General features: G+C 61.7%; 834 protein-coding genes, 18 tRNA genes, 6 rRNA genes, 1 other RNA gene, 14 pseudogenes and 2 riboswitches (1 of these 875 cut by a window edge). Of the genes and pseudogenes, 560 read left to right on the top strand and 313 right to left on the bottom strand.

The features are described from left to right. The first annotated feature begins 707 nt into the window (after window positions 1–707). The 7 genes from rpmH to CCOY_RS12075 all read left to right on the top strand — a co-directional run bounded on the left by rpmH (window position 708) and on the right by CCOY_RS12075 (window position 5,252). Window positions 708–845 (top strand): 50S ribosomal protein L34, encoded by a 138-nt coding sequence (gene rpmH, locus CCOY_RS12105; protein WP_070421912.1) that lies wholly within the window; start codon window positions 708–710, stop codon window positions 843–845. A 15-nt stretch (window positions 846–860) separates the two neighbouring features. After that, window positions 861–1,214 carry a ribonuclease P protein component gene (rnpA, locus tag CCOY_RS12100; RefSeq protein WP_070421911.1) on the top strand — a complete coding sequence of 118 codons (354 nt, stop codon included), beginning with the start codon at window positions 861–863 and terminating at the stop codon, window positions 1,212–1,214. Next, a complete protein-coding gene (gene yidD / locus CCOY_RS12095) occupies window positions 1,214–1,501 on the top strand; it encodes a membrane protein insertion efficiency factor YidD (protein WP_070421910.1) in 288 nt (95 codons plus the stop codon). Before rnpA ends, yidD begins: the two co-directional genes overlap by 1 nt. A 9-nt stretch (window positions 1,502–1,510) precedes the next feature. Continuing rightward, window positions 1,511–2,491: a membrane protein insertase YidC gene (yidC, locus tag CCOY_RS12090; protein WP_070449834.1), complete on the top strand. Its 981-nt coding sequence runs from the start codon at window positions 1,511–1,513 to the stop codon at window positions 2,489–2,491. Window positions 2,492–2,591: 100 nt separating this feature from the next. Then, window positions 2,592–3,224 (top strand): 16S rRNA (guanine(527)-N(7))-methyltransferase RsmG, encoded by a 633-nt coding sequence (rsmG, locus tag CCOY_RS12085; protein ID WP_371326403.1) that lies wholly within the window; start codon window positions 2,592–2,594, stop codon window positions 3,222–3,224. A 27-nt stretch (window positions 3,225–3,251) separates the two neighbouring features. Next, on the top strand, window positions 3,252–4,172 hold the full coding sequence (locus CCOY_RS12080) for a ParA family protein (RefSeq protein ID WP_092102887.1): 921 nt from the start codon (window positions 3,252–3,254) through the stop codon (window positions 4,170–4,172). Between the two features lie 3 nt (window positions 4,173–4,175). Next, window positions 4,176–5,252, top strand: coding sequence for a ParB/RepB/Spo0J family partition protein (locus CCOY_RS12075; RefSeq protein WP_092101049.1), 1,077 nt, complete (start codon window positions 4,176–4,178; stop codon window positions 5,250–5,252). 414 nt (window positions 5,253–5,666) lie between these two features. On the opposite strand, the gene CCOY_RS12070 is transcribed toward CCOY_RS12075, so the two are convergent. From CCOY_RS12070 to CCOY_RS12040, 7 genes are all read right to left on the bottom strand, one after another. Beyond that, window positions 5,667–6,842 carry an N-acetylmuramoyl-L-alanine amidase gene (locus tag CCOY_RS12070; protein WP_070449822.1) on the bottom strand — a complete coding sequence of 392 codons (1,176 nt, stop codon included), beginning with the start codon at window positions 6,840–6,842 and terminating at the stop codon, window positions 5,667–5,669. A 48-nt stretch (window positions 6,843–6,890) separates the two neighbouring features. Beyond that, the gene (gene trxA / locus CCOY_RS12065) at window positions 6,891–7,220 is read right to left on the bottom strand and encodes a thioredoxin (RefSeq protein ID WP_070421904.1); all 330 of its coding nucleotides are present in this window, start codon (window positions 7,218–7,220) and stop codon (window positions 6,891–6,893) included. A 10-nt stretch (window positions 7,221–7,230) separates the two neighbouring features. Beyond that, the gene (gene trxB, locus CCOY_RS12060) at window positions 7,231–8,244 is read right to left on the bottom strand and encodes a thioredoxin-disulfide reductase (RefSeq protein WP_083284712.1); all 1,014 of its coding nucleotides are present in this window, start codon (window positions 8,242–8,244) and stop codon (window positions 7,231–7,233) included. A 10-nt stretch (window positions 8,245–8,254) separates the two neighbouring features. Then, a complete protein-coding gene (locus tag CCOY_RS12055) occupies window positions 8,255–8,821 on the bottom strand; it encodes an RNA polymerase sigma factor (RefSeq protein WP_070421903.1) in 567 nt (188 codons plus the stop codon). Window positions 8,822–8,895: 74 nt separating this feature from the next. Further along, complete coding sequence (gene murJ, locus CCOY_RS12050) at window positions 8,896–12,300, bottom strand: murein biosynthesis integral membrane protein MurJ (RefSeq protein ID WP_092101047.1); 3,405 nt, start codon at window positions 12,298–12,300, stop codon at window positions 8,896–8,898. Then, window positions 12,297–14,759 (bottom strand): hypothetical protein, encoded by a 2,463-nt coding sequence (locus CCOY_RS12045; protein ID WP_208856573.1) that lies wholly within the window; start codon window positions 14,757–14,759, stop codon window positions 12,297–12,299. The genes murJ and CCOY_RS12045 overlap by 4 nt, the downstream gene beginning before the upstream one ends. Continuing rightward, window positions 14,756–15,532 (bottom strand): NUDIX hydrolase, encoded by a 777-nt coding sequence (locus CCOY_RS12040; RefSeq protein ID WP_435383807.1) that lies wholly within the window; start codon window positions 15,530–15,532, stop codon window positions 14,756–14,758. The genes CCOY_RS12045 and CCOY_RS12040 overlap by 4 nt, the downstream gene beginning before the upstream one ends. Before the next feature lie 129 nt (window positions 15,533–15,661). On the opposite strand from CCOY_RS12040, the gene CCOY_RS12035 reads away from it, so the two are divergent. From CCOY_RS12035 to CCOY_RS12015, 5 genes are all read left to right on the top strand, one after another. After that, on the top strand, window positions 15,662–17,086 hold the full coding sequence (locus CCOY_RS12035) for a CCA tRNA nucleotidyltransferase (protein ID WP_425284122.1): 1,425 nt from the start codon (window positions 15,662–15,664) through the stop codon (window positions 17,084–17,086). Next, on the top strand, window positions 17,079–17,687 hold the full coding sequence (locus CCOY_RS12030) for a YqgE/AlgH family protein (protein ID WP_092101043.1): 609 nt from the start codon (window positions 17,079–17,081) through the stop codon (window positions 17,685–17,687). The genes CCOY_RS12035 and CCOY_RS12030 overlap by 8 nt, the downstream gene beginning before the upstream one ends. Continuing rightward, complete coding sequence (locus CCOY_RS12025; RefSeq protein WP_244268655.1) at window positions 17,688–18,407, top strand: AzlC family ABC transporter permease; 720 nt, start codon at window positions 17,688–17,690, stop codon at window positions 18,405–18,407. Further along, complete coding sequence (locus tag CCOY_RS12020; RefSeq protein ID WP_092101041.1) at window positions 18,408–18,755, top strand: branched-chain amino acid transporter permease; 348 nt, start codon at window positions 18,408–18,410, stop codon at window positions 18,753–18,755. A 96-nt stretch (window positions 18,756–18,851) separates the two neighbouring features. Further along, window positions 18,852–19,265 carry a hypothetical protein gene (locus CCOY_RS12015; RefSeq protein ID WP_092101039.1) on the top strand — a complete coding sequence of 138 codons (414 nt, stop codon included), beginning with the start codon at window positions 18,852–18,854 and terminating at the stop codon, window positions 19,263–19,265. A 59-nt stretch (window positions 19,266–19,324) separates the two neighbouring features. On the opposite strand, the gene CCOY_RS12010 is transcribed toward CCOY_RS12015, so the two are convergent. The 12 genes from CCOY_RS12010 to CCOY_RS11955 all read right to left on the bottom strand — a co-directional run bounded on the left by CCOY_RS12010 (window position 19,325) and on the right by CCOY_RS11955 (window position 30,097). Further along, window positions 19,325–20,608 carry an HNH endonuclease signature motif containing protein gene (locus CCOY_RS12010; protein WP_092101037.1) on the bottom strand — a complete coding sequence of 428 codons (1,284 nt, stop codon included), beginning with the start codon at window positions 20,606–20,608 and terminating at the stop codon, window positions 19,325–19,327. Between the two features lie 249 nt (window positions 20,609–20,857). Continuing rightward, window positions 20,858–21,370 (bottom strand): hypothetical protein, encoded by a 513-nt coding sequence (locus CCOY_RS12005; protein WP_092101035.1) that lies wholly within the window; start codon window positions 21,368–21,370, stop codon window positions 20,858–20,860. Window positions 21,371–21,385: 15 nt separating this feature from the next. After that, on the bottom strand, window positions 21,386–21,691 hold the full coding sequence (locus tag CCOY_RS12000) for a hypothetical protein (protein WP_092101033.1): 306 nt from the start codon (window positions 21,689–21,691) through the stop codon (window positions 21,386–21,388). Beyond that, on the bottom strand, window positions 21,688–22,626 hold the full coding sequence (locus tag CCOY_RS11995) for a bile acid:sodium symporter family protein (RefSeq protein WP_092101031.1): 939 nt from the start codon (window positions 22,624–22,626) through the stop codon (window positions 21,688–21,690). The genes CCOY_RS12000 and CCOY_RS11995 overlap by 4 nt, the downstream gene beginning before the upstream one ends. 24 nt (window positions 22,627–22,650) lie before the next feature. Continuing rightward, window positions 22,651–23,025, bottom strand: coding sequence for a Rieske (2Fe-2S) protein (locus CCOY_RS11990; protein ID WP_070839151.1), 375 nt, complete (start codon window positions 23,023–23,025; stop codon window positions 22,651–22,653). Next, entirely contained in the window at window positions 23,022–23,837 is an 816-nt protein-coding gene (gene trpA / locus CCOY_RS11985; protein WP_070828891.1) for a tryptophan synthase subunit alpha, read from the bottom strand. The genes CCOY_RS11990 and trpA overlap by 4 nt, the downstream gene beginning before the upstream one ends. After that, a complete protein-coding gene (gene trpB, locus CCOY_RS11980; RefSeq protein WP_092101029.1) occupies window positions 23,838–25,034 on the bottom strand; it encodes a tryptophan synthase subunit beta in 1,197 nt (398 codons plus the stop codon). 10 nt (window positions 25,035–25,044) lie between these two features. Continuing rightward, window positions 25,045–26,430 (bottom strand): bifunctional indole-3-glycerol-phosphate synthase TrpC/phosphoribosylanthranilate isomerase TrpF, encoded by a 1,386-nt coding sequence (gene trpCF / locus CCOY_RS11975; protein WP_425284121.1) that lies wholly within the window; start codon window positions 26,428–26,430, stop codon window positions 25,045–25,047. Next, the gene (trpD, locus tag CCOY_RS11970) at window positions 26,417–27,436 is read right to left on the bottom strand and encodes an anthranilate phosphoribosyltransferase (protein ID WP_092101025.1); all 1,020 of its coding nucleotides are present in this window, start codon (window positions 27,434–27,436) and stop codon (window positions 26,417–26,419) included. The genes trpCF and trpD overlap by 14 nt, the downstream gene beginning before the upstream one ends. Continuing rightward, complete coding sequence (locus CCOY_RS11965) at window positions 27,429–27,989, bottom strand: glutamine amidotransferase-related protein (RefSeq protein ID WP_092101023.1); 561 nt, start codon at window positions 27,987–27,989, stop codon at window positions 27,429–27,431. Before CCOY_RS11965 ends, trpD begins: the two co-directional genes overlap by 8 nt. Then, window positions 27,986–29,455 carry an anthranilate synthase component 1 gene (locus CCOY_RS11960; RefSeq protein ID WP_092101021.1) on the bottom strand — a complete coding sequence of 490 codons (1,470 nt, stop codon included), beginning with the start codon at window positions 29,453–29,455 and terminating at the stop codon, window positions 27,986–27,988. The genes CCOY_RS11965 and CCOY_RS11960 overlap by 4 nt, the downstream gene beginning before the upstream one ends. Before the next feature lie 186 nt (window positions 29,456–29,641). After that, on the bottom strand, window positions 29,642–30,097 hold the full coding sequence (locus CCOY_RS11955; RefSeq protein WP_224213302.1) for an SdpI family protein: 456 nt from the start codon (window positions 30,095–30,097) through the stop codon (window positions 29,642–29,644). 88 nt (window positions 30,098–30,185) lie between these two features. Here CCOY_RS11955 and CCOY_RS11950 point away from each other — a divergent pair, with 88 nt between their 5' ends. The 3 genes from CCOY_RS11950 (at window position 30,186) to CCOY_RS11940 (ending at window position 34,108) form a co-directional block, all read left to right on the top strand. Then, the gene (locus CCOY_RS11950; RefSeq protein WP_092101019.1) at window positions 30,186–31,424 is read left to right on the top strand and encodes a dicarboxylate/amino acid:cation symporter; all 1,239 of its coding nucleotides are present in this window, start codon (window positions 30,186–30,188) and stop codon (window positions 31,422–31,424) included. Window positions 31,425–31,636: 212 nt separating this feature from the next. Beyond that, window positions 31,637–33,343, top strand: a complete 1,707-nt coding sequence (locus tag CCOY_RS11945) for an ATP-binding protein (protein WP_143028436.1) — start codon at window positions 31,637–31,639, stop codon at window positions 33,341–33,343. 57 nt (window positions 33,344–33,400) lie between these two features. Beyond that, entirely contained in the window at window positions 33,401–34,108 is a 708-nt protein-coding gene (locus CCOY_RS11940) for a hypothetical protein (RefSeq protein ID WP_092101014.1), read from the top strand. Between the two features lie 27 nt (window positions 34,109–34,135). Here CCOY_RS11940 and CCOY_RS11935 read toward each other — a convergent pair whose 3' ends face one another. From CCOY_RS11935 to CCOY_RS11925, 3 genes are all read right to left on the bottom strand, one after another. Continuing rightward, the gene (locus CCOY_RS11935) at window positions 34,136–34,504 is read right to left on the bottom strand and encodes a hypothetical protein (RefSeq protein ID WP_070613742.1); all 369 of its coding nucleotides are present in this window, start codon (window positions 34,502–34,504) and stop codon (window positions 34,136–34,138) included. A 324-nt stretch (window positions 34,505–34,828) separates the two neighbouring features. Beyond that, on the bottom strand, window positions 34,829–35,242 hold the full coding sequence (locus CCOY_RS11930) for a hypothetical protein (protein ID WP_092101012.1): 414 nt from the start codon (window positions 35,240–35,242) through the stop codon (window positions 34,829–34,831). Between the two features lie 148 nt (window positions 35,243–35,390). Then, the gene (locus CCOY_RS11925; RefSeq protein ID WP_092101010.1) at window positions 35,391–35,819 is read right to left on the bottom strand and encodes a hypothetical protein; all 429 of its coding nucleotides are present in this window, start codon (window positions 35,817–35,819) and stop codon (window positions 35,391–35,393) included. A 354-nt stretch (window positions 35,820–36,173) separates the two neighbouring features. On the opposite strand from CCOY_RS11925, the gene CCOY_RS11920 reads away from it, so the two are divergent. From CCOY_RS11920 to CCOY_RS11910, 3 genes are all read left to right on the top strand, one after another. Then, window positions 36,174–37,379, top strand: coding sequence for a hypothetical protein (locus CCOY_RS11920; RefSeq protein ID WP_092101008.1), 1,206 nt, complete (start codon window positions 36,174–36,176; stop codon window positions 37,377–37,379). Window positions 37,380–37,551: 172 nt separating this feature from the next. Beyond that, window positions 37,552–38,799 (top strand): amidohydrolase, encoded by a 1,248-nt coding sequence (locus CCOY_RS11915; RefSeq protein WP_092101006.1) that lies wholly within the window; start codon window positions 37,552–37,554, stop codon window positions 38,797–38,799. Window positions 38,800–39,456: 657 nt separating this feature from the next. Next, a complete protein-coding gene (locus CCOY_RS11910; protein ID WP_092101004.1) occupies window positions 39,457–40,170 on the top strand; it encodes a hypothetical protein in 714 nt (237 codons plus the stop codon). Between the two features lie 12 nt (window positions 40,171–40,182). On the opposite strand, the gene CCOY_RS11905 is transcribed toward CCOY_RS11910, so the two are convergent. Next, window positions 40,183–41,079 (bottom strand): acetamidase/formamidase family protein, encoded by an 897-nt coding sequence (locus CCOY_RS11905; protein WP_092101002.1) that lies wholly within the window; start codon window positions 41,077–41,079, stop codon window positions 40,183–40,185. Between the two features lie 733 nt (window positions 41,080–41,812). Here CCOY_RS11905 and CCOY_RS11900 point away from each other — a divergent pair. The 5 genes from CCOY_RS11900 to CCOY_RS11880 are packed head-to-tail and all read left to right on the top strand — an operon-like array spanning window position 41,813 to window position 49,204. Then, window positions 41,813–43,279: a DUF3375 domain-containing protein gene (locus CCOY_RS11900; protein WP_092100999.1), complete on the top strand. Its 1,467-nt coding sequence runs from the start codon at window positions 41,813–41,815 to the stop codon at window positions 43,277–43,279. Beyond that, a complete protein-coding gene (locus tag CCOY_RS11895) occupies window positions 43,276–43,875 on the top strand; it encodes a DUF4194 domain-containing protein (protein WP_092100997.1) in 600 nt (199 codons plus the stop codon). Before CCOY_RS11900 ends, CCOY_RS11895 begins: the two co-directional genes overlap by 4 nt. After that, a complete protein-coding gene (locus tag CCOY_RS11890; RefSeq protein WP_092100995.1) occupies window positions 43,872–47,159 on the top strand; it encodes an ATP-binding protein in 3,288 nt (1,095 codons plus the stop codon). The genes CCOY_RS11895 and CCOY_RS11890 overlap by 4 nt, the downstream gene beginning before the upstream one ends. A 22-nt stretch (window positions 47,160–47,181) precedes the next feature. Next, on the top strand, window positions 47,182–48,291 hold the full coding sequence (locus CCOY_RS11885) for a DUF3322 domain-containing protein (RefSeq protein WP_167594480.1): 1,110 nt from the start codon (window positions 47,182–47,184) through the stop codon (window positions 48,289–48,291). A gap of 19 nt (window positions 48,292–48,310) precedes the next feature. Continuing rightward, window positions 48,311–49,204 (top strand): ornithine cyclodeaminase family protein, encoded by an 894-nt coding sequence (locus CCOY_RS11880; protein ID WP_167594479.1) that lies wholly within the window; start codon window positions 48,311–48,313, stop codon window positions 49,202–49,204. Between the two features lie 257 nt (window positions 49,205–49,461). On the opposite strand, the pseudogene CCOY_RS11875 reads toward CCOY_RS11880, so the two are convergent. Next, a pseudogene (locus tag CCOY_RS11875) lies at window positions 49,462–50,118 on the bottom strand (transposase family protein); the annotation flags it as partial. A 118-nt stretch (window positions 50,119–50,236) separates the two neighbouring features. Between CCOY_RS11875 and CCOY_RS11870 the strand changes: the two are divergent. The 3 genes and pseudogenes from CCOY_RS11870 (at window position 50,237) to CCOY_RS11860 (ending at window position 53,106) form a co-directional block, all read left to right on the top strand. Next, window positions 50,237–51,407: pseudogene (locus tag CCOY_RS11870) on the top strand (IS256 family transposase). A gap of 60 nt (window positions 51,408–51,467) precedes the next feature. Next, complete coding sequence (locus CCOY_RS11865; RefSeq protein WP_244268654.1) at window positions 51,468–52,910, top strand: DUF262 domain-containing protein; 1,443 nt, start codon at window positions 51,468–51,470, stop codon at window positions 52,908–52,910. Beyond that, window positions 52,804–53,106: a GmrSD restriction endonuclease domain-containing protein gene (locus tag CCOY_RS11860; protein ID WP_244268653.1), complete on the top strand. Its 303-nt coding sequence runs from the start codon at window positions 52,804–52,806 to the stop codon at window positions 53,104–53,106. The genes CCOY_RS11865 and CCOY_RS11860 overlap by 107 nt, the downstream gene beginning before the upstream one ends. A gap of 3 nt (window positions 53,107–53,109) precedes the next feature. Here the strand turns inward: CCOY_RS11860 and CCOY_RS11855 are convergent, their stop codons facing one another. Continuing rightward, window positions 53,110–53,688 carry a DUF4357 domain-containing protein gene (locus tag CCOY_RS11855; protein WP_167594478.1) on the bottom strand — a complete coding sequence of 193 codons (579 nt, stop codon included), beginning with the start codon at window positions 53,686–53,688 and terminating at the stop codon, window positions 53,110–53,112. A gap of 124 nt (window positions 53,689–53,812) precedes the next feature. On the opposite strand from CCOY_RS11855, the gene CCOY_RS11850 reads away from it, so the two are divergent. From CCOY_RS11850 to CCOY_RS11800, 11 genes are all read left to right on the top strand, one after another. Continuing rightward, window positions 53,813–54,199, top strand: coding sequence for a hypothetical protein (locus CCOY_RS11850; protein WP_070422092.1), 387 nt, complete (start codon window positions 53,813–53,815; stop codon window positions 54,197–54,199). A 223-nt stretch (window positions 54,200–54,422) separates the two neighbouring features. Next, on the top strand, window positions 54,423–54,647 hold the full coding sequence (locus CCOY_RS11845) for a helix-turn-helix transcriptional regulator (RefSeq protein WP_034996602.1): 225 nt from the start codon (window positions 54,423–54,425) through the stop codon (window positions 54,645–54,647). Window positions 54,648–54,731: 84 nt separating this feature from the next. After that, on the top strand, window positions 54,732–55,409 hold the full coding sequence (locus CCOY_RS11840; RefSeq protein WP_092100989.1) for a hypothetical protein: 678 nt from the start codon (window positions 54,732–54,734) through the stop codon (window positions 55,407–55,409). A gap of 103 nt (window positions 55,410–55,512) precedes the next feature. Next, a complete protein-coding gene (locus CCOY_RS11835; RefSeq protein ID WP_070771129.1) occupies window positions 55,513–55,731 on the top strand; it encodes a helix-turn-helix transcriptional regulator in 219 nt (72 codons plus the stop codon). 30 nt (window positions 55,732–55,761) lie between these two features. Beyond that, window positions 55,762–56,526 carry an SDR family NAD(P)-dependent oxidoreductase gene (locus CCOY_RS11830; RefSeq protein ID WP_244268652.1) on the top strand — a complete coding sequence of 255 codons (765 nt, stop codon included), beginning with the start codon at window positions 55,762–55,764 and terminating at the stop codon, window positions 56,524–56,526. A gap of 52 nt (window positions 56,527–56,578) precedes the next feature. Continuing rightward, window positions 56,579–56,899 (top strand): hypothetical protein, encoded by a 321-nt coding sequence (locus CCOY_RS11825; RefSeq protein ID WP_070820098.1) that lies wholly within the window; start codon window positions 56,579–56,581, stop codon window positions 56,897–56,899. A gap of 67 nt (window positions 56,900–56,966) precedes the next feature. Further along, window positions 56,967–57,101, top strand: a complete 135-nt coding sequence (locus CCOY_RS11820) for a hypothetical protein (RefSeq protein ID WP_256365574.1) — start codon at window positions 56,967–56,969, stop codon at window positions 57,099–57,101. Window positions 57,102–57,306: 205 nt separating this feature from the next. Next, entirely contained in the window at window positions 57,307–57,615 is a 309-nt protein-coding gene (locus CCOY_RS11815) for a type II toxin-antitoxin system RelE/ParE family toxin (RefSeq protein WP_070422087.1), read from the top strand. A 13-nt stretch (window positions 57,616–57,628) separates the two neighbouring features. Then, window positions 57,629–57,877 carry a helix-turn-helix transcriptional regulator gene (locus tag CCOY_RS11810; protein WP_070840756.1) on the top strand — a complete coding sequence of 83 codons (249 nt, stop codon included), beginning with the start codon at window positions 57,629–57,631 and terminating at the stop codon, window positions 57,875–57,877. 242 nt (window positions 57,878–58,119) lie between these two features. Next, a complete protein-coding gene (locus tag CCOY_RS11805) occupies window positions 58,120–58,770 on the top strand; it encodes a Fic family protein (protein WP_092100983.1) in 651 nt (216 codons plus the stop codon). Window positions 58,771–58,895: 125 nt separating this feature from the next. Next, entirely contained in the window at window positions 58,896–59,111 is a 216-nt protein-coding gene (locus CCOY_RS11800; protein ID WP_070840758.1) for a type II toxin-antitoxin system Y4mF family antitoxin, read from the top strand. Between the two features lie 81 nt (window positions 59,112–59,192). Here CCOY_RS11800 and CCOY_RS11795 read toward each other — a convergent pair whose 3' ends face one another. Beyond that, window positions 59,193–59,639: a hypothetical protein gene (locus tag CCOY_RS11795; RefSeq protein ID WP_070840759.1), complete on the bottom strand. Its 447-nt coding sequence runs from the start codon at window positions 59,637–59,639 to the stop codon at window positions 59,193–59,195. Window positions 59,640–59,896: 257 nt separating this feature from the next. On the opposite strand from CCOY_RS11795, the gene CCOY_RS11790 reads away from it, so the two are divergent. From CCOY_RS11790 to CCOY_RS11770, 5 genes are all read left to right on the top strand, one after another. Then, window positions 59,897–61,258, top strand: coding sequence for an SLC5/6 family protein (locus tag CCOY_RS11790; protein ID WP_092100982.1), 1,362 nt, complete (start codon window positions 59,897–59,899; stop codon window positions 61,256–61,258). A 144-nt stretch (window positions 61,259–61,402) separates the two neighbouring features. Then, the gene (locus CCOY_RS11785) at window positions 61,403–62,644 is read left to right on the top strand and encodes an inorganic phosphate transporter (RefSeq protein ID WP_083316681.1); all 1,242 of its coding nucleotides are present in this window, start codon (window positions 61,403–61,405) and stop codon (window positions 62,642–62,644) included. Window positions 62,645–62,657: 13 nt separating this feature from the next. Continuing rightward, complete coding sequence (locus CCOY_RS11780; RefSeq protein WP_070422082.1) at window positions 62,658–62,915, top strand: hypothetical protein; 258 nt, start codon at window positions 62,658–62,660, stop codon at window positions 62,913–62,915. Window positions 62,916–63,346: 431 nt separating this feature from the next. Next, window positions 63,347–64,615, top strand: coding sequence for an amino acid permease (locus CCOY_RS11775; RefSeq protein ID WP_143028435.1), 1,269 nt, complete (start codon window positions 63,347–63,349; stop codon window positions 64,613–64,615). A 17-nt stretch (window positions 64,616–64,632) separates the two neighbouring features. Further along, window positions 64,633–65,136 carry a flavodoxin domain-containing protein gene (locus CCOY_RS11770; RefSeq protein ID WP_070422080.1) on the top strand — a complete coding sequence of 168 codons (504 nt, stop codon included), beginning with the start codon at window positions 64,633–64,635 and terminating at the stop codon, window positions 65,134–65,136. On the opposite strand, the gene CCOY_RS11765 is transcribed toward CCOY_RS11770, so the two are convergent. From CCOY_RS11765 to CCOY_RS11755, 3 genes are all read right to left on the bottom strand, one after another. Continuing rightward, window positions 65,133–65,552 (bottom strand): DUF488 domain-containing protein, encoded by a 420-nt coding sequence (locus CCOY_RS11765; protein ID WP_070422079.1) that lies wholly within the window; start codon window positions 65,550–65,552, stop codon window positions 65,133–65,135. The genes CCOY_RS11770 and CCOY_RS11765 overlap by 4 nt on opposite strands. A gap of 131 nt (window positions 65,553–65,683) precedes the next feature. Beyond that, window positions 65,684–66,121, bottom strand: a complete 438-nt coding sequence (locus CCOY_RS11760; RefSeq protein ID WP_070771136.1) for a hypothetical protein — start codon at window positions 66,119–66,121, stop codon at window positions 65,684–65,686. 262 nt (window positions 66,122–66,383) lie between these two features. After that, window positions 66,384–66,839: a hypothetical protein gene (locus CCOY_RS11755; protein WP_070771137.1), complete on the bottom strand. Its 456-nt coding sequence runs from the start codon at window positions 66,837–66,839 to the stop codon at window positions 66,384–66,386. Window positions 66,840–67,103: 264 nt separating this feature from the next. Between CCOY_RS11755 and CCOY_RS11750 the strand changes: the two genes are divergently transcribed. From CCOY_RS11750 to CCOY_RS11740, 3 genes are all read left to right on the top strand, one after another. Continuing rightward, complete coding sequence (locus CCOY_RS11750) at window positions 67,104–68,840, top strand: RNA/DNA-binding domain-containing protein (RefSeq protein ID WP_092100977.1); 1,737 nt, start codon at window positions 67,104–67,106, stop codon at window positions 68,838–68,840. Window positions 68,841–69,051: 211 nt separating this feature from the next. Next, window positions 69,052–71,895, top strand: coding sequence for a leucine--tRNA ligase (leuS, locus tag CCOY_RS11745; protein ID WP_092100975.1), 2,844 nt, complete (start codon window positions 69,052–69,054; stop codon window positions 71,893–71,895). A 472-nt stretch (window positions 71,896–72,367) separates the two neighbouring features. After that, window positions 72,368–73,402, top strand: a complete 1,035-nt coding sequence (locus tag CCOY_RS11740; protein WP_092100973.1) for a DUF2189 domain-containing protein — start codon at window positions 72,368–72,370, stop codon at window positions 73,400–73,402. Here the strand turns inward: CCOY_RS11740 and CCOY_RS11735 are convergent. Continuing rightward, entirely contained in the window at window positions 73,392–74,327 is a 936-nt protein-coding gene (locus tag CCOY_RS11735; protein ID WP_092100971.1) for an acrylyl-CoA reductase family protein, read from the bottom strand. The two genes, CCOY_RS11740 and CCOY_RS11735, sit on opposite strands and share 11 nt — an antisense overlap. 35 nt (window positions 74,328–74,362) lie before the next feature. Between CCOY_RS11735 and CCOY_RS11730 the strand changes: the two genes are divergently transcribed. The 3 genes from CCOY_RS11730 to CCOY_RS11720 are packed head-to-tail and all read left to right on the top strand — an operon-like array spanning window position 74,363 to window position 75,527. Further along, the gene (locus tag CCOY_RS11730) at window positions 74,363–74,854 is read left to right on the top strand and encodes a VanZ family protein (RefSeq protein WP_167594477.1); all 492 of its coding nucleotides are present in this window, start codon (window positions 74,363–74,365) and stop codon (window positions 74,852–74,854) included. Then, a complete protein-coding gene (locus CCOY_RS11725; RefSeq protein WP_092100967.1) occupies window positions 74,851–75,213 on the top strand; it encodes a YidH family protein in 363 nt (120 codons plus the stop codon). The genes CCOY_RS11730 and CCOY_RS11725 overlap by 4 nt, the downstream gene beginning before the upstream one ends. Beyond that, on the top strand, window positions 75,210–75,527 hold the full coding sequence (locus CCOY_RS11720; protein WP_070613699.1) for a DUF202 domain-containing protein: 318 nt from the start codon (window positions 75,210–75,212) through the stop codon (window positions 75,525–75,527). Before CCOY_RS11725 ends, CCOY_RS11720 begins: the two co-directional genes overlap by 4 nt. A gap of 36 nt (window positions 75,528–75,563) precedes the next feature. Here the strand turns inward: CCOY_RS11720 and CCOY_RS11715 are convergent, their stop codons facing one another. From CCOY_RS11715 to CCOY_RS11695, 5 genes are all read right to left on the bottom strand, one after another. Continuing rightward, window positions 75,564–76,886, bottom strand: coding sequence for an IS1096 element passenger TnpR family protein (locus CCOY_RS11715; protein ID WP_092100965.1), 1,323 nt, complete (start codon window positions 76,884–76,886; stop codon window positions 75,564–75,566). Window positions 76,887–76,909: 23 nt separating this feature from the next. Beyond that, window positions 76,910–78,334: a C4-dicarboxylate transporter DcuC gene (gene dcuC, locus CCOY_RS11710; RefSeq protein WP_092100962.1), complete on the bottom strand. Its 1,425-nt coding sequence runs from the start codon at window positions 78,332–78,334 to the stop codon at window positions 76,910–76,912. A 76-nt stretch (window positions 78,335–78,410) separates the two neighbouring features. After that, on the bottom strand, window positions 78,411–78,953 hold the full coding sequence (locus CCOY_RS11705) for a pirin-like C-terminal cupin domain-containing protein (protein WP_070484586.1): 543 nt from the start codon (window positions 78,951–78,953) through the stop codon (window positions 78,411–78,413). A gap of 10 nt (window positions 78,954–78,963) precedes the next feature. Then, a complete protein-coding gene (locus tag CCOY_RS11700; RefSeq protein WP_092100960.1) occupies window positions 78,964–79,566 on the bottom strand; it encodes a response regulator in 603 nt (200 codons plus the stop codon). After that, window positions 79,563–80,744 carry a sensor histidine kinase gene (locus CCOY_RS11695; RefSeq protein WP_092100958.1) on the bottom strand — a complete coding sequence of 394 codons (1,182 nt, stop codon included), beginning with the start codon at window positions 80,742–80,744 and terminating at the stop codon, window positions 79,563–79,565. The genes CCOY_RS11700 and CCOY_RS11695 overlap by 4 nt, the downstream gene beginning before the upstream one ends. A gap of 112 nt (window positions 80,745–80,856) precedes the next feature. Here CCOY_RS11695 and CCOY_RS11690 point away from each other — a divergent pair, with 112 nt between their 5' ends. Next, a complete protein-coding gene (locus tag CCOY_RS11690) occupies window positions 80,857–81,813 on the top strand; it encodes an ABC transporter permease (protein ID WP_425284106.1) in 957 nt (318 codons plus the stop codon). Continuing rightward, window positions 81,813–82,460, top strand: a complete 648-nt coding sequence (locus tag CCOY_RS11685; RefSeq protein ID WP_208856572.1) for an ABC transporter ATP-binding protein — start codon at window positions 81,813–81,815, stop codon at window positions 82,458–82,460. The genes CCOY_RS11690 and CCOY_RS11685 overlap by 1 nt, the downstream gene beginning before the upstream one ends. 52 nt (window positions 82,461–82,512) lie before the next feature. Here CCOY_RS11685 and CCOY_RS11680 read toward each other — a convergent pair whose 3' ends face one another. From CCOY_RS11680 to CCOY_RS11665, 4 genes are all read right to left on the bottom strand, one after another. Further along, entirely contained in the window at window positions 82,513–83,625 is a 1,113-nt protein-coding gene (locus CCOY_RS11680; RefSeq protein ID WP_092102878.1) for an MFS transporter, read from the bottom strand. Window positions 83,626–83,706: 81 nt separating this feature from the next. After that, window positions 83,707–84,561, bottom strand: coding sequence for a hypothetical protein (locus CCOY_RS11675; protein ID WP_070771146.1), 855 nt, complete (start codon window positions 84,559–84,561; stop codon window positions 83,707–83,709). A gap of 357 nt (window positions 84,562–84,918) precedes the next feature. Further along, window positions 84,919–85,890, bottom strand: coding sequence for an NAD(P)-binding domain-containing protein (locus CCOY_RS11670; protein ID WP_092102875.1), 972 nt, complete (start codon window positions 85,888–85,890; stop codon window positions 84,919–84,921). Next, entirely contained in the window at window positions 85,883–87,463 is a 1,581-nt protein-coding gene (locus CCOY_RS11665) for an NAD(P)H-hydrate epimerase (protein WP_092100952.1), read from the bottom strand. The genes CCOY_RS11670 and CCOY_RS11665 overlap by 8 nt, the downstream gene beginning before the upstream one ends. Before the next feature lie 77 nt (window positions 87,464–87,540). Between CCOY_RS11665 and CCOY_RS11660 the strand changes: the two genes are divergently transcribed. From CCOY_RS11660 to trhO, 3 genes are all read left to right on the top strand, one after another. Then, the gene (locus tag CCOY_RS11660) at window positions 87,541–89,034 is read left to right on the top strand and encodes a DUF1846 domain-containing protein (protein WP_070614181.1); all 1,494 of its coding nucleotides are present in this window, start codon (window positions 87,541–87,543) and stop codon (window positions 89,032–89,034) included. Between the two features lie 65 nt (window positions 89,035–89,099). Further along, window positions 89,100–89,441 (top strand): helix-turn-helix domain-containing protein, encoded by a 342-nt coding sequence (locus CCOY_RS11655; RefSeq protein WP_070450708.1) that lies wholly within the window; start codon window positions 89,100–89,102, stop codon window positions 89,439–89,441. Between the two features lie 10 nt (window positions 89,442–89,451). Next, window positions 89,452–90,351 carry an oxygen-dependent tRNA uridine(34) hydroxylase TrhO gene (trhO, locus tag CCOY_RS11650; RefSeq protein WP_070568400.1) on the top strand — a complete coding sequence of 300 codons (900 nt, stop codon included), beginning with the start codon at window positions 89,452–89,454 and terminating at the stop codon, window positions 90,349–90,351. Here trhO and CCOY_RS11645 read toward each other — a convergent pair. Together CCOY_RS11645 and CCOY_RS11640 are read right to left on the bottom strand one after the other, a co-directional pair. Further along, complete coding sequence (locus CCOY_RS11645; RefSeq protein WP_070422061.1) at window positions 90,326–90,790, bottom strand: hypothetical protein; 465 nt, start codon at window positions 90,788–90,790, stop codon at window positions 90,326–90,328. The genes trhO and CCOY_RS11645 overlap by 26 nt on opposite strands. 10 nt (window positions 90,791–90,800) lie before the next feature. Then, the gene (locus tag CCOY_RS11640; RefSeq protein ID WP_092100950.1) at window positions 90,801–91,763 is read right to left on the bottom strand and encodes a universal stress protein; all 963 of its coding nucleotides are present in this window, start codon (window positions 91,761–91,763) and stop codon (window positions 90,801–90,803) included. Between the two features lie 101 nt (window positions 91,764–91,864). On the opposite strand from CCOY_RS11640, the gene CCOY_RS11635 reads away from it, so the two are divergent. The 14 genes from CCOY_RS11635 to CCOY_RS11575 all read left to right on the top strand — a co-directional run bounded on the left by CCOY_RS11635 (window position 91,865) and on the right by CCOY_RS11575 (window position 102,487). After that, the gene (locus CCOY_RS11635; protein WP_070422103.1) at window positions 91,865–92,227 is read left to right on the top strand and encodes a DUF5318 family protein; all 363 of its coding nucleotides are present in this window, start codon (window positions 91,865–91,867) and stop codon (window positions 92,225–92,227) included. 102 nt (window positions 92,228–92,329) lie between these two features. Continuing rightward, window positions 92,330–94,555 (top strand): transglycosylase domain-containing protein, encoded by a 2,226-nt coding sequence (locus CCOY_RS11630; RefSeq protein WP_224213355.1) that lies wholly within the window; start codon window positions 92,330–92,332, stop codon window positions 94,553–94,555. 4 nt (window positions 94,556–94,559) lie between these two features. Beyond that, complete coding sequence (locus tag CCOY_RS11625) at window positions 94,560–96,092, top strand: glycosyltransferase family 87 protein (protein WP_070820113.1); 1,533 nt, start codon at window positions 94,560–94,562, stop codon at window positions 96,090–96,092. Next, window positions 96,089–96,277, top strand: a complete 189-nt coding sequence (locus tag CCOY_RS11620) for a hypothetical protein (RefSeq protein ID WP_092100948.1) — start codon at window positions 96,089–96,091, stop codon at window positions 96,275–96,277. The genes CCOY_RS11625 and CCOY_RS11620 overlap by 4 nt, the downstream gene beginning before the upstream one ends. Window positions 96,278–96,300: 23 nt before the next feature. Then, on the top strand, window positions 96,301–96,690 hold the full coding sequence (locus CCOY_RS11615) for a hypothetical protein (protein ID WP_244268651.1): 390 nt from the start codon (window positions 96,301–96,303) through the stop codon (window positions 96,688–96,690). 101 nt (window positions 96,691–96,791) lie between these two features. Continuing rightward, window positions 96,792–97,766, top strand: coding sequence for a hypothetical protein (locus tag CCOY_RS11610; protein WP_143028434.1), 975 nt, complete (start codon window positions 96,792–96,794; stop codon window positions 97,764–97,766). Between the two features lie 194 nt (window positions 97,767–97,960). Next, complete coding sequence (gene rpsF / locus CCOY_RS11605; RefSeq protein ID WP_070422055.1) at window positions 97,961–98,257, top strand: 30S ribosomal protein S6; 297 nt, start codon at window positions 97,961–97,963, stop codon at window positions 98,255–98,257. Window positions 98,258–98,309: 52 nt separating this feature from the next. After that, window positions 98,310–98,936 carry a single-stranded DNA-binding protein gene (locus CCOY_RS11600; RefSeq protein WP_070422054.1) on the top strand — a complete coding sequence of 209 codons (627 nt, stop codon included), beginning with the start codon at window positions 98,310–98,312 and terminating at the stop codon, window positions 98,934–98,936. Window positions 98,937–98,984: 48 nt separating this feature from the next. Next, window positions 98,985–99,437 carry a 50S ribosomal protein L9 gene (gene rplI / locus CCOY_RS11595; protein ID WP_070422053.1) on the top strand — a complete coding sequence of 151 codons (453 nt, stop codon included), beginning with the start codon at window positions 98,985–98,987 and terminating at the stop codon, window positions 99,435–99,437. 135 nt (window positions 99,438–99,572) lie between these two features. Further along, entirely contained in the window at window positions 99,573–100,337 is a 765-nt protein-coding gene (locus CCOY_RS11590) for a chymotrypsin family serine protease (protein WP_092100946.1), read from the top strand. Between the two features lie 69 nt (window positions 100,338–100,406). Further along, on the top strand, window positions 100,407–100,715 hold the full coding sequence (locus tag CCOY_RS11585) for an antitoxin (RefSeq protein ID WP_141739352.1): 309 nt from the start codon (window positions 100,407–100,409) through the stop codon (window positions 100,713–100,715). Beyond that, entirely contained in the window at window positions 100,712–101,122 is a 411-nt protein-coding gene (locus CCOY_RS12175; RefSeq protein WP_083284750.1) for a type II toxin-antitoxin system VapC family toxin, read from the top strand. Before CCOY_RS11585 ends, CCOY_RS12175 begins: the two co-directional genes overlap by 4 nt. A gap of 4 nt (window positions 101,123–101,126) precedes the next feature. Beyond that, a complete protein-coding gene (locus tag CCOY_RS11580) occupies window positions 101,127–101,813 on the top strand; it encodes an AAA family ATPase (RefSeq protein WP_070614176.1) in 687 nt (228 codons plus the stop codon). Then, window positions 101,810–102,487: an AAA family ATPase gene (locus tag CCOY_RS11575; protein ID WP_092100945.1), complete on the top strand. Its 678-nt coding sequence runs from the start codon at window positions 101,810–101,812 to the stop codon at window positions 102,485–102,487. The genes CCOY_RS11580 and CCOY_RS11575 overlap by 4 nt, the downstream gene beginning before the upstream one ends. On the opposite strand, the gene CCOY_RS11570 is transcribed toward CCOY_RS11575, so the two are convergent. Further along, the gene (locus CCOY_RS11570) at window positions 102,484–102,606 is read right to left on the bottom strand and encodes a hypothetical protein (protein WP_256365573.1); all 123 of its coding nucleotides are present in this window, start codon (window positions 102,604–102,606) and stop codon (window positions 102,484–102,486) included. The two genes, CCOY_RS11575 and CCOY_RS11570, sit on opposite strands and share 4 nt — an antisense overlap. A gap of 63 nt (window positions 102,607–102,669) precedes the next feature. On the opposite strand from CCOY_RS11570, the gene CCOY_RS11565 reads away from it, so the two are divergent. Continuing rightward, window positions 102,670–104,730, top strand: coding sequence for a RecQ family ATP-dependent DNA helicase (locus CCOY_RS11565; RefSeq protein WP_092100942.1), 2,061 nt, complete (start codon window positions 102,670–102,672; stop codon window positions 104,728–104,730). Here the strand turns inward: CCOY_RS11565 and CCOY_RS11560 are convergent. Further along, on the bottom strand, window positions 104,701–105,117 hold the full coding sequence (locus CCOY_RS11560) for a hypothetical protein (protein WP_070422048.1): 417 nt from the start codon (window positions 105,115–105,117) through the stop codon (window positions 104,701–104,703). The genes CCOY_RS11565 and CCOY_RS11560 overlap by 30 nt on opposite strands. A 393-nt stretch (window positions 105,118–105,510) precedes the next feature. Between CCOY_RS11560 and dnaB the strand changes: the two genes are divergently transcribed. Further along, the gene (gene dnaB / locus CCOY_RS11555) at window positions 105,511–107,037 is read left to right on the top strand and encodes a replicative DNA helicase (protein ID WP_070450684.1); all 1,527 of its coding nucleotides are present in this window, start codon (window positions 105,511–105,513) and stop codon (window positions 107,035–107,037) included. Here dnaB and CCOY_RS11550 read toward each other — a convergent pair whose 3' ends face one another. Genes CCOY_RS11550 through CCOY_RS11525 form a run of 6 tightly spaced genes read right to left on the bottom strand, consistent with a single transcriptional unit; the run spans window position 107,038 to window position 112,336 of the window. Continuing rightward, complete coding sequence (locus CCOY_RS11550) at window positions 107,038–107,628, bottom strand: hypothetical protein (protein ID WP_070450682.1); 591 nt, start codon at window positions 107,626–107,628, stop codon at window positions 107,038–107,040. 54 nt (window positions 107,629–107,682) lie between these two features. Next, the gene (locus CCOY_RS11545; protein ID WP_070484985.1) at window positions 107,683–108,996 is read right to left on the bottom strand and encodes an MFS transporter; all 1,314 of its coding nucleotides are present in this window, start codon (window positions 108,994–108,996) and stop codon (window positions 107,683–107,685) included. Between the two features lie 40 nt (window positions 108,997–109,036). Continuing rightward, window positions 109,037–109,621, bottom strand: a complete 585-nt coding sequence (locus CCOY_RS11540) for a TetR/AcrR family transcriptional regulator (protein WP_092100940.1) — start codon at window positions 109,619–109,621, stop codon at window positions 109,037–109,039. 57 nt (window positions 109,622–109,678) lie between these two features. Then, entirely contained in the window at window positions 109,679–111,874 is a 2,196-nt protein-coding gene (locus tag CCOY_RS11535; protein WP_092100938.1) for a heavy metal translocating P-type ATPase, read from the bottom strand. A 33-nt stretch (window positions 111,875–111,907) separates the two neighbouring features. Further along, window positions 111,908–112,108, bottom strand: a complete 201-nt coding sequence (locus CCOY_RS11530) for a heavy-metal-associated domain-containing protein (RefSeq protein ID WP_092100936.1) — start codon at window positions 112,106–112,108, stop codon at window positions 111,908–111,910. 27 nt (window positions 112,109–112,135) lie between these two features. Continuing rightward, window positions 112,136–112,336 (bottom strand): hypothetical protein, encoded by a 201-nt coding sequence (locus CCOY_RS11525; protein WP_092100934.1) that lies wholly within the window; start codon window positions 112,334–112,336, stop codon window positions 112,136–112,138. A 116-nt stretch (window positions 112,337–112,452) separates the two neighbouring features. On the opposite strand from CCOY_RS11525, the gene trxA (CCOY_RS11520) reads away from it, so the two are divergent. Together trxA (CCOY_RS11520) and CCOY_RS11515 are read left to right on the top strand one after the other, a co-directional pair. Continuing rightward, on the top strand, window positions 112,453–112,824 hold the full coding sequence (trxA, locus tag CCOY_RS11520) for a thioredoxin (protein ID WP_070568433.1): 372 nt from the start codon (window positions 112,453–112,455) through the stop codon (window positions 112,822–112,824). Window positions 112,825–112,924: 100 nt separating this feature from the next. After that, window positions 112,925–113,881, top strand: coding sequence for a PspA/IM30 family protein (locus CCOY_RS11515; RefSeq protein ID WP_092100932.1), 957 nt, complete (start codon window positions 112,925–112,927; stop codon window positions 113,879–113,881). A 354-nt stretch (window positions 113,882–114,235) separates the two neighbouring features. Here the strand turns inward: CCOY_RS11515 and CCOY_RS11510 are convergent, their stop codons facing one another. Next, on the bottom strand, window positions 114,236–115,681 hold the full coding sequence (locus CCOY_RS11510) for an NYN domain-containing protein (protein ID WP_092100930.1): 1,446 nt from the start codon (window positions 115,679–115,681) through the stop codon (window positions 114,236–114,238). A 172-nt stretch (window positions 115,682–115,853) separates the two neighbouring features. Here CCOY_RS11510 and CCOY_RS11505 point away from each other — a divergent pair, with 172 nt between their 5' ends. The 6 genes from CCOY_RS11505 to rrf (CCOY_RS11480) all read left to right on the top strand — a co-directional run bounded on the left by CCOY_RS11505 (window position 115,854) and on the right by rrf (CCOY_RS11480) (window position 123,802). After that, window positions 115,854–116,228 carry a GntR family transcriptional regulator gene (locus tag CCOY_RS11505; protein WP_070614166.1) on the top strand — a complete coding sequence of 125 codons (375 nt, stop codon included), beginning with the start codon at window positions 115,854–115,856 and terminating at the stop codon, window positions 116,226–116,228. Beyond that, entirely contained in the window at window positions 116,225–116,983 is a 759-nt protein-coding gene (locus tag CCOY_RS11500; RefSeq protein WP_092100928.1) for an ATP-binding cassette domain-containing protein, read from the top strand. Before CCOY_RS11505 ends, CCOY_RS11500 begins: the two co-directional genes overlap by 4 nt. After that, window positions 116,983–117,981 (top strand): hypothetical protein, encoded by a 999-nt coding sequence (locus tag CCOY_RS11495; RefSeq protein WP_092100926.1) that lies wholly within the window; start codon window positions 116,983–116,985, stop codon window positions 117,979–117,981. Before CCOY_RS11500 ends, CCOY_RS11495 begins: the two co-directional genes overlap by 1 nt. A 561-nt stretch (window positions 117,982–118,542) precedes the next feature. Next, window positions 118,543–120,059: ribosomal RNA gene (locus tag CCOY_RS11490) — 16S ribosomal RNA — on the top strand. A 414-nt stretch (window positions 120,060–120,473) separates the two neighbouring features. Beyond that, window positions 120,474–123,551 (top strand): 23S ribosomal RNA (locus CCOY_RS11485). Window positions 123,552–123,684: 133 nt separating this feature from the next. Continuing rightward, a 5S ribosomal RNA gene (gene rrf / locus CCOY_RS11480) occupies window positions 123,685–123,802 on the top strand. Together the 16S, 23S and 5S rRNA genes form the textbook arrangement of a ribosomal RNA operon. A gap of 623 nt (window positions 123,803–124,425) precedes the next feature. Here rrf (CCOY_RS11480) and CCOY_RS11475 read toward each other — a convergent pair. Next, window positions 124,426–125,475, bottom strand: a complete 1,050-nt coding sequence (locus CCOY_RS11475; RefSeq protein ID WP_092100922.1) for a pseudouridine synthase — start codon at window positions 125,473–125,475, stop codon at window positions 124,426–124,428. Between CCOY_RS11475 and CCOY_RS11470 the strand changes: the two genes are divergently transcribed. The 6 genes from CCOY_RS11470 to CCOY_RS11445 all read left to right on the top strand — a co-directional run bounded on the left by CCOY_RS11470 (window position 125,411) and on the right by CCOY_RS11445 (window position 128,562). After that, window positions 125,411–125,557, top strand: a complete 147-nt coding sequence (locus CCOY_RS11470) for a hypothetical protein (RefSeq protein ID WP_167594476.1) — start codon at window positions 125,411–125,413, stop codon at window positions 125,555–125,557. The two genes, CCOY_RS11475 and CCOY_RS11470, sit on opposite strands and share 65 nt — an antisense overlap. A gap of 62 nt (window positions 125,558–125,619) precedes the next feature. Further along, window positions 125,620–126,525 carry a universal stress protein gene (locus CCOY_RS11465; protein WP_070422661.1) on the top strand — a complete coding sequence of 302 codons (906 nt, stop codon included), beginning with the start codon at window positions 125,620–125,622 and terminating at the stop codon, window positions 126,523–126,525. A gap of 84 nt (window positions 126,526–126,609) precedes the next feature. Continuing rightward, window positions 126,610–126,879, top strand: a complete 270-nt coding sequence (locus CCOY_RS11460; protein WP_070422660.1) for a GlsB/YeaQ/YmgE family stress response membrane protein — start codon at window positions 126,610–126,612, stop codon at window positions 126,877–126,879. A 115-nt stretch (window positions 126,880–126,994) separates the two neighbouring features. Beyond that, entirely contained in the window at window positions 126,995–127,624 is a 630-nt protein-coding gene (locus CCOY_RS11455; protein WP_070422659.1) for a TetR/AcrR family transcriptional regulator, read from the top strand. 2 nt (window positions 127,625–127,626) lie between these two features. Beyond that, on the top strand, window positions 127,627–128,406 hold the full coding sequence (locus CCOY_RS11450; protein WP_092100920.1) for a class E sortase: 780 nt from the start codon (window positions 127,627–127,629) through the stop codon (window positions 128,404–128,406). Between the two features lie 3 nt (window positions 128,407–128,409). Continuing rightward, window positions 128,410–128,562 (top strand): hypothetical protein, encoded by a 153-nt coding sequence (locus CCOY_RS11445; RefSeq protein WP_092100918.1) that lies wholly within the window; start codon window positions 128,410–128,412, stop codon window positions 128,560–128,562. 3 nt (window positions 128,563–128,565) lie between these two features. Here CCOY_RS11445 and CCOY_RS12170 read toward each other — a convergent pair whose 3' ends face one another. Together CCOY_RS12170 and CCOY_RS11430 are read right to left on the bottom strand one after the other, a co-directional pair. After that, window positions 128,566–129,513 (bottom strand): TIGR00730 family Rossman fold protein, encoded by a 948-nt coding sequence (locus CCOY_RS12170; RefSeq protein ID WP_092100917.1) that lies wholly within the window; start codon window positions 129,511–129,513, stop codon window positions 128,566–128,568. Further along, window positions 129,513–130,064 (bottom strand): DUF2020 domain-containing protein, encoded by a 552-nt coding sequence (locus tag CCOY_RS11430; protein WP_070829304.1) that lies wholly within the window; start codon window positions 130,062–130,064, stop codon window positions 129,513–129,515. Before CCOY_RS11430 ends, CCOY_RS12170 begins: the two co-directional genes overlap by 1 nt. Here CCOY_RS11430 and CCOY_RS11425 point away from each other — a divergent pair. Together CCOY_RS11425 and CCOY_RS11420 are read left to right on the top strand one after the other, a co-directional pair. Next, complete coding sequence (locus CCOY_RS11425) at window positions 130,063–131,283, top strand: sensor histidine kinase (RefSeq protein WP_092102866.1); 1,221 nt, start codon at window positions 130,063–130,065, stop codon at window positions 131,281–131,283. The two genes, CCOY_RS11430 and CCOY_RS11425, sit on opposite strands and share 2 nt — an antisense overlap. A gap of 15 nt (window positions 131,284–131,298) precedes the next feature. Beyond that, complete coding sequence (locus CCOY_RS11420; RefSeq protein ID WP_070819949.1) at window positions 131,299–131,937, top strand: LuxR C-terminal-related transcriptional regulator; 639 nt, start codon at window positions 131,299–131,301, stop codon at window positions 131,935–131,937. Here the strand turns inward: CCOY_RS11420 and CCOY_RS11415 are convergent, their stop codons facing one another. Next, the gene (locus CCOY_RS11415) at window positions 131,938–132,573 is read right to left on the bottom strand and encodes a DUF6474 family protein (protein ID WP_092100915.1); all 636 of its coding nucleotides are present in this window, start codon (window positions 132,571–132,573) and stop codon (window positions 131,938–131,940) included. 91 nt (window positions 132,574–132,664) lie between these two features. Here CCOY_RS11415 and CCOY_RS11410 point away from each other — a divergent pair, with 91 nt between their 5' ends. Continuing rightward, the gene (locus CCOY_RS11410) at window positions 132,665–134,179 is read left to right on the top strand and encodes a TM0106 family RecB-like putative nuclease (protein ID WP_244268650.1); all 1,515 of its coding nucleotides are present in this window, start codon (window positions 132,665–132,667) and stop codon (window positions 134,177–134,179) included. A gap of 6 nt (window positions 134,180–134,185) precedes the next feature. Here CCOY_RS11410 and CCOY_RS11405 read toward each other — a convergent pair whose 3' ends face one another. After that, window positions 134,186–135,319, bottom strand: coding sequence for an MFS transporter (locus CCOY_RS11405; protein WP_092100911.1), 1,134 nt, complete (start codon window positions 135,317–135,319; stop codon window positions 134,186–134,188). A 238-nt stretch (window positions 135,320–135,557) separates the two neighbouring features. After that, window positions 135,558–136,160, bottom strand: coding sequence for a superoxide dismutase (locus tag CCOY_RS11400; RefSeq protein WP_070568946.1), 603 nt, complete (start codon window positions 136,158–136,160; stop codon window positions 135,558–135,560). Window positions 136,161–136,249: 89 nt separating this feature from the next. Here CCOY_RS11400 and msrA point away from each other — a divergent pair, with 89 nt between their 5' ends. After that, window positions 136,250–136,891: a peptide-methionine (S)-S-oxide reductase MsrA gene (gene msrA / locus CCOY_RS11395; protein WP_070453367.1), complete on the top strand. Its 642-nt coding sequence runs from the start codon at window positions 136,250–136,252 to the stop codon at window positions 136,889–136,891. On the opposite strand, the gene CCOY_RS11390 is transcribed toward msrA, so the two are convergent. Next, a complete protein-coding gene (locus CCOY_RS11390; protein WP_244268649.1) occupies window positions 136,888–138,813 on the bottom strand; it encodes an alpha/beta-hydrolase family protein in 1,926 nt (641 codons plus the stop codon). The two genes, msrA and CCOY_RS11390, sit on opposite strands and share 4 nt — an antisense overlap. A gap of 64 nt (window positions 138,814–138,877) precedes the next feature. On the opposite strand from CCOY_RS11390, the gene CCOY_RS11385 reads away from it, so the two are divergent. The 6 genes from CCOY_RS11385 to CCOY_RS11360 all read left to right on the top strand — a co-directional run bounded on the left by CCOY_RS11385 (window position 138,878) and on the right by CCOY_RS11360 (window position 146,165). Continuing rightward, window positions 138,878–139,633: a glycerophosphodiester phosphodiesterase family protein gene (locus CCOY_RS11385; protein ID WP_070422651.1), complete on the top strand. Its 756-nt coding sequence runs from the start codon at window positions 138,878–138,880 to the stop codon at window positions 139,631–139,633. A 43-nt stretch (window positions 139,634–139,676) separates the two neighbouring features. After that, window positions 139,677–140,600 carry a DUF5926 family protein gene (locus CCOY_RS11380; protein WP_070453414.1) on the top strand — a complete coding sequence of 308 codons (924 nt, stop codon included), beginning with the start codon at window positions 139,677–139,679 and terminating at the stop codon, window positions 140,598–140,600. 215 nt (window positions 140,601–140,815) lie between these two features. Further along, entirely contained in the window at window positions 140,816–142,459 is a 1,644-nt protein-coding gene (locus CCOY_RS11375) for an ABC transporter substrate-binding protein (RefSeq protein WP_092100907.1), read from the top strand. 18 nt (window positions 142,460–142,477) lie between these two features. Further along, the gene (locus CCOY_RS11370; protein WP_092100905.1) at window positions 142,478–143,551 is read left to right on the top strand and encodes an ABC transporter permease; all 1,074 of its coding nucleotides are present in this window, start codon (window positions 142,478–142,480) and stop codon (window positions 143,549–143,551) included. Further along, window positions 143,551–144,498 carry an ABC transporter permease gene (locus CCOY_RS11365; RefSeq protein WP_092100903.1) on the top strand — a complete coding sequence of 316 codons (948 nt, stop codon included), beginning with the start codon at window positions 143,551–143,553 and terminating at the stop codon, window positions 144,496–144,498. Before CCOY_RS11370 ends, CCOY_RS11365 begins: the two co-directional genes overlap by 1 nt. Further along, a complete protein-coding gene (locus tag CCOY_RS11360) occupies window positions 144,495–146,165 on the top strand; it encodes a dipeptide ABC transporter ATP-binding protein (RefSeq protein WP_092100901.1) in 1,671 nt (556 codons plus the stop codon). The genes CCOY_RS11365 and CCOY_RS11360 overlap by 4 nt, the downstream gene beginning before the upstream one ends. Here CCOY_RS11360 and hutI read toward each other — a convergent pair. The 7 genes from hutI to CCOY_RS11325 form a co-directional block, all read right to left on the bottom strand. After that, on the bottom strand, window positions 146,162–147,355 hold the full coding sequence (hutI, locus tag CCOY_RS11355) for an imidazolonepropionase (protein ID WP_092100899.1): 1,194 nt from the start codon (window positions 147,353–147,355) through the stop codon (window positions 146,162–146,164). The two genes, CCOY_RS11360 and hutI, sit on opposite strands and share 4 nt — an antisense overlap. A gap of 93 nt (window positions 147,356–147,448) precedes the next feature. After that, entirely contained in the window at window positions 147,449–149,140 is a 1,692-nt protein-coding gene (gene hutU / locus CCOY_RS11350) for a urocanate hydratase (RefSeq protein ID WP_083279459.1), read from the bottom strand. 158 nt (window positions 149,141–149,298) lie between these two features. Further along, on the bottom strand, window positions 149,299–150,696 hold the full coding sequence (locus tag CCOY_RS11345) for a YjiH family protein (RefSeq protein ID WP_143028432.1): 1,398 nt from the start codon (window positions 150,694–150,696) through the stop codon (window positions 149,299–149,301). Between the two features lie 21 nt (window positions 150,697–150,717). Continuing rightward, window positions 150,718–151,854: a CaiB/BaiF CoA transferase family protein gene (locus tag CCOY_RS11340; RefSeq protein ID WP_092100897.1), complete on the bottom strand. Its 1,137-nt coding sequence runs from the start codon at window positions 151,852–151,854 to the stop codon at window positions 150,718–150,720. A gap of 20 nt (window positions 151,855–151,874) precedes the next feature. Continuing rightward, window positions 151,875–153,041: an acyl-CoA dehydrogenase family protein gene (locus CCOY_RS11335; RefSeq protein WP_070422648.1), complete on the bottom strand. Its 1,167-nt coding sequence runs from the start codon at window positions 153,039–153,041 to the stop codon at window positions 151,875–151,877. A 176-nt stretch (window positions 153,042–153,217) separates the two neighbouring features. Next, complete coding sequence (gene hutH, locus CCOY_RS11330; RefSeq protein ID WP_092100895.1) at window positions 153,218–154,765, bottom strand: histidine ammonia-lyase; 1,548 nt, start codon at window positions 154,763–154,765, stop codon at window positions 153,218–153,220. A gap of 32 nt (window positions 154,766–154,797) precedes the next feature. After that, complete coding sequence (locus tag CCOY_RS11325; RefSeq protein ID WP_092100893.1) at window positions 154,798–155,532, bottom strand: IclR family transcriptional regulator; 735 nt, start codon at window positions 155,530–155,532, stop codon at window positions 154,798–154,800. A 37-nt stretch (window positions 155,533–155,569) separates the two neighbouring features. Between CCOY_RS11325 and hutG the strand changes: the two genes are divergently transcribed. Beyond that, the gene (gene hutG / locus CCOY_RS11320) at window positions 155,570–156,514 is read left to right on the top strand and encodes a formimidoylglutamase (protein WP_092100891.1); all 945 of its coding nucleotides are present in this window, start codon (window positions 155,570–155,572) and stop codon (window positions 156,512–156,514) included. Here the strand turns inward: hutG and CCOY_RS11315 are convergent. Then, on the bottom strand, window positions 156,511–157,953 hold the full coding sequence (locus tag CCOY_RS11315; RefSeq protein WP_092100889.1) for a YjiH family protein: 1,443 nt from the start codon (window positions 157,951–157,953) through the stop codon (window positions 156,511–156,513). The two genes, hutG and CCOY_RS11315, sit on opposite strands and share 4 nt — an antisense overlap. Window positions 157,954–158,140: 187 nt before the next feature. Between CCOY_RS11315 and CCOY_RS11310 the strand changes: the two genes are divergently transcribed. Then, on the top strand, window positions 158,141–159,724 hold the full coding sequence (locus CCOY_RS11310; protein ID WP_092100887.1) for an alanine/glycine:cation symporter family protein: 1,584 nt from the start codon (window positions 158,141–158,143) through the stop codon (window positions 159,722–159,724). Between the two features lie 331 nt (window positions 159,725–160,055). Here the strand turns inward: CCOY_RS11310 and CCOY_RS11305 are convergent, their stop codons facing one another. Together CCOY_RS11305 and CCOY_RS11300 are read right to left on the bottom strand one after the other, a co-directional pair. Beyond that, entirely contained in the window at window positions 160,056–161,351 is a 1,296-nt protein-coding gene (locus CCOY_RS11305; protein WP_092100885.1) for an LCP family protein, read from the bottom strand. 31 nt (window positions 161,352–161,382) lie between these two features. Continuing rightward, on the bottom strand, window positions 161,383–162,081 hold the full coding sequence (locus tag CCOY_RS11300) for a CPBP family intramembrane glutamic endopeptidase (RefSeq protein ID WP_092100883.1): 699 nt from the start codon (window positions 162,079–162,081) through the stop codon (window positions 161,383–161,385). A gap of 17 nt (window positions 162,082–162,098) precedes the next feature. Between CCOY_RS11300 and CCOY_RS11295 the strand changes: the two genes are divergently transcribed. Both CCOY_RS11295 and pheA read left to right on the top strand, forming a co-directional pair. Then, window positions 162,099–163,025, top strand: coding sequence for a DUF2891 family protein (locus CCOY_RS11295; RefSeq protein ID WP_092100881.1), 927 nt, complete (start codon window positions 162,099–162,101; stop codon window positions 163,023–163,025). Beyond that, the gene (pheA, locus tag CCOY_RS11290; protein WP_092100879.1) at window positions 163,022–163,846 is read left to right on the top strand and encodes a prephenate dehydratase; all 825 of its coding nucleotides are present in this window, start codon (window positions 163,022–163,024) and stop codon (window positions 163,844–163,846) included. Before CCOY_RS11295 ends, pheA begins: the two co-directional genes overlap by 4 nt. Here the strand turns inward: pheA and CCOY_RS11285 are convergent. Genes CCOY_RS11285 through CCOY_RS11275 form a run of 3 tightly spaced genes read right to left on the bottom strand, consistent with a single transcriptional unit; the run spans window position 163,843 to window position 166,022 of the window. Further along, window positions 163,843–164,190: a metallopeptidase family protein gene (locus CCOY_RS11285; protein ID WP_070568884.1), complete on the bottom strand. Its 348-nt coding sequence runs from the start codon at window positions 164,188–164,190 to the stop codon at window positions 163,843–163,845. The genes pheA and CCOY_RS11285 overlap by 4 nt on opposite strands. A 2-nt stretch (window positions 164,191–164,192) precedes the next feature. Further along, a complete protein-coding gene (locus tag CCOY_RS11280; protein WP_092100877.1) occupies window positions 164,193–165,284 on the bottom strand; it encodes a septum formation family protein in 1,092 nt (363 codons plus the stop codon). A gap of 9 nt (window positions 165,285–165,293) precedes the next feature. Next, window positions 165,294–166,022 (bottom strand): GntR family transcriptional regulator, encoded by a 729-nt coding sequence (locus tag CCOY_RS11275; RefSeq protein WP_070483168.1) that lies wholly within the window; start codon window positions 166,020–166,022, stop codon window positions 165,294–165,296. An 80-nt stretch (window positions 166,023–166,102) separates the two neighbouring features. Here CCOY_RS11275 and serS point away from each other — a divergent pair, with 80 nt between their 5' ends. The 3 genes from serS to CCOY_RS11260 are packed head-to-tail and all read left to right on the top strand — an operon-like array spanning window position 166,103 to window position 169,022. Continuing rightward, entirely contained in the window at window positions 166,103–167,356 is a 1,254-nt protein-coding gene (gene serS, locus CCOY_RS11270; RefSeq protein WP_070839557.1) for a serine--tRNA ligase, read from the top strand. Beyond that, the gene (locus CCOY_RS11265; protein ID WP_070422638.1) at window positions 167,356–168,186 is read left to right on the top strand and encodes a lysophospholipid acyltransferase family protein; all 831 of its coding nucleotides are present in this window, start codon (window positions 167,356–167,358) and stop codon (window positions 168,184–168,186) included. Before serS ends, CCOY_RS11265 begins: the two co-directional genes overlap by 1 nt. Further along, window positions 168,183–169,022 carry an HAD family hydrolase gene (locus CCOY_RS11260; protein ID WP_092100874.1) on the top strand — a complete coding sequence of 280 codons (840 nt, stop codon included), beginning with the start codon at window positions 168,183–168,185 and terminating at the stop codon, window positions 169,020–169,022. The genes CCOY_RS11265 and CCOY_RS11260 overlap by 4 nt, the downstream gene beginning before the upstream one ends. A 10-nt stretch (window positions 169,023–169,032) precedes the next feature. Here CCOY_RS11260 and CCOY_RS11255 read toward each other — a convergent pair whose 3' ends face one another. Further along, window positions 169,033–169,914 (bottom strand): hypothetical protein, encoded by an 882-nt coding sequence (locus tag CCOY_RS11255; RefSeq protein WP_143028431.1) that lies wholly within the window; start codon window positions 169,912–169,914, stop codon window positions 169,033–169,035. Window positions 169,915–170,268: 354 nt separating this feature from the next. On the opposite strand from CCOY_RS11255, the gene glpK reads away from it, so the two are divergent. After that, entirely contained in the window at window positions 170,269–171,729 is a 1,461-nt protein-coding gene (glpK, locus tag CCOY_RS11250; protein ID WP_092100870.1) for a glycerol kinase GlpK, read from the top strand. An 18-nt stretch (window positions 171,730–171,747) separates the two neighbouring features. On the opposite strand, the gene CCOY_RS11245 is transcribed toward glpK, so the two are convergent. Continuing rightward, complete coding sequence (locus CCOY_RS11245) at window positions 171,748–173,631, bottom strand: N-acetylmuramoyl-L-alanine amidase (RefSeq protein WP_244268648.1); 1,884 nt, start codon at window positions 173,629–173,631, stop codon at window positions 171,748–171,750. 150 nt (window positions 173,632–173,781) lie between these two features. Between CCOY_RS11245 and glf the strand changes: the two genes are divergently transcribed. From glf to CCOY_RS11210, 7 genes are all read left to right on the top strand, one after another. After that, on the top strand, window positions 173,782–174,972 hold the full coding sequence (glf, locus tag CCOY_RS11240; protein WP_092100866.1) for a UDP-galactopyranose mutase: 1,191 nt from the start codon (window positions 173,782–173,784) through the stop codon (window positions 174,970–174,972). Between the two features lie 9 nt (window positions 174,973–174,981). Further along, a complete protein-coding gene (locus CCOY_RS11235; protein ID WP_070423337.1) occupies window positions 174,982–175,218 on the top strand; it encodes a hypothetical protein in 237 nt (78 codons plus the stop codon). Between the two features lie 128 nt (window positions 175,219–175,346). Further along, the gene (locus tag CCOY_RS11230) at window positions 175,347–177,059 is read left to right on the top strand and encodes an RNA-binding domain-containing protein (protein ID WP_092100864.1); all 1,713 of its coding nucleotides are present in this window, start codon (window positions 175,347–175,349) and stop codon (window positions 177,057–177,059) included. A 303-nt stretch (window positions 177,060–177,362) separates the two neighbouring features. After that, on the top strand, window positions 177,363–178,265 hold the full coding sequence (locus CCOY_RS11225) for a siderophore-interacting protein (protein WP_070829284.1): 903 nt from the start codon (window positions 177,363–177,365) through the stop codon (window positions 178,263–178,265). A gap of 12 nt (window positions 178,266–178,277) precedes the next feature. Continuing rightward, window positions 178,278–179,300 (top strand): FecCD family ABC transporter permease, encoded by a 1,023-nt coding sequence (locus CCOY_RS11220; RefSeq protein ID WP_244268647.1) that lies wholly within the window; start codon window positions 178,278–178,280, stop codon window positions 179,298–179,300. A 65-nt stretch (window positions 179,301–179,365) separates the two neighbouring features. Further along, window positions 179,366–180,295 (top strand): FecCD family ABC transporter permease, encoded by a 930-nt coding sequence (locus CCOY_RS11215; protein WP_244268758.1) that lies wholly within the window; start codon window positions 179,366–179,368, stop codon window positions 180,293–180,295. Further along, complete coding sequence (locus CCOY_RS11210) at window positions 180,292–181,062, top strand: ABC transporter ATP-binding protein (protein WP_070453300.1); 771 nt, start codon at window positions 180,292–180,294, stop codon at window positions 181,060–181,062. Before CCOY_RS11215 ends, CCOY_RS11210 begins: the two co-directional genes overlap by 4 nt. Window positions 181,063–181,083: 21 nt before the next feature. Here the strand turns inward: CCOY_RS11210 and CCOY_RS11205 are convergent, their stop codons facing one another. Together CCOY_RS11205 and CCOY_RS11200 are read right to left on the bottom strand one after the other, a co-directional pair. Then, window positions 181,084–182,037, bottom strand: a complete 954-nt coding sequence (locus tag CCOY_RS11205; protein WP_224213401.1) for an iron-siderophore ABC transporter substrate-binding protein — start codon at window positions 182,035–182,037, stop codon at window positions 181,084–181,086. Window positions 182,038–182,118: 81 nt separating this feature from the next. Beyond that, on the bottom strand, window positions 182,119–182,313 hold the full coding sequence (locus CCOY_RS11200; RefSeq protein ID WP_244268646.1) for a hypothetical protein: 195 nt from the start codon (window positions 182,311–182,313) through the stop codon (window positions 182,119–182,121). A gap of 84 nt (window positions 182,314–182,397) precedes the next feature. On the opposite strand from CCOY_RS11200, the gene CCOY_RS11195 reads away from it, so the two are divergent. Continuing rightward, a complete protein-coding gene (locus CCOY_RS11195; RefSeq protein ID WP_070453294.1) occupies window positions 182,398–183,990 on the top strand; it encodes a cation:proton antiporter in 1,593 nt (530 codons plus the stop codon). Between the two features lie 3 nt (window positions 183,991–183,993). Here the strand turns inward: CCOY_RS11195 and CCOY_RS11190 are convergent, their stop codons facing one another. Then, window positions 183,994–184,557: a TetR/AcrR family transcriptional regulator gene (locus CCOY_RS11190; protein ID WP_070423330.1), complete on the bottom strand. Its 564-nt coding sequence runs from the start codon at window positions 184,555–184,557 to the stop codon at window positions 183,994–183,996. 41 nt (window positions 184,558–184,598) lie between these two features. Between CCOY_RS11190 and CCOY_RS11185 the strand changes: the two genes are divergently transcribed. Further along, window positions 184,599–185,933, top strand: a complete 1,335-nt coding sequence (locus tag CCOY_RS11185; protein ID WP_254179417.1) for an ATP-binding protein — start codon at window positions 184,599–184,601, stop codon at window positions 185,931–185,933. Between the two features lie 9 nt (window positions 185,934–185,942). Here CCOY_RS11185 and CCOY_RS11180 read toward each other — a convergent pair whose 3' ends face one another. From CCOY_RS11180 to CCOY_RS11170, 3 genes are all read right to left on the bottom strand, one after another. Then, entirely contained in the window at window positions 185,943–186,353 is a 411-nt protein-coding gene (locus CCOY_RS11180; protein ID WP_092100860.1) for a hypothetical protein, read from the bottom strand. Window positions 186,354–186,363: 10 nt separating this feature from the next. Further along, complete coding sequence (locus CCOY_RS11175) at window positions 186,364–187,896, bottom strand: SulP family inorganic anion transporter (protein WP_092100858.1); 1,533 nt, start codon at window positions 187,894–187,896, stop codon at window positions 186,364–186,366. A 124-nt stretch (window positions 187,897–188,020) separates the two neighbouring features. Next, window positions 188,021–188,710: a GAP family protein gene (locus tag CCOY_RS11170; RefSeq protein WP_092100856.1), complete on the bottom strand. Its 690-nt coding sequence runs from the start codon at window positions 188,708–188,710 to the stop codon at window positions 188,021–188,023. A 73-nt stretch (window positions 188,711–188,783) separates the two neighbouring features. On the opposite strand from CCOY_RS11170, the gene CCOY_RS11165 reads away from it, so the two are divergent. The 12 genes from CCOY_RS11165 to CCOY_RS11110 all read left to right on the top strand — a co-directional run bounded on the left by CCOY_RS11165 (window position 188,784) and on the right by CCOY_RS11110 (window position 207,457). Further along, entirely contained in the window at window positions 188,784–189,356 is a 573-nt protein-coding gene (locus CCOY_RS11165) for a TetR/AcrR family transcriptional regulator (protein ID WP_167594474.1), read from the top strand. Window positions 189,357–189,443: 87 nt separating this feature from the next. After that, the gene (locus CCOY_RS11160) at window positions 189,444–191,393 is read left to right on the top strand and encodes a glycosyltransferase (protein ID WP_092100854.1); all 1,950 of its coding nucleotides are present in this window, start codon (window positions 189,444–189,446) and stop codon (window positions 191,391–191,393) included. Continuing rightward, a complete protein-coding gene (locus CCOY_RS11155; protein WP_092100852.1) occupies window positions 191,383–191,883 on the top strand; it encodes a phosphatase PAP2 family protein in 501 nt (166 codons plus the stop codon). The genes CCOY_RS11160 and CCOY_RS11155 overlap by 11 nt, the downstream gene beginning before the upstream one ends. Next, window positions 191,884–192,879 (top strand): decaprenyl-phosphate phosphoribosyltransferase, encoded by a 996-nt coding sequence (locus CCOY_RS11150; RefSeq protein WP_070482259.1) that lies wholly within the window; start codon window positions 191,884–191,886, stop codon window positions 192,877–192,879. 25 nt (window positions 192,880–192,904) lie between these two features. After that, window positions 192,905–194,668 (top strand): arabinofuranosyltransferase AftB family protein, encoded by a 1,764-nt coding sequence (locus CCOY_RS11145; protein ID WP_092100850.1) that lies wholly within the window; start codon window positions 192,905–192,907, stop codon window positions 194,666–194,668. 71 nt (window positions 194,669–194,739) lie between these two features. Further along, window positions 194,740–195,738 (top strand): alpha/beta hydrolase, encoded by a 999-nt coding sequence (locus CCOY_RS11140; RefSeq protein ID WP_070453278.1) that lies wholly within the window; start codon window positions 194,740–194,742, stop codon window positions 195,736–195,738. A gap of 191 nt (window positions 195,739–195,929) precedes the next feature. Then, window positions 195,930–197,873, top strand: a complete 1,944-nt coding sequence (locus tag CCOY_RS11135) for an alpha/beta hydrolase-fold protein (protein ID WP_070423322.1) — start codon at window positions 195,930–195,932, stop codon at window positions 197,871–197,873. Next, on the top strand, window positions 197,873–198,349 hold the full coding sequence (locus CCOY_RS11130) for a hypothetical protein (protein WP_092100848.1): 477 nt from the start codon (window positions 197,873–197,875) through the stop codon (window positions 198,347–198,349). Before CCOY_RS11135 ends, CCOY_RS11130 begins: the two co-directional genes overlap by 1 nt. A gap of 23 nt (window positions 198,350–198,372) precedes the next feature. Then, complete coding sequence (locus tag CCOY_RS11125; protein WP_070423320.1) at window positions 198,373–199,314, top strand: cutinase family protein; 942 nt, start codon at window positions 198,373–198,375, stop codon at window positions 199,312–199,314. 33 nt (window positions 199,315–199,347) lie between these two features. Next, complete coding sequence (locus CCOY_RS11120) at window positions 199,348–201,165, top strand: FadD32-like long-chain-fatty-acid--AMP ligase (RefSeq protein ID WP_092100846.1); 1,818 nt, start codon at window positions 199,348–199,350, stop codon at window positions 201,163–201,165. A 35-nt stretch (window positions 201,166–201,200) separates the two neighbouring features. Further along, a complete protein-coding gene (locus CCOY_RS11115; protein WP_092100844.1) occupies window positions 201,201–205,919 on the top strand; it encodes a type I polyketide synthase in 4,719 nt (1,572 codons plus the stop codon). Further along, window positions 205,916–207,457 (top strand): acyl-CoA carboxylase subunit beta, encoded by a 1,542-nt coding sequence (locus CCOY_RS11110; protein ID WP_092100842.1) that lies wholly within the window; start codon window positions 205,916–205,918, stop codon window positions 207,455–207,457. The genes CCOY_RS11115 and CCOY_RS11110 overlap by 4 nt, the downstream gene beginning before the upstream one ends. Window positions 207,458–207,580: 123 nt before the next feature. On the opposite strand, the gene CCOY_RS11105 is transcribed toward CCOY_RS11110, so the two are convergent. From CCOY_RS11105 to trmB, 6 genes are read right to left on the bottom strand one after another with little or no spacing between them, the layout of a single operon-like run. Next, the gene (locus tag CCOY_RS11105) at window positions 207,581–207,934 is read right to left on the bottom strand and encodes a DUF3054 domain-containing protein (RefSeq protein ID WP_224213411.1); all 354 of its coding nucleotides are present in this window, start codon (window positions 207,932–207,934) and stop codon (window positions 207,581–207,583) included. Further along, a complete protein-coding gene (locus tag CCOY_RS11100; RefSeq protein ID WP_092100840.1) occupies window positions 207,931–209,004 on the bottom strand; it encodes an HNH endonuclease signature motif containing protein in 1,074 nt (357 codons plus the stop codon). Before CCOY_RS11100 ends, CCOY_RS11105 begins: the two co-directional genes overlap by 4 nt. Before the next feature lie 58 nt (window positions 209,005–209,062). Beyond that, complete coding sequence (locus CCOY_RS11095; RefSeq protein ID WP_092100838.1) at window positions 209,063–210,028, bottom strand: lysylphosphatidylglycerol synthase transmembrane domain-containing protein; 966 nt, start codon at window positions 210,026–210,028, stop codon at window positions 209,063–209,065. Beyond that, window positions 210,018–212,309, bottom strand: a complete 2,292-nt coding sequence (locus tag CCOY_RS11090) for an MMPL family transporter (RefSeq protein WP_092100836.1) — start codon at window positions 212,307–212,309, stop codon at window positions 210,018–210,020. The genes CCOY_RS11095 and CCOY_RS11090 overlap by 11 nt, the downstream gene beginning before the upstream one ends. Window positions 212,310–212,318: 9 nt before the next feature. Then, complete coding sequence (locus CCOY_RS11085; RefSeq protein ID WP_092100834.1) at window positions 212,319–212,993, bottom strand: NYN domain-containing protein; 675 nt, start codon at window positions 212,991–212,993, stop codon at window positions 212,319–212,321. Next, on the bottom strand, window positions 212,993–213,763 hold the full coding sequence (trmB, locus tag CCOY_RS11080; protein ID WP_070423312.1) for a tRNA (guanosine(46)-N7)-methyltransferase TrmB: 771 nt from the start codon (window positions 213,761–213,763) through the stop codon (window positions 212,993–212,995). The genes CCOY_RS11085 and trmB overlap by 1 nt, the downstream gene beginning before the upstream one ends. A 294-nt stretch (window positions 213,764–214,057) precedes the next feature. Here trmB and CCOY_RS11075 point away from each other — a divergent pair, with 294 nt between their 5' ends. Continuing rightward, window positions 214,058–215,881, top strand: coding sequence for a phosphoenolpyruvate carboxykinase (GTP) (locus CCOY_RS11075; RefSeq protein ID WP_092100832.1), 1,824 nt, complete (start codon window positions 214,058–214,060; stop codon window positions 215,879–215,881). Between the two features lie 117 nt (window positions 215,882–215,998). Next, window positions 215,999–216,793, top strand: a complete 795-nt coding sequence (locus tag CCOY_RS11070) for an Abi family protein (protein WP_167594473.1) — start codon at window positions 215,999–216,001, stop codon at window positions 216,791–216,793. On the opposite strand, the gene CCOY_RS11065 is transcribed toward CCOY_RS11070, so the two are convergent. Then, complete coding sequence (locus tag CCOY_RS11065) at window positions 216,790–217,530, bottom strand: class I SAM-dependent methyltransferase (RefSeq protein ID WP_092100830.1); 741 nt, start codon at window positions 217,528–217,530, stop codon at window positions 216,790–216,792. The two genes, CCOY_RS11070 and CCOY_RS11065, sit on opposite strands and share 4 nt — an antisense overlap. Before the next feature lie 44 nt (window positions 217,531–217,574). Between CCOY_RS11065 and CCOY_RS11060 the strand changes: the two genes are divergently transcribed. The 3 genes from CCOY_RS11060 to CCOY_RS11050 are packed head-to-tail and all read left to right on the top strand — an operon-like array spanning window position 217,575 to window position 219,311. Next, complete coding sequence (locus tag CCOY_RS11060) at window positions 217,575–217,865, top strand: type II toxin-antitoxin system Phd/YefM family antitoxin (protein ID WP_070453229.1); 291 nt, start codon at window positions 217,575–217,577, stop codon at window positions 217,863–217,865. A 1-nt stretch (window position 217,866) separates the two neighbouring features. Continuing rightward, window positions 217,867–218,250, top strand: a complete 384-nt coding sequence (locus CCOY_RS11055; RefSeq protein WP_070423308.1) for a type II toxin-antitoxin system VapC family toxin — start codon at window positions 217,867–217,869, stop codon at window positions 218,248–218,250. Continuing rightward, window positions 218,247–219,311, top strand: a complete 1,065-nt coding sequence (locus tag CCOY_RS11050) for a glycosyltransferase family 4 protein (protein ID WP_092100828.1) — start codon at window positions 218,247–218,249, stop codon at window positions 219,309–219,311. Before CCOY_RS11055 ends, CCOY_RS11050 begins: the two co-directional genes overlap by 4 nt. Here the strand turns inward: CCOY_RS11050 and CCOY_RS11045 are convergent. From CCOY_RS11045 to CCOY_RS11030, 4 genes are all read right to left on the bottom strand, one after another. Beyond that, window positions 219,298–219,756 carry a DIP1984 family protein gene (locus tag CCOY_RS11045; protein ID WP_092100826.1) on the bottom strand — a complete coding sequence of 153 codons (459 nt, stop codon included), beginning with the start codon at window positions 219,754–219,756 and terminating at the stop codon, window positions 219,298–219,300. The genes CCOY_RS11050 and CCOY_RS11045 overlap by 14 nt on opposite strands. A 340-nt stretch (window positions 219,757–220,096) precedes the next feature. Further along, on the bottom strand, window positions 220,097–220,339 hold the full coding sequence (locus CCOY_RS11040; protein WP_244268645.1) for a three-helix bundle dimerization domain-containing protein: 243 nt from the start codon (window positions 220,337–220,339) through the stop codon (window positions 220,097–220,099). Window positions 220,340–220,444: 105 nt separating this feature from the next. After that, on the bottom strand, window positions 220,445–221,815 hold the full coding sequence (locus tag CCOY_RS11035) for an MmpA family trehalose lipid delivery protein (RefSeq protein ID WP_092100824.1): 1,371 nt from the start codon (window positions 221,813–221,815) through the stop codon (window positions 220,445–220,447). Next, complete coding sequence (locus CCOY_RS11030) at window positions 221,799–222,446, bottom strand: porin PorA family protein (protein ID WP_092100822.1); 648 nt, start codon at window positions 222,444–222,446, stop codon at window positions 221,799–221,801. The genes CCOY_RS11035 and CCOY_RS11030 overlap by 17 nt, the downstream gene beginning before the upstream one ends. Before the next feature lie 55 nt (window positions 222,447–222,501). Here CCOY_RS11030 and CCOY_RS11025 point away from each other — a divergent pair, with 55 nt between their 5' ends. After that, complete coding sequence (locus tag CCOY_RS11025) at window positions 222,502–223,539, top strand: acyltransferase family protein (protein ID WP_290180962.1); 1,038 nt, start codon at window positions 222,502–222,504, stop codon at window positions 223,537–223,539. On the opposite strand, the gene CCOY_RS11020 is transcribed toward CCOY_RS11025, so the two are convergent. After that, window positions 223,446–226,355, bottom strand: coding sequence for an alpha-(1->3)-arabinofuranosyltransferase domain-containing protein (locus CCOY_RS11020; protein ID WP_092100820.1), 2,910 nt, complete (start codon window positions 226,353–226,355; stop codon window positions 223,446–223,448). The genes CCOY_RS11025 and CCOY_RS11020 overlap by 94 nt on opposite strands. A 6-nt stretch (window positions 226,356–226,361) precedes the next feature. After that, complete coding sequence (locus CCOY_RS11015; protein ID WP_070423351.1) at window positions 226,362–226,568, bottom strand: DUF2613 domain-containing protein; 207 nt, start codon at window positions 226,566–226,568, stop codon at window positions 226,362–226,364. Window positions 226,569–226,646: 78 nt separating this feature from the next. Here CCOY_RS11015 and CCOY_RS11010 point away from each other — a divergent pair, with 78 nt between their 5' ends. The 3 genes from CCOY_RS11010 (at window position 226,647) to CCOY_RS11000 (ending at window position 230,331) form a co-directional block, all read left to right on the top strand. Beyond that, window positions 226,647–227,846: a glycoside hydrolase family 3 N-terminal domain-containing protein gene (locus tag CCOY_RS11010; RefSeq protein WP_092100816.1), complete on the top strand. Its 1,200-nt coding sequence runs from the start codon at window positions 226,647–226,649 to the stop codon at window positions 227,844–227,846. A gap of 159 nt (window positions 227,847–228,005) precedes the next feature. Then, complete coding sequence (locus tag CCOY_RS11005) at window positions 228,006–229,577, top strand: VanW family protein (RefSeq protein WP_092102847.1); 1,572 nt, start codon at window positions 228,006–228,008, stop codon at window positions 229,575–229,577. A gap of 58 nt (window positions 229,578–229,635) precedes the next feature. Continuing rightward, window positions 229,636–229,757, top strand: a riboswitch (SAM riboswitch). Between the two features lie 13 nt (window positions 229,758–229,770). Further along, the gene (locus tag CCOY_RS11000) at window positions 229,771–230,331 is read left to right on the top strand and encodes a hypothetical protein (protein WP_092100814.1); all 561 of its coding nucleotides are present in this window, start codon (window positions 229,771–229,773) and stop codon (window positions 230,329–230,331) included. A gap of 5 nt (window positions 230,332–230,336) precedes the next feature. Here CCOY_RS11000 and rhuM read toward each other — a convergent pair whose 3' ends face one another. After that, complete coding sequence (gene rhuM, locus CCOY_RS10995; protein WP_092100812.1) at window positions 230,337–231,419, bottom strand: RhuM family protein; 1,083 nt, start codon at window positions 231,417–231,419, stop codon at window positions 230,337–230,339. A gap of 26 nt (window positions 231,420–231,445) precedes the next feature. Then, a tRNA-Gly gene (locus tag CCOY_RS10990) sits at window positions 231,446–231,519 on the bottom strand. 61 nt (window positions 231,520–231,580) lie between these two features. On the opposite strand from CCOY_RS10990, the gene dcd reads away from it, so the two are divergent. From dcd to CCOY_RS10975, 3 genes are all read left to right on the top strand, one after another. Then, window positions 231,581–232,144, top strand: a complete 564-nt coding sequence (gene dcd / locus CCOY_RS10985; RefSeq protein WP_092100811.1) for a dCTP deaminase — start codon at window positions 231,581–231,583, stop codon at window positions 232,142–232,144. Window positions 232,145–232,342: 198 nt separating this feature from the next. Then, the gene (locus CCOY_RS10980; protein WP_092102844.1) at window positions 232,343–233,671 is read left to right on the top strand and encodes a UDP-glucose dehydrogenase family protein; all 1,329 of its coding nucleotides are present in this window, start codon (window positions 232,343–232,345) and stop codon (window positions 233,669–233,671) included. Between the two features lie 56 nt (window positions 233,672–233,727). Beyond that, entirely contained in the window at window positions 233,728–235,263 is a 1,536-nt protein-coding gene (locus CCOY_RS10975) for an FMN-binding glutamate synthase family protein (protein WP_244268643.1), read from the top strand. A gap of 299 nt (window positions 235,264–235,562) precedes the next feature. Here the strand turns inward: CCOY_RS10975 and CCOY_RS10970 are convergent, their stop codons facing one another. The 13 genes from CCOY_RS10970 to CCOY_RS10910 form a co-directional block, all read right to left on the bottom strand. After that, complete coding sequence (locus CCOY_RS10970; protein ID WP_092102841.1) at window positions 235,563–237,086, bottom strand: ABC-F family ATP-binding cassette domain-containing protein; 1,524 nt, start codon at window positions 237,084–237,086, stop codon at window positions 235,563–235,565. 453 nt (window positions 237,087–237,539) lie between these two features. Further along, window positions 237,540–238,781: a pyridoxal phosphate-dependent aminotransferase gene (locus tag CCOY_RS10965; protein ID WP_208856569.1), complete on the bottom strand. Its 1,242-nt coding sequence runs from the start codon at window positions 238,779–238,781 to the stop codon at window positions 237,540–237,542. Between the two features lie 22 nt (window positions 238,782–238,803). Continuing rightward, window positions 238,804–239,433 (bottom strand): DUF1707 SHOCT-like domain-containing protein, encoded by a 630-nt coding sequence (locus CCOY_RS10960; RefSeq protein ID WP_070815728.1) that lies wholly within the window; start codon window positions 239,431–239,433, stop codon window positions 238,804–238,806. A 10-nt stretch (window positions 239,434–239,443) separates the two neighbouring features. Continuing rightward, entirely contained in the window at window positions 239,444–240,394 is a 951-nt protein-coding gene (locus CCOY_RS10955; RefSeq protein WP_167594472.1) for a substrate-binding domain-containing protein, read from the bottom strand. After that, window positions 240,387–240,755, bottom strand: coding sequence for a hypothetical protein (locus tag CCOY_RS10950; RefSeq protein WP_070829256.1), 369 nt, complete (start codon window positions 240,753–240,755; stop codon window positions 240,387–240,389). Before CCOY_RS10950 ends, CCOY_RS10955 begins: the two co-directional genes overlap by 8 nt. Before the next feature lie 8 nt (window positions 240,756–240,763). After that, window positions 240,764–242,023 (bottom strand): Na/Pi symporter, encoded by a 1,260-nt coding sequence (locus CCOY_RS10945; RefSeq protein WP_092100805.1) that lies wholly within the window; start codon window positions 242,021–242,023, stop codon window positions 240,764–240,766. 87 nt (window positions 242,024–242,110) lie between these two features. Beyond that, window positions 242,111–244,060 (bottom strand): ABC transporter ATP-binding protein, encoded by a 1,950-nt coding sequence (locus CCOY_RS10940; protein ID WP_280137890.1) that lies wholly within the window; start codon window positions 244,058–244,060, stop codon window positions 242,111–242,113. Continuing rightward, entirely contained in the window at window positions 244,057–245,763 is a 1,707-nt protein-coding gene (locus CCOY_RS10935; protein ID WP_092100804.1) for an ABC transporter ATP-binding protein, read from the bottom strand. The genes CCOY_RS10940 and CCOY_RS10935 overlap by 4 nt, the downstream gene beginning before the upstream one ends. Window positions 245,764–245,791: 28 nt before the next feature. After that, a complete protein-coding gene (locus CCOY_RS10930; protein WP_092100800.1) occupies window positions 245,792–246,586 on the bottom strand; it encodes a hypothetical protein in 795 nt (264 codons plus the stop codon). Continuing rightward, complete coding sequence (locus CCOY_RS10925) at window positions 246,567–247,466, bottom strand: ABC transporter ATP-binding protein (protein WP_070570680.1); 900 nt, start codon at window positions 247,464–247,466, stop codon at window positions 246,567–246,569. Before CCOY_RS10925 ends, CCOY_RS10930 begins: the two co-directional genes overlap by 20 nt. A gap of 75 nt (window positions 247,467–247,541) precedes the next feature. Continuing rightward, window positions 247,542–247,931 carry a hypothetical protein gene (locus tag CCOY_RS10920; protein WP_070484664.1) on the bottom strand — a complete coding sequence of 130 codons (390 nt, stop codon included), beginning with the start codon at window positions 247,929–247,931 and terminating at the stop codon, window positions 247,542–247,544. Window positions 247,932–247,983: 52 nt separating this feature from the next. Beyond that, window positions 247,984–248,409: a hypothetical protein gene (locus CCOY_RS10915; RefSeq protein WP_070484661.1), complete on the bottom strand. Its 426-nt coding sequence runs from the start codon at window positions 248,407–248,409 to the stop codon at window positions 247,984–247,986. A gap of 11 nt (window positions 248,410–248,420) precedes the next feature. Further along, window positions 248,421–248,819, bottom strand: a complete 399-nt coding sequence (locus CCOY_RS10910) for a hypothetical protein (RefSeq protein ID WP_143028430.1) — start codon at window positions 248,817–248,819, stop codon at window positions 248,421–248,423. Between the two features lie 315 nt (window positions 248,820–249,134). On the opposite strand from CCOY_RS10910, the gene CCOY_RS10905 reads away from it, so the two are divergent. After that, on the top strand, window positions 249,135–250,223 hold the full coding sequence (locus CCOY_RS10905) for a sensor histidine kinase (protein ID WP_143028429.1): 1,089 nt from the start codon (window positions 249,135–249,137) through the stop codon (window positions 250,221–250,223). 12 nt (window positions 250,224–250,235) lie between these two features. Next, window positions 250,236–250,886 carry a response regulator gene (locus CCOY_RS10900; protein WP_092100794.1) on the top strand — a complete coding sequence of 217 codons (651 nt, stop codon included), beginning with the start codon at window positions 250,236–250,238 and terminating at the stop codon, window positions 250,884–250,886. Between the two features lie 278 nt (window positions 250,887–251,164). On the opposite strand, the gene CCOY_RS10895 is transcribed toward CCOY_RS10900, so the two are convergent. After that, entirely contained in the window at window positions 251,165–251,806 is a 642-nt protein-coding gene (locus CCOY_RS10895) for an ABC transporter transmembrane domain-containing protein (RefSeq protein ID WP_092100792.1), read from the bottom strand. 242 nt (window positions 251,807–252,048) lie between these two features. On the opposite strand from CCOY_RS10895, the gene CCOY_RS10890 reads away from it, so the two are divergent. Then, a complete protein-coding gene (locus CCOY_RS10890) occupies window positions 252,049–253,143 on the top strand; it encodes a Fic family protein (protein ID WP_244268642.1) in 1,095 nt (364 codons plus the stop codon). Window positions 253,144–253,382: 239 nt separating this feature from the next. On the opposite strand, the gene CCOY_RS10885 is transcribed toward CCOY_RS10890, so the two are convergent. Continuing rightward, on the bottom strand, window positions 253,383–254,753 hold the full coding sequence (locus tag CCOY_RS10885; RefSeq protein WP_092100789.1) for an FAD-dependent oxidoreductase: 1,371 nt from the start codon (window positions 254,751–254,753) through the stop codon (window positions 253,383–253,385). Window positions 254,754–255,025: 272 nt separating this feature from the next. On the opposite strand from CCOY_RS10885, the gene CCOY_RS10880 reads away from it, so the two are divergent. Genes CCOY_RS10880 through CCOY_RS10840 form a run of 9 tightly spaced genes read left to right on the top strand, consistent with a single transcriptional unit; the run spans window position 255,026 to window position 262,564 of the window. Further along, window positions 255,026–256,693 carry a nitrite/sulfite reductase gene (locus tag CCOY_RS10880; RefSeq protein WP_092100788.1) on the top strand — a complete coding sequence of 556 codons (1,668 nt, stop codon included), beginning with the start codon at window positions 255,026–255,028 and terminating at the stop codon, window positions 256,691–256,693. Next, entirely contained in the window at window positions 256,690–256,947 is a 258-nt protein-coding gene (locus CCOY_RS10875; protein WP_070615496.1) for a hypothetical protein, read from the top strand. Before CCOY_RS10880 ends, CCOY_RS10875 begins: the two co-directional genes overlap by 4 nt. After that, the gene (locus tag CCOY_RS10870) at window positions 256,944–257,720 is read left to right on the top strand and encodes a phosphoadenylyl-sulfate reductase (RefSeq protein ID WP_092100786.1); all 777 of its coding nucleotides are present in this window, start codon (window positions 256,944–256,946) and stop codon (window positions 257,718–257,720) included. Before CCOY_RS10875 ends, CCOY_RS10870 begins: the two co-directional genes overlap by 4 nt. Before the next feature lie 38 nt (window positions 257,721–257,758). After that, window positions 257,759–258,679: a sulfate adenylyltransferase subunit CysD gene (cysD, locus tag CCOY_RS10865; RefSeq protein ID WP_092100785.1), complete on the top strand. Its 921-nt coding sequence runs from the start codon at window positions 257,759–257,761 to the stop codon at window positions 258,677–258,679. Next, window positions 258,679–260,013: a sulfate adenylyltransferase subunit 1 gene (locus CCOY_RS10860; RefSeq protein WP_092100783.1), complete on the top strand. Its 1,335-nt coding sequence runs from the start codon at window positions 258,679–258,681 to the stop codon at window positions 260,011–260,013. The genes cysD and CCOY_RS10860 overlap by 1 nt, the downstream gene beginning before the upstream one ends. A 5-nt stretch (window positions 260,014–260,018) precedes the next feature. Further along, window positions 260,019–260,651: a sirohydrochlorin chelatase gene (locus CCOY_RS10855; protein WP_092100781.1), complete on the top strand. Its 633-nt coding sequence runs from the start codon at window positions 260,019–260,021 to the stop codon at window positions 260,649–260,651. 1 nt (window position 260,652) lies between these two features. Continuing rightward, on the top strand, window positions 260,653–261,585 hold the full coding sequence (locus tag CCOY_RS10850) for a sulfite exporter TauE/SafE family protein (RefSeq protein WP_070771855.1): 933 nt from the start codon (window positions 260,653–260,655) through the stop codon (window positions 261,583–261,585). A 6-nt stretch (window positions 261,586–261,591) separates the two neighbouring features. After that, a complete protein-coding gene (locus tag CCOY_RS10845) occupies window positions 261,592–262,158 on the top strand; it encodes a nucleosidase (RefSeq protein ID WP_092100779.1) in 567 nt (188 codons plus the stop codon). Continuing rightward, window positions 262,142–262,564 (top strand): hypothetical protein, encoded by a 423-nt coding sequence (locus CCOY_RS10840; RefSeq protein WP_070829241.1) that lies wholly within the window; start codon window positions 262,142–262,144, stop codon window positions 262,562–262,564. The genes CCOY_RS10845 and CCOY_RS10840 overlap by 17 nt, the downstream gene beginning before the upstream one ends. A gap of 228 nt (window positions 262,565–262,792) precedes the next feature. Here CCOY_RS10840 and CCOY_RS10835 read toward each other — a convergent pair whose 3' ends face one another. Together CCOY_RS10835 and CCOY_RS10830 are read right to left on the bottom strand one after the other, a co-directional pair. Then, complete coding sequence (locus tag CCOY_RS10835) at window positions 262,793–263,317, bottom strand: type 1 glutamine amidotransferase domain-containing protein (protein WP_092100768.1); 525 nt, start codon at window positions 263,315–263,317, stop codon at window positions 262,793–262,795. Window positions 263,318–263,362: 45 nt separating this feature from the next. After that, on the bottom strand, window positions 263,363–264,763 hold the full coding sequence (locus CCOY_RS10830; RefSeq protein WP_092100766.1) for an AI-2E family transporter: 1,401 nt from the start codon (window positions 264,761–264,763) through the stop codon (window positions 263,363–263,365). 154 nt (window positions 264,764–264,917) lie between these two features. On the opposite strand from CCOY_RS10830, the gene exaC reads away from it, so the two are divergent. From exaC to CCOY_RS10805, 5 genes are all read left to right on the top strand, one after another. After that, the gene (gene exaC / locus CCOY_RS10825) at window positions 264,918–266,438 is read left to right on the top strand and encodes an acetaldehyde dehydrogenase ExaC (protein WP_070615468.1); all 1,521 of its coding nucleotides are present in this window, start codon (window positions 264,918–264,920) and stop codon (window positions 266,436–266,438) included. Window positions 266,439–266,693: 255 nt separating this feature from the next. Continuing rightward, window positions 266,694–268,526 (top strand): molecular chaperone DnaK, encoded by a 1,833-nt coding sequence (gene dnaK / locus CCOY_RS10820; protein ID WP_092100759.1) that lies wholly within the window; start codon window positions 266,694–266,696, stop codon window positions 268,524–268,526. 33 nt (window positions 268,527–268,559) lie between these two features. Continuing rightward, the gene (grpE, locus tag CCOY_RS10815; protein WP_070423279.1) at window positions 268,560–269,240 is read left to right on the top strand and encodes a nucleotide exchange factor GrpE; all 681 of its coding nucleotides are present in this window, start codon (window positions 268,560–268,562) and stop codon (window positions 269,238–269,240) included. A 144-nt stretch (window positions 269,241–269,384) separates the two neighbouring features. Further along, a complete protein-coding gene (gene dnaJ, locus CCOY_RS10810) occupies window positions 269,385–270,569 on the top strand; it encodes a molecular chaperone DnaJ (RefSeq protein WP_092100758.1) in 1,185 nt (394 codons plus the stop codon). A gap of 21 nt (window positions 270,570–270,590) precedes the next feature. Next, the gene (locus CCOY_RS10805; protein ID WP_070829237.1) at window positions 270,591–271,013 is read left to right on the top strand and encodes a heat shock protein transcriptional repressor HspR; all 423 of its coding nucleotides are present in this window, start codon (window positions 270,591–270,593) and stop codon (window positions 271,011–271,013) included. Window positions 271,014–271,036: 23 nt separating this feature from the next. Here the strand turns inward: CCOY_RS10805 and CCOY_RS10800 are convergent, their stop codons facing one another. The 7 genes and pseudogenes from CCOY_RS10800 to CCOY_RS10775 all read right to left on the bottom strand — a co-directional run bounded on the left by CCOY_RS10800 (window position 271,037) and on the right by CCOY_RS10775 (window position 276,116). Next, window positions 271,037–271,666, bottom strand: a complete 630-nt coding sequence (locus tag CCOY_RS10800; protein ID WP_070829236.1) for a PIN domain-containing protein — start codon at window positions 271,664–271,666, stop codon at window positions 271,037–271,039. Window positions 271,667–271,671: 5 nt separating this feature from the next. Continuing rightward, window positions 271,672–272,484, bottom strand: a complete 813-nt coding sequence (locus CCOY_RS10795) for an ImmA/IrrE family metallo-endopeptidase (RefSeq protein WP_083323013.1) — start codon at window positions 272,482–272,484, stop codon at window positions 271,672–271,674. Continuing rightward, the gene (locus CCOY_RS10790) at window positions 272,481–272,603 is read right to left on the bottom strand and encodes a hypothetical protein (RefSeq protein WP_290180930.1); all 123 of its coding nucleotides are present in this window, start codon (window positions 272,601–272,603) and stop codon (window positions 272,481–272,483) included. The genes CCOY_RS10795 and CCOY_RS10790 overlap by 4 nt, the downstream gene beginning before the upstream one ends. 30 nt (window positions 272,604–272,633) lie before the next feature. Next, window positions 272,634–272,807: pseudogene (locus tag CCOY_RS12205) on the bottom strand (helix-turn-helix domain-containing protein); the annotation flags it as partial. A gap of 87 nt (window positions 272,808–272,894) precedes the next feature. After that, on the bottom strand, window positions 272,895–274,661 hold the full coding sequence (locus tag CCOY_RS10785; RefSeq protein ID WP_092100756.1) for a pyruvate dehydrogenase: 1,767 nt from the start codon (window positions 274,659–274,661) through the stop codon (window positions 272,895–272,897). Between the two features lie 58 nt (window positions 274,662–274,719). Beyond that, on the bottom strand, window positions 274,720–275,871 hold the full coding sequence (locus tag CCOY_RS10780) for an alpha/beta hydrolase (RefSeq protein WP_070423273.1): 1,152 nt from the start codon (window positions 275,869–275,871) through the stop codon (window positions 274,720–274,722). Continuing rightward, entirely contained in the window at window positions 275,868–276,116 is a 249-nt protein-coding gene (locus CCOY_RS10775; RefSeq protein WP_092100755.1) for a hypothetical protein, read from the bottom strand. The genes CCOY_RS10780 and CCOY_RS10775 overlap by 4 nt, the downstream gene beginning before the upstream one ends. 91 nt (window positions 276,117–276,207) lie before the next feature. Here CCOY_RS10775 and CCOY_RS10770 point away from each other — a divergent pair, with 91 nt between their 5' ends. After that, window positions 276,208–277,038: a carbon-nitrogen hydrolase family protein gene (locus CCOY_RS10770; protein ID WP_092100753.1), complete on the top strand. Its 831-nt coding sequence runs from the start codon at window positions 276,208–276,210 to the stop codon at window positions 277,036–277,038. On the opposite strand, the gene CCOY_RS10765 is transcribed toward CCOY_RS10770, so the two are convergent. Then, window positions 277,025–278,089 carry a ferredoxin reductase domain-containing protein gene (locus CCOY_RS10765; RefSeq protein ID WP_092100751.1) on the bottom strand — a complete coding sequence of 355 codons (1,065 nt, stop codon included), beginning with the start codon at window positions 278,087–278,089 and terminating at the stop codon, window positions 277,025–277,027. The genes CCOY_RS10770 and CCOY_RS10765 overlap by 14 nt on opposite strands. A 69-nt stretch (window positions 278,090–278,158) precedes the next feature. Here CCOY_RS10765 and CCOY_RS10760 point away from each other — a divergent pair, with 69 nt between their 5' ends. From CCOY_RS10760 to CCOY_RS10750, 3 genes and pseudogenes are all read left to right on the top strand, one after another. Beyond that, complete coding sequence (locus CCOY_RS10760) at window positions 278,159–279,511, top strand: sodium/glutamate symporter (RefSeq protein WP_070452514.1); 1,353 nt, start codon at window positions 278,159–278,161, stop codon at window positions 279,509–279,511. A gap of 204 nt (window positions 279,512–279,715) precedes the next feature. Then, window positions 279,716–280,720, top strand: coding sequence for a DUF3644 domain-containing protein (locus CCOY_RS10755; RefSeq protein ID WP_092100748.1), 1,005 nt, complete (start codon window positions 279,716–279,718; stop codon window positions 280,718–280,720). 278 nt (window positions 280,721–280,998) lie between these two features. Next, a pseudogene (locus tag CCOY_RS10750) lies at window positions 280,999–281,142 on the top strand (IS3 family transposase); the annotation flags it as partial. A 44-nt stretch (window positions 281,143–281,186) separates the two neighbouring features. Here the strand turns inward: CCOY_RS10750 and CCOY_RS10745 are convergent. Then, window positions 281,187–281,363, bottom strand: a complete 177-nt coding sequence (locus tag CCOY_RS10745) for a DUF2283 domain-containing protein (RefSeq protein ID WP_092100747.1) — start codon at window positions 281,361–281,363, stop codon at window positions 281,187–281,189. An 85-nt stretch (window positions 281,364–281,448) separates the two neighbouring features. On the opposite strand from CCOY_RS10745, the gene istA (CCOY_RS10740) reads away from it, so the two are divergent. Continuing rightward, a complete protein-coding gene (gene istA / locus CCOY_RS10740) occupies window positions 281,449–283,089 on the top strand; it encodes an IS21 family transposase (RefSeq protein ID WP_092100746.1) in 1,641 nt (546 codons plus the stop codon). Between the two features lie 85 nt (window positions 283,090–283,174). Here istA (CCOY_RS10740) and CCOY_RS10735 read toward each other — a convergent pair. Further along, a pseudogene (locus CCOY_RS10735) lies at window positions 283,175–284,089 on the bottom strand (IS3 family transposase); the annotation flags it as partial. Continuing rightward, window positions 284,083–284,337, bottom strand: a complete 255-nt coding sequence (locus tag CCOY_RS10730; RefSeq protein WP_244268753.1) for a transposase — start codon at window positions 284,335–284,337, stop codon at window positions 284,083–284,085. The pseudogene CCOY_RS10735 and the gene CCOY_RS10730, both read right to left, overlap by 7 nt. 163 nt (window positions 284,338–284,500) lie before the next feature. On the opposite strand from CCOY_RS10730, the gene CCOY_RS10725 reads away from it, so the two are divergent. The 3 genes from CCOY_RS10725 (at window position 284,501) to adhP (ending at window position 289,553) form a co-directional block, all read left to right on the top strand. Beyond that, complete coding sequence (locus CCOY_RS10725) at window positions 284,501–285,190, top strand: ATP-binding protein (protein WP_092100745.1); 690 nt, start codon at window positions 284,501–284,503, stop codon at window positions 285,188–285,190. 592 nt (window positions 285,191–285,782) lie between these two features. Further along, on the top strand, window positions 285,783–288,341 hold the full coding sequence (gene clpB, locus CCOY_RS10720) for an ATP-dependent chaperone ClpB (protein ID WP_070569073.1): 2,559 nt from the start codon (window positions 285,783–285,785) through the stop codon (window positions 288,339–288,341). A 180-nt stretch (window positions 288,342–288,521) separates the two neighbouring features. After that, entirely contained in the window at window positions 288,522–289,553 is a 1,032-nt protein-coding gene (gene adhP / locus CCOY_RS10715; RefSeq protein WP_092100744.1) for an alcohol dehydrogenase AdhP, read from the top strand. Between the two features lie 252 nt (window positions 289,554–289,805). Here the strand turns inward: adhP and CCOY_RS10710 are convergent, their stop codons facing one another. Further along, the gene (locus CCOY_RS10710) at window positions 289,806–291,203 is read right to left on the bottom strand and encodes a hypothetical protein (RefSeq protein ID WP_141762977.1); all 1,398 of its coding nucleotides are present in this window, start codon (window positions 291,201–291,203) and stop codon (window positions 289,806–289,808) included. A gap of 20 nt (window positions 291,204–291,223) precedes the next feature. Here CCOY_RS10710 and CCOY_RS10705 point away from each other — a divergent pair, with 20 nt between their 5' ends. The 9 genes from CCOY_RS10705 to CCOY_RS10665 all read left to right on the top strand — a co-directional run bounded on the left by CCOY_RS10705 (window position 291,224) and on the right by CCOY_RS10665 (window position 299,921). Beyond that, window positions 291,224–291,637 carry a DUF4265 domain-containing protein gene (locus tag CCOY_RS10705; RefSeq protein ID WP_070815543.1) on the top strand — a complete coding sequence of 138 codons (414 nt, stop codon included), beginning with the start codon at window positions 291,224–291,226 and terminating at the stop codon, window positions 291,635–291,637. A 76-nt stretch (window positions 291,638–291,713) separates the two neighbouring features. Continuing rightward, window positions 291,714–292,559 (top strand): sulfurtransferase, encoded by an 846-nt coding sequence (locus CCOY_RS10700; RefSeq protein WP_070450114.1) that lies wholly within the window; start codon window positions 291,714–291,716, stop codon window positions 292,557–292,559. A 36-nt stretch (window positions 292,560–292,595) separates the two neighbouring features. Further along, entirely contained in the window at window positions 292,596–293,438 is an 843-nt protein-coding gene (locus CCOY_RS10695) for a TtfA family protein (protein WP_070423342.1), read from the top strand. Then, the gene (pyrE, locus tag CCOY_RS10690; protein ID WP_070423263.1) at window positions 293,435–293,965 is read left to right on the top strand and encodes an orotate phosphoribosyltransferase; all 531 of its coding nucleotides are present in this window, start codon (window positions 293,435–293,437) and stop codon (window positions 293,963–293,965) included. The genes CCOY_RS10695 and pyrE overlap by 4 nt, the downstream gene beginning before the upstream one ends. Window positions 293,966–293,996: 31 nt before the next feature. Further along, entirely contained in the window at window positions 293,997–294,614 is a 618-nt protein-coding gene (locus CCOY_RS10685; RefSeq protein ID WP_070423341.1) for a TrmH family RNA methyltransferase, read from the top strand. A gap of 81 nt (window positions 294,615–294,695) precedes the next feature. Beyond that, a complete protein-coding gene (locus CCOY_RS10680; RefSeq protein WP_070615435.1) occupies window positions 294,696–295,910 on the top strand; it encodes a glycoside hydrolase family 76 protein in 1,215 nt (404 codons plus the stop codon). A gap of 49 nt (window positions 295,911–295,959) precedes the next feature. Further along, window positions 295,960–296,994, top strand: coding sequence for a class II fructose-bisphosphate aldolase (gene fbaA / locus CCOY_RS10675; protein WP_092100743.1), 1,035 nt, complete (start codon window positions 295,960–295,962; stop codon window positions 296,992–296,994). Window positions 296,995–297,074: 80 nt separating this feature from the next. Further along, complete coding sequence (locus CCOY_RS10670; RefSeq protein WP_070569065.1) at window positions 297,075–298,247, top strand: FUSC family protein; 1,173 nt, start codon at window positions 297,075–297,077, stop codon at window positions 298,245–298,247. Between the two features lie 201 nt (window positions 298,248–298,448). Beyond that, window positions 298,449–299,921 (top strand): integrase core domain-containing protein, encoded by a 1,473-nt coding sequence (locus CCOY_RS10665; protein WP_092100742.1) that lies wholly within the window; start codon window positions 298,449–298,451, stop codon window positions 299,919–299,921. Window positions 299,922–300,107: 186 nt separating this feature from the next. On the opposite strand, the gene CCOY_RS10660 is transcribed toward CCOY_RS10665, so the two are convergent. Further along, complete coding sequence (locus CCOY_RS10660; RefSeq protein WP_141761570.1) at window positions 300,108–300,458, bottom strand: hypothetical protein; 351 nt, start codon at window positions 300,456–300,458, stop codon at window positions 300,108–300,110. Between the two features lie 151 nt (window positions 300,459–300,609). On the opposite strand from CCOY_RS10660, the gene CCOY_RS10655 reads away from it, so the two are divergent. Further along, complete coding sequence (locus CCOY_RS10655; RefSeq protein ID WP_070422110.1) at window positions 300,610–300,918, top strand: transposase; 309 nt, start codon at window positions 300,610–300,612, stop codon at window positions 300,916–300,918. After that, window positions 300,912–301,826: pseudogene (locus tag CCOY_RS10650) on the top strand (IS3 family transposase); the annotation flags it as partial. The gene CCOY_RS10655 and the pseudogene CCOY_RS10650, both read left to right, overlap by 7 nt. A 109-nt stretch (window positions 301,827–301,935) precedes the next feature. On the opposite strand, the gene CCOY_RS10645 reads toward CCOY_RS10650, so the two are convergent. The 4 genes and pseudogenes from CCOY_RS10645 to CCOY_RS10630 form a co-directional block, all read right to left on the bottom strand. After that, a complete protein-coding gene (locus tag CCOY_RS10645; RefSeq protein ID WP_092100740.1) occupies window positions 301,936–303,114 on the bottom strand; it encodes an IS256-like element ISCre1 family transposase in 1,179 nt (392 codons plus the stop codon). 185 nt (window positions 303,115–303,299) lie between these two features. Further along, window positions 303,300–304,316 (bottom strand): annotated as a pseudogene (locus tag CCOY_RS10640) (integrase core domain-containing protein); the annotation flags it as partial. A gap of 315 nt (window positions 304,317–304,631) precedes the next feature. After that, window positions 304,632–305,480, bottom strand: coding sequence for a PRC and DUF2382 domain-containing protein (locus CCOY_RS10635; RefSeq protein ID WP_092100733.1), 849 nt, complete (start codon window positions 305,478–305,480; stop codon window positions 304,632–304,634). A 301-nt stretch (window positions 305,481–305,781) separates the two neighbouring features. Beyond that, window positions 305,782–306,585, bottom strand: coding sequence for a hypothetical protein (locus CCOY_RS10630; RefSeq protein WP_208856568.1), 804 nt, complete (start codon window positions 306,583–306,585; stop codon window positions 305,782–305,784). Window positions 306,586–306,637: 52 nt separating this feature from the next. Between CCOY_RS10630 and CCOY_RS10625 the strand changes: the two genes are divergently transcribed. Both CCOY_RS10625 and CCOY_RS10620 read left to right on the top strand, forming a co-directional pair. Next, window positions 306,638–307,927, top strand: coding sequence for an adenylosuccinate synthase (locus CCOY_RS10625; protein ID WP_070451081.1), 1,290 nt, complete (start codon window positions 306,638–306,640; stop codon window positions 307,925–307,927). 245 nt (window positions 307,928–308,172) lie between these two features. Further along, window positions 308,173–309,258 (top strand): hypothetical protein, encoded by a 1,086-nt coding sequence (locus tag CCOY_RS10620; protein WP_141739371.1) that lies wholly within the window; start codon window positions 308,173–308,175, stop codon window positions 309,256–309,258. Here CCOY_RS10620 and CCOY_RS10615 read toward each other — a convergent pair. Next, window positions 309,229–309,741, bottom strand: coding sequence for a GNAT family N-acetyltransferase (locus tag CCOY_RS10615; protein WP_070422117.1), 513 nt, complete (start codon window positions 309,739–309,741; stop codon window positions 309,229–309,231). The genes CCOY_RS10620 and CCOY_RS10615 overlap by 30 nt on opposite strands. Beyond that, window positions 309,734–310,018, bottom strand: a complete 285-nt coding sequence (locus CCOY_RS10610) for a type II toxin-antitoxin system TacA family antitoxin (protein ID WP_070422119.1) — start codon at window positions 310,016–310,018, stop codon at window positions 309,734–309,736. The genes CCOY_RS10615 and CCOY_RS10610 overlap by 8 nt, the downstream gene beginning before the upstream one ends. A gap of 411 nt (window positions 310,019–310,429) precedes the next feature. Here CCOY_RS10610 and CCOY_RS10605 point away from each other — a divergent pair, with 411 nt between their 5' ends. The 12 genes from CCOY_RS10605 (at window position 310,430) to CCOY_RS10550 (ending at window position 347,309) form a co-directional block, all read left to right on the top strand. After that, window positions 310,430–315,286 carry a YPDG domain-containing protein gene (locus CCOY_RS10605; RefSeq protein WP_167594471.1) on the top strand — a complete coding sequence of 1,619 codons (4,857 nt, stop codon included), beginning with the start codon at window positions 310,430–310,432 and terminating at the stop codon, window positions 315,284–315,286. Between the two features lie 355 nt (window positions 315,287–315,641). Then, complete coding sequence (locus tag CCOY_RS10600; protein WP_167594444.1) at window positions 315,642–320,222, top strand: Rib/alpha-like domain-containing protein; 4,581 nt, start codon at window positions 315,642–315,644, stop codon at window positions 320,220–320,222. Between the two features lie 579 nt (window positions 320,223–320,801). Beyond that, complete coding sequence (locus CCOY_RS10595; RefSeq protein ID WP_092100730.1) at window positions 320,802–325,805, top strand: YPDG domain-containing protein; 5,004 nt, start codon at window positions 320,802–320,804, stop codon at window positions 325,803–325,805. Between the two features lie 557 nt (window positions 325,806–326,362). Then, entirely contained in the window at window positions 326,363–330,739 is a 4,377-nt protein-coding gene (locus tag CCOY_RS10590) for a YPDG domain-containing protein (protein WP_290180902.1), read from the top strand. Between the two features lie 67 nt (window positions 330,740–330,806). Next, window positions 330,807–331,865, top strand: a complete 1,059-nt coding sequence (locus tag CCOY_RS10585; protein ID WP_143028427.1) for a hypothetical protein — start codon at window positions 330,807–330,809, stop codon at window positions 331,863–331,865. A gap of 503 nt (window positions 331,866–332,368) precedes the next feature. Next, entirely contained in the window at window positions 332,369–337,099 is a 4,731-nt protein-coding gene (locus CCOY_RS10580) for a YPDG domain-containing protein (RefSeq protein ID WP_290180900.1), read from the top strand. 177 nt (window positions 337,100–337,276) lie between these two features. Beyond that, entirely contained in the window at window positions 337,277–337,717 is a 441-nt protein-coding gene (locus CCOY_RS10575; RefSeq protein ID WP_092100088.1) for a helix-turn-helix domain-containing protein, read from the top strand. A gap of 72 nt (window positions 337,718–337,789) precedes the next feature. Then, window positions 337,790–338,857 (top strand): ATP-grasp domain-containing protein, encoded by a 1,068-nt coding sequence (locus tag CCOY_RS10570; RefSeq protein ID WP_070614370.1) that lies wholly within the window; start codon window positions 337,790–337,792, stop codon window positions 338,855–338,857. Window positions 338,858–338,936: 79 nt separating this feature from the next. Next, the gene (gene pta / locus CCOY_RS10565; RefSeq protein WP_092100726.1) at window positions 338,937–340,283 is read left to right on the top strand and encodes a phosphate acetyltransferase; all 1,347 of its coding nucleotides are present in this window, start codon (window positions 338,937–338,939) and stop codon (window positions 340,281–340,283) included. Next, window positions 340,284–341,486 (top strand): acetate kinase, encoded by a 1,203-nt coding sequence (locus CCOY_RS10560; protein WP_070451088.1) that lies wholly within the window; start codon window positions 340,284–340,286, stop codon window positions 341,484–341,486. Window positions 341,487–341,585: 99 nt separating this feature from the next. Beyond that, the gene (locus CCOY_RS10555; protein WP_092100725.1) at window positions 341,586–344,861 is read left to right on the top strand and encodes a Rib/alpha-like domain-containing protein; all 3,276 of its coding nucleotides are present in this window, start codon (window positions 341,586–341,588) and stop codon (window positions 344,859–344,861) included. A gap of 6 nt (window positions 344,862–344,867) precedes the next feature. After that, entirely contained in the window at window positions 344,868–347,309 is a 2,442-nt protein-coding gene (locus tag CCOY_RS10550; protein WP_092100724.1) for a hypothetical protein, read from the top strand. A 213-nt stretch (window positions 347,310–347,522) separates the two neighbouring features. On the opposite strand, the gene CCOY_RS10545 is transcribed toward CCOY_RS10550, so the two are convergent. The 3 genes from CCOY_RS10545 to CCOY_RS10535 are packed head-to-tail and all read right to left on the bottom strand — an operon-like array spanning window position 347,523 to window position 352,379. Then, complete coding sequence (locus CCOY_RS10545) at window positions 347,523–349,931, bottom strand: serine/threonine protein kinase (protein WP_092100723.1); 2,409 nt, start codon at window positions 349,929–349,931, stop codon at window positions 347,523–347,525. Then, the gene (locus tag CCOY_RS10540; RefSeq protein WP_244268640.1) at window positions 349,924–350,985 is read right to left on the bottom strand and encodes a glutamate ABC transporter substrate-binding protein; all 1,062 of its coding nucleotides are present in this window, start codon (window positions 350,983–350,985) and stop codon (window positions 349,924–349,926) included. The genes CCOY_RS10545 and CCOY_RS10540 overlap by 8 nt, the downstream gene beginning before the upstream one ends. Continuing rightward, window positions 350,982–352,379 (bottom strand): GlnX family signal transduction membrane protein, encoded by a 1,398-nt coding sequence (locus CCOY_RS10535; protein WP_092100721.1) that lies wholly within the window; start codon window positions 352,377–352,379, stop codon window positions 350,982–350,984. Before CCOY_RS10535 ends, CCOY_RS10540 begins: the two co-directional genes overlap by 4 nt. 42 nt (window positions 352,380–352,421) lie before the next feature. On the opposite strand from CCOY_RS10535, the gene CCOY_RS10530 reads away from it, so the two are divergent. The 4 genes from CCOY_RS10530 (at window position 352,422) to CCOY_RS10515 (ending at window position 355,690) form a co-directional block, all read left to right on the top strand. After that, window positions 352,422–352,901 carry an NUDIX hydrolase gene (locus tag CCOY_RS10530; protein WP_070422437.1) on the top strand — a complete coding sequence of 160 codons (480 nt, stop codon included), beginning with the start codon at window positions 352,422–352,424 and terminating at the stop codon, window positions 352,899–352,901. Beyond that, window positions 352,894–353,817 carry an ABC transporter ATP-binding protein gene (locus tag CCOY_RS10525; RefSeq protein ID WP_092100714.1) on the top strand — a complete coding sequence of 308 codons (924 nt, stop codon included), beginning with the start codon at window positions 352,894–352,896 and terminating at the stop codon, window positions 353,815–353,817. The genes CCOY_RS10530 and CCOY_RS10525 overlap by 8 nt, the downstream gene beginning before the upstream one ends. Further along, on the top strand, window positions 353,810–354,541 hold the full coding sequence (locus CCOY_RS10520; protein ID WP_070839738.1) for an ABC transporter permease: 732 nt from the start codon (window positions 353,810–353,812) through the stop codon (window positions 354,539–354,541). The genes CCOY_RS10525 and CCOY_RS10520 overlap by 8 nt, the downstream gene beginning before the upstream one ends. Window positions 354,542–354,778: 237 nt before the next feature. Further along, the gene (locus tag CCOY_RS10515) at window positions 354,779–355,690 is read left to right on the top strand and encodes an endonuclease domain-containing protein (protein WP_167594470.1); all 912 of its coding nucleotides are present in this window, start codon (window positions 354,779–354,781) and stop codon (window positions 355,688–355,690) included. A gap of 169 nt (window positions 355,691–355,859) precedes the next feature. Here the strand turns inward: CCOY_RS10515 and cls are convergent, their stop codons facing one another. From cls to CCOY_RS10490, 5 genes are read right to left on the bottom strand one after another with little or no spacing between them, the layout of a single operon-like run. After that, window positions 355,860–357,320: a cardiolipin synthase gene (gene cls, locus CCOY_RS10510; RefSeq protein WP_092100712.1), complete on the bottom strand. Its 1,461-nt coding sequence runs from the start codon at window positions 357,318–357,320 to the stop codon at window positions 355,860–355,862. Then, the gene (locus tag CCOY_RS10505) at window positions 357,317–358,108 is read right to left on the bottom strand and encodes an exodeoxyribonuclease III (RefSeq protein ID WP_092100710.1); all 792 of its coding nucleotides are present in this window, start codon (window positions 358,106–358,108) and stop codon (window positions 357,317–357,319) included. Before CCOY_RS10505 ends, cls begins: the two co-directional genes overlap by 4 nt. A 4-nt stretch (window positions 358,109–358,112) precedes the next feature. Next, window positions 358,113–358,709, bottom strand: coding sequence for a GNAT family N-acetyltransferase, cg3035/Rv0428c family (locus CCOY_RS10500; RefSeq protein ID WP_092100705.1), 597 nt, complete (start codon window positions 358,707–358,709; stop codon window positions 358,113–358,115). Between the two features lie 23 nt (window positions 358,710–358,732). Continuing rightward, window positions 358,733–359,785 carry a hypothetical protein gene (locus CCOY_RS10495; RefSeq protein ID WP_092100703.1) on the bottom strand — a complete coding sequence of 351 codons (1,053 nt, stop codon included), beginning with the start codon at window positions 359,783–359,785 and terminating at the stop codon, window positions 358,733–358,735. Window positions 359,786–359,828: 43 nt separating this feature from the next. Continuing rightward, window positions 359,829–360,401: a peptide deformylase gene (locus CCOY_RS10490; RefSeq protein ID WP_070452812.1), complete on the bottom strand. Its 573-nt coding sequence runs from the start codon at window positions 360,399–360,401 to the stop codon at window positions 359,829–359,831. 15 nt (window positions 360,402–360,416) lie between these two features. Between CCOY_RS10490 and CCOY_RS10485 the strand changes: the two genes are divergently transcribed. The 3 genes from CCOY_RS10485 to CCOY_RS10475 all read left to right on the top strand — a co-directional run bounded on the left by CCOY_RS10485 (window position 360,417) and on the right by CCOY_RS10475 (window position 363,070). Continuing rightward, window positions 360,417–360,623, top strand: a complete 207-nt coding sequence (locus CCOY_RS10485) for a DUF3263 domain-containing protein (protein WP_070452809.1) — start codon at window positions 360,417–360,419, stop codon at window positions 360,621–360,623. Window positions 360,624–360,673: 50 nt separating this feature from the next. Beyond that, on the top strand, window positions 360,674–361,663 hold the full coding sequence (locus CCOY_RS10480) for a LytR C-terminal domain-containing protein (RefSeq protein ID WP_167594469.1): 990 nt from the start codon (window positions 360,674–360,676) through the stop codon (window positions 361,661–361,663). 276 nt (window positions 361,664–361,939) lie between these two features. Then, entirely contained in the window at window positions 361,940–363,070 is a 1,131-nt protein-coding gene (locus CCOY_RS10475) for a glutamate--cysteine ligase (RefSeq protein WP_070482319.1), read from the top strand. 18 nt (window positions 363,071–363,088) lie between these two features. On the opposite strand, the gene CCOY_RS10470 is transcribed toward CCOY_RS10475, so the two are convergent. The 7 genes from CCOY_RS10470 to CCOY_RS10440 form a co-directional block, all read right to left on the bottom strand. Further along, on the bottom strand, window positions 363,089–363,496 hold the full coding sequence (locus CCOY_RS10470; RefSeq protein ID WP_070820611.1) for a monovalent cation/H(+) antiporter subunit G: 408 nt from the start codon (window positions 363,494–363,496) through the stop codon (window positions 363,089–363,091). Next, window positions 363,493–363,771: a monovalent cation/H+ antiporter complex subunit F gene (locus tag CCOY_RS10465; protein WP_070422450.1), complete on the bottom strand. Its 279-nt coding sequence runs from the start codon at window positions 363,769–363,771 to the stop codon at window positions 363,493–363,495. The genes CCOY_RS10470 and CCOY_RS10465 overlap by 4 nt, the downstream gene beginning before the upstream one ends. Next, window positions 363,768–364,289, bottom strand: a complete 522-nt coding sequence (locus CCOY_RS10460; protein WP_244268639.1) for a Na+/H+ antiporter subunit E — start codon at window positions 364,287–364,289, stop codon at window positions 363,768–363,770. Before CCOY_RS10460 ends, CCOY_RS10465 begins: the two co-directional genes overlap by 4 nt. Beyond that, window positions 364,289–365,989 carry a Na+/H+ antiporter subunit D gene (locus CCOY_RS10455; RefSeq protein ID WP_092100699.1) on the bottom strand — a complete coding sequence of 567 codons (1,701 nt, stop codon included), beginning with the start codon at window positions 365,987–365,989 and terminating at the stop codon, window positions 364,289–364,291. The genes CCOY_RS10460 and CCOY_RS10455 overlap by 1 nt, the downstream gene beginning before the upstream one ends. Before the next feature lies 1 nt (window position 365,990). Then, window positions 365,991–366,452, bottom strand: coding sequence for a Na(+)/H(+) antiporter subunit C (locus CCOY_RS10450; protein WP_092100697.1), 462 nt, complete (start codon window positions 366,450–366,452; stop codon window positions 365,991–365,993). Beyond that, on the bottom strand, window positions 366,453–369,431 hold the full coding sequence (locus CCOY_RS10445; RefSeq protein ID WP_092100694.1) for a Na+/H+ antiporter subunit A: 2,979 nt from the start codon (window positions 369,429–369,431) through the stop codon (window positions 366,453–366,455). A gap of 160 nt (window positions 369,432–369,591) precedes the next feature. Further along, entirely contained in the window at window positions 369,592–370,962 is a 1,371-nt protein-coding gene (locus tag CCOY_RS10440; protein ID WP_070820609.1) for a dipeptidase, read from the bottom strand. A gap of 225 nt (window positions 370,963–371,187) precedes the next feature. Between CCOY_RS10440 and groL the strand changes: the two genes are divergently transcribed. From groL to CCOY_RS10385, 11 genes are all read left to right on the top strand, one after another. Beyond that, window positions 371,188–372,825: a chaperonin GroEL gene (gene groL / locus CCOY_RS10435; RefSeq protein ID WP_070422454.1), complete on the top strand. Its 1,638-nt coding sequence runs from the start codon at window positions 371,188–371,190 to the stop codon at window positions 372,823–372,825. Between the two features lie 400 nt (window positions 372,826–373,225). Further along, window positions 373,226–373,393, top strand: a complete 168-nt coding sequence (locus CCOY_RS10430; protein ID WP_167594468.1) for a hypothetical protein — start codon at window positions 373,226–373,228, stop codon at window positions 373,391–373,393. A gap of 29 nt (window positions 373,394–373,422) precedes the next feature. Continuing rightward, the gene (locus tag CCOY_RS10425; RefSeq protein WP_167594467.1) at window positions 373,423–373,590 is read left to right on the top strand and encodes a hypothetical protein; all 168 of its coding nucleotides are present in this window, start codon (window positions 373,423–373,425) and stop codon (window positions 373,588–373,590) included. Window positions 373,591–373,693: 103 nt separating this feature from the next. Continuing rightward, on the top strand, window positions 373,694–374,593 hold the full coding sequence (gene ppk2, locus CCOY_RS10420) for a polyphosphate kinase 2 (RefSeq protein WP_070422455.1): 900 nt from the start codon (window positions 373,694–373,696) through the stop codon (window positions 374,591–374,593). 466 nt (window positions 374,594–375,059) lie between these two features. Beyond that, window positions 375,060–376,772 carry a SpaH/EbpB family LPXTG-anchored major pilin gene (locus CCOY_RS10415; protein WP_092100692.1) on the top strand — a complete coding sequence of 571 codons (1,713 nt, stop codon included), beginning with the start codon at window positions 375,060–375,062 and terminating at the stop codon, window positions 376,770–376,772. Window positions 376,773–376,966: 194 nt separating this feature from the next. Further along, complete coding sequence (locus tag CCOY_RS10410) at window positions 376,967–377,875, top strand: class C sortase (RefSeq protein ID WP_143028426.1); 909 nt, start codon at window positions 376,967–376,969, stop codon at window positions 377,873–377,875. Further along, window positions 377,875–378,774, top strand: a complete 900-nt coding sequence (locus CCOY_RS10405) for a prealbumin-like fold domain-containing protein (protein ID WP_092100690.1) — start codon at window positions 377,875–377,877, stop codon at window positions 378,772–378,774. Before CCOY_RS10410 ends, CCOY_RS10405 begins: the two co-directional genes overlap by 1 nt. Before the next feature lie 34 nt (window positions 378,775–378,808). Continuing rightward, window positions 378,809–382,423 carry an LPXTG cell wall anchor domain-containing protein gene (locus tag CCOY_RS10400; protein WP_092100688.1) on the top strand — a complete coding sequence of 1,205 codons (3,615 nt, stop codon included), beginning with the start codon at window positions 378,809–378,811 and terminating at the stop codon, window positions 382,421–382,423. Window positions 382,424–382,780: 357 nt separating this feature from the next. Next, complete coding sequence (locus tag CCOY_RS10395; protein WP_167594466.1) at window positions 382,781–383,872, top strand: ImmA/IrrE family metallo-endopeptidase; 1,092 nt, start codon at window positions 382,781–382,783, stop codon at window positions 383,870–383,872. Between the two features lie 222 nt (window positions 383,873–384,094). After that, complete coding sequence (locus tag CCOY_RS10390; protein ID WP_070422461.1) at window positions 384,095–384,379, top strand: type II toxin-antitoxin system TacA family antitoxin; 285 nt, start codon at window positions 384,095–384,097, stop codon at window positions 384,377–384,379. Then, window positions 384,369–384,893, top strand: a complete 525-nt coding sequence (locus tag CCOY_RS10385) for a GNAT family N-acetyltransferase (RefSeq protein WP_092100684.1) — start codon at window positions 384,369–384,371, stop codon at window positions 384,891–384,893. Before CCOY_RS10390 ends, CCOY_RS10385 begins: the two co-directional genes overlap by 11 nt. On the opposite strand, the gene CCOY_RS10380 is transcribed toward CCOY_RS10385, so the two are convergent. Both CCOY_RS10380 and CCOY_RS10375 read right to left on the bottom strand, forming a co-directional pair. Next, on the bottom strand, window positions 384,843–385,622 hold the full coding sequence (locus CCOY_RS10380; RefSeq protein ID WP_092100682.1) for an amino acid ABC transporter ATP-binding protein: 780 nt from the start codon (window positions 385,620–385,622) through the stop codon (window positions 384,843–384,845). The two genes, CCOY_RS10385 and CCOY_RS10380, sit on opposite strands and share 51 nt — an antisense overlap. Continuing rightward, complete coding sequence (locus CCOY_RS10375; protein WP_244268638.1) at window positions 385,623–386,096, bottom strand: ABC transporter permease subunit; 474 nt, start codon at window positions 386,094–386,096, stop codon at window positions 385,623–385,625. A gap of 439 nt (window positions 386,097–386,535) precedes the next feature. Between CCOY_RS10375 and CCOY_RS10370 the strand changes: the two genes are divergently transcribed. Both CCOY_RS10370 and CCOY_RS10365 read left to right on the top strand, forming a co-directional pair. After that, window positions 386,536–386,958, top strand: coding sequence for a hypothetical protein (locus CCOY_RS10370; RefSeq protein ID WP_143028425.1), 423 nt, complete (start codon window positions 386,536–386,538; stop codon window positions 386,956–386,958). Further along, the gene (locus CCOY_RS10365; RefSeq protein WP_092100678.1) at window positions 386,949–387,464 is read left to right on the top strand and encodes a DUF6036 family nucleotidyltransferase; all 516 of its coding nucleotides are present in this window, start codon (window positions 386,949–386,951) and stop codon (window positions 387,462–387,464) included. Before CCOY_RS10370 ends, CCOY_RS10365 begins: the two co-directional genes overlap by 10 nt. Window positions 387,465–387,576: 112 nt before the next feature. On the opposite strand, the gene CCOY_RS10360 is transcribed toward CCOY_RS10365, so the two are convergent. Genes CCOY_RS10360 through CCOY_RS10350 form a run of 3 tightly spaced genes read right to left on the bottom strand, consistent with a single transcriptional unit; the run spans window position 387,577 to window position 392,231 of the window. Further along, window positions 387,577–391,398: a Pls/PosA family non-ribosomal peptide synthetase gene (locus tag CCOY_RS10360; protein WP_092100676.1), complete on the bottom strand. Its 3,822-nt coding sequence runs from the start codon at window positions 391,396–391,398 to the stop codon at window positions 387,577–387,579. Window positions 391,399–391,455: 57 nt separating this feature from the next. Then, window positions 391,456–391,890: a MarR family winged helix-turn-helix transcriptional regulator gene (locus tag CCOY_RS10355; protein WP_070422469.1), complete on the bottom strand. Its 435-nt coding sequence runs from the start codon at window positions 391,888–391,890 to the stop codon at window positions 391,456–391,458. A 44-nt stretch (window positions 391,891–391,934) separates the two neighbouring features. Further along, a complete protein-coding gene (locus CCOY_RS10350) occupies window positions 391,935–392,231 on the bottom strand; it encodes a rhodanese-like domain-containing protein (RefSeq protein ID WP_070422470.1) in 297 nt (98 codons plus the stop codon). 19 nt (window positions 392,232–392,250) lie between these two features. Between CCOY_RS10350 and CCOY_RS10345 the strand changes: the two genes are divergently transcribed. The 4 genes from CCOY_RS10345 (at window position 392,251) to CCOY_RS10330 (ending at window position 397,732) form a co-directional block, all read left to right on the top strand. Beyond that, window positions 392,251–392,958: a sortase family protein gene (locus tag CCOY_RS10345; protein WP_141739339.1), complete on the top strand. Its 708-nt coding sequence runs from the start codon at window positions 392,251–392,253 to the stop codon at window positions 392,956–392,958. Window positions 392,959–393,087: 129 nt separating this feature from the next. Further along, window positions 393,088–393,939: a hypothetical protein gene (locus tag CCOY_RS10340; RefSeq protein WP_092100674.1), complete on the top strand. Its 852-nt coding sequence runs from the start codon at window positions 393,088–393,090 to the stop codon at window positions 393,937–393,939. A gap of 45 nt (window positions 393,940–393,984) precedes the next feature. After that, a complete protein-coding gene (locus CCOY_RS10335) occupies window positions 393,985–395,988 on the top strand; it encodes a hypothetical protein (RefSeq protein ID WP_143028424.1) in 2,004 nt (667 codons plus the stop codon). Between the two features lie 88 nt (window positions 395,989–396,076). Then, the gene (locus CCOY_RS10330) at window positions 396,077–397,732 is read left to right on the top strand and encodes an MFS transporter (protein ID WP_244268637.1); all 1,656 of its coding nucleotides are present in this window, start codon (window positions 396,077–396,079) and stop codon (window positions 397,730–397,732) included. 235 nt (window positions 397,733–397,967) lie between these two features. Here the strand turns inward: CCOY_RS10330 and CCOY_RS10325 are convergent, their stop codons facing one another. Next, on the bottom strand, window positions 397,968–398,450 hold the full coding sequence (locus CCOY_RS10325; protein WP_070422474.1) for an inorganic diphosphatase: 483 nt from the start codon (window positions 398,448–398,450) through the stop codon (window positions 397,968–397,970). A 61-nt stretch (window positions 398,451–398,511) separates the two neighbouring features. Here CCOY_RS10325 and dacB point away from each other — a divergent pair, with 61 nt between their 5' ends. The 20 genes from dacB to CCOY_RS10225 all read left to right on the top strand — a co-directional run bounded on the left by dacB (window position 398,512) and on the right by CCOY_RS10225 (window position 420,340). Then, window positions 398,512–399,768 carry a D-alanyl-D-alanine carboxypeptidase/D-alanyl-D-alanine endopeptidase gene (gene dacB, locus CCOY_RS10320; RefSeq protein ID WP_092100668.1) on the top strand — a complete coding sequence of 419 codons (1,257 nt, stop codon included), beginning with the start codon at window positions 398,512–398,514 and terminating at the stop codon, window positions 399,766–399,768. An 11-nt stretch (window positions 399,769–399,779) separates the two neighbouring features. Next, window positions 399,780–400,664 (top strand): tRNA lysidine(34) synthetase TilS, encoded by an 885-nt coding sequence (gene tilS / locus CCOY_RS10315; RefSeq protein WP_092100667.1) that lies wholly within the window; start codon window positions 399,780–399,782, stop codon window positions 400,662–400,664. A 114-nt stretch (window positions 400,665–400,778) separates the two neighbouring features. Continuing rightward, window positions 400,779–401,378 carry a hypoxanthine phosphoribosyltransferase gene (gene hpt / locus CCOY_RS10310; protein ID WP_070568705.1) on the top strand — a complete coding sequence of 200 codons (600 nt, stop codon included), beginning with the start codon at window positions 400,779–400,781 and terminating at the stop codon, window positions 401,376–401,378. A 21-nt stretch (window positions 401,379–401,399) separates the two neighbouring features. Next, the gene (ftsH, locus tag CCOY_RS10305) at window positions 401,400–403,748 is read left to right on the top strand and encodes an ATP-dependent zinc metalloprotease FtsH (protein ID WP_092100663.1); all 2,349 of its coding nucleotides are present in this window, start codon (window positions 401,400–401,402) and stop codon (window positions 403,746–403,748) included. Continuing rightward, window positions 403,735–404,310, top strand: coding sequence for a GTP cyclohydrolase I FolE (gene folE / locus CCOY_RS10300; RefSeq protein WP_070422479.1), 576 nt, complete (start codon window positions 403,735–403,737; stop codon window positions 404,308–404,310). The genes ftsH and folE overlap by 14 nt, the downstream gene beginning before the upstream one ends. Before the next feature lie 7 nt (window positions 404,311–404,317). Continuing rightward, window positions 404,318–405,160 (top strand): dihydropteroate synthase, encoded by an 843-nt coding sequence (folP, locus tag CCOY_RS10295; protein ID WP_092100661.1) that lies wholly within the window; start codon window positions 404,318–404,320, stop codon window positions 405,158–405,160. Next, complete coding sequence (gene folB, locus CCOY_RS10290; protein WP_092100659.1) at window positions 405,153–405,524, top strand: dihydroneopterin aldolase; 372 nt, start codon at window positions 405,153–405,155, stop codon at window positions 405,522–405,524. The genes folP and folB overlap by 8 nt, the downstream gene beginning before the upstream one ends. A gap of 5 nt (window positions 405,525–405,529) precedes the next feature. Then, window positions 405,530–405,988 carry a 2-amino-4-hydroxy-6-hydroxymethyldihydropteridine diphosphokinase gene (gene folK, locus CCOY_RS10285; protein ID WP_092102829.1) on the top strand — a complete coding sequence of 153 codons (459 nt, stop codon included), beginning with the start codon at window positions 405,530–405,532 and terminating at the stop codon, window positions 405,986–405,988. Then, window positions 405,985–406,452, top strand: a complete 468-nt coding sequence (locus tag CCOY_RS10280; protein ID WP_070568713.1) for a DUF3180 domain-containing protein — start codon at window positions 405,985–405,987, stop codon at window positions 406,450–406,452. The genes folK and CCOY_RS10280 overlap by 4 nt, the downstream gene beginning before the upstream one ends. A 10-nt stretch (window positions 406,453–406,462) precedes the next feature. Next, entirely contained in the window at window positions 406,463–407,299 is an 837-nt protein-coding gene (locus tag CCOY_RS10275) for a DUF6779 domain-containing protein (RefSeq protein ID WP_092102826.1), read from the top strand. Next, complete coding sequence (locus CCOY_RS10270) at window positions 407,300–408,001, top strand: 6PGD fold domain-containing protein (protein ID WP_092100657.1); 702 nt, start codon at window positions 407,300–407,302, stop codon at window positions 407,999–408,001. A 12-nt stretch (window positions 408,002–408,013) separates the two neighbouring features. Beyond that, window positions 408,014–408,811, top strand: a complete 798-nt coding sequence (locus tag CCOY_RS10265) for a pantoate--beta-alanine ligase (protein ID WP_092100655.1) — start codon at window positions 408,014–408,016, stop codon at window positions 408,809–408,811. A 38-nt stretch (window positions 408,812–408,849) separates the two neighbouring features. Further along, window positions 408,850–410,103 carry a hypothetical protein gene (locus CCOY_RS10260; protein WP_092100653.1) on the top strand — a complete coding sequence of 418 codons (1,254 nt, stop codon included), beginning with the start codon at window positions 408,850–408,852 and terminating at the stop codon, window positions 410,101–410,103. A 16-nt stretch (window positions 410,104–410,119) separates the two neighbouring features. Beyond that, window positions 410,120–411,661, top strand: a complete 1,542-nt coding sequence (gene lysS, locus CCOY_RS10255; protein ID WP_070820576.1) for a lysine--tRNA ligase — start codon at window positions 410,120–410,122, stop codon at window positions 411,659–411,661. Between the two features lie 5 nt (window positions 411,662–411,666). Next, window positions 411,667–412,527: a hypothetical protein gene (locus CCOY_RS10250; protein WP_141750397.1), complete on the top strand. Its 861-nt coding sequence runs from the start codon at window positions 411,667–411,669 to the stop codon at window positions 412,525–412,527. A gap of 69 nt (window positions 412,528–412,596) precedes the next feature. Continuing rightward, the gene (locus CCOY_RS10245) at window positions 412,597–414,594 is read left to right on the top strand and encodes a glucose PTS transporter subunit IIA (protein WP_092100649.1); all 1,998 of its coding nucleotides are present in this window, start codon (window positions 412,597–412,599) and stop codon (window positions 414,592–414,594) included. A 10-nt stretch (window positions 414,595–414,604) separates the two neighbouring features. Beyond that, window positions 414,605–416,296, top strand: coding sequence for a phosphoenolpyruvate--protein phosphotransferase (gene ptsP, locus CCOY_RS10240; protein WP_092100647.1), 1,692 nt, complete (start codon window positions 414,605–414,607; stop codon window positions 416,294–416,296). Window positions 416,297–416,353: 57 nt separating this feature from the next. Beyond that, entirely contained in the window at window positions 416,354–417,166 is an 813-nt protein-coding gene (locus tag CCOY_RS10235) for a MetQ/NlpA family ABC transporter substrate-binding protein (protein WP_092100645.1), read from the top strand. Beyond that, window positions 417,166–417,468, top strand: coding sequence for a CHY zinc finger protein (locus CCOY_RS10230; RefSeq protein ID WP_092100641.1), 303 nt, complete (start codon window positions 417,166–417,168; stop codon window positions 417,466–417,468). Before CCOY_RS10235 ends, CCOY_RS10230 begins: the two co-directional genes overlap by 1 nt. Window positions 417,469–417,598: 130 nt before the next feature. Then, complete coding sequence (locus tag CCOY_RS10225; RefSeq protein ID WP_070422490.1) at window positions 417,599–420,340, top strand: ATP-dependent Clp protease ATP-binding subunit; 2,742 nt, start codon at window positions 417,599–417,601, stop codon at window positions 420,338–420,340. On the opposite strand, the gene CCOY_RS10220 is transcribed toward CCOY_RS10225, so the two are convergent. After that, complete coding sequence (locus CCOY_RS10220; protein WP_092100639.1) at window positions 420,292–421,755, bottom strand: lipase family protein; 1,464 nt, start codon at window positions 421,753–421,755, stop codon at window positions 420,292–420,294. The two genes, CCOY_RS10225 and CCOY_RS10220, sit on opposite strands and share 49 nt — an antisense overlap. 24 nt (window positions 421,756–421,779) lie before the next feature. Between CCOY_RS10220 and CCOY_RS10215 the strand changes: the two genes are divergently transcribed. Beyond that, window positions 421,780–421,950, top strand: coding sequence for a DUF4236 domain-containing protein (locus CCOY_RS10215; protein ID WP_083279432.1), 171 nt, complete (start codon window positions 421,780–421,782; stop codon window positions 421,948–421,950). On the opposite strand, the gene CCOY_RS10210 is transcribed toward CCOY_RS10215, so the two are convergent. Beyond that, a complete protein-coding gene (locus CCOY_RS10210; RefSeq protein ID WP_425284104.1) occupies window positions 421,929–422,804 on the bottom strand; it encodes an HhH-GPD family protein in 876 nt (291 codons plus the stop codon). The two genes, CCOY_RS10215 and CCOY_RS10210, sit on opposite strands and share 22 nt — an antisense overlap. Before the next feature lie 10 nt (window positions 422,805–422,814). Here CCOY_RS10210 and CCOY_RS10205 point away from each other — a divergent pair, with 10 nt between their 5' ends. Both CCOY_RS10205 and CCOY_RS10200 read left to right on the top strand, forming a co-directional pair. Then, a complete protein-coding gene (locus CCOY_RS10205; protein WP_070422492.1) occupies window positions 422,815–423,435 on the top strand; it encodes a carbonic anhydrase in 621 nt (206 codons plus the stop codon). Between the two features lie 9 nt (window positions 423,436–423,444). After that, window positions 423,445–424,125, top strand: a complete 681-nt coding sequence (locus CCOY_RS10200; protein WP_070422493.1) for a hypothetical protein — start codon at window positions 423,445–423,447, stop codon at window positions 424,123–424,125. A gap of 10 nt (window positions 424,126–424,135) precedes the next feature. On the opposite strand, the gene radA is transcribed toward CCOY_RS10200, so the two are convergent. Continuing rightward, a complete protein-coding gene (gene radA, locus CCOY_RS10195; protein ID WP_070771822.1) occupies window positions 424,136–425,500 on the bottom strand; it encodes a DNA repair protein RadA in 1,365 nt (454 codons plus the stop codon). 118 nt (window positions 425,501–425,618) lie between these two features. Continuing rightward, complete coding sequence (locus CCOY_RS10190; protein ID WP_070422495.1) at window positions 425,619–426,158, bottom strand: hypothetical protein; 540 nt, start codon at window positions 426,156–426,158, stop codon at window positions 425,619–425,621. A 157-nt stretch (window positions 426,159–426,315) separates the two neighbouring features. On the opposite strand from CCOY_RS10190, the gene CCOY_RS10185 reads away from it, so the two are divergent. The 6 genes from CCOY_RS10185 (at window position 426,316) to rlmB (ending at window position 431,983) form a co-directional block, all read left to right on the top strand. Next, window positions 426,316–426,894, top strand: a complete 579-nt coding sequence (locus tag CCOY_RS10185; RefSeq protein WP_070450262.1) for a CarD family transcriptional regulator — start codon at window positions 426,316–426,318, stop codon at window positions 426,892–426,894. A 9-nt stretch (window positions 426,895–426,903) separates the two neighbouring features. Then, window positions 426,904–427,626 (top strand): 2-C-methyl-D-erythritol 4-phosphate cytidylyltransferase, encoded by a 723-nt coding sequence (gene ispD / locus CCOY_RS10180; RefSeq protein WP_143028423.1) that lies wholly within the window; start codon window positions 426,904–426,906, stop codon window positions 427,624–427,626. Window positions 427,627–427,725: 99 nt separating this feature from the next. Next, window positions 427,726–429,201: an HNH endonuclease signature motif containing protein gene (locus CCOY_RS10175; RefSeq protein WP_092100637.1), complete on the top strand. Its 1,476-nt coding sequence runs from the start codon at window positions 427,726–427,728 to the stop codon at window positions 429,199–429,201. Then, complete coding sequence (ispF, locus tag CCOY_RS10170; RefSeq protein WP_070422499.1) at window positions 429,198–429,683, top strand: 2-C-methyl-D-erythritol 2,4-cyclodiphosphate synthase; 486 nt, start codon at window positions 429,198–429,200, stop codon at window positions 429,681–429,683. Before CCOY_RS10175 ends, ispF begins: the two co-directional genes overlap by 4 nt. Window positions 429,684–429,688: 5 nt before the next feature. Then, window positions 429,689–431,047, top strand: a complete 1,359-nt coding sequence (cysS, locus tag CCOY_RS10165; protein ID WP_092100635.1) for a cysteine--tRNA ligase — start codon at window positions 429,689–429,691, stop codon at window positions 431,045–431,047. A 3-nt stretch (window positions 431,048–431,050) separates the two neighbouring features. Next, window positions 431,051–431,983, top strand: coding sequence for a 23S rRNA (guanosine(2251)-2'-O)-methyltransferase RlmB (gene rlmB / locus CCOY_RS10160; RefSeq protein ID WP_092100633.1), 933 nt, complete (start codon window positions 431,051–431,053; stop codon window positions 431,981–431,983). Here rlmB and CCOY_RS10155 read toward each other — a convergent pair. The 6 genes from CCOY_RS10155 to thrE are packed head-to-tail and all read right to left on the bottom strand — an operon-like array spanning window position 431,946 to window position 436,967. Beyond that, complete coding sequence (locus CCOY_RS10155; protein WP_092100631.1) at window positions 431,946–432,728, bottom strand: CE1 family esterase; 783 nt, start codon at window positions 432,726–432,728, stop codon at window positions 431,946–431,948. The two genes, rlmB and CCOY_RS10155, sit on opposite strands and share 38 nt — an antisense overlap. Further along, window positions 432,710–433,417, bottom strand: a complete 708-nt coding sequence (locus CCOY_RS10150; protein ID WP_092100629.1) for a trehalose-phosphatase — start codon at window positions 433,415–433,417, stop codon at window positions 432,710–432,712. Before CCOY_RS10150 ends, CCOY_RS10155 begins: the two co-directional genes overlap by 19 nt. Further along, window positions 433,411–433,812, bottom strand: a complete 402-nt coding sequence (locus CCOY_RS10145) for a YajG family lipoprotein (RefSeq protein WP_092100627.1) — start codon at window positions 433,810–433,812, stop codon at window positions 433,411–433,413. The genes CCOY_RS10150 and CCOY_RS10145 overlap by 7 nt, the downstream gene beginning before the upstream one ends. Then, the gene (locus CCOY_RS10140; RefSeq protein ID WP_092100625.1) at window positions 433,809–435,086 is read right to left on the bottom strand and encodes an alpha,alpha-trehalose-phosphate synthase (UDP-forming); all 1,278 of its coding nucleotides are present in this window, start codon (window positions 435,084–435,086) and stop codon (window positions 433,809–433,811) included. The genes CCOY_RS10145 and CCOY_RS10140 overlap by 4 nt, the downstream gene beginning before the upstream one ends. After that, window positions 435,086–435,460 carry a hypothetical protein gene (locus CCOY_RS10135; RefSeq protein ID WP_070422506.1) on the bottom strand — a complete coding sequence of 125 codons (375 nt, stop codon included), beginning with the start codon at window positions 435,458–435,460 and terminating at the stop codon, window positions 435,086–435,088. Before CCOY_RS10135 ends, CCOY_RS10140 begins: the two co-directional genes overlap by 1 nt. Before the next feature lie 58 nt (window positions 435,461–435,518). Then, window positions 435,519–436,967 (bottom strand): threonine/serine exporter ThrE, encoded by a 1,449-nt coding sequence (gene thrE / locus CCOY_RS10130; RefSeq protein WP_244268636.1) that lies wholly within the window; start codon window positions 436,965–436,967, stop codon window positions 435,519–435,521. Between the two features lie 66 nt (window positions 436,968–437,033). Here thrE and CCOY_RS10125 point away from each other — a divergent pair. The 3 genes from CCOY_RS10125 (at window position 437,034) to CCOY_RS10115 (ending at window position 439,386) form a co-directional block, all read left to right on the top strand. After that, window positions 437,034–437,106: transfer RNA gene (locus CCOY_RS10125), tRNA-Thr, on the top strand. A gap of 165 nt (window positions 437,107–437,271) precedes the next feature. Next, on the top strand, window positions 437,272–437,976 hold the full coding sequence (locus CCOY_RS10120; RefSeq protein WP_070422508.1) for a response regulator transcription factor: 705 nt from the start codon (window positions 437,272–437,274) through the stop codon (window positions 437,974–437,976). 15 nt (window positions 437,977–437,991) lie between these two features. Next, complete coding sequence (locus CCOY_RS10115) at window positions 437,992–439,386, top strand: sensor histidine kinase (protein WP_070568768.1); 1,395 nt, start codon at window positions 437,992–437,994, stop codon at window positions 439,384–439,386. On the opposite strand, the gene CCOY_RS10110 is transcribed toward CCOY_RS10115, so the two are convergent. After that, complete coding sequence (locus tag CCOY_RS10110) at window positions 439,364–439,780, bottom strand: HIT family protein (RefSeq protein WP_070614427.1); 417 nt, start codon at window positions 439,778–439,780, stop codon at window positions 439,364–439,366. The genes CCOY_RS10115 and CCOY_RS10110 overlap by 23 nt on opposite strands. Window positions 439,781–439,811: 31 nt before the next feature. On the opposite strand from CCOY_RS10110, the gene purD reads away from it, so the two are divergent. Both purD and purB read left to right on the top strand, forming a co-directional pair. Then, complete coding sequence (gene purD, locus CCOY_RS10105; protein ID WP_092100623.1) at window positions 439,812–441,062, top strand: phosphoribosylamine--glycine ligase; 1,251 nt, start codon at window positions 439,812–439,814, stop codon at window positions 441,060–441,062. Window positions 441,063–441,067: 5 nt separating this feature from the next. Further along, on the top strand, window positions 441,068–442,492 hold the full coding sequence (gene purB, locus CCOY_RS10100) for an adenylosuccinate lyase (protein WP_256388296.1): 1,425 nt from the start codon (window positions 441,068–441,070) through the stop codon (window positions 442,490–442,492). Here the strand turns inward: purB and CCOY_RS10095 are convergent. Further along, complete coding sequence (locus tag CCOY_RS10095; RefSeq protein ID WP_070771831.1) at window positions 442,489–443,016, bottom strand: hypothetical protein; 528 nt, start codon at window positions 443,014–443,016, stop codon at window positions 442,489–442,491. The genes purB and CCOY_RS10095 overlap by 4 nt on opposite strands. A 19-nt stretch (window positions 443,017–443,035) precedes the next feature. Here CCOY_RS10095 and CCOY_RS10090 point away from each other — a divergent pair, with 19 nt between their 5' ends. Genes CCOY_RS10090 through CCOY_RS10080 form a run of 3 tightly spaced genes read left to right on the top strand, consistent with a single transcriptional unit; the run spans window position 443,036 to window position 446,723 of the window. Then, the gene (locus CCOY_RS10090; RefSeq protein WP_092100620.1) at window positions 443,036–443,932 is read left to right on the top strand and encodes a phosphoribosylaminoimidazolesuccinocarboxamide synthase; all 897 of its coding nucleotides are present in this window, start codon (window positions 443,036–443,038) and stop codon (window positions 443,930–443,932) included. 11 nt (window positions 443,933–443,943) lie between these two features. Beyond that, entirely contained in the window at window positions 443,944–446,040 is a 2,097-nt protein-coding gene (locus CCOY_RS10085; protein WP_092102820.1) for a S9 family peptidase, read from the top strand. A gap of 8 nt (window positions 446,041–446,048) precedes the next feature. Then, a complete protein-coding gene (locus CCOY_RS10080; RefSeq protein ID WP_092100618.1) occupies window positions 446,049–446,723 on the top strand; it encodes a DUF2334 domain-containing protein in 675 nt (224 codons plus the stop codon). Here the strand turns inward: CCOY_RS10080 and CCOY_RS10075 are convergent. Genes CCOY_RS10075 through CCOY_RS10060 form a run of 4 tightly spaced genes read right to left on the bottom strand, consistent with a single transcriptional unit; the run spans window position 446,705 to window position 451,534 of the window. Beyond that, window positions 446,705–447,526: a metal ABC transporter permease gene (locus tag CCOY_RS10075; RefSeq protein ID WP_092100616.1), complete on the bottom strand. Its 822-nt coding sequence runs from the start codon at window positions 447,524–447,526 to the stop codon at window positions 446,705–446,707. The two genes, CCOY_RS10080 and CCOY_RS10075, sit on opposite strands and share 19 nt — an antisense overlap. After that, the gene (locus tag CCOY_RS10070) at window positions 447,523–448,194 is read right to left on the bottom strand and encodes a metal ABC transporter ATP-binding protein (protein ID WP_092100614.1); all 672 of its coding nucleotides are present in this window, start codon (window positions 448,192–448,194) and stop codon (window positions 447,523–447,525) included. Before CCOY_RS10070 ends, CCOY_RS10075 begins: the two co-directional genes overlap by 4 nt. Window positions 448,195–448,209: 15 nt before the next feature. Next, complete coding sequence (locus CCOY_RS10065; protein ID WP_092100612.1) at window positions 448,210–449,115, bottom strand: metal ABC transporter solute-binding protein, Zn/Mn family; 906 nt, start codon at window positions 449,113–449,115, stop codon at window positions 448,210–448,212. Window positions 449,116–449,131: 16 nt separating this feature from the next. Continuing rightward, on the bottom strand, window positions 449,132–451,534 hold the full coding sequence (locus CCOY_RS10060) for an ExeM/NucH family extracellular endonuclease (protein WP_092102817.1): 2,403 nt from the start codon (window positions 451,532–451,534) through the stop codon (window positions 449,132–449,134). A gap of 109 nt (window positions 451,535–451,643) precedes the next feature. Between CCOY_RS10060 and purS the strand changes: the two genes are divergently transcribed. Genes purS through purL form a run of 3 tightly spaced genes read left to right on the top strand, consistent with a single transcriptional unit; the run spans window position 451,644 to window position 454,828 of the window. Next, window positions 451,644–451,874 (top strand): phosphoribosylformylglycinamidine synthase subunit PurS, encoded by a 231-nt coding sequence (gene purS / locus CCOY_RS10055; RefSeq protein ID WP_070816113.1) that lies wholly within the window; start codon window positions 451,644–451,646, stop codon window positions 451,872–451,874. Beyond that, window positions 451,871–452,545: a phosphoribosylformylglycinamidine synthase subunit PurQ gene (gene purQ, locus CCOY_RS10050; RefSeq protein ID WP_070450214.1), complete on the top strand. Its 675-nt coding sequence runs from the start codon at window positions 451,871–451,873 to the stop codon at window positions 452,543–452,545. Before purS ends, purQ begins: the two co-directional genes overlap by 4 nt. 6 nt (window positions 452,546–452,551) lie before the next feature. Then, the gene (purL, locus tag CCOY_RS10045) at window positions 452,552–454,828 is read left to right on the top strand and encodes a phosphoribosylformylglycinamidine synthase subunit PurL (protein WP_092100610.1); all 2,277 of its coding nucleotides are present in this window, start codon (window positions 452,552–452,554) and stop codon (window positions 454,826–454,828) included. Here the strand turns inward: purL and CCOY_RS10040 are convergent. Further along, window positions 454,825–455,835, bottom strand: a complete 1,011-nt coding sequence (locus tag CCOY_RS10040; protein ID WP_070614438.1) for an acyl-CoA thioesterase — start codon at window positions 455,833–455,835, stop codon at window positions 454,825–454,827. The two genes, purL and CCOY_RS10040, sit on opposite strands and share 4 nt — an antisense overlap. Before the next feature lie 24 nt (window positions 455,836–455,859). Between CCOY_RS10040 and CCOY_RS10035 the strand changes: the two genes are divergently transcribed. From CCOY_RS10035 to CCOY_RS10020, 4 genes are all read left to right on the top strand, one after another. Next, complete coding sequence (locus CCOY_RS10035) at window positions 455,860–456,237, top strand: sterol carrier family protein (RefSeq protein WP_092100607.1); 378 nt, start codon at window positions 455,860–455,862, stop codon at window positions 456,235–456,237. A 15-nt stretch (window positions 456,238–456,252) separates the two neighbouring features. Continuing rightward, window positions 456,253–457,767: an amidophosphoribosyltransferase gene (purF, locus tag CCOY_RS10030; protein ID WP_070422524.1), complete on the top strand. Its 1,515-nt coding sequence runs from the start codon at window positions 456,253–456,255 to the stop codon at window positions 457,765–457,767. Then, window positions 457,767–458,834 carry a phosphoribosylformylglycinamidine cyclo-ligase gene (purM, locus tag CCOY_RS10025; RefSeq protein ID WP_070771839.1) on the top strand — a complete coding sequence of 356 codons (1,068 nt, stop codon included), beginning with the start codon at window positions 457,767–457,769 and terminating at the stop codon, window positions 458,832–458,834. The genes purF and purM overlap by 1 nt, the downstream gene beginning before the upstream one ends. Window positions 458,835–459,674: 840 nt before the next feature. Further along, on the top strand, window positions 459,675–460,286 hold the full coding sequence (locus tag CCOY_RS10020) for a hypothetical protein (RefSeq protein ID WP_092100606.1): 612 nt from the start codon (window positions 459,675–459,677) through the stop codon (window positions 460,284–460,286). On the opposite strand, the pseudogene CCOY_RS10015 reads toward CCOY_RS10020, so the two are convergent. Both CCOY_RS10015 and CCOY_RS10010 read right to left on the bottom strand, forming a co-directional pair. Continuing rightward, window positions 460,283–461,197: pseudogene (locus tag CCOY_RS10015) on the bottom strand (IS3 family transposase); the annotation flags it as partial. The gene CCOY_RS10020 and the pseudogene CCOY_RS10015 overlap by 4 nt on opposite strands. Next, window positions 461,191–461,445, bottom strand: a complete 255-nt coding sequence (locus CCOY_RS10010) for a transposase (RefSeq protein ID WP_244268753.1) — start codon at window positions 461,443–461,445, stop codon at window positions 461,191–461,193. The pseudogene CCOY_RS10015 and the gene CCOY_RS10010, both read right to left, overlap by 7 nt. A 99-nt stretch (window positions 461,446–461,544) precedes the next feature. Between CCOY_RS10010 and CCOY_RS10005 the strand changes: the two genes are divergently transcribed. Continuing rightward, complete coding sequence (locus CCOY_RS10005; RefSeq protein WP_092100605.1) at window positions 461,545–462,345, top strand: zinc metalloprotease; 801 nt, start codon at window positions 461,545–461,547, stop codon at window positions 462,343–462,345. A 297-nt stretch (window positions 462,346–462,642) separates the two neighbouring features. Here the strand turns inward: CCOY_RS10005 and CCOY_RS10000 are convergent, their stop codons facing one another. Together CCOY_RS10000 and ygfZ are read right to left on the bottom strand one after the other, a co-directional pair. Then, the gene (locus tag CCOY_RS10000; RefSeq protein ID WP_070423032.1) at window positions 462,643–462,840 is read right to left on the bottom strand and encodes a DUF3073 domain-containing protein; all 198 of its coding nucleotides are present in this window, start codon (window positions 462,838–462,840) and stop codon (window positions 462,643–462,645) included. Between the two features lie 129 nt (window positions 462,841–462,969). Next, the gene (gene ygfZ, locus CCOY_RS09995; RefSeq protein ID WP_092100604.1) at window positions 462,970–464,028 is read right to left on the bottom strand and encodes a CAF17-like 4Fe-4S cluster assembly/insertion protein YgfZ; all 1,059 of its coding nucleotides are present in this window, start codon (window positions 464,026–464,028) and stop codon (window positions 462,970–462,972) included. A gap of 23 nt (window positions 464,029–464,051) precedes the next feature. Between ygfZ and CCOY_RS09990 the strand changes: the two genes are divergently transcribed. Next, window positions 464,052–464,948, top strand: a complete 897-nt coding sequence (locus CCOY_RS09990; protein WP_070423034.1) for an aminodeoxychorismate lyase — start codon at window positions 464,052–464,054, stop codon at window positions 464,946–464,948. A gap of 6 nt (window positions 464,949–464,954) precedes the next feature. Here CCOY_RS09990 and CCOY_RS09985 read toward each other — a convergent pair whose 3' ends face one another. Further along, window positions 464,955–465,620 carry a heme-binding beta-barrel domain-containing protein gene (locus tag CCOY_RS09985; RefSeq protein WP_070482164.1) on the bottom strand — a complete coding sequence of 222 codons (666 nt, stop codon included), beginning with the start codon at window positions 465,618–465,620 and terminating at the stop codon, window positions 464,955–464,957. Next, a complete protein-coding gene (locus CCOY_RS09980) occupies window positions 465,613–466,338 on the bottom strand; it encodes an LmeA family phospholipid-binding protein (protein WP_070771622.1) in 726 nt (241 codons plus the stop codon). Before CCOY_RS09980 ends, CCOY_RS09985 begins: the two co-directional genes overlap by 8 nt. A 31-nt stretch (window positions 466,339–466,369) precedes the next feature. Between CCOY_RS09980 and mshD the strand changes: the two genes are divergently transcribed. From mshD to pstB, 5 genes are all read left to right on the top strand, one after another. Next, entirely contained in the window at window positions 466,370–467,251 is an 882-nt protein-coding gene (gene mshD / locus CCOY_RS09975; protein WP_092100603.1) for a mycothiol synthase, read from the top strand. A 160-nt stretch (window positions 467,252–467,411) separates the two neighbouring features. Further along, on the top strand, window positions 467,412–468,530 hold the full coding sequence (pstS, locus tag CCOY_RS09970) for a phosphate ABC transporter substrate-binding protein PstS (protein WP_070569048.1): 1,119 nt from the start codon (window positions 467,412–467,414) through the stop codon (window positions 468,528–468,530). Between the two features lie 100 nt (window positions 468,531–468,630). Then, on the top strand, window positions 468,631–469,614 hold the full coding sequence (gene pstC, locus CCOY_RS09965) for a phosphate ABC transporter permease subunit PstC (protein WP_083279510.1): 984 nt from the start codon (window positions 468,631–468,633) through the stop codon (window positions 469,612–469,614). A gap of 15 nt (window positions 469,615–469,629) precedes the next feature. Next, entirely contained in the window at window positions 469,630–470,550 is a 921-nt protein-coding gene (gene pstA, locus CCOY_RS09960) for a phosphate ABC transporter permease PstA (RefSeq protein ID WP_092100602.1), read from the top strand. 36 nt (window positions 470,551–470,586) lie between these two features. Then, the gene (gene pstB, locus CCOY_RS09955) at window positions 470,587–471,363 is read left to right on the top strand and encodes a phosphate ABC transporter ATP-binding protein PstB (RefSeq protein WP_070828833.1); all 777 of its coding nucleotides are present in this window, start codon (window positions 470,587–470,589) and stop codon (window positions 471,361–471,363) included. Here pstB and CCOY_RS09950 read toward each other — a convergent pair. Beyond that, window positions 471,360–472,088: a phosphate signaling complex PhoU family protein gene (locus CCOY_RS09950; RefSeq protein WP_342027937.1), complete on the bottom strand. Its 729-nt coding sequence runs from the start codon at window positions 472,086–472,088 to the stop codon at window positions 471,360–471,362. The genes pstB and CCOY_RS09950 overlap by 4 nt on opposite strands. Before the next feature lie 24 nt (window positions 472,089–472,112). Further along, window positions 472,113–473,273: a tRNA dihydrouridine synthase DusB gene (gene dusB, locus CCOY_RS09945; RefSeq protein ID WP_070423042.1), complete on the bottom strand. Its 1,161-nt coding sequence runs from the start codon at window positions 473,271–473,273 to the stop codon at window positions 472,113–472,115. A 190-nt stretch (window positions 473,274–473,463) separates the two neighbouring features. Between dusB and scpC the strand changes: the two genes are divergently transcribed. From scpC to CCOY_RS09905, 8 genes are all read left to right on the top strand, one after another. Then, window positions 473,464–474,972: a succinyl-CoA:acetate CoA-transferase ScpC gene (scpC, locus tag CCOY_RS09940; protein WP_092100601.1), complete on the top strand. Its 1,509-nt coding sequence runs from the start codon at window positions 473,464–473,466 to the stop codon at window positions 474,970–474,972. Window positions 474,973–475,042: 70 nt separating this feature from the next. After that, window positions 475,043–475,115, top strand: a tRNA-Lys gene (locus CCOY_RS09935). 107 nt (window positions 475,116–475,222) lie between these two features. Then, a complete protein-coding gene (gene zupT / locus CCOY_RS09930; protein ID WP_092100600.1) occupies window positions 475,223–476,017 on the top strand; it encodes a zinc transporter ZupT in 795 nt (264 codons plus the stop codon). Between the two features lie 58 nt (window positions 476,018–476,075). After that, window positions 476,076–476,148 (top strand) — tRNA-Glu (locus CCOY_RS09925). 1 nt (window position 476,149) lies between these two features. Further along, a tRNA-Asp gene (locus CCOY_RS09920) sits at window positions 476,150–476,226 on the top strand. Window positions 476,227–476,416: 190 nt separating this feature from the next. After that, window positions 476,417–476,490, top strand: a tRNA-Asp gene (locus tag CCOY_RS09915). 17 nt (window positions 476,491–476,507) lie between these two features. Next, window positions 476,508–476,580 (top strand) — tRNA-Phe (locus CCOY_RS09910). A gap of 60 nt (window positions 476,581–476,640) precedes the next feature. Next, on the top strand, window positions 476,641–476,940 hold the full coding sequence (locus tag CCOY_RS09905) for a GNAT family N-acetyltransferase (RefSeq protein WP_070569045.1): 300 nt from the start codon (window positions 476,641–476,643) through the stop codon (window positions 476,938–476,940). Here CCOY_RS09905 and epsC read toward each other — a convergent pair. Continuing rightward, on the bottom strand, window positions 476,937–477,527 hold the full coding sequence (epsC, locus tag CCOY_RS09900; RefSeq protein ID WP_070423046.1) for a serine O-acetyltransferase EpsC: 591 nt from the start codon (window positions 477,525–477,527) through the stop codon (window positions 476,937–476,939). The genes CCOY_RS09905 and epsC overlap by 4 nt on opposite strands. Before the next feature lie 110 nt (window positions 477,528–477,637). Beyond that, window positions 477,638–478,573 carry a cysteine synthase A gene (cysK, locus tag CCOY_RS09895; RefSeq protein ID WP_070482153.1) on the bottom strand — a complete coding sequence of 312 codons (936 nt, stop codon included), beginning with the start codon at window positions 478,571–478,573 and terminating at the stop codon, window positions 477,638–477,640. A 280-nt stretch (window positions 478,574–478,853) separates the two neighbouring features. Here cysK and ramA point away from each other — a divergent pair, with 280 nt between their 5' ends. The 6 genes from ramA (at window position 478,854) to CCOY_RS09865 (ending at window position 487,665) form a co-directional block, all read left to right on the top strand. Continuing rightward, complete coding sequence (gene ramA, locus CCOY_RS09890) at window positions 478,854–479,699, top strand: acetate metabolism transcriptional regulator RamA (RefSeq protein ID WP_070423049.1); 846 nt, start codon at window positions 478,854–478,856, stop codon at window positions 479,697–479,699. Between the two features lie 47 nt (window positions 479,700–479,746). Further along, window positions 479,747–481,003 (top strand): UDP-N-acetylglucosamine 1-carboxyvinyltransferase, encoded by a 1,257-nt coding sequence (gene murA, locus CCOY_RS09885; RefSeq protein WP_070423050.1) that lies wholly within the window; start codon window positions 479,747–479,749, stop codon window positions 481,001–481,003. 564 nt (window positions 481,004–481,567) lie between these two features. Continuing rightward, window positions 481,568–483,083: ribosomal RNA gene (locus tag CCOY_RS09880) — 16S ribosomal RNA — on the top strand. A gap of 413 nt (window positions 483,084–483,496) precedes the next feature. Then, window positions 483,497–486,580: ribosomal RNA gene (locus tag CCOY_RS09875) — 23S ribosomal RNA — on the top strand. Window positions 486,581–486,716: 136 nt separating this feature from the next. After that, window positions 486,717–486,834: ribosomal RNA gene (gene rrf / locus CCOY_RS09870) — 5S ribosomal RNA — on the top strand. A gap of 525 nt (window positions 486,835–487,359) precedes the next feature. After that, a complete protein-coding gene (locus CCOY_RS09865; RefSeq protein WP_244268634.1) occupies window positions 487,360–487,665 on the top strand; it encodes a hypothetical protein in 306 nt (101 codons plus the stop codon). A 20-nt stretch (window positions 487,666–487,685) separates the two neighbouring features. On the opposite strand, the pseudogene CCOY_RS12160 reads toward CCOY_RS09865, so the two are convergent. Next, a pseudogene (locus CCOY_RS12160) lies at window positions 487,686–487,748 on the bottom strand (hypothetical protein); the annotation flags it as partial. A gap of 633 nt (window positions 487,749–488,381) precedes the next feature. Here CCOY_RS12160 and CCOY_RS09860 point away from each other — a divergent pair. The 3 genes from CCOY_RS09860 (at window position 488,382) to CCOY_RS09850 (ending at window position 492,498) form a co-directional block, all read left to right on the top strand. Beyond that, complete coding sequence (locus tag CCOY_RS09860) at window positions 488,382–488,531, top strand: ATP-binding protein (RefSeq protein WP_244268633.1); 150 nt, start codon at window positions 488,382–488,384, stop codon at window positions 488,529–488,531. A 652-nt stretch (window positions 488,532–489,183) separates the two neighbouring features. After that, window positions 489,184–489,936 (top strand): ABC transporter ATP-binding protein, encoded by a 753-nt coding sequence (locus CCOY_RS09855; RefSeq protein WP_167594462.1) that lies wholly within the window; start codon window positions 489,184–489,186, stop codon window positions 489,934–489,936. Between the two features lie 6 nt (window positions 489,937–489,942). Further along, a complete protein-coding gene (locus CCOY_RS09850; protein WP_342027936.1) occupies window positions 489,943–492,498 on the top strand; it encodes an ABC transporter permease in 2,556 nt (851 codons plus the stop codon). A 3-nt stretch (window positions 492,499–492,501) separates the two neighbouring features. On the opposite strand, the gene CCOY_RS09845 is transcribed toward CCOY_RS09850, so the two are convergent. Genes CCOY_RS09845 through CCOY_RS09825 form a run of 5 tightly spaced genes read right to left on the bottom strand, consistent with a single transcriptional unit; the run spans window position 492,502 to window position 495,372 of the window. Then, entirely contained in the window at window positions 492,502–492,867 is a 366-nt protein-coding gene (locus CCOY_RS09845; RefSeq protein ID WP_070422609.1) for a FluC/FEX family fluoride channel, read from the bottom strand. After that, complete coding sequence (locus tag CCOY_RS09840; protein WP_083284794.1) at window positions 492,860–493,210, bottom strand: CrcB family protein; 351 nt, start codon at window positions 493,208–493,210, stop codon at window positions 492,860–492,862. Before CCOY_RS09840 ends, CCOY_RS09845 begins: the two co-directional genes overlap by 8 nt. 18 nt (window positions 493,211–493,228) lie before the next feature. Then, entirely contained in the window at window positions 493,229–493,603 is a 375-nt protein-coding gene (locus CCOY_RS09835; protein ID WP_070483505.1) for a fluoride efflux transporter FluC, read from the bottom strand. Next, window positions 493,596–493,982 carry a CrcB family protein gene (locus CCOY_RS09830; protein WP_244268632.1) on the bottom strand — a complete coding sequence of 129 codons (387 nt, stop codon included), beginning with the start codon at window positions 493,980–493,982 and terminating at the stop codon, window positions 493,596–493,598. Before CCOY_RS09830 ends, CCOY_RS09835 begins: the two co-directional genes overlap by 8 nt. Then, window positions 493,954–495,372 (bottom strand): alanine/glycine:cation symporter family protein, encoded by a 1,419-nt coding sequence (locus tag CCOY_RS09825; protein ID WP_092100596.1) that lies wholly within the window; start codon window positions 495,370–495,372, stop codon window positions 493,954–493,956. The genes CCOY_RS09830 and CCOY_RS09825 overlap by 29 nt, the downstream gene beginning before the upstream one ends. 115 nt (window positions 495,373–495,487) lie before the next feature. Between CCOY_RS09825 and pgm the strand changes: the two genes are divergently transcribed. From pgm to CCOY_RS09780, 9 genes are all read left to right on the top strand, one after another. Continuing rightward, the gene (gene pgm, locus CCOY_RS09820) at window positions 495,488–497,113 is read left to right on the top strand and encodes a phosphoglucomutase (alpha-D-glucose-1,6-bisphosphate-dependent) (RefSeq protein WP_092100595.1); all 1,626 of its coding nucleotides are present in this window, start codon (window positions 495,488–495,490) and stop codon (window positions 497,111–497,113) included. 18 nt (window positions 497,114–497,131) lie between these two features. Further along, window positions 497,132–497,614 carry a MauE/DoxX family redox-associated membrane protein gene (locus CCOY_RS09815; protein WP_256365999.1) on the top strand — a complete coding sequence of 161 codons (483 nt, stop codon included), beginning with the start codon at window positions 497,132–497,134 and terminating at the stop codon, window positions 497,612–497,614. Between the two features lie 67 nt (window positions 497,615–497,681). Then, a complete protein-coding gene (locus CCOY_RS09810) occupies window positions 497,682–498,473 on the top strand; it encodes a DsbA family protein (RefSeq protein WP_070422604.1) in 792 nt (263 codons plus the stop codon). 152 nt (window positions 498,474–498,625) lie between these two features. Then, window positions 498,626–498,698 (top strand) — tRNA-Ala (locus CCOY_RS09805). Between the two features lie 27 nt (window positions 498,699–498,725). Next, window positions 498,726–498,801: transfer RNA gene (locus CCOY_RS09800), tRNA-Ala, on the top strand. Between the two features lie 51 nt (window positions 498,802–498,852). Next, complete coding sequence (locus tag CCOY_RS09795) at window positions 498,853–499,299, top strand: methylated-DNA--[protein]-cysteine S-methyltransferase (protein WP_070422603.1); 447 nt, start codon at window positions 498,853–498,855, stop codon at window positions 499,297–499,299. Continuing rightward, window positions 499,292–500,053 carry a fructosamine kinase family protein gene (locus CCOY_RS09790; protein WP_092100594.1) on the top strand — a complete coding sequence of 254 codons (762 nt, stop codon included), beginning with the start codon at window positions 499,292–499,294 and terminating at the stop codon, window positions 500,051–500,053. Before CCOY_RS09795 ends, CCOY_RS09790 begins: the two co-directional genes overlap by 8 nt. A gap of 47 nt (window positions 500,054–500,100) precedes the next feature. Then, window positions 500,101–500,481, top strand: a complete 381-nt coding sequence (locus tag CCOY_RS09785) for a type II toxin-antitoxin system prevent-host-death family antitoxin (RefSeq protein ID WP_092100593.1) — start codon at window positions 500,101–500,103, stop codon at window positions 500,479–500,481. Continuing rightward, window positions 500,481–500,897: a type II toxin-antitoxin system VapC family toxin gene (locus tag CCOY_RS09780; RefSeq protein ID WP_070422600.1), complete on the top strand. Its 417-nt coding sequence runs from the start codon at window positions 500,481–500,483 to the stop codon at window positions 500,895–500,897. Before CCOY_RS09785 ends, CCOY_RS09780 begins: the two co-directional genes overlap by 1 nt. Here the strand turns inward: CCOY_RS09780 and nadE are convergent. Then, complete coding sequence (nadE, locus tag CCOY_RS09775; RefSeq protein WP_070422599.1) at window positions 500,894–501,721, bottom strand: NAD(+) synthase; 828 nt, start codon at window positions 501,719–501,721, stop codon at window positions 500,894–500,896. The two genes, CCOY_RS09780 and nadE, sit on opposite strands and share 4 nt — an antisense overlap. Before the next feature lie 132 nt (window positions 501,722–501,853). Between nadE and ykgO the strand changes: the two genes are divergently transcribed. From ykgO to nrdE, 4 genes are all read left to right on the top strand, one after another. Then, entirely contained in the window at window positions 501,854–501,976 is a 123-nt protein-coding gene (ykgO, locus tag CCOY_RS09770) for a type B 50S ribosomal protein L36 (protein WP_038612879.1), read from the top strand. A gap of 321 nt (window positions 501,977–502,297) precedes the next feature. After that, entirely contained in the window at window positions 502,298–502,528 is a 231-nt protein-coding gene (nrdH, locus tag CCOY_RS09765; protein ID WP_070422598.1) for a glutaredoxin-like protein NrdH, read from the top strand. Window positions 502,529–502,606: 78 nt separating this feature from the next. Further along, window positions 502,607–503,143, top strand: coding sequence for a class Ib ribonucleoside-diphosphate reductase assembly flavoprotein NrdI (gene nrdI, locus CCOY_RS09760; RefSeq protein WP_083279447.1), 537 nt, complete (start codon window positions 502,607–502,609; stop codon window positions 503,141–503,143). 11 nt (window positions 503,144–503,154) lie between these two features. After that, window positions 503,155–505,320 (top strand): class 1b ribonucleoside-diphosphate reductase subunit alpha, encoded by a 2,166-nt coding sequence (nrdE, locus tag CCOY_RS09755; protein ID WP_092100591.1) that lies wholly within the window; start codon window positions 503,155–503,157, stop codon window positions 505,318–505,320. Window positions 505,321–505,381: 61 nt separating this feature from the next. Here the strand turns inward: nrdE and CCOY_RS09750 are convergent, their stop codons facing one another. After that, complete coding sequence (locus tag CCOY_RS09750) at window positions 505,382–506,098, bottom strand: FadR/GntR family transcriptional regulator (protein WP_092100590.1); 717 nt, start codon at window positions 506,096–506,098, stop codon at window positions 505,382–505,384. A 122-nt stretch (window positions 506,099–506,220) separates the two neighbouring features. On the opposite strand from CCOY_RS09750, the gene nrdF reads away from it, so the two are divergent. The 3 genes from nrdF to CCOY_RS09735 all read left to right on the top strand — a co-directional run bounded on the left by nrdF (window position 506,221) and on the right by CCOY_RS09735 (window position 509,956). After that, complete coding sequence (nrdF, locus tag CCOY_RS09745) at window positions 506,221–507,210, top strand: class 1b ribonucleoside-diphosphate reductase subunit beta (RefSeq protein WP_167594461.1); 990 nt, start codon at window positions 506,221–506,223, stop codon at window positions 507,208–507,210. 228 nt (window positions 507,211–507,438) lie between these two features. Beyond that, the gene (ctaD, locus tag CCOY_RS09740) at window positions 507,439–509,139 is read left to right on the top strand and encodes an aa3-type cytochrome oxidase subunit I (RefSeq protein ID WP_070422595.1); all 1,701 of its coding nucleotides are present in this window, start codon (window positions 507,439–507,441) and stop codon (window positions 509,137–509,139) included. A gap of 91 nt (window positions 509,140–509,230) precedes the next feature. Beyond that, a complete protein-coding gene (locus CCOY_RS09735) occupies window positions 509,231–509,956 on the top strand; it encodes a peptidyl-tRNA hydrolase (protein WP_092100586.1) in 726 nt (241 codons plus the stop codon). On the opposite strand, the gene CCOY_RS09730 is transcribed toward CCOY_RS09735, so the two are convergent. Then, on the bottom strand, window positions 509,946–511,904 hold the full coding sequence (locus CCOY_RS09730) for an ATP-dependent DNA helicase (protein WP_092100584.1): 1,959 nt from the start codon (window positions 511,902–511,904) through the stop codon (window positions 509,946–509,948). The genes CCOY_RS09735 and CCOY_RS09730 overlap by 11 nt on opposite strands. A gap of 3 nt (window positions 511,905–511,907) precedes the next feature. Next, window positions 511,908–513,233 carry a nicotinate phosphoribosyltransferase gene (locus CCOY_RS09725; protein WP_070422592.1) on the bottom strand — a complete coding sequence of 442 codons (1,326 nt, stop codon included), beginning with the start codon at window positions 513,231–513,233 and terminating at the stop codon, window positions 511,908–511,910. Between the two features lie 94 nt (window positions 513,234–513,327). On the opposite strand from CCOY_RS09725, the gene clpS reads away from it, so the two are divergent. The 10 genes from clpS (at window position 513,328) to CCOY_RS09675 (ending at window position 520,588) form a co-directional block, all read left to right on the top strand. Further along, a complete protein-coding gene (gene clpS / locus CCOY_RS09720; RefSeq protein ID WP_070422616.1) occupies window positions 513,328–513,627 on the top strand; it encodes an ATP-dependent Clp protease adapter ClpS in 300 nt (99 codons plus the stop codon). A 9-nt stretch (window positions 513,628–513,636) separates the two neighbouring features. Continuing rightward, the gene (locus tag CCOY_RS09715; protein WP_070816483.1) at window positions 513,637–514,176 is read left to right on the top strand and encodes a DUF2017 domain-containing protein; all 540 of its coding nucleotides are present in this window, start codon (window positions 513,637–513,639) and stop codon (window positions 514,174–514,176) included. A gap of 9 nt (window positions 514,177–514,185) precedes the next feature. Further along, the gene (locus CCOY_RS09710; RefSeq protein WP_092100582.1) at window positions 514,186–515,145 is read left to right on the top strand and encodes a P1 family peptidase; all 960 of its coding nucleotides are present in this window, start codon (window positions 514,186–514,188) and stop codon (window positions 515,143–515,145) included. A gap of 150 nt (window positions 515,146–515,295) precedes the next feature. Then, the gene (locus CCOY_RS09705) at window positions 515,296–516,024 is read left to right on the top strand and encodes a rhomboid family intramembrane serine protease (protein WP_425284120.1); all 729 of its coding nucleotides are present in this window, start codon (window positions 515,296–515,298) and stop codon (window positions 516,022–516,024) included. Beyond that, window positions 516,021–516,839, top strand: a complete 819-nt coding sequence (gene murI, locus CCOY_RS09700; protein ID WP_070422589.1) for a glutamate racemase — start codon at window positions 516,021–516,023, stop codon at window positions 516,837–516,839. The genes CCOY_RS09705 and murI overlap by 4 nt, the downstream gene beginning before the upstream one ends. Before the next feature lie 63 nt (window positions 516,840–516,902). After that, window positions 516,903–517,670 carry an MBL fold metallo-hydrolase gene (locus CCOY_RS09695; protein WP_070422588.1) on the top strand — a complete coding sequence of 256 codons (768 nt, stop codon included), beginning with the start codon at window positions 516,903–516,905 and terminating at the stop codon, window positions 517,668–517,670. 218 nt (window positions 517,671–517,888) lie between these two features. Beyond that, window positions 517,889–518,824: an Abi family protein gene (locus tag CCOY_RS09690; protein WP_290180789.1), complete on the top strand. Its 936-nt coding sequence runs from the start codon at window positions 517,889–517,891 to the stop codon at window positions 518,822–518,824. Window positions 518,825–518,869: 45 nt separating this feature from the next. Next, the gene (gene rph, locus CCOY_RS09685) at window positions 518,870–519,598 is read left to right on the top strand and encodes a ribonuclease PH (RefSeq protein WP_070422586.1); all 729 of its coding nucleotides are present in this window, start codon (window positions 518,870–518,872) and stop codon (window positions 519,596–519,598) included. Next, window positions 519,592–520,191 (top strand): RdgB/HAM1 family non-canonical purine NTP pyrophosphatase, encoded by a 600-nt coding sequence (rdgB, locus tag CCOY_RS09680; RefSeq protein WP_092100578.1) that lies wholly within the window; start codon window positions 519,592–519,594, stop codon window positions 520,189–520,191. The genes rph and rdgB overlap by 7 nt, the downstream gene beginning before the upstream one ends. 22 nt (window positions 520,192–520,213) lie before the next feature. Further along, on the top strand, window positions 520,214–520,588 hold the full coding sequence (locus CCOY_RS09675; protein WP_070451224.1) for a hypothetical protein: 375 nt from the start codon (window positions 520,214–520,216) through the stop codon (window positions 520,586–520,588). Between the two features lie 44 nt (window positions 520,589–520,632). Here the strand turns inward: CCOY_RS09675 and CCOY_RS09670 are convergent, their stop codons facing one another. Beyond that, on the bottom strand, window positions 520,633–521,004 hold the full coding sequence (locus CCOY_RS09670) for a DUF3817 domain-containing protein (RefSeq protein ID WP_070451222.1): 372 nt from the start codon (window positions 521,002–521,004) through the stop codon (window positions 520,633–520,635). After that, entirely contained in the window at window positions 521,001–521,459 is a 459-nt protein-coding gene (locus CCOY_RS09665; protein WP_244268631.1) for a hypothetical protein, read from the bottom strand. The genes CCOY_RS09670 and CCOY_RS09665 overlap by 4 nt, the downstream gene beginning before the upstream one ends. Window positions 521,460–521,557: 98 nt before the next feature. On the opposite strand from CCOY_RS09665, the gene CCOY_RS09660 reads away from it, so the two are divergent. Next, window positions 521,558–521,642: transfer RNA gene (locus CCOY_RS09660), tRNA-Leu, on the top strand. Between the two features lie 23 nt (window positions 521,643–521,665). On the opposite strand, the gene bcp is transcribed toward CCOY_RS09660, so the two are convergent. Continuing rightward, a complete protein-coding gene (bcp, locus tag CCOY_RS09655) occupies window positions 521,666–522,151 on the bottom strand; it encodes a thioredoxin-dependent thiol peroxidase (protein WP_092100576.1) in 486 nt (161 codons plus the stop codon). Window positions 522,152–522,231: 80 nt separating this feature from the next. Here bcp and CCOY_RS09650 point away from each other — a divergent pair, with 80 nt between their 5' ends. Next, window positions 522,232–522,507, top strand: a complete 276-nt coding sequence (locus tag CCOY_RS09650; RefSeq protein ID WP_092100574.1) for a DUF3618 domain-containing protein — start codon at window positions 522,232–522,234, stop codon at window positions 522,505–522,507. Between the two features lie 119 nt (window positions 522,508–522,626). Further along, on the top strand, window positions 522,627–523,274 hold the full coding sequence (locus CCOY_RS09645) for a DUF305 domain-containing protein (RefSeq protein ID WP_244268630.1): 648 nt from the start codon (window positions 522,627–522,629) through the stop codon (window positions 523,272–523,274). On the opposite strand, the gene CCOY_RS09640 is transcribed toward CCOY_RS09645, so the two are convergent. The 3 genes from CCOY_RS09640 to CCOY_RS09630 all read right to left on the bottom strand — a co-directional run bounded on the left by CCOY_RS09640 (window position 523,275) and on the right by CCOY_RS09630 (window position 525,830). Next, window positions 523,275–523,850 carry a nicotinamidase gene (locus CCOY_RS09640; RefSeq protein WP_070422580.1) on the bottom strand — a complete coding sequence of 192 codons (576 nt, stop codon included), beginning with the start codon at window positions 523,848–523,850 and terminating at the stop codon, window positions 523,275–523,277. Window positions 523,851–524,089: 239 nt separating this feature from the next. After that, window positions 524,090–525,250, bottom strand: a complete 1,161-nt coding sequence (locus tag CCOY_RS09635) for a tyrosine-type recombinase/integrase (protein WP_092100572.1) — start codon at window positions 525,248–525,250, stop codon at window positions 524,090–524,092. Next, entirely contained in the window at window positions 525,237–525,830 is a 594-nt protein-coding gene (locus CCOY_RS09630) for a hypothetical protein (protein ID WP_092100560.1), read from the bottom strand. Before CCOY_RS09630 ends, CCOY_RS09635 begins: the two co-directional genes overlap by 14 nt. 114 nt (window positions 525,831–525,944) lie before the next feature. Between CCOY_RS09630 and CCOY_RS09625 the strand changes: the two genes are divergently transcribed. From CCOY_RS09625 to CCOY_RS09600, 6 genes are all read left to right on the top strand, one after another. Continuing rightward, window positions 525,945–526,139 carry a helix-turn-helix transcriptional regulator gene (locus CCOY_RS09625; RefSeq protein WP_092100559.1) on the top strand — a complete coding sequence of 65 codons (195 nt, stop codon included), beginning with the start codon at window positions 525,945–525,947 and terminating at the stop codon, window positions 526,137–526,139. Window positions 526,140–526,154: 15 nt separating this feature from the next. Continuing rightward, window positions 526,155–526,886 carry a hypothetical protein gene (locus CCOY_RS09620; protein ID WP_092100558.1) on the top strand — a complete coding sequence of 244 codons (732 nt, stop codon included), beginning with the start codon at window positions 526,155–526,157 and terminating at the stop codon, window positions 526,884–526,886. A 100-nt stretch (window positions 526,887–526,986) separates the two neighbouring features. Next, window positions 526,987–527,433, top strand: coding sequence for a hypothetical protein (locus CCOY_RS09615; RefSeq protein WP_092100557.1), 447 nt, complete (start codon window positions 526,987–526,989; stop codon window positions 527,431–527,433). A 208-nt stretch (window positions 527,434–527,641) separates the two neighbouring features. Beyond that, a complete protein-coding gene (locus CCOY_RS09610) occupies window positions 527,642–528,166 on the top strand; it encodes a hypothetical protein (RefSeq protein ID WP_092100555.1) in 525 nt (174 codons plus the stop codon). Between the two features lies 1 nt (window position 528,167). Continuing rightward, window positions 528,168–529,580 carry a DNA primase family protein gene (locus CCOY_RS09605; RefSeq protein ID WP_167594460.1) on the top strand — a complete coding sequence of 471 codons (1,413 nt, stop codon included), beginning with the start codon at window positions 528,168–528,170 and terminating at the stop codon, window positions 529,578–529,580. A 744-nt stretch (window positions 529,581–530,324) separates the two neighbouring features. Continuing rightward, window positions 530,325–530,696: a helix-turn-helix domain-containing protein gene (locus CCOY_RS09600; protein ID WP_092100549.1), complete on the top strand. Its 372-nt coding sequence runs from the start codon at window positions 530,325–530,327 to the stop codon at window positions 530,694–530,696. Between the two features lie 169 nt (window positions 530,697–530,865). Here CCOY_RS09600 and CCOY_RS09595 read toward each other — a convergent pair whose 3' ends face one another. Continuing rightward, window positions 530,866–531,027 (bottom strand): hypothetical protein, encoded by a 162-nt coding sequence (locus CCOY_RS09595; protein WP_167594459.1) that lies wholly within the window; start codon window positions 531,025–531,027, stop codon window positions 530,866–530,868. A 106-nt stretch (window positions 531,028–531,133) separates the two neighbouring features. Between CCOY_RS09595 and CCOY_RS09590 the strand changes: the two genes are divergently transcribed. The 4 genes from CCOY_RS09590 to CCOY_RS09575 are packed head-to-tail and all read left to right on the top strand — an operon-like array spanning window position 531,134 to window position 533,184. Next, window positions 531,134–531,349, top strand: coding sequence for a hypothetical protein (locus CCOY_RS09590; protein WP_092100547.1), 216 nt, complete (start codon window positions 531,134–531,136; stop codon window positions 531,347–531,349). A gap of 2 nt (window positions 531,350–531,351) precedes the next feature. Then, entirely contained in the window at window positions 531,352–532,254 is a 903-nt protein-coding gene (locus tag CCOY_RS09585; protein WP_092100544.1) for a major capsid protein, read from the top strand. Between the two features lie 3 nt (window positions 532,255–532,257). Next, window positions 532,258–532,638 (top strand): hypothetical protein, encoded by a 381-nt coding sequence (locus CCOY_RS09580; RefSeq protein WP_092100542.1) that lies wholly within the window; start codon window positions 532,258–532,260, stop codon window positions 532,636–532,638. A gap of 12 nt (window positions 532,639–532,650) precedes the next feature. Continuing rightward, window positions 532,651–533,184, top strand: coding sequence for a phage protease (locus CCOY_RS09575; RefSeq protein ID WP_092100541.1), 534 nt, complete (start codon window positions 532,651–532,653; stop codon window positions 533,182–533,184). A gap of 341 nt (window positions 533,185–533,525) precedes the next feature. Here the strand turns inward: CCOY_RS09575 and CCOY_RS09570 are convergent. Beyond that, window positions 533,526–533,598: transfer RNA gene (locus CCOY_RS09570), tRNA-Lys, on the bottom strand. Between the two features lie 205 nt (window positions 533,599–533,803). Between CCOY_RS09570 and CCOY_RS09565 the strand changes: the two genes are divergently transcribed. Next, window positions 533,804–535,003, top strand: coding sequence for a L,D-transpeptidase (locus CCOY_RS09565; RefSeq protein ID WP_070422579.1), 1,200 nt, complete (start codon window positions 533,804–533,806; stop codon window positions 535,001–535,003). Window positions 535,004–535,037: 34 nt separating this feature from the next. On the opposite strand, the gene CCOY_RS09560 is transcribed toward CCOY_RS09565, so the two are convergent. The 7 genes from CCOY_RS09560 to CCOY_RS09530 form a co-directional block, all read right to left on the bottom strand. Beyond that, the gene (locus CCOY_RS09560; protein ID WP_070451154.1) at window positions 535,038–535,898 is read right to left on the bottom strand and encodes a siderophore-interacting protein; all 861 of its coding nucleotides are present in this window, start codon (window positions 535,896–535,898) and stop codon (window positions 535,038–535,040) included. 146 nt (window positions 535,899–536,044) lie between these two features. Then, window positions 536,045–536,120, bottom strand: a tRNA-His gene (locus tag CCOY_RS09555). Window positions 536,121–536,166: 46 nt separating this feature from the next. Next, on the bottom strand, window positions 536,167–536,796 hold the full coding sequence (gene orn / locus CCOY_RS09550; protein WP_070614491.1) for an oligoribonuclease: 630 nt from the start codon (window positions 536,794–536,796) through the stop codon (window positions 536,167–536,169). Continuing rightward, a complete protein-coding gene (gene cmrA / locus CCOY_RS09545) occupies window positions 536,797–537,603 on the bottom strand; it encodes a mycolate reductase (protein WP_070840285.1) in 807 nt (268 codons plus the stop codon). It lies immediately after the preceding gene. Between the two features lie 10 nt (window positions 537,604–537,613). Continuing rightward, entirely contained in the window at window positions 537,614–537,934 is a 321-nt protein-coding gene (locus CCOY_RS09540) for a transcriptional regulator (protein WP_070614490.1), read from the bottom strand. Next, complete coding sequence (locus CCOY_RS09535; RefSeq protein ID WP_070614489.1) at window positions 537,931–538,356, bottom strand: hypothetical protein; 426 nt, start codon at window positions 538,354–538,356, stop codon at window positions 537,931–537,933. Before CCOY_RS09535 ends, CCOY_RS09540 begins: the two co-directional genes overlap by 4 nt. 39 nt (window positions 538,357–538,395) lie before the next feature. Next, complete coding sequence (locus CCOY_RS09530; RefSeq protein WP_083291979.1) at window positions 538,396–539,778, bottom strand: MFS transporter; 1,383 nt, start codon at window positions 539,776–539,778, stop codon at window positions 538,396–538,398. A gap of 494 nt (window positions 539,779–540,272) precedes the next feature. Here CCOY_RS09530 and CCOY_RS09525 point away from each other — a divergent pair, with 494 nt between their 5' ends. Further along, window positions 540,273–541,502, top strand: coding sequence for an IS481 family transposase (locus tag CCOY_RS09525; protein ID WP_092100540.1), 1,230 nt, complete (start codon window positions 540,273–540,275; stop codon window positions 541,500–541,502). Window positions 541,503–541,528: 26 nt separating this feature from the next. Here the strand turns inward: CCOY_RS09525 and CCOY_RS09520 are convergent. After that, a tRNA-Arg gene (locus CCOY_RS09520) sits at window positions 541,529–541,602 on the bottom strand. A 54-nt stretch (window positions 541,603–541,656) separates the two neighbouring features. On the opposite strand from CCOY_RS09520, the gene CCOY_RS09515 reads away from it, so the two are divergent. The 5 genes from CCOY_RS09515 to CCOY_RS09495 all read left to right on the top strand — a co-directional run bounded on the left by CCOY_RS09515 (window position 541,657) and on the right by CCOY_RS09495 (window position 547,210). Next, complete coding sequence (locus CCOY_RS09515; protein WP_092100539.1) at window positions 541,657–543,642, top strand: bifunctional copper resistance protein CopD/cytochrome c oxidase assembly protein; 1,986 nt, start codon at window positions 541,657–541,659, stop codon at window positions 543,640–543,642. 156 nt (window positions 543,643–543,798) lie between these two features. Next, window positions 543,799–544,416 carry a single-stranded DNA-binding protein gene (locus CCOY_RS09510; protein ID WP_092100538.1) on the top strand — a complete coding sequence of 206 codons (618 nt, stop codon included), beginning with the start codon at window positions 543,799–543,801 and terminating at the stop codon, window positions 544,414–544,416. 80 nt (window positions 544,417–544,496) lie between these two features. Then, window positions 544,497–546,167 carry an energy-dependent translational throttle protein EttA gene (ettA, locus tag CCOY_RS09505; protein ID WP_070422571.1) on the top strand — a complete coding sequence of 557 codons (1,671 nt, stop codon included), beginning with the start codon at window positions 544,497–544,499 and terminating at the stop codon, window positions 546,165–546,167. Between the two features lie 11 nt (window positions 546,168–546,178). Then, complete coding sequence (locus CCOY_RS09500; RefSeq protein ID WP_070772041.1) at window positions 546,179–546,583, top strand: acyl-CoA thioesterase; 405 nt, start codon at window positions 546,179–546,181, stop codon at window positions 546,581–546,583. After that, complete coding sequence (locus CCOY_RS09495; protein WP_070820214.1) at window positions 546,584–547,210, top strand: DUF8185 domain-containing protein; 627 nt, start codon at window positions 546,584–546,586, stop codon at window positions 547,208–547,210. It begins immediately after the preceding gene. 33 nt (window positions 547,211–547,243) lie between these two features. Here CCOY_RS09495 and CCOY_RS09490 read toward each other — a convergent pair whose 3' ends face one another. Both CCOY_RS09490 and CCOY_RS09485 read right to left on the bottom strand, forming a co-directional pair. Continuing rightward, window positions 547,244–547,657 (bottom strand): globin, encoded by a 414-nt coding sequence (locus CCOY_RS09490; RefSeq protein WP_083284784.1) that lies wholly within the window; start codon window positions 547,655–547,657, stop codon window positions 547,244–547,246. Further along, the gene (locus tag CCOY_RS09485; RefSeq protein ID WP_092102800.1) at window positions 547,647–548,597 is read right to left on the bottom strand and encodes a mechanosensitive ion channel family protein; all 951 of its coding nucleotides are present in this window, start codon (window positions 548,595–548,597) and stop codon (window positions 547,647–547,649) included. The genes CCOY_RS09490 and CCOY_RS09485 overlap by 11 nt, the downstream gene beginning before the upstream one ends. Before the next feature lie 71 nt (window positions 548,598–548,668). Between CCOY_RS09485 and CCOY_RS09480 the strand changes: the two genes are divergently transcribed. Continuing rightward, a complete protein-coding gene (locus tag CCOY_RS09480) occupies window positions 548,669–549,817 on the top strand; it encodes a cystathionine gamma-synthase (RefSeq protein ID WP_070772043.1) in 1,149 nt (382 codons plus the stop codon). Here the strand turns inward: CCOY_RS09480 and pepN are convergent. Further along, window positions 549,814–552,201, bottom strand: coding sequence for an aminopeptidase N (gene pepN / locus CCOY_RS09475; protein WP_092100537.1), 2,388 nt, complete (start codon window positions 552,199–552,201; stop codon window positions 549,814–549,816). The two genes, CCOY_RS09480 and pepN, sit on opposite strands and share 4 nt — an antisense overlap. Window positions 552,202–552,234: 33 nt before the next feature. On the opposite strand from pepN, the gene CCOY_RS09470 reads away from it, so the two are divergent. Together CCOY_RS09470 and CCOY_RS09465 are read left to right on the top strand one after the other, a co-directional pair. Continuing rightward, entirely contained in the window at window positions 552,235–552,852 is a 618-nt protein-coding gene (locus CCOY_RS09470; protein WP_070451254.1) for a mycothiol-dependent nitroreductase Rv2466c family protein, read from the top strand. 5 nt (window positions 552,853–552,857) lie between these two features. Then, window positions 552,858–553,334 (top strand): ribose-5-phosphate isomerase, encoded by a 477-nt coding sequence (locus CCOY_RS09465; protein WP_092100535.1) that lies wholly within the window; start codon window positions 552,858–552,860, stop codon window positions 553,332–553,334. Window positions 553,335–553,378: 44 nt separating this feature from the next. Here the strand turns inward: CCOY_RS09465 and CCOY_RS09460 are convergent, their stop codons facing one another. From CCOY_RS09460 to CCOY_RS09440, 5 genes are all read right to left on the bottom strand, one after another. Then, window positions 553,379–554,428 carry an HNH endonuclease signature motif containing protein gene (locus CCOY_RS09460; protein ID WP_167594458.1) on the bottom strand — a complete coding sequence of 350 codons (1,050 nt, stop codon included), beginning with the start codon at window positions 554,426–554,428 and terminating at the stop codon, window positions 553,379–553,381. 113 nt (window positions 554,429–554,541) lie between these two features. Beyond that, on the bottom strand, window positions 554,542–555,984 hold the full coding sequence (locus CCOY_RS09455) for a cytochrome b/b6 domain-containing protein (protein ID WP_092100531.1): 1,443 nt from the start codon (window positions 555,982–555,984) through the stop codon (window positions 554,542–554,544). Continuing rightward, window positions 555,984–556,916, bottom strand: coding sequence for an electron transfer flavoprotein subunit alpha/FixB family protein (locus CCOY_RS09450; RefSeq protein WP_070614058.1), 933 nt, complete (start codon window positions 556,914–556,916; stop codon window positions 555,984–555,986). The genes CCOY_RS09455 and CCOY_RS09450 overlap by 1 nt, the downstream gene beginning before the upstream one ends. Before the next feature lie 9 nt (window positions 556,917–556,925). Then, on the bottom strand, window positions 556,926–557,702 hold the full coding sequence (locus tag CCOY_RS09445) for an electron transfer flavoprotein subunit beta/FixA family protein (RefSeq protein WP_092100528.1): 777 nt from the start codon (window positions 557,700–557,702) through the stop codon (window positions 556,926–556,928). 52 nt (window positions 557,703–557,754) lie between these two features. Further along, complete coding sequence (locus CCOY_RS09440; RefSeq protein WP_092100526.1) at window positions 557,755–558,540, bottom strand: hypothetical protein; 786 nt, start codon at window positions 558,538–558,540, stop codon at window positions 557,755–557,757. An 89-nt stretch (window positions 558,541–558,629) separates the two neighbouring features. Here CCOY_RS09440 and CCOY_RS09435 point away from each other — a divergent pair. The 9 genes from CCOY_RS09435 (at window position 558,630) to CCOY_RS09395 (ending at window position 564,324) form a co-directional block, all read left to right on the top strand. Continuing rightward, window positions 558,630–558,704, top strand: a tRNA-Gly gene (locus CCOY_RS09435). 5 nt (window positions 558,705–558,709) lie between these two features. Then, window positions 558,710–559,759, top strand: a complete 1,050-nt coding sequence (locus CCOY_RS09430; RefSeq protein ID WP_092100524.1) for an endonuclease/exonuclease/phosphatase family protein — start codon at window positions 558,710–558,712, stop codon at window positions 559,757–559,759. Between the two features lie 448 nt (window positions 559,760–560,207). Beyond that, window positions 560,208–560,597: a P27 family phage terminase small subunit gene (locus CCOY_RS09425; protein ID WP_244268629.1), complete on the top strand. Its 390-nt coding sequence runs from the start codon at window positions 560,208–560,210 to the stop codon at window positions 560,595–560,597. Window positions 560,598–560,709: 112 nt separating this feature from the next. Continuing rightward, window positions 560,710–561,108 (top strand): S-adenosylmethionine synthetase N-terminal domain-containing protein, encoded by a 399-nt coding sequence (locus CCOY_RS09420; RefSeq protein WP_254179416.1) that lies wholly within the window; start codon window positions 560,710–560,712, stop codon window positions 561,106–561,108. After that, the gene (locus tag CCOY_RS09415; protein WP_254179415.1) at window positions 561,092–561,253 is read left to right on the top strand and encodes a hypothetical protein; all 162 of its coding nucleotides are present in this window, start codon (window positions 561,092–561,094) and stop codon (window positions 561,251–561,253) included. The genes CCOY_RS09420 and CCOY_RS09415 overlap by 17 nt, the downstream gene beginning before the upstream one ends. 134 nt (window positions 561,254–561,387) lie before the next feature. Continuing rightward, window positions 561,388–561,461 (top strand) — tRNA-Pro (locus CCOY_RS09410). Between the two features lie 80 nt (window positions 561,462–561,541). Continuing rightward, a complete protein-coding gene (gene tig / locus CCOY_RS09405; protein WP_092100522.1) occupies window positions 561,542–562,894 on the top strand; it encodes a trigger factor in 1,353 nt (450 codons plus the stop codon). 185 nt (window positions 562,895–563,079) lie between these two features. Continuing rightward, entirely contained in the window at window positions 563,080–563,673 is a 594-nt protein-coding gene (locus CCOY_RS09400; RefSeq protein WP_070421293.1) for an ATP-dependent Clp protease proteolytic subunit, read from the top strand. 30 nt (window positions 563,674–563,703) lie between these two features. Further along, window positions 563,704–564,324: an ATP-dependent Clp protease proteolytic subunit gene (locus tag CCOY_RS09395; RefSeq protein ID WP_070421294.1), complete on the top strand. Its 621-nt coding sequence runs from the start codon at window positions 563,704–563,706 to the stop codon at window positions 564,322–564,324. Window positions 564,325–564,395: 71 nt separating this feature from the next. Here the strand turns inward: CCOY_RS09395 and CCOY_RS09390 are convergent, their stop codons facing one another. Beyond that, window positions 564,396–565,040: a hypothetical protein gene (locus tag CCOY_RS09390; protein ID WP_092100520.1), complete on the bottom strand. Its 645-nt coding sequence runs from the start codon at window positions 565,038–565,040 to the stop codon at window positions 564,396–564,398. Window positions 565,041–565,247: 207 nt separating this feature from the next. On the opposite strand from CCOY_RS09390, the gene clpX reads away from it, so the two are divergent. Beyond that, window positions 565,248–566,522 carry an ATP-dependent Clp protease ATP-binding subunit ClpX gene (gene clpX / locus CCOY_RS09385; protein WP_070421296.1) on the top strand — a complete coding sequence of 425 codons (1,275 nt, stop codon included), beginning with the start codon at window positions 565,248–565,250 and terminating at the stop codon, window positions 566,520–566,522. A gap of 10 nt (window positions 566,523–566,532) precedes the next feature. On the opposite strand, the gene CCOY_RS09380 is transcribed toward clpX, so the two are convergent. Continuing rightward, a complete protein-coding gene (locus tag CCOY_RS09380; RefSeq protein ID WP_070453686.1) occupies window positions 566,533–567,258 on the bottom strand; it encodes a TetR/AcrR family transcriptional regulator in 726 nt (241 codons plus the stop codon). Window positions 567,259–567,428: 170 nt separating this feature from the next. Here CCOY_RS09380 and CCOY_RS09375 point away from each other — a divergent pair, with 170 nt between their 5' ends. From CCOY_RS09375 to CCOY_RS09350, 6 genes are all read left to right on the top strand, one after another. After that, window positions 567,429–568,400 (top strand): malate dehydrogenase, encoded by a 972-nt coding sequence (locus CCOY_RS09375; RefSeq protein ID WP_092100518.1) that lies wholly within the window; start codon window positions 567,429–567,431, stop codon window positions 568,398–568,400. A 22-nt stretch (window positions 568,401–568,422) separates the two neighbouring features. Continuing rightward, a complete protein-coding gene (locus tag CCOY_RS09370) occupies window positions 568,423–571,143 on the top strand; it encodes a valine--tRNA ligase (protein ID WP_208856567.1) in 2,721 nt (906 codons plus the stop codon). After that, window positions 571,143–572,774 carry a bifunctional folylpolyglutamate synthase/dihydrofolate synthase gene (locus CCOY_RS09365; protein ID WP_092100514.1) on the top strand — a complete coding sequence of 544 codons (1,632 nt, stop codon included), beginning with the start codon at window positions 571,143–571,145 and terminating at the stop codon, window positions 572,772–572,774. The genes CCOY_RS09370 and CCOY_RS09365 overlap by 1 nt, the downstream gene beginning before the upstream one ends. After that, on the top strand, window positions 572,771–573,346 hold the full coding sequence (locus tag CCOY_RS09360; protein ID WP_092100512.1) for a hypothetical protein: 576 nt from the start codon (window positions 572,771–572,773) through the stop codon (window positions 573,344–573,346). The genes CCOY_RS09365 and CCOY_RS09360 overlap by 4 nt, the downstream gene beginning before the upstream one ends. Continuing rightward, entirely contained in the window at window positions 573,343–574,188 is an 846-nt protein-coding gene (locus CCOY_RS09355; RefSeq protein WP_092100510.1) for an ATP-grasp domain-containing protein, read from the top strand. Before CCOY_RS09360 ends, CCOY_RS09355 begins: the two co-directional genes overlap by 4 nt. 133 nt (window positions 574,189–574,321) lie before the next feature. Beyond that, a complete protein-coding gene (locus CCOY_RS09350; protein WP_092100508.1) occupies window positions 574,322–574,753 on the top strand; it encodes a DUF4233 domain-containing protein in 432 nt (143 codons plus the stop codon). Here CCOY_RS09350 and CCOY_RS09345 read toward each other — a convergent pair. After that, window positions 574,731–576,155 (bottom strand): AMP-binding protein, encoded by a 1,425-nt coding sequence (locus CCOY_RS09345; protein ID WP_092100506.1) that lies wholly within the window; start codon window positions 576,153–576,155, stop codon window positions 574,731–574,733. The two genes, CCOY_RS09350 and CCOY_RS09345, sit on opposite strands and share 23 nt — an antisense overlap. A 64-nt stretch (window positions 576,156–576,219) precedes the next feature. Here CCOY_RS09345 and ndk point away from each other — a divergent pair, with 64 nt between their 5' ends. From ndk to proB, 7 genes are all read left to right on the top strand, one after another. Beyond that, a complete protein-coding gene (ndk, locus tag CCOY_RS09340; RefSeq protein WP_070421306.1) occupies window positions 576,220–576,630 on the top strand; it encodes a nucleoside-diphosphate kinase in 411 nt (136 codons plus the stop codon). A gap of 144 nt (window positions 576,631–576,774) precedes the next feature. Next, window positions 576,775–577,341, top strand: coding sequence for a TetR/AcrR family transcriptional regulator (locus tag CCOY_RS09335; protein WP_092100504.1), 567 nt, complete (start codon window positions 576,775–576,777; stop codon window positions 577,339–577,341). Window positions 577,342–577,523: 182 nt separating this feature from the next. Then, complete coding sequence (locus CCOY_RS09330) at window positions 577,524–580,331, top strand: translation initiation factor IF-2 N-terminal domain-containing protein (RefSeq protein ID WP_425284094.1); 2,808 nt, start codon at window positions 577,524–577,526, stop codon at window positions 580,329–580,331. 169 nt (window positions 580,332–580,500) lie between these two features. After that, window positions 580,501–580,806 (top strand): 50S ribosomal protein L21, encoded by a 306-nt coding sequence (gene rplU / locus CCOY_RS09325; RefSeq protein ID WP_070421308.1) that lies wholly within the window; start codon window positions 580,501–580,503, stop codon window positions 580,804–580,806. Between the two features lie 21 nt (window positions 580,807–580,827). Further along, a complete protein-coding gene (gene rpmA / locus CCOY_RS09320) occupies window positions 580,828–581,157 on the top strand; it encodes a 50S ribosomal protein L27 (protein WP_070421309.1) in 330 nt (109 codons plus the stop codon). A 97-nt stretch (window positions 581,158–581,254) separates the two neighbouring features. After that, window positions 581,255–582,760, top strand: coding sequence for a GTPase ObgE (gene obgE / locus CCOY_RS09315; RefSeq protein WP_092100500.1), 1,506 nt, complete (start codon window positions 581,255–581,257; stop codon window positions 582,758–582,760). 2 nt (window positions 582,761–582,762) lie between these two features. After that, window positions 582,763–583,878 (top strand): glutamate 5-kinase, encoded by a 1,116-nt coding sequence (proB, locus tag CCOY_RS09310; RefSeq protein ID WP_092100499.1) that lies wholly within the window; start codon window positions 582,763–582,765, stop codon window positions 583,876–583,878. Window positions 583,879–583,881: 3 nt separating this feature from the next. On the opposite strand, the gene CCOY_RS09305 is transcribed toward proB, so the two are convergent. Further along, the gene (locus CCOY_RS09305) at window positions 583,882–584,370 is read right to left on the bottom strand and encodes a hypothetical protein (protein WP_092100497.1); all 489 of its coding nucleotides are present in this window, start codon (window positions 584,368–584,370) and stop codon (window positions 583,882–583,884) included. Window positions 584,371–584,564: 194 nt separating this feature from the next. Between CCOY_RS09305 and CCOY_RS09300 the strand changes: the two genes are divergently transcribed. The 12 genes from CCOY_RS09300 (at window position 584,565) to CCOY_RS09245 (ending at window position 594,927) form a co-directional block, all read left to right on the top strand. Continuing rightward, entirely contained in the window at window positions 584,565–585,485 is a 921-nt protein-coding gene (locus CCOY_RS09300; RefSeq protein WP_070453649.1) for a D-isomer specific 2-hydroxyacid dehydrogenase family protein, read from the top strand. A gap of 224 nt (window positions 585,486–585,709) precedes the next feature. Then, entirely contained in the window at window positions 585,710–586,996 is a 1,287-nt protein-coding gene (locus CCOY_RS09295) for a glutamate-5-semialdehyde dehydrogenase (RefSeq protein WP_070820200.1), read from the top strand. A gap of 9 nt (window positions 586,997–587,005) precedes the next feature. Continuing rightward, complete coding sequence (locus tag CCOY_RS09290; protein ID WP_083279295.1) at window positions 587,006–587,944, top strand: cutinase family protein; 939 nt, start codon at window positions 587,006–587,008, stop codon at window positions 587,942–587,944. After that, window positions 587,944–588,318, top strand: coding sequence for a hypothetical protein (locus CCOY_RS09285; RefSeq protein ID WP_070421315.1), 375 nt, complete (start codon window positions 587,944–587,946; stop codon window positions 588,316–588,318). The genes CCOY_RS09290 and CCOY_RS09285 overlap by 1 nt, the downstream gene beginning before the upstream one ends. Window positions 588,319–588,325: 7 nt before the next feature. After that, a complete protein-coding gene (gene nadD / locus CCOY_RS09280) occupies window positions 588,326–588,949 on the top strand; it encodes a nicotinate-nucleotide adenylyltransferase (RefSeq protein ID WP_070421316.1) in 624 nt (207 codons plus the stop codon). 86 nt (window positions 588,950–589,035) lie between these two features. Then, window positions 589,036–589,509, top strand: a complete 474-nt coding sequence (gene rsfS / locus CCOY_RS09275; protein ID WP_070421317.1) for a ribosome silencing factor — start codon at window positions 589,036–589,038, stop codon at window positions 589,507–589,509. Window positions 589,510–589,514: 5 nt separating this feature from the next. Next, the gene (locus tag CCOY_RS09270) at window positions 589,515–590,147 is read left to right on the top strand and encodes a histidine phosphatase family protein (protein WP_092100495.1); all 633 of its coding nucleotides are present in this window, start codon (window positions 589,515–589,517) and stop codon (window positions 590,145–590,147) included. After that, entirely contained in the window at window positions 590,147–590,944 is a 798-nt protein-coding gene (locus CCOY_RS09265) for a DegV family protein (protein ID WP_070569645.1), read from the top strand. Before CCOY_RS09270 ends, CCOY_RS09265 begins: the two co-directional genes overlap by 1 nt. Before the next feature lie 91 nt (window positions 590,945–591,035). Next, window positions 591,036–591,695 carry a ComEA family DNA-binding protein gene (locus tag CCOY_RS09260; RefSeq protein ID WP_070840270.1) on the top strand — a complete coding sequence of 220 codons (660 nt, stop codon included), beginning with the start codon at window positions 591,036–591,038 and terminating at the stop codon, window positions 591,693–591,695. 16 nt (window positions 591,696–591,711) lie between these two features. Continuing rightward, the gene (locus tag CCOY_RS09255) at window positions 591,712–593,349 is read left to right on the top strand and encodes a ComEC/Rec2 family competence protein (protein WP_092100492.1); all 1,638 of its coding nucleotides are present in this window, start codon (window positions 591,712–591,714) and stop codon (window positions 593,347–593,349) included. Window position 593,350: 1 nt separating this feature from the next. Next, on the top strand, window positions 593,351–594,286 hold the full coding sequence (gene holA / locus CCOY_RS09250) for a DNA polymerase III subunit delta (RefSeq protein ID WP_092100490.1): 936 nt from the start codon (window positions 593,351–593,353) through the stop codon (window positions 594,284–594,286). Next, window positions 594,283–594,927: a LysE family translocator gene (locus CCOY_RS09245; protein WP_070421323.1), complete on the top strand. Its 645-nt coding sequence runs from the start codon at window positions 594,283–594,285 to the stop codon at window positions 594,925–594,927. The genes holA and CCOY_RS09245 overlap by 4 nt, the downstream gene beginning before the upstream one ends. A gap of 23 nt (window positions 594,928–594,950) precedes the next feature. On the opposite strand, the gene CCOY_RS09240 is transcribed toward CCOY_RS09245, so the two are convergent. The 4 genes from CCOY_RS09240 to CCOY_RS09225 all read right to left on the bottom strand — a co-directional run bounded on the left by CCOY_RS09240 (window position 594,951) and on the right by CCOY_RS09225 (window position 597,934). Further along, window positions 594,951–595,976: a CE1 family esterase gene (locus CCOY_RS09240; protein ID WP_092100488.1), complete on the bottom strand. Its 1,026-nt coding sequence runs from the start codon at window positions 595,974–595,976 to the stop codon at window positions 594,951–594,953. A gap of 96 nt (window positions 595,977–596,072) precedes the next feature. Further along, window positions 596,073–596,336 (bottom strand): 30S ribosomal protein S20, encoded by a 264-nt coding sequence (gene rpsT, locus CCOY_RS09235; RefSeq protein ID WP_070421324.1) that lies wholly within the window; start codon window positions 596,334–596,336, stop codon window positions 596,073–596,075. A 194-nt stretch (window positions 596,337–596,530) separates the two neighbouring features. Continuing rightward, window positions 596,531–597,025 carry a type II toxin-antitoxin system PemK/MazF family toxin gene (locus CCOY_RS09230; protein ID WP_070421325.1) on the bottom strand — a complete coding sequence of 165 codons (495 nt, stop codon included), beginning with the start codon at window positions 597,023–597,025 and terminating at the stop codon, window positions 596,531–596,533. A 33-nt stretch (window positions 597,026–597,058) separates the two neighbouring features. Continuing rightward, entirely contained in the window at window positions 597,059–597,934 is an 876-nt protein-coding gene (locus CCOY_RS09225; protein WP_092100486.1) for a CPBP family intramembrane glutamic endopeptidase, read from the bottom strand. 44 nt (window positions 597,935–597,978) lie between these two features. On the opposite strand from CCOY_RS09225, the gene lepA reads away from it, so the two are divergent. Beyond that, on the top strand, window positions 597,979–599,835 hold the full coding sequence (lepA, locus tag CCOY_RS09220; RefSeq protein WP_092100484.1) for a translation elongation factor 4: 1,857 nt from the start codon (window positions 597,979–597,981) through the stop codon (window positions 599,833–599,835). A gap of 100 nt (window positions 599,836–599,935) precedes the next feature. Here lepA and CCOY_RS09215 read toward each other — a convergent pair whose 3' ends face one another. Continuing rightward, a complete protein-coding gene (locus CCOY_RS09215; RefSeq protein ID WP_143028421.1) occupies window positions 599,936–600,892 on the bottom strand; it encodes a putative endonuclease domain-containing protein in 957 nt (318 codons plus the stop codon). 58 nt (window positions 600,893–600,950) lie between these two features. Between CCOY_RS09215 and CCOY_RS09210 the strand changes: the two genes are divergently transcribed. Next, the gene (locus CCOY_RS09210) at window positions 600,951–602,129 is read left to right on the top strand and encodes an alpha/beta fold hydrolase (RefSeq protein WP_244268628.1); all 1,179 of its coding nucleotides are present in this window, start codon (window positions 600,951–600,953) and stop codon (window positions 602,127–602,129) included. Here the strand turns inward: CCOY_RS09210 and CCOY_RS09205 are convergent, their stop codons facing one another. The 10 genes from CCOY_RS09205 to CCOY_RS09160 all read right to left on the bottom strand — a co-directional run bounded on the left by CCOY_RS09205 (window position 602,130) and on the right by CCOY_RS09160 (window position 613,952). Next, window positions 602,130–604,040, bottom strand: a complete 1,911-nt coding sequence (locus CCOY_RS09205) for a BCCT family transporter (RefSeq protein WP_425284119.1) — start codon at window positions 604,038–604,040, stop codon at window positions 602,130–602,132. It abuts the gene before it with no gap. A gap of 21 nt (window positions 604,041–604,061) precedes the next feature. Further along, on the bottom strand, window positions 604,062–604,967 hold the full coding sequence (locus CCOY_RS09200) for a ribokinase (protein WP_070421329.1): 906 nt from the start codon (window positions 604,965–604,967) through the stop codon (window positions 604,062–604,064). Between the two features lie 6 nt (window positions 604,968–604,973). Beyond that, entirely contained in the window at window positions 604,974–606,305 is a 1,332-nt protein-coding gene (locus CCOY_RS09195) for an ATP-binding cassette domain-containing protein (RefSeq protein ID WP_092100480.1), read from the bottom strand. Beyond that, window positions 606,292–607,071, bottom strand: coding sequence for an ABC transporter permease (locus CCOY_RS09190; protein ID WP_092100478.1), 780 nt, complete (start codon window positions 607,069–607,071; stop codon window positions 606,292–606,294). The genes CCOY_RS09195 and CCOY_RS09190 overlap by 14 nt, the downstream gene beginning before the upstream one ends. Next, complete coding sequence (locus CCOY_RS09185; RefSeq protein ID WP_092100476.1) at window positions 607,068–607,991, bottom strand: ABC transporter permease; 924 nt, start codon at window positions 607,989–607,991, stop codon at window positions 607,068–607,070. Before CCOY_RS09185 ends, CCOY_RS09190 begins: the two co-directional genes overlap by 4 nt. After that, complete coding sequence (locus CCOY_RS09180) at window positions 607,988–609,409, bottom strand: ABC transporter substrate-binding protein (protein WP_092100474.1); 1,422 nt, start codon at window positions 609,407–609,409, stop codon at window positions 607,988–607,990. The genes CCOY_RS09185 and CCOY_RS09180 overlap by 4 nt, the downstream gene beginning before the upstream one ends. A 9-nt stretch (window positions 609,410–609,418) precedes the next feature. Continuing rightward, on the bottom strand, window positions 609,419–610,198 hold the full coding sequence (locus tag CCOY_RS09175) for a GntR family transcriptional regulator (RefSeq protein ID WP_092100472.1): 780 nt from the start codon (window positions 610,196–610,198) through the stop codon (window positions 609,419–609,421). Window positions 610,199–610,267: 69 nt separating this feature from the next. Beyond that, window positions 610,268–611,254, bottom strand: a complete 987-nt coding sequence (locus tag CCOY_RS09170) for an LLM class flavin-dependent oxidoreductase (protein ID WP_092100470.1) — start codon at window positions 611,252–611,254, stop codon at window positions 610,268–610,270. Between the two features lie 58 nt (window positions 611,255–611,312). Continuing rightward, the gene (gene brnQ / locus CCOY_RS09165; RefSeq protein WP_092100468.1) at window positions 611,313–612,743 is read right to left on the bottom strand and encodes a branched-chain amino acid transport system II carrier protein; all 1,431 of its coding nucleotides are present in this window, start codon (window positions 612,741–612,743) and stop codon (window positions 611,313–611,315) included. 87 nt (window positions 612,744–612,830) lie between these two features. Then, window positions 612,831–613,952: a MalY/PatB family protein gene (locus tag CCOY_RS09160; protein ID WP_092100467.1), complete on the bottom strand. Its 1,122-nt coding sequence runs from the start codon at window positions 613,950–613,952 to the stop codon at window positions 612,831–612,833. 73 nt (window positions 613,953–614,025) lie between these two features. Between CCOY_RS09160 and CCOY_RS09155 the strand changes: the two genes are divergently transcribed. Together CCOY_RS09155 and CCOY_RS09150 are read left to right on the top strand one after the other, a co-directional pair. Continuing rightward, entirely contained in the window at window positions 614,026–614,280 is a 255-nt protein-coding gene (locus tag CCOY_RS09155) for a type II toxin-antitoxin system Phd/YefM family antitoxin (RefSeq protein WP_092100465.1), read from the top strand. After that, entirely contained in the window at window positions 614,273–614,668 is a 396-nt protein-coding gene (locus CCOY_RS09150; RefSeq protein ID WP_342027973.1) for a type II toxin-antitoxin system VapC family toxin, read from the top strand. Before CCOY_RS09155 ends, CCOY_RS09150 begins: the two co-directional genes overlap by 8 nt. Here CCOY_RS09150 and CCOY_RS09145 read toward each other — a convergent pair. Further along, window positions 614,665–616,558: pseudogene (locus CCOY_RS09145) on the bottom strand (ABC transporter ATP-binding protein). The gene CCOY_RS09150 and the pseudogene CCOY_RS09145 sit on opposite strands and share 4 nt — an antisense overlap. A gap of 72 nt (window positions 616,559–616,630) precedes the next feature. Between CCOY_RS09145 and CCOY_RS09140 the strand changes: the two are divergent. The 4 genes from CCOY_RS09140 to CCOY_RS09125 are packed head-to-tail and all read left to right on the top strand — an operon-like array spanning window position 616,631 to window position 620,477. Beyond that, a complete protein-coding gene (locus CCOY_RS09140) occupies window positions 616,631–617,185 on the top strand; it encodes a hypothetical protein (RefSeq protein ID WP_070484906.1) in 555 nt (184 codons plus the stop codon). 10 nt (window positions 617,186–617,195) lie between these two features. Beyond that, a complete protein-coding gene (locus CCOY_RS09135; protein ID WP_092100463.1) occupies window positions 617,196–619,157 on the top strand; it encodes a M3 family metallopeptidase in 1,962 nt (653 codons plus the stop codon). A 30-nt stretch (window positions 619,158–619,187) separates the two neighbouring features. Continuing rightward, window positions 619,188–620,204, top strand: a complete 1,017-nt coding sequence (locus CCOY_RS09130; RefSeq protein ID WP_143028420.1) for a trypsin-like serine protease — start codon at window positions 619,188–619,190, stop codon at window positions 620,202–620,204. Further along, window positions 620,205–620,477: a hypothetical protein gene (locus CCOY_RS09125; RefSeq protein ID WP_070421342.1), complete on the top strand. Its 273-nt coding sequence runs from the start codon at window positions 620,205–620,207 to the stop codon at window positions 620,475–620,477. Here CCOY_RS09125 and malQ read toward each other — a convergent pair. Continuing rightward, complete coding sequence (gene malQ, locus CCOY_RS09120) at window positions 620,474–622,627, bottom strand: 4-alpha-glucanotransferase (RefSeq protein ID WP_425284092.1); 2,154 nt, start codon at window positions 622,625–622,627, stop codon at window positions 620,474–620,476. The two genes, CCOY_RS09125 and malQ, sit on opposite strands and share 4 nt — an antisense overlap. Here malQ and CCOY_RS09115 point away from each other — a divergent pair. The 11 genes from CCOY_RS09115 to pdxY all read left to right on the top strand — a co-directional run bounded on the left by CCOY_RS09115 (window position 622,626) and on the right by pdxY (window position 634,089). Continuing rightward, a complete protein-coding gene (locus tag CCOY_RS09115) occupies window positions 622,626–624,464 on the top strand; it encodes an AMP-dependent synthetase/ligase (protein ID WP_092100459.1) in 1,839 nt (612 codons plus the stop codon). The two genes, malQ and CCOY_RS09115, sit on opposite strands and share 2 nt — an antisense overlap. Before the next feature lie 85 nt (window positions 624,465–624,549). After that, the gene (locus CCOY_RS09110; RefSeq protein ID WP_070829423.1) at window positions 624,550–625,218 is read left to right on the top strand and encodes a hypothetical protein; all 669 of its coding nucleotides are present in this window, start codon (window positions 624,550–624,552) and stop codon (window positions 625,216–625,218) included. Window positions 625,219–625,232: 14 nt separating this feature from the next. Beyond that, complete coding sequence (gene hemW / locus CCOY_RS09105) at window positions 625,233–626,351, top strand: radical SAM family heme chaperone HemW (RefSeq protein ID WP_167594530.1); 1,119 nt, start codon at window positions 625,233–625,235, stop codon at window positions 626,349–626,351. A 7-nt stretch (window positions 626,352–626,358) separates the two neighbouring features. Beyond that, complete coding sequence (gene hrcA / locus CCOY_RS09100; RefSeq protein ID WP_167594529.1) at window positions 626,359–627,375, top strand: heat-inducible transcriptional repressor HrcA; 1,017 nt, start codon at window positions 626,359–626,361, stop codon at window positions 627,373–627,375. Window positions 627,376–627,385: 10 nt separating this feature from the next. Further along, window positions 627,386–628,519: a molecular chaperone DnaJ gene (gene dnaJ, locus CCOY_RS09095; RefSeq protein ID WP_092100453.1), complete on the top strand. Its 1,134-nt coding sequence runs from the start codon at window positions 627,386–627,388 to the stop codon at window positions 628,517–628,519. Beyond that, window positions 628,516–629,226, top strand: a complete 711-nt coding sequence (locus CCOY_RS09090; RefSeq protein ID WP_092100451.1) for a 16S rRNA (uracil(1498)-N(3))-methyltransferase — start codon at window positions 628,516–628,518, stop codon at window positions 629,224–629,226. Before dnaJ (CCOY_RS09095) ends, CCOY_RS09090 begins: the two co-directional genes overlap by 4 nt. 11 nt (window positions 629,227–629,237) lie before the next feature. Further along, the gene (locus CCOY_RS09085) at window positions 629,238–630,260 is read left to right on the top strand and encodes a PhoH family protein (RefSeq protein WP_070421347.1); all 1,023 of its coding nucleotides are present in this window, start codon (window positions 629,238–629,240) and stop codon (window positions 630,258–630,260) included. Further along, window positions 630,257–630,823: an rRNA maturation RNase YbeY gene (gene ybeY, locus CCOY_RS09080; protein ID WP_092100449.1), complete on the top strand. Its 567-nt coding sequence runs from the start codon at window positions 630,257–630,259 to the stop codon at window positions 630,821–630,823. The genes CCOY_RS09085 and ybeY overlap by 4 nt, the downstream gene beginning before the upstream one ends. Then, complete coding sequence (locus tag CCOY_RS09075; RefSeq protein WP_092100447.1) at window positions 630,820–632,133, top strand: hemolysin family protein; 1,314 nt, start codon at window positions 630,820–630,822, stop codon at window positions 632,131–632,133. Before ybeY ends, CCOY_RS09075 begins: the two co-directional genes overlap by 4 nt. Before the next feature lie 30 nt (window positions 632,134–632,163). After that, window positions 632,164–633,228, top strand: a complete 1,065-nt coding sequence (locus tag CCOY_RS09070) for a 2,3-butanediol dehydrogenase (RefSeq protein ID WP_070421350.1) — start codon at window positions 632,164–632,166, stop codon at window positions 633,226–633,228. A 9-nt stretch (window positions 633,229–633,237) separates the two neighbouring features. After that, window positions 633,238–634,089, top strand: a complete 852-nt coding sequence (gene pdxY, locus CCOY_RS09065; protein WP_070613979.1) for a pyridoxal kinase PdxY — start codon at window positions 633,238–633,240, stop codon at window positions 634,087–634,089. Between the two features lie 72 nt (window positions 634,090–634,161). On the opposite strand, the gene CCOY_RS09060 is transcribed toward pdxY, so the two are convergent. Continuing rightward, window positions 634,162–635,199 carry an HNH endonuclease signature motif containing protein gene (locus tag CCOY_RS09060; RefSeq protein ID WP_143028419.1) on the bottom strand — a complete coding sequence of 346 codons (1,038 nt, stop codon included), beginning with the start codon at window positions 635,197–635,199 and terminating at the stop codon, window positions 634,162–634,164. 107 nt (window positions 635,200–635,306) lie between these two features. Between CCOY_RS09060 and era the strand changes: the two genes are divergently transcribed. Genes era through CCOY_RS09045 form a run of 3 tightly spaced genes read left to right on the top strand, consistent with a single transcriptional unit; the run spans window position 635,307 to window position 637,710 of the window. Then, on the top strand, window positions 635,307–636,269 hold the full coding sequence (gene era, locus CCOY_RS09055) for a GTPase Era (RefSeq protein ID WP_208856565.1): 963 nt from the start codon (window positions 635,307–635,309) through the stop codon (window positions 636,267–636,269). Continuing rightward, entirely contained in the window at window positions 636,259–636,975 is a 717-nt protein-coding gene (gene recO / locus CCOY_RS09050; RefSeq protein WP_092100441.1) for a DNA repair protein RecO, read from the top strand. Before era ends, recO begins: the two co-directional genes overlap by 11 nt. Window positions 636,976–636,984: 9 nt before the next feature. Continuing rightward, window positions 636,985–637,710 (top strand): isoprenyl transferase, encoded by a 726-nt coding sequence (locus CCOY_RS09045; protein ID WP_070453547.1) that lies wholly within the window; start codon window positions 636,985–636,987, stop codon window positions 637,708–637,710. On the opposite strand, the gene CCOY_RS09040 is transcribed toward CCOY_RS09045, so the two are convergent. Further along, window positions 637,707–638,138 (bottom strand): Fur family transcriptional regulator, encoded by a 432-nt coding sequence (locus CCOY_RS09040; RefSeq protein WP_092100439.1) that lies wholly within the window; start codon window positions 638,136–638,138, stop codon window positions 637,707–637,709. The two genes, CCOY_RS09045 and CCOY_RS09040, sit on opposite strands and share 4 nt — an antisense overlap. Window positions 638,139–638,212: 74 nt before the next feature. Continuing rightward, window positions 638,213–638,566 carry an ArsR/SmtB family transcription factor gene (locus CCOY_RS09035; RefSeq protein WP_070453541.1) on the bottom strand — a complete coding sequence of 118 codons (354 nt, stop codon included), beginning with the start codon at window positions 638,564–638,566 and terminating at the stop codon, window positions 638,213–638,215. Window positions 638,567–638,730: 164 nt separating this feature from the next. Between CCOY_RS09035 and CCOY_RS09030 the strand changes: the two genes are divergently transcribed. The 3 genes from CCOY_RS09030 to CCOY_RS09020 are packed head-to-tail and all read left to right on the top strand — an operon-like array spanning window position 638,731 to window position 641,056. Further along, window positions 638,731–640,113: a glycine--tRNA ligase gene (locus tag CCOY_RS09030; protein WP_092102782.1), complete on the top strand. Its 1,383-nt coding sequence runs from the start codon at window positions 638,731–638,733 to the stop codon at window positions 640,111–640,113. Then, the gene (locus tag CCOY_RS09025) at window positions 640,113–640,619 is read left to right on the top strand and encodes a hypothetical protein (protein WP_092100437.1); all 507 of its coding nucleotides are present in this window, start codon (window positions 640,113–640,115) and stop codon (window positions 640,617–640,619) included. Before CCOY_RS09030 ends, CCOY_RS09025 begins: the two co-directional genes overlap by 1 nt. Further along, window positions 640,616–641,056 (top strand): hypothetical protein, encoded by a 441-nt coding sequence (locus tag CCOY_RS09020; RefSeq protein ID WP_092100435.1) that lies wholly within the window; start codon window positions 640,616–640,618, stop codon window positions 641,054–641,056. The genes CCOY_RS09025 and CCOY_RS09020 overlap by 4 nt, the downstream gene beginning before the upstream one ends. A 71-nt stretch (window positions 641,057–641,127) precedes the next feature. On the opposite strand, the gene CCOY_RS09015 is transcribed toward CCOY_RS09020, so the two are convergent. Then, the gene (locus CCOY_RS09015; protein ID WP_092100433.1) at window positions 641,128–643,137 is read right to left on the bottom strand and encodes a TPM domain-containing protein; all 2,010 of its coding nucleotides are present in this window, start codon (window positions 643,135–643,137) and stop codon (window positions 641,128–641,130) included. A gap of 19 nt (window positions 643,138–643,156) precedes the next feature. Here CCOY_RS09015 and CCOY_RS09010 point away from each other — a divergent pair, with 19 nt between their 5' ends. Next, window positions 643,157–644,494: a deoxyguanosinetriphosphate triphosphohydrolase gene (locus CCOY_RS09010; RefSeq protein ID WP_092100431.1), complete on the top strand. Its 1,338-nt coding sequence runs from the start codon at window positions 643,157–643,159 to the stop codon at window positions 644,492–644,494. 20 nt (window positions 644,495–644,514) lie between these two features. Here CCOY_RS09010 and CCOY_RS12220 read toward each other — a convergent pair whose 3' ends face one another. The 4 genes from CCOY_RS12220 to CCOY_RS08995 form a co-directional block, all read right to left on the bottom strand. Then, window positions 644,515–644,682: a DUF8730 family Cys-rich protein gene (locus tag CCOY_RS12220; protein ID WP_494337218.1), complete on the bottom strand. Its 168-nt coding sequence runs from the start codon at window positions 644,680–644,682 to the stop codon at window positions 644,515–644,517. 191 nt (window positions 644,683–644,873) lie between these two features. Further along, a complete protein-coding gene (locus CCOY_RS09005; protein WP_092100429.1) occupies window positions 644,874–645,836 on the bottom strand; it encodes an ArsA family ATPase in 963 nt (320 codons plus the stop codon). Further along, on the bottom strand, window positions 645,827–646,084 hold the full coding sequence (locus tag CCOY_RS09000) for a cory-CC-star protein (RefSeq protein WP_070421363.1): 258 nt from the start codon (window positions 646,082–646,084) through the stop codon (window positions 645,827–645,829). The genes CCOY_RS09005 and CCOY_RS09000 overlap by 10 nt, the downstream gene beginning before the upstream one ends. Next, the gene (locus tag CCOY_RS08995) at window positions 646,068–647,801 is read right to left on the bottom strand and encodes a carbon starvation CstA family protein (RefSeq protein WP_092100426.1); all 1,734 of its coding nucleotides are present in this window, start codon (window positions 647,799–647,801) and stop codon (window positions 646,068–646,070) included. The genes CCOY_RS09000 and CCOY_RS08995 overlap by 17 nt, the downstream gene beginning before the upstream one ends. A gap of 214 nt (window positions 647,802–648,015) precedes the next feature. Here CCOY_RS08995 and CCOY_RS08990 point away from each other — a divergent pair, with 214 nt between their 5' ends. Continuing rightward, the gene (locus CCOY_RS08990) at window positions 648,016–648,240 is read left to right on the top strand and encodes a hypothetical protein (protein WP_070569554.1); all 225 of its coding nucleotides are present in this window, start codon (window positions 648,016–648,018) and stop codon (window positions 648,238–648,240) included. Between the two features lie 326 nt (window positions 648,241–648,566). Here CCOY_RS08990 and CCOY_RS08985 read toward each other — a convergent pair whose 3' ends face one another. The 3 genes from CCOY_RS08985 to CCOY_RS08975 form a co-directional block, all read right to left on the bottom strand. Further along, window positions 648,567–649,472 carry a hypothetical protein gene (locus tag CCOY_RS08985; protein WP_290180737.1) on the bottom strand — a complete coding sequence of 302 codons (906 nt, stop codon included), beginning with the start codon at window positions 649,470–649,472 and terminating at the stop codon, window positions 648,567–648,569. A gap of 84 nt (window positions 649,473–649,556) precedes the next feature. Next, a complete protein-coding gene (locus CCOY_RS08980; RefSeq protein ID WP_092100420.1) occupies window positions 649,557–649,805 on the bottom strand; it encodes a hypothetical protein in 249 nt (82 codons plus the stop codon). Continuing rightward, a complete protein-coding gene (locus CCOY_RS08975) occupies window positions 649,805–650,206 on the bottom strand; it encodes a guanyl-specific ribonuclease (RefSeq protein WP_092100418.1) in 402 nt (133 codons plus the stop codon). Before CCOY_RS08975 ends, CCOY_RS08980 begins: the two co-directional genes overlap by 1 nt. 35 nt (window positions 650,207–650,241) lie before the next feature. Here CCOY_RS08975 and dnaG point away from each other — a divergent pair, with 35 nt between their 5' ends. The 3 genes from dnaG to CCOY_RS08960 all read left to right on the top strand — a co-directional run bounded on the left by dnaG (window position 650,242) and on the right by CCOY_RS08960 (window position 654,253). Then, window positions 650,242–652,239 (top strand): DNA primase, encoded by a 1,998-nt coding sequence (dnaG, locus tag CCOY_RS08970; RefSeq protein WP_092100416.1) that lies wholly within the window; start codon window positions 650,242–650,244, stop codon window positions 652,237–652,239. Between the two features lie 376 nt (window positions 652,240–652,615). After that, complete coding sequence (locus CCOY_RS08965; protein ID WP_092100414.1) at window positions 652,616–653,764, top strand: ImmA/IrrE family metallo-endopeptidase; 1,149 nt, start codon at window positions 652,616–652,618, stop codon at window positions 653,762–653,764. A 3-nt stretch (window positions 653,765–653,767) separates the two neighbouring features. After that, complete coding sequence (locus tag CCOY_RS08960) at window positions 653,768–654,253, top strand: DUF4411 family protein (protein ID WP_092100412.1); 486 nt, start codon at window positions 653,768–653,770, stop codon at window positions 654,251–654,253. A gap of 111 nt (window positions 654,254–654,364) precedes the next feature. On the opposite strand, the gene CCOY_RS08955 is transcribed toward CCOY_RS08960, so the two are convergent. After that, window positions 654,365–655,036 (bottom strand): 8-oxoguanine DNA glycosylase OGG fold protein, encoded by a 672-nt coding sequence (locus CCOY_RS08955; protein ID WP_092102779.1) that lies wholly within the window; start codon window positions 655,034–655,036, stop codon window positions 654,365–654,367. A gap of 33 nt (window positions 655,037–655,069) precedes the next feature. Here CCOY_RS08955 and CCOY_RS08950 point away from each other — a divergent pair, with 33 nt between their 5' ends. Beyond that, the gene (locus CCOY_RS08950) at window positions 655,070–655,666 is read left to right on the top strand and encodes a MazG nucleotide pyrophosphohydrolase domain-containing protein (RefSeq protein WP_092100410.1); all 597 of its coding nucleotides are present in this window, start codon (window positions 655,070–655,072) and stop codon (window positions 655,664–655,666) included. Here the strand turns inward: CCOY_RS08950 and CCOY_RS08945 are convergent. Beyond that, on the bottom strand, window positions 655,656–656,078 hold the full coding sequence (locus tag CCOY_RS08945) for a hypothetical protein (protein ID WP_092100408.1): 423 nt from the start codon (window positions 656,076–656,078) through the stop codon (window positions 655,656–655,658). The two genes, CCOY_RS08950 and CCOY_RS08945, sit on opposite strands and share 11 nt — an antisense overlap. 147 nt (window positions 656,079–656,225) lie before the next feature. On the opposite strand from CCOY_RS08945, the gene CCOY_RS08940 reads away from it, so the two are divergent. From CCOY_RS08940 to CCOY_RS08925, 4 genes are all read left to right on the top strand, one after another. Next, window positions 656,226–657,029, top strand: a complete 804-nt coding sequence (locus CCOY_RS08940) for a lytic transglycosylase domain-containing protein (protein WP_092100406.1) — start codon at window positions 656,226–656,228, stop codon at window positions 657,027–657,029. A 75-nt stretch (window positions 657,030–657,104) separates the two neighbouring features. Continuing rightward, on the top strand, window positions 657,105–658,382 hold the full coding sequence (eno, locus tag CCOY_RS08935; RefSeq protein WP_092100404.1) for a phosphopyruvate hydratase: 1,278 nt from the start codon (window positions 657,105–657,107) through the stop codon (window positions 658,380–658,382). Between the two features lie 172 nt (window positions 658,383–658,554). After that, window positions 658,555–659,355, top strand: a complete 801-nt coding sequence (locus CCOY_RS08930; protein ID WP_092100402.1) for a type IV toxin-antitoxin system AbiEi family antitoxin domain-containing protein — start codon at window positions 658,555–658,557, stop codon at window positions 659,353–659,355. Window positions 659,356–659,475: 120 nt separating this feature from the next. Further along, on the top strand, window positions 659,476–660,117 hold the full coding sequence (locus CCOY_RS08925; RefSeq protein WP_092100400.1) for a septum formation initiator family protein: 642 nt from the start codon (window positions 659,476–659,478) through the stop codon (window positions 660,115–660,117). A 10-nt stretch (window positions 660,118–660,127) separates the two neighbouring features. Here CCOY_RS08925 and CCOY_RS08920 read toward each other — a convergent pair whose 3' ends face one another. Continuing rightward, complete coding sequence (locus CCOY_RS08920) at window positions 660,128–660,511, bottom strand: hypothetical protein (protein WP_092100398.1); 384 nt, start codon at window positions 660,509–660,511, stop codon at window positions 660,128–660,130. A gap of 123 nt (window positions 660,512–660,634) precedes the next feature. Between CCOY_RS08920 and CCOY_RS08915 the strand changes: the two genes are divergently transcribed. The 6 genes from CCOY_RS08915 (at window position 660,635) to CCOY_RS08885 (ending at window position 666,539) form a co-directional block, all read left to right on the top strand. Beyond that, window positions 660,635–661,198: a DUF501 domain-containing protein gene (locus tag CCOY_RS08915; protein ID WP_092102776.1), complete on the top strand. Its 564-nt coding sequence runs from the start codon at window positions 660,635–660,637 to the stop codon at window positions 661,196–661,198. Next, a complete protein-coding gene (locus CCOY_RS08910; RefSeq protein ID WP_092100396.1) occupies window positions 661,195–662,124 on the top strand; it encodes a Ppx/GppA phosphatase family protein in 930 nt (309 codons plus the stop codon). The genes CCOY_RS08915 and CCOY_RS08910 overlap by 4 nt, the downstream gene beginning before the upstream one ends. 405 nt (window positions 662,125–662,529) lie before the next feature. After that, window positions 662,530–663,678, top strand: coding sequence for a non-hydrolyzing UDP-N-acetylglucosamine 2-epimerase (gene wecB / locus CCOY_RS08900; RefSeq protein WP_092100395.1), 1,149 nt, complete (start codon window positions 662,530–662,532; stop codon window positions 663,676–663,678). 93 nt (window positions 663,679–663,771) lie between these two features. Beyond that, a tRNA-Ile gene (locus CCOY_RS08895) sits at window positions 663,772–663,845 on the top strand. Between the two features lie 38 nt (window positions 663,846–663,883). Then, window positions 663,884–665,191, top strand: coding sequence for a glycosyltransferase family 4 protein (locus CCOY_RS08890; protein WP_070453487.1), 1,308 nt, complete (start codon window positions 663,884–663,886; stop codon window positions 665,189–665,191). Beyond that, window positions 665,184–666,539 carry a glycosyltransferase gene (locus CCOY_RS08885; RefSeq protein WP_092100394.1) on the top strand — a complete coding sequence of 452 codons (1,356 nt, stop codon included), beginning with the start codon at window positions 665,184–665,186 and terminating at the stop codon, window positions 666,537–666,539. Before CCOY_RS08890 ends, CCOY_RS08885 begins: the two co-directional genes overlap by 8 nt. 72 nt (window positions 666,540–666,611) lie before the next feature. On the opposite strand, the gene CCOY_RS08880 is transcribed toward CCOY_RS08885, so the two are convergent. Further along, window positions 666,612–668,522, bottom strand: coding sequence for a glycosyltransferase family protein (locus CCOY_RS08880; RefSeq protein ID WP_092100393.1), 1,911 nt, complete (start codon window positions 668,520–668,522; stop codon window positions 666,612–666,614). Between the two features lie 77 nt (window positions 668,523–668,599). Between CCOY_RS08880 and CCOY_RS08875 the strand changes: the two genes are divergently transcribed. From CCOY_RS08875 to CCOY_RS08815, 13 genes are all read left to right on the top strand, one after another. Then, entirely contained in the window at window positions 668,600–669,538 is a 939-nt protein-coding gene (locus CCOY_RS08875; protein ID WP_083284907.1) for an ABC transporter permease, read from the top strand. Window positions 669,539–669,668: 130 nt separating this feature from the next. Further along, window positions 669,669–670,367, top strand: coding sequence for an ABC transporter ATP-binding protein (locus tag CCOY_RS08870; RefSeq protein WP_167594457.1), 699 nt, complete (start codon window positions 669,669–669,671; stop codon window positions 670,365–670,367). 55 nt (window positions 670,368–670,422) lie between these two features. Beyond that, window positions 670,423–671,736, top strand: a complete 1,314-nt coding sequence (wecC, locus tag CCOY_RS08865; protein WP_244268627.1) for a UDP-N-acetyl-D-mannosamine dehydrogenase — start codon at window positions 670,423–670,425, stop codon at window positions 671,734–671,736. Beyond that, window positions 671,708–672,574, top strand: a complete 867-nt coding sequence (locus CCOY_RS08860) for a hypothetical protein (protein WP_092100391.1) — start codon at window positions 671,708–671,710, stop codon at window positions 672,572–672,574. The genes wecC and CCOY_RS08860 overlap by 29 nt, the downstream gene beginning before the upstream one ends. Beyond that, entirely contained in the window at window positions 672,571–674,736 is a 2,166-nt protein-coding gene (locus tag CCOY_RS08855) for a glycosyltransferase (protein WP_092100389.1), read from the top strand. The genes CCOY_RS08860 and CCOY_RS08855 overlap by 4 nt, the downstream gene beginning before the upstream one ends. Window positions 674,737–674,865: 129 nt before the next feature. Then, window positions 674,866–675,462, top strand: coding sequence for an acyltransferase (locus CCOY_RS08850; protein WP_092100387.1), 597 nt, complete (start codon window positions 674,866–674,868; stop codon window positions 675,460–675,462). A 1-nt stretch (window position 675,463) separates the two neighbouring features. After that, a complete protein-coding gene (locus tag CCOY_RS08845) occupies window positions 675,464–676,564 on the top strand; it encodes a DegT/DnrJ/EryC1/StrS family aminotransferase (RefSeq protein ID WP_092100385.1) in 1,101 nt (366 codons plus the stop codon). Next, window positions 676,564–677,556, top strand: coding sequence for a Gfo/Idh/MocA family protein (locus CCOY_RS08840; protein WP_070453462.1), 993 nt, complete (start codon window positions 676,564–676,566; stop codon window positions 677,554–677,556). The genes CCOY_RS08845 and CCOY_RS08840 overlap by 1 nt, the downstream gene beginning before the upstream one ends. Before the next feature lie 2 nt (window positions 677,557–677,558). Beyond that, window positions 677,559–678,848 (top strand): nucleotide sugar dehydrogenase, encoded by a 1,290-nt coding sequence (locus CCOY_RS08835; RefSeq protein WP_070453459.1) that lies wholly within the window; start codon window positions 677,559–677,561, stop codon window positions 678,846–678,848. An 8-nt stretch (window positions 678,849–678,856) separates the two neighbouring features. Further along, window positions 678,857–680,203, top strand: a complete 1,347-nt coding sequence (locus CCOY_RS08830; protein WP_217124973.1) for a glycosyltransferase family 4 protein — start codon at window positions 678,857–678,859, stop codon at window positions 680,201–680,203. 10 nt (window positions 680,204–680,213) lie between these two features. Further along, a complete protein-coding gene (locus CCOY_RS08825) occupies window positions 680,214–682,331 on the top strand; it encodes a hypothetical protein (RefSeq protein ID WP_092100381.1) in 2,118 nt (705 codons plus the stop codon). Window positions 682,332–682,785: 454 nt separating this feature from the next. After that, window positions 682,786–684,231: an asparagine synthetase B family protein gene (locus CCOY_RS08820; protein WP_143028417.1), complete on the top strand. Its 1,446-nt coding sequence runs from the start codon at window positions 682,786–682,788 to the stop codon at window positions 684,229–684,231. Between the two features lie 141 nt (window positions 684,232–684,372). Further along, entirely contained in the window at window positions 684,373–686,853 is a 2,481-nt protein-coding gene (locus CCOY_RS08815) for a glycosyltransferase family 4 protein (protein ID WP_092100377.1), read from the top strand. 70 nt (window positions 686,854–686,923) lie between these two features. Here CCOY_RS08815 and CCOY_RS08810 read toward each other — a convergent pair whose 3' ends face one another. The 4 genes from CCOY_RS08810 to CCOY_RS08795 form a co-directional block, all read right to left on the bottom strand. Then, complete coding sequence (locus tag CCOY_RS08810) at window positions 686,924–688,486, bottom strand: asparagine synthase-related protein (protein ID WP_167594455.1); 1,563 nt, start codon at window positions 688,484–688,486, stop codon at window positions 686,924–686,926. 424 nt (window positions 688,487–688,910) lie between these two features. Then, window positions 688,911–689,672 carry an ATP-binding protein gene (locus CCOY_RS08805; RefSeq protein WP_070422898.1) on the bottom strand — a complete coding sequence of 254 codons (762 nt, stop codon included), beginning with the start codon at window positions 689,670–689,672 and terminating at the stop codon, window positions 688,911–688,913. Window positions 689,673–689,678: 6 nt separating this feature from the next. After that, the gene (gene istA, locus CCOY_RS08800) at window positions 689,679–691,283 is read right to left on the bottom strand and encodes an IS21 family transposase (RefSeq protein WP_070483559.1); all 1,605 of its coding nucleotides are present in this window, start codon (window positions 691,281–691,283) and stop codon (window positions 689,679–689,681) included. A 780-nt stretch (window positions 691,284–692,063) separates the two neighbouring features. Then, window positions 692,064–692,894, bottom strand: a complete 831-nt coding sequence (locus CCOY_RS08795; RefSeq protein ID WP_143028416.1) for a hypothetical protein — start codon at window positions 692,892–692,894, stop codon at window positions 692,064–692,066. A gap of 315 nt (window positions 692,895–693,209) precedes the next feature. On the opposite strand from CCOY_RS08795, the pseudogene CCOY_RS08790 reads away from it, so the two are divergent. After that, window positions 693,210–694,432, top strand: a pseudogene (locus tag CCOY_RS08790) (IS3 family transposase). 686 nt (window positions 694,433–695,118) lie between these two features. Here the strand turns inward: CCOY_RS08790 and CCOY_RS08785 are convergent. Continuing rightward, a tRNA-Asn gene (locus tag CCOY_RS08785) sits at window positions 695,119–695,191 on the bottom strand. 112 nt (window positions 695,192–695,303) lie between these two features. Between CCOY_RS08785 and CCOY_RS08780 the strand changes: the two genes are divergently transcribed. Continuing rightward, window positions 695,304–695,567 carry a hypothetical protein gene (locus CCOY_RS08780; RefSeq protein ID WP_092100369.1) on the top strand — a complete coding sequence of 88 codons (264 nt, stop codon included), beginning with the start codon at window positions 695,304–695,306 and terminating at the stop codon, window positions 695,565–695,567. Window positions 695,568–695,594: 27 nt separating this feature from the next. Further along, complete coding sequence (locus tag CCOY_RS08775; RefSeq protein WP_143028415.1) at window positions 695,595–696,236, top strand: hypothetical protein; 642 nt, start codon at window positions 695,595–695,597, stop codon at window positions 696,234–696,236. Between the two features lie 298 nt (window positions 696,237–696,534). On the opposite strand, the gene CCOY_RS08770 is transcribed toward CCOY_RS08775, so the two are convergent. Then, complete coding sequence (locus CCOY_RS08770) at window positions 696,535–697,392, bottom strand: PIN-like domain-containing protein (RefSeq protein WP_143028414.1); 858 nt, start codon at window positions 697,390–697,392, stop codon at window positions 696,535–696,537. Window positions 697,393–697,616: 224 nt separating this feature from the next. Between CCOY_RS08770 and CCOY_RS08765 the strand changes: the two genes are divergently transcribed. Beyond that, complete coding sequence (locus tag CCOY_RS08765) at window positions 697,617–697,883, top strand: helix-turn-helix domain-containing protein (RefSeq protein ID WP_244268626.1); 267 nt, start codon at window positions 697,617–697,619, stop codon at window positions 697,881–697,883. Window positions 697,884–697,968: 85 nt separating this feature from the next. On the opposite strand, the gene CCOY_RS08760 is transcribed toward CCOY_RS08765, so the two are convergent. Continuing rightward, a complete protein-coding gene (locus CCOY_RS08760; protein WP_070451844.1) occupies window positions 697,969–698,745 on the bottom strand; it encodes an ATP-binding protein in 777 nt (258 codons plus the stop codon). Continuing rightward, window positions 698,742–700,376, bottom strand: coding sequence for an IS21 family transposase (istA, locus tag CCOY_RS08755; protein WP_083308148.1), 1,635 nt, complete (start codon window positions 700,374–700,376; stop codon window positions 698,742–698,744). Before istA (CCOY_RS08755) ends, CCOY_RS08760 begins: the two co-directional genes overlap by 4 nt. Window positions 700,377–700,522: 146 nt before the next feature. Between istA (CCOY_RS08755) and istA (CCOY_RS08750) the strand changes: the two genes are divergently transcribed. Then, entirely contained in the window at window positions 700,523–701,866 is a 1,344-nt protein-coding gene (gene istA / locus CCOY_RS08750) for an IS21 family transposase (RefSeq protein WP_244268625.1), read from the top strand. Window positions 701,867–701,880: 14 nt separating this feature from the next. Next, window positions 701,881–702,639, top strand: coding sequence for an ATP-binding protein (locus CCOY_RS08745; RefSeq protein WP_092100363.1), 759 nt, complete (start codon window positions 701,881–701,883; stop codon window positions 702,637–702,639). A 44-nt stretch (window positions 702,640–702,683) separates the two neighbouring features. On the opposite strand, the gene CCOY_RS08740 is transcribed toward CCOY_RS08745, so the two are convergent. Then, window positions 702,684–704,330: a DUF262 domain-containing protein gene (locus CCOY_RS08740; protein ID WP_092100361.1), complete on the bottom strand. Its 1,647-nt coding sequence runs from the start codon at window positions 704,328–704,330 to the stop codon at window positions 702,684–702,686. 144 nt (window positions 704,331–704,474) lie between these two features. Here CCOY_RS08740 and CCOY_RS12155 point away from each other — a divergent pair, with 144 nt between their 5' ends. The 3 genes from CCOY_RS12155 to CCOY_RS08730 all read left to right on the top strand — a co-directional run bounded on the left by CCOY_RS12155 (window position 704,475) and on the right by CCOY_RS08730 (window position 706,949). After that, the gene (locus CCOY_RS12155; RefSeq protein ID WP_092100359.1) at window positions 704,475–704,855 is read left to right on the top strand and encodes a helix-turn-helix domain-containing protein; all 381 of its coding nucleotides are present in this window, start codon (window positions 704,475–704,477) and stop codon (window positions 704,853–704,855) included. Between the two features lie 98 nt (window positions 704,856–704,953). After that, window positions 704,954–706,297, top strand: coding sequence for an AAA family ATPase (locus CCOY_RS08735; RefSeq protein ID WP_143028413.1), 1,344 nt, complete (start codon window positions 704,954–704,956; stop codon window positions 706,295–706,297). Then, window positions 706,290–706,949, top strand: coding sequence for an RloB family protein (locus CCOY_RS08730; RefSeq protein WP_092100355.1), 660 nt, complete (start codon window positions 706,290–706,292; stop codon window positions 706,947–706,949). The genes CCOY_RS08735 and CCOY_RS08730 overlap by 8 nt, the downstream gene beginning before the upstream one ends. A gap of 18 nt (window positions 706,950–706,967) precedes the next feature. Here the strand turns inward: CCOY_RS08730 and CCOY_RS08725 are convergent, their stop codons facing one another. From CCOY_RS08725 to CCOY_RS08715, 3 genes are all read right to left on the bottom strand, one after another. Continuing rightward, window positions 706,968–707,153: a hypothetical protein gene (locus CCOY_RS08725; protein WP_092100353.1), complete on the bottom strand. Its 186-nt coding sequence runs from the start codon at window positions 707,151–707,153 to the stop codon at window positions 706,968–706,970. 65 nt (window positions 707,154–707,218) lie between these two features. Beyond that, complete coding sequence (locus tag CCOY_RS08720) at window positions 707,219–708,349, bottom strand: XRE family transcriptional regulator (RefSeq protein WP_167594454.1); 1,131 nt, start codon at window positions 708,347–708,349, stop codon at window positions 707,219–707,221. Window positions 708,350–708,496: 147 nt separating this feature from the next. Beyond that, window positions 708,497–710,053 (bottom strand): AbgT family transporter, encoded by a 1,557-nt coding sequence (locus CCOY_RS08715; RefSeq protein WP_092102773.1) that lies wholly within the window; start codon window positions 710,051–710,053, stop codon window positions 708,497–708,499. Window positions 710,054–710,244: 191 nt separating this feature from the next. On the opposite strand from CCOY_RS08715, the gene CCOY_RS08710 reads away from it, so the two are divergent. The 10 genes from CCOY_RS08710 (at window position 710,245) to CCOY_RS08665 (ending at window position 720,282) form a co-directional block, all read left to right on the top strand. Next, window positions 710,245–710,910: a DUF4230 domain-containing protein gene (locus CCOY_RS08710; RefSeq protein WP_244268624.1), complete on the top strand. Its 666-nt coding sequence runs from the start codon at window positions 710,245–710,247 to the stop codon at window positions 710,908–710,910. Between the two features lie 26 nt (window positions 710,911–710,936). Then, window positions 710,937–711,590 carry a hypothetical protein gene (locus tag CCOY_RS08705; RefSeq protein WP_092100349.1) on the top strand — a complete coding sequence of 218 codons (654 nt, stop codon included), beginning with the start codon at window positions 710,937–710,939 and terminating at the stop codon, window positions 711,588–711,590. Between the two features lie 106 nt (window positions 711,591–711,696). Continuing rightward, entirely contained in the window at window positions 711,697–712,449 is a 753-nt protein-coding gene (locus tag CCOY_RS08700; protein WP_083279284.1) for an NYN domain-containing protein, read from the top strand. Between the two features lie 21 nt (window positions 712,450–712,470). Further along, window positions 712,471–713,268, top strand: coding sequence for a serine hydrolase domain-containing protein (locus CCOY_RS08695; protein ID WP_092100347.1), 798 nt, complete (start codon window positions 712,471–712,473; stop codon window positions 713,266–713,268). A 252-nt stretch (window positions 713,269–713,520) separates the two neighbouring features. After that, window positions 713,521–714,963 (top strand): uridine transporter UriT, encoded by a 1,443-nt coding sequence (gene uriT, locus CCOY_RS08690; RefSeq protein WP_425284091.1) that lies wholly within the window; start codon window positions 713,521–713,523, stop codon window positions 714,961–714,963. Further along, entirely contained in the window at window positions 714,956–715,894 is a 939-nt protein-coding gene (gene uriH, locus CCOY_RS08685; protein ID WP_092100342.1) for a uridine-preferring nucleoside hydrolase UriH, read from the top strand. The genes uriT and uriH overlap by 8 nt, the downstream gene beginning before the upstream one ends. Window positions 715,895–716,224: 330 nt before the next feature. Further along, window positions 716,225–717,157: a trimeric intracellular cation channel family protein gene (locus CCOY_RS08680; RefSeq protein WP_167594453.1), complete on the top strand. Its 933-nt coding sequence runs from the start codon at window positions 716,225–716,227 to the stop codon at window positions 717,155–717,157. Window positions 717,158–717,182: 25 nt separating this feature from the next. Next, on the top strand, window positions 717,183–718,118 hold the full coding sequence (locus CCOY_RS08675; protein ID WP_092100338.1) for a DMT family transporter: 936 nt from the start codon (window positions 717,183–717,185) through the stop codon (window positions 718,116–718,118). 459 nt (window positions 718,119–718,577) lie between these two features. After that, window positions 718,578–718,901 carry a hypothetical protein gene (locus tag CCOY_RS08670; protein WP_070451853.1) on the top strand — a complete coding sequence of 108 codons (324 nt, stop codon included), beginning with the start codon at window positions 718,578–718,580 and terminating at the stop codon, window positions 718,899–718,901. Next, window positions 718,891–720,282 carry an NAD-dependent succinate-semialdehyde dehydrogenase gene (locus CCOY_RS08665; protein WP_092102767.1) on the top strand — a complete coding sequence of 464 codons (1,392 nt, stop codon included), beginning with the start codon at window positions 718,891–718,893 and terminating at the stop codon, window positions 720,280–720,282. Before CCOY_RS08670 ends, CCOY_RS08665 begins: the two co-directional genes overlap by 11 nt. Window positions 720,283–720,293: 11 nt before the next feature. Here the strand turns inward: CCOY_RS08665 and CCOY_RS08660 are convergent, their stop codons facing one another. Next, a complete protein-coding gene (locus CCOY_RS08660; protein ID WP_070422122.1) occupies window positions 720,294–721,094 on the bottom strand; it encodes an HAD-IIA family hydrolase in 801 nt (266 codons plus the stop codon). Then, window positions 721,091–721,366 (bottom strand): acyl carrier protein, encoded by a 276-nt coding sequence (locus CCOY_RS08655; RefSeq protein ID WP_070422123.1) that lies wholly within the window; start codon window positions 721,364–721,366, stop codon window positions 721,091–721,093. Before CCOY_RS08655 ends, CCOY_RS08660 begins: the two co-directional genes overlap by 4 nt. Before the next feature lie 17 nt (window positions 721,367–721,383). Here CCOY_RS08655 and CCOY_RS08650 point away from each other — a divergent pair, with 17 nt between their 5' ends. Then, complete coding sequence (locus CCOY_RS08650; protein ID WP_092100336.1) at window positions 721,384–722,193, top strand: YPDG domain-containing protein; 810 nt, start codon at window positions 721,384–721,386, stop codon at window positions 722,191–722,193. Beyond that, entirely contained in the window at window positions 722,190–723,047 is an 858-nt protein-coding gene (locus tag CCOY_RS08645) for an alpha/beta fold hydrolase (RefSeq protein WP_092100334.1), read from the top strand. Before CCOY_RS08650 ends, CCOY_RS08645 begins: the two co-directional genes overlap by 4 nt. Before the next feature lie 346 nt (window positions 723,048–723,393). On the opposite strand, the gene aceE is transcribed toward CCOY_RS08645, so the two are convergent. Beyond that, window positions 723,394–726,189: a pyruvate dehydrogenase (acetyl-transferring), homodimeric type gene (aceE, locus tag CCOY_RS08640; RefSeq protein WP_092102764.1), complete on the bottom strand. Its 2,796-nt coding sequence runs from the start codon at window positions 726,187–726,189 to the stop codon at window positions 723,394–723,396. A 195-nt stretch (window positions 726,190–726,384) separates the two neighbouring features. Here aceE and CCOY_RS08635 point away from each other — a divergent pair, with 195 nt between their 5' ends. The 3 genes from CCOY_RS08635 to CCOY_RS08625 all read left to right on the top strand — a co-directional run bounded on the left by CCOY_RS08635 (window position 726,385) and on the right by CCOY_RS08625 (window position 727,590). Continuing rightward, window positions 726,385–726,789 (top strand): DUF3052 domain-containing protein, encoded by a 405-nt coding sequence (locus CCOY_RS08635; RefSeq protein ID WP_244268623.1) that lies wholly within the window; start codon window positions 726,385–726,387, stop codon window positions 726,787–726,789. A 64-nt stretch (window positions 726,790–726,853) separates the two neighbouring features. Continuing rightward, window positions 726,854–726,929: transfer RNA gene (locus CCOY_RS08630), tRNA-Val, on the top strand. Window positions 726,930–727,188: 259 nt separating this feature from the next. Beyond that, window positions 727,189–727,590 carry a hypothetical protein gene (locus CCOY_RS08625; RefSeq protein ID WP_143028412.1) on the top strand — a complete coding sequence of 134 codons (402 nt, stop codon included), beginning with the start codon at window positions 727,189–727,191 and terminating at the stop codon, window positions 727,588–727,590. 505 nt (window positions 727,591–728,095) lie between these two features. Here the strand turns inward: CCOY_RS08625 and CCOY_RS08620 are convergent. From CCOY_RS08620 to CCOY_RS08610, 3 genes and pseudogenes are all read right to left on the bottom strand, one after another. Continuing rightward, window positions 728,096–729,271 (bottom strand): annotated as a pseudogene (locus CCOY_RS08620) (IS1249 family transposase). A 170-nt stretch (window positions 729,272–729,441) separates the two neighbouring features. Further along, window positions 729,442–729,837, bottom strand: coding sequence for a hypothetical protein (locus CCOY_RS08615; RefSeq protein WP_070570161.1), 396 nt, complete (start codon window positions 729,835–729,837; stop codon window positions 729,442–729,444). 30 nt (window positions 729,838–729,867) lie between these two features. After that, window positions 729,868–730,515 (bottom strand): annotated as a pseudogene (locus CCOY_RS08610) (SURF1 family protein); the annotation flags it as partial. A 350-nt stretch (window positions 730,516–730,865) separates the two neighbouring features. On the opposite strand from CCOY_RS08610, the gene CCOY_RS08605 reads away from it, so the two are divergent. Beyond that, on the top strand, window positions 730,866–732,074 hold the full coding sequence (locus CCOY_RS08605; protein WP_092100328.1) for an IS110 family RNA-guided transposase: 1,209 nt from the start codon (window positions 730,866–730,868) through the stop codon (window positions 732,072–732,074). Between the two features lie 275 nt (window positions 732,075–732,349). On the opposite strand, the gene CCOY_RS08600 is transcribed toward CCOY_RS08605, so the two are convergent. Genes CCOY_RS08600 through CCOY_RS08585 form a run of 4 tightly spaced genes read right to left on the bottom strand, consistent with a single transcriptional unit; the run spans window position 732,350 to window position 734,837 of the window. Next, window positions 732,350–732,745, bottom strand: coding sequence for a hypothetical protein (locus tag CCOY_RS08600; RefSeq protein ID WP_070570161.1), 396 nt, complete (start codon window positions 732,743–732,745; stop codon window positions 732,350–732,352). 30 nt (window positions 732,746–732,775) lie between these two features. Next, the gene (locus CCOY_RS08595) at window positions 732,776–733,741 is read right to left on the bottom strand and encodes an SURF1 family cytochrome oxidase biogenesis protein (protein ID WP_244268622.1); all 966 of its coding nucleotides are present in this window, start codon (window positions 733,739–733,741) and stop codon (window positions 732,776–732,778) included. 6 nt (window positions 733,742–733,747) lie between these two features. Then, window positions 733,748–734,215, bottom strand: coding sequence for a low molecular weight protein-tyrosine-phosphatase (locus tag CCOY_RS08590; RefSeq protein WP_070450800.1), 468 nt, complete (start codon window positions 734,213–734,215; stop codon window positions 733,748–733,750). Further along, window positions 734,202–734,837 (bottom strand): HAD hydrolase-like protein, encoded by a 636-nt coding sequence (locus tag CCOY_RS08585; protein WP_070450802.1) that lies wholly within the window; start codon window positions 734,835–734,837, stop codon window positions 734,202–734,204. The genes CCOY_RS08590 and CCOY_RS08585 overlap by 14 nt, the downstream gene beginning before the upstream one ends. Window positions 734,838–734,873: 36 nt before the next feature. Between CCOY_RS08585 and CCOY_RS08580 the strand changes: the two genes are divergently transcribed. The 10 genes from CCOY_RS08580 (at window position 734,874) to CCOY_RS08535 (ending at window position 744,846) form a co-directional block, all read left to right on the top strand. Then, window positions 734,874–736,010 (top strand): Nif3-like dinuclear metal center hexameric protein, encoded by a 1,137-nt coding sequence (locus CCOY_RS08580; RefSeq protein ID WP_070450804.1) that lies wholly within the window; start codon window positions 734,874–734,876, stop codon window positions 736,008–736,010. 10 nt (window positions 736,011–736,020) lie between these two features. Next, a complete protein-coding gene (locus tag CCOY_RS08575; RefSeq protein WP_070450806.1) occupies window positions 736,021–736,710 on the top strand; it encodes a zinc ribbon domain-containing protein in 690 nt (229 codons plus the stop codon). Beyond that, on the top strand, window positions 736,711–737,871 hold the full coding sequence (locus tag CCOY_RS08570; RefSeq protein ID WP_070450808.1) for a bifunctional RNase H/acid phosphatase: 1,161 nt from the start codon (window positions 736,711–736,713) through the stop codon (window positions 737,869–737,871). 219 nt (window positions 737,872–738,090) lie between these two features. Next, on the top strand, window positions 738,091–739,107 hold the full coding sequence (locus tag CCOY_RS08565) for a LacI family DNA-binding transcriptional regulator (RefSeq protein ID WP_092100325.1): 1,017 nt from the start codon (window positions 738,091–738,093) through the stop codon (window positions 739,105–739,107). Continuing rightward, window positions 739,104–740,666: a sugar ABC transporter ATP-binding protein gene (locus CCOY_RS08560; protein WP_083284758.1), complete on the top strand. Its 1,563-nt coding sequence runs from the start codon at window positions 739,104–739,106 to the stop codon at window positions 740,664–740,666. Before CCOY_RS08565 ends, CCOY_RS08560 begins: the two co-directional genes overlap by 4 nt. Then, window positions 740,663–741,634, top strand: coding sequence for an ABC transporter permease (locus CCOY_RS08555; protein ID WP_070840515.1), 972 nt, complete (start codon window positions 740,663–740,665; stop codon window positions 741,632–741,634). The genes CCOY_RS08560 and CCOY_RS08555 overlap by 4 nt, the downstream gene beginning before the upstream one ends. A gap of 45 nt (window positions 741,635–741,679) precedes the next feature. Further along, window positions 741,680–742,603: a D-ribose ABC transporter substrate-binding protein gene (locus CCOY_RS08550; RefSeq protein ID WP_092100323.1), complete on the top strand. Its 924-nt coding sequence runs from the start codon at window positions 741,680–741,682 to the stop codon at window positions 742,601–742,603. Beyond that, on the top strand, window positions 742,603–742,971 hold the full coding sequence (locus tag CCOY_RS08545) for an RbsD/FucU domain-containing protein (protein WP_070484060.1): 369 nt from the start codon (window positions 742,603–742,605) through the stop codon (window positions 742,969–742,971). The genes CCOY_RS08550 and CCOY_RS08545 overlap by 1 nt, the downstream gene beginning before the upstream one ends. 61 nt (window positions 742,972–743,032) lie before the next feature. Then, window positions 743,033–743,434: RNase P RNA component class A (gene rnpB, locus CCOY_RS08540), an RNA gene on the top strand. Between the two features lie 26 nt (window positions 743,435–743,460). Then, the gene (locus tag CCOY_RS08535; RefSeq protein WP_092100321.1) at window positions 743,461–744,846 is read left to right on the top strand and encodes an RNB domain-containing ribonuclease; all 1,386 of its coding nucleotides are present in this window, start codon (window positions 743,461–743,463) and stop codon (window positions 744,844–744,846) included. A gap of 21 nt (window positions 744,847–744,867) precedes the next feature. Here the strand turns inward: CCOY_RS08535 and CCOY_RS08530 are convergent, their stop codons facing one another. Continuing rightward, window positions 744,868–746,049, bottom strand: a complete 1,182-nt coding sequence (locus tag CCOY_RS08530) for a galactokinase family protein (RefSeq protein WP_092100319.1) — start codon at window positions 746,047–746,049, stop codon at window positions 744,868–744,870. A gap of 84 nt (window positions 746,050–746,133) precedes the next feature. Between CCOY_RS08530 and CCOY_RS08525 the strand changes: the two genes are divergently transcribed. Continuing rightward, entirely contained in the window at window positions 746,134–746,340 is a 207-nt protein-coding gene (locus tag CCOY_RS08525; protein ID WP_070422140.1) for a hypothetical protein, read from the top strand. A gap of 18 nt (window positions 746,341–746,358) precedes the next feature. Here CCOY_RS08525 and CCOY_RS08520 read toward each other — a convergent pair whose 3' ends face one another. Next, a complete protein-coding gene (locus CCOY_RS08520; protein ID WP_092100315.1) occupies window positions 746,359–747,960 on the bottom strand; it encodes a CYTH and CHAD domain-containing protein in 1,602 nt (533 codons plus the stop codon). A gap of 142 nt (window positions 747,961–748,102) precedes the next feature. Between CCOY_RS08520 and CCOY_RS08515 the strand changes: the two genes are divergently transcribed. The 6 genes from CCOY_RS08515 to CCOY_RS08490 all read left to right on the top strand — a co-directional run bounded on the left by CCOY_RS08515 (window position 748,103) and on the right by CCOY_RS08490 (window position 755,737). Then, entirely contained in the window at window positions 748,103–749,437 is a 1,335-nt protein-coding gene (locus CCOY_RS08515; protein ID WP_092100313.1) for a glutamine synthetase family protein, read from the top strand. Beyond that, complete coding sequence (locus CCOY_RS08510) at window positions 749,437–752,445, top strand: bifunctional [glutamine synthetase] adenylyltransferase/[glutamine synthetase]-adenylyl-L-tyrosine phosphorylase (RefSeq protein WP_092100311.1); 3,009 nt, start codon at window positions 749,437–749,439, stop codon at window positions 752,443–752,445. The genes CCOY_RS08515 and CCOY_RS08510 overlap by 1 nt, the downstream gene beginning before the upstream one ends. 35 nt (window positions 752,446–752,480) lie before the next feature. After that, window positions 752,481–752,747 carry a hypothetical protein gene (locus tag CCOY_RS08505; protein ID WP_070422144.1) on the top strand — a complete coding sequence of 89 codons (267 nt, stop codon included), beginning with the start codon at window positions 752,481–752,483 and terminating at the stop codon, window positions 752,745–752,747. Between the two features lie 292 nt (window positions 752,748–753,039). Further along, entirely contained in the window at window positions 753,040–754,479 is a 1,440-nt protein-coding gene (thrC, locus tag CCOY_RS08500; RefSeq protein ID WP_070614611.1) for a threonine synthase, read from the top strand. A 16-nt stretch (window positions 754,480–754,495) separates the two neighbouring features. Further along, window positions 754,496–754,654: a hypothetical protein gene (locus CCOY_RS08495; RefSeq protein WP_167594452.1), complete on the top strand. Its 159-nt coding sequence runs from the start codon at window positions 754,496–754,498 to the stop codon at window positions 754,652–754,654. Between the two features lie 9 nt (window positions 754,655–754,663). After that, on the top strand, window positions 754,664–755,737 hold the full coding sequence (locus CCOY_RS08490) for a S1 family peptidase (protein ID WP_244268621.1): 1,074 nt from the start codon (window positions 754,664–754,666) through the stop codon (window positions 755,735–755,737). A gap of 39 nt (window positions 755,738–755,776) precedes the next feature. Here the strand turns inward: CCOY_RS08490 and CCOY_RS08485 are convergent, their stop codons facing one another. Then, on the bottom strand, window positions 755,777–756,541 hold the full coding sequence (locus CCOY_RS08485) for a hypothetical protein (protein WP_070450827.1): 765 nt from the start codon (window positions 756,539–756,541) through the stop codon (window positions 755,777–755,779). A gap of 27 nt (window positions 756,542–756,568) precedes the next feature. Here CCOY_RS08485 and CCOY_RS08480 point away from each other — a divergent pair, with 27 nt between their 5' ends. Together CCOY_RS08480 and CCOY_RS08475 are read left to right on the top strand one after the other, a co-directional pair. Beyond that, entirely contained in the window at window positions 756,569–757,093 is a 525-nt protein-coding gene (locus CCOY_RS08480; protein WP_070614609.1) for an NUDIX hydrolase, read from the top strand. After that, window positions 757,090–757,653: a glycoside hydrolase family 25 protein gene (locus CCOY_RS08475; protein WP_092100309.1), complete on the top strand. Its 564-nt coding sequence runs from the start codon at window positions 757,090–757,092 to the stop codon at window positions 757,651–757,653. The genes CCOY_RS08480 and CCOY_RS08475 overlap by 4 nt, the downstream gene beginning before the upstream one ends. Here the strand turns inward: CCOY_RS08475 and CCOY_RS08470 are convergent. The 3 genes from CCOY_RS08470 to glnA all read right to left on the bottom strand — a co-directional run bounded on the left by CCOY_RS08470 (window position 757,650) and on the right by glnA (window position 761,060). Beyond that, window positions 757,650–758,636 carry a TDT family transporter gene (locus CCOY_RS08470; RefSeq protein WP_083292012.1) on the bottom strand — a complete coding sequence of 329 codons (987 nt, stop codon included), beginning with the start codon at window positions 758,634–758,636 and terminating at the stop codon, window positions 757,650–757,652. The two genes, CCOY_RS08475 and CCOY_RS08470, sit on opposite strands and share 4 nt — an antisense overlap. Before the next feature lie 214 nt (window positions 758,637–758,850). Beyond that, window positions 758,851–759,381: a VIT1/CCC1 transporter family protein gene (locus CCOY_RS08465; protein ID WP_208856598.1), complete on the bottom strand. Its 531-nt coding sequence runs from the start codon at window positions 759,379–759,381 to the stop codon at window positions 758,851–758,853. Between the two features lie 212 nt (window positions 759,382–759,593). After that, window positions 759,594–761,060, bottom strand: a complete 1,467-nt coding sequence (gene glnA / locus CCOY_RS08460; protein ID WP_371326164.1) for a type I glutamate--ammonia ligase — start codon at window positions 761,058–761,060, stop codon at window positions 759,594–759,596. A gap of 45 nt (window positions 761,061–761,105) precedes the next feature. Between glnA and CCOY_RS08455 the strand changes: the two genes are divergently transcribed. After that, on the top strand, window positions 761,106–761,585 hold the full coding sequence (locus CCOY_RS08455; protein WP_070771549.1) for an RDD family protein: 480 nt from the start codon (window positions 761,106–761,108) through the stop codon (window positions 761,583–761,585). Between the two features lie 27 nt (window positions 761,586–761,612). Here CCOY_RS08455 and CCOY_RS08450 read toward each other — a convergent pair whose 3' ends face one another. From CCOY_RS08450 to sucB, 8 genes are all read right to left on the bottom strand, one after another. Beyond that, window positions 761,613–762,404 carry a DUF4191 domain-containing protein gene (locus tag CCOY_RS08450; RefSeq protein WP_092100307.1) on the bottom strand — a complete coding sequence of 264 codons (792 nt, stop codon included), beginning with the start codon at window positions 762,402–762,404 and terminating at the stop codon, window positions 761,613–761,615. A gap of 43 nt (window positions 762,405–762,447) precedes the next feature. Continuing rightward, the gene (lipA, locus tag CCOY_RS08445; protein ID WP_070570133.1) at window positions 762,448–763,491 is read right to left on the bottom strand and encodes a lipoyl synthase; all 1,044 of its coding nucleotides are present in this window, start codon (window positions 763,489–763,491) and stop codon (window positions 762,448–762,450) included. A gap of 5 nt (window positions 763,492–763,496) precedes the next feature. After that, window positions 763,497–764,282 (bottom strand): lipoyl(octanoyl) transferase LipB, encoded by a 786-nt coding sequence (gene lipB / locus CCOY_RS08440; RefSeq protein WP_070484036.1) that lies wholly within the window; start codon window positions 764,280–764,282, stop codon window positions 763,497–763,499. Window positions 764,283–764,315: 33 nt separating this feature from the next. Further along, window positions 764,316–764,702 (bottom strand): glycine cleavage system protein GcvH, encoded by a 387-nt coding sequence (gcvH, locus tag CCOY_RS08435; RefSeq protein ID WP_070422154.1) that lies wholly within the window; start codon window positions 764,700–764,702, stop codon window positions 764,316–764,318. Between the two features lie 2 nt (window positions 764,703–764,704). Beyond that, window positions 764,705–765,796, bottom strand: a complete 1,092-nt coding sequence (gene gcvT, locus CCOY_RS08430; RefSeq protein ID WP_092100305.1) for a glycine cleavage system aminomethyltransferase GcvT — start codon at window positions 765,794–765,796, stop codon at window positions 764,705–764,707. A gap of 17 nt (window positions 765,797–765,813) precedes the next feature. Next, window positions 765,814–768,666: an aminomethyl-transferring glycine dehydrogenase gene (gene gcvP / locus CCOY_RS08425; protein WP_092100304.1), complete on the bottom strand. Its 2,853-nt coding sequence runs from the start codon at window positions 768,664–768,666 to the stop codon at window positions 765,814–765,816. 99 nt (window positions 768,667–768,765) lie between these two features. Continuing rightward, a complete protein-coding gene (locus tag CCOY_RS08420; RefSeq protein WP_244268620.1) occupies window positions 768,766–770,466 on the bottom strand; it encodes a dihydroxyacetone kinase family protein in 1,701 nt (566 codons plus the stop codon). A 73-nt stretch (window positions 770,467–770,539) separates the two neighbouring features. Beyond that, window positions 770,540–772,645 (bottom strand): 2-oxoglutarate dehydrogenase, E2 component, dihydrolipoamide succinyltransferase, encoded by a 2,106-nt coding sequence (sucB, locus tag CCOY_RS08415; protein ID WP_092100301.1) that lies wholly within the window; start codon window positions 772,643–772,645, stop codon window positions 770,540–770,542. 120 nt (window positions 772,646–772,765) lie between these two features. Here sucB and CCOY_RS08410 point away from each other — a divergent pair, with 120 nt between their 5' ends. Continuing rightward, entirely contained in the window at window positions 772,766–773,161 is a 396-nt protein-coding gene (locus CCOY_RS08410) for an oxidoreductase (RefSeq protein WP_070570230.1), read from the top strand. A 223-nt stretch (window positions 773,162–773,384) separates the two neighbouring features. Here CCOY_RS08410 and CCOY_RS08405 read toward each other — a convergent pair whose 3' ends face one another. Then, window positions 773,385–774,869, bottom strand: a complete 1,485-nt coding sequence (locus tag CCOY_RS08405) for a leucyl aminopeptidase (RefSeq protein ID WP_092100299.1) — start codon at window positions 774,867–774,869, stop codon at window positions 773,385–773,387. Window positions 774,870–774,941: 72 nt separating this feature from the next. On the opposite strand from CCOY_RS08405, the gene CCOY_RS08400 reads away from it, so the two are divergent. After that, window positions 774,942–776,048 carry a branched-chain amino acid aminotransferase gene (locus CCOY_RS08400; protein WP_070422159.1) on the top strand — a complete coding sequence of 369 codons (1,107 nt, stop codon included), beginning with the start codon at window positions 774,942–774,944 and terminating at the stop codon, window positions 776,046–776,048. Here the strand turns inward: CCOY_RS08400 and CCOY_RS08395 are convergent. After that, entirely contained in the window at window positions 776,045–777,031 is a 987-nt protein-coding gene (locus tag CCOY_RS08395; protein WP_070829121.1) for a nicotinate-nucleotide--dimethylbenzimidazole phosphoribosyltransferase, read from the bottom strand. The genes CCOY_RS08400 and CCOY_RS08395 overlap by 4 nt on opposite strands. A gap of 3 nt (window positions 777,032–777,034) precedes the next feature. Continuing rightward, complete coding sequence (locus CCOY_RS08390) at window positions 777,035–777,751, bottom strand: DUF3043 domain-containing protein (RefSeq protein ID WP_070422161.1); 717 nt, start codon at window positions 777,749–777,751, stop codon at window positions 777,035–777,037. 137 nt (window positions 777,752–777,888) lie between these two features. On the opposite strand from CCOY_RS08390, the gene CCOY_RS08385 reads away from it, so the two are divergent. Further along, complete coding sequence (locus CCOY_RS08385) at window positions 777,889–778,233, top strand: HesB/IscA family protein (RefSeq protein ID WP_070450850.1); 345 nt, start codon at window positions 777,889–777,891, stop codon at window positions 778,231–778,233. 76 nt (window positions 778,234–778,309) lie between these two features. Here CCOY_RS08385 and CCOY_RS08380 read toward each other — a convergent pair whose 3' ends face one another. Together CCOY_RS08380 and asnB are read right to left on the bottom strand one after the other, a co-directional pair. Continuing rightward, entirely contained in the window at window positions 778,310–779,302 is a 993-nt protein-coding gene (locus CCOY_RS08380; RefSeq protein ID WP_092100297.1) for a S41 family peptidase, read from the bottom strand. Window positions 779,303–779,376: 74 nt separating this feature from the next. After that, window positions 779,377–781,299 carry an asparagine synthase (glutamine-hydrolyzing) gene (gene asnB / locus CCOY_RS08375; protein ID WP_092100295.1) on the bottom strand — a complete coding sequence of 641 codons (1,923 nt, stop codon included), beginning with the start codon at window positions 781,297–781,299 and terminating at the stop codon, window positions 779,377–779,379. Window positions 781,300–781,704: 405 nt separating this feature from the next. Here asnB and ctaC point away from each other — a divergent pair, with 405 nt between their 5' ends. From ctaC to CCOY_RS08305, 14 genes are all read left to right on the top strand, one after another. Continuing rightward, window positions 781,705–782,799: an aa3-type cytochrome oxidase subunit II gene (gene ctaC, locus CCOY_RS08370; protein WP_244268619.1), complete on the top strand. Its 1,095-nt coding sequence runs from the start codon at window positions 781,705–781,707 to the stop codon at window positions 782,797–782,799. 18 nt (window positions 782,800–782,817) lie between these two features. Continuing rightward, window positions 782,818–783,249: an aa3-type cytochrome oxidase subunit IV gene (gene ctaF / locus CCOY_RS08365; protein WP_070422166.1), complete on the top strand. Its 432-nt coding sequence runs from the start codon at window positions 782,818–782,820 to the stop codon at window positions 783,247–783,249. A gap of 417 nt (window positions 783,250–783,666) precedes the next feature. After that, the gene (ctaE, locus tag CCOY_RS08360; RefSeq protein ID WP_180950032.1) at window positions 783,667–784,287 is read left to right on the top strand and encodes an aa3-type cytochrome oxidase subunit III; all 621 of its coding nucleotides are present in this window, start codon (window positions 783,667–783,669) and stop codon (window positions 784,285–784,287) included. Between the two features lie 62 nt (window positions 784,288–784,349). Then, entirely contained in the window at window positions 784,350–785,198 is an 849-nt protein-coding gene (gene qcrC, locus CCOY_RS08355; RefSeq protein WP_070422169.1) for a cytochrome bc1 complex diheme cytochrome c subunit, read from the top strand. Next, window positions 785,195–786,415 (top strand): cytochrome bc1 complex Rieske iron-sulfur subunit, encoded by a 1,221-nt coding sequence (gene qcrA, locus CCOY_RS08350; RefSeq protein ID WP_092102762.1) that lies wholly within the window; start codon window positions 785,195–785,197, stop codon window positions 786,413–786,415. Before qcrC ends, qcrA begins: the two co-directional genes overlap by 4 nt. Continuing rightward, window positions 786,415–788,037: a cytochrome bc1 complex cytochrome b subunit gene (gene qcrB / locus CCOY_RS08345; protein ID WP_070422171.1), complete on the top strand. Its 1,623-nt coding sequence runs from the start codon at window positions 786,415–786,417 to the stop codon at window positions 788,035–788,037. The genes qcrA and qcrB overlap by 1 nt, the downstream gene beginning before the upstream one ends. Window positions 788,038–788,428: 391 nt before the next feature. Next, window positions 788,429–788,571: riboswitch (cyclic di-AMP (ydaO/yuaA leader) on the top strand. 14 nt (window positions 788,572–788,585) lie between these two features. Beyond that, window positions 788,586–789,332, top strand: a complete 747-nt coding sequence (locus tag CCOY_RS08340) for a C40 family peptidase (RefSeq protein ID WP_070422172.1) — start codon at window positions 788,586–788,588, stop codon at window positions 789,330–789,332. A gap of 194 nt (window positions 789,333–789,526) precedes the next feature. After that, the gene (locus CCOY_RS08335; protein WP_244268618.1) at window positions 789,527–790,555 is read left to right on the top strand and encodes a C40 family peptidase; all 1,029 of its coding nucleotides are present in this window, start codon (window positions 789,527–789,529) and stop codon (window positions 790,553–790,555) included. Between the two features lie 7 nt (window positions 790,556–790,562). After that, the gene (locus tag CCOY_RS08330) at window positions 790,563–791,690 is read left to right on the top strand and encodes a glycosyltransferase family 4 protein (RefSeq protein WP_092100291.1); all 1,128 of its coding nucleotides are present in this window, start codon (window positions 790,563–790,565) and stop codon (window positions 791,688–791,690) included. A 35-nt stretch (window positions 791,691–791,725) separates the two neighbouring features. Continuing rightward, window positions 791,726–792,688 carry an ROK family protein gene (locus tag CCOY_RS08325; RefSeq protein WP_070484010.1) on the top strand — a complete coding sequence of 321 codons (963 nt, stop codon included), beginning with the start codon at window positions 791,726–791,728 and terminating at the stop codon, window positions 792,686–792,688. 14 nt (window positions 792,689–792,702) lie between these two features. Beyond that, window positions 792,703–793,455, top strand: a complete 753-nt coding sequence (locus tag CCOY_RS08320; protein ID WP_092100289.1) for a lysophospholipid acyltransferase family protein — start codon at window positions 792,703–792,705, stop codon at window positions 793,453–793,455. After that, window positions 793,455–793,670, top strand: a complete 216-nt coding sequence (locus CCOY_RS08315) for a hypothetical protein (RefSeq protein WP_070484006.1) — start codon at window positions 793,455–793,457, stop codon at window positions 793,668–793,670. The genes CCOY_RS08320 and CCOY_RS08315 overlap by 1 nt, the downstream gene beginning before the upstream one ends. Before the next feature lie 9 nt (window positions 793,671–793,679). Continuing rightward, window positions 793,680–794,192, top strand: coding sequence for a polyadenylate-specific 3'-exoribonuclease AS (locus CCOY_RS08310; protein WP_070484004.1), 513 nt, complete (start codon window positions 793,680–793,682; stop codon window positions 794,190–794,192). A 78-nt stretch (window positions 794,193–794,270) separates the two neighbouring features. Next, on the top strand, window positions 794,271–795,659 hold the full coding sequence (locus CCOY_RS08305) for a class II 3-deoxy-7-phosphoheptulonate synthase (protein WP_092100288.1): 1,389 nt from the start codon (window positions 794,271–794,273) through the stop codon (window positions 795,657–795,659). Between the two features lie 33 nt (window positions 795,660–795,692). Here the strand turns inward: CCOY_RS08305 and CCOY_RS08300 are convergent. Then, window positions 795,693–796,982: pseudogene (locus CCOY_RS08300) on the bottom strand (protein kinase domain-containing protein); the annotation flags it as partial. On the opposite strand from CCOY_RS08300, the gene CCOY_RS08295 reads away from it, so the two are divergent. Beyond that, entirely contained in the window at window positions 796,981–797,370 is a 390-nt protein-coding gene (locus CCOY_RS08295; protein WP_070422181.1) for an Rv2175c family DNA-binding protein, read from the top strand. The pseudogene CCOY_RS08300 and the gene CCOY_RS08295 sit on opposite strands and share 2 nt — an antisense overlap. Here the strand turns inward: CCOY_RS08295 and CCOY_RS08290 are convergent. From CCOY_RS08290 to CCOY_RS08280, 3 genes are read right to left on the bottom strand one after another with little or no spacing between them, the layout of a single operon-like run. Continuing rightward, window positions 797,339–798,784 carry an alpha-(1->6)-mannopyranosyltransferase A gene (locus CCOY_RS08290; protein WP_070483997.1) on the bottom strand — a complete coding sequence of 482 codons (1,446 nt, stop codon included), beginning with the start codon at window positions 798,782–798,784 and terminating at the stop codon, window positions 797,339–797,341. The two genes, CCOY_RS08295 and CCOY_RS08290, sit on opposite strands and share 32 nt — an antisense overlap. Beyond that, complete coding sequence (locus tag CCOY_RS08285; protein WP_208856564.1) at window positions 798,784–799,875, bottom strand: polyprenyl synthetase family protein; 1,092 nt, start codon at window positions 799,873–799,875, stop codon at window positions 798,784–798,786. The genes CCOY_RS08290 and CCOY_RS08285 overlap by 1 nt, the downstream gene beginning before the upstream one ends. A 44-nt stretch (window positions 799,876–799,919) precedes the next feature. Further along, on the bottom strand, window positions 799,920–800,507 hold the full coding sequence (locus CCOY_RS08280; protein WP_092102753.1) for a GNAT family N-acetyltransferase: 588 nt from the start codon (window positions 800,505–800,507) through the stop codon (window positions 799,920–799,922). 167 nt (window positions 800,508–800,674) lie between these two features. Between CCOY_RS08280 and CCOY_RS08275 the strand changes: the two genes are divergently transcribed. From CCOY_RS08275 to ileS, 21 genes are all read left to right on the top strand, one after another. After that, window positions 800,675–801,109, top strand: coding sequence for an SAV_6107 family HEPN domain-containing protein (locus tag CCOY_RS08275; protein WP_092100284.1), 435 nt, complete (start codon window positions 800,675–800,677; stop codon window positions 801,107–801,109). Between the two features lie 81 nt (window positions 801,110–801,190). Next, window positions 801,191–801,583 (top strand): DUF3040 domain-containing protein, encoded by a 393-nt coding sequence (locus tag CCOY_RS08270; RefSeq protein WP_070450870.1) that lies wholly within the window; start codon window positions 801,191–801,193, stop codon window positions 801,581–801,583. 427 nt (window positions 801,584–802,010) lie between these two features. Next, a complete protein-coding gene (gene mraZ, locus CCOY_RS08265) occupies window positions 802,011–802,445 on the top strand; it encodes a division/cell wall cluster transcriptional repressor MraZ (RefSeq protein WP_070422186.1) in 435 nt (144 codons plus the stop codon). A gap of 175 nt (window positions 802,446–802,620) precedes the next feature. Beyond that, window positions 802,621–803,634: a 16S rRNA (cytosine(1402)-N(4))-methyltransferase RsmH gene (gene rsmH, locus CCOY_RS08260; RefSeq protein ID WP_070422187.1), complete on the top strand. Its 1,014-nt coding sequence runs from the start codon at window positions 802,621–802,623 to the stop codon at window positions 803,632–803,634. Window positions 803,635–803,681: 47 nt separating this feature from the next. Continuing rightward, window positions 803,682–804,389, top strand: coding sequence for a cell division protein FtsL (ftsL, locus tag CCOY_RS08255; RefSeq protein WP_141739360.1), 708 nt, complete (start codon window positions 803,682–803,684; stop codon window positions 804,387–804,389). Window positions 804,390–804,498: 109 nt separating this feature from the next. Further along, on the top strand, window positions 804,499–806,451 hold the full coding sequence (locus CCOY_RS08250) for a peptidoglycan D,D-transpeptidase FtsI family protein (RefSeq protein WP_092100282.1): 1,953 nt from the start codon (window positions 804,499–804,501) through the stop codon (window positions 806,449–806,451). A 24-nt stretch (window positions 806,452–806,475) separates the two neighbouring features. Further along, window positions 806,476–807,981, top strand: coding sequence for a UDP-N-acetylmuramoyl-L-alanyl-D-glutamate--2,6-diaminopimelate ligase (locus CCOY_RS08245; RefSeq protein WP_070570099.1), 1,506 nt, complete (start codon window positions 806,476–806,478; stop codon window positions 807,979–807,981). Then, window positions 807,978–809,498, top strand: a complete 1,521-nt coding sequence (locus CCOY_RS08240) for a UDP-N-acetylmuramoyl-tripeptide--D-alanyl-D-alanine ligase (protein ID WP_092100280.1) — start codon at window positions 807,978–807,980, stop codon at window positions 809,496–809,498. The genes CCOY_RS08245 and CCOY_RS08240 overlap by 4 nt, the downstream gene beginning before the upstream one ends. 39 nt (window positions 809,499–809,537) lie before the next feature. Further along, the gene (gene mraY / locus CCOY_RS08235) at window positions 809,538–810,644 is read left to right on the top strand and encodes a phospho-N-acetylmuramoyl-pentapeptide-transferase (RefSeq protein WP_070450875.1); all 1,107 of its coding nucleotides are present in this window, start codon (window positions 809,538–809,540) and stop codon (window positions 810,642–810,644) included. Continuing rightward, window positions 810,641–812,035 (top strand): UDP-N-acetylmuramoyl-L-alanine--D-glutamate ligase, encoded by a 1,395-nt coding sequence (gene murD, locus CCOY_RS08230; RefSeq protein ID WP_244268617.1) that lies wholly within the window; start codon window positions 810,641–810,643, stop codon window positions 812,033–812,035. The genes mraY and murD overlap by 4 nt, the downstream gene beginning before the upstream one ends. A 43-nt stretch (window positions 812,036–812,078) precedes the next feature. Continuing rightward, window positions 812,079–813,473, top strand: coding sequence for an FtsW/RodA/SpoVE family cell cycle protein (locus CCOY_RS08225; protein ID WP_070450878.1), 1,395 nt, complete (start codon window positions 812,079–812,081; stop codon window positions 813,471–813,473). 12 nt (window positions 813,474–813,485) lie between these two features. Further along, entirely contained in the window at window positions 813,486–814,562 is a 1,077-nt protein-coding gene (locus CCOY_RS08220) for a UDP-N-acetylglucosamine--N-acetylmuramyl-(pentapeptide) pyrophosphoryl-undecaprenol N-acetylglucosamine transferase (protein ID WP_070450879.1), read from the top strand. Then, complete coding sequence (gene murC, locus CCOY_RS08215) at window positions 814,562–815,983, top strand: UDP-N-acetylmuramate--L-alanine ligase (protein WP_092100276.1); 1,422 nt, start codon at window positions 814,562–814,564, stop codon at window positions 815,981–815,983. The genes CCOY_RS08220 and murC overlap by 1 nt, the downstream gene beginning before the upstream one ends. Window positions 815,984–816,000: 17 nt before the next feature. Further along, window positions 816,001–816,678 (top strand): cell division protein FtsQ/DivIB, encoded by a 678-nt coding sequence (locus CCOY_RS08210; protein WP_092102750.1) that lies wholly within the window; start codon window positions 816,001–816,003, stop codon window positions 816,676–816,678. Window positions 816,679–816,810: 132 nt separating this feature from the next. Beyond that, a complete protein-coding gene (gene ftsZ / locus CCOY_RS08205; protein WP_092100274.1) occupies window positions 816,811–818,025 on the top strand; it encodes a cell division protein FtsZ in 1,215 nt (404 codons plus the stop codon). Window positions 818,026–818,039: 14 nt separating this feature from the next. Next, window positions 818,040–818,765 carry a peptidoglycan editing factor PgeF gene (pgeF, locus tag CCOY_RS08200; RefSeq protein WP_092100272.1) on the top strand — a complete coding sequence of 242 codons (726 nt, stop codon included), beginning with the start codon at window positions 818,040–818,042 and terminating at the stop codon, window positions 818,763–818,765. Further along, window positions 818,758–819,444: a YggS family pyridoxal phosphate-dependent enzyme gene (locus CCOY_RS08195; protein WP_070820361.1), complete on the top strand. Its 687-nt coding sequence runs from the start codon at window positions 818,758–818,760 to the stop codon at window positions 819,442–819,444. The genes pgeF and CCOY_RS08195 overlap by 8 nt, the downstream gene beginning before the upstream one ends. A 35-nt stretch (window positions 819,445–819,479) precedes the next feature. Continuing rightward, on the top strand, window positions 819,480–819,962 hold the full coding sequence (locus tag CCOY_RS08190; RefSeq protein ID WP_070483971.1) for a cell division protein SepF: 483 nt from the start codon (window positions 819,480–819,482) through the stop codon (window positions 819,960–819,962). Between the two features lie 22 nt (window positions 819,963–819,984). After that, window positions 819,985–820,293, top strand: coding sequence for a YggT family protein (locus CCOY_RS08185; protein WP_070450893.1), 309 nt, complete (start codon window positions 819,985–819,987; stop codon window positions 820,291–820,293). Window positions 820,294–820,424: 131 nt separating this feature from the next. Next, window positions 820,425–821,384, top strand: a complete 960-nt coding sequence (locus CCOY_RS08180; protein WP_070570081.1) for a DivIVA domain-containing protein — start codon at window positions 820,425–820,427, stop codon at window positions 821,382–821,384. 218 nt (window positions 821,385–821,602) lie between these two features. Next, the gene (gene ileS / locus CCOY_RS08175; RefSeq protein WP_092100271.1) at window positions 821,603–824,767 is read left to right on the top strand and encodes an isoleucine--tRNA ligase; all 3,165 of its coding nucleotides are present in this window, start codon (window positions 821,603–821,605) and stop codon (window positions 824,765–824,767) included. 74 nt (window positions 824,768–824,841) lie between these two features. Here the strand turns inward: ileS and CCOY_RS08170 are convergent, their stop codons facing one another. Next, window positions 824,842–826,005 carry a S1 family peptidase gene (locus CCOY_RS08170; protein WP_092100269.1) on the bottom strand — a complete coding sequence of 388 codons (1,164 nt, stop codon included), beginning with the start codon at window positions 826,003–826,005 and terminating at the stop codon, window positions 824,842–824,844. Window positions 826,006–826,222: 217 nt separating this feature from the next. Between CCOY_RS08170 and CCOY_RS08165 the strand changes: the two genes are divergently transcribed. Continuing rightward, entirely contained in the window at window positions 826,223–827,521 is a 1,299-nt protein-coding gene (locus CCOY_RS08165; protein ID WP_092100267.1) for an HNH endonuclease signature motif containing protein, read from the top strand. Window positions 827,522–827,563: 42 nt separating this feature from the next. Beyond that, complete coding sequence (locus CCOY_RS08160; protein ID WP_092100265.1) at window positions 827,564–828,946, top strand: DNA polymerase IV; 1,383 nt, start codon at window positions 827,564–827,566, stop codon at window positions 828,944–828,946. On the opposite strand, the gene CCOY_RS08155 is transcribed toward CCOY_RS08160, so the two are convergent. Continuing rightward, complete coding sequence (locus CCOY_RS08155) at window positions 828,935–829,828, bottom strand: asparaginase (protein WP_070816410.1); 894 nt, start codon at window positions 829,826–829,828, stop codon at window positions 828,935–828,937. The genes CCOY_RS08160 and CCOY_RS08155 overlap by 12 nt on opposite strands. A 75-nt stretch (window positions 829,829–829,903) precedes the next feature. On the opposite strand from CCOY_RS08155, the gene CCOY_RS08150 reads away from it, so the two are divergent. Then, the gene (locus CCOY_RS08150; protein ID WP_070570073.1) at window positions 829,904–830,500 is read left to right on the top strand and encodes a WKL family lipoprotein; all 597 of its coding nucleotides are present in this window, start codon (window positions 829,904–829,906) and stop codon (window positions 830,498–830,500) included. A 1-nt stretch (window position 830,501) separates the two neighbouring features. Here the strand turns inward: CCOY_RS08150 and CCOY_RS08145 are convergent, their stop codons facing one another. After that, window positions 830,502–831,422 carry a hypothetical protein gene (locus CCOY_RS08145; RefSeq protein WP_092100261.1) on the bottom strand — a complete coding sequence of 307 codons (921 nt, stop codon included), beginning with the start codon at window positions 831,420–831,422 and terminating at the stop codon, window positions 830,502–830,504. 63 nt (window positions 831,423–831,485) lie between these two features. Between CCOY_RS08145 and lspA the strand changes: the two genes are divergently transcribed. The 7 genes from lspA to dnaE all read left to right on the top strand — a co-directional run bounded on the left by lspA (window position 831,486) and on the right by dnaE (window position 840,774). Then, the gene (gene lspA, locus CCOY_RS08140) at window positions 831,486–831,992 is read left to right on the top strand and encodes a signal peptidase II (RefSeq protein ID WP_092100259.1); all 507 of its coding nucleotides are present in this window, start codon (window positions 831,486–831,488) and stop codon (window positions 831,990–831,992) included. Then, window positions 831,985–832,911, top strand: a complete 927-nt coding sequence (locus CCOY_RS08135; RefSeq protein WP_070422209.1) for an RluA family pseudouridine synthase — start codon at window positions 831,985–831,987, stop codon at window positions 832,909–832,911. The genes lspA and CCOY_RS08135 overlap by 8 nt, the downstream gene beginning before the upstream one ends. Next, on the top strand, window positions 832,892–833,410 hold the full coding sequence (locus CCOY_RS08130; RefSeq protein WP_092100257.1) for a hypothetical protein: 519 nt from the start codon (window positions 832,892–832,894) through the stop codon (window positions 833,408–833,410). Before CCOY_RS08135 ends, CCOY_RS08130 begins: the two co-directional genes overlap by 20 nt. 38 nt (window positions 833,411–833,448) lie before the next feature. Continuing rightward, a complete protein-coding gene (locus CCOY_RS08125) occupies window positions 833,449–835,038 on the top strand; it encodes an efflux RND transporter periplasmic adaptor subunit (protein ID WP_092100255.1) in 1,590 nt (529 codons plus the stop codon). Between the two features lie 162 nt (window positions 835,039–835,200). Further along, on the top strand, window positions 835,201–835,911 hold the full coding sequence (locus CCOY_RS08120; RefSeq protein WP_070422382.1) for an ABC transporter ATP-binding protein: 711 nt from the start codon (window positions 835,201–835,203) through the stop codon (window positions 835,909–835,911). Next, window positions 835,912–837,180: an ABC transporter permease gene (locus tag CCOY_RS08115; RefSeq protein WP_070771487.1), complete on the top strand. Its 1,269-nt coding sequence runs from the start codon at window positions 835,912–835,914 to the stop codon at window positions 837,178–837,180. It begins immediately after the preceding gene. Between the two features lie 33 nt (window positions 837,181–837,213). After that, window positions 837,214–840,774 (top strand): DNA polymerase III subunit alpha, encoded by a 3,561-nt coding sequence (gene dnaE / locus CCOY_RS08110; protein ID WP_092100253.1) that lies wholly within the window; start codon window positions 837,214–837,216, stop codon window positions 840,772–840,774. A gap of 427 nt (window positions 840,775–841,201) precedes the next feature. On the opposite strand, the gene CCOY_RS08105 is transcribed toward dnaE, so the two are convergent. Beyond that, window positions 841,202–841,696 (bottom strand): hypothetical protein, encoded by a 495-nt coding sequence (locus CCOY_RS08105; protein ID WP_092100251.1) that lies wholly within the window; start codon window positions 841,694–841,696, stop codon window positions 841,202–841,204. Window positions 841,697–841,725: 29 nt separating this feature from the next. Then, window positions 841,726–842,187, bottom strand: a complete 462-nt coding sequence (locus CCOY_RS08100; protein WP_092100249.1) for a hypothetical protein — start codon at window positions 842,185–842,187, stop codon at window positions 841,726–841,728. Window positions 842,188–842,464: 277 nt separating this feature from the next. Between CCOY_RS08100 and ilvA the strand changes: the two genes are divergently transcribed. The 4 genes from ilvA to CCOY_RS08080 are packed head-to-tail and all read left to right on the top strand — an operon-like array spanning window position 842,465 to window position 845,032. Beyond that, the gene (gene ilvA, locus CCOY_RS08095) at window positions 842,465–843,748 is read left to right on the top strand and encodes a threonine ammonia-lyase IlvA (protein WP_070570061.1); all 1,284 of its coding nucleotides are present in this window, start codon (window positions 842,465–842,467) and stop codon (window positions 843,746–843,748) included. Then, a complete protein-coding gene (locus CCOY_RS08090; RefSeq protein WP_070450919.1) occupies window positions 843,749–844,399 on the top strand; it encodes a YigZ family protein in 651 nt (216 codons plus the stop codon). An 11-nt stretch (window positions 844,400–844,410) separates the two neighbouring features. Beyond that, window positions 844,411–844,644 (top strand): hypothetical protein, encoded by a 234-nt coding sequence (locus CCOY_RS08085; RefSeq protein ID WP_070422217.1) that lies wholly within the window; start codon window positions 844,411–844,413, stop codon window positions 844,642–844,644. 4 nt (window positions 844,645–844,648) lie between these two features. Beyond that, window positions 844,649–845,032 carry an RNA-binding S4 domain-containing protein gene (locus CCOY_RS08080; RefSeq protein ID WP_070422218.1) on the top strand — a complete coding sequence of 128 codons (384 nt, stop codon included), beginning with the start codon at window positions 844,649–844,651 and terminating at the stop codon, window positions 845,030–845,032. 6 nt (window positions 845,033–845,038) lie between these two features. Here the strand turns inward: CCOY_RS08080 and CCOY_RS08075 are convergent, their stop codons facing one another. From CCOY_RS08075 to CCOY_RS08055, 5 genes are all read right to left on the bottom strand, one after another. Beyond that, window positions 845,039–846,070, bottom strand: coding sequence for a GTP pyrophosphokinase (locus CCOY_RS08075; RefSeq protein ID WP_070771478.1), 1,032 nt, complete (start codon window positions 846,068–846,070; stop codon window positions 845,039–845,041). 14 nt (window positions 846,071–846,084) lie between these two features. Continuing rightward, window positions 846,085–846,636, bottom strand: coding sequence for a hypothetical protein (locus CCOY_RS08070; RefSeq protein ID WP_070450928.1), 552 nt, complete (start codon window positions 846,634–846,636; stop codon window positions 846,085–846,087). A 103-nt stretch (window positions 846,637–846,739) separates the two neighbouring features. Continuing rightward, window positions 846,740–848,101: an exonuclease domain-containing protein gene (locus CCOY_RS08065; protein ID WP_070816316.1), complete on the bottom strand. Its 1,362-nt coding sequence runs from the start codon at window positions 848,099–848,101 to the stop codon at window positions 846,740–846,742. Continuing rightward, the gene (glgX, locus tag CCOY_RS08060) at window positions 848,102–850,291 is read right to left on the bottom strand and encodes a glycogen debranching protein GlgX (RefSeq protein WP_092100247.1); all 2,190 of its coding nucleotides are present in this window, start codon (window positions 850,289–850,291) and stop codon (window positions 848,102–848,104) included. Window positions 850,292–850,330: 39 nt separating this feature from the next. Then, complete coding sequence (locus CCOY_RS08055; RefSeq protein ID WP_070483943.1) at window positions 850,331–850,888, bottom strand: TetR/AcrR family transcriptional regulator; 558 nt, start codon at window positions 850,886–850,888, stop codon at window positions 850,331–850,333. A gap of 210 nt (window positions 850,889–851,098) precedes the next feature. Between CCOY_RS08055 and CCOY_RS08050 the strand changes: the two genes are divergently transcribed. The 11 genes from CCOY_RS08050 (at window position 851,099) to CCOY_RS08000 (ending at window position 861,744) form a co-directional block, all read left to right on the top strand. Next, a complete protein-coding gene (locus CCOY_RS08050) occupies window positions 851,099–851,809 on the top strand; it encodes a hypothetical protein (protein ID WP_070422224.1) in 711 nt (236 codons plus the stop codon). After that, window positions 851,809–852,330, top strand: a complete 522-nt coding sequence (locus tag CCOY_RS08045; RefSeq protein WP_141739363.1) for a hypothetical protein — start codon at window positions 851,809–851,811, stop codon at window positions 852,328–852,330. The genes CCOY_RS08050 and CCOY_RS08045 overlap by 1 nt, the downstream gene beginning before the upstream one ends. An 86-nt stretch (window positions 852,331–852,416) precedes the next feature. Beyond that, window positions 852,417–852,596: a hypothetical protein gene (locus CCOY_RS08040; RefSeq protein WP_070422226.1), complete on the top strand. Its 180-nt coding sequence runs from the start codon at window positions 852,417–852,419 to the stop codon at window positions 852,594–852,596. A gap of 1 nt (window position 852,597) precedes the next feature. Then, window positions 852,598–853,911 carry an MFS transporter gene (locus tag CCOY_RS08035; protein ID WP_070570048.1) on the top strand — a complete coding sequence of 438 codons (1,314 nt, stop codon included), beginning with the start codon at window positions 852,598–852,600 and terminating at the stop codon, window positions 853,909–853,911. Between the two features lie 27 nt (window positions 853,912–853,938). Then, window positions 853,939–854,592 (top strand): type 1 glutamine amidotransferase family protein, encoded by a 654-nt coding sequence (locus CCOY_RS08030; protein WP_092100245.1) that lies wholly within the window; start codon window positions 853,939–853,941, stop codon window positions 854,590–854,592. Beyond that, window positions 854,585–855,373 carry an inositol monophosphatase family protein gene (locus CCOY_RS08025; RefSeq protein ID WP_092100243.1) on the top strand — a complete coding sequence of 263 codons (789 nt, stop codon included), beginning with the start codon at window positions 854,585–854,587 and terminating at the stop codon, window positions 855,371–855,373. Before CCOY_RS08030 ends, CCOY_RS08025 begins: the two co-directional genes overlap by 8 nt. A gap of 16 nt (window positions 855,374–855,389) precedes the next feature. Then, window positions 855,390–856,055, top strand: coding sequence for a TIGR02234 family membrane protein (locus CCOY_RS08020; RefSeq protein ID WP_070483936.1), 666 nt, complete (start codon window positions 855,390–855,392; stop codon window positions 856,053–856,055). 39 nt (window positions 856,056–856,094) lie between these two features. Next, the gene (locus CCOY_RS08015; RefSeq protein ID WP_070422231.1) at window positions 856,095–856,913 is read left to right on the top strand and encodes an indole-3-glycerol phosphate synthase TrpC; all 819 of its coding nucleotides are present in this window, start codon (window positions 856,095–856,097) and stop codon (window positions 856,911–856,913) included. An 18-nt stretch (window positions 856,914–856,931) separates the two neighbouring features. Next, window positions 856,932–857,891, top strand: a complete 960-nt coding sequence (gene lgt / locus CCOY_RS08010) for a prolipoprotein diacylglyceryl transferase (RefSeq protein ID WP_070422383.1) — start codon at window positions 856,932–856,934, stop codon at window positions 857,889–857,891. Then, complete coding sequence (pyk, locus tag CCOY_RS08005) at window positions 857,884–859,308, top strand: pyruvate kinase (protein WP_092100241.1); 1,425 nt, start codon at window positions 857,884–857,886, stop codon at window positions 859,306–859,308. The genes lgt and pyk overlap by 8 nt, the downstream gene beginning before the upstream one ends. A gap of 18 nt (window positions 859,309–859,326) precedes the next feature. Then, a complete protein-coding gene (locus tag CCOY_RS08000; RefSeq protein WP_092102747.1) occupies window positions 859,327–861,744 on the top strand; it encodes an excinuclease ABC subunit UvrA in 2,418 nt (805 codons plus the stop codon). Between the two features lie 118 nt (window positions 861,745–861,862). On the opposite strand, the gene CCOY_RS07995 is transcribed toward CCOY_RS08000, so the two are convergent. Both CCOY_RS07995 and CCOY_RS07990 read right to left on the bottom strand, forming a co-directional pair. After that, the gene (locus CCOY_RS07995) at window positions 861,863–862,606 is read right to left on the bottom strand and encodes an aminotransferase class IV (RefSeq protein WP_070483933.1); all 744 of its coding nucleotides are present in this window, start codon (window positions 862,604–862,606) and stop codon (window positions 861,863–861,865) included. After that, window positions 862,599–864,443 carry a chorismate-binding protein gene (locus CCOY_RS07990; RefSeq protein ID WP_092100239.1) on the bottom strand — a complete coding sequence of 615 codons (1,845 nt, stop codon included), beginning with the start codon at window positions 864,441–864,443 and terminating at the stop codon, window positions 862,599–862,601. Before CCOY_RS07990 ends, CCOY_RS07995 begins: the two co-directional genes overlap by 8 nt. A 29-nt stretch (window positions 864,444–864,472) precedes the next feature. Here CCOY_RS07990 and CCOY_RS07985 point away from each other — a divergent pair, with 29 nt between their 5' ends. Then, window positions 864,473–864,931 (top strand): GNAT family N-acetyltransferase, encoded by a 459-nt coding sequence (locus CCOY_RS07985; RefSeq protein ID WP_092100238.1) that lies wholly within the window; start codon window positions 864,473–864,475, stop codon window positions 864,929–864,931. Here the strand turns inward: CCOY_RS07985 and CCOY_RS07980 are convergent. Genes CCOY_RS07980 through CCOY_RS07970 form a run of 3 tightly spaced genes read right to left on the bottom strand, consistent with a single transcriptional unit; the run spans window position 864,928 to window position 869,953 of the window. Then, window positions 864,928–867,318 carry a glycogen/starch/alpha-glucan phosphorylase gene (locus CCOY_RS07980; protein WP_092100235.1) on the bottom strand — a complete coding sequence of 797 codons (2,391 nt, stop codon included), beginning with the start codon at window positions 867,316–867,318 and terminating at the stop codon, window positions 864,928–864,930. The genes CCOY_RS07985 and CCOY_RS07980 overlap by 4 nt on opposite strands. 21 nt (window positions 867,319–867,339) lie before the next feature. After that, window positions 867,340–868,593: an amidohydrolase gene (locus CCOY_RS07975; RefSeq protein ID WP_070483926.1), complete on the bottom strand. Its 1,254-nt coding sequence runs from the start codon at window positions 868,591–868,593 to the stop codon at window positions 867,340–867,342. A gap of 7 nt (window positions 868,594–868,600) precedes the next feature. After that, entirely contained in the window at window positions 868,601–869,953 is a 1,353-nt protein-coding gene (locus tag CCOY_RS07970) for a DUF4921 family protein (RefSeq protein WP_244268616.1), read from the bottom strand. Between the two features lie 40 nt (window positions 869,954–869,993). Here CCOY_RS07970 and CCOY_RS07965 point away from each other — a divergent pair, with 40 nt between their 5' ends. Then, window positions 869,994–870,383: a hypothetical protein gene (locus CCOY_RS07965; RefSeq protein ID WP_070422386.1), complete on the top strand. Its 390-nt coding sequence runs from the start codon at window positions 869,994–869,996 to the stop codon at window positions 870,381–870,383. Here the strand turns inward: CCOY_RS07965 and CCOY_RS07960 are convergent. Then, complete coding sequence (locus CCOY_RS07960; protein WP_070816308.1) at window positions 870,353–871,480, bottom strand: glycerate kinase; 1,128 nt, start codon at window positions 871,478–871,480, stop codon at window positions 870,353–870,355. The genes CCOY_RS07965 and CCOY_RS07960 overlap by 31 nt on opposite strands. Window positions 871,481–871,591: 111 nt before the next feature. Here CCOY_RS07960 and gdhA point away from each other — a divergent pair, with 111 nt between their 5' ends. From gdhA to smc, 9 genes are read left to right on the top strand one after another with little or no spacing between them, the layout of a single operon-like run. Further along, window positions 871,592–872,938 carry an NADP-specific glutamate dehydrogenase gene (gene gdhA / locus CCOY_RS07955; protein ID WP_070450958.1) on the top strand — a complete coding sequence of 449 codons (1,347 nt, stop codon included), beginning with the start codon at window positions 871,592–871,594 and terminating at the stop codon, window positions 872,936–872,938. 26 nt (window positions 872,939–872,964) lie between these two features. Beyond that, window positions 872,965–873,699 carry a DivIVA domain-containing protein gene (locus CCOY_RS07950; RefSeq protein ID WP_070422240.1) on the top strand — a complete coding sequence of 245 codons (735 nt, stop codon included), beginning with the start codon at window positions 872,965–872,967 and terminating at the stop codon, window positions 873,697–873,699. Window positions 873,700–873,733: 34 nt separating this feature from the next. Next, window positions 873,734–874,270 (top strand): YceD family protein, encoded by a 537-nt coding sequence (locus tag CCOY_RS07945; protein WP_070771456.1) that lies wholly within the window; start codon window positions 873,734–873,736, stop codon window positions 874,268–874,270. Beyond that, complete coding sequence (gene rnc, locus CCOY_RS07940; protein WP_070450962.1) at window positions 874,267–875,034, top strand: ribonuclease III; 768 nt, start codon at window positions 874,267–874,269, stop codon at window positions 875,032–875,034. Before CCOY_RS07945 ends, rnc begins: the two co-directional genes overlap by 4 nt. After that, a complete protein-coding gene (mutM, locus tag CCOY_RS07935; RefSeq protein ID WP_070450964.1) occupies window positions 875,027–875,848 on the top strand; it encodes a bifunctional DNA-formamidopyrimidine glycosylase/DNA-(apurinic or apyrimidinic site) lyase in 822 nt (273 codons plus the stop codon). Before rnc ends, mutM begins: the two co-directional genes overlap by 8 nt. Before the next feature lie 10 nt (window positions 875,849–875,858). After that, window positions 875,859–876,365, top strand: coding sequence for a flavin reductase family protein (locus CCOY_RS07930; protein WP_070422244.1), 507 nt, complete (start codon window positions 875,859–875,861; stop codon window positions 876,363–876,365). Between the two features lie 52 nt (window positions 876,366–876,417). Beyond that, complete coding sequence (locus CCOY_RS07925) at window positions 876,418–877,899, top strand: alanine/glycine:cation symporter family protein (RefSeq protein WP_070840551.1); 1,482 nt, start codon at window positions 876,418–876,420, stop codon at window positions 877,897–877,899. 18 nt (window positions 877,900–877,917) lie between these two features. Next, window positions 877,918–878,202: an acylphosphatase gene (locus CCOY_RS07920; RefSeq protein ID WP_070450968.1), complete on the top strand. Its 285-nt coding sequence runs from the start codon at window positions 877,918–877,920 to the stop codon at window positions 878,200–878,202. 31 nt (window positions 878,203–878,233) lie between these two features. Beyond that, a complete protein-coding gene (gene smc / locus CCOY_RS07915; protein ID WP_092100233.1) occupies window positions 878,234–881,692 on the top strand; it encodes a chromosome segregation protein SMC in 3,459 nt (1,152 codons plus the stop codon). Between the two features lie 71 nt (window positions 881,693–881,763). Here smc and CCOY_RS07910 read toward each other — a convergent pair whose 3' ends face one another. Continuing rightward, entirely contained in the window at window positions 881,764–883,254 is a 1,491-nt protein-coding gene (locus CCOY_RS07910) for an HNH endonuclease signature motif containing protein (protein ID WP_244268615.1), read from the bottom strand. Window positions 883,255–883,444: 190 nt separating this feature from the next. Here CCOY_RS07910 and ftsY point away from each other — a divergent pair, with 190 nt between their 5' ends. Together ftsY and ffh are read left to right on the top strand one after the other, a co-directional pair. Next, complete coding sequence (gene ftsY, locus CCOY_RS07905; protein ID WP_244268614.1) at window positions 883,445–885,082, top strand: signal recognition particle-docking protein FtsY; 1,638 nt, start codon at window positions 883,445–883,447, stop codon at window positions 885,080–885,082. A gap of 111 nt (window positions 885,083–885,193) precedes the next feature. Then, window positions 885,194–886,822: a signal recognition particle protein gene (gene ffh, locus CCOY_RS07900; protein ID WP_070422388.1), complete on the top strand. Its 1,629-nt coding sequence runs from the start codon at window positions 885,194–885,196 to the stop codon at window positions 886,820–886,822. A 58-nt stretch (window positions 886,823–886,880) separates the two neighbouring features. On the opposite strand, the gene CCOY_RS07895 is transcribed toward ffh, so the two are convergent. Beyond that, window positions 886,881–889,076 carry an acyltransferase family protein gene (locus CCOY_RS07895; protein ID WP_070422249.1) on the bottom strand — a complete coding sequence of 732 codons (2,196 nt, stop codon included), beginning with the start codon at window positions 889,074–889,076 and terminating at the stop codon, window positions 886,881–886,883. 391 nt (window positions 889,077–889,467) lie between these two features. Between CCOY_RS07895 and rpsP the strand changes: the two genes are divergently transcribed. From rpsP to CCOY_RS07825, 14 genes are all read left to right on the top strand, one after another. Then, window positions 889,468–889,977 (top strand): 30S ribosomal protein S16, encoded by a 510-nt coding sequence (rpsP, locus tag CCOY_RS07890; RefSeq protein ID WP_070483912.1) that lies wholly within the window; start codon window positions 889,468–889,470, stop codon window positions 889,975–889,977. A 132-nt stretch (window positions 889,978–890,109) separates the two neighbouring features. Next, window positions 890,110–890,889, top strand: a complete 780-nt coding sequence (locus tag CCOY_RS07885; RefSeq protein WP_070450976.1) for an SDR family NAD(P)-dependent oxidoreductase — start codon at window positions 890,110–890,112, stop codon at window positions 890,887–890,889. 41 nt (window positions 890,890–890,930) lie between these two features. Beyond that, window positions 890,931–891,431 carry a ribosome maturation factor RimM gene (gene rimM, locus CCOY_RS07880; protein WP_092100231.1) on the top strand — a complete coding sequence of 167 codons (501 nt, stop codon included), beginning with the start codon at window positions 890,931–890,933 and terminating at the stop codon, window positions 891,429–891,431. Next, window positions 891,424–892,503 (top strand): tRNA (guanosine(37)-N1)-methyltransferase TrmD, encoded by a 1,080-nt coding sequence (trmD, locus tag CCOY_RS07875; RefSeq protein WP_092100229.1) that lies wholly within the window; start codon window positions 891,424–891,426, stop codon window positions 892,501–892,503. The genes rimM and trmD overlap by 8 nt, the downstream gene beginning before the upstream one ends. Window positions 892,504–892,607: 104 nt before the next feature. Next, window positions 892,608–893,993 (top strand): anaerobic C4-dicarboxylate transporter, encoded by a 1,386-nt coding sequence (locus CCOY_RS07870; RefSeq protein WP_070771448.1) that lies wholly within the window; start codon window positions 892,608–892,610, stop codon window positions 893,991–893,993. 36 nt (window positions 893,994–894,029) lie between these two features. Beyond that, on the top strand, window positions 894,030–896,348 hold the full coding sequence (locus CCOY_RS07865) for a Tex family protein (protein WP_092100226.1): 2,319 nt from the start codon (window positions 894,030–894,032) through the stop codon (window positions 896,346–896,348). Window positions 896,349–896,462: 114 nt separating this feature from the next. Further along, window positions 896,463–896,810, top strand: a complete 348-nt coding sequence (rplS, locus tag CCOY_RS07860) for a 50S ribosomal protein L19 (protein ID WP_070422256.1) — start codon at window positions 896,463–896,465, stop codon at window positions 896,808–896,810. Between the two features lie 177 nt (window positions 896,811–896,987). Beyond that, on the top strand, window positions 896,988–897,746 hold the full coding sequence (gene lepB, locus CCOY_RS07855; RefSeq protein ID WP_244268740.1) for a signal peptidase I: 759 nt from the start codon (window positions 896,988–896,990) through the stop codon (window positions 897,744–897,746). Between the two features lie 4 nt (window positions 897,747–897,750). Further along, a complete protein-coding gene (locus CCOY_RS07850; protein ID WP_092100221.1) occupies window positions 897,751–898,401 on the top strand; it encodes a ribonuclease HII in 651 nt (216 codons plus the stop codon). Beyond that, the gene (locus CCOY_RS07845; protein ID WP_070422258.1) at window positions 898,398–898,703 is read left to right on the top strand and encodes a DUF2469 domain-containing protein; all 306 of its coding nucleotides are present in this window, start codon (window positions 898,398–898,400) and stop codon (window positions 898,701–898,703) included. Before CCOY_RS07850 ends, CCOY_RS07845 begins: the two co-directional genes overlap by 4 nt. 74 nt (window positions 898,704–898,777) lie before the next feature. Beyond that, window positions 898,778–899,158, top strand: coding sequence for a YraN family protein (locus CCOY_RS07840; RefSeq protein ID WP_070422259.1), 381 nt, complete (start codon window positions 898,778–898,780; stop codon window positions 899,156–899,158). Then, complete coding sequence (locus CCOY_RS07835; protein WP_092100219.1) at window positions 899,145–900,668, top strand: YifB family Mg chelatase-like AAA ATPase; 1,524 nt, start codon at window positions 899,145–899,147, stop codon at window positions 900,666–900,668. The genes CCOY_RS07840 and CCOY_RS07835 overlap by 14 nt, the downstream gene beginning before the upstream one ends. Next, window positions 900,665–901,840 carry a DNA-processing protein DprA gene (gene dprA, locus CCOY_RS07830; protein ID WP_092100217.1) on the top strand — a complete coding sequence of 392 codons (1,176 nt, stop codon included), beginning with the start codon at window positions 900,665–900,667 and terminating at the stop codon, window positions 901,838–901,840. The genes CCOY_RS07835 and dprA overlap by 4 nt, the downstream gene beginning before the upstream one ends. 41 nt (window positions 901,841–901,881) lie before the next feature. Next, window positions 901,882–902,781: a tyrosine recombinase XerC gene (locus CCOY_RS07825; protein ID WP_070614558.1), complete on the top strand. Its 900-nt coding sequence runs from the start codon at window positions 901,882–901,884 to the stop codon at window positions 902,779–902,781. Here the strand turns inward: CCOY_RS07825 and CCOY_RS07820 are convergent. Continuing rightward, on the bottom strand, window positions 902,744–903,274 hold the full coding sequence (locus tag CCOY_RS07820) for a M23 family metallopeptidase (protein WP_083279399.1): 531 nt from the start codon (window positions 903,272–903,274) through the stop codon (window positions 902,744–902,746). The two genes, CCOY_RS07825 and CCOY_RS07820, sit on opposite strands and share 38 nt — an antisense overlap. A 330-nt stretch (window positions 903,275–903,604) precedes the next feature. Here CCOY_RS07820 and rpsB point away from each other — a divergent pair, with 330 nt between their 5' ends. From rpsB to pyrH, 3 genes are all read left to right on the top strand, one after another. After that, window positions 903,605–904,522, top strand: coding sequence for a 30S ribosomal protein S2 (gene rpsB / locus CCOY_RS07815; protein ID WP_070422264.1), 918 nt, complete (start codon window positions 903,605–903,607; stop codon window positions 904,520–904,522). A gap of 231 nt (window positions 904,523–904,753) precedes the next feature. Further along, window positions 904,754–905,572, top strand: a complete 819-nt coding sequence (gene tsf, locus CCOY_RS07810; RefSeq protein ID WP_092100215.1) for a translation elongation factor Ts — start codon at window positions 904,754–904,756, stop codon at window positions 905,570–905,572. A 225-nt stretch (window positions 905,573–905,797) separates the two neighbouring features. Next, window positions 905,798–906,481 (top strand): UMP kinase, encoded by a 684-nt coding sequence (gene pyrH, locus CCOY_RS07805; protein WP_070422390.1) that lies wholly within the window; start codon window positions 905,798–905,800, stop codon window positions 906,479–906,481. Here pyrH and CCOY_RS07800 read toward each other — a convergent pair. Further along, a complete protein-coding gene (locus tag CCOY_RS07800; RefSeq protein ID WP_092100213.1) occupies window positions 906,470–907,549 on the bottom strand; it encodes an amidase family protein in 1,080 nt (359 codons plus the stop codon). The two genes, pyrH and CCOY_RS07800, sit on opposite strands and share 12 nt — an antisense overlap. Window positions 907,550–907,623: 74 nt before the next feature. Here CCOY_RS07800 and frr point away from each other — a divergent pair, with 74 nt between their 5' ends. From frr to rlmN, 3 genes are read left to right on the top strand one after another with little or no spacing between them, the layout of a single operon-like run. Next, the gene (gene frr, locus CCOY_RS07795; RefSeq protein ID WP_070422266.1) at window positions 907,624–908,181 is read left to right on the top strand and encodes a ribosome recycling factor; all 558 of its coding nucleotides are present in this window, start codon (window positions 907,624–907,626) and stop codon (window positions 908,179–908,181) included. Between the two features lies 1 nt (window position 908,182). After that, window positions 908,183–909,091 (top strand): phosphatidate cytidylyltransferase, encoded by a 909-nt coding sequence (locus CCOY_RS07790; RefSeq protein WP_070422267.1) that lies wholly within the window; start codon window positions 908,183–908,185, stop codon window positions 909,089–909,091. A gap of 55 nt (window positions 909,092–909,146) precedes the next feature. Beyond that, entirely contained in the window at window positions 909,147–910,250 is a 1,104-nt protein-coding gene (rlmN, locus tag CCOY_RS07785) for a dual-specificity RNA methyltransferase RlmN (RefSeq protein WP_070450991.1), read from the top strand. 75 nt (window positions 910,251–910,325) lie between these two features. Here the strand turns inward: rlmN and CCOY_RS07780 are convergent, their stop codons facing one another. Then, on the bottom strand, window positions 910,326–910,814 hold the full coding sequence (locus CCOY_RS07780; RefSeq protein ID WP_092100211.1) for a DUF2631 domain-containing protein: 489 nt from the start codon (window positions 910,812–910,814) through the stop codon (window positions 910,326–910,328). Window positions 910,815–911,010: 196 nt separating this feature from the next. Between CCOY_RS07780 and dxr the strand changes: the two genes are divergently transcribed. The 4 genes from dxr to CCOY_RS07760 form a co-directional block, all read left to right on the top strand. Then, entirely contained in the window at window positions 911,011–912,171 is a 1,161-nt protein-coding gene (gene dxr / locus CCOY_RS07775; protein ID WP_070483892.1) for a 1-deoxy-D-xylulose-5-phosphate reductoisomerase, read from the top strand. Window positions 912,172–912,234: 63 nt separating this feature from the next. Beyond that, window positions 912,235–913,443 (top strand): M50 family metallopeptidase, encoded by a 1,209-nt coding sequence (locus CCOY_RS07770; protein WP_092100209.1) that lies wholly within the window; start codon window positions 912,235–912,237, stop codon window positions 913,441–913,443. A gap of 20 nt (window positions 913,444–913,463) precedes the next feature. After that, window positions 913,464–914,627: a flavodoxin-dependent (E)-4-hydroxy-3-methylbut-2-enyl-diphosphate synthase gene (gene ispG / locus CCOY_RS07765; protein ID WP_070422393.1), complete on the top strand. Its 1,164-nt coding sequence runs from the start codon at window positions 913,464–913,466 to the stop codon at window positions 914,625–914,627. Window position 914,628: 1 nt separating this feature from the next. Next, a protein-coding gene (locus tag CCOY_RS07760; protein WP_092100207.1) for a penicillin-binding transpeptidase domain-containing protein crosses the window boundary here: on the top strand, window positions 914,629–915,736 show its 5' portion. It continues 698 nt past the right edge of the window; only the first 1,108 of its 1,806 coding nucleotides appear in the window; the start codon lies at window positions 914,629–914,631; its stop codon lies off the right edge, out of view.

Genomic DNA, 915,736 nt, shown 5'->3' with positions numbered 1-915,736 from the left:
AAGCGCTGAGGATGATCGGCTTGGCTCTCACCTGCCGATCCACAATGTTATCCACAGGTGTGGACAGCTTCGCATTCGGGAGTTGTCCACAGGTGCATTTTCCTCTGTGGATAACTGTGTGAATTACAGAAACCTGACCTGCCCTGCGGAAATGACCGCCGAACCGGGAAAGTCTCAACCATTACTTCACAGTTATCCACAGGGCTGTGCATGAACAGCCTGTGTGATTGTGGTGTTGAAACATTGTTACCCCGCCCGACCTCGCAGTGTCTAACGTTTTGTCATTCACCAAACTGTGGACAACTTCTGTTGTCGAACATGTGTCCCCCTATTCACAGTTACCCCGCAGGAAACTTCGGCGATTCGTTGCCCGACCTGCGAAAAAACACAAGCTTGTAATTACGGGGGCACCCGTTCGGGAGAGATAAGAAACCCGGAGTGTTGATTTGGCCGCGGCCGCAAATCTCGCGTAGTCTTAACCCCGTCTTCACGCCAGTTACCCCTGGCGTGCTTCACGAGAGCACCGCCCCCGCCGGGCACCGGGCCGCTTACCAAGGCGAGCCGGCGAAGGCGCTGCACGCGACTGCGCACCGATCCACTGGTGCCGAACCGCAATCTCGACGCACTCGTTTCAAACTTGGAACGGCCACTACCCCGGGAGGCTTTCACGAGCCGTCGGCCGTTCATGACCGCACAAGGAGTCCACCGTGTCTAAGCGGACTTTCCAGCCGAATAACCGTCGCCGCGCACGCAAGCACGGCTTCCGCGCTCGCATGCAGACCCGCGCCGGCCGCGCAATCGTTTCCGCGCGCCGCAAGAAGGGCCGCGCGAACCTTTCCGCGTAGTCTTACGCAACTATCGTGCTACCCCGCCCGCACAAACTCACTTCATCTGCCGACTTCAAAACGGCGATGAAGCAGGGAGTGCGCGCGGGGTCTCGCACGTTAATGGTCCATGTCTACCCACGCCCGGACGAGGTCATCACAGGTGGCCCACGTTTCGGGCTTGTGGTGTCTAAGCAGGTCGGCAACGCCGTGACCCGCCATGCGGTGTCGCGGAGGTTGAGGCATGTGGTGGTGCAACGTGGGGTCGTCGATAAGCTGCCGCGCAATTACGACGTCGTCATTCGCGCCCTGCCGAAATCAGCCACCGCAACCAGTGATGACCTCGCGCGCGACATGGAACGCGCCATCACCAAAGCGCTGAACCGCTGATGGCGTACTACAACTTCGCCGGCGGCGAAATCCCCGCCGCCCGCGGACCGGCCGCCAAAGCGCTGGTCGGGCTGATTCGCGGCTACCAAAAATACCTCTCACCCCTTAAAATGGGCGGGACCTGTCGTTTTCTGCCGGTATGCAGCGCGTATGGGCTCGAAGCTGTGTCTCGGCACGGCGCTCTACGTGGTGGGATGCTGGCGGCGGCCCGGATCTGCAAATGCGGACCCTGGCACCCGGGGGGCTACGACCCTGTCCCGGGCAGCATCGAATTGAGTGAGGAGTAACACCGAAACGTGCTGAATTTCATTTATTGGCCGATTTCCTGGGTGCTGAAGTTCTGGCACGAGGTTCTCGGCTTCATCCTTCCGAAGGATTCAGGTATTTCCTGGATCCTCGCCATCGTGCTGCTGACATGCACGGTGCGTCTGCTGCTGCTGAAGCCGATGGTGAACCAGATGCGGTCCACCCGCAAGATGCAGGAGATGCAGCCGCGGATGCAGGAAATCCGCGAGAAGTACAAGGGCGACCAGCAAAAAATTGCGGAGGAGACGCAGAAGCTCTACCGCGAGATGGGTACCAACCCGCTGGCATCCTGCATCGTGCCGCTGGTGCAGATGCCGATTTTTATTGGCCTGCTGCACGTGCTGCGTTCCTTCAACCGCACCGGTGACGGCGGCGGCGTTGGCCTTGGTTTCACGGTTGAGCAGAACCGCAACACCGCCAACTACGCCTTCCCGCCGTCGGACGTGCAGTCCTTCCTGGACGCGGACTTCCTCGGTGTGCCGCTGTCGGCGTACATGTCGATGCCGGAGGAGATGTTCGCAGCCTTCGGTAACGCTGACCTGACGCGCGCGAACATCATTGCCGTCTGCGCCCCGCTGGTTGTGCTGTGTGCTGCGTTTACCCACTTTAACGCCCGCATCATGATCAACCGCCAGGCCGCCCGCAAGGCTGCCGGCAAGACCGCGAAGCCGCAGGGCGAGATGGCCGCGATGATGGAATCCCAGATGGGCATGATGAACAAGATGATGCTCTGGTTCTTCCCCATCATGATTCTGGCCACCGGTGTCATCTGGCACATCGGCCTGCTGTTCTACATGCTGACCAACAACGTCTGGACCTTCTTCCAGACCCGTTTCCTGAACAACAAGATGGACGCGGAGGAGGCCGCCGAGGAGGCCCGCAAGGTGGAGATGAAGCGCACCACCGCGCCTGCCCCGGGTGCCCGCAAGGTGGATCGCCGCACGAAGAAGCAGCGTAAGCAAGGCAACTAAGCATTTGCTTCTCGACGACGCCCCGGCCCCACCCGGGGCGTTTTTCATACCCATATATATGGTGTGGGGTCGTGTCGGAGAGCCGACTACAGTGTTCTGCATGTCGGATACCTCCCCTGCAGCCGCAGCCCAAGTTTTCGGAGATCGCCTCGCATTGGCCGAGGCGTACCATCAGTCGCTGGCCACCACCGCCGCCGAGCGTGGCTTCATCGGCCCCAAGGAAGTCGCGCGCCTTTGGGAGCGCCACATCCTGAACTGCGCGGTGATCTCGGAAGCGTTTGAGGAAGGGCTGAGGGTGGCGGACATCGGCTCCGGCGCCGGCCTGCCGGGAATCCCGCTGGCGATCGCTCGGCCGGACCTGAAGATCACGCTCATCGAGCCGCTGCTGAAGCGCTCCACCTACCTGCGCGAGATCACCGAGGAGCTCGGCCTGGACAACGTCACCGTCATCCGTGGCCGCGCCGAGGAGCAGCCGAAGGCATCCTTCGACGCCGTGACCTCCCGCGCCGTGGCACCCTTGGGCAAACTTGCCGGCTGGTCGCTTCCGCTGCTGCAGGGCGGTGGGGCCATGATCGCCATGAAGGGCGAATCCGTCGCCGAGGAGCTGGAGCGCGACGCCAAGCTCATCGCCAAGGCTGGCGGTAAGGATCCCGAGATTCTCACCGTGGGTGCGACTACGCTTGAACAGCCAACCACCCTAATCCGCATCACCCGCAAGAAGAAGGGGGAATAAGTGGATCACTACGATGACACGCCTTTGATGGAGGAGGCGATGCGGGCGGCGAGGGTGTCGTCGAGAAGCGAAACGCTCCCGCGACCCGACCAACCCCGCGTGATCACCGTTGCCAACCAAAAAGGCGGCGTCGGCAAAACCACAACCAGCGTCAACCTCGCGGCGTCACTGAGCCGCCAGGGCATGAAAGTGCTGGTGATCGACCTGGATCCGCAGGGCAACGCCTCAACCGCCCTCGGCGCCGAACACACCTCCGGCACCACCTCTAGCTACGAAGTGCTCATCGGTGAGGCCGACGCCGCCGACGCCGTGCAGGCCCACGCAGACAACGAGAACCTGTTCTGCATCCCCGCCACCATCGACCTCGCCGGCGCGGAAATCGAGCTGGTGTCCATGGTGCGCCGCGAATACAGACTCCACGACGCCATCCGCCGCGGTTTCATGCAAGAACACGGCTTCGACTACGTGTTCATCGACTGCCCACCATCCCTCGGGCTGCTGACCATCAACGCGATGACCGCCGTCGACGAAGTACTCATCCCCATCCAATGCGAGTACTACGCACTCGAAGGCGTGGGGCAGCTGCTGGGCAACATCGGCATGATCCGCGAACACCTCAACCACAACCTGCACATCTCCGCGATCCTGCTGACCATGTACGACGCCCGCACCCGGCTTGCCGCCGACGTCGCCGACGAGGTCCGTGGCCAATTCGGCCAAGTCGTGCTGAACAACGTCATCCCCCGCTCCGTGAAGGTCTCCGAAGCGCCGGGCTACGGCCAGACCGTCATCGACTACGACCCCGGCTCCCGCGGCGCACTCGCCTACTTCGACGCAGCCAAAGAACTCGCGCTGCGCGGCGACTACCAACCCCACCCCACCACCGGCCCAATCGGCGTGAGCCCGGAAGTCTCCGCCCAACTCGACAGCTCTTCCGAGGAGGACTAAACCATGGCAGAACGCAAAGGCGGCCTCGGCCGCGGACTGGCAGCACTGATCCCGTCGGCACCCGCAGACATTGACAAGAACGGCAAAACCCCCGGCATCGGTGGCAACGCCTCCGACGTGATCTTCGGCAAGCAGGACAAGGGCTCTGGTGCTGGTTCTGGTGCTGCGAAGAAGGGAGCGCCTAAGGGGGCGCCGAAGGGTGCGCCGCGGGCTGTGAAGGGCGCGCCGACCGTTACTGCGAAGCAGGACAACGTCATGCAGCCGGTGCCGGTGGGCGCCCGATACCAGGAAATCCCGATCGGCCAGATCATCCCGAACCCGAAGCAGCCACGCCAGGTCTTCGACGAGGATGAGCTCGCCGAACTGGTCCACTCCATCCGCGAGTTCGGCCTCCTCCAACCCATCGTCGTACGCGACACCCCCGAAGGCTTTGAACTCATCATGGGCGAGCGCCGTTGGCGCGCCTCCTCCAAGGCAGGCCTCAAGCACATCCCGGCGATCGTGCGCGAAACCTCCGACGAGGACATGCTCCGCGACGCACTGCTGGAAAACATCCACCGCGTGCAGTTGAATCCACTCGAAGAAGCTGCCGCCTACCAGCAACTTCTCGACGAGTTCGGCGTCACCCAAGAACAACTCGCCGACCGGCTCGGCCGCTCCCGCCCCGTGATCACCAACGCGATCCGCCTGCTCAAGCTGCCGGTTCCGGTGCAGCGCCGCGTCGCCGCCGGTGTGCTGTCCGCCGGCCACGCCCGTGCGCTTTTGGGCATCAAACTTGGCGACGACACCACCGACGCCCAGGCCCAACTCGCCGACCGCATCGTCGCCGAAGGCCTGTCCGTGCGCGCCACCGAAGAGGCCGTATCCATGATCAACGCAGGCGGCAAGGTGCCGGATAAGCCGAAGCGCCAGCCTGTCCCCCAGCCGGAGTACCTCACCCAGGCCGCCGACTCGCTTGCCGACATCTGGGACACGAAGGTTTCAGTCACCATGGGCAAGCGCAAGGGCAAGATCGTCGTCGAGTTCGGTGATAAGGACGACTTCGAGCGCATCATGGGGCTCATCCAAGGCACCGACTAGGGGTTTTAGGCGGCTGGTTTGGGCGGTTGGTTTGGGTCGCCTGTGCGCCCGCGGTGTCCGCATGCCCGCTGTCTGCCCGCCACGCTGCCTGCCGTGCCCGCCACCGGCAGCCGATTCTGACAGATTCTGCCGGACTTTGTCAGGGTCGTTTCTGACCTGCACGTTTACCGGCGGCTGACAGATTCTGCCGCAATGTGTCAGTGATTGGGCGACGGGCGACCGCTGCCGCGATCTAGGCCGTTGCCGCTCCTCCCACCAAAAAAGCTCCACGGAAATCGGCAGATCGCGTTAGGCCCGGGAACTATCTTCGGCCCGCGACGGCGCGACCTGGGCGAAGTGAACTATTTGGGCCCGGAATGCCGAAATAGTTCCCAGGCCGCGAACTATTTGGGTAAAAGAGGGCTGGGAGGGCGGTTAGGCCTGCTCTTCGCGCAGTAGCTCCTTGAAGGAGTAGGTGCCGGTCGGGCGGGTGTCGTGGTCCAGCAGGTAGAGGCGCTTCACGGCGACGACGACGGCTTCGGCGATGGCGTCGCGCTGGGCGGGGTCGGTAAGTACGGCCAGGTCGCCCGGGTTGGTGAGGTAGCCGGCCACGAGCTCCACCGACGGCATGCGGGTCATCCGCAGCATCTCCCAGGTGCGGGCGTGGTTTCGGCAATTCTGCAGGTCAGTTCGGGCGGCGATTTCGCGCTGGATGTAGCCGGACAGGGTCTCGCCGGTAAGCGACGAGCTGCCGTGCTCGGAACCGAAGTAGAAGGTGGCGACGCCGTTGGCCTTCTCGTTCGGGTAGGAATCCAGGCGGAGGGAGATCAAGAGGTCCGCGTTAAACCCGTTGGCCAGGTCGGCGCGGTGCTTGTTCGTAGGGTTGTCGCCACGTGGGCGGGACAGGATGGTTTCCATGCCGGTGGCGACCATGCGGCCCTCGATACGCTGGGCGAGGTCCCAGAGGATCTCCTCCTCCGTGATGGGGCCGTACGGACCCTCCACAACCAGGCCCTTGTCGGAACCACCGAGGTCAGGGTCGATGACTACGCGCTTACCAGCCAGGTTCGGGCCGGCCTGCCGGACGGTCTCACGTTCACGGATCGCCTGGGCGGAACCACCGGTGATGCGGCGGCCAAGCAGGGACAACGCATGCAACGTGTCGGGGCCGCACACACCGTCGTCCTCCAAACCGGAGTTCAACTGGTAGTTCATCAACGCTTCGTAGGTCGCGGGGCCGAAGCGGCCGTCGATGCGGTTGGAGTAAAAGCCGAGCTCGTGAAGCTGCGTCTGCAACTGACCCACATCGTCGCCGACCATTTCCTGGCCCGGCTGGTAGCTCAGCACGCGCGCGCCCAACGTGTAGGAGGCTTCGCGCAGCTCGCGGAGCGTCAGGTCGTCGATGGAGCCAGACGGCAAAATGCCGCGAGATTGTTGGAAGGCTTTGAGGGCTTCGGCGAGGGTGTCGTCGAAAAGCATCTCGCTTTCGGTGAAGCGACGCGTGCTATCGATTTCGCCTTCGTATCCGTCGAGGAGACCGAGGCGGGCCAGCGACAACCGAACCTCGGCAACCCGCGAGCTGGAGTCGCCAACGTGCAGCAAGTCTTGCACTAAGCACCTAACTTTCCCGGTCGAAAAAACAAAACCAACTACAACAGCTTACGCGTCGAGCTGCGCCTGGATCTTAGCGACGATCTCCGACTTCGGACGCAGACCCACAAACTCGTCGACGCGCTTGCCGTCCTTGAACAGCAGCACGGTCGGAATGGACATGACCTGGAACATTGCGCCCAGGGTGCGCTCGTTGTCCACGTTGACCTTGGCTACCTTAACCTGGCCTGCCATCTCCGACGCGATCTCATCGAGCAACGGGGAGAGTTTGCGGCACGGGCCGCACCACTCTGCCCAGAAGTCCACGAGAACCGGGGTGTCGGACTCGATGACCTCGCTCTTGAAGGTGGCCTGGGTGACATCTACTGGTGCGCTCATGGCCGTTAGTTTACAGCTCCGCGAGATAGTGCTGTGCGTCCAACGCGGCACGGCAGCCCGAACCAGCCGCCGTGATGGCCTGACGGTATGTCTTGTCCACCAGGTCACCGCAGGCGAACACACCGGCGACGCTGGTGCGTGTCGACGGATCCTCCACCGAAACGTAACCGCCCTCGTCTACAGCAACCTGGCCCTCGAGGAACCCGGAGCGCGGGTCGTGGCCGATAGCAACGAACAACGCGGTGGCATCCAGGACGGACTCTTCGCCGGTTTCCACGTTGCGTACGTTCAGTCCGCCGACCTTGCCGTCTGCCTCAACGACGGACTCGACGACGGTGTTGGTGACAAACTCGATCTTCTCGTTCTGTCGCGCGCGCTCCAGCATGATGGCGGAGGCACGGAAGTTCTCCGAACGGTGGATCAGGGTGACCTTGTAGCCAAACTTGGTCAGGAAGGTTGCTTCCTCCATTGCGGAGTCGCCACCACCGACGACGGCGATGTGCTGGTCTTTGAAGAAGAAACCGTCGCAGGTGGCGCAGGTGGACACGCCACGGCCGGTCAGTTCGGCCTCGCCCGGGATGCCCAGGTGGCGTGGGGCTGCACCGGTGGCAAGGATGACGGCGCGGGCGTGGAACTCCTCGTCGTCCACGAACACTTTCTTAATCTCGCCGGAGAAGTCCACGCGGTCTACCAGTTCAGGGCGCAGGTCTGCACCAAACTTTTCGGCCTGCTCGCGCATGTTGCCCATCAGGTCTGGGCCGAGCACGCCCTCGGGGAAGCCGGGGAAGTTCTCCACGTCGGTGGTGTTCATGAGTTCGCCGCCGAACTCGTAACCCTCGAATACGAGGGGCTTGAGCTCGGCGCGAGCGGCGTAGAGCGCGGCGGTGTAGCCGGCCGGTCCGGAGCCGATGATGATCACATCGTGGATGGTGTCTACATCGGTGCGGGCGGTGGCGGGTTCCGTTGCGGAATCGCCGCTTTCGTCGGTCTGCGGGGTAACGAAATTGAATCCGGAGAAGTTCATATCGGTGAGTCTAGCTGCTTGTTAACCTCTCCCCGATTGCTGCAGCTACTGCCTCCCGGGCACGGTATCTCCGGGACTTCACGGTGCCCGGTTTCACGCCTAATTCGTGGGCGGCGTGCTCGACGGACATGCCTGCGACATCGATCAGCCACAGTGCCTTACGCTGCCCCGACGGCAACACGTTGAGCGCCTGGCGCATCGCGATGGTGCGTTCCATGGCCTCCATGGGGTTGTAGGCGAGGTATTTGTTCATGTCGCTGCTGACGGCCACGGCGTCGTCGTCAAGACTCGCCTGTGCGCCCGCGCGCGTGAACTTGCGTTGGTGGTCGATGGCGGCGTTGATGGTCATGCGGTGCAGCCACGTGGATAGCTTCGCTTCCCCGCGGTAGGTGTGCAGGCTGCGTGCCGCCTTGAAGAACGCGTCCTGGACGATGTCCTGCGCGTCTTGGTCGTTGCGCGTGTAGTTGCGGGCCACGTAGTACATGGCTTTGTGGTGGCGTTTGACGATCTGCCTGAACGCTCGTCGGTCCCCGTCGAGGTATTGGGCGACTAGAGCCCGGTCATTGCGGTAATCCATGATTCCCCCCAGAAAAGTGTTGACCCCCAGTGTGCACGACCCCTCCCCGGAAGGGAAGGGGTCAATTGCACAATCTATTGGACATCCACATGCCCTGCCAACGAAACTTCCGAAATTTCGAGCGGTTTCTGTTCCGCCGGGGTGAAGGAGATGATGACCTCGGTCAGCGCGCCGGTGTAGTCCACATCGGCACTGATCTGGCCGGTGCGCACCGTGCCCTCCGACAGCACCACAGGCGCTTGACCACCCGCGGGCACGCCGGAGATGGTGAAGGTTGCGCCGGTTGCGCCGGAGGCGTCGATAAGCACTTGCTCGAGGTCGAACGGCTGACCGTTGCTTTGCTTGACGACGAGATCCCCTCCGACCTCCCACTTCGTGGCCCGATCACCGTCAACGGCGGCGTGAGCATCAGAGCCGGCAACAGCCTCCAGCGGTGCAATGAGCACCGGTACGCGAGGGGCGGGCGCCACGGAGGATGTCGCGACGGCTTCCTCTTCTTCCTCCCCGGAGACGATGTCCACCAGGTAGGTCGTCAGCACACCGATCGCCACTGCGGCAGCCACGGCCACCAGTGTGACCAGCGCGATTGTCAACGGCTTGGTGCGGCCGCTGCCGAAGCCACCGTGGATCACGTCCGGGTCCTCCACGTGCTCGGGCACGGGCTCGACGGACTCGGGCACCTCGACGACGGGGATGGTGTCGGTCGGGGTGTCGTCTTCCTCGCTGTGGCGGCGCGAGCCCGGCAGGTTGGCTGCTTCCTTCAGGGCGGTGGCGATTTCGCGGAAGGCGGCTTGGTCGACGGCGTCGGCGTCGACAAGCGCACGCGTGCGGGCGGTGATCTCGGCGAGGTCGTCGGAGGTGACGTTGGAGGTCAGCAACTCCAGGGCGGCGGCGAACGCCTCGGCGTCGGTCGGCTTCGTCGCATCCGGCAGGACGGCCGGGAATGCGAGGCGCACGATGCCGTCTGTATCAATGCGCAACTGCTGGCGGTTGTCCAGACCCAGCGGCACGCCGGCCTCGTGCGCGGTGGCCAACGCAGCAGCCAGCGGCACGAGCGCATTGGCGACGGCCTCCGTGTGCAGCGTCTGGCCCGACTCCGCAACAGCCTTCACCGAGGAGCCCTCGATCCAGTCGGACACCACGACGGCGCCGGAGCGGAACGACAGGATCTCCACGTGGTCCGGCAGCGCTGGCAGGTGCATGTTGACGAGCTGGCGGGTACGGCGCGCGATACCGGCGGCCTGGAGGGCGGCCTCGCGCGGGGTGGCGGGCGCCATCGGGGCGGAACCGGTGGTGTCCACGAACGTCAGGGCGACGTTGCGGCCGGTGGCAATCTCGCGGGCCTGCCAGAAGCGTGCGCTGGAGGACGCGCCGTGGTCACGGATGAGGCGGAACCGGCCGTCGGACACGGACGCACCGGGCACGAGGCGCGGGCCACGAACCACACCGGCGGACATCGGTGGTGGTACCGGGGAGGCGTTGAAGGTGTCGGCGGCGAGGAACTGGTTGGACATCTCGCGTGGGTCGACCTGGCCCACCTCGAGGCCGCGGTCGGCATCCGCGGTGATGAACCGGCCCAGGCCCGGGATGCGGCCCACGGCGGAGCCCAGGTTCTGCACTTCCGGCAGGCCGGAGCGCGACAGCACGACGCCGGTGACGATGAGGAACAGCACGCCGAGCAATGCGATCTCGATCAGCGATCCCAGCGACGGCGCACCGATCATGCGCCCAAGGGCTTCCGGGAGGTGGAGGCCGGCGACGTCGCGAAGCAACCAGCGCACGCCGAACACCGCGGCAACACCGACGGCGGACGCACCGATGGCCCACAGGGACGTGCGTAGCACCTCACGGAACTGCAGGGTGCCAAGCTTGCGGCGCAGTAGCAGCGCACCGATGATCGCGCCGGCCACGAAGCCGAACCCGTTCGCGGCGCCCAGCAGGATGACCACGTGGCCCGGCTCGCTGGCGATGGTCGGCGCCAGCATGGACAGCGCAATTTTGGTGCCGGTGATGCCGGCGATGATGAACGTCGGCGTCCAGGCCTCCTCGCGCGCGTAGAACACACGCAGGTGCAGCATGACCAGCGCGTACGGGATGAGCGTGAACGCGGCGGCGCTGATGGTCAGGCCGAGGGTGTAGGCGGCTTCGTCGCTAAATGAGCCGTAGGCGAACAGGGCGCTGGCGATGTCAGGGCCGAGCGCCGTCATGAACACGATGATCGGCAGCAGGGCGATAAACGTCAGTTTGGTGCCCATGGTCAGGTCGTGCACAACGGCCTTGTCGTCGCCGTCGGCGGCGTTGCGCGACAGGCGCGGCATGATCGCGGTCAGCAGGGTCACGCCGATGATGCCGTATGGCATCTGCAGCAGCATCCAGTGCTGTTGGTAGATGAACTGTGCCGCCGGGTCCGCCGCGAACGCGATGCGGGTGGTGATCACGTAGCCCAGCTGGCTGATCGCCACATAGGTGATGATGGCCAGGGCCATGCCGCCGAACTGCTTGAGGCGCTCGTCGATCCCCCACAGCGGTCGCAGGTCGATGCCCAGTTTCCGCAGTGCGGGCAGCATGATCAGGCACTGCACCACTACGCCTGCGGTGGTGCCCAGGCCAAGCAGCATGACGTGCGGATTGCTTATCGACGACGGCGCCGCCGGATTCAACGTCCCCGGCAACGCCATATACGCCACCAGCACCGCAATAGACACGACGTTGTTGGCCACCGGTGCCCATGCGCCCGGCCGGAAGTGTTCCTTCGTGTTCAGGATGGCCATGAACAGGGAGAACATGCCGTAGAAGAAGATCTGCGGCAGCAGCAGGTAGGCAAAGGATGTGGTTTGGACGAGGTTGCCTGTCGAGTCCTCGTCCAGCATCATCTCGGTCAGCCACGGCGCGCCGACGACGGCGAGCAGCGTGACCACCGTCATCAGTGTCAGCGTGAGCGTGAACAGGCGACGGATGAAGGCGGCGCCGTGGTCGGCGTCCTCTTTCTCCGCGCGGACGAGCACCGGCACGACGAGTGCGGTGAGCACGGAGCCGAGCACGATCTCTGTGATCAGGTTCGGCAGCGTGTTGGCGGTGTTGAACGCGGAGGCGACAACCTCGCCGAGCGCTGCACCGATGAGCACGGTGCGGATGAAGCCGGTGATGCGCGAGATCAGCGTGGCAATCGCCATCGAGCCGGTGGCGCGGACGACCTTTTCGCCCTCGCTCGGTTTGGTGTCCTCGGCAGGCTCGGCGGGCTCGGCGACCGCAACGCTTGTCGCGGCTGTGGCGACTGCGGCGGCGTCGTCAGCTGTCGGCGGCGGGGCGATGGTCTCGCCCTTGGGGCTGGTGGTCAGCAGGGACTTGTCCGGCAGGCCGGTTGCCGCCGGGGTGGGCGGCTTCGGCTCGCGCGGGGCCGGTACTGGCGCCGGGGGTGCCGGGGCGACGATGCGGCGGCGCAGGCCAGCCTCGGGCTGGCTGTTGTCCTGTGCTGTCACGGCTGTCTCCGTTCACGTGGGTTGCTGGGTGGTGGGCGTTTGGTTGGGCGCCTGTTCGGCGGCGCTTTCCTGCGGGTGATGAGCAGGAGCGCCAGCATCGCGGCGATCAGCGCGCCGGCGAGCGCCCACCCGCCGAGTTGTAGCCCGGCGGTGCGCACGGAGATGTCCACCGGGCGCGAGATCGGTTGGGCCGAGGCACCCGCGAGGTAAAGCTGCAGGTCGGTGCCGCGGTTGTTGTCGGGCAGGTCGGCGGTCATCTGGACGGTGACGGAGCCGCGTGCGGGGATCTTCAGCGTCCCCGGCACGTTCAGTTTCGCGCCGTCGGGCCCCCAGTAGCGGATCTGGGTTTGCACCGGCAGCGGCATGCCGTTTTGGGCGACGATGAGCAGTGGGCTTGACGACGACGCCCTGGTGTACACGTTCCCCGGCGGAATCAACGTCACGGAATCGCGCAGATCGTTCAGCGTTGCCCGGCTGGCGGCGAGGCGGTCGCCGGTGGCGCGCACGGCGTCGTCGTAAAGCGAAAGTGCCCTGCGTCTGTTGGTGCTGAGCGCGACGAGCATGTCGCGGCGCAGTGGCAGGGTGAAGCCGTAGCGGGTCAGCGCGATGGCGGGGTCGTTTGCCATGAGCGCGGTGATGTCGTTGATGAAGCTGTTTTGCTGTGTGACCTGCAGGATTTCCGCGTCGGTGAAGGCGGCGGGGTCCGAGAATGTGGCCGTGGTGTCGGCGGGTGGGACCTCCGGCGGGGCGGCGAGGTAGTCGCCGAACGAGATCGGGCGGGAGGTTCCGTCGGCGATTAGGCCAGCGATTGTGCCAAGGAACACCGCGGCGGTTTTCGCGTCCCACGTCGCCGGTGGGTTGACCATCACAGGCTGCGTCGGTGCGTCGTCCTCACGCGTGGTGGCGTTCTGGGCGGCAAGCCGCATCGCGGCGGCGGCGTTCACATCGCGCGCGGTCTTGGAGTCCATGGTGTAGTCGAACCGCAGGCTCGGGTTGGTGTAACCAGGCGTTTCGGGGTGCTCCCCCGTCGCCGCTAGCACCGCGGCCAGCGAATCCTGGTACCCGACCTCCATCACGCCGGCAGTGTTCCACGTGAAACGTTGCGCATCCGCATGCTTTGCGACGAGTACCTGCACCGGCACCTCCGGCACCGGCGCCGCCGCGCCCGAGAAGTCTGCGAGCTCCGCGCGTTCGAGCGCGCTCTGGTGGGAGTCGGCTTCGGCGTCGGACGCGCTGTCAGCTTGGGCCGCCTCCCACGCGGCGTGCATCCCCCCGTCGAACACCGTGGAGCGGGTGTGGTCCGCCCAGCCAAGCGCCGGCCCGGCGCCTGCCTCGATGTAGCCGGTGCCAGCGACCACCGTATTGATTGTGCCCGCCGTGCCTAGCACCCGCTGCAGCACAAACGGGCCGCGCTCGACGGCCTCGCGCATCAGCCACGGATCACCCGTACGCGCCACCGCGTTGAGGTCCGCGTTCGCCCACGGCAGCGCCACGGTGCAGCCGGTCGCGGCGATCTCGCGCACTTTGTCCAGCCACGCCTTCGCGTCCTCGGCCCCGGAACCTGGGGTGCGGTGCGTGTCGTCGTTCGAACCCCAGCTGTCGCGCAGACGCTTCGGTTCCTCCACCACGGCGGGGCGCGAATCACTGACGGTGTAGCCGCCGGTCATGCGGTCCACTGTGTCCACCAGCGCCGGGTCGAGCGCCATGCAGGTGGCGTAGCCAACCTCAGGGGTTTCCACCGCCTTGCGGTACTGCTCCACCAGGGTGTCCAAGCGCCCGCCGGGCGCGAGTTGTTCCGCCAGTGCGTCGCTCTGCAGCACCAGCGGCGGGTCCTCGGGGGCCTCGCCGGTCTCTCCCGGCACGATATTCACCGGAGCGGAGACCGGGTACAGGGCGGTCAGCCCGCCCGGTTCGACGTCGTCGGCCGACCCGCGCACGGCCAAGTGGAAGCGGTCGGTGTCCAGGGTGGCGCTGGTGTCGTCGATAAGTTGCAGCATCATCGGGTACACGCCGATGCCGCCGGGCGCGGTCATCTGCAGCGACAGCTCGGCGCTTTCGCCGGGGCGCAGCCGGGTATCCACGACCACCTCGTCGCCCACAACGCTGTACTCCCCCACCCCGGCGACGGCGGCCACGCGCTGCTCGGAGACGGAGCCCACCGGCGCGGCGCGACGCGTGAGCACTTTGAGGCCCTCGAGGGTTGTGTCGGTCTGATTGGTCACGCGAAGTTTCACGTGAAACGGATCGTGCGCGGAGACGACCGCGGGGGCGTCGATAAGCGACACGCGCGCGAGCTGGCCCTCACCCGGGCGCACCGCCGGGTTGACCCACTGCTCTGCAACCTCAGGGTTCTTCGGGCTCACTGGCACCGCGGGCACCGCGCGAGCCGGGGTCGCTGACGGGACCGCCAGCGCCACCGCAACCGCGGCCGCAGCTAGACGGGAAATCGGCCGAATCATCGCGGGGTAGACCTTCCGGCGGCGACTTCCTTCCGAGCCAGCTCAGGCATCCGGTCAAACGCGATACGCGCCAGCTTGCGCTCGTCGGCATACGCAAGGTGCTCCATCAACTCGCTCATGGGCACCCAGGCCACTTCGGTGACCTCCGGGTCTTCGTCGTTAAACACGCCGTCCACAAACCGCAGCAGGTTGTGGTGCACCGTCTTGTGGATCCGTACTCCGTCGGACACAAACCAATAATCAATGGTGCCCAGGGTGTCGAAGGCCTCGCCGGTAATACCGGTCTCCTCCCAGACCTCACGCTCTGCGGTGCGCCACTGGTGCTCGCCATCCTCGACGTGGCCCTTCGGCATCGACCACAACAACCGCCCACGGCGATCCAGCCGGCCAATCAGCGCGACGTAGATGCGGCTCATGTCTACCTTGCCGTCCGGGCTGACAGCCTCCGCCATACCGGAGACCACCAGACCACCGGCCGAGGTCTCGTCGCGCACCTCCATCGAAGAGTCGTGCTGGCGGTTGTACTGCGAATGACGGCGATGCTGGTTGCGGTTTCGGTTCCGCTGATTCCCGCGCCCGCCCCTCCGGCGGTTGTTCGGGTTACGGCGACGGTGTTGCTTCTTCTTCGGCTTGTCGCCGCCTTCTGACTGGTTCTTGTCCTGGCCCTGCTGGTTTTTATTCTGGCCGCCGCGGCGCTTCCGCGGACGACGCCGCCCGCCGGATCCCCCCTTACCGCTGGGGGGACCCGGTACAGGCCGCGTGTTGTCACTCATTCGTGCCATGCTATCCGGCTTCAGGCCGGTTGTGGTACTCCACGCGCGGGGGTGGCGGGTATCGTGTCCAAGGTGACAAAGCTTTTCGACATGCCCGATCCGAACGACCCACTTGCCCCCGCCGCGTTGATGGCCCGAGCGCAGGGGGTCGTCGAGAAGCAATCTGCCCTGCTGGAGCCGCTTGCCCGACTCTTCGCGGCGCGCGGCGAGTCCTTATATATTGTCGGCGGTTCCGTCCGCGACGCCATGCTGGGCCGCGGGGTGCACGATTTGGACTTCACTACCTCCGCCCGACCTGCGGTTATCCAGGAAATTCTCGCGGAGTGGGGCGAGAAAGTGTGGGACACCGGCATCGAGTTCGGCACCGTCTCCGCGATCCGGCACGGCGAAACCGTGGAAATTACGACGTTCCGCTCCGATCTTTACGATGGCGTCACCCGCAACCCCGAAGTCACCTTCGGCGACACCCTCGAAGGCGACCTCGTGCGCCGCGACTTCGCCTGCAACGCGATGGCCATCGAGCTCTCGCTTGTCGACGACCACCTCGCCCCCACCTTCCACGACCCCGTCAACGGCCTGTCTGACCTGGTCGTGGGCGTGCTGGACACCCCGCAGGAGCCGGAGGTGTCGTTCCGCGACGACCCGCTGCGCATGCTGCGCGCCGCCCGCTTCGTCTCCCAACTGGGCTTTACGGTGGCCGACCGCGTCTTCGATGCGATGCGCGACATGGCCGGTGAGATCCAGCGCATCACCGTCGAGCGCGTCCAGGCCGAACTGGACAAACTCATGTGCGGCTCGCGCCCCTGGGAGGGCATCGACCTGCTCGTGGCCACCGGTGTTGCCGAGTACATCCTGCCCGAGATCCCTGCCCTGCAACTCGAGACTGACGAGCACATGCAGCACAAGGACGTCTACCGCCACTCCCTGACCGTGCTGCGCCAGGCCACCGAACTTGAAGACTCGGACGAAGGCCCTGACCTGAAGCTGCGCTGGGCGGCGCTCATGCACGACATCGGCAAACCCGCCACTCGCGCGCCGAAGGAAGGCGGTGGGGTGACCTTCTACCACCACGAAGTGGTCGGCGCGAAGATGACCCGCAAGCGCCTCAAGGCCCTGAAGTACCCGAAGCACGTCATTTCCGACGTGGGCCAGCTCGTGTTCTTGCACATGCGTTTCCACGGCTTCGGCGAGGGGCAGTGGACCGATTCTGCCGTGCGCCGTTACGTCACCGACGCCGGCGAATTGCTGCCTAAGCTGCACAAACTCGTTCGTGCGGATTGCACCACCCGCAACCCCAGGAAGGCCGCGCGCCTCCAGCGCACCTACGACCACCTGGAGGAGCGCATCGCCGACATCGCCGCCAAGGAGGACCTCGCTCGCGTGCGCCCGGACCTGGATGGCAACGAGATCATGCAGATCCTCGGCCTCAAACCGGGCCCGGAGGTTGGCAAGGCGTGGAAGTATCTGAAGGAACTGCGCCTCGAGCGTGGCGAGCTCGACCACGACGAGGCCGTCGCCGAACTCAAAACCTGGTGGGAGAACGAGAATGCCTGAGTACTTCTACGCCGATCGCCTCTTCAACGCCCTCGAGCGCACTGACCCCGAACCCGGCATGCTGCTCGTCGCCGCACCCGGCATGTACTCCCCCGAGTTCGCCCGCACCGTGGTGCTCATCATCGAACAGAGTGCGGATCGCACCCTCGGCGTCGTGTTGAACCGACGCAGCGAGACCGCGCTTGCCAACGTGATCCCTGCGTGGGCCGACCTCGCCGCCAAGCCCCAGGCTGTGCACATTGGCGGGCCCGTCCGCCCCGAGGCCGCAGTGTGCCTCGGCGTCACCTCCCCCGGCGTGGACATCGACGCCAACCCGTACTTCCAGCGCATGGCCAACCGCCTCGTGCTGCTCAACCTCAACGTTGAACCGGAGCTTGTCTCCGCCGACATCGACGGTGTTCGCATCTTCGCCGGCTACGCCGAGTGGGAGCCGGGCCAACTCGACGAAGAGATCCTGCGTGGCGACTGGTTCGTCGCCCCCGCCCTGCCCTCCGACGTGATCGCTCCGGCGGGTGCGGATTTGTGGGGGGACGTGATGCGTCGCCAAGCAATGCCCTTGCCTCTGTTCGCCACCTTCCCGGCGAATCTGGAGGACAACTAATTGGGTGTTTCACGTGAAACAAAGCGGCAGATCCGCCTCGGCCTGAAGGACTCATGGCTCGTCTGCCTCGGTTTGGTGCCGCTCGGGCTGGCGTTCGGGTTGCTGGTTACGCAAGCCGGTTTCGCATGGTGGTGGGCTCCGATCTTCTCCGTCATTATCTATTCCGGCTCGATGGAATTCCTCGCCATCAGCATGGTGACCAGCGGGTTCGGAGTGTTCTCCTCCGCCCTGACCGCGTTCATGGTGAACTTCCGCCACATCTTCTACGGCCTCACCTTCCCCCGCGACGTCGCGCGCCCCGGGCTGCCGCGCCTGTACCTCACCTACGGCGTGACCGATGAGCTCTACGCGCTGACGTCCACGCTCGTCGCTAATGGCGCGCGCCTGACTCATGCCCGCTTGATGACCAGCGCGATGCTGATCAACGCGTCGTGGATCCTGCCGGGCATCATCGGCGCACTCGTGGGCAACCTCATCCCGGAGGACATCGAAGGCTTCGAATTCGCTCTCACCGCCCTGTTCGCCGTCCTCGCCTACGAGGCATTCCAAAGCAGCAAGGACCTCTCCGCCCCACTCATCGCGGGTGCGCTGGCCGTGGTCGCGGCGTTCATCTTCCCCGACCAGATGATCATCATCGGCCTGCTCGCCTACTTCGGCGTGCTGTTGCTGCGGTTCTGGGCACCGCGTATCGACGACCTCCTCACCTGGCAGGTGAAATAAATGAGCACCCTCGGACTCCCCGACGGCGTCACCCTCGGCATGGCCGCCGCCGTGATCATCTCGGCCGGCATCGTGACCTTCCTGCTGCGCGCCCTGCCCTTCGCGCTCACGCGGTACCTCAAGGGCAGCCCGTTCATCGACTTCCTCGCCGTCCTCATGCCCGTCGGCGTGATGACCGTCCTGGTCGTGTACACCATCGCGGGCGAAGCTGGAAACCCCGGCCGCTTCTGGTCCGCCCTCGCGGCTTTGGTGATTACGTTCGTGCTCCACGCCTGGCGACGCCGCGCCGACCTCTCCATCTTCGCCGGCACCGCCGTGTACATGCTGCTGGTGAACCTGGTGGTGTGAGGGGTTCGCCCGTTTTGTTGTTAACGGGTGTCATGCTTAACTGACTAGGCTCAGATATCTGACAGCGCATATTCAGTTTCGGGTAAGGAGACCCCAATGAAGCGCCGTATTGTTGCAGCCTCCGTGGCAGCCACCACCGCCCTGTCGCTCGCTGTTGTTCCAACACAGTTCGCCCACGCGCAAACATCCTCCATCGCGTACTTTAATTGCGTCGCCACACTCAACGACCTTGATGAGAAGCGTGCTGAGGCGCCGACAGATGATGTAGACAAGTTTGCAAAAGATTTCTACGAGAGCATTGTTGATAATTTTGTCGAAGAGCTTGATGTCAAAGGCTCGTCTAACGAAGGCACGTGCATGAATGTGCTGCTGCACCCAAAGAATGCATATCGCCCTGGAACCATCGCGTTTTTGGTTCTGGCTCCGATTGCGGTCCTAGCTCTGCTGTACACCGCAGCAGGCAAGATCCCGGGTGTTGAGCTTCCCTCACTTTCTAGCCTTCTTCGCTAAAGCAGATAAGCCTGACGTTATTGGTGCCCCGGCTGGTTCAGTCGGGGCTTCTCCCCTTTCTAGTCGTCGAATCCTCCCCCGCTTTCTGCCCAGGTCTGTGCGTTGTCGCGGCGCCGTGGCAGGGAGTAGTTGTCCGAGATGTAGCGGGTGCCGTCCTGGTAGATGAAGTGCACGTCGCTGCCGTCCTTGACGGTTTCGAGGTAGCCATCCGTGACCAACGAGTGGCAGGCGGAACAGAGTGGCAGCAGGTTTTCTAGATCGGTCATACCGCCCTCGGACCATTCCTTGATGTGGTGGATTTCGATGAAGCGGGAGTGCGTGCAACCGGGAGCGGCACATTGCCCGCCCCACATCGTGAGCAGGGCGTTGACCTGTCCCGGCGTCGCGAAGCGGGAAGAGCGGCCGGTGTTGATGATCAGGCCGTCGTCGTCGACAGTAGAAACGCGCAGGTCAGCGTTCGCGATCAACCCAACCAGTGCCTCGGAGCGTGCGCCGACGTTGTTGGGCATGTAGGCGCGGCCGTCCTTGGTCACCAGAACGTTGACGTGCGCGCCTGGCGTTGTCAGTGTGCTCTTGGGCTGGCTGCGGGTCATGTGCACCATGCCCATGAAGGCCTGCAGCAGCATTCGGCCGATCGGCATGCCATAGCCCGAGGCGGTCTTGCGTGCCTTCTTTGCGGGTTCGACGGCGTCGGCTTTCTGCAGCATGTCCCTGATGGAGAGCTCGGCGACCCGACCGTCTTCGTGGCGCAATGCATCCTCGAGCATTTCCTCCATCTCGTAGTAGGCGATCTCCCCGAGTTTCAGCGCGGCGATGAACGCGGCGCCATCCGAGGCGTTGAGCACCCCGTGGAGGGCAATCTCGCCGTTATCGCGGGTGTGTACGCGCAGGTAGTGGTCCGGTTTCTCGCCACCGCCCTCTCCTGGTTTGTCGTACCCGGTGAGTGCGATCTCGAGTTCGTGGTAGCCAAGTTCCAGGGCCATGTCGACAAGTTGGCGCTCTACCGCCGGGGTTAGGTAGCGAAGCAGCAAGCGAACCACCGAGTAGCTGATCTTGCCCGCAGAGAACTGCTGCTGAAGGTACAGAAACTCGCCGAGGCGGCAGCCGACGTGGACATATTCGTGCGCTGTGGAGATCGAGATCCCCAGGCGACGCGTCAGAAACTGCGCCGTGGTCCGTGCCCCCATCTGCGGTGCGAAACCGCCCTCCTCAAACGCGCGTATCGACGACAACAGCTCCGCCTTACAACGCGTCATGCTTCTGTGCGACTGCTCGATTGCATCCGTAAGCAACTCCGCAAACGCGCTAGGTTCGGTGCACTTCTCCTCCACTGCCGTTGTCATTGTGGTCCCCCTTAAGGCCGTATGTATGTTCGATAAAGCAAAGCATACAACCCGCCACGACACGGCTTTGACCTGCAAAAACAACGTTTTCTATGTGCGCTATAAAACGCACTAAAACCGAACGAAAAACTCCGCATTGCGGACAATTCCAACCACCCCAATCGTTGGGTCGGGCCAACTAATTCGGACGCGTGGGGTCGTCGTCAAGCATCCGCAACTCCGCATTGCGGACAAGTGGGGACGCACCAACTAATTCACCACGCGGTACCAGAGGCGCTTGCCTTCCTTCTTCGGCGGGACGAGTTTCACGCGGACCGGCTGCGGCAGGGTGAAGTCGTAGCCGCCACTCTGGATCTGGCGGCGGATCTCGCGGGCTTTGAGCGTGTCGCCGACGTCGATCCGATGCGAGCGCTGGCTTAGGGGGCGCTTGAAAATCTGCCGACGAACCGCGCTGGGGAGGGCACCGGGACTGGCGGGGATGTCCTTGTACTTCACTACCCCATTGGGCGTGGTGGCCTCGATCGTCGCAACGGACATGTATCTGACGGTCGAGTCCACACCCGGGATGTGCGGGGTGATGTGGATGGTGCGGATGACGCCGCCGATAAGGTCGCGGCGAAATCCGATGGGTGCGCGGCCTGGGAAGATCATCCGGGCGATGAAGAACAGCACCAGGATCGGGAGGAAAATCTTGCCGTAGAACCCGATGATTTCAAGCGGGCCAGGCAGGAAGGGGCCTATGGTGTCGAAAAAGCTACCCATAGGCGAAGAATAAAGCTAGTGCGGGAACTTCGCTCGGGCTTCGCTCCAGAGGCCCTCGAATTCGTCGGCGGTGAGGTGGCGGGCGGTGATGCCTTCCATCGCGTCGTAGGTGCGCGGGTGTGGCACGGTGCCCATGGGTCGGTTGGCCTGCCCGATGACGCGACCGTCGACGTAGATGCCGGTGATGGTCTCGGCGGGGTCGAGTTCAATCATGCGGAGCATGGTGCAGCTTTGCGACGACACCTCCTCCAGCTCAGCGATATTCAGCAGCTCTCCGCCGAGTTCGGGGACGTTGTAATGGATGCGGACGTAATGTTTCACGTGAAACTCTTTCTGGAGACATATGCGGAACAGATCATCAACTGTGCCATGTGATAGATCATTAGCGGAATAATAAGCACGCCGAGTTGGGCACCGCCGAAGATGACGGTAGCCATCGGCAAGCCGGTCGCAAGAGATTTCTGTGTGCCACACATCTGCACGGCGACGACGTCCTCGCGCGGGAACCGCAGCGCGGCAGGCACGACGCGGGTCAGCCACAGCATCGCGAAGACCAACACCACGGAGAATACGATCAGCAGCACGATCTCAAGCGCGGTGACGTTCGACCACACGCCGGAGACGACACCCTTGGAAAAGGCGGAGTAGACGACCATCCAGATGGAGCCGCGGTCGACGATCTTGGTGGCCTTGGACTTGGCTAACTCACCCAACCGCTTGTGCGCCAGCTGGCCGAGTAAGAACGGCAGGAGGAGTTGGAGGGCGATGTCGGTGAAGACGGAGGTATCCACGGATACGCCGTCGCCCGCGCCCATCAGCCACATCACGAGCAATGGCGTGACGACGACACCCACCAACGACGACACCGACGCCGCCACAACAGCACCGGACACGTTGCCGCGTGCGATGCCGGTCAGCGCCACGGAGGACTGGACGGTGGACGGAACGAGGGTCATGAAGAGTAGGCCCTGGTAGAGGTCCTCGGAGATGAGCCCGGTGGTAGGTCGCGCGAGCAGACCGATCAGCGGGTATGCCACGAAGGTAAACGCGAGGATGAGGGCATGGAGGCGCCAGTTGGTGAGGCCCCGGAGGGCTTCTTGCGTCGATAGGCGTGCGCCGTAGAGGAAAAAGAGCAGCGCGATCGCGAGTTTGACGGCCACCCCAAAGCCGTCCGCGAACGCGCCGCGCGCCGGCACGACGAAGGCGAGGATCGCAGCAACAACGATGCCGACGAGGAGAGGATCGAGCTTCTTCATGTGGCCGAGTCTACGGCCAGCAGGCTAACTCGCCGGGTTTTGGGCTTCGACCTTGTCGCCGGCTTCGATGACCTCTACCTCGCGCAGGCCGGTCACGGCCGGGCCGGAGACGCGCTCGCCGGTCGCAATGTTGAAGACGGAACCGTGGGCGACGCACTTAACGGTCTCGCCCTCCACCTTGGTGATCTTCTTCTGCTGGTGCGGGCACACCGCCGAGTATGCGACGAACTGGCCGGCGGACGGCTGGGCGATGATGAACTTGTCCAGGATCACCGCGGAGCCGACCGGCACGTCGGTCTTCGCAATTTCTTCGGGGGCCTCTTCCCCGCAGGCGGCCAGGAAGGCACCGGCGAAGGTGGTGGCGGTGCCGAGCAGGAACATGCGACGTGAACAGGTCATGATGCGATCGTAGCCTGCTTCATGGCGCTGACGTAGTCGGAAAGTTCCCGTTTCAGCCTGTCCATGTTTTCCACACGATTATCGACGACATACTTATCAATAATGTTCGTAATCGCCGACCCGGTAATCGCGCCGGCGGCCCCAGCGGCGATCGCGTCGCGCACGTGCTCGGGTCGGGAGATGCCGAAGCCGAGCAGTACCGGTGCGCCGCCGAAGGACTGCACATTATCGACGACCTCACGCAGCCCCTCCACTGTCGCCTCATTCTCCGCGCCGGTGACGCCGTCGCGAGAAATGGCGTAAATGTAGCCGCGGGAGTTAGCGGCCACGCCCTCGAGGACCTCGCGGGAGGCCTTGGCCGGGGCGATGAAGATCGGGTCGATGCCGGCGCGCTCGGCGGCGGCGGTGAAGGGGTCAGACTCGCGCACGGGGACGTCGGGAAGCAATACGCTATCGGCGCCGGCCTCCTTGAACTCGGTGTAGAAGCGGTCGAGGCCGCGAGTGTGGGCGACGTTGGCGTAGATCAGCATGCCGATCGGCAGGTCCGGGTAGCGCTCGCGGATGGTGCGCACCTGGTCGAGGGACTGCTGCACGGTTGCTCCCCCACGGAGAGCGCGGACGTGGGCGCCCTGGATGGCGGGGCCGTCGGCGACCGGGTCGGAGAACGGCACGCCGAGCTCGAGTGCGTCGGCGCCTGCTTCGACGATGGCGGAGATGATCTCCACCGCGTCGTCCGGGTTCGGGTCGGACAGCATGATGAAGGGGACGAACGCGCCCTCCCCCTTGGCAAAGAGTTGCTCGTAGCGCGACATTTACTTGTTCTCCTTCTGCTCGAGGGTTGCTCGCACGTGTGCGATGTCCTTGTCGCCGCGGCCAGACAGGGCGACGAGAATGTTCAGCGGCTCGGCGTCGGCCGGGTGCTCGGCGGCGCGCTTCAGGGCGTAGGCCAGGGCGTGCGAGGACTCGAGCGCCGGGATGATGCCCTCGTGGCGGGATAGGGCCTGGAAGGCGTCGAGGGCCTCGTCGTCGGTGACGGGCACGTACTTCGCACGGCCGGACTGGGCGAGGTAGGCGTGCTCCGGGCCGACGGCCGGGTAGTCCAGGCCGGCGGAGATGGAGTAGGACTCTTCAACCTGGCCGTCGTCGTCACGCATGAGGTACGAGCGGGTGCCGTGCAGGATGCCGATGGTGCCCTGGGCGATGGCGGCGCCGTGCTTGCCTTGGCCGAAGCCTTCGCCGCCGGGTTCGGCGCCGACCAGTTCGACGGTGTCGTCGTCAATGAAATCGGCGAACATGCCGATGGCGTTGGAGCCGCCGCCGACGCAGGCGACGACCACGTCCGGCAGGGCGCCGGTGCGCTCAAGGATCTGGGCGCGGGCCTCGGTGGAGATGACACGGTGGAATTCCTTGACGATCTTCGGGAACGGGTGCGGGCCGGCAGCCGTGCCAAGGAGGTAGTGGGATTCGTGGAAGGTTGCGGTCCAGTCACGAAGCGCCTCGTTCACCGCGTCCTTCAGGGTGCCCGCGCCGGATTCCACGCCGACGACCTTCGCGCCCATCAAGCGCATGCGGTACACGTTCGGCGCCTGGCGCTGCATGTCGGTCTTGCCCATGTAGATCACGCAGTCAAGGCCAAGCAGCGCACAGGCAAGCGCGGTTGCGGTGCCGTGCTGGCCGGCGCCGGTCTCCGCGATGATGCGGGTCTTGCCCATCTTTTTCGCCAGCAGCGCCTGGCCGATTACCTGGTTGGTTTTGTGGGCGCCGCCGTGCACGAGGTCCTCGCGTTTGAGGAAGATGCGCGCGTTGCCGTCGACGGGCAGGTTGCGGCATTCAGTCAGCGGGGTTGGGCGGCCGAGGTAGTCGCGCAGGAGGGAGCGGTATTCGGCCATGAAGGCCTCGTCGTTAAACGCGTCGACGAAGGCTTGCTCGAGTTGGTCGAGCGCTGGCAGGAGGGATTCGGGGATGAACTGTCCGCCGAATTCACCGTAGTACGCAGGGAGGAGAGTCATAGGGTGTCCTTTAATCGTGGTAGTTGCCGATTGTGTCGAAGCCGCGTCGCAGCGCGCCCGCGTCTTTGTGGCCGTTGGGGTCTTCGAAGCCGGAGTTCAGGTCGAGGCCGGCGCATCCGACGCGCAGCGCATAGGTGAGGTTGTCGGGGTTGAGGCCGCCCGCGAGGAACGCCTTCTGCTTCACGGCGTCCGGCACGCGCGTCCAGTCGAAACGCTCCCCCGAGCCGCCGTCGTGGGCGTCGAGCACTAGCTTGTCGACGACCCCAGCAACCGCCTCGGCCACCTTTTCGCCATCCGGCTGCGTCATGGAGACGGCACGCCAGACCTCGACGTCGACCTCTTTGCGCACGGATTCGATGAGCGCCAGTTCCGTCTCCACGGAGCCCTGGTACGGCGCGTGGATCTGCACGGCGGTGATGCCGGGTTGGACGAGCTCGTCGTAACCCGAGGTGCGGCGGGAAACCGCGACGTAGTCCAGCCCGGGCTCGGCGGCAATGATGTCGGTGGCTGTTTCACGTGAAACATTGCGCGGGGAGGCGTCGTCGAAAATGAGCCCGCCGTAGACCGCGCCGCACGCCTTGGCAGCCTGGGCGGCGGAGCCGGTGCGCAGTCCGCAGACTTTGTTCGGGCCGTAGACGAGCTCGCGGCAGGCGCGGTCGATGTCCGGCTGGGAGGTCAGCTGGCTGCCGACCAGGAACGCATCCGAGTGGCCGCCGAGGCGACGCACGGTTGCGGAGTCGCGGATGCCGGACTCGGAGACCACCACTGCCCCATCGGGAGCGAGTTCGGCGAGGCGTGCGGAGCGGTCGAGGTCGATGGAGAGATCGTGAAGGTTGCGGTGGTTCACGCCGAAGATCTTTGCGCCGAGCTTTATGGCGCGGTGGGCTTCTTCCTCGTTGATCACCTCGGTGAGCACGTCCATGTGGAGTGACTCGGCGATGGAGGCCAGGTGCGCGTACTCCTCGTCGCTAAGGACGGAGAGCATGAGCAGGATCGCGTCGGCGCCGAAGTAGCGCGCGGCGTAGATCTGGACCTCGTCGATAATAAAGTCCTTGCACAGCACCGGCAGATGCGTCGTGGCGGCGACGGTGGCCAGGTGGTCGTAGTCGCCGTTGAAGTAGTCCGGCTCGCACAGCACGGAGATGCCAGCGGCGTAGCGGGAATAGACCGACGCGATCTCCCCCGGCTTGTAGTCGTCGCGAATCGGCCCGAGCGAGGGTGACGCGGACTTGCACTCCATGATGAACGCGGTGCCGGGGCGGGCGAGGGAGTCGTAGAGAGAGCGCTCCGAATTGCGTAACGTGTCGAAAGCAACGTGGGCGACGCGTGCGCGAATATCGTCAAGGTGACGTTTTCGGTTCTCAACGATATTGGTCAAAATCTTAGCCACTGTAATCGGCCTCCTCGTGGGTGGCGAGCCAATCGGCCACCGTGCCGTCCGCAATCAACTGCTTCGCGTGCTCGGTACCGGCCGCCAGCGAATCCGCGATGCCGTAGAGGTAGAACATCGCACCCGCGGACACGGCAACGGCATCACGGTGGGCAGCCGGGCCCTCCCCCGCGAACGTGGCGCGCATGAAGGCTGCGTTCTCGGCACCGTTGCCGCCACGTAGGTCCTCCAGGCTGTGGCGCTCCACCCCGAGCTCCTCGGGCGTGACCGTGTAGTGGGTAATCTCGCCGTCCTTGAGCTCCCAGACCTCGGTCTCGCCGTGGACCGCGATCTCGTCAGTGCCCGCGCCATGGACGACGAGCGCACGGTTACGGCCCAGCTCACGCATCGTTTCCGCAATCACCTGGCCGAGCGCCGGGTTGGCGATGCCCATGATCTGGAACTCCGGGCGTGCCGGGCTGAGCAGCGGGCCCATCGTGTTAAACAGCGTAGACACGCCCAGCGTCTTGCGGACCTGCTGCACGAACGCGATCGCCGGGTTGTACGCCGGGGCGAACAGGAACGTGAAGTTGGAGGACTCGAACTGGCGCACAGCACGATCCGGGTCGAGGTCCAGCGGGATGTTCAGCGCCTCGAGCACGTCCGCCGAACCGGACTTCGAGGACACGGAGCGGTTGCCGCACTTGATCATCTTCACGCCACCGGCAGCTGCGGTAAGCGAAGCGGCGGTGGTGATGTTGATGGTGTTCGCGCCGTCGCCACCCGTACCGGCGGTGTCCATGATCCCCTCCCCCGTCACCGGGAACGGACGCCCGGCGGCAAGGAACGCGCGGGCCGCACCGGCGATGTCGGCGAAGGTTTCCCCGCGCGTGCGGATCATGGCCAACAGCGCGGCGATGTGCACGTCGTCGTAATCGCCGACGGTCAGCGGGGTAAACGCCTCGATGGCCTCCTCGAGGGTGGGCTCGGGGTTGTCCATGAAGCGGCGGAAGATCTCGAGTTGGCTAGTCATTGTCGTGGCCTTTCTGTAGTAATTTCGTCACACAGTGGTCCAGGATTTGCGGGCCAGAGGGGGTGAGGATGGATTCGGGGTGGAACTGCAGTCCGATGGACATGCCATCGTCGGTTTCGGCGGCCATGATCACGTCGCCGATCTCCGTGCCGGTCCACGCCAGCGGCGTAATACCGGGTGGCGCGGTGGTGGCGCCGAGGGAGTGGTAGCGCGCGACGGGGACGTGGCGGCCGTCGTTAAGCACCATGCTTTGCGACGACCCATGCACCGGCCCGCACGGCTCAACCCGCCCACCAAAGTGCTCCACCAACGCCTGAAATCCCAGGCAGATGCCCAGAATCGGGATGCGGCCCTGAGCGCGTTCGATGACCTCCATCATGCAGCCGGCGTCCGCGGGGTAGCCGGGGCCGGGCGAAAGGACGATGAGGTCTGGGTTGGCGTTCAGCACAGTGTCGGCGGTAACGGTGTTGCGGTAGACCACGGTGTCGTAGTCCGCGAACGCGTCCACCAGGTTGTAAACGAAGGAGTCTTGGTTATCCAGCAGGACGATCATTTCTTCACCTCCAGGTCGCGGCCACCGGCGAGTGCATGCAGGACTGCGTAGGCCTTGTGCAGAGTTTCGTCAGCCTCGGACTGAGGCACGGAGTCGCGCACAACGCCCGCGCCGGCCTGCACGATGGCCTTGCCATTGGCCACGAAGGCGGAGCGGATGACGATGCAGGTGTCGAATTCGCCGTCGCCACGCAAGTACCCCACCGCCCCGCCGTAGGAGCCGCGGCGCTTGCCTTCCACGGAACGCAGCAGTTCGGTTGTGCGCAGTTTCGGTGCGCCGGTGAGCGTGCCCATGTTCATGCACGCGCGGTAGGCGTCAAGTGCGTCGAGGTCCGCGGCCAGGGTCGCGGTGACCCGACTGACCAGGTGCATCACACGCGAGTAGCGATCCACCTGCAGCAGGTCTTGCACCTTGCGGGTGCGCGGCTCGGCCACGCGCGCCATGTCGTTGCGGGCCAGGTCCACCAGCATGGTGTGCTCGGCAACCTCTTTGGCGTCGGTGCGCAACTGCAGTTCCATGCGCGTATCCAGCTCGTGATTGACCGTGCCGTCCGGGTTCAGCCCGCGCGGGCGCGTGCCGGCAATGGGATACAGCTGCACCTGGCGCGTGGCCGGCGAGAACTTCAGATTCGACTCCGGCGAGGCGCCGAACAGCTCGTAGCCCTCACCACGGATGTAGAACATGTACGGCGAGGGGTTCGCGGCACGCAGGCGGCGGTACGCACCGAAGGCGTCGTCGCAGTCGGCGGTGAAGCTGCGCGCCGGCACGACTTGGTAGATGTCGCCGTTGTAAATGTTGCCCTGCAGCTGCTCCACTACCCCACGGAACTCCTCGTCCGGCATATCCGCCTCGGCGACCAGGGTGCCGGTGAGGGTGGTTGGTGCGGTGGGTGCGGGGGCGTCGTCGATAAGTGCTGCAATCTCGGTGAGATCAATGCCGTCACCTGCAGCATCAACCCCGGCGAGGTACGCCGTGCCGGTTTGGTGGTTCACGCGCAGCACCACCTCGGCGAGCACGAACTCGTAATCCGGGTAGGTGTTGTCGCCGTCCGCGACCTCGGGCAGACGCTCGAACGTCTCCAGGTAATCAAACGCGAAACCGCCCGCGAGCAGCGGAAAGCCCTCATTGCCCTCGGTGGAGGTCAACTTGCGCAGGACATCCATCGTCGACGCCGCGGTCAGGCGCTCGCGCTCGTCCTCCACATCAACGCGCGGAAACTCGTGCTCGAGCCCGATCTCGTTCGCAATAATCTCGCCCGACGGCGTCAGCGGTGTCAGCGTCACGCGGTTGCCGGAGCAAGTAATGCGTATCGACGACCGCAGCACCGCCAACGACTGCAACCCCGAACGTGTCGTGATGTCAGCGGACTCGAGCAACACCGTGTCGGTTGCGTCGAGGCCGCCGATGTGGGCGAAGAGGCTTGCCACATCCTCGTGGTAGCGCACCTCTTGGCGGGTGAATTTCATGTGATCCTCGGTTCTGTTCTTGCTTGCACCGAGGGATAAAAAAGGCCCGCGGCGCTTGGGGGACAAGCTGGCGGGCCGTGACTTCGCTAGGTGGCGCGCCAGTTAGGCGAGCCACCACCATGTTTGAGAAGTCATGTACGTCACAAAAAGGAAGTGTAGCCGAGGATCCGGCTTCGCGGGCTCATTTTATTCGTTGTTGTCGGCGTGGTCGGCGGCTCGTCGCAAAGCATCAAGGTTCACCGCGGGCTTCTCCTCTTCTTGCGCAGGCGCCTGCTCACGCGCGTGCTCCACCAACGTCGCGGCGCGCGCACCGAAGTTGCCGCCCACGGACGCCGAAATCACCGCCGCTACCGCCGCGATCGCCGGCATGACCCACATCCAGCCGGAAGCGATGAACGAAAACGCCGCGCCGAACGCGAGCGCCAACGCGGCCAGCACCCAGAACGGACCCGCTACCTTATGCGCCTGGTTCCAAATGCCTTCGTCCTTGCGCACAGCCGGCACGTGGAGGCCGATCCACTTGTTGCCGGGCAGCTTGCCCGCAGAGGCGAGCGCGCCGGGGATGAACAGCGCAAGCGTTAGCAACGAGAAGATAATGCCGAGGACAACGTTAAGGGAGCTCATGTTCGCGAACGGACTCATAGCCACTAAGCATACGACCGGACGCTCACCTGCAAAAAAATATGATCAAAATACAGTAGATTGCATAAATACGGGCTACGCTAGGCCCATGCAAAAGAAAATCCTCCACTCATTGCTGTTCTGGGTGGTTGTAGCGATTGCCTTGGGCTTCGCCTGCAGCTTCTTCTTCCCGGACTGGCTTGCCCGCGTCTTTGTCACGTTCAACGGGCTGTTCTCTAACTTCCTCGGCTTCTTCGTGCCGGTCCTCATCTTCGCCCTCATCGCACCCGCCATCGCGGGTCTGGGCCAGGGTGCGGGCAAGTGGCTCGGCGTCACCGCCGGTGTCGCATACGGCTCCACGTTCATCTCCGGCCTGATCGCATGGTTCACGGCGTCCACGCTGTACCCGAGGCTTCTGGACGGCAAGACCCTCATCACCGATGTCGCCGACCCCGATGCCGGCGGCCTCTCCCCTTACTTCAGCGTTGAAATGCCGCCACCACTGGAAGTCATGTCCGCGCTGCTCCTCGCCTTCGTCGTCGGCCTGTCCATGACGGCAGTGAAGTCCGACAACCTGTTCAAGGTGCTCGGCGAGCTCAACGACATCGTGCTCAAGGTCGTGGTCACGTTCGTGATCCCGCTGCTGCCGCTGTTCATCTTCGGCACCTTCCTCAACCTGGGCATGAACGAGAACTTCGGCGACACTATGGCGGCCATGGGCGTAGTCCTACTGCTCTCCGTCGTGATGACCGTCGTGATCGTCCTGCTGCAGTACCTCGTCGCAGGCACCGTCGCTGGCGTGAACCCGTTCAAGGCGCTGAAGAACATGCTGCCGGCATACTTCACCGCACTGGGCACCTCGTCCTCCGCCGCGACCATCCCGGTCACCTACAAGTCCACCCTGAAGAACAAGGTTGACGAGGACGTCGCCGGCTTCGTGGTCCCGCTCTGCGCGACGATTCACCTGTCCGGCTCGATGATGAAGATCACCCTCTACGCGCTCTCCATCGTGTTCATGGCCAACCTGGATATTTCCGCCGGCCAGGTCATCGGATTCATCCTCCTGCTGGGCATCATGATGATCGCCGCGCCGGGCGTGCCGGGTGGCGCCATCATGGCCGCTGTCGGTCTGCTGCAGTCCAACCTCGGTTTCGACGAGTCCATGGTCTCCCTCATGATCGCGTCCTACATCGTCGTTGACTCCTTCGGCACCGCCGCCAACGTCACCGGCGACGGCGCGATCGCCCTGATCGTGAACAAGTTCGCTGCGGGCAAGATCAAGAACGATTCGCTTGACGACGACACCGTCACCACCCCGGCGGACACCCAAGCAGGCGCTGCCCGCTAGTCCCCCACTGATTTGAGACGACCGCCCTTCGGGGCGGTTTTCTTTTGCCTTGTTGCTCTTCGAGGTGTTTCACGTGAAACATCAGGTGCTCACTGTATCGAGATGGCTCCTCACTGTATGAAGTGACGCCCTCACTGTAAAAAGAGAGGTGAAAATGGGTCCTCACTGTATTGAGTGATGCCCTCACTGTAAAAAGTGAGTACAGTGAGAGCATGAGTGAGCGGATGGATGACATCATGGCCAGGCTGCGGCGCCAGCGGAATGATGATCACTGGATTGAGGCGAAATCCGGTACGGGGAAGTTGGATACAGCCTTTTGGAAAGCAGTGAGCGCCTTTGCAAATACGAAGGGTGGCCTGATCGTCCTTGGCATTGAGGAAGATCAGTCGACCGGTACGTTCCAGCCAGCCACTGATTTTGACTCTCGTGCGATGAATGATCGACTCATCAGTGCTTTGAGGGTCGACCAACAGAAGCCTCCGGTGACGCCGATACCCGAGACTGTCGTCGAACTCGATGAATACCAGGGTTCGCCGGTGATCTTGGTTGAGGTGCGGCCGATGCGTACCGATGAGCGCCTCGGAAAGCAGATGCCGTGTTACGTGACCTCGCAAGGACTCCGGGATGGCGCGTACAAGCGAGTACTGGATGGCGATCAGAGGCTTTCCAGCTACGAGATCTTCCAGCTCATGAATCTCTACACGCCAGATTCCTCGGAGTTGCTGCCTGTTCCTGGGGCGAACCTCGATGACCTGGATGGCCAGATGTGGAACGGGCTGATCCAATCTTTGGAGAAGAGGGGATCCCGGATCCGGGTGGGAACAAGAACCGATGCAGAGGTTCTGGAGCGACTGCATGTGCTTGATGCAGAGGGCGTACCAACCCTTGCGGGCGCGTTGGCATTGGGCAGCTATCCGCAGCAGTTCTTCCCGCAGCTCTTCATCGATGTCGCAGTGCACCCGACGACGGAGAAGTCGACGTCTGAGACACGCTTCCTTGATCGGGCTCACTGCGACGGTCCGCTTCCACTGGCGGTCGAGGATGCGATTAAAGCTGTCGTGCGCAATCTCCGGGTTCGTACTGTGGAAGTTGGGTCGAATATGGTCGACGAACCTGAGATTCCAGAGATTGCTCTGCGTGAAGCGATTGTGAATGCCGCGATGCACCGTGACTACAGTCCGCAGGTTCAGGGGCGGCAAGTGCAGGTTGATGTGTACCCGGACCGGGTCGAGGTAAACAGTCCCGGCGGACTGTGGGGAGATCGCACCGAAGACAATATCGACGAGAACAGGTCGGTAAGCAGGAACCCTTCGCTCGCGAACTTGCTGAGCAACCTTCCAACGCCTTCAGGCTCGATGCGCGTGGCTGAAAACCAGGGAAGCGGCATTCAACGAATGAAGCAAGGGATGGAAGGCTATGGCCTGCCCCAGCCGGTGTTCGATGCCCGGATTGGTGAGTTCACCGTCATCCTCTACAGGTTCGGGATCCTTGATCCTGAAATGTCGGCATGGTTGGAGTCGGTTGCTCCTAATAGCTCTCGAGAGGAACAGATCGCGCTGGCGATTGCCAAGGGTTTGGGTGCTGTGTCCGTGAAGGAGCTCCGTAAGCACATTGGGCTTGATAGTGACGATGCGCGGAGTCTGTTGAGTGATCTCGTCACACGCGGGCTGCTCGGTCCGGGCCACACGCGGGATTCGTTTGTTCTTTCAAGCAGCGGCATCGAACTCGATGAAACGGACAACAAACTCATCGCCTACCTGGCCCAAGTTGGAGAGGCAGCAGCACGCGATATCGCGGACCACCTAGACGTGAGTGTCAATACCCTGCGCCCAAGACTCCGCAGCATGGTGGATGTGGGTGAAATTGTGCCCACTGCCCCACCGACAAGCCGCAAGCGAAAGTATCGCCTCCCCAACTAGGCGCACCGTTTCACGTGAAACATCTGCCCGCTCCCCCAATGGCGTAGTGTCATTCGCATGTCCTTCGAGATCGTCACCACTCATTTCGTGGCGCACGAGCCGGACCTCGACGGCGCGTACGAGCTCTACCTGAACCGCATCCGGGCCAGCGGCGTCGAGATTGCGGCGGTGTCGCCGCACCCCCACCCCATCGAGGACGAGTATGTGCTTTGGGATCTCCGCTGCCAGGCCGCGTACGACAACCTCGCCGCACCTGAGGACCTCCAGCTCTACGAGCTCAACGCGCTCGTGGACTTCTCCACCACGAACCGCGACGAAGCGCTTGACTACTTCTTTTTCGAGGATATGGGCGGCCCCACGCGGTTCGCGGCGGCACTCGGCGGCCTGTCGGACCTCACGCTTCGCGACGAGCCCACCGGCCCCCTCTCCCTCACCACCATCGTCTATCTCGGTGCCCCGCAACATATGGCGGTCGCACAACAGCTTTTCGACGACACCCTCGCCGCCCTCAACGCCGTCGCCTACCAACCCTTCGTCGCCCCACTCGAAGGCACCGAGCATGCTGATCTTGTCGGCCCGCTCTGGCTTCGCGACGCCACCCTGAACATCATCGGCAAAGGCGACGGCATCTTCTCCCCCGGCAAGGACGCCTGGGCGGGGTGGGTGCTCACCTCAGACAGCAACAACACCGCCGAGCTCCAACTGCGTGAGCGGATCGAGCCTGACGCAGTAGTGATTAGCCGGGCGGTGTCTGAACCGTTCTAGCGGGACTTACCCGCTGCCGGTATTGGCTTAGTTGGTCGGTGCGGTGGCTGCACTGCCAGCTGCATCGTCGGCAGCGCCACCTGCTGCACCGTCAGCCGGAATGGAGTTGGTCACTACCTCGTCGGAAATGACCGCGTCGCTCGGCGCCAACGGATCCTCGGAGACAACAGCCGTATCGGAGACGACCACATCGCCGGTGGAGTCCGTGCCACCCGTGCTGCCCGTGTCACCTGCGGTGGCGCCACCGGTGGTGACGGCGTCGCTGACGTCGGAGACCACACCGTCGGTCGGGGTGGTCACGGAGTCGGTGGCGTCCTCCGAGTCGTTGCAGGCGGCCAGTCCGGTTGCGCCGAGAACAAGAGCGGTAGCGGCGGCTGCAATACGAGTGTTGGTCATGTTTACTCCTTCGCTAATTGATTCGCACGAGTTGATTCGCTCGGGCGTCGTACCCGTCGCTATTCACTTGTACGGGCCGAATCTGTGTTGCGAGTTGGAGAAATCACACAGGTTTCGTGTTCTTCACTGACGTTTGCGTCCCCACTGCGTCACGCGACGGTGAAAACAGCTGTTCTCGGGAACTTTCCTCCCCCACCGCACCCAAATAATTCACTTTCCCCAGGAGACCACGACGGCACACCGAAGAAAGTTCCACATGGCAACACAAAACCCGGCCCCTTCAACAAGGACCGGGTTGAATTTGTAGCGCCTAAGCGCGCCGACCTAGAACGGGAGAGCCGGGAGCTGCAGGCCCGGGATAGCGCCGGAGAAGGCAGCAGCGCCGAGCAGTGCGACGAGGGCAACCGGGACGCCGATCAGGAGACCGAGCATGCCGGACTTGTACGCTTCCTGATCTACAGTCTTTTTGATGCAGACACCGGAGGGGGTGGAGCTGTTGTACTCCTTTAAATATTCGGTCTTGTTTTCCTCGATGGCCTGCTTGATCTCGGCCCGCTCTTGGTCGGTCTTGGCCTCCTTCAAGGAGAGGTCGTAATTAAGGAAAACTTCGTCTATTTGGACTTTGCAATCCCTGTAGTAGAGCGAAGAGCCAAAATCTCCTTCAGCGGCGAATGCCGGGCCGGCAACGAGGGACAGGGGCAGGGTTGCCGCGACAGCGGCGGTAGCGATGCGCTTCATGGTTTTCTCCTTGAGGTGAGGTGTGTACCTGCTATTAAACGTGTGTCAAAGACGTTTCGCAGCACGAACAACAGAAAAACCTCACCACAACAAAAGACCCGGTCTCCCACCAGGGGAGCCGGGTCAAAGTACCGCGTCTAAGTGTGACTTAGAACGGGAGAGCCGGGAGCTGCAGGCCCGGGATAGCGCCGGAGAAGGCAGCAGCTGCGCCGAGCAGTGCGACGAGAGCAACCGGGACGCCGATCAGGAGGCCGAGGATGCCGGACTTGTAGTTGTCGTCCTTGATGAGCTCCTGGATGCAGTCGCCGGTGGACTTGGTTTCCTTGGCCTTGGCTTCGTCAGCCTTAGCGTCGCCGTCCTTGGCTTCGACCTTCTTCTCTTCCTTCTTGCACGCCTTGAAGCGCTCGGAGGAGCCGACCTTGGTCTCGCCGGCCTTGTCGCCCTCCTGCTTGGAGATGGAGGAACCTTCCTTACCCGGCTTCGGGGCGTTGGTGCCCTCGGTCTCAGCGAAAGCCGGGCCGGCAACGAGGGACAGGGACAGGGTTGCAGCGGCTGCTGCGGTAGCGATGCGCTTCATGGGGTTCTCCTCAATGTGATCGGTTAAACATGCCAGGGCTCTGACACGTGTAAACCTAACATCGCTTGCCAAGCGATGTGCGTTACTTCGTCGCTAAAATTTTTTTCCATGGCGAATTTGAGTGAGACTGCAGCGGTTCTTGGCATCACGGCGTTGGTGGGTTTCGGTGGCGCCGCCGTCGGCTACAACATGGTGGATGTGCCGGAGATTTCGCAGGTCACGATGTAAACGCATGGCGCGCCGAATGCGATTATCGACGACCCGCAGCAGGTCCTCTCCCCCGACGACCGCGCCCGTCTCGAGCGTGACACTGCACGCATTGATGCGCCTGAGGTGGTCACGGATTTCCACTACATGGTGTTCAAAACGAACCACAAGAACGTCCTCGACGACGTTGAGGAACTCCTGCGCACCCAGTACCCGGACCTCGTCGATCAGTCGAAGCGCGAGAACGGCCACCTTGCGGACGGCGCGCTCATCGTCGGCGTTGGCCTCGACCCACGCCAGGCGTTTGTGTACGGCGGCGAGGATGTGACTCGCGAGCTCATGCTTGACGACAAATCCCACCTCGCCGATCTCCTCGACGCCATGAAACCCGGCGTGAAGGACGGCAACATCCCGGCCGGGCTGTTCCGTACCGCGAACCAGGCCATGAACGCCGAGGCACTCGCCCAGAAGCAGGTGGACGACGCGACTGATGATCAGATCGGCGCGACCATCGGGCTTGGCGTCCTCGGTGCCGGTGTGGCAGGCGCTAGTGGGGGTGGGTTGTTGGCGGTGCGGGGGCGTCGTCGAAAAGCAGTCGCCCAGGCGCGCAAGGACTACGACACCGTGACCAGCGAATACACCCGCCTGGCAGGACGGCTGGACGAGGTGGACGTGCGGGCGAACTCGCTGACGTCCGCGTTTGCCGACGAAACCCTGCGCCGCCAGTGGGCGGAAGTCCGCGACCGCTTCCTGAGCATGAACGAGTTGGTCCACGGCGCGGCGGGGCTGAACGCGATCAACATGAACGACGACAAGGACGTGTACGAGCACCGCAGGCAGTTGGCGGACGCGGCCGAATCCGTCAAGCACGTGTCTAAGGCGGAGGAAAACATCGACAGGCTTTTCGCCGTCGAGCATGGCGACGCCGCGGCGCGACGGGCCGACCTGACCAAGATCCGCGAGGACGTGCTGCGGGCGCGCAGTGAGGTGAAGGGCAAGGAGCTGAAGCGGGAACTGGATCTGCTGATGGGGCGGATCGAGGCGCTGGACGCAAACCCGAACTCCCCCACCTTCCTCGACGACTTCGTGCGCGTGCTCGGCGATTACCGCGTGATCCTGGACCAGGTGAAGAAGAAGCAGTTCAGCGACGTGAAGGAGAAGCAAAAGCTGCGGGCACCGGCGGTGTACGAGACTGGGTTCTGGTACGGCGGGTACGTCCCATACGTGCAGATGCACTCGTGGCACGCGGCGAACGTGCAGGCGGCAAAGGCGGCGTCGTCCTCCTCGAGTGGCTTTAGTGGCGGCGTGTCCTCGTCAGGCTTTTCCGCTGGTGGTGGCAGTTCGTCATTCTAAGAAATTCTTCGGTGACAATCGTCACAAAACACAGTTAGGGCTTTTCCTTTATTAAGTCCGTGTTTATACTTGGGTGCGGAGAAATTCGAAGCCCAAACCCGCCACTGAGAACACGCAGTGGCGGGTTTCCTTATGCCACGACCTAGTAGGTAGGTAGGCGTAGCGTGAAGGTATGTCTGTCGAGATTGGCAAGGTCAAGAAGATTTTGGGTGGCCTCGCGTCAACCCAAACCGAACGCGAAGCGCTGTACAAGCACTTCCACCAACACCCCGAGCTGTCCATGCAGGAGCATGCGACCGCGGAGCGGATCGTTAAGGAACTGGAATCCTCAGGTATCCGGGTGACCCGTGTGGGGGAAACAGGGGTGGTGGCGGTCGTCGATAATGGCGAGGGCCCAGTCGTGGCCATGCGCGCAGACATTGATGCGCTGCCGGTCAAGGAAGCCTCTGGCAAGGACTATGCCTCCACGGCCACGCAGGTTGACGCCAAGACCGGCGTGGAGGTTCCCGTCGCCCATGCGTGCGGCCACGATGTTCACCTCATGTCGCTGCTCACCGCGTTGCAGGCGTTCAACGAGCACAAGGACCAATGGTCCGGCACATTTATCGGCGTCTTCCAGCCCGCTGAGGAGACTGCTGAAGGTGCCCGCGCGATGCTCGAGGCCGGGTTGGAACAGGCAATGCCGCGGCCCGATGTGTACCTGGGCCAACACGTGCTGGCCAGCCTGCCCGGCGGGCACGTGGGCACGCGACGCGGACCGGTGCTGTCCTCCGCATTCTCGGTGAAGGTCACGGTGCATGGCAAAGGCTCCCACGGGTCGATGCCGGAATTGGGCGTGGACCCGGTGGTGCTTGCCTCCACCATCGTGATGCGCCTGCAAACCATCGTCTCGCGCGAAGTGGCGGCCAAGGAAACCGCGGTGGTGACCGTCGGTGCGATCCACGCGGGCACGAAGTCCAACATCATCACGGACTCCGCCGAACTGCTCATCAACACCCGCGCATACAGCAGCGAGGTCAGCGAGCACCTCAAGGAAGCCATCGAGCGCATCGTGCGCGCCGAATGCGTCGCCGCCCGCAGCCCGATGGAACCCGAGTTCACCTACTACGACCGCTACCCGCTTACCGACAACGACGGGGACGCTACCGACACCGTCCGCGAAGCCTTCGACGCATACTTTGGCGACGAATCCTGCGACCTCGACGCCGTACCCGCCTCCGAGGACTTCTCCATCATCCCCGACGCGCTCGGTGTCCCCTACACCTACTGGGGCCTGGGAGGCTTCGCGGACATGAGCAAGGCTGTGGGCAACCACAACCCGGCGTTCGCACCTGATCTCCAGCCCACACTCGACCGTGGCACCGAAGCAGTCGTCGTTGCTGCTTCCGCCTGGTTGACCGTGCCGGTCTCGGCGGATTAGTGGAGTTTAAAAATTTATGCAGCGGCCAATGGGGGGCATGGGCCGCTGCAAAGGACCCGAAGGCCCTGGGTGGGGACTATGTCCCCCAAAGGGAGCCCGCGCCTCTCGCACTCTAAATGGGGGGGTGGGTGAGTGCTCAGCCGGTTCTCGGGGGGGTGTAACCGTGGGCGGGGCTCCGGCTCAAATATAGATCATGTGTAAATGGCTTGTCTAGTCTTAGTGCAAAATACTGCTAAACATGCAGGTAGATAGCGTGGTTTTGCGGTTGTGAGGTGCGGTTACGGCAGTTCCACGCCACACTGCTTGAGGATCGTTTTGGGCAGGCGGAAGCGAGCGGCCATGCGAACAGGTGTGCTAATTTTGTGCTGAAGATTCTCGGCACCTATTAAACTGTCGGTTAATAAAACTGCTGGTTACGAAAGAAGCAGACGGAGGCGAGAAAGTTGCCATTGGAAATCACTGTCACCAATAGTGAAGAGCTTCTTGAAAGGAAGCGAGAGTGTTTGGCATCTCTAAGGGCCACCACTCGCCTTCCCCATGCTGAATTTCAAGACCTCAAGGTGCTGGCGAATGCCGGCATGTTGAGCGAGGATGAGCGGACCGTGTACGACGAGCTGCAGACAGTTCTCTTACTGCTCGGTGAGGGTCGTTTTGGGAGTGCATGATGCGGCAGGGCGGTTTCTCGGCGACGTAAGAGACACGTTACTTGAGGCGTTGCCGCTGGCATGCAGAGCGGATTTACAGGCGAAAGCCAAGCTAAACATCGACAAGAATATCGTGGTGGGTGATTTCAAGGCTCCTCTCGTTCACGGTGCTGGACAACCTGAGGGCTCAGTGCGCAGGGAAGACTACAGTCAACTCTTTCACGTGATTATCAATTACGAACTGTCATCCGATTCGTCGGAGAAGTTCCTAGCCGTAAAGAGCAGCAAATTCGAACTGCGGGTTGCTACGTCGCCGGGCATACGTTTCGAGTTTGAGCGTGACTACACCAGCGCGCCCTGTGCGCATATCCACTACTCAGGGGTCGCAGGGTTGCTCAGTCCAGCGTTAATGCAGAACTTTCAGGACAAATCAGGCAACCCGAGGAAGAAGGGCCGCCTAGATGAATTGCACTTACCTGTGGGAGGAAAGCGTTTTCGTCCGTCGCTTGAGGACTTCCTCTATTTTGTGATCAGCGAATGTGGATTCCGCGGGAGGCCAGGATGGGAACCTGCACTACAGGAACGACGCCGAGTATGGCTTTCTAAACAGGCTTCTGCGGCAACCCGAGATCATCCCGAAGCTGCTGCAGAGGCGCTCAGGGACCTCGGGTTTACCGTCACTCCCCCGGAGGGGTTCACTACGCCTAAAGCAGATGCGCAATGGTGAATTGCCCGTTAGCTACGGCAGTTCCACACCGCACTGCTTGAGGATCGTTTTGGGCAAGCGGAAGCGAGCAGTCATGCGGGGGTCGACGATCTGGCTGATCTGGGTGTCGCCAGTCAGGGACAGGAGCATGAGAGCGTCGGTCGCGTCGAGGCGAGATGCACTCACGAGCCAGTCCCGCATCATGCGGGTCGATTCCTTGACGGCATCCATCAGTTCGACCTCGGAGGAAATGGCGTAGACCGCGTCGCCGGAATCCAAGAACGGCAGTGGCAGCGGGCGGCCCTCGAGCACCGTGACGCGGATCTTCACCTCGGCTTCGATCTCGGCGCCGCAGACTGCGACTTCGCCGTCGCCCATCACCGCGTGGACGTCGCCAAGGCTCAAGTTCGCGCCGTCGACCTCCACTGGCAAGTACAGGATGGAACCGGCAACGATCTCCTTGGTGTCCATGTTGCCGCCGTGCTGGCGCGGCTCACCGGTGGGTACCGACTCGGATGCCGGTGCGGTGCCGATGACGCCGATCATTGGGCGGATGGGGATGGTGATGTCGTCAGAAAACTGCGCCTTGCCATCGCGGATCGGGACGATGCGGGTGCGCTCCTCCACCGTGCCGGGCAGTGCGCCGAAATCAGGGTGGGTGGTCATGGTGGCCTGCTCGCCGACTTCGATGCTGAGGATCTCCACCTTCAGCGTGTCGCCAGGGCGTGCTCCCTTGACCGCGATTGGGCCGGTGGCTGGGTTGACCTTGTCCCAGCCGACGGTGCTGAACAACTGGGACTCGTCGGTAATCGTGTTGGAGAAGCAGTCAAGGGTAAGAACCGTAACCTCGTCGCCGCTTTCCACATGAAGGCGCGGATCTTGGTCCGGAGACAGGGCCAATACACACGCGTTGGAATCGATGGAGTGCATCCTTTTACCTCTCTTCGAAGGAACAACCACTGGATTGCCTCTGACCATAGTGGGAAACAGAAATTCGCAGGTGAAGGTTGTGAAAAGGTTGGGTGCGTTCAGGCCGTCAGGGGCCTTCAGGGGCCTGGAGCATTTATTGTCGACGAAGCCCGCGATCGCTTGGCACGTGGGCACTGCGGCCGGTGGCTTCGAATGTTTCACGTGAAACCCGGCTGTTGTAAGGGCGCTGGCGGCAGTGGCGGTGGCGATAACGAAGTCGCGACTTGACCCCCCGAGTTTCCCGGTACCAAATACGCGGAACACGAGAGCACCGGCTCTGCGAAACACTGAGACCAAAGACCTGCACTGGTACTTCGGGCATTTGGTATCGATTCAATGGTTGCTCAGTAGATCATCTATGTTTGGGTTTACGCACACCACGTCCTCTCCGGTTCGCCGTGACGGCGTGGTTTTCTCAATCCAAGGGGGTAATGGATGGGTTAAGGGTCAAAGGGGACGCGGACATTTTGACCCTTAACCCTAGGCGCCTAAAAACGCTTGAGAATAGCGGAATTCCTTCCGCCTACTCGCACTCTAAATGGGGGGTGGGTGAGTGCTCAACCGGTCTCGGGGGGATGGACCGTGGACGGAGGGGCCCAAAAGCGGATATAGACGATCGCCCTCAGTGTGTCTACACCTAGAGCAAAAAAGTTTTTCGGTGCAGGTGGGAGGGTGCTATGGGATGATAGTCGGCATGACCATTCAGGCCCGGGCGCTGACATATAAGCGTGAAAAGGAGCAGTCGGCCGCGATCCGTTTGTTGCACGCGGACAACGCCCCGGTGCTACTCGCGGTCGTGGCGGAGCACTTCCCGCGAGGCGCAGAGGTCCGACCTGCGGAGCAGCTCTATCAGCTCATGGCTGAGGACTTCGCGGTGTTGCGCGGTATCTTCGAGCTCCCGAAAAAACCCCAGGCGTACTGCAACGACTGGGTGAAAGCCGGGTGGCTGGTGCGCAAGTCCGGTACCAAGGAAACGGGTGAGACGCTTGAACCAAGCGAGCAAACGCTCACCGCGCTGCAGGTGATGGACCGTGTCAGTGCACCGCGATCGGCGGTGACGGCGAGCCGGGTGGCGTCGATAAGCAATGCCCTGCAGGCGCTCGCGCGGGACACGGACCCGAACATCGACTCCCGCCTGAGGCACCTCGACGCCGAACGCGCCCGCATCGAGGCAGAGATCGAGCAGGTCGAGCGCGGGGAATTCGAGCTGCCCTCCCCCGCCACCGTGCACGAACGGGTGGGCGACATTCTGGAGCAGGCGAATGCGATCCCCGGCGATTTCGCGCGCGTGCGGCACGAGCTGGAAACGCTCAATACGCAGCTGCGCCGCCAACTGCTGGATCCGGAGGGCTCGCGCGGCGACGTGCTGGACGAGATCTTCGCCGGCGTGGACTTGATCGGGGAATCCGATGCTGGCAGAAGCTTCAACGCGTTCTACTCGTTGGTGGTCGACCCGGAACGCGGCGCGTGGTTGGACACGTGGATTGGGCAGGTGCTCGAGCGCGCCGACAACACCGCGATGACACACGAAGAGCGGGCGAAATTCCGCAGGCTGTTCCGCGACATGGAAGACGCCGGCTATGAGGTTAACCGTATGATGACGCGCCTGGCCCGCAACCTACGCAACTACGTGGCCAGCGAACAGTTTGCCGAGGACCGCCGAATGATCGAGCTTTTACGCGACACTCGCAAGCTCGCCGCCGACGCCGCGGAGCGCGAGGAGCTTGCAGCCACCCACAAGATGGACACGCCCTTGCAGCGCATCGGGATGCAGATCACCTCGGTGGCGCAGATCAAGCTGGCGGACCCGGGTGCGGAGGTCATCACCACTGCGGTGGAGGCGTTTGAACCCGGCGAGGGCGACGCGGAGGCGCTCTACCAGGCGGTACGTGAAAGCGAGATCGACTTGGAAGAGCTTATCGCGGCAGTTGGGGAGACGGTTGGGATGGCCGGAGGGGCGTCGATAGGCAAGGTGCTCGAGCGCCATCCCGCCTCCCAGGGGCTGGGGTCGGTGGTGGGCCTTGTGTACCTGGCCCTGAAGCATGGGGTGCGGCAGGACGGCAGCGAAGAGGTGCGCTTCGAGGAAGACGATGGGAGCATTCGCTTGGCGACGGTCCCGCGGTGGCATTTCGACGCCGCAGCAGTAAAGGAGATGCAATGACGGAACCGCTGTGGACGGGCGACACGGGCATCCTGTCCGAGGAAACCCGGCGCGCACTGGTGGACCTGCTCAAAGGTCCGCTCATCACCGCCGACCGGAAGAAGGAAACCTGGCACGCCATCACCACCGACACGGAGACGCTGCGCTCTCGGCTGCACGATGTGTTTTTGGAGCTGGTTGTGGACGAGGACGCCGGCATCGCGTTCACTCGCCACGTCCGCCCGGACAACGAGGACGTGAAAGTGCCGCCGGTGTTGCGCACGGAGGCGCTGACGCACTTGCAAACCGCGATCCTGCTGCAGCTGCGCCACGAGCTGGGCATGTCTACCCCAGGCGAGCGCGTCGTGGTGGGAGAAGATGAGTTGTATGGCGCCATCAGCTACGTCCGTGCGGTGGACAACCGTGACGAGTCCGGGTTTAAGAAGCGCTTCACCGCGGCGGTGAACACCATCCGCAAGTACAGCCTGCTCACCGACACGGAGACCGAGGGGCGCTGGGAGGTCTCCCCTGTGCTGCGCCACATCTTCGACGCTGACACGGTCCACGCGCTGCGCGAGGAGTATCTGCGCCTGGCACAGGAAGGGGAAGAACAGTGACAGAGCAGTTCCGTCTTGCGCGCGTGCAGCTGGTCAACTGGGGCACGTTCGACGGCTACTACGACATCCCCGTCGGCGAGCGTGGGTTTTTGATCACCGGCGCGTCCGGCTCGGGCAAGTCCACGCTTATCGACGCCTTCTCCGCCGTACTAGTCCCGCCTGGCAAGCTGCGGTTCAACGCCGCCGCCCAGCAGGAAACCGGCCGTGACAAGGGGCGCAGCCGCGTGTCCTATATCCGCGGTGCGTGGCGCCGCAGCGAGGACCCGGCCACCGGCGAGATCCGCAGCCAGTACCTGCGCTCCGGAGCGACAGCCAGCATTGTCGCGCTGACCTACCGCGCCGGGAAGGAGGCGTTCACGCTCGCCGCAATCTACCGCCTCAATGCGGGACAGCAGCAGGAAGCGCAGGTGAAAACGCTCTACGGCATTTTTCCCAGCGAGGTGGACGTGGACGGGTTCGTGCCGTTGCTGCAGAACTCCCTGGATAAGCGCAAGTTGGAGGCGAAATACAAAACTGCCGGCGTGACGTTCACGGACCAGTACTCCGTGTTTGCCAACCGCTTCCGCTCCAAGCTGGGTATCGGCAGCGAGGAAGCGCAGATGCTGCTGCACCGCACGCAGTCCGCGAAGTCCCTGTCCAGCATGGACGAGCTGTTCCGCAACTACATGCTGGACGTACCGGACACGTTCCAGGTCGCGGAGGACGCCGTGGCCACGCACGAGGACCTGCGCCAGGCGTACGAGCGGCTCGAAGACGTGCACCAGCAGATTGAGACGCTCGCTCCCCTGCCGGGGCTGGACACCAAGCTCAAGGATGCGCAGGCGACGCAGGAGAACAATGCCGCGTTGTCTGCCGCCCTGCCCAACGTGCGACGTGCGATTGAGGCGAAGCAGCTGCGCGAGCGTATCGACGTCAGCTCCGCCCAACTCGCCGCCCTCGAAGTGCAGGCGCAATCCCTCGAGGCCCGCAAGGAAGCGCAACAGGAGGCGGTGCAGCGCGCCGTGGTGCAGAGAGAGCAGGTTGCCGGGCAGAGCCTGGGCGAGATCGAGCGCAACATCGCCCGCGAGGAGCACGAGCTTGTTGCGCGCAAGGCGAAAGTGCGCGACCTGGCGGCTCTGGTGCAGTTAGACGGGGCGTTGGACACCGAGCGCTTCGCAGAGCTGAAAGCACAGGCGTCGGCGGAGCTGGCGGCCGCGCCGGAGCAGGGAGAACGCCTGCGCGAAGCGTGGTTCAAGGCCCGAAGCGAGCACGAGAGGCTTGCCGGCGCGGAGACGTCGGTGGAGACGGAGTTGGCGTCGTTAGGCAACCGCACCTCCAACCTTGACCGGCGGTACGTGGAGAAGCGCGCACAGCTGTGTGCGGATACCGGGCTGACGGTGCGTGAGCTGCCGTACGTGGGTGAGCTCATCGACGTGCTACCGGAGCAAGCCGAGTGGGAACCGGTGATCCAGCGCCTGCTCGGCGGTTTTGCCGCGACTCTTTTGGTGCCAGCGGAGCGCGAGCGCGAGGTGAGCAGCTGGGTCAATGGCCGCCACTTGGGGATGCGGCTTGAGTACCGCACCGTGCCCGAGGGCGTGGACATGCCGCGCGGACCGAAGAACCCGCTCAGCCTGTTTCATAAGGTGCGCGTGGTGGAGCACCCGATGCGCCCCTGGCTGATGCGCATGCTGGCCACCACCTTCGACTACGCCTTAGTGCGCACCGTGGACGAGCTGGAACGGCAAGACAAGCGCGCGGCTACCATCGACGGCTTGGAGCGCAACCCGGCCGATAGGACTGGCTCCGCCCGGTACGTGAAAAACGACAGGCAGCGCCTGGGCGAACGGCGCAACTACCGCCTCGGCTCCTCCAACCATGCCAAGGTGGAGGCGCTGCGCGCGGAGCTGGCGGAGGCGAAACGCGCGACAACGGCGGCGGGCAACCGCCTAACAGAGGTTGAGCGTAAGCAAAAGGCGCTGGCCAGCGACGTGGAGAAGGCTCGGGCTATCGACGCTATGGAGTGGGCCAGCGTGGACGTCATCAGCGTCGAGGAGCAGTTGGCGAGCCTGCGCGCCGAGCTTGAACGGCTGACCTCCTCGCCTGAAGCGAAGGAGTTGGAGCGGGCGTGGCGCGAGGCCGTCGATACGTTGAAGGCCACCGAGCAGGAGTTGCGCAGCGTGCACGACGAGCTCGCCGTGGCCACGCGGGCACTGCAGGACGATCAGGCGCGGCTGAAGCGGATCGAGTCGGAGCACGTGGAGGTGGACCCGGCGCTGGCGGAGCAGCTGGATGCGATGCTCGCGGCCACCACGCGCCGTCTGACCCCGGAGAACTTAAGCGACAGCGCCTTCAAGGTCACCGCGCAGCTGGACGCGCAGGCGAAGCAGGCGGCGAAGACGATCACGGAATCCAGCAACGCCATCGTGAACATTCTGTCCAACTACAAGTCCCGGTGGTCCGCAGAGTCTGCGGAGCTGCAGGCCGCGGCCGAGTTTGCGGGCGAGGCTATTGCGAGGTTGGAGATGCTGCGCTCGGACCGCCTGCCGGAGTTCCGCGGCCGCTTCCTGGACCTGCTCAACGGCCAGTCCGTGATGCACCTGAACACGATTTACAAGGAGCTGCAGCGCGCGAAGGGCGACATTGAGACCAACCTGGGCCCCATCAACGCGTCGCTGCGCCGCTCCCCGTACACCGAGGGGCGCTACCTGCAGATTGAAGTCCGTGACAACCGAGACCGCGTCGTGCGTGACTTCCTGCAGGACCTGCGCGAAGCGACCGCCGGCAGCTTGAGCGAGGCGGACGAGAAGACCGCCATCGAGCGCTACCACCGCCTGGCCAAGATCATGGATCGCCTCGGCTCCTCCGAGCGTGCCGACCGCAGTTGGCGCAACGTCGTGCTGGACACCCGCAGGCATGTGAAGTTCGTGGGCAACGAGGTGGACGCCGAGGGCACGGTGCACAACACCCACGTGGATTCCGCGTCGTTGTCCGGCGGCCAGGCGCAGAAGCTGGTGTTTTTCTGCCTCGCCGCGGCGTTGCGTTATCGCCTTGCGGGGGTGGATGCGGACGTGCCCCGCTACGCCACCGTGGTGCTGGATGAGGCCTTTGACCGCGCAGACCCTGTGTTCACCCGCACTGCGATGGACGTGTTTGAAAGCTTTGGCTTCCATATGGTGCTGGCTACGCCGATGAAGCTGATCAAGACCCTCTCCCCGTACGTCGACGGCACCATCGTGGTCCACTACACCGAGGATCCCGTCGCACGTTCCACCTTCGAGCTCATTGAAACCTATGCGCCTGCCTGACCAGTTACCTCTCAAGCTCAATATGGAGCAGTTGCTCCTCGACGAACCCGTCGAGGTGTCCATTCCTCTGAAACCCCCGACTCGTGCGCAGGTGCTTGACGACGAAACCCGCGCCCGCGAATTCGTCCGCACCTGGCAAGCATGGGAACCCGCAGGTGAGGTGGAGTGGGCTACGCGTTCCTGGGCGGGCTTGGGCAAACACGACGTGCCGGTGCGACTGATGTTGTCCGGATGGGATCGCGTAGCAGAGGTGGTCGGGCGTGCTGGGGAAGTTGCCCTGGCTCGCGAAAGGTTTGCGCGTCTGATTCAGCTGTTTCCCGACAGTTCGGAGTTCCGGGAGCGTGCTGCTCGCACCAATTCAGCGTGGATTGCGCTTTCAGCGGAAGATTTCAACCGACTTTGCCTCGCATTGCATTGGTTTCACGTGAAACCACAATCCGGCCTGCGTCCGCGTGCGGTGCCTATCGAAGGTCTGGACACGAAGTGGATCGCCACGCACCGGAGATTGCTGCAACGGCTCCTTGGGGTGAACGACCTCGGGCTCGCCGAGGGCGACCGCATGATGAGGGTACGGTTCTTGGATTTTTCGTTGGCACCGGCGCCAGGGCTTGTCGATGTGTCCGTTCCCTTTGGCTCGCTTGCGCTCCCGGATGACCTTAGGGTGCTCGTCGTCGAGAACAAGGAGACGTTCCTCGCACTGCCGCACACGCCCGAAGGCTCAAACGTGGTGCTGGTTTGGGGTGCGGGGTACACCGCCGGCGCGCTCCACGAGCTGCCGTGGGTCCGTCAAGCGCGGCAGATTGTGTACTGGGGCGATGCGGACGCGGACGGCTACGCCATCCTGAACACTGTGCGTACCCGTTTGTCTGCCGACGGGTGCTCCGTTTCGGTAGTCAGCGCAGCGATGGACATTGACACCGTGCAGAGGTTCCTCCACCTCGCAGTCGCTGACCCAGGGGATACTGCACGCGTGCTCCCCCGCCTCACCGAGGAGGAGGAACGTGCACGGCGGTTCTTGATCGCATCAGGGAACAAACGGCTCGAACAGGAGCGTGTATCCCTGGACTGGGCGCTCTCACTGCCACAGTTAGCTCCGTTGTGGGATCGGCCATCCCGAGATGGAGCCGTGTAACTCCTCTACACTGGCCGCCATGCGCTACGTGGACTACGACGAAGCAATGGCCACCCTCTCCCCCGCCGCCGCGGTCCAGGCCGTGCGCGACGCGCTGCTCAGCGGCTTCGACCCCGCGACTGACTCGCAGCGCCAAAAGGTCGGCCTCCCCCACGGCGAGATGCACCTGCTTCCGTCGGCGCTCGACGGTGCGGTCGGCGTGAAGGTGCTCGGCATCCAGCCGCCGGGCTCGACCGTGGATGTCCCGTTGATCCAGGGCTCGTACCTGCTCATGGGCGGCGAAACGCTCACGCCGGAGTGGCTTATCGACGCCGCCGCGCTCACCACCCTCCGCACCCCCGCCGTCGCCGTCGCTGGGGTGCTTTCGCTTCTCGACGACCCCGTAAACGCCGTCATCTTCGGCACCGGCGCCCAGGGCCTTGGCCACGCCGCCACGCTCGAGGACGTCCTCGACGTCTCCTGCACGTTCGTCTCCCGGACTCGCCCGGACGGTTTTGCCTATCCCTGGGCTGAGGCGGGCACGTCCGCTGCCGACGAGGCGGTGGCCGGCGCTGAACTCGTGGTCACCGCAACCTCCTCCCCTTCTCCGATCCTGAGCGCCGAGCATCTTCGCGACGGCGCCATCGTCCTCGCCGTCGGCGCCCACACCACCGACACGCGCGAGCTTGATACTGACGTCCTTGCAGGCGCGCAGGTGATCGTCGAAGACGTCGGCGCCGCCAAGGGCGAGGCCGGCGACGTTGCCATCGCGGTCGAGGAAGGCGCACTCTCGTGGGACGACGTCGTGTCCATGGCCGACGTGGTCCGTGGCGATGTTGCGCTGGACACCAGCCGACGCATCGTGTTTAAGACGGTCGGCATGCCGTGGGAGGACTTGGCGGTGGCGCGGGCGCTGGCCGCAGCGGCATCGTGATGTTCCACGTGAAACATTCGGGGGCTGAAAAAGGCTCTTAGATTCCTAGCGTCCAAGAGTTGGGAACGTTTAGGCGAGGGGTGGCCCGGGGGTAATGGGTTGTGGAAGAGGGGGACGAACACTATTCTCTATCCCATCACGACTAGCCGACCTCTCCGTACGGGGAGGCGGCTAGTTTTATTTATATGGATGATGAAGTGCGGGTTAAGGCGGGTTAAGGCTCAAAAAGTGTGTCTGCTATCGGCGTGTCGCGGGGGTTAGATGTGGCCTTTTTGGATGCCGATTGAGTGTGTGTACTCGGTATCGATACCGTTGTCGTAGAGGGCTGGTCGTCCTGTTTCATAGTCGGCTTGGTTCTCGTTTCGGGTCAGGGTTGTAACTTTGGCGAGTTGGTCTTGGCCCCAGTTGGACTGTCTGGCGATGTGTATTGGATCGCCAGGCAGTTCCGTTTTCAGATACAGCCACCAATCCAGCATTTTGCGTTGGTGCTCACCGCGTCTGCCGCGATGAGTTCTCGCAAGGAGCTTCAGCTGGGCGTTGATGCCGCCTTCAAGGCTGTTGGTGGTGGATTTGATCCGATGCGGCTTAAGCACGTCTTTCGGGGGCTTGAGGTAGACAAACAGTAGGTCATTGCGCCACAGGTGGTTGAGGCTGTTGTAGGCCTTGCGCACGTTGACATGGGTCCACACGAGTGTGTCTTTGCCTGTTTTCGGGTCTTTGACCTGTGTCTTTTCGTTGAGCCAATCCTTGTAGAGCGTGTGAAACTCTTGCAGTTGTGCACCCCATTGTGCAGCCTCGTCCAGGGTGGTGATGCGGGTGAGTTTCAGTGCGAGTTGGTAGATGGTGCGGCCAGCATCAGTGCGTGGTCGTGAGGTGGTGTAGCGGCGTACTCTGCGTTGGGCGTGGACGAGGCAGGTTGCGTCCCTTAGTGTGGTGTAACCCTTGCTGATGGTGGGCCCTTGAAAATAGTGGGCGGCCACCGTCAGTAACCTTTCGACTCAACTACCACATCTCACCGAAAGGCACATGACGATGACCGCTGCACCGCATTCTATCGACCCGACAACCTATCTGGATGATTTGCTGGCCCAAGCGTCGCCGGATCTGATGCGCCAGATGCTGCAAGGGTTTATCAACCAGATCCTCTCCGCCCAGGCCGACACCGTGTGCGGCGCTGAGTACGGTGTTGCTTCCACCGAGCGGGTCAACCAACGCAACGGGTACCGCCACCGCGACCTCGACACCCGTGTCGGCACGATCGACGTGGCGGTACCAAAGCTGCGCCACGGCGCGTTCTTTCCGGACTGGCTGCTCGAGCGCCGCTCACGAGCGGAACGCGCACTATCGACCGTGATCGCGACGTGCTATCTCAAAGGAGTCTCCACCCGCCGAATGAACGATCTGGTGGCAACCCTTGGCATTTCCAACATGTCGAAATCGCAAGGCTTACGCATGTCGGAAGAACTCGACGAGATGGTCGCAGATTTCAAAAACCGCCCACTCGACCCCGGCGGGTATGCCTACCTGTCGTGCGACGCACTCACGATCAAAGTCCGTGAAGGTGGCCGGGTAGTCAAATGCTCCGTACTGCTTGCCACTGGGGTCAACGCCGACGGGTACCGCGAAATGCTCGGTATGCATGTTGCCACCGCGGAATCCAACGCATCGTGGAAAGGCTTCTTCCAAGACTTAAAAGCCCGCGGACTTCGCGGTGTCTTCCTTATCACCAGTGACGCTCATGAGGGCATCCAGCACGCGATATCTGAAGTGCTGCCCGATGCATCCTGGCAGCGGTGCCGGACTCATTTCGCGAAGAACCTCTACGAAAAAGTCCCCAAGACACAGTGGCCGATGGTCTCTGCGATGTTCCAGACAATCTTCCAACAACCCGACGCCCAATCCACCTGGCGACAAGCCCGCGAAGTAGTTGATTTACTGGAAGTTCCGGCGTATCTGGAGGAAGGTGTGGTCGAAGAACCCCGCCGAGCGGTAAAACTGGGAGATCCGCCGGCGCACCGATGTCGTGAGTATCTTCCCGAACCGCGACTCGGTCATCCGGCCTGTTGGCGCGGTGCTTGCCGAACAGCACGACGATTGGATCCAACAAAAACGCTACATGTCACTATCCGCACTCGAACACACCAAACACCTCATGCACCAAACTGGAGGTGACCATGACGACCACCACCAGCTAACCGCATAATCCAAACCCCGAACTTCATACCGAGCCGAAAGCACAAACGGCTACACCACTACACGGGACTTGACCGGCGATTACGAATTCGAGATTCCGGAGTACCAGCGCCCGTACGCATGGGGAGCCGAGGAAGCCCTCCAACTGTTGTCCGATCTGTCCGGTGCGTTGGAGCGTGACACAGATGAGCCGTATTTCCTCGGATCGATCGTGTTAGTCAAAGCCCCTGGCAGTCCGCGCTCTGAGGTCATCGACGGTCAGCAACGACTGACTACGTTGACGATCCTTCTGGCGTTATTGCGGGATCTCGTGGACAAAGAAAGCTTGCAGCAGTCGATCCACAAACTCATCGAGAGCGAGGCGTTGGAATGGGACAACGTGCCTGCCAAGCCACGTTTGAACATCCGACCGCGTGACACACATTTCTTCCGCACCTATGTGCAAACGCCCGGTGCAACCCAGGCGCTTATCGGGCTCAGCGACAACGCTGTAGGGACCGATTCTCAGAAGAGAATCCGCAACAACGCAAAGGCTTTACACGAGGCACTTGTCGAGTGGGACCAGGAACAGTTGACCCAGCTGTTCAAGCTCATTGCCGCTCGCGCATACCTGGTGACGGTGTCCACCCCGGACCTGAATAGCGCGTACCGGATCTTCTCAGTGATGAATGCGCGAGGGCTTCCGTTGTCTCCTCAGGACATCTTCAAATCCCAGGTGATTGGCTCAATCGCGGAATATGAAAAACAACAGCACGCTGAGGTGTGGGAGAACCTCGAGGAGGAACTCGGGCGCAAGCAGTTCGGCGACCTGTTCTTGTACATCCGCGCGATAAAGTCTCGTACTCGTGCTGTGAAGGGTTTGTTACAGGAGTTTCCCGACCAGGTGCTCAATGCATACTTGCCCGACAATGGGAAAGGCTTCATCCGCGAGGTGCTCGAGCCGTACGCGAAGGCAGACATCCGAATGCTTGCCCAGGATTTTCACGGTGATGATCCACGTTGGGAGGAATTGAACAACTGGCTGAAACGGCTGGACCAGCTTGATAACGACGACTGGCGCCCGCCAGCCTTGTGGGCACTCAAAGAACACGGGGAAGACGTCGAATTCCTGGTGCAATTCATGTCCAAACTCGAACGATTGGCGGCAAGTATGCTGCTGCGGCGAGTCTATGCCACTCCACGCCAGCAGCGCTACATGGAGCTGCTGAAACAGCTCGTCGAGGGTGACGGCCTCCAAGCGGACGCATTCGAGCTCTCCGATGCCGAGCGAAGAGAGACGCTCGACCGCATCGACGGTGAGCTTTACCTGGCAACCCGCGTGCGCAAGTATGTTTTGCTGCGACTCGATTCGGTTCTCGCCCAGGACCCAGGCGCGTCATACGACCACCGCATCATCACTGTCGAGCATGTACTCCCCCAGACCCCTCCGCAGGAGAGTCAATGGGCGCGAGGACTTCTCCGAGGAGGACGCGGAGCAGTGGACGCACCGCCTAGGCAACTTGCTGCTGCTTAACCGCCGTTCCAATTCTCGAGCACAAAACTACGACTTCGCCGTGAAGAAGGACAAATACTTCACCTCTGATCAGGGAGTGGCGGTATTCGCCCTCACCACGCAAGTGCTGAAGGAACCCGTGTGGACACCTGAAGTTATCGCCGACCGTCAGAAATATCTGGTGGGGACTCTGGCGCGGGAGTGGGATTTGTCCTAAGGCTTAGTGTGTTTCGGTCGGTGGTGTGAGCGGGCCGATTGGCGCTGCCTGCTGGTCGGCTTCGTCGCCCTCGCGGTCTTCCCAAGCCGCCAACGTGGTAGTTGGTTCTTCCTGCAGGTGCCACATCGTTCTGCCATTTGCTGCACCGCCCACCAGAAACGCCGCTGCGGCGGACGGGCTGGTGAACTCCAAGTCTGAGGTCAGCGTGTTGTCTTGGATCTGGTCCGCGTAGCGTTCCCGGGTGGCGTGGACCCCTCGCGGGGCGCTGGGACGCAGCTCTGGGCGCAACGTGGATCCCTCCAGGACGAGGAAACCGGAAGCGGTGCGCTGGCCTAAGCCCTGAACACCTTGGCTGAGAACGGTGAGTTCGAAGACCGGTTCTTCGTCGTCGCTCGGGTGCGTCGGGGCTGCAGCCGTGTTGGTCGAGGTGCGAGCCTTCGACGAAGTTGCCTTCGGCTGGAACGCGGAAATGCCCAGAGCGCTGATGATGAGGTTGGTGTTTTCGATAAACTCGTCCAGCTCCGCTTGGGTTGAGCGTAATCCTGACTCAGATTGAGGTGACGGAGGTCGCCGATGGGTCAACCCTTGCGGACTCCGCATTGCGCCGTGTGGGGCCTGCCGAGATTCGACAGTTGCGCAGCGCCATCAGTTAAGCCGGGGTCGGCAATGCCAAGAAGAACTGTGGCGCGGGAGATAGAGTGTTCCTATGAAAAAGCTTCCTCTCCTTGCTGCAACAGCAGCACTACTCATCACAACACTGTCCGCGCCTGCTGCTAACGCCGAGCTGACCCCTACTGAGCGGGACCAGTTCCGCACCGATCCCGTCGGGGCGATTGCTTGGCAAGCTATTAAGGGCTCTTCGGAATACGTGCGCGCCGATGGCAACACCATGATGGCCGCGTCCTTCTTCTCCATGACTTCGCCCGGGGAGAGTATCGGCCTGCCAGCCCTGGAGAACTGCGCCGAGCGCGTCGGCTCCTCTTCGCCGGCAGGCGGTGTGCGCTACGTGGCGGCAGCCCTGTGCGCAACCTTCGACCCGAATGCCCGCAGTCAGGTGCAGCGCGGTGACTTTGGCTACGCGCCGCTGGGCTAAGCCGGTGCGTAGATAGGCAGATCGCTGCGTGTATGCGGCCGAGGCCACCCTGCGAGCTTGCCCTCGGCGAAACGAACGTGCCGATCTGAAATTGAGGGCGCTTGCCTCCAAGTCGGAGCGAACACACCGAAATGCGCTGTTTTGCGCTAACCTGACGGCCTATAGGAACAGATTCGGTGCGAACGTTCCGTAACAGCATACGGTCAGCGAGGAGACGTGACACGTGGACATAGAGGCACTCGGCAGCTTTGTGCGCGCCCAGCGTAAGGAGCGGAGGCTGACCCAACTGGAGGTCGCCGAGCTTGCCGACGTGTCGGACCGGTTCCTTCGGGAGCTGGAGCACGGTAAGCCGACGGCCGAGATTGGCAAGGTGATCGACGTTCTTGCCGTGCTCGGGTACGACCTTGAACCCGTCGTGCATAGAGCTGACGAGCTGGGGCGATTTTGAGCGTCGCCCCTTGCGGACTCCACATTGCGGACAAGTAGGTACGCACCAACTGTTTGAGGCCGCCAAGTTTTGAAACTGCCGGGCATGGAGCTATTGCCTGAAGCGTTGACGCTTAATGGTATCTTCGGCATGAGCACCTCCATCAATCTCTTCTCGGACATTCTCGAGGCAGCCAAGTTAGCGGCTGAAAAGAACGACCTCCGTCAGGCACTGGGGCGGTCTGAGGAATCGGCGGCCAGGTTGATGGTGGAGATCAGCGGGGAGGCACTCGCGCACGAACTGCGGTTTGCTGGCGTATACGGGCTCGCGATCTCCGCGCGGGAATGCGCCGACGCCGGACGTCTGGACATGATGGGGCCGATTTGCGACACCATCTCACGCGTGTTGCCGCAACCTCTCTCCTATGCGGACGAGGCGGATCGCGCGATGCGGGTGGAAATCCGAGAGGTTGAGTTCCCAGAACCTAGCGCTGAATTGGCTGGTGACGGCCTGGCAGAGATGGGCCTGAACTACAAATGCAGCGAGGTGGATGGCAGTGAAATCGGTAAAGACTCCGGCTCAGCGTACTTCCCGCTGCCGCTGTTCGCGCCGGGGACGGCGGAACCGCGCGTGGTTATGGAGATGTGGGTCGATGGCCTGCAATTGATCGTGGACCTGGAGGCGAAGCTCGCGGGGTACGGTGCCCTTCGGGACATGGTGTATGCCGTGGAGGAGGCGGTAGACCGGCACCGGTTCAGCAGTTGGGGGATGTGGCCCGCGTAGCGGCGGTATCGTCAGTGGCCACTGGAGGTCCACTGACGGTCCTCCGATGGTTCACTGACGGAGGTGAACAATGGTTACTCAACCTTTGGCAGAATCGTTCCCAGTGGGAGATTTCCTCGCGGAGGAATTAGAAGAACGTGGTTGGAGCGAAGCAGATTTCGCCGCGATCATGGGACGGCCGACGCGCTTTGTTAAAGAGATCATCTCGGGCGAGCGGGAGCTTACGCGGGAATCCGCTGAGCTGGTCGGAGCAGCACGTGGTACCTCGGCAGAGCTGTGGCTCAATCTGCAAGACACATTTCTTGCGTGGAGGCACGGGTAACCTCGCCAATCCGCCCCTACACTCGGGTTCATGAGCACTCAAGATATGAACACGCAGTTGCAGGATCAGGTTGCCGTGGTCACCGGCGGCGCGGCAGGTATCGGCGGGGCAATCTCGCGCACTCTCGTCGCACGTGGAGCGAAGGTAGTGGCCGTAGACATTAACGACGACGCCGGCGCCGCCCTCGAGAACGACCTCGGGGACAACGTTGTCTTCCTCAACGGCGACGTGAGCAAACCGGAGACCGCGAAGAAGGCCGTAAAACTTGCGGTGGAGAAGTTTGGCAAGCTCACCGGCGTGGTCAACAACGCACACGCGTCGCGACAAAAGCCATTCACCGATCTGCAGCAGGAGGACTGGGACCTGTCCTTCGGCACCGGCTTCGAGGCCACCAAGAACTTCATGCTTGCTGCCTACCCGCACCTTAAAGACAACGGTGGCGCGATCGTGAACTTTGCCTCCGGCGCCGGCATTGTCGGCCAGCCCACCCAGGCGGCGTACGCGGCAGCTAAGGAAGCGATTCGTGGCCTTTCACGCGTGGTAGCCAACGAGTGGGCGAAGGACGACATTCGCGTCAACGTCGTCGGTCCGATGGCGCTAACCGAGGGCGTGCAGAAGTGGTCCGAGGCATTCCCGGAGCTCTACCAGCAGTCTCTGCAGCGCATCCCGCTCGGTCGTTTCGGCGACCCAGAGACAGACGTCGCCCCGGTCGTCGCATTCTTGCTTAGCCGCGACGCCCGCTACATCACCGGCCAAACACTCATGGTGGATGGCGGAACCAACAAGGTCTACTAGACGTAGCTGCGCGGGACGAGATGATTACGGGTCAGCGTCACGAGGAGTAGCAATGGCTGGTTATCTTCCATATGGTCTTGTCTCGGGGGCTGGTGAGGTTGCGGTTATCGAGTCGCCCAACGGTGGATGGAACGTTATCTACTCCGACCGCAGAACAGCGGGCGGCGGAGCAACCGTGGAGGGGCACGACCAAGAGTTCGCCAACCGTCTTGCCCACCTGTTCGTGGCCAAAAGCAAAGAAGGCGTGAACCCTGGCGACCTATTCGGCACGTTGTGCTGGAAGTTCAAGGCGGAACGTATCGAGATCTACAACAACCTTTCGACACTCTGCCTTCTCACCGGATACGGTGAGCCACTGCCAGACGAGGAGTAACTGACCCCTCGCATCCGCCCCCTACACTCGGTGCTGTCCGTCTTCGCCGCTGTCCCGGAAGGTGCCCATGAACGTCACGCAGCTCCGCGACGTCATCTTCACCGCGGGTGTCGTGTTCGACAATCTGTCCACCAGCTGGCTCGCGACAGGTCGGTTCCTCCAGTCGAGCGAGGTCGCCAGCATCGGCGCGTCTTGCGTGTGAACCCCCAAGCGCTGCTTGTTTAGCACTTTATTCGTTTGGTGCGGTTTTCCGCGGGGAAGTGTTCACTCAAATGAGCAGTCAGAGGCTATGCAGACCGTAGATCGCTCTCTACACTTCTTCTCATGGGGAGAAAAGGGTGGGCAAGCGGGCCAACGCGTAATTTAGGCAAGTTCTCAAACGGCCGGTGTTTTCACCAGACGGAGTCATGGTCTGCGTGAGAATTCGTTTCGAAGACAAGATCCTTAAACGCCTTGCCGAAGATTCCACGTTCCAGCCAAAGCGTTGGTCTCCCGAGCTGGTGCGAGCCTTTCGTCGCAAGATTCAGGTACTTGCAAATGTCAGTGACGAAAGAGATTTGCGAGCGCTGAAGTCCTTAAGACTCGAGCAACTTCGAGGCGATCGAGTCGGTACCTCATCGATTCGATTAAACAGGCAATTTCGCCTTGTCATTCGGTTTGAGACAGATGAAGATAGACGCATCGTAGTTGTGATCGAGATGGTCGACTACCACTAATGGGAGGTGAACGATGACTACTCAACCACTGGCCGAAGCTTTTCCGGTCGGAGACTACCTGGCTGAAGAATTGGAAGCGCGCGGCTGGAGTGAAGAAGACTTTGCAGAAATTCTGGGCCAGCCAACGACGTTTGTGGAAGCGTTGATTTCAGGGCAACACGAGCTCACGAGAGAATCAGCAGCCCTCGTCGGTGCGGCGCTGGGAACTTCGGCAGAGCTGTGGCTGAACCTGCAGGACACGTACCTGCGGCGCACTCAGTAGTTCGCGGACTAACGGAACGAATTCGGCGTGATCGCTCCGCAAAGACAAACATTTGGCAAGAGGAAGTGACACGTGGACATTGAGGCGCTCGGCGCTCCTGTAAGTGCCCAACGTAAGGGGCGGAGGCTGACTCAGCTTGAGTACCGAGGATCTTGTTGCAGAGCTTGTAGCTGCAGACCGAGATAGGCATCCGCCCCTACACTCGGTGCTGTCCGTCTTCGCCGCTGTCCCGGAAGGTGCCCATGAACGTCACGCAGTTACTCAGCGTCATCTTCACCGCGGGTGTTGTCTTCGACAACCTGTCCACCAGCAGGCCCGCCACGGGCCGTTTCCTCGAAACCGGCGACACCACCGGCGTGCGCGGACGCAGCGACCTCGCGTTGCTTGAAGACCTCAAATCCGCCGGTGAATTCATCCTTAACACCCCCGCCACCAGCGTCGACGCGTCGTATCTGAAGCGCATCAACGCAAAACTCACGCGGAGCGCGGCGCTCAACCCGGGCAGTTTGCGTACCGACGACCAGGGTATTGGCGTGCGCACTCGCTACGGGCGTCACGAACCGCCGGCGCTCTCCGACTCAGAGCTCGACACTCTTATCGACGACGCCCTCAACCACCCCGACCCAAAACACGCCTCCGTCGACCTATTCCTCCAGGTCGCCCGCGCGCAACCGTTCGAGGATGGTAACAAGCGAACTGCGATCTTCGCCGCGAATGGCTATCTTCTCGCCCAGCAGTCGCCCTTCCTGCTCACCGCGCCCTTCGACGAGGACGACCCGTCCGTCACCGAGCACTTCAACGACCTGCTCGCCCGGTTCTACATGTTCGGCGAGGATGGGCCGGTGAGAGATTTGTTGTTGGGGCGTGGGGTCGTCGCAAAGCAATGCCCGTAGACCGAACCCAAGAACCGGAATGAGCGCACCGAAACGAACAAAACTGCGCTAAACTCGCGGCCTAACGGAACGAATTCGGTGCGAACGCTCCGAAAAAGCACACGTTTGGCAAGGAGAAGTGGCACGTGGACATTGAGACGCTTGGCGCTTTTGTACGCGCCCAACGTAAGGAGCGCAGGCTGACGCAGCTTGAAGTCGCAGAACTTGCCGACGTCTCAGACCGGTTCCTTAGGGAACTCGAGCACGGCAAGCCGACTGCGGAAATCGGGAAGGCCATGGAGGTGCTCGCGGTGCTGGGGTACGACCTTGAGCCTGTGGTGCATAGGGGTGATCTGTTGTGAGTTCCGCGGATCCCTCTCGGCTCCGGTCGGTGACTACCTAGCCGAAGAATCGGAAGCGCTGATTCCGGGCAGCGCGAACCCCTACCCCTGCCTGACCCGTGCGGCGGCCTCCAGCGCCGCGAACATCAGCGCTGCAAATGCGGCGCCGAGCAACGTGTGCGGCTTCTTCACGCCCCGGCGCTCGAGTGCGCGGGCGAGCTTCGTCTGGACGACAACGTGCAGGCGCAGGCCCAGCGCATTCAGCGCGATCCCACCGGCGAGCAGCCCCCACGTGACCTTCGGGTTCGTGGTGTCGGGCTTCTCCTCCACCTTGGCGGTGACGTCGTGGTCGGTGTCCTCGTAGACGGTGTCGAACTTCGCCACCGCCGCCGCGTACGCGCCGAGGATCGCCGTCCACGCGAAGATGCGACCCGGGGTGGACCGGACGTAGTCGGGGACCGCGACCAGGGTGCCGGCGATGGCGGATTGGGTGAGGCGGTCGGTGGTGGTGTCGTCGTGAAGCGATGCGCTGCGGGTTGACTGAGTCATGGGGCCGAGCGTACCGGCTCCCGTGCTGCCTTTCCAGGCTTCATATGCAGGTCTCGATATGCGTAACCCCTGGTCACGGTGTTTCTGGGAAAATCGGCCGAAATTTCGGAAAACGCTCTGACCGGCACTTACGCATATCGAGCCCTGCATATGAACGGAAACGCCCCCGACTCACCTTGGCGTTCCGCACGAACCACCGACAACCCCACCGCACAAAAACACGCAGCGTGCCGGAGGCGCCTGTACCGTAATTCTTTATGACTAACGCGGACCTGCCGGAGCAGTACAGCGATGAACACCTGGAACTCGCGCGTGACGAGTTCGACGCGGAGAACCTCACCGACGCGGATATCGACCAGATCAAGGAGCAGCGTGAGGGCGACGAACCAGACGGTTCGTTTATGCGTTGGGTGATCACGCTCTTCGGTACCGGCGTGGGTGCGGGCATCCTGTTTCTGCCGATTAATGCGGGTAGTTTCGGGTTCTGGCCGTTGGTCGTCGCTACGCTGCTCATTGCTCCGATGGTGTTTTTCTCGCATCGGACGTATGCGCGCATTGTGGCGGCGTCGCCGGTGAAGGGCCTGGATGTGCTGCAGGTGATTACGGCGCTGACGGGCCGCAAGCGGGGGTTCGCCTCGGCGGTGCTGTATTGGCTGGGGATTTATCCCACGGTGTTGATTTACGGCATTTCGATTACGAACACGCTGGACAGTTTCATCGTCAATCAGTTGGGTGGCGCGCAGGTGGACCGGTGGGTGCTGGCCACGGTGTCGGTGGGCATCATGACGGGTGCCTATGCGTTGGGCAAGAAGATCACGCTGTGGATCGCGAACGCACTGGTGTATCCGCTGATCATTGCGCTTGCGGCGGTGTCGTTGTATCTGATTCCGCGGTGGGACTTTGCCAGTTTCCGTGGCTACGAGTCGGATGTTCCGGTGTGGCAGGGCCTGCTGTTGATTCTGCCGGTGTTGGTGTTTTCGTTCAGCCACATGGCGGCGTTGAGCCAGTTCGCGTTGGATGTGCAGAAGAAGAAGGACGGCGACGTTGAGGCTGTCGAGCGTGAGGTGTCCAAGGTGGAGTTGGTCACGGCGCTGATGCTGGTGGCGTTCACTATGTTTTTCGTGTGGTCGTGCGCGCTGTCGCTCGGCGCGGAGGGTATGGATGCGGCGCGCGAGCAGAATGTGCCGGTGCTGTCGTATCTGGCCAATGAGACGGATACGCCGTTCATGGCGTGGATGAGCCCGATCATTGCCATCGCTGCGATTGTCACGTCGTACTTCGGTCACCTCCTGGGGACGGAGGAGGGCACCGGCTATCTCGTGCGCGTGGTCGCGCCGGGCTTTGCGTCTCGCGTATCGACGACCACCCTGCGCTGGTCCGTCAACATCTTCGTCTTTGTCACCGCGGTGTTGGTGGCGGTGGCGAACCCGTCGATTCTGGACATGATTTCGGTGGTCGGCGGTATTTTCGTTGCGTTCTTGGTCTACATCATGCCGGTGTTGCTGTTCCATAAGGCGGTGGCGTTTAAGCACTACGCGCGTCGCCCGGACACGATCTTTGTGCTCGTGGTGGGGTTGGTGATCATGGGTGTCACCGTGTGGAACATCGTGGCCGGCTAACTACCCCCAGAAGGTGAACGCTAGGTGCCGTAGACCGGAAACCCCCAGGTAAAGCAAAGTAGCACCAAAGGGCTTGGTAAACGGGAGGTTAATGGCGCGACCGTGAGTTTCTTAAGTGCTAATTAGGGCGCATAATGCCAGGATGTGAGCATCACTATCCTCCTCGTCCTAATTATTGTTGTGGCGCTGTTTTTTGATTTCACGAACGGCTTCCATGACACCGCGAATGCGATGGCGACGTCGATTGCTACTGGCGCGTTGAAGCCGAAGACGGCTGTGGCGTTGGCTGGCATTTTGAACCTCATCGGCGCGTTCTTGTCGGTAGCGGTGGCCAAGACCGTGGCCAACGGCATTGTGAAGCTAGACGTGTTTGACCTCAGCGACACGGTTGAGTCGGAGCGGCTCCTGCTGGTCGTGTTCGCGGGCCTGACGGGCGCCATTCTGTGGAACTTGTTTACGTGGCTGTACGGCATCCCGTCGTCGTCGTCACACGCGCTGTTCGGCGGCCTGATTGGCGCGGCGATCGCGGCGATTGGCTGGCAGGGCGTCGTGTGGGGCGGCGTGCTGCACAAGATCATCCTGCCGGCGTTGTTTGCGCCGTTCGTGGCTGGTCTCGTCGCAATGATTGGCACCTGGCTGGTGTACCGCCTGACGTCGAATGCGGAGAAGGAGCACCGCGACAATTACTTCCGTTGGGGCCAGATTGGCACGGCGTCGCTGGTGGCGTTGGCGCACGGTACGTCGGATGCTCAGAAGACCATGGGTGTGATCTTCCTGGCCATGGTGGCCGCGGGTCAGTTTGATTCGGATCACACGATGCCGTTTTGGATCCAGGCGTCCTGTGCGCTTGCGATCGCGATTGGCACCTACTCGGGTGGTTTCCGCGTGATCCGCACCCTGGGCAAGGGTCTGGTGGAGATTCACCCGCCGCAGGGTATGGCTGCGGAGACGTCGTCGGCGGCGATCATTCTGACGTCGTCGCACTTGGGCATGGCCTTGTCGACGACCCACGTCGCCACCGGTTCCATCATGGGCTCCGGCCTGACGGGCCCGAAGGGCGAGGTGCGTTGGGGCGTTGCCGGCCGCATGGCCATCGCGTGGATCACCACCCTGCCGATCGCCGCGTTCGTCGCGTTCGTCACCTGGTGGGCAGCCCGCTGGGTCTCGGATCTTGGTGGCGACCCCGTGTGGGGCGGCATCATGTTGGCAGTGGTGCTTGTGATTTGCGGCGGTTACATGTTCATCGTGGCGCAGCGCGAGCCGGTGCACCGCGACAATGTCAACGATGACTGGGAGAGCGACTCGCTTATCGACGAACCCACCACCCCCCACCGCGGCGAACCCGCCCATATCGTGGATACGACCCGCGGCCTGGACCACCAGTAAAGAGGTATAGGTCATGCTTGAAATTCTGAAGTCTCTGTTGATGGTGCTCGGCACCGGCTTGCTGCTCGGCGCTGGCCTGCCGGCGTTGTTCTCGTTGAGCATCCACTTCCTGTCGCCTGAGGAGGACGGCACGGCACCCGTGGGTGCGCGCCGGGTGATCGGCTGGGTGTTCCTGGCTGTGGTGCTGGTGGCGGTGGTTGCGGCGATTCTATTGATCGCTCGCGAGCGCATTGAGTACTTCACCGGATGGGACCCATATCCGTTCCTCTAGTCACATGCGTCACATTAATTTTTAGTGCGTATGCAGGGATTATTCGCACGGGCCAATCGTTGGTGTTGACAAACTATTTGGCCCGGCCTAGGGTTGCCTCAAGATGAACGGAAGGTGAACAACCTTCACGCTTTGAAAGGAGGTGAACCCGCATGATGAACCTGTTCGACCAGATTCGCGCGTGGTTCCGCGATGAGGACCGTGGCCTTGCCACGCACATCGACGTGTCCCCGCTGGCAGTCCTCCCCCGCGCATAAGCGGTAAACGGCATGTACGCCCGCGTCCCTGAGGTTTGGGGCCGCGGGCGTTTTTCGTCGATAAGCAAAGGCGTGGTCTATGATCCGTGTGGCGTATGACACCCCCTAACGAGGAAGGCGACATTGACCACACCAGCGCGTGAATTTAACTTAAAACATCTGACAGATGCGGACATGCGGCAAATCAAGGCCGAACGTGCCGCTGACGCGCCCGACGGCGGCACCCTGTCCTGGGCAATCACCCTCTTCGGTACTGCAGTGGGCGCGGGCATTCTGTTCCTGCCTATCGACGCCGGCTCGTTCGGCATCCTCCCCCTCATCTTCATCTCGCTGCTGGCGCTGCCGATGGTGTTCATGTCGCACCGCACCTACTCGCGCATCGTGTCGGCCTCCCCGGTGAAGGGCCTCGACGTCCTGCAGGTGGTTACCGCCCTGTCCGGCCGCACCCGTGGCCTGATGACGGGCCTGATGTACTGGCTGTCCATCTACCCCATCGTATTGATCTACGGCGTGAGTATCACCAACACGATGGACAGCTTCCTGGTCAACCAATTGGGCGGGCCGCAGCTTCCGCGCTGGGTTATGGCAGCGCTGTGCGTGGGTGTGCTCACCGGCGCCTACGCCATGGGCAAGAAAGCCACCCTGGCGTTTGCCAACATCCTGGTCTACCCGCTGATCATCGCGCTCGCGGCCGTGTCCATCTACCTCATCCCCCAGTGGGACCTGGCCAGCTTCCGCTCCTACCAGTCCGACACCCCAACCTGGCAGGCGCTGCTGCTGATCCTGCCGGTCTTCGTGTTCTCCTTTAGCCACATGCCGGCGATCTCCCAGGCGGCCCTCGACGCGCAGAAGCGTTTCGATGGCGACGAGAAGGCCACCGAAAAGCTCGTCTCCAAGATCGAAGCCATCTCCGCGATCATGCTCGTCGGCTTCACCATGTTCTTCGTCTGGTCCTGCAGTCTCGCACTCGGTGCCGACGGCATGGACGCCGCCCGCGAAGCGAACATCCCGGTCCTGTCCTACCTGGCCAACGAAACCCACGCGCCGTTCCTGGCGGTGCTCTCCCCCATCGTCGCCCTGTGCGCGATCGCTTCGTCCTACTTCGGCCACGTCATGGGCGCGGAGGAAGGCACCACCTACCTGGTACGCGCCGTCGCCCCGAAGTTCGCGGACCGCATCAGCCCCAAGGCAATGCGCTGGGGCATTTACGTCTTCGTGTTCGTCACCACCGTTGCTGCAGCCGTGGTCAACCCGTCCATCCTGGACCTGATCTCTGTCGTCGACGGCGTATTCATCGCCTTCCTGGTGTACATCGTGCCGATGCTGCTCTTCCGCAACGCCAAGGCATTCCGCCGCTTTGCCAACAAGCCCGAAACCATCTTCGTGTTCGTTCTCGGTGTGATCATCATGGGCGTCGCCATCTGGCAGATGTTCGCCGGTTAGGTGACACAATAAGAGTCATGGTTCGGATCTATTACTCCACCGTCTATGGCTCGACCCGCGAGTACGCCGAGGAGCTCGCATCGCTTCTCGACGACACCGCGCAGCCGATTCCCTCCACCTCGCCTTCAATCGACGGGCCGGTGGTGGTCCTCTCCCCCATCCACGGCCCGTCGCACGCCGGCGCGAAGTTTGTGAAGTCGCTGCCGGCCGACGTGCCGGTGGCGCTGGTGACCGTGTGCATGTCTACGGCAGCGCCCGAGACCGACCCGGCGGCAGGTCTTCTCGGCAAACGTGCCGACTCCGTCACCCGCTTCTACCTGCCGGGCCGGATGAACTACTCAGGGCTGTCGCTCAAGCACAAGATGGTGATGCGCGGGCTGGTCACCGCGCTGAAGGCCAAGGGTAACCTCAGCGCCTCCGAGCAGGACACCGTGGATATGTACGGCAAAGACACCGACTGGGTGGCCTTTGCGGCGTTGGACCCGGTGGTGGCATGGGTTCGTCGTCAAGCGGACGCTTAAAGGTGCACGACCTCGACATCGCTGTCCTGCTCGGCCAGGTAGTCCGCCGCCACGGAACGGTGGCAGACGTCGGGGTCGGGTTCTGAGCAGAGGAGCACGGAGGCGTCGGCAAGTTTCGGCATCGCGCGCTCGTCGAACTCTGCCCGCAACTTCTTCGCGAACTCCTCGAACGGCAGGCCCTCCTTGCGGTAGGCGTGCATGAGGTCCTCGCTGGGCGCGAGGGCGAGTTCGTGGGTGTAGCCGATGCCCGCGATGGTGTCGAGGAACCACGGCAGATCGGACTGCTTAGTAAAGCCCGCGAGCTGGTTCGAGTTGTGGCGCCGGATATCGACGACCTGCTTGATGTCGTTGTCACGCAGAATGTCAAAGAATTCTTCGGCGGTCTTCTTGCTGTATCCAATGGTGAAAAGGTGCATACCCGCGAGGCTAGTTGCGGCATTGCGGACTCCGCATTGCGGACAATTGGGTCCGTACCAACGATTGGTCGTGGCCAACGAAAACGCCGCTCCGGTATTCGCCGGAGCGGCTTTGGTGTTCTATATCGAAATTAGAACGGCAGGAATTGCTGGATCATCGGGCCGACGACCGGGGCGAGAACGCCACCGATCAGGACCAGAGCGGAGATGACGGTGCCGGTGATGACCAGGGCCTTCTTGGTGTCGGTCATCGGTTGGGACTGGTAGTTCTCCCGGTTAGCGCAGGCCTTGTATGCATTAAAGGTCTCGCGGCCGTCAATGGTTGCGGAGTCGCTGGAGCCGAAGGCCTCGGCCATGTCTGCGGAGCCTACAACCTTTGCATCGAGCTCCGGATTCATCTTCAGGTACTCCTGGGCAGTGTCTGGAGTGATGTTATCGATGCCCATGGCGGTGACAACGCGGCAATTGTGGTTGAGGTTGGACATCGTGTTGGACGCAGCGTTGGCGTCAACAGCGCCGAGGGAAAGGGCCATGGTTGCTGCCAGGGTGGCTGCGGCGATCTTCTTCACAGGGAAACTCCAATTCTTGGACAGGGGAAAAACAGGTTCCACTTATGAAGATATTCCCATGTATGGCGGGTGACAATTACGGTCGCCGAAAGGGAATTTCGTCACCCCTGTTCGGGGCACCGCAGGCACCGCAGGTGCCGCAGGTGTCACGGGCATTGCGGACTCCGCATTGCGGACAACTGGGGGCGCACCAACTATCGGCGCCGGGCAGCGAAAAAGCGGCCGTTCGGTGAGGAACGGCCGCTTGGTGTCGTCGCAAAGATTAGCGCGGGAGGAACTGCTGGATCATCGGGCCGACGAACGGCGATGCCAGACCAGCGATTGCCAAGATCACAGCGAGCACGGTGGAGCCGATGATGGCAGCCTTCTTGCCCGCGGTCATATCGGCGGTCTTGTAGTCCACGCCCTTCTTGCAGGCGTCGATGGCCTCGAGGTTGTTGGCGCCGTTGATGAGCTCCTGGTCGGAGGAGCCGAAAGCCTGGCCGAGGTCAGCGCTGGTGCGCACCAGGCCGTTCGTGTTGTCCGGGAGGATGTCCTTGACCTTTTCGTCAACCTTGGCCGGTGCGACCTCGATCTTGTTCTTCTGGCCATCGAGGGTCAGAACGCAGACGCGGTCGTCGCCCGTGCCGCGCATCTCGTTGGTTGCGGCGTTGGCCTGAACAGCGCCGAGGGAAAGGGTCATGGTTGCTGCCAGGGTGGCTGCGGCGATCTTCTTCACGGGAGCTCCAAGTCTTAGAGGGGAGTTATGAACAGCTATCAATATAGCCAGTTGTCGTTATTAATTTGTAATGTAGGGACATTTTGGGGCGAATAAATGCGCAGGAAACAATTCCGAAAGATATAGAAAGATATCGGAACAATTCTCTGACCTGGGGAAACGTCTGTAGATGCCTGCCCGCAAGCCCGCTATATCTTTTCTATATCTTTCAAATCCCAAAAACGGCCCCGAAAACAATTCCCTGGGGAAATGTACAATCGCACCATGGTTACAGAATCTGCCTGGGATGATCTTCTCCCAAACGTGCGTGATGCGCTTCAGGCGATCAATGACGGGGCAACGGCGGACTCGCAGGAGTCGCTCATCTTGGAGTTCAAGGAGGACCCCGCCGCTCGAGGAGGAGGACAGGCGGAGAGGGAGCGGTTCGTCGACAAGTTGGTGGATGAGGCCGTCTGCATGGCGAACGGGGAAGCAGCCATGGGGTACATCGTGGTGGGTGTCGCCGACAAGGTTCCCGGGAGGGAAGCGTTTACGGGTACCAAACTGGATGAAGAAAAGATCACTCACCGGATCTTCGTCAAGACCAATCCCAACATGAACGTCCAGGTCACGACGTTGGATGCGTGGGGCGCAAGGCTCGTTGTTATTCACGTCCCTGAAGCGCGGGCGTTGTACACGCGTAGCGACGGCGCCGCGAAGAAGCGCACCGCAGACGGCCAATTTTCCTGCAAGGAGATGACGGAAGAGGAGCGTCGCGCTATCGACGCGGCACGTCGCAACCCGGACTACTCAAACGGACCAGCCGATATCTCGATAGACGACTTGCCGTTAGCGGTAGTTGAAGAGGCACGCAGGATGCTCCGCCAACACCGCAGGACACGCGGCCTCGATGCTGCCGTCCCTCAGACCACAACGGGACTGTTGCGGGAACTTGGGCTTTTGCGTGACGACGGCAAACTTAAACGTGCCGGCGAAATTCTCCTGGCCAGTCAAGAACCAACGGACGTGGTTGTGCGCCACCTTTGGCGGACGTTGCCGGGTGAGGAACCCCGAGCGACGTTGATTTCCGACCCGGTCCTGCTGGCACTGCCACGCCTTCGCCGACTGATCGCCGAAAACGGTGACACTGAGATTGAACGGGTCCAGTTTGACGACGGTGAAGAAGTTGCCATCAGCCGTTTTCCGGAACAAGCGGTTGATGAAGTTGTTGCGAATGCATTCATTCACCGCGACTGGCGACTGCCCGGCCCGGTGGTTGTCGAGCAGTCCAATCGAACGCTTAAAGTCACCTCCCCTGGCCCACTCCCGCCAGGTGTGACCCGGGACAAACTCCTATCTACGTCCTCGGTTCCGCGGAACAACCGGCTGATGGCGGCAATGCGCACGCTCGGCTTGGCGGAAGAAAGCTCTCGTGGTTTTGACCGTATGTGGGCGACCATGATCCGTACCGGACGCAGTGAGCCGGAGGTTATCGCGACCGACGTGAACGTCCAAGTGGTTCTGGCTGCGCAGAAACCGGACGTGGACTTCATCAAGGGGCTGAGGCGGCTGTCGAAGCGTTACGGGGAGGTTGTCGTCGATAGTGTGGCGTCCTTGATTGTGTTGTGGCACCTCAACTCCGCAGCACTCATCACGGCAACGACCGCAGTGCAGAAAACCCAGCTCACATCGCTTGAGGTCAGGGAGCTCATGGACGACCTTGTGGAACGCGGCCTCCTCGATTCCGTAGCCGACGTAAACGAATGGACACTCAGCGGCGAAGCTCGGAAACTTCTCAACTTGGGCCAGGCTGGCGAACTGGCAACGGTAAGTATTCAGGAATGGATCGAAGCAAAGCTTCTCGACGGCGAAACCCTCCGGTCCGCCGACATCGCCGATCAAACTGGCGTCAGCGTTGCAGAGGCGGGCAGAATCCTGCGACACCTTCGAAGCCTCGGTAGGGCAAAGATTGATCCGGAAGGTCCCCCTCGTGGCCGCGGCACCCGCTGGATTCGCGCTTAACGGTGCGCGAAACAATTCCGAAAGATAGTGAAAGATATCGGAACAATTCGCTGACCTGGGGAAATGGCTGTAGAAGCCTGTCCGCAAGCCCGCTATATCTTTTCTATATCTTTCAAATCCTAAAAACGGACCAGAAAACAATTCCCTGGGGAAATGGCGTTCGGGGCGGAGGTCGCAGATAAACAATGCCTGTTCACTACACTGCATAACCATGACTGAGGCGACCCCGCACCGCTATACGGCCGAGCTGGCCAATGAGATCGAGAAGAAGTGGCAGGCGTACTGGCGTGACAACCACACGTTTTACGCACCGAACCCGGTTGGTGATCTTGCTCCGCAAGCGTCGCAAGACCAGGTCGAGCTGCCCAAGGACAAGCTCAACGTTCAGGACATGTTCCCCTACCCATCGGGTGCGGGGCTGCACGTCGGCCACCCGCTGAGTTACATCGCGACGGATGTGTACGCGCGCTACAACCGCATGCTGGGCAAGAACGTGCTGCACACCCTGGGTTATGACGCGTTTGGTCTGCCGGCGGAGCAGTACGCCATCCAGACCGGCACCCACCCGCGCACGACCACTGAGGCGAACATTGCCAACATGCGCCGCCAGCTGGCCATGCTGGGCCTGGGCCACGACCCGCGCCGCTCCGTTGCCACCACGGACCCGGAGTTTTATCGCTGGACGCAGTGGATCTTCCTGCAGATCTACAACGCCTGGTTCGACGAGGAGCAGCAGAAGGCCCGCCCGATTGAGGACCTCGTGCGCGACCTCATGTCCGGCGCTCGCCAGACCAAGGACGGCCGCAACTTCCGCGACCTGACCACCGAGGAGAAGCACAAGGCTATCGACGAGTTCCGCCTCGTCTACCTCACCGACTCCATGGTCAACTGGTGCCCGGGCCTGGGCACCGTGCTGGCGAATGAGGAAGTCACCGCCGAGGGCCGTTCCGAGCGCGGCAACTACCCGGTCTTCCGTAAGCGCCTGCGCCAGTGGATGATGCGCATCACGGACTACTCCGACCGTCTGCTCGACGACCTTGACCTGCTCGAATGGCCGGAAAAGGTCAAGAGCATGCAGCGCAACTGGATCGGCCGCTCCCGCGGCGCAGAGGTCGTGTTCGAATCGCCCGCCGGCGACATCACCGTCTTCACCACCCGCCCCGACACCCTGTTCGGCGCGTCCTACGTGGTGCTCGCGCCCGAGCATTCGCTTGTCGACGACCTCGTGGCCGACTCCTACCCCACCGACGTCGACACCCGCTGGACCAACGGCGAAGCCACCCCGCGCGCAGCCGTCGACGCCTACCTGCGTTCCATCGCCGCCAAGTCCGATGTGGAACGCCAGGAGAACAAGGAAAAGACCGGCGTGTTTCTGGGCACCTACGCGGTCAACCCGGTCAACGGCGAGCAGGTCCCGATCTTCATCGCCGACTACGTGCTCACCGGCTACGGCACCGGCGCCATCATGGCGGTCCCGGCCCACGACGAGCGCGACTACGAGTTCGCCACCGTCTTCGGCCTGCCGATTACGCCTGTTCTCGACGGCGACGTCTCCGAAGCCGCCTTCACCGGCGACGCCACCCACATCAACTCCGCCAACGAATCCGGCCTGGACCTCGACGGTATGGGCAAGGAAGAGGCGATTGAAGCGGCCCTTGGGTGGGTCGTCGATAAGCAAAAGGGCTCCGAGAAAATCCAGTACAAACTGCGCGACTGGCTGTTTGCTCGCCAGCGCTACTGGGGCGAGCCATTCCCCATCGTGTACGACGAAAACGGCCAGGCGCACGGCCTGCCCGAAGACATGCTGCCGGTCGAATTGCCGCAGGTAGAGGACTACAACCCCGTCGCCTTCGACCCGGACGACGCCGACTCCGAACCCGCCCCGCCGTTGGCCAAGGCCACCGACTGGGTCGAAGTCGAACTGGACCTGGGCCACGGCAAGCAGAAGTACTGGCGCGACACCAACGTCATGCCACAGTGGGCCGGCTCGTCCTGGTACCAACTGCGCTACATCGACCCGACCAACACGGATGCACTGGTCGACATTGAAAACGAGCGCTACTGGACCGGCCCGCGCCCCGACGAGCACGGCGCCAACGACCCAGGCGGCGTTGACCTGTACGTCGGCGGCGTCGAACACGCCGTGCTGCACCTGCTGTACGCGCGCTTCTGGCACAAGGTGCTTTACGACCTCGGCTTTGTCACCTCCAAGGAGCCCTACCGCCGCCTGTTCAACCAGGGCTACATCCAGGCCTACGCCTACACCGACTCCCGCGGCGTCTACGTCCCCGCGGCCGAGGTCGAGGAGAAGGACGGCAAGTTCTTCTACCAGGGCGAAGAGGTCAACCGCGAGTACGGCAAGATGGGCAAGTCCCTGAAGAACTCTGTCGCACCCGACGAGGTTGTCGAGGACTACGGCGCTGACACCCTGCGCGTTTACGAAATGTCCATGGGCCCGCTCGACACCTCCCGCCCGTGGGCAACCAAGGACGTCGTCGGCGCACAACGCTTCCTGCAGCGCCTCTGGCGCCTGGTCGTGGATGAGGCCACCGGCGAGGTCACCGTGGTGGACGCTTCGTTGACGGAAGACGACCTCAAAGCCCTCCACCGCACCATCGCCGGCGTACGCGACGACTACGCCCACCTTCGCGACAACACCGTCGCCGCGAAGCTCATCGAGTACGTCAACTACCTGACCAAGACCTACCCGTCCGGCGCCCCTCGCGACGCCGTCGAGCCGCTGGTACAGATGGTCTCGCCGCTGGCCCCGCACATCGCCGAAGAACTCTGGTCCCTGCTCGGCCACCCCGAGACCATCACGTTCGAGCCGTTCCCGGAGTTCGCCGAGCAATGGCTTACCGACGACACCGTCGAGGTCCCCGTCCAAATCAACGGCAAAGTCAAGGCCCGCATCGACGTGGCCACCGACGCCTCTAAGGACGACCTCGAAGCCGCCGCCCTTGCCGACGACCGCGTCGCCGCCTTGGTGGACGGCAAGACCGTAGTCAAGGTGATCGCGATCCCGGGCCGCATGGTCAACCTCGTGGTCAAGTAGGGGTTCTGCTCGGGTTCTGCTCGGGTTCTGCTGCCCTACCCTTTCTCATACCCTTCCCAAAAAAGTTCCCCGGATTCGGTCGAACCGGGGAACTTTTTTGTGCCCTGCCCGATCTGTCCTGGGCGTAGTGAATTTTCTTAGCCCGCCGGACGAAGAAAGTTCCCCGCCCGGGAACTATTTTGCCGGTGATGCCCAAAATGCCCGGCCTGCCTCACCCCGGGCGCCCCGCCGCCTCACCCCGACCCGCGGGCCCGGCCCCACCGCCCCCACCGCCCCGTCCGGCTGACAGATCACGGCGGAATCTGTCAGGCGCCGGTAAACGTGCAGGTCAGAAAACGTTCCTGACAGATTTTGCAAAGTTTGTCAGGAGGCGGCCCGGGCAGCGCCAACGTTCCGGCCCGGCGTCCCACCGCGCAGGGTTGTTAAACTCGGCTGGGCAAAACTGATACTTATCCGATGAAGGAGCACATCAATGTCCACTCCGAACAATGACGGCTTCGAGCCGTATCCGCAGCATCCGCAAGGAAGCCACCCGGAGAACGACGGGGGTTACCCGAGCTACGACAGTTACGCCGACCCCGCCGACCAAGCCGGCAACTACCAAAACGGCTACAGCGACTACAGCGCGTTTGAGGTCAATTCGGCGGCGTCGATGGCGGGCAACACGGCGTTGCGGTTCCATGGCCAGCAGTTGACGGACAACGTTCCGGGCGATGGTGTGAGCCCGCACCCGATTAACGACCCGGCGAATAACGGCTGGTCGCATGTGAAGGGCACCGGCAAGCTGAACATTTTGGAGGCGATCGGCTGGGGCTTCAAGACCGTGTTTGGCAACCCGAAGCTGTGGTTGCCGCTTGGCGTGGTGTACCTGCTGCTGAGCGTGGCGGTGCAGTTTGTGCCGACGGTGGGCACCTGGATTCAGGTGGGCGGCACGACGGTGTTCGGCCCGTGGATGATTGGTGCGGCGTTGCAGGCGACGCTGGCGCGCAACCTGAACTTCGGGGATGTGAAGTCGCCGACGTTTGGTAAGACGCTGGGCATGTCGGTGTTGTTGTCGGTCATCGCCATGCTTGGCATGACGGTGCTGCTGACGGCGCTGGGCGTTGGTGCGTTTTCGGCGATCGATCCGACGATGATCCCGGAGAACCCGGAGGCGATCATGGATGACCCGGAGACGTTCTTTGCGGTGATGGGCCCGGTGATGGCGGCATTCGGCATTGGTTTGTTGGTGATGCTGCTGATCAGCCCGCTGTTTATGCTGCAGCCGTGGTTCGCGGGTGACAACAATGGCACGTTTGGCCAGGCGTTCACCGGTGGTTTCAAGGCGGGTGCGCGTAATTATGGCCGTCTGTTGGGCTTCGCGGTGTTGGCTGGTTTGATCAACCTCATTGGTGCGATCCCGTTTGGTCTTGGTTTGATTGTGACCCTGCCGGCGACGATGCTCGCGTTGGCGTACGCCTACCGGCAGATTTCGGCTGGTCCGGTGCCGAAGGAGCCTACAGCTTAACGACGACTCTCCCACCGCCCCGGCCCTCCAACAGGGCCTGGCCGGCTTCGATGACGCCATCCAATCCGATTGTTTCGGTGCGGATGGCGTTTGTGTTGAGGGAGGTGTCGAGGAGTGCCCAGGCTTCGTCGCGAAGGTCGTTGGGGGTGTCGACGGAGTTCACGCCGATGAGTTGGGTACCGCGCAGGATGAACGGCAGGACGGATGCGGGCAGGTCGTTGCCGGCGGCCATGCCGCATGCGGTGGCGACGCCGCCCCAGCGCAGTTGGGTCAGGGCGTTGGCCAGGATGTCGGAGCCGACGGTGTCGATCACGCCGCCGAGGCGCGCCTTCTGCAGTGGTTTGCCTTTGCCGGTGAAGTCGGCGCGGTCGAGGATTTCGGTGGCGCCGAGTTCGCGCAGCCAGGTGCTGTGTTCGTCGATACGCCCGGTGAGCGCCCAGACCTCGTGGCCGCGCTCCGCGAGCAGCGACACGGCGATGGAACCGACGCCGCCGGTCGCCCCGGTGACCAGGATGGGGCCGTCCACGGAGTAGGAGGCGCGCTCGAACGCCGCGACGGAGAGTGCCGCGGTGTAGCCGGCGGTGCCGATGGCGGCGGCATCGTCGGCGGTGAAGCGGGAGGGGATGCGGGTGATGTGGGTGTCGTCGATACGCACGTGCGGGGTGTAGCCGCCGTGACGACGCTCCCCCAGCCCACGGCCGTTCACCGTGACCAGCGTGCCGTCCTCGAGGGTGCCCACCGCGTCGATGCCGGGTACGCGGGGTAGTTCGCGCAGGACACCGCGGTTGCCGGACAGTGCCATCGCGTCTTTGTAGTTCAGCGACGAGTGCGTGACGTTGATCAGCGTGTCGCCTTCACCGGCGTATTCGTCGCGGGTTTCTACGATCTGGGGGCCATTGTCAGTAACCAGCAAGGTGCTATTCATGGTCGCCAGCCTAACGTGCGTCTACCGTGGGGCGGGTGAATACGACCAGAAGTAGACCGGCAACGGTCGTCGCGGCAGTGGTGACTGTCGTTGTCGTGCTTGCGTTTACGGTGGGTAAGGCGTTCGTGTCGATCCCGGGAGTGTGGGCGGCGGAGTCGCACCAGATCAGTCAGATCCGGCTGAATCCGTTGCAGACGTTCACGTATGCGCGGGTGTGGTGGGGTCCGTGGCTGAACTTGTTTGGCAACATTGCGCTGTTCATTCCGGTGGGCTTTGTGGCGTATCGGGGCTCGATCGTGAGGGCGCTCGCGGCAGGCACGCTGTTCAGCCTGGGCATCGAGACGGCGCAGTATCTGGGCGGGTGGGGGTTTAGCGATACTGACGATGTCATCTGCAACGCGGCGGGTGCGTTGTTGGGGGCGGTGTGGGCGAGGGTGTCGTCGCAAAGCAATACTGCGTTGTGGGTGATCGCGGCGGTTGGGGTGGTTCTCCTGACGGTATATGCGGCGCTAGGGTTGAGCGCATGAGTGAGCGTGGTTGGTTTACCCGGCGGGTGTTTCCGGATGGCAGCGAGCCGGATCCGCGTTTCACCTTGGCTAACGAGCGCACGTTTCTCGCGTGGACGCGTACTGCGCTTGCGTTTTTGGCGGGCGGTATTGCGCTGGAGGCCTTTGAGCTTCCGCGTATCGACGACACCGTGCGCTCCCTTGCCGCCGCCACCATCATCGTGATCTCAATGGCTATTTCCGCAGGTGCGGCGGTGCGTTGGGTACGGATCGAACGCGCCTTGCGCCACGGCAAACCCATCCCAGCGCCAGCGATCGTGCCGATTCTGGGCATCGGTGTGTTCGTCGCCGCGGTGGTGGTCGGGGTGAGCCTGCTGTGAGCATCGTCGTTGCGGACCCCGGCCTGCAGCCGGAGCGCACCGCGATGAGCTGGACGCGCACCGGGCTGGCGATGCTGGTGTGCGCGGCGACGCTGCTGCGCTGGGCGGATGCTTACCCGGAACTGATCATGTTTGCGGCGTGCGCGCTCACGCTCGGCGCGGTGGCGATCGGGCTGCTGAACCGCCGGCTGTACAGGCGCGACGCATTTGCTCTTGCCGACGAGCGCAGCGCCCCGAACACCGCCCCCATCGCCATTCTCACCGCGATGATGCTGGGCATTGCCGTGGTGGGGCTCTACCTGGTGCTCGCCTGAGTTAACCGGGCGGGGCCAACCAGGCGGGGTCTAGACCTAGCCTTCGTAGTAGGCGCGGTGGAGGTGCATCATGGCGCGGCCTTCGTCGGAAAGCCCGGAGCGGCCCGGTTCGTACTCTTCGACGACGCAGAAGCCGTAAAGCCACGGGATGTAGTCGTCGATGTCGGGGTTGGGCTGGGGCTCGCCGATGAACCAGTCGACGGTGGCGCGCCACAGGTCTGCGCCCATGACGGATTCGAAGAAGCGGCGCAGGTTGTCGGCGTTGGCGGCGACGGCGTCGTCGCTGCTGAGGAAGGTCAGGCCCGCTTTGGTGGGGGTGAGGATTTCGTGGCGCTTTTTTAACAGGCCGGCGTCGAGAAGAAAACCGACGACGGTACCCGGGAACGGCAGCGCTGTGATGTCGCGGATCTCGCGGGATACCTCGGGGGTTAGCTCGCCATTGTTGTAGGGCACGCTGGCGATGAACAGGCTGATCAGGTCGCCGAACACCAAGGTCAGGGAGTTGGGGGCTTCGAGGTCATCGGTGTCGTCGAGAAGCCCTTCGAGCCCTTCGAGCCCTGGCAGGCCGGCGAAGCCGGGCAGGCTGGCCAGTTCGGCGAGTTCGGGGAAATCGGTGCCTTCGCCGAGGACGGAGTTGAAGAAGTCGGTCACGGCCGAGATCATCGCCGGGTTGCGCTCCGGGTGGGGGTCCACGTCCAGGATTTCGCGCAGGCCGGGCTGGGAGTTGATGAAGTTGTCAAAGCGCTCCGCCAGGCCTAGACCCTCGGATTCGGCGGCGGCCATCTCGTCGAAAAACTGCTCCTCGGCGACGTTGGCCATGCGGGAGGCGACCGTGACCGGGTCGGCGAAGGTCAGCCGGTCCAGCATGCGCTCCGGCGGCATGACCGGCAGGAAGCTAAACAGCAAGGTGACGGTGTCCACGTCGGGTTCGATACCGGCGGCGAGCAGGCGGGCCTGGCGGCGGAACTCGGTCATCATGGCGGGGCCGTTGCAGGCTTCGATGACGTCGGGGCCGGCGGCGTCGACAAGCATCGGCGTTGGCGCATCGATGTGGGAGGGGCCGAGGACTTCGACGTGGATGGACCAGTCGGCCGCCGCGTCGTAAATGTAGGTCATCGGCTCCATCTCAGCGACCGTGATGGTGTCTTCGTGCTGCTCACCCGCACCGGGGCTTTCGGCGTACACCTCACGTTGCGTGCCGTGCTTGCCCACGAACAGGTGCGAGGACGCGCCGGAGAACCCGAGGGATGCGTCGATGACCTCGGCGAGCGCGCCGAGCGTCATGTCGGGGTCAACGTTGAAGCAACGTGAGATTTCCGGCGAAGAGTCTTCGACGGTGATCAGCACTGAGACAGTCATACCGGAAACAATACGGACTTTTGCTACACGACGAACAACAGCGCGCACACCACCGACGTGACCATGCCCGCTGCCAACGGCACGAGGGTGCGGCGCACCACGTCAACCGGGTTCACGTTCAGTGCGCCAGCGACGATGAGCACCGCAGCGTTGACCGGGGAAGCCTGGCGCATGGTGTTGGAGGCGGCCCAAATGGAGGTGAGCATCTGCGGGGCGGACACGGCGGAGTCGGCCGCGATGCCCGGCACCATTTCGGAGAACGCGAAGTACGGGGCCACGCCGGAACCGGTGAGCATTGCCATGACAGAGGTGGCGATGACGAACACCAGCACCATCAGGATCGCAGCACCCGAGGACGCCTGGGCGAGGCTGGTCAGGCCCTCAATGACGCCCATCTGGGTGATGCCTTCCACCAGGATGGCGGCGGCGACGATGAGGGACACCACGCCTGCGGCGCCCTCGCCGAGGCCTTTGAAGAAGTCCTGGAGGGAATCCGCGGCGTAGTTCACGTCGCGCAGGCGGATGGCCTCGATGATCATGGTCAGCATGAGCGACACGACGGTCACGGGGAGAATGCCGGCCTCGAAACCGACGATGTCCAGGCGGTTCAGGATTGCGGAGACGATGATCAGCAGCAGCGGCATCAGCGGCAAGATGGAGTAGAAGCCCGGCAGGCCCTCGGCGCGCTCCATGGCTTCGTGGATGCGTCGATCCGACTCTTGGTGCTTCGCGGCCTCCAGGTCGGCCTCGCCTGCGGCGGCACCGGCTTTGACCAGGTCCTTCTTGTCGCAGCGGTGCTGCCACCACATGTGCACAAACGCGATGACGATCAGGCCCGGGATGGTGGCCTTAGCCACGTTGCCGAAGGTGAACTCGGTGACCGTCATGCCGGTCAGGTCAGCGGCCTGAATCAGGCCCGCCTCCAGCGGGGACGGGGCAATAGTGGAGGCCGTAGCGACGATCGCACCCACCGTCAGCGGAGTCAGCCCCGCAGCGATCAACGCCGGCATGAGCGTGGCCACGAGCAACAGCGCCAACGCACTGGCAGAGGGCACCACGAACGACAGCAGCGTCGCCACCAAGTAGCCGATGGGTACGAGCCAGTAGGAGCCGTTGAAGCGACGCAGCGGGCTAGACAGTGCCACTACGGTCTTTGCGTCGGCGCCGATGTGGCGCATGTAGCCGACGAAACCGAACAGCACCATAATTGCCATGCCGGTGCCGGCGAAACGGGACTTGAACAGGGCCTCGATGATGAGCAACTCGTCGTAGAACGCGTTGCCGGAAGATTCGAACTCGGTTGAGGCGTAGTCGATGCGGCCGGTTGCGGCGGCGATCATGAGCAGCAGCACACCCACCGCGAAGATGGCGGATGCGGCGTGGACTTTTTTGTAAATGAAGTAGCCGACGGCAGCGACGGCCAAGACAGCAATCAGAATATATAGCACTATCCGATTATTGCGCTGTTACCGCATGTCTGCACGGTAAGTGGTCTATATGTGGGCAAGATCTCCCCGGTTCGTGTTACTCGGGAAGACCACCCAACACCAGCACGTGGGTGAAATGCTCGGAACGGTTCTCCAAACCGAGCGTGCGCTCACCCGGACCAATGAGCATGTGGGAGTGAGAGACCACCGAGGAGCGGTTGACCTCGATATCGCCGTCGCAGGCAATGATGGCGTACTCGAAGTCAGGGTTGAGCGTCATCGCAAGTTCAGCGTCCGTGGCAAGCGTCATCTGCGCTGCGACACACGGCGTGAGCGTCTCAATTTCTCCTTTGCGGCCGAACATTTCACCGATGAACACGTACGCCTCGCCGGCGGTTCGAGTGGTCACGGTACGCAGCGGAAACGCCTCAGGTTCGGCGATTTGCTGGCGGGCGGGCAACGCATCTGCCTCGATGAACATCTGCCCTTGAGGGCGGTCCAAATCGTCGCCGGTACGCAGCGAGCCGTTATGGCGCCAGGTCAGGCTGGCCAAGCCAACTGGCGCGTCATGCGGGCCGCTGAGCCCCAGTAAGCAGGTACTGGCGCGCCAGGGCCCAGTATGCAGCTCGATGAAAGTCATACGGGACACACTAGATGATGCGACGCTGCCGAGCTTGCTCTACGGCAGCTGTTCTGTTGTCCACGCCCAACTTTGAATAGATGTGGATCAGGTGGGTTTTCACCGTGGCTTGGGAGATGAAGAGCTGTTCGGCGATCTCCCGGTTCGACGCGCCCGTCTGCAGTGCGCGAAGCAGTTCGATCTCGCGGGCGGACAGAGCCTCGTCGGGGTTGACCAGACGGTCTGCCAGCACATTCGCCACTTGCGGAGAGAGCACGCGCTTGCGTTTCGACGCCTGCACCACCGCGTCATGCAATTCATCCTCCGGCGCGTCTTTGAGCAGGTAGCCCATCGCACCGGCCTCCACCGCGGCGACCACGTCGGCCTGTGTGTCGTAGGTGGTCAGGATGAGCACCGGCGGCCCGCCCGCCTTGACCAAACGGCGGGTCAGGTCGATTCCGGACGCGCCGGGCATCTGAATGTCGGAGACCACCACGTCCACGTCTCCCGGCACCTCAGCATCGCCGTCGGCGGCCTCAGCCACCACTTCCATGTCGCCGAACGAGTTGAGAACGGCGCGTAGGCCGGCGCGGACGACCGGGTGGTCGTCGATAAGCATTACGCGCAGCGTCATTGCTCCTCCACAGGCAGTGTCGCGGCGAGGACGTTGCCCTCCACCGAAAGTTCCCCACCGATCTCCTCCACGCGGGCGCGCAGGCCCTTGAGCCCGTAGCCCTCCTTGCCGGAGATGCCGCGGCCGTTGTCAAAGACGTCGATGGTTGCGGTCGCGCCCAGCTTATCCACCGTGATCACCGCCTTAGATGCGCCCGCGTGGCGCACGATGTTGCTTAAGCCCTCGCGCACCATGCGCTCAGCTACCGACGCCGCCGGCTCCGGCAAATCCACCGCATTGACCTGCACCTCCAGTGGCTCGCCGAGCGCGCGCTGACGGTCCGACGCTGCCCGGGCAAGCCGCTCCAGCCGCACCGGCAACGCCACACGCTGGAGTTTGTCTTCAACCGAGACCGTGTCCGCCGAATTGATTTTGACGAAGCGGCGCGCCTCCGCCAGGTTGTCCGCCGCCGTCGAGCGAATCACGTCCAGGGTCTCGCGCGCCGCGGCGTCGTCGCCGAGCTGCTTATCCAGCGCGCGGCCGAGCAGCACGATCGAACTGAGCCCCTGCGCCATCGTGTCGTGCACCTCGCGCGCCAGGCGCGCTCGCTCCTGTGCCACGCCCGCCGCATGCTCCGCCGCGGCGCGCTCCCGCTGGGCCGAGCGCAGGTCATCGGCCATCTGCTTGTAGTGGTCCGCCTCCGCGCGCAGCGCCCGGTACGCGTGCACGATGAACACCGCGAGCACCGTGCCTATCGACGGCCCCACCACCGCACCGATATTTCCACCAGCACCCGACCCCACACCAGAGCCCACACCAGGCCCGGCCACTGCCCACAGGGACACACACAGCAAGCCGGCCGCGGCCAGCAGCTCCCACCAGCGCGGCAGGATCACACACGCCAACATGACCAGCGGAAACTCCAGCCACACGAAGTCCGCGGAAACCTGCACCAGCCCCACCCACAGCGCGGCCACGACCGCCAGCCACGCGTACGGCGCCCAACTTGGATAGGCCCGGCCCTCGTAGTGCCACACCGTGCCCGCCATGTACACAGCGGCGAAGACGGTGGAGAGAACGAGGCCGGGCAGGGGGTCGTCGATACGCAATTGCCCCATAAGACCCACCGCAAGCAATACGGCGACCAGCACGTGCAAGCTCACGCGCAACAAATCCAGAATCCGGGTCGTGGACAACATAGGACTGAGCGTAGATCAACCGATCGGTTGATTGGGATTTCAACCGCCCGCCCGATGTGGAACAGTGCAGGTCAAAGCCATAATCGGAGTCATGTTCGTAGGTTTGAGAGAAATGAAGTCGGCCAAGGGGCGCTTCGGGCTGATCGTGGGCACGGTCACCCTGATCACCCTGCTGGTGGTTGTGCTGACCGGCCTGACCGCAGGCTTGGGCAAGCAGAACACCTCAGCACTTGAAGCGCTCGAGCCGGAATCCGTTGTCTTCCAGGACCCGGAAGACCTGTCGTTTACCACCTCGCGTGTGGAGGCTCGCGACGGCATGACCCCGCTTGGCACCAGCCAAATGCTGCTGACCAAGGCAAACGGCGAAGACGCCGCAGTGTCCATCCTGTCCCTGCCGGAAGGCACCGTGCTGCCGGGCGGCCAGACGCTGGGCAAGGACGCGGTTGCCGCGCCGGGCCTTGAACTCAAGCAGGGCGAGGAGATCACCGTCGCCGGCAAGGCCATCACCGTCGGCGCGATTGGCGAGGACCTTGCGTTCTCCCACTCCCCTGTCCTGTGGGTGCCCACGGACTTTTGGAAAGAGATCATGCACACCGACGCCGACGGCACCGTGCTGCTCGCCGACCACGAGGTCGACGGCGGTGTGTCGTTGAAGGAGTCCTTCGAGGGCCTGCCCGCGTACTCCTCTGAGCAGGGCTCCCTGAAGCTCATCCAGGGCTTCCTCTACGCCATCGCCGCGCTGGTGATCGTCGCGTTCCTCACGGTGTGGACGATGCAGCGCGGCCGCGACCTAGCCATCCTGAAGGCCATCGGCGCATCGAACAAGTACCTGCTCAAGGACGCACTCGGCCAGTCCGCGGTGCTGCTCGGTGCAGGTGCGCTGATCGGAGGCGTGGTCGCCTTCGGCCTCGGGCTGGCGATGCAGGGCGCTGCACCGTTCTCCCTGTCGGCGCTCACCGCCGTCGCCCCGCCAGTTGCCATCTGGGCGCTCGGCATGGTCGGCGCGCTGATTGCCACCCGCTCCATTACAAAAGTTAACCCGCAGCAGGCCCTTGGAGGTGCCGCATAATGCTTGAACTGAAAAATGTCACCGTCGCCTTCCAGGACGGCCAGGAAATGCGAACCGTGCTGGACAACATGAGCTTCACCGCCAAGCCCGGCGAGCTGACCTTCATTGTTGGCGAGTCCGGCTCCGGCAAATCCACCATGCTGTCTGTCGCCGCGGGCCTGATCGCACCGGATTCCGGCACCGCCACCCTCAACGGCGTTGAGGTGAACAATGATGTGCGCCGCGACAAGATCGGCATGATCTTCCAGCAGGCCAACCTGATCGCCGCGCTCAACGTTCGCGACCAGCTGCTGGTCACCGACGACATCCGCGGGATCAAGCCGCGCCCCGACCGTGCCGACGAGCTCCTGGCCAAGGTCGGCCTCGAGGGTCTTGGCGATCGCCGTATGGGCGAGCTCTCCGGCGGTCAGCGCCAGCGCGTCGGCATCGCCCGTGCGTTGATGGGTGAGCCAGAGCTTTTGCTTGCCGACGAGCCCACCGCCGCCCTCGACCACGACCGCTCCCAAGAGATTGTGAAATTGCTGCGTGACCTGGTTGAAGAGCGCAACATCGCCTGCGGGTTTGTCACCCACGACCGCTCGCTGATCAATCCGCGCGACGAGGTCTTCGAGGTTGGCGTCAACGCACGCACCCCGGTCTACGCATAAGACTGCGCTTATATGTCTGGGGTTTGTATGTCTGGTGCTTCAATCGCTGGCGCTAGCGCAGGAGTGTGCGCGACCACAGCGCCAGCACCGCAAACGCCAGGGCACCGAGCACACCGGTAGAGATCAGGGTGCCGGACAAGTAGCCCGCATCCACCACCGCAGCACCAACCGCGGAACCGGATGCGATACCGACCTGGAACGTGACCACGTACACCGAACTTGCCAGGTCCTGGTTGCGCTGGCCTGCGTGCAAGAAGATGGTGGTGGCCACCGTGGGCAGCGCACCGGCGGCCATGCCGAACACGGCGATCACCGCGAACATGCCTAGGCCGCTTCCGGCACCGAGCGCGAGCAAACCTGCGATGGCGGACACCACCATCACGGCAGCGGCCAGGGCATTGAGCCGGATCATTCGGCTATCCACCCTCCGGCCGGCGATCGTGATGCCGACCAAGCCCGCGATGCCGTACAGGGACACGCCGAACGGCACATACGCGTGGCCGGCGGTGCCCTCCACCAGCAGCGCCAAGTACGTAAAGGTGGAGAAGATACCCGTCACCGCGAGCAGCACGTACACCACAAGCGAAGGGATGGCGGACTTCGTCTTCGTCACCTTCGCCCTGTTCGTCGGTGGCACCGCCGGCAGGCTTGGCAGGGTAGCGATCAGGGTGACCAGTGCGCCGATCGTCGCTACGCCAAGCACCCACGTGGACGCCCGCCAGCCGATCATCGTGCCCAACGCAGTGGTCAGCGGCGAGCCAGCAACCAGCGACAAGGTAGAGCCGATGGACACCGCGGCCACCGCCTTACCTGTCTGCCCGGCAGGTGCGATGCGCGCTGCCATCGGGTTGACCAGCGACCAGAACACGCCGTGTGTAAACGCTGCGGTGACGCGCCCGGCGACCAGCATCCAGTAGTTGCTCGCCGTTGCTTGCAGCACGATCCCGCCGAGGAGAAACACCAGAGTGGCGATAAGCAGCGGACGCCTATTGACGCTGCGCGTGAAGTGGATCAGCGGGATGGTCACCACTGCGACCAAGCCCGCATAGACGCTCATGAGGAGGCCAATTTGGCCTTCGGAGACGCCGAGGTCTCGCGCCATCGGGGAGATGAGCCCCACCGAGAACATCTCGAAAGTGACATAAACAAAGGCGGCGAAACTCATCGCCGCCAGTGGTACGAAGGGGAATTGGCCCGGGGTTTTCTGGGGGGTTTTCGCGGTGTTGGACACCGCGCCAAATTACGCCTATCGCCCGCCCATGACAAATGCTGCCCCAGCGCCACCAATGATTGTCAACAGAGCGACGACGATGCCGATGATCGCACCGACAGGCATCGACGCTTGTGGTTCGTTCTTCTGGCGCTCAACCGAGGTGGAGAAGTCAACGCTGATGTTGGTGGTGGTCTTCGACTCAGTCGGTGTGGACGGCTCTGTGGTCTTGCCAGGCTTGTCCTTGCCGCGCTGTACCGGTGGCACGTCGTACGGAGTGGTCGGCTTGGGAGCGACGGGCAGAGTGACCGAGCCGCCACCATTGGCGCAGGCCTCGCGTGCCTTCTTGAAGGCATCGCGGAACTGTGCCGCATTGACCGAGCCGATGGCTTCCTTGGACGAGGCGTGCGCGTTTACCCACTTTTTGCGCTGGTCTGCCGGCATGTCTGCCAGAGCGCCCTCGAGAAGCCTGTCGCTAATTTCCTGTGGGAAAGCGGGGTAAATGTCGCGTGGGTCAGTGGCGCTGATGGTGCCACTTTCAAGGGCGTCATCCACAACGCGCCAGAACTCAACATGATCCAGCGCCAGTCCGTCTTCACTGGATACCAGCACGCTGTTAATGATTTCGGTGAAGTACCACTTTGCGCCTGCCGGATCTACATTTGCGGCAGTAGCGATGCGGTCTTCCCAACGGGCGGTTTCAGCGTTGCGGTTGGCATGGAACTGCCTGAAGTATGGGCCGTTGAATGCTTCGAGGAATTCTTGTGCGATGGGCGCAGCTTCCGGGAACGCTACCTCGAAGGCGTTGGTCCACTGCTGTTTTTGCTGCGCTTGGGGGCTCCTAAGGTCTCGCGGCAATGCTGCGGCGAAATCCTTTTCTGCAATGCTCATTTGCAATGAGCACACGCCGTTAATGGGCTTGCCTACAGTGGCCGCGTCGGCGGAGGGCACGGCAGTGACAGCAGCTGCTGTAGTAGCTGTCAGGGCAAGCGCTGCGATCCTCCGTTTATTTAACACATAAGTAAGCGTAGCGCAGATGTCCAACTATTCACCCTTCGTGAGTAGGGTGACCTGCGTCTCAAGTACGGGCCAGTCCGTGCTTAATTAACGTACGTGCTGGTTGGAGAAAGCTGAGTTAGTGCTACTCAGGAAACTCTCATGTAACGAAAAGGTGAATGTATCCCCGAAAAGGGCTATTTTTCCACGTCAAGGCCTAAATAACACCTATGTAATTTTGTCGAAGCGTGCTTACCTGCGACGGTGTGCGCCAAAAGAATCGGCGATCCGAGCCGCAATATCGCGGGCAAACGGGCTCACCCCTCGAATCGTTCCGGCACCCGGTCCGTTGATGTTGTCAAACCCCAACACGTACAAACCAGGCGTGTCCCGGGGCAGCCCGCGGATAGGCCCGAGGGCCGGACGAAACCCGGTTGCCCAGATGATCACGTCGGCGTTCACCTCGTCGAGCGAACCCACCATCGGACGCGCCTGAAGCAGGCCGGCGTCGCGCGCTCGGCGCACCTCCGGTACGACGACGATCTCTCCGCCGAAGTCCACCCCGCCCGGATCTGGCTCCCCCTTCGCAATCGCAGTGAGGCGCTCACGATTGCGGCGAAACAGCGTGGAACCGTCCACGTCGTCCGGCATGAAACCCGGTGCAGAACGTGTCAGCCACTGCGCCTCCACCCCATTGAGCACGAGGTCTGCTGTGATCTGCGCACCCGAGTTACCGCCACCGACGACCGCGACGCGCTGGCCTGCGAAATCTCCCGGTCGCGTGTAGTGCGCCGAGTGCAACTGCCTGCCCGAGAACTCACCCGGCACAAACGGCACGAACGGCGCAGACCAGATCCCGGTTGCAACCACCACGTTGCGGGCGTGGAGGTTTTGGGGGCGGATGGTGAAGCCAGTGTCGTCGATAAGCACACGCTCCACACGCTGCCCACGGCGAATGGGAAGGTCGTAGCGGGCCTCGTAGCGCGTTAAATAATCGACGACATGATCACGCGGCGGATACCCATCACACGCCGGCATCGGCCAACCCGGCAGGTTGGAAAACTCCGCGCGCGAAAACAGCGTCAGCGAGTCCCAGTAGTTCGGCCACGCCCCACCGGGAGCGTCGGCGGCGTCCAGAACCGTGAAGTTCACGCCGTATCTGCGCAGGTAGTACGACACGGCAAGGCCAGACTGGCCACCGCCGATCACGACCGCATCAAGCATCATTTCGCATCTTCGCGGTTGCGGGACGGATGAACTCGGCGATCCGGCTCGCTGGCGCCGTCGCGTCACCGAATGCAGTGGCAGCAGCCAGTTTCGCAGCCAAAGCGTGCACGGCCACCGCGCCGGCGAGTGCGACCTCCTCCCATAGCCGCTTGGCATGCATAAGCGCCAGGTGCGCCCCCGCGATGCCCGCGAGCACATCGCCCGATCCCGGAGTCGCCGCCCAGGAATGCCCCGCGTCGATCGCGTACGCCGTGTACGGGTCGCCCTCGTGCGCAATCACCGTCACCCGCCCCTTGCGTACCACCGTGCACTGCAGCGCGGCGGCCAGGGCGATGGTCTCCGCCATGCGATCGCTCTCCCCCACGTTGGCCGCCTCGCGTAGGCGGGCGAACTCGCCGTCGTGCGGGGTCAGCACCGTCATCTGTTCGCGTTGGGCCACCAGTTCGCGCAGGTTGGGGTGTTGGGCGAGGAGGGTGAGCCCGTCGGCGTCGATAAGCACCGGCACCTCTTGGTCGAGCACCCACCGCAACTCCTCCGCCGCGGCCTCGTCAGTGCCCGCGCCCGGCCCGAACACCCACGCCTGCACCCTGCCAGCATCCTGGAGTGTGTGCGTAGCGACGACCTCCGGGTGCGCCCGCACCACCTCCACCGCCTGCGGGCCCGCATAGCGCACCATCGCCGGGGTGGCGTTCACCGCGCCCGCAGTAGACAGGATCGCTGCGCCGGGATACCCATCGCTGCCTGCGCGGATGCCGACCACACCGCCGGTGTACTTGTCGTCCTCAGGCCCTGACGCGATGTCTTGGAGCGGTGGCAGCCACAGGGTCTGTATCCCGTCGGGCCACTTCTGCTCGGTCCACTTCTGCTCCGGCAGCACCGCCCGGTTTGCAATCAACAGCGGCGGGCCATCCTCTGCCCACAAGGTGAGTTGGTCGCCGAGCGTTTCGTGCAGGCGCTTGCCCGGCAATCCGATGTCGGCGAGCAACTGCACCCCGCACGCTGGCGACAGCCCGTGGGCGCGGCGCCACCCGCCGAAGGTGACCGTCACATCGGCGTTGACGTGGCACTGCCCTGCCCAGCCGGTGTCGGCCTCCACACCGGTGGGCACGTCCACGGCCAGCACTTGGGCGTTGAGTGCGTTGGCTAACTCGACTGCGGGGCGAAGGTTCTCGCGTACCTCGCCGGTCGCGCCGATGCCCGTCATCGCATCGATAACCAGGGCATAGTCCTGCCATTGTTCCGGGAGGTCCTCCAGCACTACCCCGCCGGCTGCCGTGAACGCCTGCAGGGCACGCTCCTGCGCCGAGCCTGTGGGCAACACCGCATCCACCCGGTGGCCTGCCAGCAACAATTCCGCACCTGCGTAGAGGCCGTCTCCCCCGTTGCCGCCAGGGCCTGCAAGCACGAGCACCCGGGCGCGTGTCTCAGTAACCCCAGCGAGCATCACTTTGGCTACCTCCGCCACGGCGTGGGCCGCGGATTGCATCAACTGGTCCTCGAACTCCTGCGCCGCAAGCAGGGGTGCTTCCGCAGCTCGGATCTGGTCGGCGGTAAACGTGGAGGAAAACATGCCTGCCACCGTAGCGCTACCACCGTGTGGAGGTAGCGGGGTGCGTGGTGTCGCAGCAAAGCAATAGAATTGCGCGCATGCCGTACACGACCGGTTTTGACCGCGAAAAATACATTGCAATGCAGTCCGAGCACATCCAAGCGCGGAGAGCCGAGGTAGGCGGCAAACTCTACCTGGAGATGGGTGGCAAACTTTTCGACGACAACCACGCCTCCCGTGTTCTCCCCGGATTCACTCCGGACAACAAAATCGCCATGCTTGACCGCATTAAGGACGAAGTGGAAATTGTCATCTGCTTCAACGCCGGCGATGTCATCCGCCAAAAAGTGCGCGCGGACCTGGGTATTACATACGAAGATGACGTGCTGCGTCTTGTGGATGTGTTCCGCGACCGTGGCTTCCTCGTCGAAAATGTGGTGTGCACCCAACTCGACGGCCACAACCGCACCGTGGAGGCGTTCCTCGAGCGTCTTTCTCGCCTTGGCCTGAAGGTGTCGCGCCACTACATGATCCCTGGCTACCCCAACGACACCGCCAAGGTGGTCAGCGAAGAAGGGTTTGGCCGCAACGACTATGTGGAAACCTCCCGCGACCTGATTGTCATGACTGCGCCGGGACCTGGCTCCGGCAAGCTGGCCACCTGTCTGTCGCAGGTCTACCACGAGAACCAGCGAGGCATTGCCGCAGGTTACGCCAAGTTTGAGACGTTCCCCATCTGGAACCTGCCGCTCTCCCATCCGGTGAACCTAGCCTACGAGGCGGCCACCGCGGACCTGGACGATATCAACGTGATCGACCAGTACCACCTCGACGCCTACGGGGAGAAGGTCACCTCCTACAACCGCGACATTGAGGTCTTCCCGCTGCTGAAGACGCTGCTGCGTGAGGTTACGGGCACCGAGCCGTACCAGTCCCCGACCGACATGGGCGTCAACATGGCGGGCTATTGCATTTCCGACGACGAGGCCTGCCGCCACGCCGCCCAGCAGGAAATCATTCGCCGCTACTTTGCATCGCGTGTCGACGAACGCCGCACCGGCTCCGACTCCTCCATCTCCGATCGTGTGATGAACGTGATGCGCAAGGCGGATCTCTCTGTGCAGGACCGCGTTGTGGTTGCCCCTGCGCTCGACGTCGCGGAGGCGACCGGCAAGCCGGGTGCAGCACTTGAGTTGCCGGACGGCCGCATTGTCACCGGTAAGACTTCTGACCTGCTCGGACCTTCGGCTGCGGTGCTGCTCAATGCCCTGAAGCAGCTCGCGGGTATCGACGACGATGTGCACCTGCTCTCCCCTGATTCAATTGAGCCGATCCAGTCGCTGAAGACCCGCCATCTGGGTTCGGTCAACCCGCGCCTGCACACCGACGAGGTACTGATTGCCTTGTCCGTGTCGGCGGCGTCGAACCCGGACGCGGCGCTCGCGTTGGATCATCTGAAGTCGCTTCGTGGTTGCGATGCTCACATCACGGCGATCCTTGGTTCTGTGGACGAGGGCATTTTCCGCAATCTTGGCGTGCTTGCAACGTCTGAGCCGCAGTACTGGCGAAAAGGGCTGTACCACAAACGCTAAGAAAATCTTAGATTTCTTCTTTAAAACGGCTCCGCTCGTTGTATTTGTGGTTTATGGTCGCCTGTATGCCTGTACAACAACCGCCGGTGGAGACCGCGTTGGCTCAGCTCAACGACGGCATTGCTGCCGCCCGAGCTGACCAGCGTGAGGAAGTCACGCTACCCAAACAGACCGCTGCCTGGATCCGTGATCTGCTCGAGGATCTTGCGGAGGGGCGCCTCATGCGCCCACCCAGCCCCGAAGATGAAATGACCACCCAGCAGGTAGCTGACCTGCTCAACGTGTCTCGTCCATACGTGGTCAAGCTTATCGACGAAGGCACACTGCCCGGCCACAGAGTCGGTACACACCGCCGCGTGTACACGCGCGACGTATACGCCTACAAAGAACGGACCCGCTCGACGTAGACTGCCAGGCATGACCAGCAAAATCCTGCTCTACTACAAGTTCCAGCCCATCGCCGACCCGGACGCGGTGCGTCTGTGGCAACGCGACCTGTGCGAAGGGCTCGGCCTGACCGGCAGGATTATCGTCTCCGAACACGGCATTAACGGCACCGTCGGTGGCGACATCCGTGCCTGCAAGACCTACGCGAAGAAGACCAAAGAGTACTTCAAGGGCATCGAGTTCAAGTGGTCCGAAGGCGGTGCCGAAGACTTTCCGAAACTCAGCGTCAAAGCCCGCGACGAGATCGTGGCGTTTGGTGCGCCGGGGGAGTTGAAGGTTGATGAAAACGGTGTGATCGGGGGAGGCAAGCACCTCACTCCGCAGCAGGTCAACGAGTTCGTGGAGGCCAACCCGGACGTGGTCTTCTTCGATGGCCGCAACACCCGCGAGGCCGAGATCGGACGGTTTAAAAACGCGGTGGTGCCAGATGTGGAAACCACTCACGACTTCATCAAAGAGCTCGAGTCCGGCAAGTACGACTGGATGAAGGACAAGCCGGTCATCTCGTACTGCACCGGCGGCATTCGCTGCGAGGTGCTGTCCAGCCTGATGATCAACCGCGGGTTCGAAGAGGTCTACCAAATCGACGGCGGCATCGTCCGCTACGGCGAAGCCTTCGGCAACTCCGGCCTGTGGGAGGGCTCCCTCTACGTGTTCGACGACCGCATGCACACCGAATTCGGTTCCGCGGACGACCCGGACTACGTCCAGCTCGGCCACTGCGTGCACTGCGGGGAGGCGACCAACCAGTTCTACAACTGCGCCAACGAGCCGGAGTGCCGCCAGCAGTACTTAAGCTGCGAGGCCTGCCGGGAGAAGAACCCGTACTGTGCGCAGTGCGCAACTACATCGTCGCCAGCATCCCAATAGTCAGAATCAGCCACGCCATGGTGAACGGCACGAGCGGGATCCAGAACACGCCCATCCACGGGATCCAGCGCTCGTAGCGGTTGAGTTTGCGCACCATGATCACCGCGCAGCCGATCAGGCCGGCGATCGGTGGGAGAGAGGTGACTACAGCCCAGGTGGTGCGCCAGGTTGGGGTGCACAGCCAGGTGGCGTCGCCGTCGCTGCACAGCGGCCCGCCTTGCAGGCGGGCGACCAGGCCTAACACAAACGCCAACAGGAACGTCACCCCAACGGTGCCCAGCGCCCACGTGATCGCCTGACGGGTGGAGCGCTTATTGCGCCGGTCTACCTCCAGCGGATCCGGGGCATCCGCCAACTCATCAAAGGAACGGGGCTCCGGGCGAACGCGGGAAAAGCGGTCGGCGGGGGAGTGCAGGTCGTTTTCAGGATGGTCGCGCATACGCCCTAACCTACTTCGCTGCCTCCGGACAGACGATGACGGGCACAGGCGCGTAGCGGATGAACTCGCCTTCGAGCGTGCCCAAAAACACCGTGCGCAGATTCGGCGACGGCTGCGAACCCAGGCACATGATGTCGCCCTTGCGCCACTTCACCGAGTCAATTGAGCGCTTCCAGCTCTTGCCGGTGGACACGGAGCTGGTCACGTCGAAATGGTCGAGGCGGTCGGGGGAGAGTTCGCATGCGTACTCCCAGGCTCGGTCGCGGGCGTGGTCAAGCATGCCGAGGGTGCGTTCGTACCATTTCGGGCCGTGCTCGTCGTAACTCGTCGGAGAGAACGCGATGATGCGCAGCGGCAGGTGCAGCGCGCACGCGAGGGCGGTGGCGTAGTCCAGGCCGTAAAACTCGGGCTCTTTCTTCCCGTCGGTGTCCACCACGGCGTAGGTCACGCGCGTGATGCCCTTCTTAGACAGCTTCACTCCGCGCGGTGCCAGCCCGAGGGGGATGGGGGAGGAGTAGAGCATTTCGTCCGTAACGCTGGACGGGCGTAGTCGGCCCTTGGGTGATTTTGCGCGGGAGCCCATGACGATGAGGTCAGCGTTGAACTCTAAGGCGTTGTCGAGAAGCGAGCGGACGGTATCTTTGCCGTCCTTGAGCGTGGCCACCTCTTTGGACCACTGCGATTTCGGGATCTGCCCGTCGAGTTCATCGACCACGCGTTTGTGGAACTCTTCGCGCATCTTCTTCAGCTGCTTCTTGCGGCTCTTCGCCGAGGTTGTCAGCGCCTGGATCGGCGGCAGTTGCGCAGATGCCATGACCTGCACCTTCATCGGCAGGGAGCGGCCGAGCCAGGCGGCAAACTCGACGGCTTCGCCGCTTGTGGTGTCCCAGCCAACCGCAACGCGGAGAGGAGCATCCGAATCGACAGTGTTCGGTAGGCGTGCAGACTCGGGGGATACAGCGTGGTGGCTCACGTCGTGGCTCCTCGAAGTGGCAGTGTCGCTAGCAAACGTTTGAACATCAACATCATATGTGGCGTCGACGACGCACCGAAAACGGCGTTACCATTGCGCAGATGTTTGTGTATGAGGGTGAGGTGTCGCACGAGTGGCGTCGTCGTCACGCATTGCGCGAGCTCAACGCAGGGCGCATGCGTATCGACGACGCCTGCGACGCCGACTTCATCCTCCGCGCCGCCGCCGAACACCACGGCACCGCATCCCCACGGCCCTGCCCCATCTGTGGCGCCGAACTGCGGGAGATTACCTGGGTGTACAGCGAAAAACTCGGCCGACGCACCGGCACCGCCCGCAGCGCAGAAGAAATCGACCGCATGGTGCACGAGGTCGGCCCCATCACCGTCCACTTCGTGGAGGTTTGCCGCGACTGCAAGTGGAACCATCTGTTAAAGGAAGTCACTGCAGTACCAGTAGTGTGATTTCGCGTTGGCCGGGTAGGGTGTGCATAGAAAACGAGTAGGTAGCTCGCGGTTTCGCCCTCCCCGCGGGGGCCGCGAGTCAAATTGCGCAGGGAAAAACGAGTGTCAGATAAAGACAACGGCGGCGACACGACCGCCAAGAAGAAAAGCAACGGCTCAACGACCGTCACAACCAAGAAACGGTCGCGCGCATGGCAGTGGTTTATCGCGTTCTTGCTGTTCTTGGCCATGATTGCGGCGATCCCGCTGGCGTGGTTCTTCTGGAGCTACGCGCGCGCCGAGGTGCCCGAGCCGGGCAAGATTGAAACGGCGCAGATCTCCAACATCTTCTACCGCGACGGCGACAAGGAACTCGCCCGCATCGTCCCGCCGGAAGGCAACCGTAAGCAGATCCCGCTTGACCAGGTGCCCGAAGACGTCCAAAACGCGGTGCTTGCGGCAGAAGACCGTGACTTCTGGACCAACTCCGGCTTCTCCCCGACAGGCTTCGCTCGCGCCGCCATCGGGCAGCTCACCGGCAACGCATCCGCAGGTGGCGGCTCCACCATCACCCAGCAGTACGTGAAGAACGCACTGGTGGGCAACGAGCACTCCTACGAGCGTAAAGCTAAAGAGCTCGTCTACTCGGTGAAGATGACCAACCAGTGGGAAAAGGCCGACATTCTGCGCGCCTACCTGAACACGGTCTACTTCGGCCGCAACGCCTACGGCATCGAAGCCGCAGCGCACGCCTACTTCAACAAACCAGCCTCCCAGCTCACACTGGAGGAGGGCGCAGTCCTGGCCGCGTCGATCCAGCTGCCGAGCCAGCTTGACCCGTGGACCAACCGCGAAGCCGCGGAAGGCCGCTGGAACTACGTCATGGACGGCATGGTGGAAACCGGCGCCATCACCCAGGAGCGTCGCGCGGCCGCCCACTACCCGGAGACCCGTGACCCGGCCACCTACTCGGCCTACACGGAAGCAACCGGCGCAAATGGCCTGATTAAAAACCAGGTTGTGGCGGAGTTGGCCACCATCGGCATCACCGAGGACGACCTGACCAACCGTGGCCTGCAGATCACCACCACGATCGATGCTGGCACCCAGCAAAACGTCGAAGAGATCACCCGTCAGCGCCTGTCCTACCTGCAGGATGACGCCCGCTCCGGCGTCGTTGCCATCGAGCCGAGTACCGGTGCCGTGCGCGCCTACTACGGCGGCGAGGAAGCCAGCGGTTGGGACTACGCCAACGCGGGCCTGCAGACCGGCTCCACGTTCAAGATCTTCGGCCTGGCGGCAGCCCTGCAGCAGGGTATTCCGCTCAGCGCGGTGTTTGATTCGTCGCCAGTGACCCTGCCCGGCGGCATCACCGTGACCAACTGGGACGGCGGTGGCGGCGGAATGCTGTCCATGAAGGAAGCCACCCGTACCTCCTCCAACACCGCGTACCTGCGCATCCAGGACGAATTGGATAACACCACCCAGGACACCGCCGACATGGCGCATGCCCTCGGCGTGGCCAAGTCCATCCCGGGCATCCCTGTAACGCTGCGTGAAAACGGCGGCCAGCCCTACGAAGGCATCGTGCTGGGCCAGTACCAGTCGCGCGTGCTGGACATGGCTACCGCAGTGGCAACCCTGACCAACCGCGGCGCCATGCACCCGACCCACTTCGTGGAAAAGGTTGTGGACGCCAACGGTGAGGTCCTCTACGAGGTGGACCGCAACTACACCGAACGTCGCGTCTCCGAGCAGGTGGCGGACAACGTCCTCGAAGCAATGCAGACCGTGCCGGCGTACTCCAACGCGGTGCTCGCTGGCGGCCGCCCGTCCGCGGCAAAGACCGGCACTGCGCAGCTGGGCAACACCGGCATGAACAAGGACGCCTGGATGGTCGGCTCCACCCCGCAGCTAGCTGTGGCCGTGTGGGTCGGTACCGCCGACAACACCTCCGCCATCTTCAATGAGTGGGGCGGCAACATGTTCGGCTCGAACACGCCGTCGCAAATCTGGAAGCAGGTCTTGGACACTGAGCTGGCGGATCAAGACTTTGAGTACTTCGAGCCGGCAAGCCCGGTGTACTGGGGCGTGAACGCCTACAAGGGTGGCGTTGGCCTGGGTGGTTACTACTCCACTCCGGCAACCCAAAACTCGGCTACCGGGACTGCGCCGACGGAATCCGAGTCGGCTGCATCTTCCGCTCCGAGCGAAGCACCTGCTCCGGCACCAGCACCGGCTCCCGCGCCAGCACCGGCACCTGCACCTGCTCCCGCACCGGCGCCTGCGCCGGACTTGCGTGATGCTGTCAACGATGTGATCGGCCAAGTTCAGGAGGCGTTCCAGTAACAGCATGTCTCAGACTGATCAAACAACCGTCACATGGCCGGACCCGGCCGACCGCGTCCAGCCCGGCAAAACCGAACCGGTGGCACGCGGCTGGGTGAACTACCTCGGCGGACCAATGGGCCGCTTCGCCCAGATCGGCCGCGCCCGGTTCTGGACGCCGCTGCGCGCCATCATCGCCGTCGCATACATCTTCTTGTCCTTCGGCGCACTACAGAAGTCGCGCTGCGCTGGCGGCAAACTGGACGACAACGGCATCATGCAGCTCAACTGGGACGGCAACCGCCAGTTCGTCGCTGCCTGCTACAACGACATCATCCCGCTCTACGGAGCACGCGGTCTGGACCAGCCGGGCTTTGTCTACGCCTACTCGTGGGTAGAAGACGACCTGACCCGCTACATGGAATACCCGGTGCTCGCTGGCCTGTTCCAGCAGCTCAGCGCCTGGATCGCGCGCGGTACCTACTTCCTGACTGATAGCTTCCTGCCGGAATCCGGCTGGTACTTCTACGTCACCGCACTGCTGATGTCCATCATCTGGGTGATCACCATCCGCATGGTCGCGGAACTTGCCGGCAACCGCATCTGGGACACGCTGCTCGTCGCCGGTTCGCCGCTGCTGATCGTCCACGCGTTTACCAACTGGGACATCCCTTCGATCTTCTTCGCCGTCGCCGCGATGCTCGCGGCGCGCAACCGCAAGTGGTGGCTGGCCGGTGTGCTCGTCGGTTTGGGCACCGCGTTCAAACTGTGGCCGCTGTTCATCCTCGGCGCGTACCTCACTGTGGCGATCCGCAAGCGTGACCTCGTGCCGTTCTTCAAGATGGTCGGCGCCACCGCCATCACCTGGATCGCCGTCAACGCGCCGGTGTACCTGCGTTACCCAGACGCATGGAGCGAGTTCAACCGCCTCAACACCGACCGCGGCTGGGAGTGGACCACCATCTACGCGGTGCTCTCCCGCGAGTTCGGGTGGGCCGGCTTCGACTCCGGTGAGGGCGCCCCGGTGATCCTCAACGCCGTCACCCTGATCCTGTTCCTGCTCGGCTGCCTGTTCGTCCTCATCCTCGGCCTGCGTGCGCCGCAAACCCCGCGCATTGCGGAACTGATCGTGCTCATCGTCGGCTTCTTCCTGCTGTTTAACAAGGTATGGAGCCCGCAGTACTCTCTGTGGTTTGTGGTTCCCGCGGTCCTCGCACTGCCGTACTGGCGTCTGCTGCTGTCCTGGATGGTGGCGGACATGATGGTTTGGCCGGTGCTGATGTGGCACATGATGGGCGACGACAACATGGGTGTGCCGGGTTGGTTCCTGGACATCTTCATCCTGGCGCGCGATGCGTTTATCGTGGCGGTGATGGTGCTCGTCGTCAAGCAAATGCTCGGCAAGCGCCCGGACAAGGTCCGCGACGCGCACAACGGCCACGACCCGCTGATGTCGCTGCCTGCGCAGTGGAAAGAGCCTGTGCTTATCGACGAGCCCACGCCCGAGCCCGTTAAGCCCGCCGAGGCTGAGGCGGAGGCGGTGAGTACGCAACCATGACCACCGCAACGGTGCTCGGCATCGTCTCTATCCTGATCGCGTTTGCCCTGTTCGGCGCGTCGTTCTACATGGCAACGAAGGGCCGCAAGAAAGAGTCGATCATCTGCGGCGCGGTCGCGTTTGTGTTCATGACGATCATCCCGGTGTCGCTCGCACTTTTCGTCGCGGTGCCAAACCCGACCTGATTTTCGTCGTTACAGTGGGGCCCGTGCTTACGAAGAAGATGGTTGCCCTGACAGTCGCCGCCACCGCAGGACTTGCCGTGGCGGCGTGTTCTGATTCTGGCGAAACTGCGCCGGAGACTGCGCCTGAAACAGTCACTGAAACCGTCGCGCCCGAAACCGTGACGGAAACGTCGAACGCTGGAGCCGCTGTGTCCGAGGATCTCCCGGCCGCTGTGACCGGCTACTCGGATGAGGCGCGCAAGGATCTTGTCGACGAAAACGTGACCGAAGCCGAAGTCCAAGACGTCTTAAAGGCCGCCCAGGATGGCAAGGCCAAGGTGGAGTGGGACGATGACGGCTACTTCGAGGTGGAGTTCGGCGAAATCGACATTGATATCGATAAGGACGGCCTCGTTTTAGACGTCGACCGCTAAGACCGAAGATTTTCGCGTTTTGCTGCGGGTTCTGCTCGGTGAAAATATCCTGAAAGCACCGTGTCCGATACCGGACTGCTGTTGCTAAAAAGGAGCCCGCGTTGAACCGTCGAATTATTACCCTGCCGCTCGCCGTATCGCTGGTCGCGGGCGGCCTTGCCCCAGCTGCAGTCGCCGCTACAGTCGGGCCGAATGAAGGGCCCATGGTGTTGGCGGCGAACGGGATCTGCATGTTAAAGCTGAACGACCGGGAAGCGGCAACCTACAGCGCTTGGGCCAACGTCAGCACACAAGAGGTGTACGCCAACGCTGCGGTGAAAGCATTTGAGGTGCTGTACCCCGGAACAGAGAACATCGTTCGGGAGTTCCGGGCAGAACCCTCGCTTGCAGAGCTTGTGGAGGCACAGAAGAATCTCGCGAGCAGGCTCGCAGACGCCAAAGAGGCTCAAAAGCGCACTGAGCAGCGGTACACGGAACGCCTCCAGCAGGTAGGTATGGAGCATGTGCTGGCACAACACCTCACCGAGGAACTTACAAAGGTCGAGGTGTGGGCGGTAAAGCCGAGCATCAAACAGGGCAGCATCTCGGAGCGGCCGGTCAGCGCACTTGGTGTTGAGGAGGCGAACCGTGTGCGGGGCAAGCGCGTGAACCGGCAGGACTTTGAAGACGTTGCCTGGAAGAGCTTCGTTGTGCAGGGCAACCTGTCCCAGTCCGATCTGAAGACTTTCCGGAAAACGTTCTTGGCCGCCGACGATGTCCAACTCGCCATCGGGGGAACGACGGCGTACCTCGAAGTGGATATGAACGCGCGGGTTGCCTGCGCAGACGGCGGCAACCGAGAGGTGAAGTACCCGACCAGCATTGACGAGGTTCGTAATTGGAACATCGACTCGCTGCGCGGTGAGGCGGGCTTGAGCAGTTTGAGTTCTCAGGGTGAGGTTGAGGTATCCCCGCTCGCGATCGTGGGCCTTGTGGTCGGAGTTCTCGCAGCTTTGGGTATTGCGGTTGCGGCGGTCGGGCCGTCGTTGGGCATCCCGCTGCCGGCTCTGCCGAAGTTGCCGGGGTTGCCGTTCTAACGCCAGCCGTTGGTGCCTGCCAACGATTGGTTGCCGGCCAATTGTCCGCAATGCGGAGTCTTTCATGTCATCCCCGCGGCCAGGGTTTTGAGCAGTGCAAACCGTGGGGTAGTCTGTTCAGGTTGCTTGACGCAACGACCCTCCTGCCATGACCACAAGGGTTATGGCCGAACAGACTAAGACCATAGGAGGTGATGAGGTCCGTGCGTCACTACGAAGTAATGATCATCCTCGATCCGCAGCAGGATGAGCGCACCGTTGCCCCGTCCCTGGATAAGTTCCTGGAGACTGTCCGCAAGGACAACGGCAAGGTGGAGAACGTTGATGTGTGGGGCAAGAAGCGTCTTGCTTACCCGATCAACAAGAAGGAAGAGGGCATCTACGCCGTTGTGAACCTCGACTGCGAGGCTGACACGGTCAAGGAGCTCGACCGTCTGCTGAACCTGAACGACAACGTTCTTCGTACCAAGGTTCTGCGTACCGATAAGTAAGACCGGTAGGCTCTACAACCACACGATCAGCAGGTAGGAAGGTTCACGAAACATGGCTCAAGGCGATACCCCGATTACCGTTGTCGGCAACTTGGTTGCTGACCCGGAACTGCGTTTCATCCCGAGCGGTGCCGCGGTTGCGAACTTCCGCATCGCGTCCACCCCACGTACGTATAACCGGGAGACGAACCAGTTCGAGGATGGCGAAGCACTGTTTCTGACCTGTAACTGCTGGCGCCAGATGGCCGAGAACGTCGCAGAGTCCCTGACCAAGGGCATGCGCGTTGTGGTCACCGGCAAGCTCAAGCAGCGTTCCTACCAAACTAAAGAGGGCGAAAACCGCACTGTGTTCGAGGTCGAGGTCGATGAGGTCGGCCCGTCCCTGAAGTACGCCACGGCTAACGTCAACCGCAACCCGCGTGAGGGCGGGCAGGGCGGCTACGGCGGCGGCCAGGGCAACCAGGGTGGCGGCTTCGGCGGCCAGAACCAGCAGCAGGGCGGCTTTAACCAGGGCGGTTTCGGCGGCGGCCAAGGTAACCAGGGTGGCGGCTTCGGCGGCCAAACCCAGGGCCAGGGCCAAGGCGGCCAGAACCAGCCCCAGCAGCCTGCACATGATCCGTGGGGTTCCGCACCCGAGGCCGGTGGCTTCGGTGGCGCGGGCGATGAGCCACCGTTCTAAACGACAACCACACATCAAGCATTTTTCACCATAAGGAAGGTTAGGATTATGAAGCTGATCCTCACCGCTGCCGTCGAGAAGCTTGGCGAACCTGGCGAGGTCGTCGAGGTCAAGAACGGTTACGGACGCAACTTCCTGCTCCCGCGCGGCCTGGCTATCCCGGCTACCCGCGGCGCAGAGAAGCAGATTGAAGACATTAAGCGTGCTCAGGCTGAGCGCCAGGTCCGCGACCTGGATCACGCCAAGGAGCTGCGCGACCAGCTCGACCAGCTCACCGGCGTCAAGGTTGCCGTTCGCACTGCGAACAACGGCAAGCTCTTCGGCTCCGTGAAGGCTGCCGACATCGCCGACGCCGTCAAGGCTGCCGGCGGCCCGAACCTGGACAAGCGCCGCATCACCGTGCCTAAGGGCCTGGTGACCAAGACCGGTGGCTACCAGGTCAAGGTTAACCTCCACGACGACGTGGAGGGCAAGGTGAACTTCGAGGTCGTAAGCGCATAAGCACCGCTTGACGACGACTGCGCGTCAGAACAGCACGCAGCAGTCCAACGACAACAGCACTTGTAGCGCGGGTCCCACTTGTGAGGAGTGGGGCCCGCGCTTTTTGCATACCCAAAGTGTGGAAGAATCTTCGCCATGATCTCTTCCCGCCTGCGCCGGGTGCGCAACACCGTTTTGTCCCTCACTGTCGCAGCAGCGGGCGTGCTTGGTATGGCAGCCACCCCAGCCCAAGCGCTGGCCATGTATGCGGGTGACAGCATTCGCATCGAGTACAGCGATGGGGAGAAATACGGCTGCACGTTGAACTCCATCGCGTACCGGAGCGGCGCGATGTACGGCGTGACCGCCGGGCACTGCCTCGCCCCGATCGGTGGGGCGCACGCGGTACGGGTGCTAGCAGCGGATGCGCGCACCCCAGTAGCGAGCAACCTGCAGGATTCAGGTTTCGAGCTCGAGGGCGACAACACTCTCGGCGGCGAGTTGAAGGACGTTGCCTGGTTCCGCATGGACCGCCATGTCACCGATGCCCACGCGATGCGCGGCGGCTTCATCGATATTCCGTTCATCGGTGCGCTGCATGGTCTGAGCCAGTTCGCGCAGTTCATCAACCCCACGCGGCGTGTGGCGGGGCGCGCGCCGGTGACCTCGGTACGCGAAGGTCAGATCGTGTGCAAGGACGGCGCACGCACGTCCCGTACCTGCGGCCCGGTGCTCAACGTGAACCCGCGCACCGGAGAGATCGCGGTGATGATCCTGTCGCTGCAGGGCGATTCGGGCTCCCCGCTGTACACCGTGAATCCGGACGGCAGCACCAACATCGTCGGGATCATCTCCGGCGCGGCCTACGGGATCCTCGTCGCGGCAGATGCCGCAACGCCACTGCCAGCAGGTCTGCGGTAAAAGAGGGTCTTGCTGGACACCGCGAATCTGTATATCGTTGCGGATATACATCGATCTGTGGAGGGTGTCATGGCAGAACCTATTCGAGAGGAACCGAATGTGAGCGGTCCGATCCGTACGACTGTTTTTAAATCTGGGAACAGCCAGGCAGTGCGAATCCCTGCAGCACTACGCATTGCATCTGGGGCTGTGTCCATTGAAGCCGTGCCGGAAGGGCTTCTTCTGAGGCCGGAGGAAGAGGATTTCGGACTTGTCGTCGCCAGGCTTCGTGAATTCCAGAAGGAACACAACCTCGAGCAGGGACTAATTGAGGAAATTGAAGACCTCCCACTCGACGAAGTGCCGAACCTCGATCATTCCCCTGATCACGGAGGATGAACGATTCGATGGGATATCTTCTTGACACGAATGTCTGGATCGACATTGAACGGGGAACTCAACCCCGGGTTGTCCAACGAGTAACTGAATGTGCGAGCTCAAAGCTATGGCTCTCTACTGTTGTTCTCGGTGAGATTGAAGCGGGTATTCAGCGGTCGGTAAATCCAGAGATCCTGCACCGGACGTACAGGGTACTGCTACACGGTAGACGCATATTGGGAGTCGATGAGGAATGTGCATCGATTTACGGACGGCTTCGGGCAGATCTTCTAGATAGAGGGCTACCGATTGGGGCTAACGATCTATGGATTGCGGCCCAAGCGATCCGACAAGACTTAGTCCTAGTCACCGCCAACGAGAAAGAGTTTTCACGGGTTGGCGGCTTGAAGATTGAGAACTGGCGGTAGCCCCATGTTTCTTACCCGTGTGCGCATTGATGCTCCTGTCCAGGGCTACGCGCGTGATCTGTCGGTGGTGCACTCCCTCCAACAAACGCCGCTCGAGTTAGGCCAGGTCACGCTGTTGACCGGCGATAACGGTTCCGGAAAATCCACGCTCGTCGAGGCGATCGCCGTGGCCATGGGCGCCAACGCTGCTGGCGGTTCGCGCCACGCGCGCTTTACCGCCGCAGACCATTCGGCCCTGCACCGCTCGCTCACGCTGACGCGCCGCGAAAACCCCCGCGACGTCTACTTCCTGCGCGGCGAAACATACCTTGACCTTGCGGAATACCACGAGAGCCTGGGGCCCGCCGACCCGCTTGTAGGCCTCACCAGACGCAGCCACGGCCAGGGCATCATGGACCTGGCGCGCACCCGCTTCGGCCCGGACTCGCTAATTCTTCTCGACGAGCCCGAAGACGGCCTCTCCATCTTCTCCCAACTCGAACTCCTCGGCCTGCTGACGGTGCTCGCGCGGCGTGGGGCACAGGTGGTCGTCGCAACGCATTCGCCTGTGCTCCTTGCCATCCCAGACGCCCGCATCCTGCATGTTCCCGACCTCGAGCCTGTGCTTTTCGACGACTGCGAGCCCGTCACCGCCACCCGCGAATTCATCAACGACCCAACCGGCACCGCCCGCTACCTGGTGGGACCATGATGTTCATCCAACGCGTCGACGTCGACGCCCAAGCCGCACCGCCGTGGACTGTGGAGACCCCGGCCATCGCGCACGTCGCCGAGTTCGGGTTTGCCTTTAGGCGGCCGATTACGGTGATTACTGGCGGCAACGGGGTGGGCAAGTCCACGCTGCTGGAGGGAATGGCGCGGGCCTGGGGGTTCACGTTGGAAGGCGGCACGTGGGGTGTGGAGAAGGCGGGCGCCCACGACCCGCTTTACGGCGTGCTCACCCTGACCACCGGCCCGCGGGCGAAAGTCGGCTACTTCCTGCGCGGCGAAACACATACGCGCATCACCGAATTCGGCGGGCGCTCCCACGGCGAATCGGTCCTCGAACTGACATCGCGGCTGATCCCCAACGCGCTGTATCTTCTCGACGAGCCCGAGTCCGGCCTGTCCCCCGTCGCCCAAATGGCCCTACTGGCGCAGTTGCATGCGTTGGGTGAAGTGGGGGCGCAGGTAGTCGTCGTCACGCATTCGCCCATTGTGGCGGCGATCCCGGGTGCGGAGATCGTCGAGATCAGCGACGACGGCGTGGAGCGCAACCTCGCCGCAGAGGACACGCTGGCGTTTCGGGCGATGCGCGACTTCCTCGCGGACCCCCACGGCATCGCCGAGTTCATGGCGGACTGGGCAGAAGGGGAGTTTGGTTAAGCGTCCTTGAGTCGCGCCATGAGGTTAGCGCGCTCGTTGAAAATACGATCGAGCTCAGCGTGCGTAAGTCGCCGTGTTTCCTCGTAGCTCGCGACTTCCGACTCGTCGAATGATTCCATGACGCTGATACTACTGTATCTGCAGGCCTGGGCCGTGTCGTGGCGGTGTTATAGGGTTGCGCCATGACAGCGACGCGCACACAAGCAGACGAACTTCTCAAAGGCATTGCGGGCCCCGAAGCCATGCTTCGCGACGACCAGTGGACCGCCATCGATGCGTTAGTGAACCAGCGCAAACGCATGCTTGTCGTGCAGCGCACCGGTTGGGGTAAGTCGGCGGTGTACTTCATCGCGGCGAAGTTGCTGCGTGAGGCGGGTGCGGGGCCGTCGATCATTGTGTCGCCGCTGTTGGCGTTGATGCGTAACCAGGTGGAGTCGGCGGCGCGCGCGGGGATTCGTGCGGCGACGATCAACTCCGCGAATATGACGGAGTGGGACGAGATCCAAGCGCACCTGAACGACTATGACCTGCTGCTAATCAGCCCAGAGCGCCTCAACGCGCCGGATTTTAGAGAGCAGGTGCTTCCACAACTGGCGCGTTCTGCGGGGATGTTGGTGGTGGACGAGGCGCACTGTATTTCGGACTGGGGCCACGACTTCCGCCCCGATTATCGCCGTATTGCGGTGCTAATCGACGACCTCCCGGAGGCCACCCCGGTCCTCGCCACGACAGCGACCGCGAACGACCGTGTGGTGGCTGACGTTGTGGCTCAACTCGGCGAGAACACCGGTGTGCTGCGTGGCGGGCTGGACCGCGAGTCGCTCGCGCTGAACGTGGTGCAGTTGCCGGACCCAACCCAGCGCGCGGCGTGGATCGCGCAGTACCTCGCCTATGTCAACGGCTCCGGCATCATCTATTGCCTGACCGTCGCCGCTGCGCACGACCTCGCCGAGGCACTCGAAAACGCTGGCTGGAACGTCGCCGCGTACACCGGACGCACCGAAGCGGAGGAGCGCGAACGCCTCGAGCGCGCCCTGATCGACAACGAACTCAAAGCGCTCGTGGCTACGTCCGCGCTGGGCATGGGCTTCGACAAACCCGACCTGGGGTTTGTTGTGCACCTGGGGGCGCCGTCGTCGCCAGTGAGTTACTACCAGCAGATCGGCCGCGCCGGGCGTGCTACCGACCACGCTGAGGTCGTGTTGCTGCCCGGGCCTGAGGACGAGCGCGTGTGGGACTACTTCGCGTCCGTGTCCATGCCGGAGGAACACGTGGTGCGCCAACTTCTCGGCGCGCTAAGCGAGGAGCCGTTCTCCACACCTCGGCTGGAGAACTTCGTGGACCTCTCCCGTACGCGTATCGACCAGGCCCTGAAGGTTCTCGACGTCGACGGCGCCGTGCGTCGCGTGAAGGGCGGCTGGGTGTCCACCGGTGCTGCCTGGGAGTATGACCACGAGCGCTACGGCGGGCTCGCCGAAGCGCGTAAGCGCGAACAAGACCTGATGCTGGCTTACGAAGCCACGGACGGGTGCCGCATAGCGTTTCTACGTCGTGAACTCGACGACCCCACTCTCGCGCCCGATGAGCGTTGCGGGCGCTGCGACAACTGCACCGGCAATCACCTGCCAGTGGACGTGGACGCTGCGTTGGCGCAGCGTATGGACGAACAACTGCGCGCCCCCGGCGTCCAACTTACCCAACGCAAAATGTGGCCGACCGGCTCCGCGCGCCGCGGCAAGATCAAGGGCGTGCTGCAAGGCAAAGCGTTGGGGCGTCTCAACGACGTCGCCCGCGGTCCCGCCCTGGCAGAGCTGCTGCGGGCGAACACCTACCGGCCGCTGAGCAACTGGCGTGAGGATGCCTGGCTGGGCCGGTTCGTGGCGGTGCTCGCGGACTGGGCCTGGGAGGAACGCCCCACCACTGTCGTCGCTTTGGGCGATGCTGATCCGGCACGAAACGAGATGATCGTGGCTACCGCAGAAGCGCTGGCAAGGGTGGGGCAGATGCGGTTTGGTGGGGTCGTCGATACGCCATCGCGCGAGGTAGAAGCACGAAACTCGGCGTTTCGCGTCAACGGGCTTGACCGGTACTACGACTACACGGGCCTCGAGGTGGAGACAGGCCCCGTGCTGCTGCTGACCGGGGAGGTGGATTCCGGTTGGTCGGTCACGGTTGCGGCAGCCGACCTTGCGGAACGGTACGGGGTGGAGGTGCTACCGCTGGCGTTTGCTTCGCGCGCGTGATGCGGACTCGGCGATGGCGGCGGCGAAGACAAGCACCGTGCCGACTGGGATGAGGAGCATGAACAAGTTGATGATCGGCAACGCCATGTCGGCCTGGTACTCCTCCCAATGCGCAACGGCCATCGAGCCCCAGCCGACGACGAGGCAGGCGGTTGCGAGCCACACCGTGACCAGTGCGCCTATTTTCTTGCGACCGCGCGCCGCGGCGGTGAACCACGTGGCACCACCCAGCGCGAGCAATGTGGTCGCGGCCTCGAAGGTGCCGAAGAGCGCCGTGGCAGTCCGAAACTCCCAGCCGCCGCCGATCAGGCGCAACAGGCTTATCCACGCCGCAGGGAACACCACCATTGCGATGGCGTAGATCCAAAGAATGCCTCGTGTTTCCATGTATGCACTGTAACTGCGGAACAGTTGTCATGGCGTGTGATTGATGTGGATAAGTGTGGATCCAAAGTGCCTGGGCACGTGGCTGCAGGGGCCAAAAAAGGGGTCCGAAACTGTTGAAATGTGCTTTGTCAAACCCCGTGGTGAGAAGTTATCCCCCGGCTACACCCGGAGCGTGGGGTTTGGATGAATAGCGTTTGACCTGCGCGTTTGGGATAAGTTCCTGCGGGTTTGGTGTCGCTGTACACAAGTTCTCCACAAGCTGGGTGGATGACTTGTGAATAACTACCCGCACAATGTCGAAAGATTTCACAGCCCCTGTGGATAACTCGTCTGGTGGGTCTAGAAAATGTCGGAGGAGAGGGTAGTGTCATAGCCACAGTGAAAGGGGAAAACATGGGTGCGAACGACAGCTTCGACGACTACGTACCACCACCGGAGCCGGTAGCGGACTACGGCGACTTTGGGGACTTCGCCGACTTCGAACAAAACACTGGCGGCTCCAACCGCTTCGCCGGCGGCGATAACTTCGGTGGCAACGGCAAGGGTGGCCAGAAGCGCTACAACAAGTACGGCAACAACCGTGGTGACGTCCAGCAGGAGTACCGCACCCCACCCCACGACGAGCGCGCGGAGCGTTCCGTCCTCGGCGCAATGCTGCTCAACCCGGACGTGATCCTGGACGTGGCCGACGGGCTGCGGCCGGATGACTTTTACCACCCGGCGCACCAGCTTATCTACCAGGCGATTCTGGACCTGTTCTCCCAGGGAAGCTCCGTCGACGTGCTCATTGTCGCGGCACGCTTGGACCGTCTCAACGAACTGGAGCGCGTCGGTGGCGCCCCGTATCTGCACACGCTGATCTCTGAGGTGCCGACGTCGGCGAACGCCGGCTACTACGCGGAGATCGTCGAAGAGAAGTCGATCCTGCGCCAGCTGGTTAACGCCGGCACCCAGGTGGTCCAGTTGGGCTACGAGGGCGAAGAGGGCATGGAGATCGAAGCGCTCGTCGACCATGCGCAGCAGAAGGTGTTCTCCATTTCCCGCAATAACGTGGGCGAGGATTACCGTCCGCTCTCGGAATTGCTCAAGCCAACTATCGACGAGCTGACCATGATCGCATCCGGCGGTGCCCTCGAGGCCGGCGTGCCGACTGGGTTTATCGACCTAGACAAGCTCACCAACGGCCTTCACGCCGGCCAGATGATCATCATCGCAGCACGTCCTGGTGTGGGTAAGTCGACACTAGCGCTGGACTTCATGCGCTCCTGCTCGATCCACCAGGGCAAAACCAGCGTGATCTTCTCGCTGGAAATGAGTGCCTCCGAGATCATCATGCGCATGCTCTCCGCCGAGACGGAGATCAAGCTTTCCGCGATGCGTTCCGGCCAGATGGAGGAGCGCGACTGGGAGAAGCTGACCAAGCGCCTCACGGAGATCCAGGATGCGCCGCTATTTATCGACGACTCCCCGAACCTCACCATGATGGAGATTCGCTCCAAGGCACGCCGCCTCAAGCAGCAGCACGGCCTGGACCTGGTTGTGGTGGACTACCTGCAGCTGATGAGCTCCGGCAAGCGCGTTGAGTCCCGCCAGCAGGAGGTCTCGGAGTTCTCCCGCCACCTCAAGCTGTTGGCCAAGGAGCTCGAGGTGCCGGTCATTGCGATTTCGCAGCTCAACCGTGGCCCCGAAGCACGTACCGACAAGCGCCCGCAGTTGGCTGACCTGCGTGAGTCGGGCTCGCTGGAGCAGGACGCCGACATGGTGTTCCTGCTGTACCGCCCGGACTCACAGGATCGTGACGACGAGCGCGCCGGCGAAGCCGACATCATCGTGGCCAAGCACCGTGGCGGCCCGATTGACACCATCCCGGTGGCGCACCAGCTGCACTACTCGCGCTTTGTCAACATGGCCCACGGTTAGTTAGTTGTGTGGGTACTCCCCAACGATGTTGATGCGCGGGTGCCACGTTGTGGTCATCTCGAGCTCGTAGGTCATGTACGGGTCGTTGTCCGGGCCGTAGCAGCTCATCGTCTGCCCCGAAGATCCGACAGCGCAGCGCAGGTCATACGCACCGCCGGTGATGGGGCTGGGTACACCGGAGATATTCGTGAACGGCACCGACGTTACGTTTGGTTTGTTACTCCAGGCCCACGTGGCGTTAATCGCATGTGGGTAGGCCGCTGCCGCGAGGTCGCAGGAGGTGGTGTCGCCGACTGAGATCTTCGCGCCGTCGGGTGTCATGCCGCACTTGCCGCCGACCTGACCTTTGTACGCCGGGTCGAGTTCGAACGCTCCGGCTAGCGGGGCAGCGGGCTGCTCTGGTGCTGGTGCAGCCTCGGGTTCGGATTCCGGCTCGGTTTCGGGATTCGCCTCCGGCGCCGATTCAGGTGCGGGTGCGTCGACGACTTCGGTCGAGGTGACCACGATGGTCTCCGGCTCGCCGGTCCCACCCGCGCAACCGGCGAGCAACAAGGCGGTCAGCAGAGACAAGGGGGCGAGTACGCGACGCATGGCAATCCTTAACACGGGAACGGGGGATGAGTGCGATGGTACGTGGTGTCGTCGCTAGGCAAGCGCAACTCCCTTTTGCTCCGGCAACGTAAACGCAGCGACGCACGCCAGCAGGAACGCTGCGGCAAACACGCCGAACACTGCGGTCGAGCCGCCGAACGCCAGCACCGGCGGGACCACGAGCGGGGCGAGGATCGAACCGATGCGGCCGAACGCGGCACCCGCGCCGGTGCCGGTCGCGCGGATCGCGGTGGGGTAGAGCTCCGGGCCGATCGCGTACAGCGCGCCCCATGCGCCGAGATTGAAGAACGACAGCAGGCAGCCCGCGAGGATGATCTGCCACTCGGCACTCGCCATGCCGAAGCCGAACGCGGAGACCGCAGACCCTGCGAGGAACACGGACAGGGTCGTCCTGCGCCCCCAGACCTCGATGAGCCAGGCGGCAACCGCGTAGCCCGGCAACTGCGCAAGCGTGATAATCAGCGTGAACGTGAATGACCGCACGAGCGAGAAACCCTGCTCCACCAGCAGGGATGGGATCCAGATGAAGGCGCCGTAGTAGGACAGCGACACGCAGAACCAGACGGTCCAGAAGGCGGCGGTGCGTCGTCGCAAAGCAGCGCCCCAGATGCCACCTTGGATCGGCTCCTCCTGTGCAGGCACGGTGGTGTCGTAGTTTGCGGGGTCGGCCTCCGCCTCGAAGGAGCGCACGATCTCCTCAGCCTCGTCGTGGCGGCCCTTGGATTCCAGGAAGCGCACCGATTCCGGCAGGCCCAGGCGCACCACGATCGCGTACAGGGCGGGTAGCGCGCCGATGGCGAAGCCCCAGCGCCAACCGGTCTCGCCATTAGCGACGACAAACGTGCCGATCACCGCCGCCAGAATCCAACCCACCGCCCAAAACGCTTCGAGCAGCACCACCATGCGCCCGCGCACCTTACGTGGAGAAAACTCGCTGACCAGTGTGGACGCAACGGGAAGTTCCGCGCCGAGGCCCAAGCCCACCAGGAAGCGGAACACGATCAGCGACGCGACCGACCACGCCAGCGCCGACGCGCCCGTGGCCAACCCGTAGAGCAGCAGCGTCGCGGCGAACACCTGGCGGCGTCCGATCTTGTCGGCGAGCAACCCGCCGAGCGACGCGCCGATCGCCATACCGATAAACCCAACCGACGCGATCCAACTCGTCGTGGTCTTGTCTAGATCCCAGTGGATGGCGAGTGCTGCGATGATGAACGACACCAAGCCGATGTCCATCGCGTCCAGCGCCCAGCCAATGCCGGAGCCGACAAGCAGGCGTTTGTGTTTCGGGGTGACAGGAAGGCGGTCGAGGCGCTCAGTGCGCGTGAGCTGTTGATCAGTGTTCATGCAGGGGGAGTTTAGGCCGTGGCCTGCGAAAACTCGGAACTTAATATTCAGCTGAGTGTGCTTGAGCTTCCCAGCCGTCGAGTAGCGTGTCGATCATTTTGTGCGTCATGCTATCCCAGCGGATGACGTCAGGCGCTGGGGCAGGCAGCGGTCGGCTCACAATGCCAAGCGAGAAGTGCAACTCCAACGGATCCAGGTCTGCGGGACAGAGCTTGGCTCGCTTCGCGGGAGCGAGGAGCCCGTCGTAGATCTCCCGCACTTCCGCAGCACGCTTTTCGGCGGATCCCTGAGCGATAGCCGCAAGCCCTAGGTTGCCGATTGCATGGATGGTGTCGCGCCAAGCCTTTCGCGTATCTACCGTGAATTCGACGGAGTGATCGTCGAGGATCTGAACAATGTCGTTCAAGGTTTGTTCGCTCACGGCGTCGTACAGGTCCGTGCGCTCCGGGAAGTGGCGCGTCACCGTTGCGACTCCGACTTTGGCAGCTCCGGCGATAGTGCGCATGGACACGTGTGGCCCTTCGTCCACAAGCAACTGTCTAGCTGCGGTGACGATGGCGTATCGGTTGTCGGCGGCGTCCTGTCTCACGTCTGAAAAGACATCAAGTCGAACGTAATGTTTCACTTAATAAGTCGAACACCTTGTTGCATGTACTTTATTTCAGCAGGTAGTCGCACTTCACTATTCCGACTTGAACGCGCGCAGGCGCAGCGAGTTGGACACCACAAATACTGACGAGAAGGCCATCGCAATTCCGGCAAGCATCGGGTCCAAGAAGCCCAGCGCAGCCACCGGAATGAGCAGCACGTTGTAGGCGAACGCCCAGAACAGGTTGCCCTTGATGGTCTTCAACGTTTTGCGCGACAGGCGGATTGCGTCCACGGCGGAACGTAGCGAGGAATGCATCAACGTAATGTCGGACGCCTCAATGGCCACGTCGGTGCCGGCTCCCATCGCCATACCAAGGTCCGCTTGGGCGAGGGCGGCGGCGTCGTTGACACCGTCGCCGATCATAGCCACCCGGTGACCCGAGTCCTGCAGCCGTTTGACCACGTTGACCTTGTCCTCCGGCAGCACGCCAGCGGTGACGTTTGCGGGATCGATCCCCACCTCAGCCGCCACCGCCTCCGCTGCGCCCTGGTTGTCGCCAGTGAGCAGGTGAGGGGTCATCCCCAAGTCGCGCAGGCGTGCGACGGCATCGCGCGAGTCCTCCTTCACCGTGTCGCGCACCGCGATCACACCGGCCACAACACCGTCGACCTCCACGGCAACCGCGGTCGCGCCGCGCTGCTCGGCCTCCGTGAACGCATCCGCCAGGGCACCAAGCTCTCCGGTGGGGCGGCCGACGCGGACGAGGGTGTCGTCGATACGCGCAGAAGCCCCCTGACCTGGCAAATTCTCAAATCCGGTTGCCTCAGGAACCTCATCGGCGGCCTCCACAATCGCCTGTGCGATCGGGTGCTCGGAACCCGCCTCCACACCGGCAGCCAGGCGCAGCACCTCATCGGCCTCGTAGCCCGGGCCAGGCAGCACATCAGCCACACCCATCTGACCAGTGGTCACCGTGCCGGTCTTATCCATCACCACCGTGTCCACCTGGCGTGTGGATTCCAGCACATCCGGGCCCTTAATCAACAACCCCATCTGGGCGCCACGGCCGGTACCCACCAAGATCGCCGTCGGCGTGGCCAGGCCCAACGCGCACGGGCAGGCGATGATCAACACCGCCACCGCCGCCGTAAACGCGTCCTCCACCGCATGGCCCACCAGCAGGTGCCCCACCAGCGTGATCAGGGAAACCACAACAACCGTCGGCACAAACACCTGCGAGATCCGGTCCACCAGACGCTCCACCGGCGCCTTGCCAGCCTGCGCGTCCTTGACCAGCTGCCCCATCTGCGCCAGCGTCGTTTCCGAGCCGACACGGGTGGCCTCCACCACCAGACGTCCCGACGTGTTCAGGGTCGCGCCGGTGACCATCGAGCCCTCGCCGACCTCCACCGGGACGGACTCGCCGGTCAGCATGGATTCGTCGATAGCTGAATGCCCCGAGATCACACGCCCATCCGTGGCCACCTTCTCACCAGGGCGAACCACGAAACGATCCCCCACAACTACCTGCGAGATCGGCACCCGGACCTCTTTATCCCCGCGGATCACCGCCGCGTCCTTGGCGCCCATGCTCAGCAGTTCGCGCAGCGCTTCCGAGGACTGCCCTTTCGCGCGCGTCTCAAACCACCTACCCAAGAGCAGGAACGTGATCACGACACACGCGGTCTCGAGGTACACCGGTTCGCCTGGGCCACCAACAAACAGTGCCCAAATCGACCACAGGTACGCCGCCGACGTACCCAGCGTGATCAGCGTGTCCATGGTCATCGCGCCGTGCTTCAGATTCACCCACGTCGCACGGTGGAACACACTGCCCGCGGAGAAAAACACCAGCGTCGTCGCAGCCAGCGCCGCAAACTCCCAATTCGGGAACTGCAGCCCGTGGATCATGCTCACCAGCATCACCGGCAGCGACACCAGCGCCGACCAAATCGTCGTGCGCTTTAAATACTCGGCCTCTTCATCGCGCGCCTCATCGAGAGCATTGCTTGTCGACGACCCCCCGTCCTCACCGGCTTCCCCACCGTTTTCGTCACCCATTTCAAAGGCGTCGTAGCCGGCGGCGCGGACTTCGTCGATAAGCAACTGCGTCGACGTCGACGACGGATCAAACGAAACAGTCGCAGTCTCGGTGGAGTAATTTACCGACGCATCAACGCCATCAAGCTTGTTCAACTTGCGCTGAATACGCGAAGAGCACGACGAACAGGTCATCCCCGTTACGCCGAGCTCAATATGTTGCAACGCCACTGGAGGTTGAGTCATGGCCCCACCATATACCCGTGACGAAATCCCCGTTTAGGCCAGCTTGTAGCCCGCTTCCTCAACTGCAGCAGCAATATCCGCGTCGGAGTAGCCCTCGCCCTCCACGACAACATTGCCAGTCTTGTGGTCAGCCTTCACACCGGTGACACCAGCGATCTCGCCGACCTCCTCCTGCACACTCAACTCGCAATGTCCGCAGGTCATGCCCTCAACCTGGAACGTACGCTCAGCCATCGCAGCCTCCTCAAACGGTGTTATAGGTCAAAAATGTAACTCGTAGCCTGCGTTCACCGCAGCCAACCGGACATCCTCATCAGTGAACGTGAACCCGACAACAGTCAAGACGCCGTCCTCAATATTGATGTCCACCTCATGCGCACCCTGCACCAGAGAAAGCTCATCTGCAAGGGAAGCAACAGCCACTTCGTCATCAGGACCCGAAATCTTATAGGTCTTCGTCATGACTGGTGAGCGCCTCCTTAAAGCGTCCCCAACACGGGTGGGAATACGACAAAACTCTTCGCGTTGTATGTGACACAACCCCAAAAGGATAACCCAACGCAACAAGGAGCGAAACGTTGAGCACCATTGATGTAACCGAGGACACGTTTGAGCAAACCGTCACTCAGGACGGCATCGTCTTTGTCGACGCATGGGCCTCCTGGTGCGGCCCCTGTCGCCAGTTCGCCCCAACCTACGAAAAGGCATCCGAGACCCACACCGACGTGACGTTTGCCAAACTCGACACCGAGGCGAACCAGCAGCTCGCAGCCGCACTTGAGATTCAGGCAATTCCTACCCTGATGGCATTCCGCGACGGAATCATGATTTGGCAGCAAGCTGGCGCCCTTCCGCCGGCCGCCTTCGAAGACGTGATTAGCCAGGTCAAGGCCCTCGATATGGACGAGGTTCGCCGTCAGATCGCAGCCCAAAACACCGAGGAAAACTAGACCTCACCCCCCAAGCGCCCGCCTGCCGGGCGCTTTTTTCATGCGTACACTTGCCTAACGACGACGCACCCAAACCGACAAACACCGAAAGGACCCAACCATGGCGAACCCGTTTACCAAAGGCTGGAAGTACCTTATGCAGTCTTTCGACACCAAAATCGACGAGAATGCCGACCCGAAGGTGCAAATCCAACAGGCCATCGCAGCCGCGAAGAAGCAGCACCAAGACATCACCCAGCAGGCCGCCAACATCATCGGCAACCGCAACCAGCTGCAGATGAAACTCGACCGCCTGATTAAGTCCCAGGACGACCTGCAGGCCAAGGCCCGCACCGCCCTCCAGGCTGCCGACAAGGCCACCGCCGCTGGCGACACCGAAAAGGCCCAACAGTTCAACTCCACCGCCGAGGTCATCGCCACCCAACTGGTGTCCGTCGAGCAGGAACTTGAGCAAACCAAGCAGTCCTACGCCTCCGCCGACCACGCCGCCAAGGAAGCACAGCAAAAGCAGAAGCAGTCCGAGGCCCGCCTGCAGGAGCAACTGGCCCAGGTTTCCCAGCTTGAGTCCCAGCTCAACCAGGCCAAGATGCAGGAGCACACGGCCCGCACCATGGACACGATGAACCAGTTCAATACTGACGACGTGCCCACCCTCGACGGCGTACGCGACAAAATCGAACGGCGCTACGCCAACGCACTTGGCCAGCAGGAGTTGATGAAGGACTCCATGAACGATCGCATCGCCGAAATCGAGTCCGGCTCTTCCGATGCGGCCGCCTCCAACCGTCTCGCCGAGATCCGTGCCTCCATGGGCGGCGAGCTCGAGGCCGGTTCGGGTGCTTCTGCTTCCGCAGCCGACCGCCAGCTCGAAGCCGGCTCCGAGGGGGACGCTGCCGATTCTGCTGAGACTGCCGACACTGGCGCTGCCGAAGCGGCGGGCGCTGCCGACGACACCATCGGCGACGCCGAGGCCTACCTCCGCGACGCCGAGTCGGATGCTGACGCTAAGGCTGATGCCGACACTGACGCCGAGACCGACTCTGGCGCCGAGCGCTAGGCCTTTCCTGACACATTCCGCCGTAATCTGTCAGCCACCGGTATCTGGCCTGGACAGAAATCCGGCCTGACAAATTTTGCAATATTTGTCAGTGCCAGGGGCAGCCGCAAAAAAGTTCCCAGGTTCACGCTGAATCCGGGAACTATTTTGTCCGACCACGAGTGTCTAGAACTGCCGACCTGGGGAAATGTCGCGGCAAAGGTGCCGGAAACCGAAGAAAGTTCCCGCGCGGGGAACTATTTCGAGAAAGGGGGGCAGACGGGGAGGCGCCGGAAGCAGAAGAGAAGCGCAGGGCAAGCAACGCAAAAACGGGGCCGCAAGGTGGTTGGCGGCCCCGGTGTCGTCGTAAAGCGACTAGCTGCGGCGGATGTTGATCAGGACACCGCGGATGCCGGAGTGGAACCCGTCGCGAAGATTGACGCGCTGGGTTTCAGTCAGCGTGTACTCGTGGAGGGTTTCGCAGGCGAACTGCAGCAGTGGCCTATCGATCTCCGGAGGCAACCCACCGCCCGAGAGCAGGTGTGCGCTGTCGCGCTGCTCCATGGTGGCGGCGTTTTCAAACCACCATGATGCGTACTGTTGTCCCACGTCGTAGGGGGTTTGGAAGCCGGCGGACGTCCACACCTCCTCCGGGAGCGGGACGTAGCGGGAGCGAAGCTTGCGGCGCGGCGCCATCATCGACGGCTTCGGTGCCGGCTTCGGTCCCTGCTGCGGCGCGGAATCCTCCGCCTTGGTTGAGTCGGCGGACGAGTCGGTATCCGAAGGGCTTGTCTTTGCGGCCGGCGTCGGCGCCGGAGTGGCAGCCGGGCGTTGTTCGCTGGAGACCTGCTTGTTGCCGGGTTTGTTGGACTCGTTGTTGGCCTCGACCTGTGCCTCGGAAGGCTCGTCGAGTTCCGGCTCGTCGGGTTCGTGCGTGCGCTGCTGGGCAACCGGAGCACCGACAATGTCGGAAGGCTTCGGCGCTGCAGGTGCAGCAGACGAGGCAGGTGCAGCAGGCTTGGCTTCGGTGGTCTCGGCCTCAGAGGTCTTGGAGCCCTCCGCCGAACTCTCCGCCGAACCCTGCGACGCATCAGCACCGGCACCCGAACCATCGCCAGCACCCGTCTTCTCTTCCTGTTTCTCTGCTTCGGCGTTGGCGCATTCGGCGCTGAGCGGCTCGGGGCCAAGGCCTGGGACGGAGGTCGGGCCGTCGGCTTCGTCGAGGGGCGCGGCGTCGTTAAGCGGGCGCTCCCGGATGGTCGGCGGCAGGGGGCCTTCGAGGACTTGCAGGCGCATGGCGTTGGAGAAGTCCTCGCGCGGGTCGAGAATGGTGGTGCTGTCGCATGCGTGGCGCAGTGCGGAGGACATGGAGTCCCACCCGAATCCGTAGAGGTGTACGCGGGTGCCGGTGCGGGTGACTTCTTCGACGCCGGGGATCATGTCTGCGTCGCCGGAGACGAGGACGAAGTCGGTGAATTTTTCGCTCAGGCCGTTGACCACGAGGTCGGCGACGAGGCGGGTGTCAACGCCTTTTTGGGTGCGTCGTTCGCCCCATTCGATGAGTTGGCCGGTGCGGAGTTGCACGCCGTCGCAGGTGCGCAGTGCGCGTTGGTAGCGGTGGGGCCCGGAGTCGGGGATGCCGTCGTACCAGAGTTGCCTATGGATGGGTTGGTTGAGTTGGTCGGTGATCATGTTCCCGAGGGTGTTGACTACCTCGGGGAGGTCGATTTCTAGTTGGGCTCTTGCGCCGATTTCCCACGAATTGTAAAAGCTCGCGAGCAGGTAAGACGTGTCGACGAACACCAGTGTGCGTTCAAGCATGGCTCCTAAATTCCGATTCTTTTCGTTGCTAAGTTGATTTTCACGGCCCATCTTGCCTGATTTTGCGCGGGTTCTCCATGTTCTTTTTCTGTTTTTTGGTTGCACTCCACCTGAACCCGTGTTAGTTAGTTGGTTACTCGAGTAACTAACCAATGAGGCGAATGGAGGCGTCGTGAATACTGATGCGGAGCCGTTATTCGTGCAGATCGCCAGTTTTGTGGAGGACCTCATCGTCGACGGCTCCCTCAAGCCCGGCGATCAGGCCCCTTCGACGAATCAGTTGGCGCAGTTCCACGAAATCAACCCCGCCACTGCGCGCAAGGGGCTGGCTTTGCTTGTGAGCGACAACGTGTTGGAAAAGCGCCGCGGCCTCGGCATGTTCGTCACCGACGGCGCCCGCGAGCGCATCCTGGCCACTCGCCGCGAGGCGTTTGCCGGCCAATACATCGCACCGCTTATCGACGAAGCCGTCCACCTCGGCTACTCCCGCGCCGACCTCCACGACCTCATCGACCGCGTCGCAGAAAGTAGAGGACTGTACCGATGACAATCCACACCGCTGGCCTCACGCATCGCTTCGGCAGCACGCAAGTGCTCAACGGCGTCGACCTGGACCTCGGCCCCGGTATCCACGGCTTGCTCGGCCGCAACGGCGTGGGCAAATCCACCCTGCTGCGCATCCTTGCCGGCCAGCTGAAACCCACGGACGGCACCGTTGAGGTCTTCGGGCAGCGCCCCTTCGACAACGCCCGGGTGATGGACAATACTTGCCTGACCGGCGTCGATACCGCGTACCCCGGCTGGTGGTCCGCTGCAGACGTGAACAAGGGAGCGCGCTTGCGCTTCCGCGGTTGGAACCAAACCATCGCGGACACACTCATCGCCGACTTCGCCTTGGATCCCGCCCTGGGCACCCGTTACGAGAAACTCTCTCGCGGGCAGCGCGCCATGGTTTCCATCGTCATCGGCCTCGCATCCGGCACGGAGCTTTTGCTTCTCGACGAGCCCTACGTCGGCCTCGACACCCACAACACCCAGGTTTTCTACCGCCACCTGTTGGCGCAGGCGGACACGGGGCGCACGATCGTCATGGCCACACACCACATCGAAGACGCCGCGAAAGTACTGGACAGTGCGGTGATTCTGGGGCGTGATGGGGTCGTCGCAAAGCAATGTGTTCCGGAGGATGCGGACGCGTTCGCTGTTGCTGGCCCCGAGCTTGTTCCTCTCGACGACGCCCCGCGCCATGCCCGCGCCGCCAAGTTCGACGACCTCATCGAGCACGTGTTGGAGGTGTCGTAATGAACACCACGCTTCTCGGATTCTTTCGCCACCAGTTTGTTGCCTCGCCGCTGAAGCGGCTGCTGTGGATGGTGCCGTTGATCGCCGTCATGGCGTTTGGACCGTTTGTTGTGGATAGTGCGCTTTCTGCCGCATTCCTCCCCAGCATGGTCACGGTGCTTGTACTTGTCGCGTTGCAGCAGGAGGAGACTGCCTATACCGCGTTCGGTGTGCCGCGCTCGCGCGCTGTGAAACTTGCGGCCTTTGGGGTGGTGCCGGCGGTGTTGTGCGGGGTTGGCGTGGCGCTGGCGGCGCGGCCCGATTGGGTTGGCCTGCTCGGCGCGCTCTTTGCGGTGGTCGCTGGCCTGCTGATAGGCACGCGCTACGTCGAGGCGACCAACGACGAGGATCGGCGCGCGGTGCGTGGCCGAATCGGCCGGGGAGGGTTCATCTTCGAGGTGATTTTCAAGCCACAACTGTTGTGGGCAGCAGGCATCGCGGTTGCGCATAGTCTTTTGCTCTACCTTGCGAATGTGGTGAGCAGCGAGCCTCTCGCCCAGTTCCTCGTGAGCCTGCCGATCCTCGTCTGGGCCATGGTCTATTGCAGCGCCGGCACAGGCGTTCTCGGGGCGACGTCGATGATGAGTTTCGGCGTTCCCCGGCGCCGCTGGCTGGTCCTGTATTGGGGTGCCGCCCTGGCATCGGTTGCGCTCTATATGGCGGTGTTGCTGCTGGTCGCGCCAATCGGTCTGAGGGCGATTCTTGCTCTGGGGGCAGCGGGCCTCGCCAGTGCTGTGCTCGGCGCACCGCTGAAGGTGTGGCGCACAGACGTTGGTCTCATCCCTGCGATGTTCCTGTTCTTCGCGGTCAAAGACACATTGCTTATCGACGATCCCCACCCCGCCCAAGTCGCATACGCGCTGGCCATCGCGGGTTTGATGTTCTTGATCGGCCTGGTTTTGCAGGCGTTGTTCGTTTTTGGCGTGATTAACCCAAAACAAGGATTTAAAGACGCTTAGAAAACACGCTCTACGCTGGTGATTTGTGTTGTTGTTTGGGTGTGTGTAACTTAATCCCAGTCAGCGAGACCGACAACGCCCCGCTGGAGAGCGATCAAGGTTCTCTGGTTTGTGTGGCGGGCAGGAAAACAATCGCGGACCAATATCATTTCAAGTCACTTCGGACTTATCTGCGCTGTTGTGTGGGTGTGTTTGAGTGTGCTGGTGTTGTTTGAGAACTCGATAGTGTGCCAATGCATTTTTTGTTGTTGTGTGCTTGGTGTTGTGTGCCATGGTGTGCATGCCTTGTTTGGTGTGTGCCGGTGGTGGTCGGGTGAACCATTGATTGCCTGATCATCTGTGTGGTGTGCTTCATTTGTGAGTGCATGATGCATGTTGCCAACCCTTGTTTTTGCCCCGTCAGGGTGGGGGTTGGTTGGAAGTTTTTGGCTTCCGGTAATTTTTGGATTTTTTATTTTTGTGCCAGTCCAGCATTGCAGTGCTTTTTGGTGTTGTGGTGTTGGTTGGTTTGTTTTTGGTTAGGTATTGGGCTTTTCACGGCCTGTTTCTGCTGAAACATTTTTTGTGGAGAGTTTGATCCTGGCTCAGGATGAACGCTGGCGGCGTGCTTAACACATGCAAGTCGAACGGAAAGGCTCCTGCTTGCAGGGGTACTCGAGTGGCGAACGGGTGAGTAACACGTGGGTGATCTGCCCCGCACTTCGGGATAAGCCTGGGAAACTGGGTCTAATACCGGATAGGACCACTTCTTGGAGGTTGTGGTGGAAAGTTTTTTCGGTGTGGGATGAGCTCGCGGCCTATCAGCTTGTTGGTGGGGTAATGGCCTACCAAGGCGTCGACGGGTAGCCGGCCTGAGAGGGTGTACGGCCACATTGGGACTGAGATACGGCCCAGACTCCTACGGGAGGCAGCAGTGGGGAATATTGCACAATGGGCGCAAGCCTGATGCAGCGACGCCGCGTGGGGGATGACGGCCTTCGGGTTGTAAACTCCTTTCGCTAGGGACGAAGCGTTATGTGACGGTACCTAGAGAAGAAGCACCGGCTAACTACGTGCCAGCAGCCGCGGTAATACGTAGGGTGCGAGCGTTGTCCGGAATTACTGGGCGTAAAGAGCTCGTAGGTGGTTTGTCGCGTCGTTTGTGTAAGCCCGCAGCTTAACTGCGGGACTGCAGGCGATACGGGCATAACTTGAGTGCTGTAGGGGAGACTGGAATTCCTGGTGTAGCGGTGGAATGCGCAGATATCAGGAGGAACACCGATGGCGAAGGCAGGTCTCTGGGCAGTAACTGACGCTGAGGAGCGAAAGCATGGGGAGCGAACAGGATTAGATACCCTGGTAGTCCATGCCGTAAACGGTGGGCGCTAGGTGTGAGTCCCTTCCACGGGGTTCGTGCCGTAGCTAACGCATTAAGCGCCCCGCCTGGGGAGTACGGCCGCAAGGCTAAAACTCAAAGGAATTGACGGGGGCCCGCACAAGCGGCGGAGCATGTGGATTAATTCGATGCAACGCGAAGAACCTTACCTGGGCTTGACATACACCAGACCGGGCCAGAGATGGTCTTTCCCTTTGTGGTTGGTGTACAGGTGGTGCATGGTTGTCGTCAGCTCGTGTCGTGAGATGTTGGGTTAAGTCCCGCAACGAGCGCAACCCTTGTCTTATGTTGCCAGCACGTGATGGTGGGGACTCATGAGAGACTGCCGGGGTTAACTCGGAGGAAGGTGGGGATGACGTCAAATCATCATGCCCCTTATGTCCAGGGCTTCACACATGCTACAATGGTCGGTACAACGCGTTTGCGAGCCTGTGAGGGTGTGCTAATCGCTGAAAGCCGGCCTTAGTTCGGATTGGGGTCTGCAACTCGACCCCATGAAGTCGGAGTCGCTAGTAATCGCAGATCAGCAACGCTGCGGTGAATACGTTCCCGGGCCTTGTACACACCGCCCGTCACGTCATGAAAGTTGGTAACACCCGAAGCCAGTGGCCTGTCATGGGAGCTGTCGAAGGTGGGATCGGCGATTGGGACGAAGTCGTAACAAGGTAGCCGTACCGGAAGGTGCGGCTGGATCACCTCCTTTCTAAGGAGCTTTTATTTTTCGCCCACAGTTGTGGGTGTGGTGGTTGAGTACCCGAGTGTGGTACTGCCACCAGTTTGTTTTGAAAATGTCCGGGTGGAGACACACCCAACCATGGTTTTCATGCTTATGTGAGTATGGGGTGTGGTTGTGGGGTGTGCACGCTTGGGTGCATGGATATCAAGTGCGTGTTTGCAGCAATGAAATTGATGGTGTGTTGGCATGCTGTTGGGTGTCTGGGGCAACATTGTGTGTTCCTTGTTGTGGCATTCCATGGTGGTTGATCATCTGTTGTGGTGGTTGGTCTTCGTGGGGTGTGTGTTGTGTGAGAACTGTATAGTGGACGCGAGCATCTTGTTCTTTTTGTGTAATTTTTGTTTGTTGAGTTGTCTGCAGTTTTTGTAGCGACCGTAATTGTTGTTTTGTGTTACGGGCGTATGGTGGATGCCTTGGCATGCTGGGCCGATGAAGGACGTGTGAGGCTGCGTTAAGCCTCGGGGAGTTGCCAACAGTGCGTTGATCCGAGGATGTCCGAATGGGGAAACCCAACACCAGTTGTGTGGTGTTACCTGCAGGTGAATGCATAGCCTGTGTGGAGGTGACGTGGGGAAGTGAAACATCTCAGTACCCACAGGAGAAGAAAACAATTTGTGATTCCGTGTGTAGTGGCGAGCGATAGCGGATGAGGCTAAACCGTGTGCGTGTGATACCTGGGTAGGGGTTGCGTGTGCGGTGTTGTGGGGTGTGATCGTTGCGGGCTACCTGACCGCAAGATGGTGTGTGTGCGTTAGCGGAAACGTCTGGGATGGCGTGCCGGAGCGGGTGATTAGCCCCGTACGTGAAGGCGTTGCATATGTTGTCTGATCATGTTTTCCCCGAGTAGCAGCGGGCTCGTGAAATCTGCTGTGAATCTGCCGGGACCACCCGGTAAGCCTAAATACCCAGTGTGACCGATAGTGAATAGTACCGTGAGGGAATGGTGAAAAGTACCCCGGGAGGGGAGTGAAAGAGTTCCTGAAACCATGCGCTTACAATCCGTCAGAGCACCGTTTGTGTGTGATGGCGTGCCTTTTGAAGAATGAGCCTGCGAGTCAGCGGCATGTCGCGAGGTTAACCCGTTATGTGGGGTAGTCGTAGCGAAAGCGAATCCTAAGAGGGTGTCAAGTGGCATGTCCTGGACCCGAAGCGGGGTGATCTACCCATGGCCAGTGTGAAGCAGCTGTAAGAGGTTGTGGAGGCGCGAACCCACTTAGGTTGAAAACTGAGGGGATGAGCTGTGGGTAGGGGTGAAAGGCCAATCAAACTCCGTGATAGCTGGTTCTCCCCGAAATGCATTTAGGTGCAGCGTGATGTGTGCTTACCGGAGGTAGAGCTACTGGATGGCCGAGCGGGACTATCATCTTAGTGACGTCAGCCAAACTCCGAATGCCGGTGAAGTTTGAGCATTGCAGTGAGACTGTGGGGGATAAGCTTCATAGTCGAGAGGGAAACAACCCAGATCGCCGGTTAAGGCCCCTAAGGGTGTGCTAAGTGGAAAAGGATGTGGGATCGCGAAGACAGCCAGGAGGTTGGCTTAGAAGCAGCCATCCTTGAAAGAGTGCGTAATAGCTCACTGGTCGAGTGGTTCTGCGCCGACAATTCAGTGGGGCTCAAGCACACCGCCGAAGCCGCGGCATAGTTTTTACTATGGGTAGGGGAGCGTCGTGTGTGGGGTGAAGCCGTATCGGAAGAAGCGGTGGACTGCACGCGAGTGAGAATGCAGGCATGAGTAACGAATGATACGTGAGAATCGTATCCGCCGAATGACTAAGGGTTCCTGGGTCAAGTTCGTCTTCCCAGGGTGAGTCGGGTCCTAAGGCGAGGCCGACAGGCGTAGTCGATGGTCAACGGGTTGATATTCCCGTACCCGTATATACGCGCCCAGTATCGAAGCGGTGATACTAACCACCCAAAGCCGCCGACATGCACATCTTTGATGTGTGGTTGGTGGTGATGCGTGGGGCCTGATCCGTTGTAGGTCAGTGATGGGGTGACGCAGCAAGGTAGCCAAGCCGCTTATTGGATTGCGGTGCAAGCGTGTGGCACGACAGCATGTCAAATGCGGCTGTCAATAGTGTGAGGCGTGATGCGTAGCCCGTATTGGGTGATGTTGGTGATCCTCTACTGCCGAGAAAAGCCTCTAGCGATGTGTGTATACGGCCCGTACCCGAAACCGACACAGGTAGTCAAGTAGAGAATACTCAGGCGGTCGGGAGAACTGTGGTTAAGGAACTCGGCAAATTACCCCCGTAACTTCGGGAGAAGGGGGACCCAAACTGGTGCCCGATCATACGATCGTGGTTGCTGGCGTGGGTCGCAGAGAATAGAGGGGAGCGACTGTTTATCAAAAACACAGGTCCGTGCGAAGACGATGAAGTTGATGTATACGGACTGACGCCTGCCCGGTGCTGGAAGGTTAAGAGGACCTGTTAGGACATTTAGTCCGAAGCGGAGAATTTAAGCCCCAGTAAACGGCGGTGGTAACTATAACCATCCTAAGGTAGCGAAATTCCTTGTCGGGTAAGTTCCGACCTGCACGAATGGCGTAACGACTCCCCTGCTGTCTCAACCACAGACCCGGTGAAATTGCACTACGAGTAAAGATGCTCGTTACGCGCGGCAGGACGAAAAGACCCCGGGACCTTCACTATAGCTTGGTATTGGCATTCGGTGCGGTTTGTGTAGGATAGGTGGGAGACGTTGAAGCGGCCACGCCAGTGGTTGTGGAGTCGTTGTTGAAATACCACTCTGACCGTAGTGGATATCTAACCTTGGCCCATGATCTGGGTTGGGGACAGTGCCTGGTGGGTAGTTTAACTGGGGCGGTTGCCTCCCAAAATGTAACGGAGGCGCCCAAAGGTTCCCTCAGCCTGGTTGGCAATCAGGTGTTTAGAGTGTAAGTGCACAAGGGAGCTTGACTGCGAGACTTACAAGTCGAGCAGGGACGAAAGTCGGGACTAGTGATCCGGCACCTACTTGTGGATGTGGTGTCGCTCAACGGATAAAAGGTACCCCGGGGATAACAGGCTGATCTTCCCCAAGAGTCCATATCGACGGGATGGTTTGGCACCTCGATGTCGGCTCGTCGCATCCTGGGGCTGGAGTAGGTCCCAAGGGTTGGGCTGTTCGCCCATTAAAGCGGCACGCGAGCTGGGTTCAGAACGTCGTGAGACAGTTCGGTCTCTATCCGCCGCGCGCGTTGAAACTTGAAGAAGGCTGTCCCTAGTACGAGAGGACCGGGACGGACGTACCTCTGGTGTGCCAGTTGTTCCGCCAGGAGCACAGCTGGTTGGCTACGTACGGAAGGGATAACCGCTGAAAGCATCTAAGCGGGAAGCCTGTTTTAAGATGAGGTTTCATTTGAGGTTCCCAGAAGACGACTGGGTTGATAGGCCGGAACTGGAAGCACAGCAATGTGTGGAGGCGACCGGTACTAATACACCAAACAAACCAACACCCGGTTTTTCAACAAACCAAACACAAAACGAAACACTGTTCGCGTCCACTATGCAGTCACTGACACAACACACCCATTGTCACAATGACATCTCAATACTGATCATCACGATCACATCAACCCCCAAGATGTGTCGGTGGTTGATAGCGGCGGGGAAACGCCCGGTCCCATTCCGAACCCGGAAGCTAAGCCCGCCCGCGCCGATGGTACTGCTCCCGGGAGGGAGTGGGAGAGTAGGTTACCGCCGACCCAACAACTTCACACACAAACACCCGTAGACGAAACCACCCAGTTTCATCTACGGGTGTTTTTCACATTCCCATCCCTCTACATTTCGTTGGTGACCACCAACTTGTCCGCAATGCGGAGTCGGAATGTCTGCAATGCGGAATCAACGACAAAACCGGCGTCACTATGCCACTGCATAGTCAACGGCTGGGTTCCCAACCGCCCGTGACCTGGCTGAGGCAACAGAATCGTTGGTGTCCACCAACTTGTCCGCAACGCGAAGTGAGAATCGGAACGAGGCTCACTATGCCACTGTATAGTTGGTGTCCACCCACTTGTCCGCAATGCAGAGTAAGGAGGGGATCGGGCATGACTATGCCGCTGCATAGTTAATGGGTACACCCCCACTAGTCCGCAATGCGGAGCCAAGCGGTTTCCACCCGCCCGTAGATACTTCATGTCTGGCGCGAACAGCTATCGATGCAAAATGGTGCCTCGTCGGCTGCAGGGTTTTACACTCCGCCCAGGTTGGCGAAAGGTGTGATGTGCAGTTTTGCATTCGGGGTTCCGGTAAGTTCAGAAATGGTCCCGACAGATTGTGACAGCCGGACTGCCCAACGAAGGAGCTGTCAGGCCTTCCCGCCTCTAATTCAGCGCGAAGGAGCGATCTTCGCCGGTTAATGGATCCACAAACCCTAAACCGATGCACCGCAGCCGCATAGGGCGGGAGAAGTCCTCGGCGTCGGCGGGGAGCAATGTGGGGTAGATGGTGTCGCCAAGGATGGGGGCGGCTTCGGTCATCATTTGCAGCCGCAGTTGGTGGGTGCGGCCGGTTGTTGGGTGGAGAACGTAGCGTCCCAAAGGAGCGGTAACGCCATAGAGCGACTGCAACTCCTGCTCCTGCTCGGCAGGCAGCCGAGTAACGGAAGCTACCTCGGTGTGGGAGTTCGGCTCCTCACCCACGAGTACAGAACCAGCGGCTTCGCCAGCAACCTTGACCAGGTGGTGGGACCAGTCTGCAGGTACGGACAGTGCAACATACGGTGCGATCGCCTCGTACATCTTGTCCACCTCCCGGCGGGCAAAAAGTTCCTGGTAGGCGCCACGGACTTCGCGGCGTTTGGTCAACAGCAACAAACCAGAGGTGCCGCGGTCCAATCTGTGAGCGGGGGTGAGTTCTTCGTTCCCGGTGGCGCGACGGAGACGCACGGTGGCGGTTTCGGTGATGTGGGAGGCACGCGGCATCGTCGCCAGGAATGGTGGCTTGTCCACGACGAGGATGTTGTCGTCTTCGAAGACTGGAACGATGTCGTAGGGGACGGGGGTTTCGGGGGCGGGACGTCGGTAGAAGAAGACGTCGGTGCCGGGTTCGAGCCAGTCCTCGGGAGAGATTGGGGTGGTGTCGCGGTGAACGACGAGGGAGTCGTCGAAACGCTGTTGTACTGCGGAAAAGTTGTCTTCGGGGTGGCGGTGGCGCTGAGTGGAGACGAGGTGCCAGATGAAGTCGATGGCGCGGATGCCGTCGCCTTCGGGGACGCGGGCGCGGGATGCGCCGAGGCCGCCGCGGGGTGGCAGCGGCATTGCTGGTGGACCCTTCTTTCTCGCCATAGTGTGTAGTAGATTAGCCCGCATGGATTTAGGAGCATTGGTTGAGCCGTTGATGGGCTTCTTTTCGCAGGGCATTGGTAAGGCGATCGCGGACGCGTTGACCCTGATTTACAACTTGCTGTATCCGGCGAATGCGCCGGCAGCAACCCCGGTGGAGATTCCCCGCTAACTTACGCTTGCGCGACTAGAATGTGGGTATAACCAGCTGTCTAGCTCAGAAAGGCTGAGATAATGACCCAGGAAGAGACCCGCGAAGACATCGTCGTTGTTGCTGTCGATGGCAGCCCCGCTTCAGATAATGCGGTGCGTTGGGCGGCGAATACGGCGATGAAGCGTGGTATTCCGCTGCGTTTGGCTGCGAGCTACACCATGCCGCAGTTCCTGTACGCGGAGGGCATGGTTCCGCCGGCGGAGATTTTCGACGAACTCCAGCGCGAGACGATGCAGTCCGTGGATCGTGCCCGCGATATCGCACTTGAAGTGGCGCCGGACCTGCACATTGGCCACGCGGTGGCTGAGGGTTCTCCGATTGACATGCTGCTGCGTATGTCGAATGAGTCCACGATGATCGTGATGGGCTCCCGTGGTCTGGGTGGCCTGTCTGGCATGGTGCTGGGCTCCGTTTCTGGTGCTGTGGTGTCGCACGCGAACTGCCCGGTTGTGGTGGTGCGCGAGGATAGCGCGGTGACCGAGGAGAACAAGTACGGTCCGGTTGTGGTCGGTGTGGATGGCTCTGAGGTTTCGCAGCGCGCAACAGAAGTTGCCTTCGAGGAGGCGGCGGCGCGTGGTGCGGAGCTGGTTGCGGTGCACACTTGGGTGGATACGCACATCCAGGGCCCTGGTGCTGGGTACGCGGTGGCTGAGGATCACTGGGAAGCTGTGAAGCAGGATAAGCAGCAGCTTCTCGACGAGTTGTTGGCCGAACTGATCGAGAAGTACCCGGATGTCCAGGTGAAGAAGGTTATTGCACGTGACCGTCCGGTGCGCGCACTGACCAACGCGGCAGAGAACGCCCAGTTGCTGGTGACCGGTTCGCACGGTCGCGGCGGCTTCAAGGGCATGCTGCTTGGGTCCACTTCGCGTGCGCTGCTGCAGTCGGCGCCGTGCCCGATGATGGTGGTCCGTCCGGAGGAGTAATAGATTCGTTACCCAAAAGTCCGAAAAACGAGGGACAATGGTAGGGGTAACTGACAAAATCTATTTATAAGGACGGATTTCAACATGACTCCAACACTTGGTTTTATCGGCTGGATTATTATCGGCGGCCTTGCTGGCTGGATCGCATCCAAGATGCAGAACCGTGACGCACAGATGGGCATCGGCCTGAACATTCTGGTCGGTGTTATCGGTGGTTTCATCGGCGGCTGGCTGCTTGGCCTGCTCGGCTTTGATGTGGAAGGCGGGGGACGCTTCTTTAGTTTCCTGACCTGCCTGATCGGTGCGGTGATTCTGCTGTGGATTGTGAATAAGGTGACAGGTAGTCGTCGATAAGCAATCTGCTTTGAGCCCCCGGAGTGAGCTGCTCCGGGGGCTTTTCGCTGGAATAGACGAACCGTTTTGTCTATATTGAGATGGTCCTGTTTTAGGCGCGCGAAAGGAGTTCCTATTGGCCGCCGCCACGAGTAAGAAGAAGGCGCCTGCGCGCCGCCGCGATCGTCCGAGTCCTCGGCAGCGTCTGCTGGATGCCGCGACGAAGCTGTTTACAGAAGAAGGCATCCGCGTCATCGGCATTGACCGCATTTTGCGTGAGGCGGATGTGGCGAAGGCGTCGTTGTACTCGCTGCTGGGGTCGAAGGACAACTTGGTTGTTGCGTACCTGGAGGAGCTCGACGAGCAGTACCGTTCACGTTGGGGTGAGCGTGCGGCGAAGGCGCCGGATGCGGATTCGAAGATCCTCGCTTTGTTCGATATGGCGATCGAGGAGGAGCCCCAGAAGGAGTTCCGTGGCTCGCCGTTCCTCAACGCTGCGGCCGAGTACCCGCGCCCGGAGACGGAATCCGAGGAGCGGATTGTGGAGACCTGCAGGAATCATCGCCTGTGGATGCATTCCACGATCACGGAGTTGCTCAATGAGAAGAATGGCTACGATTCGTCCTCGTTGACGGATGAGCTGCTGATCTTTTTGGAGGGTGGGCTTGCTGGTGCGCGCATTTTGCGTGACAGTGCCCCCTTGCACACTGCTAAGGCTCTGGCCAAGTCCAAGTTGGGCGCGCCGCCACCGGATTACTCCATTTAGTTATGGCTGGGAAGAATCGTGTCAGTGTCTCGCAGGTGATTGGCGAGGTCCTGCTGACGGTTGGTGTGTTGCTGTTGCTGTTCGCGTTTTATGAGTCCTATTGGACCAATTTGGCGTCGGCGAAGATGCAGGACGATGTGCAGACGAGGCTTGAGGAGCAGTGGGTGAACCCTCGTCAGGCAAAGCACGCCGAGTTGGGGGACGCGCTTGCGAAGATGTATATCCCGGCGTTTGGGCAGGACTACCAGTTCGCCATCGTCGAGGGCGTGCAGGAGGCGCAGTTGCTCACGGGTCCGGGGCACTACCCGGATACGCAGTACCCGGGCCAAGATGGCAACTTTGCGGTCGCTGGTCACCGTGTGGGCAAGGGTGCGCCGTTTAATGATCTTGGCGCGCTGAAGGCCTGTGACGCGATCGTTGTGGAGACGCAGAAGGAGTGGGTGACGTATCGGGTGATGCCGTTGTCGCCGGATCCGGCGGCTCGTCACGCGGAGGGCGCCGGATGCTTGCCGGAGCAGATGAATGAGCGCATCGCGTCGGGCGATTACCAGCACGTGCTTGGCCGGGAGATCACGCTGCCGGGCAACATTGAGGTGGTCAACCCGATGCCTGGGTCGAAGTCCACGAAGGTGGAGCCCGGCATGGAGGGCTTGATTACATTGACCACGTGTCACCCACAGTTCTCTAACGCGGAGCGCATGATCATTCACGCGGTGCGCACGGAAGTGACGCCGAAGGACCAGGCGGGTGCGCTCCCGCCGGCGATGACGGAGGTGGATTAGCCCATGTATGCAGCGTTGTGGCGCAAACTACCGGGCCCGCCGGTGGTGAAGTGGCTGCTCACCGCCATCATTGTGGTGTTGTTATTCCTCCTGCTCATGGAGGTTATTTACCCATGGGTGTCGGCGCAGATGCCGTATAACGACGTCGCGGTGTAGCCCTTAGAGCCAGCGCGGTACCGGTGGGTGCCAGGCGCGCAGTGCTGCGATGAGTTCGTCGGGGTCGTCGGCGACGATGAGGTGTGCTCGGTCGGTGGCGCGCACAAAGCCGTGGGCGACCATGTGGTCCACCATGGCGATGAAGGGGGCCCAGAAGTCGCGGCCGAGCAGCCCGATGGGTTTGCGGTGGAGGCCGAGTTGTTGGTTGGTCCATTCGTCGAAAAGTTCGTCGAGGGTGCCGGCGCCGCCGGGCAGGGCCACGATGGCGTCGGAAAGTTCGCTCATGCGCGCTTTGCGTTCGGCGAGGGTGTCCACCATTTCGAGGCGTTCGAGCCCGTCGTACTGGATCTCGTATTGCGCGAGGTGGTGTGTGAGGACACCAATGCTTTTCGACGACCCCCTCGCCACCTCACCCATCAACCCGAGCTTGGATCCGCCGTAGACCAGAGTGATGTCGTGGCGGGAGAGTGCTTTGCCGAGCTCGTGGGCCAGGATGGCGTTGTTAGGGTCGGTGCCCTCGCGGGCGCCGGCGAACACGGCGATGGCGTTGATGTTCGCGGGGGTTAGCGCGGGAAAGATTTGGGTGCGCAGCAGGGGCGCGATTTCGAAGTCGGCGTGGTCGGTGGGGTCGATCCAGGTGGCTTCGGCGATCTCGGCGGCGGGGGCCGGATCGGCGGGCAGGCCGGGGTGGAGGAACACAGTGGAGGTCACGCTGTGGCCGGGCTCGTTGGAGGCCTCGGCGGTAAACGTGCCCAGGTAGCTCAAGTGTTCGGGGTCGACGTCGATGCCGATTTCTTCGCGGGTTTCGCGCATTGCGGTTTGCAGGCGGGTCTCGCCGCCTTCCGGCTTGCCTCCGGGGAGTTGGAAGCGCGGGCTGGAGTGTTTGCGCACGCACAGGACGCGCCCGGCGTTGTCGGTGAATACGATGGCGGCGACGTTGATGGTGTTCATTACAGCCCTAGGTTAGTGATTGCTTCGGTGGCTACCGCTTCGGCTTTGACCGACTCGTCTTGGTTGGTAAACACCGTCACGGCCACGTTGCCTTTGGCCACGGAGTATGCGGCGCCGATGCGGTTGGGGACGTCTCCGCCGCCATGGCGGCCACCGTCCCAGCCTGCGGGGTGGTCGGCGGGTTGGGTGAGGTCCACTGGGGTGGCCCAGTCCACCACCGCCATGGCCTGTTCGGGGGAGTCCATGTGGCGCACGATCACGGTCAGTTGGGGTTCTTCGGGGTAGGACCAGAACTGGCAGGCTGGGGTGTCGAAGCGGGTGTCGGTGCCCACCCCGGTGACGCGCTGGCCGTTGGTGCGCGCTACCCACTCGGTGTCCAGGTAGGGGCATTCCTGCCACCCGTCGCGCGAGGTGTCCGGCAGCGCTTCGACCGGCAGGCCGGAATCGGGGGTGGGAGCGGGTTCGGGGGTGGGGGTGTCGTCGTTAAGCGATTGCTCCCCGCAACCGGCGAGGGCGAGCACGAGCAGCACGATGGGTAATCTCGAACGCATGAGCTCCAGATTAGTGCTGCTGGAGCAGCACCCCGGAAAACGTACCGAAAACAGCGCGCTTGATTCCGGCATCACCATTTTGGCTGTGTGCCTGATGGTGGTGTCGCTGGGCGCGCTGGCGCGGATGCCTCTGAACGAGGCGCTGCTGCACATTTTGCTCACCGCCGGGTTCGCGTTCCTGCTGTTCTACGGCATGGTGGAGATGTACCGGTGGGGCAGGTGGGGCCGCATCGTGTGGGCGTTTAGCGCGACAGCGCTGTGGGTGGCGGATACGACGGTGTCGCCGGTAGCGGTGTACTGGGTGTTCGTGCTGTTCTTCGTCTACCTGCGGGCGATGCGCGGCTGGCTCGGCTACGCCTGGGTGGCGGTGGGGCTGGCAATTAGTATCGCGGTGCAGATCCCGGCGGGGCTCACGCTCGGCGGGGTGATGGGGCCGGCGCTGTCGGCGGTGGTGGTGATGGCGATTGATTGGGCGTTTTTCACCATCAATAAGGTCAGCCAAGAACGCCAGCAGCTTATCGACGAACTCCTGACCACCCGCGACCGTCTCGCCGAAACTGAGCGCGCCGCCGGTGTGGCACAGGAACGCGAGCGCCTCGCACACGAGATTCACGACACGGTGGCGCAGAACCTGTCCTCGATCCAGATGCTGCTGCACTCCGCCGAGCGCGACATCCAGGGGCTTGGCGTGGATGCGACGCAGCCGCTGCGCAAAATGGAAACGGCGCGCCGGGCGGCGTCGAACAACCTGGCAGAAACGCGCGCGATGATTGCGGCGTTGGCGCCGGCGCCGTTGACGGAGTCGTCGTTACGTGAAGCGCTCGAGCGAGTCGCGGGTGATTTTGCCACGGCGGGCGAGTTGGACATCGAGGTGGAGAAAGACGGCGAGGCCATCCAGCTGCCCATGCGCGTGGAGGCTGGCTTGCTGCGCATCGCCCAAGGCGCGGTATCCAACGTGGTCAACCATGCCGAGGCCACCCGTACCCGCATCACGCTGACCTACGCGCCGGACGAGGTGCGCCTGGACGTGGTGGACAACGGGCGCGGCTTCGACGTGGATGCTCAGGAACTCAAACCCAGCGGGTTGGGGCATTTGGGGCTGGACGCGATGCGTTCACGTGCGGCAGAACTGGGTGGGAAGTTGGACATTGAGTCCGCGCCGGGCGGGCCTACGGCCCTTTCTGTCGCCGTGCCGGTTAATATCAACCAAAAGACGTAAACGAGGAGGTCCCCGGTGATTAGAGTCCTGCTGGCAGACGACCACGAGATCGTTCGCCTCGGCCTGCGTGCCGTGCTCGAAGAAGCGGACGACATCGAGGTCGTGGCAGAAGTTGCCACCGCGGAAGGCGCGATCGCCGCAGCGCAAGCCGGCGGCATTGACGTGGTGTTGATGGACCTGCGCTTCGGCGCCGGTGCGGAAGGCCAGCGTGTGACCACGGGTGCGCAGGCGACGGCGGAGATCCGTTCCCGAATGACCAACCCGCCGAAGGTGCTGGTGGTGACCAACTACGACACGGATGCGGACATCCTCGGCGCAATCGAGGCCGGCGCAGTGGGCTACCTGCTGAAGGACGCCCCGCCGGAGGAGTTGGTCGCGGCGGTGCGCTCGACCGCCCGCGGTGATGCCACCATGTCGCCGGTGGTGCGCGACCGTTTGGAAACGCGCGAGCGTACGCCACGTTCCTCGCTCACACCGCGCGAGTTGGAGGTGCTGCAACTGGTGGCTGCTGGTTCGTCGAACCGCGAGATCGGCCACGAACTCATGCTGTCTGAGGCCACCGTGAAGTCCCACCTTGTCCACATTTACGACAAGTTGGGTGTGCGCTCGCGCACCTCGGCCGTGGCGTCGGCGCGCGAGCAGGGTGTGCTCTAACTAGCGGGAGAGGCGCTCCTGGACATCGCCGGCGAGGACGTTGAGGTCCTCGTCGATGGAGTTGTGAGCCAGACGGCGCTGCTCCGGGTTGGCGTGTTCGGCGTTGCGGACGGCCTGCTCGAGCTCGTCGAGACGCACGCTCGCGTCACGCTTGAAGCTCTCGGTCAACTCGCCGGAGCCGGACACGCTTGCGCGGATCGCCTCGATGCGGGCCTTGAGCTCGGCGCCGCGGCCGGAGTGGCGCGCCAGATCACCTGCGGACAGGCCGAGGCCTGCTGCGTTGGCGTTCACCTGGTTCTGCTGCAGGGAGGTCAGCGCCTTGTAGATCAGCGGCAGCGCGATGGGGATGAGGACGCGGGCGGCGCCGGTCCACTGCTTGGCCTTCTTCTTGGTAATGCCGGCTTCCTCGATGCGCTTCAGGTGAGCCTTAGCCAGGTCCTTTTCGTGCTTGCGCTTGCGCTTCAGGCCCTTCTTCTCTTCCTTCAGCAGACGCTTTTCTGCCTTGTCCAGCAGTTCGGCGGTGCGCTTGTCGGCCTTCGCCTGATCCTTGGCCAGTTGGCGTGCGTGCACCTCAGCGGCCTTGATTTCGGCCTTGACGTTGCGGCGTGCTTTGCGGATGATGCCCAGGACACCCATGGTCGGTACTCCTTGCGTTTTCGTTTGCGTTAACTCCAAACAACTGTACCTGTCGGTCCGGCAACGCTGCCCGGGTATCGTGGCAGGCATTGTGAAACCTCCCACCGTGGGCGGGACTGCCCAACCAGCGCAGCCGGTGCGGGCGTCCGATCTTGTCGGGTGCCGCTACCGGCTGCGTCAGCGACGCGCGCACCCGGATACGCCTGAGTTGCCGGATGCGCTGCTGCGCCAACCGCAGATTGATGCGGGTCGTGCTGCTGTGTTCGATGCGTTGCCGGTGAGGCGTGCGGTTGGGGATGGCCGCGGAAAGGCCTTTACGCGCATTGATATCGATCCGGGTGCGGGGGTGGATGCGCGGATCGTCGAGACGCGATTGGCGCTGAAGCGTCGCGCACACCTGATCACCAACGCGGCGCTCGAGGGGGAGGTTGACGGGGTGCCCACCCTTGCGGAGGTCGACGTGCTGGTGCGCACCGAACGCGGGTACGCGCCGGTGATTATCTCGAACCACCGGGTGGCGCGCGAGCATCCGACGAACGAGATGTTGATGGTGCCCACCGGCCGGCTTGGGCTGGGCCGGGCGATGACGGTGAAGGCGAAGGGCCGCCACCACACGGTTGATGGTTACCGGCTGGCCATGGCGCATGTGCTGTTGGGCACGCTCGCGGATGGTCGCGGCGGTGCGGTCGGGCAGGATCGGGCGCGCGTGTACGTTGTCGACCCCGCCCGCTACGTCCCGCAGTTGCGTGAGGCGCTTGCGGTGGAGATCCCGGACGAGCCGAAGCGGATGAAACAGTGCGCATCCTGCCGGTTTTGGCCGCTGTGCAAGCCGCGCCTGGAGGAACTTGACGACATTTCGCTGCTCCTGCCGGGCGGCCGCGGGGACGTGTGGCGCGAGGAGGGGATCACCACGGTGCAGTCGCTTATCGACGACGGCCCCGCCGAACCCGCAGCCATCGCCCGCGCCTGGCGCGCCGGTATCCCCGTGCTGCGGCGGGAGAAGTTGGCGCCGGTGCCGCGCGCCGACGTGGAGATCGACATCGACATGGAGGCCTACCTCGACCAGGGCGCCTACCTGTGGGGTGCGTACGACGGTGAACAGTACCGCGCGTTTGTCACCTGGGAAGACGTTGGTGGTGCGGCCGAGGAGGCGAACTTCAACGCGTTCTGGTCGTGGCTGATGCAGCGGCGCCGCGACGCCCGCGAGGCTGGCCAGACCTTCCGCGCTTACTGTTATGCGGCGGGTGGGGAGAACCATTGGCTGCGGTCGTCGGCACGCAGGTTTGCCTCGGTGGACGAGGCGGAGGTTGCGGAGTTCATCGCGTCTGAGGACTGGGTCGACGTGTTCGCCCTGGTGCGACGTTCGCTCGTCGGCACGGATGGGCTCGGCCTGAAAGTACTCGGGCCTGTGGTCGGCTTCGCGTGGGAGGATGACGACGTGGATGGGGAACGCTCTGTGGCACTGCGTCGCGCGGGAAGGCTTGGCGATATCGAAGCGCGCGACATGCTCATCCGCTACAACGAAGACGACTGCCTGGCCACCCGTGCCGTGCGCGACTTCCTCGACGCCGGCGCGCCGGGCGTGCCACGATTGGGCCAGGTTTAGCGGGGTTTAGCGGGGCTCCGCCTTCCACAGCGCCGCACCCGTGGCCACGAGGGCAGCAAGTAGTCCGGCGAGCACACCGACGAAGCCTGCCCACGGCAACGCCTCGTACGCACGCCCGGTGGCAGCACCCAGGATCGACGAGCCCATGTAGTAGCAGAACACGTACATACTGGAGGCCTCCGCACGGTCGCGCTCGGCGATGAGCCCAACCCAACCGGATGCCGTGGAGTGCAGCGCGAAGAAGCTGGCGGTGAACACCAATAGGCCAAGCAGCGTGATCCACAGCGACCCGCTGGCTGCGGCAAGCGCGCCGAGGAGCATGAGTATCGACGACGCCAGCACCACCACCCCGTGCCCATGGCGCTTCAGCAGCACACCGGCACGGGCGCTTGACCACGTGCCGGACAGGTACACCACGTACACCAGGCCGGACAAGGCTGCGGGCAGGCCGAAGTCGAGCACCGCGCGAAAGCCGAAGAAGTTGTACATGGACACGAACACGCCCATGGCTACGAACGCGGTGGTGTAGAGCACCAGCAGCCGGGGGTTGCGCAGGTGGCGGGCCATGGCGCGAATTTCCGCGCTTGGGCGGATGGAGAGCTTCGGTACGAAATTGCGCTGCTCCGGAAGCAGCCACACGGCAACCACCGCCAGGAGGAAAGCGACGAGCCCGCTGCCGAGTAGCGCCCACCGCCAGGTGGTGACCTCCAAAAGCCCTGCCGGGATGAGACGTCCGGTGAGCCCACCGATGCTGTTGCCGGCGATGTAGAGCCCCATCGCGCCGGGTAGGTCCCGGTGGTCGAGTTCTTCGGACAGCCACGTCATGGCCACAGCCGGGGTGCCGGCGATCATCGCGCCCTGGAAGGCACGCATGGCGATGAGTTGTTCGGCGTTTTGGGCGATGGGCAGCAACAAGCCGATGCCGGTGGCGGCCAGTGCGGAGATGACCAGGATGCGCCCGCGCCCGTACTTTTCCGAGAGGATCGACGCCGGCACCACGCACAGCGCAAGGGCGCCGGTGGCGGCGGAGACCGTCAGTGCGGCGGTGGAGGGCGTGATGTCCAACTCGGTGGTGAGCGTGGGCAGCAGGGCCTGGGTTGCGTAGAGGGTGTTGAAGATGGCGAGGCCGAACGCCAGCATCGCTAGCGTTGCTTTGCGGTATTCAGGACTGCCTTTTCTCACCCTGCCTATGTTACGAAACTTCTCGCGGGGGAATTACGCAACAAAAACTTTGCGAAAATACTTGCAGTTAAGGCGACCCTAACTTAGACTGCTTCTTGAGTTCATGCGGACTCGACGTATCACAGGGAAAACAACAAGCGCCCGCCACCTCCTTTCGGAGGTGGCGGGCGCTTGTATTAGCTAGGTCGCTGCAGGTTTATGCAGAAGCCTTTGCGTAGCGCTCGTTGACGTCGTCCCAGTTGACAACGTTCCACCAAGCCTCGACGTAGTCAGCCTTGACGTTCTTGTACTGCAGGTAGAAAGCGTGCTCCCACATATCGAGCATCAGGACCGGGGTGAAGTCCACGGAGATGTTGCCCTGCTGGTCGGTCATCTGCTGGATGATCAGACGGCCAGCGATGTGGTCGTAACCAAGCACTGCCCAGCCGGAGCCCTGCAGGCCGTTAGCCACGGCAGCGAACTGCTTCTTAAAGCCCTCGAAGGAGCCGAAGTCGCGGTCGATAGCCTCGGCGATTGCGCCGGTCGGGTTGCCACCAGCGTTCGGTGCCATGTTCTTCCAGAAGATGGAGTGGTTCGTGTGGCCACCGAGGTTGAACGCAAGGTTCTTGGTCAGTGCGCGGATCTTGTCGGCGTTTGCGTCGCCGTTGCGCTCTGCCTCAAGAGCCTCGAGTGCAGTGTTTGCGCCGTTGACGTAGTTAGCGTGGTGCTTGTCATGGTGCAGCTGCATAATCTCTGCGGAGATGTGCGGCTCAAGTGCGTCGTATGCGTACGGGAGATCAGGAAGCTCGTAAACAGCCATGATGGTTTCCTTTCGTTTGATTTCGTGTACGGCAACCATCGTAGAGAAAATTTGGGAACAGTGTTGTGCCCAAACTCGTTACAGCAGATATGGGATTTCTTTTCGCACCTGAGCCAAAGCTTGTCGACGACACCACGGCCCTCCCCGGCCGCCCCGAACCCGTCCTTGCCAACCCCCGCCCGCACGCCGTGCTGACCACCCCGATTACCGGCCCGTGGCGTGAGGGGCAGAAGCGCATCCTCATCGGGATTGGCTGCTTCTGGGGTGCGGAGAAGATGTTCTGGCAGCTCGACGGTGTTGAATCGACCTCGGTCGGCTACGGCGGCGGCATTACCCCGAACCCCACCTACCGCGAAGTCTGCTCCGGCCAGACCAACCACGTGGAGTTGGTGGAGGTGGTCTACGACCCGGAGGTGATCTCGCTGAAGGAGATCGTTAAGACTGCACTCGAGGCGCATGACCCAACCCAGGGCTACCGCCAAGGCAACGACGTGGGCACCCAGTACCGCTCCGCCTTCTACACCGACACCGAGGAAGAGGCCGAGCAGATCCGTGAGTGGATCCGCCAGTACGAGGCGGACCTGAACAGCGCTGGCTACGGCGACATCACCACCGAAGTGCGCGCCGGCGCGCCGTACTACCTCGCTGAGGAGGAGCACCAGCAGTACCTGCACAAGGTGCCCAACGGCTACTGCCCGCACCACTCCACCGGCGTGGCCTGCGGCATTTAGTAGCCGTGCTTGGAGGGGAACCCTCCGACGGGGCGGCGCAGTTTGGTGGCGTCGTTGTGGATCCAGGCGGCCACGCGCTTGATCTCGTCCTTGGAAAGCGCGGCGTTTGAATCCTCGTCTGAACGCTCGCCGTGGATGACGCCGTTCCAATACGCCACGGTTTCCTCGTGGTAGTTGTGCCCGTGGGGCGACGGGTAATCCTTGGAGGACAACTGGTCGATGGCAATCTGCCAGTACGTCACCAGCGGCATCCAACGCATGGTGTGCAGCGCGTCCAAGTGCTGTTTTTTCGGTGCCGGAACCCCGCGCGAGCCCGGCTCCTTCAGCCAGTCCGGCCGGCGCCACGCCAGGCTGTGGTCCCACCACACCACCGGATCCGAGGCGTGTTGGGCGAACACGACGCGCGGGGCCTCCCACTTCTGCGCGTAGGCGTCGCCTTGGAAGTCGTGGATGAGGTGGTCGGGGTGGGCGGTGAAGCGGACGTGGAGGCCGTCGTCGATAAGCGGAAGGCGCTCCGGAGAACCTTGTTGGCGCTTCTTGGTCAACTCGCTGTGGTTGCGGGCGAAGCCGGGCGTGCCGGTGAACACGGCGCCGGAGGTGAGTGCGAAGAGTTCCTCGACGGACTCGAATGCGTCGGAAACCCCGTAGGCGCCGAGCGATTCGCCGCCGACGAAGAGTTTCGGGCGGGAGGATTCGGGGATGTTCTCGAGTTCGCGCAGGATGTACTCGATCAACATGCGCGAGGAGCGCACCGGGTTCGTGCGGTCCGCAAGATACGAATACGCCGAGGGCAGATACGAGTACTGCATAGCGACGATCGCACTATCGCCGCCGGTGACAAACTCGAACCCGGACGTGTGGAAGTCGTTGATCCAGCCCGTGCCGGCCGCCGACATCACCGCGATGTGGGAGCGCTCAAACGCGCCGGTGCGGTACATCTCCTTAATGGCCAGGCGCGCCATCTGCTCAAAGTCCGGCTCGTCCTGCTCACGCTCCAGATCCAGGCCGACGAAGACACGGATCGGCTCGTGCGCCTCCCGGCCGAGGACACGTTCAATGTCCTCCTTTCGCGGGCCACCGGAGACCACCGCGCGACCCTGGCGGCCCATGAGGTTCCAATCCACCGAAGACTCCGGCGAACCCGAACGCTGCGGACGATGCGGCTGCACCGCGCCACGCATGTACTCACGGTCCAACTCGAAGGCGCGCCGGCTCGCATTGGAGAGGAACCGACGCAGCACCACCCGGTCGCTTACCAACACCAGCAGCACACCACCGCCCACGATGGCGATTGGCCACGACGCCACCGGCGGCAACTTCTTGCCCAGCAGCTCGTTGAGTGCATCGATGAAGGACTGGATCGCATCGCCGACCAGCAGCACCGTGCCGTATCCGAGCGTGCCCAGCATCACGCCACCCGCCAGGTCAGAAGCCCGGAACGTGTCGTCGCTTTGCACCAGGCGCTTCAGCCGTATGCGCCGGCGGATCGAGGTGGCGAACACCGCAACCGTGGTCGCGGTCATCGCAACACGCGCTGGGCGGGGCAAACGTCCAGTCCCGGTTGGTGGGGTCGTCGGCCCGAACGCGCGCGCAAGGCCCGTCGCAACCCCGTGGCCGATGCCCTGGAGTACCGCCACGTTCGCCGCGGTCGCCCACCAGTTGTGTGGCAGCAACGACGGAGACACCGCACCCCACGTGGCCACCTCCGCGCCGACCAAACCAGAGCGAAACGCGGGCGGCAGGCGGTGCGGGCCAAGCAGGCGGATCGCGGGGGAGAGGTCCCCCAACACCTGCACCGCGCCGATCGGTACCGCCAGCCAACCGTCGCGGCTGAACGAGAACCGTTGGCGCGCACGCCATACTGCGTTGGGCAGTTTCGCGCTGATGTTGCGGATGGCGTTGCGGGTGTCGTCGATAAGCACGCTCGCTATTGTCCCAAACTTCTTACGCTCGCGGGCGGGCGCAAGAGCGAGTAGCCTGTGGGCCGTGAGCCACAACACCGCACCAAAAATCGTCGCCCACCGGGGATTTTCCGGATCCTACCCAGAACTCACACAGCGCGCGTTTGAAAAGGCGCTCGAACTTCCCATCCACGGCATCGAATGCGATGTACGGCTCACCCGTGACGGGCGAGTTGTCGTCTTCCACGACCCCACCCTGATCCGCACCGCGGGCGTGCGTGGGCGCATCGACTTCAACGACTACAACGACCTGCGCGAACTGAACGTCGGCACCAAAGAGGACCCGCAGCGGATCATGCTGCTGGAAGAACTGCTCGAACTCATGCAGGACTACCCCGACAAACACATCTACATAGAGACCAAACACCCCACCCCGCACGGGCCTGAGGTGGACGAACAGACCTTCCGCATGCTCAGGTACGCGCGTCTCGACGACTCCCCGAACATCCACCTCGCGTCCTTCTCCCACCGCGCGGTGCGCTACTTCACCGACATGGCGCCCGAACTGGAAACCTTCTACCTGTTCCGCCTGCGCGAGATGAAGTGGAACAAAAAGAACCGCATGTTCTCCCGCCCCTACGGTGTGGGCCCTGCGCTGCAGCACCTGCAACTGCGCACTGAGCTGCTGGGATACCGCGGTTTGAAGACGTACACCTGGACCGTAAACACACCACGTGGCATGCAATGGTGCGCCGACAAAGGCGTGGATGTGATGGCAACAGACCTGCCCGATCTCGCCCTGGAAATCTTTGGCAACCACACCGCTGTTGTGTCTGACTAGCTTGTTGCCCGCCGGTGTCGTGCGCGCCGGTACGATTGCGCGCATGGTGCAACGCAAACCGAAGAAAAAGAAGAACCGCGCAGACCTGCCCGAGGGCATGTCGCGCCGCGAGGCAAAACTCGCAGCCCGCGCCGCTGAGCGCGAGAAGTTCCAGAAGGACCCCCGCCCGTACGGCGGTCTGGCAGCAGAAGCCGACCTGGTAGCGCTGCAGGAGTTCGTCCCCTCTGCCGTGACCACGGTGGATGTGAAGGGCACCCCGGTCAACATCGTGACCGTCCTGCCGGGCGCCGGTGCCGCGCTCGTGCGCGAGGAGGACCAGGGCGGCGAGCGTTTCGTCGCGCTTCAGGTCACCTCCCACTCCCAGAACCCGGGCCGCGACCTCGCGTACGCCCTGAACTGGGTAGTGAATGCGAAGCCGGGCGAGACGCTGCAGTCCACCGTCGCCGACGGTTCGCAGCCGGAGCTGTCGGAGCTTCTTAGCGACGACGCCACCCTGGACATCACCACCTACCAGGACTTCTCCTGGTGGTTCCCGGAGGGGGCTTCGGTCCCGCCGCAGATCCAGCAGGCGCTGCGCCAGGCCAACGACGCCGTCCTGCCGTCTGAGAAGATCGGCGAGAACCTGCCGGGCGCAATCTGGTGGGTTAACCCGGGCGGCGGCAAGGCACACATCCGCTGGGTGCGCACCGAAGATAACGAGGCGCAGATGCTGTCCGCACTGGCACGCATCGCGGCACGTGGCGAGCTGAACCTGGGCGAGGACACCAAGTTCGCCGGCGCATTCCGCACCCACGGCCTGGTTGTTCCGGTGTTCGACCTCGACCCGTCCGTGGCGGCCGACTCCTACGAGGCGGCGCTGGCGGAACTGGATAAGAAGATCACCGCCGAGTACGCCAACGACGCTGCATTATCTGCAGACGAGCGCAAACAACTGGACAATATTAAGTCCCGTCAGGTGACCATCTAAGCGGCAAATAGTTCGCTGATTGGTCCTTTGCCGGCCATTGGGATTCCCTTTCACCTGCCCTGTTTCTGGGTTGGGCTCGAAAGGGGGTTCCGGTGGCCGGTTTTATAACGTTTTGGTAACACTCCGAGTTTTATGCGTTTCTATGCGTTTATAGTTTCCGGCAACGTTGTCGGGAGTCGTCGACAACTAGCAAAAGCAAAAAACAAGGAGAAACCATGTCCTCTTCGAAAGGACGGGCAAAGCTGCTCAAGTCGGCACTTGCCCTTATCGCGTGCGGCGCGCTGACGACCGCATGTGCATCCACCGAATCTGACTCCAACGAGGCAGCGGATGCACCGGCAGGGGACGGCGTGATCACCGTCGGCACCACCGACAAGATCACGAAACTCGACCCGGCCGGGTCGTACGACAACGGCAGCTACAACGTCATGCGCCAGGTGTACGGCTTCCTGCTGGAAACCCCGCAGGGCGCACTCGACGCCGAGCCGGTGCCGTCGCTGGCTGAGTCTGCTGAGTTCACCAGCCCCACCGAGTACACGGTGAAGCTGAAGGAAGGCCTGAAGTTCGAAAACGGCAACGACCTGACCTCGTCCGATGTGAAGTTCACGTTCGACCGCCAGATTGCTATCGACGATCCGAACGGCCCGGCCTCCATGCTGGCCAACCTTGATTCGGTCGAGGCTCCGGACGACACCACCGTTGTGTTCAAGCTCAAGGAAGGCAACGACCAGACCTTCCCGTTCGTGCTGAACTCCCCGGTGAGCCCGATCGTCGATGAGGATGTATTCCCGGCTGACAAGGTCCTGGAGAACGCCGACGTTGTTGCTGGCAAGCCGTTTGCCGGCCAGTACTCGATTAGCGACTTCAACGAGAACCAGCTCATCGCCTACTCCCCGCGCGCTGACTACAAGGGCCTCATGGGCACCGCAGCGAACGACGGTGTGAACGTCAAGTACTACGCCGACGCGTCGAACATGAAGCTCGACGTGCAGAAGAACAACATCGACGTCGCATACCGTTCCCTGTCCGCAACGGACATCGACGATCTGCGTAACGACGACAACGTGAAGGTCGTCGAAGGTCCGGGCGGCGAGATCCGCTACATGGTCTTCAACTTCGACACCATGCCGTACGGCGCGAAGGCCGACAACGCTGACCCGGCGAAGGCGAAGGCTGTACGTCAGGCAATCGCAGCGTCGATCGACCGTCCGGCGCTGGCCACCAACGTGTACAAGGACACCTTCGCACCGCTGTACTCCGTTGTTCCGGAATCCATGCGTGGCGCGAACGAGGCTGTGAAGGACAAGTACCTGCAGGCAGACGGTAAGCCGGACGCTGAGAAGGCGAAGAAGATCCTCGAGGATGCCGGCGTTGAAACCCCGGTGAACATCGCACTGCAGTACAACCCGGACCACTACGGTCCGTCCTCCGGTGACGAGTACGCGGCAATCAAGTCGCAGCTGGAAGCAGACGGCCTGTTCACGGTCGACCTGCAGTCCACCGAGTGGGTCCAGTACGCCAAGGACCGCACCAACGACGTCTACCCGCTCTACCAGCTGGGTTGGTTCCCGGACTTCCCGGATTCCGACAACTACCTGACCCCGTTCTTCACCCTGAACAACTTCCTGGGCAACCACTTCGAAGACGAGAAGGTTGACACCATGATCCGTGAATCCGCAACGGAGCCGGACCACGATGCTCGCGACAAGAAGATCGGCGAGATCCAGGACTACATGGCAGACGAACTGTCCACCGTGCCGCTGCTGCAGGGCAAGCAGTTCGCCATCGTTGGCAAGGACGTCGAGGGCGTTGTTCTGGACTCCTCGTTCATGCTCTTCCTCGGCCCGATTACCAAGTAAGTTAGGCACCTCGAAACCATGACTACCGCCGTCAAGGCGGAAAACGACCAGAAAACGAGTAAGGATCGCGGCGGAAGTTTCCTGCGCTACATCCTTATTCGTTTTCTGCTTATTTTCCCCACCATCTTCATTCTGATCACCACCGTCTTCTTCCTCATGCGTTCCACCGGTGACCCGATCACCGCGGCGCTGGGTGGGCGACTGTCTCCCGACGAGCTCGCACGCCGTGTGGAGGAAGCGGGATACGACCGGCCGTTGATCATCCAGTACTTCGACTACTTGGGCGATGTTGTTCGCGGCGACTTCGGCACCACGTTTACCGACGGCCGGGAGGTGACCGAGCTACTGACTACCTACGGTGCCGCGACAGCTGAGCTGGTGTTCTACGGCCTGATCGTGGCCATCCTGATCGGTGTACCCGGCGGCATGGTTGCTGCAGCGTTCCGCGACCGCCTGCCGGACGCGGTGCTGCGCATCTTCGGCATCCTCGCCTACGCCACCCCGGTGTTCTTCGTCGGTTTGCTGCTCAAGCTGGTCTTTTCTGTCAAGCTTGGATGGCTGCCGGTCGCAGGTCGTGTCTCCACCTCTGGGGAGTCGACGCTGCGTTCCATCACGAACCCGACGCCGTTCTACGGCCTTGATGCGCTGCGGCTTGGGGACCCAGCGCTGATCAAGGACATTGCTACGCACGCGGTGCTGCCGTCGCTTGCGCTGGGTCTGCTGCTTGGTGGTGTGTTCCTGCGTCTTGTGCGCACGAACATCATCGGCACGTTTGAGCGCCAGTACATCGAGTCCGCCCGTTCGCGCGGTGTGAAGGAACGTCGCCTGGTCACCCACCACGCGCTGCGTCCTGCGCTGATCCCGGTGATCACCGTGATGGGCATGCAGATTGCACTCTCACTTGGTGGCGCGGTGCTGACGGAAACCACCTTCGAATGGAAGGGGCTGGGCTACATCCTGGTGCAGTACATGCAAGCGCGTGACTACGTGGCTGTGCAGGGCATTGTGATGCTCATGGCAGTGATTGTGGCCGTGACCAACTTCATCGTTGACATCATCGCTGCGTTCGTCGACCCGAGGGTGAGGTTCTAATGAACTGGAAGAAACTCCCATTGGTGAAGGACGTCATCCGTTCCGCCGGTTTGCAGCGGTTCATGCTCATCCTCGGCCTGGTGCTCACCGCCGGGCTGCTACTCACGGCAATCTTCGCGCCACTGATCGCCCCGTACACCTGGTCGCAGACTGGCGACGACGCGGGCGCGTTCGGCACCCAGCAAGCACCGTCGGCCGAACACATCTGGGGCACGACCGTCGCAGGGTTCGACGTGTTCTCGCGCGTGGTGTGGGGTACCCGCACCGCGGTGCTGGTCATCGTCGCGTCCGTGCTGATGTCGATCATTCTCGGTGTGCTGCTGGGTTTGATCTCCGGTTACGTCGGTGGCTGGCTCGACAGGATTCTGGTGATGATCGCCGACGCTGTGTACGCCTTCCCGTCGCTGCTGTTGGCGATTGTCATGTCGATCGCGCTGACCGGCGGTAAGTCCAGCGCGCTCGGCGGTATCGCCGCGGCGGCAATCTCGATCACGGTGGTGTTCATCCCGCAATACTTCCGCGTCATCCGTGCGGAGACGATGCGGTTGAAGTCGGAACCGTTCGTGGAATCCGCGATGGTCGTCGGTGCATCCCACTGGCGCATCATGGCGGTGCACATCTTCCGCAACGCCACCCGCACCCTGCCGCTGATCTTCACGCTTAACGCGTCGGAGGCCATCCTCACCCTTGCGGGCCTGGGCTTTATCGGTTTCGGTATCGAGCCGACCTCCGCCGCTGAGTGGGGATACGACCTCAACCGTGCGGTTTCGGACGTCACCTCCGGCATCTGGTGGACTGCGCTGTTCCCGGGCCTGGCCATCGTGCTGGCGGTGCTGGGTATCACACTCGTTGGTGAGTCGTTGAATGATTTGAATGATCCGCGGTTGCGTGTTCGTCGTAAAGCAAAAGCGAAAGACGGCGACCAGTTTGAGGAGGTAGCGGCATGAACCGCGTAGACATTCAGGACCTCCACGTCGGGTTTAATACCGACGCTGGGTTCGTGCACGCCGTCAAGGGCGTGAACCTCGAGGTCGAGCCGGGTGAGATTCTTGCGCTGGTCGGCGAGTCCGGCTCCGGCAAGACGGTTACCGCGCGATCCGTGCTCGGCCTGCTCGGCGACACCGCCGTGTCCAAGGGCGCGGTGCTCGTTGAGGGCAACGACGTCACCGTCATGAACCACGACGAACTGCGCAAGATGCGCGGGCGCGACGTGTCCATGATCTTCCAGGAGCCGTCGAGCGCAATGAACCCGGTGTTCCCCATCTGGTGGCAGATGGCGGAAGGGCTCAAGGCGCACAACCCGAAGATCTCGAAGAAGGAAGCCAAGGCACGTTGCGTCGAAGCACTTCGCGCGGTTGGTATCCCTGAGCCGGAGAAGCGTATCAACCGCTACCCGCACGAGTTCTCGGGTGGTCAGAAGCAGCGCATCATGATCGCCATGGCGGTGGAACTCGGCGCGAACACCATCGTTGCCGACGAGCCAACCACCGCCCTGGACGTAACCGTGCAGGCGGAGATTCTGCAGCTCTTGCGCAAGCTTCGCGACGAGCGCGGCACCTCGATCATCATCATCACCCACAACATGGGTGTGGTCGCGGACCTGGCTGACTCGGTGGCCGTGATGTACCACGGCAAGATCATTGAGCGCGCCCCGGTGCGCGAACTGTTTGCCAACCCGCGCGAGGACTACACCAAGAAACTCCTGGGTGCGGTGCCGCGACTGGGCACGAAGTCGCTCAGCGTGATCACGCCGGCGGCGGAACTCGAGGCGATGCGCATCACCACACCCGTGGTGGAAGCAGACGGTTTGGAGGTGACCTACCCGGGTCGCCTCGGAGCGCCGTCGTTTACCGCGGTGAAAGGTGTGTCCTTCCAGATCCACAAGGGCGAAGTGTTCGGCCTGGTGGGTGAGTCTGGTTCCGGCAAGACCACCATTGGTAGGTCCATGGTGGGCCTGGAGAAGGTCACCGGTGGATCACTGAAGGTGCTAGGCAAGGAACTCAACGGCATCCGCGCGGCCGAACTACGGGAACTGCGCAAGCGCGTCGGCTTCGTGTTCCAGGACCCAGCGACCTCCTTCAACCCGTATTTCACGGTGGAGGAGTGCATCACCGAGCCACTCGTGGTCAACTCCGATGTATCCGCGAAGGAACGCAAGCAGCGCGCGGCGGAACTGCTCGAGGCGGTTGAACTGCCGAGTTCGTTCGCGTCGCGCTACCCGCACGAGTTGTCGGGTGGTCAGCGCCAGCGCGTCTCGCTCGCCCGCGGCCTTGTGCTCGACCCGGAGCTGCTCATTGCCGACGAGCCCACCTCCGCCCTGGACGTCTCCGTCCAAGCGGTGGTGCTGGACCTGTTCCAATCGCTGCAGCGCGACCTCGGGTTCGCGGCCCTGTTCATCAGCCACGACCTGGCCGTGGTGGACATGGTCTCCCACACCGTCGGCGTGCTCTACCACGGTGACCTGGTCGAATGCGGCTATGGCAAGGACGTTATGGCGAACCCGCAGCAGGCCTACACGCAGCGCCTCGTCGGTTCGCTGCCCGTGCCTGATCCGGTCGAGCAGGCAGCGCGGCGCGAGGCGTTGTTCGCCTCGCGCGCAGAAGGCAGCGTTTAGCCGTAGACCTTCTGGCCTGCCACCCAGGTCTTCCACGTAATCGGCATGCCTGGGCGGTAGGCCAGGTTGATGGCGTTTTCTGCATCCAGGATGTGCAGGTCGGCGGCCGCGCCGGGCACCAGCGTGCCCTTGGCCGGGCGGCCCTGCGGGTCCTTGCCGTCGCCGACGTTGTGACGGCGCAGCGCCTTCGCACCGCCGGTGGTGGCAGCCTCGATCGCCTCGTCGAGCGTGAGGTACTGCTGCAGCACCGCGGTGGTCACGCAGAAGTTCATCGAGGACGTAAACGACGTACCGGGGTTGAGGTTGGATGCGATGGCGACGGTGGCGCCGGCGTCGATAAGTTTGCGCCCCGGTGCAAGATCCTCGCGGGTGGACAGATCGCAGGCAGGCAGCAGCGTGGCTACGGTGTCCGAACCGGCCAGCAGCTCGAAGTCCTCATCAGAGAGGTAGTTGACGTGGTCCACGCTGGCCGCGCCCATCTCCACCGCAAGCTTCACGCCCGGGCCCTGCCCAAGCTGGTTGCCGTGCACGCGCACACCCAGGCCAACCTTTTTGCCGGCCTCGAGGACGCGGCGGGACTGCTCCTCGTTAAACGCTCCGCGCTCGCAGAACACGTCGATCCACTGCACGTGGTCCTTCACCGCATCCAGCATCGGGCCGACGACCTCGTCGATGTATTCGTCAGCGTCCGCCCCCGGCGGGACCAGGTGTGCGCCGAGGAACGTCACCTCGTCCACGTGGCGGGCGGCCACGCGTGCGGCCTCTGCCTCGGACTCGACGTTCAGGCCGTAGCCGGTTTTGGTCTCAAAGGTGGTGGTGCCGCCCGCATGGCCTGCGGCGACGCGCTCCGCCACCAACTTATCCAGGCGCTCCTCGCCTGCGGAGCGGGTTGCCTCCATGGTCACGGCGATGCCGCCGGCGGCGTAGGACTCGCCGGCCATGCGGGCCTCGAACTCTTCGGCGCGGTTGCCGTCGAAAACCATGTGGGAGTGGGAATCTACCCAGCCGGGCAGGACTGCGCGCCCGCCAACATCGACGGTTTCGGCGGCGTTTGCTGCTTCCGCGGGGGCTTCGTCGGCGGGGCCGACCCAGGCGATCACGCCGTCGTCGATAAGCAATGCTGCGTTCTTAATGGTGCCCAGCTCGGAGACCGTGCGGAGCTCGGAAATGCCAGTAATAAAGGTGCTCATGGGTGCCTTTCTTCGGAGGGCTTCGTGGGGCCCAGGGTAACGAAAAGCGCTGACGCGCCCGTGAGGGAAACGTCAGCGCTCTACGGCGCGTGATTAGTCGCGTGCCTGGAACTTCATCGGGATGCGCACGCCGCGCTCCTGCGCGACCTCGTTGGCGCGGGAGTAACCGGCATCCACGTGGCGGATGACGCCCATACCCGGATCGTTGGTGAGCACAGCCTTGAGCTTCGCCTCGGCGAGCTCGGTGCCGTCAGCCACCGTGACCTGGCCGGTGTGGATGGAACGACCCATGCCCACGCCACCACCGTGGTGGATGGATACCCAGGTCGCGCCGCCGGACACAGCGGTCATGGCGTTGAGCAGCGGCCAGTCAGCCACAGCGTCGGTGCCGTCGAGCATGGACTCGGTCTCGCGGTACGGGGAGGCCACGGAGCCGGAGTCCAGGTGGTCACGGCCGATGACGATCGGTGCCTTGACCTTGCCTTCCTTGACCAGGTTGTTGAAGATCACGCCGGCCTTGGCACGCTCGCCGTAGCCCAGCCAGCAAATACGTGCCGGCAGGCCCTCGAACTCCACGTACTCCTCGGCCGCATCGAGCCAGCGGTGCAGGTGCTCGTTGTCCGGGAAAGCCTCCTTGATGGCCTGGTCGGTGACCTTGATGTCCTCCGGGTCGCCGGAAAGTGCAACCCAGCGGAACGGGCCAAGGCCCTCGCAGAACAGCGGGCGGATGTAGGCCGGGACGAAGCCCGGGAACTCAAACGCGCGGGAGTAGCCGGCCTTGCGGGCCTCGTCGCGGATGGAGTTGCCGTAGTCGAACACCTCGGCGCCCTCGTCCTGGAACTCGACCATTGCCTGGACCTGTGCGGCCATGGCCTCGCGGGCCTTCTTGGTAAAGGTGGTCGGGTCGGCGTCTGCCTCGGTGTGCCAGTCGGCGAACGGGATCTCGCTTGGCAGGTAGGACAGCGGGTCGTGTGCGGAGGTCTGGTCGGTGACGATGTCCACGGTGAACTCGCCAGCGCGGTGGCGGCGCAGCATCTCCGGGAAGACCTCGGACGCGTTGCCGACGAGGCCCACGGACAGGGCGCGCTTCTCGTTCTTCGCGTCGGTGACCAGCTTGATTGCTTCCTCGAGGTCGGTGGTGACCTCGTCGAGGTAGCGCTTGCCCTGGCGACGCTTCAGGCGGCCCTCGTCAACATCGACGATGAGGCAGGCACCACCGTTGAGGGTGACGGACAGCGGCTGTGCGCCACCCATGCCGCCGCAGCCGCCGGTCAGGGTCAGGGTGCCGGCGAGCGTGCCGTTGAAACGCTTCTTCGCCACAGCCGCGAAGGTTTCGTAGGTGCCCTGCAGGATGCCCTGGGTTGCGATGTAGATCCAGGAACCGGCCGTCATCTGGCCGTACATCATCAGGCCCTCGTCCTCGAGCTCGCGGAAATGCTCCCAGTTAGCCCAGTCGCCCACCAGGTTGGAGTTGGCGATGAGCACGCGCGGCGCCCACTCGTTGGTCTTCCACACGCCGACCGGCTTGCCGGACTGGACCAGCAGCGTTTCGTCGGACTCGAGGTCCTTCAGCGTATCGACGATCGCGTCAAAGGCCTCCCAGCTTCGGGCCGCACGACCGGTGCCGCCGTAGACGACGAGATCATCGGGGCGCTCCGCAACCTCCGGATCAAGGTTGTTCTGCAGCATGCGCAGCGGGGCCTCGGTCTGCCAGGACTTTGCAGTGATCTCAGTGCCTCGCGGGGAGCGGACCTCGCGTGCACCTTCGGACCAGTTCTTCGCCATGGGAATCCTTTCTACGGCTCATTGAGTTTCGTGATGCAGGAGCACAATCCGACAGGAATGTAACCTGCGTTACATTGAGGATAAGGGGGCGATGTGGTTGCTGGAAGACAGTTTTTGCCCAGTTTGTCTCGGATACGAGACAAACCGGGTAGTGGGGGTTAAAAGATCAGGTACGCGATCGGCACCGTCAGGATGATGGACAGCACCACGCGCTGGAACCAGATGATCACCATGTGGCTGATCTTCAACGGGATGTCCGTGGCCAGCACCGCCGGGATCATCGAGGAGAAGAAGAACACCTGGCTGATGGAGACCACACCAACGGTGAAGCGCAGTACGTCAGACTCGTTGCCAGCCGCCAACGTTGCCGGCAGGAACAGCTCAGAGAGGCCGATGGCAAACGCCTCGGACGCGAGCCACGGATCCGGCAACTGGAACACCCACGCCAGCGGATAGAACAGCGCGCCCAGAATCTTGAACGCCGGGGTGTAGAACGCCAGCGCCAAGCCGATGATGCCAACAGCCATGATGCCCGGGATGACCTGGATGGTCATGATCACGCCGTCTTTGAAGTTGCGCCAAATGGTCTTCGGCAGCGACTCCGCCTGCGCCAAAAACGCCTTCGCTTCCTTCCACGCGGCGGCGAACAGGTTGCCCTCCACGCGCTCCTCCGGCTGCGGGGTAGCGCCCGGGTAGTAATCGTCCGGGATCGTGCTCAACGGAGGGATGCGGACGACGACGATAGTGACTAGGAAGCACACAAGGAGCGTGACCGCGAAGTACACGCCCCAGATGTGCATCAGGTCCAGCGTTCGCGCCACAACCACCATGAACGTCGCCGATGCGGTGGAGAACCCAGCCGCGATGATCGACGCTTCGCGCGCCGTATAGCCGCCGGTGCGGTAGACGCGGTTGGTAATCAAAAGGCCCAGCGAGTATGACCCCAAAAACGACGCCACTGCGTCAACGGCCGACTTACCCGGGGTGCGATACACCGGCCGCATGAACCGCTGCACCATCACACCGATGAATTCCATCAGGCCGAAGCCAACCAGCAAACCCAAAAATACGGCACCCACTGGGATAAGCAGGCCGACGGGGATGACGAGTTTGTTCAGGATGAAGGGGCCGAGGCGTTCGTCGAAAAGAAATGCGGGGCCGAAGTTGAACACGAGCATCGCGCACAACACCACCGCCAACGCGGAGAGGAACGCGAACACGGCACGCGCTTTATCCTCGCGCCACTTACCGGTGGCGAATTGGTAGACGGCGCCGGCGGTGATCATCACCAGGGTGATGTACGGCAGGGCGCCGGCAAGTGAGGACTGGAGCCAGCCCACAATGTGGTCCAACAGAATCGTGTTCTTCTCCCCGACAGTAAACGGGACGAAAAACGCAAAGGAACCGATCGCGCTGTAGAGGAAAAACCTCCACTTGTTCTTCGGCTCCAGGCTGTCCACCTCGTGCTCGGGCGGAAGGGACGGGACTGCGGCGATGTTGTCGCCCGGAATCCAACGGGTGCTGCCACCACGACGTGGGGTCTGTGTTTCATCCATGGTGCTGCTCCTTTACGGAACTCAGGTGGTGCGCGGATCTTCGCTCAACCAGGACTGGATACGTTCGTTGTCTTGCCCCAACTCCGGCGCCGGCGTTGGCTTGCCCATCCCGGCGAGCTTGAGCGGGGAGGCGAGGGTGCGGAACCCATCCGTTTCTTCAACCACCACACCGCGTTCCTGGGCGAACGGGCTGCGTAGTGCCTCGTCCAGGTCGTACACGCGGGCGGTGGGCACACCATGTTCTTCAAACAGGGCGATGGTCTCCGAGCGTGTCTTTGTGCTCAGCGCTTCTTCGATCAGTTCGCGCAGCGCAACCCGGTTGTCGGAGCGGGCCACCGGCTCTGCAAAGCGATGGTCGGTGGCCATCTCCGGGATGCCCAGCGCGTTGGCCAGGCGCTCGAACAGCCGGTTCGTGGTGATCGCGATGACTACGTCGCCGTCCTTGGTCGCATACGTGGAAAACGGCGCTGACAGGCCGTGGTCGTTGCCGATGCGGGTGGGCGGGGTGTCGTCGTAAAGCGCACGCATGCCTACGGACTCCATGACGGAGATGAGCGAGTCGTACATAGCAAGGTCCAAATGCTGGCCGGTGACGGTGGATTCACGCTGGTAGAGCGCCGAAACCGTGCCGATTGCGGCGTAGAGGCCCGGGATGAGATCACCCAGCGAGATGCCCACACGCGTCGGCTTGCTGTTCGGCCAACCCGTAATCGACATCAGGCCACTCATCGCCTGCGCAACCAGGTCGTACGCCGGTTCCTTGGCAAGCGAGCCCGTCTGGCCGAAGCCGGAGATACTCGTGACCACGAGGCGCGGGTTGATCTCCAGCAAATCCTTCGGCGCAAGGCCGAGCTTCTCAAGCACACCAGGGCGGAAATTTTCGACGACCACATCAGCGCGGCGGACCAGATCACGCAACACTTCCTTGTCGTCGTCGTTCTTGAAGTCCAGCGTGATGCCCATCTTCGAGCGGTTGAACAGGCGGTAGTAGGCGGACGTGCCGTCGACGAACGGGCCGAACTGACGCGAATCGTCACCCCACGGCGACTCCACCTTGATCACCTCAGCACCGAGGTCCGCCAAGATCATGGAGCAGAACGGGCCTGCGAGTACGCGGGAGAGGTCAAGGACGCGGATTCCGGAAAGCGGTGCATTCATAGTGTTTCCTCCTGCGTGGACTAGACGAAGGCCGATTCGCCCGTGATGGAGCGACCGACGATGAGCTGGTTGATGTCGTAGGTGCCCTCGTAGGAGTAGATGGCCTCGGCGTCGTTGAAGATCTTCGCCATGCGGTAATCCGAGATCAGGCCGTTGCCGCCGAGGATCTCGCGGCCGAGCGCGACCGTCTCACGCATGAGCTTCGAGGTGAACGCCTTGGCCAGCGCGGACTGCTCGTTGTTCGCGGAACCGCGATCCTCCATGCGGGCCAACTGGGCCATCATCGACTCGGAGGCAACGAGGTTGCCCTGCATGGTGGCCAGCTTGTTCTGGTTGAGCTGGAACGAGGAGATCTTCTTGCCAAACTGGATGCGCTCATCCGCGTAGCCGAGTGCCACGTCGAGCGCGCCCATTTGCGTACCGACGGCCTGCCAACCCACCGTGGAGCGTGCACTCTTGAACACCTTGTTGATGTCCTTGAACGAGTTCGCGCCCTCGAGCTTGTCGCTGTCCGGAACAAACACGTTGTCGAGCGTGATGTCGGCGTTTTGCACCGCGCGGATGGCAATGCGGTTTTCCATCAGCGTGGCCGTGTAGCCCTCGGACGTGGTGTCCACGATGAAGCCCTTGACCTGCTCGTCCTCCGGGTCGCGGGCGTAGACGGCGACGTAGTCGGAGAAGGTTGCGTTGCCGATCCAGCGCTTCGCGCCGTTGAGGATCCAGCCGCCATCCACCTTGGTGGCTGTGGTGCGCATGCCCTGGGCAACGTCGGAGCCAGCCTCCGGCTCCGTGATCGCAAGCACGCCGGTCTTGCGCACGGCGTAGAGGTCCGGCAGCCAGCGCTCCTTCTGCTCCTCCGAGCCGAGCAGCTCGATGCTGCCGGTGAACAGGCCGTCCTGGCCGGAGAAAAACGTGCCCACGGAACCGTCGGCGCGGTGAATCTCCGCCGCGACGAGGCCGGCCAGCAGGCGGGAGCGACCCTGGCCGCGCACGAGGCTGATGATGTTGAGCTCGCCTATCGACGGCAGCAGCTCGTGCGGGAACTCCGAACGGTTCCAGTAGTCCACCGCGATCGGGAGCACCTTCTCCTTTGCCCAATCGCGGACGTTGTAGAGGATGTCCTTTTCCTCCGTGGACAGTTCGCTTTCAAAGTCGTAGAAATCGCCATTCGGGTACCGGCCAGCCATGGTGAGACTCCAATCACAATCTGCGGGGGTTAATGATGTAGGCGACAGTGTATGGAGTTTTCCGTGGTAACAAAGGGGGCAGTGTCGCCAGTTGTCTGGGTTCCCAGACTATTGGTGATGCGTAATAGAAAACGGGCGGCGCCGATGCTGCGGCGCCGCCCGTTGAGTAGTGCGGTTTAGCGAAGTGTGCCCACAACCGCTTCAACGGCCTTGACGTAATCGCCGCCCTTGACCAAATGCACGGAATGCTCAATCTCCGGGGCCAGGAAACGATCGGTGCCCGGGCCCTCCACATGCTTACGCAGCGTGGCCAGAGCTGCACCGGTGCCGACGGACGGCTCACTCTCGCGCATGTCCAGCGCACGCGCGGCGGTGAGGATCTCCACCGCAAGCACGCGCTGCAGGCCATCGATGCTGCGGCGCAGCTTGCGGCCCGCCGACCAGCCCATGGAAACGTGGTCCTCCTGCATCGCGGACGACGGGATCGAATCCGCAGACGCCGGCACCGCGTTGCGCTTGAGCTCGCCGACAATGCCTGCCTGCGTGTACTGGGCGATCATGTGGCCGGAATCCACGCCCGGGTCGCCCGCGAGGAACGCGTTGAGGCCGCGGTTGCGCGCCGGGTCGAGGAAGCGGTCCGTGCGGCGCTCGCTAATCGACGCCAAATCCGCCACCACAATCGCCAAAAAGTCCAACACGTACGCCACCGGTGCGCCGTGGAAGTTGCCGTTCGAGGCAACACGGCCGTCCTTGGCCACCACCGGGTTATCGTTCGCGGCGGCGAGCTCGCGGTCGGCCACCGTGGTCACGTACGTCAGTGTGTCGCGGAAACCGCCGGCGACCTGCGGGGTGCAACGGATCGAGTACGCATCCTGCACGTCGTTAGCCTTGAAGTCCTCGAGTGCGGCCGCCAGGATCGGCGAATCCGCCGCCACGGTGCGGATGTTGTACGCGGCATCCGCCTGGCCCGGGTGCGGGCGCAGCTGCTGCAGGTCGTCGTCGAAAACGGACAGCGTGCCGTTGAGGCCCTCCACGCTCATCGCGGTTGCGATGTCCGAAACCTTGGCGGCCTCGCGCAGATCTGCGATGGCCAGGCACAGCATGCCAAGCATACCGTCGGTGCCGTTGATCAGCGCCAAGCCTTCTTTTTCGCGCAGGACCAGCGGCTCGATGCCCGCCTGGGACAGGGCGTCAGCGGCCGGGATGATCTCACCACCCTTGACGCGGACCTCACCCTCGCCCAGCAGGGCCAAGGCGCAGTGGGCCAGCGGCGCCAAGTCGCCGGAGCAACCCAGTGAACCGTACTCGCGCACCACCGGCGTGATCCCAGCGTTCAGCGCGGCGGCGTAGGTCTCCGCCACCACCGGGCGCACACCCGTGCGGCCCGTGCACAGCGTGGACAGGCGCAGCAGCATCAGCGCGCGAATGACCTCTTCTTCCACCTCCGGGCCGGAGCCCGCGGCGTGGGAGCGCACCAGCGATACCTGCAGCTGCGCGCGCATATCTTCCGGGATGTGCTTCGTGGCCAGGGCGCCAAAGCCAGTGGAGACGCCGTAGACCGGGGTCGGGTCCGCAGCGAGCTCCTCGATGCGCTCACGGGTAGCGGCGATTTCCTCGAGCGCCGCCGGATCGATCTCAACGTTTGCGCCGTAGCGCGCGACGGCGACGACGTCCTCAACGGACAGCGCGCCGATGCCTACTGTGACGGGGGTAATAGTTGTCATGCGTGCGATGCTAGATCACACCGGTGTAGTGCTCAACGATTACCAAAAAACTGCGTGCGCAAGCGTGCCGAGGCATCCTCCAAAGCCCCCAAAAGTGCCTGCTTATCGGTGCTTCCCACCGGGAACGTCGCCGCAAGCGCCGCCGCCGGTCGCTCCAGATGGTCCAGCACCGCAACCGCCACGGACTCCTGCCCGCGCGAGACTTCCTCGCATTCGCTTTCCCAGCCGTGCTCGCGGACGTCGATAAGCTGCGCTTTGACCTCGCTGTACCGACGACGCTCGCCGGACGACGTGAACACCGCGCGCAACTCCGCGTCCGGCAAATACGCGAGCATGATGCGACCCGACGCCGTAGCCAACGCCGGCAAACGCACACCAACCTCCGTCACCAACGACACCGCCCCCGGAGCACGCACCTCGTGCAGGTACACAATCTCCGACCCGGCCAGGCGCGTCAGGTGAGCCGAACCCCCAGCAAACGCAGCAATACGGGCGAGAGGCTTCGTCGCGAGCCGCACCAGCGGCTGCTGCGTGGTGTACGCCTGCGACATCCGGTACGCCGCCAACCCCAACCCGTACGTGCCCGGGTTTTTCAAGTGCACCACAAAGCCGGAATCCTCCAACTCGCGCAGCAAGTGGTACGTCGTCGAACGGGGCAGCTCCAACTCGCGTTGAATACGGGTCGCAGAAATCGGCGCATCTGTAGTGGACAGCAGCGACAGGATGCGCAGCACATTGTGCGCAGCGGGAACCTGGGGCTTATTCATCGCCTCTCAGTATGCCTCGACGCTAGGCTCGTGTGGCATGAATACAGTCACAGCACCACTTTTCGCACCCGCACCCGACTGGACCGGCCGCGACGACGGCCCCGGAGCCGAGCACGCCCGCTGGCACAGCGTGATCTCCACCAACGCCGAACCACAGGAAGGTGCCGTGCACCTCATCGGCTTTGCCTCCGACGAAGGCGTTGAGCGCAACGGCGGCCGCCAAGGCGCCGCCCAAGGCCCCGAGGCGTTGCGCGCCGCACTCGGCTCGCTCGCTATTCACCACGAGCGCACGCTTATCGACGCCGGCACCGTCACCACCCAAAACGACGACCTCGAATCCGCGCAACGGACCCTTTCAGACAAGGTGTATGACCTCGTCACCATGCAAGGCGTAGACGGCATGACCGTCGTGCTTGGCGGCGGACACGAAACCTCCTTTGCCACCCACCGCGGCGCCTACGAGGCCATCGGCCCGATGCACATCATCAACTTCGACGCCCACTTCGACCTGCGCACCGCCAGCCGACCCACCTCCGGCACACCCTTCCGCCAGATCGCCGACCTAGCGGGCAGCGACTTCGACTACTCCGTCTTCGGCATCTCCCAGCCCAACAACACCAAGGTGCTCTTCGACACCGCCGACGACCTCGGTGTGACCACCGTGCTGGACACCGAACTTGCTGAAATGTCGATGCGCGAAGCCGTCTACCGCGCCCTCGCCTCCGTCGACGGCGACCTGCCGATCCACCTCTCCATCGACCTCGACGTCCTTCCCGCCGCCGTCGCGCCGGGTGTGTCCGCCCCCGCGGGCTTCGGCGTGGACTACGCGAAACTGCGCGCCATGGTCTCCGCCGTCGCCGCCACCGGCCGCGTCGCGCTGCTGGATGTTGTCGAACTCAACCCCGATTTCGACGTAGATAACCGCACCGCCAAAGCCGCAGCACGGCTTATCGACGATGCGGTAACGGCGACGGCAGCTTAGAACAGCAGGTAGGCGACGGGCACCGTAATGATCACGGTGAGCACCACGCGGATGAACCAAATGATGACCATCTTCACGATGTTCAGCGGAATGTCCGTCGCCAACACCGCCGGCACCATCGCCGAGAAGAAGAAAATCTGGCTCACGCACACCACAGCAATGGTGAACTTCAACACCATGTCATCCGAACCCGCCGTCAGCGTGGCCGGCAGGAACATCTCCGCCAAGCCGGTCGCCAGCGCACCCGACGTTGCCCACGGATCCGGCAGGCGCAGCAACCACACCACCGGATAGAACACCACGCCAACGGCCTTGAACACCGGGGTGTACGTCGCCAGCACCAGGCCAATCACGCCAACCGACATGATGCCCGGCGTGACCTGCACCGCCATGACCAAACCGTCGCGGAAGTTCGTCCACAACACCTTGCCCAACGAATCCGCACGGTTGAGCTCAATCTTCGCCTCACGCCATGCCGCCTTGAAACGGTTACCGGTGATCTCCTTCTCCGGATGCGGCGTCGCCCCCGGGTAATAATCCTCCGGAATGCGCGAAATCGGAGGGATGCGCACCGTAATCGCCGTCACGATAAACGTGATGATGAAGGCGATAAAGAAGTACGCGATCCAGTGCTCCATGATGTCGAGCGTCTTAGCGACGATCACCATAAACGTGGCCGACACCGTAGAAAAACCTGCAGCAACAATCGACGCCTCACGCCCGTTATAGCTGCCGTTCTTATACATACGATCCGTGATCAACAGGCCCAGCGAGTAGGAACCAAGGAATGACGCCACCGCATCCACCGCAGACTTGCCCGGAGTGCGGAACACCGGGCGCATGATCGGCTGCACCATCACGCCAATGAACTCCATCAGGCCAAAGCCCACCAGCAAACCCAAGAAGATCGCGCCGACCGGAATCAGCAGGCCGACCGAGATCACCAACTTATCCAGGATGAACGGACCAATATCCGGGTTGAACAACCACTCCGGGCCGAACCCAAACGTCAGCATCGCGCACAGCACAATCGCCAGCACAGACAGTGCCGCAAACGCCATGCGTGCGTAGTCCTCTTTCCAGCGTCCAGTGACGAACTGGTAGATCGTGCCAGCGATGATCGCCGCCAGCGCCAGGAAACGGGTGCCCTCGCCGAGCGTCGTCGTGATCCACGTGACGATGTGATCCAACAAAATCGTCGACTTCGAACCATTTACCGAAAACGGCACGAAGAACGCAAAAATGCCGATGGCGCTGTACACAAAGAAACGCCACACCGCCTGAGGCTTCACATCCGCATCGGGGGTGAAGTCGGGATCGGGATCAGCCGGTTGGGTGGAGTCGTCGACAAGCACATGCGAACTTGCGGGCAAGTCCTTTACCGGCCAAGCAGGCGAGTACTTACGCAAGCGATTCGTGCGCTTACCAGCGGGTTCCATAAACATCCTTTCAATACTGCAGCGGCGTCCGCAACGTCTGCCCAACAATTGGGGCCGAATATTTTTGGTGCCGAAGAATAATTTTTACACAAAAAGTGACACACGGCACAAAGTAATGGTCTAGATTCTCTAGTTACTTGAAGCGACGTTCAAGAAAACCCCAGCACACAAACAAAAGGAGGGCGCCATGGAAGGGTTCATCGCCACCCTCAATGGCCTCATTTGGTCCAACTGGTTGGTATTCCTGTGCCTCGGCGCAGGCGCATACTTCACACTCGTCACCCTGTTCCTGCAGATCCGTTGCCTGCCGGACATGATCCGCCAACTGAAATCCGGCGAAAAGTCCGAGGAAGGCATCTCCTCGTTCCAATCCCTGATGATCTCCCTGGCCGGCCGTGTCGGCGTCGGCAACATCGCCGGCGTCGCCACCGCCATCGCCTTCGGCGGCCCCGGCGCAGTCTTCTGGATGTGGCTCGTCGCCCTACTCGGCTCCGCAACCTCGTTCATCGAGTGCTGCCTCGCCCAGATCTACAAGGAAACCGACCGCGACACCGGCGAATACCGCGGTGGCCCCGCCTACTACATCGAAAAGGCCTACAAGCACACCACCGCCGCACCATTCATGCTGGTCTACGCCATCATCTTCGCAATCTGCATGCTGCTGGCAACCTCCTACTTCCTCCCCGGCATCCAGGCCAACGGCGTAGCCGCAGCCGTGGACAACGCATGGGGCATCGACGTCAAGATCTCCGCAGCCGTCATGGCGATCCTCCTCGCCTTCATCATCATCGGCGGCGTGAAGCGCATCGCGAACTTCGCATCCATGGTCGTCCCGTTCATGGCCGCCATCTACATCATCATCGCCATCGTCGTCCTCTTCGCCAACGCCTCCGACATCCCCGAAGTCTTCGGCATCATCTTCCGCTCCGCCTTTGACAAGGAAGCAGCATTCTCCGGCATGCTCGGCGCAGCCATCATGTGGGGTGTCAAGCGCGGCATCTACTCCAACGAAGCAGGCCAGGGCACCGGACCGCAGTCCGCAGCAGCCGCCGAGGTCTCCCACCCGGCTAAGCAGGGCTTCGTCCAGTCCTTCGCCGTCTACATCGACACCCTCTTCGTCTGCTCCGCAACCGCCTTCATCATCATCTCCACCGACATGTACAAGGTGTTCGAAGGCCAGTCCGAAGACGGCGCCGTAGTCTACGACGGCTCGCTTCCCGACGGCGTGCCCGTCGGCCCCGGCTTCGTCCAAGAAGGCCTGAACTCCTTCTCCGCCGGCCTCGGCCCATCCTTCATCGCGCTGGCCATCATGTTCTTCGCCTTCACCACCGTGCTGGCGTACTACTACATGGCAGAAACCAACTCCGTCTACCTCAACCGCTGGGTAAAGAACGAAGGCGCCCGTAAGGCCATCATCTGGGGCCTACGCGTCCTGATCATCGCTGCCGTGTTCATCGGCGCAACCACTACCCCGGGCAACGCGTGGGCACTCGGCGACATCGGCGTGGGCGCAACCGCATGGCTCAACATCGTCGCCATCCTCTTCCTGCAGGTCCCGGCCCTCAAGTGTCTGTGGGACTACCGCCGCCAGAAGAAGGCCGGTATCGACCCGCACTTCGACCCCGAGGCCCTCGGCATCAAGAACGCCGACTTCTGGGTTGAGCGCAAGAACGAGCTCATCGCCGCTGGCAAGTGGCCCGGCGTTGAGGGCACCGCAGGTGCTGCTGGTGCTGGCTCTGGCTCGACGGTCGTGCGACCAGACGAGCAGTAAGCGCTTACTGCTCTAAGCCGGTCCCCGGGTTTGCGCCCGGTGGCCGGCTTTTTCGTGCGTGGCGGGGTGGTTCGGTTGGGTGCTGGCCCCAAACGGTACATCCAACACAGCTCATTTCGCTGATTTTCGACGAAATGCACCGTGTAGGAGGCGCCGTTTAGCTTTGCGACGCCCCCCACCGACCCCACCGCCACAGATGGTGAGAACGCAACGGAGAGCTTGCGAGTTTTTACGCGTCTTCACCGTTGTGTTCTCACCATGTGCGGGAGGGGCGGGGGCGGGGGAAAGGAGGCGCAGCCGGCCCACCCGCCAACCGGCCGCCAACCAGCCGCTACCGCAGCCGGGCGAACAGGGCTTCGGCTGCCTCGTCGTCCCAGAGCACCACGTTGCCCACTTCGGTGTCGGCGAAGCCGCCGATGGGCACGGTCTCGGTGTCAAGGCCGCCGCGCATAGCGAAGGCGATGCGGGCGAGGTTCCAAACGTGGTCGCCGGAACCGACGGTGAGCAGGGTTGGCGCGACCCATAGCAGGCGTCCAACACGGAACGGGTTGAGGAACACCGCAGGTGAGAACACTCGTGAGGTCAATGCGCTGAGGAATTCGCGTTGGCGGACGACGCGGTCGAGGTCGCCTTGGGCGGTAGCGCGGGTGCGTACGTAGCCGAGTGCGGTGGGGCCGTCCATCTTTTGGCAGCCGGGCTCGACGAACAGGTTGGCGAGGGGGTCGTCGATAGGTTCGGCAACGCAGATTTCCACGCCTCCGACGGCGTCGACAACGCCGGCGATGCCGCCCATGCCGATTTCGGCGTAGCGGTCGATGTGTAGCCCGGTGTTTTGCTCGACGGTCTGCACGAGGAGTTCGGGGCCGCCGAGGGCGAACGCGGCGTTGATTTTGTCGTAGCCGTATCCGGGTACTGGCAGGTAGGAGTCGCGCGGGATGGACATCAGGGTTGCTTTGCCGCGTAGGGGCAGGTGGAGCAGCATAATGGTGTCGGTGCGTGTGGAGCCGATGTCGCCGCCGGTGCCGAGCCGTTCGACGTCGCGTTCGCTCAGGCCCGTGCGTGAGTCGGAACCGACGAGGAGCCAGTTGGTGCCGGCTGTATTGCCGATTTGTTCGTCGGGGAGTGCGGCGACGCGGTTGAGGCGGGCGTCGGTAAGGAGGACGGACGCGAGCGCGATCACGATGATGAGGGCGATGATGCTGCCGCATCCAGGGCGTTTTGCTTGACGACGACGCCCCGCCGACCTTTCCCTCCTCTTGGACACCTGCAGCGGCATCGGCCGTTCATCACGGGGTGCCTGACGCTGCGCGGGCCTGTACTGGCCCTGCGCTGGGCGCTGTCCGGGCCGGTACTGCACCGGCCGTGAAGCTTCGCGTGGCGGGTACTGGGGTGCGCGGCGCGGCTCGTAGGCGGGACGCGGCTCGTACACGGTGTGGCCCGGTTCGACGCGGCGCTCCGCGTGAGGCTCCACACGGCGCTCTGTGCGGGAATCCGCAGGCCGCGCAGGCTGCGAGGGCCGGCGGCGGACGGGCCGGCCGTAGCGGTCGACGAGGGGTTTTCCGTCTTTGCCCAGGACGAACTCGCCCGCGTTGTCGCGGGGGTCGTTGGAGTGGGGCGTCGTTGACATGAAAACAGTGTAACCAGTGTGACGCGTGTGGTTAGATTCCGAGCCACGACAGGTCGAGGAGCGGGTAGGCGATAAACGCCACGGCGTCGATGAGGAAGTGGGCGATGATCAGCGGCCAGATGCGCCCGGTTTTGTGGAAGTACCAGGCAAACACCACGCCCATGACGATGTTGCCCAGGCCTGCCGAGACGCCCTGATACAGGTGGTAGGACCCGCGCAGCACGGCGGAGGCGGCGATGAACTGCCAGGGCTTCCACCCGAGTTGGCGCAGGCGGGTGACGAGGTACATCACCACGACGATTTCTTCGCCGAAGCCGTTTGCCAACGACCACAGCAGGGAGGTGGGGATCTGTACGGCCTCGGTGGTCGGCACGACAACCTTGGATAGGCCGAGGTGTACGGCGGCGACGTAGAACGCGAGCCCGGGCAGGCCGATCAGGGCGGCGAATCCGGCGCCGCGGGCGAGGTCGGGGAGGCGGGGTAGGCGCCAGTGCTCGTCGAGAAGAAACCATGCGAGTCCACCCCACGCGAACAGGGTCAGCGCTGAGCATGCCTGGAGGGCGAGGTCGAGCCATGGGATGGTGGAGGTGGCGTCGTAAATTGTGGTGGTTTGTTGGTTGAGCGGGGCTTTGAGCAGCGAGTCGATCAGGCGCAGGGCTGCACGCAGGCCCGCGGTGCCGAACGTGACGGCGAGGACCAGCAGGATCTCTATCTTTAGGCGCCGTTGCATGCGGTAACTTTAGCGCCATGCACGAATTGTGGGCGCGCACCGTCGTCGAGGTTGTCGGCCGGGAGTATCCGGCGGCGATGCACCACGCGAGCGCCTGCCCGACCGACACGGACGTCACCCCGCGTCGCCTGCACCCGGCGTTTTGGGGTTCCTACGACTGGCATTCGTGCGTGCACATGCTGGCCAGTGGGGTGAAGTTGCACAAGCTAGTCAGCGACCCCTCGCTTACCGCCCTGCTCAACCAGCGCCTGACCGCCGACAACATCGCCGCCGAGGCCGTCTACCTGCGTGAGCACCCGCTGTACGAGCGGCCGTATGGCTGGGCGTGGGCGCTGCAACTCTGCAAGGTCACGCTCGGCACCCCGTGGGAGGCCGCGATGACGCCGCTGGCCAGCCAACTCGAGGGGAACATCACCGCGTGGCTGGGCACGCAGCAGTTGCCGGTGCGCCACGGTGTGCATAGCAACTCCGCGCTCGCGCTGCTGCTGATCATCGACGCCGCCGACGCACTCGGCCTCCACAAGCTCCGCTTGCTTTGCGACGACACCGCCCGCGCCTGGTTCCACAACGACCACGCCTACCCACACACCTGGGAACTGTCCGGCCACGACTTCGTCCCCAACGGGCTGGCGCAGGCAGCCCTGATGCAGCGCGTACTCGGCGAGGATTTCCCCGCCTGGCTAGACTGCTTCTTCACTCCGGGTGCGCTGGAGTTCTACGCCACCCCCCTCCAGGTCAACGACCCCGAGGACGGCCAGCAGGCCCATCTGCTCGGGCTAATGCTGACGCGGGCGTGGTTGCTGCGGGCCATCGGTAAGCCAGAGGGCACGCAGATGCTTATCGACACCACCGTGCCCCACCTCACCGGCACCAACTTCATGGCCACACACTGGCTGATCACCTACGCGCTACTCGCTGAAGAAACAGCACAGGAGAAGAAATGACACGAATTGCGTATCTCGGACCCGAGGGCACCTTCACCGAGGAGGCGGCGCGCCGCTTCGACTCCACAGGCCAAGCCGAGTTCGTCCCGGTTGACTCGCCTGCGGCGGCGCTCAAAGCGGTCGCGGAAGGCAAGACCGATTGGGCGGTGTGCGCGATTGAGAACTCCGTCGACGGTGCGGTGACCACCACCGCCGACGCGCTCGTCGACACCCCCGGCGTGCAGATCTACGCCGAGACGGAACTGTCCATCGCGTTCGCCATCATGACACGCGCGGGCGAAACACTGGGCAGCGCCCGCCGCTTGGCCACCCATCCGGTGGCGTACAGCCAGGTCAAACGCTGGGTTGGTGAGCACGCGCCGGGCGTGGAGTTCGTCCCGGCGTCCTCGAACGCGGCCGCGGCGAAGATGGTCGCGGACGGCGAGGCGGACGTGGCGGCCGCGCCCGAGCGCGCCGCGGACCTGTTCGGCCTGGACGTTCACGCCCGTGGGGTGGCGGATATGGAGACGGCGCGGACGCGGTTTGTGCTCGTCGGTAAGCAAGGCAAGGTACCGGCCGCAACAGGCAACGACCGCACCGCCATCGTCTTTCGCACCCCCAACAAACCAGGCACCCTGGTCGGCGCGCTACAAGAGTTCGCGGTGCGCGGGGTGGACATGTCGCGCATCGAGTCGCGCCCGACCCGCAAAGAGCCCAACACGTACAACTTCTTCGTCGACCTTGTGGGCCACATTGACGACGACCCCATCGCCCAGGCGATTGCCGCCGTGGGGGAGCAGACGACGCAGATACGCATGCTCGGGAGCTGGCCGAAGGCCTAACCCCAGCCGAGGGCGTGCAGCTCGTGTTCCTCTAGCCCGAAGTAGTGGCCGACCTCGTGCAGGACAGTCACCTTCACCTCGTGGCGCAACTGCTCCTCGTCAGCGCAGATGGCTTCGAGTGCGTTTTTGTAGATGAACACCGCATCGGGAAGGAACCCGGAATGGTTGGAGTGCTGCTCGGTCAGCGGCACGCCCTCGAACAGGCCAAGCAATGTGGGGTCGTCGGGGTTGAAGTCGCGGGCCAAAATCACCATGTTCTGCATGTGTTCGGCGAAGCGGTCCGGGATGGTGTCCAACGCGTCGTTGATCATCTCCTCGAACAGCTCGTCGCTGACCGGGGCCATCATCAGAACTGCACCGGAGCCGCAGGAGCCGGGGCTGGCGCTTCGGGGGCTGGGGCCTCAGGGGCCGGGGCTGGTGCCTCGGGGGCTGGAGCCTGCGACTGGTTCGCCTGCTGCTCAGAGCGTAACGGGCGGCGTTCGGGGCGTGCGGGTGGCGGGGCGTCGTCGATAAGCAAATGCTCGCGGCCCTGCGTCGCAGACCCGGTGAGGTTGGCAAACTGGCCCTCCGGGCGCGAGAACATCAACGCACAATTGGCGCTGCGGGAACCGCCCTCCCAGGCGGCCGGGGTCTGCGAGGTCCAGAAGGGGCGCAGCGCGATCTGGTAGAGCGCTTCCTCGCTGCCCAGGTAATCCTGCGCGGCCTGAGTGCACACGTCGCCGAGGTACTTGTCCTGCTCCTCGACGGACGGGGTGTGGTCCGCGAAGTGTTTTGCCAGGTTGACGCGGCTGGTGATCTCCAACTGGTGCGGCTTGTCGCATGGCACCACCGACAGGGAGTTGGCGGCGTCGATGGCCACGCACTCGCCGGCCTCAAACACGCGGGCCTGGTCCGCCTCCGCAACTCGGCCGGAGGTCAGCACCGGCTCGCCGTTGCTGTCGGTTTCCTGCAGGCCGCACAGCATGGTGCGGTCCCCGTTTTGCCACGCGTCGGCCGGCGGCAGGATCGGAGCGATGGAGTAACGCCCGTTCGGGTCGTACTTGCCGTCCAGGTAGCGCAGGGTTGCCGCGCCACAGAGTTCCTCGCGCAGTTGCGCCTGGCGGGTCTGGTTTGGCAGCGGCGCCTCGGGCCCGAACTCGGAGGTGGGGTAGGTGGCCAGGTCCTCGCGCGCGGCAACCTCGAAGCGGTGCTCGCCGGCGCAATCCGCCTGCTCAAAGTTGGTATGGGTGCCATCTTCGGCAACCTGCCACGTCAAACACGAGCCGGCGTCGGCGGTGGTGAACGACGCCGCCTCCGCAACAGAACTCGAGGTAGACGAGCCGTCCGCCGGGTTCGCGGAGCCGGAACTATCGGCGGTCAGTCCGTAGGTGCCAGCGCCCACCGTGCCCGCCAGAGTGGCGATGAGAAAGGCGCGCAGCGCGGTCTGTTTCGAAGCCATGGCGCACCATTATTCCACTTCGCGGGCGACCCGTGTAGTCAGCCGGTAGCGGTCCGTGCGGTACACCGAGGAGCAATACTCCACGTTGCTGCCGCCACTGCGGGCGTAGCGCAGGATGTGGAGCAGGGCGGTGTCCGGGGTGACGTCGAGAAGCGGTGCGTTGTCGGGGCCTGCCGTGACGGCGGTGACGGTCTGCTCCGCTTCTGTGATGCCCAGCCCGTATTCGTTTTCCAGCAGGGTGTACACGGAGTGGTAGACGTCGTTTTCCAGCAGGTCAGGCACAAGGATGGAGTTGTACCAGGCGTCGTCGACGGCGTACGGTTCGCCGTCGCCAAGCCTTAAGCGCCGCAGGCGGATGTGCTCAGTCGTGGGCGGGGTGCCAAAGAACGTGGCCACCGCGTCCGGCGGAGTCGTGCGCTCAGAGAGCAAGATTCTCGACGACGCCTCCACCCGCTGCGCTCGCATCTCGTCCGAAAAACTCGCCAGGTGCAGACGGCTCACCAGCGGGGCAGGCGCCACAAACGTGCCTTTGCCGCGCACCCTGCGCAAACGGCCAGCGGACACAAGATCTCCGATCGCGCGACGCACCGTGATGCGAGACACGCCGTAGGCCTCTTCTAATGCCCGCTCGCCAGGCAGGGGGTCGCCGGGGGAGAGCTCGGTGGAGATCAGCTCGTCGATAATCGCGCGCAGCTGCTCATGCTTGGGCACGGGGCCGTCAGTGATGCGGGTGGGCATAAGGCCACCATAGCGCACTGGTTATGACCGGATAGCGGATCGGCGTACGCGCGTCGGGGAACAAGGTAAGGTATGCAACTGTGATTGATCTGAAGCGTGTGCGCGAAAACCCCGAGGCAGTCCGCGAGTCCCAGCGAGCTCGCGGAGAGGACCCAGCGCTTGTCGACGAGCTCTTGGCCGCCGACGAAGCCCGACGCTCTGCGATCCAAGCAGCAGATGAGCTGCGCGCCGAGCAAAAAGCGTTCGGTAAAAAGATTGGCCAGGCCGCTCCGGAGGACCGCCCGGCACTGCTGGAAGGCTCTAACGAGTTGAAGGCCCGCGTGAAGGAAGCCGAAGCTGCGGAAGCCGAGGCGCAGGAGAAGCTGGAGAAGCTGCAGTACTCCATCGCCAACGTCATCGAGGGCGCCCCGGCTGGCGGCGAAGAGGATTTCGTGGTCCTCGAGCACGTCGGCGAGGTCCCCGAGTTCGACTTTGAGGTCAAGGACCACCTGGACCTCGCCGAGCCGCTCGGCCTGATCGACATGAAGCGCGGCACCAAGGTCGGCGGCGCGCGCTTCTACTACCTCACCGGCGACGGCGCCTGGATGCAGCTGGGCATGCTCATGCTCGCAGCTCAGAAGGCACGCGAGGCTGGCTTCAAGCTCATGATTCCGCCGGTGCTGGTACGCCCGGACATTATGCAGGGCACGGGCTTCCTCGACGCGCACGACGAGGAGATTTACTACCTGGAGCGCGACGATATGTACCTCGTCGGCACCTCCGAGGTCGCGCTTGCCGGCCTGCACCAGGACGAGATCATCGACCTGTCCGACGGCCCGCTGCTCTACGCCGGCTGGTCCTCCTGCTTCCGCCGCGAGGCCGGCTCCTACGGCAAGGACACGAAGGGCATTTTGCGCGTCCACCAGTTCGACAAACTCGAAATGTTTGCCTACTGCAAGCCGGAAGACGCAGAGGAGATGCACCAGAAGCTCCTTGGCCTGGAGCGCGACATGCTCGCCGCCGTTGAGGTGCCGTACCGCATCATCGACGTCGCAGCCGGCGACCTCGGCTCCTCGGCAGCCCGTAAGTACGACACGGAAGCGTGGGTGCCGTCGCAAAACACCTACCGCGAACTGACGTCTACCTCGAACTGCACCACCTTCCAGGCTCGTCGTCTGCAGACGCGCTACCGCGACGCCGACGGCAAGACCCAGATTGCCGCAACCCTCAACGGCACCTTGGCCACCACCCGCTGGCTCGTCGCCATCCTGGAGAACAACCAGCAGGCCGACGGTTCCGTGCGCGTCCCTGAGGCGCTGCGTCCGTGGGTTGGCAAGGAAGTGCTCACGCCCTAATGAAACTGCGCGCCTACCGTGGATTCAACGTCCCGCAACGCTTTACTGAAAGCCCAGCCCACCGTGAGGAGGCGGTGGAGCGCTTCTACCAGGGGCTCGTGGGTACGCTACGGCGCGTGATGCGGGCGTTGAACATCGACGTGACCGTCATCGGCGCCGAACACGTCCCCACCGAGGGCGGCGCGCTTATCGCCGGTAACCACACCGGTTACGCCGACTTCATCCTCATGGGCACCGGCCCCTACCTGCGCGGCGAGCGCCTCGTGCGCTTCATGGCCAAACAGGAAGTCTTCGACGTACCCGTCCTCGGACGCCTGCTGCGTAAGATGCATCACGTGCCGGTCAACCGCGCCCACGGCAGCACCGCCATCGCGCCCGCCGTGGAGCGACTTCGCAGCGGCAACCTGGTGGGCATCTTCCCGGAAGCGACCATCTCCCGCTCGTTCGAACTTGCCAGTTTCAAAACCGGCGCCGCGCGCATCGCCCATCAGGCCGGTGTGCCGCTCATCCCGTGCGTGATCTGGGGATCGCAACGTATTTGGACCAAGGACCTGCCGAAACACTTCCGCAATGTGCCGGTCATCGTCCGCTACGGCGCACCCGTCGAACTCACCGGTGACGCCGAGGCCGACACCGCGGAACTCAAACGCCAGATGCAATTGCTTCTCGACGAATCCCGCACCGAATACACCGCACTCGCCGGCCCCGGCACAGGTGAGCCCTGGCTGCCCGCCGCCCTCGGCGGCACCGCACCCACTATTGAGGAGGCCGACCGGATCCACGCCGAGGAACGCGCCGAGAAAGCCGCGAAGAAGGGCCGGAAACCATGACCACCTCGCTGCCGGACACCGCACCCCGCCTGATCATCTCTGACATCGACGGCACCTTCATCACCTCCGCCGGCCGCGTCACCCCGCGCCTGCGCAACGTGGTAACCCGTGCGATTTCCAGCGGCGCTCATTTCGGCCTGGCCACCGGCCGTCCCCACCGTTGGCTCATCCCGGTGCTCGAGCAGCTCCCGGTCGCACCCGTATGCGTGTGCGCCAACGGTGCCGTGGTTTACGACCCCACCGAGGACCGCGTCCTCCACGCCCACGAACTCAGCCCCGACACCATGGGCGAAATCCTCCACGACGTCGAACGGGCGCTTGCCGACGTTTACCACGGCTACGGCGTCGAACGCGTCGGCTCCTCAGCCCTCGACCCGGAGGACGAATGCTTCCTGATCACGCCGGAGTACAACCCGGATGCGTGGGATAGTCGGTTTGGTGTCGTCGATAAGCAAACGCTCATCGAGGTGCCCGCCGCGAAACTGCTGGTCCGCTGCCCCGACATGACCTCCGCCGAGATGTACGACATCATCGCACCGCTTATCGACGACACCGTCGCCCACGTCACCTACTCCATGGACGAAGGCCTCATCGAAATCTCCCGACCCGGCGCCAACAAAGCCACCGGCGCCCAATACCTCGCCGACCGCTACGGGCTTACCGCCGCCGAGACAATCGCGTTCGGCGACATGCCCAACGACCTGGAGATGCTCCAGTGGGCGGGCACCGGCGTGGCCATGGCTAACGCCAAACCCGAACTCAAAGACGCCGCCGACCACGTCACCAACACCAACGACGAACACGGCGTCGCCGCAGTCCTCGAGCGCTGGTACTAGGTCTGTTCTGTTATGCCGCGCGTTGTTCTAACTCCTCCAACCAGTCGCGATAGTTCACGTCCACCCGATTCGGCAACTCTCTCACGCCGGGGCTGCTGTCGATCACAGTCTGCAGCGACGCGATGAACTCGGTGGACGTTGCACGGTCCCACCTCACCCGCCTGACAACTGCGCCCTGGTTTTGAAGCTGGGTTTCGCGCTCGCGTTCGTCGCGAAGCATGCTCGCTGCATCTCCCATTACCCCGCTCGTCTTCTCGAGACCGTCGGCCTCCACAACGAGAAACCCATTGATCAGTATGTCCGCCCAGGCCATCATCGGGCGGCCGTCACGTTCCCGAATCCGCAGGCCAACCTGGAACTCGAGCGTGACCACCCCGGAAAGCGTTCCGTCTGCGATCGCACGCAGGATTGCGTCGCGCACAATCGTCTCCAACACACTCGCTGACGTATCCGTCGCGTATTCGATGAGTTTCCGGAACCCCGCGATCCCGCGTGCTTTCGGCAGCGCTCCCGTTTTATCCAGTAGGTATTCCGTGGTCAGGTGGCGGTGCTTCCACCTCGCCGACTCGATCTGCACCAGCGCTTCAGTGCGCCCGTGGTACCTGAACGAGTCGAACATCGCCCTGATCGCCGTCGCCGTGCGAACCCCCTTGTGTACGAGGTACTCCTGGTCGGTGAGGATTCCACTTCTGTAGATGCGATGGGCATCGCCGCGCTTCCACGGCCTCGTTTCTCCTGGTAGTGCAAGGTCGACTTTGGTGACCCAGTTATATGTCGAGAGTCCTAGCCACCTGGCCGCGGCTGGACCTGTGATTACTGCAGATCTGGACTTTGCTGCGACGTCTTGAATGAGTTCGAGTTCTGCTTCGCGTTTCTTCTGTAAATCCCCCATGTAGGCAATATTGCACCCGACTGCTGCGCTGTAAAGGGGGTCTTTGCGCAATATATTGTGCATTTTGAGGGAACCGGGGCGCGCTGATCGTCTAGTTCGGCTCATCGTCTAGCTCCGCCTCGAATCCAGCTAGACGGCCTCGGGGAGGACCGGGTATTTCCCCAGGTGATGATGAACACGGTTTTCAGTAATTAGCTGATCGTCTGGTTCGACAAAAATGCAGCTAGACGATCAGCGGAAACTAGACGATAAGCAGTGGAAACGAGTCAGAAAGCGCCAGGAAAGCACCGGAAACGAGCCAGAAAGCGCCACAACAACCCAACGGGCACCACCGCCCACCGTAGAATCACGCGCATGGCTTTGATTGCGGCGATTGACCAGGGTACGACGTCGACACGTGTGTGCATCACGCGCACGGACGGGAAGGTCATCACCCAGGCGCAGTTTGAGCACGAGCAGATCATGCCGCGCAAGGGGTGGGTGGAGCACGACCCGATGGAGATCTGGCGTAACACACGCCGGGCGCTCAGCGAAGCACTTGCTGACAAGGACATCGCTGAGCAGGACATTTACGCTCTCGGGCTGACCAACCAGCGCGAGACTGCCGTGATTTGGGACAAAGCAACCGGCAAGCCGATCTACAACGCGATCGTGTGGCAGGACACCCGCACGAACCACGATGGGGACGCCACGAAGTACCTGGACAAGACCGGGCTTTTGCACAATTCGTATCCTGCGGCGCCGAAGTGGGCGTGGATTCTGGACAATGTCGAAGGCGCTCGCGAGCGCGCCGAAAAGGGCGAACTCCTGGCGGGCACGATGGATACGTGGCTGATCTGGAACCTCACGGGCGGGGCGAAGGACAAGGACGAGGCGTTGCATCTGACGGATGTGACCAACGCGTCGCGTACGTTGCTCATGGATTTGGAAACCCTCGATTGGGACGAGCAACTTTGCGACGACCTCCGCATCCCGCCCCGAATCCTTCCCGAGATCCGGCCGTCTGTGGGCAACTTTGGCAAGATCCGTCCGCGGGGTCCGCTGGCGGGCGTGCCGATCACGGGCGTGCTCGGCGACCAGCAGGCCGCGCTGTTCGGCCAGGGTGGCCTGCACGAGAACGACGCGAAAATGACGTACGGCACCGGCCTGTTCATGCTGCTCAACACGGGTGCCGAGCCGAAGTTTAGCGACCGCGGCCTGCTGACCACCGTCGCCTACCAGGTGCAGGGCCAGCCGCCGGTGTACGCGCAGGAGGGCTCGGTGGCCGTGGGCGGGTCGTTGATTCAGTGGCTGCGCGACCAGCTCGGCATCCTGAGCACCGCCGCAGAATCGGAAACCCTCGCGGAGCAGGTCGAAGACAGTGGGGGAGTGGTGATCGTGCCCGCGTTTTCCGGCCTGTTCGCGCCGCGGTGGCGTCCGGATGCGCGGGGTGTGATTGTGGGGTTGACGCGGTTCGTCGATAAGCGGCACATTGCTCGCGCTGCGCTGGAGGCGACATGCTTGCAGGCGCGTGAGGTGGTGTGTGCGATGGGCGGCGACCCGACGACGCTGAAGGTCGATGGCGGCATGACGGAGAACAACCTGTTGATGCAGATGCAGGCCGACATCCTCGGCGTGACGGTGGAGCGGCCCGCGAACACGGAGACGACCGTGATGGGGGCGGCGTCGGCGGCTGCGATGGGCATTTCGCTTATCGACGAACCCTTGTCGCTCGGCACCTCCACCACCTGGGAAAGCGAAATGGCCGGCCCCGAACGGGACCGGCTGGTCACCGCGTGGGAAGACGCGGTGGAGCGCTGTCTAGATCTTGCCTAGGCCCGAGCCTGCGAGGGCCTAGCGCGTGGTGATGTCCAGCGCGTTGGTGGTCGGGTTGTAGGTGATGCTGCCGCCTTCGAAGTCGATGCGGACGACGTCGCTGGTCGGGTAGTACTCGCGGGTGATCGGCATGCCGAGTGGGCCTGCGTCGAGGCCTTGCTGCAGCCAGGCCTCCGCAATCTTGCCGACGAGCGCGATGATCTCGCCCTGGTCATTACGCGCGGCGATGCCGTTGGAGTAGAAGGTGATTGCCGGGCCGGTCGGTCCGCCAACGCCTGCGATGAGTTTGCCCAGGGTGGGCTCAAGAGCGGTCCAGACGGCGGCGGCCTCGGTGGCGCCGAAGGCGTTCAGTGCTGGGCCGACAGCTGGGCCGATCTTTTGGGCCAACTCCGAGACCTGTGCGAGGTTGAGCCCTTGGAAGACCTCCAACCCCTGGCGCTCGCTGACGCCGGGGAGCATGTCGCGTGCCGCCAGGAACAGCAGGACTGCGCCGATGACGGTGCCGGCCGCGGTGGCGATGGCGATCGGGTCGCCGGAGGTCAGGCCGGTGAGAACGCCTGTGGCGTTGTTGCCGGTGTTGCCCTGATTGCCGGTGTCGCCTGGCAATGCCGGGGACTGCGCCGTGGTGGTGACAGCGGTCGACTCGGTGCCGCGGTTGCCCAGGCCTGCGCGGTTGCCGGCCTTGAGCGTGCGGTACTTCGCTGCGGCGGTGGCGCGGATCATGGGCAGTTTGGAGTACAGGTTGTCGCCTGGGCAGGTGCTGTAGTGGAAGTCACGGTGAGCGTTGATGTTGCTAAACGATGCACCCTGGCCAGCCGAGTACTTGGAGCCCTTGAAGCTGAATTCTGCCTGGTGGTAGCTGTAGCCCATTGGGTTGAAGTCGGCGACGGCTGCCTTCCAGCCGATGATTTCGCCCATGGCGCGCAGTGCTGCGGTGGTGGGCTGGGCGCTTTGGTAATCGCCAAGCATGGATACGCCCCAGGTGTTTTGGTTGAATCCGCCGACGTGTGCGCCTTGTGGGCTGCGGTCCATGCCGCCTGCGCGGCCTTCGTAGATGTTGCCGTACTTATCCACGAGCGCGTGGTAGCCAATGTCACCCCAGCCCAGGTTGCGGGCGTGGTAGGTCCAGATACCGCGGACGATGCCCGGTGCCTGGGCCTCGGTGTAGTTGTTGGAGCCTGCGGTGTGGTGCACGGTCGCTGCGGTGGTTGGTTCGGAGTAGTACGGGGCCTGGCTGGAGCCTGCACCCCACTGTGCGCGGGTGATCACCTTGGGCATGCCCCAGGTGTAGGAGTCCGCGACCGGGTTGATGCCGCCTTGGGTTTGGCCTTCGCCGCCGTCGAGGAAGACGGCGTTGAGGTCCTTGGCGGTGGTGGGGGCGCCGGATTCGGTGCGGCCGCCGTCGAGAAGGTCGACGCCGCCGGTGGAGACCTGGACGCGCTTGGTTTTGCCCACGAAGATCGGTTCGGTGCCGAACTTGTCGCTGCCCTTCGGCGGGTCGATCGGGTCCATTTCGAACCATTCTGACCAGGTGCCGTCGGCCTGCTGGGAGCGGACGAAGGCGGCGATGTCGCGGTCGCCGGTCCAGGTCAGGCCGACGATGGAGAAGTCGCGGTCGTTGGTGAACTCCTTGACCACGCGGCGTACTTCGCCTTCTTCGCCGCCTTGGGTGCGGATGGCGGCGTCGTCGACAGTGATGTTCGCGCCGGACGCGAAGGACTCGGACGCGGTGTACACCTCGGGTGCGCCGGCGCCGAGGGATTGGACGTGGAGGATGCGGTTGCCGCTGAACACTTGCGTAGCGACGAGAGCCACCACGAGGAGAACGGACACCACGGCAGGCAGGACTACGGCCCGGCGTGGTCGGACCGCACCGCCCTGAAGACTACGGCGTTGTTGCACGGTAAAACTCCTGACACTTCTTGTGAAAATAGTGGCAATTGTGACTGGAACGCAGTGTAGTGCAATTTAAAGTCTCAAGAAAGACTTGAGGCTTTTGTGGCGTGTCGCGGCGTGGTGTCGTCGATAAGCAACTGTGCGAAAATAGACCGCATGGCATACGACCTCATTGTTGTTGGATCAGGGTTCTTCGGCCTCACCGTGGCCGAGCAAGCGGCGAGCGAGCTGGGCAAACGCGTGCTGGTGGTGGAAAAGCGCAACCACATCGGCGGCAACGCCTACTCGGAGCAGGAGCCGGAAACCGGCATCGAGGTGCACAAATACGGCGCGCACCTCTTCCACACGTCGAACGAGCGCGTGTGGGAATACGTCAACCGCTTCACCTCGTTCACCGACTACCAGCACCGCGTGTTTGCGATGCACGACGGCACCGCCTACCAATTCCCCATGGGCCTCGGCCTGATCAACCAGTTCTTCGGCAAGTACTACTCGCCGGACGAAGCGAAGAAGCTCATCGAACAGCAGCGCGAAGGCCTCGACCCGGCCGCCGCGACCAACCTGGAAGAGCGTGGCATCGCCCTGATCGGCAAGCCGCTCTACGAGGCGTTTGTGAAGCACTACACCGCCAAGCAGTGGCAGACCGACCCGACTGACCTGCCGCCGGAGATCATCTCCCGCTTGCCAGTGCGCTACACCTTTAACAACCGTTACTTCAACGACAAGTACGAAGGCCTCCCCGTCGACGGATACGCCGCCTGGCTGGAGAAGATGGCGGAGCATGAGCTTATCGACGTCCGCACCGACACCGACTGGTTCACCGTCCGCGACGACATCCGCGCCGAAAACCCCGACGCACCAGTGGTCTACACCGGCCCGCTCGACCAGTACTTCGACTACGCCGAAGGCCACCTCGGCTGGCGCACCCTCGACTTTGGGCAGGAAGTGCTGAACACCGGCGACTTCCAGGGCACCTCGGTGATGAACTACAACGACGCCGACGTCCCCTACACCCGCATCCACGAGTTCCGCCACTTCCACCCGGAGCGCACCGAGTACCCCACCGACAAGACCGTCATTGTCAAGGAATACTCCCGCTTCGCCGAGGGTGACGACGAGGTGTACTACCCGATTAACACCCCCGAGGACCGCGCGAAGCTCGAGGCTTATCGACGACTCGCGGCGGAAGAATCCGAACAACACAACGTCCTCTTCGGCGGCCGCCTGGGTACCTACCAGTACCTGGATATGCACATGGCCATCGCGTCTGCACTGACCCTGTTCGACAACCAGCTCCGTCCGTTCTTCGAGTCCGGCGAGCCACTGTCCCAGCCGCGCGGCCACTAGGAGGTACTTGTGAGCGCTGAGATTTTCGTTCACCCCGACTGCCCCGACTGCACCGACGTGATCGCGCAGTTTAAGGCAGACCCGCAGGCCTTCGGCGACGCCGAACTTCTCGACGTCACCAACCTGCGCAACCTCAAACGCTTCCTCACCCTGCGCGACTCGCTTGACGGGTTCGCTGACGTGCGCGCCGCCGGCAAGATCGGTGTGCCGTCCAAGGTGATCGACGGCACGACGGTCGAGTTATAAACAACCCAAAACAACTCCAAACAACTATGCTGACCTGCTCGGATGGGCTGATTTTGGGCGAGTTTTGCGGTAAGTTGTTTCGGAGTTGTTTCAAACAACTTTGAAACAACTTTTGTTATTCTGAGCCCATGCTCGATTCGGGTTTTGAGGGTGTGGAGGAAGCGCTGTCGGCAATCGAGGCCGGAGATAGCGCTGGGAGCTGGGAATCCCAGGTACTGGATTTCAAGGAAGATCCTGCTGTCCACCCGATGAACAAGAACCCCGATGCGGGGCTTGTGGAGTTTCTTGTCGACGAGGTCATTTGTTTCTCCAACGCCGACGGCGGTGTCGCCTACATCGTCCTTGGCGTCAACGACAAGAAGACAGGCCCTGCTGCGTTCACCGGTACCGATCGCTCATGCGACTGGTTGGTGGAAAAGATTTACAGCAAGACGCAGCCTCATATTCAGGTCGAAGCTTCTGAAATCGAGCGCTGCGGCAAGCGTTTGATTGCGTTGCGCATCCCGCGGGGGATGGCGTTGTATCAGCGTTCCAAAGGCCAGGCCAGTAAACGTGTCGGGAAAAACTGCGTCCCTCTGGGGGAGGATGAGCGTCGCAGTATTCACCTTTCCCGATCGAACCCCGACCTGAGCGCTACTGCGTCTCGACGAAGCCCTGAAGATCTCGACCCTAAGGCAATCGAGCAGGCTAAAGCACTCCTTGCCAACCGGAAGCATGCCTTGGGTGATGACTCTCCTGTACCCCAGACGAGTCTTGAACTCTGCAGTGAGTTGGGATTGTTTACGCCCCATGGCGCGCTGACCTTTGCGGCAGAAATTCTCTTCATGCAGCCGCTGCGCAACCGGACGGTCGTGCGACACTTGCTTCGCGACGTGCCCAGTGGCGATCCGAAAGTCACCGAGATCTCCGCACCGTTGATTACTGCATCAGAACAGCTTCGTGCGTTGATTAAGGCTCACACGTCGCAGGAAATTGCGCGAGTGCAACTCCCGAACGGGCAAGAGTTTCCCATTCCGGCGTTTCCTGCGGCTGCTGTAGACGAAATTGTTTCCAACGCATTCGCGCACCGCGACTGGGGAGCGACCACTGCAATCGTTGTTGATCAGTCTCCGACCAGTCTGACCGTTTGGTCTCCTGGTGGTCTCCCTGTCGGCGTGCCTGAGGAAAGGATTCTGACCACCCAATCGATCCCGCGTAACCCGATTCTGATGGGTGCATTGCGGCGGTTGGGCCTCGCTGAAGAGTCTTCGCGAGGCTTCGATCGCATGTGGGTCTCCATGCTCGCCAGTGGTAGACAAGCGCCTAGTCTGAATGCCGATGGACCGTTTGTGGAGGTCACGTTGCCCGCCGGAAACGTCGATTCGGCTTTTATTAAGTCGCTGTACCTGCTGCGTGCTGAGTTCGGAGAGGCGATATTCAATAGCGTAAATGGGCTCTTAGTGGCGCGTCATCTGGCGAACAACCAGATTTTGATGACGTCCACGGCGGCCCGACTCATGCAAGTCCCGGAAGCGCAGGCCCAAGAATACTTGGGGTGGTACGCAAGTCAGGGCTTCCTAGAACCTTTGCGGGATGCCCCCGAGTGGATATTGTCTGCTCGAGCACGGACGGCTTTTGGGGGGAACGAATCTACTGCGATTGCATCCGTGACTACCGAGGACTGGATCGTTGCTCAGTTGCGCGAGGGGAAGTCCCTGAACGCTCGTGAGGTTGCGAATGAACTCGGCGTCGAGCGTGAATCAGTGAGCCGAATCCTTCGCCACCTTCGGGACCTAGGGAAAGCGAAAATCGCCGACGGGAGCCCAACGCGAGGCCCGAGTGTCCGTTGGGTTTCGGTATAAACAACTCAAAACAACTCGAAACAACTATTGTGACCTGCGGCGATGGTTTAATTTCGGGTCAGTTTTATAGCGAGTTGTTTCATAGTTGTTTCAAACAACTCCGCAGCCGGGTGGCTAGGCGCTCGGGACCGGGGCGACGAAGGCGGACACGAGGTACCGGTTGATGTCAGGGCGGTTGATGATGCCCGCGCCCGTGCCGTCACCGGTCTTAAAGGCGACTAGCCGTTTGGCCGGCTACACGGGCGCCGGGACTGCTCACCTCAATGCTTTCCTTAGGATAGGCAAGCCTATATAGTTTGCGGGGTGAGTTTTAGACCTTTCCTTGCAACCGTCGTCCGCAGTGAACGCATTGCGCCGAGTTTCCAGCGGGTGACGTTCACCGGGGTCGACGACATGGGACCCGCCGTTCCTATCAGGGATTTGCGTATCAAGCTACTGATCCCGCCTGTCAGTGGTCTGTTCGAGCTTCCGGAAGAGGGGTGGTGGGAGACGTGGCGTGCGATGCCGGAGCATATGCGCGGACACCTGCGTACCTATTCCATTCGGGAGTTCCGGCGAAGTGCTGAAGGTCCTGACGAATTGGATGTGGATTTTGTTTTGCACAGCGATAGTCCCGGTCCCGCCTCGGCGTGGGCGCAGGACGCACACCCTGGGCAGCAGCTGCTGATTATTGGACCAACCCGCGACGATGATTCCGGTGTTGGTATTGAGTTTGACCCCGGATCTGCTGCGATTGTGCGTCTTTACGGCGATGAAACCGCGTTGCCTGCAATGGCTCGTATCTTGGGGGATTGGCCCGAGGGGCTCGCCGGTTCGGTTGATATTGAGGTGCCCGCCGGCAATCATCTGCCCATCGACTCCCCTTCACAGGTTGATATCCGTTGGCACTTTCGTGAAGAGGGTGACTTCGACTACGGAGGCTTGCTTCTCGCGCAGCTGAAACAGGAAGTTGGATCCCGTTGTGTCTCCGCTTCGTTGGAAACTGGAAAGCCTGGTTTTGTGGATGAAGCCCAGCTCGATGAAGTCTGGGAGACACCCACGTATTCCAGCAGTGGTGAGTCCATAGCTTCCACGCCGGATACCGTGGGACATACCTATTACTGGATCGCTGGGAAGAATACGGCTGTGACGGCCATGCGGCGGCTTCTGGTGGGGGAGGCGGGAGTGCCTCGTCATCACGTGTCGTTCATGGGGTACTGGCGGTAACGGAGTTACAGCGTGACTAAACGTGTTGGGCTTGTCGCCCTCCTTGTGATTTCCACTGTGTGTGCAGCGCTGGTGTCGCTGTTGATCGGGGCGCGCGAAATGGGTTTCGAGGCGACGGTGAGCGCGGTTCGTGATGGACTCATGCTGGCGTTCTCGGATGCAGACGAACAGTCTGAGGCGTCCAGCGATGAGGCGAAGATCATCGCGCAGCTCCGTGTTCCGCGCACTCTGCTTGGTCTGCTGGTGGGAGCAGCGCTGGGCACTGCGGGCGCACTGCTGCAGGGACACACCCGAAACCCGTTAGCAGACACAAACCTGCTGGGCGTCGGGCCTGGCGCGGCGCTTGCTGTGGCAGCAGCCATTTCCTTTTATGGGTCAATGACGGTATTGGGCACTGTCGGGGTGGGATTTCTCGGGGCGATACTTGCGGTAGCGCTTGTGTTCGTGCTCAGCATGAGAAGCCTGGGATCTACGCCGATCACGGTGGTGCTTGGTGGTTCCGCGTTGGGTGCGGTTTGTTCTGCGCTGACGAGCGGCATCGTACTGACGCATACGCGAAGCCTTAATGAGATGCGGTTTTGGACAGCGGGTGCTATCGCCGGACGCGATATGCAGGTGGTCACGGTCCTTGCTCCCGTGATTGTTCTTGGGCTCGTGGGCGCCTTTGCTTCAGCGAATCAGCTAAACCTCCTGAACTTGGGGGATGACGTTGCAAATGCACTTGGCGTCCGAGTTTCTATCGCGCGGACCTTGGGTATCGTCCTGGTTGCATTGCTTACTGGCGCAGCGGTGGCTGGAGCCGGACCGATCGGGTTCGTTGGCCTGGTTGTTCCGCACCTCGTGCGTAGCCTCACCGGCCCGGACTACCGCTGGGTGCTGCCGTGTTCCGCGCTGGCTGGGGCGACGTTGCTCTTGTTTGCTGACGTTATTGGTCGCGTCATCGCGCGCCCTGGAGAATTACAGGTGGGCATCACACTCGCCTTCGTTGGGGCCCCATTTGCACTGCATATCTTGCGGAAGGGGACGAAACTCTGATGCGGGTTTTCGCGATAAACACTGCTCTTGCGGTGCTGGCCCTAGCCGCTGCCCTCGGGGGCGTGATGGTTGGAGATTTCGAGCTATCGGTTCGAGACGTAGTTTCCGCTCTCATGGGCCAAACGGCAGAGTTGACCCGGACTGTAGTTCTCGAGTGGCGCCTGCCACGAGTGGTCACGGCGCTGGGGGTAGGTGCTGCGCTGGGCTTTGCCGGGGCAATTTTCCAGACCATTACAAGGAACCCACTGGCGAGTCCGGACATCTTGGGGGTCACCTCGGGTGCCTCCGCTTTCGCGTTGACCGCGCTACTCGCTGGTGGAAGTGCCGGGATGATGCTGCGTGTATTGGGCGTGCCGCTCAGTGCATTCCTCGGGGGACTGACCGTATCTGCGGCAATCTGGTGGCTGAGTCGTGGTGCTGGACTAGGGTCTTTCCAGCTTGTCTTCGCCGGCATCATCATCAATGCGCTGGCGATGGCCTACAACTCGTTCCTGCTTGTTCGTGCTGACTATCGAGATGTAGGCAAGGCCCAGGCGTGGGTGACCGGTTCGGTGGGTTCTTCTAGTTGGCACGACGCCATCGCGGTACTCATTGCACTGGCGGTCGTCATTCCACTATTGCGGTGGGTGGCCTTCAAGCTTGAGGCACTCTCTTTGGGGGAGGACACTGCTGCTGGTCTCGGGGTAGAGCCCCGGCGTACCCAGCTGATCCTCATGCTAATGGCTGTAATGCTGGCATCGATGGGCATTGCGGCATCTGGGCCGATAGCCTTCGTGGCGTTTGTCGCACCACAGATCGGACGCAAGATCACACATGCAGCAACGCCGCCATTAGGAACCGCGATGCTTACTGGCGCGGCGATCGTATCCGTCGCTGACTTGGCGGTGCGAACCCTGGTGCCGGGGAATCTGCCGGTGGGAATAGCCACAACTGCAATTGGTGGCGCAGTGCTGCTTTACACGCTGTTGCGTGCAACACGAAAGGTGTCCATATGATGCTTCAGGTCCGAAATCTTAAGGTAAGTTATGGCGCTTCCGTCATCCTCAAGGGCATTGATTTCGACGTGTCCAAAGGCGGAATCACCACAATCATCGGCCCAAACGGTTGTGGCAAGTCAACGCTGTTGCGTGCTGTGGCAGGGCTTCTTACGCGTGACTGCGGCACGGTAACGCTGAACGGCGTGGACATGGCGAATCTGAAGCGCCGCGAGATTGCGCGTCAGCTTGCAGTGTTGCCACAGACTCCGGTGGCTCCCGAGGGGCTGACAGTGCATGATTTGGTTGGCCGTGGACGCCACCCACATCGATCTTGGTTGCGACAGAGCTCGGCTGAGGATTCACGTGTGGTCGATGAGGTGATGGAACTGACCAATATCACGGAGTTTGCAAACCGTCCGCTCGAGCGACTTTCTGGTGGTCAGCGTCAGCGCGCTTGGATTGCGATGGTCTTAGCTCAGGAGACTCCGCTCGTGTTCTTGGACGAGCCGACGACTTACCTAGACTTGTCTCACTCTGTCGAAGTCTTGTCGCTCGTACGTCAACTCGCCGATCAGGAGGGTAGAACCGTGCTTATGGTGCTGCATGATTTGAACCTCGCAGCACGCTATTCGGATCAACTCATCGTGATGCAGCGTGGCGAGGTAGACGCGGTCGGTGCGCCCGCTGAGGTGCTTACCGAGTCTTTACTGGACCGCGTTTTTCATCTGCCTGCTGTCGTGACAACAGACCCAGTAAATGGGGGCCCACTGGTTGTCCCCCGGTAAGCACCACTTCCGCCTGGTGTTCTAGAGCGACTTTTTGATTTGATCGATTGCGTACGGGATCGTGAGGGGGTTCGGCATGCTCATTGCGTTGGCGGTATCTGTGTCTAACCAGTAGACCCCGCCACGCTTATTCACATCGAGGTCCATGAAGGTGGCGTCGTTCTTCAGAGCATCGATTGCGCCGTAGTAGTCCAGCACGAAGAGGTAATCCACGTCGTTGAAGTCGGCGTAGTTCTCGGGGGACCAGTCAAGGAAGAAGCTGGAGCCATCGCCGTTGAACTTCTCCGGGATCTTGAACCCTAGTTTTTCGATGAAGGAGCCGCGGCCGTCGCCCGAGGTGTAGACGCCAAACTTTCCGTCGTAAGGCATGCCGATTACCGCTGTTTTGCCTTGCAACTCGGGGTGCGCTTCACGGAAATCCTGGAAGGCCTTCTCGGAGTCGGCGATGAGCTTTTCGCCTTCGGCCTCCTTATTCAACGCCTTGGAGATTTCCTTAATCTGTTCGTCCCATGGCACCTGCCAATCTTGGTACTCATCCGAGTGGAAGGTGGTTGGTGCAATCTGCTCGAGTAATGCCCTCTTATCGGCTTCGAGGCCGCTATTCACTGCAATGATCTTTGTCGGGTTGAGCGAGGCAACTTGTTCGGCAGTGTCAGTACTGAACTCGGTGGTCGTGTCCCGGAGCGGGTTTGGTTCGACTGTGAGCTTGTCCTTGGCCCACGGTCCAAGTCCGGAAGGGTCCCCCGTACCTTCCTGTTGCCAGGTGGCGTAACCAACCGGTTGTTCGCCCAGGGCAAGGACCGTATCGACGTCGCCGAGGCCCATTGTCACAATGCGCTCCTCTGACCCGTTGGCATCGGAAGTTTCGGGAGCGGTTGTTGAATCGCTTGATCCGCTGGAGCAGCTGGCAAGCATGAGCGCCGCAGTGAACGTGGCTGCGATCCCCTTCAGGGCGCGAGAGGTAAAGAGTGCCAAGGTTGCACCTTTCGTAGGTGGTCAAAAAGTTTCACGTTAGGTCTCCCTGACCTAACGTGATTACTCTAAGGCATGCCTTACCTAAGTGACAATCCTTGTCTGGGCGCTCGGGACCGGGGTGACGAACGTCGAGACGAGGTACCGGTTGATGTCAGGGCGGTTGATGATGCCAACCACCGTGTCGTCATCGGTGCCGAACTCGGCCGAGTCGTTGTGGGCAAGCAGTGCATATGGGGTGGTGAAGGCCGGGACGGAGTCGCCGATGACGTCCAACACGTCGCCGGCGGAAGCCGATATCGGATTTCTGTGAATTCAGCAGATGGGCGAGGAACCAGCGTCAGCGTCGTAAGCTGAGCCAGCGTGGGAACGTTTATTGCGCTAATCGGATTGTTGCTGGCCACCGTCATTGTCGCTGCGGTTGGTGAGCGCACGGGCATTCCGTGGCCGGCGCTGCTGACCATCGTGGTGGCGCCGGTGATTTTCATTCCAGGCATTGACACGGTGTCCATTGACACACACCTGATCTTGCCGATCTTCCTGCCGCCACTGCTGTGGTCGCTGGCCAGGCGCACGAGTTGGGGTCAGATCGGCTCGCAGCTCAACGTGGTGCTGACCATGTCGGTCATCCTGGTGTTCCTTACTATCGCGGCGCTGACGGCGACGGCGATGTGGATCCTGCCGGGTGTGAGTCTGGCTACCGCGATGGTGTTGGCGGCGGCGATCGCCCCGCCGGACCCAGTCGCGGTCGACGCGGTGGCGGGACCGGCTGGCATTCCGAAGCGCATCACCGGAACGTTGCAGACGGAGGGGCTGTTTAACGACGCCGCCTCGATTGTCACCTTCAACATCGCCATGGCTGCGGTGATTGCAGAGGGTGAAGTGGACTTCACCAAGGGATTCGTTGAGTTCCTTTATGCCGCGGCGGTTGCTGTGGTGGTGGGGTTGATCGTCGGCAGGCTAGCTGCGCTGTTTGCAAACTCGGTGCCAGATTCCGTGATCCGTACCGCGTTTACGTGGGTGCTGCCGTTCGCCATCTATGCGGGTTGTGAGGCGATCCACGCTTCGGGCGTGATCGCGATCGTGATCGCCGCGGTGGAGTTGTCGTCGCGCTCCACGATGACAGCGGAGGACCGCCTGACCGGTCACTCGTTCTGGGAAACAGTGGAGCTGCTGTTCACGGGCGTGGCGTTCGGGTTGATCGGCATGAGCGTGCGTGATGCTATCGACACCGCCGGCACCTACATTTGGCCCGCCGTACAAGTCGGCGTGGTGCTCTCCGTCGTCGCATTTGTGGTGCGTCTGGCCTGGATGTGGGTGCTGTACAAGTTGAACGTGCGCAAGGGTCGCACGCACGTGTCGCCACTGCGCCTGCAGGAGGTGCTCCTGATGGCGTGGTCTGGCATGCGCGGTTTGGTCACGTTGGCGCTGGTGTTGGCTATCCCGCCGTCGGCAACCGAGTACCACCACGAACTGTCCGTCATCGCGTTGACGGTGCTGACCTGCACGATGGTGATCCCCGGCCTCATGCTGCCATGGCTGGTGCGGAAGATGGACCTGCAAAAAGGCCCAGAAGCAGACCGGGCAATTGAAGAATTGAACCAGCGGGCGTACGCGGCGGCGCACAAGGCGGTGCGCGAACACGGCGAGGAGCATGCGCCGGAGGCGTACACGATGGTGCAGGAGTGGTTGAACTCGATTACGGAGCAGCGCCTGCAGGATCCGGAAAGCACTGACGAGCGCATGGCAGCTTTCGAGCGCGCTCGCGAAAGCGCGATTGAAATGCAGAAGGTTGCGCTTAAGGCGGCGAGCTCCGAGTTGCACCGGGCGCGCAGGGAGCGCCAGTACAACCCGGCGGATGTGGACGCGGTGCAGGCTGACCTGGACCGTCTTATCGTGGCCAGCAAGCGCAACGTGCTCGCACGCCCAAGCCAGATGGTGAAGTGGGAGTCCTAGTTGCTAATCGACGACCACATCCGCCATCGCATATAACGTCTCCCGCGCCGCCTTGAACGCCTCCGGTGTGGCGGCGAACTCGGCTGCACGCGCAATGGCGGAGTTGAGCAGCGCGATATCCACGGCTGATACGCCAGGGCAAAAGTCCGCCACGATGGTGCGGAATCCGGCGTGGGAGCGTTGCACGTTGTCGTCGGCAAACGCCTCCGGGAAGTTCTTCGCCGCCGCCATGAGTGGGCCGTGGCCACCATGCGCGAAGAGGTCCAGGGTGGCGTCCACGTAGGCACGCATGCGCTGATGAGGCTCCGGCGGCGCGTTTTTAATCTTGGCCTCGAGTTCGGCGTTCCACTCGTCGGTGGCCGCGATGAGGAGCTGGACCAGCAGGTCGTGCTGGGATTTTGCATACCGGTACACGCTGGGTCGCGCGAGACCGACCGCGGCAGCCACCTCCGCCAGGGTGGGCACCTTGCCGTGGTTTTCGACGATGAGGCGCTCGGCGGCGTCAAGCACCGCGCGGTGCTGTACGGCGCGGTGCTCGGCGACGGTGTCCTCAGTAATCTTCGGCATGCCCCTGAGTCTACGGAGTGGTTATTTCGTTTCGGTGAGACATGTTTCCGCCGACTATCTCGCAGAATTTCAAAGTGCAAAGTGAAACCGTTTCAAAATGTCGAACAAAACCGTTTCAAAGTGTCGAATGTGCTGGTGGGAGGTATAGTTTTGGCATGTCAAACTCATACATTCCAAGGCTTGCGGATGGCCAACTCGAAAGCGCTCTTCGCCGCCAAGGTGGCGTGCTCATTCATGGGCCGAAGGGTTGCGGGAAAACGGAAACCGCGAGTCGGCAAGCGGGGAGTGTCTTGAATGTTGAAACTGATCCGAGCGTCCCGCTGGCGATGGCGACCGATCCACGTGTACTGCTCGACGGCGGGGTCCCGCGCCTTGTTGATGAGTGGCAATTGCAACCGCGTCTTTGGGATTTTGCGCGGCACGAGATTGATTCTCGTAAGGCGAAGGGACAGTTCATCTTTACGGGTTCCACCGCTCCGGGAGTGGACACAACCCGCCATTCTGGTGCTGGAAGATTTGCGCGCCTAACGATGTCGACGATGACCCTGTTCGAGTCGGGAGAGTCAGACGGTTCTGCATCCCTCAGCAAGATTGCTGCGGGCAGTGCTCCTGATTTTGCAACTCCTGCCTTGACTCTGGCTGAGCTTGCTGAGCGAATGTGTCGCGGAGGCCTTCCTTACAACGCGGACCTTTCCTTGGATGACGCGATAGAGAACGTCCGTGATTACGTGCAGACGGTCGCCGATGTGGATATCCACACTGTGGGTGAAGTCTCGCGAGACTCGGAGCGTGTGCGCAGGATAATGCAGTCCATCTCTCGCGCGGTTGCTACAGAGGTTGATCTGCAAACAATTGCGACTGATATCGACATGCATCGTGAAACCGCACGTGATTATCTCGACGCGTTATCGCGGATCTTTATTTCGGTGGATCAGCCAGCGTGGTCTACGCACCTGCGGTCGAAAGCAACCTTGCGCAAGTCACCCAGGCGTCACCTCGCGGACCCGTCCTTTGCGATGGCTGCACTTGAACGCGGCCCTCAGCAACTGTTGCAGGATCCGCGTTACTTTGGGCAGCTTTTCGAGTCGCTCGTTTTCCACGAGCTTCGCGCGCTGACTGGCAAGACGGTGTACCACGCGCGGCTAAACACGAAGCTTGAGGTTGATGCGGTGGTGAACTACGAAGGCGTCGACATCCTGGTTGAGGTCAAGCTTGGGTACACGCCGGAAATTCTCGATCACGCGGCAGACACCCTTAAGAGGTTTGACGAACAGCTTGAACAGGACACCGTGTTGCTCGTTGTCACCTCTGGTGGGCCTGCACACCGTCGAGCGGACGGTGTGGTGGTTGTGCCGATCGGGGCGCTAGGCCCATAGGCCGACCACCTACCGGCCGTCGCCGAACTCGCGCTTGAAGTTGTCGTCCCAGTCCACCTCGGGTTGGGAGTCGAAGTAGTGCTGCTCCAGGTTGGGTGCGTCGTTGCTGCCTTGAACTCCCATGATCAGGAACACGGCACCGGCGATGGCGCCGAAGATGCCAACGAACACGGCGGTTGCGCCGGAAAGGAACGAAAAGGACAGCACGCAGATGGCGATGAGGACTGCGCCGATGGTGTAGTTGCGGGCGGGCGTGCCGGGGGTGCGGTGTTCATTGGGGGCGCCGAGTGGCGAGCGATCAACCGAGTTTCCCCCGAGACATCCGCCACCCTGTCCGCCGCCAGCTCCATTACGGTCTCCAGATCCCCCGATGGGGAGGCCGTCGGCGTCGTAATCGCCGTTGTAGTTGTAAGGCTTCATGGCGAAGAGCCTACGGGAGTTGGCCGGTGAGGCGGTCGAGTCGGTCTTTGCTGGGGCCGTCGAGGCCAGTGATGGTGACGGTTTTGCCGCGGTCACGGAACTTCTGGGTGATGGAGTCCAGGGTCGCCACGGTGGAGGCATCCCAGATTTCGGCGTGGCTGAGGTCGATGATGATGTGGTCGGCGTCGTCGGCGTAGTCGAAGGCGTAGACCAGGTCGTTGCTGGATGCCCAGAAGAGTTGGCCGTGGATGCGGTAGGTGCGGGTGTCGATGCGGCCGTCGCCATCAGTGTCGAGCTCCGCCACCTTCTCTACCGACGCGAGGTGGGCGACGCGGCGGGCAAACATGATCATGGCGGTGACCACGCCGAGCACCACTCCGACGGCGAGGTTGCTGGTGATCAAGGTGGCGGCAACGGTGACCACCATGACGATGGTTTCGGACACCGGCATGAGTTTCAGGGTGCGCGGGTGGATGGAGTGCCAGTCAATGGTGCCGACGGAGACCATGATCATGATTGCCACCAGCGCGGCCATCGGGATCATGCCGACGACGTCTCCAAGCACCAGGATTAGCGCCAGCAGGAAAACACCGGCAAGCAGGGTGGACAGGCGGGTGCGGGCCCCGGACTCTTTGACGTTGATCATCGTCTGGCCGATCATCGCGCACCCGCCCATGCCGCCGAAGAAACCGGAGGCGATGTTGGCGACGCCCTGGCCCCAGGATTCGCGGGTTTTGTTGGAGTGGGTGTCGGTGATGTCGTCGACAAGTTTTGCGGTCATGAGCGATTCCATCAGGCCAACGACCGCCATGCCGAGGGCGTACGGGCCGATGATGCGCAGTGTTTCTAGCGTCAGCGGCACGTCCGGGATGAACAGGCTGGGCAGGGAGTGGGGCAGCTCGCCCATGTCGGAGACCGTCGGCACGCGGATGCCAGCAGCGACGACGACGCCGGTGAGCAGGATGATCGTAATCAGCGGGCCCGGGATCGCGCCGGTGACCTTGGGCCAAAAGATCATGATCGCGATGCCGGCGGCGACGAGCGGGTAGACCGGCCACGGGACGTCGATAAGGTGCTCGAGCTGTGCGGAGAAAATCAAAATGCCCAGCGCATTGACAAAGCCGACCATCACCGAGCGTGGGATGAAGCGCTGCAGTTTGGCCACGCCAAGCGCCGCGAGCACGATCTGGAGCACGCCGGCGAGGATGACCGTGGCGACGAAATAATCCAGACCGTACTCCCGTGCGACCGGGGCGATGACGAGCGCGACAGCTCCGGTCGCGGCGGAGATCATCGCCGGGCGACCACCCGTGAACGCGATGGTGATCGCCATGATTACCGAGGCGAACAGCCCGAGTGCGGGGTCGACGCCGGCGAGGATCGAAAATGCGATGGCCTCGGGGATCAGAGCGAGCGCGACGGTGAGCCCGGCGAGTACTTCACGACGAAGCCGCGCGGCGGAGCTAAATGCGTAGCGGAAGGATTCCACAACGCCCGTCGGGGCGAGCGGTTCGCGAGTGGTCTCGGTGTGAGGGGCAGCCATAGGTATACCGTTTTCAATGCGTTAGATGGTTTCCCTCGAGCAGGTGAGGGGTGGAAATCGTAGCTACCGTAACGGTTCCGGGGAGGCGATCGCCAATGCAGCCGCCGCGCGAAAACGGTCCTTGTTACGAGGCGGGGAGGTCGCCGCGGATCGTCGCAAAGCTGTACGCCACCATGTAGATGCCGACGATGGCGGCGATCCAGAGAAGTGTCACTTTTGCCTCGTACTCGAGGCGGGGGATGAGGCGCTCGAGCTGCGGGAAGAACTTCTGGCCGAAGAGCAGCGCCAAGGTGGCGAGGATGACCGTCGGCAAGATCATGACGAGACAGTAGACGCCCACGGCCCCGGCTTTTGCCGCGGAGGGGATTTCCCAGCTGCCGATGATGCCCATCGCTGCGATGTACGGCAGCATCGTCGCCGCCTCGGTAAGTGATGCGCCGAGGCCCAGGGCGACCATGCTTGGCACACTGCTTGTGGCTCCGGCTGCGCGTTTCGGCAACTGCCCGGGTTCGGGCTTCTTGGGGTTGGGGCCGAAGATGCCGAAAAGCGCGAGGACCGCGCCCAGTATCAACGTGATCCATGGGAAGACGTCGGTCTGCGTGGCCCGTTCGGCAATTGAGCCCAGGCCGGCGAACCCGAGGAGGATCCCTAGTCCGAGGAGGAAGTACACCGCCGCAACGGTAAGCAGGTAGGTGGTCAGCGCCGGCACGCGGACGGCGCGCCAGTGGACGATAAGCGCAAGGGGGATGACAAGGGTGCCCAAGCTCAGGCTGTCGAGCAGCGCCAAGCCAACAACGGCGATGACTGAACCCATGCGGATCTCCGGATCTCTCGTACGAACGTATTACACCGTACGAACGTACGAGAATCTAGACTGGGGCGCAACCATGAATGATTTTTCCCTGGACCATCAGTTCTCAGAATCGGCCGCGACCGTCGCCGACGCGACCATCCGCATCATTGCGTCGCGGGGGCTCGATGCCGTGAGCGTGCGGGAGGTGGCGAAGGAATCCGGGTTCGCCGCCGGCTCTGTGCAGTACCACGCTCCGAACAGGGACACCCTGATGGCTCACGCGTTCATCCGCTCCATCCAGCGCCAGAGCGAGCGGGTGGCGGCGGTGCCTGAAAGGGAAGGCGAGCTCGAAACCTGGGTGGCGAGGCTTGCAGAGCTCCTCCCGATCGGAGGTGTGCGTTCCGAAGACGCCGCAATCTGGGTCACGTACGGCTCCGCCTCTGCAACCCGGGACTGGATTGCGAATCTCTATACCGAGGTCCTCGAAGACTTTCAGGACAGCGTTGTCGCTGCGATGGGCGGTGAGGAGGACGCAAAGCCCAAAGCGCGCCTGGTTACCGCGCTGGTCAACGGCCTCACTCTAGACAACCTGCGGGTTCCCGAATCGGAGGCCGACCGCATCCTGGCTGACCTCCGTGAGGGCCTGCGCCTCCTCTTCGCCGGCTAACCCGCGCCACCCCGCGAGCCACACCAAGGAATCACCTTTGAAGCGATTACGCTTAACTCCGACTGCCCACAATAGAAAGTGAGAGCTGTGGAAACGAGCAACAACCTCGCGGTAGACACGCTTGCGCGTGTGCTGATGCCGAAGAAGGGCGAGCCGCACGACGTGCGCATGCTGTACCTGATCGAGCAGGAGCAGAACAAGCAGCGCCTGCGCTGGTCGGACCGGACGAGTTTTGAGGTTCCTGCGGGCAACGAGGTTTCCTTCGAGACCTACTTCAATGCGTTCCCGGCGAGCTACTGGCGCCGCTGGTCGCAGCTGGACACCGTCGTCCTGGCGATGACGGTTCAGGGCCGCGCGACGATTTCGGTGTACCGCTCGAAGCACGACGGCACCCGCATCAGCGTGACCAATGTGGACGCGACCGGCTACACGGAGATCCCGCTGAAGCTCAGCAACTTCGAGGACGGCGGCTGGCTGTGGTTCGACATCACCGCCGAGGAGGACACGCGCATCAGCGATGCGGCGTGGTGCTCCCCGCAGGAGCCTAAGGAGCAAGTGCTTGACGACGGCACCGTGGTCCCACCCCAACCCAAACAGGTCGCCGTTGGCATCCCCACGTTTAACCGTCCCCGGGATGCGGTCAACGCGTTGCATGCGTTGGCTGAGGACCCGTACGTGGAGGCGTCGATTAGCAATGTGCTCATGCCCGACCAGGGCAACCAGCACCCGGCGGACGAGCCGGACTTCGCCGAGGCCGAGCGCAACCTCAATGGCAAACTACAGATTTTCCACCAGGGCAACCTGGGCGGCTCCGGCGGCTACTCGCGCATCATGTACGAGGCGCTCAACAGCACCGACGCTCCGTTCATCCTGTACATGGACGACGACATCGCCATCGAGCCGGACTCCATCGTGCGCTCCGTGCAGGCTGCGCGCTACGCCAAGCAGCCGATCCTGGTCGGCGGCCAGATGCTGAACCTGCAGGACCGGAGCCAGCTGCGCACCACCGGCGAGACCGTCGACCCGAACATCTTCATGTTCTCTGCAGCCAAGCACGCCGTGTACGACCACGACTTTGCCAAGTACCCACTCGGCTACGTGGGCACTGAGGAAGAGGATCTGGATCCGCGTAAGACCACCTCGCGTCCGCTGCACCGCCGCATCGACGTGGACTACAACGGCTGGTGGATGAACCTGTTCCCGCGCGTCGTCGCAGAGAAGATGGGTCTGCCGCTGCCGCTGTTTATTAAGTGGGACGACAACGAGTACGCCCTGCGCGCCAAGGAAGCGGGCTTCCCAACCGTCACCTGGCCGGGCGTTGCCATCTGGCACATGGCCTGGGCCGACAAGGACGACGCCATCGATTGGCAGGCTTACTTCCACATGCGCAACCGCCTCATCGTCGCTTCCATCTACGGGCCGGACAACCCAGAGGCGATGCTGAAGAACATGCAGAAGTCCACCGCGAAGCACTACTTCTGCATGGAGTACTCCACCATCGCGATCCAAAACGAGGCAATGCGTGACTTCCTGGCAGGCCCGGACCAACTCTTCGACATCCTCGAATCCTCGTTGCCGCGCATCCAGAAGATCCGCAGCGAGTACTCCGACGCGCAGGTCCTGCCGTCCGCGACCGAACTGCCCGCACCCACCGGCGCGCCGGGTGTGCCGACCAACAAAATGGGCGGCCGCCTGGCCAGGGTGAAGAAGATCCCGTGGGCCGTCAAGGCGCTGCTGCACCTGCGTAAGGACGAAGACCGCGCCCACTGGGATGCCCCGCAGCTGAACCTCACCGCGGAGGAAGCCCGCTGGTACACCCTGGCACGCGTGGACTCGGCAACCGTGTCTACCGCCGGCGGCACCGGCGTGGCCTTCCGCAAGCGCGACAAGGCCCTCGCCGACAAACTTGTTGAAGAGCAAAAGCAGCTGCGCGCCGACATCAAGCAGCGCTGGCCGGAACTCAAGCGCATCTACCGCGACGCGCGCGAAGACCTGACCAGCCACGACAACTGGGGGAAGGTGTTCGATGCCCAGTAAGGAAACAGACCTGCTCGTCGCCATCCAGGACGCGCTGTATTCTCCCGCCACCGCCAAAGGCGCCCGTGTGCTCTCATACTTCGGTGAGCACGACCTCGGATGGATGGGTGTTGCAACGGCGGGGGCGGTCGTCGATAAGCAACGGCGCTCAAAGTGGCTCGCACTGGGCGTTGGCACCTTCGCCGCGCACGCCGCAACCGTGGTGCTCAAACGCATCGTGCGACGCCCACGCCCGAACGACCCGCGGGTGAAGATCGGGGTGGGAACGCCGTCGCAACTGTCGTTCCCGTCCTCGCACGCCGCGAACACGGGTGCTGCCGCCGCGCACCTGGCTAACATCACCGGCAAGAAGTGGCCGTGGCTGCTGGTGCCCGTAATGATGCTGTCGCGTAACGTGCTCGGCGTCCATTACCCGACCGACACCCTCGCCGGCGCACTGCTTGGCGCGGGGACGGCGAAGGCCGTGATTGAAGCGGAGAAGAGGATTTAAGTGGCACACACGCAAGAACCTATCGACGAGCCGCTGCTGAAGTCTGAACCCCACACCTCAGGTGTGGACCAGGTGATGAAGAAAACCCCACCGAAGAACCTCGTCGACGCGATGATCAAGGGGCTGCGCCCCAAGCAGTGGGTGAAAAACGTCCTCGTGCTGGCGGCACCGTTGGCTGCCGGCGCGGAAGCGTTCACCCGCCACACCGTGGTGGACATCCTGCTGGCGTTCATCGTGTTTTGCTTCGGTGCGTCCTCGATCTACCTGATCAACGACGCCCGCGACGTCGAGTCGGACCGACGCCACCCGACGAAGCGTTTCCGCCCGATCGCCTCCGGCATGCTGCCGATCAACCTGGCCTATGCCATGGCCGCGCTGCTTATCGTGGCGGCGCTCGGCCTGTCGCTGCTGGCCACCGACGGCGCTGCACTGGCCTGGGTCATCGGTATTTATATTGCGCTGCAGCTGGGCTACTGCTTCGGCTGGAAGCACATCCCGGTGATTGACATCGCCCTGGTGTCCTCCGGCTTCATGCTGCGCACCATGGCCGGCGGTGTCGCTGCCGACATCGAGCTGTCGCAGTGGTTCCTGCTGGTCGCCGCGTTCGGTTCCTTGTTCATGGCTTCCGGCAAGCGCTATGCAGAACTGCTGCTGGTCAAGGAAACCGGCGCGGAGATCCGCCGCTCGCTGCAGGGCTACACCGAAACCTACCTGCGCTTCGTCTGGACCCTGTCCGCCACCGCCGTGGTCATGTCCTACGCACTGTGGGGCTTCCAGCTTTCCAACTCCGTCGAGGGCACCGCCGCCATCTGGTACCAGGTATCCATGGTGCCGTTCGTGATCGCGATCCTGCGCTACGCCTCCGTGGTCGACGGCGGCCAGGGCGGTGCACCCGACGAGATCGCCCTCGAGGACCGAGTGCTGCAGCTTCTCGCCGCAGCTTGGATCTTCTGCATCGTCATGGCGGTCTACGTTGTGCCGAACTTAGGTTGGTAGGACAAAACGCAGTAACATCTGCGCAATGACCAAAAACGCCCGTATCTCCGCGCTCGCCGCAGCCGTGGTGGCGGGCGTTGCCGCATTCTGGGGCGGTTGGACCCGCCGCTGGGTGTCCGACGACGGCCTGATCGTCCTGCGCACCGTGCGCAACCTGTTGGCCGGCAACGGTCCCGTGTTCAACGCCGGCGAGCGCGTCGAGGCCAACACCTCCACCCTGTGGCAGTACCTGATCACGCTGTTCGGGTGGCTCACGGATGCCCGCCTGGAAAGCATCGCCATGTGGCTGGCGCTGCTGTGCACCGCCGCAGCAGCAGCCACCGCCGCGTACGCCTCCGGCACGTTCTGGGGCAGGGTCGGCCCCGTCATCCCGTTCGGCATCATCATCTATATTGCGCTGCCGCCCGCGCGCGACTTTGCCACCTCCGGGCTGGAGTGGGGCATGTCGCTGCTGTGGATCTCCATCTGGTGGGCGGCACTCGTCGCCTGGGCCGAGGACCCGGTCAAGCGCCGCGCGCCCTACACCGGCTACTTCCTCGCGTTCTGGTCCGGCCTGTCCTGGCTGGTTCGCCCCGAACTCGCGCTCTACGGCGGGGTGGCAGGCATCATGCTCATCGCGTTTAGCCCCCGCAAAACGCTAGGCATCCTCGCCGTAGCGCTGCCGGTTCCCGCCGGCTACCAACTGTTCCGCATGGGCTACTACGGCCTGATCACCCCGCACACCGCGGTGGCCAAGTCCGCCAGCGGCTCTGAATGGGCCCGCGGTTGGGAGTACTTCGCCGACTTTTTCGGCTACTACTGGCTGGCCCTGCCTCTCCTCGGCGCTGCTGCGGTGGCGGTGTGGTTGTTGTGGGGGGCGAGGGGGCGTCGATTAGCAATTGTGTGTTTGACCACCGGCGTTGCACTCGCGCACATGCTGTACGTGCTGCGCGTCGGCGGCGACTTCATGCACGGCCGCATGTGGCTGCTGCCCCTGTTCGCGCTGCTGCTGCCAGTGATGGCGGTGCCGTACACCAAGGTGACCGCATCAGTGGGCACCGCGCTTGTCGTGTGGGCCAGCGTGATCGTCCTGCGCGCGCATCCCATCGACTGGGAGCCATACAACAACGGCGAAAAGGAACTCGGCATTGTCGACGAGCGCGACTTCTGGACCATGGCCGTCGGCCGCGACGCCGGCGACCCACCCCTGTACGCCGAAGACTTCCTCGGCTCGAAACTCATGGGGGACTGGAACGAGGCCATCGAGCAAGGCCTCGACGAGGACGCCGCCCAGATCAGCCTGGCCGTCGTGAGCTCTGATCCAACGCGCTACAAGTGGTTTGTGCGCGAGCGCCAGCCCGACGCAACCGACCAGCGCGATCTGGAACTGACCGCCTACATGGTCAACCTTGGCATGACCAGCATGAACTCGCCGCTGAACACGCGCATCCTGGACACGGTCGGCCTGGCCACCCCGATTGCCGCGCGCATGCCGCGGGTGCCGGACGGGCGCATCGGCCACGACAAGGAACTGGGCCTGGAGTGGCAGGTGGCGGACACGGATGCGGATCTGGACAAGTTGCCGCAGTTCGTCGATAAGCAAAAAGCGCAGGACGCGCGCGAAGCATTGCGTAGCGACGACATCGCCGACCTGCTGGCCACCTCCCGCGAACCCATGAGCTGGGACCGCTTCTGGGCCAACGTCCGCTACTCGTTGGGCCCGGGCCGCACGCTCACGCTTGACGACGACCCCACGCACTACCTCAGTCACACCAGCCCCACCCGACAAATCGCCTGGCCGACCGAGTGAATAGCGGACTATGTTTCGGGTTGGTAACGTGAACGTGTCTTTTGCCTGAAAACACGTCTCGAGGGGAATGCATGAACACTCGAACCTCCGTGCGCCGCAAACTCACCGCGGTGCTGGTCGCGATCCTCAGCGCGATCTCCATCGTGAGCGCGCCACAGGCCGCCGCGGCCAACCGCGACTGGCTGCGCCCCGGCTGCACCTGGGACCGGGTCGGCTACTGGGTCCAGCGCTGCAACGTGTGGTCGGCCGCAATGAACCGCCACATCCCGGTACAGATCCAGCCCGCACAGCGCGGCGGCAACGCGGGCCTGTACATGCTCGACGGCCTGCGTGCGACGGAGCGCACCAACGCGTGGCTCAACGACGTCAACGCGGCACGCACCTTTGTTAACCACAACATCACCCTCGTGCTGCCGGTGGGTGGACAGTCGTCGTTCTACACCGACTGGAACGCCCCGGCGACCTACGACTTCAACAACCCGGTGACCTACAAGTGGGACACGTTCCTGACCAAGGAGCTGCCGCCGTACCTGCAGCAGCACTTCGGCGTGTCGCCGACGAACAACTCCATCCTCGGCCTGTCCATGGGTGGCACCGCCGCGGTCAACCTGGCTGCGCTGCACCCGAACCAGTTCCGTCAGGTGCTGTCCTACTCGGGCTACCTGGCCACCACCATCCCGGGTGGTCAGACCGCGCTGCGCGCCGCGCTTCTCGACGGCGGCATGTACAACGTCAACGCCATGTGGGGCTCCTCGCTGAACCCGCGCCGCTTTGAAAACGACCCGTTCCTGAACATGGGCAACCTGCGCGGCAAGGACGTGTACGTCTCCGCAGGCTCCGCCGTGCCGGGCCCGGCCGACGAGAAGTACCTGCCGCAGCACCGCGCCTCCGGCATCGCGCTCGAGGGCGTTGCCAACGCGACGACGCGCGCCTGGTCCGCCAAGGCCACCGTGACCGGCGTGAAGCACACTGCCGTGTTCACCCCGACCGGCCTGCACAACTGGGATCAGTTTGGCAGCCAGCTCGAGGCCACCAAGCCGCGCATCCTGAATGTGATGAACGCCTGGTAGTTCCCGGATTTCCAGCCAGGTGAGGGCGCGTGCGGATGTGTTCCGCACGCGCCTTTTGTTGTTTGTAGAGGTGTTTGCGGAAGTGTTTGCAGTAACGCCCCGCGTGTCGCGCTCGATTAAACCCTCAAGTGAAACTTAAGATTTAGGGCGATACTCTTGTGACACAAGTAGCCCGACGAGGTAGGAGACTCATGCGAGACAACCGGATCACCCCCACCAGGCTCACCGCAGCCCTGCTGCCTGCCGCGCTGGCTCTCACGCTGGCGCCGTCGGCCGCAGTCACCGCCCAAGCACAGTCCTCGGACCTGTCGTCGCTGTCGTCGAACCGCGGCATCTCCGACGGCCTGCGCCCGTCCGACCCGCCAAAGCGCACTCCGATCGAGGTGGAGAAGAACCCCGAGATCCCCGGCCTGCCGGAGGGCGTGAAGGTGGACCGCATCGAGTGGATCACCAGCCGTCGCGTAGCCGTGTTTATCAAGTCCGCGGCCATGCCGAAGGAACTCATCCAGGTGCAGATCCTGCTGGCACGTGACTGGCACTCCAACCCGACCGCGAAGTTCCCGGAAGTGTGGGCGCTCGACGGCCTGCGCGCGCGTGACGACGAAAACGGCTGGACCATCGAAACCAACATCGAGCAGTTCTACGCCGACAAGAACGTCAACGTCATCCTCCCGGTCGGCGGCGAGTCCTCCTTCTACTCCGACTGGCAGCGGGAGAACAACGGCAAGCACTACAAGTGGGAGACGTTCCTGACCAAGGAGCTCGTCCCGGTGCTGAACAACGAGTTCCGCTCCAACGGCAAGCGCGCCGTTGTCGGCCTGTCCATGGGTGGCACCGCCGCAGTCAACCTGGCTGAGCGCAACCCGCACCTGTTTAACTTCGTCGGCTCGTTCTCCGGCTACCTGGACACCACGACCACCGGCATGCCGTCCGCGATCAAGGCCGCGCAGCTGGATGCCGGCGGCTACAGCGCCGAGGCCATGTGGGGCCCGCTGGGCTCCCAGGACTGGATCGACCACGACCCGAAGCTGGGCATTGAGAACCTGAAGGACATGACGGTGTACGTCTCCTCCGGTTCGGGCCGCGACGACTACGGCAACGCCGAATCCGTGGCCAAGGGCCGCGCGAACGCTGCCGGCATGGGCTTGGAGGTCATCTCGCGCCTGTCCACCCAGACGTTCGTGGACTACGCCTCGCGCACCTCCGTCAAGCCGATCGTGCGCTTCCGCCCCTCTGGCGTGCACTCGTGGGAGTACTGGCAGTTCGAGATGGCACAGGCATGGCCGTACATCGCTAACGCCCTCGACGTGCCGGAGGCTGACCGTGGCTCCAAGTGCAACCCGATCGGTGCGATCGCAGAAGAGACCAAGTCCGGCGTCATCGGCACCTGTGTCAACGACGAGTACAACGCGGGCAAGGACGGCAAGGGCAAGGCCCAGGACTTCCGCGGCGGTACTGCGTTCTGGTCCCCGAACACCGGCGCGCACGCCCTGTACGGCGCAATCCTGGCCAAGTACAACGCGCTCGGCGGCGCCGCTGGCTGGCTCGGCTTCCCCACCACCGGCGAGCTCCAGGCACCGGACGGACAGGGCCGCTTCGTCCACTTCGAAAACGGCTCCGTCTACTGGACCGCGAACACCGGCGCCTACGCCATCCCGGGCGACATGTTCAAGGCATGGGGCGCCAACGGCTACGAGACCGGCGACCTGAAGTACCCGGTCGCCGAGGCCAACAAGGTCGGCGACGGCTACGTGCAGAAGTTCCAGGGCGGCTACCTCACCCGCAACCCGGACGGCAAGCACTACATCGTCCACGGTGCGATCGGCGAGAAGTACGGCGAGATCGGCACCGCCACCTCCGAGCTCGGCTACCCGAAGTCCAACGAGATCGCCATCAAGGGCGGCTTCTTCCAGGAGTTCGAGCACGGCAACATCTACTGGTCCGCTGCCACCGGCGCCCACACGATTCTCAAGGGCGACATCTTCAACGAGTGGGGCAAGCGCGGCTACGAGCAGGGCGAGCTCGGCTGGCCTGTGAAGGACATGGCGAAGATCCCGGCTGGCGGTCTGACCATCGACTTCCAGCACGGCACGGTTGAGCAGGTCAACGGCGTGGTCAACGTAAGGAAGAAGTAATGCGCAAATTCGCCCTTTGCTTGACGACGATCACCTGCACCGCCGCCCTCACCGCCTGCGGTGGAGCCACCGTGGACTCCGAGGACGTCACCGAAACTGCGGCCACCTCAGCCACGGAAACGGCCACCTCGGCCACTGAGTCGGGTACCGCGTCCGCGACGGAATCCGCGACGGGGTCGTCGTCACGCAATGGCGCCGGCGACCAACCCGCACGGGAAGTGGAAACCGTGCCCACCCAGGTGCCTTCATACGCGCCGGAGGAGCAGGCGTTTCTGGATCACCTCAGGCAAAACGGGGTGAACGTCGACGGTCTTGAAGACCAACTCACAGCAACCGGGTTTACCGTGTGCGACGACGATACGATCACCCGCGACGCCGTCGCCGGGCAACTGGTCGAACAACGCCGCACCGACATGGACGCAGGCACCGTAGCGACCCTGCTCAGCGACACCGCCCGCGCCAACCTGTGCGGCTAACCCCGCACGTGTAAGGAGTTTTCATGCGCCGATCGCGCAACGTTGTCGTCGTCGCTGCCGTGATTGTGGTGCTTGCGCTAATCGGCCTAGGTATCTACCAGTGGCGCACCACCACCGACAGCGACCTGCCGTCGGCGAGCAAGCCACCAGAGTCGAGCGCGCCCGAGCGTGTCGACGAGCCCGACTGGTGCCCCGCCGTCGAAGTCATCTCCGTGCCGGGCACCTGGGAATCCGCGGCAGACGACGACCCGTTCAACCCCCAGGCCAACCCGGCCAGCTTCATGCTGTCCATCACGCGCCCGCTGCAGGAGATGTACGACATCAACCACGTGCGTGTGTTCACCGTCCCGTACACCGCGCAGTTCCGCAACATCCAAACCGCGCACGGCCGCGCCGAGATGACCTACGACGACTCCCGCGCCGAGGGCACCGCGAAACTGCGAGGCGAACTGGACTTCGTGGCGCGCACCTGCTCGTCGACAAAGTTCATCATTGCGGGCTTTTCGCAGGGTGCGGTGATTGTGGGGGACGTGGCGTCGTCGATAGGCAATAGCGAGGGTCCGATCAACCCGGACCGTCTGCTCGGCGCGATGATGATCGCCGACGGACGCCGAGAAAACGGCGTGGGCATCAACCCCGGCGCCGAAGTGCACGGCACCGGCGCGGAGATCGTCCTGCAGCCGCTGCAGCGCGTCGCCGACGCCGTCACCCCCGGCGCCACCATGACCGGACCACGCCCCGGCGGCTTCGGTCTCGTGGAGGACCGTGCCTACGAAATCTGCGCGCCGAACGACACCGTTTGCGACGCCCCACTGGGTGTAGGCAACGCGATCGAACGCGCAAACGCACTCATTTCGGCCAACGGCAATCATGCACTATATGCCACAAATCCGGACGTGATTCCGGGCTCGACAGTGCCCGAGTGGGCTGTCAATTGGGTCCGTGACGTGGTAGAGAGTTTGTAACTCGAATACAGGTGTAAAACAAGGAGTTTTTCGATGGATCTTCAGCAACTGACCGCCCAATTCATCGGCCCCGACGGCGACATCGCCCTGCCAGAACACTTCACCCTGCCCCGACTCGCCGAAATGATCCACCAGGCCCAACTGCAGGCCGGCGGCGGCGACGCGATCAACGTCCGCGCGTGGGACTTTTCCACCGACCCAGCTGGTGTGGAAACAACGTTCACCCGCTCCGAGGTCAACACCCGCATCAAGGCCGTCGCAGCACGCCTCGCCCAGGTCGGCGAGCCGGGCGCACGCGTCGCGCTGATGGCGCCGAACTCCGCCGAGTACGTCTTCGGCTTCATGGGTGCGCTCTACGCGGGCCAGGTGCCGGTGCCGCTGTACGACCCGACCGAGCCGGGCCACGAGGGCCACCTGCGCGCAGTGCTTGGCGACGCCGGCGTCCAGATCGTGCTCACCAACTCCGCCGCCGCCCCCGCTGTGCGCCGCTACTTCGCCGACCTGCCCGGCACCGAGCGTCCCCGCGTCATCGCCGTGGACTCCCTGCCGGACACGCTCGCCGAGTCCTACCAGCCAATCCCGCCGGTGCCGGGCGAGGACACCGCGAACCAGATCTGCTTCCTGCAGTACACCTCCGGCTCCACCCGCAACCCGGCAGGCGTGATGATCACCAACGAGGCGCTGGTCACCGACGTTCTGCAGATCAACGACGCGGTGAAGTTCGAAACGCCGATGCGCATCCCGACCTGGCTGCCGCTGCACCACGACATGGGCATGATCGTGGCCATGCTCGGCGTCGTGCTGGGCCAGGAGATTGAGATCTTCGCCCCGCGCGACTTCATCCAGCAGCCGAAGCGTTGGGTGGAGCGCCTGTCGCGTCGCGACGACGACCTCGCCGACATCCACGTCTACACCGTGATCCCCAACTTCGCGCTGGACCTCGCCGCCCGCTACGCCGCGCCGGAATCTGCGGACCAGTACGACTTCTCCGCCGTGGAGTGCATCATCATTGGCTCCGAGCCGGTTACCCGCGCGGGCGTGACCGCGTTTATCGACGCGTTCAGCGCCTCCGGGCTCGACCGCTCCGTGCTGCGCCCGTCCTACGGCCTGGCCGAGACCACCCTGCTGGTATCCACCGACCGCACCGATGAGCGCCCGAAGTTCATCGAGTTCGACCGCGACGCACTCGCAGAGGGCAAGGCCGTCCCGGCCGAAGGCGGCGTGGCTACCGCGTCGAACGGCCAGCCGGTGAACTGGATGCACTTCGCCATCGTCGACCCGGAGACCCGCAACGAGGTCGAAGACGGCACCATCGGCGAAATCTGGGTCCACGGCAAAAACGTCGCCGCCGGCTACCTCGACCGCCCGGAAGAGACCGCCGCAACGTTCCACAACACCATCGGCGAAACCATCCAGGACGGCATGCCGAAGGACAACTGGTGCGCCACCGGCGACCTGGGCACCATGCTCGACGGCCACCTGTACATCACCGGCCGCGTCAAGGACCTCGTGGTCGTGGCGGGACGCAACCACTACCCGCAGGACATCGAAGCCACCGTCATGGAGGCCACCGACCACGTGCGCAAGGACTCCGTCGCCGCATTCGCAGTGCCTGGCGACGACGTCGAGCGCCTCATCATCATGGTCGAACGCGCCGACAACGCCTCCGCCGACGGCGACGCAGCCGCCATCGACGCCATCCGCTCCGCCGTCACCGCCAAGCACGGCATCGCCCCGGAGGTCGTCGAGTTCTACGGTCCGGGCGAGATCGCACGCTCCTCGGCAGGCAAGATCGCCCGCCGCGTCAACGCGAAGCGATTCACCGATCGCGAACACGCTGCAACGCAGTAACAAAACCCCGCCGGTGGGCGATAGTCTGAGCTGTTATGAACGAGCATGATCTGATTCAGTGGCTCACCAGCTGGGTTGAGCGCGCCACCGGCGTAGATAACGTCGACCCGACCACGCCGCTGGAGACCTACGGCCTCGCATCCCGCGACGCCGTGATCCTCTCCGGCGAACTGGAAACGCTCCTCGGCCGCCGCGTAGACCCGACCATCGCCTACCAGTACCCGACCGTCGCCGCGCTCGCCGCAGCGCTGACGGCGGTGAAGACGGAGGGGCCGGTGAGGCGTCGTCGTCAAGCAAATGCCACCCCGGGAACCCACGACATCGCCATCATCGGCTCCGCCGGCCGCTTCCCAGGCGCCAAAAACAACGCCGAATTCTGGCAAATGCTCATCGAAGGCCGCTCCGGCACCGGCCCACTTCCCGCACCACGCTGGGACGAATACCTCGGCGACCCCGTCGTCCGCACCAAAATGTCGGAAGAAAACACCGACGGCGGCTACATGGACGGCATCGCCTCCTTCGACCACGAATTCTTCGGCGTCTCCCCACTCGAGGCCCAAAACATGGACCCGCAGCAACGCATCATGCTCGAAGTTGCGTGGGAAGCCCTCGAAGACGCAGGCCTCGCACCCAGCAAGCTGCGCGGCGAACCCGTCGGCGTGTTCGTTGGCTCGTCCAACAACGACTACGGCATGCTCATCGTCGCCGACCCCGCCGAGGCGCACCCGTACGCGCTAACCGGCGCATCCTCCGCGGTCATCCCGAACCGCATCTCTTATGCCTACGACTTCCGCGGCCCGTCCATGAACGTGGACACCGCCTGCTCCTCGTCGCTGGTGTCGGTGCACCACGCGGTGCGCGCGCTTCGCGACGGCGAAGCCGACGTCGCCCTAGCCGGCGGCGTGAACATCCTGGCCAACCCGTTTGCCTCGCTTGCGTTTTCGGAGTTGGGCGTGATCTCGCCGACCGGGCGCATCCACGCGTTTTCCGACGACGCCGACGGCATCGTCCGAGCCGACGCCGCAGGCTTCATCGTGCTCAAGCGTGTCGACGACGCCATCGCCGACGGCGACAACATCCTCGGCGTAATCAAAGGCTCGGCCACCAACTCCGACGGCCACTCCAACGGCCTGACCGCCCCCAACCCAGACGCCCAGGTAGACGTGCTGCGCCGCGCCTACGACGACGCCGGCGTGGACCCGCTGCAGGTCGACGTGGTCGAAGCCCACGGCACCGGCACCATCCTCGGCGACCCGATCGAGGCCACCGCACTCGGCGAAGTCCTCGGCCGCGGACGCGACGCTGGCTCGCCGCTGCTGCTGGGGTCGGCGAAGTCCAACATCGGCCACTCCGAATCCGCCGCCGGCGTCGTCGCGCTGATCAAGGTGATCGAGGCGCTCAAGCACGACACGATTCCGGAGTCCATTAACTTCACCGCCCCAAACCGCTACGTCGACTTCGACACCGAGCGCATCGAGGTCGTCCAGGACCCGCGCGAGTGGCCGCGCTACTCCGGCCGCCGCATCGCCGGCGTGTCCGGCTTCGGCTTCGGCGGCACGAACGCGCACGTGGTCGTCGCCGACTTCGACCCGGCCGACTACGACACCCAGGCACCCGAAACCGAGCCATCCTTCGAGGGCGTGGCTGCGGCGGCGTTGCCGGTGTCGGGCCTGCTGCCCTCTCGTCGCAAGGAAGCTGCCGGCGCGCTCGCCGACTTCCTCGAAGGCCGCCCCGACACCGACCTGATCCCGGTGGCGCGCTCCCTGGCCAAGCGCAACCACGGCCGCTCCGCCGCCGTCGTCCAGGCCACCACCACCGAAGACGCCGTCAAGCGCCTACGCCAGGTCGCTGCCGGCAAGATCGGCCCCGGCATCGCATCCGCCGACGCACCGACCCCGATGGGCCCCGTCTTCGTCTACTCCGGCTTCGGCTCCCAGCACCGCAAGATGGCCAAGGAACTCATCGCCCGCTCGCCGCTGTTCGCCCGCCGTATGCGCGAACTCGACGAGATGGTCAAGTTCCAGGCCGGCTGGTCCATGCTCGAGATCATTGAAAACGACGAGCTGACCTACGACACCGAAACCGGCCAGGTCACCATCACCGCCATCCAGATCGCCCAGACCGACCTGCTGGCCTCCGCCGGCATCACCCCGGCCGCCACCATGGGCATGTCCATGGGTGAGATTGCCGCAGCCTACGGTGCCGGCGGGCTGAGCGACGAGGACTGCATCCTCATCGCCACCGCCCGCGCCCGCCTCATGGGTGAAGGCGAAGAAATGATCGCCGGCACCGACCAAGAAGGCGCGATGGCAGTTGTGGAGTTGTCGCGCGAGGAGCTGGCGGAGTTCGTCGATAAGCATGAGCAGGCTGCAGGCGTTGAGCCAGCCGTCTACGCGGGCCCCGGCATGACCACCGTCGGCGGGCCGTCGAAGGCCGTCGACTACATCGTCGAGGCACTCACCGCTGAGGAGAAGTTCGCCCGCAAACTCAACGTGCGCGGCGCCGGCCACACCAGCGCGCTCGACCCGATCATGGGCGAGCTCGCCGGCGAAATCGCAGGCATCACCCCGCGCCCGCTCACGGTGCCACTGTTTACCTCCGTCGACCGCGGCGAGGTCTACCAGCCCGGCCAGACCATCCACGACGACGCCTACTTCCTGCGCATGACCCGCCAGCCGGTCTACTTCCAGGACGCCACCGAAGCCGCGTTTGCCGCCGGCCACACCACGCTTGTGGAGATCACCCCGAACCCGGTTGCACTGATGGGCATGATGAACACCGCGTTCGCCGCCGGCCAGCCGGATGCGCAGCTGCTGTTCACCACCAAGCGCAAGGTCGACGAGCTCGAGTCGCTTTTGGACCTCGCCGCGAAGCTCTACGCCGGCGGCGTGCCGGTGGACTTCGGCGCCTTCTACGGCGCAGGCAAGGTCATCGACGCGCCGGGTATGGCGTTTAAGCAGGTGGATCACTGGACGCCGGCGAGGCCGTCGTCGGCAAGCACGTCGCTTTTGGGCTCCCGTGTGACGCTGCCGAGCGGCGAGGTTGCGTTCGCGACCGCCGCCGACCAGGTCTTCAGCCCGCACCAACTCATCGAGTCCGCTGCGGCCGAGGTAGCCGAGGGGGCGCGTGTCGTCGCTACGGAAGAGCACGGCTACCTGCCCGCCGACGGCGAGGTGACCACTGTGGTGGCGTCCTCGCTCGGCGGCGTGTCCGTCAAGGTGTACGACGGTTCTGTGCTGGTCGCGGAGGGTTTCGCCTCCACCATCGACCGCGCCCCGGTTCAGGGCGTCATGGAGCCCACGCGTATCGACGACACCCCGGCCGCCGCCTCCGACGAGGACCAGGACGACATCGACGCCGTGCGCTGGGACCCGACCTCCGGCGAGACCGTTGCCGAGCGCCTGCGCGGCATCGTTTCCGAATCCATGGGCTACGACCCCGAGGACCTGCCCGACGAACTGCCGCTCATCGACTTGGGCCTTGACTCCCTGATGGGCATGCGCATCAAAAACCGGGTGGAAAACGACTTCCAGATCCCACCGCTGCAGGTGCAAACGCTTCGCGACGCCTCCGTCGCCGATGTCATCCGCATCGTCGAAGACGCCGTCGCAGGCCGCACCGATGCGCCTCAGCCGATGGCTGTCAACGACGAGGCGCGCGACCCGGCCGCTGCTGCCGAAAAGACCCAGGGCGTGGGCGTCGCCCCGCGCGACGCGTCCGAACGCATGGTGTTCGGTGCCTGGGCGAAGTACGCCGGTGCGGCGGCTGCTGGTGTGACGTCGGATTTGCCGGAGATTAGTAAGGAGCAGGCGGGCGAGATCGCCGCGCACCTGACCGAGCGCTCCGGCATCGAGGTCACCGCCGAGGATGTGCTGGGCGCCGAGACGCTCGAACCGCTTGCGAACAAGGTCCGCGAGGGCCTGGAGACCCCGGTCGACGGCAACATCCGCGTCTTCCGAGATGGCGACGCCGCCAAGAACCCTGTCTTTATTTTCCACCCGGCGGGCGGGTCGTCGTCGGTGTACGCGCCGCTGGCCCGCCGCCTGAATAAGAACGTCCCGGTCTACGGCGTCGAACGCCTGGAGGGCTCCCTCCAGGAGCGTGCTGCCGAGTACGTCAAGGACATCGAGCGCATCGCAGGCGAGCGCAAGGTCATCCTCGCCGGCTGGTCCTTCGGCGGCGCCCTGGCCTACGAGGTCGCATCCCAGTTGGGCAACGACAAGATCGACTTCATCGCGCTTTTGGACACCACCCAGCCGTCTGAGCCGATCCCCGACACGCTCGAGGAGACCAAGGCGCGCTGGGGCCGCTACGCCGCCTTTGCCAAGGAAACCTACGGCCTGGACTTCGAGGTGCCTTACGAGCTGCTCGAAACCGCCGGCGAAGAAGCGCTGCTGACCATGCTCACTGAGTTCCTGGCCAGCACCGACGCCTCCGAACACGGCCTGGCCGCCGGTGTCCTGGAGCACCAGCGGGCATCGTTCGTGGACAACCAGATCCTCAACCACCTCGACTTCACCCGCTGGGCCGACGTCGACGTGCCGGTGCTGCTGTTCCGCGCCGAGCGCATGCACGACGGCGCCATCCAGCTCGAGCCGAACTACGCCCACATTGACGAGGACGGCGGCTGGGGCGCTATCGTGAGCGACTTGACCATCGTCCACCTGCCCGGTGACCACTTGGCGGTTGTGGACGAGCCGGCGGTGGGCATCGTCGGTAAGCACATGAACGCATGGATCGAAGGGAAGCGATGAGTACCGCCGACAAACTCGCCGACCTGCGCGAACGGCTAGACAAAGCGCAGGACCCGGGCTCGGAACGCTCGCGCAAGCGTCGCGACGACGCCGGCCGCACCACCCCGCGCCAACGCATCGACGCCCTGCTCGACGAGGGATCCTTCGTCGAAATCGGCGCGCTCGCCCGCACCCCCGGCGACCCGGACGCCGTCTACTCCGACGGTGTGGTCACCGGCTACGGGCGCATCGACGGCCGCCCCGTCGCCGTCTACGCCCACGACAAAACCGTCTACGGCGGCTCCGTCGGCGTGACGTTCGGTCGCAAGGTCACCGAGGTCATGGAGTTCGCCATCAAGATCTCGTGTCCCGTGATCGGCATTCAGGACTCCGGCGGCGCCCGCATCCAGGACGCGGTGACGTCGCTGGCCATGTACTCCGAGATTGCCAAGCGCCAGCTGCCGCTGTCGGGCCGCGTCCCGCAGATCTCGATCATGCTGGGCAAGTCCGCCGGCGGCGCCGTCTACGCCCCGGTGACCACGGACTTTGTCATCGCCGTTGACGGCGAGTCCGAGATGTACGTCACCGGCCCGAACGTGATCCGCGAGGTCACCGGCGAAGACATCACGTCCGCCGAACTCGGCGGTGCGCGCGTACAGGAGCAGGCCGGCAACATCCAGGCCGTGGTGGCTACGGAGGAGGACGCCTTCGACTACGTCAAGGACCTGCTGGCCCACCTGCCCACCTCCACCTTCGACGCGGCCCCCGTCGTGACGGCCCCCGCGGACGAGGAGTTGGACGACTCCGCACTCGATTCCTTCATGCCCGACGACACCAACGCCGGCTACGACATGATGGATCTGCTCGTGCAACTTGGCGACGACGAAGACCTCGTCGAAATCCAAGGCGGCTACGCCGAAAACCTCATCTGTGCCTTCGGCCGCATCGACGGCAAGGCGGTCGGCTTCGTCGCCAATAACCCGATGTACGCCGCTGGCTGCATCGACGCGGACGCCGCCGACAAGGGCGCGCGCTTCATCCGCACCTGCGACGCCTACAACATCCCCATCGTCTATGTCGTGGACACCCCCGGCTACCTGCCCGGCGTGGAGCAGGAGCGCGAAGGCCTGATCCACCGTGGCGCGAAGTTCGCCTTCGCCGGCGTGGAGGCCACCGTGCCTAAGGTGACGCTGGTCGTGCGCAAAGCCTACGGCGGCGCGTATGCGGTGATGGGGTCGAAGAACCTCAACGGCGACATCAACCTCGCCTGGCCCACCGCCCAGATCGCCGTGATGGGTTCGGCGGCGGCGGTGGTGATGCTGCAGGGCAAGCAGCTCGCCGCCATCGAGGACCCTGATCAGCGCGAGGCCATGAAGAAGATGTTCATGGACTTCTATGACCAGGAGATGACTTCCCCGTACGTGGCTGCTGAGCGGGGTTACATCGACCAGATGATCGAGCCCAATCAAACACGCATTGCTTTACGACGAGCCCTTCGCCAATTGGTCACCAAACAAGAATTCGACCTTCCTAAGAAGCACACCATCAGCCCCCTGTAAGAAAGGCCCTTCTTCTATGCTTTCCTCCACCCTCGACCTGTTCGGCGACCTTGTCAGCATGGTCATCTGGTTCATCAACGGCATCCAGACGGGTGATCCGCTCTGGAACTTCGGTTCGAGCTTCTAGGCTTTCTTCGCCCAGAGTTTTGCGATTCCGCGCCAGCCGAGCATGAGCAGCGCGGACATGGTCGTCGCCACGATGATGAACGACCAGTGGGGGATCGAGCCGTTGCGGATGCCCCAGATGACCAGGCCGGTGATCACGGTGACCGGCCAGATGATGCCGCCCTTGTTGTCACGGGCGATCAGCCATCCCAGCGTCACACCCAGGGCGAACGGCCACAGGGTGGACAGCCAGCCGGTGAAGTTGAACGGCATGGTTTCGGATTGGTGGGCGGCGCGTGCGAGCAGCGCGAATACCGCGATGGCGACGTAGTCGGCCGCGATCGCGGTGGGGCGTGTGATTCGTTTCGTCATACTCGCAGATGGTAGCGCCCGAACAGCGCGTCCATGATTCCGCCGGGCCTAAACACCGGGTACCCGCGCGGTGAAACCCACACCGGCCGGCCCCGGATCCGTTCGATCCTTCCGCGCCGGTTGGTGTGGCGGGGATCGTCGTGGTTGACCCGGTTGTGGTACCTGCACAGCGGCACCAGGTTGGCCAGGTTGGTCTCGCCACCCTGGGACCACGCCGTGATGTGGTGGAACTCGCACAGATCTGCAGCTATCCGGCACCCGGGCACGGGGCACATCGGGGTGGCCATGCGGGCCAGGTCGCGCTGTTTCGCATTGGCCACGCGTTGCGTGCGATACAGGTTCACCGGCCCGGCCTCCGGGTGCACGAGCGCGACCTCGGTCGGAAACGTCTCGCCTAACAATGCCGCGACGTATTCGGCGCCGGTGATGGTGGTGCCGTCGGAAAGTGCGAGCAGGACGTCGTCGCCGTGGTCGGCGAGGATTGTCACGTGCTGGTCCGCCGGCACCGCCACGATCGGGCGCGGCGCCTGCACCTGCACCCCGCCGCCCGCGGTGAGCATGTCGGCGAACCGGGCGAACATTTGCGGGCCCGCCGGCTTCGACGCGTCCAGCCCGGAGCGCAACTGCTTTTCCAGTGCTGCCAGCACGTGTTCGTCGCCGCAGCCGGAGAACTTCCGCTTCCCGCCGCGTGAGGCAGAGAAGCGGAAGGCGTCTTCGGGGGTGCGGTCGTCGTCGGGAAGCAATTCGCGTGCGGCTTTCTGCACCGCCCGGTAGTCGCCGCGCACCTCCAGCAGCGCAAGCCGCGGCGCCCAACGCTCGTTGACTGGCAGGCGCTTCAGGCGGCGCTCGATGGCCACCAACTGGTGCAGCGAGAACCCCCGCGCCCGCTCCAGCGCCACGGCCTGCTTGCGGGTGTAGGCGGTGCGGCCGAAGTACACCTCGCGCAGCCCCGCCCACGCGGACACCTGCGCCGGGTCGAGGCCTGCCTGGAGAGCGTACTGCTCGTCGAAACCGGCGAGCGCATCAACGGCGCTGGCCAGCGTGTCCACGAGAGCAGTAAATGAAGTCATGCATTTCAACCTAAAGCGCCGGCCAAACTTGCGCAACGGCCCTGTGGATAACTCGCGATTATGCCGTTGGTTTATCCACACGTCCCAGGTAGACGGCGGAATAGACGATCCAGCCGATGGCGGTCACGAGCGCAAACGAGATGGCGCGGTAGATGACGGTAGCGGCGGTGGCGTCGGCAAGCGAAAGGCCTCCGGCGACGAGCATGCCCACCGCAACGGGCTCCACCGTGCCCAGGCCGCCGGGCGTGACCTGGGCGGATCCCGCGAGTTTGGTCATGATGAACGCCAAGCAAATACCCGATAGCGAAATGCTTGACGACGACACCGCCCACACCGCACACACCATCGTCGCCAAGTCGAGCAGCCGGTTACACAGCGACAGTCCGGCCGCCCCCGCGAAGGCTGGGGCGGAGATGCGGATGGCGGCAACCTGGTCGATTACCGCCACGGCGCGCTCGTGCACGCGCGAGGGCAGGAAGCGCACCCAGCGTTTGAGCACCGCAGGGTTGAGCGTCGCCCAGAACACTGCGGCGATGGTCAGCGCGGCCGCCACCAGCGACAGCACGAGCGACGTCACCGACAGGTCGGCACCCAGCAGCACCACGGCGACGATGCCGATGAGCACCAGCCACACCGTGGACAGCGCACCGGAGACGACGAAGAACCACCCGCACAGGCCCGTCGACGCGCCCCACGAGCGGTGCACCCGGTACGTCAGCCACGCCGATAGTGCCGGCCCGCCCGGCACGGTGGTGGACCACGCGTTGGAGGCGAACACGATCGCGTTCGTGCGCGCCACCCCCGTGATGCGGCCTTCGACGTTGAGCAGGATCTGCATCACCCCGGCCATCGCCACCAGCGCCAGCAAGGCGGTGACCACCGTGCCCAACAGTGGCAGCGGCGAAGCGGACCGAACGGCGCGCCAGGCGTCGCCGAAGAACGGCATCTGGTCGCGGAGTACTACCAGCACCACCACAACCAGAACGACCGGGGCGAGCCAGCGCAGCCAGGTCCTAGCGTTCAAGTTCTTTCTTCTTCAGCTGCTCGAGGGCGCGGCGCTGCTCGATGTCGCGCATGAGTTCGCTAAACGGCACCAGCGTCGCGTCCTCTTCGACGGAGACGCCGGCGCGGCCGGGCAGGGTGTCAACGACCATGTGCTCGATGGGGGTTTCGGTGGGTGGTGTCGTCGATACGCCAGAGCCCTCGCCGAGCGCACCCGCGGCACGTTTGACCCAGCGCGGCGCCCACCAGTTGTCCTCGCGCAGCAGGTGCATGACACCCGGCACGAGCAGGAGGCGGATGATTGTCGCGTCGAGGGCGAGCGAGAAGATCATGCCGTAGGCGATGTACTTCATCATCACAATGTCCGACAGGGCGAACGCGGCGGCGACCACGATCATGATGGCGGCCGCGGCGGTGATAATCCCACCGGTATGCGCGGTGCCGTCCTTGATGGCGTCGTCGGTACGTGCGCCGTCTTGGCGGGCCTCCACCATGCGGGAGACCAGGAACACTTCGTAATCGGTGGATAGGCCGTAGAGGATGGCGACGATGAGCACCAGGATCGGGCTCATCAGCGGGCCCGGCGTGAAGTTGAGCACCCCGGCGCCGAGCCCGTCGACGAACACGGCGGTGAGGAAGCCGAGGGTGGCGCCGATGCCGAGGATGTTCATGATCACGGCCTTCGCCGGCAGGATCAGCGACCCGAACACGAGTGCCATGAGCAAAAACGTTGCCAGCACCATGTAGACGCCCATCCACGGCAGGCGCTCCAGCAGCGCTTCGATGGATTCGACTTCCATGGCGGGGGTGCCACCGACGTAGGTGGTCACGCCCTCCGGCACGTCAATCTCACGCAATTGCTTGACGACGTCCGCCCCACCGTCCCTGTTCTCCAACGGCGCCGACAGCACCGTGATGTCGCCTTCGGTGGGGTAGTCGGGCTTGAGCGGGCGGGTGAAGCCGTCGATGGCGCGGGTCTGCATGACGATCTGGCCGAGCTGCGCGTTGTCGGCGCCCTGGACCACGAGTTTCACCGGGTCGGTGCGGAAGGCGGGGAACTCTTCGTTGAACTCGTCCTGCGCTTGGCGGGTGACCTGGTTGGGCGGCAGGTAGGTTTCGTTGATGCCGCCGAACGCGATGCCGACAATCGGCACGGTCAGGGCGATGAGTAGCGCCGCCACCCCGACGACGACGGGGCGGGCGTGGCGCATCGCCCAGGCGGGGATCTTGTACCAGACCGTATCTTCCATGCTGCGCTCTTTGCGACGACGCACGGACAGGAAATCGATCTTGGGGCCGAGCATGCCGAATAGCGCCGGCAGCACCGCCACCGAAATCACGGCGGCGAGCACGACCGCGCTGATCGCGCCGTAGGCCACCGATTTGAGGAAGGCCTGCGGGAACATAAGCAGGCCGGACAGCGCGACGCCGACCATGAGGGCGGAGAAGAACACCGTCTTGCCGGCCGTGTTGGTGGTCACGGCGACGGCCTCTTCGGTGTCCAGGCCGCGGTCGAGTTCCTCGCGGAAGCGCGACACCATGAACAGCCCGTAGTCGATGGCAAGACCCAGGCCGAGCAGCGTAATGATCGACTGGGAGAAGATGTTGACCTGCTGGAACTGCGCCAGCACCGCCAGCAGCGACAGTGAGCCGATGATGGACAGGATGCCCACGATCAGTGGCATCGCCGCGGCCACCACGCCGCCGAACACAAACAGCAAGATGATGGCGACGAACACCAGGCCGATCTTTTCGGCGCGCGCGATGTCGTCGGCCATGCCGGTGTCCAACGCGTCGGCCACGGCGGTGGCGCCGGCGATCTGGGCGGTGCCGCCAGGGACCTCCAGCGCCTCGAGCGCGGGCTGGATGGTGCGGAAGTCCTTCAGCGTCTGCTCGCCGTCGCCCTTCAGCCCGATCGCGGCGAACGCCTTGGTGTGATCGGCGTTGACCAGTTGCGGGTTGGGACGCTCGAAGTAACTGGTGATGTGCGCGATCTGGTTAGGGTGCTGCGCCTTGAGCTCCCCCAACTGCGCATTCACCTTATCGACGACCTCCGGCCTGTCCACCCCATCCGGCGCCGCCACCAGCAGGATCACGTCGCCGGAGTTGTCGCGGCCGAACGTGTCGTATTCGATCTGCGCCGCCGTCGTCGAATCTGCGCCCGGGTCCTCCCAGCCTTCCTGGGAGAGGCGGTCGGCGAGTTTGGATCCGAACAGCACTTGCATCAGCAGGATCAGCGCGATGACGATGACCGGGATGATGCGGCGGTGGCGGTAGGCGAAGTGGCCCCACTTGTAAAACACGGCGGGCTCCTAGTCTTTCGGGTTGTGCACAAGCGCCTTGAGCGGGCGGAACGGCTGCAGCCAGGCGCCCTCGTCCGGCAGTTTGTCCAGGTGGACGCGCGGCAGTGGGTTTTGGAACACGCCCGGGATGTCTTCGAGGTCCACGAAGGTGACGTCGGGGGAGTTCACGGCCCAGGAGGCGTGTTCGTGGAAGCCGAGGACGGTGACGGGGATGTTGTCGTCGATAAGTTCTTGCAGGAGTTCTTGGAAGTTCTGTCCGTCTGCGGATGCGACGACAACGCCTTGGAGCACGCCTTCTTTACGACGACGCTCTATGTGGTCGATCATGTCACCGTCCACATCCGAGTCTTCCTCGCTCTTCGGCTTAGCAAAGACGGCGAAACCGACGTTGCGCAGCGCTTCCACCCACGGGCGGATCGAGTCGGCGCCGGCGGGGGAGACGTTGGTGAACACGGTGGCTTCCGGCTCGACGTCGTAGCCGAGTTCGTCGGAGCGGTCGGCGGCAAGGTCGATGAGCCAGCGGCCGATGGCGTCGAAACGCGGGCGGTGCGCTGCAGTCGGGCGACCACCCAGGATGGCGCCGAGGCCCATGTCAAGGTTCGGGGCGTCCCACACCAGCAGGTAGCTATCCGGACCGGCCGGCGCACCCGGGGTGTAGGGGTGGGTCATTGCCTGCAGGTCCATTACTTCTTCTCCCACAGGTACTCGCGGATCACGTGATCCTTGTCCAGGCCTTTGCCTTCGAACTTGGTGATCACCTGGCGGTCCGTCAGCATCGGCGCCTCGTCCCACGGCCAGCCCTTGTACTCCAGCATCGGCTCCACATTGACCAGTTCGTCGATCCACTCGGCGTAGTCGGCGTGGTCGGTGGCCACGTGCAGCACGCCGCCCGGCTTCAGGCGCGTGGCAATGAGGTTGAGGGTGCCGGACTGGATGATGCGGCGCTTGTGGTGGCGCGCCTTCGGCCACGGGTCCGGGAAGAAGATGCGCACGCCGTCGAGGGATTCCTCGCCGAACATGCGGGCCAGCACCTCCACGCCGTCGCCGCGCACCATACGAATGTTGTCGATGCCGCCGCGCACCACCGCGCCCAGCAACTTCGCCAACCCCGGCTTGTACAGCTCCACGGCAACCACATTGGTGTCCGCCTCGAGCGGGGCCATCGCCGCGGTGGACGTGCCGGTGCCGGAGCCGATCTCCACGATGGTGGGGTGGCCGGCGCGGCCAAACCAGCCGTCGATATCAATGCGCTCGTCCGAGCCCTCCGCCAGCACCTTGCCCAGGCGCGGCCAATGCTCGTTGAACAGAGCCTCCTGGTTATCGGTCAGCGTGCCGCGGCGAAAGGTCACGGAGCCCAGGCGCGGGTAGTCCAGACCGGTTTCAAAATCAGTTTGCAATGGGCGGCCAGCGGGCAACTCGCCCGTGCCCGACCGCGTGTTTTCAGAATTATTCATCGTGTTTATTGTCCATATGAACAGGTCAAACGCAAGTGTCCCGGCGAGGGGTGAGGGGCCGGGTTGTCACCCCCGTGTCGTCGATACGCATGCACCCCTGTCGGGGGTAGCGCGTTACCCCCGCCCAAAGTATTATGAGTGCTCGGGCGTACTGGTTATATCCACTATGCTGTGGAAGTGCCCAAGGTTTGGCTTGAAGAACACACATTTCGATACTCTTGGGACAAAACGCAACGATTATTGGGGTTGCCGTGCGCCACGCACTGGCAATAACCAGTTACACAAGGAGTGCACATGACCGCCGAAGTCAAGCGCCTGGAGGGCCAAGCGCCCACCGACAACGAACACCTCATCGACTGGATTAACGAAGCCGTCGACCTGTTTGAGCCGGAGAAGGTGGTCTTCGCAGACGGCTCCGACGAGGAATGGAACCGCCTGGCCGACGAACTCGTCACCGCCGGCACGCTCATCAAACTCAACGAGGAAAAGCGCCCCAACTCCTACCTGGCGCGCTCCAACCCCTCCGACGTCGCCCGCGTCGAGTCCCGCACCTTCATCGCCACCGAAAACGAAGAAGATGCCGGCCCGACCAACAACTGGATGAAGCCCGAAGCGCTCAAGGAAGAAATGCTCGAGCACTTCGCCGGATCCATGCGTGGCCGCACCATGTACGTTGTCCCGTTCTGCATGGGCCCGATCTCCGACCCGGACCCGAAGCTCGGCGTGCAGCTCACCGACTCCGCTTACGTGGTTATGTCCATGCGCATCATGACCCGCATGGGCACCCAGGCGCTGGAGAAGATCCAAGGCGACAAGTTCGTCCACTGCCTCCACTCCGTTGGCGCCCCGCTCGAGCCGGGCCAGGAAGACGTGGCCTGGCCGTGCAACGACACGAAGTACATTTCCCAGTTCCCAGAGACCAAGGAAATCTGGTCCTACGGCTCCGGCTACGGCGGCAACGCCATCCTGGCCAAGAAGTGCTACGCCCTGCGCATCGCATCTGTGATGGGGAAGGAAGAGGGCTGGATGGCTGAGCACATGCTCATCCTGAAGCTCACCAACCCGGAGGGCAAGAAGTACCACGTTGCCGCTGCATTCCCGTCCGCTTGCGGCAAGACCAACCTGGCCATGCTCACCCCGACCCTGCCGGGCTGGGAGGCCGAGGTTGTTGGCGACGACATCGCGTGGATGAAGCTGCGCGAAGACGGCCTCTACGCCGTCAACCCGGAGAACGGCTTCTTCGGCGTCGCCCCGGGCACCAACTACGCCTCTAACCCGATCGCCATGAAGAGCATGGAGCCGGGCAATGTGCTGTTCACCAACGTTGCTCTTACCGACGACGGCGACGTCTGGTGGGAAGACATGGACGGCGAAAAGCCTGCGCACCTGATCGACTGGCGTGGCGAGGACTGGACCCCGGAGTCCACCAGCAAGGCCGCCCACCCGAACTCCCGCTACTGCGTCGCTATCGAGCAGTGCCCGTCCGCAGCACCGGAGTTCGACGACTGGCAGGGCGTGAAGATCGACGCCATCCTCTTCGGTGGCCGCCGCCCCGACACCGTCCCGCTGGTCACCCAGGCGCACGACTGGGAGCATGGCACCATGATCGGCGCGATGCTCTCCTCCGGCCAGACCGCAGCCTCTGTCGAGGCGAACGTCGGCTCCCTGCGCCACGACCCGATGGCGATGCTGCCGTTCATGGGCTACAACGTGGGCGACTACTTCCAGCACTGGCTCGACATGGGCAAGAAGGGCGGCGACCGCATGCCGTCGATCTTCCTGGTCAACTGGTTCCGCCGCGGCGAGGACGGCCGCTTCCTGTGGCCGGGCTTTGGCGAGAACTCTCGTGTGCTCAAGTGGGTCATCGACCGCATTGAGGGCAACGTCGAGGCCGAAGAGTCCGTCGTTGGCTACACCGCCCGCGCCGAGGACCTGGACCTCGAAGGCCTGGACACCCCGATCGAGGACATCCGCGAGGCACTCACCGCCGATCCGGAACTGTGGAAGGAAGACGTCGCGGATTCCCGCCGTTACCTCGAGAGCCTCGGCTCCCGCATCCCGCAGGAGATCTTCGACCAGTTGAAGAAGCTCGACGAGCGCATCCACGCCGCGAAGTAACCCCTTGCCCGCCCACGGGTGATGCTGTAACATCGCCCGTGGAAAACTTCAGACAAGATCTGTTGTTAATTTTGCAGGATGCCCGCCGCGAGGCGGGCATTTTGTTATGCTCACGGCATGGTGGGTGAAATGCTTGGGGGATTGAGTGACGCTCGTGTTCGGTCATACCGCATGGTTATTGTGGGAGAGACTGGGAGAAGCGCGGACAGCATCTCTGATCGCTCAGTTCAATCCTTGTATCTGTGGCAAAGTGCAATTGCTTCGGCTTGGTATGAGGCGCTTTCGGTCTTCGAGCCTGTGCTGAGAAATCGTATTGACGCATCTTTAAGGTCGTGGAACCAAGCGCAAAGCAGTACTGAAGATTGGCTTGAGAACCCGGCTCGTCCACTTAGAAAAGTAGTGGAGCGCATGGCAACGGATGCACGGAATGCAGCGGAACGTAGCGCTCGGCGCAGACCTCGGAATCATCCCCGATTTAAGGCTCCGGTGACATTGGATGACAGGGTTTCGCAGCTCTCGTTTGGGAATCTAAGTGCTCTTTTCCCGTTGCATCCGCCGGCCAATCGTGCGGATTTCGCGACAGGATTTTCAGCAAAAGAGAATCTTTGGATTCATGCACTGGTGAGTGGTTTCCCAGGGTTGACATCGAAGCTTGTTGAAAGGCACCGCTCGAGCATTTCACCTCCAGTTCCCGCCCAAGTTGAGGATGGGTATGCGGTGGCGGTTGCTTTAGAACAGTTGCGTCGGCTCCGGAACCGTGTAAGCCACCAGGAACAGATTCTTAACGTTGACCACCAGGAACGGTTGACGGACATGTATGCCTTGGCGCATGCAATGTCTCCCCAAACACTCGGTGTGATGAAGAAGATGGATCGAATACAGCGCACTCTGCTGTTGAGGCCCCAGTATTAGCCGCGCAGGACGAGGACGAGGTTTGAGACGGCGAACTCGCGCAGCACCGGCACGCGGGTGACCCACCACGCCCACGCTGGGTGGTAGCGGGGGAAGGCGGCGGCGAGGCGTCCGGTGGCTTCGGCCCATTCGAGGCCTTCGCGTGCGGAGACGGCGAAGAGTGTTTCGCCGAAGCGGTTCTTCGGTTCGTGCCCGTGCACTTTTGCGTATCGACGACGCGCGTACTCCCCGCCTACGTAGTGCTGCCACAGGCCTGTCTCGTGCCCGCCGAATGGCCCGAGCCACACCGTGTAGCTGAGCACCACAAGCCCGCCGGGTTTGGCTACGCGTAGCATTTCTTCGCCCATGGTCTGCCAGTTCGGGATGTGCTCGGCGACGTTGGAGGAGTACACGACGTCGAAGGAGTCGTCGGCAAATGGCAGGGCTGCGCCGTCGCCGCGTACGGAGCCAAACCCGGACAGGCCGGCGGCGGACAGCTCGGACACGCTGGGCTCTAGACCGACGTAGAAGCAGTCTGCGAATGCTTCGGCGAAGTAGCCGGGTCCGCCGCCGACGTCGAGGACGGAGTGGTTGGTGATGGGGGGTAGGGAAAGGTCGTTGGCGAGGGCGTCGATAAGCATGCGCGTATCGCGCGCCAGGGAGGAGTAGAACACGCGCGGGCGGAACTGCTCGTAGGAAAACGAGCGCAGTAGCCGCAGTGAGCGGCGGAGCGTGGCCATCCGGCGGGTGTGGTGCATTCGCGCAATGTTAGCACTGTAGCAACCGTGCTACGCTTCGGCGTATGGCACATCCGGAATGGGACGAATCGCTGGTGGAGCGCAGGATCTCCCAGCGCGAGCTGCGCAATGATTCGGCGAAGATCCTGCGTGAGGTGCGTGCAGGGCGCAGTTTCGTGGTGACGAATAACGGCGAGCCGGTCGGGCGCCTGATGCCTCTCGACGACCCGCAGCCACGCCTGGCCATTACCCGTCCGGCGACCCGGGTGGGTGGTTGGCTCGACCTTCCGGTACCGCAGGTGGAGGGCGAGTCGCTGGCGGATGCGCTCGACGATATGCGCGCGGACAGGTACTGACATGCGCAGGGTGTACGCCGACACGTCGGCGATGGGCTGTCTGCTCAAGTTGGAGCCGCACACGCACGCGATGCGGCTGTGGCTCGAGGCAGGCGAATACGAGGTGGTGTCGTCGGACTTGTTGGAGATTGAGCTGCGGCGCTTGGCGGTGCGCCTCGGCCGGCCGCAGGGGGAGGCTACGATGATCTTGCGGGGAATTTCGATCGCGGAACTTGGCCGGGGGACGCTGCGGGCTGCGAGTATGTTGCCGATGCCGTATTTGCGTACGTTGGATGCGATTCACTTACAGGCTGCGTTGGATGTGGAGGCGGATGCGGTGTTGACGTACGACGACAGGCTCGCCGAGGCCGCCCGTGAAGTTGGGCTCGAGGTCATTGCGCCGTGAAGGTGTTGTTGTTGTGTTGGCGCGACTCCACCCACCCGCAGGGCGGCGGTTCGGAGCGCTATCTCGAGCGCGTTGGGGAGTACTTGGCCGAGCAGGGCCACGAGGTGGTGTATCGGACGGCGAAGCATACGGATGCGCCGCGGCGGTCACGCCGAAACGGGGTGCGCTACGAGCGTGCCGGCGGGAAGTTCAGCGTGTATTTGGCGGCGCCGTTGTCTCTCTGGCGTAACCGGCCGGATGTGGTGGTGGATACGCAGAACGGTATTCCGTTTTTCGCCCGGCTGTTTACGCGTAGGCCGGTGGTGTTGCTGACGCACCATTGTCATAAGGAGCAGTGGCCGGTGGCTGGTCCGGTCATTGGCTGGTTGGGGTGGTTTTTGGAGTCGAAGGTGGCGCCGCGGGTGTATCGGGGGGCGCGGTATGTGACGGTGTCGGAGGCGTCGAGAAGCGATTTGGTGGCGCTTGGCGTGCGCGAGGGTGACATCGAGATCGTGGAGAATGGCGTGGATCCGGTGCCTGCGCATGTGCCCTCGCTTTACGACGACCACCGCACCCACCTCCTCACCCTCTCTCGGCTGGTGCCGCACAAGCGGATCGAGGAAGCGATCGACGCGGCGGCGCGCATCCCGGGTGCGGTGCTGGACGTGGTCGGCTCCGGTTGGTGGGAAGACGAGCTGCGGGCCTACGCGCAGGGGCGCGGCGACGTGGTGTTCCACGGGCACGTCTCCGAGCCGTACAAGCACGCGCTGCTGGAACGCGCGGATGTGCACCTGTTGCCGTCGCGGAAGGAAGGCTGGGGTATTGCAGTGATTGAGGCAGCGCAGCATGGGGTGCCCACGGTGGCGTACGCGTCGGCGGGCGGGGTGGCGGATTCGATTCGTGATGGCGAAACCGGCCGGCTCGTGCAGTCGGGCGAAGATTTCGCCGACGTTACCCGCGAAACACTTGAGCGCCGCGCCGGGCTGGCGGGCAATGCCAGGCGGTGGGCGCAGCGCTTTTCGTGGGAGGAGACCGGCCGCAGGTTCGCGGCGGTGCTCGTGGAGCTCGTTACACCTCGATGAGCTGTGTGGTCCAGTTGAGTTGCTGGATCTTGGTGTCCAGTTCGCGGTAGGCCTTGGAGGCGCTATCGGCCATGTCGCGAAGCGCCTTGACGTCCACGGTGGGCACGAAGCGTACTTCGGAGCGCGAGTAGCGGGCGTTTGAAATCGTTGCAGCGTCGGCGACCGCGGCGTAGAGGCGGCGGGAGCGCAGTAGGGCGTCGCGGCGCGCGATGGCGTCGGTAAGCGTCGCGCCCTCGAAGGCGGTCTTCGCGTTGGTGTGGTTGATGCGGCGCACCAGCGTTTCGATCTCCTGCAGCAGCGCGGCGACTTCCTCGAGCATGTCCGCCGGGTCCTCCGGCGGGGTGTCGCCCTCCTGCATCAGCGCGCCCTGGACCAGGCGTTCCTGCAGTTTGTTCAGGCGGTCTTGCGCCTCGGCGCGGCGTGCGAGTGCTTCTGCGAGCAGCATGTGTGCCTCCTTGAAAGTTCTGTCCCCGTTCCCAACCCTCACGAAAGTGTCCGGGTCACCCCCAACGTCGCGGTAGTAAATCGTGCTCGGTGCAACCCTGTGGTGGGGGTTGTGCCCGTGTGCGTCGTGCAGGCCGCATGCGTTGTGCGTGTGAGCGGAATCGAACCGCTTCAGCCTTGATACGGCCACAAGGCGCCGGTGTGTGCTCCCTTTTCCCCGGGCGCGTGGGGTTGACGTTCGCTGGGTGCCGGTGTGCTTTCGCTACCGACAGTGTTAGGTGTCGAACATAGCAAAATGCCCAACCGCTGCAAAGGGGTTGGGCGTTGGGTTTTGCTGTGAGTTATGCGGCGGCCTGTGGGAAGAGTTCGCCGTCGCGGAGTCGGTCGCGCATTTCTGCTTCGACGAGGACGGGGATGAAGTCTTCGACGGTTGCGGTGCGCTTGTGTGCGCGGACGACGGCGTCGAAGGCGTCGTTGATCTCGAGTGCGTCGTACTGTCCGGCGAACTCGACGAGCAGGTCCTCGCGGATGTTACGCAGGGCGCGCTCGCGGATGATGCTGAAATCGATGTTGTTGTTGGCCACGGCTATACCTCCTTGATTCTGCGGTGCGTAACCTTTTGTTCATCTGGAGTTCACTTTAACCGCGCGACACAATTCATGCAAGCTTTCAATCATGGGAGGTTCCAACTATCGGTTGCGGCGCAGCGTTGCTGGCACCGCGAGCCACAGTGCGAACAGTGCGATCCCCGCAGGTGGCAGCGGGTTCGCGGGCGCTTGCGTATCGACGACCCGCCCATCCGAACGCACCACCACCCCGATACCCATCTCGCGCAGCGCATCGGTGTCGTCGATGGCCGCTTGGGCGGCGACCCAGCGTGGTGATGGAGCGTCCACAACGACACCGTCGACGGTCAGCGCGCCGGATTCGACCACGTTCATGGCTTTGGGGGCGGGGTCGACGGTGGGGTGGTCGTCGATAAGCGTGAGCGTCGGGCGGGATTCAAAGAGGACGTCGCGGCCGTGGTGGTTGATGGCGGGGATCTCGACGGTGGTGGGGGTGAGTGCGGCGACGGCGACGGGCGCGTCGGGGACCTGCAGGAGCGCGAAGGTGGCGGCGGCGAGGGCGCGGCGGGCGCTTAATGCGCCGGCGGCGGTGACCAGGGCGGGGATGGTGAGGATGAGCCACTTTTGGCTGTCGCGAAGCAGGCCGGCCCCGGGGACATGCGCGACCACCGGCCCCAGCAGGCCCGCCCAAGATGCGAGCGCGATGCAGAAGCCGACCCCGGCGAGCACGAGTAGGCGGCGGGGCACCTCGCGCCAGGCCAGCGCGAGCAGCACGAACAGCGCGATGCCGAACAGGGCGAAGCCGGCCTCGCGGGAGGCGGGCACGGCGTGAGCGTTCCAGATTCCGCCAAGGCCCAGCAGCGCGCCGAGGGTGCCCGTGAGCCCTTCGGCGCGCGGGGCGAACACCTCGGCGGAGACGGCCGAGGAGGTGCCGCCCGCCCCGGCGAAGATGCCTGCGACGACCCACGGCGCGCAGGTCAGCGCGGTGGTCAGAGGGCTGCGGGCCACGCACGCGGCGGCGATGGCGCCGGTCGGTGTCAGTGACGCCAGCCAGTGCGCAAGCCCGGACATCGGGTGCACCCCCAACGCCACCAGGGGCAGCAGCCAGGCCGCGGCGGCAAGCGACCACTGTCCCTGCAGCAGCCGTTCTACGACGAACGGGTTCCATACCGCCACCGTCATCGCCGCCGCCTGGCCCAGCGGGGTGCGGCCGAGTTTCCACCCCGCCCACGCGGCGGCCGCGGCGGCGGACACCATGAACACACGCAGGAACAACACCGGATACGGCAGGACGCCAAGCAGGGCGTCTTGGGGGACGTTGCGGGCGGGCAGGTCACCCCACCCCAACGAGGCGCGGGTGAGTTCCATCGCGTCGAAGACCATCATGTCCCGCAGCGCGAACGCCTCGCCGGGGACAAGAAACGGCCAGGTCAGCGCCAGAACCAGCAGGGCGCCATAGACCGGCGCCCACCACCTTTTAGCGGCGGCGCGCATAGGCCACCAGGCCAGCAATGAATGCCGCGGCCGCGATGAAGCGGGTGAGCACCGCCATGACTTGCAGGCCACGCAGCCAGGCCACGTCGCGGCGCGCGGCGTCGACAGCTGCTGCCTTGGTCTCCTCCGCAAGCACCCACTGCTCGGGCGGGCAGTCCCAGATCTCGTCGAGGATGCGGCCGGTGCGGCGTTCCGCGTCGACGGTGCGCACACACCCGTCGGAAAGTGTCGCGGCGTACTTATAGGTCTGCATGCCGCGCACGTTGCCGGGGCCGACATAATCCATCGGCACGTCTTGGCCGGAGGTGGTGTCGAACAGTGGGTAGGTGCGCCGTTCCGGCTGGTAGGGCAGCAGCGGGCCGAGCCCGGCGCGGCCTTTGGCGGGGAAGGCGGTGGAGGGGTCGATGAGAAAACTGTCTACGACATCGCCGTCGATGGCCACCTCGGCCAGCACGGATTTGGGCTGTTTGGTGAGGGTGACGGTGCGGGAGCGGGCGTCGTCGAAAAGCATGATGCTCTCGCCGGGCTGCAGGGTGCGCTGCTTTGCAATCACGATGGGGGAGGCGATGTTGAGCGCGGCGCAGACGACAATGATGCCCAGGCAGATGGCTAATCGACGACGCAGGTTCACCCGCCTAACCCTACCGGGCGACTAGACTTTGCCCATCGTGAATCCAAGACCCGCTGTGTTGCCCGAGCTCGACGGCCTGCGCGCCGTGGCCGCGTACGGCATTGTGGCCACGCACGTCGCGTTTCAGACGGGGACCGGCTCGGCGGTGTTGGAGCGCTTTGACTACTTCGTGGCGGTGTTTTTCGCCCTCTCGGCGTTTTTGCTCGCGCGCGGCGGGATGCGCCCGGGCTACTACTCGCGGCGCGTTGCCCGCCTGGTGCCGGCGTACGTGGTGTGCGTGGCGGTGGTGCTGCTTGCGCTGCCGCCGCTCGCGGGGGTCAGCGCAACGCAGGTGGTGGCGAATGTGCTGTTGGTGCAGGTTTATGTGCCGCACGCGCTTATCGACGGCCTCACCCAAATGTGGTCACTGTGCATCGAAGTCGCCTTCTACATCGTGCTGCCGCTGTACCTGCGGCTGGGCGCGCGGGGCCGGTACGTGGCGCTGTCGGTCGCGGTGGCACTCGGGTTCGTGTGGCCGTGGGCGGTCTCGGGCATTGCGGACCCGGCGGTGCTGAACCTGCAGATCTGGCCGCCGTCGTATGTGCTGTGGTTCGCCGTCGGGTTGGTGCTCGCCGAGGTAGAGCGCGCCGGGGTGCGCTACGCGGGCCCCCGCTGGCCGTTTGTGCTGCTGGCGTTGCCGGTGGCGTGGGCGGCGGGCGTGATCGGCCCGCGCGGCCTGGAGCACCCGAGCCCGCTGGAGTTCAACGTGCGGATAGTCCTCGGCGCGGTGTTCGCCGCCCTGCTCGTGGCGCCCTTTGCGCTGGGGCAGAGGTTTGAGGGGACGGTGCTGTCGTCGAAAAGTATGCGCACGCTCGGCCACTGGTCCTACTCGGTGTTTTTGTGGCACATGGCGGTGCTGTACTTCGTGTTCCCCATGCTCGGCGTGCCCATGTTTTCGGGGCACTTTCTGCTGATTTTTGCCGCGACCACCCTGCTGAGCACCGCCGTTTCCTACATCTCCTACGAACTGGTGGAAGTCCCCGGCGCGCGGCTGGTCAGGCAGGCCACGGCGAAGCAGGCGGCGAGGATGAGGAAGGTGGACGAGCCCGCGTAGTTCGCCGCCGGCCAGGGCGCACGTGCAAGCACGAGGCCACACACAGTCATGGTGGCGGCGGCCAGGTGCGGCATCGGGATCACGGTGAAGCGGCGCACCACCCACGCGAGTACCACGGCGGCCGCGCCGGGCAGGGGAGCTGCGGCGATGACGGCCAGGCCTGGCAGCCAGTTCGCGCCGGGCGGGGGTGTGAAGCGTTCGAAGCGGCGCCACGGCACCCACAGGCACCGGGCGGTGACCAGCAGGCTCAGCAGGGTGCCGGCGACGAGCGAGTACCGGTAGGCGCCGTCGCCGGTGAAGAACATGTCGAACTCGGCGGCGGGCGTGCTGGCGGCGTCGGAGGGGACGCGGAAGGCCTGGGCGTTGGCGTCGATACGCATGGGCTCGAGCGGGACGCCGCCGAGGGTGGCGCGCAGACCTTCGTTGAACGCGCGGGTGGTCAGGATCATGCGCTCGCCGGTGTGGTTGGGCAGCGGGGCGCGCGAGAGCATGACGGTTTCGGCGCGGGTGACAATCTCGTGCGTACCGGCCGCGAGGAACACGCGGCCGGCGTGGCGCTCGCCGTCGATTGTCGCCGGTTGAGAGAGTTCCCACTCACTGTCCACGGCGGTGGTGAAGCGGCGCTGGATCACGTCGGTGTCGGGGAAACGGCGTTGGAAGAAGTAGCGGTCGGCGGTGCCGGGGACCTCCACGATGCGGCGGATGCCGGCGTCGAGTTCGCGGATGCCCACCGGTTCGGTCAGTTCCAGGCGGGTGGCGCCGCCGCGCGTGATGGTGCGCGGCTGGTCCTTGACCAGGGTGACGTCGCGGCAATTGTCGTGCCCGTCGCAGAGTTGCACGGTGGTGTCCGCGGTGGCGGTGAGCGAAATCTGAGGCTGCTGAGTCTGAAACTCGATCCACGCGTTGCGGTCGCCCGGCGCGGGCCACCAGGCGGTCTCGTGCAGGCCGTCGAAGGCTGCGGTCAGCGAGTTCGCGGGCACCGGACCACCGAAAGCGCCGGCGTCCGCGCGTGAGGACGACGCCCGCACCTGCCCATCCGCCACCACCCCAACACGCGTGCCGGCGGACGGGTAGTCCTTCACGCGGTTGCGCACGGTGGTGTCCTCGGATTCGTCGGCAAGGTGGCCCGATTGCCCGTGGATGGTGCCGTAGTTGCGCACCGCCAGAGCCGGGGTATCGGTGACGATGTCCGGGTTCTCGCCGGTCAGGCGCGCCGGGAAGTAACCGAGTTCGCGCCACAACAGCGCGAGGACCTCACCGCCGCCGTCGACGGCAATCGGCGCGCGGTCGGTGTCCATGATGTCCGCGTGTGGGTCCAACAGGAAGATATCCACCTCCCCGAAGCTCGCGTCCGGCTCGCCCAGGTTCGGCGTGACGGGCTGGCGCTCGAGGTCGCGGCGCACCACCACCGCGCCCACGCCGATGGAGCGAAGCGCCTGCTTATCTGCGACCGCCACCTGCCCGTCCAGCCCACGAATCGCCTCCGGGTTCACCAGTGGCACCGCATCCCTAAACGCAAAGCGCGTGCTGGTCAGGGCCTGGATCGGTTCGTCGCGTGTCCACCCCCAATGCTGGCGCGCAAAGGACGATGCCGGCACCACCAACGTGCGCGTGCCCGCGGCGTGCTCCTCCAACCACGAACCGGCCGCCACCCAGTCCTCGGAAACCTCCGACCAGGTGCCCTCCGGCAGCAGGCGCAGCGACCACGCGGGCGCGAGAGCCACCGCAGCCGCCAACGCCACCCCAACCACCTGCGGGCGACGCACCTGCGATGCCACAAACCCCACCCCGAGCACCAACGGAAGCCGGACCAGCGGGTCGAACTTGTGGAGGTTGCGCAGTGGGGTGAGGGTGTCGTCGTAAAGCGATGCAAACATTGGCGACGACCCCAACACCACAAACCCCACCACAAACACCGCAAGCAGCGGGAAGCGCCACGGCATGTCGCGCCGCGCCAGGCCCGCCAGGCCGAACGCGGCGATCAGGCAGGTGGCGATGATGAACACCGGCTCCGCAACCAACAGGTGACCGGCGGCGCGCTCGGTGTCCACAAACGGAGTCCAACTGGTGGTGCCGCGCAGGATCTCCACCGGGTTGAGCCACGCGGTGGTCACACGCGCGGACTCGATGAAGTCTGTAAACGGCGGCGAATACATGCCCAGCACCAGAAGCGGGCCGATCCACCATGCCGACACCAACATCGCACCCAGCGTGAAGCGTGCGGCCTCGCGGAAGCGGCGCAGCGCCACCAGCAGCACAAACGCTGACAGGCACGCCGCAATGGTCGCCGTTGCGTTGACCGCACCCATGCACGCCACCGCCACCACCGCCGGCGCCACCTGCGGGCGACGCTGCACCAGCGGCACCAACGTCCACGGCACAAGCGCCACCGGCCAGGCTTCCGAAGAGATCGCCGTCAGCGTCGTCAAAATCCGTGGGCTCAACGCGTACAGCAACGCCGCACACACCGGCGGCCACGTGCCCCGGATACCGATGCGCCGCGCCAGCACTAACGTGCCCGAATACGCCACACCCAGCAACAACGCCCACCACGCACGCTGCGTCAACCAATCCGGCAACCACCCAAACAGCCAGAAAAACGCACCCTGCGGAAACAGATACCCATACGCCTGGTTCTGCACCTGCCCCAGCGGAAACTCATCCGTATACGCATGCGTGGCCCGCGCCAAAAACCGCGCCGGGTTGGCAACCAGATCAAACTTGGTGTCAGCCGCAACCTGCCCCGGCGGCTGTGCCAGCGTAAGCAGGGTCAGAACTAGCCACCCAAGAGCATGGGCGCTTCTCGACGACCCCACCCAGCCCTACTTCCGCGAGCCGTACTCCGGCCCGCCAAGCACCGCATCATCAGCGGAAACGGCCGTATTATCCGGCACCGTCGACTGGCCCGACGCTGCCGCAATACCGAGCACACCAACCACACCGAGCACAATGCCAACGACGGCGCTCGCCACGACAGGGGACGCGGCGTGGCGCTTCAGCGGCTCGGGGAGGTCAACGGTATGGGACATGTCGGAAAAGGCTACCAGCAGCGAGTAGAGTAGGGGCGTTTTTACACGCCACAAAGGGGCCACAAAGGGGTCAGTCACATGCGGAATCGAGCCTTCGCCGCACGCGCCGCGCACACCATTGCGCTCGCGGCGTGCGTTGGGCTTGCCGCGTGTAGTGCCCCCGAGCCCGAACCCGCGCCTGAACCCACGCCGGCGCCGGAGACGGTGACGGCGTCGTCCGCGGTGCCGGAGGGTGGGGTCGTCGATACGCAAGAAGCTCCTGCGCTGTTCAGCCCCGCGCAACAACGCGTGCCCGAGGACCTGCGGGCGCGGGTGGCGTCGCTGATGGTGGTTGGCGTGGCGAACTATGAGCAGGCGCGGGTGGCGCTCGACCAGGGTGTCGGCGGGCTGATCATTCCGAGTTGGGCGGACCCGCGGCTGCTCACTGAACCGGGCCGCAACATCAATGCGCTGCGGGAACAGTACGAGCGGCCGTTTGTTGTCGCCATCGATTTTGAGGGCGGCCGGGTGCAGCGCCACACGAACGTGCTCGGCGAGTTCATGCCGCCGCGTGCGCTGGCCGGCACCCCGCCGGAGGTCATCCGGGGCACCGGGTGGGACATCGGCCGCTCCCTGCGCGCGCACGGCATCAACGTGGATTACGCGCCGCTGCTCGACCTTGACGTGGCCGACCTGGACGTTGTGGGCGACCGCGCCTTCCACGGCGACCCGGCCGAAGTCGTGCGGGTGGCCACGCTGTTCTCCCAGGGGCTCACCGACGCCCAGGTCACGCCCACGTTCAAACACTTCCCCGGCCACGGGCGCGCCTCCGGCGACACGCACCACCAACTCGCCGTCACCCCGCCGCTGAACCAGGTCCGCGACCTAGACATGCGCCCCTACGGCCCGCTGCTGAAGCAGTTCCCGCGCTCTAGCGTCATGATGGGCCACATGATCGTGCCGGGCCTTGGCCCCGACGGCGTGCCCAGCTCCATGAACCCCGAGGCCTACCGCGTGCTGCGCGAGGGCGACTACCCCGGCGGAGTGCCCTTCAACGGGGTCGTGGTCACCGATGACTTATCCGGCATGCGCGGCATCCTCGATTACGCGCCCACCCGCGACGCCGTCGCCCGCGCCATCGCCTCCGGCGCCGACCAGGCGCTGTGGTCCACGGGTAAGGATCTGCCCGCCATCATCGACCACGTCGTGTGGTGCGTGAACAACGGCTACATCGCCGAAGACCGCATCGATGAGGCAGCCACCCGCGTGCAGCAATTGCTTATCGACGACAACCTCTAACCCGCTTTTTCAAACATCTGCATTACCCTTGTTTGGGTGACTACGGTGAAGGCAACCTCGCACAAGGCGAGTGGCAAGGGACGCGGCGGCAAGATCGCGCTCGGTGTGCTGCTCGGCATCCTCGCCATCGCGCTTGCTGTGTACCTGGCGGATCTGGCGATGCACCGCGGCAACGTCCCGCGCGGCACCACCGTCGGCGGCGTGAACATCGGTGCGATGAAACCCGACGAGGCGCGCGCCAAGCTCGAGGGCGAACTCGGCAGCGCTGCTGACAAGACCGTCGAGGTCCGCGCCGGCGACAAGACCTCCACTTTCGTGCCTGCGAAGTCCGGCCTGGACATCGACTACCAGGCCACCGTGGACGCCGCCGGCATCGAAACCGCCAACCCGATCTCGCGCCTGCGCGGCCTGTTCACCACCCACGAGGTCGACGCGGTTCCGCTTATCGACGACACCGCCCTGAACCGCACCCTCGACCGCATCAGCGACGAACTGCACTTCGACCCCACCGACGGCACCATCCGCGTCGAAGCCGGCAAGGCCGAGACCACCAAGCCGATCAACGGCCAGAAGGTGGAGCGCGACCTGCTGCGCGAGGAGACCACCACCGGCTGGCTCAACCCGGACGGCATCGATGTGGAGCCGACCTCCGTGCCGCCGGCGATCGACGACGCTGTGATGAGCGCCGCCATGGACGGCCCCGTGCGTGCCGCTTTGGACGGCCCGCTGACCGTGACCGGTCGCGATGATCACAAGGCCGCCATCCCACAGGAGCGGCTTGGCGAGGTGGTCAGCTTCCCCAACGTCGATGGCAAGATCGCCCCGAATGTGAACGTCGAGGCAGCGCAGGCCATCCTGGCCGAGCAGCTCGCCGAGACCGAAGTGGAGATGCAAAACGCCCGCGTGCTCACCGGCGGCGGCGTCGAACCCTCCGTCGACGGCACCGCTGTGGACTGGGGAAAAACCCTCGCCGGCTTCAACGACCGCGTCCTCGGTTCCAAGGGGCGTTCCTGGGACGCCGACTACAAGCCGGTACCCGCGGACTTCACCACCGAAGAAGCGAACAACGCCACCTTCAACGAAGTGGTCGGCTCGTTTACCACCGGCGGCTACTCGGGTGCTTCGGGCACCAACATCGCCCTGGTAGCCAACACCGTCAACGGCGCGATTGTGAACCCGGGGGAGACGTTCTCCCTCAACGGCTACACCGGCCCCCGCGGCACCGCCCAGGGCTACGTCGAATCCGGCATCATCCTCAACGGGCGTGCCGACACCGCCGTCGGCGGCGGCATCTCCCAGTTCGCCACCACCCTGTACAACGCGGCCTACTTCGCCGGCATGACCGACGTCGCCCACACCCCGCACTCCTACTACATCTCCCGTTACCCGGCCGGCCGCGAAGCCACCGTGTACGAAGGCGCCATCGACCTGCAGTTCCGCAACGACAGCCCCTACCCGGTGCGCATCGCCACCAACGTCGGCGGCGGCCAACTCACCGTCAGCCTCATGGGCGTGAATACGGTCAACGTGCAGTCCATCAACGGCGGCCGCTGGGCCCAGACCAGCCCGCAGCCGGTCAACGTGTCCGGCCCGAACTGCTCGCCGTCCGGCGGCGCACCCGGGTTCACCACCTCGGATACCCGCATTATCTACGACCTCGCCGGCAACGAACTCTCCCGTGAAACCCAGACCACCGTCTACGACCCGCAGCCCATCGTCCGCTGCGGGTAGGGGAGCGGGTGCCGCACCACTTGACACTAGACCGCTTGGTCTATATTGTGTCGTTTTGGATCAAGAAATCTGACGGATAAGGCCCCTCGGCTCGTCGATTAGCAACCGCGCTCATCGCGCACGGTGCTCCCGAGGGAAGATCCGCCGGCACGCGCAACCGCCGCGCCGGAAGAGCGATATTTCAAGGAGCACCATGTCTTTTGGCATGCCCACCGACTGGACCCCAGCCACCCTCAGCAGCATGGACGGGCTGACCTTTGCGTTTACGCTTGATGAGACGGGTGAGGTGGTCGTCGCAAAGTTTGATAGCGCTGCGCAGGGCCACGAATTCGTCGCCAACACCGGCGCGACATTCGACTACTCGCCAAGCGCCGCCGCCGTACGCGTTGGCGACGACGCCGTCCCCTTCCCCAAACGCCCCGCCACCCGCCGCACCTGCACCTACCGCGAATGCGACCAACGCACCCGCGGCCACAACCAGCACTACATCCCCGTGCTGCGCGCCATGAACCAAAAATTCTGCTGGTTCCCCATCGACATCCTCGCCCACGACGGCACCACGCTCACATTCCGCGTGAGCACACCACTTGGCGACGACACCATCACCGCCCACAACCACAACCCCGAAGACCTCGCACTCGCGCAGGAATACAACCCAGACTGGAAGATCCTGCGCTACACGGTTGATGGTGGTGGCTACCGCGCCATCCTGCTGTCCGATCAGCCCGTCACGGCGTGCACGACGAAAGCGTGAGGGGTTTAAGACTCCTCGTCCGGGATGTCTGTTACGCGGGGTGTTAAACGGGCTCGGTCTGCAAGAATCCGGCGGTCAATCTGCTTCATGGTCTCGACCAGTTTTGCGTCAGCTTCGGCTAGATTGTCGGATTCCCGACCAGCATTAAATAGCTCGTAGCGTTCTTTGGCTAGTCTGTTGGCCTCTTCGCGCGAGATTCTTCCGCGATCCTTCAACGGCTCGAAGCCATTGAATTCAATAAACGAATCGGTATTCTCCAACCAATCCTTCATGTAGATAGGGCTTCTCATACGAGTCTGGAGGTCTGCATATTCCAAAAACTGGGAAACTAGCAGGTTGAGTGTGGTGAGCTCGGAATTTGTTAGATAGTTTTTTGCGGTGGTTACATCACCTTTCCGTACCACTTTCCCCTTGAAAGTGGATAACCCCAGGTTGTCGGCTCCGGGGTCGCAACGTGTCGCAATGATTTCTGAAGCAGTTTGACCGGTAACTGCGTAATGGAGTTTGTCCTGAATCCAGCTGAAAATCCCGCGTGTTTTGGGACTATCTTTGTTGTAGTCCGTAGCAAGCGCGACAATGTCTCGTAGTCTGAGGTAGAGGCGAGCTTCGGAGGATCGAATATCCCGGATTCGCGCGAGTAGCTCGTCGAAATAATCGGTTCCGCGGGGGTCTTTGAGCTTTTCGTCGTTGAGGACGAAACCTTTTCTCAAATACTCCTGGAGTATTTCACTGGCCCAGCGTCGGAACTGATTTCCTCTTGGTCCTTTAACTCGGTAGCCGACAGCAACAATCGCATCCAGATTGTAATGTTTGAGTGTTCGCGAAACATCGCGATCTCCTTCAGATCGAACTATTTGAATTTCTTTAATAGTTCGATCCCTGCTCAGCTCGTTTTCGGCGTAGATATTCTTGAGGTGAATGCTCACGCTTGCCGGAGATATATCAAAGAGATCTGCGACTTCACTTTGAGTCATCCATACTGATTTGTCGACAACTCGCAGATGGACTTCCGTTAATCCGTCCTCGGTCTGGTAGATGACAAACTCGCCGTGATCCGTCGAGTCTAATTTGACCGTCCGCTGATCCATTTCGCCCCCAAAAATAACCAGTGCCTTGGAGCCGGCGACGGGAATCGAACCCGCACTCTCAGCTTGGGAAGCTGATGTTCTACCACTAAACTACGCCGGCAGCTTTCACGACTTTAGCACCGCTTAGTCGAGGCCCAAAAACGGGAAGTACACTCTGTGTCGTGCTGCTTTCAGATCACGACATTCGCGAATCCATTGACTCCGGCCACCTTGGCATTGACCCGTTCGATCCGTCGATGGTCCAACCGAGTTCGGTTGACGTGCGCCTGGATAGGTTCTTCCGAGTCTTTAATAACTCGAAGTACACGCATATCGATCCGAAGCTGGAAATGCCGGACCTGACAACGCTCGTCGAGGTTTCCGACGACGACGCGTTCGTCCTCCACCCCGGCGAGTTCGTCCTCGCCTCCACGCTGGAATGCTTCACGCTGCCCGCGGACCTGGCCGGTCGCCTCGAGGGCAAGTCCTCGCTGGGCCGCCTGGGTCTGCTGACCCACTCCACCGCGGGCTTCATCGACCCGGGCTTCTCCGGACACATCACGCTGGAACTGTCTAACGTGGCCAACCTGCCGATCACGCTGTGGCCTGGCATGAAGGTCGGCCAGCTCGCGCTGTTCAAGATGACCTCCCCGGCTGACACTCCGTACGGCTCGGGTGCGCTCGGCTCGAAGTACCAGGGCCAGCGCGGCCCGACACCGTCGAAGGCGTATCTGAACTTTCAGTAGGGCTGGTGGTGCATCGTCTAGCTAGACGGTCCGAACTGCTAGACGATCCGCCCGCCTTGTCTGCGTTTCCCCAGGTCATGTTGAAGATGGTTTGCAATACGGTGCGAATCGTCTAGCAGCCTGCCGAGGGAACTAGACGATCAACCCCGCCACCGCGTCGCCCTGCAGTGCCAACACCGCCACGGCATAATGGCCACCATGCGACTGACTGTGATCGGCACTGGTTATCTTGGCGCGACGCATGCGGCGTGCATGGCGGAGTTGGGCCACGAGGTGCTCGGCGTCGACGTGGATGAGCACAAGATCGAGGCGCTGAAGAACTCCAAGGTGCCGTTCTACGAGCCGGGTTTGCCGGAGGTGCTGGAGCGCAACATCGACGCAGGTCGCCTCAGCTTTACGACGAAATACGACGAGGCCGCCAACTTCGCCAACGTGCACTTCATCGGGGTGGGCACGCCGCAGCAGCGCGGGTCGTATGCGGCGGATACGCGCTTTGTCGAGGCGGTTATCGACGACCTCGTGCCCAAACTGCACGGCCACCACGTCATCCTGGGCAAGTCCACGGTCCCGGTCGGCACGGCCGCCGCGCTGCAGGAACGCGCCGACGATCTGACTCGTCGCGCCGGCCGAGGCGCGACCGTGGAGATCGCCTGGAACCCGGAGTTCCTGCGCGAGGGATACGCCGTCAAGGACACCATCGAGCCGGACCGGATCGTATTAGGACACCGCAGCGAGAACTCCCACGCGGAGGAAATCGCCCGCGAGGTGTACGCGACGCCGCTGGCCAACGGCACCCCGTTTATCGTCACCGACCTGCAGACGGCGGAGTTGGTGAAGGTGTCGGCGAACGCGTTTTTGGCCACGAAGATCTCGTTTATCAACGCGGTGAGCGAGGTCTGCGAGATCGTCGGCGCGGACGTGACCCAACTCGCAGACGCGATTGGTTACGACGACCGCATCGGCCGCAAATTCCTCGGCGCCGGCCTCGGCTTCGGTGGTGGTTGTTTGCCGAAAGATATTCGCGCGTTCATGGCGCGCGCCGGCGAGGTGGGAGCAGATCAGGCCCTGACTTTCCTCCGTGAGGTTGACGCCATCAACATGCGCCGCCGACAGCGCGTAATCGATTTGGCACGAGTGGAGCTCGGCAGTCTCATCGGTCGTAACATCACCGTTCTCGGTGCAGCGTTCAAACCAAACTCCGATGACGTACGCGATTCGCCGGCACTCGCCGTGGCGGGCCAACTCTCCCTGGCCGGCGCGAACGTCACCGTCTTCGACCCGCAGGCGATGGACAACGCCCGCAAGGTCTTCCCAACCCTCGATTATGCCGACACGCTCGAAGAGGCGCTGCGCGGCGCGGAGCTGACCATCCTCGCCACCGAATGGGGGCAGTTTAGGGAGATGGATCCGGAGAGGGTTGCTGGGGTCGTCGAAAAGCAATTGCTTATCGACGCCCGAAACGTCCTGGACGTGCAACAATGGTGCAACGCCGGATGGGAAATGCGGGCGCTCGGACGCACCCTCTAGTCGACGAAACCGCGTGCCTGTCAACAACAACAAAACATTAAGGCATGATAGGGCGCATGCCTAAGGACAAGTCAGGAAACTTTGCCAAGGTCGCCCTCGGCAGCGTCGCAGCGGCGTTGGGCGGCGTGGCCATCCACGACCTCACTCAGACCAAAAACCCGGTCCTGCGCAACTACCCCGTACTCGGGCACATGCGCACCCTGCTCACCGATATCGGCCCCGAACTGCGCCAATACTTCATCGAGCGCGACTGGGACGGCCGCCCCTTCAACCGCGACCAGCGAAACGCAATTTACGAACGCGCAAAGGGCATGCAAAGCGAAACGTCCTTCGGCACCGTCCAAGACGTCTACGCCACCAACCACGAACACCTCGTACACACTCTTTCGCCTGTCGACGAACCCTCCGAACCGCCCCGCACCCTCATCGGCGGCAAGGACTGCACGCAGCCGTACTCCATCTCCATGCTGAACGTGTCCTCCATGAGCTTCGGCTCCCTGTCCAAAAACGCCGTGCGCGCACTGAACAAAGGCGCAGCCATGGGCGGCTTCGCCCACAACACCGGCGAAGGCGGCGTCTCCCCGTACCACAAGGAATTCGGCGGCGACCTCGTCTGGCAAATGGGTACCGGCTACTTCGGCGCCCGCACCCACGACGGCGATTTCGACCCCGCTAAGTTCCGCGACCGCGCCGCCGACGACCAGGTCAAGATGGTCGAACTGAAAGTCAGCCAGGGCGCCAAGCCAGGCATCGGTGGCGTGCTGCCAGCCGACAAGATCACCAAGGAAGTCTCCGAAATCCGCGACGTGCCCATGGGCAAGGACTGCATCAGCCCCGCAGCCCACCGCGTGTTCAGCACCCCTGTCGAGTTGATCGAGTTCATCGCGAAGATGCGCGAACTGTCCGGCGGTAAACCGGCAGGGTTCAAGTTGTGTGTGTCGAGTCGTCGAGAAGTACTTGCCATTTGCAAGGCCATCCGCGAGGTCGGCACCGCACCCGACTTCATCGTCGTCGACGGATCCGAAGGCGGCACCGGTGCCGCCCCCATCGACTTCGAAGACCACATGGGCATGCCACTGACCCACGGCCTGATGACCGTGCACAACGCACTCGTCGGCACCGGCCTGCGCGACCAAATCAAACTCGGCGCATCCGGCAAAGTCGCCGGCGGCTCCGACATCGTCATGCGCATGATCCAAGGCGCCGACTACACCAACTCCGCCCGCGCCATGATGATGGCCGTCGGCTGCATCCAGGCACAACGCTGCCACACCGGCGAATGCCCCACCGGCGTGGCCACCCAAGACCCGCGCCGCAACCGCGCCGTTGTGGTCAAGGACAAGTCCCAGGCGGTGTACAACTACCACAAGACCACCGTCAACACCGCCGTGCGCCTCATGGCCTCCATGGGAGTCACCGACCCGTCTGAGTTGCGCCCCGACATGCTGCGCCGCAACATCTCCCCAACCGAGTCCCGCTCCTACGCCTCCATCTACGAATGGCTGCGCCCAGGCCAACTGCTTGACGACGCCCCCTCGTCCTGGGCCGCCGACTGGAAAGCCGCCTCGCCGGATACCTTCCGCCCGGTGTAGTTGGGTTGCTGTCTGCCGTTAACAACCCCTCGCGGCTGACAAAGTACGGCGGAATGTGTCAGTGACCGGCATCATGCCTGGTCAGAAATCGACCCTGACAGATTTTGTGGAATCTGTCAGGGACGGGGCCTCAACGCCCGTAGCAGGCGGGCGTGCAAAATAGTTCCCGGGTTCAGTGCGAAACCGGGAACTTTCTTACCCCGCCGGGATGCCGACCTGGGGAAACACCGCCGCGGTGGGGTGCAAACGCCCAAAAAGTTCCCCGGCCGGGAACTATTTTGCGGGGGCTGCAGGGGCCATCAGGTCAGATCATCGATGGAAACTTCCCTGTCAAGGTTCATACGCTCACAGAAGTCTTCGTCGTGGCTGACGAGAAGAACCGCACCTGCATAACTCTCAAGAGCGGAGACAAGCCAGTTCACGGTTGAGATATCGATGTTGTTGGTGGGCTCGTCGAGAAGCAATAGCTGCGGAGCAGGCGACGAAAGAAGAACACGGGCAAACTCAACGCGGAAACGCTCACCACCCGAAAGCGTTCCAATAGGCGCGTGCACAGTCTCATTCTGAAACAACAGTTGCGCGAGTTGGTCCCGAATATACTGCGGATCAGCAGAAGCGTTGGCCTCCGAGACCAACTCCAAAACTGACTGATTGGGGTCGAGAACAATGCGCTGTCGGAGGTATCCCACATTCCCAATCACATACCCCGCGCTACCGTCTGCAACAGAGTTGAGCAGGGTCGTCTTTCCGCTGCCGTTCGGCCCAGTGATCCGGACACGCTCGGGGCCCACAACAGTGAGCCCTGGGATTTCCATAACACGGGTTCCGTTCGGAAGCGCCGTACCGGGAAGCTCAATGAACACATGTTGATCGTCGCGAACCTTGTCTTGTGCGTGACGATACGCAGCGAGAGACGACTCCACAGACTCGGCATGAGCCGCACCACGCCGAGCAGCAGTCTTCTCCGACCGATCCTTGTCCAGCCCCATCGCCATGCCAGGTTTGCGTTTGTTAGCCGCGAACTTCTTTCCGCGACGAGCGTCCCGGGCAATGCGAGTTTGCATCGCCTCACGCTCCCGAACCTGCCTACTGTGAACCGCCTTCTTGTCCCGCACCTCCCGCATCGCTGCGTCCTGTTCGCTGGCCAGAGTTTCGCGGTAGGCGGAGTAGTTGCCGGGGAAAAGACGTAGCTTCCCGTCGTGAAGTTCTGCAATTTCGTCCACGGAATCCAACAAGTCGCGATCGTGGCTCACCACAATTGCAGGAACATTGGATTTGGAAAGAGAACGGATCAGCTGGGCTTTTGCTTCCGCATCGAGGTTGTTTGTTGGCTCGTCCATCACGATGAAATCGGGGTTGTCTGCCATGAGCGCAGCTAGTGCAACACGAACAGCCTCTCCACCGGACATGGTGGACAGCGGCCTGTCCAAGTTGAGCGGGAGGCCGTGAGCGGACAGCACAGCCTGAGTCTCTTCAGCAGCATCCCACCGGTCACCAATGAGCTCGAACAATTCGGGATTGAACTGGCCACCTTCGACGGCGTTGATTGCCTCGATGATTTCGGTAACCCCAAAGACGTCCGAAACCGTAGTGTCCGGTTGCAGTCCAAGATCCTGAGGTAGGTAAGCGACTTTCGACGGGCGTTCGACCGAACCCGTGCTTGGCTGTAGCTCGCCGAGAATGACCCTGATCAGAGTCGTTTTTCCGGAACCGTTATCGCCGATCAGGCCGGTTAGGTGACTTGAAAATATGGCATTCAAGTCCGAGAAGCAGGAGGTTCCGTTAGGCCACTCGAGGGAGACGTTATTTAGGGTAATAGGCATGCTCATTCAACTTTCTGTTTCGTGTTAGGCGGAAACACGGAACATGAGCACGGCCTACTCCTTCCTTCGGGGACAATTCCTCGTCGATACTATGGCAGCGTCCGTTTGGGGTCAAGGGGTTTGTGCTGCTGTAAGTCGGGGTAGGTGTCGGCCACTCACAACCCCTCGCGGCTGACAGATTGCGGCGGAATCTGTCAGCGACCGGCATCGCGCCTGGTCAGAAATTGACCCTGACAGATTTTGTGGAATCTGTCAGGAAACGCGCCTTAACGCCCGTAGCCGGCGGGCGTGCAAAATAGTTCCCGGCCTCAGGGCGAAACCGGGAACTATTTTGTCTCAACGGCGTGCCGACCTGGGGGAATGCCGGCGAGAAAGGGTCGAAGCCCCCAAATAGTTCCCCGGCCGGGAACTATTTTCGGAAAGCGGCGCCCAACCGCCAACCGCCAACAACCCCTAGTGCTGGTGGTAGTCCGCCAGGAAGTTGCCCAGTCGCTCGATGGCGTTTTCCAACTGGGACGCCCACGGCAGGGTGACCACGCGGAAGTGGTCGGGGGTGGGGTAGTTGAAGCCGGTGCCTTGGACCATGAGGATCTTCTCGGATTTGAGGAGGTCGAGCATGAATCGTTCGTCGTCGTGGATGTTGTACATTTCGGCGTCGATTTTGGGGAAGCAGTACAACGCACCCTTGGGTTCGACGACGGAAACGCCGGGGATTTCGCGCAGTTTGCGGACGGCGACGTCGCGCTGTTTGCGCAGGCGGCCGCCGGCACCGGTGAGTTCGTAGATGGACTGGCGGCCTCCAAGAGCGACCTGGATGGCGTGTTGGCCGGGCACGTTGGCGCACAGACGGGTACCCGACAATAGATCAAGCCCTTCGATGAACCCCTTGGCTCGACGACGAGGCCCGGTCACGACCATCCAGCCGGCGCGGTAGCCGCACACCCGGTAGGCCTTGGACAGGCCGTTGAAGGTGATGCAGAGGAGGTCGGGGGCGACTTCGGCCATGGAGATGTGCTTGGCGTCGTCGTAAAGTACGCGGTCGTAGATTTCGTCGGCAAGGACCATGAGCTCGTGCTCGCGGGCGATGTCGGCGATGCCTTCTAGGATCTCGCGGGAGTAGACGGCGCCGGTGGGGTTGTTGGGGTTGATGACCACGATCGCTTTGGTGCGCGGCGTAACCTTTTCCCGAATGTCTTCCAGGGACGGGTTCCAGTTGTCCTCTTCGTCGCAACGGTAGTGGACGACGTTGCCGCCGGCGAGCGTGGAGGCGGCGGTCCACAGCGGGTAGTCGGGGGCGGGGATGAGGATTTCGTCGCCGTCGTTGAGCAGGGCTTGGGTGACCATGCTGATCAGTTCGGACACGCCGTTGCCGAGGTAGACGTCGTCGATGTCGAAGTGCGGGAAGTCTTCGATCATTTCGTAGCGGGTGACCACTGCGCGGCGGGCGGAGGTGATGCCTTTGGAGGTGGTGTAGCCCTGGGAGGTGGGCAGGTTGGCGATCATGTCGCGCATGATCACGTCGGGCGCCTCGAAACCGAACACGGCGGGGTTGCCGGTGTTGAGTTTCAAAATGGTGTGCCCGTCACGTTCCATCTGCTCGGCGGTGGCGGTGACGGGGCCGCGGATGTCGTAGAAGACGTTCTTGAGTTTTTCCGCCTGGTCGAAATGGCGGTGCGGTTTCAGTGGCTCGCTCATGGGTTACCACTGTAGGCCGGGTCTACTTCCGGCGGAAGCGATTGACGGTGTCTTGCGCGATGTTGAGCGCGTCGTTGGTCATTTGGTTGATTTGGTCTTTGCGTTGTGCGCGCATGAGGGCCTGCTGGTGGACCTGGGCGGCTTCGATTTCGAGTTGTCGGCGTTTGATTTCTTGGCGGCGCTGTTGTTCGAGTTGGCGCAGGCTGGGGGTGTACCAGGAGTCGGGCCCAACCTTCATTACGTAGAGCAGGATGAACAGGGTGGGGATGATCAGTAGCGACAGGCCGGACAGCGCAGTTGATCCCGCGGCTCCGAAGATGCTCACCAGGCCGATGGAGCCGATGGTGCCGAGCCAGAACACGCCGGCGCGGGTGCGGCGCCCGGAGCGGCGTGCCTGCATGATTTCGGCTTGGCTGTACAGGACCGCATCGTCGGACACTTGCTTATCGACGACCCCACCGCCCCGGCCCGTCGGCAAATCCCCCAAAATCGGCTGCAGGTCCTGCTGCGTTTGGGCCTCGGCGACGGCTTGGCACCGGTTGTCAAACTCGGCCATGTCCAACCGGCCTTCGCCGAGCGCGCGGCCGAGGATGTCCATGGCGTCCATGCGCTCTTGGTCGCCGATGCGGAAGTTGCCGTAAGGGGTGCTCATGGACGCGATGTTAGTTCAATGCGTGCCACTGTTCGTCGATACCTGTGGTGCCGTCGGCGAAGCGCTGCTTTGTGGCGTCGTAGACCTCCTCGGGCAGCTGGTAGAAGTACACGCGCGGCATGACTGCTTCGGCGTTGTCGAGGTAGGTGGTGACAAACTCGCCGACGTTGTCCTTCTTCGCCGATTCCGCGTTGACGTAGATGAACAGCGGGCGCGACAGGGGGTAGTTGCCGCTCTTGGCTTCGTCGGCGGTGGGGGCGATGCCGTCGACGAGTACGTTGTCGATCTTGTTGCGCACCGTGCCCTCGGTGGCTAGGTAGTTGCCGATGCCCATGAAGCTCAGGCCGTTGACGTCTTCGGAGACCCACGTGGACAGTTCTTGGATGTCGTCGCTGGATTGGTAGTCGTCGCGGATGGTGTCGTTGCCAAGCACCATGTCCTCGAACACGCCGAGGGTGCCGGAGCCGGTGGGGCGCCCGTAGAGGTTGATTTTCTCGTTCGGCCAAGATGGGTCGATGTCGGACCAGGTGGTGACGGTGGATTCCTTCGACCAAATGTCGTGGAGTTGCTCGACGGTCAGGTCGGTGGCCCAGTCGTTGTCGGCGTGTTTAACGATGGTGATGGCGTCCAGACCTATCGGCAACTCGAAGAAGTCCACGCCGGCCTCGGCGCATTGTGCCTGGTAGTCGATGGAGGATTCGCTGCCGGGAATGGCGACGGAGGCGTCGTTGATGTCGGCGTCACCGGCGCAGAACTTGTCAAAGCCGTCGGTCGAACCGACCGCCTCAAGCTCGGCGTCGAAGTTGTAGCGGTTGAGCATGTAGCGGGTGATGGGCTCGACTGTCGACGAGCCCGTGATGGTGAACGCCTCGCCGGAACCGGAACCCGAGCCGGAATCGGAGCAGGCGCCCAGCGTCAGCGCCGCCGCGGCCGCGAGTGCGGCGGTGAGGGTTTTACGCATCGTTGGCATCGTTGTGGCCCTTTCGCATCTCGACGCGGAACTCGCGAAGCAGTTTGAACAAGCTCGACCAGGAGCCCTTCGCGTTGGCCCAGTACTCGGGGAAGTTCTCCAACTCTTCTTCCTGCTCCGGAGTGACGTTCGGGTTGACCTTCTTGTAGCGCACGTGGTCGGTGTCGGCGTCGGTGTCGTCGTTAAGTAGTGCTTGGTTGGTGGCGTGGCGGGCGGCGAGTTCGTCGCGAAGTTCTGCGGCGGTTTCCTCGAGCTCGTTGAGCAGGGCCACAAGGGCGTTGTCGGGGGCTTCGTTCTGGATGAGTTCCTGTGCCATTGGCGACAGGTCTGGCGTCTGGTTCGCGTCGGTCATGGTGCTCCTTAGGTGAGCGCGTTGGAGATGAAAACGGCGAGGATCGGGATAGCGAAGAACACTCCGCCGATCCAGAGGAAGACGTAGAGCTTGTTCTTTACGGCGAGGCCGGCGAGCCAGTCAGAACCGGCCGGCGGCAGTTTGCTCATGAACGGGATGCCAAGGATGACGGCTGCGGCGCACACGTTGAATAGGGTGTGCACCAGCGCGCCTGCCATGGCGGCTTCGGCGTCCGCGCCGGAGACAGCGAACGCGGCGATCAGGCCGGTGACGGTGGTGCCGATGTTCGCGCCGACCACGAACGGGAACAGCGTGCGGACCTCGAACTTGCCGGAGGCCGCCAGCGGCACCGTCAGTGCGGTGGTGGTGGAGGAGGACTGCACCAGGGTGGTGATTACCGCGCCGGAGAGCAGGCCGACAAACGAGTTCTTGCCCAGCGCGGCGTAGAGGATCTCTTGGGCCTTGCCTACCAGCAGGGCGTTGAGCAGGTTGCCGATGAACTGGATGGACCACAGGATCAGCGCGATGCCGATGATGGACAGGACGATGCCGCCCCACATGTCGCCAAGCGGGGAAACAAGACTGCCGGCCAGGGCAACGAGCGGTTCGGTGATGGTGTCCAGCCCGTCGCCGATGGCCTCGAAGGCACCGGCGACAACACCTTCGCCCTGGCCGCTCAGCGACGGCGCGATCGCCGACGCGGTGCGCGACAAGAAGCCGGTGAAGATCTCCAGCGGGAAGAAGATCAAGATGGCGATGAGGTTGAAGAAGTCGTGCACGGTCGCCATGGAGAAACCGTTTTTGAACTGGGTCTTGTTACCCGCCAGGCCGAGCGCGACCAGGGTGGAGGTCACCGAGGTACCCATGTTGGCGCCGAAGAGCATCGGTACCGCAATGCTCAGCGGCAGGCCGCCGGCGATCATGCCGACCACGATCGAGGTAGTGGTCGACGACGACTGAATAATCGCCGTGGCCACCACACCAATGGCAAGGCCGACGAACGGGTTCTCGGCAAACGAGAACAGTTCCTTGGCCTGGTCGCCGGCAACCATTTTGAAGCCGTCGCCGATCATGCCCACGCCGTTGAGCAGCAGCCAAACACCGAGCGCTACGGCGATCCAGTTCGCGGCCTGCTTGGCGGCGCCGTCGAGAGGCAAAAAGCCCAGTGGATCCTTGGGAGCGTCATCCTTCCGGGTGGCGGTGTTCTCCGGGTTTTCCGGTGCTGCTTCCTTAAGCGCGGTGCCCCCGCCCGCTGCGTGTGTGTTCATGCTCGCCCAATCACTCGTGTACGGCAGTCGTTCGCGCTGACCGTACACACGCAGAGTGAAATCTGGGTGAACGCTGGGAGAACTTTCCTAGTCCTCTCCGAATTGCGATTGGTGCAGTTTCCAATACGCGCCTTGCTTTGCGACGAGCTCAGCGTGGCTGCCCTGCTCCACAATCGTTCCGTGTTCCATGACGAGGATGGTGTCGGCGCCGCGGATCGTCGACAAGCGGTGTGCGATGACGAATGAGGTGCGGTTGGAGCGCAGCGCGTTCATCGCCTGCTGGACCAGGACCTCGGTGCGGGTGTCCACTGAGGAGGTGGCTTCGTCGAGAATCAGCAGTGCGGGCTGGGAGAGGAACGCGCGCGCGATGGTGATCAGTTGGCGCTCACCTGCGGAGATGGAGCCGCCGTCTTGGTCGACGATGGTGTCGTAGCCCTCTGGCAGCGCGTGCACGAAACGGTCCACGTAGGTGGCCTTCGCAGCGGCGATGACCTCCTCGTCGGTGGCGTCGAGGCGGCCGTAGCGGATGTTTTCCATGATCGTGCCCTTGAACAGCACGGCGTCTTGCAGCACCATGCCGATCTGGCTGCGCAGCTCGGCGCGAGGCATGTCTCGGATGTCGGTGCCGTCGATGGTGATCGCACCCGCGTCGACGTCGTAGAACCGCATGATCAGGTTCACCAGCGTGGTTTTGCCGGCGCCGGTCGGTCCGACGATCGCGGCGGTCTGGCCCGGCTCGACGCGGAGGTTCAGGTCGCGGATGAGGGGAGCGTCCGTGTACGAGAAGGACACGTCGTCGAACTCGACCAGCCCGTTGAAGCGTTTGCTTGACGACGACCCCTGCTCCCGCGGCTCTTCCTCCGCATCCAGCAGTTCGAAGACACGCTCGGCGGACGCCACGCCGGATTGCAGCATCTGCATCATGCCGGCGATCTCCCCGAGCGGCTGGTTGAACTGGCGGGAGTATTGGATGAACGCGGTGGCATCGCCAAGCGTGAGCCTGCCGGAGGCGACCTTCACACCACCGAGCACCGCGATGGCCACGTACGACAGGTACGAGACGAACTGCATGATCGGGTGCATCGAGTTGGCCAAAAACTGCGCCTTCTGAGCAGCACCTGCGAGTTCCTCGTTGCGTTCGTCGAACTGTTCGCGCAGTTGGTCGGTGCGGCCGAAGATGACCGCCACGTCGTGGCCGGAGAAGGACTCCTCCACATGTCCGTTGACGTCGCCGGTGGCCCTCCACTGGGTGGTGAACTGCTTTTGTGAGCGCGTACCTACAACCGCCATGGCCAGGCCGGTCAGCGGGATGGCAAGCAGGGCGACCAGTGCCAGTTGCCAGGAGATGGCGAACATCATGACCAGGATGCCCACCACGGTCAGGATCGCGTTGAACAGCGAGGACAACGACTGCTGCAGGGCTTGCTGGACGTTGTCTACGTCGTTGGTGGTGCGCGACATGACGTCGCCACGCTGGCGGGTATCAAAGTAGGACAGTGGCAGACGGTTGATCTTCGCTTCAACCCGTTCGCGCAGGCTGAACACCGCCCGGATGGACAGTTTGTTCAGGATCGCGCCCTGGGCCCACATCAGCACCGCAGAGGCCAAGTACAGCGCCAGGACCAGCACGATCAGGTCGCGCAGGCGGTCAAAGTCGATGCCGTTGCCCGGGGTCAGTTCCATCGCGCCGGCCATGTCTGCGAACCGGTCCTGCCCGGCCGCGCGCATCGCCTCGACGGCCTGCTCCTTGGTGGTGCCGGGCGGGAGTTGCTTGGATACCACGCCGGAGAAGATCACGTCCATGGCGTGGCCCATCACGCGCGGGGCGTAGACGGCCAGCACGACGGACAGGGCGTTCATCACAAACACCGCGACCAGCGCAGCCTTGTACGGGGCGAGCAGCCCGAGCAGGCGTTTCGCGGACGGCCAGAAGTTCTTCGCCTTGCGCGGCGCCTTGCCGGAATAGTCGTCGCCGGCCATCTTCTCTTCGTATTCGGCGAGTTGCTCATCAGACAACTCGGTCATGTGCTCACTCATGCGTCCACCTCCGCCTGGCTACGTTCGATCTGACGGTAGGTCTCGGACTGCGCCAGCAGTTCTTCATGCGTGCCGCGGGCGACGATGCGCCCGGCCTCCATGACCAGGATCTGGTCCGCATTGCGTATCGACGCCACCTTCTGCGCCACCACAATCACCGTCCGCTCCTGAACCGTCTCGCGCATCGCGGCGTTCAGGTTTGCCTCGGTGGTGGCATCCAGTGCGCTAAACGAGTCGTCGAACACATACACCTTCGGATCCGCCACCAGCATCCGCGCAATACACAGGCGCTGGCGTTGACCACCGGAAACGTTCGTGCCGCCCTGGGAGATCGGCATGTCCAGATCCTCCACAAATGTCGCCTGCGCGGTCCGCAGCGCCGCCCACAACTGTTCATCCGTGGCGTCGGGGTTGCCCATGCGCAGGTTCGAGGCCACCGTTCCCGAAAACAGCCACGGCTTCTGCGGCACCATCGCCACCGCCCGCACGAGATCCGTGCGAGGCATGGTGGTCACCGGGGTGTCGTCGATAAGCACACGCCCCGAAGTGGGCGAATACAACCGCGGCAGCAGCCCCACCAGCGTGGTTTTGCCACTGCCGGTCGCGCCGATGATCGCCGTGGTCGTGCCCGGGCGCGCCTCAAACGAGATCCCCTCCAGCACCGGCTTCTCCGCGCCGGGGTAGGTGTAGGAGACATCGTCGAAGCGCACGACGCCATTGCTTATCGACGACCCCACCGTCGCCGGCGCCTTCACCTCATGCCCAAGCACCTCTTCGATGCGGGTGGCACACACGATCGCGCGCGGCAGCATCATCAGCATGAACACACCCATCATCACCGCCATGAGGATCTGCATCAGGTACTGCATGAACGCGGTGAGCGAGCCGACCTCCACCAGGCCCTCGTCCACACGATGCCCGCCAAACCACAGCACCGCGGCCGTGGCCAGGTTCAGGATCAACATGATCGCCGGGAACATCGTCACAAACACCCGCCCGATGTTCAGGCTCAGCCTGGAGATGTCCTCGTTCGCCTCCGTGAAACGCTGCGCCTCGAACTCCTCGCGGCCGAACGCACGCACCACACGGATGCCGGCGATCTGCTCACGCAGCAGACCGTTGATGTTGTCCAGCTTCGACTGCATCTTGCGGAACATCGGCATCAACAACCCCGCCGTGATACCGACAACCACGGTGAGCACCAACACCGCCGTGACCACCAGCCAGGACATACCCGCATCCTGGCGCAACGCCATGATGATGCCGCCGATAGCCATGATCGGCGCTGCCACCATAAAGTTCATGAACAGCAGGAACGTCATCTGCACCTGCTGCACGTCGTTCGTCCCGCGCGTGACCAAGGTGGCGGTGCCGAAGTGTGACATGTCCTCGTGGTCAAAGCCCGTTACGCGCTCGTACACCGCCGCGCGGACATCGCGGCCCGTTTTCATCGCGGCCTTGGATGCGAACCACGTCGCCCCGATAGCCGCCACGACCTGCACCAGCGCCACCACCAGCATCGTGCGGCCGACCCGCCAGATATACGGCACGTCAGCCTGCGCGACACCGTTATTGATGATGTCCGCGTTCAAATCCGGCAGGTACAGCGTGGCCAGGGTGGTGACCAGCTGGAGCACGATCACCAGTGCAATCTTGCCGCTGTACCGCTTGCCAAAGCGCGCGGTGAGGCGGATGAGATCCATCTAGTCTCCTGAATTCACAAAAACGGTCTTACCTCGCAGCTCGATCACGCTGCGTGCCAACCACGGCAGTGACCAGAGCCAAAAGTGCCAGAACCATAGTTGGGATAGCGAATCGTCTCTCGGGCTCAAAGTCCACCCACTTTCCAAGCGAAACGTGAGGCAACCACTTCGAAGCATGTTCGGACAGCATTGAAGCTAACAGGGGTTCTGCAACGACGAAATAAGCTACGAGTGCAACCAAAACGACGACCCACCGTCTTAGCAGTGTTGCTGCCGCAAATGCGATCACGGCAACGGTGGCGTAGAGAATGGATCCGCCCAGGATGACGGTACCAAGGGGCGCTTCGGGGGTGAGGCTTGGTACTTCGGCTTGCCTCAAACCTGCCGTCAACCCAGCGATCGATAATGCGGTTAGGATTGCTCCGGTTATTAACGACAAAAGTACTAGAGATAGCGCCCGAACGGCGAAGATCGTTCTCAAACGCCGCGCCGCGACCGCAATATTGAGCAGAGCGCCCGATGAGAGCTCGCTTCCAGCGAAAAGAACGCCGTGGAGTGAAGCCGCAAGTGGCGCTAGTAGATAGATCGAGGTTGCGGCGAGATCCAGCTTCTCCGGATCTTCTGAGTCGGGCCCGAGTGCTGCCGTGGTGTCGATCGAGACCGCACCGGCATCTGAGGAGGCCCCGCTTGATGCCATGACTGCGGCGTATGACAACAGTGCGGTTAGTAACGACGCAACTACGAGTAGAGCAAAGACTCCCGGATGAAGTAACCACCTTCTGGTTTCGACTTTGACCACCGTCTTACGGTCTGCCGTGTGCATGAAACTGATCCTCCAAAGTGTGCTTCTTCGTCTCCAGATTCAAGACCGGAATGGAGTGCTCCTCCATTAGGGTCCGTAGGGTTTCGACATTCTGATCGTCCACCTCCAGCACGCCAGGGTTGTGTGAGCCAGTTCGGACAAGTCGATGATCAATGATGGAACTGATCGCCTCACTCAGTTCCGGCGGATAATGTACTAAGAAAGTTTTCGCTTCCCCCACGTAGCTAGCGAGCTCACCAGCAAAAATCATTCTTCCGCGTTCCAGGTGGATGATGTGGGAGCAAAGGGTTTGAATTTCATTGAGGTCGTGGCTTGAGATTAAGACAGTGCGTTCGTCAGTTGGTAACTGCTCTATGAGGTTTCGCATAAGCAGGCGCCCCTGGGGATCTAAACCGTTCATTGGTTCGTCAAGAATGGTAAGGAGTGAACCATTAATCAAAGCGGCACCAATTTGCACCCGTTGACGGTTTCCAAGCGATAGCGTCCGAACTTTTCTCGACGAATACTCACCCAACGACAGGGATTTAATTACGTCCTTGACTTCCTCGTCCGTTCGCCCAGTAAGTTGACCAAGGTATGTCAAAGTTCGTTTGACTGACCAGCGCGGCCAAAGCGCCATTGCGTCGATTGCAGCTCCAGTCCCGCTCCCTATAGTTTCGCTGGAGGCGAGGTTTTTCCCGAAGAACTCGATTTCCCCGTGGGAAGGGCGTTCGACTCCGGCAATAAGGCGTAGAAGTGTGGACTTTCCGCTACCGTTCGACCCCACAAGACCCACTACTGTCCCTGCGGGGACCTCTACATTGATGTCATCGAGTGCGAGAGTCGAACCATACCTCTTGCTAAGATTAGAAAGTTTTACAGCGACTTGAGGTGTTTTCATCTAAGTACCATTCGTAGGCAAGTAGCCCCGCTTGTAAGTGGGGCTACTTCGTAGGTGGTTAGGGCGCAGCTTTAGCTAGTTGCCGTAGCTGGCGCAGACGTAGAAACCGATGCTGATGCAGCCTCCCATTCGCGGATCAAGTTCCGGTCGAACCTTGAGCAGGGGACCCTCAGCCTCACGACCATCCTCGGGTAGCTCGAATTCGCGCGTTGTGAATCGCAGTCCGTCAGGAACTGGCACTCCGCGCTCTCGCAAAGTCTCGAGATTGGCGGTCTTTGCAGTAAGCTCCTTCCTTTCCGCATGGGTGGGGAGCTGAGCGACATCGTTGATGTAGCCGATGAACCCATCAGAAGCGATAACTTCGATGAAGTCATCGATTTGCTTCGTGATCGTTTCCTTGTTGATGCGAAGCTCTACCTCGGCGATCTCGCTGTCGATCTTGTTGAACGTGGTATTTACGGACATGGTGAATCCCTTCTGGTATTGCAATGATTTGCTTGGGGGTGAACAAAGGGAGTCATCCGATGTTGGCGAACGAGCGAATTTTCTCGAGCCAGGACTTATTGTCGTTAGTTCCACTGACCAGTCTGAAGTTCACTAGAAGCGAGATTCTGTCTCCGTTAGTGAGATAGAGGTTCAGGGGCTTACCAAGATCCCTAACGAATCCGAGAGAGGGAAATCCGCCTCGGCTACCGCCCGCTGTGAAGCGTCCATACTCGGGTGTGAACTCGACGTCAACATCCTGGATATCAGTGGGCCGCAGAGTCAGCCAGTCACCAAGGACCAATTCCTGCTCGTTGAGAAAGATTTCGCCTTGGTGCGGAAAAAGAGCCGCCTGATTCGCAAGCCCGAACAGTCGTCGACCAGCATCATTCGACTCGAGCTCAGTTTTAGTTGCGCCGTGAAAACTGGCTCTATCCGTGAATTTCTTAGTCGCTTCCACAGGTGCACCTCTTAAGCCAGTGCCGTCTCACTGTCGAACGTGTAGGTCACTTTCCTGACCCCGTCTGACAAGAGTTTCGCCACGCAAAACAGAGTGGGTCGGCCGTCGCCAAACCGTGAACGTTGGATCTTCAGGCCCTCGGGCACATGGATACCTCGATCTTCTAACTCATCTTCGTCGAGGATCGTGCCTCGAACGAACTCGTCTCGTTCCTGAACCGGTAGCGCATACAGTTCTTGCAGCATCGCGACAAACTCGTCCCCGGTCACAAAATCTCTGATCTCGAGAAGCCCCTGTTTTGCTTCCTGTCGGACCATCTCCTGGCTCAATGGGGGCATTAGAGCGTCTTCCTCGATTACCGGGTAGTCGATCCGCTCCATTTCGAACGGGGCAACGTTTTCCTTGTCCAATGTGTACTCCTTTCTATTTCCGTTGACTTCAGTGGGGAGGGCGACCGTTTGACCGCCATCCTCAGTTTGAATTACCGGGTCCGATCCGGGTATCAGCCAACTGGACATTTAAATTTGGCCAAGTAGCTATGAATCCTTAGTTGCCCGAGGGTGTGTTGACGAGCTAGAATTGCGCAATGTTCCGCCTGTTTTTTGCTGGTCAAGGATTTTGTGACTAAACGGGGTGTCACTTTGGAGCGCGTAGTCTCAGATTCGGGTGACGATCCCTTTAGGGGTCGGACGTGGAGCGACCTCATCTACCTTGCGTCAATCTGCTTGATCGGTTTCGTCTCACTGAGCGGAGCTAGCGAGCAAAGTCGGGTGGCGTTAATAGCGCTAATCGCATTGATGATCGCGCTGCAATTTCAACGCAAACGATATCCCTTTCTGGTTCTTTTTCCGCCAGCAGTTTGTGCTCTTTTTGTAACTAACGTCTTCTTTCTTCCGACCGTGTTCAACTTGGCACTGCGTAAGCGAGGATGGGGCAGTTTCGCGGCTGTGGTCGCTGCCTTCGTCCTCTGCCGAGTCGGGTGGTCGGATAAGGAAACGATCGTCACTGTTCAGGCGGGTGAGAAGGAAACCAATGATCCAACTATTGCCTGGCTGGTTGAAGGCACGGTTCTCGTCATTGCGCCGTTCCTGGCTGGGCTGGTTATTTCCTACAATAGAAATCTGGTTGAGTCGTACCGGGTGATTGCGCAGCATAAAGAGCTGGAGCGGCAAAGGGTGGCTACAGAGGCCGTCCTCAGGGAGCGAGCCCGGATCGCCAATGAAGCGCACGATCATGTTGGCCATAAGTTAGCGCTGTTGTCACTGCAAGCGGGTGGCCTCGAGGTCAACGCCGAAGCTGGCCCCGACGTGATCAAGGAGAACGCCCAATTGATACGAGAGACCGCGGTAGAGACGTTAGCGGACCTCAGAGTTCTTATTGACCGCTTGGACGATGCGTCGGCTTTCCAGGCCCCCGAAGATTTAGCTGCGATCGTGGCTGAAAATCGGAGAAGCGGGGCCGACATTACGCTAAACACTAGATCGCTTCGCCAGTTGGATGCAATGCCACAGGAAATGCGCCAGCTCGTCTCGCAAGTAGTTCAAGAGGCTCTAGCCAATGCCAGCGTTCATGCTCCACAAAGCCCGATTTCTATTGAACTGAGTGGCAGCGAAGGAGGCGAATTACAAATCTATATCCAGAACTCCGTGCGTGAGGTTGAATCGGGAGATCTAGTTAAGAAGCGCCGTGGGACGGGTTTGAAACGGGTAGAACGGCGAGTAAGCAAGTTCGGTGGCGTTGTGCGGTTTGGAGAGCGGTCCGGTCGCTTTGAACTACACGTTATAGTCCCTTGGCCCAAATCGGTGATCGCATAGGGAGACCATCGGATGATACGTGTGTACCTAGTGGATGATGATCCGATGGTTCGCCGGGGCTTGAAGTTCATACTCCAAGCGACCGACGATATCGAAGTTGTCGGCGAAGCAGGAAGCGGTGCTGAGGCTATTGATCAGCTTCCGAGTCTGCGTCCCGACGTGGTTGTTCTGGACGTCCGGATGCCAAACGTTGGAGGCCTTCAAGTTGCCGAATCGATTCTCAAGGCTGGGCATAGCCAAGCAATATTGATGATGACTGCATTCGATAATGAATCGACCGTCATGGAGGTCCTTGAGACCGGTGCTATCGGGTTCCTATTGAAAGACGCGCCTCCTGAATCCGTAATCCAAGCAATTAGGGACACCTCCGCTGGCAAGGTCACTCTTTCCCCTCGTCATACTCGCATCCTGCTTGACGCGTACACCCGGGACGGCCAGGTTAATCGGCGGGTTGAAGCTCAACAGGCCCTAGCGGGCCTTAGCGAAAGGGAAACGGAAATAGCGATCTTAGTTGCACAGAGCTTAACTAATCAGGAGATAGCGAGAGCGATGTTGTTATCAACCGCTACGGTCAAAACCCACTTGACGAAGATTTTTGATGAACTCGGAATCGGTAACCGCGTTCAACTGGCACTCTTGGTGAGGGAAGCTGAGCTTATCTGAAGTGCGGCCCTATCCACATTCCTCGGCCTCTGGACTTCTGCTACTTTGTGCAGGTCCCCCAGGTTGGGTTATCGTAGCTGACCTCGGGTTTGAGATCCGAAAACCGATCCTGAGAAGGGCGCAGCTAGTAGCAGAATTCCCGACGCGGGCTGGGATGCCTATTACCCGAATCGTGATCGCAGAAGCTGACATGTCGATTTTCACCGTAAAAATCGACATGAAGGCAACGAAATGTCTGTTGATTCGAAATGACGTCGCCCCGACCACGAGTTGTCGATCTAGAAGGTGCCGTCTTGATTAACCCTCGCGCTTGTGCGTGGAGTGACCCAGCATGTCTTCCCACTCGACGATCTTCTTGCGCTCACGCGGGAAGGTCGGGTTGGCAGCGCTGCAGTGATACCGACAACCACGGTGAGCACCAGCACCGCCGTGGCCACCAGCCACGACATGCCCGCATCCTGGCGCAACGCCATGATGATGCCGCCGATAGCCATGATCGGCGCTGCCACCATAAAGTTCATGAACAGCAGGAACGTCATCTGCACCTGCTGCACGTCGTTCGTCCCGCGCGTGACCAAGGTGGCGGTGCCGAAGTGTGACATGTCCTCGTGGTCAAAGCCCGTTACGCGCTCGTACACCGCCGCGCGGACATCGCGGCCCGTTTTCATCGCGGCCTTGGATGCGAACCACGTCGCCCCGATAGCCGCCACGACCTGCACCAGCGCCACCACCAGCATCGTGCGGCCGACCCGCCAGATGTACGGCACGTCAGCCTGTGCGACACCGTTGTTGATGATGTCCGCGTTCAAATCCGGCAGGTACAGCGTGGCCAGGGTGGTGACCAGCTGGAGCACGATAACCAGCGCAATCGTCGGCGCGTAGCGTTTTCCAAATCGCGTGGTTAAGCGGATGAGATCCACGTGGGTGCCCTTTCTGTAGGTAACCGGGCAAGTGTAGACGTTTCTGGCGTGCTGCTGCCTAAAAGACGATATCGCCTTTTACAGGGTGCGCCGTTGCAAAACCCCAGGTCGCAGTCCGGTGGTTGGTGTAAAAGACGATATCGCCTTTTGGGCTGTGGTTGTAGCAGCGGTCCGCGGGGTGCGTCATGTCGATTTTGCAACAAAAAATCGACACATCGCGCGGACGTGTTTATTCTTTCGACATGACTGGAAACACAGCGGCGTTCGACCCTGCGAAGCCGTACAACGATCTTCCGCCGCTGCCACCACAGCACACGCTTGAGACCGCAAAGGTGCTCAAGGCTGTTATCGACGCTCGCAGCGAACTGGCCGCCCTCAACACCGCATGCCGGTTGATCCCGAACCCGGAGATCATCACCTCCACTATCCCGTTGCGTGAGGCGCAGGCATCGACAGAGATCGAAAACATTGTGACCACGAACGATGAGCTGTTCCGGGCTCAGTGGAGCATCGATCTGGAGCCTACGCCGGCAACCAAGGAAGCGCTGCGCTACCGCGATGCTCTGCGGCGCGGCGTGGACCTGATCGCGGATAGGCCGGTGTCGGAGAAGGTTGCGGTTGAGGTGTGCTCGACCCTGCAGGGTGGGCAGGCCACGCTCCGCTCAACACCGGGTACCTACATCGGCGACCCGGTCACGGGCACGCGCGCGTACACCCCACCCGAAGGCCTCGACGTGCTGCAACGCCACCTTTCGGCGTGGGAACGCTACATCTACTCGGACCACGGGTTGGATCCGCTGGTGTTGATGGCGGTGACGCATTACCAGTTCGAAGCTATCCACCCGTTTTACGACGGCAACGGCCGCACCGGCCGCATCCTCAACATCTTGTTGTTGCTGCAAGAGAAGGTGTTGTCACTGCCGGTGCTGTATCTGTCAGGGACGATCGTCGATAGGAAAGCGGAGTATTACCGGCTGCTGCGCGCGGTCACCGCGGACGGTGGGTGGGAGCAGTGGATCCTGTTCATGGTCAACGCGGTGACTGAGTCGGCCCGGAGCACAAGCTTGCTTATCGACGACCTTCGCACCCTCCAGGACACCACCACCGTCCGTGTCCGCGAAGCCGGCATCTCGCCAGCAGCCGAACTGGCGGAGCTGCTGTTCGTTCAGCCGTATGTCCGCATCACGGACGTGATCGATGCGGGACTGGCGAAGCGGCAGACAGCATCGATGTGGCTGTCGCAGCTGGTCGAGGCCGGCATCCTCGAAGAACAGAAGGCGGGGCGGTCGAAGGTGTTTCTGAACACGGCAGCGCTCGAGGTGCTGACCCGACGCTAAACCCCGATATCGTCTTTTACAGGGTGCGCCGTTGCAAAACCCCAGGTCGCGTCTCGCCGATCGGTGCAAAAGACGATATCGCCTTTTTGGCTGTGGGGGCCGCTACGGTGCGCGGGGTGCGTCATGTCGATTTTGCAACAAAAAATCGACACGTCGCGCGGACGTGTCGATTCGGTGTACATGACGAGGCGCGCTTCTGGCGCACGCCACGGGGGCGCCGGAGCGCCGGGGCGCCGGCGTTACTCGCCGGCGCGGGAGTGGCCCAGCATTTCCTCCCACTCGACGATCTTCTTGCGCTCACGCGGGAAGGTCGCGTCGGCAGCGCCGAGGGCGCGCTCGGCCTCGTCGAGCTTGTACCAGCCGGCCCAGGTGGCGTAGTCGATGCCGCGCTCGCGAAGCAGGTCGAGGATCTCGTCCTTGCCGGTGTGGGTCGGGGTGGCGAGCTTGCCGGCGTCGGCGTCGGCGATGAGCATGTCGGTGGTTTCCTTCGCGTCCGACTTGGTGTTGCCGATCAGGCCGACCGGGCCGCGCTTGATCCAGCCGGTGACGTACAGTTTCTCCTCCGGTGCGGCACCCTCTTCGGCGGTGACGAGGACGCGGCCGCCGTCGTTAGGAATGACGTGGCGCTCGAGGTCGAACGGCACGCCCTCGACAGGCTCGGAGCGGTAGCCGACGGCGTGGTAGACCTGCTGGACTGGCCAGTCGGTGAACTTGCCGGTGCCGCGGATGCCGCCTTCGCCGTCGAGTTCCTGGCGCTCGGTGCGTAGGCCGGTGATGTTGCCGGCGTCGTCGGTAAGCACCTCGACCGGTTCCTCGAAGAAGTGGATGTAGATCTTGTGCGGGGAGTCGTCCGGCTCGCGCATGGCGTACTGCTCAAGCACCTGGCAGTTGAGGTCGATGGACTTGTCGGCGCGACGGACTTCTTCGGAGAGCTTGTCGTAGTCGATGTCCTCCGGGTCGACGAGCACCTGGATGGTGTCGGACAGGTCGAGTTCGCGCAGCTCCTTCGGCGTGAACTTTGCCTGGGCGGGCCCACGGCGGCCGAACATGTGGACCGTCTCGGCCTGGTTCTTCTTCAGGGATTCGTAGACGTTGTCCGGGATTTCGGTAACAGCCAGTTCGTCGCCGGTCTTGGCCAGTACGCGGGAGATGTCCAGGGCGACGTTGCCCACGCCGATGACGGCGACTTCCTTGGCCTCGAGGTTCCAATCGCGCTCGAAGCGCGGGTTGCCGTCGTAGAAACCGACAAACTCGCCGGCACCGATGGACTTGTCGCCGCCCGGGATGAGCAGCTCGCGGTCGCGCACGGCGCCGGTGGAGAGGACGACGGCGTCGTAGTAGTCGCGCAGTTCGTCGATGGTGATGTCACGGCCGACGGTCACGTTGGCGATGAGGCGCAGGTTGTCTTTGTCCAGCACGTTGTGCAGGGATTTCACAATGCCCTTGATGCGTGGGTGGTCGGGCGCAACACCGTAGCGGATGAGGCCGAACGGTGCTGGCATCTGCTCGAAAAGGTCGACGTGAATATCGTGCTCTTCGTTGCGGATGAGCAGGTCAGAGGCGTAAATGCCGGCGGGGCCGGCGCCGATGACGGCGACGCGCAAGCTCATAGGTGATGGTCCTTTCGCAAAAGGGGGATTTTTTCGATGACTGACACTATAGCGCATAGACAGAGCGGTCTTAAAGTTTCAGCGATTTACATTCGTGTCCTTAGAGGTGCTTAAAGCGGGCTCGTAAACAAACATTCAATGCATTACATTCACGCGCTTAACCGGCAGTTTCGGCGTTTTGGTTGTGCTAGACAGGGTGGTGCGGCATGCTTGCTCACCAATGTCAGAATTAACCGCATAGACGAACCGATCGGTCTACTTTTGGAGGGCTCGTGACCGCACCAACGAAAACCGCGAAACCGCGCGCAAAGAAGCCGCAGGGGCAATGGCTTATCGACGGCACCGCGCCGCTCAACCACGATGAAGAAATCAAGCAGGCGTCCCCGGTCCTTGACGTGAAGCAGCGAGTGATCGACATCTACTCCAAGGGCGGCTTCGACTCGATTGACCGCGAGGATCTGTACCCGCGCTTCAAGTGGCTTGGCCTGTACACCCAGCGCAAACAGAACCTGGGCGGTGAGTTCACCGGTGAGGACAACGCGGTCCTGGAGGACAAGTACTTCATGATGCGCATCCGTTTTGACGGCGGCATTTGCTCCACCGCGCAGGCCCGCGCCGTCGGGGAGTTGTCCCGCGATTACGCCCGTTCCACGGTGGACCTGACGGACCGGCAGAACATCCAGTTCCACTGGGTGCGCATCGAGGATGTCCCGGCGATCTGGGAGAAGCTCGAGGCGAACGGCCTGAACACCTGGGATGCCTGCGGGGATGTGCCGCGCGTGATCCTGGGTTCGCCGGTGGCCGGCATTGCCAAGGACGAGATCATCGACGCCACGCCTGCGATCAGGCAGATCCAGGAGATCGTTACCGCAGACGAGTTCCAAAACCTGCCGCGCAAGTTCAAGTCCGCGATCTCCGGCAACGCACGCCAAGATGTGGTCCACGAGATCAACGATCTCGCCTTCATCGGTGTCGAGCACCCTGAACTCGGCCCCGGCTTCGAGTGCTATGTGGGCGGCGGCTTGTCGACGAACCCGATGCTGGCACAATCCCTCGGCGCCTTTGTCACCCTCGAGCAGGTCCCGGACGTGTGGGCGAACGTGGTGCGCATCTTCCGCGATTACGGTTACCGTCGCCTGCGCAACCGTGCACGTCTGAAGTTCCTGGTCGCGGAGTGGGGTGTGGAGAAGTTCCGCCAGATCCTCGAGGAGGACTACTTGGGGTACAGGCTCCCGGACGGCCCGCACGCCCCGAACAATCTGGTGGATCGTGACCACATCGGCGTGCATGAGCAGAAAGACGGCAACGTCTACATCGGCGTGAAGCCAACGTTGGGCCACATGTCGGGCGAGCAGCTCATCGCCCTGGCTGACCTGGCGGAGAAGTACGGCGTGACGGATCTGCGCTTCACCCCGTTCAAGGAGGTCCTGCTGCTCGGGGTTGCGCCAGACACCGCAGCAAACCTCCAGGCGGATCTGGAGGAGATGGGCCTGTACTCCAAGCCGAGCGAGTTCCGCCGCGGCCTGCTGTCGTGCACCGGCCTGGAGTATTGCAAGTTGGCGCACGTGACCACCAAGTCCCGCGCCATCGAACTCGCCGACGAGTTGGAGGAGCGCTTCGGGGACCTCGACTCGCCGATCACCATTTCGCTCAACGGTTGCCCGAACGCCTGCGCCCGCCACCAGGTCTCCGACATCGGTTTGAAGGGCCAGATGGTGGATAACGGCCACGGCGAGAAGGTCGAAGGCTTCCAGGTACACCTTGGCGGCACGATCGGCGAGGGCGCGAACTTTGGCCGGAAACTGCGTGGTCACAAGGTGTTGTCCAGTGAGTTGACGGAGTATGTGGCCCGGGTGGTGCAGCGCTTCGTCGATAAGCGTGAGGGCGCTGAGACATTCCGTGACTGGGTCGCGCGCGCCGACGAGGAGGACCTGCGATGAGCTTTCGCCGCGAACCAAACCCGAACCGCAACTTTCCTACCTTCTGCCCGTACTGCGGCGGCGAGGATCTGTGGCCGAACGAACAGACCGAATTCGCGTGGAAGTGCTGCGAGTGCCTCCGCGTATTCGAGGTGAAGTTCCACGGCCAGGACGACCCCGAAGCCGCGCCGTCGAAGGCGCCATCCACGGAAGAGGCGCTGCAGGCCTCGCTCGCACGCCACGGCCACACCGGCGCATTGAAAGGCAACCAATGATCAACCTGCTCAACCAGTCCAGCAACTTCCGCGACCCCGACATCAGCCCCGAAGGCCCGAGACGGACATCGCCGCTGCCAAACAGGGTGGCGCAGCAAAACGCATTGCTTGTCGACGACTGGGCCGCCAAACTCCACAACGCCCCCGCCTCCGAGATTCTGCAGTGGGCGAACGAGTACGCGCCGGGCCCACTCGTCGTGACCCTGTCCATGGAGAACACGGTGCTCGCCGAACTGGCCGAGCGCCACCTGCCCGGCGCGGACTTTCTGTTCCTGGACACCGACTACCACTTTCCGGAAACCCTGGAGGTGGCCGACCAGGTGGAGGCGCGCTACCCCTCGCACCGCCTGGTGCGGGCGAAGGCGCACCTGACCCGCGCGCAGCAGGATGAGACGTACGGGCCGAACCTGTACCTGCGCGCCCCGGGTGCGTGCTGTCGCATGCGCAAAGTCGAGCCGCTGGCGGTGCATATGAGCCCGTACGCCGGCTGGATCACCGGGCTGCGCCGCGCCGACGGCCCCACCCGCGCCGACGCGCCCGCGCTCAGCCTCGATGCGACTGGCCGGTTGAAGATCTCCCCGCTGGTCACCTGGTCCTTGGAGGACACAGCCGCCTTCGAGCGCGACAACGACCTGATCATCCACCCACTGACCCGGAAGGGCTACCCCTCCATCGGCTGCGCCACCTGCACCCTGCCCGTGGCGGAAGGGGAGGACCCACGCGCCGGGCGCTGGGCGTTTGCCACCAAGACAGAGTGCGGCCTGCACGAATAGCCGAATAGCGCAACAACCGGACAACAAGGAGCAACACAATGACGCAAGCAACGGCAACGGCAACGCAACTGTCGCCGCACTTGAAAGATTTAGAAAACGAGTCGATCCACATCATCCGTGAGGTGGCGGGGCAGTTCGACAAGATTGGCCTGCTGTTTTCCGGCGGGAAGGATTCCTGCGTGGTGCTGGAGCTGGCGCGCCGCGCGTTCTACCCGGCTAAGCCGCCGATTGAGCTGCTGCACGTGGATACGGGGCATAACTTCCTGGAGGTGATTGAGTTCCGGGATGGTGTCGTCGATAAGCATGGGCTCCGTCTGCGAGTCGCGCATGTGCAGGATTGGATCGACCGCGGTGACCTGCAAGAACGCCCCGACGGCACCCGTAATCCGCTGCAGACCGTGCCGCTGGTGGAAACCATCGCGGAGGTCGGATACAACGCCGTGCTGGGCGGGGCGCGTCGCGACGAAGAACGTGCCCGCGCCAAAGAACGCGTCTTCTCCGTCCGCGACTCCTTCGGCGGATGGGACCCACGCCGCCAACGCCCCGAACTGTGGGACCTCTACAACGGCGCAACCCTGCCCGGCGAAAACGTCCGCGTCTTCCCAATCTCCAACTGGACTGAAGCCGACGTGTGGGAGTACATCGGCGCGCGAGGCATCGAACTGCCATCCATCTACTACGCCCACGACCGCGAAGTGTTCGGCCGCGACGGCATGTGGCTCACCCCCGGCGAATGGGGCGGGCCCCGCGACGGCGAACAGCTGGAAACGCGCCGGGTGCGCTACCGCACCGTCGGCGACATGTCCTGCACCGGCGCCGTTGACTCCGACGCCGAAACGATCGACGAGGTCCTCGTCGAGATCGCCAACTCCACCCTGACCGAACGCGGCGCAACTCGTGCCGACGACCGCCTGAGCGAATCCGCCATGGAAGACCGCAAGAAGGAAGGCTACTTCTGATGACCGCCCCAACCATCGCACCCACTACTACCTCCGAAAACGCCCCTGAAACCGGCGCTGCCGAAACTGCCACCGCCGCGCTGTCCGCCCGCGAGACGCTGCGCCTGTGCACCGCCGGCTCCGTCGACGACGGCAAATCCACCTTCGTCGGCCGCCTGCTGCATGACACCAAGTCGGTGCTCGCCGACCAACTCGCCTCCGTGGAGCGCACCTCCGCCGACCGCGGTTTCGAGGGCCTGGACCTGTCGTTGCTGGTCGACGGCCTGCGCGCTGAGCGCGAGCAGGGCATCACCATCGACGTGGCCTACCGCTACTTCGCCACCGACAAGCGCACGTTCATCCTCGCCGACACGCCTGGCCACGTGCAGTACACGCGCAACACCGTCACTGGCATGTCCACCTCCCAAGTGGTGGTGCTGCTTGTCGACGCCCGCAACGGCGTCGTCGAACAAACCATCCGCCACCTCACCGTGGCCAAACTGCTCGGCGTGCGCACCGTGATCTTGGCGGTGAACAAGATCGACCTCGTTGATTATTCGCAGCAGCGTTTCGACGAGATCAAGGCCGAATTCGACGCCAAGGCCGGCGAACTCGGCATCGAGGAGCCGCACGTCGTGCCGATTTCCGCGCTGCGCGGCGATAACGTCGCGGAGCGCAGCGACGCGACGCCCTGGTACACCGGCCCGACGGTGCTCGAACTACTGGAGAGCATCCCGGTGCAGCGCGGCCGTGCCGATGACCTGGACTTCCGTTTCAACATCCAGGTCGTGCTGCGTGAACACGCCTCCGACTACCGTGCCTACGCTGGCCGCGTCAACGCCGGATCGATCACGGTTGGCGACGAGATCCTCGCCCCCTACGGCCGCACCACCACCGTTGCCGGCATCGACACCGCCGACGGCCCCGTGGACACCGCCCATGCCGGCGACTCCGTTGCGCTGCGGCTTGCCGACGACATCGACCTGACCCGCGGCGACCTGCTGGCCGCGCACACTCGACCAGAAGACACACGCGAGTTCGACGCCACCGTCGTCGGCCTCAACGAGAAGGACCTGCGCGCAGGCCAAGCTGTGAAGCTGCGCATCGGCACTGCGTTCGTCCGCGCCCGCGTGGCCAGCGTCGAGCGCGTCCTGGACATCGACGGCGCCGAAGGCGACAACACCGCACCCGAGGCAGTCGCACTCAACGACATCGCGCACGTGACCATCCAAACCGCCGACGAACTGCCCGTCGAGCAGTACGCAGCCCGCGGTGCGGTGGGCAACTTCCTGCTCGTCGACCAGTCAACTGGCAACACGCTGGCGGCTGGGCTCGTCGGAAAGCGCCTGCGGTAACAACCATGACTGCGCTGATCACCCTTTCCCACGGCTCGCGGCACCCCCGCGCCAAGGAAGGCATCCGCGCGCTCACCCAAGCCGCGGCTACGCAACTCGGTGTGGAGTGGGCCGACGCCCACCTGGAGTTCGACACACCCACCCTCGCCGAGGCGGCCGCCTCCTTCTCCTCGTCGCGCGCGATTGTGGTTCCGCTGCTGTTCACCCGCGCATTCCACGCCAAAATCGACGTGCCGCGCCACCTCGCCGAAGCCCGTCAGCACTGCGACCTCGTGCTCGCCGAGCCGCTCGGTACCGGCAGCGACATCGCCGATGTCCTTGCGCGCCGCTTGCGTATCGACGACCCCACCGCCACCCACGCAACCCTTTTCCCAGTCGGCACCTCCAACCCTGAACAAGCCGCCAACTACGACCGCCTCGCCGCCGAAGTGGCCAAGCGTGCCGGGGTGGAAACGGCAGTGGTGTCGGCGACGCGTGGTCAGCGGCGCTTCACAGATACGCATGTGCTCCCACTGTTTGTCACCCACGGAACCCTGCTCGACCGGATCCCAGACCACCTGCCGGCATCCGGGCCGCTGACCACAGACCTCGCGCGGATCGTCGCCAACCGATACCGCGCCGCCGAGAAAGGCGCCTGACATGTACAAACTCGAAACACTGCTGCTCATCGCAGTCACAGGTCTTGCCGCGCAACTTGTCGACGGCGGCCTCGGCATGGGCTTCGGCGCCACCTCTTCCACCATGCTCATCGCGCTCGCCGGTATCACCCCGGCCGCTGCCTCCGCCGTCGTCCACACCGCGGAGCTGGGCACCACACTCGCCTCCGGCGTAGCCCACACGCGCTTCGGCAACGTGGACTGGCGCACCGCCTGCGCGATCGGCATCCCCGGCGCCATCGGGGCGTTTCTCGGCGCAACCGTGCTCGTGCGACTCTCCACCGAAGCGGCACGCCCGGTGATGTCGCTGATCCTCGCACTGATCGGCCTGAACCTCATGCTGCGCTTCGCCCGCGGGCTCACCCAGCGCAAACTCGCCGCGAAGCCTCACTCGCGCGGCTTTCTCGCAGGCCTCGGGCTCTTTGGCGGGTTCATCGACGCCACCGGCGGCGGAGGCTGGGGGCCCGTCACCACCTCCACGCTGCTTACCGCAGGCCGTGCCGAGCCGCGCCGCATCGTCGGCACCGTCAACACCGCCGAGTTCCTGGTCACCCTCGCCGCAACACTCGGGTTCGCGGTTGGGATGTGGCGTGACCTCGTCGCAAATCTCGCAGGTGTGTTGGCTCTGCTCATCGGTGGCGTCATCGCCGCGCCCATCGGCGCGTGGATGGTCAGCCGTATGAACCCCATCGCGCTCGGCGGCGTCGTCGGCACCCTGATCGTGCTGCTGAACCTGCCCGTCGTCTTGTCGTATGCCGGCATGACCAGCGGACTCTGGGTCGTCCGCTTGCTTATCGTTGCAATCGGAGCCGCCCTCTCCTGGCGAGGCATCCAACGCGCCCGCGCCAACTCCCGCGCCGCATCCGAGCGCGAAGGCGCAACAGTGGTGGAGCCGCAGCCCGCCCGCATACGATAAGCAACTATGTCTGATTTGCTCATCGTTGCAGCCATGAAAGAAGAAGCCGCCGACATCATGTCCGGAGGCGACCACGAAGTACTCATCACCGGCATCGGCACCCTGCCCGCCGCGATCGCCCTGACTCGCCGTCTCTCCGAAGGCCCACTGCCGTCGCGCGTGATCAACGTCGGCACCGCCGGCGCGCTCGTCGACCTCGAGTCTGGCGTCTACGAAATTTCCGACGCCGTCAAGCACGACTTCAAAGTCGGCGGCACCTCCGACATCACCGACTTCGTCTACCCACGCTGGTTCTCCTTCGAGCCCCTCACCGACCTGCCGAAAGCCAAGCTGGCCACCGGTGATGCGTTTGTGAACCGCTCTGATCTTCGCGACGAGCTCGCTAAGGAATGCCAACTCGTCGACATGGAGGGCTACGCACTTGCCGCCGTATGCTCCACCTTCAACGTCCCGTTGACCCTGCTTAAGCAGGTTTCGGACTCCGCCGACGAAGGCGCCTCCGCTGTTTGGGAAGCAGCCCTTGAGCGCGCCCGCGTGGAGCTCGAAGAAGCCCTGCGTGAGCACCTTCGCTGAAGACGCGGGCATTTCGCTTGACGACGACCCCACGTCCCTCTTCCAGCTCCTCGTCCTGTGCATGCTGCAAGCGAAGCCCATACGCGCCACCGCCGCCGTCGACGCCGCACGCGGACTGTTCGACGCCGGCCTGACCTCACCATCTGCACTGGTTGAAGCGCCGCGCTCGCAATTGATCCGCATCTTCGGCGCCGCCGGCTACGCCTGCGCAACCATGTTCGCCCGCGAGGCGCAGGGGGTGTGGCCGGAGTTGGCGCCGGTCTTCGACAAGAAGGCACTGCAGGGGGCCGCGAAGTTGGGACTGCCGGAAGATGCGCAGGAGCTCGAATCGCACGCCCGGTCCGAGGGTGTTGCCTTGCCCGCTTTCGCTGCCCACCTAGTCAAAGTGGCCCTCGGCGTTGAATGATCGGTCGTGGCAGGCGGATCGTCTAGCTAGACCTTCTGCCGGACTAGACGATCAAGCATTCCGCGCTGAATTTCCCCAGGTGAAGTTGCAACTGGTTTTCATTTAGGGGCGAATCGTCTAGCAGCATCGGAGGCGAGCTAGACGATCCGCTCCGAACAGCTCCCAGACATGCAGAAAGCCCGCCGGCGTAAACGCGCCAGCGGGCTAAAAGCAGCTACCTCGCAGAAGTTACTTTGCAAACTCCTCGACGAGTGCGGCGTTGAAGGCCGGCAGGTCGTCCGGGGTGCGCGACGAGATGACGCCGGAGTCGATGACAACTTCCTCGTCGACCCACTCGGCACCGGCGTTGACCAGGTCGGTCTTGACGTTGGCAACGGAGGTGATCTTCACGTCCTTCAAGGTGTCGGCATCCGTCATGATCCAGCCACCGTGGCAGATCACGCCGATCGGCTTGCCTGCGTCCTTGAACGCCTTGACCAGGGCGACGGCGTCAGAATCAACGCGGATGGCATCCGCGTTGAGGGTGCCACCCGGGAGGATGAGGGCGTCGTAGTCGGCAGCCTTGGCATCGGCGGTGGTGACGTCGACGGCGACCTTGGCGCCCTTCTTGCCCTCGATCTCACCGGTTTCGGTGGAGACGACCTTGGTGGTTGCGCCGGCTTGTTCGACGGCCTCCTTCGGGGAGGTCAGTTCGGAATCTTCAAAGCCGTTGGTCGCGAGGATTGCGATGGTCTTGTTATTCAGATCGGCCATTGGTATTTCCTTTCGTCGATAACCAATTACGGCACACCACCGTACCTAGTCTTCGTCGTTCACGCCGGGGAGGCGACCGGGTGGGTTGGTGTCGATGTCGGACGGGGTGTCGTCGTCAAGCGGGACGCGCGTGGAGCCAAGCCCCTCTTTCACGGGCTCCTTCTCGCGTTTGGCCAGGCGCATCATGTGGTCGCGCACGGCGAGGAAGGATTCCTTGGAATCCATGGTCTGAGTTTGTTGGGTGGCCATGGCTATCTCGTCGGCGGTGATCTCGCCGGAGCGCAGCGAAACCATTTCAGCCCAGTAACGCAGCCACACGGCGGCGACAGCGGCAACCGGAACCGCGAGGAACGCGCCGACGATGCCGAACAGGGTACCGCCGACGGCGACGGCAAGCAGGACCACGGCGGCGTGTAGGCCCATCGCCTGGGACTGCAGGATCGGGGAGAGGACATTGCCCTCCAGCTGCTGTACGGCGATGATGAGGATGAGCACGAACACGGCGTTCATGAACCCGTTGGACACCAACGCGATGATCACCGCCAGAGCGCCTGCAGAAATCGCACCGACGATCGGGATGAAGCCGGCGAAGAACGTGATCACCGCGAGCACCGGCCACAGTGGCACGCCGAGGAACAGTAGGCCGAGACCGATGAAGATGGCGTCAACACCGGACACGATGGCCTGGGTGCGGATGAATCCGGACAGGGTGTTCCAGGAGCGGCTGCACACTTCGGTGAGGTGCCAACCAGCGCGCACGCCGGTGTACTTGCGCACCCATGGCAGGAAGCGGTCGCCGTCTTTGAGGAAGAAGAAGGTGAGCACCAGGGTCAGTGCGAGCGTGGTGCCTACCGACGCAATCGCGCCCAGGCCCGAGAACACTCCCGACGCGATGTTGGAGGCCTGGCCCTTGGCAAAGGCGGTGACCTGATCGACGGTCTGCTGGATCTGCTCCGGCTCGAGGACTTCGAGGTCGCGCTTTTTCAGCCAATCGACGATCTGGTTCACGCCCTGCTCGGCCTGTCGTGCGAGCTCGCTGCCTTGGCTTTTCACGGTTGGCGCCATGGCGACGAAGATGCCGCCGATGATGCCGAAGAATCCGATCAGGGTGATGAACGTGGCCAGGGATGCGGGGATTTTGTGGTCGCGCATCCAGCGCACCGGTGGCCACAGGACGGTGGACACAATCAGTGCTAGAAGAATCGGCAGAAGGCCCATCCAGACCCATTTGAGCAGGTAGAGCAGGATGGCCGTGGCTGCGACAACGATGATGAAGCGCAGTGCCCACGCGGCGGCGGTGCGGCCGTCGGAGGCGATGACCTCGCCGCGGTCGACTGGCTCGCGGGAGAGGTCTTGGGCGGCGTCGGCCGGTGTGGGCAGCGTTTGGATCGGGTCTACGGCCGTGTCCAGGGCTCCCACATATTTTGGTTTTTTACGTTCACTCACGTGGTCATTGTGTCAGAGATGTGGGGTTATGCATAAGGGGAAGGGGCGTGGGGTCGTCGAAAAGTGCGCGCAAGGAAGAGTTGTCCTAGACCACAAAGAGATTTGGGTGTAGTGTGGCCCACAATTCATTCCACGACCGAGAAAGGCCACAACGATGACTGTGTTTCCCAACCCTGGCACCGAGGGCTCGAACGTCAAGTTCCGTAAGCGCTACGACAACTACATCGGTGGCGACTGGGTTCCGCCGGTAGATGGCGAGTACTTCGAGAACATCACCCCGGTCACCGGCGAGGTGTTCTGCGAGGTTGCACGCGGTAAGGAAGCCGACATCAACCTGGCGCTCGACGCCGCACACAAGGCCGCACCCGCGTGGGGGAAGACCTCCCCGCAGGAGCGTTCCGGCGTCCTGCTGAAGATCGCGGACCGCATGGAGGAGCACCTTGAGGAGCTCGCCGTCGCGGAAACCTGGGAGAACGGCAAGGCTGTGCGTGAGACGCTCGCTGCCGATATTCCGCTGGCGATTGACCACTTCCGTTACTACGCAGGCGCGCTGCGTGCACAGGAAGGTCGTCTGAGCCAGATTGACGAGGACACCGTCGCCTACCACTTCCACGAGCCGCTCGGCGTTGTTGGCCAGATCATTCCGTGGAACTTCCCGCTGCTCATGGCGGCCTGGAAGCTTGCTCCGGCGCTGGCTGCAGGTAACGCGATCGTGCTCAAGCCGGCGGAGCAGACCCCGGCGTCGATCCTGTATCTGATGGATCTGATCGGCGACCTCATTCCGGCGGGTGTGCTGAACATTGTCAACGGTATGGGCGACGAGGCCGGCGCGGCGCTGTCTGGTTCTGACCGCATTGCCAAGATCGCGTTCACCGGCTCGACTGAGGTGGGCAAGATCATTAACAAGGCGGCGGCCGACAAGATCATCCCGGTCACCCTTGAGCTCGGAGGTAAGTCCCCGGCACTGTTCTTCGAGGACATCTTTGCCAAGGATGATGACTTTAAGAAGAAGGCCATCGAGGGCTTCGCAATGTTCGCTCTGAACCAGGGGGAGGTCTGCACCTGCCCGTCCCGTGCGCTGGTGCATGAGTCCATTGCCGACGAGTTCCTTGAGCTGGGCGTGCAGCGCGTCAAGCAGATCAAGACCGGCAACCCGCTGGACACCGAAACGATGATGGGTGCGCAGGCCTCCACCGAGCAGATGGACAAGATTAAGTCCTACCTCGAGCTTGGGCCCCAGGAAGGTGCTGAGGTGCTCACCGGCGGCGGCGTGAACAAGATTGAGGGCCTGGAAAACGGTATGTACATCGAGCCGACCGTGTTCAAGGGCACCAACGACATGCGTATCTTCCAGGAGGAGATCTTCGGCCCGGTGATGTCCGTCACCACGTTCAAGGACTTCGACGAGGCTATCCGCATTGCCAACGACACCATCTACGGTCTCGGCGCCGGTGTCTGGGCGCGCTCCGGCACCACCGCATACAAGGCGGGTCGCGCGATCCAAGCGGGTCGTGTGTGGGTGAACCAGTACCACTCCTACCCGGCTCACGCGGCGTTCGGTGGTTACAAGAAGTCCGGCATCGGCCGCGAAACCCACCTGATGATGCTCGACCACTACCAGCAGACCAAGAACCTCCTCTGGTCCTACTCCGAGAAGGAAACTGGCCTGTTCTAAGGGCTTTTGCTTGTCGACGACACCCTCACCGCCCACTTATCTTCCCGGTCGGTGAGGGTGTTTTTGTGTACTTCTACCTGCGGAAACAAATAAAGTTGCGTCGAGTGGGAACAACTTTGGGTACAGTGCCGTTACATAGATTGAGTGCAACAGGCTCAAGGATGTGTCCGCCGGTGTTATAGTGGTGGCCGTCAAGTTGAGCCGGAGCGCATCAACTTACTGATAAACCACATTTCAACAGGAGGAATTACTTTTATGGCACGCGCAGTTGGTATTGACCTTGGCACCACGAACTCGGTTGTTTCCGTCCTTGAGGGCGGCGAGCCGGTAGTTATCGCTAACGCTGAGGGTTCCCGCACCACCCCGTCGGTTGTCGCTTTTGCGAAGAACGGTGAGGTGCTTGTTGGTCAGTCTGCAAAGAACCAGGCGGTGACCAACGTCGATCGCACGATCCGCTCCGTGAAGCGTCACATGGGCGAGGACTGGACCGTAGATATTGATGGCAAGAAGTACACCCCGCAGGAGATTTCCGCTCGTACGCTGCAGAAGCTGAAGCGCGACGCGGAGGCTTACCTGGGTGATGAGGTCACTGAGGCTGTTATTACCGTTCCGGCTTACTTCGAAGACGCTCAGCGTCAGGCCACCAAGGAGGCTGGCCAGATCGCGGGCCTGAACGTCCTGCGTATCGTGAACGAGCCGACCGCTGCGGCTCTGGCTTACGGCCTGGATAAGGCTGAGAAGGAAGAGACCATCCTGGTCTTCGACCTTGGCGGCGGCACCTTCGACGTGTCCCTGCTGGAGATCGGCGATGGCGTTGTTGAGGTACTGGCTACCGCTGGTGACAACGAGCTCGGCGGCGACGACTGGGATAACCGCGTAGTCGAGTGGCTCGTGGACAAGTTCAAGTCCCAGAACGGCGTTGACCTGTCCAAGGACAAGATGGCTATGCAGCGTCTGCGTGAGGCTGCGGAGAAGGCAAAGATTGAGCTTTCGTCTGCACAGCAGGCTTCCATCAACCTGCCGTACATCACGGTTGATGCAGAGAAGAACCCGCTGTTCCTCGACGAGACCCTGACCCGCACCGAGTTCCAGAAGATCACCTCCGACCTGCTGGATCGCACCAAGAGCCCGTTCAACCAAGTGATCAAGGACGCTGGCCTGTCTGTCGGCGATATTGACCACGTTGTTCTGGTTGGTGGCTCGACCCGTATGCCGGCTGTGACCGAACTGGTCAAGGAGCTCACTGGCAAGGAGCCGAACAAGTCCGTGAACCCGGACGAGGTTGTGGCTCTGGGTGCTGCTCTGCAGGCTGGTGTGCTGCGCGGCGACGTCAAGGACGTGCTGCTGCTCGACGTCACTCCGCTGTCCCTCGGTATTGAGACCAAGGGTGGTGTGATGACCAAGCTCATCGAGCGCAACACCACCATCCCGACGAAGCGTTCGGAGACCTTCACCACGGCTGAAGACAACCAGCCGTCCGTGCAGATCCAGGTCTTCCAGGGTGAGCGCGAGATCGCTTCCGCGAACAAGCTGCTCGGCTCCTTCGAACTGGCAGGTATCGCTCCGGCTCCGCGTGGTGTTCCGCAGATTGAGGTCACCTTCGACATCGACGCCAACGGCATCGTGTCCGTGTCCGCAAAGGACAAGGCCACCGGCAAGGAAAACACGATCAAGATCCAGGACGGCTCTGGTCTGTCTGATGAAGAGATCGATCGCATGATCAAGGACGCTGAGGCTCACGCTGACGAGGACAAGAAGCGTCGCGAGGAGCAGGAGACCCGCAACAACGCGGAGACCATGGCGTACCAGACCCGCAAGTTCATGGACGAGAACGGCGAGAAGCTTTCCGAGGACATCAAGACCCGCGTCACCGAGGCTGCCGATGCTGTCGACGAGGCCCTCAAGGGCGAGGACCTGGATGCCATCAAGTCCGCAGTGGAGAAGCTGACCACCGAGTCCCAGGCAATGGGCACCGCGCTCTACGAGGCTCAGGCCAACGAGGGTGCTACCCAGGCTGATGCTGGCGACGACAACGTTGTGGACGCCGAGGTTGTCGAGGACGACGACACCGACGCCGACAACAAGTAATCCAACCCAGTACGTGTAAGGAGGCGACGTCTGATGACGAACCCGAACAACGAGCAGATGCCCGACAACCCGGGTAATCCGGAGGCGACGGACGAACAGTACGTCTCCCCAGATCAGGCGGAAGCCCTGGCCGACGAGGCGGCTGAGTCCGAGGCACTGTCCACGGACGAGGATCCCCTCGTTGCCGCGGAAGCTGAGTTGAAAGACTTGGAAGATGCAGCGCAGATCGCCGACGGCGAGGTAGACCCGGACGTCGATGGTGACGGCGCGGTCAGCGACATCGAGTTGCAGCTCGCAGAGCGCACCGAGTCCCTGCAGCGCGTCAGCGCCGAATACGCCAACTACCGCCGGCGCACGGAGCGTGAGCGTGGCGAGATTGCCACCACCGCGAAGGCAAAGTTTGCCACCGAGCTGCTGCCGCTTCTCGACGATCTCGATCTCGCCCAGCAGCACGGCGACCTGGAAGAAGGCCCGCTGAAGGCCTTCGCGGATAAGTTCCGTTCCATCGTCGCCGGCCAGGGAGTGAAGGAGTTCGGTGCTGAGGGTGACGAGTTCAACCCGGAGGTCCACGAGGCCGTGCAGGATCTGTCCCAGGGCGATGAAAAGGTTCTGGGAACGGTGCTGCGCAAGGGCTACACGGTGGGTGACCGCCTGGTGCGAAACGCCATGGTGATCATCGCCGATCCGGCTGAAAGTGCCGACACCACCGAGTAACAACAACTTGGTGGCAGGGCCGGGGAATGGGTACACGCAAACGATAAGCGGCCTGATCCCCGGCCTTTTTACTTAGATTATTTAGTGAACGAAATTTAGAAGACAACAACTCCACACCGATTTACAGCGAAAGGAGGGTGCGAGATGGCTATGCAACAGGAATGGGCCGACAAGGATTATTACGGCGACTTAGGTGTGTCGTCGACGGCAAGCCAGGCCGATATTAAGAAGGCGTACCGCAAGCTCGCACGCGAAAACCACCCGGATTCGAACCCCGGCAACAAGAAGGCCGAGGAGAAGTTCAAGCGGGTCGCGGAAGCGTACGACGTTATTGGCGACGAGCAGAAGCGCAAAGAATACGACCAGTTGAAGTCCATGATCGGCTCGGGCGGCTTTGGCCGGTTCGGGCGGGGAGGAGCGTCCGGTTTTCCGGGCGGGTTTCGCGGCACGGAAACGGAATTCGACCTCTCGGACATCTTCGGATCAGCCACTGGTGGACAAGCTGGAGACGGCGGCCTTGGTGATATCTTCGGTGGCTTCTTTGGCGGCCGCGGCGGTGCTGGCAGGAACGCTCGGCCGTCGCGGGGGGCCGACGTCGAAACGGAAATAACCCTCGACTTCCGCGAAGCAGCCAAGGGCACGACGTTCCCCGTCGAGCTCACCGGCGACGCACCGTGCACCACCTGCCACGGCTCTGGTTCGAAGTCCGGCAAGACGCACACGTGCGAGGTCTGCTCCGGCTCCGGTTACATCCGGGAGAACTCCGGCGCGTTCGGCATGGCTCGTCCCTGCACGAACTGCCACGGCACCGGTGAAGTCATCGAGGATCCGTGCACCACATGCAACGGCACCGGCACCGTCCGACGTACCCGTTCGATCACGGTCCGCATCCCCGCAGGCGTCATCGATGGTCAGAAGGTGCGCCTTGCAGGCCAAGGCGAAGCAGGTCCCAACGGCACTCCCGCCGGCGACTTGTTCGTCATGGTGCATGTGCGTAGCGACGACACCTTCACCCGCTCCGGCGACGACCTCGAAGTCACGGTCCCCGTCTCCTTTGCTGAGGTCGCCCTCGGCGCCACCATCGCGGTGCCGACTCTGGACAACCCGGTGAAGGTCAAGGTCCCCGCTGGCACCCCGAACGGCCGCACCTTGCGCGTGCGTGGCCGTGGTATCCCGAAGAAGTCCGGCAACGCCGGCGACCTGTTGGTCACCGTCGAGGTGAAGGTACCGAAGGACCTGGACCCGTCCGCAACCAGTGCGCTGCGCGCGTACGCCCAGGCCGAGAAGGATTCCGGCTTTGACCCGCGCGCCGGCTGGTCCGAGCGCTAGACGGCGAAAGGAGGTGTAACCATGGCAGAAGAGAAGGAATACTTCGTCATCTCTGTCGCCGCCGAGCTCACCGGCATGCACGCCCAGACCCTGCGCACCTACGACAGGCTCGGCCTGGTCACCCCGATGCGTACCAAGGGGGGCGGTCGCCGCTACTCCAGCCGCGACATCTCGATGCTGCGCCGCATCCAGTACCTCTCCCAGGAGGAAGGCGTGAACCTGGCGGGCATCAAGACGATCATTGAGCTCTCCGCGCAGATCGAGGAACTGCAGGACGAGTTGGATGCCCAGCGCGGTCACAACGAAGAGCTGCGCCAGAAACTCCGCAACGGTTCTCGCCGTGGTGGCGAGTTGGTGCACGTGCCCCGTTCCACCGCGGTCGTTGCATGGGAGCCAGCTGCTTCACGACGACGCCGTCGCCGCAACCTCACCCCCGACAACTAGTCGGGTTGGTTGGTTTGTAACCTCTAGTCGAGAGGTGGCCATGGTGGGCGACCGGTGAGTCCGGTCGCCTTTACATCCTTTGGAAGTGCTTCATCAAGGTTCGCCATGGCCTGGTACTTCTTCAAGAACGCCTCGTGGGAGTCGAAGGCATTGGCCTCGATAGCCCAGCGCAGCAAAGTAAGAGTGTCTGCATGCTGGATTCGGCCACCAGGTGTGTGGCGCCCAAACGTCTGCTGCATTTTTAATGCGTTGGATTCGCGACGAATCCTCGCGGTGCCTTCTTCTTCGTCGCACACCACGATGACATGCTCACCTCTTCGGGCGAGTGCTACGGCATGCAGGATGGCCATGTTTTCTCCACGGTCACGAGTTTGCTTGTACATTTCATCGAAACCAAGGCGCAGAATGGACTGACAAAGCTGCCGTAACTCGTCGGTCGGTGTGTCGGGGAGGGTGATCTTAAAACGCTCGGGTAAGCGTGGCCAGAGTTCTGCAGCCCTCGCAAACTGTGGCCTGCGCGTCGGGGTGTCCATGATTTCGTACTCGACCGCTTCTGGTACGTGGATTGCATGGTTTCCCAAGGCTGCGATCAGTTGCGGAACGGAATCAGTGGCAAGAAACTTAAAGATCGGTCCAGTATCCAGAATGTGCACGCAGCCTACCCATTCATAAGAACGTGGAGTTCCTCAGCGGTAAGGCCTCCGTTTTTGGGCACTGGGCGAGCGGGAGCTTCGTCGTCGTCAATAGGTGTAATGCCTTGTTTTGAAAGGAGGTCGGCAAAGCGTGGTGCGCTTTCCTCGCTTTGCAAACGTGCGAGGGCTGGATAGCTCAGTTGGCGCCATCTGTACGCTTCTGTCGCTCGAGTCATGAGCGCTTGAGGCGCACGAGGAGTCGACGAGCCAATGACAAGTGTTCGGTACTCGGACAGCCACCCATATTGGAGGGCCATCGATTTGGTCGTTCGCTGCATGAATTTTGCACACGCGTCATCGTCGATGAACCCGGCCTCTTTTAGCTGGATCGCTGCGATTGCCGGTGAAACCCCAAAAGTTTGGACAAGGTGCGACACATAGTGGCCTGGATCGTAGGACGATGCGGTGTCTTGTAGGGCTCCCAAAGGAAGGAGGAAATGGCGGGCAAAAACATCTGCTTGGATCTCCTCCGGCGAACGGTCGTTCCAATTGCCTTCGTTGAGCCTTCTATTCACGCTGCCCAACCGGAAGTGTCCGAGTTCGTGAGCAAGGGTCGACCGAAGTCTCATCGGATGTTCTGTGCATGCAGCAGCCATGATGGTGTGTCGGGATAGACGCATGGTCATACCGTGGCCGGGTGCTTTGCTTCGGATAAGTGCGACTCCGACCCCGGTGTTCTCTTCGATGAGCTTGGGGAGATTGCTGACTGGTGAGACCCCTAGGCCCCACTCATTGCGACAGTGCTCTGCTGCACGCTTTCCAATTGACTCGTTGCTCATGGTTGGTCGGGAACTCCTAGTTTGTCGAGCTCGCACGCCATCTCCAGTGCGAAGAGGAGGTAGTCGGCTAACTCTTCAGAACCAGCATCATCAGTTCGTCCGGCGACTAATGCACTCACGCGGGCCGAATCTGAATCTCGAAGTGCCTCTGGCGAGACCCCGCATCCGAACGCTAGAGCAGAGAGTTGAAGCGGGGATGGCTCCCTTGCACCTGTCTCAACCCTTTGAATTGTTGGTTGAGAAAGCCCGCTTACCTCTGCAAGGTCGCGTTGTGTCATCCCAACTGCATGTCGAGCTGCGATGATGCGTTCGCCGATTGACATCTCTCCGTGTGTCATTCTGAATCACCCGCCTTCGGTTTTGATTCTAACACCCGTAACGGCGAACGCTTCGTCGCAAACTACAGCGACCTACCCGCCGAACTCGATGGCGGCAGCACCACCGATATGGCGGAGGTTGGACTTGGCCAGGTTGAACAGTCGGCCGACGCCACCTTCAAGGAAGGCGGTGCGGGCGCCGGACTTGGCAAAGCCCTTCATCATGTCCCAGGTGATTCCCGGTGGCAGGGAGAGAGCCTCGGGGTCGGTGACGATGTCGACGACCACCGGGCCGTCGTACGCAAGTGCTTCCTTGAGCATCGGCTCGAGGTCTTCTGGATCCTCGATGCGGAAGGACTTGATGCCAACGCCCTTGGCAATCTCGGCGTAGTTGACCTGTTCGTGGTCGGTGCCGAAGTAGGGCATGCCGGCGACCATCATTTCGAGTTTGACCATGCCGAGAGAGGAGTTGTTGAAGCAGATCACCTTCACCGGCAGTTGGTGCAGCTTGATGGTGAGCAGTTCACCCATGAGCATGCCCAGGCCGCCGTCGCCGGACCAGGAGATGACCTGGCGGTCCGGCTGTGCTGCCTGGACGCCGATGGCCATCGGCAGAGCATTAGCCATGGTGCCGTGGAGGAAGGATGCGCCTTCGTCGCGCTTACCGTTCGGGGTGAGGTAGCGCGAGGACCACACGTTGCACATGCCGGTGTCGACGGTGAAGTAGGCGTCGTCGTCGGCAAGCTTGTCCAGCACGGAGGCCGCAAGTTCGGGGTGGATCGGCTTCTTCGACTCGAAGGCTTCCTCGGTGTAGCTCTTCACCACGTGGTCCAGCAGCTGGTAGTGGCGCTTGAGCATCTTGTCCAGGAACTTGCGGTCCTTCTTCTCCTCGACGTGGGGGAGGATGTTTTCGATGACGCTCTTGACGTCGCCGACGACGGGGTAGTCGACCTTGGTGCGGCGGCCGATGTGGGTGCCGTTGATGTCGATCTGGGCGACGTTTTCCTCGGGCAGCCAGTCGGTGTAGGGGAAGTCGGTGCCGACCATGATGAACAGGTCGGACTCTTCCATGGCGTCGAGGCAGGCGCCGTAGCCAAGGAGGCCGGACATGCCGACGTCGTAAGGGTTGTCGTACTCGAAGTACATCTTGCCGCGGAAGGAGTGGCCGATCGGGGACTTGATCTTCTTGGCCAAAGCGAAGACTTCGTCGCGGGCGTCGCGTGCACCGTAGCCGCAGAACAGGGTGATCTTGTCGGCGTTGTTGATGGCCTCGACAAGCCGTGCGGCCTCAGCGGGGTCGGGGTAGACGCGCTTGTCCTTGCCGGTGGCGTAGACGGAGTCGGCGGTGTGAGGACCGTCGGCAACGTCGGCGGCGAACACGTCGCCAGGCACGACCATCACGGACACGCCGTTGCCGGCGAGTGTGTTCTGCAGGGCGTTGTGCAGCACGCGCATGCCCTGGTCGGCGGTGTGGACGACCTCGCAGTAGGAGGAGCACTCCTGGAACAGCATCTCCGGGTGGGTCTCCTGGAAGAAGGAGGAACCGATCTCGGCCGTCGGGATATGCGATGCAATGGCGAGTACCTTCGCGCCGTTGCGGTGGGACTCGAACAGACCCTGGACGAAGTGGGTGTTGCCCGGGCCGCAGGACGCGCCGCAGACGGCGAGTTCGTCGGTGGCTAGCGAGTCTGCACCGGCAGCAAACGCTGCGGCTTCCTCGTTGCGGACGTGGACCCACTCGATGTTGCTCTGGCGCACCGCGTCAGAAAGGGGATTGAGCGAGTCTCCAACCAAACCGTAAATGCGTTTAATGCCGAGGGCCTCGAGGCGCTCGACGACTTGCTCTGCAAAGTTTGCCATGGTTTATCAGACTCCTAAAGGTAGTTTCTTTAAACGTTCGCCATGGTAACGCCATTTCTTAAGTTGTGCTTGCGCGCTGTTGCAAAGCAGACACAAAGGCCGGGTCTGTGAAGTAGTCGGAGTGCCCGCCGCGCACGCCCTCCACGCGCTGTGCGCCCCACCCTACATACGACGGCGACGCGCCGAGCACCGCCGACGGCCCAGAGCGCAGCAACAGGATGGGGTCCTGGGGTGAATCGACGACGTGAACGGTGGCGTACTCATCCGCAAGTGTGAGCTCGGAAACGTGCTGGCCTGCGACGCCGGCGCTGCCGAGGACCCATAAGTCATCCGCTATAAGTCCATGGTCGCGCGCCGCCGTGGTGGCCAGCAGCGTGCCGTAACTGTGGGAGACGACGGTCTTCTGTGCGTCCGGGAAGCGCTCCTCAAGCGCCGCCTGGAACATCGCCAGATCATCCGCACCAGCAGACGCGCGCAGGGGAGAGACCGCCCGCGGCACCGAGCGTGGCGGTGCATAACCCTGCCACACCACCACCGCAGCACCGGTCTGCTGCGCCAACCGCGACGCCTTTGCCAACTCACCCTCCAACTTCGCGGGCGCGCCCGTGGTCGCGCCGGCCACCATGGTGATCACCCGCGCCGGGTCCACAACGTCACCGACGACAACGGTGGTCGAAGCAGGTCCGGCCTCGAGAACGGTCCCGCCCGCAGCCTCCACGGCGGCACGAGTCGCGGCGGGCAAGGTCGGCACATGACGCGCGTGCAGGTCCTGAAACGACTCATCCGGGTGGGCGAACAGCGGGTCGTAGTCCTGCTCGTGCCCGCCAAGGCGCAACAAGGACCGCGCGAGTTCCAGGTCCAGCGCCATCGACATCGCGTTGAGCCACAACACGGTGCGCGAGTGCAGGTAGCGGGTGGCAAACATGGCGGCCTCGTCCAACTGCCGTTGCAGCCCCGCCGCAGCGGCGACCAACGACGCCGCCGTGGCCAAGTCGTCGGCACCGCGCGCGAACACAGACCCGAACGCATCCAACCGCGCGTACGCCGCATCCGCCGCCACACCCCGAAACCCGGTGGACGCTAACGCCTCGCGTGAGGTTGGCACATGCTCGGCGCGCTCCCGGGCGGCATCAGAGGCGAGGCGCAACGCGGCCGCTGCCGCCGAGAGTTCCGCCGCGTCCAGCGCCGGACGGTACGTGGCAACACTCATGGCGCAAGCCTCGCTTCCAGGTCGGCGTCCACGCCCTCCACCGCGCGGGCAAAGCGCGCGATGGAATTGAGGTGGGTGTTGAGGTGGGCGGTGGTGTCGTCGATAAGCATGTGCGTGCTATTGCGTATCGACGACAACGCTTCCGCCGTCCGCGACACCCCCACCTGCGCAAACGGTAACGGCGTGAACGTGCGGCTGAGGCCGCGGGCGACGGGTGCGGTGCGTGTTGAGATTTCAAGAGTCATGGGCCGAATCCTCTGCGCACCAGCACACAACCACAAGGGGCGAAGAAAAATCTGTGGATAACTGCCCCGAACTCCACCTAAAGTTATCCACATGAAGATCGCGTTGGTGCAAACGGTCACAGGCAGTGACACAATGGACAACTTTGCCCACCTTGCTCCGCTGGTGCGCGACGCCGCCGCCCAAGGCGCGAGCCTGATTGTGCTGCCGGAGGGTGCCAGTCAGGCCTTTGAGCAGGGCAGACTGGACACACAGGCGGAGGACCTCGACGGCACGTTTGCCACCAACATGCGCGACCTGGCAGGCGAGCTCGGCGTGACCATCGTGGCTGGCATGTTCCGGCCCGCCGATACCGTGCAGCGCGGCGAGAAAACCATCAACCGCGTCTACAACACCGCCCTGATCACGGGAAATGGCCTGCATGAGGGCTACGACAAGATTCATACGTACGACGCGTTCAACTACCGCGAGTCCGACACCGTGCGCCCCGGCGAACGCCTGGTCACCTTCGAACACGACGGCGTGACGGTGGGCGTGGCCACCTGCTTCGACATTCGCTTCCCCGAGCAGTTCCAGGCCTTTGCGGACCGCGGCGCCCAAGTCATTGTCGTACCCACAAGCTGGGCCGACGGACCCGGCAAGGTGGAGCAGTGGCGCATCTTAACCGCCGCGCGCGCCCTCGACGCCGGGGTGTTCATCGCGGCCGCCGGCCAGTCGCGCCCCGACTTCGAAACCAAAGCGGGCGAGCCGTCCGGTCCCACCGGCGCGGGCCACTCAACCGTGGTCGACCCTTCCGGCGTGCGCATCGCCGAAGCCGGCTACGGACCCGAAACGTTGGTCGTGGACATCGACCCCGAAGAGGCCTCCAAGCAGCGCAAACGCCTCCCGCTCGGCCAGATCCGCGCGGACACTACGATGCGCTAAACCACTCCGGTGTCGCGTCGTGGGCGATGACCTGCACGCCTTCGGCGCCAGCTTCTTCCAACGCGTCGGTGATCGCGGCCGCGCGTGCCTGGTCCGCGCACACGATCACGTCGCGGCCCCACCACATTCCCGGGCCCGACACCACCTGCTCCAGCGACGCACCCAGCCGCGACTCCACCACCCAACTCATGTCCAGCCAGTCCTGCGCGCCAGCCAACGCGTCCAGCGCCGCGCGGTCGTACGTCACATCCGAAACCAGGTGCACATCGGGGCGCTCCTCGCATTCCAACCAGTGAAAAACCAGCGCCTTCGCCGCAGCCAACCCCGTCCCCGCGGCCACCAAGAGCACTTGCTTATCGACGAACCCCTGCAGACCCCCGCGCGCCACGCCCAATGTCAACCACGCGCCGGGCGCAACCGCAAGATCGGTGCCGGTGCTGATGTGAAACTCCATTTGTCCGAATGGGTTCGACGGCAGCGCCGGGATCAGTCCGGTCCACATGCCGGGGGCCTCCGGCGACATTACGGGCAGCGTTTCACCGGGGGCGTAGATGATGCGCGTGCCTGCCTCGAGGCGCACGATCTGCACCCCGTCGCGCTCCTCCACGCTGGTGACCTGCGCCGCTGAAGCCGCCGGCACGCCCGCGTGATCAGCCTGGGACGCCGCCTCGCGCATGACCTCGCCCGCCGCCACGAGCGCCGGAGTGGGGTCCTCGGTGCCACCGCCAGCACCGGTGCCGACTTCGGCGCCGGTTTCTTCGGCGACGGTGCGGATGGCGTCGCCAAGCAACTGCATCGCGTTGGGGTACTCCTCGGCGGGGAAGCCGGTGCGGCGCAGGTCCAGCGCGATCGCGCGCAGGCGGTCGGTGGTTTCGGTGGGGGAGTGGCTGAGGAGGAACGTGGTGGCGTCGATAAGCATCTGCGGCATGTGCTCACCAGGAGCAAGCATCATCGACGCGTGTGGATACGCCTCCACGAACCTCGCGCGCCACACCTCACTCACGCGCGATCCGTGGGTGCGCAACAACTCAACGGACTCCGGAAAAGTCATGAAAACAGCGTACTGGGTTAGAGTACAGACTGTTTTATATGCGATAAGTGGATAAAGGAAGGTGCTGCGATGGAATTCACCCCATACACGCTGCTTACCGACATCGGATGGATCTCCCTCCTCCTCATTGTCGGCAACGTCCTGCGCAACCGACTGCGCGTACTGCAAGCATTGCTGCTGCCTGCACCGATCACCGCGGGCCTTATCGGGCTCATCCTCGGGCCGGAAGTCCTCGGCCTGATTAACTGGTCCGACCAGGTGGGCACGTACACCACGCTGCTCATCGCGGTGGTGTTCGCGTCGATGGCGTACTCGATGCAATTCGGCGGGTCCGTGGCCACCGGTGCGCGCAACATGTGGGGCTATTCCACCGCAATGTTCATGGGGCAATGGGGCCTATTCATCCTGCTTGGCATCTACCTCTTCGCACCCGTATTCGGCACCGAGCCGTGGTTCGGCATGATGCTGCCCGTCGGCTTCGTCGGCGGCTTCGGCACCGCAGCGGCCGTCGGCTCCGCGCTTGAGGAGATCGGCGTTGAAGGCGCATCCTCTCTCGGCTTCACCTCCGCCACCGTGGGCACCCTCGTGGCGATTGTCGGCGGCGTGATCATGGCCAACTGGGGCATCCGCAAAGGCAAGGCGTCCCAGCTCGCGGGCGATCTTCCCGACGACCTGCGCACCGGCTACATCCGCAACGAGGAAGAACGCCCCTCCATCGGCAAAGCCACCACCAACCCGTCGTCCATCGAACCGCTCGCACTGCACGCCGGCTTCATCGTGTTCACCGTGCTCATCGCGTACCTGCTGAACACGCTGATCAAGGGGCAGTGGCCAAACGTGTCCATCCCGCTGTTCGCCATGTCGTTCGTGGTCGGTCTGGTCGGCCGTCTTGCCTTGCGACTCGCCGGCCGCCCGAACTACCTCGACGGCTCCACCATCAACTCCATCTCCGGCGCTGCCACCGACTACATGATCGCCTTCGGCATCGCGTCTATCGTCCCCGCCGCACTCGCCGGCTACTGGCAGGCACTGGTTGTCATGTTCGTCCTGGGTACCGTGTTCTGCGTGGTCTGGATGCTGTGGGCCGGCCCGACCTTCTTTGGCGAAAACTGGCTCGAGCGTGGCCTGTTCGGCTGGGGCTGGGCCACCGCCGCCGTGGCCACCGGCATCGCGCTGCTCAAGATGGTCGACCCGAAACTCAAGTCCGGCACCCTCAACGAGTACGGCGTGGCCTACGTCGGCTTCGCCCCCTTCGAGATCGGCATGACCATCCTCGCACCGATCGCCGTCATCGCCGGCTTCACCACCGGCTTCGGCTGGGTGTCCTTCGCCGTCGCCGTGGGCGTGGTCGTGCTCGCCTACGTGCTCAAGTGGGTGCCCGTGCGTAACGACGACCGCAGCGCCTCCCCGGCAAGGGAGTAGCTACACGGGCTCTTTTTCTGGCCTCCCCCTCCTGATCGTCTAGCTGCGTTTTTGCGCAACTAGACGATCTTTCTTTTATCGACCACCATTTCCAACATCACCTGGGGAAACATTTTCGACGAAAGCTGATCGTATAGCTCGCATTGCCGCGCAACTAGACGACCAGCATTAAGGGTGTCGCGTTGATCGTTAGACTGATTCGTTATGGAAATGGGGCATGAAGAAATCGTCCAGCGTCTTTTGGAGAAGAGTAAAGAAGCCTTCATTCTTGCGTTGGAGCTTTACAACCGCCCGACTCTGAAATATCACGCTGAGTCCTGCTCGATATTTCTTTGTAATGCTTGGGAGCTCATGCTCAAGGCGTACTTAGTTAAAGAACGAGGAGTCGAGGCTATCTACTACCCCGATGAGCCGGGGAAGACAATCGCGCTTGCGGATTGCCTGAAGAAAATTTTTACGAACGACAAAGATCCATTACGGGTGAACATGGCTGAGATCATCCGTTTCCGTAACATCAATACGCATTTCATTACTGACGAGTACGAGATCTTTATCGGTCCATTCCTGCAGAAGTCAGTGATGAACTATGCAGACAAACTGCTCGAGCTGCATGGCGAGTCTGTAAGTGAATTAATTCCGGAAAATCACCTCACGCTTGCTGTGCGTCGTGGTGCTATTGATCCCGACGTAATCCGGGCAAAATATGAACCACACGTCGCGGAGAAGCTCCTAAAAATGAGACAGTTTGCAGCAGACGCGGCTGGTACAGGTGAAGGGGGAGCCGCTGCTGCGATTTATGAGACGAACCTCCGCATCGTCAAGAAGTCGAAGGATGCTGATCTCAATGTCTACATCGATAGCGATGCTGATGCGGGCATTGCCATTGTCAAGGATGTCCGCGATGCAGCTAGTTACTATCCATACACCAAAAAATTGGCGGTTAACGAGGTGCTCAAGCGCCTCGCAAAGTCGAAGACAACCATCTATCACCGTGGAGAAAAACGCAGATTTAACAAGTATGACTTCGATCTTTTCATCAAAGTTTTTCAACTCCGGGACGACGAACGGTACGCCTACGACCGCAGTACAGCTGGAGAGAATGCGACAATGTGGACATATTCCCAGCAGGCCGTCGAGTTTATAGTTGGTTATCTGCAGAAGGACCCAGAAGGGTGCCTCGACGCACTTAAGAGAAAAGCAGGAAAATAAAAACGCCAACCCTCGGAGCAAAGGAATTCTCAGGCCGAAGCCCTACTCCCATTCGGGAACCCAGCTTTATCCTTCTCGGGTTGGCGCTGTAGTCATAATGCTAATTGCACATGTTGTCTTGCACAACACCTATTTGCCTATCGGGGAGCAGGGTTGGGCAAAAACCATGAGGTAAAAACGTTGAAAAACGTTTCTCCAAAGCCCTTCAGCCTTTCAGGGGAGCTGGCCTCCCTGCCTCTGATCGTCTAGGGCATAGCGAACCCGGGCATTAACAGGGATCTGCAGACGGCGCTGAGTTCAACCAGGCGATCGATGAGTGCATCGGGTGGTACAACACCGAACGCATCCAACAACGACTCAAGGGACTAACCCCAATGCAGTGTCGGAATCAGACCCTTGAAGCCCTAACCACCGAGAATTAAACCAGTCCAACTTTCGGGGGCTAGTTCACCCGTGACACGCCCCTTTAGTTCGGGCTATTAGATCCAGTTTGATTTTTAAGGAAATCTAGGGGGAGGATCGAGGAAGCATTGACAAACTCGATACCAATAACTTTGCCATTTTTGTCAATGTCTATCTCTATCTCCCCTTCCTGTTGCGCGGTCGTATCTAGTAACACCGTGGTGAGTATCGAGTAACGCATTGGTGAGCATCCAGTAACAGTCCGGGGGAGGATTCTGGTGACCGCGTGACTTCAGGGCACGCGGCGTTACCAGAGGAGTCTGATTGTGACTGACTACCGGGCGGTAATGGATCAAGTGCTCAAAGGCTGGTCTGTCCGCCAAATCTGTTCGAGTCTGCGGTGCTCGCACACCACGGTGCAAAAAGCACGCGATGCGCTAGCGGAACACAACATCACAACGCGTGAGCAACTTCGTGGGGTTGCAGATCATGAGCTAGCGGACTGGTTCGTCGACGGGCGCAGCCATGCTCAGGGCGATTTCGTTCCGATCGATTTCGACGCTGTCGCCAAGGCGCGTATCGGGCGCAACAAGGTGACTTTGCAGGTGCTGTGGAGCCGCTACACCGCGCAGCCTGCGGGGCTGGGCCAGCGGTATTACAGCTACGAGCGGTTTCGCCAGCTTGTAGCCCAACACGTTGATACAACTGGGCTGACCGCCAGGATCACCCATGCCCCAGGCCATACGATGCAGGTGGACTGGGCCGGCACGAAGATGCGACTGTTTGACCCCACCGGTGGGCAAGGCTCGAAGGTCAGTATCTTCGTCGCCTCGCTGCCGTACTCGGGCATGGTATTCGCCTGCGCGTGCGCTAATGAGCGCCAAGACGCGTGGCTTGCAGCCCATATCCGCGCGTTCGAGTACTTCGGCGGGGTCGCCGAGGTCATCGTGCCAGATAACGCCTCGACAGCCTCGAACGCGATCAGTGCTACGGACAGGAATCGCCGGGTCAACTCCACCTACGAGGAGTTTTTGGAGCACTACAACACCGCCGCGTTGCCGGCTCGTGCAAAACGGCCCAAAGACAAAGCCAATGTCGAAGCCGCAGTCAAGATCGTCACCCAAAACGTCATCCACGCACTCGACGGCCACCAGTGCGTCGGGATAGACGAGCTCAACACAAAAATCACCACCCTGGTCGATGGGATCAACGCTGCCGAACCGTTTCGCGGCAATGCGACGAGCAGGCGCGCATTATTTGATCAGTTCGAACGCGACGTGCTCACCGCACTACCGGCAACACCGTGGCAGCGCACCGAATGGAAACGCGCCAAAGTCGCACCCAATTTCCACATCAGAGTGCACAACGCGCATTACTCGGTACCCCACCTACTGGTGGGCCACACCGTGGATGTGCGTATCACCGGTGACAGCCTTGCCGTCTTCGACGCCGGGCAGCGTGTGGCCACCCACCGACTCGCGCGTGCCCGCGGGGTGTATGTCACCGACACTGACCACATACCGGCGAACCTGGGTGACACCCGTGGGTTGTGGACAAGCGAGTACTTCCTGCGCGAAGCTGCCAAAATCGGGCCAGCCACCCGCCAAGTGATCTCCGAGCTCATCGAAGCCAAGGCGATCCCTGCCCAGGCGTACCAAGCGTGCCGCAACGTACTCAACATGGGCAAACACGCCAACAAGCCAATCCTCGAAGAAGCCTGCCGGCGTTTGGTGTCCACTGACGGCGCCAGGCGTTCTGTGTCGTATACCGCGGTGAAAAACATGATGGCCGCCGTACGCAAAGACACCTCCACACGCCCCACAGGCACCGATGTACCAACCGACCAATCAACCGGCAGACCCATTGACGGTGTGCCTGCCCCCGCAACCCGTGACACACGCGGCGCCTACCTCGGTGGTGCTGCCCAGTTCAGCCTCGAAAACCTCACCAAGAAGGGATCTGCATAACCCATGCCCCACCCACAGCCAGCATCAGCATTGGGCTGTGTCAAATTTTGTGGACGGGTAAACCCGTTGTGTTTGGTTGTGGGGGTTAGGCTGCGGCGGCGTGTGTGTCGGCGCAGCGGGTTTTGAATTGGCGCATTGCTTCGGCGGGGATCAGCCCGGTGGTGGAGTGGATGCGGCGGCGGTTGTAGTACGCCTCGATCCAGTGTCCGACTTCGTAGCGGGCGTCGAACTTCGACGCGAACTGCTTCTTTTCGTACAGCAGATGCAGCTTCAACGTGGAAAACATCGACTCCGCAACCGCGTTGTCCCAGCACACACCGACCGCGCCGGTGCTTAAACGCACATCGAGTTTCTTGGCTGTTTGCGCGAACTGCTTCGAGGTGTACTGCGAGCCGCGGTCGGAGTGAAACACCGCGTTGCCCGCGACGAAACCGGCCGCGTGCGCCATGGTCAGCGCGTCGACGACAAGTTGCGCACTCATCCGGTCTGCGATCTGCCACCCGACAACCATCCGTGTGCTCAGATCGATCACGACGGCCAGATACATCCATCCCTGCGCGGTGCGCAGGTAGGTGATGTCGCCGCACAGATAGGTTGTCGGCATCGCGGGGTAGAAACGGCGCCGAAGCAGATCAGCTCGTGCGCTCGCCTGCGGGTCTTGGATCGTGGTGCGTTTAAACGCGCGACGGTACTTGGTGTGCAGCGTGTTGTCAGCCATGATCTTTCGCACCGCATACAGCGTGGTTGCAACGTTTTGGGCCTGAAGCTGCCGGTAGATAGTGCGCGCCCCGGCAAAACCGTTGTGCTCGTTGAAGATCTCGATAACCAGATCGGTAATCGCCGCGCGTTTCGCCCGCGGTGTGCCACCGGTCGGCGGAGTATCTCTACGCTTGCGCCAGGCGTAATAGCCGGAGCTGGATACTTCCAACACACGGCACATCATTGACACTGGGTAGCGGGGGCAGGGGTTGCCTTCTTCGTGGAAGTGGGCAATTACCGCGAAGAGGTCCTCGTGGTGTGCTCCGTGGCGAAGAAGGCGGCCGCTTTTTTTAAAAACTCGTTTTCACGCTCGAGCTCTTTGATCCGCTTTGCCATCTCTGCCGGGTCCTGCGACGCGGCATCAGCAGCGCGCATGTGGCTGCCGGAACCAGTGCCCAAGGTGCCTTCGGCTTTGGCCACCCAGCGTCCCAACGACGAGGACGACACCCCGTACTCCTGGGCCACGGCACCACGAGTCTTGCCGAACATCAACACCTCATCAATGCACTGCTGACGAAACTGATCCGAATACTTACGTGGCATGATTTAATCCTTCCAGATCGGTGGGTTTCACCGTCCACCGGAATCATGACACCCCACATCCGCCCGCTTCCTCGACGAATCAGTCCTGCCGATCTTTACCGACCTGCGCATGACCGCCTTCGGACAAAGCGTCATCGACATCGCCGCCGATCCTGCATTCGACGACTGGAGTTTCTCTGACAAAGTGCTCTACGCACTCGACAAAGAGGTAGCGGCCAAGCGTGAGAGACGAGTCAACAAACTACTCAAAGCATCCCGATCGCCAAATCCCGATGCTTGCATCGAAGACATCACCTACACGCCCGACCGCACCATCAACAAAGAGCAAATCACCCGACTCGCTCACTGCCAATGGTGCCAAAGCGCACAAAACATTGTCATCCTGGGCAAATCCTCCGTCGGCAAAACCTACCTCGCCCAAGCACTGCTCACCGCGGCGTGCCGAAACGACTACTCCGCACGCTTCTTCCGCACCGACACACTCGCCAACCACCTCGCCGTGCTCAAACACGACGACCCAGCCCGCATCACATTCCTCGAAGACCTCCACCACACCGACGTGTTAGTCCTCGACGACTTCCTCACCACCCCAATCGATGCCGCCACCGCACACCAACTACTCAACATCCTCGCAGAACGCGAACCCCGCGGATCAACCATCGTGACATCCCAATTCACACCCGACGAGTGGTACAAATCCATCCCCGACGCCGTCATCGCCGAATCAATCCTCAACCGACTCGTCGCCGGCGCCGAAATCATCACACTCGAAGGCACCAACATGCGACTGACCCAATAACCCCACCGAAACCCCAAAACGCCCGGGTGTTACTCGATACTCACCCGCGCGTTACTGGATACTCACCACAGCGTTACTAAATCCGTGGTCCTAACACCCTTCCATTCCTTCTGTAGTTATTGCTGATATCTGTTTTTCCGGAAGGATGTCTGACCTTGCTATGTCTAGATAGGCTGCGTCAGCTTCTGGGTCATAATCAAAATTCATTTCTTGACTTTCGTAACAGTAATCACGTTTCCGTTCGACTTGTTGACAATGATTCGGATCTCGTTGCCGGTCTCAGGGTGGCGTAATGGCCGTAATGCTACTTGTGCATGTTGGCTTGCACAGTATTTATTTGCCGGTCGGGAAACTGTGTACTTCGGCCTTTCAGGGGAGCTGGCCTCCCTGCCGAAAGCTGATCGTCTAGCTCGCATTGAAGCGTAACTAGACGACCAGCACGAACTGCCCGGGAACGTCCCGCCAAACTCCCCACCAAACCCACCTTGAGCCACTCTCGCGCAACTTTTTTCGCGTTGACAGGAACAGACTCAACTTCTCGTGCGTTACACATAGTGCGAAACAAAATTTAGGCACGAAAGGATGATGCGATATGGCATCGAAGTACACACAGAAGACGCAGGAGGCTTTGCAGCAAGCGCAGATGCGTGCGTCGGCTGCGGGGAACCCGGATATGCGCCCGGCTCATGTGCTTGAGGCGTTGCTGAAGCAGGACGGCGGCATTGCTGCCCCGGTGCTCAAGGCCACGGGTGTGGATCCGGAGACGGTGGCGCGCGAGGCTGGCGAGCTGATTAGTGGTTACCCGAGCGCGGAGGGCCAGGGCATGGCCAACCCGGGGATTAATAGGGATCTGCAGACGGCGCTGAGTGTTGCGCAGGATCTTGCAGGTGAACTTGGCGACGAATACGTTTCCGCCGATGTTCTCCTCGCCGCGATTGCAAAGGGCAAGGACGATGCGGCCGAGTTGCTGCAGAAGCGTGGCGCGACGTTTGAGGCGCTCAAGGAGGCGTTCCCGTCGGTTCGTGGTGGCAAGAAGGTCACCTCGGAGAATCCGGAAGATCAGTTCCAGGCGCTGCAGAAGTACTCGACGGACCTGACTGCTCGTGCGCGTGAGGGCAAGATTGATCCGGTGATCGGCCGCGATTCGGAGATCCGCCGTGTGGTTCAGGTGCTTTCCCGTCGTACGAAGAATAATCCGGTGCTGATCGGTGAGCCGGGCGTCGGTAAGACTGCGATCGTTGAGGGGCTTGCGCGCCGCATTGTGGCGGGCGACGTCCCGGAGAGCCTGAAGGGCAAGACCCTGATTTCGTTGGACCTTGGCTCGATGGTTGCGGGCGCGAAGTACCGCGGTGAGTTCGAGGAGCGTCTGAAGGCTGTGCTCGATGAGATTAAGGAGTCGAACGGTCAGATCATTACGTTTATCGACGAGCTGCACACCATCGTCGGCGCCGGCGCCACCGGTGATTCCGCGATGGATGCCGGCAACATGATTAAGCCGTTGCTGGCTCGCGGTGAGCTGCGTCTGGTCGGTGCGACGACGCTCGACGAGTACCGCCAGTACATCGAGAAGGACGCCGCCCTGGAGCGTCGCTTCCAGCAGGTTTACGTTGGGGAGCCGACGGTCGAGGACACGATCGGTATTCTGCGTGGCCTGAAGGAGCGCTACGAGGTGCACCACGGTGTGCGCATCCAGGACTCGGCGCTGGTGTCGGCGGCGGAGCTTTCCAACCGCTACATCACGAACCGGTTCTTGCCGGATAAGGCGATCGATCTTGTCGACGAAGCCGGCTCCCGCCTCCGTATGCAAATCGATTCTTCGCCGCAGGAGATTGATGAACTGGAGCGTATTGTTCGTCGTCTAGAAATCGAGGAGATCGCGCTGCAGAAGGAGTCTGACGCGGCGTCGAAGCAGCGCCTCGAGCACTTGCGCGAGGAACTCGCTGACCAGCGTGAACGTCTCGGTGAGATGAAGGCTCGTTGGGAGAACGAGAAGGCTGAGGTGAACAAGGTCCAGTCTGCGAAGGAGGAGCTCGAGCGCCTGCGCAACGAGTCTGAGATCGCGGAGCGTGACGGCGACTACGCCAAGGTCTCCGAGCTGCGCTACGGGCGCATCCCTGAACTGGAAGCGGAGGTGGCCAAGGCGGAGTCCGAGGCCAGCAACAAGACGATGCTGGAGGAGGAAGTCACGCCGGACATCATCGCCGATGTCGTCTCTTCCTGGACGGGCATTCCGGCCGGCAAGATGATGCAGGGTGAGACCGAGAAGCTGCTCAACATGGAGTCTGTGCTGGGCGAGCGTGTCGTCGGTCAGAAGGAAGCTGTCGTCGCGGTGTCGGACGCGGTGCGTCGCTCCCGTGCGGGTGTGGCGGATCCGAACCGTCCGATCGGTTCGTTCCTCTTCCTCGGCCCGACTGGTGTGGGTAAGACGGAGTTGGCGAAGTCGCTCTCGGAGTTCCTTTTCGACGACGAAACCGCAATGATCCGCATCGACATGTCCGAATACGGTGAGAAGCACTCGGTTGCGCGCCTGGTCGGTGCCCCTCCGGGATACGTCGGCTACGACGCTGGCGGCCAGCTCACTGAGGCTGTTCGTCGTCGTCCGTACTCGCTCGTGCTTTTCGACGAGGTAGAGAAGGCCCATCCCGACGTCTTCGACGTGCTTCTCCAAGTGCTGGACGAGGGGCGCCTCACCGACGGCCAGGGCCGCACGGTCGACTTCCGCAACACGGTGGTGATCCTGACCTCCAACCTGGGCGCCGGTGGCGACCGCGACCAGATCATGGAGGCTGTGAAGCGCCACTTCAAGCCGGAGTTCATCAACCGTCTCGACGATGTTGTGGTGTTCGATCCGCTGAGCAAGGACCAGTTGGTCGGCATCGTCGACATCCAGCTGGAGGGCCTGGCCGAGCGTCTCGCCGCCCGTCGCCTGGTGCTGGAGGTGTCGGATTCGGCGAAGTCCTGGCTCGCAGATCGCGGCTACGACCCGGCCTACGGCGCTCGTCCGCTGCGTCGCCTGATCCAGCAGGCCATCGGTGACCGTCTGGCGAAGAAGTTGTTGGCCGGTGACATCCGCGACGGTGACACCGTCCATGTCGATGTTGCCGACGGCGGCGAGTTCCTCGACGTCACTGCTGGCGTCAGCGCCGCTTAGTTCGGTGCTGTCGCTGTAAGCCCAGGTCGGGTGGAGAAAATCCGCCCGGCCTTTTCTTCTACCGGCCCCATTTTCCTAAACATTTGTCGCTTAATGAAAACGTGTTTCACTTCACTCGACGTACTCCGGTGTGATCCGTATCATTCATGGCGACCGTCCCCTTTAGGAAAGGAGCACCACATGTCCACCCCAACTTCTATGCGCGCAGCAGTTGCCGAACAGTTCGGTCCAACCGTCAATGTCAAGGAAATCGACCTTCCCAAGCCGGGCCCGTTCCAGGCACTGGTGAAGCTCTCCGCCAGCGGCATCTGCCACACCGACCTCCACGCAGTGGAAGGTGACTGGCCGGTGAAGCCGGCTCCGCCGTTCGTGCCTGGTCACGAGGGCGTCGGTGAGGTCATCGAGTTGGGTCCGGGTGGGCATTCGGTCAAGGTTGGCGACATGGTCGGCAACGCTTGGCTCTGGTCCGCATGTGGTGAGTGCGAGTTCTGCCGCACCGGCCGTGAGACGTACTGCAAGCAGGCAGAATACGGCGGCTACACGGTGAATGGTTCCTTCGGCGAGTACATGCTCGTGGATACGCGCTACGCCCCGCGCATCCCGGAAGGCGCCGACCCGGTCGAGGTCGCACCGATCCTCTGCGCTGGCGTCACCGTGTACAAGGGCCTGAAGGAAGCACAGACCAAGCCGGGCCAGTTCATGGTCATCTCCGGCATCGGTGGCCTCGGCCACCTCGCGGTGCAGTACGGCGTGGCCATGGGCATGCGCGTGATCGCGGTGGACATTGCCGACGACAAGCTCGAACTCGCCAAGGAACTCGGCGCTGAGTTCACCGTTAACGCTGCTAACACCGACCCGGGTGAGGCTGTGCAGGAGTTCACCGACGGCGGCGCGCACGGCGTGCTGGTCACGGCGGTGCACCCGGCTGCTTTCGGCCAGGCCATCGCGATGTGCCGCTCCAACGGCACGATCGTCTTCAACGGTCTGCCTCCGGGGGAGTTCCCGGCACCGATCTTCGACATCGTGCTGCGTGGCATCACCATCCGCGGCTCGCTGGTCGGCACCCGTCAGGACATGGCGGAGGCGCTCGACTTCTACGCCCGCGGCGAGGTGAAGCCGCATGTCACGGCGTGCGAGCTCGACGACGTGAACAAGGTGTTTGAGGACATGCGCAACGGCAAGATCGCTGGCCGTATGTCCATCAAGTACTAGGCGTTTGGCGTCTGTGGTTTAGCCTGCAGCCTGCAGCCCAAAGCCCGCAGTCAGTACGGTTTTTCCGGCTGGCTCCGGGCTTTGTCGTGTTCGGGTCCGCACCTTGACATGCCCGCTCTGTTCTAGACACATCGTCGAGTAAAGATTAGCTTCCTATTCTCGGTGTTCTTCGGCTTCACCGTCGTTGCAGGAGAAACGTGAGGGAGGCCGGTTAGGCAGTGAGCGAGGAACGAAGATTCCACGTTGTGTGAGTTAAATGAGATCTGAGGTTTGGTGCGCTCCTTTGAGGGAGTCGAGTCTCAGATACCGGTTGAGTTTCACAAAAGCAGAACCCTTACCGGATTGATCGTGGATGATCACTGCTGAGGTTCTAGCAGTATCTGGGTCTGTAGGTCCCGATAACAGGTAGATGATGTAGCTCCGGTCGGCGCGGTACCCCTTGCTTAGGCCGAACCCCATGACTGCTGCAATCCTTTGATCGCGCTGGTCCCCATTCTTTAGCCGCTTGACTTCGTTGTGAGACCAGTCTTGGGGGACGAATCGTTCTTGAATAAGGGGAAATACTTTTGCGATGTGTGCTTCAGGGGTATCAGGAAGAAAAGATGATGGTTGAGGGTTGTTCTTAGGATCGTCTTTCGGCAGGTAGAAACCTAGGTGTTTGACCTCTCGGCTCACTCGAACTGAGTCCTCAAGAATTATTGCCGATTGATGGTGATAAGTGTCGAACAGTGGGTATCGGAATGATTTATTCGCACTACGCTGAACTGTGGTGTTTCTCGTAGAAGCGAAGAGAACGGTGTCAGGTTCGTAAACGTTTCCAGGGCGGTCTTGCAAGACCTCATCAACCTTTGAGATTGATTCGATCCAAGTTGCCGCGTCTGGATCAATCCATTTTGCGAGTCTGAGGATCTTTCGGAGTTCAACGATGGGGTCGACGTGGAGCAGTGAGTCCTGGTGGGAGACTCTATTGCGCAGCTCTCGAAGGTCCTCGAGTGCACGCCCAACTACTTTCCTATCGCTCTTGCCTGGAAACACGGAGTTCAGGTGAGTGTTCCAAAGCTCAGCCACTTGAAAATCTTTTGAATGAATGAGCTGGACCCAGAAACCGAGATTTAACTGCGAGATTATGTCGTTTTCATCTGGTGCGGTTTGGTGAGTTTTGTTAGTCAACCGCGCTGCAACTTTGCCTACTGTGTTGTCGGTGTGAACGTTCCATGGGAAAGCAAGAGGGTGGATGGTCTCCAGCTTTTGCATCATGGAGTTCCTTAGGAGTACTTCCACGTGGTGAATTACTTCGGACAGTGCTGCTGACACGGCTGCGTTCCACTCGTACAGAGCCCAAGCGGATTCTTCTTTGTTAGCGGTTTGTTCAAGATACGGTTGCAGCCGTTTTTGGGAAACCCATTCGATTTTTCTTTTCATTCCAACCCCCGTTTGGATTCCGTATTTAGTGTTTTTCTGTACACTAGCCGACAGACCGTCTTGATAGACCTTGTCTTCGGCGGTGAGGGTCTTGTTGAAGCATTTGTTGCTTGCAAGGCCCTCGTTTCGTTTAGCACTGTGACTTCGTCGAAGGGGGCGACGGCGCACAGCCACCGAAAGCCCACAAACCAACAACCCTTCCACCAACCCTTCCAACAATCCGGCCACTCCGCGATACACTGCCCCTTATGCAGCCGACTACGACGATTCTCACCCGTGTTGTCATTCCTGGTGTGGAGAGTGAGCAGCTTCGGGCTCAGCAGATTGGGTCGAATTTGTTTGTGGTGGCGAGTGTGCCGTTCGTCGATACGACGCTCGCGCTGGGGGACATTGTGGAGTGCGTGCTGGTCGGGGGTGCGTTCCATGTGGATCGTGTGGTGGTGCGTGGGGGCGCGTCGACGGTGCGTGTGTTGCCGGAGGATGAGAGCCCGCACGAGATTGCGGCGACGCTGCTGGCGTTTGGGTGTCGCGTGGAGTTGGGCCCTGGCGGAATGTTGGCGGCGAGCATTGGTGCGGATTGTCCGCGCGAGGGGATCGCGGAGTGGCTTGGCGGTTTGGCGGAGCAGGGTGCGATTCAGCTTGCTCCGGGCTACATGGCTTAGCCGCGCTACCACCGACCGGCGCCACCAGCCGGCGCGCACCCAGCCTCGGCTCTAAAACCTCGTTACACTTGCGCGCATGAGCGTTTTCGTTTCTGCCGCGGATCTCAATGAACGTATTCAGGCTGGCCTGAAGCAGACCGTTATTGCTTCGCTGTGGGAGCCGGAGGCCGGTAAGGCGTGGTCGAAGTTTCAGTCCGAGCATGTGCCGACGGCGTTGTTTTGTGATCCGTCGTCGCAGTTGGCGGGGCTGCCGGGTCGCAAGGCGGGGCGTAACCCGTTGCCGGCGTTTGGTGTGGTGAAGAAGGCGGTTGCGAATTGGGGGATCGAGGAGGATCGCCCGGTGTACATCTACGACGGTGGCAACGGGCTGTTCGCGGCGCGCACGTGGTGGATTCTGCGTTGGGTGGGCGTGACTGATGTGCACATCGTGGATGGTGGGTTTGCGGCGTGGAAGCGCGAGAAGCTCCCCACGGTGGCGGGTCCGGGTGGCATTGTGGTGCCGCGCGAGCCGGAGCGCCTGGAGCCGGGGAGTATGCCGACGGCGTCGATGGAGGATGTCCGCGAGTTTGAGGGCATGATCCTGGACGCGAGGAGCGCGCGCCGTTTCGCGGGTCGCCGCGAGATCCTGGACCTGCGCGCGGGTCACATTCCGGGTGCGGTGAATCTGCCGGTGACAGATCTTTTCGACGACACCACGCACCTGATCAAGGACACCAACACCATCCGAGGCCGCCTGGCGGAGGTCGGCATTACCCAGAACACGGACCCGCAGAGCGTGATTACGTATTCGGGTTCGGGCAACCACTCAGCGAAGTTGTTGGCGGCGATGGAGCACGCTGGCCTGCCTGTGTTGACGCACTATGTGGGCGGTTGGTCGCAGTGGAGTGCGAATAAGGAGAATCGCGTGGTTACGCGTGTTTAGCGTGTCGTGTCGGCGGGCGCTGTAACATCGTCGCTGATGATTGCTGTGCTGTTAGTTCTCGCGTTTGTGGCGCTCGCCGCTGGTGTTGCGCTGTTTGTCGCTGATGCGCGTGAACGAAGCCCACGGCGTGCGTGGGCGCGGCAGCACGGGTTTACGTTTGCCAAGGTAGACGATCTGTTGGCGGCGGAGTGGCGTCGTGGTGCGGCGTCTGCGGGGGCGACGGCGCGCGAGGTCGTGTCGGGCTCCGCGTTCGGCCATGATCTGCACTTGGCGGATTTGGGGGAGACGACGGTGCTTGCAGTGCCCACGGGCTGCGAGGCGGACGTTGTGGTGGATATGCGCCGCGACGGGTTCGAGCCGACACAGCGCGACGATGACCTGGTGGAGGCCACCCGCGAGGGCGCGTTCACGGTCCATGCCACGAGTGTTGGCCCTGCGCGCAGGCTTATCGACGACCGCGTGCGCACCGCCCTATCCACCCTCCCGCCCGCAGTCAACGCGGTGTGGTTCGAGGGCGCGTGGGTGATTGCCCAGTTCGCGCCGGGGTCTACGGCGCAGGATTGGGATGCGTCGTTGGCCGCGGTGGCGCTTCTGGCGGATGCTGCGCGCACACTCCCGCCGGTCGAGGATGCTCCGTTGTGGGTGGGGGAGGAGAAGGTGCAGGGGGTCGTCGAGAAGCAAGCGGGCCCTGAGCGGCCGGAGGATCCGGTGGAGCTGCCCACGCGGGTCACGGGTGGGGAGCGCGGTGAGGTCGAGGAGCGCGATCTTGGTGGCGACGATGTTGCCGCGATTGCTGGCGACGAGCGCACCGGCACCGACCTGACACGGGTAAAGCGTGTGCAGGGGCCGTCGTCGATTTTTGATTCTGAGGAGAAATGATGAAAGAACAACTTGCTGAACTGGTCAAAGAGCTTGCCGTGGTGCACGGGAAGGTAACGCTGTCGTCGGGCAAGGAGGCTGATTACTACGTGGATCTGCGTCGCGCGACGCTGCACCACGAGGCCAGCCCGCTGATCGGCAAACTGCTGCGTGAACTGACCGCTGATCTGGACTTCGACGCTGTTGGCGGCCTGACCCTGGGCGCGGACCCAGTGGCTACTGCCGTGATGCATGCGGAGGGGCGCCCGATCGACGCGTTTGTGGTGCGCAAGGAAGCGAAGAAGCACGGTATGCAGCGCCGCATCGAGGGCCCGTCCATCAAGGGCAAGCGCGTGCTGGTTGTGGAGGACACCACCACGACCGGCAACTCCCCGCTGACCGCCGTGGAGGCCTGCCGTGCGGAGGGCGCCGAGGTGGTTGCGGTGGCCACGGTGGTCGATCGTGCGACGGGTGCGGACAAGGTGATTGCGGACGCCGGCCTGGAGTACCGCTACCTGCTGGGCCTGGAGGATCTCGGGCTTGCCTGAGTTAGATAACGGGAAGGGCCCGACCGAGTGGATGGAGGGCCGACACGGTGTGGGCCCCTGGGAGGGCGAGTGGCCGGATGATCCGCGCTACGACCCGGAGTACCTCGAACACGGCGACACCCGAAACGTCGTCGACGCCTACCGTTACTGGTCGCTGGACGCGGTCGTCGCAGATCTGGATACGCGCCGGCACCCGTTCCATGTCGCTATTGAGAACTTTGAAAACGACATGAACATCGGCACCGTCGTGCGCACCGCGAACGCGTTTCTGGCCAAGGAGGTCCACATCGTGGGCCGGAAGCGTTGGAACCGGCGCGGCGCGATGGTGACGGACCGCTACCAACATATTCGTCACCACGAAACGGTCGCGGATCTCATCGAGTGGGCGAACGGCGAGGGCATCGCTGTCGTGGCCATCGATAACACCCCCGGATGCGTACCCCTGGAAACAGCCGAGCTGCCCCGCGAGTGCGTGCTCCTCTTCGGGCAGGAAGGCCCCGGCGTGACCGAGGCCGCCCAGGAGGCGGCGGTGATGACCTGCTCAATCGCCCAATTCGGCTCGACGCGCTCGATTAACGCGGGCGTGGCGGCGGGGATCGCCATGCATGCCTGGATCCGCCAGCATGCAGACCTGTCTCACGCGTGGTAGCAAAACGGCGCGGTCTGGCAATATAACAGGCAAAATAACTGGCAACACACGTGGAAACGTCACTACTTAGAGGAGACATCAGTGCCTGAAACCTGGGCGCATCGTGCTGATTTGGCGGAATCGGCAATTACTGAACGTCACGCCCAGAAGCTCTGGATGTTGCCGAAAACCAACATGGCGGTCGTCGCCTGGCCGCCGGGGCTGAAAGACAAGCTGTTTTGGCACTGGCACTACTGGTGGCAGGCGCAGTACCTGGATTGCCAGGTGGATGCGGCGATGCGACGTCCGACGAAGACGCGTCGGCGCCGGATCCTCCAGACGATGCGCACGATCCAGGGGCGTAGCCGCGGCCGCTTGACCCGCAACATTTACTACGACGACAAGGCGTGGCTCGCGCTTGCCTGGGCGCGTGCGGGACAGTTGCCGAAGAATAACGGCAAGGTGTCGTCGAAACGCTCGAAGGTGCTCGAGGATCTGGAGTTTGACCTGCTCTCGGGCATCGACCCGGTGGTGGGCGTGCTGCCGTGGCGTACGGGGGAGACGTTCTACAACATTCCGTCGAACGCGACCGCCGCGATGGTGTTCGCGCGCACGGGCCGGTTGGATAAGGCGCGCGAGATCGTCGACTGGATCTTTGACAACCTGGTGCGCGAGGACGGTCTGCTCAGCGACGGTGTTCGGATGCGCATGTCGGGGCCTGAGGTCGTCGATAAGATTTACACCTACAACCAGGGCACGGTGCTCGGCGCGAGCCTGGAGATCGCGCTCGCGCTGCGCGAGGATGTCGGCCTGGCCCACGACGAACCCATCGACTCGTTCGAAAACTCCGAGCGCGCCGATGCTTCCATGTTCTACATCACCCACATCCGCGCGATCGTGCAGGCCATCGCCCTGGAGATGGCCACCCCGCACGGCGTGCTGCTGAGCCCACCGGAGGAGTCCGGCGAGGGCGACGGCGGCCTGTTCAAGGGCATCCTCGCGCGCTACCTCGCCGACGTGGCCACGCGTCTGCCGGAGGATTCGAAGGAGAACATCGCCACGAAGAAGATCGCGGCGCGTCTGGTCATGCAGTCCGCCGAGTCGCTGTGGTCGCACCGCCTGGAGGTCGACGGCCTGCCGGTTTTCGCCGCGGAGTGGACCGAGGATGCGCGGCTGCCGCATAACTATGGGTTGGGGCCGGCGTCGATTAGCGAGGCCGTGGGGCTCGTGCGTATCGACGAACGCGACCTCTCCGTCCAACTCTCCGGCTGGATGCTGCTTGAAGCAGCGGCGAAGGTGTCTGCAGCAATGGCGTAAAACGGGCATACTGGTGTGCGTAAACGGTCCCAATCCCAGGAGGATTTTCATGCCTATCGCAACCCCCGAGGTCTATAACCAGATGCTGGATTCCGCCAAGAAGGGCGGCTACGCGTTTCCGGCGATTAACTGCACGTCTTCGGAGACGATCAACGCGGCCATCAAGGGGTTCGCGGAGGCGGAGTCGGACGGCATCATTCAGTTCTCCATCGGTGGTGCGGAGTTTGCGTCTGGTCAGGCTGTGAAGAACAAGGTGACGGGCGCGAAGGCGTTGGCTGCGTTTGCGCATGAGGTGGCGAAGCATTACGACGTCAACATTGCACTGCACACCGACCACTGCCAGAAGGAAGTGCTCGACGACTATGTGCGTCCGCTGATCGCATACTCCCAGGAACGCGTGAATGCCGGCGAGCTGCCGCTGTTCCAGTCTCACATGTGGGATGGTTCCGCGGTTCCTATCGACGAGAACCTGGAGATCGCCCAGGAACTCCTTGCTAAGGCTCGCGCTGCGAACATCATTCTCGAGGTGGAGATTGGTGTCGTCGGTGGCGAAGAGGACGGCGTTGAGGCGAAGGCCGGCGCGAACCTGTACACCTCGGAGGAGGACTTCGCCAAGACCGTTGATGCCCTGGGTACCGGCGAGAATGGCCGCTACCTGCTGGCCGCCACCTTTGGCAACGTCCACGGCGTGTACAAGCCGGGCAACGTGAAGCTGCGCCCCGAGGTCCTGGACATGGGCCAGAAGGTTGCGGAGAAGAAGCTCGGTCTGGCTGCGGGCACGAACCCGTTCGACTTCGTCTTCCACGGCGGTTCCGGCTCGGAGAAGGAGAAGATCGAGGAGTCCTTGCGTTACGGCGTGATCAAGATGAACGTGGACACGGATACTCAGTACGCGTTCACTCGCCCGGTTGTGTCGCACATGTTTGAGAACTACGACGGTGTGCTCAAGATTGATGGCGAGGTGGGCAACAAGAAGATGTACGACCCGCGTTCCTACCTGAAGAAGGCCGAGAACGCTATGGCTGCGCGCGTCATCGAGGCGTGCCAGGACCTCCACTCGGTGGGCAAGTCGGTTTCCAAGTAAGCCACTGCTTATCGACGACACCACCTCCCCGGGCCCACAGCCCAGGGAGGTTTTCCCTTTCGGGCCTAAGCTGTTTAACCATGGCTAAGCAGAGGATGGGCACGCGCGCGCGTCTGCAGTTGGTTGATAAGTCGCTGCAGTCGCGGGTGAAGCGTGTGCGGAAGCGGTTGTTGCCAATTTTGCAGATCGCCTTGGCCGCCGGGTTCGCGTACTACATTGCGCACGACGTGATGGGTCACGCCCGGCCGTTTTTCGCCCCGATTGCCACGGTGATCATCATTGGCATGACGGGCGGCGACCGTGTGTCGAAGTCGGTGGAGATGGCCATGGGCTGCGTGCTCGGCGTGCTGGTGGGCGACCTGATTTTCTACCGGCTCGGCGCCGGCGGCTGGCAGATCGCGGTGATTGTCGCTGGGTCGTTGTTGATCGCGTCGTTTTTGAGCAAGTCGGTTCTGGTGAATAACCAGGCTGCGATCGGTTCGATCCTGATCGCGACAATCATGCCGCCTGGTAGCGAGTTCACCGGCGTGGACCGCACTATCGACGCCATCATCGGCTGCCTGATCGCAATGGCAGTCATCGCCCTGGTGCCTCAGGCTCCGATGTCGGAGGCCCGCGCGGAAGTGTCCAAAGTGATGGGCATCGTCTCTTCGGTTCTCGACGACGTGGCCACCGGCCTCCGCGAACGCAACCCCAACATCATCGACGAGGCCCTCGAGCAGATCCGTGGCACCCAAACGGGTATCGATGACTTAGCCGCCGCGATCAAGTCCGGCGAAGAAGCCAGCCGTGTCTCCCCGTTTTTGTGGGGCACTCGCCGCTACATCAACTCCCTGGCGCGCGTGATCCCGCCGGTGGACAACGCGGTGCGTACCTCCCGTGTGCTCGCGCGCCGGGCTCACGTTCTTGTCGAGGACAGCGACACCATCACCGAACAACAAATCGAGCTCTTGGACACCTTGTCCCGCGTCTGCCTCGAACTTTCCGAGGTCTACGACGTGAACTCCCGCGTCGCCCAGGCCACCGTCATCCCGGAATGCGTCAACGAGTTGCGTGCTGCGGGCCAGGCCGCCGGCATGGATATCGTCCCCAAGGATGCCGTCCTGTCCGCCTACGCCATCCTCGCGCAGACCCGCTCCCTGATCGTGGACCTGCTGATGGTGTGCGGCATGTCCCGCGAGTCCGCCCTCGCCGCCCTGGTGCCTACTTCCACGACGCCGAAGTACGAGCCCGAAACCTTCGACTTCGACTAGCCCGTCCTGCGTCGGCGGTCTGCCCTCGCCCCGCTGCTCGCCCCGCGCGGCCCTGCCCCGCGCCGCCCTGTTGCCCGCCCTGCTCCCTGATCGTCTAGCTCCCTCGTGTCATGTCTCATGACTTTTTGGACATGGAGTCCAGTCACTTATTGGACACGATGTCTAGAGACTTTTTGGACACTGAACCGGTGAAATGGTCGGATGGCTATTTCATCGCACACACGCAGAAAGATCGCGGATTTCGATCCGGTCCGCGACGGAAAAACCATCAAGCAGTTTTGCAAGGATGAGCAGATCTCACGACAGACGTTTCATAACGTCAGGGATCGTATTGCTCGCCGTGGGCGGGCGGGTATTTTGCCGGACAGTACCGCGCCGACAAATCCCGCCCGCAAATACACCGAAGCGGATCGCCAAGCAGTCATCGATGCCCGATTCACGTTGCAAGAGCAGGGGCTAGACTACGGCCCGTTGTCGATCTTCTACCACCTGTTTGACACAATCGGCCCGGAGCGCACTCCATCTCGGTCGACCATCGCGAATTGGCTGCACGACGCTGGAGTAGTTGACGCGAATGCCCGCAAGCGCCCACGCAGTTCGTATAAGCGGTTTGCCCGCGACTTTGTGTGTGAACTGTGGCAGATCGATGCTGTGGTCTACCGGCTATTCGACGTCGAACATACCCAGGTCACGATCTATCAAGTTATTGATGACGCCAGCAGATTCGATGTTGGCACAAAAGCGTTTCCCCGGCCTGAAAACGGCGAGGATGCTCGCATCACCTTGAAAGAAGCATTCGACCGATACCGCAAACCGCAGGAAATCTTGTCGGACAACAGTGAAGCGTTTGCCACCTACCATCGCGGTCGTCTATCAGCCACAGAAGTTTGGTTGGCGAAGCAAGGTGTGCTGGCAATTGCTGGCTTCGCCCCAACTACGCAAGGCAAAGACGAACGCTCCCACCGCACGTTGGTGCAGTTTCTCGACGCACGCACACCGGAAACATTCGACGAACTGCAAAAAGCGCTTGCGGCCTACCGCGAGGTCTACAACAAACATCGGCGACATCAAAGCCTGCTCGTCGGCAAGATGCACATCACTCCCGAACAAGCCTGGGAAACGTTCCCGCAGGCTGAATCACCTACAACTCCGCTTGATCCTGAAGCGGTCTGGCAGCGCGTTGTCGACTACAACCTCGCCAACAACCCCCATGCAAAGCCGAAGCCTGCATACACAAACGACCCCGGGGAAGCTGCCACTTCACCCAGGGTCAACACCGATCGTGCAATCACCACGCCAGGTGCATCGCATACGGATACGACCAGCATAGACCCGTATGAAGCAGTCAAAAAGCAGCGCTTTGATATCCCCTTGGAACTGACCATCAGCCGCCACGGGGCAGTTCACATCCTCGGATACCCGCTGTATGTCGGATTGAGATTCAAAAGCCGCAAACTGCTCAGCCACGTTACTGCCGATAACGTCGCTGAATTCTTCACCGCACACGACGGAGAATTCCTCTTCAGTGTGCCGCTACCGATCAAGCTCAAACACCGCCCCACCGGTGGACAGATCAACATCAACCACGTCGAAGGCATGAAACACCGCCAACCACCCCAGCTGCGCCCCAACCTATCCAAACCCCGGCCAAAAAGACGCAAACCGAAACACTAGCCAAAGTCCAAAAAGCTCCTGGACTCCGTGTCCAATAAGTGGCTGGACTCCATGTCCAAAATGTTCATGGACATAACACGTCTAGCTCCCTCGCGGCACAACTAGACGTGTTATGTCCATAGAGTTTTTGGACAAGGAGTCCAGTCACTTATTGGACAAGGAGTCCGGTCACTTTCTGGACACGTCCTAGCCGTAGTTTTTCCGGGTGGGTTTGGCTCGCTTTGGTCTGGGTTTGGATAGGTCATGACGTAGCTTCGGTGGACGACGGTGCGTCATACCTTCGACGTGGTTGATGTTGATCTGTCCACCGGTGGGGCGGTGTTTGAGCTTGATCGGCAACGGAAAACTAAACAGGAATTCTCCGTCGTGAGCGGTGTAGAACTCGGCGACATTATCGACGGTGACGTGACTAAAGATATCTCTGTCTGCAAAGCGAAGACCGACATAGAGCGAGTAGCCGCAAACGGCAACGACACCGTGACGGTTGATGCGAAGCTCCAGTGGCACATCGATGTATTCGTATTCGAGTTTCTCCAACTCGTCTATGCTGGTTATATCCGTGTGTGATGCACCTGGTGTGGTGATTACAGGAACGGTTTTGAACCTGGGCGAAGTGGCAGCTTCCCCAGGATTGGGGTGTCATGATTCCGGTGGACGGTGAAACCCACCGATCTGGAAGGATTAAATCATGCCACGTAAGTATTCGGATCAGTTTCGTCAGCAGTGCATTGATGAGGTGTTGATGTTCGGCAAGACTCGTGGTGCCGTGGCCCAGGAGTACGGGGTGTCGTCCTCGTCGTTGGGACGCTGGGTGGCCAAAGCCGAAGGCACCTTGGGCACTGGTTCCGGCAGCCACATGCGCGCTGCTGATGCCGCGTCGCAGGACCCGGCAGAGATGGCAAAGCGGATCAAAGAGCTCGAGCGTGAAAACGAGTTTTTAAAAAAAGCGGCCGCCTTCTTCGCCACGGAGCACACCACGAGGACCTCTTCGCGGTAATTGCCCACTTCCACGAAGAAGGCAACCCCTGCCCCCGCTACCCAGTGTCAATGATGTGCCGTGTGTTGGAAGTATCCAGCTCCGGCTATTACGCCTGGCGCAAGCGTAGAGATACTCCGCCGGCCGGTGGCACACCGCGGGCGAAACGCGCGGCGATTACCGATCTGGTTATCGAGATCTTCAACGAGCACAACGGTTTTGCCGGGGCGCGCACTATCTACCGGCAGCTTCAGGCCCAAAACGTTGCAACCACGCTGTATGCGGTGCGAAAGATCATGGCTGACAACACGCTGCACACCAAGTACCGTCGCGCGTTTAAACGCACCACGATCCAAGACCCGCAGGCGAGCGCACGTGCTGATCTGCTTCGGCGCCGTTTCTACCCCGCGATGCCGACAACCTATCTGTGCGGCGACATCACCTACCTGCGCACCGCGCAGGGGTGGATGTATCTGGCCGTCGTGATCGATCTGAGCACACGGATGGTTGTCGGGTGGCAGATCGCAGACCGGATGAGTGCGCAACTTGTCGTCGACGCGCTGACCATGGCGCACGCGGCCGGTTTCGTCGCGGGCAACGCGGTGTTTCACTCCGACCGCGGCTCGCAGTACACTTCGAAGCAGTTCGCGCAAACAGCCAAGAAACTCGATGTGCGTTTAAGCACCGGCGCGGTCGGTGTGTGCTGGGACAACGCGGTTGCGGAGTCGATGTTTTCCACGTTGAAGCTGCATCTGCTGTACGAAAAGAAGCAGTTCGCGTCGAAGTTCGACGCCCGCTACGAAGTCGGACACTGGATCGAGGCGTACTACAACCGCCGCCGCATCCACTCCACCACCGGGCTGATCCCCGCCGAAGCAATGCGCCAATTCAAAACCCGCTGCGCCGACACACACGCCGCCGCAGCCTAACCCCCACAACCAAACACAACGGGTTTACCCGTCCACAAAATTTGACACAGCCCAGATCTTTTAGGGTTAAGCGACAAAATGTGTGTCTGCTATCGGCGTGTCGCGGGGGTTAGATGTGGCCTTTTTGGATGCCGATTGAGTGTGTGTACTCGGTATCGATACCGTTGTCGTAGAGGGCTGGTCGTCCTGTTTCATAGTCGGCTTGGTTCTCGTTTCGGGTCAGGGTTGTAACTTTGGCGAGTTGGTTCTGGCCCCAGTTGGACTGTCTGGCGATTTCTATTGGATCGCCAGGCAGTTCCGTTTTCAGATACAGCCACCAATCCAGCATTTTGCGTTGGTGCTCACCGCGTCTGCCGCGATGAGTTCTTGCAAGGAGCTTCAGCTGGGCGTTGATGCCGCCTTCAAGACTGTTGGTGGTGGATTTGATCCGGTGCGGCTTAAGCACGCCTTTCGGGGGCTTGAGGTAGACAAACAGCAGGTCATTGCGCCACAGGTGGTTGAGGCTGTTGTAGGCCTTGCGCACGTTGACATGGGTCCACACGAGTGTGTCTTTGCCTGTTTTCGGGTCTTTGACCTGTGTCTTTTCGTTGAGCCAATCCTTGTAGAGCGTGTGAAACTCTTGCAGTTGTGCACCCCATTGTGCAGCCTCGTCCAGGGTGGTGATGCGGGTGAGTTTCAGCGCGAGTCGGTAGATGGTGCGGCCAGCATCAGTGCGTGGTCGTGAGGTGGTGTAGCGGCGTACTCTGCGTTGGGCGTGCACGAGGCAGCGTTGGATTTTGGTGTTTGGCCAGCACGTTTTAATTGCGCTTGTGGCTCCTCGGCCACCGTCGATCACAGCGATCAACGGTGCTTCGATGCGCTCGAGCAGGCGCTTGTAGTCGTGTGTGGTTTCTTGTTTGCACCAGTGCCAGGCGATGACGTGGTCGAGCGTTGCCGCCACGATCAGACAGCCACCTGCGGTGTAGGTGCCGTCGATGAAGATCTGGTCGTAGACCCTGCCTGTATGGCCGATGGTCGGGTCAGGCACGTCAACCAGCCAAAAGGCATCGAATTTGCGCTGCAGCGTACGTGTCGAGCAGCTCATGTTGCCGGCGATCGCCGCAAGACTGGTCCCGGTGGTCAGGTGCTGGATGAACGCACGAAATAGGGCTGCGTTGGTGATATCGCTGCGCTGCTTGGTCAGTGAAGCACCGCAGATTTTGCACCGCCACCGGGTCGTCCCGTTGCTGGTGGTGCCGTTTCGTTTCATATCGCCGCCACAATGGCAGCGTGGTCGGTTCTTTGGCATTGGGCAACCGAACCACCGCCGCGTAGCACACCATGGCAGCCACACCGGGGATTTTCGCAAGAGAGGGCCAATATATGCTTTTGGAGCATATATTTTCCGCAAACGCGGAGTTCAGAGCATGAAAATCAACGATTCCGGACACACATTTTGTCGCTTAACCCATCTTTTACATCCGCAGGCTTCGGCTGTGCATGCGGGTTGTTGGCAAGGTTGTAGTCAACAACGCGTTGCCATATCACTTCAGGATCCAGCGGATCTGTTGGTGATTCAGCCTGCGGGAACGTCTCCCAAGCCTGTTGCGGTGTGATGTGCATTTTGCCGACAAGCAGGCTTTGATGCCTCCGGTGAGTGTTGTACACCTCACGGTAGGCCACGATCGCTGCTTGCAACTCGTTAAACGTTGTTGGTGTGCGCGCATCAAGAAACTGCACCAAGGTGCGATGGGAGCGTTCGTCTTTGCCTTGCGTTGTGGGAGCAAACCCAGCGATCGCGACGACGCCTTGTTCAGCCAGCCATATTTCCGTTGCTGACAAACGCCCACGGTGGTAGGTGGCAAATGCTTCACTGTTGTCCGATAAGAGTTCTTGTGGTTTGCGGTAGTTATCAAAGGCTGCCGCCAACGTGGTGCGAGCGTCTTCGCCGTTTTCAGGACGCATAAACGCTTTCGTTCCTACGTCGAATCTGCTGGCGTCATCGATGACCTGATAGATCGTGGCCTGGGTGTGGTCAACATCGAACAGGCGGTAGACCAAAGCGTCGATCTGCCACAACTCGCAGACAAAATCGCGGGCGAAACGCTTATAAGAACTGCGTGGACGCTTACGCGCGTTGACATCGACCAAACCAGCGTTGTGCAGCCAGGTCGCAATTGTTGTGCGCGATGGAGTGCACTCTGGGCCAACTGCGTCGTACAAGCGGTAGTAGATCGACAACGGGCCGCAGTCCAATCCCTGCTCTTGCAGATCGAACCGTGCGTTAATGACAGCCTGGTAGTCAGCGTCTGTGTATTTGCGGGCAGGGTTTTTCGGAGCAGTGCTATCCGGCAGAATGCCGGACCGTCCACGTTCGGTGATGCGGTTTTTCACGTTGTGAAACGTCTGGCGTGAGATCTGTTCTTCTTTACAAAACTGCGTGATGGTCTTGCCGTCGCGGACCGGATCAAAATCCGCGATCTTTCTGCGCTTGTGCGATGAAATAGCCATCCGCCCATTCCACCCGCACGCTGTCCAAAAAGTGTGTGGACATCGTGTCCAATAAGTGACTGGACTCCTTGTCCAATAAGTCACGAGACATGACACGGCACAACTAGACGATCTCGCCGCTACCGAACATCATGTGCAATATCACCTGGGAAAACTTCGAACCCGAATGCTGATCGTCTAGTAGGGAGCCTAGCCGAGCTAGACGATCAGCAAAACGAACAGCAAAAAGCCCCGGTTAGGAACATTCCCAACCGGGGCGAAAGCCAGGGGCGAACGCCAGGGGCGAAAGCCAGGGGCTAAACCCCTATACATGTTTTACTTGTTGTCTTCGACGACGCCGTCGGTCTCGAAGCGCTCCTTGCGTACCTCTTCAGAGACGCGCTCGGTGTCGCGGACGGTGTCCTTCTCCAGGGAAACCTTCTCTACCGGGACGGATTCCTTGGATACGGTGACGCGGTCCTCGTGAAGCGTGACGGATGCTTCCTGCTCGCCGATGTTGCCGTCGTAGTTTGCGCGGTCTGCGTCGGTGATCGGCTCGCGTACGATGCGGACTTCCTCGCGCTCGACCGGGACCTCGACGGTTTCGGTCTCCTCGACGACGTACTTACGCAGGCTGACCTGGCCGGATTCGACGCGGTCCTTGGAGACGTTGAGCTGCTCCTCGGAGCGGATCAGTTCGCCGTCGACGTCGGTGGTGCGGTCTGCGGCAGCGGCGCGCTCATTATCGACGACACCACGCTCACCGGCACCAGCACCAGCACCCGCGGCACCAGCACCCGCAGCACCAGCAGCACCGACACCGGCACCAGCAGCGGCGTGCTTACCGGTCTCGTAGGTGGTCACGTCCTCGGTGGTCTCCAGGCCGTAGTGGCGGTAGAAGGCGTCCTGGTCCTGGGTGGTCAGGTGGCCGTTTTCGTCGAGATCCGGTGCGTCCTCGATGCGGTCCTTGGAGAATGCGAGGTGCAGGTCGCCGTCGCGAAGCGTGTGGCCACGCAGCGGGACGATGGAGTCGCCGCCACCGAAGAGGCCGTGGCTAACGGATACGAAGTCCGGCTGGCCGGTGGAGTCGTTGACGTAGACGTCCTTGACGCCGCCGACTTTGTCGCCGTTGACGTCGTATGCGGTTGCGTTTGCAAGATCCTCGATGCGGTTGAGGTTAGTCATTGTTGTTTCTCCTTTTGATTTGTTGTTGCGAGAACGATTCCGACCGTAACGACGATCAACCATTCTGGCAGCGGACCCAACCTGAGCCTCGAAAAGTAGAACGGGTGTTCGAGCGACAAACACGACAAGTTCAGGTAGTCCCATGGAAACCGCCAACAGCCAGCGGAAACGAAAATCTGAAAGGTGGCAAAACGTTCAGCGAAATGAACGCAATGTGTCAGTTAGGTAACAGCGAGCTACCAATCGCATAGAGAAAACGCGAAATGTGAAGTCCGCCAGAGCGTGAATATAATTCCTGAAACTATGCCGAACGGACCGCTTGGATGTCGCGCAGGTGTCGGTAGAAGGTGACGCGGGAGACGGGTCGGGGGCGCAGGTGGTCGTCGATACGCACTGTGATCTCATTGCCACCGGATTGCAGGGCGCGCCCGGTGAGGGTGCGGGTGCCGTCGAGGCGTGCGACGGGCTGGCGGCGTAGGAAGCGGCGGGTGGGTACGAGTGGGCTGGTGAAGGGGGCGGCGGCGATGCCGGGCGCGTCGACGGTGGGCACGAGGCGTGCGCCGTATTCGACGCCGGGGTGGACCAGCACGTCCGAGTCGACGACGACTTCGCCGTAGTAGGGCGTGGCGCCGTCGTCAGTAAAGAGCTCCGCGGATCCTGCAACGACCTCGCCGAAGTCGGTGCGGATGCAGGGGATGGGCCGCACGGGCCCGCCTGCAGCAAGATCCGCAGACTCCGCGCCCCAGAGCACCGCCGCGGGCGATTGCGGATCCGCGGGCACATATCCGACTTCCGCCCACATGCAATCCGCGCGCATCAGGCGGGTGAGCACCAGCCCGAGGGCACGGTCGCTGCCGGACACCACAACACGCAACGGCTCAGAGGGTTGCTGCGGCGCAAACGTGGGTGCGCCGAGGTGGTCGACGGCGGGGTTTTTCTGGATCTCGTCAAGCGACGGGGTGGGATCTGAGGGGAGCACTTCGCGCGCGATGGCGTCGAGAAACTTGAGGTCGCGCTGGGTGGGGTGCGCGGGGAGTTGGAACGTTTCTGCGCCCGGAATTGAGGGTTCGGGGGACGCGCCGCATGCGCAGTGGATGAGCCGCATGGCGCTCACGGTACAATATGCCCGTTCATACGCCATATTTAAGGAGTGCGTGATGTCCGCCATCATCATCGTGGGCGCCCAGTGGGGCGACGAGGGCAAAGGCAAAGCAACTGACATTCTCGGCGGTCGGGTCGACTACGTGGTTAAGCCCAACGGCGGTAATAACGCTGGGCACACGGTGGTTGTCGGTGGGGAGAAGTACGAGCTGAAGTTGTTGCCCGCCGGCGTCCTGTCCGAAAACGCTACCCCGATTCTGGGCAACGGTGTGGTGGTGAACCTTGAGGCGTTGTTCGAGGAGATTGACGGCCTTGAGGCGCGCGGTGCGAATGCGTCGCGGTTGAAGATCAGCGCGAATGCGCATTTGGTGGCGCCGTATCACCAGCAGTTGGATCGTGTGCAGGAGCGTTTCTTGGGCAAGCGCGCGATTGGCACGACGGGTCGCGGCATCGGCCCGACCTACGCCGACAAGGTCGCTCGCGTGGGCCTGCGCGTGCAGGACGTTTTCGACGAGTCCATCCTGCGCCAGAAGATCGAGTCTGCGCTCGATGTGAAGAACCAGATGCTGGTCAAGATGTATAACCGTCGCGCGATTTCGGTCGAGGAGACGATGGATTACTTCGGCCGTTACGCGGAGCGCCTCGAGCCGATGGTGATTGATGCGGAGCGCATGCTTAACGACGCCCTCTCCGCCGGCAAGCACGTCCTCATGGAGGGTGGTCAGGCCACCATGTTGGACGTGGACCACGGCACCTACCCGTTCGTGACGTCCTCGAACCCGACCGCCGGCGGCGCGTGCGTGGGTGCGGGTATCGGCCCGACTCGCATCACGGGCGTGCTGGGCATTATCAAGGCGTACACCACCCGCGTTGGGGCGGGTCCGTTCCCGACGGAACTGTTTGACAAGTGGGGCGAGTTCCTGCAGGTCACCGGCGGTGAGGTCGGCGTGAACACCGGCCGCGTGCGCCGCACCGGCTGGTACGACAGCGTGATCGCGCGCTACGCCTCCCGCGTCAACGGCTTTACGGACCTGTTCCTGACCAAGCTCGACGTGCTCACCGGCATCGGCGAGATCCCGATTTGTGTGGCCTACGACGTGGACGGCAAGCGTTTCGACGAAATGCCGATGACCCAGACCGACTTCCACCACGCAACGCCGATCTACGAGACGATGCCCGCCTGGGACGAGGACATCACCGGCTGCCGCACCTTTGAGGAGCTGCCGCAGAAGGCCCAGGATTATGTGCTGCGCCTCGAGGAGCTCTCCGGTGCGCCGATCTCCTACATCGGCGTCGGCCCGGGCCGCGATCAGACCATCGTGCGCCACGACATCATGGAGCGGTAGGGAAAGTGGCACAGGGCGGACGTGATCTGGCCGATTATGTTGCCGCTGCCAGCCAAGAATGTAGCGTCACTGACCATCGGTTGTGCAACGGGCTACGGACTTGTGAAACACTAAGTGAGTTACTCGTTTCCTCGGCTGATCACTCAGAGGGCGTAGGGGCAGATTATGTGCACCTCCCGGGTGAGCCAACGAGCTGCTGGACGACTGCGCAGCTCCTTCGGCTTGTCTCGGACAATCTGCGGCGATTGAACGTCCCAGACAGGTTGCGTCGTGATACTCAAATCACGTCCGCACTTGGCAAGTTGGCCGATCGCGGTCTGTCCGCCGATGCGATCATCCGAACTGGATTCGGGCCGATGTTGATCGATTTTGTCCTTGAAGGAGCGTTAGCGTGCCGGCAGCTCGTGCTGGAAAAAGAACGCGGGAGTGATGAACTGCTTCTGGGAGAATGGGCTGATCTTCTTATTGCAAGTCCAGAGCTTCAAGGCGTAGCAGCAGGAGACCGGAGCTTGGCCCGAGCTAGGGCGATGAATGGGTCTTTTGTTCGGGAGGTGCAACGTTGGCTTCAAGAGGCGCCTATTGCGCATCTCGTTGGGTGGCGTTACTCAACAGACCAGTCTCTTGCCGATGATGAGGATCTGTTTTTGCTCAATGGCCGTGACGCAACGGTTTGGGTATGTGAGCGGTTTACAAAAACGTATCTAGACGAGTGGGCTAGTGAGTCCCTGCTGTGGGAGCTGACTTTCATAACGAAGCCCGGTGCGGTTCAGGGATTAGCCCAATTTGACGTTGGTCTTCTGGAGGAACGCAGAGTCTCTTTGTTTGATGTAACCCAAGAGCTCGCTAGGCGCGCGACTTCACAAATTGCGCCCTATCAGCGGGGGCCATTGGCTGAGCTGGAGAAAGCACAGAAATCCGTAATTGCCGCATTAGACAAAGGTGACGTGGACCAGGCGGTCAACCTGGCAAGTGAAAACATAAACCTGTTTCCTAATGAGCCAGAGGTGAAGAGAAACTTCGGGTTCTGCATTATTGGAGAAAACCCGGAGCGCGCCTTGGAGACGTTGAAGCTCTACCAACCGGTAGAGGAGGGGTCGCTGGTCAGCACGCTCAATCATTTCAATCTCGTCGCCGCTTCATACCGCTGCAATAGGGATGCGCCACTAGAGAGTATCCAGTTTCTGATTGATGCTTTGCCCGCCGGTATGCCGACGGGATCGATGTGGTTGTGGGAGCCTGAAACCCTGAGGGATACGCCTACCGTTGTGCCGATTGAGTTGGAAGCGTGGAGGCGCCGCATGCTAAGAGTTCTGGGCTTGTTGGATCAGTGATTCCACCGGCAGGAGGAGATGGAGCGGTTCTCCTGGCATTTCATGAAAGTTAGCGTTATGGAGGTAGAACTGTTTTGCGCTTTCATCGTGTGCGTGGATGAGGATCGCTGCCGCACCGATTATCTCCGCTGCGGCGATCGCGCGTCTAAACATGTCCTGTAATAGGGATTTGCCTAGTTGTCTGCCTTGAGCGCGCGAATCGACAGCGAACCGCCCCAGAAGGATGATCGGAACATCCTTGGGACGGTTGTTGCGGAATCGCTTGGGCAGGGCATCTCGGCTGACTCCGCCCGATGCGAGAGCGTAGTAACCAACTACCTTGTCGTTAAGCGTTGTCACGTAGGTGACAGAATTGTTGGCGCGTTGGTTTTTCCAAGCGTTTTCTTTGAGCCACTTGTCTAGGCTTTCCACCCCGCAGGAGAAACCTGCAACATCATCTTCCTTTTCGATCGTTCGCGGAGGTTGGATGATGTCCCTAGTCAAGGTGGAACTCCTTTCCGAAGACGGAGTCGGATGCGAGAAGGCGCGCTAGTTTCGTGCCGTCGACGGGGGTATCGAGGGCTTTCTCGAATTTGGCGAAGTCTTCGTCGCTCAATTCGAACCAACGGCGATCGGCAAGAATCTTTTCCGCTTCGATCATTGCGCTGCCGAGCACGAAATCGGACACCGGAACATCCTGGGCTTCGGCGGCACTTCGTAGCGTCTCGTCCTGGACCTCTGTTGTCCTGAGGTGAAGTCGCTTAACTTTTGGCTGAGTCATAGGGACCACTGTCCTTACTTTTGTGTGGTGAGGTCTTCAAGCAACGTGTAGAACCTGTGTGCACAATGTACGCCAAGCTGCCTCGCGCCTCAAGTTGAGGGGTGAGAACGTGCGTTGATGGCACTATGTGATCGTCACCAACCCCACCGTCAGCAAGCGACCCTATGCAAAATTTCACAACCTAAGAAAAGGGGGATTGCGGTGTGGGTTTTGCCATGTGGAGCGGTGCGAACGCTTTGAAGAAGCTTGAAGAATTAAAAGCATCATCAAGTGAAAGAGACAAAATATTGCGGACACTTGTCTAACTCCTTACGCTCGGCTATGTCGTCTCTGTGTGACACGTGTCAAATACAGCGCACAAAGAGATGCACGTATCTAACCGAAGGATCATTTTCGAGGGAAGGAATTTCGGTGAAGAAGAACTACATTTCCCGCCGCCGCGGCACTTCCATTGCCGCAGCCGCGCTGTCGTTTGCGTTGGTTGCGCCGTTCGCACAGCCAGTTGCGTTCGCTCGGGAGGAAGCGCCTGCTGCTGAGTCTGAGCAGAATTCGCCTGCTCCGGTGGTTGATGAGAACGGAATCATTGATGCGGACATGATCGCCAGCGGTCGTGTCACCAAGGCCGCGAACCTGACTGATGCACACGGTGTTGGTAAGGGCTTGATCTCGGGCCACGTCTACATGGCCACTCCTGGCGGTAACCCGGGTGCCGCGTATGACAACGGCAACGTGAAGCTGGACGGCATCACCGTCTATGCGCAGTTCCGTGACAAGGATGGTTCGTACTCGCCGATCTTCAAGGCGCAGACGCACACGCTGCCTGACGTAGTCGGCGGTAACGGTGGTCAGGGTACGTTCGCGTTCGGTACTGGCGATAAAGGCATTACCTGGACGGACAAGCTTGGCCGTGAGCACACGTGGTCTGCCCGTACGGACCAGAAGCACCGCATCTGGGTTGAGCCGTTTACCAACGAGCGTGGCAACAACGTTGTCATGTTCCGCCAGGCCAACGGTTTCGTTCCCGGCTCGTTCAACGGGCTGGTTGAAGGGCCGCTGGGATCCTTTGGCGTTGCTGACGCGAACATTCAGCTCATGGCTGCGTTCTACCAGGAAGTCCCGCCAAGCCACAAGGAAAGCTGGATGGCTGCCAAGGGCGACAGGCTGGTCGAGGACCCCGAGGGCCCGATCGGTCTGGCGTCAACCCAGACTGACGTACCGAATACCGTTTCCGGTCGCGTGTGGCTGGAGACCGGCGGTCCGGACAAGGGCATCGTGGCCACCGGCCCGTCGTACAACGGTATCGACGAACCCGCGGACGGCTACACCGTTTACGCATCCACCCTGACCAAGGATGGTGCCGCGGCAAACCAGGTGCTGCACGAGCAGTACAAGAACGACCCGGCGAAGTTGGCCGAGGCGACCAAGCAGATGCTCGAGGACAATCCGGAGTACATCCTCAAGACCGTCTACGGCAAGACCGATAACGAAGGCCGCTACACCCTGCGCTTTGGCAACTACGAGAAGGGCCAGGTCCGCGAGGATATCCTCAACCCGAACCACATGTTCGTGTGGGTGGAGAACAAGGACGGTGTGGTTCAGAACGGCTACACGGGCTTCCACACCCCGATCTTCCAGCGCTTTAACGGCGGTGGAAACTTCAAGGCGGCGGCTTCCCCGGGCGAGAACCAGCTGCCGATTAACTTCAACGGTCTTCCGTACCAGGAACTGAACTCGCTGTACAACGTCAACTACGCGGTCATGCCGTACACCCCGGTGTCGATCACGGCTGATTACAACGCGACGGATAAGCCGGCTGCACCTGGCGTCACGGTGACGCCGGAATTCCACGGCAACCTGTCCACGCTGCCGTCGAAGGTGGAGTGGCGCGACGCTAAGGGCAAGGTCCTCAAGACGTGCGACCTCGACCAGTCCAAGGGTATCAAGGCCCAGGTTGCAGCGTGCACCTTCGACATCCCGGATGATGCGAAGAAGGGCGACTTCTTCAACGTGGTCCTGGTCTCTGGCGGCAATGATGTTTCCGCATGGACCGTGCTGGTCACCCGCGACGCGGACGAGTACACCCCGTCCTATGAGGACAAGCTCGTTGTCCCGGGCGAGGAGACGAAGTCTGCTCCGACCTTTACCAAGGTCGACGAGGATGGCAACGAGACCGAGGAGAAGGTCGACGCTCCGGAGGGCTCCAAGTTCGCAATTCCAGGGGACTTCAAGGCTCCTGAGGGCTACGTGGTCACTATCGACGAGAACACCGGCGAGATCACCGTGACCTTCCCGGACAAGTCCAAGTTGAACAAGGACACCGTTGAGGAATTCGACGTTCCGGTTGTTGTGACCTACCCGGATGGTTCCACCGACGACGCGACTGCGAAGTTCAAGCTGGACACCGATGGCGACGGCACACCTGATACCGAGGATCCAGACGATGACGGTGATGGCATCCCGGATGATAAGGAGATTGACGACGACACCAACCCGAAGGTTCCGAACCAGAACCTGGACTACGAGCCGGAGTACACCGACGTCACCGGTAAGCCTGGTGAGGACGTCAAGGTGGACAAGCCAACCTTCAAGGACAAGGATGGCAACCCGACCACGCCGCCGGAGGGCACGAAGTTCACCCCGGGTGAGAACACCCCGGATGGCGTGACCATCGATGAGAACACCGGTGAGATCACGGTGACCATCCCGGAGGACGCCAAGCCGGGTGACAAGATCACCGTTCCGGTGGTTGTGACCTACCCGGATGGCACGAAGGACAACGTTGACGTCACCGTCACAGTGACCGACAAGGACGCAGACGTCTACGAGCCGTCCTACGAGGACAAGCTTGTTGTCCCGGGCAAGGAGACGAAGTCGTCCCCGACCTTCACTGACAAGGATGGCAAGGAGGCAACTGCTCCTGAGGGCTCGACGTTCAAGATCACTGATGGTTTCACGGCGCCCGAAGGCTACGTCGTCGAGATCGACGAGAACACCGGTGAGATCACGGTGACCTTCCCGGATAAGTCGAAGCTCAACGCGGATACCGTTGAGGAGTTCGATGTTCCGGTCACCGTGACCTACCCGGACAAGTCCACCGACGACGCGACCGCCAACTTCAAGCTGGACACTGACGGTGATGGCACACCTGATACCGAAGATCCGGACGATGATGGTGACGGCATCCCGGATGAGAAGGAGAAGGAAGACAAGACCAACCCGAAGGTTCCGAACCAGAACCTGGACTACGAGCCGGTATACGAGGATGGTTCCGGCAAGCCTGGCGAGGACGTGACCGTTCCTGCTCCTGAGTTCAAGGACAAGGACGGCAACCCGACCACACCGCCGGAGGGCACCACGTTCACTCCGGGTGAGAATGTTCCGGACGGCGTGACCATCGATGAGAACACCGGTGAGATCACCGTGACCATTCCGGAGGATGCGAAGCCGGGTGACAAGATCACGGTTCCGGTTGTTGTGACCTACCCGGATGGCTCCAAGGACACCGTTGACGTCACTGTCACGGTGACCGACAAGGACGTTCCGGCTCCTGTCGATAAGGACGCTGACCTTTACGAGCCGTCCTACGAGGACAAGCTTGTTGTCCCGGGCAAGGAGACGAAGTCGTCGCCGTCCTTCACCGACAAGGATGGCAAGGAGGCAACTGCTCCTGAGGGCTCGACGTTCAAGATCACTGATGGTTTCACGGCTCCCGAGGGCTACGTGGTCACTATCGACGAGAACACCGGTGAGATCACCGTGACGTTCCCGGATAAGTCGAAGCTCAACGCGGACACCGTTGAGGAGTTCGATGTTCCGGTCACGGTGACCTACCCGGACAAGTCCACCGACAGCACGACGGCCAACTTCAAGTTGGACACTGACGGTGACGGTACACCTGATACCGAGGATCCGGACGATGATGGTGACGGCATCCCGGATGAGAAGGAGAAGGAAGACAAGACCAACCCGAAGGTTCCGAACCAGAACCTGGACTACGAGCCGGAGTACAAGGATGGTTCGGGTAAGCCTGGTGAGGACGTGACCGTTCCTGCTCCGGAGTTCAAGGACAAGGATGGCAACCCGACCACGCCGCCGGAGGGCACCACGTTCACTCCGGGTGAGAATGTTCCGGATGGCGTGACCATTGATGAGAACACTGGTGAGATCACGGTGACCATTCCGGAGAATGCGAAGCCGGGTGACAAGATCACGGTTCCGGTTGTTGTGACTTACCCGGATGGCTCCAAGGACAACGTTGATGTCACCGTCACCGTTGACAACCCGGATGCGAAGACTGCGGATGAGATCGAGCCGGAGTACAAGGACGGTTCGGGCAAGCCTGGTGAGGACGTCAAGGTCGAAAAGCCTGAGTTCAAGGACAAGGACGGCAACCCGACCACGCCGCCGGATGGCACCACCTTCACTCCGGGTGAGAACACCCCGGACGGTGTGACCATCGATGAGAACACCGGCGAGATCACCGTGACTATTCCGAAGGACGCCAAGCCGGGCGACAAGATCACCGTTCCGGTCGAGGTCACCTACCCGGATGGTTCCAAGGACAACACCACGGTCACCGTCACCGTTGACAACCCGGATAAGCCGGTAGATGAGGGTGCGGACACCACGCCGCCGAAGATCAACCCGATCAAGCCGGACGATAAGACCATTACCGGTACCGGCGACCGTCCGGGCGAGGACATCATCGTCACCTTCCCGGATGGCAAGGAAGTGCCGACCAAGACCGATGAGAACGGCAAATGGACGGTCAAGGTTCCTGACGGCACCACCTTGAAGCCGGGCGACGATGTCAAGGCTCGGGACGGTGTGGGCAACGAGTCCAAGGAGAAGGTCGGCATCGACACCGGCAAGTGCATCGCCACCTCGGTCGGCTTCGGTCTGCCGCTTATCGCGCTGCTGCCGATTGGTCTGGCTACCCAGTTGGAGATCCCCGGTCTGTCTGACATCGCTGCTCAGGCGAACGCGCAGATCCAGAACTTCAACACCCAGATGCAGCGTCAGCTGGGCGTGTTCAACCCGCAGATGGCGTCCCAGGTGGATGCGATTAACTCGCAACTCGCTCGCTACGGCACCGATATCGGAACCGTGCTCGGCGGCCTGGCCCTGATCGCCGCTGGCATCTTGGCCGGCACGATCATTTACGACAACTGCTCGCCGAACGGTGGCTCGTCCATCAAGAACCTCGAGTTGAGGGGTTCTTCCGGCAACACCTACGCAGGTTCGTCGAAGGAGGGGAAGGAGAAGTAATGCAGTAGACCAGCGCCTTTACTAAAGGCGTCTTCCTCGAAACCGTCGCCCCGCTCATCATTCCGGTGAGCGGGGCGACGTTTTGCGCATTGCTTATCGACGACCCCACCTCCCCGAGCCACCCCCGCCCAAAGGCAGGGAACTCACAGTAAACATTCATGAAGCAGTACGGAACCAGGCAGTTTTTAAATCAATTCCTGAGGGGAAGCTAAATAATCACATGAGTGGGGGTAGGGCCAAAAGGGCAGATTGTAGACAGGTGTCCACCAGGCGTAGCGTTCCCAAAGTCCTTAACGGGTGTCCATTAATTGGATATCGCGTTTACACACATCACTATGTTTCTGGAAGGTTCTTTGTGAAGAAAAACTACGTTGCACGCCGCCGTGGCACCTCGGTTGCCGCAGCCGCGTTGTCGCTCGCGTTGGTTGCGCCGCTCGCGCAGCCGACGGCGTTTGCGCAAGACAACCCGCAGGCTGCCCCAACCCCAACCCCAGCCCCAGCCCCAACCCCTGCCGCGGATCAGGGCAAGAACAAGCAGGTGCCAAACGCCATCTTTACCAAGGGTGGCTGGCGTGATTTCTACGGCTACCACGGCTGGGCGTACATCAATAAGGATGGCCGCCACGATGACTTGTCGTCGAACAATGAGCCGCTCAAGGGCAACGTCATCTACTTGCAGTACGTGACCAAGAACGGTGAAGTTTCGCCGACGTTCTACACCACGACTGACTCCGAGGGTCGCTTCTCCTTCGACCTGTCCGAGAAGGTAACCAACGAGGTTGACGCGCCGCCGTTCTGGCTGGCCGCCGGTGGCGTTCGCGTCCGCGTTTGGGGCGAGAACCCGGATCCGAGCAAGTACTCGGTGGTTGCCGCGGGTGACTTCAACTCGGGCCGTTACACCTCCATCACGGACCGGGTGCAGGAGTCTTGGAACTTCACTGCTGGTCCTGCTGGTTCCCGCATTACCAACGGTCGTTTCGTGCTTGAAGAGAAGCCGAATCACGTTGGTTGGTTGGCCAAGCCGGAAAAGGATTGGACCCGTGCGCTCGACGGCGAGACCGGTGAGCCGACGGCTGATGGTCAGTTCCCGTACTACGGGGATTTTGGCGCGATTAAGAGCATCGCTCACCCGAATGAGTCCATGGTGTGGTGGGAGACTGGTGAGTCTGCCGGTACCTTGCCGGGCTACTACAAGTACCAGCCTGCGCGTGGTGATCGTGCAGCGGGCGGCATCGAGATTGTTGCGTCGTATCTTAACGACGAAGTCGCGCGCCAGATCGACGCCTGGAAGAACGAGAACCCGGGTTACACGGTCGAGCAGGAGCGTGCGAACCAGGAGCGCATCATCAAGGCGTACCAGGACGAGCACGGCGAGGGCTCCCACATTGCAGAGACCGTGGTTGCCCCGACCAGCGCTGACGGCATGATTTACCTGCCGTTCAAGGGCACGCTGGGCTACTCGCGCGACAAGGCCAACCTCGGTGTGAACAATGTGGTCAGCGAAGAAGACTGGGGCAAGGTTGCAGAGGACTACCAGAACCAGTGGGTCAACGTGTTTACCGGCGCTTCGTTGTACGACGTGCGCCACATCAACACCGACTACATGTACATTTACCCGAACATTGAGGGCCGCGACGTGAAGAACTCTGCGTTCGTCGCCAATATGTTCATGAACTACCGCGACCAGGGCGCGATTGCCGCCGGCGCGAACATGAACGGTCTGCAGTTCCCGTTGATGACTGCACAGCCGACCTTCGACATTCCGGAGTACAACTCCTACGACAACAAGGGTCGTCCGGGCTCCAAGGTGACTACGAAGACCGCGGGCTTGCTGCCGAACACGGAGTACGCAATCCGTTGGTACGCAACCGCTCCGGATGGTACCCAGACTGAGATCAAGGACGCGATGTGCAAGATCAAGAGCGACGACAAGGGTGCGCTCGAGTCCTGCAACTTCCAGGCTCCTGAAGATCTGAAGGAGACCACGGTCTACACCGCCGCGCTGGTTTCTGTTGACCCGGCTTCCGGCAAGCCGTCTGATCGTTGGGAGATCGCAGACTCCTTCACCGCTGTTGTTCCTGAGCCGCTGCCGTTGGGCTCGGTTGGCACTGAGTTCTCGGACAACGACGTCACGCCGCTGTTCAAGGATCTGCCGGACAACATGAAGGAGGGCACGGAGCCGATCTACTCGGCCAAGGACCTGCCTGCAGGTCTGAAGATCGACCCGAAGACCGGCAAGATCACCGGCAAGCCGACCACCCTGGGCACCACTGAGGTCATCGTGACTCGCGAGATCGAGGTCATGGTCGAGCAGGATGTGCCGGTGCTTGACGACGACGGCAACCCGGTCTACGAAAACCCAGACGAGCAAGATCCTGACAAGCGTATTGAGAAGACCGAGAAGAAGCCCGTCGCGCAGAAGCGTAAGGAGCAGGTGGTCACCAAGATCACGGTGACGGATACCAAGCTGGCCGACGGCGTCGTCGGCGAGCCGTATAAGCAGGACGTGAAGCCGGAAGGTTTTGACAAGCTGCCGCAGGGCTTCGAGCTGAAGAAGGACTCCATCAAGGTTGAGGGCCTCCCGGAAGGCCTGGAGTTCAAGGACGGCACAATCACCGGTACGCCGAAGAAGACGGTTGACGCTTCTGAAGAGAAGCCGAACGTCTCCGTTACCTACACGTTGGTGGATCAGGACGGCAAAGAGACCGAGCACACCGACCTTGTCCCGCTGAAGGTCACCGACCAAGCCAGCAAGTACGACCCCCAGGGCAAGGACCAGGAGGTTGCGAAGAACGCTGAGCCGAAGGCTGAGGATTCGATCGCGAACAAGGAAGATCTTCCGGAGGGCACCAAGTACGCCTGGAAGGATGCGCCGAAGACTGACACCTCTGGTGACAAGGAGGCTGTCGTTGTTGTGACCTACCCGGATGGCACCACTGATGAGGTGCCGGTGACGGTGAAGGTTGCCAAGGATCAGGCCGAGCAGCACGACCCGCAAGGCAAGGATCAGACGGTTGAGACTGGCAAGAAGCCGGATCCGAAGGACAACGTCAAGGACGCTGACAAGCTTCCTGAGGGCACGACCTTCAAGTACAAGGAAGATCCGGATACCTCTACTGCTGGGGATAAGCCGGTCACGGTCGTTGTCACCTACCCGGATGGTTCCACCGACGAGGTGCAGGCCACCGTGAAGGTGGAGGACCCGAAGCCTGCAGAGGACCCGACCCCGGAACAGCCGCAACCCGAGCAGCCGCAACCCGAGCCGACCCCGAAGCCGGAGCAGCCGCAGCCCGAGCAGCCCCAGACCGAGGACCCGAAGCAGTCCGACGCTGACATCTACGAGCCGCAGGTCCAGGACAAGACCGTCGAGCCCAACGAGGTCCCGGAGGCGAAGGACCACGTCACCAACATCGACGAGCTTCCGGAGGGAACGACCTTCGAGTACGAGCAGGCGCCGGACACCTCCACCGAGGGTGACAAGCCGGTGACCATCGTTGCCACCTACCCGGATGGCACCACCGACAAGGTCAACGCCAACGTCAAGGTGCAGAAGAACGCGACGGACGCCGACAAGAACGATCCGCAAGGCCAGGACCAGAAGGTCAAGACTGGCGGCACTCCGGATCCGATGGGCAACATCAAGGATGCTGACAAGCTGCCGAAGGGCACGAAGTTCGAGTACAAGGAGACCCCGGATACCTCGAAGCCGGGCGTCTACGATGTCACTGTTGTCGTGACTTACCCGGACGGTTCCACCGACGAGGTGCAGACGACCATCACCGTTGGTACTGATGCGGACCGTTTCGTGCCGGAGTACGACGACCTCACGAGCGTGCCGGTTGATGGTGAGAAGAACACCAATGATCCGTTCGGCACCAAGGCACCGGTGAAGAATACGGAGGCAAAGCCGACCGCGGATTCGGACGCCGACAAGTGGGAGTTCACCCCGCAGGACAACGGTGTGATCAACGCGAAGGCTCCTTCGATGAAGGACGTCGCGGAGAAGGTCGAGGCGCACCTGCCGGAGATCAAGAGCACCGATGCGAAGAAGCGTTGGGATAAGTTCTTCGAAACCTTCAAGCCGTTCGCCCGCCCGTCCGTTGCTGTCGGCTTCACCTACGAGGACGACTCGACCAACACCGCGACCGCCAACTTCGACCTGGTCGGCAAGGATGGCAAGTCCTTGCTGGATCCGAATGGTGACTTTGATGGTGATGGCCATACCAACCGCGAGGAGGTGGAGAACGGTGCCAACCCGGCTGACGATCAGTCCAAGCCAGACACCACGGCACCGACTATCGACGACATCATCCCCGGCGCCAAGACCATCACCGGCAAGGGCGACCGTCCTGGCGAGACCATCATCGTGACCTGGCCAAACGGCAAGACCATCACGACCACGACCGGCAAGGACGGCAAGTGGAAGGTCAACGTCCCGGCGGACGTCAACCTAAAGACCGGTGACGAGATCCAGGTTGTCGACGGCGCCGGCAACGAGGCCACCAAGAAGGTCGGCATCGACACCGGCAAGTGCATCGCCACCTCGGTTGGCTTCGGTCTGCCGCTGATCGCGCTGCTGCCGATCGGTCTGGCTACCCAGATCCAGATCCCGGGCCTCACCGAGTTCGCCGCCCAGGCGAACGCACAGATCCAGACCGCGAACACGCGCCTCCAGCAGCAGTTGGGTGTGTTCAACCCGCAGATCGCCGCTCAAGCGGACGCCGTGAACGCGAAGTTGGCCCAGTACGGTACTGACATCGCAACCGTTGTTGGCGGCCTCGCGCTGATCGCCGCGGGCATCCTCGCCGGCACGATCATTTACGACAACTGCTCGCCCAACGGCGGCTCGTCCGTGAAGAACCTCGAACTCAAAGGATCTTCCGGCAACACCTACGCTGGCTCCTCCAAGGAGACCACGGCTCCGGAAAAGAAGTAACTCCGTAGCCAAACGCCTCTATTGAAGGCACCTTCCTCGAAGCTGTCGCCCCGCTCATCACTCCGATGACCGGGGCGACGGCCTTTTGCGCACATTGCCTATCGACGACCCCACGTCCCCCAACCACCCCCTAAAGGAGGGGCGTAGCTATAACTGAAAAAACCTTAGGTTTGGAAAACTGCTGGTAATGGTCTGATTTATGGGTTGGTGCTGTGGCGAACGGATGTCCAATCGTCGGGGGGGGGGGGCTATCAATTGCCCTGTGGCGGCCAATCCTTATCTCTGAACAGGGAAAATGGCCCTGGGTGTGGCCTAGTGTCTTGTAAATCGCCACAGGTGACGCGTGCCATGTGTTGGTGTAAAGCGACAGTGGCAGTGCGGTTTTGTCCGCCTTGGCATTGTGTGTAAAGCCTTAAAACGCATAAACGTAACATCATGAACACCTGTCATATCTATTGCTGACATATGTCACCTTCCTTACGCTTGTCTATGTGGGCTCTGCGTGGCGAGTGTCCGAAATTGCTGCAGACAGCAGGGCTTATCTAACCGAAATTGTCATTTTCGAGGAAGGAATTTTCGGTGAAGAAGAATTACATCGCTCGTCGTCGCGGCACGTCGGTGGCTGCGGCTGCGTTGTCGTTTGCGTTGGTTGCGCCGTTCGCGCAGCCGGTTGCGTTTGCGCAGGAAACTCCGCCTGCTTCTGAGTCTGATCAGAATGCCAATACGCCGACGCCTGCTGATGCACCAGCCGTTGGCGGTGACGAGAAGGCCATTTATTCTCCAGGCAAGGCAGACCAAGAGGGCACGATCTCTGGTTCTGTTAAGGAGATTGTTGAGGCTGCCGTTGGTTTCGGTAACGTGCAGGCCTCTGGTACCCCGCTCAAGGGTGTCAAGATCTACGCACAGTGGTACGAGGGTGAGAACACTCAGCACTCGTCTCCGGTGTACTACACCGAGTCGGATGCGAACGGTAACTTCACGATCAAGATGGCGCCGTACACCGATGCCGTTGGTGCGACCCGTTTCTTTGATGCGGATGCATCTGTTGGTCTGACCACTGGCCCTGATCGGGGTCAGCGTGATCACAAGCGCGAGAAGATCCGCGTGTGGACGGAGCTTCCGGAGAACATGACGGATAAGTATCGTCTGGTGCACCAGCCGGCTGCTGGTATCTTCCCTGCCATTGGTGATGTTGCAACGCCGACGACTCAGGGGGACGGTCCGTGGGGTAATAACAAGGTCACGGGTATGACCATCCAGTACGCGCAGAAGGATAAGCTGCCGCAGCACCTTCCGGAGAACAAGTGGCAAGAAAGTACTGGTTCGGGTGGTAACGGTGGCACCTACGCTGGTCAGGCGTTTTGGAACCTGCATGTGTTGCTGGGGCGTTTGAACCACAACTCCGTGAGTGAAGTTGATAGTGGGGATATTCCTGCCGCTGGGTTGAAGGTGGTTGGCTCCTACCTCACCGATGACGCAGTACGCAAGATTGAGCAGTATGCGGAGGATAACTTTGCGGGCAAGGCGCTGCGTGGCAAAGACTGGACTCCTACTGATGAGCAAGGGCTGCAGAAGTGGATTAATGAGCAGATTGCCAAGAACCCTGAAGAGTGGATCGCAGAGACCCTGACTACCACCACTGGTGCTGATGGTAAGTTCGAGCTGCGCTGGAAGGGTATCTACGGCAACTCCCACGACAGCCGCGGAATTGTTCCACAGGACAAGTTTGGCACCCTGGCTGGTTCGCATGACGAGGGGTCTTGGGCTGACGGTAACCTGAACTCCAAGCACGTGAACATGCACTGGAGCTACGTCAGCATTTATGACAAGGCCGGCAACCCACTGCCGGATAATGTTGGTGTGTTGTACCCGTGGGCGCTTGGCCAGTGGGCTGGCCCAGGCTTCGGTACTGATTTGAATGCTGGTGCTAACGCGCAGCTCTTCGGTGGTGACGGTGCCCTGATCGGTAACACTATCGACAGCTACACCGGTTGGAACATCGCGCTTGCGCCGCAGGCGCTGAAGTTTGATGTGGTGGATAAGAACACCACTGATAACTGGGCAACGATTGGTGACAAGGTACAGACGGATACTTCTGGTCTGCCGTTTGCCCAGAACCTGAACTACTACATTGAGTGGTATGACAAGGACGGCAACTCTGTAAAGCAGTGCCCAACCGCCAAGGTGGATGAAGCTACCAAGATCCCGAGCTGTGAGTTCGATGTTCCGGCGGATGCACAGACGGGTGATACGTTCACTGCTCGTCTGAAGGTCACTGAGGGGCAACCTGCTGCTGGCGATCTTGTTCTGGCTATGGATGCCTTCGCTGTAAGTCGTGACTACCTGGCGTACGACGAGGTTGACGCGACGAAGGAGACAAAGGCTACCTCTGAGCCGATCTTCGACAACCCGGCTACCGAGGGTGAGGAGACGAAGCCTGAGAATGCCACTTTCGAGCTAGGCAAGTTGCCTGCAGATGTGACTGGAGATCAGGTCAAGGTTGATCCGAAGACTGGTGTTGTGACGTTTACTCCGACTGCTGAGCAGGCGGGTAAGACTTTCACGTTCCCGGTTGTGATGCGTGATGAGGATCTGCAGGTGCCGGTCTACGACGAAAACGGTGCGCCGGTACTCGATGATCAGGGCAACCAGAAGACTCAGCCTCGTATTGTTGCTCGTGGTGAGGCCCCGTTTAAGGTTGCTGCGACGCCTGTTGCTGACACGGTCGAGCCGTCCTACGAGGGCAAGCTTGTTGTTCCGGGTAAGGAGACGAAGTCGTCGCCGTCCTTCACCGACAAAGATGGCAAGGACGCAACCGCTCCTGAGGGCTCGAAGTTCAAGATCACCGATGGCTTTACTGCGCCTGAGGGCTACGTCGTCAAGATCGACGAGAACACCGGCGAGATCACGGTGACCTTCCCGGATGAGTCCAAGCTGAACAAGGACACCGCAGAGGAGTTCGATGTTCCTGTCACGGTGACCTACCCGGACAAGTCCACCGACAGCACGAAGGCCAACTTTAAGCTGGATACCGATGGTGATGGCGATCCTGACATCACGGATCCGGATGATGATGGCGACGGCATCAACGATGACGAGGACAGCAACCCGAAGGTTCCGAACGCCAACGATCACTTCGAGCCTGGCTACGAGGACGGTTCGGGTAAGCCTGGTGAGGACGTCAAGGTTCCTGCTCCTAAGTTCACGGACAAGGACGGCAAGGACACCACGGCCCCGGAGGGTACGAAGTTCACCCCGGGTGAGAACACCCCGGACGGTGTGACCGTCGATCCGAACACCGGTGAGATCACCGTTAAGGTTCCGGAGAATGCCAAGCCTGGTGACAAGATCACGGTCCCGGTTGTTGTGACCTACCCGGATGGTTCCAAGGACAACGTTGATGTCACCGTCACTGTTGAGCAGCCGGATGCTCCTGAGCAGCCGGATGTCAAGGACAACGAGAAGTACGATCCTGAGTACAAGGGTGGCAGCGGTAAGCCTGGTACGGACGTCAAGGTTGAGGAGCCTGAGTTCAAGGACAAGGACGGCAATAAGGTCACGCCGCCGGCAGATACCAAGTTCGAGAAGGGTGAGGGTGCTCCTGAAGGTGTGACGGTGAACGAGGATGGTTCGATCACCGTTAAGGTTCCGGAGGATGCCAAGCCGGGTGACAAGATCACGGTCCCGGTTGTTGTGACCTACCCGGATGGTTCCAAGGACAACGTTGATGTCACCGTCACTGTTGAGCAGCCGGATGCTCCTGAGCAGCCGGATGTCAAGGACAACGAGAAGTACGATCCTGAGTACAAGGGTGGCAGCGGTAAGCCTGGTACGGACGTCAAGGTTGAGGAGCCTGAGTTCAAGGACAAGGACGGCAACCCGATTGAGGTGCCGGACGCGAAGTTCACTCCGGGTGAGAATGTTCCGGATGGCGTGACCATCGATGAGAACACCGGTGAGATCACGGTGACCATTCCGGAGAATGCGAAGCCTGGTGACAAGATTACGGTTCCGGTTGTTGTGGCCTACCCGGACAACTCCACTGACACCGTTGATGTCACCGTCACGGTTACGGATCCGGAGGCCAAGGACAACGAGACGTTCGAGCCTGGCTACGAGGACGGTTCGGGTAAGCCTGGTGAGGACGTCAAGGTTCCTGCTCCTAAGTTCACGGACAAGGACGGCAAGGACACCACGGCCCCGGAGGGTACGAAGTTCACCCCGGGTGAGAACACCCCGGACGGTGTGACCGTCGATCCGAACACCGGTGAGATCACCGTTAAGGTTCCGGAGAATGCCAAGCCTGGTGACAAGATCACGGTCCCGGTTGTTGTGACCTACCCGGATGGTTCCAAGGACAACGTTGATGTCACCGTCACCGTCGGTGAGAAGGATCCGGATGCTCCGGCGCCGGCCCCGTCGGTCACGGAGAAGAACACCACGGTTCCGAATAACGGTGGCGAGCACACCGTCGGCAAGGTCGAGAACCCGACTGGTGATGAGTCCGGCAAGCTTGTCGATAAGGACGGCAATGAGATCCCGGGCTCCAAGGTCGAGATCGATGAGGATGGCAACATCAAGGTCACGGTGCCGGAGGGTACTGATCCGCAGGATGCCAGGGTCATCATCACCGACAAGGACGGCAAGGAGATCGGCGATTTTGGCGTCAAGATCGTGAGCCCGGACTACGGTGAGCCGACGAAGGTTGAGGCTGGTAAGACCGAGACTTCGAAGAACCCGTTCGGTAACGCCAAGGTTCCGGCAGGTACCGAGGCTACGGGTACCAAGTCCGAGGGATCCCAGGACTGGACGTTCGACACCGATAAGGATTCGGGCGTCGTCACGGCGAAGGCTCCTTCTTACGAGAAGGTTGGCGAGAAGATCGCTGAGAAGCTGCCGGAGATCCAGAAGCAGAAGAAGGGTAAGCGTTGGGATGAGTTCGTGAAGATCTTCACCCCGTTTGCGAAGCCTTCTGTGGATGTTGAGTTCACCTACCCAGGTGGTTCGAAGGACAATGCAACCGCTGGCTTCGACCTGGTTGGCAAGGACGGTAAGTCCTTGTTGGATCCGACCGGTGACTTCGACGGTGACGGCATCTCGAACAAGGACGAGATCGAGGGTGGCACCAACCCGGCGAAGTCGGACAAGGGCAAGACCCCTGAGATCGACGTTCCGAAGTGTGTCGCAACCTCTGTCGGTTTCGGTCTGCCGCTGATCGCGCTTCTGCCGATCGGTCTGGCTACCCAGATCCAGATCCCGGGCCTGTCTGAGTTCGTCGCTCAGGCGAATGCTCAGATCCAGAACGCCAACACCCAGATCCAGCAGCAGTTGGGTATCTTCAACCCGCAGTTGGCTGCTCAGGTTGAGGCCATCAACGGTCAGCTGGCGCAGTATGGCACTGACCTCGCTACGGTTGCGGCTGGTCTGGCGCTGATCGCGGCTGGCATTCTGGCCGGCACGATCATTTACGACAACTGCTCGCCGAAGGGTGGTTCGTCCGTGAAGGATCTGGAGTTGAAGGGTTCTTCCGGTAACACCTACGCAGGTTCTTCCAAGGAGACCAAGGCTCCGGAGAAGAAGTAGGTTCTAGCTACTAGTTAGCGCGTCGTTGCCCCGTATCCCCGTTGTTGGGATACGGGGCAATTGTCGTTGGGGCATTTTGCTTATCGACGACCCCACCACCCCGAATCACCCCCTAAAGTAGGCACTTCTGCTTTTCTAAGAAAATCTCACCTTCACCCCGTTTTTCACGGATCTTCTCGGTGTTAGAGGATTGGGAGGCCAAGTACCGTGCCTGGGCGGAAATCGTCACCCAAAAACGCAGGGCAGATAGACATTTGCAGCGGTTGGAGGTGAATCTCGAAAGTGCAAGTTTTCAAGATGTATCTATTTTGACATATTAACTATTTCTGCTGACGTGGAGAAACGCGGTCCAGTGAAAAATGAAAAAAGACACTGCCGGGTTGGAAGAACCTGAGAAATCTTCTACGCGGTTGTGGGCAGACGTAATGATCATTGCGGGCTGTTGTCAACTTCTTTACCCTTGCCTATGTCGGCCCTGTATGGCATGTGTCCGAAAAGCGTCACAACAGGCAGGGCTTGTCTAACCGAAATTGTCATTTTCGAGGAAGGAATTTTCGGTGAAGAAGAATTACATTGCTCGTCGTCGTGGCACGTCGGTTGCTGCGGCTGCGTTGTCGTTTGCGTTGGTTGCGCCGTTGGCGCAGCCGGTAGCGTTTGCGCAGGAGGATAAGCCTGCTGCTGATGCAGCACCTGCTGATCCGAATCCTGCTGAACAGCCGGGTGATCAGCCTGTTGAAGAACAGGATAAGGGTGAGGTTGTTGAGGATCTATTCCCGTCGCGTGACGGCCAGCAGGTCATTGAGGCTGATGCTGTAGCGAATGGGTACATCAAAACGACGGTTGATACCACGAATGCCGAGTCTGTGTTGACTGGCCGTGCGCTTGAGGTGACCAATAAGGGCACCTATGCCCCGTTCCAGAACAGCCAGCAGCCGGTGCCGACGGGCACGAAGGTCTACATGCAGTGGATCGATAGCGATGGTGCTGTTTCGCCGGTGTATGTCACTGAGACTACTGATGGTTTTAGCACCGGTGATGATTCTGGCGGTCCTGGTTTTTATGCGTTTGATCTGCGTGAGCCGTGGTTTGATGCCAATGGTACGAAGCATGAGTTCCGTGCGTGGGGTGCGAGCGCTTCACAGTACTACCGTTTGTGGATCGATGAGTATGAGCGCAATGGTGTGACGTATTCGCCGTTCCGTCAGGCTGGTGGGTTGTTCCCAGGTTCGTTCTGGTCGACCGGTGAGACCCGTCAAAATGGTGCGTTTGCTTTGCTGGGCAAGAATATGCACTACACGGCTTTCTTTATGGCGCCGAAGCATGCGGGGTTGACTGAGGCGTTTACGCGTCCGCGTGATGAGTGGAAGCAAGCGGATGTCTACATTGATGGTGAAGATACTCCGACGGTGCTTGAGTCGCGTGGTGGTATATACGATCCGTCTGTGTATGTGGGTGTAACGGATACGATTTCTGGTTCTGTGTGGTATGAGACCGGTGCTGGTGATCGTGGCAATACGCAAACTGGTGTGCACCGCAATGTTGATGGTGCGGATTACCCGGCGAAGGGGTACCAGGTTGTGTTGTCGCAGCTGACGCAGGAAGGCTACCGCGACTACCAGGATGCGGTGGGTAAGGTTCCGGAGGATCAGCGTAACGAGAAGTCCATTGAGTGGATTAAGGCGAATCCGGACGCGATTGATGCGACGTATTACACCACGGTGGATGAGTTTGGTAACTACTCGATGCAGTTGCCGAAGAATGCGTTGACGAACAATGTTGCTACCACCGATAACATTTGGATGACGGTGTTGGATGAGGATGGCAATGAGGTTGTGGCGTATTCGCCGTGGCTGTTGCCGCAGTTTATGAATGCTGATTCGACGGGTCAGATGGCGCCGCGTCATGCTGCGTCGGATCCGACGATGAACGCTGTTCCGCGTAATCACCGTAATTACTCGTTCGGTATTTTGCCGCAGTATGACATTGATCAGTTTGACATTGTCAACTACAATGTGACGGATATGCCGGCGACGAAGGGTACGGATACTGAGCCTGCTCGTCTTGAGGCTAAGGGTCGTTTGACGTTGTTGCCGACGAAGTTGGAGTGGCGTCAGGGCAATCGTGTGCTCAAGGAGTGCCCGGTTGATAACCTGTCGAATTTGGGTGATTGCCAGACGCTTGATTTCAACGATGAGGCATATGGGCTCAAGGATGGCGATATCGTTCGTGCGGTGTTGGTCACCGGTGAGGGCGATGGTCGCAATGAGATTGCTGCCGATTCGTTTGCGGTGCGTAAGAATGATCCGGAGTTGGATGCTAATGAAAACGCTCCGAAGTATGAGGATTCGGTTGCCCCGCAGGGTAGCGAGGTAAAGGTTCCGGCGCCGAAGAATGAGGATGATAAGGATCTTCCTGAGGGTTCGACGTTTGGTCCGAATAAGGATCCGAACTTCCCGGTGCTCAAGGATGGCAAGCCGGTTGTCGATGCCAATGGTGATCCGGCTGGTTTCCCTGGCACCTACCAGATTGATCCGAATACTGGTGAGATCATGGTGAAGCCGAAGGCGGATGCTCCGGTTGGTGACTATGAGATTCCGGTTGTTGTGCACTACCCGGATGGTTCCGCTGAGACCGTCTACGCCAAGGTTAAGGTAGTCCCTGAGTACACCCCGAACTACCCGGGTGAGTACCAGCCGAAGGATGAGAAGAAGCCGAAGGGTTATGTCACCCCGGCTGGTGAAGAGACCACCATCAAGGTTGACTTCGACGACCCGGCCACCGAGAAGAAGGAACAGGCACCGGCTAAGGACGTTGCGAAGTTCTCGATCGACGATGCAGCGAGGAAGGCAGCTGAAGAAGCAGGCTACACCGTTGACGTTGATTCGGCCACGGGTGATGTGAAGGTAACCCCGAAGAAGCCGACCCTGGATAAGGACGGCAACCAGGTGAACGTGCCGGCTGAGTCGTTGACGATTCCGGTGAAGGTAACCTACACGGACGGTGCGCTCGAGGATATCGCTGAGGCTGTTGTCTACCTCGATACCGATAATGATGGTATCCCGGATATCGACGATGAGGACGACGACAACGACGGCATTCCGGACACGGAAGACAAGAACCCGAATGTTCCGGATCAGTCCAAGACGCTTGAGCCGAAGTATGAGGATGCGTCGGGTACTCCTGGCGAGAACGTCAAGGTTGAGGCTCCGACGTTTAATGACAAGGACGGTAAGGACGCCGAGAAGCCTGAGGGTACGACGTTTGCTCCGGGGGAGACTCCGAAGTACACCGATAAGGATGGCAACGAGAAGCCGCTTCCAGAGGATGCTGTAACCGTTGATCCGAACACTGGTGAGATCACCGTCAAGGTTCCAGAGGACGCGAAGCCGGGCGACAAGATCACCGTCCCGGTTGTTGTGACCTACCCGGATGGTTCGAAGGACCCGGTTGATGTTCCGGTTACTGTTAAGCAGCCGAAGGATGAGACTCCGGCTCCGTCGATTGAGACTGGTACCGAGGTTGATGAGGTTCCGGCTAATGGTGAGCCGAAGACTTTGGATGACAAGGTCAAGAACCCGACTGAGGATATGACGGGTGACGTCCTGGATAAGGACGGCAACCCGATCAAGGATGCCAAGGTTGAGATTGATCCGAACACTGGTGAGATCAAGGTGACGGTGCCGAAGGGTACCGAGCCGCAGGATGGCAAGGTTGTCGTCAAGGACAAGGATGGCAACCCGGTTGATAACCCGATCGACATCAAGATCACCGAGCCGAAGAAGGACGCTGCGAAGAACGTCCCGAACTACGGTGATCGTAAGAACGTCGAGGCTGGCAAGACTGAGAAGTCTGATCCGTTTGAGGGTAAGACCGATGTTCCTGTGAAGGAAGCAAAGGGTAAGCCGTCTGTTGGCTCCGGCGATTGGGACTTCATCACCGTCCCGAATACCGGTGTTGTTAAGGCAACGGCTCCTGGCTACGACGAGGTCGAAAAGAAGATCGAGTCTGAGCTGCCGAACATCGATAGCAGCTGGGAGAAGTTCAAGGAGATCTTCACTCCGTACGTTCTTCCGTCGGTAGAGGTTGACTTCACCTACAACGATGGTTCGATGAACTCTGCAACCGCTGGCTTCGATCTGGTTGGTAAGGACGGCAAGTCCCTGCTGCTTCCGGAAGGCGACTTCGACGGTGACGGTAAGACGAACCGTGAAGAGATCGAGGGTGGCACCAACCCGGCTGGCGTCGACGAGGGCGACAAGACCAAGGACGAGACCGCGCCGAAGGTCAACCCGATCAAGCCGGGCGATAAGACCATCACCGGCACCGGCGACCGTCCGGGCGAGGACATTAAGGTCACGCTCCCGAACGGTAAGGTCGTTGAGACCACGACCGATAAGGACGGCAAGTGGAAGATCGAGGTTCCGTCTGACGTCGACCTGAAGCCTGGTCAGAAGGTCATCGTTGAAGACGGCGACAAGAACAGCACTGAGGCAACCGTCGGTATCGACACCGCCAAGTGTGTCGCTACCTCCGTCGGCTTCGGTCTGCCGCTGATCGCGCTCCTGCCGATCGGTCTGGCTACCCAGTTGGAGATCCCGGGTCTGTCCGACTTTGCTGCTCAGGCGAACGCACAGATCCAGAACGCCAACACCCAGATCCAGCAGCAGCTGGGCATCTTCAACCCGCAGCTGGCTACCCAGGTGGACGCAATTAACGCGAAGCTGGGCCAGTACGGCACTGACCTCGCAACGGTTGCAGGTGGTCTGGCTCTGATCGCCGCTGGCATCCTCGCCGGCACGATCATCTACGACAACTGCTCCCCGAACGGTGGTGGCTCTTCCGTGAAGGACCTCGAACTCAAGGGTTCTTCCGGCAAGACCTACGCTGGTTCCTCCAAGGAGGAGAAGCCGACGACTACTCCGGCAAAGCCTTAAGTCTTGAGCCTCTCGTAGGCTGAAGATAAGCGCTAACGATCGCCCCGCTCACCAATCGGTGGGCGGGGTGATCAGCTTTGCAAAGCAGGTGTTGTGGTGGGGCGCGATTACCGCAACACCACGGGCCTGGGTCTGCTGGCTTGACCATGGCAGCATTTCCACCGAGGAGACGAAGGCGGACGGCTACGCGCTGAACTCGGGCAAGAATTTCTACGACAAGTGCCCGGAGGGCCTGAAGGATCAGTTCTGCTTCGTTGGCCAGTCCACCATCCCCGCGGACTGGAAGAATCTGGTGTTGCGTTCCAACTACATCGGCAAGGCTGACGGCATCATTGGCGTCACGCATGAGCACGATCAGTTGGCGGAGGAGGACCTGACTGTCTACGAGCTCGCGGTGCTTGCTGCTGCCGATAACAATCTCAAAGCAGGGGCATTGCTTATCGACGACGCCCACAACGGCATCGTTCTCCACCACCCCAACAACGCCGTGAACGTCCGCGTGGAAAACAAGGGCATCGATGCCCACGCCTTCACCGTGGAAGCCCGTTGGGGCAACGGCAAGTCCGCACGCAAGGACATTGCCCTGGCTGGCATCGCGGATAAGGACAACTACGCTGGCGACCTCGCCATCCCGATGCAGGACCTCGCCGGGGTGAAGGGCCCGAACACGCCTGTCGAGCTGTCGGTGAAGAACCAGAACGGCGAGACCGTGTTCGACGAGACCTTCCGCGTCCCCGTCCTCGACCTGACCAAGCAGGAAGCCGAAACGGTGCTTAAGGACCTCCCGTCCGCGAAGGTGAACAAGGAGGAGCAGAAGAAGGTCGAGCAGGTGCTGCGCCCGGTCGTGCAGCCGCCGGCCCCGACCACCTCGGCGCCGTCGCCTGCGCCTACCCCGAAGGAGACCGTCACGGTCACGCCGACGCCGAAGCCGGCGCCCGCCCCGGTGACCCAGACCCGCGGTCCGGTGGAGACCGCGAACCCTTCGGATTCGGCAGGGGAGCCGTCTGATGGCTCCTCCGCGAACGGCGGCGCGATCGCCGGCGCCGCCTTGGTAATCCTTGGCGCCCTCACCGCTCTGTTCGGCTGGTGGTTCAAGAACGGCGAGCAGTTCAAGTTGCCGTTCTAGACTCACGGCTTCGGGGGCCGGCTGTCTCTCCGGCTCGACGCCTGTGGTGGATTCTTCCCATCACAGGCGTTTTTACGTTTTCGCCGTCTTTACACGTGACCATTAAAACGTCACTCATTACCCCCGCTATGGGGTGGCAATAAAATTCATAACCGTTATTCAGGTGAAGCGTGCGTGAATTGGCCCTTCTTCGTAAGTGGTCTGCACTATTAGTGATTGTGCTGGACAGGTGCATATTGACCTACGGCTCGCGTTTTGGGCGGCGACTTAGCTATTTCACAGACTGTGTTTTACGGTGGTATAACAGTACTGGCCAGCGCTTTTAATGGCGAATGTCAATAACTTCCCTCAGGGTGTGAACAGCTGCTGGGAAACTTGGGGGAGTATTGCCGCCTCCTGTCAGGTTCTCTACGGTGGTGTTCGTAGGCCCTGTTAGTAGGTGCGTTTTGTTTGCTCGTCAGGGTCGTGAACCTTTGACGCTAATCCTTTTTGGAGGGAAGTTAATGAATAAACGTCACATTGGTCGCCGTCGCGGCACGTCTGTGGCTGCAGCAGCGCTTTCGTTTGCGCTCGTCGCTCCGTTCGCTCAGCCGGTCGCGTTTGCTGCTGAAACTGGATCTGAGGTGAATACGGTTGATGGACACACAGCGAAGTGTGGTCTGGATCCAAATGATCCGATGGCGCGCTACAACACCCAGCTGGTTAACACTGAAGGTGCTGAGGTTGTTGACGCGATTGCAAATGGCTACACCACCTCGGTGACTGACTTCACCAATGCGAAGCACACTGTGTCTGGCTTCGTTGGTGTCGGTGGCTACGGCACGATTACTCCTGGCACAGGTCGCTTCGTTGAGGACGGCACCCGTGTGTTCATGCAGTGGATGGATGAAGACGGCACCGTGTCTCCGGTGTATGAGACCCAAACCCACAAGGTAGGTACTCGTCAGGGACGTTTTGCCTTTGATCTGCGTGATGGGTTTACCGATTCGAATGGTAACTTCCACCAGTTCCGTGCTGTGTCCAGTCAGCTGATTCGCATCTGGGCGGAGCCACAGGTTGAAAAGCGTTCTGGTCTGTTGATGTACCCGATGCGTACGGCACCGGGTTTGACGACCGGTCAGTGGCAATCGGCGTTCCCAGCAAAGCACGGTACGTTCCCGCTTGTGGGCACGAACTACCAGCGTGCCCACATTTGGATGGGGTACTTGCCGATTGATCCTGAGACTGGCAAGAACTTCATGATGGCTGAGGAAGTCTCGGAGAACCCGCTCGTCGGCCGCAACGCTGAAGGCCGTGATCTTGGCACCGTAACCGGTGATGAGGTCATCGTTGGCCGTGTGTGGCATGAGACTGGCCTTGGCGCAGATCAAGCCAACATCGTGACCGGTCCTGCCTTCAAGACTCCCGCTTCGACTTCGAAGGATACGCCTGCCGTCGGTTACAAGGTGTACTTCACCACGTTGACTGAAGAGGGCATTACCGGTTTGGCAAATGCGCATGAGCAGGACATGTTCGTTCGTCCTGGTGCTGTTGCGGATTTGGTTAAGGAGCACCCTGAGTGGCTGCGCAAGACCTGGGTTGCGACCACGGATGAGACTGGCCAGTACGCCCTCGACCTGAAGGGCGACTATGATGAGGTCGCGAAGAACCGTGGTTACTATGCGTGGGTTGAGGATGCTTCTGGCACCGTAGTCCAGACGCACTCGGTTGGTGCGCCGATGGAGTTTAAGTTCAACTTCTCGCGCCAGGCGTCGAACTGGGTTGCATTCCCGACGCCGAACAGGCTTTCCGGCGCTGTCGCGAGCATGAACTTTGCGGTGACGGGCTCGCCGGAGGCGAATAATCTCGCGCTGCATGTAGTGAATTTCGACAATATGAACAACCTGGCGCACCGTGAGGATGTAGCCAAGTTGGCTATTGATGGTGCGTTGCCGGGTACGGCAAACCGTATTGTGTGGACGAATGCTGCCGGCAAGGTAGTTGACCCAGCAACCGGCGAGCCGATCGAGGGTGTTGATCCGCGTGATCCGGATGTTGGCACGCAGATTGAGCAGTGCGGTGATGAAGCGAATGCGTCTTTGACGGTGCCGAAGTCGGCTAAGGACGGCGATACGTTTACCGCATGGTTCTATGCTGGCCCGAATCCGATTGCTGCTGATTCGTTCTCTGTGACGGCTGATCAGGCTGCTGAGGTTGATCCGCGTTACGGTGATGTGCACTGGGATGAGGATCCGGAAACCGATGGTTACCAGTCTCTGCCGCCGAAGTTCTTCAAGGAAGATCGTGATGGCGTCAAGGTTGATAAGGAAAACGATGTCACCGATTCGGTTGAGGGCGAGAAGTACGAGTTTGCGCCGAAGTTCCGTATGCCGTTGAGGGATGAAAACGGTGATCCGATCGAGGAACAGGCACGTAATGCAGATGGCAGCCCACAGTTCGCAACTGAGCCGGTAGTCGATGAGAACGGCGATCCGGTGCTTGATGATGAAGGCAATCTGCAGGAAAAGCAGGTGCTGGATGATGCGGGTAATCCGATTCCGGTGATGGAGCAGAAGATCGGTGTTCCGGAGGGGTTTGCGATTGATCCGGCTACCGGTGTGGTGACTATTCCGGAGAACTACTTGCCGAAGGATGGCGAGGATCCGGTTGTTGTTCCTGTGCGTGTGACCTATGCCCATGGTTCGGTTGATGTTACGGATGTGACGTTCCACCCGACGAAGAAGTACAACGATGTCTTCGAGCCGTCCTATGACACCACGTTGGTTGTTCCGGGTACGGATGCGGAGTCGAAGCCGAAGTTCACTAAGAACGGTGAGCCGTTCGAGAACGTTCCGGCTAAGTCCAAGTTCGAGTTGAAGAACGAAGATGGCAGCGACTGGACTGGTCCTGAGGGCTACACCGTGACGGTTGATCCGGAAACCGGTGCCGTTACGGTGAAGGCTGATCCGGAGAAGATCAAGGAGCTGGGCGAAGACGGCAAGCCGGTTGCTCCGGAGGAATTCGATGTTCCGGTGAAGGTGACCTACCCGGACGGCACTGTTGACGATGCGACTGCGAAGTTCCAGCTCGACACCGACGGTGACGGTGAGCCGGATGTCACCGACGAGGATGACGATAATGACGGTATCCCGGATTCTGAGGATAAGAACCCGCGTGATCCGGAGGTCGGCAACGACGCATACGTCTACGAGCCTAAGTACGACCAGGATGGCTCCGGCAAGCCTGGTGAGGACGTCACGGTGGACAAGCCTGTCTTTAAAGACAAGGACGGCAAGGACACTAAGGCTCCTGAGGGCACCAAGTTCACCCCGGGTGAGAACGTCCCGGACGGTGTGACCATCGATGAGAACACCGGTGAGATCAAGGTAACCATCCCTGAGGATGCCAAGCCGGGTGACAAGATCACGGTCCCGGTTGTTGTGACCTACCCGGATGGCACCACCGACACTGTTGATGTTCCGGTGACTGTCGAACAGCCGGATGCTCCGGCTCCGTCGATTGAGACTGGTACCGAGGTTGATGAGGTTCCGGCTAATGGTGAGCCGAAGACTTTGGATGACAAGGTCAAGAACCCGACTGAGGATATGACGGGTGACGTCCTGGATAAGGATGGCAACCCGATCAAGGATGCCAAGGTTGAGATTGATCCGAATACTGGTGAGATCAAGGTGACGGTGCCGAAGGGTACTGATCCGCAGGATGCGACCGTTGTTGTCAAGGACAAGGATGGCAACCCGGTTGATAACCCGATCGACATCAAGATCACCGAGCCGAAGGACGAGACTCCGGCTCCGTCGATTGAGACTGGTACCGAGGTTGATGAGGTTCCGGCTAATGGTGAGCCGAAGACTTTGGATGACAAGGTCAAGAACCCGACTGAGGATATGACGGGTGACGTCCTGGATAAGGATGGCAACCCGATCAAGGATGCCAAGGTTGAGGTTGATCCGAACACTGGTGAGATCAAGGTGACGGTGCCGGAGGGCACCAAGCCGCAGGATGCGACCGTTGTTGTCAAGGACAAGGACGGCAACAAGGTTGGCGAGATCGACATCAACATTGTTGACCCGAAGTCCGACGCCGCGAAGAACGTCCCGAACTACGGCGATCGTAAGAACGTTGAGGCTGGCAAGACTGAGAAGTCTGATCCGTTTGAGGGCAAGACCGATGTTCCTGTGAAGGAAGCAAAGGGTAAGCCGTCTGCTGGTTCTGAGGGTTGGACCTTCAAGACTGGCAAGACCGACGGTGTTGTTGAGGCAACGGCTCCTGACTACAAGGAGGTCGAGGAGAAGATCAACTCTGAGCTGCCGAACATCGATAGCAGCTGGGAGAAGTTCAAGGAGATCTTCACTCCGTACGTTCTTCCGTCGGTAGATGTTGATTTCACCTACAACGATGGTTCGACGAACTCTGCAACCGCTGGCTTCGATCTGGTTGGTAAGGACGGTAAGTCCCTGCTGGATCCGAACGGCGACTTCGACGGTGACGGCATCTCGAACAAGAATGAGATCGAGAAGGGCACCAACCCAGCAGACGTCGACAAGGGCGATAACACGGATACCACTGCGCCGACTGTGGATCCGGTGAAGCCTGGTGATCGCGAGATCACTGGTAAGGACGATCGTCCGAACTCGAAGATCACTGTGACCTTCCCGGATGGCACCAAGGAGGAGGCGATCACCGATAAGGACGGCAACTGGAAGGTCGACGTTCCGGCTGGTATCGAGCTGAAGCCGGGTGACAAGATCACGGTCATCGATGAGGCAGGTAACGATACGACCGCAACCGTCGGTATCGACACCGCCAAGTGTGTCGCTACCTCCGTCGGCTTCGGTCTGCCGCTGATCGCGCTCCTGCCGATCGGTCTGGCTACCCAGTTGGAGATCCCGGGTCTGTCCGACTTTGCTGCTCAGGCGAACGCACAGATCCAGAACGCCAACACCCAGATCCAGCAGCAGCTGGGCATCTTCAACCCGCAGCTGGCTACCCAGGTGGACGCAATTAACGCGAAGCTGGGCCAGTACGGCACTGACCTCGCAACGGTTGCAGGTGGTCTGGCACTGATCGCCGCTGGCATCCTCGCCGGCACGATCATCTACGACAACTGCACCCCAGGTGGTGGCTCTTCCGTGAAGGACCTGGAACTGAAGGGTTCTTCCGGCAAGACCTACGCCGGCTCTTCCAAGGAGGAGAAGGCACCTGCTACGACGCAGAAGGCAGAACCGAAGAACTAATTCGGTAGCCACACGCCTTCTTTGAAGGCACCTTCCTCGAAACGCCGTTGCCCCGCTCACCAACCCGGTGGGCGGGGCAACGGCGTTTTGTCTCGAGTTCGCCTGGAGCGAACTAGCTGCATTGCACTTATAAGTGAAAGGCGATATTGTGCAGTGCATACTCAAAAGGAGGCTCAAATGGCTACCGCACTTTCGCCGTCGAACTCCATAGTTCTCACTGCCGAGGAGACGGCGTCTTTCGGGGCGCTGCAGATCCCGGATGGGGCAGACATTGCAATCCATGGTCCGGACGGTGACGAGGTTGATCTGCCGAAGGATGTCCAGAAGACTGTGCTTGCCGCGCTGCAATCCATAATTGAAAACGGTGAGGTCGCAATCATGCGAATGCCTGCGGAGCTCACTAGTACGTCAGCAGCGGAAATCCTCGGTGTATCTCGGCCAACTCTGATGAAGTGGGCTAAGGAGGGTAAGGTCGACAGTTTTAAAGTCGGCACGCACACTCGGTTTAACCGAGGTGACATTCTTGCTCTCAGGCGAGCCCTGGTGAAGGAGCAGGATGATGCTTTGGAAAAACTCCGATCTTTTGAACTCCAAGAGTTCGGACCGGTCGACGACTGACTTTGCAGCCAGCTCTTCACTCGCGTTTCTCGGCTACCTGCGCGACATATAAGTGTGGGACAATCTGGCGTTATGACTGTTCCATCTTCTGCACAGCGTCGCGCGCTGATCCTTGGCACGTCGCCGATGGCCCGCGAGCTTGAGCAGGCTTACCAGCGCCTCGGGTTTGAGACTCAGATTGGTGCTGTGTCGCTGGCTGATCAGTTCCACCCGGACATCATTGTGACCACGGGGGATTCGCCGGACACGCTCGAAGAGGTTGAGGTGGCGGCGGAGGCTGCCGGGGCGGCGGTGGCGCCGTCGACAAGCGCATGCCGCCGTACTGCGGACCGCATGGCGGTGCGCACCCAGGCGAGCGAGGAACTGGGTTTGCCCACGCTGGATTGTGAGTTTGTGACCACGCCGCAGGAAATGCAGGACGCGGTGGAGCGCCTCGGGTTTCCGTGTGTGGTGAAGTCGCCGACATCCCGCGACGGGCAGGGATTTTCCACGGTGCACAGCAACGCCGACCTTGCGGAGGCCTGGAGTATCGCCTCGGAAGGCGAGGGCGACGGTGTGGTGGTGGAGCGCTACATCGACTTTGATTTCGAGGCCACGATCCTCGCGGCGCGCTCCATCGACCCGAACACGGGCGAGTTGGCTACGTGGTTCTGCGAGCCGATTGGCACCCGCCACCGCGAGGGCAAACTGGTGGAGGCGTGGCAGCCTGCGCCGATGCCGGAGGCCGCGATGGACAACGCGCGCTCGATTGCCGCGCGCATCATGGGTGGGCTTGCAAGTTGCGGCGTGTACTCCATTGAGCTGTTTGTCTCTGGCGACGATGTCTACTTCTCCCAAGTCACCCCACGCCCGAGCCGTGATGGGTTGGTCACGCTTGCCACGCAGCGCGTCAATCAGTTTGATCTGCAGGCGCGTGCGACGCAGGAGTTGCCCATCGATTCGACGCTGGTCAGCCCCGGTGCCGTGCGCTTCCTGCCGGGCGTAACCCCCTCGTTGGGGGCTATCGCCGCCGCGATGGAGGTGGAGGAGACCACAGTGCGCATGTTCGGCCCGGATGTGTTGATTCTTTCCACCGCGGATTCGGCCGCGGAGGCGCGTGTGCGTACCGACGACGCAGCACGCGCCATGAAGAAGATGTAGGTCACACCATATAGTGTCTCGCCGTGTCGGCAGTGTCGGTAAACTATGCACTGTTTGCCCCACAACGAAAGGTGAGACAATGTCCCAGACCCTGCTTGTAACCCTTGCAAACCGCACCTTCGAGGGTGTGGATCTGCAACAGCTCGCCGGCCGTCTCGGCCTCGAACTGGTGCGCGCCGAAGGCGACAGCGTGGCGGAGATCTTCAACTCCGGCGCACTCTTCGGCGACGCGAAACTGATCCAGGGCACTGGTGACTACAACTTTGACGGCGAGCTCGCCGCAGCTCTCGGGGTGCCCGTGGTGCTCATTACTAGCGACGACACCACCGCACCCCTGGCCAAGCGCCGCGTGGAGGAGTTCGGGGCGGTTGTGGTGTCGTCGATTAGCGGTGGCGATGTGGAGACCTTCCAGCCCGCTGCAGTCGACGCCAAGCCGGTCATGAGCCCGATCGTGTTCGAGCATCAGCTGCTGGAGCAGGCCAAGGCCGCCGGCTCGCACGTGGTGCTGCCGGAGGGCGAGGACGACCGCATTCTGCAGGCGGCGGATCAGCTGCTGCGCCAGGGGATTGCACAGATCACGATTCTTGGCGATGTCGCCGACATGAACCGCCGCGCCACCGGCCTCGGCCTGGACCTAAGCGGCGCGAACCTGCTCAACCACCTCGAATCCGATCTGCTTGAGGAGTTCGCCGCCGACTTTGCGGAGCTGCGCAAGAAGAAGGGTGTGACGCTCGAAGAGGCCCGCGAGACCATGAAGGACGTCTCCTACTTTGGCACCATGATGGTGCACAAGTGCCTGGCAGACGGCATGGTCTCCGGTGCCGCGCACACCACCGCGCACACGATTAAGCCTTCGTTCCAGATCATCAAAACCGCCCCGGGTGCATCCGTGGTCTCCTCGATCTTCCTCATGGTCATGCAGGACCGCCTCTGGGCGTTCGGCGATTGCGCCGTGAACCCGAACCCGACCGCCGAGCAGATCGGCGAGATCGCCGCCGTGTCCGCCAAGACCGCCGCCCAGTTCGGCATTGATCCGAAGGTGGCCATCCTGTCGTACTCCACCGGCTCCTCCGGTGCGGGCCCGGACGTGGAGCGCGCCGTTGAGGCCACCGCGAAGGCGAAGGAACTCGCCCCGGACGTTGCCATCGACGGCCCGCTGCAGTTCGACGCCGCCTGCGACCCGGGGGTGGGCGCAAAGAAGGCCCCCGACTCCCCGGTAGCGGGCCAGGCCAACGTGTTCATCTTCCCCGACCTGGAGGCCGGCAACGCGGGCTACAAGATCGCCCAGCGCACCGCAGGCGCCCTCGCCGTCGGCCCGGTGCTGCAGGGTCTGAATAAACCGGTCAACGATTTGTCCCGCGGCGCCACCGTGCCAGATATCGTGAACACCGTAGCTATTACCGCGATTCAGGCAGGGGCGAAGTAAATGTCTTACGTACTGGTTATCAACTCCGGCTCGTCCTCGATCAAGTTCCAGATCGTCGACCCGACCTCCGACGCGTCGGCGGACCCGTTCGTCTCGGGTCTTGTCGAGCAGATCGGTGAGCCCCAGGGCCGCATCACCATCAAGTACGACGGCCAGAAGCACGTCGTGCAAAAGGCCGTGCCCTCTCACGCGTCCGGTTTGCAGGAGACGTTCAAACTTCTCGACGCCAAAGGCGTCGGCCCGACCCAACTCGACATCGTCGCCGCAGGCCACCGTGTTGTCCACGGCGGCATGGTGTTCTCCGAGCCGGAACTGATTCTGGACCCGGTCGTGGACATGATCCGGGACCTCATCCCGCTGGCGCCGCTGCACAACCCGGCCAATATCGACGGCATCGAGGTCGCCCGCGAGTTGCTGCCGGACATCCCGCACGTCGCCGTGTTCGACACCGGCTTCTTCCGCGACCTGCCCCCGGCCGCCGCGCTGTACGCCATCAACGCTGAGGTCTCCGAGCGCAACCTGATCCGCCGCTACGGCTTCCACGGCACCTCACACGAGTTCGTGTCCTCCCAGGTGCCGGAACTCATCGGCCGCGACCCGGCGCACACCCGTCAGATCGTGCTCCACCTGGGCAACGGCGCTTCCGCTTCCGCGGTTGCCAACGGCCACCCGATCGACACCTCCATGGGCATGACGCCGCTGGCCGGCCTGGTCATGGGTACCCGCTCCGGCGATATCGACCCGGGCATCATCTTCCACCTGGTGCGTCAAAGTGGCATGACTATCGACGAGATCGACAACCTCCTCAACCGCCAATCCGGCGTCAAGGGCCTGTCGGGCGTGAACGACTTCCGCGAACTGCGCGCCATGATCGAAAACGAGGACGAAAACGCCTGGTTGGCCTACAACGTGTATCTCAACCAGCTGCGCCGCTTCATCGGTTCCTACATGATCGCGCTTGGCCGCGTGGACGCCATTACGTTCACCGCCGGTGTTGGCGAGAACGATAAGTTTGTTCGCATGGATTCGCTGGACAACCTGAAGCACTACGGCATCGAGATCGATCCGGCGAAGAACGATTTGCCTAACGACGGTCCACGCATCATCTCCACCGACGACTCCACCGTGAAGGTTCTCGTCGTGCCTACCAACGAGGAGTTGGCCATCGCACAGAAGGCCGCCGCCGTCGCCGCACGGGTATAAAAGCAAAATGTTGTAACAACTTACCCTGAGCCGATATATTGACATGTAGTAACAACGCCCGCATTGCGGGCTGAACATACCGTCAAAGGGGATGGGCAGATGGCCGAGCAGCACCGCAACGTTTCCAGTGTGCGCCGACGTGGAACCTCAATCGCAGCATGTGCCATCGGCCTGTCGCTCATCGCAGGCGCGGTGCAGCCGGTGCAGGCGGCCGAAACTACGAAACCCACGGAGACCACGGAACCCGCGGAACCCACGGAAGCCGCACCGGAGCCGGTTGCAGACCCGGTGAATCCCCCCGAGGTCGACGAGGGCTGGTCCGGCGTCTCCTACCCAGCGGCTAAGGTGCGCCTTGGCCAAACCACCTCCACGCAACCTGTCCTCGGTTTCCTCGAGTCGTACATCAACAAGCCGGTCCACTACCGCTTTGAACATCCCGATGCCGTCAACCCAGCCTGGGGTGCTGAGATCGACGGCGATTCGGGCACCGTGACCATCACCCCGGATCCGTCCAAGGCCGAAGAGCTGCCGGATGAAGAGACCATCAACATCATGGCGGTGTACAAGGACGGCGACCACAAGATCGTCCCGTTCGACATCGTGCTTTCTGCGGACCCGTACTTCATGCGGGTCGAGGACCGCACCTTCTGGGCGCACAAGCGCATCAAGCCGGTCCCCGTTCGCGCGCTGCGGGTTCCCGATGGCGCCACATTGACTATCGACGACTCCACCCTCCCCGAAGGCATCACCGCCGACACCTCCCGCGCCAAGGGCCGTGTCCAGAACGTCTACCTCAAGGGCGCCCCGACTACTCCGGGCACCTACAACGTCACTGCGCGCGTGCATGGAGAGGACGGTAGCCCGCTCGTTGATACCGCAGGCAACGTCGTCACCTCCATGTTCACCATCACCGTCAAGGACACCTCGGAGCTTCCCGAGCCGGTCCGGGAGAAGCTGACCACCCCGCCGGACGGCACCGTCCGGCCCGGTGAGAAGTTGGAGATCCCCGTCGACACCGAAAACGCCTCCTCCGTGGACGTCCAGGGCCTGCCGGACGGCGTGATTTACGACGAGGAAAACAGCGTCATCACCGGTACCCCGAAGGAGCCGGGCGACTACGACGTGGTCGTGGAGGTCATCACCGAAGACGACAGGTTGTTGGAGGAGCACCTTGAGATCTCGGTGTCCGTGGCTGACGGCTTCGCGTGGCATCCGATCACGGTGCGCGCTGGTGAGGATGTGGAGGCTGCGCCGTCGAGGGTGCCGTCGACAAGCATGGGCATCCGCGCCGCCGACGATGCGCCCGAGTGGGTCACCGTTGGCGTCGACGGCGTGATCAAGGCGTTCCCGCCGCGCGACCTGGCCCCGGGGGAGTACAAGTTTGGCGTGATTACCGACGACGGCGCGCGCAGCACCGTCACCATCGACGTCCAACCCCCCAACACCGACGCCTCCCGCTACTGGCCCGAGTACCGCCCGGGCTACCTGCGCTACGGCGAGACCGGCAACAACAGCGCACCGACCGCGAAGCTGACCGAGGGCGGCCGCAGCTACCGCAACCAGCCGCTGCCTGCCGGCACGAAGTTCGAGATTCTGGGTGATTCCACGGGCCTTGAAATGGACAAGGGCACCGGCGTGATCACGGTGACAAAGCCACGCACCGAAAACTTCGACGTCCGCGTGCGGATCACATTCCCGGATGACACCATCGCGGAGCGTTATGCGAAGTTCATCGTGGACCCCGCCCCGCACAACGTCACCTACCAACCCGCCTACGAGCAGAACAAGGGCGCGCAGCCGGGCAAGACGGTGTTGATCCGCCAGATTGGCAAGATGCCTGAGGATGCGGAGTACGTGCTGGCCACCCCGCACACCGAACTCAACGGCTGGGATGTTGCCGTCGACCTGGATTCCGGCCTGATTCGCGCGACCGCGCCGAAGGACAACGCCAAGCCGATCGAGGTGCAGGTCCGCGCGCTGTACTCGGACGGCACCATCGATGACGTGCCGCCGAGCGAAGGCGAGCCCAGCGCCAACCGCGAAGGCGGCGAAGCTGCCACCGTGCGTATCGACGCCCTCACCGGCGACACCCTCGCCGACGGTGTCCGCAGCCTGGAGTACAAGCCGGTGTTCGACGCCGAAGGCAACATCCGGATCACCCCCACCGGCTCCGTGCCGGAAGGCACGAAGTTCGAGGCAGACGGCCTGACCACCCTGCCGGTAGAGCTTGACGAGAACACCGGTGAGATCACGATCAAGGTGCCAACCGACGCACCGGCCGACGCACCCTTCGACGTGCCGATCAAACTCACTCTGCCGGACGGCTCCACCCAGGAGATCGTCGTCCCGGTGACCACCCGCTCCGAAGCCAAAGGCAAGGCCGTGTCGTGGGCGCCGCTGAAACTCACCGAGGGCGGCGACCCGACCACCAAACTGCCCACCGCTGCACCGGAGGGGGCGCGGTACGGGCTGGCGGCGTCGTTTAGCGAGCCCGGCTGGCGCGTCCATGTCGACGAAACCACCGGCGCCATCACCGCCGCCATCGACGGCGGCATGGCGGCGAGGAGCAACGCGCTGGCCACCCTGATCCCGATCGTGGTCACGTTCACCGACGGCTCCCAACGCATCGTCGAGGTCCCGGCGACCGCCGTGCGTGGCGAGGCCGCCCTCACCGGCATCGAATACCTCGGCGGCAACGTCCGCGCAGGCGCGGAACGTGTACTGACCCCCACCAAGCACAAGGGATCCTTCTCCCTGGTCACCCCGGTAGAGGGGCTGCACACCGCCATCGACCCGGAAAACGGCGTGCTCACCGTCAAGGCCACCCCAGATACCCTGCCCGGCATCCGCGAGGTGCCCGTGCGTATTAGCTTCAGCGACGGCTCGGAACTGTTCACCTCCGCGCCCGTCCAGGTGCTCACCGCCAACGGCGCGACCACCCTGGCCAAGGACGCGAAGCTGGAGAACATGCTGGTCAAGGGCACCGCTGGCGAGACCTCCCGCTTCGCCCTGACGCGCCCGGAGACCGCCATCGACCACCCGTTCTCGCTCGGCCAAACCGAATCCGACGGCTGGACCTTCGGCATCGACCACGCCACCGGCGAACTCACCGCCAGCATCCCCGCAGGTGCGGAGGGCCATGCGAAGGCCGTGCCGGTGTTCGTCGAATACCTCGACGGGTCCCGTGGCAAGTTCACGGTGACGGTGGAGGCGACACGGGCGGTGGAGTCGTCGACAAGCAGTAGCTCCGTAGACACCCACGCGATAGGCTGGATCGCCGGGCTGCTTGCCATCCTCGGCCTCATCGGGGCAGCCAACTACGCCCTGTACGAAAACCGAGAGTTTTACCAACAATTCCTAGTCTGGTGGAAGTAGGAGAACATGCGAGTACACAAGAAAGTCGCCGCCGCCGCGGTTGCCGCGAGCCTCGGTGCAGGTCTCGTAGTGCCAATACAGGCAGGCGCCGTCATTGAGCAGACGCGTCCGTTCTCCGTCGACGCGAAAACCGGCGCATTCGAAGGCTTCCAAACCGTCGAAGCCAACAAGGGCCGCGTCAGCTGGCTGACCTACAACAACCCCACCTACGGCAGCCTGCCCACCGCCCTCTACATCGACGCGTTTAACGACGGCACCCGCGTCCAATACGTCGGCAACGACACCGACGTCAAAACCTCCAGCAAAAACGGCGTAGACACCATCACGCTCACGCACACCAAAAACGGCGTCGAGCTCACCCGCACCTTCACCGTCACCGCCAAAGAAGTCACCGTCAACGTCGTCGCACGCAACGTCACCGACGCACCGAGCCCCCTGGCCATCGACCTCACCGCAGGCATGATGTCCTACGACTACGAACTCACCGCCACCCCCAAAAACAACGGGTACGAGGTCTCCGTCGGCGGACGCTACAACGTGCATACGCTTTTCGACGACGCCACCACCACCGCAACCGGCGACACCCTCAACAACGCGCTCGCCGGCGCCAACAACGCCAGCCGCTTCCAAACCGGCAAATGGGAAAACACCGTCGCACCAGGCGAAACCCTCGAAGCCACCGTCACCTTCCAAGGCACCGCCAGCGAAGCGCTAAAAGACACCGACGGCGACGGCTTCCCCGACGAATGGGAACGCAACGGCTTCACCTCCGCCGACGGCAAAGAATTCCCACTCCACCGCTGGGGCGCCGACCCCACGCGCCCAGACCTGTTCCTCCAACTCAACTGGATGAAATCCGAATGGGAATCCCTGGGCTGCTCCGACAAGCGCAAGTACGCGCCCACCGAAGAAGACTTTGACAAGTTCCAGGAATGCGCCAATGCGAACACCAACGTGTACCGCCCCTCGCGCCAAACGCTGAACGACCTCGTCGACCTCTTCGACAAAGAGGGCTACAACCTGCACATCGACGCCGGCGTCTACTACAACAACATCCCCGGCCTCGAACCCCACGGCGGGCCAACCGAGGACTACGCAGAGTACTACTTCGCCGGCGAAAACCCGGCAGTCAGGATGATCAAGGACCGCGACCGCCTGCTCGGCGACCGCAAAAACATCTTCCGCGTCGGTGTCATCGGCGACAGCCAAGCCGCAGACAACCCGTCCTCCGGCAACGCCCTACTTGCCGACGGCGCCTTCTACATCGCCAAAAACGAACGCATGACCTCGCAGGAACAACTCCGCAACACCATCCTGCACGAGTTCGGCCACAACCTCGGCCTGACCCACTCGGGCTCGTCGAAAGTAAAGCGCCCCGACAGCGAGTACGTCCCGCACTACGAATCGGTCATGAACTACCTCTACCAGTTCAGCGTGTTCAACTACTCCAAAGAAACCGCCACGCCCGACAGCACAAAGCCGCTGCCGGCCAAGTGCACCGACGGCTCCGTCGAATGCTTCAAGGGCGACTACAGCATCGCCCCCGACTGGAACAACCTCGACCTGGTCAACGGCGAAATCCGCAAGGCCACCGGCACCTCCGGCGTCGCCGACGAGGACCCCGACGAATCCGGCCACACCCACCCCTCCGTGAGCCAACTCGTCGCCCTGTCCGCCGAACGCAACAACGGCAAGGCGGGCCTGCGCATGCTCAGCCTGAAGGACAACCCGTCCTACATCGTGGCTAATCGTTACGACTCCCGCGTCAACGTCGAGCTCTCCAACCTCGGCATCGACCTGCACAAATTCACCCTCCAGGTGAACTACCCCGGCGGCGACTTCCGCAGGGAATATCCAGTCGAAGGCGCCCTGACCGAAAACGCAGCCCTGCCCATCGAAGTACCGATCACCAACACCATCGGCTACGACGAAGCCGAAATGCCGATCCAGTTCCGCGTCTTCAACGAGGAAGGCCTGCTTGTCGAGGACCAAACCGTCAACTTCTCCGTCCTCAACTACTCCGCCAAGGACATGCAAGACCTCATCGCCGACCTGGAGAAAACCAACCCGGAAAAGGCCGACCAGGTCCGCGACATCCTGGCCAAGCCCGACCCGTCCAAGCCGACCCTGACCCAGGCCCCGCCGATCCCAACCGCCACCAACCTGCCGGTCCTGCCCGGCCAGCGCGACCCGGCGATCACCTCCCTGGGCCCGAAGCCGACCACGCCGCGGCCAACCAAGCCTTCCAAGACGGTCTACACCACCCCTGGCCCCACCGCGACCAAGCCGACCTCCACCGTCGAGCCGCAGGCCTCCGGCAGCTCTGGCAGCTCTAGCGGCTCCGGAAGCGGCTCTAGCTCCTCGCCGGGTGCGATCGTCGGCATCATCATCGCGGTCCTGGCGGTGCTGGGCCTCGGCGGTGCCGCGGCCGCGTACATGAACCGCTAGCCACGCGCCGGGGCGCTCGGCCCCCGGCTGCTCGGCCCTCGACCCGTGCTGCGCCCCGGCCCCCGGCCCGTGGACCCAAACGGCGCATCCTACACGGTGCATTTCGTCGAAAATCAGCGAAATATGCCGTGTAGGATGCGCCGTTTAGCTTTTGACCGGCCCCACCGGCCCCACCGGCCCCACCGGCCCCACCGGCCCCACCAGCCACCACCCTCAGAACCAGGTGGCGGGGCGGACCTTGTTCGCCATGTCCACAAGCGCGTAGCGGTGCTGGGCGTAGGGGGCGACGCGGGCCTGGGCGCGCAGGGTTTGGGCGAGGCCGTGGCGGATTTCGCGTTCGGTGAAGGAGTATTCGAAAAGGGTGGGGGTGTTGGCGGAGCCTTCGGTGACCAGGTAGTGCAGGGCGGCGTCGAGGACGGCGGTCTTGATCTGCAGGAAGCGCGGCTCGGTGGTGGGGATCTGGTCGAGGCGGGCGGCGGCCTCCCGGATTTGCGCTTCGGTGGGGTCGGCGCCGGTGCCTGCGACGGGCAGGACCAGGTAGAGGATGGCGGTGAGTTGGGCCATGCGGGAGTGGCGCGAGGCGTTGGGCACCTTGTCCAGGGCCCGCAACGCCAAATCGGTTTCCCCTTCCCGCATGAGCATGCGGGCGAGGCCGAAGGCGGAGGAGACGGTGGTGGGGTTAGTGAGCCACACCAGGGAGTACAGCCGGATCGCGTGGAAGCGTAGCGCGCCGGGTTCGAGGGCGGTGACGGTCCAGGTGGGATCCATTTGGCCGTTTTCCACCATGGCGCGAAGCACGGTGGTGGGGACGTTAGAGAGGGGGTGTTCGAGGTTGGTGGCGGTGCGGGCGAGGGAGTCGTCGATAAGCGATTGCTCTTGGAGGCCTCGCTCTTGCAGCAACAACTCGGAGACGGCGGCGAGTGCGAGTTTGGGGGCGGCCTCGCCGGGGAGTTGGTTGAGCACTTCGGAGAAGGAGCGGGTGGCGGTGGGGAAGTCGCCGAGCAGCATTTCTACGACGCCGGAGTACCACGAGAAGCGCCAGGTGTCGCCGAAGCGGTCCTGGAGGGTGAGCAGCCAGGAGCGGGCTTGGGAGGTGAGGCCGAGGTCGATCATGGTGCGCACCACGCCGAAGGGGATTTCCACGGAGTGTTCGTATTGCGGGGTGGTCATGGCTTGGCGCAGGGTTTCCAGGGTTTCGCGCGGTTCGGCGTAGGAGGAGCCTTGGAGCATGGCGGCGCCGACGTCGTCACGGTTGATCAGTGGTGAGGGCAGGGCGGCGACGACTTCTTGTGGGGTGATGTCGACGGTGCGGGAGATGCCGTCGATGAGTTGGTCGGTGCGGAACACCAGGTGTTTGGTGCCAAAGGTGCGGCGCTGCGGGGAGAAGAGGGAGTGTTGGGCGGGGAAGGTGCGGCCGTCGCGAACTGCCACGACCTCGCGCAGCACGCCGAGGAGTTGGCTTTCCAGTTCGGAGACGCTATCAAACCTCCGCGCGGGGTTTTCGTTGCAGCACCGCGCGAGCAGCCGGTACAGGGAGGTGTACTGGCGGAAGAGTGGCTCGTCGGTGGGCGTGGGCAGGCCGGGGTCGTAGATGCCGTCGGTTTGCGGCAGGTCCACCACGAGCGAGGCGAGTGTGCGCCCGACCGTGTAAATATCGGACGCGATCGACGGGCCCTCCGTGGCCACCTCGGGCGCCTGGAACCCCTTCGTGCCGTAAATAAACCCATACGCGCCGATGCCGGACACCGCGCCCATGTCGATGAGTTTCACCTGGTCTTCGGTGACAATGATGTTGTCGGGTTTCAGGTCGTTGTACACCACCCCGCGCGAGTGCAGGTAATCCAGCGCGGGCAGCACTTCCAGGATGTATGCGATGGCGATGTCGGGTTCGAGCACTCCGCTTGGCGACGAATTCCTTCTCGCCCGGAGCGACGGCCCACCTACGTACTCCATGACGGTGAAGCCCCCGGGGACGCGGGGGTCGTCGATAAAGTTGAAGATTCTCACGATCCCGGGGTGGGTGATGTCCGCCAGGAATTCGCGCTCTGCTTCGGCGGCTGCGGCCTCGTCGGGGTTGTCGGTGGAGTGCAGGCCCTTGAGTACCACCACGCGCCCGGCCACGTAGTGGTCCTGCGCGAGGTAGATCCAGCCCATGCCGCCGTGCGCGATCACGCCGGTGATCTCGTACTGGCCAGCCACGATGTCGCCGGGGTGCAGCACCGGCGGCGCAATGCCCTTCTTCACCACGGCTGGCTCCGGGTCGATCAGCGCCTCGCGTGGTTCGGTTGGCTCCACCCACGGCAGTTCCACCATGCCGTCGGCGATGATGCGGCTGGCGCGCCGGGTGCCGCGGCGTTCGCGGAAGGTGTCCAGCGCAGCTTGGCGCGAGCGTTGCGACGTATCCTCGCGCCCCGACCCCTTACGCAACTTGTCCAGGTCTTTGAGCAGCCCGGCCATTTCGCCGAGGCCGGCGTATTCGGCGTCGGAGTCGTCGTCAAGATCATCATCGTCGGCGAAGGGGTCGAAGGCGACGGCTTCGGTGCCTGGTTCATCATCTGCGAAGGGGTCGAAGGCGACCGCTTCGGTGGGCTGGACGTCGTCGTGGTCGTGTGGCTTAGCCATCGTTGTCCTCCTTCCGGTACCGCAGCGGCGGCGGTGAGGATTCAGCTATAGACCCGCCGAGCCAGGTGTTGTAGAGGGTGTACCAGGAGCCGTCATTGCGCATCCGTTCCAGGGTGGCGTTGACCTGGCGCACCAGATCGTCCTGGCCCTTGGCCACGCCGACGCCGTAGTACTGGGTGGCAAACGCGCCGTCCAGAATGGTCGTGTGGGGGTCCTGCGCGGCCAGCCCGGCGAGGATCGCATCATCCGCCACGATCGCCTCCGCCCTAAACTGCTGCACCGCCATCAGGCAATCCGACCAGGAGCGGGTGCGCAAAATGTTCGAGTCCGGCACGTAGGTTTTCGCGATACGCAGCAGGTTCGTCCCGTCGACGATGCAGGCGGTGCGCCCCGCGAGGTCCTCCAAGCTATTCACGTCGCGGTCCTTGGGCACGAGCACTCTTACCGACGACGTCAGGTACGGCGTAGAAAACTCAATCACCTCAGCCCGCTCGGGCGTAATCGACATCGTCCGGATAATGATGTCCACCTCACCCGAGTTGAGCGCCTCCGTGCGGGCCGCCGAATCGACGAAGCGGAAATCGACGCGCAGGTCCTGGTCATCCTCGAAGATGTCGTGGGCGATCGCCCGGGCCAGGTCCACCTCGAGCCCGCGCAACTTGCCGGAGTCCGTGTCGCGGTAGGACAGCAGGTACAAAGACTGGTCGATGCCGACGATGATGCGGCCGCGCTGGCGGATGCGCTCCACGTTCGGCTTCGGGGCCTCCTCCTCAGCACCGTCCGCTTCACTTCCAGCGCCCCCGCGCGGGTCCAACGACCCCTCCCACTCGAACTCGTCCGGCGTGAACGGATCCGCCGGGGGACCGGCCGCCGGATCCAACTGGGCGCCCGGCGGCAGCGGCACCATCTCGCGGGTCGGCGACGGCGTTTCGATCGTCGCCGATACCTTCCCCTCATGCCCCTCACCGCCGGCGCACGCCACCAACGACGGCACCGCAAGCGCCGCCACCGCACACGCCGCAACCACACGCGAGCCGAACCGAGCGCGCATCATAGGTACTCACCCAACCTGCGGCGGATGCCCCACCAGATACACACCACTGCCAGCACGGACAGTAGCGCCACGGCGGCGGAGACGCGCCGGGTCGCGTCCAACGACTCCGCAATGTAGAGCCGCGTGTTCTCCCTCGAGGACGCAATCAGTTCCGCCAGGGACCCGTCGAGGCCACGGAAGGAGGCCTCCCCGTCGGCGTCGCTACGCGTGCTCAGCAGCGCCGCCGCCTGGTCGTAACTGCCGGAGTTCAGCGCCCCGACCAGTTCGGCGTGTTCGTTGGACCAAGCGTTGAGGTGGGAGCGGGAGTCGTCGATAAGCTGCTCGCTCATGCCGTAATCCTCCGCCGTATGCACCGCGCCAGCGACCGACGAGTAGGTCTCGGTGAAGTCGCGGGCGGACTGGGCGGCGGTTTCGCGGCGCAGCAACGCGAAGGTTTCGTCGGTACGGGTTTCCAGGGCGTCGATGCGCGCCGCGGTGAGTTCCTCCCACGGCTGCGCCGCCCGCGCGTACGCCACGGATCCGGAGCGCCAGGACTGGAAGTTAGACACCCCGGCCCAACTGATCGCGATGAGCAGCGCCAGCGTGGCGGCGAGGAATCCGCGGTTGAAACGGCGGCGGAACGTCAGCCACAGCCACCACTGCGCCAGCAACAGGAACCCCAGCGCCGCCAGGAAGCCGGACAGGGTCACCCACTGCGGTTGGGATAGCCGGCGCATCTCGTCGGCAACGTCCTGGCGGGTGAGCGTATTAATCTCCTGCGCCGCCGACAGCATCCGCGTACGCATAATCGCGCTGGCCTGCGACATGTACGCCACGCCCACCGGGTTGCCCATGCGTTGGTTCACCTGCGCCCGCGCGTTCAGGCCGCTGTAGACGGGCAGGTCGCGCTGGATGTTAATCACCAGGTCCTCGATCTCCCGGCTCGAGGCAGAATCGGCCTCCACCGCGCCCTTGTAAATCTCGGAGGCGGAACTGACCGCCTGGTCCAGCGCCGCCGTGTAGGTGCGCATGTCGTCCTCCGACATAGGCCCCGCCTGCACGTAGGACCCCGCGGCGACGGTGTCGGCCCGCAGCAGCGACGTGGACAGCACGTGCGCCGCCGCACTCATCGGCTCCGTGGCATTCAGCACCGTGTCCAGCGACTGGTTACGCAGCGACATGGACTGGCTCATGGACAGCCCGGCCGCCAGCATCGAGGTGGTCAGCACCACCATCACCACGATCAACTTGCCGGGCGTGGTCTGCAAAAACGCCTTGCCCCGGCGCCCCATCGCCATCGGCCGCACAAGCCGCCCCTGCAAGAAGCGGGCACGTTCGCGGCGCGGCTCCAGCTCATCGAGCCATGCGTCCGCGCTCGTCTCCTCCAGCCCCGCAGCCGAGGCCGTCGCCCGCATTACCATTCCGCAATAATAACCGCTTCCACCTACAGTGGGGGCATGCTTGGCGACGGAAACGGCTGGGTCACCGCACCCAACGGCACAAAATTCTGGGGTCTTCACGGGGCCGCTGGCCTCTTCCTTATCGCGGGGACCGGCGAAAACGCGCGTGTGCTGCTGCAACACCGCGCCGCCTGGACCGCCCAGGGCGACACGTGGGGCATCCCCGGCGGCGCGATCGATTCGCACGAAACCCCCGCCGAGGCCGCCATCCGCGAGTCGGTGGAGGAGTGTGCGATTGACCCCGGGGAGGTGGCGGTCGTCGATACGCTGCGCACTGCGGAGTTCCCCAACTGGTCCTACACAACAGTGCTCGCGCTTTGCGACGAGCCCCTGCCCACCACCCCCAACGAAGAATCCGAAGAACTGCGCTGGGTACCCCTGGACACCCTGCGCGATTTTCCGCTGCACCCCGCCTTCGCCGCCTCCCTAGACACAGTGCTTGCGCGCGCGATGGTGCATACTAAACCGCATGATTGAAGTCCAAGGACTGACAAAGCGCTACGGCTCCGTCCAAGCCGTCGATGACCTCACCTTCACGGTCAAACCCGGTGTGGTCACCGGCTTCCTCGGCCCCAACGGCGCCGGCAAATCCACCACCATGCGCATGATCCTGGGGCTGGATAAACCCACCTCGGGCCATTCGCTTATCGACGGCACCCCCTACCGCAACATCCCCAACCCCACCCGCAAAGTCGGCGCCCTCCTCGACGCCAAGGGGGTCCACCCCAACCGCTCCGCACGCGCCACCCTGCTCTGGCAAGCCCAGGCAGCCGGCATTGCGCGCAAGCGTGTCGACGAGGTTCTCGACCTCGTCGGCCTCACCGACGCCGCCGGCAAGCGCGTCGGCGGGTTCTCCCTCGGCATGGGCCAACGCCTCGGCATCGCCGCCGCACTGCTCGGCGACCCCGAATACCTCATCCTCGACGAACCCGTCAACGGCCTCGACCCCGCCGGCATCCGCTGGGTCCGCGGCCTACTGAAGTCCCTGGCAGCGGAGGGCCGCACCGTGCTCGTGTCTTCCCACCTCCTCGCCGAGATGGCCCAAACCGCCGACAACCTCATCATCATCGGCCGCGGCCGCCTCGTCGCCGACACCTCCGTCGCCGAATTCATCCGTAACAACTCCGGCGTGACCACCGTGGTGCGCGCCGCAGACACGCAAGCGCTCGAAGCGGCGTTGGGTGGGGTGCCGTTTAGGCGCGTCGTCGATAGTGAAGGGCGCGCGACACTCGAAATCGCCGACCGCACCTCCGACGACATCGGCGCCCTCGCCTTCGCCGCCGGTGTCCAACTCGCCGAACTCACCGAACGCCGCGCCTCCCTCGAAGAGGCCTACATGCACAGCACCCAAGACCAAGCCCAGTACGTATCCGCGGAGGCCCCCAATGCATAACCTCATCCAAGCCGAGTGGACCAAACTGCGCACCACCGCATCCTTCTTCTGGACCACCGGCATCACCCTGGTCATCTCCGCCCTCTACGGCCTCCTATTCGGCTACGCCTCCCGCACCAGCGGCATGCCCTACGCGCCCCTGACCGTCATCGCATCCGTGGCCACCACCATCGCCATCATCGTGATCGTGCAGGCCGCCATGACCGTCACCACCGAATACCGCTACGGCATCCCCGCCACCAACTTCCGCGTCGTCGCCCAACGCTGGCAACTCGCCGTAGCGAAGGTGCTGCTCGGGGCCGTATTGGCCGCTATCGTGGCGCTGGTCGCGCTGGTGCTCGCCTTCATTCTTGGCGACCTCACCGCCTCCGTCCCCGCCAACTGGACCACCAACCCCGCCACCCAACGCGCCCTCTGGGCCGTCCCCCTCGGCATGGCGCTGATCACCATGTTCACCCAGGGCGTCGGCTGGCTGGTGCGCAACACCTCCGGCACCATCGTGGCCTGCATCAGCATGATGCTGCTGGTAGAAACCATCGTCGGCTTCATCCCGCGCTTCGGCGCCGACGTGGCCAAGTTCCTGCCCTTCGGCAACCTCACCTCCTTCATGGTCAACCAGCCCAACGGCCACTGGGGCCTCGGCGTATCGCTGCTGGTCTTCGCCGTGTGGGCGGTGGGGCTCTGGATCGCGGGCGTGGTGGCGCTCGAGTCCCGCGACGCGTAGGGGCTTGCGGGGCGGGTGCCGCCGGTGCCGCGTTGGCGCCGCCGCGCTGGCGCCGCGTTGGCGCCGCCACCCTGGTGCCGCGCTGGTGCCGCCACCCCGGCGCGCCACCTCCCGCAAACGGCGCATTTCGTCGAAAATTAGCGAAATGTACCGTGCAGGATGCGCCGTTTAGCTTTGAGACACCCCGCGCCGCACCCTACTGCGCTACACTCAAGCGCGTCTCGGGGAGGGGGCAACATGATTAGACAAGATTTGGTGGGGAAACTAGTTGGACGCGGCAAGGCTGCTGAACAAGTTTGTGTGAAGCTGTCGTCGACAAGGTTTATCGCGCGCACGGAATGGGTAAAACTGAAGCCCCACGAACAACAGTTCCTACGGTGCTGGGCAGCGGGGGCGGCGGCACACACGTCGATACTGGTGGGACGTGCTGCGGCGACGGCGCACGGAATGTGGGTTCTGCCCCGCACGTTTGAGGTGGAGATGGCAAACCCGAAGGGGCGCGTTCCCCGACACTCGCAGCGTCCTTCGGGCGTTACCTATCGACGAATCGTCGTACCAGGCATGGACATCACCGCGTTAGGCCAGAACGACGAGGTGAAACTCACGACCCCGGTGCGCACGGCAGTCGACATTGCTCGGTGGCACGGCGTGAAAGAAGGCGTGGTCGCGATGGACAGCCTGTTCTTCGGGAAACTCGACGCGTTCAAGGGGGGCATCCACACTGAGCTGGAGGAAACAATCCACCGCCTTAGCGGTAACCGCGGCATTGAACAGGCCCGAGAGGCGTTTGGGCAATTGTCGATGCTGTCGGAGTCTCCGTATGAGACGCTCGTTCGCCTTCTGCTTCGGCGCGTCGGTGTCGTGGCGCAGGAGCAGATGCGCATCGGCAAATACCGGGTGGATTTGCTGTGGGGCCAGCTGGTCATTGAGGTCGACGGTGCCATCAAGTTTGAGGAGGATGCGTCACGTGCCGCTCAACAGCACATTCATCGTGAAAATCAGCTTCGGGAGGCCGGCTACTGGATCATCCGCATCACGCCTAAAGAAATATGGGCGGATGAGGAAAAGGTGCTTCACCGCATTGTTGCGGCAAAGCGTCGTTCGGAGAAGATCGGCCCGGCGTCGGTTGAGGCTCTGCCCGCGTGGTGAGGCACCAAACTTAGCCAAACGGCACATCTAACACGGCGCATTCCGCGGAAAATTAGCGAAATGTACCGTGCAGGATATGCCGTTTGCGTTAAAGGGCCGGGCTGGGGCAGGCCGCCCAGCCGCCCAGCCGCCCAGCCACCCAGCCGCCCAGCCACCCAGCCCAAACCCCCTACTGCAGGGCGGAGGTCAGTTTCATCACGTTGTCGATGTAGCGCCTGTACCAGGGCCGCTGATCCCACCGCTCCAAAGTAAGCTCCCGCGACACGGCTAGATAACACGCGCCGAGTTCGGACAGCATGTGCAGCAGCGCCCCGGAGGCGACGAAGAGGGAGGATTCGTAGTTGAGGCTGAAGGAGCGGATGTCCATGTTGGAGGATCCGACGACGGCGGAGGAGCCGGGGAGGCCGTCGTCGATAAGTACGAACTTGGTGTGGAGCACGAATGGCGCGGGGAATTCCCAGATGCGCACGCCGGCTTTGAGGAGTTGTTCGTAGTAGGCGGATTGGGCGTGTTGGACCATGAATTGGTCGGATTTGGCGCTGACGAGGAGGTCGACGTGTACGCCGCGGTAGCAGGCGGAGGTGATGGCTTCCAGCAGCGAGTCGTCGGGTACGAAGTAGGGCGAACAGAGCGTGACGTGCGTTTTTGCGTTGTGGATCATGGACACGAACATGCGCAGGTTCGGCTCGGTGAGGTATCCGGGTCCCGAGGGGACGAGTTGGAGCACGCCATTGCTTGTCGACGACTCCCTCACCGGCGCCTGCTCAATCACCTCACCAGATTCTGTGTACCAGTCTGTGGCGAACATGGAGTCGGCGGACGCGACGATGGGGCCTTCGAGTTCGACAAACGCGTCGACCCATTGGCGGCCGGCGCGGCGGTGTTGGCGGACGAGGTAGGAGCGGTCGATGAGGTTGAAGGATCCGAGCATGGCTACGCGTGAGTCGACGACGAGGAGTTTGCGGTGGTTGCGTAGGTCGGGGCGGCGCCAGCGGCCGCGGAGTGGGGCGAGTGGCAGCATCATGTGCCAGTCGACGCCGATTTCGGTCAGTCGGCGTTTCAGTTTCCGGAACCCGGGGTATTTTTGGCTGCCGATGTGGTCGAAGAGGAGGCGGACGTGGACGCCGCGGACGACGGCTCGTTCGATGGCGCGGAAGACGACGTCGGTGGTGTCGTCCCAGGCTACGGCGTAGATTTCGATGTTGACGTGGGAGGTGGAGTCGTCGATGAGCGATGCCATGCGGTGCATGGTTTTGCGGTAGTCGGTCCAGAGTGCGCGTACGTCGGCGTGGACGGCGGGGTAGCCGGTGAGGTTGCGGTTGAGGCGCACGATGGAGGTGGTGACGTCGGGCAGGGGTACGTCGGCGGGGAAGTCGGCGACGTTGAGGTTGGTGTCGTCGATGTGTCGGCGTGCTTCAACTTGGATGCGGTGGCGGCGTCGCGACACGAACGTGGAGCCCATGAGGAGGTACAGCGGCAGCCCGACGACGGGCAGCAGCAGGATGAGCAAAAGCCACGCGTTTGCCGACGACGGTTTGCGCCCGCCCGGCACCACACCGATCATGACGAATTTGATGGCGTAGTCGAGGACCATCGCCGCGAATTGCCACCAGCCGAGGTCGATATTCATCGGACCTCATCATAGGAGAGGCCGCGCGTGTCGTAATCGACGATCACGGGTGCGTGGTCGGAGGCACCCTTGCCGCGGCGTTCGTCGACGTCCACCCAGGCGCGTTTGAGCAGGTCGCGCATGGGTGCGGTGGCGAGTTGGAAGTCGATGAGCATGCCTTCGTTGTGCTGGAACCGCATGGATTTGTAGTCCCAGAAGGTGTAGGGATCGTTGTGACGAATTTCGTACAACCCCGCCTCCAGCAGCATCTGGAACGCGGCGCGTTCGGGTTCGGTGACGTGGGTTTTGCCTTCGAACCAGGCGACGTCCCACACGTCTTCGTCGCGGGGTGCGACGTTGAAGTCGCCCATGAACACCTGCAGGTCTCCGGGGCGCACGGACTCCGCCAGGGACCACAGGAATTGCAGTTTGTAGTCGTAGTGCGGGTCGCCGATCTCGCGGCCGTTGGGCACGTACAGGCTCCACACTTCCACGCCGCCGCAGTTGGCGCCGACCGCGCGCGCTTCCACCTTCGGTTCGCCTTTCTTGGCAAACGCGGGTTGGCCGTCGAAGTGGTCGCGCACGTTGTCCAACCCCACTCGGGAGGCGATGGCCACGCCGTTCCACTGGTTCACGCCCACGTGCGCAACCTCGTAGCCTGCGGCTTCGAAGGTGGCGTAGGGGAATGTTGCGTCTGCGGTTTTGGTTTCTTGCATCGCGAGTACGTCTACGTCGTTGCGTTCGAGGAATGCGGCGATGCGTTCGGCGCGGGTGCGCACGGAGTTGACGTTCCAGGTGGCGATTCGCATGCGCCTAGCCTAGCGCCAGCCGCCGACGGTGATGTTCGAGCGCCCCCTCGGGCACATTGCTAATCGACGACACCCCGTACCCCTCACCGTCCACCCACGCCACCTGCTCCTCCGCAAGTGTCCATTCGTCGGTGAGGAGTTTCAGAGCCGGTTTGCCGATCCGCTCCGGGATCATGAGGCGTACTGGCAGGTTGCGTTCGCGGTAGAAAGCGCGGATGGCGTCGATAGGTACTGGCTGCAGGCCCGCCGACGGCCCGAGCGGCACGGCCGAGTTCGCCTCGTCAGTATTCCCGGTGCGCATGAGCCAGCCTTCGGCCCAGGCTTCTTCGGTGGTGGGGATGTCGTCGGCAATGCGGCGTTCCAGCGCGCGGATCTCGGAGTTGCGCACCGTCCTTGCAGACAGCTTCTTAATGATGTGCACGTTGGCCACCTCAATCGCCTCCTTCGACGACGGGAAGCCACCCACCTCCTGCGGCCGCACCACCAGCGGGTCGAGCGACACGACGTGCCCGATGATGTCGCTGGCGTGCTCGCCGCGCCGCTGCCTGACCACGACGCGGTCCCCCACCACGACGTCATCCGAGCGGAAAATACGCGACATATGTTGTGTTTCTCGCGCTCTTCTTATCGACGAGCCCTACCCGCACCCGGCAACATAAACGCCACACCGGCCAGCAGCGCGAGCATACCCAGGCCGATCAGCCCGCGCATCGGCGTGCCGGTGTCGGCGAGGTCGCCGTCGCGCTCATCTTCGGTGCTGGTCGTGGTGCGTGACGTGGTCGACGAGGACGTGGTCGAGCGCGTCGTGCTCGACGTTGCAGAGGTGGTGCGGTTCTGCAGCACCGACGCCGACGTCGTCGACGAAGAGGAAGACGAAGACGACGAGGTCGTGGCGGTCGCGCTGGACGTCGTGCTCGACGAAGTGCCGGAGGTTGTGGTCTGCCCGGTAGTCGTACTGGTGGTGGTCTCGGTGCCGGACGACGTGTTCGTCGTGGTGTTCTCGGTGGTGGTGGACTCAGTGGTCTCCGAGGTGGTGGTGGTGTCCTGCATCCGCTCGGCGCGCAGGCTCAGCGACTCAGACGTCTTCGGCGCCTTGCTGCTCGGCTCGGTGGTCTTCGGGGTGGTCGACACCGTGGTTGCCGGAACAGCAGCCTTCTCCGAAGCCTTCTCGCCAGCCTTCTCCGCAGTCGCATCCTCCGACGCGGCAGCCTCTTCCTTGCCGCCCGGGATGCCGTAGATGATGCGGGCGTCGCCGTTCTCGGAGCGCTCGAAGGCGTCGAAGGCGGTGGTGCCCAAGATGCCGTCGAGGCCCTTGAGGGCGGAGGGGAGGACAACGGTGTCGTCGTTAAGCAAAAGCTCTGAGCGCAACTTACGCACACCGGCGCGCTCGGCCTTGAGGGCGTCGGCGGCGTCGTCGAACTCGGCTTCTTCCTCGTCGGTCAACTCGCCGGCGTCCTCGCGGAGCTCCTCAAGGTCGTCGGCGGCCTCGATGAGGTCCTTGCGCCAATCGGTGAGGATCTCGCGGACCTCGTCCTCGCCATCCGCTTCCTTAAGTGCGGTGAGGGAGGTGGTGCGGGTCTCGGTGACGTCGCTAAGCAGCTGCTCGAGCGGCGTTTCGGGCGCAGCGGGAGTGGTCAGCGTGATCGCAGTCGCGGCGATGACGGCGGGGATGCGCATGGGTGCCTCCGGAAAAATAGACAGTCCCGCACATCATACCGCGTTAGTGGCCGAACGGATCCTCGTCGGTGCCTGGAAGCCACGTGTTGCCCGGCTCGCGCCAGCCCTTGTCGCGGATTTCGCGCTTCGCTTCCTTCTTGTAACGGCCGGTGAGTACGTCGGTGTACAGGAAGCCGTCCAGGTGGCCGACCTCGTGCTGCAGGCAGCGGGCGAAGAAGCCGGTGCCCTCCACCTCGATCTCGTTGCCGTTCTCGTCCAGGCCGGTGACCTTTGCCCAGTCGGCGCGGCCGGTCGGCCACGAGTAGCCGGGCACGGAGAGGCAGCCTTCGTCGTCCTCGCCGTCGTCGCTAGGCATTGTCTTCGGGATTTCGGAAGTTTCCAGCACCGGGTTGATCACGGTGCCGCGGCGCATCTCGTCGCCGTCGGGGCAGTGGTAGACGAACAGGCGCAGCGGCACACCAATCTGGTTGGCGGCCAGGCCCACGCCGTGGGCGGCGTCCATGGTTTCGTGCATGTCGGCGATGAGTTCCTGCAGTTCCTCAACGGGCTGCGTGACCTGTTTGGTCGGTTCGTGCAGCACAGGGTCGCCGTGGATAACGATGGGTCGGATGGTCATGCCAATATATTAGGCATGCTTTCCGACACCGACCTCGCCGTGCTCCGTTTCGCCGCGCGCGCCCCGCGGTCCCTCGGCAAGCGCGAGGACGCTATCCGTGCCGAACTTGGCATGACGCCGATCCGCTACTACCAGCGCCTCAACGTCCTTTTGGATAATCCGGATGCGCTCGCGGCGGAGCCTCAGTTGGTGCGGCGATTGCAAAGGCTTCGCGACGCCTAACCCGGTGTGTTGCCTCCCTTCCCTCACCAGGTGTGGCTATTGTTGCTGCTGTGACTAAAGATCAGTATGGCAACGACCCCCGCTACGACAACGTGGGCGACGAGCCCCTCGACGCCGAAATTATCGACGACACCCCCACCGACGCACCCGCCGAGGAATACCGCGGCGCGCACCGTCGCGACGACGACGCCGACTATGACTATGACGAGGCCTACGACGAGGCGTACGCAGGCTACGCCGCCGGTGCCGGTGCTGGTGCTGGTGCAGGTGCTGGTGCCGGCTCGACCGCCGTCACCGCTGGCGGCGCCGCTGCTGGTGCCGCTGCTGGCGCGGGCGCCGCTGCCGCCCAGGGCGGCCTGCCTCGCCGTGGCCTCGCCATGATCCTTATCGCCGTCGCCGCGTTGCTGCTGCTCTGGGCCCTGTGGGCGATGACTCAGAAAGGCGACGACAACAACGCCGCATCCTCCGCCTCGTCCGAAACCTCCACCTCCGCTACCGCCGAGGCCGCCCCGTCCGCGGCCCAGCCTGGCGAGGGCCAGGGCCAGGGCACCCAGGATCCCAACGCCTCCCAGGACCCGAACTCGCCGCAGGACCCGAACGCCGAACAGCGCGAAGGCGACCAGGCCCAGGACCCCAACGCGCAAGACCCGAACGCCGAGACCCCGGCACCGGCTCCGGCTCCGGCCCCGCAGGGCGCGCAGCTCGACAATGCGAGCGCGCAGGTCTTCGTCTACAACAACTCCGGCATCGCTGACCTGGCTAATCGCACGGCGGACCAGCTTAAGGGTCAGTTCAACGTCGCTAATCAGTCCCAGGACGCTGCGACGATGAACATGCCTGAGCAGCAGTACGGCATCTTCCCGGAGACCTACGTGTTCTTCGACCCGGCCACCCCGGGTGCTGAGCAGGTCGCTGCCGACATCGCCCGCCGCGTCGGTGGCACCGCCCGCGCCAAGAATGACATCCCGGAGGGCGCCGTCGGCCTTCCGGAGCAGGCCGCGAATAACCGCAGCGCGGTCGCGGTCGTCCTCGCCGGCTAGTTTTAGCCTCCAAACGGCGCCTCCTACACGGTGCATTTCGTCGAAAATTAGCGAAATATGCCGTGTAGGAGGCGCCGTTTAGCTTTGCGACGACACCACACCGGCACCCGACCTCCACATGGTGAGAATGCAAGGGTGAAGATGGCCAAAAATCGGCAAGCTCTCCGTTGCGTCCTCACCATCTGTGTGGAAGGCGGAACCCCAACAGCACCGCCCCGCATATAAACCGCTTCGCCATGCCAGTCCCGGGAACTGAAGCGGTTAGGCTGGCTGACTATGGATCCGTTTCGCGATTTTGCCAGGTCGGCCGCCCCTACCCTCGGTGTCGAGTGGGAGATTTGTCTCGTCGACCCGGAAACGCGCGACCTTGTGCCGCGTGCGGCTGAGGTGATCGAGGAGGTGCAGAAGCGCAATCCGGACGTGCACCTGGAGCCGGAGTTTCTACAGAACACGATCGAGCTTGTCACGCCGATCTGCACGAATACCAGGGAGGCGGTCGACGCCCTCCAGCGCGACCTCAAAGCGATCAAGGAGGTCGCGGATGAGAAGAACCTCCGCCTGTGGGCGAGCGGCGGCCACCCGTTTTCGGATTTCCGCACGAATCCGTTGAGTCCGAAGAACACGTATCAGGAGATCGCGGATCGCACCCAGTATTGGGGTCAGCACATGTTGTTGTGGGGTATCCACTGCCACATTGGGATCAGTCATGAGGACAAGGTGTGGCCGATCATTAATGCGGTGATGACGAAGTACCCGCACCTGCTCGCGATAAGCGCCTCGAGCCCGGGTTGGGACGGCATCGATACGGGTTACGCTTCGAACCGCACGATGCTTTACCAGCAGCTTCCCACCGCGGGTATGCCGTATCAGTTCCAGGATTGGGATGAGTGGGTTGCGTTTATGCGCGATCAGCAGACTTCGGGCGTGATTAATCACACGGGTTCGATGCATTTCGATGTCCGTCCGGCCGCGAAGTGGGGCACGATCGAGGTTCGCATTTCGGATGCCACGTCTAACCTGCGCGAGCTCGCCGCGGTCGTGGCGCTCACGCACTGTCTCGTGGTCCACTACGACCGGATGCTCGATCGCGGCGAGTCCCTGCCCACCCTGCAGCAGTGGCACGTCGCGGAGAATAAGTGGCGCGGCGCTCGCTATGGCATGGACGCGCTCGTGATCACTAGCCGCGATACGGACGAGGACTGGATTAAGCACGAGCTGCAATTGCTTATCGACGAACTCACGCCCACGGCCCAAGACCTCAACTGCCTCGACGAGCTACGGCTGGTCGGCGAGATCGTCGAGCGTGGCGCCGGCTACCAGCGCCAGCGGGAGATTTACCAGCGCACGGGTGATTGGAAGGCGGTTGTGGACGCGACCTGCGACGAAATGTGGGAACTCACGCCGTAGCGCCGTAGCAGCCAGCCCTTAGCCCGCCGGCCGTTCGGTTTCGGTGGGCTTGTTGGGGTTGATGCGCTTGGGGTGGTAGCTGGCGGGGCGGTCGTTGCGGGTGAGTTGGCCGTCTTCGCCGTAGAGGCCTTCGCGTCGGGCGATGCGGCCGAGGCGTTGGCCGGTGACGGGGTTGGTCATCAGGGCGAACAGCACCAGCAGGATCATGATGCCGATGTCGCCTTTTTCGTGGACGCCGAAGTCTTCGGCGGTGGTGACTCGGATGATGGTGCCGATCATGAACAGCACGAGCCCGGTGGTTTGGGGTTTGGTGATGGCGTGGACGCGCGCGAGGGTGGAGTTGAAGCGTGCGGTGCCGACGGCGGCGGAGAAGACCATGAACGCGCCGGGCAGGATGAAGATCAGGGAGATGATGTCGGTGATCATAGGGAACCATCCCTCTTGCGGAAGCGGGCGACGGACAGGGAGGCGATGAAGCCGAGGAGTGCGATGACGATCATCACGTTGACCACGGTGGTGTCTAACGTCCAGCAGATGTAGAGGGCGAGGGCGCACTGGAGGGAGGCGGTGATGCCGTCGTTAGCTAGGACGCGGTCGAGGGAGTCGGGGCCGACGATGACTCGCCAGGCGAGGATGAAGAAGCCGGCGAAGATGAAGATGGCGGCTATGGCGAGGAAGACGTTGTAGATCGTTTCGTTCATTTGCTCCTGCTTTCGAAGATCCCGATCATTTGGCGTTCCAGGGTGGCTACGTTGGCAATTTCGCGTTCGATGTCGGCCGGGGTGGACGCGTCGAGGACGTGGATGGTCCATTCGCGGTTGGCCAGGTCGATGTCGGTGACGGTGCCGCCGGGCTGCAGGTTGTAGGCGCAGGTGGCCAGGTAGAACACCAATTCGTTGCTGACGCGCATGGGCACGCGCAGGATCGCGTTTTTGGGTTGGGGTTGGGGCCGCAGCGAGAGCCAGGCCACTTTGGCGGAGGCGACGATGAGGTCCCACAGCCAGATGCCGACGAAGGCGATCAGGCGTGGCCAGTGGATGCGGTTTCCGCTGCGGGGGACGCGCGGCAGCGGCAGGGCCAGCACGATGACGACGCCAAGTGCGAGGCCGGCGGCCACGTTACCCCAGGACACTTCGCCCATGAGCAGGACCCACATGAAGGTTAGCCACGCGACGGAGGCGGGGCGCATGCGGTTTTTTACACCTGTGAGCAGGCTCATCAGTTACGCACCTCCTGGTTGCGACGGTTCATCAGCGAGTCGTGCCCGCCGTGGGAGTCGGTGGGTTCGGTGAAGGTGTCGAGGTTGCGGGTGGCTTGGGTGGGGTCGTCGATAAGTACTGCGCTGCGGTAGATGGTGACGTCTTGGGCGGATTGGGCGGCGCGGTCGGTGATGTTGGAGATCGGGCCGGCCAGGAACGTGATCGACGTGGAGGCGAGCACCAGCAGTGCGGAGGAGAGGAACATACCGACGGGGATGCGGCCGACGTCGTCGCGTTCGCCGGCAGAGACGGTCTCGCCGCGCTCGGCAAGGTTGGCGGGGCGGGCGAGGACGACGTCGCCTTCGGGGGCGTCGGCGCGATCTCGCAGGAAGCCTTTGGACCAGACGTTCATCATGGCGTACAGGGTGAGCAGCGAGGTGACCACTGCGCCGCCGATGAGGGTCCAGGCGAGCCAGGAGCCGTCTTCGGCACCGGCTTGGATGAGCATGACTTTGCCCAGGAAGCCGGACAGGGGCGGGATGCCGCCGAGGTTGAGCGCCGGGACGAGGTACAGCACGCCAATCACGGGTGCGGTGTAGAGCAGGGAGCCCAGGCGTCGCAGTTGGGCGGAGCCTGCTTGCCTTTCCACGAGACCGACCACCAGGAACAGTGACGTCTGCACCAGAATGTGGTGTACGGCGTAGAAGATCGCACCCGACAGGCCCGCGACCGAGCCGAGGGCCACGCCGAAGATCATGTAGCCGATGTGGCTGACCAGGGTAAAGGACATGAGACGTTTGATGTCGTTTTGGGCGATCGCGCCCATGACACCCACGATCATGGTCAGCAGTGCGACCCACATGAGCATGGAGTCGAGGGAGCCGTCGGTAAACACGGTGGAGCGCATGCGGATGATGGCGTACACGCCGACTTTGGTCAGCAGGCCTGCGAACACGGCGGTGACGATGGAGGCGGCGGTGGGGTAGGAGTCCGGCAGCCAGGCGTCCAGGGGAAAGACGGCGGCTTTGATCCCGAAGGCGATGAGGATCGTCGCAAAGATTGCTGCCTTGGTGCCGTTGGGCACGTCTTCCATGCGGATGCCCGCCTGCGCCATGTTCACGGTGCCCACGGACGCGTACACGAGCGCCAGCGCGAACAGGAACACCATCGACGACGCCATGGACACCATCACGTAACCGATGCCAGCGCGCACGCGTTGCGGCGACGCACCCAGGGTGAGCAGCACGTATGAGGCGACGAGGAAGATCTCAAACCCGACGTACAGGTTGAACAGGTCGCCGGCCAAAAACGACAGGTTCACGCCCATGCTCAGCAGCATGTAGGAGGGGAGGAACACGGCGATTGGGTCGTCGTCGTCACCATCGCGCAGGCCTTGGGAGATGCCGTACCACATCACCGCGACCAGCACGATCGAGGAGACGAACAACATTATCGACGACAACCTGTCCGCCACCAACGTAATCCCGATCGGCGCCTCCCAGCCGCCCATTTGCACCGTTTGGATGCCGTGGGTGTCGGCGACGATGATCAGCACCGCCGACATAACCGTCAGCGTGGCCAGGGTCAGCAGGGCGATGAAGCGCTGCAGGTTCACGCCGCGGAACACCAGGATGAACGCCGCGGAGATGAGCGGCAGCAGAATCATCAGCACCGTCAGGTACGGCACTGCGGGCAGGGCCCAGTCGGCGAGGGCGAACATACTATTTCTCACGCTCCGCCCCCTTTACTGGCTCTTCGAACGATGCGGACGCAGCAGCCTTGCCGGCCGCTTCCTCTTCGTCGCGGTCGCCCGTCGGCGTGGAGGGGCGCACCGCAATGGCGCGGTCCTCCTCGTCGCGTTCGACCACGTCGTCGGTGCGGTAGCGGTACTGGCGGTATGCGAGCGCAAGCATGAATCCGACCATGGCCATCGAGATGACAATGGCGGTCAGGATCATCGCCTGCGCCAGCGGGTCGGCGGAGTCGGCGACGGCTTCGGAGTCGCGTCCGATGATCGGCGGGGAGCCCGCCCGGCCGCCGGATTGCAGCAACAGCAAGTTCGCGCCGTTGCCGATGAGCAGCACGCCCATGATCATGCGCGTCATTGCTTTGTCCAGCATGAGGTACACACCGCACGCGATGAGTACGCCCGAGCCGATGAGTAAGAACAGGTTCGCTTCCATTTACTTCTCCGAGCTCTTGCTAATCGACGACGACCCTGCCGACGACACCGCCGCCCGCTCATCAAACCGCTGCAGGCGATCACGCTTTTGCTGTTCGCGGCGCTTGCGGTTCTTCTCTTGCAGTTCGATGGCGCGGTCGCGGGCGCGCTGCTTACGGGACTCTTCTTCGAGGTCGATGTGGGCGCCCATGGAGGCCAGTACGTGCATGATGAGGCCGACGACGATGGCGTAGACGCCGGCGTCGAAAAGCAGGGCGGATGGGACGTCGAACTCGCCGATGAGCGGCAGACTGAACGTGGCGTACCCAGAGGTCAGTGGCGGGTTGCCGAAGAACATGGGCACGACCGCCGCGGTGGCGGACATCAGCAGGCCAGCGGCGAGCACCTTGCTTGGGTGCACCGGCAGGGTTGCTTCAATCTCCTTGCGGCCGCCCGCCAGGTAGCGCAGCGTGAGCGCGAGTGCGGCGACAAGGCCGCCTGCGAACCCGCCGCCTGGGGCGTTGTGGCCGGAGAAGAAGAAGTACGCCGACAGCAGCATCATCGATGGGAACAGGATGCGGGTGGCAACCTCCACCATCAGGGAGCGGTTCTGTGCGGTTTCGTCGTTCACGCCGGAGGCCAACCAGCGGGCCTTTGTGGTCTGCAGGGTCGGGCGGCGTGACTGGGTTTCAAACTTGCCGGTGCCGAAGATCAGGCTGGCCACACCCACTGCGGCGATGACCAGCACGGTGATCTCACCGAGCGTATCGGCGGCACGCAGGTCCACCAGCAGCACGTTGACGGTGTTGCGGCCGTGACCGATTTCGTACGCCAGCTCCGGCATGGTTGTGGAGATCGGCTCGGCCACGCGTGCGGACATCGCCGTCATGGCCACGACCACCACTGATACGCCGGTGCCGATGGAGAGCCAGGCGCGGAGACGGTTGTCGTCGTGACGCGGCTCGACCTCTGTGGGCATCTTGCGCAGCACCAGCATGAAGATAACCATCACAATGGTCTCCACCAGCGCCTGCGTCAGCGCCAAGTCCGGTGCGCCGTGCAGCGCGAAGATCATGGCCAGGCAGTAGCCGGTCATGCCGACCATGACCACGGCAGACAGGCGGTTGCGCTGCAGGGTGGCAAAGAACGCCATGCCCGCCATGATGATCACGATCAGGCCTTGCCAGACGTTTTCCCACACGATCATGCGGATGTTGTTCGACGCCCCCAGGATCAGCGCAGCCAACGGCACAACCATCAGCGTGGCAAAGATGACACCCAGGTTGATCGCCAACGAACCACGCTGGGTGGACGCGGTCAGGCGCATCGACCAGTGGTGCAGCTTGCTCAGGATGGTGTCGTAGACGGCGTTGGCGTTACCCAGCGCGGGCTGTTCAAACTGGGCCTTTGCCACCAGGTCGCGCTGCCAGAACATGATCGCGCCCGCAGTGATGATTACCGCAGACAGGATCAGCGGCACGTTGATGCCGTGCCACAGCGCGAGCGTTTCGCCTTCCACGTCGGGGAAGCGCGCGTCGAGGTGGTTGTTGATCGGGTCCGACAGCAGCGCCGGCACCAGGCCAAACACGATCGTGCCGGCGGTCAGGATGGCGGGGGAGAGCCACAGTGTGGGGCCCACCCGGTGCATGTCGCGCACGGCTTCGGAAGGCTTGCGGTCGTGCTCTGGTTTCGTCGCAAAGGCACCGTGCAGGAAGTAGAGCGAGTACGCCATGGTCAGGATGGAACCAGCGACCATCACTACCAGCGTGATCCTGCCCGGCATACCGGTGAGCAACTCCTCGTGCAGGATCATCTCCAGCGCGGCTTCCTTGGCCACAAACCCGAACAGCGGCGGGATGCCAGCCATCGACGCAGCCGACACAATGGCCAACCCCGCCAACAACGGCTGCTTCTTGCCCAGCCCCGACAGTTCGTGGATGTCGCGCGTGCCGGTGGCGTGGTCGATCGTGCCCACAATCATGAACAGCGCGGCCTTAAACAGCGAGTGCGCGAACGTGATCGCAAGCCCCGCCATCGCGGCCTCACGCGAACCCACGCCGATCACCGTGATGATGAAGCCCAGCTGGCTCACCGTGCCGTACGCCAGCACCAGCTTCAGGTCGCGCTGCTTCAGCGCCATCCAGCCACCCAGCAGCATGGTGAACCCACCCGTAGACAGCACCAGCAGGTGCCACGTGGTCACCGCCGACATGTCGGGCGCAAGCCTAGCGACGAGATAGATACCCGCCTTGACCATCGCCGCCGAGTGCAGATACGCCGACACCGGCGTCGGCGCCGCCATCGCGCCGGGCAACCAGAAGTGCCACGGGGCCTGGGCGGACTTGGTCAGCGCACCCAACATGATCAGCACGATTGCCGCGGAGATCGCCGGGGTGCCCTCGATGTCGGCGATCTGGGACACCTCGGACAGACGCCAGATGCCGGCGTTGAAGCCTAGGAGGTTGATGCCCACCAGCATGGCCAGGCCACCCATCGTGGTGACCATCAGCGCCTGCATGGCTGCGCGTCTGGAGGTCGCCCGCTCCCCGTAATACGACACCAGCATGTACGACAGGATCGAGGTCAACTCCCAGAACACGTACATGAGCAGGAAGTTGTCCGAGATGACCAAGCCGTACATGGCCATGGCGAAGGCGCTGAGCTCAAACCCGAACTTGGCTAACCTGCGCGGGTTCGAGTCGAAGTAGCCCCAGCAGTAGAACAACACAAGCGCCCCGACACCCAGGATGATCAGGCTAAAGAGCGCTGCGAGGGCATCGAGGCGAAACTCTAAGTTGAGGTTGGTCGATGGCATCCACGTGAACGTGGAAACGATCTCCCCGCCGTCGCGGAACACCCCGTCGGCGAAGAGTTTGACCACCCACAGGAAGCCGCCGAGCGGCACCAACGCCAGTAGGGCGAACGCCGAGCGGCCGATGCTGCGCAGCAGCACCGGGGCGATGGCGCTGGCAGCCGTGAGCGCAAGAAGTAACGTGAGCACGTTTCTGGCAGCCCTCCTTTGAGGTCGGTCGTACCGTTGGCGCGCCTAACCTCAGGGGCTTTCCAGTTCACACAGAAATAACTTGCTCATCGCGGCAACAAGATACAACGCGTCAACACCAGTGGCGCGGCCGTCTTTTTGCCACTGTAGCGAATTTTTCTTACTTCCCGTATTGCTGCAGGAACATCGCCTCGGCGATGGCCACATGTTCGATCTCGGTCGGGTCGACGGACTCGTCAACACCGTGAATGCCACACAGCGGCTCCTCCACGCCGTACAGTGCGATCTCCGCGTTGGGGAACTGCTCCTGCAGGGTGATGGTCAGTGGGATCGAGCCGCCGGTGCCTACGACAGCCAGCTCGTCTGCGCCGTATGCGTCCTTCAGGCACTGCCCAAGCTTTGCGACGGCCTCCGCTTCCACATCCGTAGAAAACGGCTGATTCACGCCACTGACCTGTACGTCCACCTTGGCGCCCCACGGGGTGTGGGCCTTGATGTGCTCCACCATCTTCTCCGCCACCTTGGCGGAATCCTGGCCAGCCGGGACGCGCAGGTTGAACTGTGCTTCCGCGCGCGGGTTCACCGCGTTCATCGCCTCTGCAACCGGGGTGGAGGTAAAGCCGATCATGGTCACGGCCGGGCGCGCCCACACCAGGTCAGCCGGGTTATCGTCTGCGGTGCCCAGCAGCTCTACGCCGTCCAGGACGGTCGCGTCGCCGCGGAAGGTTTCCGGATCGTACGGGTCGCCGTCCCACTTCGCGGTGGTGTCCACGCCGTCGATGGTGGTGCGGCCGTGCTCGTCGAAAAGCGATGTTGCAATGACCATCAGTGCGTGCGCCGCATCCGGAGCCGCGCCGCCGAAACCGCCGGAGTGGATCGCGCCCTTGAGCGTTTCCACCGTCACGTTGATCTGGGCGCCGCCGCGCAGGGAAGTGGTCAGCGTCGGCACACCGACAGCGACGTTGCCGGAGTCTGCGATCAGGATCGCGTCCGCCTCAAACACCTCAGGCTTGTCGACGATCAACTTACCCAGACCGTCATCCCCACCGAGCTCCTCGGAGCCCTCGACGACAACCTTCAGCCCCAGGTCCGTGCCGCCGTTTTCCTCGACGAGGCGCAGTGCCTCCAGGTGCATGGCCAGGTTGCCCTTGCAGTCCGCGGCGCCGCGCCCGTACCAGCGGCCGTCACGCTCGGTGAGTTCGAACGGGTTGTTCGTCCAAGCCTCTGGATCGTTCGCCGGGACGACGTCGTAGTGCGAGTACAGCAGCACCGTCGGCATGCCGTTCTTCGCGGGCTTCGTAGCGACGATCGTGTCCGCGTCGTCCACCGTCGGGTAGCGGGTGACTTCAAAGCCGAGGTCCTTGAGCGCCTCGACCGTCCACACACACGCTGCCTCGTGCTCGTCCTTCAGGGCCGGGGTGGAGTGCGGGGAGTTAAAGGACACCAACTTGGACAGATCCGCGAAGATCCGGTCGCGCTGTGGTGCGTAGGTTGCTGTGCTGTTGCTTGTGCTGTTCTGTGCGTCAGTCATGGCACTACGCTAGCAGCAACCGAGCCAGCCCCTGCGTCTCTTGCACTCAACCCCCGAGAGTGCTAAAAATGTGGCTGGCACTCATCTCAACCGAGTGCCAAATAAACGAAGAAGAGCGGGTGAGGCTGAGACCACTCGTCAGCCGTGCCGTCGCGGGCGCCTGCTTGCACCGACGAACTGAGTGATCGTCCACGTACGCCTATATATAAGGAGTGACACACTCACATGGCAAAGATGATTGCATTTGATGAGGAAGCACGTCGCGGCCTCGAGACCGGTCTGAACACCCTGGCTGATGCTGTGAAGGTCACGTTGGGCCCGAAGGGCCGCAACGTGGTGTTGGAGAAGTCTTGGGGCGCTCCGATGATTACCAACGACGGCGTGAGCATCGCTCGCGAGATTGACCTCGAGGATCCGTACGAGAAGATCGGTGCGGAACTGGTCAAGGAAGTCGCCAAGAAGACCGACGACGTCGCCGGTGACGGCACCACCACCGCTACCGTTCTCGCCCAGGCGCTCGTGCGCGAGGGCCTGCGCAACGTTGCGGCTGGTTCCAACCCGATGGGCATCAAGCGTGGCATCCAGGCTGCCACCGACAAGGTGTCCAAGTACCTGCTGGATCAGGCGAAGGAAGTTGAGACCCAGGAGGAGATCGCTTCCACCGCTGGTATTTCGGCTTCCGACCCGGAGATCGGCAAGAAGATTGCTGAGGCGATGTACGCCGTCGGCAACGGTGCGGTGAACAAGGAGTCCGTGATCACGGTCGAGGAGTCCAACACGTTTGGTGTGGACCTCGAGGTTACGGAAGGTATGCGCTTTGACAAGGGCTTCATCTCCGCTTACTTCGCCACCGACATGGAGCGCGGCGAGGCCGTGCTCGAGGACCCGTACATCCTGCTGGTGTCCGGCAAGATCTCCAACGTCAAGGAGCTTGTGCCGGTGCTGGAGCAGGTTATGCAGTCCGGCAAGCCGCTGCTGATCATCGCTGAGGACGTTGAGGGCGAAGCCCTGTCCACCCTGGTTGTGAACAAGATCCGCGGCACCTTCAAGTCTGTGGCTGTGAAGGCTCCGGGCTTCGGCGATCGTCGCAAGGCAATGCTGCAGGATCTGGCGATCCTGACCGGCGGCCAGGTCATCTCCGAAGAGGTTGGCCTGTCCCTGGAGACTGCTGGCGTTGAGCTGCTGGGTCAGGCCCGCAAGGTTGTGGTGACCAAGGATGAGACCACGATCGTGCAGGGTGCTGGTCAGCAGGAGCAGATCGACGGCCGCGTGAAGCAGATCCGCGCTGAGATCGAGAACTCCGACTCCGATTACGACCGCGAGAAGCTGCAGGAGCGTCTGGCCAAGCTGGCCGGCGGTGTTGCGGTGATCAAGGTTGGCGCTGCTACTGAGGTGGAGCTCAAGGAGCAGAAGCTGCGCATTGAGGATGCTGTGCGTAACGCTAAGGCTGCTGTGGAGGAGGGCATCGTCGCTGGTGGCGGCGTGGCTCTGCTGCAGGCTGCCAACGAGCTCGAGGGCGACCTCGGCCTTGAGGGCGACGAGGCTACGGGCGTGAAGATCGTCCGCGAGGCCCTGTCCGCTCCGCTGAAGCAGATCGCGCTGAACGCTGGCCTGGAGCCGGGCGTGGTGGCTGACAAGGTTGCCAACCTCCCGGATGGCGAGGGTCTGAACGCTGCGACCGGCGAGTACGTCGACATGCTGGCTAACGGTATTGCGGATCCGGCGAAGGTGACCCGTTCTGCGCTGCAGAACGCTGCGTCCATCGCTGCGCTGTTCTTGACCACTGAGGCGGTTGTGGCTGATAAGCCGGAGCCGGCTGGTGCGAACCCGGGCATGGACCCGGAGGCTATGGGCATGATGTAACGCCCGCTTGTTGAGAGACGCGTCCTTCGGGGCGCGTTTTTCTTTTGCGCATTTGCTTGTCGACGACCCCCTGAATAGGTGTAGTTCCCCACATCCACTTCCGGTTTGTGGCGTTTCCGTCGCGATTTTCGGTGCTGAATGGTCTATACAGTCGTCATCGAATTCATATGACGTTTACTTCTTTTATTGAATTTGGGCAGGTAGGAGATAGAGCTGAAATATGGTTACGTTTTGGTAAACGTGAGGTGTTGAAAAATATCTGTCAGCATTGAAAACAATTCTGCAGTTTCCCTTGACGTAATCGTTACCTATGGCAAAATAACTCCCTGACGCCCGATGGGTGTCAGTACCTGTCAGTAAAGCCAGACACAGACTGGCACCTAACTTTTAGGAGCATGTAATGCCTGTAGATCTCAAGGTCATCCAGAAGGCGCTCAAGGACTTCAAGACGTTCGCAACCGCGATCGAGAAGATCTTCACCAAGACCCCGGAGTCTCTGCTGACGTTCGCTGAGAAGGCGACCGGCGAGAAGGTCAACCCGAAGAAGCCGGCTGCAGACGCTAAGTAAGCACACCTCTTAACTAGGAGAAAAACATCATGGAAGCACTGTACAACTGGGTTGCACTTTCCTCCGGCACCGGTCTCGGCGTTGAGAACGGCACCGCTACCGAGGTCACCCGTATCCCGGGCGCTCTCGTTGAGCTGCTTGGCAACTTCGGCGTCCTCGCAGGCGCTCTCGCCGACCTCGTTGGTCTGGTTGCATAAGACCGACTTCTGAGGTGCCTCGTCGCTACGTGCGACGGGGCATTTTTCTGTAAGTGGGGGGCTTTCCCAGCGCAGCGAGGCAAAGCGGAATAGAATGAGTGGTATGGCTGACCACAAGGATGACGAACTGCCGATGATCGACCTCGCCCAGACCGAAGGCTGGGTTGTGGACGACACCGATGAAGACGATCCGGTGCTGCTGATGCCGGACGGCACTGCGATTCAGACGTGGCGCGAGAATTACCCGTACGATGAGCGTCTCTCCCGCGATGAGTATGAGCATGAGAAGCGCGCGCTCCAGATTGAGCTGCTGAAGTGGCAGAACTGGACGAAGGATACTGGTCAGCGCCACATCATTATTTTCGAGGGCCGCGACGCCGCCGGTAAGGGTGGCACCATCAAGCGCTTTAACGAGCACCTCAACCCCCGTGGTGCTCGTACCGTTGCGTTGGAGAAGCCGTCGCCACGCGAGAGCACGTCGTGGTACTTCCAGCGCTACATCGAGCACTTCCCGGCTGCGGGCGAGATCGTGTTCTTCGACCGTTCCTGGTACAACCGCTCCGGCGTTGAGCGTGTGATGGGTTTCTGCACCGAGTCGCAGCACGCCGAGTTCCTGCGTGAGGTGCCGATGCTGGAGAACATGATCCTCGGCTCCGGCATTTCGCTGACCAAGTTCTGGTTCTCCGTGACCCAGAAGGAGCAGCGCACCCGCTTTGCTATCCGCCAGGTGGACCCGGTGCGTCAGTGGAAGCTGTCGCCGATGGACTTGGCGTCGCTGGATAAGTGGGAGGACTACACCCGTGCGAAGGAGGAGCAGTTCCGCTACACGGATACTGATGAGTCCCCCTGGATCACCATCAAGTCCAACGACAAGAAGCGTGCCCGCCTCAACGCGATGCGCTACATTCTGTCCAAGTTTGAGTACACGAACAAGGACCACGACGTGGTTGGCGAGCCCGACCCGTTGATCGTTAAGCGCGGCCGCGACCAGATCGGCGACTAAAGCCCCTGCTTAGCGACGACCCTCTGCCCCGGGATTCCGGCGCAGAGGGTCTTTTTCATGCGTTTGTATAGCGGGGTAAACGTGCTGGTGGGGAGTGTTTGACGCGGTTAGCGCGGTTGCTAAGAAATCCCTTGAAAAACTCACGCAAAAAGTGTGCCGAACATCTCCGCCCCCCTTATATGTGACGTCGAACACCCGTTTTTCGGTGTCATTTGTCTGTAAGGCCAGCTCGCTTTTCGCAGCTAACGCAAAGGTTTGGAAACTTGCCTGAAACCATCCTTAACGAGGGGAAACGGCCCATATTTGCGCTTTACTTAAGTTGTGCAACCAGATAAATTTTACGGTGGCGCCCAGGCTGGGCCCAGAAGAATCGCACGGCAGGCACACCGTGTCACCGTGTTGAAGTACTTCTCTCGCTGACCGAAAAGGGCCCAGCGACAAACATTTCTCCGAAAGGACCACCACTATGGCAATTGCCATGAAGAAGACCGCTGCGATCGCAATCGCCGCAGGCCTGACCTTCGCCGGTTCCGCCGGCATCGCCGCGCAGGACGCGCTGGCTCAGGATGGCGTTGAACAGAACTCCGCTATTGGTCAGGGTGCAGACCCGTCGACCATCGATCCGAAAGCTGCACGCTCGCTTACGATCCACAAGATTCTGAACGTTTCGAAGACCGGTGCACCGACCGGTAATGAGATTACGGAAGGCACTCCGGACGCTGAGAAGTACACCGGCGGCGAGAAAGTGGCCGACGTGAAGTTCAAGGTTGAGGAGCTCGACTTTGATATCACGACGAACAAGGGCTTCTTCGCGGCTGTCGAGGCTGCGAAGAAGCCTGCGTCAGCACCGCTGAAGCAGGGTGGCCTTTCGACGGATGTTACGACGGGTGCAAATGGCTCTGTCCAGGTGCCAAACGTTAAGGTCGCCGCATACCGCGTGACTGAGCTGGATTCCCCGAAGGCAAACGTCAACGGTGAGCCTCGTCTGAACCTGCACAAGTCGGACCCGTTTGTGGTCTTCGTCCCGATGACGAACCCGAAGAACACCGCAGAGTGGAACTACAACGTTCACGCTTACCCGAAGAACACCAACACCGTGGTGACAAAGAAGCTTGAAGACGAGAACGTTAACGTCGGCGACACCGTCAAGTACCAGATCAAGGGCAACATCCCTGGTGCTACCTCTGACAAGGATGTTCAGCTCAACAGCTTCCACGTGGTGGACTACTACAACAAGAACGAGCTGACTAACCTGCGTCTGAGCGAGACCAACCCGGTCCAGATTGAGAAGGCTGACGGCTCCCTCGAGACAGTTGATACGAAGTACTACACCCTTACCGATCAGGAAGATTGGACCTTCGGCGATGACCGCGACGCGCACTACAACGCTCGCCGGACCGTCCAGTTCAACGAAGAGGGCTTGAAGTGGCTCGACGCTAACTACCGTGGTGCGAAGGTTGTCACCAACTGGGAGGCGGAGTTTAGCCCGATCGGTGACAACGGCGACGGCGAGATTCGAAACACTGCCGATGTGCCGTCCCAGACGGGTGACTCGAAGTCGACGCGCAAGCCTGGCGACGTCCCGCCGCCACCGGGAGATACTCCTGAGGTCGTCACCTTCCTGGCGAAGCTGCAGCTCCTGAAGTACGGCGACGGCAAGAAGGATCAACCGCTGGAGGGTGCCGAGTTCGAGCTCTACACCCGCGATCTTAAGACCGGTAAGTGCAACCCGATCAAGGATGAAAACAAGATCAAGATTGGTGATGTTGCCAAGTGGACCACCAACGAGAAGGGCCAGCTCACCATCGATGGTCTCCACATCACCGATAAGGTCGATCAGCAGATTGTGAACGGCCAGCCGGCAGACGGCGGCCAGATCCGCGATGGCTACAACCCTGCGGACGTCCAGAACGGCTACTGCTTGCTTGAGACCAAGGCTCCTGAGGGCTACGAGCGTATCCCGCAGGCATTCCCGATCGAATTCAAGCTGGCTGACCGTGTGACCAACGAGCAGAAGGTCGCTTCGCCGCTCATCCACGCTGAGGTCAACAACAAGCCGTCTACGAAGAAGTTCCTCCCGGCCACCGGTGGCATGGGCGTGCTCGTGATGGTCTTGGCTGGTCTTGCGATCATCGGCGGCGGTGTCTACGCGGCACGTCGTAACTCCCAGTCCGCATAAGCACGCATAAGCGCAATCGCATAAGCGGACTCCAGGGCTAGTGCTCATCAACGAGCGCTAGCCCGGGGGGCGCCCCGAGACCCGGAACCGAAACCGGGGCGCACGCCCGCCAGCAGGAGGGCGTTAAATTCCTGCTCCAGTTTTGAAGGAAAGGGTTGTCGTCGATAAGCGATGGCCCCAGAGAGGACAACAACGTGACCACAGCAGTGAAGGCGAAGCACCGGAAGCATCCGGCGCAGAAGTCGTTCTTCCAGCGTGTCGCGCTGCCTGTCCTCATCATCCTCGTTGGCCTGACGGTGCTGATGTACCCGGTGATCTCCACCCAGTGGAACAACCGTGTGCAGGAGCAGGTGGCGAAGATGTACGAAGACCAACTCGAGGCGGCACCGCCAGAGCAGGTCAACCGCGCGTACGAGGCGGCGGTCGCGTACAACCGCGCGCATACCGACGGTCCGATTCTGGACCCGTGGCTTGCGCGCATCAGTGAAGACAACGCTGAGTACAAGGCGTATGAGGCGCAGTTGGCGGGGGTGTCGGCGATGTCGCAAATTGCGATCCCGTCTATCGACGTCCGCCTGCCCGTCTTCCACGGCACCAGCGAAAACACCCTGCAAAAGGGGCTCGGCCACCTGTACGGCTCCGCACTGCCGACCGGTGGCGAGGGCCTGCACTCCGTGATCACCGGCCACACGGGGCTCACGACTGCAACGCTTTTCGACGACCTCGCCGACGTCGAAGTCGGCGACGCCATCTACGTCTCCACGTTCGGTGAGCGCATGAAGTACAAGGTCTACGACATCGAGGTCGTGCTCCCGGACGAGACCGACAGCTTGCGCGCCGAGCCCGGCCGTGACCTGCTCACGCTGATCACGTGCACCCCGTACGGCATCAACACGCACCGCCTGCTGGTCCACGCCGAGCGCGTGCCGATGGATCCGGACGAAGCGCAGATTCTCGACGAATCCACGTCCACCTTCCAGTGGTGGATGTGGGCCCTCGGCGGCGTCTCCCTGCTGGTGCTGCTGGCCCTGATCTGGTGGATCATCCGCGAAAAGAAGAAGAGCGACCGCAAGGACGCTATGAACAAGGAGGTTCAGTCCTAATGCGAGCTTCGAAGATTGTCGCGATTCTTGGCGCGGCGTCCATCCTGGCCACCGGCGCACTCATGCCGCTTGCTGATGCCCGCGTGGTCTCCGGCAACGACAAAAACATCCCCGCCAACAGCGTGGACGCCACCAAGCCGATCTTCCTGGTGGTGAAGAAGAACGAGCCGAACCCTAACGACGACATCCCCGCCGGCGCGAAACCACCAGCCATCGAAGGCTCCATCTTCGTGCTTTCCCGCGTGAAGGGCATCGACGTGACCACGGAGGAAGGCCGCGAGGGCGCCAAGAACCTCACGATGGAGGATGTTCGGAAGCGTGGACTGGAGGACGCCGATAGGGCGACCACTGATGCGAAGGGCCGCGTGCAGTTTAGCTACCTGAAGCCGGGCCTGTACCTGCTCGAGGAGCAGGCGCCTGACGACGACCACGAGTACCACCTCTCCAGCCCGCAGCTGATCATCTTGCCGCTTGGCGACGTGTCGGGTGAGCACTTCACCTACGACAACATCATCGTGACCAAGTGGGACACCGACCCGGGTCTGTCCCCGTCGCCGTCGCCGACGCCAACCCCGACGCCGGGGTCGTCGACACCCGCGACATCGACAACGCCGACCACGCCAGGGAGCACCACGCGGACAACGACACCTTCGGGCAGCACCGTGACCACGGTGACCACTCCGGTCAAGACCACATTGACCACCACCCGACCCGATGGCTCCACCACTGTGGTGACCACGCGAACCAGCTCCGTGACCACAGTGACCAAACCAGCAGATAACACCCGCGGCGGCGACCTGGCCTCCACAGGCGCGAACGTGCTGTGGGCCGCGGGGCTCGGCGGACTGCTCATCCTCATCGGGTTCGTGCTGGCCCGGCGAAGCAAAAACGAATCGTAAACACGGTAGATAAGCGGATTTAGGAACAAGGATTATGCGAAACATTATGAAGCCTGCAGCCACTGCGAGCTCGCGCACCCGTCGCTCCGTTCGTGGAGTCGCTGCCGTGGTCGCCTCGTTGGCGCTCGCCGCCGGCCTCGGCTCCTACCCAGTCGACGCGCAGGAACCGGTTGCTTCTACAACTACGAGCACCGCGGCTGGTACTACGGTGCCAGAGACGAAGGAGTCGACGACTGCTTCGACTGCATCCTCGGCATCTTCATCTACGACGAAACCGGTTGTGGTTGAGCCGAATTCAGTGACGGTCGAGCGTTCCGGAAACATCGACCACATCACCATTCGCGACACCGACGACAACCCATGGGACTCCGGGCGTAAGGCCTCCGACGAGTACATCTGGGGTGTGAAGCGCACCGGCGAGGGCGACATCACCCGCATCGTGAGCGTCACCGCTGACGGCAAGGAGCTGGACTCCCAGTACTTCGGCTATGTTAACGGCGAGGGTTTCGACGTCATCGGTATCGACGAAGACGCGTTCTGGTCCATCCCGCCGATGAAGCTGGAGATCGAGGTCGAGACCACCAAAGCTGGCAACTACACGATCGCTGAGCCGGAGGAAGTCCCGACCGCGCGCGAACTTTCGGAAACTGGTTACGGCCGCACCGACCAGGCTGCCGCCACGGTGAGGCCGGAGGGCGTTGGGATGGCACGTGCTGCGGCTGAGACCGTCTGGTCCGAGGAAGTGCAGCTCAACTCCGAGATTGTTGGCACGGAAAAGCAGCGCTTTAACAACATTGGCACGGACCCTTACTTCGAAGTTCGTCCAACCGGTCAGTTGGAGAATCAAGTCGGTCCGGACATCAGAATCACGCGCATTGTGGTTCGCAACACCGAGGAAAACAGTCGTAAGGCTGACGATGAGGCAGTCGTCCTCAAAAACGATGGTGTCGACGGGGAGCACTATTTCAAAAGCCCCACGCAAGTAAGGGACAGCCGGAATCGAATTAAAGGCTTCGAGGCAGTTTTCTTCAATCCGGAAACTGGAGACTCGCCGGTCCCCGAGGAGTGGATCATCCATTCGGGTCAAGACAGTCTGAAAATCGGTGTTGATGGGGTTGACGGATGGGACCGCAACCTCGATACACTCCGGAGTCGCTACGTAGTTGAGGTCTACGGTTCCTTCAGGATTCCGACGGAACCCACTCCGCCGGAGACATCCCCGACGGAGACCTCCCCGACGGAGGATGAGACTCCGTCTATCGACGATGAGACGAAGCGATTCGTTATGGAAGGACAGGGTGGAATTCGTTTGAGCCCAGCGAAAACCACCGGCGAGAACCCTTACGAATCCACCACGACCGTCGATGGGAAATCGACGTTCTCTAAGGCAGTTGTCCGTATCAGTGCACCGAACAGTATTTTCGCGATCGAGGGCTACACTTTCAATTTGGATAAGACTGAGCCAGGGACGTCTTTTGAACGTGTAGTGAAGAGTATTTCGGGGGACTACGTCGAGTACGAGGTCTACCCAGTACAGAATGGGAAACGGGTCGATTCCGTCGAGGTGCCGAGTGGTGCAAAGTTCACCATGACCTCCAAGTTCAGCGACGACCCGCAGAGCGTCGATGTCGTGGCGACGATTCACGGTACGTCCCTTACCGAGAAACCAGTCCCTGACCTCCCACCTACCAACCCTGACGGATCGGATTGGATGAACGACCAAATTCCGAACCCGGAAATGGTGAAGAAATGCGGTTTGAAGATCGCAATCGTGGCTGACCTCTCGCTCTCATTGCAGAATGCGGTTGGCAACGTCGACGGTTTCGAGGGAAGTCGTGACGCGGCTACGGCAATGGTCAATGCGTTGAAGGATGCGCCAGGAACCCAAGTTGGTATCTATAACTTTGCGACCAAGGCCGGTACTAAAGGAACCACAGGGAAAAAACCAGTAGATGTAGCAGTTAACGGGGAAGTAAACCCCAAAATCACCAGCGCAATCAACGAGTGGAAGAAGGAAAACGCCGGTAATGCGACAAACTGGGAGGCTGGTTTGAAGCAGGTGCAGGGGTCTGGTTACGACATCGTGTACTTCATCACAGACGGTATGCCGACATACGATAACGATGGTTGGCAAAACTATGACCGGGACCCCAACAAGGCTTTGCTTCCTAACGCTGGTGCATTCGTGCAGGCTACTTCTTTGAACCGGGCGATCCTTGCAGCTAATGAATTGAAGCGGGAGGGCACGAGGATCGTGCCGGTCATGGTGGATCTCACGCTCGGGAACAACAACACCGTTACGCAGGATTATATCCTCAAAGACTTGCTAAGCACCCGGGCTTATGAAAAGGGCGGAAGAAACGGCGATTACCTCATTGATCTCGAGGGGGAGTATGCCGCCTACGAGGGATGGGAGAGTGCCGCCTATGCGAAAGGCAACGGTACAAATTCGTGGGATCTAATTGTTAACGCTGAAACCGCTATCAACACGAAAAAAGGCAGCGATGGGCTGATGGACATTGTTAACACGAAAAGGAAGAAGGTTACCGACCAAGAGCATCTCTGGACGTACGGCACCCGCACCGTAAAGGAAATGGGTGAGGATATCTCCGGAACGGGTAGCACGGTTCACATCAACGAGTATTCTCAGCTTGCCGGTCAGCTTGAAAAAATCGCGAACGAGATTAATCAACTTTGCAAGGGGCGGATTATCGTCCAAAAGCAGATCGTCGACGCCAACGGCAAGGTGCTCACCGACGGTGCGAAGGACTGGGAGTTTTCGGTGATGGCGAACAGTTCGATTATCGATGCGGGCAATAATGACTTGGTCTATGCGGATTCCAAGAAAACCGCCAAAGAGGAAGGTGCGGACAAACCGCAGGCTTCCTGGAACCTGGTCACCGACAAGCCGGCTACGGCAACGATTACTGAGTACCAGCAAGATGGCTACAAGCTATATCAGCGTGGTGAGAAGAACGATAAGAAGAATGCTGTGTGTACGCAGTATCTCAACGGTGAGGAGTCCTCTCTGGAAGTTCAGAACGCGGGCGCGACGGGCTTCAGAGTTCCGGTGAACACCAGTGGTGACGACGTTGCAACGGTTTTCTGCGTCGTCGCGAACACTAAGACTGACCAGCCGAAGTTCGGTCTCCAGGTGAAGAAAGTTGATCTGGACAACCGCAGCAACACACTATCGGATGCGAAGTTCGAAGTCCGCGAGGTTGCCGCAGCCGAAGGCAAGGACCCCCAGACGTGGAACCTCGAACCAGGTACCGAACGCGGCACGTACACCCTTGACGCGGTGCTTGAGCCAGGCAAGGAGTACGACCTGGTCGAGGTGAAGGCACCGACACAAGATGATGGCGTTGTGTACTCGTTGCTCACTGCACCAGTCCGGTTCCGCGGGACCGTTCAGGACCAAGGAGTCGCGGTTGAGTACGAATCGGACGGCAAATGGGTCTCCGATATTTCGACCCAGGGTGTGTGGAGCGTCGTCTCCGACAAGCAGACGGCGTATCTAGAAGTCGCCAACGTCCGCCAGGGCGACCTGCCGAAGACCGGTGGAGCTGGTCTCCAGCTGCCGATCCTGCTTGGTGGTGCACTGATCGCTGCGGGTGCGCTTGTGGGGCGTCGTAGGGTAGCGGCGTAACCGGCACGGATCTCGCAGATAGTCGAAAACGGGCGTTGCCCTGAACATCGAAGTTCAGGGCAACGCCCGTTTTCGTTTTAGTGCAACGTCCATGGCGTTGGTAGTGGTGCCCGAAGGTCGAAACGATCCCGATGCTCTTCGCCAATGAAAGTCCGTTCGCAACAGCTTGCTTTTAAGTAGGAGTTTTGGCAAAAGAAAACCCGCCTCCGAAGAGGACGGGGGAGTTATGCGGACGATCTTACGCGAGATACCGGCCTTGTCAATGGAGTTAGATCCTCCCCTGTTTAGGCCGCTGGCTTAGCGGCACTGTGGTGAGGACCGAGAACCCGGCATCTCAGGATGTGGCAGAATTTTCGCATGACTGATGCTGTTAAGCAGGCGAGGAAGATCGCGCAACGTATGGCGTTGGTGCGAGAACTTGCAGAACTTAGCATCGCCGAGACAACTAAGGGATCGCCGATCTCGCCCGCGCGGCTAGTCGCGATTGAATCCGGTGATGATTTACCTCGGTCGCTCGATATCGCAGTGGTCGCGGAATCGACAGGACTGCCAATTGGATGGTTCCTGGAGGAACGGCCACAACTCGTTGCTAGCCGGAAGCCGGCACCAGAGAGAGGCGTCTCTCCGGCATTCGATCTTGCGCTTGAACGGTTGTCGGTACACGTCGAACAACTGGTAAGCGAAGGCATTATCGCACCCGCAGTACACGAGGGTTTTCGGTTGGACGAGGACCATGACGTCATCGCGCGCCGAGCGGCAGAGGTGCGGGACTGGACAGACGCAGGCGATGAGCCGATTAGGGATCTCTCTGCGTTCTGTGAGCGCGTCGGTTTACTTGTGTTTGCCCAGTCCTTCCTTGGTTCTCCGTTTGAAGGGGCGGTAACTGAGATTGAACGCAAACCAGGTGATGAGTTTGGTATTGCCCTGGTGGATAAGTGTGCTGGGCTTCTCCGGTCCAGGTTTACGCTTGCACACGAGCTTGGGCACTGGGTGTATCGCACGTCTTTTGAAACTGGTTGCGGACACGGAGCTGTCGAACGCGCTATGAATTCGTTCGCTGCGCATCTGCTGATGTCGCGTTCCTTTGTAGAACGGATGGAGGCCAAACACGCAGACAGTAGAGCGCTCGCGATGGCGGTTTCTTCTCAGTGCGGTGTGAGTTGGAGCGCCACGCTTGGGCATCTTGCAAACCTCGGTGTTATCACCAGCGCAACCTATGCGTTTGAGATGGAACGCAAACCCGACAGTCATGAGTTTCAAAACGCTGGTTTTGCAATCCCGATGGTTAAAGAACTGGATGTAGTTCCTCCTCTGTATCGCAGTGCAGTGCTCAACGCGTATCAACAGCGGAAGCTCACGACAGGTAAAACTCTGGAAGTGCTATTCGGGTCAGTCGCTCAGGAGCAGCTGCCGGAGAGGATTCCACCGCGAGGGAGAAAAGCCTCGTGAATGAGAGCGGCTGCGCCCGTTGTCTCGTGATTGACGCAACCCACCTCATGCACGAATTTCCTGACAATCTCCGACGCGCCGAAGACCGACGGCGCAAACCACGGTCGCAAACAGCGCTACCGGATACTCACCACACCGCTACCATTTCCTCCTTTCTAAACACTCTTGCTATCGACCTCGATCGTGAGTACATTGTGAGTACATCGTTTTAAGGAGTTTGAAATGGCAGTCAAAGACCGGCGCTTGAACTTGCGTACATCCGCACACCAAGAGGAGTTTTTCCGCAGGGCCGCTGAGGTGACAAACACTTCGGTGTCACAGTTTGTGCTCGACAGTGCCGTGGAGCGTGCATTGATGGTGCTTGCTGATCAGCGGCTTTTTGTGTTGGGGGAAGAAGGTTTCTCTCGTGTTGAGGAACTTCTCGACCAGCCGGCCGACTTCTCTAAGCTTGGCAAACTTTTCGCTGAGGAGACTCCATTTGGCAAGGAGTTTCAATTTGGCGACTGACGGTGTGCTTCAGCCGCCTCGGAAACTTGTTAAGGCGGATGATCGCTCGAGTTTTCATTGTGGGGAGGTGTCGCTCGATGTGTGGTTTCGCCGCTACGCCATGCAGAATCAACGGGCACACAACTGTGTTGTTTACGTTTCCAAGTGGAATGACCGCGTCGCTGGGTACTATGCGGTCTGTACGGGTGGGATGGTTGCTGGAGCCGCGCCAGAAGCGTTTGCCAAGGGGCGTCCCGATCCGATTCCAGTGTTAATTCTCGCGCGGTTGGCGGTAGACGTGAATGCGCAGGGGAAAGGAGTTGGGAAAGCGCTGCTGAGAGACGCTCTAGCGCGGTGCTTTACTGTGGCTGGAGAAATTGGAGCCGCGGCAGTGGTTGTACACGCGTTGGATGAAGACGCGAAACGGTTCTACATGCAGTACGCAGAATTTCAGGAGATGCCGGAGCAACCGTTACATCTCTTGCTACCGATTCGAGGCATCAAACAGTTTATGACCCAGCCCGCAACCCCCTAAAACACCAACTGGTCCAGGAAGCGCTGCGCGCTCTGACTTCGGGGCGGCGAAGAACTCCTCGGGTGGGGCGATCTCCACGATGCGGCCGGCGTCCATGAACGCGATGCGGTCGGCGACGGCCCGGGCGAACGCCATTTCGTGGGTGACCACGATCATGGTCATGCCGTCCCGGGCGAGGCCAACCACCACGTCGAGGACTTCGCGGACGATTTCGGGGTCGAGGGAGGCGGTGATTTCGTCGAGAAGCAATGCCTTCGGCTGCATCATCAGCGCACGCACGATGGCCACGCGCTGCTTCTGACCGCCGGAAAGTTCGCGCGGGCGAGCGTCAGCCTTGGCGGCGAGCCCCACGCGTTCGAGCAGCGCAACCGCCCGCGAGCGGGCCTCGTCCTTGTCCGCGCCCTTGACCACCTTCGGTGCGAGCAGCAGGTTCTCCATCACGGTCAGGTGCGGGAACAGGTCGTAGGACTGGAACACCATGCCAACGTCGGAGCGGACGTCCTTGAGTTTGGTGGCACTCGACGTGACGTCTCGGCCGTCGACCAGAATCTGGCCGGAATCCACCGGTTCCAACCCGTTGACCGTGCGCAGCAGCGTGGACTTGCCGCAGCCAGACGGGCCGATGATAGCGAGGACTTCGCCGGGGCTGACGGCCACGGAGACGTCGTTAAGCGCCTTGTGCCCGTTGGGGTATGTCTTGGAAACTTGCTTGAGCGAGATGAGCGACATCTAGCTCCACCTTTCTTCCAGCTTGCGCGCGGCGAGCGAGATGGGAAAACAGACGAGAAAATACAGCAGGAACACCACGCCGTAGATCCACAGGGCGGCGGACGGGTATTCGAAACGGTTGGCGTCGATGATTTGCTGCGCCACCTTGAGCACCTCCACCACGCCGATCAGCGCGACGAGCGAGGTGGTCATGATCATGCGGTTGGTCAGGTTGATCGTCGCGGGGATCAACCCGCGCAGCGCCTGCGGCAACACAACGTGACGATAAAGCGCATGCCCCTCAATGCCCAGCGCCGCTGCCGAGAGGTACTGGTGACGCGGCACCGACTCGATGGCGGCGCGCACCAGATCACCCAGCTCAGCCGTGCCCCACAGCGTGAACACAATCACCGCCGCAACGCGCGCATCCAGGTTCAGCCCCCACGCGCGCGTGGCATCGAAGTACACCAGAAACAGCAGCACCAACTGCGGCATGATGCGCGACTACCTTGAGTCCTACATCGACTTCTACATCCACAAACGACTGAAGTCGACACTCGGCGACGGCTACACCACCATCGCCGAACACCGACAAGCACTAAGTGCATAAAACAAGACAAAGTCCCTCAAATGCACTCCAACAAAACGCCCGCAGCCCCTCGAATTGGCAATTACGACTTCCCGGTAACGACTTTTGCGGAAGAGGAGAGGGGCGAGGGGGTGCCTGCCCACACCGCCGACAAGGATGTCGGGCGGCGGATTACGTGAATGCCGCGAAAAGTAGCCGTTCACGTAATCCGCTTCACGACATCTGGGAAGTACGGTGCAGTCGATTGGTCGGCATCGCTGCATGGCAGTCGAGTTTGGTCTGTACGTAGTGGCGCTAGTGGGTCATAATCGAAGCCGTAGGCTCGAATTGAGGAAGGAGGCGCAAGTGGATCAGTTTTACACCTATGAACGCTTTGCACAATGGGTGCAATGTGAACTTGCTGCCGAAAATGATTCCTCTTTTGTGGTGCGTGTGCTGAAGCGTGTTGTGTCAGAGATCCGGGATATTCAAGATCACGAGGAGTTCATAGCGGCGCACCGTGAACCGGATACGACTGGAGATTCAGATTGGGATCGTGTCATTCGAGCTGCTGCTGAGATGACGTACTCCGAACGCTTCCCTGGAGAGAGCCCTGGATGGTCTGCTGAGATTTCCGAACCCCCTGAGGCCTGGTTCTACCCGACGAGTCGTCCCTCTCGGTTCGTTTTCAATCTTGAACGGACTCCGATCTCCTTCCGTAAAAGAAGCATCTGCTTGGGTGAGGGAAATCTACGAACGGCGAAGGATCACGATCGCCCGTGGATCTAACACGAGAGGAGCTCTTGCACGCGCTTGCAGAGCTCGAGAAACAGTTGGGAAATCAGGGCACGAATGCGACGCTCCGCGTTATTGGAGGTGCTGCGATTGCTCTGAGGTACGACGCGACTAGGGCAACCGCAGATATCGATTCTGTTTTTGGGAACTACCGGCAAGTTCGAAATGCGGTTGAAGAAACAGCTGTGAAACTCGGGTTGCCTGCAGACTGGGTGAACTCGCAGGTGCACGATCTCGGGTTACCTTTTTCGGCCGATCACAGTCCGGATCTCCTAGTTATCGGTCCGAATCTCACTGTCGAGATTGCGTCAGCAGAGTTTCTGTTGTTTACCAAGGTGGTTTCGACTCGCCAAGCGGAGCAGGACCTCGATGATGCGGTTGTTCTCGCGAAACACCTGGGGTTACGGAATGCTCAAGACATTGAGCAAGTGGTGAAACAATTCGGCAGCGTTGATGGGCCGGTCGAATTATTCGTTGAAGACATCGCAGCGGAGCTCTAGAAAAGGGGATATTTCTCGAGCTAGGTGGTACTTGGCGGGGCGTTTCGGCTGCTAGAAGTCGTTGCTCGGGGAGGGGTGTACGCCCGCGCCGACCGCCGCACCCCACCGCCGCCTACCGCGGCTCGACGGGGTTGCCTTGCCAGACGGTGTTGGTGGGGACGGAGTCGCCACGCATGACCAGCGAGCCGGGGCCCACGGTGGCGCCGGCGCCGATGACGGAGCCCGGCAGGGAGACGGAGTGGGCGCCGAGAGTGGCCGACGCCTCGATGGTGACGGTGTCCAACGACATCACACGGTCCTGGAACAGGTGCGTCTGCACGACGGTGCCTGGGCCGACGGTGGCGCCGGCGCCGACGGAGCACAGGTCGGTTTCGGGGAACCAGTAGGACTCCACCCACGCGCCGGGCCCAATTTTCACGCCCAGGGCCCGTAGCGCGAGATTCATTTCGCCGGAGCCGGTGGCCCAGTTGAAGAACCAAGGCGCAGCGATGACTTCGATGAACTGGTCTTGCAGTTCGTTAAACCACACGAACCACGAGTACAGCGGGTGTTCGCCGGCGCGGTGTTTGCCCACGAGGACCCACTTCGCCACCACGGCGGAGGCCACCGCGACCACGCCGACGCCCATCCAGGTAAGCCCGCCGAGCAGGTACGTCCACCAGCCGACGCGCTCAAGCAACGTCACCACGATAGCCGCGAACAGGGCCGCGAGTACCGCCTGGGTCATGGGCGCCAGGAGCCTCAGCGTCTCGACGACACCACGCCTCCGAGCCAAACCCTTCGTCGGTTCGTACGTCGCTTCACCTGCGGCTTCGACCTCCACGCGGCGCATGCGCTCGGGCGGGGATCCCCACCAGTTCGAGTGCGCCTTGGACTTCTTCGGGCTCGCGGACAGCACCGCCACCAGGGAGTGTTTGGCCAGTTTGCGGCCCGGGGCGACCATGCCGGAGTTGCCCACGAACGACCGCTTACCCACGACGGCGTGGTCGGTCCGGATCCAACCTCCGCCGATTTCGTAGCCGCCGGCGAGGGTGTCGTCGGCAAGAAATGCGCCTTCGCGGACTTCGGTGAGTTTCGGCACCATGACCGCGGTGGACACTTCTGCGTGCTCGCCGATGTCGGCACCGAGCAGGCGCAGCCAGACGGGTGTGGCGGCGCCGGCGTAGATGGGGAAGTAGCGGGTACGGGCGTCGTCCATGAGGCGGGTGACGGTCCATAGGCTCCAGCCGCGAAGCGACCGGACGGGGAACACGCCGGGTTGGACACCAAGTTGCGCGAGGCGCACGCCGGCCCAGGTCAGGGTGAGTCCGAGGCCGATGTAGACCACGCCACCGACGGGCGCGAAGACCAGCAGGCCCCACACGGAGCGGGTCTCAAACAGGCGCGCCAGACCGAGCGTCGCCGCCGCACCACCCAGCACCGCGAGCGCCGGCAGCACCGCGAGGACCAGGGAGGTCAGTCCGTACGCAAGCGCCCACATGGGGCGGCGCGGCGGGCGTTCGTTGGGGAAGCGGTGCTTGGAGCGCCCCTTCTTGCGGGCGGGCGAGCCGGCCCAGCGGGCGTGCTTCTTCACCGGTTTGTCGCCGGTGACGGTGGAGCCCGCCTCCACGTGGGCGCCCTCGCGGATTTCGGTGCCGGGCATGAGGGTGGAGCGCGCGCCCACGCGGGCGTCGGGGCCGATGACCACGGTGCCGACGTGGAGTTCGTCGCCGTCGAGCCAATACCCGCCGAGGTCCACGCCGGGCTCGATGGCTGCGCCTTCGCCGATGGTGGCCAGGCCTGTCACCGGCGCGAACGCGTGCATGTCCACGTCCTTGCCCACCGTGTTGTCCAACAGTCGGGCGGTGATCTTGGCGGCGTTCGCACTCGCGATGTTCATTGCACCCGAGGCAGCCAGCCACCGCTCCGCGGCCCACAGCCGCAAATGCTGCGAACCGCCGCGCGGGTACACGCCGGGCGCGATCCGGCCCCGGATCGCACGCGCCCCGAGCGCGCCGATTGGGATCCGCCCCAACGGCGTGCACAGCACCGCAAACGCCACCGCGAGCCAGGTCCACGACAGCGTGGTCAGGCCCAGCACATTTGCGACGATTGCCACCCACGTCACCGCCGCCGACGCCTTGAGGGTCATCACCGGCACCATGAGCAGCGTCTGCGCCAGCCGGGTCGCGCCCGAGACCGGAGCCACAGAACGTTCGCGGGTGGAGATTTTGGCGGTGTGGGTGAGGTCGTCGATAAGCGATGCAAGCGCTTCCAACCTGGGATGGTCGTAGAGGTCGCGCACCGCGATGGTGGGCACGCGCTCGCGCAGACGCGCGATGAGCGAGGCGGCAGCTAGCGACGACCCACCTAACTCAAAGAAATCCGCATCCTTGCCCGGCACGTCCAGGCCGAGCACCGCCACCCATGCTTCAGCGACCCACTGCTCGGTCGGCGTCATGCCGACCGCGTCCACGCTGGCGGGCAGCGGCCACGGCAGGGCCTTCTTGTCCACCTTGCCAGAGGTGCGGATCGGTAGCTCATCCATCACGTGGATGCGCGGCACGAGCGCGGCCGGCATGACCTCGGCGAGGCGCTCGCGCATCTGCTGCACGTCCAGCGAAACGCCGTCGTCGGGGGAGACATAGCCGACGAGCACCTTGTCGCCTGCGGGCAGCGTTTGTACGGCGACGGCGGAGTTATACACACCCTCGAGCGCGGCCACGTTGGCCTCCACCTCGCCGAGCTCGATGCGGCGCCCACCGATTTTCACCTGGTCGTCGGCGCGGCCGATAAACGCCAGGCCATCCTCGGTGAGTCGCACGTGGTCGCCGGTGCGGTACGCGCGCTCCCAATCACCCATCGGCGCGTACTTCTCGGCGTCTTTTTCCGGGTCGAGGTAGCGCGCGAGGCCCACGCCGCCGATGATCAACTCACCTGCTTCTCCCTCGCCGTCGCTTGCGATGGCGAGGTCCCAACCGTCCAGCGGCCAACCGATAGTCACGGGCTTGCCGGGGAAGAGCCGGGTTGCGCTGGCCACCACGGTGGCTTCAGTAGGGCCGTAGGTGTTCCACATCTCGCGGCCGTCGGCAAGGCGGTCAGTCAGTTCCTGGGAGCAGGCCTCGCCGCCCACAATGAGCAGGCGAATGTTGTCCAGGGCCTCCTTCGGCCACAGTCCGGCGAGCGTGGGCACGGTGGAGACGACCGTGATGTCGCGACGGATCAGCCACGGGCCCAAATCCTGACCCGAGCGCACCAGCGCGCGCGGGGCCGGCACCAAACACGCCCCGTGGCGCCAGGCCAGCCACATCTCCTCGCACGACGCGTCGAACGCCACCGACAGGCCCGCAAGCACGCGGTCGTCGGGCCCGAGCGGTTCGTCCTGGCAGAACAGGCGCGCCTCCGCATCCACGAAGGCGGCGGCCGAGCGGTGGGTCACCGCTACGCCTTTTGGTTTGCCGGTGGAGCCGGAGGTGAAGATGATCCAGCAGTCGTCGTCGGGGGTGACTGTTGCAAGCGCGCCAAGCTCGCCGCCCAACACACCACCACCAACCGGCGCCTTCACCAACCGCAGGCCCTCGTCGGTCCAGATGGCGTCCACGTCCGCTTCGGTGAACACGGTTTCGGCGCGCTCGTCCGGGTCGTCCGCGTCGACGGGGACGTAGGCGCAGCCGGCGCGCATCGTCGACAAGATAGCGAGGTATAACTCGCGGGTGCCGGACGTCATCCGGATGCCGACGCGGCCCCGGTACGGCACACCCTGGGTGCGCATGGCGGTGGCGCGTTGGTCGATTTCTTCGACGAGTTCGGCGTACGTGATTACTTCGCCGTCGTCGATGGCCGCCGCGCCGGGGTGGGCTTCGGCGGAGGCGAAAAGGACATCAATAAGCGTCCGCTCCGGCGGGGCGAGGTGGCTGCGCAGGAGCGGATTGGGAAGGGGCTCGGCTTGAACCATGCGGATTAGGTTAAACCTATCCGGGGCGCATCGCTCGACTACACGGCGACTACACGGCTATTCCGTCTCGAGCGCTTGCGACAGCTTCTTCAGGTTCTTCAGCTGCTTCTGGGACGACGCTTCGAGTGCGCGCTCCTCGGCTGCAACCACGTCGTCGCCAAGTTTGGCCAGCGCCTTCGTGCCCTTCTTGGTCGCGGCGACGATCTGGCGGCGACGGTCTTTCGGGTCGCGGTCGCGGGTGACCCAGCCGAGTTTCTCCAGCGAGTCGATGAGCCGCACCATGTCGGAGGCGTCGATGATCAGCAGCTCGGACAGTTGGCGCTGCGACATTGGAGCGACGTCCACGCAGGACAGCACCCAGTACTCGCGCATGGTGGTGTCGTGCTTGGCCAGGGTGCGTTCGACTTCGTCCTTGGTGTGCCTGCGCACGCGTTCGATCTGGAAGTGGGGAGACTTCAGCAGAGCGGAGGGCAGTTCAGGAAGCGTCGACATACCCCCACCATACTTCCCTGCGGCGTCCCAATGGTTGGGACGGCCTAATTTTCGTGCGGCAAACCTTGTTCGACCCAGGCGGTGGTGCCGCCCGCGACGTTGTAAATGCCGTCCCAGCCGAGGGCTTGCTCGAGGTATTCGCCGGCCTGTGCGCTGCGGCCGCCGCCCTTGCAGATCAGGTAGATGTCCTGATCCGGGTCGATTTCGCTGTAGCGTGCCACGAACTCGGACAGCGGAATGTTCTTGGCGCCGGTTGCGCGGACGGCGGCGTATTCGTCGGCCTCGCGGACGTCGATAAGTTGCGCGCCTGCAGGGACTTCAGTGACTTGGACATTCTCCATGGCTCGTATGATAGCGCCCGTGACGTCCACTCCTCGCTGGGTTTATCATGTGCGCCGCATTGTCGCGCTGCTCATCGTTGTGTTCGTCGTGCGCATATTGCTTTTCGACGACACCACGCCTTCCCCCGAAACCCCCACCACGGAAGAGACGTCGTCGGAGGCGTCGGTTCGTCGAGAAGCAGCTGCGCAGATTCCAGCGGGACGGCCGGTGGAGATGGTTGTGCCGGTGTTGGGGATGCGCGCCGGGTTTGAGGCCGAGGATTGCCGGGTGGTCGATGGCGCGATCGATCCGAAGAGCCTGGATAAGGCGTGTGCGCTGACGGGGGAGGGGTACCCGTACGCGCTGCCTGGCACGGATGCGAAGGATCTTGTGGTCATCGCGGGTCACACGGGTGCGGGGGTGAGCGCGGTGTTTAACAAGCTTTACGACGGCACCACCGAGCACCACAACGTTGCCGTCGGCGACTACCTCTACGTGCGCACCGAAACCTCCGGGCAGGACTGGCTGGTGTACCGCGCGACTGATCTGCACGATCCTGACAAGAAGTCGCTTGCCTCCAACCCGGAGATCTGGGGTGACGGGCCGATGCCTGGTCGGCTGCTGACCATCAGTTGTGTGCAGCCGTCGAACCTGCTGGCCAACTCGGTGCGCAATGCGGTGGTGGGGTGGCAGCTCGAGGGCACCGCCACTGACGACGAGGTGGAAACCGTCTTCCAGCCACGTTGATTTCTGGTGCGTTGTCGCGCCCGTTTGTCAAATTGTGACAAAAGTTTCTCGTGTGACTGGTGTAAAAACTGTCAAGGCACTGTAGACTTCAAGTTGAACTTTAGACTTTCTCAACTTCAGGAGACCACAATGAACCGCCTTCTCGCCGCAGCCGCCGCTGGCGCTCTCGCCCTGGCCGCCCTGCCGATGACAAACGCCAACGCGCAGGACCTGCCCAAGGAAACCAAGGACGCGCGCGGCGACACCTACTTCCTCAACGAGGAAGGCACCCACTACGTGCCTGACGCGCAGGAGGCGCTCAAGCCGTTCGCGCAGCTCGACTCCGCACAGCAGGAGAAGGCAGTTGCAATTGTCGACGCCGCCGTGGCCGGCCTCATCGACACCGGCGTCATCCGCGACGCCCAGACTTCTGTGCAGGCACCGGCACCCGCTCCCGCCCCGGAGCTCTCTGAAGAGGAGAAGGCTGAGGCGCAGTCTGGCGGCGAGGCCACCCAGGCCCCGGCTGAGAAGCCGCTTGGCGCCGACAACGTCGACCCGGCCAACCCGGACCCGGTTGCCAACGGTTTGGTCAAGTTCCCGCCAGTGGCCACCCTGGACGGCGTGACCTACTTCCTGAACAAAAACGGCCACACCTTCGTCGCCGATGTCCTGCGCGTGAACTCGGATGTCACGCCGGAGGAGATTGCGTTGAGTGATGGGCTCGTCGCAAAGTTTGCTGGCGAAATCGCGCGCCAGGGTATCGAGGCCGCTCGCGCTGCCGGCGACCTGAACGTCGACGTCGCCCCGGCTGCCCCGTACGCCGCCGAGCGTGGCGGCGCTGAAACCGTTGACGCGGCCGCCGCTGACACTGCCGCGACCGCCCAGCGCGGCCTCGCCGCCGAGACCGGCTCCAACACCCTCGTGCGCGCACTGTTCGCGCTGCTGCTCGCATCTGTGCTGGGTACCGGCGTATACGCCTTCGCGCGCCGTCGTCTTATCTAGGACACCCGACTTGATTTACGGCTGAGAATGATGTTCTCTTAGTTCGTGAATTATAGACATCTGATCGCCACCGCCTGTGCATCCGCTGTGATCGCAGGCGGTGTCGTAGCTCCTGCAACCGCCCATGCTCACGTCGACATCGACCCACTCAGCCGTGAGTGCAAGGAAGCCACTGCAGCTGCGAAGAGGGGCGCGCCGATCCCGCACATGGACCGCTTCGTGTTTAGCGACAACGAAAACGCCCTCGTCGGCAACACTCTGTACCTCCACGCGCCGGAACACCTGAAGCCACACATCAACCGCGCCACCGACGAATGGGTCCGCGCCACCAACGGCCTCGTGCGTTTCGAATACGTGGACAAGCCCGGCTACAAAGTCGTCACCGTCCAAGAGGCCAACCTTGGCGGCTCCGTAGGCCGCGTCATCGGCAACGTGAACAACATGAAGGTGCTGATTAACCCCGACACGATCCGTGGAGGACACGAACCGAGCATCACCATGACCCTCGCCCACGAGATCGGCCACGCCATGGGCCTTGCCCACTCGTGCGACGGTGCGCTGATGAAGGTGGGCAACAACCGCGGCAAGTCCGCGACTACCCCGCAGGCCCTGGACGCACAGGTGCTCATCCAGCACAACAACCTTAAGCAGTATGGCGGCCGCCGGCCGCAGCCGAGCACGACTGCTGCGCCTGCTCCTGCGCCGGTTGAGCCAACGACTTCTGAGCCCGCACCTGTGGTTCCGCAGCCGTCCACGCCTGAGCCGTCCACGCCTGAGGTCAGCACCGTCGTTACGACGGTCCCGGCCACAACGACCACCGAGGAACCGACCAGTGAGGAACCGACCACCGAGACCACGGTGATCGAAACTGTCGTGGTTGAGGAACCCACTTCTGCGGAGCCGACCCCCGAGGAGACCACCAAGGTGGCTCCCGTCGAGGAATTGCCGAAGCCGACCACCCTGCAGGAAGCGTTGGATGCGGTGAAGGAAGCGAAGGATCAGTACGTGGCTGCTGATGAGGCAGCTAGGGCAGCGCAGAAAAGGGGCGAAGGCATCGACGAAGCCGAGGCAGCTGCGGATGCTGCCTGGAGCGTCTTGCAGGCTGCCCAGAACAATCTTGAGGAGTTCAAGGCGCAGCACCCGGATGCCACGCTCGAGCCGGAGGAGTCAGTAACCCCGACGGCAACTCCTACGACCAAACCCGAACTCGAGCCGGAGCCAACGCAGGTGCCGGAGCCGACGTCTGAGGTAACCACCAAGCCCGAGGTGACGACGCCTCGTTCCACCACGACCGCGAAGGCAACTACGTCTGCGCCGACGACGACCTCTACGACCTCTACGACCTCGCGGACATCGACCACGTCCCCGACGTTGAAGCCCACGCCAACTACGCAGATCCAGGCGACGAAGGTCACCACGACCACGAAGGCTACGAAGCCCACGACTCCGCGTTTGTCTACCAAGACCTCGGCAGTAACGACCACACCGACTACAAATTCCTCGGAGGTTGCGCCAGCAACGAGGACGACCGCGAAGGCAACCTCGTCGGCGCCGACTACGACGTCCACGACCTCGCGCACATCGACTACGTCTCCGACGCTGAAGCCCACGCCAACTACGCAGACCCGGGCGACGAAGGTCACCACGACCACGAAGTCGTCTGAGGCTGCACCGTCTACTTCCGCCGAGAAGACAAACACGGCCGCAGCAACTCCGTCGGCAGAGTCGAAGGAAACCACGACGACGCGTACGTCAGCGCAGGTCACGGTAACCACGACAACGAGCGCGTCCACCGAAACCACGTCCACCGAAGCCACCACCACGGCAGCGGCTACTACGGTGGTGGAAATTCCGGAGGGGTCGGTCGTCGATAAGAGTACGAGCGCGCCGACAACCATCACGGAATCGCTGGAGATCCCGGCAGGGAAGGAAGATGGCTCGGCGAAGTCCTCGAGCACCTCGCCGCTTGCGATCATCGTGCCGAGCATTCTGCTGGTGCTTACCGGCCTCGGTGCTGTTGGGTTTTACCTGTACAAGCACTACTTCTAAACCGAAAGGGTGTGTATTTTTTCGACCGATCGGTTGATGAATCCGGGTGGTTCCCAGGCCTACTGTCGTGAAGGTCGAAAGGAACCCCGTGACTACAGTGCACACCCCAAACACAACAACCGAACACCCCGGCCGGTGGAAGGCCCTCGCGGTCCTCGCCGCGGGGCTGGCGCTGATTGTTATGGACGGCACCATCGTTGGCGTCGCCCTGCCCACGATGATCACCGCCCTCGACCTCAGCCTCACCAACGCGCAATGGGTCAACGCGATCTACAACGTCATCTTCGCGGCGTTGCTGCTCGGCTCCGGCCGCCTGGGGGACCGCGTCGGCCGCCGCACCACGTTCGCCGCAGGCGTTGCGCTGTTCATTGGTGGCTCGTTGCTTGCAGGCTTATCGACGACCGCAACCACCCTGATCACAGCCCGCGCCGTCCAAGGCGTCGGTGGTGCATTGGTGCTGCCGGCGACGTTGTCGTCGGTAAATTCGCTCTTCCACGGCAAGGACCGTGCCGCCGCGTTCGGTGTGTGGGGCGCCGTAATGAGCGGCACGGCGGCGCTTGGCCCGCTGCTCGGCGGGGTGCTCACGCAGTACTTCTCCTGGCAGTGGATCTTTTGGGTAAACCTGCCGCTCGGCCTGCTGGTGCTGCTGGGGATTTACGCCTGGGTGCCGCAAACCCACGGTAAACGCAACGTCCGGGGTGTCGACGTCGACGGCCTGCTGACCTCCGCCATCGGCTTCGGGCTTGTCGTATTCGGGCTCATCGAGGCGACCACGCTCGGCTGGTGGGAAAAGAAAGAAACCTTGCGCATCGGCTCCTGGTCCTGGCCAGAGAGCTGGACTGTCTCGCCCGTGCCGTTCGCCATCGGTATCGGCCTGATCTTCATCGGCCTGTTCCTGCGCTGGGAGCTGCACCGCGCGCGCAACGGCCGCGATGCGCTTCTGGATCTCTCCCTGTTCAAAGTCGGCACATTCTCCTGGGGCAACCTCACCGCTGCCATGGTTGCCGTCGGCGAGTTCGCCCTCATGTTTGTCCTGCCGTTGTTCCTGGTCAACGCGGTCGGCCTTTCCACCGCCCGCACCGGCCTTGTCCTTGCCGCGATGGCATTCGGCGCGTTCGTTTCCGGTGCCTCCGCACGCCACCTCGCGGCTCGTCTCGGCGCGCCGGGTGTCGTCGTGCTTGGTCTTGCACTTGAGGTGGTTGGTGTTGGGCTGTTGGCTGGGGTCGTCGCAACGCAAGGCTCCACCTGGTTCACCGTCGGCGCACTCGTGGTCTACGGCGTAGGGCTGGGTCTTGCGTCCGCGCAGTTGACCTCGACGGTGCTCGCCGGCATCCCCGAAGCGCAGTCGGGCGCGGGTTCGGCCACCCAGTCCACCGTGCGCCAACTCGGCTCTGCCATGGGCGCCGCGATCGCCGGATCCGCCCTGGCAGCGGCCATGGCGCGCACCATCCCGGCCTCGCTCGACGCTGTCGCCGGGGTGCCCGACAATGTGCTGTCCAAGCTGTCCGACGCCACCCAAGCGTCCGCGGGCTCAATGATCGGGCAACTTCGCGACGCCACCCCCACCGACCCCTTCACCGCACCCCTCGGCGACGCCCGCAGTGTGGTTGTTCAGCAGCTGTCCAGCGGGTTCGCCGAGGCCGCCGCCTGGTCGATCGGGTTCTCTGCGCTGTTCCTGCTGCTGGGCCTGCTCGGCTCGGTGATGGTGCTGCGACAGTCGAAGAAGGCGCCGGCCGCAGTCTAGTGTTCGCTGATCGTCTAGCTCGCCGCGAGGCCAACCAGACGATCACACACATAGTGACCATCATGTTCAACATGACCTGGGGAAATGTGAAGCCCACTCCCTGATCGTCTAGCTGCATCTGCGGGGGAGCTAGACGACTGCGCAAACCCCAGAAAACCCCAGAAAACCCACCACAGAACAACAAAAACCGGGCCCCGCACAGTCGCGGAGCCCGGCTATCAAAGACCAAACAGTCTTACTTGTCGCCCTTGTATGCGTCGATGGAGGCCTGGAGGATCTTCTCGGCTTCTGCCTTGTTGCCCCAGCCGGAGCCGGTGACTTCCTTGTTCGGTTCGAGGTCCTTGTAGTGGACGAAGAAGTGCTCGATTTCGTCCTTGACAAAGTCGGAGACGTCGTCGATGTCCTGGTAGTGGTCGTAGCGGACGTCGTCGATGACGCAGAGGAGTTTGTCGTCGCCGCCGGCTTCGTCGGTCATCTTGAATACGCCAAGCGGACGCGCCTTGACGGTGACGCCCGGGAAGACGGGTTCGGGGAGGATGACGAGGGCGTCGAGTGGGTCGCCGTCGTCGGCAAGGGTGTTGTCGATGTAGCCGTAGTCGGCTGGGTACGCCATCGGGGTGAACAGGTAGCGGTCGAGGTAGACGCGGCCGGTTTCGTGGTCGAACTCGTACTTGTTGCGCGAGCCCTTGGGGATTTCGATGATGACCTCAATAGACATGGGATCTCCTTCGTTCGGTGATTGTCCGCAAATCATCATACGTGGGCTACGCTTTTGGCCGATGAAGGTATGGACTTGGGTTGCGGGCACGTTGGCGTTGGCTGCGGTTGGTGGTGTTGCTGGGTTTGGTGTGGCGGCGCATGAGCAGTTGTCGCGTATTGAGCATGCGCCGGCGTTTCGGCTTGAGCAGGCGGCGTTTCCGCTTGTGCCTGCAGAGCCTTCGCTTATCGACGACACCGTGCTGCAACAAACCCTCACCAATCTTGCTGAGAATCCTGGTTTGGGGCAGTTCCATGCGCGGGTGTCGTCAGTAAGCGGGGGCGTGGTGTTTGACGAGGCCTCCGGGGATGAGCTGCGTCCGGCGTCGGTGACGAAGGTACTCACGGCCGCAGCGGCGCTGATCGAGTTGGGGCAAAGCGACACGATTACAACGCAGGTGGTGCGTGCTGCGGATTCGGGTGCGGTGACGATCAAGGCGGCTGGCGACGTGTGGTTGGACGCAGAGACACTCGACGAGCTGGCGGGACAGATCGGCGAGGCGTCTGAGGTGTATGTGGATACGTCCGCCTGGGCTGGCATGCCGGAGATGATGCCGGGCTGGGACCCGCTGGATATCGACGGCGGTTACGTCGCACCCCTGCAGCCCGCGATGCTGTCCGGTGGGCGCTTGGACGGGGAGACGTCTGGGGACGTGCCGCGTTCGCACACACCGGCCCTCGACGTGGCACAGGCGCTGGCGAATCGCCTCGGCGCGGGCGTGGTGGATGTGCGCGAGGCCCCCGCCGACGCCGAGGTTGTCGCCGAGGTGGAATCGCCAACACTGGTGGAGCGCCTCGAGATGATGATGAAGGAATCCGACAACGTCTACGCCGAGGCGATCGGCCGCGAGGTCGCGCTCGCACGCGGGGTGAAGGACGCGCCGTCGGCGACGCTGTCGTTGCTGCAGGAGCACGGCATTGATACGTCGGGAGTGTCGCTCTCCGACAACTCGGGCCTGTCAACCGACAACCGGATCCCGCCGGTGGTGCTGGATCGTGTGCTCGTGGAAGCTACGACCAAACCCGAACTCCGCCCGCTTCTAGCAACGCTGCCGGTTGCAGCAGGCGAGGGCACACTGGCGGACCGCTACGGCGACCTCCCGGGACGCGGCTGGGTGCGCGCGAAGACTGGCACGCTCGACGGCACTGCCTCGCTGGCCGGGACGGTAACCAGCGAGAACGGCAACATCTACACGTTTGCGCTGATCTGTAACGACGCCGATGTGCTCGCGGCGCGCCGGGCCATGGACGAGTTCACCTCGGCGCTGCGAGCTTTCTAAAAGGCACCCTGATGCAACCGTTTTGGCCGCGCCGCTCCCCGCACTTCCTCGCGTGCAGGCGGGCTGTGCGCCCCTTCGACGGGCCAGCGGTGATCGGGCTGTCGGGCGGGCCGGACTCGTTGGCGCTGGTCGCGGCGGCTGCGGCGGAGCAAAAGGACGTCTCGGTCCTAGTTGTGGACCACGGTTTGCAGCCCGGATCGACCGACGTCGCCGAGCGCGCCGCGGCCGTGGCGCGCGAGTTCGGGTTTGCCTCTACGGTGGCCAACGTGACAGTAGGTCCCGGCAACGTTGAGGCCGCCGCCCGCGAAGCAAGGTACGCCGCACTGCTCGAATCCGGCCGCGACGTCTGGGTCGCACACACCGCCGACGACCAGGCAGAAACGTTGCTGCTCGGCGCACTGCGGGGTAACCCTTCGGGCATGGCGCAGCGCAACGGGAAGATCGTCAGGCCGTTCCTACACATCCGCCGCGCAGACACCGTCGGGGCGTGCGAGGAACTCGGGCTCGAAGTCTGGCACGACCCGATGAATTCCGACCCGGCGTATCGTCGAGTAGCAATGCGCCAAAGCATCATCCCGGCGCTGACAGACCTGCTGGGCGGCGACGCGGTGCCGGCCCTTGCCACCACCGCGAACCGGATCGCAGCCGACCAGGCGCTCATTGAACAACTCGCGGACCTCACGCCGACCACGTCGTGTGTGGAGTTGGAGGGGGATGCGGGGCCGGTGAGGCGTCGTCGATTAGCAATATGGCTCTTAGATGAAGAAGTGCGGGTCCAAGGCGACCAACTGGCGGCAATCGAGGCGCTGGTGACCAACTGGCGCGGGCAGGGGCCGATCGCAGTTGGCGGCGGGCGTTCGGTGGCGCGAATCGACGGGAAACTGGTCCTGACCTAGCCCAAATGTCCCAGGTGGTTGTGCCTTGTAGGAATCTAGTGGCAAGATGAGGAAGTTACGCGCAGGTGAACTGCGTGACGTCCGCGAGGCACAGCGAAAGGGAAAGGCCAGCCCATGACTGAGTTGCACGACACGAAGGATTTCAACGTTCCGCCGAACCGTTACGGCGACGACGTGGAGGCAATCCTGATCAGTGAGGAGGCGTTGCAGGACCGTATCCAGGAGTTGGCGGATATGGTGTCGGAGAAGTACCGCGACTCTGAAGAGGACCTCATTTTGGTGTGTGTGCTGAAGGGGGCGGTGTTCTTCCTAACGGACTTTGCGCGCAAGCTCTCCATTCCGGCTGAGATGGAGTTCATGGCGGTGTCCTCTTACGGCAACTCGACGACGAGTTCTGGCGTGGTCCGCATTCTGAAGGACCTGGATAAGGAGATCGCCGGCCGTGATGTGCTGGTGGTTGAGGACATCATCGATTCGGGTCTGACGCTGTCGTGGTTGCTGCGTAATTTGCGCAACAGGAACCCGAAGAGCCTTGAGGTCGTTACTCTATTGCGCAAACCGGATGTGCAGACGGCGCAGATCGACTTGCTTGACATCGGGTTCGATATCCCGAACGAGTTTGTGATCGGCTACGGCCTGGATTACGCGGAGCGCTACCGTGATTTGCCGTACGTGGGCACGTTGCATCCGCGCGTGTACTCGGACGCTGAGTAAAACCGACTAGAACAAAGGTTTATGAGCAAAAATAAAAACGTCATGCGGTGGGGCATTATGGGCGCCATCGCGCTTATTGTGCTCTATTTGCTGACGCTGATTGGGGACGATTCCCGCGCTTACCAGAGCGTGGATACGTCGGTGGCGATGCAGCAGCTCCGCGAGCATAACGCGGAGGAAGTGCAGATCGATGACCGCGAGCAGCGGGTGCGTATTGATCTGCGTGAGCCGATTACTGTCGACGAGCGCGAGGGCGTCGAGGCGATTTCCGCCCAGTACCCGGCTCGTACCGCACCGGATGTGTTCCAGGCGGTGCGTGAGGCTGAGGCGGATTCCTACCAGACGAACGTGACGCAGGATTCGTTCCTGATGTCCATGCTGGGCTTCATGCTGCCGATGATCCTGGTGTTCGGCTTGCTGTTCTACTTCATGTATCGCATGCAGTCGGGCGGCGGCGGACCGTTTGGCATTGGTGGTTCGAAGGCGAAGCAGCTGACCAAGGACAACCCGACGAACACGTTCGATGACGTGGCGGGTGCCGACGAGGCCGTCGACGAGCTCCATGAAGTGGTGGACTTCCTCACCGACCCGAGCGTGTACGAGAAGCTCGGCGCGAAGATCCCGCGCGGCGTGCTGCTTTATGGCCCGCCGGGCACCGGTAAGACCTTGCTTGCGCGTGCTGTCGCTGGTGAGGCGGGTGTGCCGTTCTACACCATTTCTGGTTCTGACTTTGTAGAGATGTTCGTCGGTGTCGGTGCCTCCCGCGTGCGTGACCTGTTTAAGCAGGCGCGTGAGAACGCCCCGTGCATCATCTTTGTCGACGAGATCGACGCCGTCGGCCGCCAGCGCGGCTCCGGCATGGGTGGTGGCCACGACGAGCGCGAGCAGACCCTGAACCAGTTGCTGGTGGAGATGGATGGTTTCTCCGGCCGCGAGGGCGTGATCCTGCTGGCGGCGACGAACCGTCCGGACATCCTGGACCCCGCGCTTTTGCGCCCGGGCCGTTTCGACCGCCAGATCCCAGTAACCAACCCGGACCTCGCGGGTCGTGCCCAGATTCTGAAGGTGCACGCGAAGGACAAGCCGTTGGCCAAGGACGTCAACCTCGATGCCTTGGCAAAGCGCACGGCTGGCATGTCGGGTGCGGACCTGGCGAATGTGCTTAACGAGGCCGCGTTGCTCACCGCCCGCATCGGCGGCAACGTGATCACCGCGGATGCGTTGGAAGAAGCCACCGACCGTGTGATCGGCGGCCCGCGTCGCTCCAGCAAGATCATCTCTGAGCACGAGAAGAAGGTCACCGCCTACCACGAGGGCGGCCACACACTGTCTGCTTGGGCGCTCAAGGACATCGAGCGCGTGTACAAGGTGACCATTCTCGCCCGCGGCCGCACCGGCGGTTTCGCCATGACGGCCGACGAGGACGACAAGGGGATGTACACCCGCGACGAACTGTTCGCCCGCATGGTGTTCGCCATGGGTGGCCGCTCTGCCGAGGAGCTCGTCTTCGGCGCCCCGACCACGGGGGCCTCGAACGATATCGAGCAGGCCACGAAGATCGCGCGTGCGATGGTCACCGAATACGGCATGACCTCCTCGCTCGGCCCGGTGAAGTACGGCCAGGAGCAGGGCGATCCGTTTTCCGGCCGCGGCGGTGGCGGCACACTCGAGTACTCGCCGGCAGTCGCCGCGAAGATCGACGAGGAGATGCAGACGCTTCTCGACGAAGCCCACAAGGTCGCCTACACAACCCTCGAGCGCTACCGCGACGAGCTGGATACGTTGGCCTCGAAGCTTCTGGAGAAGGAAACCCTGCGCCGGGGCGATCTGGAGGAGATCTTCGACTCGATCGAGCCGCAACGCCCGACCTTGCCGGAGCACGACGTGCGCTTCGGCCGCCAGATCGGTCGCGAGCCGGTGAAGACCCCGGTGGAGATTGCCAAGGAGCGTGGCGAGGAGCCACCGAAGCGCTTCTCCATCCTGGAGGCGTCGAAGGCGACGCGTGAGCGTCGTCGCAAGGAACGCGAGGCGGAAGAGAAGGCAGCGGAGAAGAAGAGCTCCACGCGTTGGCAGCCGCCGAAGGGCAAGGCCCCGCAGTACCGCGGTGAGAAGCCGCCGGCGGACTGGACCTACGTGGGCGGACCGCAACCAAAGCAGCCCGAGCCGAAGCAGCACCCGGGTGCGGAGAACTACCCGACCCGGGAGACCGAGGAGATCGGCTTCCGCCTGCCGGAGCACGAACGCCCAGACAACCCAGCGCGTGGTCCGGAGCCGGAGACCCGTCCGACTGCGTCTGAAGACGAGACGACCCAGTTGCCGCGCGAGCCGCAGGAACCGAAGCACAGGAGAGACGACGATGACGACGCCTAAGTTTGACCACGAGCGCGCCGAAGCCGCCGTGCGTGAACTGCTCATCGCGGTGGGGGAGGACCCGGACCGCGAGGGCCTCGTGGAGACGCCAGCGCGTGTGGCGCGCGCCTACGCCGAGGTGTTCGCAGGCCTGCACGAGGACCCGAAGGTGCACCTGGAGAAGTCCTTTTCGGAGAACCACCGCGAGTTGGTGCTCGTGCGTGACATTCCGATCTACTCCACCTGCGAGCACCACCTCGTGCCGTTCTACGGCGTAGCCCACATTGGCTACATCCCTGGACAAGACGGCAAGGTGACCGGCCTGTCCAAGCTGGCGCGTGTGGCGGATATGTACGCGAAGCGCCCGCAGGTGCAGGAGCGGTTGACGGCGCAGATTGCGGATGCGATCGTCGAAAAGCTTGATGCGTCTGCGGTGATCGTCGTCATCGAATGCGAGCACCTGTGCATGGCAATGCGTGGAATTCGGAAGCCGGGTGCGACGACGACCACGTCCGCTGTGCGCGGCGGTTTTCAGAAGAACGCGGCCTCGCGTGCCGAGGTCATGAGCCTGATTAGGGGATAGAACACCAATGACCACTGTCGCCGACCTGACACTGCCCGGACGCACGAGTGTGATGGGGATTGTCAACGTCACGGAGGATTCGTTTTCGGATGGCGGCAAGTGGCTCGCCACCGACGATGCCATCGCCCATGCCCACGAGTTGGTGCGGTTGGGTGCGGACATTATCGACGTCGGCGCCGAATCCACCCGACCCGGCGCCACCCGCGTTCCCGCGGAGGTGGAAGCGGAGCGCATCCGCCCGGTGATCCGCACGTTGCACGAGGATGGCATCCGGACCTCGATTGACACGATGCGTGCCGCCACTGCGCAGGCCGCTGCTGAAGAGGGCGTGGATCTGATCAACGACGTCTCTGGTGGCCTGGCGGATGAGGACATGTACCGCGTGATGGCGGAAACGCAGCTGCCGGTGTGCCTCATGCACTGGCGCGCGGATGCGTTTGTCAACGCCTCGGGCGCGGCTGACCACGGTGGGGATGTGGTCAAGGACGTCCACCAGGTGCTAGCGGAACTCGTCGACAACGCCCTGGCCGCGGGTGTGGCCAAGGAACAGATCACGCTGGACCCGGGCCTGGGCTTTGCCAAGACCGCGGCCGATAACTGGGCGTTGCTCAACGCCCTGCCGGAGTTCATTGCCGGCGAGTTCCCGATTCTTGTCGGCGCGTCGCGCAAGCGTTTCCTCACCGAGATCCGCGCCGACCGCGGTCTGGATCACTCGCCGGTGGATGCGGACCCGGCCACCGCTGCTGTGACCGCACTGTCCGCCCAGGCCAGCGCGTGGTGCGTGCGTGTGCACGAGGTTGCGGTCTCGCGCGACGCGGTGGATGTGGTGGCAAGGTGGAACCATGGCTGACCGCATCGAACTCAAAGGCCTGCAATTTCACGCCAACCACGGTGTGCTCGAGCATGAAACGGAGTTTGGCCAGGCGTTCTCGCTGGACATCACGTGCTGGATGGAGTTTGCAGACGCCGCGCGTGACGACGACCTCACCAAAACCGTCAACTACGCCGAACTCGCCGACACCGCGCTGGCGATTGCAACCGGTACGCCGCGTCAGTTGATTGAGACCGTGGTTGTCGAGATCGCAGAGACCGCCATGCGCACCTACGACGCGCTGCACGCCATCGAGGTCACTCTGCACAAGCCACACGCGCCGATCCCGGCCGTTTTCGACGATGTTGCCGTGGTGGCGCGCCGCTCCCGGAAACGGATGTGATGCCCATGCGCGCAGTGCTGTCCTCCGGATCGAACATGGGTGATGCGCGTGCGCACCTGCGCGCGGTCGTCGACGAGTTCGCTGACGAAACCGTCGCAGCCAGCTCCATCTACGCCACCGCACCCTGGGGAAAAACCGACCAGCCGGACTTTCTCAATCAGAGCCTGCTGGTGGAGGTGGACCAAACCCCGCACGAGTTGCTCGAGCGCTGCCAGCGCCTGGAAAACGAGGCCGACCGTGTGCGCGTGGAGCGCTGGGGCCCTCGCACCCTGGACGTGGACATTGTCTGGATCGAGGGCTATACCTCCGACGACCCGGTGCTGACGGTCCCGCACCCGCGCGCGCACCTGCGCCAGTTTGTGCTCGAGCCGTGGTTGGAGATTGATCCGGGTGCGGAGTTGAGGGGGTCGTCGATACGCGAATTGCTCGATGGCCTGGAGGATCAAGGGGTGCGCAAACTATGAAGCGCACGCCGATCGAGGGGATCATTGCCGCCGCTGGCTTCAGTGCCGCAGCTGCGTTGATTGTGGTGCGGCGTTATTACAGCTGGCTGGAGTCGCTGGACCTAATCGTGTCGCTGTCGCTGTGGTGCATCGCCGCGGTCGCCGGGTGGCTGGCGTGGGTGGTGCACAAGCGCCGCAAGGACGGCCAGGTGGGGCTGGACCGCAGCCAACTCAACCCGATGCAGGCCGCGAACTTCATGGTGTTCGGCAAGGCCAGCGCGTGGGCGGGTGCGATCTGCGGCGGCATGTATGCAGGCGCGTTGATGTATGTGGTGCGCAGGCTCGACGTGCTGGCGGCCGCATCCGAGGACGTCGTGCCGCTGACCGTGGGCACCCTCGGTGGCATCGCGCTGTGTGTTGCCGGGTTGGTGCTGGAGAAAAACTGCGAGGTGTCGCCACCCGCCGACGGGCAGGGGGTTGGCTAGAGTGTTGGGCATGAGTGCCAAAAACACATCCAGTGACAGCGCAACCCTGTGGGTCATCGTCCCCTTTGTTGTCGCCGTAATTGGCACCGTTGTCATGCTGTTTACCAACTCCGCCAACGCGCTGAAGATCGCCCTGATCTTCGCACTGTGGGCGGGCGCGGCCGGGCTGATCTTGAACTTCCGCAGCCGCCGCGAGCGTGACGACGCCACCCGGGACGCCGAAGCCGCCCGCGAACAAGTCCGCGAGCAGGAAGAACGCCACAAGGCGGTCATCGCAGCGTTGCCGCAGGGCGAGGGCTCCGCGGTGGACATGGAAGCCCTTCGCGCGCTGCAGGACGAGATCCAGGCACTGCGAGCACAGTTGGAGGAGCTCAACGGCCGCGTCTTCGAGTACGAGCCAGCCGCCGTGCGCGCCTCTGCGCGTCGCATCTCCGAGTTGGAGAGCACCCCAGAGCCAGAGCCAGCGCCGGAACCCACCCCGGAACCAGAACCGATCTCAGAACCAGAACCAGCGCGCCCATCGCCGTCGACCGACGACACGGTTGTGCTCGACCGCGTGCGTCCGACAGGTGCGCCGAGCTCGGATGCGATCGCTGGCCGCATTGGCACCCAGCCGTCCGGCCGTCCCGCACGCAACCCGCTGTCTGACCTGATCAGCGAACGAAAGGCGCAAGCGGAAGCAGAAGCAAAGCCGGAACCCAAGCCGGAACCGCAGCCAGAACCCAAGCCGGAGCCAACCCCGGAACCGGAACCGCAGGAGGAGCCGCACCGTTCGGGCCGCCGTCGTCGTGACGAGCGCGAGAACTCCATTTCCGTCGCTGAACTGCTCGCGCGCCGGGGGAAGTAAATGGCGCCACGCCTGCTCGTAGGCGCAATCCCCGGCCACAGCCAACTCGCTCTCGACATGGAGCGCGCCGGGCACACCGTGCGCCCGATCGATATCAACACCGACCCGGGCGCAATCGCGCACGTGGACCTCGTGCTCATCGACGGCTCCGCGAACGATATCCGCGCCGCCGCAGAAATCCTGGCTGATTACGCGCGCCCGCAGCAGATGTTCCTCCACACCGCGTTGGAGGAAGGCCCGCAGTTGCTTGACGACGTCGAAACGTCCCAGGCCATCACCATGTGCGCCCACAACCTCTTCGACAACATCTGGGTCACCTCCGCCGCGGACGAACTCGGCGAAACCGTCGTGGGGCTGCTCATCGCGGAGATCGGCGGCACGAGCATGCGTATCGACGGCACCGTCCGCCCCACCATCGCCGCCGCCCAAGAACTTCGCGCACTGGAAGCGACGGTGCGCGATGACGCGCTCGAGCTGCTCATCGATACGGTTCCTGCGTTTGAGGCGGTGGCGGAGAAGTTCATCGAGGCGGCGTCGGGTCGTCGATACGCAAGGAGCGTCAACGAACTGGATCGGATGCTCGACGCACTGCCGGAACCCGGGGTGCGCAGGCTGTTTGTGGATCTGCAGCGCCGACGCGGTGAGATGGAGCAGGACACGGATACGGAACTGTGGGTTATTCAGAAATACGAGGGAAGATAAAGGGGAAGAGAGATGGCGTTTGAGGCAGGTAAGGCGGTCGTCGTTACGGATGAGGCGCTGCTGGCGACGTACGGGCGGGCGTTTCGCAAGATTGGCAAGTCCGTTGTGGTCGTGCCGTTGGGTCGCGACGTGCACGCGGGCCACATCGAGTTGATCCGTGCGGCGAAGTCCCTGCTCGGCTCGTATGTCGTGGTCACGTTTACTGGCGACGAGGTCCCGGACATCTTCGCCGACGAGAAGGTGGACGTGGTGTTCCACGGCCCGCTGGAGACCAAGGTGCGGGTGGATTCCGGGGCGGATCCGCTGGAGGACCCGGAGCACACGCAGCGCGAGGTGGCGCGCATTCTCGCGGCGATTAACGCCTCGCACGCGACGGATGTGGTGTTGGGGGAGAAGGACTTTGAGGTGCTCGTGGCTACGCAATATGCGGTCTCTGGCCTGCGTATGGAGGTCAAACTGCACTCCGTGCCCACCGTGCGCACCCCGAACGGGCTGGCGGTGTCGCTGCGCAACGCCGACGTGCCGGAGGACCTGCGCGAGGCCGCTCTCGCACTGCCGGCGGCGCTGACCGCAGGCGCCCACGCCGCTGAGCAGGGCGCCGAGGTCGTGCTTGAAACCGTGCGTGGTGTGCTCGCCGCCGAGGGCCTTGAACCGGCCTACCTTGAGCTGCGCGATCTGGCAATGCGCGAAGCGCCCGAGCGTGGCGACGCCCGCCTCCTCGCCGCCGTCGACCTCGGCCCTGTGCGCCTGGCCGACAACGTCGGTTTGCCGCTCGGGATTGGCTTCAAGCACATCGAAGAAGACAGGTAGCCGAACGGGCTGCGGTCGCAGGCGGTAGAATGCGGCGCATGTCTGTGCCCAACATCGCCGGAATCCTCGCCGACCGCTTCGGCTTCGCCTTCACCCCTGAGCAGGTGCGTGAAAGCGGCCGTACTGAAACGTCCACGTTGTACACCGCGTCGGACGACAAAGGCCACGCCGTAGAGGTGGAGGTCTTTGACACGAAGGTGGCGGAACACCTCGGCGCCGACGTGAACACGCTCAACAGCCGCCTCGCGTTGGCGGCGCATCCGGGCGCGTTCCAGCCGCGCAGTGTGGGCACCACCGACGAAGGGCAGCTTTTCGTCCTGCGCGAGGCCGCAACCGGCACGCCGCTCAGCGACCTCATTGCGGAAAAGGGCGCGACGTTTACCCAGCAGGAAGTGCGCGACTTGCTTGCCCCGGTGGCCGAGGCCATCGACGATTACGACTTGAAGGGCCTGTCCGGGTTCGTCTCCCGTTCTATTTCGCCGGAGCGCCTCTTGGTGCAGCCGCAGTGGTCGACCACCCCGGTGAAGCTCACCCTGGTTGGTCCGAGTACCGACGCGGTTGGCTCGGATGAGGAGTTGGCCAAGGCGAATGTGGACAAGTTCGCCAGCGTGGTCAGTCTGATGACGGGCGAGGCCCCACGCGAGGGCGTGCGCACCTGTGCGGATGTGCTGCATATGGTGCCGGTGGGCGAGGCGCCCCAGGAGGCGTCCAACATCGACGTGGCCCCCAACCCGGAGGACGGCTATCGCAAGCGCCCTGAGCCGTACGCGTACGGCCCGGACGGCAATTACACCCGTCCGGCGGCGACGAACGAGAAGAAGGTTCCGTGGCCGTGGATCATCGCGATCCTGGCGCTGCTGCTGATCGCCATTGCGGCACTGTGGTATTGGTCCGCCAACCGTGGCGAGGCCTGGGAGGGTGCGGAGGCGCAGATCGCCGAGGAGTACCCGGATATCGTGTCCAAGAAGTCCGGCCAGAAGGGCTGGCAGGACCTGCGCTGCGAGAACGGCTCGACCGATCCGGACCAGGAAGGCAAGATCCGCTGCGCCAACGCAGAGTTGGGCGTGTCTGTGGTGAAGTACGCCGACGAGTATGACCGCGACGATGCGGTGCCGGACCCGCGCGAGGCCGTCGTTCTGGGCTCCGGTGAGTGCACCGTGAACTCCTATGAGTTGCCGGACGCGAACCCGCCTGCCTATGTGATGGTGCCGCAGGACAAGCCTGAATACCTCATGATTATTAACGGTTTGAACTCGGAAGAGCAGCGTCTGGATCTTCCGCTTTGCCAATAGACTACGATTGACCGGCGTGAGTACGCAGGATCTTTCAGAGCAGCAGCAAATCCGCCGGGAGAAGAGGCAACGGCTTATCGGCGAGGGCCGTGATGCCTACCCCGTCGAAGTTGACCGTACGACCTCGCTGAAGGACCTGCGGGCGAAGTACCAGGTCGTTGAAGAGGGCGAAGGCGACGGTGTGACCCGCCTTGAGGCCGGCCAGGAAACCCAGGATGTGGTGGCCGTCGCCGGCCGCATCATGTTCCAGCGCAACACCGGCAAGCTCTGCTTTGCCACCTTGCAGGAGGGTGACGGCACCCAGTTGCAGGTCATGTTGTCGCTGGCAGAGGTGGGCGAGGAAGCCCTCGCGCAGTGGAAGGCTGACACGGACCTGGGTGACATTGTCTCGGTTCGTGGGCGCATCATTGCTTCTCGACGAGGCGAGCTCTCCGTCCAGGCACAGTCCTGGCACATGGCCTCGAAGGCCTTGAGCCCGCTTCCGGTCGCGTTTGCGGACATGAACGAGGAGCAGCGCGTCCGTCGCCGTTACACGGATCTGATCATGCGCGAGGACGCACGCAAGAACGCTATGACCCGCATCAAGGTCATGGCCGCGGTGCGTAAGTACCTGACGGGCCTGGACTTTGTGGAGATTGAGACGCCGATGCTGCAGACGCTGCACGGCGGTGCTGCGGCGCGTCCGTTTGTCACCCACTCCAACGCGCTGGACATTGACCTCTACCTGCGCATCGCGCCGGAGCTCTACCTGAAGAGGGCCGTTGTTGGTGGCCTGGAGCGCGTCTTTGAGATCAACAAGAACTTCCGCAACGAGGGCGTGGATTCGTCCCACTCGCCGGAGTTCACCATGTTGGAGACCTACCAGGCGTGGGGTACCTACAAGGACGGCGCCGAAACCATGAAGGGCCTCGTCCAGTTCTGTGCCCAGGAAGTCTTCGGCTCCCAGAAGGTCACGTTGGCTGACGGCACCGAGTACGACTTTGGCGGCGAGTGGAAGGTACTGGAGATGTACCCGTCGCTCAACGAGGCGCTGCAGCGTAAGTTCCCGGGCCAGCCTGAGGTGACCATCGATTCCTCCGTGGAGGAACTCAAGGGCATCGCCGAGACTATCGGTCTGAAGGTTCCGGAGAATGCAGGCTGGCTGCACGGCAAGCTTGTGGAGGAAATCTGGGAGGAGCTCTGCTCCGACCAGCTCTACGAGCCGACCTTTGTCATCAACTTCCCGGTGGAGACCTCCCCGCTGACCCGCGACCACCGCGAGCAGCCGGGTGTGACCGAGAAGTTCGACCTCTACGTCCGCGGTTTCGAGTTGGCCACCGGCTACTCCGAGCTCATCGACCCCGTGATCCAGCGCGAGCGCTTCGAAGACCAGGCCCGCCTGGCGGCGCATGGTGACGACGAGGCCATGGTGCTCGACGAGGACTTCCTCGCCGCTATGGAGCAGGGCATGCCGCCGACAGCAGGTTGCGGCATGGGCGTGGACCGCCTGCTCATGGCCCTGACCGGGCTGGGTATCCGCGAGACCGTCCTGTTCCCGATGGTGAAGCCGGAGGCTTAGCGACGATGCGCCGTTGGCCCCTCGCAGCAGCCGGAGTACTCCTCGCAGCCTCGTTGGCGGGCTGTGGCAGTAGTGAACAAGCAGAGCTTGCGGAGCCAACGGTGCCTACCACGCCAACCACAACAACGTCGCAGCTGCCCCCACCGGATTGCTCCACTGATGCAATCAAAAATTCGCCAGGGCTTGAAGAGTTTGAGCTGTATGGTCCTTGCGAAGGTGGATTCACTCGTCCCGGAGTTCCGAATTCCGGCAACATCATCCTCGCGCAGTGGGACGGTAAGCACTGGGTAGAAGTAGAGTCCGATGGCGTGTGGGATGGCATGGGTATGGCGCGGCCGTGCTTTAACCCGGGTCGTCTTGAGGAGCTCGGCGTTCCCGAATCCCTGGCGGATAAGGAGCCACGCTGCGGCGTATACCCGCCTGGTCAGGAGCCGCCGCACAAGAAGCAGGCGAAGGCTTCCACTCCTGTGCCGACATCGAGCACACTCGACCCAAACTGGGGGATTAAGCGCGACAGCGATGGCGTGATTATCGAGGCGCAGTTTGAAGGGGTTAAGCGTCAAATCTCTGCGCCGAATTGTGATGGACGAGGAATTCTCATTCTCGATTCCGTAATTGCGGACGGAGATATTGGCTCGACACACTCCAAGCTTGCGTTTGACATTGCGTATCTCGGCGATGGAAATGCTGAGTTCACCTATCCAGGCCACTGCCCGTCGCTTCGCGCACAGGTCGATGGCAACGATATTTACCCGGTATACCTCGATTTTGGCCACGACACCGATGCGCTGTGTGCTGCGAAGAAGAACTACGGCGGGAACGCGCGAGTGTTGTCGGATCGTGAGGAATATCTCGACCCCTGCTAATTGTGCACGGTGGTTATAACCAACTAACGTTTGATGTGACTAAACCATGTGGTTGAAAGGAGCATCAGCATGGCGACCACTAAGGCGAGCCTGCAAGATCAGGCTGCCGATATCCTCGCCGGAATCGGCGGGGCCGACAACATCGCATCGATGACGCACTGTGCGACCCGACTGCGGTTCGAACTCAACGACGCCTCCCTGGCCGACAAAGACCGCCTCGAAGCAAACCCGAAAGTGATGGGCGCGGTCCCCCAGGGCGGCAGCCACTACCAGGTCATCGTCGGTGGTGACGTGGCTACGGTGTACAACGCGATCAATAACCTGCCCGAGATGGCGGGCCGCTCGGTTTCCAACGATGAGTTGAAGAAGCAGCAGCGCGACAAGGCCAAGGGCAAGATGCCGTGGCTGGACGCGTTCTTCGAGTACCTCTCGGACTCGTTCCGCCCGATCCTGGGCGTGCTGCTCGGTGCTTCGCTGATCATCGCGTTTGCGGCGTTCCTTGACGCGTTTCACATCATTGACTTCCACGCGGAAGTGAAGACGCCGGGCTGGCAGTTCGTCGACGCCATGTGGGGCTCGGTGTTCTTCTTCCTGCCGGTGGCGGTGGCCTACAATGCGGGCAAGAAGCTCAACATCGACCCGTGGGTGCCAGCGGCGATCATGCTGGCGTTGTTCACCCCGGATTACCTGAACCTGGTGGACCACCCCGAGGCACGGGTGATCGACCTATTCGGCGCACCGACCGACGTCGTCGATGTGTTCGGCCTGCCGATGATTCTGAACGGCTACAACGGCAACGTGTTCGTGCCGCTGATCATGGCAGCCGTTGCGGCCTTGCTGTACAAGGGGTTGCAGAAGATCATTCCGTCTGCGGTGCACATGGTGTTCGTGCCGTTTCTGACGCTTTTGGTCATGATCCCGGTCACCGCGTTCATCATCGGCCCGTTCGGCTACCTGCTCGGCGCGTGGATCGGTACTGGTCTGGCGTGGATGAACGGCAATGCGCCGTTCCTGTTCGCGCTGCTGATCCCGATGCTCTACCCGTTCCTGGTTCCGCTTGGCCTGCACTGGCCGCTCAACGCGCTGATGCTGGTGAACATCAACACCCTTGGCTACGACTTCATCCAGGGACCAATGGGTGCGTGGAACTTTGCCTGCTTCGGCGCCACCGCCGCGGTGCTGGCTATTTCTATTCGTGACCGCGACCCGCTGATGCGCCAGACCTCCGGTTCCGCCCTCGCCGCGGGCCTGCTCGGCGGCATCTCCGAGCCGTCGCTCTACGGTATCCACCTGCGCTTTAAGAAGATCTACCCGCGCATGCTCGTCGGCTGCTTCGCCGGCGGCCTGACTATCGCGATCCTGGGCACCCCGTTCGGTGGCGTGAAGACGAACGCGTTCGTGTTCACCTCCATCCCGACCATGTTCGTGTTCGACCCAATGTGGGTCTACATGATCGCCATCGCAGTGGCGTTCTTCACCTCGTTCTTCATCATCCTGATCACCGACTACCGCACCCCTGAGGAGAAGGCGGACGCGCTTGCTCGCGCGGCTGCTGCTCGTGAGGAGGAGCCGGTTGCGGTTGTGGGGTCGTCGCAAAGCACTGAAAGCACAGTGCTCGCTCCTGTCGCTGGTGAGGTTGTGGCGATGGCAGCGCTTAACGACGCCGCCTTCGCTTCCGGCGCCCTCGGCCAGGCTGTTGGTGTGATTCCGGCGAATGACAAACTCACCGTGGTTGCGCCCGCTGCGGGCAAGGTGATTTCTGTGGCGAAGACTGGCCACGCCTACGGCATCAAGACTGATGACGGCGCGGAACTGCTGGTGCACATCGGCATCGACACCGTGAAACTCGAGGGCGAGGGCTTCACCCCGCTGGTGGAGAAGAAACAGGAGGTCGCTGCCGGTGACGCGCTGGCGGAGGTGGACTTCCCGGCGATTGCCGCCAAGGGGGTCGACACCACTGTGATCACCACCGTGGTCAACTCCAAGAAACTCGGCGGAGTAAACGACGTGGCCGATGGCACCGTCGAAATTGGAGATGCGATCCTCGAGATCACGCCCGCCGAGTAGGCTCGGTGGCATGACTGAGCGCACAGTTCTTCACGGCATTGGTGTGTCCGCTGGTACTGCCTGCGGACCCGTCGCGGTAGTGACCCCGGCGGTGGGTATCGATAACCACGAGCCCGCCTCCGTGAACCCCGAGGCGGATGGTCAGCGGATACGGGAAGTGTTGGGGGAGGTGGCGTCGTCGTTACGCGAACGCGCGGCGCACGCCAACTCGAAGGCGTCGCAGGAGGTGCTCGAGGCCACCGCGGCGCTGGCCACGGATCGTGGCCTGATCCGCGGGGTGGACAAGGAACTGAAGAAGGGCAGCGGCCCCACCAAAGCGGTACACGACGCGGTGGAGACGTACGCGAACAAGCTGCGCAAACTCGGCGGCTACATGGCCGAGCGTGTCACCGACCTTTACGACATCCGCGACCGCGCCACCGCACGCCTTCGCGGCTTGCCGGAGCCGGGCGTGCCGGATCTGACGGCGCCGTCGATCCTGGTCGCGCACGATCTTGCGCCCGCTGAGACCGCCACACTGGATCCGGCGATGGTGCTCGGCATTGTCACCGAGGCGGGTGGCGCGACCTCGCATACCGCGATCCTCGCCGCACAGCTCGGCATCCCCGCTGCGGTGCAGGTCAAGGGCATTTCCGATGCGATTGTCGACGACCCCCGCATCGCCCTCGACGGCAGCACCGGCCAAATCATCGTCGCCCCGTCCGATGAGGACGTCGCCGAACTCGACGAGCGCTCCCGCCGCCGCGCCGCCGCACTGGAAGGCTCCGCCGGCGCCGGCGCCACCCGCGACGGCCACGCCGTGAAACTGCTGGCCAACATCGGCACTGCCGAAGACGCGGTGAAGGCTGCGGGCTACGACCTGGAAGGCTCCGGCCTGTTCCGCTCTGAGTTTCTCTTCCTGGATCGCGACTCCGCGCCCAGCGTGGACGAGCAGACCGAGACCTACACCAAGGTCCTCGAGGCCTTCGGCGAGCGCCGCGTGGTGGTGCGCACCCTCGACGCCGGCGCCGACAAGCCGCTGTCGTTTGCGGACCTTGGCGAGGAGGAAAACCCAGCCCTCGGTCGCCGCGGCCTGCGCCTGTCCCAAGCCCGCGAGGATCTGCTCGCCGACCAGTTGGAGGCACTCGCCAACGCGCAGCGCAACGTCCCGGACGCCGAACTGTGGGTGATGGCGCCCATGGTCGCCACGGTCGAGGAGGCCGAGTGGTTCGCTGAACGCGCCCGCGCTGCTGGCCTGAAGCAGGTGGGCATCATGGTCGAAACCCCTGCGGCCGCGATTCGCGCCGGGCAGGTGCTCGACGTTGTGGACTTCGGCTCCATCGGCACCAACGACCTTTCCCAGTACACGATGGCCGCTGACCGCATGCAGGGCGAACTCGCCGAACTGCTCTCGCCCTGGCAGCCCGCGGTGCTGTCCATGATCCGCGAGACCTGCCGTGGCGGTGAAGCTACTGGCAAACCCATCGGCGTGTGTGGCGAGGCCGGCGGCGACCCGCTCATGGCCCTCGTCCTTGTCGGCCTTGGCGTGAAGTCGCTGTCTATGGCGCCCGGCAAGGTCAACGCAGTGCGCGCGGCGCTGCGCCTGCACGACATGGATACCTGCCGGAAGATGGCCGATGCTGCCCTTGCCGCCCGGACCGCTGAAGATGCACGTGAGGCGGTGCTTGGGATCGCGGATTCGGTAATTCTTGACCTACTGTGAACCACATAGTCTAGTATTGGCAGACAAAGTTGTTCACGATAGGGAAAGGGCTTCCCCATGAAGCGTTTCGCGTCCATTGCTTTGTTTGCCGCAGTTGGCCTCGGCCTCGTTGCTTGCTCCAGTGATTCAGGCGGTGAAGAACCGCTCACCGTCCTGGCGCAAGCCACGCCCCACGCGGAGATTCTGCGCTACGTCGATGAGCAAAATCCAGAGTATGAGCTGGATGTCAAGGTCATTTCTGGTGGGTCGGAACCGAACATGTCGGTGGCCAACGGTTCCGCGGACGCGAACTTTTACCAGCACTCGCCGTACCTGCTGGACTGGAATACTCAGACTGGCAAGAACCTGGTCAACATCGTCGGAGTCCACATTGAGCCGATGGGGATGTACTCCAACTCCATCAAGTCCATTGACGAGTTGGAGCAGGGGGCGAAGATCGTGACTCATAACTCGCCGTCCAACCTTGCCCGTGCGCTGATCCTGCTGGAGGCCAACGGCGTCATCGGTCTGGACCAGGAGATTGATCCGGCAAACGTGTCCAAGATCAACCTGCAGTCGATCACCGACAACCCGAAGGACATTGAGATCGTCCCGGTCGAAGACACCCTGGTTATTCAGTCGCTGTCGGACGAGTCTGTCGCTGGTGTCATCGTAACCTCGAACTTCGCTCTGGAAATTGGCCTGAACCCGTCGGAGGACTCTGTCATTGCCGAAAGCCCGGAGAACAACCCGTACGTGAATATCCTCGCAGCCAATGAGGACGCGGCGAAGGATCCTCGCATCGAGAAGCTGGCGGCGGACCTGAGCTCGCCGGAGACCGCAGAGTGGATCCGCGAGAAGTACAGCGGCTCCGTAATCCCGGTGAATTAATGAAAATCCACGGTATCGACGTCGACCCGCAAGGCCGGTGCGCGCATTGGCATTCGGAGCGCGACGTCGTTGCCAACACCTGCGGGGCCTGCCACAAACTCTGGGCCTGTTCGCTGTGCCATGACGAGTTGGCGGATCACCGGTTTGTGGGCGTCGATAAGCAACTGCGCTCTGTGATGTGCGGCGCGTGCGGTTACATGATGACGCACGCCGAGTATGGGGCCGCGTGCCCCTCGTGCGGGCACCCGTTTAATCCGGGCTGCAAACTGCATGAAAATGTGTATTTCAGGGATGTTCGCTAAGGGTGAACATCCCCTCTGAGCACTGCTTTTCGACGATTCCACGCCCCCGGCAGTCAAAACGTGGGAAGTGATGTCGCACCCCGGCGTTATGGTGGTGGACAACGATTTAGCTATAGAAGGGGTCAGCCACATGTTCGAGCGGTTTACCGACCGGGCCCGTCGCGTCATCGTCCTGGCGCAGGAGGAAGCGCGCGCGCTCAATCACAACTACATGGGCACCGAGCACATCCTGCTCGGCCTGATTAAGGAAGGCGAGGGCGTCGCCGCGAAGGCCCTCGAATCCATGGGTATCAACCTTGAGGATGTGCGCCGCGAGGTCATCGACATCATTGGCCACGGCACCCAGCCGGTCACCGGCCACATCCCGTTTACCCCGCGTGCCAAGAAGGTCCTGGAGCTCTCCCTGCGTGAGGGTTTGCAGATGGGCCACAAGTACATCGGCACCGAGTTCTTGCTGCTCGGCCTGATCCGTGAGGGCGAGGGCGTTGCAGCCCAGGTGCTGATCAAGCTCGGCGCTGACCTGCCGCGTGTGCGCCAGCAGGTTATCCAGTTGCTGTCTGGTTACGAGGGCGGCGAGGCACAGAATCCGGAGTCCCCGCAGCAGGGCGGCGGCCCAGGCTTCGCAGGTGCGGGTGCTGGCGGCAACCGTGCAGGTGGTGGCGGCCCGCAGGGCGGCGAGCGTTCCAATTCGCTCGTGCTCGACCAGTTCGGCCGTAACCTCACCGCTGCTGCCAAGGAAGGCAAGCTCGACCCGGTTGTGGGTCGCGATAAGGAAATCGAGCGCGTCATGCAGGTTCTGTCACGCCGTACCAAGAACAACCCGGTGCTCATTGGTGAGCCGGGCGTCGGTAAGACTGCTGTCGTGGAGGGCTTGGCGCTCGACATTGCTAACGGCAACGTCCCGGAGACCCTGAAGGACAAGCAGGTTTACTCGCTGGACCTGGGCTCCCTGGTTGCAGGTTCGCGTTACCGCGGTGACTTCGAGGAGCGCCTGAAGAAGGTGCTCAAGGAGATCAACCAGCGCGGCGACATCATCCTGTTTATCGACGAGATCCACACCCTCGTCGGCGCCGGTGCCGCCGAAGGCGCGATCGACGCTGCTTCGCTGCTGAAGCCGAAGCTGGCTCGTGGCGAGCTCCAGACCATCGGTGCCACCACGCTTGATGAGTACCGCAAGCACATCGAGAAGGACGCCGCTCTTGAGCGTCGTTTCCAGCCGGTGCAGGTGGACGAGCCGAGCATCGAGGACACCATCCAGATCCTCAAGGGCCTGCGCGACCGCTACGAGGCGCACCACCGCGTGTCCTACACCGACGATGCGCTCAAGGCAGCCGCAAACCTGTCGGATCGCTACATCAACGATCGTTTCCTGCCGGATAAGGCAGTCGATCTTCTCGACGAGGCCGGCGCCCGCATGCGCATCAAGCGCATGACCGCCCCGGATTCCCTGCGTGAGGTCGACGACCGTATCGCTGAGGTCCGCAAGGAAAAGGAAGCGGCGATCGACGCCCAGGACTTTGAGAAGGCAGCTAGCCTGCGCGAAACGGAGCGCAAGCTCACCGAGGAGCGCGCCGCGAAGGAGAAGAAGTGGCGCTCGGACGACCTCGAGGACATCGCCGAGGTTGGCGAGGAGCAGATCGCTGACGTGCTGGCCAACTGGACCGGCATCCCGGTGTTCAAGCTCACCGAGAGCGAGTCGAAGCGCCTGCTCAACATGGAAGGCGAGCTGCACAAGCGCATCATCGGTCAGGACGAGGCTGTTAAGGCTGTGTCCCGTTCCATCCGCCGCACCCGTGCGGGTCTGAAGGATCCGAACCGTCCGTCCGGTTCGTTCATCTTCGCTGGCCCGTCCGGTGTGGGTAAGACGGAGCTGTCGAAGGCGCTTGCAGAGTTCCTCTTCGGCGACGACGACTCCCTGATCCAGGTGGACATGGGCGAGTTCCACGATCGCTTCACGGCGTCGCGTCTCTTCGGTGCCCCTCCGGGATACGTCGGCTACGAAGAGGGCGGCCAGCTCACCGAGAAGGTGCGCCGCAAGCCGTTCTCGGTCGTGCTTTTCGACGAGATCGAGAAGGCCCACAAGGAGATCTACAACACCCTCCTGCAGGTGCTGGAAGAAGGCCACGTCACCGACGGCCAGGGCCGCAACGTGGACTTCAAGAACACGGTGCTGATCTTCACCTCGAACCTGGGTACCTCCGACATCTCCAAGCCGGTCGGCCTGGGCTTCACCGGGGATACCGCTGCGGATTCCGAGGCGCAGTACGAGCGCATGAAGGGTAAGGTCCACGACGAGCTGAAGAAGCACTTCCGCCCGGAGTTCCTGAACCGTATCGACGAGATCGTCGTGTTCAAGCAGCTCTCCCAGGAAGAGATTGTCCAGATGGTGGACCTGCTCATCGCTCGAGTGGACAAGAACCTGGCCGCGCAGGACATGGGCATCGAGCTCACCGAGAACGCCAAGAACCTGCTTGCAGTCCGTGGTTTCGACCCCGTGCTGGGTGCACGTCCGCTGCGTCGCACCATCCAGCGGGAGATCGAGGACATCCTGTCCGAGAAGATCCTCTTCGGCGAGATCGGTGCCGGGGAGATCATCACCGTGGACGTCGAGGGTTGGGATGGCGACGTGGAGACGGCCCGCAAGGATCGCGGCAAGGCCGCCCCGGATGCGACCTTCACCTTCACCCCACGTCCACGCCCGCTGCCAGCGGAGGCCTTCGACGTCGAGCTGGAAGAAGAGGTCCGCGACATCGAGCCGGAGCGCACCCAGCCGGAGTCCGAAGCCTCCGAGTTCCCGGATGAGCGCGACACGACCGCCGAAGATCAGAACGGCAACGAGGGCAAGGAAGACAACGGCCCCGAGCCGGTGTAAACCCACCAGGCTGCGCCACCGAGTATCCCCAGCATCCCAAGGATGCCGAGGACTAACGCGGTGATCTCCACCGCGTCAAGCCCCTTCACCACCTCATATGCAGGATGGTCGGAGGGGCACACCCGTTTCATAGGCTGTTCGGCGAAACGATCATCCATCCACGCAATCGCATTATCGGCCTGCAAAAGCAGGGGAGCGGCATGGCCCGAACCAGGAACGCGTGGCGTCAACTGCAGACGCCCCGAAGACAATGGTTGCGTCGGGGAACCCGGCACCACCACGCGTCGGTACTCCACCTGCGCACCGACGGCGCAATAGTCCTCTGCCAGTTGGGTGGCTTGCGGCTCCGGAACGAGGTCGTCGTCGGCATTCGTCATCACCATGATCGGCGCAGACGGCGCGACGGTGCCCATTTTGTTTAGTTCCAGATACTTCGCCAGCCGCTCATCGGAATGCACGACCTCGGCAAACGAGCCGCCAGAGGTGAACAGTGTGGAAGGGTCGGCCGGCGCAGACAACGAGGCGTCGACCACGCACGAGTTTTTCAGTCCTTCGAGCCAGACTTTGCCCTCGTCGGTGAGGTGTTCCTGCAGGGCCTCGCCGAATTCCGGGTAGCTTTCGGAGTAGCTCGCAGCGGCAAAACCGGCCACGGCGGTGAGCATCGGTGCGGTACCTTGCTCCAGCACACCCAGCGGGTCGGCTGGCGGGGCACCGGAGAACGTTCCCATCACGTTGAGTTCGGGTGCGTAGTCGGCGACGAGTTCCGCAGCGGCCGCGGCAGCGCCACCGCCTTGGGAGTAGCCCCAGAAGCCCACTTTTTGGTTTGGTTTTGCGACGGCGCGGGCGGCGTCGATAAGCGCATGCCCCTGATCCACCCTGTTCAAGTAGGTGTGCAATCCATCGGTGCCCAACCCGATGTAGTCGGTGACCATCACGGAATAGCCGGCATCCAGCAGCTTCTGTACCAGGGGCGCCTCATAGTTAATGTTCACGGTGCCGTCTTCGATGCGCACCAGCATGGACGAGCCTGCCGATGGCGCGCACTGATCACCCAGACCACGCGTGCCCGGTGCGAGCGCGATGAGCCCCTTCGCGCGGCGGTGTTTGTAAAACGCCCCAGTCACCGCGACCTTCTCGCCCTTTTCGTTCGTGGTGGTGTAGCGGATGCGCTGGCCGGTCGACCCTGGCACCCGCTTCACCGCGTCAAGCGAGCCCGCCTCGCTACCTGGTGCGCCGGCCAGTGGTTTCCACGATGACTCCGGAAGCGACGACAACGACGACGCGTCGCGTACCACCTCGAGTGTCGACGACCCCACCGACGACAGCGACGACAACGACTCCGCGCTCAGGTCCGCAGCCTGCGCGGATGGGGCCAATAACACCGGAATGAGCAGGGAGCACCAACGTTTTTGCATGTACAGCAGTGTAAACTGCCGGCTATGGGATTCCAGTTTCGTAAGCGCCAGAAGCTCAGCAAGGACAGCTGGCTGAATTACTCCGGTTCGGGCGTTTCCGCCTCCAAGCGCGTCGGGCCAGTGACCATCAACTCGCGTGGCGGCGTGTGGATCAAGCTGCCGGGTGGGCTGACCTACCGCGGTAAGTGGAAGTAACCGCGCTCATCCTGCTCGGCGAGGCCGTCCTCCAACAGTGAGAACAGTGCGCGTGAGCGTTGGGCGTCGTCGGGCCAGACGGCGTCGATAATCGCCTGCTCAACCGGCGAATCTGCCTCGCGCAGTACCTTCATAATCTTGCCGCGGACCTGCCTATCCGTGCCCTCAAAACGTTGCGACGGCCGCCGCTGCCCCTCCTCAGGTGCCGGCCTGCCCGCCGCCAACCAGGCACAATCTTGCGCAATCGGGCACGCATCGCACTTCGGTGCCTTCGCGGTGCACACCAGCGCACCAAGCTCCATGAGCCCGACCGAAAACTCGGGACCGTTGTCCTCCGGAAGCAGGTGCGCAACCTCCTGGATTTCCTTCTTCCCCGGCACCCCCAGCGCCTGGCCGCGCTCCACACGCGCCACCACGCGACGCACATTCGTGTCAACAACCGGCACGTTCTTCCCGTAGGCGAAACACGCCACCGCCCGCGCCGTGTAGTCCCCAATGCCAGGCAGTGCCAGCAGCGCGTCCACATCGTCCGGCACAACGCCGCCATGCTTGTCGACGATCACCTGCGCGCACTCCCGCAACCTCAACGCCCGCCGTGGGTAGCCGAGGTTGGCCCAGGCGCGCAGGATGTCGTCGATACGCGCCTGCGCAAAATCGTGCGGAGTCGGCCAGCGCTCAATCCACTCCAACCAAATGGGGGCAACGCGCTCCACCTGGGTTTGGTGGCTCATGACCTCGCTGATCAGCACACCCCACGGTGACGTACCCGGTTTGCGCCACGGCAAATCCCGCGCGTTGGCGCGATACCAATCAACTATCTGATTTGGGCGAATATTCTGCACAATGCGTGCCACAATAGCCGGTATGACTAATGCAACAGAGCTCCAGGCCGCTACCTCCCCGCGCGAAGTGTGGGACCTGCTTCGCGCAGGCAACGAGCGATTCGCCACCGGCAACACCGTCGCCCCGCACCGCGACGCCGAAACACTCCAGCAGCTCACCTCCGGCCAGAACCCAGCCGTATGTGTCATCGGTTGTTCTGACTCGCGCGTGCCCGTCGAGCTGCTTTTCGACGCCGGCTTCGGCGACATCTTCGTCATCCGCACCGCCGGCGGCTGCGTCGACTCCGCTGTTTCCGCATCCGTGGAGTTCGCCGTCGACGGCCTCGGCGTAGACCTCGTGCTGTTCCTGTCCCACGAAAAGTGCGGCGCTGTCGGCTCCGCAGTCCAGGCGTTCGAGTCCGGCGAGATCCCGCACGGCCTGACCCGCCTGTTCGTCGAGAAGATCGCCCCATCCATCGTCGAGGCCGAAAAGCGCGGCGAACAGGTCGAGCAAGCCCACGCCCGCCACGGCGCCGAGCACTTGGTCGCCCGCATCCCCGCCGTTGTTGCTGGCTTGAGCAAGCGCAGCATCGGTGTGGTTGGCGCGCGTTACCGTCTTTCGGACGGCCGTGTCGAGACCACCTACGAAAACTTCGGCGATTAAGTTATAAGCATGTCGAACCAGCGCCCATTGCCCCCGGAGATCTACATGCGTCGCCGCGTCGCGGCCCTCGTCATCCTCCTCGTGGTTGTGGCGTTGCTGGTCTGGGCGCTTTCCGCCATGGCCCGCAGCGGCGGATCCGGATCGGATGGGGCAACCGAAACCTCCACCGAGCAAACCGTGAACCCGACCGTGGCTACCGAGCCGACCGTCGCCGCGCCTGAGGAATCTACGTCTGAGACTGCGTCCGCATCCCCGTCCGAGGAACCTTCCAGTGTTGAGGCCGCACCGGCCCGCACTGGCGCATGCGAACTCAAGGACCTACGGATCAAGGCGTTGCCGAACCAGCCGTCCTACGCCGCAGGCACCGAGCCGGTGTTCTACATGGAAGTGGAAAACCCGACCGACACCGACTGCGTCATCGACCTTGACGAGAACATCCTGCGCTTCGAGGTGTACGACATGCGTACCAACGAGCGCATGTGGGCAGACACCGACTGCTACCAGCCCGTCGTGTCCGGCACCCAGACCTACAAGGCGGGGGAGAAGCAGGGCTACCAGGCTCGCTGGTCCGGCACCGTATCTCAGCCGGGTAAGTGTGATGACCGTCCCGCGATCGAGCCGGGGTCCTACTTCCTGCACACGGTCATCGGCGACAATGCTTCGGAAGCAGCCCCCTTCAACATCACCTAGTTTCTTGTAGTTATTTAGCTAACAGCGCGATCGCCTCCCCGAGCGTAGAGACCTGACTGACCCGCATTCCCTCGACCGGTTCGAGTTCTCCGCTGGGCACGATCGCGTTTTCGTATCCCAACCTCGCCGCCTCCTGCAGGCGGCGTCCGAGGTTAGGCACCCTTCGTAGTTCACCCGCGAGGCCCACTTCGCCGATGACCACAGTCTTCGGCGGCAGCGGTGTTTCGTGCAGGCTCGACCATGTAGCCAGCGCGACCGCAAGATCCGTTGCTGTTTCGGTGATCTTCACACCGCCAACGGTTGCTACGTACGCGTCCTTGTCATTCGTGCGCTGCCCGCAGCGTGCCTGCAGGACAGCGAGCACCATCGGCACCCTGTTGAAATCCAAGCCCGTGACCACGCGTCGCGGGCTCTTATTCACCGGATCGACGGTAAGTGCCTGGACTTCCGCCAGCATCGGCCGGACGCCATCCATCGCCACCGTGACCGCAGAACCGTCCGGAGTCTTCCCGCGGTGAGAGAGGAACAGCCCCGATGGGTCCGGTACCTCCCGGATGCCACCAGCGGTCTGCTCGAAGCACCCCACCTCGTCCGTCGCCCCGAAGCGATTCTTCATGCCACGCAGCATGCGTAACGACGACTGCCTGTCACCCTCAAAGTTCAACACCACATCCACCAGGTGCTCGAGCACGCGCGGGCCGGCCACGTTGCCGTCCTTAGTCACATGCCCCACCAGGATGATCGGCAGGTTCGTCGTCTTCGCCAGTGTGGTCAGCGCAGCCGTTACTGCGCGGGACTGTGCCACCCCACCCGCAACACCCTCCACACCCGCGGCGTGCATAGTCTGCACCGAATCCACAATGAGCAGCGAGGGGTTGACCTGCTGGACGTGGCCAAACACCACGTCGAGGTTCGACTCCGCCGCCAAGTACAGCGTGTCTTTCAACGCATCGGTGCGTTCAGCACGGGCACGGACCTGGCCTGCAGATTCCTCAGCAGTCACGTATAGCGCCTTGCGGCCATCCATCGCCGCCCACCGCGATGCCACTTCAAGCAACAGCGTCGATTTACCCACGCCCGGCTCACCGGCCATCAGCACCACCGACCCCGGCACGACACCGGAACCCAACACCCGGTCGAGTTCCCGGATGCCAGAGGGCAACGTGCGCGTCGCAGTCGCGTTCACCTTCGTAATCGGGGTCGCGGGCGACGTTGGTGTCAGCGCGGACGTCTTTACCGAACCTGCGGAAACCGCAGCCGGCGCTTCTTCTTGCAACGTTCCCCACGACCCGCACTCAGGGCAGCGGCCGAGCCACTTCGGGGAAGAGTAGCCGCATTCGGAGCACGTGTGGATCACGCGAGGTTTCTTAGCCATGTGCGACACCGTATAACACGCACACGACACGGAGCCTGCAAGTGTTCGAAAAGTGTTCGAAAACGAAAAGGCCGCTGGTTAACCCAGCGGCATGTGTTCGTCGATAAGCGAAAAGCTCTTAGTGCTTCGCGCCAGTCTCGCGGTCAACCTGGCCCGAAACGAGGTGCGGTGCAGACACGGTAGCCACTACGTCGATGGAGCCGGTGTCAAAGTTGAACGTGACCGGGACGTTGCCACCGTACGCGAAATCGTCGTTAGCCAGCGAGGTAGCGGTGTAGCTGATGCAGTTCGCGTCATCCTGCGGCAGGCGCTCGAGGCCCTCGGCGGAATCAGCAACCAACACGCAGTTGTACTTAATCGTGTTGTTGTTTGCGATCTTGACGGTGTTGCCACCAGCGGTGACGGACTTCAACGTGTGATCCGTCATGGAGGTGTCCTGGTTCGTCGCGGTGAACTTGAGGGCAGCCTTGCCGTCCTCAGCCAAGACGACGGTGACATCCTGCACAGCAACTTCGCCGTTCTCGGTTGCGGCGCTGGCACCATCCACAGCAGCGACCTGGTTCGAGGTCTGAGTAATCTGGCCAGCGGAGCAGCCAACAAGGGCCAAGGATGCGCAGCCAGCGGCAGCGATAACGGCTACCTGCTTCAGGGACTTCACGTGGGGTCCTCCATAGTCAAACGGTTTCGAAGGTTATTCTCTGGAATACTTTAGCGCCTAGACAGCAACTTTTCCCATTTTATCCCCTATTCGGAGCTTTGAAGGCGGTGGTAGGGTTGTGGGGTCAAAACTTCGCCGGGAGCACCAAGGAGCGTTTATGGAATTCAAGGTCGGAGAAGTGGTCGTTTACCCGCACCACGGCGCGGCGCGTATCGCCGACATCGAAGAGCGTGAGATGCGCGGCGAGAAGCTGGACTTCTTGGTGCTGCAGATTCTCCACTCAGACCTTGAGGTTCGCGTGCCCGTAAAGAACTCCGAGCTTGTCGGCGTGCGTGACGTAGTCAACGAGGAGGGCCTGCAGAAGGTGTTCTCCGTGCTGCGTGAGACGGATGTTGAGGAGGCCGGCAACTGGTCTCGTCGCTACAAGGCGAACCAGGAGCGCCTTGCCTCCGGCGACATTAATAAGGTGGCCGAGGTTGTACGTGACCTGTGGCGCCGTGACCAGGGCAAGGGTCTTTCTGCTGGTGAGAAGCGCATGCTTGGTAAGGCTCGCCAGATTCTCGTCGGTGAGCTCGCGCTTGCAGAGCCTGTTGATGAGAAGAAGGTCGAGGAGATGGAAGCCGAGATCCAGAAGATCATCGACGAGCAGGTCAAGGCCGGTATCTCCGAGGCGCCGGGCGATGTTGACGCCGAAGATGATGTTGACCTCGACGAGCTTTCTTTCGACGACGAGTAAGACGAGCCCTTGGACCGCCGTGTTGTAGCGGTTGTTGCCGCAGCAGGTCAGGGCACCCGGCTGGGCGCTGAGGTGCCAAAGGCGTACGTCCCGTTGCGCGGGCGCACGCTTTTGGAGCGTTCCGTCACCGCGATGGAAACCTCCGAGATTGTGGACCAGGTGGTCGTCGTCATCAGTCCTGCGATGGAGGAGCATGCCCGACAGTGCCTGCGGGGGCACGACGTGCAGTTTGTGCATGGCGGTGCGGAGCGCGCGGACTCCATCTACGCAGCGCTCGAAGCAATTTCGCTTGACGACGCCTGCGTGCTCGTCCACGACGCCGCCCGCGCCCTCACCCCTCCCGGCATGATTGCCCGCGTGGCCCGTGCCGTGCTCGATGGCGCGCCCGCGGTGGTGCCGATTGTACCTGTCGCGGACACCATTAAACAGGTCAGTGGGGGTGCGGTGGATGCGGTGGAGGCGACGCTGGACCGCAGCCGTTTGCGGGCCGCACAGACACCGCAAGGCTTTGACCTGCGCCAATTGCGTGCCGCCAACCGTGCTTACCTTGAGCAGTCGCCCGAGTTCGTGGCAACTGATGACGCGTCTCTAATGGAGTGGTACGGCGCCCCCGTCACCACTGTTCAGGGCGATCCGATGGCGTTCAAGATTACCACCCCGATCGATCTTCGCCTGGCGAAAAGCATTACCGATGAGGCCGAGCCGACCGTGTTCGAGATCCCCGGCAACTAGCTAGGGCGTTCGAACGAATTATCTAAAAAGTTTCGAAAAACCCTTGCATTGTCGCGGTGGTGGCATGTATGTTCGATTGAAAGATCGAAAGGGGGGACAATGTCTACCGGATACTTCGCAACAGAACGTCAGGGTGACCAGATTAGCGTCGCAGGTCAAGCGATGCGAGACGCGGAATACAGTATCTTTCACGCTTACGCTGAACCCGGTGCGATTATCGACGACTTCGAACTGGTAAGCCAGCGCATCGCAAGCGCCGCCGGCCGTACCGTGAGCTGGGCTGAAAGCGGAATTCTTGGGTATAGCGTCTTGGCAGACCTGCCGAAACTACGCCAAATGCAGGCTGATATGCGACGGCTAGATATCACGCGCCTTAGCGCAATCGAGACCGTGCTAAACCGGTTGAACGATCTCGCCACGCCCGAAGTGTTGGCTGAGTTCGACGACTACCTAGTCAAGGTGTTCACGCCGCGTTCCGCCGGGATGGAGTTGCCATCGGCGACGTCGCTAAAGCGCCGCCTGCGGGACCGGATCAAGCAGGTTGATGCGAAGTTGGCACCAAGCCCGAAGAAAACGAAAGCTCGCAAGAAAGCAAAAGATGCGCCATTCGGCACCTGCCAAGGCGTGTTCTATGGCCAAGACGACGGGGACGCCGGTCTGAATATCTCTGGCGACTCGGCAACGATTGGTCTGATGGATATGTATGTCGGTGCCGTCGCGAAGGAACACAAGCTCAGTCGTGACGATGCACTGCAGATGATCCTCACCGGCCAGCAGCACTCGTCGATTCAGTTGGTGCTGCACGTGTTTTCGCCGAAGACCCCAAGCGCCGGCTACTTCGTTCCCGGCTTCGGCTGGTCGGGGGCAGACGGCACGGAAATCATCGACGCGCTCAAAGAAACCGCCAAGGTGAAGGTCATCGACCTCGACGAGGCTGAACATGCCGAGACCGACGCCTATGTGCCCACCGACGCAATGAAGGCTTTCGTGCAGACCCGCGACGGTTCCTGCCGTTGGCCCGGTTGCAACGTGCCGGCAAAGCGTTGCCAGCTCGATCACCGGATTCCATACGGCAACGGCGGCAAAACGACGCCGTCGAACCTGTTCTGTCTGTGCCAGCGTCACCACAACATCAAGACGGACCGCCGCGCTACCTATGTGGTCGATCACGTCACGGGCGAAGTCGTCTGGCTTTTCGATGACGGCACCTTCCAGGTCAGCGAACCCGACGGCTTGATCGTCGAGTATCTCGCCGAAGGTGAAAACCCGCGGTGGAAGTCCACTCTGGAACAGCGTCGGAAGCGGCGCCGCGACAGTGCGGAGTTCAACGCCCGGTGTCACTCGGCGGTGGAGCAGTACGAAAAGGACTACGACTGGGAAGCCTGCGTGGAAACGATCACCACGCTGGAGGATAAGTTTGGCCGCAAGTTCGAGTATGCGCCGGAGAAGATGCCGGAGATTACGCCGGAACTCCTCGCCTCGCTGAAGAGACACCTGCGCGACCTCGAACTGGAGCGCGAGGGCTTCGAAGAATACGACTCGGCGTCCCCGGAGTGGGTAGTGTTCAGTCCATGACGAATCTGCGAGTTGGTACTGCCTTCGATGCCCATCAGATCCAGGCCGGGAAGGAGTGCTGGATCGCCGGAATTCTGCACGAGGGCCAGGATGGTTGCGAAGGTCATTCAGATGGCGATGTTGTCAGCCACGCGATCGTGGACGCGGTGCTGTCGGCGGCGGGCCTTGGGGATCTCGGCTCGTTCGTCGGGGTCGGCCGCCCGGAGTATGACGGGGTCCGAGGGGTGCAGTTGCTCGAGGAGCTCCGTGCGCTTGTCGACGACCACGGCCACACCGTCGTCAATGTTTCTGCACAAATGATTGGGCAGACCCCGAAGATGGGCCCGGTGCGGGAGGAAGCGGAGCGGGTGTTGTCGCAGGCTTTGGGTGCTCCGGTGTCGGTGTCGGCGACGACGACGGACCACATGGGGTTCACTGGTTCGGGTGAGGGCCGGGCGGCGATTGCCACTGCGTTGGTGGAATTGAACGGCAACGTAGGATAAACGGCGTGAATCAACGTATTTTCGACACCAAGACCCGCACGCTGCGAGACTTCGAGCCGGTGAATCCTGGCCACGTTTCGATTTATCTGTGTGGCGCCACTCCGCAGGCGAAGCCGCATATTGGCCACCTGCGTTCGGGTGTTGCGTTCGATATTGTTCGTCGCTGGTTTGCGGCGAAGGGCAACGACGTCGCGTTTGTGCGCAACGTTACGGATATTGACGACAAGATTCTCGCCAAGGCAGACGAGCGCAATCGCCCCTGGTGGGAGTGGGTGTCCACGTACGAGCGTGAGTTCACGCGCGCGTACGACACGCTTGGTGTGTTGCCGCCGTCGGTGGAGCCGCGGGCGACTGGGCATGTGACGCAGATGGTCGATTACATGCAGCGCCTGATTGATAACGGCTACGCCTATGCAGCGGACGGTTCGGTGTACTTCGACGTCGACGCTTGGGTGAAGGCGGGCGGCGATTACGGCTCAATTTCCGGCAACAAGGTTGAGGAGATGGAGCAGGGGGAGACGTCGAACGCGGGCAAGCGAGGCGCACGTGACTTCGCGTTGTGGAAGGCGGCGAAGCCGGGTGAGCCGAGTTGGCCGACCCCGTGGGGCGATGGGCGTCCGGGGTGGCACTTGGAGTGCTCGGCGATGTCCACGTGGTACCTGGGTGGCACGTTTGACATCCACGGTGGTGGCCTTGACCTGCAGTTCCCGCACCACGAGAACGAGCAGGCGCAGTCGCATGCGGCGGGCGATGATTTCGCGCAGTATTGGATGCACAACCACTGGGTGACCATGGCTGGCGAGAAGATGTCGAAGAGCCTGGGCAATGTGCTGTCCATCGACAACATGCTGGAGGAGGTGCGCCCGGTGGAGTTGCGTTACTACCTCGGGTCGGCGCATTACCGCAGCGTGTTGGAGTATTCGCCGGAGGCGCTCAAGGAAGCTGCGGCCGGCTTTAGGCGCATCGAGGAGTTTGTGAAGCGCGCTGGTATGCCGGAGCCGTCGACGTGGACTGAGGCATTTGAGCAGGCGCTTAACGACGACTTCGCCGTCCCGAAAGCCCTCGCAGAAATCCACAACCTTGTGCGCGAGGGCAATAAGGCAGCCGATCCGGCCCCGATCGCGGCGCAGGTGCGTGCGATGGCGGCGGTGTTGGGTGTTGATCCGGGGGCGTGGCCGTCGTCGTCAAGCAATGGCAATAGCAAGGCATTAGACGTGCTGGTGGAAGCTGAACTGGAACGCCGTGCGACCGCGCGTGCGGAGAAGGATTGGGCCACGGCGGACGAGGTGCGCGACCGGTTGGCGCGTGCGGGAATTGAAGTGACCGACACGGCCGAGGGGCCGCAGTGGCAGGTAAAGGAGTAGACGATGGCGAAACCGTATCAGCGTCGTGACGTACAGAAGAAGAACAAGAAGGGCCCAACGAAGGGCTCTGGCGGGCAGCGTCGCCGTGGCCTGAAGGGCAAGGGTGCGACGCCGAAGGCTGAGGATCGCGTCTACCACGCGGCGCATAAGCGCAAGTTGGAGCAAAAGCGCCGCGCGCAGGGTCGGCACGACCGTGAGGTGGCGGATCTGGTGGTGGGCCGCAACCCGGTCATTGAGTGTCTGAAGGCGAAGGTGCCGTCGGAGGCGTTGTTCGTCGCGCAGGGCACCGGCCACGATGATCGTCTGAGCGAGGCCGTTGCGCTGGCGAACAGCAAGAACATTCCGGTGCAGGAAGTGCCGCGTCAGCAGTTGGATGCGATGACCGGTAACGGCCTACACCAGGGCATCGGACTGAAGATCCAGCCGTACAAGTACGCGGACCTGGATGACCTGCTGGAGTCGGTGGATGGCCCCGGCATGTTTGTGGTGCTGGACAACATTACGGATCCGCGCAATCTTGGTGCGGTGATTCGTTCGACTGCGGCGTTCGGTGGTAACGGCGTGATCATCCCGGAACGGCGTTCGGCGCAGGTCACGGGTGTGGCGTGGCGGACGTCGGCGGGTACGGCGGCGCAGTTGCCGGTGGCGCGCGTGACCAACGTGACTCGCACGGTGAAGAAGTTCCAGGACAACGGCTACACGGTCGTCGGCCTGGATGCGGGCGGCGAGCACACCCTGGACACGTTTGACCAGGCCACGGGCCCGGTAGTGATCGTGGTTGGCTCCGAAGGCAAGGGCATTTCACGCCTGGTGCGCGAGAACTGCGACGTGATCATGTCGGTGCTGATGACGGATTGGGTGGAGTCCCTCAACGCGTCGGTGGCGGCGGGCGTGGTGCTTAGCGAGTTCGCTCGTCAAAGAAGAATCGCTGAATAACCTCACCGCCGGTGATCTCGTCGGTGCCGGGCCCAAGCCGCGCGTCGAGCGTTTTGGCTACCGGCACCATGTGGCCGAAGCCGTCGATGGTGATGAGGCGGACGGGGGCGGGGCCGTGCCAGTCGTCGATACGCAGGGCACCGCTTGTCGACGACCCCCGCCACCCACACGAGTTGAGTTCCGCAAAGAACTGCGCAGAGCTGATTGCGGAACGGGTCTGGCCACGGTTGTTGCCGCCGATCCCGGCTTCGCCGCCGTTGTAGGGGACGAGCGGGTCGGCGGTGCCTTGGACGGAAACGAGCGGGGCGGGCTGATAATCGGAAGTGCCAACACACGTGTTGGATTCGACGGGCATGGAGGCGCCGAAGGTGGCGGCGCCGTCGAGGAGGCCGGGGGCGTCGAAAAGGAGGCGCATGACCATTTGGCCGCCGTTGGAAAAGCCGATGCCGATCACGCGACGCGGGGCGTGGTGTGCGATGACCTTCCGTAGGAATCCGACGTCGTCGATGTTCAGGCGGCGTGCGGACTCGTTGAAACCGGTGCGCAGGTCGTTGAAGTGGTGCTCCACACCGTCCGGGTAGGCCACGGTCGCGCCGAGGGTTTCAAAGGTTCGGTCGGTGAAGTTGCGCATCACGTTGCCGGACTGGCGCGACCCGTGCAGCACCAACAGGAGCGTGTCGGGGTCGCCTTCGACGGCGGTCCAGGTGCGAGTGCGTCCCTGGTGCTCTAGCGAGAGGCGTTCCATGCTTCCCTTTCGTCGGCGAGTTCCGCCAAGAGCTCAGCCATGGCGTCAACATCTGCGACGCGACGCGACGCCAGCGAGGGTTTGTCGCCGACCTTTACCGCCAGGTCGGTGGGGCCGAGGGCGGCGATGGCGGTTTCGTCGGTGTCGTCGTCACCCGCGAACAGGGTGGTGGCGAAGTCACGCTTGTATTCGGCGAGCCAGGTGCCCTTCGTGATATCCACGGCCGAAAACTCCACCACATTGTGTCCCAATGTGATCTTTCGGGCGGGCAGGGCAGCGGCGGCGTCGAGCATGTCCTGGGCCGCCTGCTTATCCGCGACCGGCGCCACGTGCAACACCCTCTGATACGGCTTCACCTCCACATAGGCGGGCGGGATGGCGATGTCGCGCAGTTGGCGTTCGATGTCGTCGAGGTGGGCGCGGGAGTCGTCGTCAAGCGTGGGCCCGGGCTCGGCACCGTGGGAGCCGACGAGGGTGACATTGAGGCCGGAAGGGAGGACCTGGCGCAGACCGTCGAGGTGGCGGCCGGACAGGATTGCAACCTCGGTGCCGGGGAGAGCAGCAAGGCGACGGATCGCGTCCTCGGCCGCCGGATGCATTGTGACCGCGTAGGGGTCGGGGTTGAGTTCAGCAAGCGTGCCGTCGAAGTCGAGGCACACCAACAACGTTTCGGCCTGAGCAATCACCATGTGCGCAGTTTAACGGCCGGGGCATCCACGGCGTCACTGAGCAGGGTGAGTACAAGGTCGGTATCGGTTGGGTGGGTGACGGTGAACTCGGTGTCGTCGTGAAGCAGGGGCGCCAACTGGTCGTGCATGTGGCGGGCCCAACCGGCGCAGTCGCCCGGGTCGCCGACGGTGACGTCGCGCAAACGGACAGTGTCGTCGCCCTCAAACTCGCCGGAAACCTCAGCGCAGCCGGTGGTGCCGGAAAACGACGAACCCGAAAAGGTGACGGATGCGCCGCCGGTATTGCGCGCGACGGGCGCCTCTGGGGCGGTGTACACGCCAACGACGTGCCACTGCTGCGGGCTCGAACACGCCGCGAGCAGCATCACCGGGGCGAGCAGCAGCGCGCGCTTCACAACGCCTCCAAGAAGTCCTGCGCCCAGCGGGTCACGTCGTGTTCCATGACCCAGTCGTGCATCGCCCGCATGCGTGCCGGATCAGGATTGGTTGCGGCCACAATCGCGGCCTTGACGGACCCCAGGTCGAACGGGTTGCACAGGTAGGCCTGGTTGAGCTCCACCGCAGCACCCGCGAACTCGGAGAGCACCAGCGCACCGTCGCCGTTTGGGTGTGCGGCGACGTATTCCTTGGCCACGAGGTTCATGCCGTCCTTAAACGGTGTGACCAGCATGATGTCGGCCGCTGCATAAAAGGTACCCAGCTTGTCCTTGGACACCCCGCGGTGGATGTAGTGCACGACCGGGCGGCCGACCTGGCCGAAGCGGCCGTTGATACGCCCGATCGCCTGCTCAACTTCCGTACGGGTCTTGCGGTAGTGCTCGATGCGTTCACGCGACGGCGTAGCCAACTGCACCACGGCAATATCGTCGAGTTCGCCTTCCTCCAGCAGTTCCTCGACCGCCAGCAGTCGCTGCAGGATGCCCTTGGTGTAATCCATCCGATCCACGCCCAGCAGCACGTGCTTCGGGTTGCCGAGCGAATTGCGCAGTGTGCGTATCGACGACTCCGTCGCCGCCTGCACCTCATCCGCATCAATAGAAATGGGGAAGGTGCCAGTACGAATATCGGTGGTGAGCAGGCGGAAGTTCTCTTCGTCGGTGGTGCGCTGAAAACCGATCAGGTCGCAGCCGGACAGGCCGGAGAGGATCTCGTCGCGCCACGGCAACTGCTGGAACAGCGCTGGTGCCGGGAACGGGATGTGCAGGAAAAAGCCGATGGTTAAGTCGGAGCGTAGTTCGCGCAGCATCCCCGGTACGAGCTGAAGCTGGTAGTCCTGCACCCACACCGTGGCGTTTTTGCCAGCGGCTTTGGCGGTCGCCCGCGCAAACTTTTCGTTGACGGCGACATAGCGCTCCCACCACTCCTGCCTGTACTCGGGGGTGACGATGAGGTCGTGGTACAGCGGCCACAATGTGGAGTTGGAAAAGCCCTCGTAGAAGCCCTCGAAGTCGTCCTGGTCCAAGCACACGGGGACCAGCGAGATGCCGTTGAACTCAAACGGTTCGAGTTCTGCGCTGGTATTGCCAGGCCATCCCACCCAGCAGCCCCCACGGGAGCGCAGTACCGGTGCGAGGGCTGCGACTAAACCGCCAGGGGAGACCTCGTAATGGTCGCCCACCTTGTCTACAGGCAGGCGGTTGGCCACGACGAGGAACTCGTTGCTACCCATTAGGCCTTCTTGGCGGTCTTCTTCGTCGACTTTTTAGCAGTCTTCTTGGCAGCCTTCTTCACTGCCTTCTTGGTGGACTTTTTCTTCGTCGCCTTCTTCTTCGTGGCCTTTTTCTTGGACGCCTTCTTCTTCGTCGCCTTCTTCTTGGTGGCCTTCTTCGGCGCTTCCTCTTCCGCTGCTTGCTCCAGGTCCTCGACGTAGCGCTTGTACACGAAGCCCTGCGGGGTGACACCCAGCATGGACATGAGCGTTACGCCGTCCAGGAAGTCCTCAGCGTAAGTGGCCACGATCCGACGGGCGCCCGACGCAGTTTGCTCCTCAACGGCATGCGTTTGTTCGGCGGTGGGGCGCGAATCGGTGATCTTAGGTGGCACTTGGGGGTTCCTCCTTGCAAGAACGACAGCTAAAGCCCCATCATTCTACGCCACCTGCTTAACGACGGCGCCGTACCCGACGAATCTGCTGGAAAGTCAGCCGGCCAGCGCGCCTAAACGCCTCGTACGGCACGTAGAGCTGTGGGGCACGGATGCGGCGGGCCAGCCACTCGCCGAACACCACGCCGCCGGCTAGGGCGAGGCAGGTGCCGATCGCGGTCAGTAGGTTCATCATGCCGAGCAGGAGCTGCTCGTTCATCAGTGCGTACATGCCGCGGTAGATCCACGAACCGGGCAGGAACGGGGTCACGCCGGCGACAGCAGTGATCACCGGGTTGATCAGGAAGCGGCGGGAAATGAGACCGCCGGCCAAGCCGACGGCGACCGCACACGCCGCGATAGCCAACAGTCGGCCAGCGCCGAGCGGAGTGAGCACGATGTAGAAGATGAATGAACCTGTCGCTGCGGTGACGAAGGACAGCAGCACAGCGGCTCGTTCCGCAAAGCAACACACCGCAAAGGCAGCGGCCGCCATCGCACCACCGAAGGTGGTCAGCCACACGTTGTTGTACGCCGCATCAGCTGGGAGCACCTCGACTGGTGGCAGTGGCATCCCGACCAGCTCGGAAACCTGCACGCCAGCGGCGACGCCTGCGACGATGCCGCCGGTGCCCAACATGGCTTGGAAGAAGCGGGCGGAGGCGTTGACCATGGAGCCGGTGACGCCGTCGAGAAGCGATTGCACCAGCGTCAAACCTGCAAGCAGGACGATGATGCCTGTTGCGATCAGCTGACTGGGGTTGATCGTGTGCCCGATCGAGGCGGAAAAGTCATAGGCGATTGCAGCGGGCAGCGTGGCGACGAACCCACCAATCACATTGTGAAAAAACCCGGGCAACCCGCCACGGGAGAGCAACTTGGAAAAGCCCATGATGAGAAACGCGGTCAGGCCGCCGAAGAACATGAGCAGCAAATCGCCGCCGAGCAGCATGGCGACGAAGAAACCCATCACAGTCCAGCCGGCCAAGTTGCGGGTGTTGCGGTAGGGGATGGGGGCGTTGTCGATCTCGTCGAGAATCTTCTCCGCCATCTCAGGCGGTGTTGCGCCTGAGCGGATCGAGCGGATCAGGCGGTCCACTTCCTGCAGTTTGTGGTAGTTCTCGCTGATCATGGTGACCACGCGGAACACGGTGACCGGGGTGCGATGGTCCACGCCGATGATGGTGTTCAGCGTAATCGTGTTCACCGTGATGGATACGTGCACGTAGTGCAGGCCGTACGACGAACACACGGTGTGGATCTGCTTGATCGCATCCGCGGATGTAGTGGCGTTTGCGATGAGGATTTCCCCGATGCGGGCGGCGATGTTCATCACCGCGGCGACCTCGGTCGGATCGGTCAGGTTGATCGGGGCGAGGACGGATGGGGGAGGAGAGGTGCGGGCAGCGTCGATCGTCGCTAAGCGTTGGCGCGAACCTCTGAGCTTTCCCCACAATCTCTTTTCCACACACGCCACACTATCGGCTTGGCGGTTTTCGCGCGACCACGGGCTATGTGTAAGATCTAGCGCGTTGCTGGAGTGGCGCAATCGGTAGCGCAACGCACTTGTAATGCGTAGGTTGCGAGTTCAAGTCTCGTCTCCAGCTCGTGGGTCCCCTCGTCGATACGTATCGGCGAGGGGGCACTTTCTTTGGCGAACAAAGATCGACTTGCTCAACCTTGGGCAGCAAGTACACAGGCGACGTACAGCGTTGTGTTGTTTAATCGTGGCAAGTGCATGATTGCCGCAAAAATTAAGGAGAACACAAACCATGGCTGACTCGCAGAACCTCAAAGTGCTGGTTGTTGATGACGAGCCGAACATCGTCGAACTGTTGACGGTGTCTCTGAAGTTCCAGGGTTTTGATGTGGAGACCGCCAACTCTGGTGCGGAAGCCCTCGAGCTGGCGCGCACCTCCCGCCCGGATGCGTACATCCTGGACGTGATGATGCCGGAGATGGACGGCTTTGAGCTGCTCAGCAAGCTACGAGCAGAAGGACTTGACAGTCCGGTGCTGTTCCTGACAGCAAAGGATGCCGTGGAGGACCGTATCCACGGCCTGACCATTGGCGCGGATGATTACGTGACCAAGCCGTTCTCGCTCGAAGAGGTGATCACGCGCCTGCGTGTGATCCTGCGGCGCGGCAACGTGGTGGACGATTCGAACCAGGATTCCACTCTGCGTTATGCGGACTTGACGCTTAACGACGACACCCACGAGGTCACCAAAGCCGGCGAGATCGTCGAGCTCTCCCCGACGGAGTTCAACCTGCTGCGCTACCTCATGCTCAACGCTGAGGTGGTCGTGTCCAAGGCGAAGATCCTGGACAACGTGTGGCACTACGACTTCGGCGGCGACGGCAACGTGGTCGAGTCCTACATTTCCTACCTGCGCCGCAAGGTAGACACGGGCGATGTGCCGCTGATCCACACGGTCCGTGGTGTCGGTTACGTGCTGCGCACCCCACGCCAGTAGGCCTTTCGCAACGTTATGGCGTATTCCTTATTTACGGGGCCGACAAAGAAGCCACTGAAGCGGCAACTTGTCACCACCGTGATGGTCATCTCCGTGATCGGTACGACACTGAGTTCCGTGCTGATCTACTTCCTCATGCGCAACCTGCTGCTGGATCGTGCAGACGACCAGCTGCGGGAAGGCTTGGATACGTGGGCGCACCAGGGGCCGGTGTGGCAGTTCAACCCTTGGAACCTGCCGAGTGAGTTCACCCAATCCAGGCTGTACCCGGACCGGGGCGTGATGGTGTCGCGCCCGGGGGAGGTCAACTCGCCAGATTGGAGCCAGATCAAAACGACTGACTTCGGACAGTTGGTCACGATCACTTCTGATCTCAGCGACCCAAATACGACGACTGTGAAGCGCTGGCGTGCCATTGCCACGGAGCAGTCCGACGGCTCCGTGCAGTATGTGGCGAAGTCGCTGGAGTCGGAGTACCGGATGTTGCGCTCCCTGGCACAGATTGAGGCGCTGGTTGGGGCGTTGGTGCTCGTCGGCATTGGCATTGCAAGTAACTACTTTGTGGCACGTGCGTTGGCTCCGTTAAAGATTGTGGAAAACACCGCTCTGGCGATCGCCGGAGGCGATACCGACAGGCGAGTGCCCGCTTGGCCACGTGAGACAGAAGTGGGCAGTCTGTCGTTTGCCATGAACACCATGGTGAGCCGCTTGCAAGAATCGCTGGAAAATGCGAAAGCGCAGGAAGAGCAGATGCGCCGCTTCGTTGGCGATGCTTCACACGAACTGCGTACACCGCTCACCAGCGTGCGCGGATACACCGAGCTGTACCGCAAGGGCATGGTGGATGACCCGCAAATGGTGCTGAGCAAGATCGATGAAGAGTCCGCGCGTATGCAGCTGCTCGTCGAGGACCTGCTGGCGCTAACCCGTGCGGAGGGTTCCCGCCTGGAGAAGCAGGAGGTGGATGTGCTCGAGCTTGCGCTTTCGGTGAAGGACTCGATGCACGCCGCCTACCCAGAGCGGGTGGTGGACGTGGTCAAGGACACCCCAGACGTCCCTGTCGTGGTGGGGGATCCCGGCCGGCTGCGCCAGGTAGTGGTCAACTTGGTCACTAACGCCTTTAAGCACGCGGGTCCGGATGCAGAGGTGACCATCACGATCCGGCACAACCTGGACCGTGTGGTCCTCGACATTGCGGATAATGGCTGCGGCATGGAACAGAAGGACGCCGAGCATATTTTCGAGCGCTTCTACCGCGCGGATGCGTCGCGCAACCGCAGCTCGGGCGGTGGCTCGGGTCTGGGGCTGGCGATTACCAAGTCGCTGATCGAGGCCCACGGCGGCACCGTGGTTGTCGATACGGCGCCGGGCGAGGGCTCGACGTTTACTATTTCGCTTCCAGCTGCTTAATGCCTTCGCGGATGGTGTCGGCGGCGGCGTCCATCTTGGCGGCGTCGGTTTCGTCGGCACGCATTGCGCTGGCCAGCGAGTAGCCGGACATGTCGTTGGCGGGGAAGACGTGGATGTGGGCGTGGGGGACCTCGAATCCTGCGATGAGGTAGCCCGCGCGCTGCGCATCAAACTTATCGACGACAACCCGTCCGACCTTCTGCGCCACCTCATTCATGTGCGCCCACAGGTCCGCCGGGATGTCGGTCCACTTGTCAATCTCTTCGATGGGAACGACCAGCGTGTGGCCGTACGCGACCGGTTCGATGGTGAGGAAGGCTGCGACCTTGTCGTCCTGGTACACAATTCGGCCCGGGATGTCGCCTGCAATAATTTTGCTGAATACAGTGCTCATAGTCTCCGACGCTACCGGTAAGTTGGATCGCATGCGCATCCTTGTCATCGGTTCGGGCGGCCGGGAACACGCCCTTCTCCATGCAATGCACGGCAATGAGCTCACTGTCGCGCCGGGTAACGCGGGTATGTCCCGCCTGGCCACGGTGCGTCCGCTCGACGTGTCGTCCCCAGTAGATATTGTGTCGCTCGCCCGTGAGATCGACGCGGAACTCGTGGTCATCGGACCTGAGGTGCCGTTGGTTGCGGGTGCAGCCGACGCGTTGATCGACGCCGGCTTCCCCGTCTTCGGACCAACGAAGGCGGCCGCGCAGCTTGAGGGCTCGAAGGCGTTTGCCAAGGAAGTCATGGCGGCAGCTGGTGTGAAGACGGCGACGGCGACCCGCGTGGAATCCGCCGACACCATCGAGGCAGCGCTTGACGAGTACGGCCCGCGCTACGTGGTCAAAGACGACGGCCTTGCTGGAGGCAAGGGCGTTGTGGTCACCGAGGACCGTGCCGAGGCCAAGGCACACGCGGAAGCTGTCATTGAGGCCGGCAACCCGGTGTTGTTCGAGTCCTTCCTTGAAGGCCCGGAGGTGTCGCTGTTCTGCCTCGTCGACGGCGAAACGGTCGTGCCGCTGCTGCCCGCTCAGGACCACAAGCGTGCCTACGACAATGACGAAGGCCCGAACACCGGTGGCATGGGTGCGTACGCGCCGCTGCCGTGGTTGCCGGAGAACGGGGTGCAGGTGCTTGTCGACGACATCGCCCGCCCCGTGGCCACCGAAATGGTCAACCGTGGCATTCCGTACCAGGGCCTGCTCTACATCGGTGCCGCGTGGGGGCCGGAAGGCCCGGCGGTGGTGGAGTTCAACGCCCGCTTCGGTGACCCGGAAACCCAGGCCGTGCTGTCGTTGTTGGAGACCCCGCTGGCGGAGGTGCTGCTGGCCGTCGCACAAGGTCGCCTGAGTGAGATCGAGCCGCTGCAGTGGCGCGAGGGGTTCGCCGCCATGGTGGTGCTGGCTGCCGAGGGCTACCCGCAGTCCGCAAAGACCGGTGGTGTGATCACCGGCGACGCACTCGATGACCCGACGAAGGTCCTCCACGCAGGCACCAAGGAAGCGGACGGCAAGTATGTGGCGTCTGGTGGCCGTGTGCTTGGTGTCGTCGGCAATGGCGCAACGCTCAAGGAGGCCGTGGACAACGCGTACCGCATCATTGAGGGCATCGAACTGCCCGGATCCTTCTACCGCAAAGACATCGCCCGCCCCGCCATCGAAGGCGCTATTTCCCTAGGATAAATGCCGTGAAACCGAATAATTCCAATGTTCTGAGCAACCGTTACGCCTCCCCGGAGATGGCCACCCTGTGGGCTCCGGAGCACAAGATCATCCTTGAGCGCCAACTGTGGATCGCAGTGCTCAAGGCCCAAAAGGAACTCGGTGTCGAGGTCGCCGAGGGCGCTATCGAGGACTACGAGAAGGTCATCGACAAGGTCGACCTGGACTCGATCGCGCAGCGCGAGAAGGTCACTCGCCACGACGTGAAGGCACGCATTGAGGAGTTCAATGCGCTGGCGGGCCACGAGGAGATCCACAAGGGGATGACCTCGCGCGACCTGACCGAAAATGTGGAGCAGCTCCAGGTGCGCAAGGCGCTGGAACTGACCCGCGACAAGGCGGTCGCGCTGCTCAAGGCGGTGGGCAACCGCGCTGGCGAGTACAAGTCCCTGGTCATGGCTGGACGCTCCCACAATGTTGCGGCGCAGGCCACCACGCTGGGCAAGCGTTTCGCCTCTGCTGCCGATGAGATCCTGGTGGCCATCGAACGGATTGAGGAACTGCTGGATCGGCTCCCACTTCGCGGCATCAAGGGCCCGATGGGTACCGCGCAGGACATGTTGGATCTCATGGGTGGCGACGAGGCCAAGCTGGCGCAGCTCGAGCAGGGCATCGCAGAAGGTCTCGGCTTCGACCGCGTCTTTGACTCGGTGGGTCAGGTGTACCCGCGCTCGCTCGACTTCGACGTGGTGTCCTCGCTGGTGCAGTTGGGTGCAGGCCCGTCGTCGCTGGCCACCACGATCCGCCTCATGGCCGGCAACGAGACGGTCACGGAGGGCTTCAAGGAAGGCCAGGTTGGTTCCTCGGCGATGCCGCACAAGATGAACGCACGCTCCTGCGAGCGCGTCGGCGGCTTCCAGGTCATCCTGCGTGGCTACCTCACCATGGTTGGCGACCTTGCTGGCCAGCAGTGGAACGAGGGCGACGTGTTCTGCTCCGTGGTGCGTCGCGTGGCGCTGCCGGACGCGTTCTTCGCCATTGACGGCCAGCTGGAAACCATGCTGACCGTGCTCGACGAGTTCGGCGCGTTCCCGGCCATGATCAACCGCGAGCTGGACCGCTACCTGCCGTTCCTTGCCACCACCCGCATCCTCATGGCGTCGGTGCGCGCCGGCGTCGGCCGTGAGACCGCACACGAGGTGATCAAGGAAAACGCCGTCGCTATGGCGCTGGACATGCGCGAGCGCGGCGCGGAGCAGAACCTTGTGGAGCGTTTGGCTAACGACGATCGCCTTCCGTTGGACAAGGCAGCACTGGACAAGGCGCTCGAGGACCGCCACGCGTTCATCGGCGCTGCCGAGGCGCAGGTGGATCGTGTGCTTGCACGCGTGCAAGAGGTTGTGGATGCGCACCCGGAGGCTGCGAACTACACCCCGGGCGAGATCCTCTAGGGGGAAGTAAAGGTCACAGTGGCGTCGCGGGTGCTGACCTCGACGCCGGTGCCTACTACACCCCGGTCTGCGGTGCCGGACCAGGAGGCGACGAAGCCGTGCTGGGGCCCGGTGAGGTCCGGGGTGTAGCCGGTGAGGGCGCTTTCGCCGCAGTATTCGGGGTTGGCGGTGTTGGCGGTGAGGGTGTCGTCGATAGGCGTGAGCTTCGGCAGCGTGACGGTGACGTCCACGGGGAACTCACCCACCGCAACCGGGGTGAACGTGACGGGGAAACACACGAGCATGTTTGCCTGCTCGGCGCTGCGTGGAGCGCGCCGCGTTTTGGGGGCACCGACGGTGACGTCCCACTGCACGGGGACGTGGAAGCTCACATCCTCGGTGACCACGCGGGCGGTGTCGCCGAAGGACAATGTGGTGCCGTCGCGGGTTGGTTCAAACGCTGGCATGTTGCCAGCGAACTCCGAAGGGGTGCCGCACGCAGCCAAAACGAGGGGGAGTAGGACTGCAGTCGCGCGTTTGATCACGGGGAATATACTAACGCGCATGCGTCCAGAGCTTTCTGATTATGCCCATCTCGCCGGCGGCAAGGTCCGCGAAATTTACGAAGTCGATGACAACACGCTGCTGATGGTGGCATCCGACCGTATTTCGGCGTTCGATTTCTCGCTCGAGCCGGCCATTCCGGACAAGGGGCGTATCCTCACCGCAACGTCGATGTTCTTCTTCGACCTGCTCGGCGATGTCCCGAACCATCTTGCGGGGCCGATTGACGACGAGCGCATTCCCGAAGAGGTCCTCGGTCGCGCCATGGCGGTCAAGAAGCTCGACATGGTGCCCTTCGAGTGCGTTGCGCGTGGTTACCTCACCGGCTCTGGCAAGAAGGAATACGACGCCACTGGCCGCGTCTGTGGCGTGAAACTGCCGGAGGGCCTAACTGAGGCATCGAAGTTGCCTGAGCCGATTTTCACCCCGGCGACCAAGGCGGAGCAGGGCGACCACGACGAGAACGTCACCTTTGAGTTCGTGGCCAACAAGGTTGGTTCTGACCTGGCTGAGCGCCTGCGTGCGGCAACGCTGGATGTCTACACCCGTGCCGCCGAGTACGCGGAGACCAAGGGCATCATCCTGGCGGACACCAAGTTTGAGTTCGGTTTGGACGAAAACGGTGAGCTTGTGCTTGCCGACGAAGTCCTCACCCCAGACTCTTCCCGCTACTGGCCGGCGGACAGCTACGAAGAGGGTGCGACCCAGCCGAGCTTTGACAAGCAGTACGTGCGCAACTGGCTGACAAGCCCGAAGTCCGGTTGGGATCCGGCCGACGGCGTGCAGCCGCCTGAGCTGCCGGGATCCGTGGTGGAAGCCACCCGCGACCGCTACATCGAGGCGTACGAGCGCCTGAGTGGCCGACGCTTCTCTGAATGGCCGGGGGAGCACGCGTAGGCTTTCTGGGCATGAATGCTCCGAAAGCTGCGAAGCACCCGATTACACGATCGTTCCACGGCCGCGACTTTGTCGACGACTACGAGTGGCTGCGGGACAAAGAAAGCCCCGAGGTAATCAGTTACCTCGAAGCTGAAAACGCCTACACGGAGTCGAAGACCGCCGCGTGGTCCGGGCTTGTCGACGACATCTACGCCGAGATCAAGTCCCGCATCAAGGAAACGGACATGTCCGTGCCGCAGCGCCAGGGCGACTGGTGGTACTACGGCCGCACCATTGAGGGCAAAAACTACGGCATTTCCTGCCGTGTGCCGACGCGTGACGAGCCGTGGACACCGCCCGAGGTCAACGACCACATGGCGGACGAGCAGGTCCTGCTGGACATCAACGAACTGGCAGAAGGCCACGATTTCTTCTCCCTGGGCGCCTCGTCGGTGGCCACGACCGGTCGTCTGTTGGCCTACTCCTACGACACTGAAGGCGACGAGCGCTTCACGCTGCGCATTAAGAACCTTGAGACGGGCGAGCTTCTCGACGACCGCCTCGACAACATCTTCTACGGCGCCACCTGGGCCGGCGAAGAGTACCTGTTCTACGTGCGCGTGGACGACGCTTGGCGCCCCCACCAGGTCTGGCGCCACAAGGTGGGCACCCCGGCCGAAGACGACGTGCTGATCTACGAAGAGACGGACGAGAAATTCGGCGTCGGTGTGGGGGCGGACCGCGCGGAGCGGTTCCTCATGATTGTGACGTCCTCTTCGCTGACCTCGGAGTACCGGGTGCTGGATTTGGACAATCCGACCGGTGAGTTCGAGGTGCTGTGGCCGCGCGAGTCCGGCATTGAGTACCACCCGGACTACTGCGTGGTGGACGGTAAAGAGCAGTGGGTGATCACCCACAATGCCCACGGGCCGAACTTCTGTGTGGCCACCACGCCGGTCGGTGAGTTGCCACCGCTGCGCGACCTGGACGTGCTGGTGGAGCACTCCGATTCGATGCGTATCGAGGGCATCGATACGTACCGCGACTTCATGTTCATGGGGTATCGCCGGGGAGGGATTCCGCGGTTGGCGGTGTCGTCGCTAAGCAATGGCTTCGGCGAGTTCACCGAGCTTGAGTTCTCTGAGGAGCTCTACACCGCGAGCCTCGGCGGCAACCCGGAGTGGGACGCGCCGGTGGTGCGTATCGTGTACTCCTCGTACACGCAGCCGTCGCAGGTCGTTGATTATGAGGTGGCGACCGGTGAGATGACGCTGCTGAAGGAACAGGAAGTCGAAGGCGGCTACAACGCCGACGACTACGAGGCCTTCCGCGTGTGGGCCACCGCGAAGGATGGCGCGAAGGTGCCGGTATCCGTGGTGCGTTGCAAGGATGTCACAGGCCCTGCGCCGCTTTTGCTGTACGGCTACGGCTCGTATGAGGCGTCGATGGACCCGGGCTTCTCTGTAGCGAGGCTGTCGCTGCTGGATCGCGGCATGATCTGGGCGTGCGCCCACGTGCGCGGCGGCGGTGAGATGGGCCGCGGCTGGTACGACAACGGCAAGATGCTGCACAAGGTGAACACGTTCACCGACTTCATCGCGTGCGCCGACGCCGCCGTGGCCGAGGGGCTGACCACGCACGAGCAGATGGTCGCCGAAGGCGGTTCCGCAGGTGGCCTGCTCATGGGTGCGGTGGCGAACATGGCCCCGGAGAAGTTCGCCGGCATCCAGGCGATCGTGCCGTTCGTGGACCCGCTGACCTCCATCCTGAAACCCGAACTGCCGCTGACCGTCGGCGAGTGGGAGGAATGGGGCGACCCGTACCACGACGTCACCGTCTACGACTACATGGCTACATACGCCCCGTACGAGAACGTCAAGGCGCAGAACTACCCGGACATTCTGGCGATTACCAGCCTGAACGACACCCGTGTGCTCTACGTAGAGCCCGCGAAGTGGGTGGCAAAACTGCGCGAGGTAGCCACCGGTGGCGAGATCCTGCTCAAGACCGAAATGTCCGCAGGACACGGCGGCGTATCGGGCCGCTACGCGAAGTGGAAGCAGACCGCGTTTGAGTACGCGTGGACGTTGGTGAAGTCGGGCGCAGTCGACGAACCTGTGCGATAATCCCGGCTATGCCCGGCAGCCTGCTTGTCTCTATCTCGTCCATCTTCGACGCCACCTTGGACGACGTGACAAGCATGGTGCGCGACCTGGATAAGGAAAGCGTGCCGGTGTCGCTGCTTGTGGCGCCGCATATCGACGCCACCTGGCACCTGGCCAAAGACACCACCACCAGGGGTTGGCTTGCAGAGCAGCGCGATGATCGCGCGCTGCTGCTCAACGGGTTCGACCAGCCGGTGCAGGGCCGGCGCAGTGAGTTTGCCACCCTCGGTGCCCACGAAGCACGGCTGCGCTTAAAGGGGGCGACCCGTCAGATGGCCGCGCTGGGCTTCGACCTGGACATGTTTGCCCCGCCGCGTTGGCGCATGTCCGAGGGCACGCTTGAGGTGATGGGGGAGTTCGGGTTTGTGGTCGCGGCGTCGACGAAGGGGATCTACCGGCTGGCTCGCGGAGAGTTTGCTCAGGCCCGCAACCTGTCGGTGGGTGAGGGCTACGGTGCGGCGAAGTGGTGGCGCCGAAACGTGATCAAGGCCGCCGGGCGCGGCGCGGAGAAAGGCAACACGATCCGCCTGTCCGTGTCCGGGCGTGAGTTGGGGCAGAAGAAGGTGCGCCGCGACTTCCTCGCCGCGGCGGCTGCGGCTATCGAGTCTGGCGCAAAACCTGCCGACTACCGCGCCTTCAGGTAAGCGATCGCCCGGCACAGTAGGTAGATGCCGAACGAGATAAACGCCACGAACACGCTCACCGGCACACCAGGGGCGAGCGAGAGCACCATGCCGCCGATCGCGGAAACCTCGGCGAACAGGATTGACAGCCATACCGCTCGTACCGGGTTGGCGGTGACTTGGGCGGCGGCCGCGCCGGGTGTGATCAGCATCGACATGACCAGCAGTGCGCCGACGATCTGTACCGACTGTGCGGAGGCGATGCCGACCAGCACCGCGAACACCAGCGCCATCGTGCGTACCGGGACACCGCACGCGGCTGCCATCACCGGATCCGCGGAGGCGAACAGCAACGGGCGCCACAACACGACAACCGCGACGGCGACCAGAACCGTGGTTGCCGCCAACAGCATCACGTTCTGGGCGGACACACCCACGATCTGGCCGGTCAGAAGTGCCAGCGCACGGTTGGAGTTGCCGGGGTAGAGGTGGATAAACAGCACGGATAGGGCCATGCCGAAACTCATCGCCACGCCCACAGCGGAGTCTTGTTGGCCCTTGAGTCCCAGCGCAGCGAGTACCAGCGCCGCCACGATCGCACCCGCGACCGCGCCGAATCCGACGTTGAGGCCGAACAGTAGCGCGGCGGATGCGCCCATGAGTGCTAGCTCAGAGGTGGCGTGGACCGAAAACGACATCTGGCGCAGCACGATCAGTGGCGCCATCACGCCGGACAGGATGCCCAGAAACGCACATGCGATGAGTGTGGTTTGGATGAAGTCTTGGCTCAGCAGGTACGAGGTATCGGCGATAAACGTGCTCACAGGACCACCATCCGTCCGTCTACTTCCACAACGTCTACTCGTGTGCCGTAGAGCTCGCTAAGCACCTCCGAGCGCATCACCTCGGCCACGGGCCCGATGACGTGGCCCTCAGGTCCGATGTAGAGCACTCGGTCCACCACGTCGAGCACCGGGTTGATGGAGTGCGTCACGCACACCACGGCAGCTGGGTGCTCTGCCAGTCGCGTGACGGTGTCGCGTGCGCGGGCGGGGTCGAGGGAGAGCAGGGGTTCGTCGGCAAGCACAAGCTCCGGATCCTGCGCGAAGGCTTGTGCTTGGCGGATGAGCTGTTGCTGCCCACCGGAGAGGATGCCGACGCGGCGGTCGGCAAACGATTGCGCGCCCACGGAGGCAAGCTGCGCCTCGACGTCTTCTGGTTTTGTACCTTTCCCCATTGCAAGTTTGACCAGGTCACGCCCGCGAACGGGGAGGTCTTTGGGGAACATGTGTTGCTGCGGGATAAACCCGATGCGGCCGTGCACTTCCGCCGAGCCGTGCGTGAGGCGGCGGGTTCCCATGAACGTGCCCAACAGGGTGGATTTGCCCACCCCATTGGGGCCGAGCACCGCGATGAATTCGCCGCGTTCAATGGTCAGGTCGAGGCCCGACCACAACGGGTCGACGGCGGCGCCGCGTAGCTCAGCAATCAAATGTGTATGTCCTGACTAATGGTGGTGGAAGCTCGGCTCGGCGTTGTTGGCGATCTCCACGATTTGGTCCACGATCTTCTCAAAGTAGTCGAGAAAGTTCTCGCCTGCCGGGGGAGTCTCCCGAATCTCAACAATGGGGACATTTTTCATCTGCGCGACAGCGGCCAACCGCTCGGTGGCGCTGTTGGTGCTCTGTGGGTTCACAAACAGCATGTCCAGATCGCCCTGTTTGATCTGGTTCAAAAACGCCGACACCGCAGCCGCAGACGGCTCCTGGTGGTTCAGGCTGGCCTTGACGTACTCCTCCGGGGTGATGTCGTGCAGTTCAGTGCCCCATACAAGCCCGGCGGCGATCGGCTCGGTCATGCCGATGTGCACGTGCGGCACGGAAGCGAGCTTCTCCTCGATTGCAGCAATTCGCGTATCGACGACCCCAGCATCCCCACCGGTACGCTGCGCCACCGCATCGGCTACCTCGCGGACCTTTGACGGTGCGAACCAGGCGTGCTCCAACTCGTCGAGGGACTCCGGCAGGTGATCGCTGTGGGCGTGCTCGTGATCGTGCTCTGCGTGGTCGAGCAGCGGAATGGCGTGCACGATGCGGTCCTGCTCCGCGACGGTGTACAAGGCCGCGTCGTAGGCGCCACCATTAGCGACGACCGTCGCTGCCTCTTTGATACGAGACAGGTCCTTGGCGGACGGCTCGAAGTGGTGCGGGTCTACAGCGTCGCCGGTGATGATCGCATCCACGTCCTCCCCGGTCACGGCGGCGGCAACATCTGCCCACACCCCGGTGGTGGCGATGATGCCGGAACCTTCGGCCGCGTCTTCGGACTCCGTAGAGCATGCGGTCAGCGCGGTGCCTGCAAGAGTGACTGCAGCCAGCGTGGCAAGGGTCTTGGCCTGAAAACGATTTTGCATACGCGGTATTCAATCACTATTGGAAACTGTTTTCAATCTGTTTCGGACGAAGAACCAGTGCTGCGAGCAGTGCCATCAACAACACCGCGCCCACAATCCACCCGGCGCGGAGGTACGACAACGACTGTGAGCTGGTGGCGTCGAAACCCACCTTCACCGGATTGTGATCGGAGGACCGGAATGGGGTCCCGGGCTCGTCGATGAGCGGTTCGTCGCTGTTGATCGCCCACACCAGGGAATCTTTCACGAGGTCCATCGCGGCATCGTTGGCTAACACGTGGTCGAGTGAGCCCACCTTGTTGTCGTACTGATACGACGGGCGTTCCTGCGGGATCGTGGCGTAGCCGGCGTCGTTGAGCACGGCGATCGCGTCTTCTTGGGAGTAGGCGTTGAAGTCGCCAATGAGGAACGTGGGTAGGCCGTGCCAGTCGTCTTGCATGTCGAGGTGTTCCAGCAGCGTCCGCGACATGTCTGCGCGGAGTCGGGCGTTGTTGCCTTGGCCGTCGGCGGTGGCGTCGTCATTACGCGAGACTGTGCCCTTGGACTTGAAATGATTCACCACCGCAACAATGTGGTCACCGCCGGCGGCAGGCGCGAACTCCTGGGCGAGCGGCTGGCGGGCGATGCCGGTGAACGTGGAGTCGTCGAAAATGCGCGACTGCCCAACCGGACGCACCTTCGCCGGCTGGTAAATAAACGCCACGCGGATCGCGTCTTCGCGAGTGCCAAGCTCGCTTGGCGACGACACCACCGCCCACCGATCCTCCCCCGCCGCAGCATTGAGCGCATCGACCAAGTGCTGCAGCGTCTCGTCGCGCCGGGCGGCATCGCCTGTGGTGCGGGCGGTGTTCTCCACCTCCGACAGGCCGAGGATCGCAGTATCGAGCTGGTTGATCGCGTTGACCAGCTTCGCCTCTTGCAGCGCGAGGGCCTGCGCATCGTGCGCGCCGCGGAACAGGTGGCAGTTCGTGCAGCCGTGCTCCGGGTCGATGTCGGGGAAGTGGGTGAAGTAATTCATCACGTTGAAAAACCCGATGGACAAATCCCCGCGTACCTTCGCTGGCGCATCGAGGATGCCTGCGCGGGAATCGTCCCAGGTGATCGGTAGATCTTCGGCGCGGGTTTGACCGGTGATTGGGCGCAACGGCTGGAACGTCCAATCCCCGTTGTTGTAGCCCACCACCACATCTTGTTGGAAGGCCACGGTGTCGAATGTGCGGATGGACCTCGTGGGGGAAATGTACGGCAGTGGCACGTCGCGTTCTTTGGCGTAGTTGCGGGTGCGTCCGTCGTCGAGGTTGACGAACTCCGCCGCCTGCTGCGCGCTCATCCGCGCTACCTGATTGGCGTCGGGGCGGGTCTTCTCCGTGGGCCAGAAATGGGGCTCGGCGCCCGGCGCCAGGCCCACGGTGCCGTACTGGCTGAGGTTGTAATTGCCGGTCACGGTGTAGGCGCCGGGCCTGACCAGCATGCCCTCGTAGGGCTCGCGGGCCGCGTCGCCCGCCGGTAGGGCATCGAGGGGGATGGGCGTTGGGGCGGGCAGGGGGTCGTCGAGAAGCGAGATGCTGCTCGCTGAAATCTGGGTCTGGCCGTAGAACTCCTTCGCCGTGCCTTCCACTCGCACCGAATCGCCGTGGGCGGGATAGCGGCCCTGCTTGCCCACGAACACGAAAATGCCGTCCGAGGCGTCCCCCGGCTGCTTCGGCTGGCCGGATCCGCCCGTCTGCATGAAGAAGCCGCGCTTGCCGCCCTCGTCGTAGACTGCCGTGACCACGCCGGTGGTGATCACGGTCGATGACTCATATGGCGTGGTCGCGCCGGTGCCCTGGATCTCCGCGATGGTCAGCACACGCGGGTCTGCCTGTGCGATGCCGGAATTGCGCGGAGTGGGGGCACCCGCACGGAAATCGGCGGCGTTGTTGTCAGTATCCGCGCCATCGGTGACGCGCTGGATGGACAGTTGGTTCGTCGTCTTCTCGCCGGGCGCTCCCTCTGCAAGATGGGGTGGCGTGTCACCCCAAGCCACGCGGTCTACCTCGCCGTCCGCGTTGCGCAGCACCGCAACCGCACTCGTGGCAGAAAAGTTAAACGCCGCCTCACGGTCCGGTGACGGCAGATCGGCTCCCGTCTCGCCGGAAACCCCGCTGATCAGGTAATACCCACCCGCCGGCACCACCCCGAACAACTCAACCACCGTGCCGGAGTTGCCCTTGGCGGAAAACTGCTCCAGCTCCCAGCCGTCGATTGAAACGTCCTGACCGGTGGGGTTGAACAGTTCCACAAAGTCCGCGTTCAGTGGCGCCTGCGCATTGCTGCCGCCACCGTAGACCTCGTTGATCACCACCGCCTCAGCATGTGGCACAAGCGCGATGCTTAACGACGACACCAGCACCAACCACAGCAGACGAGCCCGAAACATTCCCTTAACGTAGCCGGTCATCCGATATTGCTGGACGCGTCTGTCCGTCCGATATACTCGCTGCCGTACCGCAAAGGTCGATCAACCTCCCGAAATGTGAAGGATTCTCATGGCACGAGTCGTCGTCAATGTCATGCCCAAGGCCGAAATTCTTGACCCCCAAGGTCAGGCGGTGCTGCGCGCACTGGGCCGCATCGGTGTCGAGGGGGTGACCGACGTCCGCCAAGGCAAGCGATTCGAGATCGAGGTGGACGACTCCGTCACCGACGCCGAGCTGCAGCGCATGGCGGAAACCCTCCTGACTAACACTGTGATTGAAGACTTCGAGGTTGTGCGATGAGCGCAACTATCGGAGTCATTACTTTTCCCGGCACCCTCGACGACGTTGACGCGCTGCGCGCCGTCCGCCTCGCCGGTGCCGAGCCGAAGCAACTCTGGCACGCCGACAACGACCTGACTGGCGTCGACGCCGTTGTCGTCCCGGGTGGCTTCTCCTACGGCGACTACCTGCGCTCCGGCGCGATCGCCGCGCAGGCCCCGATGATGGGCGCTGTTGTGGAGGCCGCGAAGAAGGGTATGCCGGTCCTTGGCATCTGCAACGGCTTCCAGATCCTCACCGAAGCCGGCCTGCTGCCGGGCGCGCTGACCCGCAACCAGGGCCTGAACTTCCACTGCGTGGACACCTACCTCGAGGTAGCCAACACTGACACCGCATGGACCAGCCAGTTGGGCGAGCGCATCTACGTGCCCGCCAAGCACGGCGAAGGCCGCTTCCAGGCGTCCCCGGAAACCATCGAGGCGCTGGAGAAGGAAGGCCGCGTGGTCTTCCGCTACACCGACAATTTCAACGGCTCCATCAACGCAATCGCCGGCGTGACTAACGAAACCGGCCGCGTTGTGGGGCTCATGCCGCACCCGGAGCACGCGATTGAGACGCTCACCGGGCCGTCCACCGACGGGTTGGGCCTGTTCACTTCCGCCATCGACGCGATTTCGAAGATCGGAGCGTAAAAGACCATGACTGTGCACAACGACACTGTTGAAAACGCCGTCGACACCCCTGACCTTGAGCAGCCGTACGCGGAACTCGGGTTGCAGGATGACGAATACGCGAAGATCAAGGCCATCCTGGGCCGCCGCCCGACGGACGCAGAGCTCACGCTCTACTCCGTGATGTGGTCGGAGCACTGCTCCTACAAGTCCTCCAAGACCCACCTGCGCTACTTCGGTCAGACCATGACCGAGGAGATGGAAAAGAAGATCCTCGCCGGCATCGGCGAGAACGCCGGCGTGGTGGACATCGGAGACGGCGACGCCGTGACTTTCCGTGTGGAAAGCCACAACCACCCGTCCTTCGTCGAGCCCTACCAGGGCGCGGCCACCGGCGTTGGCGGCATCGTCCGCGACATCATGGCCATGGGTGCCCGTCCGATCGCTGTGATGGACCAGCTCCGCTTCGGCCCGATCGACGCCGAGGACACCAAGCGTGTCCTGCCGGGCGTGGTCCACGGCATCGGCGGATACGGCAACTGCCTGGGCCTGCCGAACATCGGCGGCGAGACCGTCTTCGACGCCGCATACGCCGGCAACCCACTGGTCAACGCCCTGTGTGTGGGCACCCTGAAGGTGGAGGACCTCCACCTCGCGTTCGCGTCCGGTACCGGCAACAAGGTCATCCTGTTCGGCTCCCGCACCGGCCTCGACGGCATCGGCGGCGTGTCCGTGCTGGGCTCCGCTACCTTCGAGGAAGGCGAAGAGCGCAAGCTCCCAGCAGTCCAGGTGGGCGACCCGTTCGCAGAGAAGGTGCTCATCGAGTGCTGCCTCGAGCTCTACGCCGCAGGTGTGGTCGAAGGCATTCAGGACCTCGGCGGCGGTGGCCTGTCGTGTGCCACCTCCGAGCTGGCTGCATCCGGCGACGGCGGCATGACCGTCAACCTGGACAACGTGCCGCTGCGCGCTGAGAACATGTCCGCCGCAGAGATCCTCGCCTCCGAATCCCAGGAGCGCATGTGCGCCGTGGTGGCTCCGGAGGACGTGGATAAGTTCATGGAAATCTGCGCCAAGTGGGACGTGCTGGCCTCCGTCATCGGCGAGGTCACCTCCGACAAGGACCGCCTGCAGGTATTCCACAACGGTGAACTCGTGGTGGACGCGCCGCCGTCAACGATTGACGAGGGCCCGGTCTACGAACGCCCGTACGCACGTCCGGCGTGGCTGGATGAGGTGCAGGGCGGTGGTGTCGTCGATAAGCAGGCAACCATCAAGGACACCTGGCTGAAGATGGTCGCCTCCCCGGCGCTGTGCTCGCGCGACTTCATCACCGAACAGTACGACCGCTACGTGCGCGGCAACACCGTGCAGGCCAAGTACGCCAACTCCGGTGTGCTGCGTATCAACGAGGAGACCAACCGCGGCGTTGCTATCTCCGCCGACGCATCGGGCCGCTACACCTACCTGGACCCGAACATGGGCGCACGCCTGGCACTGGCAGAGGCCTACCGCAACGTCGCCGTCACCGGCGCCACCCCGTTCGCAGTAACCAACTGCCTGAACTTCGGCTCCCCGGAGAACCCGGACGTGATGTGGCAGTTCCGCGAAGCAGTCCACGGCCTGGCAGACGGCTCCGCCGAACTGGAAATCCCGGTCTCCGGCGGCAACGTCTCCTTCTACAACCAGACCGGCGAGACCCCGATCCTGCCGACCCCGGTTGTTGGTGTGCTCGGTGTCATCGAGGACGTTGCCCAGGCAATCCCGCACGCCCTGCCCGCAGATGAGGAGGACTACACCCTGGTCCTGCTCGGCGAAACCAAGGACGAGTTCGGCGGTTCCGTGTGGCAGGACATCTCCGGCGCTGGCCTGTCGGGCCTTCCGCCGCAGGTGGACCTTGCTAACGAGGAGCGCCTCGCGCAGTTCCTCGGCGGCAACGCAGCCGGTGTAGCAGCAGCACACGACCTGTCCGAGGGCGGCCTGTCCCAGGCTGTGTTCGAGATGCTGCTCGGCTCCAAGAAGGGCGCTGAGTTGAACCTCGAAGGCGTCCACGAGGACGCGTTTACCGCGCTGTTCTCCGAGTCCGCATCCCGCGTGCTCGTAGCAGTCTCCCGCGACCGCGCAGAAGCAGCGGTCGAGCGTGCTACCGCGGCCGGCATCCCGGTCGCAGTGCTTGGCGACACGACTGGCGACGGTGTCCTGCGCGTCGCCGGCGAAGAAATCTCCGTGCAGGAGCTTGCCGATGCATGGGCTGCGACCATGCCGTCGCACTTCGCAGCCGCAACCGCGCCGAACGCGGCCGTCTAGTCCGTCCGCTGCATAGCCGGTGCCTGTTCCACAATGGGCACCGGCTCATATTGTGCGCGCAGGTCTTTCAGCGTCTGCGTGTGATCCCAGAGGCGCTTGTCCTCATCCGTAACCGGCGTGAACTTACGTGCCGGCAGCGGGGTGCCGTCGATATCCATGCCGATGTAGGTAAACGTCGCGTGGATCGCATCCTTCAAGTTGTCGCGGCCACCACGCGGGTCGCCCGCGCGCAGGTGCACTGAGGTGTGAATGGAACGCGCGTCCGTACGGGTGATGCGCGCATCCACCTCAATCAGGTCGCCGATGTGCACCGGGTGGTAGAAGCGAATACCACCCGCGTAGACGGCGACGGTGCGCTCGCCAGACCACTCCATGGTGCAGGCCGTGCCGGCCTCATCGATCCATTCCATGGCGGTGCCACCGTGGACGTTGCCGCCCCAGTTCACATCGGTTGGTTTCGCCATGAAGCGGTGCACGATGCGCTGCGCCGTGGAGTCGTCGGTGTATGTCTGCGACTCCATCTCCGCCTCAATGGCCTTGCGCAGGTCGATGCGCGACTTCGCGGCCTCGGCCACGCGGCGCTCCTCGGCGTTGGTCGGAACGAATGTCGGCACAGGCATGGACTTGCCCGTGTCCGGATCCTTTGCCACGAAAATGACCAGGCAGTCGCAGGCGCGGGTGAACACGCCCTCGCGCGGGTCGGCGGAAAGCACCTCGTTGACAATGTGCATCGAGGATCGCCCCGTCATGGCGATGCGCGAGCGCACCTCCACAATGTGGCCCGAAGGGATCGGGCGGGTGAAGTGAATGTGGCCCACATACGCGGTCACACAGTAGGTGGCGGACCACTGGGCGGCGCACGCGTAGGCGGCCTTATCGATCCACTCCAGCACGCGACCACCGGAGACACCCTGTGCGCCGTAGTGGAGCACATCGGTGGGGGAGGCCATAAACCGCAGGGTGACGCGAGGGGAGCGTTCGGTAGCAACTACATGGGAATTGGGCATGCCGACACCTTAATATGGGTCCACATGATGCAAAAGCAGGACCCGATACTGACACGCCAGGCCGTCGATGCGGTCAAAGCATGGATTGAGGGGGACGAGGAGTCGTCGAGAAGCGAGATTGCAAATGCTTGTCGACGAACCGCGCGCACCCTCGCCGAAGAACTCCCCGGCCACTCCGTGGAACTGCGCGTGCCCCCATTTGTGGCCGTGCAATGCGTCGAAGGCCCACGCCACACCCGCGGCACGCCGCCAAACGTGGTGGAGATGGATCCCCGCACCTGGATGCGACTGGCCACTGGTTTAACCACCTTCGAGGAAGAACTCGCGCAAGGCAACGTGGATGCTTCCGGATCGCGTGCAGGCGAGATCGCGGCGGGTCTTCCAGTAATTGCCCTCCGCTGACATTCCTCGGATACAGTGTTTGTCGTGCATACGAAGAGCCCCACGGGGAAGACCAACTTCGAGAACAACGACGAACCACGCGACGAATGTGGCGTGTTCGGTGTCTGGGCACCGGGCGAGGACGTGTCCAAGCTGACCTATTTCGGCTTGTTCGCGCTGCAGCACCGCGGCCAGGAAGGCGCCGGCATTGCCGTAGGCGACAAGGACAACGTCGTGGTGTTTAAAGACACCGGCCTGGTCAGCCAGGTCTTTGACGAACCTGTCCTGGAGGCGTTGCAGGGCGATGTGGCGATCGGCCACACCCGCTACTCCACAGCTGGCGGGAACTCCTGGGAAAACGTCCAGCCGATGTTCCGCACCTCGCCCAATGGCACCGACATTGCGTTGGCGCACAACGGCAACCTGGTGAACTTCAAGGAACTCGAAGAAGAAGCGATCGAGCGCAAGCTCATCCCCGCTTCGGGCGTGGACGGACAGGGCTCGTCCTCAGACACCGCTGTGGTGTCTGCGTTGCTGGCGGATCTGGTTACTGAGGACAAGACGCTTCTCGACGCCGCACGGGAACTCCTCCCACGCGTCGAAGGCGCATTCTGCTTCATGGTCACCGACGGCCAGACCCTCTACGCCGCGCGCGACCCGCACGGCGTGCGCCCGCTGTCGCTGGGCCGCCTCGACGGCGGTTGGGTGATCGCCTCCGAGACGTGTGCGTTGGACATCGTCGGCGCCTCGTTCGTGCGCGATATCGAGCCGGGCGAGCTTGTGGCGATTGATAACGCGGGCGTCCACTCCGAACGCTTCGCCGAGACCCCGAAGGCGCACTGCGTGTTCGAGTACGTCTACGTCGCCCGCCCCGACTCCATCATCGACGGCCAGACCGTCAACCTGTCGCGCATCGAGATCGGCCGCCGTCTCGCCCGCGTCACCCCGGTGGACGGCGACCTGGTGATGCCGGTGCCCGAATCCGGCACCCCCGCCGCCATCGGCTACGCGGAAGAGTCCGGCATCCCGTTCAAGCAGGGCCTGATGAAGAACGCCTATGTCGGCCGCACCTTCATTCAGCCGTCGGACACCCTGCGTCAGCTGGGCCTGCGCCTGAAGCTGAACCCGGTGCGCGAAGTCATCGAGGGCAAGAAGCTCATCGTTGTCGACGACTCCATCGTGCGCGGCAACACCCAGCGCAAACTCATCCGCATGCTGCGCGAAGCCGGCGCCGCCGAGGTGCACGTGCGTATCGCGTCGCCGCCGGTGAAGTGGCCGTGCTTCTACGGCATCGATTTCGCAAGCCCCGGCGAACTCATCGCCAACCACGGCCGTACTGATTCCGATGAGGCGATCGCGGAGTCGATCCGCACCATGATCGGGGCGGACTCGCTCGCGTTCGTGCCTATCGACGACATGATCGCCTCCACGAACCAACACGAAGACAACCTTTGTGCCGCCTGCTTTACAGGCAAATACCCCCTGGGGCTGCCCGACGGTAACCCCAACGCCGACCTTGTCCGACGCATCCAGAAAGGTGCTGAAGCCTAATGACCACTGAGCAGACCCCAGTTTCCTACGAGGCCGCCGGCGTATCCATCGAGGCCGGCGATAAGGCCGTCGAACTGTTCGCCCCGCACGCCAAGCGCGCCACCCGTCCTGAGGTTCGTGGCAGCCTCGGCGGCTTCGCCGGCCTGTTCGCGCTGGGCAAGTACAAGGAGCCACTGCTGGCAGCAGGCTCTGACGGCGTGGGCACCAAGCTGGCCATTGCGCAGGCGATGGACAAGCACGACACCATCGGTATCGACCTCGTCGCAATGTGCGTAGACGATCTTGTCGTCTGTGGTGCCGAGCCGCTGTTCCTGCAGGACTACATCGCTATTGGCAAGGTCGTGCCGGAGAAGGTCGCTGAAATCGTCGGCGGCATCGCCGAGGGATGCGTCCAGGCTGGCTGTGCGCTGCTCGGCGGCGAGACCGCTGAACACCCCGGCGTGATGGAGCCGGACGATTACGACGTCTCCGCAACCGCAGTCGGTGTCGTTGAGGCCTCGGAACTGCTTGGTCCTGAAAAGGTCCGCGAGGGCGACATCATCATCGGTATGGCATCGTCTGGCCTGCACTCCAATGGCTACTCCCTGGCCCGCCACGTGCTTCTCGAGCGCGCCGGCCTGCCCCTGGACGCCGAGATGGAAGAGCTGGGCCGCACGCTCGGCGAGGAACTTCTCGAGCCAACCCGCATCTACGCACTCGACTGCCTAGAACTGGCCGCCGAGTGCGAGGTCCGCACGTTCTGCCACGTCACCGGCGGTGGCCTGGCAGGCAACATGGAACGCATCATTCCTGAGGGCCTTGTCGCAGAGATGCACCGCAACACCTGGACCCCAGGTCCGATCTTCCGCACCATCAAGTCCGTCGGCCAGGTCCCGGACGAGGAGATGGAGAAGACCTTCAACATGGGCGTCGGCATGACCGCCGTCGTTGCCGAGGAAGACCGCGATCGCGCCCTGGCCATCCTGGCTGCCCGCCACGTCGATGCGTGGGTGCTCGGCGAGGTCCGCGCCGCCAGCGAAGGCGACGAGAAACGCGCCGTGCTGACAGGCTCCCACCCGCAGTACTAAACGCGATCGCTAGGCCTGTTTTCGGGCTGATACGAGGATTCGTTCTCGTATCAGCCCGTTTCTGCTTTTAAGGGTCTGGCGTTCTACTGCAGCGGAGCCTTGTTTGCGCTGATCGCGTTGTTGGTGTTTCGGGGTGCTAGACGATGAGCGTTGGGGTGGTGTTCTCCTGGTCTGCTAGTGGTGTTCGGGATTGTGCTAGCAGATCGAAAGATGCCGGTGGTGTTTGTCCAGGTCGTGTTGGGCATGGTGTTTATTAGTGGGCTCATCGGCTAGTTGGGCGCGAAACGTACTAGCAGAACAGGGCTAAAGCGCCCTGTTTTTCGTGTCTCGAAGGCTATTGTTGCGTGTGTGCTCGTAAAACGGGGGTAATTTCCGGGGGTAAGCAGGTGGTGCGGATTGCTGAACAATCCGCACGTCACACCCATTTCGAGCCGTTTTCACAGTCGTTGAACAATCTTTCCGACCATTTTAGGGCTGTTTTGAAGTGTTGTTCCGGCATTTCCCCAGGTCGCGATTCAAACGGGCGGGTGTTGGCTGAAAACACCCTTAAACCGCATACTATGCATGCATAAAGATTGTTCAACGAAGTGCACCCAAGGCAAATCAGATCGTTCAACAACCCTTCGCCTCGGTCTGGAATGTGGGTTGGATTGGTGAACAATCCAGACGTTAACCAGGGTGAAAGCGTTGAACAATCCAGAAAAAACGTTGAACAATCCCGCCAAAAATCAACGTGTCCAGCAACCGTTTTACCTGCGCATACAAACTGCATAACCTTAAGCGTGTCAGGAAGAACAGGTCCTGATCAGCGAAACAAGAAATCACCAAGGAGCACCACCAATGCGCAACGCAATCCGCAACACCATCGCAGCAGCACTGACTGCCACCATGGCCATTGCCGGTATCACCCCCGCCAATGCGTGCGACGCTTGCGATGAGCAAGCATTGATCGCCCCGGTTGATTTCGGCACTGGGCTCGACCTGGTTGATTCTGACGGTGACGGTCTTCCCGACGTATGGGAACAACACGGTGTCATCTTGTCTGACGGCACTGCAGTTCCCCTTCCCGGTTATGGGGCTGATGTGAATCGTCCGGATCTGTTTTTGCAACTGAACTGGATGGCGTCCGAATACCGCAGCCTTGGCTGCGAAGACACCTACGTTGACGCTTGTGATTTCGCTGACAAGCGCAACCTTGGCCCATCGGCACAAATGCTTAAAGAGATGGTCGACCTGTTTAACGACCACGGCATTAACCTGCACATCGACGCAGGCGAGTTGTTTACCAACATCCCCAACTACACCCCACAAGGCGGGGAAACCGTCGACTACAACCGCTACTACTTCAAAGATGAAATCCAGGCCTACAAACTGCTCGACAACATCGACGAGTTTGGGCTGTGTCAAATTTTGTGGACGGGTAAACCCGTTGTGTTTGGTTGTGGGGGTTAGGCTGCGGCGGCGTGTGTGTCGGCGCAGCGGGTTTTGAATTGGCGCATTGCTTCGGCGGGGATCAGCCCGGTGGTGGAGTGGATGCGGCGGCGGTTGTAGTACGCCTCGATCCAGTGTCCGACTTCGTAGCGGGCGTCGAACTTCGACGCGAACTGCTTCTTTTCGTACAGCAGATGCAGCTTCAACGTGGAAAACATCGACTCCGCAACCGCGTTGTCCCAGCACACACCGACCGCGCCGGTGCTTAAACGCACATCGAGTTTCTTGGCTGTTTGCGCGAACTGCTTCGAAGTGTACTGCGAGCCGCGGTCGGAGTGAAACACCGCGTTGCCCGCGACGAAACCGGCCGCGTGCGCCATGGTCAGCGCGTCGACGACAAGTTGCGCACTCATCCGGTCTGCGATCTGCCACCCGACAACCATCCGTGTGCTCAGATCGATCACGACGGCCAGATACATCCACCCCTGCGCGGTGCGCAGGTAGGTGATGTCGCCGCACAGATAGGTTGTCGGCATCGCGGGGTAGAAACGGCGCCGAAGCAGATCAGCACGTGCGCTCGCCTGCGGGTCTTGGATCGTGGTGCGTTTAAACGCGCGACGGTACTTGGTGTGCAGCGTGTTGTCAGCCATGATCTTTCGCACCGCATACAGCGTGGTTGCAACGTTTTGGGCCTGAAGCTGCCGGTAGATAGTGCGCGCCCCGGCAAAACCGTTGTGCTCGTTGAAGATCTCGATAACCAGATCGGTAATCGCCGCGCGTTTCGCCCGCGGTGTGCCACCGGCCGGCGGAGTATCTCTACGCTTGCGCCAGGCGTAATAGCCGGAGCTGGATACTTCCAACACACGGCACATCATTGACACTGGGTAGCGGGGGCAGGGGTTGCCTTCTTCGTGGAAGTGGGCAATTACCGCGAAGAGGTCCTCGTGGTGTGCTCCGTGGCGAAGAAGGCGGCCGCTTTTTTTAAAAACTCGTTTTCACGCTCGAGCTCTTTGATCCGCTTTGCCATCTCTGCCGGGTCCTGCGACGCGGCATCAGCAGCGCGCATGTGGCTGCCGGAACCAGTGCCCAAGGTGCCTTCGGCTTTGGCCACCCAGCGTCCCAACGACGAGGACGACACCCCGTACTCCTGGGCCACGGCACCACGAGTCTTGCCGAACATCAACACCTCATCAATGCACTGCTGACGAAACTGATCCGAATACTTACGTGGCATGATTTAATCCTTCCAGATCGGTGGGTTTCACCGTCCACCGGAATCATGACACCCCAGTTCTTAGGCGAGCGTGACAACATCTTCCGCATCGGCGTTATCGGTGATCAGATTGATCAAGGTAACTACGCCTCGGGTATTTCCTTGGTTGGCGATAACTCGCTTTTCATCGCCAATAACCGCCTGATGGGATCAGATGCAAAACTGCGCAACACCATCCTGCACGAATTAGGCCACACTCTAGATCTTCGCCACTGGGGTGCCAACGACACCGTCGGTGACCTTATTAAGGGTGTTTCGCTTCCGATGGCTCCTGAGTATGACTCGGTGATGAACTACCTGTACCAGTTTGGCAAGTTCAACTACTCGGAAAAGCCATACCTGCTTGAAACCCCCAACGGCAACGCAGTTGTCCCCGCCGACTGGGACGTACTGAAAATCAATACTCCGCGTATTGCTGCTGACAACCTTGAAATCGGCGACTTCAGTGCCATGGCAGGTGCCATCATCGACAACAAACCAGAAGCACCCGCCAAGGTTGAAAACAAGGTAGAAGCACCAGCCGCCGACAAGGCAGACGACAAAGCAGAAGCACCAGCACAGGTCGAAGCAGAAGCAGAAGCCCCGGCCAAGGCTAATGACAAGGCTAACGACAAGGCCGAGGAGAAGGTACAAGACCAGGCAGACGCTGAGCAGGAAGCACCGGCCAAGGTGGACAACGCCAAGAAGCAGGCAGACAACAACAAGCCTGCAGGAGCAGACGTCAACATCGCCGCCATCGTCGCCCCGATCGTCGCCCTGCTAGCCATCGTCGGAATCGGCATCGGCTTCGCCAACATGATGCTCTAACCAAACACCCAAACTACAAAGAGTGTGCCCCAAAGAGGGCACACTCTTTTCGTTGCTACACCTGATCGTCTAGCACGACCACAAATACAGCTAGACGGTCTCGAAACCGCCTTCGCAAACCCCCAGGTGATAACGACCACCATGGTCAACACGGAGCTCATCGTCTGGTTCCACAAACACAGAGCTAGACGACCAGGGAAAACAGCAGGCTAGGACCGTCGAGCAGAAGCGCAGAAGGCCCCAGGCAACGCAAAAGCACCCCGAGCGAGCGGGGTGCACTTTTACGTGAAGGGTGGACTAGCGGTCGTCGTCCTCATCCCAGTTGGCGTAGTCGGCGTACTGGTCGTCCACCTCGGAGTCGTCGTCATCCCACCTGCGGCCCGGGGTCTTCCCTGCAAGCTCGCGTTGGAGCGAGGCGAGATCCATTTCAGGAGTGTTGTACTTCAGCTGGCGAGCAACCTTGGTCTGCTTGGCTTTTGCGCGTCCGCGGCCCATGGCGTGACCCCCTTGAGGTGGTTCTGGGCGGCCCATGTGTGGGCGGCCTCTTATGATTCTTCGTTATTTTCCTGTAGGACACTATAGCTTGAGTATCTTAAAAATGCCCCTTAGGTGTCCCACCTGCGGTTATTTTGGCGTCATGCCGCCACGACGAAGCTGATCAACAGCTTTGCGGCCCGCACGTTCACCCTCATCTTGTGGCAACGAGGAGGGGTCGACGGAGGCTGCAGCGCCCTGGATTTCCAGGGGAACCTCCAACGCGGAACGCTTCACTAGGGCGAGAGCCACCGGACCTTCGTCGGCATCGTGCACGACGGTGCCAAGCCGGCCCACGTTGCGCCCGCCGGCGGTGATCTCCGAACCGGGCACCGGCTCCTCGGGGGCAGAGCCGTCGAGTTGGAGTTTGACCAAAAGCCTGGGGGAGCGGCCGAGGTTTTCCACGCGAGCAACGGTTTCCTGCCCGCGGTAACACCCCTTTTCCAGGTGAACCGCGCCAATGTGGTCGCCGCGGTTGATCAGGTAGGGGGCTTCGTGGGGGATGGAGCGCTCGTCGAGGTCGGCGCGCTGCTCCGGCTCGCCGGCGGCGACACGCAGGGCGGTAAACGCCATCAGACCGGCCAGTGGAAACTGTTCGGCGATCGCGTTGAGTTTCTCGCGGGGGATAGCGACGTCAGTGCGGCATACCCCACCCCAGCCATCAATCACGCGGGTGAACACGGCGCCATCAACCTGCGCAGGGGAGGGGCTGAGCAGCGTGACCACAGCAAGGTCGGTTTGCTCCACGGTCACCTCGGACCAGAACACCATGCGCTGCAGGTAGGTCAACAGACTTTCGGCCTGGTAGGAGGGGGTATCCAGGTAGAACACGCCGTCCACCACGGCAACATCGGCGTGGTGCAGAATGCGGCCCTGTGCGTTGAGATCCAGGGCGGAGGCGGTGAACCCGGAGGTGGCGTCGTCAAGCTTCTGCGACAGCAGGTTGTTCAAAAACACCGGCGCATCAGGGCCGGAGACCGCAATGACGACACGGTTGGACCGGTCGACGGCGACAGTTTCCGTGAAAGCTTTGCGTTGCTCCCCCAAAGGATCGCCGTAATGCCAGGCGACGCCGGTGGCGTCGAGAAGCGAATCACCCGGAAGCTCCGCAGCACCCGGCTTGGCCAAAAGAACCGATGCGTAACCCATGGGCGCCTATCATAGGGGGCATTATGTCTATTGCACCGCTCGCGCCTGCGCCCGTGATCTACCTCGTCGAACCGTACGGCGGGTCCGTACGCCGCCAAAACACCAACATGCCCCACGTGTTCTGGGACGATGCGGTGGTCACGCGCGGCGATGGGATCTTTGAAAGCATCCTCATTCGAGATGGCAAACCGCTCAACCTGGAGAAGCATCTCGAGCGCTTCGCCCGGTCGGCGGAACTGATGGATCTGCCGGAGCCGGGCGCGGCCCACTGGGAGCGCGCCACCGAGGAGGCGGTCGCCGATTATTGCCGTGAGCGCGGCGGCACCGAAGGCGTGGAAGCGAAGTGCGTATGGACGCTCTCACGCGGCCGTGAAACCACCGGCGTTGCAACTGCTTGGCTGACCATTCGCCCGCTTGACGACGACACCCTGGCACAACGCGAACGCGGCGTCTCTGTGCTCACTACCCCACGCGGCTACACCGTCACGGGCGATGCGCCGTGGATGCGCGAAGGCGCGAAAACGCTCAACTATGCGGCGTCGATGGCGGCGCTGCGTTGGGCGAAAGCCGGAGGCGCGGACGATGTCATCTACATCGACCCCGACACCGGACGCGTGCTCGAGGGGGTGACCTCGTCGGTGGTCATGGTGAAGAAGGGCGGGCGGTTGCGCACACCGGCACCGGGGCCGGGCGTGCTGGCCGGCACCACCCAAGCCGCCCTGTTCGAATACGCCGCCGAGCAGGGGTGGAAGTGCAAGGCGAAGGACATCTACCTCAACGAACTGTTCAAGGCGGAGTCGGTGTGGCTGGTGAGCTCCACGCGCATCGCCACCCGGGTAAAGCGCCTGGACGGCAAAAAGCTCCCCGCTCCCGACAATGAAGCCGAGATCAAGGAGCTGATTTCCGCGGCGCTGAGCTAACCGGCGCTAGCCCGCGATGCGCTTCAACTCTGCGGACATGTACGGCACCATCTCGCCGTTGACGGCGCGCTCGTCAACCCAGCCGAGGTTGTTGTTCGGCATCAGGCCGTAGAGGCGCTTGCCCGGACCGTGGGACTCAGGGCCGGTCTCCGTTGCGATGGTGGAGGCGCTGGTGAGCTGCCATGCACGCTCGTTGACAGGCGCGCCGTACATGATCTCAACCAAACCGCGGGAGTTGGTCAGGGTCACCTCGATTTCGTCCTTGAGAGAGATGCGCCAGAAGCCGACCTCGCGCTGGTCGGCGCCGGTGGCGTTGCCGTCCTCGTCGAGACGCCACATGCGCGACTCGAAGCGGAGGTAATTCTCACCGTCGTGGGAGACAACAAGGCGCTGGCCGAAGGCGTACTCATCGCCGTTGTCGTTGGCCTGGCCGGAGCCGGTCCACACGCCAACCAGCGGCAAAAGTGCGAGCAGGCCGTCGTGCAGGCTCGGGCCGAAGCGCAGGTTTGCGGTGTCGTCCTCGAGCGGGAAATCTTCAAAGTCGAACGTCGGGATATTGCGGTGCGCGGTCGACTTGGACTGCTCGGACGCAAGGTTGACGGCGTCGTTGCCGCTTAAGGTGGCCGGTTTCGGCGTGTTCTCGGTGTTTTCTACGTTCTTTTCTTCACTCATGGTGTCCAAGGGTAGCTGCTTGTCCCATGGGGTTGAGGTCCGCCGGGTCAAATGCGGTGTTGATGCGGTCGCGCGAGAACTCAATCGAACCGCCGCGCAACTGCACTCGGTCCGCTGGCCCGTCCAACGGCAGGGTGCGGGTGTCTAGGTCGAGAGTGAACGCGGCCTGGGTTTCGGGGGAGGTGTCGTCGATAAGTTTGCTGGGGCGCATCTGGAAGATGCCGTCGATCAGGCGCAGCGTAACCACAACCGTCACCGGATCTTCTGTACCCGGAACCGTGCCGGTGAGCCGGGCCTCGCTTGCGGCCCCGCCTGCGGGGGAGATGTCGTATGGGTTCGCGATGTCCAGGTCCGTGATGCCGAGCAGGGTGCCGAACCCGACGCCGTCGAGGCGCACCCGGCGGCGCACAAGGCGTGCGGTGCCCGATTCGAACTCGCCCGAAAGCGCTTCGCGTGGGTTGTCGAGGGCGAGGTCGAACACGTCTACGCCGGTCGTCGCTACGCCTGGCCCATCGACGGCGGCATCGAGGTGTTCCACGCTCACACGTGAGACGTTGCCGGTGAGCAGCGACGCCGTGTACGGGAAACCACCCACGGACGCCTGGATGCCGGGTTGGGCGACGGTGCGTTCCACGTTCGCGGCCACGACCGTGTCAGCGCCAGCCAACACAGCCAGCGCCGCCGCCACGGCGACAGCCGCTTTCACACGTGCCCGCATCGTTTCCGCCCTCCGACGTACCCTCTAAGACATGACTGTCGACATCGTAAGCGCCACCCTGCCGGAAACCCTCGTCCGCCCCATTCTGGATGCCGCCCAATCCGAAGACGGCGTCGCCGCGTTCTCCGAGGCGTTCGAGCGCGGGCTTTTCGACGACACCCTCAACCACACCCACCTCATCGCCAAAACCGGCGATAGGACCGTTGCGGTTGCCGGCATCGCTGAAGACGGCTCCACCGAACTGGCCGTCCATCCCGAGCACCGCGGCCACGGCTACGGCCGTGCCCTGGTTCAGGCTGTGCTGGAGCGCAACGCCGACGCTGGCTTCTGGGCCCATGGTGACCTGCCTGCAGCACAGGCGATGGCACGCGACCTCGGGATGGAGCCAGTGCGAGAACTGCTGGTCATGGGGACTGCGCTGGATGCTGACATGAAGGCGGAAGTGCGCGAGGGCTACGAGCTCGTGCAGTACCCGGAGTTGGTGTCGCGGTGGGGGCGTGAGGTCGTCGATAAGCAGTGGCTCGAGGTGAACAACGACGCGTTCTCCTGGCACCCCGAACAAGGCGGCTGGGACATCGCGCAGCTGCACCGGGCGATGGACACCGACTGGTTCGACGCCGACGGCGTGTGGTTCCTCATCGCCGGCGATGAGATTGCGGGCTTCCACTGGACCAAACGACACCCGGATGGCACCGGCGAAATCTATGTCGTGGGCCTCTCCTCGAAGCACCGGGGGGAGGGAATGGGGGGACCGCTGATTCAAGCCGGGCTGAACTACCTTGCGGAGTGCGGATCCTCGCAGGTCATCCTCTATGTCGAAGGGGATAATGAGCCGGCGGTAAAGCGATACCGCCAGCTCGGCTTTGATACTCGCGAGCGCCACGTGGTCTACAAACCGGCCTCCAAAAAGTAGCGCTTGACCTGCGGTGTTAGCCAGGATTTTACGAGTTCACCAATAGTTCACCCAATCAGCAACCAGGGATTAACCGGCGCTGTCTAGGTTTTGTGTCGTAAGTGATCGGACATCTGCCTGGTGTTCCGGACCGAACAGTTAAATACCTGAAAGGTTCCCCGTGATTCGTAACTTCAAGCGCACCGCCGCAGTCATCGGCGTCGTAGCAGCCTCCTCCGCCACCCTCGTCGCTTGCGGCGGCTCCGACGACACCGAAGGTGCAGCAGGTACCGAAGCGGAATCCACCGCAACGGCCGAAAAGGGCGACTACGAGCTCTACGGCCAGCAGGGTGACATCCTCGCTGAGGGCGCATCCTCCCAGCAGAACGCCATCGACTACTTCGCCTCCGTCTACTCCGCAGAGGTTCCGGGCGCTTCCATCGCCTACACCCCTTCCGGCTCGGGCGCAGGCCAGAAGAACTTCATTGCCAACCAGGCTGTCTTCGCCGGCTCTGACTCGCCGCTGAAGGACGACCAGGTTGAGGCTGCTGCACAGCGCTGTGGCGGCAACGAGGCATGGCACCTGCCGTTCGTCATCGGCCCGGTTGCTATCGCCTACAACCTCGAGGGTGTCGACGAGCTCAACCTCACCGTGGACAACATCGTCGAGATCTTCCAGGGCGTCATCAAGACCTGGAACGACCCGAAGATCGCAGAGGCTAACCCGGGCGTTGAACTGCCGGACACCCCGATCAACGTCTTCTACCGCTCCGACGAGTCCGGCACCTCCGACAACTTCCAGAAGTTCCTCGCAGCCGCATCCGACGGCAAGTGGGAGTCCTCCGGCAAGGCGTTCCCGAACGCAGTGGGCACCGGCGCCAACGGCTCCTCCGGTGTGGCACAGGAAGTCTCCGCTACCGACGGTTCCATCACCTACGTCGAGGCTGGCTTCGCTGACAAGAAGGCCAACATCGACTTCGGCAACGGCCCGGTCGAGCTGACCAACGAGTCCGTGGCGAAGACCCTGGACAACCTGACCTTTAAGACTGAGGGTCACAACATGGTCGTCGACGCCGACGCCCTGTTCGCCACCGACACCGCCGGCGCTTACCCGCTGGTGCTGACCACCTACGAGATCGTCTGCTCCGCGGGCTACGACGAGGCAACCTCCAAGATGGTCAAGGACTTCCTCAACATCGCCCTCGACCACCAGGATGCAGAGCTCGAGGCTGAGGGCTTCATCCCGGTCACCGGCGCACACGCTGAGCGTCTGCGCGAGGCGATCAACGCCATCCAGTAAGGCCAACCGGCCGACGACCCCCGACTGAGCTCAATGACATCGGGGGTCAATTGCTGTAGTCCACCCCGTTTCCCTCCATCTTTCCCAAGGATCCGAGCACATGGCTGACAATGACGTTGCGGTAGCGGAACGCACCGCGCGGACCTCCGGACGCGTGAAGCGCCCCGGAGACCGGTTCTTCGAAATCTTCTCCACAGCATCTGCAACGCTGATCACCGTCCTCGTTGCTGCCATTGGTATCTTCCTGCTCGCGCAGGCGCTGCCGCCGCTGATGCGTAACGACGGCGGCGTGCTCGGCTTCTTCACCTACGGTGGCCCGTGGCAGACCGCAGACCTGGACGCGATGCAGTTCGGTATTCCGAACCTGTTCTTCTCCACGGTGACCATCTCGATCATCGCGCTGATCATCGCGATGCCGGTCGCCCTCGGTGTTGCACTGTTCTTGTCCAACTACTGCCCGCAGCGCCTCGTGCGCCCGCTGGGCACCCTGGTGGACATGCTCGCCGCCGTGCCGTCGATCGTGTACGGCCTGTGGGGCGCTCAGGTGCTTGGTCCGAAGTTGGGCAAGTTCTACGAGTGGGTCAACAGCTGGGGCGGCGACTTCTTCCTGTTCGCCACCTACCAAAACTCCCCGCCGTTCTCCACGGCCCGCAACGTCATGACCGGTGGCATCGTGCTCGCCATCATGATCCTTCCGATCATCGCGGCAACCGCCCGCGAAATCTTCGTCCAGACCCCTCCGGGACAGATCGAGTCCGCACTTGCCCTCGGCGCAACGCGCTGGGAGGTCATCCGCATGACCGTCATCCCGTTCGGCCTGTCCGGCTTCATCGCAGGCTCCATGCTCGGCCTTGGCCGCGCACTGGGTGAGACCATGGCGCTCTACATGGCGGTCGCACCGGCAAACGATTTCCGCGGTTCGCTTTTCGACGGCGGCACCACCTTCGCAACCGCCATCGCCAACGCCGCAGCCGAGTTCAACAACCCGGTGTCCGCCGGCGCCTACATCGCAGCAGGCCTGGTGCTGTTCCTGCTGACCTTCGTCGTCAACTCGATCGCGCGTGCGATCGTCAACAAGAAATAAGGAGCGGAGCGAAACATGTCTACTGCAGTATCCAAACCGGCTGAGACAGCCCGCCCCGAAAACCCATTCATCGACATCGCCTCGAGCCGCAAAACCACAAACTCCATCATGGGTGGACTCATGTGGTTCTGCATGTTCCTCGCACTTATCCCGCTGTTGTGGCTGCTGTTTACCGTGGTCTCGCGTGGCTGGCACGCCATCGTGGACCCGGCGTGGTGGACCTCCGACATGGTCGGCGTCCGCGCGTCCAAGGAGGGCGGCGGTGCGCTGCACGCGATCATCGGTACGCTCATGCAGACCCTGATTGCGTCGCTGTTCTCCATCCCGATCGGCGTGTTCACCGCGATCTACCTGGTTGAATACTCCAACGGAAACCGCCTGGGCAGGCTCACCACCTTCATGGTGGACATCCTTTCCGGTGTGCCGTCGATCGTTGCAGCACTGTTCGTCTACGCCCTGTGGATCACCATCCTGGGCCAGCAGCGCTCCGGTTTCGCTGTCTCCCTCGCACTGATCCTGCTCATGGTGCCGGTCGTTGTGCGTAACACCGAAGAGATGCTGCGCGTTGTGCCGATGGACCTGCGCGAAGCTTCCTACGCACTTGGTGTGCCGAAGTGGAAGACCATCGTGCGCATCGTGCTGCCGACCGCACTGTCCGGCATTGTCACCGGCATCATGCTGGCAATCGCCCGCGTGATGGGCGAATCCGCGCCGGTACTCATCCTCGTCGGCTCCACCCCGGCAATTAACTGGTTTGACATGTTTGACAAACCACAGTCCTCGCTGCCGCTGTTCATGCTGGACATGTGGAAGTCCGGCGCCACCGGCCCAGCCAACGACCGACTCTGGGGCGCAGCACTGACGCTTGTCATCCTCGTTGTCACGTTGAATCTGCTCGCACGCTTCATCGCGAAGCGCTTCTCGGTCAAGAAGTAACCACCCGCCCGCGTCCCCAGTCAGGAGAACTCACAGATGTCCACCAAGCTCGAACTCAACGACGTCAACATCTACTACGGCGACTTCCACGCCGTACAGAACGTCAACATGCAAATCCCCGCCAAGTCGGTCACCGCGTTCATCGGCCCGTCCGGCTGCGGTAAATCCACCGTGCTGCGCACCATCAACCGCATGCACGAAGTCATCCCCGGCGCCTCTGTCAAGGGCGAGATTCTTCTCGACGGCCGCGACATCTACGGCAAGAACGTCGACCCAGTGTCCGTGCGCAACACCATCGGCATGGTGTTCCAGAAGGCAAACCCGTTTCCGACGATGTCCATCGAAGACAACGTCGTCGCCGGCCTGCGCCTGGCAGGGGAGAAGGACAAGAAGAAGCTCAAGGAAGTCGCGGAGCAGTCCCTGCGCGGCGCGAACCTGTGGGACGAAGTGAAAGACCGTTTGGACAAGCCGGGTGGCGGCCTCTCCGGTGGTCAGCAGCAGCGCCTGTGCATCGCTCGTGCGATCGCGGTGCGTCCTGAGGTGCTGCTTATGGACGAGCCCTGCTCGGCCCTCGACCCCATCTCCACCCTTGCAGTGGAGGATCTCATCCACGAGCTGAAGGACCAGTACACGATTGTCATCGTGACCCACAACATGCAGCAGGCAGCCCGCGTGTCCGACAAGACCGCGTTCTTCTCGCTCGAAGCCACCGGCCGCCCGGGCCACCTGGTGGAGTTCAACGACACCACCACCATCTTCGAAAACCCGGAGCAGAAGGAAACCGAAGACTACATCTCCGGCCGCTTCGGCTAAGGCTTGCGGAACTTGCGCTCGATGGTGGCGAACTTCTCCAGATTCTCGTAATCAGGTTCGTCCCGCTGGCGCAAGTACGCCTCAGGCCTCAGGCCGGTGACCAGAAACACCATCTGGCCGGCAATATCTACGCAGCGGTCCGCGTAGCGCTCGTAGTAGCGCGAAATCATCGACAGGTCGACGGCCTCGCGAGTGGAGTATTCCCACTCCCGGTCGGAGACCAACGTGCTTAAGAACGCGCGCATGTCGTCGACGCCCTCGTCGATAGTGTGCAGCTCAACTGCCACATCCGGATCCGGATCATCCAACAATGCTCGGGTGGTGGCACCCATCGCAGCCACCAACCGGGTCATTTCCTCGACGTAGCCGTGCAGCGGCGGCGGATACACCGACGCGGGGTGGCGCTGGCGCACCAGGACTGCAATGTTGCGGGCGAGCGAACCCATGCGTTCGAAATATTCCACTAGGTGGATCGCAGCCAGCACCTGACGCAGGTCAGTCGCCACAGGGTTCTGCAGCGCGAGCAAGCGCATGCTTCGCTCCTCACACCGTTCGCCGATTTCTTTGAGTTCGTCGATCAGGGTCAGGGCCGTTTCGGCGTCATCGAGTGACTGCTCAAGAAGGCCCTTCGACGCGTGCCCCATGATGGTGCGCACCGTGTCGCACATGGTCATGAGGTCCTGGTTAAAGGCCTCCAGAGTCTCTCGGTAGGCGGCTCTCAGCATGCGCTTCATGCTACGCGCTCGCAGTTAACCACCGTTATTCTCAATTTCTGCGCCCTCAGGGACGGTGTCGTCCTCTGGATCGTCCAACCAGCCCTCCGGCAAGGCGATCTTGCCGGCTGAACCTTGGCGGCCGCGCGCGTCATCCGCATGCTCGGCCATTGCTTCAGAATCCGCGATGGGGGCGAGGCGCTCCTTCAACTCCGCAAGAGACGTCACTTGGGCAAGCGACTTGCGGAATTCCCCGCCTACCGGGAAACCACGCATGTACCAGCCGGTGTGCTTGCGGATGTCGCGGCACGCGTGGTGCTCACCGTCGTGCTCTGCCAACAGCTCTGCGTGGCGGTAGATGATGCTGGCTACCTTGCCCAGGGTCGGCTCCGGCGGGATCTCCTCGCCGCGCAACTGCGCGCCCAGTTGCGCGAACAGCCACGGGCGCCCAAGGCAGCCGCGGCCGACCTCCACGCCGTGGCAGCCGGTTTGCTCCATCATTTTCGCCGCATCGTCGGCGGCGAAGATGTCGCCGTTGCCGATCACCGGCACGCCGGTACCGTCCATGTGCTCCACAAGGCGGCCGATTTCGTCCCAGTGCGCCGCGCCCGAGTAACGCTCCGCACCAGTGCGGGCGTGCAAGGCAACGGCGGCGGCACCAGATTCGGCAGCAATGCGTCCGGCATCCAGGTGCGTGTGGTGGTCTGCGTCAATGCCGATGCGGAACTTCACCGTAATTGGAATGCCGGAGCCTTCCGCAGCGCGCACCGCGGCGCTGACGATGTTGCCGTACAGACGCCGCTTGTATGGGATCGCACAGCCTCCGCCCTTGCGCGTGACCTTCGGCACTGGGCAGCCGAAGTTCATATCCACGTGATCGGCGATATCTTCCTCGACGATCATCCGCACGGCTTCATACGTGAACTTGGGGTCCACCGTGTACAGCTGCATCGACCGCGGCGTTTCCACATCCGCGAAGGTGGTCATGTGCATCGTCTTCTCGTTGCGAGCCACCATCGCACGCGCTGTGATCATTTCGCAGACGTACAGCCCCGAGGATGTGCCGGTGAGTTCCTCCTCGATCTCCCGGCACAGCACACGAAACGGCATGTTGGTCACCCCGGCCATCGGCGCGAGGATGACGGGGGAGTTCAGATCAATGCCGCCGATAGTTAAGGCGGGGGCTGCGGTAGTCATAGTTCTGCCTATTGTTCACGCCCGTTGTCGCCCCGTCCAATCGTGGTTGCTACGCCCGTTCGGGGGTAATTTGGGCGTCGATAAGCATTTGCTTTGCGACGAGACCACACACCCTCATGGCAATGAGTGATGGGTCACAATATGGTGGGGGTGTTACCTGAACGGATTTAACAGGATTGAGGGAGATCACATGAGCGATCGTATTGCTTCCGCCAAGTTGCGTGACAAGGTCATGACCGCCGAAGAGGCCGTCCAGTTTGTCAACCACGGCGACAAGGTTGGTACTTCCGGCTTCACCGGTGCGGGCTACCCGAAGGCCATGCCGGCCGCAATTGCAGAGAAGGCAAAGGCCGCCCATGCGAAGGGGCAGGACTTCTCCATCGACTTGTACACCGGCGCCTCCACGGCACCGGAGTGCGACGGCGTCCTCGCTGAGGCAGGCGCGCTGCGTTACCGCATGCCGTACCAGTCTGACCCGACCATGCGTAACAAGATCAACGCTGGCGAGATGAAGTTCCAGGACATTCACCTGTCCCACTCCGGCATGATGGTCGAGCAGGGCTTCTTCGGTGACGTTGACCTCGCCATCGTCGAGGCAGTGCGCATCACCGAAGAGGGCAACATCGTCCCGTCTTCCTCTGTTGGTAACTCCGTGGAGTTCCTCAACGCAGCCAAGAAGATCATCATCGAGGTCAACTCCTGGCAGTCCGAGGAGCTCGAGGGCATGCACGACATCTGGCTCGTGCCGCCGCTGCCGAACCGCATCCCGATTCCGATTGAGAAGGCTGGCGACCGCATCGGCAAGACCTACATCGAGATCGACCCGGAGAAGGTCGTCGCAGTCATCGAGACCAATGACGCTGACCGCAACGCACCGTTCAAGGCACCGGACGAGGTATCCGAGCAGATCGCTGGCAACTTCCTCGACTTCCTGGAGAACGAAGTCAAGGCCGGCCGCCTCACCTACGACGGCTACGTCATGCAGTCCGGTGTGGGCAACGTCCCGAACGCCGTGATGGCAGGCCTGATGGACTCCAAGTTTGAGAACATCCAGGCCTACACCGAGGTCATCCAGGACGGCATGGTCGACCTGATTGACGCCGGCAAGATGACCGTCGCCTCTGCAACCTCCTTCTCCCTGTCGCCCGAGTACGCAGAGAAGATGAACAACGAAGCATCCCGCTACCGCGAGTCCATCATCCTGCGCCCGCAGTCCATCTCCAACCACCCGGAGGTCATCCGCCGCACCGGCCTGATCGCCTCCAACGGCATGATCGAGGCGGACATCTACGGCAACGCCAACTCCACCCACATCAACGGCTCCCGTCTGATGAACGCCCTGGGCGGCTCTGGCGACTTCACCCGCAACGCCTACATTTCCTCGTTCATCTCCCCGTCCGTGGCCAAGGATGGCGCCATCTCCGCAATCGTGCCGATGGTTTCCCACGTCGACCACACCGAGCACGACGCCATGGTCTTCATCACCGAGTACGGTGTCGCCGACCTGCGTGGCCTCGCCCCGCGTGATCGTGTGGCAAAGATGATCTCCATCGCCCACCCGCAGTACCGTCCGCTGCTGGAGGAGTACGTCGAGCTCGCCGCGAAGTGCAAGTACCAGGCAACCCCGCACGACCTGCGCCACGCCTTCGACTTCCACACCCGCATCCAGGAGACTGGCACCATGCTGAAGGAGAACTAAAACCTCCTTCCGGCGCGCGTGCAGGGCGATTACCGCACGCGCGCACATGGGGGCTACACTTAGCCCCCGCGGGCCTTTAGCTCAGTTGGTAGAGCTACGGACTTTTAATCCGCAGGTCGTGGGTTCGATCCCCACAGGGCCCACCGTGAGCCCCGGCTAACGCCGGGGCTTTTCGCGTTCTTGGGCCCCCTTCTGTGCCGGGTTGATGGGTTTGCGAGTGCCACAAAGTGGAACCAGCTAACCTGCGCGTATGGATATCAGTACCGCCACGCCCACGGCCGTCGGCATCGCCTTGGGGATCTCGTTGTTGGCCGGGCTATCCACTGGCTTCGGCGGGCTGATCGTCGCCCTGAAACGTGCTCCGGGCGCGGGTTTTCTCGCTGGGGCGCTTGGGTTCTCGGCCGGTGTGATGGTCTACATCTCGTTTGTCGAGCTGCTGCCTCAAGGAATCGAGGGGCTCGCTGAAGCAGGCAGCCCCCGTGCGGAACTCTGGGGCACCGTCGCCTTCTTTGCGGGAATCGGGCTGATCGCGCTTATCGACCGCCTCGTGCCCGAAGAGATCAACCCCCACGAAGAACCCTCGAAAAGTGGGGTCAGTAAAGCACAGTTACGCAACGTGGGTGTCCTCAGTGCCGTTGCCATCGCCATCCACAACTTCCCGGAAGGGTTTGCCACGTTTGCTGTAGCGCTCGCGGATCCAGCCCTTGCTATCCCTCTCGCGGTGGCGATTGCGATCCACAACATCCCGGAAGGCATCGCGGTCGCGGTCCCTATGCGGGAGGCCACCGGATCCCGCCGCAAAGCCGCCTGGTGGGCCACCCTGTCGGGCCTAGCGGAGCCGTTGGGTGCCATCGTGGGGTATTTGCTTCTCCAGCCGTTCCTGGGGCCACAGTCGCTCGGTATCACTTTCGCTGCAATCGCCGGCATCATGGTCTTCGTCAGCCTGGACAAACTGCTGCCCACAGCAATCCAAACCGGCAAACACCACACCGCGATTTACGGGATGATTGTGATGGCATTCAGTCTGCTCATTTTGCCGGGCTAGCAGGCTATTTGGAGGAAATGGCGTACCTAGCTTATGATGAGCGGGCTGTCTTTTCAGCGCCCCCATCGTCTAGAGGCCTAGGACTCCGCCCTTTCACGGCGGCAACACGGGTTCGAATCCCGTTGGGGGTACGGCCCTGTGGCGCAGTTGGTTAGCGCGCCGCCCTGTCACGGCGGAGGTCGCGGGTTCAAGTCCCGTCAGGGTCGCCATCACGCCCCGAGGTTTTCCTCGGGGCGTTTTGCTTTGCGACGATGCCGTGCACGCAATCGTCGCAAAGCAACGCCCTGAAATAGTGATTGAGCAGGCGATTTGTCTGCCATGGTGAGGTCTGTGTAATGTATCAACTCGTGCAAGCGACAGTGTGAACACACTGAAGTGAGTGCGAAATAACAACATATTGGCCCTGTGGCGCAGTTGGTTAGCGCGCCGCCCTGTCACGGCGGAGGTCGCGGGTTCAAGTCCCGTCAGGGTCGCAGAACCATTCGGTTCTGGCCAGATAGCTCAGTTGGTAGAGCACACGCCTGAAAAGTGTGGGGTCGCCAGTTCGATCCTGGCTCTGGCCACATCAGAAACGCCCCTTTCGCAATAATGCGGAAGGGGCGTTTCGCGCTATAGTCGGGCCCATGTCTGCAACACCTGAAAACACTGTGCGCAAGAACGAGGCAGAAGGCCAGTACGAAATCCTCGTCGGCGACGAGGTCGCGGGCTACGCCACCTACACTGACCAAGACGGTGTCCGGGACCTGCCACACACCGTGGTGGATCCGAAGTTCCGCGGACAAGGCCTGTCCAAGCCTCTGATGAAATACGCGCTCGACGACGCCCGCGCCGACGGCATGCTGGTTACCCCCACCTGCCCGGCGGTTGAGCGCTACATCGAAAGCAACCCCGAATACGCCGACCTCGTCGCGGCCGAAGACTAAATGATGTAGTCGCCCTTGTTGACGTAGCAGTCCGGGTCCACCAAACGCGCCCGCTCATCCGTCTTCCGGGGGCGAATCTTCGCCGGAATCCCCACGGCAATCGAATGGGGCGGCACATCCTTCGTCACAACCGCATTCGCGCCGACAGCGGAACCCTCACCGATAACCACGGGGCCGAGCACCTTCGCGCCAGCGCCAATAGTGACGTTGTCGCACACCGTCGGGTGACGCTTCGTTTGCGTAAGCACCTGACCACCCAACGTCACGCCGTGGTAGAGCATGACGTTGTCACCGATCTCCGCGGTCTCCCCAATCACGATCCCCATACCGTGATCGATGAAAAACTTGCGCCCAATCGTCGCGCCCGGGTGAATCTCAATACCGGTAAGGAAACGATTGGCCTGCGCCAAAATACGTGCCGCGCCCTTCCAGCCGCGCTTCCACATGACGTGGCAGACACGGTGCATCCAAATGGCATGCAACCCGGAATAGACAACAGCGTTCTCAACATCGCCTCGCGCCGCAGGATCATGATCGCGGGCGTTGGCTAGATCTTCGCGGATGGTCGACACCACAGATTTGGCCATAGAAAGCATGGCGTGCAGTGTACCAACCTGTTCATTTGGGCCGACAATAAAAATTCCCCTCCCTGCCAGCGATGGTGTGGTGGCGGGGAGGGGAGTCGTCGATAAGCAGATTAGTCGCGAATGTCCTCGTAGAGGATCGTGGAGACATAGCGCTCGCCGAAGTCCGGGATGATCACAACGATGGTCTTGCCCGCGTTCTCTTCACGAGCAGCCAGCTCGAGAGCGGCCTTCACGTTCGCGCCGGCAGAGATGCCGCCGAGGATCGCATCCTTGACAGCCAGTTCGCGAGAAGTAGACACGGCATCCTCGTTGCTGACAGCGATGATCTCGTCGACAACCGTGCGGTCCAGCGTGCCCGGTACAAAGTTTGCGCCGAGGCCCTGGATCTTGTGCGGGCCAGCCTCGCCCTTGGACAGCAGCGGGGAAGCAGCCGGCTCAACCGCGACGGCCTTCACATCAGCCTTCTGCTCCTTGAGGTACTTGCCAGCGCCCGAAATCGTGCCACCGGTACCAACGCCAGCGACGATGAAGTCAACCTCGCCGTCAGTGTCGTTCCAGATCTCCGGACCGGTGGTGGCGTAGTGGATCTTCGGGTTTGCTTCGTTCTCAAACTGACGGGCCAGGATAGCGCCCTCGTTCTTCTCGACGAGCTCGTTCGCCTTCTCCACAGCACCCTTCATGCCAGCGGCACCCGGGGTAAGCACGATCTCCGCACCGTACGCGCGCAGCAGCACGCGACGCTCGGTGGACATCGTCTCCGGCATGGTCAGGATGACCTTGTAGCCCTTCGCTGCACCCGCGAGAGCGAGTGCGATACCGGTGTTGCCGGAGGTTGCCTCGACGATGGTGCCGCCAGGCTTCAGCTCGCCGGAGGCCTCGGCAGCCTCGACGATTGCCTTGCCGATGCGGTCCTTGACCGAGTTCGCAGGGTTGTAAAACTCGAGCTTCGCAAGAACTCGAGCCTTCGAGTTCTCGGTGATGCCCTGCAGCTCCACGAGCGGGGTGCCGCCGATGAGGTCGAGGACGTTCTTTGCAATCTTCGCCATGATGCTCCTTTAAACACGTTGATTGTTGGAGTTGCTGCCAGACAGCATACACGCCACGCTAGACAGGGTGGTATAGATCTACTGAACCGATAGGTACGGGGGAGGGTTTGAAATTGCGACTTGCCCGATTGGGCTCGACTTTCCTGTGGCTCCATATCGGCGGGGCTAAATTTTGCTACCCCCGTTCGCGCGTTATGATGGTGAAGATTTTCGGCCAAGTTCAACTCCGGGTGAGCCCAAACGGGTGACCCCGGTTCGTGGAAGGCAAACAGGTATGACGATGGACGCGCAGCGCATCAAAGACGACGACGATGCGATCCGTGCGGCACTCACCGCTTTGAAAACCACAACGGGCATCCCCGTTGCCATGTACGGAACCCTCATTGCGGAAAACCGACTGCAGATCACCCAGTGGATCGGGCTGCGAACCCCTGCGCTGCAGAACCTCACCCTCGATGCCGGCACCGGTGTCGGTGGTCGTGTGGTGAACACTCGCCGCGCCGCGGGTGTTTCCGACTACACACGTGCAAACACGATTTCCCACGAGTACGACAAGCAGATCCAGGACGAAGGACTGCACTCGATCGTGGCTGTGCCCGTCATTGTTAACCGTGAGGTACGTGGCGTCCTCTACGTCGGTGTTCACTCGCCGGTTCGCCTCGGCGAAAAGGTCATTGAGGAAGTCACGATGACTGCGCGTTGCCTCGAGCAAGAACTGGCAGTCAATGCAGCCCTGCGCTCAGGCGACGGGGCTGGCGACCGTGCAGGCGCCAAGGGCGGCCGTCAGATGAGCGGTGCCGAATGGGAGCAGGTGCGCTCCACCCACTCGAAGCTGCGCATGTTGACCAACCGTGTCGACGACGAAGACCTGCGCAAGGAACTTGAGCAGCTTTGCGAGCAGCTGGTTTCCCCAGTGCGCGTGAAGCAGACCACGAAGCTCTCCGCCCGCGAGCTTGACGTGCTGTCCTGTGTGGCGCTGGGTCACACCAACGTTGAAGCGGCCGAAGAGATGGGGATCGGTGCTGAGACGGTGAAGTCCTACCTGCGAAGCGTGATGCGCAAGCTTGGTGCTCACACCCGCTATGAAGCGGTGAACGCGGCACGCCGTATTGGCGCGCTTCCCTAACCCTTGACGTTCTGGAGCGCCCCGCAGAGTTCGGTACTGTTGTGGACGTGAAAGAACGTTTTTTGGTCACAGGTGGAACGCGACTCGAAGGCCTAGTGCACGTCGGGGGTGCGAAAAACAGTGTCCTCAAACTTATGGCAGCAGCGCTGCTGACCGAGGGCACGACGACACTTCGCAACTGCCCTGAGATTCTCGACGTCCCGCTCATGGGCGACGTCCTCGTCGGCCTTGGTTGTGAAGTGGAGATTGAAGGCGATGTCGTACGCATCACAACACCCGCTGAACTGTCCCCACATGCCGACTTTGACGCGGTCCGACAGTTCCGCGCTTCTGTGGCGGTGCTGGGGCCTCTCGTCGCAAGGTGTACTGAGGCGTACGTTGCGCTCCCAGGGGGCGACGCCATCGGTTCGCGCCCTCTGGACATGCATCAATCAGGGTTGGAAAAGCTCGGTGCGACGACCCATATCGAACACGGCGCGGTTGTTGCACGTGCTGAGAAGCTCCGCGGCGCCGCAATCGAGCTCGACTTCCCGTCGGTCGGCGCTACCGAAAACATTGTCACGGCAGCAGTGCTTGCGGAAGGTCGTACGACCCTGGATAACGCCGCCCGTGAACCCGAGATCGTCGATCTTTGCGACATGCTCAACGCAATGGGCGCGAATATCACTGGCGCCGGCACATCCTGCATCACCGTCGACGGTGTGGAGAAACTACACCCCACTGAACGGACGGTGATCGGCGATCGCATCGTCGCTGGCACGTGGGCATATGCCGCGGCCATGACGCAGGGTGATGTCACCGTTACCGGCGTCGCGCCTGGTCACCTGCACCTCGCATTGGCCAAGTTGAAGCTCTCGGGTGCCGAGGTGGAGACCTACGACAACGGCTTCCGCGTGCAAATGCGTCAACGCCCGAAAGCCGTCGACTATCAGACGCTGCCGTTCCCGGGCTTCCCAACTGACCTCCAGCCGATGGCGATCGCCCTGTCTGCAGTGGCAGACGGCGTTTCCGTCATTACTGAGAATGTCTTCGAAGCACGCTTCCGCTTTGTCGACGAAATGATGCGCCTTGGTGCCGACGCCAACGTCGACGGCCATCACGTAATGATCCGAGGCGTGGAAAGCCTGTCATCAACCGACGTGTGGTCTTCGGACATCCGTGCAGGTGCCGGTCTAGTTTTGGCTGGTCTTGTGGCAGACGGCGTCACCACAGTTCACGATGTGCACCACATCGACCGCGGCTACCCGGAGTTTGTTGAGAACCTCAATAGGCTTGGCGCTCGTGTTGAGCGTGTTAACGACTAAGCATTTACCCGCAGTTACCTGCGGGTTTGTGTTTGTGTTGGGGTGTGTGTAACTTAATCCCAGTCAGCGAGACCGACAACGCCCCGCTGGAGAGCGATCAAGGTTCTCTGGTTTGTGTGGCGGGCAGGAAAACAATCGCGGACCAATATCATTTCAAGTCACTTGAAACGTATCCATTGTTGTGTGGGTGTGTTTGAGTGTGCTGGTGTTGTTTGAGAACTCGATAGTGTGCCAATGCATTTTTTGTTGTTGTGTGCTTGGTGTTGTGTGCCATGGTGTGCATGCCTTGTTTGGTGTGTGCCGGTGGTGGTTGGGTGAACCATTGATTGCCTGATCATCTGTGTGGTGTGCTTCATTTTTGTGAGTGCATGATGCATGTTGCCAACCCTTGTTTTTGCCCCGTCAGGGTGGGGGTTGGTTGGAAGTTTTTGGCTTCCGGTAATTTTTGGATTTTTTATTTTTGTGCCAGTCCAGCATTGCAGTGCTTTTTGGTGTTGTGGTGTTGGTTGGTTTGTTTTTGGTTAGGTATTGGGCTTTTCACGGCCTGTTTCTGCTGAAACATTTTTTGTGGAGAGTTTGATCCTGGCTCAGGATGAACGCTGGCGGCGTGCTTAACACATGCAAGTCGAACGGAAAGGCTCCTGCTTGCAGGGGTACTCGAGTGGCGAACGGGTGAGTAACACGTGGGTGATCTGCCCCGCACTTCGGGATAAGCCTGGGAAACTGGGTCTAATACCGGATAGGACCACTTCTTGGAGGTTGTGGTGGAAAGTTTTTTCGGTGTGGGATGAGCTCGCGGCCTATCAGCTTGTTGGTGGGGTAATGGCCTACCAAGGCGTCGACGGGTAGCCGGCCTGAGAGGGTGTACGGCCACATTGGGACTGAGATACGGCCCAGACTCCTACGGGAGGCAGCAGTGGGGAATATTGCACAATGGGCGCAAGCCTGATGCAGCGACGCCGCGTGGGGGATGACGGCCTTCGGGTTGTAAACTCCTTTCGCTAGGGACGAAGCGCAAGTGACGGTACCTAGAGAAGAAGCACCGGCTAACTACGTGCCAGCAGCCGCGGTAATACGTAGGGTGCGAGCGTTGTCCGGAATTACTGGGCGTAAAGAGCTCGTAGGTGGTTTGTCGCGTCGTTTGTGTAAGCCCGCAGCTTAACTGCGGGACTGCAGGCGATACGGGCATAACTTGAGTGCTGTAGGGGAGACTGGAATTCCTGGTGTAGCGGTGGAATGCGCAGATATCAGGAGGAACACCGATGGCGAAGGCAGGTCTCTGGGCAGTAACTGACGCTGAGGAGCGAAAGCATGGGGAGCGAACAGGATTAGATACCCTGGTAGTCCATGCCGTAAACGGTGGGCGCTAGGTGTGAGTCCCTTCCACGGGGTTCGTGCCGTAGCTAACGCATTAAGCGCCCCGCCTGGGGAGTACGGCCGCAAGGCTAAAACTCAAAGGAATTGACGGGGGCCCGCACAAGCGGCGGAGCATGTGGATTAATTCGATGCAACGCGAAGAACCTTACCTGGGCTTGACATACACCAGACCGGGCCAGAGATGGTCTTTCCCTTTGTGGTTGGTGTACAGGTGGTGCATGGTTGTCGTCAGCTCGTGTCGTGAGATGTTGGGTTAAGTCCCGCAACGAGCGCAACCCTTGTCTTATGTTGCCAGCACGTGATGGTGGGGACTCATGAGAGACTGCCGGGGTTAACTCGGAGGAAGGTGGGGATGACGTCAAATCATCATGCCCCTTATGTCCAGGGCTTCACACATGCTACAATGGTCGGTACAACGCGTTTGCGAGCCTGTGAGGGTGTGCTAATCGCTGAAAGCCGGCCTTAGTTCGGATTGGGGTCTGCAACTCGACCCCATGAAGTCGGAGTCGCTAGTAATCGCAGATCAGCAACGCTGCGGTGAATACGTTCCCGGGCCTTGTACACACCGCCCGTCACGTCATGAAAGTTGGTAACACCCGAAGCCAGTGGCCTGTCATGGGAGCTGTCGAAGGTGGGATCGGCGATTGGGACGAAGTCGTAACAAGGTAGCCGTACCGGAAGGTGCGGCTGGATCACCTCCTTTCTAAGGAGCTTTTATTTTTCGCCTACAGTTGTGGGTGTGGTGGTTGAGTATCCGAGTGTGGTACTGCCACCAGTTTGTTTTAAAAATGTCCGGGTGGAGACACACCCAACCATGATCATCATGCTTATGTGAGTATGGGGTGTGGTTGTGGGGTGTGCACGCTTGGGTGCATGGATATCAAGTGTGTGTATGCAGCAATGAAAATGATGGTGTGTTGGCATGCTGTTGGGTGTCTGGGGCAACATTGTGTGTTCCTTGTTGTGGCATTCCATTGTTGGTTGATCATCTGTTGTGGTGGTTGGCCGGTGTGGGGTGTGTGTTGTGTGAGAACTGTATAGTGGACGCGAGCATCTTGTTCTTTTTGTGTAATTTTTGTTTGTTGAGTTGTCTGCAGTTTTTGTAGCGACCGTAATTGTTGTTTTGTGTTACGGGCGTATGGTGGATGCCTTGGCATGCTGGGCCGATGAAGGACGTGTGAGGCTGCGTTAAGCCTCGGGGAGTTGCCAACAGTGCGTTGATCCGAGGATGTCCGAATGGGGAAACCCAACACCAGTTGTGTGGTGTTACCTGCAGGTGAATGCATAGCCTGTGTGGAGGTGACGTGGGGAAGTGAAACATCTCAGTACCCACAGGAGAAGAAAACAATTTGTGATTCCGTGTGTAGTGGCGAGCGATAGCGGATGAGGCTAAACCGTGTGCGTGTGATACCTGGGTAGGGGTTGCGTGTGCGGTGTTGTGGGGTGTGATCGTTGCGGGCTACCTGACCGCAAGATGGTGTGTGTGCGTTAGCGGAAACGTCTGGGATGGCGTGCCGGAGCGGGTGATTAGCCCCGTACGTGAAGGCGTTGCATATGTTGTCTGATCATGTTTTCCCCGAGTAGCAGCGGGCTCGTGAAATCTGCTGTGAATCTGCCGGGACCACCCGGTAAGCCTAAATACCCAGTGTGACCGATAGTGAATAGTACCGTGAGGGAATGGTGAAAAGTACCCCGGGAGGGGAGTGAAAGAGTTCCTGAAACCATGCGCTTACAATCCGTCAGAGCACCGTTTGTGTGTGATGGCGTGCCTTTTGAAGAATGAGCCTGCGAGTCAGCGGCATGTCGCGAGGTTAACCCGTTATGTGGGGTAGTCGTAGCGAAAGCGAATCCTAAGAGGGTGTCAAGTGGCATGTCCTGGACCCGAAGCGGGGTGATCTACCCATGGCCAGTGTGAAGCAGCTGTAAGAGGTTGTGGAGGCGCGAACCCACTTAGGTTGAAAACTGAGGGGATGAGCTGTGGGTAGGGGTGAAAGGCCAATCAAACTCCGTGATAGCTGGTTCTCCCCGAAATGCATTTAGGTGCAGCGTGATGTGTGCTTACCGGAGGTAGAGCTACTGGATGGCCGAGCGGGACTATCATCTTAGTGACGTCAGCCAAACTCCGAATGCCGGTGAAGTTTGAGCATTGCAGTGAGACTGTGGGGGATAAGCTTCATAGTCGAGAGGGAAACAGCCCAGATCGCCGGTTAAGGCCCCTAAGGGTGTGCTAAGTGGAAAAGGATGTGGGATCGCGAAGACAGCCAGGAGGTTGGCTTAGAAGCAGCCATCCTTGAAAGAGTGCGTAATAGCTCACTGGTCGAGTGGTTCTGCGCCGACAATGTAGTGGGGCTCAAGCACACCGCCGAAGCCGCGGCATAGTTTTTACTATGGGTAGGGGAGCGTCGTGTGTGGGGTGAAGCCGTATCGGAAGAAGCGGTGGACTGCACGCGAGTGAGAATGCAGGCATGAGTAACGAATGATACGTGAGAATCGTATCCGCCGAATGACTAAGGGTTCCTGGGTCAAGTTCGTCTTCCCAGGGTGAGTCGGGTCCTAAGGCGAGGCCGACAGGCGTAGTCGATGGTCAACGGGTTGATATTCCCGTACCCGTATATACGCGCCCAGTATCGAAGCGGTGATACTAACCACCCAGATCCGCCGACATGCACATCTTTGATGTGTGGTTGGTGGTGATGCGTGGGGCCTGATCCGTTGTAGGTCAGTGATGGGGTGACGCAGCAAGGTAGCCAAGCCGCTTATTGGATTGCGGTGCAAGCGTGTGGCACGACAGCATGTCAAATGCGGCTGTCAATAGTGTGAGGCGTGATGCGTAGCCCATATATGGGTGATGTTGGTGATCCTCTACTGCCGAGAAAAGCCTCTAGCGATGTGTGTATACGGCCCGTACCCGAAACCGACACAGGTAGTCAAGTAGAGAATACTCAGGCGGTCGGGAGAACTGTGGTTAAGGAACTCGGCAAATTACCCCCGTAACTTCGGGAGAAGGGGGACCCAAACTGGTGCCCGATCTATGCGATCGTGGTTGCTGGCGTGGGTCGCAGAGAATAGAGGGGAGCGACTGTTTATCAAAAACACAGGTCCGTGCGAAGACGGTTAAGTTGATGTATACGGACTGACGCCTGCCCGGTGCTGGAAGGTTAAGAGGACCTGTTAGGACATTGTGTCCGAAGCGGAGAATTTAAGCCCCAGTAAACGGCGGTGGTAACTATAACCATCCTAAGGTAGCGAAATTCCTTGTCGGGTAAGTTCCGACCTGCACGAATGGCGTAACGACTCCCCTGCTGTCTCAACCACAGACCCGGTGAAATTGCACTACGAGTAAAGATGCTCGTTACGCGCGGCAGGACGAAAAGACCCCGGGACCTTCACTATAGCTTGGTATTGGCATTCGGTGCGGTTTGTGTAGGATAGGTGGGAGACGTTGAAGCGGCCACGCCAGTGGTTGTGGAGTCGTTGTTGAAATACCACTCTGACCGTAGTGGATATCTAACCTTGGCCCATGATCTGGGTTGGGGACAGTGCCTGGTGGGTAGTTTAACTGGGGCGGTTGCCTCCCAAAATGTAACGGAGGCGCCCAAAGGTTCCCTCAGCCTGGTTGGCAATCAGGTGTTTAGAGTGTAAGTGCACAAGGGAGCTTGACTGCGAGACTTACAAGTCGAGCAGGGACGAAAGTCGGGACTAGTGATCCGGCACCTACTTGTGGATGTGGTGTCGCTCAACGGATAAAAGGTACCCCGGGGATAACAGGCTGATCTTCCCCAAGAGTCCATATCGACGGGATGGTTTGGCACCTCGATGTCGGCTCGTCGCATCCTGGGGCTGGAGTAGGTCCCAAGGGTTGGGCTGTTCGCCCATTAAAGCGGCACGCGAGCTGGGTTCAGAACGTCGTGAGACAGTTCGGTCTCTATCCGCCGCGCGCGTTGAAACTTGAAGAAGGCTGTCCCTAGTACGAGAGGACCGGGACGGACGTACCTCTGGTGTGCCAGTTGTTCCGCCAGGAGCACAGCTGGTTGGCTACGTACGGAAGGGATAACCGCTGAAAGCATCTAAGCGGGAAGCCTGTTTTAAGATGAGGTTTCATTTGAGGTTCCCAGAAGACGACTGGGTTGATAGGCCGGAACTGGAAGCACAGCAATGTGTGGAGGCGACCGGTACTAATACACCAAACAAACCAACACCCGGTTTTTCAACAAACCACACACAAAACGAACACTGTTCGCGTCCACTATGCAGTCACTGACACAACACACCCATTGTCACAGTGAACTCAATACAGTCCACAACACATGGACACTCTATGAACCCCTATAGATGTGTCGGTGGTTGATAGCGGCGGGGAAACGCCCGGTCCCATTCCGAACCCGGAAGCTAAGCCCGCCCGCGCCGATGGTACTGCTCCCGGGAGGGAGTGGGAGAGTAGGTTACCGCCGACCCAACAACTTCACACATGAGGCACCCGCTTCCACCACCGGTGGAGGCGGGTGCGTTCGTTTGTTCGCAGACCTCACCCGGTCGACGCGGTAACACAGCATGCCCCCGGGTGGTTGTTGTGGGTAGCGCACGATATGGCGCCCGGCCCAGTATCAGACCCTGATCCAGCGGACCTCCTCACCCTGGACGTCGTGGAGGACAGCTCCAGCTTTGACGGCTTTACCGTGATCGCGACGGCGGCAATCCCGCGTTAACGGGGATGGGATGTCGACGACACAGTGGCTGTGGCAGGGCCCTCGGGCGAGGCAGTTGAGGCCACCCTCGGCGGGCTATTGCAGAGTTCCAACATCCTGCAGTCGTTCGTAGTGTCGGACGAGGCGGCTGCGGCCACAGGCTTTCGGGGCTAGGGCCGTGTCTTCATGATCGGGGTGAACAACGACGGCACAGTTGACTAAGCGCAGCTGCGGGCGAACCTCGAAGATGCGGTCCGCCTGGATATTGTCGTCCAAGTCCGCTCGACCGAGGACATGACCAGGGAAGTTGCTGCCCTGATCGCTCAGATGCCGTTTATCCTCTACGCGCTGCTCTCCTCGGCAGTGGTCATCGCCGTCCCACACAGTCAGTGGAACCTGCTGGCGGTGGCCGCCCCCTATTTTCTGGGGCCCACCATCAGCAAGCGTTACACCACACTAAGGGACGCAACCGGAGTTTCAGCCAGTAGCGCGCGTACTTGTGGTTCAAAGGCATCGAAACTCGTGGTCTTTGCCCGACGCGGCGGATATTGCGGAGGTGAATCCGAAGCGAGTGCTCGCTCGACAGTTTTCTTCGCGTAGCCAACCTCGTTGGCGATCTTACGTATCGATAACCCCTGCCCACGCAGGTACCGGATCTGTGCCCATTGTTCCAAAGAAATCACCCATCCAATCTTTTTCGGATGGGCTACTTTTCGAGGAGCGTTTTGGGCTACTTTTCAAAGAGCGCTGACAGGCAGGAACATCGTCGGAGGAAATTGAAGCGGCACTGAAGGGTGGCAGCATACCCACTTCACTTCCAACAATCCGAGAAGAAGAGACCCCCACGCCAAGTGACGCCACGACCGATAGTTACCCGGATCCCATTCAGGCAACACAGGGAACCGAGGTTCCGGAATAAGATCGAACGAAACGAATGTCGTGGACACCCCTAAAGGAACTTAGAGAGAAACATGATCTATGTGGTTTTTGGTGCAGTGGTCGCGCTATTCATCTCCTTATGCATCATGGCAATCGGGTACCTAGTCCACCTTTCAGCTAAGCGGAAGGTGCTTTCTCCATACCGTTTCTTAGTCGTAATGGTTTTACTAGCACCCGTTTTTCTGATTTACGACATACGTAGCGATGAGATGTGTAGCGGCCTTTTCAATTATGCGGTCAGCGGTTACTTAATTACCGCAGTCATCATTAGTTCTCTGTGGCGCAGTATTGCGGATGGCCTCAGCGAAGCGCGAGAGTAGGAGCGGTCGCTAGGAGAGGGTGTTTATCCAGAGTTTCCCGCGAGGTATTTATACAAGGTGGTCCGCCCGATCCTCAGTCGGCGGGGCACTTCAAAGTCCACCCCGGATGCTGTCATCGCCGAGTCGATACTGAATCGGCTTGTCGTTGGCGCTGAGATCATCACACTGCAAGGACCGAACATGCGCCTCGAAGCCAATACGCAGTAGCGGCTCATAGTCAACGCCCGGGTGTTACCCGATACTCACCCGAGCGTTACTGGATACTCACCACAGCGTTACTAAATCCATGGTCCTAACACAATGTGGAGCGGAGAAGCGCGCCACCAAATTACCGACCGCCACCATTGGTTGGTGTCGACCAACTTGTCCGCAATGCAGAGCAACAATGGCTGCTACTAGGTCATCGGCAACGGAACCGTTGGTCTGTACCCACTAGTCCGCAATGCGGAGTCAGTAACCGAACGGGCTTCACTATGCCGCTGCATAGTTGGTGCTTACCCATTAGTCCGCAATGCGGAGTGAGAAAGTCCGCAACTTGGTTGACGACAGCAGATTCGTTGGGGTTCACCCACTAGTCCGCAATGTAGAGTCAAGACTCGAACCTGCCGTAGACCCCAGCCTCGCAGTTGGCGAACCGCCATCAATGCAAAATGACGCCTGATCGGCTGCAGGTTCTTACACTCCGCCCAGGTCGGCGAAAGGTGTGATGTGCGGTTTTACTCTCCCGGTTCGTTTAGAGACCTAGCCGCAGCGGTTGAGGAGCCACAAACGGTGAAGTTGCTTGCTGGTGTGGTGGTCGTCGTAGAGAAATTGCACGAAATCAGCGATGTGGGGCCTGGGCCGTATAGTCGGCAAAGGAATGAATTGCCGCAGGGAGGATCACGTGAGCGTCGCAGCAGCACGAGCAGTCAACTTGAGAAAGTCCTACGGGCAGGGCGACACGGAAGTTGTTGCGCTCGATGGGGCGGACGTTGAGTTCCGACAGGGGGAGTTCACCGCGATCATGGGCCCGTCTGGATCAGGCAAGTCGACGCTGATGCACGTGATGGCTGGGCTAGATTCGGCGACGTCGGGCGAGGTGTTTGTCGGCGGGACGGAGTTGTCGCAGTTAAACGATAAGGAACTGACGGCGCTGCGGCGTGACCGGTTGGGCTTCATTTTTCAGTCGTTTAACTTGGTACCCACGCTGACAGCGGCCGAGAACATTCAACTGCCAACAAATATTGCTGGTCGATCGGTGGACCGGGAGTGGTTTGATGAGATCGCCGAACGCCTTGGTTTATCGAAGCGACTGAGCCATAGGCCTGCGGAGTTGTCGGGTGGTCAGCAGCAGCGTGTGGCGTGTGCCCGTGCGTTGGTGTCGCGGCCGGAGATCATTTTTGGTGACGAGCCGACGGGCAACCTGGACTCTAACTCGTCGCGTGAGGTGCTGAGCATTTTGCGGACGGCGGTGGATCAGTATGACCAGACGGTGGTGATTGTGACGCATGACGCGAGGGCGGCGTCGTATGCGGATCGTGTGGTGTTTTTGCGGGACGGCAACATCGTTAATGAACTGCGCAACCCGGATATGGATGCCATTTTGGGTGTCATGGCGACGATGGAGGACTAGGGGCCAGTGAACTCCACGATGAATAAGGTGTCGCTGCGCAATCTTGCGGCGCACAAATTGCGGCTCGCGCTGACGGTGTTGGCGGTGGTGCTTGGCACGTCGTTCCTGTCTGGTGCGCTGATGTTCACCAACATGTTGTCGTCGACGTTCGACTCTGCCGTAGACACTGTGCTTGACGATGTCGATGCGGTGGTGCGCCCAGCCGAGGGCGAAGGCGCCTTGGATAAGGAGACTGTTGATGGCATTAAGGCGAGCTCGAGCGTTGACCGTGTGAATCTGATGGCGGATGAGCCGGTGGTGCTCGCAACTGATGATGAGGTTGCGGTGCAGACGCGTCTTGGTTCGTCGCGTTTGGGGGTGTTTTACGAGCCGCAGGACACGGTTGGCCGAACGGTCGAGGTGGTCGAAGGTCACGCACCGAAAGAGATCGGCGATGCGGTGATCAACGCCAATGGCGCGCATGAGTATGGCCTGCATGTTGGGCAAGAGTTGATCGTTGTGGACCGTGATGGTCGGAATACGGTGCGCATTACTGGGCTTATCGACGACCCCCTGGTGCAGGCCACCTCTTTACGCCTCGGGGTAACCGAAGAGACTTACTTGGACTATTACTCCTATGAGGAGCGTTTCCCGGCGATCACTGTCGGGGCGAAGGAAGGCGTGGGGGCCGCGGAGGTTGTGGACAACCTGCGCAGCGAGTTTCCTGGACTGAAGATAGAGGCGGGGGAGAAGGTTGCGCAGGAAACGACGGAGCAGATTCGGGACGCTCTGAGCTTTGTTACGTACTTCTTGGTTGCGTTTGGTCTGGTTGGTCTTTTGGTAGGCACGTTTCTGATCGCGAACACCTTCTCTATGATCGTGGCGCAACGCACGAAGGAGTTTGCGCTGCTGCGGGCTCTGGGGGCGTCGCGCGGGCAGATCACGCGGTCTGTGGCGCTGGAAGCGGCTTTGGTCGGGTTGTTGGGCTCGGTGCTTGGCGTGGTGGCTGGTGCCGGGCTGGTGTTGGTGATTCGTGCGGGGATGAACACGTTCGGCATGCCCCTTCCGCAATCGGGGATTGGGTTGTCGGTTGATGCGGTGGTGGTGCCACTGGTCGTCGGCACGGTGGTGACGGTGCTTTCGGCGCTGGCGCCGGCGCGGAAGGCAGGCAAGGTCCGGCCGGTGGAGGCGATGCGGGCGAGCGAGGCTGCGACGCCGCAGCCATTGATGTGGCGCACCATAGCTGGCGCAGTATTAGTCGTTGTGGCGGTTGTTGCGGCGGGTTACGCAATGGCGTGGGATGACGGTGCGACGCGCCACCGGGCGATCCTGGTTGGTGTGGCTGCGTTGAGCGTGATTAGTGGTCTGTTCCTTGCGGGACCTGCGTTGAGTCTGCCGGTTGTGCCTCCGTTGGGGCGTGTCATCGGGGCACCGTTCGGGGAGGTGGGCAGGCTCGCGTCGACGAATACGCGGCGTAACCCGCGCCGGACTGCAACAACGGCGTTCGCGCTGATGTTGGGCATTTCGTTGGTGACCATGATTGGCATGCTTGGCGCGTCGATGAAGCAATCGGTGGATGACGTGGCCGCAAGCGAGGTCAATGCGGACTATGTGCTGATGGGCCCGGAGATGGGGTCGTTCCCGGTGCCGGGGGATTTGCCGGACAGGCTCGCTGAGGTGGACGGTGTGGGCAATATCGCGTCGTACACTCAGGCACCGATCACGGTCGACGGAGAGTTTGGCCACCAGTTCGGGCCGGTCGGGATGACGGATGTGCTGCGCGGTGACCCGTCGGATCTTATCGACCTCAACGTGGTAGACGGCGACGTATCGCTGACTGGTGACTCGCTGATCGCACCGGAGCACATCGCCCAAGAGCGCGGCTGGAAGGTCGGTGATACAGTCCAAGTGGCCGCACCGAGTGCTCCGGGAAAGACCGTCGACGTGACGGTTGCCGGCCTGTTTAGTGGGTCGAATGTGTTGCAGATGTTTGTGGTGTCGGATTCGGCGGCGGCGAAGGTGTCGTCGATAAGCAATACGCGCCTGCTGATGGTGGGCGTTGACAGCGACGGCTCCACCGATCTGGAGACGCTGCGCGCGCGGCTGGAAGATGAGGTGCGCGGCGACATTGTGGTGCAGGTGCGCTCCGCGGAGGAGATGAGTGGCGAGGTTACGGCGCTGATCGATCAGATGCTGTTCATCCTGTACGCGCTGTTGTCGCTGGCGGTGGTGGTGGCGGTGCTTGGCATTGTGAATACGCTGACGCTGTCCGTGATTGAGCGTAGGCAGGAGATTGGTATGTTGCGCGCGGTGGGCTCGCAACGTAGACAGATCCGCACGATGATCCTGCTGGAGTCGGTGCAGATGACGGTCTACGGCGCGGTGCTTGGCGTGCTGCTGGGGCTTGGGCTTGGCTGGGCGTTCCTGACGGTGCTTGAGAGCCAAGGCTTGACGACGATTGCCGTACCAACCGGGCTCATCGCCACCGTCTTGGCTGCCTCGGTAGTAGTGGGGCTGCTCGCCGCAGTGTGGCCGGGCCAGCGCGCTGCGAAGACACCGCCACTGGATGCGATTGCGGAGTAGGGCTTAGCGGGTGGCGAACGACGCCACCTGCGCACCGATTCCGGCCGCGAGCACCGCGAACGCCGCGGTGCTTATCCCGTACTCGGCGGCGAGGCGGAACTTGCCGTCTTTAATCAACGCCCCGAGTTGGCGGGCCAACAGTGACAGTGTTGAAAGTGCGCCGGCAAACCCAACACCAACGGCGGTTTGCCACATGGAAGGCAGGAAGATTGCCACGCCGATGATGCCGGAGGCGGCGATGTTGGCAATGAAGGTTGCCATCAACAGGTTGTGCACGACGGCCATGATCGCCCAACGCACAAACCCGCCGAGCATGCCGCCGAAAAAGACACCGAGGACGGCGCCGAGCATCCACGTTGCATCAGACATGGTGCTTCACCCGTGACGCATCTCCGGCCATCCACGCCAATGTGGCAGAGACAAGCCCGAGCGTGATGATGAACGCCGCCCACAGCACCGACGAGTGGGATGAGGCCAATGCCACTGCGGAAAGGGTGCTGAACCCGCCGAGGAAACCCACGCCCCAAAACGGCCCCGGCGCGAAGTAGCCCATGGCGTAGCAGGCGGTGAGGTTCACTGCGAAGGTGACGGCTAGGGCGAGCGCTTCCGGGGTGGCGGGGTTGACCCAAATGAGCAAAATGAAGCGTGCAAGCGCCCCGCAGCCAGCACCGAGGGCAACGATGAGGCCGGTTTTCAGGGATGTTATCTGCACGTCTGTCCAGTGTAACCGTTAAGCGCCAAAGGCTCGAAGGCCCCAGCGCAGACCGAACCAGGCAGCCAGGATGCCGATCACGGCGGTAGACAGGCCGTAGCGCAGGGCCTCGCTGTGCTTTTTCGCCTTGATGAGCTCGCCGAGTTCTTTGGCAAAGGTGGACCAGGTAGACAGCGCGCCAGCGAACCCGACGCCGAGGGCCAACTGCCAGGCCACTGGGGTGGTGACGGCGAAGCCTGCGACGGTGGAACCGACGACGTTGGCGGCGAAGGTGGCGGCGTGGGCGTTGTGGATGATGCGGGTCAGTGCGTAGCGGGCGGCGCCGCCGAACAGTGCGCCGGCGAAGACGGCGGCGAGGGTGAGGGCGAGGCTAAGCGCGGCGATGTTAAGCATTGCGGCGGCTCCTGAGTGCGTCGCCGGCGAACCACGCGCCGATGGCGGTGGCGTAGCTCAGTGTGATGATGCCGAGCGCCTCGATGGCCTGCGATTGCATCGCGGCTACAGAGACGGCGGAGTAGGTGGTTAAGCCGCCGAGGAAGCCCGTGCCCCACAGCGGGCCGGGCTTGAACAGGCCCATGGCGAAGCAGCCGGCGATGTTCACCGCGAAGGTCAGGGCCAGGGCAGCGGTGGAGCCGGGGGCGGCGCCGAGGATGACGAGGTGTCTGACCACTGCCCCCAACGCCGCGCCAAGGGCGACGGTGAAGGTGGTGGAGAGGGTGTCGTCGATACGCATAGGCGCGAGCCTAGTGCCAATCCATCTGCTGGCGCTCAACGAACGCCGCGACCTCCTCCGGCGACTTCTTCAAGTACGGATCCCACGCGAGGTACTCGCGGGTCTCGCGCACCACAATGCCGGACAGCAGGAGCAAGCCGATGAGGTTCGGGATAGCCATGAGCCCGTTGGACAGGTCGGAGAAAGTCCACGCCAACTCCAGGGAAGCAACCGCGCCGACAAAGGACAGGGCGGTGAAGAACATGCGGTAGGGGATCGACGCCCACTCGCCGAACAGGGCGACGATGGCGCGCTCGCCGTAGTAGGACCAGCCCAGGATGGTGGAGAAGGCGAAGAAGATCAGGGCGACGGAGACGATGAGGCTGCCCCACTCACCGGGAAGTGCCTGGCCGAATGCGGAGGCGGTCATGATGGCGGCTTCCTCGCGGCCCATGTCCCAGGTGCCTGCGGTGACGATGACCAGGCCGGTGATGGTGACGACGATGATGGTGTCGATAAACGTCTGCGTCATGGAAACGAGAGCCTGGCGCGCCGGGTGCTGCGTCTTGGCTGCCGCGGCGGCGATGGCGGCGGAACCCATGCCGGATTCGTTGGAGAAAATACCGCGGGCGACACCGAACTGGATGGCCAGCATGATGCCGGAGCCGACGAAGCCGCCGGTGGCAGCGGTGCCGGTGAATGCGTCGGTGAAGATGGTGGCAATCGCGGCCGGTACGCGGTCTGCCATAAGTACCAGTGCGGTGATGCCGCCGCCGACGTAAATGACAATCATCAGCGGTACGAACGCTGCGGTGATCTTGCCGATGCCCTCAATGCCGCCCAGGACGGCAGCGCCAACGGCGAAGAAGATGATCACGCCGGCCACGTTGGCGCTGATGCCAAACGCGTCGTGCATGCCGGCGGCGATGGAGTTGCCCTGCGCGAGGTTGCCAATGCCGAAGGACGCGAAGATGGTGAACAGGGTAAACGCGGTGGCGAGGAATTTGCCGAAGCCGCCGCCGACACCAGTCTTCAGGTACTCGTGCGGGCCGCCCTGCTGCTTGCCCTTCTTGTCGGTGGTGCGGAAGCGCACACCCAGGTAGGCCTCGGAGTACTTCGACGCCATGCCGACGATGCCGGTGAGCCAGATCCAAAACAGTGCACCAGGGCCACCGATGGAGATCGCGGTGGCCACACCGACGATGTTGCCGGTGCCCACCGTCGCCGCCAGCGCGGTGGTCAGTGCCTGGTAGTTGGAGATGTCGCCCGCGCCCTCTTCAGCCTTATCGACGAACGCATGACGCGTCGCCCGACCCAGCGTGCTGAACTGGATACCGCGCAGCCGGACAGTGAGGAACAAACCAGTGCCCAGCAGCAGCGGAATGAGGACGAAAGGCCCCCAAACGATGGACGAGATAGTGCTCAAAATGTCGTTGAGGGTGGAAGCCATGCGGAAGAGTAAAGCATACGCATAGCAGAATAATATAAAACTGGCAGAGTTTAGATTCACAGACGATGATGGAGCTGTCCATACACACCCTCAGCCCGCAACAAAAGGAGCCCCCATGGCACACGAGCGCGCCGGCCAACCCGCCCGCGACGAGGACCTCATCGACATTGCCGAGCTGGTCACCGCCTACTACACCCGCGATATCGACCCCGACAATGTGGACCAGCAAGTGGTGTTCGGCACCTCGGGTCACCGCGGGTCGTCGTTAGATAATGCATTCAACGAAGCGCATATCTTGGCGACGACGCAGGCGATCGTCGATTACCGCCGCGGCGAAGGCATCACCGGTCCGGTCTACATCGGCCGTGACCCCCACGCCCTGTCGGAGCCGGCGATGGTTTCCGCGCTCGAGGTGCTCATTGCCAACGAGGTACCAGTGCGTGTCGACGCCGCCGGGCGCTACACCCCAACCCCAGCCGTCTCTCACGCGATTTTGACCCACCCCGGCGGAAGCGCCGACGGCATCGTGGTTACCCCATCGCACAACCCACCGCGCGACGGCGGCTTTAAATACAACCCGCCAAGCGGCGGACCCGCACCGGCGGAAGCTACGGACTGGATTGCGCGCCGGGCCAACGAATACATTGCCGCAGGCCTGAGGGGCGTGAAGCGGGTATCGGTCAGTGGCGTGCTGGACGAGCGTGCGGAGAAGTTCGGCTACCTCGATCACTACGTCTCCGACCTGGACAGCGTGGTGGATATGGACGCCATCAAGGCATCTGGCCTGTACATCGGCGCAGACCCGATGGGTGGGGCGAGCGTGGACTACTGGGGAGCGATCGGGGAGCGCTACGGGCTGAACCTCGTGGTGGTCAACCCACGCGTGGACGCCACCTGGCGGTTTATGACCCTGGACACCGACGGCAAGATCCGCATGGACTGCTCCAGTGCAGACTCCATGGCATCGCTCGTGCATAACCGCGACAAGTACGACCTGGCCACCGGCAACGACGCCGACGCGGACCGCCACGGCATTGTCACCCCGGACGCCGGGCTGATGAACCCGAATCACTACCTCGCCGTGGCCATCGAGTACCTGTTTAGTCACCGCGACGGCTGGGCGAAGGACACGGCGGTGGGCAAGACCTTGGTGTCCTCGTCGATGATCGACCGCGTTGTCGCATCGCTCGGGCGTGACCTCGTCGAGGTCCCGGTTGGATTCAAGTGGTTCGTGCCAGGACTCGTCAGCGGCACCATCGGCTTCGGTGGCGAAGAATCCGCCGGTGCGTCCTTCCTGCGCAAAAACGGCAAGGTCTGGTCCACCGACAAGGACGGCCTGATCATGGACCTGCTCGCCGCCGAAATCACTGCGGTAACAGGCAAAACTCCGTCGCAGCGCTACGCCGAGCTCGAAGCGCAGTACGGCTCGCCTGCATATGCGCGTATCGACGCCCCCGCAAACCGCGAAGAAAAAGCCACCCTGAAGGCCCTTTCGCCCGACCAAGTGCAGGCGAGTGAACTGGCGGGTGAGGTTATCTCTGCAAAGCTAACGGAGGCCCCAGGAAACGGCGCGGCCATCGGCGGGCTGAAGGTGACCACCGAAAACGCCTGGTTTGCCGCGCGCCCCTCCGGCACCGAAGACAAGTACAAGATCTACGCCGAATCGTTCCTCGGCGCGGAGCACGTGGCGCAGGTGCAGGAAGAAGCCAAAGCGCTCGTGTCACAGGTCTTGGGCAAATAGGGGAGTAGAATCAGCCGAGTGAGCACAACGACAGCCGCGCCTGCAACGCGCGACACAAAAACACTGGTCCTGGACGTGTTGTCCGCGTTAGCGCGGTTCTACATGGCCTACATTTGGATCTCTGCTGGGTGGGCAAAAATTGGTGTCCACCTGGATACCGCCAAAACCATCGAGGCCTACGAAATCTTCACCCCAGCCTGGTCCGACTTGCTGGCCCATATCATCGGGCCGCTCGAGCTCGCAGGTGGTTTGTTGCTGCTGCTGGGCATCAACCTGCGCTGGTCGGGCAAGGTGTCCATCTACGTGCTCGTGCTGTTCATCATCGGCATGCTGTCCGCTTGGCAGCGGGGACTCGTTATCGACTGTGGCTGTTTCGACCCGTCCGCAGCCGGCGAAGGGGAGACGAATCTGCTCGCTACGGTGTTCCGCGATGTCATCTACATCGCCATCACAGGCTTCATGATGTGGCGCCCGTTTAAGAAGTTTGCAATTTACCCCTAAACTTGACCGTTGTACGCAGTACCCGTCCACCGCGCCGTGATCGCGGCGCCAACAACAGGAGACACGTGTGACCACACGCAAAGTGCAAAACCCGAACCAGAGCGGTAGCAAGGCCTTCATCTGGGCCGTCGTCGCTGTTATCGCGATTGCTCTGCTTGTCATCGGCATCATTGTCTACAACGGCAAGGCAAACCGCAGCGCTGCAAAGCAGGCGGAGATGATCGACGTCACCGGTATCAACGTCGAGTGGAACCAAGAAGAAGACATCATCCACATCACCGGCGAAAACAAGGATGCCAACAAGGCTGAACTTTTCGAAGACTTCTCCTGCTCCCACTGTGCAGACCTGCACGTTGCTACCGATGAGCAGATGCTGGAGAAGGTCCGCGCGGGTGAAATCAACGTGGACCTGCGCCCGATGACCGCACTCGATGGCGGCATGACGGGCCACTCCACCAAGGCACTGGCTGCCGAGCTGGCGCTGCTGGCCCACGGCGATTTCTCTTCCGCGTTCACCTTGCGCAACTTCCTGTTTGAGAACCAGCAGTCGGCGTACAACAAGTACGACGAGAACGGCTTCGCAGATCTGGCCGCAGACTACGGTGCAAGCGATGAGGCTGTGAAGGATATTCGCGACGGCAAGTTCATCGACACCGCGAAGCGTCTTGGCGACGACAACCGCAAGTACCAGGAAGACAAGACCGGTGAGGCATGGACCCCGCGCGTGCTTGTCGATGGCGAGGATGTGGAAAAGCTCGTCGATATTGAGGAACTCCGAGAGATCACGGGCAACCCGAACCTCGACGAGAAGGAGGACTCTCCGCGTGACTTCTGGCCGGAGGTCCTGGCCAGCCGCTAAACACAAAGACCAATATCGGCTTTTAGCCCCAAGCGGCCTGCATTTGCCCAGGTCGCATCCTGAAGCGGTGGCTAAAAGCCGATATCGCCTTTTGTGGGGGCTGGCGATTTGGCCGGGGGCGGGCTGGCCCGGTATATTGACCAAAGTTCCAAGGGGCTATGGCGCAGTTGGTAGCGCACCACACTGGCAGTGTGGGGGTCACGGGTTCGAATCCCGTTAGCTCCACTCCACAACTACATACCGTTTACACGCGGGGCTATGGCGCAGTTGGTAGCGCACCACACTGGCAGTGTGGGGGTCACGGGTTCGAATCCCGTTAGCTCCACCACGAAGGCTGTCCGACCGTTTGGTCGGGCAGCCTTTCTCGTATCGTGGGCCCATGGATACTTCAATCGGTCAGCTTGGGGTGGTGACCTCAGCAGGTGCCGTTTCGAGGGTGCTGTTGCCCGGGGATGCAGGGCAGTCGCGTATCGACGACACCGTCACCGCTGCCCTCGCCACCCAACAGATCGCCGAGTATTTCGCCGGGGAGCGCAGGGCGTTCGACGTGCCACTGAACCTGGATGGCGTGACCGAGTTCCGGGCTGAGGTGCTGCGGGCGCTCATGGAGGTCCCGTACGGTGAGACGACGACGTATGGGGAGTTGGCTCGGGCGGTGGGCCGCCCCAAAGCAGTGCGCGCAGTGGGAAGCGCCTGTGCGACGAATCCGCTTCCGATCCTGATCCCGTGCCACCGCGTGCTGCGCAGCGATGGCGCGCTTGGGGGCTACCGTGGCGGGACAGAAGCAAAACGTTTCCTACTGGCATTGGAGAGCATTGATGTCTGACACGTTTGTGAAGCACGGCAGCGCGCCAGGAGCGGCGGCAGCCGAGGCCGCGTACCTGCGCTGGCTGCGTGAGGGCTCGGCTGCCGTCGTGGAGGTGTTGGACCTTGACGAGGAGGCGAACACGCTGACCATCGAGCGGGTCGACAGTGCCCGCCCCACCAAAGACGCAGCGAGACAGGCGGGACGCGAGTTGGCGGCCATCCACGCGATGGGTGCGGATGCGTTTGGTGCGCCGGCAGACGGCTGGGAGGGGCCGAACTTCATTGGCACCCGCGAGCAGGCCTGTCGGCCAGAGAAACGGTGGGCGGTGTTCTATACCGAGCAGCGCGTCCTGCCGTTCGCGGAAAATGCGGTGCGTGCGGGCAACCTGAACCGGGAAGGACTGGAGACGGTGCGGCGCGTCTGCGACGCACTGGTGCGGGAAGACGAGGAGGCTCCCTTGGCGCGCATTCATGGCGACCTGTGGACGGGCAACCTGCTGTTTTCGCCAGAAGGCCCGCGTTTTATCGACCCGGCCGCGCACGGCGGGCACCCGTTGACCGACATCGCGATGCTGGAGCTATTCGGAGCGCCGTACCTCGACGCGATCGTCGGCGGCTACATCGACGCCGGAGGCGAGCTCGGACAGGATTGGCAGCGGCGCATCGCGATCCACCAGATGCACCCGCTTGCGGTGCACGCCTGGACACATGGTCCGTCGTACGGATCGGCACTGGTGCGGGCGGCAGAAGAGTCCTTGCGGGTTGTTGGGTAGCACACTATCCTGCAATGTAAGACATGTAATACATCGGGAGGTGTCGCATGAACATCGAGGAACGCCTACAGGCGCTGTTAGCGAGACAAGCCGACGGCACCACGGTGTCGATGCGCCAACTAAATCAGAAGACGCGTGCTGTGATCGACCGTGTTTCGAAGGAGGGGGTCACGTTGACCGTGACCGACAGGGGAGTGCCAATCGCGGAAATTCGTCCGGTGAGCCAGAAAACCGGACTAGATCGACTCGAGGAGCTTGGGCTGCTTGCGCAGAAGGGAAAAGTCTTCGAAGAAGGGTGGAGGCCCGCAGCGTCTGCTGTATCGCTTGAAGAGTGGTTGGAAGGAGAACGCGGGGAAGATCGCTTAGAACGGGTGATGGCGGATCTGCAGGCTCTCGACTTGGCGCGTACCGAAAAGGGCGAAGGGTGATGACTGGGGTGGAGCCGCTTGCATATGTCGATGCATCTGTACTGATTGCCTCCTCGGGCAGGGAGGCGCATAGCGAGTGGGCTTTGTCTGTGCTCTGGGGAAAGGCTTTGGTGAGCTCGGCCATCGTGCGTGTGGAGTTAGCTCGTTTTGCGCATCGAATGGGCTACGGCGCCGAAGATTTGAGCGAATTGGAATCTAGAGTCTCGTTCCTCAGTATCGATGATCGCGTCATTGAGGCAGCAGTTGCAGTGAGTGGAGAAGCGAAAGCCTTGGACGCCCTGCATGTTGGGACTTGGGCAAGGATGCAATCACTAGGGCTGAACTGCCCATTCATTACGGCGGACCGGAAACAAGCAGCAGCTGCACTATCGGTAGGGGCGACGGTGGTTCACCCCTATGGTGGAGATCTGCTCTAGCTGCGCCACCAAGTGTCGGCAGGGCCCGGCGGCATGTGGCGCTTGTGCTGGCCGATGCGCCACAGGTGCTCGAGGCGCTTCTGGGCGTCGGCGGGGATGGTCTTGCCTTCGAGGTAGTCGTCGATGTGCGCGTAGGTGATGCCAAGCGCTTCCTCGTCGGGAAGGGCTGGGCGGTCCTCCTCCAGATCGGCGGTGGGCACCTTCTCCCACAGGCGCGGATCGGCGTCGAGGTGCTTGAGCATTGTCGCACCCTGGCGCTTGTTCAAGCCTGCCAGTGGGATGAGGTCGGCCGCGCCATCGCCGTGCTTGGTGAAAAACCCGGTGACGTTCTCCGCTGCGTGATCGGAGCCGATGACCAGCAGGCCACGCTCACCAGCGATGGCGTACTGGGCGATCATGCGCATACGTGCCTTGACGTTGCCTTTGTTGAAGTCGCCGAGTCCCTCCACACCGAGCGCGCCTGCGACGGCTCCGGACAGCGCGGTGGTGGCCGGCTCAATGTCCACGGTTACCGTCTCGTCCGGAGCGATGAACCGCAGCGCCAGTTGCGCGTCGTCCTCGTCGGCCTGCACGCCGTGGGGGAGACGGACAGCGACAAACTCGGCAGCCGAGCCAGCCTCGCGTCGCTTCACTACCGCGAGCTGGGCCAACTTGCCGGCGAGGGTGGAGTCCTGCCCGCCGGAAATGCCAAGCACGTAGCCTTTTGCGCCGGTGCGGTCGAGGTAATCGGCCAAGAATTGCACGCGGCGGTCGATCTCTGCGGCAGGGTCGATAACGGGGGACACGCCGAGTGCGGCGATGATCTCGGATTGCATAGCGCTCATCGTATATGGGAGGGGGATACGTGAGGGTTTTGATTCAGTGCGGGTGATGTGTAACATTTATCCCCGTGTTGCGACCCGGCAGTTCGCCGTGCGTCGCTAATTGCAGGTAATCCGAGCAGAAAGGAGCGCCCGATGAAGGTCCGCAAGTCGCTTCGGTCGCTGAAGAACAAGCCGGGCGCCCAGGTTGTGCGCCGCAACGGCAAGGTTTACGTGATCAACAAGAAGGATCCGCGCTTCAAGGCCCGTCAGGGTTAATTGTCGCGAGCAGGCGCCCCGTCACCGTGTGGTGGCGGGGTTTTTGCGTTCCCAAAAACAGGCGGAGTTTTAGGGCGGGATGAATCTATTTCAGGAAAATTACAGCCGTGAAACAAGGAAAGCTGATGTTGTGGCTATGCGGGTGGACTACATGTAGGTAATGCCGGGTGCCTATCCTGGGAATATCACCCATGTAACTACTACATGTAGTAGCAGTTGCCCTTCTTAGCCCCAAGGTATAGTGTCTCTTGGTGTTGCCCCGCGGAGACGGGGACAGAAGAAAATCTCCCCAAAGAACCCGCAGAGAAGGGACCACAAGCGATGTCGATCACCGTTTACAGCAAGCCGGCGTGCATGCAGTGCAAGGCAACCGAGAAGGCGCTGAAGAAGGCCGGCCTTGAGTACACCACCGTCGACATTTCTGTGGACGAAGAGGCCCGCGATTACGTGATGGCCCTCGGCTATGTTCAGGCTCCGGTGGTTGAGGCTAACGGTGAGCACTGGTCCGGCTTCCGCCCGGAGCGCATCAAGGGTCTGCTCGCAGCGGCATAAGCCTCGCGCGCATACCGGCGCCATGGGGCGCCTCCCTGGCAATAGCCTTCTGAAATCTGCACAAGAAAGGTAGTGGCCATGCTGGTCGTCTACTTCTCCTCCGCCACTGAGAACACGAAGCGGTTTGTGGAGAAGCTCGGCCTTCCTGCGAAGCGGATCCCCCTGCGCAGAACCGATCCGGAACTCGTCGTCGACGAGCCATACATCCTCATCTGTCCCACTTACGGAGGTGGGGTGAGCGTGAGTGGTGGTAATTCCAGGCCGGTGCCGGCGCAAGTGATCCGCTTCATGAACAATGAGGGCAATCGCACCTTGATGCGGGGTGTGATCGCCGCCGGAAACTCTAACTTTGGTGCGGATTACTGCCTTGCTGGGCCGGTGATCGCTGACAAGTGTAAGGTCCCGTACTTATACAGGTTTGAGCTCATGGGCTCGGCCGAAGATGTCGCGCATGTGCGCAACCAACTGATTGAAAACGCTGAACGATTGGGTTTGCGTGGGGGACCGGAGGTCGTCGATACGCAAGCGCACGTGCAGCAGGCTCCGGATGAGTCGGAGCGATTGGCAAAACTGCGCGAAAAATACGCCGGTAAATACAAAAGAACTACGAACTGAAAGGCCTCGAAATGTCTACTCTGCCCCTCGGTAAGAATGTCCCGGAGCCGGCTCATGAAAAGGACCAGCTGGATTACCACGCGTTGAACGCGCTGCTGAACCTCTACGACGAGGACGGCCAGATCCAGTTTGATAAGGACCGTGAGGCTGCGAATCAGTTCTTCCTGCAGCACGTGAACCAGAACACGGTGTACTTCCACGATTTGGAAGAGAAGATCGATTATCTGGTCACCAACAAGTACTACGAGCCGGACACGATTGAGAAGTACGAGTGGGATTTTATTAAGGACACCTTCAAGCGTGCCTACTCCTACAAGTTCCGTTTCAAGTCGTTCCTCGGTGCGTACAAGTACTACACCTCGTACACGCTGAAGACGTTCGATGGTCGTCGTTACCTGGAGCGTTTCGAGGATCGTGTGGCCATGACGGCGCTGTTCCTCGCCGATGGCAACCAGGATCTTGCATTCGCGCTTGTCGACGAGATCATGACCGGCCGTTTCCAGCCAGCCACCCCGACCTTCCTCAACGCAGGTAAGGCACAGCGCGGCGAACTTGTGTCCTGCTTCCTGCTGCGTATCGAGGACAACATGGAGTCCATCGGCCGCGCCATCAACTCCTCGCTGCAGCTGTCCAAGCGCGGCGGTGGTGTGGCGCTGCTGCTGTCAAACATCCGCGAGTCCGGTGCGCCGATTAAGCACATTGAGAACCAGTCTTCCGGCGTCATCCCTGTGATGAAGCTTCTAGAGGACGCGTTCTCTTACGCCAACCAGCTCGGTGCCCGCCAGGGTGCAGGTGCTGTGTATCTGAACGCGCACCACCCGGACATCATGCGGTTCTTGGACACCAAGCGTGAGAACGCCGACGAGAAGATCCGCATTAAGACGCTGTCGTTGGGCGTTGTCATTCCGGACATCACCTTCGAGCTGGCCAAGCGTAACGACGATATGTACCTGTTCTCCCCGTACGACGTCGAACGTGTCTACGGCGTGCCGTTCGCAGACATTTCTGTGACGGAGAAGTACGAAGAGATGGTCGAGGACCCACGCATCCGCAAGTCCAAGATCAACGCCCGTAACTTTTTCCAGACCCTGGCAGAGATCCAGTTCGAGTCCGGCTACCCGTACATCATGTACGAAGACACCGCGAACCGTGCGAACCCGGTGAAGACCGGCCGCATCAACATGTCCAACCTGTGCTCGGAGATCCTGCAGGTTAACTCTCCGTCGGTGCTGAACGAGGACCTGACTTACGCGGAAGTCGGCCACGACATCTCCTGCAACCTGGGCTCGCTGAATATCGCAATGGCGATGGATTCCGAGGACTTCGGCCGCACGGTCGAAACGGCAATCCGTGCGCTGACAGCCGTGGCAGACAAGACGTCGATCGAGTCCGTGCCGCCGGTGCGCGACGGCAACGAAGCTTCCCACGCTATTGGTCTCGGCCAGATGAACCTGCACGGCTACCTTGGCCGTGAGCACATCGAGTACGGCTCCGAGGAAGGCCTGGACTTCACCAACGCCTACTTTGCTGCGGTGATGTACGAGTGCATCCGCGCATCCCACAAGATTGCGGTGGAGAAGGGCAGCGCGTTTAAGGACTTTGACAAGTCTGAGTACGCAACGGGTGAGTTCTTCGACCGTTACGATCCGGCTGATTTCGCGCCGAAGACCGACAAGGTCAAGGCACTGTTTGAAAAGTCCAACATTGCTGTGCCGACGGCGGAGCAGTGGGCGCAGCTCAAGGCAGACGTGGCCCGTGACGGCATCTACAACCGTTACCTGCAGGCTGTGCCGCCGACCGGTTCGATTTCCTACATCAACAACTCGACCTCGTCGATCCACCCGATCGCATCCAAGATCGAGATCCGTAAGGAAGGCAAGATCGGCCGCGTCTACTACCCGGCGCCGCACATGAACAACGAGAACATCGAATACTTCAAGGACGCGTACGAGATCGGCTACGAAAAGATCATCGATACGTATGCAGTTGCCACGAAGTATGTGGATCAGGGCCTGTCGCTCACCCTGTTCTTCAAGGACACGGTGACCACTCGCGACATCAACCGCGCACAGATCTACGCATGGCGCAAGGGCATTAAGACCCTGTACTACATCCGCCTGCGTCAGATGGCGTTGGAAGGCACCGAGGTCGACGGTTGCGTCTCCTGCATGCTCTAAGCACGTAGGGAGGGGCTCGGGGGTTGGGGTTCCCGCCTGTAGGAGGCGGGAACCCCGGGGGTTAAATTTCCATGAACTCGTTCACGCCGCGCAGGAGTCGTCGAGAAGCATCTTCTGCACGATCCGGATCGTTGTTGGCGATCGCGTCAGCGAGCTCGATGTGAATCTTCATGGTGGTCATCTCCGGATCGTCCGGCATGATGCCGTACTCGGAGCGCCCCTTCATCACATCCATGATCGGCTGGGTCAACTGGACAAACATTTCGTTGCGTGACGCGGTCAGCAGCAAAGAGTGAAAACGCGCGTCAGCTTCTTGGAACTCGTCCGAGTTACCCGCGACCTGGTCAGCGAGCTCCACGATGCGCTCGGCGAGGGCAGAAAGTTCACGGGCTTCCGCAGGGGTGGCATGTGTCGCCGCGAGTCGTGCTGCGGACGGTTCGATGGCATCACGGAGTTCGCGCAGTGAGGTGATCTGGGCGTGACGTTGCTCGTCGCTACGCAAGCGCCAAGAAATGATCTGGTGGTCAAACACATTCCACTCGGACTGGGGGAGCACCTTCAAGCCCACGCGGCGTGACGACGACACCAACCCCAACTGTTCAAGCGCACGCATCGCTTCGCGTGCCACGGTGCGGGAAATGTCGAACCGTTCGGACAGGTCGTGGAGCGTAAACGTATTGCCCTCCGGCTGGACACCCGAGACGATCTCTTCCCCTAACACATCCAGGATGGACGAGAGTAGGGGTTGCGTGGGTGAGCGCTTGTCGCTCGAAGTCACAGTGCCCTCCTTCAGGCAGCTAATTGTGTGTAATTCGTCAGTATCTTAGGTCATTGAGACGCTCATTCAATGCAATTTCAAGCCCGATTTCTTTTATGGGGGTCTCGGGTAGGATGGTCGCCATGACTGACGAATACGTGGGTTACCTTGAGTCTCACACCAAACCGGTGAAGGCGATTAATTGGAACAATGTGCCCGACGACAAGGATCTCGAGGTTTGGGATCGCTTGACGGGTAATTTCTGGTTGCCGGAGAAGATTCCGGTGTCCAATGACATTCCGAGCTGGAACACGCTGACTGAGGATGAAAAGGCCGCAACCATGCGTGTGTTCACCGGCCTGACGCTCCTGGACACGATCCAGGGCACAGTTGGTGCGGTGTCGTTGCTTCCGGATGCGACGTCGATGCACGAAGAGGCAGTGTTGACCAACATTGCCTTCATGGAGTCGGTACACGCGAAGTCCTACTCCAACATTTTTATGACGCTTGCAGATACCCCTTCTATTAACGAGGCATTCCGTTGGTCGGAGGAAAACGAGTACCTGCAGCGCAAGGCGAAGATCATCCTGTCCTACTACGAGGGCGATGATCCGCTGAAGCGCAAGGTTGCTTCCGTGATGCTGGAATCGTTCCTGTTCTACTCGGGTTTCTACCTGCCGCTGAACTGGTCGGTGCACTCGAAGCTGACCAACACGGCCGACATCATCCGCCTGATCATCCGCGACGAGGCAGTGCACGGCTACTACATCGGCTACAAGTACCAGCTCGGTGTGCGCAACGAGTCCGAAGAGCGGAAGGAAGAGCTCAAGGATTACGCCTTCGATCTGCTGTACGACCTGTACGAGAATGAGAATCAGTACACCGAGGATATTTACGACCCGCTCGGTTGGACCGAGGACGTGAAGCGCTTCCTTCGCTACAACGCGAATAAGGCGCTGAACAACCTTGGATATGAGGGCTTGTTCCCGGCGGATGAGACGAAGGTTTCGCCGGCAATTCTGGCGTCGCTGTCGCCGAATGCCGATGAGAACCACGACTTCTTCTCTGGTTCGGGTTCCTCCTACGTTATTGGTCGTGCGGAGGATACCCAGGACGACGACTGGGACTTCTAAGCACTGTTTGCTTGTCGACGACGCCTCGCCACCCGGCGAGGCGTCTCCCATTTGCAGACAACGCAGCAGGGTTGCCTGCATGGGTTCACCCCGCAAGGGGGAACAGTATTCGGAGAGGCTGGAAAAACAGTGTGCAGAACGTTATGCTGATCCGGTATCACTCGTGGCAGCTGTGCGTGATTCGAGGCAATTCGGGTCAAGTGCAGTTGTCGAAATCAGGAGGATTCAATGACCGCTGTGGCACCTAGGCTGGACAATCACGTCCCGCCGACACGCCCCGAGCCGACGGGCCATGCCCGCAAGGGTTCGCAATTTTATAAGCAACTCATCACGACCGACCACAAAGACCTCGGCATCATGTACATCATCATGTCGTTCGTGTGGTTCTTCGTGGCTGGCCTGATGGCCCTGCTGATTCGTCTGGAGCTCTTCAGCCCAGGCCTGCAGTTCCTGTCCAACGAGCAGTTCAACCAGCTGTTCACCATGCACGGCACCGTGATGCTTCTGGCATTCGGTACCCCAATCGTTTGGGGTTTTGCTAACTACGTTCTGCCGCTGCAGATCGGCGCCCCTGATGTGGCCTTCCCGCGCCTGAACGCATTCGGCTTCTGGGTCACCACCGTTGGTGTTATCGCCATGCTGGCCGGCTTCGTTACCCCGGGTGGCGCTGCTGACTTCGGCTGGACGATGTACATGCCGCTGGCTGACGCAACGCACACGCCGTCCGTTTCCGCCAACCTCTGGATTGTCGGTGTAGGCGCTACCGGTGTGGGCACCATTGCTTCCGCCGTGAACATGCTCACCACTGTGCTGACCATGCGTGCGCCGGGTATGACCATGTTCCGTATGCCGGTGTTCACCTGGACGGTGTTTGTTACCTCGATCATCGCGCTGATGATCTTCCCGCTGCTGACCGCAGCTGCAATGGGTGTGCTCTTCGACCGTCTCATCGGCGGCCACATCTACGACACCGCTAACGGCGGCACGATCCTGTGGCAGCACCTGTTCTGGTTCTTCGGCCACCCTGAGGTGTACGTCCTCGCACTGCCGTTCTTCGGCCTGGTGTCCGAGATCGTCCCGGTGTTCTCCCGTAAGCCGATCTTCGGCTACATCGGCCTGGTCTTCGCAACCCTGGCTATTGCAGGTCTGTCCATGGCTGTGTGGGCACACCACATGTTCGCCACCGGCGCTGTCCTGCTTCCGTTCTTCTCGTTCATGACCTTCCTGATTTCGGTTCCGACCGGTGTGAAGTTCTTCAACTGGCTCGGCACCATGTGGAACGGTCACCTGACGTTCGAGACCCCGATGCTGTGGGCAACGGGCTTCCTGTTCACCTTCCTCTTCGGTGGTCTGACCGGCATTATGCTGGCTGCTCCGCCGTTGGACTTCCAGCTGCACGACTCCTACTTCGTGGTTGCGCACTTCCACTACACCCTGTTTGGTACCGTGGTGTTCGCTTCCACCGCTGGCGTGTACTTCTGGTTCCCGAAGATGACCGGCCGCATGCTGGACGAGAAGCTGGGCAAGATTCACTTCTGGCTCGTTGTTATCGGCTTCAACCTGACCTTCATGGTTCAGCACTGGCTGGGCAACATGGGTATGCCGCGTCGTTACGCTGACTACCTCGACACCGATGGCTTCACCCTCCTGAACCAGGTGTCCACTGTTGGCTCCTTCATCCTGGGTATCGGCTTCCTGCCGTTCATCTGGAACGTGTTCAAGTCCTGGCGCTACGGCGAGATCGTCACCGTCGACGATCCGTGGGGCTACGGCAACTCCCTCGAGTGGGCAACCTCCTGCCCGCCGCCGCGCCATAACTTCACCTCCCTGCCGCGTATCCGCTCCGAGCGTCCTGCGTTCGAGCTGCACTACCCGCACATGGTGGAGACCCTGCGTCGTGAGGCCCACACTGGCCACCGCGAGGCATAACACCCCAGCCAAGTAGCAACGGACTACTGGCCTCCTGAACTCAGCCCCCGCTTCGGCGGGGGCTTTGTTGTGTCCACTACCCTGAACCACGATGAACGCCGCCACAACCGAAATCACAAGCGCATACGAGCTGCTGCGGGAACGCGTCGTAGATGACTACCGCCAACGCAGCGAGGATCCAAACGACCCATCGACAGTGCAGGCGATGCAACTCGCCATCAATCTGCCCAAGCAGGATCCGCCCAGCCGCAACGCGGTGCTTGTTTGCGCCGCCCGCGCCGTCGTCGCCGTATGCCTCGACTCTCGTGCGGGCATCGATGGCTTCTGGCGCGACGGGGTAGAGCAGTGGTATTCACACCGCATCCGTAAGGTTGCCCGGAGGGCACGGAACAAGGCTTGGGATGACGTGCAGGCGTTACCTGGGGTGACAGTGGGATCGGTACGCGCGTTTGTTCCGTCTGCTGTAGGGGATGTGCCACATGCGATAGCCAAGTTGCAGATCAAGGGCACAGAACTCGAGGAGGGCGAAGACCTGCCGCTCGTCGAGGGTGCTCCGTTGATCGCAGTGGACAGTTCGCTTGCGATGTCCGCGGGCAAGGCGGCCGCACAGGTAGGACACGCCTCAATGTTGCTTGCTGCGGCGCAGGACCTCGAGTGGGTGCTGGACTGGGCCGAGCAGGGGTTCCCGCTAAACGTGCGTGAAGTGTCTGCTGATCAGTTCCGTGAGTACTGCGATCGGCCAGGTGCGGTCGCGGTGCGAGACGCGGGCTACACGGAGGTCGCGCCCGGTTCCACCACCGTGGTGGCTATCCCTTAGCCACCAACCTCTTCAACGCGCCGCGAACGACCTCGGGGTCGGTGGTATCCCAGAAGGCGGGGAGGCTGCGGCGGATAAACGAGCCGTAACGCTTCGTCACTAAGCGATTGTCCAGCACTGCCACGACCCCGCGGTCATTGACGGAGCGCAGCAAGCGGCCGGCACCTTGCGCCATGAGCAGCGCCGCGTGGGTGGCGGAGACCTCCATGAAGCCCGACCGGCCGGCGGCATCGGCGGCGTTCGCCCGGGCCTGCAACAGGGGATCGTCGGGGCGGGGGAAGGGGATGCGATCGATGATGACCAGCGAGCACGAGCTCCCTGGAACGTCGACGCCCTGCCACAACGTCAGTGTGCCGAACAGACATGAGTTCTCTGACTTGGCAAAACTATCAACCAGTACACCGGTGGAGTCCTCGCCCTGCAACAAGATGTCGAAGGGGAGGCGGGCCCGCATGGCTTCGGCGGCCTGTTCGGCGGCTCGTCGAGAAGAAAATAGCCCTAAGGTGCGACCACCTGCCGCGGTAATCAACTCAGCGATCTCGTCGAGCGTCTCTTTGGCAAGCCCATCGCGGCCCGGGGTGGGCAGGTGCTTCGCGGTGTAGAGGATGCCCGACTTGGCGGGGTCGAACGGGGTGCCAGCGTCGAGCGAGTCCCAGGTGCCCTTCGGCAAGCCCCAGGCGCTGGCCATGGCGTTGAAGTTGCCGCCGACCGTCAACGTGGCAGAGGTAAGCACCACGGTGCGCTCCCCGAAAAGCCGTTCGTGGAGCAGCCCCGCGACCGACAGGGGCGCGACGGAGACGGAATCGCCGTGGCGGTCGGAGCGGGTGAGCCACACAACGTCGGTGTGCTTGGCCGGATCCGGCTCGTCGAACACACCGAGGATGCGCACGATCGCGTCGTGGAGATCCTCCAAGTGGTTGGTCAGGTTGCCACGCTCCGCAAACTTCTCCGGATCGTTCTGGGCCTCACCCTCGGGCGGTTCGCCGATGGACTGGCGGGTCTTCCACAACGCGTCGCGCAGAGCGACAAAACCACCACGTGCCGGGTCGGAAATGGTTTCCCACCGGCCGGGGGCTTCGAGGTCGATGGCGGCAGTGAAGTCGTCGATAACGTCCTCGAGTGTTTCGCGTTTCGCGCCAAGCTTGTCGGCACGGCGAGCTGCCATGGCGAGTGCGCGTGCGGAAATCTCCGCGGTAGCGACGGAGGTGATGCGTCCGTCGAGTTCGTGGGCCTCGTCGATAATCACAGCATCGTGCTGGGGGAGCACGTCCACATCGGCGAGGGCATCGATAGCCAGTAGTGCGTGGTTGGTGACCACGATGTCCACGTCCTTGGTGCGCTCCCGGGCGATCTCCGCGAAGCAGTCCTGGCCGTGCGGACAACGCGTCGCCCCCAAGCACTCACGGGAGGTAACCGAAACTTGGCGCCACGCCTGATCTGGCACACCGGGAACCAGATCGTCGCGGTCACCGGTCGGGGTGTCCTGTGCCCACTCGGCGACGCGCTTGACGTGTTTGCCCAGCCAGGTCAGATCCTCTTCCTCGATGAGGGTGTCGCTGGGGTCCTCCGCAAGCACCTTGTGCAAACAGACGTAGTTGTTACGGCCCTTTTGGATGGCAAAGGTTGGTCGCTGGGGCAGGAGAGGCTCAAGCGCGTCGGCAAGGCGCGGCAGGTCACGGTCGACCAGTTGGCGCTGCAGCGCGATCGTCGCAGTGGAGACCACAACGGTTGTGTCGTGCATCTGCGCATAACGGAGTGCAGGAACCAGGTACGCCAGGGACTTACCCGTACCAGTGCCTGCCTGAACGGCAAGGTGACGTTCGGAATCCAACGCACGAGTGACCGCGTCGGCCATCTTGACCTGGCCAGGCCGGCGCGAGCCGCCGAGCGACTCGACGGCAGCCGAAAGCAACTCACCTGTGCTGTGCGAAAGCGGTTCGTCTGCCACGGCCTACTCGGTGGGCTCCGGAAACCCGATAAAACGGGTCGGGATGGCAACCTCGCCGCGCGACAGAGCGAGGCCCTCCCAGGGCAGGGTGGTGCGTGCTTCGGCGTGCAGCTTTCGGCTGTCCTCGATGCTTGGCTGGTTGTCCAGGACCTCACCGTCGCGGATCATCGGCACGGTCAGCTCGCGGTAGTCCAGGTTCGGCTTGCGGGGGATTTCGGCGCCCATCGGGTGGATAATCTCGCCCACCGCAACGCCGGAGGAGCGGTACGCGCGAAGCGCAGACTTGCCGCCGCCGTAGGTGACCTTGCCGGAAGAACGCTTGGCCACGGGGTGGCCTTCGACCTCGACGAGCTTGTAGACCAGGCCAGCCGTAGGCGCGCCGGAGCCTGTCACCACAGAGGTGCCGACGCCGAAGCCATCGACTGGGTCGCCGCGCAGACCTGCGATGGCGAACTCATCCAAGTCGGAGGAGACGATGATCTTGGTGTTGAACGCACCTGCCTCGTCGAGTTGCTTGCGTACGCGGCGTGAGACGATGCCGAGATCACCAGAATCGATACGCACCGCGCCGAGTTCGGTGCCAGCAACCTCGAGCGCGTTGTCCACGCCCTTGGTGATGTCAAAGGTATCCACCAGCAGCGTGGTGTCCTTACCTAGGGACTTAATCTGGCCGGCAAAGGCGGCCTTTTCATCGGGCTGGCCGTTCTCGTCGACATGCAGCAGCGTCCACGAGTGGGCGGCAGTACCGGACGCCGGGATGCCGTGGCGTAGCGACGCCTCCATGTTGGAAGTTGCGTCAAAACCCGCGATGTAGGTCGCACGTGCAGCCGAAACGGCAGCCTCTTCGTGGGTACGGCGCGAACCCATCTCGATAATCGGCCGGCCGTCTGCCGCGGAGACCATACGCGACGCGGCGGAGGCAATCGCGGAGTCGGCATTCAGGATGGACAGGATGACAGTTTCCAAGATGACGCACTCGGCGAACGTGCCGCGCACCGTCATGATTGGGGAGTACGGGAAGTACAGATCGCCCTCCCGGTAGCCGTCCACCTGGCCGGAGAAGCGGAAGTTGCGGAGATATTCGCGTGCTGCATCGGAAAGGAAATCGGCGGTTGCGATCTGCTCTTCGGTGAAGCGGAAGCGGGTAATTGCGTCGAGGGCACGCGCGGTACCTGCGACGACGCCGTAGCGGCGCTCGTTGGGCATGCGGCGGCCAAAGACTTCGAAAACACACTCGCGTTCGGCTGTGCCATCTTGGATGGCGGCGTCGAGCATGGTGAGCTCGTACATGTCGGTTAAAAACGCGGTAGAGGGCAGCGGTTGGTTCATGGTGTGCAAGCGTACCCTCCCGTCCCCTCCCGTCCGACGGGGTAAGGTGGTTCACATGTTTGCTTCAGCTCGCAACGCTGCCGAACCGGCGCATATGAGTTCGCCGATGGCGACCCCGGAGCTCGACGAGGCCGTCGATGTCGAGGTGGCCACGAGCGAGAACCTGCCATGGTTGTGCATTGTGTGGGACGACCCGGTGAACCTGATGAGTTATGTCACCTATGTGTTCCAGACGGTGCTGGGCTACGACCGCAAGCGCGCCCAGGAGCTGATGATGCAGGTCCACACTGAGGGCAAGGCTGTGGTCTCTTCTGGCGAGAAGGACAAGGTAGAAACCGACGTGAAGAAACTGCATACCGCCGGTCTGTGGGCGACGATGCAGCAGGCAGGGTAGAGGAGACGAATGCAGCCTTGGCGTAAGAAGAAGGGGTTGATGCGTTCAACCCCGAAGTACACGACCACGTTTGATCCGATGGAGCGTGAGGTCATTGGGGATCTCACGGCGACGGTGTCGGAGGCGTTGATTGCACGTGCGCAGTCGGCTCCGAAGGATGAGTTCGCGGAGATGATGGGGGTTTCCACCGGGCACACGGAGGCGCCACAGGATCCGAAGTTGGCTCGTTTGTTGCCCGACTTTGAGCGTGAGGGCGACGAGGAGTTCGAGGGCGACAACGGTTTGTTGCGCAGCTTGCATGAAAACGACATCATTCGTGCGAAGTTGATCAATCTGCAGGTGGTCAACGAGGCGCTCGGCCCCACTGGTGGCGTTGAGGTCACCATCGAGGAAGAAGACGCGCACAAGTTCATCGCTGCGGTCAACGACATGCGCCTCTACATTGCCGCTGACACTTCGGGTGGCGAGGGCGCTCAGCAGGAGCGCGCGATGCTCGTGGAGTGGCTCGCGTACTGTCAGGATTCTTTGCTCGACGCATTGATGGGCTAGCTCGAGCGCATGCGTATCGACGACCCCTTGGCCCGCATCGGCCACACCTCACTCGCGGACACTGGCGTGACCGCGATCCTCGCACCGCACGAGGCGGGCATGGTTGCCGCCGTCGACGTGCGCGGCGGTGGCCCTGGTACTCGTGAGACTGACTTGCTCGAGCCGCACAATACGGTTGAGCGCGTCCACGCGATCATGCTGTGCGGTGGGTCTGCGTTTGGGCTTGCTGCCGCCGATGGAGCGATGGCCGAGCTGGAACGCCGCGGTTGGGGCTTTCCGGTGTTCGGCGAAGACATGCCGGGCCCCCGGGTGCCGATCGTGCCTGCGGCGGTGATCTTCGACCTTGTCGTCGGCGACCCGGCACACCGCCCCACTGCGGCCGATGGTGCAGCCGCGATCACCGTCGCCTTCGACGGTGGTGCAGGAGCGACCGGCAGTGTCGGTGCTGGCTGTGGCGCAACCGCTGGCGTGCTGCGGGGTGGGTTTGGCCAGGCCACGGTGAGCACGATGAGCACGGACGGCTACACGGTTGAGGCGTATGTGGTTGCCAATCCGGTTGGGATGGTCGTCGATAAGCACACCGGGCTCCTCTACGGCGATGGCGCGAAACCCGCGGTGGACCTGGAGCGGTTTAACGCGCTTGAGCGCCCCACACCGAAACTGAACACCACGATCGGTGTGATTGCCACGAATGCGCCGCTCACAAAGCCACAACTCAAGCGCGTGGCAATGACCGGGCACGACGGCATCGCGCGAGCCATTCGCCCCGCGCACTCGCCACTCGACGGCGACACGTTGTTCGCAGTGTCCACCGCTCAACCTGGTGCGCAGCCGGTCAGCGATGTCGAAGCTTTCGGACGCATCGGAGAAGCCGGCGCCCAAGCAGTGCAGGCTGCAATCGTGGACGCTGTAGTAAACGCAACCGGTGACTTTGGTATCACCGCCTGGCGCGACATCGCACGCGCCTAGCGCAGGCAGCTAAGCTGCACCACGATGAACAATAACAACCACCACACCCCTGAAGGCTGGGGCTACGGACGCACCGAACAGCCCGGCTACGGCAAGCCGTTCCAGCGTCCGTTCTCCCACCCAGAGACCCAACCGCCCGCGTTCGGCGGCATGCCTGCGCCGGGTGTGCCACACAACCCCTATGCCAACCAGCGTCAGCCGTACGGCCAGCCGGGCATGGGGTTGCAGGGACAGGGTTACCCGGCGAGCAGGTCGCTCAAACGCACGCAGCAGCGCAAATCCGGGCTGCGCTTTGCAGGTGGCTTCCTGGCCCTGATTTGGGCTGTGTTTATTCTCCAGCTCTTCTTCCCGTGGCTGCAGGGCTTTGGCATACACCCGCTGGACATCAACGGTCTGCCGATGATTTTCACCTCGCCGCTGCTGCACGCGAATCTGGAACACATCATTTCCAACTCGCTGCCGGGTGCGCTGTTTGCCTACCTCATCGGTTACTCCGGCAAGCGCGTGTTTTGGGAGGTGACAACGTTCGTTCTGCTCATCGGCGGACTCGGCACCTGGGTGTTCGGCGGTATTGGCACGAACCACATTGGCGCATCCGGCCTGGTGTATGGCTGGTTGGCGTACCTGTTGGTGCGTGGCTTTTTCAACCGCTCGATTGGTCAGATTCTTACCGGCTTAATCCTCGGCTTCTTCTACTCCGGTTTGATTTGGGGTGTGCTGCCGGGCACTGAGGGTGTCAGTTGGCAGGCGCACCTCTTTGGCGCGATCGGTGGCATTGTCGCCGGCATGATCATCACGTCTGACGATCCGCCGGAGCTCGCCGCGAAAAAGCATGCGAAGAAGCAGGCGAAGGCTGCGGAAAAGCAGGCGCGCAGGTGAGTAACCAGGTAAGCAACCAGGTAAGTAACAACGCGCCGATTGGGTTGTTCGACTCCGGTGTCGGCGGGCTGACCGTGGCGCGTGCGGTGATGGATCAGTTGCCGGGCGAATCCTTGATTTATATCGGCGATACCGCCAATAGCCCGTACGGTCCGCAGCCGATCGCGGATGTGCGCGCTCATTCGCAGCGCATTGCTGACGATCTGGTGGAACGTGGCTGCAAGATGCTTGTCATTGCGTGTAACACCGCCACCGCCGCGTTTCTTCATGATGCCCGCGAGCGCTACAGCATCCCTGTCCTCGAAGTGATCCAGCCTGCAGTACGCCGTGCGATGGCGACCACCCGAAACAACAAGATCGGCGTCATTGGCACCGAAGGCACCGTCACCTCTGGTGCGTATCAGGACTTCTTCGCGGTCAACCCGAATGTGGATGTCACCGCTGTTGCCTGCCCTGATTTCGTCCCCCTCGTGGAGCAGGGCGTGACCTCCGGCAAGCATGTGCTCGAGGTCGCCCGCGGCTATGTGGAGCCGCTGCGCGAAGCAGGCGTGGACACGCTTGTGCTCGGCTGTACGCACTATCCGCTGCTTTCCGGCGTGATCCAGCTTGCCGTTGGCGATGATGTCACGCTCGTGTCCTCAGCGGAGGAAACCTCGAAGGATGTGTTGCGCGTGCTCACGGAGAGCGATTTGCTTAGCGACGACACCACCGCCCCAATCCGCATCTTCGAATCCACCGGAGATCCTGGCACATTCGATGAGCTCGCCCGCCGATTCCTCGGCCCTCAGGTGCATGCGGTGGGCAACAGACTGTAAAACTCGCCGTGCGCTTCGGCGATCCAGTGTGAAATTAGGGCGCATTCATGGCACAGTGTTTCCATGAAGTTGACCATCCTTGGGTGCTCCGGAAGCCTTGCCGCGCCGGGGAACCCCGCCTCCTCCTACGTCATTTCGGTGCCGGGTGAAACCGATGTGGTGATGGACTTTGGTCCGGGGGCGCTCGCCGCGATGCAGGAACGGTTCGATCCTGCTGCGGCCCACGTGATCTTCAGCCACCTGCACGCTGATCATTGCTCGGATTTCCCGTCGCTGTTGGTGTGGCGCCGATACCATCCGGAGGCACCTGCGCAGCAGCGCCACCGCCTCATCGGGCCTTCGTATGCGGTTGAGCACTTTGGCCGCATGAGCGCCGATGGTCCGGATGATGTCGACGATTGCACCGACACATTCGAGTTCACCACCTGGCGTACCCGCGAGCCGGAGACGTTGAGCGGTCTGACGGTCACGCCGTTTGAAGTGGTCCACCCGGCCCAGGAGTCGCATGCGCTGCGCGTGGAGGACGCGCACGGCAAGGTGCTGACGTTCTCGGGCGACTCGAGCTACACGCCGTCGCTTATCGACGCCGCCCGTGGCGCCGACCTGTTCCTCTGCGAAGCAGCCTGGGGTGCGTCGTCGGAAGGCAAAGCCGAAGGCATGCACATGTCTGGCAAGGAGGCGGGACGCCTCGCCCGCGAAGCCGGGGTGAAGACGCTGGTGCTGGTGCACATTCAACCGTGGACTGACCCGCACAGTGTGCTTGAGGCAGCCCGTACTGAGTTTGATGGCGAGATTCTGCTGGGGCAGGCCGGCGCCGTCTACGAGGTGTAAGGGTCGGGCCTTACTGCGTTACCCCTTTTAAGGGGTGGAAGGTGACCTAGGGGGTCGGGTGCGCTAAATTAGCCACCACAACGACCGGTTCCGCTAGGCTACATCTTGAGTAGTCAGTCCAGGGCCGGTTTTCAAAATCTTGGGGGTAGGGGATCGTGGTATCCACGAAACCGTTTCAGAACTATGAAGACTTGCTCACGCTATTGGGCGAACGGGGGATGCGAATTGCAGATCTTGCGTCTGCGGAAGAGTCGCTGCGAAACATCGGATATTACCGTTTGAGCGGATACTGGTACCCGGTTAGAGAGCCATTCCCGAATCAACAAAAACTTCACGGATACGAACTCACACGCAAGAATGAATTCCGTGAGGGAACGAATTTCGACGACATCATTCGACTCATGAGGTTCGATACCCGATTGCGTAAGGCAGCCTTGAGTGCGTTGGAGCCCGTGGAGATTTGGCTCCGTAACGCCATTGCACACGCGATTGGTAGCGTGCACCCGCTGCTTCATCTTCATCTTGACGACCCGTCAATGCTTGACCTGCAGATGCAGCCTCCCATTAAGGAACCGAACCAGGTAGAGCGGTATGCAAAGTGGTTGGACCGCTTTGACGCATCTATTGGTTACTCCAAAGAGGATTTCGTACACCACTACCGGGATCGCAACGAAGATCTTCCAATTTGGGCTGCAGTGCAGACCTTCGAATGGGGAACGCTGCACAATCTGTACGATCTGCTTCCAAAGTGGATGCGCGAGCAGATCGCTGCTGATACCGGGCTCACGTTCAAGGAGCTCGGGTCATGGCAGCGATCGCTGGCTTATTTGCGAAATACGTGTGCACATTACGCGAGGCTGTATAACCGTGTAGACGATGCACCGCTTGTGCCAAGAAAACCAAGTTCCACACTCAGCTGGATTCGGGCGTATCCGGAATCGTTGCGAGACCGGACATTCTTCAAATTGTCCATGTTGCAGTACCTGCACGGTGTGATCGAAGGAGAGCCACATTTCGGGCTCACCAAAGTTGCTCACGAATTCCTGATGGCCAATTTCTCGGGACACGATCTTTCGACGCACTCACACTCGTTGCCCATCCTCACCGCAATGGGGTGCCCTCCGAACGTGATTAATAAATCGCCTTGGGTCTAGTTGGCTTGCAGGGACGCGACGCCCGCCTGCGTTACGCTTGGGGCTATGACTGATTTTTCGCGTTTTGACGGTCGCGCCGTCGACGAGCTTCGCCCTGTCCGTATCACTCGCGGTTTTACTTCGAACCCTGCTGGCAGCGTGCTGGTGGAGTTCGGTAACACCCGCGTGATGTGCACCGCTTCGGTGGAGGAGGGCGTTCCCCGTTTTAAGAAGGATTCCGGCGAAGGCTGGCTGACCGCCGAGTACTCCATGCTTCCTTCCGCGACGCACGAGCGTATGCCGCGTGAATCGATGCGTGGCAAGGTAAAGGGCCGCACGCACGAGATTTCGCGCCTGGTGGGTCGTTCCCTGCGCGCTGCGGTGGATCTTTCTGAACTCGGTGAGAACACCATCCAGCTCGACTGCGACGTGCTCCAGGCCGACGGTGGTACCCGTACCGCGTCGATCACAGGCGCGTACGTCGCACTTGCGGACGCGATCGCTGTGCTCAAGGAGCGCGGCGTGGTGCCGGGTGAGCCGCTGCTGAAGCCGGTAGCGGCGATCTCTGCCGGCATCATCGACGGCCACGTCTGCCTCGACCTGCCGTACGAGGAAGACTCCCGAGCGGAGGTGGACCTCAACGTGGTGATGCAGGAGGGCGGCAACTTTGTCGAGATCCAGGGCACCGGCGAGCACGGCCTGTTCGGCCGCGAGCAGCTCGGCGAGATGCTCGACGTGGCAGCCAAGGGCTGTGAGGAGCTTTTCGCAGCCCAGAAGGCGGCGTTGGGATGGTAAGAGTCCTCGTCGCTTCCCGTAACCCGGGCAAGGTCCGCGAACTCGACCAGGTGCTGCGCGAGCTGGCCATCGAGGGAGTGGAGCTTGTGTCGCTTGATAACGCCCCCGCCTACCCCGACCCTGTCGAGGACGGCCTGTCCTTTGAGGAAAACGCAGTGCTGAAGGCCCGGGCTGGTGCTGCCGCGACTGGTCTTCCGTGCGTCGCTGACGACTCCGGCCTAAGCGTCGAAGCCCTCAACGGCATGCCGGGCATCCTGTCCGCTCGCTGGTCCGGTAACCACGGCGACGACGCTGGTAACAACGCTCTGTTGCTCAAGCAGATGGAGGATATTAACCAGCGCCGCGCAGCGTTTGTGTCCTGCTGCGCGCTTGCCACCCCAGAAGGCGACGTGCACGTCGCGGAGGGACGCTGGGAAGGGGAACTGCTTCGCGAGCCGCGCGGCGACAACGGTTTCGGCTACGACCCGCTCTTCGCGCCGGATGACGCGCCGGGGCGTTCCTCGGCGGAACTGACCTCGGAGGAGAAGAACGCACGGTCCCACAGGGGCAAGGCGTTGCGGGAGTTGGCAAAGCACATCGCAGCGCTGGAGTGACGAAAATCGTTACAGTGGCGGTATGAAGAAAACAATCGCATTCGCAGCAACTGTTCTCGCTTCCAGCGCGCTTCTGACCGCGTGCGGGCAGGACGGTGACTTCGACGGCACCTGGTCGGGTGACGTCACCGCAACCCAGGAGGGGACCGGTGGTGGTCATGCCACCGTGACCATTGACGGTAAGGATTGCTCCTGGGAGCTGACCGAAACCGACGGTGAGACTAACGAAGCGAACTGCCTGCGCGACGATAAAGAGTTCAAGCTGGAAGATCCGCTGACGCACCAGGATCTGGAGTACGACGCTGAGCGTGCTGGCGACACGTTGACGCTGTCGCCACAAAACGATCAGGCAGAAAAGGTCGGCGTCATGGTGCTAACAAAAACCGACGACGAATAAGTTTCGCCGCCGGTTTCATCCCCCGAAGTTCCAGTTCGCCGGCGTTAGGCGAGCTGGAACTTTTCTTTAACTTCCTTGCGGCGCTTCTCTTCCACAAAGAAGGACATAAACGGCACAACGCCGGAGATAGCGGTTGCCACCCAGGTGCCGCCGGACCAGCGGGCCTTGGAGCCGAGATTCAGCGACGTCATCAAGAATGCGACGAAAGCAAAGCCGTGTACGCGCGCGACCCAGGACAAGTAGTCGACGTTCATGTCGAAGCCGTACTGCATGATCATGCGGGCAATCAGTAGAAGCAGCAGGACGCCGGTGACCCACGCCGCGATGGAGAACCACAGCAATGCCTGCTTGACGCGGCGCTGGCGCTCCGGGTGGATGCGCTCTGGCTGTGCTGCTGGCTGAGTTTGCTCGGTCATGCGTGTTCACCTTTACCTTCCGGGTGGGTTTCGCGGCGCGGTGCCACAAGTTCGTTGTATTCGTCGACGTCGATCTCCGGACGTGCGGGCAGGAAGTCCTCGTCGATTTCCGTGACGGGCTTGTGCTTGCCGTAGCGGGCGAGATCGGCCTCGTACAGGTCATCCATGGTCAGTCCTGCGTTCTCGGCGTCAATCTTGTCGTTTTCCATGCGCATACCTACGCGGTAGGCGTAGATGAAGAACAGTGCGAAGCATGGCCACTGCAGGGCGTAGCCCAGGTTCTGGAGAGTGCCGGTGCCGGATTGGTAGCGTTCCCACTGCCACCGGGCGAGCAGCAGGCACGTCACTGCGGCTGCGATGAGGAGCAGGATGTGCCACCATCGCACGCGGAGACGCTCACGCTGCGGAATCGGGGTGGTCCCGTCCGCGTCCGTGTGTTCCAACTTTTCGCTCACGAGTGGTGATCTTACCCGGTAAAACCATGGTGCCAAACTAAAGTTTGATACCGCGGTTTCTGTGGATGGGGGCGCGGCGTGTAATATCCGTTCTCGACGCGCCCGTGGCGGAATTGGCAGACGCGCTGGATTTAGGTTCCAGTGCCTTATGGCGTGAGAGTTCAAGTCTCTCCGGGCGCACCAATTCTTTATGGGGGAGTGGGGACTTACAGGTTCCAGTCGCGCAGGATGCGGCCAACGTGGCCAGTTGCCCTGACGTTGTACTGGGCTTGCTCCACGGTGCCCTTACCGTCAGCGTCGACGGAGACAAGGAACGTTGAGCGGATAACGCCTTGGACGATCTTGCCGTAGTTCTTCTTTTCGCCGAAGGCACCGTATGCCTCGAGGGTTTCCTTGGATTCGTCAGAAAGCAGCTGCACGGTCAGGTTGTGGTCGTCGCGGAACTTTGCCAACTTCTCTACCGGGTCGGGGCTGATGCCGAGTACGGCGACGGAGGCGTCCTTGAACTGGTCCATATTGTCGCTAAAGTCGCAAGCTTCGGTGGTGCAGCCGGGCGTGTTGGCCTTCGGGTAGAAGTACACGATGACTCGCTGGCCAGCGAAATCGGCAAGCGAAACGGTTTCGCCCTTGTCGTTATTCAGGGAAAAAGCGGGGGCGGTGTCGCCTTGTTGCAGTCTGATGGGTTCAGTCATGCCTCCCCGTTTTACACTACTGTTGGTACGAAAAGACGTGAGTCTAGAAAAGTCCCAAGTAAACGTAGGAGTTTGAAACCGTGGCACGAGACATTCACGACATTGAGCGCGACCTTGCACGCACCCGCAGCCAGCTGGCTAGCACGCTCGACGAGCTTGCAGACCGCACGAACCCGTCCACCTTGGCCGATACGGCTAGGGATCAGGCAAAGACCTGGCTCGAGGACGAGACGGTGCAGAAGGTCATCGCTGGCGTTGGTATCGGTATCGCAGCGCTGATCGGTATCAAGGTCTACAACGGCCGTAAGCGCAAGAGCGAGCTCAAGGAGCTGCAGAAGCTGCTGTCGCGTAACTAAGCGCGAGCGTCTGTACGCCGGTACCTGCAATGTTGTGGGTGCCGGCGTTTTGTCGTCGATACGCTCGTGTCCTTGTTGAATTCAAGGTAATCTCTCTTTACGACCGAAAGGGAGCATCAATGGTTAATGATCAGGCCGACCACGAACTCGAGCGGATGCGCGGCAGTAAAAAGCCGCTGTTGATCGCATTAGCGGTCATTGCGGTGATTGTGCTTGTGCTGACGGTGGCGGGGCCGTCGATACGCGCTGCGTTCACACCGGATGAAGAGACCGCCGCAACGTCGACGGACACCGACGCCGAGTACAACGGCACTGACGTCCACTTCCTGGGCATGATGGTGCCGCACCACCAGCAGGCGATCGACATGTCGGATGTGCTGCTGGACTCCGACGTCGACGATGCGCAGGTGCGTGATCTCGCCCAGCGCATCAAGGACGGTCAGGAGCGCGAAAACGAGCAGATGAACGACTGGGCCGACGAGTGGGGCATCGATCAGGACATGGAGCTCCACTCGAAGCACATCGCCAATGGCATGTTCCCGCCCGAGCAGTTGGACGAGTTCGCGCAGTTGCGTGGCGACGACCTGCGCACCGCTTTCCTCGAAATGATGCACTTCCACCACGCCCACGTGATCAAGATGACGCAGGACGAGGTGGACGGCGGCGCCTACGAGCCGCTTCGCGAGTTGGCCCAAGACATGATTGAGGTGCAAACCGCCGAAATGGGCGAGATGGAAGAACTTCTGGGCTACAACCCGACGAAGTAACTAGACAATCTCGGCGCCAGCCTCAAACATTTCCTGAAGCGCTGCGGCACCGCCCTTGTCATCGACAGGGGAGCACATCGCGCGCAGGACGCGCACCTTGAAACCAGCCTTCAGGGCGTCCAGGACGGTGGCTCGCACACAGAAGTCCGTTGCAATGCCACAGACGTCTAGCTGGGAAACCTCGCGCTCGCGCAACCAATCCTCAAGCGATGTGCCAGCCTCAGTTGCGCCCTCGAATCCGGAATAAGCGGCGGTGTACTTGCCCTTGCGGAAAAACTCCTCAATCAGCGAGGTATCCACCGGTCCGCGCATCTGCGCACCATAGGAATCAGCGACGCAGTGCGGCGGCCAGGTGTTGACAAAGTCCGGTGTCTCGCCTTCCTTGGCAAAGTGGTCACCTGGCTCGATGTGCCAATCCTGTGTTGCCACAATATGGTCGTACTCCAAACACCTGTTATCAGGGGTGGAGATCAACTCCGCGATTTTTGACGCCACCTCATCGCCGCGGGCGGTGGCAAGGCTACCGCCGGGGCAGAAGTCATTTTGCACGTCAACAATTACCAAGGCTGTTTTCATGAAGATCAGCCTAGTCTCAGCTGCGAGAAAAAGTGACGGGTACACAAAAAGCGAGGCTGGCGGGTAAAATACCTGCCAGCCTCGCTGTGCTGTGCGCCATCAGGGAATCGAACCCCGAACCCACTGGTAGGGAAACCTGGCGTTTGTGTTTCCGGCCGTTTTGGTCTAGTGCGGAGTAATCCCAGTGTATAGCGTCGGATGTGCTAACTGTTCCGCCTTGTATTGCTTTTTGCTAGCGACTATTTGGCCATTTTTTGGCCATTTCCGGACGGGAACAAGTGATCGTTGAGCACCTGGGCGACCGCTGGGCCGGCCTTCGGCCGCGATATGTAGTGGTGCTGTGTGATTGTTGTGTCGGCGTGGCCAAGTTGCTGAGTCGCTGCGTTGACGCTGACGCGCTCCGATAGCACTGTCGCGACGTGCTTTCGCATCGTGTGGAACGTCACCCACGACACATCTGGCCGGCCTTTTGATTCCTTGGCTTTCGTCCATTCGTGACGCGCTTCGCGTATCCACCGCTCGGCGGTCGACTTCGAGATGTGTGTGCCCGTGGAAGTGGGGAAGAGCCAATCAAACGTGCCGCCGGTGTCTTCGAGTTGATCGCGGGCGGCGTCGGCCGCGATTTTTGGCAGCTGAACGACGCGGGTCGAAGTACCGCCGTCTTTCGTCGGCCGCACGATGACTGTCGGCGTATCGGCGTTGAGGTCGACGTCGCTCGCGCGAATCGACAGTGCTTCGGACAGGCGCACGCCGGTGCCGACGAGGAAGCGCACCAGGCGGGGGAAGGCGGCGCCGCGACCTTTGCGGCCGCTGGTGGCGTAGAAGTCAACCATGTCGAGGAACGTCTTGAGCTCGTCGCCTTGGAAGGCGCGTACTTCGCCGCGCTTTTGTTTCGGTGCGATGGTCTCGCGAATCGGGTTCGATGCGATGAGGTCTTGCCGCACTGCGAGACCGAACGCCGACGAGAGTATCGACCTGGCGCGCTTCGCTGTCGCTGGCGTCTCGTCGAGCTGGTGCAGGAAGGTCTGCATCGTCGACGGCCGCACTTCGTTCAGTCGTAGCTGTCCGATGTTCGGTGTGATGTGGTTGCGGGCGGTGCTTCGGTAGACGTCGACGGTGCTGGCGGCGCCGTCGTGGTGGTCGAGCCAGTGGTCGACGAGCTCGGCGATGGTGCTGTTGGTGCGTAGTGCGTCGTTGTCGCGAAGGCTGACAGCTGACGCCGCTTGTGCTTTTACTTTGCGCGTGGCTTCCGCTTTCGTCTTCCCGCGTACCCGTATGCGCTTCGTCTCGCCGTTGAGAAGTCGCACGCGGGTGTGTGCTTGCACCTTGCCGTCGGCAAGGTTGGTGTAGCTGATCTCGCCGTACGTGCCGGGCTCGAGCGCCGGCCTACCCCTCGCCATCGTCTTTCCTCCATGCGGTATAGCCCAACTCGTTTAGTCGCTTGTTGATTTCCTCGCGCCTCTCGCTGATTCTTCTAACCTCGCGTTGGAACTCATCAAAATCAAAATCGCCTGAGCGAGCGCTACCCAGGGAAATGGCACGGACTGCTTCGTTTAGGCGAAGCCGTTCTTCGACTAACTCGTCTACCTCGCGGACTTGCCCCCCGATGCGAACGTCTGCATCTTTGGAGAAATCGGCGTTCAAACGCCCTGTGAAGATTAGAGCCGCGTGTTCAGCGGTCGCCCGCCAATCAGGCAAGTATTCGACAAACCCGTCGGGGTAGTTCGGCCATAGCAATCGGGCGGGTGGAACGTCTAAGGCTGCGGCGAGCACTAGCAGCTCTGCGACGTCCAGGCGGGCCCCGCGTCGGCCGTACTCAATGTTCGATAGGACGGACTGCCCGATGGGGTAGCCCAAGCGTGCCGTTTCGTCTGCAAGGCGCTTGATCGACCATTTGGGCTTTTTGGCTTTCCTTAGCCGTGAGATTTCCGCCGCGACGGTTGCCGCAAGTTTCTCCGACCAGTCCTTCTTTTGTGTCATGGCAACACAATATCTGCCTAATGTTGCGCTGTCCAAGCAAATATGTTTAGTATGTTGCTGTAGCACAAAACGGCTACAGAATATGTCGCAGCAACATAGAAAGGTCTTGACGGCATGTCCTCAACCCCTCCCACAATCACCATCGCTGCAGCGGCCAACTTGCTCGGCATCGGTCGCAGCAGCGCTTACGAAGCGGCGCGCACCGGCAACTTTCCGACACCGGTCTTGAAGATCAACGGCCGCTACGTCGTACCGACAAGGCCCTTGCTCGACATTCTCGGCCTGGACGAGCTCCCCGCAACTGCCTAACCGAAAGGAAAACTCATGCTGTTCATCCCCACCGTCGAGAAGCGCGGCAAGACTGCCGCTGTTCTGCTCGACGAGACCCACGCCTTTGCCGAAGGCATCGACTACGACACCGCTCGAGAGATCGCGAACGCGCTCTCCGACCGCTTCGAGATCTACGCGATCAAGGACAAGCCCGGCTTCATCGTCATGGTTTACGCCAACGAAGAGTGCATCGAGACCGTGAAGGTCGAATCGTGGAGCGACGCCCTCGATGCCGTCGCTCAACGCTCGACCGATCTCGCCCCGGAAGATTCCCCCGAAGATGCCGAAGGTGCCGAAGATTCCCACTCGCGCGTACAGGAACCTTCGGGCACCTTCGTCGATGGTACGACGCCGCGCATGCACTACTCGCCAGTTGATTCTCTGCGGTATCTCCATCACGGCAACCCGCTCGACGTCGCCCTCGACATGCTCGCCGAGCACCCGGAAATCGACGAATTCGGCGACCTTCGCGCGGTGATCGAAAACACTCAGGCACTTATTCGCGACGAGTACATGCACCACCGGGGCACGAACGAAGACCCGGCCACCTACTCGAACGGCATGCCGGTGTCGACCGTCGTTCCACACATCGCCTGTGACGGGACGATGACCTTCGTTTCGCCCGCGCAGCACATCAACCATCCCGGCGACGGGTTTCGCCTTCTCACCCGCTCGGCAGATGCCGACCGCTACTTCGACGGTCTGGAAGACGGCTATGTCGCGTAACCGCCAGACCAATGAAGGGAGAAACAGCGAAATGAAACCCGCTAACGAAAGCCCCCCGACGGTCGCGGCAACGACCACCGGGGCGAAGGAGCAACTAGGAATGCAGAACCTCGACAAGAACGATACCCCAAAACCTGTTGAACTCCACCTGCCGCACCGCGTCGCCGGCCGGCTAGAAACGTGGGGAGAGTGTGACATTCCCGACAAGCGCCGCCGATCGGTTTTTGTCGACGTCGCCGATTACCTCGACATGAGCGACGGAGCGCGCCCCGCCCGCCTTTGCCCGGCTTGTGTCGACGCCGCAGTTGCTCACGCCGAAGCCGAAAAGCGCAAGCAAGAAGAGCGTCTCCGCCGACAAAAGGCCAACGAAGAAGCGCAGCAGCGTCGCATACGCGAAGAGGAGCTGCGTCTTGATCTCGTCGAAGCCCACCGATCAGGCAACGACGCTGAGGTTACTCGCCTTCTTGACACCCTCGTTGCCGAAGACGATGCCGCACTCGCCACGCTCGGCAAAACCTCCTGGGACGAGGTGAACGACGATGAATGACCTTCTCGACCAGGCCGACCAAATTCTCGAAGTCGAAGCAGCATCACTACTCGAAGCCCTCGACCTCAACCACCTACTCATAAACGTCAAGTGACGTAAAACGGGCCGACTAGCAGACACCGGGCGTGCAAGTCCCCGGCGGCCACTGGGGAGCCGTCACCCACACAACTCAATACCCCGAGACACCTACAGACAATAGGAACCTCAGTTGACACACCTTGTACCACGAGAAGCCCACGCGGCCGAATACCTCGCCGCGCTTCTCTTCGAATGCACCAACCGGGAAGCCCAAGACGCAACACGGAAACTTCACCGCGACGATCTACCTAACTGGCAAGCACAAACAGTATTCGACGCAATCACCCATGTTGCACGCACCGCGATTGATTCAGGCTTCGCCCTCAAACCACTCGCTGCAACCGACGTTCACGACCACTTACGCGACGAAGGACACCTCAACCAGGAACCAATGCGCCGCTACTGGCACAACCTCGTTGCCCCCAACACCGCATACACCCCGGCGAAACACCGCTTCAAGAAACTCGGCGAACGCATCGCCGAAGACCACATCCGCCAAAAGATTGGCGACACTTACACCTACGGCGACCACGACACCGCGCCCCTCGATGAACTCTTCGAACGCATGGATCGCGATCGTCGCACCTTGCTCGAGATCTACCCGCGTACCGGCCACAAGCCGCAGCTGCAGGTAGTCCAGAAAGAAGGTGCGTAAGTTGCCGACAATTTACCCGCCCCCGTCGAAGCCCTACGAAGTCGCACGGGCGCTTAGCACCGACGTGTTCGCCCAAAACGGAGTGCCGACCCTGCGTTTCTGGAAGCGGCACGGGTGGTACACCTACAACGGTCGCTCATGGTCGCCTGCCGACGAACTCGACGTCAAAGGCCCAATCTGGGAACACTTGGAGCAAACGCAATACGACAGCGACAAGGGCATCGTCGACTACTCCCCAACGCCGGCGAAGGTCGCGAACACGATCGAACCGCTGCAATGGATTAACCGGCTTGACGGAGATATCGAACCGCCCGTGTGGTTGCACGATATCGGCGGCGACAACCCGAAGTCGCTCATCGTGCTCGAAAACGGGGTACTGAACTTCCGCACCGGAGCCTTCACCGAAGATCACACCCCAGCACTGTTCACGTTGTGGCACCTTCCTTTTGCCTACGACACGAAGGCAACATGTCCCAATTGGAATGCCTTTATTGACGGGACCTTCGCGCACGACCAGGACGCCGCCCGTACCCTCCAACAATGGGCCGGCTACCTCATTAGCGGGCGTACCGACCTTCACAAAGCACTCATGCTCATCGGGCCGCCACGATCAGGCAAAGGCACTATCTCCCGCGTGTTGCAACAACTCGTAGGCATAAAAAACTGTGTGTCTCCTAGTCTCGGCTCACTCGGCGGCAACTTCGGCGCGCAAGTGCTCATCGGCAAGACCTTCGCCGTGTTCGAAGATTCCCGAAACGATCGCGACCGCAACATCGGACAAACAGTCGAGCGCATCATCGGAATCACCGGCGGAGACGCCCAAACCATCGACCGCAAATACGCCGAAGCATGGAACGGCAAACTCAACACGCGCTTCATGCTCGTCTCCAACGAGATTCCCCGGCTCAACGATGCATCCGGCGCGCTCGTCAACCGCTTCGTCTCGATAGAGTTGAAACGATCACACGCCGACAACCCAGACCCGGAACTCGGCGCCAAACTCGTCGCCGAACTCCCCGGCATCTTCCTATGGGCACTCGAAGGCCTTCGCGACCTCGAAACCGCCGGCACGTTCACCACCCCGCGCACCATGGCCGCAGTAAACGAGATGCTCGCCGACATCTCACAGCCCGTGGCGACCTTCCTCGACGATCACCCCGCCTACACGCTCACCGGCAACAGCGAAGATCACGTTCTCCTGCGAGACATCCACCGCGATTACAAATCATGGTGTGAGGAAGTCGGACAAGGCGCACTAAAACAACCCTCGTTCGCGCAAGCACTCAAGGCAACCGACCCGCGTATTGAACTCAAAAACACCGCCGTCGACGGCCAACCAAAAAACCGCCGAATGTTCGGCATCAAACGCACGAACAACCCCCATGCATGGGCCATTTCTCAACAAACCACCTAGGAACATGTTCCAAATGTTCCAACAGGTCAAAGCATAAAAACGACTTGTTCCACGGAACAAAGGAACAAAACCTAAGAACAGGAACAAAAACAATGAACGTTCGGAACACAACCAAAACACCCCACTACCAGCAAGAACACCAGGAACACGTTCCACGCACAAAACTCCCCACAGAAAACGCGCAACCAGCCCCCGCCCCAATCCGCGCCCGCCTTAGTCAACCTGTTCACGGCTGGACATCAACCGACATCACAATCACCGGCCACCGAACCAAAAGGGGCAAGGAACGCGTCACCATCTACGCACATATGCCCAACGGCTTATACGTCGCCCTCGAAATACAAAACCGGCACGTCTACAACCTCGCCGACAGCATTATCGACGCAATGGAAGGAATCAACGCATGAAATCTGAGCCTTCGCGCCCACCGCTACCGACACGCGCCGAAGTCGCCACCGCCCCGGTACGACTGCCCGGGCCGGCCCTTCTCCGATTCGTGAAGAAGATTCAGCCGACCTACGACTTACGCAACGGCCACTGTGTCGGACACACACCACGATTCGACACCGACCGCCACAAAGGCGAAACACAACACGAATACGAACAACGCATCGAGTGGGCACAACACCAATGCCACAGTTGCCCAATCGTCGCGAAGTGTCGCCTACGCATCCCGAAAGACGCCGCCGGCGTTTGGGCTGGCGAAATACGCCACTTCGATAAACCACCGCAAGGCAAGGCCGCATGATTCGCCCGGTTGCTGTCCACGCCCCGGCCGTCATCCTCGACGCCGCCGATGCCCAATCCTTAGCCCGGACTATCTTCGTCGCCGCCGACCTCGCCACACGCCACGGCGCACGAATCGACCCGCGTGTTCTCAATCTCGCTACCGACCTCATTTCCGCAGCCGGACAAACGGAACCTGTCTACGTCGAAGCCGAAGAACATATCGAACATGAGCAAATCGACACCACCACCGCCGCCGCGCTACTGGGTTGTACCGGCCGCAACGTCCGAGCACTCGCAGCCCAAAAACGACTACCCGGCACCAAAAACGGCGGGCAATGGTGGTTCAACCGCAACGACGTCGAAGCCTTCCGAGACTTCAAGCACTAGCCGATTCTGCTCATTTCAAGGCGTTGAACTCGCACGCACTGGCACATGGAAGGCATCAACCGGGCCCGTCGAAATCACGCGAGCAGACCTAGCGGCCGCTGCCGCCGCGTCGAAGCGCCTACCTAACCCCGTTCTCAAACTCGGTCACGATGACCCCCGCTTCGGCGGGTCACCGGCACTTGGCCACCTCGAGAACCTCAGAGTTGTCGACCGGGGCAACACCCTTGTCGCCGACCTCGTCGACGTGCCGCAATGGCTCGGCGCCGACATGGCAAAGCACTACCCACAACGAAGCATCGAAGCCCGCGCCAACTATGAAAGCAACGGCCATACCTACCGCTTCGCAATCACCGGGCTAGCGCTACTCGGCACCGAATGGCCCGCCGTAACAGACCTGCCATCACTAAAAGACCTACTAGCGAAGGAGACATAGCCCAATGGCTCAAATTGTCCCAATCTCAATCAGTGACGTTATGAGTCACTGCCCGATCAATCTGAACATTAAACCCAACGCGGGCGGCCCGAAGGGCTACGCATTCGTCCTGCCAAATTTTGAAGAATCCCCCGCATATCGCGAACCGTCCAACCTCGCGGCATGGTTCATCGGGTACATGAGCGGCCAAACCGCCGCAGAAAACCAGAAGGAGGCCTAACCATGGGATTCTTTCCAGCCCGAGCCGACTACAACGACGGCGTCATCTCCGTCGACGAAGCGCTCAACAACCCGACCACAATCACCGACCGAGTAGCCGAAGTCGCCGCCCGCGACCTTCTCGTAGAGACGATCTTCTCCACCGATTCAACACCGGTACAAGGCGGCGCCGTAATCTACTCCAAGACCACCGAGAAGAACTTCTACACCGACACCGACGTCACCGCCCGCCAACCCGGCGACGAATACGGCATCGTCTACCGCGAACGCCCGGTCGCTGAACTTGCTCGCGTCGAAGACTACGGCGGTAAGTTCGCAGTATCCGACGAAGCGCGACGCCGTAACGACAATGTCACCTTCGACAACGACGTCACCGCACTCGCCAACACGGTTACCCGCAAACTCAACCAGCGCGCCATTGAAACAGTTCAGGCCGCCGAAGCCGCCGGCGAAACCATCGTCGGAGCACACACCGGCGCAACATGGGAAAACGTACGAATCGACGGCGCACCCGATCTCATCACCCCACCAACGCAGCGACCAATCTCAATGATTGCGCACCTTATCGCCATTGCGGAAAGCAAGGAGCTCGGCATCACATACACGAAGATGCTCGTCTCCCCACGCACGAAGGCAGAGATGCTCGTCGCCTACGGACAAAACCTTAAACCGTTGTTGGACACCTACGGGCTCGAACTCATCACATCCACATTCGTGCCAGATGACCGCAGCTACCTCGTCGACCCCGGCAAGGCCGGATTCGTCAAATACGAAGAACCGCTCACCGTGACCACATGGCGTGATGAACACCACCGTCAAACGTGGGTACAGGCCTTCGCCATGCCCGTCATGGGGATCACCCTGCCCGCCGCTATCGCAACCATCGAATACAAGACTGAGGAGTAACCCATGTACACCAACCAAACCCGCGACCGGTTCAACCCCGGCACCGACCTCACGGCCGTCGCCGCCGTCGACGTCACCGGCAAAACCTTCGTCGCATACGCCGGCCCAATGCGCAAGGGCAACATCACCGTGCGCCCCGCAGCCGCCGGCAAACCAGTCGCAGGCGTCGCAAAGTACGACGCAACCACCGACCACCTCGTTGGCGTCGCCCGTGGCTCAAGCCGCGTGCTAACCGTCACCACCGACACGCCACTTACCGCCGGCGACCCGGTCGAAGTAGGCGACGGCGGCCGCGCAACCAAGGCAATCACCGGCACCGTAGTCGGCTGGGCCGCAGACAACGCCGAAGCCAACACCGACGCCCTCATCAGTCTCGCGAACTAAGGAGTACAACCCGTGAAACTCTTCCGCAAAAACGAGCGGATCACCTTCAGCGAAAACAACGCCGAAGAAACACCCGCAACCGCGTCGGCATTCACCGTCGAACAGTGGGAGACCCTCATTGCAGTGCTAGACCTCGACGAAGACGCCGACCCGGCCGCTATCGTCGCCGCCGTGGCTGAACTCGCAGAAGCCCACACGGGTGACGAGAACGCCGCTGATGTAGCCGCGTCCAGCGAGCAGATCGAGCAACCCATCATCATCGACCCCGCTGTCTGGAAGGACATGCAGCGCTCGCTCAAAGTCGGCATGACCGCAGAGAAGCAAGAGCACCGTCTTGCAGCCGAGCAAGTAGTCGATCAGGCCATTCGTCTCGGCAAGGCGACCGCAAGCCAGCGTGAACGATGGATTGCCGCATACGGCCAAGACCCCGAAGCGACAATCCACGCACTCAACCGTGCCGATGAGATTCCACGAATGGAAATCGGTTACGGCATCGACCCCGAAGCCGGCGACGGCAAGAACATGCCCAAGGGCTGGGTACGGTAACCCAATAGTGGGGCACCCCCAATAATCTTGAGGGGGTGGCTCCCCGGACTCACCACTGGCCCGCCCGAGTCCCGCCTTCTCTCTCCCCGGTGCTAGGCCGGGCAATTTCGGGGCCACACGCCCCGCTGCCCTGTAATCAAGAATTCTGGATTATGGAGACACCCGCACCCGCATGGGGCACACCCTATCCAAATTCACGGAATCGTGAGTATGGGTATGTCTTGCCGCGCCCGGGAAATCTGTTCGACCGGTGCCGTTGACTATCTGGCCATTTTTTGGCCATTTAACGAAAATCGGCCAGGTGAAGGGGTGAATATTTACCCTTTGACCTGGCCGTTTTGTGCGCCATCAGGGAATCGAACCCCGAACCCACTGATTAAGAGTCAGTTGCTCTGCCAATTGAGCTAATGGCGCGTATTTTGTTTTGTTGGTGTTGCTCTCTGCAACGAGGTAATACATTAGCAGCGTGTGTTGAATGTGTGAAATCGGCAGGTAAGAGCATATTTTTCGGCGATGTTAAACGTTGCATAACGCTTTGTTTGTGGATGGTGGCTTTTTAGCCGTTAACGGTTAAAGTATTGGCGTTTGAGTTTTGGATTTGAGCTGTGAGGGGTCCATCGTGCTCCACCTTCGCGCGGTTCGCCGCTGCACCGCGGTCCTGACGGCGCTGGCTGCAGGAGCGATGATTTCGGCCTGCTCACCGGGGGATGGGTCGAGCCGTCTCGAACAAGTTGCGGAGACAGACCAGGCTGCAGAGACGACGCCTGCGGCGAAGCCGCCGAAAGTCTCGGTGAGCAATAACGCCACTGACGTCGAGCCTGGCCAGCCGGTGAAGGTGCTTTCGGAGGTCGGATTGGCCTCGGTGAAGATGACCAACGAGGCCGGCAAGGAAGTCGAGGCGGAGTTCAACGACGACAAAACCGAATGGTCTACGGCGGAACCGCTTGGTTACGGACGCGAGTACACCATTGAGGCGCGTGATGTTGAGGGCCAGAAGGTGGTGTCGTCGTTTACTACGGTGTCGCCGGCTGTGACGGTTAATGCGTACGTTGGTCCGCTTGACGGCTCGACGGTTGGTGTCGCCCAGGCGGTAACCATCCGCTTTGATAGCCCGATCCAAGACACCAAGAAGATGGAGAAACTCATCTCGGTGGAAACCTCGAACGACACCGAGGGTGGATTCTTCTGGCTGGATCCTTACGAAGTGCGCTGGCGCCCGAAGGAGTACTGGGAGCCCGGTACTGAGGTCACTGTGAAAGTGGATCTGTATGGGCGCAAACTTGCCGAAGGCGTCTACGGTTCCGACGACACCGAAATCAGCTTCACCATCGGTGACAAGGTGGAGACTGTCGTGGATAACTACGACAAGATGCTGCGCGTCTACGCTAACGACGAGTTGGTGAAGGAGTTCCCGATCTCGCTGGGAACCGACGGTAGCTACGACACCCCGAATGGCACCTACGTGGTGGGGGATGAGCACCCCAGCCTTGTCATGGACTCGCGTACCTACGGCTTGGCGTTGGATGCGGGCGGGTACGTCACGCCGGTGGATTACGCCACCCAGCTGTCGTACTCGGGCATCTACGTCCACTCCGCGCCGTGGGCGCTGTGGGCGTTGGGGTCCCAGAACCAGTCGCACGGCTGCATCAACGCTTCCTATGAGAACGCCAAGTGGTTCCAGGAGTACGTCAAACGGGGTGACCCGGTAGTGGTGAAAAACACTGGCGGATCGACCCTGACCCCGTACGACGGCTTGGGCTACTGGAACCTTGATTGGGAGCAGCGCTCCGGCGGCAGCGGCGAGCAGCTCTACTCCTAGTGCCCCTAGGTGCAGTTAGTGCCCCCAGGCGCAGTTAGGCTTTCGCGCGTTCCTCCTCGGCTTCAATCTCGGCGTTGAAATCGCGCTTGGAGGCCTGCCACTGATCCTCTGTCATGCCGATGCGCCAGTATCCAGAGATGGACACGTCTTGCTTGGGGACCTCGGATTCGACGAAGAGGAAGCGCCGCATTTCCTTGATCATCTCGGCAACGCCGTGGATGAACCAGCTGGTGTTCTTTCCGTCCGGCACGCCGGCCTGTCGCACGACGCGGGATAGCTCCGTGCCATGGGTCGCGCCGTTGCGGATCACCCAATGGATGTCCACGCCATCGCGGGCTGGGAGCTCAAACTTGCGGTCTTCGGCTTCGATCTCGATGTACGCGGTCGCAGTTGCGCCCTCGGGGAGGCGCTTTAGGCCCGCGCCGATGGCCGGTGCTGCGGACTCATCGCCGGCGAAGATGAAGTGCTCGTAGTCGACCGAAGGGCCCCACGCGCCACCTGGGCCGAAGAAGCCGATCTTCTCTCCAACCTCGGCTACGCGAGCCCACGGACCGGCCAGGCCTGCATCGCCGTGGGTGACAAAGTCAACATCGAAATCCCCGGTCGATGAGTCGAGGTTGATCAGCGTGTAGGTCCGGGTCACCGGTTGCTTGTCGCGCGGCTGTTGTTCACGGACCTGTTCGACGTTAAATGGCCAGGAGTAGTCGGCGCCCTCCGGCACGAACAACAGCTTGAGGTAGTGGTCCGTAAACTCCAGATCTTTACCGACAAAAGCGGGGGCGTTCAGGCTTAAGCGAACCAGATCGGGGGAGAGCTGGCGGCGACCGGTCACGGTTGCCTCATTGGCCTTCCGGGGTTTACGCCTCGCGGCCGCTTTGTTGGCTTGTTCGGTCATCGTTGTCCCTGTCCTTCAACAACTCGTGGCTGCTTCGGGCGGCGGAAGTTCGCACGCCAAATAGTTAGGTAAGGCTAACATATTTAAGGAGGGGGTGGAAAAGCAATGTGCCCCGTAACCTGTTGTGGAGGTTACGGGGCACGCTTTGGGGTGGCTGACGGGGCTCGAACCCGCGACACCCAGGATCACAACCTGGTGCTCTACCAGCTGAACTACAGCCACCATTGCTGTTTTGCAGCGGATTACACCTTAGCCGTTCATCTGAAGTTTACAAAAACCGCTGGTAGAACTCGGTTGCAGCGGCAGAAGCCTTCGTTGCGGTGTCGGTGTCCGGGCCGGGGGAGTCCACAAATACGGCGCGACGGTAGTAGTCCAGTTCGCGGATGGATTCCACGATGTCCGCCAAGGCGCGGTGAGCCATGCCCTTTTCGGGCTGGTTGTAGTACGCCTTAGGGAACCAGCGGCGCGACAGTTCCTTCACGGTGGAGACGTCGATCATGCGGTAGTGCAGGGCGTCGTCGAGACGCGGCATCTGCGCACGGATAAACGCACGGTCGGTAGCAATCGAATTGCCCGCAAGCGGGGCAGGATGTGCAGGATCGCAATGCTTTGCGACGAGCTCCAGCACCGCATCCTCAGCCTCCTCGATGCTGACCGTGGAGGCCTTAATGTCATCGAGCAGCCCGTTGGAGGAGTGCATCTCGGTGACAAAGTCATCCATCTCCGCCAGTTCGGCGTCGGTGGCGTGGACGACGAGGTCGACGCCGTCGTCGATAATGTTGAGCTCCGCATCCGTGACAAGCGCCGCAACCTCCACGATGACGTGGCGTGACGGGTCAAGACCGGTCATCTCCAGGTCGACCCACACGATGCGATTGTCCTTGTCTGCGATCTCCATTTATTCCTCTCCCATCTTTGCGTAAAACTTGCCCATAATTGGCGGCAGAATCCCGCGCGGGGCGTAGGTGGACACGACATCCATCGCCTTCGACAACGGACCCGGAACGACGCGTCGACGGTTGCGGCGCATCGCCTTAAGTGTGTCCGCGGAGCAGGACTCGTAGGTCGTCCACAAGAAATCGGGCACGACCTTATCCACGATGGACTGCTCCTCCTCCGGAATGTGCGCCTCACGCACAGGGCCGGGCGCGAGCAGGGTTACATGCACGCCCGAGTCCTTCAGCTCGTAGTGCAGGGCCTCGGTGAACATGTTCACGCCCGCCTTGGTGAACACGTAGGTGGCGTTGTTCGGGATCGGCAGGTTGCCCGCGGCGGAGCCGACGTTGCACAGCGCGCCCTCGCCGCGTGGCACCATCTGATCCAGCACCGCCTTGGTGATGCGGAACACTGCCGTCGCGTTCAGGTTGAACTGATTCGTCTCGTACTCCCAGTCCTGCTTCATAAACGGTCCAAACGACGCGATACCTGCAGAATTGACGCAAATGTGAATCTTGCGGTTCGCAATGTGGTTAAGCAGTGCGGTGACGTCGCGTTCCTTAGACAGATCCGCGGCGAAGACTTCGACGGTGACGCCGTGAGCGGCCGCGAGTTCGTCGCCAAGCTTCTGCAATACCTCCTCGCGCCGGGCAACAAGGATGAGGTTGTGGCCACCTTTGGCCAGGTCGCGCGCAATCGCTTCGCCGATGCCTTGGCTCGCGCCAGTAATCAACGCGAACGAGTCGATGGATGGTCCTGGAAAACTCATGCGTCCGAATCTACCCGCCCGCGATCTCTCGCAACGCTGCCGTGTGTCGCTCGAAGGCCTGCGCACCCCTCTCGGTGAGCGTGACCCACACCGTGTCCTTCGCCCGGGATGAGCCGTACTCGCGGAAGCGCGTGATATAGCCGTGCTCCTCGAGCCGGTCCAACTGCTTGGATAGCGCAGAATCCGACAAGTCTATTTGGTCCCGCAGCGAGCTAAAGCGCATCTCGTGCCGGGACGTTTGCTTCTCGACGGCACCGCCGTGGTACAACGCCGCACAAATCTTCAACCGCGCCAGGGGGTGGATGACAGGGTCGATTTTAGGGGCGCTCATCGGTTCCTGCTTTCGTAGATCATGACAGCCGTGACCACGATCGCTGTGACCACGCCGGCGATGACCCCGCCGACCACGCTTCCTTCTGGGACGAACCAGATCAGCGGCATCATGAACGCGGGGGTGAGAGCGGCGGCCCAGTTCGTCTTCGGGTCTTCCTGGATCGGCTGCTTCATGCTCGGGCGTACGTTGCGGTTGTGATCTCGCACGGCGAGTGCGATGCAGGCGATGATGATGACCGCAAACAGTGCCCACCAGTACTTCCAGCCGATGATCGTGCCGGCGATCGTGACACCGAAACTGGTGCCGAGGATGGCGTAAGCCCACGGCGGTGTGGGTGGTTTACGTGCGTCTTGCTCGATCCCGTCGATCTGCTCGAGGGCGGCGCGGGCCTCTTCCTTCGAGATCTTATTGCTTTCCATGCCGGCAAGTATGTCACTTGTCGGCATGGAAAGCAAGGGCTAAATCTCGTGCATCTCCTGGTGCTTGGTCTCCGGGGAGGACAGGATCGCCCACAGAGAAATCGCGGTAACGATAACCAGGTAAATGCCCACAGCCTGCGGTCCGTACTTTGCGTTCAGCGCCGTTGCGATGAACGGGGCGATAGCCGCACCCAGGATGGAGGACACGTTGTACGCGATACCGGAGCCGGTGTAGCGCACATTCGACGGGAACAACTCCGGCAAGATCGCAGACATCGGGCCGAAGATGAAGCCCATCAACACCATGCCGATGAACAAGAAGATGCCCAGGGAAACCATGGTGAACGTCTCCGGATTCAGCAGCCACTTGAAGCTCAGGCCATAGACGATGATCGCAACCGAGGTCAGACCCAGCACCGGGCGACGGCCGTAGACATCCGACCAATGCGCCGCAATCGGGATGCCAGCGATGAACCCGAAGATGCATACCAGCTGCAGCTTCAGGAACGTCGGGTACGCAATACCCAGGCCAACGCCCTCTTCCGCCGAACCAATTCCGTAGGAGAGGAACCAAGTGGTCACGATGTAGAACAGCGTGTAGCAACCGACCATGACAAACGTGCCCTGGATCAGCGGCTTCCAAGCGGTCTTGAATACCTCCGCCAGTGGGGAAGCGGCCTTCTGGTTGTTCTGCTCCACCTGCTGGAACACCGGAGTCTCCTCAACCTGCAGGCGAACCCACAGGCCGATGATGACCATCACGATGGACAGCAGGAACGGAATGCGCCAGCCCCAGCGCATGAACGCGCCCTCGAAGTCGCCAGTGGTGTGGCCCAGCACGGTGACCAGGATGAGGAACAGGCCGTTGGCCAGCAGGAAGCCGAACGGTGCGCCGAGTTGGGGCCACATGCCCGCCCAGGCGCGGCGGCCCTTAGCTGCTGTTTCTGTGGACAGCAGGGCTGCGCCGGACCACTCGCCGCCCAGGCCGAGGCCCTGGCAGAAGCGCATCAGTGCCAGCAGCGCCGGCGCCCAGATGCCGGCTTGGGCATAGGTGGGCAGCAGGCCGATAACAAAGGTGGCGATGCCCATCGTCAGCAGCGCGCCGACCAGGGTCGCCTTACGCCCAACCTTGTCGCCGAAGTGGCCGAACAGTACCGAACCCAGCGGACGGGCAATAAACGCCAAGCCGAACGTGGCAAACGACGACAGCAGCGCAACCGTGCTCGACTCCGACTTGGGGAAGAAGAGGAACGGAAACACCGCGACGGCTGCGGTGGCGTAGGCGTAGAAGTCGTAAAACTCAATCGTCGTGCCAATTGTCGACGCAAGGCGGACCCGGTTTCGCTCCTGTGGCGTTGTCTCCCGGATGGCAGCAGGGGCCGCTTGTGGGGCAGGGGGTTGATGTTCGACGCTGGTGGTCATCGCCCGTCCTTTCATTCCATTGTGTGAAACTGCTGTGTCGCAGAATGGAAGAAACTGTATCACGCTATGGGACGCGTATCCCAAAAATGGGTGAAGTGTGGTCTGCTGAGGCCAAACGACACATCCAACACGGCATATATCGCTGAAAATCAGCGGAGTATGCCGTGTTCCATGTGTCGTTTAGCTTTGCGGCACGCCTCTTTCCCCGCACATGGTGAGAACGCATTGGTGAAGACGGCCAAAAATCGGCATCTTCACCAATGCGTTCTCACCAAGTACGCCGCGCGCCCCCCTCATTCCAACCCCCAGAAACACAAAGCGCCCCCAGCAGTGTCTGGTTCGGTGACATCGTTCCGCATGTCTCATGAGATCGTTCCGGTTTGTCCTGCGGGTATGTCTCGCCACATCGTTCCGGTGGAAAACGAGCCCACTGAAAATGCCCCACCGGGCCGAAAACCGATGTCTCGAGTCATCGTTCCGCCCATGCTTATCGGATGGAGAAACCAGGCAAGCCCACACCGAAAATCATCATCCAGACCATGCTCGCCACAGGCATGAGCCAAGCCGAGGCGGCTGAGCACTTCGGCGTTTCGACCCGGTGGATCAGAACACTGCAAAAGCGCTACCGAGAAGGCGGCATGGACGCGCTTACACCTCGATCAAAACGGCCAAGAACAAACCCAAGGGCGCTCGACAAAACAGTTGTCGACCGCATTCTTCAACTGCGCGACGAACTCACCCACCGCGGCACCGACGCCGGCGCTCACACCATCCGTTGGCACCTACAACAAGACGGAATAGACCCTCCACCAGCAGTATCAACCATCCACCGAGTGCTTGCCAACAACGGACGCATCACACCACAGCCCCAAAAACGCCCACGCAGCTCTTGGCGTCGCTTCCAGGCAGACCAGCCCAACGAAACATGGCAAATGGACTACAGCGACTGGACCATCGCCGGACACAAACGCGTAGCCATCCTGACCATCCTCGATGACCACTCCCGATTCATCATCTCCTGCCGCGCCTACCACACAGCCACCGTCACAAACGTCATCACAAGCTTTATCGCAGCAGTTCAGGTACATGGCTGCCCACAATCAACGCTCACCGATAACGGCCGAGCATTTACCACCAACACCGACCGGAAAAACCCGTCACGAAACGGCTTCGAGCAACTGCTCATCGACTTGGGCATTACCCAGAAAAACGGCAAGCCCTACCACCCGCAAACCCAAGGCAAAGTCGAACGCTTCCACCACACACTCAAACTCGCGCTAAACAACAAGCCACCAGCACAAACCATCGAGGAGCTCAACGAAGATATCAACGAGATCATCGACTACTACAACTACAAACGCCCACACAGAGCACTCGCCCGCATCACCCCAGCCGAGGCCTACAGCGCACTGCCCAAAGCCAAACCGGCAGCAGCAAACTCCGACCACCACTACCGGCTACGCACCGACAAAGTCAGCATCAACGGCAAGACCACTCTGCGATGGGGCGGGAAATTACGCCGCCTCTACATCGGCCGACGCTGGGGCGGCGAACCCATCACCATGGTCTGCGTCGACAACCACGTCGACATCAAAATAAACGCCACCGGGGCACAAATCGCTGCCTACACACTCACCGACGAAAAGATCTACTACAACCAATCAGACAACGAACTAAACCCCAAACGGGGCAACTCCAAAAACAAAAATCTCGAGACACCGTAGGAACGATGTCTCGAGACAACACAAAGCGCCCCCAGCAGGATTCGAACCCGCGACCAGCCGGGTAGAAACCGGATGCTCTAATCCACTGAGCTATGGGGGCAGTGCGAATGATTGTAGTTATGGCCGTTTCGCGGGCGAAAGTAGGGTATGCAGCATGACTGAGACTGCCCGAAAGCCTGCTGTTGTTTCCGCTTGGCCGCTCTATCTTGCCGCGCTCGCTGCGGCGGCGGTGGTCGCGGGTGCGGTGGCGCAGTCGTTCTCTGGTGGGTCGCTGGCGGCGCTCGGTATTCCGGACCCTGGCGTGACCACCACGTTCGGTTTGCCGGCGCTGCGCGGTGTGGCGTGGATTCTTATGGCGTTGGCGGTGGGGTCGTTCATGCTGTCGTCATTCTTCATCCCGCCGCGCATGCAGGGGGAGGATCTCAACGGTGCGCAGTTGACGGTGGACGGGCACATCGCTTCGCGTACTGGTGCGCACGCGAGTGCGGGCATCGTGCTGATTGGGTTGTTGATGATTCCGCTGGTGCTGTCGGATGTGTCGGGCCAGCCGATGAAGACTGTCATGTTTGAGGCGGCCGCCTGGACGCAGGCCTTGGAGCAGGTGAAAGAGGCTCGCGTGTGGTTGATCGTCGCTGCGTTCGCGGCGGTGGTGGCCGTCGGCGGCTACGTTGCGACGAGTTGGTGGTCGCAGGTTGCGCTTTTTATCGGCGCGATTGTGGTGGTCATGCCGATCGGTCTGACCGGCCACTCGGCGACGGGCGGCTCCCACGACTTTGGCACCAACTCGCTCATTTGGCACCTCGTGGCCATGTTGCTGTGGGTTGGCGGTCTTATGGCGCTTGTGGCGCATGCTTTACGACGAGGCCCTCACCTCACCGAAGCCACCCGCCGCTACTCCATGGTCGCCCTGTTTTCCATCCTGGCTATGGCGCTTTCCGGTGTGATTAACGCGCTGGTGCGCGTGCGTATTAGTGAGTTGACGGAGTATAGCTACGGCATCGTGCTGATCGTGAAGACGGTAGCGATTGTGCTGCTCGGCATCATTGGTTACGCCCACCGCGAGCGCACCATCCCGCTGTTGGACAGCCAGCCGAAGGCGTTTGCCCGCCTCGGAGCGGTGGAAGTCCTGATCATGGCTGCGGTCTCCGGCCTTGCGGTCACCCTTGGCCGCACGCCGCCCCCGCCGCCGCTCGACCCGAACCTCACCCGCATGCAGGTGAAGATGGGGTACAACCTTTCTGAACAGATCTCCTGGACCAACTGGATCACTCTGTGGCGCCCCGAGCTGCTGTTTAGCGTCATTGCGATTCTTCTGGCCGTCTACTACCTGCGCCTGGTGCGCCGCGTGGACGGGTGGAAGACGTCACGGACGGTGTGGTGGTTGCTTGGGTGTGTGACGGTCGTCGTCACGCTGAGCTCTGGGTTGGGCATGCACATGCCGGCGTCGTATTCGGTGCACATGTCCGTCCACATGATTCTGTCCATGGGCGTGCCAGTGTTCCTGGTGCTGGGCGCACCGCTGACGCTGATCGGCAAGGCGTACCCGGCAGGCGAGTTCAACCCGCGCATGTGGGTGGAGAGCTTCCAGCGCTCGAAGTTCTTGCGCATGGTCACGTTCCCGCCGGTGTCCACCATTCAGTTTCTGGTGTTTTTCTACGCCATGTATGTGTTCGTCCCGTTCTACGAACTGATGATTTCCGAGCACGCCGGCCACGTCATCATGAACGCCGTCTTCATGGTGTCCGGATACTTCTACTTCTGGGAGCTGATCGGCCCCGACCACATTGAGGGCCGCGCCACCGCGAAAACGCGCCTGGCCTGGTTGTGGGTATCCATGCCGTTCCACCTGTTCATGGGTGTTTACCTCATGCAACTCGGCGTGGTTATGGGCGAGGACTTCTACAACAACCTCGAACTGCCGTGGAACCCTGACCTGGCGCAGATTCAGAAGGAGGGCGGCGGCATCGCCTGGGCGTCTGGCTCCTTCCCGCTGCTGATCGTCTTCGGTGAGTTGTTCATGCAGTGGCTGCGCGAAGACCGAGCCGAAACGGAAGAGGCCGATCGCCGCGCGGAAGAGACCGATGACGAAGAATGGCGCCGCTACAACGAGATGCTCGCTCAGTACGGAAATCGCTCCTAGCAGCGGATTGTGGAATCTGGTTTCAAAGTTATCCACAGAAACGGCTTCCCCCTTTACCGGCTTTAAAAATCGTGCGAACCTCGAAGTGTGCAGGGCGTTGCTTCACGACGACACCCCGCACACCATCATCCGCACTATGGAAAGGGGGGCTCTTCCATGAGCCAAAACACCATCCGCCTAATTGGCAACCTGACCGACGATCCGAAACTTGTGTTGTTTGCGAGTGGGGCGACGGTAACCAAGATGAGGCTGGCGTCGTCGAAAAGAAGGCGCGTCACCGACGACAACGGCAAAGAGGTCTGGGAAGACGTCGACCCGCTGTTCATCGACGTCGAATGCTGGGGGCAACTCGCCGTCAACTGTGGAGCGTCGCTGAAGAAGGGATTCCCCGTCATCGTCGACGGCTCGCTGGTCACCGACTTCTGGCAAGAAGGCGAAGGCAACAACGCCGTCACCCGCTCGAAGATCATGCTCAAGGCCCGCAACGTGGCCTTTGACATGAACCACTACCAGCTCAACTCGGCGCGCACCTCCAACTCCGGACACAGCCTCGACGGACACGACGCGGTACCTGTTATGGATGCCGAGGCCGTGTTCGAGCGGCTCACCGGCCAACCACCCAGCTTTGCCGACCCGGTCGACCCGACCGACCCGGCCGAGCCGGTGGCCGCCGAAGCCGATGGGGGAGACAATGCTCTCGACGGAGCCCCCGACGGCACCGACGAGGCCCGCTACAGCGCCGAAGACCTCAGTGCCGCCAAGGCACCGTTCTAGGAGGGCGTCGTACTCAGCCACGTGATGTACCCTGATTGCGGTATTTAACGTCCGCATTCACCAACAAAAGGGGAAACGTAGTGGCTGAGTTCATCTACACGATGAAAAACGTCCGCAGGGCCATTGGCGAAAAAGTCATCCTGGACAACGTCACCATGGCCTTCTACCCAGGCGCCAAGATCGGCGTTGTGGGTCCGAACGGCGCCGGTAAATCGTCGCTGCTGAAGATCATGGCGGGCATCGACCAGCCAAACAACGGCGAAGCCTTCCTGCAGCCAGGAGCCACGGTTGGCATCCTGCTGCAGGAGCCGCCGCTCAACGAAGAAAAGACCGTCCGCGGCAACGTCGAAGAAGGCCTCGGCGAGCTGTTTGAAAAGAAGCAGCGCTTCGAGGAAATCGCCGAAGAAATGGCGACCAACTACTCCGACGAGCTCATGGAAGAAATGGGCAAGCTGCAAGAAGAGCTCGACGCAGCTGACGCGTGGGAGATCGACTCCAAGATCGAGCAGGCCATGGAGGCTCTGCGCTGCCCGCCGTCTGATGCGCCGGTGACCAACCTGTCGGGTGGTGAGCGTCGTCGAGTAGCACTGGCGAAACTGCTGCTGAGCGAGCCAGACCTGCTGCTTCTCGACGAGCCCACCAACCACCTCGACGCCGAATCCGTCCTCTGGTTGGAACGCCACCTGCAGACCTACCCGGGTGCCGTGCTCGCAATTACCCACGACCGCTACTTCCTGGACAACGTCGCAGAATGGATCTGTGAGGTCGACCGCGGCCAGCTCTACCCGTACGAAGGCAACTACTCCACCTACCTGGAGAAGAAGGCTGAGCGTCTCGAAGTTGCCGGCAAGAAGGATCAGAAGCTGCAGAAGCGCCTGAAGAAGGAACTCGAGTGGGTCCGTTCCTCGCCGAAGGCACGCCAAGCCAAGAACAAGGCACGTCTGGAGCGCTACGAAGAGATGGCAGCCGAGGCGGAGAAGTACCGCAAGCTCGACTTCGAAGAAATCCAGATCCCGACCCCGCCGCGCCTCGGCAGCAAGGTCGTCGAAGTGGAAAACCTGAACAAGGGCTTCGACGGACGCGTCCTGATCAAGGACCTGTCGTTCACCCTGCCGCGCAACGGCATCGTCGGCGTCATCGGCCCCAACGGTGTGGGTAAGTCCACCCTGTTCAAGACCATCGTTGGTCTGGAAGAGCCGGACTCCGGCAACGTGACCGTCGGCGAGACCGTCCAGATCTCCTACGTGGACCAGAACCGCGAAAACATCGACCCCGAAGAAACCGTGTGGGAAGTTGTCTCCGACGGCCTGGACTACATCCACGTCGGCCAGAACGAAATGCCGTCGCGCGCCTACCTGTCCGCCTTCGGCTTCAAGGGTGCTGATCAGCAGAAGCCATCCAAGGTCCTCTCCGGCGGCGAGCGCAACCGCCTCAACCTGGCGCTGACGCTCAAGCAGGGCGGTAACCTGATCCTGCTCGATGAGCCCACCAACGACCTTGACGTGGAAACCCTCGGCTCCCTGGAAAACGCACTGCAGGCCTTCCCGGGCTGCGCTGTGGTCATCTCGCACGACCGCTGGTTCCTCGACCGCACCTGTACCCACATCCTCGCGTGGGAAGGCAACGTCGAAGAAGGCAAGTGGTTCTGGTTCGAAGGTAACTTCGGCGACTACGAGAAGAACAAGGTCGAACGCCTCGGTGAGGAAGCCGCCAAGCCGTCGCGCGTCACCCACCGCAAGCTCACCCGTTAGGAGCAAACCCCATGGCAGAAATCCACGTGCACACTATTCCGGTGCGTTGGAGCGACTTTGACCGCTACGGTCACGTGACCAACTCGGCCTACGTCGAGTTGGCGCAGGAGGCGCGCCTGGCGTTCGCGGAGAAGTTCTTCTATTCCGAAGGCCACGAGTTCGTGGTGTTCGTACGCCGGCTCGAGGTGGACTATGTCCGTCCGATCCTGCCCAACACCACTGAAGTGACCGTGGAGACGCAGGTGGTCAACGTAGGCAATACCTCGTTTACCACCCGCCAGGAAATCAAGGACGCGCAGGGCAAAACCTGCGCAGTGGTGGAGTGTGTGCAGGTTACGGTGGATACTGCGACGACCTCGCCGCGCGAGATCACGAAGAAGGAGATCGGCATCCTGTCTAAGGCGGCCGAAAACTAGGTGATCACCCTTGACATCGAATCTGGCGCGCGCGGCCTGACCACTCTGGTCGGCCGCGCCGTCGGCTTAGATTCACAGGCCTCCGCACGCTTCCAGGAGGTTGGCGGGGGTGCGCTCGACGTGTTCGTGACCACGCCCTTCGAGGCCATTGCTTCTCGACGAATCACCGGCACCACCTCCCACAACACCGGCACCGTCAGCGCCCGCGACTTGCTTGCCGCGCTGCAGTCCGGCTCGGTGGAGGTCGGGCCGGCGCGCGATACCGCCTGGCCCGGGGCGCTGCCACCCGCCACCGGATTCGTTGCGCGTGAGCAGGTGCCGGTTGGCGTGGCGCGTCGCCTTGCCGACGAAGGCCGCAACCTCGCCCGCCAATTCTCCGGACCAGCCGGCCCACCGAAATCCTTGCTCGACGGGATCGTGCTCACCGCAGACGCCGACAGCGACAACCCAGTGGAGATCCCCATGCGGATGATCTTCGCCTGCACCGCACTCGGGCTCATCCCCGGCTTCGAAGCACCCGCGGAGATCCCGCGTCACCTGCGCGTATCCAGCTGCGGGCGCTGGACCCGCCTAGACGCCCCCTTCGGATCCGTCTACCGCAACGCCGGACTCGGCCTGCTGTTCTAACGGGCCGCGCTTCGCTGGCGGCCCGGGCTGGGACTAATAGGCCCGCGGGCCCTGGTTGATCATCATGTACGCCACACGCTGCATGTGATTCCACATCTGGGCGCGGTACGGTTCGGGCAGCTCGTCGTCGTCAAACTGCTCCATCGACTTGCCCATCAACTCGAGCCAACGATCCGCCTCCGGCTCACCGATCGCGAAAGGGAAGTGGCGCTTGCGCAACATCGGGTTGCCGCGCTGCGCCTGATACTCGCGCGGGCCACCCCAATACTGGACGAGGAACCAACGCAGGCGGTTCTCCGCTCCTTCCCAATCCTGATCCGGGTACATCGGGCCGATGAGGTCATCTTCCTTGACCTGATCGTAAAACCCGCGGACAAGGCGGGTGAAGAATGGTTCGCCGCCGACGGCGTCGAAAAGCGTCTGCTCCTGCTTCGGGCTAATCTCCAACGTTTTCCTCCTGCTGTTTCACCAACACAGACTCCCGCGGCGTCAACACCACACCCTCGCGGTGCAACGCCGCCAAAATCCGCTGATTCAAATAACGCGCAACCGTCCACTGCATGCCAGGCATCGTCTGCACCTCCACGCGGAACGACATGTAATTCGGCGTCACTTCGCTCGGACCCAACATCCGCGGAGTGCCCATCACCAGCTCGGCGACTTCCTTGTCCTGGCAGCCCGCAACAGCGGTCTCTTCGATCAAACGCGACACCTCATCCGGATTCACCATCAACGACACCGGCACCTGCACACGCGCGGTAGAGAAGCGGGCCGAATGATTGCCAACCCGATCAATGTCGCCGTTACGGATGTACCATAGAGCGCCGTCGATATCGCGAAGCGTGGTGATGCGAAGCGTCATCTCCTCAACATCACCCACAACATCGCCGACCTCAATCGTGTCACCCACCCCGAATTGGTTCTCAATCAAAATCGCCACACCGGAGAAGAAATCCTTCACCAACGACTGCGCACCAAAACCAATCGCCACACCGACAACACCAGCCGACGCAATCAGCGGCGCAACATTGACCCCCAACTGATCCAGCACCGCAAGCACCGCCCACGCCCAAATCACAATCGCAGCCACCGACCGGCCCACATTGGCCAGCGTCTTCATCCGTTGCTGACGACGCTTCTCCTGCGCACGAATCTGCTGCGCATCACGCCCCTCATACTTCAACACATTCGAGCGTTTAATTCCCTGGCGCGTCGCACGCCGAATAATGCTATTCGCCAGCCAATTCAGCACAATTGCAACCAGCAAAATGAGCACGATCTTCACCGGGCGCTCAATGAACAATTCATGCGTTTGCGGATTGTTCCACCACGACGTCACGCCCTCGACAGCTTGGTCAACCTTTTCAGAAGCATCTTGAGTATCCATCACCGCACGAGTGTACGCGCGATGCATAAAAATGACCGAGGGGTGTACCGCTTGGTCTAGTGTCTGTGCACATGACTGTCTACGGATTCACCACCAACGCCATCCACGCAGGCTACGAGCCCGACAGCCTCTACGGGCCAATCAACACCCCCATCTACGCCTCCACCACCTTCGCCCAAGACGGCCTCGCCGAACTCCGCGGCGGCTACGAATACACACGCGTGGGAAACCCCACCGTCACCGCCCTGGAAAAAGCCGTTGCGGCGCTTGAAAACGCCGACTTCGCCGTCGCCTACTCCTCCGGCATGGCAGCTATCGATGTCGTCCTCCGCATCCTGCTCAAACCCGGCGACCACGTCGTCGTATCCAACGACGCCTACGGCGGCACCTACCGCCTCATCCAACAAGTCTTCACCCTCTGGGGTGTGGAAAACACCGTCGTCGACATGACCAACCCCACAGAGGTCGCCGCCGCCGTCCAAGACAACACCAAGGTCATCTGGGTGGAAACGCCGACAAACCCAATGCTGGACGTCGTCGACATCGAAGCAATCGCGGCAGTGAAGAAGCAGGCAGCGCTGGTCGTCGACAACACCTTCGCATCCCCCTACCTGCAAAAACCATTCGAACTCGGCGCCGACGTCGTCCTCCACTCAACGACGAAATACATCGGCGGCCACTCCGACGTCGTCGGCGGCATCGTCTGCGGCCGCAACGACCGCGTCGACGGCTTCCACGAACAACTCCGCTTCTTCTTCGGCTGGGTCGGCGCCAACCCATCCCCGTTCGACACCTACCTCACCGGCCGCGGCCTGAAAACCCTCGCCGTGCGCATGGACCGCCACTGCGACAACGCCGAAGCCGTGGCCAAATACCTCGACGCCCAACCGCAAGTTTCCCGCGTGTGTTACCCGGGACTCGAAACACACCCGGGCCACGAGGTGGCGAAAAAGCAGATGACCCGCTTCGGCGGCATGGTCTCCGTACTGTTCCAAACCACCGAGCAGGCCAAGACGTTCTGCAAGTCGACGAAACTGTTCTGCCTCGCCGAATCCCTCGGCGGCGTGGAAAGCCTGCTCGAGCACCCCGCCACCATGACGCATGTGTCCGTGGCCGGCTCGGCGCTCGAGGTGCCGGGGGAGTTGGTCCGAATTTCAGTGGGCATTGAGGACGAGGCCGACCTGATCGCCGACCTCGAACAAGCCCTCAAGCAGCTTTAATTTGCTGCTGCGTCGGCCGCGCGGTTGCGCACAGCGCGTGCGGAGCGGTCCTGGCCTTCGGCGATAACACGCTTCAGGCCATTGGGGACGTCGCTGTTCAGCAGGGCGTTTGCCTTCTCAACAGCCTCTTGCGTGACGTCCCAACGCGGGTACATGCCCTCCAGGGTGCGCTGCGCCATCTCGTTGGTCAAACGGTCCCACAGGGCCGGCGCGGCGCGGAAGTACTCGTCGGTCAACCCCTCGAGCCCAGCGTCGGTGAAGGTGAGCCCGTCCATGAGGTAGCGGGCCTCGAGGTTGGTCAGATCGTCGTTAATGAGCTTGTCCCAAGCCCAACGCTTATCGACGACCGCCTTCGCCCTCAACCGCGAAATCGCACCCTCCGACGTATCGTCCTGTTCCTCGTCAATGGCCTCCAACGGCAAGGCGCCAGCAGCAAGAAGGTTCGTGATCGCCAACCAACGAACCTCCTGATTCTCGGAGGTCTCCAGCAGACCCTTGAAGTACTCAACCGTCTCCTCGGTCGGCTCCAGACGGGCAAGCGCACGGTCGAACACCACCTTCGGCTCCTGGCCACGGAACGCCTTGTTCAACAGATCGAAGCCGGTGCGCCGCCACGCCGGGTCAACGTAGCGCTTCACAGCCTCAGTAGCCTGGGCGGCGATCCGCTCCTGCATATCCGGGCCAACCTCGCGCGCCACCAACTCCACATACTGACGAGCAGGCAGACGACCATCGCGCACAGACTCCCACAGGGAAGACCATACCAGCGTCTTCGCCAGCGAATCCTCAATCTGGCCCAAGTGCTCCACGGCAAACTGCTGCTGCTGCGCATCGAGGCCCATCAGGCAGTACGTGAGGTCGTCGTCGTTCACCAGGGCGAGATCGTGTTTCACGCCTGAAAATTCAGGAATCTCAGTGCGCTCGCCGGTGATATCGAGTTCGACTTGGTGGGTGCGCTGCACGGTGCCGTCGATAAGCGAATAAAGCCCCACGCGAACACGGTGGTCGCGCAACACCGGCGACTCCTGCACCACGGTAAACGTGTCCGAAATCTCCGGGTAAAGACGCGACACACCGGTAGTACGCAGCCACTGCTCAGCCCAGTTAGACAAGTCGCGACCCGAAGCCTCCTCGAGCGCGCCAAGCAGATCATCGAACGTGGCATTGGAGTAAGCATGGTTATCGAAGTGCTTACGCACACCCGCGAAAAACTCCTCATAACCCACATACGCCTGCAACTGCTTCAACACAGACGCACCCTTGGCGTACGTAATGCCATCGAAATTCTGCTCCGCCGTCTCAATATCCGGCGCATCCGCAGCAATCGGGTGCGTCGACGGCAACTGATCCTGCGAATAAGCCCACGCCTTCTCCACCGTGGCAAACGTCGTCCACGCCTCCGGATACTCACCGATACCCACCTGCGCCGTCGCCGCCGACCACGTAGCAAACGACTCATTGAGCCACAGATCGTCCCACCACTCCATCGTGACAAGATCGCCGAACCACATATGCGCCATCTCATGCAGAATCGTATCGTTGCGACGCTCCAGACGATACGGCGTCGGCTCAGACGTGAAAATGTACTCATCGCGGTACGTCACACAACCAACGTGCTCCATCGCGCCCATGTTGTACTCCGGGCAAAACACCTGATCGTACTTGTCGCCAAACGGGTACTTGCGGCCGAAATTCGCGTGATAGAAATCGAAGCCGTCCTTCGTCTGACGGAACAGTCGCTCCGAATCCATATGCGGAATCAAACTGGCACGCGCGTACAGACCAAGCTCAATCGTGCGGCCATCACCCGCGTCGTACGTGTCGGTGACCTTCTCAAACTCACCCGCGCAAATCGCAACCAGGTATGTCGACAGCGGGTAATCAATCGTCGTGGTCCAGGTCGCGGTGCCGTCACCGTTTTCCTCGCGTGAAACCGCCTCATTCAGAATCACCGTGTAACGCTCCGGCGCCTTCACACTCACCTTGTACGTCGCCTTCAAATCCGGCTGATCAAACGAGGCAAACACCTTCATCGCCATCGCCGGCTCAAACTGCGTGTACAGGTAGTCCTTGCCATCCACCGGATCCGTGAACTTATGCAGGCCCTCACCCGTGCGGTTGTACGGCTCCGTCGACGTCACCCGCAGCTCATGGGAACCCGCCGACAACGTGATCTCCTGGCCAGTCGCCTCACCATCAAGCGTCGCCTCGAACGACTCCGCCACCAGGTCAAAGTGCGTCGTTCCCGCCTCGGAATCGAACTGGATTGTCGACACCGTCGTGAACGTGTCCTTGCCAGTGATATCCACCAGAATGTCGTAACGAACGTTGGAAATGAGCTTTGCGCGCAACTGCGCGTCTTCACGCGTGAGATTAGTCTTCATGTGACTCAGGCTACACGCGCTATTGTGGGCGGCATGAAAGAGCAAGTGACTTTTTGGTTTGATGTTTCCTGCCCGTTTTGCTGGTTGACTTCGCGTTGGATGAAGGAAGTGGAGAAAGTCCGCGATGTTGAGGTCGAGTGGGTCCCGATGTCGCTCTCCGTGCTCAACGACGGCCGTGACATCCCTGCCGACTATGCCGAGTTGATGAAGGCGAACTGGGGTCCCGCGCGTGTGTTCGCGAAAGTGAAGCAGGATGCCCCGGACAAGATCGACGCGCTGTACACGGCGATGGGCACGATCATCCACACTGGCGGCCAGGATCACAAGAAAGGTTTCGGCGCCTACGACAGTGTTATTGCGGAGGCGCTTGCCGAGGTCGGTTTGCCCGCGGAGTACGCGGATGTGGCGAATACCGACGAGGTTGATGAGGCCTTGCGCGGTTTTCACGCGTCGGCAATGGCTGAGGTTGGCGACGACGTCGGCACCCCCGTGGTCAAGCTCGGCGACAGTGCGTTTTTCGGCCCGGTGATCACGCGTGTGCCGGAGGGCGAGGATGCTGGGAAGTTGTTCGACCATGCGGTTGGTGTGGCAAGTTTCCCGTATTTCTTTGAGCTCAAGCGCAGCCGTACGGAAGCCCCGCAGGTACGCTAAGCTTTATGCGTATTTACCTTGGAGCAGATCACGCCGGTTTCGAGCGGAAGAATCAGATTAAGGCCCATCTTGAGGCGCAGGGTCATGAGGTGACTGACTGCGGCGCCCACGAGTACGACGCCGCGGATGACTACCCGGCGTTTTGCATCGCCGCAGCGGAGGCTGTTGTTGCGGATCCGGGTTCTCTGGGCATTGTGCTTGGTGGTTCGGGCAATGGTGAGCAGATTGCGGCGAATAAGGTCAAGGGTGCTCGTTGTGCGTTGGCGTGGTCGATTGAGACCGCGAAGTTGGCGCGTGAGCACAACAACGCGCAACTCATCGGCATCGGCGGGCGCATGCACACCGAGGAAGAGGCGCTCGCGATCGTTGATGCGTTTGTTGCTCAGCCGTGGAGTGAGGAGGAGCGTCATCAGCGTCGTATCGATATTCTCGCGGAGTACGAGCGCACTGGTGTCGCGCCGGAGGTTCCGTCTGCGAAGTAGTGTGTAGGCATGACGATTGGCCCGCTTTTTGGCGGGCTTTTTCGTTATGTGAAGAGTTGTTGCATGGCTCCGGGCGGATGCTTCTCGACGACCGACCCTCCCGGCGATACCCACACCGGTATCCCATCTCGGATCTGTATTCGCCCGTAGCGGTTTTCACGCGGGTCATCGTCGTTGCGTCCGTTATGAAACCGACATAACGGCACTAAGTTGGCCAGGTTGGTCTCCCCACCATGCCGCCAGGCCTGGATGTGGTGCATTTCGCAGTTGTCAGCCCCATGCCGGCAATCGGGCACCGGACACGTCGGCGACATCATGGATGCCAACGCGCGTTGCTTACTATTGGCAAACCGCTGCGTGCGATACAGGTTGACTGCACCCTCGTGCGGGTGAAACGCCGCAACTTCCAACTCGTCACCGACATGCTGCGCGAGAAATTCCGCACCTGTCATCGTCGTGCCATCGGTTAGCGTGAGCGTGACCTCGTCACCGGCACCGGATTGGATCCGCGTCCATTCGGGAAGCGGCACCATAACAATCGGGCGTGGTACTGCATGCGGCACCCCACCACCATCGCCATCACCGCGCAAGATACCCATAAGCGCATCAGCCATCTGGCCGGCTGGTGGCAGTTCCGTATCGATCAGCCCACGCAGCGTGTGCTCAATATCGGCAATGTTGCGTGCCGAATGCGTCAAGTGCAGCGTGGCCATCCCTTCGCGAGCACGAGAAAACCGTACTTGCTTTTCAGGCGCGGGTTTCTTCGCATCAATAACCTGATCGGCATAGCGCGAGAGCGCATCGAAGCGGCCCTGAAACTTCAGCAGGGTAAAACGCAACCGCCAACGCTTCGCCGCATCTTCAACCACCGCGAGTTTGCGTTCAATCAAACACAACTGATCCAAGGGTGTGTCTGCTGCCATGTGGCGTGCGTCGGATTGTTTCCGCGTGAATTTCGTCGCTCCGAAGTAGACGTCGTGTACGCGTGACCATTCTCGGATGCGCGACGGGTTCAGCCCGGCAGCGAGGGCTGTGTCGCGGTCGAAGTCGGCGATGTCCGAAAGCCGGAAGCCGAGAAGGTCTACAAATGCCATGACATAAACGCTAAGCAACCTCCAAACAACCGACAAGGCCCAACAAAAAATCTGTGGATAACCCACCGACTCATGCCGGAAAGTTATCCACAGATTTTGCTGGGTCTTGACTTTTAGCGTTTGGTCACTTTGCCGGTCAGTTTCGCGAGCGGTGCGGCGAAGGATCCGCGGGCGAGGAACCATCCGAGCGCGGTGACGGCTACGGCGCCGAGGAACACGAGCGTGCCGGTCCAGGAGGTGGAGTCTTGGGCGGCGAACATGGCGTTGAGGTTGGCGCGTAGGCCGGTCGTCGCAACGAGGAAGACGTGGATGACCATGAAGATGAGGAAGTAGATCATGGTGGGGAAGTGCACGGCGCGTGCCCACGCGACGGGCACCCCGTTCCACGTTTTCGGCCACATGGAGCTCATGCGGAAGCCGGATGCGATCGCGAGTGGGGAGGCGATGAATACGGTGGTGAAGTACGCGAGTTCTTGCAGCGCGTTGTAGTGGACCCAGCCGTGTTCGTCGGGCCAGTCGAGTGCGAGGTATTGCAGTCCTGCGGAGATGGCGTTGGGGATGGCATCGAGGCTGGTTGGCACGATGCGGACCCATTGGCCGGTGGCAAACAGTAGGATGTAGAACACTACGCCGAGTGCGACCCATGCGATGTCAAGGGTTTGGTGCAGCCATTGGGTCAAGGAAATCTTTTTGCCGTTGCGTTTCGACGTCCAGTAGCCCGCCGGCCGCTTCTCTCTGCGCACGTCGAGACCAGTCTTGACGATGAGCGCCATCAGGAACATGTTGAAGAAGTGGGCCCAGTTGAGCCAGGCGGGGAAGCCGACGGGGGCGTTGTCGGGTAGTGGCTGCATTCCGTCGTAACGTGCGACGAAGTCGGCGCCGGTGTCGGTGCCGATGAACCAGCGTGCGCCGACGAATGCTGCGATGACCAGTACGAGGGCTGGAATGAGCCATCGCTTATCGACGACCCCACGCCCCGCCGGCACCTCCACCGGCGCAGGCGCTGCGGGCGTTGGGGCTGCCGGTGCTGCCGGAGCCGGATCGGGCGTGGGCGTGGCGTCGGCGGTTGTTGCGGCCGCTGGTGCAGCCGTCGGTGCTGGAGCTGGTGCGACCTCGGGCTCGGCTGGTGCGGGCACGTGGACGGTGCCGGCGGGTGGCCAGGCTTCGCCGCCTGCGACGCGGGGGAGACCACGGCGCAGGGGAACTTCGACGGTGTTTGCGGGGGTTGCAGCTGGAGCTGTGGCCTGATCAGCTGCGTCAGCCGTGCTAGTCGCAGCAGCGTCAGGCTCGCTCGGTGTCGCTGTGGACGGAGCCGCAGCAGCGCCCGCAGCGCCTGCGAAGGCAGCGACGGCGGTGGCCGGTGGCCAGGGTTCACCACCCGGGGTACGAGGTAGGCCCTGGCGCAAACCGGTGGTCGGCGAGGAAGCAGACACAGTGGCAGGCGCCGCGACAGGCTCAGCGGGTGCGCAGGTGGTCGGGGTGGTGGGGTCGTCGATGAGCGGGGGCCATGGTTCGCCGCCGGGAACACGGGGCAGGCCGCGTCGGAGTTGGGGCATTACTTACGAGCCTCGATCTCGGAGATGATCTGTGGGACGACGTCGAAGAGGTCGCCGATGATGCCGAAGTCGGCGATGTCGAAGATGGGGGCATCCTCGTCATTGTTGATGGCGACGATGGTGTCGGCGGTTTGCATGCCCACCAGGTGTTGGACGGCGCCGGAGATGCCGATGCCGATGTAGAGCTTCGGGCTGACCAGTACGCCGGTTTGGCCGATTTGGGCTTCGTAGGCGACCTGGTCTTCGTCGACGGCGGAGCGGGTGGCACCGACGGCGGCGCCGAGGGTGTCGGCAAGTCCGCCGACGAGTTCTTCGAACATGTCGGCGTCGCCGAGCGAGACGCCACCGGCGACGACCTTGTCTGCGGTGAGCAGGTCCGGGCGGGTGGAGGTGCGCTCGACCGGCGTGACGGAGACGACCTCGGCGGTGCGTGCGCCGGAGGTTTCGACGTTGAGGTCGCGCACCTCAGGCGTTGCGACGGCAGCGGCGCGGGTTTCCACAGCACCGGGGCGCACGGTGATGATCGGTGCGGAGTGGGTGGCAGCGGCAGTCGCGGTGTAGGCGCCGCCGAAGTTCTGGTGGTCGGTGACGATGCCTTCTGCGTCTCGACGAACCGCCACCGCGTCGGTCAACAGCGCCTTGCCTGCGCGCACGGCTACACGGCCGGCGGTTTCGCGCCCGCGCACGGTGTGGGAAAACAACACGGCGGCGGGGTTGAGGGTGGTGAGGGCGGTGGTGGTGGCGTCGACAAGTGGGGCGTCGGAAACCAGCACCGTGGCCGCGCCGAGGGTGCTGAGGGCGTCGGCGTGGGTGCGGTCGTCGATAAGAACGATGGGGGTGCCGATTTCGGAGGCCGCGCCGATGAGTTCGGCGGCGTGGGGGTCGAGGCTGCCGTCGTGGGAGCGGTCCGGGACAACGAGAATTTCAGTCATGGGTGCTCCTTAAATGAGGTTTTTGGATTCGAGGAAGTCGACGAGTTTCGCGGCGGCGGTGGAGTTGGCGTCGATGATTTCGCCGCGTTCGCGGGCCGGGCGCTTGTCAATGGCGACCATGATGGCGCGCGGGTGGGTGAAATCTTCCGCGTCGATGTCCAGGTCGGCGAGTGTGAGTGTGTTGAGCTCCTTCTTCTTCGCCGCCATGAGTCCCTTGAAGTTGGGGTAGCGGGGGTCGGCGAACTCGTCGGCAACAGCGACGACGGCCGGAAGGTCGGCGCGCAGTTCGACGACCGCCCCGTCAGAGGCCTGGGTGGCAGTGGCGGTTGTGCCGTCGACGGTCAGTTCCGTCAGGTTGGTCAGTACGGGCCAGTTCAGGTGTTCGGCGATCATGGGGGCGACGACGCCGGTGCCACCGTCGGAGGACATGTTGCCCGTGACGACGAGGTCGTAACCGTTCTTGCGAATCAACGCCGCAAGCACCTCGGCGGTGAGGGTGACGTCTGCGCCGGTCAGGGCGTCGTCGGAAACGATGTAGGCCTCGGTGGCGCCCATGGCGATGCCGCGGCGGATCGAGTCGGCAGAGGATTCGGGGCCGACGCTTAGGATTTCGACCACGGTGTCGTCGTTAAGAGCTTCCGCGATGCGTAGCGCTGCTTCGACGGCGCGTTCTCCAACTTCGTCGGCAACAACGTCGCCGGAGCGGTCGGTCAGACCGGTCTCCAGGTTCATTTCGCGGTCGCTGTAGGTGTCCGGCACCTCTTTCAGCAGCACGGCAATGCGCACGGCTACTCCTTATAGGTAGGGGGTAGGCAATCGTGCGCAGTCTAGCGCACGCCTAAAAGTCGAAGCCTCCGAAGTCGAAGCCGCCGCCGAAGTCACCCATGTCTCCGCCGAAATCACCGCCACCCATGTCACCCATATCACCCATGTCGCCCATGCCCTCGGCGCCAGCAGCGTCGCCGAGACCGCCAGCTTCAAACGCTTCGGGTGCGGCTGCGCCGGACATGCCGGCGAACATGGTGGAGTAGAACATCATCGACGACGCAGCCCACATGCCGGTCATCATCGCCGGGGCCCACCATGCGGTGGAGTACCAGCCAGCAGGAACGGGGCGGCCAGCGACGGCTCCGCCGGGGTAGTAGTGCGGGGTCGCCTCGGTGGCTACGGGCGATGCGGTAACAACGGTGCCGTCTTCTTGGCGCACGCTGCGCTGTTCAGTCACGCGGCCTGCTTGGCGCTGGCCTTCAAGCTCGGGCAGCGCAGGCCCGGCGGGAAGCCCCATGATTTCGCGCGCGGCGTTGACGTAGTGCAGGCCCTCGAGCGCGGATTCGCGGGCGAGCATGGCTTGTTTCGGCGTGCGGGCGTCGGCAAGACCTGCGCTTGCGGCGTTGAACCGCTCGGAGGCGTCCGCCATGGCCTGGGTGGAGGCGGCATCGTTGCCGGAGAGGTTCAGCACCTGCGAGCCGAGTCGGTCGGTCCATCGCTTGGCGTCGGCGTAGGCGTCGTCGAAAGAAATCTGTGCCTGCTGGCGCGATTGCACTTGACGACGACCCCCGCCACCCATCGTGGGCAGCATGATCAACGCGCCAATGGCGAAAACGATGAGCAACAGACCGAGCATGGCTTCTCCTAAAATTCGTTGTTGTTTGGTTCAACGGGTGAACCTGCGCTAAAGTTCCGGGCAGCCGTTAAGGCAGCGTTTCTACGCATGGGAATGTCGTATAGTGGCTAATACCTCAGCCTTCCAAGCTGAAGACGCGGGTTCGATTCCCGTCATTCCCTCCACTGTCATGAGTCGCGACAATTGGGAAGCCTTGCATCAGAGTGGTTCTAAGCGATTACTCTGGTGCAAGGCTATGTTTGTTTGCGGGATTGTGTTGGCCGGCTTTGCCTGTATTGTGGCACTATTCCCACAGTTTGGGGTTGCCAGATCGTTGAGTGTCTACCTTCCCTTCGCTCAGGTGTTAGCCTTCCCGCAAGCACTGGGGCTGGTGATACTACTCCTTGGCGGGTGTGCTACCGGTGTCGGTTGGTGGAGGCGATGGCCAAGACTTGCCCTAACTTCTTGTTTAGTGTGGATTGTCGCGGGAGCAGGATTTTTGTTCGCACCGAATGGTATCCCACATCAGGTCAGCGACCAACAACATTCCACTGTTGCAGAGAGGAACCTGACGGTCGTTACGTTTAATACGGGATCAATGCTGGCCACCAGCGATTTCCAACAACTTGTCAGTACATGGGATCCCGACATCATCGTTTTGCCCGAAACGTCCGGCTATGAGCTTCGTGAAGCGATAGAAACGTCAAACTATGACGGCCAGCTCTTTGAAACTCGTAATGATGGTCTTCCGAACACTTATACAGGGCAAATCGCCCCCACGTCAGTCGTAGTACATAAAAGGCTTGGAGCAGCGCACTTTACACGAGGCCCGGTAACATCATTCGGAACAGTTGCCATCGAGTTTGAGGATGCTCGGCTTCCTGTGATTCTAGGGCTACATACAGCACCACCGTTGCCTAGACTTATGAATCAGTGGCGAGATGACATCAATCGTGTCGTTGAGTTTGGGAGCTCGATACAAAAACCGCTCATAATCGCGGGCGACTTTAACGCCACTCTTCGCCACGGACCTCTTGCCACTAGAGGCAGGCTTATTGATTCGCAAGAGCTCTGTTCAACCACCCCCACTGGTACGTGGCCAGCTGGTGCGCCCAACCTTTTAAGATCACCCATCGACCATATCTTCGTAACACAAGGAATAACAGCCCACTCCTGTCAAGTGCAGCAGATTGGTTACTCCGATCACCTCGCTTACAAAACTCAAGTAGCTGTTCAATGAGTGTTTGAGCACTGCTTAGAGTTGATGCCTCTAATCATTTTCGCATCATAAAACGCGCTTTAAGCGATTCTGAGAGCCTTAGATTCCCGGTGGAAGTTTGAGAGTAGTTTTTCTTCCTTTCGACGCTCTGCGGGGTTTACAGGCCCGTAGGGGGCATGAAATCTCTAGCGCCTAGGCCATGGGCTGGCGGGCTAGGCCCTCCGCGCGCAAAAATCCCGAATCAAACCCCGGATTGACCTATTAAACCCAGGAAGGAGGTGGACTCGTGGCCAAGGACGGTACCAACCGCGGCGGCAGACGCGTCCGCGCCGGCGCGAAAACCCGATCCCCTCAAGGACAAGCTCGAAGCCGGCAAACCCGCCTCCAGGCTGCTCGAACCCGTCGACCGGGACCCTTTCGGCCTGGACGGTGTGGACATGGGTGAAGGCGCTGTACTCGACGGGAAACTATGCCCGAACCTTCCGCCTATCTGTCCGCGACACAGCGTGATGGTCAGCCGCTGCTGGCTGGGGAGCTCTACCGGGAAACCTGGGCCTGGCTCGACGCACGCGGTGTTGCATCCTTCGTATCCCGAAGATTGATTGAGGCCTACGCCCAGGCGTTCGCCCGCTACATCCAGTGCGAGGAGGCGATTACCAAGTTCGGCCTGCTCGGTACGCACCCAACCACGGGGGCTACGATCGCGTCCCCGTTCGTCGCTATGAGCCAGAGCTTTTCTAAGCAGGCGAATGTGTACTGGTACGAGATCTACGAAATTGTCTGCGCCACCAGTACCCGTGAGTACGCAGGAGCCAGCCCTGCGGATGAGTTGATGGAGTGCCTGCTCAAATCCCGCTAACCCCACAGACCTGCTGCGCTTCACTCGTCCTTTTGTTGTTGCCCATCCCGGTGAATGCCGGGGTGGGCATTTCTTGCCCCTATCCACTTCCCAGTTGATTGGAGTGCACCCGATGCCCACTGTTCGTACCGGTGAGTCGACCTGTATTGGTCACCCGGACAAGCTCTGCGACCTCATCGCCGACACCATCCTCGACGACTTGCTCGTCACTGACCCGGCGGCGCGGTGCGCGGTGGAGGTCATGGCGACCAAGGGCCGCATCATCGCCGCAGGCGTTAGCACCTCCCTCGAAGCCCGCGACGGGAATGAATCCGCGTTCGTGCTCACCGGTGCTGGCGACCAGGACACCGTCTACGGCTACGCCACCGCCGAGACCCGCGAGCGCCTTCCCCTGCTACTCGTGATCGCGCACGACATCTGCAAGCGCCTGGATACCGCACGGGTGGATGGGGGTGATCCGGGGTATCGGCTCGGACGGCAAATCTCAAGTCTCCTTGCGTTACGACGATGACGGCCACGCCACCGACGTGGAAGCAGTTGTCGTCTCGATCCAACACACCAAGGACACGGATTTGGAAGAGCTTCGCCGCCAGGGCACGACCCTCATCATCACCCCAGCCTTTGTATCCACCGTGACCACCTGTAGTCCAGGGTAAACACCGGTTCTGCATGCAGAACCGGTTTTCTTATGCCCCGATGTGACCCTGGAATAAATGCCCGCTACAATGATCAACCTGAACCGCTTGAGTGGTTACTGATTCGGTTCATACCGTGGCGGTTTTGCCGCCTACGGGGCGTGGCGCAGTTTGGTAGCGCACCTGCTTTGGGAGCAGGGGGTCGCAGGTTCAAATCCTGTCGCCCCGACAAAGGCGGGCCCGTTTTGTACGGGCCCGCCACTTATAAGCACTGAAACTCGTTGATGGAAACAAGTACAGGAGAAACCCGTGAAGACTAACGTCGAAAAGCTCAGCGACACCCGCGTTAAGCTCAACGTCAGCGTGCCGTTCGACGAGCTTGGCCAGGAGATCGACCAGGCATACAAGGCGATCTCCCAGCAGGTCAACATTCCGGGCTTCCGTCGCGGCAAGGCTCCGCGCCAGCTGATCGACGCTCGTTTCGGCCGCGGTCCGATCCTGGAGCAGGTTGTCAACGACATGCTGCCGACCCGCTACGAGCAGGCTCTGGCAGAGAACGACCTGAACCCGCTGGGCCAGCCGGAGATTGAGGTCACCAAGATCGAGGACAACGACGTTGTCGAGTTCACCGCTGAGATCGACGTTCGTCCGGAGATCAAGGTGCCGGACTTCTCCAAGATTGAGGTCACTGTTCCGGAGCTCAAGGTTGACGACGAGGCTGTTGACGCCGAGCTCGACTCCCTGCGCGAGCGTTTCGGTGAGCTCAAGGACACCAAGCGCAAGATGAAGACCGACGACTTTGCGGTCATCGACCTTGAGGCTTCTATCGACGGCGAGAAGCTCGATGACGCTTCCGCTGAAGGCCTGACCTACCGCGTTGGTGCCGACGACCTGATGAAGGGCCTGGACACCGCTCTTCGTGGCATGAAGACCGGCGAGGACAACGAGTTTGAGACCGAGATCCAGTACGGCGAGAACAAGGGCAAGAAGGCGACCGTCAAGGTCCACGTCCAGCAGACCAAGGAGCGCAAGCTTCCGGATCTTGACGACGAGTTCGTCCAGATGGCGTCCGAGTTCGACACCGTCGACGAGCTGCGTGAGTCCACCCGCGAGCAGGTTGAGGAGAACGCGAAGGCGAAGCAGGCTGCTGACATTCGCGACGAGGTCCTCAAGGCTGCCCTCGCCCAGGTTGAGTTCGCGCTGCCGGAGTCGATCGTCGACGAGCAGGTGCACAACCAGCTCCACCAGCTGCTCGGCCAGATGGCTCACGACGAGAACGCACTGGCGCAGCTGCTTGAGGCTCAGGGCACGACCCGCGAAGAGTTTGACAAGGAGTCCCGCAAGCAGGCTGAAGAGTCCGTGCGCACCCAGCTGTTCCTCGACGCTGTCGCAGAGGAAGAGCAGCCGGAGGTTTCCCAGCAGGAGCTCACCGACCACATCCTGTTCACCGCACAGTCCTACGGCATGGACCCGAACCAGTTCGTGGCTCAGCTGCAGCAGTCCGGCCAGATCGCGAACCTGTTCTCCGACGTGCGTCGCGGCAAGGCCCTCGCCGCCGCTATCTCTCGCACCTCGGTGAAGGATGAGGCTGGCAACAAGGTTGACCCGAACGATTACTTCGGTGAGATCGAGGAAGAGGACGAGGCTGCTGAGGAGCAGTAACCCCCTCTAAACCAAGGGTTTTTGGGCGGCCGGAAGCGAACTTTCGCTTCCGGCCGCTTTTTGTTTGGGGCGTGGGGTCGTCGATAAGAGTTGCCCGTACGCCGGTAGCGAACAAGGTTTAGCTACCTCCCGTGCGCGAGTAGGGTGGTGGCGTTACACGACGAACTAGCGAAGGAGCATCTGTTATGACTTCCCCGACTCAAGGTATGAACCTGGGAGACTCGGTGTACGAGCGCCTCCTGCGGGAGCGCATTATTTTCCTGGGTCAGCAGGTGGATGATGAGATTGCCAACAAGCTTTGCGCCCAGATTCTGCTGCTGTCGGCTGAGGATCCGACGCGCGACATCAGTCTTTACATCAACTCGCCGGGCGGTTCCGTGACCGCAGGTATGGCGATTTACGACACGATGAAGTACTCCCCGTGCGACATCGCTACCTACGGCATGGGTCTGGCTGCTTCCATGGGCCAGTTCCTGCTGTCTGGCGGCACGAAGGGCAAGCGTTACGCGCTGCCGCACGCACGCATCATGATGCACCAGCCTTCCGCAGGTGTTGGCGGCACTGCTGCTGATATTGCGATCCAGGCTGAGCAGTTTGCCGCGACGAAGCGTGAGATGGCTGAACTTATCGCAGAGCACACCGGCCAGACCTTCGAACAGATCACGAAGGATTCGGACCGTGACCGTTGGTTTACCGCGATGGAGGCCAAGGAATACGGCATCGTGGACCACGTCATCGAGAATGCCGCCATGGCTGGCGAGCACGCGATTGGCGACTAAGGCAAGCAACGAGAAGAGGAGACTTTTACTATGACTTTCCAAATGCCCAGCTCCCGCTACGTGCTGCCGCAGTTTCTGGAGGAGACCAGCTTCGGCACGAAGCAGATTGATCCGTACGGCAAGCTGTTTGAGGAGCGCATTGTGTTCCTTGGCACCCAGGTTGATGACACGTCGGCGAACGACATCATGGCCCAGCTGCTGGTCCTGGAGTCCCAGGATCCGGACCGTGACATCACGATGTACATCAACTCCCCGGGTGGTTCGTTTACCGCGTTGATGGCGATTTACGACACGATGCAGTACGTCCGTCCCGACGTGCAGACGGTGTGCCTCGGCCAGGCTGCATCCGCCGCCGCAGTCATCCTGGCTGCCGGTGCGCCGGGTAAGCGTGCGGCGCTGCCGAACTCGCGTGTGCTGATCCACCAGCCGGCTACCCAGGGCACCCAGGGTCAGGTGTCGGACCTGGAGATCCAGGCGGCTGAGATCGACCGTATGCGTCGTCTCATGGAGAACACGCTGTCGCACCACACGGGCCGTACGCCAGAGCAGGTTCGTATTGATACCGACCGCGACAAGATCCTCACCGCTGAGGAAGCTGTGGAGTACGGGATCATCGACCAGGTCTTCGACTACCGCAAGCTCAACGGCTAAAAAGAAAGGCGCCCGCAAGGGCGCTTTTTAGCTTTACGACGACACCCTCACCGGCGTCGCACCACAACCACCTACTGTTCGGTTGGGGTTTCCACGACGTCGGCGGAGGTCGGCGCTGCGTCGTCGCAGAACTTCACTGCGTTACGGATGGCTTCTGGTGCGCCCTCGAAATCGCCGCGCGACCAGCACACGCCGTCTGCGGTGTTTTGTGGGTCTACAGACGCCCAACCGTTACCCCGTGCGACCCAGTAGTAGTCCTGACCGTCAGGTGTGACGGTACGGGCCCATTCACGGTCGCAGAAGGTGCTGTATTCGTCGCTGGCGCCCTGCGAGCCTTGTGCGGGCCATGCGCAGGCAGCCCCCGGCTCGTCCGGTGCGGGAGCGACCTCTGGCTCGCGTGCGGAACCGCCGGAGTTGCCGGATCCGCTCGAGCTGCGGCGACTGCTGCTGGACTTGGTGGACGACTTCGTCGTGGTGGACGTCTTCGACGAGGAGCTCGAGGAGCTCTTCGTGGTTGTGGACGAGGAGGTTGTGGTCTCGTCGTCTTCCTCGGTCGTGGTGGTCGTCGGGGTGGGGGTGGCTGTTGTGCTGGTTTGGGGGAAATCCAGCACCGGTTCAGCAATGCGTGCCTCGTCGTCCGAGCCGCCGCAGGCGGAAAGCGCCGGGACGGCGATGAGCGCTGCGGCGATGGTGGCAAGTGCGCGGCTGCGTTTCACGGGTACGGATTTCCTTTCAGACACATCAAAGAATGTGTCTAGGCTAGCTGATCGTTCCGAGGACAATGCGCTTAGTTTAGTCCCACCGCGTTTTGGGTGCGTGGGACGGGAACAGGGATGTGTCGTCGTGCGTTGTAGGGTGTGGGGTTCAGCACCCACTAGACTTGGGGAAGATTTCGGCGAGGGAACGGGAGTAGATACGCGCATATGGCCACTACGCATGACAGCGCTAGCCTTCTGAAGTGCTCTTTCTGCGGCAAAAGCCAGCAGCAGGTCCGCAAACTGATTGCGGGCGGAGGCGTCTACATTTGCGACGAATGCATCGAACTGTGCAACGAGATCATCGAAGAGGAGCTCGCCGGCGCAGAACGCCAGGAGGAATCAGGAGAGCGTTTGCCGCGCCCTTCGGAGATCACTGCGTTTCTGGACGAGTATGTGATCGGCCAGGATGCGGCCAAGCGCACGCTTGCTGTGGCTGTGTACAACCACTACAAGCGCATTAAGGCGGAGGAGTCGAACCTTTCGGCCCGTGCGAAGGACGAGGAAGTGGAGATTTCCAAGTCCAACATCTTGCTGCTTGGCCCGACGGGTTCTGGCAAGACCTATCTCGCGCAGACGCTGGCGCGCATGTTGAATGTGCCGTTTGCGATCGCGGATGCCACCAGCCTGACCGAGGCTGGCTATGTCGGCGAGGACGTGGAGAACATTCTGCTGAAGTTACTGCAGGCGGCAGACTTCGATGTGAATCGTGCGCAGCACGGCATCATTTACGTCGACGAGGTGGACAAGATTTCCCGCAAGTCCGAAAACCCGTCGATTACCCGCGACGTTTCGGGTGAGGGCGTGCAGCAGGCGCTGCTGAAGATCCTGGAGGGCACGGTTGCGTCCGTGCCACCACAGGGTGGACGTAAGCACCCAAACCAGGAGTTCATCCAGGTGGACACGTCGAACATCCTGTTCATCGTGGCCGGCGCGTTCGCTGGCCTGGACAAGGTGATCGCGGAGCGCGTGGGCAAGAAGGGCATCGGCTTCGGGGCGGAGATCGATTCGAAGTCGGAGCGCGACGAGGCGAACATGATGGCGCAGGTGCAGCCGGGCGATCTGGTGAAGTTCGGCCTGATCCCCGAGTTCATTGGCCGTTTGCCGATCATCGCGCACGTCGATGATCTGGATCGCGACTCGATGAAGCGCGTGCTTACGGAGCCGAAGAACTCGTTGGTGAAGCAGTACAAGCGCCTGTTCGCGATGGACGGCGCGGAACTGACGGTGACCGACGAGGCGCTCGGTGTGATCGCGGACAAGGCGGCGGAGCGCAAGACCGGTGCTCGTGGCCTGCGTGCGATCATGGAGGAACTGCTCGTTCCGGTGATGTACGAGTTGCCGGACCGTGACGGCGTCGCTGAGGTTGTGCTGGATGAGGCAGCCGCTCGCGGGGAGGGCGAACCGAAGTTCATTGAAGAAGAAAAGCAGCGCTCCGCGTAACGCAGTTCGCTTAGACTAGGCCGCCGTCGTCGCTGTAGACGTCGGCGGTTTCTTCTTCCGCAGTGGGGGTGGGTTCGAGGTAGGACTCGTAGCCGGAGTAGGGGATGTTGGACGTGAGGAACGTCAGCACGGTGTCGATGACCATGCGGCGCATGCCGTCGACGTTGCGGCGGCTTGCAAAGTCCACGTCGCTGACGCTCAGTGCGGTCAGGCTGTTGCCCACGCGGAAGAAACACAGCGATGCGACCAGCGTGAGCAGATCGACAGCGGAGATACCGGGGCGGAATGCTCCCGCGTCTTGGCCTGCGAGCAACAGACGTTCAACGTGGAGGAGTACTTCGTTCTCGCTGACAAGCGCTGCGGCGTCTTCTTCGGCGGCGACGGGGTCGAGGTTTTCACGCAGGACGAGGCGCACACCGTCGGGGTGGTCCAAAAACGCGTGGTAGAGGGCGTCGATGTAGCGGCGCATCCCCTCGACGGGGGCGGCGTAGGAGCGGGTGGCGATGTCCTGAGGCGGGGTGATGCGAGCACTTGCCACCTTGAGCGCTGCGAGGTACAAGCCGCGCTTGTTACCAAAGTGGTAGTGGATCATGCGCTTGCTCATGCCCGTGGTGCGTGCAAGCGCGTTGAGTTTGACGTCGTCGTAACCGTTGTGGGCAAACGCGACAATCGCGGCATCGACGACAGCACCGGGGGAAGGGGAGGTGGCAGTCTCGGGTGCGGCGGTGTCGGCCATGTCCGTGGGCTCCCTTTCGGTGTGGTTCGGTGTGGTGGGGTCGTCGATACGCTTCTTTGCTTCCTCTCATCGTGCACCACTTGGCAGATCAGTGGCGCAGTACCGGCCAATGTTGCCCCCTGTGGGGGTAGGTTGAAGGGGAAACAGAAACAGAAAGAGGAGGCCTCATCATGTCCCAGACCCCCGCAAACGTCGTTGTTACCGGCGCAGCAGGCAACATTGCGTACTCGTTGCTGTGGCGCGTGGCAGCAGGCGACGTCTTCGGCCCCGATCGTCCGGTGAACCTGACGCTGCTGGAGATCCCGGAGGCAGTGCGTGCGGCTGAGGGCACGGCAATGGAGCTCAACGACTCGGCGCTGCCGCTTCTGAACAAGATCACGGTGACCGACGACGCAAACAAGGCATTCGACGGTGCGCAGGCGGCGTTCCTGGTGGGGGCGAAGCCGCGCGGCAAGGGGGAGTCGCGCGCGGACATGCTGGCTGCAAACGGCAAGATTTTCATCGGACAGGGGCAGGCGATCAACAACGGTGCTGCGGATGACGTCCGCGTGCTGGTGGTCGGCAACCCGGCGAACACGAATGCCTACATTGCGAACAAGGCGGCGCCGGATGTGCCAGCGGATCGCTTCAACGCGCTGATGCGTTTGGACCACAACCGTGCGCTGTCGATGCTCTCCCAGCAGCTCGGGGTGTCCTCGACTGCCATTGAGCGCCTGACGGTGTGGGGCAACCACTCGGATACGCAGTTCCCGGACATCACCTACGCCACGGTGGACGGCAACCCGGTTGAGGTGGATCGTACCTGGTACACCGACGAGTTCATCCCGCGCGTGGCCAAGCGTGGCGCGGAGATCATCGAGGTGCGCGGCAAGTCCTCGGCGGCGTCTGCAGCGTCCGCATCCGTGGATCACATGCGCGACTGGGTGCAGGGCACGGCTGGCAAGTGGACGACGGCTGCGTTGCCGTCGACCGGCCAGTACGGGGTAGACGAGGGCCTCGTGTTCGGGTTCCCGGTGACGGGTGAAAACGGTGCGTGGGAGGTCGTCGACAAGCTGGAGTTGAGCGACGATCAGCGTGCGCGTATCGACGCCAACATCACCGCCCTGAAGGACGAGGCGGCGATCGCCGACAAGCTGTTCTAGGCGGCTCGTTAAGATAGGTCGCGTGACTGACAAAAATCTGAACCGCACTGACGCGCTGCCGAAGTCGTGGGAGCCCAGCGACCACGAACGCGACCTTTACGAAGGCTGGGTCAAGGCAGGCTATTTCACTGCCGACGCCCACTCTGACAAGCCTGCGTACTCCATCGTGCTGCCGCCGCCGAACGTGACGGGTCAGCTGCACATGGGCCATGCTCTTGACCACACGCTGATGGATTCCCTGGTGCGCCGCAAGCGCATGCAAGGCTACGAGGTGCTGTGGCTGCCGGGCATGGACCACGCAGGCATTGCTACCCAGACCAAGGTTGAGGCGAAGCTCAAGGCCGAAGAAGGCAAGGACCGCTACGACTACGGCCGTGAAGAGTTCATTGACCGGGTGTGGGAGTGGAAGGAGCAGTACGGCGGCACGATCACTACGCAGATGCGTGCGATCGGCGATTCCGTCGACTGGTCTCGCGAGCGCTTCACGCTGGACGAGGGCCTGTCGCGCGCCGTCCAGACCATTTTCAAGCAGCTCTACGACCGTGACCTGGTGTACCGCGATTACCGCCTGGTCAACTGGTCGCCGGTGCTGGAGACCGCCGTGTCCGACATTGAGGTGGTGTACAAGGACGTCGAGGGCGAGTTCGTCTCTATCCGCTACGGCTCGCTTGACGACGACGAGCCGCACCTGATCGTCGCCACCACCCGTGTGGAGACGATGCTGGGCGACGTCGCCATCGCTGTGCACCCCGACGACGAGCGCTACTCACACCTCATCGGCGAGGTCTTCGAGCACCCGCTGCGCGAAGGCATGCAGGTCAAGGTCATTGCCGACGACTACGTGGACATGGAACTCGGCACCGGTGCGGTGAAAATCACCCCGGCGCACGACCCGAACGACTACGAGATGGGTCTGCGCCACGACCTTGAGATGCCGATCGTCATGGACGAGAAAGGTCGCATCGCCGATACCGGCACCAAGTTTGACGGCATGAGCCGCGAAGAAGCCCGCGTCGCCGTGCGCGAGGCGCTGGCTGAGCAGGGCCGCATTGTCAAGGAAGTGCGCCCGTACGTCCACTCCGTGGGCCACTCGGAACGCTCCGGTGAGCCGATCGAGCCGCGCCTGTCCCTGCAGTGGTTTGTCAAGGTCGACGAACTGGCCAAGATGTCCGGCGACGCCGTGCGCGAAGGCGACACGAAGATTCACCCGAAGTCGATGGAGAAGCGCTACTTCGACTGGGTGGACAACATGCACGACTGGACCATTTCGCGCCAGTTGTGGTGGGGCCACCGCATCCCGATCTGGTACGGCCCGGAGGACGAAAACGGTGAGCGCGACGTGGTCTGCGTCGGCCCGGACGAAGAGCCGCCGGCAGGCTACGAGCAGGATCCGGACGTTTTGGATACCTGGTTCTCGTCGGCACTGTGGCCGTTTTCCACGATGGGTTGGCCGGACAAGACCCCGGATTTGGAGAAGTTCTTCCCAACCACCGTGCTGGTCACCGCATACGACATCCTGTTCTTCTGGGTTGCCCGCATGATGATGTTCGGCACCTTTGCAGGCTCGACCACCCCGGAGATCCTGGGTGAGGGCAAGGATGGCCGCCCGCAGATCCCGTTCGAGCACCTGTACCTACACGGCCTGGTGCGCGACGAGAAGGGCCGCAAGATGTCGAAGTCCTTGGGCAACGGCATCGACCCGATGGATTGGGTGGAGCAGTACGGTGCGGATGCGCTGCGCTTTGCCCTGGCCCGTGGTGCGAACCCGGGTGTGGACCTGCCGATTGGCGACGACCACGCCACCGCTGCCCGCAACTTTGCCACCAAGCTGTTTAACGCCACCAAGTTCGCGCTCATGAACGGCGCGCGCGTGGACGCGTTGCCTGCACGCGAGGTGCTGACCGACGCTGACCGTTGGATCCTGGATCGAGCCGAGGAAGTCCGCGCCAAGGTGGACGCCTACCTGGACGATTACCAGTTTGCCAAGGCCAACGAGGCGCTTTACCACTTCGCGTGGGATGAGCTGTGTGACTGGTACCTGGAGATCGCCAAGACCCAGATCCCGCGGGACGAGGCTGACGCCTCGTCGGAAGAGAAGGACCGTGGCGAGAACACCAAGGTTGTGCTTGGCCGTGTGATCGATGTTGTGCTGCGCCTGCTGCACCCGACGATGCCGTTTATCACCGAGGTGCTGTGGAAGGCACTGACCGGCGGCGAAACGGTGACGCTCGCGCCGTGGCCGACCGCAGAGGACACCAACGGTGGTGCCGCGACCGATGAGGACGCTCGCCGTCGCATCGAAGATTCGATCAAGCTCATCACCGAGCTGCGTCGCTTCCGCTCTGATCAGGGTGTGAAGCCGTCGCAGAAGGTGCCGGCTCGCCTGGACTTCGCTTCGGCTGATCTGGTTGGCCAGGAGGCAATGGTGCGCCAGATTGCGAAGGTGACGGCGCCGGAGGATGACTTTGAGGCCTCGGCAAGCATTGAGATGCGCCTGAGCAAGGTCAACCTGGACGTCGCGTTGGATACTTCCGACACCGTCGATGTCGCTGCGGAGCGCAAGCGCCTGGAAAAGGAGCTTGCGGCGGCGCAGAAGGAGCTCGACACCACTGGCGGGCAGCTCGCCAATGAGCAGTTCTTGGCTAATGCGCCGGCGCAGGTCGTCGAGAAGATCAAGGCGCGTCAGAAGGTCGCACAGGAAGAGTTTGAGCGCGTCACGGCTCGTCTTGAGGCGCTGAAGTAATGGCGGATAAGTCGTTCGACCCGGAAGCGCGGGCAGCGTACGAGGCACTTCGAGCACAGCTTGGCGACGACGCCCTCGAGGGCATCGACATCGCCGACCTCGAATCCGGCCGTGACACCGACTTCGGCCACCTGGAGATGACCGATCACGGCATCACGCTCAACCTGGCCGACATGTCGGCCGAAAGTGGCGCGGACGGCTCCGACGCCGAAGCCGACATTGACGAGCCCGCACCGACCCTGGCGCCGGAGGGTGACCACCCGGACTTTGACACGGTGGTTGCCAAGTTGGATGCGCGTGCGGCGGCGAATGACCCGAACCCGTCGCTGGATCGCATTGCGATGCTGATGGATCTGCTGGGCACGCCTCAGCAGTCCTTCAACGTTATTCACGTGGCGGGCACGAACGGCAAGACGTCGACGGCGCGCATGTCGGAGTCGATTCTGCGTGCGCTGAACCGTCGCACGGGGTTGTTCACTTCCCCGGAGTTGGAGCGTGTCACCGAGTGCATCCTCATCGATGGTGAGGAGATCTCCCAGACCCGTTTCGTGGATGTGTGGCGCGATATTGAGCCGTACGTGGACATGGTGGACGCGCACTTCCGTGAGCGCGGCGAGGCTGAGATGAGCCGCTTCGAGCTGCTTGTCGGTATCGCGTACGCGGCGTTCGCGGACGCACCGGTGGACGTTGCGGTCATCGAGATTGGCATGGGGGGCACCTGGGATGCGACGAACGTGGTGGAGGCGGACGTCTCTGTCATCACCCCGATCGGTATCGACCACCAGCGTTTCCTCGGTGAGACGATCGAGGAGATCGCTGCGCACAAGGCCGGCATCATCAAGGCGCGTGAGCGCGACGGCTACGGACCGGCGGAAAACATCGCCATCGTTGCTGAGCAGGAGCCGGAGGCGATGCAGGTCATCCTGGAGCGCGCGGTGGAAACCGGCGCTGCGGTGGCGCGACAGGGGCGCGACTTTACTATCGACGACTCCTCCGTCGCCGTCGGCGGCCAGCAACTGTCGCTGCAGGGGCTTGGCGGAGTCTACGACGACATTTTCTTGCCGCTTTCCGGCGCACACCAGGCAGAGAACGCTTCGGTGGCGCTGGCTGCGGTGGAGAGTTTCTTCGGCGTGTCCCGCGAGCACCCGTTGGATATGGATTCGGTGCGCCAGGGCTTCGCGGAGGTGAAGGTGCCTGCGCGCGTGGAGCGTGTGCTGGGTGATCCGGTGGTGCTCATCGACGCCGCCCACAACCCCCACGGTGCGGCCACGCTTGCCGAGGCGATGCAGCGCGACTTCAACTACCGGTCCGTCATCGGCGTGGTGTCCATCTTCGCGGACAAGGATGCTCGCGCGATGCTGGCAGCGCTCGAGCCGGTGCTCGCGGATGTGGTGGTCACCCAGAACACCGACCCGCGCGCGATGGATGCCTACGAGTTGGCGGAGATCGCCTACGAGATCTTCGGCGATGAGCGTGTGCGTGTCGACGACAACCTGCCCTCGGCGATCGAACTCGCCATCGAGTTGGCCGAGGAGGAAGGCCCCGAAGGCGTCGGTGTGCTCATCGCCGGCTCCGTTGCCACCGCAGGTCAGGCGCGCACCTACCTGCGTTCGTCGCGGGGTGTGCAGTGACCGCGCACCTGCTGTTGCCTGGCACGGCGCCTGTGATTGTTACGGCGCCGCACGCCGTTGAGCAGCAGCGCGACGGCAAGATCAAGCTTGCGGAGCCCGCGACCCGTTGGCTCGCGGAGCAACTCCACGAGCACGCAGGTGCTACAGCGTTGATCAAGACCGACGCGGATAAGGCGGATCCGAACTCGGACGAGCACAGTCCGTTCCGGGACGTCGCGGTGCGCGAGGTCGAGCAGCGCGGGATCGTTGCGGGCATCGACTTGCACCAGATGAACCCGGACCGGCCCGATCAGGTGATCCTGGGCACCGGTCGCGGGCGCAACATCCACGATGATTGGCGGGTGCGCGACATTGTGGTCGCCGAGTTCAACGCGTGCGGTGTGCCCGTGCTTGTCGACGAAATCTTTCCCGCAATGGGGCTTCACCGCGTGTCCTCCGACGTCGCGCTGCGGACCAACATCCCGTATGTGCAGGTGGAGATGAACAGTGCTGCGCTCGACGAGGGGCCGCGCGAACATATGCTGGCTGCCCTGACTCGCGTAGTGCAGCGCTTTGCGGAGGAATTGGCGTGAAACCGACCTGGCTGGTGACTAACCGATGGCTGCACTGGGACAAGTTTGAGTGGCAGTTCGACCAGATCATCGGGGCATCACACGGCCAGATTGAGCGTGTGACCACCGACTACGCGGTTACTCATTTGGACAACCTTCCCGAGGTGGCCTTCATCATGGATAAGGATGTCGCCGCGGTTGCGCAGTTGGAGGCGTTCGGGGTCAGGTGCGTGAATTCGTCGCAAAGCATTGCGCTGTGCGACAACAAGGCGTACACGCATGCGGCGCTGACTCGGGCGGGGATCGCGCACCCGAAAACGATCACCGCGCCGCTGGTGTATCGCAACCTCGAGGCGGAGGAATGGGCCAACAGCGAGTTTGTTGCCGCGGTCGAACACTCCCTGGGGTTTCCGGCGGTGGCGAAACATGCCGTCGGGTCGTGGGGCAGCGGGGTGTTTCTTGTGGAAAACCGCGACGAGCTCATCGACGTGCTGCGTGAGGCGTACCCCTCACCGGTGATTGTGGAGGAGTACGTCGCTGGCTCGCACGGCCGCGACGCGCGGATCTACATGGTGGGCGACACACCCGTCGCAGCGATGCGGCGCTTTGGCCAAGGTGGAGATTTCCGCGCCAACATCACCGGTGGCGGGCGTGCGCAAACCTGGGATCCCCCGGCCGAATACGTCGACGTTGCGCGTGCCGCGATGACAGCGCTTGGGCTGGATGTCGGCTCGGTGGACTTCCTCGACGCGCAAGAACCCCTGGTCGGCGAGGTGAACTCGAACGCACAGTTCGCGTCGCTGACGCAGACCACCGGAATCGACGTCGCAGCAGCAGTCGTTGAATATCTGGAGCAGCTTTGACCGAAAGGACAGGGGCGTCTGGCCGCGCGAGCGTATCGACGAGTCCCGCGTTGCCGTTCATTGTCTACCTTGCGGCGGCGCCGCGCCGGGCGCAGGTTATGGATGCCAGCTAGGTCTGGCTACGATTACCACCATGGCGAGAAAGCAGACGCAGCAGGAAATGGGCCCACTTGGGCCCGGTCACGCTCCGGTGAAGGATCCGATGGCTGGGCTTACCGGTGTTCTTTCCGGCACGTTGATCATGGAAGCGATCACGGTGCTGCTCATTCTCACGGTGATCCTCAAGGTGGATGAGGGCGAGCACTGGACCACATTTAACTGGGTCTACATCACCGTTGTTGGTCTGGCCCATGTGGTGATGGCTGCGTTTCAGCGCAAGCCCGGCGCCCTGTGGATTGACCTGGCGTTGCAGGTTCCACTAATTTTTGGCTTTTTCATCCACTGGTCGGTGACCGCTGTGGGCGTGATCTTCGGCATCGTGTGGTACTTCATCATCCAAATGCGCTCGGAGATGATTCAGCGCATGCGTCACGGTTACCTGGTTACTCAGCACCTGGGGACGTAAGTTCGCGCCGCAGGATTTTGCCTGCTGCGCTTCGGGGGATCGCATCGACGAAGGTGACCATTCGCACCTTTTTGTAGGGGGTGACGCGCTCGGCGACCCAAGCCATGATGGCGTTGTCGCTCAGCGCTTGTTGCGTGACGACGAACGCACGTGGCACCTCCTCAACCACCCCGTCCACCGTTCGGCGGTGACCTGTCACGGCGACATCGTCGATATCGGGGTGGGTGAGCAAGAGCGCTTCGAGTTCTGCGGGGGCGATTTGGAACCCGTGGTACTTGAACACGTCCTTGGCGCGGTCGATGATAGTGACCGTTTCATCCTCGTTGAGCCGGGCGATGTCGCCGGTGTGCAGCCAACCGTCCTGGATGGCGTTTGCGGTGGCAGCCGGGTTGTCCAAGTAGCCACGCATGAGTTGGGGCCCGCGCACTAGGAGTTCGTTGTCCTCGCTGAGGCGGAACTCGGTGTTGGGGATGGCGAACCCGATCGTGCCTGGGTCTGACTTGCCGGAGATGCCGACGTGGGTCACGGGTGCGGATTCTGTGGTGCCGTAGCCCTGCAGGATTTCCACACCGATGTGGCGCTCGACTTTGCGCGCCAGGTTCGTATCCAGCGATGCCGCGCCGCACACCAAAAAACGGGTGGTGGCGAAATCTTCAGGGGTGGGGTGATTGGACAACGCGAGTGCAAGCGGGGGAGCGATGTAGGACACATCGATTGCGCGGCCGCGGTGGGCAGCGGTGAACTCTGCAAGGTTGAAGCGGGCCGCGGTGGTGACGTGTCGGCGTGCGGTCAGCGACGACAACAGCAGTGTGTTGAGCCCATAGATGTGTGAAAACGGCAGAGGGGCGATCACACCACCGCCCCGGCCGATGCCGCTTGCAGCCAGTGCTGCGTTGAACTGGGCGGCGTTGGCGGTGATCGCGACGTGGGTTAACTCCACGCCTTTCGGCAGGCCTGTGGTGCCGGAGGAAAACGGAATCACCGCAACGTCGTCAGCGCTTCCGACGGGTTCGAACTCGCCGGGGCGGATGTCCTCGGCGGTGACGCGGTCGGTGGTGTGGGCGAGGGTTGCGAGGTGGTTCGCTTCGTCGTCGATAAGCGAATGCCCAATGACGCACACACGTGCGCCAGTCGCGGATACGCCGAGGAGGCCCGCGGCGAAGTTGATGGAGTTCGGCATGCGCAGCTCGACGACGCTGCCCGGGCCCACGCCGCGCGCGGCGAGCGAGGACGCAGTGCCGAGCGCCAACGCACGCAACTGCGGGTACGTGACTGTGCGGCCGGTGTCGATCTCCGTAATTGCGGGGGTATCCGGCAGCGCCTCTTCATCCGCCGCAAAGACAGACGCGAACAGGGTTGTCCCCGGTAGATCAATATCCGGAAGTGGGCTGCGGTGACACATGGGGGCAAGACTACGGCATAGCCAAGACGTGCAACACGTGTCGGGTTGGGTAAGATTGCGAGCCATGACTGAACGTACTCTGATCCTGATCAAGCCGGACGGCGTGGCAAACGGCCACGTCGGCGAAATCATTTCCCGCATCGAGCGCAAGGGCCTGAAGCTGGTCGAGCTCGACCTGCGCACCGCTGACCGCGAGACCGCTGAGAAGCACTACGCAGAGCACAAGGACAAGCCGTTCTTCGGCGATCTGGTCGACTTCATCACCTCCGCTCCGCTGGTGGCTGGCATCGTCGAGGGCGAGCGCGCCATCGAGGCGTGGCGTCAGCTCGCTGGCGGCACTGACCCGGTGTCCAAGGCAACCCCTGGCACCATTCGCGGTGACTTCGCCCTGACCGTTGGTGAGAACGTCGTGCACGGCTCTGACTCTCCGGAGTCCGCTGAGCGCGAGATCGCTATCTGGTTCCCGAACCTCTAAGCGGTAAGTCCGCTTCCCGGCACCGTGCCCCGTGTGAGGGGCGCAGGTGCCGTTTTCGTTTCTACGAAGCGAAACTCTATGATTTTCTACGGCTTTTATTGGATTTAAAGAAATCGCATGTCTACACGATGCGATGGAGGGTAGATGGCAACGTCATCACGGTCCGAGCAGGCGCGCGCGATTGAAAAGCGCGCAGCAATTCTTCACGCAGCAACTGAATTGCTGCTCAACGAGGGGCTCCGCGGCGTGACCCACCGGCAGGTGGCCGCCGAAGCAAAAGTGCCGGTCGGGTCGATCGGTTACTACTATTCCACGCGCGAAAAGCTCGTGGTCACATGCCTGGATCAGCTTTTTGAGTCCCGCCGTAAGGTGTTCCACGAGATCATGGGTGGCAGCGTCGACCTGAAGGACCCTGTGCAGTTCGCTGAAGCGGTTGTCAATGTCATCTCGTGCGCACAAGCAGAGCGCGTACGCCAGACGGTCTACGCTTTCGTCGATTCCGAACGCGAGCCGGGCGAAGTGCAGGCGTTTTCCTCCGCTGGTCTTGAGGAGCTCAAGGGCATGGTCACCAAAATGATGGAACAGCATGGTGTAGAACAGCTGAGCTCCGCTCGCATTGTCCAAGTTGCGGTCGGTGCCGCGGTGACCGAAAACCACCGCGACGCCCCGGTTTCTGCGGTAATTGATCTCCTGCGCGTCGCCGAGCAGTAGCGTCGCGTATCTGTGGCACGAAAGTTGTGCAAGAATGAGTCTCAGGCGACGAGCAAGGATGACTCGGAGCTGAGAAACTTTTGCATACCCGTGGCACACGATGTTCCGCGCGGCTGCTCGGTAGTCTTGCCGGCGCCCGGACATGACGGTTGGCCACGGCAGGAACACTGGAGCGTGCCGCTTTGGCTAAAAATAAATCAAACCGTTTCGCCGATTTTGACCGCTCGGCGCTGTCGGAAAAGACCAGGGTGTTCAACCTGGCGAAAATGCTTGATGTCCCATCGAAGGACTTGGTTGTCGCACTCGCAGACTTAGGTCTGGTGAAGGTTGCGCAGTCCACGCTGACCAAGGCGGAAGCAGACATGCTTCTCGACGCCTTGGCGGCAGGGGCCAGCACCACATCCGACCCTGAGCGCGATAAAGAGGCGGATGAGAAGATCCGTAACCGCGTGCGCAAGGACGTGGAAAACGAGATCCACCAGATCGAAGAAAAGGTCGAGGCGGAACTGCAGACGGCTGAAGAACCGGCCGAGAAGCCTGCCGAAGAACCAGCGGAGGAACCGGCCGAGGAACCGCTCACCGATATCGAGCCCGAGATCACCCCGGCGCCGCAGGAGGATCCGGAAGAGGATCGCATCCCCGCTACTCACGCGCCGCTGTTTAAGGCACCGACGCGTTCGGAACGCCGCCGCGCCACCCGCAAGGCGAAGCCGGCCGAGGACACCGCCTCACAGAAGCAGCAGGTAGACGAGCCACTCGAAGATGGCCAGGTAGAGGATTCGGGTGAGGGTGTCGTCGATACGCACAGCGAGATCGACGAGCCTGTGGCGATCAAGGGGTCGTCTCGTCTGGAGGCGCAGCGCCGTCGTCGCTCGGAGCGCCGCGAGGAACACCGCAAGCGCTCCCGCATTGTGAGCCAGGCGGAGTTCTTGGCGCGCCGCGAATCGGTCGAGCGCCACATGGTCGTGCGTGAACGGGAGCGCCACGACGGGCAGGGGCGGATCACGCAGGTTGGTGTGCTTGAAGACGGCATGCTCGTCGAGCACTTTGTCACCTCCGATGCGCAGGCCTCGATGATTGGCAACATCTACCTGGGGCGTGTGCAAAACGTGCTGCCGAGTATGGAAGCTGCCTTCATCGACATCGGGCAGGGCCGCAACGGTGTGCTCTACGCCAGCGAGGTGGATTGGAAGTCTGCCGGCCTCGGTGGGCGTTCGCGCCGCATCGAGCATGCGCTGAAGTCCGGCGACCAAGTACTGGTGCAGGTGACTAAGGATCCGATCGGGCACAAGGGTGCACGGTTGAGTACCCAGATTTCGCTCGCGGGCCGCTACCTCGTCTACGTCCCGGGTGGGCGCAGCGCAGGTATCTCCCGCAAGTTGCCTACCCCGGAGCGCAAGCGCCTCAAGCAGATCCTTGCGGACGTGGTGCCGGGCAAGGGCGGTGCCATCATCCGCACCGCCGCAGAGGGCGTCAGCGAGGAAGCGATTGCTGCGGACGTGAACCGTCTGCACAACCAGTGGACCTCGATCCAAAAACGTGCCGAGGAGGAGAAAAACTCCAAGGGTGCCAAGCCGGTGACCCTCTACGAAGAGCCGAACCTGCTGGTCAAGGTTGTGCGCGACCTGTTCAATGAGGACTTCACCTCCCTGATCGTGGATGGCCGGAAGCCCTGGAACACCGTGCACGCGTACGTGCAGTCGGTTGCGCCGGATCTGCTGGACCGGTTGGAGAAGTTCGACCGCAACGCACACGACGGCAAGGATGCGTTCGAGGAATACCGCGTCGACGAACAGATCTCCAAGGCACTGTCGCGCACCGTGTGGCTGCCGTCGGGCGGTACGTTGGTCATTGACCGCACTGAGGCGATGACGGTGATCGACGTCAACACCGGCAAGTTCACCGGCTCCGGTGGCTCGCTGGAGGAGACGGTCACCTCGAACAACCTCGAGGCGGCTGAGGAGATCGTGCGTCAGATTCGCCTGCGCGACATCGGCGGCATGATCATCATCGACTTCATCGACATGATCCTGCCGGAAAACCAGGACCTCGTGCTGCGCCGTCTCAACGAGGCGCTGGGCCGCGACCGCACCCGCCACCAGGTCTCTGAGGTGACCTCGCTGGGCCTGGTGCAGTTGACTCGCAAACGCCTGGGCACCGGCCTGTTGGAGACGTTCTCCAAGCCGTGCGAGTGCTGCGACGGCCGCGGTGTTGTGCTCACTGAGGACCCCGTCGAGGCCGAGGAGAGGAAGCCCGAGCGCCCTGCTCGCAAGTCGCGCGAGTCGAAGCAGTCTCAGCGCAAGCCGCAGCAGAAGCAGCCGCTTGACGACGACCACATGGACGAACTGCTCGACTCCATCTTCTCCTCTGACAAATCTGCAAACGGCTCCGCTGAGGAGCCGACTGAAGAGTCGGCTGGCGAAGAGAAGCCGCGCCAGACCCGCCGTCGCGGGCGCCGTGGCGGCAGCCGTGGCCGCGGCCGCTCCGACGCCCCGCAGCGTGATGGGCAGCGTGACAGCGCCACCACCCCGGAGCGCGGCGAGCGGTCCGAGAAGCCGGCGCAGCCAGAGAAGCCGACCCAGACGTACGAGGAAGCGGTTGAGGAGTTCGAGGCCTCGCCGCGCCGCAAGCGTCGCACGCGCGGCAACTCCCGATCCGATCACAGGCCGCGCCGGGAAGACTTCGAGCAGGAGTCGCAAGCGCAGCAGGAACAGCAGGTACAGCAGGAAGAAAAGACCCCGAAGCGCAGTGCGTCTCGTAAATCGAGGAGCGCAGAAGCAGGGGCAACCGTGCAGGTGACGACGAAGACGAACCGTCGTGGTCGCCGTCGTGTTGTCCGCAAGTCGGCAACCTCTGCGCCGGTGCGTCAGCACGTCGCAGCGGATCCGGAGGACAAGCCGGTGAAGAAGGAGACTCGTCGACAAGCGCCTGCTGCACGACGTGGCCGCCGCCGTGCTACCCGACGTGGTGGCGGGCGCGGTTTGGAGTAACGCGTAGGGGCGGTGTAGTCTTTGGCAGTCGCTGTTTTGGGGCGTGCCGCCTCGTTGCCTTTGCATGCGGGCACGGCTGGCCACGTTAGGCCCTAAAACGCTTAAGTTGTTCCATTCCGACCTCGTTGCATGCCGAGGTTGGGCGAGTAGAGATAAGGGGTAACCCTCTATGTACGCGATCGTCAAGACCGGCGGCAAGCAGTACAAGGTTGCCGAAGGCGACCTCGTCAAGGTCGAGAAGCTTGAGGGTGAAGCAGGCGACAAGGTCGAACTCACCCCGGTCCTTCTCGTTGATGGCGCAAACGTCACCTCCGGTGCCGACGCTCTGTCCAAGGCAAAGGTCTCCGCGGAGATCGTTGAGCAGGGCAAGGGCAAGAAGGTCAAGATTCTGAAGTACAAGAACAAGACCGGCTACAAGGTCCGTCAGGGTCACCGCCAGCCGCTGACCACCGTCAAGATCACTGGCATCAAGTAACCAACTAGGAGAGATTGAACTATGGCAACCAAGAAGGGTGCATCCAGCTCCTCGAACGGTCGTGACTCTGAGTCGAAGCGCCTCGGCGTGAAGCGCTTCGGTGGCCAGCAGGTCAAGGCCGGCGAGATCATTGTCCGCCAGCGCGGCACCAAGTTCCACCCGGGCGACAACGTCGGCCGTGGCGGCGACGACACGCTGTTCGCACTGGCCTCCGGCTCCGTGCAGTTCGGCATCAAGCGCAAGCGTCGCATCGTCAACATCATCCCGGCTGACGGCCAGGGTGTTGCTTCCGAGGTCCTCGAGCAGGCTGAGGCAGCAGGCGTTGTTGAGGAAAACACCGCAACCGCGTAAGCGCGTGTAACGCTTCGGCGCCGCAGGTCCCGTGCATTCGGGCTTGCGGCGCTTTTTGCATATCATCGTCCGTGTTACAGAAAGGCGGAAAACAACCATGGCTCAATTCGTTGACCGTGCCACCCTGCACCTCCAAGCCGGCGATGGTGGCCACGGCTGTGTGTCCGTCCACCGCGAAAAGTTCAAACCCCTCGGCGGTCCGGACGGTGGCAACGGCGGCCACGGTGGCGACATCATCCTTGAGGTTTCCACACAGGTCCACACCCTGCTGGATTTCCAATACCGCCCGCATGTGAAGGCGAAGCGTGGTGGCAACGGCGCGGGTGATTGGCGCAACGGCGCGCGCGGCGAGGACCTCGTGCTCGAGGTGCCGGTCGGCACCGTTGTGCGCAGCGAAGAGGGCGAGGTGCTCGCAGACCTCACCGTGCCTGGCACCCGCTTCATCGCTGCAGAAGGCGGTTTCGGTGGGCTGGGCAATGCTGCGCTGGCTACCGCCAAGCGCAAGGCACCGGGCTTCGCGCTCAAGGGTGAACCGGGCCAAGCGCTGGACCTGATCCTGGAACTGAAGTCCATGGCTGATGTGGGCCTGGTGGGTTTCCCGTCGGCGGGTAAGTCGTCGTTAATTGCAGTGCTCTCCGCGGCAAAGCCGAAAATTGCGGACTACCCCTTCACCACGCTCGCGCCGAACCTGGGTGTGGTCAACGTTGGCCATGACACGTTCACCATCGCCGATGTGCCCGGGCTGATCCCGGGGGCAAGCCAGGGCAAGGGGCTTGGTCTGGACTTCCTGCGTCACATCGAGCGCACCGCCGTGCTGGCCCACATCGTGGATGTGGCCACGATGGAGCCGGGGCGCGACCCGATCTCTGACATCGAGGCGCTGGAGCACGAATTGGATACCTACGCCGAGGCGTTGGATATGGACACCGGCCTGGGCGATCTGCGCGAGCGTCCCCGCATTGTGGTGCTGAACAAGATGGACGTGCCGGAGGCTAAGGAGCTCGCGGAGTTCCTCAAGGACGACGTCGAGGAGAAGTTCGGCTGGCCGATCTACATGATTTCCACCGCCACCCGCGAAGATCTTGATGAGCTGAAGTGGGCGATGTGGGAGATCGTCAAGAAGGCCCGCAAGGCTCGCCCGAAGCCGGAGCGCACCGCTGAGGCTGAGGTGATCCGTCCGCGCGCAGTGGGTCGTTCCAACCGTGGCGGCATCGAGGTCACCCGCGACCCGATGTACCCGGAGGGTTGGCTGGTTACCGGTGAGAAGGCTGAGCGTTGGATCCGCCAGACCGACTTTGAAAACGACGAGGCCATCGGCTACCTCTCTGACCGTCTGAACAAAGCTGGCGTGGAGGAAATGCTGCGCAAGCTCGGCGCGGAAGAGGGCGATACGGTCACGATTGGTGAGATCTCCTTCGACTGGGAGCCATCGATCGGTGGCGACCCGACCCTTGCCGGCCGTGGCCAGGACGCGCGTCTTGGTGGCACCGACCGTGTGTCCTCGGCAGAGCGCAAGCGTGCATCGCAGGCTCGTCGTGGCCTGATCGACGAGTACGACTACGGCACCGGCGAAGAGGCCGATCGCGAGCGCTGGCAGGGATAGGGATGTCGGATCTTCGCAGCCAGATCGCGTCCGCACGTCGCATTGTGGTGAAGCTGGGCACCAGTTCGCTTGTCGACGACACCGGGCAGGTATCCCCAGCAAAAATCGACCGCATCGTCGACGCCATCGAAGCACGCATCGCCCGCGGTACCGACGTGGTTGTCGTGTCCTCCGGTGCGATCGCCGCCGGCATGGTCCCGCTCGGGTTGAAGACGCGCCCGCGAGACCTCGCGACGAAGCAGGCCGCAGCCTCGGTCGGCCAGATTCACCTCGCGCAGGTGTGGGGTGCCTCGTTTGCGCGCTACGGCCGCGCCACCGGCCAGGTGCTGCTCACCCAGTCCGATGCCGGTTCGCGTGAGCGGGCCCGCAACGCGCAGCGCACCCTGGAGCGGCTGCGTCAGATGGGGGCGGTGCCGATTGTCAACGAAAACGACACGGTTGCCACCTCTGAGATGCGCTTTGGTGATAACGACCGGTTGTCGGCGATCGTCGCTACGCTCATCGCTGCGGACGCGCTGGTGCTGCTCTCCGACGTGGATGCGCTCTACGACCGCAATCCGGCCGAGCCTGGGGCAGTGCGTATCGACGAAGTCCGAACCGGCAAGGATCTCGAAGCCGTCCAAGCCGGCGACGGCGGCGTCTTCGGCACTGGTGGCATGGCCGCGAAGGTGTCGGCGGCTCGCCTGGCTGCACGTGGCGGCGTGCCGGTGCTGCTCACTGCAACGGAGAACATCGACGCCGCGCTCGACCACGCCCAGGTGGGTACCGTGTTCCACACACGACCAGGCCGGAAACTGTCGGCATGGAAGTTCTGGGCGCTCTACGCGGCAGACGCGGAAGGTGTGCTGCGCCTGGACGAAGGCGCGGTCGAGGCCGTGACCCGTGGCGGCACAAGCCTGTTGGCGGTGGGGATCACCGGTATCGAGGGTGAGTTCCACGCGGGCGACATCGTGGAGATCCTCGGGCCGGATTCGGAAGCTATCGGCCGCGGGGAAGTGGCGTACGACGCCGCCGAACTTGCCGGGATGCTGGGTCGCCACTCCGACGAGTTGCCCGAACAGCAGCGTCGCCCAGTCGTCCACGCGGACTACCTGAGCAACTACGCGTCCAGGTTGTAGGGGTTAGATAATCGGCTCGTCAGGCATCCGCCAGATCTTGTCGCCCAGCGGGGTGACGCGGGTTCCGGGTTTGATCTTCATCAGGAAGTTTTCGTCGCTAGCTGTGCGCGGAAGGTAGGCGAATCCTGGAGTGTTGGTCAGTCCCATGATGGGCGGGTAGGACGGGTCGTAGTCGATGACCACGTCGAATTGGAGCAGGCGCTTGATGAGTCCGTTGGCTCGTTCGCGGGACTCGTTCGTCAGTTTCCCGGGCGCGACCATTTCGTGTCCGATGAGACGGAATGCGACGAAGGTGGCGTTTTTGGTGAGGGCCGGATCGACGTCCCAGGGCAGGTTCTCTTGGACGGTGGTGATTGGAGAGGTGTAGCCGGCTTGTTTTGCCAGTTGATGAATGTACTGGCGGGAAACGTTGTACTCACGGGCGATTTCTACCTGGCGGTAGCCGTTTTCCATCATGTAGATCACGAGCTCGGGTGAGAGGGGAGTTGTCATAGGCAATGCACTTTCTTCTACAGGTGTCGGGGAAACACTACAGGTCCTATAGGTGTGATCACATGAGTTTTCTTGAGGAATTCTTGACGGGCACTGTTAACTTCCTTACAGGGGTGGCGCCCGTGCGATCGTGGACACTCGAATAGTTCCAATGTCGGTGCCGGGGGTCGGGTTCTTCCGTACTCTGGGCAGGCATGAAGTTCACGTATTTGCCAAAGCCCAAAGACGAGCCCATCGCCGCGCTGGAGGCACAGGGCCATGAGTATGTCGCTCTCGAGGACAACCCTGACCTCGTGCTGTTCGGCGGCGGTCCGAAGGATTTCCCGGATGAGCTGCCCGACAGCGTGAAGGTCGTGCAGATCCAGTACGCCGGCATCGAGGGTTTGCTGGAGGCTGGCATCCTGGCTGAACATGCGGCCAACGGTGTGCGCTTTGCTAATGCGGGTGGGCTTTACGACGACACCGTGGCCGAATCCACCCTCGCCCTCCTGCTTGCCGTGGAGCACCGTATGAAGGCCGTGGACCGCGAGTGGAACAACACACAGCTGTTCAAAGAGAAGGAGTACCTCTTCGATAACAAGAAGCTCGCCCTGATTGGTGCTGGTGGTATCGGTAAAACCCTGATCCGCTTCTTGGAGCCGTTCGGTATGGAGATCACCGCCGTGAACCGCTCGGGCAACCCGGTGGACGGTGCGGACCGGACCGTTGCCATGAAGGATGCCGACGAGGTCTGGGCCGATCACGATTACTTTGTCCTGCTTACCCCGTTGACGGAGGAGACCCGCCACATGGTGAACACTGATCGGATTGAGCAGATGAAGGACACGGCGGTCGTCGTCAATGTTGGGCGCGGTCCGCTGATTGATACGGAGGCGCTCACCGACGCACTGGTCAACGGCAAGCTCCGTGGCGCTGGTCTTGACGTGACGGAGCCGGAGCCGCTGCCGGCGGACCACAAGCTGTGGGACCTGGATAACTGTGTGATCACGCCGCACACCGCGAATATCCCGCGGTACATGGAACGCCGCATCGGGGCGCTGGCGTTGAAGAACTGGGGCCTCTTCGAAGCGGGGGAGAAGATGTCGACCGAGGTCGACGTCGAGGCCGGGTACTAGATCACCACTACGTCAGTGCGGCAGAGTCCCGCTCTGAGCGCACCGCGTCTGCGACGGATTCTTGCCCGGTGTCCACCCGGGGAAGTTTGGTAAGTCGCGCTAAGGCTTCTGATCGTTTTACGTTTTCAGGGTCGGGCGTGTGCTTGTCGGACATGAAAAAATGGTGCGCCAGCCCACTGTCGGTGTCAAGACCTTGGCAGTTGCATTAACGCTACGATTGCCGCATGACTGCCCAACAGACTGATCAGCAACGCCAAGCCGAGCGCGACGAGGTACTGCAGAAAGCACAGCGTGCCAAGGATGTTGCCCCGACGATTGCGGTGCTGCCGACACCGGCGAAGGATGCGGTGCTGTTGGCGGCAGCGGAGGCACTGGCCGAGCGCGCAGGTGAAATCCTTCAAGCCAACGCGCGCGACATCGAAGAGGGTCGCGCGAACGGGCTGGCGGAGTCGGTGTTGGACCGGCTGGCGCTCGACGAGGAACGCATCGACGGCATCGCCGGGGGGCTGCGCCAGGTTGCGGGCCTGCAGGATCCGGTGGGCGAGGTGCTTACCGGACGTACGCTGCCCAACGGGATTCAGATGAAGAAGGTGCGCGTCCCGCTCGGCGTGATGGGCATGGTTTACGAGGCACGCCCGAACGTCACCGTCGACGCGTTCGGTCTGGCGCTGAAGTCGGGCAACGTGGCCCTGCTTCGTGGCTCCAAGACGGCGCGCCACTCCAACGAGGCGCTCGTCGCAGTGCTGCAGGACGTCCTCGCAGGCAACGACCTGCCGCGTGAGGCGGTGCAGCTCCTGCCGTGCGAGAGCCACGATTCTGTCCAGGATCTCATCACCGCCCGCGGGCTGGTGGACGTGGTCATCCCGCGCGGAAGTGCACGTTTGATCAACGCGGTGGTGACCGGCGCGATCGTGCCCACCATCGAGACCGGCACTGGCAACTGTCACTTCTACATCGACGCGTCCGCAGATCTGGACAAGGCGATCGCGATGCTGCTCAACGGCAAGACGCGCCGGGTCAGCGTGTGCAACTCGACAGAGACGGTGCTTATCGACGCCCACCTGTCCGAGACCGACAAACACACCATCATCGCGACGCTGCAGGAGGCTGGTGTGGTGGTGCATGGTGACGTCGATAAGCATGCTGCGTTCGGTGCCACCGTAGAACCCGCAACGGAGGAGGACTTCGCCGAGGAATACCTCAGCATGGACATCGCAAGCGCCATCGTTGACGGCGTCGATGGTGCGACCACGCACATCGCGCGTTACTCCAGCGGCCACACGGATGCGATCGCAGCCCAAGACGCAGATGCTTTGCGACGATTTGCTGCCGCCGTCGACTCCGCCGCCGTCGTCCTCAACGCCTCGACCGCATTCACGGATGGGGAGCAATACGGCATGGGTGCAGAGATCGGCATCTCTACACAGAAGCTTCACGCGCGCGGACCCATGGCGTTACCGGAGCTGACCACCACGAAGTGGATTCTGGAAGGTAATGGCCAGGTGCGCTAGTCTATCGGCGTGCTAAAATCCCGGACCTCCATTCGCGCCAAGTTTGCGCTGTTTGCCACGGCTATTGCGACGGCTGTGACCGCAACGTTGAGCCCCGTCGCACCGACCCCCGAAGCAGACGCGCAGACGCGCTGTCCGGCGGTCGCCGTCATCGCTGCCCGCGGCTCGGGCCAGAACACGCAGATTTACCGCACGAAGTATTCGTGGGCTGCGCCGTGGACCTCCAACGGTTGGGAGGGTGAGACGATTCGTGCGTTCCTGCAGCATGCGGAGCGTCGCTACGCAGCCACCCACGGCGGTAACTCGCTGATGAAGGACGTCGAGGTCATCGGCCTGGAGCCGCGCTACTACCCGGCGACGTTCCCCGAATACGACGTACCGTCGGTTGCCGTACCAAGCACCATCCTGCAGGCACTGGCTCTTGCGCTGCAGTACGCCAACCCGGTGTGGATGATGGCAAGGCGAGTAGCCACAGAGTTCGTGGATTCGGTCCAGATCGGACGCACCGGTGTGATGCAGATGGTCAATGACTACGAGCATCGCAGTGGTTGCCGCCCGAAGTACATCCTGTCCGGCTACTCGCAAGGCGCGATGATTCTGCTTGAGCACGAGCGCGAACTGGCACGCCGTGGCCAGTTGGCGGGTGTGGTCTACTTTGGCAACCCGAACACGGCGGCGGGGGATTGGTCCACCGTCGGCGTGCCAGCAGGTGGTGCCGGAGGCATGCTTGGCTTCTTGCCGTTTAACACCAAGACCGCAGGGGCGACCCCGAACCGCGTGAACTACTGCTTGCCGCAGGACTCCGTGTGTGACCTGTCCATTCAGACGCTGCAGGCATCCCAGCCAACTGGTGGCAACCACGCGCGTTACTTCCGTTGGCCATCGCGCTGGGACAACCAAGTCTCGGATGCTTTCGGCCGATTTGTTGATCAGGTACGCTACCGCTAATGAACCGCATCATTTCCGCTACTGTCGCTGCCGCGTTGTTGGCTGGCGCGACGCCTACTGTTGCCTCGGCCGCAGAGTTTGTGCGCAAGACCGAGGAAACGAAAACCGTCAAGGAAACGTGCCAGTGGAAAGTTGATGAGGAGGGCGGCAACCCCGTCCCGGTGACCAACAGCAAGGGCGAGCAGATCTGTGTCACGGAGACCGTGTCCCAGCCGGGCAGCTCCAACAAGGCAAAGTGGGCTGACGAGTCGAATCGTCCGGTGATCATCGGCACGGTGCTGGGTATTCTCGGCGCGCTGGTCGCAGGCGTCATCGGCATGTCTTTGCTGTTTATTGAGTCGATTAACATCCAGCCACTGCCAGGACTGAGGTAAACACCCAATGGCTGAGCACTACGCGGCATCGCTGGACAACGCCCGGCGCATCGGGGTGATGGGTGGCACGTTCGACCCGATCCACCACGGCCACCTCGTTGCCGCGAGTGAGGTGGCGGATCGCTTCAACCTCGACGAGGTCATCTTCGTACCCACCGGCCAGCCGTGGCAGAAGGCCGACCGGCACATCAGTCCGGCGGAAGACCGCTATCTGATGACCGTGGTGGCCACCGCGTCCAACCCGCGCTTCTCCGTTTCAAGGGTGGATATCGACCGCGGGGGACCCACCTACACGATTGACACCCTGCGGGACCTACGAAAACAATTCCCGGACGAGGCCCTGTTCTTTATCACGGGCGCGGACGCGTTGGCGTCGATCATGTCCTGGCACGACTGGGAAGAAATGTTTGAACTCGCCGAATTCGTCGGCGTGACGCGCCCCGGCTACGAGTTGCGCGAAGACATGCTGCCTGCGGATATCCAGGAACGCGTGCACCTCGTGGAGATTCCCGCCATGGCGATTTCTTCGACCGATTGCCGCGAGCGCGCCTCCAACGGGCGCCCGGTTTGGTACCTGGTGCCGGACGGTGTGGTGCAGTACATCGCGAAGAATTCGCTCTACGCACCCTAGGCGCGACCCCTGAACTGGAAATGTTGCGGTCATACGTGGGACAATGGCCCAGTTGATTTGTCCATGACCTGAATAAGGATTGCCACTTGACTGCCCCGCAGATCTCCATTGACCGCGCCAAGGTAGCCGCGAAGGCCGCCGACGAGAAGCTCGGCACCAATATCGCTGTTATCGACGTGTCTAACGTCATGGCGATCACCGACGTGTTCGTCATCGTCTCTGCAGATAACGAACGCCAGGTTGCCGCCATTGTTGAAGAGGTCGAAGGCGACCTGACCGACCTGGGTGTTGAGCCGAAGCGCCGTGAGGGCAACCGCGAAAACCGCTGGGTGTTGCTTGACTACGGCAACTTCGTGGTCCATATCCAGCGCGAAGCCGAGCGCGAGTTCTACGGCCTGGACCGCCTGTACGCAGACTGCCCGGCCATTGAGGTCGAAGGGCTCGAGCCTTACGAGCGTCCCGCAGCGTTTGGCGACGAAGCTGACCTGCGCAAAGCCCAGACCATCGAGGACCTTCCCCTGGCAGGTGAGGGACCCGAAGCCGCGGACGACGAGTACTAAGACCCATGCAGCGCCGACTGATTTTGCTGCGTCACGGCGAGACGCTCTATAACGCAACTCGCCGCATGCAGGGCCAGCTGGATACTGAACTGTCCGAGCGCGGACGCGCCCAGGCGCATGCTGCGGCAGAGGACCTGCGGCACTTGGGTATTAACAAGATCGTGTCATCTGACCTCATCCGTGCGAAGGATACGGCTGATGTGGTGGCGGCGGATTTGGACCTTGAGGTTGTCGTCGATAAGCGTCTGCGCGAAACCCACCTTGGCCAGTGGCAAGGCAAGACGCACGAGGAAGTGGACACCGCCCACGACGGGGCTCGTGCGTTGTGGCGCACCGACCCCACCTGGGCGCCGCCAGAGGGCGAAAGCCGCATCGACGTTGCGCAACGTTCCCGCGAAGTGGTCATGGAACTCATGCGTGACCACGATGAATGGGACAATGCTGCTGTCCTGCTCGTGGCGCACGGAGGCACCATCGCCGCGCTGACCGCCACGCTGCTTGGCCTGCAGGTGTCTCAGTATCCGCTGTTCAAGGGGCTCGGTAACGCGAACACGTCACGGCTGGTGGCAATGCCGCGCATTGACGACGACACCAAGACCCAGTGGTACATCGAAGCCTGGAACCGAGGCCGTAACTAATGGGTGTTCGCGTCGTGGTGGATTCCTCCGCGGGGTTGCCGCAGGAGGTCGTGGAGGAACTCGATATCTGCGTCGTTGACCTGCACCGTGTCGAGGGCGCAGAAGGGGAGTCCTCGTCCGGGTTGTCGTCGCTGGAACTCGCCGCCTGTTATGCCCGCCAGCTCGAGCGTGGTGGCGACGACGGCGTGATCGCCCTCCACCTTGCCAAGACGTTCTCGTCCACCTGGTCGGCTGCGGTGGCCGCGTCTGCGGTGTTCCCAGGCACGGTCCGTGTCGTGGAGACGCACTCTGCGGGCATGGCGATCGGTGCCGCAGCGATGGCAGCCGCGACTGTTGCGGCGGAAGGCGGCACGTTAGACGAGTGCGAAGCGATGGCGAAGTCCACCATTGCGCGCTCCGAAACGTGGTTGTACCTGCACCAACTCGACGATTTGCGCAAGTCCGGCCGCCTGCCTGCCGGCACTGCGATGCTCTCGGCTGCGCTGCTGGCAAACAAGCCGATCCTGCACATTCGGGAAGGCAAGCTCGAACTCGCGGGCAAGACTCGCACACAGTCGAAGGCGTTTGCCAAACTCACCGAGTTGGTAGAAGAGCGCGCGTGCGGCGAGCCCGTTTTCGCCGCAGTGCAGCACGCGGACGTGCCGGACGCCGCCGAGCAACTCGCGGATCTGCTGCGCGAAACACTTCCGGAAGGCTCACGGGTCATGGTCGAGCCGCTGGTGAAGGTGATCGCGATGCATACCGGCGAAGGGGCAATCGGCCTGTCGGTGGTGTTCTCATCTCGTAATTGTGGATAACTGTTGTTTTCGTCGCCCGTAGATGGCGGATTATCCACAGATTTTTTCTGACCCCTTGGCGAGTGCGCCGGGGGTTTATAGCGTTTTTGGTGTGAACGCCACTGAACGACTCAAGGAGCTCACCCGGCCCACCGGGGAAGAAGACCTCCTGACGGTGCGCTACCCGGAGCCGCGGGTGCGCATCCCTGTGAAACAAGCTGCGGCCGCCGCCGGTGCAGTGCTGCTCGCCGTCGGCGGATGGGCGGTGACCCGATCCGGCCCCATGGATGATGAGGGCGTTGCGTGGGAGCAGGTCGCCTCTCCCACCGAGGTCACAGGCACCGTGGTGGTCTCTGTTGTTGGTGAGGTGGAAAACCCGGGCCTGATCACGTTGAACCAGGGTGCACGGGTCGCGGATGCGCTGCAGACGGCCCGGCCATTGCCGGATGCTGACTTGATCTCGATCAATCATGCGCAATTGCTTGTCGACGGCCAACAGATCCACGTCCGCTCCCAACACGCCCCACCGGCCGCTACGGATTCCGGTGGCGGTGCTGGCGCTGCTGGCGCTTCGGCGGGTGGGGTGGTGTCGATCAACTCCGCATCGGTGCAGGAATTGACGACGATTACCGGAGTCGGCCCGTCAACCGCAGCCGCGATCGTGGCGCACCGTGAGGCAAACGGGCCGTTTGCGTCGGTAGATGCGTTGACTGACGTGAAAGGAATTGGACCGGCGAAACTTGCGGCAATGCGCGACCAGGTCGGCTTATAGACGGGGCGTGGGGTAAGTGGGGGAGATCAGGCTTGTCCCGGCGGCGCTGGTGGTGTGGGCAGCGGCTGCGGTGGCGATCACCCTCGGAGTGGGCATCGCGGTGGTTGTGGTGCTGGTGGCCGTTATCGGTGCTGTGGTGCTGCGCGCCTACGGGCAGGCGGTGTTCATTGCGGGGATGGGTGCGGCCGCCGTCGTGACCACCGGGGTGCGACTGCGCATTGCGCGGGCGTGGGAGCCCGCGGGTCAGTTCGTGGGCCGGGTATCGGGCGCGCCGAAGCAGACGAGCACCGGCGGGTTCATCGTCCGCGTGCAGGTAGACGGCAACCCGACGCTGACGCCCGTGTTTGTCGATGAAGTGCCGGACACTGCCGTGTCCGGCGCCCAGGTGGTTGTGCGCGGCGTGGTGAAGGAATCGGAGATGGCTGGGATCAACCCGATTGCGGTCAACGGGTCAGTTGAGGTGGTCTCCCCACCGCAGGGGTTGGCTGCGTTTGCGCAGCACACCCGGGAAACGTTTGCCGGCGTTGTCCAGGCCACCGTGGGGGAGTCCGCCCAAGGGCTGATCTCGGGCATGGTGCTCGGGGACGTCTCGTTGCAAACCAGCCAAGAACAGCAGGATTACATCGACACTGGCCTCTCGCACCTGTCAGCAGTCTCTGGTGCGAACGTGGCAATCGTGACCACGTTCGCAGCGATTGCCGCAGCGGCAGTGGGCTTGGGGCTGCGGGGTCGTATCGTGGCGTCGGCTGCGGCGCTGTTGCTCTACGCCTCGCTGGTCGGACCCGAGCCGAGCGTGCTGCGCGCTTCCGTGTCTGGGTTGGTGGGGTTGACTGCGGTGTTGGCGTCACGCCAGTCCGAGCCGATCCACGCGCTGTGTTTATCGGTGATCGGCCTAGTGCTGGTGGATTCAGACCTGGCGGTGCATTACGGGTTCGCGCTCTCGGTAGCGGCGACCGCGGGCATCGTCGCGCTGTTTCCGCTGTTGTACCGCGTCCTTGCTGCCACGGGCTGGCCCGACATTCTCGTGCGTGCACTTGCCGTTGCGGTTGCCGCCGACGTAGCGACGATGCCGATTGTCGCCATGATGGCCGGCCGGGCTTCTTTAGTCTCTGTGGTGGCAAACGTCATCGTCGCACCGGTGACCGGCCCGGTGACTGTGCTCGGCCTTGCGGCGGTGTTGCTCAGCCTCATCCACGGCGGGTTGGCTGCACCTGTGCTGTGGGTGGTGGAACCCATGGCCTATTGGGTGCGTGTGGTCGCAGAAAACGGTGCACGGTTTCCCGGTGCCACGGTAGAGACGGAACCCATCGTCGTCGTGGTTGTCTACGGATGGTTCCTCGCGGGCTTGTTTGCCGGATACCCGAAGACCACTCTGGCGGCGGCGCTTGTGTGCGGGTTTGGTGTGGTCCTGTCGCAGGCGCCGGCGGGCACGCCGGTGGATGTGGGCAGGTTGCGTGCTCATGTCGTCGAAAAGCAAGAAGATGCCCTGCCCATTCCGCCGGGCACGCAGCTTGTTGTCGTGCTTGAAAAGGGCCGCCCCCACCGAAGACCCGTGGTCACTGACCAGGGCATCCCCGTGATCTTTCCCAACCGCGACGGCAACGTTGCCATCTACCCGGATGGCACCCAAGTGCTGCCGCGGCGAGAGTTTTAAGATGGTCGTCATGCTCAACCCCGTGCACCTTGTCTTAGGCGAAGACGAATTCCTCGCCGAGCGTGCCACAAAAAAGATCATTGCCGACGCTGGCGACGGCATCGAAGTGACCACACTGCGCGCAGGCGACGTCACCGAAGGCGAAATCGCCATGACAACCAGCCCGTCACTGTTCGCCGAAGACCGCGTCGTACTGGTCAAACACGCAGAACTCGCAGGCAAAGAACCCACCGAGGTACTGCTGAAAGCGTGCGTGGATCCTGCGCCCGGCATCGTGATCATCATCCAGCACACCGGTGGTGGGCGGCAGAAATCGCTGGTGCCCAAGTTCAAAAAACTCGCCGATGTGCACGAGGCCAATCCGCTTAACGACGGCCAACGGCGCACCTGGGTCACCGAAGAGTTCCGCTCCCACGGCGTGCGCCCTACCCCCGATGTGGTTGCTGCACTCTTGGAATCCGTCGGCTCAGACCTGCGCGAACTTGCCTCCGCCGTTAGCCAGCTTGTCGCCGACACCGACGGGGAAATCACCGTCGCCGCAGTGCGCGAATACTACGTTGGCGTCGCGGAGGTCGCAGGCTTTGACATCGCCGACCAAATGGTCGCCGGCCGCGCCGACCGCGCACTCGCATCGACGCGCCGGGCGCTTCAACTGGGCGTCAAACCGGCCACCATCGCCGCAGCGCTCGCCCACAAAGTCGGCGACATCGCGAAACTTTACGGCGTGCGCGGCAACCCCGACCAGATCGCACGCACCGTAGGCATGCACCCGTACGTGGCCAAGAAAACCATGCAGGTGGCGCGCCACTGGTCCGGCCGAGCGGTGTCCGAAGCGGTGATCATCGTGGCTGACCTCGACGCAGAGGTGAAAGGCCAAGGCGGCGACGCCGAGTTCGCCCTGGAAAACGCCGTGCGACGCATCGCGGAGCTCGTATGATCGCGCCGGGAGATCTCGCCGTCATCATCGGCCTCAACGTCATCGGTGCCGCCGCGCCAGGTCCCGACGTGGTGCTGATTACCCGCACAGCGACGCGCTCGCGCCGCCACGGGTGGGCAACCGCCATCGGCATCCAAACTGGCGTGCTCATGTGGTGCGCGCTCACTGTCTTTGGCGCTGCGGCGCTGCTCAACGCGTTCCCAGACGCGCTGACCTACGTCCAACTGGTGGGTGGTGCAGTGCTGATCGCGATGGGTGCGAGCAACGTTCGTGGTGGTCTCGCGGATCGGCACAACCCACCAATGACCCTCGAAGAGGCGGAGCAGCGGCTCGGCACGGTGCGCTCTGCATACATGCGTGGCTTAGCAACGAACCTCGCCAACCCCAAGATCGTCATCGCGCTGTCCGCCATGATCGCCCCACTGCTGCCGCCCAGCCCCAGCCTGAGCACCGCCCTCATCGTGACGTTTGCGCTGTGGCTGAGCTCCTTCGTCCTGTTCGCCGTCTTCGTCCAGGTGATCTCTACCCAGCGGGTGCGGCGCAAGTTCCTGAGCGCCGGCCCCTACATCGACATCGGTGCAGGCGCGTTCTTCGTTATCGTCGGCCTGACCTTGATCGTGCGCGGGGCGCTGGCGCTCTAACCGCCCTGTAAACGGCTCGCCGTTTACAGGTAGGGCAGGAGGAAGCGCACCGTGTGGGCGGTTGCGCTCGGGTCGGTGAACCAGGTGTGGATGCCACCCTCGATGCGCTCCACGCGCGTGGCCGCGTCGCAGCCCTGCGCCTCAAACGTGGTCACGTTGTCGGAGCGCGAACGGGTGGTCGTGCCCAAGCACTTGTTCTTCGAGGCCATGGTGCGCATGACGCTATCCACCGACTCGTAGAACGCACCGTGCCGGATACCGCCGTTGTATCCCACTACGTTGTCGTTGGTGCCGTGCATGATCAGCGTGGGCACCGATCCGGAGGTACAGCCGGTCACGGTCGGGTTGTAAAACGCACCAGCGACGGAGGCGACCGCCTTGACGGTGTCGGGGGCGTGGCAGGCAAGTGCGGCCGCAAATCCGCCGCCGTTGGACAGGCCGGCTGCGACGACACGGTTCGGGTCGGCGCCGTACTGGGTGGCGGCGTCGTCGATAATGGCGCGCGTGTAGGCGATGTCCTCATTCAGCGACGTGCGGGCATACGGCGCTCCAGCCCACGCGTTGTCAACACCCTGCGCGTAGATCACAATCGTGTTGTCGATTGCGGTCTCGAACTTCTGGTAGTCACGCGTCTGGCTTGCGGTGTGCTGCCAGCCACCAAAACCAAGAATCACCGGGTAGGCGACGCCCTCGGAGTAGTTCGACGGCAGGACCACATCGTAGGAGCGCGAGGTGCCATCCACCACGATGCGGCGCGTGTGCTTGCCCGGAGCCTTGTCGCCCACGGCGCCATTGCGTATCGACGACCCCGCTTCCGCCATCGGCACCGCTACCAAAATACCGGCGATGATCAACGTCAACACGCCAAGCGCCTGCTTGACCTGCGGGTTATTCATCGGAAGGAGTTTCGACAATGCCGAAACGAGCTCAGCTGCATCCACGGATGCCGAAACGGACGGGTCTGCAGCCTTCGCCTCTGGAGCGATTGCAGGGGATGCCATCAGGCTAAACGTCAGCGCGGCCGCAACCGCACGCTTTTTAATTTTCACGGAAGTTCCTCTTTTGTCGGGCCGCACGCGGCGTTAGAAACAAGTAAATCCCGCCCCGAATAAACCTGGGCGGGATCAACCTGTGAACAACGGCAATTAGTCCATCTTGTTCAGGGCGCGAGCCATGTTGGACTTCTTGTTCGCCGCAGAGTTGCGGTGGAAGACGCCCTTGGTCACAGCCTTATCCAGCTTGCGGGAAGCAACGCGCAGCTGTGCCTCAGCGGCAGCCTTGTCGCCGGACTCCACAGCCTCACGGAACTTACGGATCTCCGTGCGGGTAGCGGAACGGAAGGACTTGTTGCGCTGACGACGCTTCTCGTTGGTGAGAACGCGCTTCTTCTGCTGCTTGATGTTTGCCATCGTGAAATACCTCTTGGTTTCTCAATCGAACATGTACATGTCGCGGCATCTGGCAGGGCATTGCGTGCAGTGCTTTGGGTATCAAACGCGAACCCAAGGTCCTGTCCGCGTAGCACCGCACACCCTATTGAGCGCCGGATGCGAACAACCCCGAAAGAATAACAGTGTGAACTGCACAAACCAAACTGTTGGAGTTACGACCAGTTGAAGCGTTCGCGCAGCGTGTTGGCCACCCGCTGGAAGCGGCGTGGCGGGACGGTGGTGCCGCGACGTTCCACGTCTGATTCCGGCACGACCAGAGTCTTGTCTAGCCGTACCCAGCATGGCTGGCCGGAGGATTCCCAATCGCCCGGACCGATTTCAAACCACCGCTCGTCGTTTTCGTGTTCCCGCTCGGGGGAGATCAGCAACCCCAACACGTCGTGGCGCTCGCGGCCCACGATCAGGATCGAGCGCTGCCGCGGCGGATGTGAAGGGACGGTGACCCAAACAACCTCGCCTGGTTCGGCGGTGCCGTCCATGTCCGGGGCGTAGTAGATGCTGCGACACACGGAGTCGGTGGGGCGCACCGAGACTTGCGGGGCACGACCACGGCGTTGCTGGATCTGGGATGTCAGTCGATCGCCAAACAGCGTAAAACCGTGGTCGAGGACGGGTTTCCTCTTTCGCTTAAAGCGCTCAAACGCCACGGTTTCACCTCCGGTTTATGGTCACTGGCCACTCTAAGCCTTCGCGGGGGATGGAACAACCACTTTTTGCTGCGAATGTTTCCCTACGTCGCGCAGCACCCACATGAGTAGCGCGGTCGTTCCGATGGTGAGCAACGCGGAGACGGCCGTTTGGGGCAGGGTGATTTCTGTTTCGCCTGGATCAGTCAACCCCAGCGTGCCGTAGGAAAACACGATGGTGTTGGACACCGCGTGCAAAACTACGGCCGCCTCCACGCCGCGGGTGCGCCAGGTCAGCAGTGCGGCGCACAGGGCGAAAATGGCGATGTCGAGCAGACCGATCCAGTTGTACAAGTGCAACGCCACGAACACGGCGGCGGGCAGCCCGTAGCAAATCCAGCCAGGTGAGATCCACTGGCCGAGGATCTGCGGCAGGCTCGCGCGGAAGACGTACTCCTCGGCCGCGGCCTGCAGCGGGACGACGACGACAAAGGCGGCGAGCAGCATCCATTCGCGAGGACTCAGCGAAAGGTCGCCGGTCCCGAACGGGAGGGCGTCGAGAAGCACCTGCGCCCCATAGATCGCGCCGACCACCACGAACGCGCGCCCGGCAACGCCCCAGCGGAATCGCCCCTCGACGCTGGAGAGCGCACCGGGTTTGCGCCCCACCACCCGCGCGGCAATAAACGGCGCAGGCAGCCAAGCCGCGATGAACAACACCTGCACCAGGGAGGCAAGCGGGTCGGAGGAGGTTTCGTCGAAAAGATCGCCCAGCCCGTAGAACCCAGCGGCAAGGCCGATCGGCACCGCCATCGCCATCGTGAACGCTGCGATGCACACAGCAAGCACCACGAACTCGACGAGCGGACGCCACCACGCAGGCTTGCGCAAACGGTGCGTTAAACCAGCTCTGTGAAACTCAGTTGGCATGCCCACACGTTAGCGCGTCGCGCGACACGTAAGATGAAGCAATTATGGCTGCCAAATCGACGAACTTCGCGGAAAATACGTTCACGGACCCCGCCCGCATCCGTAACTTCTGCATTATCGCCCACATCGACCATGGTAAGTCCACGCTGGCAGACCGCATTTTGCAGCTGTCCAACGTGGTGGACGAGCGTGAGATGCGCGACCAGTACCTCGACAACATGGACATCGAGCGCGAACGCGGCATCACCATCAAGGCCCAAAACGTTCGCCTGCCGTGGGTGCCCAAGACCGGCGCGCACGCGGGTGAAGAGATGGTGTTGCAGATGATCGACACCCCAGGCCACGTGGACTTTTCCTACGAGGTCGCCCGCTCCCTCGACGCGTGTGAGGGCGCAATTTTGCTTGTCGACGCCGCCCAAGGCATCGAAGCCCAAACGCTGGCCAATCTCTACATGGCCATCGACAATGACCTGGAGATCATCCCGGTGCTGAACAAGATCGACCTGCCGGCAGCCGACCCGGAAAAGTATGCACTGGAGATCGCCAACATCATCGGCTGCGAACCGGAAGACGTGCTGCGCGTGTCCGGCAAGACGGGCGAGGGCGTGCCGGAACTGCTCGACCGCGTCGTTGAGCTGATTCCGGCTCCCGAGTCCGAGCACGGCGCAGAGGCGCCGGCCCGCGCCCTGATTTTCGATTCCGTCTACGACACCTACCGTGGCGTCGTCACGTATGTGCGCATGATGGACGGCCGCCTCGAGCCGAACCAGAAGGTGCAGATGATGAACACCGGCACCACGCTCGAGATCCTGGAAATCGGCGTGGTCTCACCCACGATGAAGAAGACCAAGGGGCTTGGCCCGGGCGAGGTCGGCTACGTGATCACCGGCGTGAAGGACGTGCGCGAGACCCGCGTCGGTGACACCGTCACCTGGGCTTCCAAGGGCGCTTCGGAGCCGTTGGAAGGCTTCGAGGAAGTGAAGCCGATGGTGTACTCGGGCCTGTTCCCAGTCTCCCAGGAGGACTTCCCGGCCTTGCGCGAGTCGCTAGAGAAGCTGCAGCTTAACGACGCCTCCCTCACCTGGGAGCCCGAAACCTCCGTCGCCCTGGGCTTCGGTTTCCGCTGCGGCTTCTTGGGCCTGCTCCACATGGAGATCACCCGCACCCGCCTCGAGCGCGAATTCGACCTGGACCTGATCTCCACTGCGCCGTCGGTCACCTACCGCGTGATCGCCGAAGACGGCACCGAACAGATGGTGCACAACCCGTCCGACTGGCCCGGCGGCAAAATCCCCGAGGTGTACGAGCCGATCGTGAACATGACGATCATCGTGCCCCAGGAGTTCGTCGGCTCCACCATGGAACTGTGCCAGTCCAAGCGCGGCCAGATGAAGAACATGGAATACCTCTCCGAGGACCGCGTGGAGCTGCGCTACCTCATGCCGCTCGGCGAGATCATCTTCGACTTCTTCGACATGCTGAAGTCCCGCACCAAGGGCTACGCATCGCTCAACTACGAAGAAGCCGGCGAGCAGCAAGCCGACCTGGTCAAGGTGGACATCCTGCTCCAGGGCGAACCCGTCGATGCGTTCTCCGCCATCGTGCACAAGGACTCCGCCCAGTGGTACGGCAACAAGATGACCAAGAAGCTCAAAGAGCTCATCCCACGCCAGCAGTTCGAGGTGCCCGTCCAGGCCGCGATCGGCTCGAAGATCATCGCCCGTGAAAACATCCGCGCCCTGCGTAAGGACGTGCTGTCGAAGTGCTACGGCGGCGACATTTCCCGTAAGCGCAAGCTGCTGGAGAAGCAGAAGGCCGGTAAGAAGCGCATGAAGTCCATCGGTTCGGTCACCGTGCCGCAGGAAGCGTTCGTGGCAGCGCTGTCCACCGACGAGGAGTAGTTCGGCGCCCTAGTTTGATGTAAAACCACGCAGTACCGCCTGCGTGGTTTTACACTTTGCCCAGGTCGCTACCGTGGGCCTTGTAACATCTTGCATCGCGCTAGGGCCGACGCGCCTGCCGGATCGTTTTCTCCACGACCTCGACGCATTGCTGCATGGTTTTCGACCCCGCCCGGGGAACCGTCCAACCATGAAGCATCGATGTGAGGTTGATGGACGTATCTAACTGTCGTTGGTCGTACTCCCAGTGGTGTCGGCCGTCGAACATGATCCCGATCTTGAGTTCGGGGATGGCAAAATCAAAGGTCGTAATGGCTTTGCCGCCCACTGTCAGCGGATACTGCTCTACGAGCGTGTGGCCGTAGTTGCGAACCACTGGCTGGAGGAGCAACCGCAGTTCGGTTTCTTTCGGCGAATCGGCAGTTGAACGGGACAGATCGAGCACCCGAGACAGCCACCGTTGATTGATTTGCCGAAGGGCGCTGGCGCGAATGTCTTCCGCCTGTAGTCCGAGGTGTCGACGGGCGCAGTCGACAAGTTGTACAGCCTTGACCATTTCTGGGCTCACACCGGGGATTGGCTCTGTCTGCCACGAGTGTTCGCCTCGTCGAATCTGTTGCAGAGCCTGCACGGTTGCACGTAATGGTCGAGAAACGCGGATGGGCACACCGCGGTGGGTGAGGGTCCATGTTTCTGTGTGTGGGGCGTGGAGTCGTGCGACGGAGGGACGTATAGCGGAAGCGCTGAGTTTTTGGGGTGTGGGTGCTCGCAGAGTAGTGTCTGCGCCTTCAACGAGATACGGCAATCCGTAGAGAGCGAGCGCGGAGAATCCGCACACCACGCTGCCTGGGCGTTCGTACGCGTGGACGACGGCGCGCACGGCTGCGGGCACGTCGTATTTCTGGTTGTGCGGGTGGTGTCGTGCCGCGAGTTGGACTGCCCATTGTTCCAGGCTGTGGCGCTCGTGGATGAAGCGTTGTTTGCTAACAGGCAGGTAGTTTTGTCCGCGTTCCATCTGGGACGCATTGACGATGGTTGGCGGGAATTCGATGTTCATTCCGTCGTACATAACTATTTGACGTGGAAACTCTCGCCCCGGTTCCTACAATCGCCGTATGCGTGAAATTGTGTTGAACCGTGGCGGCTTTTCCATCTTCGCCCGCATCTTCGGTGAGGCGGATGCCCCGGCGTTGTTGTTCCTGCAGGGTGGCCCGGGTTTTCCGGCGCCGCGTGAGCGGTTCGAGTGGGTGGAAACTGCGCTCGAGCGCGGCTACCAGGTGGTCATGTTGGATCAGCGGGGTACGGGGCGCTCGACCAGGGTTGATTCCGCGACGCCTTCGCTTATCGACGACACCGTGCTCACCCAGCTTCGCGCCAGCGACATCATCGCCGATGCGGAAGCCTTGCGTGAGGAGATGGGGCTGAAGCAGTGGGATGTGCTGGGCCAGTCCTTCGGCGGGTTCTGCCTGACGCATTATTTGGCCATGCACCCGGAGAGTGTGGGGAGGGCGTTGTTTACGGGTGGGTTGCCGTCGATAAGCGAGGGCGCGGATGGTGTCTACCGTGCGACGTTTGCCAAGCTGAAGCACCGCCATCTGCAGTTCAACGAGCAGTACCCGGAGGCCGAGCGGACGATCCGTGAGGTGTGCCGCCACCTGGAGTCGGAGGAGGAGCTGCTGCCCACCGGAGAGCGGCTGAGCGCGCGGCGCCTGCGCACCCTCGGCATTGAGTTGGGGCGCGAGGATGGGTTCGCGTCGCTGGCGCAGTTGTTTGAGGCGCCGTTTCACCCGAACGGCAGGCTGCGCACGGACTTTTTGGCGTCGGTGGGGGAGCGTGTGAGTTTCGCCAAAGGCCCGCTGTATGCGGCGGTACATGAGTCGATCTACGGCGGCACGGTGCCGGGGGCGACGAACTGGGCGGCGGAGCGGGTCTCCCGCGAACTTACAGGGTTCGCGCCGGACGCCAGCCCTAACGACGAGGAGTTCTACCTCACCGGCGAGCACATCTTCCCGTTCCAATTCGACGAGGATCCGGAGCTACGCCCGTTCAAGGCTGTGGCAGAGGCGTTGGCAAAGAAGGACGACTGGGACAACCTGTACGCCGGGCTCGATTCCGGCCACGATGCATACGCGGCGGTGTACACCGACGACATCTATGTGCCGCGCGAGCTGTCGCTGGAAACTGCGGATGTCATCGGTGCGAAGGTGTTTGAGACGGACCAGTTCCAGCACGACGGGCTGCGCCGCCACGGCAAGGCGGTGCTTGGCCGCCTGCTGGACATGGCGGGGAAGTAGCTAGCCGCGGTTGTCTTCGGCGGCGCCGTCGTTCTCGGCGGTTGTGCTGTCTTCCTCTTCGGGCTGGTAGCCGTCGGACCATTCGCCGGTTTCGTAGTCGTAGCCGACGGGGGTGCCTTCTTCGTCGGTGCGTCGATACCAGTCGGTGTATTCGTCGGACGTGGAATCGAACTCGGCACCTGCGCCTTCGCCTGCTGCGGAGGGCTCGACCACGATTTCAAAGTCGTCGCCGTATTCTTCGATACCTCGGATGACGGCGGACTTCACCGCGTTGCGGGCGTAGGAATTGCGGATGGCGATGGGGTCGGTGGAGAGGTCCTTGATAAACGAGTACATCAGCAACAGGATGACCACTGAGAACGGCATTGCGGACAGGATGGTCAGGGACTGCAGGCCGGACAGGGCGTCTTCGCCGCCGGAGAGCAGCATGACCACAGCGATGCCCATCATGGCCAGTCCCCAGAAGACCACCACGAGTTTGTTCGGCTCGGGGTCGCCCTTGGACGACATGGAGCCCATGATCGTGGAGGCGGAGTCTGCGGAGGTGATGAAGAACACCGAGAGGATGCCGATGAGGATGTACGGGGTGATCTCCGCCAGCGGCATTTCGCCGAACATGTTGAAGAGCACTTGCTGCGGGGTGGCGGTGCCGTCGAAGCCTTCGCGGCCTTCGCGGGAGAAGGTGATTGCGGTGCCACCGAAGATAGTGAACGCGCAGATGAGCACGGCGGTGGGGACGAGCGTGGTCACTACCGCGAATTGGCGCAGAGTGCGTCCGCGGGAGATTCGTGCGATGAACATGCCGACGAACGGTGCCCAGGCGATCCACCACGCCCAGTAGAAGGCAGTCCAGGCAGACTGGAAGTCGAGGGTGTCTTCACCCCAGGACAAGGAGCGCGACGCCATGTCGAAGAAGCGGTCGGCGTAGACCAGGGTGCCTGACGGCAGTAGGTTGACCAGCAGCAGGGTTGGCCCGGTGGCGAAGATGAACAGGATGGCCGCCGACGTCAACGAGATGTTGATATTCGACAGGATGCGGATGCCTTTGCCCACACCAGAGACGGCGGAGATAACAAAGCCGATGGTGAGCACGCCCATGACGGTCAGCAGCACGCCCATGGGGGCGGAGTCGCCGCTGCGCATGATGGCGATGCCGTCGCCGATCTGCAGGGTAGAAATACCCAGCGTGGCCGCGGTGCCGAACAGGGTGGCCACGATCGCCAGGATGTCGATGATGGTGCCGAAAGGGCCTGAGCGCTTGAACACCGGGGTAAACAGCGACGACATAAGCGTGGGTCGTCCGCGGCGGTAGCAGGAGTAGGCCATGGCGCCACCGACCAGTGCGTAGAGCGCCCACGGGGAGAGGCCCCAGTGGAAGTTGGCTTGGGCGATTGCGTGGTGCAGTGCTTCTTCGGTTTCGGCCTCGACGGTCAGCGGTGGCGGGTCGAGGTACATGGTCAGTGGTTCGGAGGGGCCGAAGAAGAAGATGCCTACGCCGATGCCTGCAGCGAACATCATGGCGACCCAGGAGAAGAACGAGTATTCGGGTTCTTCGTCGTCTTTGCCCAGTGTGATGTTGCCGAAGCGAGAGAACGCCAGCACTGCCATGATGATGACGCAGGCGACGAGCACGATGTTGAAGAGCCAGCCGAAGTTGCGAAGGCCCCATGACAGTGCGCTGGAGGCGCTCGAGCCGACCCGTTCTGGGGAGGTCACGCCCCAGATGATGAAGGCAAGGATCGCTGCGGCGGTCACGCCGAAAACGACTTTGTCCAGGCTGAAGTTGTGGCGTGATTCTTCGACGCTGATGCCCGGGACGAGGCCGGGGTGCATGTCGTCGGGGTAGACGCCTTGTGTGCGTTGGACGCGCATGGGGCGTTTATTGCTTGTCGACGACGACCGTCGCGGCATCATCTGAGGGCTCATTTGGGTTTACGCTCCAGGCAGGGTGTCGGCGGCGGTCGGGTAGGACGGTTGTGCCCCGGGGCGGGTGACGGAGAACGCGCCGACGCGGCACGCATAGGTGGAGGCCTCGACGAGCGTGTCGCCCTCGATGATGCGGGCACAGAACGCACCTGCGAAGGAGTCGCCGGCGCCGACGGTGTCTACGGCCTCGACTTGTGGGGAGGGGATGTGGGTCAGCGCGTCGCCTTCAACCACGAGCGCACCTGCCGCGCCGAGGGTGAGCACGACGGAGGCGAAGCCCGCGTCCTTCAGGCGGCGTGCGAGGTCCTCGGGGGTGCCGGTGGAGTCGTAGCCAAGCTGATCGAGGATCAGGCCCGCTTCGTGTTCGTTGGCCATCAGGGGATCGGCGGCGAGCAGGGCCTCGCGTGGTACGTCGACGACGGGGGCGAGGTTGATCACCACGCGACCCTTTGCCAGTTCGACGGCGCGGGCGAAGCCGTCGGCCGGGATTTCGCCCTGCAGCAGGACAACTTCGGCGGCTTCGACGGGTTCGGCGTGGCGGGAGACGAAGTCGGCGTCGACCAGTGCGTTGGCGCCGGGGACGACCTGGACGGTGTTTTCGCCGTTGGCTGCGACGGTGATCACGGCAAGACCGGTGACCTCAGTGACTTCTTCGACGTGGGTGAGGTCGACGCCCGCCTCGCGCAGCAGTGCAGTTGCCGGGATGGCGTTCGAGTCGGTGCCTACCGCGCCGACCAGTGCGACGGGGGCGCCGAGGCGTGCGGCGGCGCAGGCTTGGTTCGCGCCCTTGCCGCCGGCGGTGATGCCTCCGCCGGAGCCGAGTAGCGTTTCGCCTGGGGTGGGGTGTCGGTCAACATTGACGGTGAGGTCGGCGTTGATGGATCCGACCACGCAGATTTTTGCGGCACTCATGGGTGCCTATAGTACGGCGGCGAGCAGCTCCCGGGTGTAGTGGTGCTGTGGGTTGGCCCAGATCTCCTCGGTCGCACCCTGTTCGACGATGCGCCCGGACTGCATGACGGCAACGGTGGGGCACAGTTCACGCGCGACGTTTAAGTCGTGGGTGACGAAGATGAGGGTGTGGTTGCCGACGGTGTCGCGAAGCAGGTCAAGCACCTGGTTTTGGATGGTGGCGTCGAGGGCGGACACGGGTTCGTCGGCAAGCAAAATGCTCGGGCGAGGGGCTGCGGCGCGCGCAATAGAGATGCGTTGGCGCTGCCCGCCGGAAAATTGTGCGGGCTTGCGGTGGCCGGCGCCGGCAAGGCCGACGCGCTCGAGCATTTCGTCGGAGCGTTGCTTATCGACGCCTACCTCACGAATCGACGCCCCAACCTCCATACGTGGGTCAAGGGAGGAGTAGGGGTCCTGGAACACCATCTGCACATCCCCTGCGACTGTCACGGTGCCGGATGTGGCCTCGCGCAGCCCCGCAATCAGGTGGAGCAGCGAGGTCTTGCCCGAGCCAGACCCGCCCACGATGGCCAGACGCTCGCCTTCGCGCACGGTGAGGGTGACGTTGTCCACCGCCATGGTGGCGCCGCGCTGCAGCGAGACACCATCCAGTTCGACGACCGGCTCGCCGAGGGCGACAGGGGCAGCGGGCGCGCCGGGCTCGGCTGCGGCGGCGAGAGCCTTGGCGTAGTCGGAGTCGGGTGCGACGATGCGGCCGTCCTTGAACACCAGTACGCGGTCGGTCATGCGGCGTACCACGGCAAGGTCGTGGGAGATGAACAAAAGGCCCATGCCGCGCTCGCGGACAAGCCGGTCGAGCAGGTCGAGGATGTCGGACTGGACGATGGCGTCGAGGGCGGTGGTGGGCTCGTCGCAAATGAGCACGTCCGGGTTCTGGGATAGCGCGAGCGCGATGAGCACACGCTGGCGCTGGCCGCCGGAGAGTTCGTGCGGGTAGGCGTCGGGGCGGTCCACGCCGACGTCTCGGAGCAGGTCGCGGGCAACGATCCGGCCGATCTTCTTCAGCGGATCGAGCGCGGTCATGGGTTCTTGGAACACCATGGCGACGTTTTTGCCGCGCACGCGGCGGCGCACGCGGTCGCGGGTGCCCACCATCTCGGTGCCGTTGACGGTGATGGATCCGGTCGCGGGCAGATCACTCAACCCCATGATGCTTAAGGCGGTGATGGACTTGCCGGAGCCGGATTCACCGATGATGCCCACGCGCTCGCCGGGGGCGATGTGGAAGGTGATGTCGTGGAGAATGCCGTCGATGCTGAGGTGCTTAACGTCGATCATCGGTGCCTCCGAGCAGGTTAAATCCCAGCACGGTCACCGCGATGGCCAGGCCCGGCCACAGTGCGAGGTGCGGGGAGGTGGCCAAGAACGGCTGCGAGGCCTGCAGCATGCGGCCCCACGACGCGTACGGGGCGGGGGAGCCGAGGCCGAGGAAGGACAGGCCAGCCTCGGCGAGAATGGCAAGGGCCACGGCGACGGAGACCTGTGTGAGCACGATCGGCCAGATATTCGGCAGGACGTGGCGCCACGCGATTGCAGGCCCGGACACCTTGGCAATGCGCGCGGCCAGGATGTAGTCGTTTTGCATCACCTGCAGCGTGCCGGCGCGGGCGACGCGGACGAATCCCGGGATGCCGGCGATGCCGATGGCTAGCACGACGATCCAGATCGACGCACCGAACACGGCGGTGAACACGATGGCCAGCAGCAGCGCGGGGAAGGCGAGCAGAAGGTCGGCGCCGGCCATGACGAATCGGGCCGCACCGCGGCGCATGCCGGCCCAGATGCCCAGCGGCACGCCGACCAACGCGGAAAGCCCAACTGCGCCGATAGCCACCGTTAGGGTCAGGCGCGCACCGTCCATGACGCGCGAGGTGATGTCGCGGCCGAACTGGTCGGTGCCCATCCAGTGCGCTGCCGAAGTGCCCTGGAGTCGGTTCTGAACGTCGGCCTGTAGCGGGTCGAACGGCGTCCACACCAGCGACAGCAGCGCAACTGCCGCGACGGCCAGGACGATCAGCCCGCCGATTTTGCGTTGTGTTGTCATGCTTGCCTCCGAACCCGCGGGTCGACCACCGTGTACGTCAGATCCACAATGAGGTTGACCACCAGCGTGAAGGCCACGACCAGCATCATCACAGTTTGAACGGTGGTGAGGTCGCGGTTGCCTACGGCGTCGAGAAGCATTGTGCCCAACCCCGGGATCGTGAACACGCGCTCGATGACCACCGCGCCAACGACCAGCGACGCCAGCTGCACACCGACGACCGTTATCACCGGCAGTGCCGCGTTGCGCAGGGCAGAGGAGTAGAGCACTGCGCGTATCGACGACCCCTGCGCCCGTCCCGTACGCACATAATCCTTCCCCAGCTCCTCGCGCACCGACGCCGCAATGTAGCGGGTCAGAATCGACGCCTGCACAAGTGAAAGCGCCGCCACCGGCAGCACCACGTGCGCAGGCGTGCCCCACCCGTTGGCGGGCAGCCAGCCTAAGCGTACGGAGAACAACGCCACCAGCGCGATACCGACCAAAAACGACGGGACGATGATGCCCACCTGCGACAGGCCACTGACCACCGCCGAGCCCGCGGAGCGGCGCCGGCCCGCGATGTACACACCGGCGGGTACCGCGACGAGCAGCGACACCGTCATCGCAAGCACCGTAAGCGTCAGCGATACCCCGGCGCGTTCAATGACGGATTCGGTGATCTCCTTGCCCGAAGACAACGAAACACCAAAGTCGCCGGTGATCAGCCCTGAAATCCAGTCGAAGTACTGCGCTGGCAACGGGCGGTCGAGCCCGAGGCGGGTGTTGAGCTCTGCGATGTCTGCCTCGGTTGCCGCCACGCCGAGCGCGATGCGCGCCGGGTCGCCCGGCACTGCGCGCAGCAGCGTAAAGATGATCAGGCTGGCGGCGACGAGCAGCAGCACAAAGCGCAGCAGATGTTTGCTGATGGTGCGGATCATTTCTTCACCTCGTTCAGCCGTAGCGAGTCAGTGACCACGTTGGGGTTGAGTCCACTCACGCCTGGGGCGTAGAGCACGATATTGGGCGCGTTGACCAGGGTCAGCGACGCCGCGTCGGCCATGACTTGGTCGATGGCGGCTTTGATGTCGCCGTCCGCGAAGTGCTGCTGGGCCTCGGGCGAGTCGTAGCCCAGGTAGTAGTCCGGGTTGCCGAACAGTTGGGCGGCGTCGCGCGGCTCCACGTGGGCGATGAGTGACGCCTGGTAGTCGTGGCCCTTGTGCACTTGGCTGAGCCACACGGCGGGGAACTCGACGGTTTCCAGTTTGATGTTGAAGCCGACGTCGCGAAGTTGCGAGAAGAGCAGCTCCGATGCGGTCTGTGCGTACGGCAGGTTGGGCACCGTGATGGTGACCTCCGGGGTGCGCCCGGCGAGCAGTTTGCGGGCCTTGTCGGGGTCGAAGGGGTAGTAGTTGTGCCCGGTGAACCACGGGTCGGTCGGCGGGACGGGTGCGCCGCCGGTGTCGGTGGCCAGCCCGTTGTAGACCACCTCGTTGATCGCGTCGCGGTCGATTGCGTACGCCACCGCGCGGCGGATGTCGGGGTCGTCGAAGGGGGCGCGTTGGTTGTTCATGCTCAGTAGCACTTCGCCGTTGGTGGTGCCCACTTCCACCCGGATGTCCTCGGGCAGCGTCTCGATCAATTGCGGGGCTTGCATCGCCCACACCACGTCCGCGTCACCCACGCGCAGCGCGTTGACGGCGGAGACCGGGTCGTCGAAGTAACGCATCACGGCGTTGCGCTCGACGGAGCCGTCCCAGTAGTCCTCGCGTGCCTCGAAGACGATCTTCTCGCCGATGTCGAAGCGCTGCACTGTGTATGGGCCGGTTCCCAGCGGGTCGGTGGCCAGGCGCTCGATGCTCGCCGGGGTCATCATCGCGCCGGTCAGCGTTGCCATGGACCACAGCCACGCGTCCGCGTCACCCTCGATGGTGACGGCCAAGGTGTGCTCGTCGAGCACGTGCGTATCGACGACCGGAGCCATCTGGGCCTTCAACCCATTCGTCCACTCGTTTTGCACGTAATCGATTGAGAACGCGGCGTCCTCGGCGGTAAACGCTTTGCCGTTGGAGAACGTCACGTCGTCGCGTAGGTGGAAGATGAATGTGTCGCCGTCGCGGTCCCACGAGGAGGCGAGGTGGGGGATGGGCTGGCCGTTGTCGTCGATACGCACCAGCGTCTCGTACACATTGCCCACGAGAGCCTGGGGTGCAGCAGCGCCGCCAACGGTGGTGAAGTCCAAGCCAGCAGGTGCTGCGGAAGCCGCAACCACCACCTCATCGCGGGCCTCGGAATTGGTGCAAGCAGCCAACGCAAGTGAAAGGGAGACGGTGGCTGCGACCAGCGTCCTTGAAAGCATGCTGTGAGATTAGTGGATGTCGGATTCCACCTGGAACCACAGGGGGGACGAGTGCCCCCGAACATTGTTCAATCCGAAGGACACCTTGTCCGCGCGGAAGATGTGCACGGCGTATTCGAGCACGTCACCGTTGTGTGTCAGCGCCTTCAGCGCCACCGCAACTACCGGGTCGTTTTCCTCGATGCCGAGTTGCGTTGCCAGCTGTGCATCGGCGCGCTCCACCGTGAAGGAACGCGACAGGTTGTTAAAGTCCGCGCCCGCGCGAATGAGTTCGCGGTGGATGGAATCCTCGGAGGTATCCACCGTCTCAATCACATCAGTCAGCGACGCGTCGAAGTACATCACTTCGGCCACGAGCGGCTCGTCGTCGGCGCTGCGCACCCGGTCGAGCACGTAGACGTCTGTGCCAGGAGTGATGCGCATCTTCTCGGCGACGGTCTCGTCGGCCTGGATGATGCCGCGGCGGTTGACCACCTCGCCCGGGTTCTTGCCCATCCGGTACAGCCACGAGGTGGTGGACAGGATCTCCTCGAACGTCTCGGTGCGGGTATTGGACAGCACCAGGGAGCGACGCCCGCGGCCCGAGGAGAGCAGGCCCTCCGCGCGAAGCGTCGCTACCGCCTGGCGTACCGGTCCGCGGGAGGTGTTGAACTGCTCACACAACTCGACCTCGCTTGGCAACGATTCGCCTGCAGGGATGTGGCCTGCGAAAATCTCGTCGCGAAGGTAGTCAGCGATCTCCTCGTGCTGCTGTGGGCGACGGAGTGGACCGGTGGGCAATTGAGCCATGAGGGTCAGTTCTTTCGTGGTCGAAGCGGATTTGTATAGCCAAATCCTAGACCACTGTTCACCAGAATTTTACTTTCCCCAGGAACCGGCAAGAATTTCCATATTCCGCAGGGTTGCGTCGTGGCTGCCGGACTGCAGCGAAATCATCAACTCGTCCGCATTGGCCAGTTTTTGGAACGCCTCGAGGTATTCCGCAACCTGCTCGCCGGTGCCCTTCGCCGTGTAGCGCAGCATGTCCGTGATCTGGCGGCCCTGGTGGGAATTGACCACGGCGTCAAGTTGGTCGTCCGAAAGCATCGTTCCGCGCCGCCCCATGAACGCGCGCACGCGGTTGCGGTGCACGATACGGGTTTGTTCCTCGGCTTCCTGCTCGGAATCGGCAGCTGTGACGTTGACCGCGGCGATGCAGTACGGCTCGGGGTGGCGCTCCGAAGGCTGGTAGTTCTCCTTGTAATAGGTGGTGGCCTGCTCCAAGTGCTGCGGCGCGAAGTGAGAGGCGAACGCGTACGGCAGGCCCAGCTTCGCGGCCAGGGATGCGCCGAACATGGACGAACCCAGAATGATCAGCGGTACGTTCGTGTTAAACCCGGGCATCGCGGTCACGCCTGGCAGTGGGGACTCGTTGGACAGCCACGCCTGCAGCTCGAGAACGTCTTCGGGGAAGCGTTCGGCGGCGGCAGGGTCTCGTCGCAAAGCACGGCCCAGCGTCTGCTGATCAGTACCGGGCGCGCGGCCCAAGCCAAGGTCGATGCGGCCGGGATAGAGCTCCTCGAGCATGCCGAACTGCTCCGCAATCACGTACGGGGAGTGGTTTGGCAGCATCACACCGCCCGAACCGAGGCGAATGCGCTCGGTCTTCGCGCCGATGTGGCTAATGAGCACCGCGGGTGAGGACGACACAATGCTCGACATGTTGTGGTGCTCCGCGTACCAAATCCGGTCGTAGCCCAACCCTTCCGCCTTTTGCGCGAAAGTAACGGAGCGCTTCATCGCCTCGCCGACGGACTCGTCGGGGTAGCGGGTGCAAAAATCGATCAGAGAAAGTGGCGTACGCATAAGGCCCCACCGTACGCGTTTTGCGAACAGTGGGGCCTCGCAGGAGAGCCAGGTGCGACTACGACTGCAGCACCGGTGCAGCGTCACCTTCGGCGGAGAGGTCTTCGCCTTCGATGGACTCCATGGTGCCCGGGATCATCGCAGGCTTCGGCTTGGCCAGGTCCACGATCAAACCGATGATGAAGGCCACAACAACCGGAACAACCCAGCCGAGGCCCTCAGCGGCCAACGGGGCCCACTGCACAATCGGGCGCAGTGCATCGGCTGCCCAGTCCAAGGAGATGAAGGTCTCGATCGCGGACCAGACCACGGCGACCCACAGCGGGACGAAGAACGCCCAGCTGAAGCGGGTACGTGCACGGAAGGCCGGCTCGATGAGCGTCAGGGCAATCAGGGTAATCGCCGGCGGGTACAGGAAGCCGATCACCGGAGCAGCGATCGCCATAACGAAGTCCAGGCCCTGGGTTGCCATGATCATGGAAGCGACAGCGAAGATGACAGCCCACACGTGGTAGGAACCCGGGAACTGCTCCGAGAAGTACTCGGCGGTTGCGGTGATCAGGCCGACAGCAGTGGTCAGGCAGGCGAGCAGCACGATGGCGGAGAACACTGCCTGTCCAGCACCACCCATGGTCAGGTTGGAGGCCTCAGCGAGCAAGCCTGCGCCGTTGTCAAAGTTGGATGCGCCCGGCATGACACGGCCAATGACGCCAAGACCGACGTACACCAGCGCAAGCATGGCACCGGCGCCAACACCTGCATAGATGGTGCCGCTGACCAGCGGGGCGCCTTCCTTGAAGCCGCGGCCACGCAGGGTGGAAATCACCACGATGGAAAACGCCAGTGCGGCAATGGAGTCCATGGTCAGGTAGCCCTCGAGCAGGCCGGAGGTCAGCGGGCCGTTGTCGTACGGCTCCTGCGGGGTGGCCGGCTCGGCGCTCCAGCGGAATGCGGACACGGAGATCATGACGATCAGCAGTACGAGCAGCGCCGGGGTGAGGAACTTGCCCAGTTTCTCCATGATGGTGGTCGGGTTCCAAGACAGCGCCAGGGCGATGCCGAAGAACACGACGTTGAAGATGCCCGAGGCAACCAGCGAGTCAAAGCCGAACAGCGGGGTGATCGCGGTTTCAAACGAGACGGCGCCGGTACGCGGCAGTGCGTAGAACGCGCCGATGGAAAGGTATGCCAGGACCGGGAAGACCACGCCGAATGCGGTGCCGGCGCGCTGCGCGAGGTCGCGCAGGTTCGAGCCGGACAGCGCAATCGCGATCACGGCGAGCACCGGCAGTAGCGATGCGGTGACAAGGAAGCCGATGAGTGCCGGCCAGAAGTTGTCGCCGGCTTGGACGGCCAGCATTGGCGGGAAGATGAGGTTTCCCGCGCCGAAGAACATTGAGAACAGGGCGAGCCCAGTCACGATGATGGCGCTGGTGGAGCGTCCATTCGTTGACTGGCCGTCTGCCCGTGAAATCGCTGTGGAACCCATTGGGAGAACCTCTCTAGCTAGTGTGCAGTTGCCTTAGCATAGACCACACGCCCGCTAGATGGGAACTAAGTTCCAATAGGTGGGACGTTAGATGGTGTTGATGGCGTCCCCGATCCGTTTGACAGCCTCCTGGAGAATCTCCGGGGAGGTGGCAAAGTTCATCCTCGCACGGTGCTCTCCGCCAGGGCCAAAGTCCACGCCCTCATTCATCGCAACTTTTGCGTGACGACGAAGCCACGCCGCCGGTTTTTCATCCACAAGCTTGGTCTTTGAGAAGTCCAGGAACATCAAATAGGTCGCCTGCGGCACCTCAATTGCAATACCCGGCACGGCCTTGGGGAGGTGCTCCACCAGCCAGTCGCGGTTGGCCCGCAGCTGCTCTATCTCTTCGTCGAGGAACTCACGACCATGCGTGTAGCAGGCCTCCGCGGCCACAATGCCGAGGGTGCCCACACCGTCTTTGGCTACCCCCGACAACGCATTCCACGTACGGGCGTCCTCGTCGTTGCTGAAGATCATCTGCGCGCACTTTAAGCCCGCGACGTTCCACGCCTTCGACGTCGCCGTTACCGTGATGCACACGTCCGGGTTGTTCGCCGCGGCGCACACGTGGGCGCCGTCGAAGACCAAGGGCGCGTGGATTTCGTCGACAATCACCCGCGCGCCATGCTTGCGTGCGACCTCGCAGACGGCATCCAACTCGTCGGCCGTGAACACGTAGCCGCCCGGGTTGAACGGGTTGGTCACGATGATGCTGCCCGCGCCGCCTGCAAACGCTGCGTCCACCTCATCCAGGTCGAGCCCGCCCGCGCTGGAGACATCCACACGCTTGCGGCCCGCAACCTGGGCAACTTCCAGGAACGGGAAGTACGCCGGCACCGGCACAATCACATCACCCTCGGTGAAGTACTTGATCGCAAGCATCACGCCGCGCACCACGTCCGCGACCGGGAAGATCTTTGCTGCATCCGGGCGCCAGCCGTAGCGGTGCTCGTAGAACCCAGCCACCGCTTCACCCAAATGGTGCGCGTGCGGCGCCGGGGTGTAGCCGAACATCTCGCGCTCCACCGCATCCGCAATCGCTTCCTTTACCGCCGGGGCGGTGGGGAAGTCGCTTTCCGCGATGAACAACGGCAGCACGTCAGCGTCGAACTGCGTCCACTTACGCGTGCCGCGGGCTTGCAGGGTTTCAAGGCTGGGAAATTGCATGCGCCCTACGGTAGTGGGATTTTTTCTTTCGCGGACCCTTTTATGCCGTAGCGCGTGGTGCTACGGTCGGTGCATGACGGAGACAATCAGCCAGCGAGAGCTGCGAAATGAAAGCGGGCGCATCATGCGAGCGCTCGACGAGGGGGAGACATTTGTGATTACAAGCAACTCGCATCCGGTAGGTGAATTGCGACCATTAAGGAAGCCACGATTCGCACGAAAAGAAGACTTGCTAGCAACGGTCAAGCGGCTTCCGAAAGTTAAGTTTGAAGAGTTCCGGGCCGATATTGACGAGTATGTAGACCAACGAATTGATCCGCGTGACTAGCAGAGGCTTGTTGGATACATCAGTGCTCCTCGATCTCGATGAAATAGATCCAAATCTACTGCCAGAGCAGTGGACAATCTCGTCTATCGCTTTCGCTGAGCTGGCTGTCGGCCCTGTTGCAGCGCAGGATCCTTTGGAGCGTGCCCGCCGATCAAATCAGACCCGTGCAATCGCTGAACTAGTTGAGTGTATTCCGTTCGACGATCGTGCAGCACAAGCCTATGCCCTTGTATATGGGGCAGTGATCCGTGCCGGGCGAAAGCCACGAGGGCGTGCGTTTGATCTCTTGATCGCAAGCACTGCTGTGGCGGAAGGGCTTGATTTGTATACGAGGAATCCGCAGGACTTTAGAGGTCTTGAAGAACTTTTGAACGTGATTTCGGTTTAGTCCGTTGCGCCCTCGTCTTCATCTTCGTCGTACTCGTCGTCATCGCCCCCGTCGGCGGCGAAACCGAACGCCTTCAACCGCTTCCTATCTGCAGCAGAAGAGGATGCCGTCAGGCGCAACAGCTCTGAATAAATACCGCCAGAGACAGCCAGATCTGCCGGCGAGCCGATCTCGTCGATACGTCCGTCGCGCAGGGTGATGATGGTGTCCACGCCGGCGATCGTCGATAAGCGGTGCGCGATCATGATCGTCGTGCGATCCCGCATAAGTTCATCCAGGCCCGCTTGGACGGCGCGCTCGGCTTTGGTGTCCAGGGCGGAGGTGGCCTCGTCGAGGATCAACAGCGGGGCGTCCTTGAGCATCGCGCGCGCCACCGCCACACGCTGGCGCTGACCACCGGATAGGCGCAGGCCGCGCTCGCCGATGATCGTGTCATAACCATCGGTGAACTTCATGATGAAGTCGTGCGCGTTCGCACGCTTGGCCACGGCAACGACCTCTTCCATCGTCGCGTCCGGCTTGCCGTAGGCGATGTTTTCAAACACCGAGCCGGAAAACAGCGCAGCCTCCTGGAACACCACACCCGTGGTGGCGCGCAGCTTCTCCACGTCCAGGTGCGAGATCTCCTCGCCGCACACCTCAAGGCGGCCACGCGTGATGGGGTAGAGGCCAAGCAGCAGGTTCACAATCGTGGACTTGCCGCCGCCCGATTCGCCCACCAGTGCGATCTTCTCGCCCTCGCGCGCGGTAAACGTCACGTCGTGCAGCACAGGCTCACCCGGCATGTACTCGAAAGTGACGTTCTCAAACGCGACGACAGGTTCGCGCACCTTCAGCGGCGTCTGCTGCGTCGCGTCGAGCGCCGGCATGCCCGAGGCCTCCGTCGCGGACACCAGCTGGCGGTTCGCTGTCGGCTCCACCGGCTCGTCCATCACCTTGAAGTAGTCGCGCGAGCCCGCGATGGCGCGCTGCGCAGAATCGACGATCCAGCTCATCATGGTCACCGGCTGGCGCGCCATGGTCACCATCTGGATGAGCATGACCATCTCACCAACCGTGAAATGCCCATCGAGCGTGCGCGTGAACAGGATCAGGTAAATCCCCAAAAAGATCAGGTTCATGGCCACGCCGCGCGCGGTATCCATGGAGTGCCACCAGCGCGACTGTGGCCGTGTGATGTCCACCGTGTTGGTGTAGTGGCGGCCGAACTTTTCTAACTCGCGCACCTCGGCACCGTAGGACTTGGTCACCTTCACCTGGCCAACGACCTCGGCGAAACGCCCGTTGCCCTCGTCGATATTGGCGTTCTTTTCCTGCTCGAAAACCTGCCAGCGTTTCGACGTCAACGCCGTCAGCCACGTATACAGCGGGAACAGCAGCGCCAGCAGCACCGTCAGCGGCCAGTAGTAGTAGGCCGTGATGCCCAAAATGGCCACGACCTGCAGCAGCATCGGCAGGAAATTATTGGTAAAGGATTGGATGAACTGCGTGACGTTCGCAATCGAGCGGTCCAGCCGCGCGATGATCGTGCCGGTGACCTGGTTGTCGTAGTAACGCTGCGGTAGTGCGAGCAACTTGGCAAAGTAGCGCGTAGACAGAATCTGGCGGATGCGCGCCACCATCACATCGCCCAGGTATCCGGACACGTTGTGCAGCATGGAAGCGGACGCCTCTGCGACAAACAGCGCGATGGCGAGCCAGACGACGGTGCGGGTTGCGTCGGGCACGGGCTCGTCGCCAAGCGCCGCAATGATCGTGTCGGTTGCCTCCCGAATGAGGAACGGGGAGATAAGCCCAAGCCCCGCGACTATCGACGACACACACCACAACCGCGATATAAAACGGCCACAACGCGGAAGCACTGCGAACGACGCGCATCAAAGACTGCATAATTTCCACAGGGTACCTGCGCGGTATTGTGTGCAGCGAAGCACTAGTTACGCGACAGAAAACGAGGCGCACATGTCCATCCGCACGAGCACCCGGCTTGCCGCCGTCATCCTGGCCACGACCATGCCGCTGGCAGCTTGCGTGGACCAACAAGAAGACCCGATTGGCGACGAAACCAGCCAGAACCTCGAAGAATCCGTCGAATCGAAGGTCAACGACAAGCCCACCTTCAACGTTGAGGAAACCGACCCGAAGGTCACCGACGAGCTCACCGGCAAGTCCGTCAAGGATCCGGCGATGGAGTTGTCGTACAAGTGGCAGGGGACGTCGTCGACAGGCGTGGGCACCGTGGTCGTTATCGCGGTGACCAACACGTCCGACGCGCCACTGCCTGTCGACGCCCTGAAGCCGGAACTGCGCTACAGCACCGACGGCTCCTCCTACACCGACGCCACGTATATCTCCAATGCGGAGAAGGCCCAGGTGGATGTCGTCGGCATCGATATGCCGCTCGGCCCGGGTGCCACCACGAACGCGAAGTTCCCCTTCGAGGTCGCGCAGGGCAACCTGTGGGACGCCGAGTTCACTGTTGGCAACGTCACATTCAAGGGCAATTTGAGCTATTAGACTGTCGCGCATGACAAATCCTTTGCTTGCGCCATCGACGTTGCCCTACAACCTGCCGGACTTCGCCGCAATCCGGCTTGAGCACGTGGAACCCGCCTTTGAACAGGCGTTGGTCAACCACGCGCAGGAAATTGCGGACATCACCACCCAAGACACCCCAACCTGGGAGAACACCGTCGAGGCCTTCGAGCTCGCCGGTGCGGACCTGGACCGTGTCATGGCGTGGTTCTTCAACCTGCAGGGCACCGATTCCACCGACGAGTTCGACGCCGTCGCCGACCGGATCGTGCCGAAGTTGTCTGCGCACGTGGACTCGATCTACCAAAACAGCGAGCTCTACTCCCGCATCCAGCAGGTCACGACGCCGGAGGATGAGGAATCGCAGCGGCTTCACGACGAACTCAAGCGCCGGTTCGCACGCCGCGGCGCCGATTTGGACGCGGCCGGCAAGACGCGCCTGCAGGAGATCAACCAGCGCCTGTCCGAACTGTCCGAACTCTTCGGCCGCAACCTGCTGGCGGATACGAAGAAACTCGCCGTGGAACTGACCCGCGAGGAACTTGAGGGCCTGTCCGAGGCACAGATCGAGGCCTACCAGGACGGCGAGCGCTTCGTCGTGCCGATCGAACTGCCGACCACCCAGTCCCTGCAGGCCGAACTCGAAAACTCGGGCGCGCGCCACAAGCTTTTCGACGCCTCCCGCGCCCGCGGCCGCGACACCAACGCCGACATCGTCGCCGAGTCGGTGAAGCTGCGCCTCGAGCGTGCGAAGCTGCTCGGCTTCGATTCGCACGCCGACTACGTCATCGCCGAGGAGACCGCAGGCAACGCGGCCGCCGCCCGCCAACTGATCGCGGACCTGGCGCCTGCCGCCGCTGCGAACGCCGAGGCGGAGCGCAAGCTCGCCTCCGAACTCGCCGGTGAAGACCTCGACGGCGCGGACTGGCCCTACTGGCAGGCGAAGCGTCGCGAGCAGGAACTGGGCATCGACGAAGCGGAGATCCGCAAGTACTTCCCGCTCGAGCAGGTGCTCACCGACGGCGTGTTCTACGCCGCCAACCTCCTTTACGGCATCACGGTGGAAAAGCGCGAGGACCTCAACGGTTACCGCGACGACGTGGACGTCTGGGAGGTGAAGGAAGAAGACGGCACTGGCATTGGGTTATTGCTGACGGACTACAACGCGCGTTCGTCGAAACGCGGCGGCGCCTGGATGAGCTCCTTTGTGGACCAGTCGCACCTGGCGGGCACGAAGCCGGTGGTGGTCAACGTCATGTCGATCACCTCGAACCTGCTCACTATCGACGAAGTGACCACCCTGTTCCACGAGTTCGGCCATGCTCTGCACGGCCTGCTGTCGGACGTGCGCTACCCGTCGAACTCCGGCACCAACGTGCCGCGCGACTGGGTGGAGTTCCCCTCCCAAATCAACGAGAACTACGCGTTCGCCCCGGAGATCGCCCGCAACTACGCGCGCCACGTGGACACCGGCGAGGTCATTTCCGACGAACAACTTGCCGCCCTGAAGGCCTCGCGTCAGTTCGGCCAGGGCTTCCTCACCGCCGAGTACCTCGCGGCCAGCGCGATCGACCTGGCGTGGCACTCGATCACCGAGGACACCCCGTCCGACATCCAAACCTTCGAGGAAGAAGCCCTGCGCGAGGTTGGCCTGGACATCGACGGGCTCGAGCCGCGCTACCGCTCCACCTGGTTCAACCACATCTTCGCCGGCGGCTACTCGGCGGGCTACTACTCCTACCTGTGGGCAGAAGCTCTCGACGCCGACGGCTACCAGTTGGTCGAACAGGAAGGCATCAACCGCGACACCGGCGCGAAGTTCCGCGAGACCATCCTGTCCAAGGGGTCCTCGCGCGACTACGCCGAGGCCTACCGTGCGTTCCGTGGCCGCGACAAGGACACGCGTCCGCTGCTGGAGCGTCGCGGCCTGGCGGGCTCCGACGTATCGGCATAGCCGGTTAACGGCCTGCGCTACGCTGGCGGCATGTCCCGCGGAAGTGTGAAGCATTGGTGCGCGGCTGCGGTGGTTGCCACGACGCTTGCGGCGTCGGTGGTTCCTGCAGTCGCGCCTGCTTCGCCTGCGTTGAATGCGGCGCAGGGTGGGCGGATTTTCGTCGATAATTTAGGCTCGGACCGCCTCACTGCCTGCACGCTTGGTTTCAACGACGTCGAGCACCGTCGCAGTTACACCGCCGCCCACTGCGTGGTACAAAACGAGCAGTACTTCCCCCAGGGTGCGCTGGTCTACCTTGCAGATAGCGCCGGCAAACAAATCGACGAGCCCGCAGGGTTGATCTTCCCCGCGCGGGCGTATTCGCCGAAGACGTCCGCCAACGACTGGGCGGTGATCTACTGGTTCGAAGACGTTCGTGTTGGCGGCAACCCGTATGGCGGGACGGTTGTGCCGGTGGAAAAGATCAGCAGCACCGACACGATCTGCTTCCGCGGGTACTCCACCCATGGGCGCTCGGATGCCTCGACGTGCGGCAAGTTCGTCGGCACGGTTGAAAACACCACGTACTTCGACGCGCCGAAGATGCCGGTGCCAGGTGACTCCGGTGGGCCGGTGTACATCCCGGGCCGCGGCCTGGTGGGGGTGATCTCGGGCGCGAACTATGTCGCGGGCGAGGATAACCATCAGTTGATTGGGTTCCAGCGCGCCAGTTCGCTCGACAGTGGCCCGGTGTACGGGGAGGAGCAGCTCGACGACTTTTTGGAGTACCAGTATTCGCTGCGCTACTCCACGACGATCACCAACCCGCCGGGTGGCACGATCACGTTGACGCCGACCTTGGTGCCGCGAAGGACGCCTGCGCAGGCGACGTTTGAGTCTGGTGCCGCGACGCCGACGAGTGTGCCGACGGTGGCACCAAGGCAGAAGGCGGTGGAGCAGGCGCCGTCGGGCCCGTCGGCGTCGCAAGTTATCGGGATCATTATCGGCATTTTGGTGGTTGTTGCCGCGGTGAGCCCGATCGTGATGATGGCGTTGAAAGCGGTCTAAATGGGCTGGTTAATGGGGTTGAGCCCGTGGTTGCAGGTGCCGCTGATTGTGGTGCTGGCGCTGCCGGCGTGCGCGGCGGTGTCCTATGTGCTGCTTTGGGTCGTCGACCGGCTCGGTCTAGGCTTGGGCACCATGGCCAACCCTGAAGAGCTGCGCAAGCAGGATCAACAGCTGCCCAAGCCGCAGCGTAAGTACCCGCAGTCGCGGGTGACCCAAGCAATGTGGGTGCTCATCGCTCTTGTCATTGTTGCTGCGGTGATCGGCGCGCTTTAGTTGCGTATCGACGCCTCCGCCACCGCCTTAAACAACTCCATCTCCGGTAGGTGTTCGATGAGCACGGGGGTGCCGGTGGCGTCGCAAAGCGGCATGCGCCAGTTGGTGTACTGCTCGCCGTTGGTGCCGGGCTGGTTTTGAATGCGCTCGTCGCCAACCATGTCCACCAGGTTCGTACACGTCATCGCCGATGGGGTGGAGGCGACGAAGCGAGTCAGTCCCGTGATCAGTGCGTCAGTGTCCCCGGCGCAGGTCAGCGCACCTTCCTCCTTCGCGAGTGACAGCACCTGGTCGATCCAGGTGCGGTCGGTGGCGTTGAGGTGCTCCACGGGGTCGTCGACAAGCCCGAGCTCATGGCGCAATTCGTTGTGTGCACCCTTGAGGTAGCCAGCGGTGGGCGGCAGGTCGTGCGTGCCCACAGCCGTAAGCGCCAGGTGGCGGTACTGCTGCGAGGGGCGCGGCACGCCCGGCGGGATGGATTCGAACCACAGCACCGAGGTGCCCAAAATGCCCTTGTCGCGAAGGAAGTCCTGCACCCACGGCTCGAACGTGCCTAAGTCCTCGCCGACGACGACTGCCCCGGCGCGCTGCGCCTCCAACACGAGGGTGCCCACCATGGCCTCAAAGTCGTAGTTCATGTACACCCCGCCAGCGGGTGTGCCGGCGCGCGGCACCCAGAACAGGCGGAACAGTCCGAGTACATGGTCGACGCGGATCCCGCCGCTGTGGCGCAGCGCCGTGCGCAACAGGTCGCGCCACGGCCCGTAGCCGGCCTCGGCGAGCTGCTGCGGGTTCCATGGCGGCTGCGACCAGTCTTGGCCTTTTTGCGAGTACTGGTCCGGGGGAGCTCCCACCGACGCATCGGACACCAACACCTCGCGCAGTGTCGCCGCGTCCGCGCCGCCAGGGTGGATGCCCACCGCAAGGTCCGTCATGATGCCGATCGACATCCCGGCAGCCTTCGCACGCTCCTGGGCGAGGCGCAGCTGCTCGTCGGCGATGAACTGCAGCCACATGTAGAACTGCACGAGGTCCTCGATGTCGTCGCCGGCGTGCCGCGAGCGATGCTCCGGGTGGTGCTCCGGGTGGTGCTCCGACTCGGCTGCCTGGGCGGCGCACCAGGTGGCAAACTCGCGGAGGCCCTCGCCCTCGTCCAGACAGAACAGCTCAAAGTCGTGGGTGCGCGCGGCATCGGCCTGCGAGGCCCAGAACAGCTCGCGCAGCGCCGCCAACTTCGCGGCGAACACCCGGTCGCGATCCAGCGGCGCCGGCGAAGTGTTCAGGTCCTTCAACGGCGCGGCCAACTCGGCGATCGCCGCACGAAGATTGTCGTCCACCAGCTCGAACTCCGGCACCTGCTCCACCGCGATGTAGAGCGGGTTGATAAACCGGCGCGAGGTGGGCAAATATGGCGAATCCTCCACCGGCGGCACCGGCTGGGCGGCGTGCCCCGGATTGATCAGCAAATAATCGGCCCCCTGCGCGGCGACCGTCTCCGCGAGCAACGCCAGATCCCCAAAATCGCCCAACCCCCACGAGGCAGCCGAGCGCACCGAATACAACTGCGCCATCACGCCCCAGACGGGGTGCTGGACGACACGGGAGTTCGTCGACAAGCAATCGGGCACCACGAGCAACGTGCACACCGCATCAAAATTGTCCGACTCCAAGTGCAGCTCGTGCCAGCCCGGCGGCAGATCCCCAGGCGTATGAAACGTCGCCTCGCCCCACACCACACCATCTGAAGCCGTAAACGGCGGCGCCCAATTCTCATCCTGGTAGCACTCCCGCGAGGAACCATCCTCCAGCCGGATCCAACAATGCGCCGGGTGCCCGTCGTGCACGTGCACGTTGAAGTGCTGCTCGTGTCCCTCGGTGGCCACCACCGTCGGCGGCAAGGGGCGCGTCGCCCAGTGTTCGCGCCGGGCATCGAGGTGGAAGTGGAGTTCCTCGTCGGTGGGGTCGTCGTCAAGCGAAAGTCCCAACGCCCGCAACAACGCCACAAACGACTCCGGCGGCGGCGACACCATCCGGCCGTCAGTCGCGCGATAGGAGGTGCCAAAGCCATAGGACTCGGCGAGGGCGTGCAGCAGTTCCACGTTGGTCACGCTTCCGCATTCTGCCAAAACGTCGGTAATGTTGGGCACCATGCCATCGACTTCTCACACGACGGAACTTGGATTCACCCTCAAAGACACCGACACGTGTCTGAACCGGCTCATCGAGACGTGCGAGACACACCCGCACCTCGTGCTGTTTTCGCGCCCCCGCAACTACGAATGGGTATCGGTCACGGCAGGGGAGTTCCTGCAAGAGGTCTACGACGTAGCCAAGGGCCTTGTTGCCGCAGGTATCGAACCCGGCGATCGCGTGGCCATCCTGTCCAGCACGCGCTACGAATGGGCGCTGCTCGACTTCGCCATCTGGGCCGCCGGCGCCGCATCTGTGCCGATTTACCCGTCGTCGTCGATGCACCAAATCCAGTGGATCCTCGAAGACTCCGGCGCGAAAATCGCGTTCACGGAAACGCGCGACCACACCATGCTTATGAGCCCGTTCCTCCTCGGCGAGGACGGCACCCCGCGCATGGCCGACTCGACCTCGCAGCTGCAGCGCATCTACGAGTTCAACTCGGCCGCCGTGGAGCAGATCAAGTTTGAGGGCCGTGAGGTGGAGCAGTCGCTTATCGACGACCGCGTTGCCGCCACCCGCCACCCCGATCTGGGCTCCATCGTGTACACCTCCGGCACCACCGGCCGCCCCAAAGGTGTGGAGATCACCCACGGCAACTGGGCGTACCAGGCGTGGGCGCTGCTGGAAAACGAGATCGGCTCCGTGTCCTTCCCGGGCCAGCGCATGGTGACGTTTTTGCCGCTGGCGCACGTGCTCGCGCGCGCGGTGGCGCTGGCGTGGACGATTTCGGGCGCGACCCAGTCGCACTGGTCGGATACTTCGACGTTGACCGTGGAGCTGCAGCGCGCACGTCCCAACCTGGTCATCGGCGTGCCGCGCGTGTTTGAAAAGGTGCGCGAGGGTGCGTACAACAAGGCCGCCGACGGGTCTGCGGTGGGCAAGCGCATCTTCCTCGAAGCTGAAAAGGCCGCGATTGAGTACTCCAAGGCGCTGGATACGCCGGACGGCCCGTCGCGCGTGCAAAAGGCGAAGGTGAAGCTCTACGACAAACTGGTCTACGCCAAGATCAAGGAGGCCATGGGTGGTTCCGTCTGGTACGGCATCACCGGCGGGTCGGCGATGAGCTCGGACCTGTCGCACTTCTTCCGTGGCATGGGCGTGCCGATCTACGAGGGCTACGGCCTGACCGAAACGTGTGCGGCGGCGTGTGTGAACAACGCGCACAGCAACAAGATCGGCACCGTTGGCCGCCCGGTCAATGGCTACTCGGTGCGGATTAACGACGACGGCGAGATCGAATTCAAAGGCCCCGGCGTGTTCTCCCAGTACTGGCGCAACCCGGCCGCAACCGAGGAAGCGCTTACGGATGGCTGGTTCAACACCGGCGATCTTGGCGAGGTCGACGAGGACGGCTTCGTGTCCATCACCGGCCGTAAGAAGGACCTCATCGTCACCGCCGGCGGCAAGAACATCTCCCCGGGCCCGCTGGAGGAGATCATCCGCCAGGACCCGCTGATCTCTAACGCGTTGGTGGTCGGCGACGGCAAACCGTTCGTCGGCGTGCTGGTCACCCTCGACGAGGAGGAACTGAAGCGTTGGAAGGCGAACCACAACATTCCGGCGAACAAGAAGGTGTCCGACCTTGCGCAGGACCCAGCGTTGCGCGCCGAGGTGCAAGACGCGGTGAACATGGCAAACGCGACCGTCTCGCGCGCGGAGGCGATTAAGAAGTTCCGCATCCTCGACCGCGACTTGTCGGAGCAGCACGACGAGATGACGCCGACGATGAAGGTGAAGCGCAATGTGGTGTTCCAGCGTTTCCAGGAGGACATCGACAAGCTGTATCAGCGTTAACGGCGCGCCTACCCTCATCGGCTCACGGTGTGACATAGCATCCCGTTTTGTCACTTCCACAGTCCGTTTTAAGGGGGTTCACGCCGTGCACAAAACTGCAGCCGTGCTGCGTCACCGTGAACTTACCCAGGAGATTTACAACATCGGTGACGAGGTTGCGGAGTACATCGAGCACGTCGCCGAGTCGATTGCGGACTATGACGGTGAGCTCACTGAAGATTGCCTGGCAGAGTTCGAGGAGATTGTCGACGACGCCCGCCAGGACGCCCGCCGCATCGTCGCCGAGTTAATCGGCCTGCGCCAAGCGCTCACCTCGGGCCGCGCCGCCGGCTACCTGTCGGTGGGGGTGCGTCCAGAGGAGCGCATCCCGCAGCCTGAACTTCTCGACGCCGCCGGCCTCAAAGACCTCTTCCCACTGAAAGCGCCGTTCTCGGTGCAGACGATGCACGACGCGCTCGTTGGCCGCACCGAACTGGTGGTGCAGCACTTGGAGGAGATCGTCTCGTTTACGCTCGAGCAGACCGACATGGTCGCCCGCGAACTCGGCGTGGTCTCGCTTCCGCACCTGTACGCGCGGGTCGGCGAGATCGTCGAGGAAGCCGTGATCGGCTGGGTGGAAACCGTCTGCTTGGACCACCCGGCGTTCGTGCGCACGATGCGCGGATCCAACCCGCCGGAGTTTTTGGAGGAGCGCGCCCGCATCGACCGCATTGTGGCGAAGGTGGCGGCGAAGCGTTCTCTGCGCGGGGCTTAGGTGGGGGTTCCGTGATGGATTCCTTCGGCGTGTATATCCACGTGCCGTTTTGTGCGACGCGCTGCGGCTACTGTGACTTCAACACGTATACGCCCACCGAGGTGGATTCCTCGCACGCGCAGTACCTCGACGCGCTGGAGCGCGAACTCGAGCTCGCCGCCGCCCGCGGCCTGCCGGAAGCCCAAACCGTGTTCATCGGCGGCGGCACCCCGAGCCTGCTCGGCGCGCAAGGCCTCGGCCGCATCCTGGGCGCCATCCGCAACACCTTCGGCATCGTGGCCGGCGCGGAGATCACCACCGAGTCCAACCCGGAATCCACTAGCCCCGACTACTTCGCGGGCCTGCGCGATGCTGGCTTTACCCGCGTCTCGCTCGGCATGCAGTCCGCCTCCACACCGGTGCTCAAAGTCCTGGACCGCCAGCACACCCCGGGCCGCGCCGTCGCCGCCGCCCGCGAGGCACTTTCGGCCGGGTTCGAGCACGTGAACCTGGACATGATCTACGGCACGCCCACCGAAACCGACGACGACGTACGCCGCACCCTGGATGCCATCCTTGCAACCGGCGTCGACCACGTCAGCGCGTATTCGCTCATCGTGGAAGATGGCACCGCCATGGCGCGCAAGATCCGCCGCGGCGAACTGCCCGCGCCGCAAGAGGACGTCTACGCGGACCGCTACGAGATCATCGCCGCAACACTGGAGGCCAACGGCTACGACTGGTACGAGGTCTCCAACTGGGCCAAACCCGGCGGCGAGTGTCGCCACAACCTCATCTACTGGCACAACCAGAATTGGTGGGGCGCAGGCCCCGGCGCGCACAGCTTCGTCGACGGCGAGCGCTTCTTTAACGTCAAGCGACCCGAGCGCTACGCGCAATTGCTTCACGACGACACCCTGCCCATCCAGGACACCGAAACCATCACCGCAGACGAAGCCCACATGGAGGCGATCATGCTCGGGCTTCGCCTGCGTGAGGGGATTCCGGCCGGGTGGGTTGGGGATCGGGCGCGTGGGGTCGTCGATAAGCATGTGCGCGCGGGGCTCCTAGAGCGGGGAGAGCGCTTGCGCGTGACGGATACCGGCAGACTGCTTGCAGACGGCATCATCACCGATATCCTGGCAGCCGAGTAAGGAGGCGATCATGAGCGCAGCAGACGAGCGGCGCCAAAAGGTGCTGCGGGCGATCGTGGCGGACTACATCGCCAGCCAAGAACCCGTCGGATCCAAAGCGCTGGTGGAGCGGCACAACATGGGGGTGTCGTCGGCCACGATCCGCAACGACATGGCGGTGCTTGAGCAGCAGGGCTACATCTCGCAGACGCACGCCTCGTCCGGGCGCATCCCGACCGAGGCCGGCTACCGCAAGTTCGTGGATGCGCTCCACGACGTCAAGCCACTGTCCGCCGCCGAGCGCCACGCGATTTTGGACTTCCTCGAAGACGGGGTGGACCTCGAAGACGTGCTACGCCGCTCCGTGCAACTGCTGTCGCAGCTGACCCACCAAGCCGCCGTGGTGCAACTGCCGAACCTGTCCGCCTCGCGCGTGAAACACTGTGAGGTAGTCGAACTCACACCAACGCGCCTGCTGCTCGTGCTGATCACCGACGCCGGCCGCGTTGACCAACGCAACGTTGATCTCGCCGCGCCAATTGGCGACGACGGCGTGCGCATCCTGCGCGACCTCCTCAACGACGCACTTGTGGGCAAGACCATGCGCGACGCGTCCGCCTCCCTCGCCGGCGTGGCCGTCAGCGCCCCGCCGCACCTGACCGAACCCACCACGCGCGCCGCCGAAGTGCTCATCACCACACTTGTCGACGCCGCCCCCGACCGCCTCATCATCGCAGGCTCCTCAAACCTGCTCGTGCCCTCCGGCGGCCTCCAGGACGTCATCGACGCCCTCGAGCAGCAAGTTGTCGTACTGAAACTGCTCGCCGGCGCCCAAGAACTCGAACGTGTCTCCGTGCGCATCGGCCGCGAAAACGAAGACGAGGAATTATCCAGCGCCTCAATTGTTACAACAGCGTACGGGGCAGGCGACGCAGCACTCGGCGGCCTCGGGGTAGTCGGTCCAACCCACATGGACTACCCCGGTACCATGCAGAAGGTTGCCACCGTGGCTCGTTACATCAGCCGCACACTGCGGGGTGAATAGAAGGGAAGATATGGCTCGCGATTACTACGGCATCCTCGGCGTGGACAAGGACGCCACCGAGCAGGAGATCAAACGGGCGTACCGCAAGCTCGCACGCAAGTACCACCCGGACGTGAACCCGTCCGAGGAGGCCGCCGAGAAGTTCGCGGAGATCGCAGCAGCCCAAGAGGTGCTGCTGGATCCGCAGAAGCGTTCCATCGTGGACCGCGGCGGCGACCCGATGGAGGCCGGCGGCGGCATGGGCGGCGCCGGTTTCGGCGGCGGTGGCCTCGGCGATATCTTCGAGGCGTTCTTCGGCGGCGGCGGTGGTGCTCGCCAGCCGCGCTCGCGCGTGCAGCCGGGCAACGACGCGCTGCTGCGCACCTCGATCACGCTCGCGGAGGCGTTCACGGGCGTGAAGCAGGACGTCACCGTGGATACCGCGGTGCTGTGCGACAAGTGCCACGGCTCCGGCTCCAAGTCTGAAGCCAAGCCGGTGACCTGTGACGTCTGTCAGGGCCAGGGTGCGGTCCAGGAGATGCAGCAGTCCTTCCTGGGCAACGTGATGACCACCCGCGAGTGCCCCAAGTGCCATGGCTTCGGCGAAGTGATCACCGACCCGTGCGCCCAGTGCGCCGGCGACGGCCGCGTGCGCGCCACCCGCGACCTGGTGGTCAACATCCCGGCCGGCATTAATAACGGCATGCGCATCCGCATGGCGGACCAGGGCGAGGTCGGCCACGGCGGCGGTCCCGCCGGCGACCTGTACGTCGAGGTGCACGTCGAGCCGCACCCGGTGTTCGTGCGCGACAACAACGACTTGCACCTGCGCCTGACTGTGCCCATGTATGACGCGGCGCTGGGCACCGAGCTCACCGTGGAGAATCTCACGGGCGACGAGACCCGCATCGAGGTCCCCGCCGGCACCCAGCCGGACGACCGCGTCGTGCTTTCCGGCGAGGGTATGCCGCGCCTGCGCCAGGAGGGGGCCGGCGACATGATCGCCCATATCGAGGTCACCGTGCCTACTGCACTGTCCAACGAGGAGCGCGCCGCGCTCGAGGACCTGCGCGCCGGCCACCCGGAGGACCCCAAGATCCACTCCGAGGGCGGCGAGCACGGCGATGGTTTCTTCTCCCGGATGCGTGATCGTTTCCGCCGATGAGCTTGCCCTATTTTCTTAGCGACGACCCCACCTCCGGCATCATCGAAGGCCCCGAGGCCAAACACGCCCACGTCAAGCGCATCCAGCCGGGTGAGCGCATCATGCTTTTCGACGGCGCCGGCAACCGCGCCGAAATCACCGTTACGCGGGTGGATGCCTCAAGGGTTGAGGGGGTCGTCGATAAGCATGAGTTCGTGGAGCGTCCCACGCCGCGCGTGACGGTTGTGCAGGCGATCCCGAAAAGTGAGCGTGCGGAACTTGCCGTCGACCTGGCAGTCCAAGGCGGGGCGGACGCGATCGTGCCGTGGATTTCGCACCGCACGATTGCGCGCTGGCCGGCGAACAAGCAGGCGAAACAGGTGGAAAAGTGGCGCTCGCAAGCGCTGTCGAGCGCGAAGCAGGCGCGCCGCGCGTGGGTGCCCGAGATCCACGAGCCGGTGACCACGAACCAGTTGTCCGAAATACTGCGTGATGCGAGGGACGAGCGTCACGCGCTCGTGTTGCATGAAGACGCCACCGTAGCGCTGCGTGAGGTTACCTTCGGCGAGGACATCTGGCTCATCGTTGGCCCCGAAGGCGGCATCGGGCAAGACGAACTCGAACTGCTCGGCGCGGACGCCGTGAAACTCGGCCCCGAAGTCCTGCGCACCGCAACAGCAGCGTTCGCGGCGCTCAGCGCGATCGGCGCGCTGACAAACCGCTGGTAGGGTAAACGCACATGGAAGAAATGGTGACGCGCAAGGTCGAACTCGACTCGGCGTACGCACAATCCGTCCTCGGCATCAACGACAACAACCTCCAACTACTGGACCGCTACCTGGACGTGAGTTTCCACGCCCGCGGCACCACCTTGTCGGTGCGCGGCACGGCCGCCCACGTGGCGCACGCGCTGCGCGTGGTAGAGGAGCTGGAGTCCATGGCGCGCCGCGGGGTGCCGCTTCGCCCTGACACCGTCGTGGAGGCGGTGAAACTCATGGAGATGGAAGCCCCCGGCTCGGTCGCGGACATCCTCGGCGAGGAGATCATTGCGCGGCGCGGCAAGGTTATCCGCCCGAAGACTGCCGGTCAGCGCCGCTATGTGGATGCGATCGACGAGAACACGATCACCTTCGGTATCGGGCCTGCCGGCTCCGGCAAGACGTACCTTGCGGTGGCGAAGGCCGTGCAGGCACTGCAGAACAAGCAGGTCAAACGCATCATCCTGACGCGTCCCGCCGTAGAGGCCGGTGAGAAACTCGGCTTCCTCCCCGGCACGCTTTCCGACAAGATCGACCCGTACCTGCGCCCGCTGTACGACTCGCTGCGCGACATGATGGACCCGGAAGCCATCCCGAAACTCATCGAGGCCGGCATCATCGAGGTCGCGCCCCTGGCCTACATGCGCGGGCGCACCCTGTCGGACGCGTTCGTCATCCTTGACGAGGCCCAGAACACCACCGGCGCCCAGATGAAAATGTTCCTCACCCGCCTCGGGTTTGGTTCGAAGATGGTGGTCACGGGTGATACCTCCCAGGTGGATCTGCCGCGCGGCACCGTCTCGGGCCTGCGTGTGGCGCGTCGTATCTTGAGCGACATTCCGGACATTTCGTTCCAGGAGATGCGCGCCGACGACGTTGTGCGCCACCACCTGATTTCCCGCATCGTGGCCGCCTACGACCACCACGATGCCCAGAACGCGCTGCGCTACGAAAAGCGGCAGCAGAAGATTGAAGCAGAGCGCGAAGCGGAGGCAGCGCAGTGAGCATTGAAGTCTTAAACGAGTCCGGCGAGGCGGAAGTCAACGAGCAAATGCTTATCGACGTCGCCTCCTACGCCCTACGCGCCGTGGACGTCCACCCCGACACCGAAGCAACAATCACGCTTGTCGACGAAGCCACCATGGCCGACCTCCACGTCCGCTGGATGGACCTCGAAGGCCCCACCGATGTGATGAGTTTCCCCATGGACGAGCTCACCCCGGGTGGGGGACGGCCCGACGCGGACATGCCGGGGCCTGCGATGCTCGGCGACATCATCCTGTGCCCGGCCTACGACCGCAAACAGGCAGAGATGGCCGGCCACGACCTCGCCCACGAAATGGCACTGCTGACCGTCCACGGCGTGCTGCACCTGCTCGGCTACGACCACATCGAGCCGAAAGACGAACGGGAAATGTTCGCGCTGCAAAACGAGATCCTCGCCGACTGGTACGACGACCTGGCCCGCCGCGGGGTGGCATACCAGCCGAAGCCGACCGGCCCGCACGCCTTCCCGTCCGCAGCTGACCGCGACGAGCTAGACAAGCTGATGAAGGGCGCCGAGTGACACTCACCATCACCTTCGCAACGATCACCGTCGTTGCGCTACTGCTCTCCGGCCTGCTCGGTTCCGTCGAATCTGCCCTGGCCCCCATCTCGCGTGCCCGCGTGGAAGGCATGGTCAAGGATGAGACGCCGGGTGCAGATGCGTTGCTGCGCGTCGTCGATAATCGCGCGAATCACATCAACACCCTCGTGCTGCTGCGCACCGTCTTAGATGTCATGGCGGCAGTCTCAGCGGCGATGCTGGCCATGGACGTCATCGCGTCAGATGCGTGGGCGATTGCGGTGGCGGTAATCGTCGTGACGCTGCTGCAATTTTCCATCATCGGCGTGTTCGCACGCACCGCCGGCAAACGTAACCCGTACACCATCTCGCTCAAATCCGCCCAAGGCCTGCACATCTTCCACACCGTGCTCGGACCAGTGGCGAAACTGCTCATCTGGATCGGCAACCTGTTCCACCCAGGCGAAGACTTCCGCAACGGGCCATACGCCACCGAAATCGAACTGCGCGAAATGGTCGAAGTCGCCCAAGAAAAAGGCGTGGTGGAAACCACCGAAGGCCGCATGATCCAAAACATCTTCGACCTCGCCTCCACCACCGCCCGCCAAGTCATGGTGCCGCGACCCGAAATGGTGTGGATCGAAGGCGAAAAACTCGCCCGCCAAGCCACCGCACTCATGGTGCGCTCCGGCCACTCCCGCGTGCCCGTCATCGGCGAAAACGTCGACGAAATCATCGGCGTCGCCTACCTCAAAGACATGTTCACCGACCGCGGCGCGCCCGTCGACCCGAACACGCCACTGACCGAGTTGATGCGCCAACCGATGTTCATCCCGGACTCCAAGCCGCTCGACCTGCTGTTGCGCGCGATGCAGCAGCAGAACACCCACATCGCGGTGGTTATCGACGAGTTCGGCAACGTCGCAGGCCTGCTCACCATGGAAGACCTGCTTGAAGAAATCGTCGGAGAGATCACCGACGAATACGACGAAGACGAAGAAGCCCCCATCGAAGAAATCGACGAGCGCGTCTTCCGCGTCCAAGCGCGCCTGCCTCTCGACGACCTCGTGCACTACCTCGCCGACCACCTCGACTACACGCTGGAGTACTCGGAGGAGGTCGTCGACAATGTGGACACCGTCGCCGGCCTGCTGTCGTACGAACTCGGCCGCGTGCCCCTTCCCGGCGCCTCCATCCTGCGCGACGGCATCCGCTACACCGCAGAAGGCGGCCGCGACCGACGCGGGCGCATCAAGACCCGGACCGTCCTCGTCGCCGTCGGCGAGGAACCCGAAAACGGGGTATCGTAGCACCTGTAACCAACCGAAAGGAGTTCCACCATGCGAGCAGTTCGCTACTACGGCCAGAAGGACATCCGCGTCGAGGAAATCGACGCCCCGGTTGCAGGCAAGGGAGAGGTGCTCATCGACGTCGCCTGGTGCGGCATCTGCGGCACTGACCTGCACGAGTACCTCGAAGGCCCGATCTTCTGCCCGAAGCCTGGCCATCCGCACCCCATCACCGGTGAGGAGCCGCCGATCACCCTCGGCCACGAGTTCTCCGGCGTTGTTTCGGCGCTCGGCGAGGGTGTCGACGACCTCGAGGTCGGCCAGCACGTTGTCGTCGAGCCGTACGTCCTGCCGGACGACGTCGACCCGAAGGAGCCGGGCCCGTACAACCTCCACCCGGACGTGAACTTCATCGGCCTCGCAGGTGGTGGCGGCGGCCTCTCCGAGAAGATCGCTGTGCAGCGTCGCTGGGTTCACCCGATTTCCAACGATGTTCCGCTCGACGAGGCTGCGCTCATCGAGCCGCTGTCTGTCGCCCACCACGCATTCGTTGCGTCTGAGGCGAAGGAAGGCGACGTCGCCCTGATCGGTGGCGCTGGCCCGATCGGTGTCCTCACCGCTGCTGTAGCGAAGGCGTACGGCCTGACGGTTATCGTCTCCGAGCTCTCGGAGCTGCGTCGCCAGAAGGCGCTTGACGCAGGTGTCGCCGACTACGCGATCGACCCGAGCGCAACCGACCTCAAGGCAGAGGTTGACAAGATCACCGACGGCAAGGGCGTCGACGTCGCATTCGAGTGCACCTCCGTCAACGTCGTGCTCGACCAGCTGATCGACTGCCTGAAGCTCAAGGGCACCCTGGTCGTCGAGTCCATCTGGTCGAAGAAGGCCGAGCTGGACATCCACGCGCTCGTGATGAAGGAACTGACCATCCGCGGCATCATCGGCTACGCCCACGATCACCCGCAGACCATCAAGTTGGTGGAGTCCGGCAAGATTGATCTGAAGCCGTTCATCACCGGCAAGATCGGCTTCGACGGTGTCGTCGACGAGGGCTTTGACACCCTGATTAACCGCAACGAGACCGCAGTGAAGATTCTGGTGTCGCCGGAGCTCTAAAATGCTCCTATGAGCAATATTCTCTCGATCCAGTCCGCCGTCGCGTTTGGCCATGTTGGCAACTCGGCGGCGGTCTTTCCTTTGCAGCGCATCGGCCACGAGGTGTGGCCGGTGTACACGGTGAACTACTCCAATCACACGGGTTATGGTGCGTGGGAGGGGCCGATCATTCCGGCCGCCGACGTTGCGGCGGTGCTCAAGGGCATCCGCGACCGCAATGCGTTCCCGCTTATCGACGCCATCCTCACCGGCTACCAGGCCTCCCCGGAAATCGCCGACGTGATCGTCAGCACCGTGCGCGACATCAAGGCTGAAAACCCGGATGCGCTCTATGCGTGCGATCCGGTGATGGGTTCGGCGAAGTCGGGCTGCTTCGTGGCGGATACGATCCCGCCGCTGTTCCGCTCGACGATCGTGCCGGCGGCGGACATCATTACGCCGAACCAGTTCGAGTTGGGCTACCTCACCGAGCGCGACGTCACCGACCTGGATTCGACCCTTGCCGCCGTGGACGCGGCCCGTGAGATGGGCCCGTCGACCGTGCTGGTGACTTCGGTGGAGCGCCCCGAAACGCCCGAGGATGCGATCGAGATGATCGCCGTGGACGACAACGGCAAGTGGATCGTGCGCACCCCGCGCCTGCCGTTTAAGCGCAACGGCTCCGGCGATGTTACTGCAGCGCTGTTTACCGGCCACTACGTGCGCAGCCACGACGCAAAGGACGCGTTGGCAAAGACCGCCTCCTCGGTCTACGACATGCTGCGCCTCACCTTCGAGGCCGAGACCAACGAACTCCAGCTCGTCGAGGCCCAGGAGTTTTACGCCAACCCGCAACTCCAGTTCGAGGTCGAAGCCCTCTAACCGGTTTCAGGCACACCGCGTCACCCGCTCACCCGGGCGGGTTTTTCGCGTTTTCGGGGCCGGGTGAATCGATCAGTCGAACAGCAGCTCCATCGCCCCCGTCACGGTCGGCACTTCGGTCCCGTTGGGTGCGATCCAGCAGATGCGCCCGTTCGGGTTGTCGATGTGCCCGCGGATCGCCCGCCACCGGTCGTCGTCGTTGACTCCGTTGTGGTAGGCGCACAGTTGCGCCAGATTGTCTATGTTGGTCATCCCGCCGTGCTTCCAGGCGTGCATGTGGTGGGTTTGGGTGGTTTCGGCGGAATGCCGGCAGTCGGGGAAGGCGCAACGTGGCGACATCAACTTCGACATCGTCCGCTGCTTCCCATTCGCCAGCCGCTGCGTCCGGTACAGGTTCACCGCACCTTTCTGCGGGTGGAAGGCGGCCACCTCGAGCACGTCGCCGAACTCACGGGTGAGAAACTCGGCGCCGGTCATCGTGGTGCCGTCGGTAAGTACAAGTTCGACGTCGTCGCCGCAGCCGTCCATGATGCGGGTGTAGGCCTGGATCGGCACCAAAATCATCGGCCGCAGCGCCGCGCGCGGCACCCCGCCGCCCTCGCGCAACAGGCGGAACAGTGAGCCGGCCATCTGCTCCGCAGCCGGCCGATCCTCATCGATCATGGAACGCAGCGTGTGCTCCAAGTCGGCCAGATCGCGCTCGTTGTACGTCAGCGTCATGGTACGCATGCCCTCACGCGAGCGCGTGAACCGGCAGGAGGGTTTGGGGGCGGTCACGGGGACATCGATAAGCCTGCTGATGCGCTTCGACAACGAGCGAAACGAACCACGATGCCGCACCAGATCCAACCGGATGCGCCACCGCTCAGCAGCCGAGCCCACCACAACCAACTTCTTCTCGATGAGCACCAACTGGTCGATCGGCAACCCCTCCGCCAACGCCAGCGCATCAGCCTGCTTGCGCGTGAACTTGGTCGGGCCATAGTACGTATCGAAGACGCGGGCGAGGTCGCGCGCTCGTGTCGTCGATAAGCCAGCTGCAACTGCGGCCTCCCGCGAGAACCCGGCGAGCATCCCCACGCCCGCTTGACAAAACTCCAAAAAATCCATGCACCCGACGCTAGAAACCCACCGCAACCCCCACAAGACCCCACAAAAAATCTGTGGATAACTCCCACACCACCGAAAAAGTTATCCACAACGGTAGGATGCGCACCATGATTGATTTCCCGGACAACCTGCCAGAAGACGCGATCGCTCACGGCGGTTTCACAAACACGCCGGACGGGTTCAAGTCGGGCTTTGTCAGCTTCGTCGGCCGGCCGAACACCGGCAAATCCACGCTGACCAACGCGCTGGTGGGGGAGAAGATCGCCATCATGGCCGACCAGCCGGAAACCACGCGCCACCCGATCCGCGGCGTGATCAACCGCGACGGCGCGCAGGTCATTGTGGTGGACACGCCGGGGATTCACCGCCCGCGCACGCTGCTGGGCGAGCGCCTCAACGACATTGTCAAGGACACGTTCGCGGACGTCGACGTGATCGGCTTTACCGTGCCGGCGGACGAGAAGATCGGACCCGGCGACCGCTTCATCCTCGAGGAGATCCGCAAAACGAAACCGAACACGCCGATCGTGGGCATTGTGACCAAACTGGACAAGACCGGCAAGGACGCTGTCGGCGAGCGCCTGCTCGAACTGCACGACCTGCTCGGGCCTGACAGCGAGGTCGTGCCGGTTTCTGCAACCGCTGGTGTGCAGACGGACACGCTGCTGGACATCCTGATCGAGCATCTGCCGGAAGGTCCGCGTTTCTACCCGGAGGGCCACACCACGGATGAGGATGTGGAGACGCGTATCGCCGAGTTGATCCGTGAGGAGGCGCTGCGCGGTCTTCGCGACGAGCTCCCGCACTCCGTCGCCGTACAAATCGACGAAATGTACCCGGACCCGAACAACCCGGAGCGCACCATGATCTACGCGGTGCTGTATCTGGAGCGCCCGGGCCAAAAGCGCATCATTGAGGGCCCGGACGGACGGCGCTTAAGCGGCATTGTGCACCGTGCGCGCAAGCAGATCATCGACCTGGTTGGCCAGAACATCTACCTGGACGTGCGCGTGAAAATCCTGAAGAACTGGCAGCAGGATCCGAAGGCGTTGGGCCGGCTTGGCTTCTAGGCCGTCCTGGCGCGATCGCGCCTTTGTGGTTCGCACCTACGATTTCGGTGAGGCGGATCGCGTGATCGTCCTGCTGACCCGCAACCACGGCCTGGTGCGCGGGGTGGCGAAGGGCGTGCGCAAGGTGAAAAGCCGCTTCGGCTCGCGCCTGCAGCCGTTCGTGGATGTGGATGTGCAGGTCTATCCGGGCAGAGGCTTATCGACGATCACCGGCGCCGACACCGTCACCTACTACGGCGCCCGCATCATCGACGACTTCGACCGCTACGCCGCCGCCTGCGCCGTCATGGAGGTCGCCGAGAAGCTCTCCTACGACCAGGGTGATCCGGAACTGTTCGCGCTTGTGCAGGAGGCGCTAACCAACCTGCAGACCGACCAGCACCCGACGCTGGTGCTCGACGCGTTTATGCTCAAGGCCACCGAGCACGCCGGCTGGGGTTTAAGCCTGTTCAACTGCGCGGACTGCCAGGCCCCGGGCCCACACAAGGCGTTCAACGCCACCGTCGGCGGGGCGGTGTGCAACAACTGCCGGCCCACCGGCTCGATGGATGTGGATCCGGAGACGCTGCACGATATGTGGTTGTTGCGGGGAGGTTACGGGGTGTCGTCGATACGCGTTGCGCAAATTCACCGCGCGACCGTGGCGCACGTGCAGCACAACCTTGAGGCCGGGCTGAAGAGTCTGAAGATCATGGAGCAGGCATAATAAACGCCCATGGGCGCACCGAAGATTGACAAGAAGTTCATCCCGAAACACATCGCACTGGTGATGGACGGCAACGGCCGTTGGGCGCAGCAACGGGGCTTGAAGCGCACGGAGGGGCACAAGGTGGGCGAGGAAAAGCTCATGGACGCCGTCGATGCCTGCATCGAACTTGGTGGGGTGGAGTGGCTGTCCGCCTACGCGTTTTCTACGGAGAATTGGAAGCGCAGCCCTTCCGAGGTGCATTTTTTGATGAACTTCACCCGCGACGTGTTGCGCCGCCAGCGTGACGAGTTGCATGAGAAGAACGTGCGCGTGGTGTGGTGCGGGCGTCGCCCGAAACTGTGGGGCAGCGTGATTGAGGAGCTTGAGGTCGCTGAGGAGCTCACGAAGCACAACACGGGGCTCACCCTTGCGATGTGCGTGAATTATGGCGGTCGCGCCGAGCTCACCGACGCAGTGCAGGCGCTTATCGACGACAACGTGCGCCACGTCGACGAAAAAACCATCCAGCGCTACCTGTATCGCGCCGACATGCCGGACGTGGACCTGTTCTTGCGCCCGTCGGGGGAGCAGCGCACCTCAAACTTCCTGCTGTGGCAGTCGGCCTACGCGGAGATGGTGTACCAGGACGTGCTGTTCCCGGACTTTACTAAGCAGGACCTGTGGGACGCGGTGCTGGAGTACGCGAAGCGCGACCGGCGCTTTGGTGGTGCGGTAGATAAGTTCGATAACTAGCGTTTGGCCTGGCAGTCGCGGCACACGCCGTAGATTTCGGCGTCGTGGCCGACGAGTTCGTAGCCGTAGTGCTTCGCCATCACCTCGGCCCATCTTTCTACCGGGCCGCCTTCGATTTCCTCGCTGCGGCCGCATTTGGAGCACAGCAGGTGATGGTGGTGGTGGTCGGCGACGCAGTCGCGGTAGAGCGTTTCGCCTTCGGGGGAGTACAGCACGTCCACCGCGTCGACCTCCGCGAGTGATTGCAGGGTGCGGTAGACAGTGGTCAGCCCCACGGATTCGCCGTTGTCGGTGAGGATCTCGTGGATGGTCTGTGCGGAGGCGAATTTGTCTAAGCCACGCAGCGTATCGACGACCGCCGCGCGCTGCTTAGTCATCCTCGGGCCAAGCTTCGGGACCGGACGCGTGCTGTGTGGGCGGTGTTTCATACCGGGCCAGCTTAGCCGGGATGGCGCTCGACTGGGACGAGGCCTAGCCGGATCTTGCCTAGTGCTGATTCGGGCTAGTCCTGGCCCGGCACCGACGTGCGCCGGGTTGTGTCAGCGGCCGGCGCGTAGAACTCGCAGGCATGGTCTACGAGCGCGTGGATAATCCGGATCACGGTGGGGTTGGCAAGTTCGTAGGCGACTTCGCGGCCGCAGCGTTTGGCGGCGACTAGGCCTTCGTCGCGAAGCACCCGCAAATGCTGCGACACCAGCGGCTGCGACTTCCCCAAAATCCCCACCAACTCATGGACCGCGCGCTGTGAATCGTGCAGCAGCAGCAAAATCCGAAGACGCATCTCCGAATCCAGCACTCGGATCAGTGCGGCAGTGTGGTCTAACTCCTCCGGCGAAAAGCGAAGGTCGTCACGCATGGGCGGCCCCTTTCGACGACAGTCCTACACAGTTGTCACACAGTTTACTCGAAGCAGGCGTAAAGGTGGGACTTATGTCCAAAGGGTCGTCTGCGTCGTCGCAAAGTGAAACGGCTAGACTGATCGACGTATTTTGGCAACCGTATTACACGCAGGAGATTGTGATGCCCGCATCCAAGATCGAAACCGTCGTCAACCTCTGCAAACGCCGTGGTTTGGTGTACCCCGCAGGTGAGATTTACGGCGGAACACGCTCCGCGTGGGACTACGGCCCACTCGGCGTCGAGCTGAAAGAAAATCTCAAGCGCCAGTGGTGGAAGCACATGGTGACCTCCCGCCCCGACACCGTCGGCGTCGACACCTCTATCATCCTGCCCACCCGCGTGTGGGAAGCCTCCGGTCACGTCGAGGTGTTCACCGACCCGCTCGTTGAGTCGCTGTACACCAACAAGCGCTACCGTGCCGACCATCTGATCGAAGCGTACGAGGAGAAGCACGGCCACCCGCCAGCAAACGGGCTCGCCGACATCAACGACCCGGAGACCGGCCAGCCGGGCAACTGGACCGAGCCGAAGGAATTCTCCGGTTTGATGAAGACCTACCTCGGCCCCGTCGACGACAAGGAAGGCCTGCACTACCTGCGCCCGGAGACCGCGCAGGGCATCTTCGTTAACTTCAAAAACGTGATGACGTCCGCGCGCCTCAAGCCGCCGTTCGGCATCGCCAACATTGGTAAGTCGTTCCGCAACGAAATCACCCCGGGCAACTTCATCTTCCGCACCCGCGAGTTCGAGCAAATGGAGATGGAATTCTTCGTCAAGCCAGGCGAGGACGAGACGTGGCACGAGTACTGGATTGAAAACCGCTTCAACTGGTACGTCGACCTGGGCATCAACCCGGATAACCTGCGCCTGTACGAGCACCCGCAGGAGAAGCTGTCGCACTACTCCAAGCGCACCGTGGACATCGAGTACGCGTTCGGCTTCACCGGCTCCAAGTGGGGCGAACTCGAGGGGGTGGCCAACCGTACGGATTACGATCTGAAGACCCACTCCGAGGCGTCCGGCGAGGACCTGTCGTACTACGACCAGCAGAACGAGGAGCGTTGGATCCCGTACTGCATCGAGCCGGCCGCTGGCCTGGGCCGCGCCATGATGGCATTTCTTATCGACGCCTACGATGAAGAAGAAGCACCCAACGCCAAGGGCGGCACCGACACCCGCGTCGTGCTGCGCCTGGACCGTCGCCTCGCGCCGGTGAAGGTTGCCGTGCTGCCACTGTCGAAGAAGCCGGAACTCGCCGGCCCCGCCGAGGAGCTGGCCACCAAGCTGCGCCAGTACTGGAACGTGGACTTTGACACGTCGGGTGCGATTGGTCGTCGTTACCGTCGTCAGGACGAGACCGGCACCCCGTTCTGCGTGACCTACGACTTTGACACCCTCGAGGACAACGCTGTGACCGTTCGCGAGCGCGACACGATGGAGCAGGAGCGCGTGCCTCTCGACGAGCTGGAGGCCTACCTGGCCGCCCGCCTGATCGGCTGCTAATGCACTACGTCAGCTGGGATCGCACGGACCGCGACGCGCCGAAGTTGCTCGCGGAGGCCGGACCCGAGGTGTTGGGTGTGTTCTCGCACGACCACGCCGTTGTGGGCGGCGACGAGTGGCAGTTGGTGTCGCACCCCGAATCGGGTGCGGTGGCGACGCGCCGCGGCGAGGAGATCGTGCGCACGTCGAACAGTTTGAAGCGCGCGAAGCGCATCGATGTGGTGATCGAGGGCCGCGCCTACGCCTTTATCCCGGAGACCTCCAAGAACTGGGTGGTTGAAGACGCGCACGGCGAAAAGGTCGGCCAGTTCACCCAGGACCACAACGGTGTGCGTAAGGCGATCCTCGAGTTCGAGGGCGAGACCGACCTGCCGCTCACGCAGGTCGCGGGCCTTGCGTGGTTGACCCGCGAGGTGCTTGAGGCCCGCAAGATGGTCAACTCGACCGCGCTGATCAGCACCTTGGTGTTCTTGTCGCTGTTTATTGTTGTGGTGGCGATGCTGTGATTTGGCAGGGCGCCACGCTTCTCGACGACTCCCGCACCCGCGCCACCGCCACCACCGACACCATCACCGTCGGTGGGGCATTGCCGAGCGCCGTGCTGCGCATCACTGCCGGCAGCGCGCGCCGGTTTAAGGCCGTCGATGTGGATACGGGCGGGGAGTATGTTCTGCGCAAGGCCGGGTTTACGGTGGCGCGCTACACCGCGGATTGCGACGGGCGCCGCTACACCCTGAACCGTTCCGGCCTGCACCGCGAGATCCGCGACGCCGCCGGCACGCTTGTCGCCGTGACCCGCGGGAAGGCCTCTGGCGACCTCCACGTCGACATCAAGGCCGGTGTTGACGCTGCGGCCGAGGCCGACCTGCCCATGGAGGATCTTGTTTTCATGACGTGGGCGTTGACCTTCGTGGACACGCCGACGCGCCGCACCCGCATCTAGCGCAGCACAGCGCCTATCGCAGCGCCAGACCCGCGCGACCAACCTAGTCGCGCGGGCCTAAAACGTGCCGCCTAGAAGGTTCCGCCGCGGTTGGAGGGGCGCCCGCCGGAGAAACCTCCGCCACCACCGCCGCCGAAGCCACCCCCGCCGCCGCGGGATCCGCCGCTGTAGCCCCCACCGCCTCCGCCGCCGGAGAGCAGCGTGCCCCACAGCACAGCCCTGGCCAGCGAGTCGGCGGTTTGGCGGTTGCGGGCCGCTTGGTAGCGGCGCACGTCGTCGTTGGCGGAGTTTTCGGCGCGGCGGGCGGTGTCGGTGGCGGTGCGGGCGGCGTCGATAGCTGCACGCGTGTCGCGCACACGCAGCTGGATCGCTTGGGCGTGCTGGCGCTTCGCCTCGGCGAGCAGGGTGCGGGCGTCGGAGCCGATGATGCGGCCACGCGAGCGGATCAGGTCCTCGGCGCGCTGGATCTGCGCGGCACAGACCTGCATTTGCTGATCGAACAGTTGCAGCGCGCGGGCCTGGTCGCCGGCGACGCCGCGGGCACGGTCGAGAGCATCGTCGATTTCGGCGTCCATGTTCGCCAGTTCCTCGTAGAGGGCAAGTGGGTCGGTCTCGGCGCGGTTGCCCATCGCGTCGAGCATGCGCTGGGCCTTGGCGGAGACGGCGTCCAGGGCGGCGACGTCGATACGCGCGCCCTGCTCACGGGCGCCCTTGACTGCTTCGATGTCGCGGAGTTCGGCGCGGATTTCGTCGATAAGCGCTGGCAAATTGGTTTTCGCCGCCCGGATGTTCTCTTCCGCGTGCTCGATCGCGTTGAGGTTCGTGTCGGAGACCTCGACGGCGTGCGACGCCGCGGCGAGCGTGTCCAGCAGCGCGCCTTGGCGGCCGGCGGGCTGGGCGGCGAGGGTGCGGGCGTCGTTAAGTGCCTTCTCGGCTTCGTCGAGGGAGGCCTGCGCAACATCGACGTTGTCCACGATCGACGACAACATCTCCGGCGCGTGCGTCTCCCGCAGTTGCGCAAGGGTGGCGCGGGCCGGCTCGAGGCGCGCGCGGATGTCTACGGTGCGGGCGAGGATCTTGTCCACCTCGTCGGGGGCGCGCATGAGCACGCCGCGCATGTCGTTGAACTCAGCGGTTTTGTCGCGAAGTGCCTGTTCAGCCTTTCCTGACGAGGAGATGATGTCGACGAGCATGGCGCGTTTTTCGGGTTCGGTTTCGGGGATGGCGTCGTAAAGTTTCTGGTGCGTGGAAAACGCGCGCTGCAGGGTGCGGGTGGCCTCGTTCATGGCGGAGGTGAACGGGCGGACGCGCTCGGCGCCGAATTCGGAGGTGGCCAGTTTCAGCTCCTCCTTGCCTTGCGTGATGGATTCGTCGGCGGACACGAGCGCGTCGCGTGCGACCTCCTCCAGGGTCGCGGTGGGCAGGCGGCCGAGCGAGTCAGTATCCGCCGGGTCGAGCGCCTTCGCAGACGCGATCTGCTTCGCTTGCTGCTTGCGCGAGCCCTTGCGTGTTGCCGCGTACATGCCGCCGCCGGCGAGCGCCGCGACACCGAGGCCGCCTGCGACCCAGCCCACGCCGTCACCGTTGCTTGACGACGACCCACCCACCGACTCAACCGCATTCAGCGCCGCCTGCGACCAATTGAGTTGGGTTAGCTGCGCGTAGGCGGCGTCGTTCATCCGGTCGATCTCGGCCTGGGTCCATTCTTCGCCACCGCCGACGTTGTAGGCGCGTTCGTCGGGGGAAATCACCAGCACGGCGGTGTTGGAACCGTTCGCGGCGACGGCCTGGTCGACCCAGTCGGACGGGGTGATGTCGCCAAAGGTACGCAGGAACACCACCCGCACCGACTTGCCCTGGGACTGGCTGACCTGCTGAATCGCCTGCTCAATCTCGGCGCGCTCGCTATCGGTGAGCACGCCGGCGTCGTCGGTCACAGGCTTGGTCAAAAGCCCTGGCTGGACGCTAGTTTCCGTGGCTACGCCTTGCGCAAGCGCGGGCGTTTCGGCAAAACCTGAGGCGGGCGCTGCGAGAAACAGCATGCCGCCGACGGCGAGGACGCGAAGGTAACGGCTAGTCATGCGACTAGGGTAGCGCTTCGTGTACGCCTATAACGCCGACGATACGAAACGCCGCACCGCTGAGGGGCCGAAGGGGGCGCAGCTCGCGCCGGATTCGCGCGGTGCGTTTGCGCGTGACCGGGCCCGGGTGCTGCATTCGGCGGCGCTTCGTCGATTAGCAGACAAGACCCAGGTTGTTGGCCCGCGCGACGGTGACACCCCGCGCACGCGCCTGACGCACTCGCTGGAGGTCGCCCAGATTTCGCGCGGCATCGGCGAAGGGCTTGGCCTGAACCCCGACCTGTGCGAGATGGCCGGGCTCACCCACGACATCGGCCACCCGCCGTACGGCCACAACGGCGAAGTGGCCCTCAACGAGGTCGCGCCCCACGGCTTCGAGGGCAATGCGCAGACGTTGCGCATCCTGTCGCGCCTTGAGCCCAAAGTGCTTATCGACGACCACTCGTACGGCCTCAACCTCACCCGCGCCTCCCTCGATGCCGCCGTGAAATACCCCGTGACCCGCACCAACCCAGACGGCACCCTGAACCGCAAGTACTCCGCCTACGACGAGGATGCAGCGGTGCTTGCGTGGGCGCGCGAAGGCCACACCGACGACATGCCGCCGATGGAGGCGCAGGTGATGGACTTTTCCGACGACATCGCCTACTCCGTCCACGACGTCGAAGACGGCATCGTCTCCGGGCGCGTCTCCCTGCAGGTGTTGTGGGACTTCGTCGAACTCGCCGCCCTTGCCGAGAAGGGCGCCGCCGCCTTTGGTGGCGACGCCGACTCACTCGTCGACGCCGCCGACCGCCTCCGCGCCCTGCCCGCCATCGCAGCCGCCGCCGACTTCGACTACACCTTGTCCTCTTGGGTTCGCCTGAAGGGGCTGACGTCGCAGTTGGTGGGGCGCTACATCGGCGGCGTGACCAAGGCGACCCTCGAGGGGAACGCTGCGGGCGCTGGCATTGCGGGCGCTGGCACTGCGGGCGCCTCGGGTCCTGCTGCAGCCCCGGGCGCTGCGAGCGCTGCGGGTGCCTCGGGCCTGATGGGGCGCCAGCACGGCCGCCTCATCGTCCCGCCCGACGTCGAGGCCGAGGTTCGCCTGCTGAAAACCGTCGCGGTGCTCTACGTCATGGACGTGCCCGCCCATCTTGCGCGCCAGGACCGCCAGCGCGACCGCATCTACCGCGTCCACGAGTACCTGCGCGCCGGCGCCCCGGGCACCCTGGACACGATGTTCCGTGCCTGGTTCGAAGCGGCCGACACCGACGCCGAGCGCGAGCGCGTGATCATCGACCAAATCGCCTCCATGACCGAGTCGCGCCTCGAACGCACCGCGAAGAAAGCCAGCGCCTTCGAAGGCTTCTACTAAGCCCGCGCGGTCGCGGTAGATTAGCCGAAGAGCCGGCTGAAGAAGCCGCGCTTGCTCGTCTTGCCCGCGTCGCGTGGGCATTCGCACCATTGCCCCGGCGCGACGCCAGCCTTGACCTGGTCAACGTGGTTGCCGCAGCCTGCCCAGGTGGTCTTACCGCAGGTTTTACAGGGGACGGGACGGCACATCGGTGTTCCTCTCGCTTACAGATATTGCGAGTGAGCCTATACCGCGCCGAGGTGGAATACGGCGAAAAGTGAGCTTAGGAGCAAACCCGAACTCAGCTGGCCAGATGAAAAAGGGCTTCGAAGCGAGTTCGGGTTTGCCCCTAAGCTGCCAATCGGACACCTTCCACTCCTCGGAGCGGGGCTCGGGGAGGCTACAGGCGCGCGGCGATGTCGGCGAGCGCGGCGCGGGTGCCGATCTCCCCGGGCAGCCACGGCAGTTCCACGCGCGGCACGTTGGGCAGTTTCGCGTCCAGAAGAGCCAGCGCTTCGTCTTCCACGGCGCGCCGGGCGGCCAAGAACTCGCCAGCGCTCGAGCCAGCGCCAGCCCCAGCAGTGTCGGCGGGGCTGCGGCGATTGACGACGAGGCCGGAGACGCGGATGTGGTGTTGGGTGAGGTCGTCGTAAAGTTCGGTGCTCTCGAGGACCGGCAGCCGCTCGGCGGTGAGCACGATGGTGAACGTGCAGCGGGCCGGGTCGGTAAGAATGTCGCGGAGGCGCTCGAACTTGCGGCGACGGCGCAACAATGTGGTGCGGATCTGCTGGTTGCGGCGCTGCACCGGGTCCTCGTCCGCGCCACCGAGGCCACGCAGGGCGCGGGAGAACTTGTCGGACTGTTCGCGCCGTTGCATCAGCCCGCCGGTGTATGCCGCCATCAACTCGGGCAGGGCGAGCAGGCGGGAGGTGTGGCCGGAGGGGGCGGTGTCGAAAATGATGTGGTCGACGCCTTGCGTGTCCACAAGTTCCGCCACGCGTTCCAGCATCGCTGCCTCGTGCATGCCGGGGGAGTTGTGTGACAGGTCCAGGTGGCGGCGGATTTCGGGGTGCATGCGCTCCGGCATCATCGCCCGCATGGACTGCTCGACTTCGGCGAGGTGGCGTTCGGTGGTGGTGGCGGGGTCGAGTTCGACGACGCTCAAGCCGGGTTCGAGTTCGGTCGGCGTGTCGGAGAGCGACACCGACCAGATGTGGCCGAGGTTGTGCGCCGGGTCGGTGGACACCAGCAGTACGCGCCGGCCGGCTTCGGCGAGGCGTACCGCGGTGGCGGCGGAGACGGTTGTTTTGCCAACCCCGCCTTTGCCGCCGAAGAACATCACGGGTGCGGTTTCTAGCAGCATCGCACGCCATCCAAGGGGGAGTGGGACATGCCCATGCGGGTGTGCCAGGCGTGGAATTCGTCGTAAAGCAAAGGCATGAGCTCGAGGGTGTAAAAGGAGGCGGGGTTGGGGATGCCGAGCGTTTCGGAGGCGACGAGCAGCGTGAACAGGTCGTCTTCTTCGCGGGCGGCGCGGGCAAATTCTCGACGATAGGGCGCCTTGTAGAACTCGTCCAGGCCGGCCGCGAAGGCTTTAAAGCGCTCGAGCATCGGCAGCGTCCGCGTCGGCGGCAGCGTGTTCGCCGGGCATGGTTTCGTCGTCACGCCAGATCACTGCGGGCTCGCGGCGTGCCTTCGCGATCGCCGTGAACGCTTCGACGATGACCCAGATTGCGCAGCAGATGATGATCACGTCGAGGACGAGTAGCAGCCAGTTGCCGGAGTTGTAGAACGTGCGCACCTGCAGCACGGCAGCCCACAGGGACATGATGGTGACGAACACCAGCGGGACGAGCACTGGCCAGGAGGGGCGTCGCAGTTGGGTGAGCATGATCGCCACGATGGACAGGGTCAGGCCGGCCATGAGTTGGTTGGTGGTGCCGAACAGTGGCCAGATGAGCATGCCGCCGGAGCCGTCGATGCCCATGGAGAATGTCAGGCCGAGTGCGCAGCCGACTGCGATGATCGTGGCGACGAGGCCGGAAAGTTTGAAGCCCATCAGTTCGCCGATTTCGGAGACGACGAAACGCTGCAGGCGGATACCCGAGTCCATGGTGGTGGCGGCGAAGAGGACGGCCATCGTCGCCAAGATTGTTGCGGACAGGGACTGCGGGATGCCCAGGCCTTCGTTCATTAGCGCGCCGCCGCCTTGGATGAAGGCGTTGACGCCGCCGGCGTTCCATTCGCTGTAGATGGTTTCCCAATCCGTGATGGTTTTGAAGCCGGCGGTCGTCGCGATGATGGTGCCCAGCGCGAGCAGGCCTTCGCCGACTGCGCCGAAGTAGCCGACGAAGCGCACGTCGGTTTCCTTATCGATCTGCTTCGACGACGTACCCGAGGACACAATGCCGTGGAAGCCCGAGATCGCACCGCATGCGATGGTGACAAACAGGAGTGGGAAGATGCCGGGGGTGCCGTCGGGGACGGTGTCGCGAAGTGTCGGGGCGACAACTTCCGGGCGGACGATGAAGAACGAGCCGTACAGAATGATCAGACCGACGAACAGTTGCAGGCCGTTGATGTAGTCACGCGGCTGCAGCAGCACCCACACCGGCAGCAGCGAGGCGATGAACGCGTAGAGGAACAGGAAGATGATCCACCAGCCGCGATCCGGGATGCCCAGCATGACTTCGGGCAGGGCGAGTGGCATGCGGTCGCCGAGGATCATCAGGCCGTAGAGCGCCGCCACACCGACGAAGGACACTAGCGGCAAGTTCCAGTTGAAGCGGTAGATCGCCTGGCCGATCAACAGGGCGACCAGGATCGCGCCCCAGGTGGGGATGACGGCGGTTGGGGTGGAGATCAGCAGGTTGGAGATCACCACCGCGAAGGCCGTGTTGACCATGAGCAGCAGCAGGAAGATCACGATGAGGAACAGGTTGCGTCCGCGCGCGCCGATGTAGCGCCCGGACAGCGTGCCAATGGAGTGCCCGCGGTGGCGTTGCGACGCCCACAGCGCCCCCATGTCATGCATCCCCGCAAAGAACACCGTGCCGAGCGTCACCCACAGGAACGCCGGCACCCAACCCCAAATCACCGCGACGGCCGGGCCGATGATCGGTGCTGCGCCCGCCACGGAGGTGAAGTGGTGGCCCCACAGGACGTATTTGTTGGTGGGCACGTAGTCCACGCCGTCTTCCATGGTGTGGGCGGGCGTGGAGTAGGCGTCCGAGAGTTGATACACCTTTTTGCCCAGGAACTTCGAGTACAGCAGGTAGCCGGCGGCCATCATCGCGAGGCCGACGAGCACTAGGATGAGCGAGCTCATGGGCGTCCTCCATTCGTGTCGTGGTTCACAGTTTGCGAATTATGACACACAGCACACTTTTAAGTTTCCATTTGGGGTGTTTTTATGCGCTGTTTTATGTGAACGGGATGTCTGATACCCCTCGACTTCCGCGCGATGACCGCATAAGTTTGCGTAGTAGAACTTTTCTAGCTGTATCGAAAGGCGAAGGCATTTGTTTGATCGCGTGGAACGAATGACTCGAGCGTTTCCGTGGATGGTCTCGCTTTCCCCGGACGACCGAGAGGCGTGCGCGCGTGACCTTCGAGAAGCGATTACTTCGGAAGACCCCAGCCTGCTGGCAGCCGAGTTCACAGCATGGAAGGAAACTGCGACTGCTATAGCCGAGGGGGTTGATTGCAAAGAGTTGGAGTGGCTCGACCCGTCAGATGACGCGTGCGTGGTTACGCGACCAGCGTGACCCCTTCTTCCTCAAACACTGCGCGCATTTTGCTTGTCGACGACCCCTCCACCCCGGAGCGTCCACACCGGGCCACATCCCCCGCCGGGGTGCACATGTGCGAAAACTGAGCTTAGGGGCAAACCCGAACTCGCACCGACGGCGATTCCTACCGGCCTTCACTGCGTTCCACTGCGGTCCACTGTGGTCGTGCCGCGCATCCGAGTTCGGGTTTGCCCCTAAGCTGCCAATCGGACACCTTTCACCCCTCAGGGCGGTCGCCTCACCGCGCTCAAACAGCGCTCACACACCGCCCACACAACGCGCTCACACAGCCGGCGACCGCCTCACCACTCCCACTTTGGCAGCGAGTGCTTATATATGACGGCATTACGCGCCCGGCCTACTTCCCTCATGAAAAGGTCCGGTCTGAAGAACAGATCTGAGAAGTCCCAGCGCACTGTCGGGAAGTTGTGGTGCGAAGTCCAGGAGGCGCGTGTGTCTTCGGGGAAACCGAAGTCGGAATCGAAGCCGGTGGCGTCGTCGATGATGATGGCGATGTTGCGCATCCCGCCGCAGTCGACAATCAGAGGCCCGGATGTGACCCATGGTTTTAGGAACACCGGGTAACAGTCAATCCGGTGTGAGGAGAGGACGGCGCGGGCGAAGCTGTACCGGTACTCGGGCAGCGGTGTCACACCAGCGACCATTCTGTGCGCCCGTTTGAGAATCTCAGGCCGACAGCTTTCGAACCCGTCGATGTAATCGTGCACTGTGCGGCGTGAGTAGTGCGACAGGACCCAATCGGTTGCTGTGAGTTGGTCGGTGATGGTGCCGAAGCGGAATAGGTCGATGTAGGTGCGGAGTCGGTCGGTGTAGCGGATGTTTTGGGCGGTGATGGTTTCGTCGTCACGCACGGGCACTGAGCGGAATCGTGTCCGGATGGGCCATTTGCTTTTGGCGGGCGGTTTTCCGGATGGTAGTGCGACGTCGACGGTCCAGTCTGTGAGTGGCCCGATCCACATGCCGTGTTGTACTGCGGCCCAACGGCCAAGAAGGATTGCTTTGCGGCTGTCGCGCGAGACTCCCGCACCGCGGACCAGCATTTGATCGCGCAGCGGGAGCGATTGCCACCATTCTTCCTCGACGGTGGTAGTCCGCGTTACGTAGCGCGGGTTCGCGCTGGGCGCGTTGGCTTGCTCGTCAAAATCTTCTCTCAACCCCCGAAGGTGAGCCATTTCTGCATACCCCATGCAAGCCAGTATCGCGCCTGGCGGCTGCGTTGGGAACCCCTCGCGTGCACAATATAGTGGACATTTCCGAGTTCGGGTTTGCCCCTAAGCTGCCAATTCGACCCCTTCATCCTCAAACACTGCGCGCATTTTGCTTGTCGACGACCCCTCCACCCTCCAGGAAGCCACCACCACCCGTTTCACTTGGGTTTCCCGCAGGAGGTCGGCGAGCGCGTCGAGGTTTGTGGGCACGGGCCGGTCGGCGGGATCTTTGGGGCCGTAGGCGGCGGTGAGGATGCCGCGGGCGAGGTCCTCAAGCGTGTGGACCGGGTTGGCGAGAAAGATCGGGTTCATCAGTTGACCTCCATTTCGCAGAAGGATTCGTAGTGGTCGTCGGTGTAGTACCAGGCCTCGACGCCGGAAGCGTCGCCGCCGGTGACGATGCGCCTCGCCCCGCGGTGGCGCAGCCCCGGCGTGTCCACGGTGTACTCGCGGTAGTAGTTGCGGGACTCCTGGGGGAGGACGCGTTCGTAGTTGCCGAAGCGTTTGTCGTCGTTGGCGGGGTAAGGGAAGGGCCCACCGGCTTCGATGAGGTCGACGGTGTCCCAGGCTTCGACGGGAAGTGAGCCGCACGCTGGCAGCCCCGAGGCGGTCGCGGTCGACGACGCGGTGGTGGTTTTCGGGGTGGGTGAGGGGGTCGTCGATACGCAACTGCTCAACGCGAGGCAGGTCAGCAGGACAATCGGGCGCTTCATAGGCCCATATCGTTGCACACGCTACGATGAGCGCCATGGCAAGGGGCAGAATTCCGGATAGTGACATTGAGGCTATCCGTCAGCGCGCACCGCTCGACGAGATTGTGGGCGAGTATGTGCAGTTGAAACCTGCCGGGCACGATTCGCTGAAGGGCCTGAGTCCGTTCAAGGACGAGAAGACCCCGAGTTTCCATGTTCGCCCTGCTCACGGGTACTACCACTGCTTCTCTACGGGCAAGGGCGGGGATGTGTTCTCGTTCTTGATGGAGATGGAGCAGTTGACCTTCCCGGAGGCCGTGGAGGCGGTTGCGGATCAGATTGGGTACCGCATTAATTACCAGGGTGGGTCGACGGGTGCGCGTGATGTGAAGCCGGGTACGCGCCAGCGGCTGCTGGCGGCGAATAAGGCGGCGCACGAGTTTTACCGCGAGCAGTTGGAGACGCCTGAGGCGAAGGTCGCGCGCGATTTCCTGCTTAACCGTGGTTTTTCGCGCGAGTTGATCATGGATTTCGAGTGCGGTTACGCCCCCGACGGTTGGGACACGCTGACCAAGCACCTGCTGCGCAAGGGTTTTGAGGTCCAGGAACTCATCGACGCCGGTATTTCCTCGCAGGGCAAGCGCGGGCCGATTGATAAGTTTCGCCGTCGTTTGATTTGGCCGATTAAGGATGCCGCGTCGAACACGATCGGTTTCGGCGCGCGCAAACTTTTCGACGACGACCCCATGGGCAAGTACATGAACACCTCCGACACGATGCTGTATCACAAGTCGAAGGTGCTGTTTGGCATCGATAAGGCGAAGCGCAACATTGCCACCCAGCACCAGACGGTGGTGGTGGAGGGCTACACCGATGTCATGGCCATGCATGCCGCCGGCGTGACCACCGCCGTGGCCACCTGCGGTACCGCGTTCGGCTCCGAGCACATGAGCCTGATCCGCCGCCTGATGCTCGACGATAATTTCTTCCGCGGCGAACTGATCTACACCTTCGACGGCGACGAGGCTGGCCAGAAGGCTGCGATGCGTGCCTACAACACCGACACGGAGTTCGGCGGCCAGTCGTTTGTGGCCGTCGCCCCGGACGGCATGGACCCTTGTGACCTGCGTCTGGAGAAAGGCGATAGCGCTCTTCGCGACCTCGTCGCCTCCCGCATCCCCGTCTACGAGTTCGTCATCGAGTCCCTGCTGAAGAATTACTCCCTCGATTCGGCCGAAGGGCGCGTCCAAGCTTTACGGCGCACCGTCCCCGTCGTCGCCTCCATCGACGACAAAGTTCTCCAACAGGAATACGCCCGCCGCCTCGCCGGCTGGGTGGGCTGGCCCAACCCCGACGAAGTGCTGGAACAGGTCCGCGCCGAGGCGAAGAAGCCGAAAAAGGAGAAGCGCCAGCGCGTCTCCCTCGCTGCCCGGCAGGCCGCCGCAGGTCCCGACTCCTCCGGCCGCCAGGCGGAATTGCTCATCCCGCCGCGCCCCGACGACCCGATGCTGTGGCCCCAGCGCGAAGCCTTGAAGATCGCCCTGCAGCACCCGTCGAAGGCCGGCAATTACTTCGACGGCATCAACCCGGACGCCTTCACCAACGACGCCTACCAGCAGGTCCGCGAGGCCATCACCGCCGCCGGCGGCTGCGCCCGCGCGGGTGACGGTGTGGGCGCTGGTGCCGCTAGCTCCGCTGGTGCCGCTGCTGTCGCAGGGCCCGCGGGATCTAGCTCCACCGACTCTGCCCCCGACGGTGGCGCCTCCTGGATCGCTGCCGTCGCCGGTGAGATGCGCGATCTTTCCGGCCGCAACTTTGTTTCCGAACTCGCCGTCGAACCCATTCACGCCGACGACCTCGACGAATACGCCGACTCCGTCCTCTCCCGCCTGCAGGAGACCCGCGTCGGCGAGCAGATCGCCCAGCTCAAGGCGCAGCTGCAGCGCATGCGCCCCTCCGACGACGAAGAGGCCTACAACGCCCTCTTCTCCGACTTGGTTGCGTTGGAGCAGGCCCGCCGGGACCTCAACGACCGCGCCTTTCGCGGGCGCTAGACCGGCCACACCCCGCTTTACTTATTTCGTTTGTGTAAAACCCCGCATATCCGCGTGTCGGTTTTTACACTCCGCGCAGGTCGCAGCTCCCGGCCCTGCAACATTTTGCATCGCCCCGAAGCGCCACGAGCAGGTCAGCCCGGCCCTGTCTGCTTCACCGATGACCGCAACGCAGGGTGAATATGGGCCAAAAAGTGAGCTTAGGGGCAAACCCGAACTCGCTGCGCCGCATTAAATGCCCAGTACAACGGCAGTATCGACCGGCCTCACTAAAACCGGTTCACGTGTCAACCCTTGGTGACATACTGAACCTCTACGCAGTATCGTCTTGGGCAGAGTTTGGTTTTCGCAGAAAGAGTGAAAAGGAGGTGGGCCGATGAACACGCCGCGTGTTTCGGTCACGCCTTCCGTTTTGCAGTGGGCCGCTCGTCGTACGGGTTTGGATGATGATGAGTTGCTCAAGCGTTTTCCAAAATTCGATTTCTGGTTGGAGGGGGACGCGCAACCCACGCTGCGTCAGGCACAAGACTTGGCTCGCCGCGCCAAGATTCCGTTCGGGAGGTTGCTGCTTAAGGAGCCCTCCGGGGAAGATACTGGTGTTGCAGATTTCCGGACTGTCAGGAATTCTGCGCTGGGGGCGATGAGCCCAGATCTTCAAGAGGTTGTTCTCAAAGCGCAGCAGCGTCTGGCTTGGTACTCGGACTATGCAAAGGATGAGGGGATTGAACCCCCGGCCTTTTTCGCTTCCGCCTCGAGTTCTCAGCGTCCTCAAGACGTCGCGCTGTCCATCCGCGAGCATCTCGGGTTTGATGCTGACGTCCCATTTCCGGGGTCGGATAAAGCGCGCGCCTTGGTGATCGCGATGGAAGAAGCAGGGGTGTTGGTGGCTCGAAATTCGATCGTGGAGAGTTCGACGAAGCGTCGTTTGAGCGTCGATGAGTTTCGTGGATTCACCATTGAAGACGATGGTTTCTGCCTCGTCTTTATCAACACTCGGGATGCAAAAACCGCGCAGTTGTTCAGCCTCGCGCATGAGCTTGGCCACGTTGTGCTCGGAAAACCGGGTGTTTCCGATCATGCGGACGGCGTGCAGTTGGAGCGATGGTGCAACCAGTTTGCGTCCGAGCTCATTGCTCCAGCATCTGCAGTGCAGAAGCTTTTCGACGACACCATGCCGACCAAAGACGAAGTCGAACGACTCGCCCGCCGCTTTGGCATGAGTAGGGAAGCCATGCTCTGGCGCCTCGAAGAATTGGAGCTCATTGATCAAGAGGAAGCACGTCGCGTACTGCCTTTGGTGAAGCACACTGCAGAGCGAGCGGGGAAGTCCGGTGAGGGGGCGCCGCCGCACCACGTACTCGTTCGTTCCCGGGTTGGTGGGAGATTCTTTGACACGGTTACGCAGGCGGCGGTGAACGGCCAGATATCGCAACGGGAGGCTGCGCGGTACCTAGGAACCAATTCAAGCGAGTCGTTCGCGAATCTGGTCAATGCACGCCAGGTGCGGGGCCGGGAAGCGGTGTAGCTGATGTATTTGGTGGACACCAACTTCTTGGGCACCTTGGCCAGTGTTTATCCGGATACTGTGTTTCCGACGCTTTGGGAGAAACTTGAAGTTGCGTTGTTCTCCGACGGTGTGTACTTCCATGATGAGGTGGATAAAGAGCTTGCTGTGTGGGGTGCTCCTGAGTACGGCTGGTATCAGAAGAATGTCCGCCAAAATCAAATAATTTTCCCTGATCAAAAAGAGATCGATTGTTACCAGGAAGTCGTGGAATGGGTAGTGCTGGGGAGGAAGCCCAAGTACCACGAAGCCGCGGTTACGGAGTTTCTCAATGAGGCCGACTCATGGTTGGTGGCATCGGCATATCGCTACGGCGCGACCATCGTTACTAACGAGGCGTCGGCGCCTAACAGCCTAAAGAAGATAAAGATCCCTGACGTGGCTGTGCAGTTCAAGGTGCCCTGTATCAGTGCACTCGAGTTCCTTCAGCGGTTGAATATCAAGATCTAAAACACCCCCACCAAACACCAAAGCCCGGCGAGTTCGGGTTTGCCCCTAAGCTCGCCGGGCGACATATATACCCCCTGCGTGGGCTCGACAGGCAAGCCCAAAAACTCAGCGCTACTTTGCCTCGCGACGAGCAAACTCCCGCAACGCCCACTCAACCGCATCCAGAGGCAGCGAAGAGTCGTAGGCGTCCCGAGCGGCGGTCAATGCGTCGAGGTACTCCTTGTATTCGTCGGCGGTCCAGTCGGCGTCCTTCGCCAGGCCGGCCAGACGCGCGCGGTTGGAGCAAATGATCGCCGGTGCAGCAGCGCCATCCGACGAAGCAGCAGCACCAGCAGCATCCTGCTCACCCGCCAGGAAGTACGCCACGGCGGACGCGTACTTCGGTGCCAGGCCGGTGGCGGCCAAGGAGGCGTAGGCGTCGACAGGCGACAACCCGCCTAGCTTGCGGATCGCGCTCAGCAACTTGGAAGCGTTGCCCTTGTTGCGCAGGAACGCCTGCATTTGCATGACCTGGTTGGATTGGCCGGCGATGTAGGCAAAGCAGGCGCCGAGGAAGTCGATGATCTGCTCGCGCGCGAAGTCGGAGGAGCGGACATCCGAGGCGAAGGAGAAGACTTCGGCGCGGGTGATGGAGGCGGTGGCGTCGTCGCGGAACGGTGGGACGCGGCGGAGATGGTGGGGCCACCCGGTTTTCCAGCGGATGGGGGAGAAGGTGACGGAGTCTTGCAGTGCGTCTTGGGCGCTGGGTTTGATGGCTTCGAGTGCTTCGGCGATCTGAGTCATGCGCTCCATCATAGAGGCCTTAGACTTCCCTTCATGACTGCGACCGTGTTGCTTCTGGATGCCCGTTGGCCCGACATGATCCCACTCAATCTTGCTGGCCAGATTCGTGGTCGTGTGGAGTTTTCGCCGGAGGTGCCGGTGTCGGTGCGGTGGGCATTGGATGTCGTAGACGGCGACGGGCATTGGATTGTGACTACGGATCCGAAGTTCGCGGAGCGTGTGCTTGACGACGACTCCACCGCCCTGATCAAAGTCCCTTCCCTCGAGGATCCTGTATTGCAAGCTGTGGAGACGATGCGTGAGGCGCGGCGCCGGGGTGAGTGGGAGCAGGAGATGACGCACGAAAGCCTCCTGCCGTTTTTGGCGGAGGAGGCTGGTGAGGTCGCCGAGGCGATTCGCGCAAAGGCACCCGACGCGGAACTCAAGAACGAGTTGTCGGATGTGCTCCTGCAGGTGTTGTTCCACGCGGAGATTGCCGATGAGCGGGGTGCCTTTGGGTTTGGTGATGTGGCGGGGGCGTTCGTCGATAAGATGCGCCGCCGTGCGCCGTATTTGTTCGACGGGTCAGACGGGCCTGTGGATAAGGGGACGCAGGACCGTCTGTGGGCCGAGGGGAAGGCTAGCGAATAGCCGGCAGTGCCGGGATGAGGGTGCGGATGTCCGGAAGGCCTGCCTTGGAGGACATCTGGGAGGAGCCGGCGAAGAGCTGGTCGAGTGGGGTGACCGGGTCCGGCTTGACGATGCCGCACTCCAGTGCACGGTCCGCCACCGCACCGACGGTGCTTGCGGAGACGAGGCGCAGCGCTGCGTCGTCGCCAACGACGGTGTTGAGGTTCATGACGAGCTGGGTGCGGGTGGTGTCTTTGTTCACCATGCGGGTGGCGGTCAGGCCGGTGCGAAGGCTGTCGCAGTTGGTGTTGGCGATGTTGCCGTTGAGCAGGCGGACGAGTTCGAGGGTCTGTGCCTTGGCAGGGGTTGCGGTGCCTGCGAAACCGGTGACGGCGATGAGGCCTGCTGCGAGTGCTGCGGTGATGCGGCGCATGGGGTGTCCTTTCGGGGAAGTTTGATAGGTCGCAAAGCATCATAACTGTTACAGCTGTGATTGTTGTGGTTTGTGTGAAGATTGTTACTTCCGGCACCGCCCAACCCTCGCATCACGCCCCAACCGCACCCGGTACACTCTGCGCCCATGATCACACCGCGACGCATTGCTCGCGGCTGTGGCTGCGTGGGCATTCTTGGCGCGGCCACGGCCGTTATTCTTGTCGTCGCGCTTATCGCGTGGCTGCTGTCGGCCTTCAACTTCGATACAACAGAGCCGAAGCAAAAAGCCCCGCTCACGGTCCCACCTGCGGCTGCGGAGGCGCCCCCGCGTATGGACGTCCACGCGCCGGGCAGAACCTCCGACCAACTCTTTGACTGGTCGCAAAGCATCGGCGAGGCCACGAACATGTCCGGCCAGGCCGTGCGCGCCTACGCCAACGCTGCGCTGATCGCCGAGGAAGCCTGGCCGCACTGCAACCTGACCTGGAACACGCTTGCCGGCATCGGCTGGGTGGAGACCCGCCACGGCACGTACGGTGGTCGTTTCGACTACTCCAAACTGGACGAGAACGGCTACCCGCAACCGCCCATCATCGGCCCGCAACTGAACGGGGACGGCTTTGCCAAGGTTCCGGACACCGACCACGGTCAGCTGGACGGCGACACGGAGTTCGACCGCGCCGTCGGCCCGATGCAGTTCATTCCGGAGTCTTGGGCGCGCTTTGGTCGCGACGCCAACGGCGATGGCACCCCGAACCCCCAGCAGATCGACGACGCCGCCTTAGGTGCCGCGAACCTCCTGTGCAATTCCGGCGGCACACCCCGCGACCTGGCCACCGAGGAGGGGTGGACCCAGGCCATCTATGCGTATAACCAGTCCAGCGACTATTTCGCCCGTGTGCGCGACGCGGCGGCCAACTATGCCATGAACCAGCCTGCCCACCGGTAGGGCAACGGCTAGACTTGTTGTCGGAATTTTTCGCCAAGTCATTTTCCAAGCCTATATCCACGTTAAGGAGAACTCATGGCTGACATCATGCACATCTTTGCTCGCGAGATTCTGGATTCGCGCGGTAACCCGACCGTGGAGGTGGAAGCGCTGTTGTCGGATGGCTCGCATGGCCAGGCTGCGGTGCCGTCGGGTGCGTCGACGGGTGAGCATGAGGCTCACGAGCTTCGCGATGGCGACGACCGCTACGACGGCAAGGGTGTCCTCAAGGCTGTTGAGAACGTCAACGAGACCATCGCGGATGCCCTGATTGCGTTTGAGGCGGATGATCAGCGTCTGATCGACAACACGATGATCGAGCTCGACGGCACCGACAACAAGAAGAACCTGGGCGCGAACGCTTTGCTGGGTGTGTCCATGGCTGTGGCGAAGGCTGCCGCTGAGGCTGCCGAGCTGCCGCTGTTCCGCTACATCGGTGGCCCGAACGCGCACACCCTTCCGGTGCCGATGATGAACATCCTCAACGGTGGCGCACACGCCGACTCTGGTGTGGACGTCCAGGAGTTTATGATCGCCCCGATCGGCGCGGAAACCTTCGCTGAGGCGCTGCGTATGGGCACTGAGGTCTACCACGCGCTGAAGTCCGTGATTAAGTCCAAGGGCCTGTCCACGGGTCTTGGCGACGAGGGCGGTTTCGCCCCGTCCGTCGACTCCACCAAGGCTGCGCTCGACCTGATCGTCGAGGCGATTGAGAAGGCAGGCTACAAGCTTGGCGACGACGTCGCGCTCGCCCTCGACGTCGCCTCCTCCGAGTTCTACGAAAACGGCACCTACAACTTCGAGGGCGGCAAGCACTCCGCCGAGGAGATGATCCAGGTGTACGCGGACCTGGTGGAGCAGTACCCGATCGTCTCCATCGAGGACCCGCTGGATGAGAACGACTGGGACGGCTACGTCGCCCTGACCGAGAAGCTTGGCGACAAGATCCAGATCGTCGGCGACGACCTCTTTGTCACCAATCCGAAGCGCCTCGCCGAGGGCATCGAGAAGGGCGCTGCGAACGCCCTCCTGGTCAAGGTGAACCAGATCGGCACCCTCACCGAGACCTTCGACGCCGTCGAGCTCGCACACCGCAACGGTTTCCGCACCATGATGTCGCACCGTTCCGGCGAGACCGAGGACACCACCATCGCCGACCTGGCCGTCGCTCTGTCCTGCGGCCAGATCAAGACCGGTGCCCCGGCTCGCTCCGAGCGTGTGGCGAAGTACAACCAGTTGCTGCGCATCGAGCAGGTGCTTGGCGACGCCGCCGTGTACGCCGGCCGCAACGCCTTCCCGCGCTTTAAGAAGTAAGCGCTAACGCCACGAGCGTCTGGCGTTCATTCGGCCCTTCCTTGCTACTGCTGCAGGGAGGGCCGTTTCTGTCATCTCTCCGACAATGACGCAGCAAAACTGATGTTTGTATCACTTAGGGAGATACAATTGCATGAAATGTCTGATACAAACATCAGTCGAGGTGGTGTAGATGGATCGTGGTGACGCACTTTCGACGCTAGAAATGATCGCGTCCGATCAATGGGGGATTGTTACGACCGCGCAGGCGGCTCGCGAAGGAATCACTCGGTTGCAGTTGTCCAGGCTGACGCAACGCGGGGACCTCCAGCGCGCTCGCCAGGGGGTATATCTGCTTCCGTCGCACCAGGGTGGTCCGCAGGACGGAATTCGGGCCGCGTGGCTTTCGCTTGAACCGAAGAGCTTTATTGATGAGCGCTGGGATGAACGCGCCCCCTTGGTTGTGTCACATGAATCTGCGGCACGCATTCACGGCATAGGGCGTTTGATTCCCGCGCAGTACACCTTTTCCACACCAGGTACGAAGCAGACACGGCAGGAAGGTGTTCGTATTCGTACTGGTCGCGAGATTTCTGATGCTCGGATCGTTTCTATCGACGGGCTTCCGGTGACTGATGTAACTCGAACGGTCGTGGACCTCGCCGAGGCAAAAATTGAACGTGGCTACCTAGCGGACATTGTTTCGGATGCCCTCCGAAAAGAGGGTGTGCGTATCGACGACTTGGCTACCCAACTGAATCCGTCTTCCCGTTTTTATGGGGCGACGTCAGGCAAGAATCTCGTAGCTGAACTATGTGCTGAGGCCTCCTCGGTCGAGGACATCATCGAACGCAGAAACCGTTACGTACATAGCATCGACGGTCTGGTAGATCGACTCTCTGACGATGAAAAGCAAAAAACGATACGGGATAATTTGCTGATTCTCGCCACACTCTTGGAGTCAGTCACGGATCCTCGATCAAGTCCCCTGTAGTGGCGAAGGAGCCATTGGCCAAGGTGTGCCGGTCGTGTTTGACGGTTAGGGGAGCGGGATCGTCTGTGCGGGCCGTGCCGAACCGCGAAAAACCTTGCACCACATCTAAACTATCTTCCTATGAAGAAACGCCCGTCCTCCGTGCCTGTCGCGAGCCGCGACGCGGAGCGTGCCCAGCGCGCTGCAGAACGCGCGCAACGCTCCCGCACGAGGCGGGCGCGCGTGTTTCCAAAGCAGGACATGGCTAGCGTGGTCATCCTGATCAGCGTTGTCCTGCTGGTACTGCTGGCTATTGCCGCGCCGCTTCGGAACTACTACGAGGGCCGCGCCGAGATCGCCCGCGCCCAGGAATCCATCGAACGCCTGGAAGCACGCAAGCAGGCGCTTGAAAGCGACATCGCCATGTACGAAGACGATGCCTTCATGCGCCAAGAAGCCCGTCGCCGCCTAGGCGTGGTGGAAGAGGGGGAGACCGTCTGGCGCATCCTTGATCCGCGCATGTCCGCCCCCGACAACATCACCACCGCCGCCGACGAGATCCCGGACGACCGCGAGTGGTCCGAGGTGCTGTGGGATTCCCTCCGCGACATCCCCGAGGCAGAGGTTCCTGAATCCGAGGCACCTGAGTTTCCAGGGTCCGAAGCGTCCGAGCAAGAAGCGCCGCAACTCGACGCCCCGCAACCGGAGGCACCAGCAGCCCCCGAACAACCAGCCGGAGATGCTCCCGCCGAAGCGCCTGCACCTGACGCTCCTGCGCAGTAGCGCGAAGACGCTAGTCGATAAACCCGAGTTCCCGGCTCTTTGCCAGCATCCGCGGAGCAAGTTCTGCATGGTTAACTGCCGACCATTGCACGCGCACGCCATCGCTTAGTCCGAGCGCCTGAACAATTTGGGCGAGCTCGTCAAGATTATGAGCAATCACCGTGCCATCGGCAGTGTGCAACACTTGGTCTTCGGTCCAGTACACGCCCGGGCTTGCTGTTAGCGGGCCGTTCTTCAGAATGCGCGTTACCGCCTGGATGTACCCGGCTGTAGCCACCGTATGTGCGCTGTGCAGTGGGGGAGGTGGAATCAAATGGCGGGTCTCCGTGCCGGTTGACACCAACGGGAATTCAGGGGTTGGCAGCGCGCCGGGATGCAACGCAGGAACGCTCATTAGTCAACCTTTCTCGAGGAGCAGTCTGTTAAATAATGACAAATAACCTCGAGGTGTCCCAATCCGGGTCAGCCAACCCCTTCAACGCCGTGGTGGATTGTGGTTCATGAAACAATGGGCCTCATGCATACTCCTCCCACCGATGAACAGCTCGCCGTTGTCGCTGAGCAGCTCGGCCGCACCCCTCGCGGTGTCCTCGCGATTGCCTACACCACTCCCGACGATCAGCCGGCTGTGGTGAAAACGGCGCCAAAACTTGACGACGGCACCCCGTTCCCCACCCTCTACTACCTCACCGATCCACGCCTTACCGCCGAAGCGTCACGCCTCGAGGTAGCTCAGGTGATGAAGTGGATGGAAGCCCGTCTCAACGCCGATTCTGATGAGGGCGAAGCTTTGCGACGCGACTACCTCTCCGCCCACGAACACTTCCTCGCAGAGCGAAACGCCATCGAGGACCTCGGCACCGACTTTTCCGGCGGCGGAATGCCGGAGCGCGTGAAGTGCCTCCATGTGCTGATTGCTTACGCGCTCGCGGAAGGTCCGGAGCGTGTCCGCTTCGGCACCGAGGCTGTCGCCCTCGCCGCAGAGCATGGTGGTCTGCGGGGTACAGCGATCCCGGAGGATTGGCCGACGCTTGAAGATCTCGGCATCACACTTGCCGAAGCAGGGGAGGGGCTGCAGTGACCCGCGTCGCAGCCGTAGACTGCGGCACCAACTCCATTCGCTTGCTTATCCACGACACCGAAACCGGCGAGGTCTCCCGTCGTAACACCATCGTGCGCCTCGGCGAAGGTGTCGACGAGACCGGTGAGTTCGCGCCAGAAGCCATCGAACGCACCCGTGCAGCACTTGCGGACTATGTCACAGAGATGCAGCGCGAGAACGTCACCCGCGTGCGCATGGTGGCTACCTCCGCCACGCGCGACGCGGGCAACCGCGAGGATTTCTTCGCCATGACCCGAGAACTCCTCGGCAACATCCAACCGGGTACTGAAGCCGAAGTGATCTCTGGCGAGGAGGAAGCAGCACTCTCATTTGCCGGCGCCACGGCCGACCTCGACCCGGAACGCGGCCCGTTCTGCGTGATTGACCTCGGCGGCGGATCCACCGAGTTCGTCATGCAGACCGCTGACCAACTGCATGCAGTTTCCACCCAGATGGGTTGCGTGCGCATCACGGAGAGGTTTATGCGTACCGATCCGCCCACCGCAGAAGAAACCGCTGCCGCTCGCGATTACATCAATGAGCGGATCGCCGAAGCAGCAGAGGTGGTGCCGTTTGCCCAGGCGAATACTTTCGTCGGCTGTGCCGGGACATTCACGACGCTCTCTGCGCTTGCTCAGGATCTCGATTCCTATGATCCGAAACGGATCCACATGTCGGAGATTTCCTTTGACCGTATCCGCGAGGTCACAGAAGACCTGCGAAGCAAGACTGCAGAGGAACGTCGGAGCAATCCCGTGGTGCATCCAGGGCGTGCCGATGTCATCGGCTCCGGCTCCACGGTGGTTGAGCAGCTCATGGACGTCTTCGAGCGCGAAGCTGGCGCCACCCGCTTCATCATCAGCGAAAAGGACATCCTCGACGGGATCGTCGTTGGGTTGGCTTAATCCTGGTCCGGCTCGTAGATCGTGTCCTCGATCTGCTTGTCCGAACCGCCACGGAGCTTTTGCCCTTGCACAGGTCTTTAACTTTGCGCATGCGCGGCTCCGGATCGATCTTGTTCGCGATAGCCCGGCGGGCGGAGGCAGTGACCTGCTTGGTTACCGGCGAGTTGGCAGCAGCCTGCGCGGCGTTGACGATCTGGTGGTAGTCCTTCCGGCCGGCTTTCGTGCCGAGCAAATACCCGGCGGCGGCCCCGACAACGTATTGGCACATGGTGGTTAGCTTGCAAGCCGACATATTTCATTGGCCGGTTGTAACGTTTGAAATGAGCTACAGATACCATCGTCGGAGTAGCGTTACATTATTGATCGTCGAGGGAGAGTGACGTGGCTGCCTTTAAACCGCGTGTGATGACTATCTACGGCACTCGGCCGGAAGCGATTAAAGTGGCGCCTGTTGTAGCCGCCTTCAAGCAAGACGAGCGGTTTGATCCGATAGTTGTATCAACTGGGCAGCATAGAGAGATTCTTGAACAGGTCAATGCTCGGTTTGGGATAGAGCCTGACCATGACATGGCGTTGATGAAACCGGGTCAGTCTCTCAATGAGCTAGTCACCCGGGCTATTGAAGGTCTTGACAAGATCATTGAGATAGAACACCCCGACATCATTCTCTCTCAAGGTGATACATCTACTGCCATGGCGGCGGCTCTTGCCGGGTTCCACCGTGGGGTGAGAATTGCCCATTTGGAGGCGGGCTTGCGAACTGGAGACATCCTGTCCCCTTTTCCAGAGGAGGCCAACCGAAAGATTATTGGTCAAATTTCGACCTTGCATCTTGCACCGACTGCGGATGCAAAAAAGAACTTAATACAGGAGGGGGTACAGTCTGAGAGTATCGCCATCACAGGCAATACGGTGATCGATTCGTTGCTGGCAGCCAGCGGCTGGCAGGTGGATTTCATAGACTCACGTCTGAGGCAGGTCGTTGCGAGTCGCCGAAAGATTATCCTCGTGACCACGCACCGGCGAGAAAATCTCAGCGCTATGAGGTCGATAGGTGGTGGAGTGCATGAGTTGGCACTCAAATTCCCGGAGGCAATCTTCGTGCTGCCACTACACCCCAATCCGGAGGTGAGGAGTGCAGTCCTGCCTGAAGTTTCTAATCTTGAAAATGTATGCGTCACAGACCCGCTGCCATACGATCAGTTCACTTCGTTGATGTCGAAATCTCATATCGTGTTGACTGATTCAGGTGGAGTCCAAGAAGAAGCTCCTTCGCTCGGAAAACCTGTACTGGTGATGCGTGAAAACACGGAAAGGCCCGAGGCTGTGGAAGCGGGCACCGTAAAATTGGTTGGCACTGACCAAGCCACAATTGTTAGAGCTACCAGCAGATTGATTGAGCATCCAGACCTTTACACGAAAATGGCCAACGCCGTGAATCCGTACGGTGATGGGCAGGCGGCTCAGCGGGTTGTCGCGGCAACCTCCGAACTTTTAGGGATTGGGAAGAGGCTTCCTGACTTCCTACCGCTCGAATCGAAACTGGACTTTTAGCGTCATCTGACAATTTTGGGAGTGATTACGAAATAGTCTTGATAGCTCGTTATAGTGAATCCAGTCCTCAATAATTAATCTGGACTAGGGAATGGGGCTATAGCTCAGTCGGTTAGAGCTGCGGACTCATAATCCGTTGGTCGCGGGTTCGAGCCCCGCTAGCCCCACGTACGACACTGAATTGCAACGACGGGAGAAAATACCGGTGAGGATACTCGTCGTCTCCCAGTACTGGTGGCCGGAGAACGGCGTACCTCAGCGTCGATGGTCTTGGCTGACGAGTGTCCTAAGGGATGCGGGTCACGAGGTGTTAGTAGTTTCCCCTCCTCCCCATTATCAACGACGTATGAGTGCTAAGGACTGGTTTTCATCAGGTGGGTATCGGCCAGCTGCGCGTCCGGAACCTGGTCCTAACGGTGAAACCATCGTTCGGACGGGCTTCGTTCCAGGGGGCTCTTCAATCACTGCAAAAGTGGTAAATCAGGTAGGTGTCGCCGCCGGAATACTTACTGTGCTGCTTGCTAAAAGGGGCCCGCTCCGCTCCTTTTCACCCGATGTGGTGATCGGAACGGTGCCATCTCTACCAACGGCCGCAGTAGCACAATTCGCTTCTCGTATTTTCCGTGTTCCATATGTTATTGATCTACGCGATGCCTGGCCTGAACTACTTAGGTACTCGGGTGAGTGGAATAAGGGCACTGGGCGCACTTCGATACGGGAACGGGTGCTTAACCGTGGACCTCTACAGTTGGTCCTCTTGCTCACAGAGCGCGTCATGCGTTTGAGCTTGAAAAACGCTGAAGCAGTGATAGTCACCTCCGACAAGCACAAACGCTATTTGCGTAGAGAATTGCTCGCACAGAAGGTCTATACGGTTCGCAACGTTTTTCCGAGTGAGACTCAACCCCACATGCGAACACGAGGTGAGAGGGATAACGGCGAGCAAAGTCTTCGAGTTCTCTACGCCGGGACTATTGGTCGAGCACAGCACCTTGCAAATGCTCTAGCAGCAGCGGACATCGCCCAGGCACAGGGGTTGGATGTGCACCTTCGTTTTATTGGGACTGGTGCGGAGAAAGCAGAACTGCAACGTATGGCTGAGAGGCGAGGCCTTAACTGCAGGTTCGAAGAGCGTAGAAAGGCGGAGTCATTAGCAGAGGCCTATGAGTGGGCTGACACGGCCCTCGTCCATCTCACTGACTGGAAGCCACTGGAGAGGGCAGTTCCGTCGAAGACTTACGAGCTGATGTCTGCAGGAATCCATATATCTGCAGCCATCAAAGGAGAGGCTGCAGAAATCATCCAGGATTTGCGCGCTGGCGACATCGTGCCACCTGAAGACCCCAGTCAGCTTGCAGCACTTTGGATCGATTTAGCCCGTAACCCACATAGACTCAACGTCGACTCTAGAGGGCGCAACTGGGTAGAGAAAGAGCGACACATCGTTGCTCCTTCTGAACTTAAGCAGTGCCTTGACAGCTTAGATTTGGAGTTTGGCGCGCGAAATGGCTGACTTTGCAGCACTAGCTTCTTTGCCTTCAGTGATGTTCTCTCTTGCATCAGAAGACCCAGTCGCGTTTCTAAACTTGGCTTCACGACGTGTCCTGGGGAAACCTGTGGTTAAACAGCGTGTGCCTAAAGCGAATTTTCAGCCCCCGATAGCGAGTGTTGAAGCGGTTGGAGCAGCTCGATTTAACGGGAATGTACTTTTCGTCTTAACCAATTCTTTTCCCTACTCAACTGCTGGCTATGCACAGCGCAGTCACAAGGTGATTCAGGCTATTCAGTCGGTAGGGGTCGACGCTTCAGCGATGACGCGTCTCGGCTATCCGCTCTCGATAGGACGAGTGCCGGTCCGACGGGCTGACAATATAGACGGGGTAGTCTACAAACGAGCTATTCCTCGGCACTACCCGCGTTCCCGAATGCGACAAGCAGAAATTATGGCCCAGTGCATAGTGGATGAAGCCAAGGAAAACGATATCTCTGTGTTACACACAACCACGCCGTGGTGGAATGCTGTGGCAGTATCTTGGGCTGCCAAGCAACTATCGGTGCCTTGGGTGTATGAGGTTCGAGGCATTCCGGAAGCCACCTGGGCGTCCACTCAGCCCGATGAACTAGGGGCGATTGGAAGTGAGTATTTCCGTCGAACTCGAGAGAAGGAAAACGAGGCTATAGCATCTGCGAACTTGGTGACCACTCTCAGCGAGACGTTGAAACAAGAGATCCTTCAGCGAGGGATCGGGGTAAAGAAGCTGCTTGTCGCTCCGAACTCAATTAGCAAGGAGGAGATTGGGGGCGGATTAGAATCGGGGGATGCAAAGCGCCGCCTTGGACTTCCCGATGTACCACTTGTTGGGTCTATTACTTCACTAGTGGAATACGAAGGACTTGGTACTTTGATTTCGGCACTTGAACACTTGCCAGATGAGATTCACGTCCTTCTTGTCGGAGACGGTACCGCAAGAATTGACCTCGAAAAACTCGCCAAGCGAAAGAAAGTGGAACACCGCGTAATTTTCACAGGGCGGCGACCAACTGATGAGATTGAACTTTGGTACTCGGCACTTGATGTGTTTGTTGTGCCACGAATCCGCTCAGTTGTAACAGCGCAAGTGACACCGATTAAAGCCCTGCAAGCAGCGGCTCAGGGTGTGCCGATTGTCTGCTCCGACCTTCCAGCACTAAGAGAAGTCACCGCAGGGGAAGCAGAGTATGTACCGGCGGGTGATCCAAGTGCACTGGCTGGGGGGATCAAAAAGACGCTCGCAATGAAGCGGAGGGTGCCATCTTGGATTTACTCTCGTACGTGGGACGCGGTCGCCACTAGTTACCTAGCGGCATACTCCTCTCTGTAAGGAATTGTTGTCAGGTCCGACGGTGCCTTTTTAAGATCGAATGGACTGAGGAGGGTGACGCTTTTGGACCTGTTACACCTCGACGTGCTTCAGGTTCAAACCAAACGTTTCAACTTGGGAGTACGCGAGAATGTCAGTGTCTGAGATATCCCAGGTGTGGCCAGATCCTCGTCGAACTGCGACATAGTTGAAACTATCTGCTGAGTAAACGCGCATCCCCTTTGCCTCTAGCTCTTTAAGAAATACCGAGTCCTCCCCCCTAGAGCGATTTGGGAAGGGGACGCGGACGAACGTATCTCGCCATCCGACTAACGTTGCGCCTGCAACAAAGCCGTACCAAGTATGTTCGCGGTGGGGCCATCGCTTTACTAGGGCATTGTTTGAGTTGAGGTGGAAATAAATTGAAGCTTTACCGACTAAGTCTGCATCCATCGCTTGCAGAATATTCACCTGGTCACGTAAATAATTGGGGAGATAGAAGTCGTCGTCATCGAATTTCGCCACGATTTTGCCCGAGCTCTTCTTAACAAGCTCATTCAGGCACAACCCCAGTGTGCTGTCGCTATCGAATTGCAGTAATTCGATGCGAGAGACTCCTTTGTCACGAGCTGTGTCTGCGGCCGCCGGATCAAGGGCTACGCCGTGGCCGGCTAAAAGCAGTTCGACGTTTGGGTAATTCTGTTGCGCAACCTGTTCGATGACATGCCCAATTTGGTTTGTCTTGTTTGTGGAGCAGATAACGGATACAAGGGGTTTGTCATCAGTCTGAGGGGGCATTAACTCCAAAGTATCCAGAATGGTTGCAGCGCGGTGCGCGTAAGTATGGCGCTCCCAAATCTGCCGCTGAGCCTTATGCACCATACGACTCCGCAACATTGGTGAGTTGACGATTGCCCGTATCGTGCGCTCCGCTTGGTCTTTGTCTGTAACAACGGGAACTTCGTCTGCATTGAAGAAGTTTCGTATTGCTGCAGACGGCGTGGAAATCACGGCAGTTCCGGACGCGACAATCTCAAAAATTCGGCGCGCACACATCGATGGGCTTGTGGTTACGGAATTGACGTTTAGGAACAGCGCGAATCGACGATATGCAGTAAGCATTTGAGAGTAAGGAAGTGACCCACTGACGTATTTCGACCATTTCAATGGAAATTGGTATTTCCGATCGCCGCCGGCGTGGCGCGAAAATATAGTGAATGGAACGTCATATCCTTTTGCTACGTTTGCAGCAGCTCCGAGGAGCAGGTCCATTTGGGCTCGCCGGTCCTGGAACTTGTGGCGGAAGTATGTTCCAGCGAAAGCAATTCCTTCGGGGTTTACGTCCTCTTTTGTTCCGCGGCGTGCAGGGTTATGAATCCTCGGTTGTGCAGCGAACGGCAGCACAAAAACACGGCTATGACCAATTTCGGACTGGTAGCGGGGGAGCGAGTTTTCGTCCGTAGTAAAGATGTAATCGAAAAGCTTGGCGGTATCCCGAAATTCCTCATAATGTACTGGGTCTTCTTTATTCCAGAACACTGACGGGATCTGTTTGTCTGTGGCAGCTGCGAGCAGTGTTTGCAGATCAGCTGAAGGTGCGGAAGTTCCTGCCAGCTGATAACGCCATTGGCCGCAGGACCCTTCCCAGGCAGATTCAGCAAGTATAAAATCGCATCTTGGTAATTCGTCTCGCCAATTAGCTGGTGTAAGTGCAACGAGGTTAAATTCGCTCGACCATGCCGACTCGGAAAATGGGTCAAGAATGGTTCCAACAGTGAAAGGGAAATGGGGGGCAACGCTTGCGGGACCCCCGAAGAGCGTGGGCTCGTAATCAGGGAAGCCATCTGCTTCGGCTCTGCGTTGTTGCAATTTTCGCCATTTAGAGATCGTCGACCGCGCCCACGCAGCGACGCCAGCAGGGGCGTATCGAAAAAACTGTCCTTTGACCCAGGTTTGGAAGCGCCTACGAACGTTGCGAGTTGACACGGAAAACTGCGGTCGCATTTGATCCTCTGATCTCCTTCGGTACGATTTTTACGATACTAGCCGCTGCTAGCCCAGCGACTACACCATATTTGGAAATGGAGACTAAAGCGGTGAGTGACAACAGCGAAAGCGACAGGTCTCTGTCTGCTGTAGTATCTGCTCAAAGTAATGCTTCAGCCAGAGACGTGACCCGAGTCGATATGTCCGGATTGCGAAAGCTCAATATTCGGCCGACTTTGGGGCTCTATGTCAAGCAGCTAATTGAGCGTCGGCATTTTATTGTCGCAGATGCGCGGTACCGAGCTTTTCGAACAGTTAAAAGCTACCGGTTATGGAGATTCTGGTTGATTGCGCAGCCTTTGCTGGAAGCTGCTATGTACGGAGTCCTTTTTGGTCTCGTGCTCAAGACTTCCAGGGGGATCGATAATTTCATCGGCTTTCTAGTTCTCGGTGTGACCTTTTTTGGTTTTGTCTCTTCGCTGGTTGGCGGTGGACAGTCACTGATCCAGACATCGAGAAACCTCATTACCGCGTTTTCATTTCCGAGAGCCTCTTTGGTTCTTTCACAATCGCTTAGGTACATGATTGATAACATCACTCCGATCTTGGTTGCGGTGGTGTTTGCGCTGTGTGCCCAGTGGGGAAAGCCGCTCAGTCCGACTATTCCGCTGTTCATACCCATCACCCTTCTTATGTGGATGTTCGGGACCGGATTCATGTTCATAGTCGCGCGAATCACGGCTTTCATTCCAGACGCTAAAGTCTTAATTAACTTAGCCATGAGGGCATGGTTTTTTTCCTCGGGAGTGTTTTTCTCTGTCGAGCGATATGCAAGTTCGCCATTAATGAGCGCGGTGATGACAAATAACCCTGCCTACATCTTCTTGACCGCTATTCGAGGCGTTGTTATCTACGGTGAGGTGCCGTCAGCGTCTACATGGTTAACCCTGTTGGCTTGGTCGTTGGGTGCGTTTGTTCTGGGTTTTGTTTTCTTCTGGGAGGCTGAGTCTCGTTATGTCCGAGTCAAGCAATGATCCGTTAGTCGAGCGGAGAAGCGACAGCTCCGTCGCTAATCCATCCGTAGTAGTCAAGAATGTTTCGAAGACTTACACTTTGCCTGGTGCGTCGAGCCGGAAGGCCCTCCGGCGTCGGGGATCCAAGACGGTGGACGCTCTGAAAAACATTTCTTTTGTCGCTCGGCAAGGTGAATCGATTGGCATCATCGGACGTAATGGTTCGGGTAAATCTACGCTGCTACGCCTGGTTGGCGGAGGTGAGGCGCCTTCCAATGGCAAGATCTTCGTTCGGCACCAACCGACCCTTCTAGGTGTCGCGCCTGCACTTCAGTCTTGGCTTACTGGTGAACAGAACATTTATCTCGGATGTTTGGCATTAGGGATGAAACCGGATGAAGCGAAAGCCGCGGTTCCAGAGATCGCAGAATGGGCAGAATTGGGAGAGGCTGCTCTGCGGCCAATGGGTACGTATTCGTCTGGTATGTCTGCGAAGCTCAGTTTCGCCATTTCGACCGCTGTCAAACCCGAAGTGCTCTTGGTGGACGAGACTCTTTCAACAGGTGATGCCGCATTTGCAAAGAAGGCGCAAGCTCGTATGAACGAGCTGCTTGAACGCGCTGGTAATCTTTTCTTAGTTTCTCATTCGACGTCGATGATCGAGGGAACGTGTGAACGCGGAATTTGGATCCACCAAGGTGAGTTAATCGAAGATGGCGACTGCGGTGAAGTGATTGCAGACTATCGGGCATTCACCAATCTGCTTTCGGACGGAAAAGTAGATGAAGCGAATCGGTTGATGCAAGAAGTGCGATCAAACAACCATGAACCTTGCATCGAACTTAGCTAGTGGACACGTTTGAGAAAATGTGCCGGAGTATATTGAGCCTGAAGGAAGTGGATAATTGAGAGGTTTGGTAGAGGTGCCGGGACAAGCAGAAGTAGCTTCGGTCTGCGTAGTAGGAATGGGCTACATTGGCCTTCCAACCGCAGCTTTCCTCGCCGACACAGGTATGTCAGTCGTTGGTGTGGACGTCAACCGCAAAGTTGTTCAGATGGTGAACGACGGCGTGCTGCCGTTTGTGGAGCCGGGGTTGAACGAATTGCTTGCTCGTGTTGTGGATTGTGGCAATCTGAGCGCCCAAACCGATGTTCCAGCAGCGGATGCGTTTGTCATCGCGGTTCCTACTCCGTTCGGTGAGGACCACGCTGTTGATCCCACTTACGTGTACAGTGCGACCCGTTCTATAGCTCCGGTACTCACCGGCGGGGAATTGATAATTCTGGAGTCGACTTCACCTCCAGGACTCACGCAACAGGTCGCAGAACTTGTCTCCTCGCTACGGAGTGACCTCACGCTCGAACCGGGGCGTGACAATTCTGTTTACTTTGCCCACTGCCCGGAGCGTGTCTTGCCTGGAAACGTCATGGCAGAAATGGCCGAAAACGATCGTATCGTTGGCGGAATCAACTCCGAAAGTGCCGATCGAGCAAGCTCACTGTACTCGAAATTCGTAACCGGCGAGCTTCTCGTTACGGACGCAACAACTGCAGAGCTAGCTAAGCTGACCGAAAATTCGTTCCGAGATGTGAATATCGCGTTCGCTAATGAGCTCTCCATGATCTGCGAGGACCTTGGGGTTGACGTCTGGGAGCTCATTGAGCTAGCAAACCGTCACCCACGAGTGAACATCTTGAATCCCGGTCCAGGGGTAGGTGGGCATTGCATCGCCGTGGATCCGTGGTTCATTGTTTCTTCCTCCCCTCAGAGCGCGAAGCTAATTCGAACAGCCCGAGAAAGAAACGATTCGAAGCCGCGGTTCGTTCTCGAACAGGTCGCCGAAGCACTCAGGGAGACGTCGAATCCGAAGATCGCTCTTTTAGGCTTAGCGTTTAAGGCGAACATAGATGACCTCCGGCAGTCGCCGGCTGTCCATATTGCAGCTGCACTTGCAAAAAAATATCCGGACGCGTCTATTTTCGCTGTAGAACCGAACGTTCGTGAGCTTCCTGGATCGCTCGTTCACAACAAAAACCTCATTCTTTCGAGCTTCGGAGAGGCAGTGGAGGGAGCGGATATCGTGTTGCTCCTAGTTGGACATCGGGAATTCCTTTCGCGTAAGGAGGAAATTGAACCGGGTGCGGTGATCATTGATACCTGTGGAGCATGGCGAACGGAGGTCGGGTTCCATGCGGTTGAAGATCAAGAGAATTGCTAGGCTGCTTTCAAAAGGGCGCTCACTGCTTGCCCTCATCATCGCCAGTGCGTTTTGCCTTGTGTTCGCACAATTTTCCGCGGGAATTGTCTCGTCGCTGTTCACCGCGACCGGGATCAGTTTGTGCGCTTTAGGTTTTTGCGCATTTGCGAGCGCATGGAAGCTTGAATTGGCTGAGCGTAAGAAGTTTCGTCGGGAATCTAATGCCGTAGCAAAGGAATTGCTCAGCACGCTCGGCCGTCTCGGTGGACAGGCGCAGGGGACGATCGGGCGAGCCCGATCTGACTCAATGTCTACTTTCGGGGCTGCGACCATTCCTGAAACTCGAATAATCTCAAAACCGGATTCGCACTACGCCGGACGCCAGGCGGCGTCGCAGCAGATGAGTGGGAATGACCGTTGGAAACTTTCGTACCTCCTTGAGGCCGACCCGCGGTCGCGAATCAGGCACATACTCTTCATCGGCGGGTCCCCGGACTCAATCTCACTTTGCGGTAATGCACAGTTTCTTCGGGTTGGATACGCTTCTGCGATCGGAGAGCCCCCGTTTGACGCAAGCTGCTGTCTTATTGATCTTCGAAAAGCGCGCCAAAACCCATGGAGCGACGTCGTAAATGCAAGCCGAACAACCGAATTCTTAATACTTAGAGAGTTCCTCCATCGCTGCAAAGAGATTCATATCCCCATTGTTGTTATTCCGGGATCTTTGCCAGATCATTTCTCAGCAGATCTTTTCTCGCTGGCAGATATCGTTCTCGATGAGACTCATCTGTCTGCTGAGCAGGCTGTGTTGCTAGCTTCGCTAGGAATACGCGACGTTGGCGTTGGAGGGAAGCTATGAGTCGAGTGGTTCTTTACGGTGATGTCAACCCCAATCTCATAGACGGATCCTCGATTTGGCTCAGCTCAATATCCGAGGTTCTGGCCAGTGTCGTGGATGAGGTTCACGTTTTTCTAAAAGCAAAGATTAACGACCACACACTGACTCAACATTTATTGCAGATTCCATCGGTTACCTTGCACGAACCTAAGGGGAGGGGGAACAATATCCTTACTCCTAGTCAAGCTGCGGAATGGGTGGATAGGTTTGTAGCGGAAAACCACGTGGATGCTGTTATAGTACGAGGGCTAGAGGCCTGCACTACTTTTGCAGCACGGACTGCCCTCGCGCCAAAGCTGTGGAGCTACATAACAGACCTACCGTTCCCGCCATCCGCTGCGGATCAAGAGCGGATCGCGAAAGTTGACGAGGTAGCACGTTGCAGTCGCAGAATGCTGGCTCAAACCGACGCAGCACGCGCGTATCTTGAAAGCATTGTGCCTTCGGCGGCCGGAAAAACTATCGTGACTCCACCGATGATTCCCGTGCCAGAGCTTGGATCCGTACTCACAGAGTTCCCAGAGCAGCTTGGTACGCATGATCGCCCAGTTCGGCTAGTTTACGCTGGAAAAATGGCAGCACAGTGGAAGACTCTCGAGATGCTCGAACTTCCTGCTGCGCTGGCTCGATTGGGGGTCCGCGCGACCCTTGATGTGGCAGGTGCGAAGGTAAACGCAAAAAAAGGCGATCCAGAATGGGCCGGTCGGATGCTGGAGGCGCTGAAGTCATACGACAGTGACCCTGGAAGTGGAGTGACCTGGCACGGATCTTTGTCGAGATCCGACTCGATTAAGTTGATTCAAGAATCCCACTTGGGTGTTGGGTGGAGAACCAGTGAGCTTGATTCAAGCCTCGAGGTTTCGACCAAAGCATTGGAATATGGGCTGAACCACACGGTTCCTATCGTCAATAGAACGCGTGACCATGTCGAGCTTCTAGGGGCTAAATACCCCTTCTTTGCTTCCGCGGATGATACACCGGCTGATCTTGCAGGAACCATCGCTCAAAACCTGTCTGCTCTGACGGAAAGCGCAAGGGTCGCATTGCATACGGCAAGCGCGTACACCTTTCACGAGGCAACTAAAAGATTCCGAGATCATTTCGACCGCGTAGCCGTAGGTGACCCTACTCCCGATCGCCGGGGGACTAAGAACTTGCTAATCGCTTCCCATGATTTGAAGTTCATGGGGGAATTGATGGAGCGATGGACCGTCGATGACCGCGTCAGGTTGCGCATTGATGGTTGGAAGTCCCTACATCAGCATGATGAGCGGTCCAGTTCTCGAGATGTTGCTTGGGCCGATACCGTACTTTGCGAATGGGCGGGGCCAAATTTAGTCTGGTATTCAAACAATAAGAAACCCGGGCAAAAACTAATTTCACGACTTCATCGCTTCGAACTCGGTGGTAAATGGTTGGAAGCCGTCGCGTGGGACCAAGTGGATCAGCTTATCTTCGTATCGGAGTTTATTCGCGAAGATGCCGTTCGTCAGCTGAAATTTCCCAGGGAAAAAACGAAAGTTATACCCAACGCAGTAGACACCGTTGATCTGGATCGACCTAAAGAATGTGACGCTCAATTTCATCTAGGGGTAATCGGCTTCGTTCCGATTCTTAAGAGGCCGGACTTGGCGGTCAGATTGCTCGAGCGGTTGATCGAAGAAGACGACCGTTACCAACTTCACTTCAAGGGCAGAATGCCATGGGAGTACCCGTACGAATGGAACAAGCCAGTTCAAAAACAGCGGTACCTGACGTTCTTTAATCGGATCGGGTCAAACCCCGCACTGAAAGACTCGGTGAGATTCGAGCCCTTCAGCCCTGACATGGGAAACTGGCTCCGGCGCGTGGGGTTCGTGCTTTCACCTAGCGATTTGGAAAGTTTCCATCTTGCGCCGGCCGAGGGGATGGCGTCAGGAGCTGTTCCGATTGTGAGAAAGCGAGAAGGATCCGCGCAAATCTTCGGAGCAAAGAATGTGTTCAGCTCAATTGACGAAGCAGCATTAAGGATTTTGTCGTTGCGAGATAGGAGTGAATTCCATAAGAGTTCTGCAGCGGCAAAGCGTTATGCAAAGAATTGGGATATCGAAAAAGTGATAGCCGCCTGGAGTGAAACGCTTTAGTCAAGGTTTCGCTTGAACTCTTGCGGAATTAGCGTGACCTTGGTGAGAGAACTTCAATGCCGCGCGTTAAAGTAATACTCATAACTGGTCGGATTGAGCGTCGACCAGTGCGTAGATTAGGAGAAAAAGTTGGCAACGAGTGTCCAACCCACCGCGGATGTTTCGGAGCAATGCGAAATTGGTGATGGGACAAAGATCTGGCACCTAGCGCAGGTCCGAGAAAACGCCCGCCTGGGGGAAAATTGCATCGTCGGGCGAGGTGCATACGTCGGTGAAGGTGTTGTCATTGGTGATAACTGCAAAATTCAGAACCTGGCTCAGGTGTATGAGCCGGCGGTACTGAACGACGGAGTCTTTATCGGGCCTGCAGTAGTGCTCACGAATGACCAGTATCCGCGCGCGATTAACGAAGACGGTTCATTGAAATCCACATCCGACTGGGAGCCCGTGGGAGTTACGGTGCAGAAGGGGGCCGCTATCGGCGCGCGCAGCGTTCTAGTTGCTCCTGTCACGATCGGTGAGTGGGCATTGGTTGCCGCTGGATCGACCGTAGTAAAGGATGTGCCGGCTTTCGCTATCGTTGCCGGCACGCCTGCGCGCCAAGTCGGTTGGGTTGGCCCTGCTGGACAGCCACTTCGACAAGTAGATGGTGAAACAGCGGTTTATCAGTGCCCAGTTACAGGCAAAAAATTCCGTGAAACCGACGATCAGTTAAAGGAGATCTAAAATGCCTAACCTTGAGTTTATTCCCGCTGCGAAGCCGATTATCGGTGACGATGAGCGAAGGGCGGTTGACGCCGTTCTCGCATCAGGCATGATCGCGCAGGGCCCTAAGGTTGAAGAGTTTGAAAACAAGTTTGGGGAGAAAGCCCTGGCGGATAGTTTCGCGGTCGCGGTCAATTCAGGCACCTCGGCGCTGCACCTTGGCCTCTTGGCTGCTGGTATTGGCCCGGGTGATGAAGTTATCGTCCCGTCGTTTACTTTTGCCGCCACCGGTAACTCTGTCGCAGCTGTTGGAGCAACCCCGGTCTTCGCAGACGTTGATGAGTACTTCTGCTTGGATGCCGAAGACGTGAAGTCTCGCATCACAGATCGAACCAAAGGTATTATGCCGGTCCATTTGTACGGCCATCCCGCGAATCTTACGGCCTTGCAGCAGGTCGCAGATGAAGCGGGAATTGAAGTCTTCGAGGACTGCGCACAGGCTCACTTAGCGACTTGGGGTGGGAAGCCAGTCGGTACCTTCGGCAAGTTCGGTGCATTTAGCTTCTATCCCACGAAGAATATGACAACTGCTGAAGGCGGAGCTGTCTCGACGAACGATCCTGATGTTCGGCGCAAAGTTCAGCTTCTGCGGAACCAAGGTATGGAGGTTCGCTATCAGAACGAACTCGTGGGTTTCAACAACCGGATGACGGATGTCCACGCGGCAATTGGGCTAGTTCAACTTGAGAAGCTGGCGGGTTGGACCGAAACTCGCCAGAAAAATGCAAGTTTCTTAAGCTCGAACATTTCTGAGGTCGTCACTCCAAAGGTGCATCCGGAGGCAACTCACGTCTACCACCAGTACACGGTTTTGGTTGAAGAAGACCGTGACGGATTCCAGAAGGCGTTGGCTGATGAACATGGTGTTGGATCGGGCGTGTATTACCCGGTGCCGAATCACCGCCTGCCTTCTCTCAATGGATTCGCAGAAGGTGTGGATCTCCCACAGACGGAAAAGTATGCGAAGCAGTGCCTCTCTCTACCCGTTCATCCGAGCTTGAGTGAGGCAGATCTGAACCGCATTGTTGAAGCAGTTAACCTCGTTGCTAAGGCTGGTGCGTAATGGCCGATTTGCGATACGGAGTAGTCGGCCTCGGCTCGATGGGGCGGCACCACGTTCGCAACATTCGTTCGCTCGATGGTGCCGAACTGATTGCAGTTGCCGATCCCTTTGGAGATAAATTTGGTGTCGCAGGGGATACCCCGCTGTTCACGGACGTTGCCCAGGTGATTGATGCTGGTGTCGACGCAGTAGTGGTTGCAGTCCCCACGTCGGAACACCATGCTGTTGCGAAGCAACTCATTGAAAATGGCATTCACGTATTAGTCGAAAAGCCGCTCGCCGCCACCATTGAAGAAGCTAGAGAGCTCACTGGACTTGTTGAGGAACATGGAGTGGTGGGGGCTGTCGGATACGTGGAACGTTGTAATCCGGCAATTCGCGCTATGCGTGAGAAGATTGAAGAAGGCCTTCTGGGGCAGATCCATCAGATTGCAACCGTGCGCCAGTCGCCCTTCCCAGCGCGTATTAAAGACGTTGGCGTAGTCAAGGATTTGGCTACACACGATCTCGATCTGACAGCTTGGGTAGCCAAGAGTGAGTATCAGTCGATCTCGGCGACTACCAACAATGCGTCTGGACGTGACTACGAGGATTTTGTGTCGATCAACGGTATCCTCGCCAATGGAGTCATCGTCAACCACCTTGTGAACTGGATGAGCCCTTACAAGGAGCGCAAGACCGTGGTTACAGGGGAGAACGGCGCACTAGTCGCAGAAACGGTGCTGGGTGACCTTACCTATTACAAGAACGGTATCGACGAAATCGAGTGGGATCAGATATCCAACTTCCGCGGTGTTTCTGAAGGCGAAGTCATTCGTTACGCGATCAGTAAGCCCGAGCCCCTATCTGTGGAACACCGCGCATTCCGCGATGCGGTCGTGAACGGTAAACCTGGGATCGTTACATTCGCTGAGGGGCTGCGGACCATGCGCGTTGTTGAAGCTGCCCTTGAGTCCGCAAATTCTAACCAGACTGTCCTTTTGGAGGCTTAGAAATGAAAAAAGTTGCAGTTGTCGCGCTTGGAAAGATCGGCCTTCCGCTGGCCGTTCAGTTCGCGCGATCCGGATTCGAAGTTGCTGGCGTCGATGTGAACGCGGAGACAGTCGATAAGGTGAACGCTGGCATCGCTCCTTTCCCCGGAGAAGCTCACCTTGAGGAGTATCTTGCGGAGGTTGTGAACAGTGGCCATCTTAGGGCTACCACAGACTATGGCGCAGCCATTCCTGATGCTGATGTCATCGTCCTGGTAGTACCCCTCTTTGTTGACGAGGAGACGTGGCAGCCTGACTTTGGGTGGATGGATTCAGCAACGCAGTCCTTGGCGGAGCACCTCACGCCGGGAACCCTTATTTCGTATGAGACCACTCTTCCAGTTGGTACAACCCGTAACCGGTGGAAGCCAATGATCGAAAAGATCAGTGGCCTTAAAGAGGGGCACGACTTCCACTTGGTATTTAGCCCAGAGCGAGTATTGACTGGGCGAGTCTTTGAGGATTTGCGCCGGTATCCGAAACTGATAGGTGGGCTCTCTGAGGAAGGTGCTGATCTTGCCCGACAGTTCTACGCGGGTGCATTACAGTTTGATGAGCGCGATGATCTACCGAGGGAAAACGGGGTATGGGACCTAGGGTCTGCTGAGGCGTCGGAGCTGGCGAAGCTCGCCGAGACAACATATCGGGATGTGAATATTGGATTGGCAAACCAGTTCGCTGTTTACGCTGATAAGGAAGGAATCGATGTAAATTCTGTTATCGACGCTTGTAATTCACAGCCCTTCAGCCACATCCATCGTCCTGGAATCGCAGTAGGTGGCCACTGCATCCCAGTTTATCCGCGACTGTACCTATCCACCGATCCCGATGCCTCGATAGTGCGCGAGTCCAGACTCTTCAACGCAGGAATGCCCGAGTACTGTGTTCAGACACTGGAGAAGGAATCTGGGGCTCTCAACGGCCAGACAGTCGTGGTGTTTGGTGCGTCATACCGAGGTGGGGTCAAGGAAACCGCGTTCTCCGGCGTTTTCGCCACAGTTGGAGCCCTTCAGAGCCGGGGTGCCATCGTCAAGGTTCATGATCCGATGTATTCCGATGATGAACTGCGTAACTTTGGGTGGGAGCCGTTCCACCTTGGAGAGCAGGCGGGCGCAGCCATTATTCAGGCCGACCACGCCGAGTACCGTGAACTGAGTCCGAGCGATATCCCTGGTGTGAAGGTCCTCTTTGACGGCAGGAACGTCACCCAGCCCCAGAAATGGGATGGAGTTGCACGGCTGACTATCGGATAGCGAAGACAATGAACCCGAACTTCGACCTCCCACTCCCTCGGTCGATAATTGCCCCTAGTTACTCAGACGATGATCTCGTCACGAGACTCTATCTAGAAAACGAGTACTTAAAATCCCACCGTAAGACCTTTACGGTGGGGCCAGGCCTTGAATTGCCCTCCGGAGAGCTCTTGGAGAGCGAAGAGCGATACTGCTTTACTCGACAATTTCTTCGTGAAACCTCGAAACAGGAGATGGGACAACGCCATCTTGTTATCGCAAACGAGTACCCGTCGAAGGAGAAGCGGTACGCCAATGGTTTTGTGCATCGCCGCGTAAAATTTTATCAAGAAGCGGGGTTGGAAGTCGACGTCGTTGCTTTTGGCAAACGTGTTCGACCAGACGTGTACGATTTTGACGGAGTGAAAGTACTTGCCGGATACGTCAACGAACTAGCCGGCCTCATTTCCACCCGTGAATACGCATCTGTGAGTGTCCATTTCCCAAACTCCGAGATGTGGAAAGTTCTCAAGGGAAACATCCGCGATTCGGCGAACCTAATTTTCTATATTCACGGATACGAGGCTAGGAATTGGTCCAGGTTGCCCTACGGGATCCGTGATGTCGCCATGCTGAATGCTCGAATTGAGCGCAGTCTCCGGACTGAGGATGTATGGAAAGAAATCGTCAACTCAAACGTAGACAGGTTTATTTTCGTATCGGACTGGTGGCGTGAAGCTGCCATGGATGACCTGGGCGTGTACTTCGGCTCAGAAAACAGCGAAGTTATTCACAACTTTGTCGACACGCGGATTTTCGACTACGAGAAGAAGGATCCCCAGCAACGATTCAAGTTGCTTTGGGTCCGTAGTGCTAACGCCCACAACTACGGTGCGGACATCGCCGCCGAGTTCCTACGCCAGCTGAAACTGACCCCTGTCTGGGCAGATCTTGAAGTTCTGATCGTGGGAGATGGTCAGTACTTCAACGAATTCGATGAATTTCGTGACGATGAAGTTGTTACCGTGCGACGGGATTTCATTAAACAAGAGGAGATTGCGGATCTTCACAAGAGATTTGGCATGTTTATCGTCCCCACGAGATTCGATACTCAGGGCGTTTCACGTGACGAGGCAATGTCGTCTGGTCTTGTGCCCATTACTTGCCCGGTGACTGCGGTTCCCGAGTTTGCTGATAGCAGCTGCTCTATTCTCTTTGCGGAGGACGAAGTGGAAACGGCGGTTGAGGAGTACTTGCGTGTTGCTAGAGATCCAGAATTATTCTCGGCCATGTCTCGTGCCGCTGCCCAACGAAGCGCAGATTTAAATGGTGCGGAGGCAACGGTAGCTCGCGAAATCGAATTAATGACGCGCTGAAGGGTTTGTAATGAACATTCTGATTACAACTGATCGGATTTCCCCGATTTTAGGTTTTCTGTTGGATGAGCTGAAAGCCCTTCAGTTGGTGCCTTCCGTGCACTTCCAACGTGAGGACCGTTTTCTTGGTCCAGAATTAACCTCCCCAGCCTGGGCCCCGGGAGTAAGTTCACTCATTCGGCAGCGTTTTTATAATTCAGGCGCCGAATCTCTACCGAATCTAGTTGTCGCGCTTGGGTTTGAGGCTGCGGTTACTGCGCTTGAGCGCTTCGAGGGCGTAAAGCTCTTAACTGTTTTGATGCACGGCGATCTGGATTTTAGTGGTCGCAACCGTAAACGTGTGGTCCAATTCAAGAGCATTTGTCAAGCTTCTGAAGCGCTTGTTTTGATGAACGAGTGGGATATGACAAAGGCTATTTCTCACGGATCCACAATTCCCCAGTTTCTTTGGAATCCGGCTAAGAACTCATTGGATCTCTCTCCGTTCACCTCCGCAAGCGGAGATGTAGCTGTCGTATATGACTCTCGGCAGCGCAAGCTCGAAGACTTACGGCTGGAGCCGTCGATCGTGGCGCTTCAAGAAGTTGTCGACATTCTTGGTGTGTCTCTTCGTTTTATGGAGTCCAATGCCTTCTATTGGTACAAGGACTTTATGGCCTCTAGAAGCTACTCGGGTACCGTGTCCCTTCGACTGAGAGGGGTCTCGCATCTCTATTTCTGGGACGATGATGCGGATAGCGTCGCAGCTTACTCGGGGATCGTTGATTCTCCGCATCCGATCGTCGTGCGCCCTACGGTTGGCGCAAGCTTGACATCCCGAACATTGCGGAGGGTAGTGGTTGGTAGCCCGTCCACGTGGGCCTACCGTTTGATTAGTCCTGAACGGGTAGTGACTCCAGTTGACATCGATCCCAAGATCGATGTTGGGCGTCCCTTCTGGGAGATTCTTGATAGCGTCCTTGAAGGCACGAAGGTCCCATGGTTTTGGGAAGACTACGGCGACGTCGGAAGCTTTTCACTTTTTCCAAGCGTCGCTGCAGTTGAGAACCGATCCGATGGAGCCCGCCCGCAACGCATTCGGAATATGTTCCTGGCGTTGTCAGAAGACTCGCTCACCATCCAACTCAATTTTGACCAACGAGTGTTAGCGCGTCGAGAAAAGCTAGTTCGCGAATATGTCTCACGTGGTATGAGGTGCGATTTCGTGTATGGGGAAAATTCGACGAATCCGGTTAGAGCGAAAGATGGCATTATCATGCTATATCGCCTTTTAGATCACTTGTCTGCTCGCCAAGCAACCCCATCCGCTTGGTTTGTTCGCGACTTGCATTGGTTGGATGAAGAGATTGTTTCGGGCGGAAGTACGCAGGAAGCAAGGGCTGCTGGAAAATTCGAGCTAGAACGGATAAGCCGTTCTTTTGGTACAATTCTCAGTCCTTCGCAAGAAAGTGCGCGGCTCTTCAACCAGCTCGTGGCCCGCGAAATCGACGTGCAATTTACTAATGATGAACTCCCGCCGGGAGTAAACCATGCAAACTGCGTAAGGATTGAAGGCGAGGAGCTTGGCGTCACACTACTCTATTCAGGCGGCATCGGCAGTGCGTACAAGATGCCCAGCTATTTAGACGCGGTGGCGCAATACCTACTTTCCGAAGATCAAGGACTGAGTGACAGATCTCTACTATTTGACTTTCTGGTACGCCCCGCTGAACAGCACATTCTTCTGGATGAGTTGCTGCAACGTGGAATTGCAGACCATCCCGACATCAGGATTCTTAACGGGGACTTCGACAGCTATGAACCTAGAACGCAGGAGACTGTTGGGGTGCTGTTGCTTGAATCAGCTTATGCTCGTCAAGCGTTTCCTTATAAGTCTGTTTCCTACATAGAGAAAGGGCTGCGATTCCTCGCATTCAGCGGATCGCCTGTTGAAAGGTTTTTCGGGCCAAGCGGTGTGGTTATACCGTGTGAAGCTGATGTAACGAGCTTGGCTGAAACTCTGATACAGCTCAAGTTATTCGGCCACGGTGGTGCCGATTGGAATTCGATTTGGCACGAGCATTCCTGGGCTAACCGTCTTTCAACAGCTAGGAAGCTCGCCCAAGTGGCCGACCGCGAGGATCCCTAAAGGCTTAAAGCCTTAGCCAATGAACCGTGGGAAGAACGTAATTCAAGTTGATCTAGAGGGTAGAAGAGTGTCGCTGTTTATCGTTAAAATTCCCAAGTATAATGCAGAAACTAGTAAGGATAGGGAATCAACTCTCGAAGCTCTAAATCGTAACAGCGACCTGTTTCTAGGACCGCGATATGCGAAGACCCCCGTAGTCCACACCGATCTCAACCCCAGCGGTGCTTGGATCGCAGAATGGCATGCCGCCAATGGGAAAGACTACGACACTTTTGCAAAGACTGGCGGCAGGTGGTGTGTTTCTTCCGCGAATCAAACTGCATCTCGCTTGGCGCGAAACCTTAGATCTCGTGCAGGGGCTGCGTATTTTAGTGAACCAGTTTGGGGTTCATTTGCGACAGTTTACGGAGATTCGAGTGCTAAACGAGTTCTGGCATGGAACACAGTCCCTGCTATGGACCCCATCTATTTCTGCGATTCCCAGGAACACTTTCTAATCAGCAATCGGCCTATCATTTGCAAACTCGCTGAACTGAAACGACGAGTCCGCATTGAGGACCTTAACCATGCGTATCTGGCGGAGTACCTAGAATTCGGCTATTCGATTTCCGGAATCTCGCCGTTCCAGAGCGTGACAACACTCCCATCGCGTTCTGCTCTATCAATTAGCGGCAGGAGCTTTACGTTTGTTGCTGCGCCTATCCAATCGACACCGGAGATTGATCAACAGTCGGATCCTCGCCGGTACGCAGCGCCTGAATTAGCTACTGCTCTAGAAAATGCTGCCAGCCGGTGTTACGCGCGATCATCTTATGGAGATCTGCAAATTAGGCTCAGTGGGGGATTGGACTCGAGGTTTCTGTTAGGCCTCTTTTCGAAAACAGATTTCGACGAAATTAAGTGTGTAACTCATGGGGTTGCTAGCGACAAAGAAGTTGCAATAGCTTCCCAACTCGCATCAATGGCGGGAGTGTCTCACGTGATCAAGGCGCCGGAACCGCTGGTCCGTTTCGACTACCTCTCGTCGCTCGTTAAGTCCATTAAAGACAGTGGCGGGCTGATTCCCTCGGAGTCTCTTGTGGCGCCTTTCTCTCCCACTAACCCGTCCTCAAACGGGGGCGCAATCACCCTCGGTCAATGGCCTCTGTTTAAAGGGTATCTGGACAGCGTCCCAACTGCTGATGAAAACGAAGTGCTTTATCGGATTTTCACCCGCGGGAGTGGTTTAGTGAACGATGAACTCTCAGAGTACTGCTCGGATGTCCTTGAGAGGTGGCTGAGCTCTATGGTTGCGGTCTCCAACGCGGAGGTCCTATATAACTTTGCGCGAGATATGCGGTCGAGTCGCTACCTTGAGGCGCAAACTAGCCAAACGGACCGAGATTGCCAGGTGAGTTACCCAATGGCAGATTCTGAAGTTACTGCTTTAAGTGATGCGATCCCGATCGAAAACCGCGCGCCGAACTATGTGAGTTTCTTCGCGCTTCAGCAGATTTGGCCGGAGGCGCTAACGGTGCCACTTAACACGACCAAAACTCTACGTTTTGAGGCGAATGGTCCGCTAGCAGGCGTATCTGGACTGTCTTTCAAGAACAGGAGGGGCGAACCTTCTCCATTTACAGGTTTCGTCCACGAGCCTGTCTATAAAGGGACTGATTTTGCCAAGGTTATGGGGGCAATTGAGTTTTATGCAGCTGAGTATGTAGCGCAGAGCTCTGTTTGGCAAAAACTCAGACCGATGCTGGACTCTTCTACTGTTCAACTTGTTGAGACTGTGGTGGCAGCTGGGCCAAGCCGATCGGCGAGCCTGTTTACCAGTTACGTCGAGAAGAAGAGCAAAAGAGTGGCGTTGTCGCGTTTGGCCCTCGCAGCAATGTGGGCTGAAGGTGCGTGGCTGTAGAGCTAGGATCCAAGGATCCACTCGCCACCACCGTAGGGCAAGATCTTCCACCGTTTCGTCTGCAGACTATACTTGCATGAGCAAAAGCTTGCAGGAAGCAAGTAGTCTGCAGTAAGAGTGGCTGGAGAGTGCGGAGAGAGTATGGCCGAACGACGGAAAATGGCAATGCTGGTTGGGAATGCGGTTGAAGGTGATTCACGTGTCGAAAAAGCAGCCGTTTCTGCCAAGAACTTAGGTCACGATGTCTATTTGGTCGGAATCAAGAATAAAACCGTTCCCCAGTTTGGTTCATACCAATCGATACCGATCTTCAGGCCAGTTCCAGATTTCTCTGAATATACCGCGTGGCGCAGGACACTGAATACCGAGGCTGAGCCTGCGGAAGATTTCATTGATCGAAAGCAACAGGAATTCAATAATGTCCTTCGTGGCTGGGAGGTGAAATTCTCCAAATTATCGGCGGAGTTGGAATCCGCCAAGGCGTTGCCCCACCTCTTGGCACCTGAGAGGTTTAGGGCCCCGTCGCAGCCGACGCATGACTGGGAACAGTGCATTCACCGTGCGACCCAGCCAATTCGAAAACAGTATCAGCGCATGCTTCGTGCAACAGTAAACGCGAAAAATGCAAGCAGTTGGCGTAAGAGTGCAATTCCAGGTGAGTGGAAGAACCTGTGGCCCCAGATTCCTGGATTCGAGGAGGCCTTTCTCTCCGCGTTACGTCTGATTGAGCCTGACATAATTCATGTCCATGACAGACATCCAATGTCGGCCGCAGTTCGGTACTCGGACGAAATGCGCGAAAAAGGAATTGAGGTGCCCTGGATCTATGATGCGCATGAGTTTCTTCCCGGTCAGCGGTTTAGTGGCCCCGCTCAACATAGATATGGGTGGCTGAACCTAGAATCGGAAATGATTCACCAGGCCGACGCAGTAATCACGGTTTCGAATGATCTCGCAGAGTCTTTGGCAAATCGCCACCACTTGAGTGCAAAACCGTTCGTTGTAGAAAACGCGCCTCTTGCTGCCCACGTTTTGAATCACGATCCCGATCGACAATCGTTGAGGGAGGAACTCCGAATTCCAGACGGCGCTCCGTTGGCCGTGTACGTGGGCAAACTGGCCGAACGACGTGGTATCTACGACGCGGTGGAAGCGGTGTCCAAGATTCCAAGTCTTCATTTGGCATTTGTCGGATCAAAGGATCTCAAGCCGCGAAATCAGATTCTCAATCTGGCTGCTCAATTTAAGGTCTCTGACCGGGTCCGCATCGTTGACTACGTTCCGTCCAGCTATGTGACCAGCTATATTTCTTCGGCGGATATTGGGTTGAGCCCCTTGTACAGTACGCCTGCTCATGAGCAGGCACTGGCGACAAAGATTCGCGAATATATTGTTGCGGGATTGCCGATTGTGGGAAGTGATCTTAAAGCGCAGGGGACTTTCATCCGCAAACACTCAATTGGAGAAACCCATGACGCAAATGATCCGCGGTCGATGGCTGAGGCCATCAAAAGGGCGCTCGCAGACCTTCCGCAATTGCAATTGAACGTGACGAAGATCCGCGACGAGCACACGTGGGAGAGGCAAGAAGTTGTTCTCGCGAAGGCGTGGAGCCGAGTAGCGCATGAGCCACCAAAGAGTCAGCAGCAAGCGGAAAGCAGTGAGGATTTTGGGCTTGTGAAGGCCGGTGCGGTATTTTCCCGTGCGAGATCGAAGAAGCTGGCGCCCTTGTTCTTAGCGATGCATGCCAGTTCCCAGCGAGTCGCGCTAGCTAAAAAGTCGCAGATCTATCTGCAGGATGAGGACGGGGAATGGTGGACCCTCGGACCCGCAATTGGTACTGCTGAGGAGACTTTCAAAACTTGGCGCAAACTAGTGTCTATGGCTGACGTTCTTGTGGCAACTGATTTTGAACCGTTGTTCGTCGAAGCAATGGGAGTAGGGCAGAATCTCAGTAGACAGCTCGAGAAGGCTGGTATCGGTTTTTATAACTGGACCACGGCGAGCGATATTTTGAAAGCAGACTCCATCGCTCGTGAACAGGCCCCGGCGCATAGCAACAGCAGTGCACGTGCCGAGAAGATGAAAACCCGAGCCATCGAGATTAGCGAGACACGGTGTTCTACATTGATATCCGATCAACCGAGCATCCTCGTCGCTTCGTCGAGTTCTATTTGGTTGCCAGGGGAGGTGAATGCTACTCCGCTCATAAAACAGTCAAACGACGAGGGGCGCGTGGTTGTTATGATCGGTCCTGCTGAGCGATCTGCGTCTGAAATTGAGGTTCTTGAGCAACTGAAGTTGGACTATCCAATGATTGATTTCGTTGAGTATTCGGATGCAAAAACGCCAGCAGAAGTTTCCGTCTTTATCGACTCCTTAAGTGGAGGAGTTTGGGATAGTCTCACGGAAAGTGCATTTGCAGCTCGGATACCAGTGCTTGCCGAGTATTCGTCGCAGGTAGTTGAAAAGTTGGACGTTGCTCCACCTTATGTGCCTACCCCCTACGACCTAGTGGCCATAAATCTCCGACTTGTTCTGTCCGGTCGAATTGAGACTCCTGCCCCGGACGATTACCTCAATTTTAGGCAGAGTCTGACGTCTCGCGCATTTTCGCAATAGAGAAGGGTATTGAGATGGGGAGGCCGCCAAATGGCGGTCTCCCTGCGTTCAAATACCTCAATGTAGAAGTTTACTCAAGCCAGCTCTTTGTACGCCATAGCAAGACTAGGGCAACCCGCTGAAGACGCAGGTTGAAGATTTTTCGCCCTGCTCGAACTGGGAAAAGCTCCGTGACCACGTTCGAGGGAGAGCCAGCAACTCTCTCTATCGACTGCGAAAACTCGTCGGAGAGCAGGGCCTTGACATCCTCCCACTCGGTGTGCCGAACAATCCAAGCTGCGGTGTCGCCGATCGGATTCGTGAAGTAGCGCGAAAAGTCCGGTCCGTTTTCGCTCTGCTTCCAGACCGGGCCGTTATAGGGCCGGGGAGCGCCGTATCGAGCCTCATAATCGGGCCCTGAGACGCCACTCAGAGGTTGATTAGCCTCGAAACGGAACCCCTTCCCATATGCGTGCGGGACCTTTAGGGACTCTTCCCAAATCTCTCGAAGAGCAAGAAAAGCGGAAATGTTTTGCATGCGGTTAATCGTGGGCAAAGACTTAGCGGCGGCAACCACTTCGCTATCGCAGAATGGGTACATCACCTGCGATTCTCTGTCGATTTGGATACTGTGTGGTTGCAAATAGCGAGATGAGCGGAGGTCGTAGCCGTGCATGTACAAAAGCTCAAGATTAGATAGCGCAGCAACGGAGCTTAACCATTGACCAAAAACGTCTTGGGTGTACACATTTAACTCGGGGTTCAGTAGCTGCGCGTCTATTCGGGAAAAAGTTGCACGGACGCGATCCAAAGAGTTATTCGCAGCTTTATCTAGAACGCCTTTGAATAATGGCCATTGTCCTGCTACCAGATTTTCACCAGGCGATAATGGCGCGGCGCTCTTGTACGGAGCGACGAGACTTTCAGACGGAATCATTCCCTGCGATTCTCTGATGCTCCCCGCCAAAGAATTGATCCAACTACTGGGATCAATAGGGCTTGGGACGACAACCAAGTGACTGACTTTGGCCCGCTCTGCGAGTTCGGCCGCAACCATCACTTCTTGAGAGTCTTTACTGCCCTGGGTAACCGCAGTTAGTTCGATTCCTTCGATATCCTTGAAAAGACCAAGCATTAGGCGACTATCAAGTCCGCCACTCAATCGTAGCTGAACCGAATCAGTCGAACGATTAGCAACGGACCGTTGAACGGATGCTTTAAAGGCGTTGACTAACTCAGGTACACCTTCGGACCATCTGTCCTTGCTCTCCTCAATCGTCAATTCCGGTTCTTCGGGCGCAGCTCCTATAGAGAGGGACCCTCCGGCAATTTGCAGACTCGAGCGTGGTGGCAAAGTAGTGACCCCGTGAAAGGGAGTAACCCCTGAAACCGAGTAGCCGAAATTGAGGTACTCTAATGCATACTTGTCATCCAGTTGGATCCGGTGCAGGGAACCGTCATTGAGTGTCAGCGCTGCGAGAAGAGGTCGATTCGATACAACAATGAATTGATCGGATTGCCCATAGTGGAGGGTTTCGAGGGACGGTACAGTAGCCCAACCGTAGATACGATCTGTTCCCTTATCACCGACCAAAGTAGCGTATGAACCCCACACGGAAGATTCGTAACGCAATCTGCCAGTCTTGCTGGTCACACAAGTAAGGATCTCGTCGACGACGTTGGGGCTCGTCGCGACTGCCCACCGCCCTTTTCGTACGCGGTGGAACGGCTGATTTTGCTGCGCCGAAGGCTCAAATCTAATTAAGAGACCCCCGGTTGTCGTGATGTCGTGGTCGTATATCGCAGTCCGCGAATAGCGAGGACCTAAGAACGGGGCAAAGGACCGACAAACCGTCTCTGCGAGCGAAGTGAGACTGTTCTGGTCGTTCGCTGCAGATGATTTGGGGAATAGCGCGAAAAAGATCATGCCTGCAGTCTATCTTTTGCCACCCGTGCTGAGTGCGCGTAGTTGGTAGGGGTATTCCGAAACGGTGGTAGGGCTGGATTCCGGGTAGTTGGTAGGGCCCCGCGACGGGTTGGGGCTGCTGCTCGTCGCGGGGCCTGTTGATGGTGGTGTGTTACTCGGTTTCTAGTTGGGTGGCTAGGAAGTGGCGCATGTCGTATTCACCGAGTTCGACGCGTTGGCCGGTGTTGAGTCTGCTGACGAGGGAGTCAGCTGCGACTGGGTCGGGAAGTTTTTGTACCCAGTATGCGGCAGTGGTTTGGGAAACGATGATCGTCGGCAGCCTGCCATCGCGGTCGAATATGATCTTCGTTAGGTCTTCTTGCCCGCGTTGGTTGATTCCAATGGTCAGGAAATCATCAAGGATGAGCACGTCAGTGTTTTGTAGCCTGCGCATCTTGGTTACGTAACGCTCATCTGTCGGCGGGAAGGCCGCTAATTCATCTACAAGCTGGTCGAGCCGGTAGTACGCAACGCTGTATTCAGCCTGGCATGCAGCAACTCCGATGGCGCAGGCGATGTATGTCTTGCCTGCCCCTGTTGGGGCTAGGAGGTGGACGTTTCCGGGGTTTTCACGCCAGGGTGTTGCAGCGATGCGTTTGAGTTGACGAAGGTTCAGGCCGCGTTCTTCGACGTTTATCAGCTCGGCAAGTGTTGCACCTGGGTACCGGAACTTCGCTTGGGTGATGGCTTTGGTGATGTTTTGCGCGCGACGTTTGTGGGCGGTTTCTTCCACGGCTTTGAGAAATATCTCTTCAGGCAACTCGGTGTTTGCTTCATCTGCACTGGCAAGTGCGAAGAAGGTATCAGCGAAGGTTGAAAGCCGCAGCTTGCGCAGCGTTGCACGGATGTCATCGTCAAGATGGATCGTGGTCATGATGGGTTAGTCCTCCTGCTTCGGGGTGTCGTAGTAGCTTGCAGGGCGCAGGAACACTGCTTCTGGCATTGCGGCGATATCGACTACCCGAGCCTGGCCTGTTTGTGGTGTTGGGGTGTTGGCTTCGGCGTTACCGTTGCGGGCGATGTCGGCCTGGATGCGGGAGATGACCTGCAGATTCGGCGCGAGGTTGTGGTCGATGATTTGCTGGCATGCTGGTTCAAGTGTGGTTTTGTTGTGCTTGTTCCCGAGCTTGACCAACACGTTGCGGGCTGTGCGTAAACCGCGTGGCAGGGCTTGGGCGTTGTGCTCAAGGATCATGGCGATGACCTTGCTGGTTGCGGGCCCAAACGACGATGCTCTGGCGTAGAGCTCATCGCGAGTTAGCGGTTTGACCCCAGTAATCTCTTTGTCTGGGGTATGCGCAGGGTCTGTGCAATAGCGGTACTTAAACCCGTGCATACGCGGGTGTTCGGCCACGAGGCTATCGCCGTTGAAGATGCTGACCAGGCTGTTGGTCAGTCGTGCGCGCAAAGTCTTGCCGATGTATTGAAACGGCACGGAGTAGTACTGGTAGTCACAACAGATGTGCCAATTGCGATCGACTTTGACGCTGCGCCAGGACACTTCCGTAAATGGGGTGTCAGGAAGGTTGCGCATCATGGGTGCTTCATCGATGTCAAACAGCTCACGACGAGTAAACCCATGCGCATTGGGCATGGTTGTGTTGATGTCTTCGAGGCGCTCAGCGATCGCTTCGTTGAGCTCTTCAAGGCTATAGAACTCAACCCCATCGAAATAGCCAAGGATACGCGTATAGACAAGTTGGACGGCACGCTCAACTGCGGCTTTATCGCGGGGTTTTCCCGGACGTGCTGGTACAAGCAAGATGTCATAGTAGTCAGCGAAGTCCGCATAGCGCTGTTGGATGCGTCGTGCGGGTTTGTTCTTCGCCGGGCGATACGTTGCAGTCGGCGCGTTATCAGGAACGATGATGCCGGGGCGTTTCCCGAGGTAGTTTAGGGCTTTGACGTGGCAGTCAATCCAGGCGTCCATCTTCTCATTCGCCGTAGCAACCACAAATAACAAAGAAGAGTAGGGACAGACAGCCACAAATAGGCAAGCTTTCATCCCTACCTCACCGGTGGCTTGGTCGATGATGCGGACTTTGTCGCCCGCCCAGTCGACGTAGAGCTCTTGGCCTGGTTCATGCTCGATAATCGAGGTCATGCCGGTAGCCCGGATGTAGTCACGCAGGTGTTCACAGAACTGGGAGTACTGGTACTTCGATTCACCTGCGGCGCACGGGGAAGCGACATAGTCCATCCACAGTTTATGGCGCGTGAGGTGCTTGTTGTTCGCCAGCTTCTTCGCGAGTTTTTCGAAGTCAGGTCGGTCATAGCGCAAACGCCGACTCGTTCGCTGATCGCTAAAGTGCGTATCGAAGAACTCTGGATCCAGCTGGGCGAACGAAGACTGCGTGATTGCGTGGTCAGCAATCACTGCTTTGACTTTGGCGATATCCCTGTTGGAGCACTCCAAGGCAGCAGAGATGGCTGCATAACTCGCTCCGGTCAAACACATCGCCATGATGTCTTTGAAGTTGGCCATAAAAGGCCCTCCTTGCGGTCAGAAAGTGGTGACACACCGGCACAGATTGCGCCGACGTCACCTACAAAAATGACCGAAAAAGAAGACCCCTACCACCTATCCGGAAAACCCCTACCAACTACGCGGATTGCCCCTACCAACTACACGGAAACGGCAACCCGTCGCGTGCTGGTAGCCTACACTTCGTAGGAAGTTACGGGACAGAATAGTTAGTTGTCATGCCCTCATGACGAATGGCGCGTACTTGAAAGACCCACTATTCCTTGGGGTATGTGCGGATAGGCCGAAAGTCTTTGAAGCCGTTCGGTCAGCTGGAGTGGAGTTTTTCGGCCTCGAGACTGGCGACTTGCTAACAGCTCAGGCAGAGTGAATGATCGCTCTTTACGCACCTGGCTACTACTCACCGCCGATCCGCGACTTTGTTAGCTTTAACGAGCGGTCAGTTATGAAGGTGAATTCGCATATCACCTATGAAGCGGGATCCCTTTCCGATCCCGACACGGGGCTCTTCTCTAGTGCACACCGGTAAGAAAGCCATCACAGAACTGTCGGCGCCTTAGCGATACTTCAGGTCAAGGCGAATAATGACAGCATCGCTTGCTATAACGACTCATGCGGTTTCGGCCGCATTTACTACGCACAAGTGACTGGAATATCTATCGTCGCAAATAACATTCCCGCCGTCGTAGTGGCCAGGGGAGAAGTCTGTGAGTGTAATCAGGATTGTTGGGCCACCTACCACTGCGGTGGGGTTGTTGCGAGAAGAAGCGGCCGTGGCATTTACGTACTCCGGCGGGAAAGGAACTGTCGCGCTGGTTCATCAACCGCCGGTGCGGTGACAAAACCAAAAGATGCCAGTTTCTCGTGGTCATTTGCGATAATTGCGCCGATAGTGGACTCAATTAGAGATATAGGTGGTGGGACGTGGCCTTGCCCCCAATCGTCCATAAGCAGATTCAACCTGTTGGATTCGGCAGGAATCTTCCGCATCCAATAGGCGACGTGCCGGTCGCGGTGATGACCATCAAAAACATTTTGCATGAAGTACACAGTGTTTGGGAAACCGTCTCGGTATAACTCGCCTAAATCGGTAACGATAGGTAGCGACTCAAGGCTCGACTGCCCCCAGGCAGTCTCGACGTAGTCGGCGACCACGTCGGGATTGTATTCAGCGATGTCTGTTTGTGGATTCATGGCCAGTGCAATGGAACCTGGAAAACCGTGAGAGTAGAAGAGGCTTGCAAATCCGCCGCCCGAAGCTCCAAAGAAAATTACGCGCTGCTTCTTTTCGTAGCTACTGAGAAGGTGGCGAATGACGTTTGGCAGATCTCTTTGCAGAGGTTGTGATCTCGTGCCCGCAAACCACCCAAGGCTGAGACCCATTGATAGGACGGGATCGGAAATGCAAATGACATTTACATTGAACCCAGAGGTAACGTTTAGAGCGGAGAAGAGCGGGTAGGAAGATACTTTCCCATGCGCGAGTGCAGCGTGAAAGCAGACTATTGTTGTATCTGCCCCGCGATCAATGTGAAGAAGATCCAACTCACTGTCGCCGTATTTGACAGTGATGAACTCGGCATCGGGCGAAGACGCAAAAAAGTCGCCCAAGTTCCGATACGAGCAAACGTTTTCGAAACGTGACAGGTCTCGTCTAAGCATTCTGAGAACACTACAGCATTCCTCCTCCAGGGTAAATAGCGGTTGGAGGCATCGCTCTCCGTCCCGAGCGAAAGCTTTTTAACTGCTTCAGCACAGAAAGAAGGAGTAGACGGGCTGCAAAATCAAGTCGTCATCTCTGGGGGCAGGCGTTGCCCTTTAGGTTCCCGTATCGCATCGCATTAGAGGGACGCGGGTTCCAGTTAAGTACGGGCCATGAAGCGTCCTGGGTTTAGTTCCTACCTCTGCTAAGGAAGGATTGGCATTATGCCCAGAAAGTATTCCGTCGAATTCAGGGAGAAGGCGGTTCATCAAGTCGTTGAGATGATCCGTTTGGAGTCGTGCTCACGGCAACGCGCTTACGAGGAAGTCGGAGAGCTTCTTGGCGTGTCCCACCACACGTTGCGCGCTTGATACCGCGACAGCATCGCAGTCAACGAGCAGGCTTTGCCTTCAGGTGGTGAAACCTTGGAAGAAGAGCTTAAGCGGCTGCGCCGAAAAACGCGAGTTGAAACGAGCCAACGCAATCCTCAAGACTGCCTCGACTTTTTCGCGGCGGAACTCGACCGACCCACGACCAAATGATCGCCTACATCGACGCGCACAAGGATCAGTTTGGGTTCGAGGCCATCTGCCGTGTTTTGAAACCGGCAGATCGTGGATTCATCACTTCTCGCGGCTACCGCAAAGCCACTACTCGTGTCCCGAGTGCGACAGCGTTAAGCGATAGTCTGCTTATCCCAGAGATTCAACGCGTGCATGCGGAAAACTTCTCGGTCCAAGGCATCCGCAAGATGTGGCACGCGATGAACCGCGAAGGCTTTCATGCCGGCCGTGACAATACTGCACGCTTGATGAAGCTTGCAGGTGTTTCTGGTCGACGACGTGGACGAATCCCGATAACTACGATCAGTGCCAAGACACCGGATCATCGCCCGGACTTGGTAGAGCGAAACTTTCGTGCAACAGCACCTGGACGGCTTTGGGTGACCGACATTACCTACGTTCGCACCCTGTCAGGGTTTGCATACACAGCGTTTGTCACTGACGTCTACAGCCGCAAAATAGTCGGTGTTGCCACACGCTCTACGATGCGTACCGATGCGCTGCCGATGGAGGCTTTGGAACATTCTTTAACAACTGCCGGTCGAATCCATGGCGATCAGCTGGTACACCACAGTGATCGGGGAAGTCAGTACGTGTCGTTGAGGTACTCCGCCGCTTTAGCTGAAGCCGGAATCCGGCCGAGTGTCGGCACCGTTGGCGATTCCTATGACAACGCGCTGGCGGAGACGGTCAACGGTCTCTACAAGGCTGAACCTATCCATGCGCACGGCCTGTGGACGTCGGTCGGCGAAGTCGAGCTTGCCACCTTGCGATGGGTGCATTGGTGGAACACCAAACGCCTTCACGAAGCCTTGGACTACGCCACCCCACAGGAAATAGAAACCGAGTATTATCTCACCGAGCCCATCAACACAAGGCCATAAAAGAAGCGGAACCAAACCCTGGACGCTTCAGTTTTCTCCCATTGTTGATGCTGGAAGTACCGTCGTTCGGTGGCCTGTGTCTGCGTTGCCAGCTCCCGCTTGGAAGGAACCGTCTGGAGACCTGCTCGCGAGATGCAATGCCGTCCCGATACCGAGCCACCAACGTGATGGTGGCTCCGTGGGAGAGACCCAGAGCGTTCTGAGCTGCCAGGAGGCCTACCAAACCGTCACCGGAAGATCGCGAACACCGCTGCCGAATTTCCGGCTGCAACACCGCAGTCACCGAATCCGCTTAAAAACTTCACCGTGCGCAAGGCTCCTGTCCCAGTAGACCTGAACGACAACTAGTACTAGTTCATACAGCCGGGCTGCGACAGGTGGCTCGGCTCTGGTGACGGTGGCGGTACCAACTACTCGGGACGGGGCAGTACCGAGTCTTCGGAGCACCGGTACCAAGAACCCACAGCCGACACTGCTACCCGATACCCACTGAATCACTACCGGAAAGTCACGCCGCCGCTACCAGAAACGCGGTCGCAACATCCAAAAGGGCCACATCTAACCCCCGCGACACGCCGATAGTAGACACACTTTTGAGCCTTAACCCGCCTTAACCCCCGTTTAACCCGTTTGACCCGTGATGAACGCCAAAACGCCCCGCATGCGGAGAGCGGGGCGTTTTGTTGCTCCTCCAACTGGGCTCGAACCAGTGACCCTTCGATTAACAGTCGAATGCTCTGCCAACTGAGCTATGGAGGAATATTTTGTTGTGTTGCTCATTGCTGTGCAACGAGATGTAACAATAGCGTGGATTGTTATAGGTGCAAAATCGCCTGGTCAATGCGGGTAATTGTGCGTTATTGTGGCGGTTATGATTATTCCTGTTGGTGGGGTTCGTCCACACGCACTTGCTGGTGGCCTTATTGGGTTGGGCGTGGTGTTCATGCTCACGGCGCCGCGCTTTGAGGATTGGCGTGCGCTGGTTTTCTTGGGCCTGGCGCTGATCATCCCGTCGGTGGTGTGGCTTGTGGCGAACCGTTGGTTTCGTCGGCCGCGTGGGGTGGTGTGGTGGTTGCTCATCGCTGCGGCGGTTGCGCTTGGAGTGTGGGGAATTGCGCTGTTTCCCGCGACATAGGCGGTGATGGTGAGTAGGGTGGGCGACATGAAGAAACCGATGCTTGCTCTCGGCGTCGCTGCCGCCGTATCCACCTCTGTTGTTGTTGCGCCGTATGCGTTAGCGGAAAGTAGCGTGTCGCAAAGCGATGGCGCTGTTACTCGGGAGGAAGGTACGGCGGGGGATGAAGGGTCGTCGTTAAGCAGTGGCGCCATTGTGGGCATCTCGCTGGGTGTTCTGGCGGCCGTTGGCATTAGTGGGGCAGTTGCGGTGCAACAGGGGTGGCTGGAACTGCCGGAGCCACTGAACGCTCAGGTGCTTGGTGGGCTTGCGGCGATCGCGTCGGCGCTGTCGGTGCCTGCGCTGGCGCCGAAGCAGAAGGCGAAGCCGGCGGGGAACTCGTGCTCGCCAGCTGCGTTTGACGCGGTTGTGCCGGAGTGGCCGGCAGGGTTCGGTACGACCGTGAACTTCTGCGACGGCAAGTGGGCTGTTGCGGGTGCGAAGGGTACGGACTGGATCCTGTTCTTCAAGAACACGGACGGCAAGTGGGCCAGGATTCCGGCTGATGGCACGAAGCGGACGGGTATGACGCAGGCGTGCTACAACGGCATCAAACTGCGCCAGCAGGGCGCGCCGGAGGCGTTCATGCGTGAGGTGCCGGTGTGTACGCCGGCGGAGATTGGGGTGTAGGGGTTCGTCCCAGGCGATAGCGTTCTCGGAGCCCCTCACTGCGACCAAAAGGCAGCACTGCATGACGGTGACCTTTTGTTGAGGTTGGAGTAGTGGATGAACCCCGAAGGCCAAGGTAGTCGTCACGCGCTCAATCTAAATTCAGATGTGGTTGCCAACTGATGCTGGAGAGCCCCAAACGGAGGAAGATACGATGAAGTTGAATGTAACGAATCTTCCAAGGTCATCATAGGTACGCTTATTCCTGGATGGGGGCTCTACAGCGTTGTGTAGTGGGATACCGGTTCGATTCTTGGTGCTATTCAAACGGAAACGTTCGATTGAAAGTATCCACATCGAGAAGGTCGAATGGTTTGTTGCAGAGCTCGGCCACTTCTGCCACTAGAAACGGGTGCGGCACACCTTCCAGCTGCCAGTCATTCTTTTTCCGATCATTAGTGACAAAGATGACTGCAGGGACATCGGAGAGATCCGCGGAAGCCAATGCGTAAAGAAAATCTGCCCAGACGAAAAAATCACCATTCTTTCGATCAGGGTCGCCAAAACCAGGTGGACTTTTTGCAGAATTACGAACCGAGGCGAGCGCTGCAAACTCTTCGCGAGGCACGAATTTTGGATCTGATTTTGCAAGAAAGATTTTGACGAAATCTCTGACGCCGTGTTTGACCAACGGTCGGTCTGAATCTTCCAATTCTCTGTTGATGCTCTCGACCGCGTCCATCACGCCATCAAGTGAACTGAATCCGTGTGCCTGAGCGTCGCGTACTAGTCTTTCTAAGCGCTTCGAGATATCTGCTAAGTCTTGCAGAAAAGACTTCGAATCGTTGAGTCCGTTCCATACCTCCAGTAGAACCTGGCCCGGCATGAGAAGGGGACCCTGATGCCTCGTAGCGAGGTAGTCCTGTTGGTCATCCAACTTCTTTCCGCCGAAACCATATTTCTTGTAAACATTGGTGTCGAACGCAATAGCAACTTTTCGGTGATCGATTACTTCTAGGTCGACGAGCCGTTGATCACGATCGAAAGGGTACGCTTTTCCGTCTGAAGTCCAACCGGGGAAAAGATTGAGCCCGTCAATAATCAGTTTAGGATGCTTGGATATCGGGTTGTGGTTTAAAACCTCGTAGACGCGGTTGAGCGCTTCATCTTGTTGCACTAGAACCAAACCTCCGATGCCCTGCTCGCAATGTATTCACCTTCTTGTTTGACTGAGGTTTCGTCCCAGTGTCGATTCGGGGTAGTTGGTACCGCGAGTCCGCGTAGTTGGTACCGGTGTTCCACGTACCCGGTACTGCAAGGGGTTTTCTTTCATAGTTGATGTTGGCGACACCACAATCCGGTGGTGTCGCGTCAACATCTACTTGGAAGGAGCCGGTCCTTGTGGCTAACTTCAAACAGATCATCGCGATGTGCCTTGACGGTGCAAGCTACGCGCAGATCACACACGCATTGGGATGTTCACGACGAGAAGTATCCCGCGCAAAGAAAGTCATCGCTGATGAGGCACTAACGCCAGAGCGTTTCCGCCAACTCCCACCGGGATGGTTCGATGATCGATTCAGCGACGGCCGGAGTAAGCGGACGATGTCCTACGACCAGCCTGATTTTCAAGCCCTTGCACGCAAGCTCCAAAGCAAAAAGTGTTAGGACCACGGATTTAGTAACGCTGTGGTGAGTATCCAGTAACGCCCGGGTGAGTATCGGGTAACACCCGGGCGTTGACTATGAGCCGCTACTGCGTATTGGCTTCGAGGCGCATGTTCGGGCCTTCCAGCGTGATGATCTCAGCGCCAACGACAAGCCGATTCAGTATCGACTCGGCGATGACAGCATCCGGGATGGACTTGTACCACTCATCGGGCGTGAACTGGGAGGTGACAATGGTTGATCCCCGGTGTTCACGCTCAGCAAGAATGTTGAGCAGCTGGTGTGCTGTGGCAGCATCAATCGGCGTTGTTAAGAAGTCATCAAGCACGAGTACGTCTGCCAGGTGTAAGTCTTGAAGAAACTCCATGCGTGCTGTGTCATCATGGCGTAGCACCATTAGCTGGTTGGCCAGGGTGTCTGTGCGGAAGAAACGGGCAGAGTAGTCGTTTCTGCACGCAGCGGTAAGGAGTGCTTGGGCCAGGTATGTTTTGCCGACGGATGATTTGCCGAGGATGACAATGCTTTGCGCTTTTTGACACCATTGGCAGTGAGCGAGTCTGGTGATTTGCTCTTTGTTGAGGTTGCGGCCGGGTGCGTAGGTGATGTCTTCGATACACGCATCGAGATTTGGCGATCGGGATGCTTTGAGTAATTTGTTGACTCGTCGTTCACGCTTGGCCGCGACTTCTTTATCGAGCGCGTAGAGCACTTTGTCAGAAAAGCTCCACGAGTCGAAGACAGGATCTGCTGCAATATCAATCACGGTTCGGCCAAAAGCCGTCATACGTAGATCGGTAAAGACAGGCAGGATCGATTCATCAAGAAAGCGCGCTGATGCTGATGCTGGTTGTGGCTGTGTCATGACTGTAGGGGTCCTTTCTTCGTGAGGTTTTCCATACTGAACTGGGCAGACCCACCCAGATATGCGCCGCGGGTATCGCGTGCGTGTTCCACCGGTGGTGTTTCAGGCGCTGTTGTGGCTGGCAAATCATGGCCTGTCGGGCGGGTTGATTGGTCTTTGCGTACCGCGGCCATCATGTTTTTCACCGCGGTATACGACACTGCTCTCCTGGTGCCATCAGGTGCGATCAGGCGTGCACAGGCTTGTTCTAAAATCACTTTGTTGGCGTGTTTGCCCATATTCAGTACGTTTCGGCACGACTGAAATGCCTGGGCAGGGATTGCCTTTGCGCTGATGAGTTCTTCGATGACTGTCCGGGTTGCTGGCCCGATCTTGGCTGCTTCACGGTAGAAGTAGTCACTGGTCCACAACCCTGTGGTATCAGCCATGTTGGCAGGAATATGATCCACATCGGTGACATAGATTCCCCGGGCTTGGGCAAGCCGGTGGGTTGCAACACGCTGCCCGGCATCAAAGACGGTTACTTCATTGCCAGTGATACGTACATCGACAGTCCGGCCGACGAGCTGGTAAGGCACCGAATAACGTGCTGTGTTGACGGTGATGTGGAAGTTGGGGGCGACTTTCGCACGTTTCCATTCGGTATGCTGCCACGGTGTTGTGGGAAGTTCGCCGAGTACATCGCGTTCAAACTCGTCAAAGAGCATCCTTCTGCTGGTGTTGATGCCGCGAAACGGTACCGCGTCATTGATGCTGTCAACCAGGCTGCGGATGCGCGCATTGAGTTCATCGAGCCCAATACATTGATGTCCGTGGAGGGTGTGGATGACTTTTTGGGTGATGATCTTGACTGCTGCTTCTACATTCGCCTTATCCTTTGGACGCCGAGCACGAGCAGGCAGCGCGGCAGTGTTGTAGTGCTCAAGGAATTCCTCGTAGGTGGAATTGACCTGCCGGTTGCGGTCAGCAGCACTAATTGCGTGGGATGCTGTCGAAGCATTGTCCGGCACGATGACTTCAGCAACCCCGCCGAAGTATTCAAATGCTTGGATATGCGCCCACAGCCACGCTTGTTGCCGCTGGTTCGGGCAAGCACAGGCAAACAACATGCCGGAATACGGCAGTGACGCCACGAAAATGCTGACTTTTGCACCCCGAGCATCAGTTGGGTCGAACAGGCGCATTGCGGTGCCAGCCCAGTCGACTTGCATGGTGTGTCCCGGGGCATGGGTAATGCGTGCGGTAAGTCCTGTGGCATCGACGTGTTCAGCAACAAGCTGGCGGAAACGCTCGTAGCTGTAGTAACGCTGGGACGGGTGGGCTGGTTGGGTGGTGTAGCGGCCCCACAAGACTTGGAGAGTGACTTTGTTGCGGCCGGTACGTGCTTTGGCCACTGCGTCAAAGTCGATGGGTACGAAGTCGCCTTGGGCACCACTTCGGCCATCGACAAACCATGTGGCCATTTCTTCGTCGGTGATACCGGCGAGTTGTTCACCGGTTGTGATCTGGTGTGCCGCCATTGTGTGGCGGGCTTTTTGAACTGTGGTGTGTGAGCATCGCACAGTCGAGCAGATTTGGCGGACGGACCAGCCTTGTAAGACAAGGTCCATCACAGCCCGGTAATCAGTCACGATCGGACTCCTCTGATGATGCCGCGTGTCCTTTTGCCACGCGGTCAGAAGAATCTTCTCCCAAAGCGTTACCCGATACTCACCATTGCGTTACCCGATACTCACCACGGTGTTACTGGATACCCCCGCGCAACAGCAAAAAGCACGTGACCAGGCACAAGCTGTGGATGGACTACTTGTCGCAGCCGTGTCCGACGGACAAGACAAAGTACCAGTACTCCCAGTTTTGCAGTGGGCTCAATGAATTTCTCCGTGCTCATGATCTTGTCGAAGTCGTCACCCATGAGCCGGGGCAAGAGCTTTACGTCGACTGGGCTGGCGACAAAGTGCCGGTGGTGGATCAGGCCAGTGGTGATACCGCATTCAAGGCGTCGCTGTTTGTCGCGGTATGCCCGTACTCAGGGCTGATGTACGTCACTGCTGCTGCGAATGAGAAGATGCCGGCTTGGATTGCATGCCACGTCAAAGCGTTGAACTATCTTGGCAAATTACCGGCGGTCATCGTGCCGGATAATGCCTCTACGGCGACCTACCGGCCGAGGAAGCATTCAGGCTACCGGATGGTCACTGACCGCTACGCAGCGTTTGCCGACTACTACGGGGTCACGATTGTGCCGACAAGACCTGGCAGGCCACGCGACAAAGCGGCAGTAGAACGTGCTGTGAAAATCGCCTACACCAAAATACTCGGGTATTTCAGCGACGAGGTCTTCTACAATCTCGATGAACTCAATGAGGCAATCGCTGACCGGCTTGCCGATATCAACAGCGCAATGACACGGGCTGATGGCACAACACGGCGCATGCGCTTTGAGCAAGAAGAAGCACCAGTGATGCGCGATCTGCCGCCGACACCGTTTACGGAAGTGTCATACAAGCGGCTCAAAGTCGACCGTAATTGGCACATCACCTGTGACTACCAGTACTATTCTGTGCCATTTCAGCTGGTAGGAGAGGCAGTGACGGTCAGGCTCACCCCGCAACTGGTGAGCATCTTCAACGGTGATCAACTAGTTGCTGAACACACACGCCTTCACGGATTCAAATACCGGTACTCCACTGATCCCAACCATGGGCCAAGCAGCGATGACGAAGGCCACAAGGCGCTCACCCGCGACGAACTCTTGGCTTGGGCCTCGTCGTTCGGTTCTGCAACGCACACAGTCATAGCGATGATCCTCGATCGTAATAGTGCCGCCGTACCCCGCGGACTTCTTCAAGCTCGCAACGTGCTGGCCAACCTGGGCAAAAAGCACAGCAAAGCCACCCTCGAGCCGGCGTGCCAGCAGGTCTTAGAAAAGAAGCTGGCTCCAACTATGGCTGTGATCAAGCGCATCCAGACTGACATTGCGCACGCTCAGCAGCACCCTGCTGCACCAGGGCGAAAGACACAGCCCGCGACGAAGAACCAACAACGCCCAAGCGCCCCGCTTACCAGCGACGCAGCTGACGCCGTCTTCATCCGGCCTGCTGACCACTACGAAAACTAGAAGGAGCGTGAACCATGAGCAACATCAATGACGAAACAGTACGGGCAAAAATGCGAAAGCTTCGCGTATCGACCTTCGCTGATGTCTTCTACGAGATTGTCAACGACGAGGCCTACGCGGATGCGCTACCAGAGGACATCTTCCTCGCAGCAGTCGAAGAGGCCTACACACAACGGCAACAACGCAACATCGCCAAAGCCATCACCCAGGCACAATTCCGATACCCGGACGCGAGCCTTGCTGAAGTCACCCGAGCAGAACAACGCGGCATCAACATGCGCCAACTGAAACGAATCGCGGCGACCAACTGGCGGGAAAACCCGACCAACATTCACATCCTCGCACCGACCGGAACAGGGAAAACATACATAGTCTGCGCCATCGGCGTCGCCGCATGCCAAGCCGGATACTCCGTGGCCTACTACCGGCTAGACCAACTCGTAGACATGTTGGCGGTCTTCTCACCGACTGACCAAAACTACCTCGATAAGATGCGGAAACTGATCAATGTCGATGTCCTTATCATCGACGATTTTATGACCATGAGCATCAACCAGCGCGGGCAAGAAGACCTGAGCAAGATCATATTCGACCGCGACGGTCGACTCCCAACACTGATCTCCTCCCAATCGGCCGCCGCCTATTGGGTCGAAGCCCTCCCCGACAGAGTCGGAGCCGATTCACTCGTTAGCCGCCTCAACAACGGCCACCGAATCCGCATCGGAGACTTCGACATGCGCAAGGCCACCGCCCCAATAGAACCGGACGAATAAGACAAACAGCCGGGCCGACTCCGTCGGCCCGGCCCCGGTACCAACTACCCGGAACACAGCAGTACCGGGTCTCCGGAACACCGGTACCAAAAACCCGCATCTGACACCCAGGACTCGTATGTGCGGAATCTTTGGACATCCTCACCAGCTTCCTCCGCGAGGGGTAGAAAATCCTCTAAGAAAGTATTCCAGTCAGAAGTTCCGTTCGGTCTGCGGGATGCCGTGGCGAAAACGGTATTCCCGATGGTGTTAACCCATCGGCTTACAGACTGTTGATCGGCGCTACCCCAGTCACCGTTTTTCGGTTTTACTAGGTGCAGTGTATTTGAGAGAACGGGCGCTATTTCGCCAGACAAAGCCGATGCCCTTAAAAGCTCGAGAAGGTTTCTATTCATCGAGCGGTCACGAACCGCTTGGAAGAACTTTTCTCTGTCAGGCATCAGCTCGTTCTGAAGTTCGGTCAAAGGCTCACGCCAAGAGTTCATTTCGACTATGCGTTTCGCAGTTTCACCAAACCGCCGGTCGATGGCACCCGTGCCTAGGTTGCCCACAGTCATGCGCGTTACTACCAGACGTAGCACCTGTTTATAGCCTTCTTCAGCATCCTTCTGGTGCGAGATCGCCAGCAAAATGGGTCTAACGCCCTGAACGTTGAGCCGGCTTAAAATGTGGAAAACCCTAAGACTTAAATCGGACGAGGGGCCGCTCAGGTTAGGATTGTTGATTTGGCGATAGACATCGATCTCGTTTTCGAGCATCTTGAGTACGTCCGCTCCAGGTAAAGCTGGGTTTTTTGTGCCTCTGCCGGTTAATTCGTCGTAAAGGTCTCGGGGGAGCACGTAACCGCGTTGCAAGGTGAAAGCGTGTCTGATGAACTGAACTAGTGTGTTCCTCTTTGCGTCACCTAGGTCCGCCTGAAGCATGAGCCATCTGCTGTAGAAATCATCTTCGCTGCCATCGGGAGCCTGACTCAGTACGTAGCTCTTGAGAAGATCGGCTGTCGTAAGGTTTTTACCGCGAGCATTGATTGTTTCGAAGGTCCTGTAGGCGGCATTTACATCAGGAAGAATAAATCTTGCGATGTATAGACGGTTCGTCAGGAATTCCGCCCATGCGCCTAACCTTTTGAAGGTATCCTCACCCAAATCATTTTCTAAGAAAGTGCGTATCGCACTGCTTGCTTCGAGGAGGTTCGCTGCAGTGTCGAGATCGGATGTATTTATTACTTCTTTATTCGGGGTTCCTCCTTGCTGCGCTACGTTTAATGTGGTCTCGTGATCAACGCCCAAAATGTGCAAAAGTGCCGAATTGTCTGAGGTGCTGGAGAGTCGAAGCCGGGGACGCTCTTCGTCACTTGTGTAATCAATTTCGCGAAGAAATGTGCTGTCTAAACGGGTTGCTAACGCGTGCCGTTCCGACCTAACGGCGAGATTGACGAGATGATGGGCAAGGAGGGTGATCGTTACCAGCCGCTGCTGGCCGTCTACCACTTCCTTTTCATCGTCTTCTCCCGCAAGAATTATGAGTCCAATGAAATAGTCTTCGGTGAGAGCACCTGCTAAGTCGCGCATAAACTCTTCCACCTCAGCTTTTCCCCATGCGTACTCTCGTTGATACTGGGGGATCAGAAAACGGTGATTGTGGAATAGCTCACCAGCAGTAAGTGACTTGCCGTCGAGATACAATGCCATGGAACGGAGCCTAGCCGTCTCTGTCTCTCATAGCTGGGGAACGACGAGCGGAATTGGAAATGTGCTGCGGTGAAGCCTGTTACTAGATCGCCACTAACTTCCACAACAGAAAGTGCGGTTGCAACAATAAAATACACGGGGGAGATGGAGGAAGCGATGTGTGAGCAACTAATCCTTGGGCTCTCGAACGCCCGGCAGCAGACGGGGCTAGTTCGTCAGCTCAAGCGGATCCGCCAAGAATCTGGACTGGGTGTAGAAGATGTCGCACGGCGGGCGGGCATGGCCCCGTGCGTGTTTGCCGAGTTCGAAAGAGGCGGAATGAACTTCGCAATGTCGACTCTCCGGGCCATCGCGAATGCTCTCGGTGCAGAACTCAAGCTCGAAGTAAAGAGAACGGGCAGTAGGTTTGCTGTCTCAGTTTCAGAGCGTCGCCATGCGAACCTGCATGTTGAGGAATGGTCGCAGTGGGGGAATTGTCGATCGCCGAAACCGGCTATTGCGTACACGGTGAGCGGCTTGGGGTAGGGGAACCTGCATGTACCAGTTAGCAGTGTCTCCGCAGAAACCGATTTCACATAAGATGCAAGAAAAGTGTGTCAAATGGAATTGTGTTGGGGACTGCTGTGTTGCTCGATTTAACTATCGGAAACTTTCGCTCGGTTTATGAGCCTGCGTCGATAAATATGGTCGCCACCCGGGAGCAGGTCCATCGCGAGCGCTGTCCTGAGCTGAAACGTCGTTACGGCAAACGGGTGAATCCAGTAGCGGCGCTGTTTGGTGCAAACGCTGCCGGTAAATCAACGTTTGTACGAGCGCTGATCGTCCTGCGTCACATCGTTACAGACCCGCCGCGGCCGTCGGAGTCGATGCCGTATGACCCTTTCAAACTCAAGCCCGAGGCGGATACGGAGCCAACGAGTTTCGAGATTCTGTTTTCTGTGGACGATGTTATCTACGAGTACATCCTCCACTATGACGCACACCGTGTCGTCGCGGAGCGGTTAACACAGTACCGCTCGCGCGATGAAGTAGATATCTTCGAGCGCAGTGGCGATGAGTTTTATTTCCCGCTCCTGGATAAGAAGGAGTCAGTGTATCCGAATGAGGTCGCCCAGGCCCGCGCGCTTTTGGCATCAGTGCCGGAAAAAGTGCCGCTAGCCTCGTTTGCGAGCGAAGCGAACCTCTCTCGTTTCCCGCAGGAACTTCGGTTGGGCCTGTTTGATGTTGTGCTTGTGTTCTTGCAGACAGTACTGGTTATCCCGGCAGGTGTGATTGACAGATCCAGCACGATGTCCTTCTCCGAAGGTTGGAAAGAAGTGATCACGCAGATTGATGCGGGAATCACCGGTGTGCAGGCTGAGCCGGTGCCGTTGTCGTCGATAGGCATGAGCGCCGAGCGTGGGAAAGAGATTGACCAACTCTTACGCCAGTATCCGGATAACCCAATCGATGTTGAGCTGCCTGCTGGTCGCTTCACTGTACGCCTGGAAGACGGGGAGATGAGTGCTGAACGCATTTCCCTGATGCACTCGTCGGGTCCAGGGCAAAGCCGAGCTTTGAAATGGCGAGACGAGTCTGATGGCACGCAATCCGCAGCGCGTCTGTTGGGCTTTTTCTCAAAGCTGGCATCTGCTGGTACGGAGGCGGTTCTCGTCGTGGATGAGTTGGACCGGAATTTTCATACTGAGCTTTCGCGCGCACTCATCGGCGGTTTTCTTGCAAACTCGAATGAAGACAGTCGGGTGCAGCTGCTCTTCACCACGCATGACCTTCTGCTCATGGACCCAGAGTTGCTTCGGCGCGATGAAATCTGGGTGATCGAAAAGGACCGCTTTGGCCAGACACAAGCCAGCGTGCTTTCGGACTTCAAGGGGCCACGCAAGGTTACCGACCTGAGGAAGAGTTACCTGAACGGTCGCTTCGGTGGAGTGCCATCGATCAAACCGCTGGAGTTCCCGGATGAATAGTAGGAATGTTCGGTCCGCTCGGCAGAATAAGTTCCGGGGGAAGGCCGCATCTGCAAACAGCCGCTCGCTCAAGGCAGTGTTCTTAATCGTCACCGAGGGCGTGACCGAAAAGAACTACTTTGAGATGGATTGCTTTCGGGACAAATCGGTCAAAGTTGAAGTGCGACAAGGCGATAAGCCCGATCCTCCTGCGCTGCTAAGAACGGCAGACGACTGGTTGGCCCAACTTAAGCGGTCTAAGGACTTGCAGCCAGGTGACCAAGCCTGGGTGGTGCTTGACGAGGACGCTGCCACACCAGAGCAGCTCGGCGAGGTATTCCGGTGGGCAGCCGAGCGAAAGGACAGAGGCGTGGCGTTCAGCGTTCCCTCTTTTGAGGCGTGGCTACTTCTTCACTACGCCGAAGCAAAGGGGGTGCGCTCGCAGAAAGAGGTCGAAGCGGCGCTGAAAACGTATTGGCCAACATTCACTAAAACCGCGAAGCCGAAATTCACGATGGAGCAGATACAGCAAGCGGTATCACGGGCAAGCCGCAAAGTAGGCACTGAGTACGCATCGATCGAAGAGTTTGATGAGCAGGTTGGTCGTCATGCATCCGTCACCACGGTGCACCTGCTTGTGCAGCTCCTTTTGGCGTCGCTTTACGGGAGGTAGGCGCGAGGCATCGGCCGGCTACGCGCGCCTGAAGCCGTCCCAGAACGCTTGCCACATTGTGGTGGGGCGGGACCGCATCTGCTCGTCGAGGGCATCGCGCACCGCTTGGCGGGGGTCGGTGGCTCGCTCGTAGGCGGGTTCATTTTGCAACGGGTGAGGTTCGCGCTTGTGGTTGCTACGAGCATCCCAGTTTCTATCTGCCACTGCGTATCACCTCTTACTCGTGGTCTCAAAGGAAACGGTAGCGGGTGCATGGTTCGTTGCGCAGTTCATCGCACCACGCGAAGTGTTGGGCGGGCCGGGGCGCTGGTTGCCGTGGCAGCGCTCGAGACCGTGTGGGGGTGGGCGCTGAGCATGAGGGCGTGCAGATCCTGTGGCGGGAGCTGTGTTTCGTCAGCGATGCTCGTGATGCTGGCGCCACCTTCGGGGGAAAGCACGTAATCGAAGACGCGGGAGCGTTCGTATTGCAGTGTGCTGCCGGGCTCGTCGGTGCGGAAACCGCGCGCGGAGAGGGTGGTCAGGTGGAATTGATATTCCCGCTCGCTGAGCTTGCCGTGGTGGTACGCGGCGCGAAGCATGGCCATGGCTGACACTTTCAAGGCGGTTTTGAGGCGGAGGATGTCATCGAGGCTCGGGTGCAGCCGGAAGTGCGCGTGAACTATGCCGGGCGGGATGAGGAAGTCGGCAGCGAACTGGTTGGCCTCATCCTCTTCGCGTGCTCCGCTGCGTGGCTCGTCACTGCTGTGGAGTAGCAGGTGGCCCAACTCGTGTGCGAGATCGAAGCGGGCGCATTCGGACGTGTGGCGCCGGGCGAGGAAGATAAACGGCTGCTCGCCGTCCCACATGGAAAATGCATCCACCGCAGAGGCTGCCGGTGGAAGGCCCATGACGGCGATGCCGCACGACTCGGCGAGCTGAACCGAGTTTGGAACTGGTCGATCTCCCAGCTGCCAGATCGTACGCGCGTGGCGGGCTGTCTCCTCAGGCGTAAATCCGGACAGATCCGGGAGGTTGGGTTCTGGAAAGTTGAAGTTGCTGCGAAGCCACGCCAAGAGCGTGGAGGCGTTTGCCCCGGATGCGACTGCAACGCCTTTCTGCCGCTGCGTTGCGCGGCTGCCGGCTCGAAAGAGTGTGGAGTTCATCGATGGGACCTCGAGTTCCTCGGAGAGGAAGTAGCCGTCGGTAAAGCCGAGTGCTGATTCAAGGCGCTTGAGGAGTGGCTCTGTGCGGGAAGGCGGTGGCCCTTCGTTCTCCCAGCGAGAAAGGGTTGCTGGGGCAACGTCGAGATCTGCAGCCAGCTCCGCTTTTGTGAGGCCTCGGCGCAGTCGCGCGACCGTAATTCGGGACGGCGAGATGCGAGCGGGGTTAGTCTCCGCTCGCTCGCGAGATTGTGAAATCAATGTCATCGTCCTCAGTCCCGAAAAGATCTGGCTGTGCCATAGCGAAATCCGGATGAATAGGCTTGAACTCTGTACTACCGGTAGGTGCTCGTCGCAAAGCAAAAGCGCTGGGCATAACACCCAGCGCTTAATGTCGTGCGGTACTGACTATACCTCGTAGCCCATCGGGGAGCCGGGGCCGAGCGGGATGCCGGCGAAGTACCAGATCATGAAGAAGATGAACCAGCCCGCAAGCATGCACAGCGAGTACGGCAGGGCGAGCGACATGAGGGTGCCCACGCCGGCCTTCTTGTAGTACTTCTGCAGGAATGTCAGGGCGAGGGCGAAGTAGGGCGACATTGGGGTGATGATGTTCGATGGGGAGTCACCGATACGGAACAGCATCTGGGTGACTTCGGGGGAGACGTTGACGTACATCATCATTGGTACGACCACCGGCGCCATCAGTGCCCACTGGGCGGAGCCGGAGGTGATAAACAGGTTGATCAGCGCCACCATGATCACAAACGCGAGGAACAGCACCGCGTTCGGCAGATCCCACGCCTGCAGGAGTTCCGCGCCCTTGATCGCGGTCCAGGGGCCCAGGTTGGACCACTGGAAGTACGCCAGGAACTGGGCGACGGCGAAGAACAGCACCAGAATCGGCAGCATGGACTCTAAGCCCTTGGCCATGAACTTCGGCAGGTCCGCAGCCTCCTTGACGGTGCCCACGATCAGGCCATAGACCAGGCCGGTAACAAAGAAGATCAGGGTGATCGGCACGGCAATCGCGCGGATCAAGGGCGATTCCATGAAGCCCTCCTCCGGACGCGCGAACGGGGAGGGCGGGACCAGCAGCAGGACGAAGTAAGCGACGAGGGCGACCACCAGGGTCACGCCGGCCCAGGCGAGGCCCTTGCGCTCCAGTGGGGTCAGTGAAAGGTCATCGTCGTCGGTCAGGTGGGAATCGTCCGGCTGGGCGGAGTCGTTGATTTGGAGTTCGTCTTCGTCGATGTGGTCGTCGTCGATAAGCGCTTGCGCCTTCTTCTCCACATAAAACTCCGTCACCGTAGTGATCACCAACGCCAGCACAATCGCGGACGGGATGACGAAGAAGATGTTGGCAAGCGGGGAGACCTCGTAGTTGGCGTCGACAAGTTGTGCCGCCGAGGTGGAAATGCCGGCGAGCAGCAGGTCCGTGATGTTGAGGATCAGCGAGGAGTTAAACCCTGCCGACGACGCCGCGAACGCCACCATCGCACCCACCACCGGCGAGCGCCCAACCGCATGAAACGCCATCGCGCCCAGCGGAATGATGATCACGTAAATCGCATCTGAGGCGATCGAGCCGGTCACGCCGGCAAGCGCGACCATGAACGTCAGCATCTTGCCGCTGACCTTGTCCACCATCGCGCGCACCATCGCCGCCAGCAGACCGGTCTGCTCCGCCACGGCAACACCAAGCATCACCGCCAGGATCACGCCAAGCGGCGGGAACGCGATGAAGTTTTGTACCGCATCTGTGACCATGCGAGAGATGTTCTCGCCGGTCAGCAGGCTTTCAACCTTGATCTCGTCGCCCGAGGCAGGGTCGATAGCAGACAAGCCCGCCTTGCTAGCAATCCATGAGGAGACGACAACAACGCCACTCAAAATGACAAACAGCCAGAACGGGTCCGGCAGCTTGTTGCCTATTCGCTCGATCCAGCCGAGGAAGCCGGTCATGCCGTCTTGTTGGTTCTGGTTTCGTTTTTCTTCGCGCTGCTTGTCGGCGCGGGTTTCGTCGATACGCGTGGAACCGGTCATCGTTATCTCTTCCGTGCGGTGGCCAGGTACATCCTTCAGCCGCGTACGCCCAAAGGTTCCAACGAGTGTACAAACCATTCGAATTCGGGGTGCAATTAAGATCGTCGGATGTGAGTACCGCCCAAGAACTACACCTCGCGCCGCGCCGCCCACGCCGCGGTGGCGCCGTTGTGACCTCCGTCATTACCTCCGTCATCGCCGTCCTGGCTGTTGTGGGGTTGTTGCTTGCCCTGCTGCGCCCGGCCGTGTTCGGCATGGGGGAGACGCGGGTGGATTCCACCACCATCGGGGCATCGTTCGAGGACATCGCCGAACTCTCCGTGGAGGAATACGTCTTCTCTGACGTGGGCAAGTTCGACCAGAAAGGCCTCGAGGTGCTCGGGCTGCACGTGCCGTTTACGGGCCGCAACTTCCTGGTAACTTACGACGGCCGCGTTACCGCCGGCATCCGCGACGCAACCGCCATCGACGTTTCGGTCGGCTCTGGTTCGATCGACGTCGTGCTGCCACCGGTGGAGGTGCTCAGCGCCCACATCAATGCCGACAGCGTGCAGGTCTACGACCAATCCATGAACCCCATCAACCAAATTCGTGTCGACGACGTCACCACCTTCATCGCCGGCCAAGAGAACGCTGCGCGCGACAAGGCCGTGTCGCAGGGCCTGTTGGACCGCGCGGGGGAGCGCACCGAACACCTCGTACGCAGCCACATCGCCGCACTCGTGCAGGGCACCGAGCAGGAGGATTTTGACGTCCGCATTTCCTGGGCGCAGTAGCCGGAATTGGTCTAGGGTTTCTGGCTATGCGTAAGTCTTTGGTGTCTGCGGCGGTTTGCTCGCTGGTTGTTTCTGTTGTTTCTGCTGCGTCGGTTCCGGTTGCTGGTGCGGCGCCGGCCGCGCCTGGTGCTGGTTCCGGCTCCGCGGGGTCTGCCCAGTGCTCGATCGAGTACAACGCCGACCAGGTCCCGGCGCTGGCCGCGGGCGTACTTGGCGACGACCTCATCTTCTACAACGGCTCCCGCACCGACGCGCTTGCCCTGTGGGAGAAGAAGCAGACCGAGTTGCGCGCTGGCATCGGCGAGAACGGCTGGGGCACGCTGACCCAAATCGACGACGCCAAACTTTGGGAACCCGGCGTCACCCACACCTCAAGCGCGCTGGTCCTCGATGACCTGAAGCACTCCTCGAAGGGGTTGACCGTCACCGCCGACAGCCCGTTTAGTCATTCCGAGGCCGCTTATCTTGCCAACGCCGCCTCGTACACCGCGCAGCGCTACGCGGATTGCGGCAAGGATGTGAATAGGGTCGTGCCGGTGGCGCCGTCGTCGATAAGCCTGGGCCTCGCCCCGAACCACATCGCACTGATTGTCGTGGCGCTGCTCGGCCTGCTTGGTGCTGTGGGTGCCGGCGCGGCGGGCCTGATCCCGGGAGTGACGCTGCCTGCGCTGCCGTTTTAGGTTGTTGCCCGAAGGGGTTGACAGACGAACCCAAAACGGTATACTCGCTTACATAGTTCCCCGCTATCTACGGATTGGCGGGGTTTTTAAATTCCGGGGGGATCAGATGATTAACGCGTTACCGTCGCTCATGCCAAAGCGGAGGGGGAGCAGCACTTTAAATGCTGTCGTACTTATCGACTATCAGAATGTGCACATCACAGGCTGGGAAGTCTTTTCACGCGATGACGGCGTCGGGCTTCATGAAGCGTTGCTCGACCCAGCAGCCTTTGCCAAGAGACTTATTGCAGCTCGAAACGCGGCCAACTCCACTACGCCCCCTGCGACACTTGATTCGGTGAAAGTCTTTCGAGGTTTACCAAGTTCGATTCATGATCCCGATGCCTATCGGCGAAACCAGGATCAGAAACGGAATTGGGAATCGGATGGAGTCGAGGTGACCCTACGTCCGCTCAAATATCGGTACCAGCGCGATGGCCGAGGTAAGCCGATCATGGATGTCAATGGAAAGAAGACGTTGGCGGGACCACCTGAAGAGAAAGGTGTCGATCTGATGGTGGGACTCGCCACATTGCTAGCTGCTCAGCGTCCAGATATTGATCTAGTAATTTTGGCGTCGCACGATAGTGACATGGGTCCGGTCGTAGATACCGTGCACGATTTACATGTGGCGGACCCAGTGGCAGTCGCGCGGATTGAAACAGCCAGTTGGTTCGTCCCCCGCAACGACTTTGATCCTGGCTTTCAGTCGAAGATCCAACCGGGCTTGGATGCGCAGAAGAAACGTCGGCATGTGTGGAACACGCGGATGGGAGAAGTCGACCACACCGCGAGTCTGGATGTCCGGCCGTATCGATGACTCGCCACGTAGGGTGGGGCCATGCAGCTCGAGAAGTTTTTCCAGGATTGGCCGGTTGACAATGTGGCGGGCGCGCTCGTCGGTAGGCAAGAGGCGTCGTTCGGCGACACCGCGCGCGTCTTCGAACTGGCCAGCGTGACCAAACTCCTCTCCGCGTACGCTGTGCTCCTCGCGGTTGAAGAAGGGGCATTTTCGCTTGACGACGACGCCCGCCCCGAAAACGCCACCATCCGCCACCTCCTCTCGCATGCCGCTGGCGTCGGTTTCGACTCCCGCGAACCGCAAAAGGCGCCGGGGGAGCGTCGCATCTACTCGTCGGCGGGGTACGAAATCCTCGCCGACATCGTCGAGGAAACCACCGGCATCACCTTCGCCGACTACGCCCGCGAAGGCGTCTTCGAACCACTTGGCATGACCGACACCGAGATCTACGGCTCGGCGGGCCACGGCGGGCGCTCCACTGTCGCGGACCTTTCGCGCTTCGCCGCCGAACTACTCGAGCCTCGGTTGCTTGACCCCTCGACGGTGCGCGAGGCGTTTACGAACCAGTTCGGTGACCTGCGCGGCGTCGTCCCCGGCTACGGCATGCAAAAGCCCTGCCCGTGGGGCCTCGGTTTTGAGATCAAGGGTGAGAAATCCCCGCACTGGACCGGCGACGGCATGCCCGCCGACACCGTCGGCCACTTCGGCATGGCCGGCACCTACCTGTGGGTCGCCAGCGACCAGGCCTGCGTCGTGCTTACCGACCGCGACTTCGGCGACTGGGCCAAACCCCTCTGGCAGGAAACCAACACGGCGCTGTGGGAGGCGCTGGCGTAGGGCGCCTGCGCGCGTGCGGCGCGGGTGCGGCGCGGCGGATTTGTTCATGTGCAGGGCTCGATATGCGTAACTGCAGGTGAGGGCGTTTTCGGAAAAAGCGGGCGATTTGAGCCGAAACGCTGTGACCAGGGATTACGCATATCGAGCCCTGCATATGAACGGAAAGGCGCTGCTCGAGGGACGCTTGCAGGGTTCGGCGACGCACCGGAACCGAGGCGGGCGATGTGCAAAAGGCTGTTTTACACTGCACGCATGACTATGACGAACACCTCGCTACCAGCAGCGGGGCAGAAACTACCGACCAACCAGGTCGTGCCCCTGATGACAGCGCTGCTGGTGGCTGTCTTCGCATTCCAACTCAACGCGTCCATGTTGTCGCCGGCGCTGGCGACCATGGAGGTCGAACTTGACGCGACCACCGCGCAGATCGGCATGACGCAGACGGCGTTCTTCACCGCCGCGGCTGTGTTTGCGCTGTTTATGCCGCGTTGGGGTGACTTGATTGGGCGTCGCAAGGTGTTGGTGACCATGATGGCGGTCACGGTGATCGGCTCGGTTGTGGCGGCGCTGGCTACGAACGTGACCATGCTGTTTATCGGCCGCGTGATCCAGGGGGTGTCCGGCCCGACGGTGGCGCTGACCTCCGTCATGCTGCGTCAGGCCGTGCGCGAGGAGAAGCAGTTTGCGTTCCTGGTGGGCATTCTGACCTCGGTCAACGGCGGCATCGCGGGTGTGGATGCGCTGCTGGGCGGCTGGCTTACCGACGCCTTCGGCTTCCGCTCCCTCTTCTGGGTCATCGGCGCCTCCGCACTCATCGCCGTGTTCGCCGTGCAGTTCGGCGTGCCGGAAACCAAGTCCGACCAGCTGCAGCCGATGGACTGGAAGGGCGTCGTCGGCCTGGTTATCGGTGCTGCCGCGATCCTGACCGCGCTGAACATGGCCGGTGAGCTCGCCGCCGCCAACTGGGTCATGGTCATTATCCTGCTGGCCATCGGCGCGGCGTCGCTGGTGTGGTTCTGGCGCACCGAGAAGTCCACCCCGCACCCGCTGATGTCCACTGAACTGCTCACCCAGCGCCGCACCTGGGCGCTGCTGCTCACCACCACCCTGACCATGACTGGTGTGTTCGCCGTCATGAACGGCCTGGTGCCCAACCTCGCGCAGGACGCCGAGGCCGGCCCGGGCATGTCCGCCGGTGTCGTGTCCTGGTGGACGCTTACCCCGTACGCGCTCGCCGGCCTCGTCATGGGCCCCATCGCCGGTTGGCTTGCCGGCCGCGTGGGCTACAAGATCATCCTGCAGATCGGTATCGCGGGTGCGGCGTTGTCGGTGCTGTTCGGTGTGGTGGTCGTCGGCAATGCGACGCCCGCGCTGCTGCTGGCCATGTCGATTCTCGCCGGCATCACCTACGCGGGCATGGGCAACATCATGCTCGGCTCGCTTGGCGTCGTGCTCGCGCCGAAGCACAACCAGGGCTACCTGCCGGGGCTCAACGGCGGCGCGTTCAACCTGGGTGCGGGTTTGTCGTTCACGATCATTTTCGCCGTGTTCACTGCCACGGGCGGCAGCTACCACGCGGGCATGATCACGGGCGCGGTCCTGCTCGGCTGCGCGTTCGCCGCGTCGTTCCTCATCCCGAAGCCGGAAACCATCCCGGACACGCTCGCAGCAGAGGACGTGGCCGCCCGTGCGTAAGATCATCATCGACTGCGACCCAGGCCACGACGATGCCGTCGCCATCCTGCTCGCCCTTGGCAATCCAGACATTGAGCTCCTTGGCTTAACGACGATCGGCGGCAACCACACCATCGATAAAGTCACCCACAACGCACTCCAGGTACTGACCATCGCCGGGGCCACCAACGTGCCGGTCTACCGCGGTGCGACGCGCCCGCTCATCAACGAGGTGGTCACCGCCGAGGACATCCACGGCGACACCGGCATGGAAATCCACGGCTACGACCTGCCCGAACCAGAGGTTGGGGTGGAAGATGAGCATGCGGTGCGGTGGATCGTCGATACGCTGATGCGCGAAGAACCCGGCACCGTGACGCTGGTGCCGACCGGGCCGCTGACCAACATCGCGCTGGCCGTGCGCATGGAGCCGCGGATCGTCTCGCGCGTGCGCGAAGTCGTGCTCATGGGCGGGGCGTACGGCACCGGCAACTGGACCGCGTCTGCCGAGTTCAACACGTGGGTGGACCCCGAGGCCGCCGCGATCGTCTTCGGCGAGGACTGGCCCGTGGTCATGGTCGGCCTGGACCTTACCCACCAGGCACTTGCCACCCCGGAGGTGGAGTCGCGCTTCGCTGCGCTTGGCACCTCCGCCGGCGACTTCTGCGTCGGACTCATCGACGCCTTCCGCCGCAACTACAAAGACGCCCAAGGCTTCGACAACCCACCAGTTCACGACCCCTGCGCCGTCGCCTACGTCATCGACCCCTCCGTCGTCGAAACCGTGGCCGTGCCCCTGTCCGTGGAGCTGTCGGGTGCGCTGACCCGCGGGCGGACCGTGGCGGACTTCCGGGTCCTTGACCCGTCTGATTGCAACACGTCCGTGGCCACGCGCCTGGACGTGGAGTGCTTCTGGGACCTCGTCGTCGACGCAGTCCAGCGCCTGGGGTAGAGGCGGGGCGCCAGGGATCCCCGGCGCTGCCCGGCCAAACGGTACATCTCGCTGAAAATTGGCGAAATGTACCGTGTTCCATGCGAGGTTTAGCTTTGCGACGCCACCTTCCCGACCCCACCCAACACATGGTGAGAACGTAACGGTGAGGACGGCAAAATATCGGCATCTTCACCGTTGTATTCTCACCATGTGTGTGTCCGAGCGTGTCTGGCGGTACCGGCAACCACGCCAAACCGGCGACACCTACGCACACGTCCCACACCGTCATCACCGGCGCCCGGGACCGAACGCCGGGAATTACAGGAGTAAACCACTACGATGACGCGCATGTACTTCGACAACGTGTTCACCGCCGTGGGGTTCTCGTTTGCCCTGATGGACCTTATTGGGGTGTTTTTGAATGCGCTGATGGGTGGGCTCGTCGCTAGGCGATTGCGCTTTGACGCCGTCGGTTTCATGCTGATTTCCATCATTTCGGGCATGGCGGGCGGCATGATCCGCGACGCCCTGATCGGTGCCACGCCCGCGTCGGCGTTGCAAAACCCCTGGTACATCGGCACGGCGTTGGTGGGGTCGCTGTTTGCGTTTCTGATCCCGCTGTCGGGGCTGACGTGGGAGTTGTTCCGTTTCCACGGCGACATGATCATCGTTGGCGTGTGGGCGGTGACGGGCACGGTGACGGCGATGCGTGCCGACATCACGTGGTTCGGCTGCATCCTCATGGGCGTGCTCACCGCGACCGGCGGCATGGTGATTCGCGAGATGATGATTGGCCAGATCCCGTCCATACTTATCGACCGCCAGTGGTACGTCGTGCCGGCGATTGTGGCGTCGATTAGCGTGCAACTGTTTTACGACCTCAACCTGCAATCCATCGGTCTCGCGGTGTCCGCCCTGATCGGTTTCGGCCTCGGCGTGGCGGCGTACTGGTTCGGCTGGCACGTGCCTGGCATCGAGGCGCTGGCGAACGTCGACGATTTCTTCACCCGCATCAAACACCGCGTCGGCGACCGCCTCCCACGCACCCCCAGCGCCCTGCGCCAACGTGCCGAGCGCGCGCAACGCCCCGGCATGCTCGTGCACGCGCCGACGCGCAAGGATATTCACGACATTCTGGGCAATCGTATCGACGACCGCCGCAACGTCACCCACGAAGAATTCCTCGACGCCCTCTACCGCGCCTACATCGACCCGACCGGCCCGGGAGGCGCTGGAGGTACGGGCTCTGGTGCTGGCGGATCGGGCGACCGCAAGAAGTAACCCACCCGTATGAAACCATAGGCAGGTGCTTCTCCTTGTTGCGCTCGCCGTCGGCGGGCTGATTCCAATTCAAACCGCGGCCAACTCGCGCCTGCGCCTGAGCGTGGGCAACTTCCCAGTTGTGTCGGCGCTGATTTCGTTTTCGGTGGCGTTGCTCGTCGCAATCCTGGCGACGACCATCCTGCAGGGCAACCCGTTGCCGCAGTTCGCGCCGGGTACCACGGCGCCGTGGTGGACGTGGCTCGGCGGCGTGATGGGTGTCTGCTTCGTGCTGGGCAACATTGTCCTGTTCCCGCGCCTCGGTGCAGTGCAGACGGTGGTGTTGCCGATCCTTGGGCAGGTGGTGATGGGTCTGCTCATCGACTGGTTCGGTTTGTTTGGCTCTCCGCGTATTAGCGTCTCACCGCTGCGTATCGTCGGCGCCATCGTCGTCTTCGCCGGCATCGTTGTGGTGCTGCGGGCGGGCAAGTCGGGGAAGGGCGCTGTTGCCGCGAAGGCAACCGGCGACGCCACCGGCCTCGAACTCTGGCTCTTCCGCGCGCTCGGCGTCCTGGTCGGCGTCGGCTCCGCAGTGCAGACCGCGGTGAACGGTTACTTAGGGACGATCGCCGGCTCCTCCCTCCACGCCGGTGAAATCAACCTGACCGTCGGCGTCGTGCTGCTGCTGATCGCCGCGCTAGTCACCTCGCCGAAGCAGTTCACCCGCAAGCCGACGCCGGGCCCGGCCTGGATGTGGCTCGGCGGCCTCGTCGGCGCAATCTTTGTGATCTCCGGGGCGACCCTGTCGCCACTGCTCGGCACCGCCACCACCGTGATCGCTTTCAACGCCGGCACCATCGCGGCAGGCCAGGTCCTCGAGGCCCGCGGTGCTTTTGGCGCCCGCAAGAACCCGCTCACCGCCACGCGTCTCGTCGGCCTGGTCGTGATCTTCCTTGGCGTCCTCGCCGTGCGGTTGCTGTAGGCAATCGGCGCCGCGGCGCGCGGACGGATTGCGCTCGAGGGGGGAGTAGCGCGAAAACGCAGCTTAGGGGCAAACCCGAACTCGTGGATCTGAGTTCGGGTTTGCCCCTAAGCTCACTTTGCGACATATACAACCCCACACTCGGCGCTGAAAACCACACCACTCAACCTCAACCCGAGGTCGAGTAAATAGGGGGATCAAGCAGCGGTTGAGGGTTGCTCAGGGTGACTTGTGTGACGCAATATCGGTCGGGCTCAAAGAGTAACCAGAGGCCGTTGGGGAAGACGAACCTCTCGTCTCGCACTCCGCCGCCCGGGCTAGTCACCCGGACACGGACAACCGTCCGTCGCGGCGTCCCGCTTAGTCACCGGGGCAGGAGTGCGCCAAGCAAGACATCGAGTGCTGCACGCAAAACAGCGGCACAGCACCGATGCTGAAAGCACAGAAGGGTCCCCACCAATGACGACAACACTGGCTGCGCCCCGCGCGTGCCGTCCGACACGCAATCGACTCACGTGGACGCTCCACATTGAGGGGATGTTGGGGCGGGTGCGTGGGGTCGTCGAGAAGCAAATGCTCTTATTGCCCGAAGGCGAGCCGGGCGAGGTCTGGTTCACGCGCTGGCAGCGGCGGCCGGATCGCACGTACTCGTGCAGCGAAACGATCCGCGCCACGGAGGCGGAGATTGAGCCGTTTCGGCGCGCGATTGAGAGGTTGGCGGCGGAGGAGAATTTCGTGGCGAGGCTGACGCAGCGCTCGTACCATGGGGCGCATGTCTACTAAATACCGAGTACAAAATCCTGTAAATAACGAGATCGTCGCAACGTACGATTTTATTAGCGACGACGCCCTCGACACCGCCCTGACCACCGCAAACGACACGTTTAAGCAGTGGCGCGAGAAGTCGTTTGAGGAGCGTGCGGAGGTGCTGCGGAAGGTCGCGAAGCTTTTCGACGACAAACGCGACGAACTCACCCGCATCATCGCCGAAGAGATGGGCAAGCCGGTCGACCAGGGCGACGGCGAAATCGACGATGTGGTCGAGATTTTCAATTACTACGCCGACAACGGCGCTGAGTTCGGGGCTGACGAGGAGATCCCGAACAAGCGTGGCGGCACGTCGATTATGCGCAAGATTCCGTTCGGCGTGATCCTGGGCATCATGCCGTGGAATTACCCGTACTACCAGGTCGCACGCTTCGCCGCGCCCGCGCTGATGGCCGGCAACGTTGTGCTGGTCAAGCACGCGGAGATCTGCCCGCGTTCGGCGGAGTCGATCCAGAAGATTTTCGAGGAGGCCGGCGCGCCCAAGGGGCTGTTCACGAATCTGTACGCGAAGCACACGCAAATCTCGCGCATTATTAACGACGACCGCGTCCAAGGCGTTTCCCTCACTGGCTCCGAGCGCGCCGGGCGTGCCATCGCCTCCCAGGCCGGCCAGGCGCTAAAGAAGTGCGTGCTCGAGCTGGGCGGCACCGACGCCTACATCGTGCTCGACTCCACCGACGTCCCGGCCGCCGCGAAGACCGCGTGGAACAAGCGCATTTCCAACACCGGCCAGGCCTGCACCTCCAACAAGCGCATGATCGTGATGGAGGACATTTACGACGAATTCGTCGACGAACTCGTCTCCCTCGCTTCCAAGTGCGAAGCCGGCGATCCGCTCAACCCGGAGAAGGGCCGTTACTACCCGCTGTCCTCGCGCGACGCCGCCGAAAACCTCGCCCAGCAGCTGAAGATCGCCGTCTCTGAAGGCGCGAACCTGCGCGTTGGCGGCGAGGTCACCGGCAAGGGCGCCTACATCACCCCGGCCGTGATCACCGACATCCCGGTCGGTTCCGACTCCTACTACGAGGAGTTCTTCGGCCCCGTCGCCGAGGTATACAAGGTGTCCTCTGAGGAGGAGGCCATTGAGGTGGCCAACAACTCCCGCTACGGCCTCGGCGGCGCCGTGATGTCCGAGGACGTCGAGCGCGCCAAGCGCGTTGCCGACAAGGTGGACACCGGCATGATCCACGTCAACATCCCACAGGCCCGCGGCGCCGAGCTGCCGTTCGGTGGTGTGAAGGCCTCCGGCCTGGGCCGCGAACTGGGACCGCTGGGTATGGACGAGTTTGTGAACAAGCAGCGCTTCTACATCGCCGGCTCCGACTCGGCGGTGTAAGGAAGCGCGCCCTAGTCGGCGTCGGTGTACTTGCCGTCGCCGAAGGGGTCGTGGATGCGATCCACCAGGTCCGCCACCGAGTCGAAGACGGCGGTGGGGCGGTAGGGGTAGCGGGCGATTTCGGCGTCGTCGCTGATGCCGGAGCGCACGAGCACGGTGCGCATGCCGGCTTCGAGGCCGGATTTCACATCGGTGTCCATGCGGTCGCCGATCATGACCGTGTTTTCGGAGTGGGCGCCGATGTTGTTCAGCGCCGAGCGCATCATGACGGGGTTGGGTTTGCCCACGTAGTAGGGCTCCATGCCGGTCACGGCGGTGATCATGGCGGCGACGGAACCGGTTGCTGGAACGACGCCGCGCGGGCCAGGCCCAGTCAGGTCGGGGTTCGTTGCAATGAAGCGCGAGCCGCGCCGGATCAGGTTCGAGGCGGTGGTGAGCGCTTCGAAGGAGTAGGTGCGGGTTTCGCCGAGTACGACGAAGTCGGGGTCGGCGTCGGTAAGAATCCAGCCGATCTCGTGTAGCGCGGTGGTCAGGCCGGCCTCGCCGATGACGTACGCGGAGGCTTCACCGGCTTGCTGCGAGAGAAACTTCGCGGTTGCCGTCGCGGAGGTCCAGATCCGTTCCGGCTCGATGTCCAGGCCCATGCGTTGCAGTTTCGCGGAGAGGTCGCGCGGGGTTTGCATCGAGTTGTTGGTCAGCACCATGAACTCGATTTCCTCATCGCGCAGGGTGGAGATGAACTCCTTCGCGCCGGGAATGACGGAGCCCTCTTTGTGCAGCACGCCGTCCATGTCGGTCAGGTATGAAATCATTCGTGTTCCTCCAGGTAGTCGGCGAGTTCGCCGGCGGTGGGGTGGTCGGTGAGCACGGTGTCGTCGATACGCACGCCGAAGTTCTCTTCGATCCGCACGGCGAGTTCGATGCGGTCGAGGGAGGCGATGGCGGTGTCGTCGAAACGCGAGCTTTGCTTGACGACGACCCCCGTCACCTCCTCAACCAATCCCGCGAGACGAGCGAACGTGTCTGCCGGGGTTTCCTCCTCGAGTTGGAGGCCGCCGAGATCCAAGCGCTGCGAAAGTTCCATGCCGTTATGATAGGCCCATGCACCGCCTCGCAGTTCCGGCAGCAGCCGTTGTGATCACCAGCCTCGTCGCCCCCGTCGCCGGCGCCGCAACGATGGCGGAAACGTACAAGCCGTACTTCGCGCCGGAGACATCGCACGTGTACGGCCCGCCGGGCGACTACTACACCAACCCCGTTTACCTGGAGTTGAAGGACGTGCCGGAGGGGGCGCGGTGGAGCCTGACCGGGGAGAACACGATCCGCCACCGCTTTCAGGTGGACAAGGTGGACGACAAACTCCGGGTCAACCTCAACCTGAATGGCGATACGCCGGTGCAGCGCGGCGAGAACACGCAGCAGATTCCGGTGCGGGTGCACTTTCCGGACAACTCGACGGACCTCTATTTCCCCGAGGTCACGCTGATCCCGGACCACGCGTTTCTGTACGATCCGGAATACGACTCCGTCGAGGCCGACCCCGGCCAAACCGTAACGCTCACCCCGACCAACGTCCGCCACCTGGACCTGCCGACCGACGCGACATGGGTGGTCAAAGGCAAATACGACTCGGTTGACCAGAAAACCGGGGCGATCACGGTGACCCTGCCGAAGGACTCCTACGCCAACACGAACCTCGACGTGACTGCCACGTTCGCCGACGGCTCGAAGCGTTCGACGACGGCGAGGGTGACGAATACGGGGCGTGGGGTCGTCGAGAAGCAAACGCCCGCTCCTGAACCCGCTGGATCGACGCCGCTGCAAAAAGTCGCGCTGGTCTTCGGCATCCTCGCCGTGATCGCCGGCATCGGCTTCGCCGCCATGCCCTACCTGGGACAACTCGGATTATGATGCGCACCGGCACGATTGACCGCGACGGCATCACCATCCACTACTACGACGTCGGCCCCCGCGACGCCGGCCTGGCCGTCGTCTACGCACACGGCTTCAACATCGCCGCCGCCGAATACAAACTGCAGGTCGAAGCCATTTCCGGCGTGCGCCAAATCCTTGTCGACGTCCGCGGCCACGGCAAAACCGGCTACGCCGACCCCAGCCTGCTCACCATCGATGCCGCCGCCGACGACATCGCCGCCGTCCTGAGCCACCTCGGTATCGACGACCCCCTCATCACCGTCGGACACTCCCTCGGCGGGCCGATCTCCCTGTCCCTCATGCGCCGCCACCGCTTCAACTGGGTCGGCTCCGTACAAATCTCCAGCACCGTCGACCCCTTCACCGCCCGCGGCCTACCACGTCTCCTCGGCGGGGGATTCGGCCGGTCGCTCGGCTGGTTTGTGGATAGGCTGCCGCACGCCGCCGAAGGCATCCGACGCCTGGTCACCGACATGATCGCCCCCATCCTCGCGCGCTGGTTCTACTTCCGGCCCGTACCGTGGTCCCTGATCACATTCCACGCCCGCATGATTAAAGCCACGCCGCTCGCCACCTATCGAGGCTTCTTCGACGACCTCCAAACCCACTCCGAACGAGGCGCCGCCGCCGTCCTGGCCACCATCCCCGGCTACATCCTCGTCGGCGACCGCGACAACGTCGCCCCCGTCAGCCAATCCGCCGAACTCGCCGCAATCTGGCCAGGCGCCTACTTCCAAATCCTGCCCGAGTCAGGGCACATGCCGCCTCTCGACGACCCCGACGCCGTCACCGCCGCCATCGAGCGCGTCATCGCCCTGGCGCGGGGGTAGGGGAGCCGCAGCCGGCACGGCATTCCTGACACATTCCGGCAGAATCTGTCAGCGTGGGGTATCGGTGCAGGTCAGTGGGTTTTGGGTTTGGCGTCGATGTGAAATCTGTCAGGAGGATCTGCTCCTGGCCAAAATAGTTCCCGGGTCCGCGCCGATTCGTGGAACAATTTTGGATCCGCGCGGCTCGCAAAATCGACGACCTGGGGAAACATAGCCGTGGAAAGCCCCGAAACCGAAGAAAGTTCCCGGCCGGGGAACTATTTTCGGAAGGAAGCGAGACACCCCACACAACGGAAACCGCCCCGGCCGGTTCAAACACGGCCGGGGCGGTTGGGGGGTCACAGAACTACTCTGCGGCGTTCTCCGGTCCCTCGTCGTCGGAGTCGAGGGCCGGCTTCGCGGCGGTCGGATCGTCGATCTTCAGATCCTTGGCAGCCTTCGCTGCAACATCACGATCGATCTTGCCTTCGTTGGCCAGGCCCATCAGGGCGGCGACGGCCATGGACTCGGCGTCGATGTTGAAGTAGCGGCGGGCAGCTTCGCGGGTGTCGGCGAAACCGAAGCCGTCGGCACCCAGCACGATGTACTGGCCCGGCACGTAGGCGCGGATCTGCTCCTGCAGGTCGGAAGCGAAATCGGAGGTCGCGATGTACGGGCCTTCGGTCTGCTTGAGCTGCTTGGTCGCAAATGCCTCTTCAACCTCTTCGCCCGGGTTGCGGAGCTGCTCGGCAGCCTTGCGCTGACCCTCACGGGCGAGTTCGGTCCAGGAGGTGACGGAGTAGATCGCGGCGCCGACGTTGTACTTCTCCTGCAGGATCTCCTGGGCGCGCAGTGCCTGCTGCATACCCACGCCGGAGGCGAGCAGGGAGACCTTGTGCTCGAGGTCCTTGCCTTCGTCGTAAAGGTAGATGCCCTTGTGCAGGCCCTCAACGTCGAGGTTGTCCGGGCGTGCCGGCTGGTGGTGCGGCTGGTTGTAGACGGTGATGTAGTACATCACGTCCTCGTCCTTGTCCGCGCCCTGGCCGTACATGCGCTCGATGCCCTTGGAGATGATGTATGGCATCTCGTAGGCGAACGCCGGGTCGTACGGGATGACGGCCGGGTTGGTGGATGCCAGGATCGGGGAGTGGCCGTCCATGTGCTGCAGGCCCTCTCCGAAGAGGGTGGTGCGGCCGGCGGTTGCGCCGACGATGAAGCCGCGGCCCATCTGGTCGCCGGCGGCCCAGAAGTTGTCGCCGGTGCGCTGGAAGCCGAACATCGAGTAGAAGATGTACATCGGGATCATCGGCTCGCCGTGGGTGGCGTACGACGTTGCTGCTGCGATGAAGGATGCGGAGGAGCCGTCCTCGTTGATGCCTTCGTGCAGGATCTGGCCATCGGTGGACTCGCGGTAGGACAGCTGCAGGTCGTGGTCGACCGGCACGTAGTTCTGGCCGTGCGGGTTGTAGATTTTCTGGGTCGGGAACCAGGAGTCGAGGCCGAAGGTACGGGCCTCGTCCGGGATGATCGGGACGATGCGCTTGCCGATCTCCTTGTCGCGCATGATCGCCTTGAACGTGCGCACGAGCGCCATGGTGGAGGCGACTTCCTGCTTGCCGGAGTCCTTGAACAGGGCCTTGAAGGTCTTTTCAAAGTCAGGCTGCTCGAGTGGGGTGTACTGCTCCCGACGCTCCGGCAGGTAGCCGCCGAGTTCCTCGCGGCGTGCCTTGAGGTACTTGATCTCCTCGGCGTCCTCGCCCGGGTGGTAGTACGGCGGCAGGTACGGATCCTTTTCCAGTTCTTCGTCGGAAATCGGGATCTGCTGCTTGTCGCGGAAGAGCTTCAGGTCTTCCAGGGCCAGCTTCTTCATCTGGTGGGTTGCGTTGCGGCCCTCGAAGTTGTGGCCGAGGCCGTAGCCCTTGACGGTGTGGGCGAGGATGACGGTCGGCTTGCCCTTGGTCTCCAAGGCGCGCTTGTAGGCGGCGTAGACCTTGCGGTAGTCGTGGCCGCCGCGGCGCAGGTTCCAGATCTCTTCGTCGGTCATGTCTTCGACGAGCTTCTTGGTGCGCTCGTCGCGGCCGAAGAAGTGTTCGCGGACGTAGGCGCCGTCGTTGGCCTTGAAGGTCTGGTAGTCGCCGTCCTTGGTGGTGTTCATGATGTGGACGAGTGCGCCGTCCTCATCCTTTTCCAGCAGTTCGTCCCACTCGCGGCCCCAGACGACCTTGATGACGTTCCAGCCGGCACCGACGAAGAAGCTCTCCAGTTCTTGGATGATTTGGCCGTTGCCGCGCACTGGGCCGTCGAGACGCTGCAGGTTGCAGTTGATCACGAAGGTGAGGTTGTCCAGACCGTAGAGGGAAGCCATCTGGATGAGGCCGCGGGATTCGGGCTCGTCCATTTCGCCGTCGCCAAGGAACGCCCAGACGTGCTGCTGGTCGGTGTCCTTGATGCCGCGGTCCTGCAGGTACTTGTTAAAGCGTGCCTGGTAGATGGCGTTCATTGGGCCAAGGCCCATGGACACGGTTGGGAACTCCCAGAATTCCGGCATGCCGTGCGGGTGCGGGTAGGACGGCAGGCCGCCCTGCTTGCGGGAGTGTTCCTGGCGGAAGCCGTCCAGATCGTCTTCGGAAAGGCGGCCTTCGAGGAAGGCGCGGGCGTACATGCCTGGGGAGGCGTGGCCCTGGAAGAAGATCTGGTCGCCGCCCTGTGGTGCGTCCTTGCCCTTGAAGAAGTGGTTGAAGCCAACTTCGTAGAGGGCTGCCGCGGAGGCGTAGGTGGAGATGTGGCCGCCGACGCCGATGCCCGGGCGCTGTGCGCGGTGCACCATGACGGCGGCGTTCCAGCGCATCCAGCGGCGGTAGCGCTTCTCAATTTTCTCGTCGCCAGGGAATTCTGGCTCGAGTTTGGTTGGGATGGTGTTCACCAGGTCGGTGGAGGACAGCGCCGGCAGCGGTACGCGCTTGGCGTTGGCGCGCTCAATGAGGCGAAGCATGAGGTAGCGGGCGCGCTCCGGGTCGGACTCCTCGAGCAGGCCGTCGAGGGAGTCCATCCACTCTTGGGTTTCCTCCGGGTCCGCGTCATGCAGGTAGGAAGCTACGCCTTCGCGCAGCGACAGGATATTCGTATCGACGTCAGAAGCGTTCTTCACGCGACCATCGATCATCTCGGTGTCCTTTTCGGCCACTTCAACCTCCTGGGTTCATCGGGGCAATACACCGACAAGGATACGTTCTTTTGGTCGCTAGTTCTTACATCGGATGGCTTTTGGTGAGACTAATTGTTGGTTTGTCGCCATTGAGCACGGTGGGGCGGTATGCTGTCGTGCATTCGTACAACTACAACTGGAGGATTTAGACACTTGAGTGCCACAGGAGTGGACACCTACGCCGACCGTTTTGGGGTTGGCCCCGACCTTGTCGTTCAGGAGATCGGCTGGGGCGAGGATGCGGATTCGTCCATCTCGGAAGCCATCGAGGATGCCATCGGAGCAATGCTTCTTGACGACGACACCCTCGAACCCTGCGACCTCGTCCTCCTTTGGTTCCGTGAAGGCGACGGTGACCTTGTCGATGAACTCGTCGACGCCACCCGCAACCTCGGTTCCGGCGGCCGCATCTGGCTGATGACTCCCGGCGCCGGCTTCCCAGGCGTTGTCGCCCCGGGCTTGATCGCAGAGTCTGCCCAGTTGGCCGGTCTGCTGCAGACCAAGGCCGACCGCTTCGGTGACTGGCAGGGCTCTTGCCTCGCCGCCTCGAAACGGTAGTTTTTGGCGCTTAGCCTGCAGGTTTTCCTTTTTCGGTCGTGCTTTGGTAGTGTTACCGGGCAGCGCGCCGTTAGCTCAGCTGGAAGAGCAACTGGTTTACACCCAGTAGGTCGGCGGTTCGAGCCCGTCATGGCGCACCAGGTCAAGGCCCCTCTTCGGAGGGGCCTTTTCGTAGCTTGGTGTGAGTCCGCAGGCTGGGGTTAAGGCTCAAAATGTGTGTCTGCTATCGGCGTGACATTCTCATTAATGCTCTGCCGTTCATTGGGCGAAAGAATATGTTACCGTCATCTCACAAGGCGTCTTAAGTGAGCAAGAGCTCACAGGACATCTCGACAGAGCAAGCTCTCGCAGAATATTCTTAGAAAGAGGTTAGGAATGCGCCTACTCTTTAGAAGGGCATTGGCAGTTGCACTTTCGGTATCGGCGCTAGGAATCTCCTCCCCTACGACGGTAACGGCAAAGCCAATTGACGTCGCCGAGGCGCAGATGTTATTTGCCGAGGATTCGAACCTCACCGTGGCTGAAGAGGCATCTTTTAGGGCGATGGACAGGTATGTTGATTTTGAACATGCACGGTTTGATTATCGAGCAGCTCAGTCGGATCCAGACGTGGATTCCGGTGTACTGAATGAGTTCTCAGGAACTCTTCTTGCGCAAGGCTGGAATGTTGACGCGGACGAATCAGACCTAGCGATTCTTGAACGCGAAGCGGATGCTATCGAACCGGCTATTCAGTTTTACGATGCATGTCAAGGACGGAATGGGTTCCAAAAGCTACCATCCCGGTATCTTGCTAAATAGCTGCGCGGCATCTGCACTCCAGAATGCGTACGCCGCTGGCGCTGGTGTTGCCGCGTTAGCTGCGTTAATTACTGCAGAAACAGGTGTAGGCGGGTTTCTTGCTGGCGCTATTGCTGGAGTCTTAGCGGCGGAATCTGGCATTTTAGGCATCTGCGGTTCGTGGAATCGAGGAATTAGACTTTTCCCTGGTGGAATTTGCTGGTCACAGTAGGTATAAATGCGCTTGCTACGTGTTGTCATCGGTATCATTATCGCTATAGGTGTTATCCTGAGTATTATTCAGGTAGCACTTTCTGCGTGGTCTAATCCGATTTTGTCCGTAGGTCCCATTTTATCGATTACAGGTGCTCTAGCGGGCATTTTGTACGTAGTCTTGGTGAGATACCGTGAACGAGACAGAGACTAGTATATTCAAATTCTTGCTTCCTGCGTGAGCCGCTATTCTATAACTACTATTTGAGCGTTAAGGGTCAAAAAGGGTGTCTAGCTCGGCGTGTCGCGAGGGTTAGATGTGGCCTTTTTGGATGCCGATTGAGTGGGTGTAGTTGGTGTCGATAGCGCCCTCGTAGAAGGCTGGTCGTCGAAGTTTCGTGGTCGGCTTGGTTCTCGTTTCGGGTCAGGGTGGATACTTTGGCCAGTTAGTCCTGACCCCAGTTGGGCTGCCCGGCGATCTCAACGGGGTCGTCAGGCAGTTCCGTTTTTAGGTAGAGCCACCAATCCAACATGCGGCGTTGATGTTCCCGGATCTTCCCCGGTGGGTGCGGGCCAGCAGTTTCAACTGGGCGTTGATTCCGCCTTCCGGCTGTTTGGTGGCTTTGATCCGGCTGGCGTCGAGCACACCGTCGGGTGGGGCGAGGTAGACCAACAGTAAGTTGCCCCGCCATAGGTGGTTGAGGCTGTTGTAGGCCTTGCGGGTGCGTTCATGAGTCCATGACCAGGCGCGTTGCCGTGTCGCCGGGTCGGTTGTGAACGTTTTCTGGTTCATCCAGTCACGGTAGATAGTGCCGTATTCGTGCAGTTGCGCACCCCACGCGGCCGCCTCGTCAAGATCGGTGATCTTCGTGAGGTTGAGCGCGATCTGGTAAATCGCTCGTCCTGCATCGGTGCGGGGACGTGCGGTGGTGTGCCGGCGCACCACGCGTTGGGCGTGGACGAGGCAGCGCTGCACTTTCGTTGTGGGCCAGCATGCCTTGATTGCGCTGGCAGCGCCTTGGCCGCCGTCAATGACAGGGATCAGGGGCGCGGGGATACGTTCGAGCAGTCGTTGGTAGTCGCGGGTGGTTTCACGTGTGCACCAGTGCCAAGCGATGACGTGATCCAAGGTGGCAGCAACAATCAAGCATCCGCCGGCGGTGTAGGTGCCGTCAAGAAAGACCTGGTCGTAGACCCAGCCTTCGTGCCCGATCGTGGGATCGGGGACATCAACTAGCCAGAAGTGTTCAAACCGGTGTTGCAGCGTACGCGGATGACATCCTGCTCCGGCGGCAGCGGTTTCCAAGCTCGCACCGGTTGTGAGGTGGGTGATAAATGCTGCGAAGGCAGCGGAGTTGGTGATATCGGGGAGCTGCTTGGTGGTGGAAGCGCCGCACATTTTGCACCGTCACCGGCTGCGGTTGGCGGAGGTCTTACCGTTGCGTTTCATTTCCCCACCGCATTGGCAGCGTGGTCTGTTCTTCGGCATTGATCAAGCCAACACCAGCCCCTACCACACACTGCTGTCACCCCCCGGTTTTTCGTCACCATGGCGCGGATATAAGCCCCAGGAGCATATACTTTCAGGAAAACCCCCGATCATCTCAAACAAATCGACGAATCCAGACACACATTTTGTCGCTTAACCCGAACCGGTACCTAGAGCGATCGGTTCTCGATGGCGGCGAGGATGCCCAGTTCGAACGCCGGGGTGTTGCCGTCGAACTCCACGTCTGCGACGTCCCATTCGGAGAACTGCACCCGAGCGGAGCCGGTGGTGGCGGTGGGGGAGTCGGGGACGATGGAGATGTCGTGGAGAGAGTGGCCAAGCGCGGCGCAGGCTAAGCCGGCGCGGGCTGGCAAAGTACCGCCGTCGGACAGGGCGAAAAGGGGCTGGCCTTCGGGGTCGGTGAGAAGCGACAAGGTTGCGAAGGGGCGGTTGGCGAAGGCGACGGCGTGGTCGAAGGCGGCGTCTTCAATATCGGCAGGTTCGACGCCCGAGGCGGGGACGACGAAGGCGTCGGCGAGGGTGCGGAGGACGGAATCGAGCGACATCAAAACCCCTTCAGAGACCATGGGACAGAGTTAGCGTTCTTGTTCCTTATCGTAAGCCTTGGCCCACGGGTTGGTGCGGGAAGAACCGTAGCGCTGGCGGGAACGCGTAGGAGCCGCAGTCGGGGTCTGAGCGGACGGCGCCGGGGCGGTTTCTTCGCCGGGGACAGGGGAAGGCTCGGGGCCGCTGCCGGCCACGGTGTCGTCGTTAAGCAGTTGCTTCTGCTCCTCGACGTAGCGGCGGCGTTCGCGGCTTTCGGAGAACAGGAAGTAGAGCAGGGCGCCGGGGGCGGCGACGCCGAACAGGATCCACTGGAGGCCGTAGGAAAGGTGGTTGCCGGTTTCGAGTTGGGGCAGGGGGATGGCGGTGAGGGTGCCGGGTTGGTCTGAGAGTAGTTGGAGGTACGGCTCGACCATGTCCGCCCCCGCGTCGACTCCGGTCAGCTCCCCAACCTGGGTGGGGTTGATGGAGTGGACCATGTCGAAGCCCTGGTCGTGGATGGGCGCGGTCGGGTGGGTCGCTTCGGCGGCGCGCAGCATGCCAGTGATGGTGACGTCGCCGGTAGGTGCTGCGTCGATGTCCGGCACACCGGTGGAGCCTTCGGCGGGGACCCAGCCGCGGTTGACAAGGATGGTGCGGCCGTCGTCAAGCGTGAACGGCGTGAGCACCTGGAACGCAGGGGTGCGGTCGACATTACGTTGTTAGCAGTTCCACCCCAGGGCACCGAAGATTCATAGGCCGTCCACCCGATTGGGCGGGTTATGTTTACTTCCGTTCCCTCCGTTCGCAAGAACAGTGGAACTAGTCGCTGGCTTCGGTATGGCTTATTCCTGTCCCTGTCTGAAAATGATCCGGGGGGTGATGTCGCCGAAGACAGTGACATACTCAAACTGCTAATAGGAACTTGACCCAGCCCAGGTGGTATGAGGTCTCACAGTAATGTGGATGCCAGTGCAAGTATGTCCGACCAACCCCAGCGATGAAGCATAAATAATCCAACTTCTCATTCATCGCTAGGAGGCACACACCCATGGCCTATGACTTCGTCATTGGCGTGGACGTCGGCAAATACTTCCACCACGCCTGCGTCCTCGATTTCCAAGGCAGACAAGTCCTGTCCGAACGCATCAACCAGCATGAAGGCTCACTACGCAAGCTCTTCGGCAAATTTCTCGCCGATGACGCTTCGGTTCTTGTCATTGTCGATCAACCCAACAACATCGGCCGGTTAACCGTCGCAGTCGCCCAAGACATGGGGGCCGACGTTCGCTATCTACCGGGGCTTGCGATGCGGCAGCTCTCTCGCATCCACGTCGGCAACTCCAAGACCGATGTGCGCGACGCCTACGTCATCGCCCATGCCGGTCTTAAACTTCCGGATGCCTTGCGCAGCGTCGACCGCGTTGAGGAAGTCTTTATCCAGCTGAAAGTGCTCAACGGTATTGACGAAGATCTCGCCCGGGCCTACACACGCCTGATTAACCAGATGCGATCCGCGCTCGTGGGAACCTATCCTGCATTCGAACATGTTCTGCGCGGACAGGTGATTCATCGCAAGTGGATCCTCCACCTACTTGCCAAATACGGTGGCCCCACCAAGATTCGACGCGTCGGTAGAGCACGTCTGGCAGCCTTTGCGCGCAGTCACAGGGCGCGCAATCCTGAGCCTGTCATCGATGCCATGCTTGCTGCCATCCACGGGCAGACCGTGTCCATTGCCGGGGCAGAATACGCCGAACTTGGCGTAGCAATGTCCGCCAAAGATGCATTGGCCAAACTCGAGCATCGTAAAGAAATCGAGGCGCAGGTGCTCAAGCTCATCCAGGACATTCCTCACACCGAGATTCTTTTATCCATGCCCGGCATCGGTCCGCGTAGCGCCGCGCAGATCCTCATGACCGTTGGCGATATGTCCGACTTCCCCGATGCAGCGCACCTAGCGTCCTATGCAGGCCTATCACCGCGGACGAATCAGTCGGGAACGTCCATCATGTCGAATTCGCCCAACCGGGCTGGCAACAAAAAATTAAAGAACGCCCTATGGCAATCGTCTTTTGCATCGATCAGATTCCACGAGCGTTCCCGACAATTCTATGAACGAAAACGCAAAGAAGGCAAAAGACACAACGCCGCAGTTGTCGCACTCGCACGCCGACGCCTAAACGTTCTCTTCGCCATGATGCGTAGCGGCGAGCTCTACCGAGACATCTCCACAGTCCAAGAGGTCACAGCAGCTTAGAACCAACAGCTCCCATCCAAGCCGATTGAGCAGCAAGCCCAATCGGCTCCTCGAGATGCCCGAAAACAACATTCACACGGCGAAGCAGAAGCCCTTCATACCCCCAACAACCTCACCCACGGAGTTGACAACCTATATAGGAACACCCCCCGGTTTTTCGTCACCATGGCGCGGATATAAGCCCCAGGAGCATATACTTTCAGGAAAACCCCCGATCATCTCAAACAAATCGACGAATCCAGACACACATTTTGTCGCTTAACCCGAACCGGTACCTAGAGCGATCGGTTCTCGATGGCGGCGAGGATGCCCAGTTCGAACGCCGGGGTGTTGCCGTCGAACTCCACGTCTGCGACGTCCCATTCGGAGAACTGCACCCGAGCGGAGCCGGTGGTGGCGGTGGGGGAGTCGGGGACGATGGAGATGTCGTGGAGAGAGTGGCCAAGCGCGGCGCAGGCTAAGCCGGCGCGGGCTGGCAAAGTACCGCCGTCGGACAGGGCGAAAAGGGGCTGGCCTTCGGGGTCGGTGAGAAGCGACAAGGTTGCGAAGGGGCGGTTGGCGAAGGCGACGGCGTGGTCGAAGGCGGCGTCTTCAATATCGGCAGGTTCGACGCCCGAGGCGGGGACGACGAAGGCGTCGGCGAGGGTGCGGAGGACGGAATCGAGCGACATCAAAACCCCTTCAGAGACCATGGGACAGAGTTAGCGTTCTTGTTCCTTATCGTAAGCCTTGGCCCACGGGTTGGTGCGGGAAGAACCGTAGCGCTGGCGGGAACGCGTAGGAGCCGCAGTCGGGGTCTGAGCGGACGGCGCCGGGGCGGTTTCTTCGCCGGGGACAGGGGAAGGCTCGGGGCCGCTGCCGGCCACGGTGTCGTCGTTAAGCAGTTGCTTCTGCTCCTCGACGTAGCGGCGGCGTTCGCGGCTTTCGGAGAACAGGAAGTAGAGCAGGGCGCCGGGGGCGGCGACGCCGAACAGGATCCACTGGAGGCCGTAGGAAAGGTGGTTGCCGGTTTCGAGTTGGGGCAGGGGGATGGCGGTGAGGGTGCCGGGTTGGTCTGAGAGTAGTTGGAGGTACGGCTCGACCATGTCCGCCCCCGCGTCGACTCCGGTCAGCTCCCCAACCTGGGTGGGGTTGATGGAGTGGACCATGTCGAAGCCCTGGTCGTGGATGGGCGCGGTCGGGTGGGTCGCTTCGGCGGCGCGCAGCATGCCAGTGATGGTGACGTCGCCGGTAGGTGCTGCGTCGATGTCCGGCACACCGGTGGAGCCTTCGGCGGGGACCCAGCCGCGGTTGACAAGGATGGTGCGGCCGTCGTCAAGCGTGAACGGCGTGAGCACCTGGAACGCAGGGGTGCGGTCGACGGAACGCAGGCGAAGCAACACGTCGTTGCCCGTGTAGTGGCCGGTGGCGACCACACGTGACCATTCGTCGGCGGGGGCGAGCGTGGTGCCGGGCAGGCGGTCCACCAGCGGTTCGGGATCGTGGTCGAACGCCGCGGAGATGTGTTCGTTGCGTTCGACTAACTGTTCGTTCTTGCCGAGTTGCCAGGGCGCGAGGAACGTGAAGGCAAAGTAGGAGAAAATGCCGACGACGATCGCCGCGATGATCCAGCCGGGGTTGAGCAGTTGGCGCCACCACGGCTTTTGGGAGGACTTGTTGGCATTCACGCCCACTTAGCCTAGCTGATCGCGCACCCAGCGGATAATGCCGTCGGCGGCGGCTTCGATCTGCTCGCGCACCACGGTGAAGCCCTCGGGCCCGCCGTAGTACGGGTCGGCAACGCCAGCGCCCTCAGGTGCGGCGGGGTCGAAGGAGCGCAGCAGACGGACCTTGTCTTCGGGCACGCCGCGCACGACCAACTCCGACACGTGGTTGGTGTCCAGCGCGACGATCAGGTCGGCTTGCTCCTGCTCGTAGCCAAACTGTTGGGCGCGGTGGGCTTCGCCGTCGTAGCCGTGGTTGGCCAGTTCGCGCCGGGCGCGTTCGTCGGCTTTGTGGCCGACGTGCCAGTCGCCGATGCCTGACGACGACACGCGCACCGCATCGCCCAGTCCCGCGTCCTCCAATTTGGAGCGCACGATGACCTCGGCCATCGGGGAGCGGCAGATGTTGCCGGTGCAGACGAAATCAATATGCAGCACGGATGATCCTTTCCAACTCGGTCGCGTCCGATGCTACGTAGGTCGCCTCGTCCCATTCGGGTGTGGCACCGTAACCCCAGGTCACGGCAACACTCGGGATGTCGAAGGTGGTGGCGCCGGTGAAGTCGTGGGTGCGATCCCCAATCATCAGGGGACGTTTTGGCGCGACGTTGTCCAGCACGTACCGGATCACGTCGGCCTTCTTGGCGCGTACGCCGTCGTTAGATGCAGCGCCCAAAAAGTCGATGTGTTCGAGCATCCCTGCGCGCTCGAGGGCGGCTCGCGCGAAGCGTTCGCTTTTCGACGTCGCCGTGCACACCCCAAAACCTTCCCCCTTCAACCTGGCCAGCAGGTCGGCCATGCCGTCGAAAACCTCGAAGCGTTGCCAGCCTTCGGTGGACATGTAGGCGGAGTAGGCCTGCATGGCTTGTTCGACCTGGTCAGGCGACATGCCGAGCGCGCGCATCGATTCCGGCATCGGTGGCCCGGGGATGCGTTTGATGAACTCCTCGTCCGGTTTATCCCAGCCCACGGCCTCTAATCCGAGGAGGAATCCGTGGCGGATGCCGGGGAATGAGTCGATGAGGGTGCCGTCGACGTCGAAAAGCAATGTGGTGTTCACACCTCACCACTGTTCCAAATTTGTAGGCTGGCTGCCATGACTGCTGTGACTGTGCAAGACGTTGTTGATGCCCTCGAGGCTGCCTACCCGCCGGCGTTGGCGGAAAGTTGGGACCAGGTTGGCCTGGTTTGCGGTGATCCGGATGCTGAGGTGACCAAGGTTGCGTTCGCGTTGGATTGCACGCTGGAGGTCGCCGAACGGGCCGTGGCGCAGGGTGCGCAGTTGCTCGTTGTGCACCACCCGTTGCTGCTGCGTGGTGTGCATTCGGTGGCGGCGAATACCCCGAAGGGCAAGGTTATCCACACGTTGCTGGCTGGCGGCTGCGCGCTGTTCGCCGCGCACACGAACGCCGATTCGGCGCGCCCGGGTGTGTCGGACAAACTCGCCGAACTCGTCGGCATCGAACCCGGCCGTCCGATCAAGCCAGTGCTTCTTAACGCCACCGACCGCTGGGGCGTCCACGTCCCGCCAGCGGATGCCGATGCGTTGAAGCGTGCCCTGTTCGAGGCCGGCGCGGGCGAGATTGGCAACTACCGCGAGTGCGCCTTCACCACCGAGGGCACCGGCGAGTTCACCCCGGTCGAGGGCGCGGACCCCACCGACGGCACGGTCGGCGAGCACTACACCGCCCGGGAGCTACGGGTGGAGTTTGTGGCGCCGGCGAGGTTGCGGCGTGGTCTCGTCGATACGCTGCGCGCGCACCATCCGTACGAGGAGCCGGCGTTCGACATCGTGCAGGTGGAGCACACCGCGGATCTGGACAACGCGACGGGCCTCGGGCGCATCGGCACGCTCCCGGAGCCGATGACCCTGCGCGAGTTCACCCAACAGGTGGCCAACGCCCTGCCGGAGACCGCCTGGGGCGTGCGCGCCGCCGGCGATCCGGACCAGATCGTGCAAAAGGTCGCGGTGTCCTCCGGCTCCGGCGACTCGTTCCTTTCGGATGTGTCCAAACTCGGTGTAGACGTGTATGTCACCTCCGATTTGCGCCACCACCCGGTCGACGAGCACCTGCGCGCTGGTGGGCCTGCCGTGATCGATACCGCCCACTGGGCCAGCGAGTTTCCCTGGACCGAGCAGGCAGAGAGTATCGTGGCCCCTCTAGGCGTGGACACCGAGATCCTGCACATCCGCACGGATCCCTGGACCGTGTCCGCGCACCCCGCGAACTAAAGGAGTACTGATGCACCTATCCCAAGACCTGCAACCCGTCCTCCTGGAGCTCGCGCTCGCCGACGCCACCAAGGGCCAGACGCGCGTTCGTCCCGAAGAGCAAGAATTGCAGAAGCTTCTCGACGAACGCACGCGCATGACCGAGGCTTCCGCCTCCGCCCAACTGGCCGTGGATGACATGGAACTGGAAATCCTGCGCATCCAGGAAGACGAGCGGAAACTGAAGAAGCGCGAACTCGACGACAAACGCCAGCTCAGCGCAGAGACCGACCCGGAGCGTCGCAAGGACCTGGAGCACGACCGCTACGCCGCGAAGTCGCGCATCGCGGACCTGCTCTACGAACTCAAGGAAGCCCACAACGAGATCGCTGCGCTGCGCAACAACCGCGACATTCACGCCGCCCGCGTCGATGAACTCAACCGCAAGGTCGAGGCCGCCCAGCGCGCCGTCGATGCGTTGCCGGAAGAAGAAGCGGTGGACACCGACGCGCTGCGTTCCCGCCTGCCGGAGGACGTGCTGAAGGCGTACGACGACATCGGCGCCGCCAAGTTCAACGGCCGCGCCTGCGGCGGCTGCTTCATCCAACTCCCGCCGTCCGAGCGCGCCGAAGTACTCGCCGAGCCGGAGGACACCCTGCCGGCCTGTCCGAACTGCGGCACCCTGCTGGTGCGCGTGAACCCGGCCACCGACGAGGTGTAAATGCAGGTCAAGATGTACTGCGACGGCGGCTCCCGCGGAAACCCGGGGGTCGCCGGATCCGGCTCCGTGGTCTACGACGCCGACGGCGAAACCCTCGGTGAGATCGCGTATGTGGTGGGCAAAAAGTCCACCAACAACGTCGCCGAATACTACGGACTGATCCGCGGGCTGGAGGCGTGCCGCGAGGTCGGCGCCACGCGGGTGGATGTATTCATGGACTCCAAGCTCGTTGTCGAGCAAATGAACGGCCGGTGGAAAATCAAACACCCGGACATGCAACAACTCGCCCGGGAAGCTCGCGACCTCGCCTCCTCCTTTGAGAAGGTCACCTACACCTGGGTTCCGCGCGCCAAGAACAAGAAGGCCGACGAGTTGTCCAACGTGGCCATGGACGCGGCCGCGCGTGGCGACAAGCCGGGGATTGTGAAGGGCACCGGCGTGTGGGGCGGCGGTGGCAAGGCTTCGGCCCAAGAGGAGAAGCCGGCGGAGGGGCCGGTCGTCGAAAAGAAAAAGCGCGATGCCGCTGGCCACTGGGCTGGAAACTCCGAACCGCGAACGCGGTTCATTCTGCTGCGGCACGGGCAGACGCAACACTCGGCTGAGATGCGTTTTTCCGGCGTTTCTAACCCGGACCTCACCGATATCGGCCGTGACCAGGCGAAGCGTGCCGCCGAGGCGCTGCGCACGTTCGGGCGCATCGACGCCATCGTTGCCTCCCCGCAAGCGCGCGCTCAGCAAACCGCGCAGTTCGCCGCCGAGGTGCTTGGCCTTGAAGTTCGTACTGACGAGGGCTTCCGCGAGCTCGACTTCGGCGACTACGAGGGCCTGACCCGCGACGAGGCGATTGCGAAGGGGGAGGAGACGTATGCGACGTGGCAGGAATCGCCAAACAACGCGCCCCCTGCCGGTGAGTCGCTGACAGCCTTCCACCGCCGCGTCACCCGCGCCCGACTGAAAATTCAGGAGCGCTACGAGGGCCAGAACGTGCTGGTGGTGACCCACATGACCCCGATCAAATCCATGGTCCGCCAGGCTCTCGGCGCGAACGCCGAACTGTTCAAGCACCTGTTTTTGGATCTTGCCAGCATCTCTGTCGTGGACTACTTCGGTGAATTCGGTGTGGTTCGCTGTGTCAACGACGTCGCCCACCACCGCGGGTAGAGGAGACTGGGGCTACGGACTGGGGGCGACCGCGGCGGCCACCAACGCCGCCGCAAAACCACACGAAATGGCGCCGGCAGTCCAACGTTCGGGGGTGTGTTGGGGGTGTGGCGCTATTGACCTGACGCTCAGCTGCAGTTTAGGTTGTTCTGCACATGGTGCAAACGTTTGCACACATCACTAGCACCCAACACGATCCGGACACACACGGAGGGACCCATGGCAGCACGGGCCACGTTGCGCGAGGTTGCGCTCGACGCCGGTGTCTCGCCGTCCACGGTGTCGCGGGCGCTGGCGGGAAACCCGGCGATCTCGAAACAAACGCGGGACCGGGTGTTTCATTCGGCGGCGAAGTTGAATTACGTGCCGAATTTGCAGGCGAGGGGGTTGCGCTCGGCAGCGTCGACCGCGGTGGGGCTAACCATCCCGAGCCTGGTCAATCCGTTCTTCGCGCAGATGGCGGCGTCGATTCAGCAGGCAGCGGACACCGATGGGTTTTCGGTGATGATCGCCACCACCAACGAGGACGCCGGCCAACTCGACGCCGCGTTGCAGACCTTTAGCGGCCAGCAGCTGGCCGGGGCGATCATCGTGCCGTCGATGCACAGCGCGCCGATGGTGCAGTCGCTGCTGGATCGGGGCCAGATGATTGTGCAGGTGGATCGGGTGCTGCCGGGGCTGGAGGTGCCGTCGGTGATTACGGACGCGCGACCTTCCATCCGCAAGGCCGTCCAGCACCTCAAGGACAACGGGCATACGCAGATCGGCTATATCGCGGGCCCGTCGAGTACGTCGACGGGGCTGCAGCGCCTGGAAGGCTTCCACGACGCGATCCGCGAAACCCCAGAGACGAACGGTCTGATCTTCCGCGGCGGCTACAGCAGCGCGGAGGGCTTCGCGGGTGCCGCGGACCTGCTCAAGCGTGGCGCGTCGGCGATTATCGCGGGGGATTCCATGATGACGGTCGGGGCGCTGCAGTACGTGCTGGACCACAAGATCGGTCTGGGCGAGGATCTCGCGCTGGTTGGGTTTGATGACCAGCCGGCGTTTCAGATGCAGCCCGTTCCGTTGACGGTGATTGAGCAGCATGTGGAGGACGTCGGCAGACGTGCGTGGGAGAAGATCGCCGCGCTGATCCGCGGGGAGCCGACCTCGCAGCACGAGGTGTTACCCACCACATTGACTATCCGAGAATCCAGCAATTTCAACTTCACTTCAAGGAGGTGCAGCAGATGACCACAGCGGTAAAACCCCTGATCCGGTTGGACGGCATTTCGAAGTCATTCGGGCCGATCAACGTGATTGATAACGTCTCGCTCGCCGTCGAGCCGGGTCGCGTGCTTGCGCTGCTCGGCGAGAACGGCGCGGGTAAATCGACGCTGATCAAGATGATGTCGGGCGTGTATCAGCCCACCTCGGGGCGCATTCTTATCGACGATAAACCGGTCACCCTGCCCGACACCAAGGCCGCAGAAGCGCACGGTATTGCCACGATCCACCAGGAGTTAAACCTGGTGCCGACGCTGTCGGTGGCAGAAAACATCACGCTCGGGCGCACGCCGCGCCGGATGGGGTTGGTGAACTTCAAGGAGATGCGCCGCATCGCCGCTGAAGCCATCGACCGCATCGGCCTGAAGGTGGACCTGGACACGCCGGTCGGCGAGCTCGGTATTGCGCACCAGCAGTTGGTTGAAATCGCGAAGGCGTTGTCGATGGATGCGCGTGTGCTGATTCTCGACGAGCCCACCGCGGCCCTTACCGGCCACGAGGTTGACCAGTTGTTCATGGTGGTCGACGATTTGAAGGCCAACGGGGTGGGCATGGTGTTTATCTCGCACCACCTGGACGAGATCGCCCGTATCGCCGACAGTGTGGCGGTGCTTCGCGACGGCAACTTTGTCGCCGAGGTCCCCGCCACCACCCCAGAGGCGGAACTCGTGCGCTACATGGTCGGCCGCGACATCGAGGACCAGTACCCGAAGGTGGATAAAGAGATCGGCAAACCGCTGCTGACCGTGGAAAACCTCACCACGGAAGGCAAGTTCAAGGATGTCTCCTTCGAGATCCGCGCCGGCGAAGTCGTCGGCCTGGCGGGTCTTGTTGGCGCGGGCCGTACCGAGGTCGTGCGCGCGATCGCGGGTGCGGATCACGTCGATTCCGGCACCGTTTCCATCAACGGCGAGCCACTCCCGTCCGGCTCCGTCGCTCAGGCGATCAAGCGCGGCATCGGCCACGTGCCCGAGGACCGCAAGGCGCAAGGCCTCGTGCTTGGTGCCACGGTGGGGGAGAATATTGGACTGGCCACGTTGCGGTCGTCGTCACGCGCAGGGATCGCGGATGTGGGTGGTCAGCGCAAGCGTGCGGATGACGTCGCCAAGCAATTGCGCGTGCGCATGGCCGGCATCGATCAGGAGATCCGCAACCTGTCCGGCGGCAACCAGCAAAAGGCCGTATTCGGTCGTTGGGTGCTGGCGGGCTCGAACATTTTGCTTCTCGACGAACCCACGCGCGGTGTCGACGTCGGCGCCAAAGTGGAGATCTACAACATCATCAACGACATCACCCAGGCCGGCGGCGCAGTGCTCATGGTGTCCTCGGAACTGCCTGAGGTTATTGGCATGTCGGATCGCATCCTGGTGATGTCCGGCGGCCGCATCGCGGGCGAACTGCCCGCGGGTGCCACCCAGGACGAGATTATGGCGCTGGCGGTGTCCAACGTCGAAGACCACGTCGAACCACTTACAGAAACGCCACTTACAGAAACGCCACTTACAGAAACGGAGGCCCGCGCATGACGGGAACGACTACGGATGAGCGCTTGAGTACTCGCCAGCGCGTCATCAACTGGATCATGAACAACGGCGCGCTCGTCGGCCTGATCGTGCTGTGCATCGCGCTGTTCATCGCCACCCCGCACTTCCTCACGGTGAACAACCTGATCAACGTGGGCGTGCAGGCCGCCACCGTGGCCATCTTGGCGTTCGGCATGACGTTCGTCATCGTCACCTCCGGCATCGACCTGTCGGTCGGCGCGGTAGCGGCGCTGAGCGCCATGGTTTCGGCCCACTTCTTCGTCGAGGCAGGCTGGCCCGGTTGGATCACGCTGATTGCGGGCCTGCTCACCGGCTTCGCCGCAGGTGCCGTCAGCGGTATCGCCACCGCTTACGGCAAACTCCCGGCGTTCATTTCCACCCTGGCCATGATGTCCATTGCCCGCGGCGCCACCTTGGTGATCTCCCAGGGCTCGCCGATGGCTACCGCCGAGGAGGTGAACTGGCTCGGCTCCAACGCCGGAAAGTTCCCTATCCCGATTCTGATGATGCTGCTGGCCGGCGTGCTGTGCTGGTTCATCCTCTCGCGCACCGTGCTGGGCCGTTCCATGTACGCCATCGGCGGCAACGAGGAGGCCGCGCGCCTGTCCGGTATCCCGGTCAAGCGTGTGCTCGTCGCCGTGTACGCACTCAGCGGCCTGTTCGCCGCGCTTGCCGGTTTGGTCATGGCGGGCCGCCTGTCGTCCGCGCAGCCGCAGGCCGGTGTGGGCTACGAACTCGACGCGATTGCCGCCGTGGTCATCGGTGGCGCGTCGCTAGCCGGAGGCACCGGTAAGGCCACCGGCACGCTCGTCGGCGCGATCCTGCTCGCCGTGATCCGCAACGGCCTGAACCTGCTCAATGTCAGCTCGTTCTGGCAGCAGATTGTCATCGGCGTGGTCATCGCAGCAGCCGTCGGCTTCGACGTGCTGCGCAAAAAGACCACCGTTTAACCCCTGAACAAGACCCCCTGTTCACAACTTCAAGGAGTACCCGAAATGTCTTTCGCTCGTAAGGCCACCGCCATCGTTGCTGCCACGGCCATGACCCTGTCGCTTTCCGCCTGCAACCGTGACTCCGCCGACGAGGGCGCGGTCACCCTGGCACTGTCTACCCAGACCAACCCGTTCTTCGTCCAGCTTCGCGACGGCGCCCAGGAAAAGGCCGACGAACTCGGCATCGCCCTGAACGTCCAGGACGCTTCCGATGACGCTGCGACCCAGATCGACCAGCTCAACAACGCGATCACCTCCGGCACCGACGCCGTGATCGTCAACCCGACCGACTCCGATGCCGTCGTCCCGGCTGTCGAGGCCCTGAACAACGCCAGCATCCCGGTCATCGCCGTGGACCGTTCCTCCAACGGCGGCGATGTCGCCTCCTTCATCTCTTCCGACAACGTCGCCGGCGGCAAGCAGGCAGCCGACGAGCTGGCCAAGGCCATCGGCGAAGAGGGCGAGATCCTGATCCTGCAGGGCATCGCCGGCTCCTCCGCCTCTCGCGACCGCGGTAAGGGCTTCAAGGAGGGCATTGCCAACTACCCGAACATCAAGGTTGTCGGCGAGCAGACCGCCAACTTCGACCGCACCGAGGGCCTGAACGTTGCCACCAACCTGCTGCAGGCCTACCCGAACGTGAAGGCCATCTTCGCGGAGAACGACGAGATGGCCCTCGGCGCCATCGAGGCGCTCGGCGATCGTGCTGGTAAGGACGTGAAGGTCATCGGCTTCGACGGCACCACCGACGGGCTCAAGGCAGTCACCGACGGCCGCATGCACGCCACCATCGCCCAGCAGCCGGGCGAGCTCGGCGCCCGTGCGGTTGAGGAGGCTGCGAAGCTGCTTCGCGACGAAGACGCCACCGCCATCGTCCCGGTCGACGTTGTCACCGTGACCAAGGAAAACGTAGGCGACTTCGAGTAATGCGCAAGACAGGCATTCTCAACGCCCAACTGGCCCGCGCGATCAACGGCCTCGGCCACACCGACACGTTCGCCGTGGCGGACTGTGGCCTGCCCATCCCGGCCGGGGTGGAGGTCGTGGACCTCGCGCTGGTCTTCGGCGTGCCCCGCTTTGCCGATGTCGTCGAAGCGATTCTGGATGAGGTTGTGGTGGAAGGTGCGGTCGTCGCTACGCAAGCGCCCGATGAGGTCGCTTTACTTTGCGACGACCCCACCCGCGTCGACCACGAAGACCTCAAACAGGCGCTTGCAGACTGCAAGTTCGTGGTTCGCACGGGTGAGACAACCCCGTACGCCAACATCATCTTCCGCAGCGGGGTGCCGTTCTAACCCGGTGGATGTGCGGCGGTTCTGCTCACGCGCTCTAAAGGCGTATGCTTTAGACCGCGAATGAGCCGGCCGGGCGGCCGCGGCGGCGCGAACCACCTCAGCATTGAGGCAGGCGCACGTCGAGGAAAGTCCGGACTCCACACGGCACGGTGGTTGCTAACAGCAACCCGGAGTGATCCGCGGGAAAGTGCAACAGAGAGTAAACCGCCCCGCCTTGTGCGGGGTAAGGGTGAAAGGGTGCGGTAAGAGCGCACCGGCATGCGTGGCAACACGTGTGGCCAGGTAAACCCCACCGGGAGCAAGGCAAGAACCCCTGCGCGTGCGCAGAGGTCGTCGGATGTGATGAGGCTGCCCGCCCAGTCCGAAGGTAGCTGCTCGAGGCGCCCAGTGATGGGTGACCCAGATGGATGGTCGCCACCCCGCTTGCGGGGGACAGAATCCGGCTCATAGGCCGACTCATTCGCCCACTTCGTGGCACGATGGCGTTTTATGAAGCTCTACGCCGCACCCCTGAACTTCCGCGCAATTGCGCACGAATTCGACGTGCCCACCGACTTTGCGCCATCGTTGCACGCAGAGGCCTCGGAGTTGGTGGACCGTTTCGCAGATGTGCGTATCGACGCCCGCGATATCCCCTTTGTCACCATCGACCCGGCCGGCTCTAAAGATTTGGACCAGGCCGTGTTCGTGGAGCAGCGTGCCGGTGGCGGGTACCGGGTGCGGTATGCGATTGCGGACGTGGCGGCGTTCGTGGACAGTGACTCCGGCGTACACGAGGAATCCTTGCAGCGCGGCCAGACCATTTACCTTCCCGACGAGCCAGCGCGGCTGCACCCGGAGGAAGTCTCCGAAGGGTCGGCGTCGCTGTTGCCGGATGTGGATAGGCCGGCCGTGCTGTGGACCTTCGACCTCGATGGGGAAGGGGAGGTCGAGTCAGCCCACGTCGAGCGCGCACTCGTCCACTCGGTCGCGCGCCTGGATTACGAGGGCGTGCACGCCTCCCTCACGGATGGCTCGGTGCACCCTTCGATTGCGCTGTTGCCGGAGGTAGGCCGGTTGCGTCAGCAGTCGTCGCTACGCAGGCACGCCATCAACCTGCGCGTGCCGTCCGTGCGCGTGGCTCGCGACGGGGACGCCTACGAACTCGCCATTGAGCCACGCCATCCGATCATGGACTACAACTCGGAGATCTCCCTGCTCACCGGCATGGTCGCAGGACAGATGATGGTGGACGCCGGGGTGGGCTTCCTGCGCACCCTCCAGCCGGCGTCAGCGGAAAGCGAGGCCGAGTTCCGCCGCGAGGCCCGCAACCTGGGCTTCGACGTCACCGGCGACATCGGTGAGTTCCTTGCCGGCGTGGACGCGGACACCCCGCACGGCATGGCCATCATGCGCGAAGCCCAAAAACTCCTGCGTGGCTCCGGCTACGTCGATCTGTCCAAGGACGCCCCCGAGATCCACGCCGGTATCGGCGGATACTACGCCCACGTCACCGCACCGCTGCGCAGGCTCATCGACCGCTTCGCCACCGAAGTCTGCCTTGCCATCTGCGCCGGGACGCCCGTGCCGGAGTGGGTCACGCGCGACGCCGCACGCATGCTGAAAACCATGGGCCGCTCCTCCCAGTTGGCCAACACCGTGGAAAAGGCCTGCCTGCACCTCACGGAGGCGACGGTGCTCGAGCCGTGGGTGGGCCACAACTTCGACGGCGTCACGCTGAAATCCGGCGAGGAACAGTCCCGCGTGTTCATCGTCGACCCGCCGGTGCTCGCACCCTCTGCCGGCGCGCCTGAGGAAGGCGTATCCACGAAGTTTTCACTCGTGCACGCCGACATCGACGCCCGCGAGGTCGGCTTCGCCTGGCCCGCGGACTAGCGCTGCGGTCCAGGCGAGTGCTTAGTCCTCGAGGCGGGCGACCTCACCCGGGGTGATCTCCACGACCTGGAGATCCTTCGCCATTGCGGCGGCGAACTCGTCGGCGGCTTGCACCGGCACGAACGCGATCACCGCGTCGGAGGTGCCCGTGGCGGCTGGGCGGGCAGCGACGGCACCACGCTCGCGCGCCAGGGCGACCAGCGCGTCCGGGGTGGTCAGGTCGTGGGCCTCGGACGGGGAGTTCAGCAGCGTGAACAGCTCGTTGGCGCGCCGGGAGCGCAGCGCCTTGGCGGCGGCGAGGGAGCGAAGCGTTTCGGTTTCGCAGAACTGCACCCACTGGCGGGCGACGTCGGGATCGGGTGCGGTCTCGTCGCCAACGGAGCGGCGTGCCTCGACCCACTGGACGACGCGGTTGGTGGCGTCGGGCAGTTGGCGAAGGGATTCGACGCCGAAGTTGGAGCAGGCGGCGTCGATAAACTCGCGGCGGTTCGCAATCGCCTTAGTCTGCACGTCGTACGGCTTGCCCAATTCCTTGGCCAGGGAGAACACGCGCACGCCGTGGCGGGCGGGGTGAGGCGCTTCGGTCAGTGACCCGTCGGCGTAGTCGAGAACACTTACGCCTGTGCCACCGCCACGCAGGGCCACGGAGTGGCGAGCGCGCAGCACCGCCAGCGATGAGTAGGTGGCTACGGCGTGCGAGCAGATCTCCGCGAGCCGGGTGCGGAAGGGTGCGGTATCGATGTCGCCGTGACCGCCCGCCAACGCCAGCGCGATCGCGGCATCGGCGGCGTACAGCGAGCCAAGACCGGCACCGAGCGGCACGTCGGACTCCACCGTAATGTCCAGGCCTGCAGTGTCGCGGGAGAGAACCTGGCGTTGGATCAGCGACTGCACCAAACCGGTCCAGCGTCGTGCGAGCGGATCTGTGACCTCGTCCTCGTGCAGCGCGGCCAGGGTTGTTTTGGCGGTGAAGTCGCCGAAGGGGCCGCGGGCGGTCAGGGCGATGGTGTCGTCGTCACGCGGGCTCGCCGCCGCAGCCGCACGTAGCGACGACGTCCCAGCCAACGTCACACCACCAAAGTGGTCAACGTTCTCGCCGATCAACACCCACGTCGCCGGTGCGGATGCCACATGTCCGCTGCCTGGGTGAGCTGCGCGGACGCGCTGGGCGGGGGAAGTTTTGGGGGTTTGAAATGCTGCCATTACACGCTCCTTAACGGCCACCACACTACCAACCGTCTCGGTAGGGTAGGGGCGGTAAAAGCAACGAACATAAAGGAGCAGATCATGGCTGACGAGCAGTACTACTACAACCCGTCTACCGGCGAGGTCACCCAGGGCAAGGAAGCCTCCTGGGATAACCGCATGGGCCCGTACGCCACGCGCGAGGAAGCTGAAAACGCCCTGGCGATTGCAGCGCAGCGCAACAAAGCAGCGGATGCCGCCGACGAAGCCGACGATGACTGGGGCGAGACCCCTTCTTGGGAGAAGTAATCCCCGCCGGGCCGTGTCTTACGGCTTGATCTTCTTAAACGCCTTGCGCACTTCGCGCACGGTGTCGTCGTAATCGCGAAGCGACGCCTCGCCGCGGTCGAGTTCGCGCTGGTAGAGCATGCCGTAGGAGAAGGTGTCCTCGCCGCGCTCGCGGGCCTCGTTAGCGAGCCGCTCGATGCGCTCGCGTGAGGTCACCGCGTCCTGGAAGTCACCCAACTGGCTTTGCAGCGCCTTGCATGCCTTAGCCAAACGCCCTGCCTTCAGGCCTGCTTCCTGTGCTGCGACGGCGGAGTAGCGCAACTTCTTGGCAGCCTTGCGCACGTCGTGGACGTAATTCTCGCGCTCGTGCAGCGGCAGGGTGGTGTCGTCGTAGTATTCGGCGACCTTCTTGTGGCGCTTCTTCAACTTCTTGTAGCCGCGCTTGAGGTGGTCGTAAAGGACCTCCTTGGATTGCTTCTTCTCCGACTTGGCGCCGTCATCATCCCCAGCGCCGTCACCAACCGCCACTGGCGGCTCCGCCAGCAGGGCATCTACGGCATCCAGCAGCGACATGAACCGCTCGGAGTCCAGCATCTCCACAATGTCGGCGTGGGCGGCCTCGTAGTCGCGGCGCATGTCGTGTTCGATATGGGTGCGCGCGGTGTCGTCGATAAGCCCAGATTCGTCCGAATCCAGCAGGGCGAGAAAACGCTCCTCCACAACCTCCGCATCGCGCGCGACACCGAGCACGCCGGCGGAGAACTTCAGTTCATCCTCGAGTGTTGCTAGTGCTTCGCCTTCGAGGATGCCCTCGAACGTCTCCAGTAGGGAGCGCATCTCGCGGGTGGCCACGCGCAGTTGGTGGACGGAATCGAACTCATCGGCGCGCACGCGCGGTTCCCAACCCACGATCGCATCGCGCTGTTTGCGTAGCGACGACACCACCGCCGCCGCCGGCGTCCCCTCCTCAACTTCGCCTTGGACGTGTGGGGGCAGGGGAGCGGACTTGATCGAATCACCAAGCGCCGTGGCCAACTTCGACGGCGAGGAGGACTTGCGCGCGCCCGCGGAGATCAGGAAAGACCCTGCCTGGGTAATCAGGTCATCGCCCGCCTCGGTGCCCGCAAGGGCGTCGGCGAGTTCGAGCTCCCATTCGCGCCAGGTGGTGCGCTCACCACCGGGAAGAAGGGACCAGGCGGTGACGTGGTCGTCGCAAAACTCCGCAACCGGGCCGCCCTCGCCTGCAAGCGTGATCTCTACGCGGCGGTTATCCACCTGGGCGATCGGCTCTAGCGGTTCCGTGCGCACAATGGCACGAACTTCCGAAAGGAGGGCTTCGGGCACGGTCGTGGGGTCGTCGAGAGGCATGCGCACCTCCTTGCGGCCACCCTCCTGCGGCAACTTGATGTGCCAGCCGTCATCCGAACCGCCGGTGCGGCGACGCAGCGTGATCTTGGAACGCGTCAGGCGTAGATCCGCAGTGTCGTAGTAGACCGCGGACAGGTTGTGCTCCTGCGTGGACTCAATCGACGTCACCCCCGGCAGTTGGATGAGATCTGGAATGCCGGTGTCCTCGTCCACCGCCAACTTGATCTCCACCTCAAGGAAGTTCTGGGGTGTCTGTTCAGCCTGTTCGGACATGATGTGTGTGCTCTCCTCACCGACGCGGGTTCGACATGTGATCGACGCAGTTTCAGCGCATGTAATGCCTCCGAGTCTAGCGCGCACGCCGATTTGCGCTTGGCCCGTTTTCGAATCGTCGCGACCGCTACAGTTATGTGCCATGAGCGCCCAAACCGACAACGTGCTGCGACTCGTCGAGCAGCAAGACATTGCCTTTATCCGCCTATGGTTCACCGATATTTTCGGCTCGCTGAAAACGGTGATGATGTCGCCTGCGGAACTCGAGAGTGCTTTCGAGGAAGGCGTGGGGTTTGACGGTTCTTCCATCGAAGGCTTCTCGCGGGTCTCTGAATCGGACACGTTGCTGCGCCCGGACCCGTCGACGTACCAGCCGTTGCCGTTCGATGAGGACTCTGGTCTGCAGACCGCGCGCATGTTTTGCGACATCACCATGCCCGACGGCGGCCCGCTGTTCGCGGATCCGCGCCAGGTACTACGCCGCCAGATCAACAACGCCCGCGACATGGGATTCGAGTTTTTGGCTAGCCCCGAAATCGAGTTCTACGTGGTCAAACCCGGCCAGGGCGACCAGCCACCAACCCCTGCGGACAAGGGCGGCTACTTCGACCAGGCCAAACGCAACGAGGCCCCGCGCTTGCGTCGGATGGCGGTATCCGCGCTGGAGTACATGGGCATTGTCACCGAGTTCTCCCACCACGAGGGATCCCCAGGCCAGCAGGAGATCGACCTGCGCCACACCGGCGCGCTGACCATGGCGGACAACATCCTGACCTTCCGCTATCTGGTCAAGACCGTCGCGGAGATCAACGGGGTGCACGCAACATTTATGCCTAAGCCGTTCGCGGACCTTGAAGGCTCGGCGATGCACACGCACTTCTCCCTGTTCGAAGGCGACACTAACGCGTTCCACGATCCTGATGACGAAATCAGCCTGTCTGCCACCGGCCGCCAGTTCATCGCCGGCATCATCGAGCACGCCAGCGAAATCTCCGCGGTGACTAACCAGTGGGTGAATTCGTACAAGCGCCTCCAGTTCGGCTCCGAAGCGCCGACCGCGGCGACCTGGGGCATTTCGAACCGTTCCGCGATGGTGCGCGTGCCTACCTACCGCCTGCACAAGGCGGAGTCGCGCCGGGCGGAGGTGCGCTCGCTGGACTCGGCGTGCAACCCCTACCTTGCCTACGCGGCGATCCTGGCGGCCGGCCTGAAGGGGATCGAGGAGGGCTACGAGCTCGACGAGCCGGCACGCGACGACGTGTTCGCCCTGACCCGCCGGGAGCGCCGCGCGATGGGCTACCGGGACCTGCCGACCTCTCTCGATCAGGCGTTGCGCCACCTGGAGCGCTCCGAGTTCATGGCGGAAGTGCTTGGGGAGCAGGTCTTCGAATTCTTCCTACGTGCAAAATGGCAGGAGTGGCACGAGTACACCTCGAAGATCACCCCGTGGGAGATCGAAACGGGGATTGATTTGTAGTGAAGCCCGCGAAACTTGGCCTGACCAGCCCGCGCGCCGCCGAGGATTTAGCCGAGCTCGGTTTTGATGCCGAGGAGCTTGGCTACACGTTGGCGGGTGCCGCGGATCCGGATCTGGCGCTCAACAACGCTTACCGCCTGCATGAGGCACTGGATTCGTGGGACGAGCTGCTTGCCGAACTGCGCGCGAACTCGATTTTCCGCACGCGCTTCTTCGCGCTGCTCGGCGGCTCGACAGCGCTGTCGGATCACCTCATTGCCAATCCTGAGCAGTGGCGTTTGCTTTGCGACGACCTCCCGTCCCGCCCCGACATGTTCCGCACCATGCTCGGCGCGGTTGGCGTGGATGCGGACACCCCGGGCCTGTATCGGGCTGAGGTGGGTGAGGTTGGCGTCGCAAAGCAAAAGCTCCGTACAGCCCACCGCAACCTCGTGATGCGCGTTGCAGCCGCAGACCTCGCTGGCACTTTCGCCGCGGTGAAGGGCTTCGGCGAGGGCGAACCGATGACGTACGCCTACACCACAAACCGGCTCACGGACTTGGCGGATGCGGCGCTGACGGCTGCGCTTGCGGTCGCGGTGCGGGAAGTCTACGGCGATGAGGATGTCGACGCGGACTTGGCTGTCATCGCCATGGGCAAGTGCGGCGCGTGGGAGCTGAACTACATCTCGGATGTGGACGTCGTATTCGTCGCCGAGCCTGTGACCACCAAGATCACGCGCGTGGCCAGCGAGATGATGCGCATCGGCTCCGCCTGCTTCTTTGACGTGGACGCGAACCTGCGACCCGAAGGCGCAGCCGGAGCCCTGGTGCGCACGCTTGATTCGCACGTGGCGTACTACAAAAAGTGGGCGCAGACCTGGGAGTTCCAGGCACTGCTCAAGGCCCGTCCGATGACCGGGTCAATGGATCTGGGCCAGGCGTATTCGGACGCGTTGTCGCCGCTGGTGTGGGAGGCGTCCCAGCGCGACTCCTTCGTCGAAGACGTCCAAGCCATGCGCCGCCGCGTGCTGGAGAACGTGCCCGCGGACGTGCGCGACCGCGAACTCAAACTCGGCCCCGGTGGGCTTCGCGACGTCGAGTTCGCCGTGCAACTGCTCCAACTCGTGCACGGGCGTATCGACGACACCCTGCGCGCCCGCAACACCCTCGAAGCCCTCGCCGACCTGGCCAAGGGCGGGTACGTGGGCCGCGAGGACGCCAAAGTGCTCACCGATGCCTACGAGTTTTTACGCCTGCTCGAGCACCGTCTCCAACTGCAGCGGTTCAAGCGCACCCACCAACTGCCAGATGCCGATGACGAGAAGCGCAACCGGTGGCTCGCCCGCGCCGCAGGCTTCTCAGCCGGGCCACGCGGTACCGCCCCTGAGGCGATGAACCGGCATCTCAAGGCCATCCGCCACGAGGTGGCCACGCTGCACGAGCGTCTCTTCTACCGCCCGCTGCTGGACGCCGTGGTGGACCTCACCGTCGGTGAAGCAACACTTTCCGCCGCCGGTGTGAAGGACCAGTTGGCAGCCCTGGGCTACCGCCACCCGGCGCGCGCGTTTGACCACCTGACCGCGCTGATCAAGGGCACCTCCCGCAAGGCGAAACTGCAGGAGATCCTGCTGCCCACACTCATGCACTGGCTGGCCGACACCGCCGATCCCGACCAGGGCCTACTCAACTACCGCAAACTCTCCGAGGCAGCGGTGGATCGCAGTTGGTTCTTGCGCATGCTTCGCGACGAAGGCGTGGCCTCCCAACGCCTCATGCACATCCTCGGCACCTCCCCGTACACCTCCGACCTGATCATTTCCGCACCTGACGTGGTGAAACTCCTCGGGGATGGCTCTGCCGGTCCGCGCCTGCTCGAGGTGGCTCCGGATCAGGTGCATAAAGCGATCGTCGCCTCCGCGAAGCGCCACCAAGCAGACCCGGAGAAGGCGGTGTCGGTGGCGCGTTCCCTGCGCCGTGCCGAGTTGGCCCGCATCGCCGCCGCTGATCTGCTGGGCCTGATGGAGGTACGCCAGGTCTGTCTGGAACTGACGTATGTGTGGGACGCGGTCCTTGAGGCCGCGCTGCAGGCAGAGGTGTATTCGACCACTGCCGCCGCTGGTCTCGACGAGGCCCCCGCACGAATCGCAGTGATCGGGATGGGCCGGCTTGGCGGCGCCGAGTTGGGCTACGGCTCTGACGCCGACGTCATGGTGGTCACCGAACCAGCAGACGGCGTCGACGAAACAGAAGCCATCGCTTGGGCCACGAAGGTGCTCGACCAGATCCGTACCCGCCTGTCCAAACCATCCGGCGACCCGCCGCTGGAGGTGGACCTGGGTCTGCGCCCCGAGGGTCGCTCCGGACCGGTGACGCGCACCATTGCCTCCTACGTGCGTTACTACCGCGAGTGGGGCGAAGTCTGGGAGCGCCAAGCACTCCTTCGCGCCAACGTCGTCGCCGGCGACCGCGAGGTAGGGGAGCGCTTCCTTTCGGCCATCGCCGAGTTCCGCTACCCCGAGGCCGGCGCAACACCTGCCGATATTCGCGAGATCCGCCGCATCAAAGCCCGCGTGGATAACGAGCGCCTGCCCCGTGGCGCCGACCGGGCCACCCACACCAAACTTGGCCGCGGCGCACTTGCCGATGTGGAGTGGACCGTCCAACTGATCACCATGGCGCACGCGCATCGTCATCACGAGTTGCGCACCCCGTCCACACTCGACGCACTGGACTTCCTCGTGGAGCTCGACGACCCCGAGGTGCTTTCCGCCGACAAGGCGCGAACCCTGCGCACCGCGTGGCTCACCGCGACCCGCGCCCGCAACGCTATTGTGCTCGTCTCCGGCAAGCGTGAGGACCAGCTCCCCGCACCGGGCCCGCAACTGGCTCAGGTCGCTGGCTCTGCCGGATATGACCCCGACGACCAGCAAGAGTTTCTCGAGGACTACCTGCGCATCACCCGGCGCGCCCACCGCGTGGTGGAGGAGGTGTTCTGGGGCGAAAAGCAGTCTCTGGAATTCGACTAGGCGCGGCGGTTGCGGAATCAATAAGCTCTGTGGGCATGGCAGTGAACATGACTATCGACCTTGACAACGCAACCTTCGCCGACCTCGTCGCACTCGTCGACGCCGCCCGCGTCGCCGGCATCGACCCGTCCGCAAAGCTCGAACTCGACGACACGACGCTTAACGTCACCGTCGAGCCGAGCCCGCGCCGGGCATCCACACCGGAGCAGCCGAAGGAGCGCTCGGTGGCACCGCTTGGCGACGCCGCAATCCGCTCCGTCGTGGACATCCTCACCGGCCGCCAGGAGCCCCCGCGCCACTAGCACCCCGGCACCGCCGCCGGAGCACCCCGCCGGTGCGCGCTCACGCGCCACCGCCCCTCCAACGTTCATATGCAGGGCTCGATATGCGTAAGTCCTGGTCACGGCTTTGGAGATACCTTTCGGGCCGTTTTTCCAATTTTGCGCTGACCTGCAGTTACGCATATCGAGCCCTGCATATGAACGAATCGAGGCCCCACGACCGCACCAAAGTGCGGCTCCCCGGGCCTGCCGACGCTGAACGTAAATGCCCATTCCGGCCAAGGGCATACACCGATCACGTAGACTGCCCGGCGTGGACTTCATTTCGACGCGCGACGCAACTGCCCAGGCCCGTTCCTTCACTGACATCCTGCTCACCGGCTTAAGTCCGGACGGCGGGCTGTTTATGCCGGCGGTGTACCCGACACTTTCGCCGGCGCTTCTCGACGAGTGGCGCACCCTTTTGGCCAACGACGGCTACGCCGCACTTGCCGCAGAGGTGTTGAAGCTGTTCGTCGATGACATCCCGGCGGAGGACCTCGAGGCGATTGCCAAGCGTGCGTACCGCACCCCGGTGTTCGCGGACGAGGAGATCGTGCCGGTTACGCGTCTGAACGACGGCCTGCACATCGCGCACCTCTCCGAAGGTCCGACCGCTGCGTTTAAGGACATGGCGATGCAGCTGCTCGGCGAGCTCTTCGAGTACGAACTCGGGCGCCGCGGCGAAGAGATCAATATTCTGGGCGCGACCTCTGGCGATACCGGCTCGTCGGCCGAGTACGCCATGCGTGGCCGCGACAACATCCGCGTGTTCATGCTCACCCCGGCCGGGCGTATGACCCCGTTCCAGCAGGCCCAGATGTTCGGCCTGGACGACCCGAACATTTTCAACATCGCGCTCGACGGCGTTTTCGATGATTGCCAGGACGTGGTCAAGGAAGTCAGCGCGGACGCGGAGTTTAAGTCGAAGTACTCGATCGGCGCGGTCAACTCCATTAACTTCGCGCGTTTGCTTGCGCAGGTGGTGTACTACATCGCCACATACCTCAAGACGACGAAGACGAACGAGGAGCAGGTTTCGATCTGCGTGCCTACCGGTAACTTTGGCAACGTGTGCGCAGGCCACATTGCCAAGCAGATGGGGCTGCCGCTTGATCGCCTGATCGTGGCGACGAACGAGAACAACGTCCTGCACGAGTTCTTCACCACCGGTGATTACCGCCCGCGTTCCGCAGCCGACACGTACGCCACCTCGTCGCCGTCGATGGATATTTCCAAGGCGTCGAACTTTGAGCGCATGATCTTCGACGCGCTGGACCGCGACGCGGACACCACCCGCGAGCTCTTCGGCACCAAGGTCAAAGAGGGCGGCTTCGCGCTGGACACCGATACGCTTGAGCGCATCACCGACAAGTACGGTTTCGGCTCGGGCACCTCGACGCATGCGGACCGCATTGCCACGATCAAGCGCATCAAGGACGAGTACGGCGTGGTTATTGACCCGCACACCGCCGACGGCGTGTTCGTGGCGCAGCAGCTGGCAGACAGCGTAGAAACTCCCATTGTTGTGCTGGAGACTGCGCTGCCGGTGAAATTCGCGGATACCATTGTGGAGGCAATTGGCGAGCTTCCGGAGGTGCCGGAGCGCTTCGCCGCGATTATGGACGCCGAGCGCCACGTTGTGGATCTGCCGAATGACGCCGAGCAGGTCAAGGCATTCATCGCCGACGCAATCGAGCGCACGGACGTCTAGGAAAGGATCCCCACCGATGGCACAAGAGCAGTTCGCAGGTCCTGAGCAGTACACGGAGTTCGATCCGGAGAAGTTCCTGCGCGACATCAAGATTCAGGCCGAGGAAGCCGCCAAGGGTGACAAGTTTTTTCTTGACGACGACACCGACGCCGAAGACTCCGACGCCGACAAGTAAGGCTCGCGCTTGACCTTCCCTGAACATCAGGCAGGCGGCGACAACCTGGCGCGGCGCTACCAGCCGGAGGATGGCCAGCAGTGGCAGTTCCCGGACATGCCCGGCGTGCCCGGCGTGCCCGGCACGCCCGCGCAGCCTGCTCTGTCTGCGCCGCCCACTCAGCGGCGTACGGGTTTGCGGACCGGTGGGTGGATTACGGTGATCGTCGCAACGCTTGCTGCTGTTGCGATGGTGGTGTGGCTCGGGCTGACCACGAGCCAATTCCCAACTCCCACGGTGGAGGAGCGCCACGCGCTTGAGCGTGTGCAAACGCCGGATGAGGCCCCGCCTGCACCGGTGGAGGAGAGCAATGTGCTCGTGCCTGCGTTCGCGCCGTGGGCGCCGGGTACGCGCATTCAGTCCACGGACCATTACCCGGAGCCGGGTGAGCACTTCACCGCCCAGTCGTGCACTGCGGCGTTCTCGTTTACTGGCGCTGACGGCCGAGCCTATGCGGTGACTGCGGGCCACTGCGGGCGTGCGGGCGACCTTGTGTGGCCGACGAATGCGGAGACAGCCTTCGACTACGCGCACGAGGTGGGCAAGTTCATCTATTCCGGCATGTACGGCGACGCGAATGAGGAAACGAAAGGTATCGATGTCGGCATCATCGAGATCACCGATACCGAGCGGTTCATGGATGTCGTTGGTGCTCCGATCGCAACCGGTATCGCCAAGGACCTGCACGATCTCGACCGCGTGTGCAAAACCGGCGCGACCACCGGCTATACCTGCGGCAAGTTTGAGGCGACCCAGCGTGTGCAGATCGTGAATCTTGACGACGACGCCGAGGCCCAAACCCACGGCGACATCGCCTCCGTCTGCGCCGCTTCGGGCGACTCGGGCGGGCCAGTGTTCACCGAGATCAACGGCCGAGCGACGGTCATCGGAGTGGTCTCAGGAACCGAGGCTGGCCGTGCGGGGGAGGAGTGTTTCGAAGGCATGGAGGATCCGCTGCTGATGAGCTACTCCAACATCAACCAGGTGATGGCCGTGATCAACCACGTCGTGCCTGACGCAGATCTCGTGCCCCAGCGCTGGTAATCAGAGCTGGTAATCAGAGCTGGTAATGCGCGCTGGTAGTTAGCGCTCGAGGCCCCACTTCTCGTTGAACGCCTCACCGGCGGGGAACGTCTTGGTGGACCTGCCGTCCTTCTTGTCGTTATCCACCACGATGACCTCGTCGTCGTAGTAGCCGAAGAACGCGATGCGGTCGATCTCGTCGGGGCGGTCGAGTTGCTTCCACTGCCGCTCGAGTTGCTTCGCGTCGTAGCCGGTTGCTTCCGCGTCGGTCCAGATCAGTCTGATTTCGTGGAAGTTGTTCTGGGCGGGGTAGACGGCGAAGGACGCGGAGTCAGCGCCTTGGGCCACGGCGAAATCGAAGGTGTTTTGGATGGTGGTGGCGGGTATCGTCGCAAAGCAAAAGCCCCAGAAGTTCACCCGCATGCCGTCTGGGGTGGTCAGCTCGAGCGTGTCTAGGCAGTTCTGCTCGAGCAGGCGTGAGACGTGGCCGGCGAACTCGGTGGAATCGCTCATGACGTACTCGGCGAGATCGCCACGCGCCATCACACCAGTGTTGGTTTTGCCCACCTGCAGGTTCTGGATCAGGTGGGGGCGCACACTCGCCGCCACATTGGCAGGATCGGCCGGGGCCGGGTTAAAGGGGCGCACCGGTTGTGGCAGGGACGCCTCGGTGCGTTCCGCGTCTGCGGTGTAGCGCAGCCCGAACACGGCCCCCACCACCGCGGCGACGACGAGTGCGCCGTAGACCGTGACAAACACCGGTGTGGGCACGCGCTGCAGGAAGGTGCGCGTGGGCTGTTCGGGTTCGGTCACGGAAGTGCTCATATCGGAAGGGATTGTACACTCGCACCCATGCCTATCCCGGAGTTCATTGTGGAAACCCGTAAAAAGATCGGCACCGACCTGATGTGGGTGCCCAGCGTGTGCGCGGTGGTGTTGCGCGATTCAGCGGACACCTCCGACTGGGCGGTGCCGGACGTGCTGCTCGTGCGCCGCGCCGACAATGGGAACTGGACCCCGGTGACCGGCATCGCGGACCCGAGCGAGGAGCCTCACATGGCCGCGGTGCGCGAGGTGCTCGAGGAGACTGGTGTGGAGGTCGAGCCGGCGGCAATCCTCGGCGTCGGCGTGGTTGGCCCGGTCACGCACGACAACGGGGATAAGGCGACGTACATGTCGGTGCAGATTCGTTGCGAGGCTACAGACCCCACCGCCGTGCCCATCGTCGGTGACGACGAGTCGGTCGAGGTCGGCTGGTTCCCGATTTCCAACATGCCGGTGACCGACCCGAAGTGGCGCCTGACCATCGCCGATGCCGCAGCGCAGCGCCGCCACCCAGGCAGCTTTACCCCGCGCATGGGGCTGAAGAAGCGGTGAGATTCGGCGTCGACGTCTCCGAATACCAACGAGGCTTCGACTTCACCGACTTCGACTTCGCCATCATCCGCACCACGGACGGCACCTACCGCGACCCGTGTTTTGAGCAATTGCTTCTCGACGCCACCACCGCCGGCTGCGCCACCTCCACCTACCACTTTCTCCGCGCCCCCTCAGAGGGCACGACGGTGCAGCGGCAGGTGGAGGTGGCGTGTGAGGTGCTCGTCGATACGCAATTGCCCATGTGGCTCGACGTGGAGTCACCCGCGGGGCTTACGCTTGACGACGTCCACACCGCTGTAGAGTGCTTCACCCAAGCTGGCGTGGAAGTGGCCGGAGTTTACACCAACGCCTGGTACTGGCGCCGGCACATGGGGCTGGCCAGCCCTGCACAGTTTGGGGAACTGTGGCTCGCGCACTGGGGCGACAACACCGTGACGGACCCGGCGCAGTTGGGGAAGTGGCCGCGCCCGCTCGGGTTCCCGGAACCCGCGGTGTGGCAGTTCACCTCCCGCGGGCGCGTTGGCGGGATCGAGGTCGACCTCAACGTGGCGCGCTAGGCCGCCATCTGGCGCGCAGCCTTCGAGGTCTGGGGCGTCTGCGTCGACTGCGAGTTGTTGTCCCGGCGACCTTCGATAACCCAACTGATAAACCTGCTCGAGCACACCGTCCAGTGAGCGAGCAGCAGGAACGGAATTGCCAAGGCAACGGCGTCCAGCCAGTGCGACCCGTTGACCAGCGCCACCTGGTGGCCACCCATGCTCACCGTGCCCGGCGGGAACGTGCACGACCACCAGGCGGGGGAGTACTGCGTCCAGCGTGCGACGTTGGGGTAGAAGGTGACCATGGCGTAGATGGCCAGCGGGATGGACAGCATAAGCGCCACGTAGCCGTAGTGGACCGAGAAGTAGCCGGGGTAGAGGATCTGTAACGCGGTAGTGGATTGGCCGATCACGCCGAGCGGCACCCATGCGGTCGCAGAGTTCGGGCCCGACAGATCAACCTCACCGTGCCAGGCAGCCCAGTAGACGCGCATGAACACCGGCACTGCGGTCAGCAGCGACATGAAGAAAAACACTGTGCCCATGACGTGGTAGATCTGCCCGTAGTCGCGGGCCAGCCAGCCGGCCACAGACGCGGAGATCATCGGGCCGACAAGCGGCAGCCCCCACGTAAACCGTGGTTTTCCTTCGAATCGCGTGAGTTGGATCGCCCAGGTCAAGGTGGTGACGGGCGCGCCGATCCAAAAGCCGACCAGGCGGTACACCGGCACATCCGTCAACCCAGACAGTGCGGCGCCGAGCGCGAGGATTCCGATGAAGAACATCGACCATTCCGCCATTGAGGTGCGTTTGAAGCTCGGCTGGCGGTATGTGACAAAGCCAACCACTAATACAACGAGGATTGCGGAGGCGATCGCTGCGAAGATGCTCGCGCCAAGCATCATGTTCTTTTCGACGAGCAGTCGCGACACGATCGACGTACCCATGAGGCTGCCGCCCCATGCGGGGCCGGCCGGAGGAAGTTGGCGGAGCTTGTTCATCACCCCATTTATGGTAATCCCTTTTGTTGTACCTGGCCATTCGGCAGTTCGGGATACTCATCCTCTGGCACGCGCAGGATGTCGGCGACACTACCGATGTTATGTGAAGTTATGTGGTTTGTGTGGAGTTGTGTACTTTGTGTGGAGTTGTGTGGTTTGGGTGTTTTCCCACGTCAAACGGATACGATCCAAATCGCTACCGCCACTCTGGACGCTAAAGTGCAGCGGCGCCGAAGAGCGAACCCACCGCAAAAGTCATCGCTAGGCCGAGTGTTCCACCGACGACGATGCGCAGAACCGGGCGGAGCACCGGGGAATCGCCAAGCTTTGCCGACAGTGCGCCGGTGAGTGCAAGCGCAACGAGCGTCACAGCGAAGATCGACACAATGCGGACGGACTCCGGCGCCAGTATCGCGGTCACAAATGGCAGCACCGCACCCAAGATGAACGACAGGAACGACGCGATACCGGCTGACCATGGATTGACCTGCTGGTGCTCCGCAAAGCCCATGGAGCGCTCCGAGTCGCGTTGCGACGACACCGAGACGTATTCGCCAAGCGCCATCGACACAGCACCACCAACGACGGCGGCCAAACCGGACATGGCAATCGTCGTCTGGTTCGCGGTCGCGCCCGCTACACCCACGACGACAGCCGCCGTGGAGACAATGCCGTCGTTCGCGCCAAGGACGGCCGCGCGGAGGCGGTTGAGCCGCTCGCTGGTGCCAGGCTCAACGTGCTGCATCGGGTGCAGGTCGTACACCACCGGGCAGTCGGCGGAGCAGTCATTGGGGCGTGCCATCAAATCAGTCATAGCGCCCACTATGAACCCATTGTTTTGCCTGCGCAAGCATGTATAGCCTGACCTTCCGCAGGTCAGGCTATACAAAGTTATCTAAGGCTTAGCGGAGAACGAGGCTATTTCAGCCACCATCGAGCCGCTGTTTTGCCTCTGATTTAGCAGTCGAAGTACATCTCGAATTCCTGCGGCGTTGGACGCAGGCGCACCGGGGTGATCTCGTTGTCGTACTTCAGCTTGATGTAGGTCTGAATGAGATCCTCGGTGAACACGTCGCCCTCGGTGAGGAAGTCATGGTCAGCCTCAAGCGCCTGCAGGGCAGCCTCAAGCGAGGTCGGTGCCTGCGGGATGTCCTTGGCCTCTTCTGGTGGCAGTTCGTAGAGGTCCTTGTCCACCGGGGCGTGCGGCTCGATGCGGTTCTTGATGCCGTCGATACCAGCCATGAGCATGGCTGCGAAGCCGAGGTAGGGGTTGCCCGACGGGTCCGGTGCGCGGAACTCGATGCGCTTCGCCTTCGGGTTCGCACCCGTGATCGGGATGCGGATGGCAGCGGAACGGTTGCGCTGGGAGTACACCAGGTTGATCGGGGCTTCGAAGCCCGGCACCAGGCGGTGGTAGGAGTTCAGCGTCGGGTTGGTGAAGGCGAGTACGGCACCTGCGTGCTCGAGCAGGCCGCCGATGTACCAGCGGGCGATGTCGGACAGGCCGCCGTAGCCGGACTCGTCGTAAAACAGCGGCTCGCCGTCCTTCCAGAGGGACTGGTGGGCGTGCATGCCCGAGCCGTTGTCACCAGCGAGCGGCTTCGGCATGAACGTGACGGTCTTACCGAACTGGGTGGCAGTGTTCTTGATGATGTACTTGAAGTCCTGCAGGTCATCCGCCGCATGTAGCAGGGTGTTGAAGCGGTAGTTGATCTCCTGCTGGCCGCCGTTGCCCACCTCGCGGTGGAAACGCTCGATCTCAAAACCGGATTCAGCCAGGTTGCGCACCATCGCGTCGCGCACCTCGACGGTCTTGTCGTGCGGCGGGACGGGGAAGTAGCCACCCTTCACACGGTTCTTGTAGCCCAGGTTCGGGCCGCCATCGACGTCAGCCTCGGCACCACGGTTCCACCAGCCTTCTTCCGCGTCGATCTCGTAGAACGCAGTATGGGCGTCCACCTCGTAGCGGATGGAGTCGAACAGGTAGAACTCGGCCTCGGCGCCAATCGAGCAGGTGTCTGCGATGCCGGTGGAGCGCAGGTACTCCTCGGCCTTCTTGGCTACGTTGCGCGGGTCGCGCGAGAACGGTTCGTGGGTGAACGGGTCGTTGACAAAAAACTTCACGTTTAGCGTCTTCGAGCCACGGAACTGGTCGAGCTTCGCGGTGGCCAGGTCCGGCATGAGCGTCATGTCGGACTCTTCGATCGTGGTGAAGCCGCGGATGGAGGAGCCGTCGAAAGCGAGGCCCTCTTCCATCACGTCTTCGTCGAACATGGAGGCCGGGATGGAGAAGTGGTGTTCGATGCCGGGCACGTCGGTGAAGCGCACGTCAACGAATTCCACCCCCTCGTCGACAATGAACTTTTTAACGTCTTCGATGTTGTCGAAGGACACGGGCGGTACTCCTCGTCGGTCGGCTGTCATAAGCGGTTACAAGTGTAGACCTGTACACCGCTAGGCTCATAGAGTATGGCTGCTAATCGACGACCTGACTGGCGCAACGGCCCAGAAATCCCTAATCAATTCAACGGCGAGGACCATCTGCCGTCCTATCCGGGGGAGTTCCTCGGCATGCCGGAGAAAGGTGCCGGCTCGCAAGCATCGGTGGCGCGACGCATGGGCGGGGTGCTCATCGACTGGACAATCTGCGCCATCGCCGCATCCCTGATCACCCAGAACACCTCAGCGTTGGGGGACAAGTACACGCTGACCTACCTGCTGTGGATCGTGCTGGGAATCCTGGGAGGCTGGTTGTTCGCCCGCACCCCAGGTATGGCTGCGCTCGGCATGGGGGTGGCGCGTGTAGACAAAGAGGCGCCGGTGGGACTGTGGCGCGCAGCGTTGCGCACCGTCCTCACCGGCTTCGTGTTGCCCGCAGCGCTTGTCGACGCCGACGGGCGCGGCATGCATGACCGCGCCACCACCACAACAGTGATCCGCTCCAGGTAGCGAGCGGATCATAGGGGGATTCGGGGGTTACTTTCCGCCCTTGCGCTCTTGCATACGGCGCATCTTGCGGTTCATACCCGCCATGTTCTGTGCCTGCTTTGGCAGTGGACCACCCGGCAGGCCCGGCATCTGGCCGTTGCGTGCGCGTGAATCCATTGCGTCCAACTTCGCTGCGAGGTTGTATACCTCGTTCTTCTGATAGTTCTTCGGCAGCTTCAGCAGGTGCTTCTGCAGGTCGCGGGTGCGCACCTGGTCTTCGCCTTCACCGACATACACCTCGTAGATCGGTACACCAGCCAGCAGACGGTCGACGCGCTTGTGCTCCTTGGACATCAGGGTCTTCAAACGGTTCGGGTTACCCTCGCCGACCAGGACCACACCCGGGTTGCCCACTACGCGGTGGACGGTGTCCATGTGGGTATTCGCCTGCACGCCGGTCTTAGTCAGCCACACGATGCCCATCGTGTTGCGCATGTTCTCCAGTGTCCAGCCGGCAGCGCCTGGGGTGTCGCCGACCTCTTCGTACATGGAGCGCTCCAGGCGGCGGGAGAAGACAAACATTGCCAGCACGGCACCCAGAACGAGGCCGAAGACGAGCCAGAGCCACTTCATGCCCCACCACAGGCCGAGGAGGAAGAATAGCAACCCGACGCCGAGCACACAGGCCAGCATGATCGGGATAAGCGCCTTGTCGCGCTTGCGCTGAATATTAAACGCCTGGACGATTTGCCCGCGCGTTGCCTTGCTCTTCGCGCGCTTCGCCGCGCGTTGTTCCTGTTTCGCAGCCTTTGCGGCTGCCTTGTCCTGCGTCTTAGCCATGGCCAATACTGTATGCCACAGCTAAGACGCGGGCCAAAGACCCCTAACGGGTCTCTACAGGGTGGTCCTCAGACGCGCCGTACTTCTTCAGCAGCGACGAGGCTTCCTGCGCGGTCTCACCCTGAGACGTTTCCGCGAGGTGCTTCAGGTTCTCCGGCAGTTCGAGCCCACGGTGCTTCATTGCTTCCACGTAGAGCTTGCCTGCACGGTAGGAGGAGCGGACCAGCGGGCCGGACATGACAGCTCCGAAGCCCATCTCGTAAGCAGCGTCGCGGTACTCGATGAACTCTTCCGGCTTCACCCAACGATCGATCGGGTGGTACGTCGGACCTGGGCGCAAGTACTGCGTAATGGTGATGATGTCGCAGCCGGCATCAACAAGGTCGTTGAGTGCCTCCAGGACCTCTTCACGGGTCTCACCCATGCCGAGGATGAGGTTGGACTTGGTGATCAAACCGAAGTCACGTGCCTGGCGGATAACGTCCAGAGATCGCTCGTAACGGAACGCCGGACGGATGCGCTTGAAGATGCGCGGGACAGTCTCCAGGTTGTGGGCGAAGACCTCAGGGCGTGCTTCGAACACTTCCTGGAGCAGATCCGGCTTGCCGGAGAAGTCCGGGGTGAGATTTTCCACGCCCGTGTGTGGGTTGAGTTCGTGGATCTTGCGAACGACCTCTGCGTAGAGCCATGCGCCCTCGTCTTCGAGGTCGTCGCGGGTCACACCGGTGATGGTGGAGTAGTTCAGGTTGAGGCTCTTAACCTCTTCTGCCACGCGACGCGGTTCGTCGCGGTCCAACGGATCCGGTTTGCCGGAGGCGATGTCACAGAAATCGCAACGGCGCGAGCAACGCGATCCGCCGATGAGGAACGTTGCCTCACGCGATTCCCAGCACTCGTGAATATTGGGGCAGCCGGCTTCCTGGCACACGGTGTGCAGCCCCGCTCCCTTGACCTTTTGCTTCATGTCCTCGTATTCGGGACCGGTCTTTACAGAGTTGCGGATCCAGCGTGGTTTCTTCTCAATTGGTGTCTGCGAGTTGCGCGCCTCAACGCGCAGCAGCTTGCGTCCTTCTGGTGCTACAGTCACGCCCCCTACCGTACATGTTTTGTCAAACCCTTCGACGGGTCCGGCCGAGTGGCAAACGTATGGTCCGCAACCACCAGTTCACCAGCCAAAGCTCGCTTGAGTTCGTGCACGACAGGGCCAGCCATATCGGCAGGCGAGATGTCGCGTCCGAGTTCGAGCGACATGGTGGTCACGTCGGCGTCGTCGATACCGCAGGCGACGATGTGTTCGTAGTGTTCGAGGGTGTTGTCGCAGTTCAGGCTCAGCCCGTGCATGGTCACGCCACGGGTGATACGGATGCCAAGTGCTGCGATCTTGCGCTCACGTGTCGAGGCCTCAGGGGAGGCCGCCTTGGTTTCAGCGGGTACCCAGACGCCCGAGCGGCCGTCGATACGCCCTGCGGTGGTCACCCCGGCTGCCCGCACGGTTTGAATGAGGGCTTCTTCGAGGCGGCGCACATAATCGACGACGTCTACCGGCTCGGCCAACTTAATAATCGGGTACACCACGAGTTGGCCTTCGCCGTGCCAGGTGATGCGACCGCCACGGTCCACCGTCACAACCGGGACGGGGTAGGAAGCATCCGGCATATCCTCCGGCTGGGTGCGCTTGCCGGCAGTGAACGTGGAGGGGTGCTCCAACACCAGGATGGTGTCGCCCACCTCATCCTTGGCGCGCTGCGCGGCAATCTCGGCCTGAAGATCCCAGGCCTGCTGATAGTCCACGAGCCCCAGCTCGCGTACGTCAATGGGCGAGTCTGAGGCTCGGATGGACTTCTCTGCGGGGAAAAACGGGTCACGTGGCGCAGTCATGCGCCCAACCCTAGTCCCCGGCAGAGATGTGTACTACACGCCGTTAGCGGCGCCGTACTCGTCGGCGGTCATGAGCGGGCCGACCTCTTCGACCTCAACCTCGTAGAGCCAGCCTTCGCCGTACGGGTCGTTGTTGATGGCCTCATACGCGCCGTCGATGTCCTCGTTGACAGCGGTGACCGTGCCGGTGACCGGGGAGTACAGATCAGAGACCGACTTGGTGGATTCGATCTCACCGCAGGTTTCGCCTGCGGTGACGGTGTCGCCGACCTGCGGCAGTTCCGCGAACACAACCTCACCGAGGCGGTCAGCAGCGACGTGGGTGATGCCCACGCGTACGGTCTGGCCAACGGCGGTGTCCGGGGTGGCGTTGATCCACTCGTGGTCCTCGGAGTAGTAGAAATCCTGCTTCAGAGCCATGATTATGCGTCCTCTCGGGTGTAAAACGGGGTTGCTGCAATAGTAAACGGGTAGCGGCGTCCGCGGATATCAATTTCCACTTCGGTGCCCACTTCCGTGTGTGCCGGATCCACATGTGCGAGTGCGACCGGGTAGCCCAGCGTCGGCGAAGGCTGGCCAGAGGTGACCACGCCGATCTTGTCCTCAGTACCCGCCAGGTACACGTCGGATCCCTGGCGTGCGGCACGGCGCTGCTCAGACGTCAGACCAGCGATAACAACGCTCGGCTCGCGACCAGTGAGCGCCTGCTTACCGACGAAGTCCGCCTCCTTCTTTGCAAACGCCCGGCCCATCCCGGCCTCCACCGGGGTGATGTCAACGGTCAGTTCGTTGCCGTACAACGGCATGGATGCCTCGAGGCGCAGCGAGTCACGTGCAGCCAAACCACACGGGGTGCCAGCGTCGATGACGGCGTCCCACACAGCAACGGTGTCTTCGGCCGCGCAGAACAGTTCGAAGCCGTCTTCACCGGTGTAACCGGTGCGAGCGACAAACACGTCGACTCGCTTCGCATCGTCGACGGAAGAGAGGGTCATCCAGGCGCCGGAGTAGTACTCGAGTGCGCTGGCGTCGCCGTCCAAAAGTGGGGTGAGCACCTCGAGGGAGCGTGGTCCCTGTACGGCAACCAGGCCGGTGGCTTCGGAGTCGTTGCGCAGCTCGACGTCGAAGTCGCCCTTGCGTGCCTCGAACGCCGCCCATACGGCTGCGGTGTTGCCAGCATTGGGCACAACCATGAAGTGGTCGTCGTCGAAGCGGTATGTGATCAAGTCGTCGAGGATGCCGCCGTTTTCATCGACAATCATCGAATACTTCGCCTTGCCCACCTTCAGGATGGACATGTTGGAGATCAACGCGTAGTCCAAAAACGCTGCAGCGTCCTGGCCCTTGACGTCGATTTCGCCCATGTGGGACAGGTCGAAAATGCCAACGTCGTTGCGCACCGCGCGGTGCTCTTCCAACTCGGAGGCGTACTTCAGCGGCATGGTCCAGCCACCGAAGTCGGTGAAGGAGGCGTTGAGCGCCTCGTGCTTAGCAAACAGGGGAGTCTGTGGCATGGGTGTTCTCCTTACTCCTAGTTGTCGGTGCCGTTAGTGTCGTCAGTGATGTCGAAGGCCTCCGGCGGCGGGCATGCGCACTGGAGGTTGCGGTCGCCGAATGCTTCGTCAACACGACGCACTGGCGGGAAGTACTTCTGGTGGACGAGACGATCCACCGGGTAGGCGGCCTGCTCACGGGTGAACTCGTACGGCCACTCGTCACGGGCCACGCTGTGCGCGGTGTACGGCGCGTTGTGGACCACGGAGTTTTCGTACTCGATCTTGCCGTCAATGATCTCCTGGATCTCCGCACGGATGGAGCGCATTGCCTCGATGAAGCGGTCGATCTCAGCCAGGTCCTCGGACTCGGTCGGCTCCACCATGAGCGTGCCCGCAACCGGGAATGCCAGGGTGGGGGCGTGGAAGCCGTAGTCCACCAGACGCTTGGCCACATCGGCGGCGGTCACACCGGACTGATCGGTGAGTTCGCGCAGGTCCAGGATGCACTCGTGGCCGACAAGACCGTTGTTGCCGGTGTAGAGGACCGGGAAGGAGTCGTTGAGTTCCTTCGCAATGTAGTTCGCGTTCAGCACCGCGTGCGCCGTGGCACTGCGCAGTCCTTCCGCACCGGACATGGCGATGTACGCCCAGGAAATCGGCAGCACACCAGCCGAGCCAAACAGGGTGGAGGCCACCGGCACGCCAGCCGAGCCGTCGATCTCCGCAGCGGCCTGCTCCAGCGGCACGTTCGGGTTGGACGGCAAGAACGGGATGAGGTGCTCGGCCACACCGATCGGGCCAACGCCCGGGCCACCGCCACCGTGCGGGATGGTGAACGTCTTGTGCAGGTTCAGGTGAGACACGTCGCCGCCGAAGTCGCCAGGGCGGGCGATGCCGGTCAGGGCGTTCATGTTCGCGCCGTCGATGTAGACCTGGCCGCCAGCCGCATGCACCTTGTCACAGACCACGCGCACGTCTTCCTCGTACACGCCGTGCGTGGAGGGGTAGGTGAGCATGATGGCTGCGACGTGGCCTTCGTGCTTGGCCAGCTTCTCGTCCAAGTCGTTGATGTCGATGGAACCATCGGCAGCAGTCTTGACGACGACCACCCGCAGGTTCGCCAGCGTCGCCGACGCCGCATTCGTACCGTGCGCCGACGCCGGAATCAGGCAGATATCGCGCTCGGTATCGCCGTTGGCCACGTGGTAGCGACGGATCGCCAACAGACCGGCCAACTCGCCGTTCGCACCGGAGTTCGGCTGGACGGACACCTCGGCGTAGCCGGTGATTTCGACCAGCCAGGAGCGGATTTCGTCGATAAGTTCGCGCCATCCCTCGGTGTACTCGTCCGGGGTGAAGGGGTGCACGTTGGCAAAGTCCGGCCACGTAATCGCCTCAAGGCCCGCGGTCGGGTTGAGCTTCATTGTGCAGGAACCCAGCGGGATCATCGTGCGGTCCAGCGCCAGGTCCTTGTCGCCGAGTTCGCGGATGTAGCGCATCATCTGGGTCTCAGAGTGGATGCGGTTGAACGTCTCGTGCGTGAGGAACTCGGTCTTACGTGCGAGTGCCGCCGGGATACGAGACTCGCCGGTCGCAGCCTCAGCGCCGAAGCCGGCCAGCAGCGCCGCAATGTCCGCGTCCGTGGTGTCCTCGCCGAAGGACACGCCGACCGTGTTGTCGTCAATCGCACGAACGAGGTAGCCCGCCTGCGCAAACTTATCGACGACACCACGCGCCCCCTCAACTTCCACCGCAACAGTGTCGAAGAACTCGGCGTGCTTGACCTTCACGCCAGCCTTCTCAAGAGCGGCAGCAAAATCCGTCGCGCGCTGGTGGATCGTGCCGGCGATCTCCGTCAGCCCGTCCGGGCCGTGGTAGACCGCGTACATCGACGCGGTGACCGCAAGCAGTGCCTGAGCGGTACAGATGTTGGACGTCGCACGCTCACGACGAATGTGCTGCTCACGCGTCTGCAACGCCAGGCGGTATGCGGGGTAGCCCTCCGCATCCTTGGACACGCCAACGAGGCGGCCTGGCATCTGACGCTGCAACTTCTCACGCACAGCCATGTAGGCGGCGTGCGGGCCACCGTAGAACAGCGGCACACCCAAGCGCTGGGTGGTGCCGATTGCGATATCCGCACCGAACTCACCAGGGGACTCCAACAGCGTCAGCGCAAGAATGTCCGCGTCAACCGCAACCAGGCCGCCACGCTCGTGGATCGCCTCGATCACCGGACGCGGATCCGCAACGTCGCCCTCGGTACCCGGGTAGGCAAACACCGCGCCCACCAGGTCCTCGCCGACAACACCCTCGGTGAGGTCAACAACCTCAACCTCAAGATCAATCGCACGGGCGCGCTCTGCAGCCACGTTGATCACCTGCGGATGCAAACGAGCATCCAACAGCACACGGCGACCCTTCTTCACCACACGAGCCATCAGGCCAACTGCTTCCGCGGCGGCTGAGGCTTCGTCGAGAAGCGAAGCGTTCGCAATATCCAAACCAGTCAGATCCTGCACCATGGTCTGGAAATTCAGCAGCGCCTCCAGGCGCCCCTGAGAAATCTCCGGCTGATACGGGGTATACGCGGTGTACCAGCCAGCATCCTCCACCACACCACGACGAATCACCGGTGGCGTGAGAGTCGAGTTAAAGCCCTGGCCATAGAACGCGCGCAAGACCTTGTTCTTGCCAGCCAACTCACGCAGTCGAGCCTGAGCCTCGTATTCCGTAAGCGCATCCGGCAGATCAAGCGGCTGCTCAGCCAGGATCCCGCCTGGCACCGCTGCAGCAATCAGCGCATCGATACTTTCGTAACCCAGCGCGTCCAGCAATTGCTGCTGTTCATCCTGGTTTGGGCCAATATGACGGGAAATGTAATCCAACTGAAGGCTCCTTATCTCGGGGCGTACGAGCACGCCCAAGCATAGCGGGCAAACACGTCCGTGACACCCACCAATAAGACAAAGCGGTCTACCAGGGTTTTAGAACTCCCTCACGTCCGCTGCACCAAACAACCACGTCACCGCAATCGCGCCGGGATCCGGCACGTCCTTTGCGCTTTCTCCCAGGTAGGAGGCCCGGCCCTTCTTCGCCTGCATACCGCGGGTGGACTTTGCGCCCTCGACGGCAGCTGCAAATACGTGCTCAAGAACGTCCTCCACAGTGGCAGCGCCATCGAGCGATTCGGTGGCCTTTGCGGCGGGCACGAGCGCGTCGATAAGCGTGTTGTCGCCCTCCTTCGCGCCACCGAGCTCAGTAATGGCAGTCACGCCGTTTTGCAGGCCCTCAGCCAGCGCCTTGCCAAACGCAGCGCCGTCCGCTTCCCGCGAATCCACATTGGCGCGCTCAAACACGTCAGCCATCTCGCGGAAGAACGTGCCCAGCACCGCCCCCGACGTACCACCCGCGCGAACCAACATCCGATGGGCGAAGAAGTTCAGCACCTCGGAATCATTGCCCCGAATCGGGGTAGTCATATCACCGAAGGCCGCCTCCATGTTCTGGCCAAAGTCGCCATCGCCGGCCTCGCGGTCTAGCGCCGTCAGGTCGTCGTAGGCAGCTGCGAGGCGATCCACAAAGGCCGAAAGCCACACGTTTGCCTCGCCACTGTCTGGCTGCTGTTCGTCGTCCGTCATCGTGGCGTCGGAATACTGCGGGTCACGGACCAAATCAGGCCAGGCTGGTGCCTGGGTTTCCGCGTCGAGCAGGCTGATGAGCTCGTCGTCAAGCGCCGTGACTGTAAGCGAAATACCAGCCATGTTCAACGACGTCACTAGCGAGCCACGCATTCCGCGACGCACCGTCACGCCACGATCCGACAGCTGTTTGAGCGCCTCGCCGAAGACCAGATCGAGCTCCAGCTCGCTTGTGCCACCCAGGCCGTTGACAAAGAGCATGGCATCACCCACCGCAACACCACTGTCCTTGAGCGAAGCCAGCACCGCATCGAGTAACTCCTCAACCAGCGCCTGCGCCGACGGCTTCGAATCTGCCTGATCACGACGCTCCACACCCGGCTCACCGTGAATACCAACACCGACCTCAATCTGGCCCTCCTCCAGATCAAACGTTGCACGGTCGCTGGTCGGGGAGTGGCCAGGCTGCAGCGCCACCGCCATGCTTCGCGACTGATCCGCCGCCCGCTGCGCAACCTTCGCAACTGCGTCGAGGTCGTCGCCACGAGCCGCTGCAGCGCCCGCAATCTTCTCGACGATCACCGTCGCCCCCGTACCCCGCCTCCCCGGCGAGTCATCGTTATCGATCTCAGTGGCCACATCGTCAGCCACCAACACCTGCTTCACCTCCGCATCGGCGTGGTTGCCCGCCACGGTGAAGTTCATGACGTCGCCCGTGTAGTTCTTCACCACATGCACAACACCACGGCCACGATCTGCCCACTCCGTTGCCGCGCCAATCTGCACCGCGTTCGGGGACGTAAACAGCAGCCCCGGGCAAGCCGCGTCCAGCATCCCCTCGCCGACGAACCCGGCGTGCATCGGCTCGTGGCCCGACCCGCCGCCGGAGATGACGGCGACGCGGGCGGGGGAGTCGTCGTCACGCAAAAGCCCCACGAACCCCTCGTTGTGCCACTCCGCAAAAGGATGCGCGGCCACAAGGCCGCCGAGTGCCTCGCGCATGAAATGTTCAGTGTTGTTGCGGAAAGATTTGAATGTGCCTGTCATGCGCGCCAGTGTAAACATAAAAAGAAGGCCCGGCACTGACATAAATCAGTGCCGGGCTTTCGCCTGCTAGAGGTTAGATATCGAGGTCAGCCTCGAAGTCACCCTCCTCGATGCGGTCCTTGATGGTCGTGACGAAACGACCAGCGTCCGCACCGTCGATCAGCTGGTGATCGTAGGTGAACGGCAGGTAGCACATCTGACGGATCGCGATGGAGTCAATGCCATCCTCGGTCACGATGACCGGGCGCTTCTCAATCGCAGCCGTACCCAGAATGCCAGCCTGCGGCGGGGTCAGCACCGGAGTATCCAGCAGCGCACCCTCGGAACCAATGTTGGTCACCGTGAAGGTTGCGCCAGACAGGTCGTCCGGACGCAGCTTCTTGTTGCGTGCGCGCTCGGCCAGGTCGGTGATCGCCTTCGCAATCTCCGCAAGGTTCTTCTTCTGCGCCTGCTTGATCACCGGCACCAGCAGACCCATCGGGGTATCAACAGCGATACCGATGTTGACATCCTCGTGGTAGGTGATCTCCTTCGCATCCGCGTCGTAGGAAGCGTTCACGTTCGGGTGGGACACAAGCGCCTCTGCCGTGGCCTTGATGAAGAAGGCCAGGTACGTGATGTTTGCGCCATGCTTCTCGACGAACGCCGGCTTCACCTTCTTGCGCAGCTCCGCCACACGGGTGACGTCGACTTCCTGCACGTGGGTCAGCTGGGCAGTCGTCTGCAGCGACTCGACCATCTTCGCAGCCGTGATCTCGCGGATGCGGTTCACGCGCTGAGTGGTGCCGATGAGCTCTGCCTTCGCCGGATCCACAGACTTGGTGGACCAGTTCGCGCGCTCGCCCTTCGGCTGCTCCGTCTGCTCCTTCGTCGCAGACGAGGAAGCAGATGCACCCTCAGCCTTGCCGCCCTCGGCAGCAGCCAGAACATCCTGCTTACGGATGCGGCCACCAACACCGGTGCCCTCAACCGTGTTCAGATCAACGCCGTGCTTCTCAGCCAGCTTGCGCACCAGCGGGGTGACGTACGGGACGTTGTCGTCGTTGTTCACCTTCGCGGAAGCGTTCTTGGACTCGGTGGAAGCAGCCTTCGGAGCCTCCTGCTTCGGCTCTTCCTTCGGCTCCGGCTTCTTCTCTTCAGCCTTCTCCTCGGCCTTTTCTTCAGCCTCTTCGACCTCGTCCTCGGCCTCGTCGGCGGAGTCGTCGGAAGCAGCAGCGGCGTCAGCGTCGCCGATGATCACGATCACGTCGCCCACCTCAACGGTGTCGTCCTCTTCAGCGAGGATCTCGATGATGGTGCCAGCAACCGGGGACGGGATCTCGGTGTCGACCTTGTCAGTGGAGACCTCGAGCAGCGGCTCGTCGACCTCGACCGTGTCGCCGACTTCCTTCAGCCAAGTGGTGATGGTGCCTTCGGTGACGGACTCGCCGAGCTCCGGCATCTCAACCTTGGTGCCCTCACCAGAGGACTTCTTCGGAGCAGCCTTCTTCTCTTCCTTCGGCTCCTCAGCCTTAGCCGGTGCTTCTTCTTCGGCCTCAGCCTCTGCCTCGTCGGCGTCGTCGGAGGAAGCAGCAGCGTTAGCGTCACCGATACGGGCGATAACATCGCCGACCTCAACGGTGTCGTCTTCCTGCGCCAGGACCTCGATCAGGGTGCCAGCAACCGGGGACGGGATTTCGGTGTCCACCTTGTCAGTGGAGACCTCGAGCAGCGGCTCGTCGACCTCAACCTCGTCGCCGACTTCCTTCAGCCAGGTGGTGATAGTGCCTTCGGTGACGGACTCGCCAAGCTCCGGCATCTCAACGTCGGTAGCGGAACCGGAAGCCTGCTTCGGAGCAGCCTTCTTTTCTTCCTTCGGCTCCTCAGCCGGCTCTTCGTCCTTCGCCTCTTCCTTGGCGTCGGCGGAGTCGTCGGACTTGTCGTCGCCGGCCGGGGTTTCGCCCTCGTCGCCAATAATCGCGATGACGTCGCCGATCTCGACGGTGTCGTCCTCCTCAGCCTTGATCTCCAGGATCACACCAGCGACAGGGGAGGGGATCTCGGTGTCGACCTTGTCAGTGGAGACCTCGAGCAGCGGCTCGTCGACCTCAACCGTGTCGCCGACTTCCTTCAGCCACGTAGTGATCGTGCCTTCGGTGACTGACTCGCCCAGCTCGGGCATCTCAACAGAGTGCGCCATGTTTAAAGTCTCCTCATTGAAACGTTGGAAGCTATACGGCACAAAGCGTACCTGCATCCACACACGTTCGTTGCCCAAGGGGTGACCTAATTGCTTAGACAGGCCCGTATGATGTGGGGCGTGTTCAACCTGTTCGGCAAAGGCAAGAAGTCCACGACGTTCAAACCGCCACGGGCACCGGGCGAGACAATCCGCCCCGACGACGCACAATACTTGCGCGATTGGGTCGCCGGCCGCACGTTCGTGGAAGGCTTTGTCGAGCCAGAAACCATGGTCAACGAGATGTCCGTTGTTCTTGTCGACGAGCACGGCAACTACACCCGACGCCGCATCGGCGGCCCCAAGGGCATCGACGCCGTCTCCAAAATGCTGGGGATTCTGCTTTACGACGTCGAAGAGACCGGTTACCCCGACCGCATGCGAAAGAAAATGGAACAGGAACGCATCCTGCGTAAGCGCGAGGAACAAAAAGAACGCCGCGCCCGGTTCGAGCGCGGCGAAAACCCGTACAGCTAGACGGCTTCTGCGCCGTCCCGTGCCTGCTACGCTGCCCCCGCCCGACCCATACGGCTAAACGGCACATCAAAGACGGTACATTTCACCGAAAAATAGCGAAATGTACCGTGTACGGTGTGCCGTTTAGGTGGGGAGGCCTAGCAGAACTATGCAGCGGCATAGTCCTGTCGGCTCGAGAGCGGGGGACTATGCAGCGGCATAGTGGCCGTATTGCCTCAAACGCCTACTTCGCAGCCAGGCGGTTGAGCGCCTCGAGGATTGTGCGGACCGGGGCGCCGGTTGCGCGCTTCGGGGTGTAGCCCCAGGCGCCGCCGCCGTTCCAGGCCGGACCGGCGATGTCGATGTGAGCCCACTCGACGTTCTCCGGCACGAAGCGGGAGAGGTAGAGGCCGGCGAAGAGCATGCCGCCGGTGCGGGCGTTGTGGGTGTTGCGGATGTCAGCGATGGGGGACTTCAGCTCGTCTTCCTGCTCCTCGAGAAGCGGCATAGCCCAAGCCTGCTCACCGACGGCACGGCCTGTCTCGGCGATGAGGTCGCGCAGGTCGTCGGACCCCATCACGCCGGAGGTGCGGTTGCCCAGGGCGACCAGCTGTGCGCCGGTGAGGGTTGCGGTTTCGATGAGGTAATCGGGGTTGTCCTCGCAGGCGCGGGCGATGGCGTCGGCAAGGACGAGGCGGCCTTCGGCGTCGGTGTTGATGACCTCGCTGGTGATGCCGCCGTAGTGGGTGATCACGTCGCCCGGGCGGGTGGCGGTGCCGGATGGCATGTTCTCGGCCAGGGGCAGCCAGGCGTCGATACGCACTGGCAGCTCAAGGCGGGCGGCAGCGGCGATGACGCCGAGCTGTGCTGCGGAGCCGCCCATGTCGGAGATCATGTCCTCCATGCCGGAGCCCGGCTTCAGCGAGATGCCACCAGTGTCGAAGGTGATGCCCTTGCCCACAAGCGCGACCTTCTTCGTCGCCCCGGACGGCGCCCACGTCAGGTGGACCAGGCGCGGGGTACGTGCGGAGCCGCGACCGACGGAGAGGATGCCGCCGAAGCCTTGATCTTCAAGCGCCTTGTCGTCGAGCACCTCGATGTCCAGGCCGGCCGCCGAAGCAACCTCGCCCATGACAGCGGCGTAGGACTCGGGGTAGAGGAAGTTTGACGGGGTGTTGACAAGGTCGCGGGCCAGGTTGACCGACTCGGCGACGATAACGGCCTGCTCGAACGCCTTCTCGTCTGCGCCGACCACGGTGACTTCGGTGGTCTGGGGGAGTTCGGCGTCGGTGTTGTCGTCGTCAAGCGTGTTGGCGGTGGACTTCAGACCGTTGTAAACGTAGCCGCCGAGCAGGAGGCCCTCGACGACCGGCTGGACGCCGAACTCGGCGGAGATAGCTGCCTTTTCCACCCCATTGAGGGTGCGGGTGACGGCACCGACGGCGCGGCGCACGGCTTCGTCGTCAATGTCGTTCGCGTCGCCGAGGCCGTACGCGATGACCAGCGTGCCGTCGACGACAACGCGGGTGACCTCGTTAGCCGTACCCTTCGCGCCGACCGCAACGAGGGCTTCAAGCAGGCCCTTCGGGGCAAGTTGGGTGACAGGAAGTTCGACTCCGTCTTCGCCCTGTGCGACCGGAACCAGCAGCACAGCGCCCTCAGGGGCGGCAGAACCGGCAACCGCGCGCACCGTCGTACCGCGGGCAGGAAGTGTGACATCGAACGACATAAACAACACCTTTCTGACAATTGAACAGGATTGCCTCCCGAGGGTACATAGCCACGGAGTAACGTGGGCCACATGTCTAACCTCGAATTCGCAGTTACCCCGTCAGACCACCCCGCAACCGATGCTGAGCGTGAAAAGATCCTCGCTAACCCGGCGTTCGGCCAGGAGTTCACCGACCACATGGTTTCCATCGACTGGACCGAAGACAAAGGCTGGCACAACGCCCAGGTGCGCGCGTACGAACCGATCGCGCTCGACCCGGCCGCCAACGTCTTCCACTACGGCCAGGCGATCTTCGAGGGCCTGAAGGCGTACCGCCACACCGATGGGCGCATCACCGCGTTCCGTCCGGAGCAAAACGCTGAGCGTATGCGCAGCTCCGCGCGTCGTATGGCAATGCCGGAACTGCCGGATGAGGACTTCTTGGAGGCCGTGCGCCAGTTGGTCACCATCGACCAGAAGTGGGTACCTGAAGCTGGCGGCGAGGCGTCGCTGTACCTGCGTCCATTCATGATCGGCACGGAGAAGACCCTGGGTGTGAAGCCGTCCTCGTCGTACTCCTTCTACATCATCGCCTCCCCGGCAGGCGCCTACTTCAAGGGTGGTGTGAAACCGGTCAGCGTGTGGATCTCCGAAGACTACGTCCGTGCAGCACCGGGTGGCACCGGCGATGCGAAGTTCGCCGGCAACTACGCAGCGTCCCTGCTTGCGCAGCAGCAGGCTGCGGACAAGGGCTGCGACCAGGTGGTGTGGCTCGACGCGATCGAGCGCAAGTACATCGAGGAAATGGGCGGCATGAACCTCATGTTCGTCGAAGGCTCCGGCAAGGACGCGAAGATCATCACCCCGTCCCTGTCCGGTTCGCTCCTGCCGGGCATTACGCGTAAGTCGCTGCTGCAGGTCGCAGAAGACCTGGGTTACACCAGCGAGGAGCGCAAGATCACCGTCGAGCAGTGGCGTGCTGGTGCCGAGGACGGCACCATCTCCGAGACCATGGCGTGCGGCACCGCAGCTGTGATCACCCCGGTTGGCCGCGTGCTCAGCAACGAGGGCGAGTTCACGGTGAATAACAACGAGGCCGGCGAGATCACCCTGGCAATGCGCGAGCGTCTGCGCGGCATCCAGACCGGCGAGGTCGAGGACACCCACGGTTGGAACCTCACGCTCGTCGAGGGCTAGTCGCTTATCGACGATCCCCCGGCGAGCACCTCGCCAACCATCTCCGCCGCCAGGTTTAACTGCGGCAACGCGGCCAGGGCCCCAGCGCCCTGGCCCGTTTTCATATCCAGGTGTTGCAACGGTCGAAGCCCGAGCGCTTCGAAGCAGCCAGCCTGCGCCGGCTCGTTCGCCTCCTGCGCTGCCATGAGCCAGTCTTTGGTGTCGGGTGCGAGGCGTTCGGCGACGTATGCGGCGACGGCGGGGTAGACGCCGTCGATAAGCAACGGCGTGCGGCGCGCGGCGGCCTGGGCGATGAAGCCGACCAGGCAGGCGAAGTCCGGGCCGGTGAGTTCCGCGCAGACACGTTCGGTGTCGTCGCGGAATCTGCGCACGCGGAACATCGCGTCGCGAATAGCGGCGACCTTGATCTTCCAGACCTCATCGTTGATGCCGGAGCCACGCCCGATCGCCTTTGCGGGCTCAGTGCGCGTAAACGTGCCGTACACCGCCGCGGCGACGGTGGTGTTGCCAACGCCGATGTCTCCGGGGATCAGCAGGTCAGCACCGCCGTCGATTTCACTATCGGCGATCTCTGCACCCGCAGCCAACGCCGCATCCCACACGTCTTGCGACACGGCGGGTTCCACGTCGATGGCGCCGGTGGGGGTGTCCAGGTAGTCGTCGATAAGCCTGATGCTCGCTCCCGCAACCCGCGCCGTCGTGGAGGCAGGGCCGACACCGGCGCGCAGCTGCTCAACCTGAGCGGCGCCGGCATCCGATGTCCACGCCGACAAACCTCGCGTAGCAATGCCGTGATTGCCAGCGACGATCACGGCACGCGGGCGCAGAAACGGTGTGGGCACGTCACGGCCTTGTACGGAGGCAACCCACGCACCGATCGCCCCCAGCCTTCCAAGGGCAACGCCACTCGTGCCACCTGCCAACGCATCCGCCACCGCACGGGCATGCGCGCGTTTCGGCGGCTCAACCGGGGGAAACTGCATGGGCTATACCTTCGCGCCCAACGCCACCCGCGGCTTGGGGGAGCGCCAGTTACGCGGCTGAGTAGCGCGGGAGAACGCGTACATACCCAGGCTGAAACCAGTGTTCGCCTCCGGGAACTTTGCACGGACCGCACGGTTGGCGCGGATGCCGATGATGATGCCCTCGATGAAGATGGTGACGATAAACAGCAGGCTCACCAAAGACAATGCCGCCGCGACGCGAGGCAGCCACGTGCCGATCAACATCACGATTAGCAGCACCAGCGCCATCGGCATGACGTAGTTGTTGAAGAAGCGCTGCGAGTCCACCCAGTCACGGATGAAGCGACGCTCCTCGCCCTTGTCGCGCTCCATGAGGTAGCGCTCGTCGCCCGAGTCGATCTTGGCCTGCATCTCGCGGTTGCGGGCCCGATTCTCCTCGCGCACCTGCTTCTTGTGCGCCTTCCACTCCTCTTTGGTCATGGACTTCTTCAGCTCTTTTTCACGCTGACGAATCTGCGCCGGGGTGGCCGCATTCGGGTCGCGCACAACACCGCGCTTGATCTCCTGATCAAGTCGCTTCGGCGTCGGCTTGCCCTTCGGCGGGGTGTAGCCCTTCGGAAGCTTCTGCTCTGCGGCCTCTGGGGTGTCTGCCGCGGGCGCGTTGTCGGTCTGGGGCAGTTCGGCCTTGGTCGAACCAGCCTCAGCGGTCTGCTCGGATTTTTGCCAGGGTAGTTTCACGCCACCTAGGCTACAAGGCCACCGCGACATTCCTGTAACCAGTGGGAATAGATTGCGGGGGAGAACCGTTACACCGGCTATGAAGGGGCGCGCGTAGCATGGGCGCCACTCGAACGCGTAGCACGAAGGAGTACCCAATGACTGCACCTACTTCCGCAACTGGCGTGAACCTCACCGAGGCAGCGGCGGCGAAGGCGAAGGCCCTGCTTGATCAGGAGGGCCGCAACGACCTGTCCCTGCGCATCGCTGTTCAGCCTGGTGGCTGCGCTGGTCTGCGCTACCAGCTCTACTTCGACGACCGCGACCTGGACGGCGACAAGGCCGATGAGGTTGGTGGCGTGCGTCTTGTCGTGGACAAGATGAGCGTGCCGTACCTCACGGGTGCGACGATCGATTTCGCGGACACCATCGAGCAGCAGGGCTTCACCATCGATAACCCGAACGCAGGTTCCGCTTGCGCTTGTGGCGATAGCTTCAACTAAGCCGCTGCTTATCGACGCCAACACCCCGCGCCCACCTCATTATTGAGGGGAGCGCGGGGTGTTTCGTCTGTGTGGACTATTTGCAGCCGTGCTCGGTGGCAAGCCACTGCTTCGCTTGCTCTAACGGCGTATCGGTTTCGACGTCCGGCTGCACCGGATCTTCGGCGAACTCCTCGCCAGTGCGTGCCTTGTCCTTCGCGATGGTGAGCATCAGCAGGCTGCCATCCGGGAAGTCGTACACCATATTAGCCGAGGCGTAGCCCGCGGTAGGGGACCCGAAGCTTTGGGAGTGCTCAAGCCCCCGGAACGACAGCATCGTGGCCTCGCCCGACGAAGCAGTGTCGCCATCGACTAAGACCGCCACCGGCGCCTCCCACTTCCCTCCAGATGTAGTCACCGGGGTGCCCCCGCCGCTCACCGAGTTTCCCTCAACCGTGACCTGGCTGGTGTTCGTCCGCGATACGAATTCGAGCACCGTGCCATCCGGCAACAGCGAGGAGAGACCGGCGATCATAGGACCCATGTCGCCCCCGTCGTTGCCACGCAGATCAACGACCGCCCCGCATGCCCCGGCATCACGCGCGGAAGCAAGACCCGTTGCGAGCGTGTCTGCGTACCCCTGCACATCCGAGTGACGGTCGACGCCAGGCACCGTTGCCACCGCAACGCGGTCCTCGACGCTTACTGTGGCTTCCGACTTCTCTTCCATAGTCCAGCCGAGGTTAGGGTTATCAGGTTCAATCAGCCGGGAGTGCTTCCCGCCAGCAGCTTTGACGGCGTCCTCCAGGGCGGGGTAGACGTCGAAAAGCGTATCTGCTTGCTTGGCGGCCTCCTTTGCGCGGGCCTTCGCGTCCTCGAACTCCTTCGAGTCGGCGTAAATGCCCTGCTCTGCCAGGTTAAGCACCGTTGAAGCGTAACGCTTCGGGGTATCAGTGCCCATGAACTTGGCGGTGCCGGTGAACATCGCCGTCACAGTCGGCCCGTACACATAAGCGACGGCGCCGGCGGCGATCAACAGGACGCCGAACACCGCGGCGATGGTGGTGAGTACTTTCTTTGCAGTTGACATACACCACATTCAACCGGCGAACGGGCAGCCCGACAATACAGACGGCTGCCCAACTGGGGTAGTGCTGGCACTACCTACAGCTCGACCGGGTAATCCTTGTGCTCGATCTGGGGATCGATGCGGTTTTCCACGAAAATGCCGTGCCAGACCATGAACGCCAGCACCGTCCATAGACGGCGCGAGTGGTCGGACACGCCGTCGCGGTGCTCCTTGAGCATCTCCAGGACTTGGTCTTTGGCGAAGATGTCGTCGGTCTGCGACTCGCGGATCGTGTCCTGCGCCCAGCCGAAGAGCTCGTCGCCGGCCAGCCAGTGACGCATTGGTACCGGGAAGCCCAACTTCTTGCGGTGCAGCACGTGAGGCGGAACGATCTGCTCCATCGCCTTACGCAGCGCGTACTTCGTGGTGCCGTTGGCAATCTTCTGGTCATACGGGATCGTTTGCGCGACCTCGAAGACTTCCTTGTCCAGGAACGGAACGCGCAGCTCCAGGGAGTTTGCCATGTTCATCTTGTCGGCCTTGACCAGAATGTCGCCGCGCATCCAGGTGAACAGGTCCAGGTTCTGCATACGTGCCACCGGATCCATCTGTGTCGAGGCAGCGTAGATCGGTGCGGTGACCTCGCGGTGGTCCCACTCGCGCTTCGCCCACGGCAGAACGCGCTGGAGTTGTTCGAAGTTAAACGAGCGAGCGTTGCCGTAGTACCGATCCTCCATTGGAGTAGTGCCGCGCTCGAGCAGGCTCTTGCCCTTCATACCCTCCGGGAGCACACGGCTGAGACGGTTGAGTCCTTTGTTCAGCGCGCTCGGCAGCTTCTCAAACGGTGCGAGCGACAACGGTTCCTTGTAAATGGTGTAGCCGCCGAAAAGCTCGTCTGCGCCCTCACCGGACAGCACAACCTTGACGTGCTTGCGCGCCTCCTGTGCCACGAAGAACAGTGGCACCAGGGAAGGGTCAGCGACCGGATCGTCGAGGTACCACATGATCTTCGGAATCGCGTCAGCGTACTCCTCCGGGGAGACAATCTTCACGATGTGCTCCACACCAATCGCCTCCGCCGACTCTGCAGCGACGTCCACCTCGGAATAGCCCTCCCGCTCAAAACCAGTGGTGAAGGTCAACAGGTTCGGATTGTGACGCTTCGCCAGCGCCGCGATCGCCGTGGAGTCGATGCCGCCAGACAAGAAGGAACCAACCGTCACGTCAGCGCGCATATGCTTTTCGACGGAATCCTCCAACGCCCGGGCAATCCTGTCGTACAGGTCCTGCTCCTTGCCCTTTGGCACAGGCTGGGAATTGAAGTGTGGCTTGAAGTAGCGGTCCGAGTGGACCTCGCCACCCGGCTTGATAGTCACGGTGCAGCCCGACTCCACGCGACGGATCTCGCGGTGCAGGCTCTCCGGTTCCGGGACGTACTGCAGGTCCACGTAGTGCTCGATTGCACGGCGATCAAGGTCGAGGCCTAGACCTAGCTCGTCGGCCATCTCCAGGATCGACTTCTTCTCGGAGGCAAAAACGGTGCCCTTGTCGGTCGTCGCATAGAACAATGGCTTGATGCCGAACTGGTCGCGCGCTGCAAACATCGTCTTGGTCTCAGTGTCCCAGATGACAAAGGCGAACATGCCGCGCAGATGCTCAACCACGTTGGCGCCCCAGTGGTGGAAACCGACCACGATCGGTTCGCCATCACCAGCAGTGTTGAAGGTGTATCCGGCCTTGGTGAGTTCCTCGCGCAACTCCACGTAGTTGTAAATCTCGCCGTTAAACGTCAGGGCGTAACGTTCGGGGTTTTCTGCCGGCCCCCAGCGCAGTGGCTGGTGGGAGTGCTCGATGTCGATGATCGCCAGGCGGTTAAAGCCGAAAACAGCGTCATCGTCGTTCCATGTTCCCGCAGCGTCAGGGCCGCGGTGATACATGCAGGAAAGCGAGCGACCGACCGCGTCGGTAAACACTGGGGCATCGCCGCGGGCAGTCAACAGTGCAACAAGACCGCACATCGTTGTGAAACCTCTCCTATATATAAGGTGCGCCGCCTCGAACCGTGCGGCACCGTCATGACGCATTCCACAATAGGGTTTTCAACGGCGAACTCGTGAACCGAACGCGTCGCGGAGTGTCCACCTTTTGCGGTGCCCCATAAGGGGGCCAACTAATGGTTGAGGGGTCAAAGCGAAGATTTCGACTGATCTTCGCAACGCCTTGCTTATGAACTTAATGCCCAGCACTGCGGGCTAATTTGCGGGGGAGAGGTGGTTTTGTTCGGAGGGGCAATCGTCGAAAAGCGTGAGGCTCGACAAGATTCCGTAGCGACGATCTGTTTGAACTATTCTGGCTCCGTAGGAATGTTCTGCCATCGGCATGTGCATTCGATGGTTCTAGTGTGGACAGGAAGGCAAACACACGTGGAAAAGGAAGTTAAGCGCGGATTCGCCAAGAAGGCTGCCGTCGCCGGTTCGCTGCTCCTCGGAAGCTTTGCGCTGACGGGCTGTGATGTAGCTCCGCCGGAGTCAGTCGCGCGCATCCTCGACATGGGCTGGCCGGACCCGGTCACCCCTGAAGGTACCCAGATGTACAACTTCTGGGTTTGGGTCTGGGTAGCGGCCTGGACAATCGGCATCATTATGTGGGGTCTGTTCCTCTGGTCCATCGTTCGGTGGAACCACAAGGCCCGCGAAAAGCAAGGTGCCGGCGAGTTCCCGAAGCAGCTGCAGTACAACGTGCCGCTCGAGCTCGGTCTGACGATCCTCCCGATCGTCATCGTGATGGTCCTGTTCTTCTTCACGGTTCAGGCGCAGACACGCACGACCGCCCTGGATAAGGATCCGAAGGTGACCGTTGACGTCACCGGCTACCAGTGGAACTGGAAGTTCGGTTACGCAGAGGTCGCAGGCGACCTGACTGCAAACGGTGCTGACTACGACGGTCTCGACGCTGAGCGCCAGGCTCTTGCAGAGGCAACGAAGTACGACGACGAGGACATGCACAACGCGAACCCAATCCACGGCACCTCGATGGGCGACCTGTCCTACCTCAACTTCAACGAGATCGAGACCGTTGGTTCCACCGAGGAAGTTCCGGTCCTGGTTCTGCCGACCGACACCCCGATCGCGTTCCGTCTCGCATCTGGCGACGTGAACCACGCGTTCTGGGTTCCGGAGTTCCTCTTCAAGCGTGACGTGTACGCGCACCCGGAGTCGAACCAGCAGCAGCGTGAGTTCCAGATTGAGCGCATCGACAAGGAAGGTGCATTCGTCGGCCGCTGTGCTGAGATGTGCGGTACCTACCACGCAATGATGAACTTCGAGATCCGTGCAGTTACACCGGAGAAGTTCCAGCAGTACATCGAATTCCGTCGTCAGAACCCGGAGGCACCGAACTCCGAGGCACTGCGCTCCATCGGTGAAGCACCGTACGCAACCAGCACCCGTCCGTTTGTGTCCGAGCGCGAGGGTTCTCGTGACGGCGTCAACACTGTCGATCCGAACGCGACCGTTTAAGAAAGAGAGAACGTAGCCATGGGAACCGGTTCAAAAGTTTTCTACGCCATTGGCACATTTCTTGCCCTGATGGCAGTGTTCTACATCCTCGCAACGGCGTGGATCGGCGAAGACGCATACCTCTTCGGCGTTGAGTGGATCGGCGCAGTGGGCCTCGTGCTTGCTACCGCACTCTGCTTCATGCTCGGCGGTTACCTCCACATTGCGGAGTCCCGCTCTGACGTCCTCCCGGAAGACTGGGAAGAGGCAGAGATTGAAGACGGCGCTGGCGTGCTGGGCTTCTTCTCGCCGGGCTCGATCTGGCCGTTTACGATGTCTGCATCGATTCTGTTCCTCGGCCTCGGCATTGCCTTCTGGCAGTTCTGGCTGATCGCCTTTGGTGCGGTCATGCTGATCTGGGCTACCGCCCAGCTGAACCTGCAGTACGGTATTCCGCGCGAGAAGCACTAACGCAGAAAGAGTGGGTCGCGGCCTTCCCGGCCCACGACAATGCCCCTTCCGAGTTATCGGAAGGGGCATTTTTGTTGTTAAAGAGATTTCAATCAATCGAAAGTTTAGGCACGAAGCGGGGGTGTGCCGCAATGTGATGTCGGGCACACCTGGGAACTTTCTGGAACCCCAGCGCGACTCCTATTTGCTCGAGCAATTGGGGGAACTATCTTGTGGGGGAGACGGCGACTTTGGGTGGCGGGGCAATGACCTGCGTTGATGTGCGTCGGATAGGTGCTATAAAAAGTTCCCGAAATTCTAAAAATTATTTTCGCAACCAAAATGTTTTTAAATGCTGCTGGTCGGGCCCTGTCTCACAGGGAAATCGTGGGGGTGAATGAGATGAATATCAGGAAGAAATAGGGGATAATCGCATGCGTGACGACCGCAACTACTAACCCAAATATGGCGACTCCGCAGAATCGTCTTCCGGCGCTGAACCGGCCGAACATGGTCAGCGTTGGCACGATCGCGTTCCTCGCCCAAGAGCTCATGTTCTTTGCCGGCTTGTTCGCGATGTACTTCACATCGCGCGCAAACGGCCTCGCCGCAGGTGACTGGAGCAACCAGACGGACCACCTCAACGTCCTTTTCGGTGGAATCATTACCGTCGTGCTGATTGGTTCCTCTTTCACCTCTCAGTTCGGCGTGTTCGCTGCAGAACGAGGTGACGTATACGGCTTGCGCAAGTGGTTCACCGTAACCGTTGTGCTTGGCGTCATCTTCCTTGGTCTGGTGGCATTCGAATGGACCGAGATGGTCATGCACGGCGTGACCCCGCAATCCAGCGTTTATGGATCGGTGTTCTACATCATCACCGGTTTCCACATGGCGCACGTGACTGCAGGCATTATCGCGTTCATCGTCGTGCTGATGCGAGTAGCCAAGTCGAAGTTCACCCCGGCACAGGCAACTGCTGCCATGGTGGTTTCGTACTACTGGCACTTCGTTGACGCCATTTGGATCGGCGTGTTCATCACCCTCTACCTCGTCCAGTAGCCGTGCCCTGGGTATAACCCGGGCTGCAGACGTGTTCTGAAAACTCGTTAATAAGGAACAAAATGGAAAACTCACCCAACAAGAAGCGTCGCGCACGCAAGGCGCAGCGCACCTTCGCAGGTGCTGCTGCGTTGACGCTGGGCTTGTCCGGCGCGGGTCTTCTCGCATCCGCATTGGCCCCTAATGCACAGGTGGCCACCGCCCAGCGTGACGACCAGGCCCTTATCCAGGAGGGTAAGGAAATCTACGACGTCGCTTGCATCACCTGCCACGGTGCGAACCTGCAGGGCGTTGCCGACCGTGGTCCGTCTCTGATCGGTACCGGCGAAGGCGCCGTGTACTTCCAGGTCAACTCTGGCCGTATGCCGATGATGTCGAACGACGCGCAGGCTGAGCGTAAGAAGCCGCGCTACACGGAGAACCAGGCTCTCGCCTTGGCTGCATATGTCGCAGCCAACGGTGGTGGCCCGGAGCTCGTGTACAACCCGGACGGCACCCTGGCTAAGGAAGAGCTGCGCGGCAAGAACTACGACGGCAAGGTTCAGGAAGCAGACGTCGCACGTGGCGGCGAACTCTTCCGTTTGAACTGCGCCTCCTGCCACAACTTCACCGGTCGTGGTGGCGCATTGTCTTCTGGTAAGTACGCCCCGGTGCTCGACCCTGCGAACGAGCAGGAGATCTACCAGGCGATGCTCACTGGTCCGCAGAACATGCCGAAGTTCTCTGACCGTCAGCTCAGCGCTGATGAGAAGAAGGACATCATTGCCTTCATTAAGTCGACCAAGGAGACCCCGTCCCCGGGTGGCTGGTCCCTCGGTGGCCTCGGCCCGGTTTCTGAAGGTATTGCGATGTGGATGATCGGCATCTCGCTGGTCGCCGCTGGTGCTATGTGGATTGGATCCCGCTCATGAGTGATGTGAAGAAAAATTACACGAAGGAAGAGCTTGACCGCATGAGCAATGCGGAGCTCGCTGCTCTCGGCACGGAGCTTGACGACGTAACGGTTGCTTACCGTAAGGAGCGCTTCCCGGTCGAGGGTGACCCTCGCGAGAAGTCCTCTGAGCGTGGCATCAAGATTTGGTTGGCCATCTCGGTTCTCGCCGCGATTGCTTTCCTCGGTGTTTACCTGTTCTGGCCGTGGGAGCCGAAGTTCCACGGCGACGAAGGACTCTGGATCTACACCTTCTACACGCCACTGCTTGGCCTGACCGCAGGTCTGGCCTTCCTCGGCCTGGGTGTTGCAATCATCCAGTACGTGAAGAAGTTTGTCCCTGAAGAGATCGCTGTACAGCGTCGCCATGACGGCCCGTCCAGCGAACTGGATCGTCGCACTACGACCGCTCTGCTGAACGATGCTTGGGAGACCTCGACGCTTGGTCGTCGCAAGGCGCTCAAGGGTCTGCTCGGCACCGCTGGTGTCCTCGCCGGTCTGATGGTCATCGCTCCGCTTGGCGGCATGATCAAGAACCCGTGGAAGGTCCGCCACGAGCTGAACTACTTCGGCGACGGCACCCTGTGGACCCACGGCTGGACCGTCCAGGATCAAGGCGTGAAGGTTTACCTCGGCCGCGACACCGGTGCGATTGCAGAACTTCACAAGGGTGAGGTCGGCTCGCACTACACCACCGCCGGCGTGTCTCGCCTGGTGCGTATGCGTCCGGAGGACCTTGCCGCCGCTGCGATGGAGACCGTGTTCCCGCTCTACCCAGAGGACGTCAATGACGGCAAGGAATACGACCCGAAGCGCGATGTGTATGAGAACCAGATGCACTCCATCCACGGTCCGCGCAACGCTGTCATGCTGATCCGTCTGCGTTCTGAGGACGCGAAGCGCGTCATCGAACGTGAGGGTCAGGAAGACTTCCACTACGGCGATTACTACGCCTACTCCAAGATTTGCACGCACATTGGTTGCCCGACCTCGCTGTACGAGGCTCAGACCAACCGCATCCTGTGCCCGTGCCACCAGTCGCAGTTCGATGCGTTGCAGCACGGTAAGCCGATCTTCGGTCCCGCCGCTCGTGCACTGCCGCAGCTTCCTGTGACGGTTGACGAAGACGGTTACCTCATCGCCAACGGGAACTTCATTGAGCCCGTCGGCCCGGCATTCTGGGAGCGTCAGTCCTAATGAGTACGAAACTTCAGCAAGCCGCAAACAATGCGGATTCCCGCTTTACCGTTGCGGGCGTCCTGCGCCCGCAGCTCAACAAGGTCTTCCCGACGCACTGGTCCTTCATGCTCGGCGAGATGGCGCTCTACAGCTTCATCATCCTGCTGCTGACCGGTATCTACCTGGCCTTGTTCTTCGACCCGTCGATCACCAAGGTGATCTACGACGGTGCATACCTGCCGCTCAACGGCGTCGAAATGTCCCGTGCATACGCAACCGCGCTTGACATTTCCTTTGACGTCCGCGGTGGCCTGTTTGTTCGTCAGATGCACCACTGGGCTGCACTGATGTTCATGATGGCCATGTTCGCCCACATGATGCGTGTCTTCTTCACCGGTGCGTTCCGTCGCCCGCGTGAGGCAAACTGGCTCATCGGTGTAACCCTTGTCCTCCTCGGCATGATTGAGGGCTTCATGGGCTACTCCCTGCCGGACGATCTGCTCTCCGGTGTTGGTCTGCGCATTATGTCCGCGATCATCCTGGGCCTGCCGATCATCGGCACCTGGATGCACTGGGCTATCTTCGGCGGCGACTTCCCGTCCGATCTGATGCTGGACCGCTTCTACATCCTGCACGTGCTGATCCTGCCGGGCATCATCCTGGCGCTGATCGCAGCTCACCTGCTGCTCGTGTGGTTCCAGAAGCACACCCAGTTCCCGGGACCGGGTCGCACCGAGAACAACGTTGTTGGTGTCCGCATCATGCCGGTGTTTGCAACGCACGCAATCGGCTACATGATGATCGTGTTCGCAGTGCTGGCTGCAATGGCTGGTCTGACCACCATCAACGGTATTTGGAACATCGGCCCGTACAACCCGTCGCAGGTGTCTGCTGGTTCGCAGCCTGACGTCTACATGCTGTGGACTGATGGTGCCGCCCGTGTCATGCCGGCTTGGGAGCTCTACATCGGTAGCTACACCATCCCGGGTGCATTCTGGGTCGCACTGCTCTGTGGTCTGATGGTTGCGCTGCTCATCGCCTACCCCTTTATCGAGAAGAAGGTCACCGGCGACGACGCACACCACAACTTGCTGCAGCGTCCGCGTGACGTTCCGGTACGTACCGGCATCGGCGTGATGGGTCTGACCTTCTTCCTGCTGATGACCATCTCCGGTGGTAACGACCACGTTGCTCACTTCTTCCAGATCTCGCTGAACGCGATGACCTGGGTGGGACGTATCGGCATCATTGTTCTGCCGCCGCTGGCATTCTTCATCACCTACCGTCTGTGCATCGGCCTGCAGCGCTCCGACCGCGCTGTGCTGGAGCACGGTATCGAGACCGGCATCATCAAGCGTTTGCCGAACGGTGCCTTCATCGAGATCCACCAGCCGCTTGGCCCAGTGGACGAGAATGGTCACCCGGTTCCGCTCGAGTACGCAGGTGCTCGTGTGCCGAAGCAGATGAACCAGCTTGGCTTCGCTGACTCTGAGACCATCGGTAAGTTCTCGCCCGCCGAGATCGGCGTGTCTGAGCGTGTACGCGATGCAGAGAAGCAGAAGCACGAGGAGGCTGTCGAGACGCTGCGTGCTCTCGAGGCCAACAAGGATCGCGACGACCGCGACGTATCGCCTCGCTAGCATGTAAGTAGTTGCGTGAATCGCCCCGCACCACACTGTGGTGCGGGGCGATTTTCTTTGTAACAATGAGGTTAACAAGCAAGTGTGAGTAAGATCACACAATCCGTTTTAATTGGGTTGTCTTTAACTTTGCGGAGATCAACTTGCTTCTTGGTTTGGCGGATAAATGCGCAGCGTATGGCCGTGTTTTGGGGATATTGGACCGTTCTTAGTTTTCATTTAGAAACGGAGGCTTCGACGCAGCTTTGCGTCAAATCTTTTGATAACGGAACTGTAACGGCGTGTTGGCTGGACACTCTTGTTGCCGTTTCGTAACCTGTTCGAGACATTGCGACAACAGCCGTTGGAAGCATGGATCGAAAACAACATATGAGCCGTAACTCTGAAGTGGAGATCGGAAAAGCCGATCGAAGCCGAAGGGGACCGGGGAACCAGAGTGGAGTACTTGCTCCCGTGGGGCGTAGGTCGTTCGGACCGAGGGTCATTTCTCAACACCCCGCCCGACAGCTAACCCGGTTGGCGAAGAGAAGATATGGAGAAAATCTAAAGTGGCAAAGCACCGTCGCCAGACCAACACCGCAGCCCGCGCAGCAGCGGCCACCACCGCTCTCGCAGCAGGCGCTGCGCTCATCGCGCCGGCCGCCGCCTCCGCAGCAGAGGTCCGCGTCCCCAACTCGCCGATCGCAGTACAGGTCCCGGGTATTGAGACCATTCCAGGCGTAGCGGCAATCCCGGGCATTGACGCCTGGATCCCGTCGCTGAAGGGCGCAGCCGCTACGGGCGACGCTCAGGCTGCTATCGCTCGCGTGAAGGCTCTGCCGGGCGTGAACAACGTTCCGGGCTTCAGCGCCTTCATCGCGAACGTCGAGAAGCAGGTTCTGCCGGCACAGGCCGCAACCAACTACTCGGCACCGGCCGCTGCGCCGCAGCCGGCTCCGGCCCCGCAGCCGTCCTTCGCTGAGCGCGTTGTGTCCATCGCACAGTCCAAGGTTGGTTCCCCGTACGTTTACGGTGCGGCTGGCCCGAACGCATTCGACTGCTCCGGCTTCACCTCCTGGGTTTACGCTCAGGCTGGCAAGTCCATCCCGCGTACCTCCCAGGCTCAGGCTGCTGCTGGCCAGCAGGTTGCGCTGAGCAACATCCAGCCGGGTGACATCGTTGTTTACTACGGTGGTGCATCCCACGTTGGCATCTACGTTGGCAACGGCCAGATCATCGATGCGCTGAACTCCGGTATCCCGGTGGGCTACCGCGATCTGCACCTCATGCCGATCCACTCTGTGGTTCGCTTCTAACGGCACGTTTTCAAGCCCCGACTCTGTGTTTGGAGTTGGGGCTTTCGTGCGTTTTGGGGACCTTGACACCTCGTGCGTCACACCAGTGCTCTTGATTCACAATATGCTGTGTGGCCATGTTTTTTGCTTGGACGGTGGGGCCGATGTCGCTATAGTTTTTGTGTTCTCACAAGTATTGCGAAAAGGTTTTGGTCGTGGGTAAGCACTCTTTTCAGTCTCGTCGTCCTTCTGCTCAGAAGACCGCAGTGTCCGCGCTCGTCGGCGTCATCCTCGCCGGCGGCGTCGCGGCCCCTGTGAAGGCCGATGATGTCGATGCTCTCATCGATGAGATGGAGCAGATCTCCCACGACGCCACTGCGAAGTCGGAAGAAATTAAGGGACTCGAAGAGAAAATCGCCGATTCAGAGCGCAAGGTTAAGGAAGCCAATGGCCGCGCTGCAGAGGCGAAACAGGAACTTGCCGCTATTCAGGAGGTAAGCAACGAGCATCGCAGGAATGTCGGTGACATTGCGCAGTCCCGTTACCGTATCCCGAAATCTGACGCGATCCTGACCACCCTGGATTCGGGCAACCCGCAAGAGGCGATCGACCGTTCTGCTTATTTGGCGGCGCTCACTCGCAAGTCTCAACGCGCGTTGACCGAGTTGGAGGATGCCAACCGGATGGCGGCAGAGAAGTCCAACTCGGCCAATATTGCGGTGGCTGAGGCACGCCATGCGCGCAATGAGCTGGAGATTCAGCGTAAGAAGCTGGAGCGTGAACGTGAAGAGTTGGATGACAAGGTTCGTGACATCGAACGCCGCGTAGACAACTTGAGCGAGGCCGATCGCCTGCGCTGGATCAATAAGGACAACCCGATTAGCGGCGCGTCGCTTCCGGGCGTGGACTCCGGAATCGTTGGTGCGGCGTTGGCTCAGGTGGGTAAGCCATATGGCTGGGGCTCCGCTGGGCCGGATGCGTTCGATTGCTCTGGTCTGATGGTATGGGCGTATGGGCAGAACGGCATTAGCATTCCGCGTACCTCCCAAGCGCAGCTTGCGGGTGGCACGCCGGTGTCGCTGGATGCGTTGCAGCCGGGTGACATCATTGGTTACTACCCGGGTGTGACTCACGTGGGTATGTACATCGGTAACGGCATGGTCGTGCACTCGTCTGACTACGGCATTCCGATCCAGGTAGTGCCGGCGAACTCCATGCCGATTCAGGGGGCTGTGCGCTACTAGCGCGATTATGACCACGTTGTTGGTAACGAATGATTTCCCGCCCACTGTCGGCGGGATTCAGTCGTACTTACGGGATTACGTCGACGAGCTCGTCAAGCGCGAAGGCCCGGAATCAATCGTGGTGCTCGCCTCCGTCCAGGAAGCAGATGCTGCGCGCGAGTGGGACGCCGAGCAGAGTTTCGCGGTGATTCGTTGGCCTCGCAACATCATGTTGCCTACCCCGGGGCTTGCTCGGGAGATGGCTCGAATTATCAGAACACACAGCATCGACACTGTGTGGTTCGGTGCGGCTGCACCGTTGGCAATTCTCGGAGCCCAGGCGAAACGCGCTGGAGCAAAACGTGTGGTGGCTACTACCCACGGCCACGAGGTTGGCTGGGCGATGATTCCCGGGGCCCGTCAGGTGTTGCGCCGGATTGGTCGTAGCGCGGATGTGGTGACGTACATTTCGCGGTTCACGATAGAGCGCTTGCAGGCGGTGTTCGGCGATGACGTCGACTATGTTGCGCTGCCGTCGGGGGTGGACACGGATTTCTTCGCGCCAGCGAGCGCGCACAAGCGGGATGAAACGCGGCGCTGGCTCGGCGTGGGCGATGCACCACTTGTGGTGTGTTCGTCGCGGTTGGTCCCGCGCAAGGGACAGGATGTGTTGATCCGTGCGTTGCCGGAGATTCGTCGATACGCGCCGAATGCGAGATTGGTGATTGTGGGGGAGGGGCCGTACGAGCAGCGGCTGCGCAAGCTCGCCGCGTCTTCGCCGGGCGTGGAATTCACGGGCCGGGTGTCGCGCGAGCGGTTGCGCGACATTGTGGCTGCCGCCGATGTGTTTGCCATGCCCGCGCGGACGCGGTGGGGTGGTCTTGATGTGGAAGGTCTGGGGATTGTGTATCTCGAGGCGCAGGCGTGTGGGGTTGCGGTAGTCGCTGGCGATTCCGGTGGTGCGCCGGAGACGGTGGTGCCGGAAAGCGGTGTCGTCGTCAATGGTCGCGATGTGAATGAGGTCGCACGGTCCATTGGGCAATTGCTTTGCGACGACCACCGCACCGCCATGGGCACCGCCGGGCGCAAGCATGTACAACGGGAGTTTTCGTGGGGCACTCTGGGGGAGCGCCTGCGCGACGTGTTGGCGGGTTAGGGCTGACCGCTGTCAGGGGCATAAACTGTCCGGCTATGACTTCACAACGAGGAGACCAGGCGCTGACAGTCGGCTTTGACATTGGCGGGACGAACGCTCGTGCATCTGTGGTCGCGCCGGATGGTTCGATCCTCGACACGGTGAGTACGCGGACCCCGCAGGACGCTGACGGGCTGACCCGCACGATCGTGCAGATGGTCGAGCAGCTCCAGGACAAACACGAGATCGGGGCAGTTGGCGCTGCCGTTGCGGGCTTCCTCGACCCGGAGTGTGAAATCGTGCGTTTTGCGCCCCATTTGCCGTGGCGTGATGATCAGCCGGTGCGCAAAGATTTGGAGAATGCGCTGGGGCTGCCGGTCCGGCTCGAGCACGATGCGAATGCGGCAGCCTGGGGTGAGTATCGGTTCGGTGCCGCTCGTGACGCAGAGACGTGGGTGTTTTTCGCCGTCGGCACAGGGATCGGCGCAACGCTGATGCACCGTGGCGAGATCTACCGTGGTGCGTTCGGCACCGCGCCTGAGTTTGGCCACATCACGGTGGTGCCGGGAGGTCGGGTGTGCTCGTGTGGCAAGCAGGGCTGTCTTGAGCGATACGCTTCTGGCACCTCGCTGGTCGATTGTGCGATCGAGATTGCCAGCAGGGGAGGGTATCGAGGTTCCGATTTGTACCGGGAGGTCGTCGAAAAGCGAGCAAGCGGGCACGACATTATGGCCGCAGCACGCGCAGGCGATGGGCTGGGTGTGGCGGCTCTGGAGAGTTTCTCCATCTGGCTGGGACGAGGCCTGGCAATGGTGTCCGACATTTTGGATCCATCGCTGATCGTCCTCGGCGGTGGTGTGAGCGAAGACGCTGATCTTTTCCTTGACGCTGCCAAAGCGTCCATGGCGTCGAACATCGTCGGCGCTGGATACCGTCCGCTGCCGGAGATCCTCTGTGCTGAGCTCGGAGCGAAGGCGGGTATGATTGGCGTTGCTGATTTGGCCCGCCAGCTGCGATAAAAAGGGGAGAAACAATGGCAAACAAGTGGTATTCCCTGTTCAAGGCTATTTTCGGGCCGCCGCTGTTGGTGTGGAACCGCCCGCGCATTTACGGTGTGGAGAACATCCCGGACGAAGGTCCGGCCCTGTTGGTTTCTAACCATCAGGCTGTGTTGGATTCCTTTTACTTGCCGTTGATGGTTCGCCGGCAGCTGAAGTTCCCGGCCAAAATGGAGTACTTCACTGGCACGGGGCTCAGTGGACGTTTGCAGCGGTTTTTCTTCACCGCCGTGGGCCAAGTTCCCATTGACCGAAGCTCCGACACCGCCGGGAACGTCTTGCTGGAAACGGTGAAGAAGATTTTCGACGACGGCGAGCTCTTCGGCATTTATGCCGAGGGAACCCGTTCGCCGGATGGGCGTGTGTACAAGGGGCGCACTGGCATGGCGCGCATCGCTATGCCAACCGGCGTGCCTGTGATTTTGGTCGGCATGATTGGATCTGGTCGCGCGAACCCGATCGGCACCAAGCTCATCCGGCCGGTCAAGGTGCAGATCAAGATTTCGGAGCCGATTGATCCGCGAGCTTGGGCGGTTGAAAATGGCTACGACCCTGACTCGCGCGAGGCCGTGCGTCCCTTTACGGACTACTGCATGCATCGCATTGCAGAGATGATCGGTGAGGAATACGTGGATGTCTACGCGACCGATGTGAAGAAGTCCCTCGAGCAGACAGGGAAATACCCCGAAGGTGCTGAACCGAAAACTGGGCCGAAAGGTGTGCAGTAATGAATAAACCGCTTGTTACCCGAATCGCGTTGGTGTGCGTCGTTGTTGTGGTGTTCCTGATTGCGTCTGAGCAGGGGTGGTATCCGAAGCTGGCAGGCCCGCTTGCCGTCGTGGCGGTGGCTGCAGTGATGTTTTGGCCGAGGCGTGTTGAGGGGGAGAAGGGCCCTTCGCGGCGCGAGGTGTTGGGGGATATTCGATCGGAGCAACGGAAGTAGTTCGACGCAGTGAGATTCTTCTACGACACCGAATTCATTGAGGACGGCGAGACGATCGAGCTGGTGTCCATCGGCATTGTTGCTGAGGATGGCCGCGAATACTATGCGGTGTCCGATGAGTTCGACCCAGCACGCGCCAACGCTTGGGTCAAAGCGCACGTGTTGTCGAAGCTCCCTCCGAAGAACCAACCAGTGTGGAAGTCGCTGGAGCGCATCCGTAACGAGGTCTATGAGTTTCTCACCTCGGGTGACACCAGGCCAGAACTGTGGGCTTGGGTTGGCGCCTATGACCACGTGGTGCTCGCGCAACTATGGGGTGACATGTCCGGTCTGCCGCGTTCGCTGCCGCGCTACACCTGCGAGCTGAAGCAGTATTGGCAGATGGCAGGCAAGCCGCGCCTGCCACGGGTGCCGGAGGGCAACCACGATGCTCTCGTTGATGCGCGCCATAATCTGCGGAAGTTTCGTGTATGTGCGGAGCATTTGCCGTTGAACCGCGACGGCGCCGTATCCAAAATGTGAGACGATAAAACCGCCTTGTGAGAAGTTGCAGGCTGTACCGCCTGTACTGGGGCAGTAATCCGTGCTAAATATAGAACGGTGAGCTGGACTATTGATATCCCCAAAGAGGTACTGCCCGATCTGCCGCCGCTGCCGGGAGATTTAAACGCGCAGTTTGAAGATGTTATTTCCCGCGATGCGAAGCAGCAGCCGTCGTGGGACCCTGCCCAGGCTGAGTATGTTCGCAAGATTTTGGAGTCCGTCCCGCCGGTCGTGCTCGCGCCCGAGGTTGAGGGGCTCAAGTCGCATCTAGCGGACGTCGCCAACGGCAAGGCGTTCATGCTGCAGGGTGGCGATTGTGCTGAGACGTTCGAGTCCAACACCGAGCCACACATCCGTGCCAACGTGCAGACCCTGCTGCAGATGGCTGCGGTGTTGACCTACGGTGCGTCGATGCCGGTGGTCAAACTTGCTCGTATTGCTGGCCAGTACGCGAAGCCGCGCTCGTCTGATCTTGATGAGAATGGTTTGCCGAATTACCGCGGTGACATCGTCAATGGTGTGGATCCGACCGAGGAGTCTCGTCGCCACGATCCGGCCCGCATGGTGCGTGCGTACGCGAACTCGTCGGCGGCGATGAACTTGGTGCGTGCCCTGACGGCGTCCGGTACTGCGGACCTGCACAACATCAATAACTGGAACCGAGAGTTCGTGACTAACTCGCCTGCGGGTGCGCGTTACGAAGCACTTGCTCGCGAGATTTCGCGTTCGCTTGCGTTCATGGATGCTTGTGGCGTCAGTGACACGAACTTGCGCACGTCCAGCGTGTACGCATCCCACGAGGCGCTGTTGGTGGATTACGAACGTGCGATGCTGCGTTTGGCCACGGATTGGAAGGGTGAGACGAAGCTTTACGATCTGTCCGCCCACCAGCTCTGGATCGGTGAGCGCACCCGCGGTATCGACGATTTCCACGTCAACTTCGCCGCGATGATCAGCAACCCGATCGGTATCAAGTTGGGCCCGACCACCACTCCAGAAGAGGCTGTCGCTTACGCAGATAAGCTTGATCCGAACCGCGAGCCGGGTCGTTTGACCATGGTGATCCGCATGGGGCAGGACCGGATCCGCGAAGTACTGCCTGGCATTGTCAAGGCGGTTGAGGCCTCCGGCCACAAGGTCATTTGGCAGTCGGACCCGATGCACGGCAATACGTTCACGTCGAGCAATGGCTACAAGACGCGTCACTTTGACAAGATCATCGACGAAGTTCAGGGCTTCTTCGAGGTCCACCGCGAACTCGGCAGCCACCCGGGTGGTATTCACATCGAGCTCACGGGTGAAGACGTCACTGAGTGCCTCGGCGGTGCGCAGGACATCACTGATGTGGATCTGCCGGGCCGTTACGAGTCCGCTTGCGACCCGCGTCTGAACACCGAGCAGGCACTCGAGCTGTCGTTCCTCGTCGCAGAGATGCTGCGCTACTAAGACAGCGCTACTCGGCCAGCGCTACCGCGGGATGACGATCTCCGGGATGTCGCCATACATCCCGGAGCCGAACCACCACGCGCCCAGACCAACCGCAGCTACCACGGCGATTGCAACAGCGGTGTAGAGCACGACACCGATCAGAGAGCGGTTAGTTACCGGCTTGACTGCGGGGCGCTTTGCCGGATTGGGAGCGGCAGGCCGGGGTGCACGTGGTGGCACGGGTGCGGGCACGGGGGCGGCTGCAGGCGGAACGGGGGCCGGAACCGGAGCCGGAGACGCCTGTGCAGCGGGCCATTGGCTGCGTGACGGCAGTTCTGGGGACGCCTGCTTAGTTGGCCTCTCAACTGCGGGGGCGACTCGCGTTGGCGCCTCGTCATCGGGGAAGAGGCGTCGCTGTGCGGCGTTGTTGACCAGTCCGAAGTTAGTCGGGTGTGCTGCGGCTCGCGTGGCTGCGGCGTTGCGCGGGGCAGGCACGGTGTAGTCCGGCAGTGCAAGTTCGGCTGCTACGTCGTCGAGTGCGGCGAGGAATTCTCCCGCATCGCGGAAGCGCGCTTCGGGGGTGCGGGCGGTTGCGGTGGCGACGAGCTCGTCGAAAAGCATTGGCACCCCGGCAATGAGTGAGGACGGCGCGGGCACATCTCCATGGAGGCGTGCGTACGCGTGCGCGATGGGGGTGTCGCCGTGAAATGGCGTGCGGCCGGTGAGGAGTTCGAACAACACGATGCCGGCGGAGTACACATCCGATGCGGCTGTGATGGGGCTGCCGTCGACTTGTTCAGGGGAGAGGTAGGCGACGGTGCCCACGATTTGGTCGGTCGAATGTGTGTTTTCGGCGGCTGCGCGCACGAGGCCGAAGTCGGAGAGTTTGACGCGGCTGGAGGCGTCGATAAGCACGTTGTCCGGCTTAATATCGCGGTGCACCATGCCTTTCTCATGCGCGACAGAAAGTCCCGTGAGCATGCCGCGCATCACCTCCGCGGCTGCGTGGGGAGGCATCGGACCACGCTCGGCGAGCAATTCGCGCAGCGTGCCGCCGGTGATGAGTTCCATGATGAGAAACACGTTGTTGCCGGACGCGGAGAAGTCGTACACGTTGACCAAGTTCGGGTGGCTGAGCTGCGCCATCGCGCGGGCTTCGCGCCGGAATCGGTCGCGAAACACCGCGTCGTGGACGTATTGCTCGTGCATGACTTTCGCAGCGACTTCCCGGCCCAGGCGGGAATCGATGCAGCGATACACCGTGGCCATGCCACCACGGGCGATGGCGCGGTCCACGACGTAGCGTTCGTCGAGAGTTGTGCCTGGAGCGAGTGTTGCCATGTACCCCAGGGTAGAATCGGGCGCCGTGAGCACACAAACGAATCTCGAGCAATTGCTTAGCGACGAAACCTTGCTGGCCTTTCCCGACGCCGCCGAAGCGTTGGGCGTTCCGGTCACTCGTGTGCACGACTATGTCGGTGCCCGCAAACTTGTCATGTACATCCGGGATGGTAAAAAATTCATCCCGGCTGGGCTGATCGGTGAGGATGGGCTGTCGAAGTTCGTCTCAGGCGCGATCACCGTGCTTGCCGATGGCGGCTACAACGACGAGGAGATCCTCACATTCCTCTACACCGAAGAGGATTCGCTGCCGGGGCGCCCGATTGACGCCTTGCATGGTCAGAAAGCGCGCGAAGTTATTCGTCGTGCGCAAGCGATGGCGTTCTAAACACCCAGCGAGTCGCTACCACGGCGACGATGAAGGCTGCGGCGAGGAACCACACGTCGTAGAGCCTGTGGTTGCCGCTGCCTGTAAACGCGAGTGCCACGACGACGGATGCGCCGGTAGTAATTCTAGCTACCCAGGCCGGTGCCCGGAACGTGCCCACGAGCGCCAAGATGGAGGCGTAGTACCACGGCAGCGTTACCGCGTTGGTGACAAACGCTGCCGTATACGCCACGGTGGTGCCCGCCAGCATCCGCGGCGCGTAGGCCTTGCCGCGCGCCGGGCGGAACCACCACCACGTGATCACGAGCGCGAGGAGCATCGCGAAGCTGAACACCGTGCGGGTGGCTGCAAGCGTTGTGTTGTAGCTGAAGTCGTCGTTGACCAACTGCACGAGCGGGGTAATCAGTTCTGCGGCGAACGTCGGACCAGCCAGCGGATTGATCACCTTCGAGTTACCGGTGATTTCCTCGAGCCAACCCCACGTTGAGCCGCAGACCCACGTCACCACCTGGATGACGGCGACCGAGACCGCCAGCGCCCAGGCTCCAGAGACGGCAAGCGCGGCGAGGTGGTGGGGCACATCGTGGACGCGGGCGCGACGCGTGACCATCAGCCACACCACAAACGGCAACGCGAACGCAGCCGTGGCCTTGAGCGACACCGCGCATGCGATGAGCACGATTCCGGGGGTGCACCACGTGTGTCGCATGCACAGGTACAGGCCCGCGCACACCAGGCCGACCATGACCGCCTCGTTGTGCATGCCGCCAATCAGGTGCAACAGCATGACAGGGTTGGCTACACCTACCCACAGTGCAAACCCGGGGCTAGCACCTGCGAGGCGCGCGATGCGCGGTACCGACCAGACAATGAGCGCGAAACCTGCCAGCGCGATCAGCCGGTAGGCAACGACGCCAAACGCGACGTGGTCGCCGACAATCGTGGTCACCGCTTTGCCAATGCCCAAGTGCAGTGGCCCGTACGGCGTTGTGGTGTTGCGCCAGTCGTGGGAGACCTCCCACAAATACGGGCCGGGGTTGATAGCGGCGCCTTCGGAGTAGGGGTCGAAGCCGTCGCGAAGCATTGCCCCCTGCATGAGGTAGGAGTACACGTCGCGCGACATGATTGGTGCGCTCAAGGCGAGTGGAGCGGCCCACGACCACACCGCACGGAGCACGGTCTGCTCGCCTGGGCGGGTGCGCCACAGCCACAGCCAGGCAAACACGAGAAGACCAGTGCCCGCCATCAGGAGGCCGTCCATCATGCCGCGGCCGTGGCCGTAAGTGAGGAACTCAAGGCCTATCGAGCGCATGAGGCCGTCACGGTAACGCGTCGCTCCGGCACCAAAGGAACCGATCGCGATGAGAACGGCTGCGACAACGCCGAGGGGGATCGGCCGGATTTTACCGGCCATCACATACGCCGGTCTGTGGCCTTGTGGGCCAACTCGGACAGTGCCTGGCGAGCTTCAGCAGTAATACCGGCGGTATCCAGGTGAGCAATGCCGGACGCGGTGAGACGGTTAATGCGCTCTTCGACCGCATCCTCCGCACCACTTTGGCGGATGAGATCGGCGAGGCGCTGAAGCACCTTTGGGTCGGTGGCGGTACCTACACCGGTGCGGAGCTCGTCGGCATCGTTGGCATCGAGAAGCTCAAGCGCCGTCGCGTAAAGGACAGTGCGCTTTCCTTCGCGCAGGTCATCGCCCGCAGGTTTTCCGGTGATTGCTGGGTCGCCGAAGACACCGAGGAGGTCGTCGCGAAGCTGGAATGCGATGCCGATATCGCGTCCGTAACCACGGAATGCCGCAATGGTCTCATCGTCGGCACCAGCAATAGTCGCACCAAGATGAAGCGGACGCTCGATCGTGTACGCGGCGGTCTTAAACCGGTTCACCCGATCCGCCATGTCCGCAGACTCGCTGCCACGGCTTTCCAACGAAATATCAAGGATCTGCCCACCGATGACTTCCGTGCGCATGCCCACCCACGGTTCCGCGGCGCGTTGCAGCGCCTCCAACGAAACACCGGAGTAGCGCCACATATCTTCCGCCCAGACTAAGGCGAGATCGCCGAGCAAAATCGCGGTGTTCACGCCAAACGTCGCAGCGTCGCCCAGCCAACGGTTTTCGAGGTGCTGGGCCTCCACACTGCGGTGCACCGTGGGGTTTCCGCGACGGGTATCGGAGGCGTCCACGATGTCGTCGTGGACCAGTGCACACGCCTGGATGAACTCAAGCGCACTCATCGCGCGCAAGACCGCGTTTGGGTCCTCGCTGCTGGTTTCCAAACCACCGGCGCCGACAAAACCTGCCCAGCCGTACAGCGGACGCACTCGCTTGCCACCACCCAGTGTGAACGCGCGCAAGTGCGCGACTGCTTCCGAGACAGGCTCACCGATCGCGGAAATCGCCGGCCCGTGTTCGTCGAAAAACTGCTCCAAATGCTTTTCGACGACACCAGGCACCGCACTTAAGTTCCCAATCCCCAATTCGTGTGTAGCCACGCTGCTCCTCACCGTCGTCTACGAAAATCTCTCTGGAACGTACCCTAGTCAGCCTCGCCGACATGAGGTGTGCCCGCCATGTCGAGTGCGAGAATCGCAAACGGGCGAGGGTCGCTTCCGTAATAAAAATTGCGAGCAACGTCCTGGAACCCAAACTTGCGGTAAAGCCCAAATGCGTTATTAGCTTCGCCGTCTACCTCGGGAGTAGATAGGACAGCCCAACGAGCTGATGTCGATGCGAGCAGTTCCCTGAGCATCGCCGCACCAATGCCGCGGCCCTGGTGCCTCGGATCCACATGCACTTCGGCGATTTCGAAGTAGTTGGCCAGTAGCGCACGGTCGTCGTCAGAAAGCATGCCGTCTAGACGTTGCTGAGTGAGTGCTTTGACGAGTTGTTGGTCCCACCAGCGCTCCCGCGCGCCGAGAAAACCGTAGGCCACTCCGATGACGCTGTTGTCCGAGATTGCGGCCACGGCGGAAAAGCCTGGCCAGGTGACCTCTCCACGCCACACGCGTAAACGCTGCGCGCGCATGGTTTGGGGGTACCCCATAGCTTCCATGTAGATGTCCACCAACCGTGGCACGAGGAAAGAAAACTCCGCCTTGGTCAGCCTTTGGATCTCAATGTGCACCCCACTATCGAACCACTTATGTGCCTGTTGCGGGGCTTGACCACACATCCTCGTTCGAAAAGTCGAACAAACATGCTAATTTTTGGTTGTGGTGTCGTGGGTGACTTCTAGGGTCATGGGCAATCAAAAGGCGACATGCACTGGTAACAGCGAAAGGGGAAAGTGTCATGGGAAGCGTAGTTTCAGCCACAACGGGCAGGGCGTACGGGGATATGGGGGCGCCGCGAAAGTTTGACTCGTTCATTTTCTCTGCGGAGGCACTGCTTGCACAGGCGCACACCGACTTTGCGGCAAGGCGCTACGACCTTGCAATGGAAAACGCATACCGGGCTGCACTGCGCATCGCTGGCGCATGCAACGCTCGCAGCATTGTGCTCCGGAAGCGGAAGCGGCTGCCAACTAATGCGTGGGACAAGCTCGCGCTCACCGGGGAAAGTGGCCAGCACTGGGCGACGGTATTTTCTGCATACTCGGCGCGCCGGGCGAGGGTGGCGTCTGGGATCGACGACAACCCGTCGCCGGTCGTGGTCTCAAGCCTTATCGGTTCGGCTGAGGACTTTCTCCTGGACACCACTGGGGGTGATGCGCCAATGGCGGCGTAATAAGGCGCGGGAACAATGTGGGTACGATGTTCGTTGTATCCATACATTGTTCATTCATAGCTGGGATCTGGAGAGAAAGTAGTGTCTCTTTCTGAGCAGGAAATGCGCGCACTGCGCGAGATCGAGCAGTCGCTCCTTGCGGACGACCCGAAGTTCGGTTCCTCGGTCGCTCCGTCCTCTGAGTATGGTGCTTCGCGCCCGTCAGGCCGGCTGACTATGCGTAGCCTCGCCCTCATTGTGCTGGGCCTTGTCCTTCTTCTTGGGGGAGTGGCGCTGGCGTCGTGGAGTCTGTGGACTGTGGTGTTGAGCATCGTCGGCTTCGGTGTGATGTTCTATGGGGGGATCATGGCGCTCCGTACCCCGGCTGCCGCTGGTGTTTCGCTGCAGCGAGCGCAGGCTCAGTCCAAGTCGCGCTCGCCGCGCAGTGTTAGCCTGGAGGAGAGCTTCCGTCGACGGTTTGAGGATCGTCAGTAGCTTTTAGCTTTCCCTTCGCCCTCCCGGTCTCTTCGGGAGGGCGATTTTTTATCCCCACTTCGCCCCACATTCCCCACTTTGCCCCACCCGTTGGTTTGATCCGGCCATTTTGCCTGTTAAAGGACGTTCGGAGCGGGTTGCGTCTCGTGTGCCTGTAGGTGATTGATGGGGTTGTAGTGGGGGATGTGGCGGTAAGTGGGGGACATTGGCGGGTAATTGCCCCACGGGGATTGTGGCCGTTGACCTGCGTGTTCTTCTTGTTGTGGGAACTAAGTTGCTCAGAGTGTGGCGTTTGTGGGGGGAAGTGGGTTAAAGTGGGGCACAGCGGAGCACCGTGGTGCGCATCTTGACTACGTGCGTAATGCGGAGCGAAGCCGAGAAAACTGCAAATGCCAATCTCTGAAGGTGAAGGAAGGTAGGTCGCCGGATGTTTCTGGGAACCTACACTCCCAAGCTCGACGACAAAGGGCGCCTGACGCTGCCTGCGAAGTTCCGTGAGGACTTGGCAGACGGCCTGATGGTGACCAAAGGGCAGGACCACTCCCTCGCGGTGTACCCGCGGGACGAGTTTGCTGCACGCGCCCGCAAGGCCGCTGCAGCATCAAGGACGAACCCGAAGGCGCGCGCGTTTATCCGCAATCTGGCTGCCAGTGCGGATGAGCAAACGCTCGATGGGTCCGGACGTATCACCCTGTCGCCGGCACACCGTGAGTACGCAGGCCTTTCCAAGGAATGCGTAGTTATCGGTTCTGTGGATTTTCTCGAGATCTGGGATCTTGAATCCTGGAATAAGTATCAAGAAGAGACTGAAGCCGCGTTCTCCGCGGCGGATGACGACGACATTCTCTCCGGTCTGCTGTAGGACTGACTACCCAACAGCGGGCAACCAATTCGGAGAGTGTGTACGGACTCTGTCCGGGGCGTGAAGCATTCTGGTGTACTTCCCCGACATCAGAACAGCCGCCCCGGACAGGGCTCTACATACTCCCCGGCTTAGAAGGAGCCGACGACTAACTGACCGCGAGGGGTGAGCCCGGATGGTGTACCGCACACACGCTGCAGACCCTCATGGGCATGTGCCGGTCATGCGCGACCGCATGGCCGAACTCCTGGCCCCAGCTGTAGAGGCGTTCGGCGCCAACGCCGTCATTGTCGATGGAACTCTTGGCGCTGGTGGCCACACCGAATACTTTCTCAACGTATTTCCGCAAGCGCGCGTGATCGGTGTGGATCGCGACCCGAATGCGCTGCAGCAGGCGACTGAGCGCCTGGCTCAGTTCGGTGAGCGTTTCACTCCGGTGCAATGCCGGTTCGACTACATCGGCGACGAGATCGCATCGGGGGAGGGCGAGACCTTCGACCTTGTGAGGCAGCACGGTGTGGCTGGTGCGCTGTTCGACCTCGGTGTTTCATCGATGCAGTTGGACCAGGAGGAGCGTGGCTTTTCCTACCGCGGTGACGCACCGCTGGATATGCGCATGGATCCGACCACCGGCATCACTGCGGCCGAGGTACTTAACACGTACTCGCATGGAGACCTGGCGAGGATTCTGAAGTCCTACGGCGATGAACGTTTCGCAGGCAAGATTGCGTCGGCTGTGCTGAAGGAGCGCGAGCGTGCGCCGTTTGACCGTGCGGACCGGCTCGTGGAACTGCTGTACAGCACCATCCCGGCCGCCACGCGACGTACTGGCGGTCACCCGGCGAAGCGCACCTTCCAGGCGCTGCGGATTGAGGTCAACCGCGAGCTTGAGGCTGTCGAGCGAGTGGTTCCGGTGATTACGGATTTGCTCGGCGTCGGCGGGCGGGCAGTGTTCATGAGTTACCAGTCGCTCGAGGACAAGATCGTCAAATCTGCCTTCGCTGAACTGACAGCTTCAAAGACGCCGGCGGGACTTCCGATGGATCTGCCGGGCACCGAGCCAACGTTCAAACTCATCACCCGCGGGGCGGAAAAGGCTCCGCAGGAAGAGATTGAGCGCAACTCGCGTGCAGCACCGGTGAGGGTGCGCGGCGTCGAGAAGCTTAAGCACTCAACGACAACCACATAACCCACAACAAACCACGTACAACACACAACCATCTGAGGACGGACACCATGGCAGCACGAGACACACGAGGTGGCTCCCGCGCGATGACGCTGACGCGCGATGGCAGTGCCCGCACCAGCCGTACAAGCGCTCCGGCACGTCGTCGCACGATGCCGGGTGTGAAGCCGCATGTGCCGCACTCCCGAGGGCGGGGGCGCCTCGGCTCGCAGCAGGTTGTGTCTGTGCGTGGGCGTCGGGTTGGCACGGTCGCGGCGCCGTCGCGTTTTTCCGCAGTGTCCGCACTTGCGGTGCCTCTGCTGGTGATCGGTATTGCTATAGCGATGCTGCTGTCCGGCGTGGCCACGACACAAACCTTCACCATCCAGCAGCTGCAGTCGAAGGAGCGTGAACTTGCCAACGAGGTCGAGTCGCTCAACCGTGACTTAGAGGATCGTCGTTCTGCTGCGGAGATCGCACAGCGCGCTGCAGGCGCAGGCATGGTGGTCGCTGGAGAACCTGGCCTAGTGGAGGTCATGGAAGATGGTCGTGCTGAAGAGCGCCGGCCTTTCAACCCAGAAAAGGTTGCCAAGATTGTCGACGTTAACGGCGAAGCGTTGCGTCAGGGCCGTGCAAGCAGTGATGACCGTGCAACCCGCGAGCTGGCGGATGCGCTGACTCAGGTTCCAGGTGGCAATCAAGCTCCGCCTCGTCCGCAGCAAGCACCGCAGGTTGCCAACGTGGCGCCGTATCAGGCAAATGTGCCCGCCGGCGAATAGACGTTAACGGTGGGGGTTGTGCCGCAGGCGTGTGGCGCAACCTCGTTTCGCATTTGTGCGGGGCATGATAAACGAGTCAATGAGCAGTTTTGGTAGGTGAGGAGGGCACGTGACATCCACGGGCACACCCCGGAAGCGTCCGGCGCCACGGAAGAGTCAGCGTCACATCACCAACCACCGTGTATTCCTTTTGACGCTTGTGTTCCTCAGCGTCGCAGCCTTGCTGATCGCACGCCTGTTTTGGGTCCAAGTGATCATCGGCGGCGAGTTGCGTGAAGTTGCCAAGGTGCAACGCCAGCGCGAGTATGTTGAGCCAGCACGTCGCGGTGAGATCGTGGACCGTGACGGCAAGCAGTTGGCGTACACGATGCAGGCAAGGTCGTTGACGGTCTCGCCGAAGCAGTTGCGTGAGGAACTGCGACAGCAGCAAGAGCTGCAGATGCGTATCGACGGCGTCCCCAAGGCAGATATCGACGCGCAGCTCGACGCCCGCGTTGAAGACGTGCTGCGCACAATGGCGAATGAGATCCCCGGCATGATCGGTGGCGAAACTGATCCACAGCCTACGGGTACAGACACAGAGCAGTTGCGCACTGTGGGCAGTGTCAGTGCCAAGGAGATTTTGGACAAGCTCCACGCCGACACGTCGTACGAAGTTTTAGTGCGCAACGTTGACCCGGATGTCGCTGCGAAGGTGGCGGCGAAGTTCCACGGTGTGGCTGCTGACCAGCAGGACATCCGCCAGTACCCGAACGGTGCTGTGGGGGAGAACATCATTGGCAAGGTTTCCATGGACGGGCACGGTCAGTTCGGCCTTGAGGCCTCTAGCGATGCGGTGCTTACCGGTATCGACGGCCGCTCGACCGAGGACGTCTCGGGAGGTGGGCAGTCCATTCCGGGCTCCCTGCGCGATGTGGTGCCAGCGGTACCTGGTGCGCGCATTGAGCTCACGGTGGACCTCGACCTGCAGACGTATGTGCAGCAAGTGCTTGAGCAGGCAAAGGCAAACTCTTTGGCAAAGTCGGCTGAGGCTGTCGTCCTTGACGCTCACACGGGTGAGGTGTTGGCGATGGCAAATACAGACACCATCAACCCGAACGGGGATATTGAAAAGCAGATCAAGCAGGGTAAGGATTTTGAAAACCCAGCGATCTCGCACCCGTTCGAGCCAGGCTCGGTGGCAAAGGTCATCGCTGCAGCGGCTTCAATCGATCAGGGGTTGACTGACCCGTTCGAGGTGCACCAGGTGCCGGGCTCGATCGACATGGCCGGTGTGACAGTGAGCGACGCCTGGCAGCACGATGTTCTGCCGTACACTACCGCAGGCATCTTCGGTAAGTCCTCCAACGTGGGCACATTGCAGTTGGCGCAGCGCCTCGGCGAGGAGCGTTACTGGGATTACCTCAACCGTTTCGGTGTCGGTGCTCCGACCGGCATTGAGTTGCCCAATGAGTCGCCGGGTCTTCTGCCGGTGCTTGAACAGTGGTCGGGCGGTACCTTTGCCAACCTGCCAATCGGTCAGGGCATGAGCTGGACTGCGCTGCAGATGGCGAGTGTGTACCAGGCGTTGGCCAACGACGGCGAGCGCATCCAGCCACGCATCATAGAGCGCATCGTCGGACCAGACGGACAAGATATCCCGCAGGATGAGCCGCAGCGCAACCAAGTGGTGAGCAAGGAGGCGGCCCGTACAACGGTGGATATGTTCCGTGCCGCATTCCAAGAAGACCCGACCGGCAACCAGTCGGGTACTGCACAAGGAAATGCGCTGGAGGGCTACCAGTTCTCTGGCAAGACAGGTACTGCACAGAAGGTGAACCCGGAAACGGGCGCATACTCACAGAGCCAGTATTGGATTACGTTTGCGGGTATTGCCCCGGCGAACGATCCGAGATTTGTTGTGGCGGTCATGCTGGACGAGCCGCAGCGCGGTGTACTCGACGGCGGTGCCGGTGGCCAGTCTGCGGCGCCGGTGTTCCGTCAGATTGCGAGCTGGATGTTGGATAAGGAAAATATCCCGCCGAGCCCGCCCGCGGAACCGTTTGTTCTGCAAGCCCAGTAACGGCCCTGAAAGGAAGGAATTATCATGTCCTCAGCGCCCACGCTGACATCCCTCGCTGAGATTGCGGGGGCACGCATCGTCAATGCGCCGCAGGCACCGTTTGAGGTGTCGTTTATTGGTCTTGATTCCCAAAACGTGGAGCCCGGTGGCTTGTTTGCTGCGCTGCCTGGCACGCGGGTGCATGGCGCGTCGTACGCGTTCGATTCGGGCGCAGGTGCGGTTCTGACTGACGAAGAAGGTCTTGCGATCATCCAGCAGACGTCGGATCGCCGGCCGGTGTTGGTCGTCGATAATGTGCGCGCGATTCTTGGCCATGTTGCCGCGGAGGTGTACGGGCATCCGTCGAAGGACTTCACGCTGCTGGGCGTGACTGGGACGTCGGGCAAGACCACCACGACGTACATGCTGGAGCGTGGACTGACACAGGCTGGTTGCAAGGTCGGCCTGATTGGTACGACGGGCACGAAGATCATGGGCCGCGATGTGGCCACCGAGTTGACTACGCCTGAGGCGCCGACGTTGCAGGCACTGTTTGCCCGTATGCGCGACGAGGGCGTTACGCATGTGGTGATGGAGGTTTCCTCCCACGCGCTCATGCTTGGGCGCGTGACGGGTGCCCAGTTCGACGTCGCTGGTTTTACCAATCTGTCGCAGGATCACCTTGATTTCCACCCGACGATGGAGGACTACTTCGAGGCGAAAGCCTTGTTCTTTGACCCGTCGAGCGACCTCCACGCGAAGCGCAGCGTGATCTGTGTCGACGATTCTTGGGGTCAGAAGATGGCCGCGCGCGCGGAGCACCCGGTGACGGTGGCAACCCGCGGTGAGCATGCAGATGTCACTGCGGAGCTATTGCGTATCGACGACACCGGAACCCAGCACATTCGACTTCACACTCCAGAGCGTCAGGTGGAGTTTGCTCTGCCGATGCCGGGTGCGTTTAACGTCGCCAATGCCGCCCTTGCCACCACGCTTGCGGCGCAGGTTGGTGTCGATGTAGCAGCGTTTGTCGCAGGCCTAGAGCAGGCGGCGGTGCCGGGGCGCATGGAGCGAATTGATGAAGGCCAGGATTTTGTAGCTGTTGTGGATTACGCCCACAAGCCGGCCGCTGTCGCAGCAGTGCTTCAGACGCTGCGTGGACAGGTCGATGGCCGGATTGGTGTGGCGATCGGCGCTGGTGGTGACAGAGATTCCTCGAAACGCCCGCTCATGGGAGCGGAAGCAGCGAAGGGCGCAGACTTTGTTGTGGTGACTGATGACAACCCGCGCACCGAAGACCCGGCAGCGATCCGCGCAGCGGTGCTGCAAGGCGCACGCGACGCAGAAACGGCAGCCGAGATCATCGAGGCAGGCTCCCGCGCGAGGGCGATCGACGCGCTCGTCGAGTGGGCAAAGCCCGGCGATGCCATCATTGTCGTGGGTAAAGGCCACGAGGTTGGACAGATCATCGGCGACACCAAGCACCATTTTGATGACCGCGAAGAGATGCGGCGCGCACTTCGCGCCCGCCGAGAGAAGAGGAACGCATGATTGCACTGACGCTTCGCCAGATCGCGGAGATCACCGGAGGACACTTGAGCCCGGAGGCTGATCCGGACAACTCGGTGACCGGGTTTGTGGAGTTCGATTCCCGCAAGATCGGTCCAGGGGGGTTGTTTGTCGCGTTTCCGGGCGCGAACGTGGACGGCCACGACTTCGTGGAGAAGGCAGCGACAGCAGGTGCTGCTGCGTCATTGACGACGAGGGAGGTTGGTTGGCCGGCGGTGGTCGTCGAGAAGCGACCGCCTCGCGCTGACGACAACTCCGATTTAGCGGTGAATGATCCGACTGGCTCCGCTGCAGGCGTAGTGGATGGGATGTCAAAGTTGGCCACCTATGTGGCCCGCGAACTGACGGGTAACCACGGGTTGCAGATCATCGGTGTGACCGGTTCGGCCGGAAAAACCTCTACGAAGGACCTGATCGCCGCTGTGTTGCAGCGCGCGGGCGAAACTGTGGCGCCTCCGGGGTCGTTTAATAACGAGATTGGCCACCCGTACACGGTGCTGCGTTGCACTGAGGAGACGAAGTTCCTCGTTGCGGAGATGTCGGCGCGCGGTATCGGCCACATTGCGCACTTGGCCACGATTGCACCACCGCAGATCGGTGTGGTGCTTAACGTGGGCTCGGCGCACCTGGGGGAGTTCGGCTCCCGCGAGAACATCGCGCAGGCCAAGGGCGAACTCGTTGAGGCGCTGCCTGCCGATGGCATCGCGGTGCTCAACGCCGACGACGACCTGGTCAACGCGATGGCTCCGCGGACGAAGGCACGCGTGGTGCGCTTTTCCGCCAACGGCAATACGGCAACGGATTACTACGCCACCGATGTGGAACTGGATGCGGTGGCGCGTGCGTCGTTTATCATGCACACCCCGAAGGGCGATCCGCAGCGCGTAACTCTCAACGTGTTCGGTGCGCACCAGGTGGGCAATGCGCTGGCTGCAGCTGCAGTCGGCATTGAATCGGGCATGGATGTCGCAACTGTCGCGCAGGCGTTGTCTGATGCGCACTCCGTGTCGGTCAACCGCATGGACGTCAACACCCGCGCCGATGGCGTGACCGTGATCAACGATGCCTACAACGCCAACCCTGAATCGATGCGGGCTGCCATTGCCGCGTTGGGTTACACCGCCGCGGCGCGCCCAGGTGTGCGCTCTCTTGCGGTGCTGGGGGAGATGGGCGAACTTGGCGCCGGTGCGGAACACGAGCACGCGGCGCTTGCCGATGAGTTGGCGCGCTACAGCGTCACCGACCTCATCACTGTCGGGAATAATGCGTCGATGGAAGCGCTGGCCGAGCGTGCTGAGCAATTCGGCATCCGCACCAGCAGCGTCGCCGATGCTGCCGAAGCCAGCGAGGTAGTGCGCGAACTGTTGGCTATGCCGCCAGCGGGTATCGACGACTGGCAGTCGCGCACCGACCGCGATGTCGTGCTGGTAAAAGCATCAAACGTTGCGCGACTGTGGGCAGTGGCCGAGGCGCTACTGCAAGGGCATACGCTTAGATAGTTCAACATGAATAACGAAACAGCAGCGAGGTAACACTTCATGGTTCAAGTCATTTGCGCCGGGATTCTTAGTTTCCTGGTCTCGATTTTTGTGACCCCGCTGCTCATTAGATATTTCCATCGCCGCGAGATGGGGCAGGAGATCCGCGAGGACGGCCCGAAGTCGCACGCCCGCAAGCGTGGCACGCCAACAATGGGCGGCATCGCTATTTTGTTAGCAATCGCGCTTGGCTACGTCGGCGGCAGTCTCTCAGCGTTGGCTACGGGCCACACGGCGTTTACTGCCTCGGGCCTGATCGTGCTGGGGCTTACGCTGTCGCTCGGCCTCGTAGGTTTTGCCGATGATGGCATTAAGTTGTTCATGCACCGCAACCTTGGCCTCAATAAGACAGCGAAGCTTGTGGCGCAGTTTGTCATTTCGATCGCCTTCGGGCTGCTTATCTTGCAGTTCCCGGACGAGAACGGTCTGACACCTGGCTCGACGTTCTTGTCGTTCGTGCGCGACATCGACACGATCAACCTCGCCATCGGCGGGGGTGTGGTGGGCACCATCATCTTCCTGGTGTTCATCTACATCCTGCTGGCCGCGTGGTCGAATGCAGTGAACCTGACTGACGGTCTCGACGGGTTGGCCGCTGGTACGACGGCACTTGTGATGGCTGCCTACTCGGGCATTACGTTCTGGCAGTTCCGTAACTCTTGTGACGCTGTCGCGACCGCTGGCTGTTACTCGGTGCGCGACCCGTTGGACCTGGCTATCCTCGCGGCGGCCGGTTTTGGTGCCTGCGTGGGTTTCCTGTGGTGGAATGCCGCACCCGCGAAGATCTTTATGGGGGATACTGGCTCGCTGGCACTCGGTGGCCTTGTTGCGGGCCTGTCGGTTGCTTCGCGCACCGAGTTGCTGATGGTTGTCATCGGCGCGTTGTTCGTCCTGGAGGCCGCCTCCGTGGTGATTCAGGTTGCGTCCTTCAAGACCACCGGCAAGCGAGTGTTCCGCATGGCGCCGTTCCACCACCACTTTGAAAACGGCGGCTGGCCAGAGACTGCCGTAGTGGTGCGTTTCTGGATCATCTCCGGGATGTCGGTCATGCTTGGCCTCGCCGCGTTTTATGGTGAGTGGCTCTCGTTGAACGGAGCGGGCCTGTGACGCTGCCAGATCATGTTTTAGTCGCCGGTGCTGGTGTTTCTGGTCTCGGCGCAGCGCACTTGCTGACGAAGGCGGGTGCGAATTGCACGGTTGTCGACGACAACCCGGATGGGCGCGCAGCCGCTACCGCAAAAGGCTTCGCGGTGTGTTCCAGCGCTGAAGCGCGCGAGCGCTTCGCTGACACTGGCCTTGTGGTCACCTCGCCCGGGTGGCGACCTGATACGCCATTGCTTGTCGACGCCACCGCCGCCGGCATCGACGTCATCGGCGATGTTGAACTGTGCTTCCGCCTTGACCGCGCCGGCGTGTTTGGCGCACCGCGGACGTGGCTCGTCGTCACGGGCACCAACGGCAAAACCACGACTACGGGCATGCTGGCGGCGATGATGACCGAAGTCGGCGCCGACACCGGCCGTATCGCACGTGCCTGCGGCAACATCGGCACCGCGGTCGGAGAGGTGCTGCTTCTCGACGAACACGTTGATGTCCTCGTCGCCGAACTGTCGAGTTTCCAGCTGCACTGGTCCTCCGAGCTCGTGCCGGATGCTGGCGTGCTGCTGAACCTGGCTGAAGACCACATTGACTGGCACGGCTCGTTTGCGGAATACGCCGCGTCGAAGGCGAAGGTATTGCAAGCAACGCATGCGGTTGCAGGTATCGACGATACGGAGGTGCAGCGTTTAGCTGAGCAGACTGGTCGCGACGACATCATCGGGTTCACACTTCAAGAGCCTGGCGACAACCAGGTCGGTGTTTCGGGCGGCAGGATCGTGGCCAAACTCGGCGGCGAAACTATCGACGTTGCAAGTGCCGACGGCATCGAGCCCGCCGGAGCCGCCGGTCTGCTTGACGCACTCGCGGCCGCTGCGGTGGCGTTGACCCAGGGGGCCAAGCCGCATCACATCCAGCGGGCACTGGAGAAGTACCGCGTGGCCGGTCACCGTGGGGCGGTGGTGCACTCCGGCGGCGGTGTGGATTGGGTGGATAACTCCAAGGCCACGAACCCGCACGCGGCGGATTCTGCGCTCACCGGTGCGGGCACGGTGGTGTGGGTCGCGGGAGGACAGCTCAAAGGCGCTGCCGTCGACGGTGTCGTCAAAGCACACGCTGATCAGTTCCGCGCCGTTGCTCTGCTCGGTGTGGATCGTGGGCTCATCCGCGCGTCTGTCAACGCGGCCGCCCCGGACGTTCCGGTGTTTGTCTCTGACTCCACGGATCCGGAACAAGCCATGGATGAGGTTGTTGCGTGGGCGGCGAGCCAGGCGCAGCCGGGCGATACGGTGCTGTTGGCGCCGGCTGCTGCGAGCTTGGATATGTTTTCGGGCATGTCAGCGCGTGGCGACGCCTTCGCAGCGGCAGCGATGCGACACTGGAGCCCGGATAACAAGTAAGCTCAACTTCACGTTGAGACTTCTCGAATGAAAGGGCAGCTGCATGGCGGTGCAACAGGGGACAACGCGACGTGCCCCGCGATCGACCGAGCCAACCTCAAAATTGGCGCTTAAGGTGCGCAAATTCGAGGAGTTTCTGGATTCCCGGCCGCTCATCGACTACACCATGATCCGCAGCATTGTCCTGGTGCTTGCAGGTCTTGGTGTGGTCATGGTGATGTCGTCGTCAATGGCGACGTCGTTCGCAGATTCCGAGAGCGTCTGGGGCGTGGCCATCCGTCAAACCGTCATGGTCATCGGTGGCCTGATCGCGTTTTGGGTGGCGCTGAAAACGCCGCCTGAGCGGCTGCGCAGCTTCTCCGCTGTCCTGATGGCCGCTTCCGTTATTTTGCTGATCTTGGTGCTCACGCCCTTGGGCACCGGCCGCGAAGAGGTAGGTTCCCAGTCGTGGATTGTGCTGGGCCCGCTGCGCCTGCAGCCATCGGAGGTGGCCCGTGTGGCTATCGCGATGTGGGGCGCGAAGGTGCTCGAACACAGAAATCCGCAACGTTTGTTCCAGGCCAACAACGGTTTCCTCGCGTTCTTTATCGTGGCTGCAATCTGTGTCGCGTTGATTGCCGCACAGGGCGACATGGGTATGGCTTTGTCGTTCGCGGTTGTGGTCGCCTTCATCCTGATCTTCGCGGGTGTGCCAAAGAAGGCAATCGTTTACCTGGGAATTGGTGGCGCGTTCTCACTGATTGTGGCGTTCTTGTCCGGAGGTTTCCGCTCCGCGCGTTTCCACGTGTACTTCGACGCACTGCGCGGCCACTTCGATGACACGCAAGGTATTGCGTTCCAGTCCCACCAAGGCTTTTTGTCGCTCGCAGACGGTCACATTTTCGGTGTCGGTCTTGGCCAGTCCCGCGCGAAGTGGTTCTACCTGCCTGAGGCACGCAACGACTTTATTTTCGCGATCATCGGCGAAGAGCTCGGCTTGTGGGGCGGCACCTTGGTTATTTCCCTGTTCGCCTTGCTCGGCTTTTTCGGTTTCCGTACCGCTCGGCGTGCGCAGTCGCAGTACCAGACGCTGATGGCGGCGGCGCTGACGGCAGCTGTTGTTTCGCAGGCATTTGTCAACATCGGCTACGTCATCGGTCTGCTGCCGGTGACCGGCATTCAGCTGCCGATGCTCTCTGCTGGCGGTACCTCGGCTGTGATCACCCTGGGGGCGATGGGTGTGTTGGCAAACGTGGCTCGCCACGAGCCGGATGCGATTTCCGCGATGCAGAACTACGGCCGCCCAGTGTTCGACCGCATGCTTGGCGTCCAGGAGCCCCGTCCGATCACACAGCAACGCCAGCCTCGCCAGCACCCACGTGAGCAGGTACAGCGCAATCACCGCCCGACGGCGCCGGTGCGTCAAGCCACTGGTGGGCCGCGCCGCGTGCGTAGATAGCAGGAGGATTACATGAGTGAACTCAACGTCGTCTTGGCAGGCGGCGGCACCGCAGGCCATATTGAGCCAGCGCTTGCCGTGGGGGAGGTGTTGCGCGATCAGTTTGGCGCGAACGTCGTTGCGTTAGGCACCGAGCGTGGTTTGGAAACCACAATCGTTCCCGCCCGCGGGTTCGAGCTGGCGTTGATTGACCCGGTTCCCATCCCGCGCAAGAAGCCGTGGAAGCTGGCCACGGTGCCGGCGAAGTTGCTTCGTTCCGTGAATCAGGCGAAGCAAGCGATGAAATCTTCGGGTGCTCAGGTGGTGCTCGGTACCGGAGGGTATGTGTCGGCGCCGGCATACTTGGCGGCGAAGTCGCTGCGGCTGCCGTTTTTCGTGCTGGAAACCAACGCGCTTGCGGGGATGGCGAACAAGCTTGGGGTCAAGCTCGGTGGCGTTGGCCTGAATGCGGTGGCGAACTCGGGGATGGCCGGCGACGTCGTCGGCATTCCGGTGCGTCCCGGTGTCGGGGTCGACCCGGATGGGGCAAAGCGTGAGCGTGGCCTACGCACGTGGGGGCTGGATCCGGAGAAGACGACTGTCCTCGTCACTGGTGGTTCCCAGGGTGCGGTGAGTATCAATACGGCGCTCGCCGATGCAGTGGAGCGCATCACCGCTGCCGGCCACCAGGTGCTGCACGCCTACGGGCGCAAGAACGACGCACCTGCACCCCACGATGGCTATACGGCTGTGCCGTACATCGACGACATGGAGGCGGCCTATGCGGTCGCAGATGTGGTGGTGTGCCGCTCGGGGGCGATGACGGTTGCGGAGAACTCTGCGGCCGGTGTGCCTGCGATTTACATCCCGCTGCCGCACGGTAACGGTGAGCAGGGGTTGAACTCTGCACACTTGGTGGCCACAGGGGCGGCATTGCGTATCGACGACGCGGAGCTGACCGGCGACGTACTCGTCGAGAAGCTGCTGCCTTTGTTGAATAACGACGACGTGCGCGCCGAGATGCGCCACGCTATTGCTCAATCCGGTGCCGGCAATGTTGCCGAGGACCTCGCGCGCCGCATTGCTGATGCGGCTGGAAAGGAAAACTGATGACGGATCTCTCACGTGTGCACCTCATTGGCATCGGCGGTGCCGGCATGTCGGGCGTGGCGCATATCTTGTTGGACCGAGGCGCAACCGTGACTGGCTCTGACGCGAAGGACTCTCGTCCGGTTCGCGCACTGAAGGCCAAGGGCGCGAAGGTGGCGCTTGGCCACGACGAGGCCAACCTGGAGCTCTCTGGTGAGCTTCCCACCGCGGTGGTGACGAGCTTTGCTGCTATCCCGCAGGACAACCCCGAACTCGTCCGCGCCAAGCGGGAGGGTGTTCCGCTGCTGCGCCGCTCGGACCTGCTGGCCGAGTTGATGGAGGGCCGTACTCAGCTGTTGCTCGCTGGCACGCACGGCAAGACTTCGACGACGTCGATGGCGGTCGTGGCGTTGCAAGCAGCAGGGCAAGACCCGTCGTTCGCGATCGGCGGGCAGCTCAACCGTGCCGGCACGAACGCTCATCACGGCCAGGGCGAGGTTTTTGTCGCGGAGGCCGACGAGTCGGACGCGTCGCTGTTGCGTTACTCCCCAGATGTCGCCGTGATTACGAACATTGAGCCGGATCACCTGGACTTCTACGGCACGCGTGAGGCGTATTTCAAGGTGTTCGATGATTTTGCGGACATTGCGAAGAACATCGTGGTGTGCCTAGATGACGAACACGCCGCAGCTTGCGGTGAGCGCGCAATCGAGCGTGGTCTGACGGTTTATGGATACGGCACTGAAGAAGCCGCAAAGCGCCACCCGAGCGTGCCGGCAGCGGCGGTGATTACCGAAGAGCGCCAGGAAGGCGAGCACACCGCAGTCGGTGTGCGTTTGCGCACGCCTGATGTCTCCGGCGAGGTCACCTACAGCATGGCTATCCCGGGCCGCCACATGGTGCTCAACTCGGCAGCAGCGCTGCTCGGTGGGGTACTCGTCGGCGCGAGTCCGGAGAAGCTCGCCCAGGGGCTCAGCGAGTTCACGGGCGTGCGCCGTCGTTTCGAGTACAAAGGCAGCGTCGGTGAGACTCGCGTGTACGACGACTACGCCCACCACCCGACCGAGGTGGAGGCGGTGCTTACCGCGGCCCGCGACAAGGTGGAAGCAGAAGGCAACGGTGCGCGTGTGGTCGTGTGCTTCCAGCCACACCTGTACTCGCGCACCCAGGAGTTCTCCAGCGAGTTTGCTAAGGCATTGTCGCTGGCAGACGAGTGCGTGCTGTTAGATATCTACGGTGCCCGTGAAACCCCGGTTGAGGGTGTGACCTCGCGCATTATTAGCGACGAAATGACCATCCCGGTGCACCTTGAACCGGACTTCTCTGCTGCTCCTGCAACCGTTGCGTCCGTGACCGAGCCGGGTGACTTGGTGCTCACGATGGGGGCGGGCAGTGTGACCATGCTGGCAGACGAGATCCTGGATGCGTTGGCGGGCAAGTAATGTCCACGAAAGTTCCCATGCCTGATTCAACCGAGGAGCAGCCGAAGCACCGGAAGATCCCGTACGGTGCGATCGCAGCAACGGTGGCCATTGTTGTGGCTGTGTGCGCGGCTGTTCCGTTCACGCCGCTGATGAGCGTGAACGATATTGCCGTCGAGGGGTCCGTGAACCTGCCCGAGGAGGAAGTACGCAATCTCACCGGGATTGATTACGGCACGCCGATAGGCAAGGTGAAGCCGCGCCGAGCCGCCGAGAATGTTGCCGCAAACCCCTGGGTGGATTCCGCAACAGTGTCGCGCGCGTGGCCGAACGGCGTCAGTGTGGAGATCACAGAGCATGATCCGGTGGCGTGGGTGGACATTGATGGCCAGCCGCACCTGATCGACCGGGAGGGCCGCGATTTCATCGTTGCGGCGCCGCCCGCAGGCGCTGTGGAGATCCAGGGGGTGGCCCAGGAGCGGTTTGCGCAGGCGGTGGAGGTGGCGTCGTCGATTAGCGATGTTGCCCGGCCTCGCGTCCGCGCGCTCAAAGCCAACGGTGACTACACGTACACGCTCGTGCTTGACGACGACCGCGTGGTCCAGTGGGGAGCCGCAACCGATAATGCGAATAAGGCATTGGCTCTTGAGACCGTGCTCCAGTTGGAGGGGCGTGAGTTCAATATTTCTAACCCCGAGTTGGTGACATCTCGGTAAAAGCCCAGGTCACAACCCTAAAGTACAGGTTTAGGGTTGAGACACGCCGGGGGAGAACACAAAAAATGCTTCGCTTTCCAACATGATGGGACGCAACTGCACACCCGAGTTTTGAAAGGCGAGACTTACGCTATGACTTCTCCCGCCAACTACCTCGCCATGATCCGCGTCGTCGGTGTCGGCGGGGGCGGCGTCAATGCTGTGAATCGAATGATCGAGGAGGGGCTGAAAGGCGTCGAATTCGTCGCCATCAACACCGACTCGCAGGCGCTGCTGTTTACCGACGCTGACACCAAGCTCGACATCGGACGCGAAGCCACCCGTGGACTGGGTGCAGGCGCGAACCCCGAGGTTGGCCGCACTTCTGCCGAGGACCACAAGCAGGAGATTGAGGAGTCCCTGAAGGGCTCCGACATGGTTTTCGTTACTGCAGGCGAAGGTGGCGGCACCGGCACTGGTGCGGCCCCGGTCGTCGCAGGCATTGCGAAGAAGATGGGCGCCCTGACCATCGGTGTTGTGACCCGCCCGTTTACCTTCGAGGGCAAGCGTCGCACCCGCCAGGCTCTGGCCGGCATTGAGAACCTGAAGGAAGTTTGTGACACGGTCATCGTGATCCCGAACGATCGCCTCCTGCAGCTGGGCGATGCTGAACTTTCCATGATGGAAGCGTTCCGCGCAGCTGATGAGGTGCTCTACAACGGTGTTCAGGGTATTACCAACCTGATCACTATTCCGGGCATGATCAACGTTGACTTTGCGGACGTGCGCTCCGTCATGGCCGACGCTGGTTCCGCGCTCATGGGCGTCGGTTCCGCCCGCGGCGAAAACCGTGTGATGACCGCCACCGAGCAGGCCATCAACTCTCCGCTGCTGGAGACCACCATGGAGGGCGCCAAGGGCGTGCTCATCTCTGTGGCCGGCGGTTCGGACCTTGGCTTGATGGAAGTCAACAACGCTGCCTCCATCGTGGAGGAGAAGGCCGACGACGATGCCAACATCATCTTCGGCACGATTATCGACGACAACCTGGGCGACGAGGTCCGCGTGACCATCATCGCCACTGGCTTCGACGAGAAGGCCAACGCCCGCCCTGCCGAGGACGCCCCGCAGGCAAGCGTCATCGCTCCAGCCGAGGAGCTCGAGTCCCAGCCGGAGAAGCCGGCCGAGCCACGCACTGAGACCCGGACCGAGACCCGCACCGAGCAGCCGTCGGAGAGCTACCAGGCTCGTCACCGCTACGAGCCAAACCGTGGCCTGTTTACGGACCGTGAGGACTCCCGTCCGCGCCGCGACGAGGAGTTCGGCGGCGGCTTCGACGACTTGGATGTGCCTGATTTCATGCGCTAGTTAGACTGGCTGGCATGCCAGATCTTTCCAACCGCCCCGTCCGCATGGTGTTTACTTCCCGTGCTGGCGGGGTTTCGCGTTCTCCGTACGATGCGTTCAACCTGGGAACGCATGTTGGCGACGACCCAGCCGACGTCGCCGCGAACCGTCAGCGTCTCGCCGACATCTTGGGCCTTCCCGCCGAGCGTTTCGTGTGGATGGAACAACTCCACACCAACACCGTCACCGTGGTCGACGGGCCCGCGGATGAGCCGGTTGCGGCCACTGACGCGATCGTGACTCGCGAGAAAAACCTCGCACTGTGCGTGCTGGTTGCGGACTGCACCCCCGTGCTGCTGTCCGACCACAGCGCAGGTGTGATCGCCGCAGCCCACGCGGGCCGTATGGGAGCTCGCAACGGCATTGTGCGCCGCACCGTCGAGGAGATGGTGGCGCTTGGCGCAGCCCCGGAGCGTATCCAGGTGCTGCTCGGGCCGGCGGCGGCAGGTGAGTCCTATGAGGTGCCTGCCGAGATGGCTGCGGACGTCGAAAAGCATTTGCCCGGCTCGCGCACAACCACCAAGCAGGGGACCGCGGGCATCGACGTCCGTGCCGGGCTTGTGCGCCAACTGATGAGCATGGGCGTGACCCACATCGACGCAGATCCGCGCGATACCATCACCGATACCGATTTCTTCTCTCATCGCCGCGAGGGCGTCACCGGACGTCAGGCCGGCGTGATTTGGATGCCAGATGCATAACCTTGAAACCGTAACCAAGCAGATTCACGACGCCGAGCGTGCCGCAGGTCGCCCGGAAGGCAGCGTGCAACTCTTGCCCGTGACCAAATTCCACCCCGTTGAGCGCATTATTGAACTCGCCGAGGCAGGCATCACCCTCGTCGGCGAAAACCGCGAGCAGGAGGCCCGCGCGAAGGCTGAAGCTCTGGATGGGCGGTGCCAGATCGCCATGATCGGCCAGATCCAGTCCAAGAAAGCTAACGCCGTCGCGCGTTGGGCGGCTCAGGTCCACTCGCTCGACTCGGTCAAACTCGCCCACGGCCTTGACCGTGGCATGGCGCTTGCCCTCGAGCGCGGCGACCGCACCACGGACACCCTGCCGTGCCTGATCCAGCTTTCCGACGACGGCGATACCGCCCGCGGCGGCGCGTCCTACGACGATGTTCCGGAAATCATCGAGGCGGTCGAAAATTCCGAGCATCTTCGCCTCGACGGGTTCATGGTCGTGCCCCCGTTGAACTCCGACCCCGAGACGGTGTTCCGCAGGGCACGTGCGCTTGTCGACGACACCTCCGCCCACCTCGGCCGCGACCTCATCTTGTCGGCCGGTATGAGCGGGGACTTTGAGACAGCAATCGCGTGCGGATCCGATCTCGTGCGTGTCGGAACAGCGCTGCTTGGGCCCCGCCCCGTAGGCTGACCTTCATTGCAAAACCACCCCCAAGGAGCCCCACTATGTCCTTCTTTGGCAGCGCAAAAGAATTCTTCGGCCTCGGTCCGATCGAGAACAACGAGGACGACGCCTACTTTGAGGATTCGCGCTACTCCGAAACTTCCTCGACTGCTGGCGCTGGCGCGTACGACCGTGCTGAGCGTCCGTCGCGTTATGAGCGTGACCACCGCGAGGTGTCGTCGACACGCGCCAGCTACCGTCCGACCCCGCGCATCGTCAACGTGTCTCCGCGTAATTACAACGATGCCAAGGAGATCGGCGAGCCGTTCCGCGATGGCGACGCAGTGGTTATGGATCTGACCGACCTGGATACCGCCGACGCGAAGCGCATCGTCGACTTTGCTGCTGGCCTGTGCTTCGGCCTGCGCGGCAGCATGCACAACCTGTCCCGTGGTGAGGACACTCGCAAGCGCCTGTTTGCCATCGTCCCGGAAAACGCCAACGTGGACAAAGATGCGCTGAAGCGCTCTGCAGGCCTGCGCTAGCGAACCTGTAGGGTGTGAACGCGTGGCACTTATCGGAGCAATTCTCTACGCCGTCATCGGCATCTACTCGCTATTTGTCGTCGTGCGCATCATCATTGAGATGATTCAGGCCTTCTCGAAGCACTTCGACCCGCCACACTGGTTCATCATGGTGGCGGAACCACTGTTCAAGATCACCGACCCTCCAGTGTTTGCATTGCGCAAGCTCATCCCCCCGTTGAGGTTGAACGGGGGAGTGGGGCTCGACGTGAGCGTGATCGTGCTATTCCTGGCGCTTTCGCTGCTCCAGATGGTTATTCGGGCGACGATGATCGTTCCGGCACTGCATTAGCGCGCTGTCATGTGCGTTGTGTAGACGAAACAGTTACAATTCAGCAGACAAATTAAGTACGTTCCCGTAACGTGGGGCGCATTCGCGACCCGCAGACGCGGGTCCGTTACAAGAACATGAAGGGAACGCAAATGCCGTTGACGCCAGCTGACGTGCACAATGTCGCTTTCAGCAAGCCCCCGATTGGCAAGCGGGGCTACAACGAGGACGAAGTTGATCAGTTCCTCGACCTGGTTGAAGACGCGCTTGCACAGCTCCAGGATGAAAACGAAGAGCTCCGCGCACGACTCGAAGAGGGTGGCGCTGGCGTAGCGGCACCGGCAGCAGCCGGTTCTTCCGCAGACGAGGCTGCAATCCGCCGCGAGGTGGAGCAGAAGATCCGCGCTGACTACGAGGCGCAGCTGCGTTCCGCGAAGGAAGCCAAGGACAAGGCTGAGGCTGAGGCTAAGGCTGCCAAGGAAGATGCGGCAGCAGCCCGCAAGCAGGCTGAGGAAGCTCGCGCACAGGCTGCGAAGCGTCCGGCTGAAGGCGTGTCCAAGGCGGTCAACACCGCCCCGCAGAAGGCAGAGCCTTCGCAAGATTCGCACATCCAGGCTGCCAAGGTGCTCGGCCTTGCACAGGAGATGGCAGACCGTCTGACCAGCGATGCCCAGGCAGAGGCAACCTCCATGCTGGCAGACGCACGCAGCGCTGCAGAGCGTGAGGTGGCCGAGGCTGAGGCGAAGTCCAAGAAGCAACTGCAGGACGCTCAGACCCGCTCCCAGTCTCAGCTGCAGGAGGCGGAGACTCGCGCCAAGCAGCTCGTCGCCGAGGCCCAGAAGAAGGCCGAGGAGACCACTGGCGAGGCCGCTTCCCGCGCCGAGGCCCAGATCCGCCAAGCGGAGGAGAAGGCCAACAAGCTCAAGGCAGATGCAGAGCGCAAGCACACCGAGATTATGAACACGGTGAAGCAGCAGCAGACTGCGCTGGAGAATCGCATTGCGGAGCTGCGCACCTTCGAGCGCGAGTACCGTACTCGCCTGAAGACGCTGCTTGAGTCCCAGCTCGAGGAACTCGAGGCCCGCTCAACTACGGCGCCGAACGAGAAGTAAAACCTCAACGCCCGGGAGTGCTACACTTCCGGGCGTAACGCTTTGATCCGGCTATCACCGGGGAGCATTCCGGAAGAACGGCATTACGCTTATTAGAACCGGACGTTAAATGGGAAGACGTCACTTCCTTCACCACAAATGAAGTGGGGGCTTTCGCCCCAAGCAGGGTGGTACCGCGCAGCACATGCGTCCCTGCAGATTGTGTGTGGAGGAGTGTCATGGTTGGCAACGTCTACCCTAAGGTCGATATGACCGGAGGCAGCGACAAGTTTCCCGAGATGGAACGCGCTGTGCTCGACTACTGGAACAAGGATGAAACGTTCCAGGCATCGCTTGAGCAGCGTGAAGGTTGCGAAGAATACGTGTTCAATGACGGCCCGCCGTTTGCTAACGGTCTGCCGCACTACGGCCACCTGCTGACGGGCTACGTCAAGGACATCGTTCCGCGCTACCGCACGATGACCGGCTTCCATGTGCCGCGTGTGTTCGGCTGGGACTGCCACGGTCTGCCTGCGGAGCTTGAGGCAGAAAAGCAGCTCGGCATCACTGACAAAGCCCAGATCGAGGACATGGGCCTGGAGAAGTTCAACGAATACTGCGCGAAGTCCGTCATGAACTACGCCGGCGAGTGGGAAGAGTACGTCACCCGCCAGGCTCGTTGGGTCGATTTTGAGAACGGCTACAAGACCATGGACCCGGAGTACATGGAATCTGTCATGTGGGCGTTCAAGGAGCTCTACGACAAGGGCTTGATCTACCAGGGCTTCCGTGTGCTGCCGTACTCCTGGGCAGAGCACACGCCGTTGTCCAACCAGGAGACGCGTCTCGACGATTCCTACCGCGACCGCCAGGACCCTACCGTCACCGTCACCATGCCGTTCACCGGCGGGCGCGCCGGCTACGCTGCGGAGAAGACGTGGGCTGAGCACCCTGAACTGCACGATGCGGCTGCGATCGCCTGGACCACTACGCCGTGGACGCTGCCGTCGAACTTGGCGTTGGCGGTTCACCCGGAGGTTGAGTACTCGTTGGTGAAGCCGGGGGATGAGGGTGTCGTCGATACGCCATTGCTCTTGGCGACGAACCTGCTCGGCGCATACGCGAAGGAACTCGGCGAGTACGAGGTCATCTCCACGTTCACCGGCGCCCAGCTCGAGGGCCTGGAATACGAGCCTGTCTTTGACTACTTCCGCGATCACGAGAACGCGTTCATGGTGCTTAACGCGGACTACGTCACCACCGAGGACGGCACCGGTGTCGTCCACCAGGCGCCCGCCTTCGGTGAAGACGATATGTTCACCTGCCAGGACTACGGCATCGATTTGGTCATCCCCGTCGACGCCGACGGCAAGTTCACCTCGCTGGTTCCGGACTACGAAGGCAAGCTGGTCTTCGACGCGAACCGCGACATCATCCGCGACCTGCGCGCCAAGGGCCGTGTCGTGCGTGACCAGACCATCGTCCACTCTTACCCGCACTCCTGGCGCTCCGGCGAGCCACTGATCTACATGGCGCTGCCGGCATGGTTTGTGAAGGTCACCGACATCCGCGACCGCATGGTCGAGCTCAACCAGGAGATCGACTGGATCCCGTCGCACATCCGCGATGGCCAGTTTGGCAAGTGGCTCGAAGGCGCTCGCGATTGGAACATTTCGCGTACCCGCTACTGGGGCTCCCCGGTGCCGGCGTGGGTATCCGATAACCCGGAGTACCCGCGCGTGGATGTCTACGGTTCCCTCGATGAGCTCGAGCGTGACTTCGGTGAGCGTCCCAAGTCGCTGCACCGTCCGCACATTGATGAACTGGTGCGTCCGAACCCGGACGATCCGACCGGCAAGTCCATGATGCGCCGCGTGCCGGACGTGCTTGACTGCTGGTTCGAATCCGGCTCTATGCCGTTTGCGCAGTACCACTACCCGTTTGAGAACCGCGAAGAGCACGACGCTCGCCAGCCGGCTGACTTCATCGTTGAGTACTCGGGCCAGACCCGTGGCTGGTTCTACGTCCAGCACGTGCTGTCTACCGCGCTGTTCGACCGTGTGGCGTACAAGAAGGTCGTCGCCCACGGCATCGTGCTTGGTTCCGACGGCCAGAAGATGTCCAAGTCCAAGGGCAACTACCCGAACGTCAACGAGGTTTTCGACCGCGACGGTTCCGACGCGATGCGTTGGTTCCTGATGTCTTCGCCGATCCTGCGTGGTGGCAACCTGATCGTCACTGAGCAGGGTATCCGTGAGGGCGTGCGCCAGGCACTGTTGCCGATCTGGAACGCGTACACCTTCCTGCAGCTGTACTCCTCTGAGGACGCTCAGTGGTCGGTGGATTCCGACAACGTGCTCGACCGTTACATCCTGGCCAAGACCCACGACTTGGTTGAGGCCGTGGGCGAGGCTCTCGACGACACGCGCATCGCCGATGCTTGCGATGAGGTGCGTCGCTTCGCGGACACCCTGACCAACTGGTACGTGCGTCGCTCCCGCGACCGTTTCTGGGAAGGCCAGGAGGCCTACCCGGAGGCGTTTAACACGCTCTACACGGTGCTCGAAGTGGTTACCCGCACGGTCGCGCCGCTGCTGCCGTACATCTCTGAGGTGATCTGGCGTGGCCTGACCGGTGGCCGTTCCGTGCACCTGACTGACTTCCCGAAGGCAGACAACCTGCCGGCGGATGCTGACCTGGTCGCTGCGATGGATGCGACGCGTGCGGTGTGTTCGGCGGCGTCGTCGGTACGCAAGGCGAACAAGCTGCGTAACCGTCTTCCACTGCCGAAGCTCACTGTTGCTCTGCCAGAGGCTGATCTACTTGAGCCGTTCCGCTCCACCATTCGCGACGAAGTGAACGTCAAGGACGTTGAGCTCACCGCGGATGTGGACTCGGCTGGTTCGTTCGAGGTCGTCGTTAATGCGAAGATTGCTGGTCCGAAGCTGGGCAAGGATGTCCAGCGCGCGATCAAGAACGTCAAGGCTGGCAACTATGAGCGTCGTGGCGACGACGTGGTGGTCGACGGAGACATCGTGCTGACTCCGGAGCTCTACACCGAGCGCCTCGTCGCCGAGAACCCGGAGAGCACTGCGCGTGTCGACGCCCTCGCCGCCGTCGGCCTCGTCGTCCTGGACACCAACGTCACTGAGGAACTCGAGGCTGAAGGCTGGGCCGCCGATGTCATCCGTGGCCTGCAGGATGCGCGCAAGCGTGAGGGCCTTGAGGTCTCCGATCGCATTGCGGTTGTGCTTGCGGTGCCGGCTGAGAAGGAGGAGTGGGCTCGTCGTCACGCAGAGCACATCGCCGCTGAAACGTTGGCAACCTCCTTCGATGTGGTCACCGAACCAGTCGAAGGCCATGATGTTGTCGACGGTGTGACCGCCACCGTTCGCAAGAATTAGGCGCTGACGGACTATGCCGCTGCATAGTGGATCCTGACCCGGACCACTATGCAGCGGCATAGTGTTTTTAGGGGCTAGCCGTGAAGCGTGAGGCCCCAGTGCTGCATTGCGCCTGCGATTTCCATGCCGCTGGTGAGCGTCTTGTTGTAGTCGCTGCCGTTCGACGTCACCCCTAGCGCCCATGCGTCCGTGCCGTCGAACGCGAAGATCGCGCCTCCGGAATCGCCTCTGTCAGCGATGTTGCGAAACACGAATTGGCCGGCCCTATCTACCTCGACGAATTTGCCGCAGGAGTAGCCAGTGGTGGCACCGAGACGGCAAATGGTCATGTTGCCTTGCCCCGCTTGGGCTGGGGTGATCCAGCCCTTCAATCGGGAATTTACGGGCAGTGCGGAATCCACGTACGGCTTGGCATCGTCGTAAATCTCAATCAGTCCGATGTCGGTGCCGATAAAGCCCGTGTTGTCGCGCTCGTAGAAGGATTCGACCATCTCGCCCACAACCAGTGACCCGCCGTATTGGTTATTGACGTAGAACTGGTCACCCACATCGCCGCAGTGCCCGGCAGTAACGATGAATGTGCGGTTCTCCCGCGACGCGATAAAACCAGTAGAGCAGTAGCTTTTGTTCACGTTGTAAATCTTCGCGCCAGGTACAACCTTGCCCGGAGCCTCGAGAAACAGCCAGTCCTGTTTGTTGTGATAGTAAATGCCCAGGTTGTCGTCCCTGCCGGTTACTCCCGCGCCGTTGTTTCGTGGGTCGATGCGCTGCGGGTCCACGGCCTGCGCCTGTGGTTGCTGCGGCTGTGCGTGCTGTCGCTGTGCTTGCCTTGTGGGGCTGGATTCCGATTGCGGGGCGAGAAAGTTCTCGGGAGGGAAATAAAAACTGCTCACTTGGGCGTCGGAGTCGTCGATCCTGCAACGGAATGTGAATTCACCGATGTATTCGTCATTGCTGAGAAAACCGGAGATCTCGCTGTCGAACGACTGTCCCGTGATTGCGTCGGTGGGCACCTCGTGTGCATAGACCGTTAGGGCGTCGTAGGCAACGCCGTCGGCGGTGGACGCGTTTCTGGCGGCGTTCTGACATAATTCGGCGACCTCAGTCGGTGTCAGTTTGGTCTCGGGAGCATCGGCGGCGATATCTTCTGCACCGGAACAGGCAGTGAGCGCAGTGAGCGTGGTCGCGGATGCGAGCGCTACCGAGATTAACGTTTGGATGATCTTCACAGATGTCATGGTGACACATCGTGGCGACGAATGTGTCGACTATGCAGCGGCATAGTTTTTCGAACAAAGAACCGCCGTCTGCTCCAAACTATGCAGCGGCATAGTGAAAAAGCTGCGCAGCCAAGGTGGGGGAATGGCCTCTTTGGGTAGATTTGAGGAAAACTATTGACTCGAACACCTATACGATATATAAAGGTGTCAATGTTTGTAAACAAGGGGTGTGAACATGACAGTTGCAGTGAGCCAGTGGGTGGCTGATCGAACGAGTGATTTGTCGGCAGAGGTGCTCGAAGACCGGATTAAGGTCAACCACCTTTCGGCCAATCACCATCGTGCGCGGATGCTTGAAGCAGTCGGGCAGTTCGATGAGCAGGATCTCGCGTCGCAGTATGGGGAGAAGTCGACCGCGACGTGGTTGCGTAGGGAACTCAACCTGCCCGAACCGACGGCCTTTGAGTATGTGAGGGTTGCCCGGGGCCTGCGCAGGTATCGCCGGTTATTCGAGGCGTTTGAGTCTGGGGTGATGCCGTATTCGACGGTTCGTTTTGTCCTGCAGTTTCTGGACGAGCAAAACGAAGAGGAGCTTGTCGCTCTTGCGTTGTCTCTGGCGTTTTCGGACCTGAAACTTGTGCTCGCCGGTGCCGGGCCGAAAGACGATGAGCCGACCGAGCCCTTCGCCCGGGCCAGCGAGTGCGACGATGGCATGCTTGCGTTCGAGGCCCGTCTTCCCGCCGTGGCTGGGCAGAAACTTCTGACCGCGCTGAAAATGGCGCAGTTGGCCAGTTTTGGTCTGGAGGACGTCGATCCGGAGGATCTCAACGATCCTGAAAAGGTGCAACTGCTTATCGACGACGCCACCAACGCCAAGGATGCTGTCGCCTCTGAGCAGGATCGCGAACCACGGAAACGGACAAAGATCACCGCCGAAGACATCGCGAAGACGGTTTCGCGCTACGGGCCTCCGGAGAAACAGGACGTTTACGCAGCGTTGCTGGCCATGGTGGATATGGTGCGGGCTCACCCGATTAGTCCGCTTCGTAGCCCCGGTGTGCAGGTTAATCTCATGGTGAATCAGGGCGGGGGCTGTTGGATGCCCGAAAACCGTGCCGCACGGTCAGAGGATGTGCGAAGCTACCTTGCTAACGCCGTGGTGCGGTTGCACTTGATGGACAAACATGGGCTGACCATCAACGTCGGCCGTGCACAGCGGTTCGCCACTGACGGCCAGGTGCAGGCGTTGCTAGCAACGTGGGGGTATCAATGTGCCATGCCTGGGTGCTCGCATCGCCGGTTTATTGAGATCCACCACATCCGAGAATGGGAGCATGGTGGCTCGACCAACATGGATAACCTCATTCCACTGTGCTCGAGTTGTCACTCGCAGGTTAGCCACGGGACGATCACAATTGAAAGCAGGGGAACCGACTTGTTCTTCACGTTTAACGATGGCGCGCGGTTTGTTTCCCGCGGGCGAGGGTTGCCGCGTCGCCTGGATTTCATCACGGGTACCTCATTCGATGAATGACGAAATTGGAACTCGGTGGTAGCGGTGGTGCACAGTGGTGGCATGACTCGCTGGGTGCTGCATATCGACATGGACGCGTTCTACGCGTCATGTGAGCAGCTCACCCGTCCCACGCTGAAAGGGCGGCCAGTGCTCGTTGCGGGTGTGACCGGCCGCGGGGTCGTGGCGGGCGCCAGTTACGAGGCAAGAAAGTATGGGGCGCGCTCCGCCATGCCAACACACCGGGCGGCACGTTTGGTGGGGCCAAAAGCAGTTCTTGTGGCACCCCGGCGGGCGGTGTACACGACCGCGTCGAGGCGAGTGTTCGAGGTGATTAGCAAGCACGTTGATGTGGTGGAGCAACTGTCTATCGATGAAGCCTTCATGGAGCCAGCTGAGCTCATTGGTGCTACCCCTGACGAGGTGCGTGAGTGGGCGAACCAGTTGCGCGCGGAGATCAAGGAGGAGACTGGCTTGCCGAGCTCGATCGGAGCTGGGTCGGGCAAGCAATACGCCAAGATTGGTTCGGGCCGTGCGAAACCGGACGGAGTGTTTGTCATCCCGCATGAAGAACAGTTAGAGATCCTGCATCCGATGCCGGTCAATGAGCTGTGGGGTGTGGGGCCGGTGACGGAGGCGAAGTTAGCGTCGGCGGGGATCGAGACGATTGGGGATTTGGCGGCGCTGACCGAGAAAGAACTCGATATCGCGATTGGTGGTGCGGTGGGCAAGCAGCTGTGGTGGCTTGCTCGCGGTGTGGATGAGCGGCCGGTTGCCCCGCGTGCTGTGGCGAAGCAGATCTCCTCCGAGCACACCTACCCGAACGATTTAACCCAGCCGTCGGAGGTAGACACTGCGCTGGAACGTGCGGCAGCGGATTCGCATCGACGGTTGCTCAAGGACGGGAGAGGGGCTCGCACGGTGACAGTGAAGCTGCGGATGGCGGACTTTCACATCGAATCCCGCTCGGCGACCCTGCCGTATGCAACCGACGATGCGGAAACCCTGCTCGCAACGGCGTTTCGACTGGTGCGTTACCCGGACGAAGTCGGGCCAATCAGGCTTGTCGGGGTGTCGTATTCGGGCCTGGAGGATGCGCTGCAGGATGTGTTGTTTCCGGAGTTGGATCAGGAGATTGTGAAGCCGGCGCCGGTGGCGGAGGACTACGAAACTGGGGTGAGTGACCACACCGCACCCGTAGGGCTAGAGGTGGTCTCGGAGATGGGGGATACGCCGGGGCAGTGGCGGGCTACCCAGGACGTGTTTCACCCTGAGTTTGGGCACGGTTGGGTGCAAGGGGCCGGCAAGGGATGGGTCACGGTGCGGTTTGAAACGCGCGCGACGGGGCCTGGCAGGGTCAAGAGCTTGCGTAGCGACGACCCCGCGCTCGTCCCGGCCGACCCCGTCGATTCGTTGGCGTGGGAGGACTGGCTGTCAGAGCAGTGAGCTGGGATTCACACCGGTGGCCAGGGCGGTGAGCAGTGCGATACGAGCTTGGCCGGGGGAGAGATGGCCGGCGGGCAGCGCGCCGAGGTCGCCGAGGGTAGAGCCGCCACCTGCGCCGCCGTAGGCGAAGGTCACTGCACCGTAGGGGGCAGAAGTGGCAATCACTACGGGGATGCCGCGGCGCAGCATGTCGCGAAGTGCTTCGCCGGTGCCGTCGGAGACGTTGCCGGCACCGAGGGCCTCGACAATGACGCCGTCGGGGGACTTCGAGGCGACAAGATGTGCAACGGTGCCGTCGTCACCCGGCCATGCACGCAGGATCGGCACGAACAAGCCGTCCAATGGCGCAGCGGGGACAGGCATAGGTCGGCGCAGTGAAACGGGGACGTCGAAGGCGTCCAGATCGGTAGTGTGCCGCTTGCGTAGGCCGCGTGCAGGCAAGGTTGCGCCACCGAAGTGAACGAAGGCGCCACCGCCGCGTTGGGTGGCGGCCACCTCGATCGCGCCACGCAGGTTTGCGGGTCCATCAGGGTGGGGATGATCGGCGGAGCGCATCGCACCGGTCAACACGACGGGCCGTTCATCGCGGTGGACGAGTTCTAACGCGAGGGCGGTTTCTGCCAAGGAGTCGGTGCCGTGGGTGATGACGAGGCCGGTGAGGGTGTCGTCGTTAAGCAATGCGCTAGTGAGCGCACGAAGGCGGTCGATGTCGGCGAGCCCCATTGACGACGAATCCAGGCTCGCGATCTCGCGAGTTTGCACGTCACGGGTGGTTTCGCTACGGGCGACAAGTTCATCGGCGGACAAGGTCGGCACAAGCGCCCCGGACACATCGGCGGTGGAGGCGATGGTGCCTCCGGTGGAGACAACGTAGACGGTCATGTGCACCAGAGTGCCAGAAATGGGCTTCAGTGCAGTAACGTTGAGCAAGTCAATCAAGGTATGCAAGGAGAACACGTGAAAGCACAGCGATTTGCTGCGGCACTTGCAGCGGCCAGCCTCGCGCTGGGTCTGACCGCCTGCTCGGGCGAGTCCGACAACACGGAGAACACCACCACCGCAGCCGAACAGGCAAGCGCATCCGACGCAGCGCCCGTGGCAGAAATGCCCACCGCAGAAGAGCTCAACGCAGTCCTGCAGCGCGCTGCCGACCCGAACCTGCCCATCGCAGAACGCGCGAACACCGTCCAGGGTGGCGAAACCACGCCGGAACTGTTCGATCTGATGACCCAGTCTCAGCAGGAATCAGGCGCGAACTTCCAGGTGGTCAACCCGGTGTTGCCGGGCTACACCACCAACTCGGTGTTGGCGACGGTGAACTTCACCCGACCGGACGCGGAATCGCAGCTGGCTGAGGATGTGGAGTTTGTGTACGAGGAGGGCCACTGGAAGATCTCGCAAAGCTGGGCGTGCTTCCTGGTCAGCAACACCTTGCCGCCGGAGCAGGTGCCGGACATGTGCAACACCGGCGCACCGGCCGCACCGGCCGCACCGGCTGAGGCCCCGGCCGAAGCCCCAGCCGAGCAGGCGCCTCCGGCAGCTCCTGGCCTGTAAGTTAAGCGCCGTACCGCACAGCCCGCGTGATGTCTTGGACCACGCGGGTTGTTTGCTCCCCGCCGGAGTACACCAGGTGGGTTGTCGCTTCCACCTCGCCTGACACTGGCAACGGGCGGGAGAAATCGACGGTGATGTGCCCCTTCGACGTGGTGGAAGAGGACTCCACCTCGATGTGCTGGCCGTTGAGGTCCCCGGCGGCATCGGCGTCGATCGTCATGTCCTTTTCCGAGGGGCGTTCCTCGATGTCGACGGCGAGGTCAACGGTGGAACCGGTAAGCGACTCGACAGTGTAGGTGGTGGTGCGCAACATCGTGTTGTCGCCGGCGACTCGGTTTTCCACCTTCCACACGCCACCCTCACCGATTGGTTCGGTGGGGAACACGACGTTTTGGGTGATCAGCGCCAGCAGGGCGGGCTCCACATGCTGCAGGCCGCGCTCCGGTGCTTCCGGTGGGGCGAGCAGTTTGATGGTGGAGATCTTCCCAGAGTCGTCGCCACGCCAGCTCATGCGGAAGCCTTCAGTGGCGGCGACGTCCTGACCGATGTCCAGGTTGGAGTGTTTGCCGGCGCCGACAGTGAAGTCGATTCGTCGAGAAGCAGCTGCTTCTCCCTCGCCGGGTTCAGGTGCGTCGCCAACCGAGATGTCCAGCGGCAACGTCGTGATCGCCACATCGCCGCCCCGGACCTGATCGCCCACTGTCTGCGCGACACCGGACGAGACCGCAACCGTGGTGGACCAGGGCTCGGCGTTCTCGGTGTACGACAACACGCGAGCATGTTCGCCCGTATCGACGACAGTGACACCCGGCTCGTCCACAGGGAACGCGGGCACGCCCTCGATCAGGTCTTCCTCGCCCGCGCATGCGGTGAGGGACAGTGACAAAGCAACGGCGGCAACGGCGGCAGTTAAACGAGACATCTTTAAGAACGTACCGCACGGCATACGCAGGGGTAGCGTCCGAGGCGCTAAGGTGGGACGGCGATGGAACAGGCAACGAAACCCCGCTCGACACCCCGCTACCTTGGTGTCGTGATCGCTGTGATGCTCATCGTGGCGGCGCTGGACCAGCTCCTGAAAATCATCATGGTCGCATGGCTGGAACCCGGAGTGCCCCACCCAGTGATCGGAGATTGGTTCCGCTTCTACCTGCTGTTTAACCCGGGCGCCGCATTTTCGATGGGGCAGAATTCGACGTGGTTATTCACCACCCTCCAACTTGTGTTTGTCATTGGTGCGCTGTGGTTTGGTCCTCGCATGTCCACACGTTGGGAGGCGTTTGGTCTAGCGCTGGTCGCAGGTGGCGCACTGGGCAACCTGTGCGACAGGTTGTTCCGTGAGCCTGGATTCTGGTTCGGACATGTGGTGGACTACATCTCCGTAGGCAGTTTCGCGGTGTTTAACCTGGCCGATGCTGCTATTACGGTCGGTGTGGTGGTGTTTGTCGTGGCCACCTTTGTTGCAGAGCGAAAGGGGGACAACGATGGGTAAGTTCCGGGCGCTTCCAGTGCCGGAAGGGCTGGACGGGATGCGTGTCGATGCTGCGATGTCGAAGCTGTTCGGTGTCTCCCGTGCCGTCGCCGCAGAAATCGCCGCGAACGGTGACGTGCTTGTCAACGGCACTGCTGCACAGAAATCGGAACGAGTCCACACAGGCGCCATGCTGGAGGTCACTCTGCCGGAGCCGAAGCGGGCGCCGCAGCCGGTCACCGAACTCGTTGAAGGTCTGGAGATCCTGTACAAGGATGCCGACGTCATCGCGGTGGATAAGCCTGTGGGTGTGGCGGCGCATCCGACCTTGGGCTGGGAAGGCCCCGATGTGGTCGGTGGGTTGCAAGCCATGGGATTCACGCTTCCCGATGCCGGCCCGCCGGAGCGCAAGGGCATCGTGCAGCGTCTCGACGTCGGCACATCCGGCGTCATGATCGTTGCCGCAAGCGTGCCCGCTTACTCCGCGTTGAAACGCGCCTTTAAAGAACGCACCGTGGACAAGACCTATAACGCGTTGGTGCAGGGGCTGCCGGACCCGACAGTTGGCACAATCGATGCACCGATCGGACGCCACCCTTCCGCCGGGTGGAAGTTTGCCGTCACGCAGGACGGCCGGCCGAGCGTGACCCACTACGAGGTAATTGAAGCGTTCCGCCGGGCGAGTCTCATCGAGGTGCACCTAGAAACGGGCCGGACCCACCAGATCAGAGTGCATATGTCCTCGGTGGGCCATCCCTGCGTGGGAGATCCGATGTATGGGTCGGACCCGACTCTGTCGAAGCAACTCGGGTTGAAGCGCCAGTGGCTGCATGCCACCAGCCTTGGGTTCGTCCACCCGCGTACCGGTGAATATATGGAGGTCACCTCCGAGTATCCGGAGGACCTTCGTGTGGCGCTTGATGCGGTCCGTAACGGGTAGGCGGGTCGTCGCAACGCTGCTTGCAGCTGTTGTTGCGCTCTCAGCGTTGTGGGCGATTGGCGTTGCGACGCCACCATTGCCATCTGTGCTGCAAGGCGACACCCTCGGGCCCGAAGACGGGGAAGAGAACTACAAGCAACGTGCCGACGAAACCTTGCGTGCCGCCGACGCCCCCGCGTTCGCGCTTGTGACGTTCGATACAGCATTATCTGCTCACGATGCTGCGGTGGCGGTTGCGCCGGCGCGCCGGGCGAGTGCTCTGGTCGCGGACGGCGGAGCGCCTATCGCGGTTGGTGAACCGCCGGCGGGGCAGCTACGTGACGAAATCTTCCAGCAAGCAACCACGCAGCCAATTGACGCAGTGATCGTTTACGGTTCAGGCGATGAACTCCGCGCGGTTGCCGAACAGCCAGCTGTTTTCGCCGTGGAAGTATTGCCTTCTGATGCTGTGTGGGGAGCGTTTGCATTGACCCGAAACGTCTCTGGGGGCCGTGTATAGTTTGCGGAGTTATATGCCTGCTACCGGGAGGAGACCCCTTGGCTTCCGAGACCAATCACTCGACCGCACGTCGCCGGCTGACACGCGTGAGCCTGGCAATTGTCACGTCGTCCGCACTGCTGCTCGGCGCGTGCGGATTCGGTGGCGATGGCAACGGCGAAGGCGAAGGTGACGGGCTGCAGCCCGGCGATTACACCGTCGTGTCCCAGGAAGGCGTCTCTGACAGTGTTGTCGTCTCCGGCAAGATTGAGCCGGTGCGCACGGTCAACATCACCTCCGCGGTGCAGTCTGAGGTAAAGAGTGTTGCAGTGAAGGCTGGCGACAGGGTCCAGGCGCAGCAGTTCCTCGTTGCCATGAATACCGAGGAGCTGGAGCGCCAGTTGGCGGTCCAGCAAAAGCAGCAGGCGAACGCGCAGGCTGATGCGCAGGCCAACGTGCAGCAGGCGCAGCAGCAGTTGAACGCGTATCAGGCAAGCATTAACAACGGGACGCACCCGGCGATTGCTGCTGCCCAGGCGCAGGTCGACCAGGCGCAGGCGGCTTACAACGCTGCTGTTGCTGCAGAGGGCGGCCCGCGCTTGATCAACCGCGGCATGGCGGCTGTGGAGCAGATGGCGGGTCAGATCTCCTCGCTTGGCAATGCGACGGCAAAGCCGGGTGTTCCAGCACCACCGGCACAGCCGGCACAACCGGCTCCGCAAGCTCCGGCGCAGCTCGCTGGTGGTTCTTTGAGCAAGCAGGAGGCTCAGGCGGCGCTGCAGCAGGCTCAGGCGGAACTTGAGTCCGCACGTGCGCAGGCGGCGCAGGAACGTGACCAGTTGCAGGCGCAGGTGAACTCCGCTACCCGTCAGGCCGAGTCGGCGCAGCTTGGCGAGGGCGACGGCACCCTCGAATACCAAGTCCGTGAAGGCACCGTGTACGCCCCGATCGCGGGATTGGTGACCGAGGTTTCCGTGCACGAAGGCGACATCCCGCAAGGCAAATTGCTCAGTATTGCCGACGATTCCTCCCTGGTCATCCGGGCAGACGTCCGTGAGTCGGACGTGCCAAACATCTCTGTCGGGGACCGGGTTGATTTCACGTCGACCGCAACTGGCAAGAAGCAGTTCAAGGGCAAGGTCACGCGCATTGCGCCGGCCGCGAGCGGTTCTGGTTCTGCTGAGGTTCCTGGCATGGCGATGGGCGGCGGCGGATCGCAAAATTCGAGCGAGGTGACGTTCCCGGTCGAGATCGAAATCACCGGCGACAAGGAAGGTCTGCTGCTGGGTGGTACCGCGCGTGCGGAGATCATTACCGCTGAGGCGAAGGACGCGCTCAACGTCCCGCTCGACGCCGTGTATGAGGAGGACGGCAAGAAGAAGGTTCTCGTCATGGCAACCGAGGGCGAAGATGCGACCTCTGGCAAGGTCGAGGAACGCATCGTGAAAACCGGTGCGTCCAACGACGTCGACATTGCCATTACGGGCGGCGACCTCAAGGCTGGCGATATTGTTGTGAACTGGCCGGACGAGTACCGCGAGCGTATCGGGGAGACCGTTGAGATCAACGACCCGAACTTCGACCCGGAGAAGATCCGCGAGGCTCGCGAAGGCAAGAAGAAGCAAGACGGCGAGAAGGAGCAGCCGTAAGTGTTTCGCAGGAAAAAGCGTCCGCTTGACGACGACACCCTGACCGACACGACAGACACCCACGACCCGTTCTTCCTCGACGGCGAAGAAGACCCAGCCGATGAAGACGAACCGGTAGTTGAAACTGTCCCGGTGGAGGAAGTCGTCGATACGCAGCCGCGCATGGAGAACACCGGCAGGTTGATCGACATGCGCCGGATCGTGAAGACGTACAACGTTGGCGAGCCGAGCGAACTGACCGTACTGCACGGCGTGGATTTCTACGCTGAACAGGGCGAATTTGTTTCTATCGTGGGTCCTTCGGGCTGCGGTAAATCGACGTTGATGAACCTAATCGGCATGCTTGATCGCCCCACGGAAGGTGCGTATGCCTTCAACGGCGAACCTGTGTACGCGAAGCAGGACAAGGAACTGGCGCATTACCGCAGCCAAAACATCGGATTCATTTTTCAGAACTTCAACCTCGTGGGCCGCATCGACGCGCTGCAGAACGTGGCCATGCCGATGATGTACGCCGGTGTGCCGAAGCGCGAGCGCGAGGAGCGCGCCGCCGAACTGCTGGATCGCATGGGCATGGGGGATCGGTTGCACCACAACCCCAACGAACTTTCGGGTGGCCAGAAGCAGCGTGTGGCAATCGCACGCAGCCTGGCCAATGACCCAGGGCTGCTGCTTGCCGACGAGCCCACGGGCGCCCTGGATTCCAAAACCGGACGCATGGTCATGGATCTGTTCCACGAACTCAACCAGGAACTGGGCAAAGCCATCGTGTTTATTACCCACAACCCGGAGTTGGCTGAAGAAACCGGCCGGATCGTGGAAATGATGGACGGAAAAATCGCTCGTGTGCGCCAGCCGGGTGGGGTGAACTAGGTGAATATTCGCGAATCGCTACGGTTGGCGCTGTCCAGCCTGAATACCAACAAGTTGCGCTCGCTGCTGACGCTTTTGGGCATCATCATCGGCATCATGGCCGTGATCATCATCATGACGTTGGGCCGTGCCCTCGAGAACGATGTGATGGGTGGTCTGGAAGACGCCGGCACGACCACGTACCCGGTGATGGTGCACGAACGCGCGGAAGAAGGCGAGAAATCCGAGGACCCGTTTGCGGCGTTTGATCTTGCCCCGCCGACAAACGAGAACGATGCTGTCACGTTTGATCAGCTCAACGAGCTGCAAGCGTCGTTCGGCGACCGCGTGCAAGGCATCGATCTGGAGCTTTCCGGTGGTGGTGACGCACAGGTCGGGGACAACACTTCAAGTGTGTCGATCTACCCGTCGCTTGCGAGCTCGCTCGACATGCGTGGCCTGAAGGTTCAGTACGGTCGCGGGTTGGATCAAGACATCATTGATAGTCGTCGCCCCGTTGCCGTTGTGTCGCCAGAGCTGGTCGAGGCGTTGTTCGACAACGATCCGAGCAAGGCGCTCGGCTCCCGCTTCGACCTCATCATCCACGGCAAGCCGGCGGTGTTCACCATCATCGGTGTGCTGGAAAAATCGGAGAGCCAGCCCATGTTCGGGGAAACCGCGTTTGCGGACGCCTACATTCCGGTCACGGCCGCGGACAGGGTTGGCTTGGAGGCGGACTGGGTGTCGTCGTTTAGCGTGCGTGCTGCTGTGGATGAGGACCCGGAGGCGTTCCGCGCAGACCTGCAAACGTACCTGGATCGCATGTACGCCGGTAACGACAACTACGAGGCCGAGGTGTTCGATATCTCAGCGAGCCTCGAAGGCTTGACGACGATCTTCCGCACCCTGTCGACCGTGCTCTCCGCAATCGGCGGCATCTCGCTCCTCGTCGGCGGTATCGGCGTGATGAACATCATGCTGATCACGGTTACTGAACGCACCCGCGAAATCGGCGTGCGTAAAGCGCTCGGCGCAACCCACAATGATATTCGTGTCCAGTTCATCGTCGAGGCGATGCTGGTGTGCCTCATCGGCGGCGTCATTGGCGTCATCCTGGGTGGCGCTGTCGGCATGATCGCCAGCTCGGCGCTTTTGGAAATGACATGGCCGCCGATCGGAGCCGTGGTGTTCGCGCTGCTGTTCTCGCTGGCGACCGGTGTGTTCTTCGGCGCATACCCTGCGTCGAAGGCCGCGAAGATGCAGCCCATCGACGCGCTGCGCTACGAATAATTCGGACTTGCGTAGCCGTCTAAGATGAGCCGCATGGCCAAAAAATCCTCCTTCGTTCATCTTCATAACCACACCGAGTTCTCCATGTTGGACGGCATGGCAAAGGTGGACTTGCTGGCTGAGGAGGTGTCCCGCCAGGGCATGCCAGCAGTCGGCATGACCGACCACGGCAACATGTTCGGCTCCAATGCGTTTTACCGTCGCATGGTCGATGCTGGTGTGAAGCCGATCATCGGCATTGAGTCTTACATGGCACCGGACTCTCGTTTTAATAAGAAGCGTGTGCTGTGGGGTACGCCGGATCAAAAGCGTGACGATGTCTCCGCGTCCGGCGCATACCTCCACCAGACCATGCTCGCCGAGAACGCGACGGGTCTGCGCAACCTGTTCAAGCTGAGCTCCCTTGCGTCGTACGAGGGACAGTTGGGCAAGTGGCCTCGCATGGATGCGGAACTTATCGCCGAGCATGCTGACGGCATTATCGCGACCACTGGCTGCCCGTCCGGTGACGTGCAAACTCGCCTGCGTCTAGGCCAGTTTGACGCCGCGTTGGAGGCTGCGGCGATGTGGCAGGACATCTACGGCAAGGACAACTACTTCCTTGAACTGATGGACCACGGGTTGCACATCGAACGCCGCGTGCGCGACGACCTGTTGCGCATCGGAGAGATGCTTGAACTGCTGCCGCTGGTGACCAACGACTGCCACTACGTCCTCGAATCCCAGGCGCCCGCGCACGAGGCAATGCTGTGTGTCCAGACAGGCAAGACGCTGCTGGATCCGGACCGCTTCAAGTTTGATGGCTCCGGCTACTACATCAAGACTGCCGAACAGATGCGTGAGTTGTGGGACTCCACCGTGCCTGACGGGTGCGACAACACCCTGTGGATCGCGGAGCGTGTCGGCGACTACAGCGAGTTGTGGGAGGAACACCCGCACGATCGCATGCCGATCGCGGACGTGCCGGAGGGACACACCCCGACGACGTGGCTGCGTGAGGAGGTTCGCCGCGGACTGTCGGAGCGTTTCAACGGGGGAGAGGTTCCGCAGGAATACACCGAGCGTGCGAACTACGAGATCGACGTCATCGACATGAAGGGCTACCCCTCCTACTTCCTGATCGTTGCGGAGCTGATTAAGCACGCTCGCGAGATCGGCATTCGCGTTGGTCCGGGTCGTGGTTCCGCCGCTGGTTCGTTGGTTGCGTATGCGTTGACCATTACAAATATTGACCCGATGGAGCACGGCCTGCTCTTCGAGCGATTCCTCAACCCGGAGCGTCCCTCCGCACCGGATATCGATATCGACTTCGACGATCGCCGCCGCGGCGAAATGATCACCTACGCCGCCGAGCGTTGGGGTGAGGACAAGATCGCCCAGGTGATCACCTTCGGCACAGTGAAGACAAAGCAGGCGATTAAGGACTCGGCGAAGGTGAACTTCGGCCAGCCGGGCTTCCAGATGGCCGACCGCATCAACGGTGCCTTGCCACCAGCAATTATGGCGAAGGATATTCCACTGTCCGGCATCACCGATCCGGAGCACGAGCGCTACGCGGAAGCGGCTGAGGTTCGCTCGCTGATCGAGACAGATCCGGATGTGGCCAAGATCTATGAAACCGCCCGTGGACTTGAAGGCGTTGTGCGCCAAGCAGGCGTACACGCGTGTGCTGTGATTATGGCGTCTGTGCCGCTGATGGACCACATTCCGATGTGGAAGCGTCCTGCCGACGGCGCGATCATTACCGGTTGGGACTATCCGGCGTGCGAGGCCATTGGCCTGCTGAAGATGGACTTCCTCGGCCTACGCAACCTGACAGTGCTTGGCGACGCGCTGGAGAACGTGGAGAAGAACCGCGGCGAGACCATCGACCTTGAAGCCTTGGACACCGACGACGAGGCGGTGTACGAATTGCTGTCTCGCGGCGACACTCTCGGTGTGTTCCAGCTCGACTCCGGCGGTATGCAAGAGTTGCTCAAGCGCATGAAGCCGACGGGCTTTAACGATATTGTCGCCTCGCTCGCTCTGTACCGTCCGGGCCCGATGGGTGTGAACGCTCACTGGGACTACGCCGACCGCAAGAATGGGCGCAAGCCGATCACTCCGATTCACCCGGAGCTTGAGGAGCCGCTGCGCGAGATTCTCGACGAAACCTACGGCCTGATCGTCTACCAAGAGCAGATCATGAACATCTCGCAGAAGGTAGCCAACTACACGGCTGGTCAGGCAGACGGCTTCCGTAAGGCCATGGGTAAGAAGAAGCCGGAGGTGCTGGCGAAGGAATACGAAACCTTCTCTGCCGGCATGTTTGAAAACGGCTACTCCAAGGAAGCCGTCGATGCACTGTGGGGAACGATTGAGCCGTTCGCGTCGTACGCGTTTAACAAGTCGCACGCCGCAGGCTATGCGTTGGTGTCGTACTGGACTGCCTACATGAAGGCGAATTACGCCGCCGAGTACATGGCCGCGCTGCTGACCTCTGTTGGTGATAAGAAGGACAAGTCCGCGATTTACCTGGCGGATTGCCGCCACTTGGGCATTAGCGTGTTGCAGCCAGATATTAACGAGTCTGAAGAGAACTTCATGGCTGTCGGCAAAGACATCCGTTACGGACTTGCGGCTGTGCGAAACGTCGGTGCGGAAGTGGTGGAGTCCATCAAAGAGACCCGCAAGTCCAAGGGGCACTTCACCAGCTTCTCTGACTACCTGGACAAGATCGATCTCCTTCCGTGCAACAAGCGCATCACGGAATCGCTGATCAAGGCAGGCGCGTTCGATTCTTTGGGTCACCCGCGTAAAGGCTTGATGCTGATCCAGGAAGACGCGGTGGACTCAGTCTTGGCGACGAAGAAGGCCGCTGACAAGGGCCAATTCGACCTCTTCGCGGGCCTTGGCGGCGAGGACGGTTCCGCGAACTCTGCGTTTGCCATTGAAGTACCTGAAGACGAATGGGACCGTAAGCACAAACTCGCCCTCGAGCGCGAAATGCTTGGCCTATACGTGTCCGGGCACCCGCTTGATGGGTACGAGGAAGCCATCGATGCACAGACCGATACGCAGCTCACCACCATCCTGTCCGGTGAACTGCGTAACGGCGCAGAGGTCACCATCGGTGGGTTGATTTCGAATGTGGACCGACGCTTCTCTAAGAAGGACGGTTCTCCCTGGGCGATTGTGACCATCGAGGATCACCACGGCGCACAGGTGGATGTGCTGCTCTTCAATAAGGTATACGCGCTTGTGGCTCCGCAAATTGTGGAGGACAACATCATTTTGGTCAGAGCACATGTCTCAATTCGTGACGAGCGCATGAGCTTGTTTGGCGACGACGTCAAAGTCCCCGAACTTGGCCCCGGCAACGGTGCTGGCCTACCGCTTCGTCTAACGCTGCGGACGGACCAGTGCACCATCGACAACATTTCGAAACTCAAGGGAGTGCTGTCGAACAACCCAGGCGACTCAGACGTCTATCTCAACCTGGTCAACGGCGAACACAGTCAACTGATGATCCTCGGCGACCATTTGCGAGTGCACCGTTCTGCGAGCCTGATGGGTGATCTCAAGGCAACCCTGGGTGCGGGGATCTTGGGCTAGGGGAAACTATGCCGCTGCATAGTGTGCTCGTTTGAGGCTCGTGCGGTGGTGACTATGCCGCTGCATAGTGCGCGGGCTCGAGGTTCCAGCGGTAGTGACTATGCCGCTGCATAGTCGGCTTCGGTGATTCTCTGCGGGCGTACCGCGCCGCGAGCTTGTCGGGTGACGCCTTGGGAACCGGGATGTTGGGTTAGGGGAAACTATGCCGCTGCATAGTGCGCGGGCTCGAGGATCCAGCGGTAGTGACTATGCTGCTGCATAGTCGGCTTCGGTGATTCTCTGCGGGCGTACCGCGCCGCGAGCTTGTCGGGTGACGCCTTGGGAACCGGGATGTTGGGTTAGGGGAAACTATGCCGCTGCATAGTCGGCACAGCAAAATGCCCGCTGGCATATTGCACAGCGGGCATGAGGAGATGAAGCGCGTGTCTTACTTGAAGAACTTACGCAGTGCCTCGCGACCACCAGGGATCGAGTTGATGAAGACAACCAGGCTGCCAATTGCAGCACCAAGCGTCGTCACAATCACGCTGATAGTCGTGATTGATTTCAGGATCTTTTCCTCGTTATCGACAGGGCCGATGCTTCCGTGCGGAGCCAGCGTTGCCGAAGGCTCAGCGGTCACCTTCGTCGGTGTAGGAGCGGTCGTGGTCTCCTTCGTCGTGGTTTCGGTCGACTGGTTGGTGGTGGTTTCCTCCGACGTCTCAGTAGTCGTCGTCGAGGTGGTGGTTTCCTCCGTGCCCTCGGAAGGTGTCGGTTCCGCCGGCGCCTCAGTGGTCGTCGTCGGTGCCGGTTCCGAGGTGGCGGTGGTAGTTGCCGAAGTGGGTTCGGATGTGGTGGTCTCTGCAGCGAGAGCTGAAGTGCCAAGAGCGCCAGCGGCGACGGCGGCACCGGCTGCGGAAACCAACAGAGTGCGGAGCTTCATGCTTGAATATTCCTAGCTGGGGTGGAGGTTTAGAACGGGAGCTTCGGGAGCTGGACCTGCGGCACGTGGACGTGCGGGATGCCCAGGTGGAACTCGCGGTTCAGTGCGTCGATGATCTTGTTGATGCCACGCGGGTCAGAGAACACGATCAGACCGGTGGTCAGAACCGCAGCGAGGGTGCCAGACACTGCGCCGATGATGTGGCCCTGGGAGGAACCGGAAGTCTGCTTCTGGGGAGCCGGCGGGTTGTTGGTCTCGTCCTTGTTGTCCTCGCCCTTGCCCGGCTGCTCGGTCTCGCCCGGCTTGTCGGTTTCGCCCTCGCCCGGCTTGTCGGTCTCGCCCTTGTTGTCCTCGGGCTGGTCAACCGGAGCGGTGGTGTGGGTGTCGGTGGCCTCGTTGCCGGTGTTCTTGGCGTCCTCAGCGTAAGCCGGGGTAACAGCCAGGGTCAGCGCGGTCGCGGCAGCGACCATTGCAGAAGAAATGCGCTTCATTATGAAAAACTCCTATGGAAATCTAGGGGGTTTGTCGCTGTCGACCGTGCGCTCGACAGATCACTCGGAAGAACCTAGCAGGTTCCCAGAAGAAAACATAGTGATATAGGCAATGTTTTCAGTGTTCCCCGCATCGGATTGGCCAACACCTGGAAGTCAGGGGTTTGGTCACGGCGAGCAGTGTACCCCAAATCATCTATATGTCTAAGTCCTGTGGAAGCGGGGTAAATCGAGGTTTGAACAAACTGAAAGCTCGTCGCGCGTACACTGATCGACCATGCGCCCATCTGACACATTCCAAGAGGTCCATGCCGCCGATATCCAGTTCGCGCAGGGAAGGATTTCTTCTGTCATTACTCCGTCGCCGCTGCAGTACTGCCCGCGGCTGTCTCAGCAGTACGGTGCTGAGATTTATCTCAAGCGTGAAGACCTGCAGGATGTGCGTTCGTACAAGATTCGCGGGGCGTACTTTGGCATTTCGCAGCTAACCCCGGAGGAGCGGGAGGCTGGCGTAGTGGCGGCGTCGGCAGGCAATCACGCCCAGGGCGTGGCGTACGCGTGCCGTGCGCTTGGGATTCAGGGCAAGATCTTTGTCCCGAAACCCACCCCGAAGCAGAAGCGTGACCGCATTTTGGTGCACGGCGGTGATGCGATTGAGCTCGTCGTTACGGGCAACACGTTTGACGAGGCTGCCCAGGCTGCGCGCGAAGACGCTGCGGCACGGGGAGCGACGGTGATTGAGCCGTTCGACTCGCGCAATACCGTGGTCGGGCAAGGCACCGTCGCGGCCGAGATCGTCGCGCAATTGTCCAGTATGGGCAAGCAGCTCGACACTGTTCTTGTGCCGGTCGGTGGCGGTGGCCTGATGTCAGGTGTGATGTCGTATGTGGCGGACATGTCGCCATCGACGAGGGTGGTTGGTGTTGAGCCGGTGGGGGCGTCGTCGTTACGCGCTGCGATTGAGGCGGGCGAGCCGGTGACGCTGGAATCTATCGACCCATTCGTAGACGGTGCGGCGGTGAAGCGGATCGGTGACACTCCCTGGCAGGTGTTCCAAGCACACAAAGATCGTGCTGAGGTGTTTTCTTGCGACGAAGGGGCAGTGTGCACGGAGATGCTCTCGCTGTATCAAAACGAAGGCATCATCGCTGAGCCCGCGGGTGCGCTGTCGGTTGCGGGCCTTGCACAAACGACGATTAAGCCAGGCTCGACCGTCGTCTGCATCATCTCTGGGGGCAACAACGATGTGCTGCGCTACGCGGAGGTCATGGAGCGCTCCTTGGTCCACCGCGGGCTGCGTCACTACTTCCTGGTCAACTTCCCCCAAGAGCCAGGACAGCTTCGCATGTTCCTGCGGGAGATCCTGGGTGAGGAAGACGACATCGTCTTGTTTGAGTACCTGAAGAAGAACAACCGCGAAACCGGTGCCGCGCTCGTCGGTATTGAATTGGCGCATGCGGACGACCTTGCCCCGCTTCTGGAGCGCATGGACGGATCGCCGATCGGCTGCCGACGTTTGGAGCCCGGCACGCCGGAGTACGACTTCATCGTTGCAGGTTAAATGGTTACTTCCTACGTCCGACCCAAGGCTGGGGAGACAGCCATCCACGAACTTGAGATCAAGCGTTCGCGGTTTATTACCTGGGTGACGCGCGCCACCACTGAGGAGGAAGCGCGCGAGGTCATCCATGCTGCGCGTGAGGCGTACCCGGATGCGCGCCACCATTGTTCGGCGTTCATCGTTCATGTCGACGACGCACAGCCAATCGAGCGTTCCTCCGACGACGGCGAGCCCTCCGGCACGGCAGGAAAGCCGATGCTTGAGGTGCTCAAAGGATCAGGCATGTCCGACATTGTCGCCGTGGTTATTCGCTACTTCGGTGGCATCAAGCTTGGCACGGGTGGGCTCGTGAGTGCGTACACGAACGCGGTGTCTGAAACACTGCCGAGCGTTGTCACCACCACACGCGCCATGCGTGAGCAAGTTGCCGTGGACCTTCCGCATGCTGAAGCCGGCCGAATCGAAGCAGAACTACGCAACGCTGGGGTGGAAGTCGTAGACGTCGAATACGGAGCTGCCGCCACGTACACGCTCGCGTTCGAACCGGGGGAGCGTGAGCGTATCGACGACCTCCTCGCCGCCGCCACCCAAGGCCAAGCAGAAAGCAAAACGCTCGGACCACGGTGGGTCGAGTTGTCTACTTCGCGCTAGAATTGCATGCCATGACTATGCAGCCGCGCCCAAACAACCCGATCGACCAACGAAAAGCCGCCGTGCGCAAATACTCGCGCGACGCGCTGGTGTGGGCCGGCGGCGGCCTCGCCGGCGGCATCGCGTTCGGTCTGCTGATGCAGTCCTGGACGATTCTGGTGCTTGGGCTCGTCATCGGAGTTGCGGGTGGTTTTGTGAATTGGAACAAAGTCCAAAAGATCGTCAACCACCAGGACCGTTACTAGCGCCTTGATCGAACCGTCAGGCAAAGCCGTCCGTATCGACGCCTGGCTGTGGGCCGTGCGGATCTTCAAAACACGCAGCCAGGCCGCCGAAGCCGTTCGTGCTGGGCACGTCAAGATCGGTGGCAAGGCAGTCAAACCTGCCGTCCAGGTCGTGCCGGGAGACACGGTGCGGGTATGGAAGAACCACCACGAGTACATTCTCGAGGTTACAGCGACGGTGTCGAAGCGCGTTGGCGCACCGGTGGCGCGCACCTGCTACATCGACCACAGTCCGCCGCCACCGCCACGTGAACTTTTCGCGGCACCTCCTGTGCGCGATCGCGGAACTGGGCGCCCCACGAAGAAGGAACGCCGCGAAATCGACCGCCTCATGGGGCGGCGGGACTAAACGCAGCTAATCGATGCTGCCGCGTAGCCGGGCTAGACGGCCGTTGAGCCGCTTGCGGCGCACCTCTGGGCGGTTTCCCGAATCCCAGGTTTTCTCGATGTGTTCGGTGCCGAACCGGTTGAGCAGCAGATCGTCGATAATGCGCACTTGCCCCGGGACGAATGAGTAGTTCATCGAGTTGGAGACAGCCTCGATGTCTGCTGGGTTGGTCAGGTCCGCAACGTCCGAGACAAGCTCAATGCCGTGGGCACGCAGCAACTCGGTGAGGAAGCGGTAGTCGCCCGCGCGTGAGAGCGGAAACTGGCTGCCAAGCAACACGGTCAGAATGCCCGGCAGTGTCTCAGGCGAGATTTCGGTGTCCACGTCGGTGTGCACCTTTTCCTGCGGGTCTGCCAAGGTTGAAATTTGGTCAAACTGCTGATCGGCTAGCTCGATAAGTCCCGCGGCGAGGGTGAACGCGCGGTCCACCTGCGGGTCGAGTTTTTCCGCTGAGCGTTTGTACCTGATGTCGTGCTCAAACTCCGCCCACGCATGCTGCAGCACTGTACGAATCTGCACCTCGAAGACTTGGCCGACGAACTCCTCAAGGCCCTCGGATTGCTCCTCAACACGGACGACAAGGTGGTGCGAGCCGTAGCCGAAGTTGCCGGCGACTCGGGTTTCTTCGGCTTTGTCCACGCTGCGCAACACCTCAAACTCGTCGGCGAGCAGGCGCTGCACTGCAGGGATCTCGGTCGAGTGCAGCACGGTGATACGGGCGCCGATGATGTCTTTGATGTCGTGCCACGGGTCGGGGTAGAGCAACTCACCGTCGCGAGTTTTGCGGGCTTTTTCCTTCAACGAGGTCCAGGACTTTACTCGTGCATCTACGCGGTCGAAATTCACGCCGGCATCGCGCATGAGTTCATGGAGGGCGTGGCGGAAGGTCATCGCCACGTCCTCGTGTGCGTTTACCCAAGCGAAGTAGGTGGAGCCGAGACGTGCGATTGTGTCGTCAGCTTCCTTGTTTCGCTTGGCCGGTTGTTTTGAAGTACTCATGTCGGCGGGTGAGCTTACCCGGAAACTGGCGGATCGTGCATTAGCGGGAAGCCGACCGAGTATGTCATCAGCGCGCCGCGCCCCAGGATGTCGCGGACGTGATGCAGCGGTGCGTCGAAGATAAACAGTTCCTGGTCGTCGCGGGTGGCGTAGACCAGCTCGTGGTGGGGGTCGAGCACCGTCTGGAAATGGCGGTGCATCACCGTAAACGTTTTCGGGTGAGCGAGCCACGCGGTGGGTGGCACACCGTGTCCACCTACCTCTAAACCGGGCGGAAGGCCGGTCTGCTCCAGCGCGGCAGCGGGATTGCGCACCAAAAACTCGACGCCCGTGTCGACGAGCGCCCGCTTCGCCAACCGGTCAGCGGCACCATTCCAGAGCTGGTTCATGCTCGGCGTGAGCTCACCGATTTGTTGGTGGGTCAGCGCCGGACCGTCGTCGACGGTAAAGACACACACCAGGCGCGGTGCAAGGTTGATAAACGCGGTCGAGGCCGAAAAGCCAGGCGTGAGCCAGGAACGTGACGACGACGATGGCGCGACGTCGTCGCGACGCGCCAGCCGCAATTCAATAGCATCTTGGTGGACAGGGCGGGGAAGAGTTTCTACTACGTACATACTCAGTTAGACGTAGCCAACACCGCCCCGGTTCCATCCGAACCAAAACTTTTTACAGACCGAGTACCTTGAGGAGTTTCGGGGCCTGCCAAATCTGAATGTCCTGGCCCTTTTCCTGCAGTTCGCGGGCTCGTTTCTCCTTCGAGGTCACACTCGACCATTCGCCGACAACCAGGATGGTCGTTTTCTTGGTGACGTTCTTGCCCACCTGCGCGCCCTGCTTCGCAATCGCGTCCCACAACTCGCCCTTATCGTGCGGTTCGAACTCACCGGTTAAGGTGACGTGCTCGCCGTACAGAGGAGCGTTCGGGTCGGCTTGAGCATCTGGCTCCGGCACGGTGTCCGGGGTGGCCACCGACTGCCACGGAGCGGGTTTGCGCTCCTTCTTCACCGGCCCGGCCTGGTTGGAACCACGTGGCTCGGCGGTGGCGGCAACGGCAGCAGCGACACCACCTTCGGCGACCTGCTTCGCCTGCACCGCGCGGCCGGCACCGGAGCGGTCGCGGAGGACAGGGGTGACGCGGGCGTCGTCGATCGATCCGAGCGTGAACCCGGTGTCGTGGATGAAGCTCATCAGGCTGCCGGTGTGGCCGGCCTCCCGGGCGAGACCAACCATCACACCGGCGCACGCAGCGGCATCTTCGCAGGCATCGTGGTGGTTGTCCAAGGAAACGCCGAAGTGCTGCGCAAGGGTTGGAAGCTTGTGGTTTGCCACATCCAGCTTGGTAGCGCGGGCCTGTGCCAACGTGCACGCGAACAGCATCTTCGGGACGGCGATGGAGGAGGCCAAGCAAGCATCGCGAAGTGCGGCGGCATCGAACTGTGCGTTGTGCGCGACAAGGGGTAAATCCCCGACAAAGGTGGTCATTTCCGCGATACAGTCGCGCACGTCTGGGGCATCAGTGACATCCTCAGCAGAAATGCCGTGGATAGCAACGTTGCCGGATTCGAACTCGTCTAAACCGGCAGGCGGCTTACATAACCAAGACTTTCGCTCGACCTCTTCGCCGTCGACAATCTTGACCAACCCGATCTGACAGATCGAGCCCCAGCGACGGTTCGCGGTTTCCACATCGAAACCGACGAAGGAGAAGCCAGGAATGCCTGCTCCGCCGTCGGCGGTAGCGGTGGTGGGGGCCTTGCCGTGCTTGGCGTCGTCGAGAAGCGTGCGTAGCTTCTTTGCGCCATCGACGTCTCCCGGTGCGAACCAGACGGTCAGCGGAGCACCGGTGGTGGCAACATCCACTTTGGTCGGCGACCATGCGTCACCTTCGGTGATATCCACGCCGGTGATATCCGCAATACTAACGGTGCGGTCCGAGGAGTCGCCGCGCAGCGAGGCGAGGAGGGCAGTTGGGGTCACGGTGAGGGCGTCGTTGGTCACAGTCAACGTTGCACCATGAGCGGAAATCATTTAGGCGTTGTCTTCCTTTCGGCCCGCTCCAGCGGGCGGTTGCGTACGGCGCAGCACCACGGTCGAGCGCTGGCCGACGGTGACAGTCGAATCCGGACCGATGGGCTGTGCGCCTTCACGGTAGCCGAGGGGGCCAGTCGTATCGACGACGATCTCCCATTCGTCGCCAAACTTTGCGCCGGGAACAGTGAAGTCAATGTCCTCATAATGGGCGTTGAACATGAGAAGGAATGAATCGTCCACGATGCGCTGGCCGCGGCTATCGGGTTCCGCGATCGCTTCGCCATCGAGGTGAACCATAAGTGCACGGCCGAAGGCGGCGTTCCAATCGTCTTGTGTCATGAGACGGCAGTCGGGGGTGAGCCAAGCGATCTCTCGGCCGTGTTCGTCGTCGCCAAGCGCACCGCCCTCGAGGAACCTGCGGCGGCGAAACACCGGATGATCTCGGCGCAAAGCGATGAGCCGACGCGTGAATTCGTGCAGGTCTGCTGCGCTTTCAAGGTTGGACCAGTCCATCCAAGCCGTCTCGTTGTCCTGGCAGTACACGTTGTTGTTACCGCCCTGGGTGCGTGCGATCTCGTCGCCGTGAGCGAGCATCGGGGTGCCCTGAGATAGCAAGAGTGTGGTCAGGAAGTTGCGGCGTTGCCGTGCTCGCAGGTCGAGCACCACAGGGTCGTCCGTGTGGCCCTCCACACCACAGTTCCAGGACCGGTTGTGGTTCTCGCCATCGCGGCTGTCTTCGCCGTTGGCTTCGTTGTGCTTGTCGTTGTAACTGACCAGGTCGTTCAAGGTAAACCCGTCGTGTGCGGTGATGAAGTTGATCGACGCGGTCGGGCGGCGCCCGTTGTGTTGGTACAGGTCCGACGAGCCGGTCAGGCGGGAGGCGAACTCGCCGAGAGTGGAGTCCTCGCCGCGCCAAAAGTCACGCATGGTGTCGCGGTACTTGCCGTTCCACTCGCTCCACAGGGCAGGGAAGTTACCGACCTGGTAGCCGCCTTCGCCCACATCCCACGGCTCGGCGATGAGTTTGACCTGGCTCACCACCGGGTCCTGTTGAACCAAGTCGAAGAAGGTGGCCAGACGGTCCACGTCTGAAAACTCGCGCGCGAGGGTCGAGGCGAGGTCGAAGCGGAACCCGTCGACGTGCATCTCGGTGACCCAGTAGCGCAGCGAATCCATAATCAACTGCAGGGAGTGCGGGTAGCGCACATTCAACGAGTTACCAGTGCCGGTGTAGTCCATATAGAGGAACCGGTTGTCGTCGACAAGCCTGTAATACGCCTCGTTATCAATGCCACGAAACGCAATTGTCGGGCCCATGTGGTTGCCCTCCGCGGTGTGGTTGTATACCACATCCAGGATCACCTCGATGCCGGCCTCGTGGTAGGCGCGCACCATCTGTTTGAACTCGGCCACGGCATCGCCAGGGGCAGAGGAGGAGGCGTAGCTGTGCTCCGGGGCGAAGAAACCGAACGTGTTGTAGCCCCAGTAGTTGCGCAACCCGAGTTTGAGTAGGCGGTCGTCTTGCAAAAATTGGTGCACCGGCAGCAACTCAATCGAGGTCACACCAAGGTCGGTGAGGTAATCCACCATTACCGGGTGCGCCATACCCGCATAGGTGCCGCGCAACTGCTCAGGAATGCCCGGGTGGGTCTGTGTCATGCCCTTGACATGGCACTCGTAGATCACCATCTCCTCATCAGGGATCTTCGGCGCGCGGTCGTCGCCCCAGTCGAAGAACGGGTTGATCACCACCGACAACATCGTGTGGCCGAGCGAGTCTTCTTCATTGCGACCGGTACCAGGTTCTTCTGCGTTGACGTCGTAGGAAAACAGCGAGGAATGCTGATCAAACTCCCCATCAAAGGCGCGCGCGTACGGGTCCACGAGCAGCTTGCTGGGATCGCAACGCTTGCCGTCGGCCGGGTCCCACGGCCCGTGCACGCGGTAGCCATAACGCTGACCTGGGCCAACACCGGGCAGGTAAGCGTGCCAGACATGGTTATCCACCTCGTCGAGGGAGATACGCGTTTCGGCGCCGGTGTCGTCGATAAGACAAAGCTCAACTGCATCAGCAACCCCCGAAAACAGTGCAAAGTTCGTCCCCGCCCCATCAAACGTCGAGCCCAGCGGATGTGCGGAGCCAGGCCAGACTTGCTGCTGCAGATCCGGATGCGTCGTCTCAGTCATGCTGCCCGAGCATAGTGCACCCGCTCGACACTGCCCGGGCTACGAGTGCTGCGCCAAACCGTCCAGCAAAAACTTCACGGCCGCAGCATGCGTCTGCGCAGAATCGTCTTCGTACGTGTCCGAAACACTGCCGGTCGCTTCCGCAAGTTGTGTGCTTGCTTGGTGCACGGCGGCATCCCCAAGCGTCAAATGCAACAGGCCGAGAGCCACAGCACGCATCTCGCTTGACGACGACCCCTCACCCGAATACTCACGCACCGACGCAATAAACAATTCCGACAACTGGGCGCGAACCTCAGCGTCCGGCTGACTCACTGCAGCCACAAGCACCTCTGCGCCATCGCGGATGCCGAGCACCGCTTCCCGCAGCGCGCGACTTAGCTCAGCTGGGTCGGCAACTGGATCGCTCATGAGCGGGCGCACAATATGCTCCGCCAACGACGCGAGCAACTCCTGCTTGTTGGCGATATGCCAGTACAACGCGCCGGGGGCGACGCCCAGCGACGACGCCACACGCCGCATGGAAACATCAGCCAAACCGTACCCAGACAGCAGCTCAAGCGCCGCCTGCGTGATGCGCTCGCGAGACAATTGCATGACACACCACCCTAGACCGAAGTGGCCGAAACATGGGTTTACGTGACTTCACAGGAACCATTCAGAACAATAGTACGGACGTTCAACCGTCAGGTAAGCGTTGCGTTGGTACTCTTTGGGACGAACGTCCCGTCGTGGCGCCAATCCACGCTCAAGACGGTTGCCCGCGTCCAGCGAACGGATGGGGTGAAACTAGGAAGGTAGTCAAAGATGAAGATGAACACTACGTCCGGCATGGCAGCATGCGTAGCTGCAGCAATGCTCGTACTTCCGCTTTCGGCATGCGGATCCTCCGACGAAGGCAAGTCCGGAGGGCTGTCCACCGCTGCTGAGGCTGCTCCGGCCGATACGGCTGTCGAGTCCACGGTGTCCGAGAATGCCGATAAGAGCGAAGGAAAGAAGGACGACGCAAAGAAGGACGAGAAGAAGGCAACCGCCACGACTTCGAAGAAGAAGGAGTCGAAGGAAGAGGGCGGCAACCAGGGCGAGGCGCCGACCCTTGCCAATCCGTTTGAGAACGGCATGCCGGAAAACACCAACCAGCCGCTCGAGGGCGCACAGGAAGGCACCGACGAAGACCGCAAGCAGATGGAAGACACTGCACGTGCTGTGCTGAACCCGGGTTCTTTCGCTGACTGGACCCGCACCATCTTGGACAATTCCTGTAAGGCAGTCGCTGACCCGATGATGGAGGAACTGGAGCGTCAGGGTCTGACCCTTGAGCAGGTTGAAGAGGCGGGCCGCCTTGCTGAGCAGCAGGGCCAGGCGCTCGAGCTGCCGAAGTCCGAGGTCAGCATCTCCGACGTTCGTGTGGACGGTAACCGTGCGTCTGCCAACCTGACTGCAAAGAACGCAAACGGTGAAGAAACCCAGGTCATGATCTTCGAGAAGGAAGACGGCCGCTGGAAGTTCTGCAACTAGTGATGGGATCTGGTGCAGGGCTGCTCGCGCTAGCCCTGCTCCTCGGTATCGCTGGAGGTTTCGCCTGGGGTGGTCTTCGTCCCGCATACGTCGGCGTGATCACAGAAAACGGCGGTATCGGGGTCGACGAAGTGGCAAGCCCTGTGAATGTACAGTTCACAGGGTTTGCGTGGTTTGTGCTGCTGGCACTCCTGCTCGGGGTGGTGCTTGGCGCCGTGGGGTGGCGCAGCGTGCGCCGCGGCAGGGTCGGCGGTTCTGTGTGGTGGATGCTGTGGATCATGACCGTTGCCGTACTCGGCGCGATCTCGATCTACTTGTTTGGTGACTGGTTGAGCCTCAAACTGCACCCCAGGCCTACCCACGATGTCTTGGAAACCGGATCGAGCTTCACGCTTGTCCCGCCGGTTTCGCCGGGGGTCGGGTGGGCTGTTGCGCCGCTGACAGCTGGTCTGGTGTTTTGGATCGGCAACCTGCGCGCCTATGCGCGTGAACCACGCGGGGATGACGACAGCCGTCTGTAAGGCCCCGAACGGCCGGAATCGGACTGCGTCGTTACACTGACGGCGTACACAGCTTGAACGCGCCAATAACGCAGGAGGTTCGCCCAGTGACAGGTGCCGGAAACACATTCTTCATTCTTTTGCTGTTCCTCCTTGCAGGCATCCTCGTCGGTGGAGTGTGGTCGTCGTATCAGAACGGCTCCTCAAGAGCGGTGACTGCCGTCCTCGCGCTTCTTGCAGTTATGGCAGCCCTAGGTGGTGTGCTGATGTTGGTGGAGGTGATGTGAGATGTTCGGAGTTCGGCCCCTTACCCGCGACGAGGTTGATTCGCTAACCAATGTGTGGCGGGCCCGTGGTTTGATCCCGGTGCTCGTCGCCGTTGCATCCGCCTTCGCCGCCTGGTCGCTTCTGTTGCCGGTAGTGCCCACAGCCGTCATCGATGCCGGACAGTCTGCATCCCTTGCCGGGCTGTCCACTGGTGTGTTCATGCTGGCAACAGTGCTCACGCAGGTTTGTACGCCGTGGGCTCTGCGGAGGTTCGGCTACAGCATCATCATGGCAGTGGCCTCAATGCTTCTGGGTATCCCGGCGTTGGGGTACATCATCGGCATGGATGCAGCGCCGCTGCTGACGGTTAGTGCGATTCGTGGCATCGGCTTCGGTGCATTGTCCGTGGCTGAAGCGGCGATTATCGCGGAGCTGGTACCGCTGCGCCTGCTCGGCAGTGCCACGGGAATTTTCGGTGGTGTTGTCGGCCTTGCTCAGATGATTGCGCTGCCATCGGGCTTAGCCCTGGTGGACAGGATTGGGTACGACGCCGTGTATATTATCGCCGCATCGATCGGTGGCATCTCGCTCATTGCCTGTGCGGCGATCCCTGCTATTCCACCACCGGATCCCGAGCCAGAGACCACAAACATGGTCCATGTGCCCATGTGGCATCTGGTGCTCGTGCCGGCACTCGCGTTGATGTTTGTGACCACTGCTTACGGTGCGATCACGAACTTCTTGCCGGTCTCCATGCGTGATCTCGACCCGGCCACGGGTGCCGCGATGGGCGGCGTAATGCTCGGCGTGATGAACTTTGCGTCGATGATCTCGCGCTACACGGCAGGCAAGATCATGGACCGTCGTGGGCAGCCTGGCACCGTGCTCATCCCATGCCAGGTCCTTTGTGCACTCGGCGTGTTGCTCATGGCAGCCATCTTGGCGCTTGAGCTACCGGTTTGGACCATGCTGCTGGCCGCCCTGTGTTACGGCGCAGGCTTCGGCGCGGTGCAAAACGAGGCACTGACCATGATGTTCTACCGCCTGCCGCGCTCGAAGACCTCGGAAGCTTCTGCTATCTGGAACATTGCTTTCGACGGCGGGACGGGCCTGGGTTCTACCTTCTACGGCATGCTCATTGCCACGATGGCGTTCGCGCCGATGTTCGGCATCGCATCCGGTGTCATCGCGATTGGGCTGATTGTCACGTTGCTTGACCGTCAGTTGGGCCGCCACCGTGTGGTGGAAGTTAACAATCTGTCGGCTCGTTTGAAGGCTGTGCAGGCGCCGCGTCGTTATCCGTCGAAGAATAAGAAGCAGCCGAAGAACCAGTAATCGGGGGAGCGGATACACTACGCAACCATGACGAACACCCCGGCAAGCCCGACAGTCGCGGTACTTGATTACTTCGGCAGTGAGACCACCAGCCTTGTCAGTGCTTTGGCGAATGCAGGTGCTGATGCTTTTGCCACCACTGACCCCGACAAGGCTGTGCAGGCAAGCGGTCTTGTCTTGCCTGGTGGGGCATCGTTTGTAGACGCTGCTGCGGCGATCAAGCGCATCAAAGGGGATCGCATCGTAGGCCAGCGTCTGGCAGGGGGTAGGGCACTGCTTGCGGTCGGCACTGGAATGCACGTGCTTTTCGACGACGCCGTGACCGGCAGCCGCACCACACCAGGGCTTGGGGAGTGGCCGGGCCAAGTTGTGGAGGCAGCATTTGAAGCGGGGGAGTACCCCGTCGTGGCGGCAGATGGTTCGAAGCTGCTGGCCGGAATTGTTGGAGACGTGTTCTTCGACGCGCCACAAGCCGTGAAGTCGTTCCCGTTGGCAGAGGATGACTTCATCGCCTACCCGAAACTGTCTTGGGCAGACATCAACGGCGAGCGCATCCTTGCCGCTGTAGAAAATGGGCCATTGTGGGCGATGGCGTTCGACCCAGCCATGTCCGGTGAGGTTGGTGTGAGCGTGCTGGGCAACTGGGTGCAGCAGCTGCAGCCGGAGGTGTCTCATGCATAAGCCGGCGGAGCTGCTTGATGCTGCATTGTGCGCGGTTGATGAGGCGCGTGAGGTATTCGTCGACAAAGTGGGGGCTGCTCCTGCACTGCGCAAGGGGGCCGGCGACTTTGCCACAGAGGCTGATCTGATCATTGAGAAGCTGTTGCGCAAGCGTCTGACGGACACGACTGGCATTGCGGTGTACGGCGAGGAACAAGGCGGGTCGTTTGATCCGGAGGCGTGCTGGGTTGTTGACCCGATCGACGGTACGTCGAACTACTCGTCCGGCAATCCGAACTGCGCCATCCTGTGCACGCTGCTGCTTGGTGGAAAACCGGTCGCAGCGATTACCGATGCGCCGCTGCTGAACATGCGCCTCACCGCGGTCGATGGCGAGCCCGTGCACCTCAACGGCAACGCCTTGCCACCGGTTGGTGCGCTGACTTCCGCTGCGGAGCAGGTCGGGATTGGCTCGTTGGCCTCGGCGGATAGGCAGCGATACCCAGCATCGTTCCGTCTCGACTTGGCAGGCGCACTCACGGATTCGCACCTGCGGCCGCGCATCAGCGGATCGGTCGGCGTTGACCTGGCCTTCGTCGCGCAGGGGATCTACCAGGCTGCGGTCAGTTTTTCCCCGCACATCTGGGATAACGCAGCTGGTGTGTTGTTGGCGCGCAGTGCAGGGGCGAACGCAAGCGCGTTTGATGGTTCGGAATGGACTCCGACCACCGCCGGTGTGGTTATCGGTACACCGCGTGCGCATCGTACTGTGCTCGATGCGATCCAGATGGTTGCAAAGTAGCGGAAGGACGCTTTAGATGAAGAAGAACAAAACCGGTGCACTGCTGCTCGGTGTGGCGGGTGCGGTGATGTGGGGCTTTTCCCGCATGGACTGGGTGACCGCGAAGTACAACGACGACCTCTCCGGCGAAGGTGTAGCAACCATCACCGGCGCGGAGTGGTCCACCGAGATCACCGCAGTGGCGGTGCTGCTGCTCGCCGGTGCGATTGCCGCGTTTGCGTTGCGCAAGGTCGGTCGTCGTGTTATCGGCGGAATTTGCGCGCTCGCCGCCGCTGCTGCTGTCATCCCAGCAGCAGCGCTTCTGGCGCGTGGTGCTGACCATGAGCGTATCCACGCCATCTTGACGGCAGGGGCGGAACAGGCAGCCACGGATACGTCCTCCGCTGCTATTGCGAACTGGGCGGAGATCACCGCCGCCGACGTTGCTGTGGTAGGCCCAGTACTCACGATCGTGGGATGTGTGCTGGGGGTGATTGGCGGTGCGATGCTCGTCGTCAAGCCTGGCGAGGATGCGCCGAAGCAACACAAATACGAGAAGGAAGCTGTGCGCAAAGAAACCATCCGTCACGACCTGAAAGAGGAGCCGGATTCCGGACGCGTGATGTGGGATGCGCTCGACGCGGATATCGACCCGACCGAAACTGGTGACGAGGATTTTCGTCCTACGCAGGGCAACCGCTAACCTATAGCGCTATAGGCCGTATCACCTGGAGGTAGGCGCATGTCGGCACCGAGCGCAGTATCAAACGTTGTCGCTGGTGTGCTCCGTGATGTCGAAAAACGCGAAGCGGTCGTGCCGTTCCAGGAAATCAAGGCCCGCTCGCGCGACATGCCCCCAACCCGCGATGCTAAAGCAGCACTTTTGCGCCACGGCTGCGGGGTCATCGTGGAGATCAAACGCAACTCGCCAGTTTTTGGCCCAACCGCGGTAGGCAGACGCTCGATCGAGTCGGTTGCCCAAGACATCGAGCGCGGTGGCGCCCACCTCATCGCTTGCCAGACAGAGCGGCTGCGTTTCGACGGCTCCCTGGCAGATCTGGCCAACGCCCGCGCAGCCGTAAGCCTGCCGATGGTGTGTCGCGATGTCATCGTCGACCCGTACCAGATCCACGAGGCCCGCTGCTACGGCGCCGACATGCTCCCGCTGCAGGTAGGCATCCTCGAACAGCCGCGCCTGGAGGCACTGCTGGACCGAGTGGAATCGCTGGGCATGGTCGGTGTGGCCGAGGTGCGCACGCCAGCGGAGGCGGATCGGGCCCTTAAGGCCGGCGTGAGTGTGATCGCGGTGAACTCCTGGACCTTTGACACCAACGACCTCAACCGCAACGCCTTTGCGGATATCGCGCCGGGGCTTCCCACCGAAGTGATCAAGATCAGCCTGGGTGGTGTGACCACTCCGCGTGACCTGATGGACGCCGCCGCGTGTGGTGCGGATGCCGTGTTGGCAGCGGAGGCTGTGATGGCGTCTGGCGATGTGTACGAGGCAACCCGCTCTTTGGCGGCCGCGGGACAGCACCCAGCCTGTCCATCGCGGAATTAAACTGGCACACTGTTGGGCGTGCAAACAACACTTCTGGCAAACATTCCTTCCCCGCCGCAGGGGGTGTGGCAGCTCGGACCGATTCCGATTCGTGCCTATGCGCTGTGCATCATGGCGGGCATTGTTGTCGCGCTGTTGATTTCCCTGCGTCGCTACAAGGCCCGCGGTGGTAATCCGGAGACGATCTGGGATGCAGCGATCGTGATTATCCCGACCGGCATTATCGGCGGGCGCCTTTACCACGTGATCACGGATTACGATAAGTACTTCGGTGAGGGCAAGAACCCGTGGAAGGCCTTCGACATCACCTCGGGTGGGTTGGGCATCATCGGCGCAGTCGCGCTGGGAACCCTGTGCGTGTGGGTGATGATGCGCCGCAAGGGCCTTCCGTTCGCGCCACTTGCGGATGCAGTTGCGCCGACGGTGATTCTCGCCCAAGGCATCGGCCGGTTGGGCAATTACTTCAACCAGGAGCTCTATGGGGCCGAAACCAATGTGCCGTGGGCGCTGGATATTTACTACCGCGTCAACGAGGCGGGGGAGTTCGCGCCGCTGACCGGCCGGTCCACCGGTGAGGTGATCGCGAGCGTGCACCCGACGTTCCTCTACGAGCTGATCTGGAACGTTGCGGTGTTCTTCCTGCTCATCTGGATTGACCGCCGCCGGCGCCTTGGCCATGGCAGCGTGTTTTGGCTCTATGTCGCGGGTTATACCCTTGGCCGGTTCTTCATCGAGCTGATGCGTAGCGACGAAGCCACGCTCATCCTCGGCCTGCGCGTCAACACCTGGATGACCGCAATCTTGTTCATCATCGCGGTGGTGATGTTCATGCGCACACCGAAGGGGCGCGAGACCCCGGAAGAGGTCGATCCGGATTACAACGCACCGTCCACGGCAGAAGAGGATAATCCGGAGTACCGTGTTGCGGTGGAAGACACGCGAGAAGCCTACGAAGGTGAGGTTGGAAAACGTGGATAGGAAAACGAAGATCGTTTGTACGCTCGGTCCCGCTGTGGCCAGCAAGGATGCGATCGTGGGGCTCGTGCGCGACGGCATGGATGTTGCGCGCCTGAACTTTTCGCACGGCGATTACCCGGATCACGAGCAGAATTACCGTTGGGTGCGCGAAGCCACCGATGAGACCGGCCATGCGGTCGGCATTTTGGCGGACTTGCAGGGCCCGAAGATTCGCCTTGGCCGCTTTGAAGGCGACGGCAAAACCTACTGGGAGACGGGCGAAACCGTCCGCATCACCGTCGACGATGTCGTGGGTACGCACGACCGTGTGTCTACGACGTACAAGCAGCTGGCCAAGGATGCGAAGCCGGGGGACCGTTTGCTTGTCGACGACGGCAAGGTCGGCCTCGTCTGCACCGACATCGACGGCAACGACGTAGTCTGTCGCGTCACCGAAGGCGGCCCGGTGTCGAACAACAAGGGCGTGTCGCTTCCCGGTATGGACATCTCCGTGCCTGCACTGAGCGAGAAGGACAAGGAAGATCTGCGGTTCGCGCTGAAGCTCGGCGTGGACATTATCGCGTTGTCGTTCGTCCGTTCGCCGTCTGATGTCGATCTCGTGCACGAGATCATGGATGAGGTGGGCCGGCGCGTTCCGGTCGTCGCAAAGCTGGAAAAGCCCGAGGCAGTCGACGCTCTGGAATCCATCATCCTTGCGTTCGACGCCGTGATGGTCGCTCGTGGTGACCTGGGTGTGGAGATCCCGCTCGAGCAGGTGCCGGCTGTGCAGAAGCGTGTGATTCAGATTGCGCGTGAGAATGCGAAGCCGGTGATCGTCGCTACGCAGATGCTCGACTCGATGATTGAGAACTCCCGCCCCACCCGTGCGGAGGCCTCCGACGTAGCCAACGCGGTGCTCGACGGCGCGGATGCCGTGATGCTGTCCGGCGAGACATCCGTCGGCGTGGATCCACACAACGTGGTACGCACCATGAGCCGCATCGTGCGTTCTGCGGAAACGATGGGCAACGTCCCGCCGCTGAACCACATTCCGCGCACCAAGCGTGGCGTGGTGTCCTACTCGGCGAACGACATTGCGCGGCGACTCAACGCGCGTGCCATTGTCACGTTTACGACCTCCGGCGATACTGCACGCCGCGTGGCGCGTCTGCACCCGGACCTGCCACTGCTCGTTTTCACACCGGTGCAGCAGGTGCGTTCGCAATTGGCCATGACCTGGGGTGCGGAGACGTTCCTGTGCGATGAGGTCAACAGCACCGACGAGATGGTCAAAGTTGTGGACAAGCAATTGCTGGCCATGGACCAGTACCACGAAGGCGACACCATGGTGGTCGTTGCAGGCACCCCGCCAGGCGTCGCCGGTACTACCAACACGATCCTCGTGCACCAACTCGGCGAGGACACGCGAAACCCCTAACGCGTTACCCTGGTGGGCATGCCTGAAACACATGCCGGAATCCAAGTACGCGATGCCCACCTACACAACCTGCGCAATGTGGACGTGGATATCCCACGCGGCACTCTCGTTGCGGTGACAGGGGTGTCAGGCTCCGGCAAGTCGTCGCTGGCGTTCGGCACCATCCACGGGGAGGGACAACGGCGCTACCTGGAGTCGGTGGCGCCGTTTGCGCGTCGCCTGATTGGTTCTGCAGTAGACCCGCAGGTCGGCGCGGTTGAGGGACTGCCGCCGACCGTGGCGCTCGAACAGTCCACCTCCGGGGGCGGGGCGCGCTCGACGGTGGGGACGGTCTCGGCGCTGTCCAACAGCATCCGCCTGCTGTACTCGCGCGCTGGCGATAACCCGAAGGGGCTGTACTCCGACTCGTTTTCGCCCAACACGCCGGAAGGCATGTGCCCGACGTGCCAGGGCACAGGTGTCGTGCACGAGCCAACCGAAGAGTCGATGGTGCCGGACCCGACGCTATCCATCGAGGAGGGCGCGATTAAAGCCTGGCCTGGCGCGTGGGCAGGTAAGAACTTCCACGACATTTTGCAGACGCTGGGCTACGACCTCGATTCACCCTGGCAGGATCTGCCGAACAAGGACCGTGACTGGATCCTGTTCACCGACGAGCGCCCCGTGGTGACCGTGAAACCCTTGCGCGGCGCGGACCAGATCCAGCGAAACTACAAAGGCACCTGGCGATCTGTGGCGTCGTATCTGACCAATACACTCGCCGAAACACAGTCCGATACCCTGCGCAAACGCGTGCTGTCCTACATGGAGTCACGCGTCTGCGAGACCTGCCACGGCCGTCGCCTCAACCCGGAAGCACTCAAGGTTACCTATGCTGGCATGCCCATCGACGAGCTCGGCGCCTTGCCTCTCGACCGTGTCTATGAGGTACTCGCGGCACAGAAGCCCTCGGAGGGCTCCGCCGAAGACTTGCTGCTCAAACAGATTTTGCCCGCGGTGCAGTCCGCACTCGACTTGGGCCTTGCGCACTTGAGCCTGGATCGGCCCGCGCCCACGTTGTCCGCGGGTGAGTTGCAGCGCATCCGTTTGTCCTCGCAGCTGCGCTCCGGACTGTTCGGTGTGGCGTATGTGCTCGACGAGCCGTCAGCGGGCCTACACCCGTCCGAGCGCGGTGCGGTGCTGGATATTTGCCGCCGATTCATCGACGCAGGCAATTCCGTTCTCTTGGTGGAACACGACATGGAACTCGTTGCCCAGACTGACTGGCTCGTCGACGTCGGGCCGCTCGCGGGTGAGCGCGGCGGCGAAGTGGTCTATTCCGGCCCCACCAGCGAATACTCCGGCGATGCGCCAACTGCCCGCGCGCTTGCCAACCGCAAGCTCTCGCTTAACGACGACCCCCGCGCCGCAACCGGCGAACTTTCCCTGTCCGGTGTCTCGGCCCGCTCCATCGACGGCCTGGATGTGTCGTTTGGGATGGGGCAGTTCACCGCCGTGGCTGGTGTGTCTGGTTCAGGCAAGTCGACGCTGGTCAGCACCGTTCTCGCCGGTGTCCTTCGCGACGCCGCCTCTACCGTTGTTGATGAAGACGATGAGGTGGGACAGGAGGGCGAGTGGGGCGTCGATAAGCATGATGGCTTTGACGCTGTCACCCGCGTCGTGCAAATTACCCAAAAGCCGATCGGGCGCACCCCGCGGTCAACCCTGGCCACCTACACCGGACTCTTCGACGGCGTGCGCAAACTCTTCGCCGCAACCGACGAAGCAAAGCGACGCAAATGGAGCGTGTCGCGCTTTTCCTACAACGTCAAGCAAGGACAGTGCCCGACCTGCGGCGGTGCCGGCAAGATCGAAGTCGAGCTAGTGTTCCTGCCCGGCTCGTACACCACCTGCCCCGACTGCGGCGGTGCACGCTACAACGACGAAACCCTCGAAGTGACCTGGGAGGGCCTCACCATCGCTCAGGTGCTGGAGTTGACCGTCGACGAAGCCGCGGACGTATTCGCCGACGAACCGAAGATCCTGCGCGCCGTCGAAACTCTGCAAGCCGTGGGGCTGGGTTACCTGCGCCTCGGCCAGGGCGCGCCCGAACTGTCCGGTGGCGAGGCACAGCGCATCAAACTCGCCACCGAGTTGCAGCGCTCCCGCAACTCGCGCCGGGGCTACACCGTGTACCTCCTCGACGAGCCCACCACCGGCCTGCATCCCGCCGACATCTCACTGCTAGTCAAGGAACTCAACAGCCTCGTCGAAGCGGGCCAAACCGTGATCGTGGTCGAGCATGACGTCTCCGTGATCGCGCAGGCGGACCGTGTCATCGAGATGGGCCCCGGCGCTGGCGCCGACGGCGGACAAGTTGTGGCTTCGGGCACCCCGTCAGAGCTCGCAAAGTGCGACACCGCAACAGGGCGCGTGCTCGCCGAGCGGTCGGCATAGTCCCGGGGGCTCGCTGGGTTTCGGACCCGGCGGTGGTGCGACGCTATGCAGCGGCATAGCGTGTTGGCGGTTGTAGAGATTATGCAGCGGCATAGTCCTGGGGACCCACGGTGTTTCGCTATGCCTCGATGTGCCATTCGTGTGTAAAGCCGCCCCACCACCAGTCGCGCCACTCGTTGAAACTTGGGTGGACCGGCGGAGTGATCACATCGCCGCCTACATGCAGTTCGCTGACGGGGCTAATGCCGTGGAGCGAGTTGAGGAACCACAACGGGTGCTTGGCGGCGAGTTCGGGTTTGAGCTGACGGCGCTCCACCCGCATATCTAACTTCTCGGCGCGCGCGACAACCTGGTGCAGTGTGACACTCGGCAGCCACACGCCGTCGGGGATGCACAGCGTGTCGCCGTCCCACATCACCAGCGCGCCGGTGGTTGTTTCCAGCATGGCGCCATGCTTATCGACGACCACCGTGTCGTCCGTTCCCGCCACCTGATACCGGTCGCGATAGGTCCGCAGAGAGCCGAAGTCGGGCCCCTTCACCTCGGGCTGGGTGCGCGGGTCTGGGGCTTGCGTGTAGGTCAGTGAGGTGGTGGGGCGAGGGGATGGGGCGGGGCGGACGTCGAGAAGCAAAAGCCCTGAGGAGAGCGCGATGCGGGGGAAGAGTTCGCCTTCGCTGAGCAGCGGCAGCATCGCGTCGACAAACCCGGCGGGGAGCGGACCGGCGGTGCGAGTGAAGCGCTCGATGTGCAGGCTGAGGCCGTTGGTGCTGCCGGAGGAGTGGCGCCAAGAATCTGCGACGTCGATGGGGCCGTCAAGGAAGTCACGTGGAACAAACGCGCCGTGCCAGGCGTACTTACGCATCCCACGCTCCTAAAACGGACTGGGCCTTCAGGTTGCGCTCGGCGAGCTCAGCGGAAGGGTCGGAGGCGAGTACGATCGCGCCACCTGCACCGACTGTCACAGTGGAGCCGGCGCGTACTGCGGTGCGGATGACCACCGACAGGTCGGCTTGGCCGTCGAACCCGATGTAGCCGAGCGCGCCTGAGTAGACGCCGCGTGGGGAGGTTTCCAGCCGGTCGATGATTTCGCACGTCCGTAGTTTCGGTGCGCCGGTCATGGAACCGGGCGGGAAGGTGGCACGGATGGCGTCGACGGCAGTGGCTCCCTCGCGTAGCTGCCCGGTGATGGTGGAAACCAGTTGGTGCACGGTGGCATACGACTCCACCTGCATCAGACCCGGGACCTGTACGCTGCCGGGTTCGCAGACGCGGGAAAGGTCGTTGCGGAGCAGATCGACGATCATGAGGTTTTCGGCGCGGGTTTTGTCGTCGTGAAGCAATGCGGGGTCCTGATCAGCGGCGATGGTGCCCTTGATCGGCTTGGCCTCCACCTCGCGACCGCGCACAGTGAGGAAGCGCTCGGGTGAGGCGCTGGCGACCTCCACGCCGTCGAAGATCAGGTGTGCGGCGTACGGCGCGGGGTTGTGTTCGCGCAGGCTGGAGTAGATATCGCCGGTCGCTTCGGCGGTGAAAGTGTCGGTTAGACACACCTCGTAACTCTCACCGGCGCGCAGCAGGTCCTGCGCCTGCTCGATGCAGTCGAGGTAGTCGGGGTTGCTCCAGGAACCATTGCTTATCGACGACCCCCGCTCACCGTCCGCCCCATCCAAGGCCTTCTCGAGGCGGTCAAGGAGTGCATCCGTGCCGTCGCCGGCGAGTGCACACAAGTGGGAGATTTCGGCCTCGTGGTCGTAAACGATGAACGATTGCGGGCGCACAAAGTAAGCATCCGGGTACGGCGAGCGGTGGCGCAGCGTGATCGGGAGCGTAAGTTCCGCGCACTCGTAGCCGAGGTACCCAATGACACCGCCGGTAAAGGGCAGGTCAGGCGCGTCGTGGAGAGGGGCGGACAGTTCGCGTTGGAGGGTGTGGAGGATATCGGGGTCGCTACCAAGCGAATAGCGAAACGAGCGCGACAGGGCGCCCGCGGTGTCTCCGAGGATGGAGAAACGCCCGCGGGGGTCGGCGGAATCGAGGAAAAACGCATCGTTGCCGTCGCGATTGATCGCGTTGAAGACGCGCTGGCAGTCGAGTGCGCCGGGCACCTCGCGGTGCAGCAACCGCCAGCCGCCGAGGAAGTTACGCATGATCGCGGCGCCGTGCTCAGTCAGCACCGATTCGGGGTGGAACTGCACACCCCAATGCGGAGCGCCATCGACCTTGAGCGCCTGGATGACGCCGTCTTCGCTGCGAGCGTGCACGGTGACGCCGGGGATTTCCTCGACGTGCAGAGAGTGGTAGCGCACCACCTGAAAACCCTGCGGAATACCAGCGAAAATGCCCTCACCGGAATGGGTAATTGTGGAAACGAACCCGTGGCGAGGCTCCGGAGCACGAGTGACGGAGGCCCCTGCGAGCATCGCCAGACCCTGGTGTCCCAGACACACGCCCAGCAGCGGGACCCCGGAATCGGCGGCAGCCTCAATCACGCGCCGGGACGTACCAAAGTCTTCCTCGCGTTCGGGGGTACCTGGCCCGGGGGAGATCACAACGTGGCTGAACTCGCCGGCGCGCACACGCTGTGGAAGGTCAGCACCCTCGCCAGCAGGCACAACGAGTGGTTCGCGGCCGGCAGCCTCGGCGATGAGGTGGGCGAGGTTGAACGTGTATGAATCGTAATTGTCAATGAGCAGGATCATCGATTCGGAATCGTATAGCGTTGACGCGCATGGACGCCAGCATCCGACAAGCAAGCGCACAAGACGCCATCGCCATTGCCGACATGCACTACCGCTCCCGTGCCCAAGCATTCCGGGGGCATATTGACGACGACGTCCTCGACGATCACGCAGCACTCGAACAACAGTGGGTCGAGTACTTCCGCAACCCGAACGGCCGCGTCGCAATCGCGGAGTTTGACGGAAAGATCATCGGGTTGGCGTACGGCATCCCAGGCGAGCGCACCGAACTTCGCAACCTGTACCTGCTCGAGGACGCAGCAGGGACCGGAGTGGCGCCGAAGCTTCTCGACGCCGTCATCCACCCCGGCGAACCAGCATTCCTCTGGGTGGCAGACTTCAACGACCGCGCCCAGGCCTTCTACACCAAGCAAGGCTTTGCGTTTGATGGTGAGTCGAAAACCCATGAGCGGGACAAGATCACCACCAAACGCATGGTGCGCCACTAGTCGATCGGGGTCGGGCTGATCTTCCAGACCTCGTCGGCATAGTCGCGGATGGTGCGGTCGGAGGAGAACCGGCCCGACTCGCAAATGTTGATCCAGCACTTCCGCGCCCACTCGTCCTGGTCGGCGTAGTAGTCAGCGGCCATACGATCGCGAGTCGCACGGAAATCAGCGAAGTCGCCTAAGACGTAGAAGACGTCGCGCTCGCCGTAGCCGTTGTCGTCGAGAAGCGATGCGCGAATGTCGTGGAAGGCTCCGGTGCCACGGTCATCCAAGGTGCCGTCGACAAGCGCATCGAGCGCGCGCATCAACCCTGGGGTCTGCTCCGCAACCTGGCGCGGGTTGTAGTGCGTCTTCAACTCCGGCAGGTCCTCCTCGCGGGCGCCGAAGATGTAAGCATTGTCCTCGCCGACGGCATCGACGATCTCCACATTCGCCCCGTCCATCGTGCCCAGCGTGAGCGCGCCATTCATCATGAACTTCATGTTCGATGTGCCCGAGGCCTCTTTGCCAGCGGTGGAAATCTGCTCAGAGACATCCGTTGCCGGGATGATCTGCTCGGCGGGGGAGACGTTGTAGTTCTCCACGAACACCACGTGGATGTACTGAGACGCCACGGGGTCATTATTCACCAGCTCAGCGATGGTGTTGATGAGCTTGATGATGCCCTTCGCCGTGACGTAACCCGGGGCCGCCTTCGCACCAAAGATGAACGTGCGCTTCGGAATGTTGTGCTCGCCATCCTTGGTGATCCGGAAGTACAGATCCAGGATGTACAGGGCGTTCATCAACTGGCGCTTGTACTCATGCAGACGCTTGATCTGGGTGTCAAAGATCGAGTCTGGATCGATCACCGCACCCTGGCGGGCACTGATCCACTCGGCGAAGTCACGCTTGTTTGCAGCCTTGATCTCCCGCAACTCGCGCATGACCTCCGGATCGTCCGCGAAGCGGCGTAGTTCCTGCAGCTTGGACAGGTCGGTGACCCACTCGTCCGATCCCGCGAGACGGTCCAGCAACTCAGACAAACGCGGGTTGCACATACGCAGCCAACGGCGAGGGGTCACACCGTTGGTTTTGTTGTTAAAGCGTTCCGGATACAGCCCGTGCCAGAAGCCGAGCGTGTCGCGTTTGATGATCTCCGTGTGAAGCGCAGCCACACCATTGACCGAATAGGAGGCGTAGCAGGCGATCCATGCCATATGGACGTGACCGTCGTGGATCGGGGAGTGGTGGTGCGCCGTTTCTGGATCCACCCCGCGGGCCTCCATATCAAGGCGGTAACGGCGGTCAATCTCTTCCACAATCTCCCAGATGCGCCAGAAGAGCTGCTTGAAGATGGACTCTTCCCAGGTCTCCAGCGCCTCCTGCAGCACCGTGTGGTTGGTGTAGGCAAACGTGTTGGTGGTGACTTCCCAGGCGTCGTCCCAGCCGAGTCCGTGCTCGTCCATAAGCAAACGCATCAGCTCAGGAATGCCGAGCACCGGGTGTGTGTCGTTGAGCTGGATCGAGTTGTACTTGTGGAAGTTGCGCAGGTCGTCGCCGTGGGCGGCGCGGTAGTCGTCGATAAGTTCCTGCAACGATGCAGACACGAAGAAGTATTGCTGACGCACGCGCAGCAACTTGCCGGCGTACGTGGTGTCGTTCGGGTAGAGCACACGCGTGATGTCGTGGACAGCCTCGCGCTCAAGGATCGCGTCGGCAAAGCGCTGAGAATTGAACGCGTCATAGTCGAACTCATCGATCGGGGAAGCGTCCCACAGACGCAGTGTGCCCACATTGTTCGTGCCGTAACCCGTGATCGGCATGTCGTACGGAATTGCGCGCACATCCATGTCGTCGAAATGAACAATGCGCTGCTCAGAGCCACGACGCACGATAAACGGGTAGAACGATTCCTTCCAACGGTCCGGGTGCTCGCGCTGGAAGCCGTCCTCGAACTCCTGGCGGAACAACCCGTAGCGGTACAGCAGGCCATAGCCGGTCAGCGGATAGTCCTGCGTCGCTGCCGAATCCAAGAAGCAGGCGGCGAGGCGGCCGAGCCCGCCATTGCCCAGTGCCGCGTCGTGTTCTGCCTCCAACACGTCGGAGAGCTCGTGGCCCAAATCGCGGGTCACCGCCTCAGCCTTATCGACGAGCCCAAGGTTTGTCAGATTGTTCAGCAGCGCACGGCCCTGCAAAAACTCCGCCGAGAAATACGCAGCGCGACGAGCCTTGCGGTAGGCGTTGCGGGTTTCATCCCAATCGTCGGCGATCTGCTCAACGACAGCGGCCGACAAGCCGGTCCAAAACTTCTTCACTGTCGCGGCTTGCGGCGACTTGCCGGCAAAGCCACGGACATGGCCTGCGATCGTCTGCTCAAATGCGGGTGACTGCTTGGAGAACGTCATGGCGCCCAAGCGTACCGCCAGTTAGCCAGCTAGGTAGGTCAAGACAGCAACTGCGGCCGAGCGTGTGGCAGCAGAAATCGTGGGCTCATAATCCGGCAGGAAGTTCGGCATATGGTTGACCGGAACATCCTCGGCAACCCGATCCTCCTCGACAGCACGATCCCACACGTCGCGCGGGGTGCAACCGATGAGCCAGAAGAGGTACGGCGCCCCAAACGTTTGACCGATGATCGGGAAGTCCTCGGAAACCGTCTTCGGATCGGACGTGACCGAGTCCTCACCGAACACCGCATCGAAGTTCGCGCGCACTGCGGAAAAGACCGCCTCGTCGTTGTCCAACAGTTCGCCGTGAGCAAAGTACTCGATGCCAGCCGTGCCCTCCGCGCCCGAGGCAGCTACCTCGGCATGGACAACACGCTCGATGGCGGCATACACGCGTGCCTTGACCTTGTCGTCGTAGAAACGGCAGTTGAGCACCAACTCCGCAGACCCTGGAATGATATTGATCGCGCGCCCAGCACTCATGCTGCCGACGGTGACCACCGCGAAATCCGCCGGATTGACCTCACGCCCCACAATCGCCTGCAGACGAGCGATAATCATCGCGGCAGTAAACGTGGGATCCACCGAGTTGTGCGGCATCGAACCGTGGGCCGAACGGCCGGGAATGTGCACCCTGATCGAATCACAAGCAGCGAACTGCGGGCCGGGCTTGGACATGACCTCGCCAGCGCGACCAGGCATCACGTGCAGGCCCAACACCACGTCCGGGGTGGGCACCTTCTCAGCCAGGCCGCCATCGGCCATGTCTTGGGCGCCCGCAGCCAGCTCCTCGCCAGGCTGGAACAATGCGATAAACGTGCCCGACCAGTGGTCGCGCGTGTTGTCCATGACGTGGCACAAGCTCAGCAGAGCCGTGGTGTGGATGTCGTGGCCGCAAGCGTGCATCGTGCCGGTCGTGTGCCCATCCGCAGTGGTGACCACCTTGCGGGAAGCAAACGGTACGCCGGTGCGCTCCGTGACCGGAAGGCCATCAAAGTCGGCTCGGTAGAGCGCTGTCGGGCCTTCGCCGTTGCGAAAGACTGCGCAGATGCCGTACTTGCCAATCGGGGCAACAACCTCGCAATCAAGCGGCTTCAACTCATGCAGGATTCGCTGGTAGGTCTCCTCCTCGTGCATGGAGAGCTCCGGGTTAGCGTGCAGTTCCTCGTAGAGTCGGCGCTGCCAGGCTGCATCAACCTGGTAAGTATCCAAGATGTCGGCGATGTTGCTCATAGTCTCGTTACCTCTCTACGTTCGGGGCCAAACCTTGGGTATAGCGCAGCACGTTCGGCCTAGGCGTGCATTCTTGGCCTATACGGATACTAGGCGCGACCGTTCCCACGGCACGCAAGCGCTCCAGTTCCGTGGTGACGCGGTCGTGGACATCAAAGGGCGAAAGCGTATTGACGAAGATCTGCGTGCCGCCCTCAAAACCCGCAACAGTAGAGATGCGCCACTTCACATTGATACGCCACGGCATTGGCACCTCGACATCGTGTGGTTTGTAGTGCCACTCTTCGTTCGTGGCCACACGGGTACCGGTCGCGGCGTGTGCGGCGTGGAGCAGGTCCGACATGGCACGGACCTCGTCGTCAGTGTGCAGCCATGGCTCGCATGCTTCCGACTTCGAATACACCGTCATCGTGGGGTAGCGGTGCCCCACACCGGCAACTAGGACGGCGTGGTCGTTCTCCGCGATGACCAGGTTGTTGTCGAAAGCGGGGTTCACACCCCAGTCGTTGTACATGTTCGGGTGCTGCTGCAACTTGGCGATTTCGGACTCAGCGTTGACGCCATGCTCGTCGATAGCAACCAACTGCTTATGCAGGTGCTCAAACGACGCGCCGGCTGCGGCGAGCCAGTTTTGAAACACCACAACATAGCGGGCGTGACGGTGGTGAGTGATGAGGTCGTGCAACGAATCGACGGTGAAGGCGATGAACTGGTAGTGCTCATCCGCAGTGAGCGAGCCTGAGCCTGCGAGGTCGGAGGTGTCGCGGGCGTCGTCGATAAAGTGCCGCCTTGCAATGATTACGTCGTGCCCACCACCAAAATAAGCAGGCGCGATGCTGAGCAGTTGCTCGTCCGGCAGATCCGGATCCTGACCCGACGCAGACAAGCGCGTGCGCACAATATCCAACACGTGGTGTCGGCCAGACGGGTCCGACAGGTAGCGCTCCATGTGCTCCTGCCAATCTTTTGGCATTTCCGCACCATAGTTTTCGCGCCAGTAGTCGTAAGAAACGATCTCGAACAGGTTGGGCACGCGCCGAAAGTCGGCCTGTGTCGCATCGAGTTCATCCGGCATGACATTGCGCAGAATGTCGAAACCCGTGCTGGTTGTCACCAGCCGCGAACGCTCCGGGGGAGTATGCAGCATGCGGTCCGCGCAGAAATTACACGTATCGGTGTGCGCGCCGGGGCCAAGTGCTGCAGGTTCGTTCGGCTGGGTGTGAAGCGGACGGTTGCCACGGCCAGGCACCGTCCACACATGGGTTCCGGTGAACGGGTTGACCTGCTTTAACGTGCCGTCCTTCATACGTTGCAGCGCTGTGTGCTGCGCGGGCGTCGGGTTGACAGCAGCGTGAGACATGAACGACACCCTACCGCCCCGAGCGTCTAGCCTTATGCCCATGTCTGTCATTCAATTCGACGTCCTCGTCCCACCCGCGGCAGCTCCAGAGGTACGCGACGCATTCCAGCGCGCCCTCGACATCCTGGTGCGCCGCGAGATGCTCACCTCCGGCAGCGTGACAATGGAGCAAGTGCGTATCGACGACACCGTGCACGCCCAGCTCGCCGAAACCTATGAACACGACCGCGGCGAGCCAGCAGACGACGCTGAAATCCACCGCTACCGCATCGAGTCCGAAGGCGCGGACAGTATTAACCGCCTCGCTATGGGGCTCTCACGCATCCTGACCCCCAAGCGCGACCTGCCACGCGACCCCGTGGCGCTCGAGGACCAGGACAAATTCGAGGCCCCGTCGATTTATCCCTGGACAGTTGAAGTGTTGAGGTAAGCGACCGCAATCTCCGCACCGGCGCGAACGAGCTGCTCGCGGACGTCGTCAATCTCGGGCAGCGTCACTGCGAGAGTTCCGTCGGCGGGCTGCTCGTCGAAACGCCCTGCAGCAATCGCGAATACCGCACCTGCTTCCGCAGCAAGCTCGCCGACCACAGACGCCACCTTGCCGGTGCCTGTCTGTCCATCGAAGCGACCTTCGCCGGTGATCACCAACGCAGCGCCATCGATCTGCTCAGTCAGCCCGTTGGAATCTGCGACAACGCGCGCGCCGGGCACGATAAGCACGTGGGAATCGGTCCCGTGCAGCATGGTGGAAAGCCATGTCAGGCCGATGCCCACGCCGCCCGCCGCACCAAGCCCCGGGGTTGTGGGGTCGATCTCTGCGACCTCGCACAGTCGAGCAAGGCCACGATCCAAGAGTTCAACATCGTCGGTGGTCGCGCCCTTTTGTGGGCCGAACACGTGAGCTGCACCGTTCGGGCCTGTTGCTGGTGCAGACGTGTCAGTGAGCAGCACCCACTCCATAGCGCCAGCAGGGACATTGACTTTGGCAGTGTCGAAATCTGCAAGGTTTTCCAACGCGCCACCGCCAGGTTTTAGCTGATAGCCAGCAGCGTCGAGGGGGTTGACACCGAGCGCCACCAGAATGCCGGTACCGCCATCGACCGTTGCGGTGCCACCGAGACCAAGCACGATACGTTTCGCGCCGCGGGTCTCCGCATCAGCGATGAGCACACCGGTGCCGTAAGTGTCGCCGGTCAGCGGGGCCGGCTTTTCCACAGCGGGCAACCCAGAAGCAGCAGACACATCGATATAGGCGGTGGAGGAGGGGGCGTGGAATGTGTATTCGGCTTCGGTAAGGCGACCGTCTGCTGTGGTCGTCGGTAAGCAAATGCGTTCCCCCTCAAACAACGCGGACGTGCCCTCGCCACCGTCGGCCATCGGGGCAAGGATGATTTGGGCATCGCGGATCACGCTTGTCACACCCTCTGCCAGCCATTCAGCAGCCTCCTGCGCAGTAGCAGTGGACTTAAACGAATCCGGGGCGATGACGATTTTCGGCGACGGAGCCGGGTCGAAAGAGGAAGACATGCGGGCAAGTTTAACCGGAAGACCGCAAAATTCCGCGGGCGGGCGAGATGTGTTGTAGCATCTTTCCGGTAAACAATTCTGCAAGCCTATAGAAATTGGAGGCGGGGTCACATGAGTGCAATCGACCAGGAAGTTGCGAGTTTTTACGACAGGGTGCTCGAGCGAAACGCGGGAGAACCCGAGTTCCACCAAGCAGTTGCCGAGGTGCTCGACTCGCTGAAGATCGTCCTGGAAAAAGACCCGCACTACGCCGACTACGGCCTCATCGAGCGCCTCTGCGAGCCGGAGCGTCAGATCATCTTCCGCGTCCCGTGGATCGACGATGACAACAACGTGCGCGTCAACCGTGGCTTCCGTGTCCAGTTCAACTCCGCACTTGGCCCCTACAAGGGCGGTCTGCGATTCCACCCGAGCGTGAACCTGGGCATCATCAAATTCCTTGGCTTTGAACAGATCTTCAAAAACTCGCTCACCGGTCTGCCCATCGGCGGCGGCAAAGGCGGGTCCGACTTCGACCCGAAGGGCAAGTCCGACGCCGAAATCATGCGCTTCTGCCAATCCTTCATGACTGAACTGTGGCGCCACATCGGCGAATACCGCGACGTCCCCGCGGGTGACATCGGCGTGGGTGGGCGCGAAATCGGCTTCCTGTTTGGCCAGTACCGCCGCCTGGTGGACCAGCACGAGTCGGGCGTGCTCACCGGTAAGGGGCTGACATGGGGTGGCTCCCTCGTGCGCAAGGAAGCCACGGGCTACGGCGCTGTGTACTTCACCGACGAAATGATGCGTACCAACGGCGAATCCATTGACGGTGCACGCGTGATTGTCTCCGGCTCCGGCAACGTTGCCACCTATGCGATCAAGAAGGCGCAGGCGCTTGGTGCAACTGTCGTTGGCTTCTCCGACTCCTCCGGTTGGGTGGAGACCCCGAATGGGGTTGATACTGAGCTCCTGATCGACATCAAGGAAAACCGTCGCGGACGCGTTTCCGACTATGTCGCAGAAGCCACCGGGGCGACCTACCACACCGACGGCTCCATTTGGGACCTCGAAGCTGACGTGGCGTTGCCGTGCGCAACCCAAAATGAGCTCAACGGCGAGCATGCCCAACGCCTCGTCGACAACGGTGTGAAGTACGTCGCGGAGGGCGCCAATATGCCGTCCACGCACGAAGCGACCGAGGTCTTCCGGGCTAATAAGGTCTCTTTCGGCCCAGGTAAAGCGGCTAATGCCGGTGGTGTTGCTACCTCTGCGCTGGAGATGCAGCAAAACGCTTCCCGTGACTCCTGGTCCTTCGAATACACCGACGACCGTCTGCAGCGCATCATGTCCAACATCTTCAAGACCGCGGCACGAACCGCAGAGCAATATGACCGCGCGGGCGACTATGTTGTGGGCGCAAATATCGCTGGGTTTAAAAAGGTTGCCGACGCGATGCTGGCGCAAGGCGTGATTTAGAGCTTCATCCAGTACGCTGTGCAACTATGTACCGCGTTTTTGAAGCCCTCGATGAGTTAGTGCAGACGATGGAGCAGGCCTACGGCGTGCCGATGACCTCCAACTGCATGGTGCCCCGCAATGAGATGCTCGCTCTTCTCGACGACCTCCGCAACGCCCTGCCCGGCGATCTAGACGACGCCCAGGACGTTCTGGACAAGCAGGACGAAATCCTGCGCGGGGCCCAGGAACGCGCCGACGTTCTCGTTGGCGACGCCGAAGAGGACGCCCGTCGCATCGTTTCCGACGCCCAAGCCGAATCGGAGACGGTGCTGTCGGACGCCCAGGACCACGCAACTCGACTCGTCTCGGGCGCCGAGGAAGAGTCGAACATGATGATCACCCGCGCTCGCGACATTGCAGAAACCACCATCAACAGTGCTCAGCGCGAAGCCGATCACCTTGTGGAAACCGGCAACGAGGAATACCAGCGCTCCGTCGACCAGGGCCTGAAGGAGCAGAAGCGCTTGATCTCCGAGTCTGAGGTCATGCGTCGCGCAGACGAAGAGGCACATCGCCTCGTCGAAGACGCACACGCTGAATCCTCCCGCCTGCGCGCAGAGTGCGACGACTATGTCGACTCCAAGCTCGCAGAGTTCGAGGAGACCCTCAACACCGTGCTGCGCACTGTCTCCACCGACCGCTCCGCGCTGCGTCGTGGGGCGGGCGTCTCCGGTGCAGACCGCGCTCGCCGTGGCCAGGGTGAAGCCGACGAGTACTAGCAAGGGAAGCGATTCGTTGTAGTCTGAAAGGGCTATGGCTAACAATCCTTTCGTATTTGATGTTTCCGGCGTCCTCAAAGGCGATGGACTGCCGGAAACCCTGACGCAGACGGGGCCATCCCCGTCGCGTATCGGCCCGGAAATGATCGCTATTCCTGAAGGCCGAGAGGTCAAGATAGAAGCCACCCTGACCCCACTTGGCTCCGGCATCATGGTCGATGCGACCCTGACTGCCGAATTTGTAGGCCAGTGTGTGCGCTGCCTTAAAGATCTGACCCCCACCGAAACGCTCCAGATCTCCGAAGTGTTTTCCACTTCAGATGATTTCATCACCGGAGACGCAGAGGAAGAAGAAGACCGTGGCTCGGGGGACGAAATTGCCCGTGTCGAAGGCGATACTGTCGACCTAGAGCAAGCGTTTGTGAACGAAGCTGGGCTTAACCTGCCGTTCAACCCGACCTGCCAGCCAGAATGCGCCGGCGATACCGACGTTCCCGTGCCGGACGGTGTATCGGGCGAAGAAAACAACCTTGTCGACCCGCGTTGGGCAGATCTGGAGAAGTTCCTGTGAGCCGTTCACGCAGGAAACCCGCCAACGCCGAACAGGCATGGGAAGACGCCTATGGGGCAGTAGACCATGCGCCACTGCTGGAAAAACTGGGCGTCAACATCGAGCGCGACAATCTCAAACTTGCGCTGACTCACCGCTCGTTCGCCAACGAACACAACCAACTGCCCAACAACGAGCGACTCGAGTTCGTCGGCGACGCCATCTTAGGTCTGACCGTGGCAACTAAGCTCTTTGAGCTTTACCCGTCGCGTCCCGAGTCCGATCTTTCTCCAATGCGCGCAGCGATTGTGTCGCGTTACGGCTTGTCCGACATCGCCCGTGAGATCAACCTCGGCCAGCACGTTCTCATTGGCAAAGGTGAAGAACTGACTGGTGGGCGCGATAAAGAGTCGATTCTTGCCGACACAACAGAGGCTGTGCTCGGCGCGATATATCTCGAGCATGGATTCGCGACTGCCCGCGACGTGATCCTGCGGCTTTTTGACGAGAAACTGCGTCACGCCACGGTAAGCAAAAAGAACAAGGACTGGAAGACCGCACTGCAAGTTCGTGTGGCAGAACTGAAGCTCCCTGTTGCAGAGTATCGCTCTGAGGCGACCGGTCCGGACCACGAGCAAACCTTCCACGCCGAAACGCTGATCAACGGTGTCGTGCGAGGTAAGGGCGTGGGGCCGAACAAGAAACTCGCGGAGCAGGAAGCGGCCCAACAAGCACTGGTATACCTGCGCGACCACGCTGCCGAGGCCACCCTGGGACATGCCTGAACTGCCAGAAGTTGAGGTGGTCCGCCGGGGGCTCCAACAACACATAGTCGGCCTCACGTTCGGCCGCGTCGAAGTGCTTCACCCACGTGCATCGCGTGGCAACGAAGTTGATCTTGAGCGTGTGCTGCCGGGACGTACCGTCGTGGATACGGGCCGACGGGGCAAGTACTTGTGGCTACTGCTGGACAATGGGGCAGCGGTGCTGGTGCATTTGAGGATGAGTGGACAGATGCTCGTCGCAAAGCATGGCGAAGTGACATCGCCGCATTTGCGAATTCGCGCAGACATGGGCACATGTGAGCTGTGTTTCGTCGACCAGCGCACGTTCGGATTCTGGCAATACACCGACCTCGTCGACGGGGTGCCTCGTCCTGCGGGCCATATTGCGCCGGACCCTTTCGAGGATGCATTTGATGTGCGAGAGACAGCGCGCGCGATGCGCCGGAAGAATTCGGCTCTGAAAACGGTGCTGCTCAACCAAGAAATTGTCAGTGGAATCGGCTCGATCTACGCCGATGAAGCAATGTGGTCTGCAAACCTCAAACCCTGGCGTAAAGCGCGCACCATGCGACAACGCGACGCCGAAGCAGTGCTTGAGGCATCGCGTGACGTAATGGCCCGGGCGCTCGAGCAAGGCGGAACGAGCTTCGATGCCCTCTATGTCAACGTCAACGGAGCCTCCGGATACTTCGCACGCTCTCTCAATGCATACGGTCAAGCCGGAAAACCCTGTGCGCGATGCGGAACGGAGATCGCCCGCACCGTGATCAACGGCCGTTCCAGTTATTACTGCCCGGTTTGCCAAGTGCTCTAGGTTAGAAGACATGGTTGATCAGCAGACGTTCAAAGTCGCGATGTCCCAGGTTGCCGCTGCAGTTGCCATTGTGACGACAGGGACGCAAGCATCGGCACACGGCACAACGGTCAGCGCATTCATGTCACTTTCTCTCGAACCACCGATGGTGCTGGTCTCGCTAGACCAGAAGTCATCGCTGCTCGCGAGGTTGGAGATCGGCTCACCGATCGGTATCAACGTGCTGTCCACCGAACAGAACGAGTTGGCGCGCAGGTTCGCTGACAAGCTCGAGGATCGTTTCGCGGGGGTGGATTGGCGCATTGCCGACGGCGCACCGAAACTTGCCGGCGACCACACCTGGATCGCCGGCAACGTTAGCCGCATCATCGAAGCAGGGGACCACTTCCTCGTCTTGGTTGACGTCACTGCCACCGAAGTTACCGCAAACTGCCCGCTGCTGTACTGGCAACGCGAGTTTGGCACCCACGGGCCAATCCAACCCGGAGAGGTACAGACCAAATCCATAGAGGGGTAGTGCGCTCGATCACGTTGGGTAATTGAGACAACCCAGGGATAAGCTGCCCGCCATGGATTCAGCTACCTCATTTGTCGAGGGATCGCTCAATGGCGTGATTTGGAGCCTCGTACCGTGGTTCCTCGTTGCTGCCGGCATCTACTTCGGCTTGCGCACATTATTCGTTCAAATCCGCATGTTCCCGGACATGCTCAAAGCCGTTGCAGAAACCCCGAAGGGCAAAGACCGCGAAGGTCGAGACCTCGATGAAGAGTACGGTGGCTTGTCGGCCTTCAAGGCTTTCACCATCTCTGCCGCCTCTCGTGTCGGCACCGGCAACATCGCCGGTGTCGCACTGGCAATCTCCATCGGTGGCCCGGGTGCGGTGTTCTGGATGTGGATGCTCGCCTTGCTCGGTGGTGCGACCGCATTCGTCGAATCCACGCTGGCCCAGCTGTGGAAAACCAAGGACAGCGACGGCAACTACCACGGCGGCCCGGCGTACTACATGACCCGCGGCCTTGGATGGAAGCCACTCGCGGTGCTGTTCTCTGCCTTCCTCGCCATCACTTACGGCTTTGTGTACAACGCCATCCAAACCAACTCCATCGCTGAAGCGGTTTCCGGCTCGTTGGGCAACGACTCTGTCGCTGTGAAAACCATCGTGGCTGGTGTCGTCGCCGCACTCACCGCGCTCATCATCTTCGGTGGCGTTACCCGCATTGCATCTTGGACCCAGGTGATCGTTCCGTTCATGGCCGGTGCCTACATCTTGATTGGCCTCGCAGTGCTGGTGATCAATTGGCGCGAGATCCCAGGCATGTTCGAACTCATCGTTGGCCACGCTCTCGGCCTCAAGCAGGTTGCGGGCGCGACCGTTGGCGCAGCCTTCGCACACGGTATGCGTCGTGGTTTGTTCTCCAACGAGGCAGGCATGGGTTCGGCACCAAATGCTGCCGCGACTGCGACCGTGTCTCACCCCGTTAAGCAGGGACTTGTGCAGGCCCTCGGCGTGTACTTTGACACCCTGCTCGTGTGCTCCATCACCGCGTTTGTTGTACTGCTCGGCCCCGCAATCACCTATGGCCGCGATGACATCCAGGGTGCCTCGCTGACGCAGTCTGCACTCGCCGATTCTGTCGGCGCCTGGGGCGCACACGCCATCACATTCATCCTGTTCTTCCTGGCGTTTTCTTCCGTGATCGGTAACTACTACTTGGCGCAAGCTAATTTGCAGTACCTCACCGACTCCAAGTCCGCGTTGACCACGTTCCGCATTGTTGTTCTCGGCTTCGTCATCTTCGGTGCGTTCGGATCTGTGCCGCTCGTTTGGGCCCTCGGCGACACGATGGCCGGTCTTCTGGCGCTTTTCAACATCATCGCAATCGTTCCGCTCGGCGGGGTAGCGCTGAAGCTGCTGAAGAACTACAACGAACAGCGTCGCCGAGGAGAAGACCCTGTCTTCCACCGCGACATGCTGCCGGAAGTCAAGAACGTTGAGTTCTGGGACGGCTCCGACCCCGTCACCCGACGCAGCGCAGAGGACCGCATCTAGGTTGTATTCTCGGGCGGTATGGCTGAGAAACGCATGACCGCCCACGTCCACGGCGAAGTCCAGGGGGTGGGGTTTCGCTGGTGGACACGCTCCCGCGCCCTCGAACTTGGGCTTGCGGGATACGCCAAGAACCTTGCAGATGGCCGCGTTGAAGTGGTTGCGGAGGGGGAGCAGGGTGGCGTCGAAAAGCTTGAAAAGCTCTTGCGGGAAACACCCTCTGGTTCGGGGCGCCCTGGGCGCGTGGACCATGTGCAAGCCCAGTACAGCGCACCGAAGGGTGCGGTAGGATTCGACGAACGTTAAAAGCCGCGCCCGAGCGGGTAATATTGCGCAAATGCACCTGAAATCGCTGACGCTCAAAGGATTTAAGTCCTTCGCGTCCGCGACAACCATGAAATTCGAGCCGGGCATCTGCGCCGTCGTCGGGCCGAACGGCTCGGGAAAATCCAACGTCGTCGATGCACTCGCGTGGGTGATGGGCGAGCAAGGTGCGAAAAACCTGCGTGGCGGGAAGATGGAAGACGTCATCTTCGCCGGTGCCGGCGGGCGCAAACCACTCGGACGTGCCGAAGTCACGCTTACTTTCGACAACACCGACAAACGATTGCCCATCGACTACACCGATGTAGCAATCACTCGCCGCATGTTCCGCGACGGTGCGTCCGAATACGAAATCAACGGCTCCAAAGCACGTCTCATGGACATTCAGGAGCTGCTGTCCGACTCCGGTATCGGCCGCGAAATGCACATCATTGTCGGCCAGGGCAAACTCTCCGAAATCCTTGATTCGCGCCCTGAAGAACGTCGCGCGTTTATCGAAGAAGCCGCTGGTGTACTGAAGCACCGTCGTCGTAAAGAGAAGGCACAGCGCAAACTTGTCGGCATGCAGGCGAACCTGGATCGCCTCACCGACCTCACCGACGAACTGGGCAAGCAACTCAAACCGTTGGCGCGGCAGGCAGAAGCCGCGAAGCGTGGGGCGGCGGTGCAGGCCGAACTGCGCGACGCCAAACTCAAGCTCGCAGGTGACCAAGTCGTGCGTTTGCGAGCGAAGCTTTCCGACGCCGCCCGCGCCGCCGAACTCCTCGAAGAACAGGTAGAAACCGTTACCGCGCAACTCGAGGAATACACCGAAGCGCAGGAGAGCATCGAAGCACAGCAGCAGGAAGTACAGCCCAAAGCACAAGAAGCACAGCAGGTGTGGTTTGCGCTATCGACGCTGGCGGAACGGGCGAGTGCTACGGAACGCATCGCATCGGAGCGTGCTCGGAGCCACAACGCCGATGTTGCCTATGCCGGGCAAGACCCGGAAGACCTCGAAGCACGGGCACGGATTGCCGACGAACGCTACGCGGAAGCCGTCGAAGCAGCCGAAGAAGCAGCAGAACAGCTGGAAACGGTACGAGAAGAAGTCGCGGAACGACAGGAAGCTTTCGATGAAGCTGAGCGCGAACACATGGCGCAGGTGCGTGCGATCGCGGACCGTCGCGAAGGCGTAGTGCGACTGCTTGCTCAAGAAGAATCGCAGGCGCAAGCGGTTGAAGCTGCTGAGGAGGAGATTCGGCGTTTCGACGAGACGCTTCAAGAAACCCGTGAACGTGCACGCCAAGCTGACGCTGAGGTTGTGTCCGTTGAGGAACGCATCGCGGCGTTTCAGGCGGAACGCGCTCCACTCGACGCCGCATTCGCCCGCGCCCACACCGAATCTGACGCTGCAGAGAAGCGCCTAGAGCAACTTCGTGCTGAGCAGCGCGAACACGAACGCAACGTAGCAACGCTTGAATCGCGCATTGCAACGCTGTCTGAGCAGACGCCGAAAATGGATGCCGCCGAATTGCTCGACGGTTTCTCACCGCTAGCGGGTTTGCTGACTACAGAGGCAGGTTTGGAAACGGCGCTTGCGGCGGCCCTCGGCGACTATGCCGAAGCGCTCGCAGGTGATGTGTCCGACGAGACGGTGTCGCGGTTGGGGAATGCGAGTCGTACGGTGGTCGTCGATACACGAGGCGGCTCCACATGGCGCCTGGAGACCGACGTTGAGGTGGACTGGCTGCTCGACCACGTCACGCTGGACGAAGCAGTGGCTGGTCCGGTGACACGTTTGCTCGCTGACACTGTGGTCGCAAAAAATGTTGAGCTGGCTCGTGCCGTCGTCGAACAAGACCCGAGATTACGAGCCGTCACACACGACGGCGTACTTGTCGGCGAAGGCTGGATCGCAGCCGGCTCCGGGCATACAACCACGGTTGAAGTCTCCGCCCGCATCGAGGCTGCTCGCGTGGAACTTGAAACGGCCCGCCAACAACTCAGCGAACTCGCAGGCACGTTTGAAGGTGCGAAGGTTGCGGCGGAAGAAGCCCGAGTCAACGCCGCGTCGGCGCGTGCGTCTCTTCGAGAACACGACACCGAACTCGAAGCCTGGCGACGCGATCGCACCCGCCTGGTCAAGCAAGCTGAAGCGAACAAGTCGGAGCACGAACGAGCTGCGCAGCGCGCCAACGAAGCTGACGCACGGCTTGCGCAACGCCGCGCCGAACTGGAAGAAACTCGCGACCGTCTCACCCGAGTGGACACGGATGTATCCGCCTCACCCGAGGAGCCGTCATCTGCCGAACGCGACGCTGCCCGAAACGCGCTAAACCACATCAAATCCATGGAAATGGAGGCCGTTCTCGCCGCGCGTACTGCACAACAGCGGGCAGAGGCGGAAGCGGGCAAGGGAGACGCGCTACGCCGCCAAGCCGAGCAAGAACGTCAGGCGAAAGCCCGCCATGACGCTGCGATGGCAAGGCGTCGAGCAGAGGCGGAGCTAGCGGGGGTCGTCGAGAAGCACGCGCGCGACCTTGCCGCCCGAATCGAGGACGCGTTGGCACGCGCGACGGCGCAACGCGATGAGCTCTCCGCCCAGACCGCAAGCCTGCAGGGGCAGTTGCAGCAAGCTCGTCAGCAGGTCAATGCCACGCGCCAACAATTGTCTCGATTGACCGACAACGCACACGCATCCGATATTGCCCGCTCGCAAGCACAGGTGCGTATCGACGAAGCCGAAGCCAACATCACCTCCACCCTGGGCATCGCCGTAGCCGATCTGCTTGATGGGTACACCCCAGGTGAGGACTTTGACCGCGAAGCAGAAGAGAAACGTCTCAAGCGGGCAGAAAAGGATCTGCGCGCGCTGGGTAAGGTCAACCCGCTGGCATTGGAGGAATACAAGGCGTTGGAGGAGCGGTATTCGTTTCTTTCTACGCAGCTTGATGATGTTATTCAGGCGCGCAAAGACCTCACTGGTGTGATCGAGGACGTTGACGCACAGATCTTGCAGTTGTTCACCGATGCCTGGACGGATGTGGAGGCCGAGTTCCCGCGAGTGTTCCAGACGCTCTTCCCGGGTGGTGAGGCGCGCTTGGTGCTCACCGAGCCAGACGACATGTTGGCCACCGGCATTGAAATTGAGGCCCGGCCACCGGGGAAGCGTGTCAAGCGGCTTTCGCTGCTTTCCGGTGGTGAAAAATCGCTGACAGCCTTGGCGTTTCTGGTCGCTATCTTCCGTGCGCGTCCAAGTCCGTTTTATGTGCTCGACGAAGTTGAGGCGGCGCTCGACGACGTCAACCTGCGCCGGCTCATTGCCCTTCTGGAGGAACTCCGTCAGGATTCGCAGCTCATTGTGATCACGCACCAGAAGCCAACGATGGATGTTGCGAACGTGCTTTATGGCGTGACTATGCGTGGCGATGGCGTCACTCGAGTGCTGTCTCAACGCATGCAACCTGCCGGTGCAGCGCCTGGGGTGTAGCACCTGGGGCGTAGCACCTGGGGCGTAGCACCTGGGGCGTAGCACCTGGGGCGTAGCACAGCGCAAGATGGCTACCCGGTGTCCGGTGCGAACAGGGGTGGATCTGTTCCCGGTAGTTCTTGGTCGTCGAAACTTGGGTGTTTGTCCCGAATTTTTCGTTTATGCCGCTGACCGGGTGACTGTTCGAACTGCCATGTGCTGGTCGTGGTCGGTGGCCCGCCGTCGGCTGGATGGTGGGTGATGTCCCAGGTGTCGGGGTCTTTTTCGAAGTGTCCCTTACCACCGGCTCCGTCTCTGTTGTCGTTGTTGCATCTGTGGTGTTCGCGACATAGCAGTATCAGGTTATTGAGGTCAGTGACACCTCCGTGGAGGTAGGACTGCAGGTGGTGGGCTTCGAGTTCGACGCCAGGTTTGGTGCACCCGTTCCAGGCGCAGACACCTTGGGTAGCGAGTAGGACGAGGCGCTGTTCAATCGACGCGAGGCGGGCGCGTCCGAGTGATAGTGGCACACCGGTTGCAGAGTCGAGTTGGAGAGCAAAAGTGTCTCCTGCTAAGCCCAGGTGAAGAATGTCGAGGGCAGTGAGATCCACACTGGTATTGGTGGAAAAGCGTGTTTGCCAATCAGCACCGACCAGATCTTCCAGGGTCAGTGTCACCACAACGGTTCCGATGCCGCGGTCCCGCGTGATACGTGCCTGGGAGTAGTTATCCAGGATGTGCATGAGTTGGTCGAAGCGGCGTTGTTGTTTCGTGCGGGTGTCTTTGGAGCCGTCGGGTAGGTGAGAGCCGGGGGCTTCTCCGGCGGCGAGGGCTGCTTCGAATTTTGCGCGTGATGCGGCGTCAAGGTAGAGCCGGGCGTAGGAGCCGCCGTCTGCATCGGTGGGTCCGAAGGAGATGCCTCGTTTTTTAAACGCGGCTAGGGGGTCCTTTTTCTTTTCGTAGTCCAGCCCCGCGCGGTTGGCTTTGCGGACGAGGTCGGTGACAAACTTCCGGAGCTCTTCGGGGGTCATGCGTGCTGCGGCTTCCATGGCTTGGGAGTAGCACTCGAGGTAGCCCGGGTTGGCGTGTTCGTTGAGGTCCTTGAGCGCGTTGGAGATAATGCGCTTCTTTTCTTCGGAGGCTTTCTTTTCTCGTGCAGCCTTGCGGGCGCGTTCCTGGGCTTTCTTTTCTTGTTCTTTGCGTCGTTGTGCTTCTTCTTCTGCGGCGCGCTTTTCCTCTTCGGTTTGTTCCGGGTTAGTTGGTGGGGCTGGGATATCGGGCTCGCCGAAGAGGCGCTTGCCGTGGTTGAGGAGGTCGAACGCCTGGGCACGGGAGAGGCCGAGGCGTTGCGTGAGGTATTCCACGGGATGGTTGGCGCCGACCAGGGATCCGGCGTTGTCCCTTGTGCAGAGATGTGCGAAGGCGGCGTTGACGTTTCCGAGCAGTGGCAATGAGCCGTGTAGCCGTTCTATTGCTTGGTGGGTGCCGAGGAGGTGGAGGGATTCGGGTTCCATCATGAGGTTGGACAGCGCTTCTAGTCCAGCGGTGATCTGGTTGACGTGTTGGTCGATGATGGTTGTCATGGGTCCCCCTCTCGGCTACGTGTGCTGCTAACTGAGTTGAAAATGAAGCTACAGACCAGGCCGACACGATCGCCACGCATTAGAACACCCGTTCGTATGTATGGGCCTGACCTGCAGCGTTGATTCGTCGATAAGCAATGTGTCTATTGCTGTTCCACCTTGTGTCGTGGCGGCTGGCACACTAGAACGCATGAATACCACTGAGTTGATGAACTCCCCGGCCCTTTGGGTGGCGGTTGCGGTCGTCGTTGCCGTGCTGATCATCGTGGGCATCGTCGTTGCGGGGAAGAAGCGCAAGGAATCGAAGACCGTTTCGTTTGAGAAGCCGGAGGAGCCGAAGGAGCTCACTCAGCAGGAGAAATCCGGCAATTATCAGGCGAAGGGCGGTTTCAATTTCGCACCGGCGGATGCTCAGCCGAAGCAGCCGGAGCCGATTCGTCGTGACCAGCCGGTTCTGCCGGTAGTCGAGCCTGAAAAGGCCGAGCAGGAGCCGAAGACTGTTATCGAGAAAGCAGTTGCGCCTGATGAAGAGCCATTGCTTGTCGACGACACCACCAGCACGGAGGTAGATCAGCCAGAGCCGTCCGAGCGGCCTGTGGAGGAGCCTGTCGTTGAAGAATGTGCCGTGCCAGAACCGGAGCCGGCACCAGAACCTGAGCCGGTAGCAGAGCCGAAGCCAGCTCCAGAACCGGAGCCGGAACCTGCTGTCGATGAGGCAGAAACCCCTGAGGCCGAATCGGAAACGCCCGATGCGCCAGACACGCCAGACACGGCGGAGGCAGAGGAGGCTGCTGCGGCTGCTGTAGTGGCTCAAGAGGGTGCTGAAGAGGCGCTCCAGGATGGCGCTGAGGTTTCCGATGAGGCTGTCGTTGTTGAGGCCCCCGCGAGCGAACCGATCGATGACATCGCTCCAGCAGCAGGTCGCATGGGCAAGCTTCGTGGCCGCCTTTCCCGTTCTCAGAACGCCATCGGCCAGGGTCTGCTTGGCATTCTTTCCGCTGGCGATCTGGACGAGGACGCGTGGGAGGAGATTGAAGACACGCTGATCTTGGCCGATCTCGGTGCGGGTCTGACGATGAAGATCACGGACAACCTGCGCGAGAAGATCGCTGAGCGTGGTGTGGAAAACGAAGCGCAGGCTCGTGCGATGCTGCGCGAAACTCTGATTGAGGCTGCCCGTCCGGAGCTCGACCGTTCGATTAAGGCGATGCCGAATGACGGCAAACCGGCCGTGATCTTGGTTGTCGGTGTCAACGGCACCGGTAAGACGACGACTACCGGCAAGCTTGCTCGTGTGCTCGTGTCTATGGGGCACTCGGTGGTGCTTGGTGCTGCGGATACGTTCCGCGCGGCGGCTGCGGACCAGTTGGAGACCTGGGGCAAGCGCGTCGGCGCTTCCACGGTTCGTGGCAAGGAGGGTGCGGACCCGGCTTCGGTGGCCTTCGATGCTGTGGCAACTGGTGTTGACGAGGGTGCTGATGTGGTGCTCGTCGATACGGCGGGCCGCCTGCACACCTCCACGGGTCTGATGGATCAGCTGGGCAAGGTCAAGCGCGTCGTGGAGAAGAAGAGCAACGTCGATGAGGTGTTGCTGGTGCTCGACGCGACGGTGGGGCAGAACGGCATTGCGCAGGCGCGTGTCTTCCGTGAGGTTGTTGACATCACGGGTGTGGTGCTGACCAAGCTCGACGGCACCGCCAAGGGCGGTATCGTTTTCCAGGTTCAGGAGGAACTTGGTGTGCCGGTAAAGCTGGTTGGTCTTGGTGAGGGCGCGGACGATCTTGCGCCGTTTGAGGTTGAGAGTTTCGTCGACGCTCTTCTCGGCTAAGCGCTTGCTTGTCGACGACCCCGCGCCCCCGGTGATGTGCCCATCACCCGGGGCGCGCGCTAGTCTTGTGGGGATTCTTTTCCGCTAGAAGCAAAAGGGAGCGTGCACACCGTGTTCGAGTCACTGTCCGACCGCCTCCAATCAGCCCTGGGTGGTCTGCGAGGCAAGGGCAAGCTCACCGAGGAGGATATTAACGCCACGGCTCGCGAGATTCGTATCGCGTTGCTGGAGGCGGACGTGTCGCTTCCGGTTGTGCGTGCGTTTATTAAGCGCGTCAAGGAGCGTGCCCTCGGTGCCGATGTTTCGGCAGCGCTGAATCCGGCGCAGCAGGTCATCAAGATTGTTGATGAGGAACTGACAAACATTCTCGGCGGTGAGACTCGCCGGTTGAATTTGGCGAAGAACCCGCCGACCGTGATTATGCTCGCCGGTCTGCAAGGTGCTGGTAAGACCACCCTGGCAGGTAAGTTGGCTAAGCACTTGGCTAAGCAGGGCCACACCCCGATGTTGGTGGCGTGTGACTTGCAGCGTCCGGGTGCGGTGCAGCAGCTCCAGATTGTTGGTGAGCGCGCTGGTGTGCCGACGTTTGCCCCGGATCCGGGTACGTCCATCGACTCGTATGAGCACGAGATGGGCACCTCGCACGGTGATCCGGTTGCGGTGGCGCAGCAGGGTATTGAGCACGCCAAGCAGAACAAAAACGATGTGGTCATCATCGATACTGCGGGCCGCCTCGGTATCGATGAGACCCTGATGACTCAGGCCCGCAACATCCGTGATGCAGTGAATCCGGATGAGGTCATTTTCGTTATTGATGCGATGATCGGTCAGGATGCGGTGTCTACCGCCGAGGCGTTCGCTGCTGGCGTCGACTTCACTGGTGTTGCACTGACCAAACTTGATGGCGACGCCCGTGGCGGTGCCGCGCTGTCCATCCGTGAGGTCACGGGCAAGCCGATTCTGTTTGCGTCGTCTGGCGAGAAGCTCGACGACTTCGACGTGTTCCACCCGGACCGCATGTCCAGCCGTATTCTCGGCATGGGTGATCTGCTGTCGCTGATTGAGCAGGCTGAGCAGACTTATAACGAGCAGGACGCTGAGGCAGCCGCAACCAAGTTGGCTTCCGGCGAACTCACACTGGAGGACTTCCTCGACCAGTTGCTCATGATTCGTCGCATGGGGCCGATTGGCAACCTGCTCAAGATGATGCCTGGCGGCAAGCAGATGAACCAGATGGCGGACATGGTCGACGAGAAGCAGCTCGACCGTATCCAGGCCATCATTCGCGGTATGACTCCTCAGGAGCGCCAGGATCCGAAGATTTTGAACGCATCGCGCCGCAAGCGCATCGCTAACGGTTCCGGTGTGAAGGTCTCGGATGTGAACCAGTTGGTGGAGCGCTTCTTCGAGGCGAAGAAGATGATGGGGCAGATGGCCAGCCAGTTCGGCTTGCCGGGTATGCCTGGCATGGGCCGAAGCGCTACTAAGAAGAAGCCGAAGGGGCGCCGGGGCAAGAACGGCAAGCGCAAGCCGGTGAAGCGCGGTGGAAATCAGGGCATGCCGAAGATGCCAGGGATGCCAGGAATGCCAGGAATGCCGGGCATGGGTGGCGGTATGCCGGATATGAAGGATTTGGAAAAGTTGCAGAGCCAGCTTCCTGCGGGCATGCAGGGCATGGATCTCAACAACCTCGATTTCAACGAGGCGATGAAGCGTATGCAGAAGGGGAAGTTCTTCTAGCGCGCAGCGCGCCGCAGCGCGAACGCTTCACAGATCAAAGGGGGGAGAGGCCAGCACTTTAGAGGGTGTTGGCCTCTTCGCCATCTTGGGCAGAGTCGGTGGCGGTTTCGGGGGCCAGCGTGGTGTCGTCGATAAGCCCAAGCTTGTTGAAGATCGGGGTGAGCTCTTCCCACATCAATGGGGCGAGCGATTCGGCGTACGCGTTGGAGATGTGATTCTGGTCGCGGTAGATGTAAATGTTGCCGATCTGCGGCGGGCAGATGCCGTCGATGCAGTACCAGCTGGCGGTGTCGATTTCCCACTGGTTGTAGCCGCCGTCGAGGAAGTACTTCGCAGGGTCTTCAGGGGAGTAGACCACGTGTGCGTCCATGGAGCAGTCGGCTTCGGAGTATCCGGCTACGAGGCACAGGTTGGGGTCCATTGGGTCGCCGTCGGGGTTGAACATCCATGGGTTGTCGCGCAGGCCGACGAATGGGATGCCGTATTCAGCGAGGCGTTGCCAGAAGTTTGCGTATGCGTCAGGCACGTAGTCCTGAGAGGCGATGCCACCGCCTGCGTGACCTGCGGGGCGTGTGGAGGTGGAGATCACCATGGCAGGGTTGAGTTCGACGAGTTCTGCGAACGCGTTCTCGCCCCATTCTGCGCATTCTGGCGAGACAATGTCGGCGTTGGCGGGGTCCCAGGGGCCTCCGACGACGAGTGGGCATTCTTGGCGCACGAATGTTGCAACTTTGAAGCCGTGGCGTTTGCCAAGGATGTCCAGTGGGATGCCGAATGGTTCGATGTGGGAGCCGCCGACCAGTGCGATGGTGGTGTCGGCTTCCAGGTCACCGTATACGCAGTGAGGTCCCGGCATGATGTCTGGGCCTTCGGGGAGGAAGACCATGCAGTTGTCCAGTCCGATTGGTGGGTAGATGCCTGCAACCAGGTTCGGGTCTGGTCGGGCTTCGACGTCGGGGACTTCGGCGCCGGCGAGTGCGAGTGCGCCTGGGTAGATGGCGGGGTCGAGGGGTTTGTCGGCGTCGTCGATACGATCGTTCCAGATTGGCTGGATGGCAAGTGCTGCGGCAAACAAAGCGGCGGTGAGCACACCACCCGTTGCGCGGAATTTTCCGGGCCACGTGCGTAGCGACGACCCCGCGTCGCGCACCGGCGTATCCATGGCACGCGGGCGCGCACGATGCTGGCGTAGTGGATCTTCCACCAGCATGTGGGTGATGTGTGCGAGGGCGAGGGACACGGCGATGACACATGCGCCGAGCCATGCTGGGGGAACGGCGTATCCGCCGAGGGCGGTGACGATGATCAAAAGCGGCCAGTGCCAAAGGTAGAGCGAGTAAGCGATCTTGCCCAGCCAGGTCATGGGTGCAGATGCCAGCACGCCGGAGACAGCGTTGCTGTTGCCTGACAGGATGACCAGTGCGGCACCGGTCAGTGGCAGCAGTGTGAGGGGGCCGGGGAATGCGAGCGACGTTGGGATAACGATGCCGGTGATGGTGATCATTGCGACGCCGAGTAGCGCAGTGAACCAGGCGAAACGCTGTGGGAAGAATCGCTCGGCTGGTACGAAGGCGAGCAGTGCGCCGAGGGAGAGTTCCCATGCGCGAGAGAACGTGGAGTAGTAGTTGGCGCCGGTGCCGACGAAACCGAAGCGGGAGGCCCAGGCGAAGGAGGCGATAGTGATGAGTGCCAGCACTCCGATGGCTACGCGTCGCGCCCAGACAGGGTTGGCTTTGAGCTTCGATACTGCAACAGCCAATAGGGTGCCCATGAGGATGCCGAAGATGTAGAACTGGCCCTGGACCGACATTGACCACAGGTGCTGTAGCGGGGATGTTTCCTGGCTTGCTGCAGCGTAGTCGGCATTTTGGGCGATGAGTTCCCAGTTTTGGTAGTACAGCATCGACGCTGTGACTTGGCTCGCGAGCTGCTGGCTCATCAGTTCTGGCGTAAACGCGAGAACGAGAAGGACAACGCTGACGATGACAAGTGCGAGCGCCGGTACGAGTCGGCGGATGGTGCGCCACAGGGGCCACCACGGGTTCAGGTTTGGGTTCGGACGCAGGGCGTATCGCAGTTGCCCGCCAAGGAAAAAGTAACCGGACAGCAGCAGGAAGACGTCGACGCCACCAGAGACACGTCCGACGAAGACGTGGAACAGGACGACGAGTGCGATGGCGTATCCACGCAGCCCATCGAGGTCGACGCGGTATGCGGTCGAGCCTTTTGTCGACTGTGCCGATTGTCCTGCCATCGTGTCCAACCTTGTCAACTACTTCTATTTCGTTACAGGCGACGTGTATTGCAGCTGGCAATGCGCGTCGCAATCGGTAAAGACCATACAGTCTGAACTTTGCATGACCGAACCAGCCACACCGGGGCATTGCAAGGCATTGCCGTGCGGGAGTTTGGTGCCTTGGGGTTTTAGCCCGTAAGGTGTCAAAGGTTGTCTGACGTCATTGTTGGCGTTTGGCACGACAAGTCTATAACTGCGTACGCGCCGGATCCGTCTGGATCCTTCTCAGGTTGCCTGGGAGGGGATGGTCGACCGGCCAGGCACGCGCAGGGTAAATAAGAAGGGTTGAACCGGCTCGTCGAGAAGCGGCGAGTGTCTGCACTGCCCAGTGACCTAAAGGAAGTACACCATGGCTGTCAAGATCAAGCTGCAGCGCGTTGGCAAGATCCGCAACGCTCAGTACCGTGTCGTCATCGCTGATGCTCGCACCCGTCGTGACGGTGCTGTCATCGAGAACATCGGCATCTACCACCCGAAGGAAGAGCCGTCGCTCATCCGCATCGATTCCGAGCGCGCTCAGTACTGGCTGGGTGTCGGCGCACAGCCGACCGAGCCGGTGCTCGCGCTGCTGAAGGTGACCGGCGACTGGCAGAAGCACAAGGGCCTCGACGGTGCTGAGGGCACCCTCAAGGTTGCTGAGGAGAAGCCGTCCAAGCTCGACCTGTTCAACCAGGCTCTGGAAGAGGCTAAGAACGGCCCGACCGCTGAGGCGATCACCGAGAAGCGCAAGAAGGCTAAGGAAGACGCTGAGGCTAAGGCAGCTGCTGAGGCTGCAGCTGCCGCAGAGGCCGAGGCTGCAGAGGCTGAGGGCGAGGCTGCAGAGGCTGAGTCTGAGGAGGCTCCGGCCGAGGAGGCATAAGCCTTTCGCTTATCGACGACACCCCGCACCGCACACATTTCGTGCCGGTGCGGGGTTTTTCGTGCTGCAGCTTTGCAAAACTTGCGTACGGTTGGGCATGCAGACATTTCCTAATCGAAAGGGGAGCGGATCATGGCTCGTACGTTTTTGGTGACTGGTGGCGCGGGCGGCATTGGCAAGGCGACTGCGGAGTTGCTTACCTCTCGCGGTCACAAGGTGATTACTGCCGATATTGCGAATGCGGATATCAATGCGGACCTCACAACTGTTGAGGGCCGGCAGGCACTCGTCGATGAGGCAACCAAGCTTTCCGAAGGGAAGCTCGACGGCGTCATTGCGAATGCCGGTATGCAGGCGCCGACGCCGAAGACCGCGCAGGTGAACTACTTCGGCGCGGTGGCAACGCTTGAGGGGCTTCGTCCGCTGCTGGAGAAGTCGGATGCGCCGCGCGCTGTGGTGACGGCGTCGATCGCATCACTGCAGCCGGCGGATGACCAGTTGATTGAAGCGATGCTTGCTGGTGATGAGGAAGCCACCGTCAAGCGTGGTCAGGAACTTGCTGACCAGGGCCCCGAGGTTGCATACCTTAACTACTCGTCCTCTAAGCAGGCCATTGCTCGTTGGGTGCGCAAGAACGCGATCTCCGAGGAGTGGGCTGGCAAGGGCATTGCGCTGAACGCTATTGCGCCGGCCGTTGTGATTTCCCCGATGACTGAAGAGCTGCGCAACACCGACGAAGGTCGTGCGCAGTTGGCACAGGTGCCGATGCCGCTGAACGGTTGGATGCCGGCAGAGGCTGCGGCCAGCTTCATTGCATGGCTGACCAGTGAGGAGAATACCCACCTGTGCGGCCAGGTTGTCTTTATCGACGGCGGCTTCGACGCCACAGTTCGTGGCGACAAGGTCTGGTAGGCCGACAAGGGCAATTTGTGGGGCTGCTACCGTAGCCGATTATGGAGCTCAACATTGGCCGCGTCGTGAAGTCGCATGGCGTGAAGGGTGAGGTAGCAGTCGAGCTACTCGCCGACGAGTCTGAAGACCACATTGTTGTCGGCGAGGTGCTCACTGGCCGCCAGGCTGGCAAGGAACAGCACTTGACTGTGAAGACGGTTCGGCCACACCAGAAGCGCCTCCTCGTCAGTTTTGAGGAGGTTCCAGACCGCACTGCCGCGGACAGTCTGCGTGGTATGAAGTTTTTTGCAGAACCTCTGGAGCGCGACGAGGATTCCGACGAGTACTACAACCACGAACTTATCGGCCTCAAAGTCCGTCACGGCGGCGATGAGGTGGGCGAGGTTACCGGTGTGATGGACGCGTCGAATCGCAAGATTTTGGAGATCGACTATCACGGCAAGGAAGTCCTCGTCCCGTTTGTTATGGATTTCGTGCCGGATATCGACCTCGCTGAGGGCTACCTGGTGATTACGCCGCCGGAGGGACTGCTTGATGTCTAACTCGAAGCCGGTGCTTCGCCTCGATGTCGTCACCATTTTCCCGGAGTACTTGGACCCGTTGCGCCACGCGCTGCTGGGCAAGGCGATTGAGCAGGGCATCCTGTCTGTCGGAGTGCATGACCTGCGTGATTGGGCGACGGGTAACCACAAGTCGGTAGACGCGCCCCCTCTGGGCGGTGGTCCTGGCATGGTGATGAAGCCGGAAGTGTGGGGGCCGGCGCTCGACGATATCGCTGCGGGACGCACAGGCACGGAGCTGGACTCGGCGGCCAAGCACCGGAATGACAAGTTGCGTCACGACGATGTCGCAAACGTTGCACCACGCCCTTACGAATCCCCAGTGGCAGGCGATGACGCCTCAAAGCCGCTGTTGCTCGTTCCCACACCGGCCGGAAAGCCATTTACGCAGGCGGATGCCCGTGCCTGGTCGCGCGAGGAACACATTGTGTTCGCTTGCGGGCGCTACGAGGGAATCGACCAGCGTGTCTTCGAGGATGCGAAGCAGCGCTACCGGGTGCGTGAGGTGTCCATTGGTGACTATGTACTCATTGGTGGCGAGGTCGCCGTGCTAGTCATCGCGGAGGCAGTCACCCGGTTGATCCCCGGAGTGCTTGGCAACACTGAAAGCCACGAGGAGGACAGCTTCTCGGATGGGTTGCTTGAGGGGCCGAGTTACACAAAACCACGAGTATGGCGGGGGATCGAGGCTCCGGAGGTGCTTACCTCTGGCGACCACAAGAAGGTTGATGCGTGGCGTCGTGAGCAGTCGCTGAAACGCACCCGTGCCGTCAGGCCCGAATTGCTCGAACAGGTGGAGCTCAGTGAAGAGGACCGGTTCATGCTGGATTCGCGTGAGGTTGTGTCGGTGTTCGAGGTGGGCGGACAGCGGGTCGTCGCAAAGCAACTGCGACGGGCGCTGAAACAGGCAGGCTACCGCGCGGAGACGATCGAGCGGAACGAAACGACGCTTACGGTAAAAGGGCGAACCGCGCTGTCGCTGGAGGATGCGACGCAAGCGGTTGCGGATGCGTTGCCGAAGGGCACGCAGTGGAGCGGGTACACGGCAGGGTAATGCCTGCTGAGGTGGTGAAAATCACCCCACAATAATTTAAAGGTCAGATCATTGTTCGCTTAGAGTTGGGTGTGTTACACGCGTTGCAAAACGAAAGGACACCCATGCTCGCGTCAGTGCTCGACCCCACCTCGGGGCTCGCAATTGTCCTTCAAATCGCCGTTATTCTTGGCGCTCTTCTGCTCGGTACGCGGTACGGGGGCCTTGGGCTCGGTCTGATCTCTGGCATCGGCCTTATGCTCATGGTCTTCGTCTTCGGTCTGGAGCCGGGCGAACCACCGGTGGGCGTTATGCTCACCATCATCGCAGTCATCGGCTGTGCGGCGACCCTCCAACAATCGCGCGGATTGGAGGTGATGATGCAGCAAGCCGAGAAGCTCCTTCGCGCCCACCCCGAACGGATCACCCTGCTGGCTCCGGTGACCACATGGTTCCTCACTGTGCTGTGCGGTACCGGCCACGTGGTCTACACCATGTTCCCGATTATCGAAGACATCGCGGTGAAGAAGGGAATTCGCCCGGAGCGTCCCATGGCGGTTGCTTCTACTTCGGCGCAGATGGGTATTACTGCCTCGCCGGTGTCGGTTGCCACCGTGTCGCTCGCGTCGATTTTGGCGGAGAACGCCGGAGTGATCGATAAGGCGTATTCGATCCCGCAGATTCTTATGGTTGCCATTCCGGCTTCGCTTTCCGGTGTCATCCTGGCCGCGCTGTGGTCGCTGCGTCGCGGCAAGGACCTGGACAAGGACCCGGTGTTCCAGGAGCGTATGCAAGATCCGGCGTTTGCGGAGTCCATCAAGCAGTCCAGCCACTCGCTTTTGGGCGAGGTCTTTCCAAAGTCCGCCCGCAACGCGGTGTGGATCTTCCTCGGTGCGATCGCGTTCGTGGTTGTTCTCGGTGCGTTTGAGGGCCTGCGTCCCGCGTTCGACGACGGCGACGGTGGCATGAAACCGCTGTCCATGAACCTCGCCATCCAGATGGTGATGCTCTTTGCCGGTGCGATCATCTTGCTGTTCTGCAAGGTAGATCACAAGAAGATCGCCTCGACTCCGGTATTTAAGGCGGGCATGACCGCGGTGTTCTCCGTGTTTGGCGTGGCCTGGATGGCGGATACGTTCTTCGCGGCGCACATCGACCAGCTCGAATCCAGCCTCGGTTCTGTTGTGGAAGCTGCCCCGTGGGCGTACGCCATCGTGTTGCTGATTGTGTCCAAGTTGGTGAACTCCCAGGCTGCGGCGCTGGTCGCCATCGCCCCGATCGGGCTTGCCTTGGGCATCGACCCGAAGGTCATTGTCGGCTTCTACGGCGCGGCGTATGGCTACTGGATCCTGCCCACCTACCCGTCCGACCTGGCTTGCATCGGCTTCGACCGCACCGGCACCACCCGAATTGGCAAGTTCGTGATCAACCACTCGTTCCTGATTCCGGGTGCGATCTCGGTGTTCACTTCGTGCGTGGTGGGCTCGATTCTGGCGCAGGTGCTGCTGTAAAGCTGGCACAACAAGGGCGCGACTAAGATCGCCCGAATGACATCAATCGCAGTCACCATCGCGAACGAACTCAACATTCGGGAATCTCAGGTCGAGCAGGCGCTGAAACTGCTCGCCGAGGGCAACACCGTGCCGTTCATTTCCCGCTACCGCAAGGAAGCCACCGGTGGGCTCGACGACGGGCAGTTGCGCCACATTGAGGAGCGCAACATCTACCTCGTCGAGCTCGCTGAGCGCAAGACCGCGGTGCTCGAAAGTATTGAGGAGCAGGGCAAACTTACCGACGATCTCAAACGCGAGATTCTCGCAGCCGATACGAAGGCGCGTGTTGAGGACCTGTACTTGCCCTACAAGAAGCGTCGCAAGACTAAGGCGGATATCGCCCGCGAGGCAGGTCTTGAGGATTTGACGCAGTTGCTTATCGACGACCCCACCGCCACCCCCGAAACCCTCGCCGAGAGGTTCCTCTCCGAAGGATTCCCGGACACGAAGGCTGCACTCGACGGTGCTCGTTCGATTTTGGTGGACCGGTTCGCCACCGACGCCGACCTGGTCGGTGCGGTGCGTGACCGCGTGTACGAGCAGGGCACCATGCGCTCCTCGGTCGTTGAGGGCAAAGAACAGGAAGGTGCGAAGTTCGCGGACTACTTCGACTTCTCGGAGCCGTTTGACAAACTGCCCAGCCACCGCATTCTGGCGTTGCTGCGTGGTGAGAACGAGGGCGTGCTCACGCTCAACCTCGACCCGGGCGACGAGGCCGTCTTTGAGGGCATGATCGCGGATCGTTTCGATCTGCCGGTGAAAGACTCTGCCTGGCTGGCCAAGGCGGTGCAGTGGGGTTGGCGCACGAAACTGCAGGTGTCGGCCAACCTGGATACCCGCATGCGTCTGAAGGAAAAGGCCGAGGAGGGCGCGCTGCAGGTGTTCAAGACCAACCTGCGTGACGTGTTGCTCGCGGCCCCCGCAGGCCAGCGCTCCACACTCGCGCTTGATCCGGGGTACCGCAACGGCGTGAAGTGTGCGGTTGTGGACGGCACCGGCAAGGTGCTGGCCACGACAATCGTCTACCCGCACCAGCCGCAGAACCGTTGGGACGCGTCGCGCGCGGAGTTGGCTTCGCTGGCTGCCCAGCACGGGGTGGAACTCATCGCCATTGGCAACGGCACCGCCTCGCGCGAGTCGGAGAAGCTCGCCGGCGAGGTAGCGGACCTCATCGCACAGGCTGGCGGCAAGCGCCCGACTCCGGTGGTTGTGTCCGAATCAGGCGCGTCGGTCTATTCGGCAAGCCCGATCGCAGCCGAAGAGTTCCCAGACATGGATGTCTCGCTGCGCTCCGCAGTGTCCATTGCGCGCCGCCTGCAGGACCCGTTGGCGGAACTGGTCAAGGTTGACCCGAAGTCGATCGGCGTGGGCCAGTACCAGCACGACGTGAATCAGACGGCGCTCGCACAGACGTTGGACGCTGTGGTGGAGGATGCGGTGAACTCGGTTGGCGTGGACGTCAATACCGCTTCGGCACCGCTGCTTGAGCGTGTCGCTGGTCTGTCCGGCACGGTGGCGAAGAACATCGTGGCGTACCGCGACGAGCACGGCAGTTTTGCTACCCGCAAGGAGTTGGGCAAGGTTCCGCGTCTGGGGCCGAAGGCATTCGAGCAGGCCGCTGGCTTCCTGCGTATCCAGGGCGGGAAGAACCCGCTCGATGGCTCAGCGGTACACCCGGAGGCTTACCCGGTGGTGGAGCGCGTCGCCCAGGCGACGGGTCTGAACACCGAGCAACTCATTGGCAACACGGCGGTACTCACCAAACTCAAGCCGGCGGATTTCGCTGACGACACTTTCGGTGTGCCTACCGTGACCGACATTCTCGCCGAGCTGGACAAGCCGGGGCGCGACCCGCGCCCTGAGTTTAAAACTGCGGAGTTCAAGGAAGGCGTCAACGAGGTCAAGGATCTCAAGCCCGGCATGATCCTCGAGGGAACCGTGACCAATGTTGCCGCTTTCGGCGCGTTCGTGGATGTGGGTGTGCACCAGGATGGTCTGGTTCACGTCTCCGCGATGAGCCACAAGTTTGTCTCTGACCCGCACGAGGTGGTGCGCTCCGGCGAGGTGGTCAAGGTCAAGGTGATGGATGTGGATGTCGCTCGCAACCGCATTGGGTTGAGCCTGCGGCTTGACGACGAGCCTGGCCAGCCCGGCCAGACCACCAGCCAGAAACAACGCAGCGGGCAGAGCCGTGGCCAGAACCGTGGCGGTCAGAAGCAGCGCCAGGGGCGAAACCAGAACCGGGGCGGTGATCGTCGTCAAGCATCTGGCTCGATGGCGGACGCGCTCAAGCGTGCCGGATTTGGGAAGTGACCGGGCAGTATGTAGAATGCTGCAGGTTGTTGTAATCGACACGAACCGGCCGAGCGCCCTGATTAGGGAAGTGCCGCCAGGGTCCTCTGTCCGAAAACGAAAAGGATTGCTTTCATGAGCAACGGCATTATTGATCTGGTTGACGCAGGCCAGCTCCGTGACGATATCCCGGACTTCCGCCCGGGCGATACCCTCGACGTTCACGTTAAGGTTATCGAGGGTTCTGTGACCCGTACTCAGGTGTTCACTGGCTTCGTTGTGCGTCGCCAGGGCAGCGGTATCCGCGAGACCTTCACCGTCCGCAAGGTTTCCTTCGGCATCGGCGTTGAGCGTACCTTCCCGGTGCACTCCCCGAACCTGGAGAAGATTGAGGTCGTCCGCAAGGGTGACGTCCGTCGTGCGAAGCTGTACTACATGCGCGATCTGCGCGGTAAGGCTGCTCGTATTAAGGAGCGTCGCTAGTTTTAGCCGCACCACGTGCCCCGTCCGAGTTTCTCGGGCGGGGCACGTTGCGTTCTCAGGGTGTCGGGGTGCGGTGCTAACCTATCCGGCGTGACCAACGCGAATGTGCCCGCCAACGGGCAGCCCCAGACCCCTAAGCCGCACAACCCGTACGCTGCCGAGGATGCATCGTATGAGGTGAACGCTGCAGACCGCCCTGCAAACGGCGCTGCAAATGGCGCTGACTGCAGCGACGAGAAGCAGAACCTTCCCTGGTACGTCGAGATCCCGGTGGTAGTTGTGCTCACGTTGGTGATCATGTTCGTGCTGCAAACGTTTATCGGCCGGCTGTATGTCATTCCGTCGGCGTCGATGGAGCCAACGCTGCACGGCGAGGACGGTTCGGGCGACCGCATTTTTGTGGAGAAGGTCAGCTATTACTTCTCGGACCCTGAGCCGGGTGATGTCATCGTGTTCGCCGGTACGGATTCGTGGAACACGGGTTTTTCCTCCAACCGTTCTTCGAACCCTGCGATTCGTGGGTTGCAGGAGGTGGGTTCCTGGGTTGGTTTGGTGCCCAAGGATGAAAACACGTTGGTCAAGCGCATCATCGCTACCGGCGGACAGACTGTCTCGTGTCAGGCGGGCGACCCGGCGGTCATGGTTGATGGTAAGCCGATCGATCAGTCGTACATCTTGCAGCCGAACTTCTACCCGGTGGATGAGGAGACCGGATCGGATGCGTGTGGTGGTCCGTACTTCGGCCCGGTGACGGTGCCGGAAGGCCACTACTTCATGATGGGCGATAACCGCACCAACTCGCTGGACTCTCGCTACCACTTGGGGGATCAGTTCCAGGGAACTATTCCGGAGGAGAATATCCGCGGCAAGGTGCAGGCGGTTGTCTTCCCGCTGAACCGCCTTCAGGGTGTGTCGGACCCGGACATTCAGCAGTAGGGTAGTGCGCCGTCTTAAGCAGATACGCACCTACGAGGTCGCGTTGGACAAGGCCGGGCTGGGGCCGGTGGCGGGGGTCGATGAGGCTGGTCGGGGCGCGTGCTTCGGCCCTGTGACCATCGCTGCGTGCGTCTTGCCCATCAAGCCGATTGCTGCGCTTGAGGGGTTGACGGATTCGAAGAAACTCTCGGCGAAAAAGCGCGAGTTGCTTTTCGACGAAATCCGCAACGCCGCCGTCTCCTACCACGTCATTCATATCCCTGCGGCAGAGATTGATCGGCGCGGGATCCAACACGCCAACCTGGATGGGGCCCGGCGCGCCGTCGCAGGCTTGGATGTCGATCCGGGTTACGTGCTCGTGGACGCGTTTCGTGTGCCGGGGCTTCGCGCACCGCAACTGCCAGTTGTCGGCGGTGACTACACCGCGCGTTGTATCGCTGCGGCGAGTGTGCTGGCAAAGGTGAGCCGCGACAGGCTCGTTGTGGAGATGGCTCGGGACTATCCGCAGTACGGGTTGGAGGGCCACAAGGGCTATTCAACAAAGGTGCATATGGACGCGGTGCGCCGCCACGGGGCGAGCCCGGAACATCGTTATAGTTATGCGAACGTCAGGGACGCTGACAGGTTTCACACTGAGCTAAGGGGTCATGTATGAGCGCCGAGGATCTTGACAACTACGAGGCAGAAGTTGAGCTGTCCCTGTACCGCGAGTACCGCGACGTGGCGAGCCAGTTCTCCTACGTTGTGGAGACGGACCGCCGCTTCTACCTGGCTAATGCGGTGAAGCTGATTCCGCACACGGAGGGTGGCGACGTCTACTACGAGGTCCTCATGTCGGATGCGTGGGTGTGGGACATGTACCGTGCGGTGCGCTTTGTGCGTTACGTGCGTGTGATCACCTACAAGGATGTCAACATTGAAGAGTTGGATAAACCTGAGCTGACATTCCCGGAGTAGGGAACCGGGGCGTGCATTTGCCCGTCTAATAGGCACCAGATGTTTTGGTCCTAAAAGACAATAAGGGGGAATGTATGCACGCCAGGTATGCGGCCCAACAGGAGTTGGGCGTATTGGGGGAACGTGCTGCGGCTCGCTGGTACGCGGAGCAAGGGTATACCGTCCTTGGTCAGCGAGAACGCGTTGCTGCGGGGGAGATTGACGCAGTCGTTGAAGACGAAGACGGCACGATTGTGTTCGTCGAGGTGAAGTCGCGCAGGGGTGGCGCGTTCGGTGCCGCGGAGGCGGTCACTGCGAAGAAGTTGCGCACGATGCGTCGTTGCGCTGCGCAGTGGATGCGAGAGCATCCTGCGTTGGGGGTTCGCGCTATCCGTTTCGACGTCGTGGAGTGCGTCACCGATGGCGATGATTTCGTCCTTCGTCGTTACTTGGGGGTGGAAGATGCCGCTTGCTAGCACGATCAGCGCAACAGTTGAGGGCATCACGGCTCGGCTTGTCACTGTGGAGGCCAACGTCGGCCCGGGTCTTCCGGGGATCCACATGGTGGGGTTGGGCGATGCTGCGGTGAAAGAGTCGCGCGACCGGATTCGCACTGCGATCTCCAACTCGCAGCTTCCTTGGCCACGTACGAAGATCATGGTGTCGTTGTCCCCGGCGCATTTGCCGAAGACGGGCTCGCACTTCGACTTACCGATTGCAGCTGCCGTCTTGGGCAGTTTGGATCCGCGGGTGCAGCGCAGACTAGAGAGCACAATGCTGCTCGGAGAGCTGGCGTTGGATGGTTCGTTGCGCCGAGTGGACGGCGTGTTGCCGATGCTGATTGCAATGCTTCACGACGACTCCACCACCGGACCCGACATCGTCGTCGTTCCACGAGAGAACGCCGCAGAAGCCTCACTGCTCGGCATGAAGAACATCCTTGTGGCAGATTCGCTGGCGCAGGTGTGGCAGTGGCTCATCGGGGAGACAACGCTGGATACCGTCGGCGAGCCGGAGGTCCAACACGCTGCAGCGGTCGCGGACTTCAGTGACATCGCCGGAATGACTGTGGAGCGCGAGGCCCTCGAGGTCGCCGCAGCCGGTGGGCACCACGTGATGATGATCGGCCCGCCTGGCTCCGGCAAGTCGATGCTGGCAGAGCGGCTGCCTTCTATCTTGCCGCCGCTGAACATCGAGGAGATGGTGGAAGTCACGGCGCTGCACTCGGCTGCGGGAATTTCCAGTGGCGGCATTGTGTCCAACCGGCCGTTTATCGCCCCACATCCGTCGTTGACCAGGGCGGTGCTCATCGGCGGCGGTTCAGGAGTGCCTCGCCCCGGGGTAGTCAGCCAGGCCCACCATGGGGTGCTGTTCCTCGACGAAGCCTCGGAGATTTCTGCGCACGTTCTCGACGCGCTTCGGATCCCGCTAGAAAAGCGTGAGGTGCGCCTGACGCGCTCGCGCCGGGAAGTTGTCTACCCGGCTGATACGCAAATCGTTCTGGCTGCGAACCCGTGTGCGTGCCAGCGGGTCAACGGCAATTGCACGTGTCGGGTGGCTGAGCGGGCCCGGCACTTATCCAACGTTTCCGGCCCGTTGCTCGACCGGCTGGATGTGTTCATCCAGACCTCAGCGGATTCCACGGTGGTTACCCCGGGTGACGCGGAGTCGTCGGCAGTCATCGCCGAGCGTGTCATGCAGGCGCGCGAGCGTGCCCAAGAGCGCTGGTCGCAGGCTGGTATCGACGAGTCCGTCAACGCTCGCGTTGCCCCAACTTTGATCCGCAAGCAATTTCCCGCGGACGAAGCAGCGATGGCCTACCTGTCCTCGCTGCTGCGCACCGGAAGTATCACGCAGCGTGGCGTGGATCGGAGCCTGAAGGTGGCGTGGACGCTTGCGGATCTGGAAGGCGTGGCGCAACCGGATATCGACCATGTGGCTCGCGCCGTCGATATGCGCACCGCACCAGAGGAGGTGGCGGCATGAGGAATGTAAGTTCGCCAGAATCCTGGGCGTATCTCAGCCGTGTTGTCGAGGGACCCTCGATCCACATTCAGGAGTTCATTACCAACGGGCGAAGCGCGGACGAGATTGCCCACGGTGTGCGCACGCGTGCAAGCTGGATCGGGGCCCTAGGACCGCAGACGCAAAACCGCTATACCTGGGACCAACCTGCGCAGGATCTCGCGCGTGCTAGGGCCGCCGGATATACGTTGCTGACTCCAGACTCGCCAGGCTGGCCTGGAGAGAACATCAAGCCCACGTTCCACTGTGAGTATCCGGACGATGATCGAAAACTTTCCCTGAACGAAGAAGCGGTTGCACCACACGCGCTGTGGGTAAAAGGTGAAGCAGACCTTGCGAAGCTACTTGCACAGTCGGTCGGCGTTGTCGGTACACGAACAGCAACGCAGTATGGACGTCACGCTACCGATGACCTTGTGCGGGGTTTGGCAAAACACCAGTACACGATCGTCTCTGGTGGTGCACTGGGTATCGACACGATCGCACACCAGGCGGCCCTCGACTGCGGCGCACCCACCATCGTGGTCGCTGCCTGCGGGCCGGGGTACGTCTACCCGCTGAGCAACGAGCCACTCTTCGATCGGGTTGTGCGCGCCGGGGGAGCCATTGTCACCGAGTACCCACCCGGCACGACCCCGGACCGGCACAGGTTCCTCACCCGTAACCGTCTCGTAGCAGGGCTGACCCAGGGCACCCTGCTGGTGGAAGCGGCGTTTCGCTCAGGTGCGTTAAACACGCTGAAGTGGGCCAATGCAATGAATAAACAAACGATGGCAGTGCCGGGCCCCATTACTGCAACGGAGTCGCTCGGCACGAACCTCGCCATTCAGAACAAGCAGGCGGCGATGGTGCTCAACGCCGACCAGATTCACGAGCACATCGTGCATACGGGGGATTTCGATGCGGGCGAGCAGATGGAAATGAAGTACCCGCCGACATTGACGCAGCAACTCAGCCACAACGAACTGCGCATTTACGACGCACTGCCACGAGCAGGCGAAGGATCGCGAACGGCTGAAGAGATCGCGGCAGACGCTGGCCTTTCCATCGGACTGGCGGTGCATATCCTGATGGATCTCGCTAAACGGGGAGTGGTGCAGCGCGAGCGGAAGGAATGGTCCCGCACCGAGTGAGTAACCAAGTGAATATTGGTTAGCGAGTAAACTCCTGCGACATGAGTGAAAGCGTAGGGCAAGTGCAAGCGGGCGTCGGCGATTTCGCCGACTACGCCTCGCTTGTGCTCGGGCGCTCCCCAAACACAGTGAAGGGGTATGTCTCCGACCTGGCGACACTCGCCGGGTACGCAGACACCTTCGACGCGTTCACCCTGGAGGCGCTTCGCACCTGGCTGGCCGACGCACTGACCGCCGGGCGCAGCCGAGCCACCCTTGCGCGCCGTACCGCAGCCGCGCGCGCATTCTCTACCTGGGCGTACCGCCAGGGCTACATCGACCACGACGCAGCAGCCCGCCTCAAAGCACCAAAAGTGAATCGCGCGCTGCCAAACGTCGTGCGAGGAGAGCGTGCCACAGAACTCGTCGAGGCGGATACCGCCGACGACGCCCACCCCGCCGAACACCTCCGTGACCGAGCCATGCTCGAGCTGCTCTACGCCACCGGCATGCGTGTTGGCGAACTCACCGGTCTCAACCTCGCCGACATTGACCTGGCTCGCGGGCTTGCCCGCGTGACCGGCAAAGGCAACAAACAACGCGTGGTCCCATTCGGGCGCGAAGCAACACTGGCGCTCAACGAGTGGCTCGAGTTCGGGCGCTCCGAACTGGCCAATGGCAAAGCAGAGGATGCGGTATTCGTCGGATCGCGTGGCGGGCGCATCGACCAACGCCAGGTGCGCCGCGTTGTCGAGCGCGCCGGGCAACGTGCCGGTGTCAGCGACATCAGTCCGCACACCCTTCGCCACACGGCCGCGACGCACATGCTCGAAGGCGGAGCGGATCTGCGTGTTGTGCAGGAAATGCTTGGGCACTCAAGCCTGCAAACCACGCAAATCTACACGCACGTCTCGGCGCAGCGGCTCAAAAACGTCTACGACCAGGCGCATCCACGGGCTTAAGTCGTATTCTCGGTGGCTCCAGCAGTGTGAGCGGATCGATGTACTTGTCAGGTCCTGTAAGCGCACCCCAGTGCAGTCCGTCGTGTTCGCCAGCAAAGTGGCTTGTGGCGCGCGCAAGTCTGCCAATGATGTGGCCTTCCGTAACGTTGTCGCCAGCCTTGAGGTCTGAGCGCACTGGCTGGTAGGTCGTGCGAATGCCCCCTGGGTGGTCAATCGAGATCACAGGAGTGCCCGCGACAGTGCCGACGAACGCCACAACCCCGTCGCCCGCAGCGAGCACAGGCGCGTTGAGCTTCAAAGGCAGATCCACGCCACGGTGGCCAGGCTTCCAATTTTCCTCCGGGATTGACGCAGGACGGGATACCGCGCGGGGATACGGTGTGCCTGCCGCGGGATCGACCCAGGCAAGGGCGGTGGCGGGGGAGCACCACAGTAGGGCTCCGAGCAGGATGGTGGCTGTGGTGGTGCGTGGCGTCGTCGATAGGCAATGCATGCTCTCAAAGGACCATTGCGGCGCGGAAAAGAACAGGGTCTGCGCAAAATCTGTGGATAACGGGAGTGGTTAGTGTGACTCTAGGGGAAGTTATCCACAACGTCGCAGATGAGTTTAGGTTTTTAGGGCTCATGCGGGTAAGGTTGCCGGGGCAGTTTGTGCAGCACCGTAGAGCGCTGCATAGATTGACTACGCGCGCCGAACAATGGCTGCTCAGCAACGGTCCCTCTCACAGGGGTGCGGGGCAGGCACGGTGCCAGGGTGAGGGATAAAAACCCGCACGTGAGACTTATAAGTAACCGAACTACTTTCTCCGAAGGAGACATTCCCATGGCAGTTGTAACCATGCGTGAACTCCTCGACGCAGGTGTCCACTTTGGTCACCAGACGCGTCGCTGGAACCCGAAGATGCGTCGCTTCATCTTCACGGAGCGCAACGGCATCTACATCATCGACCTGCAGCAGACGCTGACCTACATCGATGAGGCATACGAGTTTGTCAAGGAAACCGTCGCACACGGCGGCACCATCCTGTTCGTCGGCACCAAGAAGCAGGCACAGGAGCCGATCCAGGAAGAGGCGCAGCGCGTCGGCATGCCGTACGTCACGCACCGCTGGCTGGGTGGCATGCTCACCAACTTCCAGACCGTATCCAAGCGTATCGGTCGCATGAAGGAACTTCAGGCGATGGACGCAGCCGAGGACGGCTACGCAGGTCGCGGCAAGAAGGAAATCCTCATGCTGACCCGCGAGCGCGTGAAGCTCGAGCGTGTCCTGGGTGGCATCTCTGAGATGACCAAGGCTCCGTCCGCTCTCTGGATCGTGGACACTAACAAGGAGCACATCGCCGTCAACGAGGCGCAGAAGCTCCGCATCCCGGTCGTCGCTGTTCTGGACACGAACTGCGACCCGGATGTTGTCGATTTCCCGATCCCGGGCAACGACGACGCCATCGGCGCTGTCAAGCTGCTCACCCACGTCGTGGGCGAGGCTGTCATCGCTGGTAAGCAGCAGCGCGAAGAGCGTCAGCTCGCAGCTGCACGTGACGCTGCAGGCGACACCGACGCGAAGCGTCAGGCTGAGGCAGCCGAGGCTGCTGCACAGGCCGCTGCTTCCGACGAGGTTTCCGCAGCCGATGCTGCTAAGGCCGCTGTTGCTGCAGAGACCGCTGCTCCGCAGGAAGTTGCAGAGGTCGAGCAGCCGGCAGCCGTCCGCGCTGCTGAGCAGGCTGAGGGCAAGGACGCCTAAGTCTCAAGGACACTGCAAGTCCGCAACCCAGGCGTAAGCCGCCTGGCTTCGGCCAGGATTCACGCACACCCCGCGTTCCGCTCACGTCCGCCGATTACCGGCCGGGACGCGGCGGACCGGGGTGTTCGTATTTTCCACACGTGGCAAGTCATGCCGCCGGCCAGATCGTCGGCTACGCTTGAAACGGTTGAATACCTTTACGTAAAACTTTCACGAGGAGGATCGCCCAATATGGCGAACTACACTGCTGCTGACGTCAAGAAGCTCCGCGAGATCACCGGCTCCGGCATGCTCGACTGTAAGAAGGCACTCGAGGAAACCGACGGCGACTTTGAGAAGGCCGTTGAGAACCTCCGCATCAAGGGTGCGAAGGACGTGGGCAAGCGCGCTGAGCGCAACGCCCTCGAGGGCCTCGTTGCTGTTTCCGGCAACACCATCGTGGAGATCAACTCCGAGACCGACTTCGTGGCGAAGAACCAGGAGTTCAAGGACATCGCCAGCCAGATCGCTGAGGCTGCTGCTGCAGTGAAGGCGAACTCCCAGGAGGAGCTGGCAAAGGCCGACGTCAACGGTGAGACCGCACACGAGGTGCTGGAGCGCCTCTCCGCAAAGATCGGCGAGAAGCTCGAGCTGCGTCGCGCTGCCACCATCGAAGGCGACAACATTGCCAAGTACCTGCACCAGAAGGCTGCTGACCTTCCGCCGGCAGTTGGCGTACTCGTTGCCTACAACGGTGACAACGCTGAGGCTGCACACCAGGTGGCTCTGCAGATCGCTGCTATGAAGGCTCGTTACCTCAACAAGGAGGCTGTCCCGGCCGACGTTGTTGAGAAGGAGCGTGCGGTTCAGGAAGAGATCACCCGCAACGAGGGCAAGCCGGAAGCTGCCATCGAGAAGATTGTCGAGGGCCGCATGGGTGGCTTCTTCAAGGACGTTGTCCTGCTCGACCAGCCGTCGCTGGCTGACTCCAAGAAGACCGTGAAGCAGTTCGCTGACGAGAACGGCATCGAGATCACCGACTTCGTCCGCTTCGAGGTCGGCCAGGCATAAGCCAGGCGAGAGGTTTCATAGCCTCACACGCGGTGCAACCCCGTACTGTCTGTCCCGATTAGGGGGACGGGTGGTGCGGGGTTGTCGTCGTTAAGCAAGCAGTTCTGAACTCAACGCGTTGCGTGGCTAAGATCGGTTCCGAACATTTTGCAATTGGCTGATCCGCGCAAAGGAGCGTTTTCGGTGACTGACCTCAACCCCAACCGCACAGGTTTCAAGCGAGTCATGCTGAAGCTGGGGGGTGAGATGTTCGGCGGCGGCAAGGTTGGCATCGACCCCGACGTAGTCGAGTCCGTCGCCCGCCAGATCGCAGATGTCGCGCGCTCCGGCACCGAGGTCGCTGTCGTGATCGGTGGCGGCAACTTCTTCCGCGGCGCTCAGCTGCAGCAGCGCGGCATGGACCGTGCGCGCTCGGACTACATGGGCATGCTCGGCACTGTCATGAACTGCCTTGCGCTGCAGGACTTCTTGCAGCAGATGGGCATCGATTGCCGCGTCCAAACTTCGATCAACATGGCGCAGATTGCAGAGCCGTACCTGCCACTGCGTGCAGCACGCCACCTGGAGAAGGGCCGCGTGGTCATCTTCGGTGCGGGTATGGGTATGCCGTACTTCTCCACGGACACCACGGCCGCGCAGCGTGCGCTGGAGATCGGCTGCGAGGTGCTGCTCATGGCTAAGGGTGTGGACGGTGTCTACGACTCCGACCCGCGCGAGAACCCCGATGCGAAGCTCTACTCCGAGATTTCCCCTCGCGAGGTCATTGAACTTGGCCTCAAGGTTGCGGATGCCACCGCATTTAGTCTCTGTATGGACAACAACATGCCGATCCTGGTGTTTAATCTGCTCAAGGAAGGAAACATCGCCCGCGCGGTTGGCGGCGAGCAGGTAGGTACGCTAGTCGCCTAACAGCGTCTCAATATGCTGCGCCACCGTGAGCAGTTCCGGCCCGGTGAGCGTAAGGCTGCCAAGGTGCACCCCGCCGAGTGCAATCGCAGGGGTGCCGAGCATGTTGTACAGCGAGCACCACGGTGACCATTCGGTTTGCGCGTGGAAGCTCGCTTCTGGCGTGAGAGAGGGGAAATAGCCGATCCGGGGTGGTGCGAATGCGAGCGTGGGGGAGAGCACTACATCGACGTCCCATTGGGAGGCGATGAGGTGAGGCAAATCCCGGCGGTGTTGCTCGGCGGCGTCAAGGTCGCTGTTGGTCAGCTTGTGGGATTGCTCGACGAGCCAGCCGATGTATCCGCTGTCGAGCGGATCCGTCAGGTTGAAACTCGCGGTGATTGTGGTCGTGAAGTGGGCGTAGGTTTCCAGCGATTCGCGATACGGCTTGAGCTGCACCACTTCAAAGTCGAGAGCACTCGCAAGCTTTTCGACGAGCGCACCTCGCCGATCCTCCACATCCGGCCGCGCGAAGATACCGTCGGTAAGCACACCGATTCGGAGCCGCTTGCCTTTGATGCGGCGGTGCCAACCCCACAACGTGAATTGGTCCGCGACGTCCTGGGTGAGAAACCCATGTGCGGCGATACCTTTGCTTGCGGGTTTGAAGCCGACGATCTCGCACGCTGCAGCTGGCACGCGTATGGATCCGCCGGCATCGGTGCCGTGTGCGGCGCGAACGGTGCCGTCGGCCACCACAACTGCGGCGCCAGTAGAAGAGCCACCTGGGGTGCAGCCGGGGTAGGCCGGCGACTCGAGCACGGGAACGTCAGGGCGCTCTGCGTAGCAGGTCGCGCCCAGCTCCGAGGTCAGCGTCTTGCCGTGGATGGCGACGCCCTGCGCCAAAAGATTGGAGATAAACGGATCGGTTGCTGTTGCGGTGTAGGCGCGTGCAGGGCTGCCGTGGGTAGTGGTCATGCCAGCAACGTCGGTGCCGTCTTTGACCGGAATCTGCCAACCAGCCAGACGTCCAACGTTTGGGCGCGGCCGCGTGTGTGTGCTTGGGGGCAACGTGAACGCGGGATGCAGCATGGCGCCAGTGTAGGTGCCAGTCGCGCTGGTAGGTTAGTAGGGACGCCGAATAGAGAAAAGGTAGGGTTTTCCCCATGATTGATGACGTATTGCTGGATGCCGAAGAGCGCATGACCGCCTCTGTTGAGCACGCTCGTGACGAGTTGGCCACGATTCGTACCGGACGTGCGAACCCGGCGATGTTCAACGGTGTGATGGCTGACTTCTACGGTGCACCGACGCCGATTAACCAGATGGCGACGATTTCCGTGCCGGAGCCGCGCATGCTGCTGATCAAGCCGTACGACATGTCCACCATGGGTGAGATCGAGAACGCGATCCGTAACTCTGATCTCGGTGTGAACCCGACGGATGACGGCCAGGTCATCCGTGTGTCTATCCCGCAGCTCACCGAGGAACGCCGCCGTGACCTGGTCAAGCAGGCGAAGCAGAAGGGCGAGGACGGCAAGATTGCCATCCGTAATATCCGTCGCCAGGGCATGGAAGCGCTGAAGAAGATTCAGAAAGACGGCGACGCTGGTGAGGATGAGGTCGTAACCGCCGAGAAGGCGCTGGACAAGACCACCCAGTCCTACGTTGCTCAGGTCGATGAGATCGTTCAGCGTAAGGAAGCCGAACTGCTGGAGGTCTAGCGTGCCTGCTGCTGATCAGGAGGAGCGCGCCACTCCGAGCCGCTGGCCGGTGCATGCGCCGAAGCCGAAGAACAACCCGGGGCGTGATCTGCCGACCGCCATTACGACCGGTGTTGTGCTCGGCGCGATTGTCATTGCCGCCGTATGGGTGGGGCCCAAAGCCTGGTACCCACTTGTCGCCGTCGCTGTAGCAGGAGCGATGTGGGAGGTGATGACCCGGCTGCGGGAAGCTGGTTACCAGCAGCCGCGCACACTGCTGATCATCATGGCCCAACTCATGCTGTGGTCCTCCGTGCCGTATGGCACTACAGGGCTCGTGGCGGGTTTTGCCTTCACCGTTCTCGTTGTCATGTTCTGGGGGATGTTCCACCAGGGCAGGAACAAGCGACCAGAGAACTACCTGCGCGACACGGCAGTGAGTCTGTTCGTGCTTGCGTGGATTCCGCTGTTTGGCACGTTCGCCGCAATGATTTCCTTGATTAGCCAAGGTGGGGTGGATGGTTCCGCCTACATTGTGGCGTTCATGCTGTGCGTTGTTGCCAGCGATGTGGGTGGTTTTGCTGCAGGCGTGATGTTTGGCTCGCACCCGATGGCGCCGGCAATTAGCCCGAACAAGTCCTGGGAAGGCTTCGCTGGGTCGATCGTTGCCGGAAGTATTACCGGCATCTTGGTGGTCACGCTGCTCATTCACGGCCCGTGGTGGATGGGCGTAGTGCTCGGCATCGCTTTAGTGATTTGCGCGACGATGGGCGATTTGGTGGAAAGCCAGTTCAAGCGTGAACTGGGCATCAAAGACATGTCCAACCTGCTGCCAGGGCATGGTGGCATCATGGATCGACTTGACGGGATGCTTCCCGCAGCAGCGGCGACCTACATCCTGCTCACGACCATCACGCTTATGAGCGCCTAAGCACAGACCTAGTAATTCGAAAACATTCGTGCGACATGCAAAGATGGGGCGCACTATGAGTGATTTTCCCGAGATCAAACTGCTCGCCCCAAAGCGTGGCATGCCGCCGAAGCACTTCGCTGATTTGTCGGCACAGGAGCGAATCGACGCGTTGAAGGAACTCGGGCTGCCGAAGTTCCGTGCTGATCAGATCGCGCGTCACTATTACGGCAAGTTTGAGGCAGATCCGCTGACGATGACGGATCTGCCCGAGAACCAGCGTCAGCTTGTCAAGGACGCACTTTTTCCCACGTTGTTGACCCCCGTGCGCACCGTGGAGACCGACAACGGTGATACCACGAAGACGCTGTGGCGTCTGCACGATGGCATCTTGCTGGAGTCGGTGCTGATGCGTTACCCAGGTCGCGCGACGTTGTGCATCTCCTCGCAGGCTGGCTGCGGCATGGCATGCCCGTTCTGTGCGACCGGTCAGGGTGGCCTGGACCGTAACCTGTCCACCGCGGAGATCGTGGACCAGGTGCGCGCTGCAGCCGCGATGATGGAGGCGGAAGGCTCCCGCCTATCCAACATTGTGTTTATGGGGATGGGGGAGCCGCTGGCTAACTACAAGCGTGTGGTCTCTGCTGTTCGCCAGATTACGCAGCCGTCGCCTGCTGGCTTTGGCATCTCTCAGCGCAACGTGACGGTATCCACTGTCGGACTTGCACCGCAGATTCGTATGCTCGCGGATGAAGGGCTGTCCTGCACACTCGCAGTGAGTCTGCACACACCGGACGATGAATTGCGCGACGAGTTGGTCCCGATCAACAACCGCTTCGAGGTAGCCGAAGTGCTTGATGCGGCCCGCTACTACGCGGACCAGACGGGGCGCCGTGTCTCCATTGAGTACGCCTTGATTCGCGACATGAACGATCAGAACTTCCGCGCTGACATGTTGGGCAAGAAGCTTCACAGCGCGTTGGGTTCGCTGGTGCACGTCAATCTCATTCCGCTCAACCCGACACCGGGATCGAAGTGGGATGCGTCGCCGAAGGATCGGCAGGACGAGTTCGTCCGCCGTGTGATCGCCCAAGGCGTGCCTTGCACGGTGCGCGACACCAAGGGCCAGGAGATCGCGGCTGCCTGCGGGCAGTTGGCAGCCGACGAAAAGACTGGCTAGTCCGCTCAGGCAGACGGCATGAAAATACCGCCGCACCTTCGTTGGAAGGCGCGGCGGTATTTCGTCGAAAAGAATTTAGAGGGCGTGCTTGCCGGTCTTGGATTCGACCTCAATGACCTCTACGTTCTCGCGTGCCTGCACCGGTGCGGCGTTGCGCAGGTGTGCAACACGGCTCGGCTCGATGTTGAGGGCGCGCAGCTGGCTATCGGTCAGCGACTCGTAGACATCGCCGGAGAGGGTGGCCTGGTCGTAGGTCCAGTCACGCTCCACGTAGCCGACCGGCTTGTTGTGTGACGTCACGGTACGCACCTGGTTGAGCTTCGGCTTGGTAGCCAGAAGGATCAGGGCGAGAGCAATGAGGACGGCCAGTGCGATGAGCCAAATGGTCTCAACGTGGCCCTGGTGGTTGCCAAAGTTGTAGGCGACGAGGAACGCGACGGAAATCCAACCTGCCAGCTGGATAGCGCGGTCGCTCAGCGCACTCCAACCAAATTTGGCGGACGGGACGTCAGCCTCGGATACACCGTTGTACACCTGGGGTGCGCTTTCCTTTGCGTGGGCCACTGCAACGCTCCTTGTTAACACGGGATCGATCGCAAACACGATCACCTGGAAATGATGAAACTATCGCTGCCCATCATCGCACACAGAGCGCGAAAAAGGTGACAATAGCCCCCAATGTGTTCAAACTTTCGCACCACCTCGGGGGTTTAATCCTGTTCAAGTGCCGAAATGAATCAAAACGTGTCACAATGGTTGCGTGCGAAACGTTGTAATTTTAGGTTCGACCGGTTCCATTGGCTCACAGGCTGTGGAGGTGATCCGCGAAAACCGCGACAAGTTCAACATTGTCGGGATTGCCATTGGTGGCGCCAATCCTAAGGCTGCTATTGAGCAGGCGCAGGAGTTTGGCCTGAGCGCCGACCAGATTGCCGTGCGCAATATTGAGGGTGCGAAGGAAGTCTCCCGTGCGCTTGGTGGTTACGTGATCACTGGCGAGAACTCCGCTGCTGCGCTCGTTGAGTCGCAGGAGGCCGACGTGGTGCTCAACGCACTCGTTGGTGCCTCGGGCCTGCCGGCAACCATGGCTGCGCTGCGCTCGGATGCGACACTTGCGTTGGCTAACAAAGAATCGCTTGTGGCTGGTGGCCGTATCGTGCTCGATGCTGCAAAGCCGGGTCAGATTGTTCCGGTTGATTCGGAGCACTCGGCAATGGCGCAGTGCATGCGCGGCACTCGCCGTAGCGAAATCGCTCGCCTTGTTCTTACCGCATCGGGTGGTCCGTTCCGTGGCTGGGAGCGCGAGGGTCTCATGGAGGTGACCACGGAAGAAGCCGTGGTACACCCGACCTGGTCGATGGGAACGATGAACACCATTAACTCTTCGACTCTGGTGAACAAGGGCCTTGAGCTGATTGAGGCGGCCATGTTGTTCGACATGGATCCGGACAAGATCGACGTCACGATTCACCCGCAGTCCGTGATTCACTCGTTGGTCACGTTTACGGACGGTGCAACGCTTGCACAGGCTTCGCCGCCGTCGATGAAGCTGCCTATCGCGCACGCGCTGGATTGGCCGAACCGTGTGCCGGATGTGCAGGAGCCGTTGGATTTCTCGCAGGCATTCTCGTGGGAGTTTGAGCCGCTGGACAACGAGGTGTTCCCTGCTGTGTGTCTGGCCCGTGAGGTGGCCAAGAAGGGTGATCCGTACCCGGCTATTTACAACGCTGCTAACGAAGCAGCGGTAGAGGCGTTCTTCGCGGGTCGCATTAAGTTCCCGGAGATCGTGGACATTATCGGGGAGGTCCTGGACGAGGCCGACGAGTTCGCCGCAGTCCCGAGCGATGTGTTTGATGTGATGCGGGTTGAGTCCCGTACGCGTGAGCGAGTCGCCGCGGCGATTGCGCGCATTGAGCGTTAGACCCTTGAGGTGCGGGCGGTGTGCCCGCACCTCTTCGCTGTGTGTGCTGTGGGGTGACGCGCGATGAGTGTGTTGGGGATTGTGCTTTTCGCGCTTGCAATCACTGCTTCGATTGCGCTGCACGAAGCAGGCCACATGTTCACTGCGCGTGCGTTTGGCATGCGAGTGCGCCGGTTTTTCGTCGGTTTCGGGCCAACGTTGTGGTCGGTGAAACGGGGCGGCACAGAGTATGGGGTTGCTGCGCTGCCGTTCGGTGGGTTCTGTGACATTGCCGGGATGACGGCGATGGATCCGGTCACCGAGGAGGAAGCGCCACACGCGATGGTGAAAAAGCCTGCGTCGCAGCGTATTGCGGTGCTCTCCGGCGGGATCGTGATGAACATCTTGATCGGCGTCGTGATCATTTTTGGGGTTGCTGTCTCATCAGGTATCCGGAACCCGTACGCGGATTTCACCCCGAAGGTGGGCCAGGTCGTCTGTGTTGCCGACCAGGTGGATGAGAAAACTCTGGCGGAGTGCAGCGGACCTGGTCCTGCGGGCCAAGCGGGTGTGCGCGTCGGCGACACTTTGGTGGCGGTCGACGACGAACCAATCGAGACATTCGCGGACCTGCGTACTTATGTTGCGCAGCGTCCTGGGGAGACGGTCGCGCTTGAGGTGGAGCGCGGTGGGTCGTCGCAAAGCATTGATGTCCCCGTGGCGCGGGTCGAGCGCATCGATCCTTCGACGGGCGAGCGTATCGACGTCGGCGCGGTGGGCATCGCCGCAGCTCCGGTCAAGGATGCGGTGAAGCAATTCGGGCCTGTCGAGGCGGTGCCGGCGACGGCCAAGTTCACCGGTCAGATGCTTCGTGCGTCCGTTGACGGGTTGATGGCATTTCCGGGCAAGATCCCGGGGGTTGTCGCGTCGATCTTCGGCGGGGAGCGCGACATTGAGGGCCCGATCAGTGTGATTGGGGCCTCGCGCACCGGCGGTGAGTTGGTGGAGCGCGACCAGTGGCCGGCGTTTTGGATGATGTTGGCGAGCCTGAACTTCTTTCTGGCGTTGTTTAATCTCGTGCCGCTTCCACCGCTTGATGGTGGGCATATTGCGGTGGTGATTTACGAGAAGATTCGCAATGCTTTGCGACGACTCCGTGGCCTGCCACCAGCCGGCCCGGCAAACTACGAGAAGCTGATGCCACTGACCTATTTCATGGCGGCGCTGCTGCTTGTTGTCGGTGTGTTGGTGATGGCGGCAGACGTGGTCAACCCCGTCAATCTTTTTGGGTGACGGTGCTAGAGTTATCCACCATGAGTACCCCCATCGGATTAGGCATCCCTGAAGGTCCGGCACCCACCCTGGCCCCACGTCGTAAGACCCGCCAACTGATGGTTGGAGGTGTCGGTGTTGGCTCCGATCACCCGATCACGGTGCAGTCGATGACCACGACGAAGACGCACGACATCAACGCCACCTTGCAGCAGATTGCGCAGTTGACCACGGCTGGCTGTGACATTGTGCGTGTTGCGTGCCCGAAGACGGTCGATGCGGAAGCGTTGCCAGCAATTGCTGCAAAGTCGCCGATCCCGGTGATCGCCGATATTCACTTCCAGCCGAAGTACATCTTCGCTGCGATCGACGCCGGCTGCGCAGCTGTGCGTGTGAACCCGGGCAACATCAAGGAGTTCGACGGCCGCGTCAAGGAGGTTGCAAAGGCAGCCGGTGACGCAGGCATCCCGATCCGTATCGGCGTCAACGGTGGCTCGCTGGATAAGCGCCTGCTGGAGAAGTACGGCAAGGCCACGCCAGAAGCGCTGGTGGAGTCCGCGATCTACGAGGCTGGCTTGTTCGAAGAGTACGGCTACGGCGATATTGCGATTTCCGTAAAGCACTCGGACCCGGTGCTGATGGTCGAGGCGTACCGCCAGTTGGCAGAGAAGACGGATTACCCGTTGCACCTCGGTGTGACGGAAGCTGGTCCGAAGTTCATGGGCACGATTAAGTCGTCCGTCGCCTTCGGTGCCCTGTTGTCGCAGGGTATCGGCGACACGATTCGTGTGTCGCTTTCCGCTGATCCGGTGGAAGAGATCAAGGTCGGTGACCAGATTCTGCAGTCGATGAACTTGCGTCCGCGCAAGTTAGAGATCGTTTCCTGCCCGTCCTGTGGTCGCGCCCAGGTGGACGTGTACAAGTTGGCCGAAGAGGTCACCGCTGGCCTGGATGGTATGGAGTTCCCGCTGCGTGTGGCCGTCATGGGCTGTGTTGTCAACGGTCCGGGCGAGGCGCGCGACGCTGACCTTGGTGTGGCTTCCGGCAACGGTAAGGGCCAGATCTTTGTCAAGGGCGAGGTTGTGGAGACCGTGCCGGAGTCCAAGATTGTGGAAACCCTGATTGCTCACGCGCTGCGTATTGCTGAGGAGCAGGGCCTCGAGGAGGTCGCTGGCGCCAAGGCTGAGGTCAAGGTCACCCGCTAGTATGCGTCGCGTCGTCGCAGTTGTTGCCGGGGTGGTGCTTGCGTCGTCGATAAGCGCATGCACCCCGCGCCCCAATGATGCTGAGCCAGCAGCGAGTGCGTTTTTGGAGGCGCTGGAGCGTCGCGACGTCGAGTCGTCTGCGATTGACAATCCGACGTCCGCGGCTGATTCCACGAACGCTACCTGGGATGGTTTGCAGGCAGAAGACGTCACGGCGACGCTGAAAGATGTGCGCCAGGAGGAGAACCTAGCCACTGCGACGTACGAGTTAGCGTGGCAATTGCCGCGCGATCGCGAGTTGAAGTACGACGCGCAGATGACGCTGACACAGTCTGGCGAGAAGTGGACTGTGCGCTGGCAGCCGTCGGTGTTGCACCCGCGTCTGGGGGCACACCAGCATTTGGAGTTGCGCGCGATCGCACCCGCACAGGCGAGTGTCGTGTCCTCTGATGGGGTGGAGTTGTTAAAGCCCGGCATCGCGTATCGGGTGTTGGTGGATACCAACGAGATGCGCACGGCCGGTGCTGCGGCGTCTGCGATCAGCGGCGCTCTCGCCCGGGCGCACGAGCAGGACCGTGGTGTGCCGCTTCGCGATGCAGACACGTTGAAGGGCGAGCTCGAGCGCGCCTCCGGTGTGTATTCGGTGGCGGTGGTGCCGGCAGCAGCGCGAGATGCTGTTGAAGCAGCGCTTAGCGACGAGCCCGGTGTCCGGCTCAACGAAGAAGCCGCCATGGTCAACGCAAAGCCGGGTTTCGCGCCCGACATTATGGCGCGCGTGGGCGAGTTGGTGCGCGATGATTTGGTTGGTGATTCCGGCTGGAGCGTCGACATTGTCAACGAAAATGGTGCGTCGTACGAGGAGATCACCCGTCAGGATCCCGCACCGGCGCCGGCGGTGCACATCAGCTTGGATCACCGCGTCCAGGAAGCCGCTGAGCGTGCGCTCGAACCCGTTGCCGGGCAGCAGGCCATGATTGTGGCCATCAGGCCGTCTACGGGCGGGATTCTGGCTATTGCGCAGACCCCGGCTGCGGATGCGCAAGGCAATCTGGCGACGATGGGCCAGTACCCGCCTGGCTCGACATTTAAGATCATCACCGCAGCGGCGG

The sequence above is a fragment of the Corynebacterium coyleae genome, from assembly GCF_030408635.1.
Classification (GTDB): domain Bacteria; phylum Actinomycetota; class Actinomycetes; order Mycobacteriales; family Mycobacteriaceae; genus Corynebacterium; species Corynebacterium coyleae.
The sequence above is the reverse complement of the archived record's forward strand: the minus strand, read 5'-3'. Positions and strand labels throughout refer to the sequence as shown.

Bases quoted from the DNA above. Each gene is read 5' to 3' on its own strand.
- yidD (WP_070421910.1), top strand. From the start codon at position 1,214: ATGGCGTACTACAACTTCGCCGGCGGCGAAATCCCCGCCGCCCGCGGA.
- rsmG (WP_371326403.1), top strand. From the start codon at position 2,592: ATGTCGGATACCTCCCCTGCAGCCGCAGCCCAAGTTTTCGGAGATCGC.
- CCOY_RS12080 (WP_092102887.1), top strand. From the start codon at position 3,252: ATGGAGGAGGCGATGCGGGCGGCGAGGGTGTCGTCGAGAAGCGAAACG.
- CCOY_RS12075 (WP_092101049.1), top strand. From the start codon at position 4,176: ATGGCAGAACGCAAAGGCGGCCTCGGCCGCGGACTGGCAGCACTGATC.
- trxA (WP_070421904.1), bottom strand. From the start codon at position 7,220: ATGAGCGCACCAGTAGATGTCACCCAGGCCACCTTCAAGAGCGAGGTC.
- trxB (WP_083284712.1), bottom strand. From the start codon at position 8,244: ATGAACTTCTCCGGATTCAATTTCGTTACCCCGCAGACCGACGAAAGC.
- CCOY_RS12055 (WP_070421903.1), bottom strand. From the start codon at position 8,821: ATGGATTACCGCAATGACCGGGCTCTAGTCGCCCAATACCTCGACGGG.
- CCOY_RS12045 (WP_208856573.1), bottom strand. From the start codon at position 14,759: ATGATTCGGCCGATTTCCCGTCTAGCTGCGGCCGCGGTTGCGGTGGCG.
- CCOY_RS12040 (WP_435383807.1), bottom strand. From the start codon at position 15,532: ATGAGTGACAACACGCGGCCTGTACCGGGTCCCCCCAGCGGTAAGGGG.
- CCOY_RS12035 (WP_425284122.1), top strand. From the start codon at position 15,662: ATGGCCCGAGCGCAGGGGGTCGTCGAGAAGCAATCTGCCCTGCTGGAG.
- CCOY_RS12030 (WP_092101043.1), top strand. From the start codon at position 17,079: ATGCCTGAGTACTTCTACGCCGATCGCCTCTTCAACGCCCTCGAGCGC.
- CCOY_RS12020 (WP_092101041.1), top strand. From the start codon at position 18,408: ATGAGCACCCTCGGACTCCCCGACGGCGTCACCCTCGGCATGGCCGCC.
- CCOY_RS12015 (WP_092101039.1), top strand. From the start codon at position 18,852: ATGAAGCGCCGTATTGTTGCAGCCTCCGTGGCAGCCACCACCGCCCTG.
- CCOY_RS12010 (WP_092101037.1), bottom strand. From the start codon at position 20,608: ATGACAACGGCAGTGGAGGAGAAGTGCACCGAACCTAGCGCGTTTGCG.
- CCOY_RS12005 (WP_092101035.1), bottom strand. From the start codon at position 21,370: ATGGGTAGCTTTTTCGACACCATAGGCCCCTTCCTGCCTGGCCCGCTT.
- CCOY_RS11995 (WP_092101031.1), bottom strand. From the start codon at position 22,626: ATGAAGAAGCTCGATCCTCTCCTCGTCGGCATCGTTGTTGCTGCGATC.
- CCOY_RS11990 (WP_070839151.1), bottom strand. From the start codon at position 23,025: ATGACCTGTTCACGTCGCATGTTCCTGCTCGGCACCGCCACCACCTTC.
- trpA (WP_070828891.1), bottom strand. From the start codon at position 23,837: ATGTCGCGCTACGAGCAACTCTTTGCCAAGGGGGAGGGCGCGTTCGTC.
- trpB (WP_092101029.1), bottom strand. From the start codon at position 25,034: ATGACTCTCCTCCCTGCGTACTACGGTGAATTCGGCGGACAGTTCATC.
- trpD (WP_092101025.1), bottom strand. From the start codon at position 27,436: ATGACTAGCCAACTCGAGATCTTCCGCCGCTTCATGGACAACCCCGAG.
- CCOY_RS11965 (WP_092101023.1), bottom strand. From the start codon at position 27,989: ATGATCGTCCTGCTGGATAACCAAGACTCCTTCGTTTACAACCTGGTG.
- CCOY_RS11960 (WP_092101021.1), bottom strand. From the start codon at position 29,455: ATGAAATTCACCCGCCAAGAGGTGCGCTACCACGAGGATGTGGCAAGC.
- CCOY_RS11955 (WP_224213302.1), bottom strand. From the start codon at position 30,097: ATGAGTCCGTTCGCGAACATGAGCTCCCTTAACGTTGTCCTCGGCATT.
- CCOY_RS11950 (WP_092101019.1), top strand. From the start codon at position 30,186: ATGCAAAAGAAAATCCTCCACTCATTGCTGTTCTGGGTGGTTGTAGCG.
- CCOY_RS11945 (WP_143028436.1), top strand. From the start codon at position 31,637: ATGAGTGAGCGGATGGATGACATCATGGCCAGGCTGCGGCGCCAGCGG.
- CCOY_RS11940 (WP_092101014.1), top strand. From the start codon at position 33,401: ATGTCCTTCGAGATCGTCACCACTCATTTCGTGGCGCACGAGCCGGAC.
- CCOY_RS11935 (WP_070613742.1), bottom strand. From the start codon at position 34,504: ATGACCAACACTCGTATTGCAGCCGCCGCTACCGCTCTTGTTCTCGGC.
- CCOY_RS11930 (WP_092101012.1), bottom strand. From the start codon at position 35,242: ATGAAGCGCATCGCTACCGCCGCTGTCGCGGCAACCCTGCCCCTGTCC.
- CCOY_RS11925 (WP_092101010.1), bottom strand. From the start codon at position 35,819: ATGAAGCGCATCGCTACCGCAGCAGCCGCTGCAACCCTGTCCCTGTCC.
- CCOY_RS11920 (WP_092101008.1), top strand. From the start codon at position 36,174: ATGGTGTTCAAAACGAACCACAAGAACGTCCTCGACGACGTTGAGGAA.
- CCOY_RS11915 (WP_092101006.1), top strand. From the start codon at position 37,552: ATGTCTGTCGAGATTGGCAAGGTCAAGAAGATTTTGGGTGGCCTCGCG.
- CCOY_RS11905 (WP_092101002.1), bottom strand. From the start codon at position 41,079: ATGCACTCCATCGATTCCAACGCGTGTGTATTGGCCCTGTCTCCGGAC.
- CCOY_RS11900 (WP_092100999.1), top strand. From the start codon at position 41,813: ATGACCATTCAGGCCCGGGCGCTGACATATAAGCGTGAAAAGGAGCAG.
- CCOY_RS11895 (WP_092100997.1), top strand. From the start codon at position 43,276: ATGACGGAACCGCTGTGGACGGGCGACACGGGCATCCTGTCCGAGGAA.
- CCOY_RS11885 (WP_167594480.1), top strand. From the start codon at position 47,182: ATGGAGCAGTTGCTCCTCGACGAACCCGTCGAGGTGTCCATTCCTCTG.
- CCOY_RS11880 (WP_167594479.1), top strand. From the start codon at position 48,311: ATGCGCTACGTGGACTACGACGAAGCAATGGCCACCCTCTCCCCCGCC.
- CCOY_RS11860 (WP_244268653.1), top strand. From the start codon at position 52,804: ATGTACTCCCCCAGACCCCTCCGCAGGAGAGTCAATGGGCGCGAGGAC.
- CCOY_RS11850 (WP_070422092.1), top strand. From the start codon at position 53,813: ATGAAAAAGCTTCCTCTCCTTGCTGCAACAGCAGCACTACTCATCACA.
- CCOY_RS11840 (WP_092100989.1), top strand. From the start codon at position 54,732: ATGGAGCTATTGCCTGAAGCGTTGACGCTTAATGGTATCTTCGGCATG.
- CCOY_RS11830 (WP_244268652.1), top strand. From the start codon at position 55,762: ATGAGCACTCAAGATATGAACACGCAGTTGCAGGATCAGGTTGCCGTG.
- CCOY_RS11825 (WP_070820098.1), top strand. From the start codon at position 56,579: ATGGCTGGTTATCTTCCATATGGTCTTGTCTCGGGGGCTGGTGAGGTT.
- CCOY_RS11820 (WP_256365574.1), top strand. From the start codon at position 56,967: ATGAACGTCACGCAGCTCCGCGACGTCATCTTCACCGCGGGTGTCGTG.
- CCOY_RS11815 (WP_070422087.1), top strand. From the start codon at position 57,307: ATGGTCTGCGTGAGAATTCGTTTCGAAGACAAGATCCTTAAACGCCTT.
- CCOY_RS11810 (WP_070840756.1), top strand. From the start codon at position 57,629: ATGACTACTCAACCACTGGCCGAAGCTTTTCCGGTCGGAGACTACCTG.
- CCOY_RS11805 (WP_092100983.1), top strand. From the start codon at position 58,120: ATGAACGTCACGCAGTTACTCAGCGTCATCTTCACCGCGGGTGTTGTC.
- CCOY_RS11795 (WP_070840759.1), bottom strand. From the start codon at position 59,639: ATGACTCAGTCAACCCGCAGCGCATCGCTTCACGACGACACCACCACC.
- CCOY_RS11790 (WP_092100982.1), top strand. From the start codon at position 59,897: ATGACTAACGCGGACCTGCCGGAGCAGTACAGCGATGAACACCTGGAA.
- CCOY_RS11780 (WP_070422082.1), top strand. From the start codon at position 62,658: ATGCTTGAAATTCTGAAGTCTCTGTTGATGGTGCTCGGCACCGGCTTG.
- CCOY_RS11775 (WP_143028435.1), top strand. From the start codon at position 63,347: ATGCGGCAAATCAAGGCCGAACGTGCCGCTGACGCGCCCGACGGCGGC.
- CCOY_RS11770 (WP_070422080.1), top strand. From the start codon at position 64,633: ATGGTTCGGATCTATTACTCCACCGTCTATGGCTCGACCCGCGAGTAC.
- CCOY_RS11765 (WP_070422079.1), bottom strand. From the start codon at position 65,552: ATGCACCTTTTCACCATTGGATACAGCAAGAAGACCGCCGAAGAATTC.
- CCOY_RS11750 (WP_092100977.1), top strand. From the start codon at position 67,104: ATGGTTACAGAATCTGCCTGGGATGATCTTCTCCCAAACGTGCGTGAT.
- leuS (WP_092100975.1), top strand. From the start codon at position 69,052: ATGACTGAGGCGACCCCGCACCGCTATACGGCCGAGCTGGCCAATGAG.
- CCOY_RS11740 (WP_092100973.1), top strand. From the start codon at position 72,368: ATGTCCACTCCGAACAATGACGGCTTCGAGCCGTATCCGCAGCATCCG.
- CCOY_RS11735 (WP_092100971.1), bottom strand. From the start codon at position 74,327: ATGAATAGCACCTTGCTGGTTACTGACAATGGCCCCCAGATCGTAGAA.
- CCOY_RS11725 (WP_092100967.1), top strand. From the start codon at position 74,851: ATGAGTGAGCGTGGTTGGTTTACCCGGCGGGTGTTTCCGGATGGCAGC.
- CCOY_RS11715 (WP_092100965.1), bottom strand. From the start codon at position 76,886: ATGACTGTCTCAGTGCTGATCACCGTCGAAGACTCTTCGCCGGAAATC.
- CCOY_RS11705 (WP_070484586.1), bottom strand. From the start codon at position 78,953: ATGACTTTCATCGAGCTGCATACTGGGCCCTGGCGCGCCAGTACCTGC.
- CCOY_RS11700 (WP_092100960.1), bottom strand. From the start codon at position 79,566: ATGACGCTGCGCGTAATGCTTATCGACGACCACCCGGTCGTCCGCGCC.
- CCOY_RS11695 (WP_092100958.1), bottom strand. From the start codon at position 80,744: ATGTTGTCCACGACCCGGATTCTGGATTTGTTGCGCGTGAGCTTGCAC.
- CCOY_RS11690 (WP_425284106.1), top strand. From the start codon at position 80,857: ATGAAGTCGGCCAAGGGGCGCTTCGGGCTGATCGTGGGCACGGTCACC.
- CCOY_RS11685 (WP_208856572.1), top strand. From the start codon at position 81,813: ATGCTTGAACTGAAAAATGTCACCGTCGCCTTCCAGGACGGCCAGGAA.
- CCOY_RS11680 (WP_092102878.1), bottom strand. From the start codon at position 83,625: ATGAGTTTCGCCGCCTTTGTTTATGTCACTTTCGAGATGTTCTCGGTG.
- CCOY_RS11675 (WP_070771146.1), bottom strand. From the start codon at position 84,561: ATGAGCATTGCAGAAAAGGATTTCGCCGCAGCATTGCCGCGAGACCTT.
- CCOY_RS11670 (WP_092102875.1), bottom strand. From the start codon at position 85,890: ATGCTTGATGCGGTCGTGATCGGCGGTGGCCAGTCTGGCCTTGCCGTG.
- CCOY_RS11665 (WP_092100952.1), bottom strand. From the start codon at position 87,463: ATGTTTTCCTCCACGTTTACCGCCGACCAGATCCGAGCTGCGGAAGCA.
- CCOY_RS11660 (WP_070614181.1), top strand. From the start codon at position 87,541: ATGCCGTACACGACCGGTTTTGACCGCGAAAAATACATTGCAATGCAG.
- CCOY_RS11655 (WP_070450708.1), top strand. From the start codon at position 89,100: ATGCCTGTACAACAACCGCCGGTGGAGACCGCGTTGGCTCAGCTCAAC.
- trhO (WP_070568400.1), top strand. From the start codon at position 89,452: ATGACCAGCAAAATCCTGCTCTACTACAAGTTCCAGCCCATCGCCGAC.
- CCOY_RS11645 (WP_070422061.1), bottom strand. From the start codon at position 90,790: ATGCGCGACCATCCTGAAAACGACCTGCACTCCCCCGCCGACCGCTTT.
- CCOY_RS11635 (WP_070422103.1), top strand. From the start codon at position 91,865: ATGTTTGTGTATGAGGGTGAGGTGTCGCACGAGTGGCGTCGTCGTCAC.
- CCOY_RS11625 (WP_070820113.1), top strand. From the start codon at position 94,560: ATGTCTCAGACTGATCAAACAACCGTCACATGGCCGGACCCGGCCGAC.
- CCOY_RS11620 (WP_092100948.1), top strand. From the start codon at position 96,089: ATGACCACCGCAACGGTGCTCGGCATCGTCTCTATCCTGATCGCGTTT.
- rpsF (WP_070422055.1), top strand. From the start codon at position 97,961: ATGAGGTCCGTGCGTCACTACGAAGTAATGATCATCCTCGATCCGCAG.
- CCOY_RS11600 (WP_070422054.1), top strand. From the start codon at position 98,310: ATGGCTCAAGGCGATACCCCGATTACCGTTGTCGGCAACTTGGTTGCT.
- rplI (WP_070422053.1), top strand. From the start codon at position 98,985: ATGAAGCTGATCCTCACCGCTGCCGTCGAGAAGCTTGGCGAACCTGGC.
- CCOY_RS11590 (WP_092100946.1), top strand. From the start codon at position 99,573: ATGATCTCTTCCCGCCTGCGCCGGGTGCGCAACACCGTTTTGTCCCTC.
- CCOY_RS11585 (WP_141739352.1), top strand. From the start codon at position 100,407: ATGGCAGAACCTATTCGAGAGGAACCGAATGTGAGCGGTCCGATCCGT.
- CCOY_RS12175 (WP_083284750.1), top strand. From the start codon at position 100,712: ATGAACGATTCGATGGGATATCTTCTTGACACGAATGTCTGGATCGAC.
- CCOY_RS11580 (WP_070614176.1), top strand. From the start codon at position 101,127: ATGTTTCTTACCCGTGTGCGCATTGATGCTCCTGTCCAGGGCTACGCG.
- CCOY_RS11575 (WP_092100945.1), top strand. From the start codon at position 101,810: ATGATGTTCATCCAACGCGTCGACGTCGACGCCCAAGCCGCACCGCCG.
- CCOY_RS11570 (WP_256365573.1), bottom strand. From the start codon at position 102,606: ATGGAATCATTCGACGAGTCGGAAGTCGCGAGCTACGAGGAAACACGG.
- CCOY_RS11565 (WP_092100942.1), top strand. From the start codon at position 102,670: ATGACAGCGACGCGCACACAAGCAGACGAACTTCTCAAAGGCATTGCG.
- CCOY_RS11560 (WP_070422048.1), bottom strand. From the start codon at position 105,117: ATGGAAACACGAGGCATTCTTTGGATCTACGCCATCGCAATGGTGGTG.
- dnaB (WP_070450684.1), top strand. From the start codon at position 105,511: ATGGGTGCGAACGACAGCTTCGACGACTACGTACCACCACCGGAGCCG.
- CCOY_RS11550 (WP_070450682.1), bottom strand. From the start codon at position 107,628: ATGCGTCGCGTACTCGCCCCCTTGTCTCTGCTGACCGCCTTGTTGCTC.
- CCOY_RS11545 (WP_070484985.1), bottom strand. From the start codon at position 108,996: ATGAACACTGATCAACAGCTCACGCGCACTGAGCGCCTCGACCGCCTT.
- CCOY_RS11535 (WP_092100938.1), bottom strand. From the start codon at position 111,874: ATGACTCAACCTCCAGTGGCGTTGCAACATATTGAGCTCGGCGTAACG.
- CCOY_RS11530 (WP_092100936.1), bottom strand. From the start codon at position 112,108: ATGGCTGAGCGTACGTTCCAGGTTGAGGGCATGACCTGCGGACATTGC.
- CCOY_RS11525 (WP_092100934.1), bottom strand. From the start codon at position 112,336: ATGACGAAGACCTATAAGATTTCGGGTCCTGATGACGAAGTGGCTGTT.
- CCOY_RS11515 (WP_092100932.1), top strand. From the start codon at position 112,925: ATGGCGAACCCGTTTACCAAAGGCTGGAAGTACCTTATGCAGTCTTTC.
- CCOY_RS11510 (WP_092100930.1), bottom strand. From the start codon at position 115,681: ATGCTTGAACGCACACTGGTGTTCGTCGACACGTCTTACCTGCTCGCG.
- CCOY_RS11500 (WP_092100928.1), top strand. From the start codon at position 116,225: ATGACAATCCACACCGCTGGCCTCACGCATCGCTTCGGCAGCACGCAA.
- CCOY_RS11495 (WP_092100926.1), top strand. From the start codon at position 116,983: ATGAACACCACGCTTCTCGGATTCTTTCGCCACCAGTTTGTTGCCTCG.
- CCOY_RS11470 (WP_167594476.1), top strand. From the start codon at position 125,411: ATGGATTTAGGAGCATTGGTTGAGCCGTTGATGGGCTTCTTTTCGCAG.
- CCOY_RS11465 (WP_070422661.1), top strand. From the start codon at position 125,620: ATGACCCAGGAAGAGACCCGCGAAGACATCGTCGTTGTTGCTGTCGAT.
- CCOY_RS11460 (WP_070422660.1), top strand. From the start codon at position 126,610: ATGACTCCAACACTTGGTTTTATCGGCTGGATTATTATCGGCGGCCTT.
- CCOY_RS11450 (WP_092100920.1), top strand. From the start codon at position 127,627: ATGGCTGGGAAGAATCGTGTCAGTGTCTCGCAGGTGATTGGCGAGGTC.
- CCOY_RS11445 (WP_092100918.1), top strand. From the start codon at position 128,410: ATGTATGCAGCGTTGTGGCGCAAACTACCGGGCCCGCCGGTGGTGAAG.
- CCOY_RS12170 (WP_092100917.1), bottom strand. From the start codon at position 129,513: ATGAACACCATCAACGTCGCCGCCATCGTATTCACCGACAACGCCGGG.
- CCOY_RS11425 (WP_092102866.1), top strand. From the start codon at position 130,063: ATGAGCTCCAGATTAGTGCTGCTGGAGCAGCACCCCGGAAAACGTACC.
- CCOY_RS11430 (WP_070829304.1), bottom strand. From the start codon at position 130,064: ATGCGTTCGAGATTACCCATCGTGCTGCTCGTGCTCGCCCTCGCCGGT.
- CCOY_RS11415 (WP_092100915.1), bottom strand. From the start codon at position 132,573: ATGGGTGTCCTGGGCATCATCCGCAAAGCACGCCGCAACGTCAAGGCC.
- CCOY_RS11405 (WP_092100911.1), bottom strand. From the start codon at position 135,319: ATGCTGGCGTTCGGCCTCGCCATCTTCAACACCCTCTACGCAACCCAG.
- CCOY_RS11400 (WP_070568946.1), bottom strand. From the start codon at position 136,160: ATGGCTGTTTACGAGCTTCCTGATCTCCCGTACGCATACGACGCACTT.
- msrA (WP_070453367.1), top strand. From the start codon at position 136,250: ATGGGATTTCTTTTCGCACCTGAGCCAAAGCTTGTCGACGACACCACG.
- CCOY_RS11380 (WP_070453414.1), top strand. From the start codon at position 139,677: ATGGTGCAACGCAAACCGAAGAAAAAGAAGAACCGCGCAGACCTGCCC.
- CCOY_RS11375 (WP_092100907.1), top strand. From the start codon at position 140,816: ATGTCCTCTTCGAAAGGACGGGCAAAGCTGCTCAAGTCGGCACTTGCC.
- CCOY_RS11370 (WP_092100905.1), top strand. From the start codon at position 142,478: ATGACTACCGCCGTCAAGGCGGAAAACGACCAGAAAACGAGTAAGGAT.
- CCOY_RS11365 (WP_092100903.1), top strand. From the start codon at position 143,551: ATGAACTGGAAGAAACTCCCATTGGTGAAGGACGTCATCCGTTCCGCC.
- CCOY_RS11360 (WP_092100901.1), top strand. From the start codon at position 144,495: ATGAACCGCGTAGACATTCAGGACCTCCACGTCGGGTTTAATACCGAC.
- hutI (WP_092100899.1), bottom strand. From the start codon at position 147,355: ATGAGCACCTTTATTACTGGCATTTCCGAGCTCCGCACGGTCTCCGAG.
- hutU (WP_083279459.1), bottom strand. From the start codon at position 149,140: ATGGCGAAGAACTGGTCCGAAGGTGCACGCGAGGTCCGCTCCCCGCGA.
- CCOY_RS11345 (WP_143028432.1), bottom strand. From the start codon at position 150,696: ATGGATGAAACACAGACCCCACGTCGTGGTGGCAGCACCCGTTGGATT.
- CCOY_RS11340 (WP_092100897.1), bottom strand. From the start codon at position 151,854: ATGAATGCACCGCTTTCCGGAATCCGCGTCCTTGACCTCTCCCGCGTA.
- CCOY_RS11335 (WP_070422648.1), bottom strand. From the start codon at position 153,041: ATGGCTGGCCGGTACCCGAATGGCGATTTCTACGACTTTGAAAGCGAA.
- hutH (WP_092100895.1), bottom strand. From the start codon at position 154,765: ATGACAACTATTACCCCCGTCACAGTAGGCATCGGCGCGCTGTCCGTT.
- CCOY_RS11325 (WP_092100893.1), bottom strand. From the start codon at position 155,532: ATGAATAAGCCCCAGGTTCCCGCTGCGCACAATGTGCTGCGCATCCTG.
- hutG (WP_092100891.1), top strand. From the start codon at position 155,570: ATGAATACAGTCACAGCACCACTTTTCGCACCCGCACCCGACTGGACC.
- CCOY_RS11315 (WP_092100889.1), bottom strand. From the start codon at position 157,953: ATGGAACCCGCTGGTAAGCGCACGAATCGCTTGCGTAAGTACTCGCCT.
- CCOY_RS11310 (WP_092100887.1), top strand. From the start codon at position 158,141: ATGGAAGGGTTCATCGCCACCCTCAATGGCCTCATTTGGTCCAACTGG.
- CCOY_RS11305 (WP_092100885.1), bottom strand. From the start codon at position 161,351: ATGTCAACGACGCCCCACTCCAACGACCCCCGCGACAACGCGGGCGAG.
- CCOY_RS11300 (WP_092100883.1), bottom strand. From the start codon at position 162,081: ATGCAACGGCGCCTAAAGATAGAGATCCTGCTGGTCCTCGCCGTCACG.
- CCOY_RS11295 (WP_092100881.1), top strand. From the start codon at position 162,099: ATGCACGAATTGTGGGCGCGCACCGTCGTCGAGGTTGTCGGCCGGGAG.
- pheA (WP_092100879.1), top strand. From the start codon at position 163,022: ATGACACGAATTGCGTATCTCGGACCCGAGGGCACCTTCACCGAGGAG.
- CCOY_RS11285 (WP_070568884.1), bottom strand. From the start codon at position 164,190: ATGGCCCCGGTCAGCGACGAGCTGTTCGAGGAGATGATCAACGACGCG.
- CCOY_RS11280 (WP_092100877.1), bottom strand. From the start codon at position 165,284: ATGGCTTCGAAACAGACCGCGCTGCGCGCCTTTCTCATCGCCACTCTG.
- CCOY_RS11275 (WP_070483168.1), bottom strand. From the start codon at position 166,022: ATGCCCACCCGCATCACTGACGGCCCCGTGCCCAAGCATGAGCAGCTG.
- CCOY_RS11265 (WP_070422638.1), top strand. From the start codon at position 167,356: ATGAAACTGCGCGCCTACCGTGGATTCAACGTCCCGCAACGCTTTACT.
- CCOY_RS11260 (WP_092100874.1), top strand. From the start codon at position 168,183: ATGACCACCTCGCTGCCGGACACCGCACCCCGCCTGATCATCTCTGAC.
- CCOY_RS11255 (WP_143028431.1), bottom strand. From the start codon at position 169,914: ATGGGGGATTTACAGAAGAAACGCGAAGCAGAACTCGAACTCATTCAA.
- glpK (WP_092100870.1), top strand. From the start codon at position 170,269: ATGGCTTTGATTGCGGCGATTGACCAGGGTACGACGTCGACACGTGTG.
- glf (WP_092100866.1), top strand. From the start codon at position 173,782: ATGGCATACGACCTCATTGTTGTTGGATCAGGGTTCTTCGGCCTCACC.
- CCOY_RS11230 (WP_092100864.1), top strand. From the start codon at position 175,347: ATGCTCGATTCGGGTTTTGAGGGTGTGGAGGAAGCGCTGTCGGCAATC.
- CCOY_RS11215 (WP_244268758.1), top strand. From the start codon at position 179,366: ATGGTTGGAGATTTCGAGCTATCGGTTCGAGACGTAGTTTCCGCTCTC.
- CCOY_RS11210 (WP_070453300.1), top strand. From the start codon at position 180,292: ATGATGCTTCAGGTCCGAAATCTTAAGGTAAGTTATGGCGCTTCCGTC.
- CCOY_RS11190 (WP_070423330.1), bottom strand. From the start codon at position 184,557: ATGCCGAAGATTACTGAGGACACCGTCGCCGAGCACCGCGCCGTACAG.
- CCOY_RS11185 (WP_254179417.1), top strand. From the start codon at position 184,599: ATGTTTCCGCCGACTATCTCGCAGAATTTCAAAGTGCAAAGTGAAACC.
- CCOY_RS11180 (WP_092100860.1), bottom strand. From the start codon at position 186,353: ATGAAGCCTTACAACTACAACGGCGATTACGACGCCGACGGCCTCCCC.
- CCOY_RS11175 (WP_092100858.1), bottom strand. From the start codon at position 187,896: ATGGCTGCCCCTCACACCGAGACCACTCGCGAACCGCTCGCCCCGACG.
- CCOY_RS11170 (WP_092100856.1), bottom strand. From the start codon at position 188,710: ATGGGTTCAGTCATCGCCGTTGTTGGCTTGGCGCTGCTCGACAGCCTG.
- CCOY_RS11165 (WP_167594474.1), top strand. From the start codon at position 188,784: ATGAATGATTTTTCCCTGGACCATCAGTTCTCAGAATCGGCCGCGACC.
- CCOY_RS11155 (WP_092100852.1), top strand. From the start codon at position 191,383: ATGCCCAGTAAGGAAACAGACCTGCTCGTCGCCATCCAGGACGCGCTG.
- CCOY_RS11145 (WP_092100850.1), top strand. From the start codon at position 192,905: ATGACCAAAAACGCCCGTATCTCCGCGCTCGCCGCAGCCGTGGTGGCG.
- CCOY_RS11140 (WP_070453278.1), top strand. From the start codon at position 194,740: ATGAACACTCGAACCTCCGTGCGCCGCAAACTCACCGCGGTGCTGGTC.
- CCOY_RS11135 (WP_070423322.1), top strand. From the start codon at position 195,930: ATGCGAGACAACCGGATCACCCCCACCAGGCTCACCGCAGCCCTGCTG.
- CCOY_RS11130 (WP_092100848.1), top strand. From the start codon at position 197,873: ATGCGCAAATTCGCCCTTTGCTTGACGACGATCACCTGCACCGCCGCC.
- CCOY_RS11125 (WP_070423320.1), top strand. From the start codon at position 198,373: ATGCGCCGATCGCGCAACGTTGTCGTCGTCGCTGCCGTGATTGTGGTG.
- CCOY_RS11120 (WP_092100846.1), top strand. From the start codon at position 199,348: ATGGATCTTCAGCAACTGACCGCCCAATTCATCGGCCCCGACGGCGAC.
- CCOY_RS11115 (WP_092100844.1), top strand. From the start codon at position 201,201: ATGAACGAGCATGATCTGATTCAGTGGCTCACCAGCTGGGTTGAGCGC.
- CCOY_RS11110 (WP_092100842.1), top strand. From the start codon at position 205,916: ATGAGTACCGCCGACAAACTCGCCGACCTGCGCGAACGGCTAGACAAA.
- CCOY_RS11105 (WP_224213411.1), bottom strand. From the start codon at position 207,934: ATGACGAAACGAATCACACGCCCCACCGCGATCGCGGCCGACTACGTC.
- CCOY_RS11100 (WP_092100840.1), bottom strand. From the start codon at position 209,004: ATGACTTCATTTACTGCTCTCGTGGACACGCTGGCCAGCGCCGTTGAT.
- CCOY_RS11085 (WP_092100834.1), bottom strand. From the start codon at position 212,993: ATGGACCTGCAGGCAATGACCCACCCCTACACCCCGGGTGCGCCGGCC.
- trmB (WP_070423312.1), bottom strand. From the start codon at position 213,763: ATGAATAATTCTGAAAACACGCGGTCGGGCACGGGCGAGTTGCCCGCT.
- CCOY_RS11075 (WP_092100832.1), top strand. From the start codon at position 214,058: ATGACCGCCGAAGTCAAGCGCCTGGAGGGCCAAGCGCCCACCGACAAC.
- CCOY_RS11070 (WP_167594473.1), top strand. From the start codon at position 215,999: ATGGTGGGTGAAATGCTTGGGGGATTGAGTGACGCTCGTGTTCGGTCA.
- CCOY_RS11065 (WP_092100830.1), bottom strand. From the start codon at position 217,530: ATGCACCACACCCGCCGGATGGCCACGCTCCGCCGCTCACTGCGGCTA.
- CCOY_RS11060 (WP_070453229.1), top strand. From the start codon at position 217,575: ATGGCACATCCGGAATGGGACGAATCGCTGGTGGAGCGCAGGATCTCC.
- CCOY_RS11055 (WP_070423308.1), top strand. From the start codon at position 217,867: ATGCGCAGGGTGTACGCCGACACGTCGGCGATGGGCTGTCTGCTCAAG.
- CCOY_RS11045 (WP_092100826.1), bottom strand. From the start codon at position 219,756: ATGCTGCTCGCAGAAGCACTCGCACGCCGCGCCGAGGCGCAAGACCGC.
- CCOY_RS11035 (WP_092100824.1), bottom strand. From the start codon at position 221,815: ATGCGCGCCGCCGCTAAAAGGTGGTGGGCGCCGGTCTATGGCGCCCTG.
- CCOY_RS11015 (WP_070423351.1), bottom strand. From the start codon at position 226,568: ATGTCCCATACCGTTGACCTCCCCGAGCCGCTGAAGCGCCACGCCGCG.
- CCOY_RS11010 (WP_092100816.1), top strand. From the start codon at position 226,647: ATGCGGAATCGAGCCTTCGCCGCACGCGCCGCGCACACCATTGCGCTC.
- CCOY_RS11005 (WP_092102847.1), top strand. From the start codon at position 228,006: ATGCACCGCGGCAACGTCCCGCGCGGCACCACCGTCGGCGGCGTGAAC.
- CCOY_RS11000 (WP_092100814.1), top strand. From the start codon at position 229,771: ATGTCTTTTGGCATGCCCACCGACTGGACCCCAGCCACCCTCAGCAGC.
- rhuM (WP_092100812.1), bottom strand. From the start codon at position 231,419: ATGGATCAGCGGACGGTCAAATTAGACTCGACGGATCACGGCGAGTTT.
- CCOY_RS10980 (WP_092102844.1), top strand. From the start codon at position 232,343: ATGCGACTGACTGTGATCGGCACTGGTTATCTTGGCGCGACGCATGCG.
- CCOY_RS10975 (WP_244268643.1), top strand. From the start codon at position 233,728: ATGCCTAAGGACAAGTCAGGAAACTTTGCCAAGGTCGCCCTCGGCAGC.
- CCOY_RS10970 (WP_092102841.1), bottom strand. From the start codon at position 237,086: ATGCCTATTACCCTAAATAACGTCTCCCTCGAGTGGCCTAACGGAACC.
- CCOY_RS10965 (WP_208856569.1), bottom strand. From the start codon at position 238,781: ATGAGCGAGCCACTGAAACCGCACCGCCATTTCGACCAGGCGGAAAAA.
- CCOY_RS10960 (WP_070815728.1), bottom strand. From the start codon at position 239,433: ATGAGCACCCCTTACGGCAACTTCCGCATCGGCGACCAAGAGCGCATG.
- CCOY_RS10955 (WP_167594472.1), bottom strand. From the start codon at position 240,394: ATGCGTAAAACCCTCACCGCCGCACTCGCGGCCGCGGCGGCGCTGACG.
- CCOY_RS10950 (WP_070829256.1), bottom strand. From the start codon at position 240,755: ATGACCGACGCGAACCAGACGCCAGACCTGTCGCCAATGGCACAGGAA.
- CCOY_RS10945 (WP_092100805.1), bottom strand. From the start codon at position 242,023: ATGAACACACACGCAGCGGGCGGGGGCACCGCGCTTAAGGAAGCAGCA.
- CCOY_RS10940 (WP_280137890.1), bottom strand. From the start codon at position 244,060: ATGAGTGAGCACATGACCGAGTTGTCTGATGAGCAACTCGCCGAATAC.
- CCOY_RS10935 (WP_092100804.1), bottom strand. From the start codon at position 245,763: ATGGATCTCATCCGCCTCACCGCGCGCTTTGGCAAGCGGTACAGCGGC.
- CCOY_RS10930 (WP_092100800.1), bottom strand. From the start codon at position 246,586: ATGCACACGGCAGACCGTAAGACGGTGGTCAAAGTCGAAACCAGAAGG.
- CCOY_RS10925 (WP_070570680.1), bottom strand. From the start codon at position 247,466: ATGAAAACACCTCAAGTCGCTGTAAAACTTTCTAATCTTAGCAAGAGG.
- CCOY_RS10920 (WP_070484664.1), bottom strand. From the start codon at position 247,931: ATGTCCGTAAATACCACGTTCAACAAGATCGACAGCGAGATCGCCGAG.
- CCOY_RS10900 (WP_092100794.1), top strand. From the start codon at position 250,236: ATGATACGTGTGTACCTAGTGGATGATGATCCGATGGTTCGCCGGGGC.
- CCOY_RS10890 (WP_244268642.1), top strand. From the start codon at position 252,049: ATGACTGGAAACACAGCGGCGTTCGACCCTGCGAAGCCGTACAACGAT.
- CCOY_RS10885 (WP_092100789.1), bottom strand. From the start codon at position 254,753: ATGAGCTTGCGCGTCGCCGTCATCGGCGCCGGCCCCGCCGGCATTTAC.
- CCOY_RS10875 (WP_070615496.1), top strand. From the start codon at position 256,690: ATGAGCTTTCGCCGCGAACCAAACCCGAACCGCAACTTTCCTACCTTC.
- CCOY_RS10870 (WP_092100786.1), top strand. From the start codon at position 256,944: ATGATCAACCTGCTCAACCAGTCCAGCAACTTCCGCGACCCCGACATC.
- cysD (WP_092100785.1), top strand. From the start codon at position 257,759: ATGACGCAAGCAACGGCAACGGCAACGCAACTGTCGCCGCACTTGAAA.
- CCOY_RS10860 (WP_092100783.1), top strand. From the start codon at position 258,679: ATGACCGCCCCAACCATCGCACCCACTACTACCTCCGAAAACGCCCCT.
- CCOY_RS10855 (WP_092100781.1), top strand. From the start codon at position 260,019: ATGACTGCGCTGATCACCCTTTCCCACGGCTCGCGGCACCCCCGCGCC.
- CCOY_RS10850 (WP_070771855.1), top strand. From the start codon at position 260,653: ATGTACAAACTCGAAACACTGCTGCTCATCGCAGTCACAGGTCTTGCC.
- CCOY_RS10845 (WP_092100779.1), top strand. From the start codon at position 261,592: ATGTCTGATTTGCTCATCGTTGCAGCCATGAAAGAAGAAGCCGCCGAC.
- CCOY_RS10835 (WP_092100768.1), bottom strand. From the start codon at position 263,317: ATGGCCGATCTGAATAACAAGACCATCGCAATCCTCGCGACCAACGGC.
- exaC (WP_070615468.1), top strand. From the start codon at position 264,918: ATGACTGTGTTTCCCAACCCTGGCACCGAGGGCTCGAACGTCAAGTTC.
- dnaK (WP_092100759.1), top strand. From the start codon at position 266,694: ATGGCACGCGCAGTTGGTATTGACCTTGGCACCACGAACTCGGTTGTT.
- grpE (WP_070423279.1), top strand. From the start codon at position 268,560: ATGACGAACCCGAACAACGAGCAGATGCCCGACAACCCGGGTAATCCG.
- dnaJ (WP_092100758.1), top strand. From the start codon at position 269,385: ATGGCTATGCAACAGGAATGGGCCGACAAGGATTATTACGGCGACTTA.
- CCOY_RS10805 (WP_070829237.1), top strand. From the start codon at position 270,591: ATGGCAGAAGAGAAGGAATACTTCGTCATCTCTGTCGCCGCCGAGCTC.
- CCOY_RS10795 (WP_083323013.1), bottom strand. From the start codon at position 272,484: ATGAGCAACGAGTCAATTGGAAAGCGTGCAGCAGAGCACTGTCGCAAT.
- CCOY_RS10785 (WP_092100756.1), bottom strand. From the start codon at position 274,661: ATGGCAAACTTTGCAGAGCAAGTCGTCGAGCGCCTCGAGGCCCTCGGC.
- CCOY_RS10780 (WP_070423273.1), bottom strand. From the start codon at position 275,871: ATGAGTGTTGCCACGTACCGTCCGGCGCTGGACGCGGCGGAACTCTCG.
- CCOY_RS10775 (WP_092100755.1), bottom strand. From the start codon at position 276,116: ATGACTCTTGAAATCTCAACACGCACCGCACCCGTCGCCCGCGGCCTC.
- CCOY_RS10770 (WP_092100753.1), top strand. From the start codon at position 276,208: ATGAAGATCGCGTTGGTGCAAACGGTCACAGGCAGTGACACAATGGAC.
- CCOY_RS10765 (WP_092100751.1), bottom strand. From the start codon at position 278,089: ATGACTTTTCCGGAGTCCGTTGAGTTGTTGCGCACCCACGGATCGCGC.
- CCOY_RS10760 (WP_070452514.1), top strand. From the start codon at position 278,159: ATGGAATTCACCCCATACACGCTGCTTACCGACATCGGATGGATCTCC.
- CCOY_RS10755 (WP_092100748.1), top strand. From the start codon at position 279,716: ATGGAAATGGGGCATGAAGAAATCGTCCAGCGTCTTTTGGAGAAGAGT.
- CCOY_RS10745 (WP_092100747.1), bottom strand. From the start codon at position 281,363: ATGCGTTACTCGATACTCACCACGGTGTTACTAGATACGACCGCGCAA.
- CCOY_RS10730 (WP_244268753.1), bottom strand. From the start codon at position 284,337: ATGTTCGGCAAGACTCGTGGTGCCGTGGCCCAGGAGTACGGGGTGTCG.
- CCOY_RS10725 (WP_092100745.1), top strand. From the start codon at position 284,501: ATGACCGCCTTCGGACAAAGCGTCATCGACATCGCCGCCGATCCTGCA.
- clpB (WP_070569073.1), top strand. From the start codon at position 285,783: ATGGCATCGAAGTACACACAGAAGACGCAGGAGGCTTTGCAGCAAGCG.
- adhP (WP_092100744.1), top strand. From the start codon at position 288,522: ATGTCCACCCCAACTTCTATGCGCGCAGCAGTTGCCGAACAGTTCGGT.
- CCOY_RS10705 (WP_070815543.1), top strand. From the start codon at position 291,224: ATGCAGCCGACTACGACGATTCTCACCCGTGTTGTCATTCCTGGTGTG.
- CCOY_RS10700 (WP_070450114.1), top strand. From the start codon at position 291,714: ATGAGCGTTTTCGTTTCTGCCGCGGATCTCAATGAACGTATTCAGGCT.
- CCOY_RS10695 (WP_070423342.1), top strand. From the start codon at position 292,596: ATGATTGCTGTGCTGTTAGTTCTCGCGTTTGTGGCGCTCGCCGCTGGT.
- pyrE (WP_070423263.1), top strand. From the start codon at position 293,435: ATGATGAAAGAACAACTTGCTGAACTGGTCAAAGAGCTTGCCGTGGTG.
- CCOY_RS10685 (WP_070423341.1), top strand. From the start codon at position 293,997: ATGGAGGGCCGACACGGTGTGGGCCCCTGGGAGGGCGAGTGGCCGGAT.
- fbaA (WP_092100743.1), top strand. From the start codon at position 295,960: ATGCCTATCGCAACCCCCGAGGTCTATAACCAGATGCTGGATTCCGCC.
- CCOY_RS10670 (WP_070569065.1), top strand. From the start codon at position 297,075: ATGGCTAAGCAGAGGATGGGCACGCGCGCGCGTCTGCAGTTGGTTGAT.
- CCOY_RS10665 (WP_092100742.1), top strand. From the start codon at position 298,449: ATGGCTATTTCATCGCACACACGCAGAAAGATCGCGGATTTCGATCCG.
- CCOY_RS10655 (WP_070422110.1), top strand. From the start codon at position 300,610: ATGCCACGTAAGTATTCGGATCAGTTTCGTCAGCAGTGCATTGATGAG.
- CCOY_RS10645 (WP_092100740.1), bottom strand. From the start codon at position 303,114: ATGCCAAAGAACCGACCACGCTGCCATTGTGGCGGCGATATGAAACGA.
- CCOY_RS10635 (WP_092100733.1), bottom strand. From the start codon at position 305,480: ATGACTAACCTCAACCGCATCGAGGATCTTGCAAACGCAACCGCATAC.
- CCOY_RS10630 (WP_208856568.1), bottom strand. From the start codon at position 306,585: ATGCGGCTCATCCACTGCGCATGCGGCGCGTCCCCCGAACCCTCAATT.
- CCOY_RS10625 (WP_070451081.1), top strand. From the start codon at position 306,638: ATGTCCGCCATCATCATCGTGGGCGCCCAGTGGGGCGACGAGGGCAAA.
- CCOY_RS10610 (WP_070422119.1), bottom strand. From the start codon at position 310,018: ATGACTCAGCCAAAAGTTAAGCGACTTCACCTCAGGACAACAGAGGTC.
- CCOY_RS10580 (WP_290180900.1), top strand. From the start codon at position 332,369: ATGAATAAACGTCACATTGGTCGCCGTCGCGGCACGTCTGTGGCTGCA.
- CCOY_RS10575 (WP_092100088.1), top strand. From the start codon at position 337,277: ATGGCTACCGCACTTTCGCCGTCGAACTCCATAGTTCTCACTGCCGAG.
- CCOY_RS10570 (WP_070614370.1), top strand. From the start codon at position 337,790: ATGACTGTTCCATCTTCTGCACAGCGTCGCGCGCTGATCCTTGGCACG.
- pta (WP_092100726.1), top strand. From the start codon at position 338,937: ATGTCCCAGACCCTGCTTGTAACCCTTGCAAACCGCACCTTCGAGGGT.
- CCOY_RS10560 (WP_070451088.1), top strand. From the start codon at position 340,284: ATGTCTTACGTACTGGTTATCAACTCCGGCTCGTCCTCGATCAAGTTC.
- CCOY_RS10555 (WP_092100725.1), top strand. From the start codon at position 341,586: ATGGCCGAGCAGCACCGCAACGTTTCCAGTGTGCGCCGACGTGGAACC.
- CCOY_RS10550 (WP_092100724.1), top strand. From the start codon at position 344,868: ATGCGAGTACACAAGAAAGTCGCCGCCGCCGCGGTTGCCGCGAGCCTC.
- CCOY_RS10545 (WP_092100723.1), bottom strand. From the start codon at position 349,931: ATGGCTAAGCCACACGACCACGACGACGTCCAGCCCACCGAAGCGGTC.
- CCOY_RS10540 (WP_244268640.1), bottom strand. From the start codon at position 350,985: ATGATGCGCGCTCGGTTCGGCTCGCGTGTGGTTGCGGCGTGTGCGGTG.
- CCOY_RS10535 (WP_092100721.1), bottom strand. From the start codon at position 352,379: ATGCGGGCGACGGCCTCGGCTGCGGGGCTGGAGGAGACGAGCGCGGAC.
- CCOY_RS10530 (WP_070422437.1), top strand. From the start codon at position 352,422: ATGCTTGGCGACGGAAACGGCTGGGTCACCGCACCCAACGGCACAAAA.
- CCOY_RS10525 (WP_092100714.1), top strand. From the start codon at position 352,894: ATGATTGAAGTCCAAGGACTGACAAAGCGCTACGGCTCCGTCCAAGCC.
- CCOY_RS10520 (WP_070839738.1), top strand. From the start codon at position 353,810: ATGCATAACCTCATCCAAGCCGAGTGGACCAAACTGCGCACCACCGCA.
- CCOY_RS10515 (WP_167594470.1), top strand. From the start codon at position 354,779: ATGATTAGACAAGATTTGGTGGGGAAACTAGTTGGACGCGGCAAGGCT.
- cls (WP_092100712.1), bottom strand. From the start codon at position 357,320: ATGAATATCGACCTCGGCTGGTGGCAATTCGCGGCGATGGTCCTCGAC.
- CCOY_RS10505 (WP_092100710.1), bottom strand. From the start codon at position 358,108: ATGCGAATCGCCACCTGGAACGTCAACTCCGTGCGCACCCGCGCCGAA.
- CCOY_RS10500 (WP_092100705.1), bottom strand. From the start codon at position 358,709: ATGTCGCGTATTTTCCGCTCGGATGACGTCGTGGTGGGGGACCGCGTC.
- CCOY_RS10495 (WP_092100703.1), bottom strand. From the start codon at position 359,785: ATGCGCATCCCCGCCGTCATCGCCGCGACTGCGATCACGCTGACCACT.
- CCOY_RS10490 (WP_070452812.1), bottom strand. From the start codon at position 360,401: ATGACCATCCGACCCATCGTTATCCACGGCGACCCTGTGCTGCACGAA.
- CCOY_RS10485 (WP_070452809.1), top strand. From the start codon at position 360,417: ATGCTTTCCGACACCGACCTCGCCGTGCTCCGTTTCGCCGCGCGCGCC.
- CCOY_RS10475 (WP_070482319.1), top strand. From the start codon at position 361,940: ATGGATCCGTTTCGCGATTTTGCCAGGTCGGCCGCCCCTACCCTCGGT.
- CCOY_RS10470 (WP_070820611.1), bottom strand. From the start codon at position 363,496: ATGATCACCGACATCATCTCCCTGATCTTCATCCTGCCCGGCGCGTTC.
- CCOY_RS10465 (WP_070422450.1), bottom strand. From the start codon at position 363,771: ATGAACGAAACGATCTACAACGTCTTCCTCGCCATAGCCGCCATCTTC.
- CCOY_RS10460 (WP_244268639.1), bottom strand. From the start codon at position 364,289: ATGAGCCTGCTCACAGGTGTAAAAAACCGCATGCGCCCCGCCTCCGTC.
- CCOY_RS10455 (WP_092100699.1), bottom strand. From the start codon at position 365,989: ATGTTCGCCCTCGCCGACTGGGCCCTGCCCGCAGTGCCGTACCTGACG.
- CCOY_RS10450 (WP_092100697.1), bottom strand. From the start codon at position 366,452: ATGGAAGCGAACCTGTTCTTACTCATCGGCTCGGGCGTACTCATCGCG.
- CCOY_RS10440 (WP_070820609.1), bottom strand. From the start codon at position 370,962: ATGACTGACGCACAGAACAGCACAAGCAACAGCACAGCAACCTACGCA.
- groL (WP_070422454.1), top strand. From the start codon at position 371,188: ATGGCAAAGATGATTGCATTTGATGAGGAAGCACGTCGCGGCCTCGAG.
- CCOY_RS10430 (WP_167594468.1), top strand. From the start codon at position 373,226: ATGCCTGTAGATCTCAAGGTCATCCAGAAGGCGCTCAAGGACTTCAAG.
- CCOY_RS10425 (WP_167594467.1), top strand. From the start codon at position 373,423: ATGGAAGCACTGTACAACTGGGTTGCACTTTCCTCCGGCACCGGTCTC.
- ppk2 (WP_070422455.1), top strand. From the start codon at position 373,694: ATGGCTGACCACAAGGATGACGAACTGCCGATGATCGACCTCGCCCAG.
- CCOY_RS10415 (WP_092100692.1), top strand. From the start codon at position 375,060: ATGGCAATTGCCATGAAGAAGACCGCTGCGATCGCAATCGCCGCAGGC.
- CCOY_RS10405 (WP_092100690.1), top strand. From the start codon at position 377,875: ATGCGAGCTTCGAAGATTGTCGCGATTCTTGGCGCGGCGTCCATCCTG.
- CCOY_RS10400 (WP_092100688.1), top strand. From the start codon at position 378,809: ATGCGAAACATTATGAAGCCTGCAGCCACTGCGAGCTCGCGCACCCGT.
- CCOY_RS10395 (WP_167594466.1), top strand. From the start codon at position 382,781: ATGACTGATGCTGTTAAGCAGGCGAGGAAGATCGCGCAACGTATGGCG.
- CCOY_RS10390 (WP_070422461.1), top strand. From the start codon at position 384,095: ATGGCAGTCAAAGACCGGCGCTTGAACTTGCGTACATCCGCACACCAA.
- CCOY_RS10380 (WP_092100682.1), bottom strand. From the start codon at position 385,622: ATGTCGCTCATCTCGCTCAAGCAAGTTTCCAAGACATACCCCAACGGG.
- CCOY_RS10375 (WP_244268638.1), bottom strand. From the start codon at position 386,096: ATGCCGCAGTTGGTGCTGCTGTTTCTGGTGTACTTCGATGCCACGCGC.
- CCOY_RS10360 (WP_092100676.1), bottom strand. From the start codon at position 391,398: ATGGTTCAAGCCGAGCCCCTTCCCAATCCGCTCCTGCGCAGCCACCTC.
- CCOY_RS10355 (WP_070422469.1), bottom strand. From the start codon at position 391,890: ATGTCGACGCTTCCTGAACTGCCCTCCGCTCTGCTGAAGTCTCCCCAC.
- CCOY_RS10350 (WP_070422470.1), bottom strand. From the start codon at position 392,231: ATGGAGAATGTCCAAGTCACTGAAGTCCCTGCAGGCGCGCAACTTATC.
- CCOY_RS10340 (WP_092100674.1), top strand. From the start codon at position 393,088: ATGAACCGCCTTCTCGCCGCAGCCGCCGCTGGCGCTCTCGCCCTGGCC.
- CCOY_RS10325 (WP_070422474.1), bottom strand. From the start codon at position 398,450: ATGTCTATTGAGGTCATCATCGAAATCCCCAAGGGCTCGCGCAACAAG.
- dacB (WP_092100668.1), top strand. From the start codon at position 398,512: ATGAAGGTATGGACTTGGGTTGCGGGCACGTTGGCGTTGGCTGCGGTT.
- tilS (WP_092100667.1), top strand. From the start codon at position 399,780: ATGCAACCGTTTTGGCCGCGCCGCTCCCCGCACTTCCTCGCGTGCAGG.
- hpt (WP_070568705.1), top strand. From the start codon at position 400,779: ATGACTGAGTTGCACGACACGAAGGATTTCAACGTTCCGCCGAACCGT.
- ftsH (WP_092100663.1), top strand. From the start codon at position 401,400: ATGAGCAAAAATAAAAACGTCATGCGGTGGGGCATTATGGGCGCCATC.
- folE (WP_070422479.1), top strand. From the start codon at position 403,735: ATGACGACGCCTAAGTTTGACCACGAGCGCGCCGAAGCCGCCGTGCGT.
- folP (WP_092100661.1), top strand. From the start codon at position 404,318: ATGACCACTGTCGCCGACCTGACACTGCCCGGACGCACGAGTGTGATG.
- folB (WP_092100659.1), top strand. From the start codon at position 405,153: ATGGCTGACCGCATCGAACTCAAAGGCCTGCAATTTCACGCCAACCAC.
- folK (WP_092102829.1), top strand. From the start codon at position 405,530: ATGCGCGCAGTGCTGTCCTCCGGATCGAACATGGGTGATGCGCGTGCG.
- CCOY_RS10280 (WP_070568713.1), top strand. From the start codon at position 405,985: ATGAAGCGCACGCCGATCGAGGGGATCATTGCCGCCGCTGGCTTCAGT.
- CCOY_RS10275 (WP_092102826.1), top strand. From the start codon at position 406,463: ATGAGTGCCAAAAACACATCCAGTGACAGCGCAACCCTGTGGGTCATC.
- CCOY_RS10270 (WP_092100657.1), top strand. From the start codon at position 407,300: ATGGCGCCACGCCTGCTCGTAGGCGCAATCCCCGGCCACAGCCAACTC.
- CCOY_RS10265 (WP_092100655.1), top strand. From the start codon at position 408,014: ATGGCGTTTGAGGCAGGTAAGGCGGTCGTCGTTACGGATGAGGCGCTG.
- CCOY_RS10260 (WP_092100653.1), top strand. From the start codon at position 408,850: ATGTCTGTGCCCAACATCGCCGGAATCCTCGCCGACCGCTTCGGCTTC.
- CCOY_RS10250 (WP_141750397.1), top strand. From the start codon at position 411,667: ATGCGCCGTTGGCCCCTCGCAGCAGCCGGAGTACTCCTCGCAGCCTCG.
- CCOY_RS10245 (WP_092100649.1), top strand. From the start codon at position 412,597: ATGGCGACCACTAAGGCGAGCCTGCAAGATCAGGCTGCCGATATCCTC.
- ptsP (WP_092100647.1), top strand. From the start codon at position 414,605: ATGACTGAGCGCACAGTTCTTCACGGCATTGGTGTGTCCGCTGGTACT.
- CCOY_RS10235 (WP_092100645.1), top strand. From the start codon at position 416,354: ATGAAGCGTTTCGCGTCCATTGCTTTGTTTGCCGCAGTTGGCCTCGGC.
- CCOY_RS10230 (WP_092100641.1), top strand. From the start codon at position 417,166: ATGAAAATCCACGGTATCGACGTCGACCCGCAAGGCCGGTGCGCGCAT.
- CCOY_RS10225 (WP_070422490.1), top strand. From the start codon at position 417,599: ATGTTCGAGCGGTTTACCGACCGGGCCCGTCGCGTCATCGTCCTGGCG.
- CCOY_RS10220 (WP_092100639.1), bottom strand. From the start codon at position 421,755: ATGCAAAAACGTTGGTGCTCCCTGCTCATTCCGGTGTTATTGGCCCCA.
- CCOY_RS10215 (WP_083279432.1), top strand. From the start codon at position 421,780: ATGGGATTCCAGTTTCGTAAGCGCCAGAAGCTCAGCAAGGACAGCTGG.
- CCOY_RS10205 (WP_070422492.1), top strand. From the start codon at position 422,815: ATGACTAATGCAACAGAGCTCCAGGCCGCTACCTCCCCGCGCGAAGTG.
- CCOY_RS10200 (WP_070422493.1), top strand. From the start codon at position 423,445: ATGTCGAACCAGCGCCCATTGCCCCCGGAGATCTACATGCGTCGCCGC.
- radA (WP_070771822.1), bottom strand. From the start codon at position 425,500: ATGGCTAAGAAACCTCGCGTGATCCACACGTGCTCCGAATGCGGCTAC.
- CCOY_RS10185 (WP_070450262.1), top strand. From the start codon at position 426,316: ATGGAATTCAAGGTCGGAGAAGTGGTCGTTTACCCGCACCACGGCGCG.
- CCOY_RS10175 (WP_092100637.1), top strand. From the start codon at position 427,726: ATGTCTACCGGATACTTCGCAACAGAACGTCAGGGTGACCAGATTAGC.
- ispF (WP_070422499.1), top strand. From the start codon at position 429,198: ATGACGAATCTGCGAGTTGGTACTGCCTTCGATGCCCATCAGATCCAG.
- rlmB (WP_092100633.1), top strand. From the start codon at position 431,051: ATGGCGAAACCGTATCAGCGTCGTGACGTACAGAAGAAGAACAAGAAG.
- CCOY_RS10155 (WP_092100631.1), bottom strand. From the start codon at position 432,728: ATGGAACGCCTCTCGCTAGAGCACCAGGGACGCACTCGCACCTGGACC.
- CCOY_RS10150 (WP_092100629.1), bottom strand. From the start codon at position 433,417: ATGGTGATTGCTCAGGCCGAAACGTTGTTGGTGTGCCTCGACTTCGAC.
- CCOY_RS10140 (WP_092100625.1), bottom strand. From the start codon at position 435,086: ATGGGTAGCAACGAGTTCCTCGTCGTGGCCAACCGCCTGCCTGTAGAC.
- CCOY_RS10120 (WP_070422508.1), top strand. From the start codon at position 437,272: ATGGCTGACTCGCAGAACCTCAAAGTGCTGGTTGTTGATGACGAGCCG.
- CCOY_RS10115 (WP_070568768.1), top strand. From the start codon at position 437,992: ATGGCGTATTCCTTATTTACGGGGCCGACAAAGAAGCCACTGAAGCGG.
- CCOY_RS10110 (WP_070614427.1), bottom strand. From the start codon at position 439,780: ATGAGCACTGTATTCAGCAAAATTATTGCAGGCGACATCCCGGGCCGA.
- purD (WP_092100623.1), top strand. From the start codon at position 439,812: ATGCGCATCCTTGTCATCGGTTCGGGCGGCCGGGAACACGCCCTTCTC.
- CCOY_RS10090 (WP_092100620.1), top strand. From the start codon at position 443,036: ATGCGTCCAGAGCTTTCTGATTATGCCCATCTCGCCGGCGGCAAGGTC.
- CCOY_RS10085 (WP_092102820.1), top strand. From the start codon at position 443,944: ATGAATGCTCCGAAAGCTGCGAAGCACCCGATTACACGATCGTTCCAC.
- CCOY_RS10080 (WP_092100618.1), top strand. From the start codon at position 446,049: ATGCCCGGCAGCCTGCTTGTCTCTATCTCGTCCATCTTCGACGCCACC.
- CCOY_RS10065 (WP_092100612.1), bottom strand. From the start codon at position 449,115: ATGCAAAATCGTTTTCAGGCCAAGACCCTTGCCACGCTGGCTGCAGTC.
- CCOY_RS10060 (WP_092102817.1), bottom strand. From the start codon at position 451,534: ATGTTTCGGGCTCGTCTGCTGTGGTTGGTGCTGGTGTCGTCGTTAAGC.
- purS (WP_070816113.1), top strand. From the start codon at position 451,644: ATGGCACGAGTCGTCGTCAATGTCATGCCCAAGGCCGAAATTCTTGAC.
- purQ (WP_070450214.1), top strand. From the start codon at position 451,871: ATGAGCGCAACTATCGGAGTCATTACTTTTCCCGGCACCCTCGACGAC.
- purL (WP_092100610.1), top strand. From the start codon at position 452,552: ATGACTGTGCACAACGACACTGTTGAAAACGCCGTCGACACCCCTGAC.
- CCOY_RS10040 (WP_070614438.1), bottom strand. From the start codon at position 455,835: ATGCCCAATTCCCATGTAGTTGCTACCGAACGCTCCCCTCGCGTCACC.
- CCOY_RS10035 (WP_092100607.1), top strand. From the start codon at position 455,860: ATGATGCAAAAGCAGGACCCGATACTGACACGCCAGGCCGTCGATGCG.
- purM (WP_070771839.1), top strand. From the start codon at position 457,767: ATGACCACTGAGCAGACCCCAGTTTCCTACGAGGCCGCCGGCGTATCC.
- CCOY_RS10020 (WP_092100606.1), top strand. From the start codon at position 459,675: ATGCGCAACGCAATCCGCAACACCATCGCAGCAGCACTGACTGCCACC.
- CCOY_RS10010 (WP_244268753.1), bottom strand. From the start codon at position 461,445: ATGTTCGGCAAGACTCGTGGTGCCGTGGCCCAGGAGTACGGGGTGTCG.
- CCOY_RS10005 (WP_092100605.1), top strand. From the start codon at position 461,545: ATGACACCCCAGTTCTTAGGCGAGCGTGACAACATCTTCCGCATCGGC.
- CCOY_RS10000 (WP_070423032.1), bottom strand. From the start codon at position 462,840: ATGGGCCGCGGACGCGCAAAAGCCAAGCAGACCAAGGTTGCTCGCCAG.
- ygfZ (WP_092100604.1), bottom strand. From the start codon at position 464,028: ATGGGTTACGCATCGGTTCTTTTGGCCAAGCCGGGTGCTGCGGAGCTT.
- CCOY_RS09990 (WP_070423034.1), top strand. From the start codon at position 464,052: ATGTCTATTGCACCGCTCGCGCCTGCGCCCGTGATCTACCTCGTCGAA.
- CCOY_RS09985 (WP_070482164.1), bottom strand. From the start codon at position 465,620: ATGAGTGAAGAAAAGAACGTAGAAAACACCGAGAACACGCCGAAACCG.
- CCOY_RS09980 (WP_070771622.1), bottom strand. From the start codon at position 466,338: ATGCGGGCACGTGTGAAAGCGGCTGTCGCCGTGGCGGCGGCGCTGGCT.
- mshD (WP_092100603.1), top strand. From the start codon at position 466,370: ATGACTGTCGACATCGTAAGCGCCACCCTGCCGGAAACCCTCGTCCGC.
- pstC (WP_083279510.1), top strand. From the start codon at position 468,631: ATGGCTGACAATGACGTTGCGGTAGCGGAACGCACCGCGCGGACCTCC.
- pstA (WP_092100602.1), top strand. From the start codon at position 469,630: ATGTCTACTGCAGTATCCAAACCGGCTGAGACAGCCCGCCCCGAAAAC.
- pstB (WP_070828833.1), top strand. From the start codon at position 470,587: ATGTCCACCAAGCTCGAACTCAACGACGTCAACATCTACTACGGCGAC.
- CCOY_RS09950 (WP_342027937.1), bottom strand. From the start codon at position 472,088: ATGCTGAGAGCCGCCTACCGAGAGACTCTGGAGGCCTTTAACCAGGAC.
- dusB (WP_070423042.1), bottom strand. From the start codon at position 473,273: ATGACTACCGCAGCCCCCGCCTTAACTATCGGCGGCATTGATCTGAAC.
- scpC (WP_092100601.1), top strand. From the start codon at position 473,464: ATGAGCGATCGTATTGCTTCCGCCAAGTTGCGTGACAAGGTCATGACC.
- zupT (WP_092100600.1), top strand. From the start codon at position 475,223: ATGGATATCAGTACCGCCACGCCCACGGCCGTCGGCATCGCCTTGGGG.
- CCOY_RS09905 (WP_070569045.1), top strand. From the start codon at position 476,641: ATGTCTGCAACACCTGAAAACACTGTGCGCAAGAACGAGGCAGAAGGC.
- epsC (WP_070423046.1), bottom strand. From the start codon at position 477,527: ATGGCCAAATCTGTGGTGTCGACCATCCGCGAAGATCTAGCCAACGCC.
- cysK (WP_070482153.1), bottom strand. From the start codon at position 478,573: ATGGCGAAGATTGCAAAGAACGTCCTCGACCTCATCGGCGGCACCCCG.
- ramA (WP_070423049.1), top strand. From the start codon at position 478,854: ATGGACGCGCAGCGCATCAAAGACGACGACGATGCGATCCGTGCGGCA.
- CCOY_RS09865 (WP_244268634.1), top strand. From the start codon at position 487,360: ATGACCAGGGAAGTTGCTGCCCTGATCGCTCAGATGCCGTTTATCCTC.
- CCOY_RS09855 (WP_167594462.1), top strand. From the start codon at position 489,184: ATGAATTGCCGCAGGGAGGATCACGTGAGCGTCGCAGCAGCACGAGCA.
- CCOY_RS09845 (WP_070422609.1), bottom strand. From the start codon at position 492,867: ATGTCTGATGCAACGTGGATGCTCGGCGCCGTCCTCGGTGTCTTTTTC.
- CCOY_RS09835 (WP_070483505.1), bottom strand. From the start codon at position 493,603: ATGCTTAACATCGCCGCGCTTAGCCTCGCCCTCACCCTCGCCGCCGTC.
- CCOY_RS09825 (WP_092100596.1), bottom strand. From the start codon at position 495,372: ATGGCTTCCACCCTCAACGACATTTTGAGCACTATCTCGTCCATCGTT.
- pgm (WP_092100595.1), top strand. From the start codon at position 495,488: ATGGCACACGAGCGCGCCGGCCAACCCGCCCGCGACGAGGACCTCATC.
- CCOY_RS09795 (WP_070422603.1), top strand. From the start codon at position 498,853: ATGGATACTTCAATCGGTCAGCTTGGGGTGGTGACCTCAGCAGGTGCC.
- CCOY_RS09790 (WP_092100594.1), top strand. From the start codon at position 499,292: ATGTCTGACACGTTTGTGAAGCACGGCAGCGCGCCAGGAGCGGCGGCA.
- CCOY_RS09785 (WP_092100593.1), top strand. From the start codon at position 500,101: ATGAACATCGAGGAACGCCTACAGGCGCTGTTAGCGAGACAAGCCGAC.
- CCOY_RS09780 (WP_070422600.1), top strand. From the start codon at position 500,481: ATGACTGGGGTGGAGCCGCTTGCATATGTCGATGCATCTGTACTGATT.
- nadE (WP_070422599.1), bottom strand. From the start codon at position 501,721: ATGAGCGCTATGCAATCCGAGATCATCGCCGCACTCGGCGTGTCCCCC.
- ykgO (WP_038612879.1), top strand. From the start codon at position 501,854: ATGAAGGTCCGCAAGTCGCTTCGGTCGCTGAAGAACAAGCCGGGCGCC.
- nrdH (WP_070422598.1), top strand. From the start codon at position 502,298: ATGTCGATCACCGTTTACAGCAAGCCGGCGTGCATGCAGTGCAAGGCA.
- nrdI (WP_083279447.1), top strand. From the start codon at position 502,607: ATGCTGGTCGTCTACTTCTCCTCCGCCACTGAGAACACGAAGCGGTTT.
- nrdE (WP_092100591.1), top strand. From the start codon at position 503,155: ATGTCTACTCTGCCCCTCGGTAAGAATGTCCCGGAGCCGGCTCATGAA.
- nrdF (WP_167594461.1), top strand. From the start codon at position 506,221: ATGACTGACGAATACGTGGGTTACCTTGAGTCTCACACCAAACCGGTG.
- ctaD (WP_070422595.1), top strand. From the start codon at position 507,439: ATGACCGCTGTGGCACCTAGGCTGGACAATCACGTCCCGCCGACACGC.
- CCOY_RS09735 (WP_092100586.1), top strand. From the start codon at position 509,231: ATGAACGCCGCCACAACCGAAATCACAAGCGCATACGAGCTGCTGCGG.
- CCOY_RS09725 (WP_070422592.1), bottom strand. From the start codon at position 513,233: ATGAACCAACCGCTGCCCTCTACCGCGTTTTTAACCGACATGTACGAG.
- clpS (WP_070422616.1), top strand. From the start codon at position 513,328: ATGAGTTCGCCGATGGCGACCCCGGAGCTCGACGAGGCCGTCGATGTC.
- CCOY_RS09715 (WP_070816483.1), top strand. From the start codon at position 513,637: ATGCAGCCTTGGCGTAAGAAGAAGGGGTTGATGCGTTCAACCCCGAAG.
- CCOY_RS09710 (WP_092100582.1), top strand. From the start codon at position 514,186: ATGCGTATCGACGACCCCTTGGCCCGCATCGGCCACACCTCACTCGCG.
- CCOY_RS09705 (WP_425284120.1), top strand. From the start codon at position 515,296: ATGCCTGCGCCGGGTGTGCCACACAACCCCTATGCCAACCAGCGTCAG.
- CCOY_RS09695 (WP_070422588.1), top strand. From the start codon at position 516,903: ATGAAGTTGACCATCCTTGGGTGCTCCGGAAGCCTTGCCGCGCCGGGG.
- CCOY_RS09690 (WP_290180789.1), top strand. From the start codon at position 517,889: ATGCGAATTGCAGATCTTGCGTCTGCGGAAGAGTCGCTGCGAAACATC.
- rph (WP_070422586.1), top strand. From the start codon at position 518,870: ATGACTGATTTTTCGCGTTTTGACGGTCGCGCCGTCGACGAGCTTCGC.
- rdgB (WP_092100578.1), top strand. From the start codon at position 519,592: ATGGTAAGAGTCCTCGTCGCTTCCCGTAACCCGGGCAAGGTCCGCGAA.
- CCOY_RS09675 (WP_070451224.1), top strand. From the start codon at position 520,214: ATGAAGAAAACAATCGCATTCGCAGCAACTGTTCTCGCTTCCAGCGCG.
- CCOY_RS09670 (WP_070451222.1), bottom strand. From the start codon at position 521,004: ATGACCGAGCAAACTCAGCCAGCAGCACAGCCAGAGCGCATCCACCCG.
- bcp (WP_092100576.1), bottom strand. From the start codon at position 522,151: ATGACTGAACCCATCAGACTGCAACAAGGCGACACCGCCCCCGCTTTT.
- CCOY_RS09645 (WP_244268630.1), top strand. From the start codon at position 522,627: ATGGTTAATGATCAGGCCGACCACGAACTCGAGCGGATGCGCGGCAGT.
- CCOY_RS09640 (WP_070422580.1), bottom strand. From the start codon at position 523,850: ATGAAAACAGCCTTGGTAATTGTTGACGTGCAAAATGACTTCTGCCCC.
- CCOY_RS09635 (WP_092100572.1), bottom strand. From the start codon at position 525,250: ATGGCGAGGGGTAGGCCGGCGCTCGAGCCCGGCACGTACGGCGAGATC.
- CCOY_RS09630 (WP_092100560.1), bottom strand. From the start codon at position 525,830: ATGACACAAAAGAAGGACTGGTCGGAGAAACTTGCGGCAACCGTCGCG.
- CCOY_RS09625 (WP_092100559.1), top strand. From the start codon at position 525,945: ATGTCCTCAACCCCTCCCACAATCACCATCGCTGCAGCGGCCAACTTG.
- CCOY_RS09620 (WP_092100558.1), top strand. From the start codon at position 526,155: ATGCTGTTCATCCCCACCGTCGAGAAGCGCGGCAAGACTGCCGCTGTT.
- CCOY_RS09615 (WP_092100557.1), top strand. From the start codon at position 526,987: ATGCAGAACCTCGACAAGAACGATACCCCAAAACCTGTTGAACTCCAC.
- CCOY_RS09600 (WP_092100549.1), top strand. From the start codon at position 530,325: ATGATTCGCCCGGTTGCTGTCCACGCCCCGGCCGTCATCCTCGACGCC.
- CCOY_RS09595 (WP_167594459.1), bottom strand. From the start codon at position 531,027: ATGGCCGTTGCTTTCATAGTTGGCGCGGGCTTCGATGCTTCGTTGTGG.
- CCOY_RS09590 (WP_092100547.1), top strand. From the start codon at position 531,134: ATGGCTCAAATTGTCCCAATCTCAATCAGTGACGTTATGAGTCACTGC.
- CCOY_RS09585 (WP_092100544.1), top strand. From the start codon at position 531,352: ATGGGATTCTTTCCAGCCCGAGCCGACTACAACGACGGCGTCATCTCC.
- CCOY_RS09580 (WP_092100542.1), top strand. From the start codon at position 532,258: ATGTACACCAACCAAACCCGCGACCGGTTCAACCCCGGCACCGACCTC.
- CCOY_RS09560 (WP_070451154.1), bottom strand. From the start codon at position 535,898: ATGACCGAACAAGCCAACAAAGCGGCCGCGAGGCGTAAACCCCGGAAG.
- orn (WP_070614491.1), bottom strand. From the start codon at position 536,796: ATGGAGATCGCAGACAAGGACAATCGCATCGTGTGGGTCGACCTGGAG.
- cmrA (WP_070840285.1), bottom strand. From the start codon at position 537,603: ATGAGTTTTCCAGGACCATCCATCGACTCGTTCGCGTTGATTACTGGC.
- CCOY_RS09540 (WP_070614490.1), bottom strand. From the start codon at position 537,934: ATGAGCGCCCCTAAAATCGACCCTGTCATCCACCCCCTGGCGCGGTTG.
- CCOY_RS09535 (WP_070614489.1), bottom strand. From the start codon at position 538,356: ATGGAAAGCAATAAGATCTCGAAGGAAGAGGCCCGCGCCGCCCTCGAG.
- CCOY_RS09530 (WP_083291979.1), bottom strand. From the start codon at position 539,778: ATGACCACCAGCGTCGAACATCAACCCCCTGCCCCACAAGCGGCCCCT.
- CCOY_RS09525 (WP_092100540.1), top strand. From the start codon at position 540,273: ATGGAGAAACCAGGCAAGCCCACACCGAAAATCATCATCCAGACCATG.
- CCOY_RS09515 (WP_092100539.1), top strand. From the start codon at position 541,657: ATGACTGAGACTGCCCGAAAGCCTGCTGTTGTTTCCGCTTGGCCGCTC.
- CCOY_RS09510 (WP_092100538.1), top strand. From the start codon at position 543,799: ATGAGCCAAAACACCATCCGCCTAATTGGCAACCTGACCGACGATCCG.
- CCOY_RS09500 (WP_070772041.1), top strand. From the start codon at position 546,179: ATGGCAGAAATCCACGTGCACACTATTCCGGTGCGTTGGAGCGACTTT.
- CCOY_RS09485 (WP_092102800.1), bottom strand. From the start codon at position 548,597: ATGGATACTCAAGATGCTTCTGAAAAGGTTGACCAAGCTGTCGAGGGC.
- CCOY_RS09480 (WP_070772043.1), top strand. From the start codon at position 548,669: ATGACTGTCTACGGATTCACCACCAACGCCATCCACGCAGGCTACGAG.
- pepN (WP_092100537.1), bottom strand. From the start codon at position 552,201: ATGAAGACTAATCTCACGCGTGAAGACGCGCAGTTGCGCGCAAAGCTC.
- CCOY_RS09470 (WP_070451254.1), top strand. From the start codon at position 552,235: ATGAAAGAGCAAGTGACTTTTTGGTTTGATGTTTCCTGCCCGTTTTGC.
- CCOY_RS09465 (WP_092100535.1), top strand. From the start codon at position 552,858: ATGCGTATTTACCTTGGAGCAGATCACGCCGGTTTCGAGCGGAAGAAT.
- CCOY_RS09460 (WP_167594458.1), bottom strand. From the start codon at position 554,428: ATGGCATTTGTAGACCTTCTCGGCTTCCGGCTTTCGGACATCGCCGAC.
- CCOY_RS09455 (WP_092100531.1), bottom strand. From the start codon at position 555,984: ATGCCCCAACTCCGACGCGGCCTGCCCCGTGTTCCCGGCGGCGAACCA.
- CCOY_RS09450 (WP_070614058.1), bottom strand. From the start codon at position 556,916: ATGACTGAAATTCTCGTTGTCCCGGACCGCTCCCACGACGGCAGCCTC.
- CCOY_RS09440 (WP_092100526.1), bottom strand. From the start codon at position 558,540: ATGCTCGGTCTGTTGCTCATCGTTTTCGCCATTGGCGCGTTGATCATG.
- CCOY_RS09430 (WP_092100524.1), top strand. From the start codon at position 558,710: ATGAGTCGCGACAATTGGGAAGCCTTGCATCAGAGTGGTTCTAAGCGA.
- CCOY_RS09425 (WP_244268629.1), top strand. From the start codon at position 560,208: ATGCCCGAACCTTCCGCCTATCTGTCCGCGACACAGCGTGATGGTCAG.
- CCOY_RS09420 (WP_254179416.1), top strand. From the start codon at position 560,710: ATGCCCACTGTTCGTACCGGTGAGTCGACCTGTATTGGTCACCCGGAC.
- CCOY_RS09400 (WP_070421293.1), top strand. From the start codon at position 563,080: ATGACTTCCCCGACTCAAGGTATGAACCTGGGAGACTCGGTGTACGAG.
- CCOY_RS09395 (WP_070421294.1), top strand. From the start codon at position 563,704: ATGACTTTCCAAATGCCCAGCTCCCGCTACGTGCTGCCGCAGTTTCTG.
- clpX (WP_070421296.1), top strand. From the start codon at position 565,248: ATGGCCACTACGCATGACAGCGCTAGCCTTCTGAAGTGCTCTTTCTGC.
- CCOY_RS09380 (WP_070453686.1), bottom strand. From the start codon at position 567,258: ATGGCCGACACCGCCGCACCCGAGACTGCCACCTCCCCTTCCCCCGGT.
- CCOY_RS09375 (WP_092100518.1), top strand. From the start codon at position 567,429: ATGTCCCAGACCCCCGCAAACGTCGTTGTTACCGGCGCAGCAGGCAAC.
- CCOY_RS09365 (WP_092100514.1), top strand. From the start codon at position 571,143: ATGGCGGATAAGTCGTTCGACCCGGAAGCGCGGGCAGCGTACGAGGCA.
- CCOY_RS09350 (WP_092100508.1), top strand. From the start codon at position 574,322: ATGGCGAGAAAGCAGACGCAGCAGGAAATGGGCCCACTTGGGCCCGGT.
- CCOY_RS09345 (WP_092100506.1), bottom strand. From the start codon at position 576,155: ATGTGTCACCGCAGCCCACTTCCGGATATTGATCTACCGGGGACAACC.
- ndk (WP_070421306.1), top strand. From the start codon at position 576,220: ATGACTGAACGTACTCTGATCCTGATCAAGCCGGACGGCGTGGCAAAC.
- CCOY_RS09335 (WP_092100504.1), top strand. From the start codon at position 576,775: ATGGCAACGTCATCACGGTCCGAGCAGGCGCGCGCGATTGAAAAGCGC.
- rplU (WP_070421308.1), top strand. From the start codon at position 580,501: ATGTACGCGATCGTCAAGACCGGCGGCAAGCAGTACAAGGTTGCCGAA.
- rpmA (WP_070421309.1), top strand. From the start codon at position 580,828: ATGGCAACCAAGAAGGGTGCATCCAGCTCCTCGAACGGTCGTGACTCT.
- obgE (WP_092100500.1), top strand. From the start codon at position 581,255: ATGGCTCAATTCGTTGACCGTGCCACCCTGCACCTCCAAGCCGGCGAT.
- proB (WP_092100499.1), top strand. From the start codon at position 582,763: ATGTCGGATCTTCGCAGCCAGATCGCGTCCGCACGTCGCATTGTGGTG.
- CCOY_RS09305 (WP_092100497.1), bottom strand. From the start codon at position 584,370: ATGACAACTCCCCTCTCACCCGAGCTCGTGATCTACATGATGGAAAAC.
- CCOY_RS09300 (WP_070453649.1), top strand. From the start codon at position 584,565: ATGAAGTTCACGTATTTGCCAAAGCCCAAAGACGAGCCCATCGCCGCG.
- CCOY_RS09295 (WP_070820200.1), top strand. From the start codon at position 585,710: ATGACTGCCCAACAGACTGATCAGCAACGCCAAGCCGAGCGCGACGAG.
- CCOY_RS09285 (WP_070421315.1), top strand. From the start codon at position 587,944: ATGAACCGCATCATTTCCGCTACTGTCGCTGCCGCGTTGTTGGCTGGC.
- nadD (WP_070421316.1), top strand. From the start codon at position 588,326: ATGGCTGAGCACTACGCGGCATCGCTGGACAACGCCCGGCGCATCGGG.
- CCOY_RS09270 (WP_092100495.1), top strand. From the start codon at position 589,515: ATGCAGCGCCGACTGATTTTGCTGCGTCACGGCGAGACGCTCTATAAC.
- CCOY_RS09265 (WP_070569645.1), top strand. From the start codon at position 590,147: ATGGGTGTTCGCGTCGTGGTGGATTCCTCCGCGGGGTTGCCGCAGGAG.
- holA (WP_092100490.1), top strand. From the start codon at position 593,351: ATGGTCGTCATGCTCAACCCCGTGCACCTTGTCTTAGGCGAAGACGAA.
- CCOY_RS09245 (WP_070421323.1), top strand. From the start codon at position 594,283: ATGATCGCGCCGGGAGATCTCGCCGTCATCATCGGCCTCAACGTCATC.
- rpsT (WP_070421324.1), bottom strand. From the start codon at position 596,336: ATGGCAAACATCAAGCAGCAGAAGAAGCGCGTTCTCACCAACGAGAAG.
- CCOY_RS09225 (WP_092100486.1), bottom strand. From the start codon at position 597,934: ATGCCAACTGAGTTTCACAGAGCTGGTTTAACGCACCGTTTGCGCAAG.
- lepA (WP_092100484.1), top strand. From the start codon at position 597,979: ATGGCTGCCAAATCGACGAACTTCGCGGAAAATACGTTCACGGACCCC.
- CCOY_RS09215 (WP_143028421.1), bottom strand. From the start codon at position 600,892: ATGAACATCGAATTCCCGCCAACCATCGTCAATGCGTCCCAGATGGAA.
- CCOY_RS09210 (WP_244268628.1), top strand. From the start codon at position 600,951: ATGCGTGAAATTGTGTTGAACCGTGGCGGCTTTTCCATCTTCGCCCGC.
- CCOY_RS09205 (WP_425284119.1), bottom strand. From the start codon at position 604,040: ATGCCGCGACGGTCGTCGTCGACAAGCAATAAACGCCCCATGCGCGTC.
- CCOY_RS09200 (WP_070421329.1), bottom strand. From the start codon at position 604,967: ATGAGTGCCGCAAAAATCTGCGTGGTCGGATCCATCAACGCCGACCTC.
- CCOY_RS09195 (WP_092100480.1), bottom strand. From the start codon at position 606,305: ATGATCGACGTTAAGCACCTCAGCATCGACGGCATTCTCCACGACATC.
- CCOY_RS09190 (WP_092100478.1), bottom strand. From the start codon at position 607,071: ATGACAACACAACGCAAAATCGGCGGGCTGATCGTCCTGGCCGTCGCG.
- CCOY_RS09185 (WP_092100476.1), bottom strand. From the start codon at position 607,991: ATGATCCGCACCATCAGCAAACATCTGCTGCGCTTTGTGCTGCTGCTC.
- CCOY_RS09180 (WP_092100474.1), bottom strand. From the start codon at position 609,409: ATGCTTTCAAGGACGCTGGTCGCAGCCACCGTCTCCCTTTCACTTGCG.
- CCOY_RS09175 (WP_092100472.1), bottom strand. From the start codon at position 610,198: ATGGCTCAATTGCCCACCGGTCCACTCCGTCGCCCACAGCAGCACGAG.
- CCOY_RS09170 (WP_092100470.1), bottom strand. From the start codon at position 611,254: ATGCGTACGCCACTTTCTCTGATCGATTTTTGCACCCGCTACCCCGAC.
- brnQ (WP_092100468.1), bottom strand. From the start codon at position 612,743: ATGGGTTCCACAGCGATTTCACGGGCAGACGGCCAGTCAACGAATGGA.
- CCOY_RS09160 (WP_092100467.1), bottom strand. From the start codon at position 613,952: ATGCAATTTCCCAGCCTTGAAACCCTGCAAGCCCGCGGCACGCGTAAG.
- CCOY_RS09155 (WP_092100465.1), top strand. From the start codon at position 614,026: ATGACGGAGACAATCAGCCAGCGAGAGCTGCGAAATGAAAGCGGGCGC.
- CCOY_RS09140 (WP_070484906.1), top strand. From the start codon at position 616,631: ATGTCCATCCGCACGAGCACCCGGCTTGCCGCCGTCATCCTGGCCACG.
- CCOY_RS09135 (WP_092100463.1), top strand. From the start codon at position 617,196: ATGACAAATCCTTTGCTTGCGCCATCGACGTTGCCCTACAACCTGCCG.
- CCOY_RS09130 (WP_143028420.1), top strand. From the start codon at position 619,188: ATGTCCCGCGGAAGTGTGAAGCATTGGTGCGCGGCTGCGGTGGTTGCC.
- CCOY_RS09125 (WP_070421342.1), top strand. From the start codon at position 620,205: ATGGGCTGGTTAATGGGGTTGAGCCCGTGGTTGCAGGTGCCGCTGATT.
- CCOY_RS09115 (WP_092100459.1), top strand. From the start codon at position 622,626: ATGCCATCGACTTCTCACACGACGGAACTTGGATTCACCCTCAAAGAC.
- malQ (WP_425284092.1), bottom strand. From the start codon at position 622,627: ATGGTGCCCAACATTACCGACGTTTTGGCAGAATGCGGAAGCGTGACC.
- hemW (WP_167594530.1), top strand. From the start codon at position 625,233: ATGGATTCCTTCGGCGTGTATATCCACGTGCCGTTTTGTGCGACGCGC.
- dnaJ (WP_092100453.1), top strand. From the start codon at position 627,386: ATGGCTCGCGATTACTACGGCATCCTCGGCGTGGACAAGGACGCCACC.
- CCOY_RS09090 (WP_092100451.1), top strand. From the start codon at position 628,516: ATGAGCTTGCCCTATTTTCTTAGCGACGACCCCACCTCCGGCATCATC.
- CCOY_RS09085 (WP_070421347.1), top strand. From the start codon at position 629,238: ATGGAAGAAATGGTGACGCGCAAGGTCGAACTCGACTCGGCGTACGCA.
- CCOY_RS09070 (WP_070421350.1), top strand. From the start codon at position 632,164: ATGCGAGCAGTTCGCTACTACGGCCAGAAGGACATCCGCGTCGAGGAA.
- pdxY (WP_070613979.1), top strand. From the start codon at position 633,238: ATGAGCAATATTCTCTCGATCCAGTCCGCCGTCGCGTTTGGCCATGTT.
- CCOY_RS09060 (WP_143028419.1), bottom strand. From the start codon at position 635,199: ATGGATTTTTTGGAGTTTTGTCAAGCGGGCGTGGGGATGCTCGCCGGG.
- era (WP_208856565.1), top strand. From the start codon at position 635,307: ATGATTGATTTCCCGGACAACCTGCCAGAAGACGCGATCGCTCACGGC.
- CCOY_RS09045 (WP_070453547.1), top strand. From the start codon at position 636,985: ATGGGCGCACCGAAGATTGACAAGAAGTTCATCCCGAAACACATCGCA.
- CCOY_RS09040 (WP_092100439.1), bottom strand. From the start codon at position 638,138: ATGAAACACCGCCCACACAGCACGCGTCCGGTCCCGAAGCTTGGCCCG.
- CCOY_RS09035 (WP_070453541.1), bottom strand. From the start codon at position 638,566: ATGCGTGACGACCTTCGCTTTTCGCCGGAGGAGTTAGACCACACTGCC.
- CCOY_RS09030 (WP_092102782.1), top strand. From the start codon at position 638,731: ATGCCCGCATCCAAGATCGAAACCGTCGTCAACCTCTGCAAACGCCGT.
- CCOY_RS09025 (WP_092100437.1), top strand. From the start codon at position 640,113: ATGCACTACGTCAGCTGGGATCGCACGGACCGCGACGCGCCGAAGTTG.
- CCOY_RS09015 (WP_092100433.1), bottom strand. From the start codon at position 643,137: ATGACTAGCCGTTACCTTCGCGTCCTCGCCGTCGGCGGCATGCTGTTT.
- CCOY_RS12220 (WP_494337218.1), bottom strand. From the start codon at position 644,682: ATGTGCCGTCCCGTCCCCTGTAAAACCTGCGGTAAGACCACCTGGGCA.
- CCOY_RS09005 (WP_092100429.1), bottom strand. From the start codon at position 645,836: ATGCTGCTAGAAACCGCACCCGTGATGTTCTTCGGCGGCAAAGGCGGG.
- CCOY_RS09000 (WP_070421363.1), bottom strand. From the start codon at position 646,084: ATGCTCGAGCGCTTTAAAGCCTTCGCGGCCGGCCTGGACGAGTTCTAC.
- CCOY_RS08995 (WP_092100426.1), bottom strand. From the start codon at position 647,801: ATGAGCTCGCTCATCCTAGTGCTCGTCGGCCTCGCGATGATGGCCGCC.
- CCOY_RS08990 (WP_070569554.1), top strand. From the start codon at position 648,016: ATGACTCGAGCGTTTCCGTGGATGGTCTCGCTTTCCCCGGACGACCGA.
- CCOY_RS08985 (WP_290180737.1), bottom strand. From the start codon at position 649,472: ATGGGGTATGCAGAAATGGCTCACCTTCGGGGGTTGAGAGAAGATTTT.
- CCOY_RS08980 (WP_092100420.1), bottom strand. From the start codon at position 649,805: ATGAACCCGATCTTTCTCGCCAACCCGGTCCACACGCTTGAGGACCTC.
- CCOY_RS08975 (WP_092100418.1), bottom strand. From the start codon at position 650,206: ATGAAGCGCCCGATTGTCCTGCTGACCTGCCTCGCGTTGAGCAGTTGC.
- dnaG (WP_092100416.1), top strand. From the start codon at position 650,242: ATGGCAAGGGGCAGAATTCCGGATAGTGACATTGAGGCTATCCGTCAG.
- CCOY_RS08965 (WP_092100414.1), top strand. From the start codon at position 652,616: ATGAACACGCCGCGTGTTTCGGTCACGCCTTCCGTTTTGCAGTGGGCC.
- CCOY_RS08960 (WP_092100412.1), top strand. From the start codon at position 653,768: ATGTATTTGGTGGACACCAACTTCTTGGGCACCTTGGCCAGTGTTTAT.
- CCOY_RS08955 (WP_092102779.1), bottom strand. From the start codon at position 655,036: ATGACTCAGATCGCCGAAGCACTCGAAGCCATCAAACCCAGCGCCCAA.
- CCOY_RS08950 (WP_092100410.1), top strand. From the start codon at position 655,070: ATGACTGCGACCGTGTTGCTTCTGGATGCCCGTTGGCCCGACATGATC.
- CCOY_RS08945 (WP_092100408.1), bottom strand. From the start codon at position 656,078: ATGCGCCGCATCACCGCAGCACTCGCAGCAGGCCTCATCGCCGTCACC.
- CCOY_RS08940 (WP_092100406.1), top strand. From the start codon at position 656,226: ATGATCACACCGCGACGCATTGCTCGCGGCTGTGGCTGCGTGGGCATT.
- eno (WP_092100404.1), top strand. From the start codon at position 657,105: ATGGCTGACATCATGCACATCTTTGCTCGCGAGATTCTGGATTCGCGC.
- CCOY_RS08930 (WP_092100402.1), top strand. From the start codon at position 658,555: ATGGATCGTGGTGACGCACTTTCGACGCTAGAAATGATCGCGTCCGAT.
- CCOY_RS08925 (WP_092100400.1), top strand. From the start codon at position 659,476: ATGAAGAAACGCCCGTCCTCCGTGCCTGTCGCGAGCCGCGACGCGGAG.
- CCOY_RS08920 (WP_092100398.1), bottom strand. From the start codon at position 660,511: ATGAGCGTTCCTGCGTTGCATCCCGGCGCGCTGCCAACCCCTGAATTC.
- CCOY_RS08915 (WP_092102776.1), top strand. From the start codon at position 660,635: ATGCATACTCCTCCCACCGATGAACAGCTCGCCGTTGTCGCTGAGCAG.
- wecB (WP_092100395.1), top strand. From the start codon at position 662,530: ATGACTATCTACGGCACTCGGCCGGAAGCGATTAAAGTGGCGCCTGTT.
- CCOY_RS08885 (WP_092100394.1), top strand. From the start codon at position 665,184: ATGGCTGACTTTGCAGCACTAGCTTCTTTGCCTTCAGTGATGTTCTCT.
- CCOY_RS08880 (WP_092100393.1), bottom strand. From the start codon at position 668,522: ATGCGACCGCAGTTTTCCGTGTCAACTCGCAACGTTCGTAGGCGCTTC.
- CCOY_RS08875 (WP_083284907.1), top strand. From the start codon at position 668,600: ATGGAGACTAAAGCGGTGAGTGACAACAGCGAAAGCGACAGGTCTCTG.
- CCOY_RS08860 (WP_092100391.1), top strand. From the start codon at position 671,708: ATGCGGTTGAAGATCAAGAGAATTGCTAGGCTGCTTTCAAAAGGGCGC.
- CCOY_RS08855 (WP_092100389.1), top strand. From the start codon at position 672,571: ATGAGTCGAGTGGTTCTTTACGGTGATGTCAACCCCAATCTCATAGAC.
- CCOY_RS08845 (WP_092100385.1), top strand. From the start codon at position 675,464: ATGCCTAACCTTGAGTTTATTCCCGCTGCGAAGCCGATTATCGGTGAC.
- CCOY_RS08840 (WP_070453462.1), top strand. From the start codon at position 676,564: ATGGCCGATTTGCGATACGGAGTAGTCGGCCTCGGCTCGATGGGGCGG.
- CCOY_RS08835 (WP_070453459.1), top strand. From the start codon at position 677,559: ATGAAAAAAGTTGCAGTTGTCGCGCTTGGAAAGATCGGCCTTCCGCTG.
- CCOY_RS08830 (WP_217124973.1), top strand. From the start codon at position 678,857: ATGAACCCGAACTTCGACCTCCCACTCCCTCGGTCGATAATTGCCCCT.
- CCOY_RS08825 (WP_092100381.1), top strand. From the start codon at position 680,214: ATGAACATTCTGATTACAACTGATCGGATTTCCCCGATTTTAGGTTTT.
- CCOY_RS08820 (WP_143028417.1), top strand. From the start codon at position 682,786: ATGGACCCCATCTATTTCTGCGATTCCCAGGAACACTTTCTAATCAGC.
- CCOY_RS08815 (WP_092100377.1), top strand. From the start codon at position 684,373: ATGGCCGAACGACGGAAAATGGCAATGCTGGTTGGGAATGCGGTTGAA.
- CCOY_RS08805 (WP_070422898.1), bottom strand. From the start codon at position 689,672: ATGACCACGATCCATCTTGACGATGACATCCGTGCAACGCTGCGCAAG.
- istA (WP_070483559.1), bottom strand. From the start codon at position 691,283: ATGGCCAACTTCAAAGACATCATGGCGATGTGTTTGACCGGAGCGAGT.
- CCOY_RS08780 (WP_092100369.1), top strand. From the start codon at position 695,304: ATGATTATTCCTGTTGGTGGGGTTCGTCCACACGCACTTGCTGGTGGC.
- CCOY_RS08775 (WP_143028415.1), top strand. From the start codon at position 695,595: ATGAAGAAACCGATGCTTGCTCTCGGCGTCGCTGCCGCCGTATCCACC.
- CCOY_RS08760 (WP_070451844.1), bottom strand. From the start codon at position 698,745: ATGACACAGCCACAACCAGCATCAGCATCAGCGCGCTTTCTTGATGAA.
- CCOY_RS08745 (WP_092100363.1), top strand. From the start codon at position 701,881: ATGAGCAACATCAATGACGAAACAGTACGGGCAAAAATGCGAAAGCTT.
- CCOY_RS08740 (WP_092100361.1), bottom strand. From the start codon at position 704,330: ATGGCATTGTATCTCGACGGCAAGTCACTTACTGCTGGTGAGCTATTC.
- CCOY_RS12155 (WP_092100359.1), top strand. From the start codon at position 704,475: ATGGAGGAAGCGATGTGTGAGCAACTAATCCTTGGGCTCTCGAACGCC.
- CCOY_RS08730 (WP_092100355.1), top strand. From the start codon at position 706,290: ATGAATAGTAGGAATGTTCGGTCCGCTCGGCAGAATAAGTTCCGGGGG.
- CCOY_RS08715 (WP_092102773.1), bottom strand. From the start codon at position 710,053: ATGACCGGCTTCCTCGGCTGGATCGAGCGAATAGGCAACAAGCTGCCG.
- CCOY_RS08705 (WP_092100349.1), top strand. From the start codon at position 710,937: ATGCGTAAGTCTTTGGTGTCTGCGGCGGTTTGCTCGCTGGTTGTTTCT.
- CCOY_RS08700 (WP_083279284.1), top strand. From the start codon at position 711,697: ATGATTAACGCGTTACCGTCGCTCATGCCAAAGCGGAGGGGGAGCAGC.
- CCOY_RS08695 (WP_092100347.1), top strand. From the start codon at position 712,471: ATGCAGCTCGAGAAGTTTTTCCAGGATTGGCCGGTTGACAATGTGGCG.
- uriT (WP_425284091.1), top strand. From the start codon at position 713,521: ATGACTATGACGAACACCTCGCTACCAGCAGCGGGGCAGAAACTACCG.
- CCOY_RS08680 (WP_167594453.1), top strand. From the start codon at position 716,225: ATGTACTTCGACAACGTGTTCACCGCCGTGGGGTTCTCGTTTGCCCTG.
- CCOY_RS08670 (WP_070451853.1), top strand. From the start codon at position 718,578: ATGACGACAACACTGGCTGCGCCCCGCGCGTGCCGTCCGACACGCAAT.
- CCOY_RS08665 (WP_092102767.1), top strand. From the start codon at position 718,891: ATGTCTACTAAATACCGAGTACAAAATCCTGTAAATAACGAGATCGTC.
- CCOY_RS08660 (WP_070422122.1), bottom strand. From the start codon at position 721,094: ATGATTTCATACCTGACCGACATGGACGGCGTGCTGCACAAAGAGGGC.
- CCOY_RS08655 (WP_070422123.1), bottom strand. From the start codon at position 721,366: ATGGAACTTTCGCAGCGCTTGGATCTCGGCGGCCTCCAACTCGAGGAG.
- CCOY_RS08650 (WP_092100336.1), top strand. From the start codon at position 721,384: ATGCACCGCCTCGCAGTTCCGGCAGCAGCCGTTGTGATCACCAGCCTC.
- CCOY_RS08645 (WP_092100334.1), top strand. From the start codon at position 722,190: ATGATGCGCACCGGCACGATTGACCGCGACGGCATCACCATCCACTAC.
- aceE (WP_092102764.1), bottom strand. From the start codon at position 726,189: ATGATCGATGGTCGCGTGAAGAACGCTTCTGACGTCGATACGAATATC.
- CCOY_RS08615 (WP_070570161.1), bottom strand. From the start codon at position 729,837: ATGTCGCTCGATTCCGTCCTCCGCACCCTCGCCGACGCCTTCGTCGTC.
- CCOY_RS08605 (WP_092100328.1), top strand. From the start codon at position 730,866: ATGGCCTATGACTTCGTCATTGGCGTGGACGTCGGCAAATACTTCCAC.
- CCOY_RS08600 (WP_070570161.1), bottom strand. From the start codon at position 732,745: ATGTCGCTCGATTCCGTCCTCCGCACCCTCGCCGACGCCTTCGTCGTC.
- CCOY_RS08580 (WP_070450804.1), top strand. From the start codon at position 734,874: ATGACTGCTGTGACTGTGCAAGACGTTGTTGATGCCCTCGAGGCTGCC.
- CCOY_RS08575 (WP_070450806.1), top strand. From the start codon at position 736,021: ATGCACCTATCCCAAGACCTGCAACCCGTCCTCCTGGAGCTCGCGCTC.
- CCOY_RS08570 (WP_070450808.1), top strand. From the start codon at position 736,711: ATGCAGGTCAAGATGTACTGCGACGGCGGCTCCCGCGGAAACCCGGGG.
- CCOY_RS08565 (WP_092100325.1), top strand. From the start codon at position 738,091: ATGGCAGCACGGGCCACGTTGCGCGAGGTTGCGCTCGACGCCGGTGTC.
- CCOY_RS08560 (WP_083284758.1), top strand. From the start codon at position 739,104: ATGACCACAGCGGTAAAACCCCTGATCCGGTTGGACGGCATTTCGAAG.
- CCOY_RS08555 (WP_070840515.1), top strand. From the start codon at position 740,663: ATGACGGGAACGACTACGGATGAGCGCTTGAGTACTCGCCAGCGCGTC.
- CCOY_RS08550 (WP_092100323.1), top strand. From the start codon at position 741,680: ATGTCTTTCGCTCGTAAGGCCACCGCCATCGTTGCTGCCACGGCCATG.
- CCOY_RS08545 (WP_070484060.1), top strand. From the start codon at position 742,603: ATGCGCAAGACAGGCATTCTCAACGCCCAACTGGCCCGCGCGATCAAC.
- CCOY_RS08535 (WP_092100321.1), top strand. From the start codon at position 743,461: ATGAAGCTCTACGCCGCACCCCTGAACTTCCGCGCAATTGCGCACGAA.
- CCOY_RS08530 (WP_092100319.1), bottom strand. From the start codon at position 746,049: ATGGCAGCATTTCAAACCCCCAAAACTTCCCCCGCCCAGCGCGTCCGC.
- CCOY_RS08525 (WP_070422140.1), top strand. From the start codon at position 746,134: ATGGCTGACGAGCAGTACTACTACAACCCGTCTACCGGCGAGGTCACC.
- CCOY_RS08520 (WP_092100315.1), bottom strand. From the start codon at position 747,960: ATGTCCGAACAGGCTGAACAGACACCCCAGAACTTCCTTGAGGTGGAG.
- CCOY_RS08515 (WP_092100313.1), top strand. From the start codon at position 748,103: ATGAGCGCCCAAACCGACAACGTGCTGCGACTCGTCGAGCAGCAAGAC.
- CCOY_RS08505 (WP_070422144.1), top strand. From the start codon at position 752,481: ATGGCAGTGAACATGACTATCGACCTTGACAACGCAACCTTCGCCGAC.
- CCOY_RS08495 (WP_167594452.1), top strand. From the start codon at position 754,496: ATGGCACAAGAGCAGTTCGCAGGTCCTGAGCAGTACACGGAGTTCGAT.
- CCOY_RS08485 (WP_070450827.1), bottom strand. From the start codon at position 756,541: ATGAGCACTTCCGTGACCGAACCCGAACAGCCCACGCGCACCTTCCTG.
- CCOY_RS08480 (WP_070614609.1), top strand. From the start codon at position 756,569: ATGCCTATCCCGGAGTTCATTGTGGAAACCCGTAAAAAGATCGGCACC.
- CCOY_RS08470 (WP_083292012.1), bottom strand. From the start codon at position 758,636: ATGAACAAGCTCCGCCAACTTCCTCCGGCCGGCCCCGCATGGGGCGGC.
- CCOY_RS08465 (WP_208856598.1), bottom strand. From the start codon at position 759,381: ATGCAGCACGTTGAGCCTGGCACCAGCGAGCGGCTCAACCGCCTCCGC.
- glnA (WP_371326164.1), bottom strand. From the start codon at position 761,060: ATGACAGCCGACCGACGAGGAGTACCGCCCGTGTCCTTCGACAACATC.
- CCOY_RS08455 (WP_070771549.1), top strand. From the start codon at position 761,106: ATGGCTGCTAATCGACGACCTGACTGGCGCAACGGCCCAGAAATCCCT.
- CCOY_RS08450 (WP_092100307.1), bottom strand. From the start codon at position 762,404: ATGGCTAAGACGCAGGACAAGGCAGCCGCAAAGGCTGCGAAACAGGAA.
- lipB (WP_070484036.1), bottom strand. From the start codon at position 764,282: ATGACTGCGCCACGTGACCCGTTTTTCCCCGCAGAGAAGTCCATCCGA.
- gcvH (WP_070422154.1), bottom strand. From the start codon at position 764,702: ATGGCTCTGAAGCAGGATTTCTACTACTCCGAGGACCACGAGTGGATC.
- gcvT (WP_092100305.1), bottom strand. From the start codon at position 765,796: ATGCCACAGACTCCCCTGTTTGCTAAGCACGAGGCGCTCAACGCCTCC.
- CCOY_RS08420 (WP_244268620.1), bottom strand. From the start codon at position 770,466: ATGACAGGCACATTCAAATCTTTCCGCAACAACACTGAACATTTCATG.
- sucB (WP_092100301.1), bottom strand. From the start codon at position 772,645: ATGGCGCACTCTGTTGAGATGCCCGAGCTGGGCGAGTCAGTCACCGAA.
- CCOY_RS08405 (WP_092100299.1), bottom strand. From the start codon at position 774,869: ATGTCGTTCGATGTCACACTTCCTGCCCGCGGTACGACGGTGCGCGCG.
- CCOY_RS08400 (WP_070422159.1), top strand. From the start codon at position 774,942: ATGTCTAACCTCGAATTCGCAGTTACCCCGTCAGACCACCCCGCAACC.
- CCOY_RS08395 (WP_070829121.1), bottom strand. From the start codon at position 777,031: ATGCAGTTTCCCCCGGTTGAGCCGCCGAAACGCGCGCATGCCCGTGCG.
- CCOY_RS08385 (WP_070450850.1), top strand. From the start codon at position 777,889: ATGACTGCACCTACTTCCGCAACTGGCGTGAACCTCACCGAGGCAGCG.
- CCOY_RS08380 (WP_092100297.1), bottom strand. From the start codon at position 779,302: ATGTCAACTGCAAAGAAAGTACTCACCACCATCGCCGCGGTGTTCGGC.
- asnB (WP_092100295.1), bottom strand. From the start codon at position 781,299: ATGTGCGGTCTTGTTGCACTGTTGACTGCCCGCGGCGATGCCCCAGTG.
- ctaF (WP_070422166.1), top strand. From the start codon at position 782,818: ATGGGAACCGGTTCAAAAGTTTTCTACGCCATTGGCACATTTCTTGCC.
- qcrC (WP_070422169.1), top strand. From the start codon at position 784,350: ATGGAAAACTCACCCAACAAGAAGCGTCGCGCACGCAAGGCGCAGCGC.
- qcrA (WP_092102762.1), top strand. From the start codon at position 785,195: ATGAGTGATGTGAAGAAAAATTACACGAAGGAAGAGCTTGACCGCATG.
- qcrB (WP_070422171.1), top strand. From the start codon at position 786,415: ATGAGTACGAAACTTCAGCAAGCCGCAAACAATGCGGATTCCCGCTTT.
- CCOY_RS08330 (WP_092100291.1), top strand. From the start codon at position 790,563: ATGACCACGTTGTTGGTAACGAATGATTTCCCGCCCACTGTCGGCGGG.
- CCOY_RS08325 (WP_070484010.1), top strand. From the start codon at position 791,726: ATGACTTCACAACGAGGAGACCAGGCGCTGACAGTCGGCTTTGACATT.
- CCOY_RS08320 (WP_092100289.1), top strand. From the start codon at position 792,703: ATGGCAAACAAGTGGTATTCCCTGTTCAAGGCTATTTTCGGGCCGCCG.
- CCOY_RS08315 (WP_070484006.1), top strand. From the start codon at position 793,455: ATGAATAAACCGCTTGTTACCCGAATCGCGTTGGTGTGCGTCGTTGTT.
- CCOY_RS08295 (WP_070422181.1), top strand. From the start codon at position 796,981: ATGTACCCCAGGGTAGAATCGGGCGCCGTGAGCACACAAACGAATCTC.
- CCOY_RS08290 (WP_070483997.1), bottom strand. From the start codon at position 798,784: ATGGCCGGTAAAATCCGGCCGATCCCCCTCGGCGTTGTCGCAGCCGTT.
- CCOY_RS08275 (WP_092100284.1), top strand. From the start codon at position 800,675: ATGGGAAGCGTAGTTTCAGCCACAACGGGCAGGGCGTACGGGGATATG.
- mraZ (WP_070422186.1), top strand. From the start codon at position 802,011: ATGTTTCTGGGAACCTACACTCCCAAGCTCGACGACAAAGGGCGCCTG.
- rsmH (WP_070422187.1), top strand. From the start codon at position 802,621: ATGGTGTACCGCACACACGCTGCAGACCCTCATGGGCATGTGCCGGTC.
- ftsL (WP_141739360.1), top strand. From the start codon at position 803,682: ATGGCAGCACGAGACACACGAGGTGGCTCCCGCGCGATGACGCTGACG.
- CCOY_RS08245 (WP_070570099.1), top strand. From the start codon at position 806,476: ATGTCCTCAGCGCCCACGCTGACATCCCTCGCTGAGATTGCGGGGGCA.
- CCOY_RS08240 (WP_092100280.1), top strand. From the start codon at position 807,978: ATGATTGCACTGACGCTTCGCCAGATCGCGGAGATCACCGGAGGACAC.
- mraY (WP_070450875.1), top strand. From the start codon at position 809,538: ATGGTTCAAGTCATTTGCGCCGGGATTCTTAGTTTCCTGGTCTCGATT.
- CCOY_RS08225 (WP_070450878.1), top strand. From the start codon at position 812,079: ATGGCGGTGCAACAGGGGACAACGCGACGTGCCCCGCGATCGACCGAG.
- CCOY_RS08220 (WP_070450879.1), top strand. From the start codon at position 813,486: ATGAGTGAACTCAACGTCGTCTTGGCAGGCGGCGGCACCGCAGGCCAT.
- murC (WP_092100276.1), top strand. From the start codon at position 814,562: ATGACGGATCTCTCACGTGTGCACCTCATTGGCATCGGCGGTGCCGGC.
- CCOY_RS08210 (WP_092102750.1), top strand. From the start codon at position 816,001: ATGCCTGATTCAACCGAGGAGCAGCCGAAGCACCGGAAGATCCCGTAC.
- ftsZ (WP_092100274.1), top strand. From the start codon at position 816,811: ATGACTTCTCCCGCCAACTACCTCGCCATGATCCGCGTCGTCGGTGTC.
- pgeF (WP_092100272.1), top strand. From the start codon at position 818,040: ATGCCAGATCTTTCCAACCGCCCCGTCCGCATGGTGTTTACTTCCCGT.
- CCOY_RS08195 (WP_070820361.1), top strand. From the start codon at position 818,758: ATGCATAACCTTGAAACCGTAACCAAGCAGATTCACGACGCCGAGCGT.
- CCOY_RS08190 (WP_070483971.1), top strand. From the start codon at position 819,480: ATGTCCTTCTTTGGCAGCGCAAAAGAATTCTTCGGCCTCGGTCCGATC.
- CCOY_RS08180 (WP_070570081.1), top strand. From the start codon at position 820,425: ATGCCGTTGACGCCAGCTGACGTGCACAATGTCGCTTTCAGCAAGCCC.
- ileS (WP_092100271.1), top strand. From the start codon at position 821,603: ATGGTTGGCAACGTCTACCCTAAGGTCGATATGACCGGAGGCAGCGAC.
- CCOY_RS08170 (WP_092100269.1), bottom strand. From the start codon at position 826,005: ATGACATCTGTGAAGATCATCCAAACGTTAATCTCGGTAGCGCTCGCA.
- CCOY_RS08165 (WP_092100267.1), top strand. From the start codon at position 826,223: ATGACAGTTGCAGTGAGCCAGTGGGTGGCTGATCGAACGAGTGATTTG.
- CCOY_RS08160 (WP_092100265.1), top strand. From the start codon at position 827,564: ATGACTCGCTGGGTGCTGCATATCGACATGGACGCGTTCTACGCGTCA.
- CCOY_RS08155 (WP_070816410.1), bottom strand. From the start codon at position 829,828: ATGACCGTCTACGTTGTCTCCACCGGAGGCACCATCGCCTCCACCGCC.
- CCOY_RS08145 (WP_092100261.1), bottom strand. From the start codon at position 831,422: ATGTCTCGTTTAACTGCCGCCGTTGCCGCCGTTGCTTTGTCACTGTCC.
- lspA (WP_092100259.1), top strand. From the start codon at position 831,486: ATGGAACAGGCAACGAAACCCCGCTCGACACCCCGCTACCTTGGTGTC.
- CCOY_RS08135 (WP_070422209.1), top strand. From the start codon at position 831,985: ATGGGTAAGTTCCGGGCGCTTCCAGTGCCGGAAGGGCTGGACGGGATG.
- CCOY_RS08130 (WP_092100257.1), top strand. From the start codon at position 832,892: ATGCGGTCCGTAACGGGTAGGCGGGTCGTCGCAACGCTGCTTGCAGCT.
- CCOY_RS08120 (WP_070422382.1), top strand. From the start codon at position 835,201: ATGGAGAACACCGGCAGGTTGATCGACATGCGCCGGATCGTGAAGACG.
- dnaE (WP_092100253.1), top strand. From the start codon at position 837,214: ATGGCCAAAAAATCCTCCTTCGTTCATCTTCATAACCACACCGAGTTC.
- CCOY_RS08105 (WP_092100251.1), bottom strand. From the start codon at position 841,696: ATGAAGCTCCGCACTCTGTTGGTTTCCGCAGCCGGTGCCGCCGTCGCC.
- CCOY_RS08100 (WP_092100249.1), bottom strand. From the start codon at position 842,187: ATGAAGCGCATTTCTTCTGCAATGGTCGCTGCCGCGACCGCGCTGACC.
- ilvA (WP_070570061.1), top strand. From the start codon at position 842,465: ATGCGCCCATCTGACACATTCCAAGAGGTCCATGCCGCCGATATCCAG.
- CCOY_RS08090 (WP_070450919.1), top strand. From the start codon at position 843,749: ATGGTTACTTCCTACGTCCGACCCAAGGCTGGGGAGACAGCCATCCAC.
- CCOY_RS08085 (WP_070422217.1), top strand. From the start codon at position 844,411: ATGACTATGCAGCCGCGCCCAAACAACCCGATCGACCAACGAAAAGCC.
- CCOY_RS08075 (WP_070771478.1), bottom strand. From the start codon at position 846,070: ATGAGTACTTCAAAACAACCGGCCAAGCGAAACAAGGAAGCTGACGAC.
- CCOY_RS08065 (WP_070816316.1), bottom strand. From the start codon at position 848,101: ATGATTTCCGCTCATGGTGCAACGTTGACTGTGACCAACGACGCCCTC.
- glgX (WP_092100247.1), bottom strand. From the start codon at position 850,291: ATGACTGAGACGACGCATCCGGATCTGCAGCAGCAAGTCTGGCCTGGC.
- CCOY_RS08055 (WP_070483943.1), bottom strand. From the start codon at position 850,888: ATGCAATTGTCTCGCGAGCGCATCACGCAGGCGGCGCTTGAGCTGCTG.
- CCOY_RS08050 (WP_070422224.1), top strand. From the start codon at position 851,099: ATGAAGATGAACACTACGTCCGGCATGGCAGCATGCGTAGCTGCAGCA.
- CCOY_RS08035 (WP_070570048.1), top strand. From the start codon at position 852,598: ATGTTCGGAGTTCGGCCCCTTACCCGCGACGAGGTTGATTCGCTAACC.
- CCOY_RS08030 (WP_092100245.1), top strand. From the start codon at position 853,939: ATGACGAACACCCCGGCAAGCCCGACAGTCGCGGTACTTGATTACTTC.
- CCOY_RS08025 (WP_092100243.1), top strand. From the start codon at position 854,585: ATGCATAAGCCGGCGGAGCTGCTTGATGCTGCATTGTGCGCGGTTGAT.
- CCOY_RS08020 (WP_070483936.1), top strand. From the start codon at position 855,390: ATGAAGAAGAACAAAACCGGTGCACTGCTGCTCGGTGTGGCGGGTGCG.
- CCOY_RS08015 (WP_070422231.1), top strand. From the start codon at position 856,095: ATGTCGGCACCGAGCGCAGTATCAAACGTTGTCGCTGGTGTGCTCCGT.
- CCOY_RS08000 (WP_092102747.1), top strand. From the start codon at position 859,327: ATGCCTGAAACACATGCCGGAATCCAAGTACGCGATGCCCACCTACAC.
- CCOY_RS07995 (WP_070483933.1), bottom strand. From the start codon at position 862,606: ATGCGTAAGTACGCCTGGCACGGCGCGTTTGTTCCACGTGACTTCCTT.
- CCOY_RS07990 (WP_092100239.1), bottom strand. From the start codon at position 864,443: ATGATCCTGCTCATTGACAATTACGATTCATACACGTTCAACCTCGCC.
- CCOY_RS07985 (WP_092100238.1), top strand. From the start codon at position 864,473: ATGGACGCCAGCATCCGACAAGCAAGCGCACAAGACGCCATCGCCATT.
- CCOY_RS07980 (WP_092100235.1), bottom strand. From the start codon at position 867,318: ATGACGTTCTCCAAGCAGTCACCCGCATTTGAGCAGACGATCGCAGGC.
- CCOY_RS07975 (WP_070483926.1), bottom strand. From the start codon at position 868,593: ATGAGCAACATCGCCGACATCTTGGATACTTACCAGGTTGATGCAGCC.
- CCOY_RS07970 (WP_244268616.1), bottom strand. From the start codon at position 869,953: ATGTCTCACGCTGCTGTCAACCCGACGCCCGCGCAGCACACAGCGCTG.
- CCOY_RS07965 (WP_070422386.1), top strand. From the start codon at position 869,994: ATGTCTGTCATTCAATTCGACGTCCTCGTCCCACCCGCGGCAGCTCCA.
- CCOY_RS07960 (WP_070816308.1), bottom strand. From the start codon at position 871,480: ATGTCTTCCTCTTTCGACCCGGCTCCGTCGCCGAAAATCGTCATCGCC.
- gdhA (WP_070450958.1), top strand. From the start codon at position 871,592: ATGAGTGCAATCGACCAGGAAGTTGCGAGTTTTTACGACAGGGTGCTC.
- CCOY_RS07950 (WP_070422240.1), top strand. From the start codon at position 872,965: ATGTACCGCGTTTTTGAAGCCCTCGATGAGTTAGTGCAGACGATGGAG.
- CCOY_RS07945 (WP_070771456.1), top strand. From the start codon at position 873,734: ATGGCTAACAATCCTTTCGTATTTGATGTTTCCGGCGTCCTCAAAGGC.
- mutM (WP_070450964.1), top strand. From the start codon at position 875,027: ATGCCTGAACTGCCAGAAGTTGAGGTGGTCCGCCGGGGGCTCCAACAA.
- CCOY_RS07930 (WP_070422244.1), top strand. From the start codon at position 875,859: ATGGTTGATCAGCAGACGTTCAAAGTCGCGATGTCCCAGGTTGCCGCT.
- CCOY_RS07925 (WP_070840551.1), top strand. From the start codon at position 876,418: ATGGATTCAGCTACCTCATTTGTCGAGGGATCGCTCAATGGCGTGATT.
- CCOY_RS07920 (WP_070450968.1), top strand. From the start codon at position 877,918: ATGGCTGAGAAACGCATGACCGCCCACGTCCACGGCGAAGTCCAGGGG.
- smc (WP_092100233.1), top strand. From the start codon at position 878,234: ATGCACCTGAAATCGCTGACGCTCAAAGGATTTAAGTCCTTCGCGTCC.
- CCOY_RS07910 (WP_244268615.1), bottom strand. From the start codon at position 883,254: ATGACAACCATCATCGACCAACACGTCAACCAGATCACCGCTGGACTA.
- ftsY (WP_244268614.1), top strand. From the start codon at position 883,445: ATGAATACCACTGAGTTGATGAACTCCCCGGCCCTTTGGGTGGCGGTT.
- CCOY_RS07895 (WP_070422249.1), bottom strand. From the start codon at position 889,076: ATGGCAGGACAATCGGCACAGTCGACAAAAGGCTCGACCGCATACCGC.
- rpsP (WP_070483912.1), top strand. From the start codon at position 889,468: ATGGCTGTCAAGATCAAGCTGCAGCGCGTTGGCAAGATCCGCAACGCT.
- CCOY_RS07885 (WP_070450976.1), top strand. From the start codon at position 890,110: ATGGCTCGTACGTTTTTGGTGACTGGTGGCGCGGGCGGCATTGGCAAG.
- rimM (WP_092100231.1), top strand. From the start codon at position 890,931: ATGGAGCTCAACATTGGCCGCGTCGTGAAGTCGCATGGCGTGAAGGGT.
- trmD (WP_092100229.1), top strand. From the start codon at position 891,424: ATGTCTAACTCGAAGCCGGTGCTTCGCCTCGATGTCGTCACCATTTTC.
- CCOY_RS07870 (WP_070771448.1), top strand. From the start codon at position 892,608: ATGCTCGCGTCAGTGCTCGACCCCACCTCGGGGCTCGCAATTGTCCTT.
- CCOY_RS07865 (WP_092100226.1), top strand. From the start codon at position 894,030: ATGACATCAATCGCAGTCACCATCGCGAACGAACTCAACATTCGGGAA.
- rplS (WP_070422256.1), top strand. From the start codon at position 896,463: ATGAGCAACGGCATTATTGATCTGGTTGACGCAGGCCAGCTCCGTGAC.
- CCOY_RS07845 (WP_070422258.1), top strand. From the start codon at position 898,398: ATGAGCGCCGAGGATCTTGACAACTACGAGGCAGAAGTTGAGCTGTCC.
- CCOY_RS07840 (WP_070422259.1), top strand. From the start codon at position 898,778: ATGCACGCCAGGTATGCGGCCCAACAGGAGTTGGGCGTATTGGGGGAA.
- CCOY_RS07835 (WP_092100219.1), top strand. From the start codon at position 899,145: ATGCCGCTTGCTAGCACGATCAGCGCAACAGTTGAGGGCATCACGGCT.
- dprA (WP_092100217.1), top strand. From the start codon at position 900,665: ATGAGGAATGTAAGTTCGCCAGAATCCTGGGCGTATCTCAGCCGTGTT.
- CCOY_RS07825 (WP_070614558.1), top strand. From the start codon at position 901,882: ATGAGTGAAAGCGTAGGGCAAGTGCAAGCGGGCGTCGGCGATTTCGCC.
- CCOY_RS07820 (WP_083279399.1), bottom strand. From the start codon at position 903,274: ATGCATTGCCTATCGACGACGCCACGCACCACCACAGCCACCATCCTG.
- rpsB (WP_070422264.1), top strand. From the start codon at position 903,605: ATGGCAGTTGTAACCATGCGTGAACTCCTCGACGCAGGTGTCCACTTT.
- tsf (WP_092100215.1), top strand. From the start codon at position 904,754: ATGGCGAACTACACTGCTGCTGACGTCAAGAAGCTCCGCGAGATCACC.
- pyrH (WP_070422390.1), top strand. From the start codon at position 905,798: ATGCTGAAGCTGGGGGGTGAGATGTTCGGCGGCGGCAAGGTTGGCATC.
- CCOY_RS07800 (WP_092100213.1), bottom strand. From the start codon at position 907,549: ATGCTGCATCCCGCGTTCACGTTGCCCCCAAGCACACACACGCGGCCG.
- frr (WP_070422266.1), top strand. From the start codon at position 907,624: ATGATTGATGACGTATTGCTGGATGCCGAAGAGCGCATGACCGCCTCT.
- rlmN (WP_070450991.1), top strand. From the start codon at position 909,147: ATGAGTGATTTTCCCGAGATCAAACTGCTCGCCCCAAAGCGTGGCATG.
- CCOY_RS07770 (WP_092100209.1), top strand. From the start codon at position 912,235: ATGAGTGTGTTGGGGATTGTGCTTTTCGCGCTTGCAATCACTGCTTCG.
- ispG (WP_070422393.1), top strand. From the start codon at position 913,464: ATGAGTACCCCCATCGGATTAGGCATCCCTGAAGGTCCGGCACCCACC.